This is a genomic window from Chitinophaga sp. YR627 (assembly GCF_900114995.1).
In the GTDB taxonomy this organism is placed as follows: domain Bacteria; phylum Bacteroidota; class Bacteroidia; order Chitinophagales; family Chitinophagaceae; genus Chitinophaga.
The window spans coordinates 173,014-1,058,734 of sequence record NZ_FOUX01000004.1 but is presented as its reverse complement, the minus strand read 5'-3'; the positions used below and the strand labels follow the sequence as shown (position 1 = coordinate 1,058,734).

The 885,721-nt window shown below is 45.1% G+C and carries 714 protein-coding genes, 8 tRNA genes and 1 pseudogene; 415 read left to right on the top strand and 308 right to left on the bottom strand.

Going from position 1 to position 885,721, the window contains the following annotated elements:
- Positions 1–605: 605 nt before the first annotated feature.
- On the bottom strand, positions 606–1,070 hold the full coding sequence (locus BMZ72_RS24900) for a PepSY-like domain-containing protein (protein WP_089812380.1): 465 nt from the start codon (positions 1,068–1,070) through the stop codon (positions 606–608).
- A 247-nt stretch (positions 1,071–1,317) separates the two neighbouring features.
- On the opposite strand from BMZ72_RS24900, the gene ileS reads away from it, so the two are divergent.
- Both ileS and BMZ72_RS36845 read left to right on the top strand, forming a co-directional pair.
- Positions 1,318–4,869, top strand: coding sequence for an isoleucine--tRNA ligase (ileS, locus tag BMZ72_RS24895; protein ID WP_089812379.1), 3,552 nt, complete (start codon positions 1,318–1,320; stop codon positions 4,867–4,869).
- 4 nt (positions 4,870–4,873) lie between these two features.
- Positions 4,874–5,920, top strand: coding sequence for a TraR/DksA C4-type zinc finger protein (locus BMZ72_RS36845; RefSeq protein ID WP_218155278.1), 1,047 nt, complete (start codon positions 4,874–4,876; stop codon positions 5,918–5,920).
- Between the two features lie 91 nt (positions 5,921–6,011).
- Here the strand turns inward: BMZ72_RS36845 and BMZ72_RS36840 are convergent, their stop codons facing one another.
- From BMZ72_RS36840 to BMZ72_RS24870, 4 genes are all read right to left on the bottom strand, one after another.
- Positions 6,012–6,392: a PIN domain-containing protein gene (locus BMZ72_RS36840; RefSeq protein ID WP_218155277.1), complete on the bottom strand. Its 381-nt coding sequence runs from the start codon at positions 6,390–6,392 to the stop codon at positions 6,012–6,014.
- A gap of 260 nt (positions 6,393–6,652) precedes the next feature.
- Positions 6,653–7,114, bottom strand: a complete 462-nt coding sequence (locus BMZ72_RS24880; protein ID WP_089812378.1) for a helix-turn-helix domain-containing protein — start codon at positions 7,112–7,114, stop codon at positions 6,653–6,655.
- A gap of 279 nt (positions 7,115–7,393) precedes the next feature.
- Positions 7,394–8,926 (bottom strand): glycosyltransferase, encoded by a 1,533-nt coding sequence (locus BMZ72_RS24875; protein ID WP_089812377.1) that lies wholly within the window; start codon positions 8,924–8,926, stop codon positions 7,394–7,396.
- A gap of 186 nt (positions 8,927–9,112) precedes the next feature.
- Entirely contained in the window at positions 9,113–10,945 is a 1,833-nt protein-coding gene (locus tag BMZ72_RS24870; RefSeq protein WP_089812376.1) for an ABC transporter ATP-binding protein, read from the bottom strand.
- A 145-nt stretch (positions 10,946–11,090) separates the two neighbouring features.
- Between BMZ72_RS24870 and rbfA the strand changes: the two genes are divergently transcribed.
- Positions 11,091–11,465, top strand: coding sequence for a 30S ribosome-binding factor RbfA (gene rbfA, locus BMZ72_RS24865; protein ID WP_089812375.1), 375 nt, complete (start codon positions 11,091–11,093; stop codon positions 11,463–11,465).
- Between the two features lie 12 nt (positions 11,466–11,477).
- Positions 11,478–12,707, top strand: a complete 1,230-nt coding sequence (locus BMZ72_RS24860; protein ID WP_089812374.1) for an FtsX-like permease family protein — start codon at positions 11,478–11,480, stop codon at positions 12,705–12,707.
- A 180-nt stretch (positions 12,708–12,887) separates the two neighbouring features.
- On the opposite strand, the gene BMZ72_RS24855 is transcribed toward BMZ72_RS24860, so the two are convergent.
- On the bottom strand, positions 12,888–13,730 hold the full coding sequence (locus BMZ72_RS24855) for a transketolase (RefSeq protein ID WP_012788066.1): 843 nt from the start codon (positions 13,728–13,730) through the stop codon (positions 12,888–12,890).
- Between the two features lie 175 nt (positions 13,731–13,905).
- Here BMZ72_RS24855 and BMZ72_RS24850 point away from each other — a divergent pair, with 175 nt between their 5' ends.
- Both BMZ72_RS24850 and frr read left to right on the top strand, forming a co-directional pair.
- The gene (locus tag BMZ72_RS24850) at positions 13,906–15,060 is read left to right on the top strand and encodes a glycosyltransferase family 4 protein (protein WP_089812373.1); all 1,155 of its coding nucleotides are present in this window, start codon (positions 13,906–13,908) and stop codon (positions 15,058–15,060) included.
- 101 nt (positions 15,061–15,161) lie between these two features.
- Entirely contained in the window at positions 15,162–15,725 is a 564-nt protein-coding gene (frr, locus tag BMZ72_RS24845; RefSeq protein WP_089812372.1) for a ribosome recycling factor, read from the top strand.
- A 52-nt stretch (positions 15,726–15,777) separates the two neighbouring features.
- On the opposite strand, the gene BMZ72_RS24840 is transcribed toward frr, so the two are convergent.
- Positions 15,778–16,647 carry a DMT family transporter gene (locus tag BMZ72_RS24840; RefSeq protein WP_089812371.1) on the bottom strand — a complete coding sequence of 290 codons (870 nt, stop codon included), beginning with the start codon at positions 16,645–16,647 and terminating at the stop codon, positions 15,778–15,780.
- A 120-nt stretch (positions 16,648–16,767) separates the two neighbouring features.
- On the opposite strand from BMZ72_RS24840, the gene BMZ72_RS24835 reads away from it, so the two are divergent.
- From BMZ72_RS24835 to BMZ72_RS24795, 9 genes are all read left to right on the top strand, one after another.
- Entirely contained in the window at positions 16,768–17,514 is a 747-nt protein-coding gene (locus BMZ72_RS24835) for a PPK2 family polyphosphate kinase (RefSeq protein ID WP_089812370.1), read from the top strand.
- Positions 17,515–17,593: 79 nt separating this feature from the next.
- Positions 17,594–18,025, top strand: coding sequence for a large conductance mechanosensitive channel protein MscL (gene mscL / locus BMZ72_RS24830; RefSeq protein WP_012788061.1), 432 nt, complete (start codon positions 17,594–17,596; stop codon positions 18,023–18,025).
- A gap of 168 nt (positions 18,026–18,193) precedes the next feature.
- Complete coding sequence (locus BMZ72_RS24825) at positions 18,194–19,144, top strand: DUF3078 domain-containing protein (protein ID WP_089812369.1); 951 nt, start codon at positions 18,194–18,196, stop codon at positions 19,142–19,144.
- Positions 19,145–19,238: 94 nt separating this feature from the next.
- Positions 19,239–20,021 carry a segregation and condensation protein A gene (locus BMZ72_RS24820; RefSeq protein ID WP_089812368.1) on the top strand — a complete coding sequence of 261 codons (783 nt, stop codon included), beginning with the start codon at positions 19,239–19,241 and terminating at the stop codon, positions 20,019–20,021.
- Positions 20,018–20,917 carry a helix-turn-helix domain-containing protein gene (locus tag BMZ72_RS24815; RefSeq protein ID WP_089812367.1) on the top strand — a complete coding sequence of 300 codons (900 nt, stop codon included), beginning with the start codon at positions 20,018–20,020 and terminating at the stop codon, positions 20,915–20,917. The genes BMZ72_RS24820 and BMZ72_RS24815 overlap by 4 nt, the downstream gene beginning before the upstream one ends.
- Before the next feature lie 254 nt (positions 20,918–21,171).
- Positions 21,172–21,699: a YceI family protein gene (locus BMZ72_RS24810; RefSeq protein ID WP_089812366.1), complete on the top strand. Its 528-nt coding sequence runs from the start codon at positions 21,172–21,174 to the stop codon at positions 21,697–21,699.
- 303 nt (positions 21,700–22,002) lie between these two features.
- Entirely contained in the window at positions 22,003–22,413 is a 411-nt protein-coding gene (locus tag BMZ72_RS24805; RefSeq protein WP_012788056.1) for an OsmC family protein, read from the top strand.
- 153 nt (positions 22,414–22,566) lie between these two features.
- Positions 22,567–23,277 (top strand): pirin family protein, encoded by a 711-nt coding sequence (locus BMZ72_RS24800; protein ID WP_089812365.1) that lies wholly within the window; start codon positions 22,567–22,569, stop codon positions 23,275–23,277.
- 26 nt (positions 23,278–23,303) lie between these two features.
- A complete protein-coding gene (locus tag BMZ72_RS24795; RefSeq protein WP_089812364.1) occupies positions 23,304–23,780 on the top strand; it encodes a Dps family protein in 477 nt (158 codons plus the stop codon).
- Between the two features lie 75 nt (positions 23,781–23,855).
- Here BMZ72_RS24795 and BMZ72_RS24790 read toward each other — a convergent pair.
- Positions 23,856–23,927, bottom strand: a tRNA-Met gene (locus BMZ72_RS24790).
- 391 nt (positions 23,928–24,318) lie between these two features.
- On the opposite strand from BMZ72_RS24790, the gene BMZ72_RS24785 reads away from it, so the two are divergent.
- The gene (locus BMZ72_RS24785; RefSeq protein ID WP_012788053.1) at positions 24,319–24,693 is read left to right on the top strand and encodes a hypothetical protein; all 375 of its coding nucleotides are present in this window, start codon (positions 24,319–24,321) and stop codon (positions 24,691–24,693) included.
- A gap of 16 nt (positions 24,694–24,709) precedes the next feature.
- On the opposite strand, the gene BMZ72_RS24780 is transcribed toward BMZ72_RS24785, so the two are convergent.
- Both BMZ72_RS24780 and dxs read right to left on the bottom strand, forming a co-directional pair.
- Complete coding sequence (locus tag BMZ72_RS24780) at positions 24,710–25,762, bottom strand: ferredoxin--NADP reductase (protein ID WP_089812363.1); 1,053 nt, start codon at positions 25,760–25,762, stop codon at positions 24,710–24,712.
- Between the two features lie 83 nt (positions 25,763–25,845).
- A complete protein-coding gene (gene dxs / locus BMZ72_RS24775) occupies positions 25,846–27,771 on the bottom strand; it encodes a 1-deoxy-D-xylulose-5-phosphate synthase (protein ID WP_089812362.1) in 1,926 nt (641 codons plus the stop codon).
- Between the two features lie 185 nt (positions 27,772–27,956).
- Between dxs and BMZ72_RS24770 the strand changes: the two genes are divergently transcribed.
- A complete protein-coding gene (locus BMZ72_RS24770) occupies positions 27,957–28,997 on the top strand; it encodes a sensor histidine kinase (protein ID WP_089812361.1) in 1,041 nt (346 codons plus the stop codon).
- A 37-nt stretch (positions 28,998–29,034) separates the two neighbouring features.
- Positions 29,035–29,763 carry a LytR/AlgR family response regulator transcription factor gene (locus tag BMZ72_RS24765; protein WP_012788049.1) on the top strand — a complete coding sequence of 243 codons (729 nt, stop codon included), beginning with the start codon at positions 29,035–29,037 and terminating at the stop codon, positions 29,761–29,763.
- 80 nt (positions 29,764–29,843) lie between these two features.
- Here the strand turns inward: BMZ72_RS24765 and BMZ72_RS24760 are convergent, their stop codons facing one another.
- The gene (locus BMZ72_RS24760) at positions 29,844–30,602 is read right to left on the bottom strand and encodes a phosphoglycerol geranylgeranyltransferase (protein WP_089812360.1); all 759 of its coding nucleotides are present in this window, start codon (positions 30,600–30,602) and stop codon (positions 29,844–29,846) included.
- A gap of 1,090 nt (positions 30,603–31,692) precedes the next feature.
- On the opposite strand from BMZ72_RS24760, the gene BMZ72_RS24755 reads away from it, so the two are divergent.
- Both BMZ72_RS24755 and BMZ72_RS24750 read left to right on the top strand, forming a co-directional pair.
- The gene (locus tag BMZ72_RS24755; protein WP_089812359.1) at positions 31,693–32,274 is read left to right on the top strand and encodes a hypothetical protein; all 582 of its coding nucleotides are present in this window, start codon (positions 31,693–31,695) and stop codon (positions 32,272–32,274) included.
- An 18-nt stretch (positions 32,275–32,292) separates the two neighbouring features.
- The gene (locus tag BMZ72_RS24750; protein WP_012788046.1) at positions 32,293–32,772 is read left to right on the top strand and encodes a YcxB family protein; all 480 of its coding nucleotides are present in this window, start codon (positions 32,293–32,295) and stop codon (positions 32,770–32,772) included.
- Between the two features lie 349 nt (positions 32,773–33,121).
- Here BMZ72_RS24750 and BMZ72_RS24745 read toward each other — a convergent pair whose 3' ends face one another.
- The 3 genes from BMZ72_RS24745 to prs all read right to left on the bottom strand — a co-directional run bounded on the left by BMZ72_RS24745 (position 33,122) and on the right by prs (position 39,653).
- On the bottom strand, positions 33,122–34,582 hold the full coding sequence (locus BMZ72_RS24745) for a SusD/RagB family nutrient-binding outer membrane lipoprotein (protein WP_089812358.1): 1,461 nt from the start codon (positions 34,580–34,582) through the stop codon (positions 33,122–33,124).
- 11 nt (positions 34,583–34,593) lie between these two features.
- Entirely contained in the window at positions 34,594–38,298 is a 3,705-nt protein-coding gene (locus BMZ72_RS24740) for a SusC/RagA family TonB-linked outer membrane protein (protein WP_089812357.1), read from the bottom strand.
- Between the two features lie 437 nt (positions 38,299–38,735).
- Positions 38,736–39,653 (bottom strand): ribose-phosphate diphosphokinase, encoded by a 918-nt coding sequence (gene prs / locus BMZ72_RS24735; RefSeq protein WP_012788043.1) that lies wholly within the window; start codon positions 39,651–39,653, stop codon positions 38,736–38,738.
- A 220-nt stretch (positions 39,654–39,873) separates the two neighbouring features.
- On the opposite strand from prs, the gene BMZ72_RS24730 reads away from it, so the two are divergent.
- On the top strand, positions 39,874–40,635 hold the full coding sequence (locus BMZ72_RS24730; RefSeq protein ID WP_089812356.1) for a carboxypeptidase-like regulatory domain-containing protein: 762 nt from the start codon (positions 39,874–39,876) through the stop codon (positions 40,633–40,635).
- 89 nt (positions 40,636–40,724) lie between these two features.
- On the opposite strand, the gene BMZ72_RS24725 is transcribed toward BMZ72_RS24730, so the two are convergent.
- The 3 genes from BMZ72_RS24725 to BMZ72_RS24715 are packed head-to-tail and all read right to left on the bottom strand — an operon-like array spanning position 40,725 to position 46,281.
- Positions 40,725–42,038, bottom strand: a complete 1,314-nt coding sequence (locus BMZ72_RS24725; protein ID WP_089812355.1) for a TolC family protein — start codon at positions 42,036–42,038, stop codon at positions 40,725–40,727.
- A gap of 15 nt (positions 42,039–42,053) precedes the next feature.
- Entirely contained in the window at positions 42,054–45,167 is a 3,114-nt protein-coding gene (locus BMZ72_RS24720; protein ID WP_089812354.1) for an efflux RND transporter permease subunit, read from the bottom strand.
- Between the two features lie 25 nt (positions 45,168–45,192).
- Complete coding sequence (locus tag BMZ72_RS24715) at positions 45,193–46,281, bottom strand: efflux RND transporter periplasmic adaptor subunit (RefSeq protein WP_089812353.1); 1,089 nt, start codon at positions 46,279–46,281, stop codon at positions 45,193–45,195.
- A 380-nt stretch (positions 46,282–46,661) separates the two neighbouring features.
- Here BMZ72_RS24715 and BMZ72_RS24710 point away from each other — a divergent pair, with 380 nt between their 5' ends.
- Genes BMZ72_RS24710 through rnc form a run of 3 tightly spaced genes read left to right on the top strand, consistent with a single transcriptional unit; the run spans position 46,662 to position 48,903 of the window.
- On the top strand, positions 46,662–46,898 hold the full coding sequence (locus BMZ72_RS24710) for an acyl carrier protein (RefSeq protein WP_012788038.1): 237 nt from the start codon (positions 46,662–46,664) through the stop codon (positions 46,896–46,898).
- Between the two features lie 24 nt (positions 46,899–46,922).
- Positions 46,923–48,176: a beta-ketoacyl-ACP synthase II gene (gene fabF / locus BMZ72_RS24705; RefSeq protein WP_089812352.1), complete on the top strand. Its 1,254-nt coding sequence runs from the start codon at positions 46,923–46,925 to the stop codon at positions 48,174–48,176.
- 4 nt (positions 48,177–48,180) lie between these two features.
- Positions 48,181–48,903, top strand: coding sequence for a ribonuclease III (gene rnc, locus BMZ72_RS24700; RefSeq protein WP_223233164.1), 723 nt, complete (start codon positions 48,181–48,183; stop codon positions 48,901–48,903).
- Positions 48,904–48,911: 8 nt separating this feature from the next.
- Here rnc and BMZ72_RS24695 read toward each other — a convergent pair whose 3' ends face one another.
- Complete coding sequence (locus tag BMZ72_RS24695; protein WP_089812351.1) at positions 48,912–49,511, bottom strand: GyrI-like domain-containing protein; 600 nt, start codon at positions 49,509–49,511, stop codon at positions 48,912–48,914.
- A gap of 206 nt (positions 49,512–49,717) precedes the next feature.
- Entirely contained in the window at positions 49,718–50,674 is a 957-nt protein-coding gene (locus tag BMZ72_RS24690) for a helix-turn-helix transcriptional regulator (RefSeq protein WP_089812350.1), read from the bottom strand.
- A 474-nt stretch (positions 50,675–51,148) separates the two neighbouring features.
- Here BMZ72_RS24690 and BMZ72_RS24685 point away from each other — a divergent pair, with 474 nt between their 5' ends.
- The 12 genes from BMZ72_RS24685 (at position 51,149) to BMZ72_RS24630 (ending at position 68,201) form a co-directional block, all read left to right on the top strand.
- Positions 51,149–51,697: an RNA polymerase sigma factor gene (locus tag BMZ72_RS24685; RefSeq protein ID WP_089812349.1), complete on the top strand. Its 549-nt coding sequence runs from the start codon at positions 51,149–51,151 to the stop codon at positions 51,695–51,697.
- Positions 51,698–51,788: 91 nt separating this feature from the next.
- Positions 51,789–52,880: a FecR family protein gene (locus BMZ72_RS24680; RefSeq protein ID WP_089812348.1), complete on the top strand. Its 1,092-nt coding sequence runs from the start codon at positions 51,789–51,791 to the stop codon at positions 52,878–52,880.
- A gap of 207 nt (positions 52,881–53,087) precedes the next feature.
- A complete protein-coding gene (locus BMZ72_RS24675; protein ID WP_089812347.1) occupies positions 53,088–56,474 on the top strand; it encodes a SusC/RagA family TonB-linked outer membrane protein in 3,387 nt (1,128 codons plus the stop codon).
- 19 nt (positions 56,475–56,493) lie between these two features.
- The gene (locus tag BMZ72_RS24670) at positions 56,494–58,395 is read left to right on the top strand and encodes a RagB/SusD family nutrient uptake outer membrane protein (protein ID WP_089812346.1); all 1,902 of its coding nucleotides are present in this window, start codon (positions 56,494–56,496) and stop codon (positions 58,393–58,395) included.
- Positions 58,396–58,418: 23 nt separating this feature from the next.
- Positions 58,419–59,132 (top strand): DUF3823 domain-containing protein, encoded by a 714-nt coding sequence (locus tag BMZ72_RS24665; protein ID WP_089812345.1) that lies wholly within the window; start codon positions 58,419–58,421, stop codon positions 59,130–59,132.
- 4 nt (positions 59,133–59,136) lie between these two features.
- The gene (locus BMZ72_RS24660) at positions 59,137–60,159 is read left to right on the top strand and encodes a glycoside hydrolase family 43 protein (protein WP_089812344.1); all 1,023 of its coding nucleotides are present in this window, start codon (positions 59,137–59,139) and stop codon (positions 60,157–60,159) included.
- Between the two features lie 752 nt (positions 60,160–60,911).
- Positions 60,912–62,195, top strand: a complete 1,284-nt coding sequence (locus BMZ72_RS24655; RefSeq protein WP_089812343.1) for a peroxiredoxin family protein — start codon at positions 60,912–60,914, stop codon at positions 62,193–62,195.
- A gap of 88 nt (positions 62,196–62,283) precedes the next feature.
- Positions 62,284–62,943: a YceI family protein gene (locus BMZ72_RS24650; RefSeq protein ID WP_089812342.1), complete on the top strand. Its 660-nt coding sequence runs from the start codon at positions 62,284–62,286 to the stop codon at positions 62,941–62,943.
- Entirely contained in the window at positions 62,943–63,878 is a 936-nt protein-coding gene (locus tag BMZ72_RS24645) for a cytochrome-c peroxidase (RefSeq protein ID WP_089812341.1), read from the top strand. The genes BMZ72_RS24650 and BMZ72_RS24645 overlap by 1 nt, the downstream gene beginning before the upstream one ends.
- A gap of 42 nt (positions 63,879–63,920) precedes the next feature.
- On the top strand, positions 63,921–66,473 hold the full coding sequence (locus BMZ72_RS24640; protein WP_089812340.1) for a TonB-dependent receptor plug domain-containing protein: 2,553 nt from the start codon (positions 63,921–63,923) through the stop codon (positions 66,471–66,473).
- 31 nt (positions 66,474–66,504) lie between these two features.
- Positions 66,505–67,317 carry a DUF4397 domain-containing protein gene (locus tag BMZ72_RS24635; protein ID WP_089812339.1) on the top strand — a complete coding sequence of 271 codons (813 nt, stop codon included), beginning with the start codon at positions 66,505–66,507 and terminating at the stop codon, positions 67,315–67,317.
- Positions 67,318–67,331: 14 nt separating this feature from the next.
- Positions 67,332–68,201: a cupin-like domain-containing protein gene (locus BMZ72_RS24630; protein ID WP_089812338.1), complete on the top strand. Its 870-nt coding sequence runs from the start codon at positions 67,332–67,334 to the stop codon at positions 68,199–68,201.
- A gap of 147 nt (positions 68,202–68,348) precedes the next feature.
- Here BMZ72_RS24630 and BMZ72_RS24625 read toward each other — a convergent pair whose 3' ends face one another.
- Positions 68,349–69,053, bottom strand: coding sequence for a response regulator transcription factor (locus tag BMZ72_RS24625; RefSeq protein ID WP_089812337.1), 705 nt, complete (start codon positions 69,051–69,053; stop codon positions 68,349–68,351).
- Between the two features lie 57 nt (positions 69,054–69,110).
- Positions 69,111–70,607: a sensor histidine kinase gene (locus BMZ72_RS24620; protein ID WP_089812336.1), complete on the bottom strand. Its 1,497-nt coding sequence runs from the start codon at positions 70,605–70,607 to the stop codon at positions 69,111–69,113.
- 310 nt (positions 70,608–70,917) lie between these two features.
- Between BMZ72_RS24620 and BMZ72_RS24615 the strand changes: the two genes are divergently transcribed.
- From BMZ72_RS24615 to BMZ72_RS24560, 12 genes are all read left to right on the top strand, one after another.
- On the top strand, positions 70,918–71,850 hold the full coding sequence (locus tag BMZ72_RS24615; protein ID WP_089812335.1) for a hypothetical protein: 933 nt from the start codon (positions 70,918–70,920) through the stop codon (positions 71,848–71,850).
- Between the two features lie 745 nt (positions 71,851–72,595).
- Positions 72,596–72,847: a hypothetical protein gene (locus BMZ72_RS24610; RefSeq protein WP_089812334.1), complete on the top strand. Its 252-nt coding sequence runs from the start codon at positions 72,596–72,598 to the stop codon at positions 72,845–72,847.
- Between the two features lie 205 nt (positions 72,848–73,052).
- Positions 73,053–73,628 (top strand): c-type cytochrome, encoded by a 576-nt coding sequence (locus tag BMZ72_RS24605; protein WP_255373284.1) that lies wholly within the window; start codon positions 73,053–73,055, stop codon positions 73,626–73,628.
- 42 nt (positions 73,629–73,670) lie between these two features.
- Entirely contained in the window at positions 73,671–74,888 is a 1,218-nt protein-coding gene (gene soxC / locus BMZ72_RS24600; protein WP_089812332.1) for a sulfite dehydrogenase, read from the top strand.
- Between the two features lie 30 nt (positions 74,889–74,918).
- Complete coding sequence (locus tag BMZ72_RS24595) at positions 74,919–78,050, top strand: SusC/RagA family TonB-linked outer membrane protein (RefSeq protein ID WP_089812331.1); 3,132 nt, start codon at positions 74,919–74,921, stop codon at positions 78,048–78,050.
- 39 nt (positions 78,051–78,089) lie between these two features.
- Positions 78,090–79,433 carry a RagB/SusD family nutrient uptake outer membrane protein gene (locus tag BMZ72_RS24590; protein WP_089812330.1) on the top strand — a complete coding sequence of 448 codons (1,344 nt, stop codon included), beginning with the start codon at positions 78,090–78,092 and terminating at the stop codon, positions 79,431–79,433.
- 38 nt (positions 79,434–79,471) lie between these two features.
- Positions 79,472–80,818 (top strand): hypothetical protein, encoded by a 1,347-nt coding sequence (locus BMZ72_RS24585; protein WP_089812329.1) that lies wholly within the window; start codon positions 79,472–79,474, stop codon positions 80,816–80,818.
- Between the two features lie 10 nt (positions 80,819–80,828).
- Entirely contained in the window at positions 80,829–82,307 is a 1,479-nt protein-coding gene (locus BMZ72_RS24580; RefSeq protein WP_089812328.1) for a hypothetical protein, read from the top strand.
- A gap of 85 nt (positions 82,308–82,392) precedes the next feature.
- A complete protein-coding gene (locus BMZ72_RS24575; protein ID WP_089812327.1) occupies positions 82,393–83,823 on the top strand; it encodes a phytoene desaturase family protein in 1,431 nt (476 codons plus the stop codon).
- A 217-nt stretch (positions 83,824–84,040) separates the two neighbouring features.
- Complete coding sequence (locus tag BMZ72_RS24570) at positions 84,041–86,626, top strand: fibronectin type III domain-containing protein (protein WP_089812326.1); 2,586 nt, start codon at positions 84,041–84,043, stop codon at positions 86,624–86,626.
- Positions 86,627–86,943: 317 nt separating this feature from the next.
- Positions 86,944–87,822: a polysaccharide lyase gene (locus tag BMZ72_RS24565; protein ID WP_089812325.1), complete on the top strand. Its 879-nt coding sequence runs from the start codon at positions 86,944–86,946 to the stop codon at positions 87,820–87,822.
- A gap of 188 nt (positions 87,823–88,010) precedes the next feature.
- Positions 88,011–89,012 (top strand): MBL fold metallo-hydrolase, encoded by a 1,002-nt coding sequence (locus tag BMZ72_RS24560; RefSeq protein ID WP_089812324.1) that lies wholly within the window; start codon positions 88,011–88,013, stop codon positions 89,010–89,012.
- Between the two features lie 2 nt (positions 89,013–89,014).
- On the opposite strand, the gene BMZ72_RS24555 is transcribed toward BMZ72_RS24560, so the two are convergent.
- The 6 genes from BMZ72_RS24555 to BMZ72_RS24530 all read right to left on the bottom strand — a co-directional run bounded on the left by BMZ72_RS24555 (position 89,015) and on the right by BMZ72_RS24530 (position 98,515).
- Positions 89,015–91,804, bottom strand: a complete 2,790-nt coding sequence (locus BMZ72_RS24555; RefSeq protein ID WP_089812323.1) for a PAS domain S-box protein — start codon at positions 91,802–91,804, stop codon at positions 89,015–89,017.
- Positions 91,805–91,855: 51 nt separating this feature from the next.
- Positions 91,856–92,335, bottom strand: coding sequence for a YdeI/OmpD-associated family protein (locus BMZ72_RS24550; protein WP_089812322.1), 480 nt, complete (start codon positions 92,333–92,335; stop codon positions 91,856–91,858).
- Between the two features lie 4 nt (positions 92,336–92,339).
- Entirely contained in the window at positions 92,340–92,996 is a 657-nt protein-coding gene (locus BMZ72_RS24545; protein ID WP_089812321.1) for a hypothetical protein, read from the bottom strand.
- 5 nt (positions 92,997–93,001) lie between these two features.
- On the bottom strand, positions 93,002–93,499 hold the full coding sequence (locus BMZ72_RS24540) for an RNA polymerase sigma factor (protein WP_089812320.1): 498 nt from the start codon (positions 93,497–93,499) through the stop codon (positions 93,002–93,004).
- Between the two features lie 519 nt (positions 93,500–94,018).
- The gene (locus BMZ72_RS24535; RefSeq protein ID WP_089812319.1) at positions 94,019–98,083 is read right to left on the bottom strand and encodes a DEAD/DEAH box helicase; all 4,065 of its coding nucleotides are present in this window, start codon (positions 98,081–98,083) and stop codon (positions 94,019–94,021) included.
- An 18-nt stretch (positions 98,084–98,101) separates the two neighbouring features.
- On the bottom strand, positions 98,102–98,515 hold the full coding sequence (locus BMZ72_RS24530) for a response regulator (RefSeq protein ID WP_089812318.1): 414 nt from the start codon (positions 98,513–98,515) through the stop codon (positions 98,102–98,104).
- Positions 98,516–98,673: 158 nt separating this feature from the next.
- On the opposite strand from BMZ72_RS24530, the gene BMZ72_RS24525 reads away from it, so the two are divergent.
- Entirely contained in the window at positions 98,674–104,781 is a 6,108-nt protein-coding gene (locus BMZ72_RS24525) for a HAMP domain-containing protein (protein ID WP_218155276.1), read from the top strand.
- 15 nt (positions 104,782–104,796) lie between these two features.
- Complete coding sequence (locus tag BMZ72_RS24520; protein WP_317043498.1) at positions 104,797–106,089, top strand: sensor histidine kinase; 1,293 nt, start codon at positions 104,797–104,799, stop codon at positions 106,087–106,089.
- 68 nt (positions 106,090–106,157) lie between these two features.
- Here the strand turns inward: BMZ72_RS24520 and BMZ72_RS24515 are convergent, their stop codons facing one another.
- The gene (locus BMZ72_RS24515) at positions 106,158–108,581 is read right to left on the bottom strand and encodes a glycoside hydrolase family 3 N-terminal domain-containing protein (RefSeq protein ID WP_089812316.1); all 2,424 of its coding nucleotides are present in this window, start codon (positions 108,579–108,581) and stop codon (positions 106,158–106,160) included.
- A 317-nt stretch (positions 108,582–108,898) separates the two neighbouring features.
- Between BMZ72_RS24515 and BMZ72_RS24510 the strand changes: the two genes are divergently transcribed.
- The 5 genes from BMZ72_RS24510 to BMZ72_RS24490 all read left to right on the top strand — a co-directional run bounded on the left by BMZ72_RS24510 (position 108,899) and on the right by BMZ72_RS24490 (position 113,187).
- Positions 108,899–109,564 (top strand): hydrolase, encoded by a 666-nt coding sequence (locus BMZ72_RS24510; protein WP_089812315.1) that lies wholly within the window; start codon positions 108,899–108,901, stop codon positions 109,562–109,564.
- 143 nt (positions 109,565–109,707) lie between these two features.
- Positions 109,708–111,603, top strand: coding sequence for an amidohydrolase (locus BMZ72_RS24505; protein ID WP_089812314.1), 1,896 nt, complete (start codon positions 109,708–109,710; stop codon positions 111,601–111,603).
- A 15-nt stretch (positions 111,604–111,618) separates the two neighbouring features.
- Positions 111,619–112,053 carry a DoxX family protein gene (locus BMZ72_RS24500; protein ID WP_089812313.1) on the top strand — a complete coding sequence of 145 codons (435 nt, stop codon included), beginning with the start codon at positions 111,619–111,621 and terminating at the stop codon, positions 112,051–112,053.
- Positions 112,054–112,065: 12 nt separating this feature from the next.
- Positions 112,066–112,539, top strand: coding sequence for a Dps family protein (locus BMZ72_RS24495; protein WP_089812312.1), 474 nt, complete (start codon positions 112,066–112,068; stop codon positions 112,537–112,539).
- Positions 112,540–112,545: 6 nt separating this feature from the next.
- Positions 112,546–113,187 carry a YoaK family protein gene (locus BMZ72_RS24490; RefSeq protein WP_089812311.1) on the top strand — a complete coding sequence of 214 codons (642 nt, stop codon included), beginning with the start codon at positions 112,546–112,548 and terminating at the stop codon, positions 113,185–113,187.
- A 102-nt stretch (positions 113,188–113,289) separates the two neighbouring features.
- On the opposite strand, the gene BMZ72_RS24485 is transcribed toward BMZ72_RS24490, so the two are convergent.
- From BMZ72_RS24485 to BMZ72_RS24470, 4 genes are all read right to left on the bottom strand, one after another.
- Complete coding sequence (locus tag BMZ72_RS24485; protein ID WP_089812310.1) at positions 113,290–115,230, bottom strand: SPFH domain-containing protein; 1,941 nt, start codon at positions 115,228–115,230, stop codon at positions 113,290–113,292.
- 442 nt (positions 115,231–115,672) lie between these two features.
- The gene (locus BMZ72_RS24480) at positions 115,673–118,168 is read right to left on the bottom strand and encodes a hypothetical protein (protein ID WP_089812309.1); all 2,496 of its coding nucleotides are present in this window, start codon (positions 118,166–118,168) and stop codon (positions 115,673–115,675) included.
- Positions 118,131–119,213, bottom strand: coding sequence for a hypothetical protein (locus tag BMZ72_RS24475; protein ID WP_089812308.1), 1,083 nt, complete (start codon positions 119,211–119,213; stop codon positions 118,131–118,133). The genes BMZ72_RS24480 and BMZ72_RS24475 overlap by 38 nt, the downstream gene beginning before the upstream one ends.
- Positions 119,214–119,265: 52 nt before the next feature.
- Positions 119,266–120,348: a hypothetical protein gene (locus BMZ72_RS24470; RefSeq protein WP_089812307.1), complete on the bottom strand. Its 1,083-nt coding sequence runs from the start codon at positions 120,346–120,348 to the stop codon at positions 119,266–119,268.
- Positions 120,349–120,458: 110 nt separating this feature from the next.
- On the opposite strand from BMZ72_RS24470, the gene BMZ72_RS24465 reads away from it, so the two are divergent.
- Positions 120,459–121,685 (top strand): multiheme c-type cytochrome, encoded by a 1,227-nt coding sequence (locus BMZ72_RS24465; RefSeq protein ID WP_089812306.1) that lies wholly within the window; start codon positions 120,459–120,461, stop codon positions 121,683–121,685.
- Here the strand turns inward: BMZ72_RS24465 and BMZ72_RS24460 are convergent.
- On the bottom strand, positions 121,678–122,253 hold the full coding sequence (locus BMZ72_RS24460; protein WP_089812305.1) for a Crp/Fnr family transcriptional regulator: 576 nt from the start codon (positions 122,251–122,253) through the stop codon (positions 121,678–121,680). The two genes, BMZ72_RS24465 and BMZ72_RS24460, sit on opposite strands and share 8 nt — an antisense overlap.
- An 83-nt stretch (positions 122,254–122,336) precedes the next feature.
- On the opposite strand from BMZ72_RS24460, the gene BMZ72_RS24455 reads away from it, so the two are divergent.
- The gene (locus BMZ72_RS24455; RefSeq protein WP_089812304.1) at positions 122,337–123,317 is read left to right on the top strand and encodes an NAD-dependent epimerase/dehydratase family protein; all 981 of its coding nucleotides are present in this window, start codon (positions 122,337–122,339) and stop codon (positions 123,315–123,317) included.
- 64 nt (positions 123,318–123,381) lie between these two features.
- Here BMZ72_RS24455 and BMZ72_RS24450 read toward each other — a convergent pair whose 3' ends face one another.
- Both BMZ72_RS24450 and BMZ72_RS24445 read right to left on the bottom strand, forming a co-directional pair.
- On the bottom strand, positions 123,382–123,852 hold the full coding sequence (locus tag BMZ72_RS24450) for a YybH family protein (RefSeq protein WP_089812303.1): 471 nt from the start codon (positions 123,850–123,852) through the stop codon (positions 123,382–123,384).
- 75 nt (positions 123,853–123,927) lie between these two features.
- Positions 123,928–124,728 carry a helix-turn-helix domain-containing protein gene (locus BMZ72_RS24445; protein ID WP_177222924.1) on the bottom strand — a complete coding sequence of 267 codons (801 nt, stop codon included), beginning with the start codon at positions 124,726–124,728 and terminating at the stop codon, positions 123,928–123,930.
- Between the two features lie 320 nt (positions 124,729–125,048).
- Between BMZ72_RS24445 and BMZ72_RS36665 the strand changes: the two genes are divergently transcribed.
- Genes BMZ72_RS36665 through BMZ72_RS24435 form a run of 3 tightly spaced genes read left to right on the top strand, consistent with a single transcriptional unit; the run spans position 125,049 to position 127,059 of the window.
- Positions 125,049–125,204 carry a hypothetical protein gene (locus BMZ72_RS36665; protein ID WP_177222923.1) on the top strand — a complete coding sequence of 52 codons (156 nt, stop codon included), beginning with the start codon at positions 125,049–125,051 and terminating at the stop codon, positions 125,202–125,204.
- A gap of 51 nt (positions 125,205–125,255) precedes the next feature.
- Complete coding sequence (locus tag BMZ72_RS24440) at positions 125,256–126,329, top strand: sensor histidine kinase (RefSeq protein WP_089812301.1); 1,074 nt, start codon at positions 125,256–125,258, stop codon at positions 126,327–126,329.
- The gene (locus BMZ72_RS24435) at positions 126,307–127,059 is read left to right on the top strand and encodes a LytR/AlgR family response regulator transcription factor (RefSeq protein ID WP_089812300.1); all 753 of its coding nucleotides are present in this window, start codon (positions 126,307–126,309) and stop codon (positions 127,057–127,059) included. Before BMZ72_RS24440 ends, BMZ72_RS24435 begins: the two co-directional genes overlap by 23 nt.
- A 5-nt stretch (positions 127,060–127,064) precedes the next feature.
- On the opposite strand, the gene BMZ72_RS24430 is transcribed toward BMZ72_RS24435, so the two are convergent.
- From BMZ72_RS24430 to BMZ72_RS24420, 3 genes are read right to left on the bottom strand one after another with little or no spacing between them, the layout of a single operon-like run.
- On the bottom strand, positions 127,065–128,339 hold the full coding sequence (locus tag BMZ72_RS24430; RefSeq protein WP_143087777.1) for a hypothetical protein: 1,275 nt from the start codon (positions 128,337–128,339) through the stop codon (positions 127,065–127,067).
- Entirely contained in the window at positions 128,311–129,246 is a 936-nt protein-coding gene (locus BMZ72_RS24425; RefSeq protein ID WP_089812298.1) for a FecR family protein, read from the bottom strand. Before BMZ72_RS24425 ends, BMZ72_RS24430 begins: the two co-directional genes overlap by 29 nt.
- 2 nt (positions 129,247–129,248) lie before the next feature.
- Positions 129,249–129,833 (bottom strand): RNA polymerase sigma-70 factor, encoded by a 585-nt coding sequence (locus BMZ72_RS24420; protein WP_177222921.1) that lies wholly within the window; start codon positions 129,831–129,833, stop codon positions 129,249–129,251.
- 225 nt (positions 129,834–130,058) lie between these two features.
- Between BMZ72_RS24420 and BMZ72_RS24415 the strand changes: the two genes are divergently transcribed.
- From BMZ72_RS24415 to BMZ72_RS24385, 7 genes are all read left to right on the top strand, one after another.
- Positions 130,059–130,487 (top strand): MarR family winged helix-turn-helix transcriptional regulator, encoded by a 429-nt coding sequence (locus BMZ72_RS24415; protein WP_089812296.1) that lies wholly within the window; start codon positions 130,059–130,061, stop codon positions 130,485–130,487.
- Positions 130,488–130,520: 33 nt separating this feature from the next.
- On the top strand, positions 130,521–130,937 hold the full coding sequence (locus tag BMZ72_RS24410) for an organic hydroperoxide resistance protein (RefSeq protein ID WP_089812295.1): 417 nt from the start codon (positions 130,521–130,523) through the stop codon (positions 130,935–130,937).
- 337 nt (positions 130,938–131,274) lie between these two features.
- Positions 131,275–132,945 (top strand): molybdopterin-dependent oxidoreductase, encoded by a 1,671-nt coding sequence (locus tag BMZ72_RS24405; protein ID WP_255373283.1) that lies wholly within the window; start codon positions 131,275–131,277, stop codon positions 132,943–132,945.
- 153 nt (positions 132,946–133,098) lie between these two features.
- Positions 133,099–134,310, top strand: coding sequence for a hypothetical protein (locus BMZ72_RS24400; protein WP_089812294.1), 1,212 nt, complete (start codon positions 133,099–133,101; stop codon positions 134,308–134,310).
- A 21-nt stretch (positions 134,311–134,331) separates the two neighbouring features.
- Entirely contained in the window at positions 134,332–134,901 is a 570-nt protein-coding gene (locus BMZ72_RS24395) for a Crp/Fnr family transcriptional regulator (protein WP_089812293.1), read from the top strand.
- An 87-nt stretch (positions 134,902–134,988) separates the two neighbouring features.
- Entirely contained in the window at positions 134,989–135,957 is a 969-nt protein-coding gene (locus tag BMZ72_RS24390) for an MBL fold metallo-hydrolase (protein WP_089812292.1), read from the top strand.
- Between the two features lie 478 nt (positions 135,958–136,435).
- Positions 136,436–137,428, top strand: coding sequence for a hypothetical protein (locus BMZ72_RS24385; RefSeq protein WP_089812291.1), 993 nt, complete (start codon positions 136,436–136,438; stop codon positions 137,426–137,428).
- Positions 137,429–137,506: 78 nt separating this feature from the next.
- Here the strand turns inward: BMZ72_RS24385 and BMZ72_RS24380 are convergent, their stop codons facing one another.
- From BMZ72_RS24380 to BMZ72_RS24290, 19 genes are all read right to left on the bottom strand, one after another.
- Positions 137,507–139,060 (bottom strand): Ras family protein, encoded by a 1,554-nt coding sequence (locus tag BMZ72_RS24380; RefSeq protein ID WP_089812290.1) that lies wholly within the window; start codon positions 139,058–139,060, stop codon positions 137,507–137,509.
- Between the two features lie 85 nt (positions 139,061–139,145).
- Positions 139,146–141,515, bottom strand: a complete 2,370-nt coding sequence (locus BMZ72_RS24375; protein ID WP_089812289.1) for a family 16 glycosylhydrolase — start codon at positions 141,513–141,515, stop codon at positions 139,146–139,148.
- A 22-nt stretch (positions 141,516–141,537) separates the two neighbouring features.
- The gene (locus BMZ72_RS24370) at positions 141,538–141,993 is read right to left on the bottom strand and encodes a hypothetical protein (protein ID WP_089812288.1); all 456 of its coding nucleotides are present in this window, start codon (positions 141,991–141,993) and stop codon (positions 141,538–141,540) included.
- 4 nt (positions 141,994–141,997) lie between these two features.
- Positions 141,998–142,867, bottom strand: a complete 870-nt coding sequence (locus BMZ72_RS24365) for a hypothetical protein (RefSeq protein ID WP_089812287.1) — start codon at positions 142,865–142,867, stop codon at positions 141,998–142,000.
- Positions 142,864–143,349, bottom strand: coding sequence for a hypothetical protein (locus BMZ72_RS24360; protein ID WP_089812286.1), 486 nt, complete (start codon positions 143,347–143,349; stop codon positions 142,864–142,866). Before BMZ72_RS24360 ends, BMZ72_RS24365 begins: the two co-directional genes overlap by 4 nt.
- Positions 143,346–144,188, bottom strand: coding sequence for a hypothetical protein (locus BMZ72_RS24355; RefSeq protein WP_089812285.1), 843 nt, complete (start codon positions 144,186–144,188; stop codon positions 143,346–143,348). Before BMZ72_RS24355 ends, BMZ72_RS24360 begins: the two co-directional genes overlap by 4 nt.
- Before the next feature lie 9 nt (positions 144,189–144,197).
- Positions 144,198–144,506, bottom strand: a complete 309-nt coding sequence (locus BMZ72_RS24350) for a hypothetical protein (RefSeq protein WP_089812284.1) — start codon at positions 144,504–144,506, stop codon at positions 144,198–144,200.
- Positions 144,493–144,786: a hypothetical protein gene (locus BMZ72_RS24345; RefSeq protein WP_089812283.1), complete on the bottom strand. Its 294-nt coding sequence runs from the start codon at positions 144,784–144,786 to the stop codon at positions 144,493–144,495. The genes BMZ72_RS24350 and BMZ72_RS24345 overlap by 14 nt, the downstream gene beginning before the upstream one ends.
- A complete protein-coding gene (locus BMZ72_RS24340; protein ID WP_089812282.1) occupies positions 144,783–145,001 on the bottom strand; it encodes a hypothetical protein in 219 nt (72 codons plus the stop codon). Before BMZ72_RS24340 ends, BMZ72_RS24345 begins: the two co-directional genes overlap by 4 nt.
- Before the next feature lie 4 nt (positions 145,002–145,005).
- Positions 145,006–145,473: a hypothetical protein gene (locus BMZ72_RS24335; RefSeq protein WP_089812281.1), complete on the bottom strand. Its 468-nt coding sequence runs from the start codon at positions 145,471–145,473 to the stop codon at positions 145,006–145,008.
- A complete protein-coding gene (locus BMZ72_RS24330; RefSeq protein ID WP_089812280.1) occupies positions 145,470–146,477 on the bottom strand; it encodes a hypothetical protein in 1,008 nt (335 codons plus the stop codon). The genes BMZ72_RS24335 and BMZ72_RS24330 overlap by 4 nt, the downstream gene beginning before the upstream one ends.
- Positions 146,477–147,007, bottom strand: a complete 531-nt coding sequence (locus tag BMZ72_RS24325; protein ID WP_012787963.1) for a DUF6046 domain-containing protein — start codon at positions 147,005–147,007, stop codon at positions 146,477–146,479. Before BMZ72_RS24325 ends, BMZ72_RS24330 begins: the two co-directional genes overlap by 1 nt.
- 2 nt (positions 147,008–147,009) lie before the next feature.
- Positions 147,010–148,707 (bottom strand): tape measure protein, encoded by a 1,698-nt coding sequence (locus tag BMZ72_RS24320; protein ID WP_089812279.1) that lies wholly within the window; start codon positions 148,705–148,707, stop codon positions 147,010–147,012.
- A gap of 203 nt (positions 148,708–148,910) precedes the next feature.
- Positions 148,911–149,222, bottom strand: coding sequence for a hypothetical protein (locus BMZ72_RS24315; RefSeq protein WP_012787961.1), 312 nt, complete (start codon positions 149,220–149,222; stop codon positions 148,911–148,913).
- 53 nt (positions 149,223–149,275) lie between these two features.
- Positions 149,276–149,698, bottom strand: coding sequence for a hypothetical protein (locus tag BMZ72_RS24310; protein WP_012787960.1), 423 nt, complete (start codon positions 149,696–149,698; stop codon positions 149,276–149,278).
- Positions 149,699–149,728: 30 nt separating this feature from the next.
- Positions 149,729–150,898, bottom strand: a complete 1,170-nt coding sequence (locus tag BMZ72_RS24305; protein WP_089812278.1) for a DUF2586 family protein — start codon at positions 150,896–150,898, stop codon at positions 149,729–149,731.
- 38 nt (positions 150,899–150,936) lie between these two features.
- Positions 150,937–151,368: a hypothetical protein gene (locus BMZ72_RS24300; protein WP_089812277.1), complete on the bottom strand. Its 432-nt coding sequence runs from the start codon at positions 151,366–151,368 to the stop codon at positions 150,937–150,939.
- Positions 151,369–151,379: 11 nt separating this feature from the next.
- Positions 151,380–151,790 carry an N-acetylmuramoyl-L-alanine amidase gene (locus tag BMZ72_RS24295; protein WP_089812276.1) on the bottom strand — a complete coding sequence of 137 codons (411 nt, stop codon included), beginning with the start codon at positions 151,788–151,790 and terminating at the stop codon, positions 151,380–151,382.
- 4 nt (positions 151,791–151,794) lie between these two features.
- The gene (locus tag BMZ72_RS24290; RefSeq protein WP_089812275.1) at positions 151,795–152,046 is read right to left on the bottom strand and encodes a hypothetical protein; all 252 of its coding nucleotides are present in this window, start codon (positions 152,044–152,046) and stop codon (positions 151,795–151,797) included.
- Positions 152,047–152,320: 274 nt separating this feature from the next.
- Here BMZ72_RS24290 and BMZ72_RS24285 point away from each other — a divergent pair, with 274 nt between their 5' ends.
- Together BMZ72_RS24285 and BMZ72_RS24280 are read left to right on the top strand one after the other, a co-directional pair.
- Complete coding sequence (locus tag BMZ72_RS24285; RefSeq protein WP_089812274.1) at positions 152,321–152,809, top strand: hypothetical protein; 489 nt, start codon at positions 152,321–152,323, stop codon at positions 152,807–152,809.
- A 104-nt stretch (positions 152,810–152,913) separates the two neighbouring features.
- Positions 152,914–153,408, top strand: coding sequence for a hypothetical protein (locus tag BMZ72_RS24280; protein ID WP_089812273.1), 495 nt, complete (start codon positions 152,914–152,916; stop codon positions 153,406–153,408).
- Between the two features lie 53 nt (positions 153,409–153,461).
- Here BMZ72_RS24280 and BMZ72_RS24275 read toward each other — a convergent pair whose 3' ends face one another.
- On the bottom strand, positions 153,462–153,773 hold the full coding sequence (locus tag BMZ72_RS24275) for a hypothetical protein (RefSeq protein ID WP_089812272.1): 312 nt from the start codon (positions 153,771–153,773) through the stop codon (positions 153,462–153,464).
- 518 nt (positions 153,774–154,291) lie between these two features.
- On the opposite strand from BMZ72_RS24275, the gene BMZ72_RS24270 reads away from it, so the two are divergent.
- The 4 genes from BMZ72_RS24270 to BMZ72_RS24255 all read left to right on the top strand — a co-directional run bounded on the left by BMZ72_RS24270 (position 154,292) and on the right by BMZ72_RS24255 (position 159,439).
- Positions 154,292–156,667, top strand: a complete 2,376-nt coding sequence (locus BMZ72_RS24270; RefSeq protein WP_177222920.1) for a TonB-dependent receptor — start codon at positions 154,292–154,294, stop codon at positions 156,665–156,667.
- Between the two features lie 21 nt (positions 156,668–156,688).
- Positions 156,689–157,528, top strand: a complete 840-nt coding sequence (locus BMZ72_RS24265; RefSeq protein ID WP_089812270.1) for a DUF4249 domain-containing protein — start codon at positions 156,689–156,691, stop codon at positions 157,526–157,528.
- Between the two features lie 106 nt (positions 157,529–157,634).
- The gene (locus BMZ72_RS24260; RefSeq protein ID WP_089812269.1) at positions 157,635–158,672 is read left to right on the top strand and encodes a sensor histidine kinase; all 1,038 of its coding nucleotides are present in this window, start codon (positions 157,635–157,637) and stop codon (positions 158,670–158,672) included.
- Complete coding sequence (locus tag BMZ72_RS24255; protein ID WP_089812268.1) at positions 158,669–159,439, top strand: LytR/AlgR family response regulator transcription factor; 771 nt, start codon at positions 158,669–158,671, stop codon at positions 159,437–159,439. Before BMZ72_RS24260 ends, BMZ72_RS24255 begins: the two co-directional genes overlap by 4 nt.
- 36 nt (positions 159,440–159,475) lie before the next feature.
- Here the strand turns inward: BMZ72_RS24255 and BMZ72_RS24250 are convergent, their stop codons facing one another.
- From BMZ72_RS24250 to BMZ72_RS24240, 3 genes are all read right to left on the bottom strand, one after another.
- A complete protein-coding gene (locus tag BMZ72_RS24250) occupies positions 159,476–161,719 on the bottom strand; it encodes a sensor histidine kinase (RefSeq protein ID WP_089812267.1) in 2,244 nt (747 codons plus the stop codon).
- A 115-nt stretch (positions 161,720–161,834) separates the two neighbouring features.
- Positions 161,835–162,731: a LysR family transcriptional regulator gene (locus BMZ72_RS24245; RefSeq protein ID WP_089812266.1), complete on the bottom strand. Its 897-nt coding sequence runs from the start codon at positions 162,729–162,731 to the stop codon at positions 161,835–161,837.
- 221 nt (positions 162,732–162,952) lie between these two features.
- On the bottom strand, positions 162,953–164,908 hold the full coding sequence (locus BMZ72_RS24240) for a sigma 54-interacting response regulator (protein WP_089812265.1): 1,956 nt from the start codon (positions 164,906–164,908) through the stop codon (positions 162,953–162,955).
- A 214-nt stretch (positions 164,909–165,122) separates the two neighbouring features.
- On the opposite strand from BMZ72_RS24240, the gene BMZ72_RS24235 reads away from it, so the two are divergent.
- The 6 genes from BMZ72_RS24235 (at position 165,123) to BMZ72_RS24210 (ending at position 168,910) form a co-directional block, all read left to right on the top strand.
- On the top strand, positions 165,123–165,797 hold the full coding sequence (locus BMZ72_RS24235) for a putative quinol monooxygenase (protein WP_089812264.1): 675 nt from the start codon (positions 165,123–165,125) through the stop codon (positions 165,795–165,797).
- Between the two features lie 223 nt (positions 165,798–166,020).
- Positions 166,021–166,926 carry an alpha/beta fold hydrolase gene (locus BMZ72_RS24230; RefSeq protein ID WP_089812263.1) on the top strand — a complete coding sequence of 302 codons (906 nt, stop codon included), beginning with the start codon at positions 166,021–166,023 and terminating at the stop codon, positions 166,924–166,926.
- Between the two features lie 110 nt (positions 166,927–167,036).
- Positions 167,037–167,282: a hypothetical protein gene (locus BMZ72_RS24225; protein WP_089812262.1), complete on the top strand. Its 246-nt coding sequence runs from the start codon at positions 167,037–167,039 to the stop codon at positions 167,280–167,282.
- 2 nt (positions 167,283–167,284) lie between these two features.
- Positions 167,285–167,533 (top strand): hypothetical protein, encoded by a 249-nt coding sequence (locus BMZ72_RS24220; protein WP_177222919.1) that lies wholly within the window; start codon positions 167,285–167,287, stop codon positions 167,531–167,533.
- 16 nt (positions 167,534–167,549) lie between these two features.
- Positions 167,550–168,428 carry a helix-turn-helix domain-containing protein gene (locus BMZ72_RS24215; protein ID WP_089812261.1) on the top strand — a complete coding sequence of 293 codons (879 nt, stop codon included), beginning with the start codon at positions 167,550–167,552 and terminating at the stop codon, positions 168,426–168,428.
- A 38-nt stretch (positions 168,429–168,466) separates the two neighbouring features.
- Positions 168,467–168,910 (top strand): DMT family transporter, encoded by a 444-nt coding sequence (locus BMZ72_RS24210; protein ID WP_089812260.1) that lies wholly within the window; start codon positions 168,467–168,469, stop codon positions 168,908–168,910.
- Positions 168,911–168,997: 87 nt separating this feature from the next.
- Here BMZ72_RS24210 and BMZ72_RS24205 read toward each other — a convergent pair whose 3' ends face one another.
- Positions 168,998–170,044, bottom strand: a complete 1,047-nt coding sequence (locus BMZ72_RS24205; RefSeq protein WP_089812259.1) for a proline iminopeptidase-family hydrolase — start codon at positions 170,042–170,044, stop codon at positions 168,998–169,000.
- Between the two features lie 123 nt (positions 170,045–170,167).
- The gene (locus BMZ72_RS24200; RefSeq protein ID WP_089812258.1) at positions 170,168–170,818 is read right to left on the bottom strand and encodes a Crp/Fnr family transcriptional regulator; all 651 of its coding nucleotides are present in this window, start codon (positions 170,816–170,818) and stop codon (positions 170,168–170,170) included.
- 178 nt (positions 170,819–170,996) lie between these two features.
- Here BMZ72_RS24200 and BMZ72_RS24195 point away from each other — a divergent pair, with 178 nt between their 5' ends.
- Positions 170,997–171,809, top strand: a complete 813-nt coding sequence (locus BMZ72_RS24195; protein ID WP_089812257.1) for an alpha/beta fold hydrolase — start codon at positions 170,997–170,999, stop codon at positions 171,807–171,809.
- A gap of 39 nt (positions 171,810–171,848) precedes the next feature.
- Positions 171,849–172,703 carry an alpha/beta fold hydrolase gene (locus BMZ72_RS24190; RefSeq protein ID WP_089812411.1) on the top strand — a complete coding sequence of 285 codons (855 nt, stop codon included), beginning with the start codon at positions 171,849–171,851 and terminating at the stop codon, positions 172,701–172,703.
- A gap of 100 nt (positions 172,704–172,803) precedes the next feature.
- On the opposite strand, the gene BMZ72_RS24185 is transcribed toward BMZ72_RS24190, so the two are convergent.
- Positions 172,804–173,388: a TlpA family protein disulfide reductase gene (locus BMZ72_RS24185; RefSeq protein WP_089812256.1), complete on the bottom strand. Its 585-nt coding sequence runs from the start codon at positions 173,386–173,388 to the stop codon at positions 172,804–172,806.
- A gap of 129 nt (positions 173,389–173,517) precedes the next feature.
- Here BMZ72_RS24185 and BMZ72_RS24180 point away from each other — a divergent pair, with 129 nt between their 5' ends.
- Together BMZ72_RS24180 and BMZ72_RS24175 are read left to right on the top strand one after the other, a co-directional pair.
- Positions 173,518–174,873: a sensor histidine kinase gene (locus BMZ72_RS24180; RefSeq protein WP_089812255.1), complete on the top strand. Its 1,356-nt coding sequence runs from the start codon at positions 173,518–173,520 to the stop codon at positions 174,871–174,873.
- Positions 174,863–175,564, top strand: a complete 702-nt coding sequence (locus tag BMZ72_RS24175) for a response regulator transcription factor (RefSeq protein ID WP_255373282.1) — start codon at positions 174,863–174,865, stop codon at positions 175,562–175,564. The genes BMZ72_RS24180 and BMZ72_RS24175 overlap by 11 nt, the downstream gene beginning before the upstream one ends.
- Before the next feature lie 201 nt (positions 175,565–175,765).
- On the opposite strand, the gene BMZ72_RS24170 is transcribed toward BMZ72_RS24175, so the two are convergent.
- Both BMZ72_RS24170 and BMZ72_RS24165 read right to left on the bottom strand, forming a co-directional pair.
- Positions 175,766–176,164: a response regulator gene (locus BMZ72_RS24170; RefSeq protein ID WP_089812254.1), complete on the bottom strand. Its 399-nt coding sequence runs from the start codon at positions 176,162–176,164 to the stop codon at positions 175,766–175,768.
- A 232-nt stretch (positions 176,165–176,396) separates the two neighbouring features.
- Positions 176,397–177,572, bottom strand: a complete 1,176-nt coding sequence (locus BMZ72_RS24165) for an alkene reductase (RefSeq protein WP_255373281.1) — start codon at positions 177,570–177,572, stop codon at positions 176,397–176,399.
- Positions 177,573–177,637: 65 nt separating this feature from the next.
- On the opposite strand from BMZ72_RS24165, the gene BMZ72_RS24160 reads away from it, so the two are divergent.
- Positions 177,638–178,051, top strand: a complete 414-nt coding sequence (locus BMZ72_RS24160; RefSeq protein ID WP_089812252.1) for a winged helix-turn-helix transcriptional regulator — start codon at positions 177,638–177,640, stop codon at positions 178,049–178,051.
- 322 nt (positions 178,052–178,373) lie between these two features.
- The gene (locus tag BMZ72_RS24155) at positions 178,374–179,387 is read left to right on the top strand and encodes a sialidase family protein (RefSeq protein WP_089812251.1); all 1,014 of its coding nucleotides are present in this window, start codon (positions 178,374–178,376) and stop codon (positions 179,385–179,387) included.
- An 11-nt stretch (positions 179,388–179,398) separates the two neighbouring features.
- Here BMZ72_RS24155 and BMZ72_RS24150 read toward each other — a convergent pair whose 3' ends face one another.
- Both BMZ72_RS24150 and BMZ72_RS24145 read right to left on the bottom strand, forming a co-directional pair.
- Positions 179,399–179,626 (bottom strand): DUF2461 family protein, encoded by a 228-nt coding sequence (locus BMZ72_RS24150; RefSeq protein ID WP_255373280.1) that lies wholly within the window; start codon positions 179,624–179,626, stop codon positions 179,399–179,401.
- Between the two features lie 312 nt (positions 179,627–179,938).
- Positions 179,939–180,649: a transposase gene (locus BMZ72_RS24145; RefSeq protein WP_089812250.1), complete on the bottom strand. Its 711-nt coding sequence runs from the start codon at positions 180,647–180,649 to the stop codon at positions 179,939–179,941.
- Between the two features lie 176 nt (positions 180,650–180,825).
- Between BMZ72_RS24145 and BMZ72_RS24140 the strand changes: the two genes are divergently transcribed.
- Both BMZ72_RS24140 and BMZ72_RS37210 read left to right on the top strand, forming a co-directional pair.
- Positions 180,826–181,077, top strand: coding sequence for a hypothetical protein (locus tag BMZ72_RS24140; RefSeq protein WP_089812249.1), 252 nt, complete (start codon positions 180,826–180,828; stop codon positions 181,075–181,077).
- A gap of 258 nt (positions 181,078–181,335) precedes the next feature.
- Positions 181,336–182,160: pseudogene (locus BMZ72_RS37210) on the top strand (recombinase family protein); the annotation flags it as partial.
- Between the two features lie 748 nt (positions 182,161–182,908).
- On the opposite strand, the gene BMZ72_RS24125 reads toward BMZ72_RS37210, so the two are convergent.
- The 3 genes from BMZ72_RS24125 to BMZ72_RS24115 form a co-directional block, all read right to left on the bottom strand.
- Positions 182,909–182,995 (bottom strand) — tRNA-Ser (locus BMZ72_RS24125).
- Positions 182,996–183,062: 67 nt separating this feature from the next.
- On the bottom strand, positions 183,063–184,106 hold the full coding sequence (locus BMZ72_RS24120; RefSeq protein ID WP_089812247.1) for an asparaginase: 1,044 nt from the start codon (positions 184,104–184,106) through the stop codon (positions 183,063–183,065).
- A gap of 45 nt (positions 184,107–184,151) precedes the next feature.
- Positions 184,152–184,922 (bottom strand): TatD family hydrolase, encoded by a 771-nt coding sequence (locus tag BMZ72_RS24115; RefSeq protein ID WP_089812246.1) that lies wholly within the window; start codon positions 184,920–184,922, stop codon positions 184,152–184,154.
- Between the two features lie 123 nt (positions 184,923–185,045).
- Between BMZ72_RS24115 and BMZ72_RS24110 the strand changes: the two genes are divergently transcribed.
- Positions 185,046–185,930: a hypothetical protein gene (locus tag BMZ72_RS24110; protein ID WP_089812245.1), complete on the top strand. Its 885-nt coding sequence runs from the start codon at positions 185,046–185,048 to the stop codon at positions 185,928–185,930.
- A gap of 53 nt (positions 185,931–185,983) precedes the next feature.
- On the opposite strand, the gene BMZ72_RS24105 is transcribed toward BMZ72_RS24110, so the two are convergent.
- Positions 185,984–186,610, bottom strand: coding sequence for a polysaccharide deacetylase family protein (locus BMZ72_RS24105; RefSeq protein WP_089812244.1), 627 nt, complete (start codon positions 186,608–186,610; stop codon positions 185,984–185,986).
- 53 nt (positions 186,611–186,663) lie between these two features.
- Here BMZ72_RS24105 and gltX point away from each other — a divergent pair, with 53 nt between their 5' ends.
- Positions 186,664–188,196, top strand: coding sequence for a glutamate--tRNA ligase (gene gltX / locus BMZ72_RS24100; RefSeq protein WP_089812243.1), 1,533 nt, complete (start codon positions 186,664–186,666; stop codon positions 188,194–188,196).
- Between the two features lie 79 nt (positions 188,197–188,275).
- On the opposite strand, the gene BMZ72_RS24095 is transcribed toward gltX, so the two are convergent.
- The gene (locus tag BMZ72_RS24095) at positions 188,276–189,943 is read right to left on the bottom strand and encodes a glutamine--tRNA ligase/YqeY domain fusion protein (protein WP_089812242.1); all 1,668 of its coding nucleotides are present in this window, start codon (positions 189,941–189,943) and stop codon (positions 188,276–188,278) included.
- 129 nt (positions 189,944–190,072) lie between these two features.
- Here BMZ72_RS24095 and BMZ72_RS24090 point away from each other — a divergent pair, with 129 nt between their 5' ends.
- The 4 genes from BMZ72_RS24090 to fumC all read left to right on the top strand — a co-directional run bounded on the left by BMZ72_RS24090 (position 190,073) and on the right by fumC (position 194,163).
- Entirely contained in the window at positions 190,073–190,492 is a 420-nt protein-coding gene (locus BMZ72_RS24090) for a cobalamin B12-binding domain-containing protein (protein WP_089812241.1), read from the top strand.
- Between the two features lie 82 nt (positions 190,493–190,574).
- Complete coding sequence (locus BMZ72_RS24085; RefSeq protein ID WP_089812240.1) at positions 190,575–191,369, top strand: porin family protein; 795 nt, start codon at positions 190,575–190,577, stop codon at positions 191,367–191,369.
- 481 nt (positions 191,370–191,850) lie between these two features.
- A complete protein-coding gene (locus tag BMZ72_RS24080; protein WP_089812239.1) occupies positions 191,851–192,627 on the top strand; it encodes an enoyl-CoA hydratase/isomerase family protein in 777 nt (258 codons plus the stop codon).
- Between the two features lie 135 nt (positions 192,628–192,762).
- Positions 192,763–194,163, top strand: a complete 1,401-nt coding sequence (gene fumC, locus BMZ72_RS24075; RefSeq protein WP_089812238.1) for a class II fumarate hydratase — start codon at positions 192,763–192,765, stop codon at positions 194,161–194,163.
- Between the two features lie 82 nt (positions 194,164–194,245).
- Here the strand turns inward: fumC and BMZ72_RS24070 are convergent, their stop codons facing one another.
- From BMZ72_RS24070 to BMZ72_RS24030, 8 genes are all read right to left on the bottom strand, one after another.
- The gene (locus tag BMZ72_RS24070) at positions 194,246–195,253 is read right to left on the bottom strand and encodes a sulfite exporter TauE/SafE family protein (protein WP_177222918.1); all 1,008 of its coding nucleotides are present in this window, start codon (positions 195,251–195,253) and stop codon (positions 194,246–194,248) included.
- 206 nt (positions 195,254–195,459) lie between these two features.
- Positions 195,460–198,336: a TonB-dependent receptor gene (locus BMZ72_RS24065; RefSeq protein ID WP_089812237.1), complete on the bottom strand. Its 2,877-nt coding sequence runs from the start codon at positions 198,334–198,336 to the stop codon at positions 195,460–195,462.
- Between the two features lie 280 nt (positions 198,337–198,616).
- Positions 198,617–199,267, bottom strand: coding sequence for a lipoprotein signal peptidase (locus BMZ72_RS24055; protein ID WP_044220625.1), 651 nt, complete (start codon positions 199,265–199,267; stop codon positions 198,617–198,619).
- A 53-nt stretch (positions 199,268–199,320) separates the two neighbouring features.
- A complete protein-coding gene (locus tag BMZ72_RS24050; protein ID WP_089812235.1) occupies positions 199,321–201,825 on the bottom strand; it encodes a bifunctional UDP-N-acetylmuramoyl-tripeptide:D-alanyl-D-alanine ligase/alanine racemase in 2,505 nt (834 codons plus the stop codon).
- A gap of 381 nt (positions 201,826–202,206) precedes the next feature.
- On the bottom strand, positions 202,207–203,907 hold the full coding sequence (gldG, locus tag BMZ72_RS24045) for a gliding motility-associated ABC transporter substrate-binding protein GldG (protein WP_177222917.1): 1,701 nt from the start codon (positions 203,905–203,907) through the stop codon (positions 202,207–202,209).
- An 80-nt stretch (positions 203,908–203,987) separates the two neighbouring features.
- Complete coding sequence (gldF, locus tag BMZ72_RS24040) at positions 203,988–204,722, bottom strand: gliding motility-associated ABC transporter permease subunit GldF (RefSeq protein WP_089812233.1); 735 nt, start codon at positions 204,720–204,722, stop codon at positions 203,988–203,990.
- A 123-nt stretch (positions 204,723–204,845) separates the two neighbouring features.
- Entirely contained in the window at positions 204,846–205,289 is a 444-nt protein-coding gene (locus BMZ72_RS24035; protein ID WP_089812408.1) for an iron-sulfur cluster assembly scaffold protein, read from the bottom strand.
- Between the two features lie 50 nt (positions 205,290–205,339).
- Complete coding sequence (locus BMZ72_RS24030; protein WP_089812232.1) at positions 205,340–206,557, bottom strand: IscS subfamily cysteine desulfurase; 1,218 nt, start codon at positions 206,555–206,557, stop codon at positions 205,340–205,342.
- Positions 206,558–206,700: 143 nt separating this feature from the next.
- Here BMZ72_RS24030 and mce point away from each other — a divergent pair, with 143 nt between their 5' ends.
- A complete protein-coding gene (gene mce, locus BMZ72_RS24025; protein ID WP_089812231.1) occupies positions 206,701–207,099 on the top strand; it encodes a methylmalonyl-CoA epimerase in 399 nt (132 codons plus the stop codon).
- A gap of 710 nt (positions 207,100–207,809) precedes the next feature.
- Here mce and BMZ72_RS24020 read toward each other — a convergent pair.
- Positions 207,810–209,090 carry a UDP-N-acetylmuramoyl-tripeptide--D-alanyl-D-alanine ligase gene (locus BMZ72_RS24020; RefSeq protein WP_255373279.1) on the bottom strand — a complete coding sequence of 427 codons (1,281 nt, stop codon included), beginning with the start codon at positions 209,088–209,090 and terminating at the stop codon, positions 207,810–207,812.
- 226 nt (positions 209,091–209,316) lie between these two features.
- Here BMZ72_RS24020 and BMZ72_RS24015 point away from each other — a divergent pair, with 226 nt between their 5' ends.
- From BMZ72_RS24015 to BMZ72_RS36655, 8 genes are all read left to right on the top strand, one after another.
- Positions 209,317–209,694 (top strand): hypothetical protein, encoded by a 378-nt coding sequence (locus BMZ72_RS24015; RefSeq protein WP_089812229.1) that lies wholly within the window; start codon positions 209,317–209,319, stop codon positions 209,692–209,694.
- Between the two features lie 28 nt (positions 209,695–209,722).
- Positions 209,723–210,268: a YceI family protein gene (locus BMZ72_RS24010; protein WP_089812228.1), complete on the top strand. Its 546-nt coding sequence runs from the start codon at positions 209,723–209,725 to the stop codon at positions 210,266–210,268.
- A 27-nt stretch (positions 210,269–210,295) separates the two neighbouring features.
- Positions 210,296–211,219, top strand: coding sequence for a DUF5777 family beta-barrel protein (locus BMZ72_RS24005; protein ID WP_089812227.1), 924 nt, complete (start codon positions 210,296–210,298; stop codon positions 211,217–211,219).
- Positions 211,220–211,303: 84 nt separating this feature from the next.
- Positions 211,304–211,630, top strand: coding sequence for a DUF4157 domain-containing protein (locus BMZ72_RS24000; RefSeq protein ID WP_089812226.1), 327 nt, complete (start codon positions 211,304–211,306; stop codon positions 211,628–211,630).
- Between the two features lie 147 nt (positions 211,631–211,777).
- Positions 211,778–212,164: a Co2+/Mg2+ efflux protein ApaG gene (gene apaG, locus BMZ72_RS23995; protein WP_012787898.1), complete on the top strand. Its 387-nt coding sequence runs from the start codon at positions 211,778–211,780 to the stop codon at positions 212,162–212,164.
- A 187-nt stretch (positions 212,165–212,351) separates the two neighbouring features.
- Entirely contained in the window at positions 212,352–212,978 is a 627-nt protein-coding gene (locus BMZ72_RS23990; RefSeq protein WP_089812225.1) for a class I SAM-dependent methyltransferase, read from the top strand.
- Positions 212,978–213,856 carry an MBL fold metallo-hydrolase gene (locus tag BMZ72_RS23985; RefSeq protein WP_089812224.1) on the top strand — a complete coding sequence of 293 codons (879 nt, stop codon included), beginning with the start codon at positions 212,978–212,980 and terminating at the stop codon, positions 213,854–213,856. Before BMZ72_RS23990 ends, BMZ72_RS23985 begins: the two co-directional genes overlap by 1 nt.
- A gap of 451 nt (positions 213,857–214,307) precedes the next feature.
- A tRNA-Trp gene (locus BMZ72_RS36655) sits at positions 214,308–214,378 on the top strand.
- Positions 214,379–214,766: 388 nt separating this feature from the next.
- Here the strand turns inward: BMZ72_RS36655 and BMZ72_RS23980 are convergent.
- Entirely contained in the window at positions 214,767–215,816 is a 1,050-nt protein-coding gene (locus tag BMZ72_RS23980; RefSeq protein ID WP_089812223.1) for a gliding motility lipoprotein GldB, read from the bottom strand.
- A 68-nt stretch (positions 215,817–215,884) separates the two neighbouring features.
- Here BMZ72_RS23980 and BMZ72_RS23975 point away from each other — a divergent pair, with 68 nt between their 5' ends.
- The 5 genes from BMZ72_RS23975 (at position 215,885) to BMZ72_RS23955 (ending at position 221,263) form a co-directional block, all read left to right on the top strand.
- Positions 215,885–216,565 (top strand): porin family protein, encoded by a 681-nt coding sequence (locus BMZ72_RS23975; protein WP_089812222.1) that lies wholly within the window; start codon positions 215,885–215,887, stop codon positions 216,563–216,565.
- A gap of 14 nt (positions 216,566–216,579) precedes the next feature.
- Positions 216,580–218,244, top strand: coding sequence for an NAD+ synthase (locus tag BMZ72_RS23970; protein ID WP_089812221.1), 1,665 nt, complete (start codon positions 216,580–216,582; stop codon positions 218,242–218,244).
- A 44-nt stretch (positions 218,245–218,288) separates the two neighbouring features.
- Complete coding sequence (gene serS / locus BMZ72_RS23965) at positions 218,289–219,563, top strand: serine--tRNA ligase (protein ID WP_089812220.1); 1,275 nt, start codon at positions 218,289–218,291, stop codon at positions 219,561–219,563.
- Between the two features lie 72 nt (positions 219,564–219,635).
- Entirely contained in the window at positions 219,636–220,181 is a 546-nt protein-coding gene (locus tag BMZ72_RS23960) for a GNAT family N-acetyltransferase (RefSeq protein WP_089812219.1), read from the top strand.
- The gene (locus BMZ72_RS23955; protein WP_089812218.1) at positions 220,178–221,263 is read left to right on the top strand and encodes a HesA/MoeB/ThiF family protein; all 1,086 of its coding nucleotides are present in this window, start codon (positions 220,178–220,180) and stop codon (positions 221,261–221,263) included. The genes BMZ72_RS23960 and BMZ72_RS23955 overlap by 4 nt, the downstream gene beginning before the upstream one ends.
- Positions 221,264–221,343: 80 nt before the next feature.
- On the opposite strand, the gene BMZ72_RS23950 is transcribed toward BMZ72_RS23955, so the two are convergent.
- Positions 221,344–222,507 (bottom strand): PepSY-associated TM helix domain-containing protein, encoded by a 1,164-nt coding sequence (locus BMZ72_RS23950; RefSeq protein ID WP_089812217.1) that lies wholly within the window; start codon positions 222,505–222,507, stop codon positions 221,344–221,346.
- A gap of 582 nt (positions 222,508–223,089) precedes the next feature.
- A complete protein-coding gene (locus BMZ72_RS23945; protein ID WP_089812216.1) occupies positions 223,090–223,458 on the bottom strand; it encodes a DUF7009 family protein in 369 nt (122 codons plus the stop codon).
- A gap of 74 nt (positions 223,459–223,532) precedes the next feature.
- On the opposite strand from BMZ72_RS23945, the gene moaD reads away from it, so the two are divergent.
- Positions 223,533–223,763: a molybdopterin converting factor subunit 1 gene (gene moaD, locus BMZ72_RS23940; protein ID WP_089812215.1), complete on the top strand. Its 231-nt coding sequence runs from the start codon at positions 223,533–223,535 to the stop codon at positions 223,761–223,763.
- Positions 223,764–223,765: 2 nt separating this feature from the next.
- Here the strand turns inward: moaD and BMZ72_RS23935 are convergent, their stop codons facing one another.
- Positions 223,766–224,017 (bottom strand): hypothetical protein, encoded by a 252-nt coding sequence (locus BMZ72_RS23935; protein WP_143087775.1) that lies wholly within the window; start codon positions 224,015–224,017, stop codon positions 223,766–223,768.
- A 488-nt stretch (positions 224,018–224,505) separates the two neighbouring features.
- Here BMZ72_RS23935 and BMZ72_RS23925 point away from each other — a divergent pair, with 488 nt between their 5' ends.
- Positions 224,506–224,922 carry a molybdopterin synthase catalytic subunit gene (locus BMZ72_RS23925; protein ID WP_089812212.1) on the top strand — a complete coding sequence of 139 codons (417 nt, stop codon included), beginning with the start codon at positions 224,506–224,508 and terminating at the stop codon, positions 224,920–224,922.
- Positions 224,923–224,990: 68 nt separating this feature from the next.
- On the opposite strand, the gene BMZ72_RS23920 is transcribed toward BMZ72_RS23925, so the two are convergent.
- From BMZ72_RS23920 to BMZ72_RS23905, 4 genes are read right to left on the bottom strand one after another with little or no spacing between them, the layout of a single operon-like run.
- Positions 224,991–225,674 (bottom strand): hypothetical protein, encoded by a 684-nt coding sequence (locus tag BMZ72_RS23920; protein WP_089812211.1) that lies wholly within the window; start codon positions 225,672–225,674, stop codon positions 224,991–224,993.
- Between the two features lie 20 nt (positions 225,675–225,694).
- Positions 225,695–226,294, bottom strand: coding sequence for a hypothetical protein (locus tag BMZ72_RS23915; RefSeq protein WP_089812210.1), 600 nt, complete (start codon positions 226,292–226,294; stop codon positions 225,695–225,697).
- Positions 226,295–226,307: 13 nt separating this feature from the next.
- Positions 226,308–228,344 (bottom strand): TonB-dependent receptor, encoded by a 2,037-nt coding sequence (locus tag BMZ72_RS23910; protein WP_089812209.1) that lies wholly within the window; start codon positions 228,342–228,344, stop codon positions 226,308–226,310.
- Positions 228,345–228,402: 58 nt separating this feature from the next.
- Positions 228,403–228,720, bottom strand: coding sequence for a hypothetical protein (locus BMZ72_RS23905; protein WP_089812208.1), 318 nt, complete (start codon positions 228,718–228,720; stop codon positions 228,403–228,405).
- A gap of 122 nt (positions 228,721–228,842) precedes the next feature.
- Here BMZ72_RS23905 and BMZ72_RS36650 point away from each other — a divergent pair, with 122 nt between their 5' ends.
- Positions 228,843–228,983, top strand: a complete 141-nt coding sequence (locus BMZ72_RS36650; protein ID WP_177222916.1) for a hypothetical protein — start codon at positions 228,843–228,845, stop codon at positions 228,981–228,983.
- Between the two features lie 44 nt (positions 228,984–229,027).
- Here the strand turns inward: BMZ72_RS36650 and BMZ72_RS23900 are convergent, their stop codons facing one another.
- Together BMZ72_RS23900 and moaC are read right to left on the bottom strand one after the other, a co-directional pair.
- Positions 229,028–229,615, bottom strand: a complete 588-nt coding sequence (locus BMZ72_RS23900) for an NTP transferase domain-containing protein (RefSeq protein ID WP_089812207.1) — start codon at positions 229,613–229,615, stop codon at positions 229,028–229,030.
- Between the two features lie 10 nt (positions 229,616–229,625).
- A complete protein-coding gene (gene moaC / locus BMZ72_RS23895; RefSeq protein ID WP_089812206.1) occupies positions 229,626–230,108 on the bottom strand; it encodes a cyclic pyranopterin monophosphate synthase MoaC in 483 nt (160 codons plus the stop codon).
- Between the two features lie 43 nt (positions 230,109–230,151).
- On the opposite strand from moaC, the gene BMZ72_RS23890 reads away from it, so the two are divergent.
- The 3 genes from BMZ72_RS23890 (at position 230,152) to BMZ72_RS23880 (ending at position 234,288) form a co-directional block, all read left to right on the top strand.
- The gene (locus tag BMZ72_RS23890) at positions 230,152–231,360 is read left to right on the top strand and encodes a molybdopterin molybdotransferase MoeA (protein ID WP_089812205.1); all 1,209 of its coding nucleotides are present in this window, start codon (positions 230,152–230,154) and stop codon (positions 231,358–231,360) included.
- A 248-nt stretch (positions 231,361–231,608) separates the two neighbouring features.
- Positions 231,609–233,048, top strand: a complete 1,440-nt coding sequence (locus tag BMZ72_RS23885) for a DUF1800 domain-containing protein (RefSeq protein WP_255373278.1) — start codon at positions 231,609–231,611, stop codon at positions 233,046–233,048.
- 25 nt (positions 233,049–233,073) lie between these two features.
- A complete protein-coding gene (locus BMZ72_RS23880) occupies positions 233,074–234,288 on the top strand; it encodes a DUF1501 domain-containing protein (RefSeq protein WP_089812203.1) in 1,215 nt (404 codons plus the stop codon).
- On the opposite strand, the gene BMZ72_RS23875 is transcribed toward BMZ72_RS23880, so the two are convergent.
- From BMZ72_RS23875 to BMZ72_RS23865, 3 genes are all read right to left on the bottom strand, one after another.
- Complete coding sequence (locus tag BMZ72_RS23875) at positions 234,285–234,779, bottom strand: hypothetical protein (protein WP_143087774.1); 495 nt, start codon at positions 234,777–234,779, stop codon at positions 234,285–234,287. The genes BMZ72_RS23880 and BMZ72_RS23875 overlap by 4 nt on opposite strands.
- Positions 234,780–234,923: 144 nt before the next feature.
- A complete protein-coding gene (locus BMZ72_RS23870; RefSeq protein WP_089812201.1) occupies positions 234,924–236,975 on the bottom strand; it encodes an OPT family oligopeptide transporter in 2,052 nt (683 codons plus the stop codon).
- A gap of 176 nt (positions 236,976–237,151) precedes the next feature.
- The gene (locus tag BMZ72_RS23865) at positions 237,152–238,876 is read right to left on the bottom strand and encodes a peptide MFS transporter (protein WP_089812200.1); all 1,725 of its coding nucleotides are present in this window, start codon (positions 238,874–238,876) and stop codon (positions 237,152–237,154) included.
- A gap of 200 nt (positions 238,877–239,076) precedes the next feature.
- Here BMZ72_RS23865 and purD point away from each other — a divergent pair, with 200 nt between their 5' ends.
- The 9 genes from purD to BMZ72_RS23820 all read left to right on the top strand — a co-directional run bounded on the left by purD (position 239,077) and on the right by BMZ72_RS23820 (position 248,685).
- A complete protein-coding gene (gene purD / locus BMZ72_RS23860) occupies positions 239,077–240,354 on the top strand; it encodes a phosphoribosylamine--glycine ligase (protein WP_089812407.1) in 1,278 nt (425 codons plus the stop codon).
- A gap of 355 nt (positions 240,355–240,709) precedes the next feature.
- Positions 240,710–241,732 (top strand): rod shape-determining protein, encoded by a 1,023-nt coding sequence (locus BMZ72_RS23855; RefSeq protein ID WP_012787871.1) that lies wholly within the window; start codon positions 240,710–240,712, stop codon positions 241,730–241,732.
- Positions 241,733–241,798: 66 nt separating this feature from the next.
- A complete protein-coding gene (gene mreC, locus BMZ72_RS23850) occupies positions 241,799–242,686 on the top strand; it encodes a rod shape-determining protein MreC (RefSeq protein WP_177222915.1) in 888 nt (295 codons plus the stop codon).
- Positions 242,683–243,192, top strand: a complete 510-nt coding sequence (locus BMZ72_RS23845) for a hypothetical protein (RefSeq protein WP_089812198.1) — start codon at positions 242,683–242,685, stop codon at positions 243,190–243,192. The genes mreC and BMZ72_RS23845 overlap by 4 nt, the downstream gene beginning before the upstream one ends.
- Positions 243,193–243,390: 198 nt before the next feature.
- Entirely contained in the window at positions 243,391–245,346 is a 1,956-nt protein-coding gene (mrdA, locus tag BMZ72_RS23840) for a penicillin-binding protein 2 (protein WP_089812197.1), read from the top strand.
- Between the two features lie 6 nt (positions 245,347–245,352).
- The gene (gene rodA, locus BMZ72_RS23835; protein ID WP_012787867.1) at positions 245,353–246,642 is read left to right on the top strand and encodes a rod shape-determining protein RodA; all 1,290 of its coding nucleotides are present in this window, start codon (positions 245,353–245,355) and stop codon (positions 246,640–246,642) included.
- 17 nt (positions 246,643–246,659) lie between these two features.
- Positions 246,660–247,409 carry an MBL fold metallo-hydrolase gene (locus tag BMZ72_RS23830; RefSeq protein ID WP_255373277.1) on the top strand — a complete coding sequence of 250 codons (750 nt, stop codon included), beginning with the start codon at positions 246,660–246,662 and terminating at the stop codon, positions 247,407–247,409.
- A 5-nt stretch (positions 247,410–247,414) separates the two neighbouring features.
- Positions 247,415–248,275: a helix-turn-helix transcriptional regulator gene (locus BMZ72_RS23825; protein ID WP_089812196.1), complete on the top strand. Its 861-nt coding sequence runs from the start codon at positions 247,415–247,417 to the stop codon at positions 248,273–248,275.
- Positions 248,276–248,340: 65 nt separating this feature from the next.
- Positions 248,341–248,685: a nuclear transport factor 2 family protein gene (locus BMZ72_RS23820; RefSeq protein WP_089812195.1), complete on the top strand. Its 345-nt coding sequence runs from the start codon at positions 248,341–248,343 to the stop codon at positions 248,683–248,685.
- Between the two features lie 72 nt (positions 248,686–248,757).
- Here the strand turns inward: BMZ72_RS23820 and BMZ72_RS23815 are convergent, their stop codons facing one another.
- From BMZ72_RS23815 to BMZ72_RS23780, 8 genes are all read right to left on the bottom strand, one after another.
- Positions 248,758–249,240 carry a hypothetical protein gene (locus BMZ72_RS23815; RefSeq protein WP_089812194.1) on the bottom strand — a complete coding sequence of 161 codons (483 nt, stop codon included), beginning with the start codon at positions 249,238–249,240 and terminating at the stop codon, positions 248,758–248,760.
- Between the two features lies 1 nt (position 249,241).
- Positions 249,242–250,183: a hypothetical protein gene (locus tag BMZ72_RS23810; RefSeq protein ID WP_089812193.1), complete on the bottom strand. Its 942-nt coding sequence runs from the start codon at positions 250,181–250,183 to the stop codon at positions 249,242–249,244.
- A gap of 103 nt (positions 250,184–250,286) precedes the next feature.
- On the bottom strand, positions 250,287–250,838 hold the full coding sequence (locus BMZ72_RS23805; protein WP_012787861.1) for an RNA polymerase sigma factor: 552 nt from the start codon (positions 250,836–250,838) through the stop codon (positions 250,287–250,289).
- 77 nt (positions 250,839–250,915) lie between these two features.
- The gene (locus tag BMZ72_RS23800; protein WP_089812192.1) at positions 250,916–251,878 is read right to left on the bottom strand and encodes a transketolase family protein; all 963 of its coding nucleotides are present in this window, start codon (positions 251,876–251,878) and stop codon (positions 250,916–250,918) included.
- A 45-nt stretch (positions 251,879–251,923) separates the two neighbouring features.
- A complete protein-coding gene (gene galE, locus BMZ72_RS23795) occupies positions 251,924–252,952 on the bottom strand; it encodes a UDP-glucose 4-epimerase GalE (RefSeq protein ID WP_012787859.1) in 1,029 nt (342 codons plus the stop codon).
- 146 nt (positions 252,953–253,098) lie between these two features.
- Positions 253,099–253,968, bottom strand: a complete 870-nt coding sequence (rfbA, locus tag BMZ72_RS23790) for a glucose-1-phosphate thymidylyltransferase RfbA (RefSeq protein WP_089812191.1) — start codon at positions 253,966–253,968, stop codon at positions 253,099–253,101.
- Between the two features lie 185 nt (positions 253,969–254,153).
- On the bottom strand, positions 254,154–255,158 hold the full coding sequence (locus tag BMZ72_RS23785; RefSeq protein WP_089812190.1) for an inorganic phosphate transporter: 1,005 nt from the start codon (positions 255,156–255,158) through the stop codon (positions 254,154–254,156).
- 51 nt (positions 255,159–255,209) lie between these two features.
- Positions 255,210–255,863, bottom strand: a complete 654-nt coding sequence (locus BMZ72_RS23780) for a DUF47 domain-containing protein (protein ID WP_012787856.1) — start codon at positions 255,861–255,863, stop codon at positions 255,210–255,212.
- A 250-nt stretch (positions 255,864–256,113) separates the two neighbouring features.
- Here BMZ72_RS23780 and BMZ72_RS23775 point away from each other — a divergent pair, with 250 nt between their 5' ends.
- From BMZ72_RS23775 to BMZ72_RS23760, 4 genes are all read left to right on the top strand, one after another.
- Positions 256,114–256,950, top strand: coding sequence for a UDP-2,3-diacylglucosamine diphosphatase (locus tag BMZ72_RS23775; RefSeq protein ID WP_089812189.1), 837 nt, complete (start codon positions 256,114–256,116; stop codon positions 256,948–256,950).
- Between the two features lie 150 nt (positions 256,951–257,100).
- Entirely contained in the window at positions 257,101–257,511 is a 411-nt protein-coding gene (locus BMZ72_RS23770; RefSeq protein WP_089812188.1) for a hypothetical protein, read from the top strand.
- Between the two features lie 204 nt (positions 257,512–257,715).
- Positions 257,716–260,544 (top strand): TonB-dependent receptor, encoded by a 2,829-nt coding sequence (locus BMZ72_RS23765; RefSeq protein WP_089812187.1) that lies wholly within the window; start codon positions 257,716–257,718, stop codon positions 260,542–260,544.
- 89 nt (positions 260,545–260,633) lie between these two features.
- Positions 260,634–262,052, top strand: coding sequence for a hypothetical protein (locus BMZ72_RS23760; RefSeq protein ID WP_089812186.1), 1,419 nt, complete (start codon positions 260,634–260,636; stop codon positions 262,050–262,052).
- Between the two features lie 171 nt (positions 262,053–262,223).
- Here the strand turns inward: BMZ72_RS23760 and ppsA are convergent, their stop codons facing one another.
- Positions 262,224–264,659 (bottom strand): phosphoenolpyruvate synthase, encoded by a 2,436-nt coding sequence (gene ppsA / locus BMZ72_RS23755; protein ID WP_089812185.1) that lies wholly within the window; start codon positions 264,657–264,659, stop codon positions 262,224–262,226.
- Positions 264,660–264,836: 177 nt separating this feature from the next.
- Between ppsA and BMZ72_RS23750 the strand changes: the two genes are divergently transcribed.
- Positions 264,837–265,355 (top strand): Lrp/AsnC family transcriptional regulator, encoded by a 519-nt coding sequence (locus tag BMZ72_RS23750; protein ID WP_089812184.1) that lies wholly within the window; start codon positions 264,837–264,839, stop codon positions 265,353–265,355.
- Here the strand turns inward: BMZ72_RS23750 and BMZ72_RS23745 are convergent.
- Positions 265,352–265,837 carry a hypothetical protein gene (locus BMZ72_RS23745; RefSeq protein WP_143087773.1) on the bottom strand — a complete coding sequence of 162 codons (486 nt, stop codon included), beginning with the start codon at positions 265,835–265,837 and terminating at the stop codon, positions 265,352–265,354. The two genes, BMZ72_RS23750 and BMZ72_RS23745, sit on opposite strands and share 4 nt — an antisense overlap.
- Positions 265,838–266,256: 419 nt before the next feature.
- Between BMZ72_RS23745 and BMZ72_RS23740 the strand changes: the two genes are divergently transcribed.
- On the top strand, positions 266,257–269,490 hold the full coding sequence (locus BMZ72_RS23740) for a TonB-dependent receptor (RefSeq protein WP_089812182.1): 3,234 nt from the start codon (positions 266,257–266,259) through the stop codon (positions 269,488–269,490).
- A 555-nt stretch (positions 269,491–270,045) separates the two neighbouring features.
- Here the strand turns inward: BMZ72_RS23740 and BMZ72_RS23735 are convergent.
- From BMZ72_RS23735 to BMZ72_RS23720, 4 genes are all read right to left on the bottom strand, one after another.
- Entirely contained in the window at positions 270,046–270,453 is a 408-nt protein-coding gene (locus tag BMZ72_RS23735; protein ID WP_143087772.1) for a hypothetical protein, read from the bottom strand.
- A 46-nt stretch (positions 270,454–270,499) separates the two neighbouring features.
- Entirely contained in the window at positions 270,500–270,805 is a 306-nt protein-coding gene (locus tag BMZ72_RS36405) for a YHS domain-containing protein (RefSeq protein ID WP_218155275.1), read from the bottom strand.
- Positions 270,806–270,831: 26 nt separating this feature from the next.
- Positions 270,832–271,065: a hypothetical protein gene (locus BMZ72_RS23725; RefSeq protein ID WP_089812180.1), complete on the bottom strand. Its 234-nt coding sequence runs from the start codon at positions 271,063–271,065 to the stop codon at positions 270,832–270,834.
- 173 nt (positions 271,066–271,238) lie between these two features.
- The gene (locus tag BMZ72_RS23720; RefSeq protein WP_089812179.1) at positions 271,239–273,317 is read right to left on the bottom strand and encodes a M13 family metallopeptidase; all 2,079 of its coding nucleotides are present in this window, start codon (positions 273,315–273,317) and stop codon (positions 271,239–271,241) included.
- Between the two features lie 147 nt (positions 273,318–273,464).
- Between BMZ72_RS23720 and BMZ72_RS23715 the strand changes: the two genes are divergently transcribed.
- Together BMZ72_RS23715 and BMZ72_RS23710 are read left to right on the top strand one after the other, a co-directional pair.
- The gene (locus BMZ72_RS23715; RefSeq protein ID WP_089812178.1) at positions 273,465–273,995 is read left to right on the top strand and encodes a hypothetical protein; all 531 of its coding nucleotides are present in this window, start codon (positions 273,465–273,467) and stop codon (positions 273,993–273,995) included.
- Positions 273,996–274,032: 37 nt separating this feature from the next.
- Positions 274,033–275,292 (top strand): replication-associated recombination protein A, encoded by a 1,260-nt coding sequence (locus tag BMZ72_RS23710; protein ID WP_089812177.1) that lies wholly within the window; start codon positions 274,033–274,035, stop codon positions 275,290–275,292.
- A 6-nt stretch (positions 275,293–275,298) separates the two neighbouring features.
- Here the strand turns inward: BMZ72_RS23710 and pbpC are convergent, their stop codons facing one another.
- The 3 genes from pbpC to BMZ72_RS23695 all read right to left on the bottom strand — a co-directional run bounded on the left by pbpC (position 275,299) and on the right by BMZ72_RS23695 (position 285,406).
- A complete protein-coding gene (gene pbpC / locus BMZ72_RS23705; RefSeq protein WP_089812176.1) occupies positions 275,299–277,692 on the bottom strand; it encodes a penicillin-binding protein 1C in 2,394 nt (797 codons plus the stop codon).
- A 563-nt stretch (positions 277,693–278,255) separates the two neighbouring features.
- Positions 278,256–283,763 carry an alpha-2-macroglobulin family protein gene (locus tag BMZ72_RS23700; protein ID WP_255373276.1) on the bottom strand — a complete coding sequence of 1,836 codons (5,508 nt, stop codon included), beginning with the start codon at positions 283,761–283,763 and terminating at the stop codon, positions 278,256–278,258.
- Between the two features lie 143 nt (positions 283,764–283,906).
- Positions 283,907–285,406 carry an ATP-binding cassette domain-containing protein gene (locus BMZ72_RS23695; protein ID WP_089812174.1) on the bottom strand — a complete coding sequence of 500 codons (1,500 nt, stop codon included), beginning with the start codon at positions 285,404–285,406 and terminating at the stop codon, positions 283,907–283,909.
- A 155-nt stretch (positions 285,407–285,561) separates the two neighbouring features.
- On the opposite strand from BMZ72_RS23695, the gene BMZ72_RS23690 reads away from it, so the two are divergent.
- Positions 285,562–286,023: a GNAT family N-acetyltransferase gene (locus BMZ72_RS23690; protein ID WP_089812173.1), complete on the top strand. Its 462-nt coding sequence runs from the start codon at positions 285,562–285,564 to the stop codon at positions 286,021–286,023.
- Positions 286,024–286,169: 146 nt separating this feature from the next.
- On the opposite strand, the gene BMZ72_RS23685 is transcribed toward BMZ72_RS23690, so the two are convergent.
- From BMZ72_RS23685 to BMZ72_RS23665, 5 genes are all read right to left on the bottom strand, one after another.
- The gene (locus BMZ72_RS23685; RefSeq protein WP_089812172.1) at positions 286,170–287,021 is read right to left on the bottom strand and encodes a DUF6048 family protein; all 852 of its coding nucleotides are present in this window, start codon (positions 287,019–287,021) and stop codon (positions 286,170–286,172) included.
- Positions 286,987–287,466 (bottom strand): DUF6452 family protein, encoded by a 480-nt coding sequence (locus BMZ72_RS23680; RefSeq protein ID WP_089812171.1) that lies wholly within the window; start codon positions 287,464–287,466, stop codon positions 286,987–286,989. The genes BMZ72_RS23685 and BMZ72_RS23680 overlap by 35 nt, the downstream gene beginning before the upstream one ends.
- Before the next feature lie 97 nt (positions 287,467–287,563).
- On the bottom strand, positions 287,564–290,440 hold the full coding sequence (gene uvrA / locus BMZ72_RS23675; protein ID WP_089812404.1) for an excinuclease ABC subunit UvrA: 2,877 nt from the start codon (positions 290,438–290,440) through the stop codon (positions 287,564–287,566).
- 364 nt (positions 290,441–290,804) lie between these two features.
- Positions 290,805–292,067: a beta-ketoacyl-ACP synthase II gene (gene fabF, locus BMZ72_RS23670; RefSeq protein WP_089812170.1), complete on the bottom strand. Its 1,263-nt coding sequence runs from the start codon at positions 292,065–292,067 to the stop codon at positions 290,805–290,807.
- 111 nt (positions 292,068–292,178) lie between these two features.
- Positions 292,179–293,255 (bottom strand): fatty acid desaturase family protein, encoded by a 1,077-nt coding sequence (locus BMZ72_RS23665; protein ID WP_089812169.1) that lies wholly within the window; start codon positions 293,253–293,255, stop codon positions 292,179–292,181.
- A gap of 147 nt (positions 293,256–293,402) precedes the next feature.
- On the opposite strand from BMZ72_RS23665, the gene BMZ72_RS23660 reads away from it, so the two are divergent.
- A tRNA-Ser gene (locus BMZ72_RS23660) sits at positions 293,403–293,491 on the top strand.
- 556 nt (positions 293,492–294,047) lie between these two features.
- Positions 294,048–294,218, top strand: coding sequence for a hypothetical protein (locus BMZ72_RS36645; protein WP_177222914.1), 171 nt, complete (start codon positions 294,048–294,050; stop codon positions 294,216–294,218).
- A 414-nt stretch (positions 294,219–294,632) separates the two neighbouring features.
- On the opposite strand, the gene BMZ72_RS23655 is transcribed toward BMZ72_RS36645, so the two are convergent.
- Both BMZ72_RS23655 and BMZ72_RS23650 read right to left on the bottom strand, forming a co-directional pair.
- Positions 294,633–295,745 carry a FecR family protein gene (locus BMZ72_RS23655; RefSeq protein ID WP_177222913.1) on the bottom strand — a complete coding sequence of 371 codons (1,113 nt, stop codon included), beginning with the start codon at positions 295,743–295,745 and terminating at the stop codon, positions 294,633–294,635.
- 83 nt (positions 295,746–295,828) lie between these two features.
- The gene (locus BMZ72_RS23650) at positions 295,829–296,383 is read right to left on the bottom strand and encodes an RNA polymerase sigma factor (RefSeq protein WP_089812167.1); all 555 of its coding nucleotides are present in this window, start codon (positions 296,381–296,383) and stop codon (positions 295,829–295,831) included.
- A gap of 787 nt (positions 296,384–297,170) precedes the next feature.
- Between BMZ72_RS23650 and BMZ72_RS23645 the strand changes: the two genes are divergently transcribed.
- The 4 genes from BMZ72_RS23645 to BMZ72_RS23630 all read left to right on the top strand — a co-directional run bounded on the left by BMZ72_RS23645 (position 297,171) and on the right by BMZ72_RS23630 (position 307,260).
- Entirely contained in the window at positions 297,171–300,380 is a 3,210-nt protein-coding gene (locus tag BMZ72_RS23645; RefSeq protein ID WP_177222912.1) for a SusC/RagA family TonB-linked outer membrane protein, read from the top strand.
- A 17-nt stretch (positions 300,381–300,397) separates the two neighbouring features.
- Positions 300,398–301,906 (top strand): RagB/SusD family nutrient uptake outer membrane protein, encoded by a 1,509-nt coding sequence (locus BMZ72_RS23640; protein WP_089812165.1) that lies wholly within the window; start codon positions 300,398–300,400, stop codon positions 301,904–301,906.
- A 43-nt stretch (positions 301,907–301,949) separates the two neighbouring features.
- Entirely contained in the window at positions 301,950–304,586 is a 2,637-nt protein-coding gene (locus BMZ72_RS23635) for a glycoside hydrolase family 2 protein (protein WP_089812164.1), read from the top strand.
- Between the two features lie 76 nt (positions 304,587–304,662).
- Entirely contained in the window at positions 304,663–307,260 is a 2,598-nt protein-coding gene (locus tag BMZ72_RS23630) for a S9 family peptidase (RefSeq protein WP_089812163.1), read from the top strand.
- Positions 307,261–307,312: 52 nt separating this feature from the next.
- Here BMZ72_RS23630 and BMZ72_RS23625 read toward each other — a convergent pair whose 3' ends face one another.
- Positions 307,313–307,594 (bottom strand): hypothetical protein, encoded by a 282-nt coding sequence (locus tag BMZ72_RS23625; RefSeq protein WP_089812162.1) that lies wholly within the window; start codon positions 307,592–307,594, stop codon positions 307,313–307,315.
- A gap of 1,837 nt (positions 307,595–309,431) precedes the next feature.
- On the opposite strand from BMZ72_RS23625, the gene BMZ72_RS23620 reads away from it, so the two are divergent.
- From BMZ72_RS23620 to BMZ72_RS37035, 3 genes are all read left to right on the top strand, one after another.
- Positions 309,432–309,716, top strand: a complete 285-nt coding sequence (locus BMZ72_RS23620) for a LytS family sensor histidine kinase (protein ID WP_177222911.1) — start codon at positions 309,432–309,434, stop codon at positions 309,714–309,716.
- Between the two features lie 495 nt (positions 309,717–310,211).
- Complete coding sequence (locus BMZ72_RS23610) at positions 310,212–310,781, top strand: LytR/AlgR family response regulator transcription factor (RefSeq protein WP_089812159.1); 570 nt, start codon at positions 310,212–310,214, stop codon at positions 310,779–310,781.
- On the top strand, positions 310,723–311,340 hold the full coding sequence (locus tag BMZ72_RS37035) for a winged helix-turn-helix transcriptional regulator (protein WP_089812158.1): 618 nt from the start codon (positions 310,723–310,725) through the stop codon (positions 311,338–311,340). The genes BMZ72_RS23610 and BMZ72_RS37035 overlap by 59 nt, the downstream gene beginning before the upstream one ends.
- Positions 311,341–311,352: 12 nt before the next feature.
- Here BMZ72_RS37035 and BMZ72_RS23600 read toward each other — a convergent pair whose 3' ends face one another.
- The 3 genes from BMZ72_RS23600 to BMZ72_RS23590 all read right to left on the bottom strand — a co-directional run bounded on the left by BMZ72_RS23600 (position 311,353) and on the right by BMZ72_RS23590 (position 314,622).
- Positions 311,353–311,901, bottom strand: coding sequence for a hypothetical protein (locus tag BMZ72_RS23600; RefSeq protein ID WP_089812157.1), 549 nt, complete (start codon positions 311,899–311,901; stop codon positions 311,353–311,355).
- Positions 311,902–312,170: 269 nt separating this feature from the next.
- Positions 312,171–313,205 carry a ligand-binding sensor domain-containing protein gene (locus tag BMZ72_RS23595; protein WP_089812156.1) on the bottom strand — a complete coding sequence of 345 codons (1,035 nt, stop codon included), beginning with the start codon at positions 313,203–313,205 and terminating at the stop codon, positions 312,171–312,173.
- A gap of 676 nt (positions 313,206–313,881) precedes the next feature.
- On the bottom strand, positions 313,882–314,622 hold the full coding sequence (locus BMZ72_RS23590) for a hypothetical protein (protein WP_089812155.1): 741 nt from the start codon (positions 314,620–314,622) through the stop codon (positions 313,882–313,884).
- Between the two features lie 250 nt (positions 314,623–314,872).
- On the opposite strand from BMZ72_RS23590, the gene BMZ72_RS23585 reads away from it, so the two are divergent.
- Entirely contained in the window at positions 314,873–315,142 is a 270-nt protein-coding gene (locus BMZ72_RS23585; RefSeq protein ID WP_255373275.1) for a hypothetical protein, read from the top strand.
- Positions 315,143–315,211: 69 nt separating this feature from the next.
- Positions 315,212–315,967: a DUF2314 domain-containing protein gene (locus tag BMZ72_RS23580; protein WP_089812153.1), complete on the top strand. Its 756-nt coding sequence runs from the start codon at positions 315,212–315,214 to the stop codon at positions 315,965–315,967.
- 83 nt (positions 315,968–316,050) lie between these two features.
- Here the strand turns inward: BMZ72_RS23580 and BMZ72_RS23575 are convergent, their stop codons facing one another.
- A complete protein-coding gene (locus BMZ72_RS23575) occupies positions 316,051–317,031 on the bottom strand; it encodes a VOC family protein (RefSeq protein WP_089812152.1) in 981 nt (326 codons plus the stop codon).
- Between the two features lie 255 nt (positions 317,032–317,286).
- On the opposite strand from BMZ72_RS23575, the gene BMZ72_RS23570 reads away from it, so the two are divergent.
- Positions 317,287–317,553: a hypothetical protein gene (locus BMZ72_RS23570; protein ID WP_143087771.1), complete on the top strand. Its 267-nt coding sequence runs from the start codon at positions 317,287–317,289 to the stop codon at positions 317,551–317,553.
- Between the two features lie 121 nt (positions 317,554–317,674).
- Positions 317,675–318,736, top strand: a complete 1,062-nt coding sequence (locus BMZ72_RS23565; RefSeq protein WP_089812150.1) for an alpha/beta hydrolase — start codon at positions 317,675–317,677, stop codon at positions 318,734–318,736.
- A 145-nt stretch (positions 318,737–318,881) separates the two neighbouring features.
- Here the strand turns inward: BMZ72_RS23565 and BMZ72_RS23560 are convergent, their stop codons facing one another.
- Together BMZ72_RS23560 and BMZ72_RS23555 are read right to left on the bottom strand one after the other, a co-directional pair.
- Positions 318,882–319,385: a hypothetical protein gene (locus tag BMZ72_RS23560; protein WP_143087770.1), complete on the bottom strand. Its 504-nt coding sequence runs from the start codon at positions 319,383–319,385 to the stop codon at positions 318,882–318,884.
- Between the two features lie 163 nt (positions 319,386–319,548).
- Positions 319,549–319,968, bottom strand: coding sequence for a winged helix-turn-helix transcriptional regulator (locus BMZ72_RS23555; protein ID WP_089812148.1), 420 nt, complete (start codon positions 319,966–319,968; stop codon positions 319,549–319,551).
- A gap of 185 nt (positions 319,969–320,153) precedes the next feature.
- Between BMZ72_RS23555 and BMZ72_RS23550 the strand changes: the two genes are divergently transcribed.
- A complete protein-coding gene (locus tag BMZ72_RS23550) occupies positions 320,154–321,026 on the top strand; it encodes an NmrA family NAD(P)-binding protein (RefSeq protein WP_089812147.1) in 873 nt (290 codons plus the stop codon).
- A 71-nt stretch (positions 321,027–321,097) separates the two neighbouring features.
- Here the strand turns inward: BMZ72_RS23550 and BMZ72_RS23545 are convergent, their stop codons facing one another.
- Both BMZ72_RS23545 and BMZ72_RS23540 read right to left on the bottom strand, forming a co-directional pair.
- Entirely contained in the window at positions 321,098–322,411 is a 1,314-nt protein-coding gene (locus tag BMZ72_RS23545; protein ID WP_089812146.1) for an alpha/beta hydrolase, read from the bottom strand.
- A gap of 193 nt (positions 322,412–322,604) precedes the next feature.
- Positions 322,605–323,423, bottom strand: a complete 819-nt coding sequence (locus tag BMZ72_RS23540) for an SDR family NAD(P)-dependent oxidoreductase (RefSeq protein WP_089812145.1) — start codon at positions 323,421–323,423, stop codon at positions 322,605–322,607.
- Between the two features lie 136 nt (positions 323,424–323,559).
- Between BMZ72_RS23540 and BMZ72_RS23535 the strand changes: the two genes are divergently transcribed.
- Entirely contained in the window at positions 323,560–324,249 is a 690-nt protein-coding gene (locus tag BMZ72_RS23535; RefSeq protein ID WP_089812144.1) for a DUF2461 domain-containing protein, read from the top strand.
- 136 nt (positions 324,250–324,385) lie between these two features.
- Here the strand turns inward: BMZ72_RS23535 and BMZ72_RS23530 are convergent, their stop codons facing one another.
- The 3 genes from BMZ72_RS23530 to BMZ72_RS23520 all read right to left on the bottom strand — a co-directional run bounded on the left by BMZ72_RS23530 (position 324,386) and on the right by BMZ72_RS23520 (position 327,239).
- Complete coding sequence (locus tag BMZ72_RS23530) at positions 324,386–325,177, bottom strand: MOSC domain-containing protein (protein ID WP_089812143.1); 792 nt, start codon at positions 325,175–325,177, stop codon at positions 324,386–324,388.
- 39 nt (positions 325,178–325,216) lie between these two features.
- Entirely contained in the window at positions 325,217–326,185 is a 969-nt protein-coding gene (locus BMZ72_RS23525) for an SLAC1 anion channel family protein (RefSeq protein WP_089812142.1), read from the bottom strand.
- 259 nt (positions 326,186–326,444) lie between these two features.
- Positions 326,445–327,239, bottom strand: coding sequence for a DUF4261 domain-containing protein (locus tag BMZ72_RS23520; protein WP_089812141.1), 795 nt, complete (start codon positions 327,237–327,239; stop codon positions 326,445–326,447).
- 75 nt (positions 327,240–327,314) lie between these two features.
- Between BMZ72_RS23520 and BMZ72_RS23515 the strand changes: the two genes are divergently transcribed.
- The 6 genes from BMZ72_RS23515 (at position 327,315) to BMZ72_RS23490 (ending at position 331,043) form a co-directional block, all read left to right on the top strand.
- Entirely contained in the window at positions 327,315–327,614 is a 300-nt protein-coding gene (locus tag BMZ72_RS23515) for a hypothetical protein (RefSeq protein WP_089812140.1), read from the top strand.
- A 59-nt stretch (positions 327,615–327,673) separates the two neighbouring features.
- On the top strand, positions 327,674–328,615 hold the full coding sequence (locus BMZ72_RS23510) for an AraC family transcriptional regulator (protein WP_089812139.1): 942 nt from the start codon (positions 327,674–327,676) through the stop codon (positions 328,613–328,615).
- Positions 328,616–328,714: 99 nt separating this feature from the next.
- The gene (locus BMZ72_RS23505; RefSeq protein WP_089812138.1) at positions 328,715–329,455 is read left to right on the top strand and encodes an SDR family oxidoreductase; all 741 of its coding nucleotides are present in this window, start codon (positions 328,715–328,717) and stop codon (positions 329,453–329,455) included.
- A gap of 42 nt (positions 329,456–329,497) precedes the next feature.
- Positions 329,498–330,250, top strand: a complete 753-nt coding sequence (locus BMZ72_RS23500) for an SDR family oxidoreductase (RefSeq protein WP_089812137.1) — start codon at positions 329,498–329,500, stop codon at positions 330,248–330,250.
- Between the two features lie 38 nt (positions 330,251–330,288).
- A complete protein-coding gene (locus BMZ72_RS23495) occupies positions 330,289–330,642 on the top strand; it encodes a hypothetical protein (protein WP_089812136.1) in 354 nt (117 codons plus the stop codon).
- Positions 330,642–331,043 carry a hypothetical protein gene (locus tag BMZ72_RS23490; RefSeq protein WP_255373274.1) on the top strand — a complete coding sequence of 134 codons (402 nt, stop codon included), beginning with the start codon at positions 330,642–330,644 and terminating at the stop codon, positions 331,041–331,043. Before BMZ72_RS23495 ends, BMZ72_RS23490 begins: the two co-directional genes overlap by 1 nt.
- Before the next feature lie 2 nt (positions 331,044–331,045).
- Here the strand turns inward: BMZ72_RS23490 and BMZ72_RS23485 are convergent, their stop codons facing one another.
- On the bottom strand, positions 331,046–331,606 hold the full coding sequence (locus tag BMZ72_RS23485) for a flavin reductase family protein (RefSeq protein ID WP_089812135.1): 561 nt from the start codon (positions 331,604–331,606) through the stop codon (positions 331,046–331,048).
- 154 nt (positions 331,607–331,760) lie between these two features.
- Between BMZ72_RS23485 and BMZ72_RS23480 the strand changes: the two genes are divergently transcribed.
- The 12 genes from BMZ72_RS23480 to BMZ72_RS23425 all read left to right on the top strand — a co-directional run bounded on the left by BMZ72_RS23480 (position 331,761) and on the right by BMZ72_RS23425 (position 347,274).
- Positions 331,761–332,288, top strand: a complete 528-nt coding sequence (locus tag BMZ72_RS23480; protein ID WP_089812134.1) for a peroxiredoxin — start codon at positions 331,761–331,763, stop codon at positions 332,286–332,288.
- A gap of 215 nt (positions 332,289–332,503) precedes the next feature.
- Positions 332,504–333,499, top strand: coding sequence for a hypothetical protein (locus tag BMZ72_RS23475; RefSeq protein WP_089812133.1), 996 nt, complete (start codon positions 332,504–332,506; stop codon positions 333,497–333,499).
- Between the two features lie 327 nt (positions 333,500–333,826).
- On the top strand, positions 333,827–336,109 hold the full coding sequence (locus BMZ72_RS23470; RefSeq protein WP_089812132.1) for a TonB-dependent receptor: 2,283 nt from the start codon (positions 333,827–333,829) through the stop codon (positions 336,107–336,109).
- Positions 336,106–336,522: a thioredoxin family protein gene (locus BMZ72_RS23465; protein ID WP_089812131.1), complete on the top strand. Its 417-nt coding sequence runs from the start codon at positions 336,106–336,108 to the stop codon at positions 336,520–336,522. Before BMZ72_RS23470 ends, BMZ72_RS23465 begins: the two co-directional genes overlap by 4 nt.
- A 123-nt stretch (positions 336,523–336,645) precedes the next feature.
- Entirely contained in the window at positions 336,646–338,919 is a 2,274-nt protein-coding gene (locus BMZ72_RS23460; protein ID WP_089812130.1) for a histidine kinase dimerization/phosphoacceptor domain -containing protein, read from the top strand.
- Between the two features lie 238 nt (positions 338,920–339,157).
- Positions 339,158–341,437: a tetratricopeptide repeat-containing sensor histidine kinase gene (locus BMZ72_RS23455; protein WP_177222909.1), complete on the top strand. Its 2,280-nt coding sequence runs from the start codon at positions 339,158–339,160 to the stop codon at positions 341,435–341,437.
- Between the two features lie 208 nt (positions 341,438–341,645).
- On the top strand, positions 341,646–341,894 hold the full coding sequence (locus BMZ72_RS23450; RefSeq protein ID WP_089812128.1) for a hypothetical protein: 249 nt from the start codon (positions 341,646–341,648) through the stop codon (positions 341,892–341,894).
- Positions 341,887–343,983, top strand: a complete 2,097-nt coding sequence (locus tag BMZ72_RS23445) for a sensor histidine kinase (RefSeq protein WP_089812127.1) — start codon at positions 341,887–341,889, stop codon at positions 343,981–343,983. The genes BMZ72_RS23450 and BMZ72_RS23445 overlap by 8 nt, the downstream gene beginning before the upstream one ends.
- Position 343,984: 1 nt before the next feature.
- Entirely contained in the window at positions 343,985–345,430 is a 1,446-nt protein-coding gene (locus BMZ72_RS23440; RefSeq protein WP_089812126.1) for a sigma-54-dependent transcriptional regulator, read from the top strand.
- A gap of 509 nt (positions 345,431–345,939) precedes the next feature.
- A complete protein-coding gene (locus tag BMZ72_RS23435) occupies positions 345,940–346,425 on the top strand; it encodes a hypothetical protein (RefSeq protein ID WP_089812125.1) in 486 nt (161 codons plus the stop codon).
- A gap of 27 nt (positions 346,426–346,452) precedes the next feature.
- Complete coding sequence (locus BMZ72_RS23430) at positions 346,453–346,749, top strand: hypothetical protein (protein WP_089812124.1); 297 nt, start codon at positions 346,453–346,455, stop codon at positions 346,747–346,749.
- A 168-nt stretch (positions 346,750–346,917) separates the two neighbouring features.
- A complete protein-coding gene (locus BMZ72_RS23425) occupies positions 346,918–347,274 on the top strand; it encodes a hypothetical protein (protein ID WP_089812123.1) in 357 nt (118 codons plus the stop codon).
- Between the two features lies 1 nt (position 347,275).
- On the opposite strand, the gene BMZ72_RS23420 is transcribed toward BMZ72_RS23425, so the two are convergent.
- The 4 genes from BMZ72_RS23420 to BMZ72_RS23405 form a co-directional block, all read right to left on the bottom strand.
- Positions 347,276–348,337 (bottom strand): ATP-grasp domain-containing protein, encoded by a 1,062-nt coding sequence (locus BMZ72_RS23420; protein WP_089812122.1) that lies wholly within the window; start codon positions 348,335–348,337, stop codon positions 347,276–347,278.
- A gap of 68 nt (positions 348,338–348,405) precedes the next feature.
- Positions 348,406–349,158, bottom strand: a complete 753-nt coding sequence (locus BMZ72_RS23415) for a hypothetical protein (RefSeq protein WP_143087768.1) — start codon at positions 349,156–349,158, stop codon at positions 348,406–348,408.
- Between the two features lie 87 nt (positions 349,159–349,245).
- Entirely contained in the window at positions 349,246–350,487 is a 1,242-nt protein-coding gene (locus BMZ72_RS23410) for a multidrug effflux MFS transporter (protein WP_255373273.1), read from the bottom strand.
- Between the two features lie 56 nt (positions 350,488–350,543).
- On the bottom strand, positions 350,544–352,967 hold the full coding sequence (locus tag BMZ72_RS23405) for a PAS domain-containing sensor histidine kinase (RefSeq protein ID WP_177222908.1): 2,424 nt from the start codon (positions 352,965–352,967) through the stop codon (positions 350,544–350,546).
- Between the two features lie 106 nt (positions 352,968–353,073).
- Between BMZ72_RS23405 and BMZ72_RS23400 the strand changes: the two genes are divergently transcribed.
- Positions 353,074–353,799 (top strand): YoaK family protein, encoded by a 726-nt coding sequence (locus BMZ72_RS23400; RefSeq protein WP_089812119.1) that lies wholly within the window; start codon positions 353,074–353,076, stop codon positions 353,797–353,799.
- Positions 353,800–353,981: 182 nt separating this feature from the next.
- Here BMZ72_RS23400 and BMZ72_RS23395 read toward each other — a convergent pair whose 3' ends face one another.
- Positions 353,982–356,429, bottom strand: a complete 2,448-nt coding sequence (locus tag BMZ72_RS23395) for a glycoside hydrolase family 2 TIM barrel-domain containing protein (RefSeq protein WP_089812118.1) — start codon at positions 356,427–356,429, stop codon at positions 353,982–353,984.
- 185 nt (positions 356,430–356,614) lie between these two features.
- Here BMZ72_RS23395 and BMZ72_RS23390 point away from each other — a divergent pair.
- The 4 genes from BMZ72_RS23390 (at position 356,615) to BMZ72_RS23370 (ending at position 359,123) form a co-directional block, all read left to right on the top strand.
- A tRNA-Pro gene (locus BMZ72_RS23390) sits at positions 356,615–356,688 on the top strand.
- Positions 356,689–356,766: 78 nt separating this feature from the next.
- A tRNA-Pro gene (locus BMZ72_RS23385) sits at positions 356,767–356,840 on the top strand.
- A gap of 74 nt (positions 356,841–356,914) precedes the next feature.
- The gene (locus tag BMZ72_RS23380; RefSeq protein WP_089812117.1) at positions 356,915–358,156 is read left to right on the top strand and encodes an AAA family ATPase; all 1,242 of its coding nucleotides are present in this window, start codon (positions 356,915–356,917) and stop codon (positions 358,154–358,156) included.
- Positions 358,157–358,607: 451 nt separating this feature from the next.
- Positions 358,608–359,123, top strand: coding sequence for a hypothetical protein (locus BMZ72_RS23370; protein WP_089812115.1), 516 nt, complete (start codon positions 358,608–358,610; stop codon positions 359,121–359,123).
- Between the two features lie 10 nt (positions 359,124–359,133).
- On the opposite strand, the gene BMZ72_RS23365 is transcribed toward BMZ72_RS23370, so the two are convergent.
- The 3 genes from BMZ72_RS23365 to BMZ72_RS23355 all read right to left on the bottom strand — a co-directional run bounded on the left by BMZ72_RS23365 (position 359,134) and on the right by BMZ72_RS23355 (position 361,110).
- Positions 359,134–359,664, bottom strand: a complete 531-nt coding sequence (locus tag BMZ72_RS23365; protein WP_089812114.1) for a hypothetical protein — start codon at positions 359,662–359,664, stop codon at positions 359,134–359,136.
- Positions 359,665–359,738: 74 nt separating this feature from the next.
- Positions 359,739–360,245: a peptide-methionine (S)-S-oxide reductase MsrA gene (gene msrA / locus BMZ72_RS23360; protein ID WP_089812113.1), complete on the bottom strand. Its 507-nt coding sequence runs from the start codon at positions 360,243–360,245 to the stop codon at positions 359,739–359,741.
- A gap of 103 nt (positions 360,246–360,348) precedes the next feature.
- Positions 360,349–361,110, bottom strand: coding sequence for a response regulator transcription factor (locus BMZ72_RS23355; RefSeq protein ID WP_089812112.1), 762 nt, complete (start codon positions 361,108–361,110; stop codon positions 360,349–360,351).
- Positions 361,111–361,224: 114 nt separating this feature from the next.
- Between BMZ72_RS23355 and BMZ72_RS23350 the strand changes: the two genes are divergently transcribed.
- On the top strand, positions 361,225–361,875 hold the full coding sequence (locus tag BMZ72_RS23350; protein ID WP_089812111.1) for a DUF1349 domain-containing protein: 651 nt from the start codon (positions 361,225–361,227) through the stop codon (positions 361,873–361,875).
- A 79-nt stretch (positions 361,876–361,954) separates the two neighbouring features.
- Here BMZ72_RS23350 and BMZ72_RS23345 read toward each other — a convergent pair whose 3' ends face one another.
- Positions 361,955–362,245 (bottom strand): hypothetical protein, encoded by a 291-nt coding sequence (locus BMZ72_RS23345; protein ID WP_089812110.1) that lies wholly within the window; start codon positions 362,243–362,245, stop codon positions 361,955–361,957.
- A gap of 219 nt (positions 362,246–362,464) precedes the next feature.
- Between BMZ72_RS23345 and BMZ72_RS23340 the strand changes: the two genes are divergently transcribed.
- Entirely contained in the window at positions 362,465–365,299 is a 2,835-nt protein-coding gene (locus tag BMZ72_RS23340; RefSeq protein WP_089812109.1) for a TonB-dependent receptor, read from the top strand.
- Here BMZ72_RS23340 and BMZ72_RS23335 read toward each other — a convergent pair.
- On the bottom strand, positions 365,268–366,113 hold the full coding sequence (locus BMZ72_RS23335) for an SIR2 family NAD-dependent protein deacylase (protein ID WP_089812108.1): 846 nt from the start codon (positions 366,111–366,113) through the stop codon (positions 365,268–365,270). The two genes, BMZ72_RS23340 and BMZ72_RS23335, sit on opposite strands and share 32 nt — an antisense overlap.
- A gap of 112 nt (positions 366,114–366,225) precedes the next feature.
- Between BMZ72_RS23335 and BMZ72_RS23330 the strand changes: the two genes are divergently transcribed.
- Positions 366,226–367,494, top strand: coding sequence for an erythromycin esterase family protein (locus BMZ72_RS23330; RefSeq protein WP_089812107.1), 1,269 nt, complete (start codon positions 366,226–366,228; stop codon positions 367,492–367,494).
- Between the two features lie 74 nt (positions 367,495–367,568).
- Here BMZ72_RS23330 and BMZ72_RS23325 read toward each other — a convergent pair whose 3' ends face one another.
- The 3 genes from BMZ72_RS23325 to BMZ72_RS23315 form a co-directional block, all read right to left on the bottom strand.
- Positions 367,569–369,764 carry a pyridoxal-dependent decarboxylase gene (locus BMZ72_RS23325; RefSeq protein WP_089812106.1) on the bottom strand — a complete coding sequence of 732 codons (2,196 nt, stop codon included), beginning with the start codon at positions 369,762–369,764 and terminating at the stop codon, positions 367,569–367,571.
- Between the two features lie 46 nt (positions 369,765–369,810).
- Positions 369,811–370,539 (bottom strand): hypothetical protein, encoded by a 729-nt coding sequence (locus BMZ72_RS23320; RefSeq protein ID WP_143087766.1) that lies wholly within the window; start codon positions 370,537–370,539, stop codon positions 369,811–369,813.
- 291 nt (positions 370,540–370,830) lie between these two features.
- Positions 370,831–371,316, bottom strand: a complete 486-nt coding sequence (locus BMZ72_RS23315) for an AraC family transcriptional regulator (protein ID WP_143087765.1) — start codon at positions 371,314–371,316, stop codon at positions 370,831–370,833.
- A gap of 138 nt (positions 371,317–371,454) precedes the next feature.
- Here BMZ72_RS23315 and BMZ72_RS23310 point away from each other — a divergent pair, with 138 nt between their 5' ends.
- Together BMZ72_RS23310 and BMZ72_RS23305 are read left to right on the top strand one after the other, a co-directional pair.
- On the top strand, positions 371,455–372,012 hold the full coding sequence (locus BMZ72_RS23310; RefSeq protein ID WP_143087764.1) for a protease: 558 nt from the start codon (positions 371,455–371,457) through the stop codon (positions 372,010–372,012).
- 164 nt (positions 372,013–372,176) lie between these two features.
- Positions 372,177–374,207: a beta-L-arabinofuranosidase domain-containing protein gene (locus BMZ72_RS23305; RefSeq protein ID WP_089812102.1), complete on the top strand. Its 2,031-nt coding sequence runs from the start codon at positions 372,177–372,179 to the stop codon at positions 374,205–374,207.
- A 102-nt stretch (positions 374,208–374,309) separates the two neighbouring features.
- On the opposite strand, the gene BMZ72_RS23300 is transcribed toward BMZ72_RS23305, so the two are convergent.
- Entirely contained in the window at positions 374,310–375,224 is a 915-nt protein-coding gene (locus BMZ72_RS23300) for a hypothetical protein (protein WP_089812101.1), read from the bottom strand.
- A 370-nt stretch (positions 375,225–375,594) separates the two neighbouring features.
- A complete protein-coding gene (locus tag BMZ72_RS23295; RefSeq protein WP_089812100.1) occupies positions 375,595–376,812 on the bottom strand; it encodes an MFS transporter in 1,218 nt (405 codons plus the stop codon).
- 487 nt (positions 376,813–377,299) lie between these two features.
- Between BMZ72_RS23295 and BMZ72_RS23290 the strand changes: the two genes are divergently transcribed.
- From BMZ72_RS23290 to BMZ72_RS23275, 4 genes are all read left to right on the top strand, one after another.
- Positions 377,300–377,899 carry a TetR/AcrR family transcriptional regulator gene (locus BMZ72_RS23290; RefSeq protein ID WP_089812099.1) on the top strand — a complete coding sequence of 200 codons (600 nt, stop codon included), beginning with the start codon at positions 377,300–377,302 and terminating at the stop codon, positions 377,897–377,899.
- Positions 377,900–378,057: 158 nt separating this feature from the next.
- Positions 378,058–379,200, top strand: a complete 1,143-nt coding sequence (locus tag BMZ72_RS23285; RefSeq protein ID WP_089812098.1) for an efflux RND transporter periplasmic adaptor subunit — start codon at positions 378,058–378,060, stop codon at positions 379,198–379,200.
- A gap of 128 nt (positions 379,201–379,328) precedes the next feature.
- Positions 379,329–382,535 (top strand): efflux RND transporter permease subunit, encoded by a 3,207-nt coding sequence (locus BMZ72_RS23280; protein ID WP_089812097.1) that lies wholly within the window; start codon positions 379,329–379,331, stop codon positions 382,533–382,535.
- Positions 382,536–382,546: 11 nt separating this feature from the next.
- Entirely contained in the window at positions 382,547–383,974 is a 1,428-nt protein-coding gene (locus BMZ72_RS23275; protein ID WP_089812096.1) for an efflux transporter outer membrane subunit, read from the top strand.
- Positions 383,975–384,051: 77 nt separating this feature from the next.
- Here BMZ72_RS23275 and BMZ72_RS23270 read toward each other — a convergent pair whose 3' ends face one another.
- Complete coding sequence (locus BMZ72_RS23270) at positions 384,052–384,876, bottom strand: hypothetical protein (RefSeq protein ID WP_143087763.1); 825 nt, start codon at positions 384,874–384,876, stop codon at positions 384,052–384,054.
- A 64-nt stretch (positions 384,877–384,940) separates the two neighbouring features.
- Between BMZ72_RS23270 and BMZ72_RS23265 the strand changes: the two genes are divergently transcribed.
- From BMZ72_RS23265 to fusA, 3 genes are all read left to right on the top strand, one after another.
- Positions 384,941–386,095, top strand: coding sequence for an alginate lyase family protein (locus tag BMZ72_RS23265; protein ID WP_089812094.1), 1,155 nt, complete (start codon positions 384,941–384,943; stop codon positions 386,093–386,095).
- Between the two features lie 287 nt (positions 386,096–386,382).
- Positions 386,383–387,246 (top strand): SDR family oxidoreductase, encoded by an 864-nt coding sequence (locus BMZ72_RS23260; protein WP_089812401.1) that lies wholly within the window; start codon positions 386,383–386,385, stop codon positions 387,244–387,246.
- A gap of 513 nt (positions 387,247–387,759) precedes the next feature.
- A complete protein-coding gene (fusA, locus tag BMZ72_RS23255) occupies positions 387,760–389,838 on the top strand; it encodes an elongation factor G (RefSeq protein ID WP_089812093.1) in 2,079 nt (692 codons plus the stop codon).
- A gap of 59 nt (positions 389,839–389,897) precedes the next feature.
- Here the strand turns inward: fusA and BMZ72_RS23250 are convergent, their stop codons facing one another.
- From BMZ72_RS23250 to BMZ72_RS23240, 3 genes are read right to left on the bottom strand one after another with little or no spacing between them, the layout of a single operon-like run.
- Entirely contained in the window at positions 389,898–390,881 is a 984-nt protein-coding gene (locus BMZ72_RS23250; RefSeq protein WP_089812092.1) for a Hint domain-containing protein, read from the bottom strand.
- Positions 390,882–390,893: 12 nt separating this feature from the next.
- Positions 390,894–392,066: a pyridoxal phosphate-dependent aminotransferase gene (locus tag BMZ72_RS23245; RefSeq protein WP_089812091.1), complete on the bottom strand. Its 1,173-nt coding sequence runs from the start codon at positions 392,064–392,066 to the stop codon at positions 390,894–390,896.
- A gap of 35 nt (positions 392,067–392,101) precedes the next feature.
- Positions 392,102–393,685, bottom strand: a complete 1,584-nt coding sequence (locus BMZ72_RS23240) for a flavin monoamine oxidase family protein (protein WP_177222907.1) — start codon at positions 393,683–393,685, stop codon at positions 392,102–392,104.
- Positions 393,686–393,809: 124 nt separating this feature from the next.
- Between BMZ72_RS23240 and BMZ72_RS23235 the strand changes: the two genes are divergently transcribed.
- Entirely contained in the window at positions 393,810–394,808 is a 999-nt protein-coding gene (locus BMZ72_RS23235) for a tetratricopeptide repeat protein (protein ID WP_143087762.1), read from the top strand.
- A gap of 86 nt (positions 394,809–394,894) precedes the next feature.
- Here the strand turns inward: BMZ72_RS23235 and BMZ72_RS23230 are convergent, their stop codons facing one another.
- On the bottom strand, positions 394,895–397,153 hold the full coding sequence (locus tag BMZ72_RS23230; RefSeq protein WP_089812089.1) for an InlB B-repeat-containing protein: 2,259 nt from the start codon (positions 397,151–397,153) through the stop codon (positions 394,895–394,897).
- Between the two features lie 170 nt (positions 397,154–397,323).
- Here BMZ72_RS23230 and BMZ72_RS23225 point away from each other — a divergent pair, with 170 nt between their 5' ends.
- A complete protein-coding gene (locus tag BMZ72_RS23225; RefSeq protein ID WP_143087761.1) occupies positions 397,324–397,977 on the top strand; it encodes a hypothetical protein in 654 nt (217 codons plus the stop codon).
- Here BMZ72_RS23225 and BMZ72_RS23220 read toward each other — a convergent pair.
- The 5 genes from BMZ72_RS23220 to BMZ72_RS23200 are packed head-to-tail and all read right to left on the bottom strand — an operon-like array spanning position 397,974 to position 401,415.
- On the bottom strand, positions 397,974–398,705 hold the full coding sequence (locus BMZ72_RS23220; RefSeq protein WP_089812087.1) for a metallophosphoesterase family protein: 732 nt from the start codon (positions 398,703–398,705) through the stop codon (positions 397,974–397,976). The genes BMZ72_RS23225 and BMZ72_RS23220 overlap by 4 nt on opposite strands.
- Positions 398,706–399,635, bottom strand: a complete 930-nt coding sequence (locus BMZ72_RS23215; protein WP_089812086.1) for an ADP-ribosylglycohydrolase family protein — start codon at positions 399,633–399,635, stop codon at positions 398,706–398,708. It lies immediately after the preceding gene.
- A gap of 4 nt (positions 399,636–399,639) precedes the next feature.
- Positions 399,640–400,182: an RNA 2'-phosphotransferase gene (locus BMZ72_RS23210; protein ID WP_089812085.1), complete on the bottom strand. Its 543-nt coding sequence runs from the start codon at positions 400,180–400,182 to the stop codon at positions 399,640–399,642.
- A gap of 1 nt (position 400,183) precedes the next feature.
- Positions 400,184–400,732 carry an NADAR family protein gene (locus tag BMZ72_RS23205; protein WP_089812399.1) on the bottom strand — a complete coding sequence of 183 codons (549 nt, stop codon included), beginning with the start codon at positions 400,730–400,732 and terminating at the stop codon, positions 400,184–400,186.
- Between the two features lie 5 nt (positions 400,733–400,737).
- Positions 400,738–401,415, bottom strand: coding sequence for an NUDIX hydrolase (locus BMZ72_RS23200; RefSeq protein WP_089812084.1), 678 nt, complete (start codon positions 401,413–401,415; stop codon positions 400,738–400,740).
- A 192-nt stretch (positions 401,416–401,607) separates the two neighbouring features.
- On the opposite strand from BMZ72_RS23200, the gene BMZ72_RS23195 reads away from it, so the two are divergent.
- The 5 genes from BMZ72_RS23195 to BMZ72_RS23175 all read left to right on the top strand — a co-directional run bounded on the left by BMZ72_RS23195 (position 401,608) and on the right by BMZ72_RS23175 (position 404,817).
- Positions 401,608–401,874 carry a hypothetical protein gene (locus BMZ72_RS23195; protein WP_089812083.1) on the top strand — a complete coding sequence of 89 codons (267 nt, stop codon included), beginning with the start codon at positions 401,608–401,610 and terminating at the stop codon, positions 401,872–401,874.
- 50 nt (positions 401,875–401,924) lie between these two features.
- A complete protein-coding gene (locus BMZ72_RS23190) occupies positions 401,925–402,188 on the top strand; it encodes a DUF6520 family protein (RefSeq protein ID WP_143087760.1) in 264 nt (87 codons plus the stop codon).
- 180 nt (positions 402,189–402,368) lie between these two features.
- A complete protein-coding gene (locus BMZ72_RS23185; protein ID WP_089812082.1) occupies positions 402,369–403,202 on the top strand; it encodes a hypothetical protein in 834 nt (277 codons plus the stop codon).
- A 155-nt stretch (positions 403,203–403,357) separates the two neighbouring features.
- Entirely contained in the window at positions 403,358–403,846 is a 489-nt protein-coding gene (locus BMZ72_RS23180; protein WP_089812081.1) for a hypothetical protein, read from the top strand.
- Between the two features lie 11 nt (positions 403,847–403,857).
- On the top strand, positions 403,858–404,817 hold the full coding sequence (locus BMZ72_RS23175) for an HTTM domain-containing protein (RefSeq protein ID WP_089812080.1): 960 nt from the start codon (positions 403,858–403,860) through the stop codon (positions 404,815–404,817).
- A 78-nt stretch (positions 404,818–404,895) separates the two neighbouring features.
- Here the strand turns inward: BMZ72_RS23175 and BMZ72_RS23170 are convergent, their stop codons facing one another.
- Positions 404,896–405,564, bottom strand: a complete 669-nt coding sequence (locus BMZ72_RS23170) for a DUF1345 domain-containing protein (RefSeq protein WP_089812079.1) — start codon at positions 405,562–405,564, stop codon at positions 404,896–404,898.
- 90 nt (positions 405,565–405,654) lie between these two features.
- On the opposite strand from BMZ72_RS23170, the gene BMZ72_RS23165 reads away from it, so the two are divergent.
- Positions 405,655–406,899: a DEAD/DEAH box helicase gene (locus BMZ72_RS23165; protein WP_089812078.1), complete on the top strand. Its 1,245-nt coding sequence runs from the start codon at positions 405,655–405,657 to the stop codon at positions 406,897–406,899.
- A gap of 17 nt (positions 406,900–406,916) precedes the next feature.
- On the opposite strand, the gene BMZ72_RS23160 is transcribed toward BMZ72_RS23165, so the two are convergent.
- The 8 genes from BMZ72_RS23160 to BMZ72_RS23120 all read right to left on the bottom strand — a co-directional run bounded on the left by BMZ72_RS23160 (position 406,917) and on the right by BMZ72_RS23120 (position 417,594).
- Complete coding sequence (locus tag BMZ72_RS23160; RefSeq protein ID WP_089812077.1) at positions 406,917–408,116, bottom strand: hypothetical protein; 1,200 nt, start codon at positions 408,114–408,116, stop codon at positions 406,917–406,919.
- 305 nt (positions 408,117–408,421) lie between these two features.
- Positions 408,422–410,071 carry an NAD(P)/FAD-dependent oxidoreductase gene (locus BMZ72_RS23150; protein ID WP_089812075.1) on the bottom strand — a complete coding sequence of 550 codons (1,650 nt, stop codon included), beginning with the start codon at positions 410,069–410,071 and terminating at the stop codon, positions 408,422–408,424.
- A 179-nt stretch (positions 410,072–410,250) separates the two neighbouring features.
- On the bottom strand, positions 410,251–411,252 hold the full coding sequence (locus BMZ72_RS23145) for a helix-turn-helix domain-containing protein (protein ID WP_089812074.1): 1,002 nt from the start codon (positions 411,250–411,252) through the stop codon (positions 410,251–410,253).
- Positions 411,253–411,413: 161 nt separating this feature from the next.
- Positions 411,414–411,950 (bottom strand): hypothetical protein, encoded by a 537-nt coding sequence (locus BMZ72_RS23140; protein ID WP_089812073.1) that lies wholly within the window; start codon positions 411,948–411,950, stop codon positions 411,414–411,416.
- A gap of 125 nt (positions 411,951–412,075) precedes the next feature.
- Entirely contained in the window at positions 412,076–414,715 is a 2,640-nt protein-coding gene (locus BMZ72_RS23135) for a glycoside hydrolase family 2 protein (RefSeq protein WP_255373272.1), read from the bottom strand.
- 117 nt (positions 414,716–414,832) lie between these two features.
- Positions 414,833–415,822 (bottom strand): AraC family transcriptional regulator, encoded by a 990-nt coding sequence (locus BMZ72_RS23130; protein WP_089812071.1) that lies wholly within the window; start codon positions 415,820–415,822, stop codon positions 414,833–414,835.
- 12 nt (positions 415,823–415,834) lie between these two features.
- Positions 415,835–416,977, bottom strand: a complete 1,143-nt coding sequence (locus BMZ72_RS23125) for a FecR family protein (protein WP_089812070.1) — start codon at positions 416,975–416,977, stop codon at positions 415,835–415,837.
- A 68-nt stretch (positions 416,978–417,045) separates the two neighbouring features.
- Positions 417,046–417,594, bottom strand: a complete 549-nt coding sequence (locus BMZ72_RS23120) for an RNA polymerase sigma factor (protein ID WP_089812069.1) — start codon at positions 417,592–417,594, stop codon at positions 417,046–417,048.
- 153 nt (positions 417,595–417,747) lie between these two features.
- On the opposite strand from BMZ72_RS23120, the gene BMZ72_RS23115 reads away from it, so the two are divergent.
- From BMZ72_RS23115 to BMZ72_RS23105, 3 genes are all read left to right on the top strand, one after another.
- Positions 417,748–420,783: a SusC/RagA family TonB-linked outer membrane protein gene (locus BMZ72_RS23115; RefSeq protein ID WP_177222906.1), complete on the top strand. Its 3,036-nt coding sequence runs from the start codon at positions 417,748–417,750 to the stop codon at positions 420,781–420,783.
- A 10-nt stretch (positions 420,784–420,793) separates the two neighbouring features.
- The gene (locus tag BMZ72_RS23110) at positions 420,794–422,155 is read left to right on the top strand and encodes a RagB/SusD family nutrient uptake outer membrane protein (protein ID WP_089812067.1); all 1,362 of its coding nucleotides are present in this window, start codon (positions 420,794–420,796) and stop codon (positions 422,153–422,155) included.
- 80 nt (positions 422,156–422,235) lie between these two features.
- A complete protein-coding gene (locus tag BMZ72_RS23105; protein WP_089812066.1) occupies positions 422,236–422,583 on the top strand; it encodes a hypothetical protein in 348 nt (115 codons plus the stop codon).
- Here BMZ72_RS23105 and BMZ72_RS23100 read toward each other — a convergent pair.
- On the bottom strand, positions 422,577–424,799 hold the full coding sequence (locus BMZ72_RS23100) for a S9 family peptidase (protein WP_143087757.1): 2,223 nt from the start codon (positions 424,797–424,799) through the stop codon (positions 422,577–422,579). The two genes, BMZ72_RS23105 and BMZ72_RS23100, sit on opposite strands and share 7 nt — an antisense overlap.
- 121 nt (positions 424,800–424,920) lie before the next feature.
- Between BMZ72_RS23100 and BMZ72_RS23095 the strand changes: the two genes are divergently transcribed.
- A complete protein-coding gene (locus tag BMZ72_RS23095) occupies positions 424,921–426,375 on the top strand; it encodes a hypothetical protein (protein WP_143087756.1) in 1,455 nt (484 codons plus the stop codon).
- A gap of 670 nt (positions 426,376–427,045) precedes the next feature.
- Here BMZ72_RS23095 and BMZ72_RS23090 read toward each other — a convergent pair.
- Together BMZ72_RS23090 and BMZ72_RS23085 are read right to left on the bottom strand one after the other, a co-directional pair.
- Complete coding sequence (locus BMZ72_RS23090; protein ID WP_089812063.1) at positions 427,046–427,711, bottom strand: hypothetical protein; 666 nt, start codon at positions 427,709–427,711, stop codon at positions 427,046–427,048.
- Positions 427,662–428,153 (bottom strand): hypothetical protein, encoded by a 492-nt coding sequence (locus BMZ72_RS23085; protein WP_089812062.1) that lies wholly within the window; start codon positions 428,151–428,153, stop codon positions 427,662–427,664. The genes BMZ72_RS23090 and BMZ72_RS23085 overlap by 50 nt, the downstream gene beginning before the upstream one ends.
- Positions 428,154–429,056: 903 nt before the next feature.
- On the opposite strand from BMZ72_RS23085, the gene BMZ72_RS23080 reads away from it, so the two are divergent.
- On the top strand, positions 429,057–429,623 hold the full coding sequence (locus tag BMZ72_RS23080; RefSeq protein WP_089812061.1) for a hypothetical protein: 567 nt from the start codon (positions 429,057–429,059) through the stop codon (positions 429,621–429,623).
- 58 nt (positions 429,624–429,681) lie between these two features.
- Here the strand turns inward: BMZ72_RS23080 and BMZ72_RS23075 are convergent, their stop codons facing one another.
- Positions 429,682–430,662 (bottom strand): hypothetical protein, encoded by a 981-nt coding sequence (locus tag BMZ72_RS23075; RefSeq protein ID WP_089812060.1) that lies wholly within the window; start codon positions 430,660–430,662, stop codon positions 429,682–429,684.
- Between the two features lie 48 nt (positions 430,663–430,710).
- Positions 430,711–432,183 (bottom strand): hypothetical protein, encoded by a 1,473-nt coding sequence (locus tag BMZ72_RS23070; RefSeq protein WP_089812059.1) that lies wholly within the window; start codon positions 432,181–432,183, stop codon positions 430,711–430,713.
- 154 nt (positions 432,184–432,337) lie between these two features.
- Here BMZ72_RS23070 and BMZ72_RS23065 point away from each other — a divergent pair, with 154 nt between their 5' ends.
- The gene (locus BMZ72_RS23065) at positions 432,338–432,829 is read left to right on the top strand and encodes a thioredoxin family protein (protein ID WP_089812058.1); all 492 of its coding nucleotides are present in this window, start codon (positions 432,338–432,340) and stop codon (positions 432,827–432,829) included.
- Here BMZ72_RS23065 and BMZ72_RS23060 read toward each other — a convergent pair.
- The 4 genes from BMZ72_RS23060 to BMZ72_RS23045 are packed head-to-tail and all read right to left on the bottom strand — an operon-like array spanning position 432,816 to position 436,159.
- Entirely contained in the window at positions 432,816–433,811 is a 996-nt protein-coding gene (locus BMZ72_RS23060; RefSeq protein ID WP_089812057.1) for a helix-turn-helix domain-containing protein, read from the bottom strand. The two genes, BMZ72_RS23065 and BMZ72_RS23060, sit on opposite strands and share 14 nt — an antisense overlap.
- Positions 433,812–433,853: 42 nt before the next feature.
- On the bottom strand, positions 433,854–434,396 hold the full coding sequence (locus tag BMZ72_RS23055; RefSeq protein ID WP_177222905.1) for an RNA polymerase sigma factor: 543 nt from the start codon (positions 434,394–434,396) through the stop codon (positions 433,854–433,856).
- Between the two features lie 44 nt (positions 434,397–434,440).
- Positions 434,441–435,571, bottom strand: a complete 1,131-nt coding sequence (locus BMZ72_RS23050) for a FecR family protein (protein WP_089812055.1) — start codon at positions 435,569–435,571, stop codon at positions 434,441–434,443.
- A 36-nt stretch (positions 435,572–435,607) separates the two neighbouring features.
- A complete protein-coding gene (locus tag BMZ72_RS23045; protein ID WP_089812054.1) occupies positions 435,608–436,159 on the bottom strand; it encodes an RNA polymerase sigma factor in 552 nt (183 codons plus the stop codon).
- A gap of 581 nt (positions 436,160–436,740) precedes the next feature.
- Between BMZ72_RS23045 and BMZ72_RS23040 the strand changes: the two genes are divergently transcribed.
- Together BMZ72_RS23040 and BMZ72_RS23035 are read left to right on the top strand one after the other, a co-directional pair.
- Positions 436,741–439,809: a SusC/RagA family TonB-linked outer membrane protein gene (locus BMZ72_RS23040; protein ID WP_255373271.1), complete on the top strand. Its 3,069-nt coding sequence runs from the start codon at positions 436,741–436,743 to the stop codon at positions 439,807–439,809.
- A 36-nt stretch (positions 439,810–439,845) separates the two neighbouring features.
- Positions 439,846–441,222, top strand: a complete 1,377-nt coding sequence (locus BMZ72_RS23035) for a RagB/SusD family nutrient uptake outer membrane protein (RefSeq protein ID WP_255373270.1) — start codon at positions 439,846–439,848, stop codon at positions 441,220–441,222.
- Between the two features lie 112 nt (positions 441,223–441,334).
- Here BMZ72_RS23035 and BMZ72_RS36400 read toward each other — a convergent pair whose 3' ends face one another.
- Positions 441,335–441,676 (bottom strand): hypothetical protein, encoded by a 342-nt coding sequence (locus BMZ72_RS36400; RefSeq protein WP_143087755.1) that lies wholly within the window; start codon positions 441,674–441,676, stop codon positions 441,335–441,337.
- Between the two features lie 351 nt (positions 441,677–442,027).
- Between BMZ72_RS36400 and BMZ72_RS23030 the strand changes: the two genes are divergently transcribed.
- From BMZ72_RS23030 to BMZ72_RS22995, 7 genes are all read left to right on the top strand, one after another.
- Positions 442,028–444,649, top strand: coding sequence for an alpha/beta hydrolase family protein (locus BMZ72_RS23030; protein ID WP_089812051.1), 2,622 nt, complete (start codon positions 442,028–442,030; stop codon positions 444,647–444,649).
- 521 nt (positions 444,650–445,170) lie between these two features.
- Complete coding sequence (locus BMZ72_RS23025) at positions 445,171–446,691, top strand: hypothetical protein (protein WP_089812050.1); 1,521 nt, start codon at positions 445,171–445,173, stop codon at positions 446,689–446,691.
- 105 nt (positions 446,692–446,796) lie between these two features.
- Positions 446,797–449,898, top strand: a complete 3,102-nt coding sequence (locus BMZ72_RS23020; protein ID WP_089812049.1) for an FAD-dependent oxidoreductase — start codon at positions 446,797–446,799, stop codon at positions 449,896–449,898.
- 89 nt (positions 449,899–449,987) lie between these two features.
- Positions 449,988–450,389: a TlpA family protein disulfide reductase gene (locus tag BMZ72_RS23015; protein ID WP_177222904.1), complete on the top strand. Its 402-nt coding sequence runs from the start codon at positions 449,988–449,990 to the stop codon at positions 450,387–450,389.
- 707 nt (positions 450,390–451,096) lie between these two features.
- Entirely contained in the window at positions 451,097–451,516 is a 420-nt protein-coding gene (locus tag BMZ72_RS23005; protein WP_089812046.1) for a very short patch repair endonuclease, read from the top strand.
- A gap of 38 nt (positions 451,517–451,554) precedes the next feature.
- Positions 451,555–452,865 carry a DNA (cytosine-5-)-methyltransferase gene (gene dcm / locus BMZ72_RS23000; protein ID WP_317043496.1) on the top strand — a complete coding sequence of 437 codons (1,311 nt, stop codon included), beginning with the start codon at positions 451,555–451,557 and terminating at the stop codon, positions 452,863–452,865.
- Between the two features lie 10 nt (positions 452,866–452,875).
- Positions 452,876–454,135: a type II restriction endonuclease gene (locus BMZ72_RS22995; RefSeq protein ID WP_089812044.1), complete on the top strand. Its 1,260-nt coding sequence runs from the start codon at positions 452,876–452,878 to the stop codon at positions 454,133–454,135.
- Between the two features lies 1 nt (position 454,136).
- Here BMZ72_RS22995 and BMZ72_RS22990 read toward each other — a convergent pair whose 3' ends face one another.
- Complete coding sequence (locus tag BMZ72_RS22990) at positions 454,137–456,629, bottom strand: alpha/beta hydrolase family protein (protein ID WP_089812043.1); 2,493 nt, start codon at positions 456,627–456,629, stop codon at positions 454,137–454,139.
- A 286-nt stretch (positions 456,630–456,915) separates the two neighbouring features.
- Between BMZ72_RS22990 and BMZ72_RS22985 the strand changes: the two genes are divergently transcribed.
- On the top strand, positions 456,916–457,254 hold the full coding sequence (locus BMZ72_RS22985; protein ID WP_089812042.1) for a hypothetical protein: 339 nt from the start codon (positions 456,916–456,918) through the stop codon (positions 457,252–457,254).
- Positions 457,255–457,373: 119 nt separating this feature from the next.
- Positions 457,374–457,712 carry a hypothetical protein gene (locus BMZ72_RS22980; RefSeq protein WP_089812041.1) on the top strand — a complete coding sequence of 113 codons (339 nt, stop codon included), beginning with the start codon at positions 457,374–457,376 and terminating at the stop codon, positions 457,710–457,712.
- 24 nt (positions 457,713–457,736) lie between these two features.
- Here the strand turns inward: BMZ72_RS22980 and BMZ72_RS22975 are convergent, their stop codons facing one another.
- Together BMZ72_RS22975 and BMZ72_RS22970 are read right to left on the bottom strand one after the other, a co-directional pair.
- Positions 457,737–459,566 (bottom strand): glycoside hydrolase family 2 protein, encoded by a 1,830-nt coding sequence (locus BMZ72_RS22975; protein ID WP_089812040.1) that lies wholly within the window; start codon positions 459,564–459,566, stop codon positions 457,737–457,739.
- 298 nt (positions 459,567–459,864) lie between these two features.
- Positions 459,865–460,869: a helix-turn-helix domain-containing protein gene (locus tag BMZ72_RS22970; protein ID WP_089812039.1), complete on the bottom strand. Its 1,005-nt coding sequence runs from the start codon at positions 460,867–460,869 to the stop codon at positions 459,865–459,867.
- 217 nt (positions 460,870–461,086) lie between these two features.
- On the opposite strand from BMZ72_RS22970, the gene BMZ72_RS22965 reads away from it, so the two are divergent.
- A complete protein-coding gene (locus tag BMZ72_RS22965) occupies positions 461,087–462,364 on the top strand; it encodes a PepSY-associated TM helix domain-containing protein (RefSeq protein WP_089812038.1) in 1,278 nt (425 codons plus the stop codon).
- Positions 462,365–462,411: 47 nt separating this feature from the next.
- Here BMZ72_RS22965 and BMZ72_RS36635 read toward each other — a convergent pair whose 3' ends face one another.
- Both BMZ72_RS36635 and BMZ72_RS22960 read right to left on the bottom strand, forming a co-directional pair.
- Entirely contained in the window at positions 462,412–462,579 is a 168-nt protein-coding gene (locus BMZ72_RS36635; protein ID WP_177222903.1) for a hypothetical protein, read from the bottom strand.
- Between the two features lie 183 nt (positions 462,580–462,762).
- Positions 462,763–463,806: a helix-turn-helix domain-containing protein gene (locus BMZ72_RS22960; protein WP_089812037.1), complete on the bottom strand. Its 1,044-nt coding sequence runs from the start codon at positions 463,804–463,806 to the stop codon at positions 462,763–462,765.
- A gap of 122 nt (positions 463,807–463,928) precedes the next feature.
- Between BMZ72_RS22960 and BMZ72_RS22955 the strand changes: the two genes are divergently transcribed.
- Complete coding sequence (locus tag BMZ72_RS22955; protein WP_089812036.1) at positions 463,929–465,569, top strand: M28 family metallopeptidase; 1,641 nt, start codon at positions 463,929–463,931, stop codon at positions 465,567–465,569.
- A 114-nt stretch (positions 465,570–465,683) separates the two neighbouring features.
- Entirely contained in the window at positions 465,684–468,149 is a 2,466-nt protein-coding gene (locus BMZ72_RS22950) for a tetratricopeptide repeat-containing sensor histidine kinase (protein ID WP_089812035.1), read from the top strand.
- Positions 468,150–468,151: 2 nt separating this feature from the next.
- Here BMZ72_RS22950 and BMZ72_RS22945 read toward each other — a convergent pair whose 3' ends face one another.
- From BMZ72_RS22945 to BMZ72_RS22935, 3 genes are read right to left on the bottom strand one after another with little or no spacing between them, the layout of a single operon-like run.
- Positions 468,152–469,018 carry a caspase family protein gene (locus BMZ72_RS22945; RefSeq protein ID WP_089812034.1) on the bottom strand — a complete coding sequence of 289 codons (867 nt, stop codon included), beginning with the start codon at positions 469,016–469,018 and terminating at the stop codon, positions 468,152–468,154.
- Between the two features lie 11 nt (positions 469,019–469,029).
- Complete coding sequence (locus BMZ72_RS22940; RefSeq protein ID WP_089812033.1) at positions 469,030–470,583, bottom strand: hypothetical protein; 1,554 nt, start codon at positions 470,581–470,583, stop codon at positions 469,030–469,032.
- Entirely contained in the window at positions 470,573–471,664 is a 1,092-nt protein-coding gene (locus BMZ72_RS22935; RefSeq protein WP_089812032.1) for a caspase family protein, read from the bottom strand. Before BMZ72_RS22935 ends, BMZ72_RS22940 begins: the two co-directional genes overlap by 11 nt.
- Before the next feature lie 258 nt (positions 471,665–471,922).
- Here BMZ72_RS22935 and BMZ72_RS22930 point away from each other — a divergent pair, with 258 nt between their 5' ends.
- A complete protein-coding gene (locus BMZ72_RS22930; protein ID WP_143087754.1) occupies positions 471,923–472,984 on the top strand; it encodes a DNA topoisomerase subunit B in 1,062 nt (353 codons plus the stop codon).
- A gap of 129 nt (positions 472,985–473,113) precedes the next feature.
- Here the strand turns inward: BMZ72_RS22930 and BMZ72_RS22925 are convergent, their stop codons facing one another.
- The 6 genes from BMZ72_RS22925 to dnaA all read right to left on the bottom strand — a co-directional run bounded on the left by BMZ72_RS22925 (position 473,114) and on the right by dnaA (position 483,598).
- Positions 473,114–474,946 carry an alkaline phosphatase gene (locus tag BMZ72_RS22925; RefSeq protein WP_089812030.1) on the bottom strand — a complete coding sequence of 611 codons (1,833 nt, stop codon included), beginning with the start codon at positions 474,944–474,946 and terminating at the stop codon, positions 473,114–473,116.
- A gap of 142 nt (positions 474,947–475,088) precedes the next feature.
- Positions 475,089–476,603 carry a RagB/SusD family nutrient uptake outer membrane protein gene (locus BMZ72_RS22920; RefSeq protein WP_089812029.1) on the bottom strand — a complete coding sequence of 505 codons (1,515 nt, stop codon included), beginning with the start codon at positions 476,601–476,603 and terminating at the stop codon, positions 475,089–475,091.
- Between the two features lie 22 nt (positions 476,604–476,625).
- Positions 476,626–480,018, bottom strand: a complete 3,393-nt coding sequence (locus tag BMZ72_RS22915; RefSeq protein ID WP_089812028.1) for a SusC/RagA family TonB-linked outer membrane protein — start codon at positions 480,016–480,018, stop codon at positions 476,626–476,628.
- A gap of 239 nt (positions 480,019–480,257) precedes the next feature.
- A complete protein-coding gene (locus tag BMZ72_RS22910; RefSeq protein WP_089812027.1) occupies positions 480,258–481,214 on the bottom strand; it encodes a FecR family protein in 957 nt (318 codons plus the stop codon).
- 276 nt (positions 481,215–481,490) lie between these two features.
- A complete protein-coding gene (locus tag BMZ72_RS22905; protein ID WP_089812026.1) occupies positions 481,491–482,027 on the bottom strand; it encodes an RNA polymerase sigma factor in 537 nt (178 codons plus the stop codon).
- A 137-nt stretch (positions 482,028–482,164) separates the two neighbouring features.
- The gene (gene dnaA, locus BMZ72_RS22900; protein WP_012787686.1) at positions 482,165–483,598 is read right to left on the bottom strand and encodes a chromosomal replication initiator protein DnaA; all 1,434 of its coding nucleotides are present in this window, start codon (positions 483,596–483,598) and stop codon (positions 482,165–482,167) included.
- A 602-nt stretch (positions 483,599–484,200) separates the two neighbouring features.
- On the opposite strand from dnaA, the gene BMZ72_RS22895 reads away from it, so the two are divergent.
- From BMZ72_RS22895 to BMZ72_RS22870, 6 genes are all read left to right on the top strand, one after another.
- Positions 484,201–484,584, top strand: a complete 384-nt coding sequence (locus BMZ72_RS22895) for a DUF3127 domain-containing protein (protein WP_089812025.1) — start codon at positions 484,201–484,203, stop codon at positions 484,582–484,584.
- A 105-nt stretch (positions 484,585–484,689) separates the two neighbouring features.
- The gene (locus BMZ72_RS22890; RefSeq protein WP_089812024.1) at positions 484,690–486,252 is read left to right on the top strand and encodes an NAD(P)/FAD-dependent oxidoreductase; all 1,563 of its coding nucleotides are present in this window, start codon (positions 484,690–484,692) and stop codon (positions 486,250–486,252) included.
- 70 nt (positions 486,253–486,322) lie between these two features.
- On the top strand, positions 486,323–487,828 hold the full coding sequence (locus BMZ72_RS22885; RefSeq protein ID WP_089812023.1) for a sensor histidine kinase: 1,506 nt from the start codon (positions 486,323–486,325) through the stop codon (positions 487,826–487,828).
- Entirely contained in the window at positions 487,825–488,517 is a 693-nt protein-coding gene (locus tag BMZ72_RS22880; RefSeq protein WP_089812022.1) for a LytR/AlgR family response regulator transcription factor, read from the top strand. The genes BMZ72_RS22885 and BMZ72_RS22880 overlap by 4 nt, the downstream gene beginning before the upstream one ends.
- Before the next feature lie 32 nt (positions 488,518–488,549).
- Positions 488,550–489,515: an ABC transporter ATP-binding protein gene (locus BMZ72_RS22875; protein WP_089812021.1), complete on the top strand. Its 966-nt coding sequence runs from the start codon at positions 488,550–488,552 to the stop codon at positions 489,513–489,515.
- 59 nt (positions 489,516–489,574) lie between these two features.
- Positions 489,575–490,888, top strand: coding sequence for an ABC transporter permease (locus BMZ72_RS22870; RefSeq protein WP_089812020.1), 1,314 nt, complete (start codon positions 489,575–489,577; stop codon positions 490,886–490,888).
- A gap of 9 nt (positions 490,889–490,897) precedes the next feature.
- Here BMZ72_RS22870 and BMZ72_RS22865 read toward each other — a convergent pair whose 3' ends face one another.
- Both BMZ72_RS22865 and BMZ72_RS22860 read right to left on the bottom strand, forming a co-directional pair.
- Entirely contained in the window at positions 490,898–491,833 is a 936-nt protein-coding gene (locus BMZ72_RS22865) for an NAD(P)H-dependent flavin oxidoreductase (protein ID WP_089812019.1), read from the bottom strand.
- A 77-nt stretch (positions 491,834–491,910) separates the two neighbouring features.
- Positions 491,911–492,903 (bottom strand): sugar phosphate nucleotidyltransferase, encoded by a 993-nt coding sequence (locus tag BMZ72_RS22860; RefSeq protein ID WP_089812018.1) that lies wholly within the window; start codon positions 492,901–492,903, stop codon positions 491,911–491,913.
- 294 nt (positions 492,904–493,197) lie between these two features.
- Here BMZ72_RS22860 and glyA point away from each other — a divergent pair, with 294 nt between their 5' ends.
- Complete coding sequence (glyA, locus tag BMZ72_RS22855) at positions 493,198–494,475, top strand: serine hydroxymethyltransferase (protein WP_089812017.1); 1,278 nt, start codon at positions 493,198–493,200, stop codon at positions 494,473–494,475.
- Positions 494,476–494,669: 194 nt separating this feature from the next.
- Here the strand turns inward: glyA and BMZ72_RS22850 are convergent, their stop codons facing one another.
- Entirely contained in the window at positions 494,670–495,743 is a 1,074-nt protein-coding gene (locus BMZ72_RS22850; protein ID WP_089812016.1) for a hypothetical protein, read from the bottom strand.
- A gap of 309 nt (positions 495,744–496,052) precedes the next feature.
- On the opposite strand from BMZ72_RS22850, the gene BMZ72_RS22845 reads away from it, so the two are divergent.
- From BMZ72_RS22845 to BMZ72_RS22830, 4 genes are read left to right on the top strand one after another with little or no spacing between them, the layout of a single operon-like run.
- Positions 496,053–496,886: an ABC transporter ATP-binding protein gene (locus BMZ72_RS22845; RefSeq protein ID WP_089812015.1), complete on the top strand. Its 834-nt coding sequence runs from the start codon at positions 496,053–496,055 to the stop codon at positions 496,884–496,886.
- Between the two features lie 50 nt (positions 496,887–496,936).
- Positions 496,937–497,704, top strand: a complete 768-nt coding sequence (locus tag BMZ72_RS22840; protein WP_089812014.1) for a hypothetical protein — start codon at positions 496,937–496,939, stop codon at positions 497,702–497,704.
- A 28-nt stretch (positions 497,705–497,732) separates the two neighbouring features.
- Complete coding sequence (locus BMZ72_RS22835; protein WP_089812013.1) at positions 497,733–498,104, top strand: GntR family transcriptional regulator; 372 nt, start codon at positions 497,733–497,735, stop codon at positions 498,102–498,104.
- Positions 498,105–498,122: 18 nt separating this feature from the next.
- Positions 498,123–498,788 carry a hypothetical protein gene (locus BMZ72_RS22830; protein ID WP_089812012.1) on the top strand — a complete coding sequence of 222 codons (666 nt, stop codon included), beginning with the start codon at positions 498,123–498,125 and terminating at the stop codon, positions 498,786–498,788.
- Positions 498,789–498,930: 142 nt separating this feature from the next.
- Here the strand turns inward: BMZ72_RS22830 and BMZ72_RS22825 are convergent, their stop codons facing one another.
- From BMZ72_RS22825 to deoC, 3 genes are read right to left on the bottom strand one after another with little or no spacing between them, the layout of a single operon-like run.
- Positions 498,931–500,106 carry a M20 metallopeptidase family protein gene (locus BMZ72_RS22825; protein WP_089812011.1) on the bottom strand — a complete coding sequence of 392 codons (1,176 nt, stop codon included), beginning with the start codon at positions 500,104–500,106 and terminating at the stop codon, positions 498,931–498,933.
- Entirely contained in the window at positions 500,090–500,530 is a 441-nt protein-coding gene (locus BMZ72_RS22820) for an SPOR domain-containing protein (RefSeq protein WP_177222902.1), read from the bottom strand. Before BMZ72_RS22820 ends, BMZ72_RS22825 begins: the two co-directional genes overlap by 17 nt.
- A 10-nt stretch (positions 500,531–500,540) precedes the next feature.
- Positions 500,541–501,188, bottom strand: coding sequence for a deoxyribose-phosphate aldolase (gene deoC, locus BMZ72_RS22815; protein WP_012794847.1), 648 nt, complete (start codon positions 501,186–501,188; stop codon positions 500,541–500,543).
- A 152-nt stretch (positions 501,189–501,340) separates the two neighbouring features.
- Between deoC and BMZ72_RS22810 the strand changes: the two genes are divergently transcribed.
- Together BMZ72_RS22810 and BMZ72_RS22805 are read left to right on the top strand one after the other, a co-directional pair.
- Positions 501,341–502,684 carry an AAA family ATPase gene (locus BMZ72_RS22810; protein ID WP_177222901.1) on the top strand — a complete coding sequence of 448 codons (1,344 nt, stop codon included), beginning with the start codon at positions 501,341–501,343 and terminating at the stop codon, positions 502,682–502,684.
- Positions 502,685–503,074, top strand: coding sequence for an HNH endonuclease family protein (locus BMZ72_RS22805; protein WP_089812008.1), 390 nt, complete (start codon positions 502,685–502,687; stop codon positions 503,072–503,074).
- A 247-nt stretch (positions 503,075–503,321) separates the two neighbouring features.
- Here BMZ72_RS22805 and secA read toward each other — a convergent pair whose 3' ends face one another.
- From secA to BMZ72_RS22780, 4 genes are all read right to left on the bottom strand, one after another.
- Entirely contained in the window at positions 503,322–506,675 is a 3,354-nt protein-coding gene (gene secA, locus BMZ72_RS22795; protein WP_089812006.1) for a preprotein translocase subunit SecA, read from the bottom strand.
- A 323-nt stretch (positions 506,676–506,998) separates the two neighbouring features.
- Entirely contained in the window at positions 506,999–507,667 is a 669-nt protein-coding gene (locus BMZ72_RS22790; protein ID WP_089812005.1) for a DUF4253 domain-containing protein, read from the bottom strand.
- A 479-nt stretch (positions 507,668–508,146) separates the two neighbouring features.
- The gene (locus BMZ72_RS22785; protein ID WP_089812004.1) at positions 508,147–509,835 is read right to left on the bottom strand and encodes an LIC_10190 family membrane protein; all 1,689 of its coding nucleotides are present in this window, start codon (positions 509,833–509,835) and stop codon (positions 508,147–508,149) included.
- Positions 509,836–509,841: 6 nt separating this feature from the next.
- A complete protein-coding gene (locus BMZ72_RS22780) occupies positions 509,842–510,591 on the bottom strand; it encodes a glycosyltransferase family 2 protein (RefSeq protein WP_089812003.1) in 750 nt (249 codons plus the stop codon).
- Positions 510,592–511,278: 687 nt separating this feature from the next.
- Between BMZ72_RS22780 and BMZ72_RS22775 the strand changes: the two genes are divergently transcribed.
- The 6 genes from BMZ72_RS22775 (at position 511,279) to BMZ72_RS22750 (ending at position 519,436) form a co-directional block, all read left to right on the top strand.
- Positions 511,279–512,442 carry a Gfo/Idh/MocA family protein gene (locus BMZ72_RS22775; protein ID WP_089812002.1) on the top strand — a complete coding sequence of 388 codons (1,164 nt, stop codon included), beginning with the start codon at positions 511,279–511,281 and terminating at the stop codon, positions 512,440–512,442.
- Between the two features lie 12 nt (positions 512,443–512,454).
- A complete protein-coding gene (locus BMZ72_RS22770) occupies positions 512,455–513,510 on the top strand; it encodes a sugar phosphate isomerase/epimerase family protein (RefSeq protein WP_089812001.1) in 1,056 nt (351 codons plus the stop codon).
- A gap of 336 nt (positions 513,511–513,846) precedes the next feature.
- Positions 513,847–514,263, top strand: a complete 417-nt coding sequence (locus tag BMZ72_RS22765; RefSeq protein ID WP_012794840.1) for a c-type cytochrome — start codon at positions 513,847–513,849, stop codon at positions 514,261–514,263.
- Positions 514,264–514,394: 131 nt separating this feature from the next.
- Positions 514,395–515,108: a 3-keto-disaccharide hydrolase gene (locus BMZ72_RS22760; RefSeq protein WP_089812000.1), complete on the top strand. Its 714-nt coding sequence runs from the start codon at positions 514,395–514,397 to the stop codon at positions 515,106–515,108.
- A 12-nt stretch (positions 515,109–515,120) separates the two neighbouring features.
- Entirely contained in the window at positions 515,121–515,939 is an 819-nt protein-coding gene (locus BMZ72_RS22755; protein WP_089811999.1) for a ThuA domain-containing protein, read from the top strand.
- 80 nt (positions 515,940–516,019) lie between these two features.
- Positions 516,020–519,436 carry a ThuA domain-containing protein gene (locus BMZ72_RS22750; RefSeq protein ID WP_089811998.1) on the top strand — a complete coding sequence of 1,139 codons (3,417 nt, stop codon included), beginning with the start codon at positions 516,020–516,022 and terminating at the stop codon, positions 519,434–519,436.
- Between the two features lie 83 nt (positions 519,437–519,519).
- On the opposite strand, the gene BMZ72_RS22745 is transcribed toward BMZ72_RS22750, so the two are convergent.
- On the bottom strand, positions 519,520–519,894 hold the full coding sequence (locus tag BMZ72_RS22745) for a transmembrane 220 family protein (RefSeq protein WP_089811997.1): 375 nt from the start codon (positions 519,892–519,894) through the stop codon (positions 519,520–519,522).
- Between the two features lie 452 nt (positions 519,895–520,346).
- Between BMZ72_RS22745 and BMZ72_RS22740 the strand changes: the two genes are divergently transcribed.
- The 16 genes from BMZ72_RS22740 to BMZ72_RS22670 all read left to right on the top strand — a co-directional run bounded on the left by BMZ72_RS22740 (position 520,347) and on the right by BMZ72_RS22670 (position 542,520).
- Positions 520,347–521,747, top strand: a complete 1,401-nt coding sequence (locus BMZ72_RS22740) for an RtcB family protein (protein ID WP_177222900.1) — start codon at positions 520,347–520,349, stop codon at positions 521,745–521,747.
- Positions 521,748–521,751: 4 nt separating this feature from the next.
- Positions 521,752–522,384, top strand: a complete 633-nt coding sequence (prfH, locus tag BMZ72_RS22735) for a peptide chain release factor H (RefSeq protein WP_089811995.1) — start codon at positions 521,752–521,754, stop codon at positions 522,382–522,384.
- 565 nt (positions 522,385–522,949) lie between these two features.
- Positions 522,950–526,204 carry a SusC/RagA family TonB-linked outer membrane protein gene (locus BMZ72_RS22730; protein ID WP_089811994.1) on the top strand — a complete coding sequence of 1,085 codons (3,255 nt, stop codon included), beginning with the start codon at positions 522,950–522,952 and terminating at the stop codon, positions 526,202–526,204.
- Between the two features lie 59 nt (positions 526,205–526,263).
- Positions 526,264–528,060 (top strand): RagB/SusD family nutrient uptake outer membrane protein, encoded by a 1,797-nt coding sequence (locus tag BMZ72_RS22725; RefSeq protein WP_089811993.1) that lies wholly within the window; start codon positions 526,264–526,266, stop codon positions 528,058–528,060.
- Between the two features lie 81 nt (positions 528,061–528,141).
- Positions 528,142–528,723 carry a zeta toxin family protein gene (locus tag BMZ72_RS22720; RefSeq protein ID WP_089811992.1) on the top strand — a complete coding sequence of 194 codons (582 nt, stop codon included), beginning with the start codon at positions 528,142–528,144 and terminating at the stop codon, positions 528,721–528,723.
- On the top strand, positions 528,713–528,889 hold the full coding sequence (locus BMZ72_RS36630; protein WP_177222899.1) for a hypothetical protein: 177 nt from the start codon (positions 528,713–528,715) through the stop codon (positions 528,887–528,889). Before BMZ72_RS22720 ends, BMZ72_RS36630 begins: the two co-directional genes overlap by 11 nt.
- Before the next feature lie 70 nt (positions 528,890–528,959).
- Entirely contained in the window at positions 528,960–530,651 is a 1,692-nt protein-coding gene (locus BMZ72_RS22715; protein WP_143087753.1) for a ribosomal protein L7/L12, read from the top strand.
- A 380-nt stretch (positions 530,652–531,031) separates the two neighbouring features.
- Positions 531,032–531,919, top strand: coding sequence for an EboA domain-containing protein (locus tag BMZ72_RS22710; protein WP_089811990.1), 888 nt, complete (start codon positions 531,032–531,034; stop codon positions 531,917–531,919).
- A 169-nt stretch (positions 531,920–532,088) separates the two neighbouring features.
- On the top strand, positions 532,089–533,012 hold the full coding sequence (locus tag BMZ72_RS22705) for a TatD family hydrolase (RefSeq protein ID WP_245552067.1): 924 nt from the start codon (positions 532,089–532,091) through the stop codon (positions 533,010–533,012).
- A 153-nt stretch (positions 533,013–533,165) separates the two neighbouring features.
- The gene (gene eboC / locus BMZ72_RS22700; RefSeq protein WP_089811989.1) at positions 533,166–534,026 is read left to right on the top strand and encodes a UbiA-like protein EboC; all 861 of its coding nucleotides are present in this window, start codon (positions 533,166–533,168) and stop codon (positions 534,024–534,026) included.
- 100 nt (positions 534,027–534,126) lie between these two features.
- Positions 534,127–535,290 (top strand): 3-dehydroquinate synthase, encoded by a 1,164-nt coding sequence (locus BMZ72_RS22695; protein WP_089811988.1) that lies wholly within the window; start codon positions 534,127–534,129, stop codon positions 535,288–535,290.
- Positions 535,277–536,500: a metabolite traffic protein EboE gene (gene eboE / locus BMZ72_RS22690; RefSeq protein ID WP_089811987.1), complete on the top strand. Its 1,224-nt coding sequence runs from the start codon at positions 535,277–535,279 to the stop codon at positions 536,498–536,500. The genes BMZ72_RS22695 and eboE overlap by 14 nt, the downstream gene beginning before the upstream one ends.
- A gap of 33 nt (positions 536,501–536,533) precedes the next feature.
- Entirely contained in the window at positions 536,534–537,904 is a 1,371-nt protein-coding gene (locus tag BMZ72_RS22685; protein ID WP_089811986.1) for an alkaline phosphatase family protein, read from the top strand.
- Positions 537,905–538,177: 273 nt separating this feature from the next.
- Positions 538,178–538,780 carry a DUF6992 family protein gene (locus BMZ72_RS22680; RefSeq protein ID WP_089811985.1) on the top strand — a complete coding sequence of 201 codons (603 nt, stop codon included), beginning with the start codon at positions 538,178–538,180 and terminating at the stop codon, positions 538,778–538,780.
- A gap of 310 nt (positions 538,781–539,090) precedes the next feature.
- A complete protein-coding gene (locus tag BMZ72_RS22675) occupies positions 539,091–539,882 on the top strand; it encodes a sulfite exporter TauE/SafE family protein (RefSeq protein WP_089811984.1) in 792 nt (263 codons plus the stop codon).
- Positions 539,883–540,123: 241 nt separating this feature from the next.
- On the top strand, positions 540,124–542,520 hold the full coding sequence (locus BMZ72_RS22670) for an ABC transporter permease (RefSeq protein ID WP_089811983.1): 2,397 nt from the start codon (positions 540,124–540,126) through the stop codon (positions 542,518–542,520).
- Positions 542,521–542,599: 79 nt separating this feature from the next.
- On the opposite strand, the gene BMZ72_RS22665 is transcribed toward BMZ72_RS22670, so the two are convergent.
- The 4 genes from BMZ72_RS22665 to BMZ72_RS22650 all read right to left on the bottom strand — a co-directional run bounded on the left by BMZ72_RS22665 (position 542,600) and on the right by BMZ72_RS22650 (position 548,596).
- Positions 542,600–544,147 (bottom strand): T9SS type A sorting domain-containing protein, encoded by a 1,548-nt coding sequence (locus BMZ72_RS22665; protein ID WP_089811982.1) that lies wholly within the window; start codon positions 544,145–544,147, stop codon positions 542,600–542,602.
- 279 nt (positions 544,148–544,426) lie between these two features.
- On the bottom strand, positions 544,427–544,768 hold the full coding sequence (locus BMZ72_RS22660; RefSeq protein WP_177222898.1) for an MmcQ/YjbR family DNA-binding protein: 342 nt from the start codon (positions 544,766–544,768) through the stop codon (positions 544,427–544,429).
- Between the two features lie 418 nt (positions 544,769–545,186).
- Entirely contained in the window at positions 545,187–546,956 is a 1,770-nt protein-coding gene (locus BMZ72_RS22655) for a DUF885 domain-containing protein (RefSeq protein ID WP_089811981.1), read from the bottom strand.
- Positions 546,957–547,273: 317 nt separating this feature from the next.
- Complete coding sequence (locus tag BMZ72_RS22650; protein WP_089812398.1) at positions 547,274–548,596, bottom strand: 3-keto-disaccharide hydrolase; 1,323 nt, start codon at positions 548,594–548,596, stop codon at positions 547,274–547,276.
- A 295-nt stretch (positions 548,597–548,891) separates the two neighbouring features.
- Here BMZ72_RS22650 and BMZ72_RS22645 point away from each other — a divergent pair, with 295 nt between their 5' ends.
- The 7 genes from BMZ72_RS22645 (at position 548,892) to BMZ72_RS22615 (ending at position 558,941) form a co-directional block, all read left to right on the top strand.
- Complete coding sequence (locus tag BMZ72_RS22645; RefSeq protein WP_089811980.1) at positions 548,892–551,882, top strand: SusC/RagA family TonB-linked outer membrane protein; 2,991 nt, start codon at positions 548,892–548,894, stop codon at positions 551,880–551,882.
- Between the two features lie 18 nt (positions 551,883–551,900).
- On the top strand, positions 551,901–553,514 hold the full coding sequence (locus tag BMZ72_RS22640) for a RagB/SusD family nutrient uptake outer membrane protein (protein WP_089811979.1): 1,614 nt from the start codon (positions 551,901–551,903) through the stop codon (positions 553,512–553,514).
- Positions 553,515–553,700: 186 nt separating this feature from the next.
- Positions 553,701–554,282, top strand: coding sequence for a DJ-1/PfpI family protein (locus BMZ72_RS22635; RefSeq protein ID WP_089811978.1), 582 nt, complete (start codon positions 553,701–553,703; stop codon positions 554,280–554,282).
- 113 nt (positions 554,283–554,395) lie between these two features.
- Positions 554,396–555,322, top strand: a complete 927-nt coding sequence (locus tag BMZ72_RS22630) for a WG repeat-containing protein (protein ID WP_089811977.1) — start codon at positions 554,396–554,398, stop codon at positions 555,320–555,322.
- A gap of 206 nt (positions 555,323–555,528) precedes the next feature.
- On the top strand, positions 555,529–556,413 hold the full coding sequence (gene atpG / locus BMZ72_RS22625) for an ATP synthase F1 subunit gamma (protein WP_089811976.1): 885 nt from the start codon (positions 555,529–555,531) through the stop codon (positions 556,411–556,413).
- 164 nt (positions 556,414–556,577) lie between these two features.
- Positions 556,578–558,080, top strand: a complete 1,503-nt coding sequence (gene scpB / locus BMZ72_RS22620; RefSeq protein WP_089811975.1) for an SMC-Scp complex subunit ScpB — start codon at positions 556,578–556,580, stop codon at positions 558,078–558,080.
- A gap of 204 nt (positions 558,081–558,284) precedes the next feature.
- Positions 558,285–558,941 carry a hypothetical protein gene (locus tag BMZ72_RS22615; protein ID WP_089811974.1) on the top strand — a complete coding sequence of 219 codons (657 nt, stop codon included), beginning with the start codon at positions 558,285–558,287 and terminating at the stop codon, positions 558,939–558,941.
- 157 nt (positions 558,942–559,098) lie between these two features.
- Here BMZ72_RS22615 and BMZ72_RS22610 read toward each other — a convergent pair whose 3' ends face one another.
- From BMZ72_RS22610 to pheT, 6 genes are all read right to left on the bottom strand, one after another.
- Positions 559,099–559,911: a purine-nucleoside phosphorylase gene (locus BMZ72_RS22610; RefSeq protein ID WP_089811973.1), complete on the bottom strand. Its 813-nt coding sequence runs from the start codon at positions 559,909–559,911 to the stop codon at positions 559,099–559,101.
- 160 nt (positions 559,912–560,071) lie between these two features.
- On the bottom strand, positions 560,072–560,668 hold the full coding sequence (locus tag BMZ72_RS22605; RefSeq protein ID WP_089811972.1) for a 3-keto-disaccharide hydrolase: 597 nt from the start codon (positions 560,666–560,668) through the stop codon (positions 560,072–560,074).
- 171 nt (positions 560,669–560,839) lie between these two features.
- Complete coding sequence (gene rny, locus BMZ72_RS22600; RefSeq protein ID WP_089811971.1) at positions 560,840–562,405, bottom strand: ribonuclease Y; 1,566 nt, start codon at positions 562,403–562,405, stop codon at positions 560,840–560,842.
- 356 nt (positions 562,406–562,761) lie between these two features.
- Positions 562,762–563,055, bottom strand: coding sequence for a cell division protein ZapA (locus BMZ72_RS22595; protein WP_012794805.1), 294 nt, complete (start codon positions 563,053–563,055; stop codon positions 562,762–562,764).
- 17 nt (positions 563,056–563,072) lie between these two features.
- Positions 563,073–563,336: a hypothetical protein gene (locus BMZ72_RS22590; protein WP_143087752.1), complete on the bottom strand. Its 264-nt coding sequence runs from the start codon at positions 563,334–563,336 to the stop codon at positions 563,073–563,075.
- A gap of 170 nt (positions 563,337–563,506) precedes the next feature.
- A complete protein-coding gene (gene pheT, locus BMZ72_RS22585) occupies positions 563,507–565,939 on the bottom strand; it encodes a phenylalanine--tRNA ligase subunit beta (protein WP_089811969.1) in 2,433 nt (810 codons plus the stop codon).
- 813 nt (positions 565,940–566,752) lie between these two features.
- On the opposite strand from pheT, the gene dnaB reads away from it, so the two are divergent.
- The 8 genes from dnaB to BMZ72_RS22545 all read left to right on the top strand — a co-directional run bounded on the left by dnaB (position 566,753) and on the right by BMZ72_RS22545 (position 579,474).
- The gene (dnaB, locus tag BMZ72_RS22580) at positions 566,753–568,327 is read left to right on the top strand and encodes a replicative DNA helicase (protein ID WP_089811968.1); all 1,575 of its coding nucleotides are present in this window, start codon (positions 566,753–566,755) and stop codon (positions 568,325–568,327) included.
- 77 nt (positions 568,328–568,404) lie between these two features.
- Positions 568,405–569,757 carry an MATE family efflux transporter gene (locus BMZ72_RS22575; RefSeq protein WP_089811967.1) on the top strand — a complete coding sequence of 451 codons (1,353 nt, stop codon included), beginning with the start codon at positions 568,405–568,407 and terminating at the stop codon, positions 569,755–569,757.
- Between the two features lie 108 nt (positions 569,758–569,865).
- Positions 569,866–570,570 carry an RsmE family RNA methyltransferase gene (locus BMZ72_RS22570; RefSeq protein WP_089811966.1) on the top strand — a complete coding sequence of 235 codons (705 nt, stop codon included), beginning with the start codon at positions 569,866–569,868 and terminating at the stop codon, positions 570,568–570,570.
- 160 nt (positions 570,571–570,730) lie between these two features.
- Entirely contained in the window at positions 570,731–571,258 is a 528-nt protein-coding gene (locus BMZ72_RS22565; RefSeq protein ID WP_089811965.1) for a sigma-70 family RNA polymerase sigma factor, read from the top strand.
- Between the two features lie 183 nt (positions 571,259–571,441).
- Entirely contained in the window at positions 571,442–572,278 is an 837-nt protein-coding gene (locus tag BMZ72_RS22560; RefSeq protein WP_089811964.1) for a FecR family protein, read from the top strand.
- A gap of 189 nt (positions 572,279–572,467) precedes the next feature.
- Positions 572,468–575,827 carry a SusC/RagA family TonB-linked outer membrane protein gene (locus tag BMZ72_RS22555; protein WP_218155273.1) on the top strand — a complete coding sequence of 1,120 codons (3,360 nt, stop codon included), beginning with the start codon at positions 572,468–572,470 and terminating at the stop codon, positions 575,825–575,827.
- A gap of 18 nt (positions 575,828–575,845) precedes the next feature.
- Positions 575,846–577,462 (top strand): RagB/SusD family nutrient uptake outer membrane protein, encoded by a 1,617-nt coding sequence (locus BMZ72_RS22550; RefSeq protein ID WP_089811963.1) that lies wholly within the window; start codon positions 575,846–575,848, stop codon positions 577,460–577,462.
- Positions 577,463–577,473: 11 nt separating this feature from the next.
- Positions 577,474–579,474, top strand: a complete 2,001-nt coding sequence (locus tag BMZ72_RS22545; protein ID WP_089811962.1) for a glycoside hydrolase family 127 protein — start codon at positions 577,474–577,476, stop codon at positions 579,472–579,474.
- 62 nt (positions 579,475–579,536) lie between these two features.
- Here BMZ72_RS22545 and BMZ72_RS22540 read toward each other — a convergent pair whose 3' ends face one another.
- Entirely contained in the window at positions 579,537–579,992 is a 456-nt protein-coding gene (locus tag BMZ72_RS22540) for an ester cyclase (protein WP_089811961.1), read from the bottom strand.
- Between the two features lie 167 nt (positions 579,993–580,159).
- Positions 580,160–581,182: a quinone-dependent dihydroorotate dehydrogenase gene (locus tag BMZ72_RS22535; protein WP_089811960.1), complete on the bottom strand. Its 1,023-nt coding sequence runs from the start codon at positions 581,180–581,182 to the stop codon at positions 580,160–580,162.
- Between the two features lie 150 nt (positions 581,183–581,332).
- Here BMZ72_RS22535 and BMZ72_RS22530 point away from each other — a divergent pair, with 150 nt between their 5' ends.
- The 4 genes from BMZ72_RS22530 (at position 581,333) to BMZ72_RS22515 (ending at position 586,491) form a co-directional block, all read left to right on the top strand.
- Positions 581,333–581,848: an RNA polymerase sigma-70 factor gene (locus BMZ72_RS22530; protein WP_089811959.1), complete on the top strand. Its 516-nt coding sequence runs from the start codon at positions 581,333–581,335 to the stop codon at positions 581,846–581,848.
- Between the two features lie 162 nt (positions 581,849–582,010).
- A complete protein-coding gene (locus BMZ72_RS22525; RefSeq protein ID WP_089811958.1) occupies positions 582,011–582,961 on the top strand; it encodes a FecR domain-containing protein in 951 nt (316 codons plus the stop codon).
- Positions 582,962–582,981: 20 nt separating this feature from the next.
- Complete coding sequence (locus BMZ72_RS22520) at positions 582,982–585,612, top strand: TonB-dependent receptor (RefSeq protein ID WP_089811957.1); 2,631 nt, start codon at positions 582,982–582,984, stop codon at positions 585,610–585,612.
- On the top strand, positions 585,613–586,491 hold the full coding sequence (locus BMZ72_RS22515; RefSeq protein WP_089811956.1) for a DUF4249 domain-containing protein: 879 nt from the start codon (positions 585,613–585,615) through the stop codon (positions 586,489–586,491). It abuts the gene before it with no gap.
- 5 nt (positions 586,492–586,496) lie between these two features.
- Here the strand turns inward: BMZ72_RS22515 and BMZ72_RS22510 are convergent, their stop codons facing one another.
- Positions 586,497–586,748, bottom strand: a complete 252-nt coding sequence (locus BMZ72_RS22510) for a hypothetical protein (RefSeq protein WP_012794788.1) — start codon at positions 586,746–586,748, stop codon at positions 586,497–586,499.
- Between the two features lie 499 nt (positions 586,749–587,247).
- Between BMZ72_RS22510 and BMZ72_RS22505 the strand changes: the two genes are divergently transcribed.
- The 13 genes from BMZ72_RS22505 (at position 587,248) to BMZ72_RS22445 (ending at position 601,566) form a co-directional block, all read left to right on the top strand.
- Complete coding sequence (locus BMZ72_RS22505; protein ID WP_255373269.1) at positions 587,248–588,081, top strand: heme/hemin ABC transporter substrate-binding protein; 834 nt, start codon at positions 587,248–587,250, stop codon at positions 588,079–588,081.
- Positions 588,082–588,086: 5 nt separating this feature from the next.
- Positions 588,087–589,142 carry a FecCD family ABC transporter permease gene (locus BMZ72_RS22500; RefSeq protein ID WP_089811955.1) on the top strand — a complete coding sequence of 352 codons (1,056 nt, stop codon included), beginning with the start codon at positions 588,087–588,089 and terminating at the stop codon, positions 589,140–589,142.
- Positions 589,139–589,987 carry a heme ABC transporter ATP-binding protein gene (locus BMZ72_RS22495; RefSeq protein ID WP_089811954.1) on the top strand — a complete coding sequence of 283 codons (849 nt, stop codon included), beginning with the start codon at positions 589,139–589,141 and terminating at the stop codon, positions 589,985–589,987. The genes BMZ72_RS22500 and BMZ72_RS22495 overlap by 4 nt, the downstream gene beginning before the upstream one ends.
- 4 nt (positions 589,988–589,991) lie before the next feature.
- Positions 589,992–591,026, top strand: a complete 1,035-nt coding sequence (locus tag BMZ72_RS22490; protein WP_089811953.1) for a hemin-degrading factor — start codon at positions 589,992–589,994, stop codon at positions 591,024–591,026.
- Between the two features lie 316 nt (positions 591,027–591,342).
- Complete coding sequence (locus BMZ72_RS22485; protein ID WP_089811952.1) at positions 591,343–591,660, top strand: DUF6686 family protein; 318 nt, start codon at positions 591,343–591,345, stop codon at positions 591,658–591,660.
- 260 nt (positions 591,661–591,920) lie between these two features.
- On the top strand, positions 591,921–594,002 hold the full coding sequence (locus BMZ72_RS22480) for a TonB-dependent receptor plug domain-containing protein (protein WP_255373268.1): 2,082 nt from the start codon (positions 591,921–591,923) through the stop codon (positions 594,000–594,002).
- Between the two features lie 34 nt (positions 594,003–594,036).
- Complete coding sequence (locus BMZ72_RS22475) at positions 594,037–595,056, top strand: HmuY family protein (protein ID WP_177222896.1); 1,020 nt, start codon at positions 594,037–594,039, stop codon at positions 595,054–595,056.
- 245 nt (positions 595,057–595,301) lie between these two features.
- The gene (locus BMZ72_RS22470) at positions 595,302–597,425 is read left to right on the top strand and encodes a TonB-dependent receptor plug domain-containing protein (protein WP_089811949.1); all 2,124 of its coding nucleotides are present in this window, start codon (positions 595,302–595,304) and stop codon (positions 597,423–597,425) included.
- Positions 597,426–597,433: 8 nt separating this feature from the next.
- A complete protein-coding gene (locus BMZ72_RS22465; RefSeq protein ID WP_089811948.1) occupies positions 597,434–598,129 on the top strand; it encodes an HmuY family protein in 696 nt (231 codons plus the stop codon).
- A 32-nt stretch (positions 598,130–598,161) separates the two neighbouring features.
- Complete coding sequence (locus BMZ72_RS22460; RefSeq protein WP_143087751.1) at positions 598,162–598,950, top strand: HmuY family protein; 789 nt, start codon at positions 598,162–598,164, stop codon at positions 598,948–598,950.
- Between the two features lie 22 nt (positions 598,951–598,972).
- Complete coding sequence (locus BMZ72_RS22455) at positions 598,973–599,692, top strand: hypothetical protein (protein ID WP_089811946.1); 720 nt, start codon at positions 598,973–598,975, stop codon at positions 599,690–599,692.
- Between the two features lie 34 nt (positions 599,693–599,726).
- On the top strand, positions 599,727–600,689 hold the full coding sequence (locus BMZ72_RS22450) for a hypothetical protein (protein WP_089811945.1): 963 nt from the start codon (positions 599,727–599,729) through the stop codon (positions 600,687–600,689).
- A 118-nt stretch (positions 600,690–600,807) separates the two neighbouring features.
- Positions 600,808–601,566 (top strand): hypothetical protein, encoded by a 759-nt coding sequence (locus BMZ72_RS22445; RefSeq protein WP_089811944.1) that lies wholly within the window; start codon positions 600,808–600,810, stop codon positions 601,564–601,566.
- 103 nt (positions 601,567–601,669) lie between these two features.
- Here the strand turns inward: BMZ72_RS22445 and BMZ72_RS22440 are convergent, their stop codons facing one another.
- Positions 601,670–602,674 carry a glutamine synthetase beta-grasp domain-containing protein gene (locus tag BMZ72_RS22440; RefSeq protein WP_089811943.1) on the bottom strand — a complete coding sequence of 335 codons (1,005 nt, stop codon included), beginning with the start codon at positions 602,672–602,674 and terminating at the stop codon, positions 601,670–601,672.
- Between the two features lie 346 nt (positions 602,675–603,020).
- Here BMZ72_RS22440 and BMZ72_RS22435 point away from each other — a divergent pair, with 346 nt between their 5' ends.
- The 6 genes from BMZ72_RS22435 (at position 603,021) to BMZ72_RS22410 (ending at position 612,884) form a co-directional block, all read left to right on the top strand.
- Positions 603,021–604,508 carry a S41 family peptidase gene (locus BMZ72_RS22435; protein WP_089811942.1) on the top strand — a complete coding sequence of 496 codons (1,488 nt, stop codon included), beginning with the start codon at positions 603,021–603,023 and terminating at the stop codon, positions 604,506–604,508.
- 270 nt (positions 604,509–604,778) lie between these two features.
- On the top strand, positions 604,779–605,228 hold the full coding sequence (locus BMZ72_RS22430; protein WP_089811941.1) for a response regulator: 450 nt from the start codon (positions 604,779–604,781) through the stop codon (positions 605,226–605,228).
- A gap of 77 nt (positions 605,229–605,305) precedes the next feature.
- A complete protein-coding gene (locus tag BMZ72_RS22425) occupies positions 605,306–605,881 on the top strand; it encodes a biliverdin-producing heme oxygenase (RefSeq protein WP_089811940.1) in 576 nt (191 codons plus the stop codon).
- A 31-nt stretch (positions 605,882–605,912) separates the two neighbouring features.
- Positions 605,913–607,439, top strand: coding sequence for a GAF domain-containing protein (locus BMZ72_RS22420; protein WP_089811939.1), 1,527 nt, complete (start codon positions 605,913–605,915; stop codon positions 607,437–607,439).
- A 51-nt stretch (positions 607,440–607,490) separates the two neighbouring features.
- Positions 607,491–611,990 carry a CheR family methyltransferase gene (locus BMZ72_RS22415; protein WP_089811938.1) on the top strand — a complete coding sequence of 1,500 codons (4,500 nt, stop codon included), beginning with the start codon at positions 607,491–607,493 and terminating at the stop codon, positions 611,988–611,990.
- A 78-nt stretch (positions 611,991–612,068) separates the two neighbouring features.
- Positions 612,069–612,884: a hypothetical protein gene (locus BMZ72_RS22410; RefSeq protein WP_089811937.1), complete on the top strand. Its 816-nt coding sequence runs from the start codon at positions 612,069–612,071 to the stop codon at positions 612,882–612,884.
- An 83-nt stretch (positions 612,885–612,967) separates the two neighbouring features.
- On the opposite strand, the gene BMZ72_RS22405 is transcribed toward BMZ72_RS22410, so the two are convergent.
- The 8 genes from BMZ72_RS22405 to BMZ72_RS22370 form a co-directional block, all read right to left on the bottom strand.
- Entirely contained in the window at positions 612,968–616,123 is a 3,156-nt protein-coding gene (locus tag BMZ72_RS22405) for an efflux RND transporter permease subunit (RefSeq protein ID WP_089811936.1), read from the bottom strand.
- Between the two features lie 23 nt (positions 616,124–616,146).
- On the bottom strand, positions 616,147–616,452 hold the full coding sequence (locus BMZ72_RS22400) for a DUF190 domain-containing protein (protein WP_089811935.1): 306 nt from the start codon (positions 616,450–616,452) through the stop codon (positions 616,147–616,149).
- A 43-nt stretch (positions 616,453–616,495) separates the two neighbouring features.
- Positions 616,496–617,506 carry an efflux RND transporter periplasmic adaptor subunit gene (locus tag BMZ72_RS22395; RefSeq protein ID WP_089811934.1) on the bottom strand — a complete coding sequence of 337 codons (1,011 nt, stop codon included), beginning with the start codon at positions 617,504–617,506 and terminating at the stop codon, positions 616,496–616,498.
- Position 617,507: 1 nt separating this feature from the next.
- Complete coding sequence (locus tag BMZ72_RS22390; protein WP_089811933.1) at positions 617,508–618,764, bottom strand: TolC family protein; 1,257 nt, start codon at positions 618,762–618,764, stop codon at positions 617,508–617,510.
- 217 nt (positions 618,765–618,981) lie between these two features.
- A complete protein-coding gene (gene xseB, locus BMZ72_RS22385) occupies positions 618,982–619,188 on the bottom strand; it encodes an exodeoxyribonuclease VII small subunit (RefSeq protein ID WP_012794763.1) in 207 nt (68 codons plus the stop codon).
- Positions 619,178–620,614: an exodeoxyribonuclease VII large subunit gene (gene xseA, locus BMZ72_RS22380; protein ID WP_255373267.1), complete on the bottom strand. Its 1,437-nt coding sequence runs from the start codon at positions 620,612–620,614 to the stop codon at positions 619,178–619,180. Before xseA ends, xseB begins: the two co-directional genes overlap by 11 nt.
- A gap of 175 nt (positions 620,615–620,789) precedes the next feature.
- Entirely contained in the window at positions 620,790–622,133 is a 1,344-nt protein-coding gene (locus BMZ72_RS22375; RefSeq protein WP_089811931.1) for an NAD(P)/FAD-dependent oxidoreductase, read from the bottom strand.
- Positions 622,134–622,192: 59 nt separating this feature from the next.
- Positions 622,193–623,947, bottom strand: coding sequence for an ABC transporter ATP-binding protein (locus tag BMZ72_RS22370; RefSeq protein ID WP_089811930.1), 1,755 nt, complete (start codon positions 623,945–623,947; stop codon positions 622,193–622,195).
- 171 nt (positions 623,948–624,118) lie between these two features.
- Here BMZ72_RS22370 and BMZ72_RS22365 point away from each other — a divergent pair, with 171 nt between their 5' ends.
- Positions 624,119–624,313, top strand: coding sequence for a hypothetical protein (locus tag BMZ72_RS22365; RefSeq protein WP_089811929.1), 195 nt, complete (start codon positions 624,119–624,121; stop codon positions 624,311–624,313).
- Positions 624,314–624,410: 97 nt separating this feature from the next.
- On the opposite strand, the gene BMZ72_RS22360 is transcribed toward BMZ72_RS22365, so the two are convergent.
- Positions 624,411–625,355, bottom strand: coding sequence for a helix-turn-helix transcriptional regulator (locus tag BMZ72_RS22360; protein ID WP_089811928.1), 945 nt, complete (start codon positions 625,353–625,355; stop codon positions 624,411–624,413).
- Positions 625,356–625,458: 103 nt separating this feature from the next.
- Between BMZ72_RS22360 and BMZ72_RS22355 the strand changes: the two genes are divergently transcribed.
- The 5 genes from BMZ72_RS22355 to BMZ72_RS22330 all read left to right on the top strand — a co-directional run bounded on the left by BMZ72_RS22355 (position 625,459) and on the right by BMZ72_RS22330 (position 632,943).
- A complete protein-coding gene (locus BMZ72_RS22355) occupies positions 625,459–625,755 on the top strand; it encodes a hypothetical protein (RefSeq protein WP_089811927.1) in 297 nt (98 codons plus the stop codon).
- 596 nt (positions 625,756–626,351) lie between these two features.
- Entirely contained in the window at positions 626,352–627,998 is a 1,647-nt protein-coding gene (locus BMZ72_RS22350; protein ID WP_089811926.1) for a GH39 family glycosyl hydrolase, read from the top strand.
- A gap of 211 nt (positions 627,999–628,209) precedes the next feature.
- Positions 628,210–630,645: a glycoside hydrolase family 95 protein gene (locus BMZ72_RS22345; protein ID WP_089811925.1), complete on the top strand. Its 2,436-nt coding sequence runs from the start codon at positions 628,210–628,212 to the stop codon at positions 630,643–630,645.
- Between the two features lie 378 nt (positions 630,646–631,023).
- Positions 631,024–631,869, top strand: a complete 846-nt coding sequence (locus BMZ72_RS22335; RefSeq protein ID WP_089811923.1) for an aldo/keto reductase — start codon at positions 631,024–631,026, stop codon at positions 631,867–631,869.
- A 156-nt stretch (positions 631,870–632,025) separates the two neighbouring features.
- Positions 632,026–632,943, top strand: a complete 918-nt coding sequence (locus BMZ72_RS22330; protein WP_089811922.1) for an AraC family transcriptional regulator — start codon at positions 632,026–632,028, stop codon at positions 632,941–632,943.
- 144 nt (positions 632,944–633,087) lie between these two features.
- On the opposite strand, the gene BMZ72_RS22325 is transcribed toward BMZ72_RS22330, so the two are convergent.
- Positions 633,088–633,867: an alpha/beta hydrolase gene (locus BMZ72_RS22325; protein WP_089811921.1), complete on the bottom strand. Its 780-nt coding sequence runs from the start codon at positions 633,865–633,867 to the stop codon at positions 633,088–633,090.
- Between the two features lie 163 nt (positions 633,868–634,030).
- A complete protein-coding gene (locus BMZ72_RS36390) occupies positions 634,031–634,354 on the bottom strand; it encodes a hypothetical protein (RefSeq protein ID WP_143087750.1) in 324 nt (107 codons plus the stop codon).
- A gap of 196 nt (positions 634,355–634,550) precedes the next feature.
- Here BMZ72_RS36390 and BMZ72_RS22320 point away from each other — a divergent pair, with 196 nt between their 5' ends.
- The 17 genes from BMZ72_RS22320 (at position 634,551) to BMZ72_RS22235 (ending at position 665,466) form a co-directional block, all read left to right on the top strand.
- Positions 634,551–635,867: a sugar porter family MFS transporter gene (locus tag BMZ72_RS22320; protein ID WP_089811920.1), complete on the top strand. Its 1,317-nt coding sequence runs from the start codon at positions 634,551–634,553 to the stop codon at positions 635,865–635,867.
- Positions 635,868–636,131: 264 nt separating this feature from the next.
- Positions 636,132–637,259: a TlpA disulfide reductase family protein gene (locus tag BMZ72_RS22315; protein ID WP_089811919.1), complete on the top strand. Its 1,128-nt coding sequence runs from the start codon at positions 636,132–636,134 to the stop codon at positions 637,257–637,259.
- Between the two features lie 216 nt (positions 637,260–637,475).
- Positions 637,476–637,805 (top strand): cupin domain-containing protein, encoded by a 330-nt coding sequence (locus tag BMZ72_RS22310; RefSeq protein WP_089811918.1) that lies wholly within the window; start codon positions 637,476–637,478, stop codon positions 637,803–637,805.
- Between the two features lie 478 nt (positions 637,806–638,283).
- Positions 638,284–638,781, top strand: a complete 498-nt coding sequence (locus BMZ72_RS22300) for a ferritin (RefSeq protein WP_012794748.1) — start codon at positions 638,284–638,286, stop codon at positions 638,779–638,781.
- Positions 638,782–638,974: 193 nt separating this feature from the next.
- Positions 638,975–639,613: an RNA polymerase sigma-70 factor gene (locus tag BMZ72_RS22295; RefSeq protein ID WP_089811917.1), complete on the top strand. Its 639-nt coding sequence runs from the start codon at positions 638,975–638,977 to the stop codon at positions 639,611–639,613.
- 94 nt (positions 639,614–639,707) lie between these two features.
- Complete coding sequence (locus tag BMZ72_RS22290) at positions 639,708–640,757, top strand: FecR family protein (RefSeq protein ID WP_177222895.1); 1,050 nt, start codon at positions 639,708–639,710, stop codon at positions 640,755–640,757.
- Between the two features lie 379 nt (positions 640,758–641,136).
- Positions 641,137–644,697, top strand: a complete 3,561-nt coding sequence (locus tag BMZ72_RS22285; protein WP_089811915.1) for a SusC/RagA family TonB-linked outer membrane protein — start codon at positions 641,137–641,139, stop codon at positions 644,695–644,697.
- A 35-nt stretch (positions 644,698–644,732) separates the two neighbouring features.
- Positions 644,733–646,361, top strand: a complete 1,629-nt coding sequence (locus tag BMZ72_RS22280) for a SusD/RagB family nutrient-binding outer membrane lipoprotein (RefSeq protein WP_177222894.1) — start codon at positions 644,733–644,735, stop codon at positions 646,359–646,361.
- Positions 646,362–646,470: 109 nt separating this feature from the next.
- A complete protein-coding gene (locus BMZ72_RS22275) occupies positions 646,471–647,505 on the top strand; it encodes a sialidase family protein (RefSeq protein ID WP_177222893.1) in 1,035 nt (344 codons plus the stop codon).
- Positions 647,506–647,608: 103 nt separating this feature from the next.
- Complete coding sequence (locus BMZ72_RS22270; protein ID WP_089811912.1) at positions 647,609–648,112, top strand: DinB family protein; 504 nt, start codon at positions 647,609–647,611, stop codon at positions 648,110–648,112.
- A gap of 660 nt (positions 648,113–648,772) precedes the next feature.
- Positions 648,773–651,739, top strand: a complete 2,967-nt coding sequence (locus BMZ72_RS22265; protein WP_255373266.1) for a SusC/RagA family TonB-linked outer membrane protein — start codon at positions 648,773–648,775, stop codon at positions 651,737–651,739.
- A 21-nt stretch (positions 651,740–651,760) separates the two neighbouring features.
- Positions 651,761–653,392 carry a RagB/SusD family nutrient uptake outer membrane protein gene (locus BMZ72_RS22260; protein ID WP_089811911.1) on the top strand — a complete coding sequence of 544 codons (1,632 nt, stop codon included), beginning with the start codon at positions 651,761–651,763 and terminating at the stop codon, positions 653,390–653,392.
- 903 nt (positions 653,393–654,295) lie between these two features.
- Positions 654,296–655,696: a hypothetical protein gene (locus tag BMZ72_RS22255; RefSeq protein WP_089811910.1), complete on the top strand. Its 1,401-nt coding sequence runs from the start codon at positions 654,296–654,298 to the stop codon at positions 655,694–655,696.
- 325 nt (positions 655,697–656,021) lie between these two features.
- Entirely contained in the window at positions 656,022–656,624 is a 603-nt protein-coding gene (locus tag BMZ72_RS22250) for a hypothetical protein (RefSeq protein ID WP_089811909.1), read from the top strand.
- Positions 656,625–657,122: 498 nt separating this feature from the next.
- The gene (locus BMZ72_RS22245) at positions 657,123–660,662 is read left to right on the top strand and encodes a hypothetical protein (RefSeq protein ID WP_089811908.1); all 3,540 of its coding nucleotides are present in this window, start codon (positions 657,123–657,125) and stop codon (positions 660,660–660,662) included.
- A 12-nt stretch (positions 660,663–660,674) separates the two neighbouring features.
- On the top strand, positions 660,675–665,081 hold the full coding sequence (locus BMZ72_RS22240) for a DUF6443 domain-containing protein (RefSeq protein WP_089811907.1): 4,407 nt from the start codon (positions 660,675–660,677) through the stop codon (positions 665,079–665,081).
- A gap of 22 nt (positions 665,082–665,103) precedes the next feature.
- The gene (locus tag BMZ72_RS22235) at positions 665,104–665,466 is read left to right on the top strand and encodes a hypothetical protein (protein WP_089811906.1); all 363 of its coding nucleotides are present in this window, start codon (positions 665,104–665,106) and stop codon (positions 665,464–665,466) included.
- Positions 665,467–665,532: 66 nt separating this feature from the next.
- Here the strand turns inward: BMZ72_RS22235 and dinB are convergent, their stop codons facing one another.
- Together dinB and BMZ72_RS22225 are read right to left on the bottom strand one after the other, a co-directional pair.
- Positions 665,533–666,651, bottom strand: coding sequence for a DNA polymerase IV (dinB, locus tag BMZ72_RS22230; RefSeq protein WP_089811905.1), 1,119 nt, complete (start codon positions 666,649–666,651; stop codon positions 665,533–665,535).
- A gap of 21 nt (positions 666,652–666,672) precedes the next feature.
- Positions 666,673–668,151, bottom strand: coding sequence for a cryptochrome/photolyase family protein (locus BMZ72_RS22225; protein WP_089811904.1), 1,479 nt, complete (start codon positions 668,149–668,151; stop codon positions 666,673–666,675).
- A 156-nt stretch (positions 668,152–668,307) separates the two neighbouring features.
- On the opposite strand from BMZ72_RS22225, the gene BMZ72_RS22220 reads away from it, so the two are divergent.
- Entirely contained in the window at positions 668,308–669,693 is a 1,386-nt protein-coding gene (locus BMZ72_RS22220) for a vWA domain-containing protein (RefSeq protein ID WP_177222892.1), read from the top strand.
- A 111-nt stretch (positions 669,694–669,804) separates the two neighbouring features.
- On the opposite strand, the gene BMZ72_RS22215 is transcribed toward BMZ72_RS22220, so the two are convergent.
- Both BMZ72_RS22215 and BMZ72_RS22210 read right to left on the bottom strand, forming a co-directional pair.
- Positions 669,805–670,317 (bottom strand): DinB family protein, encoded by a 513-nt coding sequence (locus BMZ72_RS22215; protein WP_089811902.1) that lies wholly within the window; start codon positions 670,315–670,317, stop codon positions 669,805–669,807.
- Between the two features lie 90 nt (positions 670,318–670,407).
- Positions 670,408–672,921 carry an FBX42 beta-propeller domain-containing protein gene (locus tag BMZ72_RS22210; protein WP_177222891.1) on the bottom strand — a complete coding sequence of 838 codons (2,514 nt, stop codon included), beginning with the start codon at positions 672,919–672,921 and terminating at the stop codon, positions 670,408–670,410.
- A gap of 308 nt (positions 672,922–673,229) precedes the next feature.
- Here BMZ72_RS22210 and BMZ72_RS22205 point away from each other — a divergent pair, with 308 nt between their 5' ends.
- From BMZ72_RS22205 to BMZ72_RS22190, 4 genes are all read left to right on the top strand, one after another.
- Positions 673,230–676,430, top strand: a complete 3,201-nt coding sequence (locus tag BMZ72_RS22205) for a SusC/RagA family TonB-linked outer membrane protein (protein WP_255373265.1) — start codon at positions 673,230–673,232, stop codon at positions 676,428–676,430.
- A gap of 25 nt (positions 676,431–676,455) precedes the next feature.
- Positions 676,456–678,261: a RagB/SusD family nutrient uptake outer membrane protein gene (locus tag BMZ72_RS22200; RefSeq protein WP_255373264.1), complete on the top strand. Its 1,806-nt coding sequence runs from the start codon at positions 676,456–676,458 to the stop codon at positions 678,259–678,261.
- Between the two features lie 39 nt (positions 678,262–678,300).
- Positions 678,301–679,227, top strand: a complete 927-nt coding sequence (locus BMZ72_RS22195; RefSeq protein WP_089812392.1) for an endonuclease/exonuclease/phosphatase family protein — start codon at positions 678,301–678,303, stop codon at positions 679,225–679,227.
- Between the two features lie 375 nt (positions 679,228–679,602).
- Complete coding sequence (locus BMZ72_RS22190; protein WP_143087749.1) at positions 679,603–679,971, top strand: hypothetical protein; 369 nt, start codon at positions 679,603–679,605, stop codon at positions 679,969–679,971.
- A gap of 36 nt (positions 679,972–680,007) precedes the next feature.
- On the opposite strand, the gene BMZ72_RS22185 is transcribed toward BMZ72_RS22190, so the two are convergent.
- The 4 genes from BMZ72_RS22185 to BMZ72_RS22170 all read right to left on the bottom strand — a co-directional run bounded on the left by BMZ72_RS22185 (position 680,008) and on the right by BMZ72_RS22170 (position 682,982).
- Positions 680,008–681,090, bottom strand: a complete 1,083-nt coding sequence (locus tag BMZ72_RS22185) for a tetratricopeptide repeat protein (RefSeq protein WP_177222889.1) — start codon at positions 681,088–681,090, stop codon at positions 680,008–680,010.
- A 108-nt stretch (positions 681,091–681,198) separates the two neighbouring features.
- The gene (locus BMZ72_RS22180; RefSeq protein ID WP_089811897.1) at positions 681,199–681,831 is read right to left on the bottom strand and encodes a YiiX family permuted papain-like enzyme; all 633 of its coding nucleotides are present in this window, start codon (positions 681,829–681,831) and stop codon (positions 681,199–681,201) included.
- Positions 681,832–682,056: 225 nt separating this feature from the next.
- Complete coding sequence (locus tag BMZ72_RS22175; protein WP_089812391.1) at positions 682,057–682,524, bottom strand: OsmC family protein; 468 nt, start codon at positions 682,522–682,524, stop codon at positions 682,057–682,059.
- A gap of 23 nt (positions 682,525–682,547) precedes the next feature.
- Positions 682,548–682,982, bottom strand: coding sequence for a MarR family winged helix-turn-helix transcriptional regulator (locus BMZ72_RS22170; protein ID WP_089811896.1), 435 nt, complete (start codon positions 682,980–682,982; stop codon positions 682,548–682,550).
- A gap of 222 nt (positions 682,983–683,204) precedes the next feature.
- On the opposite strand from BMZ72_RS22170, the gene BMZ72_RS22165 reads away from it, so the two are divergent.
- Positions 683,205–684,449 (top strand): MFS transporter, encoded by a 1,245-nt coding sequence (locus BMZ72_RS22165; protein ID WP_089811895.1) that lies wholly within the window; start codon positions 683,205–683,207, stop codon positions 684,447–684,449.
- Positions 684,450–684,670: 221 nt separating this feature from the next.
- Here the strand turns inward: BMZ72_RS22165 and BMZ72_RS22160 are convergent, their stop codons facing one another.
- The 3 genes from BMZ72_RS22160 to BMZ72_RS22150 all read right to left on the bottom strand — a co-directional run bounded on the left by BMZ72_RS22160 (position 684,671) and on the right by BMZ72_RS22150 (position 689,138).
- Positions 684,671–685,183 (bottom strand): hypothetical protein, encoded by a 513-nt coding sequence (locus BMZ72_RS22160; protein WP_143087748.1) that lies wholly within the window; start codon positions 685,181–685,183, stop codon positions 684,671–684,673.
- Between the two features lie 550 nt (positions 685,184–685,733).
- Positions 685,734–686,498, bottom strand: coding sequence for a hypothetical protein (locus BMZ72_RS22155; RefSeq protein WP_089811893.1), 765 nt, complete (start codon positions 686,496–686,498; stop codon positions 685,734–685,736).
- Between the two features lie 1,113 nt (positions 686,499–687,611).
- Positions 687,612–689,138, bottom strand: coding sequence for a TROVE domain-containing protein (locus tag BMZ72_RS22150; RefSeq protein ID WP_089811892.1), 1,527 nt, complete (start codon positions 689,136–689,138; stop codon positions 687,612–687,614).
- A 257-nt stretch (positions 689,139–689,395) separates the two neighbouring features.
- On the opposite strand from BMZ72_RS22150, the gene BMZ72_RS22145 reads away from it, so the two are divergent.
- Positions 689,396–689,932: a carboxymuconolactone decarboxylase family protein gene (locus tag BMZ72_RS22145; protein WP_012794722.1), complete on the top strand. Its 537-nt coding sequence runs from the start codon at positions 689,396–689,398 to the stop codon at positions 689,930–689,932.
- A gap of 146 nt (positions 689,933–690,078) precedes the next feature.
- On the opposite strand, the gene BMZ72_RS22140 is transcribed toward BMZ72_RS22145, so the two are convergent.
- The 3 genes from BMZ72_RS22140 to trxA form a co-directional block, all read right to left on the bottom strand.
- The gene (locus BMZ72_RS22140) at positions 690,079–690,954 is read right to left on the bottom strand and encodes a lipase family protein (protein ID WP_089811891.1); all 876 of its coding nucleotides are present in this window, start codon (positions 690,952–690,954) and stop codon (positions 690,079–690,081) included.
- Between the two features lie 101 nt (positions 690,955–691,055).
- A complete protein-coding gene (locus tag BMZ72_RS22135) occupies positions 691,056–691,853 on the bottom strand; it encodes a hypothetical protein (RefSeq protein WP_143087747.1) in 798 nt (265 codons plus the stop codon).
- 92 nt (positions 691,854–691,945) lie between these two features.
- On the bottom strand, positions 691,946–692,242 hold the full coding sequence (gene trxA / locus BMZ72_RS22130; RefSeq protein WP_089811889.1) for a thioredoxin: 297 nt from the start codon (positions 692,240–692,242) through the stop codon (positions 691,946–691,948).
- A gap of 219 nt (positions 692,243–692,461) precedes the next feature.
- On the opposite strand from trxA, the gene BMZ72_RS22125 reads away from it, so the two are divergent.
- Positions 692,462–693,505, top strand: coding sequence for an aldo/keto reductase (locus tag BMZ72_RS22125; RefSeq protein WP_089811888.1), 1,044 nt, complete (start codon positions 692,462–692,464; stop codon positions 693,503–693,505).
- Positions 693,506–693,575: 70 nt separating this feature from the next.
- Here BMZ72_RS22125 and BMZ72_RS22120 read toward each other — a convergent pair whose 3' ends face one another.
- From BMZ72_RS22120 to BMZ72_RS22095, 6 genes are all read right to left on the bottom strand, one after another.
- Positions 693,576–694,484, bottom strand: a complete 909-nt coding sequence (locus BMZ72_RS22120) for a glycosyl hydrolase (protein ID WP_089811887.1) — start codon at positions 694,482–694,484, stop codon at positions 693,576–693,578.
- Between the two features lie 409 nt (positions 694,485–694,893).
- Positions 694,894–695,769, bottom strand: coding sequence for an NAD(P)-dependent oxidoreductase (locus tag BMZ72_RS22115; RefSeq protein ID WP_218155272.1), 876 nt, complete (start codon positions 695,767–695,769; stop codon positions 694,894–694,896).
- 87 nt (positions 695,770–695,856) lie between these two features.
- Positions 695,857–696,606 (bottom strand): LytR/AlgR family response regulator transcription factor, encoded by a 750-nt coding sequence (locus BMZ72_RS22110; protein WP_089811886.1) that lies wholly within the window; start codon positions 696,604–696,606, stop codon positions 695,857–695,859.
- The gene (locus tag BMZ72_RS22105; protein WP_089811885.1) at positions 696,581–697,618 is read right to left on the bottom strand and encodes a sensor histidine kinase; all 1,038 of its coding nucleotides are present in this window, start codon (positions 697,616–697,618) and stop codon (positions 696,581–696,583) included. Before BMZ72_RS22105 ends, BMZ72_RS22110 begins: the two co-directional genes overlap by 26 nt.
- A gap of 12 nt (positions 697,619–697,630) precedes the next feature.
- Entirely contained in the window at positions 697,631–698,947 is a 1,317-nt protein-coding gene (locus tag BMZ72_RS22100) for a cytochrome P460 family protein (RefSeq protein WP_177222888.1), read from the bottom strand.
- 128 nt (positions 698,948–699,075) lie between these two features.
- Positions 699,076–700,029: a hypothetical protein gene (locus BMZ72_RS22095; RefSeq protein ID WP_089811884.1), complete on the bottom strand. Its 954-nt coding sequence runs from the start codon at positions 700,027–700,029 to the stop codon at positions 699,076–699,078.
- Positions 700,030–700,192: 163 nt separating this feature from the next.
- On the opposite strand from BMZ72_RS22095, the gene BMZ72_RS22090 reads away from it, so the two are divergent.
- From BMZ72_RS22090 to abc-f, 5 genes are all read left to right on the top strand, one after another.
- The gene (locus BMZ72_RS22090) at positions 700,193–700,732 is read left to right on the top strand and encodes a TetR/AcrR family transcriptional regulator (RefSeq protein ID WP_089811883.1); all 540 of its coding nucleotides are present in this window, start codon (positions 700,193–700,195) and stop codon (positions 700,730–700,732) included.
- 11 nt (positions 700,733–700,743) lie between these two features.
- Complete coding sequence (locus tag BMZ72_RS22085; RefSeq protein ID WP_089811882.1) at positions 700,744–701,154, top strand: nuclear transport factor 2 family protein; 411 nt, start codon at positions 700,744–700,746, stop codon at positions 701,152–701,154.
- A gap of 195 nt (positions 701,155–701,349) precedes the next feature.
- Positions 701,350–701,766 carry an OsmC family protein gene (locus BMZ72_RS22080; RefSeq protein ID WP_089812389.1) on the top strand — a complete coding sequence of 139 codons (417 nt, stop codon included), beginning with the start codon at positions 701,350–701,352 and terminating at the stop codon, positions 701,764–701,766.
- A 118-nt stretch (positions 701,767–701,884) separates the two neighbouring features.
- Positions 701,885–702,346 (top strand): hypothetical protein, encoded by a 462-nt coding sequence (locus BMZ72_RS22075; protein WP_089811881.1) that lies wholly within the window; start codon positions 701,885–701,887, stop codon positions 702,344–702,346.
- A gap of 145 nt (positions 702,347–702,491) precedes the next feature.
- Positions 702,492–704,078 carry a ribosomal protection-like ABC-F family protein gene (gene abc-f, locus BMZ72_RS22070; protein ID WP_089811880.1) on the top strand — a complete coding sequence of 529 codons (1,587 nt, stop codon included), beginning with the start codon at positions 702,492–702,494 and terminating at the stop codon, positions 704,076–704,078.
- A gap of 6 nt (positions 704,079–704,084) precedes the next feature.
- Here the strand turns inward: abc-f and BMZ72_RS22065 are convergent, their stop codons facing one another.
- Positions 704,085–705,458: a WG repeat-containing protein gene (locus BMZ72_RS22065; RefSeq protein ID WP_177222887.1), complete on the bottom strand. Its 1,374-nt coding sequence runs from the start codon at positions 705,456–705,458 to the stop codon at positions 704,085–704,087.
- Positions 705,459–705,638: 180 nt separating this feature from the next.
- On the opposite strand from BMZ72_RS22065, the gene BMZ72_RS22060 reads away from it, so the two are divergent.
- The gene (locus BMZ72_RS22060; RefSeq protein WP_089811878.1) at positions 705,639–706,919 is read left to right on the top strand and encodes an alpha/beta fold hydrolase; all 1,281 of its coding nucleotides are present in this window, start codon (positions 705,639–705,641) and stop codon (positions 706,917–706,919) included.
- 7 nt (positions 706,920–706,926) lie between these two features.
- Here BMZ72_RS22060 and BMZ72_RS22055 read toward each other — a convergent pair whose 3' ends face one another.
- On the bottom strand, positions 706,927–707,253 hold the full coding sequence (locus tag BMZ72_RS22055; RefSeq protein WP_089811877.1) for a DUF7677 family protein: 327 nt from the start codon (positions 707,251–707,253) through the stop codon (positions 706,927–706,929).
- Between the two features lie 114 nt (positions 707,254–707,367).
- Positions 707,368–708,099, bottom strand: coding sequence for a porin family protein (locus BMZ72_RS22050; RefSeq protein WP_089811876.1), 732 nt, complete (start codon positions 708,097–708,099; stop codon positions 707,368–707,370).
- A 194-nt stretch (positions 708,100–708,293) separates the two neighbouring features.
- Here BMZ72_RS22050 and BMZ72_RS22045 point away from each other — a divergent pair, with 194 nt between their 5' ends.
- The 4 genes from BMZ72_RS22045 (at position 708,294) to BMZ72_RS22030 (ending at position 711,426) form a co-directional block, all read left to right on the top strand.
- Positions 708,294–709,313, top strand: coding sequence for an SDR family NAD(P)-dependent oxidoreductase (locus tag BMZ72_RS22045; RefSeq protein WP_089811875.1), 1,020 nt, complete (start codon positions 708,294–708,296; stop codon positions 709,311–709,313).
- Positions 709,314–709,434: 121 nt separating this feature from the next.
- A complete protein-coding gene (locus BMZ72_RS22040; RefSeq protein WP_089811874.1) occupies positions 709,435–710,337 on the top strand; it encodes a TraB/GumN family protein in 903 nt (300 codons plus the stop codon).
- A complete protein-coding gene (locus BMZ72_RS22035; protein WP_089811873.1) occupies positions 710,337–710,828 on the top strand; it encodes an RNA polymerase sigma factor in 492 nt (163 codons plus the stop codon). The genes BMZ72_RS22040 and BMZ72_RS22035 overlap by 1 nt, the downstream gene beginning before the upstream one ends.
- Before the next feature lies 1 nt (position 710,829).
- Positions 710,830–711,426: a hypothetical protein gene (locus BMZ72_RS22030; protein ID WP_089811872.1), complete on the top strand. Its 597-nt coding sequence runs from the start codon at positions 710,830–710,832 to the stop codon at positions 711,424–711,426.
- Between the two features lie 62 nt (positions 711,427–711,488).
- On the opposite strand, the gene BMZ72_RS22025 is transcribed toward BMZ72_RS22030, so the two are convergent.
- From BMZ72_RS22025 to BMZ72_RS22015, 3 genes are all read right to left on the bottom strand, one after another.
- Complete coding sequence (locus BMZ72_RS22025) at positions 711,489–712,013, bottom strand: GNAT family N-acetyltransferase (protein ID WP_089811871.1); 525 nt, start codon at positions 712,011–712,013, stop codon at positions 711,489–711,491.
- Positions 712,014–712,200: 187 nt separating this feature from the next.
- A complete protein-coding gene (locus BMZ72_RS22020) occupies positions 712,201–713,571 on the bottom strand; it encodes an SDR family NAD(P)-dependent oxidoreductase (RefSeq protein ID WP_089811870.1) in 1,371 nt (456 codons plus the stop codon).
- Positions 713,572–713,599: 28 nt separating this feature from the next.
- Positions 713,600–713,673: transfer RNA gene (locus tag BMZ72_RS22015), tRNA-Ala, on the bottom strand.
- A 185-nt stretch (positions 713,674–713,858) separates the two neighbouring features.
- On the opposite strand from BMZ72_RS22015, the gene BMZ72_RS22010 reads away from it, so the two are divergent.
- The gene (locus BMZ72_RS22010; RefSeq protein ID WP_177222886.1) at positions 713,859–714,443 is read left to right on the top strand and encodes a hypothetical protein; all 585 of its coding nucleotides are present in this window, start codon (positions 713,859–713,861) and stop codon (positions 714,441–714,443) included.
- A gap of 134 nt (positions 714,444–714,577) precedes the next feature.
- Here the strand turns inward: BMZ72_RS22010 and BMZ72_RS22005 are convergent, their stop codons facing one another.
- The 6 genes from BMZ72_RS22005 to BMZ72_RS21980 form a co-directional block, all read right to left on the bottom strand.
- Positions 714,578–715,429 carry a helix-turn-helix domain-containing protein gene (locus tag BMZ72_RS22005; RefSeq protein ID WP_089811868.1) on the bottom strand — a complete coding sequence of 284 codons (852 nt, stop codon included), beginning with the start codon at positions 715,427–715,429 and terminating at the stop codon, positions 714,578–714,580.
- 144 nt (positions 715,430–715,573) lie between these two features.
- Positions 715,574–716,908, bottom strand: coding sequence for an amidohydrolase family protein (locus BMZ72_RS22000; RefSeq protein WP_089811867.1), 1,335 nt, complete (start codon positions 716,906–716,908; stop codon positions 715,574–715,576).
- 142 nt (positions 716,909–717,050) lie between these two features.
- Positions 717,051–717,680 carry a hypothetical protein gene (locus BMZ72_RS21995; RefSeq protein WP_089811866.1) on the bottom strand — a complete coding sequence of 210 codons (630 nt, stop codon included), beginning with the start codon at positions 717,678–717,680 and terminating at the stop codon, positions 717,051–717,053.
- 229 nt (positions 717,681–717,909) lie between these two features.
- Positions 717,910–719,130 (bottom strand): M57 family metalloprotease, encoded by a 1,221-nt coding sequence (locus BMZ72_RS21990; RefSeq protein ID WP_089811865.1) that lies wholly within the window; start codon positions 719,128–719,130, stop codon positions 717,910–717,912.
- Between the two features lie 225 nt (positions 719,131–719,355).
- Positions 719,356–720,225, bottom strand: coding sequence for a DMT family transporter (locus BMZ72_RS21985; RefSeq protein ID WP_089811864.1), 870 nt, complete (start codon positions 720,223–720,225; stop codon positions 719,356–719,358).
- 63 nt (positions 720,226–720,288) lie between these two features.
- Positions 720,289–721,308, bottom strand: a complete 1,020-nt coding sequence (locus BMZ72_RS21980) for a threonine aldolase family protein (RefSeq protein ID WP_089811863.1) — start codon at positions 721,306–721,308, stop codon at positions 720,289–720,291.
- A gap of 181 nt (positions 721,309–721,489) precedes the next feature.
- Between BMZ72_RS21980 and lpdA the strand changes: the two genes are divergently transcribed.
- Complete coding sequence (lpdA, locus tag BMZ72_RS21975; protein WP_089811862.1) at positions 721,490–722,893, top strand: dihydrolipoyl dehydrogenase; 1,404 nt, start codon at positions 721,490–721,492, stop codon at positions 722,891–722,893.
- Positions 722,894–722,951: 58 nt separating this feature from the next.
- Here lpdA and BMZ72_RS21970 read toward each other — a convergent pair whose 3' ends face one another.
- On the bottom strand, positions 722,952–723,530 hold the full coding sequence (locus BMZ72_RS21970; protein ID WP_089811861.1) for a redoxin domain-containing protein: 579 nt from the start codon (positions 723,528–723,530) through the stop codon (positions 722,952–722,954).
- A gap of 164 nt (positions 723,531–723,694) precedes the next feature.
- Between BMZ72_RS21970 and BMZ72_RS21965 the strand changes: the two genes are divergently transcribed.
- Both BMZ72_RS21965 and trxB read left to right on the top strand, forming a co-directional pair.
- Complete coding sequence (locus BMZ72_RS21965; protein ID WP_089811860.1) at positions 723,695–724,168, top strand: OsmC family peroxiredoxin; 474 nt, start codon at positions 723,695–723,697, stop codon at positions 724,166–724,168.
- Entirely contained in the window at positions 724,158–725,141 is a 984-nt protein-coding gene (gene trxB, locus BMZ72_RS21960) for a thioredoxin-disulfide reductase (RefSeq protein ID WP_089811859.1), read from the top strand. The genes BMZ72_RS21965 and trxB overlap by 11 nt, the downstream gene beginning before the upstream one ends.
- 234 nt (positions 725,142–725,375) lie before the next feature.
- On the opposite strand, the gene BMZ72_RS21955 is transcribed toward trxB, so the two are convergent.
- The 6 genes from BMZ72_RS21955 to BMZ72_RS21930 form a co-directional block, all read right to left on the bottom strand.
- The gene (locus BMZ72_RS21955; RefSeq protein ID WP_089811858.1) at positions 725,376–726,374 is read right to left on the bottom strand and encodes a hypothetical protein; all 999 of its coding nucleotides are present in this window, start codon (positions 726,372–726,374) and stop codon (positions 725,376–725,378) included.
- Positions 726,375–726,618: 244 nt separating this feature from the next.
- Positions 726,619–727,206, bottom strand: coding sequence for a hypothetical protein (locus BMZ72_RS21950; protein WP_089811857.1), 588 nt, complete (start codon positions 727,204–727,206; stop codon positions 726,619–726,621).
- Positions 727,207–727,311: 105 nt separating this feature from the next.
- Entirely contained in the window at positions 727,312–727,827 is a 516-nt protein-coding gene (gene msrB, locus BMZ72_RS21945; protein ID WP_089811856.1) for a peptide-methionine (R)-S-oxide reductase MsrB, read from the bottom strand.
- The gene (gene msrA / locus BMZ72_RS21940; RefSeq protein WP_089811855.1) at positions 727,824–728,456 is read right to left on the bottom strand and encodes a peptide-methionine (S)-S-oxide reductase MsrA; all 633 of its coding nucleotides are present in this window, start codon (positions 728,454–728,456) and stop codon (positions 727,824–727,826) included. The genes msrB and msrA (BMZ72_RS21940) overlap by 4 nt, the downstream gene beginning before the upstream one ends.
- 4 nt (positions 728,457–728,460) lie before the next feature.
- Complete coding sequence (locus BMZ72_RS21935) at positions 728,461–728,946, bottom strand: thioredoxin family protein (protein WP_089811854.1); 486 nt, start codon at positions 728,944–728,946, stop codon at positions 728,461–728,463.
- Positions 728,947–728,954: 8 nt separating this feature from the next.
- Entirely contained in the window at positions 728,955–730,931 is a 1,977-nt protein-coding gene (locus tag BMZ72_RS21930) for a protein-disulfide reductase DsbD family protein (protein WP_089811853.1), read from the bottom strand.
- Between the two features lie 253 nt (positions 730,932–731,184).
- Here BMZ72_RS21930 and BMZ72_RS21925 point away from each other — a divergent pair, with 253 nt between their 5' ends.
- Complete coding sequence (locus BMZ72_RS21925) at positions 731,185–731,754, top strand: peroxiredoxin (RefSeq protein ID WP_089811852.1); 570 nt, start codon at positions 731,185–731,187, stop codon at positions 731,752–731,754.
- Positions 731,755–731,877: 123 nt separating this feature from the next.
- On the opposite strand, the gene BMZ72_RS21920 is transcribed toward BMZ72_RS21925, so the two are convergent.
- From BMZ72_RS21920 to BMZ72_RS21915, 3 genes are all read right to left on the bottom strand, one after another.
- The gene (locus tag BMZ72_RS21920) at positions 731,878–732,579 is read right to left on the bottom strand and encodes a hypothetical protein (protein WP_143087746.1); all 702 of its coding nucleotides are present in this window, start codon (positions 732,577–732,579) and stop codon (positions 731,878–731,880) included.
- Positions 732,580–733,218: 639 nt separating this feature from the next.
- Positions 733,219–733,389 carry a hypothetical protein gene (locus tag BMZ72_RS36625; protein ID WP_177222885.1) on the bottom strand — a complete coding sequence of 57 codons (171 nt, stop codon included), beginning with the start codon at positions 733,387–733,389 and terminating at the stop codon, positions 733,219–733,221.
- Between the two features lie 40 nt (positions 733,390–733,429).
- On the bottom strand, positions 733,430–733,999 hold the full coding sequence (locus BMZ72_RS21915) for a DUF6934 family protein (RefSeq protein ID WP_089811850.1): 570 nt from the start codon (positions 733,997–733,999) through the stop codon (positions 733,430–733,432).
- Between the two features lie 1,103 nt (positions 734,000–735,102).
- On the opposite strand from BMZ72_RS21915, the gene BMZ72_RS21905 reads away from it, so the two are divergent.
- Entirely contained in the window at positions 735,103–735,804 is a 702-nt protein-coding gene (locus BMZ72_RS21905; protein ID WP_089811848.1) for a hypothetical protein, read from the top strand.
- A 357-nt stretch (positions 735,805–736,161) separates the two neighbouring features.
- Here the strand turns inward: BMZ72_RS21905 and BMZ72_RS21900 are convergent.
- A tRNA-Lys gene (locus BMZ72_RS21900) sits at positions 736,162–736,235 on the bottom strand.
- A gap of 115 nt (positions 736,236–736,350) precedes the next feature.
- On the opposite strand from BMZ72_RS21900, the gene BMZ72_RS21895 reads away from it, so the two are divergent.
- From BMZ72_RS21895 to BMZ72_RS21875, 5 genes are all read left to right on the top strand, one after another.
- Complete coding sequence (locus BMZ72_RS21895; protein ID WP_089811847.1) at positions 736,351–737,526, top strand: thiolase family protein; 1,176 nt, start codon at positions 736,351–736,353, stop codon at positions 737,524–737,526.
- A 206-nt stretch (positions 737,527–737,732) separates the two neighbouring features.
- On the top strand, positions 737,733–739,379 hold the full coding sequence (locus BMZ72_RS21890) for a DUF1800 domain-containing protein (protein WP_089811846.1): 1,647 nt from the start codon (positions 737,733–737,735) through the stop codon (positions 739,377–739,379).
- A 21-nt stretch (positions 739,380–739,400) separates the two neighbouring features.
- The gene (locus BMZ72_RS21885) at positions 739,401–740,975 is read left to right on the top strand and encodes a DUF1501 domain-containing protein (RefSeq protein WP_089811845.1); all 1,575 of its coding nucleotides are present in this window, start codon (positions 739,401–739,403) and stop codon (positions 740,973–740,975) included.
- A 97-nt stretch (positions 740,976–741,072) separates the two neighbouring features.
- Complete coding sequence (locus tag BMZ72_RS21880) at positions 741,073–741,495, top strand: hypothetical protein (RefSeq protein WP_143087745.1); 423 nt, start codon at positions 741,073–741,075, stop codon at positions 741,493–741,495.
- Between the two features lie 110 nt (positions 741,496–741,605).
- Positions 741,606–744,062, top strand: a complete 2,457-nt coding sequence (locus BMZ72_RS21875; RefSeq protein WP_089811843.1) for a TonB-dependent receptor — start codon at positions 741,606–741,608, stop codon at positions 744,060–744,062.
- 184 nt (positions 744,063–744,246) lie between these two features.
- Here the strand turns inward: BMZ72_RS21875 and BMZ72_RS21870 are convergent, their stop codons facing one another.
- The 3 genes from BMZ72_RS21870 to BMZ72_RS21860 form a co-directional block, all read right to left on the bottom strand.
- Positions 744,247–744,732, bottom strand: coding sequence for a hypothetical protein (locus BMZ72_RS21870; RefSeq protein ID WP_089811842.1), 486 nt, complete (start codon positions 744,730–744,732; stop codon positions 744,247–744,249).
- 95 nt (positions 744,733–744,827) lie between these two features.
- Entirely contained in the window at positions 744,828–745,121 is a 294-nt protein-coding gene (locus BMZ72_RS21865) for a DUF983 domain-containing protein (RefSeq protein ID WP_255373263.1), read from the bottom strand.
- Between the two features lie 134 nt (positions 745,122–745,255).
- On the bottom strand, positions 745,256–747,013 hold the full coding sequence (locus BMZ72_RS21860) for an ABC transporter ATP-binding protein (RefSeq protein WP_089811840.1): 1,758 nt from the start codon (positions 747,011–747,013) through the stop codon (positions 745,256–745,258).
- 218 nt (positions 747,014–747,231) lie between these two features.
- On the opposite strand from BMZ72_RS21860, the gene BMZ72_RS21855 reads away from it, so the two are divergent.
- The gene (locus tag BMZ72_RS21855; protein ID WP_089811839.1) at positions 747,232–749,364 is read left to right on the top strand and encodes an elongation factor G; all 2,133 of its coding nucleotides are present in this window, start codon (positions 747,232–747,234) and stop codon (positions 749,362–749,364) included.
- A 538-nt stretch (positions 749,365–749,902) separates the two neighbouring features.
- Here BMZ72_RS21855 and BMZ72_RS21850 read toward each other — a convergent pair.
- Positions 749,903–750,328, bottom strand: coding sequence for a winged helix-turn-helix transcriptional regulator (locus BMZ72_RS21850; protein WP_089811838.1), 426 nt, complete (start codon positions 750,326–750,328; stop codon positions 749,903–749,905).
- Between the two features lie 50 nt (positions 750,329–750,378).
- Between BMZ72_RS21850 and BMZ72_RS21845 the strand changes: the two genes are divergently transcribed.
- Both BMZ72_RS21845 and BMZ72_RS21840 read left to right on the top strand, forming a co-directional pair.
- Positions 750,379–751,278 (top strand): MBL fold metallo-hydrolase, encoded by a 900-nt coding sequence (locus BMZ72_RS21845; RefSeq protein WP_089811837.1) that lies wholly within the window; start codon positions 750,379–750,381, stop codon positions 751,276–751,278.
- A gap of 164 nt (positions 751,279–751,442) precedes the next feature.
- Positions 751,443–751,727 (top strand): hypothetical protein, encoded by a 285-nt coding sequence (locus BMZ72_RS21840; protein ID WP_089811836.1) that lies wholly within the window; start codon positions 751,443–751,445, stop codon positions 751,725–751,727.
- Between the two features lie 59 nt (positions 751,728–751,786).
- Here BMZ72_RS21840 and BMZ72_RS21835 read toward each other — a convergent pair whose 3' ends face one another.
- The gene (locus tag BMZ72_RS21835) at positions 751,787–753,331 is read right to left on the bottom strand and encodes a YifB family Mg chelatase-like AAA ATPase (RefSeq protein WP_089811835.1); all 1,545 of its coding nucleotides are present in this window, start codon (positions 753,329–753,331) and stop codon (positions 751,787–751,789) included.
- A gap of 431 nt (positions 753,332–753,762) precedes the next feature.
- On the opposite strand from BMZ72_RS21835, the gene BMZ72_RS36385 reads away from it, so the two are divergent.
- Entirely contained in the window at positions 753,763–754,137 is a 375-nt protein-coding gene (locus BMZ72_RS36385) for a hypothetical protein (RefSeq protein WP_143087744.1), read from the top strand.
- A gap of 87 nt (positions 754,138–754,224) precedes the next feature.
- Here BMZ72_RS36385 and BMZ72_RS21825 read toward each other — a convergent pair whose 3' ends face one another.
- From BMZ72_RS21825 to ubiE, 4 genes are all read right to left on the bottom strand, one after another.
- The gene (locus BMZ72_RS21825; RefSeq protein ID WP_089811833.1) at positions 754,225–755,556 is read right to left on the bottom strand and encodes a MutS-related protein; all 1,332 of its coding nucleotides are present in this window, start codon (positions 755,554–755,556) and stop codon (positions 754,225–754,227) included.
- 180 nt (positions 755,557–755,736) lie between these two features.
- Positions 755,737–757,083: a dihydroorotase gene (locus BMZ72_RS21820; protein ID WP_089811832.1), complete on the bottom strand. Its 1,347-nt coding sequence runs from the start codon at positions 757,081–757,083 to the stop codon at positions 755,737–755,739.
- 19 nt (positions 757,084–757,102) lie between these two features.
- The gene (locus BMZ72_RS21815) at positions 757,103–757,753 is read right to left on the bottom strand and encodes a type IX secretion/gliding motility protein PorT/SprT (RefSeq protein WP_089811831.1); all 651 of its coding nucleotides are present in this window, start codon (positions 757,751–757,753) and stop codon (positions 757,103–757,105) included.
- Positions 757,754–757,776: 23 nt separating this feature from the next.
- The gene (ubiE, locus tag BMZ72_RS21810; RefSeq protein ID WP_089811830.1) at positions 757,777–758,511 is read right to left on the bottom strand and encodes a bifunctional demethylmenaquinone methyltransferase/2-methoxy-6-polyprenyl-1,4-benzoquinol methylase UbiE; all 735 of its coding nucleotides are present in this window, start codon (positions 758,509–758,511) and stop codon (positions 757,777–757,779) included.
- A 120-nt stretch (positions 758,512–758,631) separates the two neighbouring features.
- On the opposite strand from ubiE, the gene yihA reads away from it, so the two are divergent.
- The gene (yihA, locus tag BMZ72_RS21805) at positions 758,632–759,240 is read left to right on the top strand and encodes a ribosome biogenesis GTP-binding protein YihA/YsxC (protein ID WP_089811829.1); all 609 of its coding nucleotides are present in this window, start codon (positions 758,632–758,634) and stop codon (positions 759,238–759,240) included.
- Between the two features lie 16 nt (positions 759,241–759,256).
- Here the strand turns inward: yihA and BMZ72_RS21800 are convergent, their stop codons facing one another.
- The 9 genes from BMZ72_RS21800 to BMZ72_RS21760 form a co-directional block, all read right to left on the bottom strand.
- Entirely contained in the window at positions 759,257–759,667 is a 411-nt protein-coding gene (locus BMZ72_RS21800; RefSeq protein WP_089811828.1) for a hypothetical protein, read from the bottom strand.
- Positions 759,668–759,805: 138 nt separating this feature from the next.
- Positions 759,806–760,279 carry a ribonuclease H-like YkuK family protein gene (locus tag BMZ72_RS21795; protein WP_089811827.1) on the bottom strand — a complete coding sequence of 158 codons (474 nt, stop codon included), beginning with the start codon at positions 760,277–760,279 and terminating at the stop codon, positions 759,806–759,808.
- Positions 760,280–760,558: 279 nt separating this feature from the next.
- Positions 760,559–760,927, bottom strand: a complete 369-nt coding sequence (locus BMZ72_RS21790) for a CoA-binding protein (protein ID WP_089811826.1) — start codon at positions 760,925–760,927, stop codon at positions 760,559–760,561.
- Between the two features lie 84 nt (positions 760,928–761,011).
- Entirely contained in the window at positions 761,012–761,956 is a 945-nt protein-coding gene (locus BMZ72_RS21785; protein WP_089811825.1) for a TIGR01777 family oxidoreductase, read from the bottom strand.
- A 64-nt stretch (positions 761,957–762,020) separates the two neighbouring features.
- Complete coding sequence (locus tag BMZ72_RS21780) at positions 762,021–762,527, bottom strand: GbsR/MarR family transcriptional regulator (RefSeq protein ID WP_089811824.1); 507 nt, start codon at positions 762,525–762,527, stop codon at positions 762,021–762,023.
- A 782-nt stretch (positions 762,528–763,309) separates the two neighbouring features.
- Complete coding sequence (locus tag BMZ72_RS21775; protein ID WP_089811823.1) at positions 763,310–763,699, bottom strand: VOC family protein; 390 nt, start codon at positions 763,697–763,699, stop codon at positions 763,310–763,312.
- Between the two features lie 163 nt (positions 763,700–763,862).
- Positions 763,863–765,500 (bottom strand): pyruvate dehydrogenase complex dihydrolipoamide acetyltransferase, encoded by a 1,638-nt coding sequence (locus tag BMZ72_RS21770; protein ID WP_089811822.1) that lies wholly within the window; start codon positions 765,498–765,500, stop codon positions 763,863–763,865.
- 85 nt (positions 765,501–765,585) lie between these two features.
- Positions 765,586–767,490, bottom strand: a complete 1,905-nt coding sequence (locus tag BMZ72_RS21765; RefSeq protein WP_089811821.1) for a DNA polymerase III subunit gamma/tau — start codon at positions 767,488–767,490, stop codon at positions 765,586–765,588.
- A gap of 122 nt (positions 767,491–767,612) precedes the next feature.
- Positions 767,613–769,787 carry a M48 family metallopeptidase gene (locus BMZ72_RS21760; RefSeq protein WP_143087743.1) on the bottom strand — a complete coding sequence of 725 codons (2,175 nt, stop codon included), beginning with the start codon at positions 769,785–769,787 and terminating at the stop codon, positions 767,613–767,615.
- A 191-nt stretch (positions 769,788–769,978) separates the two neighbouring features.
- On the opposite strand from BMZ72_RS21760, the gene BMZ72_RS21755 reads away from it, so the two are divergent.
- Complete coding sequence (locus tag BMZ72_RS21755) at positions 769,979–771,364, top strand: hybrid sensor histidine kinase/response regulator (RefSeq protein WP_089811819.1); 1,386 nt, start codon at positions 769,979–769,981, stop codon at positions 771,362–771,364.
- A gap of 156 nt (positions 771,365–771,520) precedes the next feature.
- Here the strand turns inward: BMZ72_RS21755 and BMZ72_RS21750 are convergent, their stop codons facing one another.
- Positions 771,521–772,690, bottom strand: coding sequence for a hypothetical protein (locus tag BMZ72_RS21750; protein WP_089811818.1), 1,170 nt, complete (start codon positions 772,688–772,690; stop codon positions 771,521–771,523).
- A 205-nt stretch (positions 772,691–772,895) separates the two neighbouring features.
- Here BMZ72_RS21750 and BMZ72_RS21745 point away from each other — a divergent pair, with 205 nt between their 5' ends.
- From BMZ72_RS21745 to BMZ72_RS21725, 5 genes are all read left to right on the top strand, one after another.
- Positions 772,896–774,146 carry an efflux RND transporter periplasmic adaptor subunit gene (locus tag BMZ72_RS21745; RefSeq protein WP_089811817.1) on the top strand — a complete coding sequence of 417 codons (1,251 nt, stop codon included), beginning with the start codon at positions 772,896–772,898 and terminating at the stop codon, positions 774,144–774,146.
- 4 nt (positions 774,147–774,150) lie between these two features.
- Positions 774,151–775,509, top strand: coding sequence for an ABC transporter permease (locus BMZ72_RS21740; protein WP_089811816.1), 1,359 nt, complete (start codon positions 774,151–774,153; stop codon positions 775,507–775,509).
- Positions 775,502–776,977, top strand: coding sequence for a TolC family protein (locus BMZ72_RS21735; RefSeq protein ID WP_089811815.1), 1,476 nt, complete (start codon positions 775,502–775,504; stop codon positions 776,975–776,977). The genes BMZ72_RS21740 and BMZ72_RS21735 overlap by 8 nt, the downstream gene beginning before the upstream one ends.
- Before the next feature lie 37 nt (positions 776,978–777,014).
- Entirely contained in the window at positions 777,015–777,617 is a 603-nt protein-coding gene (locus tag BMZ72_RS21730; RefSeq protein ID WP_089811814.1) for a hypothetical protein, read from the top strand.
- 184 nt (positions 777,618–777,801) lie between these two features.
- Positions 777,802–778,326: a GNAT family N-acetyltransferase gene (locus BMZ72_RS21725; protein WP_089811813.1), complete on the top strand. Its 525-nt coding sequence runs from the start codon at positions 777,802–777,804 to the stop codon at positions 778,324–778,326.
- On the opposite strand, the gene BMZ72_RS21720 is transcribed toward BMZ72_RS21725, so the two are convergent.
- Positions 778,327–779,763 (bottom strand): DUF6600 domain-containing protein, encoded by a 1,437-nt coding sequence (locus BMZ72_RS21720; protein WP_089811812.1) that lies wholly within the window; start codon positions 779,761–779,763, stop codon positions 778,327–778,329.
- A 625-nt stretch (positions 779,764–780,388) separates the two neighbouring features.
- Between BMZ72_RS21720 and atpD the strand changes: the two genes are divergently transcribed.
- Both atpD and atpC read left to right on the top strand, forming a co-directional pair.
- Positions 780,389–781,891, top strand: a complete 1,503-nt coding sequence (gene atpD / locus BMZ72_RS21715; RefSeq protein WP_012794637.1) for a F0F1 ATP synthase subunit beta — start codon at positions 780,389–780,391, stop codon at positions 781,889–781,891.
- A gap of 24 nt (positions 781,892–781,915) precedes the next feature.
- Positions 781,916–782,167: an ATP synthase F1 subunit epsilon gene (atpC, locus tag BMZ72_RS21710; RefSeq protein WP_089811811.1), complete on the top strand. Its 252-nt coding sequence runs from the start codon at positions 781,916–781,918 to the stop codon at positions 782,165–782,167.
- A gap of 942 nt (positions 782,168–783,109) precedes the next feature.
- Here atpC and BMZ72_RS21705 read toward each other — a convergent pair.
- Positions 783,110–783,664 (bottom strand): YqgE/AlgH family protein, encoded by a 555-nt coding sequence (locus tag BMZ72_RS21705; protein ID WP_089811810.1) that lies wholly within the window; start codon positions 783,662–783,664, stop codon positions 783,110–783,112.
- 581 nt (positions 783,665–784,245) lie between these two features.
- Between BMZ72_RS21705 and BMZ72_RS21700 the strand changes: the two genes are divergently transcribed.
- From BMZ72_RS21700 to BMZ72_RS21690, 3 genes are all read left to right on the top strand, one after another.
- On the top strand, positions 784,246–785,559 hold the full coding sequence (locus BMZ72_RS21700) for a sensor histidine kinase (RefSeq protein ID WP_177222884.1): 1,314 nt from the start codon (positions 784,246–784,248) through the stop codon (positions 785,557–785,559).
- Positions 785,560–785,654: 95 nt separating this feature from the next.
- A complete protein-coding gene (locus BMZ72_RS21695) occupies positions 785,655–786,467 on the top strand; it encodes a HesA/MoeB/ThiF family protein (RefSeq protein ID WP_089811808.1) in 813 nt (270 codons plus the stop codon).
- Between the two features lie 9 nt (positions 786,468–786,476).
- Positions 786,477–787,280, top strand: a complete 804-nt coding sequence (locus tag BMZ72_RS21690) for an alpha/beta hydrolase (RefSeq protein ID WP_089811807.1) — start codon at positions 786,477–786,479, stop codon at positions 787,278–787,280.
- Here BMZ72_RS21690 and BMZ72_RS21685 read toward each other — a convergent pair.
- The gene (locus BMZ72_RS21685; RefSeq protein ID WP_089811806.1) at positions 787,260–788,171 is read right to left on the bottom strand and encodes a S66 peptidase family protein; all 912 of its coding nucleotides are present in this window, start codon (positions 788,169–788,171) and stop codon (positions 787,260–787,262) included. The two genes, BMZ72_RS21690 and BMZ72_RS21685, sit on opposite strands and share 21 nt — an antisense overlap.
- 136 nt (positions 788,172–788,307) lie before the next feature.
- On the opposite strand from BMZ72_RS21685, the gene metG reads away from it, so the two are divergent.
- Together metG and BMZ72_RS21675 are read left to right on the top strand one after the other, a co-directional pair.
- On the top strand, positions 788,308–790,389 hold the full coding sequence (gene metG / locus BMZ72_RS21680; RefSeq protein ID WP_089811805.1) for a methionine--tRNA ligase: 2,082 nt from the start codon (positions 788,308–788,310) through the stop codon (positions 790,387–790,389).
- Between the two features lie 463 nt (positions 790,390–790,852).
- Complete coding sequence (locus BMZ72_RS21675) at positions 790,853–791,248, top strand: GreA/GreB family elongation factor (protein ID WP_089811804.1); 396 nt, start codon at positions 790,853–790,855, stop codon at positions 791,246–791,248.
- A gap of 36 nt (positions 791,249–791,284) precedes the next feature.
- On the opposite strand, the gene BMZ72_RS21670 is transcribed toward BMZ72_RS21675, so the two are convergent.
- Positions 791,285–791,845, bottom strand: coding sequence for a type II toxin-antitoxin system death-on-curing family toxin (locus tag BMZ72_RS21670; protein WP_089811803.1), 561 nt, complete (start codon positions 791,843–791,845; stop codon positions 791,285–791,287).
- Between the two features lie 240 nt (positions 791,846–792,085).
- On the opposite strand from BMZ72_RS21670, the gene BMZ72_RS21665 reads away from it, so the two are divergent.
- From BMZ72_RS21665 to lpxB, 7 genes are all read left to right on the top strand, one after another.
- On the top strand, positions 792,086–793,318 hold the full coding sequence (locus tag BMZ72_RS21665) for a PepSY-associated TM helix domain-containing protein (protein WP_089811802.1): 1,233 nt from the start codon (positions 792,086–792,088) through the stop codon (positions 793,316–793,318).
- A gap of 168 nt (positions 793,319–793,486) precedes the next feature.
- Positions 793,487–795,886 carry a 3-hydroxyacyl-CoA dehydrogenase/enoyl-CoA hydratase family protein gene (locus BMZ72_RS21660; RefSeq protein WP_089811801.1) on the top strand — a complete coding sequence of 800 codons (2,400 nt, stop codon included), beginning with the start codon at positions 793,487–793,489 and terminating at the stop codon, positions 795,884–795,886.
- An 8-nt stretch (positions 795,887–795,894) separates the two neighbouring features.
- Positions 795,895–796,788, top strand: a complete 894-nt coding sequence (locus tag BMZ72_RS21655; RefSeq protein WP_089811800.1) for an ABC transporter ATP-binding protein — start codon at positions 795,895–795,897, stop codon at positions 796,786–796,788.
- A gap of 20 nt (positions 796,789–796,808) precedes the next feature.
- On the top strand, positions 796,809–797,591 hold the full coding sequence (locus BMZ72_RS21650) for an ABC transporter permease (protein ID WP_089811799.1): 783 nt from the start codon (positions 796,809–796,811) through the stop codon (positions 797,589–797,591).
- A 168-nt stretch (positions 797,592–797,759) separates the two neighbouring features.
- Complete coding sequence (gene surE / locus BMZ72_RS21645) at positions 797,760–798,539, top strand: 5'/3'-nucleotidase SurE (RefSeq protein WP_089811798.1); 780 nt, start codon at positions 797,760–797,762, stop codon at positions 798,537–798,539.
- Positions 798,540–798,569: 30 nt separating this feature from the next.
- On the top strand, positions 798,570–798,875 hold the full coding sequence (locus BMZ72_RS21640; RefSeq protein WP_089811797.1) for a hypothetical protein: 306 nt from the start codon (positions 798,570–798,572) through the stop codon (positions 798,873–798,875).
- Positions 798,876–799,118: 243 nt separating this feature from the next.
- Entirely contained in the window at positions 799,119–800,222 is a 1,104-nt protein-coding gene (lpxB, locus tag BMZ72_RS21635) for a lipid-A-disaccharide synthase (protein WP_089811796.1), read from the top strand.
- A 37-nt stretch (positions 800,223–800,259) separates the two neighbouring features.
- On the opposite strand, the gene BMZ72_RS36620 is transcribed toward lpxB, so the two are convergent.
- Positions 800,260–800,433: a DUF6728 family protein gene (locus BMZ72_RS36620; RefSeq protein ID WP_012794620.1), complete on the bottom strand. Its 174-nt coding sequence runs from the start codon at positions 800,431–800,433 to the stop codon at positions 800,260–800,262.
- 48 nt (positions 800,434–800,481) lie between these two features.
- Here BMZ72_RS36620 and BMZ72_RS21630 point away from each other — a divergent pair, with 48 nt between their 5' ends.
- From BMZ72_RS21630 to BMZ72_RS21595, 8 genes are all read left to right on the top strand, one after another.
- Positions 800,482–803,052, top strand: coding sequence for a beta-mannosidase (locus BMZ72_RS21630; protein ID WP_255373261.1), 2,571 nt, complete (start codon positions 800,482–800,484; stop codon positions 803,050–803,052).
- 2 nt (positions 803,053–803,054) lie between these two features.
- On the top strand, positions 803,055–804,512 hold the full coding sequence (locus tag BMZ72_RS21625) for an alpha-L-fucosidase (protein WP_089811794.1): 1,458 nt from the start codon (positions 803,055–803,057) through the stop codon (positions 804,510–804,512).
- Positions 804,513–804,801: 289 nt separating this feature from the next.
- A complete protein-coding gene (locus BMZ72_RS21620) occupies positions 804,802–805,548 on the top strand; it encodes a response regulator transcription factor (protein ID WP_089811793.1) in 747 nt (248 codons plus the stop codon).
- Between the two features lie 35 nt (positions 805,549–805,583).
- On the top strand, positions 805,584–806,309 hold the full coding sequence (locus BMZ72_RS21615) for a 2'-5' RNA ligase family protein (RefSeq protein WP_089811792.1): 726 nt from the start codon (positions 805,584–805,586) through the stop codon (positions 806,307–806,309).
- A 54-nt stretch (positions 806,310–806,363) separates the two neighbouring features.
- Entirely contained in the window at positions 806,364–808,616 is a 2,253-nt protein-coding gene (locus BMZ72_RS21610) for a RelA/SpoT family protein (RefSeq protein WP_089811791.1), read from the top strand.
- Between the two features lie 221 nt (positions 808,617–808,837).
- Complete coding sequence (locus tag BMZ72_RS21605; protein WP_089811790.1) at positions 808,838–810,136, top strand: adenylosuccinate synthase; 1,299 nt, start codon at positions 808,838–808,840, stop codon at positions 810,134–810,136.
- Positions 810,137–810,236: 100 nt separating this feature from the next.
- Positions 810,237–810,695, top strand: coding sequence for a hypothetical protein (locus BMZ72_RS21600; protein WP_089811789.1), 459 nt, complete (start codon positions 810,237–810,239; stop codon positions 810,693–810,695).
- A gap of 72 nt (positions 810,696–810,767) precedes the next feature.
- Positions 810,768–812,006, top strand: coding sequence for an anthranilate synthase component I family protein (locus tag BMZ72_RS21595; RefSeq protein WP_089811788.1), 1,239 nt, complete (start codon positions 810,768–810,770; stop codon positions 812,004–812,006).
- A 15-nt stretch (positions 812,007–812,021) separates the two neighbouring features.
- Here the strand turns inward: BMZ72_RS21595 and BMZ72_RS21590 are convergent, their stop codons facing one another.
- The gene (locus BMZ72_RS21590; RefSeq protein ID WP_089811787.1) at positions 812,022–812,951 is read right to left on the bottom strand and encodes a TIGR01777 family oxidoreductase; all 930 of its coding nucleotides are present in this window, start codon (positions 812,949–812,951) and stop codon (positions 812,022–812,024) included.
- Positions 812,952–813,159: 208 nt separating this feature from the next.
- On the opposite strand from BMZ72_RS21590, the gene BMZ72_RS21585 reads away from it, so the two are divergent.
- The 21 genes from BMZ72_RS21585 to BMZ72_RS21480 all read left to right on the top strand — a co-directional run bounded on the left by BMZ72_RS21585 (position 813,160) and on the right by BMZ72_RS21480 (position 840,606).
- Positions 813,160–814,668, top strand: a complete 1,509-nt coding sequence (locus BMZ72_RS21585) for a hypothetical protein (RefSeq protein ID WP_089811786.1) — start codon at positions 813,160–813,162, stop codon at positions 814,666–814,668.
- 232 nt (positions 814,669–814,900) lie between these two features.
- Complete coding sequence (locus BMZ72_RS21580) at positions 814,901–815,470, top strand: RNA polymerase sigma-70 factor (protein WP_317043499.1); 570 nt, start codon at positions 814,901–814,903, stop codon at positions 815,468–815,470.
- A 96-nt stretch (positions 815,471–815,566) separates the two neighbouring features.
- The gene (locus BMZ72_RS21575; RefSeq protein WP_089811784.1) at positions 815,567–816,532 is read left to right on the top strand and encodes a FecR family protein; all 966 of its coding nucleotides are present in this window, start codon (positions 815,567–815,569) and stop codon (positions 816,530–816,532) included.
- A gap of 201 nt (positions 816,533–816,733) precedes the next feature.
- Entirely contained in the window at positions 816,734–820,303 is a 3,570-nt protein-coding gene (locus tag BMZ72_RS21570; RefSeq protein ID WP_089811783.1) for a SusC/RagA family TonB-linked outer membrane protein, read from the top strand.
- 32 nt (positions 820,304–820,335) lie between these two features.
- A complete protein-coding gene (locus tag BMZ72_RS21565; RefSeq protein ID WP_089811782.1) occupies positions 820,336–821,946 on the top strand; it encodes a SusD/RagB family nutrient-binding outer membrane lipoprotein in 1,611 nt (536 codons plus the stop codon).
- Positions 821,947–821,968: 22 nt separating this feature from the next.
- Positions 821,969–822,589, top strand: a complete 621-nt coding sequence (locus BMZ72_RS21560; RefSeq protein WP_089811781.1) for a hypothetical protein — start codon at positions 821,969–821,971, stop codon at positions 822,587–822,589.
- 23 nt (positions 822,590–822,612) lie between these two features.
- A complete protein-coding gene (locus BMZ72_RS21555) occupies positions 822,613–823,923 on the top strand; it encodes a M20/M25/M40 family metallo-hydrolase (RefSeq protein WP_089811780.1) in 1,311 nt (436 codons plus the stop codon).
- A 9-nt stretch (positions 823,924–823,932) separates the two neighbouring features.
- On the top strand, positions 823,933–826,665 hold the full coding sequence (locus BMZ72_RS21550) for a M14 family metallopeptidase (protein WP_089811779.1): 2,733 nt from the start codon (positions 823,933–823,935) through the stop codon (positions 826,663–826,665).
- On the top strand, positions 826,662–828,107 hold the full coding sequence (locus BMZ72_RS21545; protein WP_089811778.1) for an amidohydrolase: 1,446 nt from the start codon (positions 826,662–826,664) through the stop codon (positions 828,105–828,107). The genes BMZ72_RS21550 and BMZ72_RS21545 overlap by 4 nt, the downstream gene beginning before the upstream one ends.
- A 5-nt stretch (positions 828,108–828,112) precedes the next feature.
- Positions 828,113–830,884, top strand: coding sequence for a M14 family metallopeptidase (locus tag BMZ72_RS21540; protein ID WP_089811777.1), 2,772 nt, complete (start codon positions 828,113–828,115; stop codon positions 830,882–830,884).
- Positions 830,885–830,973: 89 nt separating this feature from the next.
- The gene (locus BMZ72_RS21535; RefSeq protein ID WP_089811776.1) at positions 830,974–831,540 is read left to right on the top strand and encodes a hypothetical protein; all 567 of its coding nucleotides are present in this window, start codon (positions 830,974–830,976) and stop codon (positions 831,538–831,540) included.
- Between the two features lie 20 nt (positions 831,541–831,560).
- Positions 831,561–832,190 (top strand): DNA-3-methyladenine glycosylase, encoded by a 630-nt coding sequence (locus BMZ72_RS21530; RefSeq protein WP_089811775.1) that lies wholly within the window; start codon positions 831,561–831,563, stop codon positions 832,188–832,190.
- A gap of 68 nt (positions 832,191–832,258) precedes the next feature.
- A complete protein-coding gene (locus tag BMZ72_RS21525) occupies positions 832,259–833,416 on the top strand; it encodes a tetratricopeptide repeat protein (protein WP_089811774.1) in 1,158 nt (385 codons plus the stop codon).
- Positions 833,416–834,003: a Crp/Fnr family transcriptional regulator gene (locus BMZ72_RS21520; RefSeq protein ID WP_089811773.1), complete on the top strand. Its 588-nt coding sequence runs from the start codon at positions 833,416–833,418 to the stop codon at positions 834,001–834,003. Before BMZ72_RS21525 ends, BMZ72_RS21520 begins: the two co-directional genes overlap by 1 nt.
- 27 nt (positions 834,004–834,030) lie before the next feature.
- Entirely contained in the window at positions 834,031–834,666 is a 636-nt protein-coding gene (locus tag BMZ72_RS21515; RefSeq protein WP_143087741.1) for a hypothetical protein, read from the top strand.
- Between the two features lie 486 nt (positions 834,667–835,152).
- Entirely contained in the window at positions 835,153–836,136 is a 984-nt protein-coding gene (locus BMZ72_RS21505) for a hypothetical protein (protein WP_143087740.1), read from the top strand.
- 166 nt (positions 836,137–836,302) lie between these two features.
- The gene (purQ, locus tag BMZ72_RS21500; protein WP_089811769.1) at positions 836,303–836,995 is read left to right on the top strand and encodes a phosphoribosylformylglycinamidine synthase subunit PurQ; all 693 of its coding nucleotides are present in this window, start codon (positions 836,303–836,305) and stop codon (positions 836,993–836,995) included.
- Positions 836,996–837,064: 69 nt separating this feature from the next.
- The gene (locus tag BMZ72_RS21495) at positions 837,065–837,520 is read left to right on the top strand and encodes a protein-disulfide reductase DsbD domain-containing protein (protein ID WP_012794594.1); all 456 of its coding nucleotides are present in this window, start codon (positions 837,065–837,067) and stop codon (positions 837,518–837,520) included.
- A 115-nt stretch (positions 837,521–837,635) separates the two neighbouring features.
- A complete protein-coding gene (locus BMZ72_RS21490; protein ID WP_089811768.1) occupies positions 837,636–839,612 on the top strand; it encodes a protein-disulfide reductase DsbD family protein in 1,977 nt (658 codons plus the stop codon).
- 180 nt (positions 839,613–839,792) lie between these two features.
- A complete protein-coding gene (locus tag BMZ72_RS21485; RefSeq protein WP_089811767.1) occupies positions 839,793–840,395 on the top strand; it encodes a DUF6934 family protein in 603 nt (200 codons plus the stop codon).
- Positions 840,396–840,399: 4 nt separating this feature from the next.
- Positions 840,400–840,606 carry a hypothetical protein gene (locus tag BMZ72_RS21480; RefSeq protein ID WP_089811766.1) on the top strand — a complete coding sequence of 69 codons (207 nt, stop codon included), beginning with the start codon at positions 840,400–840,402 and terminating at the stop codon, positions 840,604–840,606.
- A 98-nt stretch (positions 840,607–840,704) separates the two neighbouring features.
- On the opposite strand, the gene hisS is transcribed toward BMZ72_RS21480, so the two are convergent.
- Positions 840,705–842,054: a histidine--tRNA ligase gene (gene hisS, locus BMZ72_RS21475; RefSeq protein ID WP_177222883.1), complete on the bottom strand. Its 1,350-nt coding sequence runs from the start codon at positions 842,052–842,054 to the stop codon at positions 840,705–840,707.
- Positions 842,055–842,079: 25 nt separating this feature from the next.
- On the bottom strand, positions 842,080–842,517 hold the full coding sequence (locus tag BMZ72_RS21470) for a low molecular weight protein-tyrosine-phosphatase (RefSeq protein WP_089811764.1): 438 nt from the start codon (positions 842,515–842,517) through the stop codon (positions 842,080–842,082).
- 688 nt (positions 842,518–843,205) lie between these two features.
- On the opposite strand from BMZ72_RS21470, the gene BMZ72_RS21460 reads away from it, so the two are divergent.
- From BMZ72_RS21460 to BMZ72_RS21385, 16 genes are all read left to right on the top strand, one after another.
- Positions 843,206–844,129 (top strand): substrate-binding domain-containing protein, encoded by a 924-nt coding sequence (locus tag BMZ72_RS21460; protein WP_089811763.1) that lies wholly within the window; start codon positions 843,206–843,208, stop codon positions 844,127–844,129.
- A 38-nt stretch (positions 844,130–844,167) separates the two neighbouring features.
- Positions 844,168–845,883: a tetratricopeptide repeat protein gene (locus BMZ72_RS21455; protein WP_089811762.1), complete on the top strand. Its 1,716-nt coding sequence runs from the start codon at positions 844,168–844,170 to the stop codon at positions 845,881–845,883.
- Positions 845,884–846,046: 163 nt separating this feature from the next.
- Complete coding sequence (locus BMZ72_RS21450) at positions 846,047–846,439, top strand: NADH-quinone oxidoreductase subunit A (RefSeq protein WP_089811761.1); 393 nt, start codon at positions 846,047–846,049, stop codon at positions 846,437–846,439.
- 96 nt (positions 846,440–846,535) lie between these two features.
- A complete protein-coding gene (locus tag BMZ72_RS21445; RefSeq protein ID WP_089811760.1) occupies positions 846,536–847,099 on the top strand; it encodes an NADH-quinone oxidoreductase subunit B in 564 nt (187 codons plus the stop codon).
- A gap of 75 nt (positions 847,100–847,174) precedes the next feature.
- Entirely contained in the window at positions 847,175–847,696 is a 522-nt protein-coding gene (locus tag BMZ72_RS21440; RefSeq protein WP_012794581.1) for an NADH-quinone oxidoreductase subunit C, read from the top strand.
- Between the two features lie 18 nt (positions 847,697–847,714).
- The gene (locus tag BMZ72_RS21435) at positions 847,715–848,929 is read left to right on the top strand and encodes an NADH-quinone oxidoreductase subunit D (protein WP_012794580.1); all 1,215 of its coding nucleotides are present in this window, start codon (positions 847,715–847,717) and stop codon (positions 848,927–848,929) included.
- A gap of 24 nt (positions 848,930–848,953) precedes the next feature.
- Positions 848,954–849,439: an NADH-quinone oxidoreductase subunit NuoE gene (gene nuoE / locus BMZ72_RS21430; RefSeq protein WP_089811759.1), complete on the top strand. Its 486-nt coding sequence runs from the start codon at positions 848,954–848,956 to the stop codon at positions 849,437–849,439.
- A gap of 45 nt (positions 849,440–849,484) precedes the next feature.
- A complete protein-coding gene (gene nuoF, locus BMZ72_RS21425) occupies positions 849,485–850,849 on the top strand; it encodes an NADH-quinone oxidoreductase subunit NuoF (RefSeq protein WP_012794578.1) in 1,365 nt (454 codons plus the stop codon).
- Positions 850,850–850,871: 22 nt separating this feature from the next.
- Positions 850,872–851,960 (top strand): NADH-quinone oxidoreductase subunit G, encoded by a 1,089-nt coding sequence (locus BMZ72_RS21420; protein WP_089811758.1) that lies wholly within the window; start codon positions 850,872–850,874, stop codon positions 851,958–851,960.
- A gap of 38 nt (positions 851,961–851,998) precedes the next feature.
- On the top strand, positions 851,999–853,036 hold the full coding sequence (gene nuoH / locus BMZ72_RS21415) for an NADH-quinone oxidoreductase subunit NuoH (RefSeq protein ID WP_012794576.1): 1,038 nt from the start codon (positions 851,999–852,001) through the stop codon (positions 853,034–853,036).
- A gap of 24 nt (positions 853,037–853,060) precedes the next feature.
- Positions 853,061–853,570, top strand: coding sequence for an NADH-quinone oxidoreductase subunit NuoI (gene nuoI, locus BMZ72_RS21410; RefSeq protein WP_089811757.1), 510 nt, complete (start codon positions 853,061–853,063; stop codon positions 853,568–853,570).
- A gap of 48 nt (positions 853,571–853,618) precedes the next feature.
- Complete coding sequence (locus BMZ72_RS21405) at positions 853,619–854,116, top strand: NADH-quinone oxidoreductase subunit J family protein (protein ID WP_089811756.1); 498 nt, start codon at positions 853,619–853,621, stop codon at positions 854,114–854,116.
- Positions 854,117–854,164: 48 nt separating this feature from the next.
- Entirely contained in the window at positions 854,165–854,482 is a 318-nt protein-coding gene (gene nuoK / locus BMZ72_RS21400; RefSeq protein ID WP_012794573.1) for an NADH-quinone oxidoreductase subunit NuoK, read from the top strand.
- Between the two features lie 50 nt (positions 854,483–854,532).
- Positions 854,533–856,437 carry an NADH-quinone oxidoreductase subunit L gene (nuoL, locus tag BMZ72_RS21395; protein ID WP_089811755.1) on the top strand — a complete coding sequence of 635 codons (1,905 nt, stop codon included), beginning with the start codon at positions 854,533–854,535 and terminating at the stop codon, positions 856,435–856,437.
- A gap of 47 nt (positions 856,438–856,484) precedes the next feature.
- Complete coding sequence (locus BMZ72_RS21390) at positions 856,485–857,921, top strand: complex I subunit 4 family protein (RefSeq protein ID WP_089811754.1); 1,437 nt, start codon at positions 856,485–856,487, stop codon at positions 857,919–857,921.
- A gap of 27 nt (positions 857,922–857,948) precedes the next feature.
- A complete protein-coding gene (locus BMZ72_RS21385; protein WP_089811753.1) occupies positions 857,949–859,322 on the top strand; it encodes an NADH-quinone oxidoreductase subunit N in 1,374 nt (457 codons plus the stop codon).
- Between the two features lie 89 nt (positions 859,323–859,411).
- Here BMZ72_RS21385 and BMZ72_RS21380 read toward each other — a convergent pair whose 3' ends face one another.
- Positions 859,412–860,491, bottom strand: a complete 1,080-nt coding sequence (locus tag BMZ72_RS21380) for a phosphotransferase enzyme family protein (protein WP_255373260.1) — start codon at positions 860,489–860,491, stop codon at positions 859,412–859,414.
- Positions 860,492–860,538: 47 nt separating this feature from the next.
- On the bottom strand, positions 860,539–861,552 hold the full coding sequence (locus BMZ72_RS21375) for a LacI family DNA-binding transcriptional regulator (protein ID WP_089811752.1): 1,014 nt from the start codon (positions 861,550–861,552) through the stop codon (positions 860,539–860,541).
- 55 nt (positions 861,553–861,607) lie between these two features.
- Between BMZ72_RS21375 and BMZ72_RS21370 the strand changes: the two genes are divergently transcribed.
- The 5 genes from BMZ72_RS21370 to BMZ72_RS21350 are packed head-to-tail and all read left to right on the top strand — an operon-like array spanning position 861,608 to position 866,936.
- Positions 861,608–862,879 carry an ABC transporter permease gene (locus tag BMZ72_RS21370; RefSeq protein WP_089811751.1) on the top strand — a complete coding sequence of 424 codons (1,272 nt, stop codon included), beginning with the start codon at positions 861,608–861,610 and terminating at the stop codon, positions 862,877–862,879.
- A 31-nt stretch (positions 862,880–862,910) separates the two neighbouring features.
- Positions 862,911–864,248 (top strand): gluconate:H+ symporter, encoded by a 1,338-nt coding sequence (locus BMZ72_RS21365; RefSeq protein WP_089811750.1) that lies wholly within the window; start codon positions 862,911–862,913, stop codon positions 864,246–864,248.
- 19 nt (positions 864,249–864,267) lie between these two features.
- Positions 864,268–864,729, top strand: coding sequence for a RidA family protein (locus BMZ72_RS21360; protein ID WP_177222882.1), 462 nt, complete (start codon positions 864,268–864,270; stop codon positions 864,727–864,729).
- Between the two features lie 10 nt (positions 864,730–864,739).
- Positions 864,740–865,846, top strand: coding sequence for a D-TA family PLP-dependent enzyme (locus BMZ72_RS21355; RefSeq protein ID WP_089811748.1), 1,107 nt, complete (start codon positions 864,740–864,742; stop codon positions 865,844–865,846).
- A gap of 19 nt (positions 865,847–865,865) precedes the next feature.
- Complete coding sequence (locus BMZ72_RS21350) at positions 865,866–866,936, top strand: dipeptidase (protein ID WP_089811747.1); 1,071 nt, start codon at positions 865,866–865,868, stop codon at positions 866,934–866,936.
- Between the two features lie 3 nt (positions 866,937–866,939).
- Here BMZ72_RS21350 and BMZ72_RS21345 read toward each other — a convergent pair whose 3' ends face one another.
- Positions 866,940–867,332: a hypothetical protein gene (locus BMZ72_RS21345; RefSeq protein WP_089811746.1), complete on the bottom strand. Its 393-nt coding sequence runs from the start codon at positions 867,330–867,332 to the stop codon at positions 866,940–866,942.
- Positions 867,333–867,422: 90 nt separating this feature from the next.
- Between BMZ72_RS21345 and BMZ72_RS21340 the strand changes: the two genes are divergently transcribed.
- Entirely contained in the window at positions 867,423–868,373 is a 951-nt protein-coding gene (locus tag BMZ72_RS21340) for an alpha/beta hydrolase (protein ID WP_089811745.1), read from the top strand.
- A 6-nt stretch (positions 868,374–868,379) separates the two neighbouring features.
- On the opposite strand, the gene BMZ72_RS21335 is transcribed toward BMZ72_RS21340, so the two are convergent.
- The 5 genes from BMZ72_RS21335 to BMZ72_RS21315 all read right to left on the bottom strand — a co-directional run bounded on the left by BMZ72_RS21335 (position 868,380) and on the right by BMZ72_RS21315 (position 873,728).
- Positions 868,380–869,120 (bottom strand): hypothetical protein, encoded by a 741-nt coding sequence (locus tag BMZ72_RS21335; RefSeq protein ID WP_089811744.1) that lies wholly within the window; start codon positions 869,118–869,120, stop codon positions 868,380–868,382.
- A gap of 83 nt (positions 869,121–869,203) precedes the next feature.
- Positions 869,204–869,650: a 50S ribosomal protein L9 gene (gene rplI, locus BMZ72_RS21330; protein WP_089811743.1), complete on the bottom strand. Its 447-nt coding sequence runs from the start codon at positions 869,648–869,650 to the stop codon at positions 869,204–869,206.
- Positions 869,651–869,711: 61 nt separating this feature from the next.
- Positions 869,712–869,978: a 30S ribosomal protein S18 gene (gene rpsR, locus BMZ72_RS21325; RefSeq protein ID WP_012794558.1), complete on the bottom strand. Its 267-nt coding sequence runs from the start codon at positions 869,976–869,978 to the stop codon at positions 869,712–869,714.
- A 4-nt stretch (positions 869,979–869,982) separates the two neighbouring features.
- Positions 869,983–870,333, bottom strand: a complete 351-nt coding sequence (rpsF, locus tag BMZ72_RS21320; RefSeq protein ID WP_012794557.1) for a 30S ribosomal protein S6 — start codon at positions 870,331–870,333, stop codon at positions 869,983–869,985.
- 131 nt (positions 870,334–870,464) lie between these two features.
- Positions 870,465–873,728, bottom strand: a complete 3,264-nt coding sequence (locus BMZ72_RS21315) for an Ig-like domain-containing protein (protein ID WP_089811742.1) — start codon at positions 873,726–873,728, stop codon at positions 870,465–870,467.
- Positions 873,729–874,046: 318 nt separating this feature from the next.
- Between BMZ72_RS21315 and htpG the strand changes: the two genes are divergently transcribed.
- Together htpG and BMZ72_RS21305 are read left to right on the top strand one after the other, a co-directional pair.
- Positions 874,047–875,882 carry a molecular chaperone HtpG gene (gene htpG, locus BMZ72_RS21310; protein ID WP_089811741.1) on the top strand — a complete coding sequence of 612 codons (1,836 nt, stop codon included), beginning with the start codon at positions 874,047–874,049 and terminating at the stop codon, positions 875,880–875,882.
- Positions 875,883–875,985: 103 nt separating this feature from the next.
- Positions 875,986–876,780 carry a carboxylesterase family protein gene (locus BMZ72_RS21305; protein ID WP_177222881.1) on the top strand — a complete coding sequence of 265 codons (795 nt, stop codon included), beginning with the start codon at positions 875,986–875,988 and terminating at the stop codon, positions 876,778–876,780.
- Between the two features lie 50 nt (positions 876,781–876,830).
- On the opposite strand, the gene recJ is transcribed toward BMZ72_RS21305, so the two are convergent.
- Together recJ and BMZ72_RS21295 are read right to left on the bottom strand one after the other, a co-directional pair.
- Positions 876,831–878,537 carry a single-stranded-DNA-specific exonuclease RecJ gene (gene recJ, locus BMZ72_RS21300; RefSeq protein WP_089811739.1) on the bottom strand — a complete coding sequence of 569 codons (1,707 nt, stop codon included), beginning with the start codon at positions 878,535–878,537 and terminating at the stop codon, positions 876,831–876,833.
- Between the two features lie 61 nt (positions 878,538–878,598).
- A complete protein-coding gene (locus tag BMZ72_RS21295; RefSeq protein ID WP_089811738.1) occupies positions 878,599–879,564 on the bottom strand; it encodes a polyprenyl synthetase family protein in 966 nt (321 codons plus the stop codon).
- A 312-nt stretch (positions 879,565–879,876) separates the two neighbouring features.
- On the opposite strand from BMZ72_RS21295, the gene BMZ72_RS21290 reads away from it, so the two are divergent.
- Together BMZ72_RS21290 and BMZ72_RS21285 are read left to right on the top strand one after the other, a co-directional pair.
- Positions 879,877–881,424, top strand: a complete 1,548-nt coding sequence (locus BMZ72_RS21290; protein ID WP_089811737.1) for an OmpA family protein — start codon at positions 879,877–879,879, stop codon at positions 881,422–881,424.
- Positions 881,425–881,565: 141 nt separating this feature from the next.
- Positions 881,566–883,521, top strand: coding sequence for a KUP/HAK/KT family potassium transporter (locus BMZ72_RS21285; RefSeq protein ID WP_177222880.1), 1,956 nt, complete (start codon positions 881,566–881,568; stop codon positions 883,519–883,521).
- Positions 883,522–883,564: 43 nt separating this feature from the next.
- Here BMZ72_RS21285 and BMZ72_RS21280 read toward each other — a convergent pair whose 3' ends face one another.
- A complete protein-coding gene (locus BMZ72_RS21280; RefSeq protein WP_089811735.1) occupies positions 883,565–884,428 on the bottom strand; it encodes a pirin family protein in 864 nt (287 codons plus the stop codon).
- Positions 884,429–884,505: 77 nt separating this feature from the next.
- Entirely contained in the window at positions 884,506–885,588 is a 1,083-nt protein-coding gene (locus tag BMZ72_RS21275) for a type I restriction endonuclease (protein ID WP_089811734.1), read from the bottom strand.
- Positions 885,589–885,721 lie beyond the last annotated feature (133 nt).

Genomic DNA, 885,721 nt, shown 5'->3' with positions numbered 1-885,721 from the left:
GCTACTTGTGATTTTGTAATCTTATAACGAGCAGCCACCTGGCTCATGCTTTGGTCCCCAGCCATATATTCGGCTACGACTTTATTCATGAATGATTGCTCATATTGGAATTGCATTCCTAGACGCCCCTTACGTCCCTCATTGTTTGAATTTTGCATGTTTTACACTTTTTAAGGTGTAAACCTATTTCAGGATCATACAGATGCCGTTTAGATAATGCTTATCCTACGTTAATCTTACGTTCCTGAACGTAGGATTAACGTAGGATAAAGCCTATCAAATAAATATCTGTACGGGTGAAAGACAAGTATAATAATTAGTGGTGCTATCCGGATGCGTGGAAATGAGGACTGTGGAGGAGGATCTATTGTACAGTCTGTAGAAAAAAATACGTAAAGATGGGGCTGGTTAACAGGAATTTATACTAAATTGAGTACTGTCTGAATTTCAGTTATTACGTCAGATAGTCGTTGGGTATGACATTCTGTGCCGGAGGGTGACAGGATGGGATATCGGCAGATATATAAAAAAGAAAACCCCGCCCAAAAGAGCAGGGTCTGTCCTATTTATCCCTATACCTATGAAATACAAATTAATGTGGTTAATTATTCTGCAACGGTGCCACTTTCGTTCACTAACACAGATTTCTCTGTACCGTTGTCCTGAATATTAACCTTATAATATGCAGCTACGTCAGATCTTTCAATTCTCGAACCGTCCTTAATAGTAGCGGTTGGATATTTAGATCTCAGCGTAGAGGCAACCGCTTCGGGGAGCCTGTCTGCTGCATAAGTGCTACGGGTTGCTATCCACTTACCATCAGCATCATATTCGGCCGCAGTCTTTACATCTTCTTTAGTAAAGTTCGCTACCCAATGTCCGCTGTAGTTCTTCGCCCACTTCGCTTCTGTGCCTGAAAAGTTCTGCTGAAAAGCATCCTTTACTACGACAGGAGCTACTATCTCTTTTTTCGCAACTACCTTCTTTGTTTTTTTTGCTGATTTCTTTTGTGCAAAAGTTGTGCCGGAAGATATGAGTGCCACACAAATTATTAATACTAACTTTTTCATAAATAATCAGATATGGTTTTTCAATTGGGTTGAGTTTTTCAACTTATTCTTCCGTCGTAATTACCAAAACAATGCCAAAAAGTAATCAACGAACTAATGCCCGGTAAAAATACAAAAAAAAACCACAATTAAAAGCAAAACCATCTTTTTCGTGACACGGTCTCTTCCAGGCTGCTGTAAAATCCGTAACTTTGCAGAATTTTAATCAACATATTTTTAATAACGTCAAAGGGCGGAGAATTGTTTTATGGCCAGCAAATATCAGGAATATAATCAGCTGAATTTACCGCAGATAGAGAAGGATATATTGGCGCACTGGGAAGAAATCCAGGCATTCGAGAAAAGCGTATCCATTCGCGAAGGCGCCACTCCTTTCGTATTTTATGAAGGTCCGCCTAGTGCGAACGGTATGCCTGGTATTCACCACGTGATTTCCCGTACCCTGAAAGACCTGGTTTGCCGTTACAAAACAATGAACGGTTTCCAGGTGAAACGTAAAGGTGGTTGGGATACCCACGGTTTGCCTGTGGAACTGGGTGTAGAAAAAATGCTCGGTATTACCAAGGAAGCGATCGGTAAAACAATTTCCATTGAGGACTATAATAAGGCCTGCCGCACAGAAGTATTAAAATTCAAAGACAAGTGGGATGACCTGACCCGTAAGATGGGATATTGGGTTGACCTGAAATCTCCTTACATCACTTTTGATAACAACTATATTGAGAGTCTGTGGTGGTGTCTGAGTGAACTGTATAAAAAGAATCTGTTATATAAAAGCGTTAGTATCCAGCCGTATTCTCCGGCTGCAGGTACTGGTCTGAGTTCACATGAACTGAACATGCCGGGTTGCTATAAAGAGGTAAAAGATACCACGGTTGTAGCGATGTTTAAAGCGATAGAAGCTGACAACTCTGCATTTCTGTTTGAAGCGGCAAGAAAAATTGCTGCGGATGCAGAAGTATTCTTCATGGCCTGGACCACTACCCCATGGACACTCCCATCCAATCTGGGTCTGACTGTAGGTGCTAATATCGAGTACACCCTGGTACGTACATTCAACCCATATACCCATCTGCCTCAGTTTGTGGTAATGGCGAAAGACCTGCTGGGTAAATATTTCAAACAGGAAGGTGAAGACGGGGATTTTGCTGCCTATAATGAAGGTGATAAGATCATTCCATGGCAGATCCTGTCAGTATTCAAGGGAAGTCAGCTGGAAAATATCCGTTATGAGCAGCTGCTGCCATACGTACAGCCTGAATCCGGCGATCCGTTCCGTGTACTGTTGGGCGATTTCGTAACAACAGAAGATGGTACAGGTATCGTACATACCGCGCCTGCTTTTGGTGCGGATGACTATCGCGTAGGACAGAAATATGACATCGGTATATTGACCCTGGTAGATCGTCAGGGTAAATTCCTGGATGAAGTAGGCGAGTTTGGCGGTCGTTATGTGAAAAATTACAAGAGCGATCCGGAGTATAAAGATGTAGATGTTGATATCTCTGTAAAGCTGAAGAAGGAGAACCGTGCATTCAAAGTAGAGAAATACGAACATACTTATCCTCACTGCTGGCGTACAGACAAACCTGTATTGTACTATCCGCTGGATGCCTGGTTCATCCGTACGACTGCTGCGAAGGAGAAGATGGTAGAACTGAACAAGACGATCAACTGGAAGCCAGCTACTACTGGTACAGGCCGTTTTGGCAACTGGCTGGAGAACATGGTAGACTGGAATCTGAGCCGTAGCCGTTTCTGGGGTACGCCGCTGCCGGTATGGAGAACAGTTGCTGTGAAGGAAGATAGTCCGGAGGGCGCTGTACAGAAATGTCTGGGTGCGAAGAATGAACTGGTAGGTGCGCTGCTGTTTGTGAAGAAAGATGAATTTAAGGCAGATGTACTGGATGCAGACAGTGAGCTGAGCAAACGTGTTGCAGCCCATAACGCACAGTACGCTGGTAAGAGTAAGGAAGAGCAGGAACTGTTTACTATTAATATAGATAAGGTTCGCGCGAAAATTCAGAAAGAAGAGATCACCCTGGTTGATGTAGCGCTGGCTAATTTCTACCTGACGGATCTGGTAAGTGGCTATTGCGTAGCGATCACCGAAGAAACATTAGCAGATATCGATCTGCATAAACCAATGGTGGACAATCTGATCTTTGATCATGAAGGTCAGCTGATGTATCGTGAGCCGGATCTGGTGGACGTTTGGTTTGACAGTGGAGCGATGCCTTATGCACAGTGGCACTATCCATTTGATAACAAAGAAGAATTTGCGAAGAGCTTTCCGGCAGATTTCATTGCGGAAGGTGTTGATCAGACACGTGGCTGGTTCTATACCCTGCATGCGCTCGGAACGATGTTGTTTGACAATGTAGCTTATAAGACGGTTGTATCGAACGGTCTGGTACTTGACAAGAATGGCGTCAAGATGAGTAAGCGACTGGGTAATATTGTGGATCCGTTCGCTACACTGGAACAATTTGGGGCGGACGCAACACGCTGGTACCTTGTTACCAACGCGTCTCCGTGGGATAGCATGAAATTTGATATTGATGGGATTCGTGAGGTGCAACGTAAATTGTTCTCCACCCTGTACAACACGTACAATTTCTTTGCGATGTATGCGAACCTGGACAAATTCACGTTCAGTGAAGCATATGTACCGCTGGAAGAACGCCCGGAGATAGACCGCTGGATTATATCCCTGCTGAATACACTGGTGAAAGACGTTACAGGTTATTTCGATGATTACGAGCCTACCCAGGCGGGAAGGGCGATACAGTCCTTCGTTGACGAGCATCTGAGCAACTGGTATGTGCGTCTGTGCCGTCGCCGTTTCTGGAAAGGTGAGTACGCTCAGGACAAGATATCTGCTTATCAGACCTTGTACGAGTGTCTCGAAACACTGGCCCGTTTAATGGCGCCTGTGTCACCGTTCTTTGCAGATTGGTTATTTGGCAACCTGAATAAGGTAAGTGGTCGTCATGCGGAGGCATCAGTTCACCATATGCTGTTCCCATCCGAGGTAACAACGGCGATCGATGCGGACCTGGAAGAAAGGATGCAGTTAGCGCAGGATATTTCCTCGCTCGTATTGTCTCTCAGAAAGAAGGTAAATATTAAGGTACGTCAGCCGTTACAGAAGATACTGATACCAGTACAAAACCTGCATATTAAGGAACAGATTGAAAAAATTCAAGATCTGATAAAAAGTGAGGTGAATGTGAAAGGTATTGAGTATCTTACGGAAACGGAAGGTTTTATCAAGAAAAAGATCAAGCCAAACTATAAATCCCTGGGTGGTAAAATGGGGGCAAAGATGAAAGCCGTTGCGGCCGCCATTAGTGCATTCTCTGCTGCCGATATCGCATCCCTCGAACGTAACGGAGAATTTATCCTTCAGATTGACGATGAACAACTGCCTATACAGTTATCTGACGTAGAGATCATCTCAGAAGATATTCCCGGTTGGACCGTAGCTAATAAGGGCGCACTTACTGTGGCGCTCGATATTACTATTACACCAGAGCTGCTGGATGAGGGCAATGCCCGTGAATTAGTCAACCGTATTCAGAAGATCAGGAAGGATAGTGATTTCGAACTGACTGACAGAATACAGGTAAAAGTGGCAGTAATCGAGAGCTTGAAATCGGCGATTATTAACTATAATGACTATATTTGCACGGAAATTTTGGCAGATAGTTTGGAATTGGTGCCGGAATTACAGGATGGAATTGAAATAGAAGTAAATGATTTGACATTCAACGTATTAGTTAACAAAAAAAGCTAATCCCATGGCAACAAGCAAGAAAGTTGCTAGTAAAAAGACCCAGAAAGCGGTAGCACCGGCTAAAAAAGCAGCGGCAAAACAGGTTACTCCTGTAAAGAAATCCGCAGCGGCCAAGCCGGCGACGAAGAAGGTAGCAGCACCTGCAAAGCCAGCTGCAAAAACTTCGACACCAAAAGTTGCTACCAAACAGGTCAAGCCAACTACGACTCAGAAAGTTGTTGCCAAAAAATCAGCAGTTACCCAGACGGCTTCGTCAAGTAAATCTGTAGTAAAAAAAGCACCCGTAGCAGCACAGGCGGTGCCTCAAAGTGAAGTAAAGAAAGCGACGGTTCCTGCTAAGTCCGTAGCTTCCGCGAAAGTGCCTGATACAAAGAAAGTGGTGACGCCAAGCGTTACTGCAGATAAAGAAAAACTAATTTCCAAGCCAGAAGAAAAAGAAGTAATAATGCCAGTAAATAAAAAAGACGATAAAGAAAAAGTAGTTGCTAAGGACGCCAAAAAAACAGCGGACAAGGTACAAAAAGCTGAAAAAACAGCACCAGCAGCAAAGGCTGAAAAGCCAGCTGACCGTACTGAGAAAGTTGAGAAAAAAGGCGCATCTAAAGCAGGTACATTAGTAACCTACCAACCAGAGTTTACTAAATCTGTTCTCGATCAGCCAGAACAGCCGTCCGGTCCTGTTTACCGCTATAGTGATACAGATCTGCAGGAATTCAAAGACCTGATCCTGAAAAAGCTGGAAGCTGCCAAGAAGGAACTGGTATATCTGCAGGGCCTGATCACGCGTAAAGATGAAGCAGGTACCGATGATACCGAAAACAAATACATGAGCATGGAAGATGGTTCCGGTTCTCAGGAAAGAGAACAGCTGAACCAGATGGCAAGCCGCCAGATCCAGTTCATCGATCACCTCGAGAAAGCACTCGTGCGTATCGAAAACAAAACTTACGGTATCTGCCGCGTAACCGGTAAACTGATCGATAAAGCCAGACTGCGTGCTGTACCGCATGCTACGCTAAGTATCGAAGCGAAACTGGCGAAAAGCAAATAAGTAATTACTTATCCGGTATAGGAAAAAATCCTGATCTAAAATCCGTTAAGCACAAGACTGGCATTGCCAGGAAGTGGTAGCGGAGGGAAGATCAGGATTTTTGTTTTGGGAGAGGTGTGTCAGAAAGGTCCAATGACATGTTCGACTGGTTTAGCGTATATGTAGCCAGCGCTTCTTTAAGGATGGCGGTAGCCTCGGACAGTCCGCAGTTTTCCAGTGTATCCAATACCTGCTCTGTATTTTGAGGAGGATTTCTGAGCGCATTGACCTGATTTAATAAAGCCTGAAAGACTTTAGGCAGATTAGCCTTCAACAACCTACATGCAAATTCATCAGGTGTTTCTACCAGAATATTATGGACAAAAACATAACGGCTGGGAAAGTCTTTTTTGTTAAAGGTGATCAGTATATCAGCCTTGCATTTTATAGCGGCTGCTAATACATGCCTGTCATCCTCGTCAGGTAGTTGCAAGCCAGCTATAAATTTTTGTAGCCGGTTACATTAGCATCAGGAAAAGCATTTTCCATTGCTTCCCGTGTTCTCTCTAACTAAAATGACTTTAAATCACTTCGATTTAGTAAGAGATTACGTATCCATTCATCATGAATCTGATCTGTCCATTTTGGAATTAGCAACCCTACCTGAGCCAGACACAAAAGAAAATCACGTAATGGTGCTGGGTACAGGACATTGGCGTCCAGTACGGTAACAAACTTTTTATGTTCAGTCATTTAATATCCCAGATTAAGATCCTGTGCCTGTCCGGCCAGAAAGTCTAAATTGTCTGCTCTTTTCTTCTTCATTTTCTTATCATAGGCAATGAGATCCTTTAGTTGGATTCTGCGATGTGTGCCTACTTTATGAAAGGGGATTTCACCCTTCTCCAGGAGATTAACTATGTGAGGTCTTGATACGCCCAGCATTTCTGCGGCTTGTTGTGTGCTGATATCTGTATTGTTGTCTGAATGGAATAAAGCAAATGAATTACCTTCTGCCATCTTATCCAGAATAGTGAAGAAAAGTAGTATTGCTGATTTTGGTATTTCCAGTTCTTCTTCATACCCGGCAATTTTCAATGAAACTTTATCACTTTCATTTTTTGCAATTTCAGTAGATACTTCAGATACTTTGGGCCTTATCGCCCTGGCGATTTCCTGATCGGTTCTTGTGGTTTTTTCCAATATCGCTTCCATATCACTTACTTATTTGCTATTGTGAAGTTAGTGAAACAATATGAATAAACGAAATAAACGAAACAAAAGATAAGAGTTGTCTCATTGTGGTTCTCCCCATGATACAGAGAAGATGGTATAATATCACTTTAATATGGTATAAGGAGCCTCTTATACCAAAATATAAGCACTTAAATGGTATAAGAAGCTCCTTATACCATTTAACACCATAAAAAAAGCGTCCCCTCTTTTCAGAAGGAACGCCAGTGTAAATAAACAGGGGCTTCAAGGAGAAGTTCTTTATGAGACCTCTTGTTTTTTGCGTTTAGTAATCTGCCTGGCCGCCAGGTAAACCAGCCCTACGGACGCAAGTCCGATAAGGCTTCCCACACCAATCCTTTTTGCCTGTTTCTTGCTGATCGCCGGTAAGCGTAGCTTAAACTTCTCAGGACTGGCCTGGGCTATCTGCAACAACGGTTCCATCCATGGGCCGGGAATAATTTTATCTGCGATTTTCTCTGCGTCGGGGTTTTCTGCATCAAATGCAACGCCAATTCCTGCTTCTTTCAGCAATTGGCTACCATCAGAACCACTGCCTACATATATAATATTCTGTGGAGTGACGTGGTATTTGTCTGCAATATAGGTTAATATATTGCTCTTACAATACACCGGCGCCTGTGTGGGCAGATTTTTATCCGGGCAGAGGAAATATTCAGGAATGGTCACCTCCCCTGTCGCCACGCTATTGAAGAGATGCAGTTTGTTGGCGAATACGAAGTCCATTCCCAGTTTATTTTTAACATGGCGGGCTACACATTCAAAGCCATCCGTGATAATACCACAGGTATATCCTCTTTTCTTCAGTTCACGTACGACCACTTTGATATCGGGTACCAGCGATACTTCATCCGCTACCTCGAGCAGCTCCGCCAGATTCCTGTCCTGGAACAGGGTCGCTGTATGCTCAATAATGGATACCGGATCAGAGAAATGGCCCCGGATCTGTTTTAAGGTATTCTCGAAACCAAACTCAGTAGCGGCCGCCATCAGGTAGTCCTCACGGAAGATAGTCTCGTCGAGATTGAAGATGACCATTTTGTGGAGCTTGTCAATAGATTCCAGGATAGAATATTCCATCTGTTCACGGATCATATTGATGTTTCCCAGTGTTTCCAGGTTTTCCTGTGGAATGTTTTCAGCCTTACGCAGAATGGTACGGGATACTTCCCTTGACATTTTGCTCAGCTGCTCCCAGGTCTGCATGGCATTTTCTACGCGACCAATATTGGCTTCAGTGATGCGGGCGCCCTGTAGGTGCAGGTCGATCAGCAATCCGATATCTACACCGTAGTCATTTTCAAACTGAACCTGTGATAATAATGATTTTCTGGCTGCGATCATGCCGCTAAGCGGTTGGTTGAAATTAGCCAGTTCAGGAAAAAGAATGCTGAGCAGTGGTTTGGCTACCAGTTGGGTGACCCTGCCTGCCTGCCGCTCGAAATAGGATTTTACAAAATCAGCTTTTCCCTCAATAATGGGATCGGTCAGTAATTCCACTATATTGTCCGGATAGGTCAGAATATCACCATCTACATACATGACAATATCGTTCTTGGCGGCCATCATACCTTCCCGCATGGAAATCCCTTTGCCCCGCTGACTGCTGGTAATGACGCGCACTTTCTCTTTCAATGCTTCCTCAACCGAATTGTCGTTGGAATTATCATCTACCACAATGATCTCAATTTTTCTTGTCGTCTTTTTGATGGTTTTGATTACCTGACGTAATGTAGCCCCTTCATTCAGAACCGGAATGATAATGGAAATCATAGGTGAATGCTTGTTTAGTGTGAATAATCGGCCGTTGATAAAAATATCATCAGGCCATACATGGACATAGGGCCAATGGGTCACAAAAATAGTACCATAGCAGCCCCTGCGGGGCTACTCACAAAAGGAAACGGGGCATTCTCAGACAGAGAATGCCCCGTTTTCTTTTATTTACAGAACGCTGTGTTATTTGAATTCCTGCATCTCTACCAGTTTGCGGTAGATACCATCTTTAGAGATCAGCTCATCATGGGTACCTCTCTCTCTTATCTCTCCCTGGTCCATTACGATGATCTCATTCGCATGCTGGATAGTAGACAGACGGTGTGCAATCACAATGGTGGTACGGTTTTCCATCAGCTTGTCCAGTGCGTCCTGTACCAGTTTTTCTGATTCTGTATCCAGGGCCGAGGTGGCTTCATCCAGGATGAGGATCGGCGGATTCTTGAAGATCGCACGTGCAATGGTCAGACGCTGACGCTGACCGCCGCTGAGTTTCATACCACGGTCGCCAATCGGGGTGTCATAGCCGTTTTCCAGTTGTACAATGAATTCATGTGCATTGGCTATTTTGGCAGCTCTGATCACCTCTTCCCTGTCAGGATTTTCCTGTCCGAAGGCGATATTGTTGAATACGGAATCATTGAAGAGGATGGCCTCCTGGGAAACCATACCCGTCAGCGCACGCAGATCATGCATTTTCACGTCGCGGATGTCTTTTCCGTCAACGAGGATAGCACCGGAAGTCACGTCATGGAAACGTGGGATCAGGTCGGCCATGGTTGATTTACCGGCACCGCTCTTGCCGACCAGCGCGATCATACGACCTTTATCGATAGTCAGCTGTACATTTTTCAGGACAGGCTTCTCATTATAAGCAAAGGTGACGTCTCTGAATTCGATATTCTTTTCGAAGCCAGCCAGGGTCTCTGCATTGGCTTTGTCAGTGATCGGATTAGGTGCATCCAGGATACGCAGTACACGCTCACCGGCAGCCAGACCTTTAGGCATAGCAGTAAAGGCGCTACCAATGGATTTTGCCGGTGCCAGGATCTGGAAGTAGAAGCCCAGATAAGCGATGAAACCGGAAGCTGTCAGGGATGGATCTCCTGCCAGGATCAAACGACCACCATACAGCATAATCACAATTACGATCAGTACCCCCAGTGTTTCAGATACCGGAGACGCAGCTTCACGCTGGTCCGACATCGCTTTGATGGTACGGGCAAAAGCTCTGTTGTCATTATCAAACTTCTTTCCGATGAACCGTTCAGCGTTAAATGCCTTGATAATACGGATACCAGACAGGGATTCTTCAGTGATATTCAGGAGTTTACCTAATAATCCATGACTAAGTACCGACTGTTTTTTCAGTTTTTTGGAAATAGAACTGAGTATCAGCCCAGATACCGGGAAGAAGATAAGGGTAAAGAAGGTCAGCTCTTTCGATATATAAAATAAGGTAATGAAGGTTGTAATAATCACAAATGGGTCACGTAATACCGTCTGCATGGAGGTCACTACGGAGTTTTCCACTTCCACCACATCAGAGCTGATCACAGAAAGCAGATCCCCCTTACGTTCATTCTGGAAGAAGGAAAGGGACTGCGTGCTGTACTGGTGGAACACTTTCTCACGCATCTTACGTACCATAGTGACACGTACACGGGTCAGTACACGCTGACTCAGGTAACCAAAGAAGTTTTTGAGCGTAATAGCCACGAAGAGGATTCCACAGACGTATACAAGTATAGCAAATTTGTTGCCGTTGTAATGTACCAGTAACTCGTTATAATAGAAGTAGAATACCTGCTTAAAGTAAGCGAAGGAAAATGAAAAATCCGGGAGTATTGTCACAACTTCCTGCTTGCCGGTGGAAAAGAGTGTATCCATCAGTGGAATCAGCAGGGTGAAGTTTACGAGACTGAACAGCGTATAGAGGAAAATGTATACAACATATTCCGGAACGTAGTGGTGATAGGGCTTCGACAAACTCAGCAACCTGAAAAAAGTCTTCATCTTACGATTATTTATCTTATCTGTTTTGCTTTTCCGGGAGCAGGAACCGATTTTATATCTGTCAGCACATGCCCGTTTCCTTATCTTTGCCGGAGAAGATTGAATTAAGGGTGCAAGTTAATACAATCTCAAATCTTTAAACATTATGCAGGAAAGCAAAAGACAGAAACAAATAGGACAGCTATTACAAAAGGAACTGAGCGAAATATTTCAGCGGATGGGATTCAACGTCGTGGATGGGGGGATGATCTCCATCTCTTCCGTGAAGTTGACGCCAGACCTGCTGGAGGCAAGAGTGTATCTGAGCATGTTCAAAATAGCTGATTCCCATGAAATGGTGAACAGGATCAAGGAAAGAATGGGTGAAATCAAGAAAGACCTGGGAAACCGTGTGGGCAAACAATTACGCCGTATACCCGAAATCACGCTGTTCCTCGATGATACGCTGGAATACATCTTCAAAATGGAAGAGCTGTTCAAAAAGATCAAAGAAGACGACGCAGGGAAGGAAAACAAATAAAATAGCTTCACTTTGATCTGGCAGTTCGCATCCCGTTATTTCAGGGCAAAAAAAAGTACCAATGCCATCAATATCATTGCCTGGGTAAGTGTTTCGGCTATTGCGGTGGGTGCAGGCGCGCTGATTGTCATTCTCAGCGTTTTCAACGGATTTGAAGGACTGGTGAAATCCTTATACTCTACTTTCTATCCCTCTGTAAAAATCAGTGCAGTAAGTGGAAAAAGTATTACCCTCACGCCGGCGCAATTGAAACAGATTGCCGGTGTGAAAGGGGTTGCCTATATGACGGAAGTGATAGAGGAAAAGGCGGTATTGCGCTACGGACAGGGAGATCAGACGATCGCTATCCTGAAGGGCGTAGACAGTAACTACAATAAAGTGGCTGCGGTCGATAAAAGTATATCCCGAGGTAAGTTTGACACCGGCAATGAGCAGGACGGCTATACGGCTGTGCTGGGCATTGAGCTTGAAATGGCACTGGGTGTGGATGTGGACAGAGACCTGACCCCCGTCAGCGTATATCTGCCGCGAAGGAACGTCAGCAGTGTCACCACACCGGAAGATGCTCTTGGAAGCGGCATTCTGTATCCGGCCGGTTCTTTCGCAATTCAGCAGGAGTTCAACAGCAAATATGTCATTACCAATATTGCGTTCATGCGCGGACTGCTTGGCATGAATGAAGATGAAATGTCAGCGCTGGAGGTAAAGGCTAGCCCAGGACTGGATGACAATGTGCTGAAACGCCGGTTGCAGGAAGTACTGGGTACTAACTATAATCTCCAGACCCGCTACGAACAGAATCAGGCTTTGTATGCCATTATGCAGACGGAAAAATGGGCGGTATATGTGATCATGAGTTTTATACTTGTGATCGCGGCTTTTAATATGATCGGTAGTCTGTACATGCTGGTGATGGAAAAGCAAAAGGATATTACGATCCTGAAGGCAATGGGCGCCCGTCCGGGACTGATCACCCGTATATTCCTGGCAGAAGGAATGATCATTGCGGCGATCGGTACCGTTATCGGATTTGGTATCAGTATCGGATTTTGCCTGCTACAGCAGCATTTCGGTCTGATCAAACTGGAGGAGGATTCTTTTCTGGTGAATGCCTATCCGGTGAGTATGCATATTTCAGACTTCATCCTGGTGAGCGTGACGATCATTGTCATTGGCGGAGCAGCCAGCTGGTATCCGGCCAGAAGAGCAGGGAAACAGGGTATTGAATTAAAAGCAACCTGACGATCAGTATCATATCATCATATGAGAAAGCCTCCGGATGACGGGGGCTTTTTTATGTCCGGGTAATAAATAAAAGAGGCGATCACCATAAGGGACCGCCTCTTTTATTTATTCGAAGTCTTTAGTGGTGTTATGCAGACCACATTGATCTATCATTCGTAATTGCCAGATTCTTGCAGACTAGTAGTCCCCCAGTTCTGCTGGTTCCGGTAACTGCTCCAGCGCTTTAGCAAGCTGCTCGTCGCTTGGTGCAATACCGTGCCATTCGTGGTGGCCTTCCATGAAGTCAACACCTTTACCCATTACAGTTTTCATCAGGATTACGATTGGCTGGCCCTGACCGGTCAGGCTAACTGCCTTTTCCAGTGTAGCTACCACTTCATCCATGTTGTTACCGTCCATGTGCAATACTTTCCAACCGAAAGATGCAAATTTAGGTTCAAGGTCACCCAGACCGCCTACCTGTTCAACGGTACCATCGATCTGCTGACCATTCCAGTCTACTGTTACGATCAGGTTGTCAACTTTATGGTGAGGAGCGAACATGATCGCTTCCCAGTTCTGACCTTCTTCCAGTTCACCATCACCATGGAGGGAGAATACCAGACGATCGTCATTATTTAATTTCTTGGAGAGTGCAGCACCGATAGCTACGCTCATACCCTGACCGAGGGAACCTGATGCTACCCTGATACCTGGAAGGTGTTCGTGTGTAGTCGGGTGACCCTGAAGACGGGAATTGAGTTTGCGGAAAGTGGCCAGTTCTGACTTGTCAAAATAGCCTGCGTGGGCTAAAGTGCTGTAGAATACCGGAGAAATGTGCCCGTTGGAGAGGAAAAACAGGTCCTGATCTAAACCATCCATTTCAAAAGGCTGCGGCTTATGCTGCATTATTTTGAAATAGAGCGCAGTAAAGAAATCTGCACATCCTAAAGAACCGCCTGGATGGCCGCTTTGGCAGCCATGCACCATACGAACTATATCCCGTCTTATTTGTGTTGCTATGTCTTTCAACTGAGGCATGATAATTGCAAATTTTGAGATTGCTAAATTAATAGAATTTAGATAGAATCTGGCATATTTGGTCTCTAAGCTAATAGTTTTTAGTGACTAAGACTCAATTCTTTTTAATTTCCTATTTTTGTGATACACATTTGATTGAAATTAATATCTTTGTAATAATCAAGCCCCTCCCAATATGGAGAATGTTTTAATTGCGACTGTCCTGAGTTTTGTTATAACCTATTTTGCAATCCCCGTACTGATCAGGGTTGCAGAGTTGAAACATCTTTATGACGAACCGGACGAAAGAAAATCTCACAAGGCGCGTATACCAACTTTAGGGGGTATAGGTTTCTTTTCTGGATTTGTGATGGCTTCCGCGGTATGCGTACCAGGGTTTGCCGATTCTCCATTTCAGTACATGGTCGCAGCTTTTATAGTTATTTTTATGGTTGGTATGAAAGACGATATCGTAGGTCTTTCTCCATTAAAGAAACTAATTGGCCAGCTGATGGCCTCTTTTGCTGTTATATACCTCGGTAATTTACAGATCAATAGTATGTATGGTATCATGGGAATCGAAGCCCTGCCTCCTTACATCAGCCTGATGCTTACCTATTTTACATTCCTGGTAATCATCAATGCATTCAACCTGATAGATGGTATCGACGGTCTGGCGGGTAGTATCGGCATGCTGGTATCCGGTGTACTGGGTACCTATTTTCTGTATACCGGCGAATTGCTGTATGCGGTAATGGGTTTTGCAATGTCCGGTGGTCTGGCTGCATTCCTGATCTACAATATTTCTCCTGCCCGCATCTTCATGGGCGATACCGGTTCCCTGATGGTTGGACTGGTGAATGCGATCCTGGTGATCAAGTTCATCGATGTGGCAGGTAATCCTGCAGGAAAACTGCCTGTAAACGCTGTTCCTATTGTGGCTATTGCAATTCTGATAATGCCACTGTTCGATACATTACGTGTTTTTGCGATCCGTATGATGCATGGAAGGTCTCCTTTTTCGGCTGACCGTAACCACATCCACCACTATTTCCTGGAACTGGGTCTGACCCACAGACAGACGACCGTGGTAATGGTATCCATCAATGCTGGTTATATCGTATTAGCATTCGCATTACAGAATATTGGTTCTGCGTATCTGTTAAGCGTGATCCTTGGGTCTGCCCTGCTGCTGACTGGTGTACTGTACCAGATGAAAAAAAGAAAAGAGGCAATGTTGCGTGCACTGGCGGTTTCTGCTATCAGTGATGCGGCAAATGAAGCGCAGGCTGCTATTAACCATCCAAAGATCCTTCGCGTAAATACAAAGGGTATCCTTCAGGACAAATAATTTCAGGCCCGGTCATCCTGTACCGGGACCTTCCCCTCCGTTCCCCCTTTCCAAATTCAGATAAATCCTGTAGGTTTGCAGGCACTTAATTATTTTTTGCTATGCAAGATGATCTAACGTTAATAATAGAAGATGCCACCGCAACCATGCGTAAGGCTATCGGACACCTGGAATCGGAACTTACCAAGATCAGGGCCGGTAAAGCCAATCCGCAGATACTGGACGGAATCACGGTAGACTACTATGGTTCTCCTACTCCCCTCGCGCAGGTAGCTAATATCACCGTGGCAGACGCCCGTACCCTGACAGTTCAGCCATGGGAAAAAAATATGCTCCAGCCAATTGAAAGGGCTATCATCGCCTCTAACATTGGTATTAATCCACAGAATGACGGTATCATCATCCGCATGTTCCTGCCACCACTGACCGAAGAGAGAAGAAAAGAGTTTGTAAAACGTGCATTGAACGAAGGTGAGCAGGCAAAAGTTGCGATCAGAAATATTCGCAGAGATGCGATCGAAGGTATCAAGAAACTGCAGAAAGATGGTCTGAGCGAAGATACTGCGAAAGATGCTGAAGCAGACGTACAGAACCTGACCAACAAACATATTGAACTGGTAGATAAACACACTGCTCAGAAAGAGAAAGATATCATGGTTATCTAACGGGACAGCACTTATTATATATAAGATGCAGGCAAAACGCTGATCCGATGGGTCAGCGTTTTGCTTTATTGACAGTATATACACTGGCCAGAATGATACCAAGACAAAGTACCTGTAACCAGGAGATCTGCTCTCCTGCTACCAGGCCCCAGCCAATAGCGACTACCGGTAAGGCATAGGTCACCATCGAGGCAAACATAGCCCCGGCCTTATTGATCAGGATATAGAATAATACAGACGCAACACCACTACCCAGGATACCCAGTGTTACACTCGCTGCCAGAGAGCTCCATGGAATAGATGGCCCTGAGAGGATGCCAAAAAAGCCACTGAAGATCAGTACCGGCAGGGCGAAAACAGCACAGAAGAAAAGCGCAATGGACCCCAGTTGCAGGGAGCTATACCCCTTCAGGTGATGGTGCACCAATGCAATATTTAGCCCATAACAGATGGTGGCTACCACGATCCAGAGGCCATAATACCAGTAGCCGGCATCCACCCCTTTCACGGCAAACAGCATGACTACTCCCAGCAATCCCACACAGATACCCAGCAGCTGCTGCTTTACAATAGGGGCGCGAAACAGGAAAAAGCCTGCCAGCAATGACATCAATGGTACAAGACTGTTCAGTATACCAGCCAGCGCACTGTCTATACGCGTTTCTGCGATACAGAACAGATATGCCGGCAGAAGATTGCCCAGAATACCTGACAGGATAATCATCGGTATCTTGTTCAGCGGCGTCTGACGGATGAATTTTATAAAGAAAGGCAGCAGGGCAATACCGGCGCTAAGCAGGCGTAGGCTGGCTACCTGATATGGTGAAAGAGCCTGCAGACCGATTTTCATCAGAATGAAGGAGCTACCCCAGGTGAGTGATAAAAGAAGGAAAATGCTCCAGTGAATGGCACGGTTGTTCACAAGCGGTTGATTTAAGCATGCAAGGTCCGAATATTTTGGTACACAGATGAGTAGAATTTCGTGCTACCGCAACACTTCGGATTGTATTTTGTTACAAATACATGAACTAACCCTTTCAGCATGAGTAAGATCAGATTATCAGATATCAGTACAACCCCTCCCGATGGAATGGATAAGGAAGCTATCAAGTTAATGACCAAGGAGATCGTCAAGGAACTGGATGAATTACAAAATCTGCTATATGCAGAACATAAACACTCCGTGTTGATTGTATTACAGGGAATGGACGCCAGCGGTAAAGATGGCCTGATACGTAAGGTACTGGGAAATATGAATCCGCAGGGCGTTAACGTAAAGTCGTTCAAAGGGCCAACCGACGAGGAAAAAGAGCATGATTTCCTGTGGCGTATTCACCGGCATGTACCGGCAAAAGGTATGATACAGGTGTTTAACCGTTCTCATTATGAAGATATTCTTATACAGCGGGTACATAAATGGATAGACGATAAAACTGCGGAAAAAAGGATGCAGGCGATCAATAATTTTGAACGTTTGTTAAGCGAAGACAACAACACTACCATCCTTAAATTCTATCTGCATATTTCGCAGGAAGAGCAGTCAAAACGATTACAGGAAAGACTGGAAGATCCGCGTAAAATGTGGAAGTACAACAAGAGCGATTCTGTAGAAGCCAAACTCTGGAAGGACTACAGAAAGATGTATGAAGATGCCATTGAAAATTGCAACGAGGTGAAATGGAACATTGTACCGGCAGATAAAAACTGGTACAAGGAATATGTGGTGGCACAAACGTTGAGGGATACACTGCGTTCGTTTGAAATGCAGTATCCTAACCTGGATCAGTAAATGTCATGTGAATGAATGTTGTAACTTATAATAACTATCTTAGCAACTGATTGTCTTCACCCTTAAAAAATAGTTGTATATGTCTTTCTTCAAAGAGTTTAAAGAGTTTGCCACGAAAGGAAATGTAATGGATCTGGCTGTCGGTGTGATCATTGGTGGTGCATTTCAGAAGATCGTCACATCACTGGTTGATAATATCTTTATGCCAGTGTTGGGGATTGTTACTGGCGGTATTAATTTCAAAGATAAGTTCTGGTTGCTGAATACAAGTAAGGGTACCGATTTCCCTTCACTGGAAAAGGCGAAGGAAGCGGGGGCACCGGTATTTGCCTATGGTGCATTTGTACAGAGTATCATTGATTTTATATTGATTGCCTTCTGTATATTCCTGCTCGTGAAATTCATGAACAGTATGCGTAAGAAGAAAGAAGCAGCACCAGCAGCCCCACCAGCGCCAACTAATGAAGAAAAGCTGCTCATGGAGATCCGTGACGCACTGAAGAATAAATAAACCCATAACGGCCGGATAGTAAACCGTTATCCGGCCGTTCTTCCAACTCCGAAAAAATTCTCTTTTAGTTTCCTAACTTTGCGGCCGCGTTCAATTGACGCGGCATGTTCGTAACGCCGATATAACGGCAATCATATTATCCATAGCATTAAACAACTTTTTACACTGATGAGAACATCCGTCCTGACTATTATTTGCTTTTTGGTATGCTTCCAGGTGCTGCACGCACAAAGCGACTGGATGAAAACATCCAGAGAAGAAGCCAGCGGAAAAATCAAGAAAGACGCTGCCGATACCATACCTGCCGTATGGAAAAAAGGTGGCATCTTCAACCTGAACATTAATCAGGGAACTCTTACCAACTGGGCTGCGGGTGGTGATAAATTCTCCTTCTCCGTAGCATCCAATCTGAATGCGTATGCATTTTATAAGAAGGGGAAAAACAACTGGGATAATGTGTTGGACCTCGCATATGGTTACGTTAATACGACCAGTCTTGGTGGTCGTAAAAGTGATGATCGTATCGGTATCACCACAAAATATGGCTACGAGATCGGAAAGAACCTGTATCTGAGTGCCCTGCTGGATCTACGTACACAGTTCACCGATGGTTACCTGTATTCAAATGTAGATTCTGTGAAGCCTACATTGGTGTCCCGTTTCTTCTCTCCGGCATATGTGCTGCTGTCTCCGGGTCTTGACTATAAACCCAGTGATCAGCTGTCCGTATTCTTCTCTCCTGTTACTGCGCGTTATGTGGTTGTGATGGACGATCGCCTGGCTGCGCAGGCTGCATTCGGCGTAGATACCGGCAAACATGTGAAAAGTGAGCTGGGTGCTTACCTGACGGTGAACTGGGTAAAGACACTGGCAAAAAATATTGTTTATAAGACCAGGATGGACCTGTACTCCAATTACAAGAATAACCCGGAGAATATTGACCTCTTCTGGACCAATAGCCTGAACCTGCAGGTGAACAAGTACATCTCGGCAAACATATCCCTGGATATGATCTATGATGACGATGTGCGTGTTTTCGAAAATACCAAAACAGGCGTTTTAGGCCCTAGATTGCAGGTCAAACAGGTGATCGGGGTCGGATTCACCGCCAAATTCTGATGAGCGGGAATTTTCGTTATTTTTGATGGCTTTCACTTGATAAATGCGGTTGCCATTTGGTGCTGAAATACAAGTGAAAGCCATACATAACATTATGAATGACAACTCCTACAAAATAAAATTACCCCAGTTTGAGGGGCCGTTTGACCTGCTCCTCTTCTTTATTGAAAGGGACGAACTGGACATTTATAATATCCCCATTACTACTATCACCAACGATTTCCTTGATTATATCCATCACCTGGAATCGCTCAATATTGAGCTGGCCAGCGAATTTATCCTGTTCGTATCCACCCTGATGCGTATCAAGGCTAAAATGCTGCTGCCCCGTAAGGAACTGGATGAACAGGGTATCGAGATAGATCCCCGTCAGGAGCTGATCGACAAGATATTGGAATACAAGCGTTTCAAGCAGGCCGCCGCTGAACTCGCAGAACGCGAGGCAGAGCGTATGTTGCAGCTCAAACGCGGAAATATAAAGAAAGAACTTGCCAGCATTGGGGAAGAGACCAGTGAAGGGACTGAAATACAGACCCTGACCCTGTTCAAACTGACCCAGACCTTTGAAAAGGTGATGCAAAGGATCAAACAGCGGGAAAACAAGCCTCAGCACGTTGTATACAAATATGAATACACCATGGAGGAATCCCGTGAATATATGATTGACCTGGCAGCCAGAGAAAAGACCCTCGCTTTTGAAAAGATCTTTGACCTTTGTCGTGACAGGGTACATGCCATCTTCCTGTTCCTGGGGATGCTGGAACTGGTGCAGATGAAATACCTGGGAATTATGGTGGGAGAAGGCAGGAATAACTTTATAATTGACTACATTGAGCCTGAGGACCGGGAAGTAGAAGTCGCCGGTACATTAGAATGAGTGATAAACGAGCACATATAGAAATAGTGTCTTTGCCGAAGTACGCACAGGCGGATCCGAAATTTGTCGTATCCGGACTTTGCGAACTGGGAGACGGGTTCTTTTCCAGCAATGGTATCCCCCACAGACATGATTTCTATACCGTTTACTGGATCAAAAAAGGGCAACTCATCAATACCATTGACACCGTCACACATGCCGTAAAGAAGAATACCCTGTTCTTCCTGGCGCCGGGACAGGTGCATAAGATGGAATTCAGCGACAGGATAGAAGGATATATGATCGCTTTCCAGGATGCTTTTATGTGTCTGAAAGACCAGGCAGCTACCCTGATGGGCATCAATTCCTCTCTCTTCTTTAATAACCAGTTCAGCAGCGTCATTACCCTCAATCCGGAGCAGGAAAAAGACTTCGAGATGGTAGTGCATATGATGATGAAAGAGGTGCAACAGCAGGAAGCAGACTATGAAACTGCTTTCCATGGATTGTTACGTTACTTCCTGGTACTGGCCTCCCGTATCAAGGGGAGCAGTATGCTGGCCGCTCCGGAACAACATGCTACACATAACAGTTCCCTGTTCCTGCAGTTTAAAAACCTGATCGAAGAGAAATATGTCACACTGAAAAATGTGTCTGACTATGCTGCGATCCTGTATATCAAGCCGGTCTTACTGAATGAGATCAGCAAACAGTTGTCCGGTGTCACTGCCGGAGAGCATATCCGCAACCGGGTTATCCTGGAAGCACAGCGTTATTTATATAATACAGATCTCTCCGCCAAGGAGATTGCCTATAAACTGGGCTTTGAAGATCCCCACTACTTCAGCCGCTTCTTTAAGAAATATACCAACCAGACCCCTTCCGAGTTTAAAGAAGCTTCCCGCGCAAGTGCTTGATAATTAGTGTTTTTTATAATCGGCGAAAAAAAGTACACCGATTAAGTCATTTTATCCATTCCTAACATTTGTTGCAACATGTAATTTTGTATTGTCTTAATGAAACGGATATAACAAACAAAAGAACGGCAAACAAATACAAGAGAAGGGATGAAGAGAATCGATGATGTATTTGTTCATCAGTTGGAAATAAGACAAAACGAATAACAACGCAAGACTTAAAAAAACACTAAACTTAAAAAACACTTAAAGTTATGGCAATCTGGAAAATCGACGCATCTCACAGCGATGTAGAATTTAAGGTAAAACACCTGATGATCTCTAGCGTAACTGGATACTTTGGTAAATATGAAGGAACTGCAGAAAGCAGCAGCGATGATTTCACTGATGCAAAGATCACCTTCGAAGCAGATGTAAACAGCATCAGCACTAAAAACGAACAGCGTGATCAGCACTTACAGGCAGAAGATTTCTTCCATGCTGCACAGTATCCTAAGCTGAGCTTTGTATCTACCGGTGTGAAGAAAGTGGACGATGAGAACTATAAAGTAACTGGTGACCTGACTATGCGCGGTGTGACCAAACCAGTAGAACTGGCTGTAGAATTCAGCGGTATCGTAAAAGACCCATATGGTCAGACAAAAGCTGGTTTCGATATTAAAGGTAAAATCAACAGAAAGGATTTCGGTGTTTCATTCCACGCTGTAACTGATAATGGTGGTCTGGTGTTGGGTGATGAAGTGAAGTTACAGGCGAGTGTACAGCTGGTGAAACAGGCTTAATCGGAAGTAGACTGGCAGTAAGCCATTGCAATAATGAAACAATGTCAGACAGTCTGGAATAAAGAATTAAGGACAGGAAAAGAGTGGAGGCAATGGATAAGAGAAAGATGTTTTTTTGAGGATGATTGCCAGCAATAGTGTGAGCCGGATGAAGTGATTCATCCGGCTTTTTATTGTATACAGGCTTGTAGAGAAAAATCTACGAGTGGCAAGGTCTTTGGAAACAAAAAAGAATAGTAATTTCAGGAAGATTAACCACTTTGATCATTCACATATTCATTCATCTAATCAAACGTATTTATTATGAAAAGAACAGCATCCGCTAACTGGAAAGGTACCGGTAAAGATGGAAAAGGTACAGTAAGTTCACAGTCAGGTGTACTGGACAATACAGCATATTCCTATAAAAGCCGTTTTGAAGACGGTACCGGCACCAATCCTGAAGAGCTGATAGCGGCTGCGCATTCAGGTTGCTTTACCATGAAGCTCAGTTTTCTGCTTTCCGGCGCCGGTTTTACCCCTGAAAATATTGATACCAAAGCGACGATCACACTGGAGAATGGCGCCATCACCAGCAGTCACCTGGAATTAAAAGCAACTGTTCCTGGTCTGGATAATGCTAAGTTCCTCGAACTGGCAGAAGAGGCAAGAACAAACTGCCCTATCTCAAAGCTGTTGAATACAGAGATCACACTGGACGCTCAACTGGCGTAATCAGTAAGAGAAAAATTATTTTGAAAGAGCTGTGCCGTGATATACTGCACGGCTCTTTTTTATAGGTATAAATAGTCCACTCTTTTCAACAAGCTATCCATTTCCCGGGCTTCATTTTATGAGGATATTTGTATTGTAAAGGAGATAAGATATATGGACAAGATCATTCACAGAGCGGATTCACGCAGTTTCTCAAACCACGGTTGGTTACAGAGTTATCACACATTCAGCTTTGCAGGTTATTACAATCCTGAACGCATTCATTTTGGTGCATTACGTGTACTCAATGACGATATAGTAAAAGGTGGAATGGGTTTCGGTACTCACCCGCATGATAATATGGAAATCGTTTCTATTCCTTTAAGCGGATCGCTTGAACACCGTGATAATACGGGCAGACACGAGATCATTCGCAGCAATGAAGTACAGATCATGAGTGCCGGTAGTGGTATCGCACACTCTGAATTCAATGCTTCCAAAACAGACCCGGTCAACTTTCTGCAGATATGGGTATTCCCAAAACTGAAGGACATAACACCACGTTATCAGCAGAAAGCATTTGATGTTGCTGACAGACAAAACAAACTGCAGGTGGTCGTTTCTCCTGAAGCAGACAGCGATGCCTTGCTGATCAACCAGGATGCATGGTTTTCACTGGGACATTTTGATGAGGGGCAAAGTGTGGAGATTACGCCAAAAATGGCACAGCAGGGTAGCTATCTTTTTGTACTCGACGGAGAGGTGGAAGTAGCCGGAGAAACGCTGAAAGCACGTGATGCCATTGGGTTAAGCAATTACGATAGCGCTACGGTAAAGACACTCAAAGCGGCAAACTTTTTGTTGATTGATGTTCCTATGAGTTAATTACCATTACCCAAAAACATAACGATATGAGTACTGCGACTACGAACATCGGTCTTGAAAAGAAAACATCTAAAGAACTTGCAGAGAAACTGAATATACTGCTGGCTACGTACCAGTTGTTTTATATGAACGTGCGTGGCTTTCACTGGAACATTCGTGGTGATAAGTTCTTCACCCTGCATGTAAAATTCGAAGAGTTATATACAGACTCGTTAACGAAGATAGACGAGATCGCAGAAAGGATCCTGACATTGGGATTCACACCTACGCATGCATTCTCTGATTATATAGAACAATCTGTTATTGCGGAAGTGAAAAATGAAAGTAAAGATGTAGCGTGTGTACAACATGTGTTGTCCGGCCTGCAATCACTGATAGAGATCGAACGTGAAGTATCTGCGCTGAGCGATGAAGTGGGTGATGATGGTACAAACGATCTGATCACAACTTATATCCGTGAGCAGGAGAAGATCGTCTGGATGTACAATGCTTATCTGAGATAGAGAATAGGCTGATATAGACAGTGACGTGATAAAAACACAAAAGCCGAAGATAACTTCGGCTTTTGTGTTTCTGAGTAGCGAGGAGAGGATTCGAACCTCTGACCTTCGGGTTATGAGCCCGACGAGCTACCACTGCTCTACCTCACAATGAGGGTGCAAATATAGCTCTTTTTCTCTAATGACAAAATCTTTGTTATATAATTTATCTGCCATCACCCCTTGAAAATACAGTTGAAGAGGGTGAATCCTATAGTGGCAGGGCGTTACATGCTGAAATAATTATTTTTATTATGCGATAATCTGCTGTTGCCCACCTGCCTGCAAAGATTACAAACGATTAGTAGTCAGTTGTGCGCTTGTATCATGAAGAAAATCCGGTAGAAATACTATGTGGTAAAAGGCCTGAAAATGGCTCGTATGGCGGATTATAGGCAGGTGTTTATTTGATGCTGCCTATGTGAAAAAAGGTTTGTACCTTAGAAATATGTAACGGACGAATATTGTATTGCTTAATTATTTCACGTTAAAATCAATACACATGGAAGTTTCCGCACAAACCTCAGACATCGAACAGATCAGTAACTGGAGAGACGAAGTGATTGCTACCAGGGAGTCTATCCGGTCTATGCGTAGTCAGTTGGAGCAGCTTGCCCGCCACAAAACTGACGATGAATCCCTGGCCCAGATCGAACATTTCCAGAACCAGTTTATTTGTCAGGAAGAAAAAGCAGATGAACTCCGTCATGATCTGAAGCAATCTTCAAAAAAGATCTCCAATAATGGTCAGCCAGCCATATTACATGACGACCGCCCGGTTGATGATTACGATGTAATGTATGACCGCATGAATACCTTCCGGAAATTGTATAACGAATTACAGGACGAATTTGAGAAATTCAGGTCTTTCTCGTGATCCTGTTATCTGGTAGTTATAGCTCTATGACTACCGCTGCACTAGCCGCGTAACCGGTGCAGGTGAGGACAAAGCCCTGTTCTACCTCTTTGTCCGTTAATACTTCATTCAGGGCCATCCACACTTTACCTGCTGTACAACGGGCCGTGCAGGATCCGCAAACACCTCCTTTACAGCTGTAGGGTATTGCTATGCCTTGCTCAAGTGCTGCCGCCAGTATATTACGATTGCCGGGAAGGGAAAGCTGATGTACTCCCCCGCGAAAATGTATTGCTACATCTTTCAGAGATGCATCATCCGGTACGCCTATTCTTGCCAGTTGCGGGGCAGTATTTACGACGAAATTCTCCTTATGCAGCTGTTCCTCTTCAAAGCCCATAAAAGTGAGCGTTAAGAGCGCCATACGCATATATTCAGGTGGTCCGCATACAAAGAACTGCGCATCCTGTTTATTATAGCGCAGCTGTTGCTGTACAAGTGGTTCCAGCGACAGATTGCCAAGCCGGCGTATAATATGATCAGGTGGTTCGCTGCTGTACAGGTGTATGATATGCAGCTGTTCAGGAAACTGTGCCGCAAGCGCCAGTAATTGCTGATGGAATATCGTCCGCTGTTCGGAACGGTTACTGTATACCAGTTTGATATGTGCTGTGGGCTCATGATGCAGCACATCTTTCAGGATCGAATATAAGGGCGTAATACCGCTTCCCGCGCCCAGTAAAAAGATATCTCTGGGAGTGGTGCTGTGCGAAAGTAAGGTAAAACGTCCGGAGGGTAATAATGCCGTGATCTTATCACCGGCTTTCCAGTCGCGAAGTATATGACGGGAGATCTCACCGTTCTGCTTTTCGCGGACAGTTACCGAAGGATAAGGATCTATACCGGGCGTAGAACTGAAGGAATAAGACCTTCTGTATTCGGTACCGTGCAGATAGATCAGGAATGTAATGAATTGCCCTGGCTGATAGTTCAATGGCTGTCCGTCGACAGTCTCCAGTCTGTAAGTAAATGTATCCGCTGTTTCCGCTATGACCTCCCTGATGCGGAGGTGTATATACAATTCATCCATATTATAAAAATAAGAAAGCCACCTGTATGAGCAATGTCATAACCGGTGGCTTTCTTGTTATTTTACGGGTACAACCCTTTTTATCAGGCTGTAACGGTGATCTTTGTTTTCAGCATAGCGCGTGCAGCAGCAGCGATGCCAGCAGCATCGTAGCCACATTCGCGGTGCAGTTCATCTGGTTTACCATGTTCAACGATACGGTCAGGAATACCCAGCAGACGTACATCTGCCTTGTAGCCATTCGCTGCCATGAATTCCAGTACCGCACTACCGAATCCGCCTGTTACAGCGGCATCTTCTACAGTGATGATCTTGTCAAACTGACTGAATATTTCGTGCAGCATGGCTTCATCCAGTGGTTTTACAAAACGCATGTCGTAGTGAGCTGGTTGCAGACCGTCAGCCAGCAGTTCTTTGCAGGCTTCGGTTACAAAGTTGCCCGGATGACCCAGGGAGAGGATCGCAATATCTTTACCGTTGCGCACTTTGCGGCCGGTACCAACTTTGATCTCTTTGAATGGCTGTTTCCAGTCAGGCATTACACCCTGTCCTCTTGGATAACGGATCACAAAAGGATATTCCTGGGTAGGCAGCTGGGAAGTATACATCAGGTTGCGGAGTTCTTCTTCGTTCATCGGAGAACTGATGATCACGTTCGGAACGCAACGCATGAAAGCGATGTCGTAAGCGCCATGGTGGGTAGGTCCGTCCTCTCCTACCAGACCGGCACGGTCCAGACAGAAAGTAACCGGCAGTTTCTGGATAGCCACATCATGTAAAGCCTGATCATAGGCGCGCTGCATAAAGGAAGAATAGATGTTACAGAATACGCGCATACCCTGTGTTGCCAGGCCGGCAGAGAGGGTAACGGCATGCTGCTCACAGATCCCAACGTCAAAGGCGCGGTCCGGCATTTTCTCCATCATGAATTTCAGGGAAGAACCGGAAGGCATCGCCGGGGTGATACCCATAATGTTCTTGTTCTGCTCTGCCAGTTCGATGATGGTATGACCGAATACGTCCTGGTATTTTGGCGGCTGTGGTTTATCCACCGGTTTCTTAAAGATTTCGCCGGTGATCTTATCAAACAGGCCCGGAGCGTGCCAGGTGGTCTGGTCTTTCTCCGCCAGTGCATAACCTTTACCCTTGGTGGTAACGATATGCAGCAGTTTTGGGCCGGGAATGTCTTTCAGATCCTGCAGGGTATCTACCAGTTTCACGATATTATGACCATCGATCGGGCCGAAATAACGGAGTTTGAGAGATTCGAACAGGTTGCTGGAGCTGGAAACAACACCTTTCAGACCAGCTTCCAGTTTGGAGGCCATATCACGGGTGAAGCGTTTGCCTACGGGGAGTTTACCCAGCAGGTTCCATACGTCGTCGCGCAGTTTATTATAAGTAGGAGAAGTTGTAATGTCGGTCAGGTATTCTTTCAGCGCACCTACATTCGGGTCAATGGACATACAGTTGTCATTGAGAATGATCAGTACATTGGCATTGGCAACACCTGCATGATTGAGTGCCTCAAACGCCATACCTGCTGTCATGGCGCCATCACCGATTACAGCGATGTGCTGACGGTCGGTTTCACCTTTATATTTGGATGCCATCGCCATACCCAGGGCTGCTGAGATGGACGTGGAGGAGTGACCTACACCGAAGGTGTCGTACTCGCTTTCATCCCTTTTCGGGAAACCGCTGATACCGTGATATTTTCTGTTGGTATGGAAAACGTCTCTTCTGCCGGTCAGGATCTTGTGACCATAGGCCTGGTGACCTACGTCCCATACCAGCTGGTCATAAGGGGTGTTAAAAACATAGTGTAGTGCGACAGAAAGCTCCACCACTCCGAGACTGGCTGCAAAGTGGCCACCGTGCACACTGACAACATCAATAATGAACTGGCGGAGTTCTTCACTTACTTCATGCAGTTGCTCTTTACTGAGATTCCGCAGATCAGCAGGGGTTTCGATCTTGCCCAAAAGAGGGCCCGGCGTAATATTCATACTTCTTGATGCAGGATTTAAGTAAGCAAAAGTACAAATTCTGTGCTAATGTACAGTGATTCCATACATCAGCACATTTCGACATTCTTCAATGTAAGGTACCCACTCATAACATTTAGCCCCGGACGGGCTAAGCACATCGGTATTTTTGAAAATGTAGCAGTAGTTTACTAATTTTCAGATAGATGTTTAAACGAATATCAAGATATTGGTGGTGTCAGATCCTTGGCTGGACGGCTTATTCAGTAGTTAATCTGTTTTTTGCCTATTCCTTTGCCGGTTCATTCGGATCCTACTTCCTGGTAAACCTGCTGGTCATCATGTTTTTCGGCATGCTGGCCACGCACCTGCTGCGGAGCATCATCAAGCGTCTGAACTGGTTCCAGTACAGCTTTGAGAGCCAGATGCTGCTTTTTTTCGCGTTGACGGTGAGTTCCGGGGTGATTATTTATGTGGGAAATACGATTGCCGGTAATCTTTACCGGTATTCCTGGCAACAAAGGGCCCTGACTGATCAGACGACCCTGACTTTTCTGTTGCCGATCTTCCTGATTACCTCCATCTGGTGGCTGATCTACTTCGTGTGGCACTATATCGAGCGTAGCAGAAATAGTCAGGTGGACAAGCTGAAACTGGAAAGTACCGTGAAGGAGCTGGAACTGAAAACGATCAAATCCCAGCTGAATCCACATTTTATATTTAATGCGTTGAACAGTATCAGGGCGCTGGTAGATGAGAATCCGCAAAGGGCCAGGACGGCCATTACGGAGTTGTCTAACATCCTGAGAAGTTCCATGCAGGTGGAAAAAGCGGAAACAGTGAACCTGGAAAACGAGTTGGATATAGTAAAAGATTACCTTGCACTGGAGAATATCAGGTTTGAAGAGCGCCTGCGGGTGCAATATGATATTGATCCTGAAACACTTGAGTTACCTATTCCCCCTATGATGCTGCAAACCCTGGTGGAAAATGCCATTAAACATGGTATTTCACGTACAGTCAGCGGCGGAACAGTGATAATAGGATCTCATGTAAGGGATACACACCACGAAATTACTATTGAAAATACGGGACAGATCGGAGGAGCTGCTACCACCGGACATGGTTTTGGTCTCCAGAGTACAAAACAGCGGTTGAGTCTGTTGTATGGCAATAAGGCATCATTTAACATTTATAATAAAAATGAGGAAACGGTGGAAGCCATTGTGCTGATGCCGTTGTTCTGATTATTGTATTTCGCGCCAAGTTTAAAAGTAGTTGCTCATGAAAAAAGCATTGATAATCGATGACGAACGCCTGGCCAGAAGCGAGCTAAAGAAATTACTGGCTGACCACCCTGAGATAGTCATTGTGGGAGAAGCCGTAAATGCAAAGGACGGACTGGAAAAAATTGAAACGCTGCATCCTGACCTGCTTTTCCTGGATATACAAATGCCGGATAAGACGGGCTTTGATTTGCTGGCCGAACTGGAAAAAGCACCACAGGTGATCTTTACCACTGCTTATGATGAGCATGCGCTGAAAGCATTTGAGTATAATGCGCTGGATTACCTGTTGAAGCCTGTTGAGCCGAAAAGGCTGGCAGACGCCATTCACAAACTGCATCAGCAGGAAGAGAAGGAAAGACAGGCGGAAGCCGGTACGATCCGGACCATCCTTTCTGAGAATGACCAGGTATTTGTAAAGGACGGAGATCGCTGCTGGTTTGTAAAATTACAGGAAATACGCCTTTTTGAGAGTGTAGGTAACTATGCGAGGGTGTATTTTGAAGGTAATAAGCCATTGATCCTGAAGTCATTGAATGCGTTGGAAGAGCGTCTGGATGAGCGCACATTCTTCAGGGCCAACAGAAAGCACATTGTGAACCTGCGGATGATCGAGAAAATAGACACCTATTTTAACGGAGGCCTGCTGCTGGAGATGCGTGGAGGAGAAAAAATAGAAGTGAGCCGCAGACAGGCGGTTAAGTTCAAGGAAATGATGAGCCTCTAGGTCCATATTAAGCTAAAAAGCGAAACGCTGATTATCGTATTAACTACGATGATCAGCGTTTCGCTTTTATAAAGCATTTATTATTTCAACACAGGAGCAGCTGCGTGCACTGCGTCGGCCATTTCTTTGATGAGTGAAGTTTCCTTCTCGATAGCATTACCTACCACGATGATATCGGCGCCTGCCTTACAGTTCAGGTAAGCCTTTTCTGCGTCGCGGATACCACCGCCAACGATAATAGGGGCTGCTACCTGGCTGGCTACGCGGGAGATCATACTTTCCGTGATCGGCTTACGGGCACCGCTGCCGGCGTCCATAAATACTACTTTCATGCCCAGCATCTCGCCTGCCATTGCGGTACACATGGCAATGTCGTCCTTATCTGAAGGGATGGGAGTGGTATTACTGATATAAGATACAGTAGTCGGCGCGCCGCCGTCAATTAAGACATAACCGGTAGAAATAACTTCCAGGCCGCTCTTTTTAACGGCTGGAGCAGATAGTACATGTTGTCCTATCAGCAATTCGGGGTTACGCCCTGATATAACAGACAGGTAAAGCAATGCGTCGGCATAACGGGAGACCTGAGAGGGGCTGCCAGGGAATAACACCACAGGAATATCACAGAGTGTTTTAAACTGTTGTACGCATTCATCGAGGTGGTTGGTGATCACAAGACTACCGCCAAGGAATATATAATCCACCTTAGCTGCCGTACATTTCGCCGCAAGGTCTGCTATGTCAGCAGGAGTTACCTTATCCGGATCAATCAGTACTGCGAATGACTTGATGCCCTTCGCTTTCCTATCGATAAAAGAATTGTATATTTTATTGTGCATTAAAATAGCATTGTTCCGGTTGTCGCAAATGTATAATTTTTTCGGTAATAAGCCACATTGTTAAATGAATATGCATATTATTCATTTTTTATTCGACCAAATTCCCATCCAGTAAGGGTTCTGTCCGTTTATAATGCAATCTTCAGGCCATATATTCGTTCTGAAAAAATGGAAATAAAAAGATTAAAACACCATCATATCAAATAAATATATACTTTTTTAACCCTCCAGTCAAGTACTTAAATGAGCGGATCCCCTGTATAAGGGAAACTGGTAAGACGATAATTCTACATACATTCTACATACAAAATAACACTCTCGTGGACAGGCCCATCAATAAGTTCTGAGCAGTTTGTTAACGAATTTACGAAAAAGTACGAATAAGCGGAAATCAATACTGTTAAGGGATTCAGGCGTAGTAGGATTGCTATCTTTGTTAACGATTTGTTATTGTGGCTTTAAAATTTCAAAGAAAAATAACATGCCCTTACATTTGTATTCAAATAGGGTTTTCATAGGATAGTAACAAATTGAGGGCGCCTTTCCAGGTGCCCTTACTATTTCTACTTAGTACCGTTCTCACGGTTGTGTTCCGTAAATGTTAATTTCTCCCCTTATCTGCCCGTTTCAGCATTCTCACGATTGGTTTTTTCATACAGTATGACAGTTGGCGATCGTCAGTTCATTCACACGTTCCCTTGCAATGCATTTTGGGGTCATTTTAACTTTATTTATATATATCCGTAAAAAGTCCTGTTTTGGATTTTTAACAATCCTTTATGTTTTTTACCAGCTTTGCAAAAATGACGATGGTAAATTGAAGAATTTCAAATATTTATGGTCTCACCTATCTTGCAATAAATATTTATTATATTTGTTATTGTATTAATTTTATTATGGTTACTGTCCTATGAAGAACCAAATATTTCCTACAGGCGTGAATCATCATGCAATGTAAAATGACTCTCGAAAGCAATGGTTTATCCATTGCTTTTGTTTTTTAACCCTCTATCCTTCCCTGCCGCCGGACAATTAGTTTGGGATTTATAATTTGGATTTTGTATTTTTAATCTTACAAATTTTTTACACTATGAAGAAGCTGTTGTTCCTGCTGTTGGTCTCCGTTGCCTCAGCCGCATCAGCAAGCGCAAATAGCGAAAAATGGAAGGACGAGGATAAAACCAAAGCCGGTAAAGAGAAAGAGAAGGAGAAAGACAAGGAGAAGGAAGGCGATAAGGCCGGAAATAAGAATGCTAATTGCGAGGAGAAGACGGTAACTGTAACCAAAGTAACCCGCCCGACCAGGGTGGAAGAGTACGTATGGATGTTACCCAAGGATCAGGATGGTGATAAAATGTATGAGGAGGAGCTCAAAAAAGGTATCCTGGATCTCTATAAATGGTACCTTCAGAACGAATCCCGGATCAATAGCAATGAATTGTCAAAACTGACCGGCAACGAGCTGGCTTTTCCTTTCAAAGTTGATCCAAAGACCTTACAGCAGTATTTTCAGTTCGTAAAGAATAATTTTCCAGGTTTAAGCGAGGATGACCTCTCCGATGGTTCTTCCAACACTGTGAAAAAACAACCTGTTGCCAACCGTAAGAAATACGCGCCTGTCAGCCGTAGAGATGATATGGAGAGTCAGATGACACTCCCCGTTAGTAAATAAAAAGTTTGCCTTGCCATAATGCATTTGGAGTTTAATTACAATAAGGAGGAGGTATTGAATGCATTACGCTATCATTTTTTGCAGCTGGGAGAAATAAAAGTATTCCGCAACACACTCTTCATCCTTTTGGCCTTCACACTGGCCGGATTTGCTTTCAAAATAGTCACAATAGGCGCCCTGATAGGGATTGTCTCCATGGTGGTACTCATCATTATGGTGTTCTGGTTCCTTTTGCCCGTTTCCATCTATAATAAGGCTGCTACCTTTAAAGACGATATCCATCTGAAATATTCAGAGGAAGGTATCACCATCTCCACCCGTAATAGCGAACAACAACGCCTGCTCTCCTGGAGCACCTTTACCCGGGTTGTGGAAGCCAAAAACTTCTTCTTCCTCTATCGTGGTAAAAAGAACTTCTTCCTCGTACCTACCAGCGCATTCAAATCCGCTGACGCGCATGAGGAATTCAGCCGTCTGGCGAATGATCATATTAATTAAGTTTTACTGGTAAAACAGCCCTTTGGCACCGGGTCCGGATAACCATATCCGGGAATGGCCGTATGCCCGTAAATAAGCCCCGGGAAACGTCTGAGTAACCTTATTCTGCCCTGTCTCCTTTCTTGATATTGGTTCCTGATTACAGGTCCGCTACGGCCGGTATAAGGATTTCTATGTCGGGATCTTATAGCTGTGGTCTGAGTATAGTCTGACTATAGTTACCCTGCCTTAGTGCTCCGATCAGAACGGAGGTGTAACGTAGCGTGACTATAGATAGGGTATCCCCTATACAAAGAAAAAGCCCCGGCTTGTGACCGGGGCTCAGGATTTATGAGGATAGTTGTGTTCCTTAGTTCTTATCCCACCAGCTTTTGCTCTTTTTGGTATCACCTCCGATCGCATCAGCTGCCTTCTGGTAAGAAGCCGCATTCTGTGTACGCTCACCCAATGGGTAGGTCAGACGGGAGGGTACATATGGTACATTCTGGTCCAGAGAGCCCGAATAGGGTGCTATGAACAGTGAATCTCCATTCGGCTTTTTAAAGTCAAGACGCAGGCGCTCAAACCATGCCTGGAATCCCTGTGGATAGAGTGCCAGCCATTTCTGGGTGCCGATCACATTTTTCCAGTCTCCCGCATTATATGGAACAGACGCCACATATTCATCCACACCTGTTGTCACATCCCAGTACTCCATGGAGGCACGGATACCTTTCTCATAAAGTGCCGGCGCCGCTTCTCCTACATTCCAGGTCCGGGCGGCTGCTTCAGCCAGAATAAATGCTACTTCCGGATAGGTCATCAGGATACCAGGCATTGTAGCTGAATAAATTTTGGTGCCCGGATAGGAATAATTGTCCGGAGACAGTCTGCCTGGATCATTCGCACTTCTGCCATACTCAAGACCAGTGATCAGACCAGTACCTTTCGCAGGTCTTGCATAAATCGGCAGACGTGGGTCATTGGTGCTCTTCATGTAGTTCACCAGTGTGGTGCTCACGAAGAAGTCAAGCACTTCCCTTTCTGAATCATTCAGCGGAAATTTGTTGGGCGCTGTAGCCAGATACGCAAATTCTGCATTATCTGCATTGCTCTGCATGGCTGCTGTATAATTTGCTTCAATGATTGCTTTAGCTCTATCCGGTGCTACGTCCGCAATACGGATCGCCAGTCGGAGCATCAGTGAATGCGCCAGGGTTTTCCACTTTGTCACATCGCCGTTATAGATCACATCACCACCATCGAAAGTAGGCTGAGATGGGTCGAGCGCTGTAATCTGTTTGTTCAGCGTATCGATCAGGGAAGTGTAAATAGCTTCCTGATTGTCATAGGCAGGCGTAATATTATCACCCTCTTTTAATGCCTGTGAGTAAGGAATATTCACATACGTATCTGTCAGTACCTGGTACAACCATACTTTCAGAATACCGGCAATGGCGTTCTGATTTTTAGCAGCCGGATTATTGCCACGCTGATTATTAATCGTTACTATTCTGTCAAGACTATGTAAGGATACATACAGGAAATTCCAGAAAGCGGTATTGTTATTTTCATCGATCGCATACTGACTGTCATTCACTCTTGAATTGGCAGACCAGAACTGCGAATAGTGCATACCAATATAGCCATTCTGCAAAGTGCTGTACATATAATCCATCGCATTTTTCTCAGCGCTGGTCAGCAGATATGCCGGCTCTGACTCTGTAGGTTTGGTGGGATCGTGGTTGATCTCATCGAGGTCTTTACATCCTGCCATCATCACAAAGATGAATAATACCGGCCATGCGTATATTAAGAATCTTTTCAACATTGAACTCAGTTTTAGAATGATACATTCAGGTTAATACCATAAGAACGCAGTGATGGTAATGCACCACCTTCAATCCCCTGTATATTGGAAGAGGAGTTGAGAATGTTCGAAGGGTCTACGTTTGGAGCATTGGATTTGATCAGCCAGAGGTTACGTCCGTAGAGAGACAGTCTTGCTGTCTGTGCGCCTACTTTTTTGAACCAGCTTTCCGGCAGATTATAACCCAGTTTTACTTCACGCAGATAGATGTAGCTCGCATCATACAGATTCGCTTTACTCAGGTTTCTACCTTCGTTATTCTGGAAGTAGGTTGCTGCATCCAGTACGACATCATTAGGTTTGCCGTCTTCAGTTACGCCTTCCGCAATGATACCTTTTTCTCTTACACCATTGGCAGCAGTGATATCCAGCAAACCGGAACCTTTACCATACATGTTGGTGTAGGAGAAGAAATCGCCTCCGTGCTGGAAGTCAACCAGTGCAGACAGATAGATACCTTTATAGGTAAAGCTGTTGGTTACACCACCTACGAAATCAGGATATGCGTTACCGATCGGAACAGGATTGTCGGTGATCTTATACAGACCATCAGGTCCTACGATCTTACGTCCCTGTGCATCGTATACATAATCAGTTCCGAGCAGGGTACCCATTGGTTTACCTACATAAGCGGCTACAGATACTTTTGTTGTTCTGCGGTCAGTACCGATCAGCAATACAGGCAGTGAGCTGTTGTACTGGTCAATATTCAGATCCAGCAGCTTATTACGGTTACGTGCAATGTTGGCATTGATATCCCAGCGGAAACCATTTTTCAGACGGATCGGATTCAGGTTCAGTCCTATTTCCACACCACGGTTCTGTACGGAACCACCATTTACGATCGTGCTGGTGAAGCCGCTTGCAGAAGAGATCGGCAATGGAATGATCTGGTCTTTGGTGATCCTGTCGTAGTAAGTAACATCCAGTCCGATATGATCATCCAGGAATTTCAGGGAGATACCTGTTTCGTATTCTCTCGTACGTTCTGGTTTCAGTGTCTTGTTATATTTAACGGAAGTCAGCTGTGTAGCAGGGAAGTTACCAAATGGAGGAATGAACTGATAAGTATCATAGATCTGATATGGATCAGTATCACTACCTACCTGTGAAATGCTTCCACGCAGTTTACCGAAGCTCAGCCATTTCCAGTCTTTCAGCAGATCAGAGAACACGAAGGAAGCAGATGCTGATGGGTAGAAATATGGATTGTTTTCACTGGCAAGCGCAGAGCTCCAGTCAGCACGTCCGGTCAGTTCCAGGAACAAATAGTTTTTATAACCCAGTGATGCAGTTGCGAAACCGGAGTTGATCTGTTTTTCGAAGAACTCATCAATAGGCTGTGCTGTTTGCAATGAGTTATTCAGGTTGTATACACCCGGAATGATCAGACCGCCTACAGTGCTACCACCGGTAGTGGTCCATTTACGGTGCATGATATTACCACCGATCAACGCATTCAGTTTAAAGTCTTTACTAAGTTCTTTATTGATATTAGCTGTTAACTGATAGTTCATCTCTCTGGAGGTACGTACTCTTTTGATATAACCACCGATCAGATAATCTTTCGCAGATCTTTCTTCTTCCAGCGTATTATAGTCGTCCATGAATACACGGCCACTGATGGTCAGCCATTTTGATACATCCCAGTCGAGACCTGCATTACCAAATAAACGGTTGCGGCTATCGGTTTCATAGTCCATGTAACGATTCCAGTATGGACCATTGCTGGATGCTACAGCAGGATCATCCCATGACTTACGGTTCCAGGTGATCTGTGATCCGTCATCATACTGATATTTTTTCTGACGCTCCATATCCAGCTGACGCTGTCCGTACATAGTGAACTGCAATGTTGGGTTAGGACCGGTGAAACCAGTACCCGGACGTGCATTTGCTTTGGTCGCACTATAGTTGATGGATGCCACACCTTTCAATCCTTTCGCTACATCATATCCTCCGTTAAATGAGAAGTTATTACGACGCATTTCTGCATTTGGCAGAATAAAGTTCTGCGTCATATTGCCATAGGATAATCTGAAGTAACCTTTATCATTGTTACCCGCCATGGCAATATTATTGGTGAGCGTGAACCCCGTTCTGTAGAAATCCCTCACATTATTTGGATTCGCTGACCATGGAGCTGTCTTACCAAAGTCAGGATTACCTTTATTCTTATCCCATGACCAGTAGTGACGTACCTGACGGCCATCTAATTTTGGTCCCCACGACGCATCATCATAATATCTTACCAGCAGGTCATAACGGCCGAGGCCATTATTATCATCGTATGTTGCTGCGCCTTCATTCAGGAAGCCTTCCGGATGCTGGTTGTAATAGAGTGTATCAAATTTACCACCGGTACCACCACCATATTCATTCTGGTATTTAGGCAGTACATATACTTTATCAACCTGTGCATTGATGCTGTATGTAACACCGATACCACCGGAAGTTTCAGGACGTTTTTTCGTAGTGATCAGCATCACACCGTTAGCACCGCGGCTACCGTACAGAGCTGTTGCAGCAGCACCTTTCAACACAGAGATGTTGTCGATATCTTCAGGATTAATATCCTGCAGAGAGCTACCAAAATCGTAACCACCACCACCGTTGAGCTGACCGCCCTGGTTCGTGTTGTTATTGATAAATGGTGTCCCATCTACAACAACGAATGCGTTATTATCACCAAGAATAGACTTTACACCACGGATCGTGATCTTGGTGGAACCACCCATGGAACCCGTATTGCTGTTGACTTGCAGACCAGGCACTTTACCTGTCAGTGCATTCACGAAGTTGACCTCTTTCGCTTCCTGTACAGCGCTACCATTAACTTCTTCCACTGCATAACCTACAGCGCGTGTATTTTTTTGGATACCGAGTGCAGTCACTACTACTTCTTTCAATTCTTTCTTACCGGATGAGGCAGGAGCCAGACTTACTGCCAGCGGCTCCTGTGAGTCGAGTGGAATGGATTGTTCTGCGAATGTCGGTGCGGAAATTTTGATAGTATCTTTCAGAGAAGCCTTTATTGTAAATGTACCATCAGGACCTGCTGCTACGCCCTGTTTTGTACTGAGGTTAACCACCTGAGCACCTGGAACAGCTGTTCCTCCGGCCTCTTTCACTGTGCCTTTCAGACTGAACTGACCAGTTGTCTGCTTTACCGTATTAGGATCAGCAGGTAGTATTAATGCAGTATCGCTTTTGGGTTTTGTCGTCGTGTCTTTAGCAGCAGCAGTACGTGTACTGTCTGTGCGGGACGCTGATGAAGAATCCTGCTTTGGCTTGCTGGTATCTGCGTTTGGTGTGATCACGACAGGAGATGCAGTAGCCGGCGCACTGGTATCTTTTGTCTGTTTGCCCGAAGTATCTTTCGCAGCAGAGTTTGGTGTGATCACTACCGGAGAGCTGGCGGCAGGCTTTGCAGTATCCTTCATTTGTTTACCAGACGTATCTTTTGCAGATGACGAAGGTGTAATAACTACCGGACTGGTAGTGGGTTTTACAGTGGTATCCTTTTGTTGGAAGGCTGTAATTGAGGGCTGATATTTATTTATCTCAGCGCTGGTCTCGTAAAAGAAGTGGTTAACGCTTGTGTTTGCCTTTGTGGGTTTTACACTACAGAAAAAGGCAAAGCACAGCCACAACCAGTTGAGTACATGGCTTCTCATCTTATATAGTAAGATTTGGTTACAAATTTTTTTGAAGCAGGGGCAGCTGCTTCTATCTATATTGCTATGATAACTTCAATATCTTCTCTGTTAACTATAATACAACGCAATCGCCTTTCACAATGAGCCTGCAGCTGATTTATTTCTGTCATGTAAAGAAAATAGCGCTCATTCACCTCATCAGTTGGCAGTCCATACCTATGCCTGCATTGCGTAGGTATAGCCATCTGGCGTCAGTTGTACATTTCGTTTTTATTCTAGCTTGGATGAAATAGTGGATGCAACAGCCATTCATCAATTGTCCCTTCCCTGTATTATATGGCACGACATGCCAGGGCATGGTCTTTCCGCTACAAGAGCAATCCCTTCTATTGCGCTGTATATCAAACACCTTGCCAATGGCATACTCTAAAAAGACTGGCTGGTACTGAGTATTGCTAGTTAAAGTAATCTGCGATAAGCTTATCTACTGATTTAATGGTGAGCATTTCATCTTTGATCGTGAGTGCGTTGGGGTGTGTGTCAGTACATATCACTCTCTTGATAATACCGCTTTGTTTGATCTTATTAAAGCCATTTCCGGCAAAAATTCCGTGTGTAGTGATAACGGCTATTTCTGAAGCACCTGCCTGTAAATAGGCTTCTGCTGCGTTTATAAGCGATCCTCCTGTACGGATCATGTCATCATAGATGATCACCAGTTTATCCTGTACATCGGCACTGATCGCAGTGATATGTGTTTCTTCTCCGGAGAGACGTTTTTTAAATACAAATGCTGCTGATACATGCAGATCATTAGCCAGTGACTCTACCCATTTTGCACGGCCGGCATCTGTACTGGCCAGCACAAAAGGTCTGTCGCCTGCTATTTCAAGTGCAGCTTCTTTCACCAGGTCTTTCCCGTAAAGATGTACAGGACGTATACTATTCTCAAAGTAGTAAGTAATGCCATCCACATGGAGGTCCAGCATCAGTATTTTATTCCCCGATGTGGTGGGCGGCAACGTGGAAAACAGGATCGCTCTGGTCTTTGCCTTCACAATCTCTCCCGATTTTACCGCTCTTTCCATCGTGGAATAACCGAAAAACGGAATGACTATATTGACCGCACATGCGCCTTCCTGGATACAGCCATGAGCAATATCAAAAAGTTCTAATGTTTCCTTATCATCGATCGTACCTCCCAGCAATATCACTTCTTTATTGGTGACATTGGAATTGATACGATGATAATGTTCCCCATCAGGAAAATCCCGGATATCCAATTTTCCTTCTTCCCATTCCGGAACAAGCGTCAATAATCTGTCTTTCAGATACTGATAACGTTGAGTTGCAAACAAGATCCTGTGAGGCATAGTCTTTGAAATAAGGATTAAAGATAATAATATAGTTTTTATATACAGATTATCAGCGCATTTGATTCAGAATTTATTGTCAATTCATAAGGAAGAGACCGTTTATTAGAAATAAAAGTCCTAAGTTTATTGCTTGTTCCTATAACTGTAGGACTGTAGTCTGTCGAACGAGAACTATTTTTTAACTTTTCATTTGCGCTGGGAAAATTAATTTTGAGCGATGCCTAGACGATTTATACAACTTTCCGGTAGCATCGGAGCACTGTTTTTGTACCTGTTATTCTTTCTGCAGCATGCCAGCGCGCAGGTAAGGGTATCGGGTATGGTAGCCGAAGCCGATAGCAGAGCAGGCGTACCGGGAGTTACCATTCTCAATAAAACTTCACGTTCGGGCGTTGTCAGCAACGAAAGTGGCCGTTTTGCCATAGATGCAATGCCAGGTGATACCCTGGAATTCTCCATGTTGGGTTACTACAAAAAGAATATCGACGTTCCCACTACTTCAATGTTTATTAATGTCTATCTGACCCGCCAGGTGATCGGACTGACTGAACATAAAGTAATTGGACAGGACCATAAAAAGGATTCACTCGCCACACGTGAGGAGTATGGTAAATACTTCAATTATCATAAACCAGGTGCAGTAGATATACTTAAAACCCTGCCATCCAACCCGATCACAGCCCTGACTTATCTTGTGCCCAGTAAGACGCGTAAGCGTAAAGAACACTTCCAGGAGCAGCTGGTATACTGGGAAAAAGAGAAATATATCGACGACAGATATAGTCCTGAACTGGTAGAAAGGATGACGAAGCTGAGCGGGGATGAACTGGATACCTTTATGCTGCGTTACAGACCCGGTTATCAGTTCTTAAAGGAGGCCACTGATTATGACCTGATGTTGTTTATTAAAGAAAATTTCAGGCACTATCAGCTGGATAAAGCGACTCCTCCGGCAGCGAAGAAACCTGACGAAGAATAGCAATAAAATATTCAATAAATAGAAAGAGGCTGTCCTCCATATGGCGGGCAGCCTCTTCTTCGTTTATAAGTGTTACGCATCCACTTTCTTTATTTCACCAGCATACCGTTTAATCTCAGTAGCTGTGTTTCCGCCAGTTTGATATTATAGCGTGCATTGATCAGGCGGTTGTAGGCATCTTCTAAACTCTGCTGTGCTTCTTTCATTTCTATCACAGTGCTTACCCCTTGTCTGAATCGTTCCATGGCTACCATCACGTTTTCTCTGGCTAATCCGAGATTCTCATCTTCCAGCGTTACGGCTGTTTTATAGTATTCATAATCCTTAAATGCGCTGATCAGGGAAAGGTCAACCAGCGTACGGGTGTTATCCAGTGCCAGCTGCTGATAATTCACATTCAGTTTCGCAGCACTTACCTGTCTTCTTACATTTAATCCGTTGAAGATGGGAATCGTTGCAGAGAATCCATAGCTCACCACACCATTCTGGTTATACACCGGACTGAATGAGTTGGTGGCTGCGTTGGAATTAACACGGGAGTAGTTGTATGCAGAGTTGAAGTTGATAACAGGGAAATAATCTCCTTTACTTTCCTTCAGTTGCAGCTGCGATACGGTCAGATTCTGTTGTGCTACCTTGATCCCGGTATTTTTCTCCAGTGCCTGTTGTCTCAGTCCTCCATAGGAAAGATCCATATTCAGCGGAATCGTATCCATCACATCATATTGCGTATTGCCTGCTTCAAGGGCCATCAGCTGATTCAGGGTGGCTTTGCTTTGTTCGATCAGGGTTTGCTGACGCAGATAGGATGCCTTGAGCGCATTGTAGTCTACCTTGGACTGTAACCAGTCCGTTTTAGGTCCCAGACCGGTCTGGAACTTGGCATCTGACAGTTTCACTCTTTCTTCTGATATAGATAATTGTTCTGAGAGATTACGCAGCTGTTGTTTCTGTTGTACAACATTGTAATAACCGGCAATGACATTAGCAACCGTATTGATCACCTGGTCTTTTACTGCCAGTTCACCGAGATCGCGCAGCGACTCAAGTTTTTGTCTGGTAGCAAACATTTTCAGACCATCGAACAGGGTCCATGCAAGACTCACGTTTGCACTAAGCGTACTGGCGCGGATACCGGAAGTATCACGTTTGGAGCCATTGGCGAATTCCTGTTTGGTTTGCGTAGCATTCCATACTTTATTGGCGGTTCCGTTCACACGTGGTGCAAAAGCGAGATTAGCATACGCATAATCATTCGCCGTGATAGCTGCATCATTTTTTGCGAGACGGATATCATAGTTGTTCTTCAATGCGACGTCGATTGCCTGTTCCGGCGTCAGTATCTGCTGAGCATGTGCAGCAGAACAAAGCAGCAAAGAGAGATATAAAAGTGTTCGTTTCATGTAGTTGCTGATAATTTATGCGTGCACAGAGGCTGTCTCCTCTTCTTCTTCTTCACTTTTTCTTTCTGTCGCAGGTTTTCTTCTGGACAGGAAAGTATACATCGCCGGAATTACGAATAAGGTAAGGATCAGTGAGAATACGATACCACCTACGATCACGATACCCAGCGGGATACGGCTGGTAGCCGCAGCACCCAGTGACATGGCGATCGGTAATGCACCGAGGGCCATGGCAAGACTGGTCATGAGGATAGGACGCAGACGCATAGCAGATGCTTCTACAGCTGCTTTCGCCTTGGACATACCTTCATCTCGTTTGTGGTTGGCAAATTCCACGATCAGGATACCATTCTTCGTAACAAGCCCTATCAGCATAATTACACCGATCTGGGAGAAGATGTTCCAGGTCTGGCCAAATATCCACAACGACAGCAATGCACCTGCAAACGCCAGCGGTACCGTCAGCATGATGATAAACGGATCGACCCAGCTTTCAAACTGTGCGGCCAGTACAAGATAGATCAGTACCAGTGCAAGTATCAGTGCAAACATCGTGTTGGAACCACTTTCTGCATAGTCACGGGATGAACCGGCCAGTGCAGAGACGTAGTTGTCATTCAGTACGCCCTGCTTCTTCAGTTTATCATATATTCCGTACATCGCATTGATACCATCTCCGATTGTTTTACCAGGCGCAAGACTCGCAGAAACGGTAGCGGATTTATAACGGTTGAAGTGATAGATGATCGGCGGACTGGTTTCCTCATCGATCGTTACCACGTTGTCGAGCTGAATAGCTTCTCCACGGCTGTTACGCACATAGATGTTCTGCAGGTCAGTTGGTTTATCACGCGCTCCGCGGAATACCTGTCCCATTACCTGGTATTGCTTACCATTACGGATGAAATAGCCGTAACGCAGGTTACTTAGTGCAAGCTGTAAGGTTTGTGAAATATCATCAACAGATACACCCAGTTCACTTGCTTTCGCACGGTTGATCTGAATACGGAGTTCTGGTTTGTTGAATTTCAGGTCCACGTCAATTGCAGCAAACGTCGGGTTGTTATTGGCTTCTTCCAGGAACTTCGGCAGTACAGAGGAAAGACTGTCAAAGTTGATATGCTGTAATACAAATGACACCGGCAGACCACCGCGACGGCCTACCTGGATGGTCTGTTGTTCGATCGCAAACACTTTACCTTCCGGGAAGCGGAACATATTTTTGTTCACCATATTCACGATCTCCTTCTGCGAACGTTGACGCTCGTTTGGTTCGGTGAGTACGACGTTGGCAAAACCAGAGTTGACTGAGTTACCGCCAAAGCCGGGAGAGGTCACAGAAATGAGGATCTTCTTCTCAGGGATGGAGTCTACCATGAACTGTGTGAGACGGTTCATATAGAGTTCCATATAATCATAAGACGTTCCTTCCGGTGCACTGATAGACAGACGGAACTGGCTACGGTCTTCAATTGGCGCCAGTTCTGACTGGAGATTTTTGAAGATGAACCAGATCATCGCGAGACACGCCAATACGATCAGCGTTGCCATCCAGCGGATCTTCATAAATGCTTCCAGTGCACGTTCATAGCCAGATTCCATTCCGGTGAAGAATGGTTCGGTCTTTTCATAGAACCAGGAGTGTTTATGTGTTTTACGACCCAGTTTGACGTTCAGTACTGGTGTAAGTGTCAGTGATACGAAGGCAGAGATCAATACAGCACCTGCTACCACGATACCGAATTCCCGGAACAATCGTCCTACGAAACCCTGTAGGAATACGATGGGAAGGAATACGAACGCGAGTGTGATAGAGGTGGCGATTACCGCAAAGAAGATCTCTTCAGAACCTTCTTTTGCCGCTTTCATACGCGGCATACCGGCCTCGATCTTTTTGTAGATATTTTCCGTGACCACGATACCATCATCCACCACCAGACCGGTAGCGAGTACGATCGCCAGCAGGGTGAGGATATTGATGGTAAATCCGCAGACGTACATAATGAAGAATGCAGCAATGAGTGACACAGGGATATCCACCAATGGACGGAAGGCCATGAGCCAGTCACGGAAGAAGAGATAGATGATGATGATCACAAGACCGAGTGCGACGATCAGTGTTTCTTCCACTTCCTCGATGGACTTGCGGATAAACTTGGTATTGTCGATCGCAATATCGGTGGTGATATCATCCGGAAGATCTTTCTTTAACTGTTCGTAACGTTTATAGAATTCGTCTGTGATTGCTACGTAGTTGGAACCTGGCTGTGGCGTGAGCGCTAATGCGATCATCGGTACGTTGGATTCCTTCAGGATAGTTTCTTCGTTTTCCGGTCCGAGTATCGCCTGACCGATATCACGGAAATGGATCACATTGCCGTTTTCATTTTTGATGATCAGGTTATCGAAATCTTCTTCTGTATTCAGACGGCCAAAGGTACGCACGGTCAGTTCCGTTGCGTTACCGGCGATCTTACCGGAAGGCAGTTCCACGTTCTCACGGGAGAGGGCGGACTGTACATCGCTTGGTGTCAGACTGTAGGCCGAGAGACGCGCAGGGTCCATCCACAGACGCATGGCAAATTTCTTTTCACCAAGGATACGGATGGAGCTGACACCAGGAATGGTCTGCAATCTTTCGAGCAATACGTTGTTGGCGTATTCGGTTACCTCGAGCTGGTTACGGATGTTACTCTGTACTGTCATGGACAGGATATAATCAGAGTTGGCATCTTCTTTAGATACAACAGGAGGCGCGTCGATATCAGGCGGCAAACTACGGAGTGCCTGAGATACTTTGTCACGTACGTCGTTAGCCGCAGCTTCGAGGTCAATACCCAGTTCAAATTCAACTGTGATATTACTGGAACCCTGACTACTGCTGGAGGATATATTTTTGATACCCGCGATACCATTGATGGATTTCTCCAGCGGTTCGGTGATCTGGGTTTCGATAATATCGGAGTTGGCGCCGGCGTAGGAAGTACGCACGTTCACGATAGGCGGGTCAATAGCGGGGAAGTCCCTTACCCCCAGGAAATTGAATCCCACCAGGCCGAATATCACGATAATGATATTCATCACGATAGCAAATACGGGACGTTTAAGAGAGAGTGAAGGAAGGCTCATAATCTATAGCTTTAATTGTCCGGGCCTATTTAACGTCATTGTATTTAAGTACCAGTCCTGGTTTGATCTGCATAATGCCGCTGGTGATCACGGTGTCACCTACGTTGAGTCCGCTGGTGATCTGTACATTGTCTGCATTGCGGATCCCTGTCTCTACTATTACAAATTTCGCTTTTCCGCTGTCAGCGATCGCTACTTTTTTATCACGCGTACCAGGTATTACGGCCTGAGTAGGGATCATGATAGCGTCGGGCATATTTTTCAGGGAGATGAGTACACGTGCAAAAGCGCCTGGCAGCAATTTACCGGCGTTAGGAACGAGCGCTCTGATCTTGATCGTACGGGTAGACAGATCGATTTTCGGGTCGATTGCATAGATGTTGCCCTTATACGTTTGGTTATCGCCGGCTACCTTGAAATCTACCACATCACCCTGGCTGATAGCTGTACGGTACTTTTCCGGTACGGAGAAGTCTACCTTCAGAGGATCTATCTGCTGGAGGCTGGTAATAACAGTCGTAGGCGTAACGATGGCGCCGAGGCTGACATTCCTGAGACCGAGGCGGCCGGAGAATGGTGCACGGAGTTCAGTTTTCTGCAGCTGAGTACGGGTATATTCCATATCGGCGCCATAAGCGCTGACCTGGTTACGGGTAACGTCTACATCCTGGCGGCTGATACCATTTATTTTAAGGAGATTTTCCTGTCTTTCGAGCGTGGTTTTAGCCAGTTCGCGTTGTAATTCCAGCTTTTGGAGCTGGGCTTTCAGGTCTTCGTCATAAATTTTCACCAGCAGGGCGCCTTTGGCTACCTGGGTACCTTCTTTAAAGAAGAGGCCTGTAACACGACCGGTAATTTCTGCCTGCACCTGAACTTCTTCATTACTTTGCAGGGTTCCGCTCGCTTCGATTGTTTCGTTCAGAGAGCTGGTTTTTACCACATAGTAGTCTACGAGGAGGTTTTTTGGACCTCCGCCACCTTTCGCATTTGATTTTTCAGGAGCATTTTCCCCTTTTTCCCCTGGAGCATTCACTCTGTTAATGATAAAACCGACAATGACAGCAGCCACTATCAGGAATAAAACAGTTGTCAGGATCTTCTTATTGCCAGCCATGAGCTTGTATTAGTTTAATATAGAGGGATAAATCCGGGCAAATTTAATAAATGCGATTGCTGCGACGATGGCCGCAGTGTTAATTAAAGTTAATTGTGTTTTATCGGTATATAGATGGCAGATTAGGCTGTTGAGTGGCAATTTGTGGATATTGTGCGATCAACTGCATATATATAGGTGTGTGTCTGTGCGACAGAGAGGGCTTTTGGGCCGGAAAAGGACTTTTGCCGGTTTAAATAATAGGGGCTTAAATCCTTAATGGTAGCTTGTTTCCGGCGTATACAACTAAAGTATAGGGCGTAAAATTTGCATGCTTTCTTGTCAATTCAATAAAAATTATATTTTTGCACTCAAGTTTTAAACCAAAAACACTTAAAATTATGTCAGACATTGCATCAAGAGTTAAAAAGATCATCATTGACAAATTGGGCGTTGACGAAGCTGAGGTAACTCCTGAAGCCAGCTTTACCAACGACCTGGGCGCTGACTCTTTGGATACGGTAGAACTGATCATGGAATTCGAAAAAGAATTCAACATCTCCATTCCTGACGAACAAGCTGAAACTATTACTACTGTTGGCCAGGCAGTTGCCTACCTGGAAGAACATGTGAAATAATCCTACTTAATCAGATTTGTTTTAATGCAACCAAGACGAGTAGTCGTTACAGGTTTAGGCGCACTTACACCGCTCGGCAATTCCATATCCGACTTCTGGAAGGGATTGACGGACGGTGTATCCGGTGCCGGCCCTATTACACATTTTGATGCTGCCAAGTTCAAGACCCGTTTTGCTTGCGAACTGAAGAACTTTGACGCTACCAATTTTCTGGACAAAAAGGATGCACGCAAGATGGATCCTTTTACGCAGACCGCTGTGATTGCTGCCGACCAGGCAGTACAGGACGCCGGGATTAACCGCAATACTGTCAATATTGACAGAGTTGGGGTGATCTGGGCTTCAGGCATTGGTGGTATGATCAATTTCTGCCAGGAAATGAAAGAATTTGGTCAGGGTGATGGAACTCCCCGTTTCAGTCCTTTCCTGATTCCCCGGTTAATCCTTGATATTGCCGCAGGGCATATCTCTATACGTCACGGCTTCAGAGGTCCTAACTTCTCAGTTGTCTCTGCCTGCGCTTCCGCAACCAATGCTATTATTGAGGCCATGCTGTATATTCAGTTTGGTAAGGCGGATGTGATGATCACCGGAGGATCAGAAAACGTTATTAACGAAGCCTGTATAGGTGGTTTTAACGCGATGAAGGCCCTGTCTGAAAGAAATGATGACCCGGCAACCGCTTCCCGCCCCTTTGATCTTGACAGAGATGGCTTTGTCATGGGGGAAGGCGCTGGTGGACTGGTGTTAGAATCCTATGAACATGCGACGGCAAGAGGAGCCAAAATTTACGCGGAATTGGCCGGAGGCGGCGCAACTGCCGATGCCTATCACCTTACAGCACCACATCCGGAAGGACTTGGCGCAATGAATGTAATGCGGTTGGCCTTAGCAGAAGCGGGAATGCAACCCCATGATATTGATTATATTAATGTGCACGGAACGTCTACACCTCTGGGTGACATTGCGGAAGTAAAAGCTATCCAACAGGTTTTCGGGGAACATGCTTACAATCTGAACATTAGTTCCACGAAATCTATGACCGGGCACCTCTTAGGCGCTGCCGGAGCAATTGAGGCCATCGCTGCTATTATGTCTATAATACATGGTATTGTACCTCCTACCATCAATCATTTCATGAAAGATCCGGAACTGGATCCCAAATTAAATTTTACCTTTAACGTCGCACAACATAGAGAAATCAACGCTGCATTAAGTAATACCTTCGGTTTTGGAGGGCATAATGCATCTGTTATTTTCAAAAAATTTGTTGCTTGATTGTGTGAAATTACTGCCAGGATTTTTATACCGATTTGTTCCTAAGAAAAGGAGCCTTTACAAGGACCTTTATAATTTGCTGGGATTTGCCCCGGGCAACTTCTCATTGTATGAAGTGGCACTAAGCCACCGTTCCAGCAAAGAGAAGTTCCTCGAAAGCAACGAGCGCCTGGAATATCTGGGCGACGCAATCCTTGGCGCCATTATAGGAGACTACCTTTTTAAAAAGTATCCCTACAAAACGGAAGGATACCTGACCGAAATGCGGTCTAAAATCGTTAACCGTCAGCAGCTCAATGATATCGCTATCAAAATGGGCCTGCGTAAACTGACCATCTACGATAAATACAACAGCTTCCTGAAAATCAGCCAGATATTCGGTAATACGCTCGAAGCCCTCGTTGGCGCCGTATACCTTGATAAAGGCTATAACAGGACCAAACAGTTTGTACACCAGCGTCTCATCGTTCCCTACATTGACCTCGAACAACTGGAAAATGTGGAAATGAACCATAAGAACAAGCTGTACGGCTGGGCGAATAAACACGGCAAGACCCTTGAGTTCGACCTGCTGGAAGAACAGATGGATAACGGCCGCCGTATCTTCACTGTGGGTGCTGTCGTAGATGGTGAGCTGATTTGCAGCGGTAAGGCTTTCAATAAGAAAGACGCCAGCCAGATAGCTGCACAACAGGCCATAGAACTACTGGGCCTCGGTGAAAAATAATCACTTATTTACTTTACCGGCTGCCGCAAAATGGTCTTCATTTTAGCGGGTGCTGTTTTACGTGGATCTGACAGATAGATCTCGTGATGCCTGCCATTATAGGCTAATCCTTCCTTTCTGATAAATTCCTCCATTATCGCTAATGTGGCCGGTTCTTCCGAGTAGGGACCCGTATGTAATACCTGTACACTCCTGCCTTCCGCCAGGGTGATCAGTGAGACCTGTTGCAGCAGAGGTAGTTGCTTTTTGACAAAGGCGGCTTTCAGCGCCTGTTGTACCACCGGGTTGATCACATAGTCAGGCATGCGGATCAGTAGTTGCCAGCACCATTCAGCGCGGGGTATATCCAGCGGATACCCCTCCTGCTCTACCCACCAGGTGCCTTCCAGTTTGCTGACCGTAAAGTCCTGCGCGGATTGTTTATAGACATTCTTTATACTGTAGGCAGCAGTATATAAAGCCTGGGTACTGTCGGCAAATACAGGGCTGTCGGGGTCGCCTTTACCTGTGATGGCCAGATAATGACCGGCAGGTACAAATATCAGTGCGGGTTGAACTTTTGCCGTATACAGTTCACGATGTACTTTGGTAAGATCTGTTTTAGACATAACGCTTGTTTTAGTTTTGCATGAATCAGCAACACGTTTATTCTTATGCGTGATAACGCATGATTGATCAGACATTGTAAACTGGTGCGCAATACCAATGATCAGCAATAACCAGTGGCACCATAGATGTGGCTTCATTCAGTAATGATTTATCGTTACTGATACAAAGTAATAATGGGGAAGTGACAGCCTTATGTCAGGAGAGACTACAGATAATGTGTTTTTATTTCCAGGGCGAGCTCCTGCATCTTTTCAGTCAGGGCTACAGGGGTAACGATCTCCGGAATGGAGCCCCATACCAGGAGCCAGCGGCCAAACCAGTCCAGGCACGGCGCCAGGAAGGTCATCTCAATACATTCATCATTGATGAGCTGTTCTTCTACCAGCCCATAATAGTATTTCTGATCGCCCATACGGCGGGCATGTATTTTAGGGAAGCGTATTTTGACCATGTGCGCCTGTGCTTCATGGTCTCCATACCTGTCCATATATTCCTTGAGTGTAATATGACGTTGCCTGTCATAGTTGTCGGAAGAGACCCCTACATTTTTTATACGGTCCATACGGAAGTCACGGTATCCATGACGCAGCCGGCACCAGGCAATCAGGTGCCAGTATCCGTTCATGAAGATGATACCGATCGGTTCCACCTCCCTTTTGGTATGGGTTTCATTGTGCAGGGCGAAGTAGTCCAGCTGCAGAATGAGCTGTTTACCCAGAGAATGCTGTATGTCTGACAGGAAGCGGTTAGGAAACTCCTCTCCTACCGGCGGACGCCGGCTGACCACTGCGATATTGTCTTCCAGCGATTCCAGGAAGTCTTTTTCGCTACCTCTCAGTACAGCTTTGATCTTCTGCATGGCATTGCTGAATTCCTTTCTGTTGGAATGGTCGCTCAGGTTGGCCATGAGTTTTTCTCCCGTGAGCAGAGCAGCAGCCTCTTCCCTGCTGAACATGACAGGAGGCAGGTGATAGCCTTCTACCAGATAATAACCGGTACCCGCTTCCGCGCCGACAGGTACGCCTGCTTCCTGCAGGGCCCTGACGTCCCGGTATACAGTACGAAGGCTGATGTCAAAGCGTTCGGCTATTTCTGCTGCCTTCACAATTTTCTTGCCCTGTAGCTGAATGAGAATGGCGGAAAGACGGTCTATCCTGTTCATATCAGCAGCAAGTTAGAATAAAATTGAAAAAATTTTCCGCAGCGATTAAACTTCGGTTATAATAAGGAGTCTTAGATAAAGTAAATATTTGAGGGCAGCACTTTTAGCGATAGATAATTGTAGTGAAGACAGCGCAATCTAAAATGTTAGCGCCCTGGAAAATATTTGAAAATTTGATGCTACAGTACAGAATATAGGTTAAATGGTAAGCCCCTGCAATTTCTTGCGGGGGCCTTTTTTTTGCCCTTCCCATGACCTCGTTTTCATCAGAAATAATTTGGAATCATTAACTTATGATTAACAGATGGCGGATAGAATCCGCCTATTTTTGGTACAGCAAAATTCAAATGAGTTTTTTTAATGGTTAATTTGGGGAGGGCCTGATTTTTATCAGGCCCCTTTTTTATTTTGTTTACTGTATCATTTTATTTTTATAGCTTGTAGTTTATAGGCAATAGCTTTAAACGAGGTAAATTGGCGGGGTCCGAAAATATCAACCAGACAACCATAGCGGACCACGAGCTATGGACTGCTTTCAAACAGGGGAATGTACAGGCTTTCAGTGAAATGTACCGGCGTCATGCAGGTACCCTGTATAACTATGGGTATCACCTTGTACCCGATGCCGCCCTGGTGAAAGATGCTATGCAGGACTTGTTTGCAGACCTCTGGCGTACCCGCAATAATCTTTCTGATACCAGTTCCATCAAATATTATCTTTTCCGCTCACTCAGACGACGGCTGTACCGGCTGGCAGATATCAAACCAGTGCCTGTTATCAGCTCATTACAGACCGAATCTATTGAAGAACTGAAGATCCGTTCAGAAGAAGATCTGTTGCAGCAACAACGGTTGCAATACCTGATGTCGAAATTGCCCGAAAAACATCAGGAGGTGATCCGCCTCCGGTTCTATGATAATTTCAGCTGGGAAGAGATAGCCGGTATCCTTCAGATCAACGAGCAGTCCGTCCGTAACCTGGTACAACGGGCCATTGTTAAACTGCGGGAAAACTGGAAATAACACGTTCTGAAATTTTTTTTCTTAAAAGTGAGTTAAAACGACACATACCTGCCTTTATTATTACAACTACTGTCGGAAGGCACATAATGCTATGGATTATTCAGTATACGATACAGCAGATTTTGTCTGTGACGATTCTTTTGTGGCATGGGTGAAAGAAGGAAGGGAGGAGGCGCACTGGAAAGAGGTAATCGCACGGTATCCCGCACAACGGGAAGCGATGTTGCAGGCGAGGACCATAATCCTGGCAGCTGCACAGTTACCTGCCTTTGAGCTGAAAGAGAAGGAGCAGCAGCTGATGTGGGAGAATATCCGGGAAACAATGACGCCCGCAGAACAGACAGTAGTAAAGACATCACGGAGGTATTTTTTGTACTGGGCAGCAGCCCTCTTATGTATAGCCGCCGGCGCTGCCATCTGGTGGATGCGACCGGCCCCTGCTCCCGCGGCATACAGCCGCCTGTTGCAGGAAGCAAAACTGGAAGGGAAGGAAAGGATCGAAGAAATTAATGAAGAGAAACACCCGAGAACAGTAAGTCTGCCCGACGGTAGCTCTGTCATACTGCAACCCGGCGCAAGGATCAGTTATCCTGCCTGTCCGGACCATAAATGCAGCAGAGAAGTATATCTGTCGGGAGCCGCTTTTTTTGAAGTATCACGCAACACCATGCAACCTTTCATTGTGTATGCAAATGAGATGGTGATCAATGTGCTGGGGACCAGCTTCAATGTAAAAGCATATGAACAGGATAGCCTGGTAGAAGTGCACGTTAGAACAGGAAAAATAGCAGTGTCAGTGAAACCATTGGGAAACAAAGTTGTCGCCAATCTTTCTGCCAACCAGCAGGCCGTACTTACAAGAAGTACACTGGCCGTAGCGGTATTACAGACCATTCCACAGGTCAATACCCGGAAGATGGACGAAGCAACCGTTTATTCATTTGAATTCAGTGATACGCCGGTAGATAGTGTGATGACAACTATAGAGAATGCCTACGGGGTACGTATCCACTATGACGAAGTATTACTGGCTGATTGCAGGCTGACCGCCTCGCTGACCGATGAACCATTAATAGAGAAAATTCGCCTGATCTGTAAGGCGCTGGAGGCGGGATGTATCATCGAGGGAGATGAAATAACGCTGACAGCTAAAGGATGTCGCCCAAATGTTATTGAAAACTAAACCACGATTAAATGTAGTATGAACCGCAGTACTTAATGAAAAATAGCCAGCGGTATGGCCGTACCACTGGCTAGCACCAAAGTCACATCTGACTTAAACCCGCTCCACTGGGTTTGAGACAGCCATTCTATTTCCCAATATTTATTAAGGAACACAATCCAAGTTATGAAAAAAAGATTACGAATCCGTGATTTAATCTTCCACGTTATGCGTACTTGTGTTTACCAGTTGCTGGTGGCCCTGTCGTTTACCACCATCGTATTTGCCAGGTCCGGCAAAGCCCAGGAAGTATTACAGCAGAAAATCTCCCTGGAAGTAAAACAACAACCTGTAGGTAAAGTATTGACCCAGATTGAAAAAATGGTGGATGTCAAATTCCTTTACAGTTCCTCCCTTATTCAGTCTGACCGCAGGGTAAACGTAGCTGCCGACAATGAAACACTGGCTGCTATCCTGGATGAGTTACTCCTTCCTTTGCAACTCCAGTACCATGTCTCTGGCCGGCAGATTGTGCTAAATCGATTACGCGCTCCTGCTGAAGCCGGGCAACAACAACCTGTACGTATCACTGGTCAGGTAATTGACCCGAAAGGCGTGCCCTTGCCAGGCGTAAGCGTTAAGCTGAAAGGTACATCTACCGGTGCGACTACTGATGCTAATGGTAATTATGGTTTTAATGTACCTGCGCTCAGCGGTATCCTCATCTTCACTTATGTAGGCTATGCGCCTAAAGAGATCGAGATCAATGGTAAGCATTCCGTGAATGCTACACTGGAATCATCTTCTACCGCACTGGGCGATGTTGTGATCGTGGGATATGGCTCACAGCGTAAAGAATCACTGACAGGCGCTATCTCTTCTATAACCAGTAAAGACCTCAACGGCGTACACGCCGGTTCTACTGTGAGCGCTGGTCTGGCAGGAAAGATCGCCGGTGTGTCTTTTCGTATGTCTGATGGCCGCCCTGGCGCCAGCGCTTCCATACAGATCAGGAACATGGGTAATCCGCTGTATGTAATTGACGGTATCCAGCAGGATGAAGGTCAGTTCAACAACATCGCTCCCGCTGATATTGAAACCATTACTGTACTGAAAGACGCTTCCGCAGCGATCTATGGTATGAGAGCTGCTAACGGCGTTGTCGTAGTGACTACTAAACGCGGTAAACTGGGCAGTCGCAACACCATCAACGTAAACGTTTACAGAGGATGGCAGAACTGGACCCGTTTCCCGAAAACAGTGAACGCTTATGAGTGGATGGTGGGTAAAGCCGATGCAGATGTGAACCAGTCAGGTCATACTGCTATCACACAGGCAGAACTGGACAAATGGCAGGCTGGTACCGAAACCGGTTATAAGAGTTTTGACTGGTATAAGTTTATCGTAAAAGGTAACTCCCCGCTGACACAGGCAAACCTCAACTTCACCGGTGGCTCTGAGCGTATTAATTACTATGTGTCTGCTACTCACCTGGATCAGAACTCCGTACTTGGCAGAGAATTTACTTTTAGAAGGTCCAACGTACAGAGTAATATCGATGCCCGTGTATCCGATCGTTTTAAAATCGGTGCGCAGATCAATGGTCGTGTGGAAACACGTGACCAGCCAGGCGTACCGGGAGGAGATGATTACTGGGCAGCACGTTTTGCGATCCTGCGTAACAGACCAACAGAACGTCCTTATGCAAACGATAATCCGAACTATCCAAACGATATCGGTCACAACACGGAGAACTGGGCTTTGCAGAATAAAAAATTGTCCGGTTACTGGAGAAGTGACTGGCGTGTAGTACAGTCCAACCTGACCGCAGAATACCAGTTCCCGCTGGAAGGATTGACTGCAAAGGGTCTGTTCTCTTATTACTATGCAAATGAAATTATGAACGGACATGAGTATACCTATAAAGTGTATACCTACAATCCGGCAGACGATACATATAACGTAACAGGCGGTAGCTCCAACCCTTACCGCGAAAGGCGTAACAGAACCATTCTGTCGCCAACTTTACAGGCTCAGCTGAATTATAATAAAGCCTTTGGCAAACATACAGTAGGAGCTACACTGGTAGCTGAAAGGATCAAGAGAAGAGACCTGAGCACCTACGTACACTCCGTACCAACGCTCAACCAGTTACCATTGATCTATTTCTCGACAATGGACACTTACAATGACTACGATAACACAGAGGCAAGACTCGGTTATATCGGTCGTGTAAACTATAACTATGGCGGTAAGTACTACATTGAACTCTCTGCACGTCGTGACGCTTCCTGGAAATTTGCACCGAATAAAAGATGGGGAACCTTCCCTTCTGTATCCGGTGGATGGAGAGTGAGCGAAGAGAAATTCTTCAGCGGCATAAGCAAGAAAGCTATCAGTGAACTGAAACTCCGTGGATCCTTCGGTAGAATGGGGGATGATGATATCGGTATTGGTGCATACGATTATCTGGCAGGTTATAACTATAACTCATCCACTGTTATACTGGATGGTAATGCCGTGATCGGTTCCCGTAACAAGGGCGTACCTATCACCAATATCTCCTGGTTCGTGAGCCAGACGCTGGACATCGGTCTGGACTATGCATTGTTCAATGACAAGATCACTGGTGCGATCGATGTATTTAACAGAAAAAGAACAGGTTTGCTGGGATCTAAATATGACATCCTCGTGCCTAGCGAACTGGGTTACAATCTGCCATCTGAAAACGTGAACAGCGATCAGGTTGCCGGTTTTGAAGGTTCCATCGCCTACTCAGGAAAAGTGAAAGAAGTAAGCTTTAATATCGGTGGTAACTTTTCCATCGCACGTCCGAAAACGCTGCGTACCTATAAGCCGGTATTCAACAACTCACTCGATCATTATTTCAACTCCCGCGAACAGCGTTACGTGAATGCTTTCTGGGGATTTGAATCAGCAGGACAGTTCCAGTCACAGGAGCAGATCAATAAATATCCCGTGAACGTGGATGGTTTTGGTAACAAGACATTATTACCAGGTGATATCATTTACAAAGACCTCAACAATGATGGTATCATCAATGATCAGGACAGACGTCCAATCGGTTATGGTACCGGTAGAAATCCAATCCTGAACTTTGGTCTGAGTTTCTCTGCCAGCTGGAAAGGTTTTGACGGCCGTATCGACTTCTCCGGTGGTGGCGGTTATTCCTTCAACCGTAACTGGGAAACGCGTAATCCATTCCAGAATGGTGGTAACCTGTTTGCCGATCTGTATAACGACCGTTGGCACAGAGAGAATCCGCTCGACGTAAACAGCCGCTGGATTCCAGGTAAATACCCTGCACTCCGTTTCAATGACGGTGGTCATAGCAGCTACGGCAGAGATTCCGATTTCTGGCTGACCAATGTTAAATACCTGCGTGCCAGAACGATGGAGCTGGGATATACTATTCCGAAAAATGTGCTGAGTCGTGTGAAAATAGAAAGAGCCCGTTTCTACGTGAACGCGAATAACCTCTTCTCTATTGACAACCTCAAAAATGTCGGTATAGATGCTGAGATCGTGGATGATAACGGTCTTACCTATCCGCAAAGCAGATTTGTGAACATTGGTTTTGAACTTTCTCTCTGATCATTTAATTACACGCAGCATGAAAAAATATTTGCTGATACTGACAGCTGTCATTTCTATCATAACAACAGGATGCTTAAAGGATGATGAATTCCTGACGACTGATCCTACCAATTTGCTTACTGACGATGCTGTATGGAAAAGCCCGGATCTGGTGCTCTCTGTACTGGCTGATCTATATGATCGTTACCCTGAACAGCAGACGATTACCAACTGGGCTGAGTTTACCAACTTTGATGAAGCATTTCCTTCAGAAGCTGGCCAGTACTGGAGAACCAAACAGGTGGACTATCCTACCGGATGGTGGTCTTTGTGGGATTACGGTTATATCCGTGACCTGAATCTGTTTGTGCAGAAATGCCAGGCAGCTAACGAGTTGGGTGCTGATGCACGCGCCCGTTTTCTGGCAGAAGCCCGTTTCCTGCGCGCTGCTATCTATTTTGAAGAAGTAAAACGTATGGGCGGTGTGCCGCTGATCCTGGAACCAATGGAATATAACTTCAGCGGTGATCCTACTTATCTGCAGCATGCACGTGCAAAGGAATCTGAAGTATATGATTTCGTGATCAGTGAACTGGATAGCGTGAAAAATGTATTGCCGGATGATGGTGGTATTAAATCACGCGCAACCAGAGGCGCCGCACTGGCGATGCAATCAAGAGCTGCTTTATATGCAGGTTCTATTGCAAAATATGGTGGCGCTACGCCGCTGGTAAGTCTGCCAGGTGGTGAAGTTGGTATCTCTGCTGACAAAGCCGTTACTTATTTTACAAAAGCACTGGAGGCATCACAGGCAATTATTACCGGAGGAAAATATTCTTTATACAAAAAGAAAGCGGAAGACCTGCAGGAGAATTTCGCTGCACTCTTTTATGATAAGTCAAACAATCCGGAAGTCATCTTCGCACAGGACTTTAAACTGAAATCAGGTAAGACACAGGACTGGACATTGGCTAACCAGCCATGGTCTTCTGCAGAGGAACAACAGGGGGGCAGAGTGAATCCTTCCCTGAACCTGGCCCTGCAATATGAGAAACTGGATAACACGTTCGCGCCATTCGCTACGAATAACGGCAACGATTATGTGTATTACAATAATCCGGGTGATATTTTCGCCGGTAGAGACAACCGTCTGGGTGGCACGATCATGTTACCTGGTACCCGCTTCAAAGGTGTTCCCCTGGATATCTGGGCTGGTGTGATGTACTGGAAGGATGGTAAATACAATATTATCTCCGGTGATAACTTCGGCGACAGAGACAGTATTCCGGTAGCAGGAGCGCCTAAGAGCTCTCAGGTAGTGGGTACAGACGGTCCGGTAGACGGACTGCAGTACAGTGCGCAGACTGGTTTCTTCGTTCGTAAATTCATGGACCCTACAGTAGGATCTGGTCAGATAGGTACACGTAGTGATGTATGGTGGATACGTTTCCGCTATGCAGAAGTATTATTAAATGCGGCAGAAGCTGCTTTCGAACTCGGTCAAACCGGTCTTTCATCCACTTATATTAACCAGCTGCGTGAGCGCGCAGGTTTTACTACCCAGCTGACAGACGCTCAAATGACCTTTGACAGGATCGTACACGAGAGACGTGTAGAACTGGCCTTCGAAGGACACGAAATGTTTGATAACAAACGCTGGAGGATCGCGCATAAGGTATGGAACGGAGAGAATATCTCTGCAACTGATGTGACTTCCAACCTCGGCAAGGCGGACAGGGTAAATACCATGATCTATGCGATGTGGGGGTATAAGATCTATAATCCGGGTAATGCGAATGATGGCAAATGGGTGTACAGGATTGTAAAACCATCCAATGTAACCGCTGCACACCGCTTTAATCTGGGGAACTATTATTCTGTAATAGGCTCTGATATTCTCAGTAACAACCCTAAGCTGGTGAAGAATCCTAATCATTAAGTATTGATCGTAAAACTTGCCACATGAAAAAAACATTCGTATATATAACTTTGGCACTGACTGCATTTGCCTGTAAGAAAGATAACTATGATCCACCTTCTTCTACCCTTTCCGGTCATATCACCTATCAGGGAGTGCCGATCAACGTCAGTTCAAAAGACGTAACTTTCGAACTATGGGAACCCGGATGGGGAAAGAGCGGAGCGATCACTGTCAATGTAAAAGAGGATGGTTCTTATTCCGCGCTCTTATTTGATGGTAATTATAAGCTGGTCATCCCCCGTTCACAGGGACCATTCAGGTCCATCACCAATGCAGAGACCAAAACTGACACGATGCTGTTGACAGTCAGCGGTAGCCGTGACATGAATATCGAGGTGATGCCTTATTATATGGTCAGGGATGCTAAACTGACATTGAGCGGTACGACCGTGAATGCGAACTGCAAGCTGGAACAGATCATCACGGATGCTAATGCGAGAAACGTTGAGTCGGTGTTCCTGTACCTGAACCAGACTCAGTTTGTGGACGGAACTAACTACCTGGCACGTACGGCGTTAAACGGCGGAGATATCACAGACCTGGCGAACGTCAATCTGAGTGTTAATGTGCCAGACAATCGCTCCGGCAATGGCGCAAGCGGCGACCAGGATTATGTATTCGCACGTATCGGAGTGAAAATCAGCGGTGTGGAAGATCTGTTGTTTTCCGAAGTCCAGCAGATTAATCTGAAATAAAAATATGATAAGATCACTTATTTGCTTTTTGCTGCTACTGACGTCTGTTGCCTACGGACAACAGACGTTTAAAAACCCGGTGCTTCCAGGGGGGCCTGATCCCTGGTGTGTATATAAGGATGGATATTATTATTATATGCATACGATGGGCAACCGCCTGGAGCTGTGGAAAACAAAGAACATCGCTCAGCTGAAAGATGCGCCACATAAAACGATCTGGACGCCACCGGCTTCCGGTCCTTACTCCAAAGATATCTGGGCGCCTGAAATCCATTATCTGAAGGGTAAATGGTACGTTTATTTTGCTGCGGATGGTGGTGATAATAAGTTCCATCGCATTTATGCACTTGAGAACAGCTCGTCCGATCCTATGCAGGGTACCTGGGAGTTTAAAGGAAAAGTAACAGACCCGGAAGACAAGTGGGCCATTGATGCCAGTGTATTTGAGCATCAGGGGAAATTATATATGATATGGTCAGGATGGGAAGGCGACAAGAATGGCCGGCAGGATATTTATATCGCCGCTATGAAAGACCCGCTGACCATCCAGGGGAAAAGGGTAAAAATATCAACACCGCAGTATCCATGGGAAACCAAAGGAGATCTCGGAGATCCTGATCTGAAACATATAGACGTTAACGAGGGGCCGCAAATACTGCAACATAAGGGTTTACTTTTCCTTATTTACTCAGGATCTGCCTGCTGGACAGACGATTACGCATTAGGGATGTTAGTAGCTGATGGAAAAAGTGATCTGTTAAATCCGGCTTCGTGGAAAAAACATGATCAACCGGTTTTCAGACAATCACCTGAAAATAAGGTATATGCCCCTGGGCACAATTCATTCTTTACATCGCCTGACGGTAAAGAATACTGGATCTTATATCACGCCAACGACCATTCCGGAGATGGTTGTGGCGGGAAGCGATCACCCAGGATCCAGCGGTTTAGCTGGAATAAACTGGGCTGGCCAGTGTTCGGAACACCGTTAAAAACAGATACTTTATTACAAATCCCCCGTTCCTGACGGGGGATTTTTCTTTATGGTAGCGGATTTGCAGAGAAATTAAACGATCGTGGTATTGTCAGAGTCGCCAAGCTGTGTTAACTTTTGTTAACGAAATTATACTTATGTCAGGTAATTAATGAGACTGCCGTATATTTTCCGCCTGTTTTATGTAGATTTAGATACAACAACAGTATAACAATTAGTGTAGTACTTTATCAGCTTTATCATCATGCCGTCAATCGTTTTACATTACGTTATCATTGCGTGCATTACAGTTATGTTTGTGTTAGTGAACAGATTCTACGGTCACAAGACCAGCGTTAACTGGAAGGAGAACAATGAACAACTTTAAGCGCCACGCATAAGGTAACCCCGCCAACATACTTTGTCAGATGCCGTTGTACCAGATGGTCAGGATAGTTTGCCACGTGCTATCTTATTCAGGTACAGGGATTTCCATGTTTATTTTGAATAGTCTATAAAATTTATAGACTATTATTTGGAAAATAAAATCAGCCAGTCTATCTTTGTTATCACCACCCTAATTAAGCCACCATTAATTAGTTGATTTTCTAAAAATTAACTAACACTTTTGAACATGAACAACTTCCTTCGTTCTTCCGGCTGTATGCCCTGCTGTTGTCGCTAATCTGCCTTTTGTCCAAAGGCGCTTTCTTTTTCCATCGTCATATAATGATTTCAAACGACCGATAACCGGAAAGGGATAGCTATACCCTGAACTATCAACCACTCAAATCAAATCTACGCTCATGAACACAATTGCCCGTATCGGAGTAAAAGGCCTGCTGGCCACTGTACTATTCGGCAGTACTGTATTTGCAACTGAGAAAAAGCCCCTGTTTTTAAAAGAAGGTGTATGGCGTGGTGTATTTACTGTTAATGAAGCCAATGTGCCTTTCAACTTCGAATTCAAAGGAAAAGACCCCGAACACGCTGTGTTCTCATTGATAAATGGTACACGCCGTGATGAGTTTAAAGTAAAGCGTGTCGGAGACGATTCGCTGTTTATAAAAATGAATACCTATGATGCTGCACTGTTTGCAAAGATTGAATCAGATGGCCGTATCACCGGTGAATACAGAAGTCTGGTACCCAACTTCAGAGGCAATGCATTGCCTTTTGTAGCGGAAGCTGGTAAGAAATACCGCTTTATAGAGCCAGGAAAAGATGTGAAACCCGCTGTGAATCTGTCCGGTAAATGGGAATTACAGATCTACAGTAAGGAGCCTACACCTAACAGGATTGGTCTTTTGAAACAGGAGGGTAACCGTCTGACAGGCGTGATCATGTCTGTCGTAGGTGATAGCCGTGAGCTCGAAGGCACTGTACAGGGCAATGAATTTGAACTGTCAGGTTTTACCGGACCAAGCCCGATCTATATCAAAGGTCATATCAATGATGATCAGTCCTTCACCGGAGAACTGAGTCTGGGCATCTATAACAATGTAAAGTTTGATGGTAATAAGAACGCCAATGCAGAACTGCCGGATCCTTACAAGCTGACCTATCTGAAAGAAGGATATAAGAAGCTGGATTTCACATTGCCTGACCTGAATGGTAAAGAGATATCACTAAGCGATGCAAAGTATAAAGGAAAAGTGGTGATCGTTGAGATCATCGGCACATGGTGTCCTAACTGTACCGATCAGACAGCATTTCTTGCTCCCTGGTTCAAAAAGAACAAAGACCGTGGTGTAGAGGCGATCGCCATCGGTTTTGAGCAGAAAGATGATTTGGAATACGCCCGATACACATTAGGTAAATTAAAAGATAAATACGGTATTGAATATGATATTCTTTTTGGTGGCATTGCTGATAAGAAAGTGGCTTCGGAAAAACTTCCGGCACTCAACCGTATGATGGCATTCCCTACAACTATTATTATAGATCGTAATGGTGATGTGCGTCAGATACATACGGGATACACCGGTGAGGTAACCGGTAACTATTTCAAAGATTATGTAAAGAAGTGGAACGACGATCTGGATGCGCTGATCGCAGAACCTGTCCGCCAGGACGTAGCAATTAACTAATCTCTTCTCGTCTATACATGTTGTTCTCTGTTGTAATGCCTGTGGGGCCGCGTGGATCGGCCCTGCAGGTTGCTAAAACAAAAATCCCATGAAACTTTTTCAACACGCTGCATCTTTCGCTTCGATAGGTGTGATCGCTGTGATCACCGCTTTCACTGTGCAGGTTCAAAATACAGCTCCTATACCTGCAACTGTAAAAACTGCTGCCGCTACCAGTAAAGTCACGGCTTTCCAGGTAGACAGCAAAAACAGTAAACTCTTATGGACGGCCCGTAAGGTGACCGGAGAGCATACCGGTACGATCAACATCAGCAGCGGTACGCTGAATGTGGAAAACAAGGCCCTGCAAAGTGGCAGTTTTAAACTGGATACCCGCAGCATTGCCGTAACAGACATTAAAGATGCGGATGGTAATGCAAAGCTGACCGGTCATCTGAAAAGTGATGACTTCTTTGCTGTGGAGAAATTCCCTGAAGCTGATTTTGCGATCACAGGTATTAAGCCGCATGGTAATAACCAGTACGATGTAACAGGTAAACTGACCATCAAAGGGATTACCAATGATGTCAGCTTCCCTGCCACTGTCGTGATCGATAAGGGTAAGCTGACTGCCAACGCAAAAGTGAAAGTGGACAGAACGAAGTACGGTATCAAATTCCGTTCTAAGAACTACTTTGAAAACCTGGGCGATAAGGCTATCTACGATGATTTTGATCTGGATATAACACTGCTCGCTAATGCTCAGTAATGAAAACGTGGCTCATCATAGGTTTGTTAGTGACCGCATGTACTCTGCTGGCTTTTCATTCAGAAGAACCGCTGACGCGGGCGACCCTTGGGGAAAAATTGTTTTTTGATCCGGTATTATCGCTGGACAGGACTGTCAGCTGTGCTTCCTGCCATAGGCCACAGTTTGCGTTTGCCGATACGTCAACCTTCAGTAAAGGCATTCATGACAAGCCCACCAAACGAAATACTCCTGCGCTTACCAACCAAAGTGGCCGGCCCAGCTTCTTCTGGGATGGACGGGCCGCCACATTGGAAGAGCAGGCAAAGCAACCAATTATCTCTCCGGATGAAATGGGACTGCCGATAGCAGAAGCAGTGAAACGCCTGAATGCAGACAGTGTATACGTACAGGCATTCAGAAAGCTCTTTAACAGTGCACCTACTGAAAAAAATCTGCTACAGGCACTGGCGGCATTTGAACGTACGCTTGAAACAGCCAACAGTCCCTATGACAGATACATTGCCGGTGATGATCATGCTATCTCAGCCGCAGCCGCAAGGGGACGTTTATTATTCATCGGAAAAGCCAACTGTAGCAACTGTCATTCGGGTGAAGACTTTACTGCCGACCGCTTCAAAAATATAGGACTGTACAACGGTACGACACTGAAGGATGCAGGCCGCTTTGACATCACACATGATAGCGCCCAACTGGGTTTCTTCAAAGTGCCAAGTCTGCGGAATGTGGCGGTTACAGCGCCTTATATGCATAACGGTATGTTCAGGACACTGCGTGAGGTCATTGTATACTACAACACACCAGATGCATTGGTACATGATGGCATCAAAAGGGATTTATCATTAAATACACCATTGAACTTAACGGACACAGAAATAGACGAACTCGAAGCTTTTTTGAAAACACTTACAGACGACCGTTTTATCAACCAATAATCAAATCCCGCCACAGGCGGACAGTCTCTTCAACACTATAACATGAGAATCTTTACTATCATTATTCTACTGCTGTTGACAGGCTACTACGCGCCGGCACAGTCGCAGGAAAGGGATTCCCTTACCCTGCGACGGCTGGGTGAAGTACAGATAGTAGGTTCCCGCAGCGTGACGCGTACACGTTTAAATGCGCCTGTACCAGTAGATGTTATTGACCTCAGATCTTTACAGGAAAACGCCCCCCAGACCAGCCTGACGCAGTTGCTGCAATATATCTCTCCTTCCTTTCACTCTGTGAACGGCAGCAACGCCGGTGATGCAGGATCTGCACTCAATCTCGCACAATTAAAAGGATTGGGTGTGGACCAGCTGCTGGTCCTTGTGAATGGTAAAAGAAGACATAAGAGCTCCAATGTTAACTGGGGTGGACTAGGCAATGGTGCTACGGGTTATGACCTGAATTCAATTCCTGCCGGCGCCATAGAGCGTATAGAAATACTCCGGGATGGCGCTGCCGCGCAATATGGTTCAGATGCCATTGCCGGTGTGATCAATGTAGTGCTTAAAAAATCAACCGATGATATTACACTCAGTTCTACCGCCAGTGTACGCCGGCGGGGAGATGGATTAACAACACGTACCAGCGCCGGTTACGGTTTTAAGCTGGGAGATAATGGCGGCTACCTTCGCCTGACCGCGGAATTTGCCACACAGGCAATTGCATTGCCTGCCGGTAAAACAGATGCAGGACTGTACAATGGTCCGATCTATGGTGGCGGCGCCAATACCCGTGGTTATGATGCGATCTATACAAAAGATATAGACGATGCGATATTGGCCAGCCGTGGCATCGACCGTCATTATTTTGATCAGCGTGGTGGTGGCGCTAACAAAGCGAAAGATGCCCTCCTGTCATTTAATGCAGCCATCCCTCTGAAGGAAGGCGTAGAGTTATATACGTTCGGCGGGATCAGTCATCGTAATTCAGAATTTACAGCGGTATACCGCTTACCGGGATGGACAGAAAGAAATAACGCCTTTCTCTACCCTGATGGATTCCTGCCCGAAATGGACAATACCATCACGGATAAATCGATCGCTATTGGCGTAAAAGGAAAGATAGGACAGTGGACAATCGATCTTTCAAACGTATACGGGAAGAATGATTTCGGGAATGTCATTGACAACTCACTGAATGCAAGCTATGGACTGAAGAGCCCTACTACCTTCGATGCCGGCCGGTATAATGCTTCCCAGAATACCGCCGGACTTGATATCTCCCGCTATTTCGACCATGCGCTCAAGGGTGTCAATGTAGCCTTTGGTGCACAGTACCGTGTAGAAACCTATCAGATCATCGCGGGAGAGGAAGCTTCTTATGCCAAGGCGGATCTTCGGACGATCTATAACATAGATACGACAGCAGCAGGCGTGCCTTATCAGTCTGCCGCAGGCCTGATCGCATTGAACAGCCTCTCCCCCGGCTCCCAGATCCATGCAGGTTTTCGTCCTGCGAATGAAGTAAATGTCAACCGTGCTGTAACGGCCGGTTATGTAGATATTGAGGCAAACATCACCCGTCAGTGGTTGTTGTCTGCCGCCGTAAGAGCAGAACATTTCTCTGACTTCGGTAACGTGACTACCTGGAAAGTAGCCAGTCGTTATAGCCTCGCTAAATGGCTGGCTTTCCGGGGAGCCTATAACACCGGTTTCCGCGCTCCTGATCTGGCGCAGTTCTATTACACAGAAACGTCCACGACCTTCCAGCAGGGACGTGCAGTGGACCTGGTAACAGCATCCAATAAAAGTGCAGCCGCGCGGGCATTAGGTATTCCATCGCTCACACCCGAACGTTCAAGAGGATTCAGTGCGGGGATCACTTCTGAACCTGCCCCAAGGGCTGAACTCAGCATAGACGCTTATCATGTGGAGATCGATAACCGCGTAGGCAATACAGGTAATTTCTCTGCGCTGGATACGAATCTGCCAGAGGATGTGAGAAGCCTGTTACTACAGACAGGCACCACACAGGCTAAATTCTTCTACAATGCTTTCAGCACCCGTACGAAAGGGATTGAGTTCACCGGTAGTTATAAAGTTTTGCTGAATAAGGGTTCTTTATCCTTCCTTGCAGGAGCCAATTTCTCTAAGAATGAAGTAACGGGTGTAAATACGCCCAGGGGCCTGGAAGCCTACCGTTACGTCATCTTCAGCGAAGCGGAAAGAGCGCGGGTAACGACGAATATTCCTCAGCAGAAGATCACTTTACAGGGCATTTATAATTCACGCAAATGGAACCTCTTATTGCGTACCGTTTATTTCGGCACTGTCACGACAGCTACAGCGCTGAATGCTACCTTCCCCCGCCCGGATTATTTCTTCCAGAAACTGCCTGCTATATGGGTAACCGATCTTTCGGTGGGTTATCATATTACACCGCAGTTGCTGGCAACCCTTGGCGTCAATAATGCATTTAATGCATTGGGTGATTACACCGCGCCGGAGACTTCCGGTCTGCGTAATCCTACTGTAGTGGGTATCCAGAATGGTAGTGCTGGTGTGCAACCTTTCGCCAGACTACTCGCTAAATTTTAAACGCACCTGATGGTGTATTAAAAGATGCAACATGAACAAGAAACCTTATCTCCACCATACGATCGTGCTGTTGCTATTTGTCTTGCTGACAGCCTGCAACAAGTCAGACTATCTTGATGTGAATGCGGGGGAAAGACCACCGCTCAATGCACAGATCAGTTTTGTCAATGCGCGTCCGGCAGATGTGCCTTTGCAGTTCTGGATATTTACCACGCAGGTGACGACAACTGCGGTTGGTATCAACCAGGCATCGCCTTATCTGCCTGCCTTATTCGGTAATGTACAGATCAATTTTACAGAAGGAACAGGCACCAGCTATAAGTTATCCCGTCAGTTTGGTAATCAGGCTACTTTCTCTGCGAATGGAGGCCCTAACGGCCCAATAGCCGGTTACTATCATACGGTGTTTGCTGCCAGATCGAAAGCAGATATTACGAAAGATACCCTCATACTATTCTATGACAATCCGCAGCCCCCTGCTGCCGGTAAAGCCAAACTACGCTTTGTGCATCTGGCGCCGTCTATTCCCGCCGTACAGGTGTCATTACAGCAGGAAGGTCATGAACGCCTGCTGTTTGACACAGTGGATTATGGCCGTGCCGGAGGATCGGTATTATCAGGAGATGGTCTGAATACCTGGTCACTGGGACCCTTTGTGGAAGTACCGGCAGGTGCTTCCGCACTGGTGATCAGCACTGTGGCAGACCGTCAACCATTGGCAATTGACAGGGACGCCTTTTCCCATCTCTCACTGGAGGCGGGCAAAAGCTATACGGTCTTTTTGAATGGCGTACCGGGCAAAGCAGCGACAGGAGGCGCTATCGTCACTCATTTTGGGAACTAACAACAAAATATATCATGCATCTGAAACCTGTAACAGCCATTAGTGGGTACACCCGGGAACAGTTCACGACAGCATATCTGGAACCCGGTATTCCGGTATTGATCAAAGATTTTATTGAACCGGACAGTGTCGCCCTGCAGAAATGGAACTATGATTACTTCCGGCAGGAAGCGGGAGAAGTAATGGTCGGTGTGCATAGTGAAGAAAACGCGCATCTCGACAAGGCGACGAGTCAGCCGGGCGAAAAGATGAAATTCGCCGACTACCTTGACCTGATAGCATCGCGGCCTACAGTAAGAAGGCTATTCCTTTTCAACCTGTTGCGTGAGCGACCGGATATCAAAAAGGAATTGAAGGTCCGGAAGATCGCAGATAATCTGCTGACCTGGTTGCCTTTTTTATTCTTCGGAGGAGAAGGCTCTTCGGTACGGTATCACTATGATATTGATATGTCGCACGTTTTCCTGTCGCAGTTTCAGGGCGTGAAAAAGGTATGGTTATTCCCCAATGAGCAATCTGACCTCTTATACCGTTTACCATGGAATTTTCACGGGATTGCTGATCTGCGTAATCCGGATTATGAAGCCTTTCCTGCATTACGGCAGCTGAGTGGATGGGAATGTACCCTGCATTTTGGAGAGACACTGTACATTCCTTCCGGCTACTGGCATTACATACAGTATGAAACAGCGGGCTATTCCGTAGCCTACAGGGCATTACCGGTCTCTATGCTGAAACGTGCGGTAGGTGTCAGGAATATCTTTATCACCCGTCGTTTTGACGATGCGATGCGCAGGATATTAGGTAAGAAATGGTTTGATTATAAAATGAAGACTGCCTACAGAAGAGCGGCGCGTGCCGTAGAAAGAGGCGGTTCAAGATAAGGATGATCAGGATATTGCCGGTGGAACGCTGCTGGCAGCGAACACTGTCTGACCGATTTAGTGGTGGAAAATCGGTAGGGGCATGTATTGCCAGTAGGGTTCCATTGCCGGTAAATAATGACGTTATAATATCAGCCGAATGATGAATTATTTTACGTTGAATACAAAGCCTATTCCGTATACGTTCTTGATACTGATACCCGGATTCTGCTGGAAATATTTCCTGAATCTGGAGATAAATACATCCAGACTACGTCCGACGAAATAATCGTTAGAGCCCCATACCTTGGTCAGGATCTCTTCACGTTTGATCACGCGATTGACGTTATGGAAGAATAAAACCAGCAGGTCGCATTCCCTTGGTGTGAGTACGATCTCATCACCCTGTTCGGTAACGAGTTTCAGTGAATCGACGTAGAGTTGTGTATTACCGATGGTAATGACGTTTTTAGCCTTTATCACTTCAGGCGCTGCGGAAGGCTGTTTGCGTTTGATGATATTACGGATACGCAGTACGAGTTCGTCGATATCAAAAGGCTTCACCACATAATCATCTGCTCCTATTTTCAAACCGTTGAGACGATCGGTTTTTTCACCGCGTGCGGTAAGGAACAGGAATGGTACCTGGTTGTTGATTTTCACAATGTGTTCGGCCAGCTCAAAACCATCCATGCCGGGAAGGTTGACGTCGATCAGCAGGATGTGGTATAGTTCAGGTGCTCTCTTGAATTCTTCCAGTGCATCGCTGCCGTTTGGCTGCCAGTTTACTTCGAAGTCCATTAACTCCAGGTATTGCTTGACTACATTACCCAGATCAGCTTCATCTTCGACCAATAAAATTCGGTGTCTCATAGCTGCAATTTTTAATTTGAAGCAGGCGACATTGTCTCGTTAGAATGTTTACTCTTGTTATTGAGGAATTACAATTACAAATGTAGTTCCATTTCCTACTTCGCTGTCTACCTTTAGTTTCCATTTGTGGGCGTCTATGCATTGTTTTACATAGTGCAACCCGAGTCCCAGTCCCTTTGTGTTTTGTGTCAGATCTTTCTGGTATCTGTAGAATTTCTCAAAGATGTGTTTAAGCGTCTCTTTCGACATGCCGATACCATCATCTGTTATTGTTATATAGATCTGCTCATTATCTTCAGTGATCATCACAACCAATTCTTTGATCGGGTGTGTATTGTACTTCACGGCATTGTCCAGGATGTTAAGCATCAGGGTAGTGAAGTGGAAGCTGTCCAGTTCTACTACAATATCTGTGTCTGCTGGTTTAAAATCTATCTGCACATTGGACGCCGAAAACTTGATGCTGAAGTCTGTCAGGATCTCGCTCACTCTCATGTTAAGATGATGTGGCGTTTTTTGTACAAATAATTTATCTACTGTCGCAAGATCGAGTACTTGTCCGAAGAGTAATTTCAACCGGTGCGACTGCCGGTCGATGATCTCTGATAAAGAACGGATGGCCACTTTGTTATCCAGTATCTTCTCGTTCTGGATATTTTTATTGGCCACCATAATGGCTGATAATGGTGTATGAAATTCGTGCGTAATGTTATTGATAAAGTCAGTCTTGACATCTGAAAGATGTTTCTGTTTTATCCAGTTGCGCATCGTGATGAAAAATAATACAATTATCGCAAACATTGATAAAAGAGACATTGTCAGCACCAGCCGCATCTGCCGGAACACCATCTCGCGTCTGTTGTAAGGTTCTGCGTGAAGGCTGAACTGCATGGCGTAGCTGTAAGGTACAGGCGTGCTGACATTGAGTCCCAGCACCTGGCTGCGTTCATCGGGGTCTTTAAGATCACCAAAGATGCGGATGCCATCTGACCATTGTAGTGAATCGTCTATCAGGTCATATTTTCGTCGGCTGTTGTAGATATTGATATATCTTCTGTCGCCGGTCATGATGTCTATTTTGAGGATGGTCAATGCATAGCGCAGTGAGTCTGTGATGTTGTTGCGCTGACGGATCACGCGCATCAGACTATCTGCAGTGGACTGTTTGACGAGCCGGTGAAATACTTCGTTCAATACTTCCTGTGAAGCCGTCTGGAACTTAGTGGTATCAGTTTGATAAAGCTGTTCTAAATCTCTTAACTGAGGCATCAATATAGAATCTACAATTGCTTGCCCGCCGGGAAATAATTTATCATTGGTAATGGCTTTCGAATACTCTTCGTTGATCTTGTTTTTCTTTTCGTAGTAGAAACGACGATTGAGCAGATCGTAGGTATTGTATACCAGCATGAACTGCACGAGTGCCAGTACCAGGAAGCCAATGACAGATGTGGTGATATAGATTTTGAAAGGATGCCGCATGAAAAAATTCCTGAAGAACAAATATATCCCTTCAGATGGCAGTTTGCGCAAACTCCATAATTTTCTAGTCATATTTAAATATCGGAAATTTAAATTTCATTCACAATTCGTTTAAGATTGTTTACACTTTGTTTGCTTTCCATTTACAACTTTTCTGCTGCTGCTTTTTTAATTTCGGTTGTCGTTCATCCATTTTGAGCATATTATTATCAACCAATACTGTTTAACTGTCACAACAAAGCGTCTCAGACCTTTGTGCTAATTACCACGATCACGTACTCAGCTGTTTTAGAGAAAAAAGTAACAACTACAGGCTGTACTCCTGTACGGCTTGTAGCTTGTTTGTTAGTTAATCACATCTTAAACCCTAATCACAGATTCCATGAAAAAGAACCCTCAATTAATCGTTCTTTTAGGCCTGTTGGCATCTACGTTCTTACTGGGAAGTTGTAAAAAAGACAATGCCCCCCTTCAATCAAAAAAGCCGGTGACCGAAGAAGCAGCGGCAGAAATACCGCCCGCGACCTGGCAGGAACACTGGTTTGAACACGTACAACTCCTAAAGCGTGTTTATTACAATGATCACATTGCGGTGTATTATGATAATGATATGCCCACAAATGTTACGTGGCCTTATCGCCGTCTGGATAGCATCTGGCGCTATACAAAAAGAACATACGGTGAATTCGGTCAGGATAAACGCCTGTTCGTAATCCTGCATGAAAATAAGTATAGTGGCGGACATCCTTCAACTTATTTTGATGCCAGCCATGATTTCCGGAATGTCATCGACGTAGGACTGAACGGCTCATGGGCTGACAGCACAGGGCAACCACTGCATATTACCGCTCATGAAGTAGGGCATATTGTGGAAGGCGCTTCCAAAGGTTTCCATAACTCGCCTGCATTCCCGCTGTGGGGCGACAGTAAGTGGATGGAGATCTACCAGTATGATGTTTACAAATCACTGGGCTGGACAACTATTGCGAATGCATGGTATAATGACATGTGGAATAAGGTAGACAACTTCCCGGTAGCGAATACCCGCTGGTTCAGGAACTGGTTCTATCCTATCTATAGTCAGCACGGTGGTACGGCTACACTGAACAAATTCTTCACTTTGTTAGCACAGTACTTCCCTAAAAATGGCAGTAACTATGCCCGCAATATGAACTGGGGAGAGTTTGTGCATTTCTGGAGCGGCGCTGCAGGCGTCAATCTGAAAGCACAGGCTACTATTGCCTTCGGATGGCCTGCCAGCTGGGAAACGCAGTTCCAGCAGGCAAGAACGACTTTCCCGAATATCACGTATTGATGCAGAGAAACATATAGGTAATGGTTTGATCCCCTATGATGAGGTTATTAAACTGTAGCCTTCAAGAGATGCACCGGCTTTGTTCCGGTGCATTTTCTTTTGGACTACTGTAAGGCAGGTGAGTCTGTTTAATCCGTTTCAAAAAGCAATGTATCTGGGAGATAATTGCTAGATAACCCGTACATAACCCGTAGATAAGCCGTATATGATCCATTCTTATAGATACGGATTATCTACGGGTTATCTACGGGTTATGTACAGATTACCTATGGCTTATGTTGCCCATACCATCGTTTTTAAAGGCCTTCTAAGCCCGGGAAAAGACCATGTGTACGTCAGTCACTGCCATAAAGCCATTTTATAATTAGTTGACATTCAATTATATTTTAAAGTGATTGACTGACAAATACCCCAGTTTTCAGGGGACATCCCCTTCCGGATTAGGACTTTGGGAGTATTATTCCACACCCGGCCGTTAAGAACATACTGGCAAATATTTTGTTCTATTTAGTATGTCAGCTTTTAACTAACCCATTAAAACCGTGAGATTATGAAGACGTATTCAATCAGGGGTAAAGAGACGGTGACAGGAGGAGCTAAGGAAGCAACAACAGATCTTTCATCGAACAGTGACAATCGGTACTCTCCCCAGGCGGTCAGCAGCCAATAGTAATATATCAACAGATACTCTCCGACTTTATCTGCTGTGGAATATCCCGCAGTAGCACCCCTTTAATTGTTTGTTATGGAAAGGCGTACGATTACAGTATACATCGAAGGACGATCTTATCAGCTTGCAATAACGGTGGACGATGTCGCACAGGAAACCACTTACGAAGTCATCACCAGCGGTGATATCCTGCGGGATTTTATGCCGGAAGCCATCGACTGGCAGGACGACCGTATGATCACGGCAGAAGAACGTGTCAGAACTATTGAAAGCGAACAGATCGCCCGCATCATCTGGACAGATATCCTTGATATGATGGAACATTAATACTATCCCCCCTCTTTTACTACTTAAAAGAGCAAAAAAATACCGTTCAAATAAAAGTCTACATAAATAGTAGACTTTTAAATTTCTACTGTATATATTTGCATCAGATTATTATTGTGCTCCCACCAAGAGACAAATGCAGTAGTCGTTATGGCTACACTCTGCGCATTGTAATCAACCAGAAGAATCCAAGTCTCATTATCTGATGTTTAAGCTACGAATGCCTTATTGGGCCTGCGTTGCAGGTATTGCTATGATCTCATGTGAACGCCGTGTCAATACCGCGCCTGCGCATTTTGGCTATGGCCGTCCTGCTACACAGCAGGAGATTGCAGCAAAAGCAATAGCCATTCGTCCCGATGGGAAAGGATTGCCTGCGGGTAGTGGTACTGTGCAGCATGGCGCTGTTGTCTATGCAACAAAGTGTGCTGCCTGTCATGGTGTGACTGGTGTGGAAGGTCCATTCAACATACTGGTAGCACCGGATACAGCAGACGCTATTCCTTTTGACCGGGCGCCGCAACGTGTGAAAGCCATTGGGAATTACTGGCCATATGCGACGACCGTATTCGATTACGTACGGCGTGCCATGCCTTTTAATGCACCTGGCTCTTTATCAGATAATGAGGTCTATAGTGTCACAGCGTATCTGCTGTATGCTAACAAACTGATAGACAGCACTGCTGTCATGAATGCGAAAACCTTGCCCGGCATCGTTATGCCGGCCAGAAAATACTATGTCACAGACAACCGGAAGGGAGGGGACGGACCATATGAATAACATATGTGTCGCATAAAACTGTAATTCTTAACAGAACATAATATGAGCCAGAAGATGACGCGTCGTCGCCTTTTGCTCGGAGGTGCCGCCACAGCTGCTGTAGCTATGGTAAAGTCATCCTTTGGCAAAATGGTGCAGACAGGTATTCCCGAAGCTGCAATAGACCCGACCAAACAGGTAGGGCCACTACCCGGCATTCTTGGTACGAGATCGCCGTTTGAACATCCGCAGCGAAAAGCATCCCTCACTTCATCGCAGACGCCACTGCAGGACCTGTACGGTATCATTACACCGTCTGATCTGCACTTCGAACGTCATCATGCCGGTGTGCCTGCCATCGATCCCCATACCTATGAATTGACCATACATGGTATGGTAGACCGGCCCACCGTCTTTACCCTGGCTGATCTTAAACGATTTCCTTCTGTATCCAGGATCTGTTTTATAGAATGTTCCGGCAACTTCCGTAAGCCCGATAAAGAAACGATCACACCGCAGGACATCTGCGGACTCACCAGTCAGAGCGAATGGACGGGTGTGATGCTGTCTACTATTTTCAGGGAAGTAGGTGTCGATCCCAGGGCGACCTGGTTCCTTGCTGAAGGATCAGACGCAGCTGTGATGACACGTAGCATTCCGGTCAGCAAAGGATGGGACGATGCTATGATCGTTTATGCACAAAATGGGGAGGCCATTCGCCCCCAGCAAGGTTACCCGGCACGACTGCTGCTACCGGGCTGGGAAGGCAACACCAGTATCAAATGGCTGCGCCGTATTGAATTATCAGACGGTCCTTTTATGACCCGTGAAGAAACATCAAAATATACAGAGCCTGTAAAAGATGGGAAGATCCGTCAGTTCAGTTTTACGATGGACGCCCGCTCTATCATCACCTATCCTGCTTATCCAGTACAACTACAGAAAGGCTGGGTAGAGATCAGGGGGATTGCGTGGAGCGGACGTGGAAAAATAACAGGTGTGGAGATCAGCACCAATGCAGGGAAAACCTGGCAGGCCGCCCGGCTGCAGGAACCCGTCATGGATAAAGCGCATACCTGCTTCAGGTATTTATGGCAATGGGACGGCGATACAACAGAGATCATGAGTCGCGCGACAGATGAAACAGGCTATACACAACCTTCACTCAAAGAGCTGATCGCAGCAAGAGGTATAGGAACAGGATATCACCTGAATCCCGTAACAGCATGGCTGGTAAAACGGGGCGGAGAAGTCGTATACAGACCAGAAAAATGGAAATAACACTATCAGCATAAAAAACCAATCAGTAATATGTCAACCACCTTCTATTACAGACACCCTGTGATGCGCAGATTTGTCCGGAATGCCGGCTTTCTGCTGATTCCCGCTGTACTGGGCAGCACTGCTATGAGGGGAGCTGTTTTGCCGGATGCAGTCAGCACTACGCTGTCTGACCGCCTTCCTGCCGATATCCCGGTAAAAGGAAAAGTCACTGATACTAACGGACAGCAACTCCCCGGCGTAAGCGTGATCGTAAAAGGCTCCAAACGTGGCGCCCTTACCCGTATAGATGGATCATTCGAACTGAATGCGCCCGCAGATGCCGTGCTCGTTTTTACTTACCTGGGTTATAAACCGCAGGAAATAAAAGTGGGTAGTAACGCTTCCTTTCATATTCAACTGGAAAATGACGATAAAAAACTGAGTGAAGTAGTGATCGTTGGTTATGGTACACAGGAACGACGCAATCTGACCAGTTCTGTATCTACGATCAATACTTCTGAAACAAAGAATATCCCCGTAGCCGGCTTTGATGCACAGTTACAGGGTAAAGCTGCCGGTCTGCAAATCAATTCCAATACGGGTGTACCCGGTGATGGCGTATTTGTGCGTGTACGCGGTACGACCTCTATCAATGCCGGTAATGATCCACTGTATGTAGTGGATGGTGTATTTGTGAATAATACCAGTTTGCAGACAGTCAGCACCGGTGGTCGTGCCACCTCCCCTATCGCAGATATCAACCCGAGTGACATCGCTAGTATAGAGGTCCTGAAGGATGCCAGTGCGACGGCTATTTATGGTTCACGCGGCGCCAATGGTGTAGTGATCGTGACGACCAAACGAGGCAACTACGGACAAAAAACCAAAGTGAATGTGAACGTATCGCATGGCTTTGCGAAGGCGCCGGAATTGTGGGATCTGACCACTGGTCCGGAGCATGCGGCATTGATCAATGAATACTGGATCAATACAGGGATAGACAACCCTGCATCCAATCAGACCTTTGCCAACAGGCCTTTCCGTCCTGTAGCAGAAGGTGGCCGTGGACTACCGGAAGAACAAAAGACCTATGACAGACTGGGTGAATTATTCCGTACCGGACAGCTGGCAAACTATGACCTGTCCCTGAATGGTGGCGGCGATAAGACTAAATTCTATATCGGCGCAGGTTATACCAAACAGGAAGCGAATATCCGCCCTGTATTTTTTGAAAGAGCCAGTCTAAAACTCAACATCGATCATAAGATCAGCGACCGTGTGCAGGTAGGCGTAAGCAATGGTGTCACCCGTTCCTACAGGAATCAGGCACGCGCAGGTGACGGTCCGCAGGGAGGCCTGCTGCAATCCGCATTACACACTCCTACCTATCTGCCGGAGACCAATACAGATGGTACGCCTGCTCGTTGGGCCGGTTTTGATAACCTGCAGGTATTGCTGGATAACTACGACGTGAATACAGTCAGCCTTCGTTACATCGGTAACCTGTATGCAGAAGCCGAAATTCTCCCTGATCTGAAGTTCCGTACCAGCTGGAGTGTTGACTATAACAACTACGATGAATCAGAATACTGGAATGATAAAACACAGTTAGGCGCTGCGCCGACTTACGGTCTGGCAACATCTTCCATCACACAGAACAGTACCTGGATCAATGAGCAGACTTTATCCTATCGTAAGAAGCTGGGTCGTGGACATACCTTTGGTGCTGTAGTGGGAAATACCGTACAACAGAATACCCTGAAACGCACGTTTGCGCAGGGAACAGGATTTCCGAATAATTCCTATACAGATATCTCTTCCGCCTCTACCCGTACCTCCGGTCAAACCTGGACACAGGGGACGCTGGCTTCTTTCTTTTCCCGACTCGACTACAACTACGACAGCAAATATTATCTCGAATTCAGTTTCAGAGCCGATGGTTCTTCCCGCTTCGGCAGTAACCATCGCTGGGGGTACTTCCCTGCTGTGGGAGCTGCATGGCGCCTGAAAGAAGAACAGTTCCTGAAAGATGCACAGTTCCTCAGCGATCTGAAATTAAGGGCCAGTTATGGCGTAACCGGTAACCAGAGCGGTATCAATGACTTTGCTGCCCGTGGCTTATGGACAGGTGCGAGTGGTTATCCGGATGCGGAGACTGGTGGGGATAAACCCGCTACGGCGCCCTTACAGTTATCCAATCCTGATCTGCGCTGGGAGAAGACTAAACAGGCCAATATTGGTCTTGATGCGGCCTTCCTGGATGGACGTTTGTCAGTGGAGCTGAACGTTTATTCGAAGAAAACATCTGATGTACTGTTACAGCTGCCGGTACCTTCCAACACCGGCTATTCCACCTACTACTCTAATGCAGGTGAGATCAGTAACAAAGGATATGAAGTGGCGATCCGTTCAGAAAATATCAAAAGAGGTGATTTCACCTGGAATACTTCCTTCACGATTTCCGGTAATAAGAACAGGGTAGATAAACTACCGGTGCCTATTACCCAGTATAACCGTGACTGGATCAGGATGCAGCAGGGCTATTCCATGTATTCCTTCTGGATGTACAAACAGCAGTATGTGGATCCGAAGACGGGTAATGCGGTGTTTGAAGATGTAAATGGTGATGGAAGTATTACTGTGGCAGACAGGCAGATCGTAGGAAATGCACTGCCTAAGTTCTTTGGCGGGATCAATAACAGTTTTTCCTGGAAATCATTTGATGCGTCTGTACAGTTCAACTATCAGTACGGCAATAAGGTGTTAAACCTGAACCGCTTCTTTGGGGAAGGCGGTGGTACCCGTGATGCCAACAGGGTATTGTTTGCAAGTCAGCTGAAACGCTGGCAGAAAGAAGGAGATGTAACCGACGTGCCAAGACTGACGAAGGTAGGTAACAACTACACACTGGAGCAGAACAGCCGTTTTATTGAAAATGGTTCCTTTTTGCGTTTGCAGGCGCTGACACTTGGTTATACCCTGCCAAAGGCATTGACCAGCCGTTGGCATATCGATGCACTACGCGTCTATTTTGCTGGTAATAACCTCTGGTTACTGACGAAGTACACTGGTCCTGATCCGGAAGCAAATGTCTCGGCTTCGCAGACGGTACAGGGGATTGACCTGGGTACGCCGCCACAGTCGAGGACTTTGCAGTTTGGGTTAAATGTGACCCTGTAAGGAGTTAAGATTTAAAAATTAAGAATTAAGAATTGCGTTATGCAGAAGAATATAAAATTATTGATCCGCATATTACCGATCGTCTTTTTGCTGGTTTCCTGCAGTGACTTTCTTGATGTGCAACCGAAGGATTCCGTTTCAGATGAAACAACGATCGTTGATAAAACCTCTGCCCAGACAGCGGTGCGTGGTATATACCGGCAGTTGGGCGACGACGATTATTATGGCGCACTCTTTCAGACGATTGGATATCTCTCCGGAGATAATATTCAGTGGACCGGTTCACAGTCGATTATCCAGCAGTTTATCTCGCATGCGGTAAAGGCGGATAATACGAATATCGCGACAGTGTGGTCAGCGATCTACTCGACGGTCAACAGGGCCAACCAGGTGATCGATAAGCTGCCGGGAGTCAACGATGCTACCCTGACAGCAGATGAAAGAAATGCCCTGCTGGGAGAGGCTTACTTTGTACGCGCGCTGGCTTATTTTGACCTGGCCCGTACCTGGGGAGGCGTGCAGCTGGTCGTAAAGGCAACTTCCAATATCAATGACACAAAAGGGCTGAAACGCAGTACGCTGGAGCAGACCTATGCACAGGTATTGAAGGATTTGCAGACGGCAGAACCGCTTTTACCCGAAACCACGAATCGTTATCGTGCCACCCGTAAGACAGTATGGGCATTATTAGCCCGTTTTTACCTCTATCAGCGCAATTGGGAACAGGCAGAGGTATATTCCTCCAGGTTGATACAAGACTCAAAATACAGGCTTCTAAAGCCCTATAGCGCGTTCTTCGCCAATAATGTGGTCGCAACCGATGAATCCATCTTCGAAATATCCTACAGCGCCACCAATACAAATGCACATCGTGGCTACTGGCAGCCCCCTGCCAATAACGGTACCCGTCAGTGGGCGCCCAACGATGCCTTTATTGCATTGATCAATAATCCGGCTGTTGGCGGTAACAGGAATGCAGCTGTAGCTATTACGAACCAGGGGCTCTGGTATGGCAATTTCTACTATCGCAGTCCGGCGACAGATCCGGCTTACGTACTGCGTATTGCAGAGCAGTACCTGATCAGGGCAGAGGCACGTGCACAACAAAGCAATCTGCAGGGGGCACTGGCTGACCTGGATGCGGTGAGGGACAGAGCAGGACTGACTGGCAGTACGGCCGTATCACAGAATGAGATCCTGCTGGCGATCGAGAATGAGCGCAGACTGGAGTTTGCTTTTGAGCCGCACCGCTGGTATGACCTGGTGAGAACAGGACGTGCGGGCACTGTATTGGGCGTTACGGATGAACGCAGATATGTAATGCCGATACCCGCTATCGAACTGAGTGCAGACGATGCACTGGCGCCTAATCCGGGTTATTAAACATAGACAGATTTCCTGACCATATAAACCCTGCTGGTATGACACATCCCGCAAATTTATTACCACCACAAACGTGGAAAGCATCCTGGAAGGTGCTTTTCCGTTTTTTCTTCATCTACTTCATTATCCAGTGCGTGCCATTGGATATCCGCTATTATGCGGGCTTATTTCAGATTCACTGGGGCGAACTGAGTTTCCGTGATATCTTTTATCTGACCCGTTATACACCACGTTTTGTAACGACGGATAGTCCTTTCGGCAGTTTTGCTGACTGGGGCGTTGCTGCTATTATCGCAGTTACAGGTGCGCTGATCTGGTCTTATCTGGACAGAAGACGACAGGAGTACAATCAGCTGTATTACTGGTTACGCGTAATTGTGCGGTACCGGCTGGCAATCGGGGTGATCGCCTATGGATTACTGAAGCTGTTTCCGCAGCAACTGCCTTTCCCTTCTATCAGTCAGCTCAATACTCAGTATGGCGACCTGTCGGCCTGGAAGATCTTTGCCATGAGCACCGGCGTGGTGCCTTCTATGGAAACCTTTCTGGGCCTGGTGGAGACAGTAGCGGGTCTGTTGTTATTGCACAGGAGAACTTCTACTATTGGTGCGGGTATTATCATCACCTTCACCGGTAACGTATTTATGTCCAACCTGGCGTATGAAGGCGGAGAGTTTGTATACAGTTTCTATCTGGTCGTACTGGCTTTATTCCTGCTGCAATATGACGCGATCCGTATTATCAATCTGCTGACGCTGGAGCAGCCTACAGCCCCGAATACCGTGCGTCCATACCTGCCACAACCCTGGCAGCGGGGCCTGAAGCTGGCATTGAAAACACTTTTTATATTCTTCTTTGTCGGCCTATATGGCTATAAGACCTATGCGAGTTATAAACAACTGGGCTATCAGTATCCGCATACACCTGGTCTGACAGCTGCTGCGGGTATTTACAATGTGACGGAGTTTCGTATCAATAACCAGGAAATCCCTTATTCACTGACGGATACCGTGCGCTGGAAAGATGTGGTATTTGAGCCATGGGCTACGCTGAGTGTGCGTTCGAATCGTTATGTACATCCTGATCTGGCGAATACCGAAGAGATATTTGTGAATGATCCTGACCGTAACTATGAGCTGGCAGGATCAGTCAGCAGACACTATTACAGCTATCATATCGATGAAGCAAAACAGGTGTTACTGCTACAGAATAAAAACAGGTATCATCACCAGGAACAGCTGGAGCTGCATTATACACGACCTGACAGCAGCCGTATCATCCTCAGTGGTATCAATGAAAAGAAAGATTCTGTGTATGTCGTGCTGGATAAGCTCGATAAAAAATATCCGCTGATAGAAGGTCGCCGTAAACCGCTTAAACTCTAAAATCAACGTTATGTCTGATATAACTCATTCAACTGTTGCAGCACCTGTAACGCCCGTAACGGAAGTACATACGGAAGCCGCTGCGTCGTCTGGAAAGCCCTGGAAAACCTGGCAGAGAGTGGCATTCCGTGTTGCCTTTATCTTTTTTGTGCTCATGAGCATCCCGACCAGCTGGAACTGGTATCAGCATCTTTTTACGATGGACTGGATACATCTGAAGTACAGGGATGTGTATGATATTGCACGTTTTCAGCCGAATTTATGGAATGTGGAATCAGAGAGTGGCCGCTGGGGAATTGCCAGTTATGCCAGCTGGCTGGCGGCGTTGCTCATTGCGATCGCAGGCGCCGGTATCTGGAGCATATTTGACCGCAGGAAAGAGTATAATATCCTGTACTACTGGTTGCGGGTGATCGTACGTTACCGTGCAGGTATCGGGATCATCGGGTTTGGGTATACCAAGTTATTTCCTGTACAGATGCCCTATCCGTCCATCTCGAATCTGCATACCAATTTTGGTGATTTTACCGCACAGAAAATATACTGGTTGTCTATTGGTATCGTCCCCTGGTACCAGGTGTTTGCCGGTATCGTAGAAGTATTGGCAGGCGTGCTTTTATTCTTCAGAGGGACTGCCGCTATCGGTGCTGTATTACTGGCAGGAGCGCTGGCGAATATCACCTTTGTCAACTTTGCTTATGATGGCGGCGTACATGTGTATAGTGCCTACTTTGTACTGCTGGCGTTGTTTGTATTGGCTTATGATGTGCCGAAGATCTACAATCTGCTGGTGCTTGAAAGATATACCGTACCCGTACATTATTATCCTTCTTTTAAGGAGAAATGGCAACAGTATTCCCGTTATATCCTGAAAGGAGGATCCGTATTGTTATTTGTGGTGATCTTATTTTATCTGCAGATGTGGAATTACCTGTATGATCCGTATAAGCAACCTGTGAATAAAGGGATTGCAGGTACAAAGGGGTATTACAATGTGACAGAATTCCGGTTGAATAATCAGGTGATACCTTATTCACCAGAAGACACGGTACGCTGGCAGAATGTGACTTTTGAGAAATGGTCTACCATCACTTACCAGGTAAATAAGCCTGTTTGGCTTGACCTGAGTAACGGCGGTGGTTCTCCAAAGAATGATGTGGACCGAAACTTTGAGCTGGCAGGCGTGGCTGGCAGACGGAGGTTCTTCTATTATGAAGCCGATACAGTCAAACAGGAGCTCGCATTGCGTGATAAGAACAGAAGTCAGGCTAATCAGGGCAGAGAACGCCAACGCCGGAATGCTACTGACCGTCCGAATACCAGTAAGAAGAAAGATCCTCCGTATGTATTGCACTATGAAAGACCAAGCGATACGCGGATCATTCTTTATGGTTTAAATGAAAAAAAAGATTCTATTTACGTAATTTTGGACAGGGTGGATAAGCAGTATTTGTTGTCGCCCGGTAAGTTAGAAGCAGGACAGTATTAAACCAATTAATAATTAAGAATTAATAATTAAGAATTGGGGTTGTTAGTGTGCCTCAGTTTTAATTATTAATTCTTAATCTTTTTATATGAAGCATTCATACGACGCCATTGTCATCGGTTCAGGTCCTAACGGACTCGCAGCAGCTATCCTTCTGCAACAGCAGGGATTATCTGTGCTTGTGATAGAGGGTCGGGATGAGATAGGTGGAGGCCTGCGATCCAAAGAACTGACGTTGCCGGGATTTACGCATGATATCTGTTCTGCGATTCATCCGATGGCGCAGACGTCGCCTTTCTTTAGTCAGTTGCCACTGGAGCAGTTTGGTTTATCTTTTCTCCATCCGGTAGCAGATGCTGCGCATCCTTTTGATGATGGAACAGCGGCCGTATTGTATTCTTCTCTTGAAAAAACGGCTGCATTACTGGGTAGTGACCGTCAGGCTTATGAGCGTTTGTTTCGTCCTTTATTAGAAGATTTTAAAGATCTGTCTGAAGATATACTGGGGCCTTTGCAGATACCGAAACATCCGTTGACGATGGCTAAATTCGGATTGAAAGCATTACCTTCTGCTATGCATCTGGCAAAGCGTTTTAAGACGCGGGAAGCGCGTGGATTGTTTGGAGGAGTGGCCGCACATTCGATACAACCTCTGACGAATATTGCGACTTCCGCGATAGGACTGGTGTTGATGGCGAATAGCCATGTCAGTGGCTGGCCTGCACCCAAAGGAGGTGCACAATCGCTGGCCAATGCATTAGGCGCTTATTTTACTTCGTTAGGTGGAGAGATCGTGACAGGAACCTTCGTTAAAGCATTAAAGGAATTACCACCTTCGAAAGCAGTGTTGCTGGACGTGACGCCAAAGCAGTTACTACAGATTGCCGGAGAAAGATTTACCTCATTCTATAAATGGCAGCTGAAAAGATATAAATATGGGATGGGCGTGTTTAAGGTGGACTGGGCGCTGGATGGACCAGTTCCTTTTACAGCAGCTGGTTGCCGGGAGGCGGGTACGATCCACCTGGGTAATACCATTGAGGAGATTGCTGCCAATGAGCAACGTACAGTGGATGGTCAGCATCCGGAGTTACCTTATACCCTGTTTGTACAACATAGTATTTTTGATAAAACCCGTGCTCCGGAAGGTAAGCATACCGCCTGGGGATATTGTCATGTGCCGAATGGTTCTACCAAAGACATGACAGCGGCTATAGAAAACCAGGTAGAACGTTTTGCACCCGGTTTTAAGGATCTGATCATCGGCAGACATGTGATGAACACCGCCGATGTGGAAGCGTATAACCCTAATTATATCGGGGGAGATATTAATGGAGGTCTCCTGGATATTACACAACTCTATACCCGGCCAGCGATGAGATGGTCGCCCTATACGACGCCTGCGAAAGGGATTTATGTTTGTTCCTCTTCCACACCTCCCGGTGGAGGTATTCACGGTATGTGTGGTTATCATGCTGCGAAGAAGGCATTAAAGGATGTTTTTGGTGTCCGCCTGTAGTTTAATTTCCATTAACAATCTGTTTGAAATCCGTTGACAGCTTTGCAGCTGTTTACTTACGATATTAGTAAATCGTATATCGCCTTTGTGTTAGCCGTTTCGTGAGCACTTATATCAACCAAAAAGCACACCCACTTGAGAAACATTTCGTCACCCTATGATTCGCAAAAAATCAGGCATTTTTTAATTACATAATAAACCTAAAAGAGCAATTACTATGCGTAATTTTACAAAGGCATCTTTGTATGTGGCCCTCCTATGCGCTGCAGTGCCGGCCCTGGCTCAGACGAACATCACGTCTACAGCGGGCTCGCTGACCGCTCAGTATGGAAATTCCAACGCCGTGGAAAACTATCCGAAGCTGGTAGACAATAACACCAGCACGAAGTATTACATTGACAAAACATCCCTGTGGGTACAATTTGAAGCGGCAAGATCCGCCGTTGTTACCCAGTACTCAATTACCTCTGCAAATGACTATGCTGACCGCGATCCAAAGAACTGGAATCTGCAGGCATCGAATGATGGCAAAACATGGACTACGTTAAACACGCAGACCAACCAGACCTTCGCCAGTCGTTTTCTGACAAAAACATATTCCTTTACCAACACAACTGCTTACACTATCTACAGACTGAATGTTACTGCGAATAATGGCGCAGGCGCTATTCAGATAGCAGAGTGGCAATTGCAGGGTACATTAACAGGACCAGCTTCCGGCCCTACTAATGTGACAGCCACTGTGCAGTCAGGTTATAAAGTAAACCTGACCTGGTCAGACAATGCGACTAACGAAACCGGTTACCGTATTGAAAGCTCATTAGATGCGGTTAACTTCCTGACACGTGCTACTGTTGCTGCGAATGCGACTGCTTACACAGATAGCGCATTGAGTGCAGGTACCAGCTTTATTTATCGCGTAAGAGCGGTGAATGCGACAGGTGTATCTTCCGCAGATACTTCCGATGTTGTAAAAACAAGCGTGGCTCCTTCCGGATTTGATATCACTAATTACACCAACGCAAAGTTCAACGATCCATACAATACAACTGGTGCTGAAGGGCTGGATAAAGCCTTTGACAATAGCCCTTACACCAAATATCTGGCGTGGGCGGCTACAACTGCGATTGGTTATTCTCTGCCAGGTGGTGCCGTAGCTACACAGTACAGTATTACTTCTGCGAATGATGCAGCAGAACGTGATCCGCGTAACTGGACATTCCAGGGTTCCAATGACAGTACGAACTGGACGAACCTGCAGGTGGTAACAGACCAGCAGTTTTCTGCCCGTTATAAAAAACGTACTTATGTGTTCCCTAACACGACTTCCTATAAGTATTACCGTTTGAATATTACTGCGAATAATGGTGCTTCTATCACCCAGTTATCAGAATTCGAGATCATCGGTACAGGTACCGGTACTGTGAATACAGGTGTTCCTGCCGCTCCAACAGGCTTTACGACGCAGTCTGTATCCAGCAACCAGATCATCCTGGATTGGGCAGATGCTGCAAGTACAGAGACCAGTTATCGTCTGGAAAGAACGACAGATACACTCAACTGGAGTACCGCATTTGTATTGCCCGTAAATACGACGCATTTCTATTCGCTTGACCTGTCTCCGCTGACGAAGTACTATTATCGTCTCAGGGCAGAAAATGCGAATGGTGCATCTGCATGGGTAACCGGCAACAATACAACATTGACAGCTGCTCCGAAAACGGTATGGCAGGAACATTGGTTTGCACACGTAGAACCATTGACCTTAAATTATTCTAACAGCAGCGTGAACATCTATTTTGATGCTGCGGTAAGTCCGTCTATCACCTGGATGAACCAGGATTTCACGAATGTATGGGAGTATGTAAAACAGAACTACGGTTCTTTCAGTGATCCTAAGCTGAACATGGTGTTCCATAGTAAAGCAGGTTATTCCGGTGGTCACCCGGCGAATGTATTTGATGCTTCTCATGACTATGCAAATGTGGGCGACCTTGGTGGTAGCTGGGCTACCCGTGAGGGCTGGAACCTGCATGCGTCTATTCACGAAGTAGGACATATCGTGGAAGGTGGTAGTAAAGGTGTGCACAATTCACCGTCTTTCCCAATCTGGGGAGATAGCAAATGGGCTGAGATCTTCATCTATGACGTGATGAAACGTCTGGGATGGTCAGCTGATGCACAGCAGGCGTACAATGATTTTGTGGTGAAAGCAGAGAGCTTCCCTGGTCCGGATACTTACTGGTTCCGCGACTGGTTCTATCCGATCTACGACAGAGCTGATTCCAGTGCTGCATTAAACAGATATTTCGAACTGTTATCACAATATTTCCCGCAGCATAATGGCGAATACACCCGTGATCTGAACCTGGGTGAGTTTGTACATTTCTGGAGTGGCGCGGCTCAGTTCAGTCTGGAATTACAGGCAGATACTGCATTCGGTTGGACCAAACAACTTGAAATGCAGTTCAAACAGGCACAGATCGATTTTCCGTTTACCTATCCACAGCCATTGTTAGCACCAGCTGTTGCGGTTGTAGCGGAGAAAAAAGCAGCTGTGCTGAACATCTGGCCTAACCCTGCGAGTAACGTGCTGAATCTTTCCCTGCCAGATGCAGTGAAGGTATACAGTGTGGATATCTACAATATCTCTGGTGTGAAGAGATTGTCTCAGCGTATCAAAGGCAATTACAATAGTCTGAGCATTTCATCCCTGCCGGATGGTGTATATATTGTAACTGTGACTGATGATAAAAAGATCATTCACCGTCAGAAGATCGTGGTAAGTAATACGAACCGCTAATTATCCCTATAACGTCCGTCGAAAGAAAAGTGGGTTGTCCGCCGTATGGCAGACAACCCACTTTCGTCTGGACTACCTGACCGGGAGCTCTTCTCCTCCCCGGTTAATGCTCCGTTCCGGTTTATTTTAAGATTTTTATTGAAACGAGTAGTACCCTTTTTCCCCTCGCGCGACATCTAAGGAAACCTACAGACTGGATCCACGTTTAACTGCCTGCGTATAGATGCAATCGATTGTATTAGTGACTTGAAGACCTAATAGATTATCCTATAGCGAATTATCTTTTTTCATTTTCCCTTAAAAAAACCAATTCAAAGATGAACAGACAACAAATTGTCAATGTCACCCGGGCCGCAGCCCTCTCCACGACCGTATTACTGTCAGCATGTGCAAAAGAGAGCGTTCAGCAGGAAGAACGTCTTGCTGCCGGCAGCAGTTTAGCTGCTCAGGCAGTGGGCAATACTATCCTTAATTCCTGGAGTGTGAACTGGGATAATTACACACATGGCGTGACTTATACCGCCAATAATGGCGCTACCGACTTTGGTAACGTGACCGGCTGGGTAGATAGCCGGGGGATGATCTCCAATGGTAATCTGCGTATTACCCTCTTAAAGAATGCCTTATCGGGTGCGGGTGGCGTTGTTGCCAACATCGACATTTCTGATGGTACTGCCTACGAAGTAGACTACGATGTAAGGTTCCACAGTCAGTTTGACTGGAGCAGGGGTGGAAAACTGGGCTTTGGTTTCTCTATTGGTGATGGTAATACCGGTGGCGATCCGGGATGGGATGGTAATGGTGGTACTGCCCGTCTGATGTGGTATCAGACCGATGCCGGCAGGGTATTCTTTCAGCCTTATGTTTACTTCAAAGATCAGTCTGGTCAGTATGGAGAGACTTTTGGTAAGTCTTATCCATCCAGCGGTAGTCTGAATAAAGGACAGACCTACCATGTACACCTGTATGTAAAGAGCAATACGGGTAGCAATACCAATGGTCATGTGCAGTATGTGATCGATGGTACAGTAGTACTGGATCAGGATATCCGCTGGACAACCAATGACAGCAAACGTCTCATCAGAGGCCTGACCTTCCATACCTTCCGTGGTGGTAGCCAGACCTACTGGCAGTCATCTACGGATGGATATATCTACTATGATAATCTGAAAGTGCACAGGATCAGTACCAACTGATAACTATATATGTTTTTTGTGGCCTCCGGAGCACCTCAGCTGTTCCGGAGGTTTTTTATATATGAAAGCGTCTCTTTGAAATCTGATATCAATCCTTTGATTTTTATTATATGTGATAGCCGCTTTTTCCTGACCTTTGCGCAGACGGCAATGACTGTCTGAACCAACATCCTGATTAAATTTACTGTATGAAAAAGCAATGGCGGATACTGACTGAGTCCCGGAATTACAAGGAAGGAAAGTTCCTGAATCTGGAGTATACTCCTATGATGACCGAGGGTACCTCGATGAGCAAAATGCTGGTAGAGTATTTTCGTCCGCCGGTAACAGCTGTTCCTGCCAGCGAGCTTCCTTCTGTCAGGACAGATCTGAAAGCATTGCGTTCGGATAAACCAGTGATTGTATGGTTCGGGCATTCCTCTTATCTGATCCATTGCAGGGGCGTCAATATACTGGTAGACCCAGTATTAAGCGGACATGCGTCTCCGCTGCGTACGATGGTGAAAGCTTTTCCCGGGTCGAATGTTTACCAGGCGGAGGATATGCCTGCTATTGATTACATGATCATCACACATAACCATTACGATCACCTGGACAAAAAGACGATTAAAAAGTTACGTCCACAGACGAAAGCGTATTACACATCATTGGGTGTTGGGCGGGATATCGCAGGTTGCAGTGTGGATGATCAGCACATCACAGAAATGGATTGGTGGGAAACGGAACAGTTAAGTCCGGAGATCTCTCTTACTGCTACACCTGCCCGTCACTTTTCCGGCAGGGGACTTAAAAGAGGCGGATCGTTGTGGTCCTCCTTTGTGCTGAGAATATATGGTTATACTATTTTTATCGGTGGGGATTCCGGTTACGGCGCGCATTTCAGGGAGATTGGTGAAAAGCAGGGACCTGTAGATATCGCTATACTGGAATGCGGTCAGTATAATGAAGCCTGGAAACATATTCATATGATGCCGGAAGAGACCGTACAGGCCGCGTTCGATCTGAAAGCAAAAATGCTCTTACCTGTACACTGGGCTAAATTTAAGCTGGCATTACACCCCTGGAATGAACCCATTGAAAGAGTAACAAAGGCTGCTGTTGCACAACATATGCCTATTGCTACACCTATGATCGGTCAGCCGGTTACTGTAGGAGAACAGCCGGTAATAACGCCATGGTGGAATTACTAGTATTATAATCCGGGAATGATGATATGAAAGAGCGTACCCTGCCCAGGGTCAGACTCTACAAAAAGGTGGCCTGCGTGATTGGCCACAATGCGTCTGCATAAGGATAATCCGATACCGGAGCCGGGATACATGGCGCGGTTGTGCAGGCGTTTGAATACTTCGAAGATCTGGTCGGCATATTTCTGTTCGAAGCCGATGCCATTATCCCTGAAGGTGATATCAAAGTATTGTCTGTATCGTTCGGACTTACCTAGGTAACTACCTGCCATATCAGGTGTAATGATCTTTGCACCTATCTCTATTACAGGGCGGGTATCTGGCTGTGTAAACTTCAGGGCATTGCTCATGAGGTTATAGAACAGCTGATTGATCTGTAAAGGAATACCCTGTATCGTGGGGAGTGGTCCTATCAGAATCTCTGCATTTTTCTCTTCTATGATCAGTTCAAAGTCGCTGATGACGCTTTGTAAGATAAAGGTGAGGTCTATTGGCCGCGTCATATTTCCTTTCTCCAGCAGTCTGGAAAACTCCAGGAGGTCTTTGATCAGCATCGACATCCTTTCAGATGACTGATTGATCTTTTCCACCAGCTTCTTATGATCCGGGGCCAGGTCTTCATAGCGGTTCAGCAGGTCCGCATAGATACGGATCTTGCGTAAAGGCTCCTGTAAGTCATGGCTGGCGACGTATGCGTATTGTTCCAGCTCCTGATTGGATCTGACGAGATTGGCGTTGGCATCCTGCAATTCTTCATTCATGGCGGCCAGTTCCTCATTGGAGGCGGCCAGTTCTTCGGTCCTTTCTGCTACTTCCAGTTCGAGGTTGCCCTGATGCTCCAGTAGTTTATTACGGGCCAGTACCTGTTCGGTTACATCGATGGCCATGTCTACGATTGCAAAGACTTCGCCCATTGCATTCAGCAATGGTTTGTAGGTATAATTGAAATAGAATGTTTCCGGTTTACCATTTATGACAAGGACAGCTTTGGCTTCTTTTTCATGATAGGCGATACCCGTTTTATATACTTCATCCAATATTTTCAGGAAGAATTGTTCCTTTAGTTCCGGCACTGCCACAGACAGTTTTTTACCAAGCACGGATCTGCCTTTACCCCATACATTGATCATGGGTTCATTGGCGACCTCTATGACGAGTTCGGGTCCGACAAAGAGTGCGGTGGCGACAGGAGCTTCTTCTACGAGGGAACGGAAACGGTATTCACTTTCCAGGAGTGCCTGTTGCACTTCCTGTTCTGCTCTCAGGTCTCTGGCTACGCAGGCGACAGCGATGGGCTCTCCGCTCATCGGACTATCCAGCCGGAAAGCATTGGTATGGAAAGGTATCTGTTCGCCGGTTTCCTGTTGTGTATAGTATTGTCTTCCCGTCCATTTGCCCTGGGTAAAGACAGCAGGAAGAACATGTTGTTCGAGATGTACCAGGTGTTCAAGCGTAAAGATATCCCTGATATTACGGGTAATGGTGGAGGTCTTACGTCCCATTCCCAATATCTTCATGCCGGCATCATTCACGTAGGTAATGGTGCCGTCGAGATTGGCCACGGCAATAAAGTCGCTGCTGTTCTCTACCAATGTCAGCAGCTTTTGCTGTTCCTGGCGGGCGGCTACTTCATTACTGATATCGAAAGCGATCACCAGTATATCTTCCTTCTGATCATCCTGACTGGAGATACGGGCTGTATTGACCTGTACCCAACGTTCTGCACCATCCCTCAGGCGATACCGTTTGATCTGGTTGAATACATCACGTTTGCCCTGCATCAGTTCTCCGAAGAGCTGTACGTTTTCCTGCTGGTGTTCGGTATGTACGATTTCTATATACTCTTTGCCGGCCAGTTCTTCTGCTGTGCAACCCAATAGTCCCGCAAAGGCTTTGTTGATCATATTGAACTTTCCCTGGCTATCGATGAAAGCCATACCGATGGTGGCATTGTTAAAGGAGAGTGCAAAGCGTTGTTCAACTTCTTTGAGCAGGCGGTCCTGTTCTTTCTGCAGGGTGATATCCAGGCAGATACCGGACAGTGATACAGGGGTGCCGTTTATATCATAATAGTACTTGCCACGTACTTTACCCCAGTGAATCGTGCCATCCTCCCATACAAAGCGGGCTTCATAGTGCAGGGCGCCGGTTTGGGCGGCGACTGCATATGCGCGTTCTCTGAGCGGCATATCATCCGGGTGAATGTGGCTGATCAGTATATTCCGTTTCTTAACGACAGGTTCGCGTACGCCTGTCATGATATATTGGAGATTGGCTGAGAAGTCTATGTCATCAGTGCTCAGATCGACGGTAAAGATGCCGGCGTCAGAACCTTCGACAGCGAGGCTGGCCAGTCTTTCGGCAGCTTCTGCCTTCTCGTGCGCGGCTATTTCTGTAGTAATGTCCTGACTGATACCAGAGAGGCGGATGGCTTTTCCTTCGTTATCAAAGTAAGCCTGTCCTTTTACATTCAGCCATAAAGTAGTGTTATTGTCACTTGCAATGCTCCTGAACCGGATACTGAACTGGTGGTCAGATTGTGGCTGTAATGCCTGTCTGACCGTCTGCCGGATGGAGTCCTGATCTGCATAGTGAATATGCCGTATAACGGTTTCGTAGGTAGGCGTTTCGTCGTCTGCCAGTCTGAATAAAGCCCTGCAACGTTCATCGAGTACGATCTGCCGGTTGACCATATCTACATCCCATGTACCGATCCCGGCAGCATGTAATGCAAAGCGTATCTGAATTTCCTGGTCCCGAGGGATAGACGGTTTGGGTGTAGTAAGTTCACTCATGTTTCACTGGCAGTCCATTGAAGGTAAAGTTAAATCAAAGGAACCGAATTATTATTTCTCAGTCACCTTCTTTCCTGCCTCCAGTTTTTCGATCATGAGTGTAAGGCGGTTCTGCCTGGTTTCTTCCCTTTTTGCGGAGGTGATCCATACCATGTATTCCTTTCTGTCAGTGTAGGATAGCTGATTATAGAATACTTCCGCTTTGGGGTGTTTGGCAAACAGAGCGACTACTTCATCAGTGAGTAGTACTTCTCTGACTTCCAGGTCCTGTTCCAGTTCGACATGGATGGTGTCCCCCAGTTCTTTACCCAGTTGCCTGCGGATGACCTGGGTAATGCCCAGCCAGTGTTCAGGCATATTCATCTTTGTCAGACTACCGCGGTAGGTCACTTTACCATCAATCAGTGCTTTCACCTTTACCTGGCCTTTTACGCCAAACAGTTCCTGTACATCATAAGGAAACACGACATAGCCGGCATTCATACCGCCATGTTGTTGTATCACTGCATCAAAAGTTACTTTCCTGGACATGTGTTTATTCTTTTTCGTAGGCTTCAATTTCCTGCAAGAAGTGCTGGGCCTTTGTAAGCGCGGTCCATTCACTACTACCAAAGATAATCTTAAACCAGCGTTTATCGGCATTTTCGATCCTGGCATGCTGGTAGAACCAGATGGAGAGAGCTGAGAAAAGGAGGGTGATTGTCAGCTGAAACACCCACAGTCCGATGGTACCATTTTCAAACATACCTTTATTAAAATAGAAGGTTGTGTAAAAGGGTGCCGACAGCATGAGTATACGTACAATACTGATGGTGGAAAGCTGGAGGCGGACGAGTTTCTTCTGTGTGTCCAGTATATTGCTGTCATTGTCGATCTGTTGTATCAGCGCTACCTGTCGTATATATACAACGATGGCGGTGACGGTGATGACGATCACGGCCATGGCTGACAGGATGAAGAAGAGACTATAGGGTGTCATGTATGTGATGGCTAAAACGACCAGTATGGAGAGGAACAGCGACCAGATAATACCCAGGATCACCGCTACGATCTTGATCGCCTTTAGTGGCCGGAGTGCAGTTCTTGCTTTCTGGGTCTGTATTTCTGTGACCAGGCGATGATTCAGGGCCAGGGACTTTTCCAGCTTTTTATCGTAAGCAGCCCACATTTGTTTTAATAAGATGTCTTCCATTGTTGTCAGGTATGAATGGTGGAAAATTTGGTTTTTAGTTTGCCTTTGATGCGGTTGATCTTTGTGGCAATGTTGGTTTCTGTCAATCCAAGTATATCTGCTATTTCTTTATAGCTTTTTTCTTCCAGGTACAACAGCATGATGGCTCTGTCCAGTTCTGGCAATTCGTGGATGAAGCGTTGTAATAATTGCAGCTGTTCCACATCTGCTGTTTCTTCTGTAACGACGATGATATCGGCGGTGAGTTCATGAGCGCTGTTGCGCTGACTGTCTTTACGATAGAAGGAAATGGCCACATTCAGGGCTATTCTGTATAGCCAGGTGGAATATTTATACTGATCATTATACCGGTCAAACGATCGCCATAGCTGGAAGATGATCTCCTGTATGAGATCTTTTCTATCTTCTGTATGGTGGCAATAGGAATTGGCTATTTTATAGATAATTCCTTTATGCTGTTCGATGACCGACAGAAAGACTTTATCTTCTTTTGGAGGGGCCATATGATGTAATCATTAAGGTCATTTGAATAAACATTTACCTTATTATTCGCAGGAGGGAATGAAAAATCACATCAGGATATCAGTAATCCTGAAAGTAACAAAAATTGGGGATACAAGGGGGAGATTTCAGACGGTTTTCAGGTGCCTTTTATCGAAGGCAGGTGTTTCATAGGATAGCAGAAAATTATTACGAATGATTTTCATTGCATCGGCTCAAATGCCACGCCATAGCGGGATTCGAGCCGATGTAAAAAGGTGATTCATAGGATAAGTACACGCTAAAGATAATCAAATTTTGATATCAGGAAATTATTTCTTCTCTTTTTGAAATAATTAATATTAAAATGAAGAAAAATGCGTTGCGCGATAAAAAATGAAAGATTTCTATGTGATAATTTGTCAAATTTTAAAGATCAGATCATTCAATATCGATAGGAATACTATCAATATATTCTTCTTCTGTCATTGAAATAGATGTTAACAGTGTTTCCATTGCTGAAGTACTACGATCGACTTATACTATTTGTCTGCTTTTGCGATCAGGGATAATAATTCGTCAGTGGATAACTTACCACTGATATCGCTTCCTTCCAGGAGCCTGTCCGCGAGGTCTCTTTTACTGTTATGGAGTGCGATGATCTTTTCTTCGATGGTGTGTCTTGTCACCAGCCTGTATATTGTCACGGGTCTTGTCTGACCGATACGATATGCTCTGTCAGAGGCCTGTTCCTCGATAGCGGGATTCCACCATGGGTCCAGGTGAATGACATAGTCGGCGGCAGTCAGGTTCAGGCCAGTTCCTCCAGCTTTGAGGCTGATCAGGAACAGTGAACCGGCGCCTGCCTGGAATTCGTTCACCACTCTTTCCCTGACGGAGATCGGCGTGCTACCATCCAGGTAACAATAGGAGACATTCAGTTCGTCGAGGGCCAGCCTTACCAGGTCGAGGTGTTTTACATACTGGCTAAACACCAGTGCGCGGTGATTATTGTCGATCAGCTCTTTTACGATCTCGATAAATACGGCGAGTTTAGATGAAGGTATTCGTATTTCCGGATCTATCATCTGTGTATTACAGGCTGCCATACGCAGTTTCCCTATCTCTGTCAGCGTATTTAAATTATGCTTGCTGGTCTTGTCCTTACTATAGCGTTTGATATTCTCTACTGCTTTCAGGCGAAGCGCTTCATAGAAAGCGGCTTCTTCCGGCGACAGTGAGATCATTTTCACGATCTCTGTTTTCTCTGGTAATTCATCCAGCACGGCTGTTTTGGTACGGCGCAGCATAAATGGTGCGACGATCTTACGCAGGTGTTTGGTAACGGTGCTTTCCGCATTATAGATAACCGGTGTGGTAAACTGTTTATTGAAATATGGGAGGCTGCCGAGTAGTCCGGGATTGATAAAGTTGAAAAGGTTCCAGATCTCTGTCAGGTGGTTCTGTACCGGCGTACCGGTCAGTATCAGTCTGAAGCCTGCCTGTAAAGACATTGCTGCTTTGGAGGTTTTGGTCTGGTAGTTTTTGATGGTATGCGCTTCGTCCAATATAACAGTGTTCCATGGAATCACTGATAGCAATTCATCTTCAGATTGCAGGATACCATAGGTGATCAATACTACGTCAAATGGGGCCGCTGCTTTCAGCATAGCATGCCGTTTACTGCCGGTGATCTGTTTGACTTGTAAAGAAGGGGCGAATTTATACAGTTCGTTTACCCAGTTTGGTAATACAGATGCCGGACAAACTACCAGTGCAGGGCCTTCATGTGCTCTGTACAACAGCATGGCAATTGCCTGGATAGTTTTGCCGAGACCCATGTCATCAGCGAGACAGGCGCCTGCTCCCCAGGCGGCTAATCTGACCATCCAGCGAAAGCCTTCTTCCTGATAAGGACGCAATTGTGTTTGTAAGGTAGCCGGGACTTCCGCCTGTACTGTTTCAGCTACTGCCTGTCTGGCGCGCAGTGCTTTCCAGTGTTCGTCTGTTTCCACCTGACTGGCGCCATCCAGTAATTCGTCCAGCATGTGTGCCGTAAGCGGACGTATACGGAGTTCTTCGTGTTCTGCTATGGCGACACTGGCGAGTTCATTCAGCTGGCGGTAGAGTTTACCGGTCAGCGAGAGGAATTCTCCTTTACCTACTGTTACAAAACGGCTATTGCTGGCTTTTACAGCGTCCAGTAAATCTTTCAGTGACAGAACGGTGTCTTCATCTACTTTGAGGTCGCCGTTGGCGGCAAACCATTTACCATCTACTCTGCGGATGGTAAGACGGAGTTGCGCCTGTGGTTCGACCATACGTATCCGTAATTTTTGCCCTTCCGGCCATTCAGCGATGGCCAGTTCGGGGTGACGTTGTATGACTTCGAGCAGTTGCAGGCATTCCAGCGGATCTTCGAAGATGATTACGTCATCTTCTATTTCCTGTTTGACTGATTCCTGAATGAGTATAATGAGTTTTTCCAGATTGCTCTTCTCTGCATCGAGATCACGGGTGGCCTGACAACGTTCTCCATTTGTAACGCCGATCAGGTGTCGTGCGCCTTCTCCTGGTTTGCAGTAAGGGGGATCATTTACAAATGGTTTTACAAAGAAAGAAGCGCGCAATGCATCTCCGGTAGGTTGCAGCTGTACACGTATACGAGCGTCGCCAGCGCGTTGTCTGATATTTAATGCGGCTGTGTCATCCAGGTTTGAATGCACTGTCATATGAGCGCCTATATTGCGCAGGGCCTGCATCAGTTTATCTTTTCCTGTAGCAGGTACTGTTTCAATCTGTCTGAGTGTCTGTAATACGGTACGTTGCTGTTGTGTAAGCCTGATCACTTTCAGCCGGGTATCTGATTCTTTTATAAGTACAGTATCACTGATATAGTCATTGATATTGGTGCTGAATTCGTACCCGTTTCCTGTTTTATTGACAATGAGTTCCGGTTGTCCTTTGACAATCTCCACAGGAATTTCCGGAGCTTCCAGCATGAACAGATAGGGATGACCTGTTATTTCATGCCATACTCTTTCACCAAAAGCGTAGGCTTCGGTACCGTAGGTATGATAGTTTTCTTTGATGATCGCACCGGCAATCCTGGTGTCATGATCCGTCATCGCTTCTATCAAACCGTCCTTTAGTTTTTTTAGTTCCACGATCCTGCCTCTGCTCCATCCTGTATCTCCCTGTGTTTGTATAACGGGCTGTATTTCTGATTTCCGTATGTCGATCAGGTAAGCCAGTCTTGTAGCGGGTGGTGCTTTTTCTTTTTGTGGTTTGCCCGCTTCAGGAAGTATGAGTACGTTGAGCAGACGTTCCCAGTCCGCTACGGGCTGCATCCGCGAGAAGACGGGCTCTTTGCCAATGAAGGCAGCCAGTTCACGGAAAGTCTTTTCGTTATTCAGGTAAGCCTGATCACGGAACAGGTATAACAGTTCGTATGTGAGCAAACGGTATTTGCGTTGTATTCCGTGATATAAAACGACTTTAAGGAAAGGGCTATATTGTTTGAGCAGTTTACTTTTCGGATGATAAGCCTGCAGGCATATCAAAGCCAGGTAACTGAGCAGGTATTTTTCTGGTTGTTTTGATGTTGTTTCCAGTAATATCTGCAGGATGTGATCTGCTTTTTCTTTGCGTCCGCTATGAAAGTGTAACAGTGCAATGGCAGGAGTAATATCCTGGAAGAGTTTTTTGTCATATGCGGCTACTACCTTGTTGATCGTCGTATATGTTTTTTCTTCAGGCAGTATGGTCAGGGTATAGGTATACAGCAAAGCGAAGAGTGGCGATACCGGAATGGAATGTTTTTTATCCTGTTGCCGTTGCTGTTTGATGCCCTGTTCAAAGGCGGTGAATGCCTTGTCGGGCTGACCTTCGTAAAGGTGTACAACAGCCTGTGCATATACAGCATCTGTGCCGGTAATCTCCTCTCCTGTTTCTCCGGCCTGTAAGGTCACTTCTGCATGCGCCAATGCTGCCGGTTCGGTTCTGATCAATGCTGCGACCTGTACTTTTAATTGTTGTAATGCATCAGGCGTACTCATTGCCAGCAGATGCTGCCGGACTGCCGCATGGTAGATACTGGTAATACTCCCAGTATCGAACAAACGCAATAATCCTTCGTATTCGGGATAGTACAGCAGATAGCAGAGATAAGGAAAGTATTCAGCGAGTTCAAAACTGATCTTTCTGACCGGTTGCAGTAACAGGGAACGATCGCCGGTAAAGAAGGCGGTCAGTAGTTGCTGGAGTTCCTGCAAGCGGGCGCTGGTGCTGTAAAACGAATATGGTTTTGCGTGATCGAGCAGCCGGAGGTATTCCGGCTTTCTGATATTCTCCGGAAACAACAGGAAACCCAGTTCCGGTATCAGGGAATAATTGCCTGCCAGGTTGTATGTTCCCAGTCCTTTTTCCTTCAGTAATTCAAGGATATCCAGTATTCTGTCCTGTGGCATTTCCCTGACGCGGTTTACGGCATCGAGGAACGTATATCGTTCCAGGGGATAAAGATAGACGGACAGCACGTCTGCGACGATGCGGGCATCGGCGTCGAGTGATTGGTACTGTTCAGTGTAAAAGGAATGATTCACCATGGCTGGTGCAAGTTCCGATCATTCTTTGACAAAAGAAAGCATATACCTCGCAGTGGTCAGGAAAGAAGCGAGGTCATTAGGTTTTGTGATATAGTCTTTAACGCCCAGTTCAATGCTTTTCGCTTTGAAAACGGGAGACGTTGAGGTGCTCCAGATAATTTTCGGAATATCCATGAAGCGTCCCTGATCGTTCAGTTCTTTTACGACTTCTACACCGGTCAGTTCAGGAATATTATAATCAAGTATCATGAGTGCGGGTAAATCGCTTTCACCCATGGTGTCAAGATATTTCACGAATTTTCTGCCATTAGGGATGCACACCAGTTGCCAGGTGGGATCTATCTCCTCTATTGCATTTTCCAACAGCTCCTGGTCATCAATATCATCTTCCGCCAACAGGATCAGCCTCTTCGAATGGCCTGAAAGTTGCATCTGTAAAGTTGTTTTTTAATAAGAACAAATGTAATCACTTCAAACCACATAACACATAACATCTATATGCGATAGCCAAAAGAGCCGTAGAGATTGATAAACACAACTTAAAGAAATTTTTAACTTATACATATAAGTGTTTCGCTAACACCTTCACTATGAACACGCGGAGAAAAAATCCCGATAGTACTGCCCTGTCCAAGAAAGATGTGGAAAAGACTCCACAGACTTCCACAACTAAGCGCAGCAAAGAAACCAGGCAAGTATACACACCCGTAGCAGATGAGCTGGATTTGCGACAATTGTTGCAGGTCCTGCTGGACGTTAGAAGTGGCAATTTCTCCACAAGGATGTCAGCGGACAATATTGGTCTGAGTGGTAAGATCTGTGACACCCTCAATGAGATCATTTCCCTGAACGAAACTTTGGTGGAGGAACTAACCCTGGCGAGGAATACCATCGGAAAGATGGGACGTCTGAATCACCGTGTGGTGATGCCCCGTACGGCAAAGGGTTCCTGGGATACAGCGGTTGCTTCCATCAATACACTGATCTCTGATCTGGTTCATCCTACTATTGAAATAGCGCACGTAATCAGTTCCGTGGCGAAGGGGAACCTTTCGCAGGAAATGCCGTTGCAGATCGAAGATCACGTGTTGCAGGGAGAATTTGCCCGTATTGCAACAGAGGTGAACGGGATGGTGAAACAGCTGAACCTCTTCTCACGTGAGGTGACGCGTGTGGCACGTGAGGTGGGGTCGGAAGGTAAGCTGGGTGGACAGGCGAAAGTAAAAGATGTGGCCGGTGTGTGGAAAGACCTGACGGACTCCGTGAACCAGATGGCGGGTAACCTGACAGCGCAGGTGCGTAACATCGCAGATGTAACAACGGCAGTGGCAAAAGGGGACTTATCCAAGAAAATTACAGTAGATGTACAGGGAGAGATCCTTGAGCTGAAAGATACGATCAACACGATGGTGGATCAGCTGAACTCCTTCTCCTCCGAGGTGACCCGTGTGGCGCGTGAGGTGGGTACGGACGGTAAGCTGGGTGGCCAGGCAGAGGTTAAAGGTGTGGCAGGTACCTGGAAGGACCTGACCGACTCCGTTAACCAGATGGCGTCCAACCTGACAGGTCAGGTGCGAAATATCGCAGAGGTAACGACTGCGGTGGCACGAGGTGACCTGTCGCGTAAGATCACGGTGGATGTACGCGGAGAGATCCTGGAGCTGAAAAACACCATGAATACGATGGTGGACCAGCTGAACTCCTTCTCCGTAGAGGTGACGCGTGTGGCGCGTGAGGTAGGTTCTGAAGGTAAACTGGGTGGTCAGGCAACGGTAAAAGGTGTCGGTGGTGTGTGGAAAGACCTGACAGACTCCGTAAACCAGATGGCGGGTAACCTGACAGCGCAGGTACGTAACATCGCAGACGTAACAACGGCGGTGGCAAAAGGTGACCTGTCGCGTAAGATTACGGTGGATGTAAAAGGTGAGATCCTTGAATTGAAAAATACCATCAATACAATGGTGGACCAGCTGAACTCCTTCGCTTCCGAGGTAACCCGTGTGGCACTGGAGGTGGGTACGGAAGGTAAGCTGGGTGGTCAGGCGAAAGTGCAGGGTGTAGGTGGTACCTGGAAGGATCTGACGGATTCGGTGAACCAGATGGGATCTAACCTGACCGCACAGGTGCGAAACATCGCTGAGGTAACAACGGCGGTGGCGAATGGTGACCTGTCAAAGAAGATTACAGTAAACGTAGAGGGTGAGATCCTTGAACTGAAAAAGACCATCAATACGATGGTGGATCAGCTGAACTCCTTCGCTTCCGAGGTGACGCGTGTGGCGCTTGAGGTAGGTACAGAAGGTAAGCTGGGTGGTCAGGCAAAAGTGCAGGGTGTGGGGGGTACCTGGAAGGATCTGACGGAGTCGGTGAACCAGATGGGATCCAACCTGACAGCGCAGGTGCGTAATATCGCAGAGGTAACGACGGCGGTGGCGAAAGGAGACCTGTCGCGTAAGATCACGGTGGATGTAAAGGGAGAGATCCTGGAGTTGAAGAATACGATCAACACGATGGTGGATCAGCTGAACTCCTTCGGTTCGGAGGTGTTCCGTGTGGCGCGTGAGGTAGGTTCTGAGGGTAAACTGGGTGGACAGGCCGATGTACCGGGTGTGGAAGGTCTCTGGAAAGACCTGACCGACTCCGTGAACATCATGGCGTCCAACCTGACATCACAGGTACGTAACATCGCAGAGGTAACAACGGCGGTGGCAAATGGTGACCTGTCGCGTAAAATTGAAGTAGACGTTAAAGGAGAGATCCTTGAACTGAAAAATACCATCAACACAATGGTGGAACAGCTGCGTGCATTCGCATCTGAGGTAACCCGTGTGGCGCGTGAGGTGGGTACAGATGGTAAACTGGGGGGCCAGGCGTTCGTACCGGGCGTCGGTGGTACCTGGAAAGACCTGACGGATTCGGTGAACCAGATGGCGGGTAACCTGACAGCACAGGTGCGAAATATTGCGGATGTGGCGATTGCGGTGGCGAACGGAGACATGTCCCGTAAGATCACGGTGGACGTACGCGGAGAGATCCTGCAGCTGAAAGAAACGCTGAATACGATGGTGGACCAGCTGCGTGCATTCGCATCTGAGGTAACCCGTGTGGCCCGTGAGGTGGGAACCGACGGTAAACTGGGTGGTCAGGCCTTCGTACCGGGTGTAGCCGGTACCTGGAAGGATCTGACGGACTCCGTAAACCAGATGACGGGTAACCTGACATCACAGGTACGTAACATCGCTGAGGTAACGAAAGCGGTGGCATCGGGTGACCTTTCCAAGAAAGTAACGATCGACGTAAAAGGAGAAATCCTTGATCTGAAAAATACCATCAACACGATGGTGGACCAGCTGAACTCCTTCGCCTTTGAGGTAACCCGTGTGGCCCGTGAGGTAGGTACGGAAGGTAAGCTGGGTGGTCAGGCGGAAGTACAGGGTGTGGGTGGTACCTGGAAAGACCTGACAGACTCTGTGAACATGATGGCATCCAACCTGACGAACCAGGTGCGTGGTATCGCGAAAGTAGTAACTGCCGTGGCGACAGGTAATCTGAAACAGAAACTCTCCATCGTGTCGCGCGGTGAGGTTGCACAGCTGACAGAGACCATCAACGAAATGATCGATACACTGGCGTTGTTTGCCGACCAGGTAACAACGGTGGCCCGTGAGGTGGGTGTGGAAGGTCGATTGGGTGGTCAGGCGAGTGTGCCAGGTGCATCCGGTATCTGGAAAAACCTGACGGAGAACGTGAACCAGCTGGCAGAGAACCTTACCACACAGGTACGTGCGATCTCGGCGGTGGCTTCGGCGGTAACGAAGGGTGATCTGACCCAGATGATCCGTGTGGAAGCGAAAGGTGAGGTAGAAGAGCTGAAAGATACCATCAACCAGATGATCGCCAACCTGAAACAGACAACCCTGCGTAACCAGGAACAGGACTGGTTGAAATCCAACCTGGCTAAATTCACGCAGATGCTGCAGGGACAGAAAGACCTGAATACGGTAACCCGTCGTATCCTGTCTGAGCTGGCCCAGGTGGTAAATGCACAGAAAGGTATGTTCTATATCCTGGAACAGGAAGAGAACCTGCTGAATCCAAAACTGAAATTATTTGCAGCATATGCATACGGCAACGAGGTCAGCGTATCCCGCGAGTTTGCACTCGGACAGGGGCTCGTAGGTCAGTGTGCTGTAGAGAAAGAACGTATCCTGCTGACCAACGTACCGTCTAATTATATTAAGATCAGCTCCGGACTGGGTGAAGCTACGCCGGTGAACCTGATCGTACTGCCGGTATTGTTTGAGCAGGAGATCAAAGCGGTGATAGAACTGGCTTCCTTTGATACCTTCAGTCAGACGCACTTAGACTTCCTGAGCCAGTTGACCGAAAGTATCGGTATCGTACTGAACACGATCGAGGCGAACTCCAGAACAGAAGATCTGCTGGAACAGTCACAGTCACTGGCGGATGAGCTGAGAAGAACGAACGAGGAACTCCAGGATAAGGCGCACCTGCTGGTGAAACAGAAGGATGAAGTGGAAGAGAAGAACAAAGAGGTGGAAGAAGCAAGAAGATCACTGGAGGAAAAAGCCGAACAGTTACAGCTGACATCGAAATATAAATCAGAGTTCCTGGCAAATATGTCACATGAGTTACGTACGCCATTGAACTCATTACTGATATTGGCGCAACAGCTGTATGAAAACCATGATGGTAACCTGAATGAAAAACAGGTGCGTTATGCGAAGACCATCCATAGTTGTGGTGATGACCTTATTCAGCTGATCAATGACATTCTCGACCTGTCGAAGATCGAGTCTGGCTATATCTCTACGGACTTTATCAAAGTACGTTTCAACGAAGTGGTATCTTTTGTGGAAACTACGTTCAAACATATCTCTGAGAGTAAGAGTCTGCGCTTCCGTATTGAAATGGATGAACAGCTGCCACAGTCGCTGGAAACAGACGTACAGCGTCTCAACCAGATCCTGAAAAACCTGTTGTCGAATGCGTTCAAATTCACAGAAAAAGGGGAAGTAAAACTCCGCATCTATGAAGCGAAACGTAACTGGCGACTGATGAACGGTAGCCTTGACAGCGCGGACAGAGTGGTCGCGTTTGAGATCAGGGATACGGGTATCGGTATTTCAAAAGACAAACAGAATATCATTTTCGAAGCATTCCAGCAGGCGGAGGGTTCTACCAGCCGTAAGTATGGTGGTACTGGTCTGGGGCTGTCTATCAGCCGTGGTCTGGCAGACCTCCTGGGTGGTTCTATCGAACTGGAAAGCGAAGTTGGAAGAGGCAGTATATTCACTTTGTTCCTGCCATTGCAGTATAATCCGGCTGCTATCAAACGTGAAAAACAAAGTAGCCTGACTGTAGGACAATACCAGTTACCAGAGAGCTATGAAACCAGTCTTGTACAGCCTGTCGTACAGACGAAGCTTCCTGAAACACTGGAAGGGCTGAATGAGATCATCAACGAAATAGGTGACGACAGAACACATATCATTGAATCAGACAAGGTCGTACTGATCGTAGAAGACGATGTGCGTTTTGCCAAGATCATGCTGGAGAAGGCCCATGAGATGGGATTGAAAGTAGTGGTAGCGACCAGCTTCGGCGATGTATTCGATCTGACGAACAAGTATAACCCGATCGCAGTTACACTGGACGTGAAATTGCCGGATGCCAGTGGATGGAGGGTGCTTGACCTGTTCAAAAATGATATTAACTTAAGACATATTCCGATTCACCTGATATCCGGAGAAGAGAACCGTTTACTGGCTATGCATCGTGGTGCGAGAAGTTTCAATCTGAAGCCATTAAAAGCAGAAGCGCTGAACATATTGTTCACCAGTATCATGGAGCATGATAGTCGTAAGACGAAGAAGGTGCTTGTCGTAGAGGACAATGAACCGGATGCATCACAGATTGCCCGTATCCTGGACAATGGTGAGTTAATCGAAATGGACTTTGTAGAAAATGGGAAGGCGGCTATTGACAAGGTGAATAGTACGTTATATGATTGTATCATTGCGGACTATATGTTGCCCGATATTGATGGCGCTGAGTTTGTGGCGAACATGAATACAGTCAACAGGCATAATGCTACGCCGGTGATTGTATATTCAGCGAAGGACTTTACAAACAATGAGCGGTCGAAACTGAAACAGTATGCCAATAAAATACTGCTGAAAGGCGTTAACTCATTGGACCTGTTGCTGGAAGAGACGATCATGCAGTTGCATATCAATCACCAGTTCCTGGCACCAGAGAAGAAGAAACTCATTGAAGATCTGCGTTCACAGAAAGACGTATTGATCCATAAAAATGTGCTGGTAGTCGATGATGACGTACGTAATCTGTTTGCACTGACCACTGCCTTTGAGCGTTTCCATATCAATACCATCACAGCGGAAAGTGGCAAAGAGGCCATGAATATCCTGAGTGAAAATAGTGATATCGATATTGTGCTGATGGATATTATGATGCCGGAGATGGATGGTTATGAGACGATGCAGAAGATCAGAAGGGAGCATAAGAACAGTGCATTGCCTATTATTGCAGTTACGGCCAAGGCGATGAAGGGTGACAGAGAGAAGTGTCTGGAAGCCGGTGCTTCAGATTATATTACAAAACCGTTAAAAATAGATCAGTTATTATCGTTGATGCGGGTATGGTTGTATAGATAGTAATAGCGTATTCATTTGAAAAATCAGACAGTTTTGCACGAACAGGACTTAATAAAAATATTAGTTGTTGACGACCGGTTGGATAATTTGATGTCGATTGAATCCATCCTGGAAAGGGAGAGCTATACGATTGTGAAAGCCAACTCGGGCAGGGCTGCATTGAAGATTCTGTTGAAGGAGTTTGATTTTTCATTGATACTGATGGATGTGCAGATGCCTGATATGAACGGCTTTGAAACTGCAGCTCTGATCTATCAGCGGGATAAACTGAAAGAAATTCCGATCATCTTTATCACGGCACATAGTCATGAGGAAGAGGCGATCTTTAAGGGATATAAAGTGGGGGCTGTGGACTTTATCTACAAGCCGATCAACCCTGAACTGTTGCGGGTAAAGGTAGGTTTGTTCGTTGAGCTGTACCGTAAAACACAGTCGCTCATTGCACAGGAACAGAAGCTGTTGAATACGAATGCTTCCCTGCAACGGGAAATTGAAGAAAAAGAAGCCTCTGAGTTAAAGGTGCGTGAATTGAACAGGCAATTGTTACAGAATAACATTCACCTGAAAGCGGTCAATGAAGAGCTGGACAGGTTTGCCTATATCGCTTCGCATGACCTTCAGGAACCTTTGCGTAAGATCAGGGTGTTCAGTGATATGATCCTTCAGAAGAAGAGCAGTGCGGGCGACGTTGATAAATATGTGCAGAAGATCACCAATGCAACGATCCGTATGCAACAGCTGGTGAGCGATCTGTTACGTTTTTCCCGTCACTCTATTCAGGGAGGCGACTTTACAGTATGTGACCTGAATGACCTGGTGCGCGATGCACTGACAGAACTGGAGATCAAAGTACAGCAGTCCAGTGCCAATATAAAGATCGAGAAACTACCTTCTATACAGGTAATACCGACTCTGATGCGGCAGGTGTTTTACAACCTGATCAGCAATGCGCTGAAGTTTCGTAAGAAAGAGGTTTCACCGGAGGTGCGCATTTATGCAGAGCTGGTCGCTTCTCCTGATCCACATCTGCGTGAAAGACCGGATGGTAATTATTACAAGATCTTTGTCGTTGATAATGGTATTGGTTTTGAGAGTCAGTATGTCGAAGATATATTCGTTGTGTTTAAGCGATTGCACAGCTATCATGAGATAGAAGGAACGGGTATCGGCTTGTCTATCTGTAAAAAGATCATGGAGCAGCACAATGGTTTTATTACCGCTATGAGTGAGATTGATAATGGTGCGACGTTTATTATCGGGATACCGGAGAAGCAGATGTTGCCCGTGAATATGAGTTTGATGGAGTAATATCTTTATAAATAAGAAAGACCGCCAACTATTTGCTGGCGGCCTTTCTTATTTTATAACAATCCAGTTTAGTATTTACATACCACCTGTTGTTTCACTTCAAATTTTCCATTCAAACGGATATCTTCAGAAGAAGCTCCTACCATCATAGTGAATGTACCTGGTTCTACTACCCATTTCATATCAACATTCAGCAGTCTGAGATCATCGGGGGAGAGTTCGAATTTAATTTCTTTTTGTTCGCCTGGTGCCAGGTGTATACGCTGGAATTTCTTCAGCTGTTTTACAGCAGTCACTACAGAGCTGGCATCGTCACGAATATAGAGCTGTGCGACTTCATCGCCTGCTACAGTACTGGTGTTTTTCAGTTTGAAACTCACCGTTACTTTCAGGGTGTTGCCAGTAGCCTGTACATCTGACTGCAGGTCTTTGTATTCAAAGCTGGCGTAACTCAGACCGTGACCGAAGCTATAAAGTGGTTTAGCATCCATTTCAACATAATCGTGTCTTGCGGCGCTTTTGTAGTTATAGTAAACCGGCAGCTGACCCACAGATTTAGGAATGGATACCGGTAAGCGGCCGGCAGGATTGTAATCGCCGAAGAGTACATCCGCGACAGCGTTACCACCTTCCTGACCAGGATACCACGCATTTACGATTGCAGGTACGTTTTTAGCCGCCCAGTTGATATTGAGTGGACGTCCTTCGATCAGTACCAGTACAACTGGTTTACCAGTCGCTACGATGCTTTCCAGCAACTTTGACTGTAAGCCCATCAGATCCAGGCTCACCCTGTCATAACCCTCACCGCTTTCCATATCGCTTACGGCTACTTCAGCAGCTTTTACTTCTGCGGCACCTGTGCTCTGGAAAGTTGTTTCGAAGTCACGTGCGCTGGAACCACCGAGTACGATCACGACTGCATCTGCCTGTTTAGCGGCAGCTACAGCGGCACTGATATTGGAGTGTGCCGTGTCACGGATAGCGCAACCTTTTACATAGGTTACTTTGGTATCAGGAGATACTTTAGCCTTGATACCTTCCAGTACGGTCACTATTTTTTCCTGTGGCTGCGGAGCGGTATAATCACCCAGCTGGTTATAGATATTGTCTGCGTTAGGCCCTATTACAGCCAGATTTTTGATCGTTTTTTGGAGTGGGAGCAGACTGTTATCATTTTTCATCAGCACGATAGATTCAGCTGCCACACGTTTGGATAATGCCCTGTTAGCTGCTGTACCTACGGTTTTCTCTGCTACATCAACATCTACATATGGATTCTCGAAGAGCCCCATGGTGAATTTCAGTCTGAGTACATGTGCTACTGCCGTATCCAGGGTTGCCATTGTAACTTTCTTATTATTCACTGCTTTGATCAGCGCATCACCATATGCTTCGCCACCCAGATCAGCATCCAATCCGGCGTTAATGGCCAGCGTAGCAGCTTCTTCCATCGTTGCGGCTACATGGTGTGTAGAACGTACACCTGGAATGCCACCGAGGTCAGATACAGAGAAACCCCTGAAGCCCCATTGTTTTACCAGTACATCTTTCAACAGGAAGCTGTTGGAACTACATGGTATACCATCAATAGAGTTATAAGAAGCCATAATGGAGAGTGCACCGGCCTTCACTGCTGCCTGGAATGGAGGCAGGTAGGAAGAATACAGGTCTCGCAGACCTGTCAGCGCAATACCACCATTGTGACCACCTTCCGGAGAGCCATAAGCCGTGAAGTGTTTCAGCGTAGAAATGACGTTGCTGCCACTACCGATACTATTACCCTGGAAACCTTTTACCATAGAGATACCCATCTGACTGATCAGGTATGGGTCTTCCCCGTAAGTTTCTTCCAGTCTGGACCAGCGTGGTTCACGTACAAGGTCCAGCACAGGGCCATAACCGATGTGGGCGCCCTGTACACGTGCTTCTTTCGCAATGGCACCTGCCATTTCCTGAATGAGGGCAGGGTCCCAGGTGCTGGCCTGACCGATAGATGTGGAAAAAACGGTCGTTCCGATCGCCATATGTCCATGCGGACATTCTTCCGCCAGCAGCAATGGAATGCCCAGGCGGGTATTTTCCATCATGTACTTTTGCAGGGCATTGGTAGCGATAGCGGCCTGTTTAGGCGACAAGCCGGTAACTAATGTCTTTTGTGTCCATGGATCGGCCCTCAGCGTAGCCCAGAAGCTACCGATATACCTTTTGGACATTACAGATTTAAACTTGTCACTGACGCCTGCAGAGTCGCCTTTTTTGTCATACATCTCCCATCCCAGCAAGGTACAGAGCTGGCCTACCTTTTCTTCCAGTGTCATTCTTTTCAGGAGATCTTTCACCCTGGCATCAACTGGTGCGGATGCATTTTTGTAGACAACTGAAGTAGTGGAGGTCTTTTTGACCTGCGCGAAGGCTTGAGTGCCAAGACCGAGCATTGCAATACAAAGCATGAAATGGCTACGGTTACCGGCGAATTTTTTCATTTTCATTGGACCTGTTGATAAGATTCTATTATGTTGAGTTAATTGACAATCATTCAATTAATCAGGTTGTAAGTAAAAATAACAAGTAGGGCGGGGAATTTCAGAATAATTTTCAATCCGCAAATTTTTTGGGGTGAAAAAGACACTTAATCTCCACATATTTTGCGGCGAATAATCTGCTGTTCATTATGATAAACGAACGTGATTACCCTAAACCGCCCCTTCGATAATTTATACAACATTTGAAGGCATATGGCAATTGCCGCCCCGCTTACGCATAAATACCTTTGATCTCATAATTCACACACTAAATTATAGAGATCATGTCTAATGCGACTAAACACACAGGTGCAGAAGCTCAACCATCACCTGCATTACTTACACCAGATAACCACACACTCGTTCTGATCGATTTTGAAGGTCAGATGGGCTTTGCTACCAAGAATATCGATATCCTCGAACTGCGCCAGAACGTAGCACTGGTTGCCGGTGGCTCCAAAATTTTTAATGTACCGACTGTAGTGACGACTGTTGCAGAAGACAGCTTCAGCGGACCTGTATTCCAGGAACTGGAGGAGGCTTATCCTAAAGCAACATCCGGCTATATCGACAGAACTTCCATGAACACATGGGAAGATATCAACGCGTACAGAGCGATCGTAGGTAAGGGAAAGAAGAAGATCGTACTGGCTGGTCTCTGGACAGGCGTATGTATCGTAGGACCGGCATTATCAGCAATCGCTGAAGGTTACGAAATATATGTGATCACTGATGCCTGCGGAGATGTATCTGCTGAAGCGCACGAAAGAGCGGTACAGCGTATGGTGCAGGCAGGTGCAATCCCGATGACATCCGTACAGTATGTACTGGAACTGCAACGTGACTGGGCAAGGACTGGTACTTATGAACCGGTTACTACCCTGATGAAAAAACACTCAGGAGCTTATGGCATCGGTATTCAATACGGCCACAACATGCTGAAACACTAATCAGATCTTTTATAGCAGTTATACTGCACACAATACAACAAGACAGGGCGCCTGTACCGGAGGCACATATAGCGTGCCTCCGCATTACAGGCTGATTAGCGGGCGTCCTGCATAAACGGCATCAGCTGTTCAAATACAATAGCATGAAAGCGGATTTAATACTTTATAACGGGAGCATCCATACAGTAGATCACGAGCAGCCGACTGCAACAGCTGTTGCTATCAGAGATGGCAAATTTGTAGCAGTGGGCGATGATAGTACTGTAATGAAATATGCAGATGACAGTACCAGGATGATCGATCTGAAAAGAAAGCGGACTATTCCTGGTATTAATGATTCTCATACACACCTGATACGTGGTGGCCTGAATTATAACCTGGAGCTGCGCTGGGATGGAGTACCCTCTCTGGCAGATGCACTGAGGATGTTGAAGGAACAGGTGGCCCGTACTCCTACGCCGCAATGGGTGCGTGTGATTGGTGGATGGAGCGAGTTTCAGTTCGCCGAAAGACGGATGCCGACACTGGAAGAGATCAACGACATCGCTCCTGATACGCCGGTATTTATCATGCATCTGTATAATAGTGCATTGCTGAACAGAGCCGCGCTGAAAGCCGTTGGTTATACCAAGGATACACCTGATCCGCCAGGAGGCAGGATCCAGCGTACCGTCAGCGGAGAGCCGACAGGATTGCTACTGGCATCTCCGAGTGCGGCGATCCTGTACGCTACACTAGCGAAGGGACCGAAATTGTCATACGAGTACCAGCTGAACTCTTCCCGTCATTATATGCGGGAAATGAACCGCCTGGGTATTACCAGCGTTATCGATGCAGGTGGCGGATTTCAGAACTTTCCGGATGATTATAAAGTGATAGATGAACTACATCAAAGTGGTGAACTGACAGTGCGTATCGCCTACAATCTTTTTACGCAGCGGCCCAAACATGAAGAAGAAGATTTTGATAGTTGGGTGAAATCCGTAAAGCTGCATCAGGGGGATGATATGTACCGGCATAATGGCGCGGGTGAAATGCTGGTGTTCTCAGCGGCGGATTTTGAGTCTTTTATGAACCCACGTCCAGATTTGCCTGAAGTGATGGAAGAAGAGCTGGAAAGGGTCGTACGACTGCTGGTCGCCAATCGCTGGCCCTTCCGTTTACATGCCACTTATAATGAAAGTATTACCCGTTTCCTGAATGTATTTGAGAAAGTGAACAGGGATATTCCATTCGATGGATTATCCTGGATCTTTGATCACGCAGAAACGATCGATGAGAAAAATATAGAAAGGGTAAAAGCACTGGGAGGTGGTATCGCGATACAGAGCAGAATGGCTTTTCAGGGAGAATATTTTACTGACAGATATGGTAAGGCTGCTGCCGCGCAGACGCCACCGGTAAAGAAGATGCTGGATATGGGCGTGCCGGTTGGCGCAGGTACAGATGCTACGCGCGTATCTTCTTATAATCCGTGGATTGGTTTGTACTGGTTGAGTGCCGGGAAGACCGTCGGCGGACTAGCCCTCTACGATAATCAGCAACGACTGAGCAGGGAAACCGCACTTGAACTCTATACAAAAGGTAGTGCATGGTTTTCCAGTGAACAGCATAAAAAAGGTTGTATCAAAACAGGGATGCTGGCAGATCTGACAGTACTTGACAGTGATTATTTCACTGTTGAGGATGAAGCGATCAAGTCTATAGAAGCTGAGCTGACCATCGTAGGTGGGCGCATTGTATATGCGAAGGATGATTTCCAGCAATGGGCGCCACCGGCGATCCCGGTATTGCCTGACTGGTCTCCTGTTGCTATTTACAATGGTTATTATCCCGGTTCGAACAGACTAAGCGCCAAAGCGCCTTCTGCAAAAAATACGTCCGCTCCTGCTGCCGATATCAGTGCTGTTGTACATCAATGTATAGGTAGCTGTGGGGTGCATGCGCATGACCATGATAAAGCACGTATGAGCGAGGTGCCAGTTAATAACTACACAGCATTCTGGGGCGCTTTAGGTTGTTCCTGCTTTGCTTTCTAATCCAATAATAAGCGCATGATCGAGATAATCAGACAATTGCTGTACTCCGACGCAGGCAGTGATTTCAATAACTGCGTATTGCTGGTTTTCAGGATATTGCTGGCATTTGAATTATTCCGGGTACACGGACTGAAGAAATTCAGGGTAGAAAACGGTGAACGGGAACATGTTCCTAATCCTTTACATCTGCCGGATAAACTGAATGGTATGATGGCAACCCTGGCCGATACCGTGGCGCCCTTCCTGGTAATGATCGGTATCGGTACAAGGCTGGTGGTATTGCCGATAATCGGGGTGACCGCTATCGGCTATTTTGTAGTCCACCGCCATGATAATGCCGAAGTAAGAGACGTACCCTATATGTATACGCTTTGTTTCCTGTTCATTTTATGTATGGGAGCGGGCACTATATCAGCAGATCACTACCTCTATTCAATATTAACACAGTAAATCTAATTGCAGATGGAACCAAATATCGGTATCAAAAAAGACAACCTTTCCTCAGTAGCACATGAACTGATGAAAATTCTGGCAGACGAATTCGTATTGTACACCAAAACACGTAATGCGCACTGGAATGTGGAAGGACCAGATTTTCATTCTAAACATGTTTTCTTTGAAACGCAGTATGAAGAGCTGGATGAGATCATGGACAGCGTTGCGGAACGTATCCGTTCTATCGGCCACTACTCTCCTGCTACATTGAAGGAGTATCTGTCACTGACTCATCTGACAGAGAAAAGCCGTTCAGCAAATGATGGTGCTGGTTTCATCAGCGAACTGCTGGCAGATCATGAAAGCATCATCATCCACCTGCGTGAGAATGTGAACCGTTTTGCCAATGAATGGCATGACCTGGGTACCAGTGATTATATCACAGGTCTGATGGAGACGCATGAGAAGATGGCGTGGATGTTAAGAGCTCATTTAAGATAATCTGATATGGATAAAAAGAATATTGCCCTTGTCAGCTTAATACTGGCTTTTGCTGCCGGTTTCTGCGACGCGGCTACCTTCACGGCTGCGCAGGAGTTATTCTCTGCGCATGTGACGGGCAACTTTGTGGTTTTTGCTTATGACCTGATCAGAGGTGCAGAAACACAATCCTGGTTAAAACTACTGTCCTTCCCGGTATTCACGCTGGCAGTAGTCGGCGCCGGCTGGTACGCGCCTAAACTGAAAAGCGGTTATACGCTGTTATTTGTAGAAGGGGTGATCTTACTGGTAGCTGGTGCATTTGATCTGGCATTTGACAGACCAGGCACTACCTGGTCAGCGGTATTGCCCTATGTAGTTGTACTGGCTATGGGGATACAGAATGCTTTTGGGCGCCTGTACGCCACGGCAGCGTATGCGCCTACTACTATGATGACGGGAAATGTAACACAGCTGACATTGGATGTCGCGAAAATATTAATGCCAGGTGTATGGAACAGTGATAAACGTCCGGCTTTCGGGAAACAGTTCGTCATTATTGGCGGTTTTCTGGCAGGTTGTGTCGCCGGCGCATTTCTGGCGGCTCACTTCGGCTTATGGACCGTTGCTTTACCAGGATTGTTGTTATTGTTCATCAGTTTTATCTGATCAGGTAACAGAACGATCGTTTATTAAAGACGGGAAATGGAAAAGGGCTGCCCGCTTTGGCGGAACAGCCCTTTGTCGCATATGTAGAAATGGATGAAAGGGTTATTTATTTTCAGCGGATTCCGCTTTGTCTGTTTGTGCTTCTGATGTTTGTTTGTTGCCCAGTTGTTCAAGCAGTTTAAGGCCGAGTAATCCACCGATAGGACCGTTGGAGCTGTCGCCACCACCGCTGATGAGGATATCTGGCATGATCTTGATATGTTGCTGACCGATGGCTTCCATTACTTTCAATTGTGTAAAGTTGTTACCACCCATCGCTTCTACCGCCAGTTTATAAGACTCGGCACTTGATTTACCGATCGCCAGGATTTTTTCTGCCTCTGCGTTACCTGTGAGGGAGATCTTTTCTGCGTCCGCTTTTGCGATCAACTCAGTTCTTTCAGCTTCTGCTTTCGCCAGTACACGTACTTTTTCCGCCTCACCACTTGCCATCAGTTTCATTCTGTCGGCTTCCGCATTTGCCTGCAGACGTACGCTGTTCGCGTCACCTGTCGCTTTTTTCACCGATGCGTCAGCGATCCTTTCTGCGATCAATACACCCTGGTCGGCTTTTACGATCTCCTTCTGGATTTCTGCGATCGCTGTTTCTTTTTCCAGTGCCTGCCTTGTTTCCTGTGCACGCATCTGGGTGTCGTAGGTTACTTTCTGCTCTTCCGCCAGTTTACGGTCAGTCAGTGTTTTCATCAGACTTTCCGGCGGAACGATGTCACCTATCAGGGTATCCACGCCGAATACGTTGTATTGCTCCAGTACTCTTCCGATATGTGCTTTCGCAGACTCCTGACGTTCCTTACGGCTTTTCAGGAAGTCGATCACCTCAGCATCCTGCGCGGAGTTACGGAAGTAGTTACCGATTGTTGGTTCCAGTACCTGTGTCACCAGGTTGCTCATGTTACCGAAACGTGCGATCACCTTAGGCGCTTCATTGGAAGGGATGTGGATGATCTGTGCGACGTCCAGGTTGAAGGTAAAACCGTCCTTACTACGTACTGTTATTGTAGAAAGGTTTTTATCCAGCTGGTGTGCTTCGCTGCGTGCGGAGGCCCAGTTTAACACCAGGTTGGTCGTTGGCACATATTCCACCTTCATGATGTAGGAGTTGATCGGATACTTACCTGGTCCCAGTGGTTCCGCCCATACACCTTTATGGTTTTTGGCAACGATGTTACCGTGTTTGAATTCGGTACCACTGATGTCTTCGCCGTCTTTACCTACATAGGAGATGACAACACCCACATGGCTGATCGGGATTTCCGTCATCTGACGCATTTCCACTTTGGCAAACCATGGGTTGAGGAAGTAAGAACCGGCGAGGATCACCTGTTCCTGTAAACCTTTGTAACCGCCACTATTCAGGAAAGCATCTGCGTCCTGGAAGTTGTTGTGATCGGGAATGATCTTACCAGCGATCTGACCATTTTCGATGGCCTGACCTTCCAGGGTGGTGACGATAGCAACCGTGTTGTCAGGTACGGTCGTCATATCAGTGATCTCCACTTCGAACAGGAAGGTATTTATACGATAAGAACCGGGTGTCATGATGGCTGTCTGACGACCTTTCTGACCACCATTGTTCAGGAAAGCCTCCGCGTTCTGGTATGCTTCGCTCTCTACACGGCGAGCCAGGATCGTACCAGGATTCAGTGGTGTACCGTCTTTTGCCAGTACCAGACCGATCTTACCGGTAGGAATGATGGTGAAGGACTGGAAGGTCACTTCATACTGCCAGAACCATTTCCAGAAGTATACACCGGGAGCCAGTGTCTGGGCCTGGAAACCCGCCTCGCCACCAGTAGCGATGATACGTCCTTCGGGTAATTCCTGTTTACCCACCAGTACGAATTTTTTGGTCACAAGACCAATCTTGTCTTCCGGTACGATAACGAGCCCGAAGAAGACGCGAAGGATGTACTTGTAAAATACAAGACATAGGATGGGCAGGCCGATCATGATCAGCCACCTGATCACTTCAGATGATTGCATAGTGTTGCTGTTTAGTGTTTATGTATGTGAATGTGAATAGATATAGGATGCCCCTGACGCGTATGTATGCATATACGCGGGCAAATTGTACGTTGCCGTACAAGTGTGCATAGCAATGCCAGGTACAGTTTGAACTGTATTACAGCAGATCGCTGACAGGAAGCCTGTTAAAACTTTCCGTCGTTCGTAAACTTAAATTCCGGGGGGAGAAGTGTTAAGAATGGTGAAGTGTAAAAAGTGCAAGTCAGCACGTATAGAGGAATCGGTGTCCATTTGTAAATTGATTACCATACAAAGGTTATAACAATTTTCTGAATTGCAAAAATGATTTGGAATAATGAGAATAAAACCGGGTGTAAAAATACCTCGCTACAATATGTAAATCATATCGTTATGCGATGTGCATAACTTCTATAAAATTTTTGTTCCAAAGTAGTGTTTTCTAGTGCTTTAGGTATTCTTCAACGTCCGGACAAAAGGTACGTGCATCGGCAAATGTTTCCGTATCAGCATATCTTTCTTTCAGGACTGCCAGGTAAGGATAACTGTATGGTAAAACCTCTTTTTTGTAGTTGGAAATACCGTTCGTTGATCCATACCGTGTTTCTTCGATAAAGAAGCCATACCTGGCCTGGTCACAAACGGTCATCATGAGTAACACCTTCGCATGTAGTTCTTTCTGGATGCCGGAAAACTGACGCGCTTTTTCGTACATCTCCATCGCATGGTTGCACCGGTAATAGTCGCTTTTGAAGATCGCTTTATTAGGATAAAAAGAGAAGTAAGCCCATTGATAATCACTGTCTTCCTGGCTATTCGGCTCATTGCCTGATTTGCCATAACTGCTTAACATCCAGCATCTGCCGTGATAACTAATGTTAAAATAGGCGTTGCCAAGCGCATAATAGAAGCGTGCTTTGGCTGAATTGTCGGTCGCTTTTGCCAGACTGTCTTCCAGCAAAACAATGTCTTTTACGATTGCTTTTTTACTTGCAAGCGGATAACGCTTCTGTGTTGGTTCATTCGGCATCAGAGAACCCGGGCTGCCGATGTAAGTCCGGGTGAGATAGGTGCTGTATTCATAGTTAGCTTCCCAGAAGTCATCCGCGATTTTATTGAGTGTTGCTGCTGCTTCTTTGAATTGATGTTGTCTTATCTGTAAGGTAGCTTTAGCATCTCTGTAAAAATCATCCGGCGCCCAGATAGACGGGGAGATCATTTTCTCAAAAGGTGTCTTATTGGCTTTATGCTTTAAGGCAATCACCTTATCAAGATCTGCCGGAGTGGCATATTTATCAAAATAAGCAATACGTGAATAACTGACCCTGGCCGTATCTCCTATATAACCTGTATATTCATTGATCTCTGTTTTTGCTTGCTGGAGGAGTAGCCCTGCTGTCAGATGATCTCCCAGTGCTCGGTAACGTTGCCCCAGTAAGAGGTAAAGTGCGGAGCGCAGGTCCCTGTTTTGTCCCCAGTCCTCATTGGCATATGTCAATTGCTCCCCTCTCATGATAGTACCTACTTTTTCCAGGGCCTGGAACTGTTCGTACAGGTATTGTTTTACCTGACCGCTATTCAGGTCTTTTGAATAAAAAGAACTGAGGAGGTCCTCCACAATCGCCTGGCGGCGGAAAGTATTATCCTTCAGGTTTTTGATACCGGTGGTATAAGTCGCGGCGGTAGCATATTGCCCATCCATATTATAGAGGTGTGCAATGGCCAGGCGTAGCATATCTCTGTGCGGCGTCTTTTTTTGCTGTATACTGATCAGGAAATCTCTTAGTGTGCGAAGATATTCCCGGTCGCTTAACAGGTTTCTGTTCGCATAATATACATAGCTGGTATCTGGTTTATTATCTCTTTCCGGATCATTTTGATGAGCTGCCTCTTGTTCCGCATAAAAGGTATTTAAGCTGATCTGGGGATTGAAGCCAAGTACGGTGGGAGAATAGATCCAGTCTTCCAGTTTGTTGACTTCCCGGCATACCAGCATAGGCAGGAACTCATTGTCTGGTTCCAGTTCATACAATTGCTTCAGATTGTCCAGCGCCCGGCCAGTTTGTTTTAATCCCTGCATCAGGGATATCAGGGCTGAGATATGAGGACCTGGTCTGGTCGCTGCGAGGTCTTTGAGCTCCTGTCTGGACAGGTAGCCGAATACGAATCCCTTTTTACTTTCTGACCTTTCAAACGTCTCCAGCAGGTAGCGGGTCCGTTCATTTTTATCTGGTTGTGTAAGCGCATAATACAATAATGCCCAATCGGCGACAACCGTCTTATGGTTCTTCAGATGGGCATCATAATAATCGGTCAGTTGTGGTCTTAATACGGAATCCGCATTATAGTAATACATTTTTACCAGCTGGAAAGCATAACGGTCTTTCAGGAATGGCATTGTCGCTTTGCCGGTTTTCTGGCGAATGACATGCAGGATGGAATCTGTATTGACGCCGCCTGCTTTTTCATTCCAGGGATCCATTTCGCCCTGCTGACTGAACTCTATCTGTTTGGCCAGGGCCATATAATCCAGTACATCCTTCTGAGCAGGTTGACATAACCATTTTACAAAGGAATTGTCTTTCAGCTGCTGCCATTGCTTATGCTTGTAAGCATACAGAAAATCATCCGGAGAGACGTCATACTGTACGGTATAGATATCTTTTAAAGAGACGGTTTTTCCGGTGATCTGCTGCCATTCATTACAATTTGTCCAGTAATCTTTTTTCCGGGGATCGGAATCAAAATAACTGACAAAGGGAATGGAATAATAGAGTGGCGCCAGGTCGTTTTTACCTGACAGGTCCGGCTGGAACAATGCAAAACGGTACGCTTCATCCGGCAATTCCGGTCCGCAGCTCTGCGTATCCAGATAAGGAACAAACAATAAAGCAGCAACACTAACGGCCAGCAAAAGCCGTTTTAATAACTTTTTCATATGTCATGATTGATGACTGATGCCAGTGATAAAAAGCAATACGTTTATAATCGGGGATCTTTTCCTCTACCAGTGTAATGGCGGTCTGCAAGGTAGCGGTATCCGGATATTCTCTGCGCAGTATATCTCCTGCACGATAATAGTTGTCACCCAGTACGGTATCGGTTTTAATACGGTAACGTTGTTTGTCGAGGGCGGCAAATGAACTGGTATCTTCTATGAACTCCGGTCCATCGTGTACGATACCTTTGAATTCATTCCCCCTGAACCAGGCATACCAGCCAAAGACCGGAAAGGCAATATCCAGTGGTAGCGGATAATCGCCTCCGGAAAGGTATTGTTTCAGTGTATTGACATCAAATACAGAATTGATGGTACTGGCATCTTTAATATTACCAAGATTATAACACATCAGCATTCCACGGTCAACGGGTGGTACACCGGTTTTATCAGGATATTTATAAGGATACAATCTGATGGTAGCAGATAAAGCATAATCGGGAAATAGCTTTCTGATCTCTTTCAGGAAATGAAAATACTTTTCCCGCGTACCGGCAGTCCAGTCACAGTCGATCTGTATTTCCCGTTGTTTTGTCTCCGGTGGAGGTACAGGATGTGCCTGGCCGGATGCTGTGTCGCTTAGATTGCTGTTCAGTTTATTGATCTTATCAGCAACTCTTCTGGCCAGCTGTGCGCAGGAACTGTCCGCTATTCTTTCAAAGGTCCGGTTGGTGATAAATACCACCGGCGTGTAACCGCTTCTGATGAATTGACTTATTTCATACGCTCCTCTGAACTCGGCTTTGGGTATAGGCATGGAGAGGTTTTCGCTCCAGTCTACATCAAATAAATGCAGGTAAACGTGCGATACGTCCAGTACTTTTCTCAGGGAATCCTGCGGATCCCCTGAAGGGTACGTGTCATAGATTAAATCATAGTCTGATTTCCAGTAATAAAAGGCATGTTCAGGAGGCGTACGTTTGGACGTACAGGCGTTCAATGCCAGTAAAATCAACAGTAGCAGCAATACTTTGGAGTGATACATAGATCGGGGGGAAAGTGAGATAAATGTACCAAAAAAAAGTATTACTGAATTGTTAAAACATCAAAGTTCCGTTATCAATATCTACCGTTGTTGCCTCAGGTTGCTGCCTGGTGATATAAGGGATCGTTTCTACATTGAAAAGACCGGTAGTAGTGAGTCCGAATGCTGCACCGCCAACACCGCCTGCCATTGCTCCCCAGAAGATCGCTTTGTTTCTGCGATTGATCGCATCCAGGTAATTGGACAGCACAAAACTGTTGCCGCTTTTCTCGATAGGGATCAGTCGTTCTTTGTAGTATTTATAAAGCTCTCCGTCTTTACAGATACCCCAGGCCTCTTCTACTACCGGACCCGCATTGTCATTCGCTCCCATTTCCTGAATGGTCACTTTTCGTTTTTTGATCTCCACATTGAATTTTTCGATGGAGGGCTGGTTATTCAGGAATTCCTGGTAGGTCTTGTATACACCTGGTTTATAGGTGGTCGTTTGCAGGATGGGTAATGCAAAACGGTTCTGTTCTTTGGATACTACATCTGCCATGGTCAGCGTAGCGTTTTCAGCGCCCGTATTCGAAGCATCAACAGATCTGCTCCAGAGCAGTTCAAATACTTCCGCAATGTTCTGGTCGTGTTTGTGGGTAACGTCCATACCGCCTTTTAATAATACGGTATCGAGTGAGCTGATAAGCTGATAGTGTGCATTGTCCCTGCTCAGGTAAGCATTGGCTTTTAACCGGACGTAGGCTTTTTCACTCATAGCAAAAGTGCGTTCGTTGATACGCAGGTCTTCGACCACCCAGAGTAATTGTGCGCCTGAAGCCGTTAAAGCAGGTTTGAAACGGGTATCCACAAAATCCTGGAGATAGGCATTCCATGGTTTGTCTGGTACAGCACTGATCTTTTTGTTGGCCATACCTACCTGTACGAAGCCAAGCCGGAGTGTATCGCCACAGGAAGGGATCACCTTTATACCTGCGATCGGAACAGCCGGTGCTGATATGTCAGCGGGTTGGGAAGACAGTTTTATCTTTTTAACTCTTTCTGCCTTTTCCGGAAGATCATTATCTGTTGGGTATTGTGCTTTGGCGGACAGGAATTGTACCAGTAGCAGGCTAACAGTCAGAATATGTTTCATGGGTATAAGCATTTTTGCTCCTTAAATATAAGGATTTCACATGGGGAAGTTGGGGCCTGCCGGTTAGATTTTTGTAAACATTATATATCTTGGCCCAAGATTCCAACGTTATGAACAAGCGACTGTTTTATGTATCCTTACTGATCATATCCTGCATCCTGATATTCTCCCAATGTGTCCGTAAAGCGCCGGAAAGCGACGGTGCTGATATCAGGGGGAAAGCGTTTGCCGGAGCGGCCGCCTGTGTGAGTTGCCACCGTCAGATTTACGACTCCTATATTAATACAGGACATTTTAATACATCTGCTCCCGCATCCACCAAAACGATTAAAGGTAGTTTTGGTCCCCATGATAATAGCTTCTCCTACAGCAATGGTATCCGGGTGGCGATGGAAAGCCGGGATAGCGGTTTATTCCAGACAGCTTATGCAGACAGTACCTTACAGGAGATACACCGTTTTGATATCACCATGGGATCGGGTAGAAAGGCGCAGACCTTTCTGACCTGGAGTACCGGGAAGTATTTTCAGTTACCGCTTTCCTGGTTTGTACCAGCTGGTAGCTGGGCGAATAGTCCGGGTTTTCCTCCCTCCTATCCCAAGTTTGACCGTATGATCCCCAGCACCTGCTTCGGGTGTCACAGCTCTGCTGTAGGTATTAAGGATGTGCATATGGAAGGCAGGCATTTGTCAGAGGAGTTTGAAAAGAATCAGCTGGTATACGGTATAGATTGTGAACGCTGTCATGGTCCTGCTGCAGAACATGTGGCTTTTCACACCGGGCATCCGCAGGAGAAAAATCCCATACATATTACAAAGGTGCGTTCCTTACAACACCAGCAGCGACTGGATATGTGTGCTTTGTGCCATTCCGGTTTAGGAACACCGCAAAAGCCAGCTTTTGATTACAAACCGGGTGATGCCCTGTCAGATTATTTCTTCCCGGATTTTACCCGTCCTACCCGGGCGGCCGAACTGGACGTACACGGAAAGCAATACCAGTTATTCACTGCCAGTAAGTGTTTTGTGAAAAGCAATGATATGACCTGCTCTTCCTGTCATAATCCGCATAACAGTGAACGCAATCAGCTGGCGACATTTTCCCGGCGTTGTATGAGCTGTCATCAGGCAGGACAACCTACTTTCTGTAAACTGAAAAATGTATCTGCGGAGGTGTTGTCGAAGAATTGTATTGATTGTCATATGCCCGCCCTGGCTTCGGGTAAGATCACATTGCTGACCAACGGGCAGACCAGTCCTACGCCGGATTCTATGCGTACGCACCTGATTACGGTATATCCTGAGGAGGCAAAACGGGTACTGGCCCGGTTTAAATAGCCGTATGACCGGTATCTTTCAGCATCCTGTTGAGGCTTCTCACAGAAATCCCCAGGTATTCTGACAGGTCTTGTTTCGTGAAATTGATCTGTTGTGATTCCAGGGTATTCAGTAACTGAGGGAGGATCTCGGCCAGGGTATATAACTGATGACGGGAAGCCTTTTCAGAGATTCTCATCACACGATTGACCAGCTGCTCCAGCACAGCCATATTAAAAGCCGGGATGGTTTCCAGGAAATGCCTGAACTGAGTGCTGGTCAGCGCATACACGGTAAGCGGGGTAATAGCTTCTACCGTACAACCAGCCGTTTTATGGCGTATCGCTTCTATTTCACCCAGTAATTCTCCTTCCCCCAGAAAATCGAGTATATAATCCTTCTCGTTCTCTTCTGTCATAAAACATTTGATAACACCTGACTTGATGATATAGACATTTTGTAATGTCTGATCCTGCATAATCAGTTTTTGTTTTACATCGAGATGGCGGAGTGTAATGGCGCTCTTTGTATGCTCTCCTTCAGAGAGTTCTTTCATCAGCTGTAATAGCGCCAGGTTTGTCTTGATCATAGCTGTAAATGGGACAAATGTCCCAAAAATTGCATCAGGACCGTTTAATTTCGATCCTGAACATTAAGATAATACGCTAACATATGAAAGTTTTAGTTACCGGGAGCGCCGGACATCTTGGTGAGGGGTTAGTCCGTACACTGCAGGCACGTCGTTATGAAGTGACGGGCGTAGATATACAGGCTTCTCCGTTCACAACATACGTAGGTTCCATCACAGACAGGGAGTTTGTAAAAAGTTGTCTTGAGGGGGTACAGGCAGTGATCCATACCGCTACCCTGCACAAACCGCATGTTGCCACACATAGTAAACAGGATTTTATTGATACTAATATCACCGGTACGCTACACCTGCTGGAGGAATCAGTTGCTGCCGGTGTGGAAGCTTTTGTTTTCACCAGTACGACAAGTGTATTCGGCGATGCGTTGGTCCCACCTCCGGGTACGCCTGCTGCCTGGATCACAGAAGATGTGATACCGGTACCCAAGAATATATATGGCGTGACGAAGGCGGCCGCAGAGGATATTTGTCAGCTGTTTTATCGTAACCACCAGTTGCCCTGTATCGTGTTGCGTACTTCCCGCTTCTTCCCGGAAGAAGATGACAATAAAGGAAGGAGGAGCGCTTTTACGGATGATAATCTGAAAGTCAACGAGTACCTGTGCAGACGGGTGGAACTGGAGGATGCCGTTGAAGCACACATACTGGCCATTAAACGGGCCAGAGCGATCGGTTTCGGAAAATACATCATCAGTGCCACATCGCCCTTTATGCAGGGGCATACGCCTTATTTACGCAGTAATGCGGAATGGGTGGTGCAGGGTGTCGTACCCGCATTTGTACAGGAATATGCCCGCAGGGGCTGGCGGATGTTCAAAGAGATAGACAGGGTCTATGTCAATGAAAAGGCCAGAAAAGAGCTGGGATGGGCGCCTAAATATGATTTCGCCTATGTGGTGGAGCAGTTAAAGGCTGACCGCGATTTCAGGAGTCAGCTGACCCGGCAGGTAGGTGCGAAAGGGTATCATGCAGAAACATTTGAGGACGGACCTTATCCGGTATAGACAGGGGAAGGGGACAAAAGACGATACCGTCCTTTGTCCCCTTTTTTAGAATGGCGTGTTCTGTTTATTTTCCCCTGTTACTACTGAATGAGTCTCTGTACATTTTCCAGCCATCTGCTGTCTTCTTCCACAATACCAGAAATTTGCCATTATCAAAGCGCACATTATTGGCATCGAACGACTCCCATAACCCCTCCTCTGTCACATATCCATCACCATTGCCATAGACATTGGTGGTCGTGAATTTTCCATTTCGCAATCCGATCTGGTAATAAGCTATTCTGAAGAATTGAAGTGCTGCGTCTGCTCCGCAAAGCGGAGGTGCATCTGGCGCCATGATGCAACAGTCCTTTGCATACCGGTTGATAAAAATGGCGGAATCGCCTTTTGCGAAGGCCTCAAAATAGATACTGTTGCTGTGGGCAATGGCAGCTTTTGCCGCTACGATCTCCGGTAATTGCTGGGCATAGGTATTGAAAAAGCCAAACAGTACGGGGAATAGTAATAATATGATATGACGGTGTTTTCTTTTCATGATGACCTTGTTTTAGAATGCTGTAGCAAAGAAAGGACACCTGAAAAGTTTAAAATTGTAAAAAAGCGAACAGCGTCAGATTTCAGCTGTATTTTCCAACAGCGTAGGTTGCAGGAAGCGGGAAGGCGTTACGCCCGAAAAGGCCTTGAATTCCCTGATAAAATGCGCCTGATCATAGTATCCACACTCATAGGCAATGGATGTAAGGGATTCCTCTGCTTTTCTGATCAGGTGCAGGCTCTTATTAAAACGCCTGATATTGAAAAAGCGCTTGGGGGGGATGCCAATACAGTCGAGGAATAATTTCTGGATATAACGGGTTGATACACCGTGTTGCAGCGCCAGTTGCTCTATATCCGGGCCATCTCCTCCCTGTCCGGTATACCGGCATATACTTTCTATCAGGGAGATCTGGGACAGGTTCTTCCGGGATTTGATCAGCTGCCGGACAAGGAAGCTGTCCAGTATACTGATCTTCTGTGCCAGCGTACGCTGGTCCATCATACGGGCATGCAGATCGACAGCATCTGCCTTAAAAACGTCTAAAAGGTCCACAGAATCATCTGTAAAGTCAGCGATCCTGTTGGGGAAGAACAGGGCCGTCGCATGGGGATAAAAGCGGGTGACCAGCAACGTGGTTTGTTTTCCTGCGATAATCCGGGCGGGCGCCGTCAACTGACCCAGTACCTCTACCGGAGGCATGCCGATATAACGGTCATTCAATACAGAAACGACTTCCCCTTCCGAGATATTAATGGCCAGTTCCAGGTACCCGCTGGGATACATCGCATCATTGATACTTTGCTGTTCTGTGGCAAAGACCCAGTAATACTTAATATAAGATTTTAAGATGTCGGAAGGGAGAAATGTCTGCATTTCCATTCCTCTAATTTACTGAAAATGACAGCAGTGTTGCAGCGTTTTTAAAGAGGCTGATTGTCAATTCTTATTGTCTGGTTTCTTCGATTATCCCGGTCTTATCCCCTTACTACGCCGTTAGTAGTACGCTCATGAACGAAGCGGTAACGGCGTAATTAGGGCATAATGGCGGTGTAATACGAAGAACCAACAGCATTTTAGTTCGGTATGCGATATTTTAACTTGGGTATCCAATTTCGCGACTTCAGTCAGATTGGACCGGCAGGTCTGTCGTATTTGCGGCAAATTGCCCTCATAATTACTAAACGGAACCGATCATGACAAAAAAAATGCATTACGTGTCACAGCTGTATAAAATAGGTAAATTGCTGAAAATCGTTAAAGTTGTATTGTCTGTTTTATCATTAGGCACGTTTTATCTGGTATGGGAATCACTGACAAGGCCGGTATCTCACCGTGTTGCTGTCAACTAAAATATCAGCAGATAGGGCAGCCAGGTAAACAGTCTGATCTAATTAGATACTATGGCTGCATCCAATTATAAGTTTTTAAGATTATATGGATATCCTATCTTTTGCCTGCTGACGAACCTGATCTTTTTCCTGATCAATCCTTACGAACGCACATTCAATGCCTGGAGACAATTCACGGTACTGGATTTCTTCATCAATAGCCTGATCTCCCTGCTTTTCCCACTGGCAGTGATAGAAACCGGTGTATGGCTGACTTATTTCCTGAACCAGCGTTTACACTGGAAAAGGAATATGAAGATGCGTTTTATCGTACAGCTGATCGCGCATATGGCGATTGTGCTGCTGATCGTGAACCTGTTCTTTCGCATACCTTTCCCGGCCAAATTTGCCTTCAATCAGCTGTTATACCGGCAATCCTCTATTACCGGGATGATCTTCTGTCTGGTGATCACTTCTATATTTGCCACAGAATACCTGGTATTCCGTCTGAACAACGCCCGGATCGAAGCTTCCAAGTTAAGCGAGCTGGCTGTACAGGCGCAGCTGGACGCCCTGAAACTACAGTTAGACCCTCACTTTCTTTTCAATAACTTAAGTACCCTGACCTCCCTCATAGAGGAAAACCAGGCTTTATCCGTCAATTATGTGGTGAAGCTCTCCTCCATTTACCGCTATATGATGAGTAACCGTACGCAGAATACGATCGCTGTTGCGGTAGAACTGGACTTTATCAAAAACGTACTGTTCCTGCACCAGACCCGGTATGGACAGGCTATTCGTGTAAATATCGCCGGGGAAGTAGAAGGATGGCAGGGGGAGATCGCCCCGCTGACATTGCAGCTGCTGATAGAGAATGCCATTAAACACAATCAGTTTTCAGGAGATGCGCCCCTGATTATCGATATTTACTTACAGGAAAAGAAATGGCTGGTTGTCAGAAATAACAAGAAGCCGAAGCGGGTGAAAGAGCCCGGTGCGCAACTGGGCCTGAAGAATATTACACAGCGTTACGTCCTGTTATGTGGTAATAAACCACTAATAGATGACGGTCCTGATTATTTTGAAGTGAAGATACCATTGCTGAAAATAAATACGAAAGACGATGTTGAGCATATTGATCATTGAAGACGAATTACCGAACGCGGCACGGCTGAAAAAGTTGTTGCTGCAGATAGACAGGAATATTGAGATCATTGGTGAAATTCAGACAGTAGAGTCAGCGATCACATGGCTGAAAGAAAATGAACATCCGGATATTATCTGTATGGATATTAAACTGACGGATGGACTGAGCTTTGAGATATTTGATCATGTGGCCGTGGAATCGCATGTGATCTTTATTACTGCATACGATGAATATGCCTTGAAAGCGTTTGAAGTGAATGGTATCGATTATTTACTGAAGCCATTGGAAGAGGCGCAACTCGAAAAAAGTATTACACGTATCAAGACCCTGGTAAACTTATCTGTCGGGCCAGATCTGCTGGACGTGATACGGAAGATGCAACATAAAGAGGTGGTATACCGTACCCGTTTCCTGGTGTCTTACAGGGATATGTTTATTCCCGTGATGGTACATCATATTGCCTATTTCTTTTCTGAACATAAATTAGTGTACCTGGTTACCGAGCAGGGTGATCGTTATGCCATCGATCAGACATTGGAAGAACTGGAGCAGGAGTTGAATCCTAAAGAGTTCTTCAGGGCTACAAGACAGTATATTGTCTCTGCCGCCTCTATCCGAAAGATACACCAGACCTTCAACGGTAAGCTGAAGCTGGACCTGCACCCTCCGGCAGAGGAAGTAGTTGTGAGCAGAGAGAAATCTATTGCCTTGCGCAAGTGGCTGAGTTAAGTGCCTTAAAAGAAGTGGTAGTATAGGGATAACTGAACACCTATCCAGCGTTGATAATCATTTTGGGTGCCAAAGCGTTCGCTCATGGTGTATGGCGCCTTACCATACCTGAACTTTCGCTGATCGCCATAATCTTCAAATATAGGCGGAGGAACCTGATCGGCCTTTTTCCGGAGGTCATTATAATGCACCTGTACATGTAAAGACCATTTTTCTGCGAATGTTTTAGACCATCCCAGGCTAAAGCGGTTCAGTCTTTCTTTCAGATGGATATCGGTTACTCCCAGGCTGTCTTTAAACTGATATTTGAATGTGCCCGTTGTAAAGGTGATGTGCAGCTGTTGCGTTTCATTGAGTTTTACAGGAATACCTGCACCCCAGCGAAATCTGCCACCATAGGATGTGAATCCGTAAGATGCGATACCATACAGGTATCTGAAACCTGTTATCAGCGATACATTGCCATATAATATTTCATCTGCACTTACTCCTGCTTTCAGGTAAGGTTTGTACCAGTTTACCGTTCCCTCATCATTGTTATTACTGCTGACTGTAGCAGTGGGTTTAGGTGTACTGTTTTCTTTTGCACCGGCCGCAGTTGTATTCCCCGTGCCTGTTGTTATTGTATTACTACCTGTGGTTGTTGTACCTGTTACGGACCTGTTTGTTTTTTTAGTCACAGGCATTCTGTAGTTAGCGCCTCTTTTTTTGAAATGAGGGCCTTGTTGTGTTTGTGAAATTGTATTCAGCTGTACAGCAGTATCACTTGTGCTTATAGCGGATGTGGGTAAAGCATCCAAGGCGAAAGGACCATTGTTCTCTATAGTTGTTTCAGCTAAGTTTCTTCTTGTGCTACTTTCAGCAGGACGGGCATTCTGATGATTAGGTGCGCTTGGTGCAGGTGCTGTTTTGGATGCTTCAGCCGCAAGGGAATTACGCTTTCCTTCGCCAGAGCGGGTATCCATAAACAGGATATGATCGCCGATGATCTTGTAGCTCAGGTTAGCCTGTTGCTGTACCTGTTTTAATATGTTGGCTAATTGCCAGTTGCCGGCGCGTAAAGTGATCCGTTTTTTCAGGGAAGAGTTTTGCATATTAAGTGAATACTCCAATCCTGTTTGTTTTGCAATGGTTTTGGCGAGTGTAGTAATATCGATGGGTGAGGTTGTGATATTAACTACTGCTTTGTCGTATTGCTGGGCGTACAAAGGTGTAGAGAATAGTAAAGCGATAATACAGTGTAGGATATAATTAATTCTCCTGGGTGAAGTGGATTTCATTTTTTGCGGGTTTACGGGTGTATTGAATGTTGAGGGTGGTAGTAATGACTTCGAGAATATAATCCAGGGATTTGTTGTCAAAGTTGCTGGATATTTTCAGGGAAGCGATAGCAGGGTGGTCTATGATGATGTTGGTCTGATAAGCGGCTGAGAGTGCTTTACAGACAGCAGACAACTCTTCGTTTTCAAAGTGAAACACGCGGTGATATCTTATATGCTGGTCGTGTTTACTATAAATGGCTGTTTGTCCGCCGGCAACAGGTAACGTATCACTGCTGGTATACAGGAGGATCTTTCCTGTAAGCACATTTACCGTGATAATTGTATCCTCTTCAGCAACATGAAAAGCAGTGCCAAGGACTTTTATCTGTAAACCACCTGCCGTAATGATAAAAGGTTGTTCCGGGATGCTATGGATATCAAAACCGGCCCTGCCCTGCAAAGTAACATGCCTTTCTCCTGCTGCGAATGTTTCCGGGTAAGTGAGCATACTGCTGGCCAGGAGTGTCAGATCGGAGCCGTCAGGTAGTTTAAGCTGTCTGGTTTCATTGGCAGTAGTAGCTATGGTATACTGGCGTACCGGCTGTAACAGAATGGCCAGGGAAATGACAATTCCGGTCAGTACAGCGGCTGCGGTAATCCAGGTAGTGATACTGATACGTCGCGGGCGGTGACGTTGTGGTAATGGCTGCATTTGCTGCCATGCCGTTCTTGCATCTTGTACGACATAGGGATGTGCACCTGTTGCGTTCCAGGCAGTACGCAGGGCATTAAACTCTTTGTTATTGCCGTCATTGCGGTCTCTCCAGTCATCAATGGTCATGGCTTCTTCGGGAGAGGCCTCTCCGGAGAAATACCTGGACAGGAGTTCATCTGTCACGTTCATATTTTCAGCTTTTTGTGCCATACTTAGTGAAAGAGATCTTTCAGGACGGAGATCAGTTGTGCACTGATGATCAGCCAGCTGAAAGTTCGTTCAGACAGGATCGTTCTTAATGTGCGTAATGCCTTGCCCATCTGTGCTTCTACTGTCTTTACTGAAATTTGTAGTTCTGTTGCGATCTCACTGTAACTCTTTTCCTCGAATCTGCTTTTGAAAAATATTTCCCGGCATTTGTCAGGCAGGGCCTTCATGGCTTCCAGGACTTCTTTTTTCATGTCGGCAAATACGATCTGCTGTTCAATATCTGTTATGCTGATGGATGAGGCGCCGGATGCAAATCTGTCGTAATGCTTCCGCCTGATCTTCCTGCTTTTGATATGATTCAGACAGTGGTTATGGGTGGCTGCGTAGAGATAAGCCCTAACAGATTGCCGGATCTGCAGGCTTTCTCTTTTCTGCCATAGCTGGATAAAAACAGCCTGTACTGCATCCTTGGCCTCATCATTATCCTTTAGGATCGTATGCGCATAACTGTGCAATACCTCAAAATATTCAAGGAAGTACTGCTCAAGTAAGGCACTGTCTGTTTTAAGGTCATTTAGTGGTTCCAATGTGCCGTAAAAGTGTTTTACCCGAAGGTAGACAATGCACAAAGAGAAGCACCCTTACGTGGATGGAAAAATTTTCAGCTCTGGACTGATAATCCGTTAGTGGGAATGAGTAGAAATGAAGATTATCTGTGAGTAGATATAGTCAGCGGGCAGGAGTGGAATAGATATAATTGATTAGGCATGCTGAATGATGATATTTAATTTTGCACAATTAAATTTACTGAAATGGATGTACTGCATCTGAGTAACCAATTATGTTTTCCTTTATATGCACTTTCCCGGCAGATCACCAGTCTGTACCGGCCTTTACTGGAGGAACTGGAGCTGACCTATCCGCAATACCTGGTGATGCTGGTATTGTGGGAACATAAGCAGGTATCTGTGAAAGAGATCGGATTACAGCTGTGGCTGGATAGTGGTACGCTGACGCCTTTATTAAAAAGACTGGAACAGAAAGGGCTGGTTAAACGGAAGCGGGATACGGAAGATGAGCGCCTGGTACAGATCAGTATCACCAATAAGGGCGAGCAACTGAGAGAGCTGGCGGTAAAAGTACCCGCTGCATTGCGGAAGAGTTTGCCAATGGGCGCCAGTGAAGGGAAACAACTGGTAAAGCAGTTACATGAAATATTAGACAGTTTAGCAGAGAACTAAATATATCTTCTAACAGGTAAAAATTCATCTAAAATGGAAAAGTTGTATACGACGAAGGCTACCGCGACCGGCGGACGTGTTGGTCATGTAAAATCAGCAGATGGGGCACTGGACGTAGATGTACGTGTGCCAAAAGAGATGGGAGGTGCTGCAGGCACTTATCTGAATCCGGAGACATTATTTGCAGGCGGTTATGCGGCTTGTTTTGACAGTGCGCTGAATCATATTGCGCGGCTGGAGAAAGTAACTGTTGGTACTACAACGGTGACTGCTGATGTCAGCATCGGTAAAAAAGAAGACGGTGGATTTACGCTCGCGGTGGTATTGGAAGTGGAGATACCTGGTGTGGACAGAGCAGTAGCGGAAGAACTGACGAAAAAGGCGCATGCGGTTTGTCCTTATTCTAATGCTACCAAAGGGAATATTGATGTGCAGCTGATCGTGAAGTAGTTTTATTGTATCGCATCATGATATCCGTTAACAGGGAAGCTTGCTTCCCTGTTAACGGATATTTTTTGGGAAGTTGTCCTGTGCATAAGGGTATTTCCCTTTTGAGATTGTCAACTGACTGACCCCTCATTCCCTGGTTCGATAAAGCGCAATGGTAGTAGATGCCCATTGCGCTGTAATGTTATAGTCTGACCATAAGATGGCGGCTTTCATTGAATCTCAAACGCAATACGGGATGGAATTTTATATTCCGTCCCGTTCTTTTTAGCTGAAAGTAAACGTTTTGTGGTAAATTGTATATACGCTATTGTGTACCCAAAAACCATTGTGTCAGTCTATGTTCACGAGATTCTCCCCCGCAGAAAAGGCCGTCCATTTTCCTCCTGACAGGCGTGTGTATATCGGTTTACAACTCCGTGTGTATGTCATTATTGGCGTATTACTGCTATTGACAATGGGTGTTGCATGGTTACAATACCTGTTATATGGATTGCCTGCCGATCCTTCATTATCATTATCTGCACCTGGACCAGGCGATCCTGCTGGTTTTCCGGTATTGATCTGTCTTACGCATTGGGTGAATTTCTTTTTTCTGACTCTGCTGGTTAGAAGCGGACTTTCTATCCTGATGGATCATCCCCGTTTATACTGGAATAACAGCTGTGAACCGGGGTCTGAATGGGTAAGGTTCACTCCCCTGCTGGTACCGAAAGATAAACTGTGGACGGCAAAGGAAGATGCGCGGTATATCAGTCCGCTGATCGGTTTGCCAGGATACCGGCATACGGTGGGGATTGCCCGTTGCTGGCATTTTTTACATGTTCCTTTTTTCCTGCTGAACGGACTTGTCTTTGTGGTATTTCTTTGCTGTACCAATCAATGGTTGCGGTTAGTGCCGGTTTCCTGGCAGATACTACCGGACGCCTGGAAGGTCTTTGTGCATTACGCCACCTTACATATGCCGGAGGAGCCCAATGGTTTCTATCATTATAATGCACTGCAACAATTCTCCTACTTTGGGGTGGTCTTTATTTTCCCGCCGCTGGCCATGTTATCGGGGATGGCTATGTCTCCGGCCATAGAAAATCGCTGGCACTGGGTGCCAAAGTTATTTGGGAACCGCCAGGGCGCCAGATCGGTGCATTTCCTGGTGATGCTTGGGTATGTGATGTTTGCGGTGATACATGTGAGTATGATCGCGGCTACGGGACTGGCCCGTAATATGAATCACATCACTATCGGGACAGATGATCCTGCTAATCCTACGGGGTTATATATCGGAGCGGGCATCATTGCCCTGTTTATATTTACCTGTGTAGCCGCTCACTGGATCTCCTGGCGGCGGCCGCGGATGCTGCAACATGCAGAGGCCTGGCTGAATGGCACCCTGTGGAAGCTGTCTATTAATCAGTTCAGGCCAAAGGGGTATTATAAAAAGGAAGATATTTCCCCCTATTTCTGGGCCAATGGGAAGCTACCCGATTCTGAAGAGTGGAAAGGGCTGGCGGGTAATGCTTTTAAGGATTATCGCCTGAAGGTGGGCGGATTGGTGGATAACCCGGTGGAATTGTCGCTGGAAGAGCTGATGAAGCTGGGTAAAGAGGAAACGATCACCATGCATCACTGTATACAGGGCTGGTCGGGTATTGCGGAATGGGGCGGATTGCCGATCAAAGCCATCGTAGACCTGGTAAAACCGCATGCGGAAGTCACCACTGTTGTCTTCTACTCCTTTGGAGAGGGCCTTTACGGTGGCGTATACTATGATACGCATACCCTGGATAATTGTCTGAAGCCGGCCTCGATCCTGGCCTGGGAGATGAACTATCAGCCACTGACGGCGGTATATGGTGCACCCCTGCGTTTGCGGGTAGAGAATCAGTTGGGGTATAAGATGGTGAAATGGATACGGTCTATTGAATTCGTGGCTTCTCATACAACGGTGGGTAAAGGGTATGGTGGAAAGAATGAGGACGATGAATATTTCGATCTGCTTGCGAATACCTGATAAAGGAGGGCTGTGCTGACAGCGCCTGGGGACGGGGGGACTGTTCCATTTTTAATGGACTTTGTTCTATATTCGGGGATAATTTGATATATCCTGTACCGTACGCATTTATCCCGGTGAATACCGCATATCCCTATAACTTAAACATCAAGTATGACAAGAGGAATTCTACTATTTTTTATCAGCATTGCCGTAACAACTACTTCATTTGCGCAACAGGACTCCACCGTTGCCGACAAAATTAAACTGGAAAGAGACCAGCAATTAAGAGAGCTGAATGACAAGCTTAAACTGAATGAGGGCGAGATTAAAATACTGAAGAGCGAACTGTCCGGATTGAATGACAAGGAGGCAAAACGAAAAATGAGTGCGATGGAAAGTCTGCAGGTGGCCCTGGATAGCAGACTGGCTATACTGGAGAAGACGCCGAAAATCAGGGTGGGATTGAATGGCCAGCTGGCATTTACCGAGTTGCTCAGTATACAGCGTGATGTACAGCCGGCAGACCTGTTTTTAGCTTCACAGCAATTCTTTACGCAGCTGGGCGCTGTCAGCAATCTTCAACAGTACAAGGATTTCAATGACTGGAAGACAGAATATGAGAACTGGTATTCAAAAAAAGGCCGTGGCGATCAGATGTTTGACTTCCTGAACTCATCCCTTTCATTGGTGACGAATGCTGCCAACAGGGTACCTTTATATGGTTCTCTTGTGCAGACGGTATCATCCGGTGTAAATACACTGGTGATGTCCTTTGGTAAGGAGAACAGGGAACTGAAGGGTAAGAGCCCATCCATGCTGAGATTACTGAATGTGGCCAGCCAGTTTGAGCAACAGAAATCTGTGATCGACTATGAGTGGACGGCCATCACGAAGGAATTGAATCAGCTGCAACAGGAGAATCAGGACCTGCTTAGCCAACAGTTGTCTTATTATGGTCTGGATAGTGAAGGGTATAAAAGAGAGTATTTGTCTACTACACTGGACCGTAAAAGAGAACAGTATAAGAATGAATGCCGCTTAGTGATTGCCAGAAAAATACAGGCGATGGAAGCGGATAGTCTGACGAAAGGAAAGTGGTCAGGTCAGGTAGAAACGTTTATGTATAAGGTACAGTCGCTGCGTATGCGCTTCGGGCAGCTGACCGCCCGTATGATGATCAACATTGACCGATACAATGAGCTGATCACCGATTATTCAGATAGTAACAAATTCCCTACTGAGTTTACCACGAAGGTTGGCGAACTGAAGGAGAAGTTGTCTTTTGTGAAAAAGACCTTTGGCAATTCCTTCAATCCTGCGAAATATATTGAAGATTCTGCGGTAATGTATATAGGAAGTAATACTGCTGACACGGGTATATAAGGCATTCTTTACCTTTGTGGCATGTCGCATCCGTTACGAGTACATATTGAGTCGGTCTGTAAGCTGACAGACGAGGAGTTTGACTATGTCCTGTCTCACTTTACGCCTGTGAAGTATAAGAAGCACACTACACTGGTACGTGAGGGAGATCTGGTGAAGCATGAGTATTTCGTGTTGAAGGGATGTCTCAGGGCGTATATGACAGAAGCCAGTACCGGGAAGGAATTCACTTATCAGTTTGCCGCTGAGGGATGGTGGATCTCAGAGCGGGAGTCACTTGTCAAACAGATCCCCGCAAATACGGCTATTGAGTGTCTGGAGGATTGTCAGTTGTTGTCACTCACAGCAGAGAACCGGGATAAACTGGCAAGAGAGATGTGGAAATATCAGCACTATCTATTGACTAAATCAAGTCTGGGTTATGTGGCTTTGCAGAAAAGGCTGCAGCTGATGATCATGGGTAGTGCGAAAGAGAGATTTGAGAATTTTGTAAGGCAATATCCGCATTTATATAGCCGTATTCCGAAGATGCATATTGCTTCTTTTCTGGGAGTATCCCGCGAGACCATAAGCCGTTTATACCGGAAATAACGACACATTTGTCACAATTTTTAAGTGACAAAGGTCCTTTCGCAGGGAAGTGTACAGCTGGAAATTTGTGCTATAAATTTTAAAGCAATGAATTTTCTGCGAACATTTTCCCTGAGAGGAATATTGGCATTATTACTACTGAGCGGCATATTATCTGCGAAAGCGCAAACATCGGGCGTACCAGTACAACCGGGATATTACAACATGCAGCTGGGGGATTTCCGTATAGTGGCGCTTTCAGACGGTGCGCTTCCCCTGAATATGCATACTTTGTTACATGAAGCAAAGAAGGGAGAGGTCAATACATTACTGCAACAAAACTATCTTGATACAATAGTAGAGACCTCTATTACCGCTTATCTCATTTTGAACGGTGATCAGCAGATCCTGGTAGATGCCGGTTCTGGCAGCTTTCTGGGACCAACACTGGGTAAACTACAGTCCAGACTCGCAGCAGTGGGTGTCAGGGCTGAGGATATCGATGCGGTATTATTGACGCATCTGCATGTGGACCATGTTGGCGGACTGGTAAATGAAGGTAAAGTAGTCTTTCCGAATGCAACACTTTATATCAGCAAGCCAGAAGCGGATTTCTGGTTAACAGCATCAAATAAGGCAACTGCCAATAAAAGAGCGCAGCCGTTCTTTGATCTTGCCCAGACAACGATTCAGCCTTATCAGCAGGCAGGTAAAGTAAAGACGTTTGCACCCGGCGCGCAGCTGTTGCCTGGCATTTCAGCTGTACCTGCTGTAGGACACACACCAGGACATAGCTTTTTCGTCCTGGAAAGTAAGGGGCAAAAAATGGTGTTCTGGGGGGATGTGATCCATGCCGGTGCGATACAGTTTGCAGATCCTGCGGTGACGGTAGACTTTGACGTGGACCTGGCAGGAGCTGCGGCTGCCAGAAAGCAGACTTTTGAAGATGCCGTGAAACAGGGTTACTGGATTGCAGCGCCGCATTTATCATTCCCTGGTATCGGACACCTGAGACATGTGGGAAAGGAATATCAGTGGATACCGGCGAATTATGCTGAGATATTTGCGGGTAAATAAGACGGATTCAACGATAAGAAAAGGTGATGTTCTGCGGAGCATCACCTTTTCCTATCTTATTAAATGCTTTACAGTATTTCCGGGATGAATTAACACTTTCGTGTACTAAATGCGGTAGACAGCATGTTATCTATTAATTAGTTAAGTGTTTGTTGGTAAATTATGAATAATCGTTTAAATGTCATTACTTTGTAGTGAACTATGCCAGGATTGTTAACATTGTTGCCCAAATGACTGTAACCTATACGTCTCATTGTTTCCGTAATTAAACACAGAAATGCGGCTGATCCAATACGCCAGCGTCTTCTGATTAACATTGGAAAGTCATGATATGTTTGTTCGTAACGTAAATGCAATTTTAATGTGAACTCCCTGTAAGAGGTAATTGCAATCGTTATATGTCTTTTAGGAATGCGGGAAGATCCGGCCTATGTGCTAGAACAATTTATAAAACTTTAAGCTCTCTATTCCCTTATTTATGAAACGAATTTTCATTTTCGCGTTTTCTTTGTTGTCATTGGGTGCTTTCGCGCAGGAGAATAATTATCCTGCAAATGGTTTTGTCGGACTTGGTACCGCAGCCTCCACCCCCTATGAGAAATTACATGTTCAGGGCGGTAATATCTTTCTGAATAGCGGTAATCTGATAAATGGGATTGGTTACAACTATTTTTATCACAGCGGTCATAACCTGGTTATAGCCAGCCGACCAGGTCTTTATACCCATAATACCCTGATGTTACGTCCGGGAGGTTCTACAAGTGGGGCGCTTAATTCAACGTTACAGATGTTTCTTACCCCTTCACCCAATAATTATACGTTAAGAGTACAGTTGAGGGCGGAAGGCGCGTCTTTTCTGAATGGCGGTAATGTCGGTATTAATACAGAGACTCCGGCTGCCCGTCTTGAGGTTAATGGCCAGACGATGGTAAGTGGTGGTAACAATCTGATATTGAAGGCCCCGGATGCAGCAACAGATGATCCGGGAGATCTGTTTTTTTCAGGTAGTACGGGCACGGAACTCGCCAGGGTATTTGTGCAGCCAAATACAGGAGAGCTTCGTTTATCTGTAGGTTCACCTACATCTGCAAAAATGATCATTGCAAAAAATGGTAATATCAGTATCGGCGCTGTGCCGAGGGATGAATACAAGCTGTCAGTAGCAGGTACAATTGGCGCGAGAAAGGTGAAAGTGACCTCAGAGGCCTGGGCTGATTTTGTTTTCCAGCCGGAGTATAAATTGCCAACTTTGTCTGAAGTTGAAAGCTATATTAAGATGCACCAGCATTTACCTGAGATCCCTTCTGCTGCTGAGGTAGAGAAGGATGGTATCGATGTAGGAGAAATGAATAAAAAACTGTTACAGAAGATAGAGGAGATGACCCTGTATCTGATTGAAATGAAGAAAGAGATTGGTGCGTTGAAAGAAAAGAATGAAGCGTTGGAGAAAGTGGTGCGGAGTGGTAAATAATTATTACATAACAAGTGGCAGTATCAATAAAGGTACTGCCACTTTGTTTTATAGGTGTTCTCACCTCCAGCTTTTATTTTATGCTGCCGATGTTGGATATGGTGTAGTTACATAAGTAATATCAATCACCAGAGATTTATTTTGTACATCACCCCAGCGCTCATTTGTGGCGGTCATAATTGCATCTCCCTGAGAGGTAATGGTCGCACTGAGATTGAGCCGTTGATTGGCTGACCCGGGTTGGACCTGGCTGTCAGCAAAGCTTGTACCGTAATATCCATTATAATAAGGTATACCGAAGTCCCTTACCGGGAATGGTAGTCCTTTTATGAAGATCAGGTAAATAAACTGTGGGTATGGGACTTCATCTATCTGGAATTGTAAACTCAAACGTACGTTGTTCCCGTTTTTGATATAATATGCATTGACAGCTTTCACGAAGCCGTTCAATCCTCCAAAATCAGGTGTCCAGGTACCTTCTGAAAATTGATTGTTCAGCTGTTGATAGGTTACAAAATGTCTTGGATCTGTTGCATTACTACCTGATACATTGCCGGTGAAAACACCGTCGCCGGCTACGCCCAGTCTGGCATCCGGCGCTCCATTCCCTATAAGTACATGACCGCCCAGCCCACCCAGCGCATTGTTCAATAACAAGGTTGATCCGTTTATCGCCAGTTTATTATAGCCACCACCAGGATTTCTGTCAATGGAGAAGACTTCTGCAGTATCGCCTGAGTAGAGTAATTCTAATCCCGCTCCATCATCAATATTACCCATAGCGCCAGTTATGCGTATTCTGGTGTCTGTATCAGCACCATTTTCGGTAACGGCCTGTAATGTATTGCCGGAATTACTGATCTCTCCTTCAGGTGAAATCTGAATGCCTGTACCGGCAGTGAATGCTGCACGGGCACGGTCGTTTGTGAAATATTCGTTTTGCTCTTCCGGTATGTCTTTAGTGCTCAGTTGTACTGCTACACCGCTCTTACCGTTTATGCTTTGGACTGACAGCCCACTTTTGATCTCTTTCCAGTCGGCGAGTACTGTCGGATCATCAGCAGATAAAATGAAAGTTGCGGCGATATCTGTTCTGACAGCAACATCGCCACGTTGTGCATCCAATGCCAGCATGGCTGCTTCATCTGCTACTGTCATTACATCGGTGATAGCAATGGCTGGCAGATATTCCGCAGGTACTTTATTATTTTCATCCAGTATCACTGCTTTGTACAGTTGGCCCTGCAATTTGGCGAAGGCAGTCAGTATTGTATCTGCGCCGCTGATATATTCCTGTGTAACCGGAATATCAAGTCCTTCCAGCACCTTTGCAATTACTGCGTCGTTGTTCAGTTGCAGCGCATCATAGGTGCCGCTTACTTCTCCACCGTATGCGGCATTCTTTAACAATGCATCGTTTGATAGTTGCTGATAAAGATTGAACATGGCGGAATAGGTTTCCTGATCTGCTTTCTGATTCAGGATGTCTCTGAGTGACGCTACATTATCGATTGATATCTGATCTTCTGATTTGTGTATGTAACTATCCAGCCAGTCCCAGAATTGGTTCTGGACGGGATATGCACCTGTTACAAACCAGCTTTTAAGTTTGTTTCTATCTTGTATGGCCATAGTATTAAATTTTCTTGCTACGATTTGTAACAGCAAGGCGGGACGGCTTTATTTCAGGCCGTTCCCGCCTATAGATGAGTTGCTTTTAAGCAGGAGGAGGTGCAGGATATCTCCGTAATCCATCAAAAGGGTCGTTTTCACCTACGAGACGATTTGTGCCACCGGCTTCTTCGTCCGTGAAAGGTGTGTGTGCGATCCGTTTAATAAACATCTTCTGATATTTCCAGTCTGCAACTGGTCCTGCCCATGCCGTCCTTATGTCTGTCCGCCATGAACGTTGTGGTTCTGGCTCAGAAGGGAACCAAAGGCCTATTGACCATCTTCCCGCTACGTCAGGTACAAAGTGTTTATTCACCTGTATCATTTCGCCATCTACGTAAAATTCAACCCTGTCTGCATACCAGTCATATCTGAATTCATGGAATTCGTCATCCCACACATCTTTGCCGATGTTTGTCAGCATAGAGAAAAATTCATCTTCGAATGGATTGTTGTAGGTGATCAGTCCTCTGCCCTCTCCAATCTCACCTTTCCGGTTGGTACAGATGATATTGTCTTTCTGTGGCTGATGTACATGTTGTATTTCATTATTCACTTTCGTCCAGCTTTCCAGCAGTTGTGGTGCAGCTGTGTTGTTGAGTTTCCAGGTACCATTGTTTGCCGGGTCTTCATCTTCTTCTACTGCTACCAGCTGGCCTTCCCATGTCATGTGATAATGAGTGGCGAGCATTTCTTCAATATTGTAGAAAATATAGGAGGCATTATTGCTGGGCATATCCATATTGATCTGGTTATCCTCCACTACATAATATCCTGTCTGCAAATCGCCCTGCCTGTGTAAACCCTGCGCCAGTATCTGATCATAGCGCGGGTCCCGTGGGTATACTTTCCCGTAGTTAGTTGTCCAGAAACTGGGCGCTACGCCTATATCGCGGGGCAGTTTGGCTTCCACCACATAGCGGCCATAACCATAATAGTCTTTAGAGGTGATCATCGCACCAACCCTTGTAGTCCATGGAAGACCAAATGATGGGTCGCGCTGATCATTATGATATTGCAGACCACCACCTTGTCTATATCCTCGGGAGGTGCCTTTATATTGGTCTCCATGTGCTTCGAGCACAAGCTGCCCGTTTTGGGTGTAGATGTGTTTCTCCGATACGCCGCCGTTTGCGCCGCCCCATCCTGTAGCTCTTGGATAGTAGAGGTCTTTGAAGTAATATTCGCCACCTCCTTCGGGACTGAAATCCATTTCTACCGGATACTGTATTTTTTCAAGCGGTAGTATGTTGACCTCTATCCTTCTTCTTTTACCAAGGCTATCTTCGAAGTAGAACCATTTGCGGCCTGAGGGCGCATCAGTTGGTAGTGAACACAGGACATAATTCTTATCTAATACAACCAGGTTTTTTGTAGGGATTGTAAATTTGTTCTCTGCATCATAATAGTCTTCCAGTATGCCAACCGGATAAGGTGGGCGGAGATATTTTTCAGCGATAACATTATCTATATTCAGTGTTGTATAGTAGTATTTACTGAAGACACCTCCGGGAGCGCCGATACTAACAGAGTCAAGCATCCATATGATATTGGGTATAGTGGCTGTCGTAAATGCTCCTGTAGATGTATCGGATGTGTTTAACCACATTTTTGAAGCACTTATATCAGCTGGACGGGAAACAAGTACCTGGTTCCATTCGCCCAGTTTGATCGGTTCAGTGCTTACGATCTCCTGTATGGTTACATTCCTTTGTTGTGCCCAATGCACTTTTTTGGTTTCGCAGTTTACATATACTGACACACCATCTCTGTCTGGCGGAGCGCCAAAGGAGATCAGCGGCCATCTGCCGGTTGCCGGCAGATCTGCTGCATCTACATAGAAATGGAGGCCTAATGCGTACTGCGTTTTCAGCCCTTCCAGGAATCCTGCATCCATGGCAAAAATTACATAGTCAGACGGGGTCTGTAACTTAATACCTGCCATATCCTGTTTTTTCTCAAACACGGTGTCAACGGACAGAATTGCATCGTTATAAGTCTCGAACCAATCCGCGGCTGTATAGTCCAGGCTGTAATAAGCGCCGGATTTAGGCGGTAACATCGCACCCCTGATATTACTATCTGCGGTGTACATCACCTCGGAATTGGGATAATAGGATGGCGTGAAAGTCTCGGTCTCAAATGTCCCGGGCGTTGTAAACACCATATCAAATTTTCCACCAGCAGGGTCGTTGTTCAATACGCGGAGCACATAGTTTGTTTCTTCTTCCAGGTCGCTGATGATGGGTGGATTTAATATCGTACCATCAGCGTGTACCTGCAGGGCGTCTGTAATAGTCGTGTAGTAGCTCTCATCGTCATCATCACTTTTCTTCCTGATGCGCAGCGTCATCAGCTGTAGTTGTGATGGTGCTTTGCCGGGCTCCCAGTTTATTTTTTTTAGCTCAAAGTTCATTTTAGGTAGTTTAACAGGATGACTAAACGAAACTGTCCAGTTCAATACCAGCGATGACGCCAGGGTTGCCAGATGAGCCTTTGGTCATGTATAATCTGAACCAGCTATTTGTCTCCTGGTCAAATTTCTCATAGACTTCTCCGCCGCCATCTATGGAAGGGCAGATGATCTGGGTGCCTGGTAATGCGTCCGGATACTGTATATTCAGTTCTTCATCAGACAGCGGGAACAACACATCCGGCCTTCTTATTTTTACGCCGGCGGCAGTCATATCCTGCACTTGCTGATACAGGATGAGATATGCTTCCAGGTCGGCCTTGGCGGCAAGCAGACTGCGTAGTCCGGCTATGTTGTCGATCTCCAGCTGATCTTCTGACTTATGCACGAAGCTGTCAAGCCAGTCCCAGAACTGGTCCTGCGTAGGATAATCTCCTGTCTGGAACCAGCCTTTTAGTTTATTACGTTCACGTATTGCCATGTTGTTATAATTTCATTATCCAGAGCGTAACAATGTAAGGCGGACGGTTTTCGTGCGATTGTCCTGACCCTGTGTAGGCCGTGTCAAAGGTTTGCATGAACTGCCAGCTATCTCTGGAAGAGTGGATGTAATAATAGTTGTCTGTTCTGTCTCCGGAATCATCAGGCCATCCCCGTGCGGAGACTTGTTTGTTACCATAGTGCATGTGAGGCGGCAGCTGTCCAACAGAGAGCGTTACCGCTTCCTGTCCGCCGATATTACCGACAGTATTATATTCACCTCTGGATGGATCATAACCAACAGGGAATCTGCTTCCGCGATTTCTGGTGCCGTTGTTACCATTACAGATAGCCCAGCCTGTTCTTTCATTTCTTCCGAGGCCTGTGCCATCAAAGTTTGTTTGTATATAGGCCGTACTGCAATCCACCTCAATGATGTCGCCTCTTTTCCATACGTTCAGTACCTGTTGTGTAAGACGGTTGTCCAGTGAAGCTATCACACCTTTCAATCCTATCAGCGTTTCTATACGTTGCAGGTTGCTGTAGTTGATACCGCCTGCTGCAAACCTTGCCTTGCGGGTAAAATAAACAGTGCGGCTCACCTGATCAGCAAAGAGGCGATCTTCTGTTATATCTTCAATGATCCAGGTTGATTGTTTAGGGCCACCTGTGAAGGGAATCAGTTCCCCGTTGTAGCTGATCCATCCGTTAGCCACATTGTTGCCGGTTTCTTCCATACCTGACACTATTACAGCGCTGCCAACAAGTTTGGCCAGTGCGCCCAGTGCATCCCGGTATGACTGCTGCATGAAGTCCAGCGTATACTGGGTCATAGGAAACCCGCCGAGATTTGTGAGTTGTTCTACTTTGTTCATACTTTTTGAATTTTATATCGCTTGCCGGCCAGTTTATAGTTGTCGATCAATGCTGCCATTTCATTGTCATTGAAGGTCAGATCTGACGGTACCAGCACAAAGAAATCGACGGAGTCGCTGCCTATTTCATCATCTGTAAAGAGATATACCGGCTTGTTTTCTTCTTCTCTGTAGATGTATACTGGTTTGAGTTCCTGTTCCTGATACAGATATTCAGCGTCATAGACCAATGCATCTTTTATGCGGATCCTGCGTCCTGATATATCATATCTGTCGTTCAGTAACTTTTCCATATACACTACCTGTGGGGTGATGTAGAGCCGGTAAAGGTTTGCGTCCCTGTTGCGCCTGAACTGCTGGTATAGGTAGTTTACAGGATTTGTTAAAGCCTGTAGCCATGCTACATGTTTCATCTTCCTCATCCTTGGCGGCACTAAGAGCCTGACGAGTTTGGGAAGATCTACCTCGAATAGTTTACTCATATGATTGCGCTTTGTGGGGTATAGGAGATCTGCAGATCGGTTTCATTCAGGATCCTCAGGTAACCGGCATCCGGACTGTATTTCACGTCAAATGCGGTATAAGGAAGCGCACCGTATCTTGCCTGTGCCTGCACAATATGAGGGATCACCACACCATCCACCTGCTGTAATGCATCTACGAGATAAGCCAGTACCATTGTACCGTTGAAGGGAAGGTTTTTCAGGTAGTCCTTTATTTTCTTTCCTACAGGATTGGGGTCTGTGCCATCCAGTCTTGCACCTGTATTATCAAGCACGAGTGGATTGTAGTAAATGTTCAGCGTCAGTTTTAAATTGTCGGCTGGCAGACTTTCAATGATGAGTGGATTAACACCTGCATCTTTGATGCGGTTCATGTACGCTTCGAAAGAGGCCAGCTGGATATTGCTGAGTGCATCCAGGTCATCAGATACAATTCTGGCCACTTTGAGGCGTAAACCTTTGGCCTGTTCCACGATTGCACTGAAGGCAATGATCTTTCTTTTCGTTACTTCTTCTTCAGAGAGAGTTGTATTATTATAATAGTCTTCTCCATCGACAAGTTCAGAACCGTACTGAAAGTCTTTTGCTTTGTTGGCATACCAGCGTAAGCTGTGTGGCGCTTTTTCGTTGATGAGCGTGTTCACCTCGTTTTTATGGAGATCGAACAGGTTTTCAAGCGCCCATACAGCTACTGCCACGATGTAGGTCCACATGCGCCATACAGCCGTTTTGCTGGTGCTGTTGAGATCAGTCAGTCCGGCAGTTGCTGTGATCCTGCTGATCATATCGTTCTGTATTTCGGTGATTGTTCTTGCCATAATAGTTTTTTACTCTTGGTTTTGACTTACACGGAGATCCACCTGTATCCCCATATAACCGATGCCACCTTTGATAGCTGCTTCGTCTTCGGTAGTGTAAGCGTTGGCGGGTATTGCCTCTTCATCTTTCAATGTCTGGAATGTGCGGCGGTCAATGATGGCTCTGTCGGGAACCCATAGCGTACTGCCAGATTTGAGGTCGTCGGTAATACTTATACCATTCGCAATTGCAAAGTCGAAGAGTGCGTCAATGCTGCCTTTCAGTTGCATGGAGAGATCCAGCAGGCACTGGTGGGGTTTTACATTAACTGTTTCCATAAGTCGCATCAATATTTAGCTGACCGGTATCTGTGATATTGATCGCTTTTACTTCCATGCCATCAGCAGAGAATTGTCTGCGTATCTCCTGCAGCAACGACGAAGTGTTGTTGTCCTGCAGGAAACTGAAGGCGTCGACTCCGACAGTAGGGAATTCCTTTATGTTTCCCTTGTTGTTGATCAGTAACAGCTCCTGTTGTTGCAGATCGCTGTTTCCGATTGTCAGATCGCCTCCATGTATATCCAGGTCCAGGTCTTCTGTTAACAATATATCTTTCATGATAAAGTACCGTTGAATACGCCGGTTACCGGACCATTAGCGGTCGTCAGACCGGCGGTGTAATTAATCTGGGCTGTTTTAACATAGGTGTCCACGGCGTCTGCGATTTTACTGCAAAGCGCGTCCAGGCCTTTTTCTTCGTCAGTATCTCCGTCTCTCATACTTTTGAAAGCATTTTTGATACTTTGTTCCAGTCCGCTTTTGTTCAGGGGCATATGATTATTTTAAAAGTTTAGCTAATCTGTCTTTGATAGCTGTGAATGCGGCCTTATTCATCGGTGCGTAGATCGTGATGATCTCATCTAAGAGATCGTCGAGGCATTTCTTCAGGGTGTCGTCGCCGGCACTTACTTGGAGTCCGTCTTTATCGAGCTCCAGGTATTTTTCGCCGACCTTACATTTTATCATTTCTGGTTCCTGTATGCTAACGACAACGTAGTTATCGCTTTTATTGATCCTTGCGATCAGCACACTGGTCTTTTCAGCCGGAAATGTAAGCACACCTTTTTCATCCTCTTCGATGATGGAACGCAGACGTACATCGGGTATTTTCAAACCTTCAAAGGTGATCACGTCAATGGTCCCTTTTGCTTTATCTGACGTTTCAACCTGTGCGGGTATAATGGTCGCCTTTTCCCTGCCAAGAATCCTGAGTGCTTCAATCAGCTGTGACTGTTGTCTGCTCATTTTTTGCTTGTTTTATTGTCTATTCTAACACCTATGTCACAGGTCCTTCTGCCTCCGCCCGGGCCAAATCTTACTTCAGTACTTTCCAGCAGATAGGTGCCTTCCCGTTCGCCGTAGTTACGGTCCTCAAGAATTACTCTGTAACCAGGAAGGGCAAAAGGTTCCAGGAATCCGATCATTTTCCCTTCAACACCGGTATATCTCAGCTCGTTTGCTTTTGATTTCGCCGTTTGGTTGACCTGCTCCTGGGTTTGGTTGTGTGGAAGAAAGATGGTTCGGATCGCTCCATTTGGATCGCCTCCTACACCCTTAACGGCTACATTTTTCTTGTCAAAGGAGATGGCATTCACCCTGATTTTTGCATCTTCTGCTTTTCTGAATTTCAGCTGATCATCTTTCACGACATTAACGCCGATCTTATATTTAACAGGTGTACTATCACGTTGCTCAATAAAGGCTAGTCCGGCATACAGTTCGTTTTCTGTAAAATAGACGGTGAGAAAAAGATTATCTTTAATCCAGTCCAGTACATCTGTTCCACTGAGGTTGCCTGCAGAGATTTGCTGCACATCCATATCCGGTATGTTTTTACTCAGGGTAATATCTGTCTCTTTGACAAGTGTCGCCAGGAGGTCTTTCAGCTTTGGCGTTTTACCTTTCTCTGTTGACCAGAGTACGTTCTTGCCTCTTAGCTGCCAGCTATAACCTTCACATTCGATCTCACAAGGGGTCGCGGCATTCACCCTTTTTACAAAGCCTTTAAATTCACGCTGGAGATTGTTATCGTATCCCAGCCATATCTCAACCTTATCACCTTCCTTGAAGGTAGCGGCGGTTGAAACAGACTTTGGAGCGTTAGTAGCTTCACTCTGTAAGCGGGCAGACGCGGGCAGTGTAATAGTAGCGGTGTCGACAAACGAATAGATACTTCTTTTTATTTTCACATCTGTTACTGCGAAGAGCTTGTAGTCACCTATTATGATTTTACATTTGAGTGTGAACATTATTTAAGAATTAAATCAAATGGAATGTCGCTGATCAGGTTCATTTCATAGGTCTTGACGTTCTGTATGCCGCTTATTTCAGGCCAGGTCAGATCAGTGATGACAACACTGGCGCCTTCACCAAGCAGCAGATTTGTCAGTGGACTGGTGATACGGTGGGCAATGTTTTGTGTATAGAGCCCGTGTATTTTCTTGATATCATCTTCAGGATAATTATTGTTCTCCGTGACGATGATGCCTTTAATATTGATCTTGTAATCTTCCTGTCCGATTAGTTCCTTCACGGTGCCGGGGCGGCCTACGAGAACGGTTTCAACAATGGTCTTTTTGCTCGTGACACGGATAACAGGATTGGGAAGTTCTACTTTTCCCAGTGTTACCGGCATGAAGTAAGGCCGTCCGTAAAGACCTTTGGCGAAGAAATCGGCACTTGTAATTGATTGTTCAGGCTGAAGAGCCACATCAAAGATGGGAGGTTGGTACCCCCACGATTCTCTGAAGATCTTTTTTATATCGAAACTTGCTGCCATAGTTAAACTGGTAATACGTTAGCACTATTTAAAACGCGGAGCAAAGCTTCTGTTACTATTTGCTCCATATCATTGACGCCTTCCTGTACAGTTGTTGAGCTAATGTTTATATTATCAAAAAGCTTTTGCAGATTGATAATGATATTACGGGCTCCACCACTTGTGATACCATCGACTTTTTCTTTGGTATTGCCTAAGCCACCTGTTTGTTCTGGTGTTTTACCGAGTGAACCGTAGTCTCCCGTGGGTTTCATCCTGGTTGTCGGAGCGGTAGCAGGCATAAGGCTCTTCAGGGATATTGGCTTCATTTTTACGCCGTCATCAAATCCTTTGGAGAAAGCGGAACCAAGTTTTCCGGCATTTTCAGCAGCATGTTTTTTTGCGTCAACGCCTACGAGGTCTTTTACCGCGCTCTTGCCTGTTTCCCATGCCTTGCTCCAATCACCTTTGAACATATACATGATGGCCTGTCCAAGGCCGGCGATGCCACTGATCATGCCTTTAATCCTGTCTATGACATAGTCTTTGATCAGTGAACCAAAGGCTTTCAACCATTCCCAAACGCCAACGACTGCTCCTCTGAATCCTGAGAAAGTGTTCCAGGCATAGATAACACCGGCTACGAGTGCGACAATTCCTGCGACAACCAGTCCTACGGGATTGAGGCTCATCACGAGGTTAACAGCACCTTGTGCTATTGCCCAAAGTTTATAACCGAGTAGGGCGCCACCGATCACTACGGCGAGGAATCCCACCAGTGATGAATGTTCTGCTATCCAGTTGGCGGTTGTTTCAAGGAACGCGGCCATTGGCATGAGCGCATTGTTGACAAAGTCCGTCGCAACTGGTAGTAGCGCAGTGCCCAGCGTCGTTCCTGCGTTTTCGAGGCGTTCTGTGAAGGCCTGCCATCTTCCGGCTGCTGTTTCACTTTGAGCCTGCATAGCGCCAAAGAATTGTCCGCCGGGGCCTGTTGCTGAGATGAGAGAGTTTGTCAGCTGATCGGTTGAGATCTTTCCGGCATCCAGGTCTCTTTGTAATCTGGTCATTGATATGCCTGAGGTTCTGGATATTTCTTCCAGTGGATTGAATCCTGCTTTTACAAGTTCAGCCATCGTATCAGAAGTCAGCTTACCGTCTGTCTGCACCTGACTAAAGGCGGCAGTCAGCGAGTCGAGCTTTTCCTTGTTACCGCGGCTTGCATCACCTAAGAGGCTCAATGTAGGAACGACGTTGGCTGCTGCGGTACCCGATGCCAGCAATGCTTCTGCGTTTTTCATCAGGTCACTGCTGCTGAAGGGAGTAGCGACTCCCATTTCCTGCAGGCTACCTATCAGTGCTTTTGCAGTGGTAGCGCTGCCGGTGAATTGTTGAAAGGCCACCTGTGTCTGTTGCAGGTCCATCGCCATTTTGAGCATGGCTGTTCCACCTTTGATGATACCATCTACCTCGAATTCTTCGCCTTTGTCTTTATCATCTTTCTTTTCTTCTTTGGTCTTTTTCCCAATCTGAGCAGATGCGGATGAAGAGGCTCTGGCGCTGGTTATTTCGATCTGCGTGATGTTTTCCCTGAGTTCGCTTAAAGACGAACTCAGGGTATTATTGTTTGACATCACGGTTCTCTGGAAGATGGATACTTTGCTCAAAGCAAGGTCGGCGGCCCTGCTTATCTGATAATACTCATCACTTGTTGTTTCTGCCATTTTTTATTTTTTTTAGCACGATCTCTACCTTGAGAGTAATGGCAATCCTTTTAGCTCCCGCTGCCGGATGTCGTGCAGTTGTGCAAATTTTTCTGCCCACTGAGCATCTGTCAGCTGCGAGGTGTCAACCTGGGGCAGATAATATTCGAACAGCGTTTGAATATACCCGAGCGGGTTTTTATCAAATTCGCCGGACGCCTCGCTTAGAGCTTTTCCACTTCAACCTTCTTCGCTTCCAGCAGTTTATCCAGTTGCGCGCCCAGGCCGTACAGGTAAGACTTATCATTGAGTATTTCATCGTCTCCGCCCAGCCAGGTTGCTTTCAGGATGGTTTCATGATACGCCAGCGGATCGCCTGCGATCAGGGTCATGGCATAGCTTACTTCATCTCTGTTGGGTTTTCTGCAATAACCTGTTTTTCCATCAGCAGCTGTCAGCTTGAATACATCTTTGTATTTCTGCTTCCAGGCTTCAATATGTTCTTTGGTAATTGCTACCGGTTTTTCTACTGTCATAATCTGTTAAGTGTATAGGTATTTATTTAAAATAAGGTGATCGTGCTATGTTATTATACGTTCTGTTGCAGTCCCATGAAAACGATCGGCATGGTGATCTCCATGAATTTTGCGCCTTGTTCCCATCCTTTTTCAAATTCTTTGAACTGGAAACCGCGGATGATATCAGTACGTGGAACAGACAGACCATCTTTTACATAAGTAACGATGATGTCAGCTGTAAGGTCCAGCAGATCTCTGCCACCGGCAAGTCTTACGGCATCAGCCAGTACATCGTATTCAAATTTCAGCAGTTTGATTTCGCCTTCATAAGTGCGTTTACCACGTTGAATACCGATCGGCTCATCACCTGCGCCATGCAAATGTTCTTTTTCCTGCATCAGTTTGTATTTGATGCCACGGATGCCTGTTAATTCTTTACCGAGCACTACTACTTTCATGTTGGCCCAGGTACATTCTTTGTTGTCAAAAATCATATTGGTTCTTTTTTTTAGTGAATAACAGGTTTACTGGAGAGCAGGATTGGTAAAACCGAGTAATACTTCAATTGTTTTAGTATATCCCATCGGTACAATAGCAGCTTTAACAGTGAGCTTGCCGGTGCTGAGTACGTTCTGACTAGCGTCAATGTATGCGCTGAAGGAACTGATCTCATCTACCATTGCCAGGTTTACTGCTGACTCGATTTTGTTTTGCAGGTACTTGATAACAGGTACGCTGATCTTACCGCTTTCGTCGATAGTGATCTCGTCGTTCAGTTCTTCTACATAGGTCTGATAAGCGACGATAGTGGCTTTGTCTATTACCCTGCCTAATGCCAGCTGACTGTAGTCGTCTGTAACAGGAGCACACATCGGGTCATCATTCAGATAATAACCAGAGCGGCCAACGAATGTGCGCAGGAAGATGTAACCTTTGTCATGCAGCAGATCGCCGGATGTCAGATCTTCTGCTTTTGCAGTGTTTACGTAAGCGGACAGGATTGGTAATGCGCCGTCTTTAACACGGCCCAGGTTACGCTGTACAGGAATAGATGCTGCACGTCCGAGTACTAATCCTACAGAAGCGCTACCATCATTGGTGGTGCTGCCGATAACAATACCTGCATGGTTAGCGGTGTAGGTACGCAGATCTTTCAGTGTAGCGAGATTGGTAGTATCCAGTTTACGTCCTTCGATCAGTACACGTACAGGTTTGTACTGTGCGGCATAGGCCAGTGCCAGTTGCTGTGCTTTGGATATGGCATCCAGACTGTCTTTATCCAGACCGTCTGTCAGTCCTGGAATGTAGGAACCTGCAGGGGTACGGGTAAGACCTAATAATCTGATGCGACCCTGTGCTGCGTCCAGCAGTTTTGCAGCGCCTGTGGCGTTTGTCAGGTCAGCCATTTGTGTAAGCGTAACTGTGTCTGCGACAGTCATGATATACAGTTCAGCGCCTTCTCCTGCGATGTCATAAAATTCCCTGATGTGGCGGTGTGCGCTGGCGTTGCTGCCTGTTGCGAGAATGCCGAGGTCCTGTGCTTCACTCAGACTGAAGATCACTTTTGGTGTACCCAGTGGAAGGCCAGCGGTTGCTACGCCGGTCAGTACCAGTCCTGCTACACCATCATCGGTTGCAGCGCTTGCTCCCAGATTGCCGTTTCCTAATGTAATTGCTACTTTTGGTAATGCCATTTCTTACTTTTTTTGGTCATTGTAATTGATTTGAATTGCTATTTACTGTTGCTGTAAGCGGCCTGACTAAACAGGTCGTAAATATTCTGCTTCCTGGTATTGCCATCCAGCTCGCGCAAAAGAATGCTTTGTAATTTCTGAAGTACTGCGTCCTGTAGGTCAGGTGATACTTCTTTGAGTGCTTTTACGAAGCATACAAGTTTTGCTTCAAGGTTTGGCTCCTGCCGGCAGGTATTTACGATGTTCAGTGTATCAATGCCTGTTTCCAGCGCCTGTAATACTTTGTTCTTGAAAATTGTGTCAGCGTCTCCCGGAATGATTGCTTCCAGTAAGTTGACCAGCGGACTTTCCAATAATGATTTGATGGTTTTTGTGACGCGTAATGCTTCTTCAGCATGACGTTCAATGAATGCATCAAATTGTTGTAATGCCTGTTTGATCTTTGAGCCGGTTTTTCTGCAAAATGCCATAGGTATGTTTTTTATAAATCGCTGAATGCTTCACGTGCATCAAATGATGGACATGCTTTTTTAACAAATGGAAAGTCCCGGTGGCCCTGGATCCGCGCTTGCGGATACTGTTGCTTCAATAGCGTGACCAATGTTCTCATTGCGTCTTTTTGTGCGATCGTTCTGTTATCTGATGGCCTGTTATCAGCATCTACTCCGCCGATATAACTGACGTGGATGCTATTCGCATTATATCCTGCTACGCCGTTACAGATACGATCTTCTGTTGCCAGTTGTATTACATTGCCTGATGCTTCAATCAGGTAATGATAACCGGGACTTTTCCATTTGAGATATTCTTTCCAATAGTGCTGGATGCTTTCAGGACGTGTGTCCTGAGGGGTTGCAGTACAATGGATAACAATAAAATCTATTTTACGCATTTCGCTATCGGGGATTACTCCTGTTCAGCGCGTCTTCCAGCCGCTCCATCACTTTCGTGTTGTTCTCTATCACGCCCAGCATTTTTTCGCGATCGTCATCGAGGTACTGTGTTAAACGGTCTTCCAGTTTTATCTGGCGTTTCCATAGTATCCATGCTATGCCTACGAGGACGACGACTGAGAATGCCTGGTCTCCGATCCGCTGTAAGACGGTCTGCTCAGGATCTGCATGTATGATTGCATTTAATAGTAACATCTGAGGTTAACATTATCACTGCCCGATCACTATGTTTTTTTTCTTCGAAACAGTTCTTTTTTAGGGTTTTACTTACTGTCAGCAAGCGATTACAATACAAAGGAACGACATTAACGGACGTTGAAAAAATCAGGAAATAATGCTTATTCTTTTATTGTATAATGATAATTCAATCGCTGTTCAATCATTAAAATTGCAAGCGGAAAAGATGCGTATTGCACCGACCTTTACATCAGTTAACCAACAAAAAAATTGATAACCTCAAACAATTAAAATGGATAGTTTATTTTCGAATCTCTTCCTTACTTTGGAAGCACGTATTGGGTCCGGTGTTCCTTTAATTAAAGGTGTATATCCGGAACTTTCACAGACAGAAAACTACAATGGTAATCCTTCTGTATGGCCCTGTGTATTTCTTGATTTTACCAATTTGACTTATTCAGAACTGACGGGTTCTATACAGGCCGCATCCGGCGAATTGCAATGCAGATTGGTGTTTCCGGTCACCAGTTCAAACGGATCCACGTTCCTGGATACGTCTGCTGCGCTTAATTATTATGAAGCAGAACTGAAACTGCATCAGGTGCTGCAGGGATGGACAAACAGTACGATCGCACCGTTGACCCGTATCAGTGTCAGCACAGAAGACAGAGATGATACATTTCGTGTGCGGGTACTTACTTATAGTCTGAATTTTCATGAAAGTCCCCTGCCGCCGGTAACCAGTGAAATTGAAAAACCACCACTGGAATTATTATCCTGATAAGGGAGGATTGTTTGGCTAACGGGAAGGATAGGATTTGATGCGTTCTGATTTTATTTATCTATATTTAGATCTTATAATCTGTTAGCCAAACCAGTTCAACTATGAAACGTTTTATATTGAAAACCTGCTGTACACTGATGCTCCTTGCATCCTGTTTTATTTCTTCCCGTTCTAACGCACAACAGTTAAAGGTCCTGGGAAAACCATTTTCAGAGGCATATGCATTTGCCGGCACTATTGCGCAGACCATGCACCTGAATGCGCCGGATAGTGCAAATACAAATAATAACCGGTCGAGAATGCAGGTGTCCCTGAAAGGGCCTGATAGTGATGCCAGACGTATTATCATAGAATTTAACAAAGATGAGGATACAAAGGCGGATGCCATATATGAAGTGAGTATTACAGGAAGTATTCCTGATATCATAGAATTGTATGCAAATCTTTATGATAAAAAAGTAAAGGCTAAAAAGCCTGAAGATGTTTATATGGCGGTCAACAGGGACGGCGAAATCATCAGTGTGCGAACGGATTATGAGTCCACTTATGCCGGATTTGAAGGCACTTTAGGTCGTATTTTCATCAGAAAGAAGTGATCATCAGAATCATAAAAAAAAACCGCTGCAATTGCAGCGGTTTTTTTTTATGCTTACCAGGCCCACCAGGGATACAATAATTTTAATTGTTTGAGGTCTGGTTGTTCCAGCTTCATGATCTGTTCCAGTCTCTCGCTATTACATTGTAAACGATAGATGATATTGCTGTTCTTGATCCAGAATTCTGTGGACAATTCCTGAATAGCGATATCGTAGCGTTTGCCCTGTAATTTGATATGATAATAATACCTGTGTAACAGACATTCATCCCTGAGGGCTATCATATCAGATGAACGTCCTTTTCTTGTCGTTTTCTTGACGGGTTTCTCAATATAATTGTCAAAAAGTGATTGTTGTCCTCTCATAGTCTTCTAATGCATTTAGTTGTGGATAAGGTGATATCGGTATATATAACAGGGAGTACTATCCAGGTAGGCTACCGTATTGTATGGACGCCGGTAACTACCTGCTAACCTGACGATTAGAGATAGGGACTCACTGAGGGGGTGATCCGGTCAAGAAAGTGTTAGAAAGCGTTTCGTTTTAAGGTGGGTGTGGGTAAGCAGTGTGTAATGGTCCTCATAAACTATGTGTTTTGTCTTGGCTTTATCAAAGATAAAGGGTCACTTACTATCCATTATGCGTAGTGAATTTTTTGGGTAGTATAAATATATGATTTCATCTTAGTTCTTCTGCGTTAGTGCTACGTTCATGAACGTAGCACTAACGCAGAAGAACTAAAGACTAACTAAGGTACTAACGTCACTATCAGAGCTTCGGTTACATTTTCATACGTTTCATCATTGTATCAGGACGCTTCGGACCCATTTAACAAGGAAAATGGAGCGCAGTATTGCTTCTTTGCATGGTCAATAAACAATTCATGAAGCAAAAAAACATCCTGGTACTGCTCCTGTTTCTGGGGTTTCCAGGCCAGCAACTATTTGCCCAGGAAAGATACTATCGATTGCCCGTTACAGTACGGGACACATCTGGTCAAAGTCTCATCGGTGTGACGGTTCGCGTAGCCGCAGCAGATAACATATCGAAAACCATTTCGGGCGGTTCTACGGATGGGGAGGGGCATTTTGAATTCCGCCTTCCTAAAGGAAGCTATATTCTTTCTCTTACATACATTGGATTTCAATCTGTTAGCCAAAGTATAAACGTCCCTGCTGATGGCGAGTTTAAGGTGGTGATGCGGAATGGTGGCACAGGGCTGCAGGAGGTTGTAGTCAGGGGCCAAAACAAGACTAACCCGGTTAAAAATCTGGAAATGGGGGTGCAATCTATCAATCTGGCTACGCTCCGGAAGATGCCTGCGTTGCTGGGAGAAGTAGATGTGGTGCGTAGTGTACTGTCGTTGCCGGGAGTGAGTTCGGTAGGGGAAGGATCGAGCGGTTTTAACGTCCGTGGTGGCAATGTTGATCAGAATCTGGTGTTGATGGATGGTGCCCCTGTTTTTAATACGTCGCACCTGTTTGGGTTGTTCTCCGTGTTTAACCCGGAGGTAGTACAGGATGTAAAGTTGATAAAAGGAGGCATAACACCCGACTACGGGGGGAGATTATCTTCAGTGATGGATATCAGGCTTAAAAGCGGCAGCCCTGATTCTCTTCGGGTTTCCGGAGGCATCGGATCCGTATCAGCAAGGTTGTCCGCAGGATTCCCTATTCTGCATAATAAAGGGTCTGTCTTCATTGCGGCCCGCCGGACCTATGCCGATCAGTTCCTCAAACTTTCGTCCGACGAAAATCTCAAATCAACCGTTGCCTATTTTCAGGACTTTAACGGCAAGATGGATTATCAGCTGAGTACAAAAGATCACATCAGCATCGCCGGGTACTATGGGAACGACAAACTGGGGTTACAGAAAGATTTTACAATAGGCTATGATAATGCAAATGCCGCGGTAACCTACCTTCATGAGTTTTCAACGGGTTTTTCTGCAAAGACCACTGTATTATTTAGCCAGTACAGAAGTAATCTTGGTGTACTACAGGAGCCGCAATCTCTGATGAGTAAACAGTACATCAAACAGTATACATTAAAAACCGACTGGCATTACCGGAGGAATGACGCGATTGATCTGGCTTTCGGATTATCCGCTATCCGGTATGATGTTAATCCTGGTGTACAGACGCCACTAACGGACAGTTCGGTCTTCAATACTACGGCGTCGGCAAGACAGGCGGGTAACGAACTCGGTTTTTACCTGAATAATACCCATAAATTCAGCGATAAGTTATCTGCCCAGTACGGTGTCCGGTTGTCTTATTTCGGCGCTGTAGCGGCACAAAATGGGCCTGTATATACATATGGTGGTGTACCGGGCAAAGAACTGTTCCCTGTGCTGACAACGGAATTTAAAAAAGGAGCGGCTATAAAAAACTATGGAAATGTTGAACCGCGGGTATCCCTCAGATATTTGCTATCAGAGAGTAGTTCGATAAAGGCTGGCTATAACCGGATGGCGCAGTATGTACACCTGATCTCTGCTACCACGGCATCTACGCCACTCGACGCCTGGATGACTTCAACCAACAACATCCGGCCGGAACTTGCCGACCAGTTCTCACTGGGTTATTTTATGACAAAGCGTAGCTATGAACTGTCAGCAGAAGCATACTACAAGACGATGAGTAATCAGGTTGACGTGATCAACGGGACAGAGCCGATCGGCAATCCGGATATTGAGAAGGACCTTGTTTATGGAAAAGGGCGCTCATATGGACTGGAGCTTTACCTGAAGAAAAATACGGGTAAGCTGAACGGCTTTGTCAGCTATACGCTGAGTAAAACAGAGCGCCAGATCAATGGTGTCAATAATGGGGACTGGTATAATGCTAAGTATGACCGTACCCATAATCTGAATATGGTTGTCGTATATAACTATAGCACCAAATGGACATTTTCTTCTAATTATGTCTATCAGACTGGCGTGGCGGCCACTTTCCCTTCCGGCCGCAGCGAGTTTCAGGGGATTATCGTTCCCTACAATAACGGGGATCTACGTAATAATTACCGGTATAGTCCTTATAGCCGGCTTGACCTTTCTGCTACCTTATTCGTCCGGCATCGCGCGGGCAGCCGGTTCAGCAGTAACTGGGTGTTTTCTCTGTACAATGTGCTGAACCGCAAGAATGTGTATGCTCTATACTTTAAGCAGGATAATGCTAACCCGAACAAAACAATTGCGAATCAGTTGTCAGTCATCGGCTCTATTATCCCCGGCGTTACCTGGAATTTCAACTTTTAGTTTACCAAACCTCCTGGCATCATGAGAAAAGATATCATTCTGTTATTTGCGTTTTTAATGTTGTTGTTAAGTGCCTGTGAAAAAAGTTTACAGAGCGTTCCGCTTCGCTCCGGTACGCCTGTACTCAACGTTGATGGCTGGATCACCAACCGGGAAGCCGGGGATACGATCAGGCTTACCAAAACCATTGATTTCTTTGACCAGCGCAGTGCTCCGCCGGTTACAGGGGCTGGTATCCTGCTCCTGGATGATCATCAGCACACAGAACAGCTGGAAGAAATAGCACCGGGGGTGTTTGTTATCAAACAGATCAGGGCCACTTCCGGCCACAAATACACACTTACCATTCAGGCTGAAGGAGAAACATATAGGGCAACAACCTCCGTTTCCCGCTTGTCGCCGGTTATTGATTCGCTTACTTTCAAATACTATCCCGAAGGAGGCGACCACGATAGTGTTGGTTATCGTGTTAAGATCTGGGGACAGGAATTAACCGGAAAAGGGGATGCCCTCCGTATTCTGATCAAGCGGAATGGGATACTGCAAAATTTGCCGGATGACCTCAATATTTATAACGATGACAATGTGGAAGGAAACTATGTTCAGGGACTGGAGATGAATTCTTTTACAGGATATAAAAGTGGCGATCTTATTACGGTGGAACAATGGTCGCTTGATCCGGAGGCATACGATTTTTGGAATCAACTGAAAACACAGGTTGATAATGGAGGGCTGTTTGCCCCGGTTCCGGCAAATGTACCAACGAACGTGATCAATATAAACGCAGCATCTGCAAAGGTTGCAACGGGTTATTTTGGCGCATCACTATCCGTTGTGTTGCCTACAGTGGAATTGAAGTAAGCGGCCTATGATTAAAACAGAAGAATAAAAATTAATTTTATGAACACGCATGATGCAGGTGAACTGCTTTTCCCTTTAACGTGTTACGTATAGGAAGCTGATTGATATGGATAAAACAATTATAAAAGATAAGTGGATCCGCATTATTGGCGTGCCGACAATTGTCGTCCTGCTGATTTTGATGGATGATTCAGGTCCGGACCGGCTTAGTACAGAAATGCTGGTTTTTAAGTTATTCCGGAACGCTTTTTTTGTACTCTGCTATTGGGAAAGCAACCGTATGTTGTTTACCTATATGCGGAACAGATATCCGGATCTGAAAGATACATCAAAGCGTATCCTGCATCATCTGTTACTATTTATCGTTTATATGATGTTCGCTGGGCTGATCTTTACCATGATCAATGTACGTCTTCCACAGAACAGCCATGAAAATTTCTGGAGCGAGTATCTGGAAATTCTCAGAAAGAGCGCAGTATTGCTGGGAGTGGTCACCGTTGTCTACGAATGCGTTTACTATTTCGGACTGTATGAAAAAAGTCAGCTGGAGTCTGAACGTTTAAAAAAAGAAGCATTGATCTCTCAGGTAGAATTACTGAGGAGTCAGATCAGCCCTCACTTCCTTTTCAACAGCCTGAATGCGCTTATTACGATGGTACCGGAAGATCCACAGCTTGCTGTACTTTTTATACAGAAGCTATCCAATGTTTACCGGCATGTGCTTAGTTATAATGGCAGGGATGTTATTGACCTGCAGACTGAAAAGAACTTTTTGGATGATTATCTCTTTTTGCATCAGATACGTTTCAATTCAAATCTGATCGTCAGGTTTCAGCTTCCGGATAAGCTGGATCATCTGTCACTGATACCATTTACTTTACAGATGCTGGTGGAAAATGCGATTAAGCATAACATCATATCCAGTCGTAAACCTTTAACTATTCTGATTGCGGTAAATAAGAACTTTATTATTGTCAGCAATAATCTCCAGCGGAAAACCTCCGGAGTAGAATCTACGAATACCGGACTTAAAAATATCATCAACCGCTACGAGCTGCTCAATGGCAAACAGGTTGATGTGACCGTCACACCGACAGAATTCCGTGTATCACTTCCACTGATCTTTTCGAACGAAGGCCTATGAGAGTACTGATAATTGAAGACGAGGCCCTGGCGGCAAAGAGACTAAAGACAGTGATCCTCGAATATGATCCCGACATCCAGGTGCTTGATGTTATCGATAGTGTTGAGGATGCTGTTTACTGGCTGGAGAATAATTCACCACCTGATCTCATCTTTATGGATATTATGCTGGCCGATGGTCAGTCCTTTGAGATCTTTGAACAGACGGAGGTCCGGACGCCTGTAATATTTACAACGGCCTTCGATGAATTTGCTATCCGGGCATTTAAAGTCAACAGTATAGATTATTTACTGAAGCCGGTTGAGCCTGAGTTGCTAAAAGCGGCTATGAAGAAATTCCGTTCCTTGTCGCCACGAACGGAAGACCTGAAGGCAGTACTGGAGTCATTGCTGATTAGTCCGATGAGAGACCGGGAGGTGCAGCCGGCTTATAAAACGCGTTTCCTGATCAAACAGGGGGATAAGTTTATTCCTCTTTCTGTTACTGATGTGGCATTTTTCAGTGTAGAGGATAAATTGTCTTTCCTCTATACAACTGAGGGGAAGAGATATATGCTGGATTATACGTTTGATGAACTGGACAAAATGTTGGATCCACAGCTCTTTTTCCGTCTCAACAGACAGTATATCACAGCATTTCCGGCGGTGAAAACAGTACATAATTATTTTAACGGTAAACTAAAGGTGTATGTTAAGCCTGAAGTAGCTGGAGGGATTGTTGTCAGTAAAAGCAGAGCGAATTCATTGAAGATGTGGCTGAACCGGTGATGATTCTCCAGGAAATTATAGTAGAAAGTATCCGGATTAAAGGTTGAGTATCCCCAATGGGGTGCCGTTTTGCATTTCTGATGTGAGGGAGCCCTGTGGTGGAAAAAGGATCTGTACAAAGGTCCCCTTGTCTGATATGATGGTTGCCTTCCCTTTTATATTTTCTGCCAGTCCTTTTACCAGTCTTAAACCGATCCCAAAATTGTTTTCGTCAGCATCCGGAAAGCCGGTTCCATTGTCTTTGATGATCAGGCTGGCGACACCCTGTTCAATGGAAAAGGTAACAACGATTTCCGGACGGGCAATGGTCTGATTGAATGCATACTTAAATGAGTTCGTAATTAATTCATTCACCATCAGTCCGAGGGGCACGCCCTGCGAAACATCGAGTTCAATTGGTGCTATATCCAATGTGACCTTCACGAATGTACTGGTGCCAAGTGCATCCTCAAGGTGCCGGACAAGTTCGGTGATATACACTTTCATATTGACGGAGGACACGTTCTCTGTTCTGTATAATTTTTGGTAAAGCAGAGATGTAGCGTATATACGATTCTGACTGATCTGCAATGCAAGATGGGCATCACCGCTGAGGGAATCGGATTGTAATTCGAGGAGGCTTACGATGGTCTGCAGGTTATTTTTCACGCGATGATTGACTTCCTGCAGCAACCACTCTTTTTCTGAGACAAGGTGTTCCAGGTGTGCGTTTTTGACAGCCATTGTTTTATTGTTGCGCTGTTTTAGATGATACTGCCGGTAGAGCAGACCTATGACCGCCAGTGCGAGTACGATACCAATCATGGTGATGTTGCGGATCAGTTGTGCCTGTTGAAGGTTAATACCCTGAAGTCTGGTCTTTTGGGTGAGTAAAGAGATGGAATCCACTTTCTTGGAAGTTTCGTATTCTACATCCAGTTGCTGGAATTGCCGTGTCTTGACATCATTGTGTAGTAAATCGTCCTGGGTTTTGTATTTGAGCAAATTGTAAAATGCAGCTTTATAGTTTCCTTCAGCCGAGTCAACCCTGTAACTGATATCATATCGGGTAACCCATTCAGGAGAGGTTGGCAGCAATGATACTGTCATACATTTATCGAGATACAGTCGTGCGCTGGCGATGTTCTGTTCGTTCAGATGATATCTGACCAGTGTGATGCAGACACGGTTGGTCCACTCTGGGGTCAGTGCGTTATCCTGAATCAGCTTCTCCAGGATTACTGCGTATTGGTGCGCTTTTTTAGGTTGTTTGACGGCATAGTATCCGTCCATGTAAAGCATCCCCATTATAGCCTTGACCCTGGCATTGGAAGAGTCAAGTAAGCCCCTGGGAATGGCATCTAAAATTTCGAGTGCTTTATAGGGCTGGTGAATGTCAAGGTAGGTACGGCCTAATACATACACGATCAGCAGCGCATTCGGACCATCTTTGTGCTTTAAGGCGACGTTCAGGCCTTCATGATAATAGGTCAGGCTCATCTCTGACCTGCTGGCATTCCGGTACAGCGAGCCAAGCAGGTTGTTGATGGTAGCCATCTGCATGGTAGAATCTTTGGTAGCCTGTGCTGCTTTCAGTGCCAGCAATGCATATTCGAAGGCATGTTTGTAATCTCCCTGGTTGTTACAGTTTCTGCCGAGCAGTTCATACACATCCTGTACTTTCTGATGTCCGATGGACTGATATACAGTTAAAGCCTGCAGGAGATATTTATTGGACATTGCATATTCTTCCAGTATACTATAGAGGTCCCCCAGCGTGGTGAGGGCCCATCCTTCCAGCGCTTTATCTCCTGCCAGATGAAAGGCTTCTACCGCAAGGCCGGTGATCCGGATACGTTCCCTGCATTGAGTGACATCTGAATAATCATAAAAGGCCTGGAGCTCGAAATAAGCCAGACCAAGCAGCCGTTGACTATTACTTTTTTGCAGGAAGGGAATAGACTGGGCTACAGCCTCCTCTCCTTCCCTGCGTTTTCCCTGTTCGGTAAGCATAAAACCTTTCATGAGCAGATGATGGCCTGCCAGTTCTGTTGATCGTACGGTCCTGTTTAGCCGTTCGGCCCTGATCAAACAGTTATTGGCACTGTCCAGGTTTATGGCCAGTTCACCCTTTTTCCAGATGTGGTATTCTGCCAGGTGTATGAGTGTTTTGACCTGTGTGTGGGCGTCGCTGGTTGTGGCCAACTCCTGTTTGAGTGAATCGGCCTGTTGAGGGCTGAACTCCTGGGCCGTCGCCGGAACGACTGCGAAGATGATGAAAAGGAACAGGAGGAAGCGCATGAAGAGGGTGTTTAAGTATGCAATATACGGGTGTTAACAAAACGATGTAATAAAGTTGTTCTAAAGTTGTGTGTAGTTGAAATTACAGATATATAATTTCTCTTTGTTGTGTTGCTCAGAACCAGTTCTCGGTCAATATTTGTTCCAGCTGCCGGATCTCATTGGAGTAGATCGTTTTTTTCCGTTTGCCGAAGTGGAGGGTATTTTCTACGTGAGGACTTCCTTCCCAGGCGAGTTTAACCGATTTAAGCGCAAGTTCTTTTTTGGCCAGGAAATCCGGTATTACTGCGAAACCTTTCCCTTTACTGAGGCAACGCAGTATGGAAGAGAAATAAGGTACTATATAGTTGGGTTTAAGATCCGGCAGGCAATCAAAATTGGCCATCCAGAAATGCTCAAGATATTCCATGTCGGCTGCAGTGGTGTACCATATCTGCTCTTTCAGCCATTGCCTGATCGCAGTTCTTTCGTTGGTCAGGACCAGGGTATCAAATTGTTCAGTGTCTGTTTCACTGCCACAAATCAGAATGATACGCTCTTTTGTAAACGGAATATATTCCAGGTTTGTTCCGCTACCCTTTTTGGGCGTCAATACCAGGTCAAGCTTCCCTGTGTCAAGTTCCTGCAGAATCTGACGATACTCCCCAAACCGTAAGACGAGATTGAAAGGTAGTTGTGCAAGATGCTCTTCAAGCGTGTATTTGAAGATTTCAAATCCCATACCTACGCTGATCGTTGGCTTCTCCACGCTGGAATTCCTGTGGAAGGATTCCTCCGCTTCCTGCAGTTTGTTGATAGGGTCTATTATACAATTGTATAGTATGATGCCCCGTTCAGTAGGGACCATCTTTTTTGTTACCCGTTCAAACAAGCGGTATCCGGTATAGGCCTCCAGGGAGTTCAGATGGACGCTTACGCCGGGTTGGGAGATGAATAGTGTCTGGGCAGCAGTAGACAGGTTACCCGTCTCGTAAACTGCCTTAAATGTTCTAAACCATTCCAGATTTAACATGGCTGAAGGTTTTTTTTAATTTACTGTGAGTGAGATATCACTTAAGCCATTAAAATGCCATTTGCGGACAAATTGTGTCAAGCTGAAATTTAAATATACAATGTGTTGATGAGTAATCATTTAAGCGGGTTTCCCTGGTAGGCCGGGTAATAGTGATGGTGTTAAGTTCCGAAGATATCGGAGTTCATCGTTTTTTTGCCTCCGATATTTTCGGAGTCGTGCTACAGATCTTCCCTTCTGATTTTCAGCTTTGCCATTTTGGATTCCAGCGTAGTAGGTTTGATATTCATCAGCTCTGCCGCTCCATTGGCTCCGCGGACGCGGCCTTCTGCCTGTTTGAGTACTGAAATGATATATTCCCGCTCTGTTTCAGCCTGGATGTTTTTCACATCCTCAAACGTTTTAATTGGTGTTGTGACAGGTATTGCTGCCTTACCTGTAAGTGTTCGTTTCAGTTCTAATTTTGATTTGCCATCATTTAGAATGGCTGACTGTTCTATAACATTCTCGAGTTCCCGGATGTTACCCGGCCAGTCATAAGCAATCATTTCTTCCATCATGGAAGCGAAAATGCCGTGAAAGGGCTTATTAAATTCACTACAGAATTTTTCTGCAAAATAAATGGACAATTCTTTGATATCACTTCTACGTTCCCGCAATGACGGTAGTGTAATAGGGAAAACATTAATGCGGTAATACAGATCAAGCCGGAAATTTTCGGCAGCTACCTCTCTCTCAAGGTTACGGTTGGTAGCGGCTATTACGCGCACATTTACTTTTGTAAGCGAGTCGCCGCCAATACATTGAATTTCCTTTTCCTGTAAGAAACGCAAAATTTTTACCTGCATCTCCGGAGAAAGTTCTCCGATCTCATCTAAGAAAATAGTTCCACCATCAGCCTGTTCGAATTTACCTTTTCTTTTCTCAATGGCGCCGGTAAATGCGCCTTTTTCATGACCAAATAATTCCGACTCTATAAGCGCAACCGGAATGGCCGCGCAGTTTACGGTAATAAAGGGAGCATTTTTTCGTGGCGACAATAAATGAATAGCTTGTGCCAGCTTTTCTTTCCCGGTTCCACTTTCGCCAAGGATTAATACCGATGTATTATAAAACGCCACCTGTGCAGCAAGGTCCAGTGCCCCCAGCAGCAGGTGATGGTTCCCAATGATACTCCGGAATTCGGGGTAATTCAGTGTGTTCCCCTGTAACTTTCTTTCATAATGAATAGGCGTATGTTTTGAAACGGGCAGATGTTCTCCGTAGATCATTTTTTCAGCTAACGCCGCCAGACTCGTTCTCAAATTGTCCAGTAAGGATATGTGCGCATTCGTGTAAATATCTTTTTGACGACTGTAAAAGAAGTAATGAAAGGAGAGTCCATTGCTCAGCACAACCGGAAATACGAGATAGGATTGAATATTAAACGTATCAATCAATGTTTTTTGCAGAGATGGTACATTCGGTTTTTCATTGGCAGGGTCATTGTTGTAAATGTTCGTATTTATGTCCAGATGGCTGTTTGCAAGAATTACGGATAGCGCTGTTCTCTTCAGATTCGTAATTGTAAGTAGCTCTTTCTCACCAATAAACTGGTATTCGTCGAATCCAACACGCAGATATCCTTTGTCGTTGAGTTGGGCAGTATTAAGAGGTCTTAGTCCGGATGTGATAAGATCGAACGGTACACAGGTTTGCATGATCTCCGCGATCTTCAGCAACTTTTGCTGGCTATCCGTACTGTCATTAATTATTTTCGTTATCTGTTTCGGTACAAGTATTTCCTGGTTGTTTTTTGTTTCAAGACTATGCGCATGACGATACCAGGCAATATCCAGCATAATCAGCAAGTCTTTCTTTCTGTATGGCTTCACCAGAAATCCGTCAGGATAGGTCATCTTTGCCTCTTCCAATATTTTCTGGTTTGAATTGGCCGACAAGTAGACAAACGCAATATGCTCAGATTTTAATTTCCTGGCAATATCAATACCAGAACGTTCTCCCTGTAAACGGATATCAAGTAATACAATATCAGGCCTATCCCGCTGTAAATGCGCTTCTGCTTCCTGTGCAGAAGCCGCAATACCAATTACTTCATAGCCTGATCGCTGTAATACCTGCTGCAAATTACTGGCTACAATGAATTCGTCTTCTACTATCAGTACCTTTTTCGTCATAGTTGTAGCTGCTTAAAAAATTAGCATATATTCTGAAATCATAAAATATAAAGTCATATAGCACATTGTACCGCCTTAATGGATCTCCATCAGACAGGCAGGGTATAGATAACTATTAAAATAATAGGACCAGTCATTACTGTGTTTATTTTCCGCCGGAAGGTTTATTGGCTACTTTACCAGACAAACTTATGCATTTCTTAATATTATCGCAATGAAAATTCGCAGAATATGGGAGATAGCCTTCTCTGGATTTTTCCATGTCAAAAATGAACAGACTGCTGTTTTAACACAATACCACGTGAAAACTTCCTATCAGGATCAATTTTTCAAAGTCCTGAGCCAATACACGCTTAGCTCCATCGCATCTACTGGTAATGTAATGGCGGAAGCATACTATGAGAGAGGGGATGTATGCGTAATGTGGATTATAGAGCGATGGAACTGTCGTATTGCTTATGAAAAACATAAAAGTAGTATCGCCGCGAAAGCGATAGGTGCGTTGGTCAAAGTGGGAATAGTGGAGCCGGTGAAGAATTTTTTTTTACAGGAGCTGGAGATATTTTCTAAAGAAATTAGCCGGGATGCTTTAACCATCCTGTTATTTATAGATGTCAGGCCTGGTACCGAAGAGCGTTTCAAATCGATAAACCGTGATTTAATGCCTGTAATCCGGCGAGCCCCCGGTGTGCTGTTGTTTCAACTAAGCCAGATAGTAGCTCACAAAACCAGGTTTGTAGTATATAAGAAATTGCGCAACTGGGACACCTTTCAATATCATTTAAAAGAGCCGGCGCTTGCGCCTTTAATGCAATTCCTGCAAACTTCTATTGCAGTACCTCCATTTGAAAACGGGTATCATCATCTTATTCAGTTTGGGCAGCGTTAAAGAGATAACCTGTACCAGACCTAACTATGTTTTACCGTTCAACTGCGCATATTATTTTTTTGATAGTGACGATTACTACAGTGATTTTAGAAATCAAGTTATAGAACTGAGCTTTGACATGCATACAGCAATCTATAATAGTGGGAACCATAAGCAGTCAGCGTAAGCAACTTTAGGGTGACCTCAAAGAGACACAAACAATTATTATACTAAAACAAACACAATGAAAAACAAAACGCACTATCGCTCAGCAAACATCAGCGGTGTAGAGATCTTTTACAGGGAAGCAGGTCCTGCAAATGCTCCGGTGTTACTGTTGTTACATGGTTATCCGACCTCTTCGCATATGTACCGTAACCTGATCAATGATTTGTCAGATAAATATCATTTGATTGCCCCTGATTATCCAGGCTATGGAAGAAGCGAACAACCACCTATGGCCGATTTTGAATACAGTTTTGCAAACTATGCCAGGATAATGGAAGAATTGCTGAAACAGCTGAATGTTGGAAAATTCAGCCTTTATCTGATGGATTACGGTGCTCCCGTTGGCTGGACGCTCGCGTCAAAATATCCGGACAGGATAGAGACCATCATTGTACAGAATGGCTGTTGCTATGAAGAGGGATTAGAAACTTTCTGGGATCCTATTAAGGCACTCTGGAAAGATAGAAATGATAAAGATGCTATTAAGGCCTGCCAAGCTTTTCATAGCCCTGAAGGTTTGAAATGGCAATACACGCATCATGTTCCGGATGAAAGCGCTATATCTCCTGATAACTGGGAAATAGATCTCAGGCATCTGCAGCGTCCTGAAAACGATGATATACAGATTGCCCTGTTTTACGACTATCGCAACAATGTAAAACAGTATCCCAAATGGCAGGAATATCTGCGTACCAGCAATCCGGAAATGTTAATAGTATATGGCAAGGACGATTATATTTTCCCTGGTGTTGGTGCAGAGGCATTTAAAAAAGATGTGAAGAACCTTGAGTTTCATCTTTATCCGACAGGACATTTTGCACTGGAAAGCTTCGGTGATGAAATTACCGGAACCATCAGAGACTTTTTAGATAGAAAACTAAGCGGCCGCAAGGTTGAGAACGCATTAACCGAATCAGTATAAGGCGTTGGTTGGGGATACAACAGCCCCGGATGTGACGGAGGTGCTGTGAGGAGAAAGGGGCTTTGATGTATCCTTTTGTAATAATAATATTCTTCATTAAATACGTTTTTATGAGTGCTGCACCCAACACTAACCCAGGCGAAATAAAACCACAGCCCCTTAGCGCCGAATCGCAGGATAAGAACAGGCAGACACCGGACATCATTGTTATACCAGATGAATGTGGCGATTCGCTGTGGGATGAGGTATTGGCGCAATATCCGGACCTGACAACAATCATCAATAAGACGGCGGTTCCGGAATCTGATCAGGTTCCCTCCTCTTCTGAAACAGAGAATAGCCAAATCAAACAGTAGCAATGAATTATCCATCACTGGCATTTACAGATGCGGTCAGAGAGATGCAGGAAAAATTTGGTAGCCGTAAAAGCTATGCCTGTCTGGAGAACAGCAGCTATGTAGATGGTCTGACAGAGAATGAAATGGTATTTATTTCGGACCGGGATAGCTTTTATATGGCTACCATCGGGGGGAATGGATATCCTTATATACAACATCGTGAAACTGAACTGAAGAAACTGAAGGAAAGACCAGTGGCTGACGAGTAATATAAAAATTTATAAAATGAAAATTGGCCGCGTATTAAAACAAGATGCTCCGGTTACAGTGCCGGCGCCATTTCAGATCTATTCCATCCAATCCCTTCAGGCAAACAATAAAAAAGGAGAAACGCCTTTTTTTTGCGTGGATACGTTCCTGATGATCTGGATACTGGAAGGCAGTGTGAAAATAGGTGTTGATACGGATGCCTTTCTTGTAAATGAAAACGTGTTTTTTTATGTGCCCCCCGGGCAGGTTTTCACAATGGAGATTGATGAAGCCGCAAAAGGGTATGCGATCTCTTTTGTTAAAGAGTACATTGAATTAACTGATATCAGAGTAGCGGGATTATTTCGCACTTCATTTTTCAACCAGTTGAACTCCATACCTATCATCTATATATGTGGCGACTCAATAGCCTCAATGGAATCCTTTGCTGACAAAATGATACAGGAGTATAATAATACGCTGGATCTGCGTTCAGACATCCTGAAGGGATACCTGAAGATATTTATGATCTATTTATGCCGGCAGATAAAACAGAATATACAGGATATCCAGGACATTTACTGGTCCCGGAAAAATCACCTGGTCAAGCTATTTTTTACGCAGGTCGAAAAGCACTATGCATCCAAAAAGATGGTAAAAGAGTATGCTGAGATCCTGGCGGTATCTCCCGGTTACCTGAATGGTGTCGTGAAGGAAATGTCGGGACGCCCGGCCAGCCATCACATTCAGCAACGTATTGTTCTTGAAGCGAAAAGAAGGGTTCTTCATGATGGCTTTAGTTTAAAAGAGACGGCGTATGATCTGGGATTTTGGGACCCTGCTCATTTCAGCAAGTATTTTAAGAATTGCTCCGGCATAAACTTTACCGATTTCAAAAAAGGTGTTTCGATGTAAATGAAATACCCATTGTCTTATTCACGAAAATATATTTTATGAAAATAGTCTGGCTTTTTGTAGTCTTTTTATGTGGTGCGCTATTGCCTTTACAGGGAGGGCTTAATGCAAAACTAGCCAAATCAATAAGTAGTCCCATTTATGCGTCAATGATCTGTTTTATCGTTGGAGCGCTCGGGATGGCCGTTTATATTCCTTTTACAAAAGAAACATTTTCCTGGCAACTGCTGAAGGGTAGTGATATTACTGCTGTGTTAGGTGGTGGTTTGATTGGTGCTGTGTTCATTACAGCGAGTATGATGGCGCTGCCCAGGTTAGGTATGGCACTTACTTTTGGACTTGTGGTAGCCGGACAGGTGATCATTTCAGTATTACTTGATCACTTTAATATCCTGGTTGCAGAACAACATGCTGTTAATGTCTGGCGTGGCCTCGGCATACTGCTGATCATTGCGGGAGTTGTTGTTGTGGAGAAATTTTAGAAAGCCTTCAGGTTGATAGTACTGAAGGCTTTCCTGTCTTTTCTGCTGTTTACTGGTTCATTCCCTCATTTACTATGAGGGATTTTTTTATTTCGCAGAACTGTTATTAACCTCTTTTATGAAGCGTATGATCCCGTTCATATAAAATGGCTGCTGGTCGTACATACTCAGGTGACTGCCATTGGCGCAGTACAAAAACTGCCCATGCTGCAACTGCTGGCTCATCCATTTAATATGTTCGGGATTCATTTCGTCATATCTGGCGCCGATAAATAATGCCGGTACCGTAATTTTTTTCAGCCGGGCGCTTATATCCCAGTTCATTAAACTTCCAATGATGCCAAATTCACTGGGTCCCTGTAATGTCAGATAATAAGGCGTATTCAGTTTACTAAGTCCCCGGTTAAGTGGCTCTGGCCATTGGTCCAGTGGCAGCCGGCAAATAAAACGGGCGTAGAAATGCTTCGTTACGAGTTCTGAATACTTCGGATTACTATAATCGTTCCTGGCTGACAACTCATTTATCGTGTCCAGCACAGCAGGCGGCAATTGTTTTACCAATACCTCCTGAATATATTTGTTGAATTCTTTGCCGCTTGCTACCATATTGGAGATAATCAGCCCCTTCAGATTTTGCTGATATTTGACGGCATATTCCATACCCAGCAGACCACCCCATGAATGGCCGAACAGGTAAAAATTGGAGGCATTCAGTTGTAGTGCCTGCCGTACCTGTTCAACTTCATCCACAGCACTTGCTACGGTGTAACGGCTGCTGTCACCTGGCTTATCACTGTTACCATTGCCTAATTCATCGTAGTAATAAAATTCTATTCCTTCTCCCGGAAAGTAACTTTCAAACGCTTCCAGGTAGTCATGAGGAAAGCCTGGTCCCCCGGCTAGTAGCAGCACCTTTATTTTGGGGTTATTGCCAATGCGTTTTGTCCACACGTTGAAAACGCCTTTAGGCGTCTTTATGGGTATCATTTTAACACCTCCTGTCTGCACGGTCGTTGTGTCTGTAATAAAATAGTCGGCCTGATTACCTTTTGGGTCTGGCACGGAACAGTTAGCAAGCAGCATCAGCGATACCATGGATGCGATCAGTGCGAACGGTTTTTTTGAATACATCATTTTGTTGTTTTAATACTGATATTAAAGGTGGTTTTTCATTGCTTTTCTCAATTTCGATGCAAAACTCTGTAATGCAAACTATATGATCGTTACCCTAGGGTAATTAATAGTGCTGACGCCTGATCAATAACGTCTAAGCTGCTTTCTGATACGGCTCAGCGATTGTGGCGTTACGTTTAGATAAGTGGCGACCAGCGAATTCGAAAACATATTTAACAGGTAAGGTTCTTCCTGAAGAAATTTCTTATAACGATCAGCGGCGGGCAGTGTGAGCAAGGTATTAAGACGGTCATAGACCTGTATGAAGGCCTTTTCTGTCAGCATACGCAGCCAACGTTCAATTGCAGGAGATTCATCGACCAGCTTTTTTAGTGCCTCCGCAGAAAATCGGATAGCAGTTATGGGTGAGAGGGTATCAATTGTAAGTGTGGAAGGTTCACGGGAAAGAAAACTTCTGTAGTCTACGGCAAAAACGTTCTTTGTAGTGCTTTCCGGGCTGTTGAAATGGAAAAACCAGGTAATTGTTTTTCCTTTAAAATCGGTAAAGTAGGAAATACATTTCCCTTCAATGATAAAGTAAATATATCGGCATGTAGTGCCAGTTTCGAGCAATCTTTTTCCTTCGCCATATTTTACTAAGCTACAGTTTTCTTCTACCAGTTTTTTTGTTGCCTCATCAGGTACAATATCTTTCGACAGGTACTCCAGAAAAGAGGTACAAAATATTGACTGATGAATATCATTGCCTGAAGGTAGCGTAGTCTTTTTTTTCATCACTGTACAAAATGTATTGTTGGCTACTTTTTAGTACAAATGAATATGATTGAAAGGAAAGTGGCTATTAAAATTATAAGGGTTGTTATTACTCAGGTTATTTTTCAGGTTAGCTACTTCTTATCATATTTGATTGATCAATCCGGTCATACCTAATTATCACTTTAAATTTTATTTTATGAAAAAGGATTTTGTGGTCGTGATGGCCAGCGTAGCGGGCGCACTGCTCGTACTTGCCTCATTAGTCTCCTTTACTGCTAAGCCAGGGGTGCGCGCAACCGCCAGAGAAGAGGAAAAACCAACAATCGTGCTGGTGCATGGCGCCTTTGCCGATGGGTCTTCCTGGAACAAGGTAATACCTGCGTTACAGAAAGAAGGATACCACACAATTGCTGTACAGAATCCGCTGACCTCCCTGAGCGATGATGTGGCATTTGTAGAGCGGGCTATCGCAGAAGCAAAAGGGAAGGTGATACTGGTAGGACATTCATGGGGAGGCGTTGTTATTACCCAGGCCGGAAACAACGAAAAAGTACAGTCGCTTGTCTATGTCGCCGCTTATGCGCCAGATGAAGGACAAAGCATTGAAAGTCTCAGTAAGGATGCTTATGAGGTGAGAAAGATAGCTAATGTGCCTGGACTTGCAGATCCTGTTGTGAGTAGTGATGGTTATATACGACTGAAGGAAGAAACAGTGGTAAATCATTTTGCCCAGGACCTGCCAGCACAGGATGCAAAGGTCATTGCAGCCGGACAGGGCCGCTTTCATTTTAGTACCATAACAGCCAAAGTGGCGAACCCTGCCTGGAAGAATAAACCCAGTTTCTATGTTGTTGCGGACAACGATCATATGATCTCACCTCAGCTGGAAACTGAAATGGCTAAAAACATTCATGCAACTACTTATCACTTGCCTGCAAGCCATGTGGTGATGTTGTCACAACCAGCAGCTGTAGTAAAAGTGATCCTAGCAGCAGCAGGTAAAAAATAGGTTGATCGCAGCAATTATTTTGATGGCTTAATGTTTTTTATGAAAGATCAGATATTTTATAGAACCATTGACATAGATGGCTTAAATATTTTTTATCGTGAGTCAGGTGCGGCAACACGCCCGGTTCTGCTGTTATTACACGGCTTTCCCTCCTCTTCGCATATGTACAGGGATCTTATTGCTGATCTGTCGGGAACATATCATATTGTTGCGCCTGACTATCCGGGATTTGGTCAAAGCAGTGCCCCTGACGTAAAACAGTTTTCATATACATTTGATAATCTGTCTGTGATCATTGAACGCTTTATTGACCGATTGCAACTTCGGAACATAAGCCTGTATATCCAGGACTATGGTGGTCCTATCGGACTAAGGATCGCCAGCCGCCGGCCTGAGTTGATCCGCTCATTGATCATACAAAACGCAAATGCATATAACGAAGGTTTAGGCGATGCACTGGAGCCATTGGTTACCTATATTCAGGATCCAGGTGCTGCTCAGGAAAAAGAAGCTCGTTTTTTCCTGACATCAGCAGCTACAAAATGGATGTATCTGAATGGTGCCAGTGATAAAACCAGGATAAGTCCGGATAGCTATATCACCGATCAATACTATCTTGACCAGCCCGGAAATGATGCAATACAGCTTGCCCTTTTCCGCGATTATGGAAGTAATATTGCCTTGTATGATGAATGGCATAAGTATTTTAAAGAACATCAACCTGATACCATGGTATTATGGGGGAAAAACGACGCTATGTTTATAGCGCCTGGAGGAGAAGCGTACCGAAAAGATCTGCCCAATGCGAAAATCATTCAAATCGATGGAGGACATTTTTTGCTTGAGGAACATCACGAATATGTTGCAGATTTGATAAAAGGGTTTATACAATGAGCAACGTAATGCTTAATTTCCTGGCAAAGTAAATGTATAGGAAAATATCAGTGAACAGCGGGATAGCGATTCATTCGGTCATCTCGCCGTTCACTGTTTCTCAATGTCGGGAAGGCGCTATTTTTTTAGTATCTTCAATTGAACGGATGAAAGCAGCTGCGGCCTGCTCTTCAGTAAGATCCGGATCATAGCCTACAAACTTATGTCGGATGACCCTGTTCCGGTCAATCACAAATCGTGTAGGAATACCAATTGTTCCGAATTCAGTATAGTATTTATTTTGAATGCTGTCTTTCCCTTTTTCATCAAACACAACATGGAAATTATAATTGTTCTTTAGCATGTCTTTTTGCACCAGTTCTTTATATTGAGCTGATTTCTCCCGTGTGTCAACAAACAGAAAGGCTACGCTTGTATCATTTGCATATTGTTTTACTACTTTGTTGACCATTGGGAAATCTTTATGGCAGTAGTAACACCATGTTGACCAAAAATACACTATCAGCACTTTATTTTTAAAGTCAGCAAGACTTACAATTTTGCCTTCTGTATCTAACATTTTAAAGTGAGGGGCAGGAATATCTAATAGTGTGTCGATAGGTGTTTGCTTATATCCGGTGTTTGAATAACCCTGCATCGTGGCAGGGATGCAAAAGAACAAAAGGTAAAGGAAGTGTCTTTTCATGATTAATATAATTTGATGACGAAGATATCAGGCGTAATATGGTTGAATGTTAAAAAGGAGCACTTTTCTGTTAACTACTGTTAACTGAAAGATCAATGAAGGCTTTATACTGTAATTTTAGCGGGTATTATGAGGAGAAGATTGAAGTTCACATTCCTGATTGCAATATGCGCTGTATCCCTGATCGTATTGTTTCAGGTCTATTGGGTGTATAATAACTATAAGGTCAGCCAGTATAATTTTATAGCATCCGCCAGGTACGCATTACAGAAAAGTATCAGTGCCTACCAGCTTCAACAGAGTGAATTGCCTACTTCTCTGAAGTACAAAGATCCCACGCTGACATTTTTTCTGAGAACAATTCCTAACCGTGATTCTATTGCTTTTGATACGCCAGCAGTTATCAAACCATTTCATGCCGAATTTTTAACAGTAAAAATTGACGAGTATAATATAAACGAGGTGAGTGCTATCATGGGAAGATTGATATCGCAACAGTTTCGCCGACCGGTAAATCTCGATTCTTTGGCTGTGTTATATAAAGAAGAACTACGTAAGGAAAATATTGCAGTGTCATTTAAACTCATATTGTTAGATAGCACAGCAGTTCTTTCACAAGATGAAGTTTCTGTGCCGATAAAGTTTCATAGATCGCCTGTTGTCATTGTAAAGGCTATTCCTGTAAATTCATCAACGATGTTATGGAAGCAGAATATTCTTCCGGCCTTTATTTCGTTTGCATTGATACTGTTATCTGCAGGAAGTCTTTTTTTTATGGGGAGAATGATTAAACGCCAGATGCGGCTCAATAGTTTTAAAGATGATTTCATTAATAATATTACACATGAGTTAAGAACACCACTGACTATCCTGCAATCATCAATAGATGCTTTAAAGAGCTTTGGTGCTTCATCAGATCCCGATAGACTTGAAAGGTATTTAAATATCAATTTGAATATCATTAAGAAGCTGGACACGGACATAGATCGCATCTTAGAGATCAGTAAATATGAACACGGTATCATGTCTGCACAGCGCATGGATGTTAATTTAACGGATTTGTCTGCCGAGGTAGTCGACCGTTTTGACTTACGTGCACCAGATGAGATTTTTATCTTCAATGCACTACAGCCGAAAGTTGTCAATACGGACCGTTTTATTATAGATACAATTCTGAGTAACCTGATAGATAATGCCATTAAATACGCACAGGGGAACGTTCGTGTAAATATTAGCTTTCGCACTATTGTTAATGGCTGGCAGTTGCAGATACAGGATAACGGGAAAGGGATTGATCCATTTCATTTACCTTTTATATTCGATAAGTTTTATCGGGTACAGTCGAAAAATGTGCATGAAGTGAAAGGATATGGTCTGGGATTAAGCTATGTTAAACTGTTGGTTACTGCATTAAATGGAGAGATTTCCGTTACAAGTCAGATTAATAAAGGAACAACTTTTACTATTCAGTTTCATGATGAATAAGATTAGCGTATTACTTGTGGAAGATGAGCCGGTATTGGCTGCTATCATAAAAGAATCGCTTGAAACCCGCGATTTCCTTGTTCATATTGCTGGCAATGGTAATAACGGCTGGTCGCTGTTTAGAAAGCTGAAGCCGGATATTTGTATCATTGATGTTATGTTGCCTGGAAAAGATGGTTTCTCATTGGTTTCAGACATTCGCACAGTAGATGAGAAGGTGCCGATTATTTTTCTTACTGCCAGAAAGCAACCAGAAGATGTTATATATGGTCTTGAAATAGGAGCAGATGATTACATGAAGAAACCGTTTTCAATGGAAGAATTAGTGTTGCGGCTAAAAGTTATGGTGCGTCGGCAGTATCAGTTTTCGGCCTTCAGGAATAATTCGTCCGGTATGGTAAAGGTCGGCAGGTTTATGTTTAATATTCAAAAACAGGAATTAACGGCTGAAGAGCAGGTGATTCAGCTTTCACAGCGTGAGGCGGATTTATTGAGATTATTACTGGAAGTGAAAAACGAATTACTTGATAGAAAAACGGCACTTCTCAGGTTATGGGGCGATGATGATCCCTTTGCTGCGAGGAGCATGGATGTTTATATTACCAGGATTCGGAAATATTTTCGGGAAGATGCTTCTATTGAAATCATCAATATCAGGGGAAAGGGATATAGCCTGATAGAATATTCATAAGGTAATATCGCATGAATATACACAGATTTAGGGTGCCTATTGACAATGCAAATATCTGTCTGGCTTTTACCCCAATCCAGACTCCTTTTTTCTGAAGTACAAGAAAATATAAATAGCCCATTGCCAATGGAGCGGAGTTTTGAACACCCTCAACATTCAACGGGCTGTTTAAATTACAGACAGGACAGCGCCCCGAAGCATTTAAGAAGGCAAGTTAACAGCTTCTTCCCTATTCAATAACTCGTTAATCGTCTCGTGTAACTGCGCCTTGGTAAATGGTTTTTTGAGAAAAGCGTCAGCACCATTTTCCAGTGCCAGGTCCTGAGCGGCCGCATCCACGCCAGAGATCATGATCACCTTTGCAGTGGGATGTTCATTTTTTACAAAACTGAGAAAGTCGACGCCAAAACCGTCAGGCAGTCGATTGTCTAATAATATTAAAGAAGGCTTTTCCTGTAGAAGATATTCCTCAGCTTTGGCAATACTTTGTACATGTTCGACATCCATTCCTTCCCCATCAAGTAATATGTTTAAAAGGAGGCACAGGTCACCTTCGTCATCAATGATCAATATTTTCCCGGGAGCAGTTTTAGTTTTCATGTTTTATTGTTGGTTGTGATGGTTAGTTAGTAAAAAAAGCATGCCAAATGGTATACGCACTGAAAAATTCAATAAAATCTGAGAGTCAAAGGTTGTTAGTTATGCCTTAGTGATCACAATGGGGGGAAACAATTATTATTATAATAGACTGCCTGAACCAGCAAGCGGTGTGACCTTAAAGTCACCAGCGGATTAACCGTTGGTGACTTTAATTGTTTCAAGATCCGGAATATTAAAACACCGCTTCCGGATAATCAGTATATCCCTTTTCTTCCCCACTATACAACGTATCCTGGTTGATTGCTGATAATGGTAAATTGTTTTTAAAGCGGACTGTCAAATCGGGATTGGCAATAAATGGTGCACCAAAAGATACAAGGTCGGCTATACCTTCTTTCAGAATACTATTCGCACTGTCCCGCGTAAAGCCCAGATTCGCCATCAACCTGCCATTGTAATGGTAACGGAAATGGCTGAAATAGTTATCCTGCAATACTTCTACCGGTGTGCCTATTAAGCTTTCTGCAGGCCCGACAATGTGCAGGAAAGCGAGATTGTAATCATTCAGTTTTTTAAGGATGTACTGAAACATGGGGATAGTTTCTTCGTCCGGCGTCACGATACCTACATGGCTATATGCGACCGGTGTAAACTTAATGGCGACCCTTGTACTATCCCATACTTCCAGGATAACATCCAGTATTTCAAATATAATACGTGCGCGATTTTCAATACTGCCACCATACTCATCGGTTCTATGATTAGTAGCGAGGCTCAGAAACTGAGGAATTAACATGCCACTCTGCGCATGTACTTCAACGCCATCAAATCCTGCTTCTTTCGCGTTCTTAGCTGCCTGCCGGTAATCCTGTATCGTTTGTTTAATTTCAGCCACAGTGAATGCGCGGGGCGTTTGTGTATCTTTAAAGCCCTGGGGTGTATAGGACTGGCTTTGCGGATTAATGGCGGATGGGCCAGCGGGCAATTCACCATCAAAAAAATCCGGATGAGATGCGGCGCCAATATGACCTAATTGAGAGAAGATTAAACCTCCTTTGTTGTGTACTGCCTGAGTGACCAGTTTCCATCCGTCAATCTGATCCTGCGTATAAATGCCTGGCACATTAATAAAACCAATAGACTTCGGATTCACCCAGGTGCCTTCACTCAGAATTAGGCCTGCTGAAGCGCGTTGTGCATAATATCTTGCCATCAATGGCGTAGGAACCAGGCCTTTATTGGTGGCACGTCCACGCGTAAGTGAAGCCATTACCACCCTGTTCTTTAATTTCAAATCACCTATCTGATATTCCTCCAGCAGAGGTTGTGCTATATTTTCCATTGCTTTTTTAAAAACAAACTTCGGGCATCTGTTCCAGCGTCGCAATACGGGAAAAACTAATGCCATAGGGATAAATTTATCCCATAGAGCGATTAGCATACAATGCCTATTTTTGAATAAAGCAACACTTTATGTACGAAAGAAAGACTCCCCTCACAATAGATTGCGGACTGCACCTGACGAAAGAAGTGCTGAATGGCAAATGGAAGCCAGCCATCCTCCGCGCTATTTCGATGGATGTAAAGCGTCCAAGCGAGATACTACGTTTATTTTCCGGCGCCACCCGCAGGGTGTTGAACGTACAACTCAAAGAATTGGAAGGGCATGGTATGATAGAGAAGAAAACCTACCCCCAACTGCCGCCTAAAGTGGAGTATTCACTTACAGAGATCGGTTATTCGCTGATGCCTATTATTGAGGCTATGAACCAGTGGGGGGATGATAATCGCGGTTTTTTGGAGAATGTTATTAAGCAGGCACCTAAGATTAGCGAAACGTCAAAAACGACATGCGAGAGTTATATACTTATGAACGCAGCGAAGTAAGATCGGATAAGGTTGGCTGTAGAAATCAAAAAGCCTCCAAATCTTTCGATTTGAAGGCTTAAAGCTTGCGGGGCGGAGGGACAACTTTCGAACCGGTTTGTAGATGATTTAACTAAAATTAATCTCTTTGTTAGTGAAAATAATCCGTCTTTTCGTCTAGTGTAGACGCTGTTTAAATTTCGGCTCTATTCCATAGGCATTAGAAGCAAACAGCGTTTTCTACTCAAAAACATGGGTGTTTGACTATTAGTTTTGGCAGTGATTTTTTTATGATACAACTTGCCGCTGTAATTTATTTTGAGTTGACCTTTAACATTGTACCATGACCAAAAACTCCATCTTTATTCTGCTGTATGCTGCCATTGCTTTAGTATCCTGCCAAAAGAAAGAAACCGAAAAACTGAGTAGCAATAGTTTGACTGCCAGTAGTAATGCTACCCAATTATCCGCTTTTTTAAGATATTATTATAAGGGCCCCGGTGTTGGCAATATCTTTAGCGGGTACGGCAACAATGGTTTTGCCTGGAATTCCATCTTTGTTAATGATGGTGGAGCAGCCCAGGGTAGTCCTACTGCAACCGTTTTTAACGGTAATATCTATGAATTCCATAGAGGAAAGACAAGTAATAACCTGTATTATGGTTACAGTACTGATGCCGGAGATTCCTGGACTACGGCTGTACCTTTGGGGAATAACGCCGCCACAGCTGGTGATCCCTCTGCATGTACTTTCGCAGGTAAAATGTTCCTGGCTTATTCAAGTACTTCTTTTCAGCTTGGAAACAATTCTACCCCTATTTACTATTCTTACAGTTCAGATGGACAAAACTGGACACAGGTGGTGTTGCCTTATACATCCTGGGGTGATCCATATATCTTTACTTTTAACAATGGGATACATATCCTGTATTGCAACACCCATAATCCGGTTCCGGTTTTTACCATTTTATCGTCTGGGGATGGAATAAACTGGACAAAGGGCCCACAGTTGAATATTGGTTATTTCCGTTATGCCGCAGCAGCATCAACCCTCGCAGGTCCCTCCAATCCTATCAGGACAGTCATCATTGGGGCGGATGCAGGTGGACAGCTTCAATCTACAGTGTCCACTGATCTGGTTAACTGGACTACACCTGTTAAGATTACGACTGCATCCGGGCAGCTTGCATACAGCAGCAGAAGACCTGCCATAAGCCCTAGTGGTGTTGTGGCTATATACAAAGCTAAGACCAATAACAATATCATATATGCGCTGCCAGGTGGCCTTGGGTATATAGAGCAGGCAAATGCGGTTGGTACTACTGACGAATCACCATTTTTGATAGAATACCCCTGAGCAGGCTCTTACTATTTTGTAAGACCGTTGGTATCTGTTGACAATACTTCGCTCATATAATCCAGGAAAGGACGCATTCTTTTAAACGTAGTATCTGCTTCTTTTAAAAAAGAACTGTTTAATGCCTCTTCATCTGTAAAGTAGCGACGTACTATAAATTGTTTATAGCGTAACAGGTCTACCGCTTCATGTGTTTTATCATACCCTTTGGGAGCGGTTTTTAGCTGTTCGCCCTGCAACTCTCCGAAGGCTTCTATGAACTGTTTGTTTTTTTAGGATCTTTCGGAGAGGAGTAGGGTCGAAGGCGATATCATTACGCACTGGCTAGTAGATAAAGGTAACTGATTTAGCTGTTTTTCTTGCGCCAGGTGTTTAGTTGCCAAAAAAGTCTCCATTGGAGTTGTTCTGCAAATAATATTTTAATAGCCCATCTTCTCTCATTCCAGTCTTATGTTAAGTTTCTCAATTCAAAATTGATACCATTATTTGTCAGGTAGGGTCTGCTGAATAAGTTTTCTGACCAACTAAATTTCATTTTAACACCTGGCTATTTACCATTCCTGACGTCTCATATATTGGGGTATAAATTGTGTATCAGAACTATTTACCATTGTGGTCAAATAGCCCTCCTTTACCAGACAGTAATAGATTTGGCGTGCTGACAACAAAGAACCTGCTGCCAGTTTAAGCAGATTCATAACAAAGTATATAGACATCACCCAACTCTCAGCCGTATCCTTGAGCCGTGCTTTGATCTTACCCAGACCATATGCATTTTTTCCCTGTCCAAACTTCCCCTCAATCGCATTTCGTTCCGGCATCTCTTTTTGCAATAATCGCTTTTGCTGCTTACCATCTGGTGAGGGTCGCCCCAATCGCTTGCCAAAGTAACGGATCCCTTTTTCCTTCATAAACTGTCTGTTTTCTCGTTCGCCGAACAACTGATCTGCCAATACACGCTCAGGATAACAACCAAACAAGCGTTTGTATGTTTCCAGGCTGTCTATCAGCAATCCACCTTCATTGTAATTGTTCCAGCTCAGATTCTCTATATGTGTGTAACCATCTTTCAACAGCACCAGTTGCTTGCTGCCAAACTCTGTTGATACACGGTCTTTACCTCTCGGCATTGGACGTACATATGGTTGATAGATACTTACAATCCGATCTGTTATTTTCTGTTCTCTTTTCTTATACATCTCTACCTGCTGACGATACATTTCCTGGATCACCTGTATTAACGTCCAATCTTTTCTGGTCAATGTCTCCTTAAAAGTAGCATCTGTTTCTATGAGCCAAAACAGGCCCCAAACTCCCCAATCAGGAAATATTAAACATAATTAGGGAAAATTCGACATAAAACGACATAAAACTACATAAATCGACATAATCCGGACATTGCCTTTTTCGACGGTGGTAATTTTGTAGAAAAAAAACTATGACTAAACTCACAAGACAGGTATTTGATATACCGGCCGATATTATGCTGGATGTATGCAGTTTAATTTGCGAACACGAACTTGAGCATACCATCATGGAAGTAGATGAGGATGAAGATACAATCAGTCTTGAATTACAGTATAGTAAACAAGACAGGAAAGTAATTCATAAGATAGAGGATATGATAGCTGATAACAGTGATGAAGAAGGTGACGATGACGAGGAAGATGATGATGACAAGGATGAATAGTAGTATCCGTAATAGGGAGTGTAATTAATTTTATACTCCCTATTGCATTATGAGTATTATTTTTTCATTTTAATTTCTTCCTATGTGCAACACTGAGTTAACTGAACCATCAGAGGATACTGAAAGCCTAAATATATCAGACCCTGAGCTTTTAATAACACTTAAAATATTCGCGAGGATTCTACTATCTGTTAACCACTCAGAACACATTGAGACACCATTTGTAAATCTTAATCCATCACCTGAAAAATTAGCCGCATGAGTATTATTAACGCTTTTAAACAATTTGGAAACTATTCCAAAAAACAACCTGTTAAAGTGGCCGCACAGGCAGCTGTGGTATATACCAGGGTATCCAGTAAGGAACAGGCAGACCATAATTTAAGCCTGGATGTTCAGCGTAAATCAATCGAAGAATCTGCCCGCAAGAACAATTTGGGTATCATCGGTTACTTTGGAGGTACTTATGAAAGCGCTAAAACCGATGGTCGTAAAGAGTTTAATCGGATGTTGGACTTTATTAAAACCCGTAAGGGAAAAGTGAGCCATATATTAGTTTATACACTTGATCGTTTCTCCCGAATAGGAGGTGCTGCCATTAAATTAGCCGAGGAATTAAGGGAGAATTATGGTGTTACAATATTTGCAGTAACTCAGCCAACTGATACATCCAATCCTAGTGGTGTATTGCATCAGAATATTACCTTTTTGTTTAGTCAGTACGATAATCAGCTGCGTAAGCAAAAAGCAGTTGCCGGGATGATAGAAAAGTTTGACAAAGGTATTTGGGTAACTAAGCCACCACAGGGATATGATATTGTGAAGATTAACGGTCAACGTAAAATTGTTTTAAACGAAGTAGGTAAAAAGATAAAGAAGGCATTTATCTGGAAGGCCGAGGGTATGAAGAATGAGGAAATTATTTCCAGGCTAAAGGCTATGGGAGTTAAGATGTATAAACAGCAGTTAACTAAGATATTTAAACGTCCTTTCTATTGTGGTATGATTAACCACGGGTTATTGGAAGGTAAAATAGTGGAAGGTGACCATGAGAAGATGATCAGCCCTGAAATCTTTTTAAAGGTCAATAACATTCATCAGGGCTCAGGAGGATACGGAGTGCCACACAAAAAGGAACAAGACGCTGTACCCCTTAAAATCTTCATTAAATGTGATACCTGCAACCAGCCATTTACAGGTTATGTAGTCAAAGCAAAATCACTGTGGTATTACAAGTGCCGGAAGGATGGCTGTAAATGTAATAAAAGCGCCAAAAGGATGCATGAACTATTTGAGCAGTTGTTAAGTCAATTTTGTTTTAATGAGGACCAGATGGAATCCCTTAGAAAGGTACTTATTGAGGAGTATTATGAAATGAACAGGGAAAACATGGAACAACAGAAAATATTAACCGCCCAACTGAAGGAGGTCGATAACAAGATCGACAGCTTGGAGGAAAGTAGGTATGTATTAAAAGAAATAGGGCAGGAAACGTTTGATAAGTTTTACTCCCGGTATAGTAAGGAGCGGAATCTTATTTCTACAAAATTGGAAAAATGCACAGGAAGTATTTCGAACCCTGAAGAAGTAATAAACCAAGCCATATCTCTTTCTTCCAATCTCGATATGGTATGGCGCTCCAGTAATACAGGTGCAAAGGAAAAACTCCAAACCCTCGTATTCCCCGACGGAATCATCTATGACCGCCAAAATGAGGCATTTCGAACCCCAAAAGTCAATTATATTTTTACTCGTATTGCCCACCTGTTGGGCAATACGAGTAAAAACGAAAAAGGGACCGATCATCTTTTCGATAATCAGTCCCTTTTAGCGGAGAAGAAGGGATTCGAACCCTTGAAACCCTTTCGAGTTTACACACTTTCCAGGCGTGCCAGTTCAACCACTCCTGCACTTCTCCGGGTAGGTTGAATTTTTATTTCAGGATGGCAAAGGTAGCTATTTCTACCAGATTACCAAAATAAAATTTAAATCGTTTCCCAGTCGTTGGTATTAGCCGTTAACTCCCCTCTCAGAGAGGTCTCGATCATCGCTTTTGTGGAGGCTGGATCGAGGTCCTGTCCCAGTACAAACATCAATTTAGTGATTGCTGCTTCAAAGGTCATGTCGTGACCGCTGATCACACCTATTTGCTGCAGCGGCTGACTGGTTTCATATTTACCCAGTTCTACCGATCCACCGTCACATTGGGTGATATCCACAATGATCACACCTTTGTCTATTGCCTTTTTCAGGCATTCTATAAACCAGGGTTGTGTATTGGTATTGCCGCTACCGAAGGTCTCCATGATCACGCCGCGAAGGCCGCTGACGTTCAGGATAGCCTCTACTGCCTTACGCGTGATGCCCGGGAACATTTTTAGTACGGTAACATTATCGTCGAGGTGTTTATGTACTTTGAGTGGCTTGTCAGGACAAGGTAATACAAACTGTGTTTTGTATTTAATGTCGATACCTGCTTCTGCCAGTGGAGGGTAGTTCATCGAATAGAACGCCTCGAATTTCTCCGCGTTATATTTCTTGGACCTGTTACCACGGAACAGTGCAAAGTCAAAATAGATACATACTTCCGGCACAACCACCTGTCCGTTATGACGGGTAGCGGCGATCTCCATGGCTGTGATAATATTCTCCTTCGCGTCTGTACGGATCTTTCCGATCGGCAACTGCGAACCGGTCAGGATGACGGGCTTAGAAAGATTTTCCAGCATGAAGCTCAGTGCTGAAGCGGTAAATGACATGGTATCAGAACCATGAAGGATAACGAATCCGTCATACCGGTCATAGCGGTCTTCAATAATAGACGCCAGTTCCACCCATATTTCGGGCTGCATGTCGGAAGAATCGATAGGCGGATTAAAAGCGTATACGTAAAAATCAATCCCCATACGGTATAGTTCCGGAAGATTGTTACGTATCTCATTAAAACCGATAGGACGCAAGGCTTTGGTTTTCTCGTCGTAGATCATCCCAACGGTGCCCCCTGTATAAATAATCAGGATTTTACTCATTGATGCTGCTGTTCCAAATTGCCTGCAAATGTACCGCCTTAAAGGTTAAAGCATTTTGAATAATTTGAGGGCGTTGTTTGTCGTAATAGCAGCTATATCGGCTATTTTTAGATTTTTTACATCTGCAATCTTTTCACCGATCAATGGAATGTATGCGCTCTCATTCCTTTTACCACGGTAGGGTACGGGGGCCAGGTAAGGCGCATCCGTTTCCAGTACTACGTTTGCAAGGTCAATATCTTCCAGGATCTTATCCAGCCCCGATTTTTTGAATGTAACCACACCACCGATGCCAAGATAGAAACCAAGGTCAATGATCTCTTTGGCCTCTTCCAGGGTACCGGAGAAACAATGGAACACGCCAGAGAGTCTGCCATCCTGTAAGGCTTTTACTTCATCAATACATTCCCGGGTGCTTTCACGGCTGTGAATGGCAACCGGCAGACTATATTCACAGGCCAGTTCCAGCTGAGTGCGGAAGGCTTTATATTGTTGTTCAACGTGTGTCTTGTCCCAATAGAAATCCAGACCGATCTCTCCAATGGCTTTGAACGGACGCTTTGCTAACCAGTCTTTTACAATGCCCAGTTCCTGATCAACGTTCTCATTCACGTAACAGGGGTGTACTCCCATCATGGCGAAACACTTGCCGGGGAACTCCGTTTCCAGCGCCAGCATGCCGGCTATTGAACTGCTATCGATATTCGGCAGGTATAAATGGGACACACCTGCGGCCAGGGCCCGCTCTACTACAGCTGTTCTGTCGTCCGAAAAATCCTCCCCATATAAATGGGCGTGTGTGTCTATCCAATTCATCTATAAAATATTAAATTTTTTTATTCAATTACTAAAAATATTACATTTGTATAATATTTATATTTCAGTAAGTGCTGTACAAAAGTACAGCCGAAAGACCTCATTTAAAACTATACTTATTCTATGAAAAGCTATTTTTGCTTTAACCGTATCTTCGCAGGAGTAATTATCCTGGTATTGGTGGTAACCTGCTTTTTTGCCTGTTCTAAATCAACTGAATCAGCTAGTCCGAACGCGAACCAGGCTGATAATCTTACAATTAATGCTGCTGCCGATCAGGCGATCGTTAGCGGAATATATGATGACCTCTTCGGTATTGCGCTGGAAGTAGGTGCAAAAGCTGGTATGAACCAGGCTGGCCGTAAGGCAAATATTGACCTGACTGCCAAGCTGGGTAGCTGTGCAATCGCTGAAATCGACGATGTAAGCGCTGGTCAGTGGCCTAAAGTGATGCTGATCAAGTTCGGTGCACAGTGTGCTGATGCAACCGGCCGTGTACGTGCAGGAAACATCCAGGTAACTTATTCCAACTTCTTCTATTATCCAAATGCGACGATCACTATCAAACCGCTGAGCTATACTGTAAATGGTATCGCTGTACAGGGTACTAAAGTGATCACTAACCTGAGCAGCAACAGTGAATATAAATACAGCGCTGTTATCAATGATGGCGTACTGAAACTGGATACCGTAACAGTAAGCTACAAGAGCAACGCTACTATCAAACAGACAGACGGTTTAGCTACCCTGGCTGACGTAACAGATGATGTGTTCAGCATCTTTGGTACTGACTCCCTGATCTATCCAAATGGTACAACTGCAGCTATCACCGTTGGTGAAGCAGATGCACTGCAGAGAAAGATCGAATGCCCATGGTTCAGCAAAGGCAAAGCCCTGGTAACAGTAGGTAATATCACTGCGAATGTAAACTACGGTAATGGTGTGTGTGATGACTCAGCCAGCATCGATCTGGGTGATAAAGTGAAAAGCATTAAATTGCCTAAATAATAGCAATAATAATTCATGAAAAAGCCCGGGTTCATCGCCCGGGCTTTTGTATTTTAATAAGGGATTGCTTCCATACTCAGTTTCTCCTTGCGGAAGTATTCCAGTACCCTGGGTAAAGCATATTCCATTCGGTCCCAGGCTTTTGTACTGTCGTGAAACACAATAATAGACCCTGGTTTCGCCTTAAATACCACATTCTGCACACACTCCTCTCCGCTTCTTTCCGTGTCAAAATCAGCGCTTAATACATCCCACATGATCACCTGCGCATTGGGAACCAGCTTCTTCAGGTGTTTGACCTGAAAAGGGGTGATTCTGCCATAAGGTGGACGGAATAAAGGGGAACTGATATATTTACGGGCTTCGAGAATATTCTCCATGTATTTATCTGTACCGGTTTTCCAGCCATTCAGGTGGTTATGGGTATGATTGCCGGTATGATGACCTTCTTCCAGTATCTGCTGGTAGATATCCGGATGCTCAATAACGTTTTTCCCTATACAGAAAAAGGTCGCTTTCGCCTCATATTTACGGAGTTGTTCCAGTACAAAAGGAGTCGCCACAGGGTGTGGACCGTCGTCAAATGTGAGGTATACAGATGGCCTGGCCGGGGAAAAGTTCCAGGTGCAGTTTTTATACAGTGCTTTCAGCAGCCCAGGTGTTTTCGTAAGATAAAACATGGATGTCGCGATTGAAAAATAAAGGTAGCTAAATCTTTCTTTACCTTTGCGGCATGCAACATCAGAAAGTAAGGGTACGCTTTGCGCCCAGTCCAACAGGTGGCCTGCACCTCGGAGGTGTACGCACGGTTTTATTCAACTATTTATTTGCAAAGCAGCACAATGGTGAATTTGTGCTTCGTATAGAAGATACTGACCAGACCCGCTATGTGCCGGGCGCGGAAGAATATATCATAGAATGCCTGCGCTGGTGTGGTCTGAATGCGGATGAAGGTCCTCATGTAGGTGGCCCTTACGCCCCTTACCGCCAGAGTGAGCGTAAAGCCCAGTACCGTCAGTATGCAGAACAGCTGGTTGCAGCTGGTCATGCCTATTATGCGTTTGATACGCCGGAAGAGCTGGAAGAAATGCGTACCAGACTGAAGACGGAACAAAACCCTTCTCCTCAGTATAATGCTGCTGCGCGTCAGCAGATGCGTAACTCTATCAGTCTGCCGGCGGAAGAAACAGCAGCACTGCTGGAACGCGGTACACCGCACGTGATCCGTATTAAAATGCCGCAGGGTGAAGAAGTTGGTTTTACCGACATGATCCGCGGTCACGTACAATTTAATACCAGCACTGTTGATGATAAAGTCCTGCTGAAAGCAGATGGTATGCCTACCTATCACCTCGCTGTGGTAGTAGATGATTACCTTATGAAGATTACACACGCATTCCGTGGTGAAGAATGGCTGCCTTCAGCGCCTGTACACCTCCTGCTGTGGAAATACCTGGGTTGGGAAGCACAGATGCCTGACTGGGCACACCTGCCGCTGATCCTGAAACCTGATGGTAACGGTAAACTAAGCAAGCGTGATGGCGACCGTCTGGGATTCCCGGTATATGCAATGAACTGGGCTGATCCTAAGTCAGGTGAAATGACCACCGGTTTCCGTGAGAAAGGTTTCCTGCCGGAAGCATTTGTGAATATGCTGGCCATGCTGGGCTGGAACGATGGTACTGGTCAGGAGATATTTTCAATGGACGAGCTGATCGCCCGTTTCTCCCTGGACCGTGTACATAAAGCAGGTGCCAAATTCGATTTCGAAAAGGCAAAATGGTTTAACCACCAGTACCTCCTGCATGCAGACAATAACCGTCTGGCAGAACTGTTTATGCCGGTACTGAAAGAAAAGAATGTCAATGCATCTCCTGAATATGTAGCAACGATCGCTGGTCTCGTAAAAGAGCGTTGTGATTTTGTGAATGATATCTGGGATCATGCCTTCTTCTTCTTCCAGGCGCCTGAAACATTCGATGTGGCGGCTGTGAAACCCAAATGGAATGCTGATAAGACACAGTTCTTCCGTGACTGGGCTTCCATTGTGGAAGGATTGTCTGATTTCTCCGCTACTTCAATGGAAGAAAGCTTCAAAACCCTGGCTGGTTCTATGAATATTAAACCAGGAGAATTGCAGCTGCCATTCCGTATTATGCTGTGTGGTGGTAAGTTCGGTCCGCCGGTATTCAATATCGCAGAGACCCTTGGCAAACATGAGACGATCGTAAGGATCATGAGAGGACTGGATGCGATCAATGCATAAATGACTTTTAATATTATCAGATAAAAGAAAAAGGAGAGGTAGCTACCTCTCCTTTTTCTTTTATCTGATAATGTCTGAATTATCCTTTCTTGGCTTCTTTTGCCCAGGCATCTTTCAGGGTCACTGTACGGTTGAACACTACTTTATCAGGAGTGCTGTCCGCATCAGCGGCGAAATAGCCTTTGCGCAGGAACTGGAAGCGATCGCCTGGTTTAGCATTCAGCAGACTAGGTTCGATATACGCTTTGGAAATAACCTGCAGGGAATCAGGATTGATATAAGATTTGAAATCACCTTCTTCGTTACCTGGATCTTCCACTTTAAACAGGCGGTCGTACAGTCTTACTTCAGCTGTAGCTGCATGCGCTGCACTTACCCAGTGAATGGTTCCTTTTACTGTCAGACCGCTGGTATCGCCGCCGCTTTTGCTTTCCGGCAGGTAGGTGGCATAGATAGTCGTGATATTGCCATCTGCATCTTTTTCAAAGCTTTCGCCCTTAATGATGTAGGCGTTTTTCAGTCGTACCGCCAGACCAGGACCCAGACGGAAGAACTTCTTAGGTGGTTCTTCCATGAAATCTTCACGCTCGATGTACAGTGTATTGCTGAAAGGCAGAATACGTGTACCGGAGTTTGGATCTTCCGGGTTGTTTTCAGCGGTCATTTCTTCTACCTGACCTTCAGGATAGTTGGTGATCACCAGTTTAACAGGATCCAGTACAGCGAATACGCGGTTTGCTGTCTTGTTCAGTTCCTCACGGATACAGAACTCCAGCAGACTTACATCGATCATATTATCACGTTTCTGGATACCGATACGTTCACAGAAAGCGCGGATACTTGCAGGCGTATAACCACGACGGCGCAGACCACTGATCGTTGGCATACGGGGGTCATCCCATCCGGTGACGTGTTTTTCGTTTACCAGCTGTAACAGCTTACGTTTGCTCATTACCGTGTAGGTAAGGTTCAGACGGGCAAACTCATACTGGCGGGATGGGAATATTTCCAGTTGCTCGATGAACCAGTTGTACAGCGGGCGGTGTGGAATGAATTCCAGGGTACAGATGGAGTGGGTGATCGTTTCGATGCTGTCACTCTGTCCGTGGGCAAAGTCATACATGGGATAGATACACCAGCTGTCACCGGTACGGTGGTGATGGGCATGTTTGATACGATAGATGATCGGGTCACGCATGTGCATGTTCGGAGAAGCCAGGTCTCCTTTTGCGCGTAATACCTTTTCACCGTCCTTGAATTCTCCTGCACGCATACGGGCGAAGAGGTCAAGGTTTTCTTCTACGCTGCGGTTGCGGTAGGTGGTGCCTTTACCGGGTTCGGTTGGCGTACCTTTGGAAGCCGCGATTTCTTCAGCGGTAGAATCATCTACGTAAGCCAGTCCTTTATTGATCAGTTTTACTGCGAAGTTGTATATCTGTTCGAAATAATCTGAAGCATACAGTTCCTGCGCCCATTGGAAGCCCAGCCATTGTATGTCGGCCTTAATGGAATCCACATATTCAGTATCCTCCGTAACGGGATTGGTATCGTCAAAGCGGAGGTTGGTTTTACCGTTGTACTTCTGGGCGATGCCGAAGTTGAGGCAGATGGATTTAGCGTGACCAATGTGCAGATAGCCATTTGGTTCCGGTGGGAAGCGTGTAAGCACCCTGCCGTCATTGACGCCGTTGGCAATGTCCTCTTCTATGATCTGTTCCAGAAAATTGAGGGTCCTTTCTTCACTCATAAGGTTTAATATATTTCGGACGGCAAAGGTAGTAAAAAGTCCACAGACCCCTACAGATAGTAAGGTATGCAATGATACGGCGGTAGACAGTCCAAAAAACCTATATTTACAAACTTAACAAAATCAATTATGGTCAACCCCCTGCAACGTCCTGTGCGCGTGCTGGTGGCCAAGGTTGGTCTTGACGGCCATGACCGCGGAGCGAAAGTGATCGCGGCAGCCCTGAGAGACGCCGGTATGGAAGTGATTTATACCGGTTTGCGTCAGACGCCTGAAATGGTGGTCAGCGCAGCCCTTCAGGAGGATGTGGACGCCATTGGCGTAAGTATCCTCTCCGGCGCACACATGACGGTTTTTCCACGTATTATGACCCTTATGAAAGAAAAAGGGATGGATGATGTATTGCTCACCGGCGGCGGCATCATACCGGAAACGGATATGTCCCGGCTCAATGAACTAGGTGTCGGAAAGCTATTTCCTCCCGGTACCCGTACCGAAGATATTGCGACCTATATCACCGATTGGGTGGCCACACACAGGGATTTTTAAAAAAAGTCTGTTTTTTTGAAACCTTTGCCGTGTCCGGTCGTCTTTGCTGTATACTTAACCCGATTTAAACAGACTGATTTCTATGACACGTAAGCTTTACTTTATTCCACTGCTGCTGCTTTCCATGGCGCAGTTACCCGCGTTTTCCCAGGAAAATACAGACTCCACCCGGAAAGTGATCGAAGAAGTGACCATCACCCGTACCTACGAAAAATCAAAACGTAGTTATACCACCTGGGGAGGTGATGGCCCCTTGTTATCATTTGGACGTGATATCCGGGAATCGGGTAATCATGTACGCAGTGTGCCCCGCTTTACTTTCTTTTTCAATGTCGGGAGTAATTACAACTACGACTTCGGACGGAATGTGGGTATTTTCACAGGACTCAATCTGAAAAACATCGGTTTGATCACCAAAGATGATAAGGACTCTGTAAAGCTGAAACGCCGTGTGTATACACTGGGAGTTCCTCTGGGGATAAAGATCGGGGATCTGAAAAGAGGCTTTTTCTTCTTTGCCGGCGGTGCATATGATCTGGCATTCAACTACAAGGAGAAAAAGTTCATTAATGGCGACAAAAAGGAGAAATTCAATGAATGGTTCAGTGACCGTACACCACTGCTGATGCCATCGCTCTTTGCCGGTATCAGAGTGCATCAGGGCTTCGGACTGAAAGTACAGTACTACCCTAACAATTTCTTTAACAAGGAATACAAGGAAACCGGTAACAGTAGCGGTAGTACCTATCCTTATCAGAACCTTGACGCCAAACTGTTTTTCGTAACGCTCAGTTATGACTTCCACGGGCATAATATTCACAAACACGTGAAGGAAAAAACAGTGCGTTATCAGCGGAAATATGAAAAGAACTTCTGATATCCCAATACCTCTACACGATAAGTTGGAGGGTAATATTATCGGTTTTTCATCTTTGAATATCGTATATTAGGAATGACGGGTGACTGAGAATGTGCAGTCAACTATCCGTCATTCCTTTTTTATCGTAATCCTGTGCTCCTGTACTATCTTCACATTCCGTAATAATCCTTTTGCTCTTCTTTCGATGCCGTTTAGATAATGCTTATCCTACGTTAATCCTACGTTCATGAACGTAAGATTAACGTAGGATAAGCATTACCTAAACGGCATCTGAAACAACATAAATAAGTCTGTTCTGCTTCCTGAGAGGTGTGTTTTGACCCAATTATTCTCTTTTTTACTACTAATTGTCTGATGTTAAAATAATATCACAATTTTTTCCTGGAAAATGCTGCCGGACTACAGCAAACCTTGATTGTCAGTGTGTCGTAACCAAGTTTAAAACCTTAAATTAGCCATCTAACAAAACCCGGATCTCATGTATCATACCATCAAAACAGAACTCAGGGATAATACACTCTTTATCTACATTAACCGCCCAGATAAGCTGAACGCCCTGAATCAGCAGGTAATGTCAGAACTGGCCCTGGCGATCGATGAAGTATATTCCAATAAAGATATCCGCAGTGCCGTGATCACTGGTGAGGGAGAGAAAGCGTTTGTGGCAGGGGCTGATATTTCGGAATTCCTGGAACTGTCTGATCAGCAGGGTGCAGAGCTGGCCAAGAAAGGACATGTGGTTTTTAAGCATATAGAAGATTGCCCTAAGCCTGTGATAGCGGCCGTAAATGGCTTCGCCCTGGGCGGAGGTTGTGAACTGGCTATGGCCTGTCATTTCAGAATAGCATCTACCAATGCGAAATTCGGTCAGCCGGAAGTGAACCTGGGACTGATTCCCGGTTATGGTGGTACCCAACGCCTGACCACACTTATCGGAAAAGGTAAAGCCCTGGAGCTCATGATGACCGGTGATATGATCAAAGCCGACGAAGCCCTGCAATGGGGACTGGTAAACTATGTGGTAGCGCCCGCTGATCTCCTGCCGAAAGCCACTGAATTATTACAGAAAATACATACTAAAGCCCCGCTGGCTATTGCCCGGGTGATCAAATGCGCCAATGCCGCCCAGAACTATGAGGTTGATGGTTTTGAAATAGAACTGAATGAATTCGGCGCCTGCTTCGCAACCAAAGACATGCAGGAAGGCGCATCCGCCTTTGTACAGAAAAGACCGGCGGTATTTACCGGGGAGTAGCGGAACCTGGGGAAACCAGGGAGTCAAAAACCTGACTTAGCAGTAGTGTCAAGGCATTACAGTTGTTTTAATTCCCGATTTGTAATTGATAATTCATAATTGATATGTACGTTTGTACCGCAAAAAATCAAGCATATGGAATATAGAATAGAGAAAGACACGATGGGCGAAGTGAAAGTACCTGTAGATGCTTACTATGGTGCTCAAACTCAACGTTCTATCGACAATTTCAGGATTGCGCAGGATATTAACAAAATGCCAAAGGAAATTATCCAGGCATTTGCTTACCTGAAAAAAGCGGCCGCGCTGACCAACCTGGATGCGGGTGTACTGTCTCAGGAGAAAACAAATTTGATTGCACAGGCTTGTGATGAGATCCTGGCTGGTAAACTGGATGATCAGTTCCCGCTGGTAGTATGGCAGACTGGTTCCGGTACACAGTCCAACATGAACGTGAATGAGGTGGTTGCTTATCGTGCACACGTGATCAACGGTGGTCTGCTGACTGATAAAGAGAAAGCTGTGCACCCGAATGACGACGTGAACAAGTCACAGTCATCCAACGATACTTTCCCTACTGCTATGCACATTGCTGCATATAAAATGCTGATCGAGACCACTATTCCTGGTATCGAAAAGCTGAGAGATACACTGGCAGAAAAAGCGGAAGCTTTTAAACATATCGTGAAAATCGGCCGTACCCACTTCATGGATGCGACGCCACTCACACTCGGACAGGAAATCAGCGGTTACGTTTCTCAGCTGAATCATGGTCTGAAAGCTATCAAAAATACACTGGAACACCTGAGCGAACTGGCACTGGGTGGAACAGCCGTAGGTACCGGTATCAACACACCAAAAGGTTATTCTGAGAACGTAGCTAAACACATCGCTAACCTGACCGGCCTGCCATTCATCACTGCTGAAAACAAATTCGAGGCACTGGCTGCACACGATGCGATCGTAGAAGCTCACGGCGCACTGAAAACTGTTGCAGTTAGTCTGATGAAGATCGCGAACGATATCCGTATGCTGAGCTCCGGCCCACGCTCCGGTATCGGTGAACTCCACATCCCTGACAACGAACCAGGTTCTTCCATCATGCCAGGTAAAGTTAACCCTACACAGTGTGAAGCGCTGACAATGATCGCTGCACAGGTACTGGGTAACGATGTGACTATCAACATCGGTGGCGCTACAGGTCACTTCGAACTGAACGTGTTCAAACCTGTAATGATCTATAACTTCCTGCACTCTGCACGTCTGATCGGCGATGGTTGTGTAAGCTTTAATGATAAATGCGCAGTAGGTATCGCTCCTATTGAAGCAAATATCAAAAAGCACGTAGACAACTCCCTGATGCTGGTAACCGCTCTCAATACAAAAATCGGTTATTACAAAGCAGCTGAGATCGCGCAGACAGCTCACAAAGAAGGTACTACCCTGAAAGAAATGGCGGTGAAACTGGGCTATGTAAAACCAGAAGAATTCGACGCATGGGTTAATCCGATCGACATGGTGGGTGATATCAAATAAAATATCACAAACGATATACAATAACAAAGGGGTATCTATACGAATAGATACCCCTTTGTTTTAACCGGTAATCCGGTTTATGTTAGTGTAAGAGTGTAATGATAATTGTGCGGAGGCTCAACAGGATGATCAATGTACCTACCATGATCATCAGCGGCTTACGTTTGATCTTTCTTACCAGTACCGCTGCAAATGGAGAGGCGATCACACCACCGATGATCAGACCGATAATAACCGGCCAGCCGGCAATTGCCCCAAAGATAAGAAATGTGCCTGCACTGGAAAGTGATATGAAAAATTCAGCCGCATTTACCGAACCAATCGTATAATGAGCCGAACGACCCTTGCTCAGCAAGGTAGATGTGACGATCGGGCCCCATCCGCCGCCACCAAAAGAATCCATAAAGCCGCCAAAGAACGCCAGTGAACCCAGGCGTCTGGTCTTGCTCTTCGCTTTTTTAGGCAGAAACGCCTTTCTCAGTACGATCGCACCTAATATCAGCAGATAAGCACTGATGAAAGGTTTTACATTTTCTTCCGTGAAATAGGAAAGAAAAGGTACCGCCGAAGAAATCGCATTCATATTAGAGATCAGGAAAGACCCGGCAATAGACCCGATAATACCAGGTACCAGCAGATAGAGGAACAGCTTCTTATTCACATTCCCAAAACGAAAATGCGATATACCGGAAGCGCCTGTAGTAAATACCTCCGCTACGTGTACACTTGCACTGGCAACAGAAGGAGGAATGCCCAGACCCAGCAGTAAAGACGATGAGGTTGCGCCATAAGCCATACCCAGTGCACCATCTACTGTCTGTGCCGCCAAACCTACAAGAATATAGAACAGCAGCTCTCTGGTGAAAAGAGACTGCGTAAACTCGTAAACCCGCGTATGCGTGGCCGCTGAAGTGCCATAGTAGGTCAGAACGCCTATTCCTGCCAATACAGCCACTGCAATAAGTCCTATCAGCAGCCATAAGAACGGCCTGTGACGGTTTTCCTCATTGACAAGGTCTATTAACAATTCCTGACGTTCCACGGTAGCATACTTTTTTTCAAGTTGGTCTATCTCCTCGTTGTGCGACATGTATTACTTCAGTTATATAGTCTATAGATATGATAGACTAAGGTATGTTTAAATCATCGGATATCCAAATGCAGGAGATTAAAATGTGATGAAGATTATTAAAAAGAACGACCGGTGGAAATAGAAAAACTATCCATAGTGGCTAAAAAAACACCCGCCGGACAAACAACGCTGCCGGCGGGTGACATTTATTTTTCTGTAATAATTTATTTCTTCGTGAAAGGCAGATCGTATGTGATCGCTACATAATAGAGGCCTTTGATGGTCGGCCCACCCACATACTGGAAATAAGAAGTGTTGAAGATATTGGATCCGCCTACTTTCACAGAAGTATGCAGTTTAGGTAAGCCGTAGGTCACCTGTGCATCCACCGTGCTGTAAGCTGGTACGTCTCCGTTACCAAACAGGTTCTGCCAATAGAACTTATCCTGCCAGTGCCATACTACGTTGAAACCCAGGTTACGCGCTACCTGTCTGTTACCGAAGCTGACATTGGTAAACCATTTTGGTGTATTGAAACCAGGGATCAATGCATCGTCTTTGGTTTTATCCTGTGCCAGGGTATTGTAGTTGGCGTTACCACTGATGGTAAAGCTCTTCAGGAAGTTATAGGTAACACCCACTGCGAAACCATAGTTCTGTACAGTAGACTTACTGTTGGTCCATACCCTGTAGCGGTTCTGGAACTGTTTATCATACATCTGGTTGAGTACCTCCTGGGTTGGATTATTTACATCACCCGTTTGAGGAACCGCTACTTCCACCTGTCCGATGAAGTGATTGTAGGTATTGAAATAACCGTCGATATCTACAAATACTTTGTTATCAAACAGTACGCTTTTGTAACCTACTTCAAATGACTGGATCTGTTCTGGTTTGATAGGGTCAAGGTTCGCTACTTTCAGCACTTTCGCATTCTGTACCTCCGCATCTGCACGACTCAGGGTAGGATCGGCGTTGGTTGCTTTATTTACCGCAGTCGTAAAGGCAGTTGCACTGGAAGTCAGATAGGAATTCTTGAAATATCCCAGTCCTTCTTCGATGAATGCCAGTCCGCCTACACGTCTTACACCACCATTGTTCACAAAAGAATAAGCTTCAAACAGAGAAGGGAAGCGGAAGCCATTCTGCCAGGAAGCACGGAAGTTATGACGTTGGTTCTGTGTAGTATACACTGCTGCTACACGGGGATTGAACTTACCGGAGAACTCCTGGCTTTTATCGTAACGAAGAGAAGCGGTTACTTTCAGCTGATCACGCAGGAATAACTTGCTACCCTGTACGAAACCACCCACTTTTCCATACCAGATGTTTTTGCCACCAGGTGTATTACGTTTATCCAGTGGTTTGGTCAGGTCAACAAAGTTGTTGCCATCAGGAATGATCTCATAGGTACGATAGTCTGCGCCTACCAGTACATCCATGAAATGCACATACTTACGCAGGTTCCAGGTACCTTCTGCATGATAAAAATGGCTCATCTGCAATAAAGCAGCACCACCGCTTTTGTTGGTACTATCTTTTGATACCGGGTAAATATCCCAGTCATTGATGCCTTTTATCTTGGCTAACTGTGCATCAAAAGCTGCAGTACCAGGTGTCCAGCGACCTTTATCAGCTGCTGCACGTGCTGCTCTGTGGGCTTCGGCCACATTGCTGCCGGTGGCGTCGAGCGCCGCATTGAGGGCATTTTTGTAGTCAGCCTGCCATTGTTTGTCGGTCTTGAAAGATTTCTCCAGGTTATCCGCCAGCGGGTTCATATTGTATGAATCACCGGTGTTTTCCAGGGACATATAAGAACGGAAAGTGAAGTCCTCTCCGACTAATTCCACTTTATGATTCTGTACGACTACATTTTTCAGACCGATACGGTTACCACGCTGGAAGAAACCATCCATTTTACCAATACGGTAGGTATAGGAAGCTTCAAGCTTTGGCGTGATCTTGTAATGCAGTGCACCATCAAATTTGATGTTCTTTACCTTGTAATCACCCACCAGGTCTTTCTCCCAGTAACCCGTACGGGAAACATTATAGGATTTACCGTTTTTGTCGGTGATAGGGAATGTACTCTGGTCAGCATATTTATTCCAGGCATCATTGGCCGTATTATCAGCACCTACCAGTTGTGGAAAGTCCGGATTGGCTTTGGTGCCCGGATTGAAGTCATTATGACTGTCCGCATACCAGTCAGTACCTTCCATATAAGAGAAGTTCACTTTGAACGCGAATTTCTTGCTCAGGGCCTGTGCGTAACGGAAGGAACTTTCAGTGATCGGTTTAGGAGAACTACCCTTGCCATCAAAATGGTTGAAAGCTACTTTCTGGTATACGCTGATCCCCTGATACTGGAAAGGATTTTTGGTGATCAGGTTGGACATACCGTTCAGCGCGTTCATACCGTACAGGGCAGAGGAAGCGCCGGGAGTTACCTCAATGCTCTGGATATCCAATTCAGTGGGGCCGATGGCATTACCCAGCGGCACACCCAGTGTTGCTGCCTGGTTATCTACCCCATCGATCAACTGCATGAAACGGAAGTTATTAGGCACGTTGAAACCACGTGTATTGAAGACTTTGAAAGTCAGACCGGCAGTGGTCATCTGAACACCTTTCAGGTTACCGATCGCGTCATAGAAGGAGGCCGCGGGCGTTTCCTTCAGGGCTCTTACATCAAGCTTTTCGATGGCAACAGGGGATTTCAGTAATTTTTCCTGTTGGCGGGAGGCAGATACTACCACTTCATTTACCAGGAGAGACTGGGTAACCAGCTGTATCTGTAAACGGCTATTGCTGTTTTTTACGTCGAATTCCTGTGGCTGATAACCCAGGAGACGTATCTGCAGTTTAAGCGGGAACCGGGTATTAGCGGTTATTTCAAACCGTCCGGAACTGTCGGTTGTAGCGCCAAAGGAAGTTCCCCTGATCTGAACAGTAGCGCCTGGTAAGGGTTCCCCTTTATCACCGGCGATCTTGCCAGCAAGGATATAAGAGCCGTTCAGCTGTGCCTGGGCCAGTACAGGCATTAATAACACGAGCAGCCATAGGTATGCAATACGAATAGTGCGTCTTTTTGCGGACATAACTATAGTTTATATATGAATTGGTCTTGTGAAATAAAATATTGGGGGCTTACCCCTATGGATTCATTGGGGCAAAGTGCTGCATAGCGCTCAACAACATCGTAAAGAAGTGTGCATCGTTTAGTTTATTGGTGGTGAATACTACTTTTAGCTTTAATATATCTATTAGTCTATCGGAATTGTAGACAAATGTAATACGGCATTTCAAGTTTTCAAAGAAAACGTTGAAAAAAAAGCGGTCCGCCATTGGCAGACCGCTTTTTAAAGTATGTTGATAAGCTTATTTTGTCGCTGCAACAGCTTCTTTATCAGCTTCTTGCTTTGCAATGTGCTTGTGGAAGAAACGTTTCTGGAATATCAGGATGGTGATTACACCAACAGAGATAGCCGCATCTGCGATATTGAAGATCGGGTTGAAGAACACGAAATACTCTCCTCCTTTAAACGGAATCCAGTTAGGCAGGTAGCCGCGGTAAACAGGGAAATAAAGCATGTCCACCACTTTACCATGCAGGAAAGAAGCATATCCACCGCCTTTTGGCAGGAAGGTAGCCACATCGTAGAAGTTAGTCTCTGAGAATATCAGTCCGTAGAACATACTGTCTATCAGGTTGCCTGCCGCACCAGCCAGGATCAGGGCGCCACATACCAGTAAACCGGTGTGATGTTGCTGTTTCACCAATGTCTTCATGTACTTGAAGCCAATAACTACGGCAGCCAGACGGAAAAGCGTCAGTAATACCTTACCCCATTCGCCTCCCAGTTCCAGGCCATAGGCCATTCCTGGGTTTTCGGTAAAGTGAATGCGGAACCAGTTAGGAAATATGATGAATTCCTGGCTAAAGTTCATGTGGGTTTTTATCCAGAATTTTAGTGCCTGGTCAAAAACCAGCACCAATGCAACAATCCAGATTACGTGACGATATTTCAAAGGTTTCAAATTTTATCAAAAATAATAATAATGTGCAAAATCGGAATTTCCGGTCACTCCTCGAAATATACCCGCTTAACCCGCTGCGAAATTCCTGTTAATATTTCGTAAGGAATGGTGTCTGCCCAGGCAGATACCTGCTGTACCGGCAGCTCATTGCCAAATACGATCACTTCGTCTCCTTCTGTCACATCCGGAATATGGGTCACATCCAGCATCAGCATATCCATGGCTACAACGCCTGCCACAGGTGCCAGTTGCCCACGTACGAGCATCTTTCCCTTTCCGTTGCTCAGGCGACGGGGATAGCCGTCTGCATATCCGATACGCACTGTTGCTGTAACAGATGGCCCTTTAGCCACCCATTTGGCCCCATAACCCACTGTATCTCCGGCAACCAGGTGTTTTACCTGTGCAACCGTTGTTTTCAGGGTGCTGGCCGGACGTAACTGGTCCTGCATCTTGTCGGCGCTGTCAATGCCGTACATGCCGATACCCAGTCTGACCATATCCAGTTGCAGATCAGGATGACGCTCTATAGCCGCGCTGTTGGCGATATGCCTGATCACCATATAGCCAAGTGCCTTTTGCAGTTCGTGGCTCATCTCAAAGAATGCCTGTCCCTGTTGTTTCGTGAAGGCGTCCATTGCCGGATCTTCGCTGGCAGCCAGGTGACTGAACACAGAATTTACTTTCAGATAGATATTATCGCTCAGCAAACGGGCCAGCTCAGGGATGTCTTTCTTCTCAAAACCCAGCCTGTGCATGCCTGTATCCAGTTTAATGTGTACAGGGAAAGCGGTTTTACCTGCCAGCTGTACTTCTTCTTCAAACTGTTTTAACAGGTGGAGGGAATATATTTCGGGTTCCAGGTTCCATTGGAGGATGGCGTCAAAAGAACTGGGTTCAGGGTTCATGACCATAATCGGCATTGTAATGCCTGTTCTCCTCAGATCCACACCTTCATCAGCATAAGCAACGGCGAGGTAATCTACACCATGGAACTGCAATAGGTTTGCAATTTCAAAACTTCCGCTGCCATAAGAGAAGGCTTTCACCATGGCCATCAGTTTGGTACCCGGCTTCAGCAACGACTGATACTGCTTCACATTGTGCGTTACCGCACTCAGGTTGATCTCCAGGATCGTCTGGTGTACCTTTTGTTCCAGCAGTTTACCGATCCGCTCAAATTCAAATATACGCGCTCCTTTCAACAGGATGGTTTCATGCTGAAAGTCCTGCTGATTGAATTGCTGAATAAATTCTTCTGTTGTCAGGAAAAAGCTGCTTTTCAGACCAGTGATCTGCTGAAAGCATTTTTTCTCCCTCGAAATATTCTTTCCGATACCAATTACTTTACTGATGCCTTTCTGCTGGAGCAGACTGGCCACTTCTTCGTACAAAGACGCATCGCTTTTACCACTCTGTAAGATATCACTGAGGATGACCGTACGGGTAGGATGTTGCTGCTGCTGTTGCAGGAATTCCAGTGCAATGGTCAGTGAACCCAGATCGGAATTGTAACTGTCATTGATAACAGAGCAGTTGTTGATCCCCTGCTTCAGTTCCAGGCGCATAGCAATATTGCCCAGCTGGTCCATCCGTTGTTGTATCACAGAGTGTTCCATACCCAGGTGCAGCATCAGCGCCCAGCAATGAATGGCGTTTTCCACTGATCCTTCATCCACAAAAGGAATATTGATGTGGATAGGAATGGTCTGATATAATGCATCAATACGGGAATGATGTTCACTTTTATCAACACTGATAATACGAAGGTCGGCTTCCGTTTTACGGGACCAGGTAAACAGCTGTAAACCACCTTCATGGTTATCTTTCTTACCTACCAGGTTGTGAAAATTCAACACGCATTCGTTCAGTGCGAGATAATCCTTACAATAGATCAGCAGGTCGCTTTTGGAAAACAATACCAGCTTTTCATTGATCTTCTGACGGATGTTCAGAAAGCCCTCATTATGTGCTTCCCCGATATTGGTAAAGATCCCGATGTTCGGGCGGATAATCTTTTCAAGATGCTCCATTTCCCCTGGCTGGGAAATGCCTGCTTCAAAAATAGCCAGCTGGTGCTCCGGTTTCATTGGCCATACAGAGAGTGGAACGCCAATCTGGGAATTATAGCTTTTAGGACTGCGGATGATATTGTAGTCTTTCTCCAGCAGCTGATACAGCCATTCTTTGACGATGGTTTTACCATTACTGCCGGTAATACCGATCACAGGTATATGGTACTGCTGCCGGTGATAAGCGACCAGCGCATGCAGTGCCTGCATAGTGTCTTTTACTAATATGATGTTGGCTTTCGGATATTTACCCTCTGGTACGGGTTCACTTACAACGAAATTGGAAACACCTTTCTCATACAGCTCCTGTATATACTGGTGCGCATTACGACGACTGCTTACCAGTGGTATAAAAAGAGAGGTTTCAGGAAAGCTGAGTTTCCGGCTGTCCAGCAAAATGTGTTCAATCTCCGGATTACCCGTCTGCTGCAATAGTTCACCTTTCAGCACTTTGCTGATACTTTCTGCGTTGTACACGTGTGGTTATATTTTGATGTGAAAAGCGTGTTTGCGTTTCACTGCTTCCCTTAATGATTCCGGGTTTACCGGGTATTAATTTTATTTAAAAGTTGGCTCTTGTTTTTCAGGGGTTCAGGTAGCCGCTTTTAAATTATCGCTGGGCAAATATATGGGGAATAGTCCATAGTCAATAGACTTCCGTCCATAGATATGCCCGTTCAATGAATATTTGACGACTATCATGGATAGTCTGTGGCTGTGATTGTTACGAAAAGCTGTCATGTTCTTCCAACGCCGGAAAATGATAGTCTATTGTCTATAAATCAATTATTTACAGACAGAAAGAATTGTGTATTATCACGGCTCATCGGCTGATAGCCACGCTGGCAACGACAAAAGCTATACTTCGAATTTCCTTTTTCTGAAAAACATAAACACCGAAGCGAACAATAAGATCAGTCCGATAGGAACGATGAAACAAATTGCCTGCCACTTGCTTTTCTCCAGCTTTACTTTTTCCGGATTCAGTAGGCGTAGTGTTAATTCTTTGTTACGCGCGTCCATGATACCTGAATTGTGGGTCAGGTAGCCCAGGGTATTAAGGAAGAATTCGCGGTTAGCATAGACCATTGACTGGTCATAGAGGTTGACCCCCATTTGCAGCGGACCACTTTTCTGTGAGAAAGCATTGGTGATGACATCGGCGTCGCTCACGACGATCATTTTATTGATCGTATCAGTGTTGTTCTTAAACGGTCTGCCTGTTGCCTTTTGAATGGCCTGTTGTGTGCCGGCATCAAGACGGTTGCGGAACAATGAGGTAAATTCTCCTTCCAGCAATACAGCTACCGGCAGGAACTTTTTATTGAATTCTCTCGGATTCGGTTTTGTACGCAGACTGTTCCAGGTAACCTCCGTCGGGGAGCTTACGCTCCGGCTGTTGGCCGAAGTGGTCAGCAATACTGTTTTCCTGATATTACCGCCTTTTATGGTATCAATAGAGCTGGCAAAGTGGCTCAGCACAAGGTCCATATTCTTCACGATCGGATGTGCACCGGTGGGTGTCAGCAGCGGAAAAAACGGAAAGGCCAATGGCTGCATCTGCCCTGTACGATCCACAACCTGTGGGACAAAGTCAGACTGCATATCCTGTACGAGATCCTGGTTGATACGTACGCCATATCGAAACAGCAGGTCTTCCAGGTTCAATCCTTTATCAAATGCGACGAAGCTTTCCTGGTGCGCCAGACTGTCAATAGAGGCATTCAGCTCATCGACAAACCACAATACCTTACCTCCATTCATCACATACTGGTCTATTTTCAGCTTATCCTCATCAGAAAAGCGTGTGGCCGGTTTTGCAAATACAACTGCGTCAAACTCTTTAGGAATATAGGAGATGTACTGTAGTGTCAGTGTGTCCAGCAGATAGTTGCTCTGCAGGGTGGTGAGAGCGTCGTATACCTCTGCACCCAGTTGCTCGCCATTGCCCAGCATATATCCTACCAGTGGCGTCCGCTTCTGTTGCAGCTGATAAATGGCGTTGGCGAACTGGTATTCCAGCAGCGACTCAGAGTTATTCATGGCCGCGTCAGGATTTAATCCGCCCTGGCTTTTCAGGAGGTTGATACCGACTGTTCTGGTTCCGTAATGTATCAGGGCGCCCGGGAAGATCAGTTTTTCAGAATATCCCTGGTTGGCGTCTTCCTGTACCTGCATATTAAAAGGCATAATGCCTTTTTCTACCAGTGATTGCTGGAAGGCCATACGGGCGGAGTCCGGCAGGCCCTGACCCGGGTTCTGGAAAGAGAACTGTATGCGGTTACCGCCATATTCTCTGAACTCTTCCAGTAATTCCTGGCTGGTTTGTGCCAGTTGACGGAAACTGGCGGGATAATCGCCTTTCAGAAAAACTTCTATGGTAACAGTGCTATCCAGCCCGCGAAGCAGGTTTTTGGTAGCAGGAGTAAGTGTATATCTTTTTTCAGCGGTCAGGTCCAGACGGGTATGAAAGTAAGCAGCCAGTACATTGATTGCCACAAGAACGCCCACCACAAGTATCGCCCGTTGTATATATTGATTCCTTCTATTAGTAGCCACAACAATTTTTTTTGTTAGGAATTATGAAGATTAGCAAGGCTTGTTAACTCTTAATTCCTAATTGTTAATTCCTAATTGACTTAGTCCCATATCCTGCGCTGCAGTGACAATCTTGTCAGATACAGCATCAGGCCGATAATGCTCAGGAAATAAATAATATCCCGGCTATCGATCACTCCACGGCTAATAGACGTGTAGTGAAATTTGATACCAGCCATACGCAGGTAGTAATCAGCGCTGCCGGAAAAGGCCGGCACTTTGCTTAGCGCGTCAAAACCATTGTAAAATATGAAGCAGGTAAAAATAGCAATGAGGAAGGCGACTACTGAATTGCTGGTCAGGGAAGAAGACCATACACCTATGGCGGTAAATACAGCGCCCAGCAGGAACAGACCGATATATGAGCCTGTCATACCCCCGTTGTCAAGATTATCAGGATCGGCGCTCAGTTGTCTGACAGCGATATAGTAAACAACAGTAGGGATCAGTGAGATCAGTACGACCACCAGACCAGCTGAAAATTTCCCTGTGACGATCTGCCACCAGCTCAATGGTTTGGTGCTTAACAGCTCCATGGTGCCGGATTTGAATTCATCTGCGAAACTACGCATGGTAATAGCAGGAATGAGTAACAGGTAGATCATGGGCGCCAGCTCAAAAAGCGGGTCGAGATTGGCGTATCCATAATCGAGCAGACTGGTATCGGGAAAAACGAATAACAGCAGGCCGTTGGCCAGCAGAAATAGGATGATGGCGACATATCCGGTTATGCTGCTGAAAAACTGATGTATTTCTTTTTTAAAAATTGCTAGCATAGTGAGACTGAAAGCACAAATATATATAATTAAAAATGATCAATTACGAATTAAGAATTAGGATTTAAGCAGGTATTTTGCCCAAATCCCGATTATTAACGCACAATTGATCAGTTAATTATTTTAGTTATGCTCTTCTTCCAGTTCATAACCTTCTTCAGGTACCTCTTCGCTGATAGGCTCCAGCCCGTTTTTGAAGCGGTAATCATTGATGGCGGCTTTCACTGCATCTTCGATAAGAATGGTCGTGTGGATCTTGGCAGGCGGAAGGCTCAGTGCTTCCACAATATCCATATGATCGAGCCTGGCGGCTTCTTCGATGGTTTTTCCTTTCAGCCACTCCGTAGTAATAGAGGTGGCTGCAATGGCAGCGCCGCATCCAAAGGTTTTGAAGCGCGCATCCATAATAACATGCCTTTTCGGGCTCACTTCGATCTGTATCCTTACTACTTCAACGTACTCCGGCACGTGTATTAACCCTGTCCCCACCTGCGGACTGGACTTATCCAGTGTTCCCGCGTTTCTGGGGTTGTTGTAATAATCAAGAACTCTTTCAGCGTAAGCCATAAGCATAAGTATAAAAGATTTCACCAATCGTCCCCAATATGTTCACTGTATCAAAGACGGGACCACTCTATTGAGCTCATGTCCGCACCTTCTTTAAACATTTCCCACAGCGGACTTATTTCTCTAAGTTTATTAACCGTATCTGTAACGGTTTGAATAGCATAATCGATCTCTTCTTCAGTTGTGAAGCGTCCCAGTGCAAAACGAATGGAGGAATGGGCCATATCATCGCTGAGGCCAAGGCCCTTCAATACGTAACTGGGTTCCGGAGAGGCGGAGGTACAGGCAGAACCGGATGATAGCGCAAGATTCTTGTTAAAACCCATCATCAGGGCTTCTCCTTCCACATAGCGGAAGGAAATGTTGGTAGCATGCGGTAAACGGTTGGCTTTTGATCCGTTGACAACGGTTTCTTCCAGTTGCAGCAATGCGTTTTCCAGTTTATCACGCAGCGCTGCCAATCTTTGTCCTTCTGCTTCCATTTCCTGTTGGCATAATTCACAGGCTTTTCCGAAAGCTACAATACCAGGTACGTTCAACGTACCGGAGCGCATCCCGCGTTCATGTCCGCCGCCGTCCATCTGTGCAGTTACTTTTACACGGGGGGATTTTCGGCGTACATAAAGGGCGCCTGCTCCTTTAGTACCATAGAGCTTATGAGCGCTGAAGGCCGCCAGGTCGATACCATCGCGGTTGACATCCACAGGCACTTTTCCTGCCGCCTGGGATATGTCGCTCATCATCAGCACTCCATGCCTTTTGGCAATGGCACTGATCTCTTTTATAGGATTAATAACCCCTATTTCGTTATTGGCATACATGATGGACACCAGGATGGTTTTTGGCGTGATGGCAGCTTCCAGTTCTTTCAGGTCCGGAAAGCCCTCACTGTTCACCTTGAGATAAGTAATCTCTGCGCCCAGCTTTTCCAGGTGTTTGCAGGTGTCCAGCACTGCTTTATGTTCAATTTCAGTAGTAATGATATGGTTGCCCTTGTCGGCATACATCTCAAATACGCCCTTCATGGCAAGGTTATCAGCTTCCGTAGCCCCGGAGGTGAAAATGATCTCCTTAGGATCTGCACCTATCAGCGCAGCTACCTGTTCACGGGCCAGATCGACTGCTGCCTCTGCTGCCCATCCAAAAGAATGGTTACGACTGGATGCATTACCAAATGTCTCCGAAAAATAGGGAAGCATGGCCTCTACTACGCGCGGATCGCAGGGGGTAGTAGCGTTATAATCCAGGTAAACGGGCAGTTTTAGCATATCTGTCGGTCTTTAGTTGTACGTGTTGATTCCTTTACTACAAATTTAATGCTTAATTGCTTTGCTTACCTACCACGATCATTGTAAGAAATGATAACTGCATAGAGAACGGTTATTTCTGCTATAAATTGTTAAATTGCTATATGCAGAAAGTTGAACATATAGGAATAGCAGTCAAATCGTTAGAGGTCTCAATACCCTTGTTTGAGAAGCTTCTGAACAGTGATTGCTATAAAAAAGAATTAGTGGAAAGCGAGTTCGTGGAAACCGCTTTTTTTCAAACCGGACAAACAAAAATAGAACTCCTGGAAGCGACCGGCCCCGACAGCGCAATTGCCAAATTTGTGGACAAAAAGGGTGAGGGGATACATCACATCGCATTCGAAGTGACTGATATCTATGCAGAAATGGAAAGACTAAGTAAAGAAGGTTTCACGTTATTACAAACTCAACCGAAAAAAGGGGCAGATAATAAACTGGTTTGTTTCCTGCACCCAAAAGGTACAAATGGCGTATTGGTGGAGCTTTGCCAGGAAATCTGAGATTTTTTTCAAATAATGAAATCCAGAAGATTAAAGTGTTCGTAAATATATTTCAGACACATGTAGACAGACACGTTAGGAGAAAAAACATCAATCAGAATAACTAAGATTTTTAAACAAAGAAGACGCAAAATTGTTGGTATTAGAGCGCGGAAGTGTTCGCAAGTGTATTAGCAGCAATATGATATACCTTACATTATCTTATTAAACCAAGCTTTACCCTGAAGAATAGCCCGTAAACCTCATTAGAAATTATGCCTCGTAAGAAAAATAATTTTTAGCCAATGGTCTCATATGCCTTGTAAAAACTAAATCATCACTTATAACATAATCACATTTATATATATCAGATATAGCGTTTGAAAAAACGTCATTATCTAAGCTTATTTACAATACTCTAAAGTTGGCATAGGTTATGAACACCTGCGGGCTTTCCAGCTTGCAGGTCTCTTTTTTTATGTAAAGCTGACCAGGTTATCTGAGAAGGATAAGTCTATAAAACGCAACATTTTCTGCGATATTATATAGCTCCCCGTTTCTTTAGGAATTTATTTTATCTGCACTTGTTTTGCTGCGGGTATCTATCAGGTGTTAATATTACACTTATTGTGATGTATTGCCTTTTACGGAGAGAGTTTCAATATTTATAAACAACAAGGGCTCCTTTGAAAAGAAGCCCCTCATTGTATCCGATAATATTGAAAAATGTATTACGCAATTACCTTTTCCATACCCATACTTCTTGATCCTTTAATGAGTAAATAAGTATCGGTAAATTGTTGTTGCTGCAACCACGAAGCTGCTGCTGCTGCATTCTCCAGATAGATGTAAGGATGATTGGTTTTGATGAAATCTCCGCCTACCAATACCACTGCATGCCAGTGTGTACGCTGCAACAGATCTACCAGTGCCTGATGTTCTGCAACACTGTCATCACCCAGTTCCATCATCCCTCCTAATAACAATACCTTTTTCTCTGCAGTAATACCCGCAAAGTTATCTATCGCAGCTTTCATACTGGATGGATTCGCATTGTACGCATCCATGATGATGGTATTACTACCCTGTTTCATCACCTGAGAACGGTTATTGGATGGTACATAAGAAGAGATCGCATGTTGGATCTTTTCAGCAGGTACACCGAAATTTAATCCGACAGCTACAGCTGCCATTACATTCGGGAAATTATATGCACCTACCAGCTGACTATCAATCTGTCCGATGCCTTCATGGCTTGTCACTTTTACACTTAACAATGCACTGTCTGCCAGTGGCTGTCCTGTATAATCAGCAGCTGTTTCTCCATAGGTAATAACAGTCTCAATACCTTTACTCATATCGACTAAGTAAGGATACTCATTACACACGAAAACAGTGCCCTTATTACTGCGAAGGAAATCATACAGTTCACCTTTCGCCCTGCGTACCCCTTCAGGACTTCCAAAGCCCTCCAGGTGCGCTTTCCCGATATTGGTGATGATACCATGTGTGGGGAGTGCCACTTTACAATATGCTTCTATTTCATGCTCATGATTAGCCCCCATTTCAATGACTGCCATTTCCGCATCAGCAGGAATGCGTAATATCGTTAATGGAACACCGATATGGTTGTTCAGATTACCCGCAGTAGCTGTGGTTTTGAATGCACTTGCCAGTACAGTGCTGATCAGCTCTTTCGTAGTCGTTTTGCCGTTAGTACCGGTGATGGCCAGAAACGGAATATTGAGACTTTGTCTGTGACGAAGCGCCAGTTGCTGTAACGTTTCCAGTGCATCACTGGTCAGCATCATTTTATCCGGTTGCGTATAATATGCCTCCTCATCTACTACAGCAAATGCGGCCCCTTTTTCAAGCGCGGCTGCCGCATAGGTATTCCCGTTAAAATTAGGCCCTTTCAGTGCGAAGAAAATGTCGCCTGCCTTGAGCTGTCTGGTATCTGTCTGGACAGATGGGTATTGCCGGTATATATCGTAAAGCTGATCAATGTTCATAAAAACAAAAATATTAAAATTAAGCTGATAGTCCATAGACCCCGTTTGAATTAGGAACGAAGAATTAACATTCAGGAATCAATAGGCTTATGAGGCCTTTGAGCTCCCAAAGAAACACATTCCGGTTATGGACTGTCAATTATAAAATATATTTTTGTTTTACGCGTTAAAACAAATAACCATTCAAAGACCCGGCCGGATAAACCGCCCTTAAATCGAAAGTGAAATGAAAAAACCTATGAGAACCGCGCTGTTGCCCATCCTGGCGATGCTTTTCGTGTACAGCTGTACAGCCGAACAGGCGCCTGCTCCGGAACCAGGCATTACGCCAACTGCCTGCGATACCGCAGTAATTACATCCGCCTACATTATGACCACCATTTCGACAAAATGTACGAATGGCGCATGTCATAAAGGGACCGGCAACTTCGTTGTATCAGATTTTTCAACGCTGGAAAAGCTGAAAACCTACCTGAATGCCAATGAATCGCTGTTCAGGGAAAGAGTGACGAGTCCGAACGCAGATATGCCTCCCCGTGGCAAACTCAGTGAAGGTACGCGTGACTCAATTAACTGCTGGCTGAACCATGGAATGCCAGATTGATAACCCATTTTCAACAAAACAGTTTACAATGAAACAACTGATTACTTTGCTTGCAGGACTGTTCCTTGCACATGCCGGATTCGCACAGGATGTATTTATGTGCCGCAATACCGGATTATCCTTCTTCTCAGCTACACCTGTTGAGGACATAGACGCTACCACTGATAAAGGAACGTCGGCCATGAACGTGAAAACCGGCGAACTGTATTTTAAAGTAGCCGTGAATACCTTCAAGTTCAAGAAGCAGCTCATGGAAGAGCATTTTAACGAAAATTACCTGGAGAGTGACAAATACCCTTATGCCATCTTCAAAGGCAAACTGGTGTCCCCTCCTGATCTGCATAAAGATGGTACCTATGAAGTAGCAATTGACGGTGTATTGTCATTGCATGGGGTGGACAAACCTTATAAGGAGAAAGCCACTATCATCGTAAAAGACGGCAAACCTTCCGCCAATGCCAAATTCAATGTAAAACTGGCTGATCATAAAATTAAAATACCAACACTGGTTATCAAAAACATTGCAGAAGTAGTGGAAGTAACGGTAAAAGCCGCTTACAACGCTGCCTCCTGATAAAAAAACAATAAGCTGTCAGATCCTATGAAACATATTTATCTGTTATTGCTGGGCTGTTGCCTGGGATTACATTCTTTCGCCCAGGAAAGCCTGGAAGCACTGGTTGGCAAGGAGGAAGTAAAGACACATGAACCCGTGATCGCTACCTATAAATCCACCCGTATCATACAGGGACATTCTCCAGAAACGCTGAAAAAGCGGGAGCTTGATTTCAGGGTAGCACACCATTTCGGTGACCTTGGAGGAGAGTTTGGTGGCCCCAAGACCTTCTTTGGAATGGACAACTCTGCTGATATCCGTATTGCCTTTGAATATGGTATTACCGACCGTTTCATGGTAGGTATCGGCCGCACAAAAGGCTCCGGTAACCTGACCCAGTTGTACGAAGGACTGGCTAAATACAAGCTGCTCCAACAAACGACGGATGATCATGTACCATTGAGCGTAAGCCTCTTTGGTAACTCCGTAGTGAGTGGTATGACCTCCAGTAAAACGATCTCTGATGCCAGCTATTTTGGAAAATTCAGCGACCGTTTGTCTTATACCGGCCAACTGATCATTGCCCGTAAATTCACGCCCAGTCTGTCACTGACCTTACTGCCAACATGGGTGCACCGTAACAGGGTAGGTTATAAAGACCAGAATGATGTCTTCGCATTAGGCGGAGGCGGCAGACTGAAGTTCACCAAGCGCCTCGGTCTGTTGCTGGAATACTACTATCCGTTCCGTAGCCAGGAAAGTAAAGACTACTTCAAGGCACAGGGAAGAGATTTGTATAATCCACTGGCAGCAGGACTCGAACTGGAAACCGGCGGACACGTCTTCCATATCACTTTTGGGAACTCTACCGCTATTCTGGAAAACCAGTTTATTACAGAAACCCGCTCTTCCTGGCTGCAGGGACAGTTCAGATGGGGCTTCAATATTTCCCGTAGATTCTCATTATAACATCCTGGGAATGACGGATTGTATATGAACAAATTGAATGGTCGTTCTGTACAATTCGTCATTCCTAATTTGTATTTTTAATTAATGGAACCTGTGACCTGTTACATAAAAGAGCGATCCTTGCTGGCACGTCTGGCAGCCCGTTATATGGGTGGAAACCAGATCGCTATGGTAATAGGGAAGACCATTCACCTGCACGGAGCCACCCGTGAAGACTTTCTCAGTCACAAATGGTGGGTCAGGCACGAAATATGCCATGTAATGCAATACAGGGAATTAGGGCTGATCCCCTTTCTCTGGAAGTACCTGTGGGAGTGTGCCAGAGTAGGTTACTACGCCAACCGTTTTGAAGTGGAAGCGAGGGCAGCCGAACACAACTCCGCAATCATGGAAAGAGTTATTATTGTATAAGTTGCTTATTTTCAGTATAAATTAGCCGATTCAATACCCTTTCCGGGTACTTCTAAATGAAAAGTTAAAGTCTTTCCGGACATATAATTTTTAGTACTACTGGATTTATTTTGCTTATTTTTACGTTAAACGAAACGGAGGTGTAATATGGTAAAGAAAGTAACAGACGGCATTACCATCAGTGTGGAGACATTTTATCAACCGGACTATTCAAATCCGATTGGTAGTGAATTTATGTTCGCCTACCGTATTACGATTGAAAACAATAATACTTTCCCCATAAAGTTACTTCGCCGCCATTGGTATATCATCGATTCCAACGGCACCCACCGCGAAGTCGAAGGAGAGGGCGTAGTAGGCGTACAGCCACTGCTGGCCCCGTCTGAAAGCTATCAATATGTTTCCGGGTCCAATCTGCGTACCGAGATCGGTAAAATGTACGGCTCCTACCAGATGGAAAATCAACTGAATAAAAAGCAGTTTGAGGTCAAGATTCCCGAATTTCAGATGATTGTGCCTTTTAAGCTAAATTGATTTACGTTTAATTTCAGGGTTTTATTAATAACTTGTAAGACTACCAGCGGTCAGTGGACACTTTTTTCCCTAAAATCCGCTCTGGTAATACTTATATAGTACTCACTCTATGTTAGTGCTACCTTCATTTGGGAGCATTAGCGAAAGATAACTATCATCATTCCCCATCACCAGCAAAGAAAATAGCATGGACACCAAACAAGCTTATAACCTCTGGGCATCCCAATACGATTCTAACGATAATAAAACACGTGATCTGGAGGCATATGCGCTTCGTACCTCACTCGCTGATATTGAGTTCAAAACCTGTCTTGAAATAGGTTGCGGCACCGGAAAAAATACGCTCTGGTTCCAGGAAAGAGCCACCTATATCACTGCTATCGATCAGTCAGAAGGCATGATGGACAAAGCAAAAGAGAAGATATCTTCCAGCAGGGTGCTGTTTAAACAGGCTGACATTACAAAGGAATGGCATTTCCAGGACGGTTTGTATGACCTGGTCAGCTTTAGTCTGGTACTGGAACACATTGAAAACCTGGATCATATCTTTCAGCAGGTATCAAAATCACTGCATCCTGGTGGTTATGTATATATAGGTGAATTGCACCCTTTTAAACAGTATGCGGGCACTAAAGCACGTTTTGATACTGCTGGCGGAACAGCAATACTGGAGTGTTTTAATCATCATATTTCTGACTTTATTCGTTCCGCCGGAAAGTATGGTCTGATAGTGGAAGATCTCAATGAATATTTTGATGATAACGATAGAAACGGTATCCCCAGGATACTTACAATTATTTTGAAGAAAGTTTAATGGAACTAACGATTACAGGCTATTCAACAGCTTTATTTTCAAGCTGGTATTTTATAGAAGAATTAGGAATTTTACTCGATGCCGGAGACGGCATGATGTCTGCACTTTTGCAGAAAAGCAGAAAGATCACACATGCATTTATCTCACATGCAGACAGAGATCATCTCACCGGATTATTACAATTCAATCAGTTGAATGCAAGAGAAGGTTATCCTGTGATATCTTACCCAAGAGATTCACGTTCTTTTCCAGCAATGCACGAATTCTTTACAAGATTTGACACTTATGCTACAGGTACTGTATGGCAGCCGGTTACAGCAGGTGATGAAATTCGTGTAAAGGATGATATTCTCGTTGTACCCGTACGTAATGAACATGTGCCGGTACCACCCGAAGTAACACGGAGTCTGGGATATAAGATCTATCAGACAAAAAGAAAACTGCGCCCGGAACTCATAGGTTTATCGGGAGAAGAAATTCGTAAGATCGGTATTGAACACGGCAAGGAAGCGACTACAATAGAAGTGCGTACAAATATCCTGAGTTATTCTGGTGATACACCTGTGGATGACCTGCATAAATGGGATGATACAAAGATCCTGATTCATGAAGCAACATTTCTTGAACGTGAAGAAGAGATCAAAATACATGCGCATAAAAATAAACACAGCCGGCTGGATGAAGTGATCGAAATGGTGAGTGGTAGTAATATTGAAAAATTAATACTGGGGCATTTCTCATCCAGATACAATGCGATTAAGATTGATGATGCAATACGGTTACTCTGCGATAGATATGCCTTGAACATACCTGTCTATAGAATACTGCCGGGAGAGACTGTGGTAGATGTATTGAAAGGAAAAGCTATCAATGCATAAACACGATCCGTTTCGTGTAAGCGTAAAAATATTTCCTGCAATTTTTTATGCAGCATATTTTTATTCAAAAAAATCATTCTATCTTTGTTGCATGCAAAAAAATATGTCATATAGTAATTCGTGGTCATGGTGTCAGCAAGATACCAGTCGGATTACTGTGTGATGTCAGATATACAAAGACATTAAGGCCCGATTGGTATTCCAATCGGGCTTTTTTTATGCCTACTGGCTTCATCTAACGGTAAGATGATAGTCTCCAAAACTATTCATTAAGGTTCGAATCCTTAAGCCAGTGCAGTGTTTTCGCGTATGTATATGCGGAGCGGGAATGATATAAATACTGATTTCATCTAACGGTAAGATGACGGCTTCCAACCCCGTTCATTAAGGTTCGAATCCTTAGATCAGTGCAATGTGTTTCGTAGTAATGCGAAGCAGATCAATTATAAATACTGGCTTCATCTAATGGTAAGATGATAGTCTCCAAAACTATTCATTAAGGTTCGAATCCTTAAGCCTGTGCAGTGTTTTCGCGTGTGTATATGCGGAGCGGGAATGTTATAAATACTGATTTCATCTAACGGTAAGATGACGGCTTCCAACCCCGTTCATTAAGGTTCGAATCCTTAGATCAGTGCAATGTGTTTCGCAGCAATGCGAAGCAGATAAATATAAAATACTGGCTTCATCTAATGATAAGATGATAGTCTCCACAACTATTCATTAAGGTTCGAATCCTTAAGCCAGTGCAACAATAGTGTTAAGCGTATTTAAGTGCTCTTTGAACAGATAGGTATTTTGTATCTGGAGATGATATTCATTATTCAGATGTGATATTGCAAACATGATTGATGGAAATAAAAAATGCTTCCCCGTAAAGAGAAGCATTTCAAAAGTATATACCTGAATGCTATTTAGGTCTGTACTTGGACTGAGAAAAGATCTTCATCGCATCTTTCTCTTCCATCAGTTGTTGCAACGTTACCTCCGGATGATTTTCCATGTATTGTTTTACAATTCTCCAGCCTACAAAAGTACCGATCCTGCCAGGCGCCTGTTCAGGCATTCCCTGTGTGGAAGGACCATCATTCATATAATGCATGTTGCTTTGCCAGTCGGCTTTATACAACAGGTTCTGTTGTACGAAAAACTGCCAGATCAGCTGTTCATTATCTTTACACCATTCCATCTGGGTGTTGGTGTAACCAAGCCGGACACTGTCTTCTGTCTCGGGCATCACCTGTTCCAGGAAATACTGTAGCTTGCCGGCCTTTACCAGTTGTATTACAAGCTGGTCTCCCGGAGCAGCACCTGGATAGACCTGTTGGGCCAGTGCCTGGATAGCGTTGGTTGTGATATATTCAGGAGAGAATTTGCGGATCATATAGACAGGATAATCCGGCAGTATGCCATATATTGGGAAATCCTTTCCCAGGTACATATCCAGTCCGATACCCAGCACAGAATCAATGGTTACGGCCCCATAGTTACTGATCACAGAACTAAATGCCACTATCCTGCCGGGAATAGGGAACGAAGGAATATAGTACTTTATATAGCGGAAGTTTTGCGCGAGATCACGTTCCAGTCCATCCAGTTTAGGAAAATGCACATTGATGGAATCCTGTAAAACACGATAATCTGCATTCCCGATCAGCATATTAGTCTGCAGCTGTATCATTTTACTGCTGTCAGCATAGGGACCGAAATTCATAATATGCTCGATATAGGCAGGCAGAAAGACAGGATAATCCTTATCCAACCGTTGCAGGCCCGCCTGAATGTTATTGGTATCCAGCTTGATCAATGCCTGATCAAAACGGTCAATTTGAACATTCACGGCAATATGACTTACATCTGGCACGTTTTTGTGCTTACAGGCAGATAAACAGGATATAAGGATGAGCGCGGATAATATCCACTGACTGTTACCGGGTAATTTATTAATGTAATTTCGCATACTTGGTATCTAACTTACGGACAGGTAAAAATATTATATAGCTTGTATTAAAAAAAAGATAAAATTATATGAGGAAGATATTTTTGATGGCATGCTTGTTCTCGACGGTGATGGTGGCAAAGGCCCAGAATAACTTTATAAGGGACAACCGGGTACGCCTTGGTTTTAAGCTGGACCCTACCTTTTTCTGGTTGCAGCCCCAGGAATCAGGGGTTGAACGGAATGCCTCCCGGTTCGGGGTCAGCTTCGGTCTGATGGCGGACTTCCTCCTGGATGAATCCGGCCGTTATGCCATCGCCTCCGGTTTACAGATTTCCACAACGGGCAGTACATTGAAATATGTGGCAGATAAGGGTCTGGATGATTATAAGCAGGTCCCTGCTGAATATAAGCTGAAAGTGACCTACGTGGAAATCCCGCTGGCCATCAAACTGAAGACCGATACCGACAATGGTATGGGTATCTGGGGACAATTCGGTACCTATCTGGGATTTCCTGTCAAGGGCCGCGCTGACGTGGTAAGTCTGAGTGTGAACCAGGATAAGGTGAACGTACTCCGTGATATCACTCCGATCAATATTGGTCTGCAGGTAGGAGCAGGAGTGGAATATCCGCTGGGAGACAGACTGAGTGGACTTGTAGGACTCACCTACCGTAATGGGTTTATCGACGCTACCCGCAATGGAAAATGGAGTGATGGTAAGGTAAATATGAATAGCTTTGCAATAAACCTGGGACTATTCTTTTAAAAAGACGATTGTAGATGAAAATTATACTTGCGCAACAGAACTATCATATCGGCAATTTCGAACTGAATACGCAGAAGATACTGGAAGGAATAAAAGCAGCCGAAGCACAGGGCGCAGATCTGGTAGTGTTCACAGAGTTGTGTGTGTGCGGCTATCCTCCCAGAGATTTTCTTGAATTTGACGACTTTATACAACAATCATACGCGGCTATTGACAAGATCAAAGCCCATACTTCCAATATAGCAGTGCTGGTAGGTGCTCCCTGCCGTAATACACAGCCGGAAGGTAAAGACCTTTTTAACGCCGCCTGGTTCCTGCATGAGGGTGAGGTAAAGCAGATCATCCACAAGACCCTGCTGCCTACCTACGACGTATTTGATGAATACCGCTACTTTGAACCGGGTTATGCCTGGAACGTTGTGCCTTTCAAAGGCAAAAAACTGGCAGTGACCATCTGTGAAGATATCTGGAACCTGGGAGATAACCCGCTGTACAGGATCTGTCCGATGGATCAGCTGATAGAACAGCAGCCTGACGTCATGATCAACCTGTCTGCGTCTCCGTTTGATTACAATCATGCACAGGACCGTAAGAAGATCATCCGTGAAAACGTGAAGAAGTACGGTATTCCTATGTATTACTGTAATGCGGTGGGTTCACAGACTGAGATCGTATTTGATGGCGGATCAGTGATCTTTGACAAACAAGGTAATATCGTAAAAGAATTGCCTTACTTCGAAGAAGCCATCGACGGTTACGATCTGGAAGTACTGTTACAATCAGAACAGCCTGCAACGGAGCCGGCTTATATCCCGGTAAATGAACTGCAGCCTGAATATAACATCGATCGCATCTATCATGCGATCATCATGGGGATTAAGGATTATTTCCAGAAGATGGGCTTTACCAAAGCGATCCTGGGTTCTTCCGGAGGTATAGACAGCGCTGTAACACTGGCCCTGGCAGTAGAAGCGCTGGGTAAGGAGAATGTAAGAGCCATTCTCATGCCTTCCCCTTATTCTACCGAACATTCTGTAGATGACGCCGTTGCCCTGTCTAAAAATCTGGACAACCCTTACGACATCATCCGTATCAATGATATTTACGAGACCTTCCTGCAGACCCTGAATCCATTTTTTGAGGGCAGACCTTTTAATGTAGCGGAAGAGAATACACAGTCACGTATCCGTGGAAACCTGCTGATGGGCTTATCCAACAAGTTTGGTTATATCCTGCTGAATACATCCAATAAGAGCGAACTGTCTACCGGTTACGGTACTTTGTATGGTGATATGGCCGGTGGTCTGGCAGTATTGGGTGATGTATACAAGATGCAGGTCTATGCACTGGCGAGGTATATCAACCGGGACAAAGAAATTATCCCTGTTAATATCATTGACAAAGCGCCTTCCGCGGAATTACGCCCTAATCAGAAAGACAGTGATAGTCTGCCTGACTATGCAGTACTGGATAGCATTCTGTACCAGTATATCGAGCGTCGTCAGGGACCCAAAGAGATCATTGCACAGGGTTTTGATGCCGCATTAGTGACGCGTACACTCAAAATGGTCAATACCAATGAGTATAAAAGGAACCAGTTCTGCCCTATTATACGCGTTTCATCGAAGGCCTTTGGTGTAGGCCGGAGAGTGCCGATCGTTGGAAAATACCTTTCATAATCCCAAACGACTCCTATATTTGCTGAAATTTAATAAATCGTAAAATGTTACAAGTTCCGTTCATTCGTCAAAACAAGGACCAGGTACTGGAAAGGCTGACTCTGAAGAACTTCAGGGAGCTGGAACTGGTGGACCAGGTGCTTGAACTGGACGACAAGCGCAAGAAATTAACCCTTGAGTATGATGAAACACAGGCCAAAGTAAACTCGAATTCCAAGGAAATCGGTAAACTGATGGCACAGGGTCAGAAAGATGAAGCGGAATCTCGTAAATCGGAAGTAGCATCACTGAAAGCAAGACTGCAGCCTATTAACGAAGAACTCGCGGCTACAGAAAAGCTTTTGCACGATACATTGGTAAAACTGCCAAACCTGCCTTCTCCGCTGGTACCTCCGGGTAAAACACCGGAAGAGAATGTGGAAGTCCGCCAGGGTGGTGATATCCCTCAGTTACATGAAGGTGCTGTACCTCACTGGGACCTGGTAAAAAAATATGACCTGATCGACTTCGAACTGGGTAACAAGATCACAGGTGCTGGTTTCCCTGTTTATAAGAACCGCGGAGCACGTTTACAGCGCGCTATGATCCAGTATTTTCTGAACTTCAATACCGATAAAGGTTATACTGAATTCCAGGTGCCTCACCTGGTGAACGGTGATTCCGGCTATGGTACTGGTCAGCTGCCTGATAAAGAAGGACAGATGTACTTTGTAGGAGAAGATGAATTATACCTCATTCCGACTGCTGAAGTTCCCCTGACGAATATCTTCAGAGATGAAATCCTGAAAGACACTGATCTGCCGGTAAAAATGACCGGTTACACGCCTTGTTTCCGTCGTGAAGCAGGTTCCTATGGTAAAGACGTACGTGGTCTGAACCGTTTGCACCAGTTTGACAAGGTAGAGGTTGTACAGGTGGTACATCCGGAGAAATCTTATGAGATCCTGGATGAAATGGTGGCACACGTGGAAGAACTGGTGAAATCACTGGAACTGCCATACCGTATACTGCGTCTTTGCGGTGGTGATATGGGCTTTGCTTCTGCGCTGACCTACGATTTCGAAGTATACAGCACCGCACAGCAGAAATGGCTGGAAGTGAGCTCTGTATCTAACTTCGAATCTTTCCAGGCAAACCGTGCGAAGATCCGTTTCAAAGACGGTGGAGGTAAACCACAGCTGGTACATACCCTGAATGGCAGCTCCCTGGCGTTACCGCGTATCCTGGCTTGTATCCTGGAAAACAATCAGACACCAGAAGGAATCAATATTCCGAAAGTATTACAGCCTTATTTCGGCGCTGATAAGATCGCGCTATAAGCAAGTAATATTTAAAATAATATAAAAGCGTCGCACCTGTGCGGCGCTTTTTTTTGTGCTTACATTTGTAATATGCAGCACTTTCTCCCTAACGGACAGGTATTGTTGGTTCGCCCGGCCACACTGGAAGACGCTCCGGCCCTGCTGGCATTATACCAGCAGTTGACCACAGAGACAGGCTTTCTGTTAATGACTCCGCAGGAATCGGCAACACTCACTGTCGCTGATGAAGAAGCATTTCTCCGCTCCTTCTGTAATCATCCACAACACCTGATGTTATTGGCGGAGATAGAGGGCCGGCTGGTCGGCAGTATTTCCATCAAACAATCCGGTTTCAAAAAAGAGAAACACCTGGGTCAACTGGGGATCGCTGTGCTGCATGAGTGCTGGAATATGGGCATCGGGCGACGATTAATGACAGCCGCGATAAGATGGGCAGAACAACATGAAGAGCTGGAAATCATACACTTTAACGTGTTTGCAAATAATGAAAGAGCTATTCAGTTGTATCGTAACTTTGGTTTTATGGAATATGGCCGTCTGCCGCAGGCATTTAAGCAGTCTGACGGCACATACGGAGATTCAATATTTATGTCAAAAAGGATAAAGAACGGATGATGCAACGATATGACAGACACCTGAAACTGGAAGGCTTCGGACCAGCAAAACAACAACTGCTCAACAATGCGGCAGTACTGATTATAGGTGCAGGCGGATTAGGCGTACCTGTATTACAATACCTGACCGCCATGGGCGTAGGCCGCATCGGCATCGTGGAACACGATAATATCTCACTCACCAACCTGCAGCGACAGGTCCTTTACAACACAGAAGAAGTCGGGCAACCTAAATTGCGTACCGCCGTTCAGCGTTTGCAAAAGTTGAATCCGGAAGTACAGTTCACCGCATATGATACCTGGATCATGCCAGATAATGCATTGGACATCATTCAACCTTATGATGTAGTGGTGGATTGTACGGATAATTTCGGTACCCGCTACCTGGTGAATGACGCCTGTGTCATGCTGAACAAACCATTTGTATATGGTGCTATCCATAAATATGAAGGACAGGTCAGTGTATTCAATTACAAAGGCGGCGCTACCTACCGCTGTTTATTTCCCGAGCAACCGGAACCAGGTACTATGCTGAATTGCAGCGATATTGGCGTACTGGGAATACTGCCGGGTATTATCGGTTCCTATCAGGCTAATGAAACCGTGAAGATCATTACCGGTATAGGTGAAGTATTAAGTAATCAGCTGCTGACAATAGATACACTGTATAACATGCATGATACTTTCCAGATCAAGCCCGTAGCAGGTAATCATGATATCAAAGCATTACAGGAAACTTATGACCAGCCCTGTGACACAGGCGGTGTAAGGAGTTTGTCCGTACACCAGTTGCAGGACTGGCTGGATACAGAAAAACCACTCCAGCTGATAGATGTGAGAGAGCCGGATGAATGGGAAATATGCAGTATTCCACAGGCAATGCGTATACCGATGCGTATGGTGGGTGGTGTAATGGCCCAGCTGAGTAAAGAGATTCCTGTCGCCTTACTGTGTCATCATGGAATGCGCAGTCTGATGATCGCGCAGCAACTGGATGCAGCCGGTTTCCCTGTGGTATATAATGTGGAGGGCGGTATTCACGCTTGGGCAGCAGAAATAGATGTGGAAATGAATATGTATTAAACAGGTTGATCTTATAAGAGAAAGGGCCGTTCGCGTATTGCGGAACGGCCCTTTCTCTTATATACTTTTGCAGGATATCGTTATTGTACCTGTACCCTGGCATTCGCAGTTTTATCTACCGGTAATTTTTTCTTTGCTTTTGCTGTTGGCTTCTTTTTCTTTCTGCCCATCCAGATCAGGAATCCTGAGATTGGAAGGGTGAATGCCACCAGTGCGGCGATCAGCGCGATGATCTTGGTTGGCCATCCGTAAAAACTGCCCGTGTGGATCGGATAGACCCATCTTCTGGCAATTGTACCGGCGCTTTCATTATCATACAGTCTCACTTTTAACAGCTTGGCGGTACCTGCTTCGAAGTACAGGAAATCGCTCACGTTATCGTGTCTGGCCCTGTTTTCTTTCGCAGCAGAAACGGCCAGTGTATCTGAATCCGCAAAGCGGATGGTGATCTTTCCTTCGTAAGGGAGCTTTTCGTTAGTAGTCGTCACGATCTTGTCCAGGTAAGCAATACCCGTATTTTCTACCGGTTTGCTGGCAGGCGCAACGATCTTCTGTTGTTTGGTGTTACCATCAAATGCAAGATAAAGCAGGTTATTCACCCATTTATAACTCCATATCAGTCCGGTTACTGCTATTACGAAGAGTATGATATGCACATAAAAACCGAATACGGCGTGCAGGTCCCAGTTCAGGCGTTTGAAAGAAGCATCCCATTTCACACGGAAACGCTGTTTCCGGTTATTCCTTTTAGGCCACCATAATATCAGACCTGTCAGGATCAGGATGGTAAAGATGGAACAGGAAATACCGGTGATGATCTTTCCGGTTTCCCCCATACACAGGTAACGGTGTAACTGGAGTACGACAGAGAAGAAACGTTTGTTACCCGCCACAGAAGAGATGATCTGGCCTGAGTACGGGTTCACCGCCACATACAGCTGATTTTTGATCTCCTTGGGTTTCCCTTTCACGAGCAGATATACAATGCTGCGGTTTGCTTCCGGTTCTACGCCGATAGTGAGCACTTTATATTTCGGATTTTCGCGCAGCACATAGGCTGTCAGATTATCCAAAGGTTGTCTGGAAGTATTGGCGGGCGCTTCTATGTAAAAAAAAGAAGACCGGAACGCATGTTCCAGTTCCTCTTCGAATACAAGCAGGCTGCCTGTTCCTGCTACTACCAGGACCACTAAACCGGAGGCGATGCCCAGCCAGAGATGTAACCAGCCAAATATTTTTTTCATGATCAGATTGTATAAGAAATCGTTGTCTGCCAGTTGCTTTGGCTCCCCCGGGAAATGGCAGATATCATCATATCCTCCACCCCAATAGTTTTATTTGGTACGTACGTTATTGAAAATTCACCTGTATCCGGCTTGTTGGCATTGTACAATGTACTGGTCTGTACGATGTGGTATACGGAAGCGTTTGCAGTCTGGTTACCATTGAACCATCGTAGCCGAACATGAACTGACGAATTTTTTCACAAAGAACGATCAGTAAGTGGCTCATGAATGATCGGATCGGGAAAATCTTTGATCAAAAGCGAAAAAAACGGCCTGGATAGTGGATGCATGTCAGAACGATGTCATATTTTATAGTGTGATACAGGCATTACTTTATCCCCTGTTAACGGTGTATTCCCTTTTTAAATCTCTTATAAGGTACATCTGCAAAGCATTATAGCTTATCCGCGATTTGTACAACCGCACTGAAAAAGGCTTTCCGGCGGCCGGCAGCTATCAAAAGAAATAGTGCGCTGATTGTCTGTTTAATGGTGATAATAATAGATATTCCAGTAGGTGGAGATATGTGTAAATGATTGATCAACAGCTTTCTAATGGATTGTCAAAAGCATTGCTATCGTCTTCATTACGTTCAGTGAGGCATTTAAAATCCTTTTCGACGAGTATATGGAGGGAGGAACCATCCGCATTGGGAATTTCTGCGGAGAATCCAACCTGATCGGTATCGGTCCATTCACGTACCTGTTCTTTTGGGAATGACAGGTGTATAGCAGGACCTTCCAGTTTGATAAAGGGACCTGTTGCGCCTTCTTTTGCTTTAATGCAGAAATGAAGCTGACCAGCGCCAATGGTTGTGCTTTCTTCTACTTTACCATCATTTTTGAGTATTTCGACGTCTTTTTTATCCAGACGATAACGGATGCTATTGCCTCTGATTCTGATTTTCATTTGACTGTTATTTGATATATCACCCCTTAAATTACTACAATATCGTAGCTTTATCTAAATTTCATGATTAGGATATGCGCATTTTATTATTCGGCATAGCGAAAGATATAGCAGGTGCGCCTGTTATTACGGCAGAAGGAATCACTACAGTAGCAGCACTCAGAGCCTGGTTGTATACAAAATATCCTTCCCTGGAACGGTTACGTTCCCTGATGATTGCTGTGAATAAAGTATATGCAAATGATGAGGATACTTTGCAGCCTGGTGATGAAATTGCAGTGATTCCTCCGGTGAGTGGTGGATAAGATTAGTTTCTTCTTAGCTTGTTTAGTTTGTCAATCGTCTGCTCTACGTTTTGAATCTTAGCTTCTATTGCTGTCAGTTCCAGCTGGTGTATTGCATCTGCTGGCACAATCGGATCCAGCTTTAAAGAACGGATTTCTCTGTCAATAGTCCGCTCTGTTTGTGCGATACGCACAAAATTAAAAAATGCTTCACAGTAGCTCATTACCCAATTCGTAAACTTTGCAAGGCTTATAGCTAGTGAAGGTGCTGCCACGATTATATAGTTTTTGAACCAGTAAGCATCAGGCATTTATTCTGCCATTAGTAATAAAACTGTACCGCCACCAGCACCAATTTTATTTGCATAGGCATGCGGCTTCTGTTCCCCTTTCCGGGAATTGGCTAACTTAGTCAATGTAACAAGATTTGGATTTTAAATAATAAAGCGCACGTTGTTCCCTAGAATAAGCAATTAACGCTGTTTTGCTTTGTAGTTTTCAGGATCAGCTTTAAATTTTCTGATTTCTTCATCCATTTCTGCTAGAAACTTTCGCTGAGTTTTTCTCAGTGTAGCGTCGTATCTGATCAATGGAATAATAGGATACAGAAAACTCGCGATACAAGCGATCCAGATAAGCGTGTGTACAATAGGATGTATTGGCATTACAAACAAATATTTAATGCACCAATATTAGATCAATTTCTCTGTTGAATAAAAATTATTTTACTTCGAAATACACAAATTCTCTAAGCGATAATCAGATGAATAAGTTAATCAAAATAGACAGCAATGTGAACGTACAAGAAGCGCTGGACTTCGTTGAAACGCCCGACTGCGGAGGTGTTGTTGTCTTCTCCGGCAATGTGCGTAACAATACAAAAGGAAGAAAAGTAAACAAACTTTTCTTCGAATGTTATGAACCAATGGCATTACTCGAAATGGAGAAGATCGCAGATGTTGCAGTAGAGAAATTTGCACTCAAAAAAATCGCCATGCTGCATATCGTTGGAGAGAAACAACCGGGTGAAATAGTCGTAGTGATTGCCGTTGCCGCACCTCATCGCGCAGCTGCTTTTGATGCCTGTGAATATGCGATCGATACGTTAAAAGAAACCGTGCCTATCTGGAAGAAAGAATATTTTGAAGATGGAGAAGTGTGGGTTGCTGCACATCCCTGATAAGACATAAAAAGAAGCGTGTCCCAGCCATAGCCGGGACACGCTTCTTATAAGAAAGTAATTGATCACTATTCGTGTTCTTCCGCGTGTACTTCGAAAGTTAATTTTATAATATCTGTTCCCGCATACAGGGTAGCATAATCGAGATAGTTCCAGTCCGTGCGTTCAATTTTCGCTTTAGTCGCCGGATCATTGAACTTGCGTAACACATAAGAGATATCTGCTTCTGCGCCGCTATTTGCTTCTCCCAGTGTAAAGTAAGCCAGTATACCTGTTGTTTCATACTTGCCACCTACAGTAGTTCCATCACCATACACCTGTTCTCTTGGCTGAAAGATCGCTCCATTCTCAGCATCGCCGGTAGTTGGATTCAGGATGAAGTTTCCGCCGCTTAAGAATACCTTGAAAGAATCGGCAATCGTTTTGTTTTGCAGGAAGCTTTGCTGTAACTCGTTGCCTGCTTTGTTAATCAATCGAAACTGCATTCTGTAGATTTTATGCGGATCAAGATGTACATGTCCGTTCTGTGCTTCTCCCTGGGCATTAAACAGTATAGCAATACTGTCTTTCTCACCGGTTTTTTCTGCGAGATCATGGAAGTGATCGCCATGAGCGCTTCCGTTTACTTCAATGAAATCAAGTCTTGAAGAGGCGATCACATTCGGATCTTCTGGTGTGACTTTCTCATCGTCTTTACTACATGCTGTCAGGAATAAGGCAATAGCAGCAAATGCATAGCAATACTTTTTCATGGTTTCTATTTTATTGGTTTTTATTCAACAGGGTGTAATTCAAATTTTAAATCGAGATCAGTAGCGCCGGCCAGTTTAGATTGATAATTGGTATTGTTCCAGTCATCTGCTGTTACGCTTGCTTTTACACCAGGATTCAGGTGACGCATCAGGTATTGCAGGGTAAAGGTGGACGCGCCTTTCACGATGTGCAGATAACCTGTGACGCCCACCTGATCATCACCATACGTATAGTCGAGTACACCATTGGGAGCACCCAGGATGACTGCCTGATGTATGTCTGCTCTGTCGAGGAATGTTTGCTGTATCTCGCGTCCGGCGTAGTCGCGTGCAATGAGTGTCAGTTTGTAGGAATGGCCGGTGTGCAGATGCAGATGAAATCCTACTGGTGCATTACCCTGTTCATCAAACTCAATGGTATCAATGGCTGCGCCGTCAATTGCATGTGGATGACCTGTTCTGAAATCACCGTCCCATTCAACCTCCTGTAACAACAGGGATGTTTTACCTACTTCTTCCTGATCTTTTTCTGGTACGGGATCTTCCTTCGAACAGGAAGAAAACGTGAGCACACCAAATGTGATCATTCCTAACAGTAGGTAGTTGCGTAACTTGTTCATAATTGTATATTGTTTAAAATGTATAATGAATCCGGAGTGTGAAATTTCTACCCATCTCATGCGCGTAGTACCGGAAGCGATCCATGTAATCTTTGTAAAGTCCGTTAGTCAGATTGTCAACGGAAAGGCTGATGGCCACTGATTTATACTTTACTGACGCTGTGGCTGCAAAGAGATGATAGGCAGGTGGTGGCGGTGCATAGTCAGTATTGGCTTTATATCTTTTCTGCCGGGCAACATACCTGTGTTCGAACTTTATATAACATTGCTTGTAATCCCATTGTAATCCATGATCAAAACGATCCGCTGGTATATAGGGCAGGTATTCCCGGCTTCTGATCATCGCAGCATTTGCTGTATACATGAAGGCAGGTAAAAAGCGATAACTGCCACCGAAGTCTATGCCTGCAAATGCAGCATCTGTCTGTTGATAGATAAAGATGGGAAAGGTGCCACGTACCGTCCTTCTGACTGTATCCGGTGTTGGTTGTGCATAGATATAATTGCGGATGTAGTGCGCATATACATCCAGATGTAACTGTAATTTGTTGCTGCTGTACGAGAGCGAATTGACCCATTTATATCCCTGTTCGCTTTTCATATCCGGATTTCCTATCTCATAGATCGCGGCGCCATGATGTAAGCCATCACTATACAGTTCATTTGCGCCTGGTGCTCTCCAGGCCAGTCCTATGTTACTACGCAGCTCCAGTTTGTTATTAAGATGTATTACAGCACCCAATGCGCCGGACACGTTATGAAACTGCCGGGTATCAGTAAAAAGGTTCAGATCAAATCCACCGTTATCATTGAACTTTGTATAATCATAGCGGTAACCGGCCGCATCAAAATATTTGAAATCATATCTGATGCCTGCTTCCAGTTCGTAGCGTTCTTTTACCAGTCTTTCTACCGCATATACCCCCAAAGTGTAACTGTCAAAATTCGGTATCAGCGGTGTCGTTCCGGTACCAGGTGTATTGTTATTGACCTGTAGCATGCCGTTGATGCCCCAGGTACCTTTCAGGTAATTACTGTGACGGATATGATAAGCCGCATCGATTGTCTGGGTGCTGAGTACAAGGTCCATCATCGCCCTTGTATCATTACCTGCTGAACGCCGCAGATCAAATTCCTGCCGGTGGTTTCGCTGAAACGCATATTGTATTTCCAGTTGATCCGTCTTCCAGGTTAGTTTGGCTAGATCATGGGTCACCTGTTGCCGGGGAGGCGTAATATCATATGTAAAACCATATTCTTCAAAAGGGCGGCCATGTGCAATTCGCGCAGCGATATCTTCCACAGTGCCGATATGCGCACTGTGCAGGATACCCAGTTCCGTGCTGAAATGACTATAGTATAGATCGAAGGATCTGTATTTAAGTGCACCGGAAAAATTGCTTTCATTGACACCGGTATTGCCCAGGTAATAATCCGCTGTGCTTATATTCCCGGCTTTTTTGAATGAGCCCTGTGTCCGCCATCCAACACCCCGTAAGTAGCCTTGCAACATAATGGCCGCGTTGCCCGAACGGCCATTCGTCGCACCGTTCAGATATACTTCTCCATTCAGTTTGCCTTGTTCCGGTAGTGGAGCAGGTTTCACGAGAATGACACCACCCAGTGCATCTGCGCCATAACGTACGCCTTCTGCACCTTTGATCACGACCAGTTCTTTGGCAACATAGGCATCCACTTCGGGAGCGTGTTCGGTCCCCCATTGCTGGCCTTCCTGCCGTACGCCATTGTTCAGTATCAGTACCCTGTTACTGTGCATGCCATTGATCACGGGCTTTTCAATAGAATGTCCTGTCTTCAATATGCTGATACCCGGTAATACAGATAATGCACCGGCGAGACTCGCGCCGCGTGTTTGCTCCAGCTGTTCATTGCTTAGCGACATAGCAGTGGCAGTACCTGTTTTTACAGGCGTCTTACCTCTTACTTCGACGTCGCGCAGGCGAATAGTATCGCCTCTCCCGACCTGTGCCTGTACGGATACGGCATAGGTCAGCAGGCAAAACAGCGGTAGCTGTTTTGAAATCGACATGTATGTATGATTTAAAATGTTTTGAGGATACTCAAAACTGCTAATGGAGGGATTGTATTTATGCTATTGATGGAGGATCTTTATTCAGATCACTGGGAAGGAAAATTGCTGCAGGACTTGTGCAGACTACCTCCCGGATGATTTCGGGTTTCAGATGGATATCACGCAACGTGAAAATATCTGCGGTCAGTGACTGGTGTTTTTTCACCAGCAGATGATCACAGATCTTACAGGCCGGATCTTTCCCGAAGTGCAGATGTTTGTCAGGAGAATAATAGTGATGGTGATAATCATGCAGGACCTGTACCCCCTGGATGTAACTGAACGTTACCAGCAGGAGATATGCTACGAACCTGTATAGATTTGATCTTATCACGGGGGCAAATATATATTGTTTGCATCTTTGTTGCAAATAGTTTGCAATAAAAAATACTTATTATTGGGTTGTACGAATAATGCGATGCAAAAAAACAGCATCAGATCGGATAGATTTGTTGTATGTCATTTGCAAACAAAAGCCGCTCTCTCCGTTTGGAAAAAGCGGCTTTAAGTGATGGTCGTGAGCTTCGTATTACACCGCTATTACACCGGAATTTCTCCGTTACCGCTTCGTTCATGAACGTACAAATGGCGGTGTAATGCCGGTCTAATAACGGTTTAATACGAATACCAACGTACGTTCATTATTGCAGTCCCAGCTGAGCCCCTGCTTCTTTCATTTCGTCTGGTGTATTGGCATTAAAATGCTCTGCTGAGAACGGATTTTCTATCTGATGGATATCAGCGTTCAGTAAGGTCTTACGGGGGCAGTTTCTGCCTTCCGTTACATTCTGCCAGAGCTTTTGCAATCCGGAAGGCTCCCAGATCGCGATCAGCGGTTCCGGCAGGTGATTAACAGGACTGATTAGTGAGGTCGCGTCTTTTTCTGCCTGTCTTTGTGTGATCAGATAGTTTATGCTTTGTTCGCTGATCAATGGTAGGTCTACCGCCAGTACCAGCCAGGCCGCATCCGGAAAGGCCTTGTTGGCGCTCAGTAAGCCTATAGAAGGACCACCGCCTTCCACACTATCTGTTATAACATCGATATCTGTACGTAAATTTTCCTGCTGATCTTCCCGGCAGGAGACATATACTTCCGGAAGGACGGATCTTACCAGTTCATAGAGATATTGCCATTGCGGCACGCCATGGTAGGCGATCAGGCTTTTATCCTGCTGCATACGTGTACTGCGGCCACCGCATAGAATGAGTCCTTTTAATGGAGCTGCCATGTCATTGTTTTTAAAAATCCCTTTTGCCACCTGTTTTGCTCAGCAGCCGTGTTTGTCTGATGACCATCCCGTGTGTAAATGCTTTACACATATCATAAATTGTCAATGCAGCCACACTGGCGCCTGTCAGCGCTTCCATCTCCACACCCGTTTTACCGGTCGTTTTGATCGTACAGCGTACCACTGCTTCTTCCTCTTCCAGTGTGATATCCACCTGACACCCGTCAAGTAGTAATGTATGACATAAAGGTATCAGCTCCGGTGTTTTCTTGGCCGCCATAATACCCGCCAGGATGGCGGTTTGGAAGACGGCCCCTTTCGCAGTATGTATATCTTTTCCGCTGAATTGTTGTCTTATGATCTCCGGCAGAAATACCCTGCTTTCTGCCACTGCCACACGTACTGTATCTGTTTTGCCGCTCACATCCACCATGACCGGTTGATCTGCTGCATTCAAATGTGAAAATCCCTGTTGACTTGAATCATTGCTCATAATGGAATAAATTTACAACTAAAGCAATCAAACCTCCAAAACAATGCTGATAGACGTAACTGCCGCATCTGCCGCTGTGATGAGTACTGTCCGTGACTTCGGAATGGAACAGCTGCCCTTTACTGCCGTTACCGGACGTATCCTGCGGGAACCGGTCTTATCTGACAGAGATTTTCCCCCGTACGACAGGGTGATGATGGACGGTATTGCCATCGATTATGAGACCTATGCTAAAGGACAGACTGTCTTTGGTGTAGAAGATATGCAGGCAGCAGGTATGCCCCGTAAACAGCTGGGAAATACCGCCAATTGCATGGAAGTAATGACCGGCGCTATCCTGCCGGAACTGACGGATACCGTCATCCAGTATGAACACCTGGTCGCTACAGAGCATGAAGGCTTTAAGCGTTTTACCATCAACGCCGGCGTGGAAAAAGGACAGGCTATTCACCGACAGGGTGCAGACGCTGCTGCCGGACAACTGGTTATTCCTGCCGGCACCTGGTTAACCGCCGCTGAGATCGGCGTACTGGCTTCCGTAGGGAAAACACTGGTGAATGTCAGCCGGTTGCCTAAAGTAGCTATTATCGCCACCGGCGATGAACTGGTACCTGTAGCCGATACACCGGATATCCACCAGGTAAGGATCTCTAACTCCTATAGCCTGGCAGCTGCGTTAAAAGAGTTGGGTATCGAAGCCAGCTGTCACCATGTACACGATAATGAGGCCGCTATACGGTCTTTATTTGAGTCATTGAAGGATGCGGATGCCTGGATCTGTACAGGGGCTGTATCAGCCGGAAAATACGATTACCTGCCATTGGTACTGGAACAAATGGGCATGCAGCAGCTGTTTCATAAAGTACAGCAACGCCCGGGAAAACCCTTCCTCTTCGGACAGTTTGAAAACGGTCCTGTCGTATTCGCCCTGCCGGGTAATCCCGTATCCGGCTTTATGTGCTGCTACCGTTATGTATTACCCTGGTTGCGTGCCAGCCTCCAATATACAGCGCCTCCTACGCCGCATGCGGTACTGGGAGCAGATGTCAGTTTTTCGTCTCCACTGACCTACTTTATGCCGGTAAGACTGCATCCGGTAGCGGGTGGACAGCTGATTGCCCTGCCGCCACCTTATCACGGTTCAGGAGACCTCGCCGCTTTATTGCAGGCAGATGGCTTCCTGGAACTGCCTGCCGAACAGCGGGTGTTTGAAAAAGGAAGTAGCTACCCCGTATGGCGGTTCAGACCATAGTCAATTAAGAATTAGGAATTAACAATTAAGAATTATGCTTTGGTAAATGGCTGATTCTTAATTGTTAATTCCTTTTTGCAATTGTCTGGTTTATTCGAATAGTAGTTTTTATGTAAAGTGCGGCTAACCAATTCCTAATTCTTAATTCCTAATTATTGTTGTCGTAACAATTTGGTGATGTTAAATCTTCTGCCTGCTGTTAAACCTTCTCTCTTCTCTCTTGTCAAACCCAAAATCTATCTACCTGTATGCCCGCAGTTCCTGAAAAACTACAAATGCAGCACCTGGCATGGAGAGCCGGATTTGGTGCTTCTCCTGCAGTAATTGAAGACTGGACCCACAAAAAACGTCGTCAGGTCATCAGTAAGATCCTGGCAGGACCTGAAAAAGACGTACAAACGCCGCTGAAAGTCCGCGATGTTTCCGATTTGCCCGATCGGAGCAAAATGATGTCTCCCGAAGAAAGGAGGGAACTGAACAGAATGAACCGCCAGGGTGTCAAAGACCTCAACCTGCAATGGATGAATGAAATGGTACAAAGTGAGCATCCCCTGCGGGAGAAAATGGCCCTCTTCTGGCATGGACATTTTGCCTGCCGTACGCAGAATGTACTGTTCAATCAGCAGTTATTACAGGTAATAAGAGAAAATGCCCTGGGTAATTTCGGTGAATTACTGACCGCTGTTTCCAGGTCGCCCGCTATGCTGCAGTTCCTGAATAATCAGCAGAACGTGAAAGCACATCCGAATGAAAACTTCGCCCGCGAAGTCATGGAGCTATTCACCATGGGAAGAGGGCATTACTCCGAAACTGATATCAAAGAGGCCGCTAGATCTTTTACGGGATGGGCATATGAAGGCGATGGCAGTTTTGTGTTCAGAGAGAAAAGACATGATAACGGACAAAAAACAGTGCTGGGAAAGAGCGGCAATTTCAATGGAGATGATGTACTGAAAATACTCTTAGACCAGAAAGAAACTGCCAGATATATCACCACTAAAATATATCGCTACTTCGTCAGTGAGAACCTGGACGAAGCGAATGTGAACAAACTCGCAGATAAGTTTTACTCCTCCGGATATGATATCGGTGCATTGATGCAATACCTTTTCAATGCGGACTGGTTCTATGATGCAGGTCTGATAGGTACACGTATAAAATCACCGGTAGAGTTACTGGTTGGATTACGTAGAACCGTACCCGTTGAGTTCGAAAGAGAAGAAGTGATGTTGTCATTCCAGCAGGTATTGGGACAGGTCTTATTCTATCCTCCCAATGTGGCCGGATGGCCAGGTGGACGTAACTGGATCGATAGTTCCAGTCTGATGTACCGCATGCAGTTACCCAAGATGATACTCTATGAAAAAGAGTTTAATATCACACCAAAGGAAATTACGCCTGAAATGGGTATGGGTAGTTATAAAGTAACGATGGAGCTGAATGAATCTGTACAGAAACAGTATGCAAGAAAGATCAAAGGAGTGATCAACTGGAATGCGTTACTGAAAGATTATGAAAAAGTATCGCGTGAAAAACTCGCGGAAGCCATCTCCGGATCATTGTTGCAGGCGAATAAAAACGTCAGTAAACAGGTGCTGGAAAATTATGCAGACGCATCTTCCCGTGAAAACTATATTAAAACCGTTGCAATCGCAGTGATGAGCACACCGGAATATCAGTTGTGCTAATGTATCCACTTTAAAAAATCAAATCATGCTGATCTTAAACAGAAGAAGTTTCTTACAGGTGGGATCATTGGCCTCTGCTTCCATGATGATGCCTAAATTCCTGAAAGCATTCGAAAAAGATAACCTGGTGCCTCCCGGCAATAAAGTACTGGTCATTATACAATTGTCTGGTGGTAACGACGGATTAAATACCGTCATTCCCTATCGTAATGATATTTACTACCGCTCCCGCCCGACCCTGGGCATTCAACGTGAACAGGCTTTATCCCTGACAGATGAAATAGGTATTCATCCTGCACTGCAGGGATTGAAAGGACTGTATGATGAAGGTTCGCTGGCTATCATGAATAACGTGGGGTATCCTAACCCGGACCGTTCGCATTTCCGTTCGATGGATATCTGGCAGTCTGCAAGCGCCTCATCTGAAAACTGGACAGATGGCTGGATCGGCCGTTTCCTGGATGCTCAGTGTAAAGGTTGTGATAAGCCTGTACAGGCACTGGAAATAGATGATACATTGAGTCTGGCGATGAAAGGTGATCTGCAGAAAGGGCTGGCCTTTAAAGATCCTGATAAGTTGCAGGCAGCAGCCAATGACCGCATGTTCAAAGAGCTGCTGGGTAAGGAAAATGGGGGTCATCCGATAGATGATGATCATGCGCCGGTAGATTATCTGTACAAGACGATGGGCGCCACCATGTCATCCGCAGGATATATTAAAAATCAGTTTAAGGCATATAAAACAAAAGAGCTTTTTCCGGCGACGGACCTGGGCAAAAACATGCAGACTATTGCCCGTCTGATCATGTCAGATATCAGTACGAAAGTATATTATGTGTCACATGGTGCGTTTGATACACATGTGAATCAGCTGGCATCACAGCAAACGCAGTTGAAAAGGCTGGATGAAGCGATTACAGCACTGACCCGTGAACTGAAGAATAACAATCGTTTCCAGGATGTGGTGATTATGACCTTCTCTGAATTTGGCCGTCGTGTGGCACAGAATGCCAGTGGAGGAACAGATCATGGCACTGCTAATAATATGTTCCTCATTGGCGGCGGACTGAAAAAACAGGGATTGCTGAATGATGGACCGGATCTGGTCAATCTGGATGAAGGAGACCTGCAACACACGGTCGATTTCAAAAGTGTGTATGCTACATTATTAAAAAACTGGTTGAGTGCAGATGATGCGGCTATTCTGAAAAAGCAGTACGAACATTTATCCTTTGTCTAATTGGTAGTGACAATCGCCCGCAGGAAACCGTGTGTGATAGGTTTGGGAACGAATGTACCACTGGTGTCTACGGCTGTACCATAGAAAGACGCTTCTATGAGGCTGTCTTTAACGTTTCTGATAGAAAGGGAAAAAAAGCCGTATGTCTGATCTGCTAACTGTGTGATATTGTTTTTATCATAATGGACAGAGAATTTGTTGCCATCCTGTGAATAGAATACACCATGATCAAGTCCTTCACTGCTGCCTATCAGGGTAATGTTCAGTTTCTCGGCTTTTTCCCCGCTGGCAGTAATGGTCAGTTTGTCGATATCATTGTTCGGATCGGTATCTGTCAGATCGGCCCTGGTGATAACAGCTTTTGGATTTTCGCCTATAAAGAAGATGCTGTCCATCTGACAAGATATAAACTTGCGTACTTCTTCATGTTGTTCTTTTTCGCAGGCAGATAGCAATAAGGCAACACAGACAATAGTTAAAATTGGGCGCATAAGAAGGGGTATTTGGTTCTATAACGCAATAATAAGCAGTTAATTGTGAATATTATAGCCCCTGAAAATTAAAAAATCCTGATCTGTCACAGATCAGGATTTTTAATATTTATGGACGACAGACAATGAGTTGTCTGCGCCGGTTTATTTTTTAACAGCTACACGATAGAGATAGGTTCCCATCAGCGCAAAGGCGACAGTTCCCAGCAGGAAGTATCCACCTGTTCCGAGTGTATGTGAAAGCGTCTCTTCCAGGTTAATGCTGGCCAGTACACTTGCTGAACCATCAAAGCCGGCAAGTATGGCAATGATTACACCGGCAACGGCGCCACCTGCTACCAGACCGGTTGCAAACAGATTACCCTTACCCAGTTCCTCTTCTTCAGCAGATACCTGGATATTATCTTTTTTGCGTTTTTTGTCTACCAGACCACGGATCGCACCACCGATAAAGATAGGCAGGGTGGTAGATAATGGGAGATAAGCACCTACTGCGAAAGACAGGGATTTGATACCGCAGAGCTCCATGGTGATTGCCAGGAACACGCCTACCAGTACAAACTGCCAGTCGAGGTTATAAGAAAGGATACCTTTTGCGAGGGTGGCCATCAGGGTACCCTGTGGCGCAGGATAATAAGTACTACCGATCGCGTGGTCAGTAACACCATTAGCGATCATTGCAGCAGTTGGTTTATCCAGGAATTTCACGGTCAGACCGATCACGATTGAAGAAACGATCGCACCGATGAACAGGGCCAGCTGCTGATACATAGGTGTTGCTCCTACGATATAACCAGATTTCAGGTCCTGAGAAGTACCACCGGCATTCGCAGCAGCGATACAGATCATACCACCTACTACCAGTGCCATTGGCTCATATACTTTACCACTCCATCCAACTGCGATAAATACCAGACAGGTACCCATCAGGGTTGCGATGGTCATACCGGAGATCGGGTTATTGGAAGAACCGATCAGCCCTACTATACGGCTGGATACAGTTACGAAGAAGGCGCCGAAGATCACTACCAGCAAACCTACCAGCAGTTTCTTGCCGATGGAATCGCCCGGTAACTGCGGAAGGAAGGCCATTAATACGACCAGCGCGATGCTACCGATCAATACTATCTTCACATTCAGGTCTCTTTCTGTACGGGGAACAGCACCATTTGCTGTACCACCTTCACCGTTACCTTCTTTTTTAAAGGAGCCGATGCTGCCTTTGAAAGAGGAGATGATGGTAGGTATAGTCTTGATGAGCGTGATAAAACCACCAGCTGCTACTGCACCGGCGCCGATCTGGCGTACATAGGCAAAGTATACAGCGGCAGAGAAATCGCCGAAAGTATGCAGGGTAGGATCCCAGTTACCTTTACCACCTGGTGTGGTTACACTGGCCAGATAGCCCAGTTTTACCAGCTGTGCGGCGATCATATCTGCCGGTACCAGTGAGGACAGTAAAGGGATCAGTGCCAGCCAGGACAGTACGCCACCAGCTACCAGTACACCCGCGATACGGGGACCGATGATATAGCCCACACCCATATATTCAGGGGTGATCTCACCACTGATACGGGCGGAAGGGAAGTATTTATTTACCTGTTTGGTCATGTAGAAAGGCACTTCTGCCACAATGTGCATGACCTTCTGAAGAATGGCATATATAAAAGCAAAGCCTAATCCGTAGAAAGCTGTTTTTGCAAAATCACCGCCTTTCTCACCAGCGATCAGTACCTCACCACAGGCAGTACCTTCCGGGTAAGGGAGGGTTTCATGCTCTTTCACGATCAGGGAGCGGCGCAGCGGAATCATCATGAGGGTACCCAGGATACCGCCGAAGATGGCCAGGATCAGGATCGTCATGTAATTGAAGAACTGCTCACCACCACCATCTGTCAGGAACAGGAAGCCTGGCAGGGTGAATACCACACCGGCAGCAATGGATTCACCAGCAGAACCGGTAGTCTGGATAATGTTGTTTTCCAGGATAGTGGTTTTGAAGAATCTGCGGCCAAGGGTAATGGCAATAACTGCGATAGGTATAGATGCAGAAACGGTCAAACCTGCTTTCAATGCGAGGTATACAGTTGCGGCGCCAAAGATGATCCCGAAAATACAGCCCAGTACAATGGACTTGATGGTAAATTCCTTCATATTCACCTCGGGTGATACGAAAGGCTTGAATTTATCTGCCATAAGTTGGTTTGATAGTGTAGATTTTTGTTGATTAAACGGCAATATAAGTGAAAAATCCCTTTTAGAACGGGCTTTTCGGATAATTGGTTGCAGTCAGGGACAAGTTTTAGCAGACATAAATAAAGAAGGCGCAACCGGGGTCGCGCCTTCTTTATTTATCTGATAATCAGTTGAATTTAGTAAGAACCCGTCTTTTCTTTCACGACCTGCGCGATCCATTTGCTGATCATCAGCATGACAACACCTGCAACAGCGGCAGATATTACAAGGATCAGGAAGTAAAGTTTCTTGTCGATGAACTCGTCCCAGAAGGTCGCCATCAGACCAGCCACTTTACCGGCGATCGCATTTACCAGGTACCAGCCACCCATCATGAGGGCCGTTACGCGTGGAGGAGACAGTTTAGATACCATGGAAAGACCGATCGGGCTTACCAGGATCTCACCTACCGTAAATACGGCGTAGGTACCAAACAGCCATGCCATAGACGATTTATCGAGGTAAACGTTGGTCATGGAAGCGGCTACCACCATGAGCAGGGAGGATGCGCCGGCCAGGAAGATACCCATAGCGATCTTCACAGGCGTGGTTGGCTCCTTACCGCTTTTGGCCAGCCAGCCGAAGAGCCCTACTACCATGAGACTGAATGCCACGATAAAGAAAGGGTTGATGGACTGGAAGATCTCGGTGGAGATCAGTCTCATTTTACCATCTTTTGGCCACTGGTCTTTTGGCAGGTTCTGGAAGTATGGGTCAGGTCCCTGTGTTTCCAGGGTTTTACCGCTGGCATCGGTCACAGCGCGGAAGTGCTCGTCAACCTGTGTTACGGCGTGAGGGTCTGTAGTAACGGTTTGCAGCATACCTAACGGCTTAGCTGCTTCTTCCACGGTAGCGGACATACCACGGTCGGTATACTGGTCAGCCCAGATGGTCAGACCGGTACTGTTCTGGTTATAGATCACCCAGAACACGATCGCTACTGCGAAGAACGCCAGCAGGGCGCCGAGTCCGCGTTTGTCTTCATGTTTCTTGGAAGTGGTATAAAGACGGATATAGAAGATAATGATCGGTACGCAGGCAAACATGAACGCGTCGTTGGAACGGGTGTGGAACAGGGTATGTTCTTTATTATCATGTATTAAGTAACCCAATATGTCATGCATAAAGTAACCGAGCGTAGCAGCGAGGATAGCCGGTACGAACACCAGGGATACGATCTTACCGATCGGCATATCATCCGGAGAAGGCTCTTTTCTGACATCGCCGGAGGCAATTACCTGCTGGTTGGTGCTGAAGATCACCAGGCCGATGAGCATACCTACGCCGGCAGCGGCAAATGCGTGGCCCCATCCGTAGTGGTTACGGAGATAGGCGGCTACGAAGTTGCAGATGAAGGCGCCGATGTTCACGCCCATATAAAAGATATTGTAGGCAACATCTTTCTTGGCGCGGAGGTCTTCTCTGTTATAGATATTACCCAGGATGGTACCGATATTGGGCTTAAAGAACCCGTTACCGATGATGATCAGGCCCAGGGCCACATACATGGCCATATCGCCGGGAAAGGCCAGACAGAAGTATCCGGCAGCAAGCAGGAAACCTCCGAGAATAACGGCCCGGCGGTATCCGAGGTAGCGGTCGGCCATGAGCCCTCCCAGGAATGGAGAGAGATATACTAATGCGATGTAGGAACCAACGAGGTCAGCAGCTTTGGTCGTATCGAGACCCTTACCTCCGTTGGCGGCAGGATCTACAAGATAAAGGAAGAAGATACCGATCATCAGGTAGTAGCCGAAGCGTTCCCACATTTCAGTAAAGAAGAGTACATACAATCCCTTATGGTGCCCCTTCCCCTTAGGGGACGGCGAAATTACAGGCTGCTCAACAGCAGTTTGAGTCATAATAGGTACGTTTAGTTTTTGTTGTTTATGGTGTTAGTCAGTCCGTCGAATCCGGCAAGTTAAATAAATTCAGCTTTTTATCAGGTAAAATGGTGTTTTTGGTCAAATTTTGGCCTTTCTTTGCAAAAAAATTGGAAGAACGGAGCAGATTGATCAGGTGAATGTATTTTAAGCGCGCAAGCGAATTTTTATTTTTTCATATGAAGATATTACTATTAGGAAGCGGCGGACGCGAACACGCCCTGGCTTGGAAAATGGCACAGAGCTCACATTGTGAACAGTTGTTTATAGCGCCCGGCAATGCGGGTACTGCCCAGTACGGTCAGAACCTGGATTTCGCTGTTTCTGATTTTGAGAAAATAAAGACCTTCTGCGTAGAGAATGCGATCTCTCTGGTAGTGCCGGGTTCTGAAGAGGCACTGGTAAAAGGAATTTACGATTATTTTCAGCAGGACGCTGCTTTACAGCACATTCCGGTAATGGGCCCATCTGCCCTGGGAGCACAGCTGGAGGGTAGTAAAGCATTTGCGAAACAGTTCATGCTGCGTCATGATATTCCGACTGCCGCTTACCGCGAGTTCAGTGAGGAAAATTATGAGGAAGGTGTGGCTTACCTGCGTACACATTCCCTGCCGATCGTACTGAAAGCCGATGGGCTTGCGGCTGGCAAGGGCGTATTGATCCTGAACGATCACGAAGAAGCAGTGGCGGAGTTTTCACAGATGATCAAAGATGCGAAGTTTGGCGATGCGAGCAAGAAAGTAGTGGTAGAACAGTTTTTGACGGGAATAGAGCTGTCAGTGTTTGTGCTGACAGATGGCCGTTCCTACCAGATACTGCCTACTGCAAAAGATTATAAAAGGATCGGAGAAGGAGATACTGGTCTGAATACCGGAGGTATGGGGGCTGTTTCACCGGTGCCGTTTGCCGACAAGGCATTTATGGACATGGTGGAAGAGCGTGTGATCCGTCCGACGGTGGCCGGACTGGAAAAAGAGCAGATCGCTTATAACGGGTTTATCTTCTTCGGTTTGATCAAGGTAGATGGGGAACCATTTGTCATTGAGTACAACTGTCGTATGGGGGATCCGGAAACAGAAGTGGTAATGCCACGACTGCAGAACGATCTGCTGGAACTTTTCAGGGCGGTGCAGGAAGGTAAACTTTCTTCACAGCAGATTTTTGAGGATGCCCGCGTGGCAACCACGGTTATGCTGGTAGCAAAAGGCTATCCGGAAGCATACGAAAAAGGAAAGGTAATCAGCAACATACCGGCACCTACGCAGGATCAGCTGGTGTTTCAGGCAGGAACACGTGCCGCTGGCGGAGAAATCCTTACCAACGGAGGACGTGTACTGACGATAACATCCCTGGCAGCAGATCTGGGCATTGCGTTGACACACAGCCGGCAGACAGCTGAAATTATTGACTTTGAAGGTAAATATTACAGGAGGGATATTGGTTACGAGTTCGTGTAGGTGATGTTCATTTGCGCCTTTCACGCCCTTACGGCGCGAAAAGTGTAGTTTGATCCTGTGGCCCGGAAAGTACCGGGAAGGACTGGCTGGGGTGGTCCTGGAGCACATAACTCATTCATATAGAGTACACAATTAACAGCAACCATTTTTCGTTTAAGCGTTTTCGAGAGTCATTACTATGCCAACGGTCACATTGACATTAATTGTTACAACTTATTAACCGGCTCATCCAATACAATAACTAACATTTTTTAATATTATAGTTGTATTATTGAGAAAACAAACAGTTTTTAGATTGTATATTCGTTGGAATTATTCATTTTTGCACACAATAATATTTTGACCATATTAAGCAATGGGGTTCTTTAATTTTTTAACACAGGAAATAGCGATTGACTTAGGTACAGCTAACACGCTGATCATACACAACGACCAGGTGGTGGTGGATGAACCTTCCATTGTTGCTATAGAGCGCGCAAGCGGTAAAATCGTGGCGGTAGGAAAGAAGGCCATGATGATGCACGAGAAAACACACGAGTACCTGCGTACGATCCGTCCGTTAAAAGATGGTGTGATCGCCGACTTTAACGCGGCAGAAGGTATGCTTCGCGAGATGATCAAACTGGTGTATCCCAAAAAGCCCTTATTCTCCCCCAGCTGGCGTATGGTTATCTGTATACCATCCAGCATCACAGAAGTAGAAAAACGCGCCGTACGTGACTCTGCTGAACAGGCAGGCGCGAAGGAAGTGTTCCTCATACATGAACCTATGGCCGCTGCATTGGGTATCGGCATCGATGTAGAAGAGCCGGTAGGTAACATGATTATCGACATCGGGGGTGGTACCACCGGTATTTCCGTAATCGCCCTGGCAGGTATCGTTTGTGACCAGAGTATCCGTATCGCCGGTGATGAATTCACTGCTGATATCATGGAAGCACTGCGTCGCTACCATAGCTTGCTGATCGGTGAAAGAACTGCAGAACAGATCAAAATTCAGATCGGTTCCGCACTGAAAGAACTGGATAACCCACCAGATGACGTGGCAGTAAACGGCCGTGACCTGGTAACAGGTATTCCTAAACAGATCATGGTGTCTTACCAGGAAGTAGCAGAAGCACTTGATAAATCTATCTTCAAGATCGAAGAAGCCATCCTGAAAGCACTGGAAACCACTCCTCCGGAGCTGGCAGCAGATATCTACCGCAGAGGTCTGTACCTCACAGGTGGTGGTGCATTGCTTCGCGGACTGGACAAACGTCTCACACAGAAGATTAAATTACCGGTACACGTAGCGGACGATCCATTACGTGCGGTAGTAAGAGGTACCGGAATCGCACTGAAACATGTAGGTAAGTATCCGTTCCTAATGCAATAATATCAGGAAATGTACAGGGCAGTATAACAGCTGCCTTGTACATCTTCTACCAAGAAAATATATCCTGTGCGTAATCTCATCATTTTCTTTAGGCGCTATTTTAACTTTTTTCTGTTTTTGCTGCTGGAAGTGATTTGTTTTGTGCTGGTATTCCGGAACAACGATCTGCAGAAATCAGCCTACCTCAATTCCGCCAATAGTTTCAGCGCCAGGTTATACGAAAGTTACAACAATGTGGAGTATTACTTACACCTGAAAGCTACCAATGACAGCCTGGTGAAAGAGAATGCCCGCCTCCATAACATGTTGCGCACCAGCTTCGACAGTGTTTCCCTCGACAATATTGTAAAACTGGACACCATCCGTCACTACAGTACAGATACCACCCGTAAGGTGATCGGTACTGAAGTTCGCCGTTACCTCTATAAAGAAGCTAAGGTGGTGAATAACAGTGTTAATAATCCAATCAACTACATTACTATCAGACGCGGCAGTGCCAATGGCATCCGGCCGAATATGGGTGTGGTTGGTCCGAGTGGTCTGGTTGGTGTAGTACGTAGTGTGAATGAGAACTACGCTGTTGTGCTTTCCCTGCTCTCCAAGGGCCGTAACTTCGGTTTCAGCGCTCGTCTGAGCTATAGCAAGGAAATGGGTACCGTACGCTGGTACGGTGGAGAAGCCGGATATGCAGTGATGGAAGATGTGCCGAAGAGTGTGAAACTTATCAGAGGAGATACCGTGGTGACCAGTGGTTACTCTGCCCTGTTCCCCGAAAATATACCTATCGGTTACGTTGAATCCTATACCACTACAGATAAATCCAGTACTTCTTATACCATCAGGATTAAACTGGCTACCAACTTTTATAACCTTCAGTACGTATATGTCGTAGACAATCTGCTGAAAGAGGAACAACAATCTTTGGAAGACTCAACCTACAGGCTGATTAAATGAGTATACTGTTAAGAAATATTATCCGCTTTGTGCTCTTACTGCTGTTGCAGGTATTCGTACTGAATAATATCCTGTTGCACCAGCTGGTAGGCCTTAACCTGTATATGTTGTTTGTCCTTTTGCTGCCATTTAACCTGCCACGACCTGCACTGATGCTGCTGGCGTTGCTGATGGGACTTGGTATGGACATGTTTATGAATACCATGGGTATGCATGCCGCAGCCTGCGTATTCATTGCTTACCTCCGTCCGTTCATCATCAACGTACTGTCTCCACAAGGTGGTTTTGAGACGACCCAGAAAACACCGTCCATGACTAGCATGGGTGTTTCCCAATTCCTGACCTATATCGGAATCCTGGTATTTTTACACAACCTGCTGTATTTTCCACTGGAGGTGTTCAGCTTTGCAAGCTTCTTTTACCTGCTTTTGAAGATCCTTTTGTCAACAGCCGCCAGCATTCTGCTGATCGTACTGTATGAATTATTGTTCTTTTCCAGAAAGTAGGCGGGAATCATTACAAAGACCATATTTTTTTGAGAGATTATGTTTTGTTAATTAGAAGAACGATAACAGATAGCACAGAACGTAATATCTATCTTTAAGAAGGAATTGAAAGTCATATTATAAAGCAACAGGTCGCTTGCTTCATCTTTCTGCCAGACGGTGGGGGAGGCCGTGAAGTGGCCACATTATTCAGCGTAAATGTCTGTCTATAATCAGCCCAGGAAAAGAGTAATTCAGTTTATCATCCTTGGAATGGTGATCTTAATCATTACAAGGTTGTTCTTTCTGCAGATTGTCGAGAAGAAATACTCCAAGCTGGCGGATGCGAATGCGGTACTCCGCAAGGTCGTTTATCCCAGCCGTGGTATTATCTACGACCGTAAAGGCAGAAGTATCCTCAGCAATGACGCCATGTATGACCTTGTCGTAACGCCGATCAGCGTTAAAAATATCGACACGACCTACATGTGCCAGATTCTCCGCATCGACAAAGAGGAGTTCAGAAAACGTATCACTACCGCAATCATTAAAAACGGCAGTCGCCGTGTTTCCATATTCTATCCCCTGCTGCCGCCCGAAATGTTCGGCCGTCTGCAGGAAAGTATGTACATGTTCCAGCCCGGATTCGAGCTGGTGCAACGTCAGATCCGCTCCTACCCTTTCAACGCCGCTGCCAATATCCTCGGTTACATCGGGGAGGTATCGCCGCAGATGCTGCAGAAAGCAGCATACAGCGCCTATAACCAGGGTGATTATCTGGGTATGACCGGTCTGGAAAGAACATACGAAAGTGTGCTGATGGGACAACGTGGTATTCAGTACCTCGTAAAAGATAACCTGAACCGTCCGCAGGGACCTTATGAAAAAGGGGAATTCGATACTGCGGCTATCGCCGGTAAGAACCTCCGCCTGGCCCTCGACGTAGACCTGCAGGTACTCGGTGAGCATCTCATGCGTAACAAGATCGGTAGTGTCGTGGCAATTGACCCGCGCACCGGTGGTATCCTGACCATGGTAAGTGCGCCTACCTTTGACCCGAACCTGCTGACCGGCTCTTATCGTGCCCGTAACTTCAGCCGCCTCTTCTCCGATACAACTAAACCGCTTTTCAACCGTGCTATCCAGGCCGGATACCCACCGGGATCGTCTATGAAACCGCTGACGGCACTGATCGCACTGGATGAAGGTGTTATTACGCCAAGCTTCGGCTTCCCCTGTGGTGGCGCATATACCTATTGCGGCCGTCCTATCGCCTGTACGCACCATAATGCGGGACACGCAGCGAACCTGCGCCTGGCGATCGCCAACTCCTGTAACGCCTACTTCGTACACCTCTACCGTATGGAAGTAGATGCAGCGAAATGGGGTGGCGTGAAAAAAGGACACCAGCACTGGCATGACTATATCTCCTCTTTCGGTCTGGGACATAAACTGGGTATTGACATCCCGGGTGAATCAGGTGGTAAAGCGATCGATACAGCCGGTATGAACAGACTGTATCATAATCAGTGGAATTCCTGCTCTGAGCTGTATGTGGGTATGGGACAGGGACAGGTAGTCGCTACGCCGCTTCAGATGGCGAATGCAATGTGTATCATTGCGAACAAAGGTTTCTATTATCTGCCGCATTTCGTGGATAAGATCGATAATGATGACACCGAACTGCTGACGAAATTCAGAGAGAAACACGTTGTGGCCAAGATCTCTGACTCTTCCTATATGCCGGTGATCTATGGTATGCAGGATGTGGTGGAAAGAGGTACCGGTATGATCGCGAAGATCGAAGGTGAGATCGTATGTGGTAAAACAGGTACGGCGGAGAACAACGCGATCGTAAACGGTAAACTGACCAAACTGAAAAACCACTCCGTATTCGTTGCTTTCGCACCGAGAGATAATCCGAAGATCGCTGTTGCAGTGATCGTGGAGAACGCCGGTTTTGGTAGTACCTACGCTGCACCTATCGCGAGTCTGATCATGGAGAAATACCTGCATGATACGATCTCTGTGAAGCGTAAGCCACAAATGAAAACACTGCTGGAATACAATACACTGGATCCCGTGGTACGGGAAAAATCCAAGCTTGACTCATTGAACGGAGCCAGCGCTAAAATGACACCTGATCAGATACTTAAACTTTATTTCCGGGATTAATCAGTTATGAACCGTCGGCAGCAAATAAAATTGACAGAAGGTATTGACTGGCCTATCATGGGCCTCTACCTGGGGATCGTAACCGTGGGACTGTTATCGATCTTCGCAGCTGAGTACAGGGAAGGTGATAACATCTGGAATGATATCATCCACCTGAATAAAAACTATTCCCGCCAGCTCATGTGGCTGGGTGTATCTGCAGTACTGGCGACCATAATATGGCTGACAGACAGTAAATTCTTCACGGCTACAGCCAACCTGCTGTATGCCGGAGGTATTCTGCTCCTGTTGCTGGTATTGGGTATTGGTAAAGACGTAAAAGGGTCGCATTCGTGGCTGGTGATAGGAGGTTTTCAGTTCCAGCCCGCCGAATTGACCAAGCTTTGTACGAATCTGGCCCTGGCCAAGTATCTGTCCTCTCTTGAAACTGATTTTACAAAACTCCGTTCCAGGCTGATCGCCGTATCCCTGGCACTCATCCCCTGCGCCATCATTATCCTGCAATCTGAAACGGGACTGGCGCTGGTATATTTCTCCTTCTTCCTGGTGATGTACAGGGAAGGTCTGCCGGGTGTATTACTGGTGATCGCTTTCTCGGGTATCGTACTGGTACTCTCGGCCCTGTTAGTCGATAAGAATATCCTCTTTATCATATTCTCGGTCATTACCGTGCTGGTGATCTATTTCAGCCGGCGCGAGATCAAGCGTAACCGTTCCAGACTGGTCGTCATACTGGGTATATGGGCTTTCTGTTCCGTATTTGTGATGTTTGTGGTGCCTTTCGCCTTTACCAAAGTGCTGAAGGACTACCAGGTACGCCGTATTGAGGTAATGCTCGGAAAAGAGAACGATCCCAAGGCGACCTATAACACCCGTCAAAGTATGATCGCCATCGGTTCCGGTGGTGTGATCGGAAAGGGATATCTGAAAGGAACGCAAACACGCTACGACTTCGTTCCTGAACAAAGTACTGACTTCATTTTCTGCACCGTAGGTGAAGATTTCGGATTCCTGGGGTCTATTATATTTATCGGCCTGTATGTGGCGCTGCTCTTACGGATCATTTTCGTGGCGGAGCGACAGCGATCGACATTCAGCCGTGTATACGCCTATGGGGTGGCCAGTATCATATTCTTCCATATGGCCATTAATATTTCCATGACCATCGGTCTGGCGCCGGTAATCGGTATCCCATTGCCACTGGTGAGTTATGGGGGATCTTCCCTTATGACGTTCACGATGCTCATTTTCATCATGCTCCGTTTGGATGCTGACAGACAGATGGTATTACGATAGTTGCCTATCTTTGCAGAATGGCACGTATTATACCACTATCAGAAGGGGCATTTACAGTAGACGCGACGAAGAAGTTCATACCGTACGATCTGCAAAAAGATAACATGCAGCAGCGCGCCGGCGGTTCGTTGCTGGTAGAGATCCAGCCGTTTCTGGTCATTACTGACCAGGACTATATCCTGCTGGATGCAGGATTAGGCTATCGTAATCCGGATGGCGTGATGCAGATACATCAGCATCTGATCGATAATGGTGTGAATCCGATGGAGATCACCAAAGTGCTGATGAGCCATCTCCATAAGGATCATTCCGGGGGAATCTCTATTGTAGATCCGCTGACCGGGGAGCGCAACCTGACTTTCCCACAGGCGACCTACTATGTGAATGCAGATGAAATGCAATATGCACTGGACAACGATGGTAAGTCTTATCATGCAGAAGATGTGCGTATCCTCCAGCAGCGCGACAATGTAGTCTTTACCCAGGGAGACGGTACGATTGACGGCTATATTTCCTACGAAGTAACCGGTGGTCACTGTCCTTATCACCAGACATTCCTTATAGATACCGGCGACGAGAAGATCTTTTTCGGAGGTGATGAAGCGCCACAGGTGTCTTATATGAAACGTCGTTTTGCCGCTAAGTATGATTATGATGGCAAACGCGGAATGGAATTGCGCGAGCAGTTCAAAGAGCGGGGCATCCGCGATGGCTGGACTTTCCTGTATTATCACGATACCAAAGTGCCTTACGGCAAATTTCAATAGTCTTTATGTATACGCTGTACGAGAACCTGCGGTTTACCGGCCATGACCGGATAGATACCTGGCAGCAGGGTACGCACAGCTGGGCCGCGTACAGCGTATACACACAAAAGGCGCATCACGAAGTATATACCCCTCACACTATTCTGAACCTGATCGTCCGCGGACAGAAAAGGATGTATGACGGCCGTGTTATACATCAGTTGCAGGCCGGCGATGTTTTTATCATTCCTGCCGGTTCGCTGCTCTGTTCCGAAATACCCGGACAACGGTATGGCTATGAGAGTATCAATATTGAACTGCCAGACGCCGTGATCGGTAATTATTCCCTCCCGCAAATTTCCACCCCTCTCACCCCTGTTGGCGCGATACAGTTAGCTACTACCCATGCATGGCAGCAGCTGAAAAATGAGCTTTTGCAACAATTTACAGTGGCTGAGTATATACACAGAAGACCATCTCAGCCGGAGATCGCAGTAACGGCATTATCCCTCATGGGGCAAACAGTACAGGGGCAATCCGTCATCCGGATGTTACAGGCAGCAACAGCCGTTCAGCCATCCACCATGCATACCCTCGGACAGGAGTTATCCCATATGGGAGAGCTGGAGGAGATGGCCCGTCATGCCTGTATGAGCAAGGCTACCCTGAAAAGACGTTTCCGGCAACTGTATGATGTGGCGCCGATGAACTGGATCTGGGAGAAAAGGCTGGAACAGGCAGCTTTTCTGCTACGTACCCAGTCCGATCCGATTGCGGATATTGCTTACCGTGCAGGTTTTGAAAACATCTCTCACTTCTACCGTTTGTTCAGAAATGCCTTCGGAATGACGCCGGCAGTGTGGCGGAAGTACACTTTCCCAATTTGAGCTTTTCAGCAAATCCTACCCGATCCGGGTGCATTATATTGTATACCTCATCAAATCTGATCAATATGAATGATTTTGCCCGGGAGTGGCTGCATGCCTGGAATACCCATGACCTGGAGGCGATAATGACGCATTATGCTCCAGATATCGTCTTTTATTCTCCCTTTATCCAGCAGATAAACAATGATCCTACAGGGTGTATCAGGGGAAAGGAGGCGTTGAAGGCCTACTTTAAACGTGGACTTGATGCGTATCCGGAACTGTATTTTGAGCCTTACCATGTACTGGATGGGGTACATTCAGTAGTGATCTATTATAAGAGCGTAAAGGAGATGCTGTCTACGGAGATGATGGTATTGAATGAGGATGGGAAGGTATGCGAGGTGAGGGCACATTACACAGCCGCCTGATTCTAATTAATAAAAAAAGCCCGATCCGGCAGGATCAGGGCTTTTTTATATTTTAAAGCATTGCATCAGTTGTCAGGGGCGGCCTCTTCTGGCGCCGCCAAGCCCGTTCACATTTCTCATCTGCCGTTCTTTCATGGCGCGGATCAATGTGTTCCGGAACTCTCTTTCGGATCTGAATACATTACCAGCTTTGGTGGCGGGTAATACTTTCTGGAATTCCTGGTTATAATGTGTTTTGATATCGAGCATACGGCGTTCATACCCCAGTTCTTTCTGATCGGCAGGCGGCGTATTAGATGCCTTCGGACCATTGGTGGTATGTTTACGGCGTTCAGCGATGAGTATCTCTACTTCCTTTGTGTATTGATTATATAGTGGCCAGAATTTCTGTGCTTCTTCCGGGGTAAGGTCCAGTTTCTGTGACAGGTAGGCGATTTCAGCAGCGCGGATGCGGTCCTTCATCTGATCGTCAGCACCCTGCTGCGCAAGGATGGCAGAAGGTAGGCAAAACAATGAGAGGACAATAAATATAAAAAGTGTGTAAAAATGTTTCATCTCAATTGTCTGTTAGGCTTTCTTTTAACAAACCAGTGTTATCTAAATAGTGTTCGATGGCTTCTGCCGGTAGCTCGTCTACTTCCGGGATCTCGTAACTTTCTTCAGCGGCAGGCGCGTAGGTCGCCAATTCTTCCTTATCGAAAGCGTCTGTGTGGGCCTGTAGGTATTCCATGATCTCCTGGTCACTGACATTGGCCAGGGCATTGTCTATTATATTGGCAGAATGGTTATTCTCTCTGACAAAGAGCAGCGTACTGACACTCACCAGGGCTATCAGACTGGCCGCAACGGCCCATTTGATATACCGGCGGGTGTGCATTTTCCGGATAACGGTTGCAGGTGCCGGAGCGGAAGGCTGTTCAGATATAACAGTTGCAGGTTTAGTAGCGGATGCTGCGACGGCAGCCATTACTTCGGTGCTCAATTGAGCAAAATAGCCTTCAGGTACAGACAGCGGCATGTTTTTAGGGATGCCGACAAGTAAAGTTGACAGTGCAGCCAGTTCTTCCCGGGCTTCAGATGCATGTATCTGCTGCAGGAGCTGTGCAGGTAACTGATCGAAGTAGCCGGCAGGGGCTGTCATGGGGAACGCCTTTGGCAGGTCTGCCAATATGGAAGGCTCATCATCGGAAGCCATTACACTATCTGAAATACCGGTAATGTTTTCGCTGATATTGAGCAGTATGTTTTGCGATAATTGGTTGAAATAGTCCTGAGGTACTGACAGGGGAACGGACTTAGGCATAGCTGACAGTAGCGGAGAGAGCGTTTCCAGCTCCTCTTTCACTTCCGTAGCATATACTTTCTGCAGGATCTGACCTGGCAGCTGATCGAAGTATCCGGTGGGTACCTTTCCGGGGAAAGGCTTGATACCGGGCCATTCAGCGTCAGGGATGATCTCCCGCAGTTCGTTCGCAATATCGTTGTCTCTGGATATCATACAGCTTTTTAGACAGCAGAAGAGAGCAATAGTTTAAAAAAGTTGTGGTTTCGTCTCTAAAAAATTGTGATTCACCTCTTAAAAGTACGAAGATGTCGCATTTTCAGCTATTTCGAATGAACTCTTCGATCTTTTTTACGGCGTGATGGTAGGATGCTTTGAGTGCGCCTTCTGAGGTGTCGAGGACACGGCTCATTTCTTCATAGGGCATTTCATCATAATACCTCAGATTGAATACAATCCTTTGTTTTTCAGGCAGTCCCAGAATCGCCTTTTGCAGTTTCCATTCCAGTTTATTAGGGTCGAACTGGGCATCTGCTTTCAGCGTATTACTAAGACCAGTTTCTACATCTGACAGTGAAACTGAGTTATTTTTCTTTTGTTTCTCCAGGAAGGTGAGGCATTCATTCGTGGCTATCTTGTATAGCCAGGTATAAAGTTGTGCATCTTCGCGGAACCCTTCCAGGTTTTTCCAGACTTTTACAAATACATTCTGCAATACATCATTGGCGTCATCATGGTCGAGTACCAGTCGTCTGATATGCCAGTAAAGGCGTTCCTGGTATTTCTGGATGATATACGTGAAGCCCTTTTCCCTTGTGGCAGGGTCACGGTATATTGCCAATAATGCCTTATCATCCTGAGGTATGCTCATTCTTAGGTTAAATGGTTTAAATAAAAAAAACCATCATTATGATGGCTTTTTTTACATAAAGTTTAATCCGAAACAGATTATTTCTTCTTTCTTGCGATTGCTCTTTCAGCAGCAGCAACGATATGCTCTGTATCCAGACCGTATTTTTTCAGCAGATCCAGTGGTTTACCACTTTCACCAAAAGTATCGTTAGTACCTACGTATTCGATAGGAATTGGATTGTGACGTGCAGCTACCTGTGCGATGCTGTCACCGAGGCCACCCAGTACGTTGTGTTCTTCGGATGTTACGGCACAACCGGTTTTCTGGATAGAACGCAGTACTGCTTCTTCATCCAGTGGTTTAATAGTATGTATGTTGATGATTTCAACGCTGTAGCCTTTTTCTTCCAGGATCTTACCAGCTTCGACAGATAACCATACCATGTGACCGCATGCAAACAGGGTGATATCTGTTCCTTCGTGCAGTACCTGGGCTTTACCTACTTCGAATTGCTGATCTTCCGGCGTGAAGTTTGGCCATTTTGGACGACCGAAGCGCAGGTAAACCGGACCTTCATAGTCAGCGATAGCGATGGTTGCAGCTTTGGTCTGGTTGAAATCGCATGGAACGATCACAGTCATACCTGGCAGCATTTTCATCATACCGATATCTTCGAGAATCTGGTGGGTAGCACCATCTTCACCGAGGGTCAGACCAGCGTGGGATGCACAGATCTTTACGTTCTTGTTGGAATAGGCAACTGACTGACGGATCTGGTCGTATACACGGCCTGTAGAAAAGTTAGCGAATGTGGTTGTATAAGGGATCTTACCACCGATGGTCATACCGGCAGCAATACCGATCATATTTGCTTCTGCGATACCAACCTGTACAAAGCGGTCAGGAAACTCCTTAATAAAGGCATTCAGTTTCATCGAACCCAACAGGTCGGCGGTCAGTGCTACTACATTCGGATTTTTACGCCCAGCTTCCAATATACCTTCTCCAAAGCCTGCGCGTGTCTCTTTCTCATTTAACGGTTTAATATCTTTTACCATAGCCTTTTATTAAGAATTGAGTCATAAATGTAAGAAATAAACTTTTTAATTGCTAAGTACCCGGTCCCTTAAGGCAACTTCCCATTGCCATGCGGTGCGCATCATATCTTCGATGCCAGTGCTGGCTACCCAGCCGAGTTCTTCCTTGGCTTTGGTATTATTGGCATAGATGGCGATAACGTCACCTGGACGGCGGGGTCCCAGTTCGTAGTTCAGTTTTACACCTGATATTTTTTCAAATGCCTTGATTGCTTCCAGAACGGTAACACCGTTACCGGTACCAAGGTTGAAAACCTCGCAATTATCCTTGTTCTTTTTAGCCAGGAGGTATTGCAGGGCTTTTGTATGGGCATTGGCGATATCCATTACGTGGATGTAGTCACGGATGCAGGAACCATCGCGTGTATCGTAGTCGTGGCCGAATACGGTCAGTTTAGGTAATTTCCCGATGGCAGTCTGGGTGATAAACGGAACCAGGTTATCAGGACGACCGATCGGTAATTCTCCTATCAGGCCGGACGGGTGAGCACCTACCGGATTAAAATAACGCAGCAGGATGGACTGGGTGTCATTCACCTTACTATAATCCCGGATCATCTGTTCGCCCATCTGTTTGGTGCGCGCATATGGAGATTGCGCTTCCAGCAGCGGAGAGGTTTCTACAACCGGCAGTTCAGTGGCATTGCCATAAACGGAGCAGGAGGAGGAGAAAACCAGGTTGGGAATGTTAAACTCTTTCACGCATTTCAGGATGTTCACCAGCGATGCGAGGTTGTTGTGGAAATAAAATAACGGATCAGCTACAGATTCGGGCACCGTTTTCAGTGCTGCGAAGTGGATTACTCCAACGATGTCCCTGTTTTCGTGAAATACTGCGTGTGTGTCTTCCAGGTTGCAAAGATCTACCTTGTAGTTGCGGATTTTTTTGCCTGTGATTTTTTCTACGCCATCCAGCAGCTGAGTGGTGCTGCGTATGTTACTGTCTACCGATACTACGTCAAAGCCATTGTTAATCAGATCTACGATAGTGTGAGAGCCTATATATCCACAACCACCGGTAACTAGAACCTTCATATGTCTTGATTTTATTTATTTTTTTCAGGATTAAGTACAATCAGATGTCTGAAAATATGCCCAATGATGAAACACAAATAGTGAATTGAATGCTATGTTACGAATGTACGTTTCCAGATCGATAATTCGTAGCCCATCTCCGATTATCAGAGTTTATGTTCAATAATTTTCTCCAGGTACTGGCCATAACCGCTTTTCAGCAATGGTTTAGCGAGTGCCTGCAGCTGCTCAAGGGAGATGAATCCCTGTCTGTAGGCGATTTCTTCGATACAGGCTATTTTAATACCCTGACGTTGTTCTATTACCTGTACAAACTGAGAAGCCTGCATCATGGAGTCGAAGGTACCGGTATCGAGCCAGGCGGTGCCACGTGGAAGAATGGACACTTTTAGTTTACCGCGCTGCAGGTATTCTTTATTAACATCTGTGATCTCATACTCACCACGTGGACTGGGTTCCAGGTTAGCGGCGATTTCGATCACTTCATTATCATAGAAATAAAGACCAGGAACCGCGTAACTACTCTTTGGCTGTTGCGGTTTTTCCTCTATGGAAACGGCCTGCATTTTATCATTGAACTCTACTACGCCATAACGTTCCGGATCGGAGACCTGGTAAGCATAGACGATACCGCCATCAGGAGTGACGTTATTGGCCAGCTGGGTACCAAGACCAGCGCCATAGAATATATTATCACCCAGTACGAGGGCTACATTATCCTTACCGATGAATTCACGGCCGATGACAAATGCCTGTGCCAGTCCGTTAGGTTGAGGCTGTTCCGCATATTCAAGACGCAGGCCCAGCTGGGAACCATCTCCGAAGAGACGCTGAAAGGCTGGCAGATCATGGGGGGTGGAAATAATAAGGATCTCTCTTATACCCGCGAGCATCAGTGTCGATAGTGGATAGTAAATCATTGGTTTATCATATACCGGCATGATTTGCTTGCTGATGGCATAGGTAATGGGGTGCAGACGAGTTCCGGAGCCTCCGGCCAGTATGATACCTTTCATAGCATTTATTATAATAATGAATAATTGAACTAGGTCTTTCAAAAAGCCCTACAAAAATAGGGGCCTCCGCGATAAAAAAAAGGAAAAACTAAAAAAGGAAAGGGTATAAAGAGAAAGCCCTCCGGCCATTTCATCACAGGATGAGGATGCCGGAGGGCTGATTATATTGCGTATGAGCGCTTTGTTTAGATAAAGAGGTCTGCTATAAAGTATACAACAGCAGCCAGTAGTGCACTGATAGGAATGGTCAGTATCCATGCCCAGAGGAGGCTTACTGTTACACCCCAGCGTACCGCAGAGAGGCGTTTCGTAGCACCCACCCCGATAATAGAACCGGTAATAGTGTGGGTGGTACTTACAGGAATACCCAGTGATTCTGTGAGATAAAGCGTTACTGCACCCGCAGTTTCCGCAGCCACACCTTCCAGTGGTGTTACCTTGGTGATACGGGACCCCATGGTTTTAACGATCTTCCAGCCACCACTCATGGTACCCAGACCGATTGCGATAAAACAGGATAATGGTACCCAGTTCGGAACGTCGGCTATATTATCAATAGTACCATGTGCTACCAGGGCAGCTGCGATGATACCCATTACTTTCTGCGCGTCGTTACCACCATGGGCAAGGCTCAATGCACCGGAAGAAACCAGCTGCAGACGTTTGAACCAGTTCTCCGCCCTATACGGGTTTGCCCTGCGGCATACGTTCATAATTATAATGGTAATTATGAAGGCAACGGCCATACCTATGAATGGCGCCAGGGCGATAAAGTAGATGATCGGCATTACTTTGGCGTAGTTGATCACCGCAAAAGAACCGTGCGCGGCTGCAACGGCAGCGCCGACAAAACCGCCGATCAGTGTGTGGGAAGAGCTGGAAGGTATACCATACCACCAGGTCAGCAGGTTCCAAACGATCGCAGCGATCAGGCCACACAAGATAACTTTCAGTGTAATAAACTGCTCAAATACAGATTTCGCGATAGTGTTACCTACCTTGAACTCGCCATAAACATATTTGGAGATAAAGAAGGCTGCAAAGTTGAAAACTGCTGCCCAAAGTACGGCCTGGAAGGGCGTCAGTACTTTTGTCGATACTATGGTCGCAATTGAGTTAGCCGCATCATGAAAACCGTTTATATAGTCGAAAATAAACGCCAGAATGATGATCGTGACAAGTAAGGTCATTAGAATGAAATTTGCATTAAAGAAGCTGGCTGAATATGTATAACCAATTGATTATGCATATTTTATTATGATCGACTCTATCACATTGGCGCAATCCTCACATTTGTCGGTCGCGATTTCCAATGCCTGATACAGTTCACGCATTTTCAGCAGTTCTCCTGCATTATTAGATTCTTTTTCAAAGAGATCAGCGATGGCCATGTCGTAGATGTCATCTGCGTGGTTCTCCAGACTGTTGATCCTTACGCATGCGTCCGTAATATTACGCATGTTAGACATGGTACGCAGTTCCGGGATCGCTTTATGCAGTTCCAGGGTACCCTGATAGATCAGATCTGCCAGTTTACGTACACTATCATTGATTTCGTGCACTTTATACAGGTCCAGCCTTTTTGCAGATCCATGAATGTAGTCAGCCACATCGTCCAGCGTTGCTGCCAGATGGTGAATATCTTCGCGGTCAAAAGGAGTAATGAAGTTCTGTCCCAGTTCAACAAAAATACGATGGGTGAAATCATCGTTTTTGTGCTCCAGTCGCTCAATAAGATGGGTTTTGTCTTTACGTACAGCCATATCTGTGGAGGATACCAGCTCTACGAGCACTTTACCCATTTCTACCAGATTAGCCGCAACGTCTTCAAATAATGAATAGAAAACCCTGTCTTTCGGTATAAATAACTTTACAAAGGAATTGAAGCCTCCCATACTCTTTGTTTGAAAATTTGGCGCAAAAATAGCTTTCCGCGGGCAATACCGCCAAGAAAAAATTATCCTTAATGATTCCTTAACACTGGATTAATATAAAAGTAATATAGCAATTTTTTCTTTGTATTGTAAAAAAAGACTGCGTGATTGTGGGGTTAACCCGCAATGGCAGTGCTTTTAAGCGAACTATACTATATTATAAACTAAACCTAACAACTGTCCGGTTTCTTCGGTTCAATTCTTAAAAAAAATGTCTGATAAGCGCCCTCTTGATATTGTAGTCATATCTGATGTTCATCTTGGCATCTACGGCTGCCACGCGAAAGAATTAGTCCAGTACCTGGACAGTATCGATCCTAAGATATTGGTACTGAATGGAGATATCATTGATATCTGGCAATTTAGCAAGCGTTATTTCCCTAAAGCCCATACCAAAGTGATCCGCCGCATCCTGAAAATGACCGGAAAAGGGACTGAAGTATACTATCTGACAGGAAATCATGATGAGGCATTACGCAAATTTGCCGGTTTTGGACTGGGTAACCTGACCATTGATAATAAACTGATTCTGGAGGTAGATGGGAAAAAACATTGGTTTTTCCATGGAGACGTATACGACGTGACCATGAAAAACTCAAAATGGCTGGCTAAACTGGGTGGAAAGGGCTATGATCTGCTGATTATCATCAACAGATTGGTTAATAATATCTTAGAGAGAATGGGCAAGGAAAAGATGAGCTTTTCCAAGAAGGTGAAACATGGTGTGAAACAAGCTGTTAAGTTTATTTCAGATTTTGAACAGGTAGTAGCTGAGATTGCCGTTGATAAGGGATTTGATGTGGTATGCTGCGGGCATATACACCAGCCGATTATCAAGGATATGCAGCACAATGGTAAGAGCGTGACCTATCTGAATTCCGGTGACTGGGTGGAAAGTCTCACCTCGCTGGAATATACCAATGGTCAGTGGAGCCTCTATCAGTATCCCGTGTCAAAAGCGCGCGTTGTATTACCAGAAGAGGAAGAAGATGGCTCAGCCATGCCCTGGGAGGATATTTCCAAGGTCATCAGCTTCCCGCAACAATAAGACATATATAAGTAGTTGTTATTTAACATTTATTTATGATATAATAACAACTGCTTAATATTCACTTAATACAGGCCCACTAAGTTTGCATTATTCTTTAATAGTCCAAACGTTAAGTGACCGACTGGTAATGCTAACACATATAGTAAGATGAAAGTATTGAAGTTACATCCTTTAATGACAGTCTCCCTATTACAGATGCAGTTTCAGCGACTGCTCGCCTGTAATATAGCCGTATATATGCGTAACTCCCCGGCTAACGCATTTGATACCCTGCAGGAAGCCGGTTTCCCTGAGCAGATGCTGATCGAATTTCCAATCGATGAAACATTGAGTCTGCGTGAATTCGAAGAGGAACTGGAAGACAAATTCAATTTTACCCTGGAGCTTTGTAATAAGGATAACAAACCTTTTACCAATAAAAGTATGCACCTGTTTCAGCTGATCTCTACCCTGAATGACAGTATGAAATTCAATTCAGAGTACAGCGCACAACTGGACATTACACTGGAAAGATTATTGAATAATAATCATCAGGGACCGCAGCAAATAGCCTGCTGACCAATGTTCTAGCATTACCATATCCCTATCCTGATTATACCTTATTATCTATCCTATGCGCCTACACTCTCCTGAATGTGTTAACTATTTTTTAATTATTCCTTAACAATTAACATTCTCGTAACCTTGCTGTAACACTGCGGTAACACGCCCGTGATAGTTTTGCGTCAGTAATTCAATCAAGTCACTGAATCAGCTTATATCGTGAAACATTCTCTTGCGTCTGCACTGTTATGTGTGTGCCTCCTTTTGAGTTCCTTCCTTTCAGCCTTTGCCATTGATAATGGTAAAGTTACAGGTAAAGTAACCGATCAGAAAACCGGTGAAGCCCTTATCGGGGTAACCGTAATTGTACAAGGTACATCTACGGGTGCGGTTACTGACGTCGAAGGCCGTTATACTTTAAACATCGCTCCTGGTACTTACACCCTGGAGTTTAAATATATGGGTTACCAGACCAAAGCCGTTAGCGAGGTTATCGTGAAGGCTGGTGCTCCTACCCAGCTTCCTATCATTATGGATGAACCTAAATCCAAAGAACTGCAGGAAGTGGTGATCAGAGGGTCCTTTAAACAGGAAACCATTAACGCACTGTATACCGCACAGAAAAACAATGCGGCAGTATCTGATGGTATCTCTGGTGATGTGATCAAGAAATCTCCTGACCGTAGTACCGGTGAAGTATTGAAACGTGTGAGTGGTACTACTATTCAGGATAACAAATTCGTAATCGTACGTGGTCTGAGCGACCGTTATAACACTGCATTGGTTGATAACGCTGTACTCCCAAGTACAGAACCTAACCGTAAAGCCTTCTCTTTCGATATTATCCCTTCTAACATGATCGATAATATCACCATCACAAAATCTGCTACTCCTGAACTGCCAGGTGATTTCGCAGGTGGTGTGATCAACGTACAAACCAAGGAAATTCCAGACCAGCATTTCTTCGATATCTCTGTAGGTACAGGTTTTAATACTGCTTCTACTTTTAAATCATTCAAATCTGGTTATAAAAGCAGCACTGACTTCCTGGGTTTTGATGGTGGACGTCAACTGCCTTCTTCTTTCCCTACCACTACTTCTATTGTAAATAATCAGCTGACGATGGATCAGCAGAAAACAGCCATTAAATCTTTAAATAACGATTTCAGTATTAAAGAGAAAAATGGTTTACCTGCTGTGAATTTGCAAGCTACCCTGGGTAATCACTGGAATACCAAAAAAGATGGTAGCCTTGGTATGATCGCTGCAGTTACCTACAACCACCAGGAAACTGTTCAACGAGATGTACTGCGTCGTTATGACAACTTCGATTACATTGATAACGTTTATAAATACTCTTCTAACCTGGGTGCAGTACTGAACTTCGGTTACTCATCAGGAAAGAGCAAGTTTGTATGGAAGAACCTGTACAACAAGATCTTCGACGACAACTTCCTGTATCGTGAAGGCGATAACCTGGGAAGCAACAAATACATCAACTACTACGCTTTTGACCTGGTACAGAAATCCCTGTTCAAAACTGCACTGGAAGGAGAACACCAGGTAGGTCAGGGTCAGAGCAAAATCAACTGGTTGCTCTCTTACAATAAAGTAACCAACAATCAGCCTGACCAACGTAAGGTATCTTACGGTAAAAACCTGGGTGATGAAACGGCGATAATGACTGCGGATGTTGGTACTGTAGGTAAAGCAAACAACCGTCTGTTCTCTAACCTGGATGAAAATATCTACATCGCAAGCGCAAACTATTCACATCCTTTCCGTTTCCTGAACAACAAGAGCACACTGAAAGTGGGGGGGCTGTTCCAGTACCGTAGCAGAGATTTCTATGCTCGTTATCTGGGTCTGAAACTGGATCCGCTGAAAGATGGTAATACAGAAATCGCACAGCGTCCTATTTCCTCTCTGTTTGGTAATGATGCTATTGATAACGGTTACTACACATTGGACGATATCACCTCTTCTGTTGATGAATACAGAGCCACTACTACTACCGGTGCTGGTTATGCACAGCTGGATAACAGACTGTCTGACAAATTCCGCCTGGTATGGGGTGTGAGAGTAGAATCTTTCAGCCTGAATCTGAAAGCGCCAATCGACAACCCGACTGTGAAAGTTGATCATAGCTGGATCGATGTACTGCCTTCTGCTAACCTGACTTATTCACTGAGCGAAAAATCAAATCTGCGTGGTTCTTACTACAGAACAGTGGCGAGACCTGAACTGCGTGAGCTGGCTCCATTATCTTACTATGACTACGAAATGTCATCCCTGATCAATGGTAACCCAAGACTGTTACGTAGCCAGATCGACAACGCAGATATCCGTTACGAACTGTTCCCTAATGCAGGTGAGATCTTCTCCGGATCTGTATTCTACAAACACTTCAAAAACCCGATTGAAAGCAGAGTAACTTCTTCTGGTCTGAGCCAGTATGACGTAACTCCTTACAACTATCCAAGTGCATATAACATCGGTGTGGAAGTGGAACTGCGTAAGAAGCTGAGTTTCCTGGGCGAAAGCAGCGTGTTGAAAAACACGACTTTCTATGCAAACGTTGCTTACATCAAATCTGTAGTGGATGACAACTCTATCGTAAATGCGAAAGAAAGACCACTGTCTGGTCAGTCTAACTACGTGATCAACACCAGCCTTTCTTATACACTGCCAAATGATAAACTGAGCTTTAATCTGTTGTACAACAGAATTGGTCAGCGGCTGTATCTGGTAGGTGAAGGTGGTGGAGCTGATGGTTCCGGTAAACTGGGTAACATCTTCGAAAGTCCGCGTAACCTGCTTGACTTCCAGGCTAACATGAACATCAGCAAACGCAGCAGCTTCCGTCTGAATGTGAAAGATATCCTGAACGCGAAATACCGCTTCTACTATGACCAGAACGGTAACAACAAGTTCGATAATCCTGTATATAAGAGAGGAACTATCAACTCCGGTGAAGACTACGTTTTACAGCAGTACCGTCCGGGTTCAACTATCTCTCTGACTTACAGCTTCCATCTGTCTAAATAATATAAAGTCTTAATATAACCGTAACATATCCGTAACATACACATCATAGTGCGGGTATATTTTTGAAATCTAAACAATTGAAACATTCCATGAAAAGGTATTTTTTATTATTCGCCACAGCATTGTCATTGGGCGTTTTGTCTTCCTGCTCTGATGATAAAGATAACAATGTGACGCCTCCGCCTACAAGTGGTGACGATGTGGTAGTTCTGAAAGGTGATATCAGCGCTAACCAGACGCTGACTGCTGACAAAAAATATTTACTCGACGGTTTCGTATATGTTAAAAGTGGTGTTACCCTGACTATCCAGCCTGGTACTGTTATCATGGGTGATAAAGCAGACAAAGGTACCCTGGTAGTTACACGTGGTGGTAAGATCATGGCAGAAGGTACTGCTGAAAAGCCAATTATCTTCACTTCTTCTCAGGCAGTTAATGCTCGTTCACAGGGTGACTGGGGTGGTGTGATCATCCTGGGTAAAGGTAAAGTAAATGCTGCTGGTGGTGAGGCTAAGATCGAAGGTGGTCTGGTTCCAACTGCAGGTGGTAACGACAAAGATTATATCTACTACGGTGGTACTGATGATGCTGATAACTCTGGTGTACTGAAATATGTACGTATCGAGTTCGCTGGTATCGCTTATTCTCCGGATAACGAAATCAACGGTCTGACTATGGGCGGCGTTGGTAGCGGTACTAAAATCTCTTACGTACAGGTTTACCGTTCCGGTGACGATGCGTTCGAATGGTTTGGTGGTTCTGTAAACTGTGATCACCTGGTTGCTACTTACACATGGGATGATGACTTCGATACTGATAACGGTTTCTCCGGTAAAATTCAGTTCGGTCTGGCTCACCGTTACAAAGCTATCGCTGACGTATCCGGTTCTAACGGTTTCGAATCAGATAATGATGCAAACGGTTCTGTAAACACTCCACAGACTAAAGCATACTTCTCTAACATGACTATCGTTGGTCCAATCGTAGCAGGTAACTCTACTTCCGGTATCAACGCTAACTTCCAGCACGGTGCTCAGATTCGTCGTAACTCTTCTATGAGTCTGATCAACTCAGTAATCGTAGGTTTCCCAATCGGTGTATATATCGACGATTCTAAAGTTGCCAGCCACAAAACTTCTCAGAACGCTTCTGAAGGTTCACTGGTATTCAAAAACAACATCATCGCTGGTGCTGTAACTGTTTCTAAAAGCGAGTGGAGCGCACTGGATGCTGCTGCATGGACTACATGGTGGACAGCTACCAACACAACTGTTGTAACTAAAGCTGAAGATATCCTGCTGGATAATCCAAACTTGTTCTCTGCTGGTGTCGGTGCATCTGCTGGTACTCCTAGCTTCCTGCTGAAAGCTACTTCTCCTGCAGTAAATGGTGGTGTTATTCCAGAAGGTCTGGGTTTCACAAATGTAACTTACCGTGGTGCATTTGATGCTACTACTGACTGGACTAAAGGCTGGACTAACTGGTCTGCTGAGTCTACTAAATACTAATAGTTGCCATAAGATAACTGTTTAAAAATAGAAAGGGAATATCATTTGATACTCCCTTTTTTTGGGTGATATGACCTCTAAATTTCTTGTGTACGTACCATAAACTGGTTGCGGCACGATAAAGTTAAAAACAGCGGACGCAATAAGCTCCGCTGTTTTCTTTATATATTGTCAATAAGGGACCTGTTCTTTAAGGTGTAAGACCGTTTCTGCTTCATGGATCGCTTTCACCGTTTTGGTCAAAGCATCCGGGGTGACAGAAATACTGTCAATGCCCTGTTCTACGAGGAACTTTGTGAAGTCCGGGAAGTCAGAAGGTCCTTGTCCGCAGATGCCTACTTTCACGTGTTGCTTCTTAGCTGTATTGATCAACATACTTATCATTCTCAGCACCGCCGGATTACGTTCATTATAAAGATTCGCAATCAGTGAAGAGTCGCGGTCAAGTCCTAATGTCAGTTGCGTCAGGTCATTGGACCCGATGGAAAAACCATCAATATGTGCGGCAAATTCTTCTGCCATGATGATATTAGAAGGTATTTCCGCCATCAGATAGACTTCAAGACCATTTTCTCCTCTCTCAAGACCGTATTGCTTCATGGTATCCAGTACTTTCAGCAATTCTTCCACTGTTCTGCAGAAAGGGATCATGACGACTACATTCTCCAGCCCCATTTCTTCCCTTACCTTTTTGATGGCTTTGCATTCAAGTGCAAAGGCTGCGCTATACTTCTCAGAATAATACCTGGACGCGCCTCTCCAGCCGATCATCGGATTCTCTTCTTCCGGTTCGAAATATTTTCCACCCAGCAGGTTGTAGTATTCGTTGCTCTTGAAATCAGAGAAACGCACGATCACTTTTCCCGGATGAAATGCAGCGGCAATCTTTGCAATGCCATAGGCCAGCTTTTGTACGAAGTAGGCTTCTTCATTTTCATAACCTCTGATCAGTTGTGTGATCTCAGCGGTCAGTGCCGCATCATGCAGTTCTTTATGATGCAATAATGCAAGCGGGTGTATTTTAATATAATTGTTGATGATGAATTCTTCCCTGGCGAGTCCGACGCCCTTGTTGGGCAAATGCGAATATTGAAATGCCATTGAAGGAGAGGCGACATTCAGCATCAGTGAAGTACTGATCTCTGGCAGTTCCCGCAGATCAAGCGAGGTTTCTTTGAAGGGCACAATGCCTTCATAGATGATACCTTCATCTCCTTCAGCACAGCTGATCGTAATATCCTGACCGGAACTGAGCAGCTCAGTGGCATTACCACATCCTACGATGGCAGGAATACCCATTTCCCGGGCTACAATAGCAGCATGACAGGTACGTCCGCCTTTATTGGTCACAATAGCTGCCGCCATTTTCATGATAGGCTCCCAGTCGGGATCTGTCATATCAGTAACGAGTACGTCGCCGGGTTTGAATTCGGAACCTTCGGTAATACGTTTGTCCAGGGAGAAGAGGATATTGACTTTTCCGGATGCGATCTTATCTCCTACAGCGATTCCTTTTAAAAGCGGTGTCGCTTTTTGTTCCATACTATAGGAGGTGATCGTGTGATGTTCTTTCTGTGAGTGAATGGTTTCGGGGCGGGCCTGTACGATGAATAATTCGTTGCTGAGCCCATCTAAGGCCCATTCTATATCCATCGGACACCATTTTCCTTTGAGCTGCGAATAGTATTCTTCTATTTTGCATACCCATTCGGAAAGTTGCAGGATCTGATTATCGCGTAGAGAGAATCTTTGCTGACTAGCTTTATCGAGTGGGATGATCTTGGTGCGCTGGTCATTACTTTCACCATATACCATCATCTTATCTTTCATACCCAGGCGCTTTTCAATGATCGGTGCGTGATGACCGTTGAGCGCAGGTTTGAATACGATGAATTCATCAGGAGATATGGCTCCCTGTACGACCATTTCTCCGAGACCGAAGGCCCCGTTGATGACAACGACATCTTTGAAACCGGATTCTGTATCCAGTGAAAATGCCACGCCTGCTGCACCAAGGTCTGAGCGGACCATCTTTTGTATACAAACGGATAGGCCTATACTGAAATGGTCATATCCGAAGTTTTGACGGTAGCTGATAGCCCTGTCGGTGAAGAGAGAAGCGAAGCAGTTACGTACTGCATCGATCAGTGCAGCCGGTCCTCTGACATTCAGGTAGGTTTCCTGCTGTCCAGCAAAAGAGGCGTCCGGAAGGTCTTCTGCAGTAGCGGAAGAACGGACCGCTACGTCTGTGATGTCCTGACCATATTCTCTGGAGAGTTCCATGTAGGCGCTGATGATCTCGGCGCTGAGCTCATGTGGGAATTTGGTATTACTGATTGCCTGGCGGATACGTTGTCCCGCGCGTCTCAGGGTTACCAGTGAGGTGAAATCAATACCAGCGATCTGTTCCTGGATATAATCTTCCAGACCACTCTGACGCAGAAACTGATAATAGGCTGTAGTGGTGATAGCGAAGCCGGAGGGAATGTTAATACCTGCTTTGGTGAGGTTGGCAATCATTTCTCCAAGTGAGGCGCACTTACCACCTACGATAGGGATATCCTCCAGGCATAATGCCTGAAGAGGAATTACAATTCGTGTTTCCATTGAAGAGATTAGTTTTGGTGTATGACAAAGTTGGCGTCGGGATAAAGGTCATCATTATTGTAACTAGAAATACAGAAGCGGGAAGAAGGCGAAAACAAATCTATAATGAGTTGTTAATCATGATTTTTTTTCAGGTACAGCGGCTGAATCTGCGTAATTTTAGTAAAATATTCCCCAATGCATTTCACGTTAGATGAAACCGACCTGCACATACTGGACCTGTTACAGGAAGACGCGCGTCTTACCAACAAGGAGATAGCCGCCAGACTGGGAAAATCAGTAACCTCCATATTTGAACGTGTGAAACGGCTTGAATGTGAAGGTTATATCAAGGGCTATGTAGCTATCCTGGATAAAAAGCGCATGGGAAAACAGGTAACAGCTTTTGCAAATATTACACTTAAAGAGCATGGGCATGATATCTTCCAGCAGTTTGAGGCTAAGATCAATACCTTTCCGGAGGTGATGGAGTGTTATAAGATCAATGGTCCGTACGATTATCTGCTCAAGGTAATGGTAGCTGATCTGGAGGAGTATGAGTTGTTTATTACGAACAAACTTTCACGGCTGGATGCTGTCAGCAGGATTAACAGTCTTTTTGTAATAGCGGAGCCTAAACATGAAACTGCCCTGTCTTTGACCACAGGGCAGATTATTAAAACATCAAAGCATGGTAAAAGGGAAGAAGGACTTTAGTTAGCCGAAGAGGTAATAAGTCTCTTATAACGGCTACTGCTATAGCCTGTCGCACACCATAAGAACCACCAGTCCAGACGGAAAGTATCTGCTGACAGCGATTCAATTTTGAATTCGGTGACAACATCGGGCGAGGACAGTACCAGTTTGTGCCCCGTCTGATAACTGCTATCACCGGCTGCAACATATTCGAATTTGTAGGTGCCCTCCTCGCGAAAATTAAATGCAGGTCTTTCCATAGAGAAGGTGCCATCCTCTCTGAACGTGTAAAATATCTTGTCTTCGTCCATTACACCATGCCACTGTCTTGTCGAGTCCAGAAATGGAAGAAAGGCATCCAGTTCCCAGATACCCGCAATACCAGGCGGCGCCGGACAAACGGGCTGGGGTTCATCCTGGGCGTTATTTTTAGTACAGGCAGTCATACACAGCACGGAACATACTATGCTACACAGCAATAAGGCTTTAGAGATTAGTTTCATGTAGGGGAATTTTACGTTAAAGCGGTCAGCCGGCTGTGAAAGTTACATCCTGGAAAAACTTAACATTAGAAATTATCAAAGTTAATATTAGGGTAACACTCCCTTAACACACGCTATATATTTTTGGAAACATGCGAACATATAAGGAAACCTATTACTATAAACACCCTTATTGTTGCCTATAACAAGCTTGTATGAATAATTTTCTATCTGCTTCTCCTGTCATTTTACCTATGTCTATGTCCGGGAATAAGTAAGAAATTAAACAGGCCCAACAGAATATTTTGCTCACATAGCTCAAAACTTAACATATAAGTTATTGAGAGTGATACGTACGTCTGTGTGTTAACATTAATTTAATATTGTGTTAACATATGCGTAATGTAGCGGGGATACGTTTGCGTCAAAATTGAAAAGACGTGAATAAGCAATTCTATTCATTATTGTTATTTGTGAGTATCCTTGTACTGTCGGCTGCCGGCTTAAGAGCTCAGATCACCACTTCCCAGATCACCGGGAAAATAGTGAGCAGTAAAGGAGAGGCCCTGCCAGGGGTTACAATACTGGCAGTCAACACTTCTACAGGTACCCGTTACGGTACACAGACACAGCCAGACGGCCGTTACCTTATCAACAACGTTAACCCAGGTGGTCCATACACAATCACCGTTTCCTATATAGGTTTTAAAACTGAAGAAGCTCCGGGAATCAATCTTTCCCTGGGTAGCTCTACTTTCAACTTCCAGTTGACCGATGCTTCTACAGCGCTGAGCGAAGTAGTCGTAAAAGGTAACACTACACAGAAAGGTGGTGCTTTCAAAATTGGTCAGAACCAGTTAAAGACCCTGCCATCCATCAACCGTAGTTTCCAGGATTTCACCCGTGCTACTCCACAGAGTAACAACAACTCTTTCCTGGGTACCAACTACCGTTACAATAACGTTACACTGGATGGTGCGATCAATAACGATGCGATCGGATTTAGCCCTTCTATGGGTGGTCAGAGCAATAGCTCCGGACAGCCTGGTAGCAGCACCCGTTCTAACCCGGTATCACTGGATGCGATCCAGGATATCCAGGTATATCTGGCGCCATATGATGTGAAGATCGGTAACTTCCTGGGTGGTAGTATCAACGCTGTAACCCGTAGCGGTACCAATGAGTTCCATGGTTCCGTATATGGTTTTGGCCGTAATGCTGACCTGATCGGTAAGAACAATGCCGGTGATGGTTCCAAACTGCCTTCCAGCTTCCATGACTACCAGACTGGTATCAGATTAGGTTTCCCTATTATCAAGGATAAATTATTCTTCTTCACCAACGAAGAGATCGCACGTCGCCGTGACCCGGTGATCCTGGGTGCGGGATCTGCAGATATGCCGCTGATCACTGTACAGGAAGCTGAGCAGATCCGTCAACATATGCTGGATCTGGATGTAACCAAAACAGGTAAATACGATCCGGGAACTTATGGCAACACTTCTATCTATTCAAATTCCAATAAGTATTTTAACCGCTTAGACTGGAATATCAATGATAAACACCAGTTGTCCCTGCGTAACAATACCATTACTTCAGAAGCTACCAACCTGGAGCGTGATCAGCAGAACTTCCGTTTCAGCGGTATCGACTTCAAACAGGTAAACAATCAGTCTTCAACTGTACTGGAGGTGAAAAGCCGTTTTAACAACTCCGTTTCTAACAGTCTGATCGTTGGTTACTCTACAGTGCACGATTACCGTGATCCAACTTCTGATCCTTCTTTGGCACAGATTCAGATCAAATCAAGAGGTGGTACCATTTTCCTGGGTACAGACCGTGAGGCGTCTATCTTTAACATGAAGCAGAAGACCTTCGAATTCACTGATAACGTGAATATCTTCAAGGGTAAACACAACATCACGATTGGTACACACAATGAGCTGTACAACATCACTTACGGTTTTGTGAACTCCTGGAATGGTCGTGTTGACTACGAAAGTATCAATGACTTCCTGAATGACGCTCCAAGCCGTGTACGTGCTAACTTTAACTACGCTAATAACTCCCGTGATTATATCATGGCGAATCCGCCAGCTCAGTTTAAGATCGGTATGTACAGTCTGTATGGACAGGATGAGATCCAGATCACTGATCGTTTCAAACTGACTCCAGGTCTCCGTTTTGATTACACGAATCTGCCTAACAGACAGAGCCTGAGTGACAAGACAACCAATGCTCCTGTAGATCCTAACTTCGGTACTACCTATAGCTACACGAAGCCAAAAGATATCAACAACAAATACCTGAACAATATTCAGATCTCCCCTCGTCTGGGCTTTAACTACGACATCAAAGGTGACCAGAGCCTGGTACTGCGTGGTGGAACAGGTCTGTTTACCGGTCGTATTCCGTTTGCATGGTTAGGTTATGCTTATTACAACAACGGTACTACCTATGGTGCATATGACAAACGCTTTACAGCAGCAGCTCCTCCTGTAGCAGGCAGCAATCCTGTAAAAGTATCTGACCAGGGCGCTGCACAGTTTGTAACAGCACAGGGTGTTGATGTACACGATGCAACAGGTGCTACTCAGGTGGATCTGATCGACAACAACTTCAAGATGCCGCAGATGTGGAGAAGCAGCGCTGCACTGGACTACTCTACTAAGAACAGATGGAGATTCACTATCGAAGGTATCTATACCAAGACGATCTACGATCTGAAATTCCAGCAGGTGAACCTGGTAGATAATCCTACATACAATATCTATGATACCGATAAGCAACAGCCTATCTACAGCGGTACCAAGATCAACTCTAAATTCACCAACGCTTACCTGTTGTCCAATACAAAGAAAGGTTACCGTTATGCTGTAACTGGTCAGGCAAGCAAAGCGTTTGATTTCGGTTTTAACTTCAGCTTAGCGTATACTTATGGTCAGTCTAAAGATATCACCAACGGTATCCGTAACTCCATGGAGTCTAACTGGCAGCTGAACCAGGCACTGAATCCTAACGATCCACACCTGGCTTACTCTAACTTTGATATCCGTCACCGTATCGTAGCAACTGCTAACTACAAAATGGACTGGAATCACAAGGGTCGTTTTGTGTCTAACTTCGCCCTGTTCTTTAACACCTCTTCCGGTCTGCCATTCTCTTATGGTTTCGTGAATGCAACTATCCAGGGTACACCGCAGCAGGTTAGTCTGGCGTACATTCCAAAAGATCAGGCAGAAGCACGTCAGTTCTTCACTCCTGCTAACCAGGCAATGGCTGATGCGTTCTTCGCTTACGTAGAGGGTGATAAATACCTGAGCAGCCGTAAAGGTCAGTTCACAGAACGTAACGGTGGTCGTACACCATGGAATACACAGGCTGATTTCCGTTTCTCACAGGATTTCAACTTCAAAGCCGGTAAATCCACTCACACGCTGACACTGACTTATGATATCATCAACCTGACAAACCTGCTGAACAAGGACTGGGGTATCCAATACTTCTCTCCTAACACCTTCAACTCAACTGCGAGTGTAGGTCTGTCACAGAAAACTGCAGGCTCTCCTACTGCTTATCCAGTATATGAGTGGTCTAATCCTGGTACTCCTTATTCCAGAGACTTCTTTGGTAGCAGACACCAGATGCAGCTTGGTCTGAGATACTCATTCTAAAAGATATAGCGCATAAAAAGAGCCGGATCGTACATGGTCCGGCTTTTTTTATGCGCCAGACCTGAGAAGAATCAGGAAATTGAGAATTGGGCTGAAGCAGCCTCCTGGAGTAAGATAACAGACTGTTTATTACCGGGGCCGGAAAGGGGCTTAATGCGGGCAGTGGAAATGATGTAGAAGGAGAATATGAGGGGGTCCTTATGTAGATGGATAATTGCCAGACAAACTACGTTATTGACAATACATCTGTTAGGTATATATGCTTATCATGTAGGAAGATGAATTATCAGATATAGATCAGCGGTAGTACCTGAGAGCAGTAAGCAGGGTAATTATTGCGGGAATTTTTAACTATTAATCCTTAATCCTTAACGAGATATTCTGCCTGGGTCAATTGTTAATACGCAGATAATGTAGGCGTAACAATGCAGTAATACAGGGCGGGTAATTTTACAATATAATTTGAACGTAAGCGTAGATTTTCATAAGCTGTTTTAATCGAACGTCCCGGGAATTATCCCGGGACTTTTTTATGTCTTTATCGCTTATGAATGATTATTTATTGATGAGGATGAACTGGCGGCTGATCTGTTCCTTTGTAACGCCTATCAGCCAGTCATCTATCCTGATGGTGGTATCTGTCAACCGTTCTACCTGGAGGTATTGGTTAACAGAATCCTTGCCGGTGATGATCAGGTTGATCTTTCTGCCGGCGGGAATTACTTTATAAGTGCCACTGAGGTGGTATGTTTTAGCGTCAAATACGAATTGTCCGTTACGGCCAAATATATAATACGCAGAATCTTTCGGTCCTATTGTCTGCCAGGCAGTATCAGGCATGGATAACTGCTGGGATAACTGCCAGGATCCGGTAATATCTATTGAGGGGGTAGCCTCTATGTCATTTTTCTCGCAGCTGCAAAATAACATGAGTAGCAGCAAGCTGGTTAATAGTGATCTCATGCATAGGAGTTTGTAATTAGAACGCAAAAAGTCTTACTTAGTTACATTATAATCCCAACTTAGCTGCGTATTTCTCCGGATTCTTCTCAAATACACGTTTACAGGTGGGAGAACAGAAATGTAAGGTATCAGTTTTATATACACTCCACTCCTTGTACATGGTATCATAAGGCATGCCACACACAGGGTCCGGCAGTTTACCGGCAACAACTGCATTTTCAGCCGGAGCATGTTCCGCAGGTTGTGTAGTGACAGAATCAGTACCACCGGTGTGTTGTGTACCGGAGTTGCCGCAGGCAGTCATGAGAGCTACGAGCAGCAGTGTGCAGGATATATTCAGTAATTGCTTCATCGTCATATTGTTAGCGGTTAAAGGAATCAGGCAGCAGCCTCGTTGTCTTTGTTGATACGCATCACTAATATGCGGAAGTATATCTTAAGCGTAAAGGCAAGTACCAGGGTGCCTGCCAGGCTCAAAGTAATAATGGACCCGGTTGCCGTGGTCAGCAGGAACGCTGACAGCTTGGGTAAATAAGGTGCGATTAACGCCAGCAGGGCGATAATGAATATATTACGAATTTCTGTGCGGTATTGTTTTAACAGGCCGGTCATTGGTTCAAAGATTAATTCCGGTGAATAATGCACAAATTTAAGGCATAATGAATAGAATGCATTGTACAAATCCCGGAGAATGATGACCGGTTTATGTCAATTTATCAGGATAGAAAAACAAAAAAGGGTCCGCCGTATGGCGGACCCTTTCTGATATTATGAAGTGATTATAATTACCAGATAACCACCTTTTTATCGTCAGACAGTACCATTTTACTACCTGGTGTGCAACCCCATGCATCCGCAAATGCTTTCAGGTGAGGAAGCGGACCATTGATACGGTCTCTTGCCGGTGAGTGAGGATCGGTCTGGATCTGGTTACGCAGGGCTGCATCTGTGGTATTTGCATGCCATACCTGTGCCCAGCCCAGGAAGAAACGCTGTTTCCAGCTAAAACCGTCGATCAATGCTGGTTCCGGTTTGCCCTTCAGGGATTTTTCCAGGGCATTGTAAGCCAGTGTCAGTCCACCCAGGTCAGCGATATTTTCACCGATGGTCAGGGCGCCATTGATAAAGAAGCCTTTTTGTACCTCAATACCACTGAAATAGTTAATATAACGTTTAGCCAGTGCCATGAAATTCTTACGGTCAGCGTCTGTCCACCAGTTTTTCAGGTTACCTTCTGCATCGAACTGAGAACCCTGGTCATCAAAACCGTGGGTGAATTCGTGCCCGATCACCGCAATGATACCACCATAGTTGATCGCATCGTCTGCGTTGGCATTGAAGAATGGTGGCTGGAGGATACCTGCAGGGAATACTACCTCGTTATTGAGTGGATTATAGTAGGCATTTACAGTCTGTGGTGTCATACCCCACTCGCTTTTGTCTACTGGTTTACCAATCTTGTTGAGGGCTTCCTTATGATCATACTGTGCTGCAGCAACGATATTTTCTACCAGGGCGCCTGGTTTGATATCGATGCTGGAGTAGTCTTTCCATTTGTCAGGATAACCGATCTTGTAGGTAAAGGAAGCCAGCTTTTTGTGCGCCATCTCTTTTGTAGTGGCACTCATCCAGATCAGGCTGTCAATACGTTCGCCATATACGGCGCGTACATTCTCGATCATTTCAGATACTTTCTGTTTGGAGCTTTCCGGGAAATATTTCTTAGCGAATACTTTACCCAGCGGCATACCCATGATACCATCTGTGGCACGGATAGCGCGTTCCAGGCGTGGACGCTGTTGTTTGGTACCACGCATAACGGTTGCGAAGAAGTGGAAGTTCTCATCATCCAGCTGTTTGTTCAGGAAGCCGGCGAAATGAGACAATACCTGCCAGCGCAGCCATGTTTTGAGTGTTTCCGGAGCAGTTGTTTTCAGCAGCGCTGATACTTTGGATACGTATGCTTTGTTCTGGATGATCAGGGTATCAGATTTTATACCCTGTGCATTGGTGAACGCGTCCCAGTCGTAATCAGGCGCCAGTTTCTTTAAGTCGCTGTAGGCTGCTTTGTTGTAGGTTGCCACCGGATCGCGCAGCTCCACATTGGAGAGCTGTAACTTAGCTACTTTGGTTTCAAAATCGAGGATGGTTTTACCCGGCTCCACTTCTTTAAAACCAGCGGTTGCAAATTGTTTGTCTACGTGCTTTACGAATTCGTCGCGCACTTCTTTCGTGCTGGCGTCTGGTCTTTCGTAATAGCTTTTCTCGCCAAGGCTCAGACCATCCTGACCCTGGTACAGGGCATTCATTTTACTGTTACGGGCGTCTGCTTCAACCGCGAAGTTGATCACACCCGGTAAGCCGATTGCTTCGAGTTCGCCTGAAACTTTGGAAAAATCTGCCAGTGTCTGGATACTATTAATCTTATCGAGATAAGGCTGTAATGGCGTAACGGCCAGTTTCTCGATAGTGGCAGTGTCCAGGAATGAGCGGTAGAAATCAGAGATCTGCTGCTCTTCAGTACCTTTTTTGAGATCTTTCTGATCTGCAAGTGACAGAATAATGCCTTTCAGACGTACTTCCTTGTTTTCCTTATCAAGTACGTTAAATGCGCCCCAACGACTTTCTGTGGAGGGGATGGGGTTGTTTTTCTTCCAGTTGCCGTTTACATACTGGTCGAAATCATCGCATGGTTTAGCGCTTGAATCAATGGAACTTACTTCGAAAGCGGGGACTTTGGTCGTGTCTGCTGCTGCTACAGCTGCTGTATCCTGCGTTTGTTTGGTGGTGTTGCCGCCATTACAGGCTGCCATAAGCGTGACAGCTGCCAGTAATGGAAGTTGCAAAGCGTAAGTGCTCTTCATAAAATAAACAGGTTTAGTTTTTAAATATAGCTAAAACATCCCATGCGGCCTTACCGCTTTTTGACAAATGGTCCGATCGAAAGGATGATTGTGGGAGGTTTGCCGACTCTTTAGTAGGTTTGTGGTCTTTTAAAACTGGACACATACATGAACCTTGGCATTAAATTATTCAGAATATTAAATGGCATTGGGATATTCCTGACCGGCTTGTTTACACTGATCTTCCTGAACCTGCTGTTGCAAACGGGAGATATGGCGGTACTCTTTATCGTATTCTTCTTCGGCGGTGTGCTGATCCACGCCATACTGGCGAATGCATTACAGAAAAGTCTCGCGAATCCGGCACACCCCCTTAAGGAAAACACGCCTGGTGGTGTACAGGTACTGGGCTTCTTCCCGATTCTGGTTGGTTTATTGTCAGTACTGATGGCATCCATGCTGAATAACCCTGAAATACGGGATGTATTGTCTAAACAGCTGAATGAGCAGGCTGCTGCCCAGAAACAGGTATTACCGGCAGGTACAATAGAAGCTGCATTCAGTTTCTGTCAGGTAGTGATGACGTTGTATGGCATCATCCTTGTCGGCAATGCGATATTGTCAATGGTTTATGTCAAACAGTGGAGGGACCGCCAGAACGGAGACCAGCAGGATGATACAGATGATATAGGCGCCTGATCTGATACATAAGCCCAAACCCATAATATAAGAACAAATGGAACCATTAGCCGAGCGCATAAGACCCGAGACCCTGGATGAGCTGGTGGGACAGGAACACCTGACCGGCAAGGACAGTATACTACGCACCGCCTTACAACAAGGCAGAATTCCTTCAATGATATTGTGGGGTCCTCCTGGTGTAGGTAAGACCACAATCGCCAATATTATAGCCCATACACTGGACGTGCCTTTTTATACCCTTTCCGCTATCGCGGCAGGTGTGAAGGAAGTACGCGAAGTGATCGAAATAGCCCGTAAACAGGGATATGCCGTGCTGTTTATCGATGAGATCCACCGTTTCAACAAGTCACAGCAGGATGCCCTGCTTGGCGCTGTCGAAAAAGGGATCATTACATTGATCGGCGCCACTACTGAGAACCCCTCTTTTGAGGTGAACTCGGCATTGTTGTCACGTAGCCAGGTATATGTACTGAAACCACTCAGTGAACGTGAATTGCTGCAATTACTGCAGCAGGCCATGCAACAGGACGAATGGCTGGGCAGTAAACAGATCGAATTAAAAGAAACAACTGCCTTGTTCAATATATCCGGTGGGGACGCCCGGAAACTGCTGAACCTCTTTGAGCTTGTCGTAAGTACGCTGCAAAATGAGCGGCCCATTGTCGTTACCGATCAGAAGGTGATGGACATCGCACAACAACGGGTAGCGATCTATGACAAGACAGGCGAACAGCATTACGATATCATTTCTGCATTTATCAAGTCTATCAGGGGCAGTGATCCCAATGCGGCAGTCTATTATCTGGCACGTATGATAGAAGGTGGGGAAGATGTGAAATTCATTGCCCGCCGTTTGCTGATCTCTGCTTCTGAAGATATCGGCAACGCCAATCCTAATGCCCTCCTGCTGGCAACCAGCTGTTTTCAGGCAGTGACCATGATCGGTTATCCGGAAGCAAGGATCATCCTTTCCCAGTGTACAACCTATCTCGCTTCTTCGGCAAAGAGCAATGCCTCTTATATGGCGATCAATAATGCATTATCTGTTGTATCTCAGACAGGCGATCTGCCGGTACCGATGCACATCCGTAATGCGCCTACGAAAATGATGAAAGATATGGGTTATCACAAAGGGTATGAATATTCTCATGACTATGAGAACAACTTCTCCCAGCAGGAATACCTGCCTGATCGTATCAAAGGCATGAAATTGTATGACCCGGGTAAAAACGCACGGGAAGACGAGATGCGTAAGCATCTGCGTATGCTCTGGAAAGAGAAATACGGTTATTGATCTGCTTTAATCTTCACTTTTTTTCGCCAGTATTTCAAATGGTACATGTATCTGCACGCCCTGCTCATCGACGAGTGTAAGGATGTGCTTACCGGCAGGTGGATGTAATGCCATCTGATGGAACTCCTGTGTTGTCCCCAGATAGCTGTCATCCATATGCCAGAAGATCTTCTCTGCCGTATTGCGATGCGTAGCTGTGAACACCGCTTCTCCCGGCTTACCGTCTATCTCTATCGGTACGTAAATACGTGCATTGGGTCTTGGATAGATCACCTCCATTGGCGCTTTATCCTGACTGAGCGTAGCCAGACATTCCTGTTTGTAAGGAGGTAAGGGCAGATAATTATGTTTGCTGCGATAGTAGAATTCCATAGCAGGCGGCAGTACGAACCAGGGCACATGCCGCATCTGTGAAGGTGATTCACAATCTGCAGTAACGCGCCACTGACCGCTATGATCCAGGTGTACCAACTGGTGATAAGGACAGAGTCCGGAACGGAGTCCGTTAACAGGAACGGCGATAGAATCTTTCTCCGGACAAAGATCGCTGGCCCTGTACCCGCTTTGGCGGCAGACCTCAATCTTCCGCAGTTTATCATAAGGGGTATTGAACCAGCTACCTGTATGCAGGAGCCTGAATACATCAAACATGATCGGCGCAGCAGTAGATACGCCTACCAGACCAGGTCTTCCTTCTCCATCGGCATTACCTACCCATACGCCAACAATATATTGTGGCGTCACACCGATGGCCCATCCATCTCTGAAACCAAAGCTGGTGCCTGTCTTCCATGCAATACGCTGTGAGGAGGAGAATTGTTGCCATAACATCTCTTCTCCCGGACGCATCACTTCTTCCATTGCCTGGAATGTATACCAGATAGCGCCTGCATCTAATACACCTGTAGCGGAAGGTGCAAATTTTGACACCAGTTTAGTGTCTTTACGATAGTTTGGTGCATGGATATCATCTGCATCATACCTGCCATTATATTGCTCAAGATGCAGCAGTGTACGGGCCAGACTGGCATACATGCCTGTCATTTCCCAGAGGGTGGATTCTCCTCCACCCAATATCAGTGACAGGCCATAATGGTCCGGTGGTTGATTCAATGTAGTAATCCCCAGTTTCTTCAGTAATGCATGCATTCTTTCATATCTGTATTGTTGCAGCATTCTGACCGCCGGTATGTTCAATGAACGGGCAAGTGCTTTACTGGCTGGTACTGCGCCGTCATAACCCAGGTCAAAGTTTTGTGGTGTATATCCGGCTATCTGTGTCGGAATATCGGGTACCAGTGAATGCGGCAGTATAATCCCATCCGTCAGCATGGCTGCATACAGGATCGGTTTCAGTGTACTACCCGGACTGCGTGGTGCCTGTATGATATCGACATGACTCTCTGTTTCCGGATCTTCCGGGTGATAAATATTCCCGACATAGGCTAATGCATCACCGGTTTCCACGTCCAGTACAACTGCCGCGGCGTTGTTGATACCATTGGCTTTATAAACAGCATGATACCTTTCTACAATGTTGCTGACATTCCGTTGAAGGGCAGCATCCAGTGTCGTCCGGATACGTGTTACGGCTTTTTCATCTCTGGCTCTTTGTGCAGGATAGTCTCTGCGGAAGCGGTCCAGCAAATGCGGAGCATCCTGTGGCAATGCTTTCGGCTGATCTGGTAAGGGCTCCAGTTTAGCCAGCTGACAGGTCACACTATCGATCGTTTCATTATGCCATAACCTTTCCAGTAACTGATTCCTTTTGCGCAGTAAGATCTGTCGGTTACGACCCGGGTGTACCAGGGCCGGGCTATTCGGTAATACCGCCAGTGCTGCCGTCTCTCCCCATGACAACTGTGTCGCACTACGACCATAATACCGCCAGGAAGCTGCTTCCAGTCCTACGACATTTCCGCCGAAAGGCGCATTACCTGCATATAATGAGAGAATACTTTTCTTGGAATAGGAAAACTCCATCCTGGTAGCCATTACAGCTTCAATGAGTTTCTGGATAATATTACGCTCTTTATTGCGGGAGAGGCGTATCACCTGCATAGTGAGCGTACTGCCACCGCTGACTACTTTTTTATTGCTGAGGTTCTGTTTGATCGCACGTCCCAGTGCCAGTATATCTACACCCCAGTGATGATAGAAATGTTTGTCTTCATAGGCGACGATGCAGGCGGCGAATTTTTCAGGTACCTGTTTGTCGGCGGGGAATCGCCATTGGCCATCTGTAGCGATGGTTGCGCTGAGCAGTTCACCGTTACTGTCTTCAATTACAAATGAGGTCGGTGTGGTGAAAAGACGGGAAGGGATGCAAAAGATGTAGAGTATAAGGAGTAGTGTTGCGGCAAGGAGCCACCATTTACGTTTTCGGAACCAGGGAGACATAGTGCTAAATTACGAATTTATAGTTAGGGAGATGTGGTTTAGGATAGCTGATGGCCGTTAAGTATGTGGATGCTGGGGTTTTGGTTGCGGTTTGTTTTATCGGCAGGAGATAATGCTGCGGTTTCAGATGGTGTTGCGGACTGACGGCCTTTAAGTATTTGGAAGTAACAAGTTGGTGTTGGGTTGAAGGGTGCTTTATGGGCAAGAGGTACGTTGTGGTTTGAGTTATAGGCAGGAGATACGCTGCGGTTTCAGATGGTGTCGCGGACTGATGCCCGTTAAGGATGTGGATGTGGCAATTGGTGGGGGCTGGGGGTTGGAGCTTTGGTTGGGCGTTAGCTTTTTGCAGGGGACGGGCTAAGGTCCGCTTTACCATCTGGAACCTTCGCATTATTCCTGCGTTGCTTTGGGTTTTAGGAGTCAAGTATGGAAAAGCAGTGAAGATTGATTATCTGGAATAATATGTTACAATGGGCTATTAAAAAAGAACGGCGCTTCGGGTGTCGAAGCGCCGTTCTATAGGCTTAATTCTTAAGCCTTAATCCTTAATTTTTAATTGCTAATTACTTCACAACTTCCACCCATTTACCTGGCAGGAATGCGTGTATGGTGTTATCATACATCGCTTCACAGGATACCGCCGGCAGGTAGTAACGGCCGAGGTAGGCTGCATTCAGCAGGACACTGTAAGTACGGGTTTTGCCCTCTTCAATGTTGAAGTAGGTGTATACCCTGTCATCACGGATGTCTTTGTAAGTGAATGGTGATGAACTGAAGGTGCTGTCATTTTCCAGCAAACGGGTATTGATGATCTCCCATCCGCTTGGGAATATTTCAGTCAGTGCCATCTGTTCATAATAACCACGTTTGCCCGGGTTACGGATGGTTACAGTAGCCATAAAGTCTGCACCCTGACGCATAGCTGCTGGGTCCAGTACTTTACCATCGCGGGTGCTGTATTTCACCTGGATATCCAGTACATCAGGATTGTTTGGAACGTTTGGTTCCTGACCTGCTTCCGGACGTCCCTGGAGGATCAGGCGGGTGTACAGTACGTTCTGGCCTTTGTTCTGGATGCTGATATTACCATCGCTATTAACCGTAACCGGTACCTGTGTTACATAAGAAGCGGCATTCACTGTATTGCTGCTACCGTTCAGGGTGTAACTGAAGTTCATCTTGTTACCGCTGGTATTTACGCCGCAATATTTCGCAACTGCGATGAGTGCATATGCAGTGGTTTGTGTGCTGTACCAGGTTTCCTGTGACAGATTAGCGGCGATCTGACGTAACAGCTCGTTTGCGCGGGTACGCTGTCCGAGGATAGTCAGTGTTTCCAGGATCATCGCCTTATCGCGCAGATCGGAACCGAAGGTACCACCCAGCTGATTGAATGGTTTTACTTCCATTGGTAAGCCCTGTACCAGACTGTTTGCCAGTTCCGGCTGACCGGATAATTTGTAGGCAGCAGCCAGTCTCCATTTCGCTTCGGCAGACAGATACCTGAACTCTTTCAGGCGGTTCATAGCGCCCAGTTCAGGTATTTTAGCCAATGCCAGCAGGTAGAGGCGGTATGCCTGTGTGAGGTCGCCACCATAGAAATTGTTGGTAGACGGCGCCCAGGAACCTGCCTTATTACGCTGGTATTTCTTCCATTGGTCGAGCATACCCGTTGGCAGTTCATATCCTTTTGCCTGTGCTTCCAGCAGGAAGTGTCCGGCATAGTTGGTACCCCACTCGTCTGATGTTGCCTCACCCGGCCAGTAGCTCAGACCTCCGTCGGATGTCTGGAAGCCTTTCAGGCGTCCGATACCGGCTTTTACATTTTTCTCAACGTTAGCCAGTTCATTTGGTTTCAGGTCCATCAGCTGGTTCAGTGCCAGTTGCGGGAATACACTGGAGGTAGTTTGTTCTACGCAACCGTGTGGATATTGTATCAGGTAGTTCAGACGTTTTGCGAGATTCAGGGCAGGGATAGTAGATACTTCCAGTACACCTGTGTTGGTGCCGGCCATACCAGCAGGTTTATACGCGGTACTCCAGCTTTGACCTCCCTGTAATGTGGATTCCTGAACGGTAGTGATCACCGGATTAGGGTTACGCACTTCCAGTTCAGTTTCTTCTTCTGCTTTTGCAGCGCCGCTGGTAGCGGTCACTTTTACTTTCGCCACACCTACGCCAGGTTTCACATGTACATCGAAGTATACGATCTGCTCGCCCGGTTGTGTGAAGGTAACGGTTTTGGTACGCTCGCCTACTACTTCCAGCAGCGGACTGGTAGCCAGCGTTACCTTAGCCGAACGGATATTGTTTTCCATGCCGAATACGGTTACCGGCATCTGGATCGTTTCTGATGGGCCCAATACGCGTGGTAATGTAGTGAGGAGCATCAGTGGTTTCTTTACAGCTACTGCTTTCTCAGCAGAGCCGTAAGCACCATCCTGGCCTGCTACTACCATCGCTTTCACAGAACCTACATATGGTGGCAGTTTGAAATTATGTGTCTGTTTTCCTCCTTTGGAAGTGAATGGCCCCATGAAAATTACCACAGGCTTGAAGCGGTTTGCTTTCGCGCTGCCTGCATTTTTATTCAGACCTTCGTCACCACCAATGCTGAGGATGCGTTCCATATCACCGCCCCATGCACCGATCACATAATCGAAGAGATCCCAGGTTTTCACGCCCAGTGCTTCGCGTGCGTAGAAGACGCTATGTGGATCCGGTGTTTTGAAACGGGTCAGATCCAGCAGGCCTTCATCCACCAGTGCGATGGTGTAGGTCATGGATTTACCGTTTGCTTCAGATACCGTGATGCTGGCATTCTGTTCTGGTTCCAGTTTATCAGGCATACTGATCACCGGTTTCAGGACGGTATTGGCGTCATTGATCGTAATTGGAATAACACCATACATGCGGATCGGCAGGTCGTTTACTGTCTGTGCATGTTTCTGCAACAGGCTCACGTTCACATAGATGTTCGGAGACATTTCCTTTTCCGCCTTGAACTTGTAAACGGTCTGTCCTTTCTCTGTGCTGATCCAGAAGGTCTTCAGCACCTTGCTGCCGGTTTCTATGCTTACCAGTCCGCGGCCGCCTTCGCTGCTTGGGATGGTGAGGGTGATATCATCACCTACATTGTACTGGCTCTTATCCGATGTGAATACCAGCATGGCTGCTTCGGAAGGATTTTCTTTCTGTACCCTTTCTGCCCATCCCGGCCAGTCGATATATACGGCCTGTCCGGTGGTATGACCACTTTTCAGGTCTTTTACACGTACGAGGTAGCGACCCCAGTCAGGATATTTGATCTGCAGGTTCCAGGTGCCTTTACCACCATGTAAGGTCATGGTTTCTTTCTTCAGCAGCTGGTTGTAGCTATCCTGGGTGAAGTTGCTGAATTCATCTTCACTGTTCTCATCCCACCACCAGCGCCAGCGTACTTTGTACAGTTCAACCTGTACATCCTGGTTACCGCTGAGCAGGTTACCATTTTCGTCTACATTGACAATGCTGATCGGGTGATCTTTATCGGTGAGCAACATACCTGTCATACGGTCACCTTCAGGCATTCTGATACCTGCATAGGTGGCGAACGGATTGTAAGGCATGGAGAAATGGTCGATACTGAAATCGCCACCTGGTTCAAATACCTTGATCTCAAAGCTGGCTTTCAGCTGACCTGGGGCCAGTTTGCCCAGTGGCAGATTTACTTTCACCGGAGCAGTACCATTCTCATTCAGACTGCTTTCGAAGATCGTCTTGCTTTCTGATTCGAAGTGTGTGATCGGATCATCAAAACGGTAGTTCTGGAAGTTTTTGAAGCTGGTTGTCTGCTGTGTTAAAGAGACGTCCACTTTCGCTTTCAGGTTTTGTGCGGTAGCGCCGAACATCCAGCGGGCGTTCAGGGTACCTTCTGTCGCATCTGCTTTGGAAAGGGTTGTGTTCTTACCAAAGTTCAGGTCTATTTTCAGCCTGTTAGGCTTTACTGTTTCGATACGCAGGTTTTTGGTGAATACGGCTCCACCTACTTTAACTTTCGCGGTCCAGTTACCGGTAGGATCATTGGCGCCGGTAGCTGTTGTAAAGCTGTAGAATCCATTTACAGACTGTAAAGCGTTGAGTTGTCTGTACAGCTGTCCTTTTGGATTGTAGAGTTCCAGTGTTACCGGGTGATTTTCCGGCAGTTTCTTCTGTTTGTCTTCCAGGATGAAGGACAGGAACAGGGTATCACCCGGGCGCCATACACCACGTTCACCGTAGAGGAATCCTTTGATACCACTCTGTACATCTTCCCCTTTTACATCAAAACGACCCAGTGGCAGGGAGTTACCATCATCCAGTTTCAGGTAACCTCTTTCTGCATCTTTTTTAGCGATGAGCAGGTAGGGTTTACGTTTCAGATCGAAGGTAGCCAGACCGTCTCCATCACTTTTGGTTTTGAAGATCACCTGGTTCTGATAGTCGAGAAGTTCCAGTTCGACACCGATCATTGGTTTGGTGTCGCGGATATCTGTTACAGCGACGAGCATACTGTTATCATTTCCTCTTTTAGCGGTCAGACCGATATTAGAGGAGAAAACGTTGCGGGAAGCCCATCTGTCTTTATTGTAGTAAGAGTTAGAGCATGGGTTATCGCGCTGTTCCCAGGAATAACCATAAGGGTAATAGCTGTCATAACGGCGCCAGAAATCATCGTCTTCATCGACCTTGTCATTGCCGTAGTAACCGCCATAGTACTCTTCTTCGCTTTCTTCGCTATTGCCTTCTCCGTCGCTGCTGCTGCCGCTATCAGTTGAGGAGCAACCCAGCAGGGAGTATGATTTACGGAAACCGATCGTTACACGATAGATAGCTCCCGGCTCTGTACGCAGCAGTTTCTCCATATCGAGGAAGAAGCGGTTGCGTTTATGCAGATTCAGGGACTTATCAGCATCCAGGCGAATGGTCTTTTCCACTACCGGACGACCTACGCGGCGCAGTTCCTGACTACCATCGAGGGAGTTCTGCTGGAGATATTGCGGGATATTATTCTCATAGATTTTGATGATGGTCACATCTACCGCACTGAGGTTCACTGCTTCGAATGGCATCACCAGTTTATTGCTTTCCGGCAGGATCACTCCTTTGCCCGGAATGGTAACGGAAGGCTGTGTGTTTTCGAAGACTACATTCGCAGAAAAGCTCTGCTCGAGTTTCGCATCTGCTACGTTCAGTATGCCTTCGTTGACAATGACGTTAAAGTTGCCCTCAAATCTGGTTGGACCAAATACCTTTACTTCACTACCGTCAATGGAGAAGCGGAGATCGCTTACGCCACTTACGCCGATCAGACCATCCAGAGACTGTGCAACGCTGATAGGGTCGGAAAACTGTACCAGGATGTATTGTTCTTCTTCGGCTACCGCACGAACTTCCAGTACTTTGAAGTCGGAGACAGCAGGTACTTCTACCGTCTTTTTACCAGATACGTTATCTACTTTCAGGGGTTTACCATCCCAGGTGATTTCCAGCTGACGGGAACCTTGTCCTTTATCAGCACGACCTAGGTTGTCAATGGTAAAGGTAGAGATCTTGTCTGCTGCATTGTGCTGCCAGGTGATCGCTACTTTTTTACCCTGATAGGAAGCGCTGACGATCTTTTCTATCTGTTGCGGGTCTTCGGTATCGGCGGTGGTGATGGCGCCGGAGAAAGTCATTTTATTCAGCGTATTGCTGTTGGTGGCTTTCAGACCGTAGTCTTCGATCGCGTAGGAAGGTTTGATGACCTTGAATTCGAAGTCAAATTCTTTCAGATCGCTTTCCACCTTCATGACCTTGCCCAGTTTAAAGGTGGCGTTATAGGTCTTACCGGCTTCGAGGTTGGCATCCGGCCGGAATTCGATCGTGGTCGCATCTACCCAGTAGGCTTTTCCTTTGATACCAGGGCTGAATTTGAAAAGATCTTCATCCACAGGCTCATTCTGCGTGTGGGTTACATTCGCATTACTGGTTAATTGTACCCGGATAGTGCTCTGCCTGGAAATAACACCAGCGGTATAGGCTTCGATGTATTTCGCCAGTGCAGGGTTCATGACTTTTTTTGTATTTCTACAGGCTGTGATGCAAGAGATTAACAGGCACACAGCAAAGGCGGAGACGACCGCCAGACGTTTTTTGGGACCCATGAGGCTTAAATGCTGTTTAAGATATAAAGGTAAACAAATGCGTTATTAAATTAATATATGACCTTTCCCCTTTCCAGTTTTAATACTTTGGTAACGGCCGATGGAATTTCTTCCTGATAATGTGTAACAAAGATCAGGGTTAGATCCATCACATTACACAGGGTATCTATTACATGTTTAAAATGTTCTTTTTGTTGCTGGTCCAGTCCCTGGCAGGGTTCGTCAAAAATGAGCAATGGGGGCTCTTTTACCAGGGCGCGGGCCAGGAGGGTCAGTCGCTGTACACTTTCGGGTACACCTTTGAAGGCGTGGGAGGCGTATGAAGCGATATCCAGTATATCCATCCATGCGGCCGCATGCGCCTGCTGCGCTTCGGTACCCGGTTTGCTGCTGCCAATGATGTCAAAAAATCCGGATACAACTACCTGCAGACAATTACTGCCTGCCTGGAAGTATTGATGGAGCTCGGGTGACACAAAACCTATCTTCTTTTTGATATCCCAGATACTTTCTCCGGTACCGCGTTTACGGTCAAACAGGTAGAGTTCCTGTGCATAAGCCTGTGGATTATCACCATTGATCAGGCTCAGCAGGGTTGACTTACCGGCGCCATTGTGACCTAAAAGGGCCCATTTATCATTGGGTTTCACTAACCAGTTAACATCATCCAGGATCAAATGTTCGCCATACTGCACTTTTATGTGGTCCATCCGGATGATGGTCTCAAACGGGGATTTTGTGTTTTTTACGATCGCCCGGATCTTGTCCTCATCCACCTGCCAGTTTTGCGTACTGAGCGGCTGTGGTATTTTCAGGTATTCTTCCCGTGTATACTTCCCGGTTACCTGGCCTTCCTCCAGCGTCAGTACATGGGTGATATTTTCGGGGACTTCTGAAGGGGAAGTCACCAGTAATACGGTGGTACCATTGGCTATGATCTTATTCACCATCCCGGTGAAATGCTTACGCGTCTGTACATCCAGTCCGGTGAAAGGATTATCCAGCATGAGCAATACCGGCTGCTTCAGCAGAGACTTTGCGATCATTACCCGACGGGTTTCCCCGTTGGAGAGTTTGATCAGTTCTTTGTCCATCAGTGCCGGAATCCGCAGTGGTTCCAGGATCGGGGTCTGTTCTGGCGTTCCGTCTGATTCTCCGTAGAGGTATTCCCGTACAGTCGGCGCATCAGAAGAATCCATACTATTGAACCGCTGTTGATAGTAGAAGTCCGTTGTGGTATTGGAACGGTTTCTGAAAGTATGATGATGGCCTACCAGTGCCAGGAGGTCCCGGTAGGTGAAATATGGATCAGTAACAGTATGTTCGCTACGGTAGGTGTCGCTGAAATGATGCTGGATGCTACCGTTAATAACGTTGAATTTTCCCGCTATCGTACTTAGCAGGGCGGATTTTCCGGAGCCGCTGGGGCCAGTGATCGCCCAGTTCTCTCCTTTGTTGATATGCCAGTCCAGGCCGGTGAAAAGGGTCTTGTCCAGGTAACGAACAGTGATATGCTCCAATGAAAGGAATGGCATGGCTTGGGTACTCATAATCTATGCTGTTTCTCGTTAATTCGCGCTAATTTATTATTTATTGCCGGATTCAGGGAGATTGTTTTATGAGTAATTACGATGGATGAGCCTATTCTTTCCTGACATTAGTAATTGATTATCTTGCATATGGGAATCAATAAAATCCTCTTCTTATGATAAAGTGGACCATTAAGACATTTGAGGAACTGACCACGCAGGAGCTGTATGCCTTGTTGCGGTTACGTAGCGAAGTGTTTGTTGTAGAGCAAAAATGCGTTTTCCAGGATATGGATAATGCGGATCAGCTGGCATTGCATATTCTGGGATATGATGATACACTGGACAATGAGCTGGTGGCCTATACACGTATTTTCGGTCCGGGGATTAAATTCGATATGTGCTCGATCGGGCGGGTAGTGACTTCCTCCCGTGCCAGGGGCAATGGTACCGGCAGAAAGCTGATGGAGCATTCCATTGCCACTGTGGAGGACCGTTACGGAAAAGTGCCTATCAAAATAGGTGCGCAGCAGTATCTGGATAAGTTTTACCGTTCACTGGGCTTTCAGCAGAGTAGTGAAATGTACCTGGAAGATGATATTCCGCATATTGAAATGATCCGGGAAGCAGGGGCCTAAAGGGCAATTAGGAATTAGGAAATTAAGAATTAGGAATTGAAATGCAGCGAAGATTGTGGTTTGTTGGGGTTGTGTAAAGCGGCTGCTGTTATAAAGAGAAACGCCCATATTTATTAGTAAATATGGGCGTTTTGTATGTAAAGATGTTACTGATGTAGTTTTTTCTTTTCCTCTTTCCGCTTCAGCTTTTCCATTCTTTTTGTTTCGTTGAACTTCAGCTTATATAAGGGGATATAGTAGGATACCGTATAGGTCAGGTCGAACTGAGAGCTTTTAGAGCCGCTGCCAAATCCGGGTATAACGAGTGGATCGAAGTTATCCGGTGAGTTTTTGCTCAGCAGGATTTTTTCACGTACTGCCCAGCCCAGGAAGAAATTGGGTAGGGCTTCCACACGCATGCCAAAGGTTAATTCGATCCAGTGGGCGACCATATTGGTTTTGGGAAAAGAGCCTGGTGTTTCTACATCCCAATAGCCATTTTTGATAAGGTAATTGGGGGCTTCATAGCTATTTCTTGCAAATCCGTAGCGCACTCCCAGGTACACCATATTCTTTTCGTTCGGATCTTTCTTTTTAAGAAAGTCGTAATCGAATCCGAGGGTGGTATATACGCCGTTGCCTTTGTAAGTATAGCTTGAGTCGCTATGAGAGGTACGGTTAAAGCCTACTTCGGCAGCTGCATAGATCTTTCTGCCGAGGCGAACATCTCCCTGTATGGCAATGTCAGTCCGGTATGGCTGAAAGGCGTGAATCGCAAATCTGCTGATGTCCAGTCCTAAGCGAAGTCCGCCTCCTGTGATATAGAAAGAGTCTTTTCTGGGTGGTTGTAACACCTCGCTGGTTGCTTTTACCGGTTTGCGGGGAGCGGAAGTATCTGTGGTTGTCCTTTTGATACTGGTATCCCTTGCCGCTGGAGCGGGTTTTACCTGTGCCTGTGCGGCTTGGGTCAGCAGACCGGCCAGGCTAATAGATAAAGAATAAAGAAATGTGCGTATCATTCGAACTGTTTACTTCCCTATTGTTAATGTGTATGGAATCAATGGTATTATAAGTGGTGATCACTGTATCCAGTGAAAAGAAGGTGGCGAAACCACATCCCGGAGATACGAAGCTGGGCACTCTTTTATACCTGAAAGTAAGGGTATCAGGTGTAGCGATGGAGTCCAGTTGCAGGTAGAATCTGCAGGTATCGTGTAATGGGTCCAGCGGCATGAACGCGCTGCTTCTTGGCTGCCTTCTGATCAGCACGGAGTCGTTACCAATGGCATATAATGTTACTTTGGGCCATATCGTGTCTTTGACCAGAAATCCCTGAAGTGTATCCTTTTTAAAGTTCATACCCAGGTCGCTGAGCAAGGTTGAGTCACATGTCTTAGTCTCATCTTCACAGGCCGCAAACACTGACAGGAGCAGTATTGCTATAATCCCAGAAATATATTTCATGCCTGCAAATTACGAGTTCCTATTTACAAGTTCCGCTTTCTGCCGATGATTAATTTCACCAACAGAAAGCGGAAATATGTAATGTGATATATGTCTGTTAATTATTCAGTTCCATCTTCAGGAAGCGGGCCGTATGGCTGTCTTTACAGTCAGCCACCTGCTCTGGTGTACCGCTGCAGAGGATCGTACCACCACCTGCACCACCTTCCGGACCCAGGTCGACGATATGGTCGGCCATTTTGATCACATCAAGGTTATGTTCAATTACCAGGACGGTATTACCACGGTCTACCAGTTTATTTAGTACGTTCAGCAGCAGCTGAATATCCTGGAAGTGAAGACCGGTAGTAGGTTCATCCAGGATATAGATGGTTTTGCCGGTATCTTTCTTGGACAGTTCCGTGGCCAGTTTCACACGTTGGGCTTCACCGCCGGACAGGGTCACGGCTGATTGTCCCAGGGTGATATAACCCAGACCTACATCCTGTAAAGTTTTGATCTTACGGTAGATGTAGCTGACAGGCTGGAAGAATTCCACGGCTTCGTCTACTGTCATATCCAGTACATCGGAGATGGATTTGCCTTTATAGCGGATCTCCAGGGTTTCCCTGTTGTAGCGGCGTCCGTTACATTTCTCACAGTGTACGTATACATCCGGTAGGAAATTCATTTCAATGACGCGCATACCGCCGCCTTCACAAACATCACAGCGACCGCTTTTCACGTTGAAGGAGAAACGACCGGCGTTATAACCTCTGATCTTGGCCTCTGGTACCTGTGAGAACAACTGACGGATATCGGTAAAGAATCCGCAGTAGGTTGCCGGGTTACTTCTTGGCGTACGACCGATTGGTGACTGGTCTATTTCAATGACCTTATCGATATTTTCCAAGCCTTTAATGCTCTTATAAGGCATTGGTTCCAGCTTGGAATCGTAAGCATGTTTGCTGAGGATCGGGTACAGTGTCTCGTTGATCAGGGTAGATTTACCACTGCCGGATACCCCGGTAACGCAGATGAATACCCCAAGCGGGAATTTCACGCTGACATTCTTCAGGTTATTGCCGGTAGCGCCTTTTAATTCCAGTGCCTTACCGTTACCTTTTCGGCGTTCGGCAGGTACAGGTACTACCCGTTTCCCATTGAGATAACCGGCGGTAGGCGTATCCAGTTTAAGGATCTGTTTGGGTGTTCCCTGTGCGATGATCTGACCACCGTGTATACCGGCACCGGGTCCGATATCTACCAGATAATCGGCGTTCAGCATGATATCTTTATCATGTTCCACGACGATAACGGTGTTACCCATTTCCCGCAGGTTGCGCAGTGCGTCGATCAGCTGCATATTGTCCCGCTGGTGCAGACCGATACTGGGTTCATCCAGTATATAAGTGATCCCCATCAGCTGAGAACCGATCTGGGTAGCGAGACGGATACGCTGACTTTCTCCTCCGCTCAGTGTACGTGTAGCACGATAGAGGGTGAGGTAGTTCAGTCCGACGTTCAGCAGGAAACCAAGGCGTTCGCGGATTTCCTTGAGGATATCTTTCGCGATGGTATTCTGTTTCTTATCGAGTCGTTTTTCGATGTCTTTGAACCAGACCTGTAATTTATCCAGGTCCATACCGCCCAGTTCTGCGATATTCTTTTCGTCTACTTTAAAGAAAAGGCTTTCTTTTTTCAGACGGGTACCGTTACACTCCGGACAGGTATGCAGTTTCATGAAACTTTCTGCCCAGTTGCGTACGGCATCTGAAGAGGTATCGTTAAAATAGCGGCGTACGGTATTGATCACCCCTTCAAACTCGGCGGAATAGGTTGTTTCGGTGCCATCACCGAATTCCATGTCCGTTTCCAGTGAACCATTCTCATCTCCGAAAAGGAGGAGGTTCAGTGTTTTCTGTGGCAGGTCAGAAATAGGTGCTGTGAGCGAGAACTTATGTTTCCGGGCCAGTGTCTGTACCTGTTTGAAGGTAAATGTATCACGGGCTTCCCCCAGTGGTGCTAATCCGCCATCGTTAATGGATACGGCGTAGTCAGGGATCACGGCATCCATATCTATCTGATAGATGGTACCGAGACCTTTACAACGCGGGCAGGCGCCGTAGGGAGAGTTAAAGGAGAATGTGTTGGGAGAAGGCTCTTCGTAGGAAAGGCCGGTATCTTCACACATGAGTTGTTTACTGTACTGACTGACCTTACCGCTGTCGTTATCCATGATAAACAGCAGGCCTTTACCCATCTGCAGGGCTTTTTGTACGCTCTGACTGATACGGGCGCGGGCATCGTCGAGCACCTGTATGCGATCTACGACCAGTTCGATGTCGTGGATCTTATAACGGTCTACCTGCATACGTTCTTTGAGATCGAGGATCTCTCCGTTGACACGTACTTTCAGGTATCCCTGTTTGCGGAGCTGTTCGAACAGTTCGCGGTAGTGACCTTTACGACCGCGGATGAGCGGGGCAAGGATCACCAGTTTCTTTTTCGGAAAGTTTTTGAACATATGCTCCAGGATCTCTTCTTCGGAGAAGCGGGTCATGCGTTTGCCGGTATTATAAGAATAGGCAAGGCCTACACGCGCGTAGAGGAGGCGGAGGAAGTCATATATTTCCGTGATCGTTCCGACAGTGGAACGTGGATTTTTGTTGGTGGTTTTCTGTTCGATGGAGATCACCGGGGAGAGTCCGGTAATTTTATCTACATCTGGTCTTTCCATATCGCCAATGAACTGGCGGGCGTATGCGGAAAAGCTTTCCATGTATCGCCGCTGGCCTTCTGCGTAAATGGTATCGAACGCAAGCGAGGATTTTCCGCTTCCGCTGATGCCGGTTATTACTACCAGTTTGTTTTTGGGTAATTGGAGGTCCAGATTTTTCAGGTTATGCGCCCGGGCTCCAAACACTGCTATATGCTCATCTGCCGTAACCGGTGTTGGATCTGGCGCAATTACATTCTCTTTCTTCTTTGCCATATCGGTATAAAAAGCCGTGGAATAAAGGTGAAGTACCACGGACTATTTTAGACTACTAAACTACGGGATAATTACGAGTTTACTAAAAATTTTAGTGTACGTTAATATTAAGATGTTGATTATCAGGGATAGCATGCCAGACGGTACGGAAGGTTATAAAGGTTCCGGATGGATGGGGAATGAATATTAGTCAGACTATTATTATCCTACGTTAATCCTTCGTTCATGAACGAAGGATTAACGTAGGATAACAAATATTAAAGCCTTATCAAACCGGCCTGTAGTCGATATGTGCCCTAAAGCAAAAAGCGAATTACGACGGCCGGGGCCACGTAATTCGCTTTTTTATTAAAAAGGTAGCAGATTAGGCTTTGTATTTCTTGAATACTACGATCGCATTATGACCGCCGAAACCGAAGGTATTGCTCATCGCAACATTTACGGTACGTTCCTGTGCCTTACCGATGGTCAGGTTCAGGTTGGTTGGGATACCTTCGCCCAGGGTGCCGGTGTTAATGGTTGGCGGCACGATGTCGAACTGGGTTGCTTTGATACAAGCGATCGCTTCGATAGCGCCTGCAGCACCCAGGAGGTGTCCTGTCATGGATTTTGTAGCAGAGATATTGATTTTATTAAGATGGTCGCCGAATACGCCGGTGATACCTTTCAGTTCGCTAACATCACCTAGTGGAGTGGAAGTAGCGTGTGCGTTGATATAATCAACATCTTCCGGTTTCAGTTCAGCGTCTTCGAGTGCTCTTTCCATACCGAGGCGCGCGCCCAGACCTTCAGGGTGGGTAGCGGTCAGGTGGTAAGCATCAGCGGTCATAGCGCCACCTACCATTTCAGCGTAGATGGTAGCGCCTCTTTTTACTGCGTGTTCGTATTCTTCCAGGATGATAGCGCCAGCGCCTTCGCCCATTACGAAACCATCACGGTCAGCGTCGAAAGGACGGGAAGCGGTAGATGGATCATCGTTACGGGTAGACAGGGCTTTGAGGGCATTGAAACCTGCGATACCAGCGCGGGTTACAGGAGCTTCAGAACCACCTGCTACGATAGCGTTAGCTTTACCGAGGCGAATATAGTTGAACGCGTCTACCAGGGCGCTGCTGGAGGAAGCGCATGCAGATACCGTACAATAGTTTACGCCCATGAATCCATATTTCATGGAAATCTGACCAGCCGCGATGTCGGAGATCAGTTTTGGAATAAAGAAAGGATTGAATTTAGGAACGAAATTAGTCTGGGTGAATTCTACGATCTGGTCTTCGAAGGTTTGCATACCACCGTTACCAGAAGCCCAGATCACACCGATTTGGGTTTTATCAACACCGTCCAGGTGAAGACCTGCATGTTCAACAGCTTCCTGAGCAGCTACCATGGCATATTGAGTAAACATGTCCATTTTGCGGGCTTCCTTCTTCTCCATGAACTTTTCTATATCAAAACCTTTCAGTTCGCAAGCGAACTTAGTTTTAAACTCCGTAGTATCAAAACGGGTAATAGGACCAGCACCACCGGTACCAGATTTCAGACTATTCCAGAATGTGTTTACATCGTTTCCGATAGGCGTTAAGGCCCCCAGCCCGGTAACCACAACCCTTTTTAACGTAACAGTGCGCATAATGCTTTGACTTTAAAATCGAAAGTTAGAGCGCAAATTTAGTCACTTATTCTTATGATTACGCATATTCATAAGATTTATGTGTCATATAAGTAAAAAGGGAGCCTTATTTTAGGCAATTGCACTAGTGGCCGGTACGGTAGCGAGGTCGATCTTTTTTGTCCGCCGCCTTAAAAAAGCCATAATTTCTTCATCTGAACTGTATTTATCCCCAATATTGACAAAATGCCTGGCCAGCAGGTCATACCTTTTGCTCATCAGCCAGAGCCAGACGTGCAGGAAATGGATGCCGTCAAACACAATAGATTCATTATCAATGTACTCCTGGAGGGTTTGTTTGAAGAAATGCGGGTGTTCTGTCCAGTGCATGGATGGTTTTACGTGGTGACTGATATGATAACCATCGTTCCAGCATTTGTGGTTATACTTTGTGTTGATACAGGTGATACTGTTTCTGTAGGAGTTGTCCGGTGCAGTGGCGTCAATAAAAGCATGCTGCGCCCAGTTGCCCACCATCATAATCACCCTGGAAATCAGGAATGGCAGGATAAAGACCGTAAATGTTGCCGGGAAATTTACAATTGAGAGTCCGACACAAACGGCAAAGAAGAGAAATTCTCCTCTGGAAGCCTTCACCAGTAATTTTTTACGGTGTCTTTTTATAAAGTATCTGCACAGGTTGATAACACCGGCAAAGAAGAAGCTCGTCAGGTATTTACTAAACCCCCGGAAGGAGTCCCGCTGGAAAGGCATCGTACAACTGTCATCATCGGGCATATTGTTCTCCGGATGGTGCATTCCGATATGATGACTGTAATATGTTTCCGGCGTCTGGCCAAAGAGCGGTCCGATCACCCAGGGGAGGTAATGATTCAGGAAATCGTACTTTTTATTAAAAAACACCCGGTGACTGGTGCAGTGTAACATTAATCCGAAGGAACCCTTATACCTGAAATTGTTCAGCAACTGATAGAGCACGGCGGCTGTCCACCATGCCCAGGCGGGCAGCGGGAGGTATAAAATGATCGCCAGCGGTAATAAGATCAAGGTCAGTTCCAGGGTGAGGTAAACAAACGGCAGGTCACGTTCATCCCTGATCATAGACTTGAAAGTTCGCTGTAAAAATGAGTCAGGGCCTGTTTTTTTCACATAAACAGGGTCTGTGATTACATTGGTTAAAGCTTTCATTTACAGTTGTTAGGAGGAAGTGAAGCGAGCTCGCAATTGGTTATATGTAAGGTAAACGAATTAATCCAGTAAATCTTATTAGAAAAAGTTTTTGGATAATTTAAAACAATTCCTATTTTTGCAACCCCTAACGGGGCAAAATGATTCGGTGAGATGCCTGAGTGGCCGAAAGGAACGGTTTGCTAAACCGTCGTACGGGTTAAACTGTACCGAGGGTTCGAATCCCTCTCTCACCGCGGATTGAAAGATCAAACTTAATAAGAAACGTTGATAGTCGATGACTGTCAACGTTTCTTGCTTTTAGGCCCACCCAATCTCACGCATTGTCTCCCAAAGCCGCTGGTGTCATTTTCGTGACCTATCTCCCCAATCCTATATTTGGGTCACGATTTCTGAGCTAACCCTTACCAAAAAGGGGGTTCAGGTGTTTTTGCAGACATCAGATAACAATATTCTTTCACCTGCAATGGTTGTTATCGTGGAAAGGCGGTATTCGATTTAAAGTATGTAAGGAAATAGAAAACAAACACTAACAGGAAAGCCCCAGCTTTTTCAGGATTACTTTTTCCATAGGCATCGTTGAATTTTCATCGAAGGGTTACATCGATCATAAAGATTGGGATAACGTCTCGGAGTGTAAAAGTTGTATCTGAAGAAATACGTTCCCTCAATAATCACTCACGCTTTTCTGAAAGAGATGTAGAAGGCGCTTACAAGCTCTTATTGGCCCGGTAATTATCTTCTACAGTTTACCAGTTCAAACGATGTTTATCGGGTAAGGAAGCATCCCGTATGCTGTCAACCGTAATTAAAGAGCATAATGAGGATATGGAAGTGCAGGTGAAGAAATGCGAATGTGCGAAGGGTACACTCTGTTGTCACGAGACGCCCCATAAACATATCCATGCATTTATCAGTTTGTGCTATAAGGTACCGGGTATTAATATCCGCAATGTGGATTAGATCTTCTTTGAAAAGTTTGATCTGTTATGTAAGACTGTTCGCGGGCTTGGTAAGAACGTGACCAGGAAATATTTAAAGAACTTCGAAAAGATCATGCTGAACTTTGTCAGACGGAAATGGATCACAACAGGCAGGCCAGCATAGATGTATCCAATAGGTTACCGGTATAAGTGGAGAGATTAATGTTTTACGAATTTCAGACGTGTTATGAATCATAAGATGGGTGACATGGATATAGAGAAAGGCGCCAGTGAGACGATGGTGTGGGATCATAAGCTGCAGGAAAAGGTCTTTATTTCAGGGTAATAAAAGGAAGACAAGGTAACGTAGACACGTTTCCCTGGAAAAATACTGTCATTTAATGATTAAAATTGAAAATAACTTATAAAAAGGTAGTGATAGAAACCTTAATTTTTACTCGAATCTGATATGAATGATGCTATCTTTTGTCATTTTGTAGGAGATGGCTCCAGTTGCCTCTAAACCTCTCAACTGAACTTCTAGCGGCTGGGTTCGATCTAGCACTCCGGTGAATCTTTTCGAGCCGTTTTGAACATTGTCAAAGATCACATTTGCGCCAAAGTAACGTGGTATCACCTTACAGACATCTTCGAATTTTGCATTTCGGAATACAAACTGCCCAGTTCTCCAACTCAAAGTCTCATATTCGTCAAATTGCTGCATTGTGATTCCTTTCGGTGATGAAAGACTCACATAGCCTGGTTTTAATATCAGGCTATCTCCCATCGATTTTACTTTGACAGCGCCCGTAACAAGCGAAATTTTAGCAATTGAATCGTATGCATTTACATTGAATTCTGTTCCTAACACCTGAACGGTAGAGCCGGGCAGCTTTACGAACAATGGTTTTGCCGGATCAGATTTGACTTTAATGTACGCCTCTCCGGTGACTGTAATTTCTCTTAAAGGTCCGTCAAACGATAGCGGGAAACGGATCGTGCTCGCTGAATTCAGCTGTACACGGGAACCATCTGGTAATACTACAGAGTAGTCCCGCCCAATTGGTACTGTCAGGGTTGCATACTGTCCAGCAACCGATCCTTTTGCATCATAACTGAGTGTCTTACTAGTTACGTTTAATGGGCCTGCCGCCGTAGCGATGACGGTATCACCGTTTAAGGTATATGTAGTGCCGGATGAAAGCGATAATTGAATCTGATTACTGGAAGGGCCTTTAGCCAGTAAATCCAACCTTCTATTACTGGAAGTGTCTTCGTTTCTAAATATGCCATTGACGAAAAGTATCAATATCACCCCTGCAGCAGCTGCTGCTGAGGCAATACCCATCAGGATAATTTTTGCTTTCTTTTTGGGCTTATTGATACGAGTGAGCAGACGTTCTGTTTGTTCTTTAACAGGATTGTTGTCAAGGTATTTTTTTATTTCTTCGTCTCCGGCTGTTTTCCATAAATGGTCACGAAGCTCCGCAACCTCAGCATCGGCGGAGGCAAGGTTAAGCAAGTTGTTTTGATCTTCAGAGGATAATTTTCCGTCGATTTCCTGCATAACCAGTGAACGTATATGTTCTAGATTCGTATCCATTATTATATTAATAACCAATAATTGAAAAAAATGTCACGTCCTTAGGGCTACTTTTTTTTGAATCCTAAAATTTCCCTGAGAATTTTAAGCGCCAGGCTGGTGTTATTACGCACCACTTGTTTGCTGATATTCTGTTCTTCCGCAATATCTTTCTGTGAATAGCCTTCCTGGTACTGTAAAATGAATGTTTTCCGAGCAGCAGGTGGTACACGCTGAAGAGCCTGCTCAAGTAGCCTACCTAATTCTTCTCTCTCGAATGGTTCAGGACTTGTACTCCAGTCTTTGATGTACTGATATTCAGCATCATGATTTTGCTGCTGCTGCTTGCTACGTAAAAAGTTAAGGCAACGGTTGGTAACCGCAGTAAGTAAGTATGGCTGAAAAGAATTTTTGATTTCAAGTTTGGCACGAAGATTCCAAACAGATGTAAATACATCCTGAATCAGGTCCTCAGCAGCTGGTGCGTCTTTAATAAGACAGTAAGCTTCCCTGATAAGCCAGCTACGGTAGCGTTCGTATAAAATCGCGAGAGCGGCTTGATTCCCCTCTCTCATTTGACGAAGTAATTCAATATCAGTGTATGTCTTTTTCGTATCACTCATATTTTCAACCCTGAACAGTTTCTCTTAAAAACAATTAATAAAAATTTGAGCCAATTTCTAAATAGCCGGGCGCAACTGTGTCACATGGTGTTTAAGAGGAAAGGGCAAGGATGAAATATATTCTATCAATTTTCAGGTATCAAGGTTATTATTTATGACCAAAATAAGCGATTCAACCGAAACTCAATACTACTGTTTTTCTTTTAATAAAGTTACGTTAAATGGTCAAACATAATATCATGAAATTCAAGCGCTATTTCAATTGCGGCGCCCCATAAAAGCTAATTTGGAAAAAAGTTCAAAAGTCAACGTGACATTTTCATTAAATCTTGGTTATTAAATAAAGGGACTGTCATTTAATTGCGGTGGTCCGGGAGTGGTCCCCGACCAAGGCTAAAACAACTGCCCATTATACCTTGAAATAATTGTAGTACGACATGGGAATGCGAATACTACAACTAGCTATTGCTTTGTCATTTTTTTCCCTGATAACCTTAAAGAACACGGAGTGAAACATCCATTATCCAGCAAATAATAGTGCTGCATCGAGGATGTTACGGTTCGTTTACTTACGTCTGCAGTGTACAATGCAGGTAGGAGTAGTCGGGGAGTTGTACCAACCATTTTGAACCAAAATACTGTCATTATGCCTACATGTACTCATGTGAACCGACCTTACCTATATGGATTGCTGGTCATTATTTTTTGTGTTTGCTTTATTAGGCCACTTGCTCAGGGGAATCCTTTACAAGGGAAGAAAATTAGTATTTCAATAAAGAAGGCTACTATGTCTGAGATACTTTATCAGATTAGTAAGAAAAGCGGAATTACTATATACTTTGTAGAAGATGATCTTTCAACCTATAAAACTGTAGATTGCGAAGCAAAAGAACAAGATGTTCCAACAATTCTGGATGAATTGTTCAAGAATCGAAATCTTGTATATAATGTAATTGGCCCGCGGTATATCGGTGTAAAGAAAATTGAGTCTAAAGGACCCACATCATTTAATTCTGGGGACACGATGTCTGTGTCAGGTAGGATTACAGATGAAAATGGAAATTATATTGCAGGTGCAACAGTACAGGTTAAAGGAACTCAAAAAGGGACGATAACTAACGAGTCCGGATTTTTCTCAATTAGCAATATTTCAGGGAGTGATGTGCTTACGGTTACTAGTGTATCATACATGAGTCGAGAAATTTCTGTGAAGAACAGGCGCTCAATTGGGGTTGCGGAATTGAATAAGCTGGTAAGGCCACTCGACGACATCGTCGTACTGGCATATAATACTACAACAGGTAGACGATTAACAGGAAATGTAAGTAAGGTGAAGTCGAAGGATATTGAAAATTCTCCAGTCAGTAATCCAATACTTGCTGTTGCTGGGCGTGTGCCAGGTGTCACAATTTCCCAATCCTCTGGTTTTTCGGGAAGTGGAGTTGATATAAATATCCAAGGGATTAACAGTTTGTTACGAGGCGTAGCTCCGTTCTATGTGGTTGATGGTGTTCCATTTGTTCAGTCTTTGTTGCCAAATCTAGGTAATGTCCAGAGAACATCTGGGAGGGGAACTGGCGATGGTCCAGTAAATGGAAGTCCCTTATCATATATCAATCCTCAAGACATTGAGAGCATTGAAATTCTTAAGGATGCTGATGCGACTGCAATCTATGGTTCGAGGGCAGCAAATGGCGCTATAATCATTACAACAAAGAGAGGGAAAGCGGGAGATATGAAGTTGGAGCTTAACATTCAATCTGGTTTTGCAAAGAACGGTCGTCGACTTAAATTGTTAAATACAAATGACTACTTGGCCATGCGGCGAGAGGCTCTCGTAAATGACGGAAGAACGCCTGGAACAACGGACTATGACATCAATGGAACCTGGGATTCGACTAGAAATGTTGACTGGCAAAAGGAATTACTAGGAGGTACCGCGAATTTTAACGACGCACAATTGAATTTAAGTGGCGGAACCGCCAATGTTCAATACTTGGTTGGAGGAAATTTTCACAGAGAATCTACTGTGTTTCCCTCCGACCTGAGGGATCAGAGAATGGCATTTAGATTCAATCTGGATGGTAAGTCGAAAGACAGTAGATTCCGAATTACATTATCTAACAGTTACCTAGCTGATGATAATCGATTGCCAAATGCTGATTTGACATTACGTGCAATGACATTGGCGCCCAATACCCCATCCTTAAAGAATTCAGACGGTACATTAAATTGGGCGCCTTCACGTACAGGATTTAGTACCCTCGTACCACATCCATTGGCTGCATTATCATCGTATTATAGTAATAAAACAGCAAACCTAATAAGTAATGTGGCGTTGTCTTATGAAATAATGTCGGGACTATTAATAAAGGCCAATGCCGGATATAATAGACTCCGAACCGATGAGATATCTACTACACCTGCTAGTATCGTTGCTCCTGAAAGTCGAGCGACATTCACGCGGCGCGCGTCTTATGGATTTAACGATATTAATTCTTGGATTGTAGAACCTCAAATTCAATACAAAGCACAAACTAAGCTGGCGAATATCGATGTACTTGTAGGATCTACTTTTCAGACCAACAACAGCAGTCGACGGTTGATATTAGCTTCTGGATTTACTAATGACTACGTACTAGAAAACATCTCCGCAGCCACCAATTTGTCTACATTACCAGGAAGTTCAATTCTTTCAAAATATAAGTATACTGCGGGTTTCTTTTCTGTTAATATTGAACATCAAAATAAATACTTATTAAATATTTCGGGCAGGCGCGATGGAAGCAGCAGATTTGGCTCAAAAAATCGCTTTCATAATTTTGCAGCAGTTGGCGCTGGTTGGATATTCACAAATGAGAATTTTTTGAAGCAAAGGCCGCTTTTCATATCCTACGGTAAATTAAAAGGAAGCATTGGATCAACTGGAAACGATCAGATTGGAGATTATAATTTTCTTAGTCTGTACGAGGAGGCTAATCCTGATGTGCCTTATCGAGGAGGAGCATTAACTGTTTCCAAAATTGCGAATGCGAATCTTCAATGGGAAGAAACAAAAAAACTTTCTTTAGGTCTTGAATTAGGCTTTTGGAATGAAAGAATACTATTAACGAGTGTTTATTACCGCAACAGGTCTTCTAACATGTTAGTACCGGGTACTCTTCCTGCTACTGCTGGTCAGGTTGGTAGCTTTATTGAAAACATGCCTGCAACAATTCAAAATACGGGTTTTGAGTTTTCACTGAATTCAATAAATATTAAGACTAATACCCTGACATGGAATACTTATTTTAACCTCACCATTCCTCGAAACAAACTCCTTGAATTTGGCGATATTGAATCTTCTACATATGCAGGTACTTTGATAGTGGGACAACCCGCCAATTTCGTTAAACTATACAGGGCTGCGGGCGTTAATGCAGAGACAGGATTATATGAATTTTATGACAAAGATGGGAAAATAACAAATAATCCCGATAGTGATCCTCTTAATTACAATCGCTTCATAGACCCTAACCCACGATTTTATGGAGGAATTGGTAATACACTGAATTGTCGACGTTTTACTTTGGACTTTCTCTTTCAGTTCGTAAAGCAACTTGGAGAAAACATACCCGGCTCCTCTATGCCCGGTGCTGGACGTAATAATCAGCAACGTGATGTAATTAATCATTGGAGAAAGCCAGGTGATATAACTACGATACAGAAATTTGCATCAGCAACAAATTTCGATGCAACGATGGCTTATAACTATAATCTATTCAGTGATGCATTTTGGCAGAACGCAGCTTTTGTACGTCTAAAAAATGTATCCTTATCGTATGACTTACCGACTTCTGTTCTCTCAAAACTTAAGTTGCGATCGGTTCGCTTCTATGCTCATGGTCAAAATCTGCTAACATTTACACCGTACAAAGGATTAGACCCAGAATCTAAATCGAACTTTAGTTTACCTCCACTTCGTACAGTCACTTTCGGTGCGCAGATTTCACTTTAACTCACAAATGATTGATTATGTATTTCGACCAAAACAAAATCAAGAAAATATTTGAACCCTTTTTTTTAAAAAGAATTATCGGTTCATCGAGCCCCGCCAGTCAGTTCCTTTATAGCGATCGATTACGAATGCTGGTGTGCTGTACAATGATAATATTCCTCTTTTCTTGTAGGAAGTTTGTTGAAGTGGAAACCCCTACCACAAGTACTAACGCAGAGTTGGTTTTTAAAACGGATGCGTCCGCTATCGCCGCACTCAATAATATATATACAAGGATGAGTCAACAAGGTATCTCACTCGGGATTACTTCTTTGTCATTGTATACGTCTCTCTCCTCAGATGACCTAAAATATTTCGAATCTACTAACGATCTGCAGGTTCCACCTTACTATTCTAACTCGTTAACAGCCTCAAATCCAGGTGCTGGGGATTTTTGGTCAAATACTTACGGCGTATACATTTTCCTATGTAATTCTGCAATTAATGGTCTTTCAAATAACGAATTCTTGACTCCCAAGGTACGAGACCAATTGTTAGGAGAGGCGCTGTTTATTCGCAGCCTATGTTTTTTCTATCTTGTTAATTTGTACGGGGACATCCCTCTGGTACTAACTACAGATTTCAAGACAAACTCGAACATTGAAAGAACAAAATCGTCCAATGTTTACGAGCAGATTATACAAGATTTAAGGCGAAGTGAGAGTTTATTAAGCGGAAATTACCTTGATGGCACCTTGTTGAGATCTTCTATTGAGCGCATTGCCCCCAATAGTTACTGTGCGAAGGCTCTATTAGCTAGAGTTTTTCTTTTTTCTGGGGATTATACAAATGCAAAACGGTATTCTGATTCGGTTATACTTAATACTTCCTTGTATGAATTATCTACGCCGGAAGAAGTTTTCCTAGTCAACAGTAAAGAGTCAATTTGGCAAATACAATCAGTCAGCTCTTTTAACACCAATACTTCAGACGCATTGGAGTTTCTTGCAGCTAAGATATCGCCATTGACCGCGCGAGTTTATTTAAATGAGAATTTAGTGAATTCCTTTTCAGTGGGCGACCAGAGACGCACTATATGGTTCGATAGCCTCTATTTAGATAGTAAATGGTATTATTTGCCTGCGAAATATAAGGTGATAACTCCAATGGAGCCTACAACAGAAAGAGTAACTGTGTTGAGGCTTAGTGAACAATACTTGATCAGAGCGGAGGCAAATTTAAAACTGAGCGATCTTGCATCTGCGGTGGATGATATAAATATTATCCGAGCTAGGGCAGGGCTTGAAAAATTTAATTCAACGTCGGCATCAGAAATTATGGCGGAAATAATTTCTCAACGGCGGTTTGAATTTTTTACTGAGTGGGGCCATCGTTGGTTTGATTTGAAAAGGCTGGGACTTGTTGATGGAGTATTATCTAATCTTAAAGGCGCTTCTTGGCAAGCCACCGATCAGCTCTTTCCAATTCCGCTTTCCGAAATCCAAGAGAACGTTGCACTAGTTGGACATCAGAACCCCGGATACTAACTTTGGGTATTTTAATAATTTATCATTGATCAAATTAAGTATTATGAAATTATACGAGTTGAAGTTTGCTCTAGTGTTTTCGTACTTTATTTTCTCATTTATTTCTGGATACGCGCAAACTCCGATTTGGAGCGGTAAAAATATTCATTTAGGTAGCCCTTGGGCGGGAAACGTTACTCCTAGTAACGCTTACGGCCAATATCCGAGACCGCAAATGGTAAGGTCAAACTGGATCAATTTAAATGGACTCTGGGATTACAGAATCTGTGATGTAAAAGATACTTTTCCAAGTTTTTTCGAAAGCAAAATCTTAGTTCCTTATCCAATTGAGTCTCAGTTGTCAGGTGTGAATAAATCTTTGTTGCCAACACAGAATCTGTGGTACAAAAAGACCTTTCAAAAACCAAAAATTAGATCTAATGAACGACTGATTTTGCATTTTGGAGCGGTTGATTGGAAGGCCACGGTTTTTGTAAACGGAAAAAAGGCTATAGTCCATAAAGGTGGCTATACATCATTTTCGCAGGATATTACTGACTTAGTAAAGAATGGAGATAATGTGCTGACAGTTCAAGTCTTTGATCCCACTGATCAAGGGATCGGACCACACGGTAAACAAATGTTACAGCCAGAAAATATCTATTATACACCTTCTTCTGGTATATGGCAAACGGTATGGATGGAGGTTGTGCCCGATAAGCATATTGAACGATATGTGATAGTGCCGAATATCGACAGTAACTCGTTCCAAGTTAAAGTTGAATGCCAAGGTGACCTAAATGTGGTTGTTAAGGTGATTGATGACGGAAAAATAGTTAGCGAGTTAATTGGAAAATCTAACACGATGCTCAGTGGTAAAATCGTGGATCCGCACCTGTGGTCACCGAACAGCCCATTCTTGTATACGCTAGATATTGCCATCTACGACGGTAAACGAAAAAAGGATCAAGTGAAGGGCTATTTTGGAATGCGAAAATTTTCAATCGCAAAAGATAATAAGGGAACGGAAAGGATCTTTTTGAACAATGAACCTTATTTCAATCTAGGGATACTAGACCAGGGATTTTGGCCGGATGGCTTATACACAGCACCAACTGAAGATGCTATGAAATTTGATATTGAGGTTATTAAGGCAATGGGCTTTAATACGATAAGAAAACATATAAAGATAGAGCCTGCACGGTGGTATTATTACACAGATAGCATCGGTTTATTGGTGTGGCAGGATTTTGTTAATCCAAATCAAGGCTTGCCCGAAGGAGCTAAAGAAGAATTCGAAGTTGGAGTTCGAGAAACAATCGAACAGCTAAGAAACATAACGTCAATCGCAACATGGGTGGTATTTAATGAAAAGTGGGGATCATATAATCAAAAAGGCGTAACAGAGTGGGTTAAATCACTCGATCATAGCCGAATTGTAAATGGTCACTCCGGTGAGTTATTATATGTTAATGATAAGCTCCGAAGCCCGTCTCCCGATGCATATGCTTCGTCAGATATTATTGATATACATGCTTACCCCAATCCGCGCAAGCCAACCTTTGAGTCAAATAAAGCTAGTGTTATAGGTGAATTTGGAGGAATTGGTGTACCTATTGAGGGGCATATTTGGGATGATCTACAAACGGGGTGGGGGTATGATGGTTTGGAGAATGTAAGTAGTCTTCGATCTAAATACACGTATATGATCGATTCGATCGTTCGATTAAAGGAAGAGGGGGTAAGTGGTGTTATATATACGCAGCCTTTTGATGTCGAGAGTGAGCAAAACGGTTTATTAACATATGACAGGAAGGTAATAAAACTCCCCATTCGATTCTTCGCTGACATCAATTCAAGAGTTTATACTAACTCGTATGCTACTCGGGATAGTGATTCGTTTTCTTTTTTGTCTTCAGCCGACAGCGCAATAATCAGCTACGGAGCAAGAAAGAAAGAATTTGAGAAACACATAAATGACTCTGCATTTCTGAGAAGTTTAATCGTAATGGGAATTGGACAAAACGACACTGCATTTATAAGTCGAGTGGGGAACGAATATTTTCGGATTGTTCGGGATCCTATTTCCAAAGCAAATTTTAAGTTGTTAGTTAGGACTACGAATTCAGTAAATGATGTCGGGTTCTCCATTATCGGTAAACATGATTCGATTATTAATCGTCTTTCAGGGCCTAATACATCGGAATATTTGCTCATGAATATAATTTATAGTTCTGAGATCAAGCCTGGCATCATTAGCGGTAACCCAAATTGGGACTCTATTTCGCACTCAGTTGTCCCGAAGTATGGGCAATTGGCATCTGAACGCCTTAATTCAGCTAAAATGATTTACTTTTTAGAACATGAAGATTGGAGCAATTATGGAAAAGCATATAAGATTCATTTCGACAATATGTTGACAACCAATCGAAATGTTTATCATATTAATAATTTAACATGGCACGTTTTTGTAAACGTTAAAGATACTGCTGTATTATCCACCGCAATCAAGGCGATTGAATACAGTCTTTCAAAGTTTGACATGCGGAATCCAAATGCTTACGATACATATGCTAATTTGCTCTACAAAATCGGCCGTAGAGAAGATGCTTTAAAGATCGCTGCTAAAGCGGTTGAAGTTTCTAAAAACAATAAGGAGTTCGTTGAAACATATCAGCGTATGAAAAATGGTACGTTATAAAAATATTCTTTATCTCCTAAAAAAATCTTCTAATTCAGGACTAGATTTCTAGTCCTGTTTATTTAATTGAAGTGATATGAACTATGCAAGAATTTTATCGGCTGTATTGATATTTTCATTTTATGTTGGGATTGCGAACGCGCAAAAAGACAACATTTTTAACATAGGTTCGTATAAAAAATGGCCATCTATAGTCTCGCCGATTCTGTCTGACGACGGACGGTTCTTTGCTTATTGTATCGAACTAGGCGGTTCAGATTCTATGTACGTTGTTGTTAGCTCTACTGACTGTAGGTGGGAAAAACGTATAGAATGTAAAAAACGCTTTTTTAATGGTGTATTTAATAAAGATGAATTCGTGTTTGCCAAGGGATACGATTCTATTTGTACTATCCCATTAAATGGAGAGAATCCTACCACAATCGGTGGATTTGGCTCAGTGGATCGTTCCGAAGGTGGAAAATATTTAATTCTCTCTGGCGATAGCGGTATTATCTTTAAAGATCGTAATGAGTCTCTACATTTTGGAAATGTCACTTGGTTTTTAGAATTGCCCAATACTACAGAATTAATGATAAAGGGCTCTGATTCGTCCCAAGCTTTACTATTGCATTTACCATCGAAAAAAAGGTTTGATACAGTTTTTATCTGCCAGAAATTTCAAAATATAGCATTTGATAAGTCGAGACAGCATTTGGCGTGGTCTACAGAATGTAACTTACCTCTCCACGACAGCTTATTTGTATTGGATATCATTAACAATAAGTTGAGAGCCATTTTGGTGCCAGATGGTTTGCATATACAAGATATTTTAGGGTTTGTCGAAGGGCAAAGCGATATGGTTGTGAGGTGGACGGAGCGAAGCGTAGTCAGGAATAGTATCGGTGCTTCAGACCCTATAATATGGTCATCCTCTGATGAAAAAATTGGTGAAAGTGGTGTGCATCCTCAATCTGAACATTATTCGATTGTGAAAGTCGCGGATGGTCATTTTGTTCAACTTGATACATCGAATGATGAATGGCTTTCTCTGAGCCAGCGAAGGGAATGGCCGCGTTTTATTTTATTATCCCAGACTGCCGGTAATTGTGATTTTAGGGAACAGTTTTGGAATAAAAGTTGTTTAAAATTGTGGTATAGAATCGATCTAAGAACTGGGATCAGAGAATCTGTACCCGAATTAAATGGTCGTAATCAACAAAACGTATATGAGTATTCTCCTGATGGGAAACTAGTCGTTTTTTTTGATTTTGATGAAGATGCATACTTCTGTTACAGTATTGAATCTAAACGGTTGTTACGGATTAGCGGTAATGTTCGGGGAGAATCTTTCGGCTTCAAGTCGATTGATAGTTTAGGTTACTTGCCGCCTAGGTCTCGAGGTATAGCAGGTTTTTATAAAAAAGAAACTGTTTTAGTCTATGGTTTTCGAGATATTTGGATGTTGGACCTGAACGGGCGTGCTGATCCTGTTAATCTAACTAATAATTATGGAAGTCGTAATGACATTGCTTTCAGTCTCTTGGATAAAGATAATTATGAGCTAGGTCTGATAAACCGAAAACTAGTTTTGAGCGCGTTTGACTATCAAACTAAGTCTAATGGATTCTATTCAATATCACTTTCGGATTCTAGGATGGATCCCGAAAAGCTGTTTATGGGTCCGTATTTATTTTATCTTCCGTTTTTTGCAGTTGGACAAAACAAGGGAATGAAACCTATTCGTAGTTCAAGCTCGTCGGGTTATATTGTTCAGCGCGAAGAACCAAACAGATCGCCGAATTTGTTTTATACTCGGGATTTTAAAAAATTTAAACCAATTAGTTCATTATATCCAGAGCAAAAGTTTAAATGGTGTAATACCAGGTTAGTTAAATGGAACTCGGATCGGGGACAGACGTTTAACGGAATATTATATATACCTGAAGACTTTGATCCGTCAAAAAAGTATCCTATTATATTCAATGTGTATGAGCAATTTTCAAGCAGCCTTAACGCTTTTGTTAAACCGGAAATGTTAACAGGCGGTTGTGTAATGAGTGTGCTTAAATTTACTTCCGAGGGTTATTTAGTGTTTCGTCCGGATATTCTTTACAAAGTAAATCAACCTGGCGAATCAGCGCTCAAAGCTGTCGAAAGTTCGATAATTGAATTGTCGAGACTTTCATTTGTAGATTCTGCAAGATTGGGTATTCAGGGATGCAGTTTTGGTGGATATGAAACTAATTATATTGTATCCCATTCGAAGCATTTTAAAGCAGCAAGCTCAGCTTCAGGAGGATCAGATGTAATGAGTTGGGCAAGTTCAAAATATATGAATCAGTTCACTTCGTTTTCATACCAGCAATACCGGATCTTAGGCAAATTTTGGGAGGATCCCAGTCCGTTTATTGCGAATTCACCTTTATATTCTGCCGCGAGTATCTGCACCCCTTTGCTTTTTTTTCACACTTCGACGGATAATGCAGTTCCGTTCAGTCAAGCGGCTCAACTTTTTCTTACATTGCGTCGCTTGGAAATGCCGGCATGGTTGTTACAGTATGGCGGAGATGCAAATCATGGATTAACTAATGCGGTACAAATTGAAGACTTCAGTATAAGAATGTCTGAGTTTTTTGCCTTTTATTTAATTGGTAGGCCCCGCCCGAAGTGGATGGGGTTGAGAACGTACTAAATTTGTCGACTTGTAATAAAGGAGACAGGACCCGAAGGTCCTGTCTTTTTCTTTACTCTGCACTGAACAAAATTGTTGCAGGGCAAGATGTTGAATTTACACGTGTAGTGTAATAGGTCGTCTGAGTGATTGCAGGTGCTTGTGGGATGGCCAGCTGAGGGTCAGTTGTGTAAGTAGTCTGCACAGCCTTAGTACACAGACGCAGTGAAGGTACTGAGTTAGCCACGTCTACGCTGTAGAAGGTGTTCAAAGATCTAGTCGCTTTGAACGCAACTGCTCCTCCGGCTACTGCCAGCAGTGCCACTGCAGAAAGAATTAATTTTGCTTTTTTCATAGCAATGGTGCCTTTTCACAAAAGGCTAAATTTAATTTTTAAAGTAATGCCTACTCTGTTCTGATGGTTTTCGGCTATCCCATAAGATTTTATGTTACTCTGCGCTGTAAATGGTAGTTGTTGGGCAGGGCCTTGTTCTGATTGGAGTCGTGTAGTATGTTGTTTGTATTATCACCGGTGCATTAGGTAATGCAACCTGTTGGTCGGTAGTATATGATACCAATGTTGCTCTGGTACATATCCTTAACGAGGTAATTGGGTTTGCGGCATCTACGGTATAAAAAAGGTTTAGGGACCTAGTCGCCTTTAGAGCCGTCAGCGTTGCAAAAGCGCTTGATAAGATGATAGCCGATAGTATTATTTTTGCAAGATTCATATATTTGTTTTAGGAATTGTTTTTATTACTTTGTTTCATCTTCTGACCTATAGATTACAGTATATGGACAATTGGAAAAAAACATTGTGGTATAATAGATACTTTGCGTGAGTGGTTTATCGTTTATTGCGTCTGCTACATTGGTCGTGTATGGTATTATCGTCGGGGATGTGCAAAATCCCAACGATCCAGTCTTATAGAAAATATACATTGTTCTACTTTTTTTCGCCGTACTCGTTTGTTGAAAAATGAAAGCCGTTCCCACAATTAATATGAACAATGACGTTATCTTGATATATCTATGAATTGTTTTCACTTTTCGTTTTTTATCGTGTACTACAAATTTTAATAGTTAAGCGTATGCATCTTATTTTACTTGGTATTATTTGCTGAATCTTTCGATGTTTGTGCATGCAGCAGAGTATATTGATGCATGTGAAAGTTGTTACCTGTTGATGTTGTTTTGTAACAAAGCGAATCCTTTGTTACAGCATGCATTTAGCCATATTGCTAAAATGTATAAGTTGTCGCCTTGTAGCATGAGCGTATTAATAACCCATTGTAGCAGTTTTTACGATAATCAATGCTTCGTTGATTTTATATGTTTTATTACGCTTTGTGATTAGCAAAGCTTGCCCCTGACGTGACTGAGGAATAAGATTAAAGTGTTGTACCTAGCTAATCAAATTCTTTGAATACTCTACTTATGTAGAATTTTGGGCATTACTGAAATTTTCTTTTTTTGATATAAGAGGTGTTTCCAAATGTTAACATCATTGTAAAACTATTTAGGTTAACTCGCCAATGTTATTCTTGTTGGCTCTTTATCAAAGATGGTGAATAATTTTGAAAATGGTTAGTCGATATCGTTGATATTCTCGATGTCCAAAGAGTTATTCGCTTCGTAGTAAATGCGCTTTGTTCGCAGTAAAGATTTGGAAATTCGCTGTGGTAATGTTTTGCTTCTGTCGTGACATAAAGTTTGATACACATTTATCGTAGATTTTATTGTCCGTTTTTTTCTCTTGTATTTATTTTTTTGAAGAGATATCGGACTTGTGTATTTGATACGACTGCAGCATTTATGTAAAAGAAGATATTTTTTACTAAAAAAATCGAATCGTTATGGTTAGCGTGCGAATTGTTGATGTTCTAAAGAATAATGCTATAATACATGTTGCTACTTGGATTGCTTACACCGGATATGTATATGGTATTAATGTTTTATCGAATTAGAACCCCGGATTGACGAAAGTTATATTCCATATTATCCCATTTAGCGCCACTTTTTATTTGAGTCTCTAGATATTTCGATCGTTTCCAGGATTAGGGCGGTTTGTGGGTGCGTTGGTATTGTGCTAAAGTTTTCTCATCTTACTTTTCTTTGGTTATTTACATGTGTATAAAGTACTGTCGTTTTGGGGAGTAAAATTATATGTCACTTATGATATGATACAATATATGCAAACTGCCTTTTTAGGATATATTCAACATTTCTTTTATTCCCTCTTTTATTTTGTTGGACGAGTATTTTATAGGAAAGAAAACAAGCTTCGGCGAATAGAGCGTGAGAAGTATGAGCTGGAATGTAAAGGGAAACAGATGGAATTAGAAAATGCCTTACTTAGGCAGCATGAGTTGCAACGGGAAAAGCAAAGCCTACTATTGGAGATGGTGTTGTTGAAGGCTAAGATCAATCCCCACTTTTTACATAATACTTTAAATAGTCCTTTTTACAAGGATTAACTGTTTCCGAGGAGTTAGCTATGGGTATTTGAAAACTTTCAATGTTAATGAGGTACGCACTTGACGATAGTTTATCTGCTACATCAGGAGTCGTTTCGGTAAGTGAAGAATATAAAAATCTGATGTTGCTCATCGATGTCTATCAGCATCGACTTGCTGGCGCCATGCAAATCGTGATTAAAAAAATGGTGATCTTCACATGCGCAATATTCCAGGTTGGTCTATGATTAACCTGTTAGAGAATGCTTTTAAATATTGTGAGAGCTTGGATGTAAATCATCCAATTAAAATTCATATTAGAATGTACCAGCGATTACCTGTCGTTTACCTGTATTAATAAAAAGAAGAAAAGAGCGTTTAATGAATCTTCCTCTGAGATTGGCTTAAATAATTTGCGAAGGCGTCTTCGACTGCTTTATCCTGATAGGCATTTGTTGGTTGTATATAACGAAAAAGAATTTTATAGTATTAACATGATGATAAATCTGATTGAAAATGATAAAATGTTTGATAATAGATGATGAACAACCAGCGATAGACGTTATTGCTTTTTATATAAAAAGGGTACTAGGTTTGGAACTGGTTGCTACTTCGACAAAAGGACATAATCTGAATGCCCTCGCTTTGCAACATAATCCTAACCTTGTTTTTTTTGATATCCGAATCGATGATGTGAGCGGACTTGAGCTGGTAGGTGTTCTCCCTGATCATATTAAGGTGATTTTTTGTACGGCATACTCTGAATTTGCAGTAAAAAGCTACAAACTCAATGCGATAGCTTATCTCATGAAGCCCATAGAGTACAATCGTTTCTTAAAGGCTGTCAGGCGAGCATATGGAACAATGACATTCCCTTCTGGTGGTGATAATGTCGATGATGACTATATTTTTGTTGAATCAGGAAGAAAGGGGAATATGGTCCGGATCAGTTTAGATGAACTAGAATATGTGGAGGGTTTAAGCAATTATGTTGCATTTTATTCTGGAAAACAGAAAATAACAACATATCTGTCTCCTCGATCGCTCGAACACAAATTATCGTCTTCCCGGTCCCTCCGGCTATGACCTTGAGCTGGAGCGACTGAATGCCATCATTTCATCAGAGAAAGGGTTTATCGCTTACTGCAGGACTAGTGATACATCGCTGGATGACGCCTATTTCACCCGTAACCGGCAATTCAATTCTTTTTATGCACCTGATCTGACTTTGACCGGCGACACTAGGTTTTGCACGGTGGGAAGTCTGCGGCTGGCCAATATATCAGCCACGGAAATGCTGATAAGGCATAATATTTATACCGGATCCCGGCATCCTGGGGAGTTACAGCGGAAGATCCCTGATGGGGACAGAAGAGTATTGAATATCCAGTTAAAAGAACTGGTGCAGCATGGCATTATTGCTAAAACAGAAAAGGCAGGTTTCCCGCTTAGCGTAGAATATACTATCACTCCTTTAGGAGAAACTTTACTGGATATCGTTTGTCAGATGCATCGGTGGGGCGAAGCACACCGGCATGAGATCTTTGGCAGTGAAGAATTTTCAGGCAAAAGGATAGATGCTAAATTCAATGTGGTGAATGGGGTGGATACGGAGAATACAGATTGTGATTTTCCGGTGTCATGAGTGTGTTTCACGTTAAATCCCAGTTCTGTAAATATTCCTGTCAGCAAAGGGATAGCGTGTGTCAAATTGCGAAAGGGCGGTTGATAGTTTTAGCTGAGCTGTTGCTTCCTGTATACAGATTGGTTGATTGAAGCCTTCCGCTTTAGTTACCGAAGAGCCTTCTTTATCCAATAGTATTTCTATGATATTAAAAGGGATGGTAAACACCGCTTTACCACCATATCTGTTCGTCCCTCCTGTTAACCCTTTTATGATAATATCGGCTCCGTTGATAAATTCTTTTATTGCCAGTTCTTCTATTTTAAAATCATCCAGTGCATCGAACGAGGTATCATCAAAATTCTGAATGAACGAAAAATCTGTGGGATCAACAGTGATGTTATTATCATTGATGCGCCACAGCCGATTGTAGCTATCACTGAGTTCAATATAGTGAGTGTAAGTTGGTGCAATTTTTTCAAATGCATAGTTGAGGCACCATAAGTTCCAGAATAAGATATGTCTCTCATCGATGTTTAGGAAATTACTTTCCATGGTCTTTAAAAAATCGTTGAATGTCATATTTCAAAACTGTAGGTGAAAGTTTTTGATACGATGCCTGTAATTTTATTTCGCAATCCCTTATGCCCTATCTTATTCACTATATCAACATGTTATTATGGGCCCGGCATCAGTGCTGCTGTCAGCATCTGTTGCGTATTCTAAGGTAAAAACAAATATTTGAACATAAAAAATGTGAAGTAGTATGAAACGATAAAATGTAGGAATAAAAAAAGCCTGAAGACCGCGAAGGCCTTCACTCCCGATGAAGTAATGCTTAGCAATACAAATTATTTCTGATCGTCTTTATCTTTAAAGCCTATGACGGTCTTTCCATCATAACGATACACTTTACTCTCAGGTCCCCTCGCTCCAATCCAGATACTTCCATCGTTAGCTTCTAACATCCCAAACAAAAAACTGTTTTCTCCTGATACTTTAATTTCTTTTACAGTTGGGTTTGTATTAAACAAGGACTGTTCTTCATAACACAAAATGCTATTCCCTAAATTAGTCCAGATATTACCTTTTTTATCTTCGATTATAGCATAAGCCCCCGTCTGAGACACCTTTGTAAAGGTTTTGCCATCATAGCGCCAAAGACCGTCTTCACCGAACCAAATGTTTCCTTTTTTATCTTCGATTATTGACCAGACACTGTTAAATACTTTACCATCTTTGTTTTTTACAACGGTAAATGGTTTTCCCCGTCCGACTTCGCCATTCAGGTGGGGATCATAAACAAACATATTTTCTCCATGTCCACCAAACCAAAGCTTGCCGGTCTTGTCTTCAAGAAGTAAACGAACATTGTTACTGGGAAATCCATCTTTTGTGGTGAAATTTCGAAAAGATTTCCCATCGTAACGGGTTGCTCCGAACCAGATATTACCGGCTCTATCTTCATAAATATGAAGGACCGTATTACTGGCAAGCCCATCCCTTGTTGTGAAATGTTGAAACGATTTACCATTAAAACAATAGATACCTGAATCTCTGGAAGCGAGCCAAAGATTTCCTTTTCTATCTTCCAGCACATCGAAGAAGCTGGGGGAACTTATTTTACCTGTTAAATTAGTAAACGATTTTCCATCGTATCGGAATACGCCCAGGAAAGAAGCAATCAAAATGTCTCCGTTCCTGGCTTGCTTTATATTTCGAACCATACTATTAGGCACCTGGGAAATGATTGAATCTTTAGTTTCGGACCTGAGATTTTGTTTCGGGAGATCTGGTATGTTTTGTCCTTCACTGGAAGTGCAAAAAAAGAACATCAGGAAAAGGGTGTAAATGTGTGGGTATCTCTTCAGGGTATATTTTATCATCCTATCAAATTTTGATTCAGCCAATTTACTTTGATATATTTCAGTGCAGGGGATTTGGATTGTAAATAGAAATGTAAACTGTGTAAATTATTGTAAAAGTGCCCTGGACCTTAGCAACGTTTTACTTAAGATCATCACTGACTGCAAAAAAGGTTGCTGCTCCCTGAGGTGGAAGATGAACGGATTGCCTCCACAACCAGCTGGCAAAGGTTTGTTAAAAGAAGTGAAAGACGATATAAATATAACAGCCAATCGCGTGAGCGATTGAAGTGGAAAGCCCGCAGGTACGAGGACTTGGAGCGGAAAGCGCGGTGCCGGAAGGCACACGCCAAAAGCATTTATTATACCTTAAAGGGTATAATGTATTGACAACTTGTCTTTTTGCCGGAATAGTGAATGGAAATGGAGGCTGATACACTGCCTTTGCAACCGTATAAGACCCGGGAAGTACAGGAGGCGTTGCTGGAAAAGACGTGGACTTGATACGCTTCTCTGATTCAGCTGTATATAGCGACAATCATGGACAATTGAATATGCCGCAATACAAAACGGACATGGAAATATAACTCCAGTATAAAGCTGTAGTAAAAGTTGGTAATGCAGTATAATAACGAAAACGGGTGGGCATTCAATTCAATGGTATCATCATAACAAAAACACTGTGGCGGTGGATGGTTTATTCTCGTTGTACTACTGGTTTTGAAATACACGTCTGCCTGGTCTTATCGAAAGAAAGTATTCCTGATGGATAAGCAGGCTTGCTAAAGAACACCGGTATATGCGGCTCCATTACAGCTATAATATCAGCGGCCTCGTATTGCTTACGGGAATAACCTTCTTTATCTAGTCCTCTTATCTGCAAGGTGACTACTAGTGTGCCGGTGCCGGTAATATCCAGCGGGACATCTGCTCCGCAGAAATGAACAGCGGGATCGATTGTCATCACTACTGTTTCTGTATGACAGATCTGTTTTGAATTGAAATCAATCCGGGTAGCGATCACTTTAATTTCCAATGCAGCTATGTCTTTATGAAGATGGATTGATTGTGCAGGGATGTGTAAAGTGCCATTTCTAAACAGTTTAGGCTCTATAGAAAAGAAACGGTCTGTTCCCGTATACTGATTAAAACGGAAACGGGTAATAGCAGCGTGATTGCCTGCTGCCTTGATCAGCAGTTTATTCAGACGGTTGATATGACCGCTATCGCAATGGATATCCAGTTCATCGTAAAAGGCGTGACGAATAAGCGCCGCTTTGCTGCTTGCTAATCCGAAGCGTTGTGCCGCACGACGGGTAGCAGGGGTTTGTCTGACTTGTTCAGGTGTGCTCCGCAGGAAGTATTTGCCTCCGCGCTCGTACCCGATCAGGTTACCCAGTTTACCGGTGAAGGTGATGAAAGAAATTTGTTTTGCCATCAGTGTTGATTTGTTTACTATGAATTTAACAAAATCGAGTAGCTTGTGAGCCGGCGATGAAGCTGACATCTGACTTGAGGCTGTAATGTGGATAATTAGCTTGCAGCTGTTGATAAAAGTAGGTTCATCTGTCCCTCCCTGGATGATATTATCGTTTCCTTTAATGCTATTAAAAATGAATGACTTATATCCCGAATTAGAAACGTATATATTCCGGTTTTGTGGAGAATTTCAAACTCATCATGAAGTTATGGCCTACAAAACAGTGCTTTATCACAATCTTTCAGATACGCCTGCTCATTTGTTGAAGCTGATGAAAGAAACGGGGCAGATAAGTGATGATCCGGAAGTCCTGGCCATGATGGTTGATGGCCGAGATGCACTGAGGGACAGGATTGTACGCCGTGTATGGGAACAGCACAGACAGGAATTATCCTTAAATCTCTGCCCTGTCTGTGGTAAGATTGCCAGAACGCCAAAAGCCCGGCAGTGCCAGTTCTGCTATCATAATTGGCACTAAAAATGCTTATTAGTGTCAAAAAATTATTCATAAAACCGATCTTCATACAACCACCATATAAAGTTACCCATGGCAGATAATTCAATTTTTTACGCGAAAGGCGATTCTCCTGAAATGATTCAGGCTTTTGAGCATGCAAGAAAGACATTTAAACATTTTTGGCGTGAACTCAGCTGGGAGGCAAGACGTATTGTTCCAGGTGTTGATCTTGCCTGTGTAAAGGTTGCATTCGCACAGCAATTCCCTGATGAGGATGAACCAACGATAGAGCATATGTGGATCAATGATGTGTATTTTGACGGTGACAATGTTAGCGGTACACTCATCAATGATCCTGAATCACTGATAAATGTTAAAAATGGGGATGCAGTTACAGTACCGCTTGAACAGGTAAGCGACTGGCTGCTACTGAGTATGGGAAAAACCTACGGTGGCTTCAGCATTCATCAGCTGCGCGCTACTATGTCTCCGGAAGAAAGGGCTTCACATGATGAAGCCTGGGGAATGGATTTCGGCGATTATAACAATATTCAGGTGGTACGCGATCAGGATACGCATCCGGAACACCTGGTAGAACATCCGATGAGCATCAATATGAAAGATGGTTTTGTGAAATTTCTGCAGGATTATCCACAGGAAATGACCAATGCGGATGAACAGGGATATACCTTGTTGCATAGAGAAACAATTGCAGGTAACAGGACATCTGTAGAGGTCATGTTGCAACAAGGAGTAGATACAGGCAGGAAAACGAATAACGGTAAGACAGCGCTTGATTTCGCAAGACAACTCAGATGGGAGCATATTATTCCTTTACTGGGCTGATCTTAATAAACTTACTGTCTTCAGACAGGAAACCCCGGTAGTATCAGCTACCGGGGTTTTTCTTATATATAGTGTAAGCTTGTTTATTTAGCTTCATCTACAAACACATACAGTTTTTGCACTTTACCATTTTCAATCACAAACAGATCCATTCCTGTTACCGCATCTGGTTTTTCTTTAGGACCAAACTGCCAGAATAAACGTGCGATATTATGATGTGCATTGATTGCTTTTACATGTGTAAAGCGGGCAGTTGGATTGTCTTTCTGTAATTTATTGACAAACTCATTGATACTGTTGTAACCAGTGGCAGTAAAGTGTCTGTCTACCATTTCAATATCTGTTGCATATACCTTTTGAGCAATTGCACTGCGCTTAGCAGCATCTTTTTCGTTCCATATCAAAAGGTGTTGTTCTACGATCGAGATGAGCTCTTTTGTATCCATTGTAGTTGTATTTAAGTTATTGACTGCTGTTTTAGGAGACCACAGTAATTCTTTTGGATGATTCTTTTCATATCCTTTCCCTTCCGGATAGGATACCAGTTCCATTTTAGCGCCCCAGGGAGTTTCAAAGTATACCCACGTTTCACCTTCGGTATCACCCATGGTGGTATGGAAAGGTTCTCCCAGCATTTTTACATTTTTTGATTTCAGGTAAGCCACCGCGGCGTTGATATCTGTTGTGTAAAATGCAATGTGTGTTGCGCCGGCATCATCACCACCAGGTTGTTGCCGGGTGCCTTTATTATTTTCATAATAGAACAGTTCAATATTTGCTCCGCTACCTGCATGTACCATTTTGATAGATACGGCGCCTGTACCTGACTGCATATGATTGGCCGTTTTCCATGCATCATTCAGTGGTATAGGTCCTATCTGGGTAACAGGCGTGAAGCCCAGTACATCGGTAAAGAAGGTAACTGCCTGCGACATGTCCGGAACGTTAACGCCGATGTGGTCTATACCCAGAATGCCGGCTTTGGTTTGTGCTGATGCTGTTTGTATTGTGCCTAGTGTCAGTGCTGCTATCAGTATTACGATGCTATGCTTTAAACCTTTCATGATTCTTTATTTTTGTGTTGTTATTGTTTGTGCTATTGACAACACAAATGTCCGCCGTTCTGAGAAATTGATACATTGACATATGTCTGAAAAAGACATTGACAAAAATCAACGAAATGATAATAGTTACCAATCAACCGGATTTAGTATTTTGCTATTATGGTTAAGTATTTATTGCTTTTATTGACATTACACTCATCTCCGCCTCTGAAAAACATTTACAGGAGGCATATTCAGTATTGTTCTATAGTTTATGTGCAGGATAGAAGCTGGAAACTTGAGTTGCAGAAGGACTCGGTGTATGTGATGGAAGCAGAAGGATTTGGTGGTAAAAGATCTCAACGGGATCCCCTGCTGCGCACTACAGGCGCGTATAAGGTGAATGGAGATACACTGAGGTTAGTACCCCGTGGGACACACTATCAGTATGCGTATCTGATAAAACAGGGAAAACTCCTGGCGATCAATCCCTATTCAGAAACCATCCGTGGCTATACCTATACGGTTACGTTTTTTGAATAATTCACCCCCCACAAATGAGCGTTCACTGCTTTAATTGATTGTTTTACCCGGATTACCTGTTACGGATGCGATAAATCGTCTTTCTTTACTGTGCTAATGGTATTTTAAATCGCATCGTACTATGAGACCTCTTTTATTACTTGCATTGTTCTTATTTTTTGCCTGTTCGAAAAGCAACCAGAGCGAGCCTGCAACTCCAACTGTAGATACTACAGTGACTTATATTGATGATGACCTTGATGGTCCTATCGGCCGACCGGCAACAGGTTATGGGAAGGATGGCAGTTATACGGTAGCAAAAGTTAGTTTTGCCAGTCCTGCCTATGCAGGAAAACAGGTGGAAATCTTTTATCCCAAAGAAGCGACAGGCGCCCGTCCGGTCATATTTTATTCACATCCTTATGGTGGAGAAGAAAGCGCGTATAACATCGGGTTATATGAGTTTATCGCGAAGAAAGGTTATGCAGTTGTCTTTGCCCCTTATCCGACAACCGGCGTTACGGTTGATGAGCGATATAATACACTCTGGCAGAGTTTTAAGGCAGCAGTGACCAATTACCCGGAAATTATCGATACCCGTAAAGTGGGCTTTATGGGGCATTCTTTTGGAGGAGGCGCATCCTTCGCACTGGCTTATCGGGCTTTTACAAAGGAAGGTTGGGGAAATGATGGCCGCTTTATATTTTCTATGGCACAATGGTATTCCTATCAGCTTCCGGATTCACAGTTACAACGATTCCCCGCCAATACGAAACTGATCACGCAGGTATATAATGATGACGTTACAAATGATCACAGGATGGCGATAGATGTGTTTAAGCATATCAACATACCTGCGGCAGAAAAGGATTTCATCCTTGTAAAAAAGAGCGTATTATCTACGTATACATATACTGCAGAACATGACCTGCCCAATACGCGTTCTGCTTATGATGCGTACGATTATTATGTGATATACAGACTCCTGGACGCTATGATCGATTATAGTTTCAATGGTAATACAGCCGCGAAGAATGTTGCGTTGGGAAATGGTGCTGCGGAACAGGTGACCTTACCTTCTTACCGGGGACAGGCATTAACGCCATTGGTGGTGACCGATAATCCCAGTCCGTCGTTTTTACAAACTAAATATACCTTCCCCTGTAATTCTTCAGAGAATCCGAGGATTGGTAATTGTCAATAAGTGATTGTTGTAAACGTCGCTTCCGGTAAACATTTAGCATCCGGAAGCGACGTTTTGTATATGCTGGTCTTTAATGGAGATAAGCTATCTGTACAGCGCAGTGTCAACAAAGTGAAGTGTTGCCCAGGAACCGTATATAGCTTGTTTAGAGAGAATGCAGTTTACTGCGTTGCCCTCTTAGTTTGAATATCTGGTAAGTGACTACCGCCAGGAAAACAATTGTGAGTGACAAGAGTACAGGTTTCATAGCCGGATCGTCCGGACTGGTAGCATATGGATGGCCCAGGGGGACGCGTGTCAGCGTTTCAGAGAAAGCCGGTACAAGTGAGAAATATAATGTTGTCGTTAGTAGAATGACCTGCGCATACAAGCCTTTCTGTCCGAATAGTTTGATAGACCGGGCATAATAAGCCAGTGGCAATATGATCAGGATCAGAATGCCCAGGAAGTGGCCTGGTGAAGGGTGTCCCGATTTCATGATAGGAAATGCGCTTAAACATGCAAGGACAGTCAGCAGGATGTACAGTTTTCCGGACTTTGTCTGCGGGGTAATAATGCCATGTGAAAATAAGGATGCGAAACCGGGAATGAGTGCCAGTACACTGATAACTGTGTGTACATAGCCTAATGTTGTGAGTTGGATTGCCATGATTTTTTTGGTATTAGCGAAAGTGAATATTGCAATGGTAATGCCAGTAGGCAAGTGTTTGATATTCAGTTTTATGAATAACGGTGATCACTTATTGAATGTTCATATACGGCTAATTCCTATTCAGGCTTGCGAAATATCGTGAGGGCAACGTTTTTGTACACTATCCCTTTGCAACGGCTGCCCTTAATTTTTCCTGATATTTATTGATGACACCCTGCTTATCGGTCTGTAATGCCTGTAGTAGTGCTTCATAAGGGCTGTAGGGATGAAATTGTGAGCCCCAGATGATCATTTCCATGATCATTGGTACCAATGTAATCCCTTTTTCGGTGATACGATAGATCAATTTTGACTTTTTATCTGTCGCCGTTTGCTTTGTAACAAAACCATGTGTTTCCAGTGTATTTAAACGGTCAGCGAGTATATTGGTAGCGATCTTTTCATAAGAGCCGAGAAATTCCCCATAAGTGGATTTATCATCCAGTATCATATCTCTCAGTATGAGCAATGTCCATTTATCGCCAAGAAAGTCGAGCGTATAGCTAACAGGACAATCCGAACGGTGTTTTATTTCCTTCATAAAATATTTCCTATCTATTTACTTGCATTTTGCAAGTAAATACCTTTACCTTTGTAGTACTTGCAAAATGCAAGTGAAGTTATGCATAACCCTGGAGGTCTAAAAATTTAATTACAAATAATTGATTACCAGTTATGAGTGCTGCCGGCGCATGGAATGATTGGGCGTGAATAAAGCATTATATCATGGCAAAACAACGATATCTGATAACAGGAGCGACTGGCTACACTGCTGGTTATACCATTCCGGCGCTGCTGGAAAAAGGAGTAGATGTAAGGGCATTTGTGCATAAAATAGACAGCCGTTCGGAGAAACTGGAAAAGATGGGTGTGGAGATCGTACAGGGAGATCTGGAGGACTTTCACACTGTCAGTAAAGCAATGGAAGGCATCACCAATGTATATTATATCTATCCGATACTGACACCGGGGATCTTAACCGGAACAGCATACATTATTCAGGCCGCGAGGGAAGAAGGCGTTAAGAGCATTGTGAATATGTCGCAGATATCAGCACGACGTGAGGCAAAGAGTCATGCTGCACTGGATCACTGGATGGCGGAGCGAATGCTGGACCTTTCAGGATTACAGGTGACGCATATCCGGCCAACATTTTTTGCTGAATGGTTACTCTATAGCGATACCGTCAAAAAGTACAACAAGATCATCCTGCCTTTTGGTAAGGGACGCTACGCTCCTATTGCTGCGGAAGACCAGGGACGTGTGATAGCCGAATTACTGACGCATCCTGAAGGACATGCAGGGAAGATCTATCCTTTGTATGGTCCGAAAGAATATGACGAATATGAAATAGCAGAGATCCTTACGGATGTGTTGGGACGTACGATCACCTATGAAGAAGTTGATATCCGCACGTATGAGCAGATCATGGGAGAGATGGGATATCATTCACATTTTATCCAGCATATCACGTCTGTTGCACAGGATTGCAGAGATGGTGTTTTTGCAGGGACTAACAGTGCAGTGAAAGATATTACCGGCAGAGAGCCATTAGGCATAAAGGAGTTCATTATTAAACACAGGTCTTATTTCGAATAAGGAGCGTGTTTGTTTTTGTTTCTGAAAAAAAGATGGCTGTTGCCCGTGTTGACAGGTAACAGCCTCTTTATTTACAATCTGTTCTCCAGGAATTTTTTAATATCCTTTTGTCTGGGATAGTCAGGTAAGGTTGGAGGCTGATCATTCAGAAATTCCAGTATGGACTGTTTTACCAGCTGATTGTTGTTATGCAGACCATTCCAGAGGATATGCCCCGCATTTCTGATGTATTGGCTCCGTGTGATATTCGGATTAATCGCCAGCAGGTCCATAGGCGCATTTCTGTCAATGTAGGAGCTTTCTCCCAGCATCAGCATGGTTGGTACATGTACCTTTTTATAGTCTTCCGCGAGATGCTGATCATACAAAGGCACCTGCTGCGGAATGATACCTACCAGCGAAAAATTGATCACGCTGATATCAACTTTCGGTATCTGATTGCTGTCGGCCGCCGGGAATGAATTACGGAAGATCTTTTGCGTAAGGTCTGTATGTGCAGCGAAATAGTTGATCACTTCATTTTGTGTGGTAAATTCTCCTGCAGGATTTACCAGGAATCCCAGAAATATCCTGAAAGGCATATCTACATTGTCTTTCAGGGCATTGGGCGATTTTGCATATACAGGGTGCTCTGCTTCTTTTACGGTAGTGCCGGGTTCTGTAATAATCGCTTTTGCTATTCTTTTGGCGATAACGGTGTTAGCTGTCAATTGAGCCAGCATGGATGCGCCATAAGATTGTCCGATGACAATATATTGCCGTGCATTGATCTTATCCAGGATCGCTTCAAAGTCCTGTATATTCCGTTTATGTGAATACGCTGATTTAGGTAGTTGTCCACTTCTTCCCGCTCCCACCTGATCATACAGGTACACATCATAACCTTCTGCTGTAAATGTGGAGAAGAAGTCGACCTCCAGTTGTCTTACATAAGCCCCCGGACCGCCATGAATAAAGATAATGGGTGTTTCTTTCCTGACGACACCTGGTTGTGCATTGAACTGATAATAGGCAATCTTGCTACCCGTTTTTAGCAACCAATATCTGGTAGTGACACCGGGTAAATCGGAAGGCATTTTTATGGCCTGATCTGATGCAACGGGGACAATTGTATAAATGACAAATACGATAAACGTCAGTAAGACAAACAGGCAGGTAAAAAGTCTTGTCCGGGAGGATAACCATCTTAGTCTGTGAAATAACCAGCCGGTGGCGAATACGATAAGCAAGGTGATACCGGCGGCCAGTTTGCCCTGGCTGATGCCGTTTGTAAAGACAATGCAGAGGCCATAGAGAATGGGCAATACAATCAGTGCCAACAGGAGTTTCAGTAAAAATGCAATACGGCTTCCGGTCCTTTTTTTCCAGGAGATTACTTGTGTCATATACTAATGGTATAAAAATGATAGAATACTATTTCTACCTGGATGTAGGTCTCATTTAGTGAGCGGATATATAAGGAGGCACGAAATTATTGCATGTTTTCTATATTTCAAAAAAGGGGATAAGGAAACAGCAGCCGGATGGCGCAAGTCATCTCCTTCAGCTGCTGTTTGTACATATATTACCGCGAATTGATCATCCATGTGCAGCAACTGCTACATCGTTCCATTCTTCCCAAACGGAGAGTCGCTGTTCGTATACCTGTTTTACGACAGGCAAAGCTACTTTACCCATAAAGAGGCGTAAAGGAGGATTCGGACTATCTATCAGTTTCAGTAAAGCCTCATTGGTGGCTTCCATTTTTCCGAAATGTTCCGGTTTTACATTTGTCTTAATGGCTTCTCTTAACGGGTCATACAATGGCGTGTGTTCGGTCTGCGCATAAGAGGAACCTCCCCAGAATTCTGTCGCATAACCATTAGGTTCTACCAGTGAAACATGAATACCAAAGGCTTTTACTTCAGCTGCCAGTGTTTCGCTCAATCCTTCGACTGCAAATTTGGAGGCTGTGTAGACACCTAATGTTGGTAATGTGGCATGTCCCAGGAAACTGGATACCTGGATAATATGTCCGCTTTTCTGCTCACGTAACACTGGTAACGCTGCCTGGCTTACCCATAATAAACCGAAGAAGTTTGTTTCCATCTGTTTACGGGCCTGTTCTTCTGTTGTCTCTTCTATCGCGCCCTGCAGACCAAAACCAGCGTTATTGATGACTACATCAATACGGCCAAAATGTGCTTTTGCTTTTTGTATGGCAGTAAATGCTGCTTCTCTGCTGTGTACATCGAGTTGTAAGGGTAAAATAGCGTCGCCGTATTGTTGTACGAGGTCATTGAGTGTGCTGATATCTCTTGCTGTAGCGACAACTTTATCACCGCGTTTCAGCAGGGCTTCTGCCCATGATCTGCCGAAACCTCTGGATGCGCCTGTTATGAAAATGATCTTTGACATTGTTTCTTATTTTTAAATTGATAGGACAAAGCTACATGCGCGACTGGTGGGGAAATGACGTAAAAGTCGGATTTACTTATACATTTTTACGTGACGGGGATATTGTACCTTTATCCGGTTATTTAAAAATGGTTTTATGGCAAAACAGGCAGTTGTTACTAAATCGGTATTTGATTTTCTGAATAAATTAAAAAACAATAATAACCGCGAGTGGTTTAATGCGAACAAGGATACCTATCTGGGAGAGTTAGACATTGTGGAGCAGTTTGCAGAAGGACTGTTACAGGAGCTGAAGGCGCATGATGAAATCGAGACTTTATCAGGTAAAGACAGTTTGTATCGCATCTATAGAGATACCCGTTTCTCGAATGATAAAACACCGTACAAACAGCATTTGGCAGGTAGTTTTAAACGGGCAACAAAGTATCGCCGGGGAGGTTATTATTTCCATATAGAGCCAGGTAATACCTTTGTAGCTGGTGGTTTCTGGGGACCGAGTACGGAAGATCTCAGACGTATCAGAGATGAAATTGCTTTTGATCCTGCTCCGCTGCGTAAAATACTGAAGGCAAAGACGTTTGTATCTACTTTCGGTGGTTTGCAGGGAGAGCAGTTAAAGAAGGCGCCAAAGGGATTTGATCCGGCACATGAAGGGATTGATCTGCTGCGTTATAAACAGTTTATTCTGAAGAAGGATTTTCCGGATGAGGTAGTGTTAAGCGGGCAGTTCCTGAAAGAAATGAACAGTGCATTTAAGCAGATGCGTCCATTCCTGGATTATATGAGTGATGTGTTGACGACTGATATTAATGGAGAGTCTTTATAAATAAGTACGATGGCGGCACAAGATGCCGCCATCGTACTATATGAACATTTAGCGTTGCTTGTTGTACGCTGATGTAGACAAGATTAGTTGAACTACACGAATAGATCATTAGCGAAGTCAGATTTAATATAACTCCTTATTGAAGGAGCTGGAGTATATCGCCTGTGTGAATAGCCCCCTTGCCATTGTGTAAGAGGTTTTGTCCGAAAAGGACCTTTTTATTCCGGGTTCTGTAACGTGCGAGTGTACGGAGCGGTTCCTGTCCCTTGACGGCAGATTGCTGATCGACGGTGGTCATCACGCAACGTCCGCAGGGTTTAACACCGAAGAAGTTGATATCGCCGATCCTGAAATGATTCATTTCATCTTCCTGGAAGGGAGTACCGCCGGTAAATACAATGTTAGGCCGGAAGCGGTCCATAGGGACAGGTGTTTCCAGACGGTCGTTCAGTTCATCCAGGGATGATTGTCCGATGATCAGGAAAGGATAGCCGTCCGCAAAAGAGACAATCTCATCCTGCTTAGCATATGCTGTTTCTACTTTCCGGTGACTGTTATCCGGCATGTATACGAGTCGGACAGGGAAGCCCATTCTCTCAGAAAACCATTGATTGGCTGCCGGACTGACAATCGTGGCCGGACAGGTGTCATCCCAGACAGTTACCTGTTCTACGATGGTCGTGAGGGGTTCAAAGGGGATTGTAAACGCGTCTTCCTTAAAGTGAACAAGGATACCTTCAGTTGACAGCTGTAGTTTAAACAATGCCATTACGGTATGCTCCCTTTGTGTCAGGAAACGGTTCTGGTCATCAATCAACATCCACCTACGGTCATATTTAAAACCGCGGTCTGTAATATCGGCTTTCTCCAGGGCGATACCGCCGAGAGATTTTACAGGGTAGATGAATAATTGACTGACTTGTAACATAGCCGCGAAAGTACAATTAATCCCTCACTTCCGGCGGGTTCAGGAAGCAGGGACGAATGTGCCTTTAACGATTTTGGTGATGGTCAGGATCAGCAGATAAACAATGACAAAAGAAGTGACGGCAAGTAATAATCCGGCTACAAGCTGGTGACCGATGGCCATGCTGTGTTTTGTGTAATTAAGTGTGGCGATGGTCGTAGCCGCCAGCGGAAAACTGACAGACCACCAGGACACACGGAAAGGACAGCTTTTAGGAATGAGTATGATCTTGCTGGCGAGTAGCAGCAGGAGGAACAGGTTGAAATAAAGGAATACGGCGGCTGTAATATCCATTGTACCTGACAGACCGATATAACTGTTGAAGGCGAGGGCGAAAGGACCTGTAAGGATCAGTAAGGTGGGTTGTACCGGTTCCGGCAGGGGCGGTTGGAACATGAGACGGGAGATGATGACAACCAGGAGGATGACGGCGAAGAGCAGGCCGATACCAAAGAACAGGAGGCATATTTCCCGGGAGCCAGGGAAAGAAAAACGGTTACCGATGATAGGGACATCCAGTGTGCCCACTACAGGGAGTACCCATGCAGGAACAGCACTACCAGGATCCTGCTGATGGTCCATCCACTTTTTCAGTACAAACCAGGCGAAGCCAAACATCAGGATAGCGCCGGTTGCCCACATGCCAAGCGCCAGTTCCGGGCTATAATTTAACAGTATGCCTGGAAGTAGCAGGATAGACACAATGAAGGTGGCAAAGAAGCAGATGGAGGTAGGGTGATTGAATTCTGTTTTTATCAGGGACATGTACCTGGTGCATTTCACACCGTAGGTGATCGTCAGGGAGATGAAGGCTATAAGAGCTGTAAGGCCCAGTATTTCGCTTATTACGATCGGTACCTGCCAGACCTCATGTGCGATCCGCCAGGCGAAACTGAGGCCGCAAAGGCCCATTACGCCACCGAAAAGACTCACGGGAAGGAATTGCAGGAAAGAAGGACGGGAGGACATAAACAGCTGATTTGTTTTCAGGAGGAGTATAATAATGATGCCGTTATTGCGGCGTGTTGATTATTAGTGAATTAGGTGGGTGGATGGATGAAAGTGGCAGCGGGATATCGCTGATAAGTGAAGATAAAGCGGTATTTCGATAAATGAAAATGAGGTATATAAAGAGGCGAAAGTACCATCAGTAAATAGCACTTTCGCCGCGTAAGACTGGTAAAAATGGAGAAAAGGTAAAACTACCGCAGCATACCTGCAAGCTGACTTAGGATATACTGATCACCTCTCTGTCCGGTGCTATCAGAGATACCGAATGCTGACAGGTCAGTTTTGAACCAGGGGTGATCCCTTCTACGGTGTCCCCATCCTGAATGACATCCCCTTTATCAAAGACATAATAAGCGAAATTCCAGAGCAGCGTTGCCACTGTTGATGGATTTTCATTGGTAAAACGAAGCTCAAAGTCCGGCAGACCGAAAGTATGCAGTCCGATGGTGTCCATGAGCATTTCCTTGTTAGCCGAATTCGAAATATTGAACAGGCGCACATTCACCAGCGTGTCCAGTAAGCCCGTTTGCTCGAATATCTGGTTAGGAGGAAGGAGTTTCTCCGCAGGAAGGGAGTAGACCACGTCCGGCTGGGTGACGGTAATGACAGCCCTTAAAAAGTGCATAAACAGCTCATGTCTGGCTTTATAGGGTAAAGGCCTGGTCATGAGGTCATTGATCAGGAACTCGTACTGACAGGTAGCAGCTACTTCAGCAGCGGCAGACCAGTGCCAGTTTTGTTGTAAAACCTGCTCTGGTATCAACCCGATCTTGTTTACGGGCATGATGGCACACTGTGCGTGTACGGTGGCGTCGGAGAACTCAACCGGCAGATTCGGGAAAGTAAATAACATATTCCCGGTGTTTTCCACCGCGGGATAGGATTTTTGCAGTTCTTCCAGGATGCGGGCGTAATGAATGACGGGTTGTTGCTTGAACAACAAACGGCAACCCAGCATAGCAGGCATATTGGCTACCGCCATAGGTGATTCAGGTGTGTTCGGAAAGTTCATAGGCGACTAAATTAATAACATCTTGTCACGTTTTTCCTTCCGGGGCTGTCTTAATATCAACAAAAGATAATTTATATGATAGTTGTAAAAGTAACTTATACAGTAAAAGACAGCTTTGTGGCAGATAACAAGCAGAATATCAATACTTTTCTGCAGGATTTTAAAAAAGTGAGCGGAGATTTCAGGTATACAGTTTATTCAAAGGATAACACCTTTATCCACCTGTCACATTTTAAAGACCGGGATATTCAGACAGCCGTACTGGAAGTACCCTCTTTTAAGGCATTTCAGGCAGCAAGGGACGCCAGTGGACTCATAGGCGAACATCATCTGGAAGTACTGGAGCTGGAAGGGACCACTGCCGATATTTTCTAATATGTTGTGTCGTAGGGAAGGTTTTGTAAATTAGCAAGGTCCAAAATCCATGACGGCACATGAGTAAGCATAAACAAGTAGACGCACCCCCCGTTTTTAATAATCTGGTAGAAAATTATGACCACCTCGGACTGCCCGTCGAACTGATAGATCCCAAAAATGACTTTACTATTCATAAACTGAATGATATCCACCATGAGCTGCCGTATAAATCCCCGGTCTACAGGGCGAATTTTTACTCCTTTCTGTTTGTAAAGAACGGACATGGAAAGTATACGACCGATGAACTGGAGTTTGGTACGGAGCCCGGGACTATCTATTTTACCAATCCCGGACACTATAAATCCTTTGAGTGGAGCAGCCTGGAGGAAGTTTTCCTGGTAACCATGAGCGAATCTTTCCTCAAAGAGAACGTCCACGCCAATATCTTCGAGGAATTCCCCTTTCTGCTGGCCGAAACAGTCCCGCCAAGAGTGCTGAAGCCCGAAGTATATGCCGAAATTGAACCTTTATACCAGCAGATCTACAAGGAGTATTTCTCCACCTCCCCCTATAAGAATAAAATGATGGGGAACCTTTTTGTAGTGATCCTGCTGAAAATAAAAGAGTACTTCTGGGAAGACTACAACCCTATATATGAAGGTAACAGAAGCTCCCAGATCGTAAAAACATTTAAACGCACCCTGGAAAAACATTACCGTGATCTCAGCACCGGAAAGGCGACTAAAGTCTTCCGGTCGCAGGATTATGCTGCCGAACAAAACCTTCATCCCAGCTATCTTAATAACGTGATTAAATCCAAGACGGGTAAGTCCGTTACCACCTGGATCACTGATAAGACGATCACAGAAGCCAAGTCCATGCTGCAGAATTCCACTACGCCTATTAAGCAGATCGCTGATCAGCTGGGCTTTGCTGAATCGGCTCATTTCAGTAATTATTTTAAGAAATACACCGATATGACTCCCGTATTATACAGAAAACAACTCTCCAAAGGCTGACCTTAGTTTTTTACAACTAATAGTGTAAAACTTGTATTTTTTTGGCGTGCTTATGTTACACCTTTGTTATGTCAACAACGACAATAAAAACAAAGAAACATGAACACACTAAACGAAAAAGTAATTTTAGTAACAGGCGCTTCAAGAGGTATTGGTGCTACAATCGCAGCTAAACTGGCTTCAGAAGGTGCAAAGGTAATTGTTAACTATGCCGGTAATAAAGATGCCGCAGAACAGGTGGTTAACGACATTAAACAAAACGGTGGAGATGCTATCGCATTACAGGCTGACGTTAGTAAAGCCAGCGATGTAAAGCAACTGTTTGATGATGCTATTGCACACTATGGCAGAATTGATGTACTCGTGAACAATGCCGGTATTATGATCAACAAACTGCTGAAAGATACCACCGACGAAGACTTCGACCGGATCTTCAATATTAACGTAAAAGGTACCTTCAATACTTTACGTGAGGCTGCTACCAAACTGGCTGACAAAGGATCAATTATCAACTTCTCCACATCGGTTAACCGTATCATGTTGCCTACGTATGCCACTTATGTAGCTACGAAGTCAGCAGTAGAACAACTGACCCGTGTATTTGCAAAAGAAATTGGCCCAAGGGGTATCAATGTAAACTCTGTATCTCCCGGCCCAACTAATACAGAACTGTTTACCACAGGTAAATCTGATGAAGTGATAGGCCGTCTCGCGTCTCTCTCTGCGTTCAACCGTATCGGTGAACCAAACGATATTGCTGAGGTAGTCGCTTTCCTTGCCAGCGATGCAGCCAAATGGGTTTCTGCACAGAATATCGGTGTAAATGGTGCTATGGCTTAATAGCACCCCTTATTTCTTAAATCATTAAATGAAGTGTCAATCATGAATAGCTTAAAGAATAAAGTAGCAATAGTTACAGGATCAGCAAGAGGATTAGGTAAAGCCATCGCAGAACGTTATGCAGCTCTTGGCGCTGATATCGTAGTGAATTACTCCAGGGATAAAGCATCCGCTGATGAAGTGGTGGGTAATATCAAAGCCATGGGTGGAAGAGTGATCGCTGTACAGGCAGATGTAAGTAAGGTAGGTGATATCGGGCGACTGTTCAGCGAGGCCAAAGCAGCCTTCGGAAAAGTGGATATCGTAGTGGCAAATGCCGGTATCGAACTGGTAGAAACCCCCGTGACAGATTTCACCGAAGAACAGTTTGATCGCGTATTTTCTATCAATACCAAAGGCTCTTATTTCACTATGCAGCAGGCTGCCAGACAGGTAGAAGACAATGGCCGTATCATATATGTAGCCTCCAGCACCACATCTTTCCCGGTACCAGGGATGGCTGTATATGGTGGTAGCAAGACCACTCCCCGTTACATGGTAGATGTCTTGTCGAAAGAAATCGGTCACAGAGGTGTAACAGTGAACTCTATCATACCTTTCGCTGTTGATCATTCTGGTATCTTCGTGGATCCCGCAGCATATCCTGAACTGAGAAAACAATTGCTGGATAGTTGTCCGATGGGCCGTCTGGCAGAAGTAGAAGACGTTGCGAATCTCGCAGAGTTCTTCGCAAGTGACCTCTCTTCATTCGTTTCCGGTCAGCATTTGCTGGTAAATGGCGGTGCCACAAACTAAGTTTCCCCGCGATCTGTTGATGTAAAAAAATAGCAACTATGTTCATCAGAATTTTCAACACCCTACTGATTCTCTTCATCGTATTCATGGGTATAAAACAGGGCTGGGCCATGGTCTCGGGTAAACCGGAAATGGCACAGCTGCTCGGCCGCTTTCAATTCAGCCGTAACGTCATGCTGATCATTGGACTTGTTACCTTACTGAGTGCCGTATTGATCCTGTTCCCGGGGACCTTCGTTGCAGGTAATTTTCTGATGGCCGCCTCTATCCTGCTGATCATATGTTGTGAGTTATCATTAAAAGATCTAAAAGGCGCTGCTATAGAACTCCCGTTTCTCCTGATGAACCTGGTGGCTATTTTTCTGCAACATCCGCTCGCTAAAGCAGATTAATGATGAAAAGATTGCTGAGTACAATTCTGTTTGTAATACTTGCACTGACTACGTTCGCGCAAACAACATCTAAGACAATGAATACGGATAAACTAACCAACACGACCGTTAGGAAAGCGATAGACGCACTACAAAGTGCTGATAGCAAAGCGTGGTTCGCATTGTTTACGACAGATGCGATCCTGCACGATGACGGTAATAAAATGGACTTCCGCAGTTTCTTTGAAAAAGCATTGGGGCACGACCGTTTCACCAGTATCGACAAGGTAGAGAATAACGGACTGGATATATATGGTCACATCCACAGCGATCACTGGGGAGATTTTAAAACCTATTTTAAGTTCCGGATCAACAGTGACGGTAAGATCGACCGCCTGGATATCGGACAAGCCAGTTACTGATCTTACAGGTTCTGAGATTTGAATTTGCCGGGATAAGAACGATTACTGCCTGAGATCATAAACGTCGCATCCCCTCTGTAGTGTACGGTACGGGGATATTTAGGAGAGATGGCCACATGCGCTTTTACTACTTCAAAGACAAAGAAGTTATATTTTGGTAACAGGTGTTCGTCAATCACCTTACATTCAAAATTGGCATAGCATTCCTTTATAAGGGGTGCTTTTACCTTTTCTGCCGCTACGGCTGTTAACCCAAATTTACTGAACTTATCTATTTCCGCACCTGTACTGTTGCCAATGCCGATAATCGTGTTGATCATGTCATGTGTCGGAATGTTAATCACACATTCCTTACTTTTTTTGATCAACTCAAAGCTGTAATTAGCAGCTGTGATCATACAGCCTATCATGGACGGAGAAAACTCCATCACCGTATGCCAGCCCATCGTCATGATATTCGTTGCATCTTTCCAGTGAGAGCTCACCAGTACAGTTGGTCCCGGCTCCAGGTATCGCCGGATTTCCGCAACTGGCAGGTCTTTTTTTTGATATGGCTTTTTCATATTCCCAAAGTTATCAGGTCATTATATGATGATTGCAGGTTTCATCTCACAATTACCAGACCATTGTCATTGTTAACGCTGATACCAGTCATCATTCCTGCAGCTGACAGCGCCTACTTTCGCATTGTCATTATTTCACAATCAACCCACGAACATGAAACAGGTAACATTTCTACTAACCCTTGCCCTATTGTTTGCCGCCAATGTAATGTACGCACAGTCTTCTCTGAAAGCAGGAGACAAACTGCCCTTGTTTGTTTTGAAAGACCAGGATGGAAATGATTTTGTGGTGAGTGAATATATTGGCAAACATAAGCTGGTGATCTTTTTTTATCATAAGGATGACAGTGAGATGGCTGTAAAAGAAGTCTGCGCCTTCAGAGACAGTTATCCCGACTTCAAAGCTGCGAATGCGATGATCATTGGTATAGGTATGGGAAGTGTGGAAAGCCACAAGGCCTTTCAGGAGCAGCATCAGCTGCCGTATGTGCTGCTGAGTGATCCACAAAATGAAGCATTGAGGCTGTTTGGTACGAAAGCAGGTTTCTTTCACGATATGAGGGAAACGTTTATTACTGATCTCGGTGGGAACATCACATATACCTACCGCGGCCATTTTAAAAATGGAGAAATCTACTCCGGTAAAGTGCTGGATTATCTCAGAACTGACGGAGTCAACTAATAATTATCTATCCTATACCCTATACACCCTCTGCTACTTGTGAAAGACCAATAAGTAGTTCCTGTGAGAAAAAAATAAGGTCGATTAACAAAAAAAGCAGGCTCCCCGGGCATATTCATCCCGGGGATTTCTTTTTTTTGTGTAAATTAATGGAGCCAACTGGAAATTGTCACCGGTAGCTCATGAGGGTCCGACTTGACAAGTTAGAAAACGATATGAGAAAAATACTATTTATCCTACTGATTCCTTTCACCGCGTTTGCGCAACAGGTTGTTATTACAGGACAAGTACCGGACAGCCCGGATAGTATGGACGTCTTCGTCTATAAACCCATAGGAACTTACTTCAATTCCCAATATAAACAGGGTGTAGGCAAGGTGGTAGAACACCAGTTTAAGTTAGTAGTGCCAATGACTACACCTGGCTTCATTACGATCGAAAACAAATATGTGAAGTCGGTTCTTTTTGTAGAACCGGGCGACTATGTCGATATCGGCATTAGTCGTGAGGGTAGTCAGGGGAAGAAATTGTATAAGGGAAATAATGCCGCCGGACATGAATTATTCAACAATGATACGCCACTCTCCGAAGATAAGATGGCTGGTCTGATGGAACAGGTCCTCGATACAGCTAAAACTGTCAATGGCGCGTTATGGGGAATGCGTAACAACCTGTCAGAATTGAAAAGCCCGTTACTGGTATACCTGAGAAAAGGAGAGATTTCTGTAGGATTTTATGAGAATATGGTCACCACGCTCGAAAGCCGGCTGTTGTATAATTTCCTGAACGCCGTCGGCAACCGCCTGGATAAACCCGAAACCAGGAAAAATAAAGCACTGACCGAAAAAGAGATGAAACAGCTGTTACAGGATGCTGTAGACCTCTTTGATCCATTTGATGAGAAATACACCTCCAGTCCTGACGCGAGTCAGCTGGTGGCTAAAAAATGCTACCTCCTGAAAAAGGGCTATCTCCGTGGGCCAGCCCCGATGACAGATTTCTGGCTGCATTTTGAAGAACCTTCCCGTATTTACGCATACGCACCCTCTGCCCTGCTTGAAATGAATGCCGGGAACGAATTTCTGGCATATCTTAATAAACGTCCTTCCGATAAGGCTAAACAGTACGCCCTCCTGGACTACTTCAAATACAATTTCCCAAGGAGTGTATATCTGCCGGCCGTAGAGGAACTGATGACTAAAAAACGCTAGATACCCTGCCATTTGGCAGAAAACGATATAGAAGCTGTCCGCTGAAAGGCGTGACAGCTTTTTTTGCTCCATAAACTCCCTGAAAGGGGATTCCTCTATCGCCTTACTAAGATGTCATTATACCGCTATTTGTCCGTTCATGAACGGGCAAATAGCGGTATAATAGCGATGTAATAATGGTATAATACGAATAAAGCATAGCGATTTCTGACAATGCCTGGTTAATTATGTTTTTTAATATTACTAATTTATGGAGTGGTTAATTTTAAATAATTAGTTAGATTTGTCTAAAATAATAATTTAGACAAGGCTAAATAATATTACAAAATGATCCGTATTTATACTTTAGTATATTTAAAAATAGCATTACTTGTTATACTGGCATTTCCCTCGGTCGCCCAGACGTCTGCACCGACTGGTACCATCAGTGGGAGTGTGTTATCTGATGGGCAGCCTTTGTACCTTGCGAATGTCATGCTGGTGGAAAATAAGGCAGGCGCCGCTACAGATTCGACCGGGTATTTTCATATAAATAACCTTAAACCAGGTACTTATACCCTGAAGGCCTCCGCGACGGGATATACCGTTTTTACGCGCAAGGTAACCGTTACCGCCGGTGGAAAAGCAAACATTCAGATCCGCTTGCAGGCAGATGTTACCAAACTCAATGACATCGTAGTAACCGGTACCCTGAAACCCGTCAGCCGGGCAGAAAGTCCGGTGCCGGTGGAAGTCTATACGCCTAAATATTTCCAGAAAAATCCATCCCCCTCCCTGTTTGAGTCCATCGGTATGGTGAATGGGGTACGTCCGCAGCTGAACTGTAATATCTGCAATACCGGCGATATCCACATCAACGGGATGGAAGGGGCTTATACCCTCATCCTGATTGATGGCATGCCCATTGTCAGTGCCTTATCCACCGTATATGGACTAAGCGGCATCCCTATGAGTATGGTGGAACGTATTGAGGTCGTAAAGGGGCCCGGTTCCTCTCTTTATGGCTCCGAAGCCATGGGTGGGATTGTGAATGTGATCACTAAAAATCCCATGAAGGCGCCATTACTGAGTGCGGACGTCTATAGCACCTCCTGGGGGGAATATAATGTAGATGCAGCCCTGAAAGTCAAAGCCGGTAATGCGCAGGGATTGATAGGTGTCAGCTATTTCAACTACCAGCAGCCGAAGGATAATAATAAAGATGGCTTTACTGACCTCACCCTGCAAAACCGTATTTCTGTCTTTAATAAATGGGGCTTCCATCGTAAAGAAGACCGTCAGGCCAGTATTGCCGCCAGATATGTATATGAAGACCGCTGGGGCGGAGATATGCGCTGGAATAAATCCTGGCGTGGCAGCGACAGCATCTATGGGGAAAGTATCTATACAAAGCGAGTGGAACTGATAGGTATGTATCAGTTGCCGGTAAAGGAAAAGATCATGCTGCAATACTCCTATAACCGGCATGAACAGAACTCCTACTATGGCAAAACGCCCTATATGGCTACACAACATGTAGGTTTTGCACAGCTCTACTGGGATAAACAGCTGGGCGAAAAGCACAACCTGCTGACGGGTGCATCCTATCGTTATACCTGGTATGATGACAATACGCCGGGTACGCTTTCAGAAGATGGTAAAGTGAATATCCCCGCAAAGACACCGCTGCCAGGTGCTTTCATACAGGACGAATGGTCTCTGGCAGATAAGCATAAGTTGCTGTTAGGCTATCGTTATGACCATGATAAATACAACGGAAGTATCCATTCTCCCAGGATTGCCTACAAATGGGCCCCCAATACAGACAATACCCTGCGCGCCAGTTTTGGAACAGGATTCCGTGTTGTAAACCTGTTCACAGAAGACCATGCCGCGCTGACCGGTTCCCGTCAGGTGGTGATAGCGGAAGCCCTGAAACCGGAAAAGTCTTACAACGCCAACCTGAATTATGTACTGAAGATACCGATGAACAACGCGTTCCTCAACCTGGATGCTACCGGCTTCTACTCCTATTTCACCAATAAGATCAACGGAGATTTTGATGTAGATCCCAATAAGATCATCTATGATAACCTCCGTGGACATGCAATATCCCAGGGGATCTCTTTAAATGTAGACGCCGCTTTCGCATTTCCGCTGAAAGTACTGGCTGGATTGACCTATCTGGATGTATATCAGGTAGATGAAGATGATGCCGGTATCCCGCAGAAAAGCAGACAATTATACGCACCTGAGTGGGCCGGTACATTTACGATCGGATATAGTTTTCCTTACAACTTCGGTATAGACCTTACAGGTAACTGGAATGGTCCTATGCGCCTGCCGGTACAGCATAACGACTTCAGACCCGATTATTCACCCTGGTTTCTGCTGGCAAACGTGCAGGTAACAAAGAAGTTTGCCAAAGGATGGGAAGTGTATGGGGGGGTGAAAAATCTGCTGAATTACGTACCTGAATACGCCCTGATACGTCCTTTTGATCCATTTGATAAATATGTGAATGACCCGGTGAACAATCCGAATGGTTATACTTTCGATACAGAATATAATTATGCCCCCTTACAGGGCGTCAGGGGATTTCTGGGCATACGATACAATCTCTATCAATGAAAACAGCCCTGCTATCCATCACCTGTCTTATAAGCAGCCTTGTGCTGTTACTACCGGCTCATGCACAGCATGGGCCGGTAACTTTTGCCCAGCTGAAAGACAGTATGGCTATACAACCCCGGCCTGTTGTGATCGAACTCTATACCACCTGGTGCAGCTATTGCAGAATCCAGGAAAAACAAATAAAACGTTCTCCCGCGTTACAACAACTTTTATCCGAAAAGTATTATTTTGTCAGCGTGAATGCTGAAAGTGCCGACTTTGCTGCTTTTAACGAAATTATCGATCCCGTAGCATTTAAACAGGTGGCCTATCCTGCCTGGATCATACTGGATACACATTACCGGATGAAAGATTTCCATGCCGGGCTGCTTAAAACCGATGTCTTAGCGGAATGGCTGCAAGTGAAATAAATATGTCAATTGCCCTATTATCGAATCTATTGTATATATCATCGAAAGGCGGGAAATATTAAAAACAATGTCGGATCATTGTGCTTCGCCTCCGACTGCAGAGAGATATTTAAACGTTGATCTATGAACAGGCTTTTACTGGTCCTCCATTTCGTGCTGTTGGGCATACTACCCGGTATGGCCCGGCAACAGTATGGCGTATCCATCCCTGTATTACAACGTTCGCTGGAAAAAAGCACGACTGATACCGGAAAGATCCGGCTCTCACTGGCCATCGCAGAAGCCTATATTCGTCTTCCCGGCGCCGGACAGAAAGATATGGATAGTGCATTCCTATATCTGAAAAAAGCCTCCGCCCTCAATACATATAGCCGGATACCCCGCTGGGAAGCCCGTAGTTATTACCTCCAGTCAAAAGCATATCGTGAAAAAGGCCTTTATACAGAAGGCAAAGCAGCTGTTGTTAAAGCCAGACAAATACTGACCGCCCTTCATTACCCCGGTGACATAGCAGATGTGCTCATGGAGACTGGTCATTACTATAGCATAGATATAGAAGCTGAACTGAAGGAAAGGATCCATTTGTACGAAAATGCCATTATCCAGTATAGAATGGCAGGTAATACCGCCGAAGAAGCCTATGCCTGTAAAATGACGGGCGACTGTTACCATTGCTGGGGGAAATATGATGAAGCCCTGCTATACCTGAATAAAACACTTGCAATATATAAGAAAACCGGCCGTAAGGACTTACAGGGGATCTATGATCTGCTGGGAACGATCGCCACCGGTAAAGGAGATTACAGTCAGGGACTGACTTATGGTTTGCTGGCATTGAAAACCGCTGAGGAACAAAAAGATAGTTCATTGCAGCTATGTACGATCCTGAACCGGCTCAGTGTTACCCTATATGAACTGGGCGACTATCAACATGCGCTGGACTTCGCACAGCGGTCGCTGAAAATAGCCAGTCACTATAGGGATACTACGGCTATTCTGACCGTAAGTACGAATTTTATTACCATCTACCTGAGAGATAATCAGCCGGCAAAGGCACTGGAACTCCTGAACAGAATTGTCGAACTATATAAAGAACCCATTCAGAAAGACCGTATCTGGATCTCTACAAACCTGATCCGATGTTATGTGCAGCTGCAACAGCTGGACAAGGCCGCTGCTTTTGTACCTGGTTTGCTGACCATCTCCGCAAATATGTCAAAGTATAATTATTATCAGACCATGATCTACTCGGCCCTGGTAATGTATTATATACATGCAAGGCAATTTGAAAAAGCCGCAGGATTTTGTGCGTTACAGGCAGAGGTCTGTAAGCAGATAGGTCAGTTAAATGGACTGTCTCACAACTATCTGCAATGGTTCCGGGCTGATTCCGCTTTGGGAAATTATCCGGCGGCGATCCGGCATTATAAAGATTACAAGGTACTGAATGATTCCCTGTTCAGGATCTCCAAAGCGGGTGAGATCGCCAGACTGCAGGTACAGTACGATTTTGACCAGAAGAATAAGGATATCACCCTAAAGCAGCAGAATATAGAATTGCTGACCCGTCAGGGTCTGTTACAAAGAGCCGCCCTGAAGGAGGCGCGTCTGACCCGTAATATTATCATCTTTGGCGCTGTTATGCTTTTGCTGCTGTTGATATTAAGTTACAATCGCTATCAGCTGAAACAGGCCAGTAACAAACGGTTGCAGCAAAAACAGGAAGAGATCTGGTTGCAGAACCAGTCCTTACAGGGGCTGATAGATGTACAGGAGAAATTACTGGAAGAGAAGGAATGGCTGGTAAAGGAAATACATCACCGGGTGAGAAACAATCTGCAGATAGTAATGAGTCTGCTGAATACGCAGGCAGCTTATCTCCATAACAGCGATGCACTGGAAGCCATCAGTGAAAGCCGGTATCGTATGCAGGCTATTTCACTGATCCATCAGAAATTATATCTGTCTGCCAACATGGCCCTGATCGATATGCAGAATTACATCCGTGAACTGATAGCTGGTCTGAAAGACAATTTCGGCGGCTTACAGCAGCTCTATTTTGATATCAATATCGCCCCGGTAAAGCTGGATGTATCCCAGGCTGTACCCGTGTCCCTGATACTGAATGAGGCACTGACCAATGCCATCAAATATGCTTTCCCCAAAAATGAGAACGGCATCATCTATGTCTCACTCCAATATATAGGGGAAGCACAATTATTATTACGTGTAGCTGACAGCGGACATGGTTTTCCTGCCGGCTTTGACGTCTATACTCATGGTACTATGGGCATCCGCCTTATAGAGACATTGACAGAGCAACTGGAAGGAACGCTTGAAATTAAAGAAGCGCCGGGAGTGTCTGTACAAGTGTCTTTTAAACAGCAAAAGAGCTGATTAACCCTACAGGCATTGACTGATACCTTAAAATTGCGTATTTTCACGCGGTCTCAACCTACTATGCCATATTTTGAAAGCCATCATCATGGCCAGACCTTACAATGAGCAAATACCGGTAAACAGGAAAGTAAGTTGCTGTAAAGACAGCACAGGGTCTGTCAGCGGAAAGAGATGTACTAAAAAACGATTTATGAACAGGTTACTATTGCTTATTTGTTTAGTAACAATATGTGTTTTGCAATGTGTTGCACAGGATAAGACGCCACTACAGGATAAGCAGCTCAGCGTCTTGCTGATGAAGGAAAAGCCGGACGAACAGGATATTAAACAGCTTTTTACCTGGGGAGAACACTACATTAACAGACCCGGAATATTGCCAAAAGATATAGATAGCAGCATTCTATGCGCTAATAAGATGCTCAATGCCGGTATAAAACAGCACAATGACGGCTGGCAGGGGCAGGCCTGTATGATCTATTCCAAGATATTCCGGGAAAAAGGAGAGCTGACAAGAGGGAATGAATATGCCCGGAAGGCCAGAATGATGTTTGAACGTGCCCGTCAGGATGAATTACAGGGGGATGCATATGTGGAATTGTCCAGGTATATTTCTTATGAGGATGATGAAAACCTGGCAGAAGCCATACATGACCAGGAAATGGCGGTCAAACTATATGCGAAAATAGGTAATCACCTGAAACAGGCAAATACGCTCACCTTACTTGCCGACTACGTGATTGGTGTCCCTGACATGTACAAAGCGATTGAACTGTTGCACCAGGCAGAAGCATTATATAAGAAGATCGGTTATACACACCTGGGAGGTGTATATGATCTCCTCGGACTGGCATACAGATCGACCGGCGAACTAAGCGCGGCGCTCGACTATCAGCTGCGGGCCATAAAGGAAATAGAATCGATCGGTGATACGACACAGTCACTGTCTACTGCTTACAATGGTCTGGGTATGATGTACTATGAGATGGAGACTTTTGAAAAGTCGGTGGATGCGTATAATAAGGCATTTACTATCGCCGAAAAACTGAAGGATACGACCTCCATGCAATATATCACTGGTAATCTTGCTAACTCCTATATCCGTCTTAAAAACGGTGTTGCTGCCTTACGTGTGCTGAAGCGGGAGGAACGCTTTTTCCCTCCTGCGGGAGAAAAACCTAAAGTGCTGCTGGAGGTGGCTATGGTACATGCTTATATAGCAGGAGATAAACTGGATGCAGCACGCCCCTATGTAATGCGATTGGTGGCAAAAGAGAAAACCATGGACCGGAATGACGTGAACAGATTTCAACTGCTCACTGCCACCTCCAGTTTCTATTATATGACCCGACAGTATGAAAAGACGATCGAAGAATGTGAGGAAATAGGCTTTATCACAAAGAAATACAGCATGCTGGCACAAGAGGCGAGAAACTACCGTATGTGGTACAAAGCAGATTCCGCCAGAGGAGATTTTTCGTCTTCTATCAGGCATTTTCAGCTGTATAAATTCTATAGTGATTCCCTGTTCAGCGTCAGGAAAACCAGTCAGATCAACCAGCTGCAGGTGAAGTTTGATACGGAAAAGAAGGACCAGGCCCTCGAACTGAAACAAAAGAGTATCGAACTGCTGACCAGGGATAGTCAGCTGCAAAAAGCCGAATTAAGAAGAGCCAGATTCACCCGGAATGTGATCATTTTTGGCGCAGTCATGCTTGTCATCGTCCTTTTACTGGGATATAACCGTTATCAGCTGCGATTACGTAGTAACCGCCAGCTCAAGGTACAGCAGGATGAAATTAATCAGCAGAATCTGTCCCTGCAGGCACTGATCTCCTCGCAACATAAACTGCTGGAAGAAAAGGAATGGTTAGTAAAGGAGATCCATCACCGGGTAAAGAATAACCTCCAGATTGTCATGAGCCTGTTGAATACGCAGGCCGCTTTTCTGGATGATAAAGATGCCCTGAATGCGATCAGAGAGAGCCGTTTTCGGATGCAGGCGATTTCCCTGATCCATCATAAACTCTATCAGTCAGAAAATATGGCCCTGATCGATATCAACGTCTATATACACGAACTGATCCATTTCCTGCAGGATGGCTTTACAGGGGCCAGCAGGATACGATTTGATATGCAGATAGCTCCCGTTAAGCTGGATGTGTCTCAGGCTGTACCCATTGGACTGATTCTGAATGAAGCGATCACCAATGCGATCAAATACGCATTTACCGATAACGGTACCATATTGATTTCCCTGCAGTTTACCGGAAGAGATCAGCTTACGCTGGTGATTGCAGATAACGGTAAAGGATTCGCGACAAATGCTGTTACAGGTGTCAGGAAATCAATGGGGCTGATGCTGATGCACACGCTGAGTGAACAGCTGGATGGCTCCCTGGATATTCAGAGTGAAAGTGGTGTGGTAATAACAGTCAACTTCAGGTATCAGGAGCCTGAACCGGCGCAGGAAACAGCAGCATCAGCATTGAGCTCCTCCTATGGCGTCATGTCTTAATATTGTTTTAAATGATGATTTATCCCTATGTTATAAGTGGTCTATACGGTCTTGAAAAAATGTTGTATTTTCAGCTGTCAATCACACAATTAAGCGAACAAGCCATTTCTTGAGAAATAACAATTGCTGACGAACCGATCCTTAGCGTAACAAGAAAACAACATTAAAAGTAGAACCTCAGACAAAGAGCGTATTAAATTATTTATCTATGAATTGGCAATGGGGGCTTTCCAACTGCCTGACAGGATACTTATTGCCATATGTTGTCCAAAACAGCATACGGTTATCTGTTGATGAAAAGGTGGACCTGAAGCGTACCTTATGGGAACATTTGCAGGAGATATTGAACATAGAGAGCAGGATCGGTGTAATACTTACAGTCAACTTTAAATACCAGGAGAAACAAGCTTTTACCGGATCGGGAGCACTGGAGAAGGAAATCTCAAACTATGCCTGACACCATCGGGGACTATATAAATTTCTGCCGGAAAATGCTACGCTGGTGCTGTTGTGTACTGTTTTGCATCTGGACGGATCATACATCCGCACAACAAAATACCTTGTTGCCATTTCCCCTGCCGGAAACAGCGCAATATCCTGTTCCTGAGGGTATAGCAGACGTCTGGATGAAGGTGGCACTGGATTATAGTATCTATTCAGACAAAGAGCTGGTGCAGCGTATTGCCTGTTATGAGCAGGCGGTTCATCTTTACCGTAAGGCGCTTAACCGCCGGAAGGAAGCAGATGCATTACAGATCCTTGGCGACTGCCATAATCACCAGGGTTCACTGGCGCCTGCTGAAAAGGAACTGTTACAGGCACTGACTATTTATAAGGAAATAGGATATACCGCTTTACAGGGCATCTATGATCTTCTGGGGAATGTAAACGGGCAAAAGGCCCACTATGATGTTGCATTGAAATATGGTTTCCTGGCTGTCCGGACGGCAGAAGCACAACAGGATTCCAGTTTGCAGTTATGTACTATCTACAACAGACTTGGACTGACTTTATACCATCTGGCAGAGTATAACAAAGCGCTGATATATTTTAAAAGATCATTGGGTGTTGCGTATAAATGGAAGGATACTGCTTCCATACTGACATTGGTTCCGAATATCGCCAGTACTTACTGGCGGCTGGGACAACCCCGGTTAGCAATCGGTATACTGACATCCACAGAAAAGCGATACCCGCTTACTTATGATGAAGACAGGATCACTTTTGCCGCCGGATTGTGTCTTAGTAATGTCAGTATGGGGCGATATGATGAAGCTAATGTGTATGTACAAAAACTGCTGAACTTATCCAGTAAGTTTGATCGCTATAATTATGTCCAGGATGTCATATATGTAGCATTGCTGAACTATTATCAGGCGATAGCAGATTATGGGCATCTGCGCTATTATGCCCGGGCTTACGAAGAATATTGCCGGCGTGGTGGATACGCTTATGAACTGTTGAACGATTACGCGTATCTTTTCCGTGCAGATTCTGCACTAGGTAATTTTGCAGCTGCGATTGACTATTACAAGCAATATAAATTGTTGCAGGATTCTCTTTATGGAGAAGAAAAGAGTCATCAGATCGCGCAGTTGCAGTTGCAATATGATGCCGAACGTAAGGATCATGATCTGCAACTGAAAGAAAAAAGTATTCAGCTGCTGACAAGAGAAGGCTTACTGCAAAGCGCTGCATTGGAACGTGCACGTCTGGAAGGAAATATGATCATCGGTGGTACAGCGATGCTGGTGTTGATGCTTGTATTGGGGTATAATCGTTATCAGCTGAAGCAACGGATCAATCGTGACTTAACTTTGCAGCAACAGGAGATCAGTCAGCAGCATCAGTCCCTGAATGTCCTGGTTAACCGGCAACGGAAGCTGGTGGCAGAAAAGGAATGGCTGATCCGGGAAATACATCACCGGGCAAAAGATAATCTCCAGATCATTGTTCGTCTGCTGAATACACAGGCGGGCAATGTAGATGATCAGTCAGCACGGGCTGCTATCCGGGAAAGCCGGCATCGTATGCAGGCCGTTTCCCTGATTCATCAGAAACTGTATCAGGAAGATAGTGCAGCAGAACTGGATATGGATATATATATCCGGGAACTTGTTGCATATTTTAGAGACAGTTTTGACGGATTACACCAGATTTCATTTGATTTGCATCTCACGAAGGTATACCTGGAAGTATATCAGGCGGTGCCTATCGGGTTGATCCTGAACGAAGCCATCACCAATGCATGCAAGTACGCTTTTCCTGCGGGGCAGGAAGGTGTGATCACTATAGTGCTTAATTATGTGGCAGAAAATTATCTGCTGCTATCTGTGAAGGATAACGGTACAGGACTGCCAGCTGATTTTGGGATACGTAAGCGGACATCCATGGGAATTATATTAATGGAAACCCTGACAGAACAACTGGAAGGTAATCTATCCGTGACAAACAAAGATGGCGTAAGCGTCATCGTAATATTTAAACCACAACATAATAGGGGAACGATTCCCGGCTTACTGAAATTAGTAAATAAAACTGCGTAGTATGGAAGAAAAAATCATGATCGTAGAGGACGAACTGATTGTAGCAGGTGATATACGATTAACACTGGAAAGAGCAGGATATAAGGTGTCAGGCGTTGCCCGCTCTGTACACAGGGCGCTGGAGATTATCGACGTAGAAAGACCTGATCTCGTATTACTGGATATCTATCTGAAGGGCGATCAGACAGGCATTGACCTGGCGGTTGAACTGAATAAACATAATATACCTTTTGTGTATCTGTCCGCTAACTGCAACAGACAAGTGCTGGAGGCCGCCAAGGTGACTCAGCCCTATGGTTTTATCGTGAAGCCATTCAGGGAAAAAGACCTCCTGGTAACGCTGGATATTGCACGTTACCGCTACGAACATCATCGGGTCTTAAAGGTGAAACCAGGCGTTGCATCACAGTCCGATGACCTGCGCTTACCTGCATTGCCTGTACAGCAGCAACCGATACCGGAAGTAAAGAAAGAAGTGGCGCCTCCTATCCCCAATTTTGAGGGTATTATTGGTAATAGTGTGCCTATGCAGCGTGTGTTTGAACTGATCCGTCAGGTTGCGCCACTGGATACTTCTGTGCTGGTATTGGGAGAAACCGGAACGGGTAAGGAAGGTGTAGCGAATTGTATCCATCATCTGTCTCCCCGTAAAGCCAAACCATTCGTCAAGGTGAACTGTGCGGCATTGCCTACACACCTGATAGAATCAGAATTGTTCGGTCATGAGAAAGGCGCCTTCACAGGTGCGCTGGAAAAGAGGATCGGTAAGTTTGAACGTGCTGATGGCGGTACTATTTTCCTGGATGAAATAGGCGATATGCCGGCTGATCTGCAGGTGAAATTACTGCGTGTATTACAGGAAAAGGAGATAGAAAGAATAGGTGGTAATGGACCTATAAAAGTGAACGTTCGCATCATTGCGGCGACTAACCGTAATCTGGAAAAAGAGATTGCAGAAGGACGTTTCCGGCTGGATCTCTATTACAGATTACACGTATTCCCGATCATGTTGTCTGCACTGCGTGAGCGCAGGGATGATATCCCTTTGCTGATCGCTCACTTCATCCGCTTATACGCAGCAGCAACAGGTAAAGCTGTATCTGATATAGCACCTGCTGCATTAAGGCAACTGATGGATTATGCCTGGCCGGGGAATGTACGTGAATTACAGAACCTCATTGAAAGAAGTGTATTGTTATCGCGCGAAAGCATCATCAGAGAAGTGATCTTACCTGTGAGTGTAAAGAAAGAAACAACAGTTGTGTCTACTGAAACAGATATTAAAACAATTGTGGAATTAGAAAGGGAACACATACTTACTGTGCTGAAAAAGTGTAATCATAAGATATCTGGTCCCGGCGGAGCCGCAGAGCTATTGAATCTGCCGCCATCTACACTGGCATCGAAGATGAAAAAACTGGGTATTGTAAAAAGACATACATTATAAAGTTCTCCATAAAAAGTACAACAGAAGAGTTGATTAGGCAATTGACTTTCGGGCGCTGTGTTAGTAGATTTGTAACAGATTCAGCAAGCGAATAAAAAGAAACAACAGAGCGGATGAAATAAGCAGAATAGTCGAAGAAACAGTCGCATGGTTTTAAGTGAAGATAGTCGGCAATTATTAGCTTATAAGGGATAGGGAGCAGTCTGTAGACGATAGGCAATAGTTCAGGTGGCACAACGCACATAGAACGAATCAAAGCTTAATCGGACATAGTTAAAAGACAGGACAAACAACAAACCCGTGTTTTGCTATGGACTATAGTCTATCGACTATGGACTGCTAACTAAAAGTGTAGCGCTGAAGTTATCAAAGAGTATATCCTTCCTTTTATTCATACAGTGGAGCTTGATTGTTAATGGCCGTTTCTCTCCAGGAACGGTCCTTTTTTTCGTAAGGGCCGAAGGGACGCAGTTCGTATATTTGCTGCATAACCCACAATCCCTCCGATAATGAAAGATAAGTCAATCATCGCTGATCAGTTGAATGACCTGGAAGAGTTAATGGTCCCCCGCAGAAAAGAATTGCTGACATGGTGGCTGAAGTTTTTCAGTGCGATCTTTGTTGTGACCGGCACCCTGGGTGTATTAAGTTATCCATATATGTTTCTGACAGATAGTGATCCACGGGTGGCATTGTATGGATTAGAAAGCGCGAATCGTACTTCTTTTCTTATGCTGGTCATTACTATACTCTTTATCCTGAAAGGTATCGCCTCCTTCGGACTGCTCGCAGAAAAGGAATGGGCGGTGGATATAGGGCTTGCAGATGGATGGATGGGGATCCTGGTCTGCCTGTTTGTGATGATCTATAATTATTTCGGACCGGCACACGTATTTGCACCACTGGGTCTTGAACTGCTGCTGTTGTCGGCGTATGTAGTGAAATTGCAGAAAATACGTACTGACTGGAAACGGGGACGCGGCAGGGTAAACTAATTTTCACTCACTCAAAATAGACGTTTTATGGAACATCATTATGATACTGTTGCCAATGCGATCACCGCTTTGAAAAACCAGGGATTTACGGTTGATTTTAACCTGGAAGGGAACTACCTGGTGAATGGAGATGACAAGATCGCGCTCAGTGAATTTAATATAGTGGATATTTATCGTTACGAAGGCGATACTGATCCATCTGATGAAGCAGCAGTATATGCAATAGAGTCAGCTGATGGCATAAAGGGGGTATTGGTGACCGCATATGGTCCTTCTGCTGATACCTTGAGTGAGGAAATGCTGGAGAAGTTAAAAATCAGATAGTCTCCCCGCTACGTGGTTTTTTGTAAACAAGCTGTGGTAACGACGGGGTCGCTCGTGGTGATGTTATTTTAACAAATATTTGATTTGCATTACCATTTATATCGAATAATAGTACATGTCTGTGTATTGGTGCGGTATTTGAAATTACTTTTATCCGATATATATAGTATGTACGAACTCCTACAGATAAGAGCGCAGCTGGAGACTATGCAGTATAAGAATACAGGTAGTCTGTTTGAATTGAGGATGGTATTGATGAATACCGGTACCTTGCTGACTTCCAGGCATCTCGCAAACCAGCGGGGTGAAAAGGATGTAATGACCTCAAAGTTATTATTATTGACCTTCCGTAATGTGCGGAATTACTATCATATCCTGGAAACTACCCAAGAGGCGCATGAACAGTGTTTTAAAAACATCAGAGAGCTGGCATTACAGGATTTGGTGAGTTTATTCAGAAAGCTGCGGCCGTCTAACGTGGTCAATATGTCGCAGGAACAGCCTGCACTCAGCGCAGTCCGTTAATCTACATACGCCATTGCTGGCGTAACATATTCTCCAGCAGATCAGCAAATGTCCAGCCTATCTTACGGGCAGCCAGTGCTGACAGGCTATCCTGGTCCATCCTATGGGGACGGGAAGCGCCGGTCATATTAGGTTTCATATTCAGGTCAAACAGGAAATAACGGCCTTGTTCATCCTGGCGGCAATCAATCCTTACAGGCGCCTTCGCACCCACCAGTGCCGCCGCAGATTCACATTGTTTACATAAAGTAATGATAGCCGCCGATTGCAGTTGCGCATCATCCAGCACCCTGCTGTTATTCACAACAGCGACAGTGCCGTTATAAGGAGCTACGCCATCCTCGTGATTGAAACGTTCTACTGGTGGCAAACTCCAGTAATTGATTTTTTCCTGACAGATATCTTTGAGCATATACTTCCCCGGTGGCATGACTGTAATGGTCACTTCCCTACCGGGGAGGAACTTTTCTACGTATACAGCAGTACCATATTTATCTTCCGCAAACATCTCTGCAAGGACCTTATTCAGCCCTTCCGTTGTATCCACCACCTGTACACCGTCACTTCCCCTGCCCCGGATAGGTTTAGCAACTACCGGAAAGGAGAAATTCAGCTGGTAATCGTGCAGGTTGTCTTTGTTGATCAGGATAGCCGGTGGAATGGGGAGGTTGTTTTTTTGCAGGAGTTTATTGGTGGTCCATTTGTCGTCATAAAGGTCAGTATTCCGGGGTAGTTGTCCGACAGCGGCGATCCCTCTTTTCAGAAATGCTTCTACCGGGTGACCATTATACAGGATGGTATTCAGCCATAATACCTGGGCGCCTTTAGACAGTGCATGGAGTATACCCGCTTCCGTATCAGGAAATACCCAGTCAAGATCGATCATGAGCTGGGGATGCATCACGGGGGTGCTGACCGGTACCTGTTTTTCACGCAGTGCATAGGCAATATCTGCTCCGCTGTCTGAATAACCTCCGGGCTTCATAGGTTTCAGAATGCCGTTCCTGGCGGGTGGTTGTTGCGCCTGATAGAGCAGCGCGACTGGGGTACCGGTTACTGACATGGTCAACTGTTTAAAACGTGAATGTAAAGAAAAATACAATCTCCTCACTGCAGTGTAAGCCCGGGTAATTATGGTTGGGCAAGTCTTCTTCCCAGGCGTTCATAACGGGCTGGTTGCACAAATACCAGGCTGTTATGATCTGCATATTTAACCAGTCTTTCCTTCAGCTCAGTACTCATCAGCACCTTGTTCAGCAGGAGGTAGATGGCATGATTATCAGGCATACACCCTTTGGTATTGGAAAAGGTAATGGTATGCAGGATGTTGTTCAGTTTAGCATAGATCGTGTACTTGATCTCAAAAGTGGATAGTTGTTTGAAGCCGTAGCAGACTTCCAGTTTGAGGTGATTATCCGCCAGTATATCCTTCATGGAAGTCATAATCAGATCACTGTAGTTCACTGGTTCTCCCGCACATTCGTTCAACAGTGGTGCAAATACCTTGTTGTATTCAAGGATGGCTATTTCCTGGGTAGGCGCTGTCTTTTTCAGATAGTCACCCGGTGGTAGGAGTGTTTTCCGGAAAGTCTCCATTTCATTCACTATCCTGATATATTCCTGTATGTTATACCTGGCAGGCATCAGGTTGGCGATTTCTTTTTCCCCTTCGGGAATATGACTGCCGGAACTGACAATTTCCTGATCCCAGCTTTTAGCGATGTTTTGTTTCAGGACGTGAAATTCTTCCTCCGTAACGGGATGGCTGGTGTATTTATAGTTACCCACATCTACATTGATCTTCAGATCGAAGTTTTTGTTGGCAGAGTGACGGTTACACTGGAAACTGCATATGACAAGCAGGAATATGATTAACTTTTTCATAGGATATATGGCTGGGGCTAAGATAAAAAAGAACGGCCATATGATCATGGCCGTTCATGTATAGTCATATTTTTATGTGCAGCTTTTTTAGTGGAGCACCACCGCATCACCTCCATCATGCAGGAAAACGGGATTGGTAATACGTAATCCTCCGAGGAATAATATCGCTACTGATATCAGTGCTGTTGCCGCCATCAGCATGGTCATAGGGACCGGAGACGTTGCGTGGAATAAACTGGCAACAGTAGATGCCAGTCCGCCGATACCCATCTGCAATGCGCCCATCAGCGCAGCTGCTGTACCTGCATTCTTCTTAAACGGTGCTATACTTAGTGCAGAAGCATTTGGATTCGCAAATCCGAGACAGCTCAGATACAGGAACAGCATGATAATAGTCGATGTCAATCCGAACCATCCGAGGTAACTGCCAGCAAAGAAGACGATCCCGATCAGGGCTTGTCCTACAAGGGCAATACGAATGATCTGTTCACTGCGGAAATAACGTAAGGTCAGACTGTTCAACTGACTGGAACCGATGAACCCAACGGACAATCCTGCGAAGATCCAGCCGAAATGCGTTTCAGACACATGGAAGATGTTCATGAATACTACAGGGGAAGATGACACATATACAAACAGTCCGGAGAACGCAAATGCGCCGGTCAATGCATAGGTATAGAACTGTGGCTCCCGCATCACCGACCAGAATCCACTGATAATAGGACCTGGTTTCAGTGACATGGAGGTATCCGGCTGATGACTTTCAGGCAGAAAGGCAAAGCAGGCGATCATCAGCAGTAATCCCATTCCTCCCAGTACGATGAAGATAGCCTGCCAGTTCCAGGCAGCTGTAATATAACCACCAATGGTTGGCGCCAGCATAGGAGAGGCGCCTACTACCAACATAAGTAGTGCAAAAACTTTCGCACTATCTTTTATCGGAAACAGGTCACGTACCATAGCAACAGAAGCTACTGCCGCTGCACAACTACCAATAGCCTGAATAAAGCGGAGCAGTACAAAAGATTCCAGTGATCTTGCCGCAATACATCCTGCGGAGGCGATCAGGTAGACGATCAGTCCGGCGTAAAGCGGTTTCTTCCTGCCAAAACGGTCCAGTAAGGGACCGTATAATAATTGTCCCGCGGAGATACCGATAAAGTAACTGGCGAGTGATAATCCGATACGTTCTGTAGGGACATGCAGGTCTTCTGCGATGGCCTGGTATCCGGACAGGTACATATCTATTGAGAATGGCCCTAATGCGGTCATGGTACCCAGAATTAAAATCAGGGACCAATACTGCCGGGCTGGCATTGTTGCTTCCATTAATAAGTATTTGAGAGTGCAAAGCTATTTAAACATATCGGGAAATCCCAATTTCCCTATCGCATGATAGGAATAAGGATGTGGAAGCTGGCGCCCTCATTGACTCTTCCGGTGGCATAAATCTTTCCGTGGTGGTTGCTGACCACTTTTTCGCAAAGTGCGAGACCGATGCCGGTACCGGAGTAGACGTCGCGGGTATGTAGTCGTTGAAATATGGTAAAGATCTTTTCCGCATAGCGTTGTTCGAAGCCGATACCATTGTCGCTGACGATGATTTCATACCAGTTCCATGATGGATTCAACTGTGGATGCGTGGAAATGTCTGTTGCGGGTACGGGGCGGCCGCTGATATTGATGGTTGGAGTAACGTCCTGCCGGGAGAATTTGATAGCATTACCAATGAGGTTGAAGAAGAGTTGCCGTATTTGTAGTGGTACGGCAGCTATCTGCTGCAGGGGCGAGACGTTCAAAATTACCTTTTTTTCTTTAATAGCGAGTTCAAAATCTTCTTTTACTTCCTCTATGATGCCGTTGAGATCGGTGAGGAAGAAGGTGTTCTCGGCTTTATCCAGTCGGGAGAAATTCAGGAGATCATTGATGAGCGCCATCATTCTGTTGACGGACGCGTCTATTTTATTCAGGTATTTGCGTGTAAAAATATCCGCTGTATGATCTGTTCTGTTCTGAAGGATGTCAGAGAATATTTTGATCTTTCTCAGTGGTTCCTGGAGGTCATGGCTGGTGACATAGGCATATTGTTCCAGGTTATTGTTGACCCTTTCCAGGGTCTTATTTGCTTCCTTGAGTTCTATATTGGCGATGCTGAGTGCACGGGTCCTTTCATTGACCAGGCGTTCCAGTTCCTGCTGGCGTTGCCGCTGCTCCGTAACATTCTGGGTGATCCCAATGATCATATAGGGCTGGCTGATATCATCCAGAAAGACTTTACCGGAGGTATGCATGATACGTTTTTCACCTGTCCGGAAGTTGGTGAGTTCGTATTCCACATTCATAATCCTGTCAGAGCCGGGCTGTAACGCACGGTCGATGGCATTGGTCAGAATAGAAGGATCGGTGATGCAGGCAGTGGCTTCTTCGATGGTGATGGTTTCACCAGGGGAAGCGCCAAACCATTCCTGTATACGATCGGCGAGTACGACTTCTCCGGTTTGCAGGTTTATTTTCCAGTCACCCAGTTTCGCTACTTCGATGGCATTGCGCAGGTTTTCTTCTGCTTCAGCCAGTTTCTGGCGTGCTTTCACCTGTTCGGTTACTTCCATGGCAGTATTCATAACTGCATAGATCTCTCCCTGTTCATCCCGGAGCGCCTTATAGGTAAAGTTGTAATAGGTGGGTGATAGTATGCCGTCCCGCATCAGCATAACCTTTTCTTCGATGGCTTCGTATGTTTCGCCGGTGTCGTACACCTTGTCAAGGATATCAAAGAAGGGTTGTCCTTCCAGTTCGGGTATGGCTTCGCGGAAGGTCTTGCCGACAACGGAAGCGTCTTTTTCCCAGGCTTTCAGGATGGCATCATTAACTGTCCGGATCCGTAATTCTTTCCCTACGTATATACCGATGGGTGTTGGAGAATGGGCGACAAAGCTTTTGAATTGCTGTTCGCTTTGTTCTGCTTTTCTGCGTTGCATAACGGAAGAGGTTACATCGATCGCATGCACCAGTATTTGTATGACCTTTCCTTCCGCATCGCGGATAGGCTGATAAATAAAGTTGAAGAATACAGGTTCCCGTTCGCCGGTGCCTTTACGATCGAGACCTACTTCAATTTCGTGGCCGATGAATGGTTGTCCGGTACGGTATACGTCATCCAGGAGTTCGAAGATTCCCTGATCTGCCAGTTCGGGAAGGGCTTCCCGGATCGGTTTACCTACGATACTACGATCTGTCCCAATCGTTTCCATATACAGTTTATTCGCCAGTATGTATACGTGTTGCGGACCGCTGAGTACGGCAATAACTGCCGGTGTATCCATGAGCAGCTGATAGAAGTTTTCCCGTTCAGCAGCTGTTTCGGATGTGGCAGGACGCGTATGGACCGGCTGCGTTGCAGGAGGTGTTGTTTTCTGCGAATATTCGATGGCCATCACGATCGTGCGGGCGACCAGGCGAATGAAATGCAGTTCTGCGGGAGTGGGTTGCCGCCCGGATTTATAACTGATCTCAAAACTTCCGAGGGCATTTCCTTGTTTTCCTGTCAGAGGTGTGGTGCAGCACACCGCGCCCGGATGAGCGGATAGTTGTCCTGCCAGTGAAATAGTGGCGATCATGTCCTGGTCTGGTTGTTGTATCCAGGTAATGATCTGTGTAAGTATATCCTGTAAAGGGATACCTGCTGACAGCATTTCCATTACATCCGTCTGATGTTGTAGTAGTGCTTCCAAACGGAATGTGTCCCCGGAACGTTCATGCTGTTCGTTATGCTGATGAAGGGATGTCTGCTCATTTACGGTGCTGCTCATAGTATCAGGAACGTGGCTTGGCGTGTTCGTGAAATAAAGATAATGGAAAAATACTGGCATTACTATTGTCCAGACCATCAACAATATCAAACCCCGAATTATTTATATGTTACGTGAAATCCCCGGGCAGCGAAGCCTGAAAAAGAATCTGATGCTGGCGTCATCAACGGCCTCGGTGGCGGGCATGACAAATGTGGTGGGTGTGATTGCCTTTTTATCTTTTGTATCCAATATTACCGGCCATGTTGCTACACTGGCTGGTAAGATCACTGAACAGAATATGGCAGAAGTATATACAGTTGCATATTGGTTGTTCATGTTCTTTTTCGGGGCTTTTGTCTCCAATTTTATTGTCAGGTCCTTCGATTACAAGAGCACTTACTTTGCGCATGGTATGCCTGTGCTGCTGGAAATCGTGATCCTGCTGGGTGTGGCGATCTATGGGAATGATGTGTATAACGGGAGTGAGTTTCAGCGGGAAGCAGTTACCGGCGCCGTACTGTTTTGTATGGGGCTCCAGAATGGATTAGTATCGAGGATTTCTGGTGGGTTGATCAAGACCTCCCACCTGACGGGGATGGTGACGGATCTGGCGTCTGAATTGTCCGAACTGGTGCATCCGCATGCGGAAAAGACGCGTGCACTGAAGGAAAAAATCTACATCCGGCTGACGGTAATAGGGTTCTTCATTGCAGGTGGGATTTTGGGAGGATTGTTATTCAACCTGATCGGTATGGCTACTTTTTTTGTTATACCGCTGGTGCTGATCACGATACTGCTATATGATGTGTATCCGGTTATATTACACCGGATGTTGAAAAGTTTTAAATAGTGATGTTCAGCTGCGGTCGGTTGTGGAGTTATTCCTGTTAACTTGTTCTTTGATGTAATAATGGTTTGATGCCGCTTAGATATTTATTATCCTTCATTCATCCTTCGTTCATATAACGTAGGATGAACGAAGGATAGTAAAACATAAAACCGGGAATTCTCCATTCTCAGAAAGAGAAATTACTATTTCGTTTTAATGTCAATTTTAGCCGTTTTCAGCCCCTTGCTTTTTACCTCGACTCTAATATTGCCTGGTTGCTCGTTTGCCCGTAAAATGACCAGTGCCTGCCCTTTATAGCTATTTATGAGCGGTTGCTGAAAGCTGGCCGGACAGTCCGGACATGCATTCCCTGCACCAGCAAGGGATCCATTTCCACTGATACTGATCTGTAGCGGTAAATTGGCGTCAGGAACAACCCTGCCCTGATCATCGGTCACCTCTACCTTCACATAGGCCAGTGAACCATTACCGGCAGCAATTTTAGTGTGATCCGCAGTAAGTCTGATCGCAGCAGGCGGATTGGCGGTTGCAATTGCTTTAACACCTACTTCATTGCCTTTGGCGTCATAGGCAAAGGCCGTTAACTGACCAGGTGCATAAGGCACGTCAAAGGTGACGGTCAGCGGTGTACTGTCAGAGACTTCTTTTGTAGCGACCCTGAAGTCATTCAGGATCAGGTCAATTTTTCTGGCACGTGTAAAGACCCGTACCTGCATATTTTTTCCGTTCATACCCCGCCAGGTCCAGGAGTCGGATTCATCCGGCCATCCCCATCGGCTGACCTTTTCTTTTTTCCCTTCGGGGATAGGAGCGTGTACCAGCATTTCTACCGGACTATTCCGCCATACCACATCACGGTAAAAGGATTGTGGTTTTTTATTGCCGATAAGGTCTATATCGCCGCAGAAGGCATTGATCCAGGGGAAGGTGCGTCTACCCTGGCCTGTGCCGGTGTAGGTGGAATGTCCGATACCGGCTTCTCCGAGATAATCCATGGCAGTCCACACAAAATCACCAATGACAAACGGGAGTCCCTGTACCTGGTTCCAGGTGTCGTAAAGATCGGCGGGCAGTGTTTCTGTACCCACCATCACGCGGCCGGGCACACGTCTCTCATCGAGCGCATAATTTTTCCACTGGTAGTTGTAGCCAGCGACGTCCAGCAGGGCAAATACCGGGTCTGCTGCCTGCCATTGATAGGGACGTTCCCAGAATTCGGGCACTGCCTCCGTGATGGCACGGGTTGTATCATACCGGTGTACGGCGCTGATCATTTCGTGGGTGATGGCGAGACCTTCTTTATCAGCCCTTTCCGGAATTTCATTCCCGATGCTCCACATGATGATGGAAGGATGATTTCTGTCGCGCAGTAAAACGCTGCGGAGGTCCTGTTGCCACCATTGTGGAAAAAAGCGGTGATAATCCTGCGGATGTTTCCGTTCTGTCCACATATCGAATAGTTCGTCGATGACGAGCATACCCAGGCGGTCACAGGCTTCCAGGAATTTCTCAGATGGTGGATTATGACTGGTACGGATCGCATTGAACCCGTTTGCTTTCATGAGTTCTACTTTCCGTTCTTCTGCCCGGTCAAAAGCAGCAGCACCCAGAAGACCGTTGTCGTGATGCAGACAACCGCCTTTCAGCAATAATTTTTGTCCATTGAGCAGGAAGCCTTTTGTTGCGGAGATACTGATCCGCCGGATACCGGTGGCGTAGCTCAGCATATCCAGCACCTTTTCTTTGGCCGTTTTAACGGTGTCAGACAGCGTTATTTCGGTTGTATAGAGATAAGGCCTGCCGGGAGACCAGAGCGCCGGATTCAGCACCGTAAGCTGTTTTATGAAGGATACAGTGTCTTTTGCTTTTAGCTGAATAGACTGCGCGGCCGTCGCAACGACCTGACCACTGCTGTCCCTGAGACTGATCTCGACTATTCTACCTGCATCCCGCTGACCAATAACAGCTGCTGATACCTGTACGACGGCTTTAGCCTTTTCTGCTTCCGGGAAAGTGATGAAAGTGGCTTCCTTTACCAGTTGATCGGCCGGTAATACCTCCAGATGCACATGGCGGTAAATCCCTGCACCGGTATACCAGCGGGAATTGATTCCTTCATTCTTCACCCTGACGGCCACGACATTCTTTTTGCCCGGCGCCGCCAGATAAGGTGTCAGATTGTAGGTAAAGGGCGTATACCCATAAGGGTGATTACCCAGATGATGTCCGTTTATCCAGACGTCGCTGTCCATGTAAACGCCTTCAAACCAGATGGCGACGGTTTGTCCGGCGGGAATAGCCGGCAACGCAAAAGACTTTCGGTACCAGCCCGTCCCCCCTACGACATAAGCACCATGTTCCTGTGTCGCACTATACTTGTAAAAAGGGCCGATAATGGTACTGTCGTTCTGTCCGGGAAGGTCTTCAATAGCCCAGTCGTGCGGCAGGTGGAGTGTTCTCCAGCCTGTCTCCGGGAAGTCTGGTTTTTCTGCTCCCGGCAGACTGTCGTTTTTGAAAAGCCAGTTATCATCGAGTAACTGCTCACGGAGTAGCGGCAGTTTTTTTGTTTGTCCATAGGAGGCTAAAGAGAGCAGCAGGCTGCCCGTTAGCAAAAATTTTTTCAGACGCATGAAATTTGATCTTTTTCTTTGTCAGCAAGCCTTTGGGCTATTTTTTATTAAGCGTACCGGAAAGTTATTTCAAAAAATCTTATATTTTTTCTGAAAGTTTTTTGGCTAAATCAAAAAACTGTATACCTTTGCAATCCCAAACATCGAAAGCGATGGCAACAAAGCAAAGATGTTCAGTCGGGTCTCGGGGCGTAGCGTAGCCCGGTATCGCGCCTGCTTTGGGAGCAGGAGGTCGCAGGTTCGAATCCTGCCGCCCCGACTGAAAAAGAAAAGGATAACAGCAATGTTATCCTTTTTTATTTTATAGAGGGCTATGAGTTTTGAAATGTGAGAAATTCGGGGCGTAGCGTAGCCCGGTATCGCGCCTGCTTTGGGAGCAGGAGGTCGCAGGTTCGAATCCTGCCGCCCCGACCGGAAAAAAGGAGATCAAGAGATTGGTCTCCTTTTTTGTTTTTGGTATATTTGATTAGTTCTAATTCAAAGGAATGGAAAAAGTTAGCATCCAAAATTTTGCAGGGATTAAATCGATGGACGTTGAGTTTAAGTCTATCAATATTCTTATTGGCCCTCAGGGCAGCGGAAAGAGTGTCACTGTGAAACTACACTACTTTTTCAGAAGTTTCTTTCATGAGCTGGAAAGGAACATCATAATAGGAAAATCCAAGCGTGAACTTGATCGTAGACACAGAGAAAAGTTCATTACATTTTTTCCAAAGGAAACCTGGCCTAATGGCAATTTTAAAGTCAGTTATTCTGTTAATGGATTTAATATCTCTTTAGAGCATTTGAATAATCAAATTAAGTTTGACTATTCAGAAAACTTAAAAAAGGCAATTAGCCGAATAAGGAAAGTGTATGCAGATGAAATAGAGAAATTAGCTGAAGAAGGAGCACGTCCACTATTAAGAGGATTTTCCCTACTCATGCAAATAAGAGAATTGATAAGAGCGGAGTTGGGTGATTTTTCAATTCATACACAATTTTTTATACCAGCAGGAAGAAGCTTTTATGCAAATATTCAAAAGAGTATCTTTTCATTGTTAAGCGACAATACCACTTTAGATCCTTTTCTTATTGAGTTCGGGGTTGAGTATGAAAATTTAAAGCGGTCTTATGATGATAGCTCTTTGGATAAAGCTGCTCAGAAAGAATTCGATAATATTATTCTGGAAGTATTGAAAGGGGATTATGTAAGCGAGAAGGATATTGATTATCTGTTACATAAAGATAAGCGTAAAGTGGAATTGTCGAAAGCCTCCTCCGGACAACAGGAAATCTTACCATTGATAGTTGTTTTGAAAGCGTTGCATAACGAACAGTTGTCGGTTGGAGGAATTACTATTTACATTGAAGAACCAGAAGCACATTTGTTCCCTAATGCGCAAAAGGCGATAGTACAATTACTCGCCCGGGTATTCAATAATAATTCCAGTAAGTTTCAGATTATTGTCACTACACACAGTCCGTACATTTTATCTTCTTTTAATAATTTATTAGAGGCAGGAAGATTAACTGAATTGAAACCTGAAAAAAATAAGGCAATTGCGAAGATTGTGCCTAAAGCCGAACAATTGAAGCCTGGTTTGCTGACTGCATATTCCGTAAATAATGGCAAAAAGGAAAATCTTATAGATCAGGAAACTAATCTAATCACTCAGACCGTGTTAGACAGTATTTCTAACGATATAGCAATTGAATTTGGGAAACTTTTAGATATTGAGTTTTAATGGAAAATTGCAGGTTAACTTCAAAGAATAAAATTTTTACTTTCAAAGAACAAAGAAGTGAGCTTATCCTAAAGAATATTGATGAAGTGGAATCCACGAAAGTGCACGTTGATGGATGTGAGATTACTGATGGTCTGAGATGTGATTATCTACATTTAGCCAAAGAGCTTGAACTTTATATCGAGTTAAAGGGCCAGGATTTAGAACACGCCAAAAAACAACTTGAACGTACAATAGGCATATTAGGTGCAAAAAACAAACAACAAAAAAGGGTTTGTTATATTATCTGTACGAGAAGTCCCCTAGCCTCTACGCAGATCCAGGAGTGGGATCGCGAGTTCAGAAAGAAATTCAATTCAAAATTGGTAGTCAAAACCAGTCCATATACAGATACCTATTGATGATATCATTCCTGTTTTTTGTCATTTGAATACTAACGCTTAATCCCTTCATGAAACAATCACTCCTTCTGTTATCCACACTCATCCTAAGCTTCCAGTGCACCCTTTCCAGCACCACCAATGACCAGCCCTCAACCGACTCCCTTCAACTAACCGACACCATCATTCGCCAAAACACACCCCTTCACAAATATATCGATTCCGCTATCGTCATCACCGATACCTCCGCTATCGAACTGGGCCAATTCACCTTCTCCCATGGCAACTCAAGTGCAAAAGAAATGATCAATTCCCCTGTCTGCAAACAATGGAGACTTGATTCCGGAATAATCGTAAAAATCCTCAGACACTTCAAACCCATCGATAGGATAACCCTGGACCTGTCTTTCGATAAACTACCCTGTGAACTATCTGGTGAAGTGAAAATAAGTGGTGTACCTTATAGTATGACGATCAATGCAGGTTCTTACTTTATGTTAATAACGACTGATACGACTTATCTATTCGCTGATGATAAGGATAAGTTTCTAAAGTATTTCCTTTCAGGACAATATAGAGGAGAATAAGTACCGCCGCTCACTCCCATACATACCCTTTCTCCGTCAAAGTTTTTGTGTCAATATCATATGTAAAAGGTACAAATACATCTTCATAATAGCCCGTGTCTGTCATGGCCAGACCGGTTATAATGCTGCCTTCTACAGTTACGTCTTTAAAGTCCCAGAAAGAAATAGGGCCTGTATTCCAATGTGTGCCATCGGGGTGTATAATACTGAAATGACTTGTCTCCTGTAATACAATACGTCCATCTTCCATTGGAATGGCATTTACATAATATTCTCCAAAAGACGCCATTGGTAATGTGTTATCTGGATGCATCATATAACAGATCCCGCCTGCAATGACAAGTATATGTTCCGAATCTCTGAGAGGCAACACAGCATTAAATTTTGTTGATCCCGGGGCAAAGTTGCCTACCCATTCCGTTCCGTCTGTTTTAAAGAATCGCACGGGAAAACCCGCGGAATAGTAAGGGGCACCGTTTTCAGTAACGGCAATTGGCATAGGGCCATATGGCGGTAGGAATTCAAGTATCTCGTAGCGCATAAAGTACAGCGATAAAAATAGCCTGTATAGCGTCTTATTAACACCATACAGGCTCTAATTTATATAAAGTCAGGTTATTTACCTTCTGAAGTCGCTAATTGCCATTCCGGGCGGATAAAGTGACAGGTATAACCGAAAGGATGTTTCTGCAGGTAATCCTGGTGTTCTTCTTCTGCGTCCCAGAAATCAGATGCAGGTACTACTTCTGTCACTATCGGATTCTTATAGATGCCGGCGGCATTCAGTTCTTTGATCAACTCAAGCGCTGTCTGCTGTTGCGCTTCGTCAAGATAGAAAATGGCAGAACGGTAAGAAGTACCGATATCATTCCCCTGCCTGTTGCGGGTGGTAGGGTCGTGAATCTGGAAGAAGAATTCCAGCAACTTCCGGTATGAAAGTACATTCGGATCAAACTCAATTTTTATCCCTTCCGCATGACTACCATGGTTACGGTAGGTAGCGTTAGGTACCTCTCCCCCCGTATAACCTACTATAGTTTTGCTTACTCCGGGCAGTGCACGGATGAGCTCTTCTACACCCCAAAAACAACCACCGGCGAGTATTGCAGTTTGTATTGACATATAATCTATTTTGACTGTTAAGCGCATCTTTTGTGCCAGATCGTACTGGCCGTCATTTTAGCAGAAACAGGTGTTAAAAGGGGCTGTTTTGTCAGGAAATCCCTTATAACAACTCGATAGCTTCAGCGATCCGGCAGGCCTCTATGGAGTTCTTTACGTGCAGTTTTTCCAGGATATTCTGACGGTGCCGGCTAACGGTGTTTACGCTGATGGACAGCTGGGTCGCTATTTCCTTGCTGCTTTTACCATTTTTGATCAGCTGTAACAACTCTTTTTCCCGGAAAGAGAGGATCTTGCTGAAGCGTTTGTTATCTGTCGTGATCACCTTCCCCGTACTGGTATTGACGATCATTCCCTGGTATTGGTCACCGGAATGCGGATTACCGGCGAAATTGTACAGACATAGCGCCAGATTGATACTCCCGTTGCTATTGCTGTGCAGATAGAACATCCGGTGCTGGACGGGAACATAGTCGCCGTCAGCGTCCTGCATCTGTAAGTAACTGTTTACCTGATAATCGCAACGTTCTGCAACAGGTACACCACCAACCAGATGGAAGAATTTCAGTTCCAGTAAATGCTTTTCCAGCAAATGATCTGGCTTGATCCGGTTAAAGATCTCCCCTTCCCAGATGGAATCAATCTCCTTCATGGCAGGATGTGCAGCAATGCCCAGTGCAGGGGCTATCTTGCCGGTATAGATGTAGCTTTTATTGTTCTGAAGATCGCTTAAAACGCTGATGGCATTTTCAACCCGGGCATACATCGCAGCGATCGACTGGCAATACGCCAGTGCAGCTGCCGTATCCTGACCGGCAAAATTCTGTTGCAGCAGATTGGTATTGAGTTTCTCTAATACATTCATCTCTAAAGTATGGTTATTTTTAACCATTGTGCGTTATCTGGCGGGACTCTACCTTTGCGAAGGTAACTATTAAACATGGTTAATTGTCTTTCAAAAACTTATAATATCTAATAAATGAAGAGAATCATTTTAGGGCTGCTCATGATCACCGGTATGCAGGCCGCTTCCGCGCAAACGCTTGAGAAAATGCAATGGTATAACGAACCTGCTGAATGGAAGATCAATAATAAAACATTTACCATGTTTGTTACGCCGCAGACAGATTACTGGCGTATTTCCCACTACGGATTTACCGTTGATGACGCGCCGTTCTATTACACCACCTATGGCGGAGAATTTGAAGTGAAAGTAAAACTCACCGGAAATTACAAAGCCAGATTTGACCAGATGGGACTGATGATCAGAACAGATCACCAGAACTATATTAAGAGCGGTGTGGAATTCGTAGACGGCAAACTCAATGTCAGCACCGTTGTAACACATACAACGAGTGACTGGAGTGTTACGCCGCTGGATAAAGTACCCCCTTTCATCTGGATCAAGGCAATCAGAAAACTGGACGCCGTAGAGTTCTACTATTCATTCGATGATAAGAACTATATCATGACGCGTAATGCGCCTTTACAGGATAACCATCCGGTAATGGTGGGACTGATGGCAGCATCTCCCGACGGACAGGGATTCGAAGCTAAATTTGAAGAGTTTACAGTGAAACATCTCCCTGATCAGCGTCGTGTGACCTGGCTGAAGAATCACGCAGAATAATAAGAATATCTACTCAGCATAATGAGTAAATAAGCCGTCCACCGAAAGGCAGACGGCTTATTTTTTTCCTCAATACCTTTTAAGGGTGCGTGTATAACTGATATACCAGCGTACCGGAAGGAGGTACTCCGAATCCGCCATCAGTATACCCCAGCGCTACCAATGTGCCATTTACGGGATTGGTATCTGCATCACTCACAATTTCAGCATTTGCCAGCGTACTCCAGGCGACAAACTGACCGGAAGGCGTGTACCAGGCATAGTTCACGATGGCAGGTTGTACTTGTGGCTCCTGCTTTGGTGAAAATGAACTGAACAGCAATAAGAGCGTAAAAAGCGGCAGTGAAAGAAAGGCTTTCATGTTTTTCATGTGTAGTCATATTAACGATTAACAAATAGGGGGTATATCCTTTTAAAGATAACAAACAAATGATGAAAAGTCACTGCTTTTTATCCGCTTACTCAGGCGTGAAAACGTTGCCTGTCCTAACCGTTTAATAGTCATTCAGATCTATTAACATGCTCTTAGCATTTTTTGCAGTAACTTAAAGTGCAAAGGGACTAATAACCTAACATTTCCTGTACCGCCTTGAAAGCCATTCTGAAATATCTGCTTACCATATGGCTTACTGTGCTGTGTGTGTCTGTAAAGGCACAGCAAAAAGATTCATTGTCTGCCGGCAATGTATCGGGGATTACTTTTGACTCTACTCATAATTATGTGCTCAAAAATGCGAGTATAACGATCTATAACCTTAGAAACGAATTGCTTGCATATGGTCTTAGTAATGCACAGGGCGAGTTCTCCCTGCCCAAATTACCATTGGGACAAAACTTCAAACTCGTCATCTCCTATCTTGGATATGCCACCTGGTCTAAAAACCTGCGGCTTGACACGGAAAATCCTGTCACCGACCTGCATTATATCAATCTGCTGCCGGAAAATACTGCGCTGAATGAAATCGTCGTCAGGGCTCCTCCTCCTGTACGTATGAATGGAGATACCCTGGAGTTCAACGCAGACGCTTTCTCCCTGGATAAAAATGCAGTTGCAGAAGAACTGCTGATCCGCCTGCCGGGTGTTGTAGTATGGTCGGATGGTACGATTACAGCCAACGGAAAGACAGTATCCCGTGTACTGGTTGATGGTAAACCGTTTTTTGGAAATGAGGCCGCCATTGCGACGCAGAACATCCCTAAAAACGCCATTGAAAAGATACAGGTCTATCAGAAGACCAGAAAGGAGGAACAGGCAAATCCGCATGATTCCATCCCTGAAATAAATATCCAGCTGAAGGATGATATGCATGAGGGACATTTCGGTGAACTCTCCGCAGGATATGGTTCCCGCAAGACCTATGAAAGCAGCATGAATATCAACTTCTTTTCTCCGCGTAATCAATGGGGATTATTTGGTATTGCCAATAATGTGAATAAAACAGCAGGTGGTATTACTGACCTGTTATTAAATAGTGCTTTTAAGAGTCTGAAAGGGGATATTGATAATCAGCCGGACTTTGGTAAAAGCGGCCTAAATCAGTCCCTGGGCGCCGGCGTATTCTATCACCACGACTTTAAATATGATGGTGGCAGGCCCGCATTTATGCCTACTTCAATGGGGGCAGATTATTTCCTTAAACGAGATAGAAATAACCACCTGACCGATATCAGTAGTCTGACCACCCTGGGACCAGATAGTGCGATCCTGCAGAAAAGTAATGTCACGGTTAAAGACAACCAGATCAACCAGCAGCTGAATATTCACCAGATAGAACTGCTTTCCGGAAAGAACATAGAACTGGCCATAAAGCCTTCTCTGGCTTACACGACCTATGACAATGTTACCAGTAGCCATGCCAGCAGTTTTTCCACTAAAACCGGTCTGCAGAGTATGAGCAGTGTAGAGTCTGAAAGCCATGCACGGAATACGCACCTGGCCATCAATACGAGGTATTCTCACGATCTGGATAACAATACGTCCTTATCAATGGCCTATTCCATTGATTATAACCATGACGAAAGCAACAGGTACAGCAAGTCCATTTTTACCTCTCTGGCTGATGCCAGCGACAATCAGCACGTAGAGCGAAAAGCCCTTAATACAAAATCCGATGTGAGACACCGGATGGATGCTGCCTGGAGTAAACTGGCGCCATTGCTGTTTGGACGTGGCAACTTCCTTTCTACTGTGCATATCGATGTGGAAAATGAGCTGGAATATTCTTCACAGGTTTCAGATAATATCGCCCTGGACAATGATACGACTGCCAAGAATTTCATACACGACCCCTATCTGACCTACCGGAGCCGATACAGGATCGTCAATGAAAATCCTGCTATCCGTTTTTCCCGGACATTTGAACGTACACTGGAAGATAAATACACAAAGTCATTGTCTGTTTACCTCAATCTGCAGGAACAGTTCTTTATACAACAGAACACCTCTTCTCATGCTTTTCAGGAGTTTGAACGGAACTACCAGCGTTTCGTTCCTTCTGTCAGTTTATCGTATGTAAATGAGCAGTTCAACCGCTTCAGCAATAGCTATCATCTGGCCTTTAAGCGGTCCTTCGAGTATGCGACAGTAGATATGTTATATCCGATAGTGGATAGTACCAATTTTTATTACCTGACGGAAGGCAATCCGGACCTGACGCCCGCAGAAACAAAAGAGTTTAATTTCCGCTATAGTCACAACAGCAACCGTATTGAGTATGGTCTCGTGGTGACCGCCATTACAACAGACAATTTCTTTGCGGGTAGTTCCTATATCAATGAAAATGGGACTACCATCACCAAAGCGATCAACCTGGATGGCCGGCGTAGTATAGAACTGCGGGGAGAAGTGCAGAAACCTCTGAAACTGAAAAATGGCGATCAGTTACAGATCATGGAGGAACTTTCCTTTATCCGGTCACATAATCCGAATTACCTGGTGCGGAATAATGAACAGCAGGATGTAATGAACATCTCTTATGCGAGTCAGCTGAAAAATAAGATCACGATTTACTTTATCCACCTGGATAAACTAGCCCTTAATCTCTCTCAGAATGCCCGTTATTACCTGTCGAAACAACGCGGACTGAATGATGCCCGTGTCAGTTCGTATGAGTACAATACTACACTGAGTGGTGGTTATACGCCTACCAAACGGTTTACCATCAGCAGTAATGTAACCAGTAATACGGTAGTCTCATCTGCCGCCGAACCGCTTACCTTTACTATCTGGAACCTGAGTGCTGCCTACCGGCTCCTGCCGGGTAATAACCTGGAGCTGAAATTTTCCGCATTAGACCTGCTCGGACAGAACCGGAGCATCAGTAACTACGGTAACAACTATGTATTGACACAGGAGTCTCATAATGTGCTGAAGCAGTATTTTATGCTGACACTCACTTATTTTCCCCGGAAGTTCGGGAGCTGAAAAACTCCACAAATTCCGGCAGTATATCACTGCTCTTTCCCTTTAATACGTAGCCGTTTTTCTTCTCTCTGGCTATATCTGAAAAGTAGTTATTGTTCGGGTTAATGTCAATGATCATACCCTGTCTGCTTAATACCGTTTCTGTTATTCTTCTCGGCAGATTTGTAGCGCCGGAAGTGCCGACGATCAGCAGTAAACCGGTTTCTTTTGCTGTACGGAGAGAACTGTTCAGTTTATAATGCTTTTCGTCATAGTATTCGTCAAACCATAATACATGCGGACGGAGATAATGACCGCATTTAGGGCATTTCAGCAAGGCAATATGTTCTGCTGTCAGTTCCTGTCCTTTTTCAAAAGGGATGTCTGGAAAGGGATAGAAATCCTTGCTGCATTCATCTCCACAGCGAGATTTATCCAGTGTGCCATGGATAAAATAGGTCCTTTCCGGAGAGGACAATGCCTTCGTATGCAAACCATCTACGTTCTGGGTGATCAGTTTAAAACGGTCGCCAAAAATGTCTTCCAGCTGTTTAATGGCAAAGTGTCCCACGTTAGGTGCAGCCATGGAACAAATTGTATTACGGTAAAGGAACCATTTCCATACTTCCAGAGGCTTCCGCCAGAACATTTCATAGGTCCCCATATCCTGTGGGGTGTAGTTTTCAGAGCCTACAGTCCAGAAACCATCCTTATCTCTGAAAGTCGGGATACCGCTATCAGCAGAAAGACCGGCGCCGGTTAATACGGTCAGTTTTCTCTGTGTAGACTGGAAACGGGCAAGAAGTTCCTGTAAGGCTGGATCTAAATAAGTCATCGTTTTCGGGCTAAAATTGAACAATCAGTACGGTAAGGTAGCATAAATATTAATAATTTATGAAATCCGACGAGCGCATACAAAAGCGGCCCCTGTCAACGTTATTGCTGCTATGAAGAAACTATCCCTGCTATCCGCTATTATTTGTTTATCCTTGTCCGTCGCCAGAGGGCAGGCGGAAATCGAAAAGTATGTGAAAGAAAACACCGCAAAGATCACTGCTATCTCCCCGGACGCCACTAATTATGAAGATCTCGCTGCTTTTGGTAACGCTATTGGCAATGCTCGTGTGGTAATGCTGGGAGAACAGGACCATGGTGATGCGCCTGCTTTTCTGGCTAAAACCCGTTTGATCAAATATCTCCATGAAAAGAAAGGCTTTAACGTGCTGGCCTTTGAAAGTGATTTTTTTGCCCTGAATTATGGATGGGATGAACTGAAGAAACAGGGAGGCAGTGTGGATTCCTTCATAAAAAGCAGTATTTACCCTTTATGGACGGCCTGCTCCGCCTGTAGCGATCTGTTTTACAATTATATTCCTGCCTCACAAAAACAGGACACACCTTTACAATTATCCGGTATTGATCCTCAGATGGGGCTCGCTTACCCTTCACGAGTACTGGATAGTCTGATGAGGGGCTGGCAGCTCCCTGTTACCAGAGATACGGCTTATCAGTCAGCAATACTGCCTTTACTGAAAAGCTGGGGGATGCAGTTGAAAGATACCGCTTTGAACGGACGGTATGTGCGTAACCTGGAAAGAATCAGGCGTGAACTGAGCCAACAATTGCCAGAGAAAGACTTCTGGCTGTTATATATCGACAATCTGATCGCATTGAATAAATCAGGTACTGCAAAGTCTTATTATGAAAGGTTAGGCGCACGGGACAGTCAGATGGCGGTGAATCTGGAGTGGCTGCTGCGCAATAAATATCCTAATGAGAAGATCATTGTATGGGCACATAATTACCATGTTTCAAAAGATTCCTATAAATATAAAGATCCGGCTATGGACGGGGCAAGTACGATGGGTAGCATATTCACCGGAAGTTTTACAGATATAGAAACCTATATCCTGGGATTCACTTCTTATGAAGGGACTTCTAAAAGATTGTATATAGGGAATAAGAAAGTGGAAAAGCCATATAAAGTAGACAAACCAAGGGAATACAGCTTTGAGAACTGGATCAACCGGGAGTATGAATTTGCATTTACTGATTTTAGGGCATTTAATGCTCAATGGCCGCATTACAGATGGCCATTCTACCTGTCAGGTGCGGTAAAAGGCAACCTATACCACAAGAACTACGAGGCATCCTGGAATAACATTTTCGACGGAGTTTTCTTTATCAGAAAGATGTACCCCTGCGAAGAATTATAATAAATAAGCAAAAAGGCCACATCAGATCTGATGCGGCCTTTTTTGATGACACCCTTTATATTTCGGAGTACTTACTATGCGAGTTCCATTGCTCCTACTACTTTTTCAACCTGCTCCAGCACTGTCTGACGTAATGCTTTTACCAGTTCAGGGATGAAGTTACCATCTGCGGTATCTGTCAGCCACGGATTCATGGTAGTGGAGATCAGGATATTCACTGGTTCATCATTATCTGTAGATAAACCCAGTCTTTCTTTATAATTATTTACAAATGATTTACCATAAGAGTCATTGTCAAACTGTGACTGCGTAACATACATCGGTGTTTTAGATGGATGGTCATGCTCGCCCGGAGATAAGCTCAGTGCCTGGAAGATGTTCAGGTTCAGCTCATTCAGTTTGTCTACATCTTTGTTTAATACGCCATTCTCTTTGAAGTTAAAGGTGTAGGTAATGATGATCTGATCACTGCCCAGTTCTGGTAACAGTTTTACTGCTTCCGCATTAGACATGATCTCTTCATTGGTTTTCGGAACGATCTCGTTTTTGATAAAGTCGTATTGTTCCTTTATTTTCTGCGGACCTTCACCATGTTTCTCTGCCGGCAGGCGCTGGAACGGCACAATGATAAACGGATCATCCGGTTCTGCCATCGTGATAAAGGCGCTATACAGGCGTTTGCTGTTGAAGAGACATTTGCCGAGTATTTGTCCGTAGCCACTCTGGTCCAGCGGGATAACCTGGTGACTCAGGTAAGCAGCAGCTGCAGCAGCACCTGGTTTAGAGCCTTCCAGGCCGTAAATGCCCACTGTCGGATCAATGCCTCCATGATATACCACCGGTGCCGTAAAGGCTACCAGATTACGCATAGCACCATTTTTATAGCATAAACCGCCAGCTGGATAAGGAATATATCCTGCCTTATGCGGATCGATCGTAATGGAGTCGCATTCCTGGATATTCGCATACTGCTCAGTGACATAGTCATTCATGGTGAGCGTAGGCGTATACAATAACGCGCGTTTGGAGAGTACCTGGTGTTCCGGTTGTCTCAGGATAGATGCAAAATAACCACCCCATGCAGCATCACCGTGTATCACGAAGTTCAGTCCTTTTTGTCTGAACTCTTCTCTTACAGCTACGATGTCTTTCAGCGGGTCTACTGCACTTTCTTCCGTGCTGCCAATTACGGCTACCACCATCAATACCGGACTTTTTCTATCCAGTGATTTTTGCAGTTCTTCTCTCAGCCGGCCAATATGCAGCCGCGCATTTTCATCTACATATACCTTGATCAGGTTATTGGCGCCCAATCCCAGTACAGCAGCTGATTTAGGCCAGGAGTAATGACAGGTAGAAGCTGCCATCATCGATGGAGACTGAATACCGCTATCCAGGAATTTATTGATACCATCAAATCCGATGTTCTGGATACTGTAGTTGTTCAGTATCTGTGTGAGCAGATCGAGATTGATACCGAATTCAGATTGTAGTCTGTCGGGAATACTTAATACTTCATCCACAGAAAGATTCAGCAGGTCCCAGCTACTGGCAGCACCGATCGTCGTAATGGTACCATTAGCCAGTTTTAATTGCAGTGCGCCGGCCTGGGATAGTTCCGGTGTATCCTTAATAGCAGCCGCAAGACTGATAGAATAATATTTCAGGTTACGGGCTGCCCACATGGCCTCGTTATTAGCGATAGAACCATCGCAGGTGATATGTCCCCATGCTTTTGGTACATCCGGATCTGTATCAGTGATGTTGTATCCAAGCATTTTACACAGTTCATCCCCAACGATCATTTCCAGCACCGTTGTTACCGGAGAGGCTTCTGCGGCAACGTTGTTAGGATTGTACAGCATGGTGCCAAAGTAACCAACCATACTTGGCAAGGTTGTATCCCAGTTCATATGCGATTGCCAGCGATAGCTCCAGAAAGGAACAGAACCTTTTAATTCTTCTAGTAGTACGTCCAGTTTATGTTGTAATACCCTTACGGTTTCCTGGTACTCAGGCGTCTGTTTCATCTCTTCTGTTACATACACCGGATCATTCGGGTATAGATTTTTACGGTCATTACAGTGATTGTCCATCGTACGCTGGATCAGTTGCTGTAATAACTCCGTATTTTCTGCTTTAGGACCAAGGAACCAGCCGGCCAGATCATCAGAGCCGGTTCCTTTTACGCGTAGTTTGGAGAGAATATCGTGTTGTTGTTGTTGTAACTGACGCGCAAAGAGTTTCTTCGAATTAGAAGGTTGTTTCATGATAGTGGTATTTTAAGTGGGGGGTAAATGAGTGCAACTGTATACATTAATAAGTATAGAATCCTTTCATGGCGTGTTCTTCCATCGGTACATTGACGATTTCGGTATCAAAGAAAATATTATCTCCTACCTGTAGTTCGTATACCTGCTCCTGTCCCTGGAAGGTAACTTTATAAGTGCCGGCGGATAAAGGAGGGTTTTCGGGCATGGGCGTACCGGGCATACCGATGAAGCCTGCATTCGCAGAAATAGCCAGTTGATCTACAGGCAACCATACAGGCACCTGGTTGAGTGAGAGGATATTGAGAAAGTCTTCTTCTTTTGTGAGATAGTGATCAAGAAAAGCTTCTTTCTCGTTACCGAAAATGATGTAGGTCATCTCTTCCGGATAAGGTATGCTGTAGTCGAAATGACGTGCATATACAATACGCGTAATTGTCGTCTGCACATTATGGATAAGTGGTGTGTCCGTATTAGGGTCTTGCGGCATACCTCTGAAAATATCTGCCTGAAAGTTTTTGATCTTTCCCAGTATTACATCAGGAATGGTGAAGAGATCCGTTTGCAGATTACCTAATACATAGAAGTTGCCGGGATTGGCTTGTCTGTCTGCAAGATATTGTGCGAGGGCATCCGCAGGAATAGTGATCTCCAGTGTCATCTGGTACATGTGATTCGGCATATTGAACATAGGCAGATGACAAACGTATAATGTCTCTGTTCCGTTCAGAATAAACCCATGTTGATCGGGTGTGTTTTGAATTGGATTTTTCATCATTCGGGGAATTAAGGTGTTTAGAGATGTTGTGACTTACAGGATAGCATTACATACACATTCCGGTGGGTGTTATACCGGTCAATACATACACAGTAATTAGCCAGGATGTGTTATATCCTTCGTTGTGTAAGATTAGCAGCTAAGAAAATAATTTCCGGCGACGGCCTGGTAGTAGATTTATTTAAAGGTCCTTTGAGGTTGTTTGCACGACTAACGTATGTTCACAGTAACACAGTCAAGTTAAACTATATTTCGAACTCACAAAAATCTTTTTTAAGAGGGATAATGCTATATTAAATCAGATGGAGGGCGGCCTGTGATCAGTCTGGCGTCTTTTGCAAAATGAGAAAAATCTGTATATCCGTAGTCTTCACAATAGAACTGATATCCTTCTTTTTTATAGGCTTTCAGTGCATGCTTAAAGCGGATAATTTGCTGACTATACTTCGGGGTGAATCCAACATATTGCAGGAAGTCTCTTCTTGCAGAAGAATAGCTTGTCCAGTTGTTTTTACAGATTGTTTCAATCTCTTTTTCTCCTTTCAACTGTAGTGAATGAAAGGAGCGCATGATGCGGTGTAGTCTTTCGACTTTGTATAGGTTGTGCAGGGCGTGTGTCCGGAGAAACAGACTACGCTGAAACAAATGAATACGTGTTTCAAACGTCTGTGCTGTAGGATTGTTGGCCAATATACTCAGCCGTAACGCATCCTGTACTGCTAATGCCCTTAAAGACACCTGTTGCATACCCGTTATTGTGATATTGTCGTTCATACAGCAAAAGTGCATGCCTATATGCGTAATACTGGTGTAAGAATCTTCCAATATTGATAAAGTCTTAACAATAAAGCAGGCATCATGATAAGAATAATTCGAATATTTCCTTTAATTTTCGGCCATAATTCATTTTAAATGCGAAACCAGCTTATCACAATGACAGTATGCCTGTCAGTTTTCTCATTCGCTGCCTGCCAGCAGTCCCAAAACGCAGAGAATGCGCAGAATGACACCACCCAACAAGCAGCACCTGACACGACTGCTACTGTAGCGGAAACACCAGCAGCAGATACCAGCGCTGCTGCAGCCCTGACAACTGTAATGTCTGCACCTGAAAAAGTAAAAGCAGGCGCTCCGATCAAGGTGAAATTTACAGTAACCAACAATTCCGATAAGGAAGCTGAATTCTGTAAATGGCACACACCATTCGAAGAGAAATTCCTGAATTCCTTCTTCGAGATCCAGGACAGCAAAGGCGAGGCTGCACAGTACCAGGGTGTAATGGCAAAAAGAATCATGCCTCCTCCGGCAGAATCTTTCATTAAAGTACCTGCAAAAGGAACTGTATCTGCTGAGATTGACCTGACAAAAGGTTACAAGATCTCTGCTCCTGGTACTTACAAAGTTGCTTACCAGGGCGACGGTATCAGTGGTCTGAAGAATGTAAACACAGTATCTGTGACTGTCGAGTAACTGATGTTACTGATATAAGGCAAAGGGGCTTTCATCATATGATGAAAGCCCCTTTTTACATTTACATCCTGCTCATAATTCGCTATAATAAACTGCCAATAAATTATATTTTCGTTCTTTTCCGGCGAATAACCCGCCCATCTTTCATCTTCTAAGAACGTAATATGAAGATCACCGCTATTATTCCACTATTTGTTATGGGCTTCTCCTGCGTCGTTACAGGTCAGACGAGGAAGAATGCCACACAGGTCCAACAGTACATTGCTAATCGTGCTCCACTGCAGGAAAAACCTTACATCGAACTACCTCTCGGTTCTATAGAACCACAGGGATGGTTACGCACGATGCTCGTTAATCAGAAAAACGGCGCTACCGGACAACTTGATAAGTTGTACCCACTGGTCATGAATCACAGAAATGGCTGGCTGGGTGGTGATGGCGACCAATGGGAACGTGGTCCTTACTGGATCGATGGTTTGTTGCCTTTGGCCTACATCCTTAAAGACACCGCCCTTATTGCTAAAGTAAAGCCCTGGATAGAATGGTCTATCAACAGTCAGCAACCGGATGGCTACTTTGGCCCTGCCACTGATTATCCCGCAGAACCTGGTCTGCAACGTGATAATAGTCGCGACTGGTGGCCCAAAATGGTCATGCTGAAGGTACTGAAGCAGTATTATTCCGCTACGGGAGATAAGCGCGTTATTACCCTGCTGACCAACTATTTCCGCTATCAGCTGAATGAACTGCCTAAACATCCGCTTGATCACTGGTCTTTCTGGGGAAAGTACCGGGGTGGCGATAATCTGATGGTCGTTTACTGGCTGTACAACATCACCGGAGATAAATTCCTGCTGGATCTCGCAGAACTCGTACACAAGCAGACCTTCGACTATACCGAAGCTTTCCTGCACGGTGATCTGTTGCGCAGACCATTCAGCATCCATGGTGTTAATCTGGCACAGGGTATTAAAGAACCGGGTATCTATTATCAGCAACATCCGGAGAAGAAATATCTGGAAGCTTTACAGACCGGTTTCAAAGACCTTCGCTTTTATAACGGGATGGCACATGGTCTCTATGGTGGTGATGAAGCCCTGCATGGTAACAATCCTACACAGGGTTCCGAACTATGTACAGCCGTAGAAATGATGTTTTCCCTGGAAAGCATTCTGGAAATTACCGGAGATGTGGCCTATGCTGATCATCTGGAGAAAATTGCATTTAACGCATTACCTGCACAGGTCTTTGAAAACTTCATAGACCGTCAGTATTTCCAGCAGGCCAACCAGGTAATGGCGACCCGCTATGTACGTAACTTTGATCAGAACCATGCCGGTACAGACGTTTGTTATGGTCTGCTGACAGGTTATCCCTGCTGTACTTCCAATATGCACCAGGGCTGGCCAAAGTTCACGCAAAACCTCTGGTATGCTACGGCAGATAAAGGGATCGCCGCACTGGTATACGCCCCCAGTACTGTGACCACTTATGTGGGCGAACAAACGCCTGTATCTTTTAAAGAAGAAACAGCCTATCCATTCGGCGAATCCGTTCGTTTTACTTTTTCTACCAATAAAAAGACTGCAGCTGTTTCCTTCCCATTCCATCTGCGTGTACCTGCCTGGTGTAAACAGGCGACTATCAAAGTGAATGGACAGGTATTCCAGCAGTCGCCAGGTAATCAGATCGTAAAAATAGACCGTAGCTGGAAGTCAGGAGACATTGTAGAATTGATATTGCCGATGCATATTTCACAAAGCAGATGGTATGAAAACTCTGTGTCTGTTGAACGTGGTCCGGTGACCTATGCCCTGAAGATGGGAGAAGCTGTTAAGAAAGTAGCGGTGGATAAAGAAGCGGTGGCATTTGGTAACGCCTACTACGAAGTGCATCCTACTACACCATGGAACTATGCATTGTTAGAAGTGCCGGAAGATCAGCTGCAACAATGGTATGCAGTAGAGAAGAAGGACAGTCTGGTGAGCTATCCATGGAATCAGGAACATGCGCCCATCCTGATCCGTACGAAAGCAAAACGTATTCCTTCCTGGGGCATTTATAATGAAATGACCGGTCCTGTTCCGTTCTCAATGATGTGGGGACTGGAAACAACAGCGGCGGAAGAGATTACACTCATTCCATATGGTTGTACCAAACTGCGCGTGTCGCAGTTCCCGATGGTATGGCGGTAGTAGAATACTTTATAAAAGAGGGGCTGTCGGTTGTGTTGACCGGACAGCCCCTTTTCAGTTTTAAACCATCATACGTTATGATTATACAGACATTTACCTTAACTAGATAGTACCAATCTGTTTGGTATTACCGAAGTCACAGGCGCTGCAACCATCCTGTCCGAACGGACCATCTGTACCAGAGCAGGCCGGGAAATTCCAGTAAGATCTGTCACGGAACAAAGGTCCTTTACCTGGATCCCCCCAGTTACCGCTGAAGTTAAATTCAAATGCGCTACAGCTCATCTGTACCAGTCTGTTGCCAGTCAGTACTTCATCCTGTGCACCATTCGGATTTCTGTAATCACCCCAGTAAGCACACTCATAACCTGGTAAGGTGATAGAGCTGCCGAAGTGGTACATGCCATGTGCAAATTTACCTACCCATGCCTGCACTCTTGTACCAGCTGCTTTACTTCTGTAGTCTTTGGTATAGTAACCACCGTGCTGGAAGTAAGTAACAGAAATGATACGCTGTGTGGATGGTCTGAACTGGATAACAACGTGCTCCAGGTCATAGTCGTGTCCACCCAGGTTAGAGAAACAGTTCTCCTGGCGTTTGTAAGCCCACCAGTAGTCGATGAAGATCCTGTCAGCATCGCTTGGGTGTACCTGTACATCGAAATAAGTTGGGAAATCTTTTGATCTTGGAACTGTTCTTTCAACCAGTACCAGTTTGCCGCCACATACTGCGGAAGAAGGATCAGAACTGGCGAAAATGTTTTCTACAGTAGTCGGATAATCTGGTGACGCACGGTCAAATTTGATCAATGGCGCAAACTGTGTTGCCCATGCCTGAGCGGTGGTACCGCTTATCTTCGTGGAACTTTCAGAACAGGCGCATGGAGCGACAGCTGCGACTGCAGCTACTTCCGTTTCGTTCTTCATTTTTGGCGCCATTTCTTCGTCAGCTTTCTGACATTGTGTTAACAGTAATAAGCTACAGCAGCTTAACAGGAAGAGGGTTGTTTTTTTCATTTATTATAGGTTTTTAAGGAAAAACGTGGATAGTGAATGACTGTCTTTCTGCTGCAATACCGGGTCAAGGATACTTATTTTCTCCGCATTTCGACTGCTGCGAAAATGCTTACAGTACTCTAAAGAAATCTTTACAGTGTTAAACAGATTCGCTTGCCTCGTGGGTAATCAATTCATGCTCTCAGGAGAAACGGGCGGGAGCAAAAATATAAAAGCGTTTGAGAGTGTATGTTATGGGAACATTAATAAAATGTCATCTTTATTCATCGTGTTACTGGTATCAGGAATAAAGAAAGCCGTTCGCAGAAAGCGAACGGCTGTAGGTAAAATTGGCATTTTACCTGGATTGGAAAAGGAATGGTCGTTGACTTTAATGGTGCGTATGCGTTTTAGGCTTATTGTAAATGAATTGTTCGAGGAAAAACATACAGGCGGCAATAGCGATAATCCCTACACTTACCAGTGGCAGTGAGCTTACACCAAGCGTTTCTAATGCCAGTCCGCCGACTACAGGGCCGATCGCAAAACCCATATTACCAGAGGATACAAACAAACTACTGGCAAATTCAGGCGCTTTAGGCGCAGCACTGGTGATCAGTGTCTGTCCCAGCAGATAGCCGGACGTCATCACAAATCCCCATAGTAATACAATGGCTGCCGCAGGGTAAAATAGTCCGCTGATGAAATATAAGATGACCTGTACAATGATAATGCCCGCAAAGAACTGCCATACGGAACGGACCATGTTAATGCTTAACAAGCGACCCATGAGCAGATTACCAAAGACACCTGCTACACCGAAAAGGAACATTGTCAGACTGATCGCTTTTCCGGACATCTGCACGACTTCTTTTAAATATTCTGCCATATAACCGTAACTGGCAGACATGCCGGCCATGAATACGGTAACGATCGTGATGTTCCACCAGATCTTTGCATTTTTAAGAATGCTTAACTGACTACCAAAAGAAAACTTTTCTTTTACGGGCATAGAAGGCAGTAATATCAGCAGGCTGATCAAAGGGATCAGGTTTACTATAGAGCAGACAATAAAGGCTGCTTCCCATCCATAGAGATCTGCAAAGAAAACGGAGATAGGTACACCCAGTACCGTACCAATACTGACACCGGAGAATACGATAGATACCGCTTTAGGCGCTTCGCTGGGTGCTACAGATTGTGCGGCTGTTGCCATCGCTACTGAAAAGAAGATCGGATGGAAGAATGCAGGTAGTATTCTTGCGATCATCAGTATGGGAAAAGAAGATGCGATGATGGAGAGCAGATTTGATAGAATGAAGATGATCAATACACCACTTAATGCGATTTTCCTGTTGATGCCTCCCGCTGCCAGTGTAATGAAAGGGCCGAAAATGGCAATCGTTAGTGCAAAGGCGGTCAGCAGCCAACCTGCTGTCGATATACTTACTTTGAAATGAGCGGCTAACTGTGGTAGAATACCAATTACACCGAATTCAGTGGTGATAATGCCAAAGATGCCAAAGGCCAGCAGATACACGATGTTTTTATTAATACCAGTCTTTTTATGAGGAAGCGAAGGAGCTTCGCTGGTCACAGTATGTTCCATGCTATTTGTTTAAAGAAGTTGCAAAACTCCGGTAAACGAATCAGAAATCCCTTGTGTCTTCTTTCGGTTTTTTTGTACAATTCTTGCAACGATAGCCCCCACATCAAGTCCACCTTATCTCCATTTTAGATTCATTATCAATATGATATGTACAGGGTGTCAGCGGTATGCAATCCCAGGGACAGATAAGAGAAATACGGCTGATAACAGTTGGGAGCCTTTACGCCTTTAATAAACCGGCAGAGGCGATTATTTGTATAAATTTTCTTCCTGGTAAGCGTTTTTTTACTTTAAATCTCCTTTAACATAGTTAGAGCTACCTATTAGTGGTTCAATTACCGGTTTTCCGCCGGTTAACAATGTTTGATATCACCAAAGATTGACCTGTTTATGTCAGGTTGATAGAATTGTACAAATTTTACGAAATGAAGGACAAGGGAAAAAGCAATTATCCGATGCAATTTTGTATTACAAAATCAAACGCATCATGGGAAGTAAAGAACGGATACAACGATTAAAGGATGACACCCGCCGGAATATTCTGACTGCCGCCCTTAACATCGTTAAAGAGGATGGCTGGCAATCCTTAAACATGCGCAGAATAGCATTGGATATTGATTATACCGCTCCGGTGATCTACGAATATTTCGATAGCAAAGAGTCATTGATAGCAGAACTGACCTATCAGGGTTATGCAAAACTGTTACAAAGCATCCGGACAGCCGGTAATCAGATGCTTTCAACAGTGGAACAACTCCTGGCTATGTGGCTTGCCTACTGGAATTTCGCTTTCACCGAAAAAGAGCTTTATCAGGCCATGTTTGGCATAGAAGTGCACTGCAGTTCGATGAAGAGTGGTCATCGCAAAAGCGAAGAACTGGCCACCCTGTTCACTGATATGATCAGACAACTGGTAAAGGACAAAGAAGTGAGCGAGGAAATCATCAATACCAAATATTTCCGCATGTGGTCAGTCGTACATGGACTCATCTCTATCAATCTTGTCAATAAAGGTAAATCTGAAGAGATCAATCAGCGTGTACTGCATGAGGCTATTCACAGCACCATCACCTCAATAGCAGAATAAATTTTTTTTCATCAGCTCTTAACAACGATAAGGACCTTAACCAAATTAGACATGGAAACAATGATTCACAATGCTGCTCCCTGATATAAAGGAGGCAGTACGCAGGTAACAAATCAACAGCACAGATAACAGTCGGTAAAAAATAAAAACATAGTATCATGAAAGCAATCACTTCATTTATAACATTCTCTTTTATTGCAGCGCTGCTGGCAGCGTGTGCGCATCAACAGACAGCTGTCACAACAGCAGCATTGTCAGTTCCTATGGCAACCGTAAACAGCGGTAATGCCGAAACAGTGAACGAATATCCTGCTACCATTGAAGGTGAAGCAGAAGTAGAGATCCGTCCGCAGGTAGGTGGTACATTAGAAAAGATCTTCGTGGATGAAGGTGCTTATGTATCCGCAGGACAACCGCTTTTTAAAATCAATGACCAGGTATACCGTGAACGTGTGAATAACGCGAATGCAGAACTATCTGCTGCACAGGCAGCAGTTGCCAGCGCACAGGTAGAGGTGAATAAAATCCAACCCCTGGTACAGAACAAGGTAGTCGCAGAGATGCAGCTCAAAACAGCCAATGCTAACCTGGAAGCTGCGCAGGCTCGTGTAAAACAGGGACAGGCCCTGTTATCGGATGCAGAGATCAATCTGGGATATACCCTGATCAAGGCGCCTGCACCTGGTTATATTGGCCGTCTGAATAAGAAGGTGGGTAGTCTGCTCTCCGTAGGTGATGTACAGGAACTGACCAATCTATCCAATATCAAAACAGTACACGTGTATTTCTCATTGAGTGAATCTGAGTTTGCCGTGCTGAAGGATCAGCTGACTGGCAACAGTATTGAAGAGAAACTGAGGAGTGCCGGACCGGTATCATTAGCGCTGGCAGCAGGGGATGTGTATCCTGAAACAGGCCGTCTGGATATGGTCAACGGTGGATTTGATAAAAACAGTGGCGCCATCACCATCAGGGCTTCTTTTGCCAATAGCAATGGGCTGCTGCGCTCCGGTAATACCGGTAAGATCAGACTTACTTTCACGCAGGAAAACGTGATCACTATTCCGCAGTCAGCCACTACAAGTATACAGGACAAAATATTTGTGTATACCGTAGGCGATAGCAGTAAGGTGCACAAACAGCCGGTGACTGTGATAGGTCGTACCGGTAACACCTTCCTGATAAACGACGGACTCAAAAACGGTGACCGCATTGTACTGGAAGGTATCGAAGGTCTGCAGGAAGGTACACAAGTACAACCTGCCGCCGCCACCGATAAGCCGGTAGCGCTTAAAAACTAATCACAGCAGCTATAGCAGCCGCTGAACGAGGGCGGCATTCTTCTGACAACGATCCGTAAAAACAATACGGGGTGTTGTCCCGGGGATTGCTTTGCCCTTAAAATCCCAAAACACATAAAACTACAATCATGTTAAAGAAATTCATAGAAAGACCGGTAGTGGCAACCGTAGTGTCCATTTTACTGGTCATCCTGGGACTTGTAGGATTAAAAAGTCTTCCTGTTCAGATGTTCCCGGATATCGCCCCTCCTACCGTACAGGTAAGAGCCTTCTATCCCGGCGCAAATGCCGAAACAATTCTCAGAGCTGTCATCCCTCCGCTTGAAGAAGCGATCAATGGTGTGGAAGATATGAGCTATATGAGCTCTTCTGCTACAAATGACGGTTCTCTTGTGATCAGTGTTTATTTTAAACTTGGTACAAATGCCGATCAGGCAGCGGTGAACGTACAGAACCGCGTATCCTCCGCTACCGGCTTACTGCCTCCTGAAGTAGTGCAGGCAGGTATTACGACCAAAAAGACGCAGAATGGTCTGATCATGGGGGTGAATATATTCAGTGATGATGACAAACTGTTTGACAAGACCTTCATCGCTAACTATGCCACCATTAATATCCTGCCGGAGATACAACGTATTCCCGGTGTAGGTGAAGCAAGGATCATCGGTGCCAGCAAGGACTATTCCATGCGTGTATGGCTGAAACCTGCGCAGATGGCCGCCTATCATATGTCTCCTGAAGAAGTGGCTGCCGCTATTCAGAAACATAACCTGGAAGCAGCTCCCGGCCGCTTTGGTGAAAGCAGTGATGTGGCCTTTGAATATGTGATCAAGTATAAGGGTAAATTCAGCGAACCACGCGACTATGAGAATATGATCATCCGTACCAATGATGATGGTACATTACTCAGACTGAAAGACATTGCCCGTGTCGAACTGGGCGCTTACACTTATGGTACGTTCAATACCCTGACTGGTAGAAGCCCTGATTTTGATAACAAGTCAGCCATTACTATCCAGGTATTGCAACTGCCCAACTCCAATGCACGTGAGATCCAGATCAGGGTGGAAGAGATGATGAAGAAAGCGGCGCTTAGTTTTCCGAAAGGATTACGCCAGCAGATCATCTGGTATTCAAAAGACCTGCTGGACCAGTCTATCGAACAGGTGATCCATACACTGGTGGAAGCATTCATACTGGTATTTATTGTGGTATTCATCTTCCTGCAGGACTTCCGTTCTACCCTGATCCCGGCTATCGCGGTGCCGGTGGCACTGATCGGTACCTTCTTCTTTATGTCGGCCTTTGGTTTCTCCATTAACCTGCTGACACTGTTTGCACTGGTACTGGCGATCGGTATCGTCGTGGATGATGCGATCGTCGTCGTGGAGGCGGTCTACGCCAAAATGGAGCATAAGAAAATGGGGGCCAGATCGGCGACTTTATCAGCTATGCATGAGATCACCCCGGCGATTATCTCGATCACCCTGGTAATGGCAGCCGTATTCCTGCCGGTAGGATTTATGCAGGGATCAGCAGGTGTGTTCTATAAACAATTTGCCTTTACACTGGCCATTGCCATCTTCATCTCTGCGATCAATGCGTTGACCCTGAGTCCTGCACTGGCTGCTTTATTCCTGAAGAATGTACACCATGATGGTGAGCCAATAGATAAAAGCAGCTTCAAAAAACGCTTCTTTGTCGCCTTTAACGTAGGCTTTGAAAGTGTGACCAATCGCTATGTAAAAGGCCTGAAATGGCTCTTAAAACACAAATGGGTAGGTATATCAGGACTGGTACTGGTTACGCTGATCTCTGCCATGCTGGTACATAATACCCGTACAGGTTTCATTCCTTCAGAAGACCAGAACTTCGCCGCTGTCTCTGTAACACTGCCTCCGGGCTCTTCCCAGGAACGTACCCAACAGGTGATGAAACAGATCAATGACCGTCTGATCACGATGAAGGTGGTTAAGAGCTTTACGCAGATCAGCGGACTGAATATCTTCACCAACGCCACCAGTCCTTCCTCTGCAGTAGCCTTTATGGTGCCTAAGAAAGAACGTGGTGAGATGAGTGACCTGAATGATATCATGAATGATATGCGCAGACGTGTAGCAGATATTAAAGGGGCTAATATCATCATCTTTACCCTACCTACCGTACCTGGTTTTGGTAACGTAGATGGTCTTGACTTCGCACTGCAGGACCGTACCGGTGGTAAACTGGATCAGTTCAGTGCCGTGTCCAATAAGTTCCTGACTGCCCTGAATCAACGGAAAGAAATAGCCCTGGCTTATACGGCTTTCCGTGCCGATTATCCACAGCTGGAAATGGTGATCGATGAAGAGAAAGCAGCGCAGCTGCGTGTTGATGTGGATGTGGTGATCAGATCTATGCAGGCTTATTATGGTAGTCAGCAGGTGTCAGATTTCAACCGTTTCGGTAAATACTACCGTGTGGTGTTACAGGCTGAAAAGGCAGACCGTGCGAACCCTTCTTCCCTGGATAATATTTCGGTGAAGAATGCCGCCGGACAGATGGTGCCTATCAGTTCACTGGTCAATCTGAAACCAGTACTCGGACCAGAAACAGTAACCCGTTATAACCTGTACAATTCCATCCCGATGAATGCCAATCCAAAACCGGGGTATAGTACGGGTGATGCGATCAGGGCAGTAGAAGAAGTGGCTGCACAGACATTACCTGCGGGTTACTCTTATGAGTTCTCCGGTGTGACAAGGGAAGAGATCATCTCCGGTGGACAGTCCCTGTTTATCTTCCTGCTTTCCCTGGTGTTTGTCTACTTCTTATTATCTGCACAGTATAACAGTTACATTCTGCCATTGTCCGTTCTGCTGTCTATCCCGACAGGTGTGATCGGTGTTTTCTCCGCAATTGGTATGGCAGGTATTGAAAACAACATCTATGTACAGGTGGCCCTGATCATGCTGATCGGATTGCTGGCCAAGAATGCCATCCTGATAGTCGAGTTTGCGGTACAACGCAGGCATGCAGGAGAGACCCTGGTGAATGCAGCGATTGAGGCAGCAAAGGCCAGGTTGCGTCCTATCATCATGACTTCAATCGCTTTCGTAGCAGGTATCCTGCCCATGATGCGTGCAACAGGCCCTTCTGCGGCTGGTAACCACTCTATCAGCGTAGGTGCTGCCGGAGGTATGATCACGGGTGTATTACTGGGTGTATTTATCATACCGGTACTGTTTGTACTGTTCCAGTATCTCCATGAGAAAGTATCGCCCAAACCTGCTGATGATGCAGTAACATCCAGTCATCATGAAGAGGCGCTGGTGATCGATATTCATAAAAACTAACATTTACGACAATGAAAACGCACGATATATTAAAAGCAGGCTGGGTCTTTTCGATCGCACTTGCGTCCGGGCTGACCGCTTATGCGCAGCCAAAGCATACCGGTGATCTGGCTTTTGCCCAGACAGGTACTTACAGGAATGATATAGTGGGCAATGCTGAGAAAAGCATTGCCACACTCCCCTGGCGGCAGTTTCTGGCGAATAAGGAACTGGAAGCATTGATAGACACCGCGCTGGCAAAAAATAATGATCTCCTGGTAACGATCAAGGACATCGAGATCGCGAATGAAAAGTTTAAAAAAGCAAAAAGTGGGCTTTTGCCGGAAGTAGGGCTGAGTATCACTTCCAGTAACAGTATCCCGTCTGATAATAGTCTGAATGGCCTGACGGCCTCTCAGTTCCTGGGTACCAATAACCTGGATAATTATACAGCTGCGCTGTCTGTATCCTGGGAGGCCGATATATGGGGAAAGGTAAAGAACCAGAAACGCGAAGCGCTGGCGCAATACCTCCAGACGCAGGAAGCGCGTAAAGGTGTGCAGACAATGCTGGTAGCCGGTATTGCAACAGGTTATTATAATCTTCTGATGCTGGATTTTCAGCTGGACATTGCCAGAAAAAACCTTGCACTGTATGATAGTACACTGAATATCGTTCGCCTGCAATATGCATCTGCCATGACCTCTTCCCTGGCAGTGCAACAAACAGAAGCACAGCAACTGGTAGCCGCGCAGCTGGTACCAAAACTGGAACAGGCGATCATCGAACAGGAAAATGCACTGAGTGTACTCATAGGTATTCCTCCGCAGGCCATTCCGAGAACAGGAAAGCTGGATCTGTTGCAACTGCCGGAGCAGATAGGCGTGGGATTACCTGCTGATATGCTGAGTCGCCGGCCGGATGTAAAAAGTGCTGAACTGGAACTGGATGCTGCCAGCGCAAGGATCGGACTGGCCAGAGCGTATATGTATCCTTCACTGACGATATCTGCACAGGGAGGTCTGAATTCACTTAAAACAAGTAACTGGTTCAATCTGCCTTCGTCTTTATTTGGTGTGGTGGCAGGTGGAATAGCACAACCACTGTTGCAGAAAAGAACACTTCGTACGCAGTATAATGTAGCTAAATTACAAAGAGAGCAGGCCGTATATCAGTTCCGTGAATCTGTACTGACCGCCTATCAGGAAGTTGCGGACGCATTGGTGAGTGTGGATAAGCTGGGTAAACAACAAGTCATTGCACAGGCACGTGTGGATAAGCTGCAAACAGCTACCAGTAATGCGGGTATGTTATTTAAAAACGGGATGGCCAATTACCTCGAAGTATTGACCGCTCAGGGGAATGCACTGTCTGGAGAATTGGAACTGGCCGCCATCAGAAGAGCGCAGTTAACAGCTGTGATCGACCTTTACAGGTCATTAGGTGGTGGTTGGAATTAATGCATCCTTTTCTGGTGAAAAACAAGGGCTGACCTGTAAGTTTTACTTACGCTGGTCGGCCCTTCACCTTTTTAGTCCTATAGATAGATCGCTACTTTATACAGATACCATCCCCTGCCTAATTTTCTTACCATCATCACTTTATCAGGTCGTAGTTCGGGCAGATACTTTTCATCTGGTGTATACAGATAACCTACCTGGTCATAGAGAATGTGAAAGTCGATACATTCTTTGGGAAGAAATCCTCCTGTACTGATGTTACTGATCAGTAATGGCCGATATGCCGGTGTTTTTGTATTGACTAGTGAGTTGTATTCATCATACGGTTGCCGGAGGGCCTGTTTTGCGGCTATCAGCAGACTATCAAACGCAGGTCTGTATTTATGGAAATGTGCGATCAGGGTATCATCAGGTGCTAATTTCAATTGCAGACTATTGACAATAAAATCAAACTCCTCCCTGGTTTTATATTCCGGATCGGTATACTGTTGCGCTTCCCGCAAAGTACTGTCAATGGCTGCCGGTGATAATGCCTGCATGGCCTGTAGTTTTCTTACGTTAAGCCGCGCCAGTGTAGGGGTACCAATGCCGGATAGTTTCCAGCTACCGCTGTCTTTTGTGAAAAAGAGGTATTTATCGGCGATCAGATTGCCTTGTCTGAGGTTGAGGGCTACGGTACTAGTTTCGTCCCGCTGTTGTAAGAGCAGGAAGGACCGCTGCATATCAGCCGGAAGATCACGTCCGCTTGGGCTACCACGATAGTCACCGGTACTATGTGCATTGATGAATTTTTCGTCTGCATTCACCTGAAACATCTTTTTAGCGACCATAACAGGCTGAAGAGAAGGTTGGGCACAGGCGCTGAGCAATATCAGCAGGATAACCGGAAGTTTGTTCATCATCCGGGCAAGTTAGGGAAATATCAGGCTAGTTTTGTATTATGTGATCAGTTCACGTTGATAACCCATGAAAAACTCAATCTTATTACTACTACTCCTTTGCTGTGGTGCATTTATGCCTTCTCCGCCTGATAAATCCATTACCGCTGTCTTACGTAAGCAGGTACTGGCAGAAGCTGACTGGGCTTTACAACAGTCTCCGGAGACGGTAACGGCACAAAGCTGTATACGCAGCGCCGGTGGTAAACATGACTTTTACTCAGAGGGGGATTACTGGTGGCCGGTGGCTGGTCAGCCGGATAGTCCCTATGTGCAAAGGGACGGTTTGACCAACCCGGATAACTTTGTTGCCCACCGGCTGGCCATGATCCGCTTTAGCCGTATTATCGGGGCATTGGCTTCCGCTTACCGTATTACCAATGACCAGCGATATGTCGCCGCAGCACAGATACACCTGAGAGCCTGGTTTACAGATACAGCTACCCTCATGCATCCTAATCTGTTATACGCACAGGCTATAAAGGGCCGTTTCACCGGGAGAGGAATTGGTATCATCGATACGATCCATCTGATGGAAGTGGCCCAGGGCGTATTGGTCATGCAGGAAGCAGCTATTTTTGATAAGACCTTACTGGATGGGATCAGGCGCTGGTTCGGGGATTATCTGCAATGGCTGACCAGCCATCCCTATGGAAAGGATGAAATGAATGCAAAGAACAATCATGGTACCTGCTGGGTGATGCAGGTGGCCAGTTTTGCCCGTTTTACCGGTGATACTACTTTATTACAGTTCTGCCGGAAAAGATACCAGGAAGTTCTCTTACCCAATCAGATGGCTGCGGATGGCAGTTTCCCGCTGGAATTAGCCAGAACGAAACCCTACGGCTATTCCCTTTTTAACCTGGATGCCATGGTGACGATCTGCCAGATCCTCTCCGATGCAGATCATCCCCTCTGGACGTATAAATTGCCTGATGGCAGGACGATCCGTAAGGGGATCGAGTTCCTGTACCCTTATGTGGCAGACAAGCGTAAATGGCCTGAAAAGCCCGATGTAATGTATTGGGAGGAATGGCCGGTCGCGCATCCGTTTCTGGTATTTGGTGCAAATACCTGGCAGCAGCAGGCCTGGCTGGATACCTGGAAAAAGCTGGATCACCAGCCATCAAATGCAGAAGTTGTGAGAAATTTACCTGTCAGACATCCATTGATATGGTTATAGCGGATAGATGTTATATCTGGTCAGATAGTATGCCTGTATGATCATGTAACAGGCTTTATACTATAGTTATAGTATAGTCATCTTACGCTATTGCTACCATTAAAAGGCAGCATCAAGGGAGGATAAGTATAGTCTGACTATCGTTATATGGGAAGATTACCGGGACCGTTTCATTGACATTTATCAACGAAATTAACCAATATAAATCAATGGCGCAAAGGCCTGATATGATGCAATTTTGTGTTGTAAACAAAACAAAAAATCAACAACAAAAAAATATTGCAATCATGAAAAAGATAATACTGATCACAGGCACAAGCACCGGTTTTGGTAAATTAATGACCCTTAGTCTGGCAAAAGCAGGACATACCGTTATCGCTGCAATGAGAGGCGTTACAGACAGGAACGCTGCAGCAGCAAAAGAACTGAGTGAAGTGCCTAATGTAGATGTGGTCGAACTGGATGTAACAGACGATGCTTCTGTGAAGAATGCGGTGGCTACTGTACTGGCAAAATATGGTAAAATAGATGTACTCGTAAATAACGCAGCCGTATCTGGTTTCGGATTACTGGAATCCTGGTCCATCGATCAGATCAAAAAGATGGAAGAAGTCAATGTATATGGTGTGATCCGCACTTATCAGGCTGTATTACCATCCATGCGTAAAGAAAAGAACGGATTGATCATTAACCTCACCTCCGGCGCCAGCGGCTTTACATTACCTTTTATGGTGCCTTACCTGATGGGCAAGTTTGCGGTAGAAACAATCACTGAAGGTGCACAGCATGAGTTAAAACAGTATGGTATCGAAAACGTATCTATACAACCAGGTGTGTATCCGACAGAGATGAATAACGGCGGAAAGGCAGGGGTGCATGCAGATAAAGAGAACATTACAGCTGAATATGGTGAACCGGCACAGCAATTATTTGGCGCTATCGGTACGGCTTTATTCGGTAAGATGGCGGAATTTAACATGGATCCGCAGGTAATTGCCGACGGTGTACTGGCACTGGTAAATATGGAAAAAGGTACCCGTCCGCTGCGTTATCCGCTGGATGCAATCGCACAGGGAACAGACAAAGAATTTATCGAAGCCAGAGCTGCGATCAAAGAAAAATGGACTGCGAGTTACGGTCTTTCCCTTTAATAAAATCAAGCGTATATCATTCAATCAGTTAGCGTGAAAGTTAACCATGTGTTAAAGCAATACCCTGCATTGATTGATTTTTATATCGAAATTCTTCGTACATTTGTACACGATTTTAAAAAGCATAAATCACAATGACAAACATTCTTACATATCAATCAGCGTTCAACGCAAGTGCTGCAATAAGAGCAGTAATTGCTAGTACCTGTATTGTCTTTATTAAGAACGGGGAGGCAAATCCTTGCCCGGATGTAAGAGGTTAATTATTGTGTCTGGATATTCTTCAGAGGCCTCTTCATCCGAAGAGGCCTTTTTATTTTGTCTCCCCCATTCTCCCACTATTTACAGTTCATTAATAACATTATTTATAACAAGCAATATGAAAGCTATTATCAAAACATTGACTCTTTTATTTAAACCGCTAGTCCGGTAACGTCAGTGCTTTGCATATTGCGAGAAGCCTTCCGTTACCAGAACGGAAGGCTTTTTTATTTGGCTTTAAAATCAACAACGATGAAACGATTGGATAACTTCAGAAATATAGGAATCATGGCGCATGTCGATGCAGGTAAAACGACTGTTACTGAACGCATGCTTTATTATACAGGACTTACACACAAGCTGGGTAGCGTAGATGAAGGAAACACGGTGATGGACAGCGATCCGCAGGAAGAAAAAAGAGGTATCACTATCTCTTCTGCTGCGATCACTACCTACTGGCAATTAGATAATACTAAATACCAGGTGAACATCATTGATACACCGGGCCACGTTGACTTCACTGCTGAAGTAGAACGTTCCCTGCGTGTACTGGATGGCGCTATTGCTGTATTCTGTGCGAAATCAGGTGTGCAGCCGCAATCCGAAACAGTATGGCAACAGGCGAACCGTTATAATGTACCCCGCATTATTATGATCAATAAGATGGACAGACAAGGTGCTGACTTCCGTCGCGTAGTGAAAGAGATCCGTGATATGTTACACGCGAATGCCGTGCCTGTGCAGATACCTATTGGTGCTGAAGATGATTTCTCCGGTGTGATTGACCTGATCACTATGCAGGCTTACGTCTGGAATGGTGATGATGGTAAGTCTTACACCATCACAGATATCCCTGCGCATATGCAGGAAGATGCAATGCAGGCCCGTATAGCGTTGCTGGAAGAGTTGTCTTTGTATGATGAAGTGATCTTCGGTAATTATACAAATGATCCGGCGACTGTAGCTGCGGAAGACATCTATCGTGCCTTACGTCAGACCACCTTACAGATGCAGGTAATACCTGTACTGGCTGGTGCTGCTTATCGTAATAAGGGCGTACAGCCTTTACTGGATGCTGTTGTGCGTTATCTGCCTGCTCCGGTTGATATGCCACAGATCCATGCGGTGGATGCAGAGACAGAAGAAAGCAGGATGCTCACGGCTGCGGAAGAAAGTCCGTTTGCTGCCCTGGCATTTAAGATCATTTCTGATGATTATGCCGGTAAGCTGACGATGGTCAGGGTGTATTCCGGTGTCTTGCGTACTGGTGACTCCGTGTGGAACAGTCGTACGGGTAAACATGTGCGTATCAGTCGCCTGATGCGTATCATGTCTGATAAATATGAGACTGCGGATGCGATCACTGCTGGTGATATTGGTGCTGTTGTAGGATTGAAAGACGTACGCACTGGTGATACTTTATCTGATCCGGACCAACCGGTGTTGCTCGAAAAGATCAGTTTCCCCGAACCGATGATCGGCTACGCGATCGAGGCGAAAGTGGCGAAAGATGTGAGTAAGTTGAGTGAGGCCCTGTCTAAACTGGTCGAAGAAGATCCTACGTTGAGTGTCAGTGTGGATCCCGCTTCCGGTCAAACCATCCTGAAAGGTATGGGCGAACTGCACCTGGAAGTTGTGCTGGAAAAACTGGCCACCGACTATCATGTGGAGATCAGTAAAGGTCAGCCACAGATCGCCTACAAGGAACTGTTCACGCAGGCGATTGAACACAAGGAAGTGTATAGTAAGCAGAATGGCGGTTCCGGTAGTTTCGCAGAGATTGTGTTTGAATTGTCTCCACGCGAAGACGGACAGGCGGGGCTTGAATTTGTGAATGAAGTGACTGGTGGTGCGATCCCCCGTGAATTCATTCCTTCTGTGAAGAAAGGATTTGAAGAAGCGATGAAGACCGGTGCATTGGCTGGTTATCCGGTACAATCTATGAAAGTGCGTTTACTGGATGGATCTGTGCACGTGAAGGACTCTCACGCACAGGACTTTGAACATGCTGCGATCCTGGGCTTTCGTCATGCTGCGAAAAAAGCCGCTCCCCGTTTACTGGAGCCTTTTATGAGCGTAGAGGTGACCTTGCCTGAAGAACATACCGGCGTTATCACCGGTGATCTGAACAGACGACGTGGTGTGATCAAAGGAATGGAAATGAAAGCGAGTGCACAGTATATCAAAGCAGAAGCGCCTTTGTCTGATCTGTTTGGATATGTGACGACGCTGCGTACGCTGTCATCCGGCAGAGCCGCTGCTTCCGTGACCTTCCAGGATTATCAGCTGGTACCGAACAACATTGCCGGTAAAGTATTGGCAACGATCTGATAAAAAGAAAGGCAGTTCATCGCAAGGTGAACTGCCTTTTATCTTTACCGCTATCTGGTTTATTTCTGTAAAACCATGATATTATTCATCATGAAGGCGTCACCACCTGCTGCAATGATGTTGTACACCGGTTGTTTTCCACCGGCAGATTCTGTTTTGTTAATAACAGTATATGTGACGAGTGTTTTGGTGTGTTCATCCATGCACAGCAGCTGATCACCGGTAGTAACCGATCCCATTTGCTTTTTACCAGCTACCGTCAGTACAGGATGATTCGGCGTAGCCTGCAGTACCTTGTTTGATAACAGGACTTCATGCATACCGGCTGTATTGTTTTCTGTGGCATGTATTACCAGCAGGCGTGTGATGGCATAGTTTTCTGCGGTATGTTGTACCAGTTCTTTTACCCGGATAGTGCTTGTTTTATGGGTATTTGCATCCGGACTGATGATCTCATCACCCGGACGGATATCACGTAAGGCTTTCTGTGCACCATTGGCCAGATTGACCAGCTGATCGCCAGGGAAGCAGATGTCAGTGCCATAGGTGCCTGCTTCTTCTTTCACGTCTTTACCGGCATTCATCGACTTGTACAACTGGTAACTGAATTCTTTGGATAGCACATAAGAGAGTTTCAAAACATAGTTTTTCTCCACTTTGTCGGTTGCGTGAATATCTTCAAAGTATTGATTCCAGATATCAGGATTACTGTTGAATAAGGGCATGACAGCGGTGTATAGTTTGCCGGCTTCATTGGTATAGAAGATGACGGTAGCAATATCCAGCATGCTGTCTTTCGCGACGAGACGGTATAGGTCAATCCTTTTCTTCTGCCCGTCATCGCCGGTAATGAGATAGGGCTTACGCATCTCATAGCGGTCCAGTACGTATTCATTGTTGAATTTGACGTAGGTGTCGTTATCGAGATCTTTTACGGTAAATGATTTTGCTTTTACATATTCCGCCATTGTCATAGGACGGGATTGCGCGAGCAATTGTAATACGAGAAAAGAACAAAGTAATGTCAGCAGATATTTTTTCATACAATGATTTTGTTAAGATAATTCCTTGAATGCAGCTGCGAATGCCTGCATTTCATCCATCCGGCCGATACTGATCCTGCACCAGTGATTGTTGTTCATCTTCCAGTTGCGCAGGCCTACGCTCCGTTTCATCATTTCTTCCTGGAAGCGTTCACCATCCATTTTGAGCGGGAACATGACGAAGTTGGTAGCCGATGGGATATATGAATAACCTTCTGCTTTCAATGCTTCGTACAGGAACTTTTTGCTTTCATTGGTTTTTGCTACTACTTCCTGCATATAGGTTTTGTCCTGGTAACTGGCCAGTGCGCCGCTGATAGCGGGTGCAGAAAGTGCTGCCCAGCTACAGGAGGTGTTAGGCTGTAACCTGGCAATGATAGCAGGAGGTGCGACGATATATCCGATACGCAGACCGGCCAGACCGTACACTTTGGAGAAGGTACGCGCCACGATGATGTTCTGTCCCTTCTTCACATTGCCGATAAGTGTGGTGCTGTCTGCATCCGGCAGATAATCAATATAGGCCTCATCAACAAATACGGTGGCTTTCTGAGATACTCTCTCGCAGAATGCTTTGAGTTTGTCCTTATCAACGATAGTACCCGTTGGATTGTTTGGATTACAGATGTAAACAAGTTTGGTGTCAGACGTGATAGCCTGTTCCATGGCATCCAGATCGTGTGTATAGTCCTTTGTCAAAGGGACCTTGATCCATTTGGCGTTGACCTTTTCACAGCGGGTTGGCAGATCATCGTAGGTAGGATCGGCAGTGACGATGTTGCCACCGCTTCCTAACAGACTTACAGCGGTACCTAACAACAGCGGAGAGGAACCGGAGCTGATCATGAGCATATCAGGCGTAATGCCTTCATAGGCGCAGATCTTTGCTTCCAGTTCGGGGATCAGTCTGATGGGATATTGATAACTGGTCGTTACTGCCTCCATAATGGCCTTTTTAGCGGCAGGAGAAGGCCCAAATGGGTTTTCATTGGCAAAGAGCCGGGCTTTCAGATTGACCGGCAATTTGGGTGAAATGGTGAAGTCTGTGGCATAAGCAGTACTATTGCCGGCAACGGGCGCTGCCTGCAGCCGGCTGAGGACTGGCGGGAGCATGGTGAATCCCCCGGTAAACAGCGCCGTTGTTTTCAGCCAGTTACGTCTGTTCATGGAGTTGGTGGTACTCATAGCAATTCGTTTTGGTTGTAAAGAATATCTATACGTCAGCTGCCGGTGGCAGTGGGATAGGAAATACGTTGATCTGTTACGCGTGCGTGTATATCAGCTACCGTTCTTCTTGCCGATTCGAATGCACCTGCCATCCAGGCATTGAGGTAGGTGGTATGTTCACCTGCGAAGTATACCTGTTTGTCGGGTTGTAATAGACTTTTATAATGCGTCTGCCGGGTGGCGTCTGTATATAAACCCCATCCGCCCATACTATAGGGCGTCTTGTGCCAGCTGACAGAAAAGGACGTTTCAAACTCTTTCGGATACTGGGCATGTATCAGGCTACCTTTCTCCATGGCCAGTTTTTCCCTTTCGGCGTGTGTCAGGTTACCTACCCGTTTCGCCTTATCATGGAAATTGTAATAGCCTAGTAAGATGCCCTTTTTACTGAGGTAGTCATAGGAGGGATAAAAGATCTGGGTGAGTTCGTTATTGGTATGGGTGATGCCGCCGAAGATCTGTTCATCTTCTTCCCAGAACCTTCTTTTGAATTGCATACCGATCTTTCCGGTGACCATGTAAGGTACATAGTCGATGGCCCTGCTTACATCAGAAGAGAAATTATGCCTGATATTGCTTAATACGGGGAGTGGCAGCGTACATATACAGAGGTCTGCCTGAATGGCTCCCTCGCCTTTTTTATCCTTATAGAGGACTTTTACACCTTCCGGCTGATTAAGGATATCCGTCACTTCACAGTTGTACCGGATCATTTTACCCAGGCGTTGCTCAAATGCTTTGGATATATTGTCCATACCACCGACGGCCTGGAACATGGTCATCTGGAGTTCATACGTGTATTCTGCCACGTTATAGAAGTCCGGATCGGCCAGTCCGGAGGAAATGATATCCGCCAGTTTATGCGGATTATCTATTTTTCCGGGTTTGTCTCCGGCGCCCGGTTGTTCGGTAAATCCTCTTCTGTCGGATGCCTTGTAGAGTTTGTCGATATCGAGTCCGCCTTCTGCCCGGAGGTATTCCAATATCTTCCGGGTATCTTCTTTGGAAAGGGCGGTATCAATCTTTTGCTGATCGACTGCCTTGGCCAGGAGTTCCATTGTATACCCACGGAGGTCATTATGGATTTCCCGGGCCCTGATCTTTTTATTGGACAGGGGGCCTTTGCCTTCGGCGAAGAGGTAAGTAGCCTCGTTCACGTTATTGTAGACCTGTATAGGTACCTGTAGTTCCCGGCAATAGTGCATGGTCAGTTCGTGATGATGCGGAATGCGCGAGGGACCGGCATTAAAGTACATGCCTTCGTCAAACCGGGCGGTTTGTGCAGCGATATCTGTTTCCTGGTGGACGGTCCCTTTCCGGATACTCCAGCATCTGCCACCTGCCCTGTTCCTTGCTTCGAGGAGGGTACACTGATAGCCCAGCTTTGTGAGTTCGTAGGCGGCTGTGAGTCCGGCGAGGCCTGCGCCGAGGATAACAATACGTTTACCGTTCCCCGTGCCCCGGAGTGCGAAGGCGTGGGCGGGTGCGGGAGGCAGCATTCCTAAGGCCAGCATAGCCGGATAGGCAGCCGCAACTTTCCCGGTTTGGGATAAGAAGGCTCTTCTTGAGATTGACATTCTGGTTGATATATGAAAAAATATGAATACTTCGCTTCCTTCTCTAATTTAAAAAGATTTGTTGACTGCGTGTGAGAATTTATTCAAATGGTATAATAAATAATATGTATATAATTTATATATCTTGCGGAACAATACAGCTATATCGACTATGGGCTTTTTCGCTAATCTATTTGGCCTTCGAAACAACAGGAATAAGCGGGCAGTTCCCGCGTCAGCATTGACAGACATCGACATTTTTGACAAAGAGTTCCTCGCCGCCGCTTCCCGTTATACAAGCCGGCCAAAGGGGGAAATGAACATGCGGGTACGTTCGGAAGAGACTAACGAAGTGATTCCCTTCGCGTTGGCATTTCCGGAAGCATTTGAAGAATGGAAACAGGTAAAATCAGTTTGGGACAAAAGGGGGATCATTTACAAGGTACTGGACAACTCTATCAGAGAGTCACTAAAGCTCTGGCAGGTAATTGAGCGTTATAACATCGATCGCTATCCGGAGCACGCACTGAAGATTGCGGTGGAATATGCCACCGGACCAGATCTGACCGACGCCAATTTTCACATGGCGGTGGCCAGGGCTTATTTTATCCTGACGAGGTATAAAGAGGCACAGGAACGGGCAGAAAAGGCGCTTAGTCTGGTGCCTAATCACATGAAGGCAAAGATTCTCCTGGGAGATATCTGGCATCATACCCACCAACAGGAACGGGCGCACGATATCTATAATGAGGTGCTGAAGATCAAATTGACGAGCGATACCAGAAAGTCGCTGACTATTCATGAACTGGTGGGATTTGACAGCGATCTTTTACATTCCCCGGTATATGCGGTGGCTATGCTGAGAGGTGATACTGCCGTAACGGAGTCATTATGGGATAGTATTGCCTGTGAATTCTATCATTATCCACATTTCCGTTCTGCACACGCCACTTATCTTGTGCAGAAAGGTGATTATATGAAAGCCTTCGCCAAGTTCATGACCCTTAGCAGGGAAATGCCCTGGTTCAAAGAAGGTGTTATTAACACGTATAGTCTGATGCAGCAACTGGGACTGGAACCACAGATGACAGAGGATAAAGTGCGGTTGGAGGAGATCATCCGTAAAGAACACTGGACGGTGTAATAAATGTAAAGAGATAAAAAGAAAGCCTGATCTTTACAGACCAGGCTTTCATCCAGGAAATTACCAATACTTATCGGATAAGACCATTATTGCTTCACCACTCTTAGTGTTTCATTGTTACCATTCCGTTCTACGCGGATAAAGTAAACGGCTTTCACCAGTCTGCTACAATCGACGTTGATCTGGTTCTGACCCGCAGGATAAAGCTGATTGCTCACATTGCTGATCAATGCACCATTGGCATCAAATATCTTCACTGCTACCCTTGTTTCCTTCCTGTTATAGAAACTGATAGTGGCATTGTTCACTACAGGGTTCGGATAGACCTTCGCAGCTTCACTGATGGCAGCTGTTTCTTCTGCTCCATGCTGATAAGACAGCGTATTCAGTAATGAACTGCCACAGGTACCCGCAGCAGGACTATTACCTGTTACTTCCAGCCAGTCGATAACTGCAAATTCCGTTGAAGCGGTGGTTTCTATACGAACCGTATTTGTGCCGGCGGCCAGTGTAGCTGTAACAGCGGCTGTCGTTGTCCAGGACGTCCATGCACTTGTTTTAGGGAATGATACGCTGGATACAGCTGTGTTGCCGTTTACCAGTAATCTCGCTGTAGTAGAGACGTTTGCGCCACCGTTGGAATATCTCCATACAAAGGAATAAGTACCGGCAGCAGGAACTGTAATGCTGTAATTCACACCTTTGGACGCGGAGTTGGACAGATTGATGTAATACCCACCATCGGCGCCGCTATAGCTGTTCTGACGACTGCCATCAGCGCCACAATAACCGCTGGTTGTAGTAGCTGCATCGTCAATGCGTAGTGTATTACCGCCGCCGCCACCATTACTGGCTGTAAAGCTGGCCGTAACAGCCAGGTTGCTGTTCATGGTTACCGTTGTGGTAGTAGCTGTGCCACTAGCGGCACCACTCCATCCGGAGAAGGTATAACCACTCGTCGGAGCAGCAGTAAGGGTGACTACTGTACCTGCTGTATAAGCCGCCGCATTCGGGCTGGCAGTAACAGTTCCTCCGGCAGCAGGAGATGCCGAGATGCTGAGAGAATATGTGCCCGGATTGGTCGTACTGCCTGATTCACGCGCGCCTATATCCGGAGCAGAACCACTGTAGGTGATACCGCTGGTAATAACACCTGCATTGATCATATCGCTACCGGAAGCCAGGGCGAGGAAGTTGCCCAGATTCGGACTACCATCCGTGTTTTTGCCTACAGATGGAGACGTTGAAATAAAATCAGCGCTGCTTACAACCAGACCGCCACTGTTGGTGCTGACATTGTTTTTCCACCACACATTGCTGGCACCCACTTCGGTGCCATTGCTCTTGTCGCTGGAGCCTGCATTAAAAGAAAGATTGTTGCGGAAGGTAGCGGTACTGCCTTCTCTGAAGTTAAAATTAGACTCAGCATTGTTGTAGCTGGTATTGTTGGTCACTTCGATATTACCGGGGTTGTTGTTGTCGGTAAATCCGTGGTGACCGTTGTTAAATGCCACGCTACGGCGTATGATATGATTGACCGCAATACCAGAGCCACCGAGCTTGAATCCGTTTTTGTCACCATTGCCGGAAGTGCTACCGGTGCTGAGTGTACCATTGCTGTAAGCTACGCAGTTGTCAATGGTTACCGGACCGATAGGCCCTGTATCACTCTTTGCATAGAGGTCCCATCCATCATCAATGTTGTGATGAGAGATGCAACCTCTGAAGATATTACCGGTACCACAGGTTAGTTTAGCGGCGAAACCATCCGCATCTTCATTATCGGGGTCCTGGTTGTCAAATGCTTCACAGTTTAGAATGAGGTTGTTGGAAGGCCATGAGCCGATCGTTGTGTTACTCGTTACGTAGCGGCTGAGTTGTAGTCCGCTGTCGTGGTTTTTACTAAAGATACATTTCTCAATGATGTTGTTATTGCCTGCCAGTAGCATACCATTGTCACCTGCGCCGGTAATGGTTATGCCGGTGAAATGCCAGTAGTCGCCATCCAGTACCAGTCCGCGGTTAGCATCAGCAATTGCCTGCGCGGAGAAGTCAAGTACAGGGACTTCTGAGCTGTAAGCAACAACGTTTTTGTTGGTAGAAGCTGTACCATTGTTCGTAGCAGGAATAATAACAGACGCGGATAAACTATAAGTGCCTCCTCTCAGATAAATAGTGCCGCCAGCAGGAATAGTTGCTAAAGCGGTTGCGAGTGTAGTTGGTGCGTTGATGCTGGTGCCGGGGTTGGAGGCGGAACCGCCGGGGGCAACATACAAAGGGGTTTGTGCATAGGCCATACCTTCTCCAAGAAGGCACGCGAGTGCCAGTAGTAGTTGTGTTCTCATAACGGGACGGGGGTTTTTATTTCATCCTGAAATTACAGGATTTGAAAGCTGAGCGCTCAGAAGTGAGGGTAAATATTTACGCAAACGTTCCCACTCTAAAATGGACAAAAAAGGGATATTCTTAATAAATAAAGTGATACTTTAGTTCTCTAATTCGTAATTCATGTGAGATGCAAAGATCCCTTTATGCCTTAGGTCTCCTTTTTTTATCAGCATGCCATTCCACTGTAGAGTCCCCAAAAGAGAATGTTAGTGCAACGACAGTAAATAATATGGCAGAAGCGCCTGTTGACACGGGTATGATGATGCTGGACGCTCCTCCTGAAGAGTTACAGCTTATACCGGATACTGTGCATATTCTGGGTGATTTTGATGGCGATTTCAGACAAGACACCGGGTATGGTGTTTTTTACGCTAAGAGAGGTCGTGAAGGAAATGGAGAAGAAGTTGAATCGAATATGGAATATCAGTATATCGTGCGTTTTTCAGCAGCTGATATCAGAGCTATGCCGGTCATCACCGGCAGGCACATCCGTTTGGTGAATGAAGGAGATCTGAATGGCGATGGTAAAGATGAAATATCTGTTTTCGAGCAGTCGATGCGTGCATGTACGTATACTGTCAGCACCTGGTCGTATAGCGACGGCAGGTGGCTCCGTATTTCCGATTACTGGTATATCCCCACCGCCTGTGAATATATCAGCGATGAGGACCTTGAAAAACGGATCGTGCTGGAAGATGGTACTGTTTATTATTATGAGACCGATGTCAATGACAGCGATTTTCCGCTTGTAAGAAAAGAGTTGCGATTATTGCGGAGCTAACGGTTCCTGCCTTTTTCATCTGGGTATAGTTCTCTTACCGGATCGCTTTGCCAGAACTTTTTTGTTGCGATATCCATTGCTGTGAGTTTTCCGTAGAAAGCTGTTCCAGTGTCAACGTTCCAGACATTTCCTCCATTCATAGGTACAAATACATCGTAGTTGATGGTAGGCGTATGACCGATGTATATTTCGTTAAACAATTTCATCCGTTTGGGATAAAGAATTGAGTCTCTTTTGATGCGCTTACCCATTACCAGCGCTGTTTCCCATAGTGTTCTGTCCCATCTGGTATTACCTTCAAAGCGTTCCATTGCCGGACCGTGCATTGAAGTGAAACCCGCATGTATGAACAGTCTGTTTTCCGCGTCAATGACATAATCTTTCATCCTGTTGTAGAATGCAATATGGATGTTCTTTTGTACCTGTGTAAGATTGGAATAACTGTCAATGGTGGCCTGGCCTCCATTGAATACCCAGGTAGGATCCGGAAGGGAGCCCATTAACCATGATTCACACCATGCGTCATGGTTCCCTTTAATGAAAATACATTTATACTGTTGATCGAGTTGCATGAGGTAGTCGATCACCTGTGCGGATTGTGACCAGCCATCTACATAATCGCCCAGAAATATAAGCGTATCGGCAGCTTTCGGCTTGATTTTTCCGATGATCTGTTCCAGTGCTCTCAGTGCGCCATGAATATCCCCAATTACAAACGTCCGGGCCATTTACCTGTAAATTTTGGCCTGCAAGTTAGTAATCAGTACGTCAATTGCATCCCTTTTTGCCAAAACATTTAGCCAGTCGGCCGGAATTGTGGCCCATCCGTAGGTCAATCCTGCCAGTCCGCCGGTAACAGCGCCTGTTGTGTCTGTATCTTCTCCCAGGTTGACAGCCTTCAGGACTGCATCCGCATAAGAGCTGGTGTGTAAAAGGCACCAGATAGCCGCTTCCAGGGAATGTACGACATAGCCGCCACCCCGGATATCGGTATCCTTACATTCCCTTAACTGGCCGAACAGGACGCGGTCGTAGTAATAGATCTCGTCATTTTTGAGGAATGACGGAAGGGTGTCACAGATCGTCTGATAGGCCTGTTCAGGTGTTTGTCCCTGTAAGATGGCCCGCGCCATTTCGAGGTAAATAAAACAGCCGTTAATGGAGCGTTGATGCCTGTGTGTCAGTGAGGATACTTCCTGCGTGTGCCGGTACCGCTCTTCTATAGACATGTCTTTTATATAAAATAACAAAGGCAGAATACGCATGAGAGAGCCGTTACCATTACTCTGTTCGTGGATACCACCCGCCATTACAGGAGATACGCCCCGGCCCAGGTTAAGGATGGCATCACGGGTAGCAAAACCAATGTCAAATACATTTCCATGTGGTGTCCAGTAGGCATACTGCATCCAGTTCACGAAACGGTTGGCCAGGTTTTGCAGGTCGTATTCGCCGCAGAGCATTTCTGCGAGACAGAAGGTCAGCGAACTATCATCTGACCAGGTACCTGCCGGCTGACCGTGCGTACCATAGCTACGCATGTCGGTTACAGGGTCTTCTGACAGGGACCGGCGTGACCGGAATTCTACCGGTACGCCTAAGGCATCACCGGTAGCGACGCCCAGCAGGGCGTCTTTGATATAATCTTTGTAGCTCATGGGGCTAGATTTCAATGTAGGCAGGGGGTACATGGTCAGTTAACCATACGCCATTGTCTGACAGGTAAAACAGGAATCCATCTCTGTGCATCTGCCCTGTTCTGATGGTCAGGATATAGGGCGCACCTCTGCGGCTGCCAACATTGACAGCGGTTTCTCTGTCTTTACTGAGATGCAGGTGCTGACGGCTCATCTTCTGCAGACCTTCCTTTTTAATACTGTCCAGGAATCTGGCGACAGTACCGTGATACAGGTATTCAGGCGGCGTAACAGGATCCAGTCCCAGGGAGACTTCTACGGAGTGGCCCTGACTGGCGCGTATTTTAGTGCCGTCTTCACTAAAGGAGAAACGTTTTTTGTCATTGGTTTCGACTACTTCCTGGAGCTGACCTAATGTGATCGGGTGTTTGTGTTGACTCATCCGGGTTAACAGTTCCTGTACATCTGTCCATCCATTTTCATCCAGTGTGATCCCGATGGTTTCGGGTTGATGTCGGAGCACCAGACTCATAAATTTACTGATGCTTTTTGTTTGTTTTTCGTTCATTTCATTGTTGTTTTAACTGGTCTCTGACCTCCATCAGGGCGTAGCCCAGGAGGTTCTGACCTTTCCATAGTAAGGGGTTGGCTGCGTGTTCGTGATTTGCGCCCATACCGATGCCCCATATTCTGTCGAGGGGACTGGCTTCTACGATGATACTATCACCGGTGCTGATCAGGAATTCCTGCATTTTAGGGTATTGAGAAAATTTCAGGAAGTTTCCCTGTACGACGAGGGTGAATTTTTCAGCGTCCCAAGCGGCAGTATCAAAGTGGGCTACTTTTCTACCTAGTTTTTTGGCAGTGGCAGGGTCTGAGGTCTGCAATATTTCCTGTTCGGTAACGGGATCTTTAAACAGGCGTGCTTTACCTGCCATCATCCAGTGTTCAGCGGTTGCATAAGTATGTGTTCCATCTGTAAAAGCAGCGGGCCACCATTGACTGAAGCAGCTTTTTGTCACGTTGCCGGGTTCACCTTTGTGTCCCCAGAAGAAGGTGAAGTTTAATTTTTCTTTTGTCTTGTACCTGCGGATTAACCAATCGTTGTTGTATTTCATCGTTATCATACATTTATCTGGAAGCTGTTCTTTTTCAGCTTCTTATTGAATTTATACAGATCGGGATGTCTGTTTTGTGCGCCTTCCCGTTTATTTCCGGTGTTGATAATATATTCTGAGTCCATGATCTTCCGTCTGAAATTGCGGCGGTCGATGGTGGTATCCAGAATACATTCATACAGTTCATGCAGTTCAGGCATGGTGAACAACTCGTCCAGCAGTTCAAAACCTACCGGGAAATAGGTGATCTTGGAACGGAGCCTTTGCAGGGCGATCTCAAAGATGGCATGGTGGTCGAAGCCCAGTTTGGGGAGTTCCCTGATATTGAACCATGCGACGTCATTGGCCATATTACCAGCTGAAATGGCTACACGGGCGGGGTTAACGAGTGCATAGTAGGCTACGGCAATGGCACGTCCACGGGGATCACGTTCCGGTTCGTCAAAGGAATACAGCTGTTCCATATAGACATCGTCCATACCCAGCTTCGTTTTCAGTACCCTTGAACAGGTATCACGGAAGCGTTCTTCCATTTGCAGGAAGGCTCCGGGCAGTACCCAGCGGTCTTTAAACGGTTCTTCTTTCCTGTTAAGTAACAGGACGGCAAGCTGTTGTTTGCTATAACCGAATACGACCAGGTCCACTGCGAGGGAGGGGTTCTGATAACTGTGAAAGGGTTTCATGTTCAAACTTTGTGTTATTCTGACGCAAAGGTAAGGAATATTATAATATCAATTTCACAACTGCTGTCGGGATGCAGCAGGTTATTATATCTTCGTTGCACCAATGAAGGAAAGACGGCCTTTTATCATCCATGAAAATTTCGGTATCCTGTTTTATTCTTGTTAACCCTGTCACCCACAAAATGTAAACCCATGAAACTTAAAAAAGTTAGATTCTCATTTTTAGCACTGGCTGTAATTCTTGGCGCCGGGTCGGCATTAGCAACCACTGTAAAAACAAATACGCTTCGCGAGGTAACTCAATATTACTGGAATGGCAGCGGTTATGCTGTTGCTGGTGTAGAGGGATATGACTATGTGTGCGAATGGTCTCAATTCGGTACCTGTACATATGTATTTGACAGTGCTACTGGTACGTACAAAAGAAGTAAGTACGGTAAGATCTCGTTCCTGAGATAAAATATATTCCTCCGCTTGTTAGCCCCATCACCTGCAAAATCAAACCTATAATGAAAAAATTAAGATTCTCATTAATGGCGGTAGCCGTTATTCTTGCTGCTGGCACTGCTGTAGCGACTAACATGCAGACAAAAGCTGCGAAAGCTGAAACCAAGTATTTCAGATCCAGCAATGGCCAGTTCTATGAAGCTGGTATCAGAGACTATGATTACATCTGCGAATGGGCCCATTTCACTATCTGTACGTATACGTTTGACAGTGTAAGCGGTACTTACAAAGAGAGTGAGTCCGGTCGTATCCTGTTCCTGAGATAGGAAAGAACGATTGAAAGAAATTGAACAACGGATGAGCTGCAAACCCACGGCTCATCCGTTGATTTTCTGTTGTTTGCGTATTTATACGTAGTAAAACAGGTGTTTTTGCACTTGATGGGAAAGGTTAATTAATGGAATTTTGAGTCATCAATTTCATTATTAACCACAAACCCCAAAAAAATGCGCAAACATCTATTGTTCGCAGGCGTAGCTGCGTTGGCTACTCTGTCGTTATTCTCCTGCAGAAAAGAACAGCAAGCTAATCCACAGTCATCCAATAATTCCACGACTGATGCCGGCGGCAGGACGGCAGGTACAGATGAACTGGACGCTATCCTCAAAGATCTTTCTCCGGAAACCTACCTGTTAACCTGGGATGGTTTACCAGCAAACAATTACATCACCAAAGCAACTTACGGCAGTTTATCTGACGAGACACAGTATTTCGGACCTGGAGGTCGTCCGCCATTCCCTGAACTGGCCAAGATCGGTTACGAAAGAATTCCTTTCAGAAAGATCTGGATCAAGACCTGTCCAACGATGATACCATATCTGGACATCGCCAAACGCGTTGGTGCGCTGGCGCAGAAGGTAGATCCTAAACAGCTCTTTGATCTGGGTATATATGAAGTAGGTAAAGGACAACAGTTGCTGGCTACCAAGACTTTCCTGACAGCTGCATCCCGTTTACAACCTGATGTGGTAGATCAGAAAGTGATCGGTACAGCTTCGCTTTCCAAATTCCGTTTATCCATTCCGGCAGGTGCGTATCCTTATTTCACCCGTGGTTTCTATGGTACGGCAGATATTACCCAATTCCCTGCAGGTGCCCGTGTGACTGTTTACAATGGTTTGAAATGGGAAGATATCCTCAGAAAGAGATTCCCGAATCTGATCGGTTGTTTCGATCCTGAAATCTTAAAAGATATCCGCAGCAAGTTTGCAAGACTGGATCCACGGTTTGACAAACTGGCTATCGAAGAAGTAGCTGGAGGTGCGGTAATTGGATTCTAAAATAATTAGGAATTAAGAATTAAAAATTAAGAATTGTATCTGTTAATGCTCTTTCTCTCAATGAAAACCGGATGTGAGTTTATATCTGATCGTTGTGATAGCGGAGGTCAACCAATTCTTAATTTTTAATTCTTAATTCTCTTAATTTCTTTCTTATGCTTACAATAAAACAACGCATCTGGCTAAGTATTGCCTGTTTCCATCTGACAGTAGTGGCATTGCATGCTGCACATCTGGAAGAGTGGACCAGTCATAAACCCTGGCTGCTGAAACAGATCACTACCTATGGAGACTTTACCGGTAGTGGCAATATTTTCAGCTTCTTTGCGCCAAATGTAGGGAATGAGATCGCGGTAGTATATACCCTTGGTGATGGCAGTCATCAGGAAGTGACAAGACTGGAGGGACCTAATACGGAATGTAACCGCCGTATTCAGACCATCTACAATTTCTTTAGTATAGAAGAAGCGCAGTCGTTGCTTGCAAAAAGTTGCGCCGCATATATGTTGCGGCAGCATCCGGCGAGTAATGTTGTGCGTGTAACCGTTATTGATAAACGTGTGCCGGCTATGGCGGCATACCGTGCAGGGAGTCAGCCGAAATGGGAACCCTTCCTGGTAAAAGACTTTCGAGTAACCCGATAAAACCTTCCGTTATGATAAAACGTTTCTTTCTCGCTCCTTCTACCGGTGAACCACTGGCATTTTTCAGGATTGCGATCGCGTTGTTAGGCTTAATACAGGGCGGCTGGCTGATTGGCAGTATTGCAATGTTATATGGCCCTGATGGACTGATCCCCTGGTCTGTCAGCAGTGGTATTGTTGACCCCTATATGCCACAATTATCCTGGTTAAAACCTCTTTCCCAGCTGATAGGTACCAATGCAACGACGTTGGTGTATGTGCTGATGGGTACTTACCTGTGCAGTTTAGGTGCTTTGCTGATCGGAAAGTTCACCCGGTATGCGGCGTTTATTGCCTGGGCTATCCAGTTTACCTTTATCAATACCGGTTTTATGGGCGCGTATGGCGTGGAGACGTTCATGCATATTGCTCTGTTTTACTGCATCATTATGCCGGTTGGGGAAGTTTTTGCCTGGGATAAGCTTTCTCTGAGCACCAAACCTGTGGAGAGTGAATGGAATACGCTGTCATTACGGGTATTGCAGATACACCTGTGTGTGGTATATGTAGCTTCCGGAGCGGAAAAAGCGATGGGTATCCAGTGGTGGAATGGAGAGGCGATCTGGCAGACGCTGATGCAGGGACAGTTTGCCCGGTTTGATATGCGCTGGATGGCTAATTATCCTTTGTTTGCGAAGCTGTTATGCTGGAGTACCTTATTACTGGAAACTTGTTATCCTTTATATATCTGGTGGCGTCGCAGCCGTCCTTATGGCTATGTGGCGATTGTATTGCTACATGCCGGCATTGCCATCTTTATGGGACTGCAGTTATTCTCTACTATCATGATCATTTTCAATACTACAGCCTTTGGATGGCCTTATCTGAAACAGGCGTATTATTCGCTGGTACAGCCCCTGCGGGAGCGGAAAAAACTGCACCGGGCGGGTATGCTGGCGACTCAGGCATTTTCGCATGAGTTTGAGATCTAGTATATTCGGATAGAAGGAGAAACTGTCTATGTTAAGGGCGATACTCCGGACAGACTTTATACCAGGTGACTTGCGAGCTTAGTTTTTAAGCCCGGCGATGATGTTGATTGTCATGGCTACTATGAAAGTATTCAGCAAAAAGGAAATCAGCCCATGCAGCAATCCGATACGACGTAGTTTGCGGGCGCTGATCTCCACATCCGATACCTGAAATGTCATCCCTATTACAAATGAAAAATAGGCGAAATCGAGGTAGTCAGGGTGTTGTTCTTTTGTGAATTCCAGTCCGCCGGCATGTTTCTTTGCATCATTTTCATCGTCATCATAGTAGATATGCGCATAGTGGAAGGCGAACATGGTATGCACCATTGCCCATGAAAGTAGTATCCCGGCTACAGCTACCACTACGTATAATATTTTCCCCGCGTCCTGGGCTTCATCAGATAACATCAGCAATAATACCATCAGCATACTGGCGAAGCAGGCCAGCAGGATGACTATGAACACGAAGATGCGGCTGCCGTCTTCGGTTCGGGCGTATTTACGAATTTCTTCTACCGAACGGCTGAAAAAGACAACCCAGCAGGTGATATTGTAGACCAGGGCAAAGACGTCCCATAAGAGTACCATACGAATAAACGGTGTCAGGGGGGCAGCCTGTGTGAGCAGGAATACGGCGCCGGCCAGGCCGGCACTGATCAGGACGCGATGGATGGGATGTAATTTGACAAAAATGTTGTTTCTCATGGGGGAGCTGAATTGTCTTTAAAGGTAGCTTATTCACAATTAGTGCGCCAGTACGCCGCAGCATTGTCAGCTTTAGCCTATCTTTGCCGCATGAAGTTTGAGCAGTACCGTATTTCCGAGGAAATTAAGAGAAGTTTAGAAGAATTAGGCTTTAAACGTCCTACGGATATTCAATTTAAGGCGATCCCCTCCATTCTGAAGGGTGACGACGTATTGGCCATTGCACAGACAGGAACGGGTAAAACAGCCGCTTTTGCTATTCCTGTGCTGCATAAGCTGCAACAGTATCATCCCCGGAAGACCAAGGGAGAGGTACGCTGTGTGGTGATGGTACCTACCAGGGAACTGGCTGTTCAGATCTCAGAAGTGTTTGAGAGGCTCGCAAAATATACTAAACTTAATATACTGGGGCTGCACGGTGGTGTGGACCAGGCGCCGCAGCTGAAGAAGCTGGCGCAGGGGGTAGATGTGCTGATTGCGACCCCGGGTCGTATGTTTGACCTGATCAGTCAGGGTTTTATTGACCTGAGTCAGACCGGCATCCTGATCCTGGATGAGGCGGATCATATGCTTGATCTTGGGTTTATCAGGGACATCCGGGATGTACTGAAACATCTGCCAAGGAGACACCAGACCCTGTTCTTCTCAGCGACGATCGACGAGGATATTAAGGACCTGGCTTATTCCGTGGTGAATAATCCGATAAGGATCCAGATCTCTCCGCAGGATCCGGTGTCTAAGAATGTGCAGCATGCGGTGGCTTATGTGGGTATGGATGACAAGCGTTTCTTCCTGGAAAGGCTGGTGAAAGAATTCCCGGAGAATAAGATCCTGGTGTTTGTACGTACAAAGGTGCGTGCGGAGCGTGTAGCTGCCGCCATGGAGCGTGTAGGTATTAAATCCCTGACCATGCACGGTGGGAAGGAGCAGGATAACCGTCTGCAGGTGATGGACGAGTTTAAAAAAGGCGATATCAAACTGCTGATCACCACTGATGTGAATGCACGCGGTATAGATATCCCGGATGTGGAATATGTGGTGAATTATGATCTGCCGGATGTGCCAGAGAATTATGTACACCGTGTAGGACGTACAGGCAGAGGCGTAAAGAAAGGGCAGGCTGTTTCTTTCTGTAGCGATGAGGAGAAACCGGTACTGGATGCTATTCAGCAATATCTCGGCAAGGAGATTACGGTGATGAAAATAGATAAGAATGATTACCGGGAAACGATCAGTTTCTCTGAAGATATTCCTAATGATAACTGGCAACTGTTGCTGGACGAGCACAACAAACACCAGGAGTTGCTGAAGAAGAAGAAAAAGAAAAAGAAGTAAACCGCGTACAGAGCGGTTTACTGTTCCTTTCTCAGCTGGAAGGTTTTCCTGACAAGGGTATGTGCCAGATCTTCCATCTTTTTATATGTTTCCGGAGAAATGTGGTAGTAATGTGACTGGAATAAGTTTCCTTCGAATGCTTCTTTCTTTTGAATAGAGAAGCAGAGGGAGATGACCCGGAACACATCCTGCATGTTCCTGTTTTCCACGATCCCTGCTTCTTTTAAGATCCTGAATAAGGCTGCCAGCTCCGGCAGTGTCAGGGATGTTTGCAATTTGAAATTTTCAGGTAAGCTTTTGAATTTCTTCACGCTGCCAGACGAACTGCGTTTCAGTTTGATCTGGAGGTGTCGTGTTTCTACCTGTAACCATTCTTTCAGTAAAGAAATGATGGAGGGTGCGTCGTGGCTATAGGCCAATCCGGCTTTTACAGGCAACTGGCAGAGTGTTTTATGGATGAAGGACAGCAGGTCCAGTTGCGTGTGTGCATCGGGCAATTCCATCAGCTGCTGGCTGATATAGGAGGTACAGTAATGATAATAGTCGGTGCTGTTGAAATTGAGTGTGAACAGCAATTGCTGTAAAGAACCGTGATCGAGGGTATTATCTTCCTGTGCCCAGTATTTCAGGAGGGCCTGTTGCAGTTCACGGAGAAAATCGAGCTGATAATGATTCATTCTGTTGGGCATTTGCGGATCAAAGGCGTCGTACAGGCTGAGGATCATTAGCTGGAGTTCCCGGCAACTTTCATCCGTTTCGCCGAACCAGTTCCGAATGACGGAAAGACCGGGAGCGATGCGTTGCCGCATCAGTTCCCGGTACACGTTGGGCGTGATTGCCATTTTGTTATAATACCTGGCATAGGTAAACATGAGGTAGAGAATGAGGTCTTCCAGCTGGTGACAAAGGTCATTACAGAGGTAGCGCCATTCGTCGTATTGTACGGGCGCGGCGGTTTCTACTTCAAGCCAGTTGAAGGGGACGTCATTACAAAGCGCTGTGATCTTTTCCTGGCAGATGCTTACATATTTTCTGATGGTGGGTTCGCTGATGCCTGCGGCGAGGCATTCTTCAAAAGCGATGGTGATATCTTCTATGGCGGCAAGGGATTGTCTGTGCATAAAACTGGCAATTTCATAGGCGTCCGGATCGTCGGTTTGTGGCGGGTGCTGCAGACTGTCCAGCAGCTGCTGCAGTGGTAACAATGGCGTTCGCATAATAAATCAGGAGTTAGGAATGAGGAATTGTTTGTGCAGGAAAAGTGGCCCGGGTATGTGAGCCAGGCCAATTGTCCTACAGCCGGGTCAACGATCAGCGTAATCGCGACGCTGAAGGAACAAAACAAGTGGTATGAAGCGCCGGATAAAACCTTTAAGTGGTTACAAGGGGAATTTATTTCTATTAACCTCGCATTAACTTATTTGCGTTATGAAAGGCTTATCATTGCATCCTGATTGAATTTTTTAGTCTGTATACATGTAGCCGGGCACTCCTGTCCGGCTAATTTCATGTTATAGACCTATCAGGCTGTTTGCCCCGTTTTTTCTGTTTTCTCTTCGTGATATTCCTGTTCGGTATTGATGGACCAGATATTGTCTTTTCCCGTTTCACCAGCGATAATATTATCGACTGATACCATGGCGGTCAGCATAGAGTGGTCTGCATTATTGTATTTGTGCATACCGTTTCTGCCCACCAGGAAGAGGTTCGGGAAGGTATTGACATATTGTTTTACCTCATCAAATCTTTCATAGGCACCGAAGTAAGCGGGGTATGTCTTTTCTACGCGCAGTACGGTAGAATCGAGTACATCGCTTGCGTTGGCGAGGCCTATTTTCTGTAATTCACGAATCGCGAGAGCGGCGATCTTTTCATCCGGCATCTTCCAGAAGTCATCTGTTTCGTTGCAGAAGAATTCCATACCTACCCAGGCCGTATTGGGGTCTTTTACCAGGTATGGGCTCCAGTTGTTGAACAGCTGAAGACGGCCCACTTTTACATCTTTTTCCTGTATGTAGATCCAGGTATCTTTCAGTTGGAGAGGCTTCCATTTACCGGAGCGTTTATCCTGTTCAGACAGATTTTTGAGCAGGATACCAACAGTGATGAAGTCGCGGTACTGCAGACCGGCGGCTACTTCCTTTACATTTTGTGGCACATCAGCTTCCAGGCTGGCGATGAGCTCTTTCACCGGCATGGTGCTGAAAAAATAGTCCCCTTTTAGTTCTACAGTCTGGAGGTCGTTCTTGTTAAAGGCCTCGATGGAAATTATTTTTCCATCCTGTGCGTTTACGGATATCACGTCGTGGTGCATGAGAATGGTACCGCCCATTTCCTGTACCTGGCGGGCTACTTCTTCCCATAGCTGGCCGGGGCCGAGTTTGGGATAGAGGAACTGTTCGATCAGGCTGGTTTCGGTATCTTTCTGAGAGATATCTTTTGATTTTTTCTTTTTCACGGCAGATTGTACTGCGTGTTGTATGGCTTTACGAATGCTGACACCTTTGATACGTTGAGCGCCCCATTCAGCGGGGATCTCGTGACAAGGTACACCCCATACTTTTTCTGTATAGTCTTTGAAGAAGAGGTTGTACAATGTTTTGCCGAAGCGGTTGATCATAAAATCTTCCAGGCTGTTTTCCGGTTTACGCGGAGATGCCTGTGCCTGTAGGTAGGAAACCAGGATGGAGATGGTGGTACCCACTCCCAGTTTCCTGAGTGTATCGATAGAGAGTTGGATTGGATACGTAAAGAATTTACGGAGGAAATAAATGCGTGAGAGACGTTCTCTCACCAGCATTACTTTATCGCTGTCCTGCGGGGTGATACTTTCCCCCGGTGCTACCTGTCTGGATCTATTCTGGTAGCTGATAGTAAATTGTTCACTCCCGGTATCCTGAGCAGGTAGTATATTCAACCACCAGTTCATGACACGGTCTGATTTGGAAAAGAAGCGGTGGCCACCGATGTCCATGCGGTTGCCTTTGTAATTAATGGTCTTTGAGATACCACCAATATCGCCTGATTTTTCCAAAATGACAGGAATGATATCTGATCTTTTCAGTAATTCATACGCGGCTGTTAATCCGGCGGGACCGGCTCCGATAATAATGGCTTTTCTTTTTACCGGAGCTTCGGTATTGGTTTGTGGTATTAAAATAGGCTGATCCATGGGCTAACTTTTGGAGAACTCTAAAATGGTAGTAACGCAGTATTCGTACGTTTCAAAGGTAGGAGAGGCGGTGAGAAGTGAACTTAGGAGATGGGGAGAAAAACTTTGGAGGGAGCGGGAAAGGGCTATAATGAAGAAAGCCCCATAAAGGAGCTTTCGGAAAACAATGCAAAATGAAGTTACATGCTTCTACGTAGCGCAGCAATGTTGCAGTTGTAGTACTTTTCTACTTCGCGTACCAGTTCGTCGATGGTTTTATACCCGGCAGTGTGGGCGACCTCTTTGAGTGATACGGACTGCTGCATTAAGCTATTATATGCCAGCATCATTTTGAGCATGTGAATAAAAGCGTTGATACCAACACTGAACTGGTGCCGGAAGGCGGTGGCCAGTTTAACGCCTGACATATCGAACATTTTTGCGACCTGGTCTGCAGTATGGGGTTGATGGGGGTGATCGACCAGGTATTCGAAGATGTCGTGATAAAGGCGTGCCTGTGCTTCATTGGGGATACGTACTTCATCGGCGATGGCATCCTGTTGCGCGAAGTTCAGGAACAGGTCGACGCAGCACCGTTCCATGAAGTGCCGTGCCTGCGATTCGATATAGCGGCAGGAAACAATGTTCTGGATCAGCATATTACAAACCGCGTTGATACGATACGGTTTTTCGTTGATAATGCTGGAGTGTTTTTGTAGTCTTTTATTGGCTAAGGACTGTAGTCCTGGGAAAACCTGTACGAGCTGCATAAACGCAGATGGCAGGATATTGATATGAAAGGATAATATTTTCTGGCCGGCGAACATAGGCACCCGGTGCATATCCGCATAGAGGTTGAAAAGGTTACATTGTTTTTCCTCTAAGGTGAATCCGTTTGTTTTAAAGGTCACGGCTCTGAGGGTATCTTCATACATGAAGTGTAAAGCCCAGAGGTGAAACGGTGCATATGGGCAGAGCACAATGTCTTTGCGGGCAAAGACATCATGCAGCCACAATGAGAAAGGTCCTAACGGCACATGCTGTGTGAGCATGTTAAAATCGTTGTCCTGCTCATAGTATAAGCCAGCATAAGGTATGATAAGGGGTAGATATTCAGTCGGAATATATGTTGCGGGGAGATAGGACTGCTCGAGGCGGTCTATCAACAACAATTTGTTTTCTTCAAATAACGTCGGGTACATACATAATCGCGTTTTAACGGTCACTTTTTGATGAAACACATGAGCTATACAATGAGCCAGACGGTTGATCTGTGCTGGCTACAGGAACAATGCTAATATACCGCCACAACATTCACTATTTCTTTATGGAGCTAAGCTAATAAATTGGGAAGGGAAGTTAGTTAATGAGATGTTAACGAGTGTAAAAAAGTATTGACAGTGAGGCTGGACAGGAATGAATACACTTCCTCGAGGGTGTCAAGGATTTTGGCGGTCTCATTGCCGGGGATAGTGGCGATGTTTAGAATGGTTCTTTCGCCTTTTATAATTGGCTCCTGCACCGGATAGCGGTTGATCAGGTGGTTCTCGTAGTGATTCCAGCCCTGGATGTCAGGAGTGATTAACTGGATATTGAAGGTGTGTAGCGGATCGGTTGCACTGGAGGCAAATCCGGCTTTAATAGTGATGTTGGGGATGAACTGGTCGTAGGTGAGTTCGAGTCCTTCCATGTCAGACCATTCGTCATCGGTGGTGATAACTGTGATAGCTTGTTTTAATGCATGGATGCGTTTGGCTTGTGTGTTCAGAATATGTTTGTTGTATGCCTGGTAGAGCTGGATTAAAGTGTCGATCTGGTCGGCATTGTCGTGGAAGAAACTGGCGACGTCTTCAATAGGGAGTGCGTCGAAATTTTTGATAAAGTTGGTATAGTGATTCATTATAGTAGGGATGGTTTATACTAAGCTAATAAATGAAAAATAAAAAGAAGTTAATGTGAGGTTAATGTGGAAGCGGCTCATCGAAAGATGAGCCGCTAAGGGGTATTTAGGAGTTAAACAGTGTGTTAGTTCCAGGTTTTTTCGCCGCGTTTCATTTTTTCGAGGGTGAGTTTGAATACTTCTTCGGATGGCTGAGCTTCGACAGCTTTTTGCTCCCATTTGATGGCTTCTTGCTGGTTGCCTAATCTGTGAAGCAGATTAGCATAAGTATCCATCATCATGGGAACCTGTTCTGTTTCAAGACTATATTTGCTCCATTGTAAGGCCGATTTTAGCAGGTTAGTGTCGGAGACATTCTCGAATATTCTCCATGCAAAGTCGTTCAATAAATTACTAGATACGCTAGCTCTATATTTGTTTATAAGTTGAGATGCAGTAGGGACGAAATTATTCCAGTCTTTATGATTTATATAATGAATTGCTTTGGCATGTAAGAATATTTCTTCACCTGGGGAGCCATATTTGGAGACAATTTTTTCTTCTAAAGCATTCCAGTCTGGATTAGCATTTGGAGCCGATACGGCTACCTTAATTTCGTCATTAAAAATGACGGATTTTATTTTGCCTCTTACGCGGTCTGCACCTATCAGTTCACTAGCTTTTTCCTGATTTTTGAAAAGGATATCAAATCCAGGATCTTTTGTTGATCTTGTGAAACGGTTGATAAACGTTAGGTTGCTAAAAGTCAGAGGATCGGATAAGCTATTGATATATGCTGTACTTAGATCAGCAACATTTTTTTCGTCCTTTAAGCGAACCGCCATTAATGTCAAATCTCTCACGAAGTCCGGGTCTTTTTTACCGTCTTTAAATTGCTGTAAGAGTGTCGCATATTGTAAATCTGGATTGGCTGTATCAGCGACCTTTGCCTGGAAAACACCATTAGCCGCAGCGTAACTCTGTGCCTGAGTTAATATCTGGCTATGTATGTCTCTAAGTTCTTCTGGCGAGATTTTGATTACTTCACGGTCATAAGTCATCATACCATTTTCTTCAGTCTCTACATCAAATGGTTCAGTATATATAGAACCAGACAAACCCTGCTCTTCAAATTTTTTCAGGCTTTTTACCATAGAGTCATACTTCATCTTAAATGCGGAAGCCGGAACCTGGATATAACCCCATCCTTCCATATCATTCCATTGGTGTTTCAGTGTAGGAACTCTTACACCTCCCCACTCACCAAGCACGCACGCTTTACCAGGTAAGGTAGGTGGAATGCCGGGGCCAGGGTAGTCGTGAATATCAGTCAGGTCGCTACTAGCCCATTTCTGAGATACTTCCTGTGGAGCACTACGATCATAGTTCTCACCCGTATGCCCATTCACAATACGAGACGGATCTTCCTTCTTCATCCACTCCGTCAGGCGTTTCTGATCATAGCGCGCCCAACCCTCATTAAACAGTACCCATATTACAATACTTGGATAGTTATACAGCTGCGCAATATTCTCTTTGTTTTCTTTTTCGAATGCAGTCTTCGCTTCTGCTTTATCGCTTGCACAAGTCACCATATCCTGCCATACCAACATTCCCGCTTTATCCGCATGATAATACCAACGTGCGGGTTCCAGCTTAATATGCTTACGAATGGTATTATACCCCATGTTCCTGATCGCCATAATATCAAACTGTAAAGCTTCGTCCGTAGGGGCTGTATACAAACCTTCAGGCCAGAAACCCTGATCCAGAACCCCCAGGTGATAGGTGTACTTGTTATTCAGGAACAGCCTGTCAACACCTTTCTCATCTTTCTTTACTTCAATCTTGCGCATACCAAAGTAGCTTCCGATTGTATCAACAACCTTCCCTTTATACAGCAGTTTTACATTCAGGTTGTATAAGCTAGGCTGATCAGGGCTCCACAGCTTAGCATCAGGAACAGGTAACAGCAGTTCAGCATTCGGCTTTCCTTTTACCTTTTTCCCATTGGAGGCAATTGCTTCAACAGTATAATCACCGGTTTTACCAGCAGTTAATACTTCCAGCTTCAGATTGCCTTTATCAATATCCGGTGTAAGACGGATGTTATTGATATAAGCAGCAGGAACCGTCTCCATCCAAACCGTCTGCCAGATACCGCTACTGGCGGTATACATAATATTCTGAGGGTTTAACACCTGCTTGCCATGAGGATTAATACCCTGATCTGTTGGGTCGAAAACGGATACTTCTATCTCATTGATGCCATCCTTCAATGCATCTGTAATATCAAAAGAGAAGTTCTGATAGCCGCCAGTATGTCCGCCAACTTCTTTGCCGTTCAGGTATACTTTTGCATCCCAATCCACGGCGCCAAAATGGAGCAGCACTCGCTTACCACCTGTTACATCAGGTTTGCTGATGCTACGTTTGTACCAAAGCCTTTGTGTCGGCAATAAAGGCTTCTGTACACCAGACAACGCTGATTCAATCGGAAATGGCACTAATATCTGTCCATCAAATTGTGTTGGCTTGGCAGCATCTTTTCCCGTGACAGCATATTCCCACAGACCATTCAGGTTCTGCCACTCACTTCTCACCATCTGGGGACGGGGATACTCCGGCAATACGTTTTGGGGATTCACATCCTTTGCCCATCGAGTCTGGATGCTTACAGGTTGCATTTTCCAGGCGGAGTTATTAATGGTTGTCTGCGCGTAGCTGTTGTAGTATGATGCACAGCACAATGCAATGGCGGCCACAGCTGCATTCATTCTCGTCATAAGGTGTTCGTATTTGAGATTAACACACCCCATCTTCGGGGGGATGCATGACTTTATTTAGCGCTGATTAAGTTGCACTCAGTAAAGTATGGTAATACGCCCACCAAATATTGATTCCTACTGTTTCAATTTAAACCCGTAATATGCCTCTAATGCAGAGGCCAGCTCATTTGAATGGTTGAATCCGGTTGCGTCTGCGATCACTTCTGATGACCATTGTTTCTGATGCAGTACATTAAATGCCATCATCATCTGTAACATATGTCTGAAGTCCTGGATAGAGATGGAATAGTGCTGCAGAAAGCCCTTTTCCAACTCAGCAAACGGAATGTCAAACATTAAAGCCAGTTCTGCTGTAGAGCATGGTTTATGCGGATGATCGATCATGAAGTGAAGTAGCTGACGGTAAGCATCCTGATGCGCCAGGCTACTAAACAGGAACGGCTCATGGGCATGTGCCTCCTGTGTAGCGAAGTTCAACAGGAGATCGAGACAACACCGATAAAGGAAGAGATGCGCCTTTTTGCCTGTGTATTTACAGGTAAGGATCCTTTGGATCAAATAGTCGCAGACCAGGTTAACATGATGCGGATGTGCGTTCAAAGCGCTGCTTTGCGCAGACATAGGACGGTTTAGTAAGTCTCTCAGCTGAGGGTATTTCGCCGCCAGTGCAGGAAGGAACTCTGGCCGGATGTTAATATGGACGGACAATACTTTCGTATTGTCCGCCATAGGAATACGATGTAGCCCCGGGTACAAATTGAACAGGTTACATTCCCGTTCTTCGAGTGTATATGGGGAATTGAGATTGCCTTCCACAATCAAGGAATCTTCATACATGAAATGCAATGTCCAGATATGATAAGGTGTATATGGCAATAGCACCATCTTTTCCTTCGCAAAGATATCATGCATCCATAGGGAAAAGGGGCCCGCATTTACATGCTGTGAAAGAATTTCACATGCGGCATCTTCACGGAAATACAATCCGGCATAAGGGATAATCAACTTGAGATATTCAACAGGCAGACTACTCGCTGGTAGATAAGCTTGTCTGTTCTTCTCGATCAGCAGTAACCGGTTCGCTTTAAATAAGGTAGAACGCATATTGATGATAGTTTACGGTCTGTATGACAAATGCAAAACGCTGTCGCCCTTTTCGAATTGATAATCTATTTTGACAATTGATTTTAAACGTATCAGGAATTTTCCAAGGTCTTCCTGTTTTTCCAATCGGGAAGAATATAATTGCTCTCCTGCTGCTACATTGTCCAGTATCACTTTGATCCTGTAATTCCGTTCCATCACCTTACTAACCTCTTTTATTGGGGTGGCCTGGAATACATAATATCCTCTCTTCCACGCTAATGCCATTGCGGTATCCGTATGATTGACCAGCGGTACTTTTCCTGGCTGGTAACTGGCTACCTGTCCCGGATGTAAAAGGACATCCCCATTCGCTGTTACCATTTTAACTGCTCCTGTTTCCAGCAGCACCTGTTCCTCGGAGGACTCATAAGTATTCACATTAAATGAAGTACCCAATACCTGCACTGTACTGTTAGGCAAGCGTACCTGGAATGGTTTGTTCTCTTGTTTCGCTACCTGTACATATGCCTCTCCACTGATGTGGATCTCTCTTCTGGTATCAAAGGTCAGCGGGAATTCCATCCGGCTATCCGCATTCAGTATCACTTCAGAGCCATCCGCCAGCTGCACAGTATAGTCCTCGCCCGGTGGAACAATTATGGTAGCGAGCTGGGATTCGGTACCTCCACCGGACCAGGACAGCTTTCCGGTTATTTCCCGGAAAGTGATCCCACCCGCCTTGAACTGCTGCTGCCCGCTGCCCAGTAAAAAATACGCTCCGTTGGGCAGCTGCAGCATAACAGATTTGAGGGCAAAAGATGGGCTTGCGCCCGGCGAAACTGGCTTGAACGCCGGGAACAATAATTTATAACAGACTGAAGCTGTCAGCAACAATACCGCCGCTGCGCTCAGACTCGTTTTTACCAGTATCTTCCGCCGTTTACGTTTACTTACCACAGCGATGATCTGTGATACAGGCAGCGTATTCGGAAGGTCTTCACGTATGGATTGAATATGATCACCTGTCAGTTGCTTGTGCATCTTTAGCCAGATAGCATATGCATCAGCATCATTTTCCAGGAGATCTTTGAGGGTGGTACTGTCTTCAGGAGAAATGGTCCCTGCTATTTCTTCCAATACCAATTGTTCAATGTATTCGGGATCTACCGGCATGATAATCCTATAATGTGATAACGCATTTATATGTAGTAACAGAAGGGGGAAAAGTACTGGGGAGAAAATTAATTTTTTTTCAGCCGCTTGCGTAAGATCTTCAATGCTTGCTGGACGTGGTTTTTAACAGTCTGGACCTTAATATTAAGAATGGTCGCAATCTCTTTGCTTGTCTTTTTTTCTAAATATGACATTTCAAAAGCCTTTCTGCTTGTTGGGCTCATACAGGACATTGCACTCTGTATTTGCTTATTCAGCTCCTTTGTTTCCAATGGAGAAGTTCCCGTCACAGAAGTTGTCATGGACGCATACGTCTGCTGCCGGTTCCGGATGCTGACTTCTTTCCGTACCAGATCTGCACAACGTTGACCTATGGCCCCGATCAGATAAGTTTTAATGCTGGTCCTGATCTCCAGGTTTGCGTGATTATCCCAGAAGTAAATCAGTACATCCTGTACTGCGTCTTTAGCAATGGCATCATCCTGCAATTTATAGTAGGCATGGAGGTACAACAGGTCAACATATCGGGCATAGAGAACGCCAAAAGCAGCTTCATTTCCCTGTTGAAACAGTAAAAATAGTTCGTCTTCTGAATGGTTGATATTCAATGGATTCATAATAAAGACTCTATTTTCTTTATGAGTAAAAGTATTTTAAAGTGATATACGGTTGAGTTAACTCGTTGTTAAGGGAAAAAAATTGTTGCAGTGAGTACTTTTTCCTTTTTACTGCAACTATATAGATATATAGTCACAACTTCCAATATGGGGATGCCCGAACGCACAAAATGCTGTACGCTCTTCCTCCTGCTCTATACCTGTTGTTTGTTGCAGGTACATGGGCAGCAGGGGCGAATCAGTATTTCCATCAGTGGCCGGCGCCTATCCCTGCAACACCTCTTCACAAAGATTCAGGAACAGACAGACTATTACTTCAGTTATGGTGCTGATGTCAATGTTGCCCGTACAATGGATGTCGATTTTAAACAGACACGATTGTCAACCGTCTTAAAGACCATCCTGGGAAATGATTACTCCTGGGAATTCGACGGACGATCCATCAATATCAGAAAACTGCCATCAACACCGATACCCGTTCCTGCTCATAAACCGGCTCGAGACACCCCTCAACTCATCCAGGGAAAAGCATTGGATGAAACGGTCATCATTGCCTATGGTACCACTACACAGCGCTTTAGTACCGGTAATGTCACTGCGATCAAAGGGGAAAGTATCGCCGGACAATCAGGTACCAACCTATTATTAGCCCTGCAGGGCCGCGTACCTGGACTGTTGGTGACGCAAACAGGTGGTATCGGCGGTATGGCCATGAAGGTGCAGCTCCGTGGACAAAACAGCCTGGAAAATGGCACACAGCCTTTATTCATTATTGATGGTATTCCTTATAATCCCACCCTCAGCGGCGGACTCGGATCGCAGATCTGGGGTGAAAAAGCATCTGCTTTTAATTTTATTAATCCCGAAGACGTAGAAAGTATAGATGTGCTGAAGGATGCAGATGCGACCGCTATTTATGGTTCCCGTGGCGCCAACGGCGTAATCCTGATCAATACCCGCAAAGGCAAAGCCGGAAAAACACAACTCCGGTTCAATATCGCGACCGGTGTGACGTATACCGGCCATAGCGTCCAGCTGCTTAATACGCCGCAATACCTGGCAATGAGAAATGAGGCGTTCAGGAATGATGGCATTAAACCGACCGACCGAAATGCCCCGGACCTGTTGAAATGGGATACTACACGATATACCGACTGGCAAAAAGAACTCATTGGTGGCACCGGTAGGACCATCAGTACCCAGGCCTCTATTTCAGGGGGCAGCACCAATTATCAGTACTTACTAAGCGGGCACTACCGTCGTGAAAGCATGGTCTTCCCTGGTGCATTTGCAGATACCCGTGGCGGCTTTCATCTCAGTACCAATACAAATTCTAATAATCAACGCTTTTCTGTCACTTTTATAGGTAGCTTCCTGGCAGATAAAACCACACTTCCAGGCTTTGATTTTACCAGCAGGATCATGCTGCCTCCTAATACGCCTCCTGCCTACCTGGAGGACGGGAGTCTCAATTATAGCTGGTTAAATCCTTATATCGGATTGGTCGGCCCTTTGTTTAACGCAGATGTGAAAAACCTGCTGGCAAATATCGGTTTACAATACCGGCTTCTACCTGGTCTGGTGCTGAAAACAAACGTGGGTTACAACTGGCTTACCGGCCGCTCTGCTTCATTGACGCCGCTTGCCATCTACGCACCCGCTATTCGTAATACGCGCAGGGGTTCCGCCCAACATTTTCACTATGAAGGCATCTCCCGTATCATCGAGCCACAGGCCACCTATACCCTGGATAAATTCGACTGGCATCTGCAAATACTCGCCGGTGGCACCCTTCAGGGATATAATGAAAACAGGGACGCACTGTACGCGGACGGATTTAAAGACGATGCGCTTTTAAGCAATATCTATTATGCCGATACTGTGTATGGTAAAACAGAAACGGCGGCATACCGATATGTCGCCCTGTTTGGCCGGATGGGGATCAATTACAAAAACCGCTATCTGCTCAATCTCAGTGTACGCCGTGATGGGAGTAGCCGTTTCGGTCCGCGGAAACAGTTTGCCTCCTTCGGCGCAATCGGTGCTGCCTGGATATTTACAGAAGAGCATTTTGCAAAGCATTTACAGGATATCCTGAGCTTCGGTAAACTCCGCGCCAGTTACGGTACAACCGGTAACGACCAGATAGGTGATTACCAGTATCTCGGACAGTATAAGAAGGTGGATGGCAATTATCAGAACGTTACCGGACTCCGGCCTGCCAGTTTGTTCAACGCGGATTTCGCCTGGGAACTGACACGTAAATCGGAGCTCGGACTGGATCTGGGATTTTTACATGATAAGCTCCTGTTGTATGCCAGTTACTACCTGTACCGGTCCAGTAACCAATTAGTGTCTTACCCATTACCTGATATTACCGGCTCAGGCAGTATCATCGGTAATCTGCCTGCTGTCATCCGTAACAACGGACTTGAACTCGTGTTATCCGCACAGCATATCCGAAATAGGAACTTTGAGTGGGCTTCATCATTTAACATCACTTTCGGACATAATCAGCTATTACGTTATCCTGATCCTACTATTCCAATGCAAAGTTCAACAGGCTTTGTAGAAGGTCAGGCACTTTCTCAGTTATACGTAGCTACTGCTATGGGAGTCGACCCTGCCACTGGTGCATATCAGTTTGCGGATGCTAATCATCATCCGGTACCTGCAGATAAGGCGGTGGAGAGCAAACCTATGGATATGGCGCCTGTTTGTTATGGTGGCTGGCGGAATAACTTTCAATGGCGTAGATTCGGATTGGAGATCTTATTACAGTTCACAAAGCAAAAAGGATTGAATACAATCTTCGATCCGAACTATATGCCTGGCTATGTACAAAACCAATATGCTGTTGTCTTATCGAGATGGCAGCAACCAGGTGATATCGCTACCTATCAACGGTATACACAAACAGGTAGTTTGCGGAATGGATATAGAAAGGCCATTGAAAGCGATCTGGGGTATGTAGATGCCTCTTTTATACGTTGCCGCTATGTAGAAGCCAGTTGGTCATTCCCTGTTAAACTATTGCAGCGACTGCATTTGCAGGAGGGGAAATGCTACCTGCAGGGACAAAATTTATTGACATGGACACATTACACAGGACTTGATCCTGAAACACAATCAAAGACAACGCTGCCGCCATTAAGGATGGTCAGCTGTGGATTAAAAATAGCATTATAAATCTCGTATCATGAGAGGGGGACAATTACTACTTATCGGAATAGTGCTGCTAAGTAGTTGTCGTAAACTACTGGATGTCGGTTCGCCGATAGATAATGTTACCACCAACTCTGCCTTTAATTCAGACGTCACGGCCGCAGCGCTGATGACAGGCCTGTATTATGATATGAGCAACGGAGGCGCTTTTATGGGTAGCAAAGGGATCTCTTATCTCTGTGGATTGTCTGCCGATGAATTTCTGTTACAACAGGAGGAAGAACTGGCTTTGTCACTTTACCATAACCAGATCCAGACAACAGACGTCCCTTTCTGGCGTGTGCTGTATCAATATATCTACCGTGTGAATGCCACTATAGAGGGCTTACATACCGCTACAAAACTTACGCCTGTCATCCGACAACAATTGATGGGTGAAGCGAAATTTACCAGGGCTTTTTGCTATTTCTATCTTGTTAATCTTTTTGGAGATCTACCCCTGGTTATTGGTACAGATTATAAGATCAATGCAACATTGTACCGAACATCAGCCAGTAAAGTGTACGACCTGATCATGGCCGACCTGAAAGATGCGCAGGAATTGCTACGGACGGACTATCTGCAGGCTGACATGGTATCGGTTACCAGCGATCGGGTAAGGCCTAACAAATGGGCTGCCGTTGCTTTACTGGCAAGGGTGCAGCTATATCTGGACAACTGGCAGGACGCGATCAATGCGTCGACAATTGTACTTGATAACCATGACCTTTATGACACCAGCAACATCTCTCAGGTATTTCAAAAGGATAGCAGAGAGGCGATCTGGCAGTTACAACCTGTTGATAAAACATTTACAGATGATGCGGTGCTATTTATCCAGCAACGCTCCGTACATATCAGTGATGATTTGCTGCTGTCTTTTGAGAAAGGAGACCTTCGCAGACAGGATTGGCTAGGTGGAATAAACAGCGACCTGTACCCTTATAAATATAAAAATATCGATGGAACAGGTGTTTCCAGCGAAAATCTTGTGATGCTGAGATTAGCTGAGCAATACCTGATCAGGGCTGAGGCACGTCTGCAGACGGGCGATATCGACGGTGCAAAAGCAGATCTGAATGTAATAAGGGCCCGCGCAGGATTGCGGGACATTACCTTTACGGTTCCGGATCAGCTAATGCAAGCCATTCAACAGGAGCGGCGCATTGAGCTGTTTGCGGAATGGGGCCATCGCTGGCTGGACCTTAAGCGTACACACCACGTTAATGCCGTAATGGAGGGCGCTGTAGGAACCAAAGAAGGGAATTGGGCCTCGTATGCGCAATGGTATCCCATTCCTCAAAGCGAGATTATCCTGAATCAACACCTTTTTCAAAACGAGGGGTACCATGATTAATCGCTATCTCCAAATTCCGTATTTCACATCCTACATTTTTCCATTTTAGTGATTCTACCTTTAGCATAAAACATTTTGTTATGTATAAGGCCAGGTTTATTTTAATGATCATCGCCTTGTTGGCACTATTGGGAGGGATCATGTCTTTCAAGGCAGGAAAACGCCGTCAACTCAGTAACCTCTTCTATCCTACTACCGGAGATTTTACGCAGAATGGCGCTTCACGTAATCTCACATATGCTTACCTGGCGCCGTATCGTACGTTTCGTACGGATGTTTATGAGTTTCCGATTAATGTTACTCGTCCGCTGTATACTGGTACGACACAGTCTACAACGACTGTCGGGGGGAGTTTTTACTTTATCACAGTTGTGACCGGCCCTGCCTGGATCACCCTGAATGGGATCTATGATGATGCCGGTCAGTGAGCCTTCATCCAATCCGGCATTGGTTTGTCTTTGAGAAAATGATCAAAGAACTGCTGTTGCCGGATGGTGAAATCCAGTTTATCCGGATCGCGGAATAACTGATGCCCTTCATTGCGATATTGCAGCAACCAGACTCTCTTTTGTAATCGCCGTAGGGCAGTGTACAGTTCTATACTCTGTGCAAATGGTACTGCATTGTCATTATCGTTGTGCATCAATAAAAGAGGTGTATTTACCTGATTGACCCGCATCACAGGTGAATTCTTCAGATACAGCCGCGGTATCTCCCAGGGTGGACGTCCCATCTTGTTTTGTCCCTGTTCATACAATTGCTGCATGGCACTCCCTGTGATTTTTCTGATAGCACCATACCCGCTGAGGAAATCTGTTGGTCCCGCTGAGGCCTGTGCAGCTGCAAACAATTGCGAATGTGTGACTACATAATTGGTGATATATCCCCCGAAACTATGTCCCTGTAATCCCATTTTTTCTTTATTCACCCAGCTGAATCCAGAAAGGTATTTCGCTGCATGGATCACTGCGCGGGCGGCGCTTCTGCCCGGATGTCGCGGTCTTGTCCGGATGTGCGGGATAAATACGACGTATCCATTACTTACATACCAGGGTATATTCAGTGTTCCTTCGCTTAACGCTGGTGCTAAATACCTGTGCAAATAATCTTTACTGCTTTCGTAGTAATGAAAGATGACCGGATACTTTTTGGCCGGATCAAAATCCTGTGGTTGATAAAGCAGACCATATTTTGTCAGGGTTACGCTTAACCAGTTATAGTTGTCTTCCGGATGGATTTTTGTGAGTGATGCGAAATGCGTAAAGTCTCCCGTAACACATAAATTAGGACCCGATTCTCCACGCATGCCTGCTACCAGATAGATACTGGTATCCTTTGCCTTTATTGGTGGATATTGGTCCAGTGGATAGACCGGCATATAGAAAAGCCGATCTTCCATAGTGCAAACATTGAGCTTTCCCTGCTCCCATTTCCAGAAACCATTTGCCTTAGTATGCGTATTAAATGCAATAAAGACATCAGGATAAAGTTGACGGAAGACCAGATGCTGCTGCTTTCCTTTTGTCAACTTTACTGGTGCTAGTCTCCCGGAAGGATCTACCTGCCAGACATCCCTGTCACTATGTATAAACACAATACTATCTCCGGCAGACCATTGTGCCACTCCGATGCCCTTTATCAGTTTCCTGATATGCCCTGAAGCAATTTCATAGCTGTAGATCGCTGCTGTTGTATGATCATACCAGGTCATGAACCGCTCATTAGGTGAGATGGATGGCTGTAGCAACAGCTTACCAGGATTCGCAGTGATCATTTTTTGCATTCCCGTATGGGTGTCTACCAGGTATAGGGTGTTGATTATCTTTTTATTCCAATAGTATTCCTGGTGATTCACACTGTTTTGTATGATGATATATCGCCCGCCATGTTGCCAGGCGATCTGTGTCCCTGGTGGGTTAACCGTAAATGATTTTCCGTTTGCGAGGCAAAGAACCATGGTTGTAGGCACCACAGGCGGCGTTTGCAGATAGTAATCCTGGTAATGCCAGATATGCAATTTTTCTTTAGGCGCCGGGACTGGCAAAGGCAACTGATATTGGAAGTATTTGCCATCCCGGGAGAATTGTAATCCGCCGGCACATTGCTCGTTTAATACAATCGCGCTATCCATACCTGGCTGGTAATAACGTAGTGTATTGCCCTCCAGAAAAGCCAGTTGATGTCCATCGGCTGCTAATTGACTGACGGAGCCAGGCCATATAAATCGGGTGAGTCCTGCAGTAAGGTCTATCCAACGAAGGGTATCTGTTTCCTGTAATAATAACTGCTCCTGTGCGATGGTGTAAGATTTTATGCCTGGTATTTGCTGCAGACTGTCATTTGTCATAATGCATAGTGTATCGCCGGGTAATTGAAACAGGAAATACTGGCCGGCAAATACCGGATTAAAACCATGTGGGAATACTGTGCGCTGATGCTGGTAAAAGGAATGGTAACATAAGGTATCACCTTTTGCCGGACTTCCATACTGATACCAACAGTAGTGACCGTCATCCCGTATACCATATTGTGGAGCCAGGGTAGTCCAGGTCCGCCAACTATCGTTAGTAAGGGCCGGTCTTTGTGACCAGACCGGAAGCGAATAACAGCAAAGCAGTATGATGAGTCTACAGGAGGTTAACACGGGTGCGTTTTTGTACGGTCCCTATAAGTTAATATTTAACTGTTAACTTTAACGCGTATCAAAAATATTCTCTATCTCCAAACTGTTGAATTGATCTCCCAGTTTAAATTCCCTGCATATTATGAGAATGCAATTTAAGAGATACATATACCTGGCAATGTTCACCATGTTGTTACAGTTCATTGTCTTCAAATATTTCTATCCGTTTCCCAACTTTATGCAGGATTCTTACAATTACCTGCGTAGTGCTGCCGAAAATGTGGATGCGAATATGTGGCCGGTAGGGTATGCGAAGCTAATCAGTGTCGTTGGTTGCTTTACACATAATGATACTGTGTTGGTATTGATACAGTATTGCTTTTATCATATCTGCGCGCTTTATTTCTTCTACACATTACACGACCTGACAAGCCTGCATCGGTGGACACGCCGGATTATCTTTTGCGTACTTTTTCTCAATCCAGCCATCCTTTATCTGAGCAATTATGTAACCAGCGATGTTTATTTTATCGGTATCAGTCTGGTATGGATATCACAGTTATTCCGCCTTGTATATCAGCCTGAAAAATGGCTGCTGGCTGCTCACCTACTGGTATTGATATTGGCATATACCGTGCGGTATCATGCATTGATCTATCCAATCATCAGTATCACTGTCATCGTCTTCTGTCCGTTTTCTATCAGGGTGAAAATTGCCAGTGGCATGATCATGGCAGGCGTGATCGGTGCTTTTATGCTGTACACGACAGCTGTTAATCAACAAGTAATGGGGACCAGACAGTTCTCGGCTTTTAGTGGATGGCAGATGGTTAGCAATGCTGTTTACGCCTATGCACATATGCCAGAAAGACCACCATTGCAAGTGCCTGACCAATTTGCGGCCGTCCATGCTAAAGTAGTTCCTTATCTGGATTCACTACAGCAGGTATCATCGTCTCAGCGTCCGGATGGGTGGCCGATGATGGCATTCTACCTATGGGATCCCGGCTCTCCGCTGCAACCATCACCTGGTGCCGTGAATATTGCAGATAATGCTATACATCTTCGCCAGATGGCAGCGGTGGCTCCCTTATACAATGATTATGGGAAATATCTGATCAGTCAGTATCCCTTTCAATATTTTCGTTATTATCTGTTGCCTAACTTTTTTCAATATGCTTATCCACCAGTAGAGAACCTGGCCGTGTACAATGATGGCCGTGATACGGTATGGCCGATTGCACAGGCCTGGTTCCACTATCCTTCCAATAAAATCTATACAAGATCCGGTGCAAGGGAATTGGTGTTCTTTAATTGTTACCCTGCTTTGATGCTTGCTGTTATTTTGTTTTTTATTTCCGGCTGGATTGCATATTACCGGGTTGGAGGCCCGTCATTTGCAGATGCCAGATTCAGAAGTGCGTTACGGATCGGTACGTTTTATTGGATTATACATTATGGTTTTAGTGTGTTGGCATCTCCGGTGGTGCTGCGGTATCAGTTATTAAATGTGATTTTAGGGGTGGTGTTTGGTATGGTCTTATGGCAGATAACCATTCAACGTGCGTTACTGGCTCGAAGATCCCGGCAAATTTAACTGCACCGGTTTTAAAATGTTTATCCTTGCCATAGAAACTAACAGCCACAAATAAAAACATATATGGTCGTCTTTGAGAGCCTATAAGCACTCTCATTTTTATCGTAGGCGGACTTTTTCTTTTTACGGATATAAGACCTGAAGATTTTTGGTACAGACGGAACGTTAGTAACGTGAAATCTATTTCCGCAAATCCAACGGTTATTTCATAATTGGTGACATCTTCTGGTAACTCCTTTCGTTTTATATTTTCATAATGTAAAACACAGTGTGCATAATACATATCATCCATCAGCTGGAAATGAGTAGGATTATATACAATACCCATAAGTTCGTAGAATGACTTTCCATTATTGAGTTCAATGCCTTCGATTTGCTCAAAATGCTCGCGTTTAACATTACGTTGTCCGGGAGGTACTTCCTTATCAGATTTTATTATTTGTGAAAATATTCTGGTGAGCATAGTGTGCCTGGTTCTGTCATGAACTGGTTGTTGTATGCTTTCCATAATAGTTCTCATCATTTTTGCACAGCGGGCAGCCTTGGTGAAATCCTTCCAGTTGTCGCGTACGCGTTGAAATCTTTTGTCGTTATGCAATGCTTCTTTCGAGTGACTGCGAACTCTTTTGATGACGTGTCTGTTTTCTTTCGATATTGTCATGAATTATTTTTATTGTAAATGATTTTTTCGCTTGTCCTGTGTGTTTTTGTGAAATGAGAGCTTGTTAAACATTTCACGAAACCGACTTCTGATATCTGGACCATAGCGTTCTTCAAGATGTGTTGTATACAGGCTTGAAGTAGCATGAGTGATCATGCCCTGTTCAATAAATAGGTCGTATCTGGCCAATAAGATCTGTTGCATCACTTTGCAGGACGTGCCATAATGTTGTACGTTGATTTCTTTGCCGAGATCATCGAAGCAACAGATGGCTGGTGTGTCGCCTTTTGTATGAAAGCTGTTGTATGTATAGCGGGTAATAATCTCTGTTCCATACTTTCCAAAATCGAACGCTATTTTCGGACAACTATATACATCATATTCATAGGATGGAGTGGTTAGACAGCGCATGATCTGCATGAGCTGTGTCTTTCCAGATCCAATGGGTCCTGACAGAAAGATGCCTTTTTTGAGGTCTATCTGGCATTGTTGTGCAACATCCTCATCTCTTAACATCCATGCAACAATGGGTACAATGATAGGTAGGTCTTCTTTATACAGCCGGAAATGCTGTCCAAAGCGTTGCTGTCCTTTCTTCTGTAATTGTTGAAGGATGTTCTTATAATCAAAATGGCTCCTGATACCCCTGATCGGATTCAATATGATTTTCGTCATTTGACTTTTGATGTGTTGTCGTATCGTTTATTGTTTTGTTTAATAAATATTTATGTTGTTGTTTAGGAAAGCGTACCATTTGTGATACCTGTGTGGTCTCAGATCCGGACTCCGACGATACCATTTGTGATCCACTGTTGACATCAATAGTTGTATTAAATGGAACAATAGTGACTGTTGCCGCTTCATATCTCAGTTTAGATGGGTAGTACTGAATATATCCTGCATCTGAAAGTTCTTTCATGCATCTGTAATAAGTAGCCTTTGAGCCGATTTTGGCTTTTGCCATCAACGGTTCACGATATATTTTCAATACCTGTTTAAACCGGGCCTGGTTCCATGCTCTGAATAATGCAAGGTATAAGCTCTGATGGTATGGTGTCAGCCAATGGTCTTCCTCTGCTTTCATAAAGAAAGCATTCAAATGAATGATGTAATTCATATGTCAGTAGTTTGTACCGATACTCCGATACAATCAATTACGCTGTCAGGCAGCGCAAAATTGCTGTACCTGGATTACGGCGTTGGAATTAGTAGTTAATAAGTGCGATTGAAAAAACTCCCTTTGTAAAAGTCCTGGGGATGGACTTTGCTATCAGGTGTGGTACCTGAGTGAGCAAGCCTATAGCGTGGCTATCGCCTATAGGGAACGAAGTCGTAGGGGAGATAGTAGTGAGAGGCGAAGTCGTAGAGATAGTAAGGAACGGGTATTGTTGTCTGACTGCTGTTTACTGGAACGCAAATGCAGTCGATCTACGAGATCGAGTGATCGGAATAATCGTGCATCTAAGCACATTGCTTGTAATTTTTTCATTGTGTAAATTTTATTTGATCGGACCTTTATTATGCTACAGTTATTGTTTCGTGGATAGCTAGTTCTTCTTAGTATTGCTCTTGTAGTTGTTGCTGTCTTTTATGCTTTGGGTTTACAAACAGCTTATAATAAAAGATCCGTTGGAAAAAGTTATCGTATGCTAAGTTAAGTAAAATCCTTCAACACAAAAGTCAATTTGATATAAATATTTTCAAAGAATAATGCTCTTACCATTTATCACTGCTTCACCGCGTCATCGTCTAAACGTTGATGCGGTGACGTCTATTATCAGTTCTCTGATCTATGGACGTATCGTAATATTGTATTGTCAATCAGCGGTAAAGAGGCCGCGCCAAATACAACGGAGAGGCGCCTGTTGTATTACTCAAATCTGCTGAATGGATATTGAAGTAAAAGCTGGTTCAATCGAACAATGGACGAATAAGCGACGGCGAAGCGACGAATCTGCGACGAACAAGCATCGTTCAAATGTTCTGCCAGTATATGTTTTAAAATATTAAAATTTTTATCATGGCTAAATCATCAGATAATATTATTCTTAAAGGAGCATTCGGTACGATTGGCGATATGTTGACACTGACGCGTAAACGTTCCGGACAACTGATCTTAGGTAAGAAGCGACGCGCAAGTCGTAGTGCGCCTACTGATGCACAGTTGGAAGTACAACAACGGTTCAAGTTAGGCATTCAATATGCGAAGGCTGTTTTGCTTGATCCAGTGAAGAAAGCATTTTATGCGGCCCTGGCTGGCCCTGATCAGAGTGCATACAATATTGCGTTGAAAGATGCAGTTAAGCCTCCTGAAGTCATCAGTATCAATACGGAAAACTATACAGGTGCTATTGGCGGTAGTATTCTTGTTCGGGCAGTAGATAGCGTGAAAGTTGCCAGGGTTAGGGTGAATATCCGTACCGCGACTGATGAGAATGTGGAACAGGGAGAAGCCATCTTACAGGCGAATGGTATTGACTGGTTATATATTTCGACGGCTGTAAATGCTGCATTGGAAGAGACAGTAATCACGGCAACTGCTATTGATACACCTGGTAATGAGGCAATGAAAGAAGTAGTGATGTAAGAAAACCGTTATTGTTAGACGGTGAAAAAGCCTCCGCAAATTGCGGAGGCTTTCTGTACTAATTTCTTTGAGCGGCAACTTTGATGTTGTAATATGCTTCAATGGCGTGAATCATCTTTTCCGTTTCCATGCCAACCCTTATTGCGATATCACCAAAAGACTGACCGTGTTGTATAATGAGATCAAATGCCGTCATCATCTTCAGCATATGACTGCAATCGTGTATACTGATGGCAAAATAACTCAGGAAGCCTGCTTCAATTTCGTGCTCCGGTATATGGAACATCCGTGAAAAGTACCTGAGATCGCAGCGGACATGAGGATATGTCCGCATGTATTCGAATACTTTATTGTAATTATCATTTTCTGCCGGAGGAACTACCATAGCGACGTTATACTGTCGACAGAATATACGGAAGAGATCGGCGCAGCATCTTTCAAGGAAGACTGCTGCATCATCCCGGAGATAACGGCAGGTCAGTATTTTGGAGATCAGCATCCGGTTGACGGTCGTCACGGTAAAAGGTTGCTTGTTGATCACCTGGTTCCCTGAACGGTGTTGTTGCAGCCGTTTGTGAAGATCCGGAAAGTCTGCTGTAAGCGCGGATATATGTTCGGGTAATATGTTGATCAATACAGATAACGCCTTCAAATCTTCTTCCAAAGGCAGGCGGCTTACACCTGGCTCGAGATAAAACAGGTTACAGGTATCCTCCTCCAGGCGGAAAGGTTCCGAATCAGGAAATCTTACGTCCAGTCCGCTTTCAAACATATAATGCAGTGTATATAGCGGGTGAGGCACGTAGGGCAGGATGTCCTGCGCGCCATCTGCTACAACGTCGTGGATCCAAAGGGAATAGACCCCAAGAACCATGTGCTGTGACAGTACATATACCTGGCCGTTCTGCCAATAGTGTACATTGGCGTTGGGTAGTAATAATTGAAGATACTCTTCGGGTATTCGGGCGGTATTCGTATTACCAATACGCTTTCCTTCCAATGGAAGCAACCTCGCATCTCCATGTGAAAATGCTGACATTTTGTGGTGGTTTGCTCTATAACAAGGATCGTCGCCCAATGGTTCGGATTATTCTTTCTTTGTGGCCTCTTTGATAAGATATTCCATAAAGAGGAATGCAAAGGAGGTCATGACCAGAATCGGGAATAGCTGAAAGCGGAGGGCGATTGGCGAGGCAAAGACGCTAAAACCGAAGTTGGTCAGCCAAAGGCAGACAACCAGTAATAAGCCTTTTCCCATCAATGGTTGTTGCTTATAACCCTGTAATAACAGGAAGCCGATCATGCCCAGGAAAAAGATCACATTCATCGTTCCTACCAGGATGGGGTAAAAGTTCAGGATATCAACCTTAAAATCCTTGAATTTCGTTTCGATCTTGTTGCTTTTATATTCAAACCATGTCTGGGCGATGGGGTGGACGGTTTCCTGGCCGGTGCTATAGTATTCCAGAAATTCAATGGGAGGCGCATAATATTTTAATGCGTTGGGCAGCAAATAGAATTGTGCGAATTGCCAGGGGTATTGCATGATGATATATTTGCCATATTCTTCATACAAGGGCGATACACTGGCCCATCTTTTCAACTCCGGGGCAGTACTGTCTTTTTTGAACTGGTTCTGCATATAGGTCCGTAATGGCGCGCCGGGCGTCCACATGTATATCGTACTGGCAACCAGATTTTCTTCCGGGTGACGGGGATTACCGACGGTACTATCAAAATACTCCCTGATCATGTTGTCGAGGACCTGGTACTTTTTAGGGACCGGTTTACGCTGTTCTTTCGGTACGAACTTATAGGCATACATGGCATTATTGGCCATCTGCCAGCCGGTAAACGGTGTGAAAATGCTCTTTTTGCTCAGTTCGTAGTATTGGTGTTTGTTGTATTGGATGAAACTGCCGATCAGGATCACACAGATCGCCAGTCCCAGTATCTTTTGTAACATTGCCTGCCGGGATAGCAGGAAAGCGACGCCGGCGATGAGTGGATAGTATAATGCATTGTATCGCACGGTAAAGGCGAGGAACAGGACTAACGCATGATATATCATCAGTTTCCTGGAAGGCCGGTAAATGATCCACAATAGTATCGTAAACCAGGTTAGACTAAGAGAGAGGAATAAGGTATCGCTGGATACATAATTTGCGAGATAGAGAAAGGCGGGGTTGAATAACATAAACCCGAACAATCCTATTCTGGTATATCTATGTGGGTTGTAGAAGTAGAACAAAGTAAAAACCAGCGACAAGATACTTGCCTGCAGCATCAGGTATTGAAATACTACCAGTGCAGTATCGGAATGCGTGAATACGCTGAACAGCCGAATGAACATAGAATATCCTACGGGATAGGTGTTGATGGATAAGTTCATATGTGCTGTCTCCATGTAGGCATAGGAGTCACCATTAATATAACTGGCAAAGGGATATAGGTATTTAAAGAATAACAACTGCAATACTATTCCGATAATGGCAGTCCACACGTAAGGGCGGTTATTGGGATCTTTAAAGATGTAATCTCTGAGACTTGGGTTACTCATGGGGGAGCTGATTGTGGTTAACGGGTCTTTTAAAGGTAGCAGGTACGTTGGGAGGAATAGTTAGGAGATAAAGACAATTTCTGATAATCGCTATCTCCTAAGTATTATCCCGGTGAATGAAGTTATATTACCCGCCGTTAACCATCTATACGATATGAAACAGCTACTCCTTTTGTTTGCCCTGGGGCTCGCCAGCTGTACTCCTGCTCCTCATGCCGACGAGATGCCCAAAGATCCCAAAGCGTTACCTCCGATTGTGTTATTAAAGGGAGATACCGTGTCTAAGTTTAATACTGACAGTCTGGCGAAAGGACGTCCAACCTTGTTGTATTATTACGGACCTGGTTGTTTGCCTTGTGACACCTTCACACAGAAAATGATAGCGGCGATTGACACCCTGAAGGATATTAATCTTTTGTTCATCAGTGCCGGTAGTTTTCATGATGTGAAGTTGTACCAGGAGAAGTATAACGTGGAAAAATTCCCGAATGTGAAACTGGGGTTAGATTATAATAATACGTTCTTCCGCTATTACGGCGGACAGGCATATCCCCTGCTTGTGTTTTATGATAAAAACAAACAGATCAAACGTGCGAATTTAGGATCATTGCCACTGGATACCGTTCGTGCGATCATTGATAAGTAGCACTTCTGTTACAGGCGTAATAATCGGCGACCTGCATCATCATGTTCATTACATTGGGGAATTCCGAGATCCTGGCAATTTCCGCCATTGCAGTTTTTTGTTCCTGCATCATGTCATAGATCATCATCATTCTTGCGGTGTGCATAAAATCATGTATAGATACGGCGAAGTGCTGTTTGAATTCGAACGAAAGTTTCTTCGCACTTGTATCGAACATGTATGCGAGTTGGGTGACCGTATTTTTCCTGAAAGGATGTTCCCTGATGAAGTTCAGTAGTTGATGAGTGCTTTCTGTGTTCAGTACGCTGTCGACCATTAACGGCTGATGCAGGTTTGCTTCCTGTGCAGCGATGTTTCTGAGGAGATCGATACAGATCCTGAAGATATATGGATAGGCTCTCTTCATGGGGTATTTGCAGGAAAGCATTTTCTCCATGAGAAAGTCGCAGATAGGATTGCTGTTATAAGGATATGCGTTTAGCGCTCCTGCTTCTTTTCTATCCAGCTTTGTCAAAGCCTCCAGTCCCGGAAATTCTTCCACCATTGCCTTCAGTACTTCCTGTTCTACATTGATGTGTATAGACAGGATTTTTTTTCCAGCCGCCATAGGGATGCGATGTAAACCTGCCGGGAGATTAAAGAGATTAAATTCTTTTTCTTCCAGGAGATAACTGGGCGCATCCGGACTTTCCAGGTGCAGGCTTTCTTCATAGAGGCCGTGCAGGGACCAGATGTGGGAGGGAATAAAAGGACAGAGCACGATATTTTCTTTCGCCCAAATGTCATGTATCCAAAGCGTGAAAGGACCAAAGTTGATATTCTGAGATAGTATTTCCGCCTCAGCATCTTCCCGGAAATAGGCGCCCGCTGCCGGGATGATCAGTGATTCGTATTCCTCCGGGATATCGGTTGGTGAAACATAAGAGGGATTTAATCTTTCGAATAGTAGTAGCTTATTAGTGCCAGAAAGTGTAGTACCCATATATGGTTATTTAGTGTCCGTAAATAGACGGAATGTGCCGCTTCAGACAACTTCTCTCAGACGGGTACGGATCACTTTCAGTGCACGGCTTGCCTGGTTTTTTACTACCTGTGGCTGGATCTTCAGATCCTGTGCGATTTCTTTATGACTCCAGTCCTGCAGATAGAGTAGTTCAAATACTTTTCTGCAGGCAGGCGCCGATACATAAGTAGCGGCCTGACGGATTTGTTGTCCCAGTTCCTTGTTTTCCAGATTTTGAGGAAGGGCAGCATCCGTGGCTGTATAGTACGTGTGTGTTACGAACTTACGCGCTACTTCATTGCGGCGGCACTTGTAGGCATATTGCAGATGCACGGCTCTGAACAGATAGTGTTTCAGAGAGATGGTGATCGTCAATTGTCTGCGTCGTTGCCATAAAGAAGTAAAGATCTCCTGTACCATATCTTCCGCTTCGTGTTGGTTGCGTACTTTGTGGTATGCTTCCGTCAGCAATTGCGGACGATATTTCTCGTAGAGTGAAGCAAAAGCATTTGCATCCCCGTTTTTCACTGACAATAATAATTCTTCCTCGTGAAATAACATCATTTTAGATTCAAAACTGCATAACAAAAAATAAAGATCCTGTAACGTCATCTGATGTGTAAGACACTGTCATTATCAAAATAATAATTGAAGTGTCCAGTGAACTCTAAGTCATCCAGGAAATGCCGCATGGGCCTGGATTTGTCGATGTATCCTGTAAAGCGGCGTTGGCCGGTATTCGGATTGTCATAAACGACTTTTATTCCGTACCATCTTTTCATTACTTTGCATAATTCGTCTATAGTCGTTGCCCGAAACACATAAGTACCCACTCGCCAGGCTAAAATTTCTTCCGGATCAAAACGTATCATCTGTAAGTTGTGACCTTGCTGATATCGAACTGAGAATCCGGGTTTCAACATGAGTGTTGCAGAATCAGTCTTCAGTTTGATAGCGCCTTTGATCAATGCAATTTGTTCGTATGTTTTATCGTAGGTATTGACATTAAATTCTGTTCCGAGTACGTGGATGGTACTTTTAGGGAGGTGGACAATAAATGGTCTTTTTGCATCTTTGGCGACGGATAAATAAGCTTCTCCTTCGATGGTGACTTCGCGGGTTTTACCATTAAAGGAAACGGGGAATAACATTTTTGAGTCGGAGTTGAGTTGTACTTCTGTGCCGTCTGCGAGTTTGATTTTGTAGTCTTTTCCTGAAGGAACAGTGATCGTGGCGATACCTTTTCCTGATTTATTGCCTTTTAAGGAGAGTTGTTTTTGTTGTGCGTTGAGGGTTATATCACCGAGGGTAACTTGTTGCTGCGGGCTGCCCAGATTGACGATTTCGCCATCGGGCAGCTGCAGCGCAACAGTTTTCAGGGACAATCCATGGACGTTTGCCGTGCGCTTATCCAGCTTATCCGGCTTGACGAATAATATGTAGATACTCGGGGCTGCCAATGCCAGGAGTAAAATGCTTATTGTTGTGCGTACAATTACGCGGATCCATTTTCTTTTACGGATCCTGGCCCATACCTGTTCAAGGGGCAGGTTTTCCGGCGATAGTGCCAGAAAGGCCTGTTCCTCAGGGCCTGAAAACTGTTCGTAGATGGCGTTTCGGATAATGCGTGCTTCCGGTTCTTCTTCGAGCAGTCTTTTGAGGGTGGCACTGTCTTCCGGCGTTATGATACCGCCTAATTCATCCAGCACCAGTTGTTCTATCTGGGTTTCATCAATCATAGCACTTTTAGAGTCGGATAAAAACTCAAAAGGTACTTATGATAAGCTGTGTTTCAGATTTTCGCGCAGGACTTTCAACGCGCGGTGGATATGGTTTTTCACAGACTGGACGTTGATCTCCATCTGGTCTGCGATCTCTTTCAGGCTTTTTTTGTGAAGATATAACTGTTCAAAAGCCAGTCTGCTGGCAGGTGTAATACTATCAATCGCAATGGCCAGTTGCCTGCCTAGCTCCTTTGTCTCTATCGGCGAGGTTGTAGTATAGGTATCCGCCAGCCAAATGTATTGTTGCTTTTTACCCCTGGTACTGGTCTTCTTACGGATCAGGTCGACACATTTATTCCTCACTACCTGTATCAGATATGCCTTCAGACATTGCGGTGTATCCAGCACGCGGCGTTTATCCCACAGCCAGCAGAAAACTTCCTGGACAATATCATTGCCTTCATCTTCGTCCTGTAGCTTACTATATGCTTCCATGTATAAGCGACGGCTGTAACGGCCGAATATAGTGTTGAAGGCGATTTCGTTGTCATCCTGCAGGAGGGTGAAGAGGTGTTCATCGCTGTAACCGTCTAGTGCATGCATACCAATATCAGAATGAATAGTTATACAATAAGCTGTATACGGAATTCAAGGGATAATAATTTGAGGATTCACAGACAATGATGAACTGTATTTTGTACGCTTGCTAAACTACTGAATCTCAAATTGCGAGAAGTTAATGCGGTGTTAACGGGAGCGAATTTTTTGTAACATTTGGAGGTGTTTAAATTTCTGTTAAATCTGGGAGTACTTTTTAATTTTCTTTGCGACCCACTTTGGGAATGACTCAATAATACCAATCAACCAACCATTTTTGAGTTACTAGCTAAGAATATTACTATAGTGAGTGTGTGATTTTGTCGTGTATTTGAACGGCGCTTATTGCTATGCTTTTTATTTAATACTAACACCAACCATCTATGTGCATCTCTACGCCTCGCAGGAACCTGCTAGTCAGGTTTATGTCCGTCTTTTTATTGTGGTTTTCTTTTTCTGCGTTCTCTGAGATTGATCAGACCGGGAAGCAGAAGGTGACGGTTATTGCGAAGAATGAGACGTTGGAGAGTGTGTTTAAGCAGATAGAGAAGCAGACGGGGTTAAGGTTTATGTATGCGAGTGAGACGATGGATGTGAAGGAGAGAGTGAGTGTGGAGCTTGAGAAGGTGACGTTGGACGAGGTGTTAGAATGCTTATTGGGAAAGAAAGGTTTGGAGTGGATGTATAGAGACGGGGTAGTTTCTTTAAAGATGAGGTTAATGCATTTTAAATATGAATCCTTAAATGGTCAAGAACCTACTATTATAGTAAGCGGACGAATTTTAGATGCACATGGTGAGCCAGTTTTAGGTGCCACAGTAATAATAAAAGGGAGTAAAAGAGGTACTAAAACTGATGCCGATGGCCGTTTTAGTCTATCTGATGTTATTCCAAATTCCAAATTGTTAGTCAGCTGTATTGGATTTCAAAATCAAGAATTTGATGCAACAGGAAAAAGCATGATAATAAAACTAAGTGAGGTAGTAAGTGAATTGGATGCGACTATTATAAAAGGAGGTTATTATAGGATTACTCCAAGATTTAACACAGGTAATGTATTTTCTATAAAAGCGGAGGAGATCAAAAACCAACCAGTAGCAGATGTTCTTCTTGCAATGCAGGGACGTGTACCTGGTATGGTGATTTCGCAAACAACTGGTGTGCAGGGAGGGGAAGTAAAAGTTCAAATAAGAGGACAGAATAGTATCAAAAGTGGGACTGTGCCTTTATTTATAGTAGATGGGGTTCCATATAGTCCGTCTATTACCGGACTACCTGGTGCTGGATTTGGTGCAGTCGGAAATATTATTTCGACGTTAAGTTTTATAAATCCTGCAGATATTGAAAGTATTGATGTACTAAAAGATGCGGACGCCACCGCTATATACGGCTCTAGAGGTGCAAATGGAATTGTTTTGATCACCACCAGAAGAGGGAAAATTGGCAGCATTAAAGTAGATATAAACTTAAATAGAGGATTACAAAATGTAGGAAAACGTAGAGCACAACTCACAACTAAGCAATATTTGGAAATGCGTAGAGAGGCATTTGAAAATGATGGTATTGAGCCAACAACACAAAATGCTCCCGATCTATTGGTTTGGGATACCTCCAGATATACCGATTGGCATAAAGAAATGATTGGAGGTATTGCAGGTTACACTGATGCTCAGTCTACAATATCAGGGGGAGTTAATGGAATGCAGTATTTAATAGGCGGAAATTATCATAAAGAAACAACTATTTACCCAGGCGATTTTGAGACGCAACGTGGTGGGGCGCATTTTAATATTTCAGGGTATTCGCCGGACCAAAACTTTCGAGCTACGTTGACGGGGAATTATAGTGTGAATGGTTCAAATTTCCCAGGAGGAGATTTTGCAAGTAATGTGAATTTACCACCTAATGCTCCGCCTGGATATAACGATGATGGTAGTTTAAATTGGGCTAATTCTACTTGGATGAATCCATATAGGCAGTTGATAAGCAATGTGTATGAACTAAAGACCAATAATTTATTGACTAATATAGATGTCAGTTATAACGTTTTTCCAGGATTAATGGTTCGTTCAAATTTAGGGTATAATGAGATGAGAAATAGCGTGTTTAGAGGAACAACTATTGCTGGAATCAACCCAGCATTTCAGGGAAATGCTAGAGCTAGCGCATTGTATGCAGATACGTATATTAGGTCTTGGATAATGGAGCCGCAGATTAGTTATTTTAAGGAATTTGGTCGCGGAACTCTAAATTTTTTATCAGGCATTACGTTGCAAAGTAATAGAAATGAAGCTACAACTCTGAATGCAACAGGCATCAGCCAAGATGCACTAATAAGAAATCGTCAGGCCGCAAATGCGTTTACATCAAATGGAGTGGGCAGTTTGTATAAATATATGGCTTTTTTTAGCAGGATAGGATATACTTACAATGATCGTTATCTTTTGAATATCACTGTTCGGAGGGATGGGAGTAGCCGATTCGGTAGTCGTAAACAATTCGCGAATTTTGGTTCGGTTGGAGCTGGATGGATATTTTCAGAAGAAGAAATTGTTCATAAAGTTTTCCCATTTTTGAACTATGGTAAATTAAGGATTAGCTATGGAACGACCGGTAATGATGGCATAGGGGATTATCAATATCTTGACAGATATGACTTCCAGAATCAGCTTTATCAAGGAAATAAAGGCCTTCAAGTTATTGGTATATTTAATCCAGATTTTGCTTGGGAGGTAACTAAAAAGTCGGAAGTTGGTCTCGAATTAAGTATAATGAAGAATGTGTTTACGTCTGCAAGTTACTATTCTAATCTTTCTAATAACCAGCTATTGGAATCTCCATTACCAGCTATGGCTGGAGCATCTAGCATTTTGAGTAATCAATTGGCGAAGATTCGCAATTCCGGATTGGAAATTATATTCACGTCTAAAAATATCAATAAAAAGAATATTGAATGGTCCTCATCTTTAAATGTTACTTTTTCAAGAAATAAGCTTCTATCATATCCTAGCAATGTGCCTATTGTAGCAAAAGAAGGTCGATCACTTTCGGTAAAAGATTTATATAAATTTGTTGGGTTAGATAAGGAGAAAGGTACTTACCTATTTGAAAGTGCCGATGGGAAACCTGTATCTGCTAATGAAGGAGCGAAGGCTGATGCGACCTCGGTCGATTTAGCTCCAAATTTCTATGGAGGAATTCAAAATAATTTAAAGTATAGATCTTTTAGGTTAGATGTTTTTTTTCAGTATGTAAAACAAATGGGATACAGGGGCGAGTTCGATCCTAATTATGTCCCAGGAGTAATGAGAAATCAGCCTGAGATTGTTTTGAACCGATGGACAGATAAGGGCAGCACTGCGAATTATCAAAGATTTAATCAAAATTATCAATTGCAAAGCGATTTTAGCGCTTATTTATCAAGTAATGCTGCATATACAAAAGCTTCATTTATAAGGTGTAAGAATGTTTCGTTGTCATGGGAGTTGCCAACAAAATTGAGAGAAAGGATGAAGCTCTCAGGCGCTAGAATATATATGTTAGGCCAAAATTTATTTACAGTTACCAATTATCCTGGTTGGGATCCTGAAACTAGATCGACCCTTGTAATACCTCCTTTACGTACCATCACTTTTGGAATTCAGATAACTCTTTAAATCACTGCTATGCTTAAGTGTTGTAAATATTCAATAATGTTTTTTTTTATTTTTCTATCATTTTCTTGTAAGCGATTTTTGGATGTCGGCAATCCTCCAGATAAAGTGGTTGCTGACTATGTATATAAATATGATGCGTCCGCTAATTCTGTGTTAACGGGGATTTTTTTCTCACTTCAGCAGCGCTTTCAAGGAGGAAGCTATGCAATATCTACATTTTATGGATTATGTGCGGATGAATGTTCCACTTTAGTGGGAAGTGTTTGTTACGATATTTATACGAATAATAGCACCTCCGAATATTGGGTCCCATTTTATGAAATAGTTTATAGAGCAAATGCTGCTATTGAAGGATTAAGTAAGTCAACTACTTTGACCCCAATGCTAAAGGAAAGATTGATTGGAGAAGCTAAATTTGTACGGGCTTTTATATATTTTTATTTGGTTAATATATATGGTGATGTTCCATTGGTGACTACAACAGACTATAAATTAAATATCAAATTGAGTAGGGCCCCAGAAAAGCAAGTATATATACAAATTATTAATGATCTTATTGATGCTCAGAATTTATTAGACGATGAGTACTTAGATACAGATGGTTTACATTCTTCAATAGAGCGAATTCGACCTAACAAGTGGGCGGCAACGGCTTTACTCGCACGTGTATATTTATACAGTGGTGAATTGGAGAATGCGATTAGACAATCGACACTGCTTATTGATAACAAACAGATGTTTGATACTGTACAAATAAGCGATGTGTTTTTGAAAAATAACAAGGAAGCAATTTGGCAATTATATCCTGTGGATGTCAATGGGATATTTAAAAATACCTTAGATGCACCAGGGTTGGTATTAGTAGCAGGGCCAGATTACTTTGATCACCCCGTTTGGATGAGTGATGATCTGTTCAATAGTATTGAGAAAAATGATCTCCGGAAGAAATATTGGATTGGTGTTGATTCCTCAACAGGAGTTAAATACAATTTCTTTTATAAATATAAGTTGTCAAATGCAGACGATGAATCCGGTGAATATTTCATGGTTTTAAGATTAGCTGAACAATACTTGATTAGAGCTGAGGCAAGGGTTAGAAATGGGGATATCCCAGAAGGACTCGTTGATTTGAACTTAATAAGAAGACGTGCAGGGTTAAAAGATATTGAGATTGACGACACTCCTAAGATCTTGACTAAGATTTTACACGAAAGGCAAGTAGAGATGTTTATGGAGTGGGGACATCGTTGGTTTGACCTAAAAAGACTCGGATATCTTGATAATGTTATGTCAAAAGTTGCAGATGAGAAGGGATCTGTATGGTATACCTATAGGAAATGGGATGCAATACCTACAAGTGATTTATTATTAAATTCTAATCTTAAGCAAAATGAAGGATATCCCTCTCCATAAAGATGAAAGCGAATTTGCGTAGGCAAATGTTTATGCATGGCTAGTGTTATACTAGCCATGCATAATTTTTAATCAACGATAAAGGCTTAAAGCCTTTTTGAATAGTCAATGATCAAGGAACTACAGTAGTGAATGTTTGGGTTGTTGTACATGTTGGGTAACTAGTTGTGATAGTAGTACCCAAGGTAGTAAATGTTCCTAAGGTCGTTGCTGATGATGTAAGAGTGTTAACTAATACGCCTTCATTTGTGATCCAACGATCAGTTGTTGTACAAAGAACAGGAAGAGCAGGGCTTGTTACTTTGTAATAAGTTGAACCGTTGATAACAGTGCTAATTCTTGTGGTAGTTGTAAATGCCTGCAACGCAGTGAATTTTGGTGCGTTAAAAGCAAGAACTCCTCCAACGAATGCAAATAAGGCGATGGATGCCAGAATGATTTTTGCCTTTTTCATATACGAAAATGCTTTTTGGGTTAAAAGCTAACCTTTGGGTTAAGAAATGATGCCTACTTTTTTAGAAGGGGTTCGGCGTTCGCCCTAAAAAGTTTTGATATTTATTCTTAGTGAAATTAGCCAAGGATTGGTTTAGGCGGCATAGTAGGGGTTAAAAAAAAATGGTACATCATGGCATTTTATCTAAAATACTCATATTGTAAATAATCATTTATTTTATACTAGTGCCCATTGGATGGATGCTAGTATGAAATTTTCCGTGTCTCGTATATAATCTTCTGTATCCCTAATGTTCAGTATACCTAAAGGTTAATATATTGTATGTGATTTTTAATTACATTAATTCGTTTTATGTCTAGTTATAAAAGCATTATCTTCTTTTTATTGATTTTCGATTTTTGCATTGGTTTTACATGTTTGGGACAAAAGCGACTAATTGAGAATGCTGTCTATAAAGAATGGAATAAACTTTCAGACTATAAACTATCTAATGATGGCAGGTTTATTGAATATTCATATAGCAATGAGCGAGATGGGGCTACTCTTGTTATTTGTTATAAAAATGGAAGGTTAATACGTTCTTTGTCTAATGTTGGAAATGGAAAATTTACATCAAACAGTCGACGGTTTGTTTTTGAAAGTGAAAATGGTATTGGTATTATAGACTTAGAAAATAATAGTGTAAAAACCATATTAGGTGCAAAGTGGTTCGCAATACCTAATGATGGAAATGGAAATTGGATAAGTTACTTTATCGGTGACACACTTTTCTTAGCGGAATTTAAAGATTCGAGTTTTAAAAGATACGCAGGTGCTGTTAAAAGTCTGTTTAATCCAAACGGAAATGCCGTTTTAGTTGAAATGGGAGACAGTTTAATTTATAAGGATTTGCAAAAGAAAATGGATAAGGTTATCTATCGAGGGCATAACGATGGAAATTATATTTTTGATCAATCAAGCTCGAAACTTGTTTTTTCGGTTTCAGATTCGATCGGATCAAAAATTTTTATATTCCGACCGGGTATGGAGCATGCAGAAGTGATTCTAGATCAAGAATCTGCGAATCTCACTAAAAATGAGCGGATTTTGCCAGATCAGCTTTCTTTTAGTGAAAAAGGGAATCGGCTTTTTTTGAAATTTGGCGATCTTGAATTTGAGAGAAATGATCAGAATGTACAATTATTATCAAGTCTTGATATATGGTCATACAAGGATTCAATTTTATACTCGCAACAACAATATGATTATTTACGTGAACCACGTAGGACGTTTTCCGCTGTTTACAATTTTTCTAATGCAACTTTTATTCGCTTAGAAAATAAATATTGGAGTTTATTGTGGCCTCCGATCGGTAAATATGCTATGGTTGTTAATAAAATAAGTAATCTTGAAGCTTATTGGCAATCAGATAAACCTCAACTTTATAAGTTAATATCTTTGGAAAAAGGAGATACTATATATACCATATCTTCAGCACAGGGAGTTTATCAGCCGTTTATCTCGCCTAACGAAAAATATATGTACTGGTATGATAGTTCTCAACACCAGTATGTATGTTTTGACATTGCTAGGCGAGAGGGGAAAATTGTTAGTGCTGGAATTTCCAGCAAGTTATATAATAACCAGACCAATCGCCCTGAAAAATATGCATTTGGGATTGCTGGGTGGATTAAAAATGATTCGCGCTTTCTATGTTATGATGAATATGATATTTGGGAAATAGATCCATCTGGTGTTGTTAAGCCAATAAATATTACTAACGAATTTGGAAGGAATAACAAGATTAAGCTTCGTAGCGCGGTGCCTAAAGATAGACTTGCAACATATCAAGATTCTGATTCTCTCCCTATAACCGCGTTGGATATAACTACCAGGAAGAATGGTTTTACCAAGGCAAGGCTAGGTCACGTTAATAAAATGACATCAATTCCTATGGAAGAATGTTTATATTATTTCCCATCTATTTATGCATTGGATCCTCCGCCTCCCTTAAAAGCTAAATTTGCAGATGTCTACCTACTTCAGAAACAAAGCGCTAAACGTCCTCCTAATTTAGTTATTACTGAAGATTTTAATAGTTTTATCTCAGTCTCTAACATAGAGCCCCAAGTCGAATTTAATTGGATGACTTCAGAGTTGGTCAGATGGAAAATGAAGAATGGCGAAATCGGAGTCGGAATACTTTATAAACCCGAGAATTTTGATTCAACGAAAAAATACCCAGTTATTTTTAATTACTATGAAGGTTGTAGTAATGAAGTTTTTAGATTTCGTTATCCGGATTTAAGTATTGGGACTTTGAGTATTCCGTGGTATGTTAGTAATGGATATCTTGTATTTATGCCTGATATTTATAGAGAAACCGGATTATTGGGAGAAGGAATAAGTAATTCGGTGGTATCTGCTGCTCGATATCTGTCAGGATTCCGATATGTAGATAGTACCAAGCTAGGATTGCAAGGGCATAGCTTTGGTGGGTATGAAACAAATTATCTGATTTCACATTGTAATCTATTCGCTGCAGCACAACCATCCGCCGGTATTTCGGATCTGTTTGGATACTTCGGAGGCCTTGGGTTTGGTGAGAAAAGTCTTAGCTTTCTATTAGAGAAAGGAATATTTAATATTGGAGCATCTCCTTGGGCCTCTCCAGATTTATATACTAGAAATTCACTTATCCCATACGCGGATAAAGTAAAGACACCGGTGTTAATAATGCATAATAAAAAGGATGGTAGTGTTCCTTTTTCACAAGCCGTATCACAATTTATAGCTCTTAGAAGGAATAGAAATCCAACTTGGCTGCTTCAATATGATGGGGAAGGACACGTGCTTTCTAATGTAGAGAATAAAATGGATTTTACGATTCGTCAGCAACAGTTTTTTGATTATTATTTAAAAGGATTGCCACTGCCCTATTGGATGGGCAATAGCATGCCTCTAAATTTTAATAGAGTTAAATCTGACTTTTGATCTTTTTCTCTAAAAGATAATAGACTATAAAATATATTATCACAAACTATTGTCTTAACTTGCTCTGAGTGAGAAATGTGAAATCTGTAGTGGTATTCAACATGGATTGCCATCGTCTCTAATATTAATTGTTTGAGATTTTTCTGGAGTTATAGACGTGATATTTTTATTACAAAAGAATCGTTTTCAATATATTTTTATAGTTCGATCAACAATTGTTTGGATACCAATTAAAATATCAATTGTCAATCTATTTATTCCAATGTCGGCAATCCTTTGGATAACTGGGGCTTGCTCTGGCTTTCCATATGATAGCTGATCAAAGTTTGATTAGAATTAATTTCTGATTAGAATCAAAAATGAACTCTCTACATACGGTATTTCCCCTTTTCGCATTTATCTTAGCCCTCTAAGAAATCCCCAAAGCACAGCTTAGAGAAATAATTCTCTATCTCGTAACTTAGAACTCTGTTTCCTTAATTAACTTTCCTGTTAAAGTTGATATGCTAAGCTGAGCTCTTATGGAATTTAAACCCTTATTATTTCCTAACGCCTTTGTTTGTAATGTCTGGATTGAAAAAGATAACAGATGGTTATTGCTTATTTCCATCTTATTGGCCATGCTTTTGTTAATTGTCAATCTTAGACTTTACCCCTTCCCCAACTTCCTTCCTGATTCTTATTCGTACATAGATGCCGCATTCAATAACGTAAATATCAATATGTGGCCAGTCGGATATTCAAAATTCCTTCGCTTTATAAGCGTATTCAATAGATCTAGCACGGGCCTGGTCATTGTTCAATACTCCCTTTTACAATTCTCAATACTGTCCTTTCTATTTTCAATCAAATACCTACTTCAACCTGGTAAATTGCTCACTCGCATACTATTCGCCTTGCTCGTACTCAATCCTTTATGGTTATACATCGCCAACTTCGTCTCAAGCGACGCCTTATTCGCCACTTTCAGCTTACTCTGGCTAACAACCCTTTTCTGGCTCATTTACGAACCTAATACGCGCATGTTTATCCTACATGCCCTAATACTAGGGTTTGTATTCTCAGTACGCTATAATGCCTTATATTACCCAATAATAAGTATACTGGTGGTATTTATAACCAAGGGCATCTTAAAAGAGAAGTTGTTAAGATTAGCTATAGTATTGCTTCCTGTAGCCTGGTTCTTCACATATACCACTTTAACGTTTAAGGAAAACTTAGGCGTCGCAATATTCTCTCCTTTCGGCGGCTGGCAAATAGGAAGCAATGCGCTATTTATGTATGCTCACGTTCCGCCTCAAAGATCAAATATTCCTAAACAGTTTGTGAAATTGCACAATTTCACTATACAACACATGGACTCACTTAATAAATTAAAACAACGCCCCGACGGAGAACTTGGTATCTATTACCTCTGGGACGAAAAAGCTCCTTTAAAGCTCTATTTAGCTGATAAGTATAAAAAAGACAGTACTACGCCATACTTAAAACGTTGGGCCTCTGTGTCGCCTCTATATGGCCAGTACGGGACATGGTTGATCAAGCAACACCCTGCGGAGTTTATTAAATACTACATTTGGCCTAATTTTCTAAATTACTACTCCCCACCAACTGAGTTTTTGGGTATTTATAACATGGGCAGTGACACAGTAGATCCCGGCGCAGTCACCTGGTTCGGATACAAATCCAACAAAGTCCATCATTTCTCCAAAAACAAAAACATCATCCTCACTGCAATATTCCCGCTGCTATTGGCAATGATTAATGTAATCTTCTTCTTCGGATTCATCGGTTTTGTAATATTAGGCGGCTTCTCTAAAGTCAGCCCTTACTACAGGAAAGTTTTATGGGTGATGTTAATCATCTGGCTTGGCAACCTCGCCTTCAGTGTACTGGCATCGCCAATAGTATTACGATACCAGGCATTCCCATTTATTTTCACGTTGACTTTCGCAGTGCTATTACTAGGATTTGTCATCCAGGAAAGCCGGCAGGAGTCAAAACCAGTCGAAGAAAGCCCGGTTCCAGACCCAGCTATATAATTATCCGCTTTCTCCTAACAAATGGGAATAAATACTGTGGTATTTTAGAATAGTTAACCATGACCCTCTTGAGGCGCCCTGTTTCACATTTATCAATACCACATTATGGAGTCAAAAAGAAAAGCCATTATCATTGGAGCAGGTCCTGCTGGACTGACTGCTGCTTATGAGATGTTACAGCGTACAGATATTATCCCTGTTATATTAGAGAAAAGCGGAGATATAGGTGGTATCTCAAAAACGATTAACTATAAAGGCAACCGTATGGATATCGGTGGCCACCGTTTTTTCTCTAAATCAGATAGAGTGATGCAATGGTGGTTAAATATATTGCCATTGGAACCCGGGAGTGATAGTCACAAGATCTCTTACCAGAATAAAACGAGGGAAGTAAACAGAAAAGATTTCCCCGGTATTAAGAGTGATGATCCTGATAAGGTAATGCTGGTACGTAATAGATTGTCCAGGATCTACTTTTTGCGCAGGTTCTTTACATATCCTATTACATTATCCGTAGATACGCTAAGAAAACTAGGCGTAGGCCGGACGATCGCCATCCTCATTTCTTATTTATGGGCGCAATTATTCCCTAAGAAGCCCGAGAAGAGTCTGGCTGATTTTATGATCAATCGCTTTGGGAAGACTTTATATAACCTCTTCTTTAAAGATTACACAGAGAAAGTGTGGGGTGTACCATGTGATGAGATCCCGGCGGAATGGGGCGCTCAACGCATCAAAGGCGTGAGTATTCGGAAAGCTATTGAGCATGCGATACAGGAATTATCAAAAAAGAAGACAAAAGATCAGGGAGATATTGCGCAAAAAGGTACAGAGACAAGTCTGATCGAAAAATTCTTCTATCCTAAGCTTGGGCCCGGACAGCTATGGGAGGAAGTCGCCAGACAAGTACAGGAGATGGGGGGCATTATCCACATGCATTGTGATGTAAAGAATATTTATACAGAAGATAATAAGGTAACGGCAGTAACGGCCGTAAACAGAGAGACCGGAGAAGAACTGCGGTTAACTGGTGATTATTTCTTCAGCACTATGCCTGTTAAAGAGCTGATAGGCGGTATTGTAGGCGATGTGCCAGCTCAGGTGAGGGATATCGCATCTAAATTGCAATACAGGGATTTCATTACCGTCGGTATTTTATTAAGGAAATTATCCTTCCTGGATAAACACACGGGGGAATGGAAGCCTTTGAAGCTGGAAGATACCTGGATATACATCCAGGAGAAAGATGTAAAGGTGGGTCGCCTGCAGCTGTTCAATAACTGGAGCCCTTATATGGTGAAAGATCCAGATACCGCCTGGGTAGGAATGGAGTTTTTCTGTAATGAAACCGACGATTTCTGGAAATTACCTGATAGTGAGATCTCTGCTTTAGCAATCCGGGAGTTGGAGAAGATCGGTTTGGCATCCACAGACAATGTATTAGATAGTACAGTGCTGAGAGTAGAAAAGACTTACCCTGCGTACTTCGGTGCTTATGAACAATTCGATCAGGTGAGAGCTTATACAGATAAGCTGGAGAATATATTCCTGGTGGGACGTAACGGTATGCATAAGTATAACAATGCAGACCACTCCATGCTTACTGCCATGGTAGCGGTTGATAATATCATTGCTGGTGTTACTGCGAAAGATAACATCTGGGCGATTAACACCGAGCAGGAATATCATGAAGAGAAATCCACAGATGAAGTGCCAGTCGCAGTAGCACCTAAGAGAGTGCCTTCTTTTAAGGAGTTTATATGGGGCCAGCCCTGGAATAAAGCACTGATCTGGTTTGCAGGCCTGGCTGTCATTTTGCAGTTCCTGGTATTTAAACATTTCTATCCATCAGCCGGATTTATTGATGGAGATTCTTATGTTTACCTGGAATCCGCATTTGGCAACTTTAGTATAAACACTTATCCGATTGGTTATTCCAAATTTTTAAGATTCTTCAGTACGTTCACCATATGGGATACCGCATTGGTCGGTTTCCAATATCTGCTCTTACAGTCCAGCGCATTGATGCTCATATTAACGCTGGCTTATTTCTACAGACCAGGAAAGGTTATATTCGGATTGTTATTCGCAGGAATGATATTTAATCCGGTATTTCTTTTCATTGCCAATTATGTATCCAGTGACGCGTTATTTCTTAGTCTGAGCTTGATCTGGTTTACATTGTTACTGTGGATATTGCATCGACCTAATAAAGGTCTGATCATCTGGCATGCGGTTATTATTCTGTTAGCCTTCACCGTGAGGTACAACGCGCTGTTTTATCCTATAGTTGCTGCCATCGCCTTTATTATCAGCAGACAACCATGGAGAATGAAGGTGATTGGGATGCTGTCAAGTTTAGTACTTATTGCGGGATTTGTCTGGCATACCAGCAATCAATATGATAGACTCACTGGTATCCGTCAGTTCTCTCCTTTCAGCGGTTGGCAGATGGCCAATAATGCGCTTTATGCTTACCGCTTTGTCCAGGACGAACCACCACCTCCTATGCCCGCGAAGTTTAAACAACTCGACAAGATGGTGCGCACCTACTTTGATACAACAAGGAACGTTTTCATGCATCAGCAGGAAATGATGATCGCGAATACCTGGTATATGTGGGATCCGAAATCTCCTCTACAGCAATACATGTATCAGAAGTTCAAAAAAGACTCCACTGCGCATATACTAAAGAAATGGGCCTCCGTAGGACCGCTGTTTTCTGAATATGGTGCTTACCTGATCAAACAGTACCCGGTTACGTTTACCCAATACTACCTGGTGCCCAATACCATGAAGTACTATGCGCCACCGGTTGAGTTTCTGGATACCTATAATATGGGTAAAGATAGTATTGCACCTATCGGCCAGCAATGGTTCGGATTTGAATCCCGCAAATTAAAAACTCATTTCAAAGATCTGAAAGTCACCATTCTCAACTTCTACCCTATCCTTGTAGGGATGATGAACGTTGTCTTCATATTCAGTTTGTTTGGCTTTGTACTATTAAAAGGTTTCAAATACAACAAAGCCTTATCCGTTGGATTGCTGCTGGCTTTTGGTTTATGGATTATCAACTTTGGATTTAGTGTATTCGCATCCCAGATCGCTTTGCGATTCCAGATGCTGCCGATATTAATATTTTTCTCCTTCGGACTGCTACTGATAGATTATATCTGGAAAGCAGCCAATAATAAAATATCATAAAGATGAGAGTATTGTTTGTAGCCCTGTTTTTAATAGGGATATTCAGTTGCGAAAGACAAAGGCCATTGCCTCCGGGAATCGATAGAAAGATGCCTGATTTTAAAATTCAATTGCTGGACACTACTGTTAAAATAAATACAGCTTCTATTCCCAAAGGACAACCGGTGGTATTGTTTTTCTTTGGCCCTGATTGTCCATATTGTCAGGCCTTGACCAGAGAGTTGACAAAACGAATGGATGAGTTAAAAGATACCCGGTTTTACCTGGTAAGCGCGGCTGATTTCAAGGAGATCCATATGTATGATACCTTGTTTAAGCTAGATAAATTCAAGAATGTTACAATTGGTAAGGATGTCAACGGATTTTTCTTTAGCTATTATAAGGCGCCGGGATTTCCTTATTTGGCAGTGTATGACAAGAAGAAAGAATTTAGGGAAATTATCATTGGGGGTATCAGTGTGGATTCTTTGAAAAAGGTAATTCGTAGCTAGAAACGATCAAAATATTTTCATAAACTGCCGGTATGCGTAATTGTACTGCCGGCAGTTTATTTTTATAGCTGCATAAATATGTCATTTTTGAAGGAAAATATCTACATATATAGTTCGGTTTTTATTGATGGATGTTGCTTTTAATACATTAAATTTTATTTTAGCGATATAAACCGTAGAACCCTCCGGCAATATGACGAAGCTGCGAAGTGCAATTACGGCTGTATATAAAGGATAGCTGATTTTCTGTAAATTCATTTCATCGAATGATGCTGGTGAAACAGGCGTTCACCAGTCTCGTCTATACATGCCCCAAGATGCAATACCATTCATGTTTCATATAGCTGGAGAAATGAGTAAATCTGAAAAGCATTGTCCGGAGTTCTGGCAGATTGTGGAAAAGTCGGACCTGTCGTATGCTATAATTTCAGCAGGTAGAAAAAATTCCTATAGTCATCCTTCATATGCTCTAGTTAGAGCATTTCATACAGATGGATTTCATGTTTGTTGCACAAATATTGTGAATGGAATGGCGAGACATCTGGCTGAAATAAGAGCCATGAAATTAAAAATTTATATGTTTGGTGAAATCGCCTATGAATACGGGAAGTCTAATGATAAGGTTTTTGAACTCAGGGACAAAATCTTCAGATTAACTTAGACTTCGGTAAATTTCAGGATCAACCTTTGCTGTAAATATCTTTCATATGGCAGATGTACATAGTGTAGAGACCCGTAGTTACAACATGAGCCAGATTAAAGGTAAGAACACAAAACCTGAGATGCTGGTTCGTAAATTCCTTCATGCAAATGGATTCAGGTACCGGTTGCATGTAAAGGACATGCCTGGCCGCCCTGACATCATACTTCCTAAATACAAAACAGTAATATTTATCAATGGCTGTTTCTGGCATGGGCATGAAGGATGTAAATATTATGTAATACCTAAGACCAGAACAGATTGGTGGCGGCAAAAGATCAATTCAAATATAAACAACGACAGGAAAGCCTGTCAGAAGCTGACTGAAAATCAATGGAATGTCATTGTTATCTGGGAATGTGAACTTAGAAAAGACAAATTGGAGAATACACTGAAGGAATTGTTAGTAAAGTTGGGGAAAACGTGATTTTGTGGGTTTACTAAATTGTTGTTATTTGCGACATAATGTCAAAAATAGACCCAGCGATGGCTGAAAAGTTTGCAGAGTTATTAGAAAAAGCAGGTTTGTCTGTTGAGGATGCTGCTGAAAAATATGGTGTTACAAAGCGCACAATTTATAGGTGGGAAAAGGGTGAGGCAGATCCCAGAGCTTATGTCATAAAGGATCTTAAAGCAATCATCAGGGCTGCTAATTCTGTTGCTCACGGTCCGGAGCATCGTTATGACTTCAGATATATAGATTTGTTTGCCGGAATAGGTGGCTTCAGGAAAGCCTTTGATTCCATAAATGGACAGTGCGTATTCACAAGTGAATGGGACAAATCCTGTCGCGTAACATATCAGGCAAACTACATATGTGATCATCCCGTAGCTGGTGACATAAGGGAATATACCAGTTCTCCTGAAGCTCTTAATAACATACCAGCCCACGACTTTCTTGTTGGAGGTTTTCCCTGTCAGCCATTTTCCCTGGCTGGAGTATCAAAGAAAAATTCCCTTGGAAGAACACATGGATTTCTTGATGAAACTCAGGGGACATTGTTTTTTGATCTCGCAAAGATATTGCAGCATCACAGACCAGCTGCTTTTTTGCTGGAAAACGTTAAGAATCTAAGAAGCCATGATAAGGGGAGAACTTTTGATATCATTTATAGAACGCTTACAGAAGAGCTTGGGTACAAGGTCTCTTATAAGATAATAGATGGGCGTGGCTGGGTACCCCAACATCGGGAACGTATATTTATTGCAGGCTTCCGGGAAGATGTCGGATTTACTTTTGAAGATTTCAAAATACCAGATAAGGATAAAAGCCCAAGACTAGGCTCTATACTGCATAAGCAGGGAGAAATGCCGGAAGATGGATCCCCCTATCTTACAGAAGAAGGTTATGTTGCTGAAAAGTATACACTGACTCCCCGTTTATGGGACTATCTCCGGGAATATCGTGAAAAACACAGTGCAAAAGGGAATGGATTTGGCTATAGTGTTTTCGGTCCTAACGATGTTACCCGTACCCTTTCTGCAAGATATCATAAGGATGGTTCTGAAATACTGATACACCAGGATGGTGATCGGCCGAGGAGACTTACTCCGCGTGAGTGCGCCCGTTTAATGGGTTTTGATCGTCCCGATGAATCCAGTTTTATAATTCCTGTTTCTGATACACAGGCATACAGACAGTTTGGTAATTCTGTAGTTGTGCCTGCTGCGGCGGCAATTGCTAAATTTATGAAGCCTTACATAAATGAAGTAATACGTCGCAGACAAGAAGCTCAGATGCGCCTACCTTTTGATAATCCTGAAATGATTGCTTAACATCACTGATATGCAGAACGGCCATCTCTCACAATATTTCCAATCAGTAGTGGCAAAAGTGCTGCGGACTGTTGAGGTCTATGGTACGAAGTCAAACCAACATGAGTTCAATGGGACAAAAGAATTGAAAAATGTTCTTTTTGAGACAGAGCGGGTAGACTTTGGCTGTAAACTTTTATGGATGAATGATGAGAATGATCCTATCACAGCAGATACAGTTGTCACATGGTATGATGCCCGGGAAGCGAGCCCTGATAGGAGTGAATATCGACTGTATTGTCCTGATAATGTGGTGATGAAGAATGCGCATGTCGGAGATGTTATGTTTCTTGCAAGAAAAACGGATAATACGTTACTCATCATAATCAGCCCTTCTGATAGTTCGGTGGTCAGTCAACTTTACTGGCTTTTCAACCTTACTCCGCCGCAAGGTAATTTGTTTTCCTTCTCGGAGCTTAATATAAAGGACAAAGCAATAGACTTTTCAGCGCGTTTTATAATGGAGGCTATTGGAATTGAATTGAAGGAATCTGAACATGAAAAGCTTGATGAATTAATTGCTAAATACAATGGGGAATTTCCTTCAGTGACTGAATTTTCCGAACTGGCACGCCGATCTCTTCCTGTGAAGATTGATGTAATTGAGGATCCGGATAATGCATTAATTGAATTGATGACATGGGAAGAGATGCTTTTTCGTCGGTTGGAAAAGCACAAAATAGCAGCCCGTTTAAGAGAGGGGTTTTTAAACGGAGATGAGCCCGATGTTGAAGCATTTATAGGGTTCTCGTTAAGCGTACTTAATCGACGAAAGGCTCGTGCTGGAAGCGCCTTTGAAGAACATGTTCAATATATTCTGAAGCAGCAGGGAATTTCTTATTCAAAGGGACAGATTACAGAGGATAAAGCAAAACCGGATTTTTTATTCCCACATGTTAAACTTTACCACAATCCTCTTGTTCCTGCTGAATTACTTACAATGCTTGGTGTAAAAACATCATTGAAGGATAGATGGAGACAGGTGTTGGCTGAGGCGGCAAGGATCAGTGCCAAACATTTACTTACTATGCAGCCTGGAATAAGTGATCATCAGCTCAATCAGATGAAAGCTCATCAGGTGCAATTAGTCCTTCCCAGGGGGATACATAAAACTTATAATCCCAAACAGCATGAATGGCTTATGTCTTTTCATGAATTTATAGGGATAGTCCGTGAAAAACAACAGCTAATTGCAAGTGGATTCAAAATACCTGATTTTCAGATGTCCTGATTTATTTCATCAAATACCTCCCAAAAAACTCCTCCTGCCTCCTCGTAAAATCCACCTGACACTCCCAATCATACAGCACATGCCCTTCCCCTTTATATTCCAGCAACCATACCGGCTTCCCCAAGCGCCTCAACGCTGTAAACAACGCCACCGACTGTGAAAATGGCACTGCCCCATCTTCCTTATTATGCATCATCAACAAAGGCGTATTAATTTTCTCCGCAAACAACACTGGCGAACCCTGGATATATAATGTAGGATCTTCCCAGGGTGCAACGCCCTGATTCATCTGCCCTACTTCAGAAATAAAATGATAACTGCGTCCGCTAAATCCCAATCCACCATGTAACCCGAATAATTCAGCCGGTGCAGCGGAAGACTGTGCCGCGGCAAACAAGTTAGAATGCGCGATAATGTAGTTAGTCTCATATCCGCCAAAGCTATGCCCCTGTAAACCTAGCCTGGCGGCATTTACATATGAACGCAGAGAAAGATACCGCGCAGCGGATTCAACCGTATTAAGAATACAAACACCACTTTTCCCGGTCGGACGATAAATATCCGGTACAAAAACAAGATATCCATTGCTTACATACCAGGCGATAGTCAAAGTACCAGAACTAAGCCGCACATGTGGAAAGACATTCAATTCGTTACTCCGTTCTTCATAATAAGTAAAGATGACCGGATATTTTAGCGTACTATCAAAGTTTTCAGGCTTATATAAAATCCCCGTTCCGGTTAGGCTATCCGATATGGGCCAATGTACCAGTTCAGCTGTCAGCCAGTTAAAGTTATGTTGTGGTTGTATATCAGAGAAAGGCGAAAACGTGCTGAAATCAGTAGTGATGACAAGATTAGGCGCCTGAGTAGCGCTTTGCTGTTGTAGTAAATACACATTTGCTTTCTTCGCTTTTATGGGCGGCGGAGGTTCAAATACCACCAGTGCAGGAAAATGATATACAACTGGATCCATTTTTATTGGTACAGGATTCGGATTGACTCCCAATACAATCTGCATAAATCCATTGTTTTTGTTACTATCCAGACATGTAAGTAGCAATGGCTCTTTTAAAGATAACGTTGACAACCGCTGTGGATAAACCATCCGCAGTGCTGTTTTGTGCTGGTGACCGTATTGGTTAGTAATATTTACAGGAGCCACTTGTCCGGAAGGATCCAGCATCCAGATATCATATTCATCATATAGCAACACCCGCTGGTCATTGGCCAGCCAGCCGGCAATTCCGTAAGTAAATATTTCTTTCCGGCTGATCCGCTCACGTATCAGCGGGACATTGATAGATTGGGTAAGACATCGGATTTTCCCACTGGCAGTTTCATAACTGAAATACTGCTTATTGGCAATATCATACCATATAACAAATCGCTCCCCCGGTGATAGTTGAATGTCACTTACCCGCTGAGGAGCATGAATGATATGCTGTTTCTTACCATCAAAGAGCGACAGGAGATCATAACTTTTAATCTGTTGATCATTCCAGTAACTATCTTCCTCATTCACCACATTAGATACTAGCGCGTATCTGTTGCCTGGTATTGAAGCCAGCGTTGTATCAATGTTTTCAAGATGTGTGATGGGACCTCTGGAGATTGGAACAACTGCAGAATAAGGAGTGTATGGGTCGGGCGCAGATTGCGACTGTAAACGAACATCCCGGTAATCCCATACGCTTACTTTGCTGTAAGAGGATTCGGTCTGCTTATCTCTTATCCTCATTGTTTTAACAAACAACAACTGATCGTCACCGCTGAATTGCAAAGGCAAATTCGCTAAGGAAGGAACCGTGACGTTAATAATAAGTCTTCCGCTATCCATTCCTTTATTAAAATAGTGCAACTGTACATCTGGTTGTACCCCGCTTGTAAAAGCTGCTGCTGTATCAGCATGTGCAAATGTGAGATTCTCTATGTTGCAACAGGACGAGATCTTTTGCCGATGCATCGTTGTCAAATCTAACCAGATGAGACTATCTCTGAAATTGAGCAACAGGACATTCCCTGACTCATTGAATAAAGAAGACAGCACTCCCTTGAATGGATATTCTTCACCACTATGCAGATCTTTTAATACCAGGGTGTCCGCTGCTTTTGCCGTCAACCATTGGCCGTTTCCATCTGCAGGTAAATTATAGTTACTCAGCCGCTTGTCAAATGAAATGGCGTTATCCCGAAGTGTTAGTACGCCCAGTCCTTGTGGAGAAGGAAAGACAAGATGTTTATTATCTGAAGTGAAAGCAGCATCCATTACCCCGGCGAAGATCCGGCTATAATTCCCATGAACAGACCGTACTACCAGCGAACTGCCTGCCAACTCAGACCCATATGTATACCAGATGTATTTCCCATTATCACAGATATTGTAATTTAATAGCATGTCCCATCCTTTGTAGGTCATGTTATTAATGGGAGGCTTTTGGGCACTGGTAACAGCAAGTTGGCAAAGGAGCAGCAGGATCAGTAAATATCTCATAATGATGGAGTCACTTTAATGTAGCTTGATGGGGGCGTATAATGCTTAGTAGATAGAGATAATTCATAGCAATTATTATACCTCAGTCCTATGTACCAGTATTGATAAAATGAAGACCTTTGAATAACTGAACATTTGAGAAGACCTGTATTCTACATATTCCTAGCTAAATAATTTTCATTTCCTTTTCATCTTACTTTAAAATATTGCCGGCCGGCATAATGGGCGTGCCGAAAACCATCAGAAAAGAGTAGGCACTTTTTGAGAATGATTTAATCCCCTCTATATGAAGAAAGCCAAGATCATCATTGTGCTGATCGCACTATTTGCTGTTGCCGGAGGTATGCTGGCATTTAAAGCAAGGTTTACACTGGATCAAGTATTCTATCCTACTACTATCGTTACCGTAGAGAGAGGTGGCATTACTTATTTTGTCACTGGTAACCTATGTACGTCATCGAATAGATGGATACATACACAATTAGGTGTATATTCGACTGTATGGCATCTGCTGACTGTACCATATACTACGCTTACATTAACGCAGGTTGGAGGACCATTAACTATCACTCTGCCATTTTATCCGTGTGTGACGATTTATACACGTACTACGCTTATAATGTAATATCATACAGGGCTTGTCACCACAGATAAGCCCTGTTTTTTAAATCCGCTGTATCCAAAGTAATCCTGCTATAATGAAAGTATTTTCGGGCGTCTCCACATTTAAAATTAAATCACATTATGAAGAAAGCTAAATTTTTGTTGGCCGCCCTGCTTGTATTAACAGTTACTGCAGGTATCTTTTCATTTAAGACAAACCGATTTACAAGTATTCCAGCCTGGAAGTATACGACTATGGTGAGAAGCGGTATTCTCCCATATTATACAACCACCTTTTTCTGCACTTCATCAGGAGATGTTTATTACATCTCTAACGGAGGTACCTGGTATACGACCACTTTTTATAGCGTTGGTTCGCCATCAGGAGTTATTACCCTGACTGCTCCTAATGGTGCGGCTATTACAATAGCTGATCAACCTTGTTCGGTAATAACAACTTATTTAACTACCGCATTTTAATGATGCACATCTCAGCCGGGGCCATCAGCGCCCGGCTGTTTGATGCGTTAATATCTGATTCACCTTCCGCATCTCTTCCGGCTTTATCTTCACCACCTTCCTGTCATACGTCATAAACCCATTCTCCTCCGACTCCACATCATACGGCTGTGTATAAATGGCTCCAGACAATCCCTGCTGCTCATACTTTTTCAACCGCTCCATCATATACGCATAGCGCTGTGCAAACCGATCCGCCGTTACCTGTATATATCCCCAGCTCGTGGCGGGCGCCCATTGATGTCCTGGTGTTGGCACTCTTACACCGCCCCATTCCCCTAATACCCTGGCTTTACCTGGCAAAGCCGGCGCAATGTAAGGACCAGGATAATAGTGTACATCTGCCACGTCACTACTGATCCAGCGGTCGCGGACAGGTGTATCGCTGTACTCATCCAGGTTTTCTCCCGAATGACCGTTGATAATACGGGAAGGGTCACTTTGTTTCATCCATTCGGTCAGTGTTTGCTGATTGTATTTCCCCCATCCTTCATTGAACAGGATCCACATCACAATGGATGGAAAGTGATGCAGCTGGCGGAGATTCTCCGCATTTTCCTGCTCAAACTGAGAAGTAGCGTAATAATCGGCATCCGCACAAGGGACCATATCCTGCCAGACCAGCATCCCCAGACTATCCGCATAATAATACCAGCGGTCGGGCTCTAGTTTGACATGTTTACGGATAGTATTGAACCCCATGTTTTTAATTGCCACAATGTCATATAGTAAGGCGGCATCGGTGGGAGCTGTATACAGCCCTTCCGGCCAGTATCCCTGGTCCAGGACGCCAAGATGGAAAGTATATTTATTATTGAGAAATAACCGGGGCATACCGCTACTATCAGGTTGTACTTTAATCTTCCGCATCCCGAAATAACTGTTGACCGAATCAATGACATGACCATCCTTTAACAGACGGATGGTCATATGATAAAGGAAGGGGTTTGCAGGACTCCATAGACGTGTAAAAGGCACACCGAGGTCCAGCATACGGCCTGCCCGGCCTTGCGTATGACCAGCTACCACAGCACCTGCATAAGCAGTGACATCAACAGTAACACCGGTCGTATCAGAAGTATTGACCCGCAGATTCAGACAATGGGCATCGATATCCGGGGTGGAATAAAGGTCGGTAATATAGGTAGGTGGGACAGTTTCCAGCCAGACTGTCTGCCAGATACCGCTGACGGCGGTATATAAGATCTTCCGCGGCCGCAGACTCTGTTTTCCGCAGGGATTAGGTCCGAGATTAGAAGGATCGAGTACTGTGACGACCAGCTCATTATCTCCCTCCTGCAATGAAGCGGTAATATCAAAAGAGAAATGCTGATAACCACCCATGTGCCGCCCGAGAAGTTTGCCATTCAGGAAAACAGCTGCCCGCCAGTCGACCGCGCCAAAGTGCAGCAATACGCGTTTACCACCATGCGTATCGGGTTTACGGATATGCCGCCTGTACCAGAGACGTTGTGTCGGTAATAGCTGTTTCTGGACGCCGGAAAGGGCCGATTCAATCGCGAAGGGTACCAGGATCTCTCCATCAAATTTATCCGGCATACCGGCATCCCAGTGCGTAATGGCATATTCCCAGAGACCATTCAGGTTCTGCCATTGGGAACGTACCATTTGTGGCCGGGGATATTCCGGGAGGACATTATCCGGGGAGACGGCTGTTGCCCATTGGGTCTGAACAGGGACCTGTTTCATCGCCCAGTGGCCCGAAAATCGATCGCCCTCACCAATGGCAAGGGCGATCTGAAAATAGGGGAAACATAGGGTAACAAACAAAAGCGTGCTTTTAAACGGTTTCATGTACCTGGGTTAAGTATGTTTAATGGGAGTATAATCAACGTAAAGAAAATTTAATTGGCATATTACAACTGGTATATGTTGCGATATAACTGAAATGGTAACATTGTAAGAAAAAGGGTCCCGGCTAGAAAGCCAGGACGTTGTTTTCCTCAATATACCATTAAATGTTCTTGTCGTATTATAGATCGTTATGGCAACGAAAACGAATAATATTGTTCTTTCTGTTTTAAAGTTACGTCATGACTATATGGTTCATGTTAGGAGTAATACGACGAACTTTGGAAAAAAAGAATTTCTCTTAAGAGTTGATACTGCTGTTTTTCCGAAGCTCTCGCGGACTCAGCGAAAACCGCTTCTTTACTGCATAAGAGAAGCTGGAATAATCCGTGTAACCGAATTCTTCCGCAAGATCCTGCAAGGGTACAGTCGTTTCCGTGAGTTTGCGGTAAATGATACGCATACGTGCATTCTGGAAGAAGTCGTATACCGTAATACCGTGACGACTCCGGAAGATCTCTTCCAGTTTCTTTTCATTTGTACCGGCAAATCTTGAAAGCTGTTTGAGGGTAGGAGGTGATGGCTGCTGCAGATGTTTCAGCAAGTGTACTTCAGTACGCTCTCCTCTTTCGTGGTCGGCGGCACTCAGGCCGTTGGCATCTGTTAAATAACGTGTAAGCATATCAAGTGATTCAATGATGAATTCTCCTGTTTTCTGTTCTCTGTATTTTTCGCTGGCTGCTTTGGGTAACTGGCGTTCTGTTATGTCTTGTATAATGTTGCGAAGCCGCTCGTGAGCAATCATATTTTGATCCAGGAGAGTAATGGTATTTTCATTAGATAATTTATTGAGTAATTCCTGCACGACGGGGAAGCTTTCCTGATAACTCCTCAGTTCATCTACCGGTATCTGAATCTCCAGCGCAACGTACAGACCAGGTGATTTAAACCTGACCAGGTGACGAAGACGCGGCGTTACGACAATGTTCATCTGATGCTGAAAAGTCTCGCTTTCGTGGCCATTCAGCTCGTAAAACATATTCCCCTTTAACGTATGGTGGAGCAGCAGGTCGTCCACATTTCCTTTTATTTTGAATGCTGTCGGTTTATTAATGATATAATGACTCATCCACGCCTTGTAGTTGTGATTGGCTACCTGCTGGAACAGGATACAGCCAAAGCTGTCACTCACCGCATAATACGGCTGGGTGCCCTGCAGCGCGTAGCTGGAATAGGCCGCTGGCAGGCCGGGGGTAAACAATATCGGCTGCCCTATTTGGGTTGAAATGGACAATGGTAGGGTCATCGTACTACCAAATTATAGAACGGTACTGCAGCCTCACTACCAGTGTTCAATTTTTATTTTTCCGTTTTGCGTAAGTCAAATTCCCTTTTCGTCTGGTTTTTCCATTTTAGCTCCCCGACTTTTGTCCCTTAAATCGGTAAGGAGACCCTATGCGACTGATGTGACCGGCCCCTACCGTACGGAAGCAATCCATTTCTTAAACATTTTGTCTGCCACCATGGGGAACAATACGCAAGCAAACGGCAAGAAAAAAGGCCCATCCTGGAGAAAAAAGCTCAATGCCTGGTTACACCTCTGGCTTGGACTTGCATCCGGGATTGTTGTATTTATCGTCGCGCTCACCGGCTGTATCTTTGTATTCCAGAAAGAGATCAGCGAATGGGTGCATCATGATATCCTGTTCGTCACCCCAAAAGAACAACCCGCTCTTCCCTTAAGTGTATTACAGGAAAAGGCCCAGGCTGCTCTTGGAAAGGATTTTCCGGTATTGAGCACTTTTACCTACCGTCAGCCGGATCGTGCATGGGAGTTCATTACCTACAAGGATGGCGATGAAAATGCCCTGACCCTCTTTGGTACCACCGCGTATTATAAAACGGCATATGTCAATCCATATACCGGTCAGGTAACAGCCGTACGTGACCTGAAGAAAGATTTCTTCGTCATCATAAAATATCTGCACTGGAGCCTGCTCCTCAATGATAAGTATGGTCAGCCGATCGTAGGCTGGAGCACCTTCATATTCGTTATCCTGCTCATTACCGGACTCATACTCTGGTGGCCTAAGAAATGGTCGAAAAAAGCCCGCGAACAGAGCTTTAAGATCAAATGGTCGGGCAACTTCAAACGTGTCAATTACGACCTCCATAACGTATTAGGGTTCTATGCCATGGCGATAGCCCTCGTACTCGCGCTGACAGGAATGGTATGGGCCTTTAAATGGTTCCAGACCACCGTTTATGTGGTCGCCTCACGTAGCGTGACTCCGCCAAAGCATAAAGAGGTGTTCTCCGATACCCTGGCGTTGCCACTGGCCAATGTCAATCCGCTGGATATTGCCTATGCCACCGCGGTAAAGCAGTTCCCGGAAGCCAGACGTATCGGCATACGGGCAACGCCTCCGGCCAGTAAGGCGACAATACGGATGTCCGTATACTGGGGAAAAGAAACCTACTATGACCGGGATGACCTGCAATTTGATAAAACAACAGGTCAATTGCTGTTACGGGAAACTTCGAAGGACAGAAATGCCGGTGAGAAACTGATCGGTATGAACTATGATATCCATGTAGGTGCGATTGCCGGATTACCGGGTAAGATCCTTGCCTTCTTTGCAAGCCTGATCTGCGCCAGTTTACCTGTTACCGGGTTCCTGGTATGGTGGAATAAGGGAAAGAAAGAGAAGAGAGCTGCAAAACACAACAAACAGCATCACCGGAAAGTACATCATGCGCATGCCGAAGAAAAGGCAGTGTCAGCTATAGCTGGACATTAACAACGCGTAGTAATAGCCCACATACACAAGGGAAAGCGCTCCGGATACTACCGGGGCGCTTTTCTGTTGCGGGTGTACTTATTGGGGTTAGATTCGGAGCTGGCTGGTTTGGGATGAACAGGTATCAAATGATCTTTTGCGGCAGTGGCAATTATTTTCCTGACAATCTTTTTGTCAATCAGTTCCAGGTGATGTGTAAGTAATGCGGGGTCCATGATCGTAAGGATTAAGGTGATGGGGCGTTTGTACGATACAAATGTAGTCCCGTAGCGAGGCCTCAGACAATGGGAAATAAGCGGTTTTGGGAGAGGGGGATTTTCCCGTAGGAGCACGATATGAAATGGAAAAAGCCTTTTACGTACTACGTAAAAGGCTTTTTCCATAAAAAATTACGGTACTCAGGATACCCCCGCAAATACTTCCAGTTGCCTTTTCAGCGCTTCTTCCGGTATGCCGGTCAGTGCCTCCGCTTTCTGGGCAGGAATGACTTCTTCCGCCATCAGTCTGCGGACCATTCTGTCGAAACGGCCGGTCTTTTCCTGTCCGGTGTAACAGCCCAGGCCCGCTTCGTCTTTGTTTTCCGTGATCATGCGGAAGAATGCCCCTGTCTCTTTACGATCAATGATGTCTTTGAAGATGGCATGCCTCATGATCACCTGCATGGGAAGACCATACTGCTCCTTGATGCAGATCAGTTCTCCAGGCGCAATAGCCGTCCTTTTAGCGCCAAGCAGCGATTCCAGTGTGTCGCCCGGAAGCAGCATCGCGGCCGCAAAGGTCTGGCAGATCCTGTCCTTGTCAGCAGTCGCAGGAACAGTCAGCAACAGCTGACCTAATTCATACAATGCATGGTAACGCTTGATGTCAGCCAGCCGGTCCTGATGTAGTACGATCAGCGGTACCTTGTCAATCCATGCGCCCAGGGCGTCGAATGTAACAGGTGCATCTACTTCAATAACGCGGATGGACTTTTCTTCCAGCATCCCCGTAATGTTGTGAATGGGGCCTCTGCCCAGGTCCCATTTGTCCAGTAGCCTGACAGCAATTGCAGCCGCTGCTGTCTCATCCGCTACCGGAAAGGTCTTGAGTGGATTGTTGAATCTAACCGGCATGTTGAGCAGGGATTCTGCCTGCAGATAACGTTCCAGTACGCCTTTTACCTTCTCCTTAATACTGTCGATCTGTTTAGATGGTACGTTCCCTTTACGCGGAAATTCAAAATCCGGCAGTCTGAATGCCGGTTGTCCTTCAAAGTAACCTGGTTTTACCCCCAATGCCGCTGATAACAACAATAAGATCTTACGGGAGGGATGCATTACATCAGCTTCATATTTGCTCAGCGCCTGTTTGGTAATGGAATTGGCGGTCTGGTTGGCCAGGTCCTGCAGGGACCAGCCTTTAATTTTACGTGCGGCTTTTAATCGTTCTCCGAAATATTGCATACAGTTTAGATTTAGGGAGGGGTGTGTGGTCGGCAAACATATAATTATTTACGCAAAGAGAGAACATCAGCGGGTAGGACCTTTCATGAATTTAATATCTTTAGAGGAAATACAACTTGCTCATGAAAGACCTGCGTTCTCTTTTACTCCTGGCTACGCTGGCCGCCGCCTGTAATACAGGCACAAAGCAGGCGGGCCGGGAAGACGACTCAACCGCCATTAAAGCCATTGACTCCGCCGGTCTGGTACGTGACATTTCCGTACTGGCCTCCGACGAATTTCAGGGTCGTAAACCCTTTACCATCGGCGAAGAGAAGACCCTCGCCTATCTGGAAAAACGATTTAAGGAAATTGGTCTGGAACCGGGTAACGGTACCAGTTACCTGCAGGATGTCCCCATGGTGGAAATCCAGTCTAACCCGGATGGTGATCTCCGGCTCAAGGGGAAAAACGGCGACCTGAAACTGTCCTACCTGGATCAGTACGTAGCCGGCACCAAGCGTGTACAGGACCAGGTATCTATTAATAACTCCGAAATGATCTTTGCCGGGTTCGGTATCGTCGCTCCGGAATATAACTGGAATGACTATGCGGGGCTCGATGTAAAAGGTAAGACCGTTGTGGTAATGGTGAATGATCCGGGCTTCTATGACAGTACCCTGTTCAAAGGAAAGACCCGCACCATGACCTATTATGGCCGCTGGACCTACAAATTTGAAGAAGCTGCCCGTCAGGGTGCCGCCGGTATCCTCATTATTCATGATGTGTTACCCGCCAGTTATGGCTGGACTGTCGTACGTAGTGGCTGGTCAAAACCCAAACTGGATCTGCAAACGGCTGATAATAATATGAGTCGCGCCGCTATCGAAGGATGGCTCACCCAGGAATCTGCAAAGAAACTGTTCCAGCTGGCAGGCGTATCTGATACAATTATCAATCAGGCAAAACGCCCTGGATTCAAGCCGGTATCCTTAGGTGTCACCGCTTCCCTGACCCTGCATAACAAGACGCGTAAATCAGTCTCTCACAATGTGGCCGCCCTGCTGCCGGGTACCGACCGGAAGAATGAATACATCATTTATTCCGCTCACTGGGATCACCTGGGTGTAGGCGAAGCCGTAAAAGGTGATACGATCTACAACGGTGCACTTGATAATGCTTCCGGTGTATCAGCCCTGCTGCAACTGGCCTCCGCTTTCAAAAAGCTGCAGCATCCGCCTAAACGGTCTGTATTATTCCTGGCTTTGACCGGCGAAGAACAGGGGCTGCTGGGATCAGAATATTATGCGACACATCCCATCTTCCCGATCAAATCCACCGTTGCTGATATCAACATGGATGTACTGAACTTCTTTGGTCGCACAAAAGATATTACCATTATCGGAAAGGGACAGTCTGACCTGGATGACTATGCCGCAAAAGCAGCTGAAAAACAAGGTCGGTTCCTCATACCTGAAGCCAACCCTTCCGGTGGATGGTTCTTCCGCTCTGACCACTTCAATTTCGCCAAAGTGGGTATCCCTGCATTGTATCCGGGTAGCGGTAATCAGTCGCTGAACCATGACTCTACCTGGGCGCCGGATCATGCCGCCATGTATGGCCGTGATCATTATCACTCTCCGTTCGATCAGCTGGATCCCAGTTGGGAGTTATCTGGTATGGTGGAAGATGTACGCTTCCTCTTTGATGTGGGTGTAACCTTATCCAATGAGGATAAGTTCCCGCAATGGAAAGAAGGCTCAGAATTCAAAGCGAAGAGATAACCTGATTATAAATGATTGATGATCCGGAAGTCCTGGTTGACAGGGCTTCCGGATTTTTATTTACAGTAGGAAGATCAAAAAATCTTAATCATCTTTGTAAGGTAATCAACCAAAATGAGCATTGCCAGGAGTATTATCTGCCTGTTTTTCCCCTTACTGTTATGTTTGAATGCAGGAGCGCAGCCACGACTCAAAAAAGAAATATCTATTCAGGAACGTTGGGCGCTGATCAATAGTGCAGCACAGGACAGTAATCTGGTCGATCTGATGATCGAGCAGGGACAACATTATGTCTGGATGCCGGAGAAGCTGCGGGTTCAACTGGATACTGCACTTCTGTTGTCCAGTAGGGCAAAGGAACTGGCACAGCGTATTCATTATCAGAACGGGTATATGGAAGCCCGTTTGCTGGGGGTAAAGGCTTTACTGGAAGGACGACAACTTACGCAAGTGGTGGACTTGATCCGCATTTCAACTGATAAAGTGTTTGTTGTACATGCGCAAATGCTGGTGGGCATCAGCTACCTGGAACGGCCTTACAGTAATAAAGCAGATATGGATACTGCCGGTATCTGGTTCCGGCAGGCATTTTATGAGAGCCGGAAGATCGGATACATAAAGGGTAGACGTGAGAGCACCCGCCTGTTGGGAAGACATTACTTCGAATCACATAATATCAGGGCCGGTAAAGAAATGTACCTGGGTATTATCAATGAATTACATACTGAACATAATTACCTGGACGAAGCTGATTGGTGGATCGATCTGGGGTATCGTATCCCGGATCATGACAGCACCTTTACTGAAAAGGCGGAATACATGACCAACGCCCTGCTGATCTATATCCGCCTGAGGGATATTCCCCGGCAGATATGGGTATGGGGCGCCAGGGCTGAAGTGTATCGTCGTCAGGGTAAATTACAGCTGGCAGAAGCGGGTTTGCTGAAGGTCCTGGAGATGGAAAGAGCACAGGGAGATAAGTACCTTCCGCGCAACTACATCCAGTTAATGGATATCAGCCTGTTCAGAAGTAATCTGAACAAAGCCCTGGGCTACGGACTGGCCTGTGTGCAGGCGATCGATGAATCCGGAGACAGCTCCATGGCAGGCATGACCTATGAGAAAATAGGATCGATATACAGTCAACTGAACGATCCTACCCGGAGCATTGAATGGTACCGGAAAGCACTGACAGTCTATGAACGTAATTTTGATAAAGGACCGGTATCCAGGATCAACTATTTCCTGACCAAAGAACTGATCAAACTGGGAAAGACGGCCGAAGCATTGGCTATGCTGCATCGTACCATGAAGTATTTCCCGCCGGTACATAGTCTCAACAAGGAGCTGGTGGCAGGTGCGTTTGCTGCCTGTTATACAGAGATGGGGCAATACAGGAAAGCGGAGCAATATTATCATCAAATGCTGTATTGGGAAAGCCGTACCCGTCTGGGTAATGAGATCTCCGCCATCACCTATTATTCCGTTGGAAAGTTCTACCTCGAACGAAAACAATACCAGCAGGCTGCTATCTATCTGGATACAGCTTTATCCATTACACCCGGCCGTACGCCGGTGACAATGGTGAAGGATATGCACCTGATGTTGTTTCAGGCAGACTCCATCCTCAACAGAAATGCATCCGCAATCCATCACCTGCGTGCCTACCAGCTGTTAAGCGACTCTATCTACAGTGCCACACACGTGAAAGAGCTGGAAGAAATACAGGTGAAATATGAAACCAGTCAGAAAGAGAAAGACATCGCAGCCTTGCGTCAGCAAAGCCGGATGCAACAGAAGCAGATCAAACAATCCAACCTGTTGAAACGTGTCACGTTCGGTAGTATTATTCTGCTGGTGTTATTGTTATTACTAAGTGTGAACCGGTATCGTTTAAAGCAGCGGAGTATCCAGGCCCTGGCGATCAAACAAAAAGAGATTACAGATAAAAACAGCTCCCTGCAAAGATTAGTGGAAGAAAAGGAATGGCTGGTCAAAGAGGTACATCACCGGGTAAAGAATAACCTGCAGATCGTTATGAGTCTGCTGAATACACAATCCAATTTCCTGGAAAGCGAGGCAGCACTGGCCGCTATTAAAGACAGCGCCCATCGTATGCAGTCTATCTCACTGATCCATCAGAAACTATATCAGTCTGAATACCTCAGTCTTGTCAGCATGCCCTCTTATATCCACGAACTGGTACACTACCTCGAAGACAGCTATCGGGGAGTTGTCCGTATCTTTTTCGATCTGCATGTTGCACCGGTAGAGATGGATGTCTCGCAGGCGGTGCCTATGGGCCTGATCCTGAGTGAAGTGGTCACAAATGCCATTAAATACGCCTTTCCAAATGGGAAAGCAGGTAGTATTTCCATCTCGCTGGATTATATCGGTGATGCAAAGCTATTGCTGGTTATTGCGGATAATGGAAAAGGACTTCCTGCTGACGTCAACTTCGCAGAAGGAAAATCCCTGGGTATAAGACTGATACAGACATTTGCCGCGCAACTGGATGGTCAGCTGGAGATTGAAAGTAAGAATGGTCTGACAGTCCGCCTTACCTTCCATCAGCAGTAATCCTATTCCGCTTTTACATCCGCATTTGATGCAATAGAGAACGGTGCCTGTGATAGAAATTCGTAGGTTTTATTACCATAATGAAACAGGTTGGGATGCTGTTCGGCGGAAAACCCTCTTTTAATAGCAGAGAATAGCTCGTTATAGCTATTTACAGGCTCATTAAGGACCTTTTGCAGCTTAGCAGTAAACTTACCATTCCCCCAGACTTCCATCGCTAATTCGTCGTCCTGACAGGCGCCAAATTGAACAACGTATGCTTTGATGTCTTCCGGTCGCGTATTGAGGGGCGCCTGTATACTGTCATATTCCGCTTTATGAGCGTTATACGTACGTATCAATGTGCCCAGGGGCGCGAATCTGGCCCGGGTGTAAGTCGCGGGATCTACAGGCGCATTATTATTCACAGGAGCAGTGTTTTTGGCAACAGATCCCGAGTGACAGCTGTCCGAAAAAAGAAGAATGCGTACCCCCTCTTTGAACTGACCGAAACAGGCAAATAGTTCGTCGTCTATCAGTTGCCGGTCATACAGGCACCAGGTTTCATCAAAGCCATCCATTTCGCCGAAGTTGTTCGTCTCGTCTTTATTGGTATCTGCCAATACGCCGCCATGACCGGAATAGGTCATCAGAAAGATATCGCCTGCTGCTAATTGTCCGGCAGCTGTTTGCAGGTGTTGCAATACGTTTACAGCCGTCGCTTCTTTTGTCAGTAAAGAGTAGATCTGCCGGAAACCGGCTTTTTCGGCGATGGACCGGTATACAGCCGCATCATTCTCACAGGCGAATAATTCGCCGTTCCAGCCTTCATAACTGCCGGGATTAACGGCATTAAGTCCGATATGTAGTGCGTAGCTCTGTGGTGTCATGGGGAGATGTATTACTGGATGTTTTTCAGTTTGTTGATATTGCGGAGTGTGAATTGTTCCGGCTTACTTTCTGCATCTTTGATGCTTTCAGAAAAATCGAGAATATGCTGTACTGTTTTGCGGACCACATTCGGAGGAATCTGTAAACGGGTAGCCAGGTCATTGACATCCAGTTCGTGATCCAGTTTGTCGATGTAATACAGCAGCGTACTGACCGTCTGCGATTGTAATAATCGCTCGCCGATTTCCTCCGGTGATTTTTCATTACCGATGATCTTTTCTACTACACTAAAAATACTGGCTGCAGATTCACTTTGTGATGTTGTCATGGATTCCAGGATCGGTGCAGGAAGTGGCGCCGGCTGATAGGACGTCCAGACCATATCGTTGTATAGTTTGTCGGTAATGTCTTCCAGCAGACTATCATCCACAATAACATCCGGTGCTTTGATAGAAGCTCTGATAATCGCCCGGATACCAGCGAGGAACATACAGGGTGCATTCAAAGAGATCGGTGGTATCGGTTCGTGATAGTACTGGGCGGCCATGATCTGTAAGGCTTTTACATCTGGTGTATCCTGACCCAGCAGGATGGGGATATCTTCTGTAACATTCCGGAATAATGCTTCATTATCCTGTTCCGGACTACTGAAATAGACATAAGCGGCTAGTAAGCCTTTCATGGGAGACGTCCATTGCCCCTGTTCAAATTCGAGTAGTACTTTCTCCGGCAGGATATACACACCGTTATGGAACTTATGCCGCAGACCATCAATGCGATAGTTACCTTCATCGTTATTCACAAAGCCCTGTTTGCGTGGTGCAATGAAGATACTCATTGACGGAAAGATCGGCCCGTAACCAAACGTGAGAAAGACCTGCGTCTGCCAGTATTCATCAGACGAACCTTTTTGCTTACTGCTGCTTTTAAATACCTGGATGGGTATTTCCCGCGCGGGCAGATCCTGATCTTCCGCAACGCCTGTCCTGCATTGATGGCCGGTGTAATGGAGGTAGTAAGTGCCTTCCGGTAATACCGCATGAAAAGCCAGCCATCCAGCGTCTGTATCTTCTTTGATGTTATTCCCTTCCAGTTTATAAATGACATTCCGGCCAGCATCGAGTAGGGAGAATCCCTGTCCGGGAGATTGCTGTTCGTTATTCAGTTCTCTCCTTTTCTCCACATCCGTATACCGGAAAAAGAGAAAGATCGACCCTCCTTCCTCTGGTGCATTTTCCACAGTAGGTTCAAGGCTGTATTTATGTGCATTGATTGCATAATATTCGTGGGAGGACTTGAAGTTATCCGCCACCAGCGAGGCATATACAGGAGGTGTAGGTATCTGGAAATCCATATCCTGCGTCAGGCGTACGTGTTCTTTGATGATATTCCCATCCAGTTTAAGCGTGATGCTGTATAAGCCAGGTTTCAGCTCCAGCTCCAGTTGCTCATATCCTCTGGCGATATCTTCCAGAAAGCCGTTGTATACCGTGAGATGTGCAAAATCTGACATTACGCCAACGGCGGAGACGGTCAGTCTGTAAGTGGGCGTCTCAGAAGTCATAATTCATGGTTTTAAGTGTACCATCTATGGTGATGAATGCGGAAGACCGGGTCGTTTTATTGGTGATCTGGTGGTATCCTTTGCCAAGTGGTACCAGCCAGGAATCGCCTGCCTGTACAGCGCCTGATTTGATGTTATTCAGGTCCGGTCCGTCCAGTGTAATATCTCCTGCGGATTTGAATGAGATCGTTAGCACAGTGCCAGGTACTCTGCCGGTTCGGTGGAACACATAGTTCAGTCCGTTTTTGTTGTTCCTGATATCGGAGCGCACTGTTTGTGTCTGGTTGCGTTCCTGTGCATATGACTCTGTCTTTTCACGGACGTAATCAATAAAACTGGTGATCGTGATATCGCCGTTGTTATTGACGGCGCCACCATTCAATGCTTCCATCAATGCACGGGAGAAATAGCCATGTACCTGCAGATTGCCATTGTTGTTCATCATACCCTCCCAGGCAGGATTTTCGTATTCTGAGGCATATAACACAACCGCCATGGTATTGGCGCCACCGGGGCGTTCACCACCCAGCATAGAATGCAATGGTTTGGTGTTGATCTTCCTGTCACGACAACAGTCGAGAAAGAAATATACTTCCTGGAACAGGTCCTGCTCTACCAGTAAATCCAGATAAGCTTTGGAAGAGAGGGCTGCGTTGTAGAAACTGGGTGACCAGATTGGCAGACACATACCATTTACCTCCCAGTTAGACCCAAAGCCATGACCGGAGAAGTAAAAATACAGCCGGCGTGCAGGTTTGGCTGTCGCCATCTGGATGATGTCAGATAATGCCTTGTCAATGGCCAGCTGGTCAGGCGTATTGCTGCCCGCAGCAGATGGAATGAAGAATACGTGTTTGGGATGCATATTGCCGCCATCGGCTTTGATCAGCCAGTTTCTCAGCCGGCAGGCGTCTGTAACGGGGGCATCCAGTGGTGCAAGACTTATATAGTGACTGACGCCCACGATAACAGCGTAGTCTTCTTCATTGACAGGTAGTCCTTTGGACAGATTCTCATTGATGGCCTCTTCACACAGGGCTGTAGCAGGAGGTGTTTCGGATATTGCGGTCACGGGGTCCATGAGGTTACTGATTTTACTGTTAGAATAATGTTTGCAGCGTATGGGAGGAATAGCTGGTTTTTGGGGTGTTGTATCTGCTTATAAAATTACGCTACTCGCAGAATGTTAACAAGTTTTATTGACATATTATAATGGGTTATGTATTGACAAATAATTTAAACTAATGACAGGGTGAGGGAATTCCCGTAACTCCCCTGTAGCAGCAAACTGGTGGTGTGAAATGATTGCATTACTTTGCAGAACGTAAAGCAGAAAAATATGAATGGACGGCCCTCTCTTCCTGTTATTGAATCGATCCGTAACCGACCGGTGATGTACCTGGGTTCGGTAAACAGCTATGGTATCAGACGCCTGATGAAAATGCTGATCACCGATTATCTTGAAGATGTAACAGGGTTATCCACCATAGAGATCACGTTCAATCCCGATAGCTTTGTGAGTGTGGTTATTTCAGGTGCGCCGGTTGATGAGCTATTACATGAGGTCGCCTTTTTGCAGGAAATATCCTCCGGTAAGAATTTCAAAATTGCATTACTCATAGCGATCGCCCGTTTTGTATTGGTGCGTGTGGTTGTAGATGGAGAAATACATTCCGTGACCTCTCACGCTGGCATATACGAAATGGAAACGCATCCTGCTGATGGGGCGCCGAATGGCATTAAAGTGGACTTCCAGCTGGAAGAAAACATCTTCAGAAATAACCAGGTGGCCTATATTCCCATGAATATCATGCTGCAACAGCTGGCCTATCTGAACGCCGGACTGAAAATAATCAGTGTGGATAACCGGGGAGAATTGCAGCGCAATGTGTTTTATTTCAGAACGGGCATCTCCGAACTGTTTAATGACCTGCTCGATAAACACGACTATGGCAGTATGAATGCCTGGTTACCCATAGAACTGAAAACAGCTATCAACGGTTATATCTTACATGTTATTCTGAGATATCATCATATCTATACGGTTCATCCTGCACCATATATTCGTTCCTTCGCCAACAATGAAAGTACCAAAGGGCATGGCTCACTGGTGGATGGGGTGTTAAAAGGGCTGGAAGATGCCTTTCTGGAAGTAGGTGAAAAAGAAGGCGTAGAGCTGAAAGTCAATAAAAAGCGGATCGGGAAAATGCTTGTGCTGTTTGCTGCAGTAAAGGGAGAACCGCTGACTTATGCAGGACGTAGTAAGGATAAACTGGACATGCCGGCCCTGAAAAAAGATGTGCGGAAATTTGTGAAAAGAGGGGTGTTGAAGTACCTGGAAGGAAATCCGGGAGACAGGAGAAGAGTGTTGGAGAAGTTTATGAAAAAAGAAGATAAATAGGGTCTTTTGTTAGTCAGACTATACTCATCTTACGTTAGTGCTTCGTTTTTATCGAAAGATGAGCGTAAGATGAGTATAGTCAGATGATATGTAAGAGAACTATCAGCTAGTTACAACTTCTTCCTGGTATTACTGCAGCAGTGCAATGATCTTTGCAAAGATCTCCGTATTCTCATATACCCCTCTGAAATCCAGTGAGTGAGGACCATAGGCAAATACAGGCACCATTACCGCACTATGATCATTGGTACTGAAATGACCGTCTACATAACCCTTAGAGATATTACCATCCAGTAGAGATAAGCCACCTGTTTCGTGGTCTGCTGTTACAATCACCAGTGTATGACCATCTTCATCTGCAAATTTCATAGCAGCGCCAATTGCTTTATCAAAGTCCATCATTTCAGTGGCTACGTAAGGCACAATGTTCGCATGACCACCATAATCGATCTGTGCGCCTTCGGCCATAATAAAGAAGCCCTTGTTTTGTTTACGCAGGGAAGCGATGGATTTTTCCAGTGACTGTGTCAGGAATTCCCCTCTTCCGGTCAGCATGGAGCGTTCTGCGCGACTGTCCAGGACCAGGTATTTATCAGACTGGATATTGTTCAGTTCATCGAGATTGGTACTGAAGGTATAACCTTTGTCCTGCAACAATTTAGGCAGGTCTTTACCATCCTTACGCTGATTGAAGTGTTTTGCACCACCACCGATCATAATGCTTACCGGACTGGTAAGGAAATTAGCAGCGATAGAATCTTCCATACTTCTTTCAGGAACATGTCCGTAGAAGGCGGCTGGAGTAGCATCTGTGATATCGCCGGCACTGATGAGGGCACTGTTATATCCTTTTGGTGCGATGATATCAGGAATAGCAGGGATGCGGACAGCGGTAGCGTCTACACCTACGTAACGATTATTGGTCTTTTTGCCACTCGCCATTGCAGTACCACCTGCTGCCGAGTCAGTGATGTAGCTGTCAGAAGAGTAGGTTTTAGAGAAACCGATATTCTTCATCTGCAGCAGATTCAGCTGACCATGGTTAGCGGTGAAACCTGCATAGATCTGCGCAAGGCCCATACCGTCGCCTATCAGGAGAATAACATTGGTCACTTTGCCCATGCTGTCGTTGTTCACATAACGGGCATTGTACAGTGTATGAGGAGCGGCTGTGCCGTTGTATTCAAGATTTTGTCTGTTGCTCAGGAAGGTGGCCATATCTTCCACGAGGTCGGTACCGAGATAATCGGCGCCCATATTCATCTGGGTTTTCCAGGTATTCACATTATCAGCCATGCCCCAGAAACGCACTTTTTTACCAGCCTGGTGTACGCTATCGACCCATTGCTGAATTTTTGCTCTTTCTTCTTTTACGATCACTCCTTTACCATTCCAGTTGGTAAATTGTTTGATGTCTACACTGTACATCGGAATGCGTTTTTCCTGTGCAGCGGTGTAGGTGAATCCACGTTTTCCGTCGAAATGAATATAGTCAGGATATTGTGCCCATAGTGCCAGTTCTGGTTGGTCGCCACTGATGGTAACTACTACAGTCGGATTCTTTGTGATATCCGGATAACGGTCCAGGATCTTTATGAGTGCTTTTATAGTAGGTACGCCGGTGGTCTTGAAATCGATCATCAGCTGTAAAGTATCCTTACTGTCTTTATAAGCAGTACCGCCATTCTTTTTGATCTGCTCCCGCAAAGGGTTCAGGTACAGTTTTTCCAGTGTACGTTCCGGACGGATCGCTTCTTCGGTATGGGCGGTGAACAGCTGGCCGTTACGTTCAAAAACATCTGCTTCTATTGAGCCGTAATGACGGAAATAGGCCGTCAGGAACGGAATAGGATGTTCATAGTCATTATGCGAATGTGCATTGATCGATGCATAGTTGCGGGTCTGCGCGCCGGCTGTCATCGCGGCGAGCAGAGAGAGAGAAAGAAATGAGGATCTAAGCATTACTGTATTTCAATATATTATAAAAAGCAAATTACGAATTACAGATTACGTTTTCTGCATTCACCGGTAATTTTAGCTACCGGTGGATCATGATCCGTAGTCCGCAATTCGTAATTCATGTATTCTTTAAGTCGTCAGGAGATTATTCCCAGCCGCCATTCTGTTTTACTACTCCACCGCTACTGGTTACTTCACTTCTTGGCACAGGCCATACGTTGTGGATAGCAGGATTGAAAGTACGTGCAGGCCAGATCTCAGCACCACCAACACCGTGTAATGGTTTAGCGTATGCGGCCTGTGCATCTCCCCAGCGTACCAGGTCGTAGTGACGGTTAGCCCATTCGCCTGCCAGTTCTGAACGACGTTGTTTTTTCAGTTCGGCCATAGTAGCGCCGGTGACGTCTTTCAGACCAGCACGATGTCTGATCATGTTGATCTCTTTATCTGCGTTCTTGCCTTGTGCCAGTTCAGCTTCCGCTTTGATCAGCAGTATTTCTGCGTAACGCAGCAGTGGCAGGTTCAGATCAGTGGTAGGATGGTCGCCGTTAGGGCTCAGGTGCTGACCTGCAGGATAAGAGAATGGTTCCATGTATTTACGGAACTGGTAGCCAGATAAACTGTTGGTAGAAGAATAGGTGATATCTTCTCCATAGAACTTAACATGGTCACCTGGTTTCAGGATCGTTGCTTCTCTTCTGATATCGCCTTCTTCGTAAGAATCATACAGTTCTTTGGTTGGCATATAATATCCCCAGCCATTGTATTTACCCCAGCCTTTGTTCTCCAGCATTACGCCTGGCAGGATACTACCCCAGCCGCCCGGGCCCTGTGAATTGGAGTATACTGACCAGATATATTCGCTGCTCCAGTTGTTAGCGATGGTGAATACATCCGCAAAGTTGTCCAGCAGTTTGTGTTTACCACTCAAAATTACAGAGTCAGCATATCTTTCTGCATTTGCATAGTCCTTTTTGTACAGGAACATTTTGCTCAGGAAAGCGAAAGCTGCTGTTTTATGCGGACGGCCATATATATCAGAAGAATAGGTATCAAAATAAGGCAGGAGCGCAGCCGCCTGTTTCAGTTCCTGTTCAACATAGTCATATACCATGTTTACGTTAGCGGAACGGGGAATGGGTTTGTCACCAGTCAGACTGTCACGTTTTACGATAGGTACACCGGCACGGGCATCACCGTAAGTATATGCCAGTTCGTAGTACATCAGACCGCTGAGGAAGTATGCTTCACCCAGGATACGGTTTTTCAGTTTGGCGTCCATTGGGATAGAAGGTACGTGCATGATCACATCGTTCGCACGTTTGATCACGATATATCTCATCTTCCATTGTCCTTCTGTATAAGAACCACCGATAAAGTTGCTGTTAAAGTTCTTGATGTTATCGCCTTCTGCTTTTACACGACCAGTCACCATATCATCGCTGGCATTGATAAACCACCAGTAGCCACGGCCATAGAAGTTTTCATCGTCAAACAGGTTGTACATCGCGTTAGCGCCGGAGATAGCATCGCCTTCTGTCTGCCAGAAGTTACCGGAGGTAGGCGCACCTTCCGGTGTAATATCCAGCTTTTTGTTACAAGCCGCCAGCAGGGAAATACCTGCGAGGGAGAGGGTGATATTTTTTATGAGTTGCTTCATTGTAATCGTCAGTTTGTGTTGATTAGAAATTAACGTTCAGACCAATCAGAACATTTTTAGCCTGTGGGTAACGGCCTTTATCGATACCTAATTCGTCCATACCTACTTCCGGATCGTATCCTTTGTATTTAGTGATGGTGAACAGGTTAGTTGCTGTTAAGTACAGTCTTACAGCACCTATGTGTGCACGGTTAGTCAGCAGTGCAGGCAGTGTATAACCCAGGGTGATGTTTTTGATACGCAGGTAAGAACCGTTTTCGATATACCAGTCTGAGGTGTTACCGTAGTTACCGTTTTTATCAGTAGAGATGATACGGGTTACATCTGTGTTGGTATGAGTTGGCGTCCATGCATCCAGGATGCCGGTCAGCATGTTGTAGTTAGTACCGATGCTGGCGTTCATGTTAGTGTATTTCAGTGCGTTGAACAGTTTGTTACCCTGTACGCCCTGTGCGAATACGTTCACATCGAATCCTTTATAGGCAGCATTCAGACTAAAACCATAAGAGAAAGAAGGGAATGGACTTCCTACGATCTCTCTGTCGTTGTTGTTGATGGTACCGTTACCGTCTCTGTCGATGAATTTACGGTCGCCTGGTTTTGCATTTGGCTGGATCAGCTGACCATCTTTGTTTTTATAGTTGTCAACTTCTGCCTGTGTCTGGAAGATACCAGCAGTCTTGATCACATTATACGCATAGATCTGATTGCCTACACGGGTTACGATCGGGTTCAGCGTACTACGTACGTTGATGTTGGAAGAAGAGACTACTTCGTTTCTGCCATCTTCCAGTTCCAGCAGTTTGTTGTTCACTTTGGTCAATGTAGCACCGATACCATAAGTGAATTCTTTACCTGCACGACCGTTATAGTTGATACCGAGTTCGATACCATTATCACGGGCTTTACCCATGTTCTTGTACATACCGGTGCTAACACCTGCAGTACTTGGCGGGTCTACCTGGAGGATCATGTTCTCGGTAGTTTTGATGAAGTAGTCAGCAGTAACGGACAGGCTATTTTTGAAGAAAGCGAGGTCAGTACCGAAGTTGATCTGACGGGAATCAGCCCATGTCAGGTTTGGGTTAGACAGCGCGTCTTCAGCCAGACCGGTTGTCAGCGTACCATTCGCGCCGGTATAGATATTTACTGATTTCAGGTTGATGTTGATCGCGTTAGCAGGTAAGCTACCCAGGTTACCCAGTACACCATAGCTTGCACGCAGTTTCGCGAAGCTCAGTACGGAGCTTTGAGGAATGAAATCTTCCTGTGTCAGTACCCAACCACCAGATACGGAGTAGTAGTTCTGGTAACGGTTCTGCGGAGCTACGAGGGAGCTACCATCGCGACGACCGAGTACGGTGAACAGGTATTTGCCTTTGTAGTCATAGTTCACACGACCCAGGAATGATTCTACAGCTGTCTGTGATCTGCCGCTGGATGGTTTTGCCCATGTGCCGGCGTTATCGAAGTAACGGTATACATCTCTTTCATCGCCGAAGTTGCTGGCAGATACAAAAAGGTAGGTGTAATCGTCGTGCTGATAAGTATAACCAGCTACTGCGTTAACGTTGTGTACGCCGTTGAAAGTTTTGGTGTAGGTAAGCGTCTGTTCAGCCAGCAGGTTAGTACCATTGTTTACTGATTCAGAGAGTCCGTTGCTGGTGTTGATCTTACCGATTTCCAGTGCACGCGTAGAGAATGATTTCTGATCAGTCAGTGATCTTGTGAAAGCGAAGTTGGAACGGAACACGAGATCTTTGGTGAAATAGATCTCAGCGTATGGGTTGATATTGATGTTGGTAGTTGGCGTTTTGTTATCCATTCTTTCAAGGATCGCAACCGGGTTGGCCAGGTCACCATAAGAACCAGCATAATCAACAGGCATACCACTGAATGCACCGGTAGGGGTACGTGGTGCGATATGACGAGGGTAACCCAGTGCCGTGAAGATCGCACCAGTATAAGGGCTGGTGGTATTTGCACCGTTACCGTTGGTATAGGTGAAGGAGAGATTCTCACCTACTTTCAGCCATGGTTTTACCATTGCATCGGAGTTCATACGGAAAGTATAACGCTCAGCCTGTGTATTCAGCAGGATACCTTCGTTACGACGGTAACCGAAGCCCATGTAATATCTGCCTTTATCGGTACCACCCTTTACGTTTACGTTATAATCGTTGATCTTACCGGTACGGAAGATCTCGTCCTGCCAGTCAGTACGGGTGATCTGACCATCAGGATATTTAGTAGCGTTGAATGCGTCAGCCAGTGGCGTACCAGCAGCAGCATAAGCGATGTTTTCTACATCAGCGAATTGTTTTGCTGTCAGCACATCCAGTTTTTTGGCAGCATACTGCCAGCCCATCTTCGCATCGAGGGTTACGCTTGCAGCACCTTCTTTACCTTTTTTAGTGGTAATGAGGATCACACCACCAGAAGCTCTTGCGCCATAGATAGCGGCAGCCGCATCTTTCAGTACGTTGATGGATTCGATATCATTCGGGTTGATCGGACCACCAGTGTAGATGGAACCATCTACGATTGTCAGTGCAGATTCACCGTTGATACCACCCATACCACGGATGTATACTTTTGGGGAAGAGGTTGGATCACCACCATTGTTCTGAACGGTTACGCCCGGCGCTTTACCCTGTAGAGCTTCGTTTGCATCACCGAGGGAACGTGAGTTCAGTTTATCCAGCTGTACGTCAGCAATAGCGCCGGATACGGTGCTTTTACGCTGCGTACCGTAACCTACTACTACCAGCTGGTTCAGGTTAAGGCTGTTTTCAACCAGCACGATCTGAAAGCTGTGCTGACTACCAACAATGATCTCCTGTGTTTTAAAACCGATCATGCTTACAACCAGTACGACGTTGTTTACTGGTTGCGCAACCGACAGTTTAAACTGACCAGCAGCATCTGTACCGGTACCGTTGTTCGTTCCTTTTACCATGACAGTAGCACCGATCAATGGACCGTTCTTATCAGATACGGAACCGATCAGGGTTACTTTTTCCTGCGCCTGCATAGTAGTAATGCTGATAGCCGGAGCAGCAGCGCTGTCATAGATCAATACGGTATTATATTTTTCTTCGAATTTCAGAGAGGACTGACTTAACAGATCCTGCAGGATACTGATAACAGATTTTTTCTGATAAGTTTCTGCGTGTACCTGCATTTTCCGGAGAGCAGCTTCGTCATAAGCGAGGCTGATCTGAGCGGTTGATTCCAGTTGTTTCAGGGCAGCGGAGAGGCTACCTTGTTTCACCTGGAAACGTTGGAGTATTTTCTGTAATGCCTGAGAACCTGTTGGCAGGGCAAAGGCGGTAGATGCCAGCACGAGCATCGACAGTCCCGTGAGGAATACTGAGCGAAGTCGTGAAGAGAAATGTAGTTTGTCTTTTTGCATATATGTCTGTATTAAGGTAAAGGCAATAGCATGTCAGGTCCTTTTTAAAAGGACGGCCTATAGAGGAATTAAGAATTAGCAATTAAAAATTAAGAATTGGTTAGTCTGACGAGTGGACGATGCCTTTGTTATGATTCCTAAGAATGTATGATTTAAATTTTCTTTCGGCATCTTCAGCAATCATTTTCAATTGTTGATGCTAATCGGGAATACAATTCTTAATACTTAATTTTTAATTCTTAATTGATTATAAGTTGTTTGTCTTGCATTGTAAATTGAATTTTTGGTCTGTAACTGATTTTCTCCACAATGTCCAGGACTTCCTGCAAGGTCATTGTAGCAGGGATGTGTAAATTGTAATTGCCCTGGTCTGTATTCAATGCTGTGGTGGCTGTAATGCCGTATTGGTTTTTTATGGTCAGTAATAACTCCTGCAAGGTTGCGTTGCGCAGAATGATCTCTCCTTTTGTCCACGCGAGGAGATCTGTTGCTGCGATACTGTCTTTTTCAATTGATCGTTCACGGAATGTAAGTCGTTGCGATGGTCCCAGGACTGCAGTGGCAAAGCCTTTTTGTTCTACCTGTACTTTACCGGTAGCGACTGCTATCCGTGAGATGTGCATGCTTTTGCTGGCTTCTACCGTGAAGGAGGTACCGAGTACAGTAGTGCGGACACCGCTGTTATCTTCTACGCTGAATGGACGTGTATCTTTAACGACGTCGAAGAAGGCTTTTCCTTCTCTTATTTTTACGGGTCTTGCGTCAGCAGGAAAATGCGCAGGATATTCGATGGTGCTGTAAGGACCTACTACAGCAACTGATTGATCCGGTAATACGATTTTCTGTAATTGTCCACTGTTATTTTTCACTGTCTGCCATGCCAGGCCCGCGGGCGCTAAGCGATGGTTACGATTAAAGAACCTTTGTACGAAGTATCCGGAGATAACAAGGGGGACTATTACGGCGGCTACTCTGGCGATGCGCAATCCTATACGACGGTAGCGGTTGACAGTCTTCGGCCATATCTGCTCCTGCATGTTCATTTTGATCGTTTGCATTTCATCAGCAGATAATGCCGGCAGGGTGTCTTCAGCATCCAGTGCATCCAGCCATTTGTACAGCAGGGCTTCTTCTTCGGGAGAGCAGGCCCCTTGCCGGAATTTTTCAAGTAATAATAATAATGTCCCTTTGTCCAAACTGTTCTGTGGTTTGATAGTAAGACACGGGTTATGAATGGAATAACTATCGGGAAAGTTGGCTTAACAATTTGGTAACGTTGGGAAGTAGTTAAGCTTCAGCGATTAAGCTGTTTGTGATGTGATAGTGTGCGGGTGTAAAACTAATATAGGAAGGAAAAATGTGTGGTGAAAGATAGCGTGATAACTATACTAATAACCAATCGTATAGCGATCATATCATCAACAATTGATTGAAGTGTATGTGATAAGGATAACTAATTAGTTGTCGGGTCGTTAACCGACGATCGCTTTTAAGCGTTGCATGGCTGTACTGATCTGGTTTCTTATTGTTTGTGGAGAGGTGCCCAGTTTACAGGCGATCTCGGCAACGGAGAGATCTTCTATGCGGTGCAGATAGAAGACGTCTTTCATTTTGCCTGGGAGGCGGTTGATGGATTGTAATAACTGTTGTTCTGTTTCTTTGAGGTGTAACGGTTCTGCGGAAGAAGGGGAATTGGTATCGATGACCTGTGTGAAGAGATCTACGTGTTTCTGATAGACATGTTCATCACGGAGGGCATTGAGCAATCTGTTTTTAAGTGCGCTGCGCAGATATGGCAGGATGGCAGTAACATCGGGAAGGCTGTCACGTTTCTCCCAGATATGTATAAAGAGACTTTGTACGCTATCCTGGGCCAGAGAGTGGTCGATGGTGATACGACTGGCATAGGTGAACAGGGGCTCCCAGCATTCTTCGAATAGCTGGCGGAAGGCGGTTTCATCGCCTTTCCTGATAGCACTCCATAAAGTGTGTTGACCTTCTTGTGGCATATTGTACAGTGGCACAAAGTTATTAGTTGTTATGAACTGCTGTATCTGCCGTGAATTATGAAATTGTTAAGCAGCGGGAAATAAAAAGTCCCGGGTGAGTTACCCGGGACAAAGAGCTTGATTGTATAGGGGGCATCTTACATGGCTGCCAGCTGAACTTTCTGTTGCAGTTCAATGACATTATCGCGAAATGCGTTATCTGTATCCATCAGGTCTTTTACAGTCTGGCAGGAGTGGATCACGGTAGTGTGGTCACGTCCGCCAAAATGTTCGCCGATAGTTTTCAGTGAATTCTTGGTAAAAGATTTCGCCAGGTACATGGTGATTTGTCTGGCCTGTACAATTTCACGTTTACGTGTTTTCTGCAGCAGCTTATCATAAGGTACATCGAAGTATTCGCATACCATTTTCTGGATGCTTTCGATGGTGATTTCCTTTGATGAAGTTTTGACAAAAGATTTCAGTACACGTTTCGCCAGTTCCAGGTCAATTTCTTTTCTGTTAAGAGAAGATTGAGCGAGGAGAGAGATCAAAGCGCCTTCCAGTTCACGTACGTTGCTCTGAATATTATAGGCAACATATTTTACTACTTCTTTTGGCATTTCCAGACCATCGTTACGCATTTTCATCTCAAGGATTTCCATACGTGTTTCGAAGTCCGGCATTTGCATGTCGGCACTGAGTCCCCAGCGGAAACGGCTCAGTAATCTTTCCTGCAAACCATCGAGGTCTTTAGGTGGTTTATCTGAAGTTAAGATCAGTTGCTTACCGGATTGATGCAGGTGGTTGAAGATAGCAAAGAATGCATCCTGAGTTTTTTCTGCACGCGCAAAAAATTGTATATCATCTACGATCAATACATCAATTAACTGATAGAAGTGAATAAAGTCATTGATGATACTATTCTTCGAGTGATCGATGAACTGATTGATGAATTTTTCTGCGCTCACATATAACACCGCTTTATTCGGATGTATACGTTTAACCTCATTACCGATCGCTTGTGCAAGGTGTGTTTTACCAAGACCTACAGCGCCATATATTACCAGTGGGTTAAAGGAAGTTCCTCCTGGTTTTTCAGACACAGTTTTACCTGCCCTGCGAGCTACGCGGTTGCAATCACCTTCTATATAAGATTCGAACGTGTAGTGAGGATTCAGCTGTGAATCGATTTGTACGCGTTTGATTCCTGGTATTACAAACGGATTCTTTACAGGATTCTGTATAGTTAACGGAAAATCTACTTCGCTGTCCTTCTTACTTTTGGTAAACTGCCCTGGCATGTTTACGGTTTTTGGATGCTGATGAGGTGTGCCGTTTTCCACTACAATACGATACTCAAGCCTTGCGTCTTTTCCTAGTTCGCGTTTGATTGTCTTACCCAATAGTCCCACATAATGTTCTTCAAGGTATTCGTAAAAGAATTGGCTTGGTACCTGAATGGTTAAAACATTGTTTTCAAGTTGGATGGGTTTAATCGGTTCGAACCAGGTTTTAAATGGTTGCCATTCCACAATATCCCTAATTATATTAAGACACCTTTCCCAAACTTGTTCGCAAGTTTTATTCATTGAGCTAATGTAAATTAATGTTGTTCTTAAATTAAGGATTGTTCTCGAATTGTAAATCTAACCAACGTGGGGGGTTGATAGATTTTCAGACAGGACGACGAATATCAGTAGAAAATGTTGAAAAAAAAAATTTATCTCCCCTTGTTTTTATTTCACTGATAACAGTTTGTCGCCTGTTTTTTTTTGCTGTTTTTATTCTATTTTAAGCGCTTGTTTTTTTGCTTTTATAATATGATAAAAGCCAGTACTGCACTGCTTTGATAGACAGGCTTTTCCTGTTGACATTAACTTGTTTGTCATAGATATGTGTACTAACTGATAAAATACTATTGTACGTAAATTCAAGCGCTCTTTAAATCACCTTTTGTGATTGCTTTCTGATCTTCCGGAATGTTGATAATTTCATCGCGGGGGTGCAAAACTATGTTAGTAATTGCATTTAAAAAAATGTCCTTTAGGTTAGCAAATACCATGCAAAATTATTATATACGCGCCCGTGCGTTGACGTGCCCCTGTTTATAACTGCCTGTTTTAAATTTTATTGTATCGGATTGCTGCTAAAAAACCTATCTTTGGCCCTCTGAACAGCTAAAAATTTTTATATGAGTTTTGAAATAACCGGAAAACTGATTGTGAAATACAATACGATGCAGCGTAGCGAAACCTTTAAAACCAGGGAGTTCGTTATCGAAAAATCCGATGATATCAATGGCCGCGTTATAAATAACTACATCAAGTTCCAGGCAGTACAGGACAGAACTGCAATTGTAGATCGCTTCAACGAGGGTGAAACAGTGAAGGTATACTTCAATATCAAAGGTACACGTTGGGAAAAAGACGGCAGAGTGAACTACATTACAAATCTGGACGCATGGCGCATGGAATCTGTTGTTGCTGGCGGTCCTACGACTGATGCAATGCCAAATTACAACGCTTCTCAGGAGATTTCTTCCGGTGGCGGTCAGGCAGACGATTTACCATTCTAATTGCTCTGAGAATAACAACTCATTAACAAAATAACTGAGAACGGATACCTGAAATACGGGTATCCGTTTTCAATTGTTGGGATAACTACCTAACCAATCCTCAGTATGATACAACAACTCTCGCTCAAATTGCTGCCATCTCAGGCAGGTTCTGATACCAGCATTATCACTGAAGCTGCGGCCGCCCTCGGTGTTAAACCATCCGCCATTACAGGCTTCCATTTGCTCAAACGCTCTATAGACGCACGTTCCCGCCAGGCTTACTTCATGCTCACCATCAAGGTGTTTGTCAATGAACCCTTTCAGGAAAGAGAACGCATCATACCGATATATGATACGCTGCCTGCAAACGCGCCACAGGCCATCGTTATAGGAGCCGGACCAGCAGGTCTGTTTGCCGCTTTGCGCCTTGTAGAAGCAGGTATCAGACCTATTGTGCTTGAGCGGGGTAAGGATGTGCGTGAGAGAAGAAGAGATCTTGCTGCACTCAATAAGACTGGTGTTGTCAATCCGGAGTCCAATTATTGTTTCGGTGAAGGTGGCGCCGGTACATACTCTGATGGTAAGTTATATACCCGCTCCAATAAGCGTGGTGACATCAACCGCATACTCAGCATCTTTGTACACTTCGGTGCTACGGAAAAGATCATGTATGATGCGCATCCACATATAGGTACCAATAAGTTACCTCAGATCATAGTGGCTATGCGGGAGCAGATTGTCAACAGTGGCGGACAGGTGTTATTCGGACAAAAGGTGACTGATATATTGACAGCCAATAATCAGGTAACAGGGGTGAAGACTGCCAGCGGACAAACATTCGAAGCCGGCCAGATCATCCTTGCTACTGGTCACTCTGCCCGTGATATCTTCCACCTGCTGCATGAGAAGAACATACTGATCACTGCAAAGCCTTTTGCCCTTGGGGTACGCGTGGAACATCCACAGTCATTTATCGACAGCGTACAATATCATTGTCCTACCAGGAATGAGCATCTGCCTCCTGCCAGTTATAGTCTTGTGGAACAGGTAGAAGGACGTGGTGTTTTTTCTTTCTGTATGTGTCCAGGTGGTATCATTGCGCCTGCTTCAACAGATCCGGGAGAACTGGTAGTCAATGGATGGTCACCATCCAGACGTGATAACCCCTATGCCAATTCAGGCATGGTGGTGACCGTAGATGAAACTGATTTCCAGATCTTTGCTGATAAAGGTCCGCTGGCCGCTATGTACTATCAACAGATGGTAGAACGTACAGCCTTTACTGCTGGCGGTGGACAATTTGTAGCGCCCGCTCAACGAATGACGGATTTTGTCCACAGTAAGGTTTCCACAACTTTACCTTCCTGCTCTTATTTACCTGGTGTAAACAGCACCAATCTCCGTGATGTCCTTCCTGTTAGTGTGCACTCCCGGCTGGCAGAAGCCTTCAAGGCTTTTGGCCGTAAGATGAAAGGATATTACACAGCAGACGCTATACTGGTAGCTACTGAATCCCGCACATCCTCTCCTGTACGTATTCCGCGTGAAGACGAAACACTGATGCATCCGCAGATCAGCGGCCTTTATCCCTGTGGGGAAGGCGCCGGTTATGCAGGTGGTATCGTGTCAGCAGCAATGGACGGAGAACGTGTAGCAGAGCGTATTATAGCTTTCTATCACAGGTAATATCCGTTTTATCACACTTTTCCAAAAAGTGTGGAAGGGATAACTATCATTGCTGAAAGATTTTATCCTTATGAACCAGCTCAGAAAAATAGAACTTGGTGTTGCTACAGCGATCTTCCTGTTGATCCTGTTCGCTCTTTTATATAAGAGTGTTAGCTACAACGTATTTGAACTACAACATGAATATGGTTATAAGTTCGCCAGGTACGATCAGGTATTTGACTATTATAAACATTACCTGTTACCATTACTGGCGCACATTACAATTGTGTATCTCGCTTTTGTAGGTATCAACAGCTGGATCATGCCATCGTTCTATGAGCAGGGGAGCTGGAAAATAGGCACTTTGTTGCTGATTGCGACTTGCGGGGCAGTATTTGTGGTTATAATGACGGCTTCTACATGGTATAACGGATACCTATTTGGCGTGTACAGTACACGTAAGGGAGTGCATATGCATTGTGCAAAATCAGCTTTTATCATTACAATATTCTATGTAACACTGTACGCTTTATATTATGGGGCCAAGCGACTTTACTTTCAGCAGTTACATGCTAAGGCTGTCAGTAAACCCTGGTTTATACAGATAAGAACTGAAGCGATCGTTATACTGTTGCTGATCGTACTATTTTCTTTAATCACTCCCGGTAATAACATCACGAAGTTTGCCGTATTTAGTCTGATCGGATTTTATTATAGTGTCGTGTATTTCGTTTCACAGTACCGTCTGCTACCGCATTATCATTTGCATCGGGATCGCCGTCTGCTGGTCAGAGATCCTGCTTTTGTTTACTTCATGATATTTGCATTGTCACCGGTGTTCCTGTTGATAATGATACCGCATCCTCCCAAAGATGCTATTCTCAGTTGCCTGGCATTATTCGCAGGTACAATAATGGTTGTACTGCCATTGTCATACTGGATCTTTTATGTGCGTCAGTCACGTAGTGATACGATACTGGGTCTGCGCAAAGCATTGGATCAGTCTGAAACCGGACTGGACTTCCTCCGCTGGCAGATCAACCCGCATTTCCTCTTCAATGCCCTCAATACTTTATATGGTACTGCACTGACAGAAAAAGCACCTGCTACCAGTGAGGGTATACAAAAGCTGGGAGACATGATGCGCTTTATGTTACATGATAACATGCAGGAGCGTATTTCCCTCTCAAAAGAAATTGCCTACCTGGAGAACTATATCGCTTTACAGCGTTTACGTACACAGGGCTCTTCTGATATCGGTATAGAGGTCAATATTGATGATACACATTGTGATCATGAAATTGCGCCAATGCTGCTCATCCCGTTTTTAGAAAATGCGTTTAAACATGGTATCAGTTCCCGCAACAAGTCACGTATCACCATGTCATTATCCTGTACACCGGAAAAGATCTACTTTGATGTATATAATACTGTTCATGCCAGCAGAGCAAGTGAAATAGAGAATGACAGTATGGGAATCGGTTTGCAGAATGTACGGCAGCGTCTGGCGTTACTCTATCCACGTAAGCATGAACTGAGTATCCGTGAAACGACCACAGAATATTTTGTACATCTTACTATTCAGATCGTATGACATTAACCGCTATCGCAATAGATGATGAGCAGGTCGCATTATCAGTAATACGTACTCATGCGGCGCAGGTACCTTTTCTGGATATCAAAGGGTATTTTACTGATCCTTTTGAAGCATTAGAATATCTGCAAAAGGAAAAGGTCGACCTGTTGTTCCTGGATATCCGTATGCCGGATATTTCCGGTCTGGAGCTGATGGCTACCTTACCCGGTGCACCCATGGTGATCTTTACCACCGCTTACTCTGAGCATGCGGTACAGAGTTTTGAACTGGATGCGCTGGATTATCTGCTCAAACCATTTTCCTTTGAACGTTTTCTGAAAGCCTGCAATAAGGCCAAAGCTTTGCAGGTGTTAATCGGCCAGCGTTCAAAATCAGATGTGCCTGCTCATATCATGCTTAAAAGCGGATATGAGCAGTATAAAGTGATGCTGGATGATATCCTTTACCTTGAAAGTGCCGGCAACTATATCAACTTTGTTTTAAAAGACAAGCGTATCCTGTCGCGCTTGTCTATGCAGGAAGCCCTGGCATTATTGCCCCCGGCACAATTTACAAGAGTACACCGCTCTTTTATTGTGGCCAACAATAAGATCGATAAGGTGGACAGGAGTTCGCTGTATATAGGTAGTGTCGCTATCAGTATCGGAGCGGCTTATGCCCTGGCTGTAGGAGAGATATTTGGGTGAGAAATCCCATATAATTTTTTTACATTTAATCTATGAACCTCATAGAGATAAAACACCTGTATAAGCACTATGCCACCCATAAGGCTGTAGACGATATCAGCTTTTCTATTCCCAAAGGAAGCATATTCGGATTGCTGGGCCCCAACGGCGCTGGTAAGACTACGCTGCTGCGTATGATCACTGGTATTTTTTATCCGGATAAAGGGGAGATACTTTTTAATGGGCGTCCGTTCGATCCACAGACGGATATTCATTCTATTGGCTATATGCCGGAAGAGAGGGGATTATACAAGAAAATGAAAGTGGGTGAACAGGCCCTGTACCTGGCGCAGCTGAAAGGCATGTCAGAGCGGGACGCAAAAGATAAGATCAAATATTGGTTCGATAAGTTTGAGATCAACAGCTGGTACAACAAAAAGGTAGAGGAGCTGAGTAAAGGGATGCAGCAGAAGGTGCAGTTTATTTCTACGATCATGCATAGTCCGGATCTGCTTATACTCGATGAGCCATTCTCCGGTCTGGACCCCATCAACGCAAATCTTATCAAGCAGGAAATCTTTGACCTCAGTAAGAATGGTACTACTATCATCTTTTCCACCCATAGGATGGAGCAGGTAGAAGAGATCTGTGATCGCATCGTGCTGGTCAACCAGGGTAAGAAATTACTGGATGGAGAGGTAAAACAGATCAAGCAGGACTTCAAACAACACCTGTTCCGTATTGGTTTTGGTGTGATGCCCAACTTCGCACAAGTGGCTACCCATCACTTTTCCATCATCAAACAGGAGCAGCTTGCCTATACGGTGAAACTTACCGAGGGCAGCACTAACAATGATATCCTGGATCATTTCATCCGTCATAATGTGCCGATCACTTCCTTCCAGGAGATCCTGCCTTCTATCAATGAGGTTTTCATTCAGCAGGTTACTTCTATGACCGGGGAGCCTCCTCAGGCTGCCAATATTGATGACAGTCAGCCGGCATATTCCAGCAACTGATCACAGTATCTTCATCACATTCAACTACTATTTCCTCATCGCAACTCCCGCTTGTTTTTATGAACAAAATCTGGCTCATTATAAAAAGAGAATTTATCACCCGTGTAAGGAAACGTTCTTTCCTGATCGTTACCCTGCTTGTACCCTTGTTCTTCGCTGCAATGATCGTTGTGCCTATCCTGATAGCCACCAACTCAAAGGAAGAAAAGCGTATAGCAGTGATTGATGACAGTCACCTGTTCATGAACCGTTTCCCGGATGACAAGGGTGTGTATTACAAGTACCTTGAGAATACGAGCGTCGACTCTTTTCAGCATAAATATGCAGAATATGGTTATTCCGGTCTGCTGTACATTCCGCAACTGGATATTGAGCGTCCATCTGGCGTAACTTATTACAGTGATGCACAGCCGGGCCTTTCTGTCGAAAGTAAGCTCACACGCAGGATCAATGACCTCATAGAAGAAGAGCGTCTGAAGAAAGCGAATATAGATGCCGCACAACTAAAAGCCGCTAAAGCGGATATCAGTATTGAATTCAGGACCGGTAATGAAGGACAGAAAGGAAGTGCTGCTGTTGCTTACGGCGTAGGATATGCCAGCGGTTTTATTATCTATATCATCCTGATGTTTTTCGGCATGTCTGTCATGCGTGGTGTCATGGAAGAGAAAGTGAGCCGTATTGCAGAAGTGATGATCTCCAGTGTAAAACCTTTCCAGCTGATGATGGGTAAGATCATTGGTATTGCGGCTGTCGGACTCCTGCAGTTTCTTATATGGGTCGCGCTGATCGTCAGTGTACAACTGATATTACCATTATTTATTTCCGGTGATGCGGTCGCTGCCATGAATGAAGGCAATACGATGATGCAGGGTGGTAGTAATGCTGCTATGGTAGAAGCGATCGAGAAGATCCAGTTTGTCGTGGGTAGTGTGAACTGGACCGCTGTAATCTCCTGCTTTGTATTCTATTTCCTGGGCGGTTACCTGTTTTATTCTGCGTTATTCGCGGCAGTAGGTAGTCTGGTGAATGAAGACCCTACAGATGCGCAGGCATTGACCTTCCCGATCACCTTACCTATCATTATTGGTATTATGGTGATGATCTCTTCAGTACAAAATCCTTCAGGGCCGGTTGCGTTCTGGGGCAGTATCATACCTTTCACCTCTCCGATGGTGATGATGGCCCGTATTCCTTATGGCGTGCCGGGAACAGTACCATATTGGCAGTTGGCTTTGTCCATGAGTTTACTGATCGTAGGTTTTCTGTTTACCACCTGGATGGCTGGTAAGATCTATCGTACCGGTATACTGATGTATGGTAAGAAGATCACGTGGAAAGAGGCGTTGAAATGGGTAAGTAGAAAGGCGTAACGTACAGCGTTAACTGTTCAGTTTACGGATGGTCTGATTAAACTCATCCCATATTTCCTTAACGATTTCTCCGGCAGGTTTAAGTGTATGGATCAATGCACTTACCTGCCCGATTTCGAGTTCTCCTTCCTCCATATTTCCTTCGAACATACCAGCTTTGGCGCGTGCGCGACCCAGCAGGGTCTTTAGTATTTCCGGATCGGCGCCTTTATCTTCAGCCTCTTTAACGCTCTGAAAGAAGTTGTTTTTTAATAATCTTACAGGTGTCAGCTTTTTCATGGTCAGCATGGTGTCACCTTCTTTTGCATCGAGTATCGCCTGTTTGAATTGCTGATGAGAGGAGGCTTCCGGAGAGGCTACGAAGCGACTGCCAACCTGTACGCCTTCAGCTCCTAATGCGAATGCAGCTGTCATTGCTTTTCCTGAACCGATACCACCTGCTGCGATGACAGGGATCTTTACCTGTTCGCATACAGCAGGGATCAGCACCATTGTTGTAGTTTCTTCTCTCCCGTTATGTCCGCCGGCCTCAAAGCCTTCTGCTACTACTGCATCTACACCGGCTGCTTCGCTTTTAGCTGCGAAGAAGGCACTTGATACTACATGTACAACAGTGATGCCCGCTGCTTTCAATACAGGTGTCCAGGTTTTTGGATTGCCGGCGGAGGTAAATACAATGGGGACTTTTTCTTCAATAATGATGTCTATTAGCTGATTGATATCCGGGTAGAGCAAGGGGACATTGACGCCGAAGGGTTTGTCGGTCGCCTGTTTGCATTTGCGGATATGTTCTCTGAGTGTGTCGGGATACATGCTTCCGGCGCCGATTAATCCAAGGCCGCCTGCGTTACTGACAGCACTGGCGAGTTTCCAGCCGCTGGCCCAGATCATGCCTGCCTGGATAATGGGGTATTGAATGTGGAATAGTTGGGTGATACGGTTCATGGAATGAAAATAAGGAAAAATCCCAGGCAGACAGCAGACATAGGTCTTGACTATCAGCCTGGGATGAAGAGGAGTATTTAACCCAGATCAATCTCCGTATTATCCCCGATGTTCAGGCTCTGGCTCAAACCGCGGATATTCGCATCACTACCGATCAGCGACGATTTCAGTACCACTTCATATAAGTTACTGAATGAGCCGATGATAGAGTCTTTAACGATAGAGTAATTGATCACAGTGTTATCGCCTATGGCCACGTTCGGGCCGATAATTGAGTTTTTGATGCTGCATCCTTCTGCAATACTAACAGGCGGTATAATAATCGTATTCTCATAAGCCTGAGCCGGATTATTATCCATTTTGTATTTGCTGAGCAGGATAGCGTTTGTTTCGAGCAGGGTGTCTTTACGGCCACAGTCGAACCAGTTGGTGACTTTAAAGGTCTTAAAGGTCACGCCGTGTTCGATCATACACTGTAAAGCGTCCGTCAGCTGAAATTCGTCATGCGATTTCTTCTGATGCAGGATGTTCTGTTCCAGACAGTCATATAACTGTGGCGTCTCTTTTATCTTATAGACCCCTACGAGGGCCTGATTGGACTTAGGGATCTGTGGTTTCTCCACCACGCGGACGATATTGTGATCTTCATTCAGTTCGGCCACACCAAAGTTACGCGGGTCATCCACTTTCTTCAGACCCAGCATCGATACAGGTGCAGCGATCAGTTCCTGGAAATTGCCTTCGCAGATAGTATCTCCCAATACGATCAGGATTTCATCGTCCTGTACGACCTGTCTGGTGAGCAGGATCGCATGTCCGGTACCCTCACGGCTGTTTTGCTGCACAAAATGGCAGGTCAGGTGAGGATATTTCTGTTGCACATAATGCTGGATCTTATCGCCCAGATATCCGATGACAAATACAAATTCGTTGATGCCGGCTTCTACCAGCTGGTCAATGATAATACTTAATATCGTTCTGCCCGCGAGGGGAATTAATGCTTTCGGCTGTGTATATGTGTGAGGTCGTAGCTTGGTGCCGGCACCGGCTACAGGTATTATGGCCTTCATGTACGCAGGTTAGGTTTAATAATCTCGTTCTCGTACCGAGGGCGTGAAGGTAGAACAAAAATTGAAAATAGTCCATAGGGCTGAAGTACAGGATGTTAGGCCAGACTGGGGGAGATAAATCATCGGACTGTCTTAAGATATAACAATTATTGTCTATGGCAAATATAGTTTTCTAGTGTTTATGACTATTGTATTGTCTTTTTGTAGCAAAAAAAACTATTGAATAGCTGATATTGACTATGCACTATTCACAAATTCGATTACCTTTGCAGCAAATTTTCAAAGTTTCATACAATGCAAAGAGATCTGCAAATATTTAATATCATCAGCCAGGAGCTGGAACGTCAGCGTCATGGTATAGAATTGATCGCTTCGGAAAACTTTACCAGCCTGCAGGTTATTCAGGCTATGGGGACCGTTCTGACCAATAAATACGCAGAAGGTTATCCTGGGCGCAGATATTATGGTGGCTGTGAAATTGTTGACCAGAGTGAACAACTGGCCATCGACAGAGCTAAACAGATCTTTAATATTGAGTATGCAAACGTACAGCCGCACTCCGGTGCACAGGCAAATGCTGCTGTCATGCTGGCGATCCTGAAACCAGGCGACAAGATCCTGGGTCTGGACCTGAGCATGGGTGGTCACCTGACACACGGTTCTCCTGTAAACTTCTCCGGTAAATTATATGAGCCATTCTCCTATGGCGTAGATAAAGAAACTGGTCTTGTCGAGTATGATAAGATGGAAGAGATCGCGCTGAAAGAAAAACCGCAACTGATCGTATGTGGTGCTTCTGCTTACAGCCGTGACTGGGATTACAAACGTATCCGTCAGATCGCTGACCAGGTAGGTGCTTTTGTACTGGCTGATATCGCACATCCGGCTGGTCTGATCGCAAAAGGTCTGCTGAACTCTCCGTTCGAGCATTGTCATTTTGTAACTACTACTACGCACAAAACACTGCGTGGTCCTCGTGGTGGTATGATCATGCTGGGTAAGGATTTTGAAAATCCATTCGGTCTGAAAACACCAAAAGGTGAAATCCGTATGATGAGCTCTCTGATCGATACAGCCGTATTCCCTGGTATTCAGGGTGGTCCGCTGGAGCACGTGATCGCAGCGAAAGCAGTATCTTTCTACGAGATCCTGTCTGACGAGTACGATGTATATGCTAAACAGATCATCAGAAACGCACAGGCAATGTCTAAAGCATTCGTTGAGAAAGGTTACCAGATCGTTTCCGGCGGTACTGATAACCACCTGATGCTGATCGACCTGCGTAACAAGAATATCTCTGGTAAAAAAGCTGAACAGGTACTGGTAAAAGCTGACATCACTGTCAACAAGAACATGGTACCATTCGATGATAAATCTGCATTCGTTACTTCCGGTATCCGCGTAGGTGTTCCGGCTATCACCACCCGTGGTATGAAAGAAGAGCACATGGGTCAGGTAGTTTCCTGGATCGATGAACTGCTGATGGATGCTGATAACGAAGCTCGTATCAACAGTGTAAGAGGAGCAGTGAATGACTTCATGAAACAGTTCGTACTGTATCCTGAACTGTAGTCAGTTAAGAATTAAGAATTAAAAATTAAGAATTGTTGTTAATGAACTGAGTTTTGATTAATTGTGATTCTTAAATAAGGTTAGTAAGTAGAATAAACAAAAAAGCTGCGGTTGATTTCCGCAGCTTTTTTGTTTATATGTCAGCCTATATGTAGATGGCTAATTCTTAATCCTTAATTTTTAATTCTTAATTCTTAATTATTAAGTCCCATTTGTTCCTGTTCTTCTCCTTCGGTGATCGACTTTGCAAAATGTCTGATATCCTCATTTCTGATCTTCTTGAAACCCACTACTGTCTTGCCCATTCTCGGGATCAGTGAGAAGCCCCATGCCTGGAACATTTCATGACTGATATCGGAGTGGCAGAGGGGCATACCATTCGCCGGATCAAAAACAACCGGTACATGGACTTCCATACTGGGAGCGTTTTTATCGAAGGTGGAGAATACGCCGGCCGGGACGTAGGCAACGACTGTACTGTCGTAGACGTCTTTGCGGATCAGGTTTTCCAGTTCTTCGAGACTCACGTATTTAATCGGGAAGGGGTAGTCATTCTTCGCCACATTGGCTTCGAATGTTTCATCCAGCCAGTCTTTGCAGAGTACCAGGGTCTTACCCTTCATCAGTACTGCATTGTGTTTGATCTCTTTCTGAAGAACAGTAGATGTTTTGCCTTCCAGTTGCTCATTAAATACAAAGGTGGCCAGTCGTAATCCTACTGCCAGATCGATATAATCAGGGAACTGATCGGACATGTTCTGGATGTAGAAAGGATACTGCAGGTCGCTCTCAATAAAGGTCATACTGATAACCGGGATACTGAGGTCTTTCGGATCTTTCTGCCAGCTTAGTCCGGAGGTGTAGGTACGTGTCAGTTTGGAGTAACGGCTTTTCACACCAGGTTTCACATGGAGTGACTGGCAATCCATCACGATACTGGTTCTGTCACTCTTTTTACGGATTTTCTCAATTTCTTTTTCGGTGCGTACTTCAATAGTAGCGCCACTGTTCACTGTCCAAAACTGTCTGACTGCTTCAGGGAAATCCTGATTTAATTGTCTGATCGCCTGCTTGTAAGCATTTGCCATTTCAGGGGAAGTACGGGCGAGTTGCTTTAGGATCTTCTTATCAGGTTTTTCTTTCAACACAATGATTCTTGTTCGCTTTTTCATCTTCTCCAGGTCTTTCGTCTTCACGAACTGTGCAGATGCCGTAATCGCTGAAAATAAAAGGCTTAAACAAAGCACGGCTGCTATAGGGCCTTTCATAGGGGATAGATTTAAATGTAAACCATGAAAGCAAATATAGCTTATAAAAAAGTCTTAATGTGTAGAATTTAACCGACAAAGTCAAGATTAAACCAGCATTTACTCATTATGTATGCCTTGTTATTGAGTAGATAGTCCCGGTATTGCCCCGCTATTCCGCTCTGGAAAAAATAAAATCCCTAAAAAAGCCTGAATATCAACTGTTTTTATCTCTGTTCTCCCCAAACGCTGAAAAAAACATTTTGCAATTTGAAAATCATTCCTACTTTTACAGTGTACTAGGTAAGTAGTACACTAAATCACTAATCTATGATATCCATCCAGAATCTATCATTCAGCTATCGGAAGAACAAGCCTTTGTTCGAGAACCTGAATCTGCAGCTGGAGGCTGGTCACATTTATGGTTTGCTGGGAAAGAATGGTGCGGGTAAATCCAGTCTGCTGAAGCATATTGCAGGGTTGTTGTTCCCTAATGCCGGTCACTGTAAGGTGCTGGGCTTTGAATCACGTTATCGCCAACCGGCGTTTTTACAGAACATCTTTATGGTACCGGAAGAGTTCTACCTGCCACAGGTGAGTATTAAGAGTTACGTAAGTACCTATGCCCCTTTCTATCCCTTGTTTGATAAGAAGGCATTCTACAATTATCTGGAAGAGTTCCAGATTCCCATGGACCAGAAACTGACAGAAATGTCCTATGGTCAGAAAAAGAAAGTGTTGATCAGTTTTGCACTGGCATCCAACACAAAAGCATTGATCCTGGATGAACCGACCAATGGTCTGGATATCCCTTCCAAGAGCCAGTTCCGTAAAGTGATCGCGGCGGCTGTCAGCGATGAAAAATGCATCATGATCTCTACGCATCAGGTCCGTGATCTGGACAACCTGATCGATAGTATTGTGATCATCGACAATCACAAGATCATCTTCAGACAGGATGTCGAAACAGTGACTGACAGACTATTATTCAGTACTGTGACCAACATTGCGGATACGAATAAAGTACTGTTTTCAGACAGTTCTATCCGTGGTCATGCTGTTATCACACCGAATGAAGGAGCGCAGCATAGCAAGATTGACATGGAACTGTTGTTCAATGCTGTATTGGATAAACCTGAGCGCATCACACAAATCTTTAACTAACCCTTATGCAAGCGAATAATTTATTTAGCCCGGTTCGTTTCGGGTGGTATATGAGGAAACATCTTCAGGATAACTACCGCCTGTACGGTATGTCTGTTATTGTACTGACAGTACTTTCCCTGGCATTACTGCTGTTGTCTACTACTGATAATTTCTCTATTAAGGCCAGTGGATTAATGCCTGTGTTCTTTATCGGGATGTATGCTACCGGTCTTATTTTCACCAGTCTTTGTTTCGCAGAATTGGGTAATAAGCAGCAGGGCATTGACTACCTGCTATTTCCGGCCTCACACCTGGAAAAATTCATCAGTACGTTGCTGGTAACTACTGTTGGTTTCCTCCTGCTTTATCATGTGGCATTCTATCTGGCTTATCAGATGATGGACTTTATCATCTATACCAAAAAGTCCGTACATATTGTTAACGACCTAAAGGAATTTGCAGTTGATACTCCCTGGCAATATTTCTATTCCATCTGGTTCGTTGCACAGGCATTTATGTTACTGGGAGCAGTGTATTTTCAAAAATATAGTTTCATAAAAACTATTTTTCTGCTGGCTGTTTTTCTGTTTTGTCTGTATTTGGTGAATACACTTTTTGTATTACTGTTCTTTGGTAAAATACTCGATGAATGGTATTCTCACTTTCCGTTTATCGTTGTGCAGATACAAAAAGGCGTAACAGCTGAGGGGGAAGTGCATGATTTGCTGATCATACCAGAAACGTTGCAGCAGATTTTCAGATTCGCCGCACAATACTTACTACCGCCTATCCTATGGACGCTGGCATATGTGAGGCTGAGAGACAAGGAAATATAATCAGTAGTACCGGTTAAAAAGATCATTTATGGAATTCAAAGATACGCAGGCTATATATCTCCAGATCGCCGACTACATGTGCGAGCAGATATTGCTTGACAAGTGGAAACCAGAGGACAGAATTCCTTCGGTAAGAGAACTGGCAGTGCAGCTGGAAGTGAATCCCAATACGGTGATGCGCACCTGTGAATATCTGCAGCACTACGAGATCATCTATAATAAAAGAGGGATTGGTTACTTCGTCGCAGCTGGTGCATCTAAGAAGATCAAGCAATTGAAAAAGGAGCAGTTCCTGGCGAATGAGCTGCCACAGTTCTTCCGCAGTATATATCTGCTGGACCTGGAGCTGGATGAACTAAAGACGCATTACGAGAAGTTTAAAAAATCTCATTTCAGGTAATTCATTAAAAAGGTAGTCATGAAGACCAGTTATAAATTATTAATCGCTTTTGCAGGCTTTCTTGTGCTGCTAATGCTGATCGCAAATAGTGTGATGTGGGCAAATTTTAAAAGGGGCTACAGTGGTAAAGGTCCTATAACTATGGAAGTGAATAAGCCCAGAACAGGACTGGATTTAAAACCATTCAAAGTCCTGGTATTAGAAGGACCACGTGACAGCCATTTACCGGTTATAAAAGCCGACAAAAATGTTGTGGTCTTTAGAGAAGACCAGAATGGCAAGTTTATGTATTCATATCATAATGATACGCTGTTTCTCAATTTGAACAAACATAACGTAAGCGTTCTGGAGTGTACAGATGTCACTGATGTAATATTAAAAGAAGGTTCGGTTTTTCTGCAGCAGTTCAATCAGCCGGTACTAAACGTTCTTGCAAAGGAGGGCTGCGGTATTCATATCATCGATGTACAACTGGGCAAGCTGGCTGTCAGCGGAGGAGATGGCTGCGAACTGAAGGTAGAGGGAGACTATAGCAAAGTAGATTCTCTGCAGGTTACTTTAGGTAAAAACAGTGCTGTGGAGTCTTACAATGTGCCTTATAAGGATGTACAGATGGACATAGAGACCCTGGCTGTATTCCGCATGGAAGGCATATCCGCAGCATCTATCAAAAAGATCAGATAAACTTTTTTTATAACGATAAGACAAAAAGGCTATGTTGATAGAGGTCTGCTTTCCAGCGGACCTCTTTGGTTACTTTAGTTTAGATAAAAAGAAAGCCGTCCGCATATGCGAACGGCTTTTCTCAATATAATAAGCTATTGTATCAGAATTGGGTGGCCAGCCATGCCATGGTACCAATACCTACTTCGATGGCATTTTCATCTACGTCGAAGGTCGGCGTATGCACACCGGAGGTGATACCACGGGAGATATTACCAGTACCTAAGCGGAAGAAACAGGCTGGAACGATCTGTGAATAGAAGGCAAAGTCTTCTGCACCCATACGTACTTCTGTATCTTCTACATTGGATAGGCCCAGATAATCTTCTGCCAGACCGCGTGCTTTGCCGGTTACAGCCTCGTTATTGTACAGGCAGGGATAACCTACGAGTATTTCAATATCGATCTCCGCTCCCATCGCATGCGCCAGTTCGGTCGCCTGTTTTTTGATGATCTCATGCGCTTTAAAGCGCCATGTTTCGTCCATCGCCCTGAAAGTACCCATGAGCTTTACCTCACTGGGGATGACGTTTGTTGTATAACCGCCATTGAAAGCACAAATGCTCAGCACGGACGGTGAAAACGGATTATTGTTACGGCTGATCACCTGTTGCAGACTTACCACCAGGTGAGATGCCACGAGAATGGTATCTACTGTCAGGTGAGGTAAAGCTGCGTGACCGCCTTTTCCTTTGATCGTAATATAGATCTCATCAGCGCTGGCCATGTACTGTCCGGCGCGGAAGCCGAGTTTACCTGCCTCCATACTTGGCTGCACGTGCATACCCAGTATCGCGTCAGGGCGGGGATTTTCCAGTGCTCCATCCTGTATCATCAGGCTGGCTCCTCCCGGGTGTTTTTCTTCACCTGGCTGGAACAACACTCTGATAGTACCTTCAAATTCATCTTTCAGCTCTTGCAGGATGCGGGTAGCGCCCAGTACACAGGTAGTGTGTACGTCGTGCCCGCAGGCATGCATGACGCCTGTATTGAGTGATTTATAAGGTACATCGTTCGCTTCGGTGATAGGGAGTGCATCCATATCAGCCCGTAACGCGATGGTTTTGGAAGATGGATTTTTACCTGCTATGGTAGCGATAATGCCGGTTCCGGCAATACCAGCAGTGTAGGATACGCCGAATTCGTCCAGTTTCTGTTGTATGAATTTGGATGTTTCATATTCCTGGAAGGATAATTCAGGATGAGCGTGAATGTGACGGCGGATAGCAACGAACTCCGGCGCATATTGCTGCGCCAGTTCTTTAATACGATTCTTCATTACCGGCTTCTTTCTCAGGTGACAGATTAATAATGGCAGGTACAACAAATACGCCTCCCGGGAAACTGGTGCTCATTTTCTCTCTGAGCTCAGTGGCTTCTTCACGGGTTTTAAAGTCACCTACGCGCACCTTGAAGTAAGGGGCCTGGTAATCCAGATAAGTACGGTAATCAGGGTATAACTGCATGGTACGTGCCTTTACATCATTGGCTTCATTTCTTTTGTTGGTAGAAATGACCTGTACCCTGAAGCCCGGCTGGTTACGGATAGCCAGGGTGTTGATGTAGATCTGTTTTCTGATCAGCAGGTCCAGACGACTGTCTTTTACCACTTTTACGCCGCCGCTACTGGCAATAGGTCCGTCCTGGGCCATAGCCAGGCCTCCGATCAGCAATCCGGAGAATAATAATATTAAGTGTTTCATATTCATACTTTTATCCCTTCATGAGGGCCACGCCATTGCTCGTCCCGATCCTTGTGGCACCTGCGTCGATCAGCTCCTTTGCAAAGTCAAAGGTACGAATACCGCCGGAAGCTTTTATCTGAATATTTGCCGGCAGGTTCGCCCTCATGAGTGATACTGCGGCAACGGTCGCCCCTTTTTCGGCATACCCGGTAGAGGTCTTTACGAAATCCACCTGGTATCTGGCGTACAGTTCGCAGCACTGTACAATCTCTTCTTCCAATAATATGCCACTTTCAATGATCACTTTAATGACCTTGCCATGTTGACGGATCACCGCCATCATGGTAGCGATCTCTTTTTCCAGGTATGCCCAGTCCTTATTTTTGATCGCCAGGATGCTGGCCACCATATCAATCTCGTCAGCACCATCTACAATCGCCAGGATGGTTTCAGCCACCTTTGCTTCAATCGCAGAATAACCGAATGGGAACCCGGTTACAGTCGCCACTTTTGTTGTTGTATTGCCTACGAAGGTCTTTGCCATTTTGACGAAAGGCGGAGGTATGCATACTGCAGCAAAATCGTATTCTACCGCTTCCATGCAGAGCGTCTTGATGTCTTCAAGGGTAGTGGTAGGTTTGAGAACGGTATGGTCGATGTATCTGTTGAGTTTCATTGTGACAGGTTTCGTGTGCGAAAGTAAGGGAAATATGGAAATGGAGGGAAATTAGGGGATAAGGGAGCTGGAGTATAAAGAAATTGAGGTAAATTATCACTTATTGGTAGGTGTGTTTGATGAGTGTGTTTTCAAAGGGTTATTTTTGTTTTATGACTGCAAAAGAGACTAAAGGCGTTTATTTTTCAGAGTTGATGCTGGAAAATGTAAAATGTTTCCGGGAGCCGGTTACTTTGAACTTTTTGAATAAAGATAAAAGTGACTGGAAGAGATGGACGGTTATCCTTGGGGATAATGGTGTGGGGAAGACGACTTTGTTGCAGGCGCTGGCGAGTTTTGAGATGTATGAATCATTTGATGATAAGGGAGAGCTGAGTATTCGGTTAAAACGTTCTGAGCTGGATAAAAATATGAGAAAATATGGTGGAGAAATCGCTGTAAAGCTCTTTGATGATTCACTAAGTGATTTTAACCAGCAACCAAGATTTACTTTGCGAAAAGATTATACTGTAGTGCCAGTGAAATTACCAGATGGTAATACAAGAAACGCAGTTGTATGGCTTCAAAAAGTTGATAGCTCTTTTGCCGATAAATGGATGGTTTTCTCATACGGAGCAAATCGTATAATGGGACGGGGCGCATTAGCTGATGATTTTCTTTCAAAAAATGCAACAACATTGTTTGATGATCATGAGGCATTGATCAATGCAGAAGAATGGTTACTACAGCTGGATTATGCTGCCAGCAGAGATTCTGGAATAAAAGAACTGGCAATGAAAAAGAGAGCGGAGGTGATATCTACGCTTATTGAATTATTGCCGGATATTGATGATATCATATTCAGTGAGCCCACAAAGGATCAATTAGTACCAGAATTATTATTCCATACAGACTTTGGTTGGTTTAATATTCATGAACTTAGTCTCGGATATAGATCTATGATTGCATGGGTAGTAGATCTTGCAGCACGTATGTACGCGCGTTATCATGATAGCGATAATCCATTACCAGAACCCGCAATAGTGTTGGTTGATGAAATAGATTTACATCTTCATCCCAAATGGCAGCGTAATATCTTTCAATATCTCTCAGAAAGATTTTCCGCAACTCAATTTATTGTGACCGCTCATAGCCCATTGATAGTGCAAGCCGCCCCTGAAGATGCTAATATTGTGGTGCTTCGGAAAGAGGGGAATACCGTCATTATAGATAATGAAGTAAAGAATGTCAGAAACTGGAGGATAGATCAGATACTTACAAGTGACTTATTCGGATTAGAAAGTGCCAGAAATCCAGAAATAACAAAAGAAATGGAAGAGCGCGTTGCCTTAATTAGTAAAGGTAATCGATCTGTTGAAGAGGAGAAAAGACTAAATGAGCTAAATGAACTAGTCTATTCTTTACCTACTGCTGAAAATCCTCTGGATATTGAAGCGATGGCCTTTATTAGAAATGCAGCTTCTTACTTTAAAGGGAAAAAGGACAATAATGAATAAATGATACAAATTGTAAGGAAGGCATCTGTCGCCGTACCCATTGTACTCCAAAAAAAAGGTCAGGAAGCTACTGCTGCATTAATAGCACGATATGAAGAAGGAGAACGTAATTTTAAATCAAAGACAGATTTTGATAGTACCATTTATGCACATGATGATGTAAAATCGTCTCTTTTAGATGTACAAGGGCATAAGTGTTGCTTTTGTGAATCTAAAATCAGTCATACCAGTTATGGCGATGTTGAGCACTACAGACCTAAGTCAGCGTGGGTGCAGCATGAAGAAGCGTTGAACAAACCAGGGTATTTTTGGTTGTCATATGATTGGAATAATCTTTTGCTGTCATGTGAACTGTGTAATCAACGATATAAGAAGAATTATTTGAAATAGTAAAGGATTTGTATAGTATCGCTAAAAAATGTTCTGATGAGGATGTTGAAGTAAGGCATTATGCAAAATTCCTTGTGAATAAATATTACCAGGAAAGCCTTCGCGACGACACCGAATACGCCGCCATGAAAAGAGCTTTCTTCCGCCAAAACCCTATCTCCGATCTCTAATCCCAACCAACAACTAAAAACAACCGCAATAAAAAAGGGTTCACCATCGGTGAACCCTTTTTTATATCTCCAAAAGATTAAAAATCTTTTCCGTGACATTGTTTGTACTTCTTACCGCTTCCGCAAGGACAAGGATCATTCCTGCCTACTTTCGGACCCGCTTTCACAGGCTCCTGTTTGAACTGTTCCGCATTTGAAGCGAAATCTTCTGCTACAGCTGCATCACCACCATCGAATTCCTGATGTGTAGCGCGTAAACGGCTCATATCAGTTTTTTCTTCACGACCCTCACGGATCTGTGGTTGTGGTGCTGGTTGCTGTGGGATTTCCTGCTGCTGTTGCTGCGGGCGGTTATCTTCCTGAACAGGGATACCTGAACGGCACAGGAAGGATACGATCTCGCGGTTAGTCTCTGCATTCAGGTCTTTGAAGAGATTGAATGCTTCGAATTTATAGATCAGCAATGGATCTTTCTGCTCGAATACGGCGTTCTGAACGGATTGTTTCAGATCATCCATTGCGCGCAGGTGCTCTTTCCATGCCTCATCGATCAGAGACAGGGTGATGCTGCGTTCCAGTGCGTTGATCGTTTCGTAACCCTTGGTGTCGACTACTTTCTGCAGGTTCGCGAGGACGTTCATACCTTTCTTACCATCGGTGAATGGGATGGAAATATTTTCGATATGATGACCCTGTTCGCGGTGGATCTGCTCGATAACAGGCAGCGTCTGCTGTGCCAGTTCAGAAGTCTTACGCTCGTAGTTGTCTTTTGCCTGTTGGTAAAGACGTGTAGAGAGCGAAGTGATATCTGTACGGTTCAGTTCTTCCTGGGTGATATCAGTATCGATACCATAGTTCAGGATCGCATCCAGTTTGAATGCTTCGTAGTCGCCGCTGTTTTTATGTGTAGTAACGAGGTTTTCTGCTACGTCGTAGAAGGAGTTGTCGATATCGATGGACAGACGTTCGCCGAACAGTGCGTGATTACGTTTAGAGTAGATCACCGTACGTTGTTTGTTCATCACGTCATCGTATTCGAGGAGACGTTTACGGATACCGAAGTTGTTTTCTTCTACTTTACGCTGTGCTCTTTCGATGGATTTGGTGATCATGCTGTGCTGGATCACTTCACCTTCTTTGTAGCCCATACGGTCCATCAGACCAGCGATACGGTCAGAACCGAACATACGCATCAGGTCATCTTCGAGGGATACGAAGAACTGGGATGTACCCGGATCTCCCTGACGACCGGCACGACCACGCAGCTGACGGTCAACACGACGGCTTTCGTGACGTTCAGTACCGATGATAGCCAGACCACCTGCTTCTTTTACGCCAGGTCCGAGCTTGATATCCGTACCACGACCTGCCATGTTGGTAGCGATGGTTACAGCACCTGGAAGACCAGCTTCTGCAACGATCTGTGCTTCACGGGCGTGCTGTTTAGCGTTCAATACATTGTGAGGGATCTTTTCGAAGGTCAGCATTTTGCCGAGCAATTCGGATACTTCTACGGAAGTAGTACCCACCAGTACCGGACGACCGGCAGCCTGTAATTGTTTTACTTCATCTATTACCGCTCTGTATTTATCACGTTTTGTTTTGTAAACCAGATCTTCCGCGTCTTTACGGGTGATAGGCAAATTGGTCGGGATGGTTACCACGTCCAGTTTGTAGATTTCCCAGAACTCACCCGCTTCTGTAGTCGCTGTACCGGTCATACCAGCCAGTTTGTGATACATACGGAAGTAGTTCTGAAGGGTAACGGTAGCGAATGTCTGCGTAGCAGCTTCCACTTTCACGTTTTCCTTTGCCTCGATCGCCTGGTGCAGACCATCGGAATAACGACGGCCATCCAGGATACGACCTGTCTGTTCGTCTACGATCTTTACTTTACCATCCATTACCACATACTCCACATCGATATCAAAGAGAGTATATGCTTTCAGCAACTGCTGAATGGAGTGGATACGTTCAGATTTCTGTGCAAAGTCCTGGAGCAGGGTATCTTTCTGGTGCAGTTTTTCATCTGCTGTCAGACCGCTCTTTTCGATCTCTGCTATTTCAGAACCCACATCCGGGAGGATAAAGAAGTGTGGATCTTCTCCTGTACGGGTGATGAGTGAGATACCTTTTTCAGTCAGGTCAACGCTGTTATTTTTCTCGTCAATAGTGAAGTACAGTTCTTCATCTACTTTCGGCATTTCACGCTGCTGGTCTGCCAGGTAATAGTTCTCTGCTTTCTGGAGCAATACTTTGATACCTGGTTCGCTCAGATACTTGATCAGGGCGCTGTTCTTTGGTAAACCACGCCATGCACGCATCAGCGCCATACCACCTGTTTTTGCGTCGTCTTTACCTTCAGCGATCAGTTTCTTTGCTTCCAGCAGGAACTGGTTGGTTGCTTTACGTTGTGCTTCTACCAGTGCCTGGATACGCGGCTTCAGCGCATGGAACTCCTGTTCGTCACCACGTGGGATCGGACCAGAAATGATCAATGGCGTACGTGCGTCATCGATCAATACGCTATCCACCTCATCGACCATTGCGAAGTGGTGTTTACGCTGTACCATTTCGTCCGGGCTATGCACCATGTTATCACGGAGGTAGTCAAAGCCGAACTCGTTATTTGTACCATAGGTAATATCCGCGAGGTAGGCATTTCTACGCTCAGCGGTATTAGGCTGGTGTTTATCAATACAATCTACTGTGATACCGAGGAATTCGAACAGCGGACCATTCCACTCGGAGTCACGACGAGCCAGGTAGTCGTTCACGGTTACCACGTGTACGCCTTCACCGGCTAATGCGTTCAGATAGGCTGGCAGCGTAGATACAAGGGTTTTACCTTCACCTGTTGCCATTTCGGAAATTTTACCCTGATGCAGCGCGATACCACCGATGAGCTGTACATCATAGTGAACCATGTTCCAGGTTACAAGACTACCAGCAGCATTCCAGCTGTTTTTCCACGTCACATTGTCACCTTCGATCGTCAGATAATCTTTTCTGACAGCCAGTTGTCTGTCCAGCGGCGTCGCTGTAGCAGTAATGGCAGGTGACTGTGAGAGACGGCGTGCCGCATCTTTTACAACTGCAAATGCCTCAGGGAGGATTTCCCTGAGTACACCTTCCAGCTGTGTATCACGTTCTTTCTTGAGTTTGTCTATTTCCTGATAAATAACGTCTTTCTGGGCTACGTCATGCGCGCTTTCGGCTTCTGCTTTCTTTTCAGCAATGGTCTCGTCAATTTTGGCAAGATGGGTGCTGATACGCAAACGGAAGTCCTGCGTTTTGTTACGTAGCTGGTCTACAGGAAGGGATTGAAGTTTTTCATACTCCGCGTTGATCTGCCTCACAATAGGCTCGATAGCTTTGATATCTCTCTCCGACTTGTGCCCGCCAAAAAGTTTAGTTAAAAAACCTAACATGTTGAGTTTATTACGAATGATTGTTAAAACAGTTGTACAGTCCAGAACGAAAGTCTTTCCGATACCGGATTTCCTTACCCAAATATTATGCTTACATAGCATCCGATGACAAGCTGTCAGGCTCGCACGGTATTGGCAAGGCCTGTAAAATTAGGAATTATTTGCACATAGTGAAGGCTAAATGCGGTATTGTGGCAGCAAGAATGGATTTTTAACGGGAATATAGCATGGGAAAGGGCTTCAGGTACCTTTAAAGTAGGATATGGGTGCTAAAAAGCCGCCCCGGTGTGGACGAGGCGGCTTCAAATGTTAAAATAGTGTTATTAATCCCACCAAAGGAATAGCTGTTTTGTCTCCAGTATTTCAGCTGCCAGATTTTCCACTGTCTCCGTTCCCTGCTCTGCCAGATCCGGACAAAACTCATATACATCATTGGCAAACGTCATGGCGTCTGCCGGATTTAATTTATTCAGATGTACTTCCACCCAATCAATGTCAGCACCGGTTATTTCAAACGGTTCCTTATCATACAGATGATGCAGCTTCCGCATCACACTGTCATTGGTGATATCATAGTTCGCGCCGTTAGTCGCCCGGAATTTAATGATATCAAACTGATTACTGGTCTTCAGTACGGCGTATTTGTCAGGTTTCGTACCAAAATTCTCTTCCGACTTAAATAAAAGATATCCTTGCTTTTTGAGGGCTGCCCGTAGTTTTTCGTAGTCGCTGCTGTTGTCCGCATTTACATCATACTCAAACTGTAACGCGTCTTCCAGTCCTGCTGCTCCGTTTACTTCACGCATGGTTGGCGTTAATCTGCTGATGTTGCCGGATATGCTTTCTCTCAATGCGTCAATGACCGCGTGATCGTAGTGTAGGGTGTCAGCTAATGCGTAGTCCTTCTGCAGTAAAGGATTTTTCTCCCTTCCTGCTGCATTGCAGCCATACATCACGCTTGCCAGCGATAAGGATAATAGGATTTTATTCATAGGTCTACGTAAATATTAAATAAAAGTACAAAATGTTTCCATTGAGAGATCAATGTAGAATAATTACTACTTCTTTCGTATGCCTGTAAAGGATAGTTGACAGTGTCATTTGAAAAGGGAAGGACAGCTTATGAGGTAATACGGGGTCTTTTCTTCGTATAATACCCTCATTATGCCGTTATTAGGCCGCTATCTATACGCTTTTAAGCGAAGAAACAACGGAGAAATAACGTTATAATGGCGGCGTAGTATAAGTTTCCGGAGACTGAGCGACGAAAAAAGAGAAAAAAGTATCGTTTTTAGCGGGTTTGAGTAGGAAAAGAATCATTTATCCGATGGACGAACAAGCGACGAATCTGTGACGAATCTGCGACGAATAAGCGACGAAGCTGAGAATAGACAGATAAATGAATATACAGATACTATTTTACCCATTAATAACATCGGAACCTGTGTTTCGATTATGTATATCATACGGTTTAGTGCCTGAAGCACCTGAAGCCTTCTTCAGGTGTCTGACCCCGCATTTGTATGTTGTCAGGAATAGCTGATACACAAGGCAATTCGCTATCCCAGCAAAGATGACTGGTTGTCGTTATAAGCGGCGTTGCAGTACCCGTGGAGACCGTAGTAGTAGCGGTATAAGGTGCCGGTGTCAGCCACCAGTTACCATGATGCACAACTTCTACCAGTTTGTCGTTGATGAATGCTTTCAGCAGATGACGACCCAATCCGATGGTACCGATCATAAAAACAAATGTGACCGCTAAAGTGGCCAGATAGACTTGCCTGAAACGCAGTGAAGGGGCATACAATGCAATTGCAATGATCACCAGCGGTACAAGATAACTGTAGCCAAACCTTGGATCCGGCGCCTGGAATATCCAGTAGATCAAACCCAATAACAGGAAAGCAAACAAAGGCAGGGTACCCGCCGGTAAATTTTTTCTCCGGAAGAAGATCAGGGGCACTGCTGCAAATGTTGCCAGTATCAGCAACTTATCGTATATGCGTACGCTCTCTTTGAACCAGCTGATATAATGTTGTACAAAACTCTCTGATGCAAATCTTGCTGCATCTACCACCCGGTAAAATGCAAAGATGTGGATATCCTTTGTGGTGGAACGGATCACATCTGTAGATACGGCCCAGTCCAGGTGAAAGAAATCAGGCAGCGCGATCGGGAAGAGGATGTATCCTGTCAGTATCACGTTCCTGGCTATCCATGGTAATAAAATGACTGCTGCTATTCCACAAAGCGTAATCAGTTGCAGATAGCGTTTCGCTTGTAATACCTGCCATAACAATACCGCTGTAATGATCATCACCGGCATGGAAGATACTTTCACGGTGATCAGGAATACTGGCGCCAGCAGCAAGAAGACGCTGTTGTCGCCCGTAAGCTGTGATTGTCCGTTAACACTATGTTCCAGCCACACAACGATCAGCAGACAACTGATATAGTAGATCACCATATCCGCCGCAGGCGCAGTCGTATTATACACACAGAATTGCGGCATACTGATCATCACCAGCATACCTGCTTTTAAGAGCGTCAGGAACCGGTTGTCCTGTTCACGTGGGAGGAGATATAATAAGGTAAGCAGATATACTACGCCATTGATATGATTATCTGCAATGCCAGTCAGCCAGGAGAAATTGAAAACGGCCGACAACACATGCCAGTGTGAGTTAAATCCGAAACGCTCATGCAGATTGGCTAATCCGGGAACGACCTTGTAATGCTGCATCCATTTGATGAACTGTGCGTAATACAGTCCTTCGTCATAGGAAAGCGATTGCTGCGAAGAAAGATATAACACATACAACACAGCTATTCCGGTAAAAAGCAGTTTGCCTTTACCTGCAGCTTTTGCCGCCTGTATATAAACCGATACCTGCTGATGAATTTTACTACGTTGTAAAAGATAACACAGCAGTCCTCCTGCCAGTAATATACCATGGGCGGCTCCCGCCAGCGGCATAAAGAAACTGAGACAGGCGGCGGGTACGGTCATGACAAGACTACCGGTCAGTGTGACCAGTGTGAAATGTGGACCGGCTTCACTGTTCTTAAGTACCCGGTTTTGCAGGAATCGCTGCAACGTATATCCATACAGGAAAGACAGTATAATGATATACAGGAACTTAACGAACAGGAACAGCATAGTGTGTTATTTATTGATGTCGACAGTTTTTTTCTGTCTGCTGAAGATATTGTATTTCAGGATGCAGTAGATCGCACGGAATCCGTCTTTGTAGTTGATCTTCTTACCTTCGGCATATGTACGGCCATAGTAAGCGATACCTACTTCATAAATACGGATGCCTGGTACACGGCTGATCTTGGCAGTTACCTCAGGCTCGAATCCGAAGCGGTTTTCTTTCAGATCGATCTGTTTGATGATATTGCTGCGGAACAGTTTGTAGCAGGTTTCCATGTCTGTCAGGTTCAGATTGGTCAGCGCGTTGGAAAGGAACGTCAGGAACTTATTCCCGATGGTATGCCAGAAGAACAGGATACGGTGAGGACCGTCTCCCATAAAGCGGGAACCATATACTACGTCAGCAACGCCCTGCAGTACGGGCTTCAGTAAACGGTTAAATTCTTCCGGGTTATACTCCAGGTCGGCATCCTGTATGATGGTAAAGTCACCACTTGCCTTTTGAATGCCGGTGCGTAAAGCCGCGCCTTTTCCCTTGTTCACCTCGTGACGAACGTATTGCAGTTTTACATTCGGATAGGCTGCCTGGAAACGGGCTACTTCTCCACCGGTGTTGTCTTTGGAGAAATCGTCCACTACAACCAGTTCTTTCTGGACATCGCCGGCAAGCGAAACCGCCTGGACTCTTTCCAGGATATCATATATATACCTTTCTTCGTTATAGGCCGGGATGATCACGGAAAGTAAGTACTGTGACATATTGACAATTTTCATTCTCTGCGGCTATATCGCCGTAAAGTGGTGCAAAGAAGCAAAAAAAGTATGTAGAAAAAAAATAATAGTGCCACAGCTCGTTTGGAAAAAAAATTAATTTATTAACGACCGTTTAACACTATCATTTGTTACAACACTTTACCTTTACATTATTAGGGTTTTCATAGGATAGTAAAACAAGAGCCGGATAGTCTTATTTGGCTCTTTATTTTTTTATAAAAGTCTGTACCTGAGAGCCTTGGTAGCCCCTCTTTCACTTGTTATATTTCCCGTTTTTCAACTACTTTTTACCACAAAAAGGTATCAATTGTAACACTTTAGTAGGACATTTGGTGCACATTTCATGAGTGTTCCTACCTATTCCGTTCATCAAAATATCACACGAAAATGTGCCTGGAGTTTTCTACATTTAAGGTTTTGTGGAATAGTCTGGTTCAAAAAAAGCGTACAGGTCTCGCTAAACAGGAATGCGACAGGGGGAATCCCCCTGGAAAGTCGTCGTTTTTACTGTTATATTGACGGTTGCCTGTACTTTTTTATATATTAGACCCCGGAAAAGCCAATGTGGAGTGAGTACGACGGTGTGAAAAACTAATCAACTCTCCTTGCTTGTTCCACGTTACTATGTCTGTAAGACAACTCAAAACCTATAAAGAATAAAACGTTTTGCCAATGAACCGTAAGTTAAGAATGGGAATGATCGGAGGCGGTAAGGATGCCTTCATCGGTGCTATTCACCGTATTGCTGCCAATATGGACGGCCTGATCGAATTGAAAGCTGGTGCGCTGAGTGTAAATCCTGAAGTAGCGATTGAATCCGGGAAGATCTTATTCCTGGATCCTGCACGCACCTATACTGACTACAAGACCATGCTGGAAAAGGAAGCTGCGCTGCCTGAAAGTGAAAGACTGGATTTTATTACGATCGTTACGCCCAACTTCGCACACTTTGAACCTGCGATGATGGCGCTGGACAAAGGCTTTAACGTCGTGATCGAAAAACCGATCACCTTTACCCTCGATGAGGCTAAACAAATCAAGGCCAAAGTAGCCGAAACAGGTCTGACCCTTCTGCTGACGCATACCTATACCGGTTATCCCCTGGTAAAACAGGCACGCCGTATGGTGGCTGATGGCGTACTGGGTAAGATCCGCAAGGTTTGGGTAGAATATCCGCAGGGATGGCTGAGCCGTGCTACTGAAAAAGATAGTGCTGGTGCTGCCTGGAGAACAGATCCTAAACGTTCCGGTAAAAGCGGTTGTTTCGGAGATATCGGTACCCATGCTGCAAACCTGGCCGAATATATCAGTGGTCTGAAAATAGAAAAACTGTGTGCTGACCTGAACATCTTCGTAGAAAACCGTGCTTTGGATGATGACGGAGCCGTGCTGCTGCGTTTTGATAATGGTGCTGCGGGTGTGCTGATGGCTTCCCAGGTTGCTGCCGGTGAAGAGAATGCACTGAAAATCAGAGTGTATGGTGAAAATGGCGGTCTGGAATGGGCACAACACGAACCTAATACCCTCCTGGTAAAATGGCTGGATAAACCAACTGAGATCTATCGTGCCGGTGCCGGCTATGGCTCTTACCAGAGCAGCTATGCTATCCACAATACCCGTACACCGGGTGGTCATCCGGAAGGATACCTGGAAGCATTTGGTAACCTCTACCGCAATTTCGCACAGACTTTGCAGGCTAAGATCGATGGTCAGACTCCATCTCCTGAATCACTGGACTTCCCGGGTGTAGAAGAAGGTATCCGTGGTATGGCATTCATCGACAACGTGGTGAAATCCAGCCAGAGCACAGAGAAATGGACAACATTTGAACTTTAAAATCATTTATATATGAAGACCATCAAAGGGCCTGGTATTTTCCTGGCGCAGTTCCTTGGAGACACTGCGCCTTTCAATAGCCTGGATAGTATTTGTAAATGGGCGGCAGGATTAGGTTTTAAAGGTGTACAGATCCCTACCTGGGATCCGCGTATGATCGATCTGCAAAAGGCTGCTGAAAGCAAAACATATGCAGACGAGATCAAAGGCATCGTAAATGCCGCAGGACTGGAGATCACCGAACTGTCTACGCACCTGCAGGGACAGCTGGTAGCGACCCACCCTGCCTATAATGAACTGTTTGACGGCTTCGCGCCTGCTGATAAAAGAGGAAATGCTGCTGCCCGTACCGAATGGGCCGTTAATCAGCTGAAATATGCTGCTAAAGCCAGCAAAAACCTCGGCTTAAATGCACATGCTACCTTCAGTGGTGCATTGATGTGGCATACCGTATATCCATGGCCTCAGCGTCCGGCTGGTCTCGTAGAAACAGGATTCAAGGAACTGGCTAACCGCTGGCTGCCGATCCTGAATGAGTTTGATGCAAATGGCGTCGATCTCTGCTATGAGATTCACCCGGGTGAAGATCTCCATGATGGCGCTTCTTACGAGCGTTTCCTGGAAGCAACCGGTAATCACAACCGTGCCTGCCTGTTGTACGATCCGAGTCACTTCGTACTGCAATGCCTGGATTATCTGCAATACATCGACATCTATCATGAAAAGATTAAGATGTTCCATGTAAAAGATGCAGAATTCAATCCTACCGGCCGTTCCGGTGTATATGGCGGTTACCAGGGATGGATCGACCGTCCGGGTAGATTCCGTTCACTGGGCGATGGACAGGTAGATTTCAAAGCGGTGTTCAGCAAACTGACACAGTACGATTTCACCGGCTGGGCCGTTATGGAATGGGAATGCTGTATCAAGCATCCGGAAGACGGTGCAAGAGAAGGCGCGCCGTTCATCAAGGATCACATCATCCGCGTAACTGAAAAGGCATTTGATGACTTTGCAGGTGGTGGAGCAGATGAGGAATTGAATAAGAAGGTGTTAGGAATCAACTAGAAATTAATAGTTAATAGTTAAGAATTAAGAATTGGGGGGCTGATATGAAAATCGGCATTATGTGCTAAACCAGCATCATTCAATTCTGACGTTCATCATTTACTGCTTGAATCGTTCTTTAAGGATGAGTATATTGTCAATTGAGAGTTAAAAGTTAATATTTAGGAATTGTGTTATCAAATGCTTTACAAATTACCATTACAACTGCTCCGTTTTCCTGGATGGTTTGGAACGCGGGAATAGGTTATTATGTGCCTGTACGGCTAACCCAATTCTTGATTTTTAATTGTTAATTCTTAATTCTCACAAATCTGGTAACTTATAAATAATCGAAAAATGAGAATGCGTTTTCTGGCGCCTGTTGTATTGAGCGTAGTTCTGCTGGCCTCCTGCGGTGGCGGCAGCGAGAACAAAACCGAAAAGAAAGAAGAATCAGCTGCTACCAGCGAAACTCCGGTAGACAACTCTATGGTATCTCCGGGCGCTGCTGAAGCTGCAGCTTCTAAGGGTGCTGCGCTGATCGAGCAGAAAGACTGTAAAACCTGCCATAAGATCGATACCAAACTGGTAGGTCCTGGCTATAAAGAAGTAGCACAGAAATACGAAGCTACTGAAGCAAACATCGACAAACTAGCTGATAAAGTGATCGCCGGTGGTAGCGGTAACTGGGGTGAAGTGGCTATGACGCCGCACGCCGATCTGTCTAAAGATGACGCTAAAGAGATGGTAAAATACATCCTGTCTCTGAAATAGTGAGATAACAGTTTTAGTATTTGGTCTCTCAGCTTTCTATAATTAACTATCATATATAGCCGGTAGTTGTAAACGGTATGCGCCTATGTGTACGGTGTTACAATTACCGGCTATAAAAAACTCAATTTGCAATGAAGCACATTATTCCCGTTCTGGCACTCAGTCTGCTAACTCTCTCCGCATCCGCACAGGAACCTAACACGCTTTCCAAAAAAGAAAAAAAAGCGGGATGGAAATTATTATTCGATGGTAAGACCACACAGGGCTGGCACACTTATCTGAAAACTGAACCAAGCGCTGCCTGGAAAGTTGAAAATGGTGCACTGTCCCTCGATCAGGACGCTAAAAAGAATGGCGCTCCTGGTGGTGACCTGGTGACCAACGATGAGTATGAAAATTATGAATTATCAATAGAGTGGAAGATCTCTGAAGGTGGTAACAGCGGTATCATCTTCGGTGTACACGAAGATCCTAAACTGGGCGCTACCTATCTGTCTGGTCCTGAAATGCAGGTGCTGGATGATCAGAAACACCCGGATGGTAAATTTACCAAGCACAATTCCGGAGATCTTTATGACATGAAGAAATCTGAGAAATATGCTGCAAAACCAGTTGGTGAGTGGAACACAGCAGTGATCCGTAAGAAAGACGGTAAACTGACCTTCTGGCTGAATGGTGTACAGACCATTGAAACGACCATGGGTAGCGATGAGTGGAAAACACTGCTGGATAACAGCAAATTCAAAACCTGGAAAGCTTTCGGTCAATATCCAAAGGGTCATATCGCCCTGCAGGACCACGGCGATCAGGTATGGTATCGTAGTGTTAAAATCCGCCAACTGTAATACCGATCATACATGAAGAATATCCACGTGAGAAAAATAAATAATGACAAGTTACGGATTGCGAATGAACCTTCATTCGCAGTTCGTAACTTATCATTTATAATGATATCCTTTCTGCTGACTGTCTGCTTCGCTTTTACCAGTCAGCTCGCATCTGCTAAAAAACGCCTTCCCCGTTTACTCGTATTTTCCAAAACAGCCGGTTTCCGTCATGACTGTATTCCTGTTGCGAAAACAGCCATGATCAAACTCGGACAGGAGCATGGCTTCGAAGTGGACACGACTGAAGACGCGTCCGTTTTCAATGCTAAAAACCTGAAACGTTATGCGGCGGTACTGTTCCTGAACACGACAGGCGATGTGCTGAACGATGAACAGCAGACGGCTATGGAAACATACATTCACAACGGCGGTGGTTATATGGGGATCCATGCTGCAACCGATACAGAATACGGCTGGCCATGGTATAACAAGCTGGCGGGCGCCTGGTTTACCAGTCACCCGAAACAGCAGCAGGCCACACTGGTGGTGGTAGATCGCAATAATCAGGCGACTGCACACCTGCAGGAAAAATGGTCACGTTGGGATGAATGGTACAATTTCAAAGACCTGAATCCTGATGTGCATGTGCTGATCAAAATTGATGAAAGCTCCTATGAAGGCGGCAAGAATGGTGACAACCATCCTATGAGCTGGTACCATGACTTTGAAGGTGGTCGCGCTTTCTATACTGAATTGGGCCACACAAAAGAATCTTATGCCGATCAGGCATACCTGGAGCATGTATTGGGCGGACTTCGCTATGCGATGAATATAAAGGCAAAAAAGTAAACGCATAATCCCTCTTCCGGTACGTAAGTCATATAGAATGGCTGCGTGCTGCATAAGTGTAAATCAACATAAAAACTATCATGCAAATCAGGTACGTAATGATGATGCTGGCGTTACTGGTAACAGTAATGTCCGGCTGCCAGCAGAAAACCCGGCCCGGTAACCCGAGAGTACTGGTGTTTACCAAAACCGCAGGTTTCCGGCACGCATCCATCCCTGCCGGGATACAGGCTATCCAGAAACTGGGAAAAGAAAATGGCTTTGAAGTAGATACTACGGAGAATGCTGCAAACTTTAAAGAAGACACGCTGCAAAAATATGCAGCAGTTATTTTCCTGAACACGACCGGCGATGTGCTGGACAACTACCAGGAAGCCGATTTCGAAAGATATATTCAGTCCGGCGGTGGATTCGTAGGTATCCACTCCGCAACCGACACAGAATATGAGTGGGGATGGTATGGCGAACTGGTTGGTGCTTACTTTGATAATCACCCTGCCGGTACGCACAAAGCGAAGCTCACCGTAAAGGACAAATCTTTCCTGGCAACCGCCACGCTGCCTGATACATGGGAACATACCGACGAATGGTACAACTTCAAAAAGATCAGCAAGAATACCACTAAGCTGATCACTGTTGATGAAAAAACATATGAAGGCGGTACCAATGGTCCTGAGCATCCTATCAGCTGGTACCATGAGTTTGATGGTGGCCGTGCTTTCTACACAGAATTAGGACATACCAATGAATCTTATTCTGAACCAGAATTCCTGGCGCATGTCCTGGGTGGTATTAAATATGCCATCGGTAAAAATACCTTACTGGATTATGCACAGGCAAAGACATTACGTGTACCTGAAGAAAACAGGTTCACGAAGAATGTGCTCATTACCGGAGAGTTCTTTGAACCAACAGAAATGACCATTTTACCTGATCTTAATATCCTCGTAGCACAACGCCGTGGTGAGATCATGTATTTCAATCAGACCAGCCGTAAACTGACACAGGCGGGCTTCCTGCGTGTGTATTACAAAACAGAGACACCGAATGTGAATGCAGAGGAAGGTGTACTGGGTTTAGCGGCGGATCCTGATTTTGCTAAGAATCACTATGTATATGTTTATTATTCTCCTGCGGATACTTCTGTAAACAGACTGTCCCGCTTCAAGTTTGAGAATAATGTACTGGATACCGCTTCTGAGAAAGTGATCCTCCAGTTATATTCACAGCGTAATATCTGCTGCCATACCGGTGGTTCTATCACCTTCGGACCTGGCGGTTTATTATACCTCTCTACCGGCGATAACAGCACACCATTTGACGAACCCGGACAGAAATATGTGAGCAATGGTTATGGTCCGCTGGACGATCGTCCGGGGCATCTGCAATATGATGGCCGTCGTACATCTGCCAATAGCAATGACCTGCGTGGTAAGATCCTTCGTCTGAAGATCAATGAGGATGGTACCTACAGCATTCCTGATGGTAACCTGTTTAAACAAGGCACGGCCAATACCCGTCCAGAGATCTTTGCAATGGGTACCCGTAACCCTTACCGTATCTCTGTTGACCGTAAAAATGGTTATGTGTACTGGGGTGAAGTAGGTCCTGATGCAAATGATGATAAACCGGATCGTGGTCCGCGTGGATACGACGAGATCAACCAGGCAAAGAAACCGGGCAACTTCGGTTATCCGATGTTCGTAGGGAATAACTATGCTTACCACCTGTATGATTATGAGACAGGTAAGAGCGGTCCGGCATTTGATCCTGCGAAACCAGTGAATAACTCACGTAACAACACCGGTATCAAAGATCTGCCGCCTGCACAACCAGCGTTCATCTGGTATCCTTATGCGAAGTCTCCGGATTTCCCGTCAATGGGTAGCGGTGGCCGTAATGCAATGGCAGGACCTGTTTATTATAATGAGTTCTATCCGAAGGAAACCCGTTTCCCGGATTACTATAACAACAAGCTGTTTATCTATGACTGGGTACGTGGTTGGATAAAAGCGGTTACGTTTGACAAGGATTACAACCTGTCAAAAACGGAAGACTTCATGCCGAATACCAAATTCAACGCGATCATCGATATGGAAATGGGACCTGACGGCCGCATTTACGTATTGGAATATGGTAACGGCTGGTTCAGTAAGAATAAAGATGCTGGTCTGGCTCGTATCGATTACAATGGTGGTAACCGTGCACCGCTGGCAGAGATCCATGTGGATAAACTGTCAGGCGGTTTACCATTCAAAGTGAAACTGAGTGCAAAAGGTTCTTCCGATCCGGATGGCGATCAGCTGACTTACATCTGGTACCTGGGTAATGGTAACAAGAAAGAAACCAAAGAACCGGAAACAGAAGCGACGTTTACAACCGCAGGTGAATATGCAGTATCTGTAGAAGTAGTGGATAACAATGGCGTCAGCACACGTAGTAAAGGCATCGAATTGTATGCAGGTAATGAAACACCACAGGTGAAAGTGAATGTAGCTGGTAACACGATGTTCTACTTCTCCGGTAAGCCAGTTGCTTATAATATCGCTGTAAATGATAAGGAAGATGGTTCTACAGCTGATGGAAAGATCGATGTAGCTAATCTGTATGTGAGAGCGGAATACATGGAAGGAAATGACAAGGCACAGGCGCCACAGCAGGGTCACCAGATCATTACCGGTGCGATTGCGGGTAAGAATATCATGGAAGCAAGTGACTGTAAAACCTGTCATAAGCCAGATGAGAAATCTATCGGACCAAGCTTCAAACAGGTAGCAGAGAAATACAAGGACGATCCGAAAGCGCCTGATTATCTTGCTAACAAGATCATACAAGGTGGTGGCGGCGTATGGGGTGAAACAGCGATGTCTGCGCATCCTACCTTGTCACAGTCAGAAGCACATCAGCTGGTAGAATATATCATGTCAGTAGGTGGTGCTAATAAACAGGCGCCATCATTACCAGTAAGCGGTACAGTTGATCCGACCACAGGTAAACCTGAAAAAGACAATGGCGTATTGTACCTGATGGCCAGCTATACTGATAAAGGCGGACCTGGTATCAAACCAATCACTGGTACTGATGCAATCTCACTGAGAAGTCCGAAGATCGCTGCACCTTCTTTTGATAAGTCTGATGCGGTATCTACATTCGAATTTGATGGTAAAAAACTGTTGATTCCAACAGCTAACGGATGGGTAACTTACAATGGAATCGATCTGACAGCGGTAACAGGTATCGATGTTATTTACTTTACACAGGAACCATTGAAATATGGTTATACTGTTGAAATATTCCTGGATAAAGCAGAAGGTGTGAAACTGGGAGAAACACTGATTGGTGTGGGAGCGAAAGCGAAAGCGCCAAACACAGCGAGCATCAATTTTACGCCAGTTGCAGATGGAAAGAAACATACGTTGTATGTACGTCTTAAAGCTGCTGATCCGGCTGAGAAGGGTAATCTGGGTATTACCACATTCCAGCTGCTGAGTAAGTAAAAGTATTGTTCAGATAAACGAAACAGGGTATCCGCCGGTTGGCAGATACCCTGTTTACGTTTATACCTTTATGTTAGTACTGTTTATACTTTCTTTTTACCGGCGTAAAAGTAGTTGGCCAGTAAGACAATGATAAGGATGAACAGTCCGAAGAATTCTCTGGTCTCTTCTATCCATGGTTTAGCAGCTTTCATTGTCTCAGCGATGTTTTCCCCATGATGTTCTGTTGCCCAGTCTATCACCCCATTTTTATCAAAGAAAAGATAAGCGGCATATACGAGGTAAATGAAGATGCCGAAGATATATGCTTTCCTGTGAAAACGTCCTCTTGCTGCGAGGAAACAACAACCTGCACCAAACAGGTAAATCGGTACCCATACATATGGGTCAGGATCATTGTATTGGAGTCCGGCGAAAATGATGAACAGTATACACCAGACAATGTTGAATATTTTCATGTTGAAAAAAATTATCAGCTAAAAAACGAAGATAGTTGATATAATATAGAAAATATATACCTTTGCAACCGTATTCCTTATTACTCACTTCTAAAACTGAAAGGAATCATGACAGAACGTATTCACATATTACCCTTTTCGCCCGCTGCCTAACTCAGGCATACAATCCTTATTTATTTATTGGGACGTGCGCAGGTATTGATGATCAATCATCATCAGTATAGCTAATGCCTGTACGTAATGCTGGCCGCTTGCAACAGACTTTGTCTGATAAGGTTTTTATTGCCTGTCAGTATAGTAGTATGCAATAATCGTTATTCACTAACGGAGGCCTTGTTATGCCTGTATAGAAAGCGTGGAACCGCCTATGCGGAAAGGGTTCTTATTGCCGCAAATCACCGTTCACCATCTGTTGAATGGTATACTTTTCTATACAATTTATTCGTACCCATATGGGCAATTTACGCACAAAAGAACTGAGTAAGATCGGTTATACAAATGACCGTGCAAGAAGTCTGGTCATTAATACAATTTCAAAACATTTTAAGCATCATACAAAGGATCAGTTGCTCACATTGCTGGCAGCTGTGAAAGCCACGCCTGAACAATATCTGCGTGATGAAATACTCGGTAAGATAGCGGCTACTTTCATTGATCATGAAGAGGTGTGTCATCACCAGGAGTTTGCCTTACTGGAGCAGACGGGCAGATTAAAAATATATGGTGCAAAGGAAATAGAGCATGGCGCCAAAAAACAAATGGAGCTGGCGATGTCGTTACCGGTGACTGTGCAGGGCGCATTGATGCCGGATGCGCATACCGGTTATGGTTTGCCGATCGGTGGTGTCCTGGCTACTGCGAATGCGGTGTTACCTTATGCGGTTGGTGTGGATATTGGCTGCCGTATGGCTTTATCCATCTTTGATGAAGGAGAGAGTTTTATCAAACGTTTTGGTTATCAGATGAAGGTCGCGTTAAAAGAGTGGACACACTTTGGTATGGAGGGCGGACTGGAGGTAGCGCAGGAACATGCAGTGCTGGATGATCCGGCATTTCAGGCGACCGAAATGCTGAGAAAGCTACAGGCCAAAGCAGCGCGTCAGCTGGGAAGTTCCGGTAGTGGTAATCACTTCGTGGAATTTGGTATGATCACTTTAGCAGAAGGCAATTCTCTTGGATTACCGGCAAAGGATTATGTGGCGTTGTTATCACATTCCGGCAGCCGAGGTTTAGGCGCCAATGTGGCGATGCATTATACGAAGATCGCGATGGATACCTGTAAGCTGCCAAGAGAGGCGCAGCAACTGGCCTGGCTGGATATGAACAGTGAGGCAGGACAGGAATACTGGCTGAGTATGCAGCTGGCGGGAGATTATGCCAAAGCCTGCCATGACAGGATCCATATCAATCTGGCTAAAGCATTGGGCATACAGCGCCTGGCAACCATTGAAAATCACCACAATTTCGCCTGGGAAGACACGCTGGCTGATGGCCGTAAGGTGATCGTACACCGTAAAGGCGCTACGCCGGCACATAAAGGAGAACTGGGCATCATTCCCGGTAGTATGACAACGGCGGCCTACCTGGTGTCAGGAAAGGGTGAAGAACAGGCATTGTATTCTGCTTCGCATGGAGCGGGCAGAGCGATGAGCCGGAAGCGTGCAAGAGAGAGCATGACGGTATCGGCCTTAAAGAAGATGCTGGCGGCGGCGAATGTCACCCTGATAGGTGGCAGTGTGGAAGAGAATCCGCTGGCTTATAAGGACATTGAAAGCGTCATTGGCGCGCAGGAAGAATTGGTGGCAATGGAAGGCAAATTCCTGCCCCGTATTGTAAGAATGTATAAAGAATAGTACAATGAACAAGTCAATTATACAGGTAACCTCCGGGAGAGGTCCGGAGGAATGTGGCAGAGTAGTGGCACGGGTGGTGGAGATGATGATGAAGGATGCCCGTGGAAAAGCATTGGATATCACCTTACTGGAGAGCAAAAAAGGCAATTTGAAAGGTACTTTGTTATCAGCAGTATTACTCATTCAGACGGGTGGTGTTTCGAACAACAAGACCCTTGAGACGTTTATACAGGAATGGAGGGGTACGATACAGTGGGTGGCGCAGAGTCCTTTCAGAAAATTCCATAAACGAAAGAACTGGTTTGTGGGTGTGGAGGTCTTTGACGTGAATAAACAGCAGGAATGGAACCTGAAGGACGTGAAACTGGAGTCCTGCCGGGCGTCTGGTCCGGGTGGACAGCATGTCAACAAGGTGGAGACGGCAGTACGTGGTACGCACCTGCCATCGGGTATCCAGGTACTGGCGATGGACAGCCGTTCGCAGTTAGAAAACAAGCAGCTTTGTCTGAAAAGACTGGAAGCGAAGTTCATGGCGTGGCAGATGGAACAACTGCTGGCAAAACAGCAGGATCAGTGGCAGGAACATAATGAGCTGGAAAGAGGCCGTGCGGTGAAAGTCATTACAGATAAATTATGACGCCGGAAATGGTGAATTACGAATGTGGAAAAATGAGTGTAAAAAATACGTTTACTGCTGCAGGACTTCCGTCATTCGTAATTCCGGTTCCCGGAAGGGCCTATTTATTTAAGATTTGAAAAAACTAGTACTAAATTCTTAAAAGCTGATTAAAAATTTACAGGTTGTCTTGCTTAAATTAAACGAATGTGTTACCTTGTTATACAGTTAACAATTGAAATTTTAGTGTGTGTATAAAGCGTAACCAAAATCTAATTTCCATGTTCCCTAAAATTTGATGTTAACACGTGTATGAAAAAACTAAACTGTACTCAAAACTAAACTGTACTCTTTTAAAACTGTGTGTACCAAAATTCCCAGGTAAAACAACTGATTGGATGTATTTACGCTGAACTGCGTAGCAGCTCAGTATTGGAGTTAATCTGAAGTAAGGAGTTATATATTGTCCCTCTTAGACCAGGATATTGATTTAACCCGGTCATTTTTCGTGCCTGTACCTGCCAACGAAAAGCAGTCTCCAGGCCCGAACAGGCTTTTTATTAACCAAAAAAAAACGTTTCACGTTATGAAGAGACATGTCTACCGCACCTTTGCGTGTTGCTGGTTGTTGTTGTTATTATTTGCCAGTGCCGCATTCGCCCAGACTAAAATTACCGGTAAAGTCACCGACGAGACTTCCGGTAACCCTTTGCCCGGAGTAACAGTGGCAGTTAAAAATTCAGGTAAGGGTACGGCCACTGACCCTGCTGGTAACTTCAGCGTTACCGCCAAAAAAGGTGAGACACTCGTGTTCTCATTTGTAGGTTATACCCAACAGGAGTTCGTACTCGGAGAGTCAACAACGGTGAATATCGTACTCTCTGAAAAAGTAGGTTCTCTGGAAGAGGTGGTTGTAACAGGTTACGCCACGCAGAAAAAGAAAGACCTGACAGGCGCGGTATCTGTTGTAAACGTAGAACAGATCAGCCGTCAGCCGACAGCACAGGTGAGCAATCAGTTACAGGGCCAGGTATCTGGTATCACTGTACTGGGTTCCGGTCAGCCGGGTGAAGAACCACAGGTGCGTATCCGTGGTGTGAACACTTTCGGTAACAATACGCCCCTTTACGTTATTGATGGAGTACCAACCCAGAACATCGTTGACCTGAACCCCTATGATGTGGCTTCCATGCAGGTATTGAAAGATGCAGGTTCTGCATCTATCTATGGTGCGAGAGCTGCGAATGGTGTGATCATCATCACCACCAAAAGAGGTAAAGCAGATGGTAAAGTACATGTTACCTATGACGGGTATTATGGTACACAACGTCCGAAAGGTGGAAACGTATGGCATATCCTGAATCCACAGGAAATGGCCGATCTCAAATGGATGGCGTTGAAAAACACAGATCCTAACGTAGTATATAACGATGGTCTTTATGGTAGCGGTGCTACTCCAAGACTGCCGGATTATATTGCACCTGGTGGTCTGATGGAAGGCGATCCTAACGTAGATCCTTCAAAATATAATGTCAATCCTTTCTATAAAAACCCTTCTGATCTGGATAACTTCTACAGAATTACGAGGGCGAATAAAGGCGGTACTGACTGGTTCCATGAAATCTTCAAACCAGCTTATATCACCAGCCATAACATATCTGTAAGCGGCGCCAGTGATCAGGGAGCTTATTATCTCTCCTTCTATTACTTCAATCAGAAAGGAACGCTGCAGAATACCTATCTGAAACGTTATTCCATCCGTTCCAACAGCCATTTCAATGTAGGTAAACATGTACGTATCGGTGAAAATCTGGAGTTCTCCGTGATCGATAACCCACGTATCACTGCATTGACAGAAGGTAGCGGTATCGGTATGGCATTCCGTGAGCAGCCGATCATTCCTGTTCATGATATCAGAGGCAATTTCGCCGGTTCATTCAGTACCAATGGCGCACAGCTGGGTAACGCCCGTAACCCTGTAGCGATCCAGGACCGTACAAAAGATAACCGTGGTCTTGGCAACCGTTTACTGGGTAACGTATATGGTGAAGTAGATTTCCTGCAGCATTTTACTTTCCGCACTACCTTCGGTGGTGAAGTATATTCTTCATCCAATCATAGCTTCGTGTATCCGGAGTATGAAAATGCAGAGAACAATAAAGTAAACTCTTATACAGAAGCTGCTACCAGCGGTTACAACTGGACCTGGAGTAATACTATCCAGTATCAGCAGAACTTCAACAAGGTGCATGATATCAAGGTATTGTTAGGTACAGAAGCCTTCGATAACCATGGTCGTCTGGTATCCGGTACTACACAGAACTACTTCATCTTCGATCCTAACTTCACTACACTGGTATCTGGTACAGGTACTGTAACCAACTCCAGTGACAGGTTCACGGATGGTCTGTTCTCCCTGTTTGGTCGTTTAGACTACAGTCTGCTGGACAAATACCTGTTGGGCGCTGTTATCCGTCGTGATGGTTCCAGCCGTTTCGGTTCTAACTATCGCTATGGTTGGTTCCCTGCTGTGAGTGCAGGCTGGCGTATCTCTCAGGAAGCTTTCCTGAAACAGGTGGCCTGGTTGTCTGACTTAAAGATCAGAGGTGGTTACGGTATAATGGGTAACCAGCTGAACGTTGCGCCTGCAAACGCATATACTCAGTTTGGTCTGAACAAGGGTTCTTCCTTCTATGACCTGGGTGGTACATCCAATAACCTGAATTCCGGCTTCTTCAGAACAACGATCGGTAACCCGAATGCGAAATGGGAGAGCAACACCAACATGAACATTGGTCTGGATGCGACCATGTTTAAAGGTAAACTGGAGTTCACCATCGACTACTATAAGAAGAAAGTTAAAGACCTGTTATTCCAGCCAGAGATCTCCGGAACTGCCGGCCGTTCAACGCCTCCGACAGTTAACATCGCTGAAATGGAGAACCATGGTATAGACATCTCCCTTGGTGGAAATAATATCAACATCACCAAGGACCTGGTATTGAAAGCGAATGCCACCTTTACGACTTACACGAACAAGATCATAAACATCTCCGGTGACGCTCCTTACTTCGATCTGGAAGCACGTCGTTTCAACGGTAACTTCATTATCCGTAACGCGATCGATCATCCGATCTCCAGCTTCTATGGTTACAAAACCGTAGGTTTCTGGAACAGTACACAGGAAATCGCTACTGCGAATGACCAGGCACAGAAGGCCACCAACAATCCGAATGCTGTTTATCAGACAGGTATTGGTCTTGGCCGTTTCCGCTACCAGGATACCAACGGTGACGGTATCATCACTGAAGCTGACCGTACTTTCCTTGGTAATCCAAGTCCTAAATTCAGCTATGGTCTGAACCTGGAACTGGATTATAAGAATTTTGACTTCACTGTTTTCCTGTATGGTGTACAGGGTAACAAGATCTGGAACCAGGTACGCTGGTGGACTGACTTCTATCCATCTTTCGCAGGTGCTAAGAGTAAAACAGCACTCTACGATTCATGGAGACCTGATCATCAGAACGCAAAAGCACCTATTCAGGAAAACGAAGGTTCTTTCAGTACCAATACAGTACCTAACTCATTCCTCGTAGAGAATGGTTCTTATCTGCGCGCTAAAAATATGATGCTGGGTTATACATTGCCTAAAGCCGTATTACAGCGCGTTGGCATCGAGAAATTCCGCATCTATGTGCAGGCAGCGAATCTGTTCACCATCACTAAATATTCCGGTATTGATCCTGAGATCACCGGTGGTACTACCAACTTCGGTCTGGATGAGGGTGCTTATCCAAACCAGCGTCAGTTCCTGGTGGGCGTAAACGTTGGATTCTAATAGTAACTAACGTTGAGGGTTAAGCTGAAAGCTATTGGAGAATATCAAAATTTATTAAAATGAAACGGACATTCATCAGATCAAAATATATATTAATTGCTTCAGTCGTAGCAGGAGGATTGTTCTTCGACGCCTGTAGTAAAAGTTTCCTCGAGCGTCAGCCGCAAGGTTCCCTGACGCCTGAAAATGTATCTACCAAAGATGGTATCGCACAATTGCTGGTAGGTGTTTATGCAGCGCTGGATGGTCAGCAGCAGGACGTAGCCGCTATTGGTGGTGGTGGCCCATGGGAAGCCGCACCAAGCAACTGGATCTACGGTAGTGTTGCTGCCGGTGATGCACACAAGGGTAGTGACGCGACTGACCAGCCGCCTATCAGTCTGATCGCTACAGGTCAGTTTGATGCCAGTAACGGCTTCTTCAATACCAAATGGAAGGTATTGTTTGATGGTGTGGTACGCGCGAATATCGTACTGTCATTGCTGCCCAATGTAAATGACATGACGGCGAATGAGAAAGCACAGGTAACAGCAGAAAGCCGTTTCCTGCGCGGACACTACTACTTCGAACTGAAGAAGATGTTTGGTAAAGTGCCCTGGGTAGATGAAACCCATATCGATGACTACAAACAGCCTAACAATGTAGATATCTGGCCTAACATCGAGGCTGATTTCAAGTTCGCATATGAGACCTTACCAGCTACACAATCACTGGTAGGCCGTGCAAACAAATGGGCTGCGGGTGTTTATCTGGCAAAAACATATGTATACGAGAAAAAATGGAATGATGCGAAAGCATTGTTCGATGTGATCAAGGTACAGGGTGTAACGGCTAAAGGCACCAAGTATGGTCTGACAGACAGATTTGAAGATAACTTCGATTCTGAGTTTAAAAACAATGCGGAATCTGTTTTCGCTATTCAGATGTCGGCCAACAATGGTACTGGTCAGATCTCTAACGGTAACCAGGGTGAAATGCTGAACTTCCCTTATAACAGCCCATTCGGTTGTTGCGGATTCTATCAGCCAACACAGGACCTGGTAAACTCTTATCGTACAGATGCAAATGGTCTTCCTTACCTGGATGATTATAACACACACCCTGTAAAAAGCGATATGAAGATCCTGTCTACCACACCGTTCACACCGGATGATGGTACACTGGACCCACGCCTTGACTGGACAGTAGGCCGTCGTGGTATTCCTTTCCTGGACTGGGGTAATCACCCTGGCCGTAGCTGGGTACGTGATCAGAACTATGCTGGTCCGTATGCGCCTAAAAAGAATGTTTACTGGCAGTTCAATCAGGATAAATATAAAGATCCGAATTCCTGGGCGCCAGGTTCTGCGATCAACCTGGTGTTGATCCGTTATGCAGACGTATTGTTACTCGCTGCGGAAACAGAAGCAGAACTGGGTAACCTGGATGCTGCACAGGCATATGTAAACCAGGTGCGTACCAGAGCTGCAAATCCTAAAACAGCTGTGTATACTTACCTGGATAACAGTAATCCAATGGGTGGTTTCTCCACTACACCAGCGGCTAACTATGTGATCGCAAATTATCCTGCCGGCAGATTTACTGCACAGGGTAAAGACTACGCACTGAAAGCTGTTCGTTTTGAGCGTAAGCTTGAACTGGCAATGGAAGGTCAGCGTTACTTCGACATCACCCGTTGGGGTACTGCAAATGCGGAACTGACCAAGTTCTTTGCATATGAATCCAAGATCACAACTGACCTGGGCGGTGCTAAATTCGTAGCGCCACGTAATGAGCATTATCCTGTTCCTCAGCGTCAGATTGACCTGAGTCTGAAAGGTGGTGCGAAGACCCTGGAACAGAATGACGGATACTAAGATTTTACACTTTTATTCGAAGAGGAAAAATGGAAGGGCCCTGGTGACAGGGCCTTTTCTTTTTTTGGGTATATTTACAATATGCCTGAATTGTATATAATAGCTGGCTGTAACGGTGCCGGAAAAACGACCGCAAGTTATGCTGTACTTCCAAGTATTCTTAATTGTCGCGAGTTTGTAAATGCAGACAGTATTGCGGCAGGGCTTTCTCCTTTTAATCCTGAAAATGTCGCTTTGGAAGCGGGAAGGATAATGTTGCAGCGGATAGATCATTTGCTGGCAGAACAATCTGACTTTGCATTTGAAACAACACTATCAACGAGAAGTTATGTATCATTGGTAAAGAGAGCGAAAATGTTGGGTTATAATGTAACACTGTTATATTTCTGGTTGAGTTCTCCGGAGTTTGCAATACAACGTGTTGCTCAACGTGTTGAAGCAGGAGGACATAATATTCCGGAAGATGTTATTAGACGTAGGTATTATAGAGGGATTTATAATTTGGTAAATTTGTACATACCTATTTGTGACGAATGGTTAGTTTTTGAAAATATGGAAACTCCGGCAGATGTTATAGCCAAGGGAGATGGAGTTGAAAAAATGATTATAAAAAACGATATTTGGGAAAATATTTTAACGCAAAGTGAGCGCCATGGAAAATAAAAGGCATATTGACGAACTCTCTGAGAAAGTGCTTAAAGGAATGAACGACGCTGTGAGAAAGTTAATAGAATCCAGCGCTGCCAACGACAAATCACTTGTCATTGGAGACAAATATGGCAATGTGAAAAAGGTTCCAGCGAAGGAACTACTGTTGAAGCTAAAATAGTTAACAGTTCCCATTTTCTACTTTGCGTTGCCACATCGTATTTATTGTTGTACGCAACCACGCTCCACACTTGAAACGACTACTCCCTTTAATCCTCGCGCTATCCTCCTGTACACTTTCCCAACAGGACAAAGGCAAATTGCTTTCTGAAAAATATTGTGGCAGTTGTCACCTGCCGGTTGCTCCTGCGATGCTGGACAAAGCTACCTGGGCAGAGCATGTGTTGCCGGCCATGGCGCCCAAACTGGGTATTGGTGTCTGGCAGGGCAGCGGATATTATGTAAAGCCTGGAAAGGGCGTGAATATCAGCATTGAGGACTGGAATGCTATTGTGGCTTTTTATAAGGAGCTGGCGCCTGAAAAGCTGGAAGCGGCTAAGGTACCGCAACCACTGGCAGAGGACCTCAAACTGTTTGATATACAGACGGCCGGACCCGAAGGATCACCGAGCGAGGTGATACTGACGGAAATAGGTCCGAATAAATTAAAGCTGGTAAAGCAGGTAAAGGCTGAAACGGAGCTTGACCTGCTGGATAGCAAGCGACTGGTGGATGGTGTCCCTAATGTGGTTAAAAGTGGCATTACGAGGGATGCAGCGGTAGGGTTGAAGAGCCGTCTGGAGGCATTAGGCGCCAAAGCGGAGATCAGGGATAAGCAAGGGAATATAATGGCGACTACTACGATGGTGAATATCAATCCTTTTACCGGGGAACTGTATTCTTCTTCTGAGCATAGCGCTACTTTGTTCCGCTGGGATTCGTTGCTGCATAGTCAGACGGCTATCAAGCTGCAATCAACAGCGGTAGATCTGAACTGGCAGTCAGCGGATGCAGGTCTGCTTACCTGCATAGGGAATCTGCGGGCTGTAGATGTGGCCCAGGGTATGTTGTGGGAGGTACATCCTTCCCGGCCGGAGGCAGAACAGGTCAAGACGATCAGTATGGGATTGCCACGTCCGGTGCAGAGTATTGCGGCTGACTTTAACAGGGACGGCCTTATGGACTACCTGGTATGTGGATTCGGACATGATTACGGTGGATTGTATGTGCTGAAGCAAACGATGGAAGATGATTATAAAAAAGTGCCGGTATGGGAAGTACCAGGCGCTATTCATTCGGTCGTAGCTGATTTTGATAAGGATGGCTGGCCGGATATCATGACTTTGTTTGCTTATGCAGATGAAGGGATCTGGTTATTCACAAATGATCGTAAAGGTGGTTTTAAACAGCGGCAGTTATTACGTTTTCCGCCAGTGAATGGTTCCACCAGTTTTCAGGTGGTGGATATGAACAGGGACGGGCTGTTGGATATTCTGTATACTTCTGGAGACAACGGTGATTATTCCATGGAGCTGAAGCCGTTTCATGGTGTGTATTTATACCTTAATAAAGGCGACTTCCATTTTGAAAAGGAATGGTTTTACCCGGTAAACGGATGTACAAAAGCAGTGGCTGCTGATTTTGACGGAGATGGTGATCTGGACATTGCAAGTATTGCATTTTTTGCTGATCTGAAGAATCGCCCGGGAGAGAAATTTATACTTTTCAAACAGGAAAAGCCCCTGGAATTTACACCACATACGATGCCGGAACTGCAGAAAGCGGGGCGGTGGATTTGTATGGATGTGGGTGATTTTGACCGGGATGGAGACCCTGATATTGTGCTGGGAAACTACTCAAAAGGGTTCATTATTCAGGACGGTTTCAGGCCTGACTGGAATGTTAACACACCCCTTATATTGCTCAGAAATAATTCAAAATGAGATTGTTACGCTTTCTCAGTTTAAAAATAGTAACCCGCTGGATAGTTTTTTGCTCATTCGATTGCAGTTGTAACAAATAATTGATTATATTGCATATGCAATGTCAGGCAAAAATCTAAATCTATGCTGCTCAAACGTCACGTTTAGCCCACGTATAGTATTTCATTTTCCCTGTTATCAGTAATGCATTTTATGAAGCAATAGTTTCCGCAGAATTATTGCTGATAAAGATACTCCTGATTGAACTGATCAGGTTTTAGAATGGCGGAAGGAGAGGCACAACGTGCCTCTCTTTTATTTACTACACCATCCATCACAGTTTTTCACTTTTTTTAATACTTAATCTGCTAACTTTAGCACTAGATAAATTAGCCCGGCTGATGGAACAAGCGTATTACCACGACAGGAATAAAACGGAAGCGTTATTATTTGAAATCATTAAGCACAACAGTACGGAGCAGGCACTCAGCTGGCTACAGCAGCAGCAGGAAAAACTGGGGGTACCTGTAAGTGTACAGCGATTCAATCTTACTTTTACAGCTATTCCGCGTTTTGCCGGGAAGCAGCTGGTGCAGACGGAGCAAGCGTTTATTGCACTATCAGACGGTACGCCGTTTTTCATACAGGGATCTACGTTAGATAAAGTGGTGCGGCTGTGGTGGTTATTACAGCTACCGGCTGACGACAGAGATACCTATGTGAAAGTGATCGAGGGGCTGTTTGATGCCGCCGATATGAATGAGCAGGCGGCGCTCTATAGCGCATTACCGCTGCTGGCATGGCCGGATGCATGGGTATTCCGCACAACGGAGGGGATCCGGTCCAATATTGGTCCGGTACAGGAAGCTGTCATGTTGCACAATGTTTATCCTTCCCGTCATCTGGACGAACCAGCCTGGAATCAGCTGGTGATGAAGGCGTTTTTTACTGACAAACCTATCCATCTTATTACCGGGCTGGACGAGAGAGCCAACGCGTCACTGGCAGCCATATTAACAGACTATGCCCACGAGCGCTGGGCTGCCGGCAGGAAAGTACATCCTTTGTTATGGCGTCTGGTAGGACCGTTTATTACGGCGGACAATTTCGAGGATATCCGGCGTGTCTGGAATTCAGCTGTGAATGTAGAGAAAGAAGCCGCTGCTTTAGCTTGTGCTTCAAGTACATATGCGCCAGCACTTGCCTTGCTGGAGCAATCAGCCACCTTAAAAGAAGAAATTGCCAGCGATCGCCTTACCTGGAATAGTGTCGCCGCACGAATAGCATAAACGTGTATCACACCTTCAGTGTATATAATCTTAACTTGCGAAACGGAAATCTCAGCCCGCGGTAGCAGGTTGTTCATTTACAGGTCTCAAATAAATAGTAAAAGACATGTGTTGCAGTCATGAGTTAACAGGTAAAGAATTTCAACCTATTACAACCTCTTCCTCCTATATGGAACGCATCAAGGGTATGCGTTTTTTTGATCCGCACATACACATGACCTCCCGCACAACAGATGATTATCAGGCGTTAGCGGACGCAGGTGTAGTAGCGATCATTGAGCCGGCATTCTGGCTCGGACAACCACGTACAGGAGTAGATACTTTCAGGGATTATTTTAACAGCCTGATCGGCTGGGAGCGTTTCCGCTCTTCACAATTTGGTATAAAACATTATTGCACAATCGGTCTGAATTCGAAAGAAGCCAACAACGAAAGACTGGCAGAGGCAGTAATGGAAATATTACCATCCTTTATTTATAAAGAAGGCGTAGTAGGTGTTGGCGAGATCGGCTTTGACGATCAGACAGCTGCAGAGGAAAAATACTACCGCGCACAACTGGAACTGGCAAAAGAAGCAGGGCTACCTGTACAGATACATACCCCGCACCGGGATAAGAAAAAAGGGACACAGCGTAGTATGGATATTGCGCTGGAACACGGACTGGATCCGCATATGATCATCGTTGACCACAACAACGAAGAGACTGTAAAAGAGGTACTTGACCGTGGTTTCTGGGCTGCATTCACTATTTATCCGTTTACTAAAATGGGTAATGAACGCATGGTGGAAATCGTAAAACAGTATGGTAGTGAACGCATAATGGTCAATTCTGCTGCCGACTGGGGTATCAGTGACCCATTGGCTGTACCTAAAACCGCGGCCCTCATGCACGAAAGTGGTATTGACTTGAATGATATTCATTTGGTAACTTTCGGCAATGCTGTAGCTGCTTTTGCCCAAAGTGGTCAGATGGACATGGCTGATTTTGATACCGTAAAAAATGTAGATCAGAGTCTGAAGTTTAATGGAAGTACTGTGCTGCGTGGTGGTCAGCAGCCAAGGATAGATAAACAGTCTAATATTATCAGATAAACAGTTACAAGTCGGTAATGCCAATGCCCGGTACATGTAGATTGCAGCCCTTTGCTGCATTGCTGCACGATCGGTCATTTGTATTGTTTGCTTGTTGAAAACCCGAGCCCGGTGAATTATATTATAGGCAAGTTATTAGGATATTTACGTTTAATGCGACCCGCCAATATAGTAACTGCAGTAGCAGATATACTGGCAGGCGTAGCTATTTCCGGATTTCTGGGTTCTGAAGTATCCAGTTATCTGGATCATTTGTTGCCAGTAGTATGTATGTGCCTGGCAACGATTGGATTGTACGGCGGCGGAGTGGTTTTCAATGATGTGATGGATGCAGAACTGGATAAGGTGGAGCGCCCTGAGCGTCCTATTCCAAGTGGTGTGATCTCGATGACACAGGCCATTGTACTGGGTAGTTACCTGTTGCTGGTTGGTGTGCTGGCCGCTTTTACAGTAGGCCGTATCACCGGTTACCTGGCATTGGGTATTGCTGTATGTGCACTGGTATATGATAAGTGGGGTAAACACCAGGCGTGGGGTCCGGTCAATATGGGGCTCTGTCGTGGATTAAACCTGCTGATGGGAATCAGTATGGTTGTGCCTGCCTTAAATAAGTATTGGTGGATTGGCCTGATCCCTGTATTATACATCGCTGCTGTGACCGCTATCAGTCGTGGAGAGGTGCATGGAGGAAATACCCGTACCCTGCGCATTACAGCCTTCTGTTATGCCCTGGTATATGGTACCATGCTGGCACTGGCAGCCATTAACGGACATATTGTGATTGCGATACCATTTATACTGTTATTTGCAGTCATGATTAATCTGCCATTATTCAATGCCATTAAAGACCCATCTGGTCCTAACATAGGAAAGGCTGTAAAGGGAGGCATCATTGCGCTGGTCGCTATGAACGCTGCCTGGGTAGCCGCATTCTCCACGTTGCCTCACGCATTGCTCGTACTGATCCTTCTGCCATTGTCATTACTGATGGCGAGAGCGTTTGCAGTGACCTGATCGCAATCCGCTCGTCATTCGTAATTCGTCAATAGCAATTAATTTTTGTACATTAACGGCCGCCAGGACGATTATTAAACGAAACACCAGAGCGATATCCATGGAGTTTATTCAACAGACTTTTAGTGTAGATTATTCTTTTAAGGTTTTCTTTACCCGATACCTTTTTAATCCAGCCAACGCGGAGTTCAGGAATTACCTGGTTTCGCAGACTACGCCAGGACTTACCAAGAAGCTGCTTTTCATTGTGGATGATGGCGTGGCAAAAGCCCATCCGGCGCTTGCAACAGAAATAACAACTTATTTACAACAGATAGAAGGTTTTAAGCTTGCAGGAGAGATTGAAATTGTGCCGGGAGGAGAATCCTGTAAAAATGACCAGGCGCTTTTTTACCATCTGGTAGACCTGGTGGACACGCAGGCCATAGACCGTCACTCTTTTGTGGTGGCGATCGGCGGTGGCGCTGTCCTTGATATGGTAGGTATGGTGGCGGCAGTTTCTCACAGAGGGGTGCGCCATATTCGTATACCAACTACTGTACTGTCACAGAATGATTCAGGTGTAGGTGTGAAAAATGGTATCAACTACAAGGGAAAGAAAAACTTCCTCGGTACGTTTGCACCACCTGCAGCCGTATTCAATGACGCACATTTCCTGACCACACTGCCAGCAAGAGACTGGCGTTCGGGTATATCAGAAGCCGTGAAAGTGGCGTTAATAAAAGACGCTTCCTTCTTTGAATGGCTGGAAGAAAATGCCGCGGCCCTGGTCAATAACGACCTGACAGTGATGCAGGAACTGGTATACAGATGTGCGGCACTTCATATGGCACATATCGGTGGTAGCGGAGATCCGTTTGAGAGTGGTTCTTCCCGTCCGCTGGACTTCGGTCACTGGAGCGCACATAAACTGGAACAACTGACTGACTTTGCTTTACGTCATGGTGAAGCCGTATCAATCGGTATTGCAGTAGACAGCGTTTATTCCTCTCTGTTAGGCTGGATCAGTACCGCTGCGGCAGAAAGGATTGTGCACCTGCTGGTAAAATTACAGTTACCGGTTTATCATGAATTGCTGGAGATGAAAGAAGGTAAACCGTCACCTGTTATCAAAGGATTACAGGAGTTCCGTGAACATCTGGGTGGCCGGCTGACGATCTGCCTGTTAAAGGCGATCGGCGTAGGCGCTGAAGTGCACGTGATAGACGAAATGTTACTGAACGAAGCTGTACAGCATTTAAAAGTGAACCATGCAAGTATCTGATCAATCTCATTTAACCTACTGTACGAATATTCATCCCGGTGAAAACTGGAGCGCACATTTTGCACAGCTCAAACAGTATGTACCCGCGGTAAAGAAAGAAGTATCTCCTGATAAACCTTTCGGTATCGGTCTGCGCCTGTCCAATACAGCCAGTCTGGAGCTCAGTAAAGAAGCGGCTTTGGAAGAATTCAAAGCCTGGCTGAAAGCGCACGATTGTTATGTGTTCACGATGAACGGCTTTCCATACGGAGGTTTCCACCATACAGTTGTAAAAGATCATGTGCATACGCCTGACTGGACGACGTCAGAGCGTGTGTTTTATACCAGCCGTTTATTCCGGCTGCTGGCGTCCCTCTTACCTGAGGGGATGGAAGGAGGTATCTCCACCGCGCCACTTTCGTATAAATTGTGGCATGTACGCTGCGAATCAGAGAAAGAAGCGATCATGGAGACCACTACCCTGCATATCCTGCAGATAGTAGAGCAACTGGTACGTATTAAACGTGGCGGTGGTCCCACTATGCATCTTGATATAGAGCCGGAGCCGGACGGCATGATGGAAAATACACAGGAGTTCCTGGATTGGTATCTCCATTACCTGTTACCCCTTGGTATTCCTTCCCTGGAAGACAAGTTTGGTATGAGCGCGGATGAAGCGGCAGCTGCTATCAAAACACATGTGCAACTATGCTACGACGTATGCCACTTTGCATTGGTGTATGAGTCGGCCGCCGATGTGTTAAAACAACTGGACCAGCACGGGCTGAAAGTAGGTAAGCTACAGATCAGCGCTGCATTGAAAGCATCATTGCCAGCAGAAGCAGCCGCACGGGAACAGGTGATCAATGCTTTTAAGGAGTTCAATGAGCCAACTTATCTGCATCAGGTGATAGCCCGCAAGGAAGATGGCTTCCTGCATTATCCTGACCTGCCACAGGCCCTGGAAGATGCCGCGAATCCTGCGGTAAAAGAATGGCGTTCGCATTTCCATGTACCGGTGTTTGTGGATAGTTACGGTGTATTGTCTTCTACCCGGTCAGATATAGAGAATGTATTACAATTACAACGGAAACAACCATTTACACAACACCTGGAAGTTGAAACATATACCTGGGATGTATTACCGGCTGAACTGAAATTACCAATGGACAAGTCCGTATCAAGGGAACTGCGTTGGGTATTGCAACAGTTGGAATTACCAGCCATGTAATATAGTTTTGAACTCATATCCTAATGGCGCCATATGAAAAAAACAGTAGTAATTGACGTAGTAGGTTTATCCTCCTCCCTTATAGGTGTACATACGCCCTTCCTGCAGGAATATGTGAAGAAACAGCATTTATCCACTATCCGGCCCATGGTGCCGGCTGTCACTACAGCAGTACAGAGTACCTATGTAACCGGACAATGGCCGGCAGAACATGGTATTGTGGGTAATGGATGGTATGACAGGCAGGACAGTGAAATCAAGTTCTGGAAGCAATCCAACAAACTGGTGGAAGCTCCCAAGATCTGGGATAAAGCCAAACGTCTTGATCCTTCCTTTACCTGCTCAAAGATGTTCTGGTGGTATAACATGTATTCAACCGCCGATTATTCCGTCACTCCCCGTCCGCAATACCTGGCAGATGGCCGTAAGGCGCCGGACTGTTATGCACACCCTGCTTCACTGCGTGATCATCTGCAGAAAGAGCTGGGGACTTTCCCCTTATTTCAGTTCTGGGGACCAGGTGCGAACATCCGTTCTACCCAGTGGATCGCGGATGCATCTGTCGTAACCGATAACCTGTACGATCCGACGCTGACACTGATCTATCTGCCACACCTGGATTACTGTTTACAGAAATTCGGTCAGGATTTCTCCCGTATCAGCAAAGAGTTGGGTGAAGTCGATGCGGTGTGTAAGCAGCTGGTGGAATTTTATGAAAAGAAAGGCAGTGAGGTGATCATTCTGTCGGAATATGGTATCACCAATGTGAATAACCCTATCCACCTGAACCGTCGTTTCCGGGAAGAAGGACTGATCGCAGTGAGAGAGGAAAGAGGGCTGGAACTGCTGGATCCCGGTGCTTCCAAAGCATTTGTGGTGGCAGACCATCAGATCGCGCATGTATATGTCAATGACCCTTCTGTGTATAAGAAAGTACGCAGTATCGTGGAGAATACACCGGGTGTGGAACTGGTGCTGGACAGAGAAGGTAAGCGTCAGCATAAGATGCATCATAGCCGTAGCGGGGAACTGGTACTGGTGGCAGACGCCAAAAGCTGGTTCACTTACTACTACTGGATGGATGACGCCAAAGCACCTGATTTCGCCCGACTGGTAGATATCCACCGTAAACCTGGTTATGACCCTGTGGAAATGTTCATGAACCCTGCAGATCCGTTGATTAAGCTGAAGGCCGGGTTCAAATTACTGAAGAAAAAACTGGGCTTCCGTTATCTCATGAATGTAATACCGTTGGATGCTACCCTTATAAAAGGCTCTCACGGGCGTATTTCTGAGGATAAGTCATTTCACCCTGTGCTGATATCCAATCAGGTGGGTGAAGGGCAGGAACTGGCTGCTACGGATGTTTATGGGGTAATATGGAAAGCGTTGACGAGAAATTAAGAATTAAGAATTAAGAATTAAGAATTGAAATGCAGCGGAGAGTGGTGCGGAAGATGGCATTTTGAGTAATTAGTTTTAAAGTAAATAAAAAGAGAGTCGCTTCGAACAGTCGGGGCGGCTCTTTTTATGTTGAACTATTTGGATGGAATGCAGATCTTTGGTATTAATTCTTAATTCTTAATTCTTAATTCTTAATTCTTAATTCTTAATTCTTAATTCTTAATTCTTAATTCTTAATTCTTAATTCCTCCGTATATACGAAAAACGCACCCCATGAAACAACTCCTTTTCCTCTCCCTGCTGATTGTTACGTTCGCTGCCCATGCGCAGGATACCTCATATTTACGCACTTTCAACAAAGTACGCATCAATAACACCAAAACGGCCATGCTGGTATTGGGAAGCTGGGGTACGGCGAATCTCGCTGCCGGTCTGATCGGAAACAGTAGCGCGCATGGAGAGGCTAAATATTTTCACCAGATGAATGCCATCTGGGGGGTGGTCAATCTTGGGATTGCTACGGCCAGTTACCTGGGTAACCGCAGACTGGACCCCGGGCAATATAACTGGCAGGGGAGTATTAATGAGCAGCATAAAATTGAAAAGATCTTCCTGGTGAACGGAGCGCTGGATCTGGCTTATATGGCCGGCGGACTGTATATGCGGGAGCATGGGAAGACGAAACTGTTTGGGACAGGGTATGACCGCTGGAAAGGGTATGGTAATTCGCTCATTTTTCAGGGGGCGTTCCTGCTATTGTTCGATGGCGTAAATTTTATGGTGCATCATAGTCGTGGGAAAGGTCTGTTTCAACATTTTAACGAACTGCAGTTAACTGTCGCTCCCGGAGGCATCGGGATGGTGTATCAATGGTAAAAAAGTCTGATTTAAGCTTTTCATAGTGATTTTATCCAAATCATAGATTTAGTAGGCTAAATAGGTTATAGCCTAGTCCGGGCCGCTGCTGTCAAAATTATTACTTATGGTTATCCTCTATAACTTTTAGTAATGACCAGCTATTGGCTGAAATTTTGTTAGACCCGCTACAGCACTGTACTTTTGGGTTGTCCTTCCACTTAGAACATCGATGTAACAGAAAAGGATACCTGTAATTTCACTCTTACCAACCATCATTATTTAAGCCAGCTTCGCCTTTACACCAGGCCTGTTTGCTGAAGGAAGTTTTATGTTCACATTATTACAACAGACCGATTATCTGGTCGTATTAGTTATTGGCCTTATCGTAGGCTACCTGTCCGGCTTATTGGGCAAAGGAGGTAGCGCAGTCAGTACACCTGCCCTGCAGATATTTGCGGGTGTCAATCCGTTTTATGCGCTGGCCTCTCCATTACCGGCAGCGATCACCAGTACAATATCAGCTACAACTGTTTACAGCCGTCAAAAGTTATTCAATCGTAAAGTGATACTGACCGGCGCCCTGTTCGGCATTCCTGCAACACTGGCAGGTTCCTTTCTGAGCAAGTTTCTGCCGGGTAAAACACTGATGATACTGACAGCTTTGTTTATTGTCTCTATCGGTGGGTCACTGTTATTTTCCTTTCTGAGAAAGAAGAACGAAGCAGAAACGCCTGTTGTTGAAAATGCCGCAGAAGGACATCAACAGATGATCGTGTGGGCTTCACTGGGTATTGGATTATTATCCGGTTTGCTGGCGAATGCAGGCGGCGTATTATTCAGTTCTTTCTTTATCAAGAAATTGCATATGCCGATCAAACAGGCGCTGGCCTGTTCTATTGTCTTATCAGCATTACTGTCTATACCGGGCGCACTGGCACATTGGTGGCTGGGACATATCGACTGGAATATTGCGCTGGTATTATCGCTGACAGCCATTCCATCTTCTTATCTGGGCGCTAAGACAGCAGTGAAGATGAAGTCTCCCTTACTGGAAAAGTTGTTTGCATGTACACTGATCTTATTCGGTGTGTATGATATCATCTATACCTTGTGCAAGTAAGCTTTTATGATTTTATTTTAGTGTTAGGATGTCATGACTATTGCATTGCCCGCTGAGCAATGTTAACAGAAAAAAGACCGTCTCAGGTAATGAGCGGTCTTTTTTTATTCACTGCCCTCCAGCGGACAGTGATTGTATCAAAACCGGACAGATAATGATTACTGTTCAATCATATTGTATTATTTTCCATTATTATATAGTATGGCACTGAACTAGATAATCAGCTATCCAAAGTACCTTTATGCTGCACAGTTACCTGAAGACCGCCCTCCGAAATCTAATACATAACAAACGTCATTTCCTGGTGAATATCACTGGTCTGATGGTTGGCTTTGGGGCTTTTCTGCTTATTTCCATCGTTGTTCAATATGTAAAGGAGTATGATAATTTTCATACAAAGAGAGACAGGATCTATCGTATTGTAAGGTCTGATCTGAAAGGGGGCGGTTTTGGTACAGGGGCGCCGTTTCCCTATGCAGAGGGGCTGCGGACTGATTATCCGCAGCTGGAAAAGGTAGCAGGTATTTACGGCGATAAAAATGTACAGGTCACCATACCTGGAAAAGATGGTGCGACAGTGAAGAAATTCAGTGAAGCTGAGGGCGTCTTTTTTGCGGAGCCTTCTTTTTTTGAAATGTTTGATTTCCGGATGCTTACCGGTAATGCGGTCAATGGCCTGCAAGAACAAAATACCGCATTGCTGTCCAGGGATATGGCCAATAAGTATTTTGGCGACTGGCAGCAGGCGACGGGTAAGATGATCCGCGCTTACGGACGATACATCCGTATTACGGGTGTCATGGAAACTCCGCCTGACAATACCGACTTTTCTTTAGGCATGGTTATCTCTTACGTTACCTTACAGCCTTTGGGTTTTGGTGTGAATGACTGGGTGGGGATTACGAATAACTACGTCCTGGTACTTGCTAAGGAAGGTTATACCGAGGGGCAGTTGAATGCGCTCCTGCCTGGCTTTATTACGAAACACGTTCCTGCTTCTCATGCCGGTTATCAACTATCGCTGCAACCGTTAAAGGATATACATACCGATAAACGTTTTGAGACCTTCAGCGGCCGCGTTTTCAGTAAAGAAATTATAACTGCCTTACGCCTGATCGGCATATTTCTGCTGATCATCGCCTGTGTCAATTTTGTCAACCTGTCTACCGCGAATGCCATTAGCCGTGCGCGCGAAGTAGGCGTACGAAAAGTACTCGGTAGTAACAGAGAGCAACTGTTATTGCAGTTTCTGGGAGAAACCGGACTATCCTGTTTTGTTGCTATGTCCGGGGCCTTAATACTGGCTATGGCGTTACTGCCATTTTTGAGTGCTTTGCTGGAGATGAGGATCTCATTATCTGTATTGCCTGTCATACCAGCTGTTTCATTTATCCTGTTTTTGTGGGCGATTGTGACTGTATTAGCCGGTTTTTATCCCGCATTGGTATTGTCAGGGTTTAATCCGATGAATGCGCTAAAAAGCCGTTTAAATGCAGAAAATCCAAGGGGTATTCATTTGCGGAGAGGATTGGTGACTTTCCAGTTTGTCATCGCGCAGGTGCTGATCATTGGTACGCTGATCGTAATTGCACAGACAAACTACTTTCGTAATGCGGATATGGGCTTTAGTAAAGAAGCGATCATTACGGCAGAATTTCCACATGATAGTGTCAGCCGTACCAGGTTCGATTATCTGCGTGATGCACTGATGCACCAGTCAGGTGTGCGTGAGGTGAGTTTTAGTCTGTTTGCCCCTGCAGGAGAGGATTTCTGGGCGACAGATTTTAAGCTTGGTAGTAATCATACGGATAAAGCAGACCTGATTGTGAATATGAAACCCGCAGATACCAACTATTTCAATATTTATAAAATGCAGCTACTGGCAGGAAGGGTGTATTATGACGCCGATACCGTCAGCGAATTTGTGGTGAATGAAACCCTGGTAAAGAAAGCTGGTTTTGTTAGTCCGGAGGCGGCTATCGGACAACCTATCACCGTAATGAACAAGACCCTGCCTATCGTGGGTGTTGTAAAGGATTTTCATGTAAAGTCTTTACGTGATCCGATCGATCCGGTAGTGATGACAACTTTTAAGCGGATTTACAAAACGGCGAATATCCGGATTGAAACCGGTAAGGCGCGGAGTACGATAGCTGCTATTGAGGCATTGTGGAATAAAAATTACCCTGATTATACGTTTAAATACAGTTTTATGGACCAGACGCTGGCCGATTATTACAAACAGGAAAATCAGCTGGCGCAACTGTTTAAGATCTTTGCAGGCATCGCTATTTTCATCTCCTGCCTTGGTTTATATGGATTGATCTCTTTTATGGCGTTGCGACGCAAGAAGGAAATAGGCATCCGGAAAGTATTAGGCGCGGATGTGATGACCATCGTCATGCTGATGTCGAGGGAGTTTACCATATTGATCGCGCTGGCCTTTGCGATTGCTACACCGCTTGCGTGGTATTTTATGAATGACTGGTTGCAGCAATTCAGTTTCCGGATGGAAATAGGAGCCGGTGTTTTTGTTGTTACCTTGTTGTTCTCACTGGTGATTGCATGGCTGACGGTGGGGCATTCTGCTATAAAGGCGGCATTGGCTGACCCGGTAAAGAGTTTGCGAACAGAATAAGTTTATGTATATGTTATAAAAAAGCGACTGCCATCAGGCAGTCGCTTTTTTATTGTATCCTACTATACCAGGCAGGAAATTATTTTGCGATAATAAATTGTTTTGAATAACTGTTCGTGCCGGATTGTACCTGTAAGATATACTGGCCGGCTGGCAGTTTGCTGATATCTACTGTTACTTTTGAAGCAGCCGCATGTTTGCTGCGGATCAGTGATGTTCCTTTGATATCAACGATATTCAGCAACAGTGCTGTGTTACTTTTTGTATCTGGGATGTTAACGGAAATCTCGTTAGCAGCCGGATTGGGAGAAAGCGTGAAACTCAGCGGATTTGTTGGGGCAGCAGCTGTTTTTTCAGTAATGACAGCTGTACGTGCGCCGTTACAACTCCAGGTGAATGCATAACAATTGAGCCAATCAGACCAGCCACATGCCGTGTTGAAACGGTAACGGAATTCCACCTCTGCATTCAGTTGACTGGACATTCTGAGTCTGAGCGGAATGCCGGTGAGATTGCTTACGCTGGAATAACTACCGGACAGCATTTCCCATTGATGACCGGTTACGGCGCCGGTACCATAATTGGTGACAGGACGTATCTGTAACACTTCTATCGGGCAGGCGCCGAAACTGTCTCCAAATACTTCTCCAAGTGTAGCTGTGAAAGCAGCGAACATTTGTACAGCTGGTTTTCCTGTGCTGAGGGTATAGTAATTGTACGCAGTTTTACAGGTGGCAGAATATACTGCTCTGCAGTACAGGGTCGTTGGTTGTCCGCCTGTTGCAGGACCGATGTAAGACATATTTACGGTCGGTGTTGTCGTTACCAGCGGGGCCGTTGCGCTGTAGCTACCGCCACTATTGAGTCCGATGTAATTTGCAGGCGCCGTATACCACTCATATGATACAGGAGTTCCTTCTGCAACTGATACACTTGCTGCCAGCACGTTTGCTGAACAAAGTTGCGCAGGAGCTGCTGTGAAAGCAGGTACGATAGCAACAGCAGGCCTTGTAACAGTGGTCGAATTTGTCTTTGAAACCGGATTGGCAGCCGTACAGTTATCATTGTACGCAACAACTGTTATCGTTGCAGTACTTTCGTTTGTAACATTAAAGACATTGCTGGCGGTTGTTGTGGTAACATTTCCACCCCAGCCGGCCGAATTGGTCCAGACATAACGGGTTGCATTAGCTACGGGCGATACACTGACAGTGATGTTTCCCCGATAGGCACAGGACGGATCGGGTACAGAAGAAAATTGCACGTCAGATAAACCTTTAATAGTTACCTGGATAGGGTAAGGTTTTGCAGGAGTAGTACCCATTGCAGGAGTTGTTACTTCAAACACTGATTTAACCGGGGCTCCATTTGATGTCTGATAGTAATTATTCCACCTGATAGTGTACTTGTACGTTACATTGGTACCTGTTTGTGTAGGAACCATATCAGCAGACTGAAATCCATTTGAAAGATTGGTAACATAGGGAATACCGGCCGAAGTAGGCACAGTAATAGAATAGTTGTAGTCTATGCCGGGACAGGGGTTCGGTTCTCCTGTAAGGGACTGTCCGGACACGGTACAATAGGCAAATACGCTTAGCAATAGCGTAAGCAATTTAGTTTTCATGGTATAATCTTTTTTTAATGAAACGGGTTAAGTGGTGATGGTTTCCTTTCTCTGATCAATGGTATAGTTGGATTAACAATTCGGTTATTTAACAGCTTAAATATACGCAATTTCCTGTGAGTATCTGAAGAAATAAGGCAACAATTATTCACATAAAAAGGAAGAGAGGCGACAGCATTGCTATCGCCTCTCTTCCTTTTTTATCTTACTTAGGCGCTGCCAGGCGCTATACGCAGAACTTCGGGTCTATCAACAGCACCAATGCATCACCTGAAAAATTTAGACTCTTTCTTTGAGTATCTGCGCCCGCTCTTCCGGAGGAAGCGTACTCACCACAAGATCGTATGCATTCTGTAACAATGACTGTAATAAAGGGACTGGTAAGGTATCAAGGGCTTTGATCTGTACCCAGTGATAACGTGCCAGATACGGAGCCGGCACGATGTCGGGTTGTGAGATCAGACGGTGAAAATCCTCCAGCCGGCATTTTAAAGAAACCTGGTGCGGAGCAGATTTGCTGATCATGCAAAAGAGCTTTTCTCCCACAGAGAACCGCAGATCTTCGTCCCATTTCTCTTCCTGTGTTACGGCAGGAAAAGCAAGACAGTAATTAAGGGTCATGTCAAACATAATACTGGCAGCTTAAAAGTTTAAAAAATCGTTGAGTGGAAAATATAAAAGCTCAATCGAAAAAAAAGAAACAACAAGTAATGGTAAAGGTTTGTTGAGTTGTCTTCTTACTCCAGCTATTTGCCAGACATGAGGTCTGTTCCGGATATGTTGTCTTATTAGTTGTGTACAGCTGATTAGTAATCAACCTAAAAACCTTCAAGGTTTCCCTGACTTTAAATAAAAAATTCCCACTATAAATTTAAGTATCTTTTCCCAAAGCGGCATGTATATTTTTTGTTAATAACTGATTCAGACAAGACTATAAATGAATAGTCCACAGGTAATAAGCACCAAAATACTCATAGTTTAAAAAAATACTATAAGTTAGTGATTATCACCTATGGACTATCTTATCCGGGGATCTGGATTATTTGAATCTTCTGGCCATTTTTTCCTCCAGTACACTTAGGGGAACGCAGCCATCTTTTAACAGTTCATCATGGAAATCTTTGGTACTGAAACCAGTAGTCTGATTATACTTGTTTCGTAATTCCCTGATCTTTAGTTCGCCGATCTTATATGATAATGCCTGGCCTGGTATTGCCATATATCTTTCGATCTCTGCAACCGCTTCCTGTTCGCTCAGCGGTTCATTCTCCATCATGTATTTAATAGCCTGTTCACGAGTCCATCCTTTTGCGTGCATACCCACATCCACTACCAGACGGATCGCGCGGTGTATTTCATCGGAGAGGTGCCCGAAATAGCTGTAGGGATTGGTGTACAGTCCGAGTTCCTTGCCTAAGCCTTCGCAGTAAAGCGCGTAGCCTTCGCCATAGGAACCGATCCAGGTAAAGCGGCGGAATTTAGGCAGGGAATCATTTTCCTGCTGGATAGAAGTTTGGAAATGGTGTCCGGGAATGGCTTCATGCAGGAAGAGGCATTCCATGCCGGTGTAGTTGAATGTTTTGGCGTCCAGGATGGGTACGTAGAATACGCCCGGACGACTACCATCAGCTGCGCCTGGCATGTATTCTGCGCTGGCAGACGCAGCGCGGAAAGCTTCCGTCTGGCGGACTTCAAACTTAGTTTTAGGCAGATGACCATACAGTTCTTTTACGGAAGGCATGATCTTCTGTTCAATCCCTTTGAATGTATCCAGGATCTGGGATGGCGTGCTGAATATTTTGAATTGTTTATCCGTGCGGATGAAGTTGAAAAAGGCAGGCAGATCACCCGTAAAACCGGTGCTGTTTTTCACAGAATCCATCTCTCTTCTGATACGGGCCACTTCACGTTCACCGGTCGCAAAGATCTCATCAGGCGTAAGATCGGTGGTGGTCCAGTATCTGATCAGGTAACCATACCAGTCTTTACCCTGTGGCAGGGCATCGATGCCGCTGGACGTACGGGTTCTGGGGATGTATTCTTTAACAAAGAATTCGTGCAGTCTGCTGTAGGCAGGCAGCGCATATTCTTCTATTGCAGCAGTATAGGCCACACGAAGCGAACGTTGTTCTGCGGTATCAAGTCCGGCGGGCAGCAGGCGTAATGGTGTATAGAATACGTTGGTGGTGTCTTTCTTTGAAAGGTCGGCCAGCTGAGGAACAACTTTAACGGCTAAGGCTTTTGGTATTACATATCCGAGAGACATACCGCGACGCATGTTTGCTATGGCTGTATCACTCCATTCGGCAAAGCTTTTCATACGTTGAATGAACTTTTCATAATCTGCTTTGTTCTTAAACGGCTGTGCGCTTGTACCGGAACCGAATTGAGGTAGGGAGAGTGTAAGTCCCCAGAACTGCTGAATGGGCATCAGGTTGTCCGGATAGCGGAGACCTTCCTTACCTATCGAGACTTCTCTTTGCAGCATGGAATAGCTGATAAGGTCATTTTCGTTCAGCGCTGCTGTATCCAAACTTTGCAAGGCTGTCTGATAATGTGTGTAGAAGCTATCCAGTCTGGAGCGGAAACGATCGCTGATATCGATCTGCAGGAGGCCATCGAACTGATGTTCTCCGTTCATGGTAGCTTCCATCGGGAAAAACTCCATCTTTTCATCGTAATAGTGCTGGACAAGCTGGTGGAGTGAATCCGTGGTACCAGCGCCTGTTCCGGTCTTTTTGTCTGGTCCTGAGCAGGCGGCAGCAAACACTGTTAAAGCCAGCAGGAGGGCGTGATTTTTCTTGGGCATGTTGAACGATTAGATGATGTTGAGATATATGCGGCATAGCAGGTTAGCTATACATAAAACGCTTCAGGATAGAATAAACATAAAAAAAACACTCCGAAGAATCGGAATGTTTTATATAGAACAGTGAACAATGAAAACTCTTTCATCGGTTGATAATGCCGTTATTATAACAGTATAGTAAAGGCAAGTAATTGATTCCGTGCGAGATCTGTTGCACAATGTCTGATACGCGGAACCGGTTTCTATCAACCCGTTTAACTGGTTAGCCCAGCAAACGAATGCAAAATTAGTTTAATTAACAAAGTGAAACTGTTAACCTATCTTAAATTTTTGATTTTTATGCTGCGAAATGACACTGTATTGCCGTGGTCCTGCAATAAGATGTGTCCCTCTGGCCATAATCCAAAGTTATTCCAATTTTTGTACTTACTGATCGCTACCAGGTCTTTAAATTCTTTGGAACCCCTTTCGTACTCCAGCATTTTGAAGCCATTCAACCAATGTTCGACATGATTGTTGGGAAATACAATTATACGCCCTTTATTCCATTCTCCAATCTTCTTTATAGCGGCTTTGTTTAAATCCGTATTTGTACGGGTCATCAGGTCATACAGGGAGGACAAAGTCCTGTTCCCATCGCGGCCCAGCTTGGCATCCGGGTGACGTTCATCATCAAGTACCTGGTACTCAAGACCGATAGCAGATTTACCTTTGGTATCGTAGTCTTCTTTTACGAAGTATTTTACCCCGCTGTTAGCACCTTCGCTGAGTTTGAAGTCAAACTCCAGTTCGAATGCACCAAATTCTTTGGTGGTCACGATGTCTCCGCCGGATCCCATTTCATCGCCATTGGACTGATGGATGGTGAGTTCGCCGTTGTCCATTGACCAGCCGGTAGTTGGAAACTTATCCTGATTCACCCTGCGCCATCCTTCGGAGGTCTTACCATCCCAGAGCAGTGTGAAGCCATTCTTCTTTTCCTGTGGGGAAACGTTGTTTGGCTGATTATTTACAACAAAGATCTTGTCGTAAGGAGAGTATTGGGAAGGGGCTGGATTCTCCATGATGCGGATATTGCGCCAGTGGATCTGTTTGCCCTTATCGTCTTCTTTATAGATCTGGTGTACCTGTAATGCGATGAAACCTTTCAGCGTCATATCATCGATCAGGTGAGCACATGGAACGCCGTTCACCCAGGTACGGATCTCCGCGCCACGGCACTCAATACGGTATTTGTTCCAGCCTTCTTTTTTGAATGCAGGTTTCGCAGCCGGATTCAATTCCAGCGGATATAACCAGCCGCGGCGGGCTTCGTCATAAACGCCACCGCTCCATGCACGGTCGCTTGGATCGACTTCCATCTGATAACCATGTACACGGCCATTGTTGTAGTCAGGTTTGCTCTCACTGCGGAATTGTATGCCGTAGTTCATAGCAGCATCCAGTTTCAGTTCCAGTTCGAGGATAAAGTCGCCGTAGTCTTTTTCAGTTGCGAGGAAGGAATTCGGGCTGCCGGCTACTGATGTTCCGGTGATCATCCCATCTTTTGCATCATAGAGGGCAGTGCCGTTTACTTCTTTCCAGCCATCCAGATTTTTGCCATTGAAGAGATTATGCCATTCTGCCTTCTTCTGGGCCATAGCGAAGCTGCTTATGAGCATGGCGCTGCATACTAATAACGTGTTTTTCATAACCATAGACCTAAGGTACTCTTAAAAGTAGTTAATGATAATTATTTATTCAACCGATTGCACGTTTTTTATGATAAGCGGTATTATTTGATGTTGATTTTATGCAATCGTTTGCAATTTATAACTAATCTACTTAACTTGTATTACCCCATTACCTGAAAAAAGCGTTAGAAAAACCTTGAAGAAAACCTAAGTGATTGCTTTTCAGGGATGTGTATTCTGTTACAATTTTAAAATTCTACGTATGAAAAACACGTTATCGAAAGTAGGAGCCATCCTGCTATGCCTGCTATTGTGGGGCACATTTATCAGTGCGCAGTCTGTCCCGATTAGCGGTAAAGTAACTGGTCCGGATGGAAACCCAATCATCGGCGCTTCAGTTGCTATTAAAGGGCAAAAAAAGGGTACTGTTACAGATGTGATGGGCGCTTACAAACTACAGGCGCCAGGCACAGCCACATTGGTGATTTCTTTTATTGGTTATCTGCCACAGGAAATACCTGTAAACAACAGGGGCGAAGTCAATGTAAAACTGGAAGAAGACCAGAAAAAACTGGATGAGGTGGTTGTAGTCGGTTATGGTCAGCAGAAGAAAAAGGACATCACCGGTTCGATTTCCTCCATCAGCAGCAAGGCCATTATGGAAGTGCCTGTTACCAATGCTCAGCAGGCCCTGCAGGGAAGAACTCCCGGGATCGATGTATTAAATAATAGTAGTAAGCCTGGCGACGAGCCCAGGGTCAGGGTAAGGGGTACACGTTCTTTATCAGCAGGTAATGATCCGCTCTATGTAGTGGACGGTATTCCTTTCGCTGGTAATCTCAATGACATCAATCCTCAGGACATTGCTTCCATGGATGTACTAAAAGATGCCTCTGCTACAGCTATCTATGGTTCCCGTGGTGCAAACGGTGTGGTGCTGGTCAGCACCCGTAAGGGAAAAATAAGCGCTCCGCAGGTAACCTACAGTGGAGTGTACGGTATCGTCAATACCCTGGGTAAAACCGATATGATGGATAGTCAGCAGTACCTGGCCATGAAACGCGAAGCCAACCGTGCCGCTGGTCTCTACGATGACAATAACCCCGACGCCTCCGACGCTAAAATATTCACCGCTACAGAGATCGCCAATATCAAAAGAGGGGTGAACACCGACTGGCAATCCCTGATGTTGAGCCAGGGCTGGCAGACCCGTCACGCACTAGGGGTAAGTGGTGGTACCGAGACCACTAAATATGCGGTGACCGGTGGTTACTTCAAAGATGAGGGCGTACTGAAACTCCAGAGTTATGAGCGTTACAACTTACATATTGCAGTAGACCAGATGATCGGCAAACGTATCCAGATCGGGGCCTCTTCACTGGCTACCTACAGCATGCGTAAAGGCGGTACCTATAATGGTATGAGTGCTTCACTTAAAATGCTCCCGATAGCCGATCCTTATGATGCTTCCGGTAAACTGATCATCTATCCGACCGCCGATAACCAGCAACCCAATGCATTGCTGGATTATGAAGACGGTAACCGTGTGGAAAGACTCAGCCATATCCGCTTCTTTAATAGTTTATATGGAGAAGTATCACTGTTCGACGGATTGAAATACCGGCTGAACGTTGGTACAGACGTGATGCAAAACAACTACGGTCTCTTCCAGGGTAAGAAGAATACCGACCTGCTCATCGGTGGTGGTGATGCTACCGCTACCAAACAGGGACAGTTTGTATGGGCATATACTGTGGAAAATCTCCTGACCTATAACAAGACTTTCAAAAAACATGCGTTGAACGTAACTGCTTTATATAGCGTACAACGTCAGCGTGAAGATACTTCCACCGCGTCTGTAAGAGGCATTCCTGTTGAATGGCAGGAGTATTATAACCTCGGACAGGCAGCGAACGTAACCGGTATTGGTAGTCAGCTGGGTACATGGACCATCCTCTCTTATATGGGTCGTGTAAACTATGGTTATGATGACCGTTATCTTGTTACACTGACCTTACGTGCGGACGGTTCATCACGTTTTGCACCAGGACATAAATGGGGTTATTTCCCATCTGTCGCATTGGGTTGGAATGTGAGTAGTGAAGACTTTATGAAAAGCGTATCCTGGGTAGAAAACCTGAAAGTGCGTGGTAGTTATGGCCGTATTGGTAACACCGGTATTCCGCCATATGCCACACAGGGCTTGCTCGGTCGCTCTCCCTACTCCTTCGGCAACAAAGGTGTAACCGGTTTCTCTCCGATATTGCTGCGTAATCCGAATCTGACCTGGGAGACGACTGCCTCTACCAATATCGGTATCGACTTCAGTATTCTCAAAGGCCGTGTGAGTGGTAATGTCGATGTGTATAAACAGAAGACCACTGATCTGTTGTTACAGCGTTTCCTGCCTTTCAGTAATGGTGTAGACTATGTACTGGAAAATACGGGTGTTACGCAGAACAAAGGTATCGAAATCGGTTTATCCACCGTGAATCTGGAAACCAAAAGTGGTTTCTCCTGGACAATGGACGTCAACTTCTACATGAACCGTGAAAAGATCCTGGCTTTAGGTGAAGGTAAAACACAGGACATTGGTAACGGCTGGTTTGTAGGTAGTCCGACCTATGTATACTACGACTATAAAAAAGTAGGTATCTGGCAGGAGGAAGCTGCGGCACAGGTGTATAAACAACATCAGGGTGAAATTCAGCTGGCTGACCTGAATGGCGATAAAAAGCTGGATGACAAAGACCGTACGATCCTGGGTTCTCCGCAACCTAAGTGGTCAGGTGGTATGACACAGCGTGTTGCCTATAAAGGATTTGATCTGTCTGTAGTTGCTTTTGCGCGTATGGGTAGTACGGTAAAGAGTGATTTCTATTCTACGTTCAATACCCTTTTCGGCCGATACAATAACCTCGATGTTGATTACTGGACGCCTACCAATCACACTAATGCATTCCCTCGTCCGAATGCTAACCAGGAACGTCCGAACAACTATAACACGCTGAGTTATTTCGATGGATCATTCTTCAAGATCCGCAATATCACGCTGGGGTATTCCATGCCAAAGAGTGTTATGAAACGCTGGCAGATGGAAGCCTTACGTTTCTCTGTTGATGTAAAACAACCATTGATCCTTGCACCTTACAGACAGAAATATAAAGGGATAGATCCGGAAGATGTGAACGTGATCGGTGTAGATGCACCGGCTACCTGGATGTTACAGTTTGGTGTCAACGCTACTTTTTAATGCAATAAAAAAATAGTTATGAAAAATATATGCTGGTACCTGTTTGTATGCGCGTGCATTGTAACAGGATGCAACAAAATGCTGGATGAAGATGTGGTATCTTCTGTGACGGATGATTTCTACAATACCCCCGGAGGGTTTACGACAGCGGTAAATGGGAGTTATGCCGCGCTGCGTAGTTTTTATAGTACAGAAAGAGGAATGACGGTCACCGTATTTGGTACAGATACGTATACCAATGGTTCAGATGGTGATTTCAAATTCACCAATCAATACACGTCACAGCTTGATGGTCGTTATGCGCATCTGAGAGAAATATGGAATGCTTTCTATCAGTCTATCAATACTGCGAATGCGGTGGTAAGCAGAGCTGACCAGGTACCGGAACTGGATAGTGTATCCAAGCGTTCCGGCATCGCACAGGCGCGTTTTTGTCGTGCGAATTATTATTTCATCTTACTGCAGATGTTTGGTGCAGTGCCATTACGGCTGACGGAAAACACACAGATCGTTACAGAAGCACATCGTGATCCTGTACCGGATATTTACAATGCAATTATTGCAGATCTGAATTTTGCTGCACAGTCATTGCCGGTTACACAGTCAGAATGGGGACGTGCCACCAAACCAGCGGCTGAACATCTGCTGGCAAGAGTGTATCTGACACGTGCCACTTCTGAAGCAAAAGGCGCACATGACTATGATAGTGCAGCGGTGTATGCTACAAAAGTGATCAGCAGTTATGGTTTGTCATTGTTACCCGACGTTGGGCAGGTATGGGCGCAGGGTAAAGAGAACAATGCAGAAACTATCTGGGCTGTTCAGTATACCAATGATGCGTTGTATAATTCAGGCGATAACAATGCCTGTCGTTTTTTCCTGATGCAGTATGATGTACTGGGAGGAATGAAACGTGATCTGGCGAATGGTACACCCTGGAAGCGTTTCCGCCCTACAAAATTCCTGTTGGATACATTGTATGCAGACAGGGTCAATGACGCCCGTTATAATAAGTTCTATACGGTTGTATGGTTTGCCAATGCCGGTAGTGCAAAGCTGAAGGTGGGTGATACTTCTGTATACATGCCGGGACATGATGTGCCGGATGCGGTGATCGCCAGTAAGAATTACCAGCTGGTGCCTCCGCGCAGTTATACGGAAAGACTGTATCCTTCACTGAATAAGTTTGCCGATGCATTACGTCCGGACAACCAGGCTTCAGGCGTACGTCCGTTTATAGCGTATCGTCTGGCGGAAGATTACCTGATTGCGGCAGAAGCATACATGTATAAAAACGAGAAGGCAACAGCGGTAACTTATCTGAATACATTACGTATGCGTTCAGCAGCTGTTGGTGCTACAGAGGAGGAGACCAATGCACATAAGGAAGCGATGAAGATCTCGGAAGCGCAATTAGATATCGACTTCATTCTGGATGAACGCGGCCGTGAACTGGTGGGAGAGCAGTTGCAGTGGTTTGATCTGAAACGTACCAACAAACTGCTGGAGCGCGTACGGCTGCATAATCCGCAGGCCGGTCCGAATATCGAGACCAAGCATTTGCTGCGTCCTATTCCGCAGGACCAGATCGACAGAACGAGCAACGAGTTTCCGCAGAATCCAGGTTACTAATAACCGTCATGAACGGCTCTTTCTTCGTGCATAGTTTCGTACGACCCGGTTTTGTTATTACGGGTTAACTACAAAAAGACGCAAACGATCCCTCATAAATAATCGGTACTCCGGTAGTATAGACTTAATACTACCGGAGTCTTTTTTTTGTTAACTTTAAAGACTTCACCCTAAAAATCCCCACATATGGCACAACAAAAGATTCTCTTTCTGACAGGAGATTATGCAGAGGACTATGAAACAATGGTACCGTTTCAGATGATGCAGATGGTCGGACACATTGTTCATGCGGTATGTCCCGATAAATCAGCAGGCGATAAGATCATTACGGCGATCCACGATTTTGAGGGCGATCAGACTTATAGCGAGAAGCGTGGGCATCACTTTGTGCTGAATGCCTCTTTTTCAGATGTGCAGGTGGCCAACTATGATGCTTTGATGATTGCGGGAGGCAGAGCGCCCGAATACCTGCGGCTCAATGCGAAGGTTATCGATATCGTAAAACAGTTTGTTGCTGCTGATAAACCTGTTGCCGCTGTTTGTCATGGTATTCAGATCCTTACTGCTGCTGATGTGGTGCGCGGTAAAAAACTGACCGCTTACCCAGCCGTTGCCCCGGAAGTGACAATGGCCGGCGGTACCTATGCTGCTGTTAATATAGATGAGGCAGTCACTGATGGTAAGCTGGTAACAGCCCCGGCCTGGCCGGCACATCCGCAATGGATAGCCGCTTTCCTGAAAGTACTGGGTACGAAAATCGAGCTGTAAGGCTGGAAAGAACTGATAATCATTGTTAAATCATTGATACCAATGAGGCGTTTACATATTTATTATATTTAAATGCCTCATTTTTTTTATTTTTGGTAGCAGAACCGCTACCTATGAAAAAGTATCCCATCCTCCTGTGCCTGTTATTTCCTGCCTTTATGGGCTATTCTCAGACACTGACCTCCGCCACCAGGGCCGGAGAAGATACCCTTTCACTTGTAAAAATTGAAAAAGCCGGCAAGTATGGCTTCACTGATACGTCAGGGAAGATGGTTATTGCGCCGGTATATGATGCGATCGGACCGTTTCAGCGCGGACTGGCCGTCGTGAAGAAGGGTAAAAAGACAGGTTATTTATTGCCGAATGGTAAGACTTCCTCGCTCAGATATGATTCTGCCTGGGTAAAAGAAGGCAGATACCATTTTGTAAAGCTGGATGGCAAGGTTGGTCTGCTGGATGACCAGGGTAAAGAACTGGTAGCACCAAAATATGAAGAGGTGAACGGTATCCGGGACGGTTATGTGTCGGTAAAGCAGGGCGGGAAGTATGGCGTGATCAATCCCCAGGGGAAAATGGTGTTAAAGCCTGAATACGAGCGACTTGGTTTCGTGACCAATGGTACCATGCTGGTGTATATTGATGGTAAGTGCGGCCGGGCTGACCTGCTGAAAGGCAAGGTGGTGATGACGTCTTATGAGAAGGTAGGGCCTTTCCGGGACGGTATGGCCTGGGTAAGACAGGATAAGAAATTTGGGTTTATTAATGCGGATGGAGATCTGGTGATCCCGGTGATGTATGACTGGGTAGGGAACTTCAACGAGGGACTGGTAGCCGTAGCAACAGAAAAGAAGTATGGCTTTATCAATAAAAAGAACCAGGTGGTGATTGCCCAGAAATACGACAAAGCGTATACTTATACGAAGGGGAAGGGGATGATCAGGCAGAACGGCAGGGTTGGTTATGTGGATATGGATGGTAATGAGACCTGGGCGGAAGCCGCACCTATATTACCAGCTGCACATGGGGCTGATAATAAGTAATAGGATATGTAAGTCCGCAAGGGCTAAACGAATACACGAGCTCCCGTCATTGGCGGGAGCTTTTTCTTTACCCGATCCGGTAAAAAAAGTTCAAACTCCTCCGTCATCATGTTATATTAGACATGTTTTTTATTACCTTTGCAGCCAAATTCAAAAGTCCCCAAGGGTCTAATTTACATTAAAAATAAAGTAATACATAAAACATTATGTCCGGTCAGCTTAAAGAAGTTCGCAACCGTATAAAGTCAACACAGTCTAACCTGCAGATCACCAAAGCCATGAAAATGGTAAGTGCTGCCAAGCTGCGTCGTGCACAGGATGCTATCTTGCTGATGCGTCCTTACGCGCTGAAACTGCAGGAAATGTTGCAGAACATCGTTTCCAACAGTGAAGGAAGCATTGATCTGGCTCTGGCTGCTCAGCGTCCTGTAGAAAAGGTACTGCTGATAGTGATTACGTCTGACAGAGGATTATGTGGTGCTTACAATTCCAATGTGATCAAAATGGCAAAACAGGTGATCCGCGAGAAATACGAGGAGCAGTTTGAAAAAGGCCATGTTGAAATACTGCCTATCGGTAAAAAAGGCTACGAGCACTTTTTGAAAAATGGGTATAAACTGAATGATTCTTTCTGGACCCTGTTCCACAAACTGGATTTCGAACACGTTAAACAGGCTGCTGCTTTTGCAATGGAAGGTTTCGTAAACGGTGATTACGATGCCGTTGAAATCATCTATAGCGAATTCAAAAATGCTGCTACTCAGCGTTTTGTAGCTGAGCGCTTCCTGCCGGTAGCACGTGTGGAAAGCACAGATGCGAATGCTGGTCGTGCGGATTTCATCTTTGAACCAGAGAAGAAAGCGCTGATCGCAGAACTGATGCCTAAGATCCTGAATACACAGCTGTACAAATCCATGCTGGATGCGAATGCTTCTGAGCACGGTGCACGTATGACTGCAATGGATAAGGCAACTGAGAACGCAAACGAACTGTTACGTTCTTATAAGATCTCTTACAACCGTGCACGTCAGGCGGCCATTACAACTGAGCTGACTGAGATCGTGAGCGGTGCAGCAGCGCTGGAAGGTTGATCTTAAGCAACTTATACACATCGAATTGACATCGAAAGATTTTGATTTCTTCATAAGGGTCAAAGGCTGTATTTTCGGCCTTTGACTTTTTTGTTTTGCAGGCGTGGCAAAGGCTTGAGCCTTTTCTACTCCGGATAAGGATAACGGATATTGAAAACCGCATCATGGAAATTTCACAGATCATACCGCACATAGAATCGTTGATATTTGCAGCAGACCGGCCATTGCCACTGCTGGATATACTTGACATGCTGAACAATGCACTGGCTTTCCTGGAAGACAGGGCCACGCTGGAGCAGGTGGAAGCTTCCCTGGAGGCGATCAAGGAAAAGTACAGCACTGAATTCTATGCTTTTGAAGTAAGAGAAAGCGGTGGCGGCTACCAGTTCCTGACAAAAAAGGAATACTATCAGACGGTGGCACAGCTGAACGGTGACAAGTTCCTGAAGCGTCTGTCTACAGCTGCCCTGGAAACCCTGGCGATCGTTGCCTACAAACAGCCGATCTCTAAAGGTGAAATTGAGCATATCCGTGGTGTGAGCACTGACTATTCTATCCAGAAACTGCTTGAAAAAGAACTGATTGTGATTTCCGGCCGTAGTGAAAACCTACCCGGTAAACCACTCTTATACGCTACCTCCAAAGCCTTTATGGACTATTTCGGTCTGAACTCTCCGAAAGACCTGCCAAAACTGAAAGAGGTATTTGATGAAGAATCCATCCAGCCAACCCTGATCGGTCTCGAATCAGAAGCCGTCAATGAGGAAGATGCCCGTAACATGGTCGTTTCCGAAAACGGCGAACTGGTAGAACAGGACGACAATGGCGAAGGTCCTGAAGCACATCTGAACGGCTCTAAAGTATCCTCAGAGGAAATCCCTCTAGTCGATACTCCCGATAAAAAGAATAATGACCTGCAGGCGAAGCTGTTTCTTCCTTTTGATGAAGAAGCCCCTCAGGATGAAGCGCAAGCCGCTGATGATACCGCCGATGCAGATGAGATAGCAGATACGGCAGACGTTGATACCGTGAATGTGGATAACGACACTGATATCAGCGATAACGATATTGTTGCAGATACAGAGATCCCGACTATGGACGAGGCTTTAGGCGAAGATGACGTAGAAGAGGCCGAAGAAGAAAATACAAATACAGCGGATGAAGAAGAAGAAGAGGAGGTGACCTATGCAACAGAAGAAGAACTGGCTGCATTTATGAATGCTGCTGCTGATGTAGTGCCGAATGATGAGGATGACGATGATGACGAAGATGAAGATGAAGATGAAGATGAGCGAGATGAGAATGAGGAAGATGAAGATGGTGACGATGAGGATGACGAAGAAGAAGATGACGAAGAAGAAGATGATGAAGATGAAGATGAAGAAGATGAAGATACTGACGACGAAGAGGATAATGAAGAAGACGATGAGGATGATTCAGATGATGAGGATGAGGACGACGACGATATAGATGAAGATGATACAGACGGCGATGATGATGATGAAAGCGGCGTTGACGATGATGACAGGCAGGAAGCTAAGGATAAAGCAAACGACGATGCTGCATTCGCAGCTGCAGCTGAGGAAGATTTCGATGGGGAAGATATAGATGATGAAGACTTTGACGAAGATGAAGACTTCGATGAGGAAGAGGATGAGAATAAATAATTGATTTTTTATAAATTATAAGGCAGGAATATGACTCGATGGAGTGTGTTTCTGCTTTTTTGCGTAATAGAAGTATGTTGCTCGCCAAATTGATCTCAACGTAAAAGATAAATCTTAATTTGTCCTGTTAAGTAGACAGATGTCTAAACTTTATAAATACAATAACGTGCTTTTGCTATTGTACTACATATAAAGGTTCGTTTGATGAGCGCTTTTGATTCTCTGGCAGAATGGTTTACTAATTCGGGACGTACACTGCCCAAAAAACTTGCGGTTGCTGTTATAATATTATTTGGAGCATTTACAGTGAATGACCTGTTAGGTTTTGCATATTTTTATCGCACTGATAAAAAGGTGGAAAGCTTTGAGAAGTTAACAAAAATAATAGTAGACACTACTACTGATGCAACAAGTAGAGTGAAAGCAGAATTATTAAGGGAAGAGATAATGTGCAGGCAACCTGTTTATTTTAGTTTCCTGAATATTTTTGGAAAATTCTGGCGGTCGATGTCTGAAATTAAGAAGACAACCATTCCCAGAACGACAACAACGACGAAGATTGCGGCAAATGCGTCCATACGTAACGAGTTTATGTTTTTCGTTTCTTCCAGCGGAATTTATGCTATAATAGGTGTACTGTTGGTTTTAGCACACATATTCGTATCAAGGCAACCTGTAATTCAAAGAATTGCAGCAATAATATTAATGAGCCTGTTGATATTTTTTGTCACTACAGCCATGTACTTTTTAACCAATTTAATACCAGTATTGTTTAGTGACTGGGCTTATAATTATATGCTGAATGCTATTTTACAAGCAGGCTCAATAATTTTATGGCTTGTACTTGGCCATAAATTATAGCTATGTAAATATAGGCATTAGTTTAATAGTAGCCAATTTTTAAGTATCTGATATGTAGTTGTTTAAGTATTGTATTCTATTTGTCTGTATTAAGGGACAGGCATTAATAATAAGCCTGGAAAAAATCACATTCAGGCTTATTATTAATGCCTGAAAGCTACAACCCAGCCACTACCGCCGCAAATATCCCGCTCAGCTTCTTATCCGCCGTCCCTGCCACCGCAATAATCTCCTCTATCGACACCGGATGCAAATTATCCGGATCACATTCATCTGTAATCACCGACACTGTCGCACAAGGCAATTGCAACTGATTCGCTACGATCACTTCCGGCACAGTACTCATCCCCACAATATCCGCTCCTATCGTCCGCAGATATCTATATTCCGCACGCGTCTCAAGATTCGGTCCTGTCACCGCCGCATACACGCCATTGGTATGCATTTTATGTCCCAACGCAGCTGCTGCATCCAGTAATGCCTGTCCTAACACAGGATCATACGGCCGGCTCATATCCGGGAACCGCGCACCGAAATCAGGTGAATTTAACCCCCGCAGCGGATTATCTGTCTGTAAGTTGATATGATCATCCAATAATACCATATCTCCTTTGGAATAAGCCTTATTGATACCTCCTGCCGCATTACTCAGCAAGAGGAACTGTACACCCAGTGCCTTCATCACACGAATAGGGAACGTGATCTGCTGCATGGTATATCCTTCATAATAGTGAAACCGTCCCTGCATGGCAATGACAGGCGTCTCACCAATATGCCCGTAAATAAGCTGACCTTTATGAGATTCTACTGTGGACTCAGGGAAGTGAGGAATTTCATGATAAGGAATCGTCTTTTGAATCCTGATATGGTTCACCAGTTGGCCCAGACCTGTGCCTAATACAATCCCTACACGGGCAGGCTGAAGGTCTTTCAGAAATGCGGCTGTTTCTTTTATCTGCTGTTGGAGCATAATAGTCAATTAGGAATTACGAATTAGGAATTACGAATTGAACATCAGCAATTCCCTGAATATTTCGCAATATAGTCAGATACCATAAATGGGACCGGCTTTTAATTCCTTAGCCGTCTATCAGGAGGGGCAATTCCTGATCCGTAATTCCTGATTGTCTTTAGTCCAGGTTAACAACGGAAATATTCTTCCATCTCACCTTGATACCACCACCGGAGTGGATCTGCAGGGCGATCTGACCATTAGCGCCACCGATCTTATCATCTGTGAGCGTGATCATCTCGTGTCCATTCAGGATGGTAGTGACTTTATCGTTTTTAACGATGACTTTCATGGTATTCCATTCTCCCTGTTTGAGGTATTGTTCTTTCTCAGGCGCTGGTTGGATCAGCCATCCGCGGCCATAGGATTCATAGATACCACCGGTATGTTTACCAGCGGGAGCTACTTCTGCCTGCCAGCCTGTGATCTTGGTACCTTCGATGGAGGAGTGGAAGAACACACCGCTGTTACCGTCTGCTTCCTGTTTGAATTGCACGGTCAGTTCGAAGTTCTTGTAGGACTGATCTGTGGCGAGGTAACCATATTCTTTGTCCGGTCCACTTTCGCAGACGAGCGTACCGTTATCCACATACCATTTCTCGGTACCATAGACTTTCCAGCCATCGAGGTTTTTGCCATTAAAGAGTGATTGTTTCTGTGCAAACGTGAAATTGCTGCCAACGAGCAGGGCAGCCATCAAAAGGAGTTTTTTCATTTTTCAGAACGGTTTTTTAAGCTACAGGGGGTAGCGGGTGACGTGTATACCTTAAATGTAAGAAATGAAAGCTGTTTATGCCAGTGGGGAGTGGAGGAGTGGTAGAAAAATAAAAGGCGTCTCGCTGTGAGCGGACGCCTTTCAGAATAGGTTTTATTACAGTTGCCGGTATTAGCGAGCTACGTTTACGGAACGTTTTTCGCGGATCACGGTTACTTTGATCTGACCCGGATATTGCATTTCTGTCTGGATCTTGTTAGCGATCTCGAAAGACAGACGGTCAGCATCATTGTCCGTTACTTTATCACTTTCAACAATTACACGCAGTTCACGACCTGCCTGGATAGCGTATGCTTTTTCTACGCCGTCATGAGCGACTGCCAGGTTTTCCAGGTCTTTGATACGCTGCAGATAGCTCTGCATGATCTCACGACGGGCACCAGGACGGGCACCACTGATGGCGTCACAAGCCTGTATGATCGGAGAGATAACGTATTGCATTTCCATTTCATCGTGGTGAGCGCCGATAGCGTTTACTACAGCAGCGTGCTCGCCATATTTCTCAGCCAGTTTAGCGCCGAGGAGGGCGTGGCTCAGTTCAGTTTCTTCATCAGGTACTTTACCAATGTCATGCAGCAGACCGGCACGTTTTGCCAGTTTAGGGTTCAGACCCAGTTCAGCTGCCATTACAGCACAAAGGTTAGCCGTTTCTTTGGAGTGCATCAGCAGGTTCTGACCGTAGGAGGAGCGGAAACGCATTTTACCTACCAGGCGGATCAGTTCTTTATGCAGACCGTGGATACCCAGTTCGATAACGGTTCTTTCACCGATATCCATTACCTGTTCTTCCAGTTGTTTCTTGGTTTTTTCAACTACTTCCTCGATACGTGCAGGGTGGATACGGCCATCCTGTACCAGACGCTGCAGGGACAGACGGGCAATCTCACGACGTAATGGGTCGAAGGAAGAGAGTACGATTGCTTCAGGGGTATCGTCCACGATGAGGTCAACACCGGTAGCAGCTTCGATAGCGCGGATGTTACGTCCTTCACGACCGATGATCTGACCTTTGATCTCATCACTTTCCAGGTTGAACACGGTAATGGCGTTCTCGATGGTTTGTTCAGCAGCAGTACGCTGGATGGACTGTATGATGATCTTTTTAGCTTCTTTGTTTGCTTTCAGTTTAGCATCCTCGATGATCTCCTGGATGTGTGCCAGCGCTTGTGAGCGGGCTTCTTCTTTCAGGCTTTCGATGAGCTGGTGACGGGCTTCTTCAGCAGTCAGCGCAGCGACTTTCTCCAGACGGCGGATGTGTTCTTCCTGGTGTTTTTCCAGTTCAGTGCGTTTTACAGCAACCAGTTCCATCTGGCGGGTCAGGTTTTCCTTGATCGCCTCATTCTCCTGCGTCTGTTTCTGAATATTTTCAGTCTTCTGGTTCAGGGACTGTTCTTTCTGTTTGATACGGTTTTCTGAGTCCGCTATTTTCTGGTTACGTTGTAATACCTCTTTCTCGTGCTCACTTTTCAGCTGGAGGAATTTTTCTTTTGCTTCCAGCAGTCTGTCTTTCTTCAGATTCTCTGCAGTAAGTTGTCCTTCGGATACTATTTTCTGTGCCTGTAATTCAGCCTCCTGGATTTTATGCTGTGTGTTTTTGGCAAATATCACCTTACCTAACAAAATACCTATGATCAATGCCACAACTGCAGCTATTGTCGATATTAAAGTAACTTCCATACAAAATTTTTAATACTTGATTTATGTTGCATTCCTTGCCGCGTCCCATTTCCGTGGAAAAGTAGAGGGTTTAGAACTTGATTCGCGAAAATACAAAAAAGAATGTGCGAAACGACGGGATGATAAGCTGATACGCAGTTGTGTGGTCACTTACAGGAATGTCCTATAGTTGATAAATGGATAAAGCGTTGATTATGTTAGTAGTATGCTGTTGTTTTATTTCAATACGTTACTATCTGCTAATCTACTTTTTCAAAATATTTTAGTGCAACACAGCGCCGGGTTGGTCAGTAATTATTTTCAGAACAGCTGTAGGGGGCGGCCCCGGATTCTAATTTCTAAACGCTAATTCCTGCTTATTTCAGCGAGTTGTCCAGCAGCTCTTCGAGGTGCTGTAACTTCTCTTCCAGAAACGGCGCAAGGCCGATCTGGATCTTACCCCCACTCGTTACCGGATGGGTCGCGTACATGATAAGGACCATCGCAATGTAATCCTGCAGGTCTTTACCGGCATACGCGGTCTTAAATTCTACTATCTTTTCGTTCACCTCCTTCATGGTACGGCGTACTTCCTCTTCCTCTTCAGGTTTGATCTTAATGCGGTATGACCTGTCGGCTACCACAATATTAATGGGAATCAGCGGATCCATGTGGATTTGTTTTTTAACTAACTGTTTAACAGTGCAATACAACGATCTATCTCCTTGATATAATCATTGATCTTGTTGCGCATTTCCTTCCTGAATTCTTCATCATCTTCACGACTGGCTGGTGTGCCCTGACCGGTTGCGCCAGCCATCTTGGCCAGATGCAGCTTGTTTTCAAGTGCAGCGATCGTTTCGTGCTGGTTCGTCAGTGTGCCTTCCTGCGTCTGTAACTGCTCTTTCAGCAATACATTCTCTGCCTGCACCTGTTGGAGCTTTTTTAACAACAGGTGAAGTTTATCATCGATCCTTTGTATGTACTGCTCTAAAGCCAAGTCTGTTGTGAATTACTGATTAGGAATTACAAATTACGAATGAAACGGCTTTTTGTTTAAAACAGTCAACGAATTACGTATGATTTTTCTTCATCCGTAATTCGTCAACCGCAACTGTTGAACTATTTTCTGATCTCCGCCTGTAACTGCCCTTCGAATGCTTTTACCAGCTTCTCCATTACTGCATCGATCTCTTTGTCAGTAAGGGTCTTCTGTGCATCCTGGAAGGTGAAGCTCACCGCGTAGGATTTCTTGTTGGCGCCCAGCTTTTCACTTTCAAACACATCAAACAGGTTCAGATCCTGTAAGAGTGCAGACTTAACCGTCTTTGCAGCTGCCTCGACTGCCGCAAACTTAACCTGTTTGTCCAGGATAAGTGCCAGGTCACGGCGAACTGCAGGGAATTTCGGTATTTCCTTGTAAAAGTTATCGCTTTTTTGCAGTAATCCCAATACAATATTCCAGTTGATGTCAGCAAACCATACCGGCTGCCTGATATCGAATTGCTTCAGCTTCTGTGCACTAACCGCGCCAAGATTTACAACCGGCTTGTTTTTTACACGGATCTGCCAGCCATGCTGGATACCCTCAGTCTCTTCTTCCGTCCACTGCAGGCCGTTGATGCCCAGCTGGCGGAACAGATTCTGTACATATCCTTTCAGGAAGAAGAAATCAACCGGCTCTGCTTTATGCATCCAGCTTTCGGTTCTCTTCTGACCTGTCAGGTAAAGACTCAGGTGAGCAGTTTCTTCATATTTACCCTGTTCCTGTACGGCATAAGTATTGCCCAATTCGAAGAACAACAGGTTGTCATTACGACGATTCAGGTTATGGGACACACTTTCCAGACCGGTCTCCAGCATAGATGGACGCATTACGTCCAGATCAGCGCTGAGACTGTTGATCATTTTCACCGTGCGCTCCAGTACTTCCGGCGTAAAATATTTGCTGTTGGTGATGGAATTGGTGAAGATCTCGTTGAATCCGTTCGCTGCCAGGTAGTTAGCCGCTTTCTCACGTACTTTCTCCTTGTCAGGTTTAGGATTCGCTGCCGGCGTGATCAATACCTGAGACGGGATCTCAATATTGTCCAGACCATCAATACGCATTACTTCCTCCACGATATCAGCCGGGATGCTGATATCCGGTTTGCTGTAAGGCACACTCACCCGCAGTTTTTCCCCATCACGTTCCAGTATCCCGAAACCGAGGCTGCTGAGGATATTCACAATTTTATCTTCCGGATAGGCTTTACCGCTCAGTTTACGGATATAAGACCAGGTACTGGTCACTTCCGTCTGCTGCTTAGGCTGAGGATATACATCAATTACTTCAGATGCTGCCTGACCACCTGCCAGTTCGCAGATCAGTGCCGCCGCACGCTGTAATACATAAACTGTGTTGGAAATATCCACACCTTTTTCGAAACGGGCAGCCGCATCTGTACGGAGACCGTGACGGAAAGAGGTCGGCCGGATACTCGCCGGACTGAACCATGCGCTTTCCAGGAAGATGTTCTGTGTCGCTTCGGTTACACCGGAACGCAGACCACCGAACACACCCGCAATACACATTGGCTCGCTGTTGCCATTGCAGATCATCAGATCAGCGGCATCCAGCTTACGCTCTTTTTCATCCAGTGTTACAAATAAGGTATTCTGTGGCAGATTTTTAACAATCACCTTGTTGCCGGTAATAGCATCTGCATCAAATGCGTGCAGCGGCTGACCGGTTTCATGCAGGATGAAATTGGTGATGTCTACGATATTATTAATAGGTCTTACGCCTATTGCCAGCAGTTTGTTTTTCAGCCAGTCAGGAGAAGGAGCGATCTTCACACCGGTGATGGAGATGCCGCTGTAACGCGGACAAGCATCCAGGTTCTCAATTTCCACACTGATAGAAAGTGTATTCGCTGCTTTCGGTAAATCCGTTAAAACAGGTACTAAGGCTTTGTTATTCAGTGTGTTTTCGGTATTGTTCAGGTATGCGCAGACGTCTTTGGCTACACCCAGATGGCTCATAGCGTCCATTCTGTTAGGCGTCAGACCAATCTCATATACCCAGTCCTGTACAGGTTTAAATACTTCACGTGCCGGTGTACCAGGTTGCAGGGACGCATCCAGTACCATAATGCCGGCATGACTGCCACCCAGACCGATCTCATCTTCAGCGCAGATCATACCATGACTTTCTTCTCCACGGATCTTTGCTTTCTTCATGGTCAGCGGTTCGCCGCTGGCAGGATAGATGGTGGCGCCTATCGGAGCGATCACCACTTTTTGTCCGGCCGCTACATTGGGAGCGCCACAAACGATATGCAGGGGTTCGCCCTGACCGGTATTTACAGTTGTCAGTCGGAGTTTATCGGCATTGGGATGCGGGGCTACCGTCAGGACTTCACCGATCACCAGTCCTTCGAGGCTGCCTTTAACGGACTCGAATTGCTCCAAACTTTCCACCTCAAGACCTATGCGCGTCAAAATAACAGATAGTTCCTCCGGTGTGGGTTTAACCGGCAAATAGTCACACAGCCAATTGTACGAAATAGTCATTTGTAAAATTATATAAGTGCGTAAAGTTAGTGTAATTCATGCATAGTCCATAGGCAGTCAGCCGATTCATGTGCAAGGGTTGCATTATTGACAGGAGAAAGCGGGAAAGTGCTTATGCTATAGTCATCTTACGTTGATCTTACCTTCCCTAGCCAGGATTGACGGAGGGTAAGTATCATCAGAGTATAGTCTGACCGGGGATTGCCAGAAGCAGGGCGGCTATATCAATATACGAAATATAAGCGATTGAACCTGAAGAGATTTATCCGCTACTGGTGTACGATGTAGCGTGGTAAAATGTACGGGTTATTGTCGGAAGAGGCAAGTGATTTGTACTGGCAAAAGTGGCTCATTCGAAGAAGCGACGAACAGGCGACGAAGAAGCGACGAATCTGCGACGGCCAAACGGTATTTTTCAAATGGTTATCAAATGAATAGCGGGCGCGGCCATAACTACAGCGAACGAATCTGTCAAAAGAACAAGCCGGGCTAAATATTCTTTTTTGCACATATTATGTGAATAGCGCACCTTTGTGTGTGAAGTGTGTGTGTAATTAGTGGATAATGCGTCTATAGTCAGTGCATAACTGCCATTTTGCGGGTGCATAACATGTGGATGTCACCTTATAAATTATATACCCGGGCAAACTTTAGAAAATGAAAAAATGCGGTTACCTTAGTTTTTACGGCCCAAAAAAGTTTACAATTTCATAAAATGTCAATAGCTCAGCTGGTACAATAAAATTGTAATTACAACTAAGGAAGCCACGACATATAACTTTTTGATTAACAGACTAATCATAAAACATATAAATGGATCTCAATCTTAAGAAGGACCGCAACGTACGGCGCAAACCGTCCGTTGACGTATCTACCATGATGTACGGCAAGATTCCTCCTCAGGCAAAGGAGATGGAAGAGGCCGTATTGGGAGCCATTATGTTGGAAAAAGGCGCTTTTGACACGGTAGTAGAGATATTGAAAGGTGAATGTTTTTATGTAGAAGCACATCAGAAGATATTTTCAGCGATGACCCGCCTGGCTGGTAAATCCATGCCGGTGGATATCCTGACTGTAGTGGAAGAACTGCGTTCCATGGGTGAACTGGAAGTAGTGGGAGGTCCTTATTATATTACCCGGTTAACCAACATGGTGGTATCATCCGCCAATATAGAGGCGCATGCCCGTATCATTCTGCAAAAATTTATCCAGCGTGAACTGATCCGTATCTCGGGTGAGATTCTGAGTGAATCTTACGAGGATACGGCCGACGTGTTTGATCTCCTGGATTCAGCTGAAAGCAAGCTGTTTGAGGTAACCAATAATCACCTGCGCAAGAACTACGACAGTATCGACCGCGTATTGGTGAATACCATGAAACGTATCGAAGACCTTCGTAACAGGGGAGACGATATCACAGGGGTACCTTCCGGTTTCCCTTCACTCGATAAAGTGACGTATGGCTGGCAGTCGACGGATCTGATCATCATCGCGGCACGTCCCGCGGTGGGTAAAACCGCCTTCGCGCTGAACCTGGCCAGAAACGCAGCGCTGCACCCCAGATTCCCGAAAGGAGCTGCAGTGTTCTCGCTTGAGATGTCCTCCGGACAGATCGTACAGCGTATCCTGTCCGCAGAGTCGGAAATAAAACTCGAAAAGATCACCAGGGGTAAACTGGAAGAGTATGAGATGAAGAAGCTGATGACCCATGGTATCGAACGCCTGGCAAAAGCACCCATCTTCATCGATGATACCCCGGCCCTCAACATCTTCGAGCTCCGTGCAAAAGCAAGAAGGCTGGTACACAACCATGGCGTAGGTGTGATCATCATTGACTATCTGCAGCTGATGAGTGGCCATGCAGATGGTAAAGGCAGTAACCGTGAGCAGGAGATCAGTAAGATCTCCCGTGACCTGAAAGGTCTGGCGAAAGAGCTTGGGGTGCCGATCCTCGCATTGTCCCAGTTGAGCCGTGATGTGGAAAAACGTAAAGACGGTAATAAGATGCCGCAGCTGAGTGACCTCCGTGAATCTGGTGCGATCGAGCAGGATGCCGACATGGTAATGTTCCTGTACCGTCCTGAATACTATGAGATCAACACGAATGAAATGGGCGAGTCCAATAAAGGTGAAACCCACGTTCGTATCGCGAAACACCGTAACGGTCAGCTCGATACCATCAAACTGCGCGCAATCCTGGAATTCCAGCGTTTCGAAGATGATGGTAGTCTGGAAAACCCGGGTGGAGGTAGCAGCAACGCATTTGCCGGTATGCGTAACCACGACACAGGTGGTGGTGGCAGCGATGAAGCGAAGCTGTATATCCAGAAGGGTTCCCGCATGAACGACATGAACTTCGACGAAGGTTTTGAAGACGCTCCTTTTTAGCAAAAGAGATTAGTAGCAATACTGAAAGGCGTCCGATACCGGGCGCCTTTTTTATTACCCCTTATTGAAGAATTATTATGTGGACTAAATATCGTCAGTATTATAAAGACAATTTTCAACTGGCCTACCCGGTAGTGATCTCCCAGCTGGGACACACCATGGTGGCTTTCTCTGATACAATCGTCATCGGTCATACCGGAGATGTGCCCCTGGCTGCGGTTGCTCTCGGCAGCAGCCTCTTTTCTATTTTCATGGTGGTAGGCATCGGTATGTCCTATGGCCTCACACCATTGATCGCACAGGAGAACGGAAGAAAGAACCTGTCCCGTTGCGGCTATCTGTTACGTCATAGTCTTGCGATCAACATCCTGCTGGGTATATTATTATCTGCCGTAATTATCATCGGTAGTAATCATCTTGATCTGCTCGGACAGGAAGAACGGGTACGCGTGTTAGCCAGACCTTTCCTGCAGTTACTGGGCTTTTCATTTTTCCCGCTGATGATCTTCCTGACCTTTAAGCAGTTTGCCGAAGGACTGGGATTTACCCGGCAGGCAATGAATATCAGTATCATCGGTAACGTATTGAACATCGTACTGGGGATCATCCTGGTATACGGGCTGTTTGGTGCACCAAAAATGGGTGTAGTGGGTGTGGGTATCGCTACCCTGACCGACCGCACATTAATGGGCGTGGCTATGGCCTGGTATGTATTGCGCTCTCCCCGTTTTAAGCCCTATCTGCAGGAATTCAGACAACGTTACCTGTCCGGTGCAGCACTGAAACAGCTCCTGGGGATCGGTACACCGGTAGCATTACAATATGTCTTTGAAATAAGCGCATTCAGCGGCGCCATTGTCATGGCCGGCTGGATAGGCGCCCGCGAACAGGCTGCTCACCAGATAGCAATTAACCTGGCTTCTATTACCTACATGATGGCAAGCGGGATTTCTGCTGCTGCCGGTATAAAAAGCGGGAATCACTTCGGTGCTGAACAATGGCGGGACTTACGTTCATCTGCCATCGCCAGCTATCATATGGTGCTTGTAATGATGGGTACTACCGCCCTGATCTTCATGCTGGGATGCCGCCTGCTGCCACTGATGTATATCACTGATCCGCAGGTAGTGGATATCGCAGCACACCTGCTGATCATTGCTGCTTTTTTCCAGTTGTTCGATGGTACACAGGTGGTAGGATTGGGGATCTTACGTGGACTCGGAGACGTGCGGGTACCGACCGTCATCACCTTACTGGCTTACTGGGGACTGGGATTGCCGATTGGTTATCTCTTCGGTATTCACCTGAATTTTGGTATACAGGGCATCTGGTGGGGACTGCTGATCGGATTGCTGACCGCATCGATCCTGTTATTCTTCAGGTTCCAGCATAAGACCAAAGCCGTATTGGCAAGTGCATTTGTAAAATGATCTGTATCTGATAAATGAAAAAGCCTTCACAACTGTGAAGGCTTTTTCATTTGCACTATTGTACTGAATCATATCCTCCCGATATTTGCAAAAATTAAACAGGCAATCATGTTTTACGCAAAAGACATTACTCCGCAGTCAGGACATTACACCATGGACGAGCCTACTTCAAAATACTGTATCATGGTCCTCAGACATGAGAAAGGAGATGAAGTGCTGTTAACCGACGGACGTGGCGGCCGCTACACCACTACCATCACTGACGATAACCGGAAGAAATGTATAGTCACCATAAAACAATATGAACTGATGCCGCCTGTACAATCGCCTGTTCGTATCGCGATCTCCTTTACAAAAAATTCCTCCCGTATAGAATGGTTCCTGGAAAAAGCCACCGAAATAGGCATGCAGATGATCATTCCCCTGGTCAGCCAGCGTACTGAAAAGGAAAAGTTCCGTGCGGACCGTTTTGAAAATATCCTGGTATCTGCGATGTTGCAATCGCAACAGTATTACCTGCCGGAGTTGACAGCACCTGCCGCATTTGATACATTGGTACAACAGCCGCCTGCGCAACAACTGTTTATCGCACACTGTCTGCCTGAACAAAAAACACATCTCTGGCAGGCCATGCAGGCAGGTAAGGATAGTTTGCTGCTGATAGGACCTGAAGGCGACTTTACGCCTGAGGAAATTCAGCTGGCATTAGATAAGGGATTTCAGCCCGTTTCCCTGGGTGATAACCGTCTGCGTACTGAGACTGCCGGCGTAGTGGGATGTACGATGATGAATGCGGTAAATGCTGGCGGTTAAAACTGTAAACACCAATCCCCTGTTGGAAAAGTTAAGATTTAATTGTAGATTACACACTTATAAGGGTATGTAGAACAATGTAACGTCTTTATACTTTTTCACGGTGAAAAACGCTCGCATCCATCCGGATTCCACACACACGGATCAATACCTGTGGGACATGATCAGGACTGACTCGGTAGACGCTTTTAACGAAGTGTACAACCGTTACTGGGATATGCTGTATCATGTTACCCTGAAACGGCTACAGGTAAAAGAAGTCGCCGAAGAGATCGTGCAGGACACATTCATCATCCTCTGGGAAAAAAGGCACGATATTGAGATCTCCGTCCTGAAACATTACCTTTTTGCCATCACCCGTTACGCCGTATTTCATTACATCGCCAGGCAACAGACCATCGCTTCCCGTATGAAAGCGCTGTCACATACGCCACAGCTGGTGGGTGGTCATGCCGATCTGGAAAGTCTTGTCAGCGATCGCTTATTATTACAGCTGATAGAAACCATCTCTAATGAATTACCGGAGAAAAGCAGACAAGTGTTCCGGTATAATAAACTGCTGGATCACTCCTTATTACAGGCAGCGAAAACTTTTGATATATCTCCTAAAACAGCAGAAGGGCATCTTACAAAAGCCCTCAAAACCCTGCGGGTAAAGCTAAGCGCATTGTACAGCGCCGTTCTCTGATCGCAAACAGCAATATATTATCTAAAACAAGCACATCTCCTTCAGCATCCTGAAAACCTTACAGGTAAAACCAGATACATTGTACATCTCCTCCGCTAAACCCTCCTCAGAAAAATATTTTATTTACACCAAGGGTAAATTGTCAGTTTAACACTCTATATATAATATACAATACTGAAGCCGATGTCTGATGACTACATTCGTTCCATTGCACATAAATGGCTGGCTGGTACTGCTACTGAAGAAGAAACCGCAGTTCTGATGCAATGGTATGGGAAAGAGGAGGAAAAGAAGTATAAACCTGTCTGGTGGATAGGTATAGCCGCCACAATACTGCTGACAGCCGGTGTCTGGTGGATCATACAAAAACCGGAAGGACGCAGGATGGCAGTCTATGTACCTCGTGAACAACAGAACAGGATCGTACTTCCAGATAGTTCCATCGTATGGCTGAATGCGGACAGTAAACTACAGTACAGGGAAGACACGCTCTCGCGGGAAGTAACACTGACAGGAGAAGGATTCTTCGACGTCAGCAAAAGGACCCAACCATTCATCGTAAAAGCCGGCAAATGTATCACGACAGTACTGGGCACTTCTTTTAATATCAAAGCATATAATAATGAAGCAGTCGCTATTACGGTTGCTTCCGGAAAGATCCAGGTACAGGATGAAAAACAACATATCAGCATATTAACAGCCAACAAGCAGATCACGCTGGAAAAAACGACAGTCGAACGAACAGTGAACGCTACGGTTGCCCACGCCTGGATCCACGGCAGGTTTGAGATCGATAATGAAACATTTGAAACAGTGGCGAATAACCTGAGCAGAAAATATGGGGTCACTTTTCACTTTGAAAACGAAGCACTGCGCAAATGTACTTTCATCGCCAGTTTTGATGAACATGCCACGTTGGAGAGGATACTCGGACTATTATGTAAGATTAACAATTCCACGTACCGCATCAGCGAAGATCAGCAGGAAGTGTATATCAGCGGACAAGGTTGCAGTTTATAATTTCACGCACAATAAGTAATCCCGTTATGAAAAAAACAAACAATTTCCCAGGTAACACCACATAAAAAATCCCTTCCTGAAAGGAAAGGATAAACATAGCGCTGTCTGCATCAAAGTCTGCAAACCATACATGCAAACAGGCGCTACGGCTTTGTATTCTATTACATCATACAAAATGCATTTAAAGATATGAAATACTCCGGTATTTTGTCAGGGATGCCTATGCGCTCTTCCCGGCTGATATATTATTTACCTGATCTCTTATTTAAGCTGATGCGTACTGTGATCATGATAATGATGGTGCTGTGCACGACAACATTACTACTGATGGCCCGGCCCTCCAGTGGGCAGGACCTCAATACCGTCATGTTGCAGCTCAACACCAAAGAAGGCAAACTGGACAAAGTCCTCAAGCGTATCGAAACGCAGGCACCCTTCTTTTTTATTGTGGATGGCGCTCTTGCCAGCAGCATTCCTGCTCCCGCACTCGAAGGAACAAAACGTTCCCTGAAAGAAGTGCTGGATATATTGCTGCCCGATGAACTGTTCTATGTACAGGATGGTAATTATATTATTATCAAAAGAAGACCTATGTCAGCCGCCATGCAGGCTGTCGCAGAGGGGATTACACCCCCTGCAGGAATGGAGAAGGTGATTACCGGGATAGTGACCGATGAAAAAGGTCAGCCGCTTCCGGGTGTAAGTATCGTCGTAAAAGCATCCCGCGCCGGTACCATGACAAACGATAAAGGCGTCTTTTCACTGGAAGCCAGGGGCGATGCCGATACACTGCTGATCAGTTATATCGGTTATCGTACACAGGAAGTAGCGGTAAGGGGCCGTAGTCAGCTGAGTATTCAGCTGACATTGAGTGAAAACTCTCTGGCTGACGTGGTAGTGATTGGTTATGGTAGTCTGCGAAAAGGCGATCTGACCAGTGCTGTCGCCACAGTAAAATCAGAAAACTTCATCAAGGGAAACGTACTGGATGCTGGTCAGCTCTTACAGGGTAAAGTTGCCGGTCTGTCAATCGGTACCCCCAGTGGTGATCCTACCAGTGGTTCACAGATCCTGTTGCGTGGTAATACAACACTGCTGGGTGCGAATGCCAATCCTCTGGTGCTGATAGATGGTATTCCCGGTGACCTGAAGACCGTAGCGCCGGAAGACATAGAGTCAGTCGACGTACTGAAAGATGGTTCTGCGGCTGCAATTTATGGTACGCGTGGTACCAACGGTGTGATCATCATCACCACCCGCAGAGCCAGTGGTACATTCAGTAACTCCGTAGATTACAGTGGTTATGTAAGTACACAGACGATTGCCCGCAAACCGGACATGCTGACTGCAGCTGACTATCGTAAACAGATCGCTGAAGGCCTCAGGGATGCTTCCTGGAACCAGGGCGCTAATACAGACTGGCTGAAAGAAATATCACAGACGCCGCTGACCCATGTGCATAACCTGACTTTCAGAGGGGGAAACAGTAAAACAAACTACCTCGCCAATGTGAATTACCGTTCCCTGGAAGGTATCATGAAGAAGTCAGATAACCGCACCTTTACCGGCCGCATTGATATCAATCACAGTATGCTGGATGATAAACTTCGTATCAATCTGGGTATGCTGAACGCTAATAATAAATACACTACTACCGGTGATGGATTCAGTTTCAATGGTTATACCTACAGACAGGCCATGATCCGGAACCCGACTTCACCGGTACGTGATTCCTTAGGAAACTGGTACGAGCAGACAGGACTTTTCAACTATGAAAACCCCCTGTCAAGATTATATGAGAGTGATGGCCGTAATACATCCCAGAATTCCCGTTTAAATGGCTCGCTGACCCTCTTGCCTGTCGAAGGACTGAAACTGTCTGCATTGTTCTCTTATACGCGTTATAATGAAGACAGAGGGTATTCAGAGACCAAGCGTCATATCTCCACGCTGAGAGACGGCCGGAATGGATATGCTTCCGTAGGAGGTACACAATCTATTGACAGGCTGATGGAACTGACAGCGCAATACAATAAGAATATCGGACGTCATAAGTTCACTTTATTGGGTGGCTACAGTTATCAGGAGAATGAGTTCAATACACACTGGGCACAGAACTGGGATTTCCCGACCGACCGCTTTACCTATAATAACATTGGTATCGGACAGGCACTGAAAGAAGGACTGGCGCCGGAATACAGCGAAAAAAGAGAAACAAACCTGATCGGCTTCTTCGGCAGGGCAAGCTATAGTTTTGATGATCGTTATTTGTTAATGGCCAGTTTAAGACATGAAGCTGCCAGTCAGTTGTACGGTACGAAACAGCCATGGGGTAACTTCCCGGCGATATCCGCGGGCTGGCGTATCAGCAATGAGGCATTCATGAAAGGACAAAGTCTGTTTGATGACCTGAAACTGCGTGTAGGATATGGCGTTACAGGTACACAGCCGACCGACCTGTTTCTGGGTGTGGCCATTCTGAGCTATGGTTCCTATGTATATTCCAATGGCGTATGGATTCAGACACTCGGACCTTCACAGAACCCGAATGCAGACCTGCGCTGGGAAGAGAAACATGAAACCAATGCCGGTGCTGACTTCTCCATGTTACAGGGCAGGATCAGCGGTAGCGTAGATTACTACATCCGTCGTATCAATGGATTGCTGTATGATTATCAGGTGCCTAGTCCGCCGAACCTCTTTTCTTCTACCCGTGCCAACGTTGGTAAGATGGAAAACAAAGGTCTGGAAGTGATCGTGAACTTTATTCCTGTCAAAACAAAAGACTTCGAATGGAGCAGCAGCGTGAACTTCTCTACGAATACCAATAAATTGCTCAGTCTTTCCAATAATATCTACAAGGCTACCAATAACTATTTCACAACCGGCGGGACCGGTGAACCGATCCAGACCTTCACGCACATTGTAAATATCGGTGACAAGATCGGTGACTTCTATGGGTTCAAGGTAACAGACATCTCTCAGGATGGTAAATGGATCTATGAAGGCCGTGATGGAAAACCAGTTAATTATGACGACTACCAGCATGCCTTTGAGGATAAGCGTGTACTGGGAAATGGTTTGCCGAAATATTACGGTGGATGGAACAACAGCTTCCGCTACAAACAGTTTGACCTGAATATCACTATGCGCGGTGCATTTGATTATCAGATACTGAACTTTCAGCGGATGTATTATGAGAATACCGGTCTGCAGCAATACAATCGCCTGAAATCAGCTTATGATAAGGTGTTCGGTAAAGCAGTACTGAGTAAGGATATGCCGCTGGAGTTCAATAGCTACTATGTGGAAGATGGTGATTTCTGGAAGGTAGATAACATCACACTGGGCTATAATTTCCGTAACCTGAAATCAAAATACGTGCATGCCGCAAGAGTGTATGTATCCACGCTGAACACTTTTGTGATCACTGGTTATAAAGGGATAGATCCTGAAGTGAACAGACTGGGACTGGCGCCTGGTGTTGATGACAGGGATAAATATCCGTCTGTGAGAACATTTACTGTTGGTGTAAACATGAGTTTCTGATCCGTTAATGCTACCGTTATGAAACATACTGCAAAAAAAATATTGCTGGCTACATTGATCGTTCTCTGTAGCTGTACCAAATTGAAAGATGATAGTTATAATCAGATCATCGCCGGACAATTTGAACCTACCGCACAGGACCTGGCATCGCTGGTAGGCGCTGCTTATGTGAACTGGCGTATTGTATTGAATGGCTGGAATGGATATGCGCGTATCCAGGAAGCGACTTCAGATGAAGCCGTAGTGCCTGCACGACCCAATGGCTGGGTAGATGGAGGTATCTATCGTCGTTTACATGAACATAAATGGACCTCTGACGATGATGTGACCATCAACACCTGGGGCCGTACATATGCTGGTATCACTAACTGTAACCGCGTGATCTATCAGCTGGAATCAGGTGCGATACCTGTTACCAGTGGTAAGGAAGAGACACTGGCGGAACTGAAGGTACTGCGGGCTTCCTACTACTATGTGTTGTGTGACGTATATGGCAATGTGCCGATCGTGACAGACTTTAATGTGCCTGATGGATTCCTGCCTGAACAAAGTTCAAGAAAAGAAGTATACGACTTCATCATCAAAGAGATCAAAGACAATATCGGTTTACTGAGTGACAAGAATGATAAATCCACTTATGGCAAATTCAATAAGTGGGCAGCTTATTCCTTACTGGCTAAGATGTATATCAATGCGGAAGTCTATACCGGTACTGCTGCCTGGGCTGACTGTATCACCGCCTGCGATGCCATCATCAATTCAGGAAAAGGGTTTATCCTGGAACCGATACAGCGTAACCTGTTTGTTACAGAGAATGAAAATTCAAAAGAGATCATCTTCGCACTGCCTTTTGATGAAACATATGTGACTGACTGGAATGCCTTTGATATACATATGCAGACATTGCAGCCTGCCAGTCAGGCGACTTATAACCTGAAGTCTACCCCATGGGGCGGTATCTGTGCGATCCCACAGTTTATTAACACCTTTGACCAGGATGATGCCCGCTATCGGGATAACTGGATCAAAGGACAGCAATACAGCGCTGCAGGAGAACCGCTTAACTGTACAATGGGGGCTTATACCGGAAAGCCACTGGCATTTGTAAATGAGGTGCCGGGTATCGATCTTTCAGAAGAGATCCATGGTTTCCGTCTGGGTAAATTTGAGATCAAACAGAATGCGAATGTGCAGCTGAGTAATGACTGGCCTTTATTCAGATATGCGGACATTCTGATGATGAAAGCAGAGTGTCTGATGAGGGATGGAAAGACCGCTGCTGCAGCTGATCTGGTTACAGAAGTAAGACGCCGTAACTTCACCGATCATCCGGAAAAAGCGATCGTAACAGCCGCTGATCTGGTGAAAGGAAGTGTGTATAACTATGGTCTGCGTAATCACCTGAATCAAACGATAGAGGGTGGCGATAATGTACAATATGGCCGTTTTCTGGATGAACTGGGATGGGAGTTTAACCAGGAAGATCGTCGCAGACAGGATATGATCCGTTTTAAAGTATTTACAAGGAAAGCCTGGTTCTCACATTTGCCGAATGGTGATTACCGCACACTCTTTCCTATTCCCCGTATTGAGATCAACAAGAACGGCAATCTGAAGCAGAATACTGGTTACTAATAATAAAGGTTATGAAGAAACAATTGTTAACACTGGCCCTGCTGTATGCCCTGCCTTTGTGTGCGCAGCAGGCTGACTATCCTGTAAGAGGGGTGGATATCACCGCTGTAAAACTGACTGACAGCTTCTGGCTGCCAAGGATCCGTGTCAATCATACCGTCACAATCCCGGCTTCCTTTGCGAGATGTGAAAGTACCGGCCGTGTGAAGAACTTTGAGATGGCAGCTGCAAAGCAAGGTAAGTTCTGTACAAAGTATCCTTTCGACGATACAGATATTTATAAAACGATTGAAGGAGCAGCTTATTCAATGGCAGTAACACCAGATAAAAAGATGGATGCCTATGTAGATTCGCTGATCACGATCGTAGCGAAAGCACAGGAACCGGATGGTTATCTGTATACTGCCCGTACCATAGACCCGGCGCATCCGCATGACTGGGCTGGCCCGGAACGCTGGGTAAGAGAACATGAACTGAGTCACGAGTTGTATAACTCCGGACATATGTTCGAAGCTGCCGCCGCACATTACCTGGCTACCGGCAAACGTAATTTCCTGGATATTGCCCTGAAGAATGCCGACCTGCTGGTATTGACATTCGGACCCGGAAAACGTGGTGTAGCGCCGGGACATGAAGTAGTGGAAATGGGATTAGTACGTTTATACCGTATCACCGGTAAAAAAGAATACCTGCAACTGGCCAGGTTCTTCATCGATGAAAGGGGCAAACGTCAGTACAATCCAAAGAGCAGAAATCAGTGGGAGAATGGGAAATACTGGCAGGACCAGGAGCCCGTTGTTAATCAGTCTGAAGCCGTAGGACATGCCGTAAGAGCCATGTATCTGTATGCAGCGATGGCCGATGTAGCTGCACTGGATGGAGATACTGCCTATCTGCATGCAATAGACAGGATCTGGGATAATATGGCCACAAAAAAGATCTATGTACAGGGAGGGATCGGTGCTATTCCTGATGGAGAACGTTTTGGTGAGAACTATGAATTGCCTAATGCGACCGCTTATAACGAAACCTGCGCAGCGATCGGTAATGCTTTCTGGAATGTGCGGATGTTCCAGTTGCACGGTGATGCGAAATATGTGGATATGCTGGAGAAAGTGTTGTACAACGGACTGATAGCCGGCGTCGGACTGGATGGTAAATCCTTCTTTTATACTAATGCTATGCAGATCAGAAATGGCGTGCATCATCACAGTATGGAACCTGGCCGTTCCGGATGGTTTGAGTGTTCCTGTTGCCCTACTAACATGGCGCGCTTTCTGCCCTCATTACCTGGTTATATCTATGCACAGAAAGCCAGGGATGTATATGTGAATCTGTTTATCAGCAGTACTGCTAATATCCAGGTAGAAAAGCAGAAAGTGAAGATCGTACAGACCAACAATTATCCATGGAACGGCGATCTGCGTTTCAATATTGAACCGGCAACAGCCACTGAATTTACCTTAAAACTGCGTGTGCCGGGATGGGCGAGACAGGAAGCCATTCCTGGTGGATTATATCATTTCAAAGACCAGGATCAGCACAAGGTAGTGATCAAAGTAAATGGTCAGTCGGTTGATTACCAGCTGGAGCAGGGATATGCCGTGATCAAAAGAAAATGGAGTAAAAAGGATCTTGTGGAAATGCAGCTGCCAATGGATACACATGAAGTATTGGCGGATAATAAGATCAAAGATGACATAGGAAAAGTGGCGGTTCAGCGTGGACCGTTAATGTATTGCGCTGAGTGGAAAGATAATGATGGCCGTACCAGCAATCTTATACTTCCTGCGATATTCCAGCCGGAAGAAAGAAAAGAGCTGTTGAATGGCATTGTTGTATTGAAGGGAGAAGGTAAAAGTGTCAATGTAGATGTGCAGCAACAGCAGGTGAATACGACACCCAGACAAATTACGCTGATCCCTTATTATGCCTGGGCAAACCGGGGAGAAGGGGAGATGAATGTTTGGTTTCCTGCGAAGATCGCAGATGTGGATATACTGGCACAGTAATGCATGAGATCTGATAAATGTAAAGGGCTGTCTGCTATTGGGTAGACAGCCCTTTGTGTTTTTTATTGTCCCAATCCTTCGGCTGTCCACGCGCCACTCTGTACGAGTAATCCGAACCAGTCTTCCATATGCCAGGTATGGGTGAGTTTTCCGTCTTTCAGGTAATGAAATTCATGCAATGGAATGCTCACTTTCTCATTGGTTGGAGGAATACCCAACACTGTTTTATCGTGTGTAAAAGTGATAGCAGCTCTTACGGCTGCCCGTTCGTGTACACCCATGATCTCATGAATAATGATCTCTATATCCGGGAAGATACTTACAAAGCTACGGATGATATCTTTCAGCCCCTGTGGGCCATCTGCCTGTCCGGGGCCCAGTGGGATATCCTGCCAGTCTGGTGTGCAGACGTTATCCAGCAGGTCTGGTTGCTGTTCTTTCCATGCGCCGTAAAATACTTTTATAGCGGCTATTTCCTCAGCACTCAGCGGTGCTGCCTGTATATCTGGTGTCTTCATGTGATTTGATATTTACAGGTCAAAGGTCAGTCAGATAACAGGAGGGATGATGGTGATGATTTCAGGAATCTTAGTAGTGTTTTCAGTTTCTGGATAGTGGGATAAAAGCGAAGGGTGTCTGCCATGTGGCAGACACCCTTCGCTTTTATTATTTATCAACAGGATTATTAACGTAATCCTTCGCAGATCTTCTTAACGATGGTCGGGCCCTCATAAACGAAGCCTGTATAGACCTGTACCAGTGAGGCGCCGGCGTCCAGTTTTTCCTGGGCATCTGCAGCGGTGAAGATACCACCTACCGCAATGATCGGCACAGCACCATTGGTGTTTTTATGAATATAGCGGATCACTTCTGTTGCTTTCTCCCTTACAGGCAGACCGCTGAGTCCACCTGCGCCGATGGCTTCCACTTCAGCAGCAGGGGTTTCCAGGTTGGAGCGGTCAATAGTAGTATTGGTCGCTACGATACCCGCCAGTTTGGTTTCCTGTACGATTTCTATGATATCGTCCAGCTGACTCGTAGTCAGGTCTGGTGCTATTTTCAGCAATATCGGTTTGGGTTTGCTTTTCTGATTGTTCAGTGTCTGCAGGTGATGCAGCAGCTGTTTCAGAGGTTCTTTCTCCTGTAATGCACGCAGGTTAGGTGTATTTGGAGAACTTACATTCACGACAAAGTAATCCACTACATCAAACAGGGCATGGAAACATTTCTCGTAATCACTGATCGCTTCCTCGTTAGGAGTGATCTTGTTTTTACCGATGTTCCCCCCGATGATGATATTGGATTTTCTTTTTTGCAGGCGTTTGGCAGCAGCGATAGCGCCTCCGTTATTGAAACCCATACGGTTGATCAGCGCTTTGTCTGCCGGCAGGCGGAACAGACGTGGCTGATCATTACCCGGCTGAGATACTGGCGTAACCGTACCGATTTCCACAAAGCCAAAGCCCAGACTGGCCAGTTCGTCGGTAAAACGGGCGTCCTTGTCAAAACCAGCGGCCAGGCCGACAGGGTTTTTAAAGGTCAGTCCCCAGAGTTGTCTTTCCAGTCCTTTACGTTTCGGCTGACAAAAGGAGTGGAGTATATTTTTTCCCAGGGGAAGACCATGCATGATCTGCAGGCCCTTCATTACCTGGTAATGGATGCTTTCCGGAGGAAAGCGGAAGAGTATATTCTTGATAAAATTGTACATGCGGGCACAAAGATAAATAAGTTAGACAATAACCGATAGTCCCTTACAGCAGACGTATAATACCCGTTTTGTATGTCTGTAAAGAATGATTGTCAGGTGATAACACAGCAAAACCGGGTATATATTATATCTTTACACCGCTTTTAACCAATGCTGGACCGCCAAACATTTGAAGATATCTTTAGAGAACATCATGCCGCCTGTCTCGCTTTTGCCGTGCATTACACTGGTAATGTCCACGAGGCGGAAGAGGTAGTGCAGCAGGTATTCCTGCGACTGTGGGAGAAAAGAGCGGTTATTGATATCACGGGGGCAACCCGGTCCTACCTGCTGGCCGCGATCCGGAATACGGCCATCAGTAACTGGCGGAAAGAGACAGTGAGGCAGGAAAAAGAGCAGACCGCCGGTCACCTTCAGGCAGCAGATGTACCGGTTCAATCGCCGGTATGGGAACTGGAAAAACGGTATCAGCAAGCCCTGGAAGTACTCCCTGAGCGTTGCCGTGAAGTATTTATACTCAGCCGTCAGCAACAATTGAAGTACCATGAGATTGCCGAAGTGATGAACATTTCTGTGAAGACGGTGGAAAACCAGATGGGAAAAGCATTGAAAATTATGCACCGGGAACTGAAGGACTACCTGAACCTGTTGCTACTGCTATTTTAGGGATGGATATATATCCGCCGGGGGATTATAGCAGCTATATGCACCAAAATATTTACCTATCCCTATAGGGGAAAGATCTAATAACCTGCGTCCTGTTACCGGGGAAAGTCAGTACGTGCTCCGGCACGGCTTTCACCTGTTTAAAACACTACAAACTGTTCGATGACTAAACTGAATGCTGACGAGGCACTGTATGCCTTGCTATGTAAATACGTGCTCGGTGAAGCCGATGTGACTGAGTGTCAATGGGTGGACGAATGGCTGAAAAGCGATCCGGAACATCCGGCTTTACTGGCTTCACTTGAAAAGTTGCTCAAAGGGCAACCTGCTATTCAGGTGACCCCGGCGGATACGGAACGTGCCTGGCAGTCTCTCAGTGGCCGTATGGGCGGCAGGACGGTCAGTCATACGCGGCGTAGCTGGTGGGCGGCAGCAGCCGTGTTACTCATCGCAGCAGGAACAGGATGGTGGTGGCTGACGGCCCGCAGCAACAGGGTGCAGCGTTATACCGGGCCGGTGGTCGCTTATCTTAAAGACGGTTCTACGATTCAGCTGGAAGATAAAGCCCTGTTGGAGGTCTCACCAGGTTTTGGTAAAGAGCAGAGAGAGGTGAGTCTGGAAGGAAAAGCGCTTTTTACTGTAACGTCGGATGCTGCCCGTCCGTTTATAGTAAGACTGGGGGAACGTACCATCAGGGTACTGGGTACCCGGTTTATGGTGGAAACCGCAGGAAAAGCAAGCCCGTTCCGGGTGCATGTGGATACAGGAGAAGTGATGGTCAGCGATAGCCGTAGCAGCGACAGCGTTGTGCTTTCTGCCGGTATGCTGCTGGAGCAACAGGATAAGGAACGTTTCCGGGTAGCTGCGCATGTGGCAGATGCCGTTGGCAAACAACTATCATTTACAGACACGCCATTGTCAGAGGTATTGGAGACTATCGGACTGGTGTATAACATAACCGTTACCGCAGACAGTACATTGCTGGCACTGCCGGTAACTGCCACTTTTACCGGCGAAACAGCCGACAATATACTGGCCTCACTCGCATTTATGACCAATGCGATAATAGAAAAGGGAGCGTCAGGAGTCACATTAAAGAAGCATGATGAATAATAGCTATAACCTTAAAACGAATGATGTCACTGTTTGGTAGATTCCTGCTGGGGATGCTATTGATCAGTATTTCTGTACAGGCGTCAGAGTGGGACTGGAGAATGAAAATCAGCGTGGCCGTTAAGGACCAGCCGCTGGAAACAGTATGTACTATACTCGAACAACAATATGGTATCCATTTTTCTTATAGCCGCAACATTGTGGACCTCTCACCGCTGGTGACCATCAATGTGCAGAACAGGCCCCTGAAAAAAGCCCTGGATGAAATTTTTAGCCCCTACAATATTTCCTTTGCCCGGATCGGCGATCAGATCGTCCTGACGGTTAAAAAACATCCTACTTATACAATCAGCGGATATGTACAGGATCACCTCACCGGCGAAAAACTGATCGGGGCCACCGTTTATTCTCCGATATTACATGTGGGAACAATGACAAACCAGTTCGGTTTTTTCAGTATTACGCTTCCCCGGGATACCAGTAGTCTGCTCGTCTCTTATGTGGGATATGAACCTGGACGCCTGTCTGCCCGAAAGGACGAAAACACGCCCGTAATCGTGTCGTTACATCCCCGGAGCAGCTTGCCGGAAATTATTGTGGATACAGTCCGGCCAACGGAGCAGAGTACTGTCAGTCGCCTGAATGTATCTCCTGCAGCTGTTAAATCCATGCCCCGTTTATTGGGAGAAGCGGATGTAATGCGTACGATAGTGGCGTTGCCGGGTGTTTCCGGCGGATTGGATGGCGGAGGCTCCCTGAATGTCAGAGGAGGCAGCCCCGATCAGAACCTGGTGCTGCTGGATGGTACGCCCATCTTCAACGTTTCTCACCTGTTTGGTATCTTCTCTGTATTCAATCCGGATATCGTTAAGAATGCAGATTTCTATAAGGGTGCATTTCCTGCCCGTTATGGTGGTCGTTTGTCTTCCATTGTGGATATCTCCCTGAAAGACGGAGATATGCAGCAATATCATGGAGAAGCGGCTATCGGGTTGATTGCTGCGAAAGCGATGGTAGAGGGGCCGTTGAAAAAGAACAAGACCTCTTTCCTGGTATCTGCCCGTCGTTCACATACAGATATGCTGATGGATGATCTGGCTATAAACAATAACACCCAGACGGGGCCGAAAAGTAAGGCATATGTGTATTTCTATGATGCCAATGTGAAGATTAATCACATCTTTTCTCCCAAAGACCGTATTTATCTGAGCACTTATATAGGGCAGGATAAATTAAGTGTAAGATGGCAGGAAGGTGCTTCAGATGGCGGCATTGGGACTTATTATGGAGACAGCCGTTCTAATTTTCTCTGGGGAAATTATACCAGTACCCTACGCTGGAACCATGTGTTTGGGCCGAAGATGTTTGCAAATGTTACGGCGAATTATTCCCAATATTATTTTTCCACTGATTATAAATATAACTACAAGCCGCTGAATACCCTGGACACGGTCATATTATCCGGTAAGTACTATTCCCGGATACAGAATGCAGTGGCTAAAATGGACTTTGAATACAGACCGCAGCCCAAACACACGATTAAATTTGGCGCTGGTGCGATCACGCACATTTTCACACCGGGCGTATCTGTATTTCAGGACAATGGTAAAGATCAACCGGCAGTGGATACCTCTTATGGGGATGTGACTTCGGTAGGACAGGAATTGTACCTGTATGGAGAAGATGAATGGAATGCGGTGCATAATCTCTGGTTGAACCTGGGGGTACATGCGTCCGGTTTTTTGGTAGATGGTCGGTTCTATAATTCTATACAACCCAGGTTGGGTATCCGTTATGAGTTGCCTCGCAGATGGGTGCTGAGAGGATCGTATACGCATATGACGCAGTACCTGCATCTGCTGGCCAATAACCAGGCAAGTCTGCCTACAGATCTATGGGTACCCTCATCCGGCAGGGTGAAACCAATGTTCTCACGACAGGGTTCTTTGGGCGTATCTAAAACTAGCAGAAGAGGGATGTACGCTATGTCGCTCGAAGGCTATTATAAGACCATGGATCATGTAATAGAGTATAAAGGCTCTGCGTCTCCGTTCAATGGCGCAGGCAAGGACTGGGATGAAGTAGTGGATATCGGTAAGGGGCGTAGTTATGGTGCAGAATTATTACTGGAGAAAAAGAAAGGTACCACCCGTGGCTGGATCGGATATACGCTGGCCTGGTCAGAAAGGACTTTTCCCGGTGTAAATCAGGGTAAGACTTTCCCTTACAAATACGACCGCCGGCATGATCTGGAAGTGGTGATCACACAGAAACTGGGCAAACGCTGGGAGTTATCTGCCAGTTGGGAATATGCTTCCGGTACGCCTTTGTCATTACCCAACGCCAGTTATGAGGGAATTGATGATCCATCTCCTTATGATCCGCCACAGAATGATCCGATACTCGATCATATGGGTGACAGGAATAAGTATCGTACTACGCCGATGCACCGCCTGGATCTCAGTGCGACGTACAGTAAGAAGAAACGACTCTGGACAAAGAGCTGGACATTCAGTTTGTACAACGCTTATAATCAACAGAACCCATTCTTTTACACGATTGTCACCGACAGGGAGAAACAGGAGCGGTATCTGGCTGAGGTCAGTATCCTGCCTATTCTGCCAAGTGTGACCTACGCAATAAAATTTTAAATGAAACGTATGCGTCCGTTTATCATTGTTGCAATATTATGTACTGTTATAATCGTTGCCTGTAGCAAGGAGTCCAGGATTGCGATACCTTATGATGGCGATAAGATCGTGCTGAATGCATTGATACAGCCTGACAGCCTTGTATATATCCGGGTAACCGGTAGTAAGCCGGTAAGGGAATATCAGAACCTGAAGTTCCCTGAGTTAAAAAATGCCACCGTCACGATGTATGAAGACGGTAAATCCATACCGGCACCGGAATGGAAAGTGATCAATGGGAAAGGATATTATGTGTCGCATGCACCGGCACGGGCAGGAAGTCAGTATAAGATCACGGTTAATTACAGCGGACTGACCAGTGTCGCTGCAACAGACAGTACTCCACAGCGTCCTGAGATCAGAGACGGGGCTGCACAAAAGCTGGGCAACAGGGTGCGTTTCAACCTGAAAGATGATAGCAATGAGAAAAACTACTACAGAATACGCGTGTATAATGCCGACACCGTAAACGGTATTATCACCCCTTTTAAACGCGATACGGTAAAGTTCAGACTGGACCCTTCCTTTAATAACAACTTTGCCGATATTATAGGCAACAGTTACCAGGGAGAAGTGCTGCTGAGCGATGAACGTATCAGCGGAAAAGACGTGCTGTTCGTATTACAGACAAGCAAACAGGTTACAGCTTCCTACATGATAGTGGAAGTCAGCAATCTGACAACGGGTGCTTATAAATACCTGGATGCCACATCAGATCAGCGATTGGAAGACGGCATTGATTTTACGCTGAATCCGGAGGATATCTATTCCAATGTGGAGAACGGATATGGCATCGTTGCGGGGGTGAATGCCGGCAGGCTTTCATTCGCAGTAGAATAGCAGTTCTATTTCTCTATCTGGTATTTGAGAATAATATCATTCAGCTTACATGACAGTTTTACGCATTCTGAAATAATGGTGTTTTCGAGTTCTGTATAGCCCGCTGATTCCAGGTGATAGATCTGCGGGTATACGGATGACATCAGCTCTTTGGCGGCAGATATCAGACCGTCCTGCAGATTAACAAGTTGTTGTTGTTCCTGCATCGCACTCTGATAGTAAGGCGATAATGGATTTAGTATTTCATCCCAATCCATGGGTATTAATTTTTCCGGTGATAGGTAATATATAAACAACAACACCGGAAAGTATTTAGTTTAACCCCTCCGGGAACTTCCTGAGGAAATATTGAATTTTATAAATATTTCCCATTTGCGTAAAGATTGTCATAAAATTTTCCCGATTTGATTAGTTCGTTACATTTCTATGACATAGATTTGCATTACTCAATTACTCCGCCGCAACTGTCAGACCATTTCTGATATATCCTTATATCATTTTCGGCTGTCAGGTACACTTAATTTTTTTCATTACTGGTAAACTGTACCGGAAAACTGCGAAGTTCCGTAAAGGGCACTGCCGTGTCAATACTGTACTTCCCGGTGTCTGGTACCCGATAACTTATTGCTAAGATCTTGCCGGAGCATGGCGGAGTAAAAATGCTTACGGTAAGCGATGGTTGGCCCAAACCCCGGGTAGGGTCAACCATTAATTTTTTCTTTCCAGCATATTAATCAATCTTATTTATTCAAACTTATGATGAATCATATGCGGGTACGTGCAATGATCGTATCCTTTGCTGTATGCCTGTTGGCGACGATGAATGTGAATGCGCAGAAACGTATTGTATCACTGAATGGTGCTGTTACCGAGATCGTGTGCGCACTGGGATTTGAGCAATCACTGGTAGGGGTGGATGTCACCAGTACTTATCCCGCCAGTATGAAAGCCGTGACCAAAGTAGGCCACAACCGTAATATTTCCGCGGAGCCGGTCCTGGCGTTACAGCCTGACCTGATCCTCGCTACAGATAATTTTATCCAGCCTGCCGTTATTGACCAGTTTAAAAGTGTAGGTGTAAAAACCATACAGATGAAGCAGGAATTTTCCGTAGCCGGCACTAAAAAGCTGATTACAGACGTGGCTGCTGCATTGAATGTGCCTGAAAAAGGCGCGACGCTGATCAAACAGCTGGATAAAGAACAAAAGACTTTGCATGTCCAGGCACACCCTAAGAAAGTGTTGTTCATCTATGCGCGTGGCGCTGGTACCATGATGGTAGCCGGTAAAGAAACACCGCTGGACAAGATCATCGCCCTGGCTGGTGCACAGAATGCAGCCAATGGATTTAATGATTTCAAACCACTGACACCGGAAGCGCTGGTAACAGCTAATCCGGATGTGATCCTCATGTTTGATGATGGATTAAAAAGCATGGGTGGTGTAGATGGTCTGCTGAAAGTACAGGGTGTTGCGCAAACCAACGCAGGTAAACAAAAGAAAGTGATTACGATGGATGGCCAGCTGCTGACAGGATTTGGACCGCGTGTGATTCAGGCCGTACAGGAGCTTTCTGCGAAGCTGAACTAATAAAGATGAATATCAACATAAAAAACGTCAGCAGTATCACGATCTTAAGCGTATTGCTTATTGTAGTGATACTGCTGGCGACAGGTACAGGTGCAATGCACATGTCTCCGATGCAGGTGCTTGCCATGCTGTTGGAGAAAACAGGTATACACCTCCCTGTTGCCTACGAAGAGAATATGCCGGGTGTGCTCTGGATGATCCGTCTGCCCAGAGTGGTACTAAGTGTGCTGATCGGAGCAGGACTGGGGCTGGCAGGGGCTTCTTTACAGGGCTTGCTGCGTAATCCGCTGGCTGATCCGGGACTGATAGGGATCAGTTCAGGTGCATCGATGGGAGCGGTAGTGATGATTATTGTACAAAATGCATTACCTGTTTTTCAAAGTGCACCGGCGCTTAACTTTTATGCGCTGAATCTCGCTGCATTTGCCGGAGCGATCATCACAACGTTATTCATCTTTCGCATTGCGCGTACCGGCGGACAGGCAGTTATCTCTACGCTACTGCTGGCAGGTATTGCCGTAAGGGCATTGTGTGAATCAGTGACCGGTCTGATGACCTACCTGGCCAACAATGAACAGCTGCGTAGTATTACGTTCTGGTCACTGGGAAGTTTAGGTGGCGCCAGCTGGAAAACCGTTGCCGGTATTGCACCTTTCATTATCATTCCACTGATACTGCTGCCCCGCCTTGCGCCGGCACTGAATCTGCTGGCACTGGGTGAAAGAGAGGCAATGCACAGTGGTGTACGTGTACCAAAACTGAAAGCATTCCTGGTCATACTGGCCACCATGGCGGTCGCTGCTGGTGTGGCAGTGGCAGGTATCATCGGGTTTATCGGACTGATCGTACCACATATTGTACGGCAGTTCACCGGACCGGATTACCGGATACTGATACCAGGTTCCGCGCTATCGGGAGCCGTGCTGCTGACAGTTGCCGACCTGTTGTGCCGGACCATCGTAGCGCCCGCTGAACTACCCGTAGGTATCATTACAGCGGTCATAGGAGCGCCTTTCTTCCTATGGCTGATTATTAAAGAAAAAAGGACTATACTGGCATGATGTTGCGTGCAAAAGATATATCACTGTCCCTGGGAAAAGCACAGATATTGCGTGGTGTAAGCATGGATGCGAACGCCGGCGAACTCTGTGTGATCATGGGGGCCAATGGAGCGGGTAAATCAACACTGCTGAAAGTAATAGCAGGAGAGTATATGCACTATCAGGGTAGTGTGAATATCGCCGGAAATGAACTGAAAGCATTGCCGGTAGATGCACAGGCCAGGATGCGGGCAGTACTGTCACAACAGATCACATTGAATCAGCCTTTCTCTGTAACGGAAGTAGTGAATATGGGGCGTTATGTATATAATACCCATCTTTCTGCACTGGACAAAGAGATCGTAATCTATGCACTGAAGATGATGCAGGTATATAACCTGCGTGAAAGAACATATCCGACGTTATCAGGAGGACAAAAACAACGGGTACAGATGGCCCGGGTACTGGCGCAGCTACTGGAAGCGCCTGATTTGCAGGCCACTGACTATACCGGTAAAAAGATGTTATTACTCGATGAACCGGTAACAGGAATGGATATCCTGCATCAGCAGTTATCCCTGCAACTGGCTACTTCTCTCGCCGCCAGCGGCGTACTGGTAGTAGCCGTGCTGCACGACTTTCAACTGGCCGCTGCTTATGCTCATAAAATGCTGCTGCTAAAGGATGGAGGCGTATATGCACAGGGCACTGTGGAGGAGATCCTGACTCCCGCACATATTAAAGACTGTTTCGGTGTGGAAGTAGCCGTACTGGAACATCCTCAATGTCATTATCCGCTGGTGGTAACCGCCGCTGCCGACGGCCTTTTTAAATCACCTGCCGAAAAGGCAATAAACGTATTGTAATCCAATGAATGCAACTGCGACTTCTACATTAAAAGAACAATGGCTGAATTTCCGTGAACAACATCCAAAAACAAGGATCCGTGATGCTGCCCATCAGCTGCAAGTGAGCGAGGGCGAAATCGTCGCCGCCTGCACCGGAACAACCATTAAGCACCTGAAGAATGAATTTCCTGCACTCATGCAGGCGATGCCGGCATTAGGTAAAGTGATGGTGCTGACCCGCAATGAAAATTGTGTAATAGAACGCAAAGGCGTTTTTGAAATAGTAAATACTGAGAATAAACATGTCGGTACTGTATTGGGTAAAGACATTGATCTGCGTATGTTCTTCTCCCGCTGGAAATATGGTTTTGCAGTAGAGAACGACGAAACGATCGGCTTCAAAAAATCTCTTCAGATCTTTGATGCACAGGGTGGCGCCATCATGAAAATATACGCTGTGGAACAGACCGATCTCAGCGCATGGGATAAAGTAGTGGCTGACTTCACTGCTGCTGAGCAGGCAGCTGCTATTACAGTTGCGCCAGCTCCTGCTGCGCCGGTATATAATGATGCAAACGCAGATGCTGCATCCTTCCTGGAAGGATGGGCAAACTTACAGGATACACATGATTTCTTCCCATTGCTGATGAAGCATAAATTATCCAGAACAGGCGCGCTTGAACTGGCAGAAGGCAAATTCTCCCGCCGGGTAAACAGTGAGTGTGTAAAAACATTGCTGAACCAGGCTTCCGCAACTGGTCTGGAGATAATGGTATTCGTGGGTAATCCGGGTAATATCGAAATTCATACTGGTCCGGTACAGAAGATCCTGGAGATCCCAAACTGGATCAATGTAATGGATGAAGACTTTAACCTGCATCTGAAAACAGATACCATTGCACAAAGCTGGGTAGTAGAGAAACCTTCAGTAGATGGTATCGTTACTTCGCTGGAAGTATTCGATGGCGCCGGTGAAATGATCGCACAATTCTTTGGTAAGCGCAAACCTGGCAATCCTGAACTGGAGCCATGGAGAGCATTGGCTGCGAGTCTGTAACGAACAACTGTTTTCTATAAACCTGCAATAGTTGAAGCGCCTTCATTTACATGGAGGCGCTTTTGTTTTTCCCTAATTGACAAATCGTTTTCCTTATTTGAGCATCTATCCATCACACAACATTGTACTTTTGATCCGTGCGAAAGAGTAATTGATATTAAGATTTATTGCTGCAGACATCCATTGTTTGTCAGCTCCAGAAAGAAACTATACTATCCTCGACAACCCTTTATCAGTGAAGTTTATCTGCTATTGCCGGCAGTGTGCACGCTGCCTGGCGATCCAGATTACGACACAAACCCTTAAACAAAAATATATGTGCGATATCAGACCATTGTGGAATAAGAATAAGGCGCAGATCAGCCATTGTGCAAACTGCCAGACCGTATATATATGGCATAATAACCTTATCCTGAATTTCACTCCTAAAGATTTTCAATTGTTTCATGAAACGCTCGAACACCAGGACTTCTACGACTGTAGTATGATGTTTCCTGATGGAGAAGAAAGAGTGATCGTGCATTCGCCATGCCGAGATATCAGTTTTACGTTTACATTGCAGGAATGGCTGGATATGAAGGAAGCGATGGGTGAGGCAGTTCTGCTGCAACAGGTATATGATCTGATCCGCTAGTGTTTTTCCCTTTTGCGTAAGTCTTTTTCCTGAATAGATAAACGTGTTCGTCAAACGCATGCTTATCTTGCATGCATTATTTACTCCGCCAGATATCCGGTATTACACCATGGCTGCAATCTCCGCCCGCAGTTCGTGTAATACAAAAGCATTATTCATTTAACCGTTGGTACCAGTATGCGTCGTTGTATTGCCTGTAGCACACAACGGCAGGGGATTTTTATGCAATTTTTTTAAAGGGGTCAATGCTACTATACTTTATGAGGTCACAATTTATTGTGTTAGGTCTGTCTATTGCCTTATGCAATAGCGCATGGGCGCAGTCTGCCAAACAGAAAGCGCCTGATAATGTTATTGCTGATTCAGTACGTTTACGCGACGTAGTGGTAACGGGTCAGTATGCCCCACAATCTCTGAAGCAGTCTGTGTATCAGGTGAGAACGATTTCCAGCGAATATATAAAGTTGCGAGGTGCTACCAACGTACTTGGTGTGTTGGATAATCAGTTAGGTGTACGCTTTTCTAATGATGCTACATTAGGTGAAACCGATGTGGAGATCATGGGGATGTCTGGTACAAACGTGAAGATCCTGTTAGATGGAGTTCCATTGGTCGACAGAGGTAGCACCCGTCAGAGTCTTTCTCAGATAGATATTAATACCATCGAAAGAATAGAAATTGTTGAGGGGCCCATGTCTGTGGTCTATGGAACAGATGCACTGGCTGGTGTGATCAATATCATCACAAAAAAGTATCACGGAAAAGAACAGCTGTCTGTTACAGCCCGTGTACAGGAAGAAACCGTTGGTAAAGAGTATGCCGCTTTCAAAGCAGAAGGTGTACATAATGAAAACATCGGTATACAGTGGGGGCACAAAGGCTTCTTTGCCGGTGCTGGTTTTACCAGGAATGATTTCGGTGGATGGAGTGATTCACTTACCGGTCGCCGGAAAGCCTGGAAGCCGAAAGATCAGCTCATCGCCAATGGTTCCTTGGGATACAGTAATGAAAATCTGAAAGTGTGGTACCGGTTGGATTATCTCGATGAAGATATCATCAGCCGCGGTGATATTAACTATGATAACGGAAAGGCAACAGATCAGCATTACCTGACAGATCGTTTTACACACCAGGCACAGGCTGTATGGCAGGTGAACAAAGACCTGGGCATTAATGCGACTGCTTCTTATCAGGATTACAAGCGGATCACGCGTACAACAATTAAAGACTTTACAAATAATACAGAGGCACTGGCAACTGATGCCGGTGCACAGGATGTGTCTAAGTTCAATACGATTTTCTTCAGAGGAACAGCGCAGTATACTTTTTCTCCGGTATGGTCCTTTCAGCCGGGTGTAGAATATCGTCGTGATGGTTCTTCCGGACAGCGTATACTGGGTACACCTTATATCAACGACTATTCCGTATTCCTCTCTGCTGAAATCAAACCGGTACATTGGATGAATATACGTCCGGGTGTGAGACTGAGTGAAAATTCCGTATACGATGCACCACCGGTAATCCCTTCTGTTAATACCAAATTTGCATTACGCGATAATCTGGACCTGCGTCTTTCTTATGCACGTGGTTTCAGAGCACCTGCTTTAAGAGAATTGTATTTCTATTTCTTTGACGCCAGTCATTCTATCAAAGGAAACAGTGATCTTAAAGCAGAATATTCCAACAGCTTCACCGGTTCTATCAGCTGGCAGGCTGTTGAAAAAGGAGCGGTAAAGATAGGTGTGACTGCTACCGGATTCTACAATGACTTCAACAACAGGATAGATATTGCGACTATCAATGGATCGGATACTTCTACATATGTGAACATCAGCAAGTTTAAAACGACTGGTGGAACATTAAGTGGTGTAATGAACTGGAAGGATTTGCAGGTGAATGTTGGTTTCTCTTACATCGCGCGTTATAATCAGTTCTCAGATGACGATGCCTATAACAAAGATTATCCAACACCTGCATTTACCTGGACACCGGAAGTGAATGCCAATATTACCTACAACTTCAGAAAGATCGGTGGTGCGCTGAACCTCTCCTATAAATTCAACGGAGAGCGTCCTGCTTATGAGGAAGTCACAACTGCTGTTCCTTCTTTTATACATGAGATAAGGACTCCGTCTTTTCATCAGGCAGATCTTACAGCAACCAAGACCATTACAAAATATGTATCGGTCAATGCAGGTGTCAGAAACCTGTTTAATAATACCAATATCAACAATTCAACATTGACCAGCGGACAGGCGCATACAGCAGGTGGCATATTGCCGATGTGGTATGGACGGTCTTATTTCCTGGGATTGAGCTTCAACTGGAACAGGAACAAATAATTAATCAAATAAATACAATCAAACAAAAATGGCTATGAAATTAAGCAGACTTCTCCTCGTACTTGCTGTTGGAACCTTATTCAGTGCATGTAGTAAAGACGAGGACCCTACCGTTGTAATACCACCTTCTGATGGTTCTCAGCTTACGCTGAACGGCGGTGGCGGCACAGGCTCCCCTAATACAGTATATGTAGATTTCAGCTCTGACTCAACCGCTACAAGAGGTCGTACCAGCTGGTCCCTTGGTTTCTATGGCGGTGCTGAATACCGTGTTATCCTCAATGGTTTCACTTCTATCAGCGCAAAGGCTTTAAATAAAACTGATATCAATACTGTTAATATCGAAGATACTGCCGGTATCAATCTGGCTATCGGACAGGGACAGGGTACACTGGCAATGATCGACGATGTATATGGTGATCTGACCAAGACAGCGATCGCCGAAGTATCTGCTGCTGAAGCCAGCAACAAAGTATACCTGGTAAAACCAGAAACTTCATCTGCTACTGATCCTGCTACCTGGTACAAGATCCGTGTTACAAGAAACGGCAATGGCTATACTTTACAGTATGCAAAGCTGAAAGAAACGACTATTAAGACAGCGACTATCACAAAAGATAATAGCTTCAACTTTACTTTCTTCTCCCTGGAGAATGGTAACACCGTAAATATAGAACCTAAGAAAGCTGACTGGGATATCGCATGGTCATATGCTGCTTATTACACAGCGACCATTCCTTATTTCTTCTCTGATTTCGTGGTGACCAACCAATATGCAGGTGTAACCGCAGCTAAAGTGGACAGCACTGTAATCAGCTATAACAACTTCTCTGCTTCCAACATCGCTACGCTGACATTCTCCGACAAACGTGATGCTATCGGCAGCAGCTGGAGAGCTACAACCGGCGCTGGTATCTACAAAAACTTCTACTACGTGGTGAAAGATGCCAATGGTAACTACTATAAACTGAAATTTGTGAGCATGGGTCTTGCCGACGGTGGTGTAAGAGGTTATCCGGTGATAGAATACAAGCTTGTGCAATCAGCTAAATAGTCATGTAAATGAATTCCAGATAGCGTATAATAGCAGGAACGCCTTCACAATTGTGAGGGCGTTTCTTTTTGCGCATTGTTTTCCCGATTGCGTAAGTCATTTTCCCGTTTCGTCATTAACTTGTCAGTACTCCGTACTAATTTTACATTACTACTCCGCCCGACAATCATTTTATTATTTCAGTAACCCGTACTATCGACCCGTTCCCTACAGGCACAGGGATATCCGTACCGGCATATTAACCAATGTATATCAGAAAAGATTTTTACACTTCAATCATCCTGCTGTGTGTGGGACACCAGTGGGCTATGGCCCAGACTGACACTTCCAGGGCTAAGAACCTGCACGGAGTGGAGGTGAAAGCTGTGCGCCTGGAAACGCTGACCAGCAAAGCCGCTATGCCGGTGACGATCATCAACAGAAAGACACTGGAGATGATGGGCAGCCGCAGGTTGGATGAAGTGATGCGCGAACAAACCGGTGTGAATATCGTGAATGATATTGCAGCAGGATCACGTGCCATTGGTATGCAGATGCAGGGCTTTAGTGCTGATTATATCCTGATATTGATTGACGGGCAGCCGATGATAGGCAGGAATGCCGGGAATTTTGATCTGTCGCGTATTACCGTTTCGGATATTGAACGGATTGAAATTGTGAAAGGAGCGTCCTCCAGTTTATTTGGTAGTGAAGCACTGGGAGGTGTGGTGAATATTATCACCCGTCAGAAAGTTACCACTAAGCAGGGACAGGCCATTCTACGTTATGGTTCGCAGAATACGCAGGATGCTACATTGGAAGGAGAGATGCCTTTTTCAAAAGAGAAAGGATCTGTGTCGTTGTCTGGTAATTATTACCATACAGACGGCTATAATGTGAACAGTTATCTCAGCAGGGGCGCAACAGCACCACCATATGACAGTTATAGTCTGCAGTCCCGTTTACGTTATCGTTTGAGCAACACGCATCAGTTATTGTTATCAGGCAGATGGTCTTTGCGTAACTCACAGAATGAATCTGTGTATGGTAGTGGCCAGACGCAAAACAGTACGAAGGATGTATTACGTGAAAGTGATGTAAATGCTTCTGCTGTATTACAGTCTTCGGTCAACAAACAATTCAGGGTGAATAGTCAGTATTATCTGACACGTTACAGTTCCAGTCAGGACGTAAGCACAGGCAAGCAGGTCGCCCTGAAAGCCAATGATTTTACCCAATATTTTCACCGGCTGGAAGAACAGTTCCTGTATACACCTTCAGAGAACCTATCTTTTACAGGTGGCGCAGGCGCTAATCTGGAGCGGATGAATGATACAGAGTTTCATGGCGGAAATGACCTTTGGAGCGGATATGCTTACGCACAGGGAGACTGGAAGCTGCTTAGTAAACTCATGACACGTATCGGTCTCAGATATGACCACAATGGTTTTTATGGAGGTCGTCTGAATCCGAGTGCCGGATTTAGTTACAGTGTAAGTGAGAAGGTGTTACTGAAGGCAGCTGTTGGTACTGGCTATAAGACACCTGATTTTAAGAAACGTTATCAGGTCTTTACCAATCCACAGGCTGGATATACGGTATTAGGTGTGGAAGAAGTCGCCGGTACATTAGCAGAGATGCAGGCTGCGGGACTGATCAGTGAAATAAGACCTGTAGCCCGGAATATCAGTGCTGCTTTACAACCGGAGACCTCTGTGTCCTATAATGTGGGGTTAAGTGTACAGGCGCATACTTCAGTTAAGGTGGACCTGAATGTCTTTTATAATAGTCTGCACAATTTCATCAATACCGTGCAGGTGGCTACCAGAACGAATTATCAGCCTGTTTATTCCTACATCAATCTTGACCGTTCTTACACTGCCGGAGCAGAAGCCGGTGTAGTGGTAAGTCCGCTGCCCGGACTGGACATCTCCGCAGGATACCAGTTATTATATGCAAAGGACAGAGGCGTCATGGATTCTATCCGTAGTGGTAAGTATCCGTATAATAAAGTGCGGAACAGCAATACGGGAGAAACCAACCCTTCCAGGGTGAGTGACTATATCGGACTGGAGAACAGGTCCAGGCATATGGCTAACCTGCGGGTATTCTATGAATATGCACCCTGGGGCATCAGTGCGACCTGTCGTGTGACATACCGTAGTAAAGCCGGATATGACGATGCGAATAACAACCGCTTCCTGGACAGGTATGATACCTTCATTGCAGGTTATGCGATGTTGTATGCCTCTCTGGAAAAGAAACTATGTAAGGACCATTTATCCGTACAGATAACGGCGGATAATGTGACTAATTATACAGATATGCTGATGCCCGGACAACCTGGACGCATCTTGATGGCCGGCTTAAAATGGCGCTTTTTTAAATAAACTAAACCATGCGATACGCAACCCTGACTTGTATGTTAGCCGCTACCCTGTTAGCTGCATCCTGTAAAAAGGACGAAAATAAAGATACGAAGGCCAGTTATGAAGATGGCGTGAGCACCGTTGTCTACGATCTGGCTGGTGATACAGAAGCGTCTGTGTCAGATGGCGTAGAAGGAAAGGAGCGGAGGCCGTTCAGGAGTTTCTATTTCAAATTAAAGACGAAGCTGCAGTCATGGGATAGTACGGCTGCAAACCGTCGCAGTAATAGCTGGGATCTGGCTTTCACCGATGTGTATAATGCGCTGGTATATGTGAACGACGGCAGCAATGCAAATGGTCCGGGGTACGGCGGACCGGGGAAAGGCCTGATCATAGCGGTTGATTCCCCTTATGCAAAAGTGACGACGGCGCCTTCTCCGGAAGTGATGAAAGAAAATAACCTGAAGTTTGCCGGTTGGGATGGATACCCACAGGTCTACAATACGGGCTGGTACTTTTATTCATTAACGACCCATCTGGCGATTCCCATAAAGAACCGCACGTTTATCCTCATGACAGCTGAGGGTAAATATGCGAAGCTGGAACTGATCAATGTATATCAGGGTAATCCACCGGCGGTGACTGATCTCTACTGGCCTGCGCCTTATTTCACCTTCCGCTATTATGTGCAGGAAGATGGGAGCAGGAATCTGAGAACGCCCTGATAAGCAATCATTTTACTAAGTACACTCACTCTATGCAAAAGATCACTCTTTTATGCATGGCCCTTGCCATGTCCCTTATTGCCTGTTCGAAAGGCGACAAAAATACCCCTGAGGTACCAACGCCGGAGGATACGACAACGGTTGTCGATGTGAAAACAGGTGTATACACCCTGGTTAATCTGGCTGCGGATACAAATGCGACGTCCGGCGCCGCTGCAAAGACATTCTACTATAGTCTTGAAACCCAGCGGACGATCCCTGCATCACAGGTGCAGACCTCCAACTGGGATATAGCTTTCAGTGGTACGTATAACAGTACGATCCTGATCAACAATGGGAAGGCGAAATTCTCACCAGGTTATGGTGGTCCGGGTATCGGAGGCATCTACCTGGTAAAAGACGCTGCCATTGATGCGGAATATTATGGTGGTCCGCAGAAAGCGATGAAATCAATCCCCCCACGCCGCTTGTTTGACAGTGCATTTGCACATGTCACAACAATGCCGGTAAATGATGAGCAGCTGCTTACCAATGATGGCGTAGGACTGGATTATTTTGGTCCGAGTACTGACGGATGGGCCTTCTATGATTTTTACGGTCTACAGTTCCCCTCATCGCCAGCGGACAGTGTCGCCCATGTATGCTATAGTATGCCGCGTGCGCTGATCATAAAAACAGCTAAAGGACATTATGTGAAAATGGTCATTTACAGTATTTACAAGGGCGCACCTGAATTACCGACCCGTTCTTATAAGCCTGGATTCGTGACATTTAAATATGCTATTCAGAAAGATGGTACCCGGAATCTTGACCTGAAATAATCAATCTCAATATATACCTGCAATGAAGATAAAAAATCTGCTGCTGCTGGCATTGTCAGCGACCATGCTGGCGACTGCCTGTAAAAAAACGGAAACAATTGAACCACCTGCACCCGCTAATAACAGGATACTTTCCTATAAGGTGACAAACGTACCCGATGCTGCCGTATACGGGGCAATTGACGACGACAAAGGGACTATTACACTCATACTGCCATACTACTATTTTCTGACGGCTATACAGCCTGAAATCAGGGTTTCTGAGGGGGCTACCGTGACACCCGGCAACGGTGTGCTCATTGATGATATTACCAAAAAACTGAGTGAAGGAACAAAGGTGGCATATGTCGTAACAGGTAAGGATGGCAGTAAGGCGACCTATAACCTGGTATTGACTACCCAACAGCCGGATATTGCGGTAGATGAACTATCCCCCGATCCTGCTAATCCACTGGTGTTGTACCATAGTGATCCATCCACTTTTCAGTTCAACTTCTTCAGCATCACTGGAAAGAATTTCATTCCACAACAGGAATCGCTGGGCATCTTTTCTACGATCAGTTACCTGAATGAACAGGGAACAGTGGTGTATACAGCTGTTAATGGAGATAATTTTACTAACAGTATCGGTACGGCGGTACCATCTGCAGCGCAATTACCTGCGGGTTTGTACCGGATCCGGATAACGTCTTATACACGTTCCGCAACGATGAAGAATCCTGTAAAAGTCGAAACGCTCTAAACGTTCTGTAATCATCTGCAACAATTGAATAACCATGACATTTTTTAATAGAACATATTCACAGGTGTCAGCCGCTGTTTTGCTGGCGTGCTGGATGATAGCCGGCGCCTGTAGCAAAGAGAAGGTGGAAGCGCCTTATCCCTATCATGAACTGAAGACATTTAAAGTCGTAGCTGCAACAGGTGATACCATTCAGGCTGCTGTTGCTGATGGAAGTATCATACTGTACTGGCCATTTGACGAGCCTGTACCAGCTACTATCACGCCGTTGATCGCTGTATCTGATAAAGCTACGGTATCACCAGCTTCGGGTACTGCAATTGCCATTAAGGACAGTGTGTCGTACGTGGTGACTGCCCAGAACGGTGCTGCTTCTTCTTATAAACTACGGGTGATCGTGAATCAGCCGGAGTTGCAGATCAATAGCGGTACCGATATGGCAGGACAGCTGGGTGCTAACCTGAGTATCGGAGGTATTACCTATCTGATACCAGATGTGAATATAACAAGTGCTTACCTCGTGTCAGCAAAAGGAGAGGAGACCAAATGTACGATCAATGGTTTCACCGAACTGGGCGCCAATGATTATGCGCTGGAAATGGCGACGCCTGATGTGGATACTGGCAGCTATAAACTGAAAGTGATAAGTGCTACTAAAACTGTGACAAGTGACAAGGCTTTTGTGAAAGTTATTTATCCTTTGCCATCTGTCGTAGCACCAGCAACGGCTATTACAGTAAAGAGAGGACAAACATTTACGCTGAATGGCAGTAATATGAGAGGTATGTTGCCTGGGAGAGCCCGGCTGACCGGTGGACAGCTCTATTACGACCTGGAGCTGGCGGAGTTTAACCTGACCAGTGTGACTTACCGCATACCTGCTGATTTCCCGCTGGGAAATTATAACCTGCTGCATGCTGCATTCCGGAACTATCAGGGAGTGACGGTATATATGCGTGCGGGAACAATCAATCCGGTTCTGATCATTACAGAATAAACATTGTCAATGGCGGCTGCCATACCGGAAAAGAAGAGAGCCGGACACTGGTACTGTCCCGGCTCCCCGAAGATCCGGAGAACAAATATCTTATCCTTAACATTTTAAAACTCTAAAAATGAAAATCTTAGACACTGCCCCCAAATCAGCAGCCAAAACTACAAAAAATATTGCTCGCTCATTCTACGCAGTAGCGCTGGGTGCGATGGCAATATTCTCTTCCTGTCAGAAAGAGGGCAACCAGGCAACACCTGTATTGTCTGGAGCTGATGTGACCACAGCGGCAACCAGTCCGTCTACCGGTCAGACAGTATCTTTTAACTGCGATAGCACTTATGGCACCGTTACACTGGATGCCAGCGGCGTGTATAACGTGGCAAACTTTTTCCAGGGAATACAGGGTACTACCGGTAATCCTCCACACATTGCACATTCAGTATATTACTACAGCCTGGCCGACAATGATGGTGGTTGTGATGGTTTTGACCTGATCTTTAGTGGTACTGCCAATGCAGATATCAGCGTTCCGGCAGGTTATACCTTACAGTATACCACAACTGCTTTTGCCAGCATCACTTCTTCTACCACAGGTACATCTGTGAGCACTTTCGGTTACAACCGTATCCTGATGGCGCCGCCAACAGGTGCTACCACCCTGAATACGGCTCATCCGGGATGGTATAACTACGATGTGGTAAATCACATTGTATATCCTATTGCTGAATGGGGTGTGGAAGTTAGTCTGATCGTCACTACGAGCGCAAATGTAAAGTACAAAGTACAGTTACAGGACCTGTATTCAAACGGTACGCCTAATGCAACCGTACAGGCTAATAACTTCCCGTTCTTTAAATTCCGTTACAAGAGACTTAACTAATCATTTTTTTACTTTTTATCAGGTCAGCCGCCCTGACAAAAAAGAAAGGCGCATCATGAGAATGATGCGCCTTTCTAATTATATACATGCAGATAAGCCAGGCTTATAATGCAGTTTTTACAGTCTTGATGATTCTCGCTGCAACTTTGTAAGGATCTGCTGCGGAGTTTGGACGTCTGTCTTCCAGGTAACCTTTCCAGCCTCTTTCTACAGTGGCAACGGGGATACGGATAGAAGCACCACGGTCAGATACGCCGTAGCTGAAATCGTGGATAGACGCAGTTTCGTGCAGACCTGTCAGACGCAGGTGGTTGTCAGCACCGTATACATCAATGTGCTCGGATACTACAGGACGGAAAGCTTCACATACTTTGTCATACACCGCTTTATCACCAGCAGTTCTCAGCAGGGTGTTGGAGAAGTTAGCGTGCATACCGGAACCGTTCCAGTCCAGGGTACCTAATGGTTTACAATGCCAGTTGATGGAAACACCGTATTTCTCACCGATTCTTTCCAGTAAGTAACGGGCGATCCAGATCTGGTCACCAGCTTCTTTCGCACCTTTTGCGAAGATCTGGAATTCCCACTGACCAGCAGCTACTTCTGCGTTGATACCCTCTACGTTCAGACCAGCTTCGATACAAACGTCCAGGTGTTCTTCAACGATATCACGACCGAAGGCGTTATTAGTACCTACAGAGCAGTAGTACTGACCCTGTGGGCTTGGATATCCATTGTCAGGGAAGCCTAAAGGTTTATTGTTATTTGGGTTCCACAGGAAGTATTCCTGTTCGAAACCAAACCAGAAATCATTATCATCATCTTCAATGGTAGCACGGCCGTTGGTTGCGTGTGGTTTACCGCTTGCTTCCAGTACTTCGCACATTACCAGATACGCATTCTTTCTCTGAGGATCTTTTACAAAGAAAACTGGTTTCAGCAGACAGTCTGAAGAACCACCTGGCGCCTGTTTAGTAGAAGAACCGTCAAAGCTCCACATTGGAAGATCTTCCAGTTTACCACTGAATTCTTTTTCGATTTTGGTTTTACTTCTCAGGCTTTGGGTTGGTTGATAACCATCCAGCCAGATGTACTCAAATTTTACCATTGGACTAATTGATATTTAATTATTTGTGCACTCCTGCATGCGATCGTTTTGGCATTGTGGTGTCTTATCCCCCTATACACTTCCTTTTGTACAGTTTGGTCGATTCGCTATGCAAAGAAAGTTATTAAAGCTGTTTTTGTCAACCGGTAATCCGGTTTTTTACCTTCCTCTTACTTTGGAATCGGATGATTTTATGCAAAAATGGTTAAAAAATTAATATGGTAGGTAGTATTATGTCATATAGTTTTTATTATAATGTCTTTGAGGCTGTGCTATTGTGACTCTGTATTTTTTTCGTAATTTCATCGGACTGTACTATTCTATAGGTCAACTTAAAACCACTTTGGTGAAAAAAAGCAATTCCCTAATCCAGCTACTGTTTTTATCCAGTTTATTGTTTGCCTGCAAAAAAGACAAACAATCAGAGCCGCCTCCTACGCCTGCAGAAGGTTCAAGAGAGCAGCTGACACTGGATTCCATCTATCTTTATGCCCAGCAGGTCTACCTCTGGTACGATGCACTGCCGGCATACGATGTTTTTAATCCCAGGCAATACGCAACCGGCGGTAATCTGCTGGAAAACTACCAGCGGGAGCTATATGCCCTTACACAGATAAAGATCAATTCGACAACGGGAGAGGCTTTTGAGTATTCCGGTACACCCGGACATCCCAAATATTCTTTTATCAGTGAAGAAAGCCTCGATGGAGGCAGACAGGGAACAGTTGACCTGAATGATAAAGGAGATGACCTTGGTATCGGTCTTTCCGCTAACGGAAATACTGATGTGCGTATCCGGATAGTACATCCTTCCTCCGCTGCTGCTAATGCCGGACTCACCCGTGGCATGAAAGTAACAGCCCTTAATGGTACTCCTATAACTGTGAATTCAGGCTCTTTCATTGAATCAGCCCTCGCACAGGGAACCGTGTCTATCACTATTGAAAGGGATAATGGCACGACCAGTACGGTAAACCTTACCCGTAAAAACTATACGACCACCGCTGTGCTGAAAACAGCTATACTGGATGCGGGTGCGCAGAAAGTCGGCTATATCGCATACAGCCGTTTCTCTAATTATAACACAACGAAAGCTGCATTGGATCAGGCATTCAGTCAGTTCACCGGTGCTGGCATTACTGCGCTTGTAGTGGATCTGCGTTATAACGGCGGAGGTTATACACAGACTGCTGAGTATATGGTGAATCAGATCGCGCCTTCTTCTCTGAATGGAAAGGTGATGTATACAGAATACTTCAATACACTGTTGCAGAACGGCCAGGCGCCTATTCTGAAACAACAGCTGTATCGTAATGCCGCCGGAGAAACTGTGATGTGGAATGGTCACCTGGCCACTTATGCAGATCTGGACTATTCCGTTGCCGGTAATACCTTCAAGTTTGACAATATCGGCGCACTGAACTCCGTAAAACAAGCCGTTTTCATCGTAAGTGGTAGTACTGCTTCTGCAAGTGAACTGGTCATTAACAGCCTGAAACCATATATGCCGGTGAAACTGGTGGGGCAGACCACTTATGGAAAACCCGTTGGTTTCTTTGGTTTACGTATCGATAAATACACCGTATACTTATCGAATTTCTCTATGAAGAATGCTGACGGATTTGGGGACTACTTCCATGGTATGGATGTAGATATTCCCTCTTCCGATGATGTTACGCACGATTTCGGTGATCCGGATGAAATGTGTCTGATGTCAGCACTGAACTACATAGAAGGTCATCCTGCAGGTCGTATAGGAGCGATTAAACCGGTTGTACACATGGGGCCGGCTTCCTTCAACGGCATGATCGAAACCAGGTTGAAACTGCATTGATATTTCCTTATATCGTAATGTTTTTTCCCGATTTGATCAATGTATTAGCATTGCTGCAGCTACCTTTGCAACAGCTTCCTAATTAAAAGTGCTGTTTGTTTACTCCAAAAGCAGACTTCTTTAGCAGAACATAAGTTTCTTTAACATTAATAAGTCCTTAATGGTCTCGTCTCCTGACAACTGGAGACGAGACCCAAGGCACAATTCCCCAACTTCGCTGCGTGTTTTGCAAGTTTATTTAAGTAATTTTAGCCGTTAAATGAAAACTGGATGATCAAAAAGGTGCTACGTAGCAGGAAATGTATACTTGTTGCAGATGATGACGCAGACGACAGGGAACTGATAAAGGTGGCCTTTGAAGAAAGTGGGGCAGACACTGAACTGCGTTTTGTAGAGAATGGAGAAGAATTGATGTTTTATCTTAACAGGCAGGGTAAATATGCCGATGAGGAAAAGTATCCGTTCCCCAGCATTATTTTGCTTGACCTGAACATGCCGCGTAAAGACGGTCGTGAAGCGCTGCGCGAAATCAAGGAACACGCCAGCCTTAAATGGTTGCCGATCATTATTCTGACCACCTCTACAGAGGCAAAGGATATCTCGAAATGTTATGAGCTGGGCGTAAATAGTTATACCATCAAGCCCGCCAACTTTTCTGACCTGGTAGCGTTTACCCGCATGCTGCATACCTATTGGTTTACAGTTGTTCAACTACCGTAGAAATCTTTCCACACAGACTACACATATATTCACCGTACTTTTAACTACTCTCGACAACTTAATAACTGAGTATAATAATGATCGAACTGTTAAGGGAACGTACGGGGAAACAACATCAGGAACTTGAGCGTGTACTGATTCCCAGCATAAAAGCTGCCAATACGCCTGCCGCGTATATCAAGCTGTTACAACTTTTTTATGGTTACTATTATCCGCTGGAGCAGCATATTGCTGCGCATATGGATATCTCCTTTCCAGGAGGTTTTGAGCGGAGAAGAAAAGCATCCCTTTTACTGGATGATATAGCTGCTATCAGCGGCGCGCCTGCTACTACACCACCCTGTTGCACAGATATACCGGAAATAACAGATAACGCACAGGCACTGGGAGCTATGTATGTCCTGGAAGGTTCTACACTGGGCGGACAAGTCATTTGCCAGATACTGATGCGGAATCTGGCCGCTCCTGAATTACCCAAAGCACTTTCCTTCTTTAATGGTTATGGCACTGATACCCAGTCTTACTGGGATACCTTTGTACATTATTTGCAGGGTTATCACGGTAATGAAACCCAGCAGCAAAGAATGCTGGAAGCAGCAGCAGCCACTTTTGAACGCTTTAAATTGTGGGCGCTCCAGCAACAGGGACAGTAATATCTTTTATTAACCCACTCAGACCCGTCATATGCAGAAACGGAATTTTGATTCTACTTTTTGTGGAAGTGTACCCCTTCATCAGATAAACCTGATACAACCCTATGGCATGCTGCTGGTGATCCGGCAGGCAGATTATAAGATCGTACAGGTCAGTGAAAATATCAGTGTGGCCGTTGGCCGGCAAGCACCGGAAATAGTGGATACGCTCTTGTCAGATTATATCCCGGCCAGCCAGATGAAGGAGCTGCAACGTAAACTGGATGAAGGTCTGGTGAATAAGCTGCCCTTTACCCTGACCTTTACCGGTTCGGATGGTCCTAAAGATTATCTGGCTATCACACATCTGTCAGGGGAAGCTTTAATACTTGAAATAGAAGAACTTGGCCAGGCTGGCGAAGACAATTCTTTCATTAATATTTATCAGCAGCTGAAATATGCGATGGCCGCGATCAATGCGGCGCCGTCTATTCAGGTTGCCTGTGAAACAGCTGCCAGACAGCTGAAAGCCTTGTCGGGATATGACAAGGTAATGGTATACCAGTTTGACAAAGACTGGAATGGTACCGTGATCGCTGAAGAACAGGAACCTGGTATGGAATCTTATCTGGGCCTCACCTTTCCTGCATCTGACATTCCCCGTCAGGCCAGGGCGATGTACCTGGACAATCCTTACCGCATGATTCCCAACAGGGAATATGTGCCTGTCAGCCTCTATCCGGTTATCAATCCATTGACCAACGCCTTTACGGATCTCTCCGGATGTAACCTGCGCAGCGTGCCTGCGGTACACCTGGAATATATGAAGAACATGGAGATCATGACTTCTATGTCCTGCCGTATCCTGAAAGACGGTCAGTTATGGGGATTATTCTCCTGTCACCACCGTACGGCATACCAGTTGCCTTATGAAGGCAGAGCCTTGTTTGAATTGCTCTCAGATATTATTGCCGCACGTATCCAGTCGCTTTATTATAAAGAACAAAGTGACGAATACACGAAGTTGCACGATGTACATACCCGTCTCATAGAGCAGGTATTTACCGGTAGTGATCTGCCCCAGGGGTTACTGAGCCGTGAGACGAATGTGCTCCAATTGCTTAATGCCTCCGGTGCTGCCATCATGCATAACAAACGCCTGGAGACTGTTGGTAAAGTGCCTGGCAAAAATGAACTAAAGGACCTGTTCCTCTGGTTGCAGAGTACTTCCACTTCCGGTCAGGTATTCCAGGAACTTCATCTGTCCGGAACTTACGAACCATCTATACACTATGCGGAAATTGCCAGCGGTATACTGGTGATTCCTGTCCAGCCTAATAAGGGAGAGTTCCTGGTGGTCTTCCGCCCGGAAGTGATCCAGCAGGTGAACTGGGGCGGAAATCCCAATGAAGCAGTACGTTTTGAAAAAGATAATATACAATATCATCCCCGCAACTCGTTTAGTATCTGGCAGCAGACAGTCCGTAATACAGCCATTTCCTGGAAACAAACAGAAATCCAGATGGCTGGCTTGCTCCGTAACTTTATCCTGGAATTTATTGTCAGAGGTCTCGATTAAGTGTACCGCACAGATGAATTGGTATGAAAATGGTTATTTCGTAAATATTGAATGAAGAAAGCGAACTACATAGTAGCTATAGGAGCCTCTGCAGGTGGATTGGAAGCCATCCATGAATTCTTTGATAATATGCCGGAGTACGGCAATCTGTCATTTGTTATTATTCAGCACTTGTCTCCCGATTATAAAAGTCTGCTGGTGGAACTGGTTTCCAAGCATACTAATATGAAAGTAAGAGAAGTGGAGGAAGATATGGGAATCGAGAATGACTGCGTATATGTCATTCCCAATAACAAGGAAATTATCGTAGAGCAGGGACGTCTCAGACTGGTACAGAAGCCAGCTGAGAAAGCACCTAATACCGCTATTGATACGTTTCTTTTTTCCCTTGCAAAAGATCAGGGCCGTCAGGCAATCTGTATCATTCTCTCCGGAACGGGGACAGATGGCACCAAAGGTGCTGCTGCTGTGAAAAAAGCGGGTGGTATGGTGATGGTACAGGACCCGGAAACCGCCAAGTTTGACGGAATGCCCCGCAGTGTGATCGGGTCTGAAAATATGGATTATGTCCTGGCGCCTGAATTCATGCCAGGTGAAATCTATAATTATATACAGGATATGCCGGTACAGGTCTTCAATGGCAAGATCGATGAAGACTTACTGGCAGAAGTATTTCAGCTGGTAAGAGAGCATAGCGGACAGGATTTTCACCAATACAAACCGCCTACCATTACCCGCCGTATCGCGAAGCGAATGGCGCAGTTCAATATAAAATCACTGGAGGAATACCTGCAATTGCTGCGGTCAAGCGAAGAGGAAAGTAAGGCGCTGGCTAAAGATTTCCTGATCGGGGTTACCCGTTTTTTCAGGGACAAAATCGCTTTCGACATATTGAAAGAGCAAGTGATCAGCAAACTGATAGACGAGAAGGAAGAAGGCGCCATTCTGAAAGTATGGGTGACTGCGTGTAGTACGGGAGAAGAGGCCTATTCGCTGGCCATATTGCTGGATCAGTGTCTACAGGAAAAGAATAAATGGCTGGACGTAAAGATCTTTGCTACTGATATTGATAGTAATGCGATCGAATTTGCCGCCAGAGGAACTTACCCTTTGTCAGTGGTAAAAGAAGTAGAACCTTCCATCCTGAAGAAATACTTCTTAAAAGAAGATAAGAAATACCAGATCGCGCCACGGCTGCGTAAGCAGATCGTATTTGCGCGTCACAATATTTTAAAGGACCCTCCCTTTATAAAAAATGATCTCGTTACCTGTCGCAACATGCTCATTTATATGGAGAATGTGTTACAACGGCAGGTGCTTTCCTCTTTACATTTCGCCCTGAATACAGGGGGCATTCTCTTCCTGGGACCCAGTGAGTCAGCTTCGCTGATACGCGGCGGACTGGAAGAAGTGAGCCAGAAATGGAAGATCTATCGCAAAACTGATAGTTCCCGCTCTCCTTTACCGGATAATCTTTATAGTCCGCTGGAATACATCCGGCAGACGCGTGAAGTGCGTGCAAATGGCAATAGCCGTATCATCGCGGATAAAAAAAGCAACAATTTGCTGGAAGATTTCCGCGAAGTGATGGCAGAAGATTTCGGTTATGCGGCGGTGTATATTGATAAGGCATATGAGATACATGAGGCGCTGGGGAACTATAAGAAATTCCTTTCCCTGCCAGAGAAGCGACTAAACCTGAATCTTCTGAAGATGGTGCCCGGCGATCTTTCCATGGCACTCAATATCGCTTTGAGACAGGCCTGGACCTCCGAAAAGAAATCGATGGTGAAAGGTGTCAAAGTGACTACACCTGAAGGGGTACGGGTGGTGAATCTCATGATCAAACCTGGTACCGGCAATAATCAGTATACCATGGTTGTGTTCAATGAGGATGTGGAAAAAGTCAGCATATCCGGAGATACGCCTGATACGCATGCACAGCCGGCAGATATAAAAGAGCATATCATGTCCCTGGAGGCAGAACTGGGTGAAACCCGCACCAACCTCCAGATGGCGATAGAGGGATTGGAAACCTCCAATGAGGAATTACAATCCAGTAACGAAGAACTACTTTCAGCGAATGAGGAACTGCAATCCAGTAATGAGGAACTGCAATCACTCAATGAAGAGCTGCACACCCTTAATACAGAGCACCAGCTCAAGATCAAGGAACTGGTAGAACTGAATGATGATATGGATAACTATTTCCGTAGTACGGATATCGGACAGGTGTTCGTAGACGGTAATATGCGTATCCGTAAGTTCAATCAGGCCGCCATAAAAATGATCAACCTGATTCCTTCTGACGTGGGGCGTCCTATCAATCATATCTCTACCAACATCCAGCAGGATAGCATGATAGATGATATTCAAACGGTGATAAGGACCAGGCGCATTGTGGAAAAAGAGATGGTACTGAGCAATGGCAATATGCACCTGATGAAAATCCTGCCCTATATCCGGCAGGATAAACAGACGGATGGTGTGGTGATCACTTTTGTGGATATTACGATGATCAGGGAGCTGGATATGCTGTTAAAAGGTGTATTTAACGCCAGTACCAACGTGATCCTCGCCTTTAAACCGGTAAGGAATGATGTAAGCGCAATTACCGACTTCCGTCTGGTGGCCGCTAATAGCGAAGGGCTGCGCTTCCTTGGTAAAGATGTAACTGCTCATAAACATCCTTCCATGAAGCAGACCATGTCGTCGCTGCTGGACCATGGACTGTTTGAAAAATACGTACAGGTGGTGGATCACGAGGCTGTTTTACACACTGAATTCCACCTGGAACGCAAACAACAGGATTACTGGTATGAGATGTCAGGTGTAAAAACCCAGGATGGCAATATGGTGATCACCTGTGCTGACATTACTGAAAAGAAAGATGCGGAAGATCGTTTACGCAGAAACTATAATGAACTGGTGCAGGCGAGAGAGAGTCTGCGTTCCCTGAATTCCGACCTGGAATATAAGGTACTGGAAAGAACACGCGAACTCACCATGAGTGAAGAGCGTTTCCGGCTCGTATCCAAAGCAACCAATGATACGGTATGGGATTGGAATCTGACCAACAATACCGTATGGTGGAGTGATAACTTTTATGCCGCATATGGTTATCAGAAGGAGGGGTCAAACAATCGTACGTTCTGGCAGGAGAATATCCATCCGGAGGACCGCGAACGCGTAAAAAACAGTATTTCCAGGGCTATCAATACCAAACAGAGTCAATGGACAGAAGGCTACAGAATGCGTCGTGAAAACGGTACATATGCTTTTGTGCTGGATCGTGGCTACCTGTTGGTAGATGAATATGCCACACCTTACCGCATGCTGGGGTCACTGATGGATGTGACTAATCTGCGTCAGGCCGAGCGACAGGCAGTGGTTAACAGGGAAGAAAAGCTATTCCTTGCCGAATCCATTCCATTGATCCTCTGGACAGCAGAGCCGGATGGAAATGTGAATTTTGTCAATGAACAGTTTTGTACCTATACCGGCAACTCTCTCCAGGAACTGCAGGAGCATGGCTGGGAAAGTGTGATCCATAAAGACGAGATAAAATCCTGGAAAAATGCCATGGAGCGTGCGATCAGATCGAAGGAAGATTTCTCTATGGAGATGCGTCTCAGTGATCAGGCCGGGAATTACCACTGGTTCCTGCACCGTACCCGCGTACAGAAGAATGCGGATGGTAAATCGACCGCCCTGGTAGGCACCAGTACAGATATCCATGAACAGAAAATGGCTGCCGAAATCATGGAGCAGCGCATAGAGGAACGTACACTCGCGTTAAAACGGGCAAACGAGGACCTGGAGTCCAGTAATGCTGAGTTACAGCAATATGCTTTTGTAGCTTCTCATGACCTGAAAGAACCACTCCGGAAGATCCATATGTTTGGTAACATGTTGAAAGACAGGTATCAGGCCACTATGGAAGATAAGGCGCGCGATTACCTGAGCCGTATTATCGGCTCCTCGGCACGTATGGCCAGTCTGATAGATGACCTGCTGCGTTTCTCCCGTTTGTCGCAGGTCAGCTTCTTCGAACAGGCAGATCTGAAGGTGATCATCAATGAGATCCTTTCTGATCTTGAGATCCTTATACAGGAAAAGAATGCCAGGGTAACCGTATCATCGCTGCCGGTGATCGAAGCCGTACCTGGTCAGTTACGCCAGGTGTTCCAGAACCTGTTGAGCAATGCCTTTAAATTCTCCCGCAAAGATATTCAGCCGGTTATCAGCATTACGGCTACCCGCATAAAAGAGAAAAAGTTTGATAGTCCGCAGGAAGCGGACGGACCTTTTGTATGTATCTCTATCACAGACAATGGGATAGGGTTTGATGAAAAATACCTGGATAAAATATTTGTGCTCTTTCAGCGTTTGCATACGAAAGACAAATATGAAGGGACCGGTATCGGACTGGCGGTTACCCGCAAGATCATTGATAAGCATAATGGCCTGATCACAGCACATAGCCGTGAAAAAGAAGGCGCTACGTTTAACATTATCCTGCCTGTGAAACAAGACCAGCGTGCCGGTTAGGGACATATTCATCATAAAAAAATATATGTAAAGGGAATAGTCGTAAATTGGGCGGCTATTTCAAACTAATACCTAGCCATGACAAAAAGAGTATTATCCGTATTATGCGGCATTGTCGCTTTCTCATCTGCTTTCGCTCAAAACAAGAACCTTGTAGGGGTAGCATCTTTCAAAAGTAGTGGAAGGACTGAATACGTAACGGCTATACAGGATGCTGTATACGATGCTACGTTGAAAGTGAGAGGTTTTTCTTTGATGGGAAAAGACAAGCTGGAGCAAATTAAGACAGGAGTAGGACAGGCAGATCAGGACGCAGGAGCTATTGCACAGGCGAAATCACTGGGTGCTCAGTACATTGTAACCGGTAACATATTGAAAGCCAACGTAGAAACAAAACCATCCGATCTCCCCCTGGGAATTACCAATACTACCACCGCCGAACTGTTATTTGATGTTGCTGTTGTTGACGTCAATAGTGGTGAGGAAGTGGCTTCCACCAGATTTACATCTACTACTAAAGGCAAACATGCATTTGATGATGCCATGAAGGAACTGACACCTGGTATCGACAAATTCATTCGTGAGAACCTGAAGAATGCAGTTTCTATTGCACAGATAGAGGAAAAAAACAGCATTGGTGAAGCTATCCGCGTACTGATCGTAGCAGGTAGCCTGGCAGGTCTGAAAGAACACGATGAATTCCGTGTATATGAAATCACCGATCTGACTGTAGACGGTAAGAAAATGCACAGGAAGAAAACCCTGGGTAAAATTGCGGTAGCAAAAGTGGAGGATGAGAACTTCTCTGTTTGCCTGGTAAAAGAAGGCGGCGCTGATATCGCTAAGAAAGTGGAAGCAGGTGCAAAGATCAAATGTGAGATCGTTAACGAATAAGCTGATTCGTTCTTAAAATACAAAGGGCTGCAGGATCATAGATCCGCAGCCCTTTTTTGTTGACCGTTGCTTATCATTGTTCGCTATTCTGACAACTCATCGATATCTTCTTTTACCACCTGTTTTACTGCCCTGTTCCGCTCAACCCACCAATACAACGGAGGTATCAATAAAGGGGCGAAAAGCAATGTACTTGTCAATCCGCCTATGATCACCGTGGCCAGTGGCCGCTGTACGTCTGAACCAATACCTGAGGAAGTAGCTGCCGGAATAAGCCCTGCAATGGCTACGATCAGGATGGACAACAATGCGCTCAGCTGCTCCCTGGCGCCCAGTAAAACACTTTGCTGTAATGTCTGTTCCGGCTTTGCCCGCAGCCGGTTAAAGGCAGATACCAGCAGTACACCCGCCATCACAGAAATACCAAATATGCTTACAAAACCTACACCTGCCGATACATTAAAGTGATATCCCCTGATGAACAGTGCCACTATACCTCCTGCCAGCGCAAAGAACAGACAGCTGACAGTGACGAAGGTCTGCGGCATGTTTCTGAACAGGATAAACAATACCAGGAACACCATGATGATGGTCATCGGGATGGTCAGGGACAACTGTTTACCGGCACGTTCCAGGTTCTCGTATTGTCCGCCGTAAACAATAGAATAGCCTTTAGGGATAAATAACTGTTTATTGATCTTATCCCCGATCTCTTTTACAAAACCACCCTGGTCACGGCCACGGATGTTGGTACGTACGGTGACCATCCTTTTGTTGTTGTACCGGTAAATGTTGGTCTGCCCCTGTACATAGGAGATATCCGCCAGTTGGTTCATCGGGATCAGCGCTCCTGTAGCAGAAGGTACCTGTAAGGTCTTGACAGATTCTATCGTATTGCGTTCTCCCGGGAGGTAACGGATCACCACATCATAACGTTTGGTACCATCATAGAGTGTGGAGATGGCTTTACCGCCAATGGCCGCTTCGATCATACTTTGTATGTCCGCGACATTGATACCGAAACGGGCCGCGTTTTCCCGGTTGATGTTGATGGCAATCTGTTCCGAAGGTCCTTCCTGTTCGATATTCACTGATTCCGAACCTTTCATGTTTTTCACCAGACTGGCAATTGTATCTGCTTTTGCCCGCATCATGGTAAGGTCATCGCCTACAATCGAAATCGCCAGATCGGCTGCACTACCGGTTACAATTTCCATTACCTGGTCGATGATCGGCTGACCGGAGGAGAACTTCACAGAAGGCATAGCTTTTTCCAGGTCGTGCCGGATGCTGGTCACCAGTGTCTTTTTGGAAATGGTATCACTCCAGAGTTTATAATCCTTTAATCCTACCAGGATCTCATTACGGTTGGATGGGAATGGATCCGTACCATCGTCATTACGGCCTGCCTGTGTGATCACAAAAGAGATCTGTGGATACTTCGCGATCACTTCCCTGATCTTCGGAGAATACTTCGCATTTTCCTGTATGGTGATACCAGCCGGGAAGTTGCCACGCAGGAAGATCGATCCCTCATCCAGTTCCGGCAGGAATTCGGAGCCCAGACTACCACCCAGCATCACCAGCAGTATCACGATCGTAAAGCCGCCTAAAACGGTCGCTTTAGGCCATTTCATGACACGTGTCAGTACGCGGGCGTATTGATTGGACAGAAAGTCCAGCACTACGTTCCTGTGTGCTTTCATGGGCTTGTCTGTATTGCTGAATGCCTTTTTAAAGGCAAATGAGATCAATACGGGTATCAGTGTCAGCGCCGCCAGCATGGAGCCGATCACTGCGAATGCCAGTGTCAGTGCCATCGGAGAGAAGAGTTTACCTTCCACCCTTGTCATCAGCAGGATCGGCATATAAGCCAGGATGATGATGGTAACAGAGAAGAAGATCTCACGACCTACTTCCTGTGAAGACCGTAAGGTGAGGGCGATAATACCTTTCTTCTTTTCTTCCGGTGTGGCGGTACGGTACGTTCGTATCAGGTGTTCTGCCATGACGCAGGCCCCATCCACGATAATACCAAAGTCAATAGCGCCGAGTGACAACAGGTTGGCCGGTATGCCCGTGAGCCGCATCAGTATAAAGGCAAACAGCAAGGAGAATGGAATGGTCAGCGCCACTACCAGTGCGCTACGCAAACTGCCCAGGAAGAAGATCAGGATGATCACTACGATAGACACGCCTTCCAGCAGGGTATGACCTACGGTTTCCAGAGAATGATCGATCAGGAAACTGCGGTCGTATAATGTACGGAGGTGTACACCTTTGGGCAGTTCGTTCTGTTCCAGATCCTGCATACGTTCTTTCAGCGCCTTCAATACCTCGCTGGGATTCTCATATCTGCGCAGCAGAATGATGCCTTCCACGCCATTGCTTACATTGGTTTTAGTGGCATTGATCGTATATCCCATCACACCACTTGGTGGTGGCGGCGCTACTTCTACAGTGGCCACATCACGCAGGTAAACAGGCATACCATTCGCTGCTTTCAGCACGATATTCTGAATATCCTGTTCTGTTTTTACAGCTCCTAAGCCACGTACGGCAAATCCCTGTTCCCCGCGATTGATAATGTTACCGCCTGTGTTCTGGTTATTCTTCTGCACAGCGTCAATGACATCCTGCATGGTCAGGTCAAACTTGCGCAGTTTATCCGGCGCTGTCAGAATATGAAACTGCTTGAGTGGTCCGCCGAAGGTGGTAATATCCGCGATACCTGGTACCTGCAACAGATTAGGTTTGATGACCCAGTCCTGCAGGTCGCGGATGTCTGTTGGTGTATATTCAGGTGGCGCTTCTACGACGTAGCGTAAGATCTCACCAACCGCTGTGGTCAAAGGCGCTAATTCCGGTGCTACGCCATCTGGTAGTTCAGCTGTGGCCAGTCGTTCGTTTACCTGCTGCCGGGCGAAGTAGTCGTCTGTACCGTCAGTAAAGGTCAGCTGTACCACGCTCAGGCCAAAGATGGTGCGGCTTCTGCGATCGAGTACGTTCGGTGTATTCTGTAAAGCCCTTTCTATGGGAATGGTGACCTGTTGTTCCACTTCTTCTGCCGCACGACCAGGATATTGTGCCACGATGATGACATTGGTATCAGCAATGTCAGGATAGGCTTCTATTTTCAGTTGGGTAAAACACCAGTAACCGATACCCATCAGGCCCAGTCCCATCAGGATGATCACCCATCTGTTTTTAAGAGAGAATATTAAAAGATTGCGAATCATTGTCTGTGTATTTCAATCATTCATTACATATGGAACCGGTCTACTTTGCTGATGACGATAAAGCCACTGCTGACACGTTTGCGTAAAGCGGTCAGTGTATCTGTTACTTTTTCGTCTTCATCGATGAAGGTGATCAGCATGGGTGGTTCATCAAAACTGAAAAGGCTGTCCGGCCGTTTCAGCTGATGATGTTCCCCGAAACCGATCACACCTCTGAATGCTGTTGCTCCGGCAACGTTCTGTTTCAGCAGGAACTGCATGATGAATTCGTATAATGGTTGTGTACCGAATACCTCGTCTTTGTCTATGAATATCTGCGCCTGTAGCATGGGGTGATATTGTTAGTATTGATGTGTATAATAGGCCTGGTGCTTAATAACCGAAACTCAGCCCTTTCAGTTGCATGACGCCTTTTACAACGACGCTTTCGCCGTTCTGTAAGCCGCTGTATACAGCGATGCGCTCACCGATCTGTTGTCCGGTGCGGATCTCTCTTCTGGTAAACGTATTAGGTGCTGTACGCACAAATACATAGTTCTGTCCTTCAGAGGTGACCAGTGCATCCCTGTTGATATTAATGCCTTTATTGTCGCCGTGTACCTGGAATGTCACTGTGGCAAACATACCTGCACGAATGTCGGTATCGGGTGTGTTCAGCCGTATACGCAGTTTGATCATGCGTGTCACATCATCGATCACATCTGCAATGTCTTCCACCTTTGCTTCGTATGCATTGTTAGGAAATGAAGACAATACAACTGTACAGGGTGCGCCTTTCTTCACATTGTTCAGCTGATTTTCCGGAATGTCACAGATGATATAAGCCGATCCGGGACTGGTGCTGCGCAATGCTTCCGGATCGAAGCCAGCTGCTTTCAGTCCTGATTCATGTTCTATCAGCTGTGTTCTCTCATTGGCCAGATTGGTCTGTTCCATAGAAAGATTGGACTTAGCTTCCAGTATATCTTTACCACTGGCGGCGCCATGATCGTACAGGTCCTGTGTGCGGTCCAGTTCTATTTTACGTTGAGTGATATTGATCTGCTGTATATGATTGATGTTGATCTTATGCTGTATGAGTTGTGAGTAGTCACTGTTTAATCCCGGATCGTCAAACAGCACGATGTTTTGTCCGCCTTCATCTCCGCGAACAACTGTTGCTGCTACTTTGCCAGGTGCATGTAAGGTGCCGCTGAGTACAGAGTCGCCTACAGATTCCACTGAGAAGAAGCTGGTGGACGCGCTGTCCGGAAATGTGATCTGTTGTCCGTTATTAGTGACAACAGGCGCCGGATCGTCTGTGGCAACCGGCTGTGGTGTTTTGTGTTTGCATCCTGCCAGCAGGAGAGCAGCTGCAAAGAAATATCGGGTGATGCGTTGCATATTATAATTGGTTTATGAGGCCGGTAGCAAATAATAATTGTATATAACTCTGGTAGTATGCCTGTAAAGAATCATAATAGAGCAGGCGTGTATCGTACCAGTTGCGTTGTGCATCGAGGAAGTCGATAATACTGGTGCCTCCGCGCAGGTAGGCATATTTCACATTGTCCAGGATCTGCTGTGACTGATGAAGGATACCACTGTATTTTTCGATGTTTTTCTGTTGCAACTGATAAGTATTGTAGGCAGTAACTACTTCTGTTTGTGCCTGTCGCTGTGTGGCAGATAATTCCTGTTGCGCCTGTTGCTGTTGTATATGTGCTTTTTTGATCTCCCCCTGATTTCTGTTAAAGAAAGGAAGATCGATGGAGCCATAAAACCCGATATAGGGAACGGAGTTCTGTGGATTGTATATCACCCCCAGTTCGGGTTGTGGTACAGCCAGGGATCGCTGATATTTAGCATTGCTCGCCCGTTCATCGATGGTGTTTTTTGCCAGTATAACATCGGAGCGGCTATCCATGGTCTGAGCAATGAGGCTGTCCAGTGTAACAGATGGTACAAATGTCAGTATTTCGTTGCTGGTATCGATCTCCATGGGAGTGGTATTACCGGTGAGCAGTTGCAGGGTATGCAGTTCATTCTGATAATCCTGGGTAAATACACTCAGCTGCAGATCATATTGCGACAGCAACACTTTGGTACGCGTGAGGTCTGTCTGTGAGATGACCTGATCTTTATAACGGAGTTCATTGATCTTTACGAGGGTATCCAGATTGGTTCTGCTTTCATTGAGCAGCGCCAGTCTTTTTTTCAGTACCCAGCAGTTGATCCAGCTGGAACCTACGTTCAGGGAGAGGTTACGTACATCTTCCTGGTAGGTATTATTGGCGAGTGTCACGTCCTTATCAGCGGTTTCTATTTTATACTTACGCTGATTGGGCCATTGAATCGGCTTTGTGACCTGGTACCATACCTGTCTGTTCTGATTGGAACCCCATCTTGTACCAGGTGCAAAATGATCACTACTGACCAGTTGCATGGTCTGATTGTTCAGATTAGGATTGGGCCGTAGTTTGGCTGTAATGACATCTGCCTGTGCCGCATCGATGTTCATGTACCTTGCTTTCAGTACGGGGCTGCTGGTGCGGGCGGTATCTAATGCCGCTGATAGTGTGTAGTTAGTTTGGGCGGTAGCAACGATCCCCATACAGGATAGTGCCAATGTTGCTACAGCCAGGACGATCGCTCGTTTCATGAGATGATATTTGTCCGCTGATGAATGTATCTGATACAAATGTCAAGAATGTAATCTTGCCGGAAATACGACCGGATTGATTTTAACCGGCTTTTAATTAAAATATTAAAACCTTTAAGGTGAGGGATATCGGGGCTCCTGGGGCTGGAATAGGTTATGCGTAAGGAATTGGGGGCGGCGCCCTATGGTCATTAGCGGGCGCCGCAGCTTAAAAAGCTTAAAGCGGTTTATCTTCCATTTGCTGGATGATGTTCTCAACTTCCGCTTCCGTCGCCCGGAGGCGTGCCTGACAGAAGGTAATCAGTTCGGAAGCGCGTTTCACTCTCGCTGCCAGTACATCTACGGAAACGGATTCCGTTTCGATTTCCCTGGCTATCTGTTGCAGTTCTTTATAAGCTGCTTCGTATGTCAGACTAGTATCCATCGGTCGTTGTTTTTGAAGTAATTGTTGCGTGTACGCCGGCATCTGCCATTTGTACGGTGATCTCGTCTCCGGGAGACAACTGTGCGGCGCTGGTAATGATCTGTCCTTTGTGCTGTACCATGGCAAAGCCTTTTTGTAATAGTACTGCCGGACTCATAATCCTTACCACTGTTTCATGATGCACCAGTTTTTGTTGCTGCTGTTGCAGCAGTTTGCGGGCGTATACCTGTATATCCTTGCGGATATGGGCCAGCTCCTGTAAGCGGGTGGCGGTTACCTGCCCGGGCTTTGCCAGTAATTGTCCGGACAACTGTGAGATGGCATTCCGCTGTCTCAGTAAAGTATGCCGGGCTCTTTGCGGGATGGCCTGTTTTGCACGTGTCAGTCCGTCTCTGTGTACACTCAGCAGATCGCGCGAGCGATTGATAATACCGGTATGTAATGAAGACAGCTGTTGCTTTCTGCCTGCGATCATTTGTTGCATCCGGATAATGATCTGACTTTGCTGTGTCAGCAATGCTTCTTCAAAGGTACGGTTATGTGCGATGATAAGTTCAGCTGCTCTTGTAGGGGTTTTCGTGGCGGTATGGGCCAGCATGTCGGTAATGGTCTCGTTTTTATGGTGACCGATACCGGTGATGACAGGCACCGGGAATCCGGCGACAGCTTTACCCAATGTATACTGATCAAATAGCAGGAGGTCTGTTTGTGCACCGCCACCGCGAATGATCACAACCGTATCATATTGTTTGCCGGAAGCGATGATGGCAGCCAGTTGCATACATACCTGTGCTGCATTGGCTTCCCCCTGTACGGCGGTAAAGTAATTGTCTGTATAGAATATGTACCTGTAGGCATTGGACTGCATGGTATGTATAAAGTCCTGGTAACCTGCGGAAGAAGCCGAAGAGATGACAGCAATACGCTGGATGACCGGGTTCAGTCGCAGGGCCTTATTACGGGTCATGTACCCATCCGGTGTTTTCTGTACGATGTCAGCACACTCGGTTACCAATCGCTGTAAAGTGGCCTGCTTCTGCTGTTCCAGCTGTCCGATGGTATAGCTGGGATCAATATCCATCAGGGATAATTTGAGGCCGTATACGGGATGAAACTCTACGGCAACACGTACGAGTACCTGCATGTCATTAGAGAAACGTTGTCCTGTTACATTCTCAAATTCTTTGATGCGCGTACTTCCATTTCCCCATGCTGTGGTGGATATCTTCGCAACCATCTGGTGACTGCGCGGATCTTTCTCCACCATATCAAAGTAGTGATATCCTTTGGCAGGATAGAAGGAATGACTGGTAATATCAGCCACCACCCAATAACTCTGTCCTGAAAAAGCGTTTTTGATAGTGCCCTGTATGCCGGCTGCCAGCTGTGATAACGTTATGTAGTTTCTTGTTTCCAAAGCAGACACAAAGGTACAATAAAAAAGGCCGCCTTGAAAGGCAGCCCTTGTCTAATTCCACGTTATGAAAACAAATTAAAAAGTAGTCTGACTACTTTTATATGATGGCAATATTAGTACTTCAACAGACGAATTGAGTTAATGAGAAGTTAAGCAACGGAACATTAACATTTTCTTATAGACACTAACTGCCGGATTCATTTTCTGTAAACACAGCCTTCGCACGTTCATCACCTTTTCTGATATACGGGCGGATGATCAGGCGGTTGCCTTTATCAAATGTGAACAGGTTCCAGATCCAGTTTGTCAGTACCAGTAATTTGTTACGGAAACTTACCAGGAAATTCACATGCACAAATAACCAGATCCACCAGGCCAGTCTGCCGCCAAGATGAATGTTCCTTGGCAGATCGGCCACTGCCTTGCCTCTGCCCACTGTTGCCAGTGAGCCTTTATCAAAGTATTTAAACGGTTTTACCTGGTCATTTTTGTGGATCGAATTGAGGTTTTTACCAATATACTTACCCATCTGTATGGCAGGCTGTGCTACGCCGGGATGGCCTTTTGGATAATCTTCCAGCTTCATGAGGGCAATGTCGCCAATGGCGAAAATATTCGGACTACCGATCACTCTGCAATTTGGGTCTGTTAACAGACGTCCGCGTTCTGTCCATTCTTTGGGTATGCCCGGAAACGTTTCTCCTGTTACGCCTGCGCTCCATACCACGAGGAAGGATTTCAGCTGTTCTCCCGTTTTCAGGGTGATCGTCTCTCCGTCATAATCCTGCACAATCGTATTCAGTTTAATGATGACCCCCATCTTCTCCAGGTATTTCTGCGCACGGGCGCTCGACTTCGGATGCATAGGAGGCAATACACGGTCGAGACCATCCAGCAGGTATATTTTCATTTTATTGAAATCGAGTCTGGGATAGTCTTTGGGTAATACGTTCTTACGTAATTCTGATAATGCACCTGCCATCTCAACACCTGTAGGCCCTGCACCTACCAATACCACGTTCAGCATATAATCAGTGATGGCAGGATTCCCATTGAGACTGGCCCATTCAAACAATTGCATCAGCTGACTACGCATGTTCAATGCATCAGGTATTGTTTTCAACGGTAACGCGTAACGTTGCATGTTTTCATTACCGAAGTAATTTGTTCTGGCTCCGGTAGAGATGACAAGATAGTCGTATTGCAGAGGTCCTGCGGATGTATTGATCGTATTGGTAGCCGGGTCTACGGATAATACCCGCAGCATCCTGAAGTGAAAGTCTTTGGTATTATGGAACAGATTTCTGAGCGGACCTGCAATAGAATCGGCCTGTAAAGCAGCAGAGGCAACCTGGTATAACAGCGGCTGAAAGGTGTGATAGTTATGTTTGTCAAACAGTACGATCTGGAATTTATCATCCGGAAGCGACTGCGCAGTGTTCAGTCCGCCGAAACCAGCGCCTACAATCACAACGCGGGGTTTGGTCGTAGGCGGAATATTCAGGGTGATCTGCCTCATCTGTTCCATAAAACAATGATTTTGTATACGCTGTGCGACCCAAAAACCATGCCCCCGGAAAATGTATTTTACTGTGCAATACTGCGGCGTTCGCCTATCTGCTGGCGCCACATCGCATAATACAATCCCTTTTGTTCAAGTAGTGTTTCATGGGTACCTGTCTCTACGACCTTCCCTCTTTCCAGTACATAGATGTTGTCTGCATGCATAATGGTAGATAATCGGTGAGCAATCAGAATGTTCAGTTGTTCTCTTCTTGCGGAGATATTCCTGACGGTATCTGTAATAGCTTCTTCTGTCAGAGAGTCCAGCGCGGAAGTTGCTTCATCAAAGATCAGCAGGCGCGGATGGCGTATCAGTGCACGCGCGATGGATATACGTTGTTTTTCGCCGCCTGAGAGCTTTAATCCTCCTTCACCGAGCACAGTATTCACACCATGTGGAGAACGCGCCAGTAATTGTGTGCAGGAGGCCTTATGCAGGGCTTCCAGCATTTCCTCATCTGTAGCATCAGGTTTCACAAATAAAAGGTTATCCCGGATGGTACCTGCAAACAGCTGTGTATCCTGTGATACAAAGCCTATCTGACGGCGCATCTGGTTAAAACGGATCTCTCCGGAGGGAATATCATTGAAATAGATCTCTCCGGATACAGGCTGATATAAACCCAGTAACAGTTTTACCAGGGTAGATTTGCCTGAGCCGGAAGGCCCTACAAAGGCAATCGTATCTCCGATGCCGGCATGGAAGCTGATGCCATCCATGGCATTCTGGGTAGCCGTCTGGTGACGGAACACGATATCTTCAAAACGGATGCTTTCCAGGGAGCCCAGTTCTACCGGACTGGCAGGTTTTTGTTCCACTGGTTTGTGCATCAGCTGATCAAACAACTGTAAGGAGCTTTCTGCCTCGCGGTAGAAAACGATGATGTTACCCAGTTCCTGTAGCGGATTAAAGATCGTGGCAGATATGAACTGCATGGCAATGAGTTCACCAGTGCTTAATACCTTATGGAAGATCAGCCAGAGCAATATGAACAGAATAGATTGCCGTAGCAGGTTGAGCGTGGTGCCTTGTATAAATGACAGTGTACGTACCTGTTTTACCTTTTTAATCTCCAGGTCATAGATGTTCCGGGTGAAAGTGCGTAATCTGCGTATTTCCGGGAAGGTCAGGCCCAGGCTTTTTACGAGTTCTATATTGCGGAGTGACTCGGTAATGGAGCCGGATAGTTTCAGTGTTTCTTTATTGATGGCGCGCTGTATCTGTTTCATTTTCCGGCTCAGTAAGCCTGTCAGGGTACCCAGTACAAGTACGCCAAAGAAGAAGACGGGCACCAGCGCCCAGTGTTTGGTAACAGCATACCATATCAGGAAGCAGATGCCTACCATGGAAGAAAACAGGATATTGATCAGTGCATTGAGAAAGCGTTCGTTGTCATTGCGTACTTTCTGCAGCAATGCGACCGTTTCCCCACTGCGTTGTTCTTCAAATTCCTGATAGGAAAGCCGGAGGGTTTGTTTCAGACCATCATTGAAGACCTGCATACCGAAGCGCTGTACGACGATACGCATCACAAATTCCTGGAAAGCGCGGCAGAGTCTTGCTATCATAGCCACGGCAATGGCTATGGCCAGCCAGAACAGCACACCTCTTACCAGTTCATCCTGTGCTTTATTACCGGGGTGCAGTGTATAATCATCGATGATCTTTCCAAAGATCAGGGGGTCTACCATTGTTGCCAGCTGGCCTATACCTGCCAGTAAGAGGGATAAGGCGATCATCCAGCGGTGGGGACGCAAATAAGTCCAGAAGATCTTCATGCTGTGGGAAGCGGCAAAAATTGCACCACCTGCTGTCGGTTACGCCTAAATGTCAGTTTTAGCTGGCTTTTTTGGTATTTTATTCATTTGCAACTCGTTGCAGGGAGACCGGGTAGTGACTGCTATTTGATAGCGAGGGCATACAATTTGCATTACAGGGGTAAAAAAGTTATGGAAAAACGGGTTATCGGGATGCTCCTGACTTTTCTGGGAATTGCCGGTCTGATAATGGGAGCTGTCAGTTTTATGAATAGTACCGGCGGTACGAGGAGCATCAAGGGAATTATCATCTATTCCATACTGGGAGCGATCTTTTTCTTTGCGGGCATTGGTCTGATTCGTAATACCAAAGACCGGCCATCCTGATAGGTGTCTGTCCTCCTGTACATCCCTGATTTGTTAACTGCTATAGTCCGGTTGTAAGGTGATACTTACCGGTGGAACCTTACACCGGCGCGCAGTTTTACTGTTTGAGGGTTTTTGGAAGAATACCATATTTCTTCCTGAAAGCAGCAGTAAAGTGCTGCTGATGCTGATAACCTACCAGTTCTGCTACTTCTCCGACCGTTTTCTGTTCGTCCAGTAATAATTGTCTCGCCTTTTCCATTCTCACATGACTGACATAACCGAAAATGGTATGTCCGAATAAGACCTTAAAGCCCTGTTTTAGCTTTTTCTGGTTCAGTCCTACCTGTCCGGCCAGGGAAATAATGGAACAGTCTTCCGCAAAATGTTGCCCGATGTATTGTTTGGCGGCATGTAAAGCCTCTATTTCCTTTGGACGCAGGGCCGCCGGTTGCAGGTACTGCTCTTCATAACTACTTACCTGTAACAGGAACAGTTCTATCATCTTGGCTTCCAGGAACAGTCTTTTCATCTGCCCTTTATAGGCGGTAGTATGCATCTCCGCAATGATGTTGTGCATCTTTGGCGTGATGAGCCTACAGTATCCCGGCCAGAGGTAGTGACGGGGTGTTTGCAGCTGATCGAAGAAGTTACGGAGGAACTGACTTTCGTCTGTGACAAGGGAACCAAATACGGCCATGGGCATTTCTATTTCAAAGAAGGCGCTTTCTTCCCCGGGGAAAAGGATGTATTCTCCTTCCAGTTCCCGCTGATAGAAAATGCTTTGCTGATTGGCGGTCATGATAAGATGCTGGTCCGCATAGGAGACACCGGAACGTCCCTGCAATTTGAAGTGCAGCTCGACCCTTTCTTTTTCCAGGCGCATGGGAATGTGGTATTCCTGGTCGGCCGTATACTTATACCAAAGCATACGGGCGTTATCCATTTTTACCTCATCATACCTGATCTCAGGCCCGGTGGTCTGTTCTTTCGTGAGGGTACGGGTGATCTCTTCCATTTTATAGGAGTATGCAGGAAATGGCAGTGAAGGCAATGGTTGCATAGAAAGAAAATAGCTGATCAGACCTTTTTGCGTTGATAAAAGTCCCGTTTGCGTTAACCGGGAACTCTTTCTGTTGCAGATCTTTGTACAAAAATAAAGTATTATGGACTACAGGCAGCCACACGAAGTGTTACTTTTCTTTGGAAAAGGCAGGAACTGGGAGCAGGGGAATAAGGAGTGCCTGATCGCTCAGCAGCAGTATTACCATCAGCTACAGCTGGAGGGAAAGGTACTGCGTACCGGTTTGCAGGTACATGAAAGCGGCCTGTTTGTTTCCCTGTTTGTCGACTCAGATGCTGCGCTATTTGCTATCCTCGAGCAGGACCCTGCGCTGATGGAGGAGGTCGCAGAGGTATTACAGGCGATTCCTCTGGCTACTGATATAAGGGAAGCGGTATAGAGCTTCGCAGCATTCAAAGCGAATCTGATTCTTACTTAAGGAGTACTTACCCGGCATCTGACCCGTACCTAAGGTGAACCTGATGCCTGTTTAAGGAGTACTTATCCGGTATCTGACCCGCACTTAAGGTGGACCTGATCCCTGTTTAAAGGGTACATACCCGGCATCTGACCCGTACCAAAGGTGGACCTGATCCCTATTTAAGGAAGCACTTACCCGGTCTCTCATCCTAGCTTAAGGCGGGCCTGATCCGCTTCCGGTGTAGATCAGGATACCTTTCCCACCAAAACTCCCCTTTCTGTCTATAGCAAGGGACTTACTTAAATGAATATTCCCTCGCCCCGGACTTGCATTTCTCAATATCATAGAGTATTTTGTACATATATGTATTGTAGTCAATGGATTATGCAAACGTTTGCGTATTTCATAAAATGCCGTACATTGTATTCAGTACTTGTTATGATTTTACAGTAGAATTTATCAATCAAAGAGAGCTTGTATCCCCGGAATTTGTGTAAATGAGCTATATCACAATATGAAAAACAATGCTGGCAATGTTCAGGGGAACGGCCGTATAACTATCTAACCCTTACCTCATGGAAAGACGTAAATTTTTGAAACAGGCAATCGTTTCAGCTGCGGGTAGTGCATTAATACCCGGCATTGTAGCAGGCCGTTCACTATGGGAAGAACAACCTCCGTTGATAATTGACACCAAAGTTCAGGGACGCACGTTTTCACACTTCTGGAGCAAATGTGTGGGAGCAGGCCGCGCAGGAGAAGTACTCCGTACCGGATCGCCCTGGCTGGAACACCTGCAATTCGGCCAGAAACATTGCGGCTTTCAATATTGCCGTCTGCACGGGATCTTTCACGATGATATGTCCGTCTATCAGGGAGGTGTTTATAACTGGCTCCGGGTGGACGATGTGATCAACAGAATGTTGAAAGCCGGTGTAAAACCCTTTATAGAACTGAGCTTTTTTCCAAAGGAAATGGCTGGTGGCGCTTCCACTGCTTACTGGTGGAAAGCGAATGTTTCTCCTCCCGGTGATTTTTCAAAGTGGTCACAACTGGTGACAAACTTTGCCAGACATTGTATAGAGAAATTCGGCATAGGAGAAGTGAGCAGCTGGTATTTTGAAGTGTGGAATGAACCGAATGTCCGCACTACCTGGGATGGCAGTAAGAGCCAGTATTTTGCGATGTACAAGGCGACTGCTCAGGCGCTGAAGACCGTCTCTCCACAATTGCGGGTAGGTGGTCCTGCCACCGGCAACTTCGTTGGTGACGGCCGTTTTGATGGTGAAACAGAAGATAAATCAAAGATATCAGTAGCAGCAGGCGACCCGGAAGCCCTGAAGTGGAAGGGTGTGTGGATAGAAGATTTCCTGGAATACTGTAAACAGCAGCAGGCACCTGTTGACTTTATATCCACCCATCCTTATCCGACAGATATGCCGTTTAATAATGGCAAAGGCACTTTAAGAGGGGTGGATGCAACATTAAAGGATCTCCAATGGCTGCGGGCAGTTGTGGATAAAAGCGCCTTTCCAAAAGCAGAGATCCATTTGTCTGAATGGGGAACCAGTTCCTCCTCCAGAGATGCGATGCATGATGCACTGCCCAGCGCCGCTTATATCATCAAAGCAAATGTAGATAGTATTGGTCTGGCCGATGGAATGGCTTACTGGAACCTGACCGATAGTGGGGAAGAAGGCAGTGGTGCGCAGTCTTTCTCCGGTGGTAACGGTCTGCTCAACTATCAGGGTATTGCCAAACCCTCTTTCCATGCTTACCGCATGTTGCATGCACTGGGTGATGAACTGCTGTATAACAAAGACGGTATTATTGTAACGCGTCATAAGGATAGTCAGCGGCTAACCGCTATTGTGTATAACTACCCGGCAGCCCTGAAAACTGTGCCTCCCTTTGGTGGTACAGATGTCACAGAAAGTGCACTGAAACTGGGGGAAGCACGTGACTATAACTTTAAATTATTGAATACCAATAAGGACGCCCGCTTTAATGTTGAAATACTGGATCGTGAAAATGGTAATGCACTCAATGCATTGAAACAGGCAGGTAATCCGGATGCATTAAGTGGCGATCAGCTGCGGCTCATGCAGTTAAGGGCAATGGCCGTGAGAGAAGAGCAGGTATTGTCGAATAATACAGGCATATTACTGATCGGTAAGACATTACAACCCTGGGATGTGATGCTGATAGATGAGACACATTAATGCGGAACTGCCGCTCATGGAATTATGTATTGGTTGTACAATCATTTCTTGCAGGTATAAGACATCATTTGTATTTTGAAGATTCAACGCATACAATTACATCATTGTAACGCAATGTGTAATTGTATGCCTGTTACAGGACCAAAGACACAGACAACATGATCAACCTTGTCATGTGTCATTCGTAATTGAAAATTGACTTTCCGCTGTTATGAAAAAACTAACCCTGCTGTTCATCAGCATCTCTCCATTCTATGCACATGCGCAACAAGCATTGAAATTATGGTACAAACAACCCGCCGGTAATGTATGGACGGCTGCCCTGCCTGTCGGCAATGGCCGTATCGCCGGAATGGTGTTTGGTAATCCGGCAGAAGAGCTGCTGCAACTAAATGAAGCAACGGTATGGACGGGTAGTCCGAACCGCAATGAGAATCCGGAAGCACTCGCTGCATTACCACAGATCCGTCAGCTGATCTTTGACGGTAAACAGAAAGAAGCACAGGACCTGGCGGGAGAGAAGATCCAGACCAAACTTTCCGGCGGACAAATGTATCAGCCTGTAGGTACTTTACATCTTGCTTTTCCTGGTCATGATCACTACGATAATTACTACCGTGAACTCGATATAGAAAAGGCGGTCGCAACCACTACCTATACAGTAGACGGTGTTAAGTATACGCGTGAGGTATTTGCTTCTGTACCGGCGCAAACGATCGTTGTTCGCCTCAGCAGCAGTAAACCTGGTGCGCTTGGATTTTCTGCTTATCTGACTACACCGCAAAAGAATGCGACGGTCAAAGCCAGCGGAAAAGAACTCATTGTTAATGGTACTACCGGGAGCCATGAAGGCGTGGAAGGGAAAGTGAGATTCAATGGTATTACCCGTGTGATCGCCAGCGGGGGAAGTGTAACAACGTCTGATACCGCTGTTACAGTGAAGAATGCAAATAGTGCCCTGCTGTTTATCTCCATGGCGACCAACTATGTGAATTACCAGGACCTGAGCGCCGACGCTGTAAAGAAAGCGGGCGCTTATCTGAATGCAGCTGTTAAACAACCTTATGATGTATTGCTGAAAGGACACATTGCGGCTTATCAACGCTACTTTAATCGTGTGAAAATTGACCTGGGTACTTCTGATGCGGCAAAAGATCCGACGGATGTACGACTGGTCAATTTTTCCAAAGCATATGATCCACAGTTTATATCGCTGTACTTTCAGTTTGGCCGTTACCTGCTGATCTCCTGTTCCCAGCCAGGCGGACAACCTGCCACCTTACAGGGACTCTGGAACTCAGAAATGTCGCCCCCATGGGATAGCAAATACACGATCAACATCAATACTGAAATGAACTACTGGCCGGCGGAAAAGGATAATCTGCCGGAAATGCATGAGCCGCTGGTACAAATGGTAAAAGAGTTGTCAGTAACCGGACAGGGTACTGCGCGTATACTCTATGGCGCCAGAGGATGGGTGGCCCATCATAATACGGACCTCTGGCGTATCACAGGACCGGTAGACCGGATCTTCTATGGTATCTGGAGCATGGGAGGCGCCTGGCTGGCGCAGCATCTCTGGGATCGTTATCTGTACAATGGCGACAAGCGCTATCTGGCTGACGTCTATCCGGCTATAAAAGGGGCTGCCCTGTTCTTTGTAGATGACCTGGTAGAAGATCCGAAGCGTAAATACCTGGTGGTCAATCCGGGTACCTCTCCTGAGAATGCGCCTTCCACCCGTCCGAACGTATCTTTTGATGCAGGATGTACCATGGATAACCAGATCGTTTTTGATGCCCTGAGTGCTGCTATCAATGCGGCCGAAATCCTGGGGAAAGACGCCGCTCTGGTGGATACTTTTAAGACAGTCCGCCGCCGGCTCCCACCTATGCAGGTTGGTCAGTACGGACAGTTACAGGAGTGGATAGATGACCTGGATAATCCGAAAGATAATCACCGCCACATTTCTCACCTGTATGGCCTGTATCCGTCTGCACAGATCTCTCCTGACCGTACACCGGTATTAGCCAGTGCTGCCAATACCACCCTGCTGCAACGCGGAGATGTATCTACCGGCTGGAGTATGGGCTGGAAAGTGAACTGGTGGGCGAGACTGCAAAACGGTGAACATGCCCTGAAACTGATCACTAATCAGCTGAGCCCTGTAGGCCAGCATGGAGGAGGTACTTATACCAATCTGTTTGACGCACATGCCCCCTTCCAGATCGATGGTAACTTCGGTTGTACCTCAGGTATCACAGAAATGCTGATGCAAAGCCACGATGGCGCTATTTATGTATTACCGGCTTTACCACCACAATGGAAGACCGGCAACATCAAAGGCTTACGTGCCAGAGGCGGCTTTGTGATCGAGGACCTGGCATGGCAGGATGGTAAGATCACAAAACTGGTGATCACTTCTACCTTAGGTGGTAATTGCCGTATCCGCAGTGCTGTGCCTTTAAAAGGGATGAGTCAGCTGAAGCAGGCATCCGGAGAAAACAGTAACCCTTTTTATCAGGTAACGCCGGTGGCCGAGCCATTGGTACATGCAAAAACGGTTGCCCCACTGGAAATCGTAGCACCAGCGACCTATGATGTAGCGACTGAAAAGGGGAAAACCTACAGTTTCACCGCCTTATAATGGTATTACGCTTAATAACAGGAAGGGCATTCCACTACCAGTGGATGCCCTTTTACTTTATACCCGTCTGAAAATTCTTTGATATTCATACTAAATCCTTTGTTTTTACTAATTGCTGTCAGCTGGAATCTCCTGACCTTTGTGCACATGATAAAGGCGTCAGATAATATGTACAGTATGATGCATAAAATCATCACCCCGTAAGTTTGGTTTTTAAAGGTTGGTTGCTGAAAGCATAACATCTACACAACTATACATAAAGATAGCATCCTGCCGGAGCGACACGGGTATACTTATTGATGCATTAAGAGCAGTTTGTACAAACTGACACAACAGTAATATCTCACTTATTTCAGGATTGATTTAAAAACAAAACAAATGGCAACAAGCACAAAAAGTCTGACTTTCTCCTTAGGAGGTCAGCTGGAAATCAACCGTCTTGGTTACGGTGCAATGCAATTGACAGGAAAGGGAGTATTTGGAGAGGTGGCTGACCGTGAGAATGCGAAGAAAGTGCTACAGGCTGCGGTGGCAGCCGGTGTGAACTTCATCGACACTGCGGAAGCATACGGGCCTAAGTTGAATGAATCACTGATCGCGGATGCCTTACATCCTTATAAACAGGACCTGGTTATTGCCACCAAAGGCGGCTTCAACCGTCCGGGACCTGATCAATGGGTACCGAATGGTAACCCTGATTTTATCCGCGAAAATATCGAAGGTAGTCTCAAACGTCTGAAGGTAGACACGATCGACCTCTGGCAACTGCATCGCTTTGACTCCAATGTTCCTGTAGAGGAAACACTGGCGCCTGTTGCAGAAGCTGTGAAGGCAGGTAAGATCAGATTTGTAGGTTTATCTGAAGTGAATGTGGAGCAGATCGAGCGTGCTGAAAAAGTACTGCCGATCGTATCTGTACAGAATCTCTACAACCTGGGTAACCGTCAATGGGAAGAAGTGCTGGATTACACCACTGAACGTGGACTGGCATTTATTCCATGGTTCCCGCTGGCTTCTGGTCCGGATACCCTGGCTGACAAGATCAGTAAGATCGCTGCCAGTCACAATGCTACTACGGCTCAGATCGCATTGGCATGGTTGCTGAGACGCGCAGATAATATCCTGCTGATACCTGGTACCAAGTCTGTCACGCACCTGGAGGAGAATCTCAAGGCGGCTGATATAGAACTGACGGACGAAGAATTCGACCAGCTGTCTAAATAAGACGGTATGATCACTATAAGCTGTCCACCCGTTAAAACGGGCGGGCAGCTTTTTATTTTCTAAAAAGCAGGGAAAAATACCCGAATTCCGAGAATAGGTACAACCGTAAATCCGCTGATCTCAGACATATTTGTAGGTGTAAAAACTCAGACAGATATGATGAAGACACCGGAATTTAAAACGGATGGCCTGCAGTGTGATTCTCCGGATAAGATTCCCCTTACCAGGGAACACTTCGACGCCTTGTCCATCCGGGTGTATAGCCGTTCTGACAAAGACAGCAAACATTCCCTTTCACCCCACCGGAGGGATTTTTATAAGATACTGATGGTCACGGAAGGCCAGGGTATGTTAACCGTAGGCGCCAGTACCTACTATATTGAGGAGCCCATGATCATCTTCCTGCACCCCTCAGATATTATTTCCTGGAAGGGGCTTTCTTCCGGACAGGAAGGCTATAATTGTCTGTTCAGTAAAAATCTGCTGGACAAACACCCCTTGCTCAAACTGACGATAGAAAAGTATCATCTTTTTGATGGACAGAACAATATCATTCGTTTACGGTACCCGGATGTTGCCGCACTCAGTACTATTTTCAGTAGTATGCAGCAGGAAGAAATGTCGGGCAACCGGCTGAATGAAGATGCGATGCAGACCTATCTCCAATTGTTACTGATACAATGTGCACGTATTACTGATTTTAAAGAGCCGGACCATATATCAGATGACTACAGGCATGTACATACTTTTTTTAGTTTGCTGGAAAGAGAGATCATGAATGTGCATTACTCGAATCCTATCTCCATGAAAACGGCGAAAGAGTTTGCCGCTAATCTCAATGTGCATCCTAATTATCTCAATACCTTATTAAAGAAACATACTGGTCAGAATGTAAGTACGCATATACGTACCCGTTTGCTGGAAGAAGCGAAAAGTTTGTTGTTGCAGACAGACTGGACCCTGCAGGATATTGGCTATTGTATTGGATTTGCGGAGCAGCCTAACTTTAGTTTGTTTTTTAAGAAGAATGCGGGGATTACGCCGGCAGAGTACAGGAGAAAAATTAGAAATTAAGAATTAAGGATTAAGAATTCGAATGCAGCGGTTGCTGAAGGTTCAATGTACTTTAATGATAAATACAAACAAAGGCGATTCAAGTGAATCGCCTTTGTTTGTATTTAAGCCTTAAGTAATCAATTCTTAATTCCTAATTAATGCCTATCTGTTCGCTGCTTCTTCAATCACCGCTGCTACTTCCTTCGGATGTGAAATAAACACTACATGGCTTGCTTTTATCGTAGTGACTTTTGCACCGGAACGTTTTACCATGTCCTTTTGCAGTTCAGGATTGATGCTTTTATCATCAGTTGTGAGGATGGCATAAGATGGTTTGTATTTCCATGGTGCGTGCTTTACCGGTGTGACGAAGCAAGGCAGTCCGATAGCGCCATGAGAAGCGTACATGAAGTCAGCTTTTTCTTTAGGCACATCTGCACAGAAACCAGGATGGAATTTTGCTTTGTCATAGTAGATAAAACCTTTGTCGTCCGGGGGCAGGATACCGTTTTCAGGCAGGATGGGTCTTGTCTGCACCAGCTGGAAGGTAGATTCCAGTGAATCCGGTTCGAATGCGGCCACATATACCAGGCTGGATACTTTAGGATCTGCACCAGCGCCTGTAATGATTGTACCACCGTAAGAGTGTCCTACCAGTACGGTTGGACCGTCCTGTTTGTCGATTGCACGGTTCAGGGCGGTAATATCGTCGTCAAGTGTGGTCATCGGGTATTGTAATGCGGTAACGTTGTAACCTTTTGCCGCCAGGATCTTATATACGCCTTCCCATCCGGAGCCATCAGCAAAGGCGCCATGTACGAGAATGATGTTTTTTACTTTAGGTGTTTTCTGTGCGTGCATTACTAATGGCGCACTAACAATGGCAGCGGAGCATAATAGTGCTTTGATCCATTTGCCTGCGCTAATGTTTAATTTGTTCATGATGCGTGTTGTTTGTTATTACGGAGGAGTGTATTTGTTGTTGACAATACAAAGGTGCGGCAGGGCAGGCGGGTGGTTTATAGCAATATCAAATCAGGGGTATATGAATTTCAAATATCAGGGAAAATAAAAACCGTGAGGAAACTTCCTCACGGTTAAGTAATTAAAAGCCGAAAGTAATACGTACACATCCATCGTCATAACGCCTGTAACGTGCCCTCATGTTTTTTCTCATCCACTGTTTTTTGTTTTTAGAGACGAGTTTCCAGTTGTAATGATCCATGAACCTTAACTTGTATGGTGTACCATCAAGGTCATCGCTGTAAGTCATTTTAGCGAGAGACTGATTAAAGCAGCATCTCCAGAATGAGGCATGCCATCTGCAAAGGGGACATTCCGCATAGAGATTCTTGCTGGCACGGTTATAGGTTCCACGATGGTCAGTCGTTTTCAGAATGTTTCTGAGATTTCTTTGTGACTTGTTCATTTGTAACACAATTGGTGTTACAAGGCATCAAATTCTTTTTTCATGAGGTGATAGATATAGGGTAAATGTAGAATATTCTGATTAAACCTCCGAAAGGTTGTTTTTACCGTTTTTTATGTTTACTTTTTTTCCCTGTTTAGACAAAACGTTATGATGAAATCCACGGCTCCACAAAAAATCACAATAAACTACGCACATGTTGTCTTATCCTGTTAGAATAGCGTTAATCGCTGCCCTTGGCGGGTTCCTGTTTGGCTTTGAAACGGCGGTTATATCCGGCGCAGAGAAAACGATTATGGAATTATGGTCGCTCAGTCCTTTCTGGCTGGGCTTTACAGTGGCTTCGAGCCTGATCGGTACTGTATTAGGTTCACTGGTAGTGGGCGTACCTGCCCGTATCCATGGCCGTAAAAAGGTACTGCTGGTGATTGCGGGTCTGTATATTATTTCGGCTATTGGCTGTGCTTCGATTTCGGCCTGGCTGTTGTTTGTGTTATTCCGTTTTTCTGCCGGTGTGGCCGTAGGGGCTTCTTCGGTAGTCGGACCGATGTACATTTCGGAGATATCGCCGGCACATTTACGTGGTCGTCTGGCGGGTTCTTTCCAACTGAATATCGTAGCTGGGATCTTTATCGCTTATCTGACCAACTTCCTGTTTGTCGGTATGGGGGATGATTCCTGGCGCTGGATGCTGGGTATCATGGTGGTACCGGCGGTCTTGTTTGGTATTCTGCTGCGTACGATTCCTGAGAGTCCGCGCTGGCTGATCCTGAATAACAGGGAATCGGAAGCGGTACCTATCCTGCAGCGTTTACAGGAACAAAATGTCGATAAGGCTATTCAGGCGATCCGGGAATCTGTAAAGACCCACCAGGAGAACCTGTTCCAGAAACGTTATGCAAAACCAATCATTTATGCGGTATTGCTGGCAATGTTCAACCAGTTGTCGGGTATCAATGCGATCCTGTATTATGCGCCCCGTATTTTCGAACTGGCAGGTTTCAGTAAAGAGCAGGCTTATCTGCAGCCGGTATATATAGGAGCGGCCAATCTTATGTGTACCCTGCTGGCGATGACGGTGATTGATAAATTTGGTCGTAAGACCCTGTTGCTGATCGGTTCTGTAGGGATGATCGTTTTCCTGGGACTGACAGCCTATGCTTTCCGCGATCCGGCCAGTCTGGGTGGAAATGTACTGATCTATCTGATCGGTTATATTGCATTTTTCGGCTTCTCTCAGGGAGCAGTGATCTGGGTATTTATTTCCGAGATCTTCCCGAATTCTGTACGATCCCAGGGAGGCGCACTGGGCAGCTTTACCCACTGGATCATGGCTGCCATTATTTCCTGGACCTTCCCGATCATTGTGTCAGGAAGTGTGATGGGAGGTTTCTATTCCTTTGTATTCTATAGTGTTATGATGCTCTTACATCTGCTGTTTGTCTGGAAGATGATGCCGGAGACCAAAGGCAGGTCTTTGGAAGAAATCCAGAAAGAGCTGGGTATAGAATAAGAACCGGTATTATTTCTTCGATTAAACGTTACTACGCCGCTATTACGCCGCTATTTCTTCGCTCACGAGCGGACAGATAGCGGCTTAATAACGGCGTAATGGCGCTGTACAACGAAGAACAGCCGTTGATATCGAAGGTGACAGGGTTTTTAGTTCATACAGCCTTTTGACCGGTCATCCCGAATCGGTCTTTCCAGCGGCCCTACTTCACTTTTATTTCCTAATTTTAGTGAAAATCAAAATCAAACCAAACAAAATTCTAGCATGAAGCAATTATTAGCAGCCTTACTGCTGTCCCCCGGTGTGTTGTTAGCCCAGAAAGGGGATTTCACAATCAAAGGCAAGATCGGCAACCTGAATGCACCTGCCAAACTGCAACTGGTATACCGTAGTGGTGGTGTTGAAGTAAAGGATTCTGCTGAGCTGAAAGATGGTGTATTCCAGTTCAAAGGGTCAGTAGAAGAGCCAGGTCAGGCAATGATGGTATTAAAACATGTTAATCCGCCGGCAGATCCACGGATGAGAGATATGGTCGTTTTCTACGTGGAAAAAGGTACGATCACTATGAACAGCGCTGACTCCCTGAAAAAGGTAACCTTCAGCGGCTCTCCATTAAATACTGATAATCAACAGTTACAGGAATCTCTGAAAAGTGTAAGCACTGCTTATCAGGCGCTGAACGGAGAATATATGGCTGCTGATGAGCAGAAACGTAACAGTCCGGAATTCCAGCAGTACCTGGATGAGAAACTGGCAGTGATCCGTGGTCAGCAGGGTGATATCTATAAAGGATTCATCGCCAGGCATCCAAAATCAATGGTGAGCCTGGATGTGATCCAGCAGTATGCTTATGAGGCTTCTGATAAAGTTGGTCAGCTGGATTCTATGCTGAACAGCCTGGATGGTTCTCTGAAAAAGACCAAAAATGGTCAGGATCTGGCAAAACTGATCGGTAGCTGGAAAGCAACCGTTATTGGTGCTGAAGCGCCTTTGTTCACACAGAACGATACCCTGGGTAAACCGGTGAACCTGAAGGACTTCCGTGGTAAATATGTACTGGTTGACTTCTGGGCTTCCTGGTGCCGTCCATGCCGTATGGAAAACCCATATGTGGTGGCCGCATTTAACAATCACAAAGACAAAGCTTTCACTATCGTGAGCGTATCCCTGGATCAGCCAACCGGTCATGATGCATGGATCAATGCTATCCACAAAGATGGTCTGACCTGGACACACGTATCCGACCTGAAATTCTGGGACAATGATGTCGCTAAACAGTATGGTGTAAAATCAGTTCCGCAGAACTTCCTGCTGGACCCACAAGGTAAGATCATCGCTAAGAACCTGAGAGGTGAGGAGCTGGATAAGCGCCTGAATGAATTACTGAAATAAGCGCGACGCTACAGGGCCGTTTTATCTTTCATAAACGGCTGACAGCATTCGCAGTAATAATAATAGTCCATAGCAGACCGTAATTATTGCATAGTTATTCGCCGATCAATTGTTAATTTGGTAAGCAGATAACTGTACAGGGATGACGGCACCGCTATGGACTATTGTATTTTCCGGCCTTCCGTCTCCTGTTTAATCATCCGAAAATAGTCACAGATGAACGTTTTTATTGAAGACAGGGATATTCCCTGGGAAAATCCTGACCCGGGTATACGCCGGAAGGTAATGGCTTATAATGAGCAGCTGATGATGGTGAAAGTGGAGTTTCAGCAGGGAGCGGTAGGTGCGTTGCATTCACATTATCACACACAGATGGCACATGTGGAAAGCGGGTTGTTTGAGATCACGATCGATGGTGAAAAGAGGATACTGAAGGCGGGAGATGCGTATTATATACCGCCAAACGTGGTACATGGTGCGGTGTGCCTGGAGCCGGGCGTGTTAATTGATGTATTTAGTCCGTACAGGGAAGATTTTGTGCGATAAAAAATGCCTTGTGACCGGGTGCTGCTGTTGGTGAAGGTTCCTCCCGATATGGTAATAAAAGTTCCGTAGATGGTAATCCGATGTTCATGACAATGTAGTGACAATTTGTAGCTTTGCCAGAAAGTATCAGGTATGTCGCTTAAGATGGAGCAACAGCGCAAAGAAAAATTCATCAGGTGGATAAAGCGTATTGGTTTCTGGGGCTTTATCTTCTTTCTTGCCAAAGGTTTATGTTGGCTGGCGTTAGGGTATTGGCTTATGAAATAGTTCAGGCCATCATCCGAAGTACTGTTTTTGCATATACTTCGTTGGTGCCTGTCCGATGGGAGGGGGCGATGACGGCAATGACTGTTTTTAGGAGTGTTGCGGGTAGAGAACAGCATGAAAAAGAAGCATTTAAATTTTCCTGAGCGTGATACGGGCTCAGGAAATTCAGTATTTTTAACCTGTTCAATTCTTCACTTAAAAAGCGAATTATATGTTGTCACAAAGAATGCAGGAAGCCCTGAATGCGCAGGTAGCGATGGAAGCACAATCTTCTCAGGCTTATCTGGCAATGGGCAGCTGGGCAGATATTCAGCCCGGTCTGAAAGGCGTAACAAAATTTTTCTTCAAGCATAGTGATGAGGAACGTATGCACATGCTGAAATTGATCCATTATATCAATGAAAGGGGCGGTTTCGCCATCGTACCTGCACTTGCGCAACCGGTACTCACATTTGTGTCTTTAAAGAAGGCATTTGAAGAGTTGTTTGCACATGAGGTAAAGGTGAGTGAAGGGATCAATGAGCTGGTGGATATCGCATTGCAGGAGAAGGACTACGCAACCCATAATTTTCTGCAATGGTATGTAAACGAGCAGATTGAGGAAGAACGTCTGGCACGTGAGTGTAATGACAAGCTGGAATTGATCGGTGATGACAAGAGTGGCTTATACCTGTTTGACCGCGATATCATGACTATGGATCAGGAGTAGTTTGATATTCAACTAATTGAAGGCCCGTTCTGCGTAAGCAGGACGGGTTTTTTATTGCCGTCTCCGGGAGGTAGATTTTACTAATGTATGGTAGGAAATATATATTATAAATAATTAATTCAGAAAGTTTTATTATTTTTATTTGCCATATACTTTTACTACATTGCCGTCTGAAATATAAGGAAAAGTTAGAATGCAAAAGGAGGTTAATATAAATGATCTATGGGAGCGCATCACAGTTGATAGCGACTCTAAATCATTTGAGGTTTTTTTCCATGAATTAAACCCCAGACTCGTGAAATTTTGCACAATGTATGTTCAGTATCAGCAGGTTGCGGAGGAAATAGTGTCGGATGTTTTTGTAAAATGCTGGATGGACAGGGCTAAGATGCGGGAAGTTCAGAAGCCTGAAACCTATCTTTTCATTGCTGTAAAAAATCATGCGCTCAACTACAATAAGCGATTCTCCAGTGTTCAACTGGTGAATCTGGACGACCATGAGGGAGGTGCTCAGCTGGTTAACAGTGCATCTCCGGAGATGGAACTTGAGAAGAAGGAACTGCTTTTCCATATGGATCAGGCAATTTCTTCTTTACCGCGTCAATGCAGTATCATTTTCCGCCTGATTAAGGAGAATGGTATGAAATACAAAGAAGTAGCTGAGATCCTGAATATATCCCCCCGCACGGTGCATACACAGATGCTACGTGCTATGAAGAAAATGACTGTAGCGATGGAGCCTTATCTGAAAAAGGCAAATAAACAGACGCCGGACAATATTGATAGTATTGTGACGGCTTTACTGCTGATATGGATATTTATGGGTAATTAGCCCTTAATATTATATGTTAAAAAAAATTTTAAACCTTGTACGCATAACAGGTATTAAATGTTGTCTTATATGCAAAGGGTTATTCCAACGGACAATGAGTGAACGTTTTTTTGAAATTGTTATAAAGGACCTGGCTGGTGATTCAACACCTGAAGAAGGCCAGGAACTGAAACATATCATGAGTGAGGATGCTGTCGCTGCAAGACAGTATGAACTGTTCCGCATGTACTGGGCCCAGAATCATCACGATCATATCGATAACAGAAGACTGTTTTCAAACGTGCAGATGCGTATTAGTGAACTTGAGAAAGAAGCAGGTACTGAAGATATAGCACCGCTGATGACACCGGTACGCGGAAAAGGTCGCCTGGTATGGTTATCGGGCATCGCTGCTTCTGTAGCGTTGCTGATCACTGCCAGCGTGTTTTATTACCGCTCACAGCATGATCCTCTGACGGCTAAATTCACCTCGAGGGGGGAAAAATCCACATTCATGCTGGATGATGGTACAAGGGTTACGCTGAATGCAGACAGTAAACTGGAGTATGCAGCAGACTTTCCAACGAAGAGCAGAGAAGTGTATCTGACAGGTGAGGCTTTCTTCGATGTACATGGCGATGCGCAGAAACCGTTTATTATTCATACGGACAAGATGGATATCAAGGTGTTAGGTACGGCATTCAATGTGAAGTCCTATCCAAACGAAACCTCTACGGAGGCAACACTGCTGAGAGGTGCGATTGAAGTGACGGTAGCTGATAATCCGGATGAGAAGATCGTACTGAAACCATCACAGAAGGTAGTTGTGAGCGACTACGATTCTACCCGGAAGAAATCAGTGGCTTTAAAAGATGTGGTGCCATCCTTAACGACGATGACCTACTTCAGCCAGAAAGATACCATGATCATGGAAACTTCCTGGTTACAGAATAAGCTGACTTTCCATGATGAAGATTTTGAGACGCTGGCAAGGAGAATGGAACGTTGGTACAATGTGAGGATCAGCTTTAATGCAGATCGCAAAAAGCAACTCAGATTTACGGGGATCCTGGAAGGAGAGACAGTAGCGGAAGCATTCCATGCGCTGAACCTGACAGAGGATTTCGCATATAAAATTGAAGATTCGACGATCGTGATATATTGATCCGAAAGATGGGACGAGACTAAGAAGCCTAAACATTCCTTTCAAACATTGGAAGGTGAGATGAAAACCCTATATGAAGCCAATACCTATGTTAAAACACTATGATTATACCTATGTATGCGCTCTTTCATTTCACCAGAAACAAAGTATTAACGCCTAAAATTTGTCTATGGGAAATGAATTTGACTACTACTAAATAATGCGGGCACTGTTTTTAACCGGTACCCGCGAACCAAGAATCAATATCCTTAAAGAAGGTTTTGAACAATCCTGAAAAATTTGAAAGACTTTAATCACCCTTAACATCTAAGTTATGATTTCTATCCTACGCCCCAGGGGCGTAAAGATCCCTTACGGGCTTTTAAAGCCAATGCTACTTATGAATGTAGTACTGGGATTGGTGCTCGCCACCAGTCTTAATGTACTGGCAAAAGCTTCTTTTGCAACCAAGATCACTCTTAATCTGCGTGATGTGGAATTTAAGAAAGTGCTCACTGTAATTGAAAGCCAGAGCGACTATCGTTTCATGTTCAGTAACAGGAACATACCTAACGATAACAAGGTAGACATTAACGTGAAAGATGCTCAGATCACCACAGTGATGGATCTGATCCTGAATAATTCTGGTTTTACTTACCAGGAATTATCTAATAACCTGATCGTGATCATGCCAAAAGGCGCTATGCTGAAGGCGATCAAAGTTACAGGTAAAGTACTGGATCAGACAGGTGAAGCGCTGATCGGTGCATCTATTAAAATAAAAGGGACTTCCGATGGGGTAGCTACGGATGAAAATGGTGCCTTCACCATTAGTGTTCCGGATGATGCTGTGCTGGTTGTATCTTATGTAGGTTTTAAAACACAGGAAATTCCTGTTAGTGGTAAAACTGCAATTACAGTTACACTGCAGCCAAATCAAAGCGTAATGAATGAGGTAGTAGTAACGGCACTGGGTATCAAAAGAGAGCAAAAAGCTCTCGGATACGCAGTAAGTACTATCACTTCTGAACAAATCACCGCCGCCGGCGCTACCAACTTTGCTTCTGCACTGTATGGTAAAGCTGCCGGTGTAAAGATCACTACCGCTCCAGGTGGTGCTACGAGTGCGGTGAATATCCAGATTCGTGGTGTGAACTCCCTGAACTATAACACTCAGCCGCTGTATGTAGTGGATGGTGTGCAGATCAGGAACAACAACGAAAAAGGTGCTGGTGGTACAAACAATACTGACTACTGGGCTGATAACCGTATCCGTGGTAACGGTATCCTGGATATCAACCCTGCAGATATCGAGAGTCTGACAGTACTGAAAGGTGCGAGTGCGACCGCCCTGTATGGTTCTGATGCAGCGAGTGGTGTGGTGGTAATTACCACTAAGAAAGGTATGAAAGGAAGAGGTCTGGGTGTTGATCTGAACTATTCACACACAGCAGAAAGAGTTGCCTTTGCACCAAAATATCAGAATGAGTATGGCTCCGGTTATGACAGGACAACTGCGGGCGCGAATGCGAATGCAGCAGGTTGGGTCCCCATCGGAACCGACGGAACTGTAAGGCCTTACTTCAGGGCCTATGCGCAGTTTGGACCAAAACTGGACGGACAGCTTGTACCCTGGTGGGATGGTAGTATGCATCCATATTCACCCCAGCCCGATAACTATAATCAACTCTTTCAGAAGGGATACAATTCAAATTTGAATGTATCCCTTTCGAATATGACAGAAAAAGCGAATTACCGCTTCTCTTACACCCGTAACGATTACAAAGGTGTCCAGATCGGTGGTGACCAGCAGCGTAATACTTTCAACCTGAACAGTACTATCAAGCTGCACAACAAGGTGAGCTTAGACGTGGTAAGTGGTTATGTGAACACGAAGATCACCAACAGACCATTGCAGATGGCGCGTATCTTCAATGACTACGCCGGTTACTTTGGTCGTCAGGAAGATTTAGCGGTTGTGTTTGATAAATACAAAACCAGCAAAGGTTATAAGTATGTAGCGCCTGAGAACGCGGCACAGAACCCTGATGAAGCGATCAAATATCCTATCCGTGCATACAACCTGCTGGACTTCCTGTGGAAACAGCTGCGTAACCAGGAGGTAGAAAAGCAGGATCGTTTAATATCCAGTGTTACATTGAACATCGACCTGGCAAAAGGACTGAGATTCCGTACCAGGTTGGGTAATGACTTCACCAGTGTGAACACGGAGACGAAAGAATACAACGAAAAGCCAATCGCGTTCAATAGTGGTGGAAGCACCGGTTCTTATGGTGTTGCAAAAGGTCGTTACAGCATTGTGTACAGTGACCAGTTATTGACTTTCGCAAGAGATGAGGATAAAAGAGTATTTGGTTACTCTGTAAGTGCAGGTCTCCAGACACGTAAAGAAACCTATAGTGACCAGGTGTCCACTACCAATGGTGGTCTCGTAACGGCAAACTGGTTCAGTATCAATAACTCCTACAACATCCAGAATACATCTGAACGTCGTAGTGGTGCATTTAAATATGCTTACCTGGGTATCATGAACCTGAGTTACATGAACTATCTGTTCCTGGAAGGTACTGCCCGTCAGGAGTATTCTTCTACACTGCCCCACAAGAACAACAGTTACTTCTATCCTTCTGTGAACTCCAGCTTTGTGTTCACTGAAGCGTTCCATCTGCCTACTATCTTCTCTTATGGTAAGGTACGTGCTTCTTACGGTCTCGTAGGTAACGCTCCGCCGCCATTTGAGTCAAACGTTACTTATACGCAGAAACCAATTTCTACGACTACCGGTTCAATTCCTTTGCTGATCGCGCAGAGTGACTATGGTAACGAACAGCTGAAATCGGAAAAGAAAACTGAGATCGAGATCGGTACAGAGGTAAAAATGCTGGATAACCGTTTGGGTTTTGACATCTCTTACTACGACAGTAAAGTGACCGACCTGCTGATGCGTTTGAACGTTGCGGTAAGTAATGGTGCTAAAACAAGGATCACAAACGTAGGTAAACTGCACAGTAAGGGTATCGAGGTAGCGTTGACTGCTACTCCGGTAAAAGGTAAAATTACCTGGAACACCCGTCTGAACTTTGCGAACAGTACTTCCAGCGTAGAGGAACTGACACCAGGCGTATCTCAGATCGTAATGCTCTTTGCATCCAGAGATGCGTTGAAAGTAGTAGCTGAAAAGGGTCAGCCTATCGGTAATATCTACATGTACCCACGTAAGAGAGATGATAAAGGAAATCTTGTTATCACTGACAACGGACTGTATGATGTTGACATCACCAAATATGAGAAAAAAGGTAACCTGTTACCTAAAATCGTTGGTGGTTTGGCTAACACCATCACTTACCACAACCTGTCACTCGACTTCCTGTTTGACTACCGTTTCGGTGGTATGATCGTAGCAACTCCATTCAAATACATGACTGGTGCAGGTATGTATGAAAGTACACTGCAATACCGTGATGAAGCACATGGTGGTCTCCCTTACTACCTGGATACCGATGGTAAAACAATGATCCAGTTGCCAAGCCACAATTCTATTTCTCCAAATGGTCCTGTTTATCACGATGGTGTGATCCTGGACGGTGTGGATAAGAATGGTAATAAAAACACCAAGATGGTACAGGCTGGTTATTACTACCTGAACCAGTTCAATGACTCCCCAACAGCATGGAACGAAGTAACCCTTTCGAAGAATGATTACGTAAAACTCCGTGAGGTGGTACTGGGCTACAACATTTCCAAAGCAACAGCTGCGAAACTGCACCTGCAGAGTCTGCGTCTGTCATTGATCGGAAGAAACCTGTTGTATGCATACAGAACTATGAAGAACCTGGATCCGGAAGCACCAATGGGTAGCAGCTGGTTGAAACAGGGTATCGATGAAGGTTCTTCCGGTGCAACCCGTAGCTACGGTTTCAGTCTTAACGCCAGCTTCTAATTAATAAATGTGACTTGTTACAAACAGTTATGATTATGAAAAAAACATTAATAAAAATAGGTTGTTTTATCGCGTTAAGCATTGGCTTGGCGGGATGTAAGGGCGAACTGGATGATTACTATATCGACCCCGATAAAACCAGCAACCCAACTATTGAAAAATTATTTTCTTCTATACTGGACAATAACCGCGTAAGACCTAACTATAGTGAGATGCGTGAGATTGTTCTGCCAATGTGTGCTGCGTTCTGTCAGACTGCTGCTGCTGATAACAAAGAAGAAAGATATCTGCAGCCAGCCAACCCTGTTCAATCGCTGTGGAATGATTACTACACGCCAAGTAACCAGGGTACCGACCTTAACTATAATACCGGTAACGGTATTGTGGCGCAGTATCGTACAATGGAGCGTCTGTATCGTGAACTTCCGCTGGACGAACGTCCGAACTTTACCATCTTCATGAAAGCCGGCCAGGCATTGTTACTGGACCAGACTGCGCAGATGGTGGATATGTTTGGTGATATTCCTTTCACTGAAGCAGGTTCTCTGGATATTGACAACACTATTTCCAATGCGAAATTTGATGATCAGCGTATGTTGTATGATACCGTACTGGTAGGTCTGAAAGACCTGGCTGACTGGTTCACTGCAACAACTCCTAACGCGATCGCTACTGCTTCTTTCAATGCACAGGATTACCTGATGAAAGGAAGTATTGATAAATGGCGCCGTTACATCAACTCTGTTCGTCTGCGTTACCTGATACGTATTTCCAGATCAGATGTTGAAGAAGACAGAGCGAGAACAGAAATCCGTGAGATCCTGACCAACCCGATACTTTATCCACTGGTAGATGGAGATAATATTGGTGACAACTATAGTCCTGCAAGCACAGACATTCTGTTATATCAGCTGACTAACTACACCAACACGCCATGGAACTCTTTTACAGAGATCAGGGCACAGATGGCACCGGAGTACATGCTGAATAAGGTAATGGTACCATCCAACGATCCACGTATTCCTTTCATGTTTGATAAGAATACCCGTGCGGATAAAACACCAAACCGCTGGTATCAGGCAATGAGTCAGACAGAGGTACGTCAGACGGATAGTATGAATAACTATTCTATCTGGGATTCTACTACTTATCTGACAAATGGAAAACTGCCAGGTATTTATATGTCAGCAGCAGAAGTGAACTTCCTGAAAGCGGAAGCTATTGAACGCTGGGCGCTGCCGGTACCTTATACTGCTCAGTCCTGCTATGAACTGGGTATCCGTCAGGCAATTGCGTTCATTAACTTCCTGAATAAGCAGAACCCAAGTGCAAGAGAATCGCTGCCACAGCCGTCAACTGCCACCGTATCTGCATTCATCAGCGGACCGAACATTGCTTATACGGGTACTTCAACAGAAAAACTGGAAAAGATCTATATACAGAAGTGGCTGCACTTTAACATATTGCAGGGCCGTCAGGCGTGGGCAGAGTACCGTCGGACCGGTTACCCACGCATTACTGTAATTCCTTCTGCGCGTGCTGGTTATGAGTTGCCTCCAACCAGGTTCCTGTATCCTGCGAGTGAGACAGGCTATAACTCCAGCTACGAAGCGGTAAGAGCGAAAAATACACGTGACGCAAAAATTTTCTGGATGGGAGAATAACAGACAGGATTTAAGAATTATAATTTAGATGGGGGGCAAGGCCGCAAAGCTAACAATGGCAGACATTGTTATCTTTGTGGCCTTGCCAGTTTTACACAGGTCTCATAATATGATGAAGAAGTACATGCTGATAGCGGCGTTGCTGGTCGTGTCATTGTTCGCAGCCAACGCACAACGCAAAGCCACCCTTGTCAGGGAGGAATTTATAATGGAAAAGCCGCCGGTACCGGCAGCCCATGCGTCTACTATTACCGGACTGCCGGATGGTGATCTGCTTGCCTCCTGGTTTGGCGGAAGCAGGGAAAGCGCACCGGATGTATGTATCTATGTAGCCCGCTTTCATAAGGGGAAATGGTCAGCGCCTTCAATAGTAGCCAGTGGGGTAGTCAATGATAGTACCCGCTATGCCGCCTGGAACCCGGTACTGATCACCACAAAAGCAGGACGGGTGATACTGTTCTATAAAGCAGGGCCTAATCCCCGGGAATGGTGGGGTATGATGATCTCCAGTACAGATAATGGTCGTAGCTGGTCTGCGCCTGAACGTTTGCCGGATAATATACTGGGTCCTATCAAGAATAAGCCGGTACAACTGGCAGATGGCAGCATCTTACATCCTTCCAGCACGGAAAGCCTGGATGAGAAGGACTGGCATATTCATGTGGAACTATCTGACAGTACCGGCCACCAGTGGAAGCGTGTGCCGATCGACTGTGATACTTTTGGGGTGATACAACCTTCAGCCCTGTTTCATGCCGGTAAGCGCTTACAGATGCTTTGCCGTAGCAGACAGAATGCGATCGTACAGACCTGGTCCACCGATAACGGACAGACCTGGTCTCCACTGACCAAACAGTCAATGCTGAATCCTAATTCAGGTATAGATGCGGTTACCACGGCGAAGGGCCAGCAGGTGCTGGTGTATAATCCGGCTATGTCCGGAAAGGATTGGTGGAACGGAAGAAATGAGCTGAGGGTAGCAGTATCCAAAGATGGAGAACACTGGAAAGATATATATGTACTGGTAAAGGAGGCAAAAGGAGAGTTCAGCTATCCGGCGATCATACAGACAAAAGATGGTTTATTACATATCACTTATACTTATGACAGAAAGAACATCAGGTATGTGGTATTAAAATTATAGGGCTATTATATATAATAGAGCAGGAGGCAGTTCACCGGCGGGCGGGCTGCCTCTTTTTATTGAAAAGATCTTCCGTAATTCGTGGTATAAAAATTTGTCTCTCATGGCTCAACCAGAAGTATGGATGCGGGGGCCGCTTCCCGGGGTACCCGCTTTACTGCAACCAGTCGCGCATGCATTGTTACAGGCGCAGGAGGAAATACATGCCCTGTTGCAGGACTTTCCTGATACATTGTTATGGCAACAGCCGGCAGGTGTTGCTTCCGTAGGATTTCATCTGCGACATATTGCCGGAGTGCTGGACAGGTTATCTGTATATGCGGATGGCCAGGCTTTATCTGATGAGCAGCTTGCTTATCTGGCAGGAGAGAAGACACCGGGAGACGTTACAACAGCAATGCTGCTGACGGCATTAGATGAACAGATCACAAAGACGATCGAAAAATTAAAAGTGACAGACGAAGCAACGCTGACAGCATTTAGAGGCGTAGGCAGAAAGCAATTACCATCGACCGTCATGGGTTTATTATTTCATGCGGCAGAACATACGATGCGACACACAGGACAGTTACTCGTGACAGTAAAAGTGTTAAAGCTTAACCATTAATACCCTACAATTGTTAACCTTTATTTGTTTCTCTTCAGCATGTTTATAAAATCTTTAACAAACAGATTTAGAATGATTTTTACTATAAAAAGTAGTAAAACGTCCAAAAAATAGATGTTGACAAAAAATCCCTTACTTATACCATTATTTTTTGCAACCTGTTAATTGTTAACAGAATTTTAAAATTGTTAATGCAAATTAAAATTAACAGTTAATATTTTGCTTTGTGAAAAAAGTCTCTATTTTTACCTCAGATTGCTAAAACGATTATGCAGAAGACGCTATCTGAAAAGCCGTAAAAAACGTAATGGAAAAAAGGAAACATGCGATGCCCGCGAACGGTATATCATGTGTCTATTCAAAAAAATAAAACGTTATTGAACAAAAATAATTTCACTTGTTAAAAACCTTTTGTTAATCGGACCCAGCGTCATTTTGCGAGTAACTATTATGAACTTATTTCCAGCTTTAGCTTAAGGAAATGTTTGATCCCGTGTAACTGCGATATGTAGAGCGTAGGGGGGATTCATTAACTCAGCTTTCATTACCGGTAAGGTAAATGAGATAGGGAACGCATGTTTGATCCCTGCTGTGCCACGTGCAGCATGGGGATGGGGCCGTATTGCCAGATACGCTGCTTTATTACCAAAATTGAAATATATGAATAGAGGCTTCTCATTTTTTTCCCGGGTATGCCTGCACAGCTTATGGATGCTACTCCTATCGCTGGTAGCATTTTCCCAGAACAAGGTCATCACCGGTAGAGTAACGGACGCACAAGGGAATAGTCCCTTACCTGGTGTGACGGTACAAATACAGGGTACGAGTAAAGGTACACAGACCGGAGTAGATGGTACGTATAAACTGGAAGCTCCACAAGGTGCTACTACACTGGTTTTCACATTTGTCGGATATAAGAAACTGGAACAGCCTATAAATGCTTCAGGCGCTACGAATGTGACCATGGCAGCTGATGTTACTGCATTGAAAGATGTGGTGGTAGTAGGTTATGGTACACAGAAGAAAACAGAAGTTACTTCCGCGATCACTTCTGTTACAGCTGAAGATTTCAGACAGAGTGGTGCGCGTAACGCGATGGACCTTGTACAGGGTAAGGTAGCTGGTTTACAGATCACACGTACCAGTGGCTCCAACCCGAATAATGGTCCGGCTATTCAGTTGCGTAGTGCTACTTCATTGACTGGTAACACGGGACCATTAATCGTTGTGGATGGTATTCCAGGTGGTAACCTGGACCTGCTGCAACAAGATGATATCGAGTCTATATCCGTACTGAAAGATGGTTCTGCAGCTGCTATTTATGGTACACGTGCGAATGGCGGTGTTGTATTGATCACTACCAAGCGCGGTAAATCAGGTGCTCCACGGGTAGATTACAATACCTATTTCCGTAAGGAGTATTTACAGCGTATGCCTAAGTTTCTGACGGCTGATGAATATGCTGCAAAGATTGCAAGTGGTGAAATTAATTCAGAAGACAAAGGTCACAGAACTGATTTTCCTGATCTGCTGATCAACCACGATAACCTTACACAGTATCATAATCTGGCTTTCTCCGGTGGTAGCGAAAATACTACTTACCGCGCCAGTGTGTATTATTCTAATCTGGTAGGTATATTGAAAGAGAACGAACGTCAGCAATATGGCGGTCGTCTGAGCATTACTTCAAAAGGGCTTGACAATCACCTGACAGGCCAGTTCAACCTTGCTACCAATGTTAACAATGCGAATCTGTTGACAGATGGTGGTAATCTGGTTGGATATTTTACTTTCCAGCCTACTTATTCTCCTTATAACAACGATGGCTCCTGGTATTTTGAACAGACCAGCACAAATGAGCTGGCACGTTTACATCAGCAGACTTACAAACGTCAGCAGCAAACGACTTCTGCGGATGGAAAGGTATCTCTGGACATTCTGAAAGGACTGAAAGCATCTATTTTCGGTGCGGTGACCCGCGATAGCTGGACGGATGGACAGTATGCTGACCGTGCATCAGAATTATCGATCGAAACTTATCAGGGAGGTGGCTGGGCTGCCCAGAACAGTGAGCTTAAGGTAAAATATGCGGTTGAGCCTACGGTTGAGTATAGTCTGACGGCCAATAAGCATAATATTTCTGCAGTAGCTGGTTACAGCTATCGTTATGATGTAGAACAAGGCTTTGACGGTAGTAACTACGGTTTTCTCAATGACAGATTTCATGAAGATAACCTGGGCGCCGGTAACCAGATCAAGTTAGGTAAAGCGACACTTAACAGTTATAAAAACGACAATACACTGATCGCATTCTTCGGAAGAGTAAACTATGTATTTAATGATAAATACATGGCATCAGCTATCATACGTCGTGAAGGTTCTTCCAAATTTGGTATTAACAATAAATGGGGAAATTTCCCGGCTATCTCTGCGGGATGGAACCTGCATAAAGAAGATTTCCTGAGTAATGTAAGTTTCCTGGACCAGCTGAAAGTAAGACTTGGTTATGGTGTAACAGGTAACTCTGATTTTGATAACTATGCTTCTCTTGTACTGTTAGGAACAGGTGGTGCATACATTTATCCTGATGGTGTGTGGCGTCAGACTTATGGTCCTAATACCAACCCCAATCCTGATCTGAGATGGGAAAAGAAAGCAGAATGGAACTTCGGTATCGATTACACCTTCTTTAAAGGACGTCTGGGCGGTTCAATCGATCTGTTCAGCCGTAAAACTACAGACCTGATCTCCAAATTTAAATCTCAGGTGCCTTCACAGGTGCAACAGGATATCTGGAATAACGTTGGTACGTTCAAATCTAAAGGTATCGAGCTGATGGTGAATGCAGTAACGATGGATAAGAAAGATTTTCGCTGGAATACCGATCTGACTTTCAGTACTGCAAGTAACACCATGGCTTCTTTCTCCAACCAGACCTATAAGATGACGTATCTGGACCAGGGAGATATCGGTGGTTATGGTGCACTTGGAAATGCCCTGAGAACATATGAGGGTGGTAAACTGGGTAATTTCTACGGTAAGCGTTTTGCCGGACTGACCGACGAAGGTAAATGGCGTTTTTATAAGAGAGATGGTTCTACGGGGCCGGCAGATGAGATCAGCCGTGACAATGATCAGACAGTGATCGGAAATGCTATCCCTAAATACTACGCGTCAATGACGAATAGCTTTAAATATAAAAACTGGGATTTGCGCATATTCATGCGTGGTAAGTTCGGTTTTGATATACTGAACACCATGGAAATGCTGTATGGTAATAAAGCAGGTCTGCCAAGTAATGTGCTGAAAACTGCATTTACCAAGCATGCTAAACTGGACGATAGCTTCCAGTACTCTGACTACTATCTTGAAAGTGGCAGCTACGTGAAACTGGATGAGGTTACACTTGGTTACAATGTTCCGTTCAGAAATAAATACGTTCATAACATGAGGGTGTATTTCACTGGTGGTAATCTGGCGACCATCACCGGTTACTCAGGTAATGACCCTGATTTTGTAAAAGATACAGGTCTGAATCCGGGTATTGATGCGCTGAACAACAGCGATAACCGTAGATCATATCTGAGTACAAGGTCCTTTATGCTGGGATTGAATGTGAGCTTCTGATAACCTAACTAAACATTTAAGATGAAACGAATTTCGAAAATAGCAACATTTGCAGCGCTCGCATTACTTCCTGTATTTGGGAGCAGCTGTACCGACCTGACTGAAAATGTGTATGACCAGATCGATACACGTAATTTCTATAATAATAAAGAAGAAGTAGTATCTGCAGTATTGAGACCATATACCCATGCGAATGCCTGGGTAACACCTGGCCAGAATGGCTGGTGGCGTCTCAGCGAATTATCTGCAGATCAGCTGGCATGGCCACAGAAAGGTCGTCACGGTTATGATGGTGGTAACTGGATCCGTTTGCATTATCATAGCTGGCTGGTGGATGATGGTCCGATCCTGGATTGCTGGTATCTGACATGGACAGGCTTAGGTTTTTGTACGACTGCCATTGAGAACCTGGAGCGCCGTGAGGCTGGTGAGATGGGGATTACACAGGCAGAAAAGGATGCATATGTGTCTGAGTTGAGATTGCTGCGTGCATTCCACTATCTCCGTATCATGGATATCTGGGGTAATGTGCCTATTGTGACGCAGGTAGGTATTCCGGTTAGTCCGCCTACTGCAACCCGTAAAGAAGTATTTGACTTTGTTGAAAAAGAGATCCTCGATCATATTGAAGATGCTCCAGTACTGAGTAAGGCACTGATCGGACGTATGTCTAAAGCAGGTGCTTATGCAATGCTCGTTGAGCTGTATCTGAATGCGGAGAAATGGAGTGGTACGCCAAGATGGGATGACTGTATTGCTGCAGCCAATAAACTCATCAGCGGTGAAGCGGGTGGTATGAACGGCGCACTTGCGCTTGATCCTAATATCACGGATACTTATAAGCCAACTAACGACCTGTCCAAGGAGATCATCTTTTCTATCGCATACGATTATCAGGTGGCAGACTTTACGCCACAGTGGACTGGTGACTTCTATCACTTTAACCAGGGTCTTATCAATGGTAATGACCGTAATGGTAATGATGGTGTTGTTGTTATTCCTGGTGTGTATACCACTTTCAGTGATGCAGATATGCGTAAGAAAGAATGGATATCAGCAGGACCACAATGGAAATATGGTTCAAATGGTACTGATCCTGTGATTTCAAGTGGTGGTAACGAATATAACGGAGAACAGCTGGTATTTGTTGATAACATCCGTAAGAACAAAATTGGCAGCACTGTATCTGATATGACGCAGGGAGAAGAGAATAGCGGTGTGCGCTTCAATAAATATAAACTCGGCCCGATCACTGATCCCCATTACAGAAGCACTGACTGGGCTGTATACCGTTTATCATGGGTATACTTTGCAAAAGCAGAGGCGCTCATGCGTAAGAATGGCGGAACGGCTACACAGGAAGCGGTTGACCTGGTGAATGCGTGTAAACAGCGTGCTTTTGCACCTGAGGTATGGGAGGCGAATAAGTATACTACTACATCACTGACAATGGATGAATTGTTAGCTGAGCTGGGCCGTGAGTTTATCTTTGAAGGTTACCGTCGTCAGGAGCTGATCCGTTGGGGTAAGTATACAACTGCTACCTGGTGGGATCACAAAGCTTCTGAATCATACAGAGAGCTGTTTGCCATTCCGCAGGTACAACGAGCACTGAACGTTAACCTAGAACAGAATCCTGGTTATCCTAAATAGTCGTATATCCGCATTGTTTGCCGTGCGGTTTTACATAAAATACAAATGCCGTCGCGCTTATAGCGGACGGCATTTGTGTGTTATATACCAGGTACGCATTTATAGCGCGTGCCTGGTATATAACACTAAGATTGAATAGTAACATTGGTATGGTATGTGTTTTTTTGATTGTGAATCAGCAACTTTGTTCAAGAAGTTTGAGTTTGCCATATACCTTAGCCCTAGCCTGTCAGTGTATATATCCCAACCTTAATTTTAAAACTTAGAATAGATTATTGTAATACCCTGACCGTTGTAGCATTGCCAGTAAACGGCTAGTCAGTACTGCATGTGTTATGGACCACCCTTATCATTAAGCTTCTATGCCTTTGTTCAGACAAATCTATGTAGATACATATCGGGAGTAATCTCATTAATACATGTGGGCTAGCATTTGTGTAATATTAATCTGCAGCAAGTTTTTATATAAAATGTCATTATAAAATTGGAATAAACACAAAACTATACCATCAATAGTTCGATAAGATTTATTTACAAGACAGGTGTGGAAAAATAATGTAGATAATTTATGTCAGTAATAATTAACAGTGTCATGTATTAAGCGAGCTGTCGTTGGTGTTTGTATTAAGCTGTAAAAAATAAGATTATGATTTTTCTCTCCGCGCATATAGATTGCGCATACTGTTGCTTTCTTTGTTGAACAAAGGTGGAGATATGTTAGGTAGCATCGTACAACGAATGTATTATGTGTTTTTCATTTCATTTTGTGACCTTTGACTTTATTAAAATTTGATGTTGCCCTGTACCTTATCTGGCTGCTCTTATTTTGTCCGTGAATGATTAAATCAGTTTAAATCTTAACCTATACGTATGAATGGTGGGATTATTATAAGTTTTCTTATAATGAATCTGCATGACCCTATTGGTGTGACTCAGCCGAAGTTATCGGTCGTAGCCGTGGATAGCAGTTTGCAGAAGGCAGAACAGTTGCCTGGTAAGTATTTGTCAGAAGTCAAAAAGAAATCGGACCGCGTAGAACGGCTGGTAAATAAACGTGCTGACAAAGCATTGACCCGCCTGTTGAAGCAAGAGAAGAAGATGAAGGCCCGTCTATGGAAAGCGGATTCTCTAGCTGCTAAAAGTATCTTCACGAAATCTATAGATAGTTTGGGAAGCCTTAAGTCTGGGCTGAAGAGTAAGATCGCAAGTAAGTTGCCTGCGGGAAATATTTACCTGGATAGTTTGGGGGGATCGCTGAAATTCCTGGAGGGGAAAGGCGCATTGCTTTGTGCTTCAAAAGAGAAGTTATCTGGCGTAACCAGGAGTATTGAGTCGCTGCAGGGTAAGTTGCAGCAGGCCGACCAGATCAAGGCTTATATCCGTCAGCATAAGAAGGAACTTAAAGAGCAGTTATCGAAGTATACTGGCTTTTCTAAAGATCTGATGAAGATCAATAAGGAGGCTTACTACTATGGTCAACAGGTTAGCGAGTATAAGGCCCTGCTGAAGGATAGAAAGAAAGCAGAGGCAAAAGCGATAGAATTGCTAAAAAAAATGCATGCATACAATGATTTCCTCCGTAAAAATTCTCAAATAGCGGGTATGTTCAATCTGGGCGCTACCGGAAGCAATACTGCTCAGAGTCTGGAAGGTTTACAAACCCGTTCGCAGGTGGAGCAGATGATCCAGCAACGCCTGGGGAGTGATCCTGTGGCCAGGCAGGCTGCCAGTCAGCAGATGGAACAGGCCAGAACACAGCTAAATGAATTGAAGGAAAAATTCCCTGACCTTGACAATGCGGGTGATATGCCCGATTTTAAACCCAATCCGATGAAGACGAAAAGTTTCGTGCAACGATTGGAATTTGGAGGCAATATCCAGTTTCAGAAATCCAACCATTATTTTCCAACTACCTCTGATATTGCGGGGCAAGTGGGTTATCGATTCTATAAAAGCGGGACGGCGGGCATTGGTGCGTCTTACAAGCTGGGATTGGGTTCGGGCTGGAACAACATTGTGCTCAGCCATCAGGGTGTCGGTTTAAGGTTATTCATTGACTGGAAACTGAAAGGCAGCTTCTATGTTAACGGGGGGGGCGAGCAAAACTATGTTTCTACCCTTACGCATGCAGGTCAGCAGGTAGACTGGAGTGGCTGGCAGGGAAGCGCACTGCTGGGCTTGAGTAAGAAATATAACGTGAATGCAAAGCTTAAGGGAAATATCATGTTGTTGTATGATTTTCTGGCAAAGCAAAACACACCTTCTACAAGCCCGATTAAGCTTAGGCTGGGCTATAATTTTTAATTCATTGGCATTGGTGTACCCTGAACTTTGTCTGCTATACTGACCCTGTTGGTAAGACACAATATGATTTACTAACTATTTTTAATAAACCACATCATTATGTATCGTTTTTTTTCGTTCCTGCCGCTCATGGCAGCCATACTTTTGCCATTGGCATTGACTGCGCAAACCAACAAAATTGAAAATACGGGGAATGTCGGGATTGGAACGACGGCCCCTGTAGTACGGTTAAGTATCTACGGTACGGCGGAAGATTCTGCGGCGATTTCTTTGCAATCAGCGACCAATAGTCGTTTTTATATACAAGGGTGGATCTGTGTTGAAAATGGGAGGCACTACTCCGGGAACAGGGGTTATCAATGTGACCAATACTGGCAGAGTAGGTATTGGTACCAACGCGCCCACAACTACGCTGGATGTGAACGGCGATTTTAGGTTGGGAGTTTCTACAGGAGGGACGGCTTATTGTATTGGCTTTACCCGTACGGTAGGCGCTCAGGTATTTGGGACCACTACAGCTGGGCTGACTCTCGGCGGTGATGTAAACGGTGTTGATGCCGTTATTTTACCTAACGGCAACGTGGGTATAGGTATAACTAACCCTCAGTCGAAGTTAGCAGTGAATGGCGATATTTTTTCGAAGAGAGTAAAAGTCACACAGGAAGGATGGGCAGATTTTGTGTTTGCGCCGGATTATCAATTGCCTTCGTTAGCGGAATTGGAGAGTTATATCAAGACTAACAAGCATTTGCCTGATGTGCCGTCTGCTAAAGAGGTGGTGGCAAAAGGTTTGGATCTGGGAGAGATAAATAAGATCTTGTTGCAGAAGATTGAGGAATTGACCCTTCATTTGATAGAAGAAAGTAAAAGGAACAGAGATCTGGAAGAGAAGGTGCGATTAATCGCAGAACAGTTAGGTCCAAAATAGAATCAGGCAATAGTTTCCATTGATTTTGATGAATCTTACTGCTAAATAATTCACTTTTTAAAAATTATTACATATCGTATATCAATGGTCCGGTAAGTTTTATTCACAAAATTGGTGTAGAAAAATGATGTAGATAATTAAAGAGGTGTTATGCCTGAACTAAAATAAAAAAAAAGCATTTGAGACAGTATGTCTAGTACCAATCTCAATGCCTTTGGCAAGGTGAAACACCTTGTTGATGCAATTTCAAATGAATCATCAATAGCGACCAAACCTCAATACAAATTTATGATTTCATTATTTGAGGTGTGGTTGGGACTACCAGTGAGGTATAGCATTTTGAACCTTAGCAAGTTACCATGAAAGTATTTATTAAATCTGCGGTTTCAATGCTTGTTATCGGTACTGCTATGTCAGCGAAAGCACAATCTTATATTCAGGATCAAACTACGAGTGCACAATTTCAGGAAAGGAATCTAAGTAACTATTTAAATTATAATGAAAGAAATGAAAGGAAAAGCAGGAACGCTTTATCTGGTCATATTGTTCTCCTTTATAAATTGGGGGAATATATCTGCGCAGAGTCCAACAGACCAACCGTCATTAATTAATATAACACCTCCAAGTCCTAATGCAGCAGCATTGGGTAAGTTCGGCGATGTGCAGGTCGGTCCGGCAACAGGAATACCTCAGATTAATGTGCCAATTTACAGCTATAGTAATATTGATAATACTTTGAAGCTTGATATCTCACTTGACTATCACGCTGGTGGTGTACGTGTAGATGAGGTAGCATCCAACACTGGTAGCGGGTGGTCACTAAGTGCCGGTGGCGCTATTACACGTACTGTACGTGATATCTATGATGAGGCGGTGCCTTTTGGATTTATGAACTATATGACAATTCCTTCGGAATCCGAGGGCAATAAACGTAGCGGAGGGGGAACTGCAACTAGTATTTTTAACTATATAGCTACGAAAAATGCAGATGGGCAGAACGATATATTCAGTTTTAATTTTTCCGGTCAGTCAGGACAGTTTATGTATGGGAAGAATAATGACTTTCTTATGCAGACTTCCAATAAGCTAAAAGTCGAAAAACAGCATGGAGCCGTATTAAACGGCATGACGTCTGATATGATCTCCAAGTTTACCGTGACGGACGAAAGTGGAGTGAAGTATGTTTTCGACGCAATTGAATTCAGTGATGACGGTACTTCGGGGTCTTATCACAAATGGGTATCTGCCTGGTATCTGACTAAGATTATCTCGCCATCACAGAAAGATAGTATTGTATTGGAATATGAGTCTGAACATACCAAATACACGACGGGTAGGTTTGTAACGATGACTTATGGACTTAATGATTTTCCATCCAAGACAAGGGAGACGTCATATTCAACACTGATCACGGATGGGGTGCGCATTAAGAATGTAAAATTTCCGGATGGAACTAATGTTGGCTTTAGCTACGATACGACGCCAAGGGAAGATATGCAGTTTAGTGAAGGTTTGGTAAGGCTTAAGCAGATTAGCATTAGTGATGGAACATATACTCGTGGATATAATCTCTACCATGATTATTCTATTAACAGGCTTGCGCTTAGAAAAGTTAGTCCATATAGTAATAGTGGTGAGGAAAAAGGCTATTCTTTTGACTATGCAGGTTTCTTACCATCGCGTCTTGACAATAACCAAGATCACTGGGGATTTTATAATACAAACCCTGGTAATGATATGCTGCCAACATATAGATATGAGCTGACTGGGGCTGTTTTACAGGGTGGTAAGCGAGATACGGATCCTACCCGTGTCAATACTGGTACTTTGAAGAGAATGGGCTATCCGACGGGAGGATATGTTGATTTTGAAATGGAGGCGAATACGTCTGAAGACCCGCGATTGACAGATACGGCTGTAACATATATAAGAGAAAAAGACTACAATATGTCAGTTTATTGCAATAGTAATACACCGACAACAGAACCATTCGTTTTTGACGGAGATGCTGGAACTGTCACTACTTTTAATGTGAATGTGTATCAATCTGCAGATTGCACAGGCTCAGGTTGCAACTTCATTGTACAAGTGAAGAATAATAATAATCAGGTGCTGACGACTCAGACAATCAGCAATGACGGCTCTTATACAAATAAGGATTATTCCTTTTCGCTTTCCAATCTGGCAAAAGGTTCATACAAATGGTATGTATATACTACGAATATGAACTACAACAACTATATGACCATGAGCTGGAAAGAAGTGCATAATCTTAACCCTGATACAATCAGGATCATTACCAAGAATATCTACATAGGCGGTCTGCGAGTAAAGTCGATAAAAGCATATGATGGTATTCGCGCGACTCCTTCGACTGCCAGGTTATTTGAATACACACAGGAAAATAGTACAAAAAGTTCCGGATCACTCGGCGTTTTACCGGTTTATGAGTATCCGGTGTGGATCGAACAGCAGGATGTGCCAATTACAACAACGATGGAACCATATGTTACTTATACGCATTATGGACTGATGAATGCAATCGTAAGAGTAAGTTCTGCGACTCAATCACTGGCGACCATTAATGGTAGCCCTGTTACTTACAGCAGGGTAATAGAAAGACAAATTAATAATGGTAAAACTAATGGACGTATAGAACGCTATTTTAGTTCTTATACACCCGGAGGGCTTGCAGGATATAACGTATTTCCTTTTATATCACCATCATATTTTAGCTGGAGCTACGGACAACTAGACAAAGAGTTAATATATGACACGAGCGGCGTAATGATTAAGAAGACGGAAAATGAGTATCAGACATTAGTAGATAGTTATTATAATAATACTCAACGCCTGCTTAATTTTACTTGTGTCGCTCTAGGGCCTGTAAAATATCTGGCAAGATATCCGAGATTTGAATGGGAGCGCGTTGAACAGGTTTATTATTATGCATCCAGAACATTTGCTCCGAGCGGTGGCAGAAAAGATCTTAAGAAGTCAACTGTTACGGAGTACGCAAACGGTCAGGCTTTCCAATCTCAAACAGAGTACAGTTACGATACAGCGTACAATGTAAAAGTAATTGCGCTGACCAACAGCCTTGGTGAAAAACTGGAAAAAGTTGTTACTTACCCTTATGAGTATACCACCTCGGTAGCCCAGGCAATGAAGGCGCAGAATATGTATAAGAAAGAGATAGCTGTAGAGAACTGGAAGACGAAGGGTGCCTCAAAATATCTTACAGGGGGATATATTAATCAGTACATTCAACATAGTTCCGGTATCAGAAGTTCAGGAATGGCAGCACTGATGTCAACAACAGCTATTCCTACAGCATCCGTTGGTGCATTTAATGTAGCTTCATTTAACAGAGATGCTAATCTCTTTAAGGACCTGATATCATTTAGTCAATATACTGCTAAGGGATATCTTAGTGAGCAAAGTAAAACCGGCGATACTAAGCATGCCTATATATATGGATATAACGGTAGTAAAGTGATTGCAGAAGCTATTAATGCTTCGGCTAGTGAAATAGCTTATTCTGGCTTTGATGAAGATGGTAAGGGTAGCTGGATTTTTACCGGTGTGCCGGTGACAGACGCCAGTGCATTGTCCGGTAATAAAGTATACAACTTATCTACGGGATCTATTTCCAGAACGGGATTAAACGCAACTGGCAGGTATAAGGTGACGTATTGGAGTAAAAGTGGTGCGGCAACTATTAGCGGTACAAGCGGTGTACAGAAGGGCAATAGAAATGGATGGCTTTATTATGAACACGTATTACCAGCTAATACGATAAGTGTATCTGTGAGCGGTACTGTGATCATTGATGACCTCAGACTGTATCCGGTAGATGCCACTATGAGTAGCTATACGTATCAACCTTTGTTTGGCGTTACAGCTATATGTAATCCTAAAAATGAATTCCTATATTATCAATATGATGGATTTGGCAGACTGAAAGTGATCAAAGATGCCGATGGAAAGGTGTTGAAGGAATACGATTATCAATATCAGGCGCCAATAACCAAATAAGTTCCTATTAATATGAATATCTCTAAACTTATATGTCTGGTAGGTGTTTCGATAGCCGGTATTATGTACCCAGCTGTTGTAAATGCCCAAAAGCCGGGAGGTACAAGGGCCACCGCCACGCCTGATTCCTTGCCGGTACCTTATACTAACACGTCAATTAACTATGTCAGAATCTGGGAGCCTGATATGCCGCTAACAGATACAAGTGCGGTGACTTCAACCTTAAGAAAGGTGCGAGAGGTAAAACAAACCACACAATACATTGATGGCCTGGGCCGTCCTCTCCAAAGTGTGGGTAAAGGCATCAGCGACTTTGGCCGGGATCTGGTATCTTCCAATGTCTATGACGAATTTGGAAATGAGCAATATCAGTACCTTCCTTTTACGCCCAGATCAGCTAACGTAAATGATGGGAAGTTTAAAATCAATCCTTTCAGTGCGCAGGATACGTTTTACAGAAATGGAGCATTGAATCCGGGTTTGGTGGGAGAGCATATATTTTACAACAAGAGCGAGTATGATGCCTCTCCATTAAACAGGGTTGTTAAATTTTATGGTGCTGGCGATAGTTGGGCAACGCATCCGGTGGAATATAAATATCTATTTAATACGGCGGCTGACTCTGTACGGATATGGAGTATTGGTTCATGGTTGCCAGCAAGTACAGGCATTTATGCCGCTGGCCAGCTTCGTAAGAGCGTGACCATTGATGAGAGTGGGAGTCAGGTGATTGAGTATGAGGATAAAAGTGGAAATGTCATATTGAAGAAAGTCCAATTGTCTTCAAGCCCAGGGACAGCTCATATAGGATGGTTGTGTACGTATTATGTTTTTGATGATATGGGAAATCTGAGATTTACAATTCCACCAATGGCTGTTGACTTTGCACTGACAAACAATTGGAACATAGGGACGATTGCGCAGGAACTATGTTTTCAGTATCAGTATGATGAGCGGAAAAGAATGGTTGTAAAGAAGTTTCCTGGCGCAGGTCCGGTATCAATGGTTTATGACGTTCGGGACAGACTGGTATTTACGCAGGACTCGGCACAGTGGTCTAAGTCACCAAAGGAATGGCTGGCTACGTTTTATGATACCCAAAACCGTCCTACAATGACTGCCATTTATACAACAAACGTAACAAGGGCAGCTTTGCAGGCTAGTATGAATACAGCAACAACGACACAGACAATTAAGTATGGTATCCCCCCAAAAGCTGATATTGCTCTTTATATCCATGATGGTAGTGCGATTTATAAAGCTACAAACAGTATAACTGCGCTGGATAATTTTGATACAGGTAATGGTGAGGTGAATATGGAAATTGATACTAGCGCGACGGGCGATACCACCATCCTAACAGTTAGTAATCCGTTGCCTGATATCCCTTCAAGTGCGCTGATACCTTTAACCTATACATTTTATGATGATTACAGTTATTCGGGTCGACAGGCTTTTGCAAGCGCCGATATGAATAAACCTGAAGCTGCAGATTCGCTGTTTCCTGTCAGAGCGTCCAGTTACAGTAATCTGACGACAGGTTTAGTGACAGGCACTAAAGTTCGCATTTTAGGTACAGATAAGTGGTTGGTCACGAGTACCTATTATAATGATAAAGGCCTTGCTATTCAAATCATAAGTGACAATCATCTGGATGGAAAGGATGTTCTTACAAATTTATATGCTTTCAATGGTCGCCTGCTGAGTAGTTACATGCGCCATCAAAATCCTAAGAGTATCACTCCGCAAACTACTTTGTTGACAGTAAATTCATACGATCATAGTAATCGTCTGACTACTATAAAAAAACGTCTGAATGACAGACCTGATTTAGAGAGAACGATTTCGAGTAGCAGATATGACGAATTAGGAAGGCTTAGATCTAAATACCTGGGCGTATCTTCTTCAGGTGCCGTTATTGACTCTTTGAGTTATGCGTATAATATAAAAGGTTGGATCCAAGGAATAAATAGAAATTTTGTGACAGGGGCTACAGGCAAAAGCAATTGGTTTGGGCAAGAGTTCAGTTATGATTATGGATTTACTACCAACCAATACAACGGTAATGTTGCAGGTATCAAATGGAAAAGTGGGTCTGATACTATTGCCCGTGCATATGGGTTTAGTTACGATATAGCAAAGAGATTAACTGGCGCAGAATTTTCACAACTAAGCGGCGCTAACTGGCTCAAAGATAAAATGGACTTTTCAGTTGATAATCTGACTTATGATGCAAACGGAAATATTAAGTCGATGCGGCAGAAAGGGATGATAGGTACAAAAATAGATACTATTGATCAGCTGATTTATGTATACCAGAGTAATAGTAATAAGCTGCTATCTGTTTCCGATCCGAACCCCGCGAAAACGGTGACAGCAATGTTAGGTGATTTTATCAACGGTACTAATACAGGAAATGATTACTGGTACGATCCGAATGGAAATCTTGTGGCAGATTCCAATAAACATATCAGTAGAGTACAGTATAATTTTTTAAATAAACCTACTGTTATCACTATTGATGGGAAAGGTTCGGTAACATATGTTTATGATGCTCTTGGTACAAAATTGAGTAAAATTGTAGTTGATAATACAGTTTCGCCAGCTAAGGTGTTGACAACTGATTATAATGGTCTTTTTGTCTATCAGCAAGATTCTCTTGAGCTAATCAGTCATGAAGAAGGTCGTATTCGCCCGGTTTATAAGACAGGTGATTCCGTCAGATATGTATATGACTATTTTGAGAAGGATTATTTAGATAATGTTAGAACTATATTAACAGAACAAAGTGATTTTTCTATGTATGCGGCGACGATGGAAACAGGAAAAGCGGCTACAGAATCTGCATTATTCAGTAATATTGAACAGACCCGTACTGAAAAGCCAGTTGGCTATCCGGAGGATAAGACAACTGAGGAAAATAAATTTGTCTCTAAATTAAATGCAAGAACAGGCGGTAAAAAAATTGGTCCTTCATTAGTTTTGAGAGTAATGGCGGGAGATACTGTCGCAATGAGTACCAAGGCCTTTTATAAATCACAGGGACCTGAAGATAAATCAAAAGCGCCTGTTGAAGATATGTTGATAGGACTGGCACAGGCATTTGGTGGCGACGGTGTAATAGATGGGTCTCACGCGGGAAATGTTCTGAGCAATTCAACGCCATTTACAGCTGACTTTTACAATAATACTTATCAAAGATTGAAGGAAAAAGGCAAACAACCTCAACAAACGGGACGCCCTAAAGCTTATCTTAACTTTGTGCTATTTGATGATGAGTTTAATGTCGTGGAAGGAAATAGCGGTGTAAGGCAAGTCAAGGCGACGCCTGACGAATTACAGGCGCTGAATGTTGAGAAAATGACAATGGACAAGAGCGGTTTCCTATACATTTATACAAGCAATGAGAGTCAGCAGGATGTTTATTTTGATAACGTTATCCTGGGATTAAATTCGGGACCTTTACTGGAGGAAACTCATTATTATCCTTATGGATTGGTGATGAGGGGAATTTCGTCCAATGCTTTAAAAGGGACTGATTATGTCGAGAACAGGATGAAATATAATGGCAAGGAATTGCAGTCTGATGAATTTTTGAAAGGTGGAGGGTTGGATTGGTATGACTATGGCGCCAGGATGTATAATGTGCAGATTGGAAGATGGCAAGGGGTTGACCCGATGGCTAATAAGATGTCCCGGCATTCTCCATATAATTATGCATTTAATAATCCTATACGTTTTATTGATCCTGATGGGATGGTACCAGCAACGGTATATGATTCATTGATTCCATTACCTGATGGCGCGACGATAGCTGGGTCTGAAGTAAATCCCCGTTTCATTCGTCAGAATTATCTAGACCCGGCTGCTGAAAAAGCTTCTGCCGGTGATGGGTCAAGGAATATCACCGACTATGCAACTGATAACTCTAAGGATGAGCTTGATAAGATGATTGCTAAAACTTTGTCAGGAGCTTTACCTGATGGCCGCAGTAGGGTCCCATTAGAAATTGATGATCCTGGCTTGTTTGCAGTAGATGATGCCATAACAGTTGAACTTATCAGCATTGAAGTTGACAGAGATTCAAAATATGAGCTGCGACAAAATGTAACCCGTACCACGGATAATAACGGCTCAAATCAACTAGAAAATAATCTCGGCGTATCAAATGAAACGAAGGCAGGGACTGAAAAGACTGGCAACACTTTGAAAGTTGAAGCAGGCACGAAAGAACAGAACACTTCAAGTGGCAGTATAGGAGCAAGTACTACTACTTCGGGATATCGTTATTATGGAACAATAAAGTACACCTATGAGGTTAAATTTAAGGAAGGTGGTTTTTGGGGCGCTTCGCCTGCTAAAGAAACAGTTACTGTGCAAACCAAAGGAACATTTGCTGTACCTACTAAATTGAAGTAAGAATACATAAACCATTTATTGAATGAGAAAATACTTTCTTAATATCGTTTACACTATTTGTTATTTAGTTTATATAGTTTGTTTTCTTTTTAGCTACAACCTGGCAGACTCTTTGGAGTTATTCATGGAACGTTTTGTATGGTTAAAGGCTAAGGATTTAGCAGTATTGGGGTTTGTTATTATGATTGTGTATGCTATTCTGATTTACTGTAATTTGTCTGCAAAACATTACAAGCTAATCGTATTTAATTCGATTTTGGCAGCAGGGTTGCTATACATGTTGCCAGGAGCAAACTTGATCATGCTGGTGAGTATTCATTTACTGATAAGTGGAGCTGTTACTGTCATTCTTGTATTTAATGATATCAGAAACAAAATATCATAACATTAATTGGAATGTCAATGGTATAAAGAAGCCGTCACCTTCTACGTTTGGTGGCGGCTTCTTCGTTTATTGTATGTCGTCAAAAAGAGACAATTGTATCGTATTATCCCGGCGGTCGTTAAGCGTAATAATCTCTCCGAAGTTAGACAATGATATCCCCAGTAAGCGTACGGGTTTATCTTCCGGTTCTGTTGAGCGTAATAACTGTTTTGCTGTTTCCAGTATTTTCTCCAGGTCACCGACAGGAAAAGGAAATGACTGGTTCCTGGTGATCTGTCTGAAGTCGCTGTACTTGATCTTTAGTGTGACCGTCCTGCCTTTCAGGCCATACCGTTTTAACCGTTCATATACTGTTATGGCGATCTTTTCCAGTTCAGCATCCATTTCTTCTGTGCGTGTCAGGTCATAGGGGAAGGTATCTTCAGCGCCCAGGGATTTTGTTTCACGATGTGGCTGTACTTCTCTCTCATCGATCCCTCTGACAATTCTGAAATAGAATGATCCTACTTTTCCGAAGTGTGTTTTCAGGTCATTTTCTGATAAACGTTTCAGGTCTGCACCGGTGTGTAGTCCCATACGCTTCATCTTCTCTGCAGTGACTTTTCCTACACCAAAGAATTTCTCGACCGGTAGTTTTTCCATGAATGATTCTATGGAAGAAGGGCCAATGAAGGTGAGTCCGTCGGGTTTATTCAGATCAGATGCAATCTTTGCGACAAACTTATTTACAGATACACCTGCGGATGCAGTGAGTTGTAGTTCCTCCTTTATGGCCTGTTTGATGAGTTTTGCAATTTCTATAGCTGAGCCGATCTGTTGTTTGTCTTCGGTGACGTCCAGGAATGCTTCATCAAGAGAGAGCGGTTCTATGATATCGGTATGACGGGAAAAGATCTCCCGTATTTTGCGGGAAGCTTCTTTATACACATCAAACCTTGGCCGGACGAAGATGATCTCCGGACAAAGCTGTAAGGCTCTTTTGGAGGGCATAGCAGATCTTACGCCGAATTTACGCGCTTCATAACTGGCAGTTGCCACCACCCCACCTCTACCTTCGGGAGACCCGCCTACTGCGATTGCTTTACCGCGATATTCAGGGTTGTCACGTTGCTCAACAGACGCATAAAATGCATCCATGTCAATATGAATGATCTTCCGTAATTTCTTATTTGTTTCACTCTCCATGTTAGCCGTAGAAGTACAAAGCTACGTCAGTTTGCTGAGGAATTCTTCTGCATGATGCAGGTGTGATCTTAATACCTGTTTGTCCATCTTATCCAGCATCTTTACCAGCATGCCCAGCCTTTGATTGTCGCCGAGAAAGTCCCGGTGTTTGTGCATAAATCGCCAGAAAAGTCCGTCCCATACCTGACACCATTCGCCTTTGGGATAGTTGCTCATTTTCAGGATGTAATTACTGCTGCTGATGTAGGGTTTTGTGCTCATCAGGCCACCATCGGCAAACTGACTCATGCCGTATACATTGGGCACCATTACCCAGTCATATGCGTCGATGTATAATTCCATGAACCATTGATAGACGGCATCAGGATGGAGTTCGCAAAGCAACATAAAATTACCCAGTATCATCAGTCGTTCTATGTGATGCGTATATCCATGTCTGAGTAATTTGTGGATGGTTTGGTCTATAGGTGGAATGCCGGTATTACCAGTATAAAAACTATCCGGCATAGGCCGTTCATGGTCCCAGAAGTTAGTGGTGCGTTGTTTGCTGCCTTCGCGTCTGTACAGTATTCTGATAAATTCCCGCCATCCCAGGATCTGCCGGATAAATCCTTCCAGTGAATTCAGCGGTACTTTGTGTACAGGCGCCATGGCGATCGCTTTTTCGAGTATCTGTATGGGAAGGAGTAAGCCTATGTTTAATGCAGGTGTCAGCATACTGTGATACAGAATGCTTTCTGTCTGAACGATTGCGTCTTCGTAGATGCCAAATTTGCGGAAACGTTCTTCGAGGAACTGTTCCAGCCAGTGTTCTGCCTGCTGGTGTGTAACGGGATAGCGGCATGTAGCGGCGTCTCCCGGGTTGTTTTTATAGTGTTGCTGTACGTAGCCGATCGCTTCTTTCAGGTATTTGCCGGCAGGCGGGAAGCGTGTTTCAGGAATGCTTTCTCCTTTGGGAATCTTCTCCCGGTTATCTGCATCGAAGCTCCAGTGACCGCCGACAGGTCCTTTGACATCGATAAGGATCTGGTGGGTTTTACGTTGGTGAATGTAGAAGTCCTGCATGAAATAGCGCTTCCGTTCATCGAAGAAATCCATTACTTCATCCGGGCGGTTAATGAACCCGGGGTTGGTGTAAATTCTCGGCGCCATATCATACTGGCGGCAGTACCGGTTGATACGTCGTTCCAGCAGATAATCGTCTGGTTCAGCATAGTGCAGTTCGTATACTTTTTTACCGTGCAGCCATTTGAGGAATGATTGTATAGTTGCATGCGGTTCAGTGCTGTCTATATAGCTGACCTGATGGCCTTTCTGTTCCAGGAAGTGCCGGTAATACTGCATACTGGCGCGGTGTAAAGTAAGCTTATGCTGATGGAAGGGATATTGCGTGAAATAGAGCGCTTCTTCCACGATGTATACATGTCTGCTCTTGTCCAGTGCCGGATGTTGTTTGTATAACTGGTGTGGAAATATCAATGTGACCGCTTCCTGTGTCATATGGGGCTATTTAGGAGAAGTGCAGCAAAGAACATACCCTTTCCCGATAGCAGGTGATTCGCCAAAAAAATGTTAAAGTGGTCCCATCATTTATGGAAAGAACGATTTTGCTGCATCATACCGAAAACATTCATTTACCCTAAATTCTATTATGCTATGCAGTATGCCTTACTTTTCCTTGCAAGTTTATCAGTACCTGTATGGCTGAGTTCCAGCGTAGGACTTTCCAGCCGTCGTACGGAGAAAGTAGCTTCCGCGCTGACAGACGATAAAAAGGTCATCGAATGGTATGTTAAGCCGGGTAACAACTGGGTATACCAGAATAGCAATGGCGATTGCTATCTGTATGTCAACATCAAAAGTGGGGAGGGAGAGGCGACTAAACCAAGGGTACCACTGAATATATCACTGGTGCTGGACAGGAGCGGGTCCATGAGTGGGGATAAGATCAAATACGCCAGACAGGCCGCGAAGTTCCTGATAGATCAGCTGAATAGCGCAGATCATCTGTCGATAGTCAACTATGATGACCGGGTGGAGGTGACCAGCCCGTCTCAGTCAGTTAAAAACAAGGAAGCGCTCAAGGCGTCCATCGATAAGATCCACGACCGTGGCTCTACTAATCTGAGCGGTGGCATGCTGGAAGGATATACACAGGTGAAAAGCACCCGTAAGGAAGGGTATGTGAACAGGGTGCTGTTACTGACGGACGGTCTTGCCAATCAGGGAATTACTGATCCGCAGGCCTTGAAAAGACTGGCGGAGAACAAGTATAAGGAGGATGGTATCGCGTTATCCACATTTGGCGTGGGTGCGGACTATAACGAAGACCTGCTGGCTATGCTCGCGGAAAATGGCCGGGCGAACTATTACTTTATTGATAGTCCGGATAAGATTCCGCAGATATTTGCCGGTGAGTTAAAAGGGCTGCTGAGTGTTGTGGCGCAGAATGCCTGGGCGGAGATCACTATTCCGCAGGATATGGAATGCACCTATGTGTATGGCTATCCTTATGAAGTGAAGGGAGGGAAGGTCCTGGTCCGTTTTAACGACCTTTATGCGAATGATGAAAAAGGGATACTGATCAAGCTGAAAAGTAAGGGTACCTATACCACGAATCTGCGTTTCGACTGTACTGTGGGGTATACTAATGTCTCTTCGTTTGAGCAGGTAAAAGAAAGTAAACCGGTGCAGATCAGGATGACAAGTGATAAAGAACTGGTGGCAAAAGGAGAAGATAAAGAAGTGCAGGAAATGCTGGCGCTGTTTGAATCCACCCAGAGCTTTGATGATATCATGGCGGATGTGGATAAAGGGGAATATGATGCTGCCCGTAAGAAGGGACAGGCCGCTGTACAGGTACTGAAGGAAAAACAGGTCCGGTATAATTCTCCTAAACTACAGGAGCAGGTGACGAAAATGTCGTCCTATGTACAGCAGATGGATTCTGTAAGTGTGATGCGGGAATCAGAGAAAAGCATGTATCAGAAGATGAATAAGTCTTCCAACTACAATGTGAAAAAAATGAAGAGTATTAAATAATAACGGCAACCATCAATAAGAGAGCGCCTGATCATTATGATCAGGCGTTGCTATCTTATTTACTGTAGTGCTTAGTCTACCATAACGAGCACCTACATGATAATATATACTTTATGCTTTTTCCAGTACTTCAAATTGCTCGTCCGCACTTGGGCCGTAGCTCCCCGGGATCTTAACGTCCAGGAGGCGAAGGTCTACACCTAATTGTGCCCTGTGGTGTACGATCTGCGAATAGCTGATGCGGATGAATTCAGCTTTGGTGGATCTGCTATAGATATCTTCCCCATTTCTCAGGATCCATTGTTCATCCAGTTCCGGCAGCTGTGCTTTCTCCAGTCTTGCTTTGCCGGCAGCCAGGGTTTCTTCGAAATAGGCTAATAATTCTTTTACACTGGTGATCACTTTAGGATCGTAAGGAGCAGTGGCGAAGTCCAGTTCTTCTGTATCCAGCACCATGCTTACCCAGCCCGGGAGCTCAGCGATGTGCGTAGCCAGTCTGATCACAGACATGCTTTTTGGATGGGGCTGCCAGTTGAACTTGTCTTCAGGAATGATAGAAAGCATCTTACGGGTGGTTTGTGCTTCCTGTTCCATTTCTTTAAGGAGAGATTGAATGATTTCCATATTGCGTTGTTTTGTGATTCTGAAACAAAGTAACAAGCGCCTTGTGACAACCCTATGTCAGTAGTCCGTCAACAGTATGAAAATTTTTTTCTAATCTACCAGTAAGGCCTGGTATTCTTTCTCAAAAGACTCCCCGTAAATGTGTTCGTATTCCTTTGCAAAACTGTTATAAACCGCTCTGGCAGCGGCATGTTGTTTAAGGGCAACCAATGCCCTGCACTTAAACATGACAGCGTCTTCGCTAAGCGGGTCAAAGTTGAGGATGCTGTTGGCGATGGCGATCACCTGTTCGGGGGCGTATTTATGTGTATTTCGCTGTAACTGGTGCAGGAAGCGTGTCGTGATATCGGCAGAGATATCAGATTTAAACTTATCCAGCCAGCCATATTCTGTTTCAGTTAACAGACCGCCTCTTACGGTGAGGGCCACCAGTGCTGTGATATCTTCCGGGGTGTCGGTATCTGCCTTTTCAAGGAACTGTAAGAGGTCAATGCTGACCTGCTCATCATTGAAATAGAGGAGCCATTTGTCATTGTCCTTTTCCAGGGTATAAGGGCCTATTTTGTCGAGCAGGTTCTTTAGTTTGACGATATTGACAGAGCGGTTATTCCTGGCGTCTTTCCCAGTGCGTCCCGGCCAGAGGAGTTCATTGATCCTGTCAGAGGTGATCCCCTTCCGGTCTGGTATGCTATGTAACAGGAGCAGCAGGAACAGTTCTTTTAACAATGGGCTGAATAAACGGGTGATGTTATTGCCTTTATTGTCAAGTACGGTGAATTGTCCGAAGAGGTAGATGGCTGGTCCGGCCGGCGCCGCTGCAACAGCGGTTTCAATAGCCTCTTTGCTGATGGTGACCATTACCGGTACGGGTGTCACTATTATCTGCTCAGCAGGGGCTGGTTTGGGTGTGGTGGCGCCTATGATACGCCGCATGCTGAACAGTATGGCCAGGCAGCACATGATACCGGCTCCTGTTAACAACCATAAGAGCCAGTGACTGGCCGGTTGGCTGTCTTCCGGGGTGGTCAGCAGAGCAGGAGGGAAGAGGATGGTATAAATACGAACCTGTGTGACATGATTTTCCGGTGTATATAATACGACCGCGATCAATTTTTGGGCTTTTTCATAGTAAAACAGCTCTGCCCTGGAACGGATATCGAAATAACGGAAGGGAATGGCGGATGCCAGCGGTGTATATTCCGGTTTTGTGAGTGAGCCTTTGATCAGTTGCAGGGAAGATTGCATTTTGTCATTGGCGAAGGTCAGTGCATAATAGCTTTGCTCTCTGGTGTCAATGACCATAGAATTGCCAAAGGCAAAAGGCTGTTCAGGCGCGGGCAGTTCGTATATCTTTTTAAAAGACGCTGTTCTGGCGTCAAAAAGGTTCAGGTCGTAGAGGTTGTGAGGATTCAGCAGCTGGTCGCCCTTTACGCTTCCCCGGCCACCAATGATATAGGCGGAATCGCCATCTGTGGTTGTACCGAGGGCTGCCTGATAGCGGGGAGTATAAGTATCTCCGCCGGGATTGAGCAGTTCCCATTGGCCGGAGGCGATGTTGTACCGCTGTACCTGATTGGTATACCGGTAGTTACCATAGCCGCCTATGACATAGATGGCACTGTCAAATCCGGCGTAGAACCTGTTGGCGTGCCAGTATTTAGTAACGCTGTCATTATCTACCGGGGTGTTCCAGGAATGGCTGTTTTCGTCGTAGGTGCTTACTTTTTTCAGGTCAGTCAGGAAGTTATAGAGCTGTTTTCCTCCAAAAACCGACTGATTACCAGCAGGTAAGCCATGCGGCTGTGTAAGACTGTCAGTCCGCAGGACGTGCTTATTACAGTCATAACGGAACATGGTATCGCGGGCACAGATATATAGCATACCAGTTTCTTTATTAAAGGCGACGCTGGCATTGCCTATTGTGGTGAAGTCGGCTGCCTGTTCCCAGTTGCGGTAGACATGCGCGAGCCAGATGGGATGATCTATTTCGGCGACCTGCTGATGGATAATGTCTGTATCGTTATTGCCGGTATACTGACGCAGGGGCCAGTGGTGAACGAGGGCGTTTTCCCGGTGTAACTGGATATCTTTCAAACGCATGGGCGGCAGATCAAAGGTTTGCGCCCTGTCATAGCGATTTGCGCCAAAGTACAATCTCCATTCCTTTCCTGGTGTGAAATGCAGACGGGCTTTGCCAACTATCTGCCTGTTCATACGCAGGGTGAGGGAATGTTGTAAGTTGTTGACTTCCAATTGCAGGCGCTGCCAGTCGTGAATGAAGGGAGCGGGAGCTGTTTTCAGGGAGATACCTGAATATTCATCACCGGCTATCAGTTCAAAGGATTGTGTACGGACATTATATACGAGGTCAATATGCTGGTCTTTTTCGTCGGTGAGGCGAAACACGTATCCGAAGTAAGAAGCAATATTGGGTATAAATGAGATGTCGAAGCTGAGCGCAAATTGTTTTCCGGCCATGAATGGTTTATCCGGAAACATGTTCATACCGGTCCTTGCATCCGGATCTATATCCTTACTGGCGAATTCCAGTCCGTATTTTCCCTGCGCAAAAAGGACCCTGGGCATTATGATTAACAATGCCATTAATGCGTATATATGGAGGCGCTTTTTCAATAAAATATGTTCACGGGCAACCCACATTGTTCCCTGTTTTCGGACGGCAAGTTATAATCTTTCCCGGCAATGTTGTGTTAACTTTTCTTTAACAGTGGGTAATTAATTAAACTGTAAGTGATTGTTTCGTATTGCATTAGTTTGTTAACATGGGTGTATTAATAAGATTAGTCAACCCTGTTAATCCCCTGTTAATGTCCCTGTTTATACCCCAAACCTTCCTTTGCGGGACATTAACTCTATTTCCAATTATTACAAACAATCACAACAGAAACATCATGAAAAGATGGTTATGCGTCCTCTTACTGACTTGTTGTGTTTTTAGCACGTATGCACAATCGCGTATTGTTAAAGGCCGGGTCACTGACGAAACGGGGCAACCTGTGATCGGTGCAACAATTAAAGTACTGGGGACAAGCAACGGGACGGGGACAGATGAAAAGGGTAATTTCCATCTGAACACAACTGACAGGCCTATATTGATCTTCAGCTCTATCGGGTACAAATCAGACACTTTACCGGTTACTACACAGTCAGACATTCATATGGTGCTGCGTAGTAATGTAGCGGCGCTGAATGATGTGGTCGTAGTGGGCTATGGTACAACGAAAAAAGTAAACCTGACCGGCGCGGTGTCACAGGTATCCGGAAAGGTATTGGAAAATCGTCCTATTCCCAACCTGAGCCAGGGCTTACAGGGTGTGATCCCCAACCTGAACCTGGTGATGGGAGATGGTAAACCTATCCAGTCGCCTGCGTTTAACATCCGTGGTACGACCTCTATTGGTCAGGGAGGCAATGCGCTGGTCCTGATCGACGGTGTAGAGGGTGATCCGAGTATGCTGAACCCGGCAGACGTTGCCAGTATCTCTGTACTGAAGGATGCATCTTCGGCTGCTATCTATGGTGCAAGAGCTGCGTTTGGTGTGGTGCTGATCACCACCAAGACGCCTGTTAAAGACAAACTGACGGTTAACTATTCTTCTAATTATTCTGTAAAGAAACCAACCACGGTACCTGATATGGTGACCAATGGTTATGAGTATGCTAAGAATTTCAATGAGGCATGGTCTGCCTGGAATGATTATTCCCAGACGCCACAGAATATCAACAAAACCCAGAAGTTCTCACCAGCCTACCTGGAGGCACTAAAGGCGCACAATGACAATCCTTCTCTGCCAAAAACGGAGCTGGATGCCAGTGGTAACTATGTTTATTATGGTAATACTGACTGGTATGGCCTGCTTTATAAAAACCGCACAACTGCTATGGATCAGAACCTGTCTGTATCAGGAAGCAGCGGAAAGGCGAGTTATACTGTGTCTGGCCGTTACTACGGACAGGATGGTCTTTTCCGTTTTAACTCTGATGACTACAGCATGTACAATGTGCGCGCGAAGGGTAATATTCAGTTGACGGACTGGTTGCAGGTATATAATAATACTGAATATTCCAGCAGGGAATATCATAATCCGCTGAACGTTGGTGAAGGCGGTGGTATCTGGAGGAATATGGCGGATGAAGCGCATCCTTCTTCTATGCTGTTCAATCCGGACGGTACGCTCACTTACACAGCAGCTTATACCGTGGGTGATTTTGTATATGGTAAGAACGGTATTGATTTCAACCGTGCATTGTTCCGTAATACAACTGGTTTCATCGCCAACGTGTTTAAGAATAAGTTCAGGCTGAGAGGCGATTTCACTTATCAGAGCATTACAGACAAACAGAAACGTCTGCGTGTACAGGTGCCTTACAGTGCTGCGCCAGGCGTAGTCGCTTATGTGGGTACCGGTTACAATGACCTGATGATGAAAGATTCTACCAACAGATATTTTGCTTCCAACCTGTATGGTGAGTATGAAAATACTTTTGCGGGTGGTCACTATCTGAAAGTACTGGGTGGTTTCAACTATGAACAGGCTACCTATAATGGTCTGGCGGTGACAAGGAATGGTCTGATCTACAGCGATGCAAAGGACCTGAACCTGGCGCTGGGCAGTAACATTGTTACAGCAGGTGGTTATGAGAAATGGGCGATCCAGGGAGAATTCTTCCGTGTGAACTATGGTTATAAAGACCGTTACTTACTGGAGGTAAATGGCCGTTATGACGGTTCTTCCAAATTCCCTTCTAATCAGCGTTATGCTTTCTTCCCATCTGTATCTGCAGGTTGGAGAGTATCGCAGGAGCCTTTCTGGCATGTGCCGTCCGGCATCATGTCTGATCTGAAGATCCGCGGTTCCTATGGTTCACTGGGCAATGGTAATATCAACTCTTATGCTTTCCAGGAGCAGTTCCTGATCGCGCAGTCCGGACGTGTCATCAATGGTATCAGACCACAGACGACCAGTCAGCCGAATGTATTGCCGAATGGTCTTACCTGGGAAACATCCACCACTACCAATGGCGGTATTGATATGGCATTCCTGAACAGCCGTCTGACAGCTAGCGGAGACGTTTATTGGCGCAGAACAACTGACATGTTCACCGTAGGTCAGACATTACCGGCTGTATTTGGTACAGATGTGCCGAAGGGTAACTATGCTAACCTGAAGACGATCGGATGGGAAGCGACCATCTCCTGGAGAGATCAGTTCAAAGTGGCTGACAAGCCTTTCCAATATGGTGTTACTGCTGTGATCTCTGATTACACAGCGACTATCACGAAGTACAATAACACCAATAATAAGCTTTCTGACTATTATGCAGGACAGAAGCTGGGCGAGATCTGGGGATATGAAAATGATGGTTACTGGACCGCACAGAATGTTGGTCAGGCGAAAGCAGCACAGGCTTTATTCAAAGCGTCCAACAGCGGTACCTGGTTACCAGGAGATATCAAGTTCAAAGATCAGAATAACGACGGTGTGATCAACAACGGTGCAAATACGGTGGCTGATCATGGTGATATGAAGATCATCGGTAATTCAACCCCACGTTACAGCTATGGTTTGACGCTGGATGCAAACTGGAATAATTTCTTCTTCAGTACTTTCTTCCAGGGTGTTGGTAAACAGGACTGGTGGCCGGGCGCGGAGTCAGATGTGTTCTGGGGACAATACAACAGGCCTTACAACTTTATGCCTAAATCGCAGGTAGGAAAGATCTGGTCTGAAAAGAATCCGGATGCATATTTCCCACGTTACCGTGGTTATATCGCGCAGAATGGTTCCGGTGTACTGAATGCGAAGCAATCCAAATACCTTCAGAATGCTGCTTATATCCGTCTGAAAAATATCCAGGTAGGATACAATCTGCCGAAGACATTTATCAGTCGTGCGAAATTGTCTGCCGCGCGCGTATTCCTTTCTGCGGAAAACCTCTGGGCGCATTCTCCTATGTTTAAGGTAACCAAAGATCTGGATCCTGAAAGCATTGGCAGATCAGATACTGTTACTGATTCCGGTAACTCCGGTAATGGTAACAACTATCCTATTCTGAAAAGCATGACCCTTGGTCTGAATGTTACATTCTGATAAATAACACAATCAAAAGATAGTAATGATACAACAATATTTTTCCCGGTTACAGCGCGTGATTATGATCGCAGGTGTGGCGGCTTTAATGAGCAGCTGTGCGAAGAACCTGGATCAGACACCGGTAGCGACTGCAGATAAGGATGCTATTTTCGGTAGTGAAGCAGGCATGAAGTTATATACCAACTCCTTTTACGATGTGCTGCCAGCCATGGGAGATGTGTTCAGAAAAGACGCGATGGCGGATTACAGTGCGGTGAGCTCCGTGCCTGATTTTCTGAGAACAGGCGCGTATAATGCACGTGTGGCAGATGGATGGGACTGGAAGCAGTTGCGTAATATCAACTACTTTATCGTGAACTGTAACAACCCGGGGATCGATTCAACTGTCCGTAATAATTACATTGGTCTGGCGCGTTTCTTCCGTGCATACTTTTATTTCGAAAAGGTAAAGCGTTTTGGTAATGTTCCCTGGATCAACAAGCCACTGGACATTAATGACCAGGAAGGACTATATGCCGGCAGGGATAACCGTACGCTGGTGATGGATTCTGTTATCGCAGATCTGGATTATGCGGCGGATCACATTACATTGAAAAGTGATGCAAGTGCCAGTCAGATCACTAAATACGTGGTGTATGGTCTAAAATCAAGAGTGTGCCTGTTTGAAGGTACGTTCCGTAAATACCAGACCTCTTACAACCTGGCAGGTACTGCACCGGCATTGTTGCAACAGGCTGCTGATGCCGCTAAAAAGGTGATGGATGAAGGTGGTTACACCATTAATCAGACCGGTGGTTCAGCTGCGTCTTACCGTCAGTTGTTCATCAGTGCAGCGCCGGTAGCTGCTGAGGTGATGCTGTCGAACGTAACCAGCAGTACACTGGCTGTATTTAATGATGCCAACTGGTATTTCACTTCTGCTACTTATGGTAACCGTCTGAGCTTTACCAGGACGTTTATCAACACGTACCTGAATATTGACGGGACACCGTTCACCAATGAAGCGGGATATGAAACGCAGACATTCGCGCAGGAAACGCAGGGACGTGACATGCGTTTGCAGCAGACCATCCGTATGGGATCTTATACCCGTACCGATAATGGAAAAACGGTTGCAGCTCCGCCTGTATTTTCTTATACTTACACTGGCTATATGCCGATCAAGTTTACGCTGGATGATACTTATTATGACGGCGGTACGACCGGTACGAACTCTATCACCCTGATGCGTTATGCAGAGATCCTGCTGAACTATGCAGAGGCGATGGCGGAACTGGGTAAACTTTCGGATAATGACTGGGCGAAAACAGTAGGTGCACTGCGTGCCCGTGCTGGTATTACCGGTGGTATTACGGCTAAGCCGACGGTAGCGGACAATTACCTGAAAACAAACTATTTTCCGGGTATTTCAGACGCAGCGTTGCTGGAGATACGCAGAGAGCGTGGTATAGAATTGGTGCTGGAAGGTTTCCGTTTCCATGATCTGATCAGATGGAAAGCGGGCGATCTGCTGACGAAGCCGTGGACCGGTATGTATGTGCCTGCATTGGATACACCTATGGATCTGAATGGTGATGGCGTGCTGGATGTATGTTTTTACAAGACAGCACCCGCTGATCAGGTAAAAGGGGTTACGTATATCAATGTAAACCCTGTGCTGAGCAGTGGCGCTAATCCGCAGGTATTGTCAAATGATACACATGGTGAGCTGCACTGGCTGGATAATGTATCCCGCGAATGGGCTGACTATAAGTATCTTTATCCGGTACCTTATACCGACCTGCAACTGAACCCTAAACTGGGACAGAATCCGGGTTGGGAGCTGTAAGGAATTAAATTAAATGATCATTATAAACACGAGATGCAGATGAAAAGAAAGATGCTCCTGATGGCTGTTTTTACCGTGCTGAGTTACGCTGTAATGGCGCAGAGGATGACGGTGGCCACTTACAACATGCGTAATGACAATAACAAGGAAGACGCTGCTCATGGCAACGGTTGGAAACAGCGCTATCCGGTGATCGCTTCCATGATCCGCTTTCATGGGTTTGATATTTTTGGAACACAGGAATGTATGCACCACCAGCTGGAAAACCTGAAGGACAGTCTGCCGGGTTATGCGTATGTAGGTATCGGCCGTGATGACGGGAAAGAAGCTGGAGAGTATTCTGCAATCTTTTACAATGGTGTAAAGTTCAAATTACTGGAACATGGAGATTTCTGGATGGCTGAAGAAACTGATAAGCCAGTAAAAGGCTGGGATGCGGTATTGCCAAGGATCTGTACCTGGGGTAAATTCAAAGAGATCAAAACAGGATTTACTTTTTACTTCTTTAATCTGCATATGGACCACGTAGGTGTGAAAGCGCGTGCGGAGAGTGCCAAACTGGTAATGGATAAAGTAAGGAAGATGGCGGGTAATATTCCGACTATTCTGACAGGTGATTTTAACGTGGATCAGCAAAGTGAATCTTATACATTGATCAATACTTCCGGTCTGCTGAAAGATGCCTATGAAACGACTGCTATCCGTTATGCGGAGAATGGTACTTTCAACGCGTTCAATCCAAACAGCAAGACGGACAGCCGTATCGATCACATTTTCCTGACCAGACAATTCCGTGTGGAAAAATATGGTATACTGACGGATACTTATCGTGGTCCGGTGGTAACAGAAAATGGCGACGACAAGGTGAGTTCAGCTGATTTCCCGAAAGAGGTATCACTGAAGAAGTATGTGGCGCGTGTGCCATCTGATCACTTCCCGGTGATGGCGGTTATTACCTGGAAGTAAGGATCTGTAAATAATTATGTAAAAAGCTCCTGTCGGTATCGTCCGGCAGGAGCTTTTTGCATTTTTTCTGAAAATATTTTTTTTCGTATAGCTATAGTTAGGAGAGCCTCCATGCCGGTATTGCCATGGCTTATATGCTGTTTGACTAAGAACTGGTTAAAGATGTTATTTTTTCTTTCTATAACGAGTAGTAGTACTCACTTGTGTTTCAATGAGTACATATTTTAGGGGGTGCTGATTAGCAATTAGTTGGAGGAAAAGCGAAAACAGAAGCTGTTGGAACACGCAATTAACGGGCATCTTACTGAAACTGTCAGGGTATATATTGCGTATGTTTATCATGTATTATACACGCTTAAGCTTTCGTAATTTTTTATGATGCACTTACCTGAAAACATAATCATTACTGTAGTATTTGGACTAATGCTGGCCCTCATTGTATTTCTGCTGACCAGGCATAATTTTTCCAGACATGGCAAGACAGACTATCAGAAGAAGATAGAGATTGCCAACAACGAAATGCTGTATTCCATCAGGCCTTTACTTGTCGAAAAGAAGGTGCCTTCGAAGGAAATCCTAGGAGCAGTTCGTTATTCAACCGCCAAGAAGTATGGAGTGGAACAAAATGACCTTTACGATGAATTTTCTCTGACGAGCGACTTAATTAATGAAACAATAGCCAATTCATTTCTGACTTCAGATGAGAAGCTGGAGTTCTGTAGTCTGTTGCAGTCTATCAAATAAATGCAATCTGCTTTTTACAGGCAAATGCCTTCTAAGTTAGTTCTTAGAAGGCATTTTGCTTGTTGGCTTTTTAGTATTTTTCGCCGCTGTTGATTTAGAGGAGTTTGATTTATCAGTATCCGTTTTTGTTTTGGAAACTGTTTTAGCGGTTGTTGGTTTGCTGTTTGTTGTTTTTTCTGCGGATGTTTTAGCAGTAGCTGGTTTAGGCATGGTTGCTTTTGGAACCGGCTTTTTGCTGTTGATCCTTTTTATTTCGGTACTGGCCAGGTCTTTTGCTTCCTGGTCACCATATTTTAAGGTCTGTTCGTAATACATCACTGCGTGTTCATCATCACCTTTTTTGGCGTAGATGTTAGCGATGTTGTTTAATACGATATAGTCTTTCGGCGCAACGGCATTGGCTTTCAGGAACGTAGCCAGTGCGTTTTCTGTATCTTCTTTCAGCGTGTATGCCAGACCGAGGTCGGAGAGGCTTTCCACGTGTTTAGGATAATATTTCAGCACGGTCTCGGAGATCAGTTTGATGTTGTCTGCCTGGCTTTTACCTACGTTGTAGATCTGGGCAACGTATTCCTGCACGGCATTGAGCATGAACTGTTCCGGTTTTTCCAGTGATTTGTTATCGGACCATTTCCATTTGTTGTCGATCGTGTGACCGTAGTTGATAGCGGACACCAGTTCTTTGGTCAGATTGGTATAATTATAGTTTTCACCCAGCATATAGATTTTGCCGAAGCGCATATCCAGACGGTTGGGGAATTTGGAGATACCGGTATTAATGTATTTAAAACCTTTGTTCAGTGGTTCTTTTTTGTAACCAACCTCACTGGTATAACCGGCAGGGTCACCATTTTTACCTGCTTTGAGGGCATTGGAGCCGTTGGCAGTATGGTTGATGGTCACTACTTCTGTTTTACTTTTGGAAACGTAATAGTTGAAGTATGCGATATAGAGTTCAGCGTCATTGGGTTTCGCTTTCTCCCATTTCGCCAGCAGTACACGTTGTTTGGTAGTGTCGCCGCTAGTGCTTAACTTTTCGAAATCCTGCTTATAGTTTTGGGCAATAGTAGGGACAGAGAATGCTGTAGACAGCAATAGGAATGTAGAAAATCTTTTCATATTCATAGGATTGGAATAAACGGTACTACGCCGTTGATATAAAAAATCGAACCTTGTTCTTACTGGTTAGACCAGACCTTGGAGTACAAAGTTACTGAGATAATACTATTATTTGCCATATTTCGACCTAACGGTCATAAATAAGTTGCTTTCATAGATGCTTTGCGGTGAGATAACCGTTTCATTTACAGGGAGATTGTCCCCATAACGTTCACGGATAATCTCTTTCACTGGTTCACTGCTGAGATCAAAATCTTTCATCTTCTGCAATTTGCCCACTTCTACGCCAGCGGCTCTCTTATAGATCTTCCATATCAGCTCTGAGCAGTATATTTCATCGTCGGACCATTCGAAGAATGCATCATAGGATTTGCCCAGCATTTTTTTGCCTTCGGCTTCCATCTTTTGCAATACCTGCGGTGTCAACTGTTTATCTGCATTTTTCAGCCGGCGTACTACATATTTTTTCCCTTCCCCATGTGAGATCCATTCGTCCAGTGGCGTCATTCGGACAGGTTGTACAGCTTCCAGTACATAGTCTTCATTGCCCACTTTCCAGATCATGCCGCAGTGACTGAACTGCGAATGTGTGGCGAGTCTTACCGCGTGGCATTGCGGAGACATAGATGTCTGAAAAATAAGGTCCCCTGAGCGCAGCGGCGCTTCCTCTTTAAAACCATACAGTAATGTAAGGGTACTTAATGAGGTAATAACCAATCCTATTGCGAGTATCTTTTTCATACGTAACCGGGAAACTGGATATAAGCGCTTACGTTATACACATATAAATTTAGTTAAATTTATCGCTACGCAAATGTTAAAATACTGGAAAGAGGGACGTTCCTATTGTATTTTAACTCCTTTTCATGCTTTTTTACCCCTTTTGGTGACTAAAATTGATGAGTGGTAGGATTTCGCTGAGTGCCACTACTTACTGTTTTAAGTAGCCATGCTGGCAATTCGCGCCTATATTTTGCATTTTGCGTCGTGATGAACCGGGAATTTCACCGAGTTAGCGATAAAGCAAAGCTGGTTTGCTTTCGCATGCAGCGCATTGGCTTTATCGATCATGGCAACATCCGTTACCGTTACTTCGGGATGCAGGGTTACTTCGGAGAAGTGACCGCCGCCATCTGCCGTTTCTACCATCGTACCGGTGGCATGATCAACATAATCAATGACTACGACGCCTGCTTCGGAACAGAGGTGCAGGTACCAGAGCATATGACAGGAAGAAAGTGAAGCTACCAGCATTTCTTCCGGGTTATAACGGGTCTTGTCTCCCCTGAAGCTGGGATCGGAGGAACCCGGAATTTCAGGTTTGCCGTCAGCCTGGAGGATGTGATTGCGTTCGTATGCCTGGTAGGCTGAGGTGCCGGAACCAGTATTGCCGGTCCAGCGGGTGGTCATCTTATAATGGTGCGTTCCTTTCATAATCATATCAGATAAGTGCCTGTTTAGCCATTGTATTCCGCGAGCCGCTGCAGGAGCGGGAGAAAAGCTTCTATCAGCGCAAGTTCTTCAGCAGAAAAGAGCTTATCCATTGCTTTTACCAGCCATTCTTCTTTAATACGTCTGTTTTCATACAGGTGCTGGATCCCTTTTTCGGTCAGTGATACAACAGATTTCCTTTTGTCGGTTTCGTCCATTACGCGGTTGACGCAGCCTACTTCTTCCAGCCGGTTGAGGATCTGGGAGATGGCCTGTGCCGATATACGCTCCATTTCTGCCAGGGCGGAGGGCAGTAATTTGCCGTGCTGGTCGAGCAGGCCCATTGTGAGTAACTCTGCGTTGGAGAAATCGGAGCTGATGTTTTGTTTGCGTAGCTGCCTGACGAGACGGGTGACCGTACTGCGCAGGGAAGCGGCTACTTCATAAGTGTTTGCGGACATAATACAGAATCAGTTTACAAAGTTACTTTACATTTTCTGAACTATCGCCTATTACCCGGACAATTGTCTACCGAAATGCCATTTCCGGCTACTGACGGGCATTTTATGTCTACAATAGGCCCTTTAAACACCTTTTTGAGGCCAACGGGAGAGAATAGAACGGCTGTGTTTCATAAAAAAGCTGTACTTTTGTAAAGTAACTTTATTAATTTACTTAATCAAATGTCAGTATTTCGTTCATTAAAACACCATAACTTCAGACTTCACTTTATAGGACAAGCCATATCACTCATAGGGACATGGATGCAAAGGGTAGCTATCAGCTGGCTGGTATACCGCATCACAGGGTCCGCTCTTTTACTTGGACTGGTGACTTTCCTCAGTCTGATACCTTCCCTGGTGCTGGCGCCTTTTGCCGGCAGTTTCATTGACAGACATAATAAGTTCAAGGTAGTCATGGTTACCCAGATCGCACTGATGGTGCAGGCGGGTATACTGGCGGCGATGGTCTGGCTGAATTATTACAGTATGATCTGGATTTCGGTATTGAGTCTGGCGCAGGGGCTGATCAATGCTTTTGACACCACGGCCCGGCAGGCGCTGATGGTCGATCTGGTAGATGACAAAGAAGATCTGCCGAATGCGATCGCGTTGAACTCTTCCGCATTCAATGCCGCACGACTGGTAGGACCAGCGTTGGCGGGAATCATCCTCAGTTCATTTGGGGAGGATATCTGTTTTCTGATCAACTTCCTGAGTTTTATTGCGGTGATCTGTTGTCTGGTGATGATGAAATTAGCGCTCATACCGGCTTCCCGTTCTGATGTGAATATCTGGGCTGATCTGAGAAAGGGGTATGAGTACCTCCGGGAATCGCCTGATCTTTCTTCACTGATATTACTGCTGGCGGCTTCCAGTCTGCTGGTGATACCTTATACGACTTTACTCCCTGTTTTCGCCAAAGACGTGTTCCATGGCGATGCCACTACCTTTAGCTGGTTTGAAAGTGCTGCTGGCTTAGGGGCATTGTTTGGGGCGGTGTTTATGGCAACACTTAAACCCGGCCGTGATCTGATCAGGCTGACGATCCTTTCCAGTACTGTATTTGCTGTAGCCTTACTGGGACTGGCAGTATCTTCTTCCATTGTACTGGCATTGGCGGCTACTGCTGCAACAGGCGGCGGACTGATGATCCAGAACTCGGCGATCAATACTTATCTGCAGACGCATGCTTCTTCTGAAATGCGTGCGCGGACGCTGAGTTATTACATTATGTCTTACCAGGGAATGTTACCGATCGGTAGTCTGGTGATCGGATATCTTGCACATTATTTCGGTGTAGGAGTGGTGGTCTTTGCAGAGGGAATTATGGGGATACTGATCGTGATCGTGTTTATGTTGCATCAGCGGGGTATCAGTCACTGGATAAGGGTGTTGCACGTAATCAGACTGCGTTACCTGAGATAGTATATGACCATTCAAAAAGAGTTCAGCCTGGCGCCGCAAAACACCAGACTGAAGCACATATAGGAAAACAACAATGGAAGCAAGGCCAGGCATAGATTATGTAAAAGGCCGGTTAAACAAACAATAGGGGTTGGGGATATCAGTGCAGGCAGCAGGCGCCTTGCCACAATGCACTGACGGAGACCGCGGCTCCTAACAACATAATGGATGAGTGCGGGGTACTATTTGATGAGCACCACGTTAAATGCTCTTACAATTGTCTGCACATCACTGTTAGAGCGCTTCGTGTTTTTGAAACGGATCGCTGTGAAATTATTCTCATTCACATCCGGGAGAAACACGTACAATGTTTTCACTTCTCCAGTGGAAAAAAAGATGGTGCATACGCCTTCGTATGAAATAGCAGCGGGGTACAGCTGCATATCAATTCTGAACGTTACATTACTTTGTGTGAAGACCTGATCAAACAGCACGAGCTCCTGGTGCTTGTCCCTTTCATCGCCGAATACCATTATCAGATCATCGTGTGATGTGGATAAAGGATCAATGTTATCTACCGAACCAAAAGATGTGATCTGCAATATCCCATCTGAATTTTTCAGTTCTCTGTTATCGATGGTCGCTACAGTTGTTACGGAGCCACCGGAGGAGAGCTGGGCAGGCCTGGATAAGTAACCAGGGGTACCATTATTAAAATAGGTTGCTACAAATTGGTTCATTCTTGATCTCAGCATAGTATATAAAAGATATTTAAGAGGTATCTGTAATAGTTGCATTAACCCGTCATGCGCTGGCATGAGTGTGGCTTGTCGCCATGAAATGCAACTCAGTTAATTGCTGCCGGGCAGGCAGTAAAATGAAGTGGAAAAAAAGACTTACATAACCAAGGATTTGTACATTACAAGATTGATTTTTAATTGTACAGCAGCGGTTTTATTTCTGCTGTACAGGGATTTATATTCAATAGGAATGGTGTTTTATTTGTTTGATCTTCATGATTACCCTACAAAGATACAGGTGCATTACGCAGCCATCATGCGTAGTGAAAATAGCCGGAAAATATTCTTTAGATAGCCCGTATAGATGCTGTAAACGTGGACTTGATATGGTGTTTGTATTGAAGTGTGTTGTTGGTCTTGAAAGTTATGTGTAGTGTGGGTTGGCAGCTGTTGGCCGGATATGGGAATGGCCGCCGGATGGGCCGGCAGCGATATGGTATATTTCAGTAAAAGGGTATAGGGTATATATGATTATCAACAGTATACAATACGATGGCAGCGACTATTATTCACGTTGAGTAAAAGTGCATGATGACTGACGATGTGATGTGCATAATTGCACCTGTTCTTTATGATGCAGCGTGATTGTTTTTGTAATAGCTGGTGTATGGAAGGTTTCTTTTATCTGCGCTGTCTGTATAGCAATGATATCGGCAACGAGATGTTGTTTGTTCGCTGTTATGCAGGTGCCGTTGAAGGCCCGTATCTGTAAGGTAATGATCAGGGTACCTGTGCCGGAAACCTCCACAGGAAGCATTATCCCATCGAATGGTGCAGTCGTATCGATGCGGAAAACAGCTGTTTGTATACCCATTGTGCGATGGGTTGTACCGTCAACACGCGTAGCGATCATTTTTACTTCCAGGGCTGTAATACCCTTGTGCTGCCGTAATGTCTGCGCGGGTATATGCAATGCATTATCCGCAGAAAAGAAAGGCGTAACGGGAAAGAAATGATCTGTGCCGGCATGCTGATTAAAGCGGAAGCCTTTCATTGCTTTGAGTTGATTGCCGGCAGATGGAATGAGCAGCTTTGTAAGTCTGTTGACGTGTGTACTGTCGCAATGCACATCCAACGCTGCATAAATAGCATGACGGATGAAGGCGCCTGTTTTACTGGCCATACCAAAGCGATGTGAGGCGCGTTGTGTAGCGGCGGTCTGGCGTGTCACGTCCGGCATACTACGCAGGAAATAATTCCCTTTGCGATAGTACCCGATCATATTACCCAAACGGCCGGTGAACTGAATAATGGATGTTTGTTTTGCCATAGCAATGTATACTGTTTAGCTGTAAATATAGGATTAGCTGCTGCTATTGTCGGAAGAGCGAATTATGGATTTTCTAATGGGATTTCGGGTGGGGTTGCAGATTGTTTAAAGGTAATTCGTGTACTGTTGAACAGCTGCTAATGCGCTTCGTGTAGGGTATGGATAATTACGAAAAAAAGGAGAGAAATGGATATTTCTCTCCTGTCAACAAAGAATGAAAACTACAGCTTTTACGAAGTATTCACATGCATATAAAAAGATGAAGCGGGGTAAAAGAACGGAAGCGAACAAATTCTAATGCTCTATCCAGCTGAGCTACCTGCCGACTACGTCAGACAGAGAAGGACTTGAACCTCCGACCCTTAGATTAGCGAAGTAGCGCTTTCCTACGACACCCACTATCAAGAAGATTATAAAACAAGGTAATATGCGAATAACGCGGGCTTTGAGGCTACCGTCTTACATTTGACCATTCGCCGTATGGCGAAGAAGGATTCGAACCTTCGCTTGCAGCCTGGAATCGAAGTAACGCTATTCAACGACACTTGTTTAATAAAGAACGGGGTAAAATTCGAGCAATAAGTTGTTGGATCTCTGCCTATGCACTCGGCCATCCGCCTTGCGACGGAGAGGGATTTCAACCCCCGTGGGAGATTTTTTTCGAATTGGAGTCGATGTATTATTACTCTACGACACCCGTTCTAAGATTTTAAAACATAAACAACAGAGGTAACCACTGGAAGTGTTTGTAGTTCTACCTAAAAGAGCGAAGTAACACTATCCCACGACACTCGTTGTTATGTTGGATTAACAGGATAAAAACCGATAAACCCTTTTCAATACGTGCGCTACTATTGCGCCACCTGCCTTGCGGCAGAATGGGACTTGCACCCATAACCTCGTAATCCCTGCGAAGTAAGGTTTATCAACGACACCTGTGTTCCTTTTTTGTAGCCCTGACAGGAATCGAACTTGCATTCCCCTTCGGGCAGTACGGCTATAAATACGCTTCCCTACTTTCTTCTTTCAGATTTCGGTGCACTGTAAATTCTGACCATTGCCAGGCGGACGGGCAACGAGGGATGTATGAATGAGGTTAACAATAATGAACTGCTATAAAGCAAGGCCGGCAATTTCAGTGATGGCATCACCTCCTCTTTCAATCGCATCCAGTACTCCGAAGATCTTGTCACTCCATCCCGCAATGAGGAAAACATCATCCTGACGCACATCCAGCGGTACGGTATTGTAACCCGCCAGATTGAACAGGTACAGCTTTGCGTTTGGTGCTATCTGCTTGTACTTTGCCCATTTAGCTGACATGGTGTTGGCTGCACTGGCGTTACCAGTGTTGCTATCCCACAACTGTCCGTCGGTAAACAACATGATCTTGTCAGCTACATATCTTTTATTGATCAGATCATCCAGCACGAGGTAACCGTTGGTGGAGTAACCCACTTCACCTTCTCTTCTGTAAAATTCATCAACGTTGCCGAGAATATTATCCGGAGACATCCTCACTGTTTTCCATGAATCACCGAACATACCTGTGATGACGTTTCTGCACTTATGCTGTAGCAGCATGGCCAGTAAGAGACCGATATCGTACAGTAATACCGTGCTTCTCGGAGATACAGGTTGCTGCATGGAACCGGAAACGTCGCATGCGATGACTACCTTAGTATGCTCGTCAAAGCCTTTGAGGTGTTCTACGCTGGTCTGCAATGCTTTTTCCAGTGCTCTTTTCAGTTCGATGATGTTACCATGCTGAATATTCTTAATCTCTCTGTAAGCAGACAGATAACGGAATGGCAACTGTTTTGCATTCATGACCGCCTTTTTATCGGCCAGCATTTCAAATACCTTTATCAGGTATTGCGTATCAACATTGTAATCAAACATGTTACGCAGGTTTCTCAATGCTGCCATGTAACCCAGCTTTCCGCTTTCTATCAGTTCAGTCCATACCCATCTGAATGCTTCTTTTTTAGCATATTCAGAATCATATTTTGCCTGACCTGCTGCGGATAAGGCAGTCTCCCATGTATAAGGCGTCTCCAGGTTATCCTGTACTATCTTATCGAACAGCACCTGCTGTGTATCATCTTTTGCTTTCGGATGTACGATGAACAGGGCATCTTTTAATGTGATAGCCGTCTTACGGTTATATTTAGCGAACTGGTATTCGTCAAATTTGTTGAAAGCTACAGCCAGTCCTTTCTGCAGCTGCTTACTCAGGTGATTGAGCTTTTTGGTCTCTTTCCTTTCGTTTGCTACTGCGTAATAAGACAGTACCTCTGTAATCTCGTCGGCCCGCTGGATAACACGTCCTGTCAGTTTACCTACCAGGTCATCTCCTTTGTGCACTTTAGCCAGTTCCACTGTCAATACCATTGGTACTGAACGCAGATACATCTTTTCCCTGGTGTATACTGCAAGTCGTGCTACGAATCCAGGATCGTTTTTAGCGATCAGTGTCCGCAGACGTTCCAGCTTCTCTGTGCTTTTCTCATAAAACTGGTCTTGCAGAGAAGCAGTAACTACGGCACTGTACAGTTCCATTTCAGGCGTCAGGGTATAAGCCGCTGCTCCTTCATGGTTGACTACTTGTTTGATAGTTTTGAGTTTGTTGAATCTCATGACCGTTTGTTTTTGTTTGATGATACAAAGTTGGAACGCATGTGCGCACTTTTTTTGCGCAGTAAAAACTTTTTTGAGATTTTTTCTAAAAAAGCGCCACGGGGGCGTATGTGTGGGTATATAATATAGATACAGGAACTGCCTGCCAAGGAAAAATGTACAAGACATAGGGAAGAGTATCCATTTTCCGGCGATGGACTTTGTTGCAATTTTACATCGTCAATAACGACAAACATACACACATCAAACATAAAAAAATGAAAACGTTCAATGTTCCATCAAGAGAAGAAGTAAGTGCCAACAATCAGACACTGTTTGACAATCTGAAAAAAGGTCTGGGTAAAGTACCTAACCTGTATGCTACAATGGCTTATTCTGAAAATGCACTGGCTACTTACCTGGCATTATCGACCGGAAAAACATCATTGAAAGCAAAAGAAAAAGAAGTAGTGAATCTGGTAGTTAGCCAGGTGAATGATTGTGACTACTGTCTGGCGGCACACACTTACATTGGTAAACTGAACGGTTTTTCTGATGAACAGATCATAGAGATCCGTAAGGGTAGCGCCTCTTTCGATCCTAAACTGAACGCACTGGCTGCACTGGTTAAAAACCAGGTAGAAAATAAGGGTAAAGTGGATCCTGCGCTGGTAGATGCGTTCTTTGCTGCTGGTTTTACCAATGAAAATCTGGTAGATGTGATCATCGTGATCGGTGATAAGGTGGTAACTAACTATCTGTACGCTGCTACAAAAGTACCGCTTGATTTCCCTGCTGCACCAGCATTATCTTAACAATCCTGCTTAATCATATATGGACGACCGCGGATCCTTTTACAGAGGGATTTGCGGTTTTCCCTTTTATAACATTCTGAAAAAGAAAAAGGCCCCCTCGTATAAACGAAGCGGCTTTACTTCCTGATTAACATAACCATAGTGAACTAATATCTTCTTCGAAAACTCAATTTCTTAATCATGACGTCATCGTCTATATCGGAGATAAGGCAATTCTCGCTCAGCACTGTGTTAGCAGCGCCGAGCATGTACATGTATGTTCTGAGGGAATGTGTACAATCAGGTAACCACCCGAGGGAGGCATCCCCCAGTGAATCCAGGGGTATGCCATTGTGCACGTGGTCGTAACCAAATGCATCCAGCAGTGTAGGTATAAGGTCAGGCAGATTGTAATACCTCTCGCTGGTTGTGATCAGCGAATTGTGAAAAGAAACAAAAGCAGCGTCACCCACACACGGCGATCCAAATGTGTATAAGCGGCAGGGATGCAGGGTGTAAGCATCTCCCACGGCAAACAGCGTAGCCATCGCCGCACCCAGACCATGACCGGTACATACCATAGGCTGTGTGTCATCTTCTGACTGCATATTGGTATAATGGATGCTATATCTGATATATTTCAACAGCCCTTTGGGTTTTGTTTGCCCGGGCTCTGAAAAGGTCATTCCGTTGTACATATCCAGGAATCCGGATACGACGTTTCCACTGTTATTGCCAAAAGGGCTTGGAGAAGGGAGTATATCGAGCCGTTCTGCCCAGTCAAGAAACTCAGCAGATCCTCTGAGCGCCAACACATAAGTAGTAGGTGCATCCGGTGAAAAGTTACTTCTTGCCAGAAAACCACTATATGCGAGTCCTGTCCTGCCTTTACCGGTATCTTTCCTGTGAATATTATAGACCAGCGTAAAACCCGGCGGAAAGAAGGGGTACTGTTCCTGTGACGGACTCTGTTCCTTTACATGGTACGCAGCGTCTATAAAATGCGCATATTTCAGTGCTATGGCCTGTGTTGACTTTACCATAAAACCCGCTTGTTAATCAGTGAATATGCTGTGAATTTACCAGCATATTCACTGACCAGGGGGCCAAATGGCATAAAATGAGCTTTTAGGGGTATAAGTGGTTAAACCTGCGACATGGCGGGTTGGGATTGCGGAGCGGGTTGCTTCTTTTTTAGCAGATAATTAGCGATAATGATCTCCACCAGGGGGATCGCCATCAGGATGCAAAGGGTGATCAGGATCCCTTTCTGGATGCCTTTCAGGAAATGATCTATCTGGATCATGGCGATTTTCGCAAATAGTCCTGTCCGAACGACTTCATCGATACGGGATGCCATCAGTTCCTTACTGACGTCTTCATCCAGGCCCAGTTTCTCCTTCAACAGTTTATGAATAGTATGTTTGGCAAACTGCGCCATGCCTTTTCCTTTGGTCAGTTTTATCAACCATGGCAGGATCACGTTGCTTCCCTGCTGTAAAGTCTGCTGATGTGCAAGCAATGAATCGTATTGTGTATAAATGACTTCAGCTACAGCATCAATCAGCTGGTCTGTAGTAAGCGTGGAGAGAGAGACATTATTATTTCGCAGGTAACTGCTTACAGCGGCTGACGTTTTTGCATCTATTGACGAGGGGATATGCTCAATATAAACCGTCGTGTGTGCTTTGATGTCTTTCCGCAGTCCGTTGAAGAAGCCCCATTTCATACCCAAAAAGCCAGCGAGGAGGGGCAATATCACGAAATAGCTATAAGCCAGGATGCGCAGGGCCGTATATTTACGTGTCACTAATACTTTCTTACGGAAAATGATCAGCAGGACAAGTGTCAGGATCAGTGCACCGATCCCATATAAGACAGCGCCTGTAATGATAGTGGCGGGATCAACAAAATTGCCTAGTTGGGATAGGGTTTTAAACATTTCTTTCATATTACAGTGCTACAATGTGAAGTACTAAGATATATTAATTCTCTTCATACTTCATATTGTAGCATCATTTATTGCTGAACGGCTCAGGCGTTCTGCCTGACAATCTGTTCAAGGTTGTTAGCCGGTACTACGCCAGATTGACGCCATACGATCTTTCCCTGTTTAAAAAGGATGAGGGTAGGTACACCCTGTACATTGTATGCATTGGCGGCAGCCGGGTTTTTATCCACATCTACTTTCAAAATAGTGGCAGTATCACCTATTTTCTGTTTCAGCTGGTCCAGTATAGGCGCCTGCATTTTACAGGGGCCGCACCAGGTGGCGAAGAAGTCAACTAATACTGGTTTATCACTATTTATAATCTCTGAAAATGTTGCCATGATCTGTAACTGTTAGTATGTGTATGATATCACAAAAAATATGCAAAAGTGCGGGTGCCTGAAGTTGTGGCAGTCCCTGCTATTTTTTGAGATAGCCGGGCAGGGAAAGTGATTTCCTTTAAATTTACAGATATATCTGTAAAAAGTACAAGGGTTGAAAATCATGGAATTACCACCTTTGTGCAGCTATCTAATTCTTTAATATTTAACGTGAATAAAATGGAATACAGATTTTTAGGAGGATCAGGATTGCAGGTGCCGGTATTGACATTCGGTACGGCTACATTCGGTGGAAGTAATGAATTTTTCAAGGCGTGGGGTAGTACACAGGCGGAGGAAGCGACAAGGATGGTGAATCTTTGTCTGGATGCCGGCGTTAATTTATTTGATACAGCGAATACCTATTCTGATGGTTTATCCGAGGAAATCCTTGGTAAAGCTATTGAAGGAAGGCGCGATAAGGTGTTAATATCCACCAAGTCGACTTTCCCTATGAGTAATGCTTCGGGGGCCAACTATCAGGGTTCGGGCCGTTCGCAGCTGATTAAAAATGTGGAAGCGAGTCTGAAGCGGCTGAACACGGACTATATCGATATTTATCACATGCATGGTTTTGATGGTAATACGCCTGTAGAGGAGGTATTACGCGGACTGGACGATCTGGTGCAGAGTGGAAAGATCCGCTATATCGCGGCGTCTAATTTCTCCGGCTGGCACCTGATGAAATCACTGTCTGTCTCTGAGCGCTATGGATGGAATAAATACGTGGCGCACCAGGTGTATTATTCACTGGTGAACAGGGAGTATGAGTGGGAACTGATGCCACTGGGGATCGATCAGAAGGTGGGTGCACTGGTATGGAGTCCGCTGGCTGCTGGTATGCTGGGTGGTAAATACCGCCGTAATCAGCCTTATCCGGCTGATAGCCGTGTAGCCCAGGGAGGTAGTCCGGTGCCATCATTCGCAGTACCGGATGAACTGTTATATAATGTGGTGGATGCGCTGGATGAAGTAGCCGCGGAAACAGGTAAGTCAGTTGCGCAGGTAGCGCTCAACTGGTTATTACAAAGACCGACCGTGTCCAGTATCATTATCGGTGCGCGGAATGAAGAGCAGCTGAAACAGAACCTGGCTGCAGTGGGATGGAACCTGACGGTAGACCAGGTAAAGAAACTGGATGCCGCCAGTGATGCGCCAACGATCTATCCGTACTGGCATCAGCGTGGTAATCTGAAACTGAACCCGCTGCCTAAGTTTTATTGATCGTCATGTGAATAAAAAAGGAAGCCCGCGTAATTGTTTACGCGGGCTTTTCTATTTGTATCAGTACAACTTATTTTACGTTTGCGTTCGGCTTATAGTTGGCGTACCATTGACCTAAAGTATTCAGTTTACCATCCGCAGTGAACAGGGAAGAAGGCCATAACGCTGGTTGGGTTGGTGAACTGGAGAACCAGGAGTAACGGTGTACATAAGGTAACTCTTCCAGTTTAGGCAACAGACGCTGCATGAATGCCAGTACCTGTTCCGGTTTGTACATATTGGCCTCAATTGTTTTTGCATTGTGGTCTGCCGTAGCAAATTCCGTGATCCAGATAGGCAGGTGGTATTTATCATACAGCTTCTGCAAGGTATTCACGAAGTGTACATCGTCCGTTCCTACGTACATGTGTACACAGATAAAATCTACACGACGTTTCTGCTGTATCGCTTTATCCAGGAACTGATAGATCCAGTCTACCTCAGGCCATACGGTAGCAGGACTACCCAGTGGTAAGCCAATGCTTTCCAGCTGAGGCCAGAGGTCAAGGGCTTCCTGTACGGTCATGCTGGATTGATCACCTGCATCAGGTTCGTTGAACCCTAATACGTATTTAACAGTACCGGCTGCTTTTAATTTTTTAACAGAGTCGATTGCGGCAGCAGTGACGTTGCCTTTACCCCAGAACATGGGTACAAATTCACAGTTCTGCGGAACCGTTTTAGCCGGCATCAGTGTGCCCCAGGTATAGAACCAGTGACTTTTCAGGTTCACCACGTTACTATACCAAGTGCCGAAGTCAACATCGGTACTGAAATCCGCACCTTTCTTGTTGGCAGGTTTTACGTACACGACTTCGTTACCGGTTCCATTACCGTTGCCATTGCCGTTTCCGTTTGTTGGGTTGTTGTCTTTGTCTTTGCCGCAGGATGCAAGGAACAGGGAGATGCTCATAAAGAGCGCAAGTTTCAATTTGGTCATTCCAGGATTTTTAAGTTGGCATTCAGAATATGGTTGTACTTGGTAATACAGTACAATGATATTACATTTTAATATTATTTTATGTTAAGCCGTGAAATTTATACTGAATGTTGTAGTACCTCACCTTGATTGGTGGTGTATAACTACCACATTAGGTAGTAGACGTCGCGCAAAGTCCGTGGTAACTTTGCAGGGTATAAGTTACATACTATTTTTTGAAAGATACAACCATCGCTATATCCTCATTGAAGAACCAGGTGCTGCCAGAAGACACACAGGCACATTATGCAGAAGAGGCTGTCTCAAAGGTATTGAGCAGCCTCTTTGTATTAGGGTACCTGATGGAATCAGGTAGTCATTTAAACCATGCTGAAGACGTTCATTTATTTTTGATACATCCTCTTCTTAATTATTCAGCATATTTGGTTTCAAGATACTGATAGATGGCGCTCATATCTGAGGTGGCCAGTCCTTGTGTCAGTGCGTCCTGTAAGGTATCGAAGAGAGCATTGCCGATAGGCGTATCCAGTCCCTGCCCTTTGGCCAGTCTTATATCTTTTGCCAGCAGACCTAACTGAAACGCGGGTGTGAAATCGTGGTTAACGATGTTCGTTGCTTTCAGATTGGTGATGGCGCTACCTATAGGACCGTTATTGATCAGCGGGAGGAATTGTGCGGGTGGTATGCCATTATTCTGTGCAAATATCACGGCTTCTGATAATCCCTGTAAGGTAATACCCAGGAAGGTATTGATGGCCAGTTTTGCATAGTTGCCGGCGCCGGCATCTCCCAGCAGGTGGGCGGCTTTACCCAGGGTATTGAAGACAGGTTTGGCACGTTCGAAATCTTCTGCTCTGCCGCCGACCATAATGACCAGCTGTGCTTCCTGTGCAGGTTTTACACTACCGGACACAGGTGCATCCAGGTACCAGATGCCTTCCGCTTCGCACAAGGCGGCCAGTTGCCGGGTCGTATCAGGTGATACAGTGCTCATGTCGATCGCCAGCATATCCCGTTGTAAAGTAGCGGACAATATCCCATCCGTACCTTCATATATTTCTTTTAATGCCGCATCATCGGTCACCATGGTGATGATGATATCTTTGCTTTCTGCCAGTTCCCTGGGAGAATGCGCCACTTTAACGCCCAGTTTCTCCTGCAATGCGATGGCCTTGTCTGTTGTACGATTGTATACTGTTACGTCAAAGCCGGCTTTGACGAGGTTTGTTACCATAGGAACACCCATATGGCCTAAACCTGCCCAACCTATTTTCAAATGATTCATAAGGCTATGTTTGATGGTCTACATAAAGCTAGGAAATATATCTACGTTTTCCATCAACGGAAGGGCCTGTCGGAAAAACAGCCGGTATCAGCGGTTATCAAGCCAGTGCAGGAATTCTGTGGCTTTGTTCTTTCCGATGATGATCTTTTCGGGCGTGGCCGTTTTCAGGTGTACAAGCAGTTTGCGGCCAAAGTAATGTTCTACTTCGTGTACTGCACTGAAGTTGATAAGGTACTGCCGGTTGATGCGGTAGAACTGTTCGGGCGGCAGCTGGGCGCTGATCGTATCGAGGGACTGACTGAGCGTATATTCTTTTCCGTCGAAGGTGACCAATGCCGGGAAGTCATTTTTGATATAGAAGAATGAAATGTTATCCACCGCGATCACCACATACTTGTTGTCTCTGAATACGAGGAAGCTTTTTTTACCCTGTTGCAATGGCAGCGGATAAACTGGTTTTACTTCCTGCTGTGCCAGTGAACGGCGTAAGCCGGCTACCTTTTTAAAGGCGGCAGCCAGTGTTTCTTCTGTAAATGGTTTGAGTATATAGTCGATGCCATTGGCTTTAAAGGCTTCTATGGCATATTCGTCATATGCAGTGCAGAAAATGACTGGTGCGGTAACTGTTGCTTCTTTGAAGATATCAAAGCAGGAGCCATCGGCCAGCTGGATATCCATGAATATCAGATCGGGGGATGGGGATGCAGACAGGTATTCAATTGCGGCACTGACGGTTTGCAGGGAAGCGACAATCTCCGCATCCGGATCAATGGTGCTGATCAGTTTTATCAGTGCCTTTGCTGTTTTGATCTCATCTTCTATCACGAGTATCTTCATGGAGCACCGGTAGTTTAACTTTAAAGGAAGTACTGTCTTTTATTATTTCCATCTGTTGCTGGTGCAGGGACTGATAACGCTGTGCAATATTCGTGAGGCCTACACCGGTAGATGGTTCGGGAGTACGTTTCATTTGCAGATTGTTTTCAACAACGATGAATGCGTCCTCCGAAAAGATGTGAATATGTAGTGGTTGTCCCAGTGAAACGATATTATGTTTGATACAGTTTTCAATTAACAGCTGTAATGTAAATGGTGGTATGCAGGAGGCGCGGTGTGCATCGCTGATCTTTACTGTTAATGAGATGCCGTCTTCAAAGCGGGCTTTTAACAGGAAGAGATAGGCATCCAGTGTGGATAATTCTTCCTGCATACTGATAAGATGCTGCTTACGTGTCTCCAGCGAGGAGCGGTAAAAGTCAGACAGCATCACAATAAACCTGGACGCATGCTGGTCCTGCATTTCTACCATTGATTTCAGTGTATTCAGACTGTTGAACAGGAAATGTGGATTTACCTGTTGTTTCAACAGTTCAAACTGGGCGGACAAGTTATCTGCTTTTGTCTTTTCCAGTTCGACACTGATCAGTTGTGTGATATGATGTTGATAAATGAGGTGGAGGAACAGGTAGATGGTCAGGTTGATGACCAGTCCTCTGAATTCATACATCAGCATCATAGACTGAAAATGATATTGGGGCAGAATGAGCTGATATATCGCCACTAAGGCTGCCATTACCACTATGCCTAAAGCCAGGCTACCTGCAAGTCGTTTGCTGGCAAACCTGGCCGTTGCTGCCCCTGCCCGGAAGGTGGGTAGCATGTATATATTAAAGTACCAGATCAGTATGGAAAAGCTGGTGGCTACTGAGATATCCGCCAGCAATTCCCACTTCGTGATATGTATGCGTAATATTTTGGGTACGGACGCCAGGATACCGATGAATAGTGCGCTTGTCCATATGACGGCGTTCGACACCCGGAATGTGCGTATGTTTCTGGATATGTACAACTGTTTGCTTGTTTAGTTAAAGATCACAGCGGCTTTCAGTTGTGTAATATAGCTGATTCTGTCCGGACGAAGCGTAGCGGCAGTTTTCTTCCAGCCGGGCGCCTGATATTGTTCATATGCTGCATTAGCGTCTACTTTCACGACCTCTACTGATTGCAGGTGTTGTGGTACTTTAGCGCCAAACCAGTGCGCGTCGTCCTGCTGAGACCAGGTGGCCAGTGTCAGTACAGCGCCTGCCGGGTAAGGACCCGCAGCACCGCTTCTGGCGTGTTGTACGGCAATCTCATTGCCATACAGTACACTATGCGTATGCTGGTTCTTATCGATGGTAGATGTGATCAGCTGTCCCTCTGGCCGGCCGGTGATCTTTTCCGGTCTGTCGTTATCAGTTAAAGGTTCAGTGAAAACGTAGTCATTATTTTTCATGGGATGATGACAGTTCACACATTCCTGGGAGAAGGTGAGTGTTTTACCATAAGGTTTCAGGTCATTGCCTTTCCATCTGGCCCAACCCCAACCGGCGGAGCTGGCAAATTTCTGATCGTCTCTGATCATGAATTCCACCTGTTTCAGTTCTCCGGAGGTAGCGATTTTGCTACTGTCTGTCAATTGTTCCCAGGCCACTTTGGCAAAGGTGGTCCCATTCGGCCATGGATTGGTCTTGTGCTCCCGGATGGCCTTCATCGCGATGTCGTTACCCAGAATAACCCGCATGGTGCCGTTATCGTATCTGTCGGAGATATTCACAATCTGCCAGTTACGGTAGCCCTGGATGTAGGCAATGCCGTTCAGCACCGGACTAACCTGTTGTACGGTTGGTATGGCGCCTGCTGTCCATTGGGCAAACTGCTTTTCGGCTACGGAGCGGCGGCTGGTATCAGAGACCTTTACCGGCGCCAGGCTATTGACATAAGTTTTGAGTGTATTAAGCGCCGCAGGAGTCAGTTTTGCTTCCGGATGGAAGGTTGCATAGGAAGCCAGCGGCATTTCCCCAAACATAGCCTGATTGACGGAAAGAAACAGGTTTCCTTTCTGGTCGCCCGGGGCGAGACTATCCCAGTTGGAGAAGTTCAGGATCTTACGGCCATCTCTGATATGCTGTGCGACCAGCCAGGAGGCAGGGGCGATCTGGTCAAACCATTTGAGTTGTGTCTGATTGGAATGGCAGTCATAACAGGAGGCACGCAGGATCTGGGCCACATCATCCGGTACTTTGATCTCACCGGTTACGGGCGGATTGGAGATGCCCGGTCTGATAAACTGGATGGCAATCACTACGACTGCAAGGAAGAGTCCGATTACGGTCCATTTCTTTCTGGATACACGCATATTCCGTCAATTTATAGTTCGGGGCAAAGATGCCTGTACTAAAGACCAACAACAAGCGGAATTTGTTGTATACGGCGAATAAATAGCTGAAAGTGGCAAATCAGGGGTTGGAGAGCAGGCGCTCCATGTTAATAATAGGCAATCTTTCTGATGATAACGCCTGTTATGGCATCTCCGGCGCCGTGTACCGTTGCTTTCGTCCAGTTGCCTGCTGCATCGTATTCATAGCTGGTCCAGGTGGCATTGGAGAGTGCTCCATTGGCCGGATTGATGGTTGCCTGTCTGATAAGCGAACCCGATGAATCGTATGCCAGCTGCTGTATGTTTTCTTCTTTACCCTGCCGTTTAATGGATAAGAGAACGGGTAATCCCTGTTGATTAAAATCGGTTTTCTTCTGGTATAAGAGCGCTCCATTGACAGCATACTGTGTTTGTTCGATCATATGTCCTATACTGTCAAATTTCCAGGTGATCTTTCCGGCAGGTACTTTATCCACCAGGCCATCCTGTTCTACGAGCACACTATCATTATCATAAGTATTCAGATACTCGACGATTTTGTCACCTGATGATTGACTGACCAGTCCTCCATATCTGTCAAATATACTGAACACCTGTTTTGGTGTACTGCTGTCTTTGTTGCGTTGTCCTTCTTCGATCAGGTTACCCTCTGCGTCATATCCGTTGTATGTTCTGAAGCTGAATTTTCCATCGCTCCCATAATACAGGATCTCTGTCAGTTTACCGGCAGCATTGTATTTGTGCAATGCCTTTGTTGAGAAGATGCCTTTATCATACACAATACGTTCCGCCAGTTTTCCGGTACTGTCAAACGAGAGGTACTCTTTTGTTTCATAACCAGGTGCAGTAGTATCCGCAGCAGCGGTGCTGTAGGTAAACTGCGCAATGCTTTTTACCTGCCCCTGTAATCTGTAGGTAAGCCAGTTCCGGCGGTAAGCGTTGTCTATTTCATTTCTGATGAAGGCCCGCTTTTGAGGATTCGGAGTGAATTTGGGTGCAGGAGACTGACAAGCCACCATGCCTGCGGTACAGGTAAGCAATAGGATGAAGTGTTTAAACATAGACTGTTGTTTATGCATTCGGAAGTTCGCCGGATCGGTGCACAAGATAATAAAAATCTAAAGTTGCCTGAAAAAGAGGGTACTATATAAAGTAATATATCCTTTAAAAATAAATATAGACAGACTTGTCTGTTTATGGAATAAATCCCTTTACCTTTGTACCATGAGCAAAGAAACATTACAACCCAGGGAACGGATACTGGATACTGCTTATCGCCTGTTTTTAGGACAGGGATATAACTCTACCGGTATCAACCAGATCATCGAAGAAGCTGATGTGGCGAAGGCCAGTTTTTATCAGCATTTCAAATCAAAAGAGGACCTGTGTGTGGGCGTATTGGAGAAACGGCATCAGTATATAGAGGAGCAGGCGCAGGCATTGAGTGCCCAGAAGAGGAGTAATAAAATGAAAGTGCTGGCATCTTTTGATCTGATCGCATTGCTGAATGAAAAGGAAAGTTTCAGGGGATGTGCGTTTCTCAATATTCTGTCGGAGATCCCTGCTGACAATATAAAGGTCAGAGAAGTCATCCATGATCATAAAAGCAATATCCGTCAGAACTTCAGGAACCTGCTGGATAATGCGGAACTGGCTGATCATGTATATCTTTTGTATGAAGGCGCTTTTGTGGAAAGCCAGTTGTACAGAGATCCGTGGCCGGTGAACCGCGCAAAGAAAATAGTCAATTCATTAATCAATTAAAACAATATACCATGGAAAAGAGATATCCATTACCACCGTTTACATTAGAGACGGCGAAAGAGAAAGTACAGCTTGCTGAAGATGCCTGGAATTCACAGGATCCGGAAAGAGTTTCACTGGCCTACAGTGTGGATACAGAGTGGAGGAACAGATCCACTTTTCTGAATGGACGTGAGGCGGCCAAAGCGTTTCTCGCCGATAAGTGGAAAAGAGAGCTGGATTATAAACTGAAGAAAGAACTGTGGGCATTTACGGATAACAGGATCGCTGTGCGGTTTGAGTATGAGTATCATGATAAGAATGGGCAATGGTTCAGGGCATATGGTAATGAGAACTGGGAGTTTGATGAAAATGGACTGATGCAACGGAGGTTCGCCAGTATCAATGATCTGCCGATAGAGGAGTCTGAAAGAAGGTTATAATATAAGATGTGGCACATGGTGCTATGGTTGGATTGTGTGCCACTGACTGTTGTTTTGTCCGGGAAAAGCGGAGGGGGGTAAAAAGTACAATAAGAGTCGCCAAATGTGCATTGCTCACCCTGTATGTCCGCCGTACTTTTGTATCATCAGTTCAATGATAAACAAACAAGCAAAACACTTAAAACATTTAATAGTATGAAACGTACAGCATCTGCCATCTGGAATGGCACCATCAAAGAAGGAAGCGGTAACATCACTACCCAGAGCACTGTTTTAAACAAAACACAGTATTCTTTTAACAGCCGTTTTGCGGAAGGCGTGGGTACTAATCCGGAAGAACTGATGGCAGCAGCGCATGCGGGTTGCTTTAACATGAAGCTTACTCTTGATCTGGAAGCTGCAGGCTTTAAAGCAGATACGCTGGAAACAACAGCAGCAGTTACACTGGACAACGGTACGATCACACGTTCTGATCTGGTGCTGAAAGCAAAAGTACCGGGTATCTCGAATGAACAATTCCAGGAGATCGCTGCCGGCGCTAAAGCTGGTTGTCCTGTAAGCCGTGCTTACGCAGCTATTGAAATTTCCCTCCAGGCAGAACTGCTTGGATAATCTGAAGCGTTCAACAATCAATATATATTCCTTTTTCATACTCCTCACTGGTCGGCCAGTGAGGAGTTTTTTATTATTATTTATTTGAATATCTTAGCTTTCTACTTTGAATATTTTTATGAGGGACAATCTGGATGAAACGTCAAGCATATTTGACGAAAGTTTTAATGCCGGTCTGCCGGTGCACAGACGCGAACTGTTACATATCTTTTTGCGGGTATTCGTTTGGATCGGTATGGTTCTTAGCGGATTGGTCACACTGCTGGCGGTGATGAATTTCTTTAGTTTCCGGGATATAGCGGAAGGTAATCCGGGTTATGGTACAGGCTATATTGTTAGTATGTCGGTGATGTGCCTGATACCTGGTGCTATCTTATTTTTGATGACTTTCCCGGTGTGGATGGGTGCTAAGTGGGCGATCAACCTGAATGTGATAATGGCCGTTGTGTGGGGATTTCTATTGTTATCAATCGTGTTAACCATGGGATTGCCGGCTGTTATGTTAATGATACCCAGTGCGATCTACCTGGTGCCTTACTGGATCTTTCTGTTCGTTATAAGGGATAAGTGGAATAAGTAGGCTTTTCCATTTTTTTTGTATTTTTGCACCCGTCATCAAACCCGATAGTACACTAATGTGAGATTTAATTTCTTTCAGAACAAATAAATAGACATGCCGGCACTGCCCGGTATTTGTCATTATTCATTCTTTAAAGAAGGAAATTATGTTCATTCTTCAAGGTGTAACCTATACCCATCCCAACAGAGATATACTTTTTTCTGATATCCATCTGACTGTTAATAAACAGGATAAAATCGCTTTGATCGGCAATAACGGAGCCGGTAAGTCTACGCTTTTAAAGATCTTAGCCGGGGAATTACTCCCCTCTGCCGGGATCATCAAAAAAGATGTAATACCCTATTATATTCCTCAGCTATTTGGCCAGTATAATGATCATACCGTGGCACAGGCGCTTCGTATAGATGTGAAGATCACTGCACTGCGTGAGATTCTGGCAGGCAATGTGACGGAAGCGCATATGACTTCGCTGGATGATGACTGGACGATCGAAGAACGTTGTCAGGAGGCTTTCGCACACTGGCAACTGGAGGATGTTGATCTGATGCAATCCATGCGTACACTGAGTGGCGGCCAGAAGACGAAAGTCTTTCTGGCGGGTATTGCCATACATCAGCCCGCACTGGTATTGCTGGATGAACCAAGTAATCACCTGGATGTACAGGCGAGAAGTATTTTATACGACTATATCTCTTCTACAACAGATACGCTTGTTGTGGTGAGTCATGACAGGACTTTGCTCAATCTGCTGAATGTTGTTTTTGAATTGTCCAAACGGGGTATTACTGTCTATGGTGGCAATTATGAGTTTTATACAGCACAGAAGATGATTGCCAGTGAAGCCCTGAACCAGGATGTGAAGAGCAAGGAAAAAGAGTTGCGGAAAGCCAGGGAGACAGAACGGGAGTCTATGGAACGTCAGCAAAAGCTGGATGCACGTGGTAAGAAGAAACAGGAGAAAGCAGGACTACCCACCATCTCCATGAATACTTTCAGGAACAATGCAGAGAAAAGTAGTGCACGGATGAAAGGCGTCCATACAGAAAAGGTGGGTAACATTTCTGACGAGCTGAATCAGTTGCGTAAGGAGTTGCCCGATATGGACAAAATGAAAATGGATTTCGACAATTCCTCTTTGCATAAAGGAAAGATCCTGGTGACGGCAAAGGACGTTAACTTCAGTTATGGAGACCGTTTGCTCTGGTCTGCTCCGCTTAGTTTTCAGATCACCAGCGGTGAACGGATTGTTATCCGTGGGCATAATGGATCTGGTAAGACAACATTGATCAGGATGTTGCTGGGAGAACTGGTGCCACAAAGCGGTACTATAGACAGAGCAGCGGTGAAGACGATTTATATTGATCAGGATTATTCTCTTATAGATAATAGTCTGAGTGTTTATGAACAGGCTGCACAGTATAACAAAACCGGGTTACAGGAACATGAAATAAAGATACGGCTGAACCGTTTCCTGTTTACAAGGGAGTATTGGGATAAGCCTTGTCAGGCCTTAAGTGGCGGAGAGAAAATGCGTCTAATGCTTTGTTCGTTGACTATCGGTAACCAGGCCCCTGATATTATTGTGCTGGATGAACCTACCAACAACCTGGATATCCAGAATATAGAGATATTAACAGCGGCTGTCAATGAGTATCAGGGTACCCTGATCGTGATCAGTCACGATGAATATTTTCTGGGTGAGATCAATATGGGACGTGAGATATTATTGTAAAGCTGGTCAGGGGCGCAGGTAATCTGTAGAAGGGAAGTTCCATTCAGATCGCCATAGCTGTCCGGGATTGATACTGCCATCGAACTCATTGCTATAGATCGTGTGCGGTTCGCCGTAGTTTACATATGCAAACCGTAGTCTGAGCCTGGCTTTAATAGCGCCACTATATGCAGGTGATACCAGGTGAATATAATGACCTGATCGTAAGGTCATTTCACCAAATCCGTTTCCGCAACCCCGTGCGATATCTTCTATGTCGCGCCAGTCACCGGTATTTGTCTTTGCCTGCATGCTCATCACAAGTCCATGGTCATAGGTGCCGAATGTAATGGCTTGTCCTGAGCGATTGGCCAGGATCGTACGGTAGCCGTTAGCGCCGGAAAACGCATGCTCAGTTTCCCGGATATCGGGCATGACCGTCAGGCTAAATACACCTGGAGGCAGTGCTTGTTTGCAGTGATAGAGGGGGGCCGGATCATCTTTGATGGGATAGAATCCCATCAGCTGATAATCGATATCATAGTCATGTGGAAAGTCTGCTGTTTTAGCGAATTGCCACAATATGTACTTTCTTTGATCCATATAGTAAGCATCACCATGACGTACGTTTAACGTGATACCATTGCCCATATCCACGAGGTACCTGCCGTCGATCAGACGGCCTTTGGTCTGCTCGTTGACGGGCAGCTTTTCGTAATACGCTTTTAAGCCATTGGCATCCTGAATAGCTGCCGGAGGGGTGATACATCTGCCGGCGGTGTCCAGTAGTACCATGTTGTTTGCAGGCTGATCACCGGCTATGGTCAGACCATTTCTGAATGGATAAATACTTGTGTAGATAGTGTCTATCACGAGTGCTCCTTTTTTATTGATCACACCTGGTTTATTGGAGGCTGTTATTATCATCGCGAGGCCATTTACAAAAGGGCCTGCCTGCAGGAAAGGATGCTCAAATAATTTGTTGCCTTTTCTGTCGATATAGATGGGAAGTCCGTCTTTATATACCAATCCGGTGTTGTCAGAGAATGCTGTGGCGAAGTCGTAACTGGGCGAAATGACGAAGTGTCCTGTCTTATCAATATAGCCATAATATCCCCCCGAGCGTGCTGCTGCCAGTCCTTCTGAAAAGTCTCCTGCTGCTACGAAAGTAGGCGGTATGACAGGATTGCCATCTTTGTCGATGTAACCTGTATGCATCTTTTCCCTTATTCTGAAAAGCGGATAGGGATCGGGAGCAGAGGACGCATCTGATACAATTGATGGAAGGAGTGCCGGTTCAAACGGAAGTGTATCTTTTCCGGCATACTTCTGTTGCATATTTGTACAGCCAGCGAAGAGTAAGGCAAGGGCTAATATCTGTGGATACCACTGAAGATGCATAGACGGATACATTGCGGGTGATTGCGGAAATCAGTACCTGAAGACGTCTGTACTAATATACTTTAATTTTGATGATACCGGATCAGGAGATTGCTATATATTTTGTTAATAAAAGCAGTTGTGCCGGTTTTGGGAATACCCGTTTTTTAGTTTAATTTTTACCGCTGTAAATGCTAACCCATGATGAGAAAAATTCCCGCTTTTATTGCTTGTTGTATTGCTTTGTTCATTGCGCTGACGGCAAGATCACAGGATGGGCAACCGCCTGTTTTCTTTCAGAGCATAGATGTTAGTGCCTATAAAGGTGCCTCTTTTACCGTAGAGTGCTGGATGTATGCGGAGCGTGAAGAAAATAATTCGGGTACGGCATTGATGGCGCTGGGTTACGATCAGCAGACGCAGGTGAGTACTGCTATAGGAAAACTGAGCATGGAAGATTTTAAGGCGGGGGAGTGGAACCGGCTGAAGGTATCTGGTAAAATAGACAAGCGTACGCAATCGCTTTATATCGGCGCATTGTATTCCGGGAAGGCCCGGTTCTTTTTTGATGACATGAAACTGTTCATCAACAAAAAGGAAGTACCGGTGAAAAATGCAGGTTTTGAAGAAGCTGATCTGGGTGCCTGGAAGTTTATCAATCAGCCATCTGCTGTAAAGGTTGCGGTGACTGATCAGCAGGTGCATGGGGATAAACAGGCACTGTCTATCGATGCAAGCGGTATTGTTTCCCTGACTTATGGGAATAATGAAAAAACGGGCAAATATGCTATGATCAATGGTAACAGGATATACTATGAAGAATATGGAGAAGGAGAGCCGCTGTTATTACTGCATGGTGCATTGGAGTCTATCGTTCATTATGAAAAACAGATACCTGCATTATCTAAATCCTTCAGAGTAATAGCTGTCGATACCCGTGGACATGGAAAGTCTACCGCGGATACTACCCGGCTCACATATGAGCTTTATGCAGATGATATGTACAAGTTGCTGAATGAGCTGAAGCTGGATAGTGTAAATATACTGGGTTGGAGTGATGGCGGTATTACGGGACTGATACTCGCTATGCGTCATCCGGAGAAAGTGAAAAAGCTTGCTGCAATGGGCGCTAATCTGTGTCCTGATACAACTGCTTTATATGGTTGGCTGATCGATACTGTTAAAAATCAAATTAAGGTACTTGAGACGCAACATACCCCTGTCAGCGAGTTCGCCATACGGGTCAATCGTAGTATGCTGGAGGAGCCACATATTGATCCTCAGGCATTAAAAGCAATCAGATGCCCGGTGCTGGTGATGGCAGGAGAGCACGATATGATCAAGGAAGCACATACCCGGCTCATTGCAGCAAGTATCCCCGGTGCGGAATTAGTGATATTCAGGAATGCCTCTCACTACGCACCCAGCGAGATACCAGATGAATTTAATAAACAGGTCGAAGTATTTTTTAAAAAGCCCTGATACTGTTTTATAGCTGATCTCTCAATGAAGGGGGCGCATGTAAGGCTGTTTCCCATTCTTCAAATTCGGGATAGGCTTTATAACCGGGTATACAATATTCTTTCAGATACTCAGCCGCACGCCGTTCTGCATATTTTGCATTTAGCACATGGCCATTCTCGTCCAGTTTGATCACATTAGCATAGATGGCAAACGCCATTTCAATGGCGCTGGGTTCGTTGCCATATAAAGGCAGATAGTCTACACCTTTCAATGCATCATGTGTGCCGCTGGCCATAAAATAAGCAAAGGTGCGTAGCGCTCCGCTAAAGGATGTACTCAGTTGTCTGGTCATTGTTGTGCTGTTTTAGGTGATGAGTATAGGTATAGGGATAAGGGCAATAGATTATCTGCCACATGATTGTTGTGGTAAAAGCAAGGCCTCCGTTTATAATAAGTTATAGTGTATTTAAGCTTTTGTAGTGTGTTTTTTGAGTACGTATGTTACTGACAGTCCGGCGTAGACATTCGTCCGTTTATCATACATGATGGTCGATGGACCTATTACTATAGGTGGTGGCGCCATGTTTTTCAGTCCGGGACTGTAAGTAAAGTTCAGACCCAGACCATTTTTGAATTCATATCCGGCAAGGAAATTAAGCCCGAAATCTATTGGTCTGTAATAAGTAGTATGACCGAGATCTGCTTCTGTCGGATGTGGATCTTTTTCGAACTTAACATCCCCTTTCTGCTCATAATCTGCGCCGGTAGAACGTACTTTTCCTGTTACCTTATAGTTACCACCAAGCCCATATGCAATATAGCCACCCGCGCCTGTGATCAGTTTTCCGCTGCCCAGGGGAAGTTTAAAAACTACATTAACAGGTAGTTCGAGATATGTTAAGTGTGTTTTTGCATGAATTTTCGTTGGCATCATATCTAGTCCGATAGCACCTTCATTGTAAGTGTGCTGTCCTTTGGTACTGATCAGTAACTGCGGTTGCAGATAGAATTTTCCTATCAGTTTTATATCTGCCATGACACCAGCCCGCCAGGATGGATTGAATTTAGAATCAAAATCATCATAATCCGGAATATGTATTTTCGAAGTTCCAAAGCCGGCAGTAACTCCGAACGATGTTTGGGCATGAGTGTATAGGAAGCCAAGGTTAAACAAAGCCAGTAGTAGAATTTTGCGCATGGGTGGTGTGAATTTATAGCAGCAATTTATGAAGAAAATAAAGTCAACAACTACACGATAACTGATTTATGTTTTATTTAACGATGCTCGTTTACTGAGAAAGATGGCACTTAAAACAAAGTAAAAATGGCACGCTAAACAAAGCCCCCTGGTAGATAAGGTCCTAATTTTGTTTCATCAAAAACATACAAGGCATGAAACAACATAATTATCAGGGTGTACTGCAACAACCATTAGGCTCCGGGTTTAATGCAAGGTCTACCGCACAGGATGTGATCAATGGCATTGACCTGAAGGGGAAAGTAGTCATCATTACCGGCGGTTATGCTGGTATCGGACTGGAAACCACGAAAGTACTGAGCGAAGCCGGGGCCACTGTTATTGTTCCGGCACGTGATCAGGCAAAGGCAGCTAAAAATTTAAAAGATATTGTCCGTGTAGAACCAGAGACGATTGACCTGATGGATCCTGCATCTATTGATGCATTTGCAGCACGGTTCCTCGCATCCGGAAGACCTTTACACCTGCTGATCAATAATGCTGGCATTATGTGGGTACCATTACGCAGGGATAGCCGGGGATTTGAATCACAACTGGCTACTAATCACCTGGGACATTTTCAGCTGACTGCCCGTTTATGGCCTGCATTAAAGCAGGCGGATGGCGCAAGGGTGGTGAATGTATCTTCTTTTGGCCACCAGATAGCGCCTTTTGATTTTGATGATCCCAACTTTACACATACGGCGTATGAAACGCTGATAGGATACGGGCGTTCTAAAACGGCTAATAATTTATTCACAGTAGAACTGGATAAACGTGGCAGCCGTGCTGGTGTCAGGTCTTATTCGCTGCATCCTGGATCGGTGTATGGTACAGACCTGGGACGGGAAGCTCCTATGGAATTGTATCAGCAGATGGGTACGCATGATGCTAATGGTAATATTTATCCGGAGGTGGAAAAGAAGCTGAAAACACTGGCACAGGGCGCTGCTACAACGGTATGGTGTGCTACCAGTCCGGCGTTGAATAATGTCGGCGGTGTGTATTGTGAAGATGCGGATATAGCCGTACTGGATGAAGGTAATATTGTATATCAATTCGATGAGCCGTCTACATTAACAGGTGTGCGTCCTTATTCTCTGGATCAATCAGCTGCACAGCGTCTGTGGATACTCAGCGAACAAATGCTGCAAATAAATTTTCCTGCTGATTGATCAGGAGGAAAGAAAGATTGTCTTAAAGAATGGGCTTATCCAGCATCTTCCGCAGAAAAGTTTTTTTAGAAAAGCTGTAAGGTTTTGACAGGTGAGTGTACTAATGAATAAAACGATTTAAATGAAAACACGCAACTGTCTGAAAGCCTTTGTATTAATCCTGATCCTGTTATGGGGTGCTTTTCATCCTGTATCTGCGCAGCAACAACCCAAGGGACTTTTATGGGAAATCTCCGGTAAGGGGCTTTCTAAACCGGCGTATCTGTTTGGTTCCATGCATATATATGATACAGCAGGTTATCAGTTACCACAATTGCCTTTTGATTTACTTGATAAGGTAGATAAGCTCTACCTGGAGCTGGATTTAGGGAAGATAGATCTCCGGGAAATGATGGAAGGCATGTATATTTCAGATAGTACAGCGTATATTGACAAACAGCTGGATGCATTATCCATGGAAAAGATGAGAAGATTTGTTCAATCCGCGCCGTTGTCATCCGCTATGGGAAATAAGCTATATGCTATTAAACCGATGTTGTTAATCTCTATGTTGACAGGTAGTGCGGGAAAAGCAGCATCGGTTGATTTTGAGTTGTATAAAGCTGCAAATAGTAGAAAGTTGCCTGTAGGCGGACTGGAAACAGTCCGGGAAGAAATGGAGGCCCTTAAAGCAGTGAGCTTATCATCACAGATGGATATGTTACGGCTGGTATTGGATCAGCAAATATCTCCGGCTGAAATGCTGAAAAGAATGACCACCAGTTATGTGCAACAGGATATTGAACAGTTGTTATATGAGCTCAATTATAATACATCATCATCAGATGGTGCAAACGATGCGTTACTGGTGAAGAGGAACATCGTGATGGCTGACAGAATTGATTCGTTACTGAAAAACGAGCATCCGCTGATAGCTGTTGGTGCGGCGCATCTTGGCGCTGGTAAAGGATTGATTGTATTATTGAAACAAAAAGGATATACACTCACCAATATCCCTTTTTCCATCAAAAAGGCCCATGAGTAATGACCAAAGCAGCGTTTCTGGAACATACGATGCCAAATCAGGGAATTGTGCATAAGGTAGTGAATATCTATGCCGATACGAAAGAGGATAAAGAAGATTTGTTGCAGGAGATATGGCTTCAGTTATGGTTATCATTTCCCCGTTTTCGTTTTCAGAGCAAGGTTTCTACCTGGATGTATCAGGTAGCGTTAAATACGGCATTGACTTATACGAGAAAGTCGGCCGTCCGGAATAAGCACGTGCTTCATACTGAGGTGATACCAGTGACACAGGAAGAAGATAACGTGCCACGTGAACAGGAGCGCCTGTTGTGGGAGATGATCCGGTCTTTACCTAAGGCAGAGAAGGCATTGATACTTTTATATATTGAAGGTATCAGTTATCGTGAAATAGCAGATATCACCGGAGATTCTGAGAATAATGTTGGTGTTAAGCTGAGCCGTATCCGGCAAAAGCTGAAGCATTCCCTCACCGCTAAAAATATGCAATAGTATGGAGCCAATAGATGATTTTGATTCCCTGCTGAAGGGTGCTGCCGGCAGATATAATATGGACCCGCTTACTGAGCAGTCTGTGAGCAAAATACTGGATGAACGTCTTGCAGCTAGTAGCAGCAAACTGACATCTGAATTTATTACCGAGATTTTGCTGGTGCTGGGCGCATTAGCGTCTAGCATACTTTTTTTAAGTATGAACATTTTCCTGAAAGAGGGTAAGAAGCCTGAGGTGCTCATGATGACTAATGTTATTTATCTGGCGGGAATAGTATATCTGCTGACTTGTCTGTTCATGTTCATCAGATTAATGCGCCTGTCGCTTTTGCAAAAAGATACCCACATTAAAAGCTATCTGACAAAATTATACGAGCGTACACGCAGGACATTGAACATATACCTCTGGAGTTCAACGATTACCTGGACACTGGTGCTGGGTGTACTTTTTACCCTGTTACAAATGTCATGGTACTGGATGTTGCCTGCGACAGTATTGTCCGGAATAGGTGGGTATTATCTTAACCTGTGGTATATCAGGAAACGTTTTGGAAAACAGGTAGATGAGATTAAAATGCTGATGACAGAATTCTGTTAAGATGATCGCGCTGATCATTTATAGATGCAAAGACCCGGTATACCGGGTCTTTGTTTATTATATCATACGCGTTGTTTACTGTAGATGATCAGGTCTGCTTCCTGCCCTACAGGCATGAATCCTGCACGTTCCAGAAGTGTTCTGCTGGGAAGATTGTCCTCTGCTGTTTTTGCAATAATGGTCTTCACCTCCTCATGACTAAAAGCCCAGTTAGTGATACCTGTCAATGCTTCTTTTGCATAACCTTTGCTGTGAAAGTTCTTATCCAGCATAAAGCCGGTTTCCGTCTGCCCGTTTTCATCAGGATAGCCAATGAAGCCGATACCGCCGATAGCCAGCCGTTCTTCTTTCAGTACGATTTCCCAGTTGGTGTACCATTGGTACCTGTCGGGATGGGCAGCGGTCATGGGGATCCAGAAATGAGTCAGTGCATCTTCCAGTTCCGTTATGTAGAGTGGATCTATGCACATATCAGATGTATTGAGTCCGAGTTGTGCCTCCATAGTAGCGCGGTCCTGTTGACAAAGCATCAGTAGATCGTGGGTCAGGGGAATCAGCTGTAGCCGTTCCGTTTCTATAAAAAACATGTCTGGGTTTATTTTTGATTTATATACATAATGATGATGGCATCGCAGGTACTGCGATGTAAAGACGGGTCATAAGGCGCCCGTTAGTATACAAATCCAGGCAATGTATGATGCCTGTATGGGAAGAAGAATTGCAGAGGCAATGATTTATTGCTGCTAAGTTAGTTGATTTTTTGTGACGCGGGTATTACCAGCTTACTTCAATATAGTCCTTGAATAGTTTACCGGCCAGCTTTTCACCCTGCATACCCCTGTAGAGCGGATCATAGATCCTGGCGGCGGCATCATCCAGCATTAGTGGCGGAATAATACCTTTTTCCTCCAGACGGGTACGTTTCTCTATCGGATTACCGGTTGATACCCAACCCACATCGACGCTGTTCATATAAATGCCATCGCCTGCGTAGTCCCTGCCGCTGGTGCGGGTCATCATATTCAGGGCTGCCTTGGTCATATTTGTATGAGGGTGGAAGATCGTTTTGCCTTCATAGCTGAATTGTCCTTCAGAAGAACTTACATTGATGATATACTTGTCCCGGAACGGGGAATTCATCAGCATTGGTTTCAACCTGCTGTTCAGCATGAAAGGGGCGATGTTATTGACAAGGTTGGCGGACAATACTTCTGCGGTATCCACTTCTTCCAGTTTCATCGTCCAGGAATTGCTGTCCCGGAGGTCAAGCGGCTGGTCGAAAAAGTCCGTCTTATGTGCCGGGAAGAAGGTGTGTGCTGCCAGTAAGGCCTCATTTGTCTCCAGTTTCAGCGGTGCGCTTACCATCGGATTGGCCAGTATACGGGACTGGTCTTCTGCTGTAATAGTACTCAGCTGGAACTGTTTGTCAATCAGTGGCTTATAGTATGCGGCAGGATAAGAGATCGTCTGTGCCGCATTATTGATAATAATATCAAGACTGGAAAAATTCTCCTGTACATATTGCAGGAACATTTCCACCTGTGGGATGGAAATCAGGTCCAGACTGTAGATAAACAGGCGGTGTTTCCAGGTATTAAAGTCAGGTTCTTTGCTATAGCTCAGGAGCGCATCGGCTGCGAATCGCGTGGTCGCTATCACGGTTGCGCCATCACGTAACAGCTTCAGGGTGGTGACATATCCGATCTTCATACGGGCGCCGGTCACAATGGCTGTCCGGTTCTGGAGGTCCAGGCGTTGTGCTTTTTTCTCCAGGTGAATATCTGCACATTCCGGACACAGCCGATGGTAATGCTGATGCAGCTGTGTATACTGCTTTCTGCAGGCATAACAGACAATTGCATTGGGGACAGTCTGCTGTAATGGGAGTGCGATCACATTTTCAGGCGCTTCATTGACAGAGGACTGCCTGGCCTGTCTGAAGACGGCTGTTTTTTCAATAGCATTCAGACTGACAGCCCTACGGTCATTAGCCGCTGTCTGTTTGATATCCTTTTTGGCTGTTTTATAAATTTTGGTAACCAGACCTTTCAGACGGTCGTTATCGGGAGAATCAAAGGGATGTTTGCCTAGGAACTGTAAAATCTCATAAAACTTGTCCCATTCCTGTTGCGAAAATTCCTGCATGAAGATATGCTTATAAGTCCTGGAAAAGATCAGGGGACAAGGAATCGAACCTGTAACCTTCTACCTGCAGAGTAGACGCTCTTCCACTTGAGCTACCCCCAACCGCTGCGAAGGTATGACGCATTATGTTATTTTTATACATAAAGTTTTGGTGCTGATGTTTCCCAGCCATTGGATTAGTTATTTCAGGAGGGGGATAAGGGACTTTTGGGTTTTTCTTAACAGTCCGGTTTATGGAAAAAGTTGTTCCGGGGAATCCTGCGGGATATAACCAAAATTGACATCCCATGAGCCAAAAGCACATTTTCACTACAGCTAAGCTTTTACTTGTCTTAGCCTGCTCTATGCTATCTTTTTCCACCTATGCACAGGATAAATACAACTATGTTTACTTTAATCAAATGACAGAAGTCAGTGGAACGGAATACATTATCGCCAGTATTTATAATATGGGTAAGATGTTCCTTTCGCATGACCAGTACCTTCTATTCATTAATACGAAAAACGGGCATACGAAGCAGGTGGAATTCTCCGAAGGGGGATCCTGGCAGTCCATTATCCAGGTCAGGATAGATAGTCTGCAGATTAACAGGATCATCCTGGAAGCGCGGACGGTCAACCTGGATCATCGGAAGGGGATCGGCTGGACCGATCCTACACAATTAGTAGTGTTATCCACAGATGGAGAAGAAAAGGTGCAGTTAACAGAAGATAAGTTTTTTGTCCGTACCTGGATTGTGAATCGCCAGACCGGAACTGTCACTGTTACAGGCCATTATGATACAAATGATAATGGTAAATATGATAAAACGGACAAAAACCAGATCCTGATCTATGACCTGAAAACCCTTAAGCTAGTGGCAAGGATATAAAACCGGGTCTTGTATTATTTATAAATGCCGCTTTGATATTTACCATCCTACGTTCATCCTTCGTTCCATGAACGAAGGATGAACGTAGGATGGTAAATATCAAACAAAGAATAGACCGAACAGTAACTATACCTTTATTTCAGGTCTTTAAATGTTGATGGCGTCATGCCTGTATGAGATTTGAAGAATTTGGAGAAGTTGGCGTGATCGTAAAAGCCCAGGTCGAATACGATTTCTTTTACCGTCATAGCAGACGTTTTCAGTAGTCTTTTTGCCTCCAGCAACACCCTGTCCTGTATAAGAGAGGATGCAGCGACATTCAGCTGCTTTCTGCACACCATATTCAGGTAATTGGGAGAGATATTGATCTCATGTGCATAAAAGGCGACGGAACGTTCTTCCTTAAAGTGTTTATCAATCAGACCAATGAAGCGCGAGAGGATCGCATTGGAATTGTATATATCAAAATCGCTGAAGCGTTTTTCCGCAGTTTTACTGATCAGTAATCCTATGATACCACAGCGGGCTTTGACCAGTGCTTCAAAAGGGACATTTTTTTCAAGTTCTTTCTGTACACAGCGAAATTCGTAGAGCAGTGTGTCATAAGCTCCCTTCTTAAGTGTTATCACCGGATGGCGTTGATATAACGCTGATGAAAAGCGCAGGTTGGGAAGGAAAGATTCAAAAGCTTCCCGTTCTATCATCAGCTGATAGCCGATCGTTTCCTTTTTTATTTTCCATTGATGTACCTGCCCGGGAAAGACCATGTGCAGTTGCAGATTGGCAATGGGATGTTCGATAAAATCGATGGTATGCGTTCCGCGTCCTTCTTCGAAAAGGATGGCGATGAAGAAGTCATGTTTATGGGCTTCGTCAATAGATCGTTCTCCATGTAATTCATGAAACAATACGGTGCAATCTTCGGATTTACCCTGACTGAACTCCTGAATGCTCAATACCGGAAAATGATCTTTCTGATTATTCATCTGACTGGTATGGTTCGTTTGCGATAGCCTGGCTAAATTAGTGAAAATAACGCAGCCCCGTCAACGATAACTACCACACTATCAGGACTCCAGGATCTTTACGATCTCCCTGTAACCGGCCTTTTTTGCGTGTTGCAGGGGGAATCAGAAGACAATTTTACCCTGGTGGATCAGTGATCTGACAGGGGATATCCTGGATACAGCTTCTGCGGAGCAGCTGGCATCAATCAGTACCACATCAGCAGCATCACCTGTCTTTGGCCACTGTTGCTGCCCTTTATCATCGAGCGGGAGGACGTTGTAGGTAGCCAGCTTGAGACTACGGGACAGCAGGAATTCTGTTGAATAGCCATATAACTGTGCCATCAGATTGGCTTTCTGCAGTACGCTACCCAGTCCCCAGGTATTCCAGTGATCAATAATGCTGTCGTTGCCGGTACCTACGGTGACACCGTACTTATATAATGTTGGAATTGGCATGATCAGTCCGCCGAAAGGTATGGTAGACATAATACCGATCTGCGCCTGCGCCAGTTTATCTGCGATTTCTTCCTGTTTCTGTTTTTCCAGTTTGCCCAGTACAAAGCAATGGCTGAGGAAGGTTTTTCCTTTCAGGACCGGATTTTCATTTACCCTGTCTATCAGATATTCTACTGTTTTCAGTCCGGACTCCCCGGATTCATGCAGGTGGATGTCGATGCCTTTGTTATTATCCAGCGCGAGTTTAACGATAAAGTCCATCGGTTTGGCGATCTCTCCGTCCAGCGAATAGGGATCCACCCCTCCGATAAAATCAATATCCATCTTAGCGGCTTCTTTCATCAGGGACGTGGAGTCTGTATAATACAGCCCATGCTGAGGAAAAGCGACCAGTTCGGCGCCAAAGGAGTCTTTTTTGTTCTCCAGTGCTTTCTGCAGATTTTTAAGCGAGTCCAGTTTAGAGGTAGGTTCGATATTCACATGGCTTCTGGCAAAGCTGGAACCGCAGGACTGTAATAATTCTACTAATTTCTCTGCGTGATCGGTGGATGTTTTCAGCATTTCCGGGAGGATCTGCTGTTCCAGCGCGATCATTCCTTTTACACCTCCCTGTTTTCTTCTGGCAGCTTTCCAGGGGCTACCATAGCCGGTTTTATCCAGATGGATGTGCATGTCTTTGAAGGCGGGCAACATCAGGAAGCCTTTGGCATCTGTTGCATTGGCCTTTGGATCATTCGGAAGGATGGCTGTGATCTTTCCGTTGTCTATTTCAACACAGAACAGTCCGGTTCTGGTAGCGATCACTTCTTCACCTTCATATTCAAATCCCGTTTCCAGGCGTACGTTTTTCAGTTTCAGCTGCTTTTTACCAGCTACGGCCGTTTCGGGGGAAGTGGCCGCTTTTGCATCCGTCAGCAGGGAAGGGGTAATACCCAGTCCCAATGTGGCGAGTGCAGAATTTCTGATAAAATCTTTTCTGGAAATATTAGTAGAACGCATGGTTGAATCTTTGTGTCAAAGATAAATGGCTATGCGTTCTGATACGGGTAGGTTTTATAACATTACCTGTACGATTTATAAATCGATGGGCAATGCCCCATATTATACGAACGCTTATTGTACGGCTTATTACCGCATCCTGTCAGGAATTGATATCCAGGATCAGAGAAATTTGCCCTTTGTCATCCCTGTATACTTCAACAGTGGTTAAAGAGAGGTCGGAAAGATCATGCCCCCAAACGCCATATTTTCCATCGGTCGAATTCCTGTTAATCAGCCCATCTCTTTCCTTCAACGGGATCGTTTTGGTAGCCGCTGACTGCTCTTCTTCTTCATATATCATATGGTATTTATCACCGATGTACTGGATGAGCTGTTTCCTGGTGAAACCTTTGCCTTCGGCAGATAACTCAAATATAGCGGGATTGTTCAGGGGATAGTCTATGATCAGCCTGGCTTTTGTATAAGGCAGGACTATCTCATCCGGGTCAATCAGTCTTTTGATCTCGGAGTCTGTTTCCGCGATGCTCACCCACGGAAGGATTCCATCAGGGGATTTATCTTCCGGGGTTGCCTTTACGCTGTAGTCAATGGAAAGGATCAGTGTACCAAGTGTATCAGCTTGTGCTGCCTGTGCCTGAGCGAGCGCCATAATGGAGTCAAGTTGTTCTTTTGGAATGGAGGATGTTGGGTCCTGATTTGTAGGTTGCCGGTTTTGCAGGCAACTACAGATCAGCAAAATACCGATCGGGATAAATAATTTACAATACATGCTACGGCTGATAGGTTGATTTAATCGTTTAATATACAATTAAAAATAGGAATTCCGTGTAAGGTCACGGAAATTAGAGGTAAGCGGAAGCCGCAGTATCGGTATGGGTTGTTTGCTTGCAGGAGAAAAAAAGCAGGAGGATGATAATTGGGGATAGTCGCGTATTGAGGAGTTATCAACAAGCCTGGCAGCTACTGGATGCCAGGCTTGTTGTAAAAAAGCGTTTTATTTAGTAAGCATACCAGGCAATGCCTTCGAGTACATATCCCGCACGGAGCGTGCCTTCGTCCAGGTTTTTAGTATAGAAATGATCGTTGGTGGCACCGTTAACATATCTGTACACAGGTACTGCATTATTGATAGGAGAGCCGTATACATAAAAAGCAATACCTTCTAAATTGCTGTTGACAGGAATTTCGCTTGTGCTGGTCGTCCAGAAGTGATCTCCGTCGTTACGTACCCAACGGTACACAGGAACTGTATTGGCTGATTCGTCAGGGAGCGTATAAAATCCTATGCCTTCAAAAATATAATCGTTGTTGGCGCCGACACCAAGTTCTCCGAGACTGGTCGTATAGAAATAATCCGTTGGTGTGGATCTGGAATAATAACGGAAGGCAGGGACCGTGCCAGCTACCGGAGCCTGTGCTGGATACAGGAACTGAACAGCTAAGATATCATAGGGGGAAAGTTTGGTGGCGCCGGAACCACATTCTCCGCCGTTCATCAGCGAATTGGCATCCTCACCTGTTGGTGTGCCGAGAATATGATAAGCGTCGAAATAGGCGCCGTTATCGCTTAGTACACCTGATTGTGGTTCGCCGGACTGCCAGTTGGTATGTCTGAAACCAATAGCATGTCCGAGTTCATGAGCGATCGTACGGGTCCGCTGTGCAAAAGAATTACCGGCGATCTGGCTGATATTGATCTTTACCTTTGCGCCAACACGGCCGTTCATTGGGTAATAGGCCGCGCCGCAAACGCCTGTTCCGAGATTGGCGTTTGAGATGATGAGATTAGCAGTTGCAGCCGTAATTGAAAGTATAAACTTAACCCTGCAGTTAGGAACGGCGTTCCACATTGCTATCGCGCTCTTAACCTCGTCTTCATAATTAATCATAGAAGGGCTAATATTCACCGTAATATAGGGCTGGTAAATATATCCTACATAATTGGCGGTGCCATATTGTTCTGTTTTGGGTTCATCCAAAAGGGACAGGTCCGGCTGGCTTGTTTTGCTGAATAAAATATCTTCATCAACAAGATATTCTTCTCCGATGTCTTTGATCTGACTGTCTTTATAACCTAGTTTTTTAATGTAGCTCAGCACAGCGTTGTCCGGAAGACCTTCAGCAGGCTCAGGCTCGATGTTGCTTTTGCTGCAGGAGAATAAGATACCTGATAATACCGACAGGATAATGGCATAACGGTATACAATCGTTTTTTTCATGTAAGGGACTATTTATTTGGTTAACTATAAATATCAAGGGAAACTATAAATGCACTTGCGCAGACACATGTTTAGGGATGATCGCCGAAAGGTACATATGAATTGTCAGGGGATAGGTTAAACCAGGGATTTTGTTGTTTTGATCTGTAAAAATCACAGTGTAAAATTAGCTGTATTTTTTCGCATATCCATAGATGTTGGGAAAAGATACAGCTAATTTTTTAATCATTTAGCAGCATATATCTGTGATAGCGTAATGCAGATCACGGCAATGATAGCGAGGATAATACCAACGTAATTATAGCGATTGAGCCTTTCTTTAAAGATGATAATACCTGTCAGGCTGCCTATGATGATCACACCCAGGTTCATGGCTGCGAAAACAGTAGAAGGATTGTCATGCAGTAATTTATGCGCCTTCATATAGAACAGGATGTTTCCGAAGTTGAAGAATCCGAGGATGATTCCGCAGAGAATATTCTTAACACGTACCTGCTCTTTTTTTGCAATTACCTGTACCGCTGAAATAATAACAGCAACGATAAATGATAATATAAAGATAAGAGTCAATGAAGTGGTGTAGGGAACTTCTTTTGATAAAGCTACCTGTTTGAATAGAATATCGATGATACCAAATCCTAAGAATACAAATAACGGCGCTAATGACTGATTACGCTCACTGGTTTGTTGCTGTGGTTTACGAAGCACAAAGAAGATAGCCACGAAACCGAGTATCAGTCCGATGATCTTATAGTTATTAAAGGTCTCTTTGAATAGCAACCAGGCGGCAACAATTGATATGAACAATGACAGGCGCTGTGCAATATCGGTCTTTACGATACCTGCCTGCTTAACAGAAGCGCCTAAGATCAGAAATACAGAAGGCAGCAATAATGCTAAGCTGATAAATGCCCACCAGGGAGATTGGGCACCGACCTGTGCCAGGTCAGGCTGATAGAGTAGAAAACTGAAGGCGGCAGCAACAATGTAATTGGTGGTGATGGCCTGGAGGATATTGATCTCGTAGCGTTTAGCCAGTTTCAGCAATACGGATACCGTGACGCTGCAAATGACGCTTAGTAGTATGTATAACATTTATGGTTGGGACATTTTTAGGCCGGTAAAGGTAATAAATTACGATCTGAAAGAGATTGATTTTTAATGGATAGCTGCTATGAAAGCATCTACCATGCTGTCCTCCGTTGTCCAGGATGTGATCAACCGCAGTGCGGTATGCTGATCGTCTATCTTCTTCCAGGGGTAGAACTGGAATTGCCTGCCTAATTCTTCTATCAGCGTATCTGGAAAGATCGGGAAGATCTGGTTGGTAGGAGAGTCGATCAGCAGGTCATATCCTTTGCTGCGTACATGATCTGAGATCCTGGTGGCAGCTGCATTGGCATGTCTGGCAAGGTTGAAATAAAGGTCATTCTGGAACAGTTCGAAAAACTGGATGCCTAACAAACGTCCTTTGGCGAGTAAAGCGCCATTTTGTTTAAGGATATAAGGGAAATCAACGTCTAGTTGTGGATTATTGATGACGATGGCTTCGCCTAAGAGTCCGCCGTTTTTGGTGGCGCCTATATAAAAGGCGTCGGTCAGACTGGCGATGTCAGCCAGGGTAAGATCACCCGCTGCCGCTGCCAATGCACTACCCAGACGGGCACCGTCCATGAACAAGTACAACTGGTGTTGCCGGCAGCATACAGATAAAGCCGTCAGTTCCTGTTTGGTATAAATAGTGCCTATTTCGGTAGAGTTGGAGATGTAAACCAGTTTAGGTTTGACCATATGAGGGGCAAGCGCGTGTTGTTGCAGGACCTCTTCTATTGCTGCCGGTGTTAGTTTGCCGTCCGGACTGTCAACTGTGATCACTTTATGTCCGCTGGCTTCGATAGCGCCTGCTTCATGTACGAAGATATGGCCTGTTCTGGCGCTGATCACAGCCTCATGCGGTCTGAGAAAAGCAGTGATCACTAAACGATTCGCCTGCGTACCTCCCGTAACGAAATACACGCCGCTGTTTTCCTTTGCTATCTGCTGGCGGATCAGCTGTCTGGCTTTTACGCTATACTCATCTTCCCCATATCCCGGATGTTGTTCAGGATTACTTGCTATCAGTCGTTGCAGGATATTGGGATGTGCTCCCTCAGCATAATCGTTTTTAAAGCTGTACATCCGTTCTTCTTTTTTTGCAAAGATGGGGAAGCTTTATGATATATAAATATACCAATTGGTATATTTTAACTACCTTTACAGTGGTAAGTTCGATGGACGAGCCCATTTTTATGCATGTAAATATACCGAAAGGTATTTTTCTGATCAGCTACAATTAGTAACAACAAACATATTAACAACAATGGAACAGTTTGATATAGTAGTGATAGGTTCAGGACCCGGAGGGTATGTAGCAGCTATACGTGCTGCGCAATCAGGTTATAAGACGGCGATTATTGAGAAGTACAGTACCCTGGGAGGTACCTGTACCAATGTGGGATGTATCCCTACAAAGGCGTTACTGGATAGTACCCATCATTATCATGATGCTTTACACAAATTTGAAGTGCAGGGGATAGATATTCAGGGGTTAAAGCTGAATTTTAAGCAGTTATACAAAAGAAAAAGCGAGGTGGTAACCAAGAATACCCAGGGACTGAATTACCTGATGAAGAAGAACAAGATCAGCGTTATTCAGGGCCTGGCTGCTTTTAAGGATGATACTACATTGCATGTTACCGGTCAGGATGGAGCGATTCGTAACATTCAGGCTGGCAAATACATCATTGCCACCGGCTCTAAGCCTGCAACTATCTCAGGTGTGGTACTGGATAAAAAGCGGATCATTACCTCTACAGAAGCATTATCACTGGAGGAACAGCCTAAAACGATGGTTATTATCGGTGGAGGTGTGATAGGTGTGGAAATGGCCTCCATTTTCAGCCGGATTGGTACAAAGGTGACCATTCTGGAGTATGCTGACCGTCTGATCCCAACCATGGATAGCGAATCGGGTATTGCGTTACAGAAACTGCTGGCTAAAGAGGGTATTGAGATCTTGTTGAAACAGTCTGTATTTAAAACAGAAAATGCGGGAGATACCGCGAAGGTTTGGTATAAGGACACGGCGGGTCAGGAACAATCGCTGACTGCGGATTATATCCTGGTGGCAGTGGGCAGAAAGGCATACACAGATCAATTGGGACTTGAGAATACAAAGGTGCAGCTGGACAAAAGGGGAATGATCGTTGTGAATGAGGCCTTACAAACAACGGCTCCCAATATTTATGCTATCGGGGATGTGATCGGTGGTGCTATGTTGGCACATAAAGCAGAGGAAGAGGCAACTTTTGTGGTAGAGCGTATTCATGGTGGAAACCCGCATATCCATTATGACCGTATTCCGTCTGTCGTATACTCCTGGCCGGAAGTTGCTTCAGTAGGTGCTACTGAGGAGGAATTAAAGAAGAAACAGGTGGCGTATAATGTTGGTAAGTTTCCGTTCTCTGCTAATGCAAGAGCCCGGGCAGGCATGGATACAGAGGGTTTTGTGAAAGTGCTGGTAGATCCAAAATATGGAGAAATATTGGGTGTGCATATTGTCGGCGCAAGAGCCGCCGATCTGATTGCACAGGCTGTGACCGCCATGGAATTTGAGATTACGGTCAATGAAGTGGGAAAGATCTCATATGCGCATCCAACGTATGCGGAAGTATTGAAAGAGGCGTATATCCTTGCTTCTGGACAACCTTCTGTAAATATCTAGTGTGTATACAAGATATTGGTATTGTCGTAACAGCATGGGGTATACGATAAAAAATGAATTAATCACAACAAGTTGAAGAATCGATGACTTTATAGTTCGGGTCATTAATGAATGTCAGTATTTCTTTTGTTGGCAGATGGTCTCCCAGGAACTGGTTGTAATAAACCTGTTTAAGGAGACCGTCTTCGCCAATGAGAAAGTCGCCACCCATCAGATTGTTATGTCCCTCTGCCTTGAATCTGTGTTTCATCAGTTTTAATCCCGCTGCTGCTTTTGCAGGACCCCCATTGTACATAGAGAATAAAAGCTTGAGTGTGTTTAACTCTATATCGTATTGCTCGTATAGATCAAACTCCGGGTTAGCGATTAACCTCGCATAATAATCTTCGTCTTCACTATAACGCAGGAGATTGTCTTTGCTGCTTTCGTACACAGCCAGTACCACCAGATTCTTTTTACGGAATTCCTTTTCATATGCTCTCAGTTCCTGAAAACGAAGGTGATTGACAGGACAGGCGACGTGCCGGTAAAATGTCAGTAGTACTTTTTGTCCCAGGAACTGGCTGAGTTGTATGGTGTTTCCCCTGATATCCCGTGTAATGAAATCCGGTGCGGGTTGATTGATTTTTAAATTCATAAAATCAAATAATATATAGTGCAAAAATCCTCTTTTTGCAGTTGCTTATTTTTAACTAAAGTTAAAAATGGAGGCCTTGTAAAATTTTTCTGCCGGATTTAACTAAGGTGAAAAAACAAGAATGTGTTTCAGTGCAACTTTGGATCAACAAAATTATTACAACAATGAGAAGATCATCAAAAGCACACTGGAATGGTGACCTGAGCACAGGTCATGGTGAATTAACTACAGATAGCCTTGTATTAAACAAGACCCGTTATTCCTTCAATACTCGCTTTGCCGATGGTATTGGTACAAATCCTGAAGAGTTACTGGCCGCTGCACATGCTGGTTGTTTTACGATGGCATTGAGCTATGCGTTATCACAGGCAGGTCTGAAAGTAGCTGATCTGGATACGACTGCTGTTGTTATAGCCGATATGTCAAAATCCAGCATTACTGATATTGAGCTGACTTTAGATGCTTCGCCGATCGAGGGTTTATCTGAAGAAGGATTTCTTGAATATGCTATCGGCGCTAAACAGAACTGTCTGTTGTCTAAAGCATTAGCCGGCGTTGTGATCAGCCTGCAGGTTAATTACAAGGATTTACATCAACATATTGACGGGAATGCTAAATCTGTTGACCATGTTAGCTGAGACAGAACATATTAAGTGCCTGATCATCGGATCAGGTCCTGCGGGCTATACTGCAGCTATTTACGCTTCACGTGCCGGTTTACAGCCGGTGATGTATACCGGAATTGAACCAGGCGGACAACTGACGAAGACAACAGAGGTGGAAAACTTTCCGGGATATCCCAGCGGCATCACCGGTGCTGTGATGATGGAAGATTTTCGTATGCAGGCTTTACGCTTTGGTACGGATGTTCGCTATGATTATATCAGTAGTGTAGATTTCAATACTTATCCATATGAAGTAACAGTGGATGAGAGAAAGAAGATCCTGGCAGATAGCATCATCATTTCAACAGGTGCTTCCGCTAAGTGGCTGGGACTGGAGTCAGAGGCCAGGTACAATGGTTCCGGGGTTTCTGCCTGTGCGGTATGCGACGGCTATTTTTTCCGTGGGAAGGATGTTGCGCTTGTTGGCGCCGGTGATACAGCGGCAGAGGAAGCCATCTATCTGTCCAAGCTGACCAATAAAGTGTATATGCTGGTTCGCCGTGATGAATTTCGTGCATCCAGATTGATGGTACAGCGCGTACTCAGCACGCCTAATATCGAGGTCTTATATAATACTGAGACACTTGAAGTGCTGGGAGATGGCCGGACGGTGACAGGCGTAAAGGTATTTAACAATCAGCTTAACCAGGAATCGAGTATACCTGTAAACGGATTTTTTGTTGCTATTGGTCATACACCAAATACAGAGATATTCCGTGGTGCAATAGACATGGATGCAGCTGGTTATATCAAAACTAATGCAAGGTCGACGGCTACCAATATGCCTGGTGTGTTTTGCTGTGGCGATGCCCAGGACCCTGTGTACCGTCAGGCAATAACTGCTGCCGGAACAGGTTGTATGGCAGCGCTGGATGCAGAACGTTTTCTGAATGAGCGTGAAGCGGGGCTCTCATTTGCAATAAATGATCTTCAGCAGGCAAGCTAAGTGTGTGGTTGATATGTTAGCTATACTTCAGCGGAGTTTAGACTTGTGACTAAGCTCCGCAATTTTTCTTTCATACACTGTTTGTCCGACGAAGTTTATTATTTGCTGTTTGTTGCAAGGGGGAAATACAAATGCTTAACTGTCTGCGAGGTTTTAGAGAGAGCTGATCAATCAGTTAAAAAAGGCCGTATCAGAGATGATACGGCCTTTCGGTTTCTATGGATATTGCTACTGTTAAAAGGGCAATAAAGATATCCGGAACTCACCTGCAAAGGTGGCTTTATTGGTTGTCATAATAAAGGAGTCATTATAGCTGCTGTTTTTTCCAAAGGCTCTTGCTGTGAGCACATTGTTTAGGCCTCCTTTAACACCAAGGATGACGTGTTTACCAAGCAGGTATTCAAATCCTGGACCACTCTTAACCTCAACGGTGTTGTAGCTGAAATGTTCGGGTAAGGCTGTGTTATCTGACTTATAAAATGTTGCATAGGTATTATAACTGGAGCCGACATATACCCATGCATTACGGAATAAGGATTGTTTGATCATGGCACCCTGAGGGAGATCCACAATCAGTTCTAAGCCATGATGATTGAGTTTGTGGAAGTAATTGACCACAGGCAATACCGGTAGTGGTGCAGACGGATCGATCAGCACGATAGCACCCACGGACAGGTAAGTGTTTTCATTACGCTTTAATGGGAACGCGATACTACCATTGAAGTTAAACCTTCTGATGGTTTTCAGGTTGTCGGATATACCTGTAACAACCGCGGAATAGACAACAGGAGTATGGAAGAGCGCATCGATTCTTGAATAGTTGATGGACAGGCCCAATGTACTTTTGGACATATCGCCTACGTTAACCGTTGGATTAGCTAATTTATTGTCAACCTCTCTGACATTAAAAAAGGTCTCCGTATGATAGATGGAAGCACCGATGGTATTTCCGTTCCAGCTGCTGATGGGGACTGTTACATAGGAGCTGATCCTTGCATTACGGCTTTTGCCATTGGCGAAATCTTTATCGTTCAGTTTTGAATCGAAGTGACCTGCGCCGAAGAAGTCTGCTGTAACAGATGCCTGACGAAGGGAAGAGAAGCGGATCGCCTGTTCCATTGCTTCGCTTTTAGTGGTATCGGCCGGGTGTTGGCTGGCCATACTGAACATGTTTTGGGCGTATGTGCCGGTAGTGCACAAGAGCATACCGGTCACCAGAAAGTTGATTTTCATTAATTGGTGTAATTGATACTTAAAGGACGATGCGCGGCAGCGATCGTCCGGGTGTGATGAAATATAAATAGCATGCAATCCCCGTCCGGAAGGCAATCGCTTATCCGGTGAGGGGTATGTGCGGCAGTGGAACTGTTATCTGGTAATAAATAGCCAGCCAATAGTGTCAAAGCAAGATATAGCACGCTCTTGAATTGACAACACATGGCTGGCTATCTGGCAGCTGGTGACCAGCGTAAAAAAACTACGCGGTAGCAGCATTGTTGTTGACCGTTTTGCTTAAACGGAAGGCAGAGAGCAGGAAGTAAAATGCGCCAAAAGCAGCATAGCCTGCTAATGTAGTGATACCCTGATTGGGCTCATGCGCCATATAGATAAAGGACCCACCAGCCAGCATAGATTGGCCGCCGCTGAGGATCATCGGCCACTGACCCCCCATTTGTTTGCGGCGGCGAAGACCGAGAATCAGTTGGATAAGACCTGTCAGCCATGCCCAGGCGCCAAATGTGATCAGGGCCTCAGGAATGCCTTTCTGGAGGACAAAGATCACTACGATGGTTGTAATGATGCTGATGCCCATATTTACATATTGCGGTGTTTTGTTGGTAGCACCAGGATTGGCCTTAATATCAAAAAAAGTGGCCAAAGCATCCCAGGCAGGGTATATGATGAATAAGATCGTAGCTGCGGTGGCATTGGTTTTAGCCAGGAATGACACCAGCAATACCCATATGATGGAGAATGCGGCACGTGTGAAATAAAGCGTGCGCAATGATTTTGCTGTTTCGATCACCTCATTGGAGAGGGGAGTGTTGGATTGATTTGATTTCATGATGTACTGTTTTTGTCGTCGTGTTACATCGAAGGTCACTCAAAATCCTCCGCGCGATTTTCACTTAAGTTAAATACAAAGGAAAATGAGCCACTTTTTCCGATTTTATTTTTTATCCGGTTCAAAATCAAGTGATACCGAATTCATGCAGAAGCGTTTGTAAGTGGGTGCCGGACCATCATCGAAGATGTGTCCCAGATGGGAATCACAACGGCCACACAATACTTCCGTCCGGTGCATACCAACGGAGTAATCTTCCTGGTAACGTACGGCACTTGCCCGCCTGGGTTCGTAGAAACTGGGCCATCCGCAGCTGCTGGCAAATTTGGCATCTGAACGGAACAGCAGGTTGCCGCAAACAGCACAGTAATAGGTACCGCGGGTGGTGCTTTTCCAGTATTTACCGGTGAAGGGCCGCTCTGTATCTTTTTCCCTGGCGACTGCGTAGAGGGCAGTGGGAAGTACCTTTTTCCATTCTGCATTACTTACATGCAGAGTAGCAGTGTCGGTGTTAGAATACCAGGGATTGTTTTCATGTCCGCGGACAGACTTTTCATTCTGGGCGAAGCTGCTGATACTAATCAGCATCAGCAGGACGCTATAAATCAGGATCTTTTTCATTGTTTTAGTTTGTCTTTAAAGATTTGTTTGAATTTTTCCAGTTCTGGCTGGATGACGTAGCGACAATAGTCCTGCGTCGGATGTTTTTTATAGTATTGCTGGTGATGTGTTTCTGCGTCGTAGAATACCGTAAAGCGGGTCAGTTCTGTTACGATGGGCTTTGGATATATCTTTTCCTCCGTGAACTTTTTGATATAGTAGGCAGCCCGTTCTTTTTGTGCCTGGTTGTGATAGAATATGGCAGAACGGTACTGGGTGCCGATATCATTTCCCTGACGGTTTAGTTCTGTCGGATTGTGGGAAAGAAAGAAGGCTTGCAATAATTCATCATAAGTGATGACTGCGCTGTCGTATATCACATTGAAGGCTTCTGCATGGCCGGTAGTGCCGGTACATACCAGTGAATAGTAGGGATCTTCAGTGTGACCGCCTGTATAACCTGCGGTCACTTTAATTACACCCTTTAATTGTGAGAATTTCGCTTCGCCACACCAGAAGCAGCCTGTAGCAAAGGTGGCGGTGTCGTTTTTCTCCGATGTTTGCTGCTGGATGGCTTTGGTGTTTTTTATACCCAATACAATGAAAACTGATACAGCCAGCAAGACGTAGAAGAGTTGTTTTACTTTCATGAACTTAACGTTTAGAAGCAGGTTTACTGCCTTTTGACTGGGTATTTTCTGTAGCTTCTTTTGCAAACTGGATAAGGCCTTCTCCATTGACAAATCCGACATGGTTTGCGAGTATCTGGCCCTTTTCATCAACGATCAGTAATGTTGGTAGTCCGTCGACCTGCCAGGTCTTTGCCAGCGCTATACCTTCTCCTTTTTCCACATCAACACTGAAATTGACAAAGTGTTTATTGAAATAAGCAGCTGCTTTAGGATCGTTAAAGGTTTGCTTGCGTAGCTCTTTACAAGGCGCACACCAGGTAGCGAAGGCGTCTATAAAGACTTTTTTGTGACTGGCTTTGGCTGTGGCCAATACCTCTTTATAGGTTTTAGAACTGAAACTGATTTCCTGCGGTGCTTTTTGTTGTGCAATGACCGGGGAAGAATAAGCGGATGTGATCAGTGCGAGGCTGAAGGCCAGCATAGCTGATCTGAATAATTTAATTTTCATGATGCTGATTAGTTAGATAATTGAACAGTTAGATCTTTTCTTACCGCGGAGATGCCCAGGTCAAGAAAATCGATGTATGCTTTAATGTCTAAATTGAAGGCTCTTGGTTCGGCGGTTGGTTTGCCGTCCGGGTCCAGTAATACATAAAAGGGCTGTGCATTTGTGTTAAAACGTTCCTGCTGGAGATCGCTCCATTTCTGTCCGATTGTATTGATGGACTTTGATGAAACTTTAGACACGTACTTTTCTGTATTGCTGAGTGACGTACGATCATCCACATAGAGGGAGATCAGGACGTAATCTTCTTTCAGACGTTTTAATACCTCCGGATCAGACCAGACGGCAGCTTCCATTTTCCTGCAGTTGGTACAACTCCAGCCGGTGAAATCAAGAAGGACTGGTTTATGCATTTTTTTGGCATATGCCATTCCTTCATCGTAATCGTAGAAAGCGTCGATGTTCTCCGGTGCATGGAACAGACCTGCATATTTATGAGTGGAGCTTCCTGCCGGTTTATCAGATGTCGCGGCGCCTAGTGTGAATTGCTGCGTTTGTTGCGGAGGCAGCCATCCGCTGATGCCTTTGAGAGGCGCCCCAAAGAGGCCGGGGATGAGGTAAACGGTAAATGCCAGCGCGAGCATGGAAAGTAATAACCGGGGGATTGAGAGGGTCTTTACTTCAGTATCATGACTCAGTCTGATCTTACCCAAGAGATAAAAGGCCAGCACACCAAAAATGATGATCCAGATGACAAGGAACAGGTCACGGCTCAGCAAACCCCAATGATAGGCCAGATCCACATTGGTCAGATATTTAAAAGCCAGTGCCAGTTCGAGCAGTCCAAGTGTAACTTTTACGGAGTTTAACCAGCCACCTGATTTAGGTAAGCTTTTCAGCCATGATGGGAAGATGGCAAACAAGGTAAATGGTAAAGCGAGGGCCAGTGAGAAGCCAAACATACCGGTAGCTGGGCCCAGATAGCTGCCCTTGCTTACCGCTTCGACAAGTAGTGTACCTATCAGCGGACCGGTGCAGGAAAATGATACCAGCGCCAGCGCAAAGGCCATAAAGAATAATCCGATCCAACCACCTTTTCCGGATTGCTGATCGATCCTGTTCACGAATACGGAAGGAAGTGTGATCTCGAATGCGCCAAGGAAAGACAAGGCGAATACTACCAGAATGGTAAAGAACAGCAGATTAAATACAGCACTACTGGATGCTTCATTCAGTGCGGATGCGCCGAAGATGGCGGTAATCAGCAAACCTAATCCCACATAGATCACAATGATAGAGCAACCATAGATGATTGCTGCACGGATCCCCTGTCGGCGTGTTTTCGACTGTTTGGTAAAGAAGGATACTGTTAATGGCACCATCGGATAAATACATGGGAGGAAGAATGCAGCAAGGCCACCTAAAAAGCCAGCGAGGAATATAGATAAGATGGAGCTGCTGCTATCACTAACCGGACTTTGTTTATCAGGAGTCGAATTGTCTTTTTGCACCTGTGCGGTGCTGCCTGCAACACTTACAGTAGGATCGACCGCTACTTCAAAGTCGACATCTGTGGGAGGAAGACATTTCTGACCGCTACACACCATATAATGCACCTGGCCTTTAATACGTGCGGCAGGGTCTGTATATGTTACCAGCTGTTTAAACGTTACGCTTTTCTCATGATAGAGGATGGTCATTTCAAAAGTCGAATCATAACCACTTGTAGCAGCCGGAATTTCGGTAACACTGTCTACCAGATGGTAGCTTTCTGTGTTGGTAAACTGGAAAGAGGTGGGAACAGGTCCGCCTTCTTTCAGGAACTGCGAGTATAAATGCCAGCCATCATCGATCTGGGCGGTGGCACTGATCTCTACTTTGTTTTCACCTGCAGGTGAGGCTTTAAAGGTCCAGTGGACCGGGTTGTCAATCTGGGCGAACGCTGCAAAATGCAGCAGACAACCAATGAGTATTAATAGCTTTTTCATGTCTTATTGTATTACGGTGTAGTCTGCACCTTAGTGATGCAACAAAAGTGACCAAATTCCTGTCCACCGATTTTCACTTTAGTTAAAATCAGTGAGATAAGTCAATGCATGACAATTTCGTGAAGGAGGTAGAGGGACAAATATTGCTGTAGAAGAAAAAAAACTGTCGATTTTAACCAAAGTGAAAATTCCCCTGCATAATTCCCCGGAGCTTTGAGAAAAATCAGACATCATTTATTTAATCATTCAGATCATGAAAATGAATATTAAGAAAGTATCGATCGTTGCCATGCTGGCCATCGGGTGCAGCTTCTTTGTTGCTGCTCCGGCTGCAAAAGCACAGACAACTCAGGAACAACATACACTGGCGAAAGGAGAGGATGTACCCGAATTTTCACTGAAGGACCAGGACGGAAAGACTTTTAACCTGGCAGATGTGCTCGGGAAGAAGAAACTTGTAATCTTCTTTTATCCAAAAGATGAAAGTCCTGTTTGTACCAAAGAAGCGTGTGCTTTCAGAGATGCTTATGAGAAGTATAAAGATGCTGATGCAATGGTCATCGGTATTAACAATGGTACTGTGGAAAGTCACAAAGCGTTTGCGAAAAAGAATCACCTGCCATTTACACTGCTGAGTGACCCGGATAATGTTGTTTTAAACAAGTTTGGTGTTAAGGAGCAGGATTTTGGTAACAACGTAAAGGTGAGTGGTCGTGAGACCTTTGTGATTGGCCTGGATGGCACGATCGTTTACAGCTTCCGCGATTTCATGAAAGGCGATGAACATGCTCAGCAGGTGTTAAATTACCTGTCGGGTAAGTAGTCGTAATTTGTTGTCCTTGTGTAGCGCCGGTAAGTTTTTACTTAACCGGCGCTTTTATTTGAGATTGCTTTTAAGACAGAACGCTTCAGGCCTTTAAACCTGAAGCGTTCTTTTATTGCAGGACTATTTATTAAAAAAGAAGTTCATTAAACCTTCTCGTCCGTCTTCAAATGTGTCCCTCCAGTCGTCATCATCATCGAGTGCTTCTCTTGACAAAGTTAAAGAAGAGTGAATGGGCTCGTAATCTGAATAGTCATACTTCGACCAGATTGCTTTTATCTCTTTGAAATATTTTTCAATCAGCTCTTCTGCATCAACATCATCGCCGAAAGCGATCAGATAAGCCGCCCAGTCATAAATTTCTGCTTTTCTTCCCAGTTTATCTGCTTCGCGAATGAGGTATATTCCCAGATCATAGGAATACATATTTTCCAGGACTGCTTCCCCTTTTCTCAATGGAGAGCCAAAATCAATGTAAATCTGCTTGTCTTTAGGATTAAGATAGGCTACAACCGGATTAGTACGTCTGTGCCATTTTTGTGTAATATCCTGGTAGATAAACGTAGTTCCAGTTTTAGTCAGCAGTTCTTCGAAGTAGGCTTCGTTCCCTTTATAGTCGGGGTGCTCAGTATAGTCGATTGTTTTTGTATAGCCGGTCTTAAGCAGGATAGGCATTACCCTGAAATTGGTAAACGAACAATCAAATTGCTCCTGTATAGCGTACAGATTCCCGATCAGTTGATTTTTCTTTTCGTCGGTCGTGTCTATTTTATCAACCAGTTTGATAGATTCTTCTACCAGGCTTTCAAATTCCCACATTGACATAGTTAAATAGTTTTATTATAGAAAAATGGATTTGGTGGTATATATATGTTTAATGGAGTGCGCTTGTGTATTTCAAATTGACATGGTTATTTTCAGGGTTTAATTGCGAGGCAATATACGGTTTATTCATCAGGTGATTCATTCTGCTTGATCTTGTCCTGAAAAATATAGATGATGCCTATGACAATCAGGGACAGCGTACCAACAACCTCTAAGAAAAGGTCAGAATGTCCGTGTGATCTGTATTTTTTGTAGAGAAGGATAAGTTCCAGCATAGTTTGAAAGTGTTGTGTGTTTTTAATTTGGTTATGGTATGGATAAATGAATGTGTAGCATCTTTTGTAGCGGCTTTGTTATTACCTGCAATAAGGGGGCTTTTTGCAGGCGCTTTTCTCCGCCTGTCAGATCTTAATAAGAAGAACCAATGTTTTATTGATAGGGAGTACATTATGGCCTTATAAAGTGATAGTAGACAGGTGTGGCTGAGGGGCTTTCAGCAATGCTAACTGGAATGCGTAAACTTTAGCTGAAGTATTTTAAAAAGTCCTGACAGCGGTTAGATATCATTGAATCGCACATAAAAAAACGCTGTCTCAATTTAAATGAGATAGCGTTTTCCTTGTGAAAATTATTTATTAGCTACAATGCTTTTAATGCTGACATTAAAGCATCTGCCTGTTCTTTAGTTTTAATGATCTTATTTAATGATGATCTGCGGCGTGCAGATGTTTTAACCTTAATAGGTCTTTCAACAGCACGAGCTTTTTCAATTAAGCTCCTGACTTTATCTTCCACTTTCTTGTCTTTCATGATATTGAAGTTACTATTTTTTGACAGAGTTGGCAAATTGCTAATTTTTTTCCTTTATTAGATTGAAAATAAAATAGTTATACATGAAATCTACATGGCGGGGACTACTATCTGTTATTCTTACCAGCGCTGGCATAATATCATGAAAATCAAAAGGATTCTCGTATTGATATTTCCCAAATCTGGTAATTCTGACATAGTATTTTAGAGCGCCTATACTAAAATAGCTGGTTAAATAATCAAAATTGTTCAATATAAACCGATAATACAAAAATGCACGAGAGTTATCAGATCCGTCAATCCCAAGATAGTGATCAGGATGAATTGTTAAATATGCCTGAGCGTGTAAAAGAATTGTTGAGAAGACTTTTGAATAGTCTTTGTGTTTTAACTGCGCCCTATCATCAATTTCTCCATTAATGTCGGGAGGACCGAAAGCCAAATTATAAACGTTTGGCATTAATTCATGTGCCTCCGGACTTATTTCTACAATTAACTTCTTTTTAGTTCCATCTGAGAGTTCTGTTTCAAAACTCGCTGATGTCATTTCACTCGAAGCAATATCAATGTCGTAGACATTGTCAAAGTTTATCTTAACTGAAATAGCCATTATAGTTAAATTATTGAGAATAGTTGATGTCAGGAACAAACAAATGTGTGTAATTGCAAGTCCGATGATTTTTATACCAGGCAAGTACAATCACTTAAAGCAAAGGTCAAATATCCGTTATATACAATGCGTTAACTAACGGTTAATGGAAATGAAAATATTTAGTTAAATATGGAAGGGTAAGGATATGTGGTTATTAGTATGATACTATCAATTTTAGAAAGGTCAATCTATTTGTTAATGATGAGGAATTATAAATGTCTATAGGATATGCCTGCATTAGTTAGATGATCGGCTACATTCGAAGCTGATTTAGTTTTGTGTTTATTCGAAGATCCGGTATGTCCCTAATCCAATTAAACGAGGATTATATGGTGATATTGAAACTGGTGAAATCAGGAACGCTCCAGGTCTTTTAACTTAAAAGGCTTCATTCCATGACCCTGGGTATGGGAAACTCGAACCCAATTATTGATGAATTAATCACAGTCGATAAATGCCTCAGCCAACCATAAAACCTTAATTGTTTTCATGAATTTTCTATTAGACCGGTATAAAACAAGCAGATAGTTGTTTTAGTGATGATATATGGATTTCACGGAAAACAATGTATTTATCCACCATCATAAGGAGGCATAATTTAATTATTTTGTTATGAGCATATACGTTTCATAATTTGAAATAAACAAGAAAGATGCATGTTTTCTTTATCAGGATATTTCGTAATTAATTGTAAATGAATTAAATGGATTGCATAATAAAGCCCATCAAAAACCCCGGATTTTGTGTTAAGAAAAAGGAAGCCGAACAGCAATTCAAAATAGTAGCATCAGAACCCGTGTCCTCTTATATTGCTGGCATTACCGGTGGGGTAGAATGGACAAAGACACTTTCAAATAATTACATGCAGCAGCTATATTTTGCCTGACGCTATATAGCTGATACGCTATCAGCTTGTGGCATTACGATGGAAAAGTCAATTCGCGATGTGTCAACGCTGTTGCGGCTTATGTAGCTGATGTTGGAAAGTATTAATTCAGATTTATTTATATTACCCTTACCATCTATTTAGTATGGTAAGAGTGGTCCACAAATTTTATATGATGATCACATTACAGTCTCTGATTACTATGTTATTAACAGGAACGATTTTCTCCTGGTCAAATAAGTCGCCGGTAATACAACCTGCTGTCAAAGGTTTGTTTGTCTGGCACTATATGATCAGGCAAAAGCCATCTGAAAAATTCGTTGAGTTAATGGCTCCGGATAGCATATTTTATCATAATGGCTATGCCATTGAAAGTCTTATACGAATCAATGAGGTGCAGGATGCGGATGGTAAATTAACCAGCAACAACGTGCAAAATGGCTATCATGTCATTGATTTTAACAAAAGGCAATTTTTTAGATATGCATCCTTAACAGCACTACAAAATAGCCCTAAGGAAAACTGGTTACCAATTGAAGATAAAAAAATCGGTGTTCGATTTACCTATCCTTTCTATAACGGAGAAAAATTCGTTTCTAAGGATACCATTATGGATAACCGGCATTATCGGGTAATAAGTTTTATAAATAGCGGTGTACAGGCAAAAGGTGCAGCAGTAACTTTATATATGGAACCCAATCTGTCAAGCCCAATTCCATTCTACACAATTCAAAAGAATTTTAAAGGAAGGTTGAGTATGATATCTATAGTTGATAAACTTGGAGAGACAAGGATCGAACTGGAATATCAACAGGCAACTGCCGATTCGACTATATATAAAATTCTAAGCGAAATGCAGAAATCGGCATCGGAATAACAGAAGAAAACTTAAGGTGTCTGTTTAGTCAAGCCTATTCCAACCTATTATTTTTTTTCATACTCCTTTAACGGGGGGCGCTGTCATGACATTGCCCTGGATGATCTTGTCTTCAAAAAATCATGAGCGACAAAGTGAAAAGGAAAGCGCGAGGGGAAATAAACTAAACAGATTACGCAGGAATTTGTCGATTTAAGTGATTTGACTGGAGAGAAGTATTAAAGGCGGCAAAAGTTTGAGGTTGTACGATAGGGATATTAGTACTACAATTAAAGATTGAAAATGTGCGTATTGTGTTCAACACTCCGAAAACCAAAAACGCTCCAAGTCTTTCAACTTGAAGCGTTTAATTTTCCGTGACCCCTCAGGGACTCGAACCCTGGACCTACTGATTAAGAGTCAGTAGCTCTAACCAGCTGAGCTAAGGAGTCTTTCCATTCCCGACGAATCGGGCTGCAAATCTAACACCTTGTTTTCTATTTCACAAAACTTCTTTAACTTAAAAGAAAAAAATCGGGTGTTACACCCGGAAAAGGAGTTAAGGAAATGGAAACAGCATATATCGTAGCCGGCTTTAGAACCGCTGTGGGCAAGTCCAAGCGGGGCGGCTTTCGCTTTTACCGGCCTGATGACCTGGCCGTGGATGTAATTACCGGCTTATTGGCAAGTGTACCGCAGCTCGATCCTAAAAGGGTCGATGATCTGATCGTAGGTAACGCTGTTCCTGAAGCGGAGCAGGGTTTGCAGATCGGTCGTATGATCTCTGTACGTGCGCTGGGGATAGAGGTGCCAGGTATGACGGTGAACCGTTACTGCGCTTCCGGACTCGAAACCATTGCGATTGCAACAGCGAAGATCCAGTCAGGGATGGCGCATTGTATCATCGCTGGTGGTACGGAAAGTATGAGCCTTGTACCGGTAGCCGGCTGGAAAACTGTTCCGAATTATACAGTCGCTTCTACCACACCGGAATATTATCTGGGTATGGGATTGACAGCGGAAGCGGTTGCACGTGAGTATAACGTATCACGTGAGGACCAGGATACCTTTGCATATAACTCACATCAGAAAGCCCTGAAGGCGATCGAAAACGGATATTTTAAAGAAGGTATCTTGCCTATCAGTGTTAATGAGGTATATGTGGATGAAAAAGGCCGCAAACAGAACCGGACTTACACCGTTGATACAGACGAAGGTCCGCGTGCAGATACTTCTCCCGAAGCACTGGCAAAACTGAAACCTGTGTTTGCTGCCGGTGGTAGTGTGACCGCAGGTAACTCCTCTCAGACGTCTGATGGTGCGGCGTTTGTTGTGGTGATGAGTGAAACGATGGTGAAGGAGTTGGGGTTACAACCTATCGGCCGACTGGTAGCCTGTGCTTCCGCAGGTGTACATCCGCGTATCATGGGTATCGGACCTGTGGCTGCTGTGCCTAAAGCATTGCAGCAGATAGGTAAAACGCTGAATGATATTGATCTGGTGGAACTGAATGAGGCGTTTGCATCCCAGTCGGTAGCGGTCATCCGCGAACTCGGCATCGATCCTGAACTGGTGAATATCAATGGTGGCGCCATCGCATTGGGGCATCCGCTGGGTTGTACAGGTGCTAAACTTACGGTACAGATACTCAGTGACCTGAAACGCCTGAATAAGAAATATGGGGTTGTGACAGCCTGTGTAGGTGGCGGACAGGGAATTGCCGGTGTAATTGAAAGATTGTAAGAAGAGATAATACTTGTGTAAGGGTTGACTAACCAGATGGTAGTCAACCCTTTTCTTTTTTGAGTACTGCATTATAAATAAAATAATCGGCTTGAATTAAAGTTTTTATTAATTTGGATGCGCAAATGGGACCTGTGGAAATAGCCTACTTTACTTTAGTATCCCTATAAGAAGAATACACACAACACAACCATATCATAATATCTATGGATCGCAGACAATTCCTTACGCTTCCTGCAAATCGCCAGCAAGCAGCAGTCAAAGCGGAGAAAGCCGGCTTTCGTACTGAATCTGGTCTTACAGCATATACGGGAGAATTTGGTACTGCACAGGCAGTACACCTGCTGAAACGCGCGATGTTCGGTTCCACGCCTGAAGATATCGCATGGGCCAAAGGGCTCGGCATGGACGCAGCAGTAGATGCCCTCATTGATACAGTAAACACTGTAACAACACAGCCACTCAATACATATGGTGAAGATGAAACCGGTATCGCACCTGGCGCTACCTGGGTGAATTCTGCTCCCCCTCCGGAAGAAGGAGACCTGGACAGAATGCGCTGGTCATCTTATAAAGCCTGGTGGCTGAAAGTGATGATCGACCAGCCACGCAGCATTCAGGAGAAAATGGTGCTCTTCTGGCATAACCATTTCGTAACCGAAATGGATATGGTGAATGACTCCCGCTATATCTACAAGTACAATACAATGCTGCGGGCAAACGCCACCGGCAACTTTAAAGTACTGACTAAAGCCGTTACCCTCGATCCGGCAATGCTCAGATACCTGAACGGTTATCTGAACGGTAAGGAAAGTCCTGATGAAAACTATGGCCGCGAACTGCACGAGCTGTTCACCGTAGGTAAAGGACCTGATTCCGCCTATACGGAAGAGGACGTACGTGCGACCGCACAGGTGCTCACAGGGTACAGGATCAATCCTGTTACCATGGAGTCTTACTTTGAGTCTACCCAGCACGTTATTACCAATAAAGAGTTTTCAAGTTTCTATAATACCCGTAAGATCACAGGTAAGACAGGTGCAGCTGGTGCTACCGAACTGGATGACCTGCTGGATATCATTTTTGATCAGCAGGAAGTATCCAAATTCATCAGCCGTAAAATATACCGTTTCTTCGTATACTACGTGATCGATGAAGCAGTGGAACAGAATGTGATTACGCCAATGGCGCAGATCCTGCGTGATAATAACTACGAACTGAAGCCAGCACTGAAAGCCCTGTTTAAAAGTGAGCACTTCTTCGATCCGCTGAATATGTCAGCATTGATCAAGAGCCCGGTAGAGTTTGCCGTAGGTATGGCACGCGAATTCGGTATAGAATTCCCGACCGAATATATGGCTGCGCATGAATCACTGGATGCCATCCGTAACCACTGCGCAAATATGCTGCAGGACCTGGGAGATCCTCCACAGGTAGCTGGTTGGGAAGCTTATCACCAGGCGCCTCAGTACCACGAGATCTGGATCAACACCGATACGCTGCCTAAGCGTAACATGATGAGTGACTCCATGATCAGCACCGGCGGTTTTGGTAATGTGAAGATCGATCCCCTGGCATTCACCGCAAAGCTCTCCGATCCTTCCAACCCGGTTACTTTGATCCAGGACGCACTGGATATCTTATACCGTATCGAATTATCTGACACATCAAAGGCAAAACTGAAGAATATCATCCTGCTCAGCGGCCAGAGTCCTGACAGTGACTACTACTGGACAGATGCATGGAACGCCTGGATCTCCAGTCCTACGCCTGCCAACCGTAGCATTGTGGAAAACCGTCTGCAAACGCTGTACAAGTACCTGATGAATTTGTCTGAATATCAATTAGCCTGATCTTAGAAAGACCTATAAACTATGAAACGCAGAGACTTTCTTAAATATACCGCTCCGGCAACGATCCTGCCGACCTTTATAAATGGCTTTGCCGTAAAGGCGTTCGCCGGCTCTTCGCTGCTGAACGCTTTACAGAAGTCTGCCGAAGATAATGACCACGTGCTGGTAATGATCCAGATGATCGGTGGTAATGATGGTCTGAATATGATCGTGCCACTGGATGTTTATGCAGACTATCAGGCCGCACGTACCAACATCGCTATCAAACAAGGTGAAGTATTGCCGCTGGCAAACAATATAAAAACCGGTTTTCACCCTGCAATGACCGGTTTGCAGGAACTGTACGAGAATGGTAAAGTGTGTGTGGTACAGAGCGTTGGTTACCCTTCTCCGGATTACTCCCACTTCCGCGCAATGGATATCTGGCTGAGTGGTTCCGATCAGAACCAGATCCTGGAAACAGGCTGGGCCGGCCGCTACCTGGAAACACAATATCCTGGTTTCCCTGACTCTTATGAAGGTTCAGATCCACTGGCCATCCAGATCGGTTCCCTGACCTCCCCGGTGTTCCAGGGCTCCGATGCTAATATGGCGGTTGCGATCTCCAGTTCTACTGACTTCTACAACCTGATCGAAGACATTACTGACCCTGTTCCAAACACCCACGCAGGTGTGGAACTGGAATATGTACGTCTGATCGCCAAACAATCCAACAGATTTGCTGATTCTATCAAAAAGGCCGCTGCGAACGTAACCTCCCAGAGCCCTTATCCTGACAACAGGCTGGCAGAACAGCTGAAAATAGTAGCCCGCCTGGTAGCAGGTGGTCTGAAAACCCGTGTGTACATGGTAACGCATGCATTCTTCGATACGCATGCCAATCAGGTACAGGCTGGTGATACCGGTAAAGGTGAACACGCAAGACTGTTAGGTCAGTTGTCCGACTCTATCAAGGCATTTATGGATGACCTGACCAAACTGAAAGCTTCCCGCCGTGTAGTAGGTATGACTTTCTCTGAGTTTGGCCGCCGTATCAAATCTAATGGTAGTATGGGTACCGACCACGGCGCCGCTGCTCCAATGATCATCTTCGGAGACTATGTGTTACAGGGTGTACTGGGTTCTTCCCCTGATATCCCGACACAGACCAACGTAAGTGATAACATGCCTATGCAGTACGATTTCCGCTCTGTATATGCATCACTGCTGGAACAATGGTTCTGTGTGGATAATATGACCCTGCAGACAGTTCTCTTCAAAGATTACCAGCGTCTTCCAATCGTTAGTGGTATCGCCTGTGGTACGCTGACAACGATCGACGATGTGAATAACGGTAGTAACAACCTGATTACCAATTATCCGAATCCGTTTGTCACTACGACTACCCTGAAGTACAAAACAAGGGGCGGACAGACCATGATTCAGATCTTTGATACCATGGGCCGACTGGTATCCACTCCGGTGAATAAAGTACAGGCAGCTGGTGAGTACACCATCACTTTTGATAGTGGTAAACTGGCAGCAGGTATCTTCTACGCCCGTATACAAAACGGTGTATATCAGAACGTAAGATCTATGCTGAAGGTGAAATATTAATAGTTATTACACTATATGTGAAAGTCCCATGGTGTTAAAGCCATGGGACTTTTGTTTTGTAAATATCCCAGCCAGCCATCAGCCATATGGATCTTTTATGGATATTAATGTTGTTTTCCCGTATTTGAGCAACGGTGTTGCATTTATTACCTATCTTTGTTCCCGTCAAACTCATGATCTGAAGCAGAAAGTTCTATACAGGATATTGGCCATCATGCTGTTGGGGGTATTTGCATTTAATACCACCCCAAGGGCCTTTATTCACCAGTTTTTCGAGCATCACGATACTGATGATGACGCGCCGGGTATCGTAAAACATGGCACCACACTCTCGGTAAAACACGTACACTGTGGATTTCTCCAGATAGATCCGGAGCCTTACGAACCTACCAGCATGTTCTACTATGTGCTGGTAAAAGAAGTTACCTGGCATTTCCCCCCACCGGTTATCCCGGTTATCAAACACATCCCCTACAGGACACTATCTCCCCGTGCGCCTCCGGCAGCAAGTTTTGTTTAGTTTAAGTTTATTCTTTTGAACGCTTTTTAAGGGTCTCATAGCCCGTATTATGTCTGTTACAGCGACTGCCAGGTTGCCGTGCAGGTATTCCTCTATAAACAAATCTTTCTATGCACTATTTACGTGTTCTCTATACAGCTGTCATTATCAGCTTACTTAGCTTTTCATCCGGCTTTGCTAATTTATATAACGGTGACGATGCCAATAACTCCCTCAGCGGAACAGTGACCGATAAAGCTTCTAACAGCCCGTTACCAGGAGCAACCGTTTATCTGCCAGATCTGCATATCGGTGCTTCTGCCAATACACAGGGACAATATGAACTCAAAAACCTGCCAAAAGGTAAATACCTCGTGGAGGTACACTATATCGGCTACGCCGCTTTTACTGAAGTGATTCAGATCGATGGCAGCACCCACAAGGACTTCTCATTATCTGAAACACTGCTGGAAAAAAATGAAGTAGTGATCACAGGTGTTAACCTGGCGACTACCCTGAAAAAGACGCCGACTCCGGTAAGTGTTGTCAGAAAGGAATACCTCGATGCCAATATCTCCACCAATATCGTGGATGCGATCGCTAAATTACCAGGGGTGAGTCAGCTGACTACCGGACCAGCTATCTCCAAACCATTTATCCGTGGTCTGGGTTACAACCGCGTAGTGGTTGTCGGTGATGGTGTACGTCAGGAAGGACAACAATGGGGGGATGAACATGGTATTGAGATCGACGATTACAATGTCAGCAAAGTAGAGGTACTGAAAGGACCTTCTTCACTGGTATATGGTTCTGATGCATTGGCAGGTGTGGTGAATATCGTACCTCCGGGCGCTGTTGCCGCCGGACAGGTAAAAGGGAATGTGGCTGCGAATTATCTGAGCAATAACGGCCAGGTGTCCTATCACGCAGATATCGCAGGTACTACAAAAGGAGGCTTCAGCTGGAGCGCTTTTGGTACCCAGAAATTTGCACATGACTACAAGAATAAATACGATGGCTACGTATTTAACTCCAGGTTTAAGAATATCAACTATGGTGGAAGTCTCGGTCTGAATAAACAATGGGGCTCTTCTATCCTGCGTTTCACTTCCTTTAACCAGGAACTGGGACTGGTAGAAGGTGACCGTAACGAGAACGGTCAGTTCATCAAACCGATCAATAACAATGGTCAGGAAGATGAAGCAGTGGCTACGAATGATGATTTCAAATCTTACAGCATCGGCGTACCTAAACAGAAGATCACCCATAACAAACTGGTGTGGGATAACAATCTTTATCTGCATAATGGTGGCCGTCTGGGACTGACACTGGGTTATCAGTGGAACCGTCGTAAAGAATTAGGTAATGTGCTGGAACCGGATGAGCCGGAACTGTTCCTGAAACTGAACACTTTCAACTATGGTCTGAAGTACTATTTACCGGAAATGAATGGCTGGCAGACAACCATCGGCGTAAATGGTATGCAGCAGAAAAATAATATCGGTGGAGAAGAATACCTGATCCCTGCTTACGACCTGTTTGATGCAGGTGTATTCGCAGTAACCAGCAAGACTTTCGATAAACTGACCCTGAGTGGTGGTCTGCGTTTTGACAATCGTCATATGAATATCAAAGGGCTGCAGTTAAATGATGAAGGTGTGCCTGTTGATAACGGGGGTGAAACGAAGTTCTCTACCTTTGATCGTAACTTCTCCAATGTTTCCGGAAGCGCTGGTATCAGCTATGCCGCCAGTGAGCAGGTAACGCTGAAACTGAATGCTGCCCGTGGTTTCCGTGCACCGAATGTATCAGAACTGGCTGCAAATGGCGTACATGAGGGTACCATCAAATATGAATATGGTAACAGTGATCTGAAACCGGAAGTGAGTACACAGGGTGACCTGGGTGTTGAATTCAACTCACAGCACATCTCACTGACAGCAAGCGTATTCTATAACCACATTAATAACTTCATTTTTGCCCGTAAACTGGTGAGTGTTGCCGGTACGGATTCTATTCCGGTAGCTGATAATGAAGATGGTTATTCCGCTTTTAAATATCAGCAGCATACAGCTAATCTGTATGGCGGTGAATTTATGCTGGATATCCATCCGCATCCGATCGACTGGCTGCATTTCGAGAACACTGTTTCTTACGTACGTACTGCTATTTCAGGAGGTACTGATTCTACGAAATATCTGCCTAATATTCCTGCTGCCCGCTGGATCTCCGAACTGAAAGGCAACTTCAAAAAAGTAGGTGGTGTGATGCAGAATGCATACGTGGGTGTACAGATGGATAGAACATTCGCGCAGAATGATATTTTCTATGCTTATCAGACAGAAACAGCTACACCGGGTTATACTTTATTAAATGCAGGTATAGGTACTGACTTCATTAACAGGAAGAGCAACAAAGTGTTATTCTCTCTGCACCTTGCAGCTAACAACCTGACAGATGTAGCTTACCAGAATCACCTCAGCCGTCTGAAATATGCCGCTGTAAATGAAGTGACTGGCAGAAGCGGTGTGTATAATATGGGTAGGAACTTCAGCGTGAAAGTAGTGGTGCCAATTGATTTCAAATAAAGCTTCTGCCTATACTTATCCTCCGTTAGCGCTGCGTTTTGTACGGAGCACTAACGGAGAATAAGTATAGGCAAAACGAATATAAGAAAGGATTTCAACGATAGACGACAATGAAACTTTAGCGTAAAAATGAAAGGCATCCGCTATCTGGCGGATGCCTTTTGCTATAGCAATATACGTATACTCACGGGCAACTCTGCCTCAGTGCACTGATCAATGCGCGATCGTAATGCAGCTCTACAGGTTTATCCGGATCCACCGTAATATCTTCCAGTTTTTCATTGGCTTTATCCAGTCTTAACCAGGCGACCGTCGATTCATGATCTTTCTCGTTACCAAATAACTGCAGGACCAGTTTACTGTTTTCCTGACGGTCTATCCGCACCCTGATATTCTCCTTTTTTGTCAGATCTGATTTGAAATCTGAGCTCTGGATAATGTCAGTGATCGCTTTATAACATTCGGGCGCGTAGGGGCCGGACTGAGATTTCAGTACTTCAGAACGAGGGGCGCTGCGGGCGGTATCCACAGATTGTGGTTTTGCCGGTGTGTCTGTCTGAGCAGCTATAATAGTTGAGGTATCGGCCTGTTGCTCTGTCTCCTGGGTAGCGGTCGCACAGGAGGACAGTAATACGATGCCACAGATGTACAGTATGTGATTGGTTTGCATGAGCTGTCTTTTGCCGGAGATATAACAAAAGTCGTGCAAATAGAAAGGGTATTAAGAAGAAGGGCTGTCATACCAGCGGTAGACAGCCCTTTCTTTTATTTGTCCGGCAGTTCTGCCGTGCTTTCATCATAGTAAACGAAGAAGTAGAGATAGATGACTCTGCTGATACGCATCAGCCAGGGTTGCAATAATACCAGCAATACCCCATTGATACCCAGCCAGATGAAGACACTGTTATCTTCCCAGGACAGGCCGAAGAAGACCCAGTAGGCAATGATGGTAGCTACCGAAAATGCTACACCCAAAGCATAACTTACATACCCTGTACCAAACCAGAAGCCTGTTTCCAGTTCGTATTTTTGTCCGCAGACAGGACAATGTTCATGCATATCAAACGTCTTTCGAAGGTTAGAATATGCATTTTTCGTCTTAAACATATCTCCTCTGCGGCAGTGCGGGCATTTCATAGTAAGCATGCTCAGGAGATAACTAGGTCGCTTATTGCTCATGGGCGCAAAGATAACTATCTCTCTCCAATCTGTTGTCTCCACATCGCATAATACAGGCCTTTTTCTTCCACCAGTGCACTATGCGTACCTGTTTCCACGATACGGCCTTTTTCCAGTACGTAGATCCTGTCCGCATGCATAATAGTGGATAACCTGTGTGCGATCATCACAGTGATATGTTCACGGGTTGAAGTGATATCACGCACAGTATTAGTGATAGATTCTTCTGTCAGGGAATCCAGTGCAGAAGTAGCTTCGTCAAATACCAGCAGTCGCGGATGACGTAACAAAGCACGGGCGATGGATAAACGTTGCTTTTCACCACCTGAGATCTTCATGCCACCTTCACCTATTACTGAATTCAGCCCATTGTCTGCACGTTCCAGTAAGGTCGTACAGCTGGCGTCCTTCATGACTTTGAGTAATTCTTCGTCAGTAGCACCCGGATTGACAAACAGCAGGTTCTCTTTGATCGTACCGGAGAATAACTGTGTATCCTGGGTCACAAAACCGATCTGGTAACGCAGTTCCTCGATATCTATTTCCCTGCTATCCACACCGTTGTAACCAATAGCGCCTTCCTGTGGAGAATACAATCCTACCAGCAGTTTTACCAGTGTTGTTTTACCGGAGCCGGATGGACCGACAAACGCGATCGTCTCACCTACATTTACGCTGAAATTGATATCGTCCAGTGCTTTATTGTCGGCGGTCAGGTGTTTGAATCCTACATGGTTGAAGGTCAGTGTGTCTATACGATTGATCTTCACCGGATCAGGAGGCGTATCTTCCACAGGCGTCTGCATAATACTTTCAAAGTTCAGCAGTGAAACCTGGGCTTCTCTGTAAGACATGATGATATTACCCAACTCCTGTAAAGGACCGAAAATGAAGAAGGAATACAATTGCAGTGTGAACATCTGTCCGACGGTAACCGTATCCTTGTAGATCAGGAACAGTAAGAGGAACAGGATGCTCTGACGCAGGAAATTGACGAAGGTACCCTGTACAAAACTGATACTGCGGATGCTGCGCACCTTTTTCAGTTCCAGCATCAGGATACGGATGGTGGTAGAGTTCAGTCTGCGGATTTCCTGGTGTGTCAGACCAAGGCTTTTTACCAGTTCGATATTGCGGAGGGATTCCGTAGTGGCGCCTGCCAGCATGGTGGTTTCCTTCACGATCGTTTTCTGGATGGTTTTGATCTTTCTGCTCAGCACATTGATCAACCAGCCAAGTATCAGACTACCGCCGAAATATACGAATACCAGGCTCCAGTGAACGCTGAACGCATATATCATTACGAAAACAACGCCGATCATGGCTACAAATAATACGTTGACAAAGGAAGTGATGAACTTCTCGCTGTCCGTACGTACTTTCTGCAAAACGGCCAGTGTTTCACCGCTACGCTGATCTTCAAACTGCTGGTAAGGCAGTCTCAAAGAGTGACGTAATCCGTCCGTGTAAATACGGGCGCCGAATTTCTGGATAATGACGTTCGTAAAGTAATCCTGGAACGCTTTGGCTATACGGGACACCATGGCAACTCCTACGGAGGCCAGGAGCCATAAAATAACGGCCGCCACATAGTCGGACTGCGTACGTGCTACCCCACCTGCATCGGTATGCGGATGATTCGCAAAAAGGTCTACGATCCGGCCAAAAATATACGGATCCAGCAGGGAGAATACCTGGTTAATGGTTGCTAATAACAAAGCCAGTGCTATCAACCATTTGTAACTTTTTAAATAATATAAGAACAGTTTCATGATACTAAAGACAATCTATGAGTGCAAAGGTACACTAATAATGATGTTGCAACACATTTGAGCGGTGCTGGTAGGAAAAAATAGAGTAACTTAATACTCAGAATCGGTTATAGCTTATCCAGCTACGGCTAAAATCACCAAAACGGCATTTCCACGTCTACTTATCTTATTGTTTACGATCAGCCCGCTCCGGCTGACAATACTTAATTCTTACGTTTATGAAGACCTATGATGAGAAGCACATCAGGAACATTGTATTATTGGGCGCCGCCAAGAGCGGAAAGACGACCCTTTGCGAAACCATGCTGTTCGAAGCTGGTATTATTCCCCGCCGCGGTACTGTAGAAGAAGGAAACACTGTTTCCGACTATCATGACATCGAGCATGAAAGAGGAAGTTCGGTCTATGCCACCTGCCTTCATACGGAATGGCGCGATTACAAGATCAATATTATCGACACTCCCGGACTGGAAGATTTCATCGGAGAGATCATTTCTTCTATCAGGGTCTGTGACACAGCTTTACTGCTCCTGAATGCGCAGCATGGGGTAGAAGTGGGTACGGAACAGATCTGGGATTATGTGGATAAGTACCAGAAACCGACTATTCTGGCCGTCAATCAGCTGGATACGGAGCAGGCCAACTTCTCCCGTACCGTGGAGGAAGCCCGTCGTGTATTCGGGACTGCGGTGACGGTGATGCAGTATCCTGTCAACCAGGGACCAGGGTTTAACAGTGTAATTGACCTCTTGAAAATGACCATGTACCGGTTCCCGGAAAACGGTGGTAAGCCTGAAAAACTGCCTATACCTGACAGTGAGAAAGAACAGGCGGAGCGATTACATAACGAGCTGGTAGAAAAAGCAGCAGAAAACGATGATACGCTGATGGAACAGTATTTTGAGAAGGGCAGTCTGGATGAGGATGAAATGCGGCAGGGATTGAAGATCGGCATGCTGAAACACCACGTATTCCCGGTATTCTGTTTGTCCGCCTTACATAATATGGGCAGCGGACGCCTGATGGGTTTCATCGATAATGTCGCTCCGGCTGCCATCGACATGCCTGCAGAACAGGCGGAAGACGGTAGCCCTATTCCATGTGATCCTTCAGCATCCCCCGTATTGTTTGTGTTTAAAACCCTTCAGGAGCCCCATATAGGGCGCCTTTCGTTTTTTAAGGTACTGGCAGGCGAAATCAAAGCAGGTGTCGAATTATACAGCGAAAAGGGCAATACCGTTGAACGCCTCAATCAGTTGTTCATTACAGATGGCCGTAACCGTCATCCGGCAGAGGTATTACGTGCCGGAGATATCGGCTGTACGCTGAAACTGAAGAATACGCTTACCAACCATACACTGTTAGCGGACAAACAATCCGGTAAGCAGGTGAAACCGATCGAATTCCCTACGCCTAAAGTCAGGGTCGCCATTGAAGCAACCAATAAGGGAGATGACGAGAAACTGAGTGAAGTACTGGCCGAACTGCATATGGAAGATCCTACGCTGGAAATAGAATACAACCGTGAACTGAAACAGGTGATCCTCCATGGACAGGGCGATCTGCATCTTGCGTTAACCAAATGGCGTCTGCTGAATATCTACAAAATGCATGTGGAATTCCTGCCGGCTAAGATCCCTTACCGGGAAACCATCCGTAAGCATGCTGCGGCTACCTATCGTCATAAAAAACAATCTGGCGGCGCTGGTCAGTTTGGAGAGGTGTTTATCACCATTGAGCCTTATTATGATGGTATGCCTGCCTATAAGGAACACCCGGTCAGAGAGACGGAGGAAATTGCCCTGAGCTGGGGCGGTAAACTGGTGTTCAATAACTGCATCGTGGGGGGGGCGATAGAAAACCGTTTTCTACCTTCCGTCCTGAAAGGTGTGATGGAGAAAATGCAGGAAGGTCCGCTGACAGGTTCTTATGTGCGCGATATCCGGGTAAGTGTGTATGATGGTAAGATGCATCCTGTAGACAGTAATGATATTTCTTTTAAAATTGCCGGTATGATGGCATTCCGCGATGCATTCCATCAGGCAGCGCCACAGTTGCTGGAGCCGGTATTTGATATTGATATCACCGTTGCAGATACCATGGCAGGAGATGTAATGAGTGAATTACAAAGCCGCAGAAGTATCATTACCGGTATGGATTCCCTGAATGGTTATCAGGTGATCAAGGCACGTACGCCACAGGCAGAATTAGATAAACTATATGCTGCTTTGCGGAATGTGACACAGGGTAAGGCAAAGATCAAAGCGGTCTTCGCAGAATATGCGCCTGTACCACCGGAATTGCAGAAGAAATTGTCTGAAGAGTATAAGGGCGCAGAACTGGTTGCTTAGAGATACCACACGATTTCGGTTATCTATCTGTAATCGGTCCCTGCATCTAAATACTACGGTTGCCCGCTAAGGCTTGCAATTGGTCCTGCATGTGCTTCCATTGTTATTGTTTAACGTCATGCTGCCACTTTAGAAGCGCTACACTATTTATCCACCAATCCTGTCGATCGAGGCTTCTGCAATGGATCGCCTCTGCCAGGTGTTCTGTTTGAATATGCTCGCTGCCTTCCATGTCAGCCGGGTAATAAGTACTTAAATGTGCCTTCGACAATTGGAGAAAAAATTAGAAACAAGAGATTGGAAACGAAGATGTAACAGAAAGAAGTTGCAGCATTGATTGGCGTATGTGAAGATACCTTGATGTATTGGGAAAACAACCGCTCGAAACCAAACGTCAGGTATTACCCAGCAATTATAAAATTTTTGGAATATTTCCCATTTAAGATTGATACGAGCATTTGGTCTGGAAAGTAAAATTGTTGCGATAGTACAATGGATGGTCTCAATCCGAATTCGCGACCCCAACTCGGTATTTTGATCAACCTTTATCGGGAGATGCCATAGCAGCGGTTTCCTTCTTCTTTGATGCTCTCTTGATCGACCATTCAAAAAGTTCTGATAGTGCCTGATTGAGGCCCAATCCGGTTTCTGTGAGACTGTATTCAACCATTGGAGGAACTACCGGGTAAACCTTTCGCTGGATCAACTCCGCGTCTTCCAGCTTTTTGAGCGTTTGCACCAGCATTTTTGGTGAAACAGGATTGACCTCTCTTAGCAGGTTGCTGGTACGCTTTGGCCCCTGCATTAAAGATAGTAATACAGGAAGAGTCCACTTGTCAGCGAGCAGCATCAGTGCCTCGTGGAGGACACAATCTTTATCAACCACGATCCTCTCATAACCAAGATTTTTGATTTGACTTAAGATTGACAATTTGTTTTCTGCGCCTGATGGTTCCAGCTCCATATTTCACCTTTGGGTAAGTAATACACTAAAAAGTGCCGTATTTCAAATCTATGGCATTCCTGATAGCTTTACCAAAAATACAAGAAATCATGACAGTTATTAAACAAACTCCACTACTGCCAGGCACATTACAATGGACAATTGGGAACAGAAAAGTGACGGTACTCTCAGACAGTCATTTTAATGCGGGAGAAGAATTTTTTACAAAGTTACCGGAAGAAGGTGTTCGATCGTCTTTAATTGAAGCCTTCAGACCTGAAAGCCTAATTCTTACAACCAGTGTTTTCTTGATCGAATCAGAAGAACATGAGCCTGTATTGATCGATACCGGTATGGGCACTAAAATGGCTCCGCACCTGACGGGAAGATTAACAGAGGCATTGGCCTTTATCGGAAAAAAACCAGAAGATATCGGTATCATATTGATAACCCACTTACATGGTGACCACTTCTACGGTCTACTTGATCCGGAAAAAAAGAGAGCATTTCCTAATGCCAAAGTCTGGTTATCTCAAACTGAATACGATTATTGGTTCAATAACCCGCAATTAAGCGAGCAGGAAAAAACCAATACTGAAGATGCCCGCGAGGCATTGGCACCATATGAGATGCTGGTTGATGATGGCAAAGAGATCGTACCGGGAATTACTTCAGTACCACTGCCGGGACACACGATGGGGCAAACAGGTTTTCTTCTAACTACTTCTGAGGAAAAACTACTATTCTGTGCGGATATATTGAATTTGCCTGCTATTCAGCTGATATATCCTGAGGTTGGTTTTGCTACCGATGCTGACCATGACCTGGCTGTAAAAACACGAAGGGATACGTTGAGCAAAGCCGCAGAAGAACGGTTGTTATTGGCCGGTCCCCATTTTGAATTCCCATGTCTGACCTATGTTAAAGTACAAGGTTCTGGTTTTCAATTTGTTCCTAAGCAATATATATAAGCTTTGTAACCGTTGTATTTCAGTGCACACCAGAAATACTGGTGTGCACTTTATGTTTAAAAATCGCAGTATAACAACTGGAATGCACCTGAAGCATGAACCTTTAGCAATACAGTAACGTTCTTAACTAGCGGTCACGTTTTTTCTGTCCGTTTTCAGGGCAGGTGTCGAATTACACAGCGAAAAGGGGCAATACTACCGAACGCCTCAATCAGCTGTTCATTACGGATGGCCGTAACCGTCATCCGGTAGAGATATTACGTGCCGGAGATATTGGCTGTATGCTGAAACTGAAAACTACGCTCACCAATCACACACTGTCAGCCGACAAACAACCCGTTAAGCAGGTGAAACCCATCGAATTCCCGACACCTAAAGTCAGGGTTGCTATTGAGGCGACCAGCAAAAGGGATGACGAGAAAATGAGTGAAGTGCTGGCTGAGTTGTAAATGGAAGATCCTACCGTGGAAATAGAATAACGTCATGCTACCACTTTAGAAGCGCTACACTATTTATCCCACCAATCCTGCCGATCGAGGCTTCTGCAATGGATCGCCTCTGCCAGGTGCTCTGTTTGAATATGCTCGCTCCCTTCCAGGTCAGCCGCTGTACGGCTTACTTTGAGAATGCGATCATATGCCCGTGCCGACAACTTGAGTTTTTGCATTGCATTCTTCAGAAGGTCTTCACCTTCGCTATTCAGGCGACAGACTTTTCTCAGCAGCTGACTGTTCATCTGTGCATTGCAGTAAATACCCCTGTAGCCGTTAAACCGGGCTGTTTGTATTTCTCTTGCCATTATTACACGTTCCCTGATATCCTTGCTGGACTCCCCATAGGTGTGGTCCAGCAGGGATTCAACCGGAACGGGCGTAACTTCTATGTGCAGGTCTATTCTGTCCATTAAAGGGCCTGATACCCTGTTCAGATAGCGTTGTACAGATCCCGGCAGACAGGTACACGCTTTTACCGGATGATTGAAGAAGCCACAGGGGCATGGATTCATAGATGCCAGCAAGGTAAAGCTGGCTGGGAATTCTACGGATAATTTTGCACGGGCAATAGAAACTCTTCTTTCTTCCAGTGGCTGCCGCATGACTTCCAGTGCCTGTCTGCTGAACTCAGGCAGTTCATCCAGGAATAATATCCCGTTATGTGCCAGAGATATTTCTCCAGGCTGAGGGATGCTACCACCACCGATCAGCGCAGTATGGCTGATGGTATGATGTGGTGAGCGGAAAGGTCTTTGCGTAACAAGCGAAGTGTCGGCTGGTAATTTTCCTGCAACAGAATGTATTTTAGTGGTTTCAAGCGCTTCATGCAGACTAAGTGGCGGCAGTATGGTCGAAAGGCGTCTGGCCAGCATTGTTTTTCCTGCGCCGGGAGGCCCTATGAGCAGCGCATTGTGTCCGCCGGCTGCTGCTACTTCCAGCGCACGTTTGATCGTATATTGTCCTTTTACATCATTGAAATCAACATCAAACTGATGATTTGCATTGGCGAATTCAGCCCTGGTATCTACATATACAGGTTGCAGCGTAGATGGCGCCAGTAAGAAGTCGATCACTTCCCGCAAATGTGTAACGCCATATACTTCCAGGTTATTCACCATGGCAGCTTCTCTTGCATTGGATGCCGGTACGATCAGTCCTTTGAAACCTTCCTTACGCGCCTGAATGGCAATAGGTAAAGCGCCGCGTATGGGTTGTACAGTACCGTCCAGGGAGAGCTCGCCCATGATAGTGAATTGTGATAATGCAGTGCTGTCTATCTGTTCGGAAGCAGCGAGTAATCCCAGGGCGATAGGAAGATCGTAGGCGGAACCAGCTTTGCGTATATTGGCAGGCGCCATGTTGACTACCGTCCGGAAACGTGGAAAGCGGAAGCCGATATTTGTAATAGCGGATTCGATACGTTGTTCGCTTTCTTTGACGGCGCTGTCAGGTAAACCAACGATGTGGAACTGTGTACCTTTGGGAGATACGTCCACTTCAATAACAATGGAAATGGCTTCTACGCCTTGTACGGCGCTGCCGATGGTTTTAACAATCATGGATGAAAAATGATAGTGTGAATAACGAGGCGAATGTAAGGTGAGGTGATTGTTTTTCGCTTGTTCATTTCTGTTCTTTTTGTATTAATTTGTTCAGCATTGTTGGCTGTCATAAAATATTTGGGGGAATAGTCGTCTGGCACATTCACCGGAGGAGACGATTAAAATATAACATGAGAATATTTTTCTTTATTACATTTCTTACTTCGCTGGCATTACATGCGAAATGCCAGACACTCAGGCAAATAAAGGTTTCAAAAGAGGAACGGGATCAGGGTGCTTTCAGGAAATTTCATTGGTCTGACGCGGGTGGATACGGATATGTCGGCCTGTTATTAATGAACGATGGTACATTTTCCTACAGTACCGGCATATGTTTTTCCCATAGGCATTGCACTGGTAATTGGACTTTATCAAGGGGGATTTTAACATTGAAAAGTACTTTACAGAAAAACAATATCCCTGTGATATTAAGTGCGGAAGAAGGACGGCATTTCGCCAATGGTTCAGTGATTGCTCTCGTGGAAAATCAGGAAAAGAAATTACTGCAGGATGTTATTATCTCAGTAAATGAAGATAGCATCAAGTGTCTTCCAGCGATGGAGATGTACAACGAAAAAATTGGAAAGATACACCGTGTGAAGGTAGGTTTTGAAAATGGTATGTCATCGGAATGGATCAGTATTCCTAATGGTCAGCAATGCATTGCACTGACTGTTTTGAATAATGATGATATCAGTAATTATTTCATTCTGGATAATCAGCGATTCCGCTGGAAAGGAAAATACCTGATACCGCAACAATAATTATTGCAATAGATATTAAACACAAGATCCGCCAGAAGTTTTACATTCCGGCGGCTCTTGTGTTTAATATACATAACGATTGCAGACTTATTTTATCTGACTCAAAAGGTCCAGTACCTTTTCCCTCTTCAATATCAGATACCCGATCTTCTCTTTCGCCACTCCATCTTTCAGCTGATAAGTAAAATACAGATTGTCATCTATCACCTGTGACTCAAAATACTTAAATCGTATATTCTCCGCTGTTTGTAATTCATCAGCGATCTCATACAAATGCGTAGATAAGATAAACAGACAATTCGTACTCTTCAGCAATCCATTCACTACCGCCAGTGAACAATTCTTCGCATCTTCCACATTCGTTCCCTTGAACATCTCATCGATCAGCACCAGCCATTTTTTGCTATCGTTGATTTTGATGATAGTGTTTTTAATACGCTGTACTTCGTTGAAGAAATAGCTTTCTCCTTTGAAGATATTATCCTGCACCTGGATGTTACTGAAAATACCATTAAAGAAGCTCAGTTTCATGCTCTTTGCTGGTACGCCCATACCAATATGCGCCAGGAATACTGCAACGCCCACCGCTTTGATAAAGGTTGTTTTACCCGCCATGTTTGCACCTGTGAGGAACAGGAAGTGTGACTGTGGCTTCATGGTGATATCATACGCTACCGGTTTGGGCAGAATGATATGATACAGGCCGTCCAGTTGTACAAATGGATGAGGTGTATCTTCAAAAGTGGGGAACTGTAAATTGAAATGTCTTACCGCTTTCGCCATCGCATAATAAGCATCCAGTTTGCGGTAAATATCCAGCAATTCGGAAATATGCTTACGCTGTTTCTTACGGATGTAGTGGTCATGACGCAGGATATTTACAAAGGAAACAGGACCTGCTTCACTGGCCGCAATAATGTCATTGAATTCAGGCTGATAGAGTAAGGTATGTGCCCTGTCCAGCAACAGTTTCAGTATCTTAGGCGTCTGCTCGCTATTGAAATTCTTTTCCAGCTGACGGAAACCTTTCAGCAGATTAAGCAGCTGGGTGAAAGAGAATTTAATAAAGCTATAGTCCGGAGAAAAGATGGTTTTTGTTAACAGGGAGCTTACCATCAAACCTATACCTGAAGGATTGGAGATCGGTTCGATCTGTGCTTCCAGGTAGTTCTCCATCACCACGATCGTACCGTTGCTGATGATATCAGCCGGCCAGCTGTCTTCCTGTTGGAGAATGAACTGTAATGTGTGCTGTCTGTCTTCGATGGACGCAATATCTTTCAGCGGCGTACTATACAGATGCCGTAAGTAATCCCTTCCACCTGTGGTCGTGGTAAAGTCCAGTTTATGAAACAACGAATACTCTTCGTCACGGTTAAAGATAGAGAGATCATAGTAGGTGGTTTTGTCCAGTTCCATGCACAGGTATTTTTAGTGAATATACGTATAATCGAAAGAAACGTTCGTATCATGCGCGCATCGTTCCGATTAATATCAGAGATGCAGAACATGCGTATTTCCATAAATATAAAGGCAATAAAAGGGAATGCTCCTATCTGTCAGCAGATAAGAGCATTTCCTTTTTTATGTTGCGCAGCACTAGCGACTGAACTGTAATCTTTGTCCTGTTACTGATTCGTTGAACTGACCGTTCTCATACGCCAGGTGGCCACTTACAAATGTATGGGTCACAGCTGCCGGGAAGGTATGTTCTTCAAACGGGGACCAGCCACATTTGTAGTAGACGTTCTTTTTATCTACCATGGTTGCCTGTTGCAGATCTACGATCACACAGTCAGCATGGTAGCCTTCACGCAGATAACCTCTTTCCTTGATCTGGAAACAGATAGCCGGTGCGTGACACATCTTTTCCACTAGTTTTTCCAGGGTGATATTGCCCAGGGAAACATGTTCCAGCATCAGCAGTAAGCTATGTTGTACCAATGGTACGCCTGATGGCGCCTGCAGATAAGGCTGGTGTTTTTCTTCCCAGGTATGAGGCGCGTGGTCGGTCGCAATGATATCCAGTCTGTCGTCCAGCAGTCCTTTCCAGAGTGCCTGTTTATTGTGTACGGCTTTGATAGCAGGATTACATTTGATCAGGTTGCCGTATTTGGCATAATCATCAGCGGAGAAGTGCAGGTGATGTACACATACTTCTGACGTGATACGTTTTTCTGCCAGTGGCAGCATATTGCTGAACAGCTGTAATTCACGCTCGGTGGTGATATGCAGGATATGCAGTCTTGAGTTGAATTTTTTAGCAAACTGGATCGCTGTCAGGGAAGATTCAAAACAGGCTTCCTCATTACGGATGATAGGGTGATATTCTGCGGTGAGATTCTCAGCACCTATTTCCTGTTTGTATTTCTCCATGTTGGCTTTCACGATCTTCTCGTCTTCACAGTGCGTTGCGATCAGCAGTTCACTACCGGAGAAGATGCGTTCCAGGGTGATGTAGTTGTCTACGAGCATGTTGCCGGTAGAAGAACCCATGAATATTTTAACACCACAGATGTCATTCTTCCGCTCGTTGGTTCTCAGTACTTCATCTACGTTATCATTGGAAACGCCCATGAAGAAAGAGTAGTTCGCCAGGGAATGCTGTGCGGCTATTTTGTATTTATCTTCCAGTATGTCCTGTGTAAGTGCAGCCGGATTGGTATTCGGCATTTCCATGAAAGTGGTGGTACCACCGGCAACAGCCGCGCGTGCTTCCGTATAGATGGTTGCTTTGTGCGTAAGACCTGGTTCGCGGAAATGTACCTGGTCATCGATCACACCGGGCAGGAGGTGTTTACCTTCGCCGTTGATCTCGGTATACTGACCGCTGACAGTGATCTGCGGAGCTATCTTAGCGATACGTCCATCCTGTATATACACGTCCTGAACAGTGGTGGTCCCTTCGTTGACCACTGATATATTGCGGATTAAGTAGTTTTGCATGCCGCAAAGATAGGAGAAATCAACCTTCCAGGTGAATGGAGAATACGATCATATGTGACTGTAGTTTATCAATCACATTGGAGTAGCGCAGGTGTTCATCTTTTACGTGTACATTGCCTATACCATTGCTGATCTTAAACTCCGGAGAGAAGATAAAGCTGGGGAAATAAAACTCGAATCCTGCTCCGAATTCATACCCGAAATCGCTTTTTCTGATCTTCACCAGGTCTTCTGCACGACGGGTGCGGGCATTGGAGGCCAGGTCATAATCATACTTCAGGCCACCGATCGTATACACGCGCATGTTGCCGATACGATCAGATTTGAATTTTACCTGTAGCGGAAAGCTGAGCAGAATGGATTCAATGTTTTTGGTCGTTTCCCGTTGCGGGTAATTTTCTTTATAGTAGAGATTCTTGGAGGCGAATAATAACTGCGGATTAAAGCGAAGGTCAAAGTTTTCGCTCAGACGCAGGTTACCCAGCAGACCCAGATTGAATCCGAAGGTCTTCAGAGGTTCAGCAACCATGATGGAATCCTGTTTTAGGAAGATCTCATCCTGGAGCAGTTTAAAATTGGAGTTATTGCCGGCCAGTGTGATACCGAAGTAATAGGGCTTGGCATCATGTTCTTCCATGTTCATGACGGTCTGCGCTTTCACGCCGGCCATATTCCATAGGATAATCAGAAGTACTAGCGGGACGCGCAATAAATAGAGCTGATGCCGAATGTGAGTTTTTTGCATGTTACTGCCTGGAAACCGGTATTAGTTAAAATATTACACATTTCCTGACCTTGTGGAAACGCCTTCACAGATGCTGGCAGATATGTATATGCAGCCTGACTCTTAGCGATCCATTTTCCGATCAATGGTGTAATATAACGAAAATATAAATTATATAATTGTTTAATAGGGAAAACTGTTGGATTAGAAAATTCCAGTATCACCAGTTTTCCGCCCGGTTTAAGTACACGCAACATTTCCGACAGTCCCTTTTCCAGATGCTCAAAGTTGCGTACACCGTATGCTACCGTTATTGCATCAAACGCCTGATCAGGAAAACTTATTGTCTCACTGTCGCCCAGCTGTAAGGTAATTTTATCGTTCAGACCGAGTTTATTGATCTTCTCACGGCCGTGGGAGAGCATTCCTTCAGAAATATCAATGCCGGTGATAGAATCGGGACGCAGCATTTTATTGGCCATGATGGCAAAGTCCCCTGTACCTGTCGCCACATCCAGCATCTTTTTCGGCTGTAAAGCTTTCAGCTGTTTTAAAGCCTTTTTACGCCATTGAATATCAATGCCTAAAGACATAAAATGGTTGAGAAAGTCATAGCGGTGTGCGATGTCGTTGAACATGGTCGCTACCTGTTCTTTCTTGCTGAGTTCTGATGTGGCAAATGGTACAATCTTCTTATCTGACATAGGGCGCAAAGTTAGGAGAAAATAGGTAGAAACAGAGAAATGCGGGCAATAACTAAATTTTCATGAACTTTGTGCTAAACCTCAATGATCTGACGGTCATTGAATATCGATTGAACTATTATGATCATCAAAAGCGCAGAATATCTTATCAGTAATGTTGACTGGCAGAAATGTCCCACTCCGAACCTCCCGGAATATGCCTTTATTGGCCGTTCCAACGTGGGCAAATCTTCCCTGATCAATATGCTGGCAAACAATGAAAAGCTGGCCAAAACATCCGGCACACCTGGTAAAACCCAGCTGATCAACCATTTTCTCATCAATCAGGCCTGGTACCTGGTCGATCTGCCGGGTTATGGTTTTGCAAAGGTGAGCCAGTCTCAGCGCAGATCATGGGAGCAGATGATCGAAAACTACCTCCGTAAGCGTGAAAACCTGGTAAATATATTTGTACTGATAGATAGCCGTCATACGCCGCAGAAGCTGGATATTGAGTTTGTGAACCAGTTGGGCGAATGGCAGATCCCTTTTGCGTTGGTATTTACCAAGGCGGATAAGAGCACTCAGGCAGAAACCAGCCGTAATATCAAGGCGTTTCTGAATAAGTTGCGGGAAACATGGGAATTCCTGCCGGCTCACTTCGTAACCAGCACAGTGAAGAAGATGGGCAGGGACGCCATCCTGTCATTTATTGACGAAAATAATGTGCAGTACAAGACGATTGCATAACCTGAGTCGTCTCCGCTCAGGGCCTTACTCTTACATATATCTGACCTACATGTACACTGGAGTGTACAGATAACAGGGATAATGTGTCATTGCCTGTAATGGTGCAGCTGAAGATCTTTGGATTCCAGGGATCGCTGTCTGCTACCAGGTAGGGCTGGTGATCGCTTTTCAGCGCCATCAGGAAAGTTTCCCGGGAAATCAGGCTGTCGCGTTTATAACGCAACATGTTGTTGCCATCAAATTTGAGGATGGTAAGATTGCTGCTGTCTTCTTTGATCTGAGTTGCTCCGCTGGCCGCTTTTGAATAAAGCAATCTCCAGCTGCCCTGTAATTTCTGGGAGGAGTTCTCTGAAATAGTTTCTTTTTTGCACGCGGAATTGGCAAGCACGAATACTAGCAGTAGTATGACAGTTGTGTAGGTACGCATGTGGACAGGTATTCAATAATATATTGACTATAAATTAGGGAAAAAAATCGAGAAACCAGCACATTAGGGGGAAAATTCCCTGTTGGAGGCGGCGGGCGCATCCAGCAAGCGTGGAATAAAAGATAACTGCCTGATAGCTTAATTCACTACCTTATCGGCACAACAGCTGCTCGCAAAAGCATCCGGTTTAGCCTTAAAGGCAAATCCCATTCCCAGTATATAACCCATTGCTTCACGCAGCGCCAGGTTACTCTTGAACTGAGGATTGGTGTTGATGTCAGCATGCACCTCCATGTCTACATCATAATCCGTAAACATGTCACACAGCTCGTAGGCAATTTCGATGCTCTTCGCCACTTCAATGAGCATACGCTCTTTGATGGAGTAAGCATCGCGTGTTTTTTCATTGTGGATAAACATGAAACCTCCATGCCCTTCACGCAGAAAAACGATCACAGTAGCAAATTCTGTCTCCAGACCTTTTACCTGTGAATCGGTACCTATGCATACTTTTAGGTGAAAGCCCTTGCCGGTCTCCCGGATAATTGCCTGGCGCACTTCTTCCTTAATGGGCAGCTGAATCGGTTCGCCGTTGAATCTTCTCCATTTCATGATAATATATATGATTAGAGTGAATAGGCGTGGTCGTTAAAACAATACAATAGCTGGTCTGTCGTATTAAATCCTTGCTGGCGGGGGAACTTATTGTATAAGTAATTTACAAAAAATAACTCATGATTCAGGTAGCAGTCAGGGGGAATTAATAGGATTTAGCAGCAGGGAAATGGGGGAAACAGGGAGAAAGCGGCTGTCAGAGAGGAGGAGGAGGGCGGGAGGAAAGAGTTGAAGGCCATCGGTGACAGCCTTCAACCGCTGTAAGTTTACCCTGAATTAATATTGACCGGTGCTCAATAATACGAGCGTACACGCTTCAACAGGCTCTATGCCCTTGCTGGTAGCCAGTGTGGCCAGTTCGTCATTCTCGGTGCCCGGATTGAAAATAATACGTTTGGGATGCAGCTGCAGGATGTAATCGTAGTATTCCCGCTGCAGCACAGGATTCATATATAAGGTAACGGTATCCACATCAGGTACTGCAGGGTGTTCTTTCGTAACAGGCGTTGCGCCTATCAAAGCTTCCCTTTTTCCGATTGCCACCACTGGATGCCCCTTTGCTGTCAGTCTGGATACTGCCAGGTAACTATATCTTTCCGGATTCGGAGAGGCGCCTAATACAACCGTAAGTTTCTTGTCGCTCATAGTATTAAGATTTAAATGCACCTACCAGCGTATAAACACCGGCAGGTGCTTCCTATATAAGAGCAAACATTAAACCATCCTGTTTTATACCAGGTGATACCGCCGCCTTGGCAGTTTCCCGATAATCTGTTTCATGGCAGGCTGAAGTTCAGGGTACCTGAATACAAAACCTGCCTGTAATGCCCGTGCAGGCAGTACCCAACGGCTTTTTAGCAGCAATTCTGCCTCCGTTCCTATGATCCTGGCCCCAATTTTCAGCATCCAGGGAAAGGCAGGCAAACCGAAAAAATGACCGGCCGCTTTCCTTAATGCGCGCATAAACTCCCGGTTGGTGACAGGATGTGGGGCACTACAGTTGAATGTCCCGTCCAGCTCCGGATGCGTATACAGCCATTCTATCATGCCGCAGACATCATCGATATGCACCCAGCTGAATTTCTGATGACCAGTACCCTGGTAGCCGCCAAGACCAAATTTCATGAGATTCATAAAAGGTACCAACACGCCTCCCTGGTGACCGATCGTGATGGCTATACGCAGTATAGCCTTCCGGGTATGAGGTGTTTTTGTTTCGTTGAATGACGCTTCCCAGCGTTTACATACCTGCACCGAAAAATCATCCGCTATCTCACCGGTAAATTCATCCATCGGCCTGTCTTCTGCGTGCCGGTAGATCGTCGCAGATCCTGCATTGATCCACAGGGCAGGAGGGTGCTGTAAAGTGCGGATAGCCGCTCCCAGTACTTCCGTTGCATCGGTCCTGCTATCAAATATTTCCTTTTTGTTCTCTTCTGTATAACGGCAGTTGACACTTTTTCCTGCCAGATTGATCAACAGGTCCGTATTGTCGAGATACTTCACCCAGTCTCCCGGGGTTTTACCGTCCCATTGTACATAGCTTACGCGCTGATGGTCCTTTTGAGGTTGACGGGTCAATATCACAATGTCGTTATCATTGCCAAAGTATTCGATCAGGCCAGTCCCAATAAAGCCTGTTCCTGCTGCAATGACGATTTTTTTATTTTTCATGGTAATCAGGTTGATCTTGTTTTCGAACTTTCAATAAAAACTGAAACATGTCAGTAAAAAAATATTACTTAAAAAGTTTCATCAGCGTACCGTAAAACCAGCTTTCTTCTGCCTTTACAAAGGAATTGATTGCCTTGTCAGTCTGGTGCGCAAACTTGTTTAGATTCTGTATAGAATCTCTGAAAGCTTTTACATGTTTATCTTTTGCATCACCTTCCACTTCCTGTAACTGGTTCAATGTCTTGATGATAGGTTCCAGCTCCCGGCGTTTTCTTTCACGGGCGATCTCTGTCGCTACCTTCCAGATATCTTTCTCAGCGGTGAAATACTCTTTACGTTCACCAGGGATCAATACACGATCTACGATGCCCCAGTTGATCAGTTCCCGTACATTCATATTGGTGTTACCTCTTGAAATGTTCAGTTCTGCCATGATCTCATCAGCACTCAGCGGATCAGGCATGATCATGAGCAAGGCATGGATCTGTGCCATGGTGCGGTTAATGCCCCATTGAGCGCCCAGTGATCCCCAGCTTTGTATAAACTGTGCTTTTGCGTCAGCCAATTTCATGTAAAATCCTCCGTTTTCTTACTTCAAATGTAATATTATGTTATTGAACTTTCAAAAGAAAGTGAAAAGAAGACTATGTTAAGTATGGGTCAGTTTTCGGGAAAGTCCATCTGGTAAAGGCTTCTCTCCGTTTAATGATAGTCGTCATATCAGGAACAGATGTATAAGAAACGATGTTGGTCAAATAAGTGGATAACAACAGGTGTCAAGCGAAAAGACGCTGATATTAAGAGCAGACATAAACTGGATGCTTAAAACAGTTATAGTATAGCTGGCCATTCAAATAGGTGGATAACATTGAGGGTCAGTTGATAAATTACCTTATCTGCAGGAGAGAGGTACTGAGGGAATCAATCAGATGATGCATAACATAGCTTGATAAAGAGCTGGTATGAAACAGGCGTCTGTCTGAATGCAGATAAATGCAGACAATGACAATGATGCTGATGTAAATGGATAAAACGAATACCGGATAATGATAACAGTGATAAGGAGCCGGTATGAAAGCGTATAACAAGAGGCGCCAGTATACGGCACACAAAGCTGCCGGCCGGCACAGTACCCGGATAATATACCTGCGGAGAAGTAACAGGCATAAAATCACCGACTATCCCCAACCAGGTGGATAACAGGAAGCATTACACTAAAACAGCGGCTGATTTGAGGGAAATGAAAAGGAAAATCTCAGTTCGGTGTGGATAATAGGATCGGGTGTACTGAAAATAAAACTGTGGTGGAATTAGTGGACGAACGATCAGGTTTTCCCATAATACGACGGATAGCTAGCTTTTGGAATATAGGGCGACCCTGTTACCATCCGGGTCAAATATGATGGCAAAATATCCCATATCCTGTATGTCGGATACCGGGCGCTTATCCAGCTCTATTTTACCACCTGCTGCTTCTACACGGTCAAGGACATAGCTCAGGTCATCGCCCGCATGCAGATAAACAAGTGTGCCGCGCTGACTGGGAAAGTATTCAGAACCTTGTACAATGGCTCCTCCTACGCCGTTCTGTTGTCTGTCAAACTGAAAAAAAGCCTTTCTTTTAAAGCCAAGTTGTTCCTCAGGCATTTCATAGTCGAATATGTAGCTGTAGAACTTCCTGGCCCTGTCAAAATCGTGTACAGGGATTTCGAACCAGCTTACCGCATTCTTAGGAATCTCCATTGATATTTTAGTTGTGGGGGCTTCCTTAAATTTAAACATTTCTATATCAACTCCCAAATTCTGGTACTGAATAACAGCATGTTAAGTTGATCAGTACGGTATAAAAACGAACAGGCGCCCCGTATTACGGGACGCCTGTTTTATAGTTAGTTCTTGATATAAACTATACCAGCATTGTAACCGGATTTTCCAGGTAGCTCTTCAGCGTAGCCAGGAAACGTGCGCCTACTGCTCCGTCCACGCTACGGTGGTCACAGCTCAGGGTCAGTTTCATGATGTTTACAGCTTTGAACTGTCCTTTCTCGGAAACAACGGTTTCTTTGATACCACCTACTGCCAGGATTGCAGAATCCGGCGGATTGATGATAGCAGTGAACTCATCGATACCCATCATACCCAGATTGGAGATAGTAAAGGTATTACCAGAGAAATCCTGTGGTTGCAGTTTTTTGTTTTTCGCTTTGTCGTACAGCTCTTTCGCATCAGCCGCAATCTGGCTCAGCGATTTCTGATCAGCAAAACGAATTACGGGAACGATCAGACCATCTTCGATAGCCACAGCAGAACCGATGTGTACGTGGTGGTTCTGGCGGATGAAATCACCCATCCAGCTGCTGTTTACATCAGGATGCTGACGCAGTGCCAGGGCAGAAGCCTTGATCACCATATCGTTGAAGGAGATCTTAACAGGAGATACTTCGTTGATAGCTTTACGTGCTTCAATCGCCTTATCCATGTTAATATCTACTTTCAGGTAGAAGTGAGGAGCGGAGAATTTGCTTTCGCTCAGACGCTTAGCGATTACTTTACGCATCTGGCTCAGCTGGATGTCTGTATGACCTTCCTGACCTGCTGGTGCAAATGCCGCAGCTTTCGCAGCAGGAGCAGCACCTGGTTTCGCAGCAGCAGCCGGAGCAGCGGATGGAACAAAGCTATCTACGTCTTTCTTCACGATCCTGCCACCGTCGCCGGAACCAGTTACTTTATTGATATCGATACCTTTCTCTTCAGCCAGTTTCTTAGCCAGCGGAGATGCTTTCACACGACCGTCTTTGTTTTCAGAAACTTCAGGCGTAGCTGCAGGAGCTGCAGATGCAGCCGGAGTAGCTGCCGGTGCTGCCTGAGCGGCTGGTTTAGCGCCACCTGCGCCTTCAGCGGCCAGGATAACGTCTACATTGGTACCTTTTTTACCTACTATTGCAATGATGCCGTTTACTTTGGCAGCATCACCTTCTTTTACGCCTACATAAAGGAGTTCACCATCAGCATAACCGATTACTTCCATGGTCGCTTTATCAGTTTCCACTTCCGCTAATACGTCATCGCTTTTTACGGTGTCACCCACTTTCTTATTCCAGGCTACGATCTTACCTTCTGTCATGGTATCGCTTAACAGCGGCATACGGATAACAGTAGCGTTTTTCAGTGCTTCAGCAACAGCTGCGCTGTCTGCGGTGCTTGCGGCAGGCGCCGGAGCGGAAGCTTCCTGAGCTGCTGGCTTAGCCTCAGGTGCGGCCTGGCCATTATTATTTCCTCCACCCAGTAAAGACTTGTAGTCTTCACCTGGTTTCCCTACAATAGCAATAATCTCATTTACTTTAGCAGCCTTACCTTTCTCGACACCAATATATAATAGAGTACCTTCCACATAACCCATTACTTCCATGGTGGCTTTATCTGTTTCCACCTCAGCAATTACGTCGTCTGCTTTTACGGTATCACCTACCTTTTTATGCCATTCCGCGATCACCCCTTCAGTCATAGTGTCACTCAAAAGGGGCATTCTGATAACTTCTGCCATAGTATTTATCCAAATTTTGCCCAAACCTACAAAAGAAATGCGAATTGTGAAAGTTAGATTACGGAAGATATTTCCGTAACCGCCTTTAAAAATCCAGTTCCATATTCAACTTCTCTTTCAGTTCCTTCACCAACGGATATTTTTCCGTCATTTTCAGGAACTGCTCACGGCTGGAAAGTGGCGCGGGGCCAATATCCTGCGTTTGCTGTGTCTCATCCAGCTGTAAGGTCAGCACAATTCCGGGGTTCTGAAATTTATCTTTGAAGAAAGCTGAAATTGCCAGCTTTTCTTCTTCCATGAACCGGAATTGCACAATATTTCTGCTCACAATGCAGATTTCTTCCGCACTTTGCAACTTAATTGCCGCCAGCTGAAGATTACTTACGACTGTCATTTTGTTAGCCTGCCGGAAGCGGTCGATGAATTCATCCCAGTATACAGATAAGGCGCCCGCCGTCATTGGAATGATGGCTTTAACCGTCTGCGTCTGCTGTTTTGAAGCCAGTGCCTCCTTCATTGCTGCCAGCCCCGTCAGTTTAGGTGTATTGGATGGCGCCTGTGCTGGTTTCGGAGCGGTAGCCGTAGCTGTTGTATTATAAGAAGATGCGTTTTGTGTATTGACCGGCGCCTGTGATACCGGTTGTTGTTGCTGTACCGGTTGGGACGGTTGTGTAACCGGTTGTGCCGGAGCGCCTGTATTGCTGACCGGGGTTTCTATCGTCAGCCGGGCTTCATTAGCCGCAATAGAACTGGTTGTAGCTGCCTGTCCTGCTGCCGGTTTGGCCTCCGGAGCCGCCTGTGCAAAGGATGATCTTAGTTTCTGTGGTGGTGCACCATCAGCTACCAGTTTTTTTTTTACGACCTCTCCGGTCTGATCATCACTTACCAGGGTTACCGCCTGTTGTAAGAAACAGAGCTTGATCAGCGCCATCTCCACATGCAGTCGTTTATTACGCGCCATGCGGTAATTGATCTCAGTTTCGTTCAGCAGATGCAGGGCGGTGATCAGGTATGACGGACTCACCTTGCCCGCCATCTGTTTGTACCGGTCTTTCAGATTACCGGATACTTCCACCAGGTGTAATACCTTTTCCTCCTTGCTCATCAGCAGGTTACGGAGAAATTCCGCCCAGCCATTCAGGAAGTTATCCCCTTCAAAACCCTTTTGCAGGATCTCGTCAAATATCAGCAGGGAAGTGGCTACGTCCTGTTGCAGTACGGAGTCCATTACCCGGAAAAAATAATCGTAATCGAGAATGTTCAGGTGCTCCAGGGTATTCTGGTATGTAAGATGCCCGCCGGTAAAGCTGACGATCTTATCCAGTGTACTCAGGGAATCACGCATACATCCGTCTGTTTTCTGCGCTACCAGGTGCAGGGCATCCTGTTCTGCCTCGATATGCTCTTTTGAACAGATCTCCTGCAGGTGATCAACAGTATCCTGGATGGTGATGCGTTTGAAATCAAAGATCTGACAACGGCTCAGGATCGTTGGAAGGATCTTGTGCTTTTCTGTGGTCGCCAGAATGAATATCGCATAGGAAGGTGGTTCCTCCAGCGTTTTCAGAAACGCATTGAATGCGGAAGAACTGAGCATGTGCACCTCATCTATGATATAGATCTTGTACTTTCCGGCCTGCGGCGCAAAACGCACCTGCTCCACCAGGGTCCTGATGTCGTCTACGGAGTTGTTGGACGCAGCATCCAGCTCGTGAATATTAAAAGAACTTCCTTCATTGAAAGAAGTACAGGAGTGACATTTGTTACAGGCTTCGCCATCAGGCTGGAGGTTCTCACAGTTGATTGTTTTGGCCAGAATACGGGCACAGGTAGTTTTACCCACACCTCTCGGACCACAGAACAGGAAGGCATGAGCCAGCTGACTGTTGCGGATCGCATTTTTTAGTGTGGTCGTAATATGTGCTTGTCCGACTACGGTTGAAAAATTCTGTGGACGGTATTTACGGGCTGAAACGATAAAATTCTCCATATATGCAAACGCATTCGCGAAGGCCGAAAGTACAGAAAATTGTCGACAGTCCCTAGACAGTGCCGTACAGTTCCCGGCACTTCCCACAGACGTAATTATTTACATATTAGGAAAAGACAGTGTTAGTGTGGAATGGATAATTCGCTATGGTCCAGACAGCGATACAGGAAATCCTTCTTTATCAGCGTGATACTGTTATTATAATGGTCAGACACCACTGCGCTGATCTCATGCATGATCTCCAGCTCCTCCGGTAATGGCATATTCTCCTGCAGATAAGGATACTGGTAGTGTATAAAATGCGTTACCCGCTGCTGCAATTCCGGCTCCCACAGATCGCTGATATGATGCTGGTACAACAGATCATGCAACAACTGCTGTAGCTGATCTGCCTGTTGACGTAAGGTCCGCAGGGCTGCCTCTGTTTGCGGGGAAGCCGTTTCATTGCCGGCAAATGCCGGAATATGTTCGACGATCATCCCGGTTACTTCATTCAGCAGGGCTGCCCTGGATTGGTGTGCCAGGATAGACCGGTACTGATCCTGCAGACTGGTAGCTGCTTCCATCGCCTGTTGCAGCGCAAACGTATAATGGTAACGGATGGCCAGCAGGTCATGTTTGTGCAGCCACTCTTCGTCCCGTACAATCTGGTGTTGCAGCTTTTCCAGAATCCTGCCCGCTTCCTGACTGCGATGCTGCACATGCTGATAAGTGAAATGTGTTACCTGAATAGCCCCGCTGATAATAGCGTGTAAGGTAGCGGCATCCTGTACATCTCTGAAATAATGGCGGATACGCTGCCGGTTGTCTTTTGTATACAGGGTGTTTAATGTGTATAAAGTCTGCTCCTCTTCTGAAAAAGGTTCCAGTCTGCCGCCAGGAATATCCGAGAAAGGCCGGTTATCAAAATAATTATTGTACTGTACAGGAAACGCGTATTGTTCATGCACATCTTCAATCTCCCGGATGACGTCATCAGGAGATACCCATTGTTCCGGTGTCGCTTCGGGCGCCAGCAGCTGATAGATCTGCTGCGACATCTGTTCCTGTAACACATCTGCATTATGGAAAAGTGTCCATGCGCTTTGCGGGATCTTTACCCCGGGAATATTGGCAGCCAGATAACGTTCTTCTCTTTCTTCCTGTGTGGGATGCGATGCCCACTGATCGCGAAACTGTACCTGGCTCTTCACCGTGGTGCTGAACTGGTCATCGTCATATAGTGGTAACTGCTGGTGATCGAGTGGTGCACTGTGTTGTTTTGCATGGTATTTTATCAGCATACTATGCGCTTCGTAAATATTACGTACAAAACGATGCTGATGCGACCAGGCGCTTACTTTTTGCAGTAATTGCTGAAAACAGGCATTACTCATTTCCGCCCGCCGCATGGCTGAGATAGCTGTTTCCGTTCCGCAGATAGAAACAGCCACTTCATCTGCATTAAACTCCATTTCACGGCTCAACCGCATATACTGCCGGTTGATCAGTTCATGCATATTCCGGAAAAGAAAGTGTAAACCAGCAGCCATCAGTAGAAACAGCCTTGATAAAATAGCCGCTATCAAACCTTTGTTGGATAACCAGATGATCGCATTACGCCATCCCTTATTCTCGTAAAGGATATTATAGATGATCTTATTGATCGTATAGACATGTAATACAAGCCGCATACTCCGCTGGGAGAAATGCCCGAATTCATGGGCCAGTACCATCTTGAACTCGGAAATATTCAGACTGTTCACCATCCCCAGTCCGATGACCAGATTTTTGTCCGTATCAGCAAACAGGCCTATTCCTTTCGGTGAATGGAACACCACTGCATTCACATCCGGTACCAGATAGACTTTTTCCGGTAACGGCGTTTTAGTCTGTTTAACCAGCTTGTGGATAAAATCAAATAAAACAGGCTGCTCCTTTTCCGTCACAACAGTACGGTAAGGAATGCTGGTTTTATGCCGGTGGAAAAGGAAAAGCAGGATGAACACGCTCTGCATAATACCCAGCAGTATGATCACCGCGCCGAGTAGCGACATCAATGTGCCCGATAAGCCCTGATAGGAAGCATACAATATAATGGAGCTTCCGCTCCAGGTGCACGCTGCCATCAGCAGCATGGAGCATAGTAATAAAATAATATAGGTGATGTAAAACAACAGGATCCCTCCGGTCATTCTTAGCACCTCTTGTCTGAAGTACATACCTGGCGCCATATTACTCATATTCACAGCAGTTCTTGGAGTCTCTGCATTGGTTGTTGGACATAGTGTTAACAGGTTGTGGAATAGTGCTGTCAACGCATGATAAATATAATTCTATTTTCTATGCCGGAACATAACACGAAAGGGAAATAATTTTCAGGTCTCACCGCTTTTAGTTAAATTCGGTACATCGTAGCGTCTGATAATAGAACGGGTTTAGAACCGCCTGGAACTCTCTCAAATTGTATGTTTAACGCCAACGTTTTTTCAACCTTTAAATACATACGATGTATCGGTCGGTTGCTTTTGGACATACCCCGTTTACACTCCCCGTATTCGTGATTGTGGATGTAATACCAGTGAATCACTTCTCTATTTCGGCAGTTATTACTGTTTCTGATCCTTCCTTTTTTATACCTGCATTATCAGTACTTGTACTGCTTGTTGCACTTTACTACGTCTGGTATCTCCGTAAACAGATAATACACATAAATCGTACCGGGAAAGCGCTGGCGGACGCGCGTGTTAACATGATTAACAATATCAGTCAGGAGGTGCGTACACCGCTGAATGCCATTATTGGTTTCAGCGAACAACTGCATTATACCACCCTCGATAGTGCACAACGTGAAATGCTTTTTTCAATAGAAAATGCCGCCGGTACACTCAGCCGTATGCAACAGCATTTCCAGGAACTGGCCTGGTCACAACGGGGCGAATTACAACTGGATACCTATCCGTTTTCACTATATAAGATCTTCAGCAGTATTACCGAAAACGCGCATGTACAGGCAAAAGCCAGACAGCTGACATTCGAAACAGTATATGACGGCGATAAACAGCTGCAGGTAGCCGGTGATGGCGAACGGCTGGGGCGTCTGATAGCCATCCTGCTGGATAATGCGATCCGTTATACAGATGCCGGGAACGTACGTTGTCAGCTAAAAATAGACCAGGAGTTTGCAGGAGAAGTAAAAGTGCAGCTCCGTGTCAGTGATACCGGCCGTGGTATTTCGCCCGACAAACAAACTATGATCTTTGAACAATATCTGCATAATACCGTATCACAGGCTGGTTCCGTGCATGGTACAGGTATCGGACTCGCACTGGCGAAAGCGCTCATTGAACTGCATCATGGCGAAATACAGGTGGACAGTACGCCGGGAAAAGGGAGCAGTTTTACCTGCAATATCAGCTATCGCGTACTACCTGTACCACAAACGGTGATCATCACCCAGAAAGAAGTGGAACAACTCACCGGTCAGTTCATGAAAGGGCGTTATCTGCTGGTTGCAGATGACCAGGAAATGAACCTGGCACTGATGGACAAGATCCTTACACGCTGGCAGTGTCGCTTTGATAAAGCGGCGGATGGTGCTGTTGCCTATGAGTTATTTGTCAATAATAATTATGATATGGTCCTGCTGGATCTGCAGATGCCCCGTATGACCGGGCTGGAAGTGGTGAAAAGGATCAGGGAGGATAAAGAACCGCTGAAAGCACACATTCCCGTGCTGGCCCTGACTGCAGATACAACGATGCCTGGCAATCAGCAATTTATAGATGCGGGTTTTGACGATTACCTGCTAAAGCCCTTCCGTGAAAGAGAAATTTATAATGTGATCATCCGGCATCTCCGTTCGGAGAATTCCCTGGTTAAAACTGCACATTAAGCAAACGCTTATCTATGGCCCCTTTGAGGGGTATTTCTCCGTATTATAACGCTATTACGCCGTTATTAAGCCGCTATTTGTCCGCTTGTAAGCGAAGAAATAGCGGCTTAATAGCGGCGTAGTAAGGGTTTAATCGAAGAATTAAGCCCTGATAAGCTATTTAGCCCCCAGAATAGGGTGGCGTTCGAAAGGCTGCTCCCTGTCAAACAGGTATCGGTATGTGGTCAGTTTGCGGCTGACATAGGTACCCAGGCTTTCCGCGATATTGAGCATTTTCGGGTTGAAATCGCCGATCCACTGCAATTCATACTCTCTGTAAGACAGCTTCCGCTGGATGACTTTGGCGGCTTCAATGATCATAAAAGAGTCTACTCCTTTTCCCTGGAACTCCGGCACGATACCAAATACGATACCGGTGAACTTCTTGTTCATTTTCATCTGTTTCAGGAAGACGAACTTCAGTTTCTGCCAGAGGCCGAATTTTCCGTTCATATGTTTAAAGAACTGATTCAGTTCAGGAAGGTTCATCCAGCAGGCGATCGGCTCATCTTTATAGTAGGCGAACCAGACGATTTTCTCATCCATTACGGACTCCATCTGTTTAAAGATGTTCAGTGCCTGTTGTTTGGAAATGTCCTTTCCGCCATCATGGCTTGCCCATGCCTTATTATAAACGATGGTGAAATCTTCCGCATACTTGTCCAGGTGCTTTTTATTAATATACTCCGCACGGTAATTGGGATCTGCCGTGATAGCCGCATGTCTGACATAGAATTTCTCCTGCAACTGGGCGTCAACATCCATTGCATAGCATATCTGGTGGAAAAACGGCTGAAAACCATAGTTTTCCATCAACTCCTTATAATAAGGGGCATTGAAGGTCATGCAGTATAAAGGTTCATGGAAGCCTTCCACCAGTAATCCCCACCAACGGTCACGTTCTCCGAAGTTAATAGGACCATCCATGGCGCCCATACCTTTTTCCTTTAACCAGTCACGGGCGGTATCAAACAGGAGGTTGGCTGCCTGCTGGTCGTTGATGCAATCAAAGAAGCCAACCCCACCGGTGGGCTGCTTGTCTCCCTTGGACTTATATTTTTTATTTACAAAGGCAGCAATACGGCCGATCAGTTTTCCGTTATCATCTTTTAGAATCCAACGGACACATTCACCCTGCCTGTAAGCCTTATTCTTTTCAGGATCGAATACCTGATTGATATCCTTATCCAGAGGACGTATCCATTCAGGTATGTGTTTATTCACCTGAACGTGCGCGTCGATGAATTGCCTTGCTGTTTTTTCACTATTTACGATCACCAGTTCCATAGGAAGCTAATTTGAGGTGCAAAAATAGTGTTTAAAACCGATAGTCGATAAGGGAAGGCCAATGGCCTTTATATCGCGGGTGTTCGTCGATACATGCCCGTCTATAGAGGTACTTTTAACATTTATTTTTCAAATGGACGATTACTTTTATAACGTGTCTGTAGTAACTCAGTGTCCCGGCCTTTCATAATTCCATTTCACCCATATGCTAAAAAAGAGAAAGTGGCTACTGGCTGCCATTGTTATTCCTGTAATTGCCATCTGTTATTTTCTATTTGCCGGTAAAGCTGCGGACAGCAGTATTACAGCCAAGGTCCGGAAAGGTAGTTTTCGCGATGTAGTCAGCAGTTCCGGTGAACTGCAGGCGGAAAATACCGTGTATATCTCTGCTCCGGCCGACCTGCAGGCAAATCAGATCTATGATGAGATCAAGATACAGGAGATGGTACCGGAAGGTTCACATGTAAAAGAAGGCGATTACATCGCTACACTCGATCCAACGTTGGTGAATAAACGTATCAGTGATATGCAACTATCACTGGAGAAATCAAATTCAACCGTCACGCAGACTGCGTTGGATACGGCGCTGACTTTAAGGGAAGCCCGCGACCAGATGACCAATCTGCAGTTCCAGATGGAACAAAAGAAACTCGCCCTGGAACTCAGTAAATATGAGCCTCCCGCTACTATTAAACAGGCCGAGATCGATCTGCAGAAAGCACAACGTGATCTTGTACAGATGAAAGACAATTACAAGATCAAGCAGCAACAGGCGGCAACAAAGATGGAACAGGCGAAAAGAGAAGCAGATGAATTCGGAAGGATCATCGGCCGGCTGGAAGAGCTGAGGGGCCGCTTTGTGATTAAGGCTCCTAAAAATGGGTTACTAGTATATATAAGCGACTGGGCAAGCGGTGGTAAAAAGAAAACAGGTTCTGTTGTACGTTCCTGGGATCCCCGCGTAGCCATGCTGCCGGACCTTTCATCCATGTTATCCAAAGTCTATATCAACGAAGTTGATATCAGCAAAATTCATCAGTCACAGAAAGTGACGATGGGACTCGACGCCTTCCCTGAAGTAAAAATGGAAGGCGTCGTTAAGACAGTAGCGAATATCGGAGAAACCCGCCCGGGCGCCACTGCCAAGGTGTTCGAAGTGAACATCAAGTTGAATAGAGTAGATTCTATTCTGAAACCCGGAATGACTACTTCCAACAACATCCTCATCAGTGAAGTACCTAAAAAGCTGATCATTCCGCTGGAAGCTGTATTCGCAGAAGGAAAGACCAGCTTCGTATACCTGAGAAAATCAGGTGACATTTCCAAACAACAGGTAACACTGGGTAAATCAAATGACGAAGAAGTAATTGTTGAAAAAGGACTGGCGGAAGGAGATGTGGTATATCTCTCTGAACCCGCGTCAGCAAAGGAAACCAAAATCACGACATTAAAATAATGTAATGCTGGACCGAAATTTCAACAACCTCTATATCGCCCTGGACTCCCTCGGCGCTAACAGACTACGTTCATTCCTCACTGCATTAGGTATCATTTTCGGGGTAGCGGCTGTTATCGCCATGCTGGCCATCGGCCGGGGTGCACAGGCTGAAATCCTTGATCAGATGAAGCTCGTGGGTGTGAATAACATTGTGATCAAACCAAAAGCAGAAGATAAAAAAGACGGCGATCAGCAGCAGAAAGAGTCCGATGATAAAAGCGGCAACAGCAACGGAAAAGCAGCTGCAACAAAAGCACGTTTCTCAAAAGGACTCAGTATCGCCGATGCAGAAAGCATCCGGCGTATTATTCCCACTGTTGCGGTGATCAGTCCTGAAATGATCCAGGAACAGGATGTGATCTATGCCAGTAAAAGCAGTAAACTAAAGATCGTAGGTGTGGAGCCTGCTTTCTTTGAGATCAATAATATCACCATCGGCGCAGGTACTGTTTTTAATCAGCGGCAGCGTATTGCCGGAGAGGGGGTATGTATTATCGGTAGTGATGTAAAACGTAAGTTTTTTATTTCCGAAGATCCGATAGGTAAAACGATAAAATGCGGTGATCAATGGTTAAAGATCATTGGTGTAACCGAAGAAAAAACGATCTCCAAATCAACCAAGGATAACCTTGGTATCAGAGATTACAACTTAGATATCTATATCCCTATACAGACTTCACTGATTCGTTACAAGAATCCTTCACTTTATCTGGGTGCTGGTGAAAATGCTTTTTTCAGCAACAATAACCAGCAGCCAGGTAATCAGATCTTTCATCAGCTGGATCAGCTGGTGATACAGGTACATGAGTCAGAATCACTGTCGGAATCCGCGACCATCATCAGCCGTATGCTGCGCCGCAGACACAATGACGTACTCGATTTTGAGATCACTATTCCGGAGCAGTTGCTGAAACAGCAACAGAAAACAAAGGATGTATTCAATATCGTACTGAGTGCTATTGCCGGTATTTCCCTGCTGGTAGGCGGTATCGGTATTATGAATATTATGCTGGCTTCCGTGCTGGAACGTACCCGCGAGATCGGTATCCGTATGGCATTGGGTGCACAGAAGAAAGATATCGTGATGCAGTTCCTGTTTGAGGCAGTACTGATCAGTCTTACGGGAGGAATCATCGGTGTGATACTGGGTGTTTCAGGCGCTTATTTAGTGGATAAGTTAGCCGATATACACACAATTGTATCCGGTATATCCATTTTCATCTCCTTCGTGCTGGCATCAGCCGTTGGTCTCATCTTCGGTATTTCCCCTGCCCGCAAGGCGGCTCATAAGAACCCAATTGAATGTTTGCGACATGATTAAGAAACCTATTCTGTTTACGATCTGTGGATTGTTAACCTTCGCTGTTACCCATGCTCAGCAAACATTGTCTTTGCAGGGAGTGGTTGTACAGGCACAGCAACAATCGCCTTCTTACTATAAAGCGCGCAGCAGTGCGCTGAACAGTCTCTATGCCTTCAGATACTATGTGGCAGGCCGCCGTCCGCAGTTAAAACTGCAGGCCACCAATAACAGTAGTTTTCTGGGGAACATTGAGAGCATCCGTCAGCCGGATGGTACCTATGCTTTCAGCAAGAGTTCCTATTCATATACGTTTACCAGTCTGGCAGCAGACCAGATCGTCCCTTTTACCGGCGGACAGTTCTCCGTTGCCACCAACCTGTCCAGGAACGACGTCTTTGATCCGTCTTCAAGTGTAGGCTATCTTTCTACACCGTTTTCCATCAGTTATTTTCAGCCCACGCTCTTATACAATCCCTATCGCTGGGACAGCCGTATACAGCCATTGCTGTATGAGGAATCAAAGAAACAGTACATCGAGACACTGGAAAAAACAGGCCTGCAGGCAGCCGGTTATTTCTTCGATGCATTGGTGGCTCAGCAGCAGGAGTTAATATTGCAACAGAACGTTGCCAATACCGATACTTTATACAAGATTTCAAAGGGTAGATATGAGCTGGGTAAGATCGCAGAGAATGAGTTGCTGCAGATAGAACTGAACCTGATCAATGCCCGCAATAACCTGGAACAGGCTTCACTGAGCAAGGAGATAGCCTATCGTGAGTTGACCCAGTTCCTGACCTTACCCAAGGGTACGAGTGTGCAGGTTTCATTGCCGGATACCATTCCTGCCCTGATGATCCCCCTGGACGTCGCGCAGCGCGAAGCACAGGATAACCGCCAGGCAGTACTGACCTTTCGCCGTCAGCGGCTGGAAGCGGAGCAACAGGTAGCAGAAGCCAGAGGTAACAGTGGTTATCAGTTAAACGTTTCGGCCAACTTCGGACAGGCACGTCAGGGTTCTACGCTAAAAAACGCTTATGGAGGCGGAAATCTGCAACAAACCCAGTTATTGAGTGTCGGGGTGTCCATCCCGATTATGGACTGGGGAAGAGCCCGTAATCGCATCAGACAGGCAAAAGCGAACCAGGAGCTGGCAGAGATAGATATACAGCAACAGGAACGGAATTTCGAACAGGAGATCTATTTACAGACACAGCAATTCAACATCCAGCGTAAGCTGCTGGAAAGTGCGGCTAAAGCGGATACCATTGCGAAACAGCGGTATGAGATCACGAAACAGCGTTACTATATTGGCAAAATATCCATTACAGACCTCAATCTGGCCCAGCAGGAAAAGGATATGGCCAATCAGAACTACATCAACGCACTGCGCTCCTTCTGGACCTCTTACTATACCGTACGCCTGTTAACGCTGTACGATTTTGAGAGATCCCAGAAGATCAGATACGAGTTTAAAGAAAGATGAGGCCGGAGTTGGCATTATTTTTTCTACTTCGCCTGATATGAAGCGACAAGTGGGATACATTTTTGTAATCATCTGCCTGATATTTTTTCTGGTGATGAGTTACTCCCGGCAGCAAAAGCGGGTAAAACAGGTGTTGTCAGAGAATGAACGCCTGATCAACGAAAACCGTGATCTGAGACGTTCTCTGGAAGTAAACAGCCAGACGGCCCGGCAGATAGCCGACAGAAGGGAAATAAACGCCCGTACGGAAGGTACTTTCGTAGAACGGCGTACTTATTACCGCCGCAACTGGAACCAGTTTATTTCGGTCAATACAAGCGATTACCGCACCGGCTTCCTGGGAGGTATCAAGGACCTGAAGATCATCGTGCGCAATCAGACGGAATATCCGCTGGATAATGTCGTGGTAGCGGTACAGTATATGAAGGGAAACGGTGATGTGTTTAAGACAGAACAGTACACCGTAAACGACGTACCGGCAAAGGGCACAAAATCAGTGGATGCCTCTTCCAGCCGGAAAGGGCAGAAGGTCTCCCTGAAGCTGCAGAGTATTACCAGTCAGCCGATGAATTTCTGCTGGTCTGCCAGTAAACCGGCAGCACCGGGCGCTGTGGACCCTTACATGTGTGTACCACAGTAATGACGATTTAAACTACGTTTTTCAAATATTTATCTTGGGTTCTCGTTTGTGAGGCACTACTGTAGTTTTGGACGAGCTGCAGGCAGTGCCTCTTTTCTTCTGGACGATAAGGATGATCAGAAACAGTACCTGCGACTGATCCTGGTCAGTTTCCCGGACTAACACAAGCCTTACATTTGCATTAATGTTATCAATACGGAATTTATTACCACCGCTCATCATCCCCGGGCATGTAGCGGATTTATATGAACAGGCATTTCCCGCAGAGGAACGGCGTAACCTGACCGCTCAGCAGACATTGCTGAACACTGGTGCGTTGCGACTGGGATTGCTGGAGAACAGTGAACAATTTGCCGGTTTCGTATTCTACTGGCAACTGACAGATTTTGTATTCATAGAACATTTTGCGGTGAGTCCCGAACAACGGGGCGCCGGTATTGGCAGTGCTGTGATGCAGGTACTTGAAGCAGACCATAAAAAGCTGGTGCTTGAAGTGGAGTTACCCCATACCATCGATGCACAGCGCCGGATCCGGTTTTACGAAGGACTGGGCTTTAGGGCCTATGCCTTCAATTATCTGCAACCTCCCTATCAGGCAGGCGGAGCGCCCCTTCCTATGCTCCTCATGCAAAAAGGTATGCCCCCGGAGGAACATACCTTTACCAAAATCAGTAACGAAATATATCTCGAAGTCTATGGCTGCCAGTGATTAACGGCCGCCTCTGTTGGCCCTGTCACTACGTGGCGCTGATGGAGCCGGAGCAGCACGTTGTGGCTGCGGCTGTGGCGCCGGACGTGATGGCTGTACCTGCGGACGTGACTGCATTGGAGGCTGTGACGGACGAGGTTGTGCCTGTGGCGCTACCATCTGCGGACGGGACTGAGAAGGCTGCGGCTGCGGACGAGACATCTCAGGTTGTGGCTGCGGACGTGACATCTGTGGCTGTGATGGTCTTGTTACCGGACCAGGGCTCGGTGTCGGCGTCATCGGCCTTGTTTCAGGTCTGCTGTTAGAACGGTCAGGCCTTGAATTGTTGTCAGGTCTTGGCGTAAACGTATTGTTATTACCCGGGTTAGACGGCGTTACCGGTCTTGTAGACGGAGCAGACGGTGTAGATGGAGCCGGTGTGACCGGTCTGTTGTTATTCCTGTCAAACTCTGGTCTTCTGCCAGGTATATTGTTGTTATTGTTATTCTCGATGGGCCTTACTGGTGTACTATTATCCGGCCGACTTATATTTCCCCTGTCTATTGTTCTGCCGGGTACACCGTTGTCAGGACGGCCATCATTATTTCTGTCGGGCAGGTCATTTCTGCGGATAGTCCTGCCTGGTACCGGTCTGTCAGAATTATTTCTGTCGTTATTGTTACCATTGGTGAAGGTGTTATTGCCACGTCCTCCGCGTAAAGACGAAGGCTGCGGACGATACATACTTACCTGGTTACGGTCAACGGTGGCACGGCCGGGACGGTTACCATCGACTACACGGACAGGGCGGATTTCATTACGGGTGTAACGTTCCACATCACGGGTAGCAGGACCACGGTAGTAAGTCCGGTTATTGATCACGGTTGTATTGTTGATGATGGTCGTGTTGTTATACACATTCACGCGATGACTTCTGTCCACATAGTATCTGTTGACATATGTGCTGGTAATGTACTGGCAGGGTACGAATGACCAGTAACCTACCGGGATGTTCATGCTGACGCCGATCGTCATACCCGGGCCAAGCGGTGCCCATCCATAGTAATCATTACTGTTTCTCCAGCTTACCCATGCTGGTCCCCATTCGGTACCAGGTACCCACATCCAGCCGTATGCATCGTCAAATGCCCAGCGGCCGTAGTGGAAGGGCGCCCATCCCCAGTCATAATCAGATACCCACGTCCAGCCGTAGTCAGTATATACCCAGTGACCTGCGGTAGAGTAGGGCTGGAAGTCGGGACCGGCGTTCGGGATCCATACCTGTCCATAATTGCCGTAGGAGGTCCAGCGGCCGTATGGGCTAAGTTCGTCGTAGAAGCCGGATATAGAAACCTGTGTCTGCTGATAAGGCTGCCGGGTCGTGGCGCAGGATACGCCGGTGACTGACAGCGAAACCGCAATCACAGCTAATGAAATATATTTTGTTATGTTTTTCATGTCGATTGTTTTAAATGGGTGTGGCAACTTATAATTTGTCCGAAAACAATACTGTATAGCGATTTAGTACTTACTGAAGGCTATAAAATTTAACGGTGAACGAATGCGTGGTATATAACAGTTGATCAATTGTTAAGGCTGAAAGCTGGCCTTTGGCATCTGTTTAGTTCGATGGTTCGGAGTCAGATATTAGCTTGTTTAGTATAAATCAATATCTGTGCCTGAAACGCTAAAAGCTTGTCTACAGCAGGTTTGATCAGTTTGCTAGCTTGTTTATTTAGCAAAATATTCACAGAAACCGTTAAAAAAATGTTAGACAGGAGGGAGGTTGAAAGTTAGCAGGGCTAATGGTTGAAGAGAATTTATAATATCATACTTTGCTTATAATAAAAAATAGTTATCTATAGACTTTAGTGGAGGATGTATACGTTAAAAGGACTAAATTGCATTCCTCATTCATCGCCTTTTCTTGTAAGAACTAATTGACTTCCAATAGATAATTGAGGGCTGTGGACAAGTGTCTCTGGTCTGTCCGACTATTTTTTGAATTTCTCCTATTAACAGTTACCTTTGCGGCAAAATTAACAAACCGCTCATTTTAAGCATTTATAAACCTCTTAAAAATATGCCTAACACAGGTAAGATCAAGCAAATTATCGGTCCCGTGGTGGACGTCCACTTTGATGGAAAGTTGCCCGAAATCTACAACGCACTGGAAATTACCCGCGAAAATGGTCAGAAGGTAGTGCTGGAAGTACAGCAGCACCTTGGTGAAGATAGCGTTCGTTGCGTGGCAATGGACTCTACGGATGGTTTCGTGAGAGGAATGGCCGTAACGGACAAGGGCACTCCTATTAAAATGCCGGTGGGCGAAGGCATCAAAGGTCGCTTGTTCAACGTGGTAGGTGAGGCTATCGATGGCTTGGGTGATGTTGATAGCAGCAATGGATATCCTATTCACCGTAAGCCGCCTAAATTCGAAGATCTGGCAACAGATACAGAAGTACTGTTCACTGGTATCAAAGTAATCGATCTGATCGAGCCATATGCAAAAGGTGGTAAGATTGGTCTGTTCGGTGGTGCTGGTGTGGGTAAAACCGTATTGATCCAGGAGCTGATCAACAACATCGCAAAAGGTTACGAAGGTTTATCCGTATTTGCCGGCGTGGGTGAGCGTACCCGTGAAGGTAATGACCTGATGCGTGAAATGATCGAAGCTGGTATCGTAAAATATGGCGCGAAATTCCAGGAGTCCATGGAACATGGCGGATGGGATCTGAGCGCAGTAGATAAAGAAGGTCTGAAGCAATCTCAGGCTACCTTCATCTTCGGTCAGATGAACGAACCACCGGGAGCACGTGCTCGTGTGGCTTTATCCGGTCTGACAATGGCAGAATATTTCCGTGATGGAGATGGTACTGCAGGTGGTGGTAAGGATATCCTGTTCTTCGTAGACAACATCTTCCGTTTCACACAGGCAGGTTCTGAAGTATCCGCGCTGTTAGGCCGTATGCCATCAGCGGTGGGTTATCAGCCAACCCTGGCAACAGAGATGGGTCTGATGCAGGAACGTATCACTTCCACTAAAAATGGTTCAATCACTTCCGTACAGGCGGTTTACGTACCTGCGGATGACTTGACTGACCCGGCTCCTGCTACAACCTTTGCGCACCTGGATGCTACCACGGTACTGGATCGTAAGATCTCCGACTTAGGTATCTATCCTGCTGTGAGCCCGCTGGAATCTACTTCCCGTATCCTCAGTCCTAGTATCGTAGGTGAAGCTCACTACAACTGTGCACAGAGAGTGAAAATGATCCTTCAGCGTTATAAAGAGCTGCAGGACATCATCGCGATCCTGGGTATGGATGAGTTGAGTGATGAAGATAAACTGACAGTATCCCGCGCTCGTCGTGTACAGCGTTTCCTGTCTCAGCCTTTCCACGTAGCAGAACAGTTCACTGGTCTGAAAGGTGTACTGGTGCCAATCGAAGAAACTATCCGTGGTTTCAACATGATCATGGACGGTGAAGTAGATGAGTATCCTGAAGCAGCATTCAACCTGGTTGGTAACATCGAAGCAGCTATCGAGAAAGGTAAGAAACTACTGGAAGCAGCTAATAACTAATATTTTTCACCCTTAACTTTTAATATGTTATTAGAAGTATTAACACCTGAAAGAAAACTGTATTCCGGCGAAGTGTATGGTGTACAGCTGCCAGGCATTGACGGTCTTTTCGAAGTGCTGGACAGGCACGCACCGTTGATCGCTGCCCTGGGCAAAGGCAGGATGAAGGTGCTGAAAGATAAAACACAGAACGAGTTCTATAACATAGAAGGTGGTTTCGTGGAAGTATACAGAAATAAAGCAACTGTGCTTGTTGAAGGCGCAGAAGCGAAATAAATTAAGAATTAAGAATTAACAATTAAGAATTGGTTATTTACGGCTGAAACTTAATTTCAGGTCTTAAGGATTAATAGCAAAGTAGATATAATTTACTTTCAAATAGAAAAAGAGACGTTTCAATTGAAGCGTCTCTTTTTTATTTATACATCAGCCAGATGTCAACTTTTATATTGATACTGGCTTTCGTATATCAACTCATATTATTTCTACCTGTTAATCTTCTTTATATTCAATCCCGGTCAATCTCCGCTGCATTTCAATTCTTAATTGTTAATTACCTAATTCCTGATTAAAATAAATAGGCCGGGTATGATTACCCGGCCTTTCTTTTTGTCCTAACTATTCCAATCTAATTAATAAATAACCCTGTTCTGGAGCGCAGTAAGATTACTGGCCAGGGCGTTGCACAAATCAGGTCCCGGCTGCGCAGGAAATACATCCCACAGCGGCACTAGGGCCTGTTCCTATGAAAATGAATATTTTATGTTTATAATGACGAATGATTTTATTGCTTCAACCGTTTGAAATAATGTCCTGACCCTGATAAAAAAAAGGGTCTCTCATTTACTTCGTTGTTGCGAATTGTTTTAGTTTTTATTCTATATCCAGGAAGGTGTAAACGTGATCTGGTTTGTCCTTCATAGGTATTTATATTCGGTTATATTAGAATTCCTTCCCCTACGGTGTCCTATTATCAGCAGGTTTACAAACAATAGAATGCTCTGACTACATTACTTTTTTACCTAAGCAAGATATTTGATTTTTTTTAAATATCCTCGTTTAAGGGAAGCGTTTTGAGTAGCGGAAATGCACCCATTGACGTTAGTCATTGGGCCTCAGCCGATAGGCATATAATAATTTTTTAACTTTTTTTTCCACAGGTGGTTCTAAAGCCGGTTTACCGGCATACGGAGGAGCATATACGTAGCTGTTCAGCAGTTAGTTCAGTAAAGGATCTATCGGGAAATTAGCCATGATGGCAAAGTTAGCGCCCAGGTTCTTCAACGCCTGCGGCCATATATTCTGTTCTTTTTCTTCAAAAATAAGCGGTGCATTGCTTTCAGATAAGATCCAGGATTTTTCATTGAGTTCATTTTCAAGCTGTCCGCTGCTCCATCCGGAATAACCAATGAAAAACTTTATCTTGTTCAGGTCCAGCTGGCCGGTATTGATCAATGATACCACCTGGTCAAACTCACCACCCCAGTATACGCCATTCTGTATCTCAAAACCGCCTCTGATCAATTCAGGCTGCTGATGTATAAAGTGAATGGTGTCTATCTGTACCGGTCCTCCGTAATACACTTTGATATTGTTTATCAGCACTTCCGGTACAAGCTCATTCAAAGACTGGTCAAACAGCTTGTTAAGCACAAAACCAAAGCTCCCCCGACTCTCCTGATGTTCGCACAGTAATACAACGGTACGGGCAAAATTCTGATCTTTAAGGAATGGGTCCGCAATCAGTAATGTTCCAGGCGACAAAGAAACCATACACATACAATTTTAGCACTTACCCAAATTTAACTAATTGAAAGCAAGTATAATAGTATTTATTGGAGTTTTACTTGCCAGTTTCCGGTATTCTTTGAGGAGGGAGAGAATGATTGCAGAAAGCGTAAAGAGGGGCTAAAAACGCCTTAAAACAGGCTAAAAAATTAAAAGGAGGCTAGAAAGCCTCCTTACCATTTTATCAACCAAAATCTAAATCGCTTATGGAAACGAAATCCATGTCGATGTATGTAGAAATTTAAAAATTGCTAGTTTGTTAAACCAGTACATCAAATTTAGTACCAGTTTGATAAGGCAAATGTACAGAAGATTGATCAATTATGAATATTATTTCCCAGTTAAAATTACGTTAAAGTGATGTTTTATTGCTAAAGTGAGGATGGATAACGGTTTTGAGCTTTTAAATTTGTATTAATGTTGCTATAGCAAGCAATGATTTTTAACAATTCAGGTGCTGGTACCCTCGTTCTTTGTGAGTATCTTGTGCGCCTTAGTATTGATGTAGCATGGTACCATTGAAGAAAGTATTTCCCATAATTGTGGTGTTAATTACCCTGTCATTATTGGGAATCATCTGGATCCAGGTCAACTGGATCTATAACGCAGCTATCGTACGTCGTGAGCAGATGGAACAGCGTGCGGTAACTGTAATGATAAACGTGAAGGAGCAGATGCTTCAGCGTAAGGCACCTCCTATGCGTTTTAAAGTAGATGGCGCCGCCATCAGGCCTACAGAAAAAGGGCTGGCGATCGATAAATATGAGATCACCAATACCATCGATCTGACAGAGAAGGTCAGTGACCGCTTCACCACAGAAGAAGTACAGAAACTGATCACCAACAGTCTGCGTGAACAACACCTCGATACCACCTTCGAGTTCGCCGTATTAGGTAAAGGCCATTTTGGTAATAGCAATGGTATCCGTATGCAGTCCGCCGGACTGTCCAAAATGCTTGAAAATACGACCAGCACCGACAGTCTCGATTATACATTCCAGTATATACCCCTGGTGAACAGTTTTGACTATGTGACAGGTGAAACAGAAACACTGCTGCTGGTGCAGCCTAAGAATAACATGATGTTACTCTTATCGCTGGGAAAAATGATGGCAGGTGGTCTGTTATTTACCGCTGTGATCATTACCGCATTTATCCTGACTATCCGCACAATGCTCAATCAGAAGAAATTGTCGGAGATCAAATCAGACTTTATCAACAACATGACGCATGAGCTGAAAACACCACTGGCCACCATCTCGCTGGCTATTGATGCTATCGGTAATGAGAAGGTCATGGACAACAGGGATAAGATCAAATACTTTTCCGGTATCATCAAGGAGGAGAACAAACGCATGAACAAACAGGTGGAGAGTATTCTGCAATCTGCCTTACTGGAAAAGAATGAGATCGGACTGAATCTGCAGGTGACAGATGTGCATGACGTAATATCCAGTACAGTAGAAAATCTGCAGTTACAGCTGGATGCAAAACAAGGCCACGCAGAACTTCGCCTGGATGCGATCAACCCTATCATTAAAGCGGATGACGTGCATTTCTCCAATGTGATCTTCAATCTGCTGGACAATGCGATCAAGTATTCAAAAGAAAATCTCGAGGTGGTTATATCCACACACAATACACGTAAGAGCCTCATTATTACAATAGCAGATAACGGTATCGGTATGAGCCGTGACACGATTTCCCGTATCTTTGAAAAATTCTATCGTGCACATACAGGTAATGTGCATAACGTAAAAGGATTCGGATTGGGATTAAGTTATGTGAAAGCCATCGTGGATGCCCATAAAGGCAAGATCAAAGTAGAAAGCACGATGGGGAAGGGTAGTAAGTTTACATTGGAATTTCCACAAGAATAAATCATCAGTCAGTAAATAAATACCAGTAACCGGGAATTAAGTCAATTGATTCCCGGCGACTGATTTTTACTTACTGATCCCTAATTGAAAAGACTATGGCATTAATCGAAAAAGAACTTGCGCATTTTAAACACGCTATTGCTGTTCCGGGGATGGGCGTTGCAATGCAGGAAAAACTGAAGGAAACACGCGTATTGGTAGTTGGCGCCGGTGGATTGGGATCTCCGGTAATACAGTATTTAAGCGCGAGTGGCGTTGGTGTGATCGGTATTGCCGATTATGGTGTAATTACTGATGAAGATATGCACAGACAACCCATCTATCAGATGCAGGACCTGCGTAAACATAAAGCTAAAATGGCTGCCAGCCGCTTGTGGGCAAGCAATCCTTTTACCAAACATTATCCTTTACTGTTACAGGTAAAGCCGGAAAATATAAAACAACTGCTGGAAGGCATGGATCTCGTGATCGATTGCTCCCAGCATCATGCAACCCACCTCGTGATCAACGATGCCTGTGTAGCGCATGGCAAACCATTCGTGATCGGTGAAGTACATAATTGGGTCTCCTGGTGGGCTGGCTTCAATATCGCTCCTGCCAGTGGTGATGCAGCTGCTTCCTACCGTTGTAACCTTGACCTGATAGATGACCATCGTAACTTCGATGCAGGCGCTATCGGTGTTACACATGGTGCGACCGGTATGATGATCGTTAATGAGGTGCTGAAATATATTGCCGGTGTTCCTGACGGACTGGCCAACAAATTCTACAGCATGAATTTCCTGCATAATACCTATCAGGTCAATACCCTGTTCCCGGATGCCGGTATACTGGCCGATATCAGGGCGAAAGGCGTGCTGACTGCCGAAGAATATGGTATAGACATCGTACCGGATATTGAAGATTAAACCCGACATATGTTCAGCAAGCTGAAACTAAAACCTATACTTTCCACGATCCTGGGACTTTACCTGGTGATCGGCGTAGTGCTGACCTTATTCCAGAAGAAGTTCATCTTTCATCCGGAACCGCTGGAGGCGAACTATGCCTTCAAATACGACATCCCGTTTGAAGAGATCAGCATCCGGATCAATGAGAAACAGACGCTGAGCGCCATGCTGTTTAAGGCAGACAAGCCAAAGGGAATCGTGATATACTTTCATGGAAATGCCCGCAATATTTCCAAATATGGAAATAAGGCTAAATTGATGCTGGAGCGCGGCTACAGTGTGCTGATGATGGATTATCCCACTTATGGGAAAACCACCGGCGAACTGACCGAAAAAGCGATCTACGACAACGCCCTGCATATGTACGAGGTAGCCCGGAAGTTTTACCCGCGGGATAGTATTATCATTTACGGAAGATCACTGGGGACGGCAGTCGCTGCCCAGCTGGCAGCTGTCCGCGATTGTAAACGTCTGGTGCTGGAAGCCCCGTATTTCAACATGACAGAGATGGCAATGCGTTTGGTGCCGCTTTACCCGTATGCGTATATGCTCGATTTTAAGTTCCCGACCAATGAATACCTGCCCAAAGTAACGGCGCCTGTTGTCATTATTCATGGTACGGACGATAAGACAATACCCATTGAATCAGGGAAGAAACTGGAAAAGCTGTTCAAAACAGGCGACCAGTTTATTACTATACCCGGCGCGGATCACAATAACCTGGAGAAATATCCAGACTATCTGAAAGCGTTAGACGTCGCGTTGCGATAATTTAGCCTGTCTGGCCGTTACATGCAGCTCATGTGGCAGGCCCAGTTTCAGGGAATAGTTCTCATGCGTATGTCCCACCGGGAAGCCAAAGCAGACCGGGTACTCGTAATCCTGTACAATATTCCGGATGATCTCGTACTCGGTCTGGCCAAAAGGCGTTTCTGTCTCTTTACCATCAGTAAAAGACCCGATTACCAGTCCGGCGAGATCTTCCAGCCATCCTGCCCTTTTCAGGTTATACATCATACGGTCCACATTATAGCGGTACTCGCCGATATCTTCCAGAACCAGTATTTTCCCTTTTGTATCAGGTTGCGAGTCAGTACCTGACAGATTGGCCAGGAGGGACAGGTTACCGCCAATCAGCTTACCAGTACCTTTTCCGGTACGGTTCAGATCATTTGGCGCCGCAGTATAACGGTAGGAAGTGCCTTTTAATGCCAGCCGAAGGCTATCCACATATTCATTCTCAACGGTTTCCGGTCTGATACCACTGCACATCATGGAATGGATGGTAGGAATGCCGTACTGGTGCTGAATATGCGTATGCAGGGCGGTAATATCACTGTACCCGCAGATCCACTTGGGATGTTTGCGGAATTGCTTGAAATCCAGTTCATCCAGGATACACACCATGCCATATCCACCGCGGCCAAAAATGATAGCTTTGATATCAGGGTCGTCCAGCATATCCTGCAGCTCTTCCAGCCGCAGTTCATCCGGAGCGGAGAAATTATGGAAACTGGTGCCTACCGTAATGCCCAGGTGTACCTGGAAACCCCAGGAACTGATCACGCCAGCCGCATATTCTGCTGCCTGCAGATCCATTTTGCTACTACTACAGGTGATGCCTATCAGATCACCTTTTTTGAGGTATGGCGGAATTTTCATTGTTCTATGCTTTAATTACCTTTGCAGACCATTTGGGGAGTTATCCCAAACCCGACAGGGCTAAGTTGATAAATAGTTTTCGCTCTTCCAAAAGCAAAAACAGAATTTCCATTATTTAAGCATTCTTTAAGCGAACATGGCAAAATTTAACAGATATCTAATAACAGCGGCATTGCCTTATGCCAACGGACCGGTCCACATCGGTCACCTGGCTGGCTGTTATATTCCCGCCGATATATATGTGCGCTACCTGCGTGCTAAAAAGGCGGATGTAAAGTTCATAGGAGGAACTGACGAACACGGAGTACCTATCACCATCAAGGCGATGAAGGAAAACGTAACTCCGCAGGATATTGTGGATAAATATCATAAGATCATCTATGACAGCTTTACAGACATGGGTATCTCTTTCGATATTTTCTCCAGAACCACTAATCAGGTACACCACGAAACAGCAGCTGACTTCTTCAAAACGATGTATGATAAGGGGCTGTTTGAAGAAAGAGAAAGCGAGCAGTTCTTTGATGAAACTGCCAATGTATTCCTGGCCGACCGTTACATCGTTGGTACCTGCCCAAAATGCGGTAACCCGAATGCATACGGTGACCAGTGTGAAAGATGTGGTACTTCACTGAGCCCGGACGAACTGATCGAACCGCGTTCAACTCTCAGCAATGCAGTGCCTGTCAAGAAAAAGACAAAGCACTGGTATATGCCTTTACAGAACTATGAACCATTCCTGAAAGAATGGCTCCTGGAAGGTCACAAAGAGTGGAAAAACAACGTATACGGACAGTGTAAAAGCTGGATCGATGGCGGTCTGCAAAGCAGGGCAATGACCCGCGACAGCAGCTGGGGTATTAAAGTGCCACTGCCTGATGCAGAAGGTAAAGTACTGTATGTATGGTTTGATGCACCGATCGGTTATATCTCCGCAACCAAGGAACTGACCGCCAACTGGGCAGATTACTGGTGTAAAGATGATACCAAACTGGTACACTTTATTGGTAAAGACAATATCGTGTTCCACTGCGTGATCTTCCCGGCAATGCTAAAAGGTCATGGTGGATATGTACTGCCTGAAAACGTACCGGCGAACGAATTCCTGAATATCGAAAGTGAGAAGGTATCCACTTCCCGTAACTGGGCCGTATGGGTACATGATTATGTAAAAGACTTCCCTGATCAGCAGGATGTACTGCGTTACGTACTGACCAGCATCGCGCCTGAAACAAAGGACAGTGACTTTACCTGGAAAGATTTTCAGCAGCGTAACAACAGTGAGTTAGCCGATATCTTCAGCAGTTTTGTGCATCGTACGATGGTATTGATGCATAAACTCTGCGGTGGTAAGGTACCACCATTCCATGCAGCGCTGAAAGACGGACGGGATGATGTATTGTTTACAGCCCTAAAGGCTTCTATACAGAAGATAGAAGATTCACTGGAAAACTTCCGCTTCCGTGAAGCATTGGCAGAAGTAATTGATATCTCCCGTTCCGGTAATAAATATCTCCAGGACAGAGAACCATGGAAACTGGCAAGTGCGATGGCGGCGGATCCATCACTGGCAGCAGATTATCAGAAACGCATTGACAACTGTCTGCATCTGTGTCTGCAACTGACCGCCAACCTGGCTATTCTGGTTAATCCATTCCTGCCATTCACAGCGAAAAAGATCTGTCACATGCTGAAGGTAGTAGATCGTATGCTGGAGTGGGAAAATGCAGGCAGCCTGAAACTGGTGAATGTAGGATATCCGCTACGTGAGTCGGAACATTTGTTCGGCAAAATTGACGATACGAAGATCCAGGAGCAGATCGATAAACTGAAAGCTGGGTTGATTAAACCAGTAGCAGCTCCTGTTGAGAATAAAGTAAAAGAAATGAAACCTGAGATACAGTTTGACGATTTCGCAAAACTCGACCTGCGCGTAGGTACGATCCTGGAAGCAGAGAAAGTACCAAAAGCAGACAAACTGCTGAAATTACTGGTGGATATCGGTACAGAGAAACGTACAGTGGTATCTGGTATCGCGGAACATTTTGCACCGGAAGAAGTGGTAGGCAAACAGGTAACACTCGTAGCCAACCTCGCACCAAGAAAAATGCGCGGTATCGAAAGCCAGGGAATGATCCTGATGGCTGAAAATGCTGCCGGTAAACTGGTATTCGTTAATCCGGATGCAGCAGTAGATGCAGGCAGTGAAGTGAGATAATACTTTTTCACAAATTATACCCAGAAAGGGGATGTTCCGGAAGGAATATCCCCTTTTTTTCAGGCGATCAAGTCCACCTATACGTCGTGTATGAAGCATGTATGAAGCATGTATGAAGCCTCCCATCCCTATCCGTTAACCCTATCACAATTCTTCCTGTCTCATGCATATTTCCTGATTTTTTCCTTATATTCGTATTGATGTCATTGCACACAACATATCAGCATTCATCCGTTCAGCCTACGCCAGTACTGCGTATGGCTGTTGTTGTGCATACCAATACCCCAATAGCAAGTAAGTCTTACTATTACACAACCTTTAAGGACTTCGATACTTTTTCCCCGGACTATTATTAATAATATTTATTGTTCGGGGATCCCTCGGTTTTTCTATTGTATAGTTTGTTCCACTGCGCGATATACCACATCGGCAGGAATTTTTTTTAATTTAAAATTAGTAGTGTATGAAATCAGGAAAAGCAAAGACCAAAGAAAAGACCCCCGTAATTCTTTGTGAAGAAGATTATAACCTCCTGAAACAATTTGCAGGCACCAAAACAGATGATATCAGCGAAATGTCACTGGCATATGAACTGAATCGCGCCGTTGTTGTGGATAATGAAGCCCTGCCTGTAGGGACCATCCGTTTAAACTCACTGGTAAGTGTGAAGGAAGTCAATTCAGGAAAAGTGACAGACTTCCGTATTGTAATGCCGATCGATGCAGATATCAAACAAAAGAAAATTTCTATACTGGCGCCGCTGGGTGCAGCTCTCATTGGTTTCCGTAAAGGAGATGAAGTAGAGTGGAAGATGCCGGCTGGCGTAAAGCGCTTTACTGTACTGAATGTACAGGCATAAAGAATAGGAAGTCCGCCGGCGGCGGACTTTTTTATTTTAATTATTACTGTTGATCAGATTGACGATCACTTTTACCATCATCTCCTTTTCCTCCGGCTTCGATTCCGCGATCATCAGGGTAAACGCCACCAGGGCATTGTCCGCAATCCTTTTGCTGCCATCCCTGCTGTAGAGAATGCTGTTCTTTTCCAGGAACCAGACAAACAGAAATGCCGCAATACGCTTATTCCCGTCAGAGAAAGAATGGTTCTTGATCACAAAATATAAGAGATGGGCGGCCTTTTCCTCCACACTGGGATACAGATATTGACCACCGAATGTCTGGCAGATTGCTGCTAATGAACCCTGAAATGAATCGTCCTTTTCATTACCAAACAGTCGGCTTCCTCCAAAACGGTCTCTTAATCCGTGAATGGCGAGCATAGCCGTTTCATAGGTGATCACAAACAGGTTCTCCGTTGTCGTATTTTCTATTTCGAGTAACTGGTGATCGTACTTATCCAGTACATCCAGGGCATAGGTGTAATCGCTGAGCACACGCTGCAATTGTGCAGCCTCATTGGCATCCATAGCGTTACGATGATTGAACTGATTCATAATACTTGTTTCTGATATGTACCTCTTCCCGGTACGTGACTGGCATTTTTGGGGCCGAAAGCTGCAAAATTAAGCGTAAAGGGGCAATTCTCCATTCTGACAACTCAAATCCGATCTTTAATAAGGCGATTATTATTCCCGATTGCGTAAACGATTTGCGTTATAACACGGTATTTTTGGCGGATTCTATCACCTTTTAGCGCGCAGGTCCGGATAAAAGGGCCATCAATTACAGGAAACATGAATTTTTCGAGGAAGCCAACCGTCAAGAAAAAACAATCCCGCAGTCTGTTTTATCGTATTTCAGCCTGGTTACACCTGTGGCTGGGTCTGATCACCGGCATTGTGATGATCATTGTATGCGTGACAGCCTGCATCTGGGTGTTCCATGACGAAATCACCCGCCTGCTGGAACCTGAAACTGTAATTGCCCATCAGGATAAACCTGTTATCACTCCCTCGCAGGTAAGAGAAATTGGCGCACAAAAGTATCCAAAGCTTAAACCAGGTTATGTTACCTATCAACAGGGAAATGCGATCTACCTGAGCCTGGGAGAAGGTAGAAAAGGCAATACGGTACTACGTGTAAATCCGTACAGTGGGGAAGTGATCAGTGTAAAAGAGCATAAAGCAGGAGAGACCGATTTTTTCCGCTTTATCCTGAATGGTCACCGCTTCCTGTGGATGCCATATGAAATAGGCAGACCGATCGTCAATTACAGCACCCTGATATTCGTTATTATCCTGATCAGTGGTATGATACTGTGGTGGCCGCAGAAATGGACCAAAAAAGCACGTGAGCAAAGCTTTAAAATAAAGTGGGACGCCTCTTTCAAAAGGGTGAACTATGACCTGCACAATGTACTGGGGTTCTATTCCCTGATCGTATTACTGGCAATCGCGCTGACCGGTATGGTGTATGGTATCAAGTGGTACAGCAATGGCTTGTACTGGGTGACTTCCGGCGGACAAACACTTGAAGAATTTAAAAGACCACAGTCCGACTCAACGCAGCTGGGTAAAATGTATACACCTGAGCAGGCAATGGACCTGGCATGGGGGAAAGTACTGGCTAAACACCCGGATGCAGAAGGCTTCTACTATTCTTTTGCAGATACTTCCAAACCAAAGTCCGCCATCAGTATCACGATCTATCCTACAGCAGGTAAATTCTATAACAACAGAAGTTATGCATTCGATCAGCATACATTAAAAGAGCTGGCTGGTAGTAAAGTATACGATATCAGTTTTGCAGAAGCCGGCTTCGGTTCAAAATTGCGTAAAGCGAACTACGATATTCACGTGGGCTCCATACTCGGATTACCCGGTAAGATCCTGGCTTTCTTTGGCGCACTGATAGGGGCCAGTCTGCCGGTAACAGGTTTCCTGGTATGGTGGGGTAAGAAGAAGAAAACAAAGAAAAGTGTGGCTACGAAAAAAGCGCCGGTAGCAAGCGTACCTCAGGCAGTTTAAATAAACACCTTGTCATAAGAAAGGACCGTCCGCTGTATGGTGGACGGTCCTTCGTTTTTTTATGGCTTTTGTGGCAAGTCTCCCAAAAAATCATATATTCATTTATCGATATTAACAATCAAGACTCACTACAATGCCTCAGCGCTTGTAGCACATAAAACGCGTTCTATGAAAAGACACATTAACAAGGTGGCTGTTTTAGGTTCAGGAGTAATGGGTTCAAGAATAGCAGCCCATTTCGCTGGCGTAGGAGTACAGGTTTTGTTACTGGATATTGCCCCCAAAGAGTTAACTGATACAGAAAAAGCTAAAGGACTGTCGCTTGACAGCAAAGCGGTCAGGAACCGCATCGTAAACGACGCATTGCAGTCTGCCCTGAAGGCAAACCCTTCCCCGGTATACAACAAGGACGTAGTAAAGCTGATCCGTACAGGCAATTTTACGGACGATATGAAGGAGATTGCCAACTATGACTGGATCATTGAGGTCGTTGTTGAAAACCTGGACGTCAAAAAGTCTGTTTTCACCGAAGTGGAAAAGTACCGTAAACCAGGAACACTCATCACTTCCAATACTTCAGGTATTCCGATTCACCTGATGGCGGAAGGCCGCAGCGATGATTTTAAGCAACATTTCTGTGGTACCCACTTCTTCAACCCTCCGCGCTATCTGCGCTTACTGGAAATCATTCCAACACCGCATACAGACCCGGAAATTGTGGATTTCCTGATGCATTACGGAGATCTCTATCTGGGGAAGACAACCGTACTCTGTAAGGATACCCCTGCATTCATTGCGAACAGGGTAGGGGTGTATTCCATCATGGCGATCTTCCATATCATGCAGGAAATGCAGCTGAATATAGATGATATAGATGCGCTGACCGGACCGGTGATCGGCAGACCAAAATCTGCTACTTTCCGTACAGCCGATGTCGTAGGGATCGATACACTGGTGAGAGTGGCAAAAGGTGTGGCAGAGAATTGTCCGCAGGATGAAGCAAAGGATATCTTCGTGATACCGCCGTTCCTGCAAAAAGTAGTGGAAAATAAATGGTTGGGCGATAAGACCGGCCAGGGTTTCTATAAAAAGACCAAAGGAGAAGGCGGTAAGGAAATACTGACGCTCAACCTGGAAACGATGGAATATGGTCCCCGTCAGAAGTCTAAATTCGCCAGCATTGAAGCGGCTAAACAGGTGGAAGACCTGAAGCTGCGTCTGCGCGGATTATTCACGGCGGGCGATAAAGCAGGTCAGTTCTACCAGCAGTTCCATGCATACCTGTTCTCTTATATTTCTCACCGTATCCCTGAGATCGCGGATGATATCTACAAAGTGGACGATGCTATGAAAGCTGGTTTCGGATGGGAGATCGGTGCCTTTGAATCATGGGATGTGCTGGGTGTGGAAAATGGTATCAAAGCCATCGAAGCGAAAGGATTAAACGTAGCGCCATGGGTGAAGGAAATGCTGGAAAAAGGCATTAAGAGCTTCTATAAAATAGAAGGCGGCAAGCGCTATTACTACGACGTAAAATCACATGTTTATAAACTGCTGCCTGGTGCAGATACATTCGTTATCCTGGAAAATCTTTCGGGTAATGTAGTGTGGAAAAACAGTGCATGCACCCTGTATGATATCGGAGACGGTGTTGTAACGATCGACTGGAAAACTAAAATGAACACCATCGGCGGAGAAGTGCTGGAAGGTGTGAATAAAGCGATCGACAGAGCAGAAAAAGATTTCCGTGGATTGATCATCGGGAATGAAGGCGCGAACTTTTCGGCTGGTGCGAATGTGGGCATGATCTTCATGTACGCGGCAGAGCAGGAGTATGATGAGCTGGATATGGCCGTACGTATGTTCCAGAAAACAACCATGCGTCTGCGTTATTCTTCTATTCCGGTGATTGTAGCGCCGCATGCGCTGACCCTGGGTGGAGGTTGTGAAATGTGTCTGCATGCCGATAAGGTACAGGCAGCGGCGGAGTCATATATCGGACTGGTGGAACTGGGTGTAGGCCTGATCCCTGGTGGCGGCGGTACCAAAGAAATGGCCCTGCGCGCCAGTGATGAATTCAAAGAAGGCCGTATTGAAGAGGAGCCGCTGAAAGATCGTTTTATGGCGATTGCCATGGCGAAAGTGAGCACCTCCGCACATGAGGCCTTCGACCTGGGCGTGCTGCGTAAAGGACATGATGAGATCACACTCAACCAGAGCCGCCTGATCGCAGATGCAAAACGTAGCGTAATACAACTGGCAGATGAAGGGTATACCCGTCCGGTGGAAAGAAAGGATGTAAAAGTCCTGGGCCGCGCCGCACTGGGGATGCTGCTGACCGGTATTCACAGTATGCGCTTTGCCAATTACATATCAGAACATGATGCGAAAATAGCCGGTAAACTGGCGTATGTGATGAGCGGGGGCGATCTTTCAGAAGCCTCACTGGTGAGCGAGCAATATTTGCTGGACCTGGAGCGGGAAGCATTCCTTAGCCTGGCCGGTGAGCGTAAAACCCTGGAAAGATTACAGAGTGTGATCAAAACAGGCAAACCAATCAGAAATTAAATCACCTGATGTCAACTATTCTATCCCTTAACAACATTTCAAAGCGGTACGGAATCGTACAGGCACTGGATGGTGTATCATTTGATATTCCTGCCGGCAGCGTGTATGGTATACTCGGACCCAACGGCAGTGGTAAAACCACCATGCTGGGTATTGTGACCGATGTACTGAAAGCGGATGCCGGTTCTTTTACGCTGATGGGGCAGACACCTTCTGCCGCCCAGCGCAGGAAGATCGGAACGCTCCTGGAAACGCCTAACTTCTATCACTATCTGTCAGCGTATAAGAACCTGCAGATAGTCGCTAATATTAAACAGACAAGCGAACAGGATATTCCCCGGGTGCTGGAACTGGCCGGATTGGTGGCCAGACAGCACTCGGCCTTTAAAACCTATTCTCTCGGTATGAAACAGCGGCTGGCTATCGCAGCAGCAATGCTGGGCGATCCGGAGGTCCTGATACTGGATGAACCAGCCAATGGACTGGACCCGGTAGGGATTGCCGAAGTCAGGAACCTGATCAGGAAGCTGGCACAATCAGGTAAGACCATTATTATGGCCAGTCACCTGCTGGATGAAGTGGAAAAAGTTTGTACACATGTGGCGATCCTGCGCAAAGGAAAGTTGCTGGGTTCAGGTCCGGTGAATGCCGTCCTGTCCAGGGATAATTTTATCGAGATCGGCGGTCCTGATAACCAGGCACTGGCACAGCTCATAAAACAGCATCCGGCCTTTGTACAGGTATTACCTGCACAGGATGGCATTTTGCAGGTCACTTTCCGGGAAACGATCGATCCGGCAAGTCTGAACAGCTGGTGCGCACAACAGGGCGTCTGGCTGAATCATCTCCAGATGAGCAGAAAGAGCCTGGAAACGGCCTTCCTGGAATTAACCAACAACTAATCCTCTTTGTACTGAAGCTTATGCTGCAAATCATTAAAATAGAATGGCTTAAGGTAAAGAATTACCGCACCTTCTGGGTGTTTATCGGCCTGGGACTACTGGCGATGCTGGCCCCGAATTTTATTATCCACGACATATTTGTCAAAAATATCCCTAAAGAAGCCCAGCAATTGCTGGGACAGTCTATGTATGATTTCCCGCTGGTATGGCAGACCGTTGCCAGCGTAAACTCTTATACTTCCGGTATTTTCAGTCTGCTGGTCATCACCCTGGTCAGCAATGAGTTCAATTACAAAACCCACCGGCAGAATGTGATTGACGGATGGGAGCGGAGGGACTTTGTGCTCTCCAAACTGTTCTGGGTAGTGGCGCTGGCATTACTGGCGTTCCTGACTTCCCTGGTCGCCGTGTTGATTTTCGGCGGTGTGTATGGTAAAGCTCCTTTCAGCATGGAAGGTTCCAGATTCCTGGGTTATTACTTTTTGCAGGTGCTGGTATCATTATGTCTGGCACTACTGGTCGGCATGCTGGTAAAACGTACCGGACTGGCTATCATTTTGTTCCTGGGGTATATCATGTTTATTGAACAGATACTTGTTTCCATTGTAAAGCGCTTTTTCGGCAATATCGGGGGATTATTCCCGCTGCAGGCCGGAGATGAATTGCTTCCCTTCCCGATTGTGGAGAAACTGGTGAAATTCTCCGGGCCCTATGACAGCGTGGTATACCTGACAGCGCTGATCGCCTATACAGCGCTTTTCATCTGGCTGGTGTTCCGGCGAATGCTACGTACTGATCTATAATATAGCATGTTAATTATATGTTATTTGTAAAAGTATATTGGGAAGGGGCGTAATCTTTCCCATATCTTTTACGTTGATAAGCTGTTACGCACATTATTACATGATCGTGCGCTATGGACTATCAGGTAAGTGTATTAAATTTGTTCCGAAAAGAAAACTCAACAACACGTGAAGGGTAAAGCGCAGGAAAAGATTATTCTGGTAACAAACGATGATGGTGTGACCGCTCCGGGTATCCGGGCACTGATTGAAGCGGTAAGTCCGCTGGGAAGAGTGGTAGTGGTAGCGCCGGATAGTCCGCAGTCAGGAAAGGGACACGCGATTACGATTGGTGTGCCGCTCCGTCTGGACCAGGTAGATATCTTCGATGGTATAGAAGCATGGCAATGTTCCGGTACGCCGGTAGATTGTGTGAAGCTGGCCCGTGACAAGATCCTGCACCGTTTGCCGGATATCTGTGTAAGCGGTATCAATCATGGTGCGAACCATTCCATTAATGTGATCTATTCCGGTACAATGTCGGCTGCAATGGAAGCGGCGATCGAGGGCGTACCTTCAGTAGGGTTCTCTTATCTGGATTACAGTTTTGACGCTGACTTCTCTTTATGTAAGGAAGTGGCCCATTCAGTAGCAAAGCAAATGCTGGAAACAGAGCTGCCGGAGGGCACCCTGTTCAACGTGAATATCCCTGTTGTTAAAAAAGAAGACTATAAAGGATTAAGAATATGTCGTCAGGCAGATGCGAAATGGGTAGAAGCGTTTGACGAGCGCCGTGATCCCCGTGGTAAAAAATACTACTGGCTCACCGGTGAATTCACCAACCGCGATAACGGAGAAGATACTGACGTATATGCCCTCGCAAATAACTACGCTTCGCTTGTCCCTGTGCAGTTCGACCTGACAGATTATAAGATGAAAAAGAAGCTGGAAAACGACTGGAAACTCTGATGTGTATCATGCACATGATCAAAACCTACTATGTTAAAACGAGATAATCTCCCATTAGGCATTGTGCTGGGTATATTTACACCGGTACTGGCCTTCTTCCTGTACTACCTGTTGGTATTCATGCCGAAGCATGATGTATCCCTGTCTGAATTTATGAAGCTTGTTCTTGAAAACCGTCAGACCTTACCAAAACTGATCAGTGTTTGCCTGTTGCTGAATGGAGTGATATTTTATTTCTATACCAGGGTCAGGAAAGACATTACTGCAAAAGGTATCTTCCTGGTGACGATGCTGTATGCGATTACCATCCTGTTACTGAAGATATTACACGGGTAATTACAGCAGGTTGTTTATATTTTTTAAAGCTGTTTCCAGATATGGAAGCGGCTTTTCTATTTAAAGAAATTACGAATTACGAATTACGAATTACGAATTACGAATTATTTTTTCTTTGTGACCTAAACAGGTTTAAGGGCTGGATCTTCACATGAGCTAATATTTCGGAATAATGGACTAATTAAAAATCAGGCTAACCAATTCCTAATTCGTAATTCCTAATTCCTAATTTATATTTGTCCTATGAAGTACTACATCATCGCCGGAGAAGCATCCGGTGATCTCCATGGAAGCAATCTGATCAAAGAATTGAAACAACAGGACACTGCAGCGGATATCCGTTGCTGGGGAGGCGATATGATGCAACAGGCGGGAGGAACGCTGGTGAAGCATTATAAAGACCTGGCTTTTATGGGGTTCATTGAAGTGGTGATGAATATCCGTACCGTATTACGCAATATGGAGTTCTGCAAAAAGGATATTCAGCAATACCAGCCGGATGTACTGGTACTGATCGACTATGCGGGTTTCAACCTGCGTATTGCGGAATGGGCGAAACCATTGGGATATAAGATCGTGTTTTATATTTCTCCGCAGGTATGGGCCTGGAAGGAGAGTCGCGTGAAAAAGATAAAACAGAGTGTGGATAAGATGCTCTGCATCCTGCCATTCGAGCAGGATTTCTATAAAAAATGGGATTATGAGGTGGAATATGTAGGCCATCCGTTGATACAGGTGATCAGAGAGGCAAAAGAAAAGCCGGCCGATGCTCCTTTGTCAGACAAGCCTGTTATTGCCATACTGCCTGGTAGCCGTAAGCAGGAGATAAGCGTTAAGCTGCCTATCATGCTGACCATGGCTAAACATTTCCCTAACTATCAGTTTATTGTTGCACAGGCGCCCAGTCTGGACGATGCATTTATACAGGGACTGATCGGCGCCCATCCGAATGTCTCTACTGTAAAAGGACAAACCTATACCTTGTTGCGTCAGGCTGAAGCAGCATTGGTGACTTCCGGTACAGCTACATTGGAGACTGCCTTGTTTGGCGTGCCGGAGGTAGTATGTTACAAGGGGAGTGCTATTTCCTACTTCTTTGCCAAGCGACTGATCAAGGTAAAATATATTGCACTGGTGAACCTCGTGATGGACAAACCTGTTGTAAAAGAACTGATCCAGCACGATCTGACAGAAGAGAATCTGCTGACAGAACTGACCTTATTGCTGAAGGATAAAGCCGCGCGCGATCGTATTAAGGCAGATTACACTGCACTGTGGACAAAACTGGGAGAAAAAGATGCGAGTCGCCGGGCAGCAGCAGTGAGTTATGCTGAAGCGAAGAATTAGGTCGTAAGCAGCACGAAACAGGCTATACCAGACCCGCTCAATGATGACGGGTAAACAGCTTTACCAGCATTATTATCAATGCGATCAGAAATACAATGATGGAGATACGGTTCATGCCGTGCATCATAGAGACATAGCGTCCCTGAGGCGCTGAAGGATCCTTTTTGCCTATGTACAGGTAACGCAGTATTTGTTGCCAGATGCTTTTCATAATACAAAGATAGTTTATATACACCTACAATAACCAACAGCGTGGACTATGAAGAATAAGTTACATTACACACTCCTCTTATGCCTGTGTATGCTGGCGCGGATGGCGCATGCGCAGACAACAGTAACGCTCTCTCTCAATGGAGAATGGGAGTTCGCAGATGCAGATGACAGCGTCTGGCGAAAAGCGACTGTACCGGGTACGGTGCACACCGACCTGCTGGCACATCACCTGATACCAGATCCATTTGTGGGCATGAATGAAAAAGCCGTGCAATGGGTGGATAAAAAGGACTGGATCTATCGTAAAAGTTTTGAAGTAGCTGCTGCATTGTTAGCACATGATGTGATCGGTCTCCAATTGCCGGAACTGGATACCTATGCGGATGTATATATCAATGATCACCTGGTATTGCAGAGTCATAACATGTTTGTCGGTCATGAAGTAAATGTGAAGCAGTGGCTGCATAGCGGGCAAAATCAGCTGCGCATTTTCTTTCATAGCCCTGTTCGTTATGATATGGAACGTTTCCTGAAAGACAGTCTGATATATCCGGCTGGAAATGATGCGAGTGATATTCCCCTAAGTGTCTATGCACGTAAGGCGCCTTATCACTATGGATGGGACTGGGGACCAAGACTGGTCACTTCCGGTATCAGTGGTGGAGCGTCGCTGACAGCATGGAATAAAACAAACATCAGCGATGTATGGCTGCAACAGCAAGGTCTGACAGATAAGGCAGCTACTGTGCGGGCGGCAATCACACTGGAAACCGTACAGGCGGGAAAATATACAATGCAGATAGAAAGTCCTGATAAGTTGTTTACAACTGTTACAGTTGAAAAAGGATTGAATGCCGGTCTGCAGACACTGGAACTGCCGTTCAGCATCCAACGCCCGAAACGCTGGTGGCCTAACGGATTGGGTGATCCCTTTCTGTATAAAGTGAAAGTAAGTATCCTGGATGGTAAACAGCTGATTGCTGCACGTATGCTGAACATCGGACTACGAACCGTAGAGGTGATCAATGCTCCGGATAGTCTGGGAGAGAGTTTTTATGTGAAAGTGAACGGACAGCCGGTATTCATGAAAGGCGCCAATTATATTCCGCAGGATAATTTCCGCCCGAGAATAACAGATGAGCGGTATCAGCAGCTGTTTAAGGATATGAAGGAGTCGCATTTTAATATGGTACGCGTATGGGGTGGTGGCGCTTATGAGAAGGACCTGTTTTATGAGCTGGCAGATCAGCAGGGGATACTGGTATGGCAGGACTTTATGTTTGCCTGTACGGTATATCCGTCAGATACCGCCTTCCTGGCGAATGTAAAAGAAGAACTACGTTATAATATTACCCGTTTGCGCAATCATGCGTCACTCGCATTGTGGTGTGGCAATAATGAGGTAGCTGTCGCTATTAAAAACTGGGGCTGGCAGAGTGGTTATGGCTATACCGACGCACAATGGAAGACCCTGCAACAGGGATACGACATACTGTTTAAATCATTGTTGCCCGAACAGGTTAAGACAATGGATCCGGGCAGGTTTTATTTTCATTCATCGCCGATCAGTAACTGGGGCAGCAAGCAGGATTTCACCAAAGGAGATAATCACTATTGGGGAGTATGGCATGGGATGGAATGGTTTGAAGCCTTCAATACACATGTGCCGCGTTTCATGAGTGAGTACGGATTCCAGTCATTCCCTGATATGCATACCATCCGTCGTTTTGCAGGTAAAAATGACCAGGATATTTATTCTCCGGTGATGTTGTCGCATCAGAAAAGCACCAACAGAGGAAATGCGGCTATTAACACTTACCTGCAGCATTACTATAAAACGCCAAAGGATTTTGCTTCGCTGATCTATGTGAACCAGGTGTTGCAGGCGGAGGGTATGCGGATCGCGATAGAAGCCCATCGCCGTGCGATGCCATACTGTATGGGTACATTATACTGGCAACTGAATGATTGCTGGCCCGGCCCATCCTGGTCAGGAATTGATTACTATGGAAGATGGAAATCCCTGCAATATTTTGTGAAGAAGGCATTTGCGCCGGTGATCGTTTCTCATGTAGAGGCACAAGATAAATTGCAGACATGGGTGGTGTCAGATGTACCACAGGAGCAGCCATTGACGCTGGAGATGCAGTTAATGGACCTGGAAGGAAAAGTACTATGGGAGAGATCAATAACTAATATTCAGCCGAAAGCGGCAAAGAGCCAGTTGCTGTATGAAGTGCCTGTCAGCGAATTACTGAAGGGCTTTGATGCGCAAAAGGTAATATTCTATTCGAAAGTGGTAAAGAAAGATGAGCTATTAACCCGGAATGTGTATTACTTTGCCAAAGCCAGCACCATGGAATTACCGGATCCCGGTATTCAGACGAGCGTTACGACAGGTGCTGATGGAACTATCGCCGTGAAGATCACTGCCGGGAAACTGGCGAGAAACGTTTACCTGCTGCTGGAGAACGATCCGAAATCACAGTTCAGTGATAATTATTTTGACCTGCTGCCTGGAGAAACAGCAACCGTGCGCGTAAACAGTGAACTGACCTTACAACAGGTAAAAGAACAGCTGAAAGTTATAAGTCTCAGAGATACATTTAAAAATTAATCATGCGAAAACTTTTTGTATTATTTAGCAGTGCATTACTGGCGTTTTCCACGGCCAATGCGCAGGACCATGGCCTTGGTCAACCCTATATCCCTGAAACGGATAAAGCCGTATTGCAGAAACTGGATGAATGGCAGGACTGGAAATTTGGTATGATCATCCATTGGGGTGCTTATTCCCAATGGGGTGTGGTGGAATCCTGGAGTATTTGTCCGGAAGATGAAGGATGGACACAGCGTAAACCCTATGGCATTCCTTACTATGATTATGTAAAGAAATACGAAGCATTGTCAACCACTTTTAATCCGACCAAATTTGACCCTTCCAAATGGGCAAAAGCAGCGAAAGGTGCAGGTATGGAATATGTGGTATTCACTACCAAACACCACGACGGTTTCTGTATGTGGGATACCAAACAGACCGACTATAGTATTGCTGGACCGAACAGTGCTTTCCGTAACGATCCGAGGAAGAACGTAGCGAAAGAAGTGTTCAGCGCATTCCAGAAAGAAGGTATTCACACCGGTGCTTATTTCTCCAAACCTGACTGGCACAGTGAGTACTACTGGTGGTCTTACTTCCCGCCGAAAGACAGACACGTGAACTATGATGTGAATAAGTACAAGGATCGCTGGAATAATTTCAGGGAATTTACCTACAAACAGATCGAGGAACTGATGACCACTATGGGTAAGATCGAGATCCTCTGGCTGGATGGCGGCTGGGTACGTGCACGCAAACAGGATAACAAAAAGGAGAACGACATTACGGCTGCTGAAATCGATACCAGACCAGGTAAGCAGAATGAAGATATCGACATGGCAGGCATCACCAAAATGGCGCGCAGCCATCAGCCGGGTCTGATCGTAGTAGACCGCGCGGTACATGGTCCGTTCGAGAACTACCGTACACCTGAGCAGCAGATCCCTGATAAACCACTGTCTTATCCATGGGAAACCTGTATGACAATGGCGAATTCCTGGTCATATGTACCGGACGATAAATACAAGTCTGTGAATAAACTCATTCACAACCTGGTGGATATAGTAGCAAAGGGTGGTAACTACCTGCTGAACGTAGGTCCTGGTCCTGATGGTCAGTTGCACGAAGAGGCTTACACCACAATGACCGCTATCGGTGAGTGGATGAAGATCAATGGCGATGCGATCTACGGTACACGTTCTGTGGCGCCTTACAAAGATGGTAAGGTATGTTTTACCCGTAAGAAGAATGGTAATATATATGCGATCTATATGCTGGAAGAAGGCGAAAAGCTGCCTGCACAGGTAGCCTTTAACGGACTGAAACCAGCGAAAGGCGCAAAAGTGACGGTATTGGGTGCAAAGGAGAAGATCTCCTGGAAAGCTACCGCTACCGGTACTCAGCTGACTATTCCTGCGGCTGTGCAGCAGAAAGCATGGAAACATGCAGTCGCTATACAGATCTCTGCTGTAGAGTAATAGAGAGAAAAAATTACATGTGCACAGAAAGCTGGAAAAGCTGTGAACAAAAAAAATGGCTGCCTTTGAACAGGCAGCCATTTTTTTTGTTGTCTTATGAAAGTATGTAATCTATGATAACCCAATCCGTTCAATTTCATGTTGATCCCACGTATATCGAAATAAGAAAAGTTTGACACGATAACTAATTATTAACTAAAATGAGCAGTTTATTCAGCAATATTGTAGCAGAGTCATGGGAATGACATTGTGTGTTAACAACTATTGAACCGGATATAAAATTTAACGCATGGTTAGTAATGTACAAATTCTCCTTGCCGAAGATGACTACCAGTATGGCAGCATCATTAAGAAGCAGCTGGAAGCAGCAGGTTACGCAGTCGTGCATTGTTTTGACGGCGAGGTAGCCCTGAAAAAGTTTCAAAGGGACGATTTTGATCTTTGCATACTGGACGTACTGATGCCGAAGAAAGACGGCTTTACGCTGGCGCAGGATATCCGGAAGAAAAACGGTATGATACCGATCCTGTTCATTTCCTCCAAAGCAACGGACGAGGACAGGCTGCATGGTTTCCGGATAGGTGGGGACGATTTTCTGGTAAAACCGTTCAGCATGCGCGAGCTGATCATGCGTATCAGGGTGTTCCTGAGAAGGACACTGCCCAAGGATGTACCAGGTGATGGTATTTATAAACTGGGTGATGACGTCAGATTCAATTACGAAGAAAAGGAGCTTACACGTGCCGGGGGCGAACCTTTTGCTACGCTTACGAAGAAAGAGGCGAAGGTATTGCGCTACCTGGTAGAAAACAGCAATAAACTGGTAAAGAGGGACGAGATCCTGCTGAAAGTATGGGGGAACAGTAGTTTCTTTTCCAGCAGAAGCATGGATGTATTCCTGACACGTTTACGAAAACATTTTAAAGAGGAACCGGGAATTGCGCTGGAGACGCTGCATAATGTGGGCGTCCGGCTGAATATTCCCGAATGTACAGATAAGGACAGTGAATCCACTTCTACAGACAATGAAGGGTGATACTGACTTAATCAAACCCCACAACCACCAAGACAATGACTTACGGCAGACATGACCAGCCACGCCAGCAGCGCCAGGGCAATGGTGGTCGCCCGGAGAGTGAAGACCGTGCTCACCGTACACAAAGACACAACGGCAACCAATTTCGCAAGCCGCGTCCGAACAATGGACCCCGTTTTCCTCCAAGGCCCAAACTACCCAGAGCAGAAAGTAAGATCTACTTTATTGCCCTGCTGCCCAATGCAGAAGTCGGAAGAGAGATCATCCGCATGAAGCAGGAATTCGCAGAAAAGTATGACGCCCGGAGGGCTTTACGGGTATTGCCTCATATCACCTTACAGGTACCTTTCACCGCCGATCCGGAGCTGGAAAAGACATTGTGTCCCGCTCTGAGCACTTTTGCGGCTTCTATCCAACCTTTTGAGATCAAACTGCATGGCTTTGGCGGCGTAGCCCAGACAAAGCGGAAAGTATTGTATATCAATGTGGAAAAGAACGAAGGGATCACTCACCTGCATCATGAGATGGTAGAATTCCTGCGTAAAGAGTTCGGTTTCAGTCACATGCTGGCCCGTTACGGCTTCAACCCGCATATCTCCCTGGCCTTCCGCGACCTTTCGGATAGGGAACTGGAACAGGCCATGGAAGAATACCGGCTTCGTCCTTTTGATGCGGTTTTTCCCGTACGTAACCTCTATCTGCTACGGCATACAGGTACCTCCTGGGAAGTGTTGCAGAAATGCAGGCTGGGAGGCGAATGATTAGCACATTCCTGCCATGTTATCCTATGCAATAAAATTGTAACTTTATAGCTGATGGAAACAGTGGTAGTAAAACAATATAATCTGGACGAGGAACAGGAAAAGAAAGAGATCGTTCGTCATTACCGCGCTTTACTGAAGTCGCTCAAACCCCGTTTAAAGAAAGGAGACCGCGAACTGGTGCGTACTGCCTTTGAAATGGCGGCTGATGCACACAAGGAAATGCGCCGGAAATCCGGTGAGCCATACATCTTACATCCCCTCGCTGTAGCGCAGATCTGCGTTGAAGAGATTGGTTTGGGTGTACGTTCCGCTATTTGTGCGTTGCTGCATGATACTGTGGAAGACACTGAAGTCACACTCGAAGACGTAGAAAGAGCGTTCGGGCCTGAAATAGCCCATATCGTAGACGGTCTGACCAAAATATCGACCGTTATAGACTCTAACACGAGCACCGCTCAGGCGGAAAACTTCAAAAAAATACTCCTCACACTGGCGGATGACCCCAGGGTGATACTGATAAAACTGGCGGACAGGATGCATAATATGCGTACCCTGGATAGTATGAGCCGTGAAAAGCAGCTCAAAATAGCCTCGGAGACCGTATTTATCTATGCCCCCCTGGCACACCGTCTTGGTCTGTACAACATCAAATCGGAGATGGAAGACCTCTCCATGAAGTACACCGAGCAGCAGACCTACCGGGAAATCGCCAAAAAGCTGAAGGAAACCAAGCGTGAGCGTACCCGTTATATCAACGAGTTTATCAAACCTATCAAGGAGGTATTGCAGGAGGAAGGGCTGAACTTCGAAATCTTCGGCCGTCCGAAATCCATACACTCCATCTGGAATAAGATCAAAAAGAAGGGTGTCACCTTTGAGGAAGTGTACGACCTCTTTGCGATCCGTATTATCATGGACTCCCCCCTGGAGAAGGAGAAGTCAGACTGCTGGAAGGTATACTCCATTATTACAGACTTTTATCACCCCAGCCCTGAGCGTACCCGCGACTGGCTGAGTAATCCTAAATCCAACGGGTATGAAGCCCTGCACGTGACCGTAATGGGTCCACAGGGTAAATGGGTGGAAGTACAGATCCGTACCAAGCGTATGAACGATTACGCAGAGAAAGGTCTGGCGGCCCACTGGCGTTACAAGGAAGGTAGTGCCCAGAGTGCCAGCACAGAGTCTAAATTTGACCAGTGGTTTACCCAGATCAGGGAGATCCTGAACAACCCGGACTCCAATACCCTGGACTTCCTGGCTGACTTTAAGAGCAACCTCTTTACGGAAGAGATCTATGTATATACACCGAAAGGTGACCTGAAGATCCTGCCGGTTAATTCTACTGCCCTGGATTTTGCCTATTCGATCCATAGTGCCGTCGGTAACAAGTGTATCGGGGCCAAAGTGAACTACAAACTGGTACCTATCAGCCATAAGCTGCGCAGCGGGGATCAGGTGGAGATCATTACTTCCAATAAGCAGAAGCCGACAGAGGACTGGCTGAACTATGCGCTGACCGCCAAAGCGAAATCCAAGATCAAGGATGCCCTGAAGGAGGAAAAGCGTAAAGTAGCCATGGATGGTAAGGATGTGCTGGAGCGTAAGCTGGACCACATGAAGATCGCCAACAGCCAGCATAATATCAATGAGCTGGTACAGTTTTATAAGCAACCTTCACCGCTGGACCTGTACTACCAGATCGCTGTCAAGAATATCGACCTGAAGGAGCTGAAGCAGTTCAATGTACTGGGTGATAAACTGGAAGCGCCTAAACCGGCGCCGGTAAAACAGCCGGAACATGTCTCCGAAGATCACCTGAAACATATGATCCCCGCCAAGAAAGACGCGGAACTGATCATTTTCGGGGAAAGTTCAGATAAGATCGCTTATAAACTGGCCAACTGCTGCCGTCCGATCCCGGGCGATGACGTTTTTGGTTTCATTACCGCCAGTGAAGGCCTGAAAATACACCGTACCAACTGTCCGAATGCCGCCCAGCTGCTGGCTAACTATGGCCACAGGGTGGTAAAGACCAAGTGGGTGAAGAACAGGGAGATCTCCTTCCTGACCGGTCTCCGGATCGTCGGAATGGACGATGTGGGGGTTATCCACAAGATCACCAACGTTATTTCCGGTGAACTGCGGGTAAATATTGCCGGTCTGACCATCGAATCCCGTGAGGGACTCTTTGAAGGCCTTATTAAAGTATTCGTACACGATAAGGAAGAACTGGATGAACTGTTCGAAAAACTGAAGAAACTGGATGGTATTCAGTCAGTAAGCCGTCTGGAAGACGAGTAATCCCAGTCAGCGATCAGGTATGATCGACCAGGACTTAATATTTAAGAACTTCAATATAAAAGAACTGCCGGCTATTTGACCGGCAGTTCTTTTTTTGTATATTCATGACAGGAATTCAGTAATAATGTCCCTTTAAGCCAGCTAATTCTGAATTCCTAATTCCTAATTCCTAATTCTTTCTTAGTTTTGCTCTTCGTTTTCAAAAATCAATATCAACTCTTATGGTAGATGTTTTGCTGGGCCTACAGTGGGGCGATGAAGGCAAAGGAAAGATTGTGGATTATTTCGCAGGTAAATACGATGTCATAGCCCGCTTTCAGGGTGGACCCAACGCAGGGCATACTTTATATGTGGAAGGCCAGAAGGTAGTATTACATACCATTCCTTCAGGTGTGTTCCATAAAAATACCATTAACCTGATCGGTAATGGTGTGGTACTGGACCCTGTTACTTTTAAAAAGGAATGTGATAAGATCACCGCTCTTGGCGTAGATCTGAAGAAGAACCTTTTTATCGCGGAAAGAACACATATCATTGTTCCTTCTCACCGTGCCCTTGACAAGGCCTCAGAACTGTCTAAAGGCGCTGAAAAGATCGGTTCTACCCTGAAAGGTATCGGACCTGCATATATGGATAAAACAGGCCGTAATGGTCTGAGAGTAGGTGATGTGCTGCGTAGCGATTTCAACGAGCGTTATGCTAAACTGAAAGAGAAACATCAGCACCTGCTGGCAGGTTATGATTTCTCTGCAGAGACAAAAGCTGAAATTGCGAATGACATCGCTGAATGGGAAGCTGAGTTCTTTGATGCGGTTGCTTACCTGAAGCAGATGAACATCGTGAATGGAGAGTACTTCATCAACGAAAAACTGCAGGCTGGTAAGAAAATCCTGGCGGAAGGTGCACAGGGTAGCATGCTGGATGTGGATTTCGGTACTTATCCGTTCGTTACTTCTTCCAGTACTATCTCTGCCGGCGTATGTTCCGGTTTGGGCGTAGCACCAAAATGGATCAGGGAAGTGATCGGTGTAACCAAAGCTTATTGTACCCGTGTAGGTAGCGGACCATTCCCTACAGAACTGCACGATGCAACCGGTGAAAAACTGCGCGCAGAAGGTAATGAGTTTGGCGCAACTACCGGCCGTCCGCGCCGTTGTGGCTGGATTGACCTGGTGGCTCTGAATTATACCTGTATGCTGAGTGGTGTTACACAACTGGTAATGACCAAGAGCGACGTACTCGACGCTTTCGATGAAGTATATGCATGTACTGCATATGAGATCGATGGTCAGCAGACAAAAGCAATGCCTTATCAGCTGAACGAAACAGAAGTGAAACCCGTTTGGGAACAACATAAAGGCTGGAGCGATGAAACAGCAGCCAAAAGCAAGCATTTCAATGAATTGCCTGCCGAGATGAAATTATTCGTAAAAGCAGTAGAAAATTACCTGCAGGTACCGGTTAAATTTGTATCAAATGGACCGGGCCGTGATCAGATTCTGGAGCAGGAAAATGCTTAAAAAATTACGGAAAAAAATCGGCAAAAAAAATTTGGCTAATACAAAAAACTGTTAAAACTTTACGCAAAAGAAATACGCTAAAGACTTAAGTGAACCTATTATGAAATCAAAATCTGATAACGAAAAAGAGACCAAAAAGACTAGTTCTCCAAAGACTACGAAAGCAGCGCCTAAAGCTGCCAGTAAGCCTAAGAAGGAAGAGGAGGACGATGATGAAGATCTGGATGAGGAGGAAACTCCCCGTAAGTCTGCTGCTTCTAAAAAATCAGATAAGTCGGCTTCAAAGTCCAGGAAGAAAGATGATGATGAGGAGGATGATGCAGAGGGAGATGATGATATGGATCTGGATGATGATGATGATAATTGGGGCAAAAGCGATGACGAGGACTATGATCCTGACTTCGAAGAATTCGATATGCCTAAACCTAAGAGCAAACGCGGTCGTCCCGGCAAGAAAAGCGCTGACGATGATGATGATCTGGGCATCGACGATGAATTCAAAGATATGGGTCTGTTCAACGACAGAGGTGGCTTTGACGATGACGACGACGATTTCTAAGCATTAAAAGCAAGCATTATCAGGATATTTTACGGTTTCCCGGTTAATGATCCAAACTTATTTAAACAGCAAATGTTGAATTGGAGCAACCAGTTCAACATTTGCTGTTTTTTGGATAATAACAACTACGCTTCCATCTATCACCAAAACGAAGCTATGCTGGCCGCAGACGCGCTGGATACGCTTTCCTGCCAGGCCGGTAACGCCTTTTCCAGTCTGCAGCAATATCATCAGACCCACCAGGACTGGCTCTTTGGCCACCTTGCCTATGATCTCAAAAATGAGACCTTCCCGGGCTTATTTTCCCATAACAAAGACGGTGTAGACTTCCCGGACCTGTTCTTCTTCCGGCCGCGTATCATCATGCTTTTAAGCGGTCATGAAGTACGTATAGGGGGATGGGATATGGACGAAAACGCAGCCAGGGATATTTATGCACAATGCACTGCGGCGCCAGTACATGTTACACAACATACGCCCGGCGGTACCGTACAGGCACACCTGGATAAACAACAATACCTCGACGCTGTCAAAGGGCTCCAGGACCACATCCATCGTGGAGATTGCTATGAAGTGAACTTCTGTCGCGAAAACTTTATCACCGATATCACCGTCGATCCGCTCTCACTGTTTGAGAAGCTGAATCATGTCTCGCCTTCGCCTTTCGCTGCTTATTATCGTACCAATGACCTGTACATGGCCTGTTCCAGTCCGGAACGGTTCATGCAGAAACATGGACAGGAAGTGATCTCCCAGCCTATCAAGGGAACGATCAGACGTGCGGATGATCCTGTAGTGGATGAAGCGCGTCGCAAAGAATTACAACAGAACAGTAAAGAAAGGGCAGAAAACGTGATGGTCGTAGACCTGGTACGGAATGACCTTTCTCATACGGCTCAACGTGGTAGTGTCGAAGTGACAGAATTGTTCGGTATTTACTCCTTTGCGCAGGTGCATCACATGATCTCTACGGTCAGGGCTATACCCGAAACTAATCTACCTTTCACAGAAGTGATCCGTCAGGCCTTTCCAATGGGGTCTATGACAGGCGCGCCTAAACTGAGCGTATTGCAACTGATAGAGCAGTACGAGAAATCCCGCAGGGGGCTGTTCTCCGGAGCACTGGGTTATATCACACCAGAAGGTGACTTTGATTTTAATGTGGTGATCCGTAGTATATTGTATAACGCCAGCCGCAGGTACCTTTCCTTTACGACCGGTTCCGCGATCACCTATTATGCTGATCCTGTAAAAGAATGGGAAGAATGTCTGCTGAAGGCAGAAGCTATGAAAAAAATCCTTGAGGGTTAACACCTACTTCCCCCGCTAACTTTCTTTCTCCTGGAAGATCTTTTCCATCGCACTGCGAATATCCGGATAAGAGAATACGAAACCTGTTTCCTGTATTCTCGCAGATGACAGCCGACAGCTTTTCAGCACTTCTACGCTCATCTCGCCTAAGGCCAGTTTAAGGGCAAATGTCGGTACATGTACAGAAATGAAGCTCTTGCCTTTCGCCTCCTGCGCCATGGTCATCACCAGTTCCTTATTCTGCACAGGATGAGGGGCGGCAGCGTTATAGATACCTTCCAGGTCATGATTGACAATCGCACTGAGGTACAGGCGTGCCAGATCGTGTATATGAATCCAGCTGACATATTGCTCCCCGTTACCAAGGATAGTGGCAAAGCCGAATTGTAAGGGTTTGTAGAATTCTTTGAGGGCGCCGCCGGAAAGGCTGAGGGCAATCCCTGTACGGAAGATGACCACCTTTTTACCCAGTTCCTGCATTTTCAGGATGGCGTTCTCCCAGGCAATACAGGTGGTACCCAGGAAATCACTGGCAGGAGGGTCTTTTTCAGTAAAAGCCGTTCCGCCTTTATCTTCTCCATAGTAACCAGCCCCGGAAGCGCTGATCACCTTTTTTACCTTGTTTGGATACTTCTCCAGCGCCTTGAATAACAGTGCCGCACTCTGCGTACGGCTGTTGACGATCTCCTTTTTACGGGCAGCCGTCCAGCGTTTATCACCTACATTGGCGCCGGCCAGGTGTACGATGTAATCAGCCTGTTGGATAGCTGTTTCATCAATAGTCTGTCTTGTCAGGTCCCACTGGGCATAACTGACAAGTTCATTATCACTATCCTGCCCCGCGTGGCGGCTCAGAATTATGACCCTATAACCTACCTCTGTAAGCAATTTAGTAAGTGCCCGGCCCACGAGACCTGTGCCGCCGGTAATTAAGACCGTATCCATAACAGTAAAATTACATCATTCAGGGCTAGAAATTACGAATTGAGAATGACGAATTACCGCAGCCCTGCTTATTCATACGCCCTAATTACGTATTTTAGTATCAGCGTAAAGGAATGCTCCACGTTTTCCTGCCGCTGTTTCACAATGAATTATAGCCATTTGCCGTTAATTCAGTATCCTAAACTTGCAACCTTTTAAAATTTAGATAATGCGCATTCTATATCTCTATGCTTTACTGGTGTTATGGAGTGGGGCTGTCATGGCTCAGAAAGTCACCTATACAGACCTGGAACGGGACGATTACAAAAGCACGGAATTCGAAATCATTGGCAAGGTATCAGGCAATATCATGGTCTACAAGAGTGATAGAGGAGACTATGCTATTTCTATTTATGATAACGCCCTGCAACTGAAAAACAGGGTGAAACTCGACTTCCTGCCTAAAAAACTGATCAGTGTGGATTTTATCAACTACGCTGACAAAGTATTTATGATCTATCAGTTCCAGCGGAAGGATGCTGTATATAGCTTCTGTGCTACCATGGATGGTACCGCCAATTTTACCGGAGCACCCGTTATGGTGGATTCCACCCGTATCGGTTTCTATACCAAGGAGAATAAGGTTTATTCTGTGGAATATTCAGAAGACAAAAACCGTATCATGGTCTACAAGATCAACCAGGATAAGGAAAATGATAACGTCTTCTATACCTTCCTTTATGACAGCGCCTTTCAGCTGATCAATAATGCCAGGGTATCGCTGCCGATGGAAAATAAAAGGATCTTCCTCAGCAACTTTAACCTGAGCAACGAAGGTGACCTGCTCTTCAACAAACTGGAACGTACCAGCAACAGGGACTACATTGTTAGTGGCAGTTTGATTGTAAAGAAGGCCGTGGTGGATTCGTTTAACTATGTGCCCATGGAACTGAAAACACAGTTGCTGGATGAAGTGAAGATGAAGGTGGATAATAACAACAAAAATGTACTGGTGACCGCCTTTTACTACAAGCAGAAACGGGGAAATGTGGAAGGCCTGTACGTCAGCAAATATGACTACGGAAAGAGTCGGCAACTATTCGAAAAGGAAGTGGTCTTTACACCGGAACTGAAAGGAAATGCCAAAGGTGACGCATCCACGAGCGCTGCCTTTAATGATTACTTCATCCGTAAGATCATCAATACCAAAGATGGCGGCTTCCTGGTGACGGCAGAGTCCTATTACACGACTTCCCGTACACAGCCCTGGAACCGCTGGAATTATATGTACGGCCCTTACGGGATGTACACACCGTACTATTATTCTCCGTATTCGCCTTTCTACTACAATCCATGGTATAATAACTATAACTCCCAGGACCGCTACCACTACGATAACGTAGCCGTACTGTCCCTGGACAACGAAGGCAACCTGCTCTGGAGCAATTTCGTGCATAAAAGCCAGTACGACGACGGTTCTGACCTGTACCTGTCTTACATGATGGTAAACATCGGTAGCGAACTGCGCTTCCTGTACAACGAACTGGACAGACGTAGCTTCATGATCACGGACAATAGTATCCAGCCGGATGGTCAGAGTAGCCGTAAACCAACACTCCGTAACCTGGATAAAGGATTCACCTGGATGCCACGTTATGGTAAACAGATCAGTTCCCGTTCGGTACTGATCCCCTGCATCAACAGAAACTACATCTGTTTTGCAAAGATCGATTTCTAAACACCCTGAATAGCAGCTTATATGGAAAGACGGTAACACCAGTTACCGTCTTTTTTTATGCCCGTATAACAGGAAATAACCGTATTTCTGATGAACAGTCTTTGCAGTGACCTACTTATAAGTAGTAGTTTTTGATGGGAAATAGAGAATATTTTTAGGTTATGCTATGATTTCTTTACTTTTTTTTGTTAGTTTATAGTATCAACCAAGTTCAGGATCGCTAAAAGTCTACATTATCAGAAATTATAATACATATGATGATGCAGCGTTAATTGACCTGTTGCAGACAGGTGATATGGCCGCCTACGAGTGTATTTATAACAAGTACTGGCCGCTGTTATATGCCTATGTGTATAATCGCCTGAAATCAAAGGAAATAACGGAAGAAATTGTCCAGGAGGTCTTCTTTTCTCTCTGGAACCGACGGGCGGCGCTGCAGCTTACACAAACACTCTCTGCATATCTTTATACGGCTGTCAAATACCAGATCTTCAATTACATGAAGGCCGATAAGGTAAGGAAAACCTATGCGGGTGCTTTTTCCCGCTATAACGACCAACTACAGGATAACTCGAATGAAGAGTATATCACCTACGCCGACCTGGCAAATGCAGTGGAAAAAGAAGTCTCCCGCCTGCCTGAAAAGTGTCAGCAGGTGTTCCGGATGAGCCGGAATGAGCATCGCTCTATTCAGGATATCGCTGCTGCCCTGAATATCTCTCACAAAACAGTGGAAAACCATCTGACCAAAGCCCTTAAACACCTGAGACTGGCTTTCCGGGAATACTTCTGGCTTTTTTAGATTTTTTTTCTTTTACAGTAGGTGTTTCGTCTTTCCCGGTTTACATATATATAGCAAGGTGCTGCTGTCATACACTAAAACTAGTCTCAGATACTGATGGATCACAAGGAATTCAAACAATTACTGGACAGATATACCAAAGGTCTCCTCAATCAACAGGAAATAGAACGCCTCGAAAGCTGGCTGGATGCTATGGAGGATAAGACCGCATTTGACAGTCTGGATAAAGAGGAATTGTCAGCATCCCGGGCCGCAATGTTCAGTCAGCTGACCCGGCGGATACAGCAACCAGCTGCACCAGTACGTCTGATCAGTTACAAACGTACGCTGGCAGTAGCTGCTGGTATCGCAGCGATCGTACTGACAGGTTATATCTGCCGCAAAAGTATACTCGATATTGTCGCGCCGCACAGAACGACATATGCCTATAATAAGAAAGGATACATTACAAAACAGATCCTGTCAGATAACTCGATCGTATGGCTGAAGGGAAACAGTAAACTGATCTTTCCTGCGAAGTTTGAAAACGACCAACGCAGCGTTACTCTGGAAGGAGAAGCCCTGTTTGAAGTCAGTAAAGATGTGCAAAGACCCTTTATTGTCACCTGCGGCTCACTGACCACACAGGTATTGGGCACCAGCTTTAACATACGTAGCAATGAAACGGGAGAAGTAGCGATATCTGTGCTGACCGGCGCTGTGGTAGTCGGTTCAGATGCTACCCGTAAACAGATCGTACATACCAACGAAAGTATCGTGTATTCAGAAAAACAGTCCTCCGTAGTAAATGTGCATCCCTCACGGAAAGATATACACGAAATTATAAATGGCACAGAGTACGATATGGCATTTAGTGATGCCAGTATGCATAACGTTATACAGAAGATAGAAAAGAAGTTCGAAGTTAAGATCAACCTGGAAGATACCGCTATACTAAATAATGTCATTACAGCGGACATGACCGACCAATCACTGGCACACACAATGGAGATGATCAGCCAGGCACTCAACCTGGACGTAAGGATCAATGATAAGATGGTATCACTACGAGCAAAAAAATAAAACAATGAACTGTAATTCAACCAAAATCAGGAAGTATGACACTAAAAAAATCGCCTATGATCAGACAAGCAGACAGTAAAAGACCCGGCAGCCGCTAAGCGCTGCTGCTGAAAATGATAACCCCTGCGATGCTGCGTACAAACGCGGCAGGGGAATCCCTTTGTCTCATTCAACCAGAAATCTAACAAAGAAAACAGGCCTATGCGCAAACATGTAAAGACAAATGCTTTTGTGAACAAATCCGTCATTATCACTTCGCTGGCAACTGTGGTGACGCTTTTTACAGGCATCCGGAATGCCTGTGCACAGAATATCCTGCACAAAAAGATCTCTTTGCAGGCTGACGATATGAGCCTTAAAATGGTGTTGAACCAGATCCGCTCTAAAGCTGATGTGAAGTTCGTATACAGTTCCGATCATATCGCAATGGACAGGAAAGTCACTGCCGTTGCTAAAGAAGAAGAACTGGGCAAAGTACTGGATAAAGTGCTGGGCAGACTGGATATCAGATATGTCGTGAATGAAGATTTTATTATCCTGAAAGAGAAAAGTGAACAAGGCAATATGCCATCACTGCCTGCACCTGCTGCAGATACAGTGATCAAAGGAAAAGTATTCAGCGAAAGTGGCGATCCGTTTCCCGGTTCTACGATCGTTGAAAAAGGTACCAGCAATGGCGTCACCTCAGGAGGTGACGGCTCATTTACCTTAAAAGTAAAACAGGGCGCTACGCTCGTTATTACAGCTATCGGTTATCATGTAACAGAGATCAGTGCATCACAGGCTGGCACTATTAAATTGCAGGCTGCCGTAAAGCAATTACATGATATCGTTGTAACAGCCGCTGGTATCGCGCGTCAGAAGAACAGTCTGGGGTATTCTGTCAGTACTGTCGGTTCTGAAAAACTGGCGCAGAAATCTGAACCTGATCCTGTACGTGCACTGACCGGTAAAGTAGCCGGTGTGAATATACAGTCAGCGGGTGGTGTAGCCGGTGGTGGTACCAATATCACCATCCGTGGTAACTCTTCGCTGAATGGGAATAACCAGCCCCTCTTCGTAGTAGACGGCGTACCATTCGATAACTCCAGCTTTGCCAATGTTGGTTCTTCTTCTGTAGGTGGTGTCGGTGTAACAAACCGCGCCTTCGATCTCGATCCTAATAACATACAAAGCATGACGGTCCTGAAAGGTGCAGCAGCGGCTGCATTGTATGGCTCAAGAGCAGCTAATGGCGCTATTATCATTACCACAAAAGCAGGTAAAAAGAAAAGCCGTAAAGGCACTGAAATTACTTACAATACGTCTTATGCGATTGAAGATGTAGCCGGTTTGCCGGAGTATCAAACCCGCTACGGACAAGGAACAAATAATGACTACAGACAAGGTGTATATGCTTCCTGGGGCCAGCCTTACGAAGGCGTCAGCAGCATGTTGCCAACCCGCTCCACTATACCGCATCAGCTTACCCGTCAGTTTACTTCCGCCGTCTTCCCTGAGTTTTATGAAGCAGATGGTGTCACTCCTATACAGGTGCCTTACAGATCTTACGCTCAAGAGAATGCTAAAAACTTTTTCAGAACAGGTAGTGTATATGAGAATGCGATCACCATTTCTTCTGGTAGTGAGAAAGGAAACTTTAATGCAGGCTTTTCGAATACAGACAACAGAGGCGTAGTGCCGGGTAATGAAATCAAACGTACTTCTGTGAATATCGGTGGGAATATCCGCCTTGAAAATAAATTCTATGCCAGTGGTTCCATCAACTATGTAACTACCCGTCAAAAAACCCCTCCAGTAGGTGGATTGACAGGCTCTATTATGTCTACATTGATGTATGTGCCCACCAGCTACGATCTCACCAACTATCCTTTTGAAAATCCGATAGATGGTAGTAATGTATATGATTATACGGGTGTGGATAACCCTTACTGGTCTGTAAAACATAGTCCGAGTAAAAGTGATGTAGACCGCTATTATGGTAACCTGATCGTTGGTTTTGATCCTTTCTCCTGGCTGAATGTGCAGAATACGATTGGTTTCAATGCCTATACTGACAGAAGGCTCAGCGTAAGAGGAAAAGGTTCTGCTTCCTATGCGAACGGTAGTATCACCAGTGATAATATCTACAGACAGGAACTGGATAATACCCTCCTGTTAACAGCAACACATGCCGTTACGCCTGATATCACTGTCCGCGCGATCCTGGGTAATAACGTGAACCAGCGTTTGACAGACAGAAAAGCTTTTTATGGTGATAATATCATTGTAGCAGATCTGCATGATATGAACAATACCAGTTCTGTGACCGGTGTGCAACTTACCAACAACAGGAATTTGTTAAAGCAGCGATACTATGCCTTCTTTACAGATATCACATTCGACTACAAGAACTTTGCTTCCCTGAACCTGGTAGGTCGTAACGACGTATCATCAACACTGCCTGCCGATAACCGTAGTTACTTTTATGGTGGTGTGAATGGTTCACTGGTATTTACAGAGGCATTACATCTTAACAAGGAGATCCTCAACTTTGGTAAAGTAAGAGCAGGTTATACACGGGTAGGTAATGAAGCTTCTCCTTATCAGACGGCGAACTTTTACCAGATCAATGCGATACTGGGAGGAAGTACAACACCTTCTAATGTAGGCCTGCCTTTTACACCTGCCAATGGTGCTACCTATAATATTGTTACGCAATCCAATCTGTTAACTAACAGTAATCTCAAACCTGAGTTCATCACAGAACTGGAACTGGGAGGTGAATTACAGTTCCTCGATAATCGTATCGGTATTGACTTTACCTACTATAACAAGCGCAGTACTTCTCAGATATTTGAAGTAACGGCTGCTCCTTCTTCCGGTTATACCACACAGATACTCAACCTGGGAGAGGCCACCAATAAAGGAATTGAGATCGGATTTACAGCCGTACCTATCAAAACTGACAGAGGATTCAACTGGGATGTGAATGCAAATTTCACCCGCAACCGGAACCTGATCAAAGACCTCGGTGGATATGAAAGCTTCAGTTATGGTGGTACGAATGGTACCAGTAGCGTACATATCGTGGGACAGCCTTATGGTCTGATACAGGGAACTGCCTATGCGCGTGATGAAGAAGGCAATATACTGATTGATCCCAGTTCTGGTAAACCACTGGCATCAGGTGCGCTGAAAGCTATCGGTAATCCGAATCCTGATTTTATTCTTGGTATTGCCAATACCTTCAGATTCAGAAGTATTACACTCAATGTATTGTTTGACTGGAAACAGGGAGGACAAATGTACTCCAACACCGTCGGACAGATGCTGTCCCGTGGTGTGACAAGAGACACAGAAGAACGTGAGTTTCAGATCGTATCACCAGGGGTATTGGGAGATATTAACACACTGACAGCATTGAAAGATGAACGTGGTCAGAAGATCCCTAATAATGTAGCGATCTCTTATGAAGACCATTTCTTCAATGGTGGTATGGGGCCTGGTGGTCTGAATGAAGGTTCTATCTTCGACGCGACCGTATTCCGTTTACGTGAAGTCTCTCTTGCTTTTGAGTTCCCGAAAAGTTTCCTCGGCAATACGCCGTTCGGTTCTGCCAGCATCTCACTGTCAGGCAGGAATCTCTGGTACAATGCGCCCAACTTCCCTAAGTACAGCAACTTCGATCCGGAAGTAAGTTCACTGGGTGTGGGTAACTCACAGGGATATGATAACCTGTCCGTGCCTACTACCAAACGATTTGGTGTGAACTTAAGGTGCTCCTTCTGATAAGGGATATTCATCACTCAACTGACTTCATTATGCAACTGAAACATACAACGTATACATTACTGGTAAGCGGCATTGCACTGATAGCAGGCGCCTGTAATAAGTTTGTCGATATTAACACCGATCCTAATAACCCGACTACCGCACAGTTATCCTTATTACTGCCATCCACAGAAGTATCTATGGCTGCTAATATGTACGAACTGAATAGTGGTACCTCTACTTTCATGCAACACATGGTATCTTCTGGTGACCTGAGTCGTTATCAGCAGCAGGGAACCAGTTTTGATGATCCATGGGATGGTTTTTACAGTCAGACGCTGAACGACCTGGAATCTATTATTTCCAGCGGAACAGCGCAACAGGAGTGGGGCTATGTCAGCATTGCAAAAATTGAAAAGGCCTACCTGGTGAGTCTGATGGTAGATATGTGGGGAGATATTCCGTATTCGGAAGCAGAGAAAGGACAACAAACAGTGAGTCCGCCGCTGGATAAAGGTGTGGATATCTATGAAGATGTACTCACACTGCTAGAAGAAGCATTACAGGATGCAGGAAAAGTATCAGCTACTACGCTTGTGCCTTCCAGTGCAGATATGATCTACAGCGGATTGAAAACTTCCTGGGTGAGTCTGGCGAACTCGCTGAAACTAAAACTGTATAACCAGATAAGACTGGTTGATCCGGCAAGATCTTTATCCGCTATCCAGGGATTGATCAGTGATCCGGCAACGCTGATAGGTGGTACCACTAATTCCAATACTACTGATTACACCTTCCGGTTCGGTGCTGCACAAAACCCTAATAACCGTCATCCATGGCATCGTTCGGAGTATCAGTCCAGTAAGAACTTTTACATGTGTCAGTCATTTATTGATCTGTTATTCAATAACGACGATCCCCGTTTGCGGTATTTTATCTACCGGCAGAATGCCACAGCTGGTCTGAATAACTCTACAAACAGTAATGGTTACTACGGACGCAATCCGGGTGATGGTACTGCTGCTCCTGCGGACCTTAACAGACGTTCCACTTTTGGCGTCTTTCCTTCCGGTGGTTTGTATGATAATGCACCCATCAACAACATTCCTGATACTTATAGTTATCTGAGCAATACAGGCGCTACCGCGACATTAAAAGTAGTGGCTACTTCAGATGGTACCGGTGCAGGTGTAATACCTCTGCTGACAAATGCGATGGTGAAACTGATCCGTGCAGAAGCGGCACTGGCATTAAACACAGGAGATGATGCACGACAGAATTTTGCGGATGGTGTTACTGCGCATCTGAATAACGTTAGTACCTATGGCGCTGCGAATGGTGGCGTAGCTTTGTCAGCCGCTACGATCAGTGGTTTTGTGAATAAACTACTGACAGCTTATGATGCAGCTGACGTAGCAGGTAAGATGAACATGGTGATGACGCAGAAATACATTGCGTGTTACGGGAATGGAATGGAGGCATATAATGACTATCGAAGAACAGGATTGCCGGTATTACGTGCGCCATTGTCTCCGCTGAACGCATTCCCGCTGAGACTCTACTATTCGCAGACAGAACTATCCGCTAATACAAGTCTGGGAGAGAATGCCAGCGCCATGCAGATCGCACAGCAGACAACGCCTGTATTCTGGGATAAATAACTATCACGCAAAATTGTAACACATGAGATATCTGATAATCGCTATACTGATCATCTACGCAGGGATTAATTCGTGTAAAAAAGCTGACTATGAATGGGAGCAATATGAATATACTGCTGTTCCTGTCGTAACGATCGATACGACAAAAACAGCATTGCCTACCAGACAGGCCGGTAAAGTCGCTTTCTTCAATCTCAATGATCCGGCGCTGGCCGATCAGACGTTTGCCTTCTCCCTCAACTGGGCAGGTTTTGAAAAAGCAGTTGTGAAATCTATTGAGGTATACAGCAGTTACAATAAAGCAGAGTCCAGTGTGCCAGCCTACCCTTTAGTGATCTCTTCTCCGGGTAACCAGTACACGAATATTGCTCAGTTTCCATTACCGAGTATTATCGGTTCAAAGGACAAACTATATGAGACGGTGACAACCTTTCCAAAATCGTATTCCTTTACAGCGGCGCAATTGGCGGAGATGAATAATGTGTCGCTTGGAGTTGTAGCAGTAAATGACTATTTTCTCTTCAAGTTTATACTCAACCTGGAAGATGGCCGCAGAATAGTCACATTCTTCAACAATATATGCGATGAATCACGTGGAGAACCCGGCGACTGCAGAGTAGGTGTCAGATTCAAGAAACAGTAAGTCCCTGTAGAAAAAAAATAGTAATGAGCACAATTAAGAAAGCAACACTATCATTCGCGCTGCTGACAGCTACCCTGAGCCTTTGTGCCCAGGATAGGTCAGCGGGTCCGGCAGACAAAAAGTATCAGGCAGAGATCAAAGCATTGACGGACAAACCTGTTATAAAGAAAGCCTTTCAGACAATCATCGACCTGGAGCCACAGACGATCAGCGATCACATCCAGCTGACAGAAATTCCTGCGCCACCTTATAAGGAAGAAGTGAGAGCTAAACAGTTTGCTACGATGCTGAAAAGTGCAGGTGTGGATACCGTGTGGATCGATAAGACCGGTAATGTGATCGCCAGACGTAAAGGTCGTGGCGGTGGAAAGAAAACGGTTGTACTGGAAGGGCATCTTGATACGGTATTCCCGGAAGGCACAGATGTCAAGATCGTGCATAAAGGAGATACCCTATATGCACCCGGTGTTGCAGATGATACGAGAGCACTGTCAGTGGTACTGGCGATTGTGAAGACACTGGAAAAGAATAGTATTGAGACGGATGCAGATGTATTGTTTATTGGTACAGTAGGAGAGGAAGGGCAGGGTGACCTGCGTGGTGTGAAGACACTCTTCAGCGAAAATGGTCCAGGTAAAATAGATAGCTATATCGCGATAGATGGCTGGAACCGTGAATCGATCACACATCGTGCATTAGGTTCCCATCGTTATAAAATCACGTTTAAAGGTCCCGGTGGACATTCTTCCGGTGCTTTCGGACTGGCCAATCCTCACAACGCATTAGGCAGGGCCATTCATTACTGGGCAGTCGCTGCTGATTCTTTCAGCCGTGCACCTGGTATGCGTGTAACCTATAACGTGGGTGTAATTGGTGGCGGTACTTCTGTGAACTCTATTCCTTTCGAATCATGGATGGAAGTAGATATGCGCTCTGAAAGTCCGGAGCGGGTCAGTGGTATCGACCAACTCTTACAACTTGCTGTACAGCGTGCGCTGACAGAAGAAAATAAAATGAAGCAACGGGGAGCTGATCTGACGGTAGATGTAAAACTGATCGGAGATCGTCCTTCCGGTGCACTGGATACGACCCTGCCTTTGATACAACGTGCGATGGCGACAGTACAGTCATTTGGGTCTGTTGCAAGTCTGCGCGTAGGTTCTACCAATTCCAATATTCCTATTTCCAAAAACATACCTGCTATTACGATCGGCTCCGGTGGTACCGGTGGTAATGCGCATGCTTTACAGGAATGGTGGATCAATGAGAAAGGTTATCAGGGTATTCAAAACGCATTGTTGATCTTATTAGCCGAAGCCGGCATCGCAAAATAAAACTGACTTATGGCAAGAAAATTCTACGGTATGCTGTCGCTGCTGCTATCCGCAGCTACGGCCTGGGCACAGACCGTGCCTTCTCCAAAAGAGCATTTTGGTTTTAATATTGGTGATGATTATCAGTTAGCCACTTACACGCAGACAGAAGCTTATTTCAAAAAGCTTGCTGCATCTGATCGTACGGCCCTTGTGGATATTGGTATGACAGAAGAAGGGCGTCATCAGTATATGCTGATCGTATCTGCACCTGAAAATATTAAGGCGCTCAACCGTTATAAGGATATCTCACAAAAGCTGGGACATGCTGAGGGGCTGACGGATGAAACAGCCCGTCAGTTATCAGCAGAAGGAAAAGCAGTTGTGTGGATAGACGGTGGATTACATGCTACCGAAACTGTCGGCGCACATCAGTTGATCGAAACAATGTATCAGCTGGTAACGCGTACAGATGCGGAGACGATGAACATTCTGCAGAATGATATTATCCTCCTGACGCATGCCAATCCTGATGGACAGGAGCTGGTGTCTAACTGGTATATGCGAACGACTGATCCGAAGAAAAGAGCATTGAATATTCCCCGTCTGTATGAGAAATATGTAGGGCATGATAATAACAGGGACTTCTACATGATGAACATGAAGGAGAGTCAGAATATCAGCCGGCAGTTGTTTGTCGAGTGGATACCGCAGATCATGTACAACCATCATCAGCGCGGCCCCGCAGGTTCTGTACTGGCAGGTCCTCCCTATCGTGATCCCTTTAATCATATTTACGATCCGCTGATCGTAACAAGTATTGATGCCGTAGGCGCAGCCATGAATAACAGGCTGAATGCAGAGAATAAACCCGGATATACACAACGGAACGGATCTACTTTTTCCACCTGGTGGAATGGGGGGCTGCGTACTACGCCTTACTTTCATAACATGGTAGGTTTGCTGACAGAGATCATCGGCGGACCAACACCTGAGACGGTGCCCTTAGTACCTGACAGATTAATTCCCAATGGTGCAACACCTAATCCGATCGTTCCGCAGGAATGGTATTTCCGTCAGTCGATAGATTATTCTGTATCACTGAACTATGCTGTACTCGATTATGCGGCGCGTTACAGAAGTGAGTTGTTATTCAATATCTACCGTATGGGTAAGAATGGTATTGAGCGTGGCAGCGCTGACCACTGGACCTTCTATCCGCGTTATGTAGATTCAATTCGTACCGCATACAAGTTTGATAAAAAGAATGATTCTACTACTGAAGGAGAAACAGGTGGCGGAGAGTTTTCCTTTGGAAAAGAAGATACCATCGCTACAAAATATTACGCAGGTGTATTGAAGAATCCTGATTATCGTGATGCACGTGCATATATCATCTCAGCAGATCAACCAGACTTTCCGACAGCCGTTAAATTCATCAACGCACTGAGTCGTTCAGGTATCACTATTCACAAGGCAAGTGCTGCATTCAACGTAAATAGTAAACAATATCCGGCAGGATCTTATGTAGTGAAAACGGCGCAGGCTTTTCGTCCGCATGTGATAGACATGTTTGAACCACAGGATCATCCAAATGATTTTCAGTATGTTGGCGGTCCGCCGATACGTCCCTATGATGCTGCCGGATGGACCTTAGCGTACCAGATGGGCGTACAGTTCGATCGTATCCTGACGGCCTTTGATGGGTCGTTTACACAATTGCCTTATGGACAGGTAGAGTCGCCTTTATCTACAACATTACCTGTTGCGAAGAAGGGTTATCTGATTGACCCTGCTGCAAACAATGCATTCATTGCGGTGAATGATCTGCTGAAAGCAGGTGTTAAAGTATCCCGTACTGATAAGGGCGCTTTCTATGTACCAGCAGGGGCAAAGAGTGAAAGTATCCTGAATAAGGCGACAACAGAACTGGGTATTCTTGTCAGTGCAGCAGACGCTGTACCGGCTAAGCTGAAAGCAGTAGCGCCATTGCGTATTGGTATCTGGAATACCTATGGAGGATCTATCCCTGCTGGATGGTTAAGCTGGCTGATGGAGCAGTATCACTATTCTTATGACTTCCTTTATTCACAGGAGGTGGATAAAGGCGATCTGCGAAAGAAATATGACATGCTGATCTTTGTAACCGGAGCTATTCCTGATACCGGTAAACCTAAGAAGAGTGATTACTGGTTTGGCAAATTACCGAAGCCGGAAGAACTATCAGATGAATTCAAACCATGGCTGGGCAGGATCAACAAGGATACCTCCATTCCGCAGCTGAAGAAATTCCTGGAGGCAGGTGGAAAGATCGTTACGATCGGCACCAGTACTAATCTGGCCTATCATCTGAAACTACCTGTGGAAAACGCATTGACAGAGAAGAATAAGAAAGGCGAACTGAAGCCATTACCAGGTACAAAATATTATATCCCGGGTAGTTTGCTGATTGCAGATCTTGATACAACGGCAGCGGAGAACTGGGGGATGCCTGCAAAGAATGATGTATATTTTGACAGAAGTCCTGTATTCAGGTTTACGGATGGCGCTGCCGGTGCCGGTATGCGTAAACTGATCTGGTTCTCTACGGAGACGCCATTACATAGCGGATGGGCCTGGGGACAACAATACCTGAAAGGTGGTATTGCGGCATTCTCTGTGCCGGTAGGAGCGGGAACACTGTATGCATTTGGTCCGGAGATCACTTTCCGTGGTCAGTCGCACGGTACATTCAAATTACTGTTCAATCAACTGTATAAATGAGAAAACTGATCATTCCCTTATTAAGTTGTTTGCCTGTGCTGGCAGTTGCACAGAACAATGACAAACAGGCGATCACCACGTATCTTGATAAGCAGTCTGCTACCTATGCAGATATCTCAAAGAAGATCTGGGGATATGCGGAAGTAGGTTACCAGGAAGAGAAGAGTGCTGCTTTACTGGAATCTGTACTGGAAAAAGAAGGCTTTACAGTGAAGAAGGGTATAGCAGGTATTCCTACGGCTTTTGTCGCCACTTATGGTAGCGGGCAACCGGTGATCGGTATACTGGCTGAGTATGATGCATTGCCTGGTTTGTCACAGACAGACGAACCGCAGCAGCATGCGATAGAAGAAGGAGGCGCCGGACATGGATGCGGACATAATCTGTTTGGAACGGCTTCTGTTGCGGCAGCCGTCGGTGTGAAGAACTGGTTGAAGGAACACAATGGTAAAGGTACGATCAGGGTGTATGGTTGTCCGGCAGAAGAAGGCGGTTCCGGTAAGGTCTATATGGTGAGAGCAGGATTGTTTAACGATGTGAATGCGGTGTTACACTGGCATCCCGGTAATGACAACTCTGCTGCGACTTATCCCTGGATGTCCAACAAGAATGCGAAGTTTCGTTTTTATGGCGCTGCCTCACATGCGTCAGGTGCGCCTGAGAAAGGCCGTTCTGCACTGGATGCAGTAGAAGCGATGGATTTCATGGTCAATATGATGAGAGAGCATGTGCCTGATCATACGCGTATTCATTACGTAATTACGAAAGGTGGAGAGGCGCCGAATGTGGTGCCTGCCTTTGCGGAAGTCTATTATTATGTAAGACATCCGGATATGCAGGTGGTGAAAGATGTATGGGAGCGACTGGTGAAAGCGGCAGAAGGTGCTGCCCTGGGAACGGGTACGACGATGAAGTATGAAGTGATCGGTGGTGTGTATAACATGTTGCCAAATGAGGCCTTGTCCAGGATCATGGATACCAATCTGCGGCAGGTGGGAGGATATACCTACACATCCGAAGAAAGAGCATTTGCAAAAAAAATACAATCTACTTTAGTGGATCAGTCAAAGTTACCTGATATAGATAAGGCGACGGGTACGGTACAACCATTCGTTATTGAAACAGGTATCCGTGGAGGTGCTTCGTCAGATGTAGCGGATGTGAGCTGGGTAACACCTACCGCCGGCATTTCTACTGCTACCTTTGTACCGGGATCTTCCGGTCATAGCTGGCAGAATGTGGCCGCAGCCAGTACGAGTATTGGTACCAAAGGGATGATGATCGCTGCCAAAACGATTGCGCTGACGGCCTATGATCTGTTCAATGATCCTGCTGTGCTGACCACCGCAAAAGAAGAACTGAAAACAAGACAGGGACCTGCTTTTAAATATGAAGCCATGCTGGGCAACAGAGAACCGGCATTGGATTACCGTAAAAAATAGCGACTATGAGATATACCTTAAAGGGCTGGTTGCTGATGGCTGGCATTGTTGCCCATTCAGCAGTACAGGCCCAGACTGTGCCATCACCTAAACAGCACTTCGGTTTTAATATCGGAGATGATTATCAGCTGGCAACCTATACACAAACGGCTGCTTATTTTCAGAAACTGGCTGCATCCGACAGGGTAAAGCTGATGGATATCGGACTTACAGAAGAAGGCCGTCATCAGTATATGCTGGTGATCTCTTCTCCTGCCAATATCAGACAACTGGATCAGTATAAAAAGATCTCACAGCAGCTGGCCAGGGCAGAAGGCTTAACACCTGCGCAGGCAAAAGAATTATCAGAAAAAGGAAAGGCAGTTGTATGGATCGATGGTGGTTTACATGCGACTGAAGTTGTAGGTACACATCAGCTGATAGAAACTGCCTGGCAGCTGATCAGCAGGAATGATCCTGAAACGATGCGTATACTCGATAACGTGATCATTCTTATGACGCATGCGAATCCCGACGGACAGGAACTGACGAGTAGCTGGTATATGCGGAATGCGGATACCCTGAAACGTTCAACAGATCAATTACCCGTATTATATCAGAAGTATATAGGGCACGATAATAATCGTGATTTCTATATCATGAACATGAAGGAAAGCGCCAATATGGGAAAACAATTATTCCTGGAGTGGATGCCGCAGATCATGTACAATCATCACCAACGCGGACCGGAAGGTTCTGTACTGGCAGGACCTCCGTATCGCGATCCTTTTAACTATTTCTTCGATCCGCTGATGATCACCGGGATCGATGCACTGGGTGCAGCGATGTATAACCGGCTGAATGTGGAAGACAAGCCTGGTTATACACGACTGAACGGTTCCAGCTTTTCTACCTGGTATAACGGCGGACTTCGTACGACGACCCAGTATCATAACATGATAGGTTTGCTGACGGAGATCATTGGTAATCCGACACCTGAGAAAATACCGGTAGTACCACAGCGACTGATCCCTAACGGAGCAACGCCTAATCCTGTCAGACCAACGGGCGACTGGCGTTTCAGAACATCCATTGATTATTCGGTATCCCTGAACTATGCGGTGCTGGATTATGCTGCCCGTCAGCGGGATGAGGTATTGTTCAATATCTATAAGATGGGTAAGAATGCGATCGATAAGGGGAATACAGACTCCTGGACATTATCGCCTAAGAGAGCGGACGCGATCACTGCTGCCTATAAGAAGGCACAGCATGATACGACCAAAGATGATGGTAGTGATCCGTATGGCTGGATGAGAAGAGGCAGTAATATTGGTATGGAGTATTATGATGCAGTGTATAAGAATCCTGCGGAAAGAGATCCGCGGGGGTATGTTATTCCGGCAGATCAGCCGGACTTTGCCACAGCTGTTAAGTTTGTAAATGCCCTGATCAAGGCTGGTATTGGCGTACAGAAGGCAACAGCCGCTTTTACGGTAGCAGGTAAGCAATATCCGGCGGGGTCTTATATCGTACGTACGAATCAGGCTTTTCGTCCGCATGTGCTGGATATGTTTGAACCACAGGATCATCCTAATGACTTCCAATATCCGGGAGGTCCACCTGTTCGCCCCTATGACGCGGCAGGATGGACCCTCGCCTTTCAGATGGGTGTAAAGTATGATCGTGTACTGGATGATTTCAGCGGACCGTTTGAGAAGCTGCCTTACGGGGAGTTACAATCACCTGCTGTTTTGTCCTTTACGCCGGCTACCGGTGGCGGTTATCTGTTAAGCGCCCAGGTGAACAATGCATTTATCACCATCAATGACCTGATGAAAGCAGGAGTGAAGGTCTATCGTTTGCCTGAGGGCCAGGATGGAATGGGACCAGGTACTTTCTTTGTGCCGGCTGGTGCATCCGCCAATAGTATCCTGAAAACTGCTGCCGCACAATGGGGCGTATCGGCCAGGGTGGTGAGTAAACGTCCGAAAGGCGCTATTGAGGCGACTCCTTTACGTATTGCCTTGTGGGATAACTATGGCGGTTCTATGCCTTCGGGTTGGGTACGCTGGATGATGGAACAATATCATTTCCCTTTCAGCCTGGTTTATCCGAAAGATATAGATGCCGGCACGCTGAAGCAGCGTTATGATGTGATCGTGTTTGTGACAAGGGCTATTCCGCCGGTAGGAGGAGAGGAAAATAACAGGTCTGCTTACCGGCAGACGCAGCCTGATGCTGCCGATATCCCGGAGCAATACCGGAATATGCTGGGAAAGATCTCAAAGGATACGTCTATTCCTAAACTGAAGGAATTCCTGGAAGCAGGCGGTACAGTTATTACGATCGGCAGTAGTACTAATCTGGCGTACCATTTGGGTTTGCCTGTGCATAACGCGCTGGTAGAGAAGGGGAAGGATGGTAAGGAGTCGCCTTTGCCAGGAACTAAATATTTCGTGCCGGGGAGCATTTTGCAGGTGGCATTTGACAGTACGCAGTCAGCCGCCTGGGGGATGCCGGCTGTCGGTGATGTGAATTTTGATAACAGTCCGGTGTTCAGGCTGGATAGTGATGCTGCTTCCAAAGGGGTGCATCCGATCGCCTGGTTCACTACGGATAGTCCGTTACGTAGCGGATGGGCCTGGGGACAGTCTTATCTGAAGGACGGTGTGGCTGCTTTTGAGGCGCCGGTAGGCAAGGGGAAGCTCTATGCCTTTGGTCCGGAAATAACTTTCCGCGGGCAGTCACATGGTACTTTTAAGCTATTGTTCAATGGGTTGTATGGACAAAAGTAATAGAATGACCGAGTGATGATAAAGACCGTCTCATGTTATATGGGGCGGTTTTTTTATTTTAGTACCTTAGAAGAATAACAAGCGTTCACATGGAAGAATTTTATGATGCCGCCTCTGAGAAATACAAGAAGTATTTATTGCAGGTAGTGTATAACGATGAGACTTATTACACCGTATCAGGTGCTGACCTGTCAGACAACGAGGCTACCAGGCTGCTGACAGATGCGGATGGCAAGATTTGCCTGTATGCCGACCTTCCTTCCCTGAGAAAGGGAATAGAAGCGGGGGTTGTTACTTTCGATACCCCGAATCTGCAGGCCTGGGGGAAAGATATCAATGAAACAGATACCGCTTACACGGGCGTTGATTTCTTTTCGCTGAAATCGGAGCACCTGGAGGCAGATGACGATCCTTTGCTGTATGAGATCTATGGCGCGCTGAGCGTTGTAAGAGATTATGCTGAGCAGGAGAATAACACAGAGTTGTTAACCCTGCTGGATAGTCCGATCGTAAATGAATACATGGAGATCTGTGCAGATCTTTTCCTTTGGTCGTCCGATACGGATTCTTTCAGAGAAGACTTTGATTTTAATGCATTTGTGCCTGTGTTGGGTCAGATTTATACGCTGCTGGAGCCCCGTTTGAGAGTTGTTTAACGGAAAGGGACAAACTGAACTTGCATACCATCGCTTATCAGAAACTAACATCCGATTTTTATAATCGTCCTGATGTATTGACGATTGCCCGTGAATTGCTGGGAAAGATCATTGTGACCAGCTTTAACGGAGAGCTGACTGCTGCCCGTATTGTGGAGACGGAAGCTTATGCCGGTATAACGGATAAAGCTTCCCATGCATACGGCGGCAGGCGTACGGCACGCACGGAAATCATGTACCGGGAGGCCGGTACTGCCTATGTTTACCTGATCTATGGCATTCACCAGCTTTTTAACATTGTTACTGACAAGACAGACATTCCTCATGCGATCCTGATACGCGGAGCGGAACCCATTACAGGTATACCTGTGATGCTACGACGTACAGGCAAGAAAGTAGCAGATTTTACCCTGACCCGGGGGCCGGGCAATGTTTCCAAAGCATTGGGCATTACATTGGCCCATACAGGGGAATCTTTGCTGGGAGATGATTGTTATGTGGCTTCGGATGGTTTTATACCTGCCGCCGGAGATATTATTGCCACACCCAGGATCGGCGTAGATTATGCCGGTGCGGATGCCTTGTTGCCATACCGTTTTATTATCCGTAACAATAAGTATGTCAGTGGGAAAGTGGTGAAAAGTGTGTAGTTGAACGGGAATGATTTATCTTTAAATTATAATTTTTTTTAAGGGACAATCTCAATACCTATATCGTTATGCGCAAATTATTACCCCTGGTCGTAGCAGGTGTTTTTTCATTTACGGCTGTATTGGCTCAGAGCAGCAATCAGGAACAGGCGATCGCCAAAAAGAATGAGGCGATCGAATTAATGGACAATGGTAAACTGGCTGAATCTATCACTTTACTCAATGAGGCGCGTAAGCTGGATCCGACACAAATGGATATTGTTTATGAGCTGGCCCTGGCAAAATATCAGCAGAAGGAATTTAATGAAGCATTAAAAGATCTGAAATACCTGATAAAGCAAAATGCAGCCAACGGCAGGGTATATGCGATGATGGGGAATGTGCAGGATGATATGGGAAAGCCGGAAAAAGCGATCGACACGTATGACGAGGGACTGAAGAAGTTTCCAAAAGAAGGGGCCCTGTATGTGGAAAGAGGGGTGATGGAGCTGAAAAAAGGTAATAATGATGCGGGACTGAAGTTTTTTGAAGATGGTATTAAGAATGCGCCAATGCATTCGTCCAACTATTACCGGGCTGCTAAACACTTCCTGGATTCTAAGAATGAAGTGTGGGGAATGATCTATGGAGAGATCTTTATGAACCTGGAAAGAGGGTCTAAACGTACAGAGGAAATCAGTAAATTGTTATACTACACCTATAAAGGAGAGATCAGATTTGAGTCGGATACGGCTGCTTCCGTGAGTTTTGCCAGCAATAATATCGAACTGCGGTATGACCCTTCAAAGAAAAAGAAAGGGGATAATGATCTGGCGATGATGTTGTTATCTTCTATCGGCGGACTTTCCTATGGTGGCGCGATCTATGAGAAGACGCTGGCGCTGGCGGTGATAGGAGAAAAAGCGATCAACGTGGCCTCATTACACCGTATCCGTACAAAGTTCCTGGAGCAGTATTTTGCAGCAGGATATGATACCACTTATAATGTTGTCTTGTTTGACTTTCAGAAAAAGGTAAAAGATGCCGGTCACTTTGAAGCTTATAACTACTGGGTACTGGGTCAGGGAGATGAGAATGTGCTGAGCGAGTGGGTGGGTGATCACAAGCAGCAATGGGATGATTTTATCAAATGGTTTAAAGAAAACAGGATTCAGATAACAGACGAAAAGAGCTTTTCCCGGATAGGACTGACTGTCTCGGGCGCTTTGAAAAAGGATTCGGAATAATGACAGAACTGGAATTGCTGGAAAAGACACTTAGTTCCTTTGCGGGAATGCCCGCAAAGGAGTTTGCTATGTCTTTACCTGACTGGCAGCTGAGAGAATATAAGAAGGGAGAATTTTATAATGAGTATAAGAACGTATGTAAGCACCTGGGATTTATTATCAGTGGTGTATTCAGAACATACCATGTCAATACAGAGACAGGCGAGGAGAAAAACCTGCTTTTTTTCAGTGAAAAGCAATTCGTGACGTCTTACAAGAGCTTTCTTACACAGACGCCCTGCAATTATTACACAGAATCTTTAGTAGATTCGTCTATTCTTTATATCCATATCGATGACCTGAACAGGTTATATTCAGCATCACATCAGTGGGAGCGTTTTGGCAGATTTATAGCAGAACTTGCGTTCAATGAGGTGATGGATCATACGGAGGATATGATGTTTAAAACGCCTGAACAGCGTTATAAGCAGATGCTGGAGCGGCATCCGGACATATTTAATAGTGTACCGTTGTATCATATCGCCTCTTACCTGGGTATTCAGGGACCATCATTAAGTCGTATACGGAAACGCCTTTCCGGTAAATAAGCTATATACCATATCTCATATCTTATCATGAACAGACAACTATGCCTTGTCCTGCTATGCACAACTTTGATCATCAGTTTATGCAGTCTTACGGGCTGTCGTCATCAGGAGACGCCTTCAGCCAAAGCTTACTTTAAGGGGACTGTCAGTCCGAAACTGAACCAGGAAGTTCTGGAAGGGAAGGTCAGGGAATTTTTTGACTGGTACACCGGTCATGTAGATGGACTGGTTGATATACAACTTGTGGATAACTCCGGAGTGGAAGACACGGGTTTGTACCGGGTTAATTTTGACAGTACGGCTGCTTACCTGCATATATTATCTGAAGCGGGGATCTTTACCCACGATTATGTAGAAGACAAAAACGAATACTTCCACCTTTGCGACAGCAAAATCCGCCAGGATAGCGTACGCACAGAGACGCCTTATGGTTTTGATGCGGATCTGATCCTGCTGAGCCAGGAGTACGAGGAGGATATTTCTAATTTCAGTCAGGCAACGTTCAGTAATTATGTGGAGACAGAAAACGGGGCAACGATCGATGTTACGATTGTTTATACCCTCCGGATCGATTTTGTGATCCAGGGGGATCGGTTGCTGATCGACAGGATTGACGTGGTGACGCCGGAAGACGGGACGGCGACCGGGACAGGACAGCCGTGATTTGGCTATTGATGGTCAGTGGGTTTGTTGATACCGGTATCTTATTAGTCAGACTATACTTATTGGTCGTTGATCCTTCATTGAAAAAGGGAAGAATGGACGAAGGATAACTATAGGAATGCTATCATGAAAGCGATAAGATATGTGCTTTCTGAAGATTATACATTGAATATTAGTATGTTGCCTTGCATTTGCGATCAGTTGGTGAGGAATTTTGTCCTGAATACCCCTTATTGCGGTAAAAAGCACTATTGACATGCTTTATATACGGCGTATACAGGGAATATCTACGCCTGAACACATAGGGCATCCTGTTAATAAAGGACATGATTTTACTGGATTCAGTAACAGCTGGTACGGGAGGTCTTTTTTAAAGAAAATGAGAGAAAAGAGGATAACTATGCATGGATTTCATAATATTTTGATTTTCTCCTGCTTTAAAATACCTTTGGAACGCTTACAAAAGTTGAAAAGAGAAATCATATTGTGGTAAAGTTTTTCCGCTCAGGCAACCCCCTTACGGTAGTGTTGCTGTTGATGTATACAATCCTGGTAAAATTCTATTACCTGATCCATCCGTCCTCCTATCTGGCAGATGGGAATGAAGGGCTGTTATACGATCTGCTTGTAAAATGGATGGGGATGGTGTTTGGTAAAAATCCGTTCCTGTTTACTTCTCTGGCGGTACTGTTGTTATTACTGCAGGCCCTGCTGCTGACCAAGATTGTCAATCACCAGCGACTGTTTGCCAAAACGAACTACCTGCCGGCGATGGCTTATATGCTTTTCACGTCTTTATACCAGGGGTGGAATGTCTTTTCTCCGGCTTTGCTGGTGAATCTGGTGATGTTGTGGGTAATTTCCAGTATAACACTGTTATACACCCGTACTTCGGCCAGGGATGTGGTATTTAATATAGGATTTGCACTGGGTGTATGTGGTTTGTTTTACTTCCCTGCTACTATTTTCTGTCTTCTTTTATGGTTAAGTCTCCTGATCATGCGCCCATTCCGTCTGGCGGAGTGGATTATTGCATTACTGGGGCTGATCTGTCCGATATATCTGCTGGGTACATACCTGTTCCTGACAGACCAGTGGGCTTTATTTGCCCGTATTCCACGAATTGGTCTGGAAGTGCCTGTGATTGGCCACTATAAGGTATGGGGCGCCATGGCGGTAAGTTTGTTCTTCTTTGCTGTGGGCTGGCTGCTGTTACAGCGTACCCTTAAGAAGATGCTGATCCAGGGACGTAAGATCTGGAGTGTAATGGCGGTATATGTATTTATTGCCATTGTAATTCCATTCTTTAACGTACATTTCTCCCCGTCGTACTGGGTTTTGGCTATTCTGCCTCTTTCTCTGTTTGTCGCGAATGCGTACTGGTCTATTGTCAATAACACCGTTGCCAATATTGTGCACATACTGACACTGGCATATGTGATTGTGATGCAGTACTTCAGCAGAAACTAGCTGTCATTCGTCTGAGTTGTTAAAACCGGACGAGCGGCTATGGAAATGTGCGGGCGGCGTAGTAATTTTGTGCCTTTCCGGTAATTTCGATAAATGGTTCAACAGCTATTAATTGCCGGATAAAGGATAGATTAATATTTAGGACCGTAACTTTCAATATATTAACATGAAATTTGGGGTTGTCACCTTTCCGGGCTCTAACTGCGATCACGATGTGATCGATGCCCTGCGCAATGACCTTGGGCAGGAAGTGATAGAGTTATGGCATAAAGATTCTGACCTCAGCCAGTTCAGTACAACGGACTGTATTGTGCTGCCGGGCGGTTTTTCTTATGGCGACTATCTGCGTTGCGGAGCAATTGCGCGTTTTAGTCCGATGATGAAAAGCGTGATAGACTTTGCCGCTAAAGGTGGTCGTGTGATAGGTGTGTGTAATGGTTTCCAGATCCTTTGTGAAGCGGGGCTGCTGCCGGGTGCTTTATTGCAGAACGGGCATCAGCAGTTTGTGTGTAAGAATGTATACCTGAAAAGTGATAATACATCTGCATCCCTGACGAAAGATGTAGCTGGCCGCGCATTAAAGATCCCTGTAGCACATGGCGAAGGCCGTTACTATGCGGATGACGTTACGCTGGAAAGTCTGTTTGCCAATAATCAGGTATTGTTCCGTTATTGTGACGAATTTGGTAATGTTGTGGATGATGCGAACCCGAATGGGGCGCTGCGCAATATTGCCGGTATCTGTAACAGGGAGCGTAACGTGTTTGGTTTGATGCCACATCCGGAGAGAGCTACCAGCTCTGTATTGGGTAATACGGATGGTCAGCTCATTTTCCAGAGCCTTATCAATAACAATTGACTTAACGAGTGAAAAGCACTCTTATTTTTTGAAATCAAGCCAACCAACCAGTTAAAAAAAAATCTAAGTATGAGAAAATTACTGACAGCAGTTATTCTGTTTGCCCTGCCGATGCTGGCAAGTGCGCAGATAGAAAACCCGGTAAAATGGGATTTTACCGCTAAGAAAATCGATGCAACTACCTATGAACTGCACATGACAGCTACAGTAGAAAGCAACTGGCACCTGTACGCACAGGAAGCAGGCGAAGGTCCGGTTCCTACTTCTTTCAAGCTGACTAAAAATCCGCTTGTAACACCGGTAGGTAAGATCCGTGAAGTGGGCAAACTGCACAAGGCATTTGACAAGAACTTCGATTCCGAACTGAAATATTATGAAAATCAGGTTGATTTCGTACAGAAAGTGACCGTGAAAGGTAAGGCTGCCACTAAAGTGAAAGGTAGCGTAGAGTTCATGGTGTGTGACGATCACCAGTGTTTACCACCAAAAGAAGTGGAATTCGCAATCAGCGTAGGAGGAAAATAAAGAAATTACGATACATGATGGCATCAACCGTCTGTTGAGTGAATTGTAAACGAGTTCCCCAAGGAGCTCGTTTACTGTTTGGAATGGTTGAAAGTCTTTAAAGCCTATTAGTTATATGAAGCATTTGCTGACGTTCCTTATCCTTATTACCGCTGTATTTGCCGTAAAAGCACAAGACACTGCTACACAGGCGTCTGTAGCAAAATGGGAATACACCGCAGAGAAGAAGGCTGAAAAGGAATATATTTTACATCTGAAGGGTACTGTAGAGAAAGATTGGAAGTTGTTTTCCACTACCATGAAAGATGATGAACCTAATACCCGTGTAGTGGTGGATAGTGCTGCAACTATCACAGGTATTACAGAGCAGGGCACACTGAAAAAAGCGCCTGAAGCATTATTTGACAATCTTGAAATTAAATACTTCGAAGGTGCCGTTACACTGGATGTAGCGGTGAAGCTGAGCGGAGCAGTGACAAAACTGGAAGGTGCGGTGAATTACATGGCACTGAAAGGAGATGAAGTGGTAGGACCGGAGGAAGTGAAATTCCGCTTTAATGTGGATGCATCCGGTAATATCGTGAATGTGGCTGCCGGATTACAGGAATCTGCTGCTGGCGGACAAAACCTGAAGCGTACTGCAATCGATATGGCGAATCCGCTGAGCAATTGTGGCGGCGCTGAACAGGAGCCAAAGAGTCTGTGGGGATTGTTTATCCTGGGTATGGTCGGTGGTTTTATCGCATTGCTGACGCCTTGCGTATTCCCGATGATTCCGCTGACAGTATCTTTCTTCACAAAGAAATCACAGGACAAGAAAACCGGGGTGCTGAATGCCACCATTTATGGTTTCTTTATCTTCCTGATCTATGTGTTACTGAGTCTGCCGTTCCACTTCCTGGATTCACTGGACCCGGAAATTCTGAATAACATTTCCACCAACGTATGGTTAAACCTGATCTTCTTTGTGATCTTCATTGTGTTTGCCATTTCGTTCTTCGGATATTTTGAGATCACTTTACCAAGTGGACTGGCCAGCAAAGTAGATGCGAAAACAAGTGTGGGAGGTATCATCGGTATCTTCTTCATGGCGCTGACACTGGCGTTGGTATCTTTCTCCTGTACAGGTCCTATCCTGGGTTCATTACTGGCGGGGTCGTTGTCTACCGACGGCGGCGCTATGCAGCTGACAGTAGGTATGGGTGGTTTCGGATTTGCGCTGGCACTGCCATTTGCACTGTTTGCGATGTTCCCGAACCTGCTGAAATCACTGCCTAAATCCGGTGGCTGGTTAACATCTGTGAAAGTAGTACTGGGTTTCATTGAGATTGCGATGGCGATCAAGTTCTTATCAAATGCTGACCTGGTAACACACTGGGGACTGGTGAAACGTGAGGTGTTCTTCGCAGTATGGATCATCTGTGGATTCCTGATCGTATTGTACCTGTTGGGTAAGATCCGTTTCCCACACGATGCACCGCTGAAGAAGATCAGTACTACCCGCTGGATCCTGGCTGCAGTCTTCCTGGCGATGACCATCTATCTGTTACCGGGTGTGACCAATACAAAATATGCAAACCGTCAGCTGATCAGCGGTTTCCCTCCACCACTGAGCTATAGTCTTTATAAGAATGCAGCGAAGGGTGTGGAAGCAAACGTAGTGAATGACTATGAAGCAGCATTGAAACTGGCGAAGGAGCAACATAAACCGATCCTGATCGACTTCACCGGATGGGCATGTGTGAACTGCCGTAAGATGGAAGAGAATGTATGGCCTGATGAAAAAGTGAAGGCGCTGATAGAAGAAGATTATATCCTGGTGTCACTGTATGTGGATGACAGGAAATTATTACCGGAAGATCAGCAGTTCCTTTTCACAACTAACACTGGCCGTAAGAAGGAGATCAAATCTATCGGTGATAAATATGCAACCATGCAGACTGAGAACTTTGTGAATAACTCTCAGCCTTATTATGTGCTGATCAGTCCAGATGAGAAATTGCTGACCAAACCTGTAGGTTACACACCAAATGCAGGCGAGTATGCGAACTGGCTGAAATGCGGATTGGATGCGTTTAAGAAGAATAAATAGTTAGTAAGTATATTTATTTTTAAGTGGCTGTCTTGTGATGAGGCAGCCATTTTTTATTTATATTAGTTGTACGTGCTTTTTGCAATCTGTTAACCATAAAAACCATATCTATTTAGGGGAATGTATAATTGTTAACCAACCATTTCAGCAACACCATTGATCTGAAATTTGCGCTGCGTAATGCGGCAGGGGATTTTATTTGTTAACCATAAGCCAACCATTTTAATGAATCATTCACAGGACGTTTATGACGTTCGGGGAGAGAGTATTCCCGAAGAAAAAGCGCTGTTATGTTACTTTGTCAGTGAAGGGAAAAAAAATATCATCAAGCTGGTATTGTATGAATACGTCAGACAGTTTAATGGCCGGCCATTATTTAATCTGGGGTTTGGAGATCTTGACCAAAAAACGGGAAAATTATCTGACGAAAAAATGTCTGATAATGAAGATCATTACCGTGTATTTAATACTGTATTAGCTACCATACCGAGATTGTTGAGCGAATACCGGGATGGCGTAGTGATGGTGCGTGGAAGCGATAGTACGCCTCAGTTTATGGAGGATTGTAAAAAAGTTTGTGTGAGAAAATGTGTTGACCATCTTTGTAAAAAAGCACACAGAAGGATTCGTATTTACAGGAATTTTCTGGACAAGCATTATGAACTTTTAAATCAGGAGTTTGCATTTCATGGTACGGAAGGAATAGAAGAGGATAGTCCGACTGAGCCGTATAAAAAAGACAAAAGCTATAAGGGGATAATTATTGAAAAAAGATTAAATTAGTATTATGAATACACCAGACATACCAAAGGAATTATTATTTACTGATGAGGAATTGGAAACTATGTCACATGATGAAATTATGGACAGAGTTGGAAAGATTGTAGCTACTGGTAAGCTCTTTTTCCCCGGGATGAAAGAGTCCGGCGAAGCGTTTGCACGGCATCTGGAGAAAACCTGGAAGCCGGACTGGTTAAATCAGTCAAAGGACTGACGTTATCTGGCATTTCATTATCTATCTGGTCCTTACAGGACATAAAAAAGGCGGATGTGCATATTGCACATCCGCCTTTTACATTTATCTTCAGCAGATCAGAACTGATAATTTGCGAGTTCCGTCATTGCTATTTTTTCCTGTTGACCTGTCACCATATTCTTGATACTCACCAATCCTTCTTTCGCTTCACTTTCACCCATAATGATCACATAAGGAATGTTACGCTTATTTGCGTATTTCATCTGCTTATCCATTTTTGATGTTTCGTGGAAGAGTTCAGATGAAACACCTTTTGCACGCAGCTGCATAACAAGTTTAAATGCGGTGCCGGTGGATTCCTGATCGAGGTTGAAGAACAATACCTGTGTACCTTGTTGTGCGGTAGCCGGGAATAACTGCAGTTCTTCCAGTACGTCATAGATACGATCTACGCCGAATGAGATACCAACGCCGGAGATACCTGGCAGGCCAAACAGACCGGTGAGGTCATCATAGCGGCCACCACCACCGATGCTTCCCATTTTCACAGCTTCCGGTGCTTTTACTTCCACGATCATACCTGTATAGTAGTTCAGACCACGCGCCAGTGTTACATCGAGAATAGGGGTTGTTTTGAATGCTTCAGGTTGCGTGTGCAGTACATAAGACAATTCTTCAATGCCTTTCAGACCGGTAGGGGAGTTTTGGAACAGTACACTTAACTGTTGCAGTTTTTCCTCATTTGAGCCACCGATGTTAAGGAAGTTCTCAATTTTTACGATCTCAGTGTCACTCAGACCGCGTTCCTGCAATTCCTTTTTAACACCATCAATGCCGATCTTATCAAGCTTGTCGATCGAAATGGTAATATCTGTCAGCAGATCTGGCTGACCAACGATTTCGGCGAGTGCGCCAAGAATCTTACGGTTGTTGATACGTACTTCATATCCTTCCATACCGAGTTTAGTGAACACGGTATCATATATCAGAAGTAATTCGATCTCATTGAGCAGGGAGTTGCTACCCACTACGTCGGCATCACATTGATAGAATTCACGATAACGGCCTTTGGCAGGGCGATCACCACGCCATACAGGCTGCATCTGGTAGCGTTTGAAAGGGAGGGCAAGTTCATGCTGGTTCATCACCACATATCTTGCAAAAGGAATAGTGAGGTCGTAACGCAGCGCTTTTTCGCACAGCAGAATGCCAAGTTCCCGGCTATCTTTTGCCTGCTGGGCGCGTCCGAGGATATCACCGTTATCGAGGATCTTGAATATCAGTTTATCACCTTCTTCACCATATTTACCAGTAAGTGTATCCATATTCTCCATTGTCGGTGTTTCCAGGGGCTGGAAGCCAAACAGTTCGAATGTTTCGCGGATGGTCTGGAAAATGTATTGCCGCTTTCTTACTACAACCGGTCCGAAATCGCGGGTACCTTTTGGTATACTGGGTTTTATCATTATTAGTCAGTTATGCTTTGAGTAATTATTTTTTACCTGCAACGATCTTTTCGCAGGCTTCATATATCATTTTGTATACCGGATCGAACAGGGCATCATCATACCACGGATCGGGGACCGGTTGCTGATCGTCCAGGAGCAGCTGCACTTTTGCCTTGTCTTCTTCGGTCCTGGCCTTCAGAATGATATCCCTGTAGTTATTCAGGTCCATTGCAAATATGCGGTCAAATTCGTCAAAATCAGCGGTCTGGAACTGACGGCCACGCAGGCCGGATATGTCAATACCATGGCGCTGAGCGACTTTTACGGAGCGACGGTCGGGCGGATCGCCGACATGCCAGTTGCCTGTACCGGCTGAATCTACTTCCCAGTTCAGTCCCTGCTGAATGGCAAGGTGCCTTAAAATACCTTCTGCCAGGGGCGAACGGCAAATATTGCCCAGGCATACCATCAATATTTTCATAATTTCCGCAAACCTACAAGATTTTAACATTATTTTATCGGGAGATCTGAATCTTGAAATATCGCGTGTTAGCCTGTGTCCGCGTAAAATTCTCCTCAATGATTCTTATGGAATTTTGTGTTTTCTGCATCTATATAGTAAGAATGACTAATACCATACTTTCTTTTTTATGCGTATGTATTCTTATGATAATGTACGACATAGCTGGGAAAGGGGGCGTATTTAACATGCCTTTAACAAGTTCTTAAGTAATTAGATGTAGATTGAATATGAAAAAATGTGTGTATGCCCGACGTTTATAAAACTGGCCGCAGTGGCTGGTTTGCCAATATAAGTGCTGGCATGCAATCGGATTTTTTTAACAATCTTCTAAAAGAACGGGTATTTATTTGGAAATAATTTTTTGTATACTTGTAATTCGCTAACAATGCTAATGCAACAAGAAAGATCTGGAAACACGCGGACTGAGGTAAATTATCGTTCGCTCGGGGAATTAATCAGGGGTATATTTTTTGTACTCTTTGGACTGTATGCAATATTTGCGCAGAAATACGGCCTGGGTGAATTTCAAATTTCTCAAACTGTACTGAATATTTTGGGCGGTGTACTAATTGCGTACGGCCTTTTCCGTGTATATAGAGGAGTGAGGTATCTATTTCATCAAAAGGGTTAAATAAGAGACGAACATATGTTTACCAGATTAATCAGGCATGGCCGGATAGCTACTATCCTGTTAGCAGCGACAGCTTTACTGGCCTCTTGCGGACAGGCCAACACGTCCGGGGAAGAGCGGGATACGCCAACTTCAGGTACCATCAGAATAAGTGTGGATGAAACCTATCGTCCATTGATGGAAGCAGAGATCAAAGTTTTCGAATCTTTGTATAAGAAAGCGCATATCATTGCTGAATACAAACCTGAGGCAGATTGCTTCAAGGACCTGTTGAATGACAGTTCAAGGCTGATCTTTGTAACAAGGGATTTTAGTGAGAAAGAGACTGGATATATAAAAGAGAAGAAGATTGCTCCACAAAGCATGTTACTGGCATGGGACGGAGTTGCACTGATTACTAACCATAGTAATCCGGATACCATCCTCACGATGGACCAGGTGCGGAAAATTATGGACGGAACTGATTCCACGCAGAAACGTCAGATAGTTTTTGATAATCAGAATTCAAGCACGGTAAGATATGTCCTCGATTCAATCAACAAGGGAAAACCGTTGCCATCTGATGTGATGGCTGCGAAAACCAATCCTGAAGTGGTTGATTATGTGGCAAAACTGAAAAATGCGATTGGCGTAGTAGGGGTGAGCTGGATCTCTGATCCGAACGACTCTACCTCTATAGAGTTTACAAATAAAGTGACAGTGGTAAAGGTGCGGGCAGATTATGGTTCAGAATTTGTAAAACCATATCAGGCATACATCGCTCTTGGCTCCTATCCCCTCAAACGTGGTTTATTCTTTTGTCTGAAAGAACCATATGGAGGATTAGGATCAGGGTTCGCCACTTTCCTGGGGAGTTATGAAGGACAGATGATCATTTCAAAATTCAGACTGTTCCCTGCGAGGTTGAACGTGGTATTCAGGGAAGCGAACATTAGGTAAAAAAACTAACACAACTAAAATTTAAAACCGGATTGCTCATGAACAGACGGAAAAGTTTAATTGTTGCAATGCTGTGCGTCGCGAACGGCGCAATGGCTCAATCTGTGGAAGATGGATTGAAAGACCTGTATTATGGCAAGTATGAGACAGCCAAGCAGACGCTGGAAAAAGTTATTGCAGCTAAACCTACAGAAGACAAAGCATATTATTATCTGGGTATTGCACAGTTAGGAATGCATGATGATGCCGGTGCCGCTGCTACTTTCACAAAAGGGCTGCAGGCTGTACCGACCTCTTCACTCCTGCAGGTGGGTATGGGACGCCTTGATCTGAAAAAAGGTGATGCAGCTGCTGCAAAACAGAAATTTGATGCAGCCAGCACAGCTACTGAAGGTCGTGATGGCGATGTAGCACGTGCTATCGCTGATGCCAGCAGCGAAATCAAAGGTGGCGACCGCGGTTACGCATTGTCAGTAATGGAAAAACTGCTGAACAATGAAGGCCGTAAGAAAAAACAGATCTACAATCCAATTGCTGCCGATTATATCGAGTTAGGTGATGCTTATCGTTATCTGGGTGGTGAAAATGGTGGTAAAGCCATCACTTCCTACGATAAAGCACTGGAACTGGATCAGAACAACGCAGAAGCGGTAATGAAACAGGGTCTGGTAAACTACAACGCAAAACTGTTACAGGATGCGGTAAATGACTGGACCAAGGCTACCAACATGGATCCTAACTATGCTCCTGCTTATTTCGAACTGTATCAGTTCTATATCACTCCAACCAAAGCGCAGCTTTCCCTGGAAAATGCAGCGAAATACCTGGAGAAATATATGGCAGCAGTAGGTGATGGTGCTGGTAAAACAGAAAACGAGTACAACCTGGCAGCTATCTCTTTCTACAGAAAAGACTATGATGCTGCTATCAACAAAGCAAAAGGTGTACTGCCTCAGACAACTCCGGCAAACAAAGGTAAATTCGTACGCCTGCTGACAGATGCTTATCTGCAGAAAGGTGATACTACCACCGGTAGACAAGTGATCGAAGAGTACGTAAAAACTGTAGGTGACAGCAAACTGGAAGCGAATGACTACAAACTGTTGAGCGCTATCTACCAGCAGCACGTTACAGATTCCGCACAGGAAGCTGTGAACGATTCACTGGCAGGTCTGTACATGGAGAAATATGCACTGGCTGATACAGCTAAAGATGCTGAAAAATACAGAACCGTTGCAGAGAACTTCAAATCTATGCACGATTTCAAACGTTCAGCTGAATGGTATGGCAGACTGGTGAATGATTTTACTGATGAGCAGAACACTGGTAAAGTACAGGATATGTTCTTCAAAGGTACCATGGAGATCTATGCGCGTCAGTACGATGCAGCAGATTCAACCTGGGGCGCTTTCGCTGCTAAATATCCTAACAACGAAGCTTTAGGTATCTACTGGAGAGGCCGTGCTAACATGGCGAAAGATCCGGAAGCAAAAGACGGTGCTGCAGTACCATATTTCCAGAAATTCTTTGAGATCAAAGGTGATGAGAAGATGAAACCAGCTCAGCTGATGTTCCCTTATCAGTACATGATGATCTACTACTACAACAAAGATGATCAGGCGAATATGAAGATCTGGATGGATAAAGTAACTGCTATCGATCCAAGCAATGCAACTGTAAAGGCTATCCAGGAAAACATGGATAACAAGAACAAAGCAGCAGCTGCAAAACCAGCTCAGGGTAACAAGAAATAATTACTCAGAACTTATACAAAAAAGCCTTCTGTCTACGGACAGAAGGCTTTTTTATTGCCGGTTGGCGAAAAAAGATAATATTTTAATCCTTCATAAGATTTGATTTTTGCATTAGTTAGCCTATTTTTGCTCATTCGGAGAATTATTTTATACAGGGAAGCTTATGTTTACAGACACAGTACTATTGTCAGCGACTACTCCTTTCAGTTACTTTCCAATTGTGATGCAGCTCTTAGCTGCACTTGGCTTTGTAGGCGTTACAATGATCGCTACTCACTTTTTGGGTCCAAAGCGTAAAACAAGCGACAAACTTGCTACCTTTGAAAGTGGTATCGAGCAAAAAGGGAATGCACGTCAGCCAGTAGCCATTAAATACTTTCTTACCGCCATTTTATTCGTGCTTTTCGATGTGGAAGTGATCTTCTTTTATCCTTATGCGGTGAATTTCAGGGGTTTAGGATGGGACGGTTTCATGGCTATGTTACTTTTCGTAGCGTTCTTTTTGTGCGGTTTCATTTACATCCTGAAGAAGGGTGCGTTAAAGTGGGAAGACTGATTTTTATATAATTATTGCAGAGAAGATTGCCGGTTGTGGCAATCCTGTGTGCGTTTAGGTCAAATCTGATTTTGGAAATTTTAAATCTGACATGGTATGGCACGTCCGGTTCAGTATAATGAAAAAGTGAAGAGTGTGGTAGTACCTGAGGGGTACTCCGGTGAAGGTTTTTTTGCTACGACTTTTGACCAGGTAATTGGTCTGGCTCGTAAGAATTCCATCTGGCCTCTGCCATTCGCTACCTCCTGCTGTGGTATCGAATTCATGGCAACCATGGCATCTACCTATGATATGTCCCGTTTCGGCTCTGAAAGAATGGCCTTCACTCCACGCCAGTGTGACCTGCTGATGGTAATGGGAACGATCTCTAAAAAGATGGCTCCTGTATTACGTCAGGTATACCTGCAGATGGCTGAACCCCGTTGGGTAGTGGCTGTGGGTGCCTGTGCGAGCAGCGGTGGTGTATTTGACACTTATTCCGTGTTACAGGGTATCGACCAGGTAATTCCTGTGGATGTATATGTACCAGGTTGTCCTCCACGTCCTGAAGCGATCATCGATGGCTTTATGCGTGTACAGGATCTGGTAGGTCAGGAGAGCCTGCGTCGCCGTCATAGCGATAAATACAAAGAATTACTGAACTCTTACGGTATCCAGTAATTTAAATAGGAGCTATTCAATAGATAGGTCAATTCTACGACTAGTCAAATCTGAAATCGAAAATCTGAAATCGTAATGTCTTTGACAAACGACTATATAAAGCAAAGGTTAGCAGAAAAGTTTGGTGAATCAATCAGCCAGGTGGAAGAATCCTTTGGGACAATGTCATTTACAGCACCCAAAGACCTGAACCTGAAAGTAATGCAGTTCCTGTACGATGAAGAGGAGCTGCAATTTCGTTTTTTAACGGACCTCACAGCCGTACATTATCCTGACAGGACGGGTGAGGAACTTGCAGTAGTATATCACCTGTACAATTTTCAGGAGCGGATAAGACTGCGTCTTAAAGTGTACACCAGCATTGAGGATACCCGCGTTTTCACGGCTACCCGGCTGTTTGAATCAGCCAACTGGATGGAAAGGGAAACATACGACTTCTTTGGGGTGAACTTCGTTGGGCATCCTAACCTGAAACGTATCCTGAACGTGGATGAAATGACCTATTTCCCCATGCGTAAGGAATTTCCGCTGGAAGATCAGACCCGTACCGATAAGGACGACGAAATGTTCGGCCGCGGCGGGCATATTGGCATTTAATAATTTATTCGTTTGAACATGTCAGAGCAACATATCACACTGCCGGAAGGCTCTATTGAGAGGCAGACACAAACCCTTAACCTGGGACCTACGCACCCTGCTACACACGGGGTATTCCAGAATATCCTGGAAATAGACGGTGAGCGCATTGTGAGTTCGGAATCGACGGTAGGTTATATCCACCGCGCATTTGAGAAGATTGCAGAACGCCGTCCCTATTACCAGATCACTCCTTTAACAGACCGTCTGAACTATTGTTCGTCGCCTATTAATAACATGGGATGGCACATGACGGTAGAAAAACTGCTGGGCATTCAGACGCCTAAGCGTGTAGACTACCTCCGTGTTATCATCATGGAACTGGCCCGTATCACTGACCACCTGATCTGTAATGGCGTGGTAGGTGTGGATAGCGGCGCCTTCACCGGTTTCCTTTACCTCATGAAATACCGTGAACTGGTATATGAGATCTATGAGGAAATATGCGGTTCCCGTCTGACAACCAACATTGGTCGTGTAGGCGGCTTTGAAAGAAACTTCACACCGGCTGCTTTCGAGAAAATAGAACGTTTCCTGAAAGAATACCCGGTAGCACTGAAGGAGTTCGAAACCATGATGAACCGTAACCGTATTTTCATGGAGAGGACCCAGGGTGTTGGACCGATCAGTGCTGAAAGAGCCATCAACTACGGTTTCACAGGTCCAAACCTGCGTGCTGCAGGTGTAGACTATGATGTACGTGTGGCACAGCCTTACTGCTCTTACGAAGATTTTGAATTTACTATACCTGTAGGTACTACCGGCGACTGCTACGACCGTTTCCTGGTACGTAACGCCGAAATGTGGGAAAGTCTGAGCATCATCCGTCAGGCGATGGATAAACTGAAAGATCTGCCTTCAGACGTATACCATGCAGATGTACCTGCTTACTACCTGCCAGAGAAGAGCGCAGTATACACCAAGATGGAAGCGCTCATCTACCACTTCAAAATTATCATGGGTGAATCTGATATCCTGCCGGGTGAATTATACAATCCGGTAGAAGGCGCGAATGGTGAGTTAGGATTCTATCTTATCAGCGATGGTGGTCGTAGCCCTTACAGGCTGCATTTCCGCCGCCCATGTTTCATATATTACCAGGCTTACGCAGAACTGATCAAAGGCGCTATGCTGAGCGATGCGGTAATCTGTATGAGTAGCCTGAATCTGATCGCAGGTGAACTGGATGCTTAATTTTTAATTTTTTCTTTCATAGTTATGTTTTCTGAAGAGAAGCTGAATAAAGTAAAAGAGATCATCGCCCGTTACCCGGCAGGGAAACAGAAGAGTGCCCTGATTCCGGTGCTGCACCTGGCACAGGAAGTATCTGGCGGATGGCTTAGTTCGGAGACCATGGATTACGTGGCTTCCCTGCTGCAGATCACGCCGATCGAAGTGTACGAGGTGGCTACCTTTTACTCGATGTTTAACCTGCAACCTGTAGGCCAGTACGTATTCGAAGTCTGCCAGACAGGCCCATGCATGCTGCGTGGTTCAGATAACATCATTGACTATATTAAAAAGAAACTGGACATCGGTGTAGGTCAAACTACAAAAGATGGACTGTTCACCCTCAAAACAGTAGAGTGCCTGGGCGCCTGCGGATATGCTCCGATGATGCAGCTGGGTAAACACTACCGTGAGCACCTGACCCCTGAAAAGGTAGATGCAATCATTGAGGAATGCAGGAGTAAAGCAAACTAAAACTTTGAATGACCGGTACGCCGGTCTACAATCATAAAAAGTAAGATGGGACGCAAACTACTTTTTGATAAAGCGCACATAGAAGGTATCCGGTATTACGACGTATACCGTGCCAATGGAGGTTATGGATCGGCTGAAAAGGCGCTCAAAAGCATGAGCCCTGATCAGGTGCTGGATGAAGTAAAGAAAAGTGGACTGAGAGGTCGTGGTGGCGCCGGTTTCCCTACCGGTATGAAATGGAGCTTCATTGCAAAACCAGAGGGTGTTCCCCGTTATCTGGTATGTAATGCGGATGAATCTGAGCCAGGTACGTTCAAAGACCGTTACCTGATGGAGTTTCTTCCTCACCTGCTCATAGAAGGTCTGCTGATATCCAGCTATACGCTGGGTTGTAATTCCTGCTATATCTACATCCGTGGTGAATACGCCTGGATTCCGGATATCCTGGAAGAAGCGATCGCTGACGCTAAAAAGAACGGCTGGCTGGGTAAAAATATCCAGGGTACCGGCTTCGATCTTGAAATATATGTACAACGCGGCGCCGGTGCTTACATCTGTGGTGAGGAAACTGCCCTGATCGAGTCACTGGAAGGTAAACGTGGTAACCCACGTATCAAACCACCATTCCCGGCTGTAAAAGGTCTGTGGGATTGCCCGACTGTTGTGAACAACGTGGAAACACTGGCTACCGTAGTGCCTATCCTGCGCATCGGTGGTGAAGAATATGCGAAATATGGTACAGGTAAATCTACCGGTACCAAGCTCATTTCTGCCTGTGGTAATATCAACAAACCAGGGGTTTATGAAATAGAAATGAACATTTCCGTAGAAGAATTCATTTATTCTGATGAATACTGTGGCGGTATTGCCAATGGCAAACGCCTCAAGGCCTGTATCCCGGGTGGTTCTTCCGTACCTATCCTGCCTGCTAACCTGCTGCTGAAAACAGCGAAAGGTGAGCCGCGTATGATGACGTATGAAAGTCTGGCTGACGGTGGCTTTGCAACCGGTACTATGTTAGGTTCCGGCGGTTTCATCGTACTGGACGAAGACCAGTGTATTGTGAAAAACACCCTCACGTTTGCCCGCTTCTATCATCACGAAAGCTGCGGACAGTGCAGTCCCTGCCGTGAAGGTACCGGCTGGATGAAACGCGTACTGCTGAACATCGAGAACGGTAAGGGTAAAATGAGTGATATAGACCTGCTGTGGGATATCCAGCGTAAAATAGAAGGTAACACCATCTGTCCGTTGGGCGATGCTGCTGCCTGGCCGGTAGCTGCTGCTATCCGTCATTTCCGTGATGAGTTTGAATGGCATGTGCTGCATCCTGAAGAAGCGACCAAACGGAATTACGGACTGGCTCACTATGCAGATCCACTGGAAATAGCTGCTCCTGCTGCTGTATAAGAATCAATTTAAGCGATGCAAAATGGCTGAAGAAAAGAAACTCTTTAAGGTTAAGATCGATAATATCTCCGTGGAAGTGGAGCCGGGCACTACCATTCTGAATGCTGCCCGTCAAATTGGTGGAGACATCGTACCGCCTGCAATGTGCTACTACTCCAAGCTGAAGGGTAGCGGTGGTAAATGCCGTACCTGCCTGGTGAAAGTATCCAAAGGGTCAGACGCTGATCCCCGTCCTATGCCTAAACTGGTAGCCAGCTGCCGTACCACCGTTATGGACGGTATGGAAGTGGCGAATATCACCTCTCCTGAAGTGCTGGAAGCACGTAAAGGTGTGGTAGAATTCCTGCTGCTGAACCATCCGCTGGATTGCCCTGTGTGCGATCAGGCTGGTGAGTGTCACCTGCAGGACCTGAGCTATGAGCATGGCGCAGACAGCACCCGTTACGAATTCAAACGCCGCACATTCGACAAAGTCGATATCGGTGATAAGATACAATTACACATGACCCGTTGCATCCTTTGCTACCGTTGTGTATTCACTGCTGATCAGCTGACTGAAAAGCGTGAACATGGCGTACTGGGTCGTGGTGAAGCTGCTGAAATCGGTACTTATATCCAGCAATCCCTGGACAACAACTTCATCGGTAACGTGATCGATGTTTGTCCGGTAGGTGCGCTGACAGATAAAACATTCCGTTTCAAAAACCGTGTATGGTTCCTGAAACCGGTAGATGCACACCGTGAATGTAACGATCCTAAGTGCTGTGGTAAAGTGGCGCTCTGGATGCGTGGCGACGAGGTGTTCCGCGTAACTGCCCGTAAAGACAAATACGGTGAAGTAGAAGAGTGGATCTGTGATACCTGCCGTTTCGATAAAAAAGAAGTGAAAGACTGGGTGATCGAAGGCCCGCGTAAAATAGAACGTCAGAGCGTTATCTCTCAGGGGCACTATGTAGGTGTAAACAAACCGAAAGAAACACTGGTAGAGGTACTGGATGGCCGTCAGCCAAAACTGCTGCTGGATATCCACAATATCAGCGAGGTGAACAAACCCAACATCGATCTGTCACAGATCAATGGTCCGGCACATTCCGACGACTTTAATAAGTAATGATTCATTCGTAATTCGTAATCGATAATTCGTATTTGATGACTATAGACTGGTTCTTTATCCTGGAAAAGATAGTGCTGATATCCGGCGTACTGGCGATATCACTGGTAGTGGCTATGTATTCTACATGGGGTGAAAGAAAAGTAGCTGGTATTATCCAGGACAGGATCGGCCCGAACAGGGCTGGTTTTATGGGTCTGCTCCAGCCGCTGGCGGATGGTGGTAAACTGTTCTTTAAAGAAGAGATCATCCCTGGCAATTCCAATCGTTTCCTGTTTATTCTTGGTCCGTCCCTGGCTATGATCGTAGCCTGTATGACCAGCGCCGTAATTCCCTGGGGTGATACACTGACCATTGCCGGTCATACTGTTTCACTGCAGATCGCGGATGTGAACATCGGTATCCTGTATATTTTTGGTGTAGTGAGTCTGGGTGTATATGGTATCATGCTGGGTGGATGGGCTTCCAACAACAAATATTCTCTCCTCGCATCTATCCGTGCGGCTTCCCAGATCATCTCCTATGAGCTGGCAATGGGTCTGTCCCTGATCGCCCTGCTGATGATGACAGGTACTTTAAGTCTGAAAGAAATCGTTGAGCAGCAGCGCCACGATGGTTGGAACGTACTGTACCAGCCACTGGGTTTCCTGATATTCCTGGTATGTTCTTTTGCAGAATGTAACCGTACGCCATTTGACCTGGCGGAAGCGGAGAGTGAGCTGAACGGTGGTTATCACCTGGAGTACTCTTCCATGAAACTGGGTTTCTATCTGTTCGCGGAATACATTAACATGTTTATCAGTTCTGCGCTGATGTCCAGCCTGTACTTCGGAGGTTATTCCTTCCCTGGTATGGATAGTCTGGGACTGGCGCCAAACCTGGTGACCATTCTGGGAACGGCGGCATTGTTCATCAAGATCATCTGCTTCCTGTTCTTCTTTATGTGGGTACGCTGGACGATACCGAGATTCCGTTACGATCAGCTGATGCGTTTAGGATGGAACATTATGATTCCGCTGGCACTGGCTAATATGTTGATCACAGGTGCGATCGTACTGTATCGCAGTACACATTAATTAACGACTTATTATAATAGCAATATGCAAGCTTTAACAAGTAGGGCAAAACAGGTAGACCGCAAACCGATGACTTTCATTGAGAGTATCTATTTGTGGAATATTATAAAGGGGATGATCATCACCTTCAAGCATATCTGGAAAAGGAAAGAGACGGTGAAATATCCGGAGCAAAAGCGTGAGTTCAGTCCTGTATTCCGTGGTCTGCACATCCTGAACAGGGATGCAGAAGGACGTGAGAACTGTACTGCGTGCGGTTTGTGTGCGGTAGCTTGTCCTGCGGAAGCCATTACCATGGAGGCCGCCGAAAGAAAGGCAGGTGAAGAGCATCTGTATCGTGAAGAGAAATATGCAGCCCGTTATGAGATCAACATGCTGCGTTGCATTTTCTGTGGTTTTTGTGAAGAGGCTTGTCCGAAAGATGCTATCTATCTGACAGAAACATTTGCACCTGCTAACTACAAACGTGAAGGTTTCATCTATGGTAAACAGGATCTGTTGATACCAACACCTGCGGAAAAGAATAAAGCATAATTAAAGACAGTCTTAGCAAAAAAATATAATAGTCATTTAGCAATGGGAATGAGCTTACAACAAATCGTTTTCGGGGTACTTTCAATCATCTCTATTATATCCGCGCTTGGCGTGATATTGAGTAAGAACCCCGTTACCAGTGTTCTCTGCCTGATCGTTACCTTTTTCACCATCGCCGGGCATTACATTATGCTGAATGCACAGTTCCTGGCAGTGGTACATATCATCGTATATGCGGGTGCTATCATGGTATTGTTCCTCTTTGTGATCATGTTGATGAACCTGAACGCAGAAATAGAACCACAGAAGCGTAACTGGCTGAAATATGCGGGCGCTATCAGTGGTGGTGCACTCCTGCTGGTATTGCTGGGTGCTCTCCGTGAAGCTGACGTTACTCCTCTGCAACCTGGATCAACCGATATCGGGTTGATTTCCAACCTTGGTAAAACTTTATTCAGTCAATACGTAGTTCCATTTGAAGTAAGCAGCATCCTGTTCCTGAGTGCAATGGTTGGCGCCGTTGTAATCGGTAAAAGGGAAGCGTAAACCACAACAACTGTTAATCGTCATTGATCAATTTGTAATTCTTTAAAGATGCCTGTTCAATATTACATTTTCTTAAGCATTGCACTCTTTTGTATCGGGGTGATGGGTGTGCTGATGCGCAGAAATGCCATTATTATTTTCATGTGCGTGGAATTGATGCTGAATGCAGTGAACCTGCTGCTTGTTGCCTTCTCTAAGATGTGGGCAGATGCAGGTCGTGTAGATGCCGGCGGCGCACAGATCTTTGTATTCTTTATCATGGTGGTTGCCGCGGCGGAAGTTGCTGCTGGTCTGGCTATTATCGTGATGGTATACAGGAATTCACAGTCGGTGGATATTAATATCATGAACAGGCTGAAGAACTAAGAACTAACAGCTTGAATCGTAATTGTAAATCGTAATTAGTATTTGAATAGATGATACATCTAGTTTGGCTGGTACCATTTTTACCATTATTAGGATTCCTGGTGAATGGATTGGGAAGAAGATACCTCTCCAAATCACTGGCGGGTATAGTAGGAAGCGGAGCTGTATTAGCTGCCTTTGTGATTAGCTTACTGATCTTCCTGGAAGTGAAAGCCCCGGGATTTCAGGCGCAGGTAGTACCGTTGTTTGATTTTATTTCCGCGGGCAGTCTGCATATTCCGTTCGCATTCCAGGTAGACCAGCTGAGCGCTTTATTTTTGCTGATCATTACCGGTGTCGGTTCCCTGATCCACATTTATTCTACCTCTTATATGCATGACGAAAGCAGTGAGGGTTTTGCGCGTTACTTCGCTTACCTGAACCTCTTCGTTTTCTCCATGCTGATTCTTGTACTGGGCGCTAACTATGTGATGATGTTCATCGGATGGGAAGGTGTAGGTCTCTGTTCCTACCTCCTGATCGGCTTCTGGTTCAAGAACACCAACTATAACAATGCTGCCAAGAAGGCGTTCATCATGAACCGTATCGGTGACCTTGGTTTCCTGCTCGGTATCTTCACGATGATCGTGCATTTTGGTAGTGTTTCCTTCCCTGAAGTATTTCAGAAAGCTGCGGCTCTGGGTGCCGGTAGCAAAGTGATCCCGGCTATTGCCATCCTGCTGTTTGTAGGTGCTGCCGGTAAATCTGCTCAGCTGCCTTTATACACCTGGTTGCCAGATGCGATGGCGGGTCCTACTCCGGTATCTGCCCTGATCCACGCTGCTACGATGGTAACAGCTGGTATCTATATGATCGCACGCAGCAACATTTTATATACCCTGGCGCCATGTATTCAGACAGTAGTAGCGATCATTGGTCTGGCTACCGCTGTACTGGCAGCTACCATCGCGCTGAAACAGGATGATATCAAGAAAGTGCTTGCCTACTCTACTGTGAGCCAGCTGGGTTATATGTTCCTTGCGCTTGGCGTAGGTGCTTATACGACAGCGGTGTTTCACGTAATGACGCACGCATTCTTCAAAGCATTACTGTTCCTTGGTTCTGGTTCTGTTATTCACGCAATGGGCGGAGAGCAGAATATCAATAAGATGGGCGGACTGAAAAAGTACATGCCTGTTACACACGCTACTTTCCTGATCGGCTGTCTGGCTATCGCCGGTATTCCTGGTCTGTCAGGTTTCTTCTCTAAAGACGAAATCCTTGCTGAAACTTTCATATCCAATAAGCTGATGTATGGTATCGCGCTCCTTACTGCGCTGATGACTGCGTTCTATATGTTCCGCTTATACTACATCACCTTCTGTGGTAAATTCCGTGGTACACACGAACAGGAACATCACCTGCACGAAAGTCCTGCGGCGATCACTATCCCGCTGATCATTCTGGCGGTACTGTCTATCGTAGGTGGTTATGTAGGTTTACCGGAAGTATTCGGTACACACAGTATTCTGAAAGAGTATCTGGCTCCTGTATTTGCGCCTTCTGCGCCATTCATACATGAGCATGAGCATCTGACACACAATACTGAGTGGTTATTAATGGGACTGAGTTCTGTGCTGGTGATCATTACGATCTTCTTTGCACGCAGCTGGTACCGCAATTATGAAGATAATGGAGAACCTCGTACCGGTATTGCCAAAGTACTGGAAAACAAATGGTACGTGGATGAGTTATACGATGCGATCATAGTGAAACCCCTGATGATGCTGAGCCGGTTCTTTGAAGAGGCGATCGAAAAATCAGGTATTGACCGTCTGGTGAATGGTGTAGGTCGTGGCGTACACTGGGGCAGTCAGCAGGTAAGACTGCTGCAGAGCGGCCAGGTAGGCTTCTACATTTTTGCTATGGTAATTGGAATGGTAGTTTTATTTGTGATAGGCTTCCTGCTGAAATAATATACTACCTGCACCATCATTAAAAAAGGACAAGTTTAGATATAATTATGTTGACAGTATTACTCATATTGATTCCTTTAGTTGCGGGCCTGGTTACGTTTGGTCTGAAGGGGTCTGGCCCTAAAGCGCTGGGTTTGGTGGCATCCCTGGCTTCGCTGGCAGTAACAGTTGCTGCTTTGTTCCAGTTCAGGACTGCACCGGATGCGTTGCAACTGACCGCAAACTGGATTCCTCAGCTGGGCGCGCAGTTTAGTGTAGGGCTGGATGGAATGGGCCTGATGCTTTGTTTGCTGACAGCGATCTCTTTTCTGCTGATCTTTATCGTTATCTATAACAGAGAATACGAACGCCCTAACAGTTTCTATGGTCTGATGCTGTTGTCTCAGGCGGGTCTGGTAGGAGTGTTCACAGCGTACGACGCGTTGTTGTTCTACGTTTTCTGGGAACTGGCACTGATTCCGGTGTATTTCCTCTGCTCACTCTGGGGTGGCGAAAAACGTATTCCGGTTACATTTAAGTTCTTTGTATACACTTTTGCGGGTTCCCTGTTGATGCTGGTAGGTCTGATCTATATCTACCTGCAAACACCGGAGCATTCTTTCAGCTACGCGAGCTTTGTAAGCGGTGCTGTTGCTCCACAGGACCAGTCCTGGTTGTTCTGGCTGTTCTTTGTAGCATTTGCTATCAAGATGCCGATCTTCCCTTTCCACACCTGGCAGCCTGACACTTACGAACAGTCACCGACTCCTGTTACAATGGTACTTTCCGGTATCATGGTGAAAATGGGTCTTTTCGGCGTTGTTCGCTGGTTACTGCCTGTACTGCCGAAAGGCGCTTATATGTGGTCAGATGTTGCGATCGTACTGTCTATCATCGGTATCATCTATGCATCCTGCATCGCGATCGTACAGTCAGACATCAAACGCCTGATCGCTTACTCTTCCATCGCCCACATCGGTCTGATGAGTGCAGCTATCTTCACTAACAATGAACAGAGCTTACAGGGTCTGATGGTGCAGATGTTCAACCACGGTATTAACATCATCGGTCTGTGGATCATCGTTGAGATCATCCAGAATCGTCTGAAAATAAAGAACCTGAACGAGATGGGTGGTATTGCACAGTATGCACCGGGTATTGCCATCTTCCTCGTAACCATCAGTCTTGCCAATATCGCTTTACCACTGACCAACGGTTTCATCGGGGAGTTCCTGATGTTAAGTGGTCTGTTCCAGTACAATGTTTGGTTCATGGCTGTGGCCGGACTGGGTATCATCCTGGGGGCGGTATACACGCTGAACATGGTGCAGAAGGTAATCTTCGGACAGAGTAATCAGCTGACTGAAACAACTACTGATCTGAAAGGAAATGAGTTGCTGGTACTGATCATCATCGTAGGTATCATCCTGGTACTGGGTTTCTATCCGAAGCCTATGCTGGAGCTGGTAAGCAGCACTACTGAATTGGTTAACAAGGTTTATTAAAAAGTTGTTCTTTCGTAACACAGGAATATGAATGCATTAATATCTACTGCTTTATCGGGCGTTGTAATGATGTTTGCGGGTTTATTTATCGGTAATAAGCAGCGCATAAAATTTGTAGCCATCGTTGTACTGCTGATCTCATTTGCAGCCAACCTGGCGGAGTTATCTACCATTGGAGCAGGCGAGCGTACCTTATATGGCATGATCACCATCAGCCACTTCAGTATCCTGTTCAATGCGATCGCATTGGGTAGTACACTGATCTATTTCTTATTATCAGGCAGTGCTTTTGAAAAAGTAGGCGAACACGTTTCAGACTATTTCGCCCTGATCTTCTTCATTCTGTCTGGTATCACACTGGTTTCTACTTTCAGCAGCTTATTAATACTCTTCCTGGCAATAGAAATTATGTCTATTCCACAGTATATACTGGCTGGTGCTGATAAGAAAACGCCTAAAAGCACAGAGGCTTCCCTGAAGTACTTCCTGATGGGCTCTTTCTCTACCGGTATCCTGCTGATGGGTATTGCACTGATCTACGGAGCTACCGGTACTTTCAATGTAGCTGAACTGGGCCTGGGTGCAGGTAAAGTGAATACACTGGCATTGTGCGGTATTATCCTGATGGCATTCGCATTATCTTTCAAAGTATCAGCGGCGCCTTTCCACTTCTGGACGCCTGACGTGTATGACGGTTCTCCTACCGTGTTCACTTCTTTCATGGCTACAGTAGTAAAAGCAGGTGGTTTCATCGCTTTTATCAGAGTGTTCCATGGTGCGTTTGTAGGTGAAAGACTGACAGCTGACTGGCAGTTACTACTGGCAATCATTACGGCTGCTACGCTGATCATCGGTAACTTTACCGCTGTATTCCAGCAAAGCGTTAAACGTATGCTGGCTTACTCCAGTATTGCGCAGGCAGGTTTCATGCTGCTGGCGGTTATCTCTATGAACACTTTCGCTACACAGGGTATCATCCTGTATGCGGCAGCTTATAGCGTAGCAACCATCGGTATCTTCGCTGTAATGATCAAGCTGAAAGATTATACATTTGATGGTTTCAACGGACTGGCACGTACACAACCGGTACTGGCGATCACCACAACTATCTTTGTATGTTCACTGGCAGGTATCCCGCTGACAGCAGGTTTCTTCGCTAAATACTTTGTACTGGCAGCAGCTGTTCAACAGGGTAACCTGTTATGGCTGGTGATCATTGCTGTGATCTGTGCGGCTATCAGTGCTTACTACTATTTCCGCGTGATCATCGCTATGTACTTCAAACAGGGCGAAGCTGAAACAGCAGAGATCAGTGGTAGTTTTAAACTGATGCTGATCATTACCGCAGCGATCGTGATCCTGCTTGGTATTTTCCCTGGATTATTATTACAGTTTATCTAATCGGTAAGCTTAACATAAAACGGAAATACCGGCCAATTGGCCGGTATTTTTTTTGGTGTGTTGGTGCTGCTTTTCAAGCGTTGTGACAGCTAGTCTGCTGCCACTAAAGAAAGCGTTTGTTCCTGCTGCGTGATACCGTTGAGGAGTGTAAGCTGATTACGCGCCCGCAGGAGATTATGTCGTTCATATTTTGCGCCGTAGTAACTATCATTGTTGAAGTAATCCGTCAGAAAACGGAGGGCCTGCATATACACTAGGAATTGTCCTGCATAGACCAGGTGTGCTTTTTCGGCCTCGCTGAGTGCATCCTTCATCTCGCTCAGATATCCCTGTACAATGGCCCGGTAATAATCCATTCTTACCTGCACTTTGCTGAAATCTGTTTCTTCTTCACTGACAGGAGACAGATAAGTACGCATCATATCTCCGAAATCACTGATGAAATATCCCGGCATCACTGTATCCAGATCGATCACACAGATCCCTTTATCTGATTTATCAAACAAGACATTACTGATCTTCGTATCATGATGCATCACCCGTATTTTGAAACCGGGATGCTGTTGTATGGCTTTAAATGTCTCAGAGAGATACTGATAGTTGCGGATCGTATCAATATCTGCGGCAGCTTCTGCTATTCTTTCTGCATTGCCTTGTTGTACGGCCAGTTCAAACTGTTGATAACGCAGGGTCAGATTATGAAAATCAGGCAGCGGGTATTGCATCGTGTTGATATCAATGCCTGACAACAGTTTTGTAAAGCGACCGAACTGTCTGGCTGCTTCAAATGCCAGTTGTGCATTATCCACCACATCATAGCTGCGCGAATCCGCTACAAACGGTTGCATACGGAAATAGTCTCCTGCTGCCGTGATGTACATTTCCTGTCCATCAATGGTGCGTACTGGCTGTACAAAGAAATAATCCGGATGATGTGTATCCAGGTAGCGGCCGATAGCGCTGATGTTATCAGCGATCAATGCCGGTTGCTTAAATACGCTATGATTAATGCGTTGCAGAATGTAGTGACGATCGCTCACAGAGATCTTCCAGGTGGCATTGATAAGGCCACTGCCGAATGGCTGAATATGGCATTCGGCCATTGATAATCCATAAGCTGCCAGTATATCCTGCATTGCTGGTTGATAAAGTTGCTGTGTATCAAACATAGTGATAAGAATTGAGAGAACAGCTGGACAAACGGTTGCGCAAATTTTTACTTCTTCGGTGCAATGACCAGCCGTGAGTCGATGATGACCTGCTGATAAGCATCCGGCGCCAGTTTACCGGAGAGGAGGTCAAGGAGTATTTCCGTGGCCTTCTGGCCCTGGAGATAGGGGTATTGTTCGACAGAGGCGAGGGGAGGATATGCCATATAACTACTCAGTGGCAGATTGGCATAACTGACGAAACAGATGTCTTTATTGATCTGTATGCCCCGTTCGGCAGCATATTGTACTGCATCCTGTGAGACGTAGTCATTAAAGGCTACTACGGCTGTTATTTTCCTTTTGTGGGAGAGTAGCTGCTGCATGGCCTGACGGGTGCCTTCTTTTGTAAGGTCGCTGTGTATGTTGAGGGTGGCGTCATATTTCAGGCGTTGCTGTTGCATCGCTTTCTGGTAACCTGTTGTACGCTGCCGGCTGGCGATCAGCTTTTCAGGTCCGTTGATCATACCGATGACCCGGTGTCCCTGCTGTAGTAATAACGAGACAGCCTGGACGGTGCCTGATTCCATATTCGAAGCGACATAGTGGATATCTTTCATATCGGGAATACGGTCAAAGAACACCACAGGGATATTATACTTACGCAGCATTTCAAAATGTGCGTATTGTACGGTATTCTTGGCCAGGGAAACCAGTAGTCCGTCTACCCGGTGATTTTTCATGATTTCCACAATCTTCTGTTCTCTTGCTGTGTCATCATGCGACTGACCCAGCAGCACCATGTAATTGCTTTTATTGGCAGTATCTTCTATACCGCTGATGGCTGCGGAGAAGAAGGCTTCCGACAATTCAGGAAGTACAATACCCAGGGTAAAGGTTTTTTTCTGCTGGAAGAAAATGGCGGTCTGATTGGGCTCATATTGCAGTTCCCGGGCGAGCGCCTGCACCTGCATCCTGGTTTTCAAGCCGATACGCGGATGATTGTGCAAAGCCCTGGATACAGTGGAGGTGGCCAGGTTGAGCCTTTTGGCGATTTCTTTTATAGTCGGTGGATTGGGCATCAGGCCATTTATATAATAAAAGTAGCGGAAAAAAACTTTTTATTAACTTTAAATCATGCAGTTCCGTGACACATTTTCCCTCGCCTTTCGCTCTGTTAGCGGCAATCGTTTGCGCGCAGGGCTTACTATTGCTATCATTGGTTTTGGTATTATGGCCCTGGTGGGCATTTTTACGGCCATTGACAGTATGAAAAGCAGTATCTACAGCAGTTTTGCGAATATGGGAGCCAACAGCTTCAATATCCAGAGCAGGGCGCTGAAGATACGTATCGGCGGCGGCGGCGGTGCAACCAAGGGAAGCAAGAAGACGAAGGTAAAAACCTCTAACAGTAATATTCCTATTACCTATAAAGAGGCAATGGACTTCAAACGGAAGTATGCCTTTCCTGCTACAGTGAGTGTGTCTACAAATGCAACAGGGAATGCGACGGTGTATAAGAATGATAAGAAGACGAATCCGAATGTGCGTGTGATGGGCGGCGATGAAAGTTATCTTCAGTTATCCAATTATACTTTGCGGGAGGGACGCAACCTGAATCAGCTGGATGTGGAATCAGGCAGAAATGTGGCGATACTGGGTATGGATGTTGCGAAGAAGCTGTTTGGCGATAATCTGAAGAATGTTGTCAATAGTTCGATCCGTGTGGGAAATGTACGTTATCGTGTGGTGGGTGTGATGGCACCTAAAGGGAACAGTGGTTTCATGAGTGCAGATAATGTGGTGATCACAACGGTGAATAATACACGCAGAGTATTTGATCGTCCCAGTGCATCTTATAATATCGGTATTTCGGTAAAGGATATCACAAAGATGGATGCGGCGATCGGGGAGGCGACGGGACTGTTCAGGGTGGTTCGTCGGCTGACATTGAATGAAGAAGAAAATTTTTACATTAATAAAAGCGACAGCATTGCAGAGATGCTGTTCGGTACACTGAGTTATGTGGTGTTTGCGGCTGTGCTGATCGGCGCTATTACCTTGTTCGGATCGGCGATCGGTCTGACCAATATCATGCTGGTATCAGTAGCGGAACGTACACGTGAGATAGGTGTTAACAAAGCACTGGGAGCAACCAGTAAGGTGATCCGTCAGCAGTTTGTATACGAGTCCATCATTATCAGTTTACTGGGAGGCGTACTGGGTGTCATACTCGGTATGCTGGTGGGTAACCTCGTATCATTATTAACAGGATCCAGCTTTATAGTTCCGTGGTTATGGATAACGACAGGGATATTTATCTGTGCGGCTGTAGGGCTGATATCAGGTATTTATCCGGCCATCAAGGCGTCACGTCTGGATCCGATAGTTGCATTGCGTTACGAATAATTAACAGGCACACGCCAACATCTGAACATTCATGGCTTTATTAGTAGTATTTGTTTCCATCCTGCTGCTGGTGTTACTGGTAGCTTATTTCCGGTTAAACACATTTATTGCTTTTCTGATTGTCTGTCTCTTTATGGGATTGGCCCTGAACATGGTCAGAGTACCGGAAGAGCGAATGTCAATTGCAGAGATCACCCAATCTATTCAAACAGGGATCGGGAAGACACTCGGTTCGCTGGTGATCATCATTGTATTTGGTAGTATGCTGGGTAAACTGGTGGCTGAGAGCGGCGCGGCACAGCGTATTGCTAACGGTCTGATGCATGTGTTCGGCAGAAAGTATGTGCAGTGGTCTTTGATGCTGACGGGCTTTATCGTGGGGATTCCCTTATTCTACAATATTGGTTTTGTACTGATGGTCCCGCTCATTTTTACGGTGGCTGCCAGAACGAAACTACCGACTGTTTATCTGGGTATTCCTATGCTGGCTTCCCTGTCGGTGACACATGGCTATTTACCGCCCCATCCTTCGCCTACGGCATTGGTAGGTACATTCCATGCAAATATGGGATTAACGCTTATATACGGGCTGATTGTGGCCATTCCTGCCATTGTACTGGCGGGTCCGGTATTCACCCGCTTTCTGAAGCATTATACACAGGAGCCGGCACAGTTATTCACTGTTGCACCGATGCCGGAAGATCAGTTGCCTTCTATGGGCACGAGTATTGTGGCAGCATTGCTGCCGGTATTGCTGCTTGCGGGCACATCGTTGCTGAAACTGGGCGCCGCGCCTGGTACTTTCCTGTGGCAGATCACCACCTGGCTGGGCGATCCGGTGATCGTGATGTTGCTGGCGGTATTGAATGGCGCCTACGTACTGGGTCTTCGTCGTGGATTACCGGTGAAAAAAGTGATGGGCATTATGGAAGACGCCATCCGGGATGTGTCTGTGATCATCCTGATCATTGGAGGTTCCGGTGCGCTGACACAGATGCTGCTGGATAGTAAAGTGAGTCAGGTTATTACAGATAGTTTACAGGGAATGCATATGAACCCGCTGATCCTGGCGTGGAGTATTGCAGCCCTGATACGTGTGAGTGTAGGCTCGGCGACTGTTGCCGGACTGACCACAGCTGGTATTGTGGCTCCACTGGTGGCGGGAACTTCTGTGCATCCGAGTCTGATGGTACTGGCCACCGGCGCAGGCAGTCTGATGTTCTCGCACGTGAATGACGGTGGATTCTGGATGTTCAAGGAATATTTTAATTTGTCAGTGAAAGATACTTTCAAGACCTGGTCAGTGATGGAGACAATTGTCTCTGTTGTAGGACTGATCGGCTGTCTGATATTAAACCTCTTTATCTAATTCAAGAAAAACAGTGCACATGACACCAACAGAGAATTTTAACGCATTAGGATTATCATTACCTCCGGCTCCGTCACCATTGGGTGTTTACAAGCCATGTCTGATCGATGGAAAATACCTGTATCTGTCAGGTCACGGTCCCGTGCAGGATGATAAGAGCCTGATCATTGGCCGTATTGGTGTTGAGTTTGATATGGAAAAAGGCAAACTGGCTGCAAGACAGGTAGGTCTTACTATGTTGTCTACAATTGTGGCAAACCTGGGTAGCCTGGATAAAGTAAAACGTGTGATCAAGGTATTGGGCATGGTGAACTGTTCACCTGATTTTGAGCGTCATCCTTATATCATCAATGGCGCCAGCGAACTGTTTGCAAAAATATGGGGTGAGGAAAATGGTATCGGTGTGCGTAGCGCAGTAGGTATGGGTTCCCTGCCAGATAATATTCCGGTGGAAATAGAGGCATTATTTGAATTGCACTAAACAATCAGCTATGTGGTACGAGCTACACAATATCAACACCATCGATACGCCTGCTGTGCTTGTGTATCCTGAACGTATGCTGGATAATATCCGTCTGCTGAAACAAACAGTCGGCGATGTGCAGCGTTTGCGTCCGCACATCAAGACGAGTAAGATGATTGAAGCTGTGCAGTTGTTACAGGGAGAAGGCATTAACAAGTTCAAGTGTGCCACTATTGCTGAAGCAGAAATGCTTGGTCTGGCAGGCGCTGGCGATGTATTGCTCGCCTATCAGCCTGTAGGACCGAAAGTAGACCGCTTATTGCAGATAGTGGAACAATATCCGGACACGAAATATGCCTGTCTTGTGGATAACAGCGCATCCGCTATCGCTATTGCGGCTACATTCGCGGCAGCGCAACGTACGATCCCTGTTTATATTGATCTCAATGTTGGTATGAACAGAACCGGTATCGAACCGGGCCCTGGTAATGAAGCACAGGAACTGTATCAGGAACTGCTGCATTTACCAGGTATTACGCCGGTGGGTTTACATGCATACGACGGACATCTGCACGATACAGATTTTGAGTTGCGCAGAGAGAAGTGTAATGCAGGGTTTGCGCCTGTCATCGCATTGGCAGCTGCTATTACGGAAGCCGGTGCTCCGGCTCCGCAGATCATTGCAGGAGGTACGCCCACTTACGCTATACATGCAGAACGCCCTGGTGTGGAATGTAGTCCGGGAACGTTTATTTTCCAGGATTGGGGATATCACAAACTACATCCTGAACAAACATTTGATTTTGCTGCTACCGTTATCACCAGAGTGATCTCTGTGATAGATGGGACGCATATCTGTGTTGATCTGGGACATAAGTCAGTAGCTGCTGAGAATCCACAGCCCCGTATTTATTTCCTGAATGCGCCTGATGCTGAACCATTGGGACACAGTGAGGAACACATGGTGGTGAAGGTACCTGATACTTCGTTATTCCCGGTGGGAACGGTGTTGTACGGGATCCCGCTGCATATCTGTCCGACAGTAGCCCTGCATGAACGCGTAGGCGTTGTGGAAAGCAATAACTGTGTAGCATGGTGGAAAGTGATCGCCAGAGACAGAAAGATTATGATCTAACTTATCAAAAAATACGCACATGTTTATAGTAGATGCGCATCTTGACCTGAGCATGAATGCGATGGAATGGAACCGTAACCTGCGCCTGCCGGTTAACGATATCAGGAAGCGCGAAGAAGGGATGACTGACAAGCCTGACCGTGCGAAAGGAGTGGTATCCTTTCCGCAGTTAAGAGAAGGCAACATCGGTCTGGTCGTAGGTACGCAGATTGCCAGATTTGTAGCACCTGATAATCCCCTGCCAGGATGGTATTCACCTGAACAGGCCTGGGCGCAGACACAGGGGCAACTGGCCTGGTATAAAGCGATGGAAGACGCTGGTGAAATGACACAGATCACCAATCTGGCCGCGCTGGAAAAACACCTGGCCCTCTGGAATGACGGTATGCCAAATACAAATAAACCAATTGGTTATATCCTGAGTCTGGAAGGAGCTGATTCCATCGTAGACCTGAATTATCTGCAACGCGCTTACGATAATGGGTTGCGCGCAGTGGGACCTGCTCACTATGGCCCCGGACGTTATGCACAGGGAACAGATGCGACCGGATTTATGGGTGAGAAAGGCCAGGCATTGCTGAAAGAAATGGAACGTCTGAATATCATCCTGGATGCTACGCATCTTTGTGATGATAGTTTCTGGGAAGCGATGGACCATTTCCATGGACATATATGGGCCAGTCACAATAATGTGCGTGCGCTGGTGAATCATAACAGGCAGTTCTCTGACGAACAACTGCAGGAACTGATTCGTCGCGGAGCTGTTATCGGCGGCGCGATGGATGCCTGGATGATGGTACCCGGATGGGTAAGAGGTGTATCCAATCCGAAGGACATGGGTGCATCGCTGGATGTACTGGTGGACCATATGGACCATATCTGCCAGCTGGCAGGTAATGCCTTACATGTGGGTATCGGATCGGATCTGGACGGTGCTTTTGGTAAAGAGCAGAGTCCTCATGATCTGGAAACAATCGCCGATCTGCAAAAGATCCCGGCTTTGTTTGCCCAAAGAGGATATTCTCAGGAAGATATTGACAATATTATGCACGGAAACTGGTTAAGGTTTCTGCGTAAGGCCTGGAGCTAATGGCTAATAATATAATTGTGACAGGACATTGGTCATGTCATTATTCACTGGTTTCAGCTCCAGGAAGCCAGTGAATTGTTCCGGCGTGAGTGTATTCTTCAGTTTGCGCTGGAAACTTGTCTGAAACCCCTTTAATTTCGTACTGTAGACCTTCGGATTGCTGTTATTCAGCGACAGGATAGTGGAACGCTGCTCCAGAAAGTTCATTACTGCGTCCTGTATCTTTGGTTGCTGCACATCTGTCAGCGACAATGCATTTTTCAGTTTACTGGTGATAGATTTTGCATTTCCTTCTATGTTGGAAAGCGGGCCCTGCTGCATTTGAGCCTGGGAGATTGCTGGCAGAAGGCTCAGACCGGAAAACAGCAACAGGGAAAACAATAGTATATTTTTCATGTGTGTGGATTCTTATCAGGAAGGTAAGATTTTTGCTGCATCCTTCCGGCAACTGATTTACGTATATCTGTCTATAATCCCAAAACGAATATGCCTATTTCATCTGTTACCGTACGCCGTATATACGGCTCTGCTTTGCTTTTATCTGTATTTTCTCTCGCCCTGGTCATTCCTGCCTGTAATAAACCAGCCTTTCTTGCCCGTGAAGTCCACGATTCAATTCCTGTTCCATCAGCGGACACGGTTGAGACTATTCCACAGGATACGGTGAAACCATTAGCTGTGATGGAATTGCTAAATGAGCATTATGGAAAGGATTCACAGCAGGTCATGGATATTTATCTGCCAGCCGGAAGAAGCCCTGATGAGACACGTATCATGGTTTTTATTCATGGCGGGGGATGGATGGGGAGCGATAAGCGGGACTATACCCCGCATATTGACAACATGAAGAACCGGAATGCGCAATATGCTTATGTGAACATTAACTATCGTCTGGTGAAAGATGGCAAAAATGTTTTTCCGGCAGCAGAAGAGGATATCAATGCGGCGCTTGCGTATGTCTGGAAGAGGGTGGACAGCTTTCATATTTCTCCGGCTACCGGACTGATTGGTACCAGTGCAGGCGCTCATCTGGCTGCATTACAGGCTTGTAAACACAATGAGAAGGGGTATATCAGAGCGGCAGTCTGTTTATTGGGCGTATATGACATGCAACGTTTTTACGACGAAGGAAGCGCAGGTGTACCAGCGCTGGCAGCTGCTGTACTGGGCGGTACACCGGAACAGCGAACAGATTTATACCGTACTTCCAGTCCGCTGTTTTATGTCAGTGAAAAGACGCCGCCTACCTTGCTGATACATGGCACAGAAGATACGCTCGCACGTTATTCACAGGCGTTGGCGATGGACAGTGTCCTGGAGAAAGCGGGCGTCGTACATGAATTGTACAGCTTTAAGGGCTGGCATGCCATACCGGCTGACAAGATTGTAGACGCTGCAGAGCGGATGTTTGATTTTATTGCAAAGTATACGAAGTGACCGTGTTTATCTGATCACCAGTTTCACTGGCTTAGGCACTTCATTCATATTATCGTCCAGTACGATATATTCTGCTTCGATGCTCTGATTATCCAGCCATTTCATCTGACCGGGGCCCCATTTGCTGAATTCAACATCCCCTTCATGCGTCAGCGTATTGTTGGCGTATGAGAACAGCTGGAAGCCGTTGCTGTTAAAACCAGCCACGAGGTCAACGGAAGGGCAGATGATGTATTTATGGTCGGGAGAGATGACTGGAATACCCCATACGTGGGTAATGGTTCCATTGTCGGCATTGATCAGCACATAGTCGCTGGATTCATAATAACTGCCAAACACCAGGTGCTGGTGGATAGCGGGGATATAGCCAGCGTAGAAATAATTAGCGAAATTACTGTCATCCGCGCCGTGGATATTATTAGCGAGCAATGTGGTCTGACCATTATTCAGCGTGATATAGAGAGAATCGCCCTGACGTTTGACATGTGCACGGTCTTTTGCGATCTGGGAATCTTCTGTACTGTCGTAGTCAGGTGTATCCAGTTTGTCAAAGGAGGACCTGGCAAGCGGTTGTATACTGAAATGTTTATTACCTACGCTGAAGGTATCTGTGTCGCGCAGGACTCTCCCGGTGACAGGAGGTTCTTCGATATGAGCGGTATCGCGTACAGCGTCGCTTATTTCTGTACTTTCATTGCAGGAGAATAGGATACCTGCAGCCAGGAATAGAGATAAATACGTTTTCATAGACGGTACAAAGATAGGCAACTACATAAAAAAATCCCGCCTCATTTGGAATGAGACGGGACTTTTTGAAGAATATGTTAGTCTTATTCAGCTACCACTTCAAATTCCAGTTCAGCTTCGTTGCCTTTACCGAAATCCAGTTTCGCTTTGTAAGTGCCTAATTCTTTAACGTCATCCAGGATGTGGATGCGGCGACGATCGATTTCGTAACCTTTCTGCTCTTTAATAGCACGTGCGATCTGCACACCAGTTACGCTACCGAAAATCTTACCGGAAGTACCGGTTTTAGCGCCAATTTTAACGGGACCTGCTTTCAGCACTTCCACTACTTTGGCGATTTCAGCTAACATTTTCTCTTCTTTCACTTTCTGCACTTTCAGGCGCTCCTGGAGTTGCTTCAGGTTAGAAGGGCTAGCTTCTACCGCAAATTTCTGCGGGATCAGAAAATTCCTGGCGTAACCGTTTTTAACGGAAGCCAGCTCATTTTTCTGGCCCAGGTTATCTACGTCTTGTATTAAGATTACTTGCATTGTTAATTAGTTTTAAGGACCTTTAATTACCCGGTTTACACCGGAAACCTAGGTGGTTTGTTTATTTTAAAAGGTCAGTAACGTATGGTAACAAAGCCATTTGACGGGCTTTCTTAATAGCCTGCGCTACTTTACGCTGGAATTTCAGAGAGTTACCGGAGATACGACGAGGTAACATTTTACCCTGATCGTTCAGGAATTTCTTCAGGAACTCAGCGTCTTTGTAATCTACATACCGGATGCCTAACTTCTTGAAACGGCAATATTTCTTTGCGCGCTTCTCAGTCTTTACGGCCGTTAAATACTTAATTTCTTGTTTTACTGCCATAATTTTAAGCTTCTGCGGTTTTAGAATCAGCGTTTACGCCATTTCTCTTACGGTTGTTGTACTGAACAGCATATTTATCTAATGCTGTAGTCATGTGACGAAGTACATTCTCATCACGGTTCAGCTGAATTTTCAGCTTCTCATTGAGGTCGGATGGCGCGCTGTACTCCAGTACCAGGTACATGCCCGTGGTTTTCTTCTGGATTGGGTACGCCAGTGATCTTAATCCCCAGGGATTTTCGTGCGTTACTTCTCCGCCGTTCTCTTTAATGAGATCAGCGAATTTTTTCTGAGCAGCTTTGTAGTCTTCCTCAGACAGCACAGGGGTAAAGATCACCATCAATTCGTAGTTCATAATTTCCCTGTTTTTAATTGTTTGAAAAAATTAGGATTGCAAAGATACTGAAATTGCCGACACCAGCAAATAAAAAGGCCGCTCTGTTTAGTACAGAACGGCCTGATTGTTCAAGGTTTCTTCAAAAAAGATCAGTGGCTAACAAGTATTTTGCTTACCTGGGTACCTTCCATGCTTGTGATGCGAAGGATATAGATACCGTTTGATAAATTACTGATATCCAGTGATTTGATATTTCTGCCTTTGTTCAGGGTTGTCTGTCCATGATACCTGATACGGCCTTGCATATCAACAAGTTGTAGCTGTGCAGGACCACCTTTCTGCATATCGATCCATAACTGTAGCTGGTTGCCGAAAATACACCAGAAAAGTTTTTGGATCAGATCTTTCAGCGTCACCACAACTCTCTGATTCTCACTGTAACTAACCTTGCCATCCAGACCTGTGATCTTCAGTCTGTAGTAGGACACGCCTAACCACGGACGGGTATCGTAAGTCGTATAACTAACCGGTTGTGCAGTAGTTCCATGTGCGGCGACTGTATCTACGGATTCAAACTGAGATTGGTTTCTTGATCTCTGAATAATATAATCTCTGATATTCAGTTCGTATGGAGCACTCCAGGTCAGTTTTACATCTCCGGTATCTACTGATGCGGCAAATTCGAGCTCAGCCGGATGTGCCAGTACATGCAGATTGTAACTGGTCTGAACCGGATAGTGGTCCGTAGTAGTGCTGCTATAGCTGTTCACCAGTGTTTCCACTTCTTTACGTACGCGGGCAGATCCCGGCAGGTAGCTCAGCGCCATTTCATCAGAGATCAGCACGTTGTCGATCACTGTATTAAAAGAAGCGGTTGACTGCTGACCCTGCAGACTCAGCGGCAGGGTTACCGGTTTATAATGAATACTGTCATTAATAAAGTCTATATAAGAAGTAGTTGTGTCAGGCGCCAGTTCTGTTGTAATGGTCTTGTCGAATGCATCATTAAAATCGCCCAGGATTACCAGATTGGCTGTCGGATACTGTACATCCAGAGAATCCTTCAGTTCCAGCGCACCGTTCCGGCGTCTGTTCCAGGATTCTATCTTGTCTGAGGCAGTACCGGTATTTGCCTTGGCATGTAATAGTACAAAGCGGATCAGAGCGCTGTCATTGTTCAGCTTCGCCTGTGCTTCCAGCAGGAATGGGAAACGACCGGAAGACCAGTTATAATAGGCATTGCTGCTGCCTCCTGTGCGTAATACACCATAGGAGCGCAGTCCTTTAATAACAGAGGTCTTATAGAGGAAAGCTAATTTCTGTGCTGATACGTAATCCACGTCTTTGATGCTGTCAGCATAAGAACCGAAATCAGATATAATATAACTATATCCAGGCATCTGGTTGGCTACCGCTCTGAAGCGGGCGGTATCCACTACCTCGGCCAGCGCGAAGATGTCCGCATCCATCTTTTTGAGGATGGTGGTCACATTCGCCTGTTGCAGACTGTCATTTGCCGGGTTTTGTACCGGACTACCAAACCATTCGATATTCCAGTTTACCACTTTCAGCGAACGCAGTGAGGTACCCGAGAGTCTGATCGTTGGAAGCGCAACGCTATCCGCAGTAAAACTAACACTGCCGGTATAGTTCTGATTGGCGCTGGTTGGCTGGAATTTCACCCATACAGTCTTCGGACCGGCATTCAGGGCAGCCGGCTGGTAGGTCAGCGTATGACTGAATGCTGCGTTGCTGTCAGGGGCAATGGTAAAGTTGCCGGCAGACATAAGCTTCAGTGTTTTGGTGAAGTCATTGGCCTGGAATGTGAATGGCAGCGGAGCGGATGATTGTCCGGCTGGTACATAATCAAAATCAATGCTGCTGCTGGTCAGATCCAGGGATGGTTTAGGTGCTTCCGGACTATTCGTGATAAATACATCATCCAGCGTCCAGCGGGCAGCGCCGATCGCAGGAGAGGAGGTATATACAAAAGCGATATAAACGCCGGCTTGTTTGAAGGCTGCCAGGTTAACACTGTCAGAGAGTGTCCAGGTATCCGATAATAAGGCCGGGAAGCGACCATTTACGGTCGTCCAGGTGGCAGTATTCGGGTTGCTGACACCATCATAATTAGTAGAAACCTTCAGTTGAAGGGATGGACCGGAGAACGCGGTACGGCTGTAGAAGTTCAACAGGGGATAGTCAAAACCGGAGAAATCGAAAGCCGGAGAAATCAGCCAGTCTTCGTTTTCAATCGGTCCGCCGCTATAGCCGTTGATCTGTATACCATTACTGTTTCGGCCAAAAGTAGTGCAGTCCCAGCGTTGCGCACCAGTTACGCTATATTGTTTGAATCCCTGTGAGATATTGCCGGTAGCACAGCTGTTGAAGTCGAAGGACAGCTGCTGTAAACCGGTGCTGAATGACCAGGCGCTGGTATCTGTCAGTCCGGCGAAGGTATTATCGCTCAGATCCAGTACGGCGCCAGGTTCAATAGTAATATAATAGGTTTGCTGCGGTTGCAGACTGGCGGCGATGGTCACATATTGTGCAGCATAAGACACAATGGAGCTGTCAGCCGGAATGAATTGTGCTGTACCAGCAGTGCTGTTGTGGATAACCAACCGGCCGTTGCCAGCTTTAACAGGTTCAGAGAAGATAATAACCGGCTGAGCGCTGGGCGATACGTCAATGCTGTGGTTTGCCGGCCATAAGCTGTCAGCTACAGGTGGTGTTACATCTGCAGCACCACTGCCAACCTGGATATTATCGATGGCAAAAGACGGACGGGAGCCGGCGCCACTGATCTGTCTGTTTACCCAGCGTAACTGTACCAGTGGCTGATTGTCGCAGCCGGAAGGCAGTACCAGGGTTCTGTGTGCTGAATCAAGCGGTGTTGTTACACCTGACCCGGTTTGCTGAGTGGTGGTATTCTGGTATTCTATACCGGTAATATTGGTGAAGTTGCCAGTGCTGCCAATGCGGTACTGGAGCGTCACCTCGTTAATACGGGTATTAGAGGTCCCATCATACGGATTGCGGAGGGTCATTACGTCGTATTGTACGGCCACGTTGGTCTGCCCACTGGTCGTTACCGCCAGTACCAGACTGTTATCCACACTTCCGCTATTGAGAAAACCCAGTTTCCCGTTGTAATTATACACGCCATTGGCGGTACTGGATGCGCCACCTGTGATCAGCGCTTTGTCTGATGCCGGCGGCAACACATTGAAATTACCGGAAGGTGAACCGGAAAGGGTCCAGCCCTGCCAGCCGTCAGGATAGGTCGTGGATGATGCTGGAAGGCTATTGAATGACTGCTGATAAGGCAGCACCTGTGTTGCAGGCTGTGTCTGTGCATACGCACCGGCAAAGCTGGTAACAGCCAGGAAAAGGAGTAGATGTCTTTTCATGTACAAAGCGATTTAGAAAGAAGGGTGTCGGGTAAAAAACATTAGGTCTCAACACTCACCGGGGTCAGGAAGCTTAAATCTACAACATTTGTGTTAGAGTTCAGGGGCTGTCTGTATGATTTATTTGTTAAGCCAGCAGGGAAACTGCCATTTTGTAAGCCGTTGGATCCCAGACGTTGAATCTACGTCCGGCAACGCAGGTTCAACGTAGAAGAGAAGGCCAGAAAAGCACCTGTCCGGATGCATTAGCCGACACTTTGTCAGCAAAATGTCTGCTGGCATATCCTTTGTCCGGAAATTCAAAAAAATAAGATACCCATGCAGAAAGGAGCAATACGTGTTCAGACAGAGAACATATTCCCCATTATTAAGAAATTCCTCTATTCAGACCATGAGATCTTCATCCGCGAGCTGGTAAGTAACGCAGTGGATGCTACTCAAAAATTAAAGACACTGGCCAGTGTTGGTGAGTTCAAAGGTGAGCTGGGCACCCCTGAAATTACAGTGACATTAGACAAGGAAAAGAAGACATTGACCATATCCGATATGGGTGTGGGTATGACTGCGGAAGAAGTAGATAAATACATTAATCAGGTGGCGTTTTCAGGTGCAGAAGAGTTCCTGAATAAATATAAAGGACAGACAGACGGTGCTAATATCATTGGTCATTTCGGTCTCGGTTTCTACTCCTCATTTATGGTGAGTAACAAGGTAGAGATCTTCACAAAATCTCACAAACCTGATACTGCTGCTGTACGTTGGGAGTGTGATGGCAGTCCGGAGTATGAACTGGAAGAAACCAGCAAGGAAAGCCGTGGTACTGACATTGTGTTGCACATCAATGAAGAGAGTGAAGAGTTCCTGGATGACAGCCGCATTCAGAATATCCTGGAAAAATTCTGTAAGTTCCTGCCTGTGCCTGTAAAGTTTGCAGACAAGCAGCTGAATAATACCAATCCGGCGTGGACAAAGAAGCCTTCAGAACTGACTACTGAAGACTATCAGAATTTCTATAAAGAATTATATCCTTACGCAGAAGCGCCTTTATTCTGGATTCACCTGAATGTTGACTATCCGTTCAACCTGACAGGTATCCTGTACTTCCCTAAGATCGGTAAGAGCTTTGAAGTACAGAAAGACAAGATCAGCCTGTACTCTAATCAGGTATTTGTAACAGATGAAGTGAAGGACATCGTACCGGAATTCCTGATGCTGCTGCACGGTGTGATCGACAGTCCGGATATTCCGCTGAACGTGAGCCGTAGCTATCTGCAGGGTGATCCGAATGTGAAAAAGATCAGCTCTTATATTACGAAGAAAGTAGCTGACAAACTGGATGAGATCTTCCGTAATGATCGTAAGAGTTTTGAAGAGAAATGGGAATCTATCGGCCTGTTTGCCAAGTATGGTATGATGACCGATGATAAATTCTCTGAGAAGGCGAATAAGTTCCTGCTCCTGGAAGAAATCACTGAACCAGGTAAGTTCTATACACTGGAAGAATATAAGACTGAAGCAGCTGCATTACAGACGAATAAGGACAACAAACTGGTAGTGCTGTACGCGACAAATGCAGTACAACAGGATAGTTATATTCAGGCAGCGAAGAACAAGGGTTATAAGATCGTGAAGCTGGATAACATTGTGGATGCTGCGTTCATCAACAATATGGAGCCAAGATGGGACAGCATGATGTTCACCCGTGTGGATGCTGATATCGCTGATAACCTGATCAATGTAGATGAGAAGAATGAAAGCGTATTATCTACCGATCAGGAAACAAAACTGAAAGAGTTGTTTGGTCATATCCCACAGGAACATGTAAAAGTGGAACTGAAAGGTCTGAGCGCTGATGCACAGCCGGTGATCGTGACCCGTCCTGAGTTTATGCGCCGTATGAAAGATATGGCCGCTGTTGGTGGCGCAGGTATGAGCTGGTATGCAAATATGCCTGATGAGATCAACATGACAGTGAATGCGAATCATCCGATCTACTTACAGATCCTGGGAGAAGCAGATAATGACAGACAGCAGAAACAGGTGCGTAATCTGGCTGATCTTGCACTGTTATCACAAAACCTGCTCACCGGTGCTGATCTGACCGCATTCGTGAACAGAAGTGTTGAATTAATGAGTGCAGAGAAGAAAAATTAATCGGCTCAAAGCCGAAACATTATAGTAGGTTTGCAATAACATTGGCAACCGGAATCCCGTCTCATCAAGCATGAGACGGGATTTTTTCATTTTACCTACACATATGAAAAGAAGAGCAATTAATAGATTTATTTATGTACTACTTATTGCAGTATTGGGCAATATAGTAGCCTGTTCCAAGAAGAATGAGTCCGCAGCACCCGGCGGTAATGGAACAGACACCATTCCTGACTCACCCAGGGAAGATGTTTTTACCCCGCAGACCCCAGGTACTACCGTACAGACAGCTGATTACAAGCAGGGCAACATTGATGAATACCTGCTGTATATTCCCGACACCTACAATGAAATGAAAACCTACAAGTGGCCGGTAGTGATCTTTTTGCATGGAGTGGGAGAGATCGGTAATAATATAGATGTGATCAAAAAAGCAGGGCTGCCGAAGGTGGTAAAAGGGAAGCAGTTTGTGATGATTGCTCCGCAATGTACGGCAGTGTGGTGGAATACAGATGTATTGCAGGAGTTGTATAAAGAAGTATTAAAGAAATACCATGTGGATTCTTCCAGGGTCTATTTAACGGGATTGAGTATGGGTGGTTTTGGTACGTGGAACTGGGCACAGGCAAGTCCTGAGAAATTTGCAGCTATTGTGCCGATCTGCGGCATTGGTACGCCATCTCAGGCCTGTGTGCTGAAGCAGATGCCGGTATGGGCTTTCCATAATGCGGATGATCCTACAGTAACGGTAGCAGGATCGAGAGATATGGTGAATGCGCTAAAGGCATGTGGCAGTAATCTGGTGAAATATACGGAGACGCCAACCGGCGGCCATGACGCGTGGACAAAAGCTTATGCAGATACGGCTTTATATAGCTGGATGCTGAAACAACATAAATAACTGTTGCAGTAGCAACAGTCACATTTGCGATATGAAATAGGTAGTATTACTTAGTGATGTGCTCTGATATCGATGACCTTCAATTGCAGGTTCATCTTGCCATTCCACTCATTTTCATCAATTGTAAAGGCCATATCAAAAGGCTGTTTACTGCTCACGATGTGGAATTTTTCAGACATGTAGAATCCTATGCCCGTTAATGCGTTAGGAGATTTTCCCTGTTTAACGGAGAACTTAATATGTTCATCTTTGACAAGACGTGAATATCCGCTGTCTACCACGTTTCTTACAAGGAAAACGGGGCGTAGGTTTTCCGGTCCTAATGGTTCGAATTGACGAAGTATATTAAAGAAAGCGGGTGTAATGTCTTTCAGTTGAATTTCGGTATCGATTACAATCTCAGGTACGAGGAGATCAGGATTGATGGTCGTCGCCACTACTTCCTCAAACTTTTGCTGAAAAGCTTCTACATTCTCTGGTTTCAGTGTCATACCGGCTGCGTAGAAATGGCCACCGTAATTTTCCAGCAGATCTTTACACTGGTGTATGGCTTCGTATACATTGAAGCCGGTCACTGAACGTGCGGAGCCGGCCACTTTATCATTGCTGAGTGTAAGAATGATCGTGGGACGGTAATAATATTTATCAATCAGCCTTGACGCAACGATGCCTACAACGCCTTTGTGCCAGTCAGGTTTATAGAGTACGGTAGACTTTTTATCTTTTAATGTCAGATCGTTCTGCAACAGTTCAACTGCTTCTTTGGTGATGTTGCCATCAATTTCTTTTCTGTCGAAGTTATCTGCATGTAATATTTTGGCGATCTCCATCGCTTTGTCCTTGTCTGTTTCGACGAAGAGGTTCACCGCTTTTCTGGCGTCGTCCATACGGCCGGCGGCGTTAACCCGGGGCGCGATAACGAATACGAGATTAGAGATGGTCAGTTGTTCTTTTAATCCGCTGAGTTCTATCAGTGCCTGTATACCAGGGAGGGGAGCGGAGTTCACCTTTTTTAATCCGTGAAATGCCAGTACCCTGTTTTCGCCTGTCATGGGGACAATATCAGCAGCGATACTGGTTGCCACAAGATCAAGATAGCGATGTACCTGTTCATCCGGGATACCTTTTTTCTGCGCGAAGGCGGAAATCAGTTTATATCCGATACCACAGCCGCTTAGTTCTTTATAAGGATAAGGGCAGTCGTATTGTTTTGGATTCAGGATAGCTACGGCCGGGGGCAGGATCGCATCCGGCAGGTGATGGTCACATATAATGAAGTCTATTCCGTTGTCGGCGGCCCATTTTATCTGGTCGATGGCTTTGATCCCGCAATCCAGTGCGATGATGAGCGTGAATTCGTTATCTCTGGCGTATTCTATGCCTTGTGTGGAGATACCGTAACCTTCTTTATACCGGTGAGGAATGTAAAACTCTATATTATTATATAAGGAGTGCAGAAAATCATATACGGTAGCTACTGCGGTTGTCCCATCCACATCATAATCTCCGAACACGAGTATTTTCTCCCTGTGGAAGAAAGCCTGTTCTATACGGGATACTGCTTTATCCATGTCTTTCATGAGCCATGGATCGTGGAGGTCTGCGACTGTAGGTCTGAAAAAGAGCCTGGATTCGTCGTAGGTGTGCATGCCTCTTTGTACGAGGAGTCGGCACAGTAGTGGATGTATACGTAAAGACGACTGGAGCAATGCTTCCTGTTTAGGTTGATAAGATCGGACTGTCCAGCGTTTCTGCATTAATGAGTTAGTATCTAAAGTGGTTGAATGAGTTCAGTTTCGGAAGATAGGTTTTTATTGGTTAAAAAGTACGATCTGTTGTATATCTAACCAATGTTTCCAGTCCGGCGCGGATATCATTGGCCGGGAAGCTGTGCAGGATGGCGAGTGCTTCATCGCGGTACTGGAACATTTTCTCCTGTGTATATTCAATACCACCTGATTTTTTTACCAGATCGATCACTTCTGCGACGCGGTCTTTATCGGTGTTATGATTTTTGACAATATTAATAATACGTCTGCGGGTATCAGGTGTAGCATGTTCGAGGGTATAGATAAGCGGGAGGGTCATCTTTTTCTCGCGGATATCGATACCGGTGGGTTTACCGATCTTATCGGAGCCATAATCGAAGAGGTCATCTTTGATCTGGAAGGCGACACCTACTTTTTCACCGAACAGGCGCATCTTTTCGGTTGTTTCATCGTCATTGGTGGCGCTCCAGGCGCCGGCTGCGCAGGCAGAGGCGAGGAGGGAGGCTGTTTTACGACGGATGATCTCGAAATAGATATCTTCTTTAATATTGAGTTTACGGGTCTTTTCGATCTGGAGCAGTTCACCTTCACTCATTTCCTTTACGGCTTCTGAGAGGATCTTAAGAGATCTGAACTCATTATTATCTACTGAAAGCAGTAATCCTTTGGAAAGGAGGTAGTCACCTACCAGCACGGCTATTTTGTTTTTCCACAGTGCATTGATGGAAAAGAAGCCACGTCTTTCGTTGGCGTCGTCCACTACATCGTCATGAACGAGGGTGGCGGTGTGTAGCAGTTCGACCAGGGCGGCAGCTCTGTATGTGCTTTCCTGTATATTATTATTAAAGAGTTTTGCTGATAGGAGCACAAACATGGGTCTGATCTGCTTGCCTTTACGTTTAACGATGTAATGCATGATCCTGTCCAGCAATGGGACATGACTTTTTACAGCGTCAGAGAATTTGCCTTCAAAATCCTGTAATTCCTTACTGATCAGGTGTTTAATTTCGTCCATAGGTGCTTTAAAAAGATTGCTAAGCTATGCTTTAAAAGTCAAATTTTAACAAATTGGCCCTTAATTTGTATATATCGGTGTAACATAACTTTAACATTACATTGTTTTAGTTATAACAAATATGCTTATTCGTTATGTGCCGGGCCAAGATAAGGTATAACATTTGTTTTGCCTACGCACTAATAGTTAAGTAGTTATCAATGAAAATAATATTGTAACAAAAATTTGAATATTCATCTGAGAATTTTACCTTTGCTGGGTAAAAAACGGGTTATTAGTAAATTTTTAACAGTTTTTAAATAGAAAACAATTATGGCAAGCAAAAAGTACTTATTACTGGCTGGCGCTATGAGTCTCCTAGCGGCGTCCTCCAGTTTTGCACAAGTTACCCCTGTTTATGATGCCCTGGATTCAACCAAAGTTCCAGCATCCAGACAGGCGCAACAGAACAATTTCTCCAACCACCAGTATGATTTCCCTGCTAAACCACGCGATATGTGGGAATTAGGTTTCCACGGTGGTCTGCACCTGATCAACGGTACCATTCCTGCAAGACCAGGTTTCGGTGGTGGTGTTTCCCTGAGAAAATCACTGGGTCATACTTTCTCCATCAGAGGTGAGTACACTGGTGCTTTCGATAAAGGCATGGATTACAGATTAAGACCTGCAATCAGCAACAACAGCACTGCATGGGGTCCAACCGCAGCTCGTAACGGTGGCAACATTGTAGCCAACTACAAAACTGCATCTCACCAGCTGTCTTTTGATATGATCGCTTCCCTGAGCAATATCCTGTTCTACAAAGCTCAGCCAAAACTTAACTGGTATGTATTTGCTGGTTATAGCCTGGGTCTGATCGATGTTGACGTTGATGCATTGGATGCAAACGGTGCTGCATACGATTTCTCTCGTATCAACTTCGGTGCTCCTCGTAAAGACATCAAAGATCAGCTGAAAAACCTGTTCGACGGAGATTATGAGCAGAACGCTCCATCTCAGGGTAACAGAGGTAACATCGGTCGTAAAGATAACAACCAACTGTGGCGTCATGGTGCTGATTTCGGTACTGGTGTAGCTTTCAGAGTTTCTAAACGTTTCAACATCGGTATTGAAGAGAAATATACTTTATACTTTGATGACTATCTGGACGGTTATTCCGCACCATATAGCAATGCTAAAGATGCATTCAGCTATACAAGCGTTCGTCTGAACTTCAACCTGGGTAACTCTTCTAAACGCGTTGAGCCATTATGGTGGGTAAATCCGCTGAATTACGCTTACAACGAACTGAGCGCTCCTCGTCACATGAAGCTGCCTACTCCGGTACTGCCTGATGCTGATGGTGATGGTGTTACTGATCAGTTCGATCGTGAACCAAACACTCCAGCTGGTGCTCCAGTTGATGTTCACGGTGTAGCTAAAGATACAGATGGTGACGGTGTTCCTGACTACAAAGACAAACAGCTGGTAACTCCAACTTATTGCCAGCCAGTTGATGCTGATGGTGTTGGTAAATGCCCAGATCCTGAGTGCTGCAAGAACATTGTAGCTACTCAGCCATGTGCTACTCTGGTTCTGCCTAGCGTAAGCTTCAAAGGTAGCTCTACCAAAGTTGCATCTGACAACGAAGCTATCCTGGCTAGCGTTGCATCTTCTCTGAAAGCAGCTCCATCCTGCAACATCCTGGTTACCGGTCACGCAGGTGCTAAAGGTAAAAAAGGTGGTGTTGACCTGAGCAGCAGAAGAGTTGACGCAGTTATCGACTACCTGGCTGATAAACAAGGTATCGATCGCGGTCGCTTCATCAAACAAAACACTCCTGGTGAGTCTTCTACTGTTGATTTAGCTCCAGCTAACTAATAGTGTCTCACTAAGAAGATATAAGGCCCCGTCTCGTATAAACCGAGACGGGGTTTTTTAATGCCCCGATATTTTTGATAATTTTGTAGTTCTTCTCAAATCCACCTACCTTTGGTGGCTTTTTTATTAAATACATATTTCGTGAGAAAAGACATTAACAGGATTAGCCTGGCCGGTTTAGTAGTAGCTTTAGGTATTATTTACGGTGACATTGGAACCTCTCCGTTATACGTTTTCAAGGCCATTGTAGGTAATAATCCCGTAAGCGATCTCCTGGTTATCGGTGGTATATCCTGTATCATCTGGACCCTGACATTACAGACGACCATCAAATACGTAATCCTGACCCTCAGGGCCGATAACAAAGGCGAAGGCGGGATTTTCTCCTTGTATGCGCTGGTCAGAAGGCATGCCAAATGGGCGGTCATATTCGGGATGATCGGAGGGGCTGCATTGCTGGCAGACGGTATCATTACCCCACCTATTACTGTTACATCTGCTATTGAAGGGTTACGTACCCTGGAGGTATTTAAAGACCTTAGCCAGTGGGCTATCGTCAAGATCGTGCTTTCTATTATCACTTTATTGTTCGTAGTACAACAGTTTGGTACGGTCTCCATCGGTAAATTATTCGGCCCGATCATGGTGATCTGGTTCTCCATGCTGGGTGTACTCGGTCTGTCACACATCGTGGATGATGTATCCGTATTCAAGGCTTTCAGCCCGCATTACGCTATTAAACTGCTGACCACCTATCCCCGTGGCTTTATGATATTGGGCGCCGTATTCCTCTGTACCACAGGGGCAGAAGCACTCTATTCCGACCTCGGCCACTGTGGAAAAGGCAATATACGCGTCTCCTGGACCTTCGTTAAAGCCTGCCTGATCCTGAACTATCTGGGACAGGGTGCATGGCTCCTGACGCAGAAAGGTCAGATCATTCCAAAAGATACCAACCCCTTCTTCGCCATCATGCCGGAATGGTTTGTCATCTTTGGGGTATTGATCGCCACCCTGGCCTCTATTATTGCCAGTCAGGCCCTGATATCCGGGTCGTTCACCCTCATCTCTGAGGCCATGCGACTCAATCTCTGGCCCAAACTAAAGATCAACTATCCGACGGAAATGCGCGGACAGCTCTACATCCCCGGTATCAATACCATGCTGTTTGTAGGTTGTGTGGCTATCGTACTGATCTTTAAAGAATCCAGCGCTATGGAAGCGGCCTACGGTCTCTCCATCACCATCTGTATGCTGATGACCTCCTGTCTCTTCGCCTTCTATCTTTATACGCGGAGGGTCAGACTAAGCCTCATCCTGATCTATCTGGTGATCTATTTTACGCTCGAATTCTCCTTCCTTTTCGCTAACCTGGTGAAGTTCATGCACGGTGGTTATGTGACCGTTATCGTGGCCGGAGTACTGTTCCTGATCATGATGGTATGGTACAAGTCCCGTAAGATCAAAAACCGTTACGTAGAGTTTGTCAGACTGGAAGATCACCTGCCGGTGATCCAGGAGCTGAGCAATGACAGCACCATCCCTAAATATGCCACTCACCTGGTATATATGAGTAGTGCCGACAATCCGAAGGAAATTGAACATAAGATCATCTACTCTATTCTGAACAAAAAACCGAAGAGAGCGGATATCTACTGGTTTGTACACGTTGACGTGGTAGATGAACCTTATCTGAGTGAATACTCTGTACAGACCATCATTCCAAATGAGGTGATCAGGGTGGAATTCAGACTTGGTTTCAAAGTGGAGCAGCGTATTAACCTCATGTTCCGCATGGTGGTGGAAGATATGGTGCGTAACAAGGAGGTGAATATCACCAGCCGGTACGAATCGCTGAGTAAAAACAATGTAGTGGGCGACTTCCAGTTTATTGTGATGGAGAAATTCCTGTCGCATGACAACGACCTGCCATTGTATGAGCGAATGGTTATGCGTATGTATTTCTTCCTGAAGAAGATCAGTTTATCAGAAGAGCGTGGTTTCGGACTGGACTCCAGTTATGTGACCATTGAGAAATATCCGCTGGTAGTGGCGCCTGTCACGAACCTGCAATTGCGACGAATCATACATTCTTAATAAAAGAAAGGCCGGCATCAAGTGATACCGGCCTTCTTATTTTTTAGTCAATATAGAACCCAAATTTTCCCATTCTTTCATCGCGCATCGCTTCCATAATTTCTGTCTGCGTGTTCATCACATACGGTCCGTGCCATGCTACCGGCTCATTCAGCGGCTCACCATCACAGTATAATATGATCGCATCAGTACCTGCTGCAACACTGATCTCGTCGCCATCATTATCAAACAGCACCAGTGCTCTGTCGCCTGCAGCTTTACCATTCACCGTCACATCTCCTTTCAGTACATAGAACAATACATTTCTGCCAGCTGCTACCTGGATATCAGTCTTACTGCCAGCCTGCATTTTTATCAGCGATGCATTGATATCTGTCAGTGAACTGATAGCGCCTTTATGGCCGTTAAAACTACCACCGGCAACAGCTACCTGCACCTTATCATCATCTGTCCTGACAACAGGAATATCCTGTTGCTGTAAACCTGTATATTTTGCCGGTGTCATTTTCAGCTTTGCCGGGAGATTGATCCACAGCTGTAAGAGTTCGAGATCACCGCCTTCTTCTTTGAAAGAATTCTCAACATATTCATTGTGGATAAGTCCTCTGGCAGCGGACATCCATTGTATACCGCCTTCATCGATCTTACTATGATAACCATGAGAATCTTTATGTACCACGTGTCCGCTGATGATCCAGGTAACTGTTTCAAATCCTCTGTGAGGATGCGGTCCGAATGGCATACCACTGTTGTTGGGAGGTAGTGTCATTGGGCCGTGGTGGTGTAATAACAGGAATGGGTCCGTTGCCTTACCGTCCTGATAGGGCAAAGGACTGTAAAAGTAATAATCGCTCACAGAGCCGTTTATCGGGTGGTTGCTTACAACCTTGTTTACTGTCTTTTGCATGTAGCAAATTTACGACAGCAAAACAGCGTAAGGAATGGATAGAAGTCTGCAAAGGGTGGATGATTTTTAGTCAGTTATCACTTCTTTTCCTCGGCAATCACCGGATCATACTTCACCGCTGCTTTCATCAACTGCTCTGCATAGTCATAAATATCATCCACACTACCAATTTCAATCCGTTCTTCATTGTCTTTATCAAACAGGGAAAGGTATTTCCGCTTGCCATTCAGGTGTACCCTGCATAAAGGTCTTCTGTTATTATCATCCAGTAAAATGCCGAAATAAGACTGTGTATCTCTGAATACAATACGACCTGCGTTTATCTTCTGTCTCAGCATGGAACGAACGATGTGGAATGCTTCCAGTTCTTCTTCTGTTGTGACGATTTTCGCATCCTCACCGGTGAGTATTTCTGTTTCTGCGGGTTCTTCTTTTACTTCCTGTTGTTGTTGTGTATTGAGTGCGGATTTCAGTCTTTCATTGATGGTATCATTGATAAACTGATGATAGGATTTTTTAAGTAATCCTTTGAACTGCTCCAATACTCTGGCTGTAACAGAGGAGGGATAAACAAGTTTTGCGAAATAGCGTGTGAACTCATCAGAAGGTTCATTGAGATCACCGGCAATGATGTTTTTTATCTCATTGGTGTATTTCAGTTCGCTGGCAGTTGTTAGTATTTTATCCAGGTCAAAATAGCTCTTATGAAACTCCTTCAGCTTTTCTGTCTGATTTTCTTTCAGGTCATCGATGTAGAATTCGAAGAAGGGTTTTTCATCCATCTTGTTAGGCTCTACGAGGTCTGTGTAGAACTTGTAATGAATACCATTTGTCAGGATGCTGAATCTTGCGCTGGTGCAATGAAAGTAGCGGAACAGCTGACTATTGTGCGGATTGAGATCAGTTGACCAGTGTTTACATTCCACGAGGATGGTGGGTTTACCATCCTGTATGATAGCATAGTCTACTTTTTCACCTTTTTTGATACCAATGTCAGCGATGAATTCAGGCGTTACTTCCATGGGATTGAACACATCATATCCAAGGCATTGGATGAAGGGCATAATGAAAGCATTTTTAGTTGCTTCTTCTGTTTGTATCTGATCTTTTAGTCTGGCAACTCTGTCGCCCAGTTGTTTGAGCTGATCTTTAAAATCCATAGGAGGCATTTTTAAATAGTGAGGTCATATGTTTTAAACCGTTATGGGGATAAAGTATTACAGATCAAAAGTGAGGATATCTGCAGGGGAGAATTGTTAAACAGCTGTTAACAAGGAAAAATCCTCTCCTTCG

Coding starts and splice junctions, on each gene's coding strand:
- BMZ72_RS24900 (WP_089812380.1), bottom strand. CDS start 1,070: ATGAAAAAGTTAGTATTAATAATTTGTGTGGCACTCATATCTTCCGGC.
- ileS (WP_089812379.1), top strand. CDS start 1,318: ATGGCCAGCAAATATCAGGAATATAATCAGCTGAATTTACCGCAGATA.
- BMZ72_RS36845 (WP_218155278.1), top strand. CDS start 4,874: ATGGCAACAAGCAAGAAAGTTGCTAGTAAAAAGACCCAGAAAGCGGTA.
- BMZ72_RS24880 (WP_089812378.1), bottom strand. CDS start 7,114: ATGGAAGCGATATTGGAAAAAACCACAAGAACCGATCAGGAAATCGCC.
- BMZ72_RS24875 (WP_089812377.1), bottom strand. CDS start 8,926: ATGATTTCCATTATCATTCCGGTTCTGAATGAAGGGGCTACATTACGT.
- BMZ72_RS24870 (WP_089812376.1), bottom strand. CDS start 10,945: ATGAAGACTTTTTTCAGGTTGCTGAGTTTGTCGAAGCCCTATCACCAC.
- rbfA (WP_089812375.1), top strand. CDS start 11,091: ATGCAGGAAAGCAAAAGACAGAAACAAATAGGACAGCTATTACAAAAG.
- BMZ72_RS24855 (WP_012788066.1), bottom strand. CDS start 13,730: ATGCCTCAGTTGAAAGACATAGCAACACAAATAAGACGGGATATAGTT.
- BMZ72_RS24850 (WP_089812373.1), top strand. CDS start 13,906: ATGGAGAATGTTTTAATTGCGACTGTCCTGAGTTTTGTTATAACCTAT.
- frr (WP_089812372.1), top strand. CDS start 15,162: ATGCAAGATGATCTAACGTTAATAATAGAAGATGCCACCGCAACCATG.
- BMZ72_RS24835 (WP_089812370.1), top strand. CDS start 16,768: ATGAGTAAGATCAGATTATCAGATATCAGTACAACCCCTCCCGATGGA.
- mscL (WP_012788061.1), top strand. CDS start 17,594: ATGTCTTTCTTCAAAGAGTTTAAAGAGTTTGCCACGAAAGGAAATGTA.
- BMZ72_RS24825 (WP_089812369.1), top strand. CDS start 18,194: ATGAGAACATCCGTCCTGACTATTATTTGCTTTTTGGTATGCTTCCAG.
- BMZ72_RS24820 (WP_089812368.1), top strand. CDS start 19,239: ATGAATGACAACTCCTACAAAATAAAATTACCCCAGTTTGAGGGGCCG.
- BMZ72_RS24815 (WP_089812367.1), top strand. CDS start 20,018: ATGAGTGATAAACGAGCACATATAGAAATAGTGTCTTTGCCGAAGTAC.
- BMZ72_RS24810 (WP_089812366.1), top strand. CDS start 21,172: ATGGCAATCTGGAAAATCGACGCATCTCACAGCGATGTAGAATTTAAG.
- BMZ72_RS24805 (WP_012788056.1), top strand. CDS start 22,003: ATGAAAAGAACAGCATCCGCTAACTGGAAAGGTACCGGTAAAGATGGA.
- BMZ72_RS24800 (WP_089812365.1), top strand. CDS start 22,567: ATGGACAAGATCATTCACAGAGCGGATTCACGCAGTTTCTCAAACCAC.
- BMZ72_RS24795 (WP_089812364.1), top strand. CDS start 23,304: ATGAGTACTGCGACTACGAACATCGGTCTTGAAAAGAAAACATCTAAA.
- BMZ72_RS24785 (WP_012788053.1), top strand. CDS start 24,319: ATGGAAGTTTCCGCACAAACCTCAGACATCGAACAGATCAGTAACTGG.
- BMZ72_RS24780 (WP_089812363.1), bottom strand. CDS start 25,762: ATGGATGAATTGTATATACACCTCCGCATCAGGGAGGTCATAGCGGAA.
- dxs (WP_089812362.1), bottom strand. CDS start 27,771: ATGAATATTACGCCGGGCCCTCTTTTGGGCAAGATCGAAACCCCTGCT.
- BMZ72_RS24770 (WP_089812361.1), top strand. CDS start 27,957: ATGTTTAAACGAATATCAAGATATTGGTGGTGTCAGATCCTTGGCTGG.
- BMZ72_RS24765 (WP_012788049.1), top strand. CDS start 29,035: ATGAAAAAAGCATTGATAATCGATGACGAACGCCTGGCCAGAAGCGAG.
- BMZ72_RS24760 (WP_089812360.1), bottom strand. CDS start 30,602: ATGCACAATAAAATATACAATTCTTTTATCGATAGGAAAGCGAAGGGC.
- BMZ72_RS24755 (WP_089812359.1), top strand. CDS start 31,693: ATGAAGAAGCTGTTGTTCCTGCTGTTGGTCTCCGTTGCCTCAGCCGCA.
- BMZ72_RS24750 (WP_012788046.1), top strand. CDS start 32,293: ATGCATTTGGAGTTTAATTACAATAAGGAGGAGGTATTGAATGCATTA.
- BMZ72_RS24745 (WP_089812358.1), bottom strand. CDS start 34,582: ATGTTGAAAAGATTCTTAATATACGCATGGCCGGTATTATTCATCTTT.
- BMZ72_RS24740 (WP_089812357.1), bottom strand. CDS start 38,298: ATGAGAAGCCATGTACTCAACTGGTTGTGGCTGTGCTTTGCCTTTTTC.
- prs (WP_012788043.1), bottom strand. CDS start 39,653: ATGCCTCACAGGATCTTGTTTGCAACTCAACGTTATCAGTATCTGAAA.
- BMZ72_RS24730 (WP_089812356.1), top strand. CDS start 39,874: ATGCCTAGACGATTTATACAACTTTCCGGTAGCATCGGAGCACTGTTT.
- BMZ72_RS24725 (WP_089812355.1), bottom strand. CDS start 42,038: ATGAAACGAACACTTTTATATCTCTCTTTGCTGCTTTGTTCTGCTGCA.
- BMZ72_RS24720 (WP_089812354.1), bottom strand. CDS start 45,167: ATGAGCCTTCCTTCACTCTCTCTTAAACGTCCCGTATTTGCTATCGTG.
- BMZ72_RS24715 (WP_089812353.1), bottom strand. CDS start 46,281: ATGGCTGGCAATAAGAAGATCCTGACAACTGTTTTATTCCTGATAGTG.
- BMZ72_RS24710 (WP_012788038.1), top strand. CDS start 46,662: ATGTCAGACATTGCATCAAGAGTTAAAAAGATCATCATTGACAAATTG.
- fabF (WP_089812352.1), top strand. CDS start 46,923: ATGCAACCAAGACGAGTAGTCGTTACAGGTTTAGGCGCACTTACACCG.
- BMZ72_RS24695 (WP_089812351.1), bottom strand. CDS start 49,511: ATGTCTAAAACAGATCTTACCAAAGTACATCGTGAACTGTATACGGCA.
- BMZ72_RS24690 (WP_089812350.1), bottom strand. CDS start 50,674: ATGAACAGGATAGACCGTCTTTCCGCCATTCTCATTCAGCTACAGGGC.
- BMZ72_RS24680 (WP_089812348.1), top strand. CDS start 51,789: ATGGATTATTCAGTATACGATACAGCAGATTTTGTCTGTGACGATTCT.
- BMZ72_RS24675 (WP_089812347.1), top strand. CDS start 53,088: ATGCGTACTTGTGTTTACCAGTTGCTGGTGGCCCTGTCGTTTACCACC.
- BMZ72_RS24670 (WP_089812346.1), top strand. CDS start 56,494: ATGAAAAAATATTTGCTGATACTGACAGCTGTCATTTCTATCATAACA.
- BMZ72_RS24665 (WP_089812345.1), top strand. CDS start 58,419: ATGAAAAAAACATTCGTATATATAACTTTGGCACTGACTGCATTTGCC.
- BMZ72_RS24660 (WP_089812344.1), top strand. CDS start 59,137: ATGATAAGATCACTTATTTGCTTTTTGCTGCTACTGACGTCTGTTGCC.
- BMZ72_RS24655 (WP_089812343.1), top strand. CDS start 60,912: ATGAACACAATTGCCCGTATCGGAGTAAAAGGCCTGCTGGCCACTGTA.
- BMZ72_RS24650 (WP_089812342.1), top strand. CDS start 62,284: ATGAAACTTTTTCAACACGCTGCATCTTTCGCTTCGATAGGTGTGATC.
- BMZ72_RS24645 (WP_089812341.1), top strand. CDS start 62,943: ATGAAAACGTGGCTCATCATAGGTTTGTTAGTGACCGCATGTACTCTG.
- BMZ72_RS24640 (WP_089812340.1), top strand. CDS start 63,921: ATGAGAATCTTTACTATCATTATTCTACTGCTGTTGACAGGCTACTAC.
- BMZ72_RS24635 (WP_089812339.1), top strand. CDS start 66,505: ATGAACAAGAAACCTTATCTCCACCATACGATCGTGCTGTTGCTATTT.
- BMZ72_RS24630 (WP_089812338.1), top strand. CDS start 67,332: ATGCATCTGAAACCTGTAACAGCCATTAGTGGGTACACCCGGGAACAG.
- BMZ72_RS24625 (WP_089812337.1), bottom strand. CDS start 69,053: ATGAGACACCGAATTTTATTGGTCGAAGATGAAGCTGATCTGGGTAAT.
- BMZ72_RS24620 (WP_089812336.1), bottom strand. CDS start 70,607: ATGACTAGAAAATTATGGAGTTTGCGCAAACTGCCATCTGAAGGGATA.
- BMZ72_RS24615 (WP_089812335.1), top strand. CDS start 70,918: ATGAAAAAGAACCCTCAATTAATCGTTCTTTTAGGCCTGTTGGCATCT.
- BMZ72_RS24610 (WP_089812334.1), top strand. CDS start 72,596: ATGGAAAGGCGTACGATTACAGTATACATCGAAGGACGATCTTATCAG.
- BMZ72_RS24605 (WP_255373284.1), top strand. CDS start 73,053: ATGTTTAAGCTACGAATGCCTTATTGGGCCTGCGTTGCAGGTATTGCT.
- soxC (WP_089812332.1), top strand. CDS start 73,671: ATGAGCCAGAAGATGACGCGTCGTCGCCTTTTGCTCGGAGGTGCCGCC.
- BMZ72_RS24595 (WP_089812331.1), top strand. CDS start 74,919: ATGTCAACCACCTTCTATTACAGACACCCTGTGATGCGCAGATTTGTC.
- BMZ72_RS24590 (WP_089812330.1), top strand. CDS start 78,090: ATGCAGAAGAATATAAAATTATTGATCCGCATATTACCGATCGTCTTT.
- BMZ72_RS24585 (WP_089812329.1), top strand. CDS start 79,472: ATGACACATCCCGCAAATTTATTACCACCACAAACGTGGAAAGCATCC.
- BMZ72_RS24580 (WP_089812328.1), top strand. CDS start 80,829: ATGTCTGATATAACTCATTCAACTGTTGCAGCACCTGTAACGCCCGTA.
- BMZ72_RS24575 (WP_089812327.1), top strand. CDS start 82,393: ATGAAGCATTCATACGACGCCATTGTCATCGGTTCAGGTCCTAACGGA.
- BMZ72_RS24570 (WP_089812326.1), top strand. CDS start 84,041: ATGCGTAATTTTACAAAGGCATCTTTGTATGTGGCCCTCCTATGCGCT.
- BMZ72_RS24565 (WP_089812325.1), top strand. CDS start 86,944: ATGAACAGACAACAAATTGTCAATGTCACCCGGGCCGCAGCCCTCTCC.
- BMZ72_RS24560 (WP_089812324.1), top strand. CDS start 88,011: ATGAAAAAGCAATGGCGGATACTGACTGAGTCCCGGAATTACAAGGAA.
- BMZ72_RS24555 (WP_089812323.1), bottom strand. CDS start 91,804: ATGAGTGAACTTACTACACCCAAACCGTCTATCCCTCGGGACCAGGAA.
- BMZ72_RS24550 (WP_089812322.1), bottom strand. CDS start 92,335: ATGTCCAGGAAAGTAACTTTTGATGCAGTGATACAACAACATGGCGGT.
- BMZ72_RS24545 (WP_089812321.1), bottom strand. CDS start 92,996: ATGGAAGACATCTTATTAAAACAAATGTGGGCTGCTTACGATAAAAAG.
- BMZ72_RS24540 (WP_089812320.1), bottom strand. CDS start 93,499: ATGGCCCCTCCAAAAGAAGATAAAGTCTTTCTGTCGGTCATCGAACAG.
- BMZ72_RS24535 (WP_089812319.1), bottom strand. CDS start 98,083: ATGGTGAATCATTCCTTTTACACTGAACAGTACCAATCACTCGACGCC.
- BMZ72_RS24530 (WP_089812318.1), bottom strand. CDS start 98,515: ATGCAACTTTCAGGCCATTCGAAGAGGCTGATCCTGTTGGCGGAAGAT.
- BMZ72_RS24525 (WP_218155276.1), top strand. CDS start 98,674: ATGAACACGCGGAGAAAAAATCCCGATAGTACTGCCCTGTCCAAGAAA.
- BMZ72_RS24515 (WP_089812316.1), bottom strand. CDS start 108,581: ATGAAAATGAAAAAATTCGCCGGTAACCGTAGCCATTTCATGCTTTGT.
- BMZ72_RS24510 (WP_089812315.1), top strand. CDS start 108,899: ATGTCTAATGCGACTAAACACACAGGTGCAGAAGCTCAACCATCACCT.
- BMZ72_RS24505 (WP_089812314.1), top strand. CDS start 109,708: ATGAAAGCGGATTTAATACTTTATAACGGGAGCATCCATACAGTAGAT.
- BMZ72_RS24500 (WP_089812313.1), top strand. CDS start 111,619: ATGATCGAGATAATCAGACAATTGCTGTACTCCGACGCAGGCAGTGAT.
- BMZ72_RS24495 (WP_089812312.1), top strand. CDS start 112,066: ATGGAACCAAATATCGGTATCAAAAAAGACAACCTTTCCTCAGTAGCA.
- BMZ72_RS24490 (WP_089812311.1), top strand. CDS start 112,546: ATGGATAAAAAGAATATTGCCCTTGTCAGCTTAATACTGGCTTTTGCT.
- BMZ72_RS24485 (WP_089812310.1), bottom strand. CDS start 115,230: ATGCAATCATCTGAAGTGATCAGGTGGCTGATCATGATCGGCCTGCCC.
- BMZ72_RS24480 (WP_089812309.1), bottom strand. CDS start 118,168: ATGAAAAAGTTATTAAAACGGCTTTTGCTGGCCGTTAGTGTTGCTGCT.
- BMZ72_RS24475 (WP_089812308.1), bottom strand. CDS start 119,213: ATGTATCACTCCAAAGTATTGCTGCTACTGTTGATTTTACTGGCATTG.
- BMZ72_RS24470 (WP_089812307.1), bottom strand. CDS start 120,348: ATGAAACATATTCTGACTGTTAGCCTGCTACTGGTACAATTCCTGTCC.
- BMZ72_RS24465 (WP_089812306.1), top strand. CDS start 120,459: ATGAACAAGCGACTGTTTTATGTATCCTTACTGATCATATCCTGCATC.
- BMZ72_RS24460 (WP_089812305.1), bottom strand. CDS start 122,253: ATGATCAAGACAAACCTGGCGCTATTACAGCTGATGAAAGAACTCTCT.
- BMZ72_RS24455 (WP_089812304.1), top strand. CDS start 122,337: ATGAAAGTTTTAGTTACCGGGAGCGCCGGACATCTTGGTGAGGGGTTA.
- BMZ72_RS24450 (WP_089812303.1), bottom strand. CDS start 123,852: ATGAAAAGAAAACACCGTCATATCATATTATTACTATTCCCCGTACTG.
- BMZ72_RS24445 (WP_177222924.1), bottom strand. CDS start 124,728: ATGCAGACATTTCTCCCTTCCGACATCTTAAAATCTTATATTAAGTAT.
- BMZ72_RS36665 (WP_177222923.1), top strand. CDS start 125,049: ATGACAAAAAAAATGCATTACGTGTCACAGCTGTATAAAATAGGTAAA.
- BMZ72_RS24440 (WP_089812301.1), top strand. CDS start 125,256: ATGGCTGCATCCAATTATAAGTTTTTAAGATTATATGGATATCCTATC.
- BMZ72_RS24435 (WP_089812300.1), top strand. CDS start 126,307: ATGTTGAGCATATTGATCATTGAAGACGAATTACCGAACGCGGCACGG.
- BMZ72_RS24430 (WP_143087777.1), bottom strand. CDS start 128,339: ATGAAATCCACTTCACCCAGGAGAATTAATTATATCCTACACTGTATT.
- BMZ72_RS24425 (WP_089812298.1), bottom strand. CDS start 129,246: ATGGCACAAAAAGCTGAAAATATGAACGTGACAGATGAACTCCTGTCC.
- BMZ72_RS24415 (WP_089812296.1), top strand. CDS start 130,059: ATGGATGTACTGCATCTGAGTAACCAATTATGTTTTCCTTTATATGCA.
- BMZ72_RS24410 (WP_089812295.1), top strand. CDS start 130,521: ATGGAAAAGTTGTATACGACGAAGGCTACCGCGACCGGCGGACGTGTT.
- BMZ72_RS24405 (WP_255373283.1), top strand. CDS start 131,275: ATGTTCACGAGATTCTCCCCCGCAGAAAAGGCCGTCCATTTTCCTCCT.
- BMZ72_RS24400 (WP_089812294.1), top strand. CDS start 133,099: ATGACAAGAGGAATTCTACTATTTTTTATCAGCATTGCCGTAACAACT.
- BMZ72_RS24395 (WP_089812293.1), top strand. CDS start 134,332: ATGTCGCATCCGTTACGAGTACATATTGAGTCGGTCTGTAAGCTGACA.
- BMZ72_RS24390 (WP_089812292.1), top strand. CDS start 134,989: ATGAATTTTCTGCGAACATTTTCCCTGAGAGGAATATTGGCATTATTA.
- BMZ72_RS24385 (WP_089812291.1), top strand. CDS start 136,436: ATGAAACGAATTTTCATTTTCGCGTTTTCTTTGTTGTCATTGGGTGCT.
- BMZ72_RS24380 (WP_089812290.1), bottom strand. CDS start 139,060: ATGGCCATACAAGATAGAAACAAACTTAAAAGCTGGTTTGTAACAGGT.
- BMZ72_RS24375 (WP_089812289.1), bottom strand. CDS start 141,515: ATGAACTTTGAGCTAAAAAAAATAAACTGGGAGCCCGGCAAAGCACCA.
- BMZ72_RS24370 (WP_089812288.1), bottom strand. CDS start 141,993: ATGGCAATACGTGAACGTAATAAACTAAAAGGCTGGTTCCAGACAGGA.
- BMZ72_RS24365 (WP_089812287.1), bottom strand. CDS start 142,867: ATGAACAAAGTAGAACAACTCACAAATCTCGGCGGGTTTCCTATGACC.
- BMZ72_RS24360 (WP_089812286.1), bottom strand. CDS start 143,349: ATGAGTAAACTATTCGAGGTAGATCTTCCCAAACTCGTCAGGCTCTTA.
- BMZ72_RS24355 (WP_089812285.1), bottom strand. CDS start 144,188: ATGGCAAGAACAATCACCGAAATACAGAACGATATGATCAGCAGGATC.
- BMZ72_RS24350 (WP_089812284.1), bottom strand. CDS start 144,506: ATGGAAACAGTTAATGTAAAACCCCACCAGTGCCTGCTGGATCTCTCC.
- BMZ72_RS24345 (WP_089812283.1), bottom strand. CDS start 144,786: ATGAAAGATATATTGTTAACAGAAGACCTGGACCTGGATATACATGGA.
- BMZ72_RS24340 (WP_089812282.1), bottom strand. CDS start 145,001: ATGCCCCTGAACAAAAGCGGACTGGAACAAAGTATCAAAAATGCTTTC.
- BMZ72_RS24335 (WP_089812281.1), bottom strand. CDS start 145,473: ATGAGCAGACAACAGTCACAGCTGATTGAAGCACTCAGGATTCTTGGC.
- BMZ72_RS24330 (WP_089812280.1), bottom strand. CDS start 146,477: ATGTTCACACTCAAATGTAAAATCATAATAGGTGACTACAAGCTCTTC.
- BMZ72_RS24325 (WP_012787963.1), bottom strand. CDS start 147,007: ATGGCAGCAAGTTTCGATATAAAAAAGATCTTCAGAGAATCGTGGGGG.
- BMZ72_RS24320 (WP_089812279.1), bottom strand. CDS start 148,707: ATGGCAGAAACAACAAGTGATGAGTATTATCAGATAAGCAGGGCCGCC.
- BMZ72_RS24315 (WP_012787961.1), bottom strand. CDS start 149,222: ATGACAGTAGAAAAACCGGTAGCAATTACCAAAGAACATATTGAAGCC.
- BMZ72_RS24310 (WP_012787960.1), bottom strand. CDS start 149,698: ATGATTTTTGACAACAAAGAATGTACCTGGGCCAACATGAAAGTAGTA.
- BMZ72_RS24305 (WP_089812278.1), bottom strand. CDS start 150,898: ATGGCATTACCAAAAGTAGCAATTACATTAGGAAACGGCAATCTGGGA.
- BMZ72_RS24300 (WP_089812277.1), bottom strand. CDS start 151,368: ATGGCATTTTGCAGAAAAACCGGCTCAAAGATCAAACAGGCATTACAA.
- BMZ72_RS24295 (WP_089812276.1), bottom strand. CDS start 151,790: ATGCGTAAAATAGATTTTATTGTTATCCATTGTACTGCAACCCCTCAG.
- BMZ72_RS24290 (WP_089812275.1), bottom strand. CDS start 152,046: ATGTTACTATTAAATGCAATCATACATGCAGATCCTGAGCAGACCGTC.
- BMZ72_RS24285 (WP_089812274.1), top strand. CDS start 152,321: ATGGATAGTTTATTTTCGAATCTCTTCCTTACTTTGGAAGCACGTATT.
- BMZ72_RS24280 (WP_089812273.1), top strand. CDS start 152,914: ATGAAACGTTTTATATTGAAAACCTGCTGTACACTGATGCTCCTTGCA.
- BMZ72_RS24275 (WP_089812272.1), bottom strand. CDS start 153,773: ATGAGAGGACAACAATCACTTTTTGACAATTATATTGAGAAACCCGTC.
- BMZ72_RS24270 (WP_177222920.1), top strand. CDS start 154,292: ATGAAGCAAAAAAACATCCTGGTACTGCTCCTGTTTCTGGGGTTTCCA.
- BMZ72_RS24265 (WP_089812270.1), top strand. CDS start 156,689: ATGAGAAAAGATATCATTCTGTTATTTGCGTTTTTAATGTTGTTGTTA.
- BMZ72_RS24260 (WP_089812269.1), top strand. CDS start 157,635: ATGGATAAAACAATTATAAAAGATAAGTGGATCCGCATTATTGGCGTG.
- BMZ72_RS24255 (WP_089812268.1), top strand. CDS start 158,669: ATGAGAGTACTGATAATTGAAGACGAGGCCCTGGCGGCAAAGAGACTA.
- BMZ72_RS24250 (WP_089812267.1), bottom strand. CDS start 161,719: ATGCGCTTCCTCCTGTTCCTTTTCATCATCTTCGCAGTCGTTCCGGCG.
- BMZ72_RS24245 (WP_089812266.1), bottom strand. CDS start 162,731: ATGTTAAATCTGGAATGGTTTAGAACATTTAAGGCAGTTTACGAGACG.
- BMZ72_RS24240 (WP_089812265.1), bottom strand. CDS start 164,908: ATGACGAAAAAGGTACTGATAGTAGAAGACGAATTCATTGTAGCCAGT.
- BMZ72_RS24235 (WP_089812264.1), top strand. CDS start 165,123: ATGAAAATTCGCAGAATATGGGAGATAGCCTTCTCTGGATTTTTCCAT.
- BMZ72_RS24230 (WP_089812263.1), top strand. CDS start 166,021: ATGAAAAACAAAACGCACTATCGCTCAGCAAACATCAGCGGTGTAGAG.
- BMZ72_RS24225 (WP_089812262.1), top strand. CDS start 167,037: ATGAGTGCTGCACCCAACACTAACCCAGGCGAAATAAAACCACAGCCC.
- BMZ72_RS24220 (WP_177222919.1), top strand. CDS start 167,285: ATGAATTATCCATCACTGGCATTTACAGATGCGGTCAGAGAGATGCAG.
- BMZ72_RS24215 (WP_089812261.1), top strand. CDS start 167,550: ATGAAAATTGGCCGCGTATTAAAACAAGATGCTCCGGTTACAGTGCCG.
- BMZ72_RS24210 (WP_089812260.1), top strand. CDS start 168,467: ATGAAAATAGTCTGGCTTTTTGTAGTCTTTTTATGTGGTGCGCTATTG.
- BMZ72_RS24205 (WP_089812259.1), bottom strand. CDS start 170,044: ATGATGTATTCAAAAAAACCGTTCGCACTGATCGCATCCATGGTATCG.
- BMZ72_RS24200 (WP_089812258.1), bottom strand. CDS start 170,818: ATGAAAAAAAAGACTACGCTACCTTCAGGCAATGATATTCATCAGTCA.
- BMZ72_RS24195 (WP_089812257.1), top strand. CDS start 170,997: ATGAAAAAGGATTTTGTGGTCGTGATGGCCAGCGTAGCGGGCGCACTG.
- BMZ72_RS24190 (WP_089812411.1), top strand. CDS start 171,849: ATGAAAGATCAGATATTTTATAGAACCATTGACATAGATGGCTTAAAT.
- BMZ72_RS24185 (WP_089812256.1), bottom strand. CDS start 173,388: ATGAAAAGACACTTCCTTTACCTTTTGTTCTTTTGCATCCCTGCCACG.
- BMZ72_RS24180 (WP_089812255.1), top strand. CDS start 173,518: ATGAGGAGAAGATTGAAGTTCACATTCCTGATTGCAATATGCGCTGTA.
- BMZ72_RS24175 (WP_255373282.1), top strand. CDS start 174,863: ATGATGAATAAGATTAGCGTATTACTTGTGGAAGATGAGCCGGTATTG.
- BMZ72_RS24170 (WP_089812254.1), bottom strand. CDS start 176,164: ATGAAAACTAAAACTGCTCCCGGGAAAATATTGATCATTGATGACGAA.
- BMZ72_RS24165 (WP_255373281.1), bottom strand. CDS start 177,572: ATGGCATTAGTTTTTCCCGTATTGCGACGCTGGAACAGATGCCCGAAG.
- BMZ72_RS24160 (WP_089812252.1), top strand. CDS start 177,638: ATGTACGAAAGAAAGACTCCCCTCACAATAGATTGCGGACTGCACCTG.
- BMZ72_RS24155 (WP_089812251.1), top strand. CDS start 178,374: ATGACCAAAAACTCCATCTTTATTCTGCTGTATGCTGCCATTGCTTTA.
- BMZ72_RS24140 (WP_089812249.1), top strand. CDS start 180,826: ATGACTAAACTCACAAGACAGGTATTTGATATACCGGCCGATATTATG.
- BMZ72_RS24120 (WP_089812247.1), bottom strand. CDS start 184,106: ATGAGTAAAATCCTGATTATTTATACAGGGGGCACCGTTGGGATGATC.
- BMZ72_RS24115 (WP_089812246.1), bottom strand. CDS start 184,922: ATGAATTGGATAGACACACACGCCCATTTATATGGGGAGGATTTTTCG.
- BMZ72_RS24110 (WP_089812245.1), top strand. CDS start 185,046: ATGAAAAGCTATTTTTGCTTTAACCGTATCTTCGCAGGAGTAATTATC.
- BMZ72_RS24105 (WP_089812244.1), bottom strand. CDS start 186,610: ATGTTTTATCTTACGAAAACACCTGGGCTGCTGAAAGCACTGTATAAA.
- gltX (WP_089812243.1), top strand. CDS start 186,664: ATGCAACATCAGAAAGTAAGGGTACGCTTTGCGCCCAGTCCAACAGGT.
- BMZ72_RS24095 (WP_089812242.1), bottom strand. CDS start 189,943: ATGAGTGAAGAAAGGACCCTCAATTTTCTGGAACAGATCATAGAAGAG.
- BMZ72_RS24090 (WP_089812241.1), top strand. CDS start 190,073: ATGGTCAACCCCCTGCAACGTCCTGTGCGCGTGCTGGTGGCCAAGGTT.
- BMZ72_RS24085 (WP_089812240.1), top strand. CDS start 190,575: ATGACACGTAAGCTTTACTTTATTCCACTGCTGCTGCTTTCCATGGCG.
- BMZ72_RS24080 (WP_089812239.1), top strand. CDS start 191,851: ATGTATCATACCATCAAAACAGAACTCAGGGATAATACACTCTTTATC.
- fumC (WP_089812238.1), top strand. CDS start 192,763: ATGGAATATAGAATAGAGAAAGACACGATGGGCGAAGTGAAAGTACCT.
- BMZ72_RS24070 (WP_177222918.1), bottom strand. CDS start 195,253: ATGTCGCACAACGAGGAGATAGACCAACTTGAAAAAAAGTATGCTACC.
- BMZ72_RS24065 (WP_089812237.1), bottom strand. CDS start 198,336: ATGTCCGCAAAAAGACGCACTATTCGTATTGCATACCTATGGCTGCTC.
- gldF (WP_089812233.1), bottom strand. CDS start 204,722: ATGCTAGCAATTTTTAAAAAAGAAATACATCAGTTTTTCAGCAGCATA.
- BMZ72_RS24035 (WP_089812408.1), bottom strand. CDS start 205,289: ATGGCTTACGCTGAAAGAGTTCTTGATTATTACAACAACCCCAGAAAC.
- BMZ72_RS24030 (WP_089812232.1), bottom strand. CDS start 206,557: ATGCTAAAACTGCCCGTTTACCTGGATTATAACGCTACTACCCCCTGC.
- mce (WP_089812231.1), top strand. CDS start 206,701: ATGCAGAAAGTTGAACATATAGGAATAGCAGTCAAATCGTTAGAGGTC.
- BMZ72_RS24020 (WP_255373279.1), bottom strand. CDS start 209,090: ATGAACATTGATCAGCTTTACGATATATACCGGCAATACCCATCTGTC.
- BMZ72_RS24015 (WP_089812229.1), top strand. CDS start 209,317: ATGAAAAAACCTATGAGAACCGCGCTGTTGCCCATCCTGGCGATGCTT.
- BMZ72_RS24010 (WP_089812228.1), top strand. CDS start 209,723: ATGAAACAACTGATTACTTTGCTTGCAGGACTGTTCCTTGCACATGCC.
- BMZ72_RS24005 (WP_089812227.1), top strand. CDS start 210,296: ATGAAACATATTTATCTGTTATTGCTGGGCTGTTGCCTGGGATTACAT.
- BMZ72_RS24000 (WP_089812226.1), top strand. CDS start 211,304: ATGGAACCTGTGACCTGTTACATAAAAGAGCGATCCTTGCTGGCACGT.
- apaG (WP_012787898.1), top strand. CDS start 211,778: ATGGTAAAGAAAGTAACAGACGGCATTACCATCAGTGTGGAGACATTT.
- BMZ72_RS23990 (WP_089812225.1), top strand. CDS start 212,352: ATGGACACCAAACAAGCTTATAACCTCTGGGCATCCCAATACGATTCT.
- BMZ72_RS23985 (WP_089812224.1), top strand. CDS start 212,978: ATGGAACTAACGATTACAGGCTATTCAACAGCTTTATTTTCAAGCTGG.
- BMZ72_RS23980 (WP_089812223.1), bottom strand. CDS start 215,816: ATGCGAAATTACATTAATAAATTACCCGGTAACAGTCAGTGGATATTA.
- BMZ72_RS23975 (WP_089812222.1), top strand. CDS start 215,885: ATGAGGAAGATATTTTTGATGGCATGCTTGTTCTCGACGGTGATGGTG.
- BMZ72_RS23970 (WP_089812221.1), top strand. CDS start 216,580: ATGAAAATTATACTTGCGCAACAGAACTATCATATCGGCAATTTCGAA.
- serS (WP_089812220.1), top strand. CDS start 218,289: ATGTTACAAGTTCCGTTCATTCGTCAAAACAAGGACCAGGTACTGGAA.
- BMZ72_RS23960 (WP_089812219.1), top strand. CDS start 219,636: ATGCAGCACTTTCTCCCTAACGGACAGGTATTGTTGGTTCGCCCGGCC.
- BMZ72_RS23955 (WP_089812218.1), top strand. CDS start 220,178: ATGATGCAACGATATGACAGACACCTGAAACTGGAAGGCTTCGGACCA.
- BMZ72_RS23950 (WP_089812217.1), bottom strand. CDS start 222,507: ATGAAAAAAATATTTGGCTGGTTACATCTCTGGCTGGGCATCGCCTCC.
- BMZ72_RS23945 (WP_089812216.1), bottom strand. CDS start 223,458: ATGAAAATCAGAATCAGAGGCAATAGCATCCGTTATCGTCTGGATAAA.
- moaD (WP_089812215.1), top strand. CDS start 223,533: ATGCGCATTTTATTATTCGGCATAGCGAAAGATATAGCAGGTGCGCCT.
- BMZ72_RS23925 (WP_089812212.1), top strand. CDS start 224,506: ATGAATAAGTTAATCAAAATAGACAGCAATGTGAACGTACAAGAAGCG.
- BMZ72_RS23920 (WP_089812211.1), bottom strand. CDS start 225,674: ATGAAAAAGTATTGCTATGCATTTGCTGCTATTGCCTTATTCCTGACA.
- BMZ72_RS23915 (WP_089812210.1), bottom strand. CDS start 226,294: ATGAACAAGTTACGCAACTACCTACTGTTAGGAATGATCACATTTGGT.
- BMZ72_RS23910 (WP_089812209.1), bottom strand. CDS start 228,344: ATGTCGATTTCAAAACAGCTACCGCTGTTTTGCCTGCTGACCTATGCC.
- BMZ72_RS36650 (WP_177222916.1), top strand. CDS start 228,843: ATGTCATTTGCAAACAAAAGCCGCTCTCTCCGTTTGGAAAAAGCGGCT.
- BMZ72_RS23900 (WP_089812207.1), bottom strand. CDS start 229,615: ATGGCAGCTCCATTAAAAGGACTCATTCTATGCGGTGGCCGCAGTACA.
- moaC (WP_089812206.1), bottom strand. CDS start 230,108: ATGAGCAATGATTCAAGTCAACAGGGATTTTCACATTTGAATGCAGCA.
- BMZ72_RS23890 (WP_089812205.1), top strand. CDS start 230,152: ATGCTGATAGACGTAACTGCCGCATCTGCCGCTGTGATGAGTACTGTC.
- BMZ72_RS23885 (WP_255373278.1), top strand. CDS start 231,609: ATGCCCGCAGTTCCTGAAAAACTACAAATGCAGCACCTGGCATGGAGA.
- BMZ72_RS23880 (WP_089812203.1), top strand. CDS start 233,074: ATGCTGATCTTAAACAGAAGAAGTTTCTTACAGGTGGGATCATTGGCC.
- BMZ72_RS23875 (WP_143087774.1), bottom strand. CDS start 234,779: ATGCGCCCAATTTTAACTATTGTCTGTGTTGCCTTATTGCTATCTGCC.
- BMZ72_RS23870 (WP_089812201.1), bottom strand. CDS start 236,975: ATGGCAGATAAATTCAAGCCTTTCGTATCACCCGAGGTGAATATGAAG.
- BMZ72_RS23865 (WP_089812200.1), bottom strand. CDS start 238,876: ATGACTCAAACTGCTGTTGAGCAGCCTGTAATTTCGCCGTCCCCTAAG.
- purD (WP_089812407.1), top strand. CDS start 239,077: ATGAAGATATTACTATTAGGAAGCGGCGGACGCGAACACGCCCTGGCT.
- BMZ72_RS23855 (WP_012787871.1), top strand. CDS start 240,710: ATGGGGTTCTTTAATTTTTTAACACAGGAAATAGCGATTGACTTAGGT.
- BMZ72_RS23845 (WP_089812198.1), top strand. CDS start 242,683: ATGAGTATACTGTTAAGAAATATTATCCGCTTTGTGCTCTTACTGCTG.
- mrdA (WP_089812197.1), top strand. CDS start 243,391: ATGTCTGTCTATAATCAGCCCAGGAAAAGAGTAATTCAGTTTATCATC.
- rodA (WP_012787867.1), top strand. CDS start 245,353: ATGAACCGTCGGCAGCAAATAAAATTGACAGAAGGTATTGACTGGCCT.
- BMZ72_RS23830 (WP_255373277.1), top strand. CDS start 246,660: ATGGCACGTATTATACCACTATCAGAAGGGGCATTTACAGTAGACGCG.
- BMZ72_RS23825 (WP_089812196.1), top strand. CDS start 247,415: ATGTATACGCTGTACGAGAACCTGCGGTTTACCGGCCATGACCGGATA.
- BMZ72_RS23820 (WP_089812195.1), top strand. CDS start 248,341: ATGAATGATTTTGCCCGGGAGTGGCTGCATGCCTGGAATACCCATGAC.
- BMZ72_RS23815 (WP_089812194.1), bottom strand. CDS start 249,240: ATGAAACATTTTTACACACTTTTTATATTTATTGTCCTCTCATTGTTT.
- BMZ72_RS23810 (WP_089812193.1), bottom strand. CDS start 250,183: ATGATATCCAGAGACAACGATATTGCGAACGAACTGCGGGAGATCATC.
- BMZ72_RS23805 (WP_012787861.1), bottom strand. CDS start 250,838: ATGAGCATACCTCAGGATGATAAGGCATTATTGGCAATATACCGTGAC.
- BMZ72_RS23800 (WP_089812192.1), bottom strand. CDS start 251,878: ATGGTAAAAGATATTAAACCGTTAAATGAGAAAGAGACACGCGCAGGC.
- galE (WP_012787859.1), bottom strand. CDS start 252,952: ATGAAGGTTCTAGTTACCGGTGGTTGTGGATATATAGGCTCTCACACT.
- rfbA (WP_089812191.1), bottom strand. CDS start 253,968: ATGAAAGGTATCATACTGGCCGGAGGCTCCGGAACTCGTCTGCACCCC.
- BMZ72_RS23785 (WP_089812190.1), bottom strand. CDS start 255,158: ATGACCTTACTTGTCACGATCATCATTCTGGCGTTTATTTTCGACTAT.
- BMZ72_RS23780 (WP_012787856.1), bottom strand. CDS start 255,863: ATGGGAGGCTTCAATTCCTTTGTAAAGTTATTTATACCGAAAGACAGG.
- BMZ72_RS23775 (WP_089812189.1), top strand. CDS start 256,114: ATGTCTGATAAGCGCCCTCTTGATATTGTAGTCATATCTGATGTTCAT.
- BMZ72_RS23770 (WP_089812188.1), top strand. CDS start 257,101: ATGAAAGTATTGAAGTTACATCCTTTAATGACAGTCTCCCTATTACAG.
- BMZ72_RS23760 (WP_089812186.1), top strand. CDS start 260,634: ATGAAAAGGTATTTTTTATTATTCGCCACAGCATTGTCATTGGGCGTT.
- ppsA (WP_089812185.1), bottom strand. CDS start 264,659: ATGGAAACACGAATTGTAATTCCTCTTCAGGCATTATGCCTGGAGGAT.
- BMZ72_RS23750 (WP_089812184.1), top strand. CDS start 264,837: ATGCATTTCACGTTAGATGAAACCGACCTGCACATACTGGACCTGTTA.
- BMZ72_RS23745 (WP_143087773.1), bottom strand. CDS start 265,837: ATGAAACTAATCTCTAAAGCCTTATTGCTGTGTAGCATAGTATGTTCC.
- BMZ72_RS23735 (WP_143087772.1), bottom strand. CDS start 270,453: ATGAGATCACTATTAACCAGCTTGCTGCTACTCATGTTATTTTGCAGC.
- BMZ72_RS36405 (WP_218155275.1), bottom strand. CDS start 270,805: ATGAAGCAATTACTGAATATATCCTGCACACTGCTGCTCGTAGCTCTC.
- BMZ72_RS23725 (WP_089812180.1), bottom strand. CDS start 271,065: ATGACCGGCCTGTTAAAACAATACCGCACAGAAATTCGTAATATATTC.
- BMZ72_RS23720 (WP_089812179.1), bottom strand. CDS start 273,317: ATGAAGAGCACTTACGCTTTGCAACTTCCATTACTGGCAGCTGTCACG.
- BMZ72_RS23715 (WP_089812178.1), top strand. CDS start 273,465: ATGAACCTTGGCATTAAATTATTCAGAATATTAAATGGCATTGGGATA.
- BMZ72_RS23710 (WP_089812177.1), top strand. CDS start 274,033: ATGGAACCATTAGCCGAGCGCATAAGACCCGAGACCCTGGATGAGCTG.
- pbpC (WP_089812176.1), bottom strand. CDS start 277,692: ATGTCTCCCTGGTTCCGAAAACGTAAATGGTGGCTCCTTGCCGCAACA.
- BMZ72_RS23700 (WP_255373276.1), bottom strand. CDS start 283,763: ATGAACCCTGCACTGGCGAAATACATCGAAGCCTATACCGCTGGTGTT.
- BMZ72_RS23695 (WP_089812174.1), bottom strand. CDS start 285,406: ATGAGTACCCAAGCCATGCCATTCCTTTCATTGGAGCATATCACTGTT.
- BMZ72_RS23690 (WP_089812173.1), top strand. CDS start 285,562: ATGATAAAGTGGACCATTAAGACATTTGAGGAACTGACCACGCAGGAG.
- BMZ72_RS23685 (WP_089812172.1), bottom strand. CDS start 287,021: ATGATACGCACATTTCTTTATTCTTTATCTATTAGCCTGGCCGGTCTG.
- BMZ72_RS23680 (WP_089812171.1), bottom strand. CDS start 287,466: ATGAAATATATTTCTGGGATTATAGCAATACTGCTCCTGTCAGTGTTT.
- uvrA (WP_089812404.1), bottom strand. CDS start 290,440: ATGGCAAAGAAGAAAGAGAATGTAATTGCGCCAGATCCAACACCGGTT.
- fabF (WP_089812170.1), bottom strand. CDS start 292,067: ATGCGCACTGTTACGTTAAAAAGGGTTGTGGTTACCGGGCTGGGGGCC.
- BMZ72_RS23665 (WP_089812169.1), bottom strand. CDS start 293,255: ATGAAAGCTTTAACCAATGTAATCACAGACCCTGTTTATGTGAAAAAA.
- BMZ72_RS36645 (WP_177222914.1), top strand. CDS start 294,048: ATGCTGTCAACCGTAATTAAAGAGCATAATGAGGATATGGAAGTGCAG.
- BMZ72_RS23655 (WP_177222913.1), bottom strand. CDS start 295,745: ATGCAGGAAATCGACGGAAAATTATCCTCTGAAGATCAAAACAACTTG.
- BMZ72_RS23650 (WP_089812167.1), bottom strand. CDS start 296,383: ATGAGTGATACGAAAAAGACATACACTGATATTGAATTACTTCGTCAA.
- BMZ72_RS23645 (WP_177222912.1), top strand. CDS start 297,171: ATGTCTGAGATACTTTATCAGATTAGTAAGAAAAGCGGAATTACTATA.
- BMZ72_RS23640 (WP_089812165.1), top strand. CDS start 300,398: ATGTATTTCGACCAAAACAAAATCAAGAAAATATTTGAACCCTTTTTT.
- BMZ72_RS23635 (WP_089812164.1), top strand. CDS start 301,950: ATGAAATTATACGAGTTGAAGTTTGCTCTAGTGTTTTCGTACTTTATT.
- BMZ72_RS23630 (WP_089812163.1), top strand. CDS start 304,663: ATGAACTATGCAAGAATTTTATCGGCTGTATTGATATTTTCATTTTAT.
- BMZ72_RS23625 (WP_089812162.1), bottom strand. CDS start 307,594: ATGAAAAAAGCAAAATTAATTCTTTCTGCAGTGGCACTGCTGGCAGTA.
- BMZ72_RS23620 (WP_177222911.1), top strand. CDS start 309,432: ATGCAAACTGCCTTTTTAGGATATATTCAACATTTCTTTTATTCCCTC.
- BMZ72_RS23610 (WP_089812159.1), top strand. CDS start 310,212: ATGATAAAATGTTTGATAATAGATGATGAACAACCAGCGATAGACGTT.
- BMZ72_RS23600 (WP_089812157.1), bottom strand. CDS start 311,901: ATGACATTCAACGATTTTTTAAAGACCATGGAAAGTAATTTCCTAAAC.
- BMZ72_RS23595 (WP_089812156.1), bottom strand. CDS start 313,205: ATGATAAAATATACCCTGAAGAGATACCCACACATTTACACCCTTTTC.
- BMZ72_RS23590 (WP_089812155.1), bottom strand. CDS start 314,622: ATGGCAAAACAAATTTCTTTCATCACCTTCACCGGTAAACTGGGTAAC.
- BMZ72_RS23585 (WP_255373275.1), top strand. CDS start 314,873: ATGGCCTACAAAACAGTGCTTTATCACAATCTTTCAGATACGCCTGCT.
- BMZ72_RS23580 (WP_089812153.1), top strand. CDS start 315,212: ATGGCAGATAATTCAATTTTTTACGCGAAAGGCGATTCTCCTGAAATG.
- BMZ72_RS23575 (WP_089812152.1), bottom strand. CDS start 317,031: ATGAAAGGTTTAAAGCATAGCATCGTAATACTGATAGCAGCACTGACA.
- BMZ72_RS23565 (WP_089812150.1), top strand. CDS start 317,675: ATGAGACCTCTTTTATTACTTGCATTGTTCTTATTTTTTGCCTGTTCG.
- BMZ72_RS23560 (WP_143087770.1), bottom strand. CDS start 319,385: ATGGCAATCCAACTCACAACATTAGGCTATGTACACACAGTTATCAGT.
- BMZ72_RS23555 (WP_089812148.1), bottom strand. CDS start 319,968: ATGAAGGAAATAAAACACCGTTCGGATTGTCCTGTTAGCTATACGCTC.
- BMZ72_RS23550 (WP_089812147.1), top strand. CDS start 320,154: ATGGCAAAACAACGATATCTGATAACAGGAGCGACTGGCTACACTGCT.
- BMZ72_RS23545 (WP_089812146.1), bottom strand. CDS start 322,411: ATGACACAAGTAATCTCCTGGAAAAAAAGGACCGGAAGCCGTATTGCA.
- BMZ72_RS23540 (WP_089812145.1), bottom strand. CDS start 323,423: ATGTCAAAGATCATTTTCATAACAGGCGCATCCAGAGGTTTCGGCAGA.
- BMZ72_RS23535 (WP_089812144.1), top strand. CDS start 323,560: ATGGCAAAACAGGCAGTTGTTACTAAATCGGTATTTGATTTTCTGAAT.
- BMZ72_RS23530 (WP_089812143.1), bottom strand. CDS start 325,177: ATGTTACAAGTCAGTCAATTATTCATCTACCCTGTAAAATCTCTCGGC.
- BMZ72_RS23525 (WP_089812142.1), bottom strand. CDS start 326,185: ATGTCCTCCCGTCCTTCTTTCCTGCAATTCCTTCCCGTGAGTCTTTTC.
- BMZ72_RS23520 (WP_089812141.1), bottom strand. CDS start 327,239: ATGAACTTTCCGAACACACCTGAATCACCTATGGCGGTAGCCAATATG.
- BMZ72_RS23515 (WP_089812140.1), top strand. CDS start 327,315: ATGATAGTTGTAAAAGTAACTTATACAGTAAAAGACAGCTTTGTGGCA.
- BMZ72_RS23510 (WP_089812139.1), top strand. CDS start 327,674: ATGAGTAAGCATAAACAAGTAGACGCACCCCCCGTTTTTAATAATCTG.
- BMZ72_RS23505 (WP_089812138.1), top strand. CDS start 328,715: ATGAACACACTAAACGAAAAAGTAATTTTAGTAACAGGCGCTTCAAGA.
- BMZ72_RS23500 (WP_089812137.1), top strand. CDS start 329,498: ATGAATAGCTTAAAGAATAAAGTAGCAATAGTTACAGGATCAGCAAGA.
- BMZ72_RS23495 (WP_089812136.1), top strand. CDS start 330,289: ATGTTCATCAGAATTTTCAACACCCTACTGATTCTCTTCATCGTATTC.
- BMZ72_RS23490 (WP_255373274.1), top strand. CDS start 330,642: ATGATGAAAAGATTGCTGAGTACAATTCTGTTTGTAATACTTGCACTG.
- BMZ72_RS23485 (WP_089812135.1), bottom strand. CDS start 331,606: ATGAAAAAGCCATATCAAAAAAAAGACCTGCCAGTTGCGGAAATCCGG.
- BMZ72_RS23480 (WP_089812134.1), top strand. CDS start 331,761: ATGAAACAGGTAACATTTCTACTAACCCTTGCCCTATTGTTTGCCGCC.
- BMZ72_RS23475 (WP_089812133.1), top strand. CDS start 332,504: ATGAGAAAAATACTATTTATCCTACTGATTCCTTTCACCGCGTTTGCG.
- BMZ72_RS23470 (WP_089812132.1), top strand. CDS start 333,827: ATGATCCGTATTTATACTTTAGTATATTTAAAAATAGCATTACTTGTT.
- BMZ72_RS23465 (WP_089812131.1), top strand. CDS start 336,106: ATGAAAACAGCCCTGCTATCCATCACCTGTCTTATAAGCAGCCTTGTG.
- BMZ72_RS23460 (WP_089812130.1), top strand. CDS start 336,646: ATGAACAGGCTTTTACTGGTCCTCCATTTCGTGCTGTTGGGCATACTA.
- BMZ72_RS23450 (WP_089812128.1), top strand. CDS start 341,646: ATGAATTGGCAATGGGGGCTTTCCAACTGCCTGACAGGATACTTATTG.
- BMZ72_RS23445 (WP_089812127.1), top strand. CDS start 341,887: ATGCCTGACACCATCGGGGACTATATAAATTTCTGCCGGAAAATGCTA.
- BMZ72_RS23440 (WP_089812126.1), top strand. CDS start 343,985: ATGGAAGAAAAAATCATGATCGTAGAGGACGAACTGATTGTAGCAGGT.
- BMZ72_RS23435 (WP_089812125.1), top strand. CDS start 345,940: ATGAAAGATAAGTCAATCATCGCTGATCAGTTGAATGACCTGGAAGAG.
- BMZ72_RS23430 (WP_089812124.1), top strand. CDS start 346,453: ATGGAACATCATTATGATACTGTTGCCAATGCGATCACCGCTTTGAAA.
- BMZ72_RS23425 (WP_089812123.1), top strand. CDS start 346,918: ATGTACGAACTCCTACAGATAAGAGCGCAGCTGGAGACTATGCAGTAT.
- BMZ72_RS23420 (WP_089812122.1), bottom strand. CDS start 348,337: ATGTCAGTAACCGGTACCCCAGTCGCGCTGCTCTATCAGGCGCAACAA.
- BMZ72_RS23415 (WP_143087768.1), bottom strand. CDS start 349,158: ATGAAAAAGTTAATCATATTCCTGCTTGTCATATGCAGTTTCCAGTGT.
- BMZ72_RS23410 (WP_255373273.1), bottom strand. CDS start 350,487: ATGGAAGCAACAATGCCAGCCCGGCAGTATTGGTCCCTGATTTTAATT.
- BMZ72_RS23405 (WP_177222908.1), bottom strand. CDS start 352,967: ATGAGCAGCACCGTAAATGAGCAGACATCCCTTCATCAGCATAACGAA.
- BMZ72_RS23400 (WP_089812119.1), top strand. CDS start 353,074: ATGTTACGTGAAATCCCCGGGCAGCGAAGCCTGAAAAAGAATCTGATG.
- BMZ72_RS23395 (WP_089812118.1), bottom strand. CDS start 356,429: ATGCGTCTGAAAAAATTTTTGCTAACGGGCAGCCTGCTGCTCTCTTTA.
- BMZ72_RS23380 (WP_089812117.1), top strand. CDS start 356,915: ATGGAAAAAGTTAGCATCCAAAATTTTGCAGGGATTAAATCGATGGAC.
- BMZ72_RS23370 (WP_089812115.1), top strand. CDS start 358,608: ATGAAACAATCACTCCTTCTGTTATCCACACTCATCCTAAGCTTCCAG.
- BMZ72_RS23365 (WP_089812114.1), bottom strand. CDS start 359,664: ATGCGCTACGAGATACTTGAATTCCTACCGCCATATGGCCCTATGCCA.
- msrA (WP_089812113.1), bottom strand. CDS start 360,245: ATGTCAATACAAACTGCAATACTCGCCGGTGGTTGTTTTTGGGGTGTA.
- BMZ72_RS23355 (WP_089812112.1), bottom strand. CDS start 361,110: ATGAATGTATTAGAGAAACTCAATACCAATCTGCTGCAACAGAATTTT.
- BMZ72_RS23350 (WP_089812111.1), top strand. CDS start 361,225: ATGAAGAGAATCATTTTAGGGCTGCTCATGATCACCGGTATGCAGGCC.
- BMZ72_RS23345 (WP_089812110.1), bottom strand. CDS start 362,245: ATGAAAAACATGAAAGCCTTTCTTTCACTGCCGCTTTTTACGCTCTTA.
- BMZ72_RS23335 (WP_089812108.1), bottom strand. CDS start 366,113: ATGACTTATTTAGATCCAGCCTTACAGGAACTTCTTGCCCGTTTCCAG.
- BMZ72_RS23330 (WP_089812107.1), top strand. CDS start 366,226: ATGAAGAAACTATCCCTGCTATCCGCTATTATTTGTTTATCCTTGTCC.
- BMZ72_RS23325 (WP_089812106.1), bottom strand. CDS start 369,764: ATGAAACAACCTTCTAATTCGAAGAAACTCTTTGCGCGTCAGTTACAA.
- BMZ72_RS23320 (WP_143087766.1), bottom strand. CDS start 370,539: ATGAAAAATCCAATTCAAAACACACCCGATCAACATGGGTTTATTCTG.
- BMZ72_RS23315 (WP_143087765.1), bottom strand. CDS start 371,316: ATGAACGACAATATCACAATAACGGGTATGCAACAGGTGTCTTTAAGG.
- BMZ72_RS23310 (WP_143087764.1), top strand. CDS start 371,455: ATGCGAAACCAGCTTATCACAATGACAGTATGCCTGTCAGTTTTCTCA.
- BMZ72_RS23305 (WP_089812102.1), top strand. CDS start 372,177: ATGAAGATCACCGCTATTATTCCACTATTTGTTATGGGCTTCTCCTGC.
- BMZ72_RS23300 (WP_089812101.1), bottom strand. CDS start 375,224: ATGAAAAAAACAACCCTCTTCCTGTTAAGCTGCTGTAGCTTATTACTG.
- BMZ72_RS23295 (WP_089812100.1), bottom strand. CDS start 376,812: ATGGAACATACTGTGACCAGCGAAGCTCCTTCGCTTCCTCATAAAAAG.
- BMZ72_RS23290 (WP_089812099.1), top strand. CDS start 377,300: ATGGGAAGTAAAGAACGGATACAACGATTAAAGGATGACACCCGCCGG.
- BMZ72_RS23285 (WP_089812098.1), top strand. CDS start 378,058: ATGAAAGCAATCACTTCATTTATAACATTCTCTTTTATTGCAGCGCTG.
- BMZ72_RS23280 (WP_089812097.1), top strand. CDS start 379,329: ATGTTAAAGAAATTCATAGAAAGACCGGTAGTGGCAACCGTAGTGTCC.
- BMZ72_RS23275 (WP_089812096.1), top strand. CDS start 382,547: ATGAAAACGCACGATATATTAAAAGCAGGCTGGGTCTTTTCGATCGCA.
- BMZ72_RS23270 (WP_143087763.1), bottom strand. CDS start 384,876: ATGATGAACAAACTTCCGGTTATCCTGCTGATATTGCTCAGCGCCTGT.
- BMZ72_RS23265 (WP_089812094.1), top strand. CDS start 384,941: ATGAAAAACTCAATCTTATTACTACTACTCCTTTGCTGTGGTGCATTT.
- BMZ72_RS23260 (WP_089812401.1), top strand. CDS start 386,383: ATGAAAAAGATAATACTGATCACAGGCACAAGCACCGGTTTTGGTAAA.
- fusA (WP_089812093.1), top strand. CDS start 387,760: ATGAAACGATTGGATAACTTCAGAAATATAGGAATCATGGCGCATGTC.
- BMZ72_RS23250 (WP_089812092.1), bottom strand. CDS start 390,881: ATGAAAAAATATCTGCTGACATTACTTTGTTCTTTTCTCGTATTACAA.
- BMZ72_RS23245 (WP_089812091.1), bottom strand. CDS start 392,066: ATGAGTACCACCAACTCCATGAACAGACGTAACTGGCTGAAAACAACG.
- BMZ72_RS23240 (WP_177222907.1), bottom strand. CDS start 393,685: ATGTCAATCTCAAGAAGAGCCTTCTTATCCCAAACCGGGAAAGTTGCG.
- BMZ72_RS23230 (WP_089812089.1), bottom strand. CDS start 397,153: ATGAGAACACAACTACTACTGGCACTCGCGTGCCTTCTTGGAGAAGGT.
- BMZ72_RS23225 (WP_143087761.1), top strand. CDS start 397,324: ATGCAAAGATCCCTTTATGCCTTAGGTCTCCTTTTTTTATCAGCATGC.
- BMZ72_RS23220 (WP_089812087.1), bottom strand. CDS start 398,705: ATGGCCCGGACGTTTGTAATTGGGGATATTCATGGCGCACTGAGAGCA.
- BMZ72_RS23215 (WP_089812086.1), bottom strand. CDS start 399,635: ATGAGCTACAAAGATTATATCAAAGACGCCCTGCTGGGCGTCGCTACC.
- BMZ72_RS23210 (WP_089812085.1), bottom strand. CDS start 400,182: ATGAACGAAAAACAAACAAAAAGCATCAGTAAATTTATGAGTCTGGTG.
- BMZ72_RS23205 (WP_089812399.1), bottom strand. CDS start 400,732: ATGAAATACAACAACGATTGGTTAATCCGCAGGTACAAGACAAAAGAA.
- BMZ72_RS23200 (WP_089812084.1), bottom strand. CDS start 401,415: ATGAAACCCTTTCACAGTTATCAGAACCCCTCCCTCGCAGTGGACCTG.
- BMZ72_RS23195 (WP_089812083.1), top strand. CDS start 401,608: ATGAAACTTAAAAAAGTTAGATTCTCATTTTTAGCACTGGCTGTAATT.
- BMZ72_RS23190 (WP_143087760.1), top strand. CDS start 401,925: ATGAAAAAATTAAGATTCTCATTAATGGCGGTAGCCGTTATTCTTGCT.
- BMZ72_RS23185 (WP_089812082.1), top strand. CDS start 402,369: ATGCGCAAACATCTATTGTTCGCAGGCGTAGCTGCGTTGGCTACTCTG.
- BMZ72_RS23180 (WP_089812081.1), top strand. CDS start 403,358: ATGCTTACAATAAAACAACGCATCTGGCTAAGTATTGCCTGTTTCCAT.
- BMZ72_RS23175 (WP_089812080.1), top strand. CDS start 403,858: ATGATAAAACGTTTCTTTCTCGCTCCTTCTACCGGTGAACCACTGGCA.
- BMZ72_RS23170 (WP_089812079.1), bottom strand. CDS start 405,564: ATGAGAAACAACATTTTTGTCAAATTACATCCCATCCATCGCGTCCTG.
- BMZ72_RS23165 (WP_089812078.1), top strand. CDS start 405,655: ATGAAGTTTGAGCAGTACCGTATTTCCGAGGAAATTAAGAGAAGTTTA.
- BMZ72_RS23160 (WP_089812077.1), bottom strand. CDS start 408,116: ATGCGAACGCCATTGTTACCACTGCAGCAGCTGCTGGACAGTCTGCAG.
- BMZ72_RS23150 (WP_089812075.1), bottom strand. CDS start 410,071: ATGGATCAGCCTATTTTAATACCACAAACCAATACCGAAGCTCCGGTA.
- BMZ72_RS23145 (WP_089812074.1), bottom strand. CDS start 411,252: ATGTACCCGACGTTATTTGAAGAAAACAAATTGTTGTTGATAGACCGC.
- BMZ72_RS23140 (WP_089812073.1), bottom strand. CDS start 411,950: ATGAATCACTATACCAACTTTATCAAAAATTTCGACGCACTCCCTATT.
- BMZ72_RS23135 (WP_255373272.1), bottom strand. CDS start 414,715: ATGACGAGAATGAATGCAGCTGTGGCCGCCATTGCATTGTGCTGTGCA.
- BMZ72_RS23130 (WP_089812071.1), bottom strand. CDS start 415,822: ATGCGTTCTACCTTATTTAAAGCGAACCGGTTACTGCTGATCGAGAAG.
- BMZ72_RS23125 (WP_089812070.1), bottom strand. CDS start 416,977: ATGCCGGTAGATCCCGAATACATTGAACAATTGGTATTGGAAGAAATA.
- BMZ72_RS23120 (WP_089812069.1), bottom strand. CDS start 417,594: ATGAATCCATTGAATATCAACCATTCAGAAGACGAACTATTTTTACTG.
- BMZ72_RS23115 (WP_177222906.1), top strand. CDS start 417,748: ATGCCCGAACGCACAAAATGCTGTACGCTCTTCCTCCTGCTCTATACC.
- BMZ72_RS23110 (WP_089812067.1), top strand. CDS start 420,794: ATGAGAGGGGGACAATTACTACTTATCGGAATAGTGCTGCTAAGTAGT.
- BMZ72_RS23105 (WP_089812066.1), top strand. CDS start 422,236: ATGTATAAGGCCAGGTTTATTTTAATGATCATCGCCTTGTTGGCACTA.
- BMZ72_RS23095 (WP_143087756.1), top strand. CDS start 424,921: ATGAGAATGCAATTTAAGAGATACATATACCTGGCAATGTTCACCATG.
- BMZ72_RS23090 (WP_089812063.1), bottom strand. CDS start 427,711: ATGACGAAAATCATATTGAATCCGATCAGGGGTATCAGGAGCCATTTT.
- BMZ72_RS23085 (WP_089812062.1), bottom strand. CDS start 428,153: ATGAATTACATCATTCATTTGAATGCTTTCTTTATGAAAGCAGAGGAA.
- BMZ72_RS23080 (WP_089812061.1), top strand. CDS start 429,057: ATGGCTAAATCATCAGATAATATTATTCTTAAAGGAGCATTCGGTACG.
- BMZ72_RS23075 (WP_089812060.1), bottom strand. CDS start 430,662: ATGTCAGCATTTTCACATGGAGATGCGAGGTTGCTTCCATTGGAAGGA.
- BMZ72_RS23070 (WP_089812059.1), bottom strand. CDS start 432,183: ATGAGTAACCCAAGTCTCAGAGATTACATCTTTAAAGATCCCAATAAC.
- BMZ72_RS23065 (WP_089812058.1), top strand. CDS start 432,338: ATGAAACAGCTACTCCTTTTGTTTGCCCTGGGGCTCGCCAGCTGTACT.
- BMZ72_RS23060 (WP_089812057.1), bottom strand. CDS start 433,811: ATGGGTACTACACTTTCTGGCACTAATAAGCTACTACTATTCGAAAGA.
- BMZ72_RS23055 (WP_177222905.1), bottom strand. CDS start 434,396: ATGATGTTATTTCACGAGGAAGAATTATTATTGTCAGTGAAAAACGGG.
- BMZ72_RS23050 (WP_089812055.1), bottom strand. CDS start 435,571: ATGATTGATGAAACCCAGATAGAACAACTGGTGCTGGATGAATTAGGC.
- BMZ72_RS23045 (WP_089812054.1), bottom strand. CDS start 436,159: ATGCATGCACTAGACGGTTACAGCGATGAACACCTCTTCACCCTCCTG.
- BMZ72_RS23040 (WP_255373271.1), top strand. CDS start 436,741: ATGGATGTGAAGGAGAGAGTGAGTGTGGAGCTTGAGAAGGTGACGTTG.
- BMZ72_RS23035 (WP_255373270.1), top strand. CDS start 439,846: ATGTTTTTTTTTATTTTTCTATCATTTTCTTGTAAGCGATTTTTGGAT.
- BMZ72_RS36400 (WP_143087755.1), bottom strand. CDS start 441,676: ATGAAAAAGGCAAAAATCATTCTGGCATCCATCGCCTTATTTGCATTC.
- BMZ72_RS23030 (WP_089812051.1), top strand. CDS start 442,028: ATGTCTAGTTATAAAAGCATTATCTTCTTTTTATTGATTTTCGATTTT.
- BMZ72_RS23025 (WP_089812050.1), top strand. CDS start 445,171: ATGGAATTTAAACCCTTATTATTTCCTAACGCCTTTGTTTGTAATGTC.
- BMZ72_RS23020 (WP_089812049.1), top strand. CDS start 446,797: ATGGAGTCAAAAAGAAAAGCCATTATCATTGGAGCAGGTCCTGCTGGA.
- BMZ72_RS23015 (WP_177222904.1), top strand. CDS start 449,988: ATGCCTGATTTTAAAATTCAATTGCTGGACACTACTGTTAAAATAAAT.
- BMZ72_RS23005 (WP_089812046.1), top strand. CDS start 451,097: ATGGCAGATGTACATAGTGTAGAGACCCGTAGTTACAACATGAGCCAG.
- dcm (WP_317043496.1), top strand. CDS start 451,555: ATGTCAAAAATAGACCCAGCGATGGCTGAAAAGTTTGCAGAGTTATTA.
- BMZ72_RS22995 (WP_089812044.1), top strand. CDS start 452,876: ATGCAGAACGGCCATCTCTCACAATATTTCCAATCAGTAGTGGCAAAA.
- BMZ72_RS22990 (WP_089812043.1), bottom strand. CDS start 456,629: ATGAGATATTTACTGATCCTGCTGCTCCTTTGCCAACTTGCTGTTACC.
- BMZ72_RS22985 (WP_089812042.1), top strand. CDS start 456,916: ATGAAGAAAGCCAAGATCATCATTGTGCTGATCGCACTATTTGCTGTT.
- BMZ72_RS22980 (WP_089812041.1), top strand. CDS start 457,374: ATGAAGAAAGCTAAATTTTTGTTGGCCGCCCTGCTTGTATTAACAGTT.
- BMZ72_RS22975 (WP_089812040.1), bottom strand. CDS start 459,566: ATGAAACCGTTTAAAAGCACGCTTTTGTTTGTTACCCTATGTTTCCCC.
- BMZ72_RS22970 (WP_089812039.1), bottom strand. CDS start 460,869: ATGACCCTACCATTGTCCATTTCAACCCAAATAGGGCAGCCGATATTG.
- BMZ72_RS22965 (WP_089812038.1), top strand. CDS start 461,087: ATGGGGAACAATACGCAAGCAAACGGCAAGAAAAAAGGCCCATCCTGG.
- BMZ72_RS36635 (WP_177222903.1), bottom strand. CDS start 462,579: ATGGACCCCGCATTACTTACACATCACCTGGAACTGATTGACAAAAAG.
- BMZ72_RS22960 (WP_089812037.1), bottom strand. CDS start 463,806: ATGCAATATTTCGGAGAACGATTAAAAGCCGCACGTAAAATTAAAGGC.
- BMZ72_RS22955 (WP_089812036.1), top strand. CDS start 463,929: ATGAAAGACCTGCGTTCTCTTTTACTCCTGGCTACGCTGGCCGCCGCC.
- BMZ72_RS22950 (WP_089812035.1), top strand. CDS start 465,684: ATGAGCATTGCCAGGAGTATTATCTGCCTGTTTTTCCCCTTACTGTTA.
- BMZ72_RS22945 (WP_089812034.1), bottom strand. CDS start 469,018: ATGACACCACAGAGCTACGCACTACATATCGGACTTAATGCCGTTAAT.
- BMZ72_RS22940 (WP_089812033.1), bottom strand. CDS start 470,583: ATGACTTCTGAGACGCCCACTTACAGACTGACCGTCTCCGCCGTTGGC.
- BMZ72_RS22935 (WP_089812032.1), bottom strand. CDS start 471,664: ATGGACCCCGTGACCGCAATATCCGAAACACCTCCTGCTACAGCCCTG.
- BMZ72_RS22930 (WP_143087754.1), top strand. CDS start 471,923: ATGAATGGACGGCCCTCTCTTCCTGTTATTGAATCGATCCGTAACCGA.
- BMZ72_RS22925 (WP_089812030.1), bottom strand. CDS start 474,946: ATGCTTAGATCCTCATTTCTTTCTCTCTCTCTGCTCGCCGCGATGACA.
- BMZ72_RS22920 (WP_089812029.1), bottom strand. CDS start 476,603: ATGAAGCAACTCATAAAAAATATCACCCTCTCCCTCGCAGGTATTTCC.
- BMZ72_RS22915 (WP_089812028.1), bottom strand. CDS start 480,018: ATGCAAAAAGACAAACTACATTTCTCTTCACGACTTCGCTCAGTATTC.
- BMZ72_RS22905 (WP_089812026.1), bottom strand. CDS start 482,027: ATGCCACAAGAAGGTCAACACACTTTATGGAGTGCTATCAGGAAAGGC.
- dnaA (WP_012787686.1), bottom strand. CDS start 483,598: ATGAATAAAACTTGCGAACAAGTTTGGGAAAGGTGTCTTAATATAATT.
- BMZ72_RS22895 (WP_089812025.1), top strand. CDS start 484,201: ATGAGTTTTGAAATAACCGGAAAACTGATTGTGAAATACAATACGATG.
- BMZ72_RS22890 (WP_089812024.1), top strand. CDS start 484,690: ATGATACAACAACTCTCGCTCAAATTGCTGCCATCTCAGGCAGGTTCT.
- BMZ72_RS22885 (WP_089812023.1), top strand. CDS start 486,323: ATGAACCAGCTCAGAAAAATAGAACTTGGTGTTGCTACAGCGATCTTC.
- BMZ72_RS22880 (WP_089812022.1), top strand. CDS start 487,825: ATGACATTAACCGCTATCGCAATAGATGATGAGCAGGTCGCATTATCA.
- BMZ72_RS22875 (WP_089812021.1), top strand. CDS start 488,550: ATGAACCTCATAGAGATAAAACACCTGTATAAGCACTATGCCACCCAT.
- BMZ72_RS22870 (WP_089812020.1), top strand. CDS start 489,575: ATGAACAAAATCTGGCTCATTATAAAAAGAGAATTTATCACCCGTGTA.
- BMZ72_RS22865 (WP_089812019.1), bottom strand. CDS start 491,833: ATGAACCGTATCACCCAACTATTCCACATTCAATACCCCATTATCCAG.
- BMZ72_RS22860 (WP_089812018.1), bottom strand. CDS start 492,903: ATGAAGGCCATAATACCTGTAGCCGGTGCCGGCACCAAGCTACGACCT.
- glyA (WP_089812017.1), top strand. CDS start 493,198: ATGCAAAGAGATCTGCAAATATTTAATATCATCAGCCAGGAGCTGGAA.
- BMZ72_RS22850 (WP_089812016.1), bottom strand. CDS start 495,743: ATGAAAGGCCCTATAGCAGCCGTGCTTTGTTTAAGCCTTTTATTTTCA.
- BMZ72_RS22845 (WP_089812015.1), top strand. CDS start 496,053: ATGATATCCATCCAGAATCTATCATTCAGCTATCGGAAGAACAAGCCT.
- BMZ72_RS22840 (WP_089812014.1), top strand. CDS start 496,937: ATGAGGAAACATCTTCAGGATAACTACCGCCTGTACGGTATGTCTGTT.
- BMZ72_RS22835 (WP_089812013.1), top strand. CDS start 497,733: ATGGAATTCAAAGATACGCAGGCTATATATCTCCAGATCGCCGACTAC.
- BMZ72_RS22830 (WP_089812012.1), top strand. CDS start 498,123: ATGAAGACCAGTTATAAATTATTAATCGCTTTTGCAGGCTTTCTTGTG.
- BMZ72_RS22825 (WP_089812011.1), bottom strand. CDS start 500,106: ATGAAGAATCGTATTAAAGAACTGGCGCAGCAATATGCGCCGGAGTTC.
- BMZ72_RS22820 (WP_177222902.1), bottom strand. CDS start 500,530: ATGAAACACTTAATATTATTATTCTCCGGATTGCTGATCGGAGGCCTG.
- deoC (WP_012794847.1), bottom strand. CDS start 501,188: ATGAAACTCAACAGATACATCGACCATACCGTTCTCAAACCTACCACT.
- BMZ72_RS22810 (WP_177222901.1), top strand. CDS start 501,341: ATGACTGCAAAAGAGACTAAAGGCGTTTATTTTTCAGAGTTGATGCTG.
- BMZ72_RS22805 (WP_089812008.1), top strand. CDS start 502,685: ATGATACAAATTGTAAGGAAGGCATCTGTCGCCGTACCCATTGTACTC.
- secA (WP_089812006.1), bottom strand. CDS start 506,675: ATGTTAGGTTTTTTAACTAAACTTTTTGGCGGGCACAAGTCGGAGAGA.
- BMZ72_RS22790 (WP_089812005.1), bottom strand. CDS start 507,667: ATGAATAAAATCCTATTATCCTTATCGCTGGCAAGCGTGATGTATGGC.
- BMZ72_RS22785 (WP_089812004.1), bottom strand. CDS start 509,835: ATGCTGTTCCTGTTCGTTAAGTTCCTGTATATCATTATACTGTCTTTC.
- BMZ72_RS22780 (WP_089812003.1), bottom strand. CDS start 510,591: ATGTCACAGTACTTACTTTCCGTGATCATCCCGGCCTATAACGAAGAA.
- BMZ72_RS22775 (WP_089812002.1), top strand. CDS start 511,279: ATGAACCGTAAGTTAAGAATGGGAATGATCGGAGGCGGTAAGGATGCC.
- BMZ72_RS22770 (WP_089812001.1), top strand. CDS start 512,455: ATGAAGACCATCAAAGGGCCTGGTATTTTCCTGGCGCAGTTCCTTGGA.
- BMZ72_RS22765 (WP_012794840.1), top strand. CDS start 513,847: ATGAGAATGCGTTTTCTGGCGCCTGTTGTATTGAGCGTAGTTCTGCTG.
- BMZ72_RS22760 (WP_089812000.1), top strand. CDS start 514,395: ATGAAGCACATTATTCCCGTTCTGGCACTCAGTCTGCTAACTCTCTCC.
- BMZ72_RS22755 (WP_089811999.1), top strand. CDS start 515,121: ATGAAGAATATCCACGTGAGAAAAATAAATAATGACAAGTTACGGATT.
- BMZ72_RS22750 (WP_089811998.1), top strand. CDS start 516,020: ATGCAAATCAGGTACGTAATGATGATGCTGGCGTTACTGGTAACAGTA.
- BMZ72_RS22745 (WP_089811997.1), bottom strand. CDS start 519,894: ATGAAAATATTCAACATTGTCTGGTGTATACTGTTCATCATTTTCGCC.
- BMZ72_RS22740 (WP_177222900.1), top strand. CDS start 520,347: ATGGGCAATTTACGCACAAAAGAACTGAGTAAGATCGGTTATACAAAT.
- prfH (WP_089811995.1), top strand. CDS start 521,752: ATGAACAAGTCAATTATACAGGTAACCTCCGGGAGAGGTCCGGAGGAA.
- BMZ72_RS22730 (WP_089811994.1), top strand. CDS start 522,950: ATGAAGAGACATGTCTACCGCACCTTTGCGTGTTGCTGGTTGTTGTTG.
- BMZ72_RS22725 (WP_089811993.1), top strand. CDS start 526,264: ATGAAACGGACATTCATCAGATCAAAATATATATTAATTGCTTCAGTC.
- BMZ72_RS22720 (WP_089811992.1), top strand. CDS start 528,142: ATGCCTGAATTGTATATAATAGCTGGCTGTAACGGTGCCGGAAAAACG.
- BMZ72_RS36630 (WP_177222899.1), top strand. CDS start 528,713: ATGGAAAATAAAAGGCATATTGACGAACTCTCTGAGAAAGTGCTTAAA.
- BMZ72_RS22710 (WP_089811990.1), top strand. CDS start 531,032: ATGGAACAAGCGTATTACCACGACAGGAATAAAACGGAAGCGTTATTA.
- BMZ72_RS22705 (WP_245552067.1), top strand. CDS start 532,089: ATGGAACGCATCAAGGGTATGCGTTTTTTTGATCCGCACATACACATG.
- eboC (WP_089811989.1), top strand. CDS start 533,166: ATGCGACCCGCCAATATAGTAACTGCAGTAGCAGATATACTGGCAGGC.
- BMZ72_RS22695 (WP_089811988.1), top strand. CDS start 534,127: ATGGAGTTTATTCAACAGACTTTTAGTGTAGATTATTCTTTTAAGGTT.
- eboE (WP_089811987.1), top strand. CDS start 535,277: ATGCAAGTATCTGATCAATCTCATTTAACCTACTGTACGAATATTCAT.
- BMZ72_RS22685 (WP_089811986.1), top strand. CDS start 536,534: ATGAAAAAAACAGTAGTAATTGACGTAGTAGGTTTATCCTCCTCCCTT.
- BMZ72_RS22680 (WP_089811985.1), top strand. CDS start 538,178: ATGAAACAACTCCTTTTCCTCTCCCTGCTGATTGTTACGTTCGCTGCC.
- BMZ72_RS22675 (WP_089811984.1), top strand. CDS start 539,091: ATGTTCACATTATTACAACAGACCGATTATCTGGTCGTATTAGTTATT.
- BMZ72_RS22670 (WP_089811983.1), top strand. CDS start 540,124: ATGCTGCACAGTTACCTGAAGACCGCCCTCCGAAATCTAATACATAAC.
- BMZ72_RS22665 (WP_089811982.1), bottom strand. CDS start 544,147: ATGAAAACTAAATTGCTTACGCTATTGCTAAGCGTATTTGCCTATTGT.
- BMZ72_RS22660 (WP_177222898.1), bottom strand. CDS start 544,768: ATGACCCTTAATTACTGTCTTGCTTTTCCTGCCGTAACACAGGAAGAG.
- BMZ72_RS22655 (WP_089811981.1), bottom strand. CDS start 546,956: ATGCCCAAGAAAAATCACGCCCTCCTGCTGGCTTTAACAGTGTTTGCT.
- BMZ72_RS22650 (WP_089812398.1), bottom strand. CDS start 548,596: ATGGCCCAGAAGAAGGCAGAATGGCATAATCTCTTCAATGGCAAAAAT.
- BMZ72_RS22645 (WP_089811980.1), top strand. CDS start 548,892: ATGAAAAACACGTTATCGAAAGTAGGAGCCATCCTGCTATGCCTGCTA.
- BMZ72_RS22640 (WP_089811979.1), top strand. CDS start 551,901: ATGAAAAATATATGCTGGTACCTGTTTGTATGCGCGTGCATTGTAACA.
- BMZ72_RS22635 (WP_089811978.1), top strand. CDS start 553,701: ATGGCACAACAAAAGATTCTCTTTCTGACAGGAGATTATGCAGAGGAC.
- BMZ72_RS22630 (WP_089811977.1), top strand. CDS start 554,396: ATGAAAAAGTATCCCATCCTCCTGTGCCTGTTATTTCCTGCCTTTATG.
- atpG (WP_089811976.1), top strand. CDS start 555,529: ATGTCCGGTCAGCTTAAAGAAGTTCGCAACCGTATAAAGTCAACACAG.
- scpB (WP_089811975.1), top strand. CDS start 556,578: ATGGAAATTTCACAGATCATACCGCACATAGAATCGTTGATATTTGCA.
- BMZ72_RS22615 (WP_089811974.1), top strand. CDS start 558,285: ATGAGCGCTTTTGATTCTCTGGCAGAATGGTTTACTAATTCGGGACGT.
- BMZ72_RS22610 (WP_089811973.1), bottom strand. CDS start 559,911: ATGCTCCAACAGCAGATAAAAGAAACAGCCGCATTTCTGAAAGACCTT.
- BMZ72_RS22605 (WP_089811972.1), bottom strand. CDS start 560,668: ATGAAAAAACTCCTTTTGATGGCTGCCCTGCTCGTTGGCAGCAATTTC.
- rny (WP_089811971.1), bottom strand. CDS start 562,405: ATGGAAGTTACTTTAATATCGACAATAGCTGCAGTTGTGGCATTGATC.
- BMZ72_RS22595 (WP_012794805.1), bottom strand. CDS start 563,055: ATGGATCCGCTGATTCCCATTAATATTGTGGTAGCCGACAGGTCATAC.
- pheT (WP_089811969.1), bottom strand. CDS start 565,939: ATGACTATTTCGTACAATTGGCTGTGTGACTATTTGCCGGTTAAACCC.
- dnaB (WP_089811968.1), top strand. CDS start 566,753: ATGGATCTCAATCTTAAGAAGGACCGCAACGTACGGCGCAAACCGTCC.
- BMZ72_RS22575 (WP_089811967.1), top strand. CDS start 568,405: ATGTGGACTAAATATCGTCAGTATTATAAAGACAATTTTCAACTGGCC.
- BMZ72_RS22570 (WP_089811966.1), top strand. CDS start 569,866: ATGTTTTACGCAAAAGACATTACTCCGCAGTCAGGACATTACACCATG.
- BMZ72_RS22565 (WP_089811965.1), top strand. CDS start 570,731: ATGATCAGGACTGACTCGGTAGACGCTTTTAACGAAGTGTACAACCGT.
- BMZ72_RS22560 (WP_089811964.1), top strand. CDS start 571,442: ATGTCTGATGACTACATTCGTTCCATTGCACATAAATGGCTGGCTGGT.
- BMZ72_RS22555 (WP_218155273.1), top strand. CDS start 572,468: ATGAAATACTCCGGTATTTTGTCAGGGATGCCTATGCGCTCTTCCCGG.
- BMZ72_RS22550 (WP_089811963.1), top strand. CDS start 575,846: ATGAAACATACTGCAAAAAAAATATTGCTGGCTACATTGATCGTTCTC.
- BMZ72_RS22545 (WP_089811962.1), top strand. CDS start 577,474: ATGAAGAAACAATTGTTAACACTGGCCCTGCTGTATGCCCTGCCTTTG.
- BMZ72_RS22540 (WP_089811961.1), bottom strand. CDS start 579,992: ATGAAGACACCAGATATACAGGCAGCACCGCTGAGTGCTGAGGAAATA.
- BMZ72_RS22535 (WP_089811960.1), bottom strand. CDS start 581,182: ATGTACAATTTTATCAAGAATATACTCTTCCGCTTTCCTCCGGAAAGC.
- BMZ72_RS22530 (WP_089811959.1), top strand. CDS start 581,333: ATGCTGGACCGCCAAACATTTGAAGATATCTTTAGAGAACATCATGCC.
- BMZ72_RS22525 (WP_089811958.1), top strand. CDS start 582,011: ATGACTAAACTGAATGCTGACGAGGCACTGTATGCCTTGCTATGTAAA.
- BMZ72_RS22520 (WP_089811957.1), top strand. CDS start 582,982: ATGATGTCACTGTTTGGTAGATTCCTGCTGGGGATGCTATTGATCAGT.
- BMZ72_RS22515 (WP_089811956.1), top strand. CDS start 585,613: ATGAAACGTATGCGTCCGTTTATCATTGTTGCAATATTATGTACTGTT.
- BMZ72_RS22510 (WP_012794788.1), bottom strand. CDS start 586,748: ATGGATTGGGATGAAATACTAAATCCATTATCGCCTTACTATCAGAGT.
- BMZ72_RS22505 (WP_255373269.1), top strand. CDS start 587,248: ATGATGAATCATATGCGGGTACGTGCAATGATCGTATCCTTTGCTGTA.
- BMZ72_RS22500 (WP_089811955.1), top strand. CDS start 588,087: ATGAATATCAACATAAAAAACGTCAGCAGTATCACGATCTTAAGCGTA.
- BMZ72_RS22495 (WP_089811954.1), top strand. CDS start 589,139: ATGATGTTGCGTGCAAAAGATATATCACTGTCCCTGGGAAAAGCACAG.
- BMZ72_RS22490 (WP_089811953.1), top strand. CDS start 589,992: ATGAATGCAACTGCGACTTCTACATTAAAAGAACAATGGCTGAATTTC.
- BMZ72_RS22485 (WP_089811952.1), top strand. CDS start 591,343: ATGTGCGATATCAGACCATTGTGGAATAAGAATAAGGCGCAGATCAGC.
- BMZ72_RS22480 (WP_255373268.1), top strand. CDS start 591,921: ATGAGGTCACAATTTATTGTGTTAGGTCTGTCTATTGCCTTATGCAAT.
- BMZ72_RS22475 (WP_177222896.1), top strand. CDS start 594,037: ATGAAATTAAGCAGACTTCTCCTCGTACTTGCTGTTGGAACCTTATTC.
- BMZ72_RS22470 (WP_089811949.1), top strand. CDS start 595,302: ATGTATATCAGAAAAGATTTTTACACTTCAATCATCCTGCTGTGTGTG.
- BMZ72_RS22465 (WP_089811948.1), top strand. CDS start 597,434: ATGCGATACGCAACCCTGACTTGTATGTTAGCCGCTACCCTGTTAGCT.
- BMZ72_RS22460 (WP_143087751.1), top strand. CDS start 598,162: ATGCAAAAGATCACTCTTTTATGCATGGCCCTTGCCATGTCCCTTATT.
- BMZ72_RS22455 (WP_089811946.1), top strand. CDS start 598,973: ATGAAGATAAAAAATCTGCTGCTGCTGGCATTGTCAGCGACCATGCTG.
- BMZ72_RS22450 (WP_089811945.1), top strand. CDS start 599,727: ATGACATTTTTTAATAGAACATATTCACAGGTGTCAGCCGCTGTTTTG.
- BMZ72_RS22445 (WP_089811944.1), top strand. CDS start 600,808: ATGAAAATCTTAGACACTGCCCCCAAATCAGCAGCCAAAACTACAAAA.
- BMZ72_RS22440 (WP_089811943.1), bottom strand. CDS start 602,674: ATGGTAAAATTTGAGTACATCTGGCTGGATGGTTATCAACCAACCCAA.
- BMZ72_RS22430 (WP_089811941.1), top strand. CDS start 604,779: ATGATCAAAAAGGTGCTACGTAGCAGGAAATGTATACTTGTTGCAGAT.
- BMZ72_RS22425 (WP_089811940.1), top strand. CDS start 605,306: ATGATCGAACTGTTAAGGGAACGTACGGGGAAACAACATCAGGAACTT.
- BMZ72_RS22420 (WP_089811939.1), top strand. CDS start 605,913: ATGCAGAAACGGAATTTTGATTCTACTTTTTGTGGAAGTGTACCCCTT.
- BMZ72_RS22415 (WP_089811938.1), top strand. CDS start 607,491: ATGAAGAAAGCGAACTACATAGTAGCTATAGGAGCCTCTGCAGGTGGA.
- BMZ72_RS22410 (WP_089811937.1), top strand. CDS start 612,069: ATGACAAAAAGAGTATTATCCGTATTATGCGGCATTGTCGCTTTCTCA.
- BMZ72_RS22405 (WP_089811936.1), bottom strand. CDS start 616,123: ATGATTCGCAATCTTTTAATATTCTCTCTTAAAAACAGATGGGTGATC.
- BMZ72_RS22400 (WP_089811935.1), bottom strand. CDS start 616,452: ATGCTACAGGCGCAGATATTCATAGACAAAGACGAGGTATTCGGTACA.
- BMZ72_RS22395 (WP_089811934.1), bottom strand. CDS start 617,506: ATGCAACGCATCACCCGATATTTCTTTGCAGCTGCTCTCCTGCTGGCA.
- BMZ72_RS22390 (WP_089811933.1), bottom strand. CDS start 618,764: ATGAAACGAGCGATCGTCCTGGCTGTAGCAACATTGGCACTATCCTGT.
- xseB (WP_012794763.1), bottom strand. CDS start 619,188: ATGGATACTAGTCTGACATACGAAGCAGCTTATAAAGAACTGCAACAG.
- BMZ72_RS22375 (WP_089811931.1), bottom strand. CDS start 622,133: ATGGAACAGATGAGGCAGATCACCCTGAATATTCCGCCTACGACCAAA.
- BMZ72_RS22370 (WP_089811930.1), bottom strand. CDS start 623,947: ATGAAGATCTTCTGGACTTATTTGCGTCCCCACCGCTGGATGATCGCC.
- BMZ72_RS22365 (WP_089811929.1), top strand. CDS start 624,119: ATGGAAAAACGGGTTATCGGGATGCTCCTGACTTTTCTGGGAATTGCC.
- BMZ72_RS22360 (WP_089811928.1), bottom strand. CDS start 625,355: ATGCAACCATTGCCTTCACTGCCATTTCCTGCATACTCCTATAAAATG.
- BMZ72_RS22355 (WP_089811927.1), top strand. CDS start 625,459: ATGGACTACAGGCAGCCACACGAAGTGTTACTTTTCTTTGGAAAAGGC.
- BMZ72_RS22350 (WP_089811926.1), top strand. CDS start 626,352: ATGGAAAGACGTAAATTTTTGAAACAGGCAATCGTTTCAGCTGCGGGT.
- BMZ72_RS22345 (WP_089811925.1), top strand. CDS start 628,210: ATGAAAAAACTAACCCTGCTGTTCATCAGCATCTCTCCATTCTATGCA.
- BMZ72_RS22335 (WP_089811923.1), top strand. CDS start 631,024: ATGGCAACAAGCACAAAAAGTCTGACTTTCTCCTTAGGAGGTCAGCTG.
- BMZ72_RS22330 (WP_089811922.1), top strand. CDS start 632,026: ATGATGAAGACACCGGAATTTAAAACGGATGGCCTGCAGTGTGATTCT.
- BMZ72_RS22325 (WP_089811921.1), bottom strand. CDS start 633,867: ATGAACAAATTAAACATTAGCGCAGGCAAATGGATCAAAGCACTATTA.
- BMZ72_RS36390 (WP_143087750.1), bottom strand. CDS start 634,354: ATGAACAAGTCACAAAGAAATCTCAGAAACATTCTGAAAACGACTGAC.
- BMZ72_RS22320 (WP_089811920.1), top strand. CDS start 634,551: ATGTTGTCTTATCCTGTTAGAATAGCGTTAATCGCTGCCCTTGGCGGG.
- BMZ72_RS22315 (WP_089811919.1), top strand. CDS start 636,132: ATGAAGCAATTATTAGCAGCCTTACTGCTGTCCCCCGGTGTGTTGTTA.
- BMZ72_RS22310 (WP_089811918.1), top strand. CDS start 637,476: ATGAACGTTTTTATTGAAGACAGGGATATTCCCTGGGAAAATCCTGAC.
- BMZ72_RS22300 (WP_012794748.1), top strand. CDS start 638,284: ATGTTGTCACAAAGAATGCAGGAAGCCCTGAATGCGCAGGTAGCGATG.
- BMZ72_RS22295 (WP_089811917.1), top strand. CDS start 638,975: ATGCAAAAGGAGGTTAATATAAATGATCTATGGGAGCGCATCACAGTT.
- BMZ72_RS22290 (WP_177222895.1), top strand. CDS start 639,708: ATGAGTGAACGTTTTTTTGAAATTGTTATAAAGGACCTGGCTGGTGAT.
- BMZ72_RS22285 (WP_089811915.1), top strand. CDS start 641,137: ATGAATGTAGTACTGGGATTGGTGCTCGCCACCAGTCTTAATGTACTG.
- BMZ72_RS22280 (WP_177222894.1), top strand. CDS start 644,733: ATGAAAAAAACATTAATAAAAATAGGTTGTTTTATCGCGTTAAGCATT.
- BMZ72_RS22275 (WP_177222893.1), top strand. CDS start 646,471: ATGATGAAGAAGTACATGCTGATAGCGGCGTTGCTGGTCGTGTCATTG.
- BMZ72_RS22270 (WP_089811912.1), top strand. CDS start 647,609: ATGGCTCAACCAGAAGTATGGATGCGGGGGCCGCTTCCCGGGGTACCC.
- BMZ72_RS22265 (WP_255373266.1), top strand. CDS start 648,773: ATGAATAGAGGCTTCTCATTTTTTTCCCGGGTATGCCTGCACAGCTTA.
- BMZ72_RS22260 (WP_089811911.1), top strand. CDS start 651,761: ATGAAACGAATTTCGAAAATAGCAACATTTGCAGCGCTCGCATTACTT.
- BMZ72_RS22255 (WP_089811910.1), top strand. CDS start 654,296: ATGAATCTGCATGACCCTATTGGTGTGACTCAGCCGAAGTTATCGGTC.
- BMZ72_RS22250 (WP_089811909.1), top strand. CDS start 656,022: ATGGGAGGCACTACTCCGGGAACAGGGGTTATCAATGTGACCAATACT.
- BMZ72_RS22245 (WP_089811908.1), top strand. CDS start 657,123: ATGAAAGAAATGAAAGGAAAAGCAGGAACGCTTTATCTGGTCATATTG.
- BMZ72_RS22240 (WP_089811907.1), top strand. CDS start 660,675: ATGAATATCTCTAAACTTATATGTCTGGTAGGTGTTTCGATAGCCGGT.
- BMZ72_RS22235 (WP_089811906.1), top strand. CDS start 665,104: ATGAGAAAATACTTTCTTAATATCGTTTACACTATTTGTTATTTAGTT.
- dinB (WP_089811905.1), bottom strand. CDS start 666,651: ATGGAGAGTGAAACAAATAAGAAATTACGGAAGATCATTCATATTGAC.
- BMZ72_RS22225 (WP_089811904.1), bottom strand. CDS start 668,151: ATGACACAGGAAGCGGTCACATTGATATTTCCACACCAGTTATACAAA.
- BMZ72_RS22220 (WP_177222892.1), top strand. CDS start 668,308: ATGCAGTATGCCTTACTTTTCCTTGCAAGTTTATCAGTACCTGTATGG.
- BMZ72_RS22215 (WP_089811902.1), bottom strand. CDS start 670,317: ATGGAAATCATTCAATCTCTCCTTAAAGAAATGGAACAGGAAGCACAA.
- BMZ72_RS22210 (WP_177222891.1), bottom strand. CDS start 672,921: ATGGCATTGTTAATCATAATGCCCAGGGTCCTTTTTGCGCAGGGAAAA.
- BMZ72_RS22205 (WP_255373265.1), top strand. CDS start 673,230: ATGAAAAGATGGTTATGCGTCCTCTTACTGACTTGTTGTGTTTTTAGC.
- BMZ72_RS22200 (WP_255373264.1), top strand. CDS start 676,456: ATGATACAACAATATTTTTCCCGGTTACAGCGCGTGATTATGATCGCA.
- BMZ72_RS22195 (WP_089812392.1), top strand. CDS start 678,301: ATGAAAAGAAAGATGCTCCTGATGGCTGTTTTTACCGTGCTGAGTTAC.
- BMZ72_RS22190 (WP_143087749.1), top strand. CDS start 679,603: ATGATGCACTTACCTGAAAACATAATCATTACTGTAGTATTTGGACTA.
- BMZ72_RS22185 (WP_177222889.1), bottom strand. CDS start 681,090: ATGAAAAGATTTTCTACATTCCTATTGCTGTCTACAGCATTCTCTGTC.
- BMZ72_RS22180 (WP_089811897.1), bottom strand. CDS start 681,831: ATGAAAAAGATACTCGCAATAGGATTGGTTATTACCTCATTAAGTACC.
- BMZ72_RS22175 (WP_089812391.1), bottom strand. CDS start 682,524: ATGAAAGGAACGCACCATTATAAGATGACCACCCGCTGGACCGGCAAT.
- BMZ72_RS22170 (WP_089811896.1), bottom strand. CDS start 682,982: ATGTCCGCAAACACTTATGAAGTAGCCGCTTCCCTGCGCAGTACGGTC.
- BMZ72_RS22165 (WP_089811895.1), top strand. CDS start 683,205: ATGTCAGTATTTCGTTCATTAAAACACCATAACTTCAGACTTCACTTT.
- BMZ72_RS22160 (WP_143087748.1), bottom strand. CDS start 685,183: ATGCTGAGATCAAGAATGAACCAATTTGTAGCAACCTATTTTAATAAT.
- BMZ72_RS22155 (WP_089811893.1), bottom strand. CDS start 686,498: ATGGCAAAACAAACATCCATTATTCAGTTCACCGGCCGTTTGGGTAAT.
- BMZ72_RS22150 (WP_089811892.1), bottom strand. CDS start 689,138: ATGAGATTCAACAAACTCAAAACTATCAAACAAGTAGTCAACCATGAA.
- BMZ72_RS22145 (WP_012794722.1), top strand. CDS start 689,396: ATGAAAACGTTCAATGTTCCATCAAGAGAAGAAGTAAGTGCCAACAAT.
- BMZ72_RS22140 (WP_089811891.1), bottom strand. CDS start 690,954: ATGGTAAAGTCAACACAGGCCATAGCACTGAAATATGCGCATTTTATA.
- BMZ72_RS22135 (WP_143087747.1), bottom strand. CDS start 691,853: ATGTTTAAAACCCTATCCCAACTAGGCAATTTTGTTGATCCCGCCACT.
- trxA (WP_089811889.1), bottom strand. CDS start 692,242: ATGGCAACATTTTCAGAGATTATAAATAGTGATAAACCAGTATTAGTT.
- BMZ72_RS22125 (WP_089811888.1), top strand. CDS start 692,462: ATGGAATACAGATTTTTAGGAGGATCAGGATTGCAGGTGCCGGTATTG.
- BMZ72_RS22120 (WP_089811887.1), bottom strand. CDS start 694,484: ATGACCAAATTGAAACTTGCGCTCTTTATGAGCATCTCCCTGTTCCTT.
- BMZ72_RS22115 (WP_218155272.1), bottom strand. CDS start 695,769: ATGAATCATTTGAAAATAGGTTGGGCAGGTTTAGGCCATATGGGTGTT.
- BMZ72_RS22110 (WP_089811886.1), bottom strand. CDS start 696,606: ATGAAGATACTCGTGATAGAAGATGAGATCAAAACAGCAAAGGCACTG.
- BMZ72_RS22100 (WP_177222888.1), bottom strand. CDS start 698,947: ATGCGTGTATCCAGAAAGAAATGGACCGTAATCGGACTCTTCCTTGCA.
- BMZ72_RS22095 (WP_089811884.1), bottom strand. CDS start 700,029: ATGTTTAAACACTTCATCCTATTGCTTACCTGTACCGCAGGCATGGTG.
- BMZ72_RS22090 (WP_089811883.1), top strand. CDS start 700,193: ATGAGCAAAGAAACATTACAACCCAGGGAACGGATACTGGATACTGCT.
- BMZ72_RS22085 (WP_089811882.1), top strand. CDS start 700,744: ATGGAAAAGAGATATCCATTACCACCGTTTACATTAGAGACGGCGAAA.
- BMZ72_RS22080 (WP_089812389.1), top strand. CDS start 701,350: ATGAAACGTACAGCATCTGCCATCTGGAATGGCACCATCAAAGAAGGA.
- BMZ72_RS22075 (WP_089811881.1), top strand. CDS start 701,885: ATGAGGGACAATCTGGATGAAACGTCAAGCATATTTGACGAAAGTTTT.
- abc-f (WP_089811880.1), top strand. CDS start 702,492: ATGTTCATTCTTCAAGGTGTAACCTATACCCATCCCAACAGAGATATA.
- BMZ72_RS22065 (WP_177222887.1), bottom strand. CDS start 705,458: ATGCATCTTCAGTGGTATCCACAGATATTAGCCCTTGCCTTACTCTTC.
- BMZ72_RS22060 (WP_089811878.1), top strand. CDS start 705,639: ATGATGAGAAAAATTCCCGCTTTTATTGCTTGTTGTATTGCTTTGTTC.
- BMZ72_RS22055 (WP_089811877.1), bottom strand. CDS start 707,253: ATGACCAGACAACTGAGTACATCCTTTAGCGGAGCGCTACGCACCTTT.
- BMZ72_RS22050 (WP_089811876.1), bottom strand. CDS start 708,099: ATGCGCAAAATTCTACTACTGGCTTTGTTTAACCTTGGCTTCCTATAC.
- BMZ72_RS22045 (WP_089811875.1), top strand. CDS start 708,294: ATGAAACAACATAATTATCAGGGTGTACTGCAACAACCATTAGGCTCC.
- BMZ72_RS22040 (WP_089811874.1), top strand. CDS start 709,435: ATGAAAACACGCAACTGTCTGAAAGCCTTTGTATTAATCCTGATCCTG.
- BMZ72_RS22035 (WP_089811873.1), top strand. CDS start 710,337: ATGACCAAAGCAGCGTTTCTGGAACATACGATGCCAAATCAGGGAATT.
- BMZ72_RS22030 (WP_089811872.1), top strand. CDS start 710,830: ATGGAGCCAATAGATGATTTTGATTCCCTGCTGAAGGGTGCTGCCGGC.
- BMZ72_RS22025 (WP_089811871.1), bottom strand. CDS start 712,013: ATGTTTTTTATAGAAACGGAACGGCTACAGCTGATTCCCCTGACCCAC.
- BMZ72_RS22020 (WP_089811870.1), bottom strand. CDS start 713,571: ATGCAGGAATTTTCGCAACAGGAATGGGACAAGTTTTATGAGATTTTA.
- BMZ72_RS22010 (WP_177222886.1), top strand. CDS start 713,859: ATGAGCCAAAAGCACATTTTCACTACAGCTAAGCTTTTACTTGTCTTA.
- BMZ72_RS22005 (WP_089811868.1), bottom strand. CDS start 715,429: ATGAATAATCAGAAAGATCATTTTCCGGTATTGAGCATTCAGGAGTTC.
- BMZ72_RS22000 (WP_089811867.1), bottom strand. CDS start 716,908: ATGCGTTCTACTAATATTTCCAGAAAAGATTTTATCAGAAATTCTGCA.
- BMZ72_RS21995 (WP_089811866.1), bottom strand. CDS start 717,680: ATGTATTGTAAATTATTTATCCCGATCGGTATTTTGCTGATCTGTAGT.
- BMZ72_RS21990 (WP_089811865.1), bottom strand. CDS start 719,130: ATGAAAAAAACGATTGTATACCGTTATGCCATTATCCTGTCGGTATTA.
- BMZ72_RS21985 (WP_089811864.1), bottom strand. CDS start 720,225: ATGTTATACATACTACTAAGCGTCATTTGCAGCGTCACGGTATCCGTA.
- BMZ72_RS21980 (WP_089811863.1), bottom strand. CDS start 721,308: ATGTACAGCTTTAAAAACGATTATGCTGAGGGAGCACATCCCAATATC.
- lpdA (WP_089811862.1), top strand. CDS start 721,490: ATGGAACAGTTTGATATAGTAGTGATAGGTTCAGGACCCGGAGGGTAT.
- BMZ72_RS21970 (WP_089811861.1), bottom strand. CDS start 723,530: ATGAATTTAAAAATCAATCAACCCGCACCGGATTTCATTACACGGGAT.
- BMZ72_RS21965 (WP_089811860.1), top strand. CDS start 723,695: ATGAGAAGATCATCAAAAGCACACTGGAATGGTGACCTGAGCACAGGT.
- trxB (WP_089811859.1), top strand. CDS start 724,158: ATGTTAGCTGAGACAGAACATATTAAGTGCCTGATCATCGGATCAGGT.
- BMZ72_RS21955 (WP_089811858.1), bottom strand. CDS start 726,374: ATGAAAATCAACTTTCTGGTGACCGGTATGCTCTTGTGCACTACCGGC.
- BMZ72_RS21950 (WP_089811857.1), bottom strand. CDS start 727,206: ATGAAATCAAATCAATCCAACACTCCCCTCTCCAATGAGGTGATCGAA.
- msrB (WP_089811856.1), bottom strand. CDS start 727,827: ATGAAAAAGATCCTGATTTATAGCGTCCTGCTGATGCTGATTAGTATC.
- msrA (WP_089811855.1), bottom strand. CDS start 728,456: ATGAAAGTAAAACAACTCTTCTACGTCTTGCTGGCTGTATCAGTTTTC.
- BMZ72_RS21935 (WP_089811854.1), bottom strand. CDS start 728,946: ATGAAAATTAAATTATTCAGATCAGCTATGCTGGCCTTCAGCCTCGCA.
- BMZ72_RS21930 (WP_089811853.1), bottom strand. CDS start 730,931: ATGAAAAAGCTATTAATACTCATTGGTTGTCTGCTGCATTTTGCAGCG.
- BMZ72_RS21925 (WP_089811852.1), top strand. CDS start 731,185: ATGAAAATGAATATTAAGAAAGTATCGATCGTTGCCATGCTGGCCATC.
- BMZ72_RS21920 (WP_143087746.1), bottom strand. CDS start 732,579: ATGTCAATGTGGGAATTTGAAAGCCTGGTAGAAGAATCTATCAAACTG.
- BMZ72_RS36625 (WP_177222885.1), bottom strand. CDS start 733,389: ATGAAAGACAAGAAAGTGGAAGATAAAGTCAGGAGCTTAATTGAAAAA.
- BMZ72_RS21915 (WP_089811850.1), bottom strand. CDS start 733,999: ATGGCTATTTCAGTTAAGATAAACTTTGACAATGTCTACGACATTGAT.
- BMZ72_RS21905 (WP_089811848.1), top strand. CDS start 735,103: ATGATCACATTACAGTCTCTGATTACTATGTTATTAACAGGAACGATT.
- BMZ72_RS21895 (WP_089811847.1), top strand. CDS start 736,351: ATGGAAACAGCATATATCGTAGCCGGCTTTAGAACCGCTGTGGGCAAG.
- BMZ72_RS21890 (WP_089811846.1), top strand. CDS start 737,733: ATGGATCGCAGACAATTCCTTACGCTTCCTGCAAATCGCCAGCAAGCA.
- BMZ72_RS21885 (WP_089811845.1), top strand. CDS start 739,401: ATGAAACGCAGAGACTTTCTTAAATATACCGCTCCGGCAACGATCCTG.
- BMZ72_RS21880 (WP_143087745.1), top strand. CDS start 741,073: ATGGATATTAATGTTGTTTTCCCGTATTTGAGCAACGGTGTTGCATTT.
- BMZ72_RS21875 (WP_089811843.1), top strand. CDS start 741,606: ATGCACTATTTACGTGTTCTCTATACAGCTGTCATTATCAGCTTACTT.
- BMZ72_RS21870 (WP_089811842.1), bottom strand. CDS start 744,732: ATGCAAACCAATCACATACTGTACATCTGTGGCATCGTATTACTGTCC.
- BMZ72_RS21865 (WP_255373263.1), bottom strand. CDS start 745,121: ATGCATGAACATTGTCCTGTCTGCGGACAAAAATACGAACTGGAAACA.
- BMZ72_RS21860 (WP_089811840.1), bottom strand. CDS start 747,013: ATGAAACTGTTCTTATATTATTTAAAAAGTTACAAATGGTTGATAGCA.
- BMZ72_RS21855 (WP_089811839.1), top strand. CDS start 747,232: ATGAAGACCTATGATGAGAAGCACATCAGGAACATTGTATTATTGGGC.
- BMZ72_RS21850 (WP_089811838.1), bottom strand. CDS start 750,328: ATGGAGCTGGAACCATCAGGCGCAGAAAACAAATTGTCAATCTTAAGT.
- BMZ72_RS21845 (WP_089811837.1), top strand. CDS start 750,379: ATGGCATTCCTGATAGCTTTACCAAAAATACAAGAAATCATGACAGTT.
- BMZ72_RS21835 (WP_089811835.1), bottom strand. CDS start 753,331: ATGATTGTTAAAACCATCGGCAGCGCCGTACAAGGCGTAGAAGCCATT.
- BMZ72_RS21825 (WP_089811833.1), bottom strand. CDS start 755,556: ATGGAACTGGACAAAACCACCTACTATGATCTCTCTATCTTTAACCGT.
- BMZ72_RS21820 (WP_089811832.1), bottom strand. CDS start 757,083: ATGCAAAACTACTTAATCCGCAATATATCAGTGGTCAACGAAGGGACC.
- BMZ72_RS21815 (WP_089811831.1), bottom strand. CDS start 757,753: ATGGCCGGCGTGAAAGCGCAGACCGTCATGAACATGGAAGAACATGAT.
- ubiE (WP_089811830.1), bottom strand. CDS start 758,511: ATGTCAGATAAGAAGATTGTACCATTTGCCACATCAGAACTCAGCAAG.
- yihA (WP_089811829.1), top strand. CDS start 758,632: ATGATCATCAAAAGCGCAGAATATCTTATCAGTAATGTTGACTGGCAG.
- BMZ72_RS21800 (WP_089811828.1), bottom strand. CDS start 759,667: ATGCGTACCTACACAACTGTCATACTACTGCTAGTATTCGTGCTTGCC.
- BMZ72_RS21795 (WP_089811827.1), bottom strand. CDS start 760,279: ATGAAATGGAGAAGATTCAACGGCGAACCGATTCAGCTGCCCATTAAG.
- BMZ72_RS21790 (WP_089811826.1), bottom strand. CDS start 760,927: ATGAGCGACAAGAAACTTACGGTTGTATTAGGCGCCTCTCCGAATCCG.
- BMZ72_RS21785 (WP_089811825.1), bottom strand. CDS start 761,956: ATGAAAAATAAAAAAATCGTCATTGCAGCAGGAACAGGCTTTATTGGG.
- BMZ72_RS21780 (WP_089811824.1), bottom strand. CDS start 762,527: ATGAAATTGGCTGACGCAAAAGCACAGTTTATACAAAGCTGGGGATCA.
- BMZ72_RS21775 (WP_089811823.1), bottom strand. CDS start 763,699: ATGGAGATTCCTAAGAATGCGGTAAGCTGGTTCGAAATCCCTGTACAC.
- BMZ72_RS21770 (WP_089811822.1), bottom strand. CDS start 765,500: ATGGCAGAAGTTATCAGAATGCCCCTTTTGAGTGACACTATGACTGAA.
- BMZ72_RS21765 (WP_089811821.1), bottom strand. CDS start 767,490: ATGGAGAATTTTATCGTTTCAGCCCGTAAATACCGTCCACAGAATTTT.
- BMZ72_RS21755 (WP_089811819.1), top strand. CDS start 769,979: ATGTATCGGTCGGTTGCTTTTGGACATACCCCGTTTACACTCCCCGTA.
- BMZ72_RS21750 (WP_089811818.1), bottom strand. CDS start 772,690: ATGGAACTGGTGATCGTAAATAGTGAAAAAACAGCAAGGCAATTCATC.
- BMZ72_RS21745 (WP_089811817.1), top strand. CDS start 772,896: ATGCTAAAAAAGAGAAAGTGGCTACTGGCTGCCATTGTTATTCCTGTA.
- BMZ72_RS21740 (WP_089811816.1), top strand. CDS start 774,151: ATGCTGGACCGAAATTTCAACAACCTCTATATCGCCCTGGACTCCCTC.
- BMZ72_RS21735 (WP_089811815.1), top strand. CDS start 775,502: ATGATTAAGAAACCTATTCTGTTTACGATCTGTGGATTGTTAACCTTC.
- BMZ72_RS21730 (WP_089811814.1), top strand. CDS start 777,015: ATGAAGCGACAAGTGGGATACATTTTTGTAATCATCTGCCTGATATTT.
- BMZ72_RS21725 (WP_089811813.1), top strand. CDS start 777,802: ATGTTATCAATACGGAATTTATTACCACCGCTCATCATCCCCGGGCAT.
- BMZ72_RS21720 (WP_089811812.1), bottom strand. CDS start 779,763: ATGAAAAACATAACAAAATATATTTCATTAGCTGTGATTGCGGTTTCG.
- atpD (WP_012794637.1), top strand. CDS start 780,389: ATGCCTAACACAGGTAAGATCAAGCAAATTATCGGTCCCGTGGTGGAC.
- atpC (WP_089811811.1), top strand. CDS start 781,916: ATGTTATTAGAAGTATTAACACCTGAAAGAAAACTGTATTCCGGCGAA.
- BMZ72_RS21705 (WP_089811810.1), bottom strand. CDS start 783,664: ATGGTTTCTTTGTCGCCTGGAACATTACTGATTGCGGACCCATTCCTT.
- BMZ72_RS21695 (WP_089811808.1), top strand. CDS start 785,655: ATGGCATTAATCGAAAAAGAACTTGCGCATTTTAAACACGCTATTGCT.
- BMZ72_RS21690 (WP_089811807.1), top strand. CDS start 786,477: ATGTTCAGCAAGCTGAAACTAAAACCTATACTTTCCACGATCCTGGGA.
- BMZ72_RS21685 (WP_089811806.1), bottom strand. CDS start 788,171: ATGAAAATTCCGCCATACCTCAAAAAAGGTGATCTGATAGGCATCACC.
- metG (WP_089811805.1), top strand. CDS start 788,308: ATGGCAAAATTTAACAGATATCTAATAACAGCGGCATTGCCTTATGCC.
- BMZ72_RS21675 (WP_089811804.1), top strand. CDS start 790,853: ATGAAATCAGGAAAAGCAAAGACCAAAGAAAAGACCCCCGTAATTCTT.
- BMZ72_RS21670 (WP_089811803.1), bottom strand. CDS start 791,845: ATGAATCAGTTCAATCATCGTAACGCTATGGATGCCAATGAGGCTGCA.
- BMZ72_RS21665 (WP_089811802.1), top strand. CDS start 792,086: ATGAATTTTTCGAGGAAGCCAACCGTCAAGAAAAAACAATCCCGCAGT.
- BMZ72_RS21660 (WP_089811801.1), top strand. CDS start 793,487: ATGAAAAGACACATTAACAAGGTGGCTGTTTTAGGTTCAGGAGTAATG.
- BMZ72_RS21655 (WP_089811800.1), top strand. CDS start 795,895: ATGTCAACTATTCTATCCCTTAACAACATTTCAAAGCGGTACGGAATC.
- BMZ72_RS21650 (WP_089811799.1), top strand. CDS start 796,809: ATGCTGCAAATCATTAAAATAGAATGGCTTAAGGTAAAGAATTACCGC.
- BMZ72_RS21640 (WP_089811797.1), top strand. CDS start 798,570: ATGTTAAAACGAGATAATCTCCCATTAGGCATTGTGCTGGGTATATTT.
- lpxB (WP_089811796.1), top strand. CDS start 799,119: ATGAAGTACTACATCATCGCCGGAGAAGCATCCGGTGATCTCCATGGA.
- BMZ72_RS36620 (WP_012794620.1), bottom strand. CDS start 800,433: ATGAAAAGCATCTGGCAACAAATACTGCGTTACCTGTACATAGGCAAA.
- BMZ72_RS21630 (WP_255373261.1), top strand. CDS start 800,482: ATGAAGAATAAGTTACATTACACACTCCTCTTATGCCTGTGTATGCTG.
- BMZ72_RS21625 (WP_089811794.1), top strand. CDS start 803,055: ATGCGAAAACTTTTTGTATTATTTAGCAGTGCATTACTGGCGTTTTCC.
- BMZ72_RS21620 (WP_089811793.1), top strand. CDS start 804,802: ATGGTTAGTAATGTACAAATTCTCCTTGCCGAAGATGACTACCAGTAT.
- BMZ72_RS21615 (WP_089811792.1), top strand. CDS start 805,584: ATGACTTACGGCAGACATGACCAGCCACGCCAGCAGCGCCAGGGCAAT.
- BMZ72_RS21610 (WP_089811791.1), top strand. CDS start 806,364: ATGGAAACAGTGGTAGTAAAACAATATAATCTGGACGAGGAACAGGAA.
- BMZ72_RS21605 (WP_089811790.1), top strand. CDS start 808,838: ATGGTAGATGTTTTGCTGGGCCTACAGTGGGGCGATGAAGGCAAAGGA.
- BMZ72_RS21600 (WP_089811789.1), top strand. CDS start 810,237: ATGAAATCAAAATCTGATAACGAAAAAGAGACCAAAAAGACTAGTTCT.
- BMZ72_RS21595 (WP_089811788.1), top strand. CDS start 810,768: ATGTTGAATTGGAGCAACCAGTTCAACATTTGCTGTTTTTTGGATAAT.
- BMZ72_RS21590 (WP_089811787.1), bottom strand. CDS start 812,951: ATGGATACGGTCTTAATTACCGGCGGCACAGGTCTCGTGGGCCGGGCA.
- BMZ72_RS21585 (WP_089811786.1), top strand. CDS start 813,160: ATGCGCATTCTATATCTCTATGCTTTACTGGTGTTATGGAGTGGGGCT.
- BMZ72_RS21575 (WP_089811784.1), top strand. CDS start 815,567: ATGGATCACAAGGAATTCAAACAATTACTGGACAGATATACCAAAGGT.
- BMZ72_RS21570 (WP_089811783.1), top strand. CDS start 816,734: ATGCGCAAACATGTAAAGACAAATGCTTTTGTGAACAAATCCGTCATT.
- BMZ72_RS21565 (WP_089811782.1), top strand. CDS start 820,336: ATGCAACTGAAACATACAACGTATACATTACTGGTAAGCGGCATTGCA.
- BMZ72_RS21560 (WP_089811781.1), top strand. CDS start 821,969: ATGAGATATCTGATAATCGCTATACTGATCATCTACGCAGGGATTAAT.
- BMZ72_RS21555 (WP_089811780.1), top strand. CDS start 822,613: ATGAGCACAATTAAGAAAGCAACACTATCATTCGCGCTGCTGACAGCT.
- BMZ72_RS21550 (WP_089811779.1), top strand. CDS start 823,933: ATGGCAAGAAAATTCTACGGTATGCTGTCGCTGCTGCTATCCGCAGCT.
- BMZ72_RS21545 (WP_089811778.1), top strand. CDS start 826,662: ATGAGAAAACTGATCATTCCCTTATTAAGTTGTTTGCCTGTGCTGGCA.
- BMZ72_RS21540 (WP_089811777.1), top strand. CDS start 828,113: ATGAGATATACCTTAAAGGGCTGGTTGCTGATGGCTGGCATTGTTGCC.
- BMZ72_RS21535 (WP_089811776.1), top strand. CDS start 830,974: ATGGAAGAATTTTATGATGCCGCCTCTGAGAAATACAAGAAGTATTTA.
- BMZ72_RS21525 (WP_089811774.1), top strand. CDS start 832,259: ATGCGCAAATTATTACCCCTGGTCGTAGCAGGTGTTTTTTCATTTACG.
- BMZ72_RS21520 (WP_089811773.1), top strand. CDS start 833,416: ATGACAGAACTGGAATTGCTGGAAAAGACACTTAGTTCCTTTGCGGGA.
- BMZ72_RS21515 (WP_143087741.1), top strand. CDS start 834,031: ATGAACAGACAACTATGCCTTGTCCTGCTATGCACAACTTTGATCATC.
- purQ (WP_089811769.1), top strand. CDS start 836,303: ATGAAATTTGGGGTTGTCACCTTTCCGGGCTCTAACTGCGATCACGAT.
- BMZ72_RS21495 (WP_012794594.1), top strand. CDS start 837,065: ATGAGAAAATTACTGACAGCAGTTATTCTGTTTGCCCTGCCGATGCTG.
- BMZ72_RS21490 (WP_089811768.1), top strand. CDS start 837,636: ATGAAGCATTTGCTGACGTTCCTTATCCTTATTACCGCTGTATTTGCC.
- BMZ72_RS21485 (WP_089811767.1), top strand. CDS start 839,793: ATGCGGCAGGGGATTTTATTTGTTAACCATAAGCCAACCATTTTAATG.
- BMZ72_RS21480 (WP_089811766.1), top strand. CDS start 840,400: ATGAATACACCAGACATACCAAAGGAATTATTATTTACTGATGAGGAA.
- hisS (WP_177222883.1), bottom strand. CDS start 842,054: ATGATAAAACCCAGTATACCAAAAGGTACCCGCGATTTCGGACCGGTT.
- BMZ72_RS21470 (WP_089811764.1), bottom strand. CDS start 842,517: ATGAAAATATTGATGGTATGCCTGGGCAATATTTGCCGTTCGCCCCTG.
- BMZ72_RS21460 (WP_089811763.1), top strand. CDS start 843,206: ATGTTTACCAGATTAATCAGGCATGGCCGGATAGCTACTATCCTGTTA.
- BMZ72_RS21455 (WP_089811762.1), top strand. CDS start 844,168: ATGAACAGACGGAAAAGTTTAATTGTTGCAATGCTGTGCGTCGCGAAC.
- BMZ72_RS21450 (WP_089811761.1), top strand. CDS start 846,047: ATGTTTACAGACACAGTACTATTGTCAGCGACTACTCCTTTCAGTTAC.
- BMZ72_RS21445 (WP_089811760.1), top strand. CDS start 846,536: ATGGCACGTCCGGTTCAGTATAATGAAAAAGTGAAGAGTGTGGTAGTA.
- BMZ72_RS21440 (WP_012794581.1), top strand. CDS start 847,175: ATGTCTTTGACAAACGACTATATAAAGCAAAGGTTAGCAGAAAAGTTT.
- BMZ72_RS21435 (WP_012794580.1), top strand. CDS start 847,715: ATGTCAGAGCAACATATCACACTGCCGGAAGGCTCTATTGAGAGGCAG.
- nuoE (WP_089811759.1), top strand. CDS start 848,954: ATGTTTTCTGAAGAGAAGCTGAATAAAGTAAAAGAGATCATCGCCCGT.
- nuoF (WP_012794578.1), top strand. CDS start 849,485: ATGGGACGCAAACTACTTTTTGATAAAGCGCACATAGAAGGTATCCGG.
- BMZ72_RS21420 (WP_089811758.1), top strand. CDS start 850,872: ATGGCTGAAGAAAAGAAACTCTTTAAGGTTAAGATCGATAATATCTCC.
- nuoH (WP_012794576.1), top strand. CDS start 851,999: ATGACTATAGACTGGTTCTTTATCCTGGAAAAGATAGTGCTGATATCC.
- nuoI (WP_089811757.1), top strand. CDS start 853,061: ATGCAAGCTTTAACAAGTAGGGCAAAACAGGTAGACCGCAAACCGATG.
- BMZ72_RS21405 (WP_089811756.1), top strand. CDS start 853,619: ATGAGCTTACAACAAATCGTTTTCGGGGTACTTTCAATCATCTCTATT.
- nuoK (WP_012794573.1), top strand. CDS start 854,165: ATGCCTGTTCAATATTACATTTTCTTAAGCATTGCACTCTTTTGTATC.
- nuoL (WP_089811755.1), top strand. CDS start 854,533: ATGATACATCTAGTTTGGCTGGTACCATTTTTACCATTATTAGGATTC.
- BMZ72_RS21390 (WP_089811754.1), top strand. CDS start 856,485: ATGTTGACAGTATTACTCATATTGATTCCTTTAGTTGCGGGCCTGGTT.
- BMZ72_RS21385 (WP_089811753.1), top strand. CDS start 857,949: ATGAATGCATTAATATCTACTGCTTTATCGGGCGTTGTAATGATGTTT.
- BMZ72_RS21380 (WP_255373260.1), bottom strand. CDS start 860,491: ATGTTTGATACACAGCAACTTTATCAACCAGCAATGCAGGATATACTG.
- BMZ72_RS21375 (WP_089811752.1), bottom strand. CDS start 861,552: ATGCCCAATCCACCGACTATAAAAGAAATCGCCAAAAGGCTCAACCTG.
- BMZ72_RS21370 (WP_089811751.1), top strand. CDS start 861,608: ATGCAGTTCCGTGACACATTTTCCCTCGCCTTTCGCTCTGTTAGCGGC.
- BMZ72_RS21365 (WP_089811750.1), top strand. CDS start 862,911: ATGGCTTTATTAGTAGTATTTGTTTCCATCCTGCTGCTGGTGTTACTG.
- BMZ72_RS21360 (WP_177222882.1), top strand. CDS start 864,268: ATGACACCAACAGAGAATTTTAACGCATTAGGATTATCATTACCTCCG.
- BMZ72_RS21355 (WP_089811748.1), top strand. CDS start 864,740: ATGTGGTACGAGCTACACAATATCAACACCATCGATACGCCTGCTGTG.
- BMZ72_RS21350 (WP_089811747.1), top strand. CDS start 865,866: ATGTTTATAGTAGATGCGCATCTTGACCTGAGCATGAATGCGATGGAA.
- BMZ72_RS21345 (WP_089811746.1), bottom strand. CDS start 867,332: ATGAAAAATATACTATTGTTTTCCCTGTTGCTGTTTTCCGGTCTGAGC.
- BMZ72_RS21340 (WP_089811745.1), top strand. CDS start 867,423: ATGCCTATTTCATCTGTTACCGTACGCCGTATATACGGCTCTGCTTTG.
- BMZ72_RS21335 (WP_089811744.1), bottom strand. CDS start 869,120: ATGAAAACGTATTTATCTCTATTCCTGGCTGCAGGTATCCTATTCTCC.
- rplI (WP_089811743.1), bottom strand. CDS start 869,650: ATGCAAGTAATCTTAATACAAGACGTAGATAACCTGGGCCAGAAAAAT.
- rpsR (WP_012794558.1), bottom strand. CDS start 869,978: ATGGCAGTAAAACAAGAAATTAAGTATTTAACGGCCGTAAAGACTGAG.
- rpsF (WP_012794557.1), bottom strand. CDS start 870,333: ATGAACTACGAATTGATGGTGATCTTTACCCCTGTGCTGTCTGAGGAA.
- BMZ72_RS21315 (WP_089811742.1), bottom strand. CDS start 873,728: ATGAAAAGACATCTACTCCTTTTCCTGGCTGTTACCAGCTTTGCCGGT.
- htpG (WP_089811741.1), top strand. CDS start 874,047: ATGCAGAAAGGAGCAATACGTGTTCAGACAGAGAACATATTCCCCATT.
- BMZ72_RS21305 (WP_177222881.1), top strand. CDS start 875,986: ATGAAAAGAAGAGCAATTAATAGATTTATTTATGTACTACTTATTGCA.
- recJ (WP_089811739.1), bottom strand. CDS start 878,537: ATGCAGAAACGCTGGACAGTCCGATCTTATCAACCTAAACAGGAAGCA.
- BMZ72_RS21295 (WP_089811738.1), bottom strand. CDS start 879,564: ATGGACGAAATTAAACACCTGATCAGTAAGGAATTACAGGATTTTGAA.
- BMZ72_RS21290 (WP_089811737.1), top strand. CDS start 879,877: ATGGCAAGCAAAAAGTACTTATTACTGGCTGGCGCTATGAGTCTCCTA.
- BMZ72_RS21280 (WP_089811735.1), bottom strand. CDS start 884,428: ATGCAAAAGACAGTAAACAAGGTTGTAAGCAACCACCCGATAAACGGC.
- BMZ72_RS21275 (WP_089811734.1), bottom strand. CDS start 885,588: ATGGATTTTAAAGATCAGCTCAAACAACTGGGCGACAGAGTTGCCAGA.